At 63.9% G+C, this 911010-nt stretch carries 831 protein-coding genes, 8 tRNA genes, 1 other RNA gene, 10 pseudogenes and 1 riboswitch (2 of these 851 running past the window's edge); of the genes and pseudogenes, 414 read left to right on the top strand and 436 right to left on the bottom strand.

All coding sequences use genetic code 11. From position 1 onward, the window contains the following. Positions 1-781, bottom strand: partial view of a cytosine deaminase gene (locus H7F36_RS11030; RefSeq protein ID WP_187054701.1) — the 5' portion only. The gene continues 554 nt to the left of window position 1, outside the view; the window shows 781 of its 1335 coding nt (coding positions 1-781); its start codon is at positions 779-781; the stop codon falls past the left edge of the window. 151 nt (positions 782-932) lie between these two features. Further along, positions 933-2006, bottom strand: coding sequence for an AI-2E family transporter (locus H7F36_RS11035; RefSeq protein WP_187054702.1), 1074 nt, complete (start codon positions 2004-2006; stop codon positions 933-935). Positions 2007-2149: 143 nt separating this feature from the next. Between H7F36_RS11035 and H7F36_RS11040 the strand changes: the two genes are divergently transcribed. Continuing rightward, complete coding sequence (locus tag H7F36_RS11040) at positions 2150-2977, top strand: fumarylacetoacetate hydrolase family protein (protein WP_187054703.1); 828 nt, start codon at positions 2150-2152, stop codon at positions 2975-2977. 11 nt (positions 2978-2988) lie between these two features. On the opposite strand, the gene H7F36_RS11045 is transcribed toward H7F36_RS11040, so the two are convergent. Then, positions 2989-4488 (bottom strand): nucleobase:cation symporter-2 family protein, encoded by a 1500-nt coding sequence (locus H7F36_RS11045; RefSeq protein WP_187054704.1) that lies wholly within the window; start codon positions 4486-4488, stop codon positions 2989-2991. A gap of 250 nt (positions 4489-4738) precedes the next feature. Here H7F36_RS11045 and H7F36_RS11050 point away from each other — a divergent pair, with 250 nt between their 5' ends. After that, positions 4739-5023: a DUF3606 domain-containing protein gene (locus H7F36_RS11050; RefSeq protein WP_187054705.1), complete on the top strand. Its 285-nt coding sequence runs from the start codon at positions 4739-4741 to the stop codon at positions 5021-5023. A gap of 79 nt (positions 5024-5102) precedes the next feature. Here H7F36_RS11050 and H7F36_RS11055 read toward each other — a convergent pair whose 3' ends face one another. Genes H7F36_RS11055 through H7F36_RS11070 form a run of 4 tightly spaced genes read right to left on the bottom strand, consistent with a single transcriptional unit; the run spans position 5103 to position 9819 of the window. Then, on the bottom strand, positions 5103-6335 hold the full coding sequence (locus H7F36_RS11055; protein WP_187054706.1) for a M20 family metallopeptidase: 1233 nt from the start codon (positions 6333-6335) through the stop codon (positions 5103-5105). Positions 6336-6349: 14 nt separating this feature from the next. Next, positions 6350-8128, bottom strand: coding sequence for a 2-oxo-4-hydroxy-4-carboxy-5-ureidoimidazoline decarboxylase (gene uraD, locus H7F36_RS11060; protein WP_187054707.1), 1779 nt, complete (start codon positions 8126-8128; stop codon positions 6350-6352). A gap of 1 nt (position 8129) precedes the next feature. Beyond that, positions 8130-9116 (bottom strand): allantoinase PuuE, encoded by a 987-nt coding sequence (gene puuE / locus H7F36_RS11065; protein WP_187054708.1) that lies wholly within the window; start codon positions 9114-9116, stop codon positions 8130-8132. A gap of 22 nt (positions 9117-9138) precedes the next feature. Beyond that, positions 9139-9819, bottom strand: a complete 681-nt coding sequence (locus H7F36_RS11070) for a GntR family transcriptional regulator (RefSeq protein WP_410003076.1) — start codon at positions 9817-9819, stop codon at positions 9139-9141. A gap of 80 nt (positions 9820-9899) precedes the next feature. On the opposite strand from H7F36_RS11070, the gene uraH reads away from it, so the two are divergent. Then, positions 9900-10250, top strand: coding sequence for a hydroxyisourate hydrolase (gene uraH / locus H7F36_RS11075; RefSeq protein WP_187054709.1), 351 nt, complete (start codon positions 9900-9902; stop codon positions 10248-10250). 27 nt (positions 10251-10277) lie between these two features. On the opposite strand, the gene H7F36_RS11080 is transcribed toward uraH, so the two are convergent. Further along, positions 10278-10772 carry a hypothetical protein gene (locus tag H7F36_RS11080; protein WP_261802581.1) on the bottom strand — a complete coding sequence of 165 codons (495 nt, stop codon included), beginning with the start codon at positions 10770-10772 and terminating at the stop codon, positions 10278-10280. 128 nt (positions 10773-10900) lie between these two features. Between H7F36_RS11080 and xdhC the strand changes: the two genes are divergently transcribed. Together xdhC and H7F36_RS11090 are read left to right on the top strand one after the other, a co-directional pair. Then, entirely contained in the window at positions 10901-11707 is an 807-nt protein-coding gene (gene xdhC / locus H7F36_RS11085; protein ID WP_187054711.1) for a xanthine dehydrogenase accessory protein XdhC, read from the top strand. A gap of 177 nt (positions 11708-11884) precedes the next feature. Next, positions 11885-13090 (top strand): urate hydroxylase PuuD, encoded by a 1206-nt coding sequence (locus H7F36_RS11090; protein ID WP_187054712.1) that lies wholly within the window; start codon positions 11885-11887, stop codon positions 13088-13090. Positions 13091-13216: 126 nt separating this feature from the next. Here H7F36_RS11090 and H7F36_RS11095 read toward each other — a convergent pair whose 3' ends face one another. The 9 genes from H7F36_RS11095 to H7F36_RS11135 form a co-directional block, all read right to left on the bottom strand. Further along, positions 13217-14746, bottom strand: coding sequence for a malonate--CoA ligase (locus H7F36_RS11095; protein WP_187054713.1), 1530 nt, complete (start codon positions 14744-14746; stop codon positions 13217-13219). A 23-nt stretch (positions 14747-14769) separates the two neighbouring features. Continuing rightward, on the bottom strand, positions 14770-16131 hold the full coding sequence (locus H7F36_RS11100) for a TRAP transporter large permease (RefSeq protein WP_187054714.1): 1362 nt from the start codon (positions 16129-16131) through the stop codon (positions 14770-14772). Further along, positions 16128-16724 (bottom strand): TRAP transporter small permease, encoded by a 597-nt coding sequence (locus H7F36_RS11105; RefSeq protein WP_187054715.1) that lies wholly within the window; start codon positions 16722-16724, stop codon positions 16128-16130. Before H7F36_RS11105 ends, H7F36_RS11100 begins: the two co-directional genes overlap by 4 nt. Beyond that, complete coding sequence (gene dctP, locus H7F36_RS11110) at positions 16721-17746, bottom strand: TRAP transporter substrate-binding protein DctP (RefSeq protein WP_187054716.1); 1026 nt, start codon at positions 17744-17746, stop codon at positions 16721-16723. Before dctP ends, H7F36_RS11105 begins: the two co-directional genes overlap by 4 nt. A gap of 40 nt (positions 17747-17786) precedes the next feature. Then, complete coding sequence (locus tag H7F36_RS11115) at positions 17787-19238, bottom strand: malonyl-CoA decarboxylase (protein WP_187054717.1); 1452 nt, start codon at positions 19236-19238, stop codon at positions 17787-17789. Further along, positions 19235-19903 carry a GntR family transcriptional regulator gene (locus H7F36_RS11120; protein WP_187054718.1) on the bottom strand — a complete coding sequence of 223 codons (669 nt, stop codon included), beginning with the start codon at positions 19901-19903 and terminating at the stop codon, positions 19235-19237. The genes H7F36_RS11115 and H7F36_RS11120 overlap by 4 nt, the downstream gene beginning before the upstream one ends. 317 nt (positions 19904-20220) lie before the next feature. Continuing rightward, positions 20221-20991 (bottom strand): phosphatase PAP2 family protein, encoded by a 771-nt coding sequence (locus H7F36_RS11125; protein WP_187054719.1) that lies wholly within the window; start codon positions 20989-20991, stop codon positions 20221-20223. Further along, positions 20988-22190 (bottom strand): MFS transporter, encoded by a 1203-nt coding sequence (locus H7F36_RS11130; protein WP_187050897.1) that lies wholly within the window; start codon positions 22188-22190, stop codon positions 20988-20990. Before H7F36_RS11130 ends, H7F36_RS11125 begins: the two co-directional genes overlap by 4 nt. Positions 22191-22473: 283 nt before the next feature. After that, a complete protein-coding gene (locus H7F36_RS11135) occupies positions 22474-23871 on the bottom strand; it encodes an 8-oxoguanine deaminase (RefSeq protein WP_187050898.1) in 1398 nt (465 codons plus the stop codon). 33 nt (positions 23872-23904) lie between these two features. On the opposite strand from H7F36_RS11135, the gene H7F36_RS11140 reads away from it, so the two are divergent. The 3 genes from H7F36_RS11140 to H7F36_RS11150 all read left to right on the top strand — a co-directional run bounded on the left by H7F36_RS11140 (position 23905) and on the right by H7F36_RS11150 (position 26659). After that, on the top strand, positions 23905-25251 hold the full coding sequence (locus tag H7F36_RS11140) for a glycerate kinase (protein ID WP_187050899.1): 1347 nt from the start codon (positions 23905-23907) through the stop codon (positions 25249-25251). After that, the gene (locus H7F36_RS11145; RefSeq protein ID WP_187050900.1) at positions 25248-25739 is read left to right on the top strand and encodes a low molecular weight protein-tyrosine-phosphatase; all 492 of its coding nucleotides are present in this window, start codon (positions 25248-25250) and stop codon (positions 25737-25739) included. Before H7F36_RS11140 ends, H7F36_RS11145 begins: the two co-directional genes overlap by 4 nt. 98 nt (positions 25740-25837) lie before the next feature. Beyond that, on the top strand, positions 25838-26659 hold the full coding sequence (locus tag H7F36_RS11150; RefSeq protein ID WP_187050901.1) for a class I SAM-dependent methyltransferase: 822 nt from the start codon (positions 25838-25840) through the stop codon (positions 26657-26659). Positions 26660-26748: 89 nt separating this feature from the next. On the opposite strand, the gene H7F36_RS11155 is transcribed toward H7F36_RS11150, so the two are convergent. The 3 genes from H7F36_RS11155 to H7F36_RS11165 are packed head-to-tail and all read right to left on the bottom strand — an operon-like array spanning position 26749 to position 29515. Continuing rightward, the gene (locus tag H7F36_RS11155; protein ID WP_187050902.1) at positions 26749-27420 is read right to left on the bottom strand and encodes a DUF1345 domain-containing protein; all 672 of its coding nucleotides are present in this window, start codon (positions 27418-27420) and stop codon (positions 26749-26751) included. Beyond that, on the bottom strand, positions 27417-28835 hold the full coding sequence (locus H7F36_RS11160; RefSeq protein ID WP_187050903.1) for a sensor histidine kinase: 1419 nt from the start codon (positions 28833-28835) through the stop codon (positions 27417-27419). The genes H7F36_RS11155 and H7F36_RS11160 overlap by 4 nt, the downstream gene beginning before the upstream one ends. Then, the gene (locus tag H7F36_RS11165) at positions 28832-29515 is read right to left on the bottom strand and encodes a response regulator transcription factor (RefSeq protein WP_187050904.1); all 684 of its coding nucleotides are present in this window, start codon (positions 29513-29515) and stop codon (positions 28832-28834) included. The genes H7F36_RS11160 and H7F36_RS11165 overlap by 4 nt, the downstream gene beginning before the upstream one ends. A 90-nt stretch (positions 29516-29605) precedes the next feature. On the opposite strand from H7F36_RS11165, the gene H7F36_RS11170 reads away from it, so the two are divergent. The 3 genes from H7F36_RS11170 to H7F36_RS11180 are packed head-to-tail and all read left to right on the top strand — an operon-like array spanning position 29606 to position 35419. Beyond that, on the top strand, positions 29606-30820 hold the full coding sequence (locus tag H7F36_RS11170; protein ID WP_187050905.1) for an efflux RND transporter periplasmic adaptor subunit: 1215 nt from the start codon (positions 29606-29608) through the stop codon (positions 30818-30820). Beyond that, complete coding sequence (locus H7F36_RS11175) at positions 30810-34001, top strand: efflux RND transporter permease subunit (protein ID WP_187050906.1); 3192 nt, start codon at positions 30810-30812, stop codon at positions 33999-34001. Before H7F36_RS11170 ends, H7F36_RS11175 begins: the two co-directional genes overlap by 11 nt. Continuing rightward, a complete protein-coding gene (locus H7F36_RS11180; RefSeq protein ID WP_222620375.1) occupies positions 33998-35419 on the top strand; it encodes an efflux transporter outer membrane subunit in 1422 nt (473 codons plus the stop codon). Before H7F36_RS11175 ends, H7F36_RS11180 begins: the two co-directional genes overlap by 4 nt. A gap of 69 nt (positions 35420-35488) precedes the next feature. Here the strand turns inward: H7F36_RS11180 and H7F36_RS11185 are convergent, their stop codons facing one another. The 3 genes from H7F36_RS11185 to H7F36_RS11195 are packed head-to-tail and all read right to left on the bottom strand — an operon-like array spanning position 35489 to position 38373. Further along, a complete protein-coding gene (locus H7F36_RS11185) occupies positions 35489-36790 on the bottom strand; it encodes a TRAP transporter large permease (RefSeq protein ID WP_187050907.1) in 1302 nt (433 codons plus the stop codon). After that, positions 36787-37335 carry a TRAP transporter small permease gene (locus H7F36_RS11190; RefSeq protein WP_261802234.1) on the bottom strand — a complete coding sequence of 183 codons (549 nt, stop codon included), beginning with the start codon at positions 37333-37335 and terminating at the stop codon, positions 36787-36789. Before H7F36_RS11190 ends, H7F36_RS11185 begins: the two co-directional genes overlap by 4 nt. Positions 37336-37338: 3 nt before the next feature. Next, entirely contained in the window at positions 37339-38373 is a 1035-nt protein-coding gene (locus tag H7F36_RS11195; RefSeq protein ID WP_187050908.1) for a TRAP transporter substrate-binding protein, read from the bottom strand. A gap of 160 nt (positions 38374-38533) precedes the next feature. On the opposite strand from H7F36_RS11195, the gene H7F36_RS11200 reads away from it, so the two are divergent. From H7F36_RS11200 to H7F36_RS11210, 3 genes are all read left to right on the top strand, one after another. After that, positions 38534-39337, top strand: coding sequence for an SDR family NAD(P)-dependent oxidoreductase (locus H7F36_RS11200; RefSeq protein WP_187054920.1), 804 nt, complete (start codon positions 38534-38536; stop codon positions 39335-39337). 169 nt (positions 39338-39506) lie between these two features. Continuing rightward, entirely contained in the window at positions 39507-41942 is a 2436-nt protein-coding gene (locus H7F36_RS11205) for a catalase (protein WP_187050909.1), read from the top strand. Between the two features lie 163 nt (positions 41943-42105). Next, entirely contained in the window at positions 42106-43086 is a 981-nt protein-coding gene (locus H7F36_RS11210; protein ID WP_187050910.1) for a ferritin-like domain-containing protein, read from the top strand. A gap of 51 nt (positions 43087-43137) precedes the next feature. Here the strand turns inward: H7F36_RS11210 and H7F36_RS11215 are convergent, their stop codons facing one another. The 3 genes from H7F36_RS11215 to H7F36_RS11225 all read right to left on the bottom strand — a co-directional run bounded on the left by H7F36_RS11215 (position 43138) and on the right by H7F36_RS11225 (position 47880). Further along, on the bottom strand, positions 43138-44388 hold the full coding sequence (locus tag H7F36_RS11215) for a DUF2252 family protein (protein WP_222620471.1): 1251 nt from the start codon (positions 44386-44388) through the stop codon (positions 43138-43140). Positions 44389-44593: 205 nt separating this feature from the next. Then, complete coding sequence (locus tag H7F36_RS11220; RefSeq protein ID WP_187054922.1) at positions 44594-46978, bottom strand: AI-2E family transporter; 2385 nt, start codon at positions 46976-46978, stop codon at positions 44594-44596. 275 nt (positions 46979-47253) lie between these two features. After that, complete coding sequence (locus H7F36_RS11225; protein ID WP_187050911.1) at positions 47254-47880, bottom strand: hypothetical protein; 627 nt, start codon at positions 47878-47880, stop codon at positions 47254-47256. Between the two features lie 232 nt (positions 47881-48112). Between H7F36_RS11225 and H7F36_RS11230 the strand changes: the two genes are divergently transcribed. Then, a complete protein-coding gene (locus H7F36_RS11230) occupies positions 48113-49414 on the top strand; it encodes a phospholipase D-like domain-containing protein (protein WP_187050912.1) in 1302 nt (433 codons plus the stop codon). A 294-nt stretch (positions 49415-49708) separates the two neighbouring features. Then, positions 49709-50962 carry an NRAMP family divalent metal transporter gene (locus H7F36_RS11235; RefSeq protein WP_261802238.1) on the top strand — a complete coding sequence of 418 codons (1254 nt, stop codon included), beginning with the start codon at positions 49709-49711 and terminating at the stop codon, positions 50960-50962. 227 nt (positions 50963-51189) lie between these two features. Here H7F36_RS11235 and H7F36_RS11240 read toward each other — a convergent pair whose 3' ends face one another. Next, a complete protein-coding gene (locus H7F36_RS11240) occupies positions 51190-51651 on the bottom strand; it encodes a DUF4188 domain-containing protein (RefSeq protein WP_315971413.1) in 462 nt (153 codons plus the stop codon). 317 nt (positions 51652-51968) lie between these two features. Here H7F36_RS11240 and H7F36_RS11245 point away from each other — a divergent pair, with 317 nt between their 5' ends. From H7F36_RS11245 to H7F36_RS11330, 18 genes are all read left to right on the top strand, one after another. Next, complete coding sequence (locus tag H7F36_RS11245; protein WP_187050914.1) at positions 51969-52412, top strand: hypothetical protein; 444 nt, start codon at positions 51969-51971, stop codon at positions 52410-52412. A 72-nt stretch (positions 52413-52484) separates the two neighbouring features. Further along, on the top strand, positions 52485-52841 hold the full coding sequence (locus tag H7F36_RS11250) for a DUF302 domain-containing protein (RefSeq protein ID WP_261802239.1): 357 nt from the start codon (positions 52485-52487) through the stop codon (positions 52839-52841). Between the two features lie 229 nt (positions 52842-53070). After that, the gene (gene xdhA / locus H7F36_RS11255; protein ID WP_187050915.1) at positions 53071-54729 is read left to right on the top strand and encodes a xanthine dehydrogenase small subunit; all 1659 of its coding nucleotides are present in this window, start codon (positions 53071-53073) and stop codon (positions 54727-54729) included. Continuing rightward, the gene (xdhB, locus tag H7F36_RS11260; RefSeq protein WP_187050916.1) at positions 54726-57173 is read left to right on the top strand and encodes a xanthine dehydrogenase molybdopterin binding subunit; all 2448 of its coding nucleotides are present in this window, start codon (positions 54726-54728) and stop codon (positions 57171-57173) included. Before xdhA ends, xdhB begins: the two co-directional genes overlap by 4 nt. A gap of 81 nt (positions 57174-57254) precedes the next feature. Beyond that, a complete protein-coding gene (locus H7F36_RS11265; RefSeq protein WP_187050917.1) occupies positions 57255-58256 on the top strand; it encodes a LysR family transcriptional regulator in 1002 nt (333 codons plus the stop codon). Continuing rightward, entirely contained in the window at positions 58253-59803 is a 1551-nt protein-coding gene (locus H7F36_RS11270; RefSeq protein WP_187050918.1) for an ABC transporter ATP-binding protein, read from the top strand. Before H7F36_RS11265 ends, H7F36_RS11270 begins: the two co-directional genes overlap by 4 nt. Then, complete coding sequence (locus H7F36_RS11275; RefSeq protein ID WP_187050919.1) at positions 59796-60959, top strand: ABC transporter permease; 1164 nt, start codon at positions 59796-59798, stop codon at positions 60957-60959. The genes H7F36_RS11270 and H7F36_RS11275 overlap by 8 nt, the downstream gene beginning before the upstream one ends. Continuing rightward, positions 60959-61879, top strand: a complete 921-nt coding sequence (locus H7F36_RS11280) for an ABC transporter permease (RefSeq protein ID WP_187050920.1) — start codon at positions 60959-60961, stop codon at positions 61877-61879. The genes H7F36_RS11275 and H7F36_RS11280 overlap by 1 nt, the downstream gene beginning before the upstream one ends. A 76-nt stretch (positions 61880-61955) precedes the next feature. Further along, complete coding sequence (locus H7F36_RS11285) at positions 61956-63125, top strand: BMP family ABC transporter substrate-binding protein (RefSeq protein ID WP_187050921.1); 1170 nt, start codon at positions 61956-61958, stop codon at positions 63123-63125. Positions 63126-63300: 175 nt separating this feature from the next. Beyond that, positions 63301-64497, top strand: a complete 1197-nt coding sequence (locus H7F36_RS11290; RefSeq protein ID WP_187050922.1) for an MFS transporter — start codon at positions 63301-63303, stop codon at positions 64495-64497. A gap of 46 nt (positions 64498-64543) precedes the next feature. Further along, positions 64544-65599 carry an adenosine deaminase gene (locus tag H7F36_RS11295; RefSeq protein WP_187050923.1) on the top strand — a complete coding sequence of 352 codons (1056 nt, stop codon included), beginning with the start codon at positions 64544-64546 and terminating at the stop codon, positions 65597-65599. A 124-nt stretch (positions 65600-65723) separates the two neighbouring features. Continuing rightward, on the top strand, positions 65724-66833 hold the full coding sequence (locus H7F36_RS11300) for a BMP family ABC transporter substrate-binding protein (protein ID WP_187050924.1): 1110 nt from the start codon (positions 65724-65726) through the stop codon (positions 66831-66833). Positions 66834-66927: 94 nt separating this feature from the next. After that, complete coding sequence (locus H7F36_RS11305) at positions 66928-68877, top strand: acyl-CoA synthetase (RefSeq protein WP_187050925.1); 1950 nt, start codon at positions 66928-66930, stop codon at positions 68875-68877. Positions 68878-68971: 94 nt separating this feature from the next. Next, on the top strand, positions 68972-70261 hold the full coding sequence (gene guaD, locus H7F36_RS11310; protein ID WP_187050926.1) for a guanine deaminase: 1290 nt from the start codon (positions 68972-68974) through the stop codon (positions 70259-70261). A 68-nt stretch (positions 70262-70329) separates the two neighbouring features. After that, positions 70330-70896 carry a dCTP deaminase gene (gene dcd, locus H7F36_RS11315; protein WP_187050927.1) on the top strand — a complete coding sequence of 189 codons (567 nt, stop codon included), beginning with the start codon at positions 70330-70332 and terminating at the stop codon, positions 70894-70896. A 180-nt stretch (positions 70897-71076) separates the two neighbouring features. Next, positions 71077-71313, top strand: a complete 237-nt coding sequence (locus H7F36_RS11320; RefSeq protein WP_187050928.1) for a hypothetical protein — start codon at positions 71077-71079, stop codon at positions 71311-71313. A gap of 48 nt (positions 71314-71361) precedes the next feature. Further along, positions 71362-72258, top strand: coding sequence for a neutral zinc metallopeptidase (locus tag H7F36_RS11325; RefSeq protein WP_187050929.1), 897 nt, complete (start codon positions 71362-71364; stop codon positions 72256-72258). A 116-nt stretch (positions 72259-72374) separates the two neighbouring features. Continuing rightward, complete coding sequence (locus tag H7F36_RS11330) at positions 72375-73919, top strand: DEAD/DEAH box helicase (RefSeq protein WP_187050930.1); 1545 nt, start codon at positions 72375-72377, stop codon at positions 73917-73919. A gap of 58 nt (positions 73920-73977) precedes the next feature. On the opposite strand, the gene H7F36_RS11335 is transcribed toward H7F36_RS11330, so the two are convergent. Continuing rightward, the gene (locus H7F36_RS11335; RefSeq protein WP_187050931.1) at positions 73978-74823 is read right to left on the bottom strand and encodes a symmetrical bis(5'-nucleosyl)-tetraphosphatase; all 846 of its coding nucleotides are present in this window, start codon (positions 74821-74823) and stop codon (positions 73978-73980) included. A gap of 23 nt (positions 74824-74846) precedes the next feature. On the opposite strand from H7F36_RS11335, the gene H7F36_RS11340 reads away from it, so the two are divergent. Further along, positions 74847-76163 carry a hemolysin family protein gene (locus H7F36_RS11340; RefSeq protein ID WP_187050932.1) on the top strand — a complete coding sequence of 439 codons (1317 nt, stop codon included), beginning with the start codon at positions 74847-74849 and terminating at the stop codon, positions 76161-76163. A 44-nt stretch (positions 76164-76207) separates the two neighbouring features. On the opposite strand, the gene H7F36_RS11345 is transcribed toward H7F36_RS11340, so the two are convergent. Further along, positions 76208-77953 (bottom strand): acyclic terpene utilization AtuA family protein, encoded by a 1746-nt coding sequence (locus H7F36_RS11345; RefSeq protein WP_187054925.1) that lies wholly within the window; start codon positions 77951-77953, stop codon positions 76208-76210. 357 nt (positions 77954-78310) lie between these two features. On the opposite strand from H7F36_RS11345, the gene H7F36_RS11350 reads away from it, so the two are divergent. From H7F36_RS11350 to H7F36_RS11370, 5 genes are all read left to right on the top strand, one after another. Next, positions 78311-79117 carry a TIGR03084 family metal-binding protein gene (locus H7F36_RS11350; protein WP_187050933.1) on the top strand — a complete coding sequence of 269 codons (807 nt, stop codon included), beginning with the start codon at positions 78311-78313 and terminating at the stop codon, positions 79115-79117. 8 nt (positions 79118-79125) lie between these two features. Further along, positions 79126-80013 carry a phosphatidylglycerol lysyltransferase domain-containing protein gene (locus tag H7F36_RS11355; protein WP_187050934.1) on the top strand — a complete coding sequence of 296 codons (888 nt, stop codon included), beginning with the start codon at positions 79126-79128 and terminating at the stop codon, positions 80011-80013. A 175-nt stretch (positions 80014-80188) separates the two neighbouring features. Next, positions 80189-81118: an ABC transporter substrate-binding protein gene (locus tag H7F36_RS11360; RefSeq protein ID WP_187050935.1), complete on the top strand. Its 930-nt coding sequence runs from the start codon at positions 80189-80191 to the stop codon at positions 81116-81118. A 1-nt stretch (position 81119) separates the two neighbouring features. Next, positions 81120-82748: an amino acid ABC transporter permease/ATP-binding protein gene (locus H7F36_RS11365; RefSeq protein ID WP_187050936.1), complete on the top strand. Its 1629-nt coding sequence runs from the start codon at positions 81120-81122 to the stop codon at positions 82746-82748. Next, entirely contained in the window at positions 82745-83986 is a 1242-nt protein-coding gene (locus tag H7F36_RS11370; RefSeq protein WP_187050937.1) for an acetamidase/formamidase family protein, read from the top strand. The genes H7F36_RS11365 and H7F36_RS11370 overlap by 4 nt, the downstream gene beginning before the upstream one ends. Here H7F36_RS11370 and H7F36_RS11375 read toward each other — a convergent pair. Then, positions 83973-86411 carry an acetamidase/formamidase family protein gene (locus H7F36_RS11375; RefSeq protein WP_187050938.1) on the bottom strand — a complete coding sequence of 813 codons (2439 nt, stop codon included), beginning with the start codon at positions 86409-86411 and terminating at the stop codon, positions 83973-83975. The two genes, H7F36_RS11370 and H7F36_RS11375, sit on opposite strands and share 14 nt — an antisense overlap. A 118-nt stretch (positions 86412-86529) precedes the next feature. Here H7F36_RS11375 and H7F36_RS11380 point away from each other — a divergent pair, with 118 nt between their 5' ends. The 8 genes from H7F36_RS11380 (at position 86530) to H7F36_RS11415 (ending at position 96512) form a co-directional block, all read left to right on the top strand. Beyond that, positions 86530-86952, top strand: coding sequence for a RidA family protein (locus tag H7F36_RS11380; protein WP_187050939.1), 423 nt, complete (start codon positions 86530-86532; stop codon positions 86950-86952). A 145-nt stretch (positions 86953-87097) separates the two neighbouring features. Next, positions 87098-88717: an acyl-CoA carboxylase subunit beta gene (locus H7F36_RS11385; RefSeq protein ID WP_187050940.1), complete on the top strand. Its 1620-nt coding sequence runs from the start codon at positions 87098-87100 to the stop codon at positions 88715-88717. A gap of 18 nt (positions 88718-88735) precedes the next feature. Beyond that, a complete protein-coding gene (locus tag H7F36_RS11390) occupies positions 88736-89896 on the top strand; it encodes an acyl-CoA dehydrogenase family protein (RefSeq protein ID WP_187050941.1) in 1161 nt (386 codons plus the stop codon). 18 nt (positions 89897-89914) lie between these two features. Further along, positions 89915-91957: an acetyl/propionyl/methylcrotonyl-CoA carboxylase subunit alpha gene (locus H7F36_RS11395; RefSeq protein ID WP_187050942.1), complete on the top strand. Its 2043-nt coding sequence runs from the start codon at positions 89915-89917 to the stop codon at positions 91955-91957. A gap of 51 nt (positions 91958-92008) precedes the next feature. Beyond that, positions 92009-92812 (top strand): enoyl-CoA hydratase/isomerase family protein, encoded by an 804-nt coding sequence (locus H7F36_RS11400; RefSeq protein ID WP_187050943.1) that lies wholly within the window; start codon positions 92009-92011, stop codon positions 92810-92812. Then, entirely contained in the window at positions 92797-93063 is a 267-nt protein-coding gene (locus H7F36_RS11405; protein ID WP_187050944.1) for a hypothetical protein, read from the top strand. The genes H7F36_RS11400 and H7F36_RS11405 overlap by 16 nt, the downstream gene beginning before the upstream one ends. 18 nt (positions 93064-93081) lie before the next feature. After that, positions 93082-95253 (top strand): 3-hydroxyacyl-CoA dehydrogenase NAD-binding domain-containing protein, encoded by a 2172-nt coding sequence (locus H7F36_RS11410; protein WP_261802241.1) that lies wholly within the window; start codon positions 93082-93084, stop codon positions 95251-95253. Positions 95254-95285: 32 nt separating this feature from the next. After that, on the top strand, positions 95286-96512 hold the full coding sequence (locus H7F36_RS11415; RefSeq protein ID WP_187050946.1) for a serine hydrolase domain-containing protein: 1227 nt from the start codon (positions 95286-95288) through the stop codon (positions 96510-96512). A 12-nt stretch (positions 96513-96524) separates the two neighbouring features. On the opposite strand, the gene H7F36_RS11420 is transcribed toward H7F36_RS11415, so the two are convergent. Continuing rightward, positions 96525-97259 carry a GntR family transcriptional regulator gene (locus H7F36_RS11420; protein ID WP_187050947.1) on the bottom strand — a complete coding sequence of 245 codons (735 nt, stop codon included), beginning with the start codon at positions 97257-97259 and terminating at the stop codon, positions 96525-96527. A gap of 324 nt (positions 97260-97583) precedes the next feature. Between H7F36_RS11420 and chrA the strand changes: the two genes are divergently transcribed. The 4 genes from chrA to H7F36_RS11440 all read left to right on the top strand — a co-directional run bounded on the left by chrA (position 97584) and on the right by H7F36_RS11440 (position 102260). Beyond that, entirely contained in the window at positions 97584-98933 is a 1350-nt protein-coding gene (chrA, locus tag H7F36_RS11425; protein WP_187050948.1) for a chromate efflux transporter, read from the top strand. Between the two features lie 126 nt (positions 98934-99059). Further along, positions 99060-100115, top strand: a complete 1056-nt coding sequence (locus H7F36_RS11430; RefSeq protein ID WP_187050949.1) for a phosphotransferase — start codon at positions 99060-99062, stop codon at positions 100113-100115. Positions 100116-100241: 126 nt separating this feature from the next. Beyond that, a complete protein-coding gene (locus H7F36_RS11435) occupies positions 100242-101390 on the top strand; it encodes an acyl-CoA dehydrogenase family protein (protein ID WP_187054926.1) in 1149 nt (382 codons plus the stop codon). 27 nt (positions 101391-101417) lie between these two features. After that, positions 101418-102260, top strand: coding sequence for a helix-turn-helix domain-containing protein (locus H7F36_RS11440; protein WP_261802242.1), 843 nt, complete (start codon positions 101418-101420; stop codon positions 102258-102260). On the opposite strand, the gene H7F36_RS11445 is transcribed toward H7F36_RS11440, so the two are convergent. The 11 genes from H7F36_RS11445 to H7F36_RS11495 all read right to left on the bottom strand — a co-directional run bounded on the left by H7F36_RS11445 (position 102247) and on the right by H7F36_RS11495 (position 111010). Next, positions 102247-102615, bottom strand: coding sequence for a DUF4148 domain-containing protein (locus H7F36_RS11445; RefSeq protein ID WP_187050950.1), 369 nt, complete (start codon positions 102613-102615; stop codon positions 102247-102249). The two genes, H7F36_RS11440 and H7F36_RS11445, sit on opposite strands and share 14 nt — an antisense overlap. A gap of 298 nt (positions 102616-102913) precedes the next feature. Continuing rightward, positions 102914-103315 (bottom strand): hypothetical protein, encoded by a 402-nt coding sequence (locus tag H7F36_RS11450; protein ID WP_187050951.1) that lies wholly within the window; start codon positions 103313-103315, stop codon positions 102914-102916. Positions 103316-103625: 310 nt separating this feature from the next. Continuing rightward, positions 103626-104549: a ChbG/HpnK family deacetylase gene (locus H7F36_RS11455; RefSeq protein ID WP_187050952.1), complete on the bottom strand. Its 924-nt coding sequence runs from the start codon at positions 104547-104549 to the stop codon at positions 103626-103628. Then, positions 104546-106168: an ArnT family glycosyltransferase gene (locus H7F36_RS11460; RefSeq protein ID WP_187050953.1), complete on the bottom strand. Its 1623-nt coding sequence runs from the start codon at positions 106166-106168 to the stop codon at positions 104546-104548. Before H7F36_RS11460 ends, H7F36_RS11455 begins: the two co-directional genes overlap by 4 nt. Continuing rightward, positions 106168-107232 (bottom strand): glycosyltransferase family 2 protein, encoded by a 1065-nt coding sequence (locus H7F36_RS11465; RefSeq protein ID WP_187050954.1) that lies wholly within the window; start codon positions 107230-107232, stop codon positions 106168-106170. The genes H7F36_RS11460 and H7F36_RS11465 overlap by 1 nt, the downstream gene beginning before the upstream one ends. Beyond that, positions 107229-107474, bottom strand: a complete 246-nt coding sequence (locus tag H7F36_RS11470) for a hypothetical protein (protein WP_187050955.1) — start codon at positions 107472-107474, stop codon at positions 107229-107231. Before H7F36_RS11470 ends, H7F36_RS11465 begins: the two co-directional genes overlap by 4 nt. An 80-nt stretch (positions 107475-107554) precedes the next feature. Beyond that, positions 107555-108004 (bottom strand): hypothetical protein, encoded by a 450-nt coding sequence (locus H7F36_RS11475; protein ID WP_187050956.1) that lies wholly within the window; start codon positions 108002-108004, stop codon positions 107555-107557. Positions 108005-108134: 130 nt separating this feature from the next. After that, positions 108135-108836 (bottom strand): VIT family protein, encoded by a 702-nt coding sequence (locus H7F36_RS11480; RefSeq protein WP_187050957.1) that lies wholly within the window; start codon positions 108834-108836, stop codon positions 108135-108137. Further along, complete coding sequence (locus H7F36_RS11485) at positions 108833-109402, bottom strand: cytochrome b (RefSeq protein ID WP_187050958.1); 570 nt, start codon at positions 109400-109402, stop codon at positions 108833-108835. Before H7F36_RS11485 ends, H7F36_RS11480 begins: the two co-directional genes overlap by 4 nt. Before the next feature lie 193 nt (positions 109403-109595). Then, on the bottom strand, positions 109596-110396 hold the full coding sequence (locus H7F36_RS11490; RefSeq protein WP_187050959.1) for an ABC transporter permease: 801 nt from the start codon (positions 110394-110396) through the stop codon (positions 109596-109598). Then, positions 110393-111010 carry an ATP-binding cassette domain-containing protein gene (locus tag H7F36_RS11495; RefSeq protein WP_187050960.1) on the bottom strand — a complete coding sequence of 206 codons (618 nt, stop codon included), beginning with the start codon at positions 111008-111010 and terminating at the stop codon, positions 110393-110395. The genes H7F36_RS11490 and H7F36_RS11495 overlap by 4 nt, the downstream gene beginning before the upstream one ends. A gap of 104 nt (positions 111011-111114) precedes the next feature. Between H7F36_RS11495 and H7F36_RS11500 the strand changes: the two genes are divergently transcribed. Further along, complete coding sequence (locus H7F36_RS11500; RefSeq protein WP_187050961.1) at positions 111115-111390, top strand: phosphopantetheine-binding protein; 276 nt, start codon at positions 111115-111117, stop codon at positions 111388-111390. Between the two features lie 43 nt (positions 111391-111433). On the opposite strand, the gene H7F36_RS11505 is transcribed toward H7F36_RS11500, so the two are convergent. Further along, entirely contained in the window at positions 111434-112201 is a 768-nt protein-coding gene (locus tag H7F36_RS11505) for a hypothetical protein (protein WP_187050962.1), read from the bottom strand. Positions 112202-112356: 155 nt separating this feature from the next. On the opposite strand from H7F36_RS11505, the gene H7F36_RS11510 reads away from it, so the two are divergent. The 3 genes from H7F36_RS11510 to H7F36_RS11520 are packed head-to-tail and all read left to right on the top strand — an operon-like array spanning position 112357 to position 114952. Then, on the top strand, positions 112357-112929 hold the full coding sequence (locus H7F36_RS11510) for a hypothetical protein (RefSeq protein WP_187050963.1): 573 nt from the start codon (positions 112357-112359) through the stop codon (positions 112927-112929). A gap of 24 nt (positions 112930-112953) precedes the next feature. Further along, complete coding sequence (locus H7F36_RS11515; protein WP_187050964.1) at positions 112954-113610, top strand: response regulator; 657 nt, start codon at positions 112954-112956, stop codon at positions 113608-113610. Positions 113611-113614: 4 nt separating this feature from the next. Beyond that, positions 113615-114952, top strand: coding sequence for an ATP-binding protein (locus tag H7F36_RS11520; protein ID WP_187050965.1), 1338 nt, complete (start codon positions 113615-113617; stop codon positions 114950-114952). Between the two features lie 15 nt (positions 114953-114967). On the opposite strand, the gene H7F36_RS11525 is transcribed toward H7F36_RS11520, so the two are convergent. Then, a complete protein-coding gene (locus H7F36_RS11525) occupies positions 114968-115669 on the bottom strand; it encodes a hypothetical protein (protein WP_187050966.1) in 702 nt (233 codons plus the stop codon). 394 nt (positions 115670-116063) lie between these two features. Here H7F36_RS11525 and H7F36_RS11530 point away from each other — a divergent pair, with 394 nt between their 5' ends. From H7F36_RS11530 to lplT, 5 genes are all read left to right on the top strand, one after another. Next, positions 116064-116981, top strand: coding sequence for an iron-containing redox enzyme family protein (locus H7F36_RS11530; protein ID WP_187050967.1), 918 nt, complete (start codon positions 116064-116066; stop codon positions 116979-116981). A 20-nt stretch (positions 116982-117001) separates the two neighbouring features. After that, a complete protein-coding gene (locus H7F36_RS11535) occupies positions 117002-117943 on the top strand; it encodes a methyltransferase (RefSeq protein ID WP_187050968.1) in 942 nt (313 codons plus the stop codon). 74 nt (positions 117944-118017) lie between these two features. Continuing rightward, positions 118018-119049 carry a hypothetical protein gene (locus H7F36_RS11540; protein WP_261802243.1) on the top strand — a complete coding sequence of 344 codons (1032 nt, stop codon included), beginning with the start codon at positions 118018-118020 and terminating at the stop codon, positions 119047-119049. A gap of 7 nt (positions 119050-119056) precedes the next feature. Continuing rightward, entirely contained in the window at positions 119057-119833 is a 777-nt protein-coding gene (locus H7F36_RS11545; protein ID WP_261802244.1) for a GNAT family N-acetyltransferase, read from the top strand. 20 nt (positions 119834-119853) lie between these two features. After that, entirely contained in the window at positions 119854-120978 is a 1125-nt protein-coding gene (gene lplT / locus H7F36_RS11550; protein ID WP_261802642.1) for a lysophospholipid transporter LplT, read from the top strand. Positions 120979-121227: 249 nt separating this feature from the next. On the opposite strand, the gene H7F36_RS11555 is transcribed toward lplT, so the two are convergent. The 10 genes from H7F36_RS11555 to H7F36_RS11600 all read right to left on the bottom strand — a co-directional run bounded on the left by H7F36_RS11555 (position 121228) and on the right by H7F36_RS11600 (position 134204). Then, positions 121228-121303: transfer RNA gene (locus H7F36_RS11555), tRNA-Thr, on the bottom strand. 11 nt (positions 121304-121314) lie between these two features. Continuing rightward, positions 121315-122331, bottom strand: coding sequence for a class 1 fructose-bisphosphatase (locus tag H7F36_RS11560; protein ID WP_187050971.1), 1017 nt, complete (start codon positions 122329-122331; stop codon positions 121315-121317). A gap of 33 nt (positions 122332-122364) precedes the next feature. After that, positions 122365-125067, bottom strand: coding sequence for an aminopeptidase N (pepN, locus tag H7F36_RS11565; RefSeq protein WP_187050972.1), 2703 nt, complete (start codon positions 125065-125067; stop codon positions 122365-122367). After that, the gene (locus H7F36_RS11570; protein ID WP_187050973.1) at positions 125054-125749 is read right to left on the bottom strand and encodes an HAD family hydrolase; all 696 of its coding nucleotides are present in this window, start codon (positions 125747-125749) and stop codon (positions 125054-125056) included. The genes pepN and H7F36_RS11570 overlap by 14 nt, the downstream gene beginning before the upstream one ends. Continuing rightward, a protein-coding gene (gene prfB, locus H7F36_RS11575) for a peptide chain release factor 2 (RefSeq protein WP_187050974.1) occupies positions 125749-126853 on the bottom strand; the annotation gives its coding sequence in 2 pieces (ribosomal slippage) (positions 125749-126771 and positions 126773-126853; 1104 coding nt in all). Before prfB ends, H7F36_RS11570 begins: the two co-directional genes overlap by 1 nt. Positions 126854-126900: 47 nt before the next feature. Then, a complete protein-coding gene (locus H7F36_RS11580) occupies positions 126901-128133 on the bottom strand; it encodes a hybrid sensor histidine kinase/response regulator (protein WP_187050975.1) in 1233 nt (410 codons plus the stop codon). Then, the gene (locus H7F36_RS11585; RefSeq protein ID WP_187050976.1) at positions 128123-128716 is read right to left on the bottom strand and encodes a chemotaxis protein CheB; all 594 of its coding nucleotides are present in this window, start codon (positions 128714-128716) and stop codon (positions 128123-128125) included. Before H7F36_RS11585 ends, H7F36_RS11580 begins: the two co-directional genes overlap by 11 nt. Then, entirely contained in the window at positions 128713-129579 is an 867-nt protein-coding gene (locus H7F36_RS11590; RefSeq protein ID WP_187050977.1) for a CheR family methyltransferase, read from the bottom strand. Before H7F36_RS11590 ends, H7F36_RS11585 begins: the two co-directional genes overlap by 4 nt. Then, complete coding sequence (locus H7F36_RS11595; RefSeq protein WP_187050978.1) at positions 129576-133127, bottom strand: response regulator; 3552 nt, start codon at positions 133125-133127, stop codon at positions 129576-129578. Before H7F36_RS11595 ends, H7F36_RS11590 begins: the two co-directional genes overlap by 4 nt. A gap of 141 nt (positions 133128-133268) precedes the next feature. Then, the gene (locus H7F36_RS11600; protein WP_187050979.1) at positions 133269-134204 is read right to left on the bottom strand and encodes an alpha/beta fold hydrolase; all 936 of its coding nucleotides are present in this window, start codon (positions 134202-134204) and stop codon (positions 133269-133271) included. Between the two features lie 98 nt (positions 134205-134302). Here H7F36_RS11600 and H7F36_RS11605 point away from each other — a divergent pair, with 98 nt between their 5' ends. The 3 genes from H7F36_RS11605 to H7F36_RS11615 all read left to right on the top strand — a co-directional run bounded on the left by H7F36_RS11605 (position 134303) and on the right by H7F36_RS11615 (position 136525). Then, entirely contained in the window at positions 134303-135376 is a 1074-nt protein-coding gene (locus tag H7F36_RS11605) for an aldo/keto reductase (protein WP_187050980.1), read from the top strand. A gap of 136 nt (positions 135377-135512) precedes the next feature. Next, the gene (gene plsY, locus H7F36_RS11610; RefSeq protein WP_261802245.1) at positions 135513-136169 is read left to right on the top strand and encodes a glycerol-3-phosphate 1-O-acyltransferase PlsY; all 657 of its coding nucleotides are present in this window, start codon (positions 135513-135515) and stop codon (positions 136167-136169) included. A 2-nt stretch (positions 136170-136171) separates the two neighbouring features. Continuing rightward, positions 136172-136525: a RidA family protein gene (locus H7F36_RS11615; RefSeq protein ID WP_187050981.1), complete on the top strand. Its 354-nt coding sequence runs from the start codon at positions 136172-136174 to the stop codon at positions 136523-136525. A 32-nt stretch (positions 136526-136557) separates the two neighbouring features. Here H7F36_RS11615 and H7F36_RS11620 read toward each other — a convergent pair whose 3' ends face one another. Next, entirely contained in the window at positions 136558-137175 is a 618-nt protein-coding gene (locus H7F36_RS11620) for a TIGR02281 family clan AA aspartic protease (RefSeq protein ID WP_187054930.1), read from the bottom strand. 31 nt (positions 137176-137206) lie between these two features. Then, complete coding sequence (locus H7F36_RS11625) at positions 137207-137692, bottom strand: YajQ family cyclic di-GMP-binding protein (protein WP_187054931.1); 486 nt, start codon at positions 137690-137692, stop codon at positions 137207-137209. Between the two features lie 42 nt (positions 137693-137734). Here H7F36_RS11625 and murB point away from each other — a divergent pair, with 42 nt between their 5' ends. Continuing rightward, entirely contained in the window at positions 137735-138787 is a 1053-nt protein-coding gene (gene murB, locus H7F36_RS11630; protein ID WP_187050982.1) for a UDP-N-acetylmuramate dehydrogenase, read from the top strand. A gap of 2 nt (positions 138788-138789) precedes the next feature. Further along, on the top strand, positions 138790-139674 hold the full coding sequence (locus H7F36_RS11635; RefSeq protein ID WP_187050983.1) for a glycine-rich domain-containing protein: 885 nt from the start codon (positions 138790-138792) through the stop codon (positions 139672-139674). A gap of 33 nt (positions 139675-139707) precedes the next feature. Here H7F36_RS11635 and H7F36_RS11640 read toward each other — a convergent pair whose 3' ends face one another. From H7F36_RS11640 to H7F36_RS11660, 5 genes are all read right to left on the bottom strand, one after another. Continuing rightward, positions 139708-140028 (bottom strand): pyrimidine/purine nucleoside phosphorylase, encoded by a 321-nt coding sequence (locus H7F36_RS11640; protein WP_187050984.1) that lies wholly within the window; start codon positions 140026-140028, stop codon positions 139708-139710. Between the two features lie 58 nt (positions 140029-140086). After that, entirely contained in the window at positions 140087-141526 is a 1440-nt protein-coding gene (locus tag H7F36_RS11645; RefSeq protein ID WP_187050985.1) for a DUF1501 domain-containing protein, read from the bottom strand. 8 nt (positions 141527-141534) lie between these two features. Beyond that, a complete protein-coding gene (locus tag H7F36_RS11650; protein ID WP_222620376.1) occupies positions 141535-143406 on the bottom strand; it encodes a DUF1800 family protein in 1872 nt (623 codons plus the stop codon). 150 nt (positions 143407-143556) lie between these two features. Then, complete coding sequence (locus H7F36_RS11655; RefSeq protein ID WP_187050986.1) at positions 143557-144123, bottom strand: hypothetical protein; 567 nt, start codon at positions 144121-144123, stop codon at positions 143557-143559. 117 nt (positions 144124-144240) lie between these two features. Continuing rightward, positions 144241-144609: an ArsC family reductase gene (locus H7F36_RS11660; protein ID WP_187054934.1), complete on the bottom strand. Its 369-nt coding sequence runs from the start codon at positions 144607-144609 to the stop codon at positions 144241-144243. Between the two features lie 49 nt (positions 144610-144658). Here H7F36_RS11660 and folC point away from each other — a divergent pair, with 49 nt between their 5' ends. The 11 genes from folC to H7F36_RS11715 all read left to right on the top strand — a co-directional run bounded on the left by folC (position 144659) and on the right by H7F36_RS11715 (position 154123). Then, the gene (folC, locus tag H7F36_RS11665; protein ID WP_410003019.1) at positions 144659-145963 is read left to right on the top strand and encodes a bifunctional tetrahydrofolate synthase/dihydrofolate synthase; all 1305 of its coding nucleotides are present in this window, start codon (positions 144659-144661) and stop codon (positions 145961-145963) included. A gap of 65 nt (positions 145964-146028) precedes the next feature. Beyond that, positions 146029-146991, top strand: a complete 963-nt coding sequence (locus tag H7F36_RS11670; RefSeq protein ID WP_187050987.1) for an SPOR domain-containing protein — start codon at positions 146029-146031, stop codon at positions 146989-146991. Between the two features lie 14 nt (positions 146992-147005). Continuing rightward, positions 147006-147491 (top strand): CvpA family protein, encoded by a 486-nt coding sequence (locus tag H7F36_RS11675; protein ID WP_187050988.1) that lies wholly within the window; start codon positions 147006-147008, stop codon positions 147489-147491. A gap of 13 nt (positions 147492-147504) precedes the next feature. Then, on the top strand, positions 147505-149007 hold the full coding sequence (purF, locus tag H7F36_RS11680) for an amidophosphoribosyltransferase (protein WP_187050989.1): 1503 nt from the start codon (positions 147505-147507) through the stop codon (positions 149005-149007). Between the two features lie 35 nt (positions 149008-149042). Beyond that, a complete protein-coding gene (locus H7F36_RS11685; protein WP_187050990.1) occupies positions 149043-150260 on the top strand; it encodes an O-succinylhomoserine sulfhydrylase in 1218 nt (405 codons plus the stop codon). A gap of 8 nt (positions 150261-150268) precedes the next feature. Further along, complete coding sequence (gltX, locus tag H7F36_RS11690; protein ID WP_187050991.1) at positions 150269-151657, top strand: glutamate--tRNA ligase; 1389 nt, start codon at positions 150269-150271, stop codon at positions 151655-151657. 33 nt (positions 151658-151690) lie between these two features. Beyond that, positions 151691-151766, top strand: a tRNA-Ala gene (locus tag H7F36_RS11695). A 44-nt stretch (positions 151767-151810) separates the two neighbouring features. After that, positions 151811-151886 (top strand) — tRNA-Glu (locus tag H7F36_RS11700). 72 nt (positions 151887-151958) lie between these two features. Beyond that, a tRNA-Asp gene (locus tag H7F36_RS11705) sits at positions 151959-152035 on the top strand. A 138-nt stretch (positions 152036-152173) separates the two neighbouring features. Further along, positions 152174-153031, top strand: a complete 858-nt coding sequence (locus H7F36_RS11710) for a hypothetical protein (RefSeq protein WP_187050992.1) — start codon at positions 152174-152176, stop codon at positions 153029-153031. 18 nt (positions 153032-153049) lie between these two features. After that, positions 153050-154123, top strand: a complete 1074-nt coding sequence (locus tag H7F36_RS11715; protein WP_187050993.1) for a TAXI family TRAP transporter solute-binding subunit — start codon at positions 153050-153052, stop codon at positions 154121-154123. Positions 154124-154423: 300 nt separating this feature from the next. On the opposite strand, the gene H7F36_RS11720 is transcribed toward H7F36_RS11715, so the two are convergent. From H7F36_RS11720 to H7F36_RS11790, 16 genes and pseudogenes are all read right to left on the bottom strand, one after another. Then, positions 154424-154981, bottom strand: a complete 558-nt coding sequence (locus H7F36_RS11720; RefSeq protein ID WP_187050994.1) for a fasciclin domain-containing protein — start codon at positions 154979-154981, stop codon at positions 154424-154426. Positions 154982-155072: 91 nt separating this feature from the next. Next, the gene (locus H7F36_RS11725; protein WP_187050995.1) at positions 155073-155459 is read right to left on the bottom strand and encodes a VOC family protein; all 387 of its coding nucleotides are present in this window, start codon (positions 155457-155459) and stop codon (positions 155073-155075) included. Between the two features lie 21 nt (positions 155460-155480). After that, on the bottom strand, positions 155481-156962 hold the full coding sequence (locus tag H7F36_RS11730; protein ID WP_187050996.1) for an SRPBCC family protein: 1482 nt from the start codon (positions 156960-156962) through the stop codon (positions 155481-155483). Then, positions 156962-157402, bottom strand: coding sequence for an SRPBCC family protein (locus H7F36_RS11735; protein ID WP_187050997.1), 441 nt, complete (start codon positions 157400-157402; stop codon positions 156962-156964). Before H7F36_RS11735 ends, H7F36_RS11730 begins: the two co-directional genes overlap by 1 nt. Positions 157403-157414: 12 nt before the next feature. Beyond that, positions 157415-159112, bottom strand: coding sequence for a flotillin family protein (locus H7F36_RS11740; protein WP_187050998.1), 1698 nt, complete (start codon positions 159110-159112; stop codon positions 157415-157417). 15 nt (positions 159113-159127) lie between these two features. Further along, entirely contained in the window at positions 159128-159958 is an 831-nt protein-coding gene (locus H7F36_RS11745; RefSeq protein WP_187050999.1) for a phosphoenolpyruvate hydrolase family protein, read from the bottom strand. A 42-nt stretch (positions 159959-160000) separates the two neighbouring features. After that, positions 160001-161233, bottom strand: a complete 1233-nt coding sequence (locus tag H7F36_RS22030; protein ID WP_315971458.1) for a Tm-1-like ATP-binding domain-containing protein — start codon at positions 161231-161233, stop codon at positions 160001-160003. A gap of 588 nt (positions 161234-161821) precedes the next feature. Continuing rightward, positions 161822-162268: pseudogene (locus tag H7F36_RS22385) on the bottom strand (ABC transporter ATP-binding protein); the annotation flags it as partial. Next, complete coding sequence (locus tag H7F36_RS11755) at positions 162268-163089, bottom strand: ABC transporter ATP-binding protein (RefSeq protein ID WP_187051001.1); 822 nt, start codon at positions 163087-163089, stop codon at positions 162268-162270. The gene H7F36_RS11755 and the pseudogene H7F36_RS22385, both read right to left, overlap by 1 nt. A gap of 10 nt (positions 163090-163099) precedes the next feature. Further along, positions 163100-164371 carry an ABC transporter substrate-binding protein gene (locus tag H7F36_RS11760; RefSeq protein WP_187051002.1) on the bottom strand — a complete coding sequence of 424 codons (1272 nt, stop codon included), beginning with the start codon at positions 164369-164371 and terminating at the stop codon, positions 163100-163102. After that, positions 164361-165539 (bottom strand): branched-chain amino acid ABC transporter permease, encoded by a 1179-nt coding sequence (locus H7F36_RS11765; protein WP_222620377.1) that lies wholly within the window; start codon positions 165537-165539, stop codon positions 164361-164363. The genes H7F36_RS11760 and H7F36_RS11765 overlap by 11 nt, the downstream gene beginning before the upstream one ends. Next, positions 165536-166495, bottom strand: a complete 960-nt coding sequence (locus H7F36_RS11770; protein ID WP_187051003.1) for a branched-chain amino acid ABC transporter permease — start codon at positions 166493-166495, stop codon at positions 165536-165538. The genes H7F36_RS11765 and H7F36_RS11770 overlap by 4 nt, the downstream gene beginning before the upstream one ends. Then, on the bottom strand, positions 166492-167775 hold the full coding sequence (locus tag H7F36_RS11775; RefSeq protein ID WP_187051004.1) for a metal-dependent hydrolase family protein: 1284 nt from the start codon (positions 167773-167775) through the stop codon (positions 166492-166494). Before H7F36_RS11775 ends, H7F36_RS11770 begins: the two co-directional genes overlap by 4 nt. Before the next feature lie 33 nt (positions 167776-167808). Then, positions 167809-169101, bottom strand: coding sequence for a metal-dependent hydrolase family protein (locus tag H7F36_RS11780; protein ID WP_187051005.1), 1293 nt, complete (start codon positions 169099-169101; stop codon positions 167809-167811). A 9-nt stretch (positions 169102-169110) separates the two neighbouring features. Next, entirely contained in the window at positions 169111-169920 is an 810-nt protein-coding gene (locus tag H7F36_RS11785) for an alpha/beta fold hydrolase (protein WP_187051006.1), read from the bottom strand. 16 nt (positions 169921-169936) lie between these two features. Next, positions 169937-170800: a fumarylacetoacetate hydrolase family protein gene (locus tag H7F36_RS11790; protein WP_187051007.1), complete on the bottom strand. Its 864-nt coding sequence runs from the start codon at positions 170798-170800 to the stop codon at positions 169937-169939. A 169-nt stretch (positions 170801-170969) separates the two neighbouring features. Between H7F36_RS11790 and H7F36_RS22390 the strand changes: the two genes are divergently transcribed. Beyond that, a complete protein-coding gene (locus H7F36_RS22390) occupies positions 170970-172517 on the top strand; it encodes an alpha/beta hydrolase fold domain-containing protein (RefSeq protein ID WP_315971414.1) in 1548 nt (515 codons plus the stop codon). Positions 172518-172556: 39 nt separating this feature from the next. Here the strand turns inward: H7F36_RS22390 and H7F36_RS11800 are convergent, their stop codons facing one another. Further along, positions 172557-173081 (bottom strand): Lrp/AsnC ligand binding domain-containing protein, encoded by a 525-nt coding sequence (locus H7F36_RS11800; protein WP_187051008.1) that lies wholly within the window; start codon positions 173079-173081, stop codon positions 172557-172559. 65 nt (positions 173082-173146) lie between these two features. Here H7F36_RS11800 and putA point away from each other — a divergent pair, with 65 nt between their 5' ends. Next, entirely contained in the window at positions 173147-177001 is a 3855-nt protein-coding gene (putA, locus tag H7F36_RS11805; protein ID WP_187051009.1) for a trifunctional transcriptional regulator/proline dehydrogenase/L-glutamate gamma-semialdehyde dehydrogenase, read from the top strand. A gap of 61 nt (positions 177002-177062) precedes the next feature. Here the strand turns inward: putA and H7F36_RS11810 are convergent, their stop codons facing one another. Continuing rightward, entirely contained in the window at positions 177063-177803 is a 741-nt protein-coding gene (locus tag H7F36_RS11810; protein ID WP_187051010.1) for an SDR family oxidoreductase, read from the bottom strand. 90 nt (positions 177804-177893) lie between these two features. After that, positions 177894-177969: transfer RNA gene (locus tag H7F36_RS11815), tRNA-Ala, on the bottom strand. A 259-nt stretch (positions 177970-178228) separates the two neighbouring features. On the opposite strand from H7F36_RS11815, the gene H7F36_RS11820 reads away from it, so the two are divergent. Beyond that, complete coding sequence (locus tag H7F36_RS11820) at positions 178229-178414, top strand: hypothetical protein (protein ID WP_187051011.1); 186 nt, start codon at positions 178229-178231, stop codon at positions 178412-178414. A 22-nt stretch (positions 178415-178436) separates the two neighbouring features. On the opposite strand, the gene H7F36_RS11825 is transcribed toward H7F36_RS11820, so the two are convergent. Further along, complete coding sequence (locus H7F36_RS11825; protein WP_187051012.1) at positions 178437-179417, bottom strand: GMP reductase; 981 nt, start codon at positions 179415-179417, stop codon at positions 178437-178439. A 174-nt stretch (positions 179418-179591) separates the two neighbouring features. On the opposite strand from H7F36_RS11825, the gene H7F36_RS11830 reads away from it, so the two are divergent. After that, entirely contained in the window at positions 179592-181973 is a 2382-nt protein-coding gene (locus tag H7F36_RS11830; RefSeq protein ID WP_187054937.1) for a UvrD-helicase domain-containing protein, read from the top strand. Positions 181974-182006: 33 nt separating this feature from the next. Here H7F36_RS11830 and H7F36_RS11835 read toward each other — a convergent pair whose 3' ends face one another. The 3 genes from H7F36_RS11835 to H7F36_RS11845 are packed head-to-tail and all read right to left on the bottom strand — an operon-like array spanning position 182007 to position 184410. Beyond that, positions 182007-182810, bottom strand: coding sequence for a BPSS1780 family membrane protein (locus tag H7F36_RS11835; RefSeq protein WP_187051013.1), 804 nt, complete (start codon positions 182808-182810; stop codon positions 182007-182009). A 10-nt stretch (positions 182811-182820) separates the two neighbouring features. After that, positions 182821-184008 (bottom strand): homoserine kinase, encoded by a 1188-nt coding sequence (locus tag H7F36_RS11840; protein WP_187051014.1) that lies wholly within the window; start codon positions 184006-184008, stop codon positions 182821-182823. Positions 184009-184020: 12 nt separating this feature from the next. Continuing rightward, on the bottom strand, positions 184021-184410 hold the full coding sequence (locus H7F36_RS11845; RefSeq protein WP_187051015.1) for a hypothetical protein: 390 nt from the start codon (positions 184408-184410) through the stop codon (positions 184021-184023). A gap of 110 nt (positions 184411-184520) precedes the next feature. Between H7F36_RS11845 and polA the strand changes: the two genes are divergently transcribed. The 4 genes and pseudogenes from polA (at position 184521) to H7F36_RS11865 (ending at position 188960) form a co-directional block, all read left to right on the top strand. Further along, positions 184521-187358, top strand: coding sequence for a DNA polymerase I (gene polA / locus H7F36_RS11850; protein WP_187051016.1), 2838 nt, complete (start codon positions 184521-184523; stop codon positions 187356-187358). Positions 187359-187376: 18 nt separating this feature from the next. Continuing rightward, positions 187377-187637, top strand: a pseudogene (locus H7F36_RS11855) (dienelactone hydrolase family protein); the annotation flags it as partial. A 74-nt stretch (positions 187638-187711) separates the two neighbouring features. Then, a complete protein-coding gene (locus tag H7F36_RS11860) occupies positions 187712-188665 on the top strand; it encodes a ZIP family metal transporter (protein ID WP_187051017.1) in 954 nt (317 codons plus the stop codon). 79 nt (positions 188666-188744) lie between these two features. Then, positions 188745-188960 carry a hypothetical protein gene (locus H7F36_RS11865; RefSeq protein ID WP_187055154.1) on the top strand — a complete coding sequence of 72 codons (216 nt, stop codon included), beginning with the start codon at positions 188745-188747 and terminating at the stop codon, positions 188958-188960. 372 nt (positions 188961-189332) lie between these two features. Here the strand turns inward: H7F36_RS11865 and H7F36_RS11870 are convergent, their stop codons facing one another. From H7F36_RS11870 to H7F36_RS11885, 4 genes are all read right to left on the bottom strand, one after another. Beyond that, complete coding sequence (locus H7F36_RS11870) at positions 189333-191579, bottom strand: DUF3300 domain-containing protein (RefSeq protein WP_187051018.1); 2247 nt, start codon at positions 191577-191579, stop codon at positions 189333-189335. Between the two features lie 105 nt (positions 191580-191684). After that, the gene (locus H7F36_RS11875; protein ID WP_187051019.1) at positions 191685-192593 is read right to left on the bottom strand and encodes a sulfurtransferase; all 909 of its coding nucleotides are present in this window, start codon (positions 192591-192593) and stop codon (positions 191685-191687) included. Between the two features lie 37 nt (positions 192594-192630). Then, positions 192631-193554 (bottom strand): DMT family transporter, encoded by a 924-nt coding sequence (locus H7F36_RS11880; RefSeq protein WP_187051020.1) that lies wholly within the window; start codon positions 193552-193554, stop codon positions 192631-192633. Beyond that, entirely contained in the window at positions 193554-194711 is a 1158-nt protein-coding gene (locus H7F36_RS11885) for an aromatic ring-hydroxylating oxygenase subunit alpha (protein ID WP_187051021.1), read from the bottom strand. The genes H7F36_RS11880 and H7F36_RS11885 overlap by 1 nt, the downstream gene beginning before the upstream one ends. A gap of 165 nt (positions 194712-194876) precedes the next feature. On the opposite strand from H7F36_RS11885, the gene xseB reads away from it, so the two are divergent. From xseB to H7F36_RS11905, 4 genes are all read left to right on the top strand, one after another. After that, positions 194877-195122 carry an exodeoxyribonuclease VII small subunit gene (gene xseB, locus H7F36_RS11890; RefSeq protein WP_187051022.1) on the top strand — a complete coding sequence of 82 codons (246 nt, stop codon included), beginning with the start codon at positions 194877-194879 and terminating at the stop codon, positions 195120-195122. Positions 195123-195136: 14 nt separating this feature from the next. Further along, the gene (locus H7F36_RS11895) at positions 195137-196084 is read left to right on the top strand and encodes a polyprenyl synthetase family protein (RefSeq protein ID WP_410003020.1); all 948 of its coding nucleotides are present in this window, start codon (positions 195137-195139) and stop codon (positions 196082-196084) included. A 12-nt stretch (positions 196085-196096) separates the two neighbouring features. Further along, positions 196097-197962 (top strand): 1-deoxy-D-xylulose-5-phosphate synthase, encoded by a 1866-nt coding sequence (gene dxs / locus H7F36_RS11900; RefSeq protein ID WP_187051024.1) that lies wholly within the window; start codon positions 196097-196099, stop codon positions 197960-197962. Between the two features lie 217 nt (positions 197963-198179). Next, positions 198180-199259 (top strand): TRAP transporter substrate-binding protein, encoded by a 1080-nt coding sequence (locus tag H7F36_RS11905; protein ID WP_187051025.1) that lies wholly within the window; start codon positions 198180-198182, stop codon positions 199257-199259. Here the strand turns inward: H7F36_RS11905 and H7F36_RS11910 are convergent. Both H7F36_RS11910 and H7F36_RS22460 read right to left on the bottom strand, forming a co-directional pair. Beyond that, positions 199237-199701 (bottom strand): hypothetical protein, encoded by a 465-nt coding sequence (locus tag H7F36_RS11910; protein ID WP_187051026.1) that lies wholly within the window; start codon positions 199699-199701, stop codon positions 199237-199239. The two genes, H7F36_RS11905 and H7F36_RS11910, sit on opposite strands and share 23 nt — an antisense overlap. After that, positions 199698-199892, bottom strand: coding sequence for a hypothetical protein (locus H7F36_RS22460; protein ID WP_410003021.1), 195 nt, complete (start codon positions 199890-199892; stop codon positions 199698-199700). Before H7F36_RS22460 ends, H7F36_RS11910 begins: the two co-directional genes overlap by 4 nt. Positions 199893-200026: 134 nt before the next feature. Between H7F36_RS22460 and H7F36_RS11920 the strand changes: the two genes are divergently transcribed. Next, positions 200027-201334, top strand: coding sequence for an SUMF1/EgtB/PvdO family nonheme iron enzyme (locus tag H7F36_RS11920; protein WP_187051027.1), 1308 nt, complete (start codon positions 200027-200029; stop codon positions 201332-201334). Positions 201335-201378: 44 nt separating this feature from the next. Here the strand turns inward: H7F36_RS11920 and H7F36_RS11925 are convergent, their stop codons facing one another. Beyond that, entirely contained in the window at positions 201379-202722 is a 1344-nt protein-coding gene (locus H7F36_RS11925; RefSeq protein WP_187051028.1) for an MFS transporter, read from the bottom strand. Between the two features lie 77 nt (positions 202723-202799). After that, complete coding sequence (locus H7F36_RS11930) at positions 202800-206018, bottom strand: PAS domain-containing protein (RefSeq protein ID WP_187051029.1); 3219 nt, start codon at positions 206016-206018, stop codon at positions 202800-202802. A gap of 148 nt (positions 206019-206166) precedes the next feature. Between H7F36_RS11930 and msrB the strand changes: the two genes are divergently transcribed. Beyond that, complete coding sequence (msrB, locus tag H7F36_RS11935) at positions 206167-206655, top strand: peptide-methionine (R)-S-oxide reductase MsrB (RefSeq protein WP_187051030.1); 489 nt, start codon at positions 206167-206169, stop codon at positions 206653-206655. Positions 206656-206695: 40 nt separating this feature from the next. On the opposite strand, the gene H7F36_RS11940 is transcribed toward msrB, so the two are convergent. From H7F36_RS11940 to H7F36_RS11955, 4 genes are read right to left on the bottom strand one after another with little or no spacing between them, the layout of a single operon-like run. After that, on the bottom strand, positions 206696-206929 hold the full coding sequence (locus H7F36_RS11940; protein WP_187051031.1) for a formate dehydrogenase subunit delta: 234 nt from the start codon (positions 206927-206929) through the stop codon (positions 206696-206698). A 12-nt stretch (positions 206930-206941) separates the two neighbouring features. After that, on the bottom strand, positions 206942-209824 hold the full coding sequence (gene fdhF, locus H7F36_RS11945; protein WP_187051032.1) for a formate dehydrogenase subunit alpha: 2883 nt from the start codon (positions 209822-209824) through the stop codon (positions 206942-206944). A gap of 50 nt (positions 209825-209874) precedes the next feature. Then, positions 209875-211461 (bottom strand): formate dehydrogenase beta subunit, encoded by a 1587-nt coding sequence (locus H7F36_RS11950; RefSeq protein WP_187051033.1) that lies wholly within the window; start codon positions 211459-211461, stop codon positions 209875-209877. Continuing rightward, positions 211458-212021 carry a formate dehydrogenase subunit gamma gene (locus H7F36_RS11955; protein ID WP_187051034.1) on the bottom strand — a complete coding sequence of 188 codons (564 nt, stop codon included), beginning with the start codon at positions 212019-212021 and terminating at the stop codon, positions 211458-211460. The genes H7F36_RS11950 and H7F36_RS11955 overlap by 4 nt, the downstream gene beginning before the upstream one ends. Before the next feature lie 160 nt (positions 212022-212181). Between H7F36_RS11955 and H7F36_RS11960 the strand changes: the two genes are divergently transcribed. Then, entirely contained in the window at positions 212182-214425 is a 2244-nt protein-coding gene (locus H7F36_RS11960; RefSeq protein WP_187051035.1) for an NADP-dependent isocitrate dehydrogenase, read from the top strand. A gap of 208 nt (positions 214426-214633) precedes the next feature. On the opposite strand, the gene H7F36_RS22465 is transcribed toward H7F36_RS11960, so the two are convergent. From H7F36_RS22465 to modA, 5 genes are all read right to left on the bottom strand, one after another. Further along, on the bottom strand, positions 214634-214789 hold the full coding sequence (locus tag H7F36_RS22465; RefSeq protein WP_410003085.1) for a TOBE domain-containing protein: 156 nt from the start codon (positions 214787-214789) through the stop codon (positions 214634-214636). Beyond that, on the bottom strand, positions 214786-215847 hold the full coding sequence (locus H7F36_RS11965; RefSeq protein WP_187051036.1) for an NAD(P)-dependent alcohol dehydrogenase: 1062 nt from the start codon (positions 215845-215847) through the stop codon (positions 214786-214788). Before H7F36_RS11965 ends, H7F36_RS22465 begins: the two co-directional genes overlap by 4 nt. A gap of 175 nt (positions 215848-216022) precedes the next feature. Next, positions 216023-216712: a sulfate/molybdate ABC transporter ATP-binding protein gene (locus tag H7F36_RS11970; protein ID WP_187051037.1), complete on the bottom strand. Its 690-nt coding sequence runs from the start codon at positions 216710-216712 to the stop codon at positions 216023-216025. A 1-nt stretch (position 216713) separates the two neighbouring features. Continuing rightward, the gene (modB, locus tag H7F36_RS11975) at positions 216714-217367 is read right to left on the bottom strand and encodes a molybdate ABC transporter permease subunit (protein WP_187051038.1); all 654 of its coding nucleotides are present in this window, start codon (positions 217365-217367) and stop codon (positions 216714-216716) included. A gap of 19 nt (positions 217368-217386) precedes the next feature. Next, positions 217387-218163: a molybdate ABC transporter substrate-binding protein gene (modA, locus tag H7F36_RS11980; protein WP_187051039.1), complete on the bottom strand. Its 777-nt coding sequence runs from the start codon at positions 218161-218163 to the stop codon at positions 217387-217389. Between the two features lie 243 nt (positions 218164-218406). Between modA and H7F36_RS11985 the strand changes: the two genes are divergently transcribed. The 3 genes from H7F36_RS11985 to H7F36_RS11995 all read left to right on the top strand — a co-directional run bounded on the left by H7F36_RS11985 (position 218407) and on the right by H7F36_RS11995 (position 220127). Then, positions 218407-218694, top strand: coding sequence for a DUF3297 family protein (locus tag H7F36_RS11985; protein ID WP_187051040.1), 288 nt, complete (start codon positions 218407-218409; stop codon positions 218692-218694). Positions 218695-218839: 145 nt separating this feature from the next. After that, positions 218840-219640: a TOBE domain-containing protein gene (locus tag H7F36_RS11990; protein WP_187051041.1), complete on the top strand. Its 801-nt coding sequence runs from the start codon at positions 218840-218842 to the stop codon at positions 219638-219640. Between the two features lie 121 nt (positions 219641-219761). After that, positions 219762-220127, top strand: a complete 366-nt coding sequence (locus tag H7F36_RS11995) for a hypothetical protein (RefSeq protein ID WP_187051042.1) — start codon at positions 219762-219764, stop codon at positions 220125-220127. A gap of 417 nt (positions 220128-220544) precedes the next feature. Here H7F36_RS11995 and H7F36_RS12000 read toward each other — a convergent pair whose 3' ends face one another. Further along, positions 220545-221681, bottom strand: a complete 1137-nt coding sequence (locus H7F36_RS12000) for a sensor histidine kinase (protein WP_187051043.1) — start codon at positions 221679-221681, stop codon at positions 220545-220547. Positions 221682-221788: 107 nt separating this feature from the next. Next, the gene (locus tag H7F36_RS12005; RefSeq protein WP_187051044.1) at positions 221789-223015 is read right to left on the bottom strand and encodes a helix-turn-helix domain-containing protein; all 1227 of its coding nucleotides are present in this window, start codon (positions 223013-223015) and stop codon (positions 221789-221791) included. Between the two features lie 158 nt (positions 223016-223173). Here H7F36_RS12005 and H7F36_RS12010 point away from each other — a divergent pair, with 158 nt between their 5' ends. From H7F36_RS12010 to H7F36_RS22400, 8 genes are all read left to right on the top strand, one after another. After that, positions 223174-223668 carry a (2Fe-2S)-binding protein gene (locus H7F36_RS12010; RefSeq protein ID WP_187051045.1) on the top strand — a complete coding sequence of 165 codons (495 nt, stop codon included), beginning with the start codon at positions 223174-223176 and terminating at the stop codon, positions 223666-223668. 10 nt (positions 223669-223678) lie between these two features. After that, on the top strand, positions 223679-226123 hold the full coding sequence (locus H7F36_RS12015; protein WP_187051046.1) for a xanthine dehydrogenase family protein molybdopterin-binding subunit: 2445 nt from the start codon (positions 223679-223681) through the stop codon (positions 226121-226123). A 28-nt stretch (positions 226124-226151) separates the two neighbouring features. Then, a complete protein-coding gene (locus tag H7F36_RS12020; RefSeq protein WP_187051047.1) occupies positions 226152-226943 on the top strand; it encodes an FAD binding domain-containing protein in 792 nt (263 codons plus the stop codon). 10 nt (positions 226944-226953) lie between these two features. Next, entirely contained in the window at positions 226954-227856 is a 903-nt protein-coding gene (locus H7F36_RS12025) for an AAA family ATPase (protein WP_187051048.1), read from the top strand. Then, entirely contained in the window at positions 227853-229109 is a 1257-nt protein-coding gene (locus tag H7F36_RS12030) for a vWA domain-containing protein (RefSeq protein WP_187051049.1), read from the top strand. The genes H7F36_RS12025 and H7F36_RS12030 overlap by 4 nt, the downstream gene beginning before the upstream one ends. Positions 229110-229140: 31 nt before the next feature. Then, positions 229141-229815 (top strand): CoxG family protein, encoded by a 675-nt coding sequence (locus tag H7F36_RS12035; RefSeq protein ID WP_187051050.1) that lies wholly within the window; start codon positions 229141-229143, stop codon positions 229813-229815. A 23-nt stretch (positions 229816-229838) separates the two neighbouring features. Next, a complete protein-coding gene (locus H7F36_RS12040) occupies positions 229839-230849 on the top strand; it encodes an XdhC family protein (protein ID WP_187051051.1) in 1011 nt (336 codons plus the stop codon). Positions 230850-230934: 85 nt separating this feature from the next. Then, positions 230935-231609 (top strand): Lrp/AsnC family transcriptional regulator, encoded by a 675-nt coding sequence (locus H7F36_RS22400; protein WP_315971415.1) that lies wholly within the window; start codon positions 230935-230937, stop codon positions 231607-231609. Here H7F36_RS22400 and H7F36_RS12050 read toward each other — a convergent pair. The 7 genes from H7F36_RS12050 to H7F36_RS12080 form a co-directional block, all read right to left on the bottom strand. After that, positions 231606-232304, bottom strand: a complete 699-nt coding sequence (locus tag H7F36_RS12050; RefSeq protein WP_261802251.1) for a DUF2894 domain-containing protein — start codon at positions 232302-232304, stop codon at positions 231606-231608. The two genes, H7F36_RS22400 and H7F36_RS12050, sit on opposite strands and share 4 nt — an antisense overlap. Continuing rightward, on the bottom strand, positions 232297-232971 hold the full coding sequence (locus H7F36_RS12055) for an OmpA family protein (protein ID WP_187051052.1): 675 nt from the start codon (positions 232969-232971) through the stop codon (positions 232297-232299). Before H7F36_RS12055 ends, H7F36_RS12050 begins: the two co-directional genes overlap by 8 nt. Continuing rightward, positions 232971-234896, bottom strand: coding sequence for a DUF802 domain-containing protein (locus H7F36_RS12060; protein WP_187051053.1), 1926 nt, complete (start codon positions 234894-234896; stop codon positions 232971-232973). The genes H7F36_RS12055 and H7F36_RS12060 overlap by 1 nt, the downstream gene beginning before the upstream one ends. A 9-nt stretch (positions 234897-234905) precedes the next feature. Then, entirely contained in the window at positions 234906-235571 is a 666-nt protein-coding gene (locus tag H7F36_RS12065; RefSeq protein WP_187051054.1) for a DUF3348 domain-containing protein, read from the bottom strand. Between the two features lie 112 nt (positions 235572-235683). Further along, a complete protein-coding gene (locus H7F36_RS12070; RefSeq protein ID WP_187051055.1) occupies positions 235684-237537 on the bottom strand; it encodes an IlvD/Edd family dehydratase in 1854 nt (617 codons plus the stop codon). Further along, the gene (gene denD / locus H7F36_RS12075) at positions 237534-238553 is read right to left on the bottom strand and encodes a D-erythronate dehydrogenase (protein WP_187051056.1); all 1020 of its coding nucleotides are present in this window, start codon (positions 238551-238553) and stop codon (positions 237534-237536) included. The genes H7F36_RS12070 and denD overlap by 4 nt, the downstream gene beginning before the upstream one ends. Next, positions 238550-239392, bottom strand: coding sequence for a FadR/GntR family transcriptional regulator (locus tag H7F36_RS12080; protein ID WP_261802252.1), 843 nt, complete (start codon positions 239390-239392; stop codon positions 238550-238552). Before H7F36_RS12080 ends, denD begins: the two co-directional genes overlap by 4 nt. A 154-nt stretch (positions 239393-239546) precedes the next feature. On the opposite strand from H7F36_RS12080, the gene H7F36_RS12085 reads away from it, so the two are divergent. The 4 genes from H7F36_RS12085 (at position 239547) to H7F36_RS12100 (ending at position 243885) form a co-directional block, all read left to right on the top strand. After that, positions 239547-240620: an ABC transporter ATP-binding protein gene (locus tag H7F36_RS12085; protein WP_187051057.1), complete on the top strand. Its 1074-nt coding sequence runs from the start codon at positions 239547-239549 to the stop codon at positions 240618-240620. Positions 240621-240657: 37 nt separating this feature from the next. Next, complete coding sequence (locus tag H7F36_RS12090) at positions 240658-241986, top strand: ABC transporter substrate-binding protein (protein ID WP_187051058.1); 1329 nt, start codon at positions 240658-240660, stop codon at positions 241984-241986. A gap of 121 nt (positions 241987-242107) precedes the next feature. Next, positions 242108-243010, top strand: a complete 903-nt coding sequence (locus tag H7F36_RS12095; RefSeq protein ID WP_187054942.1) for a carbohydrate ABC transporter permease — start codon at positions 242108-242110, stop codon at positions 243008-243010. Further along, the gene (locus tag H7F36_RS12100) at positions 243007-243885 is read left to right on the top strand and encodes a carbohydrate ABC transporter permease (RefSeq protein ID WP_187051059.1); all 879 of its coding nucleotides are present in this window, start codon (positions 243007-243009) and stop codon (positions 243883-243885) included. Before H7F36_RS12095 ends, H7F36_RS12100 begins: the two co-directional genes overlap by 4 nt. 47 nt (positions 243886-243932) lie before the next feature. Here H7F36_RS12100 and H7F36_RS12105 read toward each other — a convergent pair whose 3' ends face one another. From H7F36_RS12105 to gyrA, 19 genes are all read right to left on the bottom strand, one after another. Continuing rightward, positions 243933-244298, bottom strand: coding sequence for a hypothetical protein (locus H7F36_RS12105; RefSeq protein WP_261802253.1), 366 nt, complete (start codon positions 244296-244298; stop codon positions 243933-243935). Between the two features lie 10 nt (positions 244299-244308). Next, complete coding sequence (gene mnhG, locus H7F36_RS12110) at positions 244309-244668, bottom strand: monovalent cation/H(+) antiporter subunit G (RefSeq protein ID WP_187051060.1); 360 nt, start codon at positions 244666-244668, stop codon at positions 244309-244311. Continuing rightward, positions 244665-244943 (bottom strand): K+/H+ antiporter subunit F, encoded by a 279-nt coding sequence (locus H7F36_RS12115; protein WP_187051061.1) that lies wholly within the window; start codon positions 244941-244943, stop codon positions 244665-244667. The genes mnhG and H7F36_RS12115 overlap by 4 nt, the downstream gene beginning before the upstream one ends. Then, a complete protein-coding gene (locus H7F36_RS12120; protein ID WP_187051062.1) occupies positions 244940-245431 on the bottom strand; it encodes a Na+/H+ antiporter subunit E in 492 nt (163 codons plus the stop codon). Before H7F36_RS12120 ends, H7F36_RS12115 begins: the two co-directional genes overlap by 4 nt. Further along, a complete protein-coding gene (locus H7F36_RS12125) occupies positions 245428-247113 on the bottom strand; it encodes a monovalent cation/H+ antiporter subunit D (protein ID WP_187054944.1) in 1686 nt (561 codons plus the stop codon). The genes H7F36_RS12120 and H7F36_RS12125 overlap by 4 nt, the downstream gene beginning before the upstream one ends. A 37-nt stretch (positions 247114-247150) precedes the next feature. Next, the gene (locus H7F36_RS12130) at positions 247151-247498 is read right to left on the bottom strand and encodes a Na+/H+ antiporter subunit C (RefSeq protein WP_187051063.1); all 348 of its coding nucleotides are present in this window, start codon (positions 247496-247498) and stop codon (positions 247151-247153) included. Beyond that, on the bottom strand, positions 247498-250479 hold the full coding sequence (locus H7F36_RS12135) for a monovalent cation/H+ antiporter subunit A (RefSeq protein ID WP_187051064.1): 2982 nt from the start codon (positions 250477-250479) through the stop codon (positions 247498-247500). The genes H7F36_RS12130 and H7F36_RS12135 overlap by 1 nt, the downstream gene beginning before the upstream one ends. A gap of 83 nt (positions 250480-250562) precedes the next feature. Then, positions 250563-250940 carry a fluoride efflux transporter CrcB gene (crcB, locus tag H7F36_RS12140; protein ID WP_187051065.1) on the bottom strand — a complete coding sequence of 126 codons (378 nt, stop codon included), beginning with the start codon at positions 250938-250940 and terminating at the stop codon, positions 250563-250565. Positions 250941-251143: 203 nt separating this feature from the next. Continuing rightward, entirely contained in the window at positions 251144-251512 is a 369-nt protein-coding gene (locus H7F36_RS12145; protein ID WP_187051066.1) for a ComEA family DNA-binding protein, read from the bottom strand. Between the two features lie 176 nt (positions 251513-251688). Then, entirely contained in the window at positions 251689-252867 is a 1179-nt protein-coding gene (lapB, locus tag H7F36_RS12150) for a lipopolysaccharide assembly protein LapB (protein ID WP_187051067.1), read from the bottom strand. Continuing rightward, positions 252857-253156 (bottom strand): lipopolysaccharide assembly LapA domain-containing protein, encoded by a 300-nt coding sequence (locus H7F36_RS12155; RefSeq protein WP_187051068.1) that lies wholly within the window; start codon positions 253154-253156, stop codon positions 252857-252859. The genes lapB and H7F36_RS12155 overlap by 11 nt, the downstream gene beginning before the upstream one ends. Before the next feature lie 31 nt (positions 253157-253187). Beyond that, the gene (locus H7F36_RS12160; RefSeq protein WP_187051069.1) at positions 253188-253502 is read right to left on the bottom strand and encodes an integration host factor subunit beta; all 315 of its coding nucleotides are present in this window, start codon (positions 253500-253502) and stop codon (positions 253188-253190) included. Positions 253503-253575: 73 nt separating this feature from the next. Next, positions 253576-255264, bottom strand: coding sequence for a 30S ribosomal protein S1 (rpsA, locus tag H7F36_RS12165; RefSeq protein ID WP_187051070.1), 1689 nt, complete (start codon positions 255262-255264; stop codon positions 253576-253578). Between the two features lie 170 nt (positions 255265-255434). After that, positions 255435-257465: a bifunctional 3-phosphoshikimate 1-carboxyvinyltransferase/cytidylate kinase gene (locus tag H7F36_RS12170; RefSeq protein ID WP_187051071.1), complete on the bottom strand. Its 2031-nt coding sequence runs from the start codon at positions 257463-257465 to the stop codon at positions 255435-255437. A 6-nt stretch (positions 257466-257471) separates the two neighbouring features. After that, a complete protein-coding gene (locus H7F36_RS12175; RefSeq protein ID WP_187051072.1) occupies positions 257472-258350 on the bottom strand; it encodes a prephenate dehydrogenase in 879 nt (292 codons plus the stop codon). 7 nt (positions 258351-258357) lie between these two features. Then, complete coding sequence (pheA, locus tag H7F36_RS12180; RefSeq protein WP_187051073.1) at positions 258358-259479, bottom strand: prephenate dehydratase; 1122 nt, start codon at positions 259477-259479, stop codon at positions 258358-258360. A 21-nt stretch (positions 259480-259500) separates the two neighbouring features. Further along, on the bottom strand, positions 259501-260607 hold the full coding sequence (gene serC / locus H7F36_RS12185; protein WP_187051074.1) for a 3-phosphoserine/phosphohydroxythreonine transaminase: 1107 nt from the start codon (positions 260605-260607) through the stop codon (positions 259501-259503). A gap of 20 nt (positions 260608-260627) precedes the next feature. Beyond that, positions 260628-261215: a DUF2059 domain-containing protein gene (locus H7F36_RS12190; RefSeq protein ID WP_187051075.1), complete on the bottom strand. Its 588-nt coding sequence runs from the start codon at positions 261213-261215 to the stop codon at positions 260628-260630. Then, on the bottom strand, positions 261208-263856 hold the full coding sequence (gene gyrA / locus H7F36_RS12195) for a DNA gyrase subunit A (RefSeq protein WP_187051076.1): 2649 nt from the start codon (positions 263854-263856) through the stop codon (positions 261208-261210). Before gyrA ends, H7F36_RS12190 begins: the two co-directional genes overlap by 8 nt. A gap of 224 nt (positions 263857-264080) precedes the next feature. Here gyrA and ompA point away from each other — a divergent pair, with 224 nt between their 5' ends. The 16 genes from ompA (at position 264081) to ntrC (ending at position 280323) form a co-directional block, all read left to right on the top strand. Beyond that, on the top strand, positions 264081-264734 hold the full coding sequence (gene ompA, locus H7F36_RS12200; protein WP_187051077.1) for an outer membrane protein OmpA: 654 nt from the start codon (positions 264081-264083) through the stop codon (positions 264732-264734). A 91-nt stretch (positions 264735-264825) separates the two neighbouring features. Beyond that, positions 264826-265548, top strand: a complete 723-nt coding sequence (gene ubiG, locus H7F36_RS12205; protein ID WP_187051078.1) for a bifunctional 2-polyprenyl-6-hydroxyphenol methylase/3-demethylubiquinol 3-O-methyltransferase UbiG — start codon at positions 264826-264828, stop codon at positions 265546-265548. Beyond that, positions 265548-266225, top strand: a complete 678-nt coding sequence (locus H7F36_RS12210) for an HAD-IA family hydrolase (protein WP_187051079.1) — start codon at positions 265548-265550, stop codon at positions 266223-266225. The genes ubiG and H7F36_RS12210 overlap by 1 nt, the downstream gene beginning before the upstream one ends. Positions 266226-266237: 12 nt before the next feature. After that, positions 266238-266624, top strand: a transfer-messenger RNA (tmRNA) gene (gene ssrA / locus H7F36_RS12215). Between the two features lie 164 nt (positions 266625-266788). Then, the gene (locus tag H7F36_RS12220) at positions 266789-268384 is read left to right on the top strand and encodes a methyltransferase regulatory domain-containing protein (RefSeq protein WP_187051080.1); all 1596 of its coding nucleotides are present in this window, start codon (positions 266789-266791) and stop codon (positions 268382-268384) included. Then, entirely contained in the window at positions 268381-270156 is a 1776-nt protein-coding gene (ggt, locus tag H7F36_RS12225) for a gamma-glutamyltransferase (RefSeq protein WP_187051081.1), read from the top strand. The genes H7F36_RS12220 and ggt overlap by 4 nt, the downstream gene beginning before the upstream one ends. A 3-nt stretch (positions 270157-270159) precedes the next feature. Further along, entirely contained in the window at positions 270160-270888 is a 729-nt protein-coding gene (locus tag H7F36_RS12230) for a pseudouridine synthase (RefSeq protein WP_187051082.1), read from the top strand. Between the two features lie 60 nt (positions 270889-270948). After that, the gene (locus H7F36_RS12235; protein ID WP_410003022.1) at positions 270949-271956 is read left to right on the top strand and encodes a YncE family protein; all 1008 of its coding nucleotides are present in this window, start codon (positions 270949-270951) and stop codon (positions 271954-271956) included. Positions 271957-271996: 40 nt separating this feature from the next. Further along, positions 271997-272761, top strand: coding sequence for a polysaccharide deacetylase family protein (locus tag H7F36_RS12240; RefSeq protein WP_261802646.1), 765 nt, complete (start codon positions 271997-271999; stop codon positions 272759-272761). Positions 272762-272773: 12 nt separating this feature from the next. After that, positions 272774-273748 carry a sterol desaturase family protein gene (locus H7F36_RS12245; RefSeq protein ID WP_187051084.1) on the top strand — a complete coding sequence of 325 codons (975 nt, stop codon included), beginning with the start codon at positions 272774-272776 and terminating at the stop codon, positions 273746-273748. Positions 273749-273795: 47 nt separating this feature from the next. Beyond that, a complete protein-coding gene (locus H7F36_RS12250; RefSeq protein ID WP_187051085.1) occupies positions 273796-274671 on the top strand; it encodes an EI24 domain-containing protein in 876 nt (291 codons plus the stop codon). After that, the gene (locus tag H7F36_RS12255; RefSeq protein ID WP_187051086.1) at positions 274668-275492 is read left to right on the top strand and encodes a competence/damage-inducible protein A; all 825 of its coding nucleotides are present in this window, start codon (positions 274668-274670) and stop codon (positions 275490-275492) included. Before H7F36_RS12250 ends, H7F36_RS12255 begins: the two co-directional genes overlap by 4 nt. Positions 275493-275634: 142 nt before the next feature. Continuing rightward, positions 275635-277050, top strand: coding sequence for a type I glutamate--ammonia ligase (gene glnA / locus H7F36_RS12260; protein WP_187051087.1), 1416 nt, complete (start codon positions 275635-275637; stop codon positions 277048-277050). A 132-nt stretch (positions 277051-277182) separates the two neighbouring features. Continuing rightward, the gene (locus tag H7F36_RS12265; protein WP_187051088.1) at positions 277183-277698 is read left to right on the top strand and encodes a hypothetical protein; all 516 of its coding nucleotides are present in this window, start codon (positions 277183-277185) and stop codon (positions 277696-277698) included. Between the two features lie 2 nt (positions 277699-277700). Beyond that, entirely contained in the window at positions 277701-278777 is a 1077-nt protein-coding gene (gene glnL, locus H7F36_RS12270; RefSeq protein WP_187051089.1) for a nitrogen regulation protein NR(II), read from the top strand. 25 nt (positions 278778-278802) lie between these two features. Further along, positions 278803-280323: a nitrogen regulation protein NR(I) gene (gene ntrC / locus H7F36_RS12275; RefSeq protein WP_187051090.1), complete on the top strand. Its 1521-nt coding sequence runs from the start codon at positions 278803-278805 to the stop codon at positions 280321-280323. Positions 280324-280362: 39 nt separating this feature from the next. Here the strand turns inward: ntrC and H7F36_RS12280 are convergent, their stop codons facing one another. The 19 genes from H7F36_RS12280 to H7F36_RS12370 form a co-directional block, all read right to left on the bottom strand. Continuing rightward, the gene (locus H7F36_RS12280; RefSeq protein ID WP_187051091.1) at positions 280363-281553 is read right to left on the bottom strand and encodes an ABC transporter substrate-binding protein; all 1191 of its coding nucleotides are present in this window, start codon (positions 281551-281553) and stop codon (positions 280363-280365) included. An 84-nt stretch (positions 281554-281637) separates the two neighbouring features. Continuing rightward, on the bottom strand, positions 281638-282345 hold the full coding sequence (locus H7F36_RS12285; protein ID WP_187051092.1) for an ABC transporter ATP-binding protein: 708 nt from the start codon (positions 282343-282345) through the stop codon (positions 281638-281640). Further along, a complete protein-coding gene (locus tag H7F36_RS12290) occupies positions 282332-283120 on the bottom strand; it encodes an ABC transporter ATP-binding protein (protein ID WP_187051093.1) in 789 nt (262 codons plus the stop codon). The genes H7F36_RS12285 and H7F36_RS12290 overlap by 14 nt, the downstream gene beginning before the upstream one ends. Continuing rightward, on the bottom strand, positions 283113-284144 hold the full coding sequence (locus tag H7F36_RS12295; RefSeq protein ID WP_187051094.1) for a branched-chain amino acid ABC transporter permease: 1032 nt from the start codon (positions 284142-284144) through the stop codon (positions 283113-283115). The genes H7F36_RS12290 and H7F36_RS12295 overlap by 8 nt, the downstream gene beginning before the upstream one ends. Further along, entirely contained in the window at positions 284144-285010 is an 867-nt protein-coding gene (locus tag H7F36_RS12300; protein ID WP_187051095.1) for a branched-chain amino acid ABC transporter permease, read from the bottom strand. Before H7F36_RS12300 ends, H7F36_RS12295 begins: the two co-directional genes overlap by 1 nt. A gap of 180 nt (positions 285011-285190) precedes the next feature. Further along, on the bottom strand, positions 285191-285712 hold the full coding sequence (locus H7F36_RS12305) for a hypothetical protein (RefSeq protein WP_187051096.1): 522 nt from the start codon (positions 285710-285712) through the stop codon (positions 285191-285193). A 4-nt stretch (positions 285713-285716) separates the two neighbouring features. Continuing rightward, the gene (gene xth / locus H7F36_RS12310) at positions 285717-286496 is read right to left on the bottom strand and encodes an exodeoxyribonuclease III (RefSeq protein WP_187051097.1); all 780 of its coding nucleotides are present in this window, start codon (positions 286494-286496) and stop codon (positions 285717-285719) included. Between the two features lie 112 nt (positions 286497-286608). After that, positions 286609-287667, bottom strand: coding sequence for an alpha/beta hydrolase (locus H7F36_RS12315; RefSeq protein WP_261802255.1), 1059 nt, complete (start codon positions 287665-287667; stop codon positions 286609-286611). 60 nt (positions 287668-287727) lie between these two features. Next, the gene (dhaK, locus tag H7F36_RS12320; protein ID WP_187051098.1) at positions 287728-288717 is read right to left on the bottom strand and encodes a dihydroxyacetone kinase subunit DhaK; all 990 of its coding nucleotides are present in this window, start codon (positions 288715-288717) and stop codon (positions 287728-287730) included. A gap of 9 nt (positions 288718-288726) precedes the next feature. After that, complete coding sequence (dhaL, locus tag H7F36_RS12325; protein ID WP_187051099.1) at positions 288727-289347, bottom strand: dihydroxyacetone kinase subunit DhaL; 621 nt, start codon at positions 289345-289347, stop codon at positions 288727-288729. 43 nt (positions 289348-289390) lie between these two features. Continuing rightward, positions 289391-290455 carry an ABC transporter ATP-binding protein gene (locus H7F36_RS12330; RefSeq protein ID WP_261802256.1) on the bottom strand — a complete coding sequence of 355 codons (1065 nt, stop codon included), beginning with the start codon at positions 290453-290455 and terminating at the stop codon, positions 289391-289393. Then, a complete protein-coding gene (locus H7F36_RS12335) occupies positions 290412-291533 on the bottom strand; it encodes an ABC transporter ATP-binding protein (protein WP_187051100.1) in 1122 nt (373 codons plus the stop codon). The genes H7F36_RS12330 and H7F36_RS12335 overlap by 44 nt, the downstream gene beginning before the upstream one ends. Positions 291534-291537: 4 nt before the next feature. After that, positions 291538-291717, bottom strand: a complete 180-nt coding sequence (locus tag H7F36_RS12340) for a hypothetical protein (RefSeq protein ID WP_187051101.1) — start codon at positions 291715-291717, stop codon at positions 291538-291540. After that, positions 291714-292670 (bottom strand): carbohydrate ABC transporter permease, encoded by a 957-nt coding sequence (locus tag H7F36_RS12345; RefSeq protein WP_187051102.1) that lies wholly within the window; start codon positions 292668-292670, stop codon positions 291714-291716. Before H7F36_RS12345 ends, H7F36_RS12340 begins: the two co-directional genes overlap by 4 nt. A gap of 9 nt (positions 292671-292679) precedes the next feature. Next, positions 292680-293633, bottom strand: a complete 954-nt coding sequence (locus H7F36_RS12350; protein WP_187051103.1) for a carbohydrate ABC transporter permease — start codon at positions 293631-293633, stop codon at positions 292680-292682. A gap of 3 nt (positions 293634-293636) precedes the next feature. Then, positions 293637-294959: an ABC transporter substrate-binding protein gene (locus tag H7F36_RS12355; protein ID WP_410003086.1), complete on the bottom strand. Its 1323-nt coding sequence runs from the start codon at positions 294957-294959 to the stop codon at positions 293637-293639. 68 nt (positions 294960-295027) lie between these two features. Continuing rightward, positions 295028-296059, bottom strand: a complete 1032-nt coding sequence (locus tag H7F36_RS12360; RefSeq protein WP_187051104.1) for a LacI family DNA-binding transcriptional regulator — start codon at positions 296057-296059, stop codon at positions 295028-295030. Positions 296060-296210: 151 nt separating this feature from the next. Then, a complete protein-coding gene (locus H7F36_RS12365; protein ID WP_187051105.1) occupies positions 296211-296702 on the bottom strand; it encodes a dihydrofolate reductase in 492 nt (163 codons plus the stop codon). Continuing rightward, positions 296702-297559 carry a thymidylate synthase gene (locus H7F36_RS12370; protein WP_187051106.1) on the bottom strand — a complete coding sequence of 286 codons (858 nt, stop codon included), beginning with the start codon at positions 297557-297559 and terminating at the stop codon, positions 296702-296704. Before H7F36_RS12370 ends, H7F36_RS12365 begins: the two co-directional genes overlap by 1 nt. 34 nt (positions 297560-297593) lie before the next feature. Between H7F36_RS12370 and nthA the strand changes: the two genes are divergently transcribed. Genes nthA through H7F36_RS12385 form a run of 3 tightly spaced genes read left to right on the top strand, consistent with a single transcriptional unit; the run spans position 297594 to position 299301 of the window. After that, on the top strand, positions 297594-298238 hold the full coding sequence (gene nthA, locus H7F36_RS12375; RefSeq protein WP_187051107.1) for a nitrile hydratase subunit alpha: 645 nt from the start codon (positions 297594-297596) through the stop codon (positions 298236-298238). Further along, the gene (nthB, locus tag H7F36_RS12380; protein WP_261802258.1) at positions 298235-298942 is read left to right on the top strand and encodes a nitrile hydratase subunit beta; all 708 of its coding nucleotides are present in this window, start codon (positions 298235-298237) and stop codon (positions 298940-298942) included. Before nthA ends, nthB begins: the two co-directional genes overlap by 4 nt. Beyond that, a complete protein-coding gene (locus tag H7F36_RS12385) occupies positions 298939-299301 on the top strand; it encodes a nitrile hydratase accessory protein (RefSeq protein WP_187051108.1) in 363 nt (120 codons plus the stop codon). Before nthB ends, H7F36_RS12385 begins: the two co-directional genes overlap by 4 nt. A 42-nt stretch (positions 299302-299343) precedes the next feature. Here H7F36_RS12385 and H7F36_RS12390 read toward each other — a convergent pair whose 3' ends face one another. Together H7F36_RS12390 and H7F36_RS12395 are read right to left on the bottom strand one after the other, a co-directional pair. After that, complete coding sequence (locus tag H7F36_RS12390; RefSeq protein WP_187051109.1) at positions 299344-300762, bottom strand: FAD-binding oxidoreductase; 1419 nt, start codon at positions 300760-300762, stop codon at positions 299344-299346. Next, entirely contained in the window at positions 300759-301232 is a 474-nt protein-coding gene (locus tag H7F36_RS12395; RefSeq protein WP_187051110.1) for a DUF2069 domain-containing protein, read from the bottom strand. Before H7F36_RS12395 ends, H7F36_RS12390 begins: the two co-directional genes overlap by 4 nt. 65 nt (positions 301233-301297) lie before the next feature. On the opposite strand from H7F36_RS12395, the gene H7F36_RS12400 reads away from it, so the two are divergent. Together H7F36_RS12400 and H7F36_RS12405 are read left to right on the top strand one after the other, a co-directional pair. Beyond that, positions 301298-302569 (top strand): YihY family inner membrane protein, encoded by a 1272-nt coding sequence (locus H7F36_RS12400; protein WP_187051111.1) that lies wholly within the window; start codon positions 301298-301300, stop codon positions 302567-302569. A 28-nt stretch (positions 302570-302597) separates the two neighbouring features. After that, positions 302598-302981 (top strand): thioredoxin family protein, encoded by a 384-nt coding sequence (locus H7F36_RS12405; RefSeq protein ID WP_187054950.1) that lies wholly within the window; start codon positions 302598-302600, stop codon positions 302979-302981. A 28-nt stretch (positions 302982-303009) separates the two neighbouring features. Here the strand turns inward: H7F36_RS12405 and H7F36_RS12410 are convergent, their stop codons facing one another. Together H7F36_RS12410 and H7F36_RS12415 are read right to left on the bottom strand one after the other, a co-directional pair. Next, positions 303010-303816, bottom strand: a complete 807-nt coding sequence (locus H7F36_RS12410) for an alpha/beta fold hydrolase (protein ID WP_187051112.1) — start codon at positions 303814-303816, stop codon at positions 303010-303012. A 1-nt stretch (position 303817) separates the two neighbouring features. After that, positions 303818-305128 (bottom strand): O-acetylhomoserine aminocarboxypropyltransferase, encoded by a 1311-nt coding sequence (locus tag H7F36_RS12415; protein WP_187051113.1) that lies wholly within the window; start codon positions 305126-305128, stop codon positions 303818-303820. Positions 305129-305226: 98 nt separating this feature from the next. Between H7F36_RS12415 and H7F36_RS12420 the strand changes: the two genes are divergently transcribed. Then, positions 305227-305676 (top strand): CBS domain-containing protein, encoded by a 450-nt coding sequence (locus H7F36_RS12420; RefSeq protein ID WP_187051114.1) that lies wholly within the window; start codon positions 305227-305229, stop codon positions 305674-305676. 30 nt (positions 305677-305706) lie between these two features. Here H7F36_RS12420 and H7F36_RS12425 read toward each other — a convergent pair whose 3' ends face one another. Beyond that, a complete protein-coding gene (locus H7F36_RS12425) occupies positions 305707-306924 on the bottom strand; it encodes a polyhydroxyalkanoate depolymerase (protein WP_187054951.1) in 1218 nt (405 codons plus the stop codon). 87 nt (positions 306925-307011) lie between these two features. Here H7F36_RS12425 and H7F36_RS12430 point away from each other — a divergent pair, with 87 nt between their 5' ends. Both H7F36_RS12430 and H7F36_RS12435 read left to right on the top strand, forming a co-directional pair. After that, positions 307012-307668 (top strand): glutathione S-transferase family protein, encoded by a 657-nt coding sequence (locus tag H7F36_RS12430; protein WP_187051115.1) that lies wholly within the window; start codon positions 307012-307014, stop codon positions 307666-307668. An 84-nt stretch (positions 307669-307752) separates the two neighbouring features. Further along, positions 307753-308841, top strand: coding sequence for a PA0069 family radical SAM protein (locus H7F36_RS12435; protein ID WP_187051116.1), 1089 nt, complete (start codon positions 307753-307755; stop codon positions 308839-308841). A gap of 1 nt (position 308842) precedes the next feature. On the opposite strand, the gene H7F36_RS12440 is transcribed toward H7F36_RS12435, so the two are convergent. From H7F36_RS12440 to H7F36_RS12470, 8 genes are all read right to left on the bottom strand, one after another. Continuing rightward, entirely contained in the window at positions 308843-309394 is a 552-nt protein-coding gene (locus tag H7F36_RS12440; protein WP_187051117.1) for a GNAT family N-acetyltransferase, read from the bottom strand. 55 nt (positions 309395-309449) lie between these two features. Further along, the gene (gene gndA, locus H7F36_RS12445) at positions 309450-310868 is read right to left on the bottom strand and encodes an NADP-dependent phosphogluconate dehydrogenase (protein ID WP_410003087.1); all 1419 of its coding nucleotides are present in this window, start codon (positions 310866-310868) and stop codon (positions 309450-309452) included. Positions 310869-311113: 245 nt separating this feature from the next. Beyond that, positions 311114-311743, bottom strand: coding sequence for a 3'-5' exonuclease (locus H7F36_RS12450; RefSeq protein WP_261802259.1), 630 nt, complete (start codon positions 311741-311743; stop codon positions 311114-311116). After that, positions 311740-311916 (bottom strand): hypothetical protein, encoded by a 177-nt coding sequence (locus H7F36_RS22040; protein WP_222620378.1) that lies wholly within the window; start codon positions 311914-311916, stop codon positions 311740-311742. The genes H7F36_RS12450 and H7F36_RS22040 overlap by 4 nt, the downstream gene beginning before the upstream one ends. Before the next feature lie 7 nt (positions 311917-311923). Continuing rightward, complete coding sequence (locus H7F36_RS12455; RefSeq protein ID WP_187051119.1) at positions 311924-312421, bottom strand: GNAT family N-acetyltransferase; 498 nt, start codon at positions 312419-312421, stop codon at positions 311924-311926. Positions 312422-312444: 23 nt separating this feature from the next. Beyond that, the gene (gene fghA, locus H7F36_RS12460; protein ID WP_315971416.1) at positions 312445-313332 is read right to left on the bottom strand and encodes an S-formylglutathione hydrolase; all 888 of its coding nucleotides are present in this window, start codon (positions 313330-313332) and stop codon (positions 312445-312447) included. Next, positions 313329-314231: an alpha/beta fold hydrolase gene (locus tag H7F36_RS12465; RefSeq protein ID WP_187054954.1), complete on the bottom strand. Its 903-nt coding sequence runs from the start codon at positions 314229-314231 to the stop codon at positions 313329-313331. The genes fghA and H7F36_RS12465 overlap by 4 nt, the downstream gene beginning before the upstream one ends. A gap of 77 nt (positions 314232-314308) precedes the next feature. Beyond that, positions 314309-315427 carry an S-(hydroxymethyl)glutathione dehydrogenase/class III alcohol dehydrogenase gene (locus H7F36_RS12470; protein WP_187051120.1) on the bottom strand — a complete coding sequence of 373 codons (1119 nt, stop codon included), beginning with the start codon at positions 315425-315427 and terminating at the stop codon, positions 314309-314311. 99 nt (positions 315428-315526) lie between these two features. On the opposite strand from H7F36_RS12470, the gene aroQ reads away from it, so the two are divergent. From aroQ to H7F36_RS12485, 3 genes are all read left to right on the top strand, one after another. Further along, positions 315527-315976, top strand: a complete 450-nt coding sequence (aroQ, locus tag H7F36_RS12475; protein ID WP_187051121.1) for a type II 3-dehydroquinate dehydratase — start codon at positions 315527-315529, stop codon at positions 315974-315976. 121 nt (positions 315977-316097) lie between these two features. Continuing rightward, positions 316098-316466, top strand: a complete 369-nt coding sequence (locus H7F36_RS12480; RefSeq protein WP_187051122.1) for a hypothetical protein — start codon at positions 316098-316100, stop codon at positions 316464-316466. Further along, positions 316467-317426 (top strand): zinc ribbon domain-containing protein, encoded by a 960-nt coding sequence (locus H7F36_RS12485; protein ID WP_187051123.1) that lies wholly within the window; start codon positions 316467-316469, stop codon positions 317424-317426. Between the two features lie 23 nt (positions 317427-317449). On the opposite strand, the gene H7F36_RS12490 is transcribed toward H7F36_RS12485, so the two are convergent. From H7F36_RS12490 to H7F36_RS12575, 18 genes are all read right to left on the bottom strand, one after another. Next, on the bottom strand, positions 317450-318991 hold the full coding sequence (locus H7F36_RS12490; protein WP_187051124.1) for a SpoVR family protein: 1542 nt from the start codon (positions 318989-318991) through the stop codon (positions 317450-317452). Then, entirely contained in the window at positions 318988-320280 is a 1293-nt protein-coding gene (locus H7F36_RS12495) for a YeaH/YhbH family protein (RefSeq protein WP_187051125.1), read from the bottom strand. Before H7F36_RS12495 ends, H7F36_RS12490 begins: the two co-directional genes overlap by 4 nt. A 36-nt stretch (positions 320281-320316) precedes the next feature. Then, entirely contained in the window at positions 320317-322239 is a 1923-nt protein-coding gene (locus tag H7F36_RS12500) for a PrkA family serine protein kinase (RefSeq protein ID WP_187051126.1), read from the bottom strand. Positions 322240-322549: 310 nt separating this feature from the next. Beyond that, positions 322550-323686, bottom strand: a complete 1137-nt coding sequence (gene dnaJ / locus H7F36_RS12505; protein ID WP_187051127.1) for a molecular chaperone DnaJ — start codon at positions 323684-323686, stop codon at positions 322550-322552. A 125-nt stretch (positions 323687-323811) separates the two neighbouring features. Next, positions 323812-325743 carry a molecular chaperone DnaK gene (gene dnaK / locus H7F36_RS12510; protein WP_187051128.1) on the bottom strand — a complete coding sequence of 644 codons (1932 nt, stop codon included), beginning with the start codon at positions 325741-325743 and terminating at the stop codon, positions 323812-323814. A gap of 94 nt (positions 325744-325837) precedes the next feature. Next, a complete protein-coding gene (grpE, locus tag H7F36_RS12515; RefSeq protein WP_261802647.1) occupies positions 325838-326374 on the bottom strand; it encodes a nucleotide exchange factor GrpE in 537 nt (178 codons plus the stop codon). Between the two features lie 209 nt (positions 326375-326583). Beyond that, a complete protein-coding gene (locus H7F36_RS12520; protein ID WP_187051130.1) occupies positions 326584-326934 on the bottom strand; it encodes an FKBP-type peptidyl-prolyl cis-trans isomerase in 351 nt (116 codons plus the stop codon). A gap of 140 nt (positions 326935-327074) precedes the next feature. Next, on the bottom strand, positions 327075-327410 hold the full coding sequence (locus tag H7F36_RS12525; protein WP_187051131.1) for a winged helix-turn-helix transcriptional regulator: 336 nt from the start codon (positions 327408-327410) through the stop codon (positions 327075-327077). Between the two features lie 157 nt (positions 327411-327567). Beyond that, positions 327568-328437: an archaetidylserine decarboxylase gene (gene asd, locus H7F36_RS12530; protein ID WP_187051132.1), complete on the bottom strand. Its 870-nt coding sequence runs from the start codon at positions 328435-328437 to the stop codon at positions 327568-327570. A gap of 125 nt (positions 328438-328562) precedes the next feature. Next, positions 328563-329609 carry a lactonase family protein gene (locus H7F36_RS12535; protein ID WP_187051133.1) on the bottom strand — a complete coding sequence of 349 codons (1047 nt, stop codon included), beginning with the start codon at positions 329607-329609 and terminating at the stop codon, positions 328563-328565. 32 nt (positions 329610-329641) lie between these two features. Continuing rightward, positions 329642-330994 carry a TRAP transporter large permease gene (locus tag H7F36_RS12540; RefSeq protein ID WP_187051134.1) on the bottom strand — a complete coding sequence of 451 codons (1353 nt, stop codon included), beginning with the start codon at positions 330992-330994 and terminating at the stop codon, positions 329642-329644. Next, positions 330985-331482, bottom strand: coding sequence for a TRAP transporter small permease (locus tag H7F36_RS12545; protein ID WP_261802261.1), 498 nt, complete (start codon positions 331480-331482; stop codon positions 330985-330987). Before H7F36_RS12545 ends, H7F36_RS12540 begins: the two co-directional genes overlap by 10 nt. A gap of 22 nt (positions 331483-331504) precedes the next feature. Next, a complete protein-coding gene (locus H7F36_RS12550; protein ID WP_187051135.1) occupies positions 331505-332488 on the bottom strand; it encodes a TRAP transporter substrate-binding protein in 984 nt (327 codons plus the stop codon). Positions 332489-332583: 95 nt separating this feature from the next. Further along, positions 332584-333390 (bottom strand): NAD-dependent epimerase/dehydratase family protein, encoded by an 807-nt coding sequence (locus H7F36_RS12555; RefSeq protein ID WP_187051136.1) that lies wholly within the window; start codon positions 333388-333390, stop codon positions 332584-332586. A 13-nt stretch (positions 333391-333403) separates the two neighbouring features. After that, positions 333404-334201 (bottom strand): transporter substrate-binding domain-containing protein, encoded by a 798-nt coding sequence (locus H7F36_RS12560; protein WP_187051137.1) that lies wholly within the window; start codon positions 334199-334201, stop codon positions 333404-333406. 61 nt (positions 334202-334262) lie between these two features. Continuing rightward, on the bottom strand, positions 334263-334991 hold the full coding sequence (locus tag H7F36_RS12565; protein ID WP_187051138.1) for an amino acid ABC transporter ATP-binding protein: 729 nt from the start codon (positions 334989-334991) through the stop codon (positions 334263-334265). Next, complete coding sequence (locus tag H7F36_RS12570) at positions 334975-335628, bottom strand: amino acid ABC transporter permease (RefSeq protein ID WP_187054956.1); 654 nt, start codon at positions 335626-335628, stop codon at positions 334975-334977. Before H7F36_RS12570 ends, H7F36_RS12565 begins: the two co-directional genes overlap by 17 nt. A 2-nt stretch (positions 335629-335630) precedes the next feature. Next, the gene (locus H7F36_RS12575; protein WP_187051139.1) at positions 335631-336389 is read right to left on the bottom strand and encodes an amino acid ABC transporter permease; all 759 of its coding nucleotides are present in this window, start codon (positions 336387-336389) and stop codon (positions 335631-335633) included. Positions 336390-336446: 57 nt separating this feature from the next. Here H7F36_RS12575 and H7F36_RS12580 point away from each other — a divergent pair, with 57 nt between their 5' ends. The 4 genes from H7F36_RS12580 (at position 336447) to H7F36_RS12595 (ending at position 339686) form a co-directional block, all read left to right on the top strand. Continuing rightward, entirely contained in the window at positions 336447-337301 is an 855-nt protein-coding gene (locus H7F36_RS12580) for a FadR/GntR family transcriptional regulator (protein ID WP_187051140.1), read from the top strand. Between the two features lie 92 nt (positions 337302-337393). Next, positions 337394-338383 carry a Bug family tripartite tricarboxylate transporter substrate binding protein gene (locus H7F36_RS12585; protein WP_187051141.1) on the top strand — a complete coding sequence of 330 codons (990 nt, stop codon included), beginning with the start codon at positions 337394-337396 and terminating at the stop codon, positions 338381-338383. 17 nt (positions 338384-338400) lie between these two features. Beyond that, on the top strand, positions 338401-339312 hold the full coding sequence (gene kdgD, locus H7F36_RS12590) for a 5-dehydro-4-deoxyglucarate dehydratase (RefSeq protein WP_187051142.1): 912 nt from the start codon (positions 338401-338403) through the stop codon (positions 339310-339312). Continuing rightward, complete coding sequence (locus H7F36_RS12595; RefSeq protein WP_187051143.1) at positions 339309-339686, top strand: nuclear transport factor 2 family protein; 378 nt, start codon at positions 339309-339311, stop codon at positions 339684-339686. The genes kdgD and H7F36_RS12595 overlap by 4 nt, the downstream gene beginning before the upstream one ends. Positions 339687-339707: 21 nt before the next feature. Here H7F36_RS12595 and H7F36_RS12600 read toward each other — a convergent pair whose 3' ends face one another. Next, positions 339708-341186: a glycine betaine ABC transporter substrate-binding protein gene (locus H7F36_RS12600; protein WP_187054957.1), complete on the bottom strand. Its 1479-nt coding sequence runs from the start codon at positions 341184-341186 to the stop codon at positions 339708-339710. A gap of 156 nt (positions 341187-341342) precedes the next feature. On the opposite strand from H7F36_RS12600, the gene H7F36_RS12605 reads away from it, so the two are divergent. Further along, positions 341343-342476, top strand: a complete 1134-nt coding sequence (locus tag H7F36_RS12605) for an ROK family protein (protein ID WP_261802262.1) — start codon at positions 341343-341345, stop codon at positions 342474-342476. Between the two features lie 2 nt (positions 342477-342478). Here the strand turns inward: H7F36_RS12605 and H7F36_RS12610 are convergent, their stop codons facing one another. From H7F36_RS12610 to H7F36_RS12625, 4 genes are read right to left on the bottom strand one after another with little or no spacing between them, the layout of a single operon-like run. Continuing rightward, positions 342479-344557 carry an NAD(+) synthase gene (locus tag H7F36_RS12610; RefSeq protein WP_187051144.1) on the bottom strand — a complete coding sequence of 693 codons (2079 nt, stop codon included), beginning with the start codon at positions 344555-344557 and terminating at the stop codon, positions 342479-342481. Positions 344558-344604: 47 nt separating this feature from the next. Continuing rightward, entirely contained in the window at positions 344605-345981 is a 1377-nt protein-coding gene (locus tag H7F36_RS12615) for a phospholipase D-like domain-containing protein (protein ID WP_187051145.1), read from the bottom strand. Continuing rightward, a complete protein-coding gene (locus H7F36_RS12620) occupies positions 345981-346676 on the bottom strand; it encodes a glutathione S-transferase family protein (RefSeq protein ID WP_410003088.1) in 696 nt (231 codons plus the stop codon). The genes H7F36_RS12615 and H7F36_RS12620 overlap by 1 nt, the downstream gene beginning before the upstream one ends. 31 nt (positions 346677-346707) lie before the next feature. Then, a complete protein-coding gene (locus tag H7F36_RS12625) occupies positions 346708-347826 on the bottom strand; it encodes a 5-methyltetrahydropteroyltriglutamate--homocysteine S-methyltransferase (RefSeq protein ID WP_187051146.1) in 1119 nt (372 codons plus the stop codon). 241 nt (positions 347827-348067) lie between these two features. Here H7F36_RS12625 and H7F36_RS12630 point away from each other — a divergent pair, with 241 nt between their 5' ends. From H7F36_RS12630 to H7F36_RS12650, 5 genes are read left to right on the top strand one after another with little or no spacing between them, the layout of a single operon-like run. Further along, a complete protein-coding gene (locus H7F36_RS12630) occupies positions 348068-349258 on the top strand; it encodes an ABC transporter substrate-binding protein (RefSeq protein WP_187051147.1) in 1191 nt (396 codons plus the stop codon). A gap of 25 nt (positions 349259-349283) precedes the next feature. Continuing rightward, positions 349284-350156, top strand: coding sequence for a branched-chain amino acid ABC transporter permease (locus tag H7F36_RS12635; RefSeq protein ID WP_187051148.1), 873 nt, complete (start codon positions 349284-349286; stop codon positions 350154-350156). After that, positions 350156-351142: a branched-chain amino acid ABC transporter permease gene (locus H7F36_RS12640; protein WP_187051149.1), complete on the top strand. Its 987-nt coding sequence runs from the start codon at positions 350156-350158 to the stop codon at positions 351140-351142. Before H7F36_RS12635 ends, H7F36_RS12640 begins: the two co-directional genes overlap by 1 nt. Next, a complete protein-coding gene (locus H7F36_RS12645; protein ID WP_187051150.1) occupies positions 351139-351960 on the top strand; it encodes an ABC transporter ATP-binding protein in 822 nt (273 codons plus the stop codon). The genes H7F36_RS12640 and H7F36_RS12645 overlap by 4 nt, the downstream gene beginning before the upstream one ends. Next, complete coding sequence (locus tag H7F36_RS12650) at positions 351953-352669, top strand: ABC transporter ATP-binding protein (protein WP_187051151.1); 717 nt, start codon at positions 351953-351955, stop codon at positions 352667-352669. The genes H7F36_RS12645 and H7F36_RS12650 overlap by 8 nt, the downstream gene beginning before the upstream one ends. A gap of 229 nt (positions 352670-352898) precedes the next feature. Here H7F36_RS12650 and H7F36_RS12655 read toward each other — a convergent pair whose 3' ends face one another. Beyond that, positions 352899-353435 (bottom strand): H-NS family nucleoid-associated regulatory protein, encoded by a 537-nt coding sequence (locus H7F36_RS12655; protein WP_187051152.1) that lies wholly within the window; start codon positions 353433-353435, stop codon positions 352899-352901. Between the two features lie 511 nt (positions 353436-353946). After that, a tRNA-Lys gene (locus H7F36_RS12660) sits at positions 353947-354022 on the bottom strand. 100 nt (positions 354023-354122) lie between these two features. Between H7F36_RS12660 and H7F36_RS12665 the strand changes: the two genes are divergently transcribed. Beyond that, positions 354123-354830, top strand: a complete 708-nt coding sequence (locus H7F36_RS12665) for an SDR family NAD(P)-dependent oxidoreductase (RefSeq protein WP_187051153.1) — start codon at positions 354123-354125, stop codon at positions 354828-354830. A gap of 207 nt (positions 354831-355037) precedes the next feature. On the opposite strand, the gene tssJ is transcribed toward H7F36_RS12665, so the two are convergent. The 3 genes from tssJ to H7F36_RS12680 all read right to left on the bottom strand — a co-directional run bounded on the left by tssJ (position 355038) and on the right by H7F36_RS12680 (position 357968). After that, positions 355038-355757 (bottom strand): type VI secretion system lipoprotein TssJ, encoded by a 720-nt coding sequence (gene tssJ / locus H7F36_RS12670; protein ID WP_261802264.1) that lies wholly within the window; start codon positions 355755-355757, stop codon positions 355038-355040. A 139-nt stretch (positions 355758-355896) separates the two neighbouring features. Further along, on the bottom strand, positions 355897-357201 hold the full coding sequence (locus H7F36_RS12675; protein WP_187054961.1) for a c-type cytochrome: 1305 nt from the start codon (positions 357199-357201) through the stop codon (positions 355897-355899). Between the two features lie 77 nt (positions 357202-357278). Then, positions 357279-357968, bottom strand: a complete 690-nt coding sequence (locus tag H7F36_RS12680) for a c-type cytochrome (protein WP_261802266.1) — start codon at positions 357966-357968, stop codon at positions 357279-357281. A gap of 104 nt (positions 357969-358072) precedes the next feature. Between H7F36_RS12680 and H7F36_RS12685 the strand changes: the two genes are divergently transcribed. Continuing rightward, positions 358073-358729, top strand: a complete 657-nt coding sequence (locus H7F36_RS12685; protein WP_187051154.1) for a DUF1345 domain-containing protein — start codon at positions 358073-358075, stop codon at positions 358727-358729. Here H7F36_RS12685 and H7F36_RS12690 read toward each other — a convergent pair. The 3 genes from H7F36_RS12690 to H7F36_RS12700 are packed head-to-tail and all read right to left on the bottom strand — an operon-like array spanning position 358726 to position 361792. Further along, positions 358726-359673, bottom strand: a complete 948-nt coding sequence (locus tag H7F36_RS12690; protein WP_187051155.1) for a DMT family transporter — start codon at positions 359671-359673, stop codon at positions 358726-358728. The two genes, H7F36_RS12685 and H7F36_RS12690, sit on opposite strands and share 4 nt — an antisense overlap. Further along, positions 359670-360167, bottom strand: a complete 498-nt coding sequence (locus H7F36_RS12695) for a methylated-DNA--[protein]-cysteine S-methyltransferase (RefSeq protein ID WP_187051156.1) — start codon at positions 360165-360167, stop codon at positions 359670-359672. Before H7F36_RS12695 ends, H7F36_RS12690 begins: the two co-directional genes overlap by 4 nt. Beyond that, entirely contained in the window at positions 360164-361792 is a 1629-nt protein-coding gene (locus tag H7F36_RS12700; RefSeq protein WP_187051157.1) for a DNA-3-methyladenine glycosylase 2 family protein, read from the bottom strand. Before H7F36_RS12700 ends, H7F36_RS12695 begins: the two co-directional genes overlap by 4 nt. Positions 361793-361874: 82 nt before the next feature. Here H7F36_RS12700 and H7F36_RS12705 point away from each other — a divergent pair, with 82 nt between their 5' ends. Beyond that, positions 361875-363257, top strand: a complete 1383-nt coding sequence (locus H7F36_RS12705) for a phosphomannomutase/phosphoglucomutase (RefSeq protein WP_187051158.1) — start codon at positions 361875-361877, stop codon at positions 363255-363257. Positions 363258-363277: 20 nt separating this feature from the next. Further along, complete coding sequence (locus H7F36_RS12710) at positions 363278-364666, top strand: 3-deoxy-D-manno-octulosonic acid transferase (RefSeq protein WP_187051159.1); 1389 nt, start codon at positions 363278-363280, stop codon at positions 364664-364666. Here the strand turns inward: H7F36_RS12710 and H7F36_RS12715 are convergent. Genes H7F36_RS12715 through H7F36_RS12740 form a run of 6 tightly spaced genes read right to left on the bottom strand, consistent with a single transcriptional unit; the run spans position 364647 to position 372332 of the window. Beyond that, a complete protein-coding gene (locus tag H7F36_RS12715; RefSeq protein ID WP_187051160.1) occupies positions 364647-366179 on the bottom strand; it encodes a TolC family outer membrane protein in 1533 nt (510 codons plus the stop codon). The two genes, H7F36_RS12710 and H7F36_RS12715, sit on opposite strands and share 20 nt — an antisense overlap. A 21-nt stretch (positions 366180-366200) precedes the next feature. Next, positions 366201-366539 carry a rhodanese-like domain-containing protein gene (locus H7F36_RS12720; protein WP_187051161.1) on the bottom strand — a complete coding sequence of 113 codons (339 nt, stop codon included), beginning with the start codon at positions 366537-366539 and terminating at the stop codon, positions 366201-366203. A 22-nt stretch (positions 366540-366561) separates the two neighbouring features. Next, on the bottom strand, positions 366562-367239 hold the full coding sequence (locus H7F36_RS12725) for a protein-L-isoaspartate O-methyltransferase family protein (RefSeq protein ID WP_187054963.1): 678 nt from the start codon (positions 367237-367239) through the stop codon (positions 366562-366564). A gap of 22 nt (positions 367240-367261) precedes the next feature. Then, positions 367262-370501, bottom strand: a complete 3240-nt coding sequence (locus H7F36_RS12730) for an efflux RND transporter permease subunit (RefSeq protein ID WP_187051162.1) — start codon at positions 370499-370501, stop codon at positions 367262-367264. Positions 370502-370506: 5 nt separating this feature from the next. Beyond that, positions 370507-371658, bottom strand: coding sequence for an efflux RND transporter periplasmic adaptor subunit (locus H7F36_RS12735; protein ID WP_187051163.1), 1152 nt, complete (start codon positions 371656-371658; stop codon positions 370507-370509). Next, positions 371655-372332, bottom strand: coding sequence for a TetR/AcrR family transcriptional regulator (locus H7F36_RS12740; protein WP_187051164.1), 678 nt, complete (start codon positions 372330-372332; stop codon positions 371655-371657). Before H7F36_RS12740 ends, H7F36_RS12735 begins: the two co-directional genes overlap by 4 nt. Positions 372333-372419: 87 nt before the next feature. Here H7F36_RS12740 and msrA point away from each other — a divergent pair, with 87 nt between their 5' ends. From msrA to H7F36_RS12755, 3 genes are all read left to right on the top strand, one after another. Further along, a complete protein-coding gene (msrA, locus tag H7F36_RS12745; RefSeq protein ID WP_187054964.1) occupies positions 372420-372980 on the top strand; it encodes a peptide-methionine (S)-S-oxide reductase MsrA in 561 nt (186 codons plus the stop codon). A 31-nt stretch (positions 372981-373011) separates the two neighbouring features. Further along, a complete protein-coding gene (locus H7F36_RS12750; protein WP_187051165.1) occupies positions 373012-373446 on the top strand; it encodes a hypothetical protein in 435 nt (144 codons plus the stop codon). Positions 373447-373536: 90 nt separating this feature from the next. After that, complete coding sequence (locus H7F36_RS12755; RefSeq protein ID WP_187051166.1) at positions 373537-375639, top strand: TonB-dependent receptor; 2103 nt, start codon at positions 373537-373539, stop codon at positions 375637-375639. A gap of 10 nt (positions 375640-375649) precedes the next feature. Here H7F36_RS12755 and H7F36_RS12760 read toward each other — a convergent pair whose 3' ends face one another. Next, complete coding sequence (locus H7F36_RS12760; RefSeq protein ID WP_187051167.1) at positions 375650-377107, bottom strand: MFS transporter; 1458 nt, start codon at positions 377105-377107, stop codon at positions 375650-375652. An 85-nt stretch (positions 377108-377192) separates the two neighbouring features. On the opposite strand from H7F36_RS12760, the gene H7F36_RS12765 reads away from it, so the two are divergent. From H7F36_RS12765 to H7F36_RS12775, 3 genes are all read left to right on the top strand, one after another. Further along, entirely contained in the window at positions 377193-378941 is a 1749-nt protein-coding gene (locus H7F36_RS12765; RefSeq protein WP_187051168.1) for an IlvD/Edd family dehydratase, read from the top strand. A gap of 16 nt (positions 378942-378957) precedes the next feature. Beyond that, positions 378958-379905 (top strand): AEC family transporter, encoded by a 948-nt coding sequence (locus H7F36_RS12770; RefSeq protein ID WP_187051169.1) that lies wholly within the window; start codon positions 378958-378960, stop codon positions 379903-379905. A 103-nt stretch (positions 379906-380008) separates the two neighbouring features. Continuing rightward, on the top strand, positions 380009-380368 hold the full coding sequence (locus H7F36_RS12775; RefSeq protein WP_187051170.1) for a hypothetical protein: 360 nt from the start codon (positions 380009-380011) through the stop codon (positions 380366-380368). Positions 380369-380389: 21 nt separating this feature from the next. Here H7F36_RS12775 and pdxH read toward each other — a convergent pair whose 3' ends face one another. After that, positions 380390-381070, bottom strand: a complete 681-nt coding sequence (gene pdxH / locus H7F36_RS12780) for a pyridoxamine 5'-phosphate oxidase (protein ID WP_410003023.1) — start codon at positions 381068-381070, stop codon at positions 380390-380392. Between the two features lie 15 nt (positions 381071-381085). On the opposite strand from pdxH, the gene H7F36_RS12785 reads away from it, so the two are divergent. Then, entirely contained in the window at positions 381086-381667 is a 582-nt protein-coding gene (locus tag H7F36_RS12785) for an NTP transferase domain-containing protein (RefSeq protein WP_187051171.1), read from the top strand. Here the strand turns inward: H7F36_RS12785 and H7F36_RS12790 are convergent. Together H7F36_RS12790 and H7F36_RS12795 are read right to left on the bottom strand one after the other, a co-directional pair. After that, the gene (locus tag H7F36_RS12790; protein ID WP_261802649.1) at positions 381664-382134 is read right to left on the bottom strand and encodes a superoxide dismutase family protein; all 471 of its coding nucleotides are present in this window, start codon (positions 382132-382134) and stop codon (positions 381664-381666) included. The two genes, H7F36_RS12785 and H7F36_RS12790, sit on opposite strands and share 4 nt — an antisense overlap. Positions 382135-382241: 107 nt before the next feature. Next, on the bottom strand, positions 382242-382883 hold the full coding sequence (locus tag H7F36_RS12795; protein ID WP_187054966.1) for a gamma-glutamylcyclotransferase: 642 nt from the start codon (positions 382881-382883) through the stop codon (positions 382242-382244). A gap of 129 nt (positions 382884-383012) precedes the next feature. Between H7F36_RS12795 and H7F36_RS12800 the strand changes: the two genes are divergently transcribed. The 4 genes from H7F36_RS12800 (at position 383013) to H7F36_RS12815 (ending at position 386927) form a co-directional block, all read left to right on the top strand. Continuing rightward, positions 383013-383582, top strand: coding sequence for an OmpA family protein (locus tag H7F36_RS12800; RefSeq protein ID WP_187051173.1), 570 nt, complete (start codon positions 383013-383015; stop codon positions 383580-383582). 98 nt (positions 383583-383680) lie between these two features. Then, positions 383681-385519, top strand: coding sequence for a phosphogluconate dehydratase (edd, locus tag H7F36_RS12805; protein WP_187051174.1), 1839 nt, complete (start codon positions 383681-383683; stop codon positions 385517-385519). Then, the gene (locus H7F36_RS12810) at positions 385510-386160 is read left to right on the top strand and encodes a bifunctional 4-hydroxy-2-oxoglutarate aldolase/2-dehydro-3-deoxy-phosphogluconate aldolase (RefSeq protein ID WP_187051175.1); all 651 of its coding nucleotides are present in this window, start codon (positions 385510-385512) and stop codon (positions 386158-386160) included. The genes edd and H7F36_RS12810 overlap by 10 nt, the downstream gene beginning before the upstream one ends. Beyond that, a complete protein-coding gene (locus H7F36_RS12815) occupies positions 386157-386927 on the top strand; it encodes a haloacid dehalogenase type II (RefSeq protein WP_187051176.1) in 771 nt (256 codons plus the stop codon). The genes H7F36_RS12810 and H7F36_RS12815 overlap by 4 nt, the downstream gene beginning before the upstream one ends. Position 386928: 1 nt before the next feature. Here the strand turns inward: H7F36_RS12815 and gloA (H7F36_RS12820) are convergent, their stop codons facing one another. After that, positions 386929-387342, bottom strand: a complete 414-nt coding sequence (gene gloA / locus H7F36_RS12820) for a lactoylglutathione lyase (protein ID WP_187051177.1) — start codon at positions 387340-387342, stop codon at positions 386929-386931. A gap of 51 nt (positions 387343-387393) precedes the next feature. Beyond that, positions 387394-387936, bottom strand: coding sequence for a PaaI family thioesterase (locus H7F36_RS12825; RefSeq protein ID WP_187051178.1), 543 nt, complete (start codon positions 387934-387936; stop codon positions 387394-387396). A 53-nt stretch (positions 387937-387989) separates the two neighbouring features. Here H7F36_RS12825 and H7F36_RS12830 point away from each other — a divergent pair, with 53 nt between their 5' ends. The 3 genes from H7F36_RS12830 (at position 387990) to H7F36_RS12840 (ending at position 391293) form a co-directional block, all read left to right on the top strand. After that, positions 387990-388463, top strand: a complete 474-nt coding sequence (locus tag H7F36_RS12830; protein WP_187051179.1) for a MarR family winged helix-turn-helix transcriptional regulator — start codon at positions 387990-387992, stop codon at positions 388461-388463. 75 nt (positions 388464-388538) lie between these two features. Next, positions 388539-389873, top strand: a complete 1335-nt coding sequence (locus H7F36_RS12835; RefSeq protein WP_187051180.1) for an MFS transporter — start codon at positions 388539-388541, stop codon at positions 389871-389873. Between the two features lie 10 nt (positions 389874-389883). Continuing rightward, positions 389884-391293 (top strand): MATE family efflux transporter, encoded by a 1410-nt coding sequence (locus H7F36_RS12840; RefSeq protein WP_187051181.1) that lies wholly within the window; start codon positions 389884-389886, stop codon positions 391291-391293. 42 nt (positions 391294-391335) lie between these two features. Here H7F36_RS12840 and H7F36_RS12845 read toward each other — a convergent pair whose 3' ends face one another. From H7F36_RS12845 to H7F36_RS12860, 4 genes are all read right to left on the bottom strand, one after another. Then, positions 391336-391650, bottom strand: a complete 315-nt coding sequence (locus H7F36_RS12845) for a hypothetical protein (RefSeq protein ID WP_187051182.1) — start codon at positions 391648-391650, stop codon at positions 391336-391338. Between the two features lie 107 nt (positions 391651-391757). Then, a complete protein-coding gene (locus tag H7F36_RS12850; protein WP_187051183.1) occupies positions 391758-392558 on the bottom strand; it encodes an aldolase in 801 nt (266 codons plus the stop codon). Then, positions 392558-393205, bottom strand: coding sequence for a 2-dehydro-3-deoxy-6-phosphogalactonate aldolase (locus H7F36_RS12855; RefSeq protein WP_187051184.1), 648 nt, complete (start codon positions 393203-393205; stop codon positions 392558-392560). Before H7F36_RS12855 ends, H7F36_RS12850 begins: the two co-directional genes overlap by 1 nt. A 32-nt stretch (positions 393206-393237) precedes the next feature. Then, on the bottom strand, positions 393238-394134 hold the full coding sequence (locus tag H7F36_RS12860) for a 2-dehydro-3-deoxygalactonokinase (RefSeq protein ID WP_187051185.1): 897 nt from the start codon (positions 394132-394134) through the stop codon (positions 393238-393240). A gap of 107 nt (positions 394135-394241) precedes the next feature. Between H7F36_RS12860 and H7F36_RS12865 the strand changes: the two genes are divergently transcribed. Beyond that, the gene (locus tag H7F36_RS12865; protein ID WP_187051186.1) at positions 394242-395219 is read left to right on the top strand and encodes a Bug family tripartite tricarboxylate transporter substrate binding protein; all 978 of its coding nucleotides are present in this window, start codon (positions 394242-394244) and stop codon (positions 395217-395219) included. 110 nt (positions 395220-395329) lie between these two features. On the opposite strand, the gene H7F36_RS12870 is transcribed toward H7F36_RS12865, so the two are convergent. Next, positions 395330-397171 (bottom strand): DEAD/DEAH box helicase, encoded by a 1842-nt coding sequence (locus tag H7F36_RS12870; protein ID WP_187051187.1) that lies wholly within the window; start codon positions 397169-397171, stop codon positions 395330-395332. 303 nt (positions 397172-397474) lie between these two features. On the opposite strand from H7F36_RS12870, the gene ettA reads away from it, so the two are divergent. Next, a complete protein-coding gene (gene ettA, locus H7F36_RS12875; RefSeq protein ID WP_187051188.1) occupies positions 397475-399136 on the top strand; it encodes an energy-dependent translational throttle protein EttA in 1662 nt (553 codons plus the stop codon). A 97-nt stretch (positions 399137-399233) separates the two neighbouring features. Then, positions 399234-400538, top strand: a complete 1305-nt coding sequence (locus H7F36_RS12880; protein ID WP_187051189.1) for a PQQ-dependent sugar dehydrogenase — start codon at positions 399234-399236, stop codon at positions 400536-400538. Positions 400539-400542: 4 nt separating this feature from the next. Here the strand turns inward: H7F36_RS12880 and H7F36_RS12885 are convergent, their stop codons facing one another. The 8 genes from H7F36_RS12885 to H7F36_RS12920 all read right to left on the bottom strand — a co-directional run bounded on the left by H7F36_RS12885 (position 400543) and on the right by H7F36_RS12920 (position 409732). Continuing rightward, a complete protein-coding gene (locus H7F36_RS12885; RefSeq protein WP_187051190.1) occupies positions 400543-401916 on the bottom strand; it encodes a TAXI family TRAP transporter solute-binding subunit in 1374 nt (457 codons plus the stop codon). Positions 401917-401932: 16 nt separating this feature from the next. Continuing rightward, the gene (locus H7F36_RS12890; protein WP_187051191.1) at positions 401933-403036 is read right to left on the bottom strand and encodes a P1 family peptidase; all 1104 of its coding nucleotides are present in this window, start codon (positions 403034-403036) and stop codon (positions 401933-401935) included. A gap of 48 nt (positions 403037-403084) precedes the next feature. Beyond that, positions 403085-404764 carry an FGGY-family carbohydrate kinase gene (locus H7F36_RS12895; protein ID WP_187051192.1) on the bottom strand — a complete coding sequence of 560 codons (1680 nt, stop codon included), beginning with the start codon at positions 404762-404764 and terminating at the stop codon, positions 403085-403087. Beyond that, positions 404764-405492 (bottom strand): SDR family oxidoreductase, encoded by a 729-nt coding sequence (locus H7F36_RS12900; RefSeq protein WP_187051193.1) that lies wholly within the window; start codon positions 405490-405492, stop codon positions 404764-404766. Before H7F36_RS12900 ends, H7F36_RS12895 begins: the two co-directional genes overlap by 1 nt. A 28-nt stretch (positions 405493-405520) precedes the next feature. After that, the gene (locus tag H7F36_RS12905) at positions 405521-406780 is read right to left on the bottom strand and encodes a sugar ABC transporter permease (RefSeq protein WP_187051194.1); all 1260 of its coding nucleotides are present in this window, start codon (positions 406778-406780) and stop codon (positions 405521-405523) included. Then, on the bottom strand, positions 406777-407598 hold the full coding sequence (locus H7F36_RS12910) for an ATP-binding cassette domain-containing protein (RefSeq protein ID WP_187051195.1): 822 nt from the start codon (positions 407596-407598) through the stop codon (positions 406777-406779). The genes H7F36_RS12905 and H7F36_RS12910 overlap by 4 nt, the downstream gene beginning before the upstream one ends. A 34-nt stretch (positions 407599-407632) precedes the next feature. Next, positions 407633-408697 (bottom strand): sugar ABC transporter substrate-binding protein, encoded by a 1065-nt coding sequence (locus tag H7F36_RS12915; RefSeq protein WP_187051196.1) that lies wholly within the window; start codon positions 408695-408697, stop codon positions 407633-407635. A gap of 150 nt (positions 408698-408847) precedes the next feature. Then, on the bottom strand, positions 408848-409732 hold the full coding sequence (locus H7F36_RS12920; protein WP_187051197.1) for an AraC family transcriptional regulator: 885 nt from the start codon (positions 409730-409732) through the stop codon (positions 408848-408850). A gap of 391 nt (positions 409733-410123) precedes the next feature. Between H7F36_RS12920 and H7F36_RS12925 the strand changes: the two genes are divergently transcribed. From H7F36_RS12925 to mntP, 3 genes are all read left to right on the top strand, one after another. Further along, complete coding sequence (locus H7F36_RS12925) at positions 410124-412412, top strand: TonB-dependent receptor (RefSeq protein ID WP_187051198.1); 2289 nt, start codon at positions 410124-410126, stop codon at positions 412410-412412. Between the two features lie 19 nt (positions 412413-412431). Continuing rightward, positions 412432-413118, top strand: coding sequence for a Fe2+-dependent dioxygenase (locus H7F36_RS12930; RefSeq protein WP_187051199.1), 687 nt, complete (start codon positions 412432-412434; stop codon positions 413116-413118). A gap of 75 nt (positions 413119-413193) precedes the next feature. Continuing rightward, positions 413194-413371, top strand: a riboswitch (yybP-ykoY riboswitch). Positions 413372-413393: 22 nt separating this feature from the next. Then, on the top strand, positions 413394-413963 hold the full coding sequence (gene mntP / locus H7F36_RS12935) for a manganese efflux pump MntP (protein ID WP_187051200.1): 570 nt from the start codon (positions 413394-413396) through the stop codon (positions 413961-413963). Between the two features lie 6 nt (positions 413964-413969). Here mntP and H7F36_RS12940 read toward each other — a convergent pair whose 3' ends face one another. Together H7F36_RS12940 and H7F36_RS12945 are read right to left on the bottom strand one after the other, a co-directional pair. Beyond that, positions 413970-414575 carry a DUF1439 domain-containing protein gene (locus tag H7F36_RS12940; protein WP_261802267.1) on the bottom strand — a complete coding sequence of 202 codons (606 nt, stop codon included), beginning with the start codon at positions 414573-414575 and terminating at the stop codon, positions 413970-413972. 21 nt (positions 414576-414596) lie between these two features. Continuing rightward, positions 414597-415463 (bottom strand): oxaloacetate decarboxylase, encoded by an 867-nt coding sequence (locus tag H7F36_RS12945; protein WP_187051201.1) that lies wholly within the window; start codon positions 415461-415463, stop codon positions 414597-414599. A 331-nt stretch (positions 415464-415794) separates the two neighbouring features. Between H7F36_RS12945 and H7F36_RS12950 the strand changes: the two genes are divergently transcribed. Continuing rightward, entirely contained in the window at positions 415795-417489 is a 1695-nt protein-coding gene (locus H7F36_RS12950; RefSeq protein WP_187051202.1) for a long-chain fatty acid--CoA ligase, read from the top strand. A 27-nt stretch (positions 417490-417516) separates the two neighbouring features. On the opposite strand, the gene H7F36_RS12955 is transcribed toward H7F36_RS12950, so the two are convergent. Together H7F36_RS12955 and H7F36_RS12960 are read right to left on the bottom strand one after the other, a co-directional pair. After that, complete coding sequence (locus H7F36_RS12955) at positions 417517-417756, bottom strand: hypothetical protein (RefSeq protein WP_187051203.1); 240 nt, start codon at positions 417754-417756, stop codon at positions 417517-417519. A 58-nt stretch (positions 417757-417814) separates the two neighbouring features. Continuing rightward, positions 417815-419140, bottom strand: coding sequence for an NAD(P)/FAD-dependent oxidoreductase (locus H7F36_RS12960; RefSeq protein WP_187051204.1), 1326 nt, complete (start codon positions 419138-419140; stop codon positions 417815-417817). 173 nt (positions 419141-419313) lie between these two features. Between H7F36_RS12960 and egtB the strand changes: the two genes are divergently transcribed. From egtB to H7F36_RS12985, 5 genes are read left to right on the top strand one after another with little or no spacing between them, the layout of a single operon-like run. Further along, positions 419314-420576, top strand: coding sequence for an ergothioneine biosynthesis protein EgtB (egtB, locus tag H7F36_RS12965; RefSeq protein ID WP_187051205.1), 1263 nt, complete (start codon positions 419314-419316; stop codon positions 420574-420576). Positions 420577-420604: 28 nt separating this feature from the next. Further along, on the top strand, positions 420605-421582 hold the full coding sequence (gene egtD, locus H7F36_RS12970; RefSeq protein ID WP_187054968.1) for an L-histidine N(alpha)-methyltransferase: 978 nt from the start codon (positions 420605-420607) through the stop codon (positions 421580-421582). 21 nt (positions 421583-421603) lie between these two features. Continuing rightward, complete coding sequence (locus H7F36_RS12975; RefSeq protein WP_187051206.1) at positions 421604-421885, top strand: DUF427 domain-containing protein; 282 nt, start codon at positions 421604-421606, stop codon at positions 421883-421885. 5 nt (positions 421886-421890) lie between these two features. Continuing rightward, complete coding sequence (locus H7F36_RS12980; RefSeq protein WP_187051207.1) at positions 421891-422661, top strand: 2OG-Fe dioxygenase family protein; 771 nt, start codon at positions 421891-421893, stop codon at positions 422659-422661. A 29-nt stretch (positions 422662-422690) separates the two neighbouring features. Further along, the gene (locus H7F36_RS12985; RefSeq protein ID WP_187051208.1) at positions 422691-423131 is read left to right on the top strand and encodes a universal stress protein; all 441 of its coding nucleotides are present in this window, start codon (positions 422691-422693) and stop codon (positions 423129-423131) included. 44 nt (positions 423132-423175) lie between these two features. On the opposite strand, the gene H7F36_RS12990 is transcribed toward H7F36_RS12985, so the two are convergent. After that, positions 423176-423856: an RluA family pseudouridine synthase gene (locus H7F36_RS12990; RefSeq protein ID WP_187051209.1), complete on the bottom strand. Its 681-nt coding sequence runs from the start codon at positions 423854-423856 to the stop codon at positions 423176-423178. A 193-nt stretch (positions 423857-424049) separates the two neighbouring features. Between H7F36_RS12990 and H7F36_RS12995 the strand changes: the two genes are divergently transcribed. Next, positions 424050-425267 carry an MFS transporter gene (locus H7F36_RS12995; protein ID WP_187051210.1) on the top strand — a complete coding sequence of 406 codons (1218 nt, stop codon included), beginning with the start codon at positions 424050-424052 and terminating at the stop codon, positions 425265-425267. A gap of 13 nt (positions 425268-425280) precedes the next feature. Here H7F36_RS12995 and H7F36_RS13000 read toward each other — a convergent pair whose 3' ends face one another. From H7F36_RS13000 to H7F36_RS13010, 3 genes are read right to left on the bottom strand one after another with little or no spacing between them, the layout of a single operon-like run. Beyond that, positions 425281-425571: a 2Fe-2S iron-sulfur cluster-binding protein gene (locus H7F36_RS13000; protein WP_187051211.1), complete on the bottom strand. Its 291-nt coding sequence runs from the start codon at positions 425569-425571 to the stop codon at positions 425281-425283. Positions 425572-425581: 10 nt separating this feature from the next. Beyond that, positions 425582-425908, bottom strand: a complete 327-nt coding sequence (locus H7F36_RS13005) for a VF530 family DNA-binding protein (protein ID WP_187051212.1) — start codon at positions 425906-425908, stop codon at positions 425582-425584. Further along, complete coding sequence (locus H7F36_RS13010; RefSeq protein WP_187051213.1) at positions 425905-426054, bottom strand: hypothetical protein; 150 nt, start codon at positions 426052-426054, stop codon at positions 425905-425907. The genes H7F36_RS13005 and H7F36_RS13010 overlap by 4 nt, the downstream gene beginning before the upstream one ends. Before the next feature lie 83 nt (positions 426055-426137). On the opposite strand from H7F36_RS13010, the gene H7F36_RS13015 reads away from it, so the two are divergent. From H7F36_RS13015 to H7F36_RS13025, 3 genes are read left to right on the top strand one after another with little or no spacing between them, the layout of a single operon-like run. After that, positions 426138-426668 carry a GNAT family N-acetyltransferase gene (locus tag H7F36_RS13015; RefSeq protein WP_187051214.1) on the top strand — a complete coding sequence of 177 codons (531 nt, stop codon included), beginning with the start codon at positions 426138-426140 and terminating at the stop codon, positions 426666-426668. Continuing rightward, the gene (locus tag H7F36_RS13020; RefSeq protein ID WP_187051215.1) at positions 426668-427330 is read left to right on the top strand and encodes a PepSY-associated TM helix domain-containing protein; all 663 of its coding nucleotides are present in this window, start codon (positions 426668-426670) and stop codon (positions 427328-427330) included. Before H7F36_RS13015 ends, H7F36_RS13020 begins: the two co-directional genes overlap by 1 nt. 8 nt (positions 427331-427338) lie before the next feature. Then, complete coding sequence (locus H7F36_RS13025; RefSeq protein WP_187051216.1) at positions 427339-428241, top strand: DUF808 domain-containing protein; 903 nt, start codon at positions 427339-427341, stop codon at positions 428239-428241. Positions 428242-428250: 9 nt separating this feature from the next. On the opposite strand, the gene H7F36_RS13030 is transcribed toward H7F36_RS13025, so the two are convergent. Genes H7F36_RS13030 through H7F36_RS13040 form a run of 3 tightly spaced genes read right to left on the bottom strand, consistent with a single transcriptional unit; the run spans position 428251 to position 431043 of the window. Then, positions 428251-429579 (bottom strand): MFS transporter, encoded by a 1329-nt coding sequence (locus H7F36_RS13030; protein ID WP_187051217.1) that lies wholly within the window; start codon positions 429577-429579, stop codon positions 428251-428253. A 40-nt stretch (positions 429580-429619) separates the two neighbouring features. Next, positions 429620-429841: a hypothetical protein gene (locus H7F36_RS13035; RefSeq protein ID WP_187051218.1), complete on the bottom strand. Its 222-nt coding sequence runs from the start codon at positions 429839-429841 to the stop codon at positions 429620-429622. Then, positions 429841-431043 (bottom strand): YncE family protein, encoded by a 1203-nt coding sequence (locus H7F36_RS13040; RefSeq protein WP_187051219.1) that lies wholly within the window; start codon positions 431041-431043, stop codon positions 429841-429843. The genes H7F36_RS13035 and H7F36_RS13040 overlap by 1 nt, the downstream gene beginning before the upstream one ends. Positions 431044-431127: 84 nt before the next feature. Here H7F36_RS13040 and H7F36_RS13045 point away from each other — a divergent pair, with 84 nt between their 5' ends. Continuing rightward, the gene (locus H7F36_RS13045; RefSeq protein ID WP_187051220.1) at positions 431128-431574 is read left to right on the top strand and encodes a hypothetical protein; all 447 of its coding nucleotides are present in this window, start codon (positions 431128-431130) and stop codon (positions 431572-431574) included. Between the two features lie 14 nt (positions 431575-431588). Here H7F36_RS13045 and H7F36_RS13050 read toward each other — a convergent pair whose 3' ends face one another. The 6 genes from H7F36_RS13050 to H7F36_RS13075 form a co-directional block, all read right to left on the bottom strand. Next, positions 431589-433451, bottom strand: a complete 1863-nt coding sequence (locus H7F36_RS13050; protein WP_187051221.1) for a TRAP transporter large permease subunit — start codon at positions 433449-433451, stop codon at positions 431589-431591. A 9-nt stretch (positions 433452-433460) separates the two neighbouring features. Continuing rightward, positions 433461-434480, bottom strand: coding sequence for a TRAP transporter substrate-binding protein (locus H7F36_RS13055; protein ID WP_187051222.1), 1020 nt, complete (start codon positions 434478-434480; stop codon positions 433461-433463). Positions 434481-434545: 65 nt separating this feature from the next. Then, on the bottom strand, positions 434546-435331 hold the full coding sequence (locus H7F36_RS13060) for an SDR family NAD(P)-dependent oxidoreductase (protein ID WP_187051223.1): 786 nt from the start codon (positions 435329-435331) through the stop codon (positions 434546-434548). Further along, positions 435324-436280: an NAD(P)-dependent oxidoreductase gene (locus H7F36_RS13065; RefSeq protein ID WP_187051224.1), complete on the bottom strand. Its 957-nt coding sequence runs from the start codon at positions 436278-436280 to the stop codon at positions 435324-435326. The genes H7F36_RS13060 and H7F36_RS13065 overlap by 8 nt, the downstream gene beginning before the upstream one ends. Before the next feature lie 157 nt (positions 436281-436437). Beyond that, positions 436438-437124 carry a glutathione S-transferase gene (locus tag H7F36_RS13070; RefSeq protein ID WP_187051225.1) on the bottom strand — a complete coding sequence of 229 codons (687 nt, stop codon included), beginning with the start codon at positions 437122-437124 and terminating at the stop codon, positions 436438-436440. Beyond that, on the bottom strand, positions 437121-437456 hold the full coding sequence (locus tag H7F36_RS13075; protein ID WP_187051226.1) for a hypothetical protein: 336 nt from the start codon (positions 437454-437456) through the stop codon (positions 437121-437123). The genes H7F36_RS13070 and H7F36_RS13075 overlap by 4 nt, the downstream gene beginning before the upstream one ends. A 98-nt stretch (positions 437457-437554) precedes the next feature. On the opposite strand from H7F36_RS13075, the gene H7F36_RS13080 reads away from it, so the two are divergent. From H7F36_RS13080 to H7F36_RS13095, 4 genes are all read left to right on the top strand, one after another. Beyond that, entirely contained in the window at positions 437555-438256 is a 702-nt protein-coding gene (locus H7F36_RS13080; protein ID WP_187051227.1) for an alpha/beta hydrolase, read from the top strand. A gap of 114 nt (positions 438257-438370) precedes the next feature. Beyond that, complete coding sequence (gshA, locus tag H7F36_RS13085) at positions 438371-439924, top strand: glutamate--cysteine ligase (protein ID WP_187051228.1); 1554 nt, start codon at positions 438371-438373, stop codon at positions 439922-439924. Positions 439925-440073: 149 nt separating this feature from the next. Continuing rightward, complete coding sequence (locus H7F36_RS13090) at positions 440074-440454, top strand: response regulator transcription factor (protein ID WP_187051229.1); 381 nt, start codon at positions 440074-440076, stop codon at positions 440452-440454. Positions 440455-440564: 110 nt separating this feature from the next. Further along, positions 440565-441506, top strand: a complete 942-nt coding sequence (locus tag H7F36_RS13095; RefSeq protein ID WP_187051230.1) for an SDR family NAD(P)-dependent oxidoreductase — start codon at positions 440565-440567, stop codon at positions 441504-441506. 12 nt (positions 441507-441518) lie between these two features. Here H7F36_RS13095 and H7F36_RS13100 read toward each other — a convergent pair whose 3' ends face one another. Continuing rightward, a complete protein-coding gene (locus H7F36_RS13100; RefSeq protein WP_187051231.1) occupies positions 441519-441878 on the bottom strand; it encodes an HPF/RaiA family ribosome-associated protein in 360 nt (119 codons plus the stop codon). A gap of 151 nt (positions 441879-442029) precedes the next feature. Between H7F36_RS13100 and ylqF the strand changes: the two genes are divergently transcribed. From ylqF to H7F36_RS13115, 3 genes are all read left to right on the top strand, one after another. After that, a complete protein-coding gene (ylqF, locus tag H7F36_RS13105; RefSeq protein WP_187051232.1) occupies positions 442030-443001 on the top strand; it encodes a ribosome biogenesis GTPase YlqF in 972 nt (323 codons plus the stop codon). A 256-nt stretch (positions 443002-443257) separates the two neighbouring features. After that, positions 443258-444154, top strand: a complete 897-nt coding sequence (locus H7F36_RS13110) for a hypothetical protein (RefSeq protein WP_187051233.1) — start codon at positions 443258-443260, stop codon at positions 444152-444154. Next, the gene (locus H7F36_RS13115) at positions 444154-445599 is read left to right on the top strand and encodes an MBOAT family O-acyltransferase (protein WP_187051234.1); all 1446 of its coding nucleotides are present in this window, start codon (positions 444154-444156) and stop codon (positions 445597-445599) included. Before H7F36_RS13110 ends, H7F36_RS13115 begins: the two co-directional genes overlap by 1 nt. Before the next feature lie 118 nt (positions 445600-445717). On the opposite strand, the gene H7F36_RS13120 is transcribed toward H7F36_RS13115, so the two are convergent. Continuing rightward, positions 445718-445933 (bottom strand): hypothetical protein, encoded by a 216-nt coding sequence (locus H7F36_RS13120; protein ID WP_187051235.1) that lies wholly within the window; start codon positions 445931-445933, stop codon positions 445718-445720. 110 nt (positions 445934-446043) lie between these two features. On the opposite strand from H7F36_RS13120, the gene H7F36_RS13125 reads away from it, so the two are divergent. Beyond that, entirely contained in the window at positions 446044-447000 is a 957-nt protein-coding gene (locus H7F36_RS13125) for a succinylglutamate desuccinylase/aspartoacylase family protein (protein ID WP_187051236.1), read from the top strand. Between the two features lie 33 nt (positions 447001-447033). After that, positions 447034-447411: a hypothetical protein gene (locus H7F36_RS13130; protein ID WP_187051237.1), complete on the top strand. Its 378-nt coding sequence runs from the start codon at positions 447034-447036 to the stop codon at positions 447409-447411. 10 nt (positions 447412-447421) lie between these two features. Here the strand turns inward: H7F36_RS13130 and H7F36_RS13135 are convergent, their stop codons facing one another. Together H7F36_RS13135 and H7F36_RS13140 are read right to left on the bottom strand one after the other, a co-directional pair. Further along, positions 447422-448300, bottom strand: a complete 879-nt coding sequence (locus H7F36_RS13135) for a restriction endonuclease (RefSeq protein ID WP_187051238.1) — start codon at positions 448298-448300, stop codon at positions 447422-447424. Between the two features lie 137 nt (positions 448301-448437). Further along, entirely contained in the window at positions 448438-449367 is a 930-nt protein-coding gene (locus tag H7F36_RS13140) for a M23 family metallopeptidase (protein ID WP_187051239.1), read from the bottom strand. Positions 449368-449536: 169 nt separating this feature from the next. On the opposite strand from H7F36_RS13140, the gene H7F36_RS13145 reads away from it, so the two are divergent. Further along, positions 449537-450118, top strand: a complete 582-nt coding sequence (locus tag H7F36_RS13145; protein WP_261802268.1) for a hypothetical protein — start codon at positions 449537-449539, stop codon at positions 450116-450118. 19 nt (positions 450119-450137) lie between these two features. Here the strand turns inward: H7F36_RS13145 and H7F36_RS13150 are convergent, their stop codons facing one another. Both H7F36_RS13150 and H7F36_RS13155 read right to left on the bottom strand, forming a co-directional pair. Then, complete coding sequence (locus H7F36_RS13150) at positions 450138-450686, bottom strand: pseudouridine synthase (RefSeq protein ID WP_187051240.1); 549 nt, start codon at positions 450684-450686, stop codon at positions 450138-450140. A gap of 41 nt (positions 450687-450727) precedes the next feature. Continuing rightward, positions 450728-451414 carry a GntR family transcriptional regulator gene (locus H7F36_RS13155; RefSeq protein WP_187051241.1) on the bottom strand — a complete coding sequence of 229 codons (687 nt, stop codon included), beginning with the start codon at positions 451412-451414 and terminating at the stop codon, positions 450728-450730. Between the two features lie 191 nt (positions 451415-451605). Here H7F36_RS13155 and H7F36_RS13160 point away from each other — a divergent pair, with 191 nt between their 5' ends. From H7F36_RS13160 to H7F36_RS13180, 5 genes are read left to right on the top strand one after another with little or no spacing between them, the layout of a single operon-like run. Continuing rightward, a complete protein-coding gene (locus H7F36_RS13160; RefSeq protein WP_187051242.1) occupies positions 451606-452385 on the top strand; it encodes a DUF969 domain-containing protein in 780 nt (259 codons plus the stop codon). 2 nt (positions 452386-452387) lie between these two features. Beyond that, entirely contained in the window at positions 452388-453344 is a 957-nt protein-coding gene (locus H7F36_RS13165) for a DUF979 domain-containing protein (RefSeq protein ID WP_187051243.1), read from the top strand. A gap of 7 nt (positions 453345-453351) precedes the next feature. After that, a complete protein-coding gene (locus H7F36_RS13170) occupies positions 453352-454119 on the top strand; it encodes a LamB/YcsF family protein (RefSeq protein WP_187051244.1) in 768 nt (255 codons plus the stop codon). Beyond that, positions 454119-455744 (top strand): urea amidolyase family protein, encoded by a 1626-nt coding sequence (locus H7F36_RS13175; RefSeq protein ID WP_187054970.1) that lies wholly within the window; start codon positions 454119-454121, stop codon positions 455742-455744. Before H7F36_RS13170 ends, H7F36_RS13175 begins: the two co-directional genes overlap by 1 nt. Then, positions 455741-457483 carry an acetyl/propionyl/methylcrotonyl-CoA carboxylase subunit alpha gene (locus H7F36_RS13180; protein ID WP_187051245.1) on the top strand — a complete coding sequence of 581 codons (1743 nt, stop codon included), beginning with the start codon at positions 455741-455743 and terminating at the stop codon, positions 457481-457483. Before H7F36_RS13175 ends, H7F36_RS13180 begins: the two co-directional genes overlap by 4 nt. 34 nt (positions 457484-457517) lie before the next feature. Here H7F36_RS13180 and H7F36_RS13185 read toward each other — a convergent pair whose 3' ends face one another. Continuing rightward, on the bottom strand, positions 457518-458018 hold the full coding sequence (locus H7F36_RS13185; protein WP_187051246.1) for a hypothetical protein: 501 nt from the start codon (positions 458016-458018) through the stop codon (positions 457518-457520). A 262-nt stretch (positions 458019-458280) separates the two neighbouring features. Between H7F36_RS13185 and H7F36_RS13190 the strand changes: the two genes are divergently transcribed. Beyond that, positions 458281-458907: a LysE family translocator gene (locus tag H7F36_RS13190; RefSeq protein ID WP_187051247.1), complete on the top strand. Its 627-nt coding sequence runs from the start codon at positions 458281-458283 to the stop codon at positions 458905-458907. Between the two features lie 28 nt (positions 458908-458935). On the opposite strand, the gene H7F36_RS13195 is transcribed toward H7F36_RS13190, so the two are convergent. Then, positions 458936-459286 (bottom strand): DUF86 domain-containing protein, encoded by a 351-nt coding sequence (locus H7F36_RS13195; RefSeq protein ID WP_187051248.1) that lies wholly within the window; start codon positions 459284-459286, stop codon positions 458936-458938. Then, complete coding sequence (locus H7F36_RS13200) at positions 459276-459584, bottom strand: nucleotidyltransferase family protein (protein ID WP_187051249.1); 309 nt, start codon at positions 459582-459584, stop codon at positions 459276-459278. Before H7F36_RS13200 ends, H7F36_RS13195 begins: the two co-directional genes overlap by 11 nt. Positions 459585-459732: 148 nt before the next feature. Here H7F36_RS13200 and H7F36_RS13205 point away from each other — a divergent pair, with 148 nt between their 5' ends. Further along, a complete protein-coding gene (locus H7F36_RS13205) occupies positions 459733-461535 on the top strand; it encodes an IS1634 family transposase (RefSeq protein WP_187051250.1) in 1803 nt (600 codons plus the stop codon). 146 nt (positions 461536-461681) lie between these two features. Here the strand turns inward: H7F36_RS13205 and H7F36_RS13210 are convergent. The 5 genes and pseudogenes from H7F36_RS13210 to H7F36_RS13230 form a co-directional block, all read right to left on the bottom strand. Continuing rightward, positions 461682-461971 (bottom strand): annotated as a pseudogene (locus H7F36_RS13210) (nucleotidyltransferase family protein). 56 nt (positions 461972-462027) lie between these two features. Further along, entirely contained in the window at positions 462028-462207 is a 180-nt protein-coding gene (locus tag H7F36_RS13215; RefSeq protein WP_187051251.1) for a hypothetical protein, read from the bottom strand. 36 nt (positions 462208-462243) lie between these two features. After that, on the bottom strand, positions 462244-462588 hold the full coding sequence (locus H7F36_RS13220) for a DUF86 domain-containing protein (RefSeq protein WP_187051252.1): 345 nt from the start codon (positions 462586-462588) through the stop codon (positions 462244-462246). After that, positions 462585-462875: a nucleotidyltransferase family protein gene (locus H7F36_RS13225; RefSeq protein WP_187051253.1), complete on the bottom strand. Its 291-nt coding sequence runs from the start codon at positions 462873-462875 to the stop codon at positions 462585-462587. The genes H7F36_RS13220 and H7F36_RS13225 overlap by 4 nt, the downstream gene beginning before the upstream one ends. A 35-nt stretch (positions 462876-462910) precedes the next feature. Beyond that, positions 462911-463690, bottom strand: a complete 780-nt coding sequence (locus H7F36_RS13230; protein WP_187051254.1) for an SDR family oxidoreductase — start codon at positions 463688-463690, stop codon at positions 462911-462913. A 101-nt stretch (positions 463691-463791) separates the two neighbouring features. Between H7F36_RS13230 and H7F36_RS13235 the strand changes: the two genes are divergently transcribed. Continuing rightward, positions 463792-464742, top strand: coding sequence for a LysR family transcriptional regulator (locus H7F36_RS13235; protein WP_187051255.1), 951 nt, complete (start codon positions 463792-463794; stop codon positions 464740-464742). A 193-nt stretch (positions 464743-464935) separates the two neighbouring features. On the opposite strand, the gene H7F36_RS13240 is transcribed toward H7F36_RS13235, so the two are convergent. From H7F36_RS13240 to H7F36_RS13250, 3 genes are read right to left on the bottom strand one after another with little or no spacing between them, the layout of a single operon-like run. After that, complete coding sequence (locus H7F36_RS13240; RefSeq protein WP_187051256.1) at positions 464936-465643, bottom strand: PP2C family protein-serine/threonine phosphatase; 708 nt, start codon at positions 465641-465643, stop codon at positions 464936-464938. Further along, the gene (locus tag H7F36_RS13245; protein WP_187051257.1) at positions 465627-466979 is read right to left on the bottom strand and encodes a serine/threonine-protein kinase; all 1353 of its coding nucleotides are present in this window, start codon (positions 466977-466979) and stop codon (positions 465627-465629) included. The genes H7F36_RS13240 and H7F36_RS13245 overlap by 17 nt, the downstream gene beginning before the upstream one ends. A 4-nt stretch (positions 466980-466983) precedes the next feature. Continuing rightward, positions 466984-468834 carry a glutamine--tRNA ligase/YqeY domain fusion protein gene (locus tag H7F36_RS13250; protein ID WP_187051258.1) on the bottom strand — a complete coding sequence of 617 codons (1851 nt, stop codon included), beginning with the start codon at positions 468832-468834 and terminating at the stop codon, positions 466984-466986. Positions 468835-468974: 140 nt separating this feature from the next. Here H7F36_RS13250 and H7F36_RS13255 point away from each other — a divergent pair, with 140 nt between their 5' ends. Next, positions 468975-469319 (top strand): hypothetical protein, encoded by a 345-nt coding sequence (locus H7F36_RS13255; protein WP_187051259.1) that lies wholly within the window; start codon positions 468975-468977, stop codon positions 469317-469319. 100 nt (positions 469320-469419) lie between these two features. Here the strand turns inward: H7F36_RS13255 and H7F36_RS13260 are convergent, their stop codons facing one another. From H7F36_RS13260 to H7F36_RS13285, 6 genes are all read right to left on the bottom strand, one after another. Continuing rightward, positions 469420-470340, bottom strand: a complete 921-nt coding sequence (locus H7F36_RS13260) for a LytR/AlgR family response regulator transcription factor (protein ID WP_187051260.1) — start codon at positions 470338-470340, stop codon at positions 469420-469422. A 34-nt stretch (positions 470341-470374) separates the two neighbouring features. Continuing rightward, positions 470375-470755, bottom strand: coding sequence for a PIN domain-containing protein (locus tag H7F36_RS13265; RefSeq protein ID WP_187051261.1), 381 nt, complete (start codon positions 470753-470755; stop codon positions 470375-470377). Beyond that, positions 470742-471011 carry an AbrB/MazE/SpoVT family DNA-binding domain-containing protein gene (locus tag H7F36_RS13270; RefSeq protein ID WP_187051262.1) on the bottom strand — a complete coding sequence of 90 codons (270 nt, stop codon included), beginning with the start codon at positions 471009-471011 and terminating at the stop codon, positions 470742-470744. The genes H7F36_RS13265 and H7F36_RS13270 overlap by 14 nt, the downstream gene beginning before the upstream one ends. Before the next feature lie 60 nt (positions 471012-471071). After that, positions 471072-472130 (bottom strand): sensor histidine kinase, encoded by a 1059-nt coding sequence (locus H7F36_RS13275; RefSeq protein WP_187051263.1) that lies wholly within the window; start codon positions 472128-472130, stop codon positions 471072-471074. A gap of 32 nt (positions 472131-472162) precedes the next feature. Beyond that, complete coding sequence (locus tag H7F36_RS13280; protein ID WP_187051264.1) at positions 472163-472486, bottom strand: 2TM domain-containing protein; 324 nt, start codon at positions 472484-472486, stop codon at positions 472163-472165. Between the two features lie 70 nt (positions 472487-472556). Further along, the gene (locus tag H7F36_RS13285; RefSeq protein WP_187051265.1) at positions 472557-473084 is read right to left on the bottom strand and encodes a DUF6622 family protein; all 528 of its coding nucleotides are present in this window, start codon (positions 473082-473084) and stop codon (positions 472557-472559) included. Between the two features lie 249 nt (positions 473085-473333). On the opposite strand from H7F36_RS13285, the gene H7F36_RS13290 reads away from it, so the two are divergent. The 9 genes from H7F36_RS13290 (at position 473334) to H7F36_RS13330 (ending at position 487227) form a co-directional block, all read left to right on the top strand. Further along, entirely contained in the window at positions 473334-474893 is a 1560-nt protein-coding gene (locus tag H7F36_RS13290) for an efflux RND transporter periplasmic adaptor subunit (protein ID WP_187051266.1), read from the top strand. Continuing rightward, positions 474890-478027, top strand: coding sequence for an efflux RND transporter permease subunit (locus H7F36_RS13295; protein ID WP_187051267.1), 3138 nt, complete (start codon positions 474890-474892; stop codon positions 478025-478027). Before H7F36_RS13290 ends, H7F36_RS13295 begins: the two co-directional genes overlap by 4 nt. Next, the gene (locus tag H7F36_RS13300; RefSeq protein WP_187051268.1) at positions 478024-481326 is read left to right on the top strand and encodes an efflux RND transporter permease subunit; all 3303 of its coding nucleotides are present in this window, start codon (positions 478024-478026) and stop codon (positions 481324-481326) included. The genes H7F36_RS13295 and H7F36_RS13300 overlap by 4 nt, the downstream gene beginning before the upstream one ends. Positions 481327-481334: 8 nt before the next feature. Beyond that, on the top strand, positions 481335-482783 hold the full coding sequence (locus H7F36_RS13305) for an efflux transporter outer membrane subunit (protein WP_261802271.1): 1449 nt from the start codon (positions 481335-481337) through the stop codon (positions 482781-482783). A 138-nt stretch (positions 482784-482921) separates the two neighbouring features. Next, positions 482922-484076 carry a porin gene (locus H7F36_RS13310; protein ID WP_187051270.1) on the top strand — a complete coding sequence of 385 codons (1155 nt, stop codon included), beginning with the start codon at positions 482922-482924 and terminating at the stop codon, positions 484074-484076. Positions 484077-484109: 33 nt separating this feature from the next. Then, the gene (locus H7F36_RS13315) at positions 484110-484586 is read left to right on the top strand and encodes an ATP-binding protein (protein ID WP_187051271.1); all 477 of its coding nucleotides are present in this window, start codon (positions 484110-484112) and stop codon (positions 484584-484586) included. Further along, positions 484577-484888: a hypothetical protein gene (locus tag H7F36_RS13320; protein ID WP_187051272.1), complete on the top strand. Its 312-nt coding sequence runs from the start codon at positions 484577-484579 to the stop codon at positions 484886-484888. Before H7F36_RS13315 ends, H7F36_RS13320 begins: the two co-directional genes overlap by 10 nt. A gap of 4 nt (positions 484889-484892) precedes the next feature. Beyond that, the gene (locus H7F36_RS13325; protein WP_187051273.1) at positions 484893-486518 is read left to right on the top strand and encodes an ATP-binding protein; all 1626 of its coding nucleotides are present in this window, start codon (positions 484893-484895) and stop codon (positions 486516-486518) included. Positions 486519-486525: 7 nt separating this feature from the next. Next, entirely contained in the window at positions 486526-487227 is a 702-nt protein-coding gene (locus tag H7F36_RS13330) for a response regulator (protein WP_187051274.1), read from the top strand. On the opposite strand, the gene H7F36_RS13335 is transcribed toward H7F36_RS13330, so the two are convergent. The 3 genes from H7F36_RS13335 to H7F36_RS13345 all read right to left on the bottom strand — a co-directional run bounded on the left by H7F36_RS13335 (position 487178) and on the right by H7F36_RS13345 (position 490838). Continuing rightward, entirely contained in the window at positions 487178-487615 is a 438-nt protein-coding gene (locus H7F36_RS13335) for a response regulator transcription factor (protein ID WP_187051275.1), read from the bottom strand. The two genes, H7F36_RS13330 and H7F36_RS13335, sit on opposite strands and share 50 nt — an antisense overlap. A 236-nt stretch (positions 487616-487851) precedes the next feature. After that, positions 487852-489024, bottom strand: a complete 1173-nt coding sequence (locus H7F36_RS13340) for a type II secretion system F family protein (RefSeq protein ID WP_315971418.1) — start codon at positions 489022-489024, stop codon at positions 487852-487854. A gap of 56 nt (positions 489025-489080) precedes the next feature. Further along, positions 489081-490838 carry a GspE/PulE family protein gene (locus H7F36_RS13345; protein ID WP_187051277.1) on the bottom strand — a complete coding sequence of 586 codons (1758 nt, stop codon included), beginning with the start codon at positions 490836-490838 and terminating at the stop codon, positions 489081-489083. A 345-nt stretch (positions 490839-491183) separates the two neighbouring features. Here H7F36_RS13345 and H7F36_RS22405 point away from each other — a divergent pair, with 345 nt between their 5' ends. From H7F36_RS22405 to H7F36_RS13400, 11 genes are all read left to right on the top strand, one after another. Continuing rightward, positions 491184-491546, top strand: coding sequence for a type IV pilin protein (locus H7F36_RS22405; RefSeq protein WP_187051278.1), 363 nt, complete (start codon positions 491184-491186; stop codon positions 491544-491546). 98 nt (positions 491547-491644) lie between these two features. Then, a complete protein-coding gene (locus H7F36_RS13355; protein ID WP_261802651.1) occupies positions 491645-492079 on the top strand; it encodes a Tfp pilus assembly protein FimT/FimU in 435 nt (144 codons plus the stop codon). Next, complete coding sequence (locus H7F36_RS13360) at positions 492072-492536, top strand: prepilin-type N-terminal cleavage/methylation domain-containing protein (protein ID WP_222620379.1); 465 nt, start codon at positions 492072-492074, stop codon at positions 492534-492536. The genes H7F36_RS13355 and H7F36_RS13360 overlap by 8 nt, the downstream gene beginning before the upstream one ends. A 15-nt stretch (positions 492537-492551) precedes the next feature. Next, positions 492552-493382, top strand: coding sequence for a type II secretion system protein J (locus tag H7F36_RS13365; RefSeq protein WP_187051281.1), 831 nt, complete (start codon positions 492552-492554; stop codon positions 493380-493382). Then, positions 493379-493810: a hypothetical protein gene (locus H7F36_RS13370; RefSeq protein ID WP_187051282.1), complete on the top strand. Its 432-nt coding sequence runs from the start codon at positions 493379-493381 to the stop codon at positions 493808-493810. The genes H7F36_RS13365 and H7F36_RS13370 overlap by 4 nt, the downstream gene beginning before the upstream one ends. Beyond that, positions 493807-496491 carry a DUF6701 domain-containing protein gene (locus H7F36_RS13375; protein WP_187051283.1) on the top strand — a complete coding sequence of 895 codons (2685 nt, stop codon included), beginning with the start codon at positions 493807-493809 and terminating at the stop codon, positions 496489-496491. Before H7F36_RS13370 ends, H7F36_RS13375 begins: the two co-directional genes overlap by 4 nt. A 9-nt stretch (positions 496492-496500) precedes the next feature. Then, entirely contained in the window at positions 496501-497490 is a 990-nt protein-coding gene (locus tag H7F36_RS13380; protein ID WP_187051284.1) for a hypothetical protein, read from the top strand. A gap of 122 nt (positions 497491-497612) precedes the next feature. Then, positions 497613-498194, top strand: a complete 582-nt coding sequence (locus H7F36_RS13385) for a PilN domain-containing protein (RefSeq protein WP_187051285.1) — start codon at positions 497613-497615, stop codon at positions 498192-498194. Next, positions 498191-498856 (top strand): hypothetical protein, encoded by a 666-nt coding sequence (locus H7F36_RS13390; RefSeq protein ID WP_187051286.1) that lies wholly within the window; start codon positions 498191-498193, stop codon positions 498854-498856. The genes H7F36_RS13385 and H7F36_RS13390 overlap by 4 nt, the downstream gene beginning before the upstream one ends. Further along, the gene (locus H7F36_RS13395; RefSeq protein WP_187051287.1) at positions 498853-499389 is read left to right on the top strand and encodes a hypothetical protein; all 537 of its coding nucleotides are present in this window, start codon (positions 498853-498855) and stop codon (positions 499387-499389) included. Before H7F36_RS13390 ends, H7F36_RS13395 begins: the two co-directional genes overlap by 4 nt. Next, complete coding sequence (locus H7F36_RS13400) at positions 499386-501218, top strand: pilus (MSHA type) biogenesis protein MshL (RefSeq protein WP_187051288.1); 1833 nt, start codon at positions 499386-499388, stop codon at positions 501216-501218. Before H7F36_RS13395 ends, H7F36_RS13400 begins: the two co-directional genes overlap by 4 nt. Before the next feature lie 73 nt (positions 501219-501291). Here H7F36_RS13400 and H7F36_RS22470 read toward each other — a convergent pair. The 3 genes and pseudogenes from H7F36_RS22470 to H7F36_RS13410 all read right to left on the bottom strand — a co-directional run. Next, a pseudogene (locus H7F36_RS22470) lies at positions 501292-501549 on the bottom strand (DNA-binding response regulator); the annotation flags it as partial. 37 nt (positions 501550-501586) lie between these two features. Further along, complete coding sequence (locus tag H7F36_RS13405; RefSeq protein WP_187051289.1) at positions 501587-502447, bottom strand: hypothetical protein; 861 nt, start codon at positions 502445-502447, stop codon at positions 501587-501589. A 32-nt stretch (positions 502448-502479) separates the two neighbouring features. Beyond that, complete coding sequence (locus tag H7F36_RS13410; protein ID WP_187051290.1) at positions 502480-503619, bottom strand: DUF2827 domain-containing protein; 1140 nt, start codon at positions 503617-503619, stop codon at positions 502480-502482. A 134-nt stretch (positions 503620-503753) separates the two neighbouring features. Between H7F36_RS13410 and H7F36_RS13415 the strand changes: the two genes are divergently transcribed. The 8 genes and pseudogenes from H7F36_RS13415 (at position 503754) to H7F36_RS13450 (ending at position 517439) form a co-directional block, all read left to right on the top strand. Next, positions 503754-504236: a hypothetical protein gene (locus H7F36_RS13415; protein ID WP_187051291.1), complete on the top strand. Its 483-nt coding sequence runs from the start codon at positions 503754-503756 to the stop codon at positions 504234-504236. Positions 504237-504493: 257 nt separating this feature from the next. Then, positions 504494-506137 (top strand): annotated as a pseudogene (locus tag H7F36_RS22475) (ESPR-type extended signal peptide-containing protein); the annotation flags it as partial. 51 nt (positions 506138-506188) lie between these two features. After that, positions 506189-510841: pseudogene (locus H7F36_RS22230) on the top strand (beta strand repeat-containing protein); the annotation flags it as partial. Positions 510842-511858: 1017 nt separating this feature from the next. Continuing rightward, the gene (locus tag H7F36_RS22240; protein ID WP_261802652.1) at positions 511859-512692 is read left to right on the top strand and encodes a YadA family autotransporter adhesin; all 834 of its coding nucleotides are present in this window, start codon (positions 511859-511861) and stop codon (positions 512690-512692) included. Positions 512693-512771: 79 nt separating this feature from the next. Beyond that, complete coding sequence (locus H7F36_RS13435; protein WP_187051292.1) at positions 512772-513914, top strand: DUF2827 domain-containing protein; 1143 nt, start codon at positions 512772-512774, stop codon at positions 513912-513914. Beyond that, positions 513911-515050 (top strand): DUF2827 domain-containing protein, encoded by a 1140-nt coding sequence (locus tag H7F36_RS13440; RefSeq protein ID WP_187051293.1) that lies wholly within the window; start codon positions 513911-513913, stop codon positions 515048-515050. The genes H7F36_RS13435 and H7F36_RS13440 overlap by 4 nt, the downstream gene beginning before the upstream one ends. Before the next feature lie 3 nt (positions 515051-515053). Continuing rightward, positions 515054-515635 (top strand): hypothetical protein, encoded by a 582-nt coding sequence (locus H7F36_RS13445; protein WP_261802653.1) that lies wholly within the window; start codon positions 515054-515056, stop codon positions 515633-515635. 202 nt (positions 515636-515837) lie between these two features. Further along, a complete protein-coding gene (locus H7F36_RS13450) occupies positions 515838-517439 on the top strand; it encodes a DUF5672 family protein (RefSeq protein ID WP_187051295.1) in 1602 nt (533 codons plus the stop codon). 71 nt (positions 517440-517510) lie between these two features. On the opposite strand, the gene H7F36_RS13455 is transcribed toward H7F36_RS13450, so the two are convergent. After that, positions 517511-518143 carry a class I SAM-dependent methyltransferase gene (locus H7F36_RS13455; protein ID WP_187051296.1) on the bottom strand — a complete coding sequence of 211 codons (633 nt, stop codon included), beginning with the start codon at positions 518141-518143 and terminating at the stop codon, positions 517511-517513. Positions 518144-518211: 68 nt separating this feature from the next. On the opposite strand from H7F36_RS13455, the gene H7F36_RS13460 reads away from it, so the two are divergent. The 5 genes and pseudogenes from H7F36_RS13460 (at position 518212) to H7F36_RS13475 (ending at position 521925) form a co-directional block, all read left to right on the top strand. Beyond that, a complete protein-coding gene (locus H7F36_RS13460; RefSeq protein ID WP_187051297.1) occupies positions 518212-518925 on the top strand; it encodes a class I SAM-dependent methyltransferase in 714 nt (237 codons plus the stop codon). Positions 518926-519235: 310 nt separating this feature from the next. Beyond that, a pseudogene (locus H7F36_RS22480) lies at positions 519236-519343 on the top strand (LysR family transcriptional regulator); the annotation flags it as partial. A gap of 87 nt (positions 519344-519430) precedes the next feature. Next, a complete protein-coding gene (locus H7F36_RS13465) occupies positions 519431-520120 on the top strand; it encodes a LysR substrate-binding domain-containing protein (RefSeq protein WP_261802278.1) in 690 nt (229 codons plus the stop codon). Further along, positions 520120-521058 (top strand): LysR family transcriptional regulator, encoded by a 939-nt coding sequence (locus H7F36_RS13470; RefSeq protein ID WP_187051299.1) that lies wholly within the window; start codon positions 520120-520122, stop codon positions 521056-521058. Before H7F36_RS13465 ends, H7F36_RS13470 begins: the two co-directional genes overlap by 1 nt. Positions 521059-521100: 42 nt before the next feature. Further along, entirely contained in the window at positions 521101-521925 is an 825-nt protein-coding gene (locus tag H7F36_RS13475; protein WP_187051300.1) for an undecaprenyl-diphosphate phosphatase, read from the top strand. Between the two features lie 44 nt (positions 521926-521969). Here the strand turns inward: H7F36_RS13475 and H7F36_RS13480 are convergent, their stop codons facing one another. The 11 genes from H7F36_RS13480 to H7F36_RS13530 form a co-directional block, all read right to left on the bottom strand. Beyond that, positions 521970-522935: a hypothetical protein gene (locus tag H7F36_RS13480; RefSeq protein WP_187051301.1), complete on the bottom strand. Its 966-nt coding sequence runs from the start codon at positions 522933-522935 to the stop codon at positions 521970-521972. 14 nt (positions 522936-522949) lie between these two features. Then, positions 522950-523639, bottom strand: coding sequence for a hypothetical protein (locus H7F36_RS13485; RefSeq protein ID WP_222620381.1), 690 nt, complete (start codon positions 523637-523639; stop codon positions 522950-522952). Between the two features lie 158 nt (positions 523640-523797). Continuing rightward, positions 523798-524613 carry an alpha/beta fold hydrolase gene (locus tag H7F36_RS13490; RefSeq protein WP_187051302.1) on the bottom strand — a complete coding sequence of 272 codons (816 nt, stop codon included), beginning with the start codon at positions 524611-524613 and terminating at the stop codon, positions 523798-523800. 20 nt (positions 524614-524633) lie between these two features. Further along, positions 524634-525473: a proteasome-type protease gene (locus H7F36_RS13495; RefSeq protein WP_187051303.1), complete on the bottom strand. Its 840-nt coding sequence runs from the start codon at positions 525471-525473 to the stop codon at positions 524634-524636. 28 nt (positions 525474-525501) lie between these two features. Further along, positions 525502-528111 (bottom strand): DNA mismatch repair protein MutS, encoded by a 2610-nt coding sequence (gene mutS, locus H7F36_RS13500; protein ID WP_410003024.1) that lies wholly within the window; start codon positions 528109-528111, stop codon positions 525502-525504. Between the two features lie 208 nt (positions 528112-528319). Then, positions 528320-528847 (bottom strand): hypothetical protein, encoded by a 528-nt coding sequence (locus tag H7F36_RS13505; protein WP_187051305.1) that lies wholly within the window; start codon positions 528845-528847, stop codon positions 528320-528322. 174 nt (positions 528848-529021) lie between these two features. Continuing rightward, positions 529022-529876: a siderophore-interacting protein gene (locus H7F36_RS13510; RefSeq protein ID WP_187051306.1), complete on the bottom strand. Its 855-nt coding sequence runs from the start codon at positions 529874-529876 to the stop codon at positions 529022-529024. After that, positions 529876-530493 (bottom strand): PadR family transcriptional regulator, encoded by a 618-nt coding sequence (locus H7F36_RS13515; protein ID WP_187051307.1) that lies wholly within the window; start codon positions 530491-530493, stop codon positions 529876-529878. The genes H7F36_RS13510 and H7F36_RS13515 overlap by 1 nt, the downstream gene beginning before the upstream one ends. Positions 530494-530652: 159 nt before the next feature. Continuing rightward, positions 530653-531804, bottom strand: a complete 1152-nt coding sequence (locus tag H7F36_RS13520; protein WP_187051308.1) for a mechanosensitive ion channel family protein — start codon at positions 531802-531804, stop codon at positions 530653-530655. Then, positions 531804-534107 carry an FUSC family protein gene (locus H7F36_RS13525; protein ID WP_187051309.1) on the bottom strand — a complete coding sequence of 768 codons (2304 nt, stop codon included), beginning with the start codon at positions 534105-534107 and terminating at the stop codon, positions 531804-531806. The genes H7F36_RS13520 and H7F36_RS13525 overlap by 1 nt, the downstream gene beginning before the upstream one ends. Beyond that, positions 534107-535162 (bottom strand): inositol monophosphatase family protein, encoded by a 1056-nt coding sequence (locus tag H7F36_RS13530; RefSeq protein WP_187051310.1) that lies wholly within the window; start codon positions 535160-535162, stop codon positions 534107-534109. Before H7F36_RS13530 ends, H7F36_RS13525 begins: the two co-directional genes overlap by 1 nt. A gap of 131 nt (positions 535163-535293) precedes the next feature. Between H7F36_RS13530 and H7F36_RS13535 the strand changes: the two genes are divergently transcribed. After that, a complete protein-coding gene (locus H7F36_RS13535; protein ID WP_187051311.1) occupies positions 535294-536013 on the top strand; it encodes an RNA methyltransferase in 720 nt (239 codons plus the stop codon). On the opposite strand, the gene mog is transcribed toward H7F36_RS13535, so the two are convergent. Together mog and yjgA are read right to left on the bottom strand one after the other, a co-directional pair. Then, positions 536014-536619: a molybdopterin adenylyltransferase gene (mog, locus tag H7F36_RS13540; RefSeq protein ID WP_187051312.1), complete on the bottom strand. Its 606-nt coding sequence runs from the start codon at positions 536617-536619 to the stop codon at positions 536014-536016. It lies immediately after the preceding gene. Further along, a complete protein-coding gene (gene yjgA, locus H7F36_RS13545; protein ID WP_187051313.1) occupies positions 536616-537272 on the bottom strand; it encodes a ribosome biogenesis factor YjgA in 657 nt (218 codons plus the stop codon). The genes mog and yjgA overlap by 4 nt, the downstream gene beginning before the upstream one ends. Positions 537273-537330: 58 nt before the next feature. Here yjgA and pmbA point away from each other — a divergent pair, with 58 nt between their 5' ends. Next, entirely contained in the window at positions 537331-538713 is a 1383-nt protein-coding gene (pmbA, locus tag H7F36_RS13550; protein WP_187051314.1) for a metalloprotease PmbA, read from the top strand. A 114-nt stretch (positions 538714-538827) separates the two neighbouring features. Here the strand turns inward: pmbA and H7F36_RS13555 are convergent, their stop codons facing one another. After that, entirely contained in the window at positions 538828-539280 is a 453-nt protein-coding gene (locus tag H7F36_RS13555; protein WP_187051315.1) for a GatB/YqeY domain-containing protein, read from the bottom strand. Between the two features lie 131 nt (positions 539281-539411). Beyond that, the gene (gene rpsU / locus H7F36_RS13560; protein WP_068628364.1) at positions 539412-539624 is read right to left on the bottom strand and encodes a 30S ribosomal protein S21; all 213 of its coding nucleotides are present in this window, start codon (positions 539622-539624) and stop codon (positions 539412-539414) included. 215 nt (positions 539625-539839) lie between these two features. Here rpsU and H7F36_RS13565 point away from each other — a divergent pair, with 215 nt between their 5' ends. Then, positions 539840-542287: a CHASE2 domain-containing protein gene (locus H7F36_RS13565; protein ID WP_187051316.1), complete on the top strand. Its 2448-nt coding sequence runs from the start codon at positions 539840-539842 to the stop codon at positions 542285-542287. A gap of 35 nt (positions 542288-542322) precedes the next feature. Here H7F36_RS13565 and H7F36_RS13570 read toward each other — a convergent pair whose 3' ends face one another. The 3 genes from H7F36_RS13570 to H7F36_RS13580 are packed head-to-tail and all read right to left on the bottom strand — an operon-like array spanning position 542323 to position 553067. Beyond that, positions 542323-543042 (bottom strand): helix-turn-helix domain-containing protein, encoded by a 720-nt coding sequence (locus H7F36_RS13570; protein WP_187051317.1) that lies wholly within the window; start codon positions 543040-543042, stop codon positions 542323-542325. Positions 543043-543059: 17 nt separating this feature from the next. Continuing rightward, complete coding sequence (locus tag H7F36_RS13575; RefSeq protein WP_187051318.1) at positions 543060-551183, bottom strand: filamentous hemagglutinin N-terminal domain-containing protein; 8124 nt, start codon at positions 551181-551183, stop codon at positions 543060-543062. A 30-nt stretch (positions 551184-551213) separates the two neighbouring features. Continuing rightward, positions 551214-553067, bottom strand: coding sequence for a ShlB/FhaC/HecB family hemolysin secretion/activation protein (locus H7F36_RS13580; RefSeq protein ID WP_187051319.1), 1854 nt, complete (start codon positions 553065-553067; stop codon positions 551214-551216). A 217-nt stretch (positions 553068-553284) separates the two neighbouring features. On the opposite strand from H7F36_RS13580, the gene H7F36_RS13585 reads away from it, so the two are divergent. Both H7F36_RS13585 and H7F36_RS13590 read left to right on the top strand, forming a co-directional pair. Further along, positions 553285-554010 carry a response regulator transcription factor gene (locus H7F36_RS13585; RefSeq protein WP_187051320.1) on the top strand — a complete coding sequence of 242 codons (726 nt, stop codon included), beginning with the start codon at positions 553285-553287 and terminating at the stop codon, positions 554008-554010. Beyond that, positions 554007-555185, top strand: a complete 1179-nt coding sequence (locus H7F36_RS13590) for a FecR domain-containing protein (RefSeq protein ID WP_187051321.1) — start codon at positions 554007-554009, stop codon at positions 555183-555185. The genes H7F36_RS13585 and H7F36_RS13590 overlap by 4 nt, the downstream gene beginning before the upstream one ends. Here the strand turns inward: H7F36_RS13590 and H7F36_RS13595 are convergent. The 12 genes from H7F36_RS13595 to H7F36_RS13650 form a co-directional block, all read right to left on the bottom strand. Beyond that, on the bottom strand, positions 555182-556456 hold the full coding sequence (locus H7F36_RS13595) for an NAD(P)/FAD-dependent oxidoreductase (RefSeq protein WP_187051322.1): 1275 nt from the start codon (positions 556454-556456) through the stop codon (positions 555182-555184). The genes H7F36_RS13590 and H7F36_RS13595 overlap by 4 nt on opposite strands. Further along, positions 556453-557241: a YaeF family permuted papain-like enzyme gene (locus H7F36_RS13600; RefSeq protein ID WP_187051323.1), complete on the bottom strand. Its 789-nt coding sequence runs from the start codon at positions 557239-557241 to the stop codon at positions 556453-556455. Before H7F36_RS13600 ends, H7F36_RS13595 begins: the two co-directional genes overlap by 4 nt. Next, entirely contained in the window at positions 557238-558365 is a 1128-nt protein-coding gene (locus tag H7F36_RS13605; protein WP_187051324.1) for a sterol desaturase family protein, read from the bottom strand. The genes H7F36_RS13600 and H7F36_RS13605 overlap by 4 nt, the downstream gene beginning before the upstream one ends. A gap of 100 nt (positions 558366-558465) precedes the next feature. Then, positions 558466-559269, bottom strand: coding sequence for a uroporphyrinogen-III C-methyltransferase (gene cobA / locus H7F36_RS13610; protein ID WP_187051325.1), 804 nt, complete (start codon positions 559267-559269; stop codon positions 558466-558468). Next, positions 559266-560183: a DNA-binding protein YbiB gene (ybiB, locus tag H7F36_RS13615; protein ID WP_187051326.1), complete on the bottom strand. Its 918-nt coding sequence runs from the start codon at positions 560181-560183 to the stop codon at positions 559266-559268. Before ybiB ends, cobA begins: the two co-directional genes overlap by 4 nt. Before the next feature lie 83 nt (positions 560184-560266). Next, a complete protein-coding gene (locus H7F36_RS13620) occupies positions 560267-563125 on the bottom strand; it encodes a nitrate reductase (RefSeq protein WP_187051327.1) in 2859 nt (952 codons plus the stop codon). A gap of 39 nt (positions 563126-563164) precedes the next feature. After that, positions 563165-563560, bottom strand: coding sequence for a nitrite reductase small subunit NirD (gene nirD, locus H7F36_RS13625; protein WP_187051328.1), 396 nt, complete (start codon positions 563558-563560; stop codon positions 563165-563167). A gap of 13 nt (positions 563561-563573) precedes the next feature. Next, positions 563574-566048 (bottom strand): nitrite reductase large subunit NirB, encoded by a 2475-nt coding sequence (nirB, locus tag H7F36_RS13630; RefSeq protein ID WP_187051329.1) that lies wholly within the window; start codon positions 566046-566048, stop codon positions 563574-563576. Positions 566049-566182: 134 nt separating this feature from the next. After that, complete coding sequence (locus tag H7F36_RS13635; RefSeq protein WP_187051330.1) at positions 566183-566989, bottom strand: ABC transporter ATP-binding protein; 807 nt, start codon at positions 566987-566989, stop codon at positions 566183-566185. Continuing rightward, the gene (gene ntrB, locus H7F36_RS13640; protein ID WP_187051331.1) at positions 566986-567909 is read right to left on the bottom strand and encodes a nitrate ABC transporter permease; all 924 of its coding nucleotides are present in this window, start codon (positions 567907-567909) and stop codon (positions 566986-566988) included. The genes H7F36_RS13635 and ntrB overlap by 4 nt, the downstream gene beginning before the upstream one ends. 10 nt (positions 567910-567919) lie before the next feature. After that, entirely contained in the window at positions 567920-569164 is a 1245-nt protein-coding gene (locus tag H7F36_RS13645; protein ID WP_187051332.1) for a CmpA/NrtA family ABC transporter substrate-binding protein, read from the bottom strand. Positions 569165-569514: 350 nt separating this feature from the next. After that, positions 569515-570801, bottom strand: coding sequence for a nitrate regulatory protein (locus H7F36_RS13650; protein ID WP_187051333.1), 1287 nt, complete (start codon positions 570799-570801; stop codon positions 569515-569517). A 75-nt stretch (positions 570802-570876) separates the two neighbouring features. Between H7F36_RS13650 and tsaD the strand changes: the two genes are divergently transcribed. Beyond that, positions 570877-571911, top strand: a complete 1035-nt coding sequence (gene tsaD, locus H7F36_RS13655) for a tRNA (adenosine(37)-N6)-threonylcarbamoyltransferase complex transferase subunit TsaD (RefSeq protein ID WP_187051334.1) — start codon at positions 570877-570879, stop codon at positions 571909-571911. Here the strand turns inward: tsaD and H7F36_RS13660 are convergent. After that, on the bottom strand, positions 571874-572635 hold the full coding sequence (locus H7F36_RS13660; RefSeq protein WP_410003025.1) for an alpha/beta hydrolase: 762 nt from the start codon (positions 572633-572635) through the stop codon (positions 571874-571876). The genes tsaD and H7F36_RS13660 overlap by 38 nt on opposite strands. 450 nt (positions 572636-573085) lie before the next feature. On the opposite strand from H7F36_RS13660, the gene H7F36_RS13665 reads away from it, so the two are divergent. From H7F36_RS13665 to H7F36_RS13785, 25 genes are all read left to right on the top strand, one after another. Then, complete coding sequence (locus H7F36_RS13665; RefSeq protein WP_187051335.1) at positions 573086-574384, top strand: branched-chain amino acid ABC transporter substrate-binding protein; 1299 nt, start codon at positions 573086-573088, stop codon at positions 574382-574384. A 56-nt stretch (positions 574385-574440) separates the two neighbouring features. Then, on the top strand, positions 574441-575601 hold the full coding sequence (locus H7F36_RS13670) for a pyridoxal phosphate-dependent aminotransferase (protein ID WP_187051336.1): 1161 nt from the start codon (positions 574441-574443) through the stop codon (positions 575599-575601). A 270-nt stretch (positions 575602-575871) separates the two neighbouring features. Beyond that, complete coding sequence (gene rpsO / locus H7F36_RS13675; RefSeq protein ID WP_187051337.1) at positions 575872-576138, top strand: 30S ribosomal protein S15; 267 nt, start codon at positions 575872-575874, stop codon at positions 576136-576138. Positions 576139-576346: 208 nt separating this feature from the next. After that, positions 576347-578647 (top strand): polyribonucleotide nucleotidyltransferase, encoded by a 2301-nt coding sequence (gene pnp, locus H7F36_RS13680; RefSeq protein ID WP_187051338.1) that lies wholly within the window; start codon positions 576347-576349, stop codon positions 578645-578647. 97 nt (positions 578648-578744) lie between these two features. Then, on the top strand, positions 578745-579743 hold the full coding sequence (locus tag H7F36_RS13685; protein WP_187051339.1) for an NAD(P)H-quinone oxidoreductase: 999 nt from the start codon (positions 578745-578747) through the stop codon (positions 579741-579743). A gap of 5 nt (positions 579744-579748) precedes the next feature. Beyond that, positions 579749-580501, top strand: a complete 753-nt coding sequence (tpiA, locus tag H7F36_RS13690; RefSeq protein ID WP_187051340.1) for a triose-phosphate isomerase — start codon at positions 579749-579751, stop codon at positions 580499-580501. 29 nt (positions 580502-580530) lie between these two features. Then, positions 580531-580929 carry a preprotein translocase subunit SecG gene (gene secG / locus H7F36_RS13695; RefSeq protein WP_187051341.1) on the top strand — a complete coding sequence of 133 codons (399 nt, stop codon included), beginning with the start codon at positions 580531-580533 and terminating at the stop codon, positions 580927-580929. 118 nt (positions 580930-581047) lie between these two features. Further along, positions 581048-581132, top strand: a tRNA-Leu gene (locus H7F36_RS13700). A 68-nt stretch (positions 581133-581200) separates the two neighbouring features. Beyond that, positions 581201-581560, top strand: a complete 360-nt coding sequence (locus H7F36_RS13705; RefSeq protein WP_187051342.1) for an NADH-quinone oxidoreductase subunit A — start codon at positions 581201-581203, stop codon at positions 581558-581560. 15 nt (positions 581561-581575) lie between these two features. Further along, entirely contained in the window at positions 581576-582055 is a 480-nt protein-coding gene (locus tag H7F36_RS13710; RefSeq protein WP_012748606.1) for a NuoB/complex I 20 kDa subunit family protein, read from the top strand. A 13-nt stretch (positions 582056-582068) separates the two neighbouring features. Next, complete coding sequence (locus H7F36_RS13715; protein WP_187051343.1) at positions 582069-582677, top strand: NADH-quinone oxidoreductase subunit C; 609 nt, start codon at positions 582069-582071, stop codon at positions 582675-582677. Then, positions 582677-583930, top strand: coding sequence for an NADH-quinone oxidoreductase subunit D (locus H7F36_RS13720; protein WP_187051344.1), 1254 nt, complete (start codon positions 582677-582679; stop codon positions 583928-583930). The genes H7F36_RS13715 and H7F36_RS13720 overlap by 1 nt, the downstream gene beginning before the upstream one ends. 8 nt (positions 583931-583938) lie before the next feature. Next, positions 583939-584469: an NADH-quinone oxidoreductase subunit NuoE gene (gene nuoE / locus H7F36_RS13725; protein ID WP_187051345.1), complete on the top strand. Its 531-nt coding sequence runs from the start codon at positions 583939-583941 to the stop codon at positions 584467-584469. Further along, positions 584469-585809, top strand: a complete 1341-nt coding sequence (gene nuoF / locus H7F36_RS13730; RefSeq protein WP_187051346.1) for an NADH-quinone oxidoreductase subunit NuoF — start codon at positions 584469-584471, stop codon at positions 585807-585809. Before nuoE ends, nuoF begins: the two co-directional genes overlap by 1 nt. Positions 585810-585825: 16 nt before the next feature. Continuing rightward, positions 585826-587991: an NADH-quinone oxidoreductase subunit NuoG gene (gene nuoG, locus H7F36_RS13735; RefSeq protein ID WP_187051347.1), complete on the top strand. Its 2166-nt coding sequence runs from the start codon at positions 585826-585828 to the stop codon at positions 587989-587991. After that, complete coding sequence (gene nuoH / locus H7F36_RS13740) at positions 587988-589064, top strand: NADH-quinone oxidoreductase subunit NuoH (protein WP_187051348.1); 1077 nt, start codon at positions 587988-587990, stop codon at positions 589062-589064. Before nuoG ends, nuoH begins: the two co-directional genes overlap by 4 nt. 11 nt (positions 589065-589075) lie before the next feature. Beyond that, positions 589076-589618: an NADH-quinone oxidoreductase subunit NuoI gene (gene nuoI, locus H7F36_RS13745; RefSeq protein ID WP_187051349.1), complete on the top strand. Its 543-nt coding sequence runs from the start codon at positions 589076-589078 to the stop codon at positions 589616-589618. A gap of 36 nt (positions 589619-589654) precedes the next feature. Continuing rightward, entirely contained in the window at positions 589655-590338 is a 684-nt protein-coding gene (locus H7F36_RS13750) for an NADH-quinone oxidoreductase subunit J (protein ID WP_187051350.1), read from the top strand. Next, a complete protein-coding gene (gene nuoK / locus H7F36_RS13755) occupies positions 590335-590643 on the top strand; it encodes an NADH-quinone oxidoreductase subunit NuoK (RefSeq protein WP_187051351.1) in 309 nt (102 codons plus the stop codon). The genes H7F36_RS13750 and nuoK overlap by 4 nt, the downstream gene beginning before the upstream one ends. Before the next feature lie 11 nt (positions 590644-590654). Further along, positions 590655-592742: an NADH-quinone oxidoreductase subunit L gene (nuoL, locus tag H7F36_RS13760; protein ID WP_187051352.1), complete on the top strand. Its 2088-nt coding sequence runs from the start codon at positions 590655-590657 to the stop codon at positions 592740-592742. Between the two features lie 27 nt (positions 592743-592769). Continuing rightward, positions 592770-594248, top strand: coding sequence for an NADH-quinone oxidoreductase subunit M (locus H7F36_RS13765; RefSeq protein WP_187051353.1), 1479 nt, complete (start codon positions 592770-592772; stop codon positions 594246-594248). A gap of 13 nt (positions 594249-594261) precedes the next feature. Continuing rightward, positions 594262-595752, top strand: a complete 1491-nt coding sequence (gene nuoN, locus H7F36_RS13770) for an NADH-quinone oxidoreductase subunit NuoN (protein WP_187051354.1) — start codon at positions 594262-594264, stop codon at positions 595750-595752. Positions 595753-595761: 9 nt separating this feature from the next. Next, positions 595762-596082, top strand: a complete 321-nt coding sequence (locus tag H7F36_RS13775; protein ID WP_187051355.1) for a DUF2818 family protein — start codon at positions 595762-595764, stop codon at positions 596080-596082. Beyond that, positions 596082-596675, top strand: coding sequence for an NUDIX domain-containing protein (locus H7F36_RS13780; protein ID WP_187051356.1), 594 nt, complete (start codon positions 596082-596084; stop codon positions 596673-596675). Before H7F36_RS13775 ends, H7F36_RS13780 begins: the two co-directional genes overlap by 1 nt. Before the next feature lie 8 nt (positions 596676-596683). Then, positions 596684-597130, top strand: coding sequence for a DUF1178 family protein (locus H7F36_RS13785; protein ID WP_187051357.1), 447 nt, complete (start codon positions 596684-596686; stop codon positions 597128-597130). Between the two features lie 80 nt (positions 597131-597210). On the opposite strand, the gene H7F36_RS13790 is transcribed toward H7F36_RS13785, so the two are convergent. Beyond that, entirely contained in the window at positions 597211-599064 is a 1854-nt protein-coding gene (locus tag H7F36_RS13790) for an ABC transporter transmembrane domain-containing protein (protein ID WP_187051358.1), read from the bottom strand. Between the two features lie 77 nt (positions 599065-599141). Here H7F36_RS13790 and H7F36_RS13795 point away from each other — a divergent pair, with 77 nt between their 5' ends. The 10 genes from H7F36_RS13795 to H7F36_RS13840 all read left to right on the top strand — a co-directional run bounded on the left by H7F36_RS13795 (position 599142) and on the right by H7F36_RS13840 (position 610191). Next, on the top strand, positions 599142-599699 hold the full coding sequence (locus H7F36_RS13795; protein ID WP_187051359.1) for a MarR family winged helix-turn-helix transcriptional regulator: 558 nt from the start codon (positions 599142-599144) through the stop codon (positions 599697-599699). Positions 599700-599754: 55 nt separating this feature from the next. Next, the gene (locus tag H7F36_RS13800) at positions 599755-601167 is read left to right on the top strand and encodes an efflux transporter outer membrane subunit (protein WP_261802655.1); all 1413 of its coding nucleotides are present in this window, start codon (positions 599755-599757) and stop codon (positions 601165-601167) included. 55 nt (positions 601168-601222) lie between these two features. After that, positions 601223-602608, top strand: coding sequence for an efflux RND transporter periplasmic adaptor subunit (locus H7F36_RS13805; RefSeq protein WP_187051361.1), 1386 nt, complete (start codon positions 601223-601225; stop codon positions 602606-602608). Positions 602609-602626: 18 nt separating this feature from the next. Beyond that, positions 602627-604189: a DHA2 family efflux MFS transporter permease subunit gene (locus H7F36_RS13810; RefSeq protein WP_187051362.1), complete on the top strand. Its 1563-nt coding sequence runs from the start codon at positions 602627-602629 to the stop codon at positions 604187-604189. 184 nt (positions 604190-604373) lie between these two features. Beyond that, a complete protein-coding gene (locus H7F36_RS13815) occupies positions 604374-605147 on the top strand; it encodes an ABC transporter ATP-binding protein (protein WP_187051363.1) in 774 nt (257 codons plus the stop codon). Continuing rightward, positions 605144-605851 carry an ABC transporter ATP-binding protein gene (locus tag H7F36_RS13820; RefSeq protein WP_187051364.1) on the top strand — a complete coding sequence of 236 codons (708 nt, stop codon included), beginning with the start codon at positions 605144-605146 and terminating at the stop codon, positions 605849-605851. Before H7F36_RS13815 ends, H7F36_RS13820 begins: the two co-directional genes overlap by 4 nt. A 38-nt stretch (positions 605852-605889) precedes the next feature. Then, positions 605890-607083, top strand: a complete 1194-nt coding sequence (locus tag H7F36_RS13825) for an ABC transporter substrate-binding protein (protein ID WP_187051365.1) — start codon at positions 605890-605892, stop codon at positions 607081-607083. Between the two features lie 50 nt (positions 607084-607133). Continuing rightward, positions 607134-608294 (top strand): ABC transporter substrate-binding protein, encoded by a 1161-nt coding sequence (locus H7F36_RS13830; RefSeq protein WP_261802656.1) that lies wholly within the window; start codon positions 607134-607136, stop codon positions 608292-608294. A gap of 33 nt (positions 608295-608327) precedes the next feature. Continuing rightward, on the top strand, positions 608328-609203 hold the full coding sequence (locus H7F36_RS13835) for a branched-chain amino acid ABC transporter permease (RefSeq protein ID WP_187051366.1): 876 nt from the start codon (positions 608328-608330) through the stop codon (positions 609201-609203). A gap of 10 nt (positions 609204-609213) precedes the next feature. After that, positions 609214-610191: a branched-chain amino acid ABC transporter permease gene (locus H7F36_RS13840; RefSeq protein WP_187051367.1), complete on the top strand. Its 978-nt coding sequence runs from the start codon at positions 609214-609216 to the stop codon at positions 610189-610191. A gap of 17 nt (positions 610192-610208) precedes the next feature. On the opposite strand, the gene H7F36_RS13845 is transcribed toward H7F36_RS13840, so the two are convergent. Together H7F36_RS13845 and H7F36_RS13850 are read right to left on the bottom strand one after the other, a co-directional pair. Continuing rightward, positions 610209-611222: a carotenoid 1,2-hydratase gene (locus H7F36_RS13845; RefSeq protein WP_261802657.1), complete on the bottom strand. Its 1014-nt coding sequence runs from the start codon at positions 611220-611222 to the stop codon at positions 610209-610211. A gap of 131 nt (positions 611223-611353) precedes the next feature. After that, positions 611354-613996 carry an FtsX-like permease family protein gene (locus H7F36_RS13850; protein WP_187051369.1) on the bottom strand — a complete coding sequence of 881 codons (2643 nt, stop codon included), beginning with the start codon at positions 613994-613996 and terminating at the stop codon, positions 611354-611356. Between the two features lie 90 nt (positions 613997-614086). Between H7F36_RS13850 and H7F36_RS13855 the strand changes: the two genes are divergently transcribed. After that, a complete protein-coding gene (locus H7F36_RS13855; protein WP_187051370.1) occupies positions 614087-615061 on the top strand; it encodes a threo-3-hydroxy-L-aspartate ammonia-lyase in 975 nt (324 codons plus the stop codon). 16 nt (positions 615062-615077) lie between these two features. On the opposite strand, the gene H7F36_RS13860 is transcribed toward H7F36_RS13855, so the two are convergent. From H7F36_RS13860 to H7F36_RS13895, 8 genes are all read right to left on the bottom strand, one after another. Further along, positions 615078-615770: an aldolase gene (locus H7F36_RS13860; protein ID WP_187054974.1), complete on the bottom strand. Its 693-nt coding sequence runs from the start codon at positions 615768-615770 to the stop codon at positions 615078-615080. A 2-nt stretch (positions 615771-615772) separates the two neighbouring features. Further along, positions 615773-617062 (bottom strand): 3-oxo-tetronate kinase, encoded by a 1290-nt coding sequence (gene otnK, locus H7F36_RS13865; protein WP_187051371.1) that lies wholly within the window; start codon positions 617060-617062, stop codon positions 615773-615775. Positions 617063-617069: 7 nt separating this feature from the next. Further along, positions 617070-617735, bottom strand: coding sequence for an ABC transporter ATP-binding protein (locus tag H7F36_RS13870; RefSeq protein ID WP_187051372.1), 666 nt, complete (start codon positions 617733-617735; stop codon positions 617070-617072). Continuing rightward, the gene (miaA, locus tag H7F36_RS13875) at positions 617732-618631 is read right to left on the bottom strand and encodes a tRNA (adenosine(37)-N6)-dimethylallyltransferase MiaA (protein WP_222620477.1); all 900 of its coding nucleotides are present in this window, start codon (positions 618629-618631) and stop codon (positions 617732-617734) included. Before miaA ends, H7F36_RS13870 begins: the two co-directional genes overlap by 4 nt. A 76-nt stretch (positions 618632-618707) precedes the next feature. Beyond that, positions 618708-619922, bottom strand: coding sequence for a multidrug effflux MFS transporter (locus tag H7F36_RS13880; protein ID WP_222620382.1), 1215 nt, complete (start codon positions 619920-619922; stop codon positions 618708-618710). 129 nt (positions 619923-620051) lie between these two features. After that, on the bottom strand, positions 620052-620936 hold the full coding sequence (locus H7F36_RS13885) for an alpha/beta hydrolase (protein ID WP_187051374.1): 885 nt from the start codon (positions 620934-620936) through the stop codon (positions 620052-620054). A 137-nt stretch (positions 620937-621073) separates the two neighbouring features. Then, positions 621074-622954, bottom strand: coding sequence for a DNA mismatch repair endonuclease MutL (gene mutL, locus H7F36_RS13890; RefSeq protein ID WP_187051375.1), 1881 nt, complete (start codon positions 622952-622954; stop codon positions 621074-621076). A 48-nt stretch (positions 622955-623002) separates the two neighbouring features. After that, positions 623003-624232 (bottom strand): dienelactone hydrolase family protein, encoded by a 1230-nt coding sequence (locus H7F36_RS13895; RefSeq protein ID WP_187051376.1) that lies wholly within the window; start codon positions 624230-624232, stop codon positions 623003-623005. A gap of 131 nt (positions 624233-624363) precedes the next feature. Here H7F36_RS13895 and H7F36_RS13900 point away from each other — a divergent pair, with 131 nt between their 5' ends. The 8 genes from H7F36_RS13900 to H7F36_RS13935 all read left to right on the top strand — a co-directional run bounded on the left by H7F36_RS13900 (position 624364) and on the right by H7F36_RS13935 (position 631625). After that, positions 624364-624900: a VOC family protein gene (locus H7F36_RS13900; RefSeq protein ID WP_187051377.1), complete on the top strand. Its 537-nt coding sequence runs from the start codon at positions 624364-624366 to the stop codon at positions 624898-624900. Positions 624901-624964: 64 nt separating this feature from the next. Beyond that, positions 624965-626521, top strand: coding sequence for an ABC transporter substrate-binding protein (locus H7F36_RS13905; RefSeq protein WP_187051378.1), 1557 nt, complete (start codon positions 624965-624967; stop codon positions 626519-626521). Between the two features lie 4 nt (positions 626522-626525). Continuing rightward, positions 626526-627518: an ABC transporter permease gene (locus H7F36_RS13910; protein ID WP_187051379.1), complete on the top strand. Its 993-nt coding sequence runs from the start codon at positions 626526-626528 to the stop codon at positions 627516-627518. Further along, positions 627515-628363 (top strand): ABC transporter permease, encoded by an 849-nt coding sequence (locus H7F36_RS13915; RefSeq protein WP_187051380.1) that lies wholly within the window; start codon positions 627515-627517, stop codon positions 628361-628363. Before H7F36_RS13910 ends, H7F36_RS13915 begins: the two co-directional genes overlap by 4 nt. A gap of 14 nt (positions 628364-628377) precedes the next feature. Continuing rightward, positions 628378-629313: an ABC transporter ATP-binding protein gene (locus H7F36_RS13920; protein WP_187051381.1), complete on the top strand. Its 936-nt coding sequence runs from the start codon at positions 628378-628380 to the stop codon at positions 629311-629313. Next, positions 629306-630154 carry an ATP-binding cassette domain-containing protein gene (locus H7F36_RS13925; protein WP_187051382.1) on the top strand — a complete coding sequence of 283 codons (849 nt, stop codon included), beginning with the start codon at positions 629306-629308 and terminating at the stop codon, positions 630152-630154. The genes H7F36_RS13920 and H7F36_RS13925 overlap by 8 nt, the downstream gene beginning before the upstream one ends. Positions 630155-630169: 15 nt before the next feature. Then, positions 630170-630901 (top strand): SDR family oxidoreductase, encoded by a 732-nt coding sequence (locus H7F36_RS13930; protein ID WP_187051383.1) that lies wholly within the window; start codon positions 630170-630172, stop codon positions 630899-630901. Positions 630902-630953: 52 nt separating this feature from the next. After that, positions 630954-631625 carry a DedA family protein gene (locus H7F36_RS13935; protein ID WP_187051384.1) on the top strand — a complete coding sequence of 224 codons (672 nt, stop codon included), beginning with the start codon at positions 630954-630956 and terminating at the stop codon, positions 631623-631625. Positions 631626-631649: 24 nt separating this feature from the next. Here H7F36_RS13935 and H7F36_RS13940 read toward each other — a convergent pair whose 3' ends face one another. The 3 genes from H7F36_RS13940 to tsaE all read right to left on the bottom strand — a co-directional run bounded on the left by H7F36_RS13940 (position 631650) and on the right by tsaE (position 634141). After that, positions 631650-631919: a glycine zipper domain-containing protein gene (locus H7F36_RS13940; RefSeq protein ID WP_187051385.1), complete on the bottom strand. Its 270-nt coding sequence runs from the start codon at positions 631917-631919 to the stop codon at positions 631650-631652. A gap of 147 nt (positions 631920-632066) precedes the next feature. Further along, entirely contained in the window at positions 632067-633575 is a 1509-nt protein-coding gene (locus H7F36_RS13945) for an N-acetylmuramoyl-L-alanine amidase (protein ID WP_187051386.1), read from the bottom strand. Continuing rightward, on the bottom strand, positions 633572-634141 hold the full coding sequence (tsaE, locus tag H7F36_RS13950) for a tRNA (adenosine(37)-N6)-threonylcarbamoyltransferase complex ATPase subunit type 1 TsaE (RefSeq protein WP_410003026.1): 570 nt from the start codon (positions 634139-634141) through the stop codon (positions 633572-633574). The genes H7F36_RS13945 and tsaE overlap by 4 nt, the downstream gene beginning before the upstream one ends. A 42-nt stretch (positions 634142-634183) precedes the next feature. Here tsaE and queG point away from each other — a divergent pair, with 42 nt between their 5' ends. The 3 genes from queG to xerD all read left to right on the top strand — a co-directional run bounded on the left by queG (position 634184) and on the right by xerD (position 637289). Then, positions 634184-635230: a tRNA epoxyqueuosine(34) reductase QueG gene (queG, locus tag H7F36_RS13955; protein ID WP_187054977.1), complete on the top strand. Its 1047-nt coding sequence runs from the start codon at positions 634184-634186 to the stop codon at positions 635228-635230. A 110-nt stretch (positions 635231-635340) separates the two neighbouring features. Next, positions 635341-636336 (top strand): tripartite tricarboxylate transporter substrate binding protein BugE, encoded by a 996-nt coding sequence (locus tag H7F36_RS13960; RefSeq protein ID WP_187051387.1) that lies wholly within the window; start codon positions 635341-635343, stop codon positions 636334-636336. A 35-nt stretch (positions 636337-636371) separates the two neighbouring features. After that, positions 636372-637289, top strand: coding sequence for a site-specific tyrosine recombinase XerD (gene xerD / locus H7F36_RS13965; RefSeq protein ID WP_187051388.1), 918 nt, complete (start codon positions 636372-636374; stop codon positions 637287-637289). Positions 637290-637387: 98 nt separating this feature from the next. Here the strand turns inward: xerD and H7F36_RS13970 are convergent, their stop codons facing one another. Then, positions 637388-638218 carry a ferritin-like domain-containing protein gene (locus H7F36_RS13970; RefSeq protein WP_187051389.1) on the bottom strand — a complete coding sequence of 277 codons (831 nt, stop codon included), beginning with the start codon at positions 638216-638218 and terminating at the stop codon, positions 637388-637390. Positions 638219-638255: 37 nt separating this feature from the next. Between H7F36_RS13970 and H7F36_RS13975 the strand changes: the two genes are divergently transcribed. Together H7F36_RS13975 and H7F36_RS13980 are read left to right on the top strand one after the other, a co-directional pair. Further along, positions 638256-638780: a gamma carbonic anhydrase family protein gene (locus tag H7F36_RS13975; RefSeq protein ID WP_187051390.1), complete on the top strand. Its 525-nt coding sequence runs from the start codon at positions 638256-638258 to the stop codon at positions 638778-638780. A 22-nt stretch (positions 638781-638802) separates the two neighbouring features. Then, the gene (locus tag H7F36_RS13980; RefSeq protein ID WP_187051391.1) at positions 638803-639801 is read left to right on the top strand and encodes an Hsp33 family molecular chaperone HslO; all 999 of its coding nucleotides are present in this window, start codon (positions 638803-638805) and stop codon (positions 639799-639801) included. A 31-nt stretch (positions 639802-639832) separates the two neighbouring features. Here H7F36_RS13980 and H7F36_RS13985 read toward each other — a convergent pair whose 3' ends face one another. The 8 genes from H7F36_RS13985 to H7F36_RS14020 are packed head-to-tail and all read right to left on the bottom strand — an operon-like array spanning position 639833 to position 646719. Further along, positions 639833-640840, bottom strand: a complete 1008-nt coding sequence (locus tag H7F36_RS13985; RefSeq protein WP_261802284.1) for a hypothetical protein — start codon at positions 640838-640840, stop codon at positions 639833-639835. Continuing rightward, complete coding sequence (locus H7F36_RS13990; RefSeq protein ID WP_187054979.1) at positions 640840-641586, bottom strand: AAA family ATPase; 747 nt, start codon at positions 641584-641586, stop codon at positions 640840-640842. Before H7F36_RS13990 ends, H7F36_RS13985 begins: the two co-directional genes overlap by 1 nt. Then, positions 641583-642224, bottom strand: coding sequence for a nicotinamide riboside transporter PnuC (gene pnuC / locus H7F36_RS13995; RefSeq protein WP_187051392.1), 642 nt, complete (start codon positions 642222-642224; stop codon positions 641583-641585). Before pnuC ends, H7F36_RS13990 begins: the two co-directional genes overlap by 4 nt. Before the next feature lie 35 nt (positions 642225-642259). After that, positions 642260-642535, bottom strand: a complete 276-nt coding sequence (ftsB, locus tag H7F36_RS14000) for a cell division protein FtsB (protein WP_187051393.1) — start codon at positions 642533-642535, stop codon at positions 642260-642262. A gap of 27 nt (positions 642536-642562) precedes the next feature. Beyond that, positions 642563-643846, bottom strand: coding sequence for a phosphopyruvate hydratase (eno, locus tag H7F36_RS14005; RefSeq protein ID WP_187051394.1), 1284 nt, complete (start codon positions 643844-643846; stop codon positions 642563-642565). Between the two features lie 41 nt (positions 643847-643887). After that, a complete protein-coding gene (locus H7F36_RS14010) occupies positions 643888-644175 on the bottom strand; it encodes a DUF1330 domain-containing protein (protein WP_187051395.1) in 288 nt (95 codons plus the stop codon). Continuing rightward, positions 644172-645029: a 3-deoxy-8-phosphooctulonate synthase gene (gene kdsA / locus H7F36_RS14015; RefSeq protein ID WP_187051396.1), complete on the bottom strand. Its 858-nt coding sequence runs from the start codon at positions 645027-645029 to the stop codon at positions 644172-644174. The genes H7F36_RS14010 and kdsA overlap by 4 nt, the downstream gene beginning before the upstream one ends. Before the next feature lie 10 nt (positions 645030-645039). Further along, entirely contained in the window at positions 645040-646719 is a 1680-nt protein-coding gene (locus H7F36_RS14020) for a CTP synthase (RefSeq protein WP_187051397.1), read from the bottom strand. Positions 646720-646810: 91 nt separating this feature from the next. Between H7F36_RS14020 and coaBC the strand changes: the two genes are divergently transcribed. The 4 genes from coaBC to H7F36_RS14040 all read left to right on the top strand — a co-directional run bounded on the left by coaBC (position 646811) and on the right by H7F36_RS14040 (position 649695). After that, positions 646811-648049: a bifunctional phosphopantothenoylcysteine decarboxylase/phosphopantothenate--cysteine ligase CoaBC gene (gene coaBC, locus H7F36_RS14025; protein WP_187051398.1), complete on the top strand. Its 1239-nt coding sequence runs from the start codon at positions 646811-646813 to the stop codon at positions 648047-648049. Then, positions 648046-648540: a hypothetical protein gene (locus tag H7F36_RS14030; protein WP_187051399.1), complete on the top strand. Its 495-nt coding sequence runs from the start codon at positions 648046-648048 to the stop codon at positions 648538-648540. The genes coaBC and H7F36_RS14030 overlap by 4 nt, the downstream gene beginning before the upstream one ends. Further along, positions 648537-648983 carry a dUTP diphosphatase gene (gene dut / locus H7F36_RS14035; RefSeq protein ID WP_187051400.1) on the top strand — a complete coding sequence of 149 codons (447 nt, stop codon included), beginning with the start codon at positions 648537-648539 and terminating at the stop codon, positions 648981-648983. Before H7F36_RS14030 ends, dut begins: the two co-directional genes overlap by 4 nt. A 211-nt stretch (positions 648984-649194) precedes the next feature. Continuing rightward, positions 649195-649695 (top strand): glycine zipper 2TM domain-containing protein, encoded by a 501-nt coding sequence (locus tag H7F36_RS14040; protein ID WP_187051401.1) that lies wholly within the window; start codon positions 649195-649197, stop codon positions 649693-649695. A 72-nt stretch (positions 649696-649767) separates the two neighbouring features. On the opposite strand, the gene H7F36_RS14045 is transcribed toward H7F36_RS14040, so the two are convergent. Next, complete coding sequence (locus tag H7F36_RS14045) at positions 649768-650292, bottom strand: peptidylprolyl isomerase (protein ID WP_187051402.1); 525 nt, start codon at positions 650290-650292, stop codon at positions 649768-649770. A gap of 14 nt (positions 650293-650306) precedes the next feature. Between H7F36_RS14045 and H7F36_RS14050 the strand changes: the two genes are divergently transcribed. The 3 genes from H7F36_RS14050 to H7F36_RS14060 all read left to right on the top strand — a co-directional run bounded on the left by H7F36_RS14050 (position 650307) and on the right by H7F36_RS14060 (position 652316). Beyond that, positions 650307-651446, top strand: coding sequence for a cupin domain-containing protein (locus tag H7F36_RS14050; RefSeq protein WP_187051403.1), 1140 nt, complete (start codon positions 650307-650309; stop codon positions 651444-651446). Continuing rightward, complete coding sequence (locus tag H7F36_RS14055; RefSeq protein ID WP_187051404.1) at positions 651436-651951, top strand: hypothetical protein; 516 nt, start codon at positions 651436-651438, stop codon at positions 651949-651951. Before H7F36_RS14050 ends, H7F36_RS14055 begins: the two co-directional genes overlap by 11 nt. A gap of 104 nt (positions 651952-652055) precedes the next feature. Further along, positions 652056-652316, top strand: a complete 261-nt coding sequence (locus tag H7F36_RS14060) for a hypothetical protein (protein ID WP_261802285.1) — start codon at positions 652056-652058, stop codon at positions 652314-652316. Positions 652317-652405: 89 nt separating this feature from the next. Here the strand turns inward: H7F36_RS14060 and H7F36_RS14065 are convergent, their stop codons facing one another. The 6 genes from H7F36_RS14065 to H7F36_RS14090 form a co-directional block, all read right to left on the bottom strand. After that, positions 652406-653182 (bottom strand): MBL fold metallo-hydrolase, encoded by a 777-nt coding sequence (locus H7F36_RS14065; RefSeq protein WP_187051405.1) that lies wholly within the window; start codon positions 653180-653182, stop codon positions 652406-652408. Between the two features lie 11 nt (positions 653183-653193). After that, complete coding sequence (bamC, locus tag H7F36_RS14070) at positions 653194-654279, bottom strand: outer membrane protein assembly factor BamC (RefSeq protein WP_187051406.1); 1086 nt, start codon at positions 654277-654279, stop codon at positions 653194-653196. Positions 654280-654398: 119 nt separating this feature from the next. Continuing rightward, positions 654399-655247 carry a 4-hydroxy-tetrahydrodipicolinate synthase gene (gene dapA, locus H7F36_RS14075; RefSeq protein WP_261802659.1) on the bottom strand — a complete coding sequence of 283 codons (849 nt, stop codon included), beginning with the start codon at positions 655245-655247 and terminating at the stop codon, positions 654399-654401. An 82-nt stretch (positions 655248-655329) separates the two neighbouring features. Then, complete coding sequence (locus H7F36_RS14080) at positions 655330-655875, bottom strand: class I SAM-dependent methyltransferase (RefSeq protein ID WP_187051408.1); 546 nt, start codon at positions 655873-655875, stop codon at positions 655330-655332. Positions 655876-655904: 29 nt separating this feature from the next. Beyond that, on the bottom strand, positions 655905-656045 hold the full coding sequence (locus tag H7F36_RS14085) for a hypothetical protein (protein ID WP_187051409.1): 141 nt from the start codon (positions 656043-656045) through the stop codon (positions 655905-655907). A gap of 5 nt (positions 656046-656050) precedes the next feature. Beyond that, positions 656051-657265, bottom strand: coding sequence for an MFS transporter (locus H7F36_RS14090; protein WP_187051410.1), 1215 nt, complete (start codon positions 657263-657265; stop codon positions 656051-656053). A gap of 84 nt (positions 657266-657349) precedes the next feature. Here H7F36_RS14090 and H7F36_RS14095 point away from each other — a divergent pair, with 84 nt between their 5' ends. Genes H7F36_RS14095 through H7F36_RS14110 form a run of 4 tightly spaced genes read left to right on the top strand, consistent with a single transcriptional unit; the run spans position 657350 to position 662950 of the window. Then, complete coding sequence (locus tag H7F36_RS14095; RefSeq protein ID WP_187051411.1) at positions 657350-659347, top strand: DNA topoisomerase IV subunit B; 1998 nt, start codon at positions 657350-657352, stop codon at positions 659345-659347. Beyond that, the gene (locus tag H7F36_RS14100) at positions 659325-660311 is read left to right on the top strand and encodes a lytic transglycosylase domain-containing protein (RefSeq protein ID WP_187051412.1); all 987 of its coding nucleotides are present in this window, start codon (positions 659325-659327) and stop codon (positions 660309-660311) included. The genes H7F36_RS14095 and H7F36_RS14100 overlap by 23 nt, the downstream gene beginning before the upstream one ends. 28 nt (positions 660312-660339) lie before the next feature. After that, entirely contained in the window at positions 660340-662751 is a 2412-nt protein-coding gene (gene parC / locus H7F36_RS14105) for a DNA topoisomerase IV subunit A (RefSeq protein ID WP_187051413.1), read from the top strand. 22 nt (positions 662752-662773) lie between these two features. Then, on the top strand, positions 662774-662950 hold the full coding sequence (locus H7F36_RS14110) for a hypothetical protein (RefSeq protein WP_187051414.1): 177 nt from the start codon (positions 662774-662776) through the stop codon (positions 662948-662950). Between the two features lie 68 nt (positions 662951-663018). Here H7F36_RS14110 and H7F36_RS14115 read toward each other — a convergent pair whose 3' ends face one another. The 4 genes from H7F36_RS14115 to H7F36_RS14130 are packed head-to-tail and all read right to left on the bottom strand — an operon-like array spanning position 663019 to position 666177. Continuing rightward, on the bottom strand, positions 663019-663750 hold the full coding sequence (locus H7F36_RS14115; RefSeq protein ID WP_187051415.1) for a glycosyltransferase: 732 nt from the start codon (positions 663748-663750) through the stop codon (positions 663019-663021). After that, on the bottom strand, positions 663747-664367 hold the full coding sequence (locus tag H7F36_RS14120) for a class I SAM-dependent DNA methyltransferase (RefSeq protein ID WP_261802286.1): 621 nt from the start codon (positions 664365-664367) through the stop codon (positions 663747-663749). Before H7F36_RS14120 ends, H7F36_RS14115 begins: the two co-directional genes overlap by 4 nt. Further along, complete coding sequence (locus H7F36_RS14125) at positions 664364-665134, bottom strand: PIG-L deacetylase family protein (protein ID WP_187051416.1); 771 nt, start codon at positions 665132-665134, stop codon at positions 664364-664366. Before H7F36_RS14125 ends, H7F36_RS14120 begins: the two co-directional genes overlap by 4 nt. Next, positions 665122-666177 (bottom strand): acyl-CoA dehydrogenase, encoded by a 1056-nt coding sequence (locus H7F36_RS14130; RefSeq protein WP_187051417.1) that lies wholly within the window; start codon positions 666175-666177, stop codon positions 665122-665124. The genes H7F36_RS14125 and H7F36_RS14130 overlap by 13 nt, the downstream gene beginning before the upstream one ends. 301 nt (positions 666178-666478) lie before the next feature. Between H7F36_RS14130 and H7F36_RS14135 the strand changes: the two genes are divergently transcribed. Beyond that, entirely contained in the window at positions 666479-670105 is a 3627-nt protein-coding gene (locus H7F36_RS14135; RefSeq protein WP_187051418.1) for a patatin-like phospholipase family protein, read from the top strand. Between the two features lie 92 nt (positions 670106-670197). Here H7F36_RS14135 and arsH read toward each other — a convergent pair whose 3' ends face one another. The 13 genes from arsH to H7F36_RS14200 form a co-directional block, all read right to left on the bottom strand. Then, positions 670198-670917, bottom strand: coding sequence for an arsenical resistance protein ArsH (arsH, locus tag H7F36_RS14140; protein ID WP_315971419.1), 720 nt, complete (start codon positions 670915-670917; stop codon positions 670198-670200). Further along, on the bottom strand, positions 670901-671332 hold the full coding sequence (gene arsC / locus H7F36_RS14145; protein ID WP_187051419.1) for an arsenate reductase (glutaredoxin): 432 nt from the start codon (positions 671330-671332) through the stop codon (positions 670901-670903). Before arsC ends, arsH begins: the two co-directional genes overlap by 17 nt. 30 nt (positions 671333-671362) lie before the next feature. Next, complete coding sequence (locus H7F36_RS14150) at positions 671363-672643, bottom strand: arsenic transporter (protein ID WP_187051420.1); 1281 nt, start codon at positions 672641-672643, stop codon at positions 671363-671365. Next, a complete protein-coding gene (locus H7F36_RS14155; RefSeq protein WP_187051421.1) occupies positions 672637-672960 on the bottom strand; it encodes an ArsR/SmtB family transcription factor in 324 nt (107 codons plus the stop codon). The genes H7F36_RS14150 and H7F36_RS14155 overlap by 7 nt, the downstream gene beginning before the upstream one ends. 70 nt (positions 672961-673030) lie before the next feature. Continuing rightward, positions 673031-673420 (bottom strand): hypothetical protein, encoded by a 390-nt coding sequence (locus tag H7F36_RS14160; protein WP_187051422.1) that lies wholly within the window; start codon positions 673418-673420, stop codon positions 673031-673033. Further along, the gene (locus H7F36_RS14165; protein ID WP_187051423.1) at positions 673417-673920 is read right to left on the bottom strand and encodes a FecR domain-containing protein; all 504 of its coding nucleotides are present in this window, start codon (positions 673918-673920) and stop codon (positions 673417-673419) included. The genes H7F36_RS14160 and H7F36_RS14165 overlap by 4 nt, the downstream gene beginning before the upstream one ends. A gap of 6 nt (positions 673921-673926) precedes the next feature. Continuing rightward, positions 673927-677196 carry a filamentous hemagglutinin N-terminal domain-containing protein gene (locus tag H7F36_RS14170; protein ID WP_187051424.1) on the bottom strand — a complete coding sequence of 1090 codons (3270 nt, stop codon included), beginning with the start codon at positions 677194-677196 and terminating at the stop codon, positions 673927-673929. A 15-nt stretch (positions 677197-677211) separates the two neighbouring features. Beyond that, positions 677212-678888 carry a ShlB/FhaC/HecB family hemolysin secretion/activation protein gene (locus tag H7F36_RS14175; RefSeq protein ID WP_187051425.1) on the bottom strand — a complete coding sequence of 559 codons (1677 nt, stop codon included), beginning with the start codon at positions 678886-678888 and terminating at the stop codon, positions 677212-677214. A gap of 381 nt (positions 678889-679269) precedes the next feature. Beyond that, on the bottom strand, positions 679270-679668 hold the full coding sequence (locus H7F36_RS14180; RefSeq protein WP_187051426.1) for a GNAT family N-acetyltransferase: 399 nt from the start codon (positions 679666-679668) through the stop codon (positions 679270-679272). A 242-nt stretch (positions 679669-679910) separates the two neighbouring features. Then, a complete protein-coding gene (locus tag H7F36_RS14185) occupies positions 679911-680876 on the bottom strand; it encodes a hypothetical protein (RefSeq protein WP_187051427.1) in 966 nt (321 codons plus the stop codon). Then, positions 680852-681442 carry a hypothetical protein gene (locus H7F36_RS14190; RefSeq protein ID WP_187051428.1) on the bottom strand — a complete coding sequence of 197 codons (591 nt, stop codon included), beginning with the start codon at positions 681440-681442 and terminating at the stop codon, positions 680852-680854. The genes H7F36_RS14185 and H7F36_RS14190 overlap by 25 nt, the downstream gene beginning before the upstream one ends. Positions 681443-681463: 21 nt before the next feature. Next, the gene (locus tag H7F36_RS14195; protein ID WP_187051429.1) at positions 681464-682036 is read right to left on the bottom strand and encodes a hypothetical protein; all 573 of its coding nucleotides are present in this window, start codon (positions 682034-682036) and stop codon (positions 681464-681466) included. Positions 682037-682081: 45 nt separating this feature from the next. Continuing rightward, entirely contained in the window at positions 682082-683053 is a 972-nt protein-coding gene (locus tag H7F36_RS14200) for a LysR family transcriptional regulator (protein WP_187051430.1), read from the bottom strand. A gap of 105 nt (positions 683054-683158) precedes the next feature. Between H7F36_RS14200 and H7F36_RS14205 the strand changes: the two genes are divergently transcribed. Beyond that, the gene (locus H7F36_RS14205; RefSeq protein ID WP_187051431.1) at positions 683159-684547 is read left to right on the top strand and encodes an aspartate aminotransferase family protein; all 1389 of its coding nucleotides are present in this window, start codon (positions 683159-683161) and stop codon (positions 684545-684547) included. Positions 684548-684559: 12 nt separating this feature from the next. Here the strand turns inward: H7F36_RS14205 and H7F36_RS14210 are convergent, their stop codons facing one another. Then, complete coding sequence (locus tag H7F36_RS14210) at positions 684560-685156, bottom strand: TetR/AcrR family transcriptional regulator (RefSeq protein ID WP_187051432.1); 597 nt, start codon at positions 685154-685156, stop codon at positions 684560-684562. A gap of 236 nt (positions 685157-685392) precedes the next feature. On the opposite strand from H7F36_RS14210, the gene H7F36_RS14215 reads away from it, so the two are divergent. Genes H7F36_RS14215 through H7F36_RS14255 form a run of 9 tightly spaced genes read left to right on the top strand, consistent with a single transcriptional unit; the run spans position 685393 to position 697073 of the window. Beyond that, positions 685393-686436 carry an alpha/beta fold hydrolase gene (locus H7F36_RS14215; RefSeq protein WP_187051433.1) on the top strand — a complete coding sequence of 348 codons (1044 nt, stop codon included), beginning with the start codon at positions 685393-685395 and terminating at the stop codon, positions 686434-686436. After that, positions 686433-687449, top strand: coding sequence for a fatty acid desaturase (locus H7F36_RS14220; protein ID WP_187051434.1), 1017 nt, complete (start codon positions 686433-686435; stop codon positions 687447-687449). Before H7F36_RS14215 ends, H7F36_RS14220 begins: the two co-directional genes overlap by 4 nt. After that, complete coding sequence (locus H7F36_RS14225) at positions 687446-689038, top strand: ABC transporter substrate-binding protein (RefSeq protein ID WP_187051435.1); 1593 nt, start codon at positions 687446-687448, stop codon at positions 689036-689038. The genes H7F36_RS14220 and H7F36_RS14225 overlap by 4 nt, the downstream gene beginning before the upstream one ends. A gap of 19 nt (positions 689039-689057) precedes the next feature. Continuing rightward, positions 689058-690035 carry an ABC transporter permease gene (locus H7F36_RS14230; RefSeq protein WP_187051436.1) on the top strand — a complete coding sequence of 326 codons (978 nt, stop codon included), beginning with the start codon at positions 689058-689060 and terminating at the stop codon, positions 690033-690035. Continuing rightward, the gene (locus H7F36_RS14235; protein WP_187051437.1) at positions 690032-690874 is read left to right on the top strand and encodes an ABC transporter permease; all 843 of its coding nucleotides are present in this window, start codon (positions 690032-690034) and stop codon (positions 690872-690874) included. The genes H7F36_RS14230 and H7F36_RS14235 overlap by 4 nt, the downstream gene beginning before the upstream one ends. Next, complete coding sequence (locus tag H7F36_RS14240; RefSeq protein ID WP_187051438.1) at positions 690871-692556, top strand: ABC transporter ATP-binding protein; 1686 nt, start codon at positions 690871-690873, stop codon at positions 692554-692556. The genes H7F36_RS14235 and H7F36_RS14240 overlap by 4 nt, the downstream gene beginning before the upstream one ends. A 30-nt stretch (positions 692557-692586) precedes the next feature. After that, on the top strand, positions 692587-693828 hold the full coding sequence (locus H7F36_RS14245; RefSeq protein WP_187051439.1) for a Zn-dependent hydrolase: 1242 nt from the start codon (positions 692587-692589) through the stop codon (positions 693826-693828). 12 nt (positions 693829-693840) lie between these two features. Next, positions 693841-694971: an iron-containing alcohol dehydrogenase gene (locus H7F36_RS14250; protein WP_187051440.1), complete on the top strand. Its 1131-nt coding sequence runs from the start codon at positions 693841-693843 to the stop codon at positions 694969-694971. After that, positions 694968-697073, top strand: coding sequence for a molybdopterin-dependent oxidoreductase (locus H7F36_RS14255; protein ID WP_187051441.1), 2106 nt, complete (start codon positions 694968-694970; stop codon positions 697071-697073). The genes H7F36_RS14250 and H7F36_RS14255 overlap by 4 nt, the downstream gene beginning before the upstream one ends. Positions 697074-697194: 121 nt before the next feature. Here H7F36_RS14255 and H7F36_RS14260 read toward each other — a convergent pair whose 3' ends face one another. After that, positions 697195-698049 (bottom strand): SDR family NAD(P)-dependent oxidoreductase, encoded by an 855-nt coding sequence (locus H7F36_RS14260; RefSeq protein WP_187051442.1) that lies wholly within the window; start codon positions 698047-698049, stop codon positions 697195-697197. Between the two features lie 39 nt (positions 698050-698088). Further along, entirely contained in the window at positions 698089-699000 is a 912-nt protein-coding gene (locus tag H7F36_RS14265; RefSeq protein ID WP_187054982.1) for a LysR family transcriptional regulator, read from the bottom strand. A gap of 253 nt (positions 699001-699253) precedes the next feature. Between H7F36_RS14265 and H7F36_RS14270 the strand changes: the two genes are divergently transcribed. From H7F36_RS14270 to H7F36_RS14295, 6 genes are all read left to right on the top strand, one after another. Next, the gene (locus H7F36_RS14270) at positions 699254-700168 is read left to right on the top strand and encodes an ABC transporter permease (protein WP_261802289.1); all 915 of its coding nucleotides are present in this window, start codon (positions 699254-699256) and stop codon (positions 700166-700168) included. An 80-nt stretch (positions 700169-700248) separates the two neighbouring features. Continuing rightward, complete coding sequence (locus H7F36_RS14275) at positions 700249-701196, top strand: sugar-binding protein (protein ID WP_187051444.1); 948 nt, start codon at positions 700249-700251, stop codon at positions 701194-701196. Positions 701197-701245: 49 nt separating this feature from the next. Then, positions 701246-702751 carry a sugar ABC transporter ATP-binding protein gene (locus tag H7F36_RS14280; RefSeq protein WP_187051445.1) on the top strand — a complete coding sequence of 502 codons (1506 nt, stop codon included), beginning with the start codon at positions 701246-701248 and terminating at the stop codon, positions 702749-702751. Positions 702752-702785: 34 nt separating this feature from the next. Beyond that, positions 702786-703445, top strand: coding sequence for an aspartate/glutamate racemase family protein (locus H7F36_RS14285; RefSeq protein WP_187051446.1), 660 nt, complete (start codon positions 702786-702788; stop codon positions 703443-703445). 60 nt (positions 703446-703505) lie between these two features. Continuing rightward, on the top strand, positions 703506-704396 hold the full coding sequence (locus H7F36_RS14290; protein WP_187051447.1) for an NAD-dependent epimerase/dehydratase family protein: 891 nt from the start codon (positions 703506-703508) through the stop codon (positions 704394-704396). 25 nt (positions 704397-704421) lie between these two features. Further along, positions 704422-705480, top strand: coding sequence for a tartrate dehydrogenase (locus H7F36_RS14295; RefSeq protein ID WP_187051448.1), 1059 nt, complete (start codon positions 704422-704424; stop codon positions 705478-705480). 131 nt (positions 705481-705611) lie between these two features. On the opposite strand, the gene H7F36_RS14300 is transcribed toward H7F36_RS14295, so the two are convergent. After that, positions 705612-706487 (bottom strand): class I SAM-dependent methyltransferase, encoded by an 876-nt coding sequence (locus tag H7F36_RS14300; protein ID WP_261802291.1) that lies wholly within the window; start codon positions 706485-706487, stop codon positions 705612-705614. A gap of 158 nt (positions 706488-706645) precedes the next feature. Here H7F36_RS14300 and H7F36_RS14305 point away from each other — a divergent pair, with 158 nt between their 5' ends. The 15 genes from H7F36_RS14305 to H7F36_RS14375 all read left to right on the top strand — a co-directional run bounded on the left by H7F36_RS14305 (position 706646) and on the right by H7F36_RS14375 (position 722463). Continuing rightward, entirely contained in the window at positions 706646-707317 is a 672-nt protein-coding gene (locus tag H7F36_RS14305) for an amino acid ABC transporter permease (RefSeq protein WP_187051449.1), read from the top strand. 18 nt (positions 707318-707335) lie between these two features. Continuing rightward, positions 707336-707989, top strand: a complete 654-nt coding sequence (locus H7F36_RS14310; protein ID WP_187051450.1) for an amino acid ABC transporter permease — start codon at positions 707336-707338, stop codon at positions 707987-707989. A gap of 40 nt (positions 707990-708029) precedes the next feature. Further along, positions 708030-708836 (top strand): transporter substrate-binding domain-containing protein, encoded by an 807-nt coding sequence (locus H7F36_RS14315; protein WP_187051451.1) that lies wholly within the window; start codon positions 708030-708032, stop codon positions 708834-708836. After that, positions 708836-709591: an amino acid ABC transporter ATP-binding protein gene (locus tag H7F36_RS14320; protein WP_187051452.1), complete on the top strand. Its 756-nt coding sequence runs from the start codon at positions 708836-708838 to the stop codon at positions 709589-709591. The genes H7F36_RS14315 and H7F36_RS14320 overlap by 1 nt, the downstream gene beginning before the upstream one ends. Continuing rightward, positions 709591-710325, top strand: a complete 735-nt coding sequence (locus H7F36_RS14325; RefSeq protein WP_410003027.1) for a sugar phosphate isomerase/epimerase family protein — start codon at positions 709591-709593, stop codon at positions 710323-710325. The genes H7F36_RS14320 and H7F36_RS14325 overlap by 1 nt, the downstream gene beginning before the upstream one ends. A gap of 16 nt (positions 710326-710341) precedes the next feature. Further along, a complete protein-coding gene (locus tag H7F36_RS14330; RefSeq protein WP_187051454.1) occupies positions 710342-711307 on the top strand; it encodes a sugar kinase in 966 nt (321 codons plus the stop codon). An 8-nt stretch (positions 711308-711315) separates the two neighbouring features. Next, entirely contained in the window at positions 711316-712296 is a 981-nt protein-coding gene (locus tag H7F36_RS14335; protein ID WP_187054984.1) for a 2-hydroxyacid dehydrogenase, read from the top strand. 14 nt (positions 712297-712310) lie between these two features. Continuing rightward, positions 712311-713360, top strand: coding sequence for a LacI family DNA-binding transcriptional regulator (locus tag H7F36_RS14340; RefSeq protein WP_187051455.1), 1050 nt, complete (start codon positions 712311-712313; stop codon positions 713358-713360). A gap of 77 nt (positions 713361-713437) precedes the next feature. Continuing rightward, a complete protein-coding gene (locus H7F36_RS14345; RefSeq protein ID WP_187051456.1) occupies positions 713438-716128 on the top strand; it encodes a type VI secretion system Vgr family protein in 2691 nt (896 codons plus the stop codon). A gap of 14 nt (positions 716129-716142) precedes the next feature. Then, a complete protein-coding gene (locus H7F36_RS14350) occupies positions 716143-716811 on the top strand; it encodes a hypothetical protein (protein ID WP_187051457.1) in 669 nt (222 codons plus the stop codon). Between the two features lie 2 nt (positions 716812-716813). Further along, positions 716814-717623 (top strand): hypothetical protein, encoded by an 810-nt coding sequence (locus tag H7F36_RS14355; protein ID WP_187051458.1) that lies wholly within the window; start codon positions 716814-716816, stop codon positions 717621-717623. A gap of 4 nt (positions 717624-717627) precedes the next feature. Next, a complete protein-coding gene (locus H7F36_RS14360; RefSeq protein ID WP_187051459.1) occupies positions 717628-718356 on the top strand; it encodes a hypothetical protein in 729 nt (242 codons plus the stop codon). 2 nt (positions 718357-718358) lie between these two features. Further along, positions 718359-720506, top strand: a complete 2148-nt coding sequence (locus H7F36_RS14365; protein WP_187051460.1) for a DUF3274 domain-containing protein — start codon at positions 718359-718361, stop codon at positions 720504-720506. A 7-nt stretch (positions 720507-720513) separates the two neighbouring features. Beyond that, complete coding sequence (locus H7F36_RS14370; protein ID WP_187051461.1) at positions 720514-721887, top strand: DUF2875 family protein; 1374 nt, start codon at positions 720514-720516, stop codon at positions 721885-721887. 3 nt (positions 721888-721890) lie between these two features. Continuing rightward, positions 721891-722463: a pentapeptide repeat-containing protein gene (locus H7F36_RS14375; RefSeq protein WP_187051462.1), complete on the top strand. Its 573-nt coding sequence runs from the start codon at positions 721891-721893 to the stop codon at positions 722461-722463. A gap of 39 nt (positions 722464-722502) precedes the next feature. Here the strand turns inward: H7F36_RS14375 and H7F36_RS14380 are convergent, their stop codons facing one another. From H7F36_RS14380 to H7F36_RS14395, 4 genes are all read right to left on the bottom strand, one after another. Continuing rightward, positions 722503-722961 carry a RidA family protein gene (locus H7F36_RS14380; RefSeq protein ID WP_187051463.1) on the bottom strand — a complete coding sequence of 153 codons (459 nt, stop codon included), beginning with the start codon at positions 722959-722961 and terminating at the stop codon, positions 722503-722505. A 24-nt stretch (positions 722962-722985) separates the two neighbouring features. Then, the gene (locus H7F36_RS14385; protein ID WP_187051464.1) at positions 722986-723996 is read right to left on the bottom strand and encodes a transglutaminase N-terminal domain-containing protein; all 1011 of its coding nucleotides are present in this window, start codon (positions 723994-723996) and stop codon (positions 722986-722988) included. Between the two features lie 22 nt (positions 723997-724018). Next, complete coding sequence (locus tag H7F36_RS14390) at positions 724019-726727, bottom strand: circularly permuted type 2 ATP-grasp protein (protein WP_187051465.1); 2709 nt, start codon at positions 726725-726727, stop codon at positions 724019-724021. An 82-nt stretch (positions 726728-726809) separates the two neighbouring features. Further along, positions 726810-730346, bottom strand: coding sequence for a DUF2126 domain-containing protein (locus H7F36_RS14395; RefSeq protein WP_187051466.1), 3537 nt, complete (start codon positions 730344-730346; stop codon positions 726810-726812). A 211-nt stretch (positions 730347-730557) separates the two neighbouring features. On the opposite strand from H7F36_RS14395, the gene H7F36_RS14400 reads away from it, so the two are divergent. The 4 genes from H7F36_RS14400 to H7F36_RS14415 all read left to right on the top strand — a co-directional run bounded on the left by H7F36_RS14400 (position 730558) and on the right by H7F36_RS14415 (position 736075). Next, positions 730558-733041 (top strand): DNA internalization-related competence protein ComEC/Rec2, encoded by a 2484-nt coding sequence (locus H7F36_RS14400; protein ID WP_261802295.1) that lies wholly within the window; start codon positions 730558-730560, stop codon positions 733039-733041. Positions 733042-733108: 67 nt separating this feature from the next. Further along, the gene (locus tag H7F36_RS14405) at positions 733109-734611 is read left to right on the top strand and encodes a circularly permuted type 2 ATP-grasp protein (protein ID WP_187051467.1); all 1503 of its coding nucleotides are present in this window, start codon (positions 733109-733111) and stop codon (positions 734609-734611) included. A gap of 37 nt (positions 734612-734648) precedes the next feature. Next, complete coding sequence (locus H7F36_RS14410) at positions 734649-735608, top strand: alpha-E domain-containing protein (protein WP_187051468.1); 960 nt, start codon at positions 734649-734651, stop codon at positions 735606-735608. Positions 735609-735712: 104 nt separating this feature from the next. Next, positions 735713-736075, top strand: coding sequence for a response regulator (locus tag H7F36_RS14415; RefSeq protein WP_187051469.1), 363 nt, complete (start codon positions 735713-735715; stop codon positions 736073-736075). 6 nt (positions 736076-736081) lie between these two features. Here the strand turns inward: H7F36_RS14415 and glpK are convergent, their stop codons facing one another. Both glpK and H7F36_RS14425 read right to left on the bottom strand, forming a co-directional pair. Further along, positions 736082-737611 carry a glycerol kinase GlpK gene (gene glpK, locus H7F36_RS14420; protein ID WP_187051470.1) on the bottom strand — a complete coding sequence of 510 codons (1530 nt, stop codon included), beginning with the start codon at positions 737609-737611 and terminating at the stop codon, positions 736082-736084. Positions 737612-737622: 11 nt separating this feature from the next. Further along, positions 737623-738393 carry a DeoR/GlpR family DNA-binding transcription regulator gene (locus tag H7F36_RS14425; RefSeq protein ID WP_187051471.1) on the bottom strand — a complete coding sequence of 257 codons (771 nt, stop codon included), beginning with the start codon at positions 738391-738393 and terminating at the stop codon, positions 737623-737625. A 167-nt stretch (positions 738394-738560) separates the two neighbouring features. Here H7F36_RS14425 and glpD point away from each other — a divergent pair, with 167 nt between their 5' ends. From glpD to H7F36_RS14465, 8 genes are all read left to right on the top strand, one after another. Next, positions 738561-740138, top strand: a complete 1578-nt coding sequence (gene glpD / locus H7F36_RS14430; protein ID WP_187051472.1) for a glycerol-3-phosphate dehydrogenase — start codon at positions 738561-738563, stop codon at positions 740136-740138. Between the two features lie 16 nt (positions 740139-740154). Then, on the top strand, positions 740155-741228 hold the full coding sequence (locus H7F36_RS14435) for an ABC transporter ATP-binding protein (protein ID WP_187051473.1): 1074 nt from the start codon (positions 740155-740157) through the stop codon (positions 741226-741228). Position 741229: 1 nt separating this feature from the next. Then, positions 741230-742297: an ABC transporter ATP-binding protein gene (locus H7F36_RS14440; protein WP_187051474.1), complete on the top strand. Its 1068-nt coding sequence runs from the start codon at positions 741230-741232 to the stop codon at positions 742295-742297. A gap of 58 nt (positions 742298-742355) precedes the next feature. Beyond that, positions 742356-743246, top strand: coding sequence for a carbohydrate ABC transporter permease (locus H7F36_RS14445; protein ID WP_187051475.1), 891 nt, complete (start codon positions 742356-742358; stop codon positions 743244-743246). Beyond that, the gene (locus H7F36_RS14450) at positions 743243-744055 is read left to right on the top strand and encodes a carbohydrate ABC transporter permease (protein WP_187051476.1); all 813 of its coding nucleotides are present in this window, start codon (positions 743243-743245) and stop codon (positions 744053-744055) included. Before H7F36_RS14445 ends, H7F36_RS14450 begins: the two co-directional genes overlap by 4 nt. Beyond that, positions 744055-744363, top strand: a complete 309-nt coding sequence (locus H7F36_RS14455) for a DUF2160 domain-containing protein (RefSeq protein ID WP_187051477.1) — start codon at positions 744055-744057, stop codon at positions 744361-744363. The genes H7F36_RS14450 and H7F36_RS14455 overlap by 1 nt, the downstream gene beginning before the upstream one ends. A gap of 94 nt (positions 744364-744457) precedes the next feature. Continuing rightward, complete coding sequence (locus tag H7F36_RS14460; protein WP_187051478.1) at positions 744458-746188, top strand: ABC transporter substrate-binding protein; 1731 nt, start codon at positions 744458-744460, stop codon at positions 746186-746188. 120 nt (positions 746189-746308) lie between these two features. After that, entirely contained in the window at positions 746309-747013 is a 705-nt protein-coding gene (locus tag H7F36_RS14465; protein WP_187051479.1) for a hypothetical protein, read from the top strand. Positions 747014-747022: 9 nt separating this feature from the next. On the opposite strand, the gene H7F36_RS14470 is transcribed toward H7F36_RS14465, so the two are convergent. The 6 genes from H7F36_RS14470 to H7F36_RS14495 are packed head-to-tail and all read right to left on the bottom strand — an operon-like array spanning position 747023 to position 753354. Beyond that, positions 747023-747652 (bottom strand): tetratricopeptide repeat protein, encoded by a 630-nt coding sequence (locus tag H7F36_RS14470; protein ID WP_187051480.1) that lies wholly within the window; start codon positions 747650-747652, stop codon positions 747023-747025. A 3-nt stretch (positions 747653-747655) separates the two neighbouring features. Beyond that, positions 747656-748297, bottom strand: a complete 642-nt coding sequence (locus H7F36_RS14475) for an N-methyl-D-aspartate receptor NMDAR2C subunit (RefSeq protein ID WP_187051481.1) — start codon at positions 748295-748297, stop codon at positions 747656-747658. Next, positions 748297-749412 carry a lytic murein transglycosylase B gene (mltB, locus tag H7F36_RS14480; protein WP_187051482.1) on the bottom strand — a complete coding sequence of 372 codons (1116 nt, stop codon included), beginning with the start codon at positions 749410-749412 and terminating at the stop codon, positions 748297-748299. The genes H7F36_RS14475 and mltB overlap by 1 nt, the downstream gene beginning before the upstream one ends. Before the next feature lie 53 nt (positions 749413-749465). Continuing rightward, positions 749466-751466 carry a transglutaminaseTgpA domain-containing protein gene (locus H7F36_RS14485; RefSeq protein WP_187051483.1) on the bottom strand — a complete coding sequence of 667 codons (2001 nt, stop codon included), beginning with the start codon at positions 751464-751466 and terminating at the stop codon, positions 749466-749468. Beyond that, positions 751460-752437, bottom strand: coding sequence for a DUF58 domain-containing protein (locus tag H7F36_RS14490; protein WP_187051484.1), 978 nt, complete (start codon positions 752435-752437; stop codon positions 751460-751462). Before H7F36_RS14490 ends, H7F36_RS14485 begins: the two co-directional genes overlap by 7 nt. Beyond that, positions 752434-753354, bottom strand: a complete 921-nt coding sequence (locus H7F36_RS14495; RefSeq protein WP_187051485.1) for an AAA family ATPase — start codon at positions 753352-753354, stop codon at positions 752434-752436. Before H7F36_RS14495 ends, H7F36_RS14490 begins: the two co-directional genes overlap by 4 nt. Positions 753355-753431: 77 nt before the next feature. Here H7F36_RS14495 and H7F36_RS14500 point away from each other — a divergent pair, with 77 nt between their 5' ends. The 13 genes from H7F36_RS14500 (at position 753432) to H7F36_RS14560 (ending at position 769166) form a co-directional block, all read left to right on the top strand. Continuing rightward, on the top strand, positions 753432-754385 hold the full coding sequence (locus tag H7F36_RS14500) for a histone deacetylase family protein (protein WP_187051486.1): 954 nt from the start codon (positions 753432-753434) through the stop codon (positions 754383-754385). 36 nt (positions 754386-754421) lie between these two features. Further along, complete coding sequence (locus tag H7F36_RS14505; protein WP_187051487.1) at positions 754422-755714, top strand: mechanosensitive ion channel family protein; 1293 nt, start codon at positions 754422-754424, stop codon at positions 755712-755714. 153 nt (positions 755715-755867) lie between these two features. Then, positions 755868-756617 carry an electron transfer flavoprotein subunit beta/FixA family protein gene (locus H7F36_RS14510; protein WP_187051488.1) on the top strand — a complete coding sequence of 250 codons (750 nt, stop codon included), beginning with the start codon at positions 755868-755870 and terminating at the stop codon, positions 756615-756617. 2 nt (positions 756618-756619) lie between these two features. Continuing rightward, complete coding sequence (locus H7F36_RS14515) at positions 756620-757552, top strand: electron transfer flavoprotein subunit alpha/FixB family protein (RefSeq protein ID WP_187051489.1); 933 nt, start codon at positions 756620-756622, stop codon at positions 757550-757552. A gap of 72 nt (positions 757553-757624) precedes the next feature. Then, positions 757625-759415 carry an acyl-CoA dehydrogenase gene (locus H7F36_RS14520; RefSeq protein WP_187051490.1) on the top strand — a complete coding sequence of 597 codons (1791 nt, stop codon included), beginning with the start codon at positions 757625-757627 and terminating at the stop codon, positions 759413-759415. Between the two features lie 62 nt (positions 759416-759477). Then, positions 759478-760440, top strand: a complete 963-nt coding sequence (locus H7F36_RS14525) for an NAD(P)H-dependent flavin oxidoreductase (protein ID WP_187051491.1) — start codon at positions 759478-759480, stop codon at positions 760438-760440. Between the two features lies 1 nt (position 760441). Beyond that, positions 760442-761671, top strand: coding sequence for an acyltransferase family protein (locus H7F36_RS14530; RefSeq protein WP_187051492.1), 1230 nt, complete (start codon positions 760442-760444; stop codon positions 761669-761671). 213 nt (positions 761672-761884) lie between these two features. Next, positions 761885-763777, top strand: a complete 1893-nt coding sequence (cydD, locus tag H7F36_RS14535; RefSeq protein ID WP_187054986.1) for a thiol reductant ABC exporter subunit CydD — start codon at positions 761885-761887, stop codon at positions 763775-763777. Next, entirely contained in the window at positions 763774-765555 is a 1782-nt protein-coding gene (locus tag H7F36_RS14540; protein ID WP_187051493.1) for an amino acid ABC transporter ATP-binding/permease protein, read from the top strand. The genes cydD and H7F36_RS14540 overlap by 4 nt, the downstream gene beginning before the upstream one ends. Before the next feature lie 24 nt (positions 765556-765579). Next, positions 765580-767181, top strand: coding sequence for a cytochrome ubiquinol oxidase subunit I (locus H7F36_RS14545; protein WP_187051494.1), 1602 nt, complete (start codon positions 765580-765582; stop codon positions 767179-767181). 3 nt (positions 767182-767184) lie between these two features. Beyond that, positions 767185-768339 (top strand): cytochrome d ubiquinol oxidase subunit II, encoded by a 1155-nt coding sequence (gene cydB / locus H7F36_RS14550; protein ID WP_187051495.1) that lies wholly within the window; start codon positions 767185-767187, stop codon positions 768337-768339. Between the two features lie 19 nt (positions 768340-768358). Then, positions 768359-768508: a cytochrome bd-I oxidase subunit CydX gene (cydX, locus tag H7F36_RS14555; protein WP_187051496.1), complete on the top strand. Its 150-nt coding sequence runs from the start codon at positions 768359-768361 to the stop codon at positions 768506-768508. 262 nt (positions 768509-768770) lie between these two features. Continuing rightward, the gene (locus H7F36_RS14560; protein WP_187051497.1) at positions 768771-769166 is read left to right on the top strand and encodes a hypothetical protein; all 396 of its coding nucleotides are present in this window, start codon (positions 768771-768773) and stop codon (positions 769164-769166) included. Between the two features lie 316 nt (positions 769167-769482). Here the strand turns inward: H7F36_RS14560 and H7F36_RS22250 are convergent. Further along, positions 769483-769627, bottom strand: a pseudogene (locus H7F36_RS22250) (ArsR family transcriptional regulator); the annotation flags it as partial. After that, the gene (locus H7F36_RS14565; RefSeq protein WP_187051498.1) at positions 769620-770042 is read right to left on the bottom strand and encodes a cupin domain-containing protein; all 423 of its coding nucleotides are present in this window, start codon (positions 770040-770042) and stop codon (positions 769620-769622) included. The pseudogene H7F36_RS22250 and the gene H7F36_RS14565, both read right to left, overlap by 8 nt. Positions 770043-770144: 102 nt before the next feature. On the opposite strand from H7F36_RS14565, the gene aroC reads away from it, so the two are divergent. Then, complete coding sequence (gene aroC / locus H7F36_RS14570) at positions 770145-771299, top strand: chorismate synthase (protein ID WP_187051499.1); 1155 nt, start codon at positions 770145-770147, stop codon at positions 771297-771299. 88 nt (positions 771300-771387) lie between these two features. After that, a complete protein-coding gene (locus H7F36_RS14575; protein WP_187051500.1) occupies positions 771388-771687 on the top strand; it encodes a DUF4148 domain-containing protein in 300 nt (99 codons plus the stop codon). A 14-nt stretch (positions 771688-771701) separates the two neighbouring features. Here H7F36_RS14575 and H7F36_RS14580 read toward each other — a convergent pair whose 3' ends face one another. Both H7F36_RS14580 and H7F36_RS14585 read right to left on the bottom strand, forming a co-directional pair. Beyond that, positions 771702-772628, bottom strand: a complete 927-nt coding sequence (locus tag H7F36_RS14580) for a carbohydrate kinase family protein (protein ID WP_187051501.1) — start codon at positions 772626-772628, stop codon at positions 771702-771704. Between the two features lie 58 nt (positions 772629-772686). Beyond that, the gene (locus tag H7F36_RS14585; RefSeq protein WP_187051502.1) at positions 772687-773472 is read right to left on the bottom strand and encodes an IclR family transcriptional regulator C-terminal domain-containing protein; all 786 of its coding nucleotides are present in this window, start codon (positions 773470-773472) and stop codon (positions 772687-772689) included. A 171-nt stretch (positions 773473-773643) separates the two neighbouring features. Between H7F36_RS14585 and H7F36_RS14590 the strand changes: the two genes are divergently transcribed. The 13 genes from H7F36_RS14590 (at position 773644) to H7F36_RS14645 (ending at position 787293) form a co-directional block, all read left to right on the top strand. Beyond that, a complete protein-coding gene (locus tag H7F36_RS14590; protein ID WP_187051503.1) occupies positions 773644-774552 on the top strand; it encodes a shikimate dehydrogenase family protein in 909 nt (302 codons plus the stop codon). A gap of 40 nt (positions 774553-774592) precedes the next feature. Beyond that, positions 774593-775945: an MFS transporter gene (locus tag H7F36_RS14595; RefSeq protein WP_187051504.1), complete on the top strand. Its 1353-nt coding sequence runs from the start codon at positions 774593-774595 to the stop codon at positions 775943-775945. Further along, positions 775945-777489: a carboxylesterase/lipase family protein gene (locus tag H7F36_RS14600; protein WP_187051505.1), complete on the top strand. Its 1545-nt coding sequence runs from the start codon at positions 775945-775947 to the stop codon at positions 777487-777489. Before H7F36_RS14595 ends, H7F36_RS14600 begins: the two co-directional genes overlap by 1 nt. A 28-nt stretch (positions 777490-777517) precedes the next feature. After that, complete coding sequence (locus tag H7F36_RS14605; RefSeq protein ID WP_187051506.1) at positions 777518-778351, top strand: shikimate dehydrogenase family protein; 834 nt, start codon at positions 777518-777520, stop codon at positions 778349-778351. A 1-nt stretch (position 778352) separates the two neighbouring features. Then, positions 778353-779564 (top strand): 3-carboxy-cis,cis-muconate cycloisomerase, encoded by a 1212-nt coding sequence (pcaB, locus tag H7F36_RS14610; protein WP_187051507.1) that lies wholly within the window; start codon positions 778353-778355, stop codon positions 779562-779564. Continuing rightward, the gene (locus tag H7F36_RS14615) at positions 779561-779995 is read left to right on the top strand and encodes a carboxymuconolactone decarboxylase family protein (RefSeq protein WP_187051508.1); all 435 of its coding nucleotides are present in this window, start codon (positions 779561-779563) and stop codon (positions 779993-779995) included. The genes pcaB and H7F36_RS14615 overlap by 4 nt, the downstream gene beginning before the upstream one ends. Next, positions 779992-780756 (top strand): alpha/beta fold hydrolase, encoded by a 765-nt coding sequence (locus H7F36_RS14620; RefSeq protein ID WP_187051509.1) that lies wholly within the window; start codon positions 779992-779994, stop codon positions 780754-780756. Before H7F36_RS14615 ends, H7F36_RS14620 begins: the two co-directional genes overlap by 4 nt. A 10-nt stretch (positions 780757-780766) precedes the next feature. Next, on the top strand, positions 780767-781459 hold the full coding sequence (locus H7F36_RS14625; protein ID WP_187051510.1) for a DUF899 family protein: 693 nt from the start codon (positions 780767-780769) through the stop codon (positions 781457-781459). A gap of 73 nt (positions 781460-781532) precedes the next feature. Next, complete coding sequence (locus H7F36_RS14630; RefSeq protein WP_187051511.1) at positions 781533-783473, top strand: bifunctional sugar phosphate isomerase/epimerase/4-hydroxyphenylpyruvate dioxygenase family protein; 1941 nt, start codon at positions 781533-781535, stop codon at positions 783471-783473. Positions 783474-783548: 75 nt separating this feature from the next. Further along, on the top strand, positions 783549-784223 hold the full coding sequence (locus H7F36_RS14635; protein ID WP_187051512.1) for a DsbA family oxidoreductase: 675 nt from the start codon (positions 783549-783551) through the stop codon (positions 784221-784223). A gap of 128 nt (positions 784224-784351) precedes the next feature. After that, positions 784352-784474 carry a hypothetical protein gene (locus H7F36_RS22255; RefSeq protein WP_261802300.1) on the top strand — a complete coding sequence of 41 codons (123 nt, stop codon included), beginning with the start codon at positions 784352-784354 and terminating at the stop codon, positions 784472-784474. Beyond that, positions 784471-786051, top strand: coding sequence for a DUF1800 domain-containing protein (locus tag H7F36_RS14640; RefSeq protein WP_187051513.1), 1581 nt, complete (start codon positions 784471-784473; stop codon positions 786049-786051). The genes H7F36_RS22255 and H7F36_RS14640 overlap by 4 nt, the downstream gene beginning before the upstream one ends. An 18-nt stretch (positions 786052-786069) precedes the next feature. After that, a complete protein-coding gene (locus H7F36_RS14645) occupies positions 786070-787293 on the top strand; it encodes a DUF1501 domain-containing protein (RefSeq protein WP_187051514.1) in 1224 nt (407 codons plus the stop codon). An 18-nt stretch (positions 787294-787311) separates the two neighbouring features. Here the strand turns inward: H7F36_RS14645 and H7F36_RS14650 are convergent, their stop codons facing one another. Then, positions 787312-788208, bottom strand: a complete 897-nt coding sequence (locus H7F36_RS14650) for a LysR substrate-binding domain-containing protein (RefSeq protein WP_187051515.1) — start codon at positions 788206-788208, stop codon at positions 787312-787314. A 159-nt stretch (positions 788209-788367) separates the two neighbouring features. On the opposite strand from H7F36_RS14650, the gene H7F36_RS14655 reads away from it, so the two are divergent. The 4 genes from H7F36_RS14655 (at position 788368) to H7F36_RS14670 (ending at position 792364) form a co-directional block, all read left to right on the top strand. Beyond that, positions 788368-789180, top strand: coding sequence for a class II aldolase/adducin family protein (locus H7F36_RS14655; RefSeq protein ID WP_187051516.1), 813 nt, complete (start codon positions 788368-788370; stop codon positions 789178-789180). A gap of 8 nt (positions 789181-789188) precedes the next feature. Next, positions 789189-790502: an MFS transporter gene (locus H7F36_RS14660; RefSeq protein WP_187051517.1), complete on the top strand. Its 1314-nt coding sequence runs from the start codon at positions 789189-789191 to the stop codon at positions 790500-790502. A 99-nt stretch (positions 790503-790601) separates the two neighbouring features. Beyond that, the gene (locus H7F36_RS14665; protein ID WP_187051518.1) at positions 790602-791687 is read left to right on the top strand and encodes an NAD(P)H-dependent flavin oxidoreductase; all 1086 of its coding nucleotides are present in this window, start codon (positions 790602-790604) and stop codon (positions 791685-791687) included. Then, positions 791684-792364, top strand: a complete 681-nt coding sequence (locus H7F36_RS14670) for an alpha/beta hydrolase (RefSeq protein ID WP_187051519.1) — start codon at positions 791684-791686, stop codon at positions 792362-792364. Before H7F36_RS14665 ends, H7F36_RS14670 begins: the two co-directional genes overlap by 4 nt. A 24-nt stretch (positions 792365-792388) precedes the next feature. On the opposite strand, the gene H7F36_RS14675 is transcribed toward H7F36_RS14670, so the two are convergent. Together H7F36_RS14675 and H7F36_RS14680 are read right to left on the bottom strand one after the other, a co-directional pair. Then, a complete protein-coding gene (locus H7F36_RS14675; RefSeq protein WP_187051520.1) occupies positions 792389-793684 on the bottom strand; it encodes an aspartate carbamoyltransferase in 1296 nt (431 codons plus the stop codon). A gap of 111 nt (positions 793685-793795) precedes the next feature. Next, entirely contained in the window at positions 793796-794425 is a 630-nt protein-coding gene (locus H7F36_RS14680) for a flavin reductase family protein (RefSeq protein WP_187051521.1), read from the bottom strand. A 64-nt stretch (positions 794426-794489) separates the two neighbouring features. Here H7F36_RS14680 and H7F36_RS14685 point away from each other — a divergent pair, with 64 nt between their 5' ends. Continuing rightward, the gene (locus tag H7F36_RS14685) at positions 794490-795404 is read left to right on the top strand and encodes a DUF3014 domain-containing protein (RefSeq protein ID WP_187051522.1); all 915 of its coding nucleotides are present in this window, start codon (positions 794490-794492) and stop codon (positions 795402-795404) included. A gap of 22 nt (positions 795405-795426) precedes the next feature. On the opposite strand, the gene H7F36_RS14690 is transcribed toward H7F36_RS14685, so the two are convergent. The 4 genes from H7F36_RS14690 to gcvT are packed head-to-tail and all read right to left on the bottom strand — an operon-like array spanning position 795427 to position 800765. Beyond that, on the bottom strand, positions 795427-796221 hold the full coding sequence (locus H7F36_RS14690; RefSeq protein ID WP_187051523.1) for an SDR family oxidoreductase: 795 nt from the start codon (positions 796219-796221) through the stop codon (positions 795427-795429). Next, entirely contained in the window at positions 796218-799163 is a 2946-nt protein-coding gene (gene gcvP / locus H7F36_RS14695; protein ID WP_261802301.1) for an aminomethyl-transferring glycine dehydrogenase, read from the bottom strand. Before gcvP ends, H7F36_RS14690 begins: the two co-directional genes overlap by 4 nt. A gap of 9 nt (positions 799164-799172) precedes the next feature. Next, positions 799173-799550 carry a glycine cleavage system protein GcvH gene (gcvH, locus tag H7F36_RS14700; protein WP_187051524.1) on the bottom strand — a complete coding sequence of 126 codons (378 nt, stop codon included), beginning with the start codon at positions 799548-799550 and terminating at the stop codon, positions 799173-799175. Positions 799551-799574: 24 nt separating this feature from the next. After that, entirely contained in the window at positions 799575-800765 is a 1191-nt protein-coding gene (gene gcvT / locus H7F36_RS14705) for a glycine cleavage system aminomethyltransferase GcvT (protein ID WP_187051525.1), read from the bottom strand. A 297-nt stretch (positions 800766-801062) separates the two neighbouring features. On the opposite strand from gcvT, the gene H7F36_RS14710 reads away from it, so the two are divergent. The 5 genes from H7F36_RS14710 to gloA (H7F36_RS14730) all read left to right on the top strand — a co-directional run bounded on the left by H7F36_RS14710 (position 801063) and on the right by gloA (H7F36_RS14730) (position 804683). Beyond that, positions 801063-801386: a c-type cytochrome gene (locus H7F36_RS14710; RefSeq protein WP_187051526.1), complete on the top strand. Its 324-nt coding sequence runs from the start codon at positions 801063-801065 to the stop codon at positions 801384-801386. Between the two features lie 108 nt (positions 801387-801494). Beyond that, positions 801495-802121, top strand: a complete 627-nt coding sequence (locus H7F36_RS14715; protein WP_187051527.1) for a twin-arginine translocation signal domain-containing protein — start codon at positions 801495-801497, stop codon at positions 802119-802121. A gap of 52 nt (positions 802122-802173) precedes the next feature. Further along, positions 802174-803742 carry a GMC family oxidoreductase gene (locus H7F36_RS14720; protein ID WP_187051528.1) on the top strand — a complete coding sequence of 523 codons (1569 nt, stop codon included), beginning with the start codon at positions 802174-802176 and terminating at the stop codon, positions 803740-803742. Between the two features lie 30 nt (positions 803743-803772). Then, positions 803773-804147, top strand: coding sequence for a ribbon-helix-helix domain-containing protein (locus H7F36_RS14725; RefSeq protein WP_187051529.1), 375 nt, complete (start codon positions 803773-803775; stop codon positions 804145-804147). Next, positions 804144-804683, top strand: coding sequence for a lactoylglutathione lyase (gloA, locus tag H7F36_RS14730; RefSeq protein WP_187051530.1), 540 nt, complete (start codon positions 804144-804146; stop codon positions 804681-804683). The genes H7F36_RS14725 and gloA (H7F36_RS14730) overlap by 4 nt, the downstream gene beginning before the upstream one ends. 67 nt (positions 804684-804750) lie before the next feature. Here gloA (H7F36_RS14730) and H7F36_RS14735 read toward each other — a convergent pair whose 3' ends face one another. From H7F36_RS14735 to H7F36_RS14835, 21 genes are all read right to left on the bottom strand, one after another. Beyond that, positions 804751-805938 carry a TadE/TadG family type IV pilus assembly protein gene (locus tag H7F36_RS14735; RefSeq protein WP_187051531.1) on the bottom strand — a complete coding sequence of 396 codons (1188 nt, stop codon included), beginning with the start codon at positions 805936-805938 and terminating at the stop codon, positions 804751-804753. Further along, positions 805935-806300 carry a DUF192 domain-containing protein gene (locus H7F36_RS14740; protein ID WP_187051532.1) on the bottom strand — a complete coding sequence of 122 codons (366 nt, stop codon included), beginning with the start codon at positions 806298-806300 and terminating at the stop codon, positions 805935-805937. Before H7F36_RS14740 ends, H7F36_RS14735 begins: the two co-directional genes overlap by 4 nt. 4 nt (positions 806301-806304) lie before the next feature. Next, a complete protein-coding gene (locus tag H7F36_RS14745) occupies positions 806305-807198 on the bottom strand; it encodes a type II secretion system F family protein (protein WP_187051533.1) in 894 nt (297 codons plus the stop codon). A 14-nt stretch (positions 807199-807212) separates the two neighbouring features. Continuing rightward, a complete protein-coding gene (locus H7F36_RS14750; RefSeq protein ID WP_187051534.1) occupies positions 807213-808076 on the bottom strand; it encodes a type II secretion system F family protein in 864 nt (287 codons plus the stop codon). Next, entirely contained in the window at positions 808073-809713 is a 1641-nt protein-coding gene (locus tag H7F36_RS14755) for an ATPase, T2SS/T4P/T4SS family (protein ID WP_187051535.1), read from the bottom strand. The genes H7F36_RS14750 and H7F36_RS14755 overlap by 4 nt, the downstream gene beginning before the upstream one ends. Positions 809714-809724: 11 nt before the next feature. Then, the gene (locus H7F36_RS14760; protein ID WP_261802302.1) at positions 809725-811227 is read right to left on the bottom strand and encodes a type II and III secretion system protein family protein; all 1503 of its coding nucleotides are present in this window, start codon (positions 811225-811227) and stop codon (positions 809725-809727) included. A 284-nt stretch (positions 811228-811511) separates the two neighbouring features. Continuing rightward, positions 811512-812522, bottom strand: coding sequence for a Flp pilus assembly protein CpaB (gene cpaB / locus H7F36_RS14765; protein ID WP_187051536.1), 1011 nt, complete (start codon positions 812520-812522; stop codon positions 811512-811514). A gap of 40 nt (positions 812523-812562) precedes the next feature. Then, on the bottom strand, positions 812563-812739 hold the full coding sequence (locus H7F36_RS14770; protein WP_187051537.1) for a hypothetical protein: 177 nt from the start codon (positions 812737-812739) through the stop codon (positions 812563-812565). Between the two features lie 10 nt (positions 812740-812749). Beyond that, positions 812750-813499, bottom strand: a complete 750-nt coding sequence (locus tag H7F36_RS14775; RefSeq protein WP_187051538.1) for a hypothetical protein — start codon at positions 813497-813499, stop codon at positions 812750-812752. Further along, positions 813496-814470: a hypothetical protein gene (locus H7F36_RS14780; protein ID WP_187051539.1), complete on the bottom strand. Its 975-nt coding sequence runs from the start codon at positions 814468-814470 to the stop codon at positions 813496-813498. Before H7F36_RS14780 ends, H7F36_RS14775 begins: the two co-directional genes overlap by 4 nt. Then, positions 814470-816383: a Tad domain-containing protein gene (locus H7F36_RS14785; protein WP_261802303.1), complete on the bottom strand. Its 1914-nt coding sequence runs from the start codon at positions 816381-816383 to the stop codon at positions 814470-814472. The genes H7F36_RS14780 and H7F36_RS14785 overlap by 1 nt, the downstream gene beginning before the upstream one ends. 30 nt (positions 816384-816413) lie before the next feature. After that, positions 816414-816719 (bottom strand): Flp family type IVb pilin, encoded by a 306-nt coding sequence (locus H7F36_RS14790; protein ID WP_187051540.1) that lies wholly within the window; start codon positions 816717-816719, stop codon positions 816414-816416. 203 nt (positions 816720-816922) lie between these two features. Further along, positions 816923-817870 (bottom strand): AraC family transcriptional regulator, encoded by a 948-nt coding sequence (locus tag H7F36_RS14795; RefSeq protein ID WP_187051541.1) that lies wholly within the window; start codon positions 817868-817870, stop codon positions 816923-816925. Between the two features lie 245 nt (positions 817871-818115). Next, positions 818116-819162: an ABC transporter permease gene (locus H7F36_RS14800; RefSeq protein WP_187051542.1), complete on the bottom strand. Its 1047-nt coding sequence runs from the start codon at positions 819160-819162 to the stop codon at positions 818116-818118. Then, positions 819159-820670 (bottom strand): sugar ABC transporter ATP-binding protein, encoded by a 1512-nt coding sequence (locus H7F36_RS14805; RefSeq protein WP_187051543.1) that lies wholly within the window; start codon positions 820668-820670, stop codon positions 819159-819161. The genes H7F36_RS14800 and H7F36_RS14805 overlap by 4 nt, the downstream gene beginning before the upstream one ends. A gap of 31 nt (positions 820671-820701) precedes the next feature. Further along, positions 820702-821787 carry a TMAO reductase system periplasmic protein TorT gene (gene torT, locus H7F36_RS14810; protein WP_187051544.1) on the bottom strand — a complete coding sequence of 362 codons (1086 nt, stop codon included), beginning with the start codon at positions 821785-821787 and terminating at the stop codon, positions 820702-820704. Positions 821788-821834: 47 nt separating this feature from the next. After that, positions 821835-822821, bottom strand: a complete 987-nt coding sequence (locus H7F36_RS14815; RefSeq protein WP_187051545.1) for a biotin-dependent carboxyltransferase family protein — start codon at positions 822819-822821, stop codon at positions 821835-821837. Further along, a complete protein-coding gene (locus H7F36_RS14820; protein WP_187054990.1) occupies positions 822811-823710 on the bottom strand; it encodes a 5-oxoprolinase subunit B family protein in 900 nt (299 codons plus the stop codon). The genes H7F36_RS14815 and H7F36_RS14820 overlap by 11 nt, the downstream gene beginning before the upstream one ends. A 5-nt stretch (positions 823711-823715) precedes the next feature. Further along, on the bottom strand, positions 823716-825161 hold the full coding sequence (locus H7F36_RS14825; RefSeq protein ID WP_187051546.1) for an acetyl-CoA carboxylase biotin carboxylase subunit: 1446 nt from the start codon (positions 825159-825161) through the stop codon (positions 823716-823718). A 12-nt stretch (positions 825162-825173) separates the two neighbouring features. Continuing rightward, positions 825174-825422: an acetyl-CoA carboxylase gene (locus H7F36_RS14830; RefSeq protein WP_187051547.1), complete on the bottom strand. Its 249-nt coding sequence runs from the start codon at positions 825420-825422 to the stop codon at positions 825174-825176. A 50-nt stretch (positions 825423-825472) separates the two neighbouring features. After that, positions 825473-826219: a 5-oxoprolinase subunit PxpA gene (locus H7F36_RS14835; RefSeq protein WP_261802663.1), complete on the bottom strand. Its 747-nt coding sequence runs from the start codon at positions 826217-826219 to the stop codon at positions 825473-825475. Between the two features lie 276 nt (positions 826220-826495). On the opposite strand from H7F36_RS14835, the gene H7F36_RS14840 reads away from it, so the two are divergent. Further along, positions 826496-827422 (top strand): LysR family transcriptional regulator, encoded by a 927-nt coding sequence (locus H7F36_RS14840; protein WP_187051549.1) that lies wholly within the window; start codon positions 826496-826498, stop codon positions 827420-827422. Here the strand turns inward: H7F36_RS14840 and H7F36_RS22050 are convergent. Then, positions 827419-827667, bottom strand: a pseudogene (locus H7F36_RS22050) (SRPBCC domain-containing protein); the annotation flags it as partial. The gene H7F36_RS14840 and the pseudogene H7F36_RS22050 sit on opposite strands and share 4 nt — an antisense overlap. Further along, positions 827628-827789 carry a hypothetical protein gene (locus H7F36_RS22260; protein WP_187051551.1) on the bottom strand — a complete coding sequence of 54 codons (162 nt, stop codon included), beginning with the start codon at positions 827787-827789 and terminating at the stop codon, positions 827628-827630. The pseudogene H7F36_RS22050 and the gene H7F36_RS22260, both read right to left, overlap by 40 nt. A 122-nt stretch (positions 827790-827911) precedes the next feature. On the opposite strand from H7F36_RS22260, the gene H7F36_RS14855 reads away from it, so the two are divergent. Next, the gene (locus H7F36_RS14855) at positions 827912-828601 is read left to right on the top strand and encodes a hypothetical protein (RefSeq protein WP_187051552.1); all 690 of its coding nucleotides are present in this window, start codon (positions 827912-827914) and stop codon (positions 828599-828601) included. A 102-nt stretch (positions 828602-828703) separates the two neighbouring features. Here the strand turns inward: H7F36_RS14855 and H7F36_RS14860 are convergent, their stop codons facing one another. Together H7F36_RS14860 and H7F36_RS14865 are read right to left on the bottom strand one after the other, a co-directional pair. After that, positions 828704-829006, bottom strand: coding sequence for a HigA family addiction module antitoxin (locus tag H7F36_RS14860; protein WP_187051553.1), 303 nt, complete (start codon positions 829004-829006; stop codon positions 828704-828706). Positions 829007-829037: 31 nt separating this feature from the next. Further along, on the bottom strand, positions 829038-829319 hold the full coding sequence (locus H7F36_RS14865; protein ID WP_187051554.1) for a type II toxin-antitoxin system RelE/ParE family toxin: 282 nt from the start codon (positions 829317-829319) through the stop codon (positions 829038-829040). Positions 829320-829566: 247 nt separating this feature from the next. Here H7F36_RS14865 and H7F36_RS14870 point away from each other — a divergent pair, with 247 nt between their 5' ends. The 3 genes and pseudogenes from H7F36_RS14870 (at position 829567) to H7F36_RS22485 (ending at position 831409) form a co-directional block, all read left to right on the top strand. Next, positions 829567-830409: a dienelactone hydrolase family protein gene (locus H7F36_RS14870; protein ID WP_187051555.1), complete on the top strand. Its 843-nt coding sequence runs from the start codon at positions 829567-829569 to the stop codon at positions 830407-830409. 199 nt (positions 830410-830608) lie between these two features. Continuing rightward, positions 830609-831119 (top strand): annotated as a pseudogene (locus tag H7F36_RS14875) (type 1 glutamine amidotransferase domain-containing protein); the annotation flags it as partial. Between the two features lie 152 nt (positions 831120-831271). Next, positions 831272-831409 carry an aldehyde dehydrogenase family protein gene (locus H7F36_RS22485; RefSeq protein WP_410003028.1) on the top strand — a complete coding sequence of 46 codons (138 nt, stop codon included), beginning with the start codon at positions 831272-831274 and terminating at the stop codon, positions 831407-831409. A gap of 97 nt (positions 831410-831506) precedes the next feature. Here the strand turns inward: H7F36_RS22485 and H7F36_RS22415 are convergent, their stop codons facing one another. The 3 genes from H7F36_RS22415 to H7F36_RS14895 all read right to left on the bottom strand — a co-directional run bounded on the left by H7F36_RS22415 (position 831507) and on the right by H7F36_RS14895 (position 834313). Continuing rightward, entirely contained in the window at positions 831507-831680 is a 174-nt protein-coding gene (locus H7F36_RS22415) for a TIGR02450 family Trp-rich protein (RefSeq protein ID WP_315971421.1), read from the bottom strand. A gap of 230 nt (positions 831681-831910) precedes the next feature. Next, the gene (locus tag H7F36_RS14890; protein ID WP_187051557.1) at positions 831911-832696 is read right to left on the bottom strand and encodes a class II aldolase/adducin family protein; all 786 of its coding nucleotides are present in this window, start codon (positions 832694-832696) and stop codon (positions 831911-831913) included. A 93-nt stretch (positions 832697-832789) separates the two neighbouring features. Further along, the gene (locus tag H7F36_RS14895; protein ID WP_187051558.1) at positions 832790-834313 is read right to left on the bottom strand and encodes a PLP-dependent aminotransferase family protein; all 1524 of its coding nucleotides are present in this window, start codon (positions 834311-834313) and stop codon (positions 832790-832792) included. 125 nt (positions 834314-834438) lie between these two features. On the opposite strand from H7F36_RS14895, the gene H7F36_RS14900 reads away from it, so the two are divergent. Then, entirely contained in the window at positions 834439-835764 is a 1326-nt protein-coding gene (locus tag H7F36_RS14900; protein ID WP_187051559.1) for a 4-aminobutyrate--2-oxoglutarate transaminase, read from the top strand. Here the strand turns inward: H7F36_RS14900 and H7F36_RS14905 are convergent. Next, positions 835721-837421, bottom strand: coding sequence for an electron transfer flavoprotein-ubiquinone oxidoreductase (locus H7F36_RS14905; RefSeq protein WP_187051560.1), 1701 nt, complete (start codon positions 837419-837421; stop codon positions 835721-835723). The two genes, H7F36_RS14900 and H7F36_RS14905, sit on opposite strands and share 44 nt — an antisense overlap. Positions 837422-837558: 137 nt before the next feature. Here H7F36_RS14905 and H7F36_RS14910 point away from each other — a divergent pair, with 137 nt between their 5' ends. Both H7F36_RS14910 and H7F36_RS14915 read left to right on the top strand, forming a co-directional pair. After that, a complete protein-coding gene (locus H7F36_RS14910) occupies positions 837559-838341 on the top strand; it encodes an SDR family oxidoreductase (protein ID WP_187051561.1) in 783 nt (260 codons plus the stop codon). A gap of 3 nt (positions 838342-838344) precedes the next feature. Beyond that, positions 838345-838770: an acyl-CoA thioesterase gene (locus H7F36_RS14915; protein ID WP_187051562.1), complete on the top strand. Its 426-nt coding sequence runs from the start codon at positions 838345-838347 to the stop codon at positions 838768-838770. Here the strand turns inward: H7F36_RS14915 and H7F36_RS14920 are convergent. After that, positions 838760-840214: a sensor histidine kinase gene (locus H7F36_RS14920; RefSeq protein ID WP_261802304.1), complete on the bottom strand. Its 1455-nt coding sequence runs from the start codon at positions 840212-840214 to the stop codon at positions 838760-838762. The genes H7F36_RS14915 and H7F36_RS14920 overlap by 11 nt on opposite strands. Before the next feature lies 1 nt (position 840215). Then, entirely contained in the window at positions 840216-840890 is a 675-nt protein-coding gene (locus H7F36_RS14925; protein ID WP_187051563.1) for a response regulator transcription factor, read from the bottom strand. 160 nt (positions 840891-841050) lie between these two features. Here H7F36_RS14925 and H7F36_RS14930 point away from each other — a divergent pair, with 160 nt between their 5' ends. Both H7F36_RS14930 and H7F36_RS14935 read left to right on the top strand, forming a co-directional pair. Beyond that, positions 841051-841782, top strand: a complete 732-nt coding sequence (locus H7F36_RS14930; RefSeq protein ID WP_187051564.1) for a phosphatase PAP2 family protein — start codon at positions 841051-841053, stop codon at positions 841780-841782. Positions 841783-841813: 31 nt separating this feature from the next. Continuing rightward, positions 841814-843499: a phosphoethanolamine transferase gene (locus H7F36_RS14935; protein WP_187051565.1), complete on the top strand. Its 1686-nt coding sequence runs from the start codon at positions 841814-841816 to the stop codon at positions 843497-843499. 4 nt (positions 843500-843503) lie between these two features. On the opposite strand, the gene H7F36_RS14940 is transcribed toward H7F36_RS14935, so the two are convergent. From H7F36_RS14940 to eat, 4 genes are all read right to left on the bottom strand, one after another. Beyond that, positions 843504-844082 (bottom strand): peroxidase-related enzyme, encoded by a 579-nt coding sequence (locus H7F36_RS14940; protein WP_187051566.1) that lies wholly within the window; start codon positions 844080-844082, stop codon positions 843504-843506. Positions 844083-844358: 276 nt separating this feature from the next. Next, a complete protein-coding gene (gene eutC, locus H7F36_RS14945; protein WP_187051567.1) occupies positions 844359-845177 on the bottom strand; it encodes an ethanolamine ammonia-lyase subunit EutC in 819 nt (272 codons plus the stop codon). After that, the gene (locus H7F36_RS14950) at positions 845174-846577 is read right to left on the bottom strand and encodes an ethanolamine ammonia-lyase subunit EutB (RefSeq protein ID WP_187051568.1); all 1404 of its coding nucleotides are present in this window, start codon (positions 846575-846577) and stop codon (positions 845174-845176) included. Before H7F36_RS14950 ends, eutC begins: the two co-directional genes overlap by 4 nt. Before the next feature lie 38 nt (positions 846578-846615). Continuing rightward, entirely contained in the window at positions 846616-847980 is a 1365-nt protein-coding gene (eat, locus tag H7F36_RS14955; RefSeq protein WP_187051569.1) for an ethanolamine permease, read from the bottom strand. Between the two features lie 177 nt (positions 847981-848157). Between eat and H7F36_RS14960 the strand changes: the two genes are divergently transcribed. Further along, on the top strand, positions 848158-848544 hold the full coding sequence (locus H7F36_RS14960; protein ID WP_261802665.1) for an FKBP-type peptidyl-prolyl cis-trans isomerase: 387 nt from the start codon (positions 848158-848160) through the stop codon (positions 848542-848544). A 35-nt stretch (positions 848545-848579) separates the two neighbouring features. On the opposite strand, the gene H7F36_RS14965 is transcribed toward H7F36_RS14960, so the two are convergent. From H7F36_RS14965 to H7F36_RS15005, 9 genes are all read right to left on the bottom strand, one after another. After that, positions 848580-849191, bottom strand: a complete 612-nt coding sequence (locus tag H7F36_RS14965; RefSeq protein WP_187051571.1) for a DUF1349 domain-containing protein — start codon at positions 849189-849191, stop codon at positions 848580-848582. Continuing rightward, positions 849188-850027: an amidohydrolase family protein gene (locus H7F36_RS14970; protein ID WP_187051572.1), complete on the bottom strand. Its 840-nt coding sequence runs from the start codon at positions 850025-850027 to the stop codon at positions 849188-849190. Before H7F36_RS14970 ends, H7F36_RS14965 begins: the two co-directional genes overlap by 4 nt. After that, on the bottom strand, positions 850024-851115 hold the full coding sequence (locus H7F36_RS14975) for an aldo/keto reductase (protein WP_261802305.1): 1092 nt from the start codon (positions 851113-851115) through the stop codon (positions 850024-850026). Before H7F36_RS14975 ends, H7F36_RS14970 begins: the two co-directional genes overlap by 4 nt. Further along, positions 851112-851543 (bottom strand): RbsD/FucU family protein, encoded by a 432-nt coding sequence (locus tag H7F36_RS14980; RefSeq protein ID WP_187051573.1) that lies wholly within the window; start codon positions 851541-851543, stop codon positions 851112-851114. Before H7F36_RS14980 ends, H7F36_RS14975 begins: the two co-directional genes overlap by 4 nt. 7 nt (positions 851544-851550) lie before the next feature. Next, the gene (locus H7F36_RS14985; RefSeq protein ID WP_187051574.1) at positions 851551-852783 is read right to left on the bottom strand and encodes an ABC transporter permease; all 1233 of its coding nucleotides are present in this window, start codon (positions 852781-852783) and stop codon (positions 851551-851553) included. Then, positions 852783-854318, bottom strand: a complete 1536-nt coding sequence (locus tag H7F36_RS14990) for a sugar ABC transporter ATP-binding protein (RefSeq protein ID WP_187051575.1) — start codon at positions 854316-854318, stop codon at positions 852783-852785. Before H7F36_RS14990 ends, H7F36_RS14985 begins: the two co-directional genes overlap by 1 nt. A 28-nt stretch (positions 854319-854346) precedes the next feature. Next, positions 854347-855306 (bottom strand): substrate-binding domain-containing protein, encoded by a 960-nt coding sequence (locus H7F36_RS14995; protein WP_187051576.1) that lies wholly within the window; start codon positions 855304-855306, stop codon positions 854347-854349. Positions 855307-855405: 99 nt separating this feature from the next. Next, a complete protein-coding gene (locus tag H7F36_RS15000) occupies positions 855406-856506 on the bottom strand; it encodes a LacI family DNA-binding transcriptional regulator (protein ID WP_261802306.1) in 1101 nt (366 codons plus the stop codon). 30 nt (positions 856507-856536) lie between these two features. After that, on the bottom strand, positions 856537-857124 hold the full coding sequence (locus H7F36_RS15005; protein WP_187051577.1) for a LuxR C-terminal-related transcriptional regulator: 588 nt from the start codon (positions 857122-857124) through the stop codon (positions 856537-856539). Positions 857125-857238: 114 nt separating this feature from the next. On the opposite strand from H7F36_RS15005, the gene H7F36_RS15010 reads away from it, so the two are divergent. Then, complete coding sequence (locus H7F36_RS15010; protein ID WP_187051578.1) at positions 857239-858078, top strand: CoA transferase subunit A; 840 nt, start codon at positions 857239-857241, stop codon at positions 858076-858078. A gap of 1 nt (position 858079) precedes the next feature. Continuing rightward, positions 858080-858718 carry a 3-oxoacid CoA-transferase subunit B gene (locus tag H7F36_RS15015; RefSeq protein ID WP_187051579.1) on the top strand — a complete coding sequence of 213 codons (639 nt, stop codon included), beginning with the start codon at positions 858080-858082 and terminating at the stop codon, positions 858716-858718. Between the two features lie 63 nt (positions 858719-858781). Here H7F36_RS15015 and H7F36_RS15020 read toward each other — a convergent pair whose 3' ends face one another. Beyond that, the gene (locus tag H7F36_RS15020; RefSeq protein WP_187051580.1) at positions 858782-860350 is read right to left on the bottom strand and encodes a glucan biosynthesis protein G; all 1569 of its coding nucleotides are present in this window, start codon (positions 860348-860350) and stop codon (positions 858782-858784) included. Positions 860351-860646: 296 nt separating this feature from the next. On the opposite strand from H7F36_RS15020, the gene bglX reads away from it, so the two are divergent. Together bglX and H7F36_RS15030 are read left to right on the top strand one after the other, a co-directional pair. Further along, positions 860647-862974, top strand: coding sequence for a beta-glucosidase BglX (gene bglX / locus H7F36_RS15025; RefSeq protein WP_187051581.1), 2328 nt, complete (start codon positions 860647-860649; stop codon positions 862972-862974). Between the two features lie 72 nt (positions 862975-863046). Continuing rightward, entirely contained in the window at positions 863047-864447 is a 1401-nt protein-coding gene (locus H7F36_RS15030; RefSeq protein ID WP_187051582.1) for a CoA transferase, read from the top strand. Positions 864448-864516: 69 nt separating this feature from the next. Here H7F36_RS15030 and H7F36_RS15035 read toward each other — a convergent pair whose 3' ends face one another. Next, complete coding sequence (locus H7F36_RS15035) at positions 864517-865413, bottom strand: LysR family transcriptional regulator (RefSeq protein WP_187051583.1); 897 nt, start codon at positions 865411-865413, stop codon at positions 864517-864519. Positions 865414-865525: 112 nt separating this feature from the next. On the opposite strand from H7F36_RS15035, the gene H7F36_RS15040 reads away from it, so the two are divergent. From H7F36_RS15040 to mmsB, 4 genes are read left to right on the top strand one after another with little or no spacing between them, the layout of a single operon-like run. Next, positions 865526-867049, top strand: a complete 1524-nt coding sequence (locus tag H7F36_RS15040; RefSeq protein WP_187051584.1) for a CoA-acylating methylmalonate-semialdehyde dehydrogenase — start codon at positions 865526-865528, stop codon at positions 867047-867049. A 9-nt stretch (positions 867050-867058) separates the two neighbouring features. After that, a complete protein-coding gene (locus tag H7F36_RS15045) occupies positions 867059-868213 on the top strand; it encodes an acyl-CoA dehydrogenase family protein (RefSeq protein ID WP_187051585.1) in 1155 nt (384 codons plus the stop codon). Then, entirely contained in the window at positions 868210-869334 is a 1125-nt protein-coding gene (locus H7F36_RS15050; protein ID WP_187051586.1) for an enoyl-CoA hydratase/isomerase family protein, read from the top strand. The genes H7F36_RS15045 and H7F36_RS15050 overlap by 4 nt, the downstream gene beginning before the upstream one ends. Positions 869335-869374: 40 nt before the next feature. Continuing rightward, complete coding sequence (gene mmsB / locus H7F36_RS15055; protein WP_187051587.1) at positions 869375-870274, top strand: 3-hydroxyisobutyrate dehydrogenase; 900 nt, start codon at positions 869375-869377, stop codon at positions 870272-870274. On the opposite strand, the gene H7F36_RS15060 is transcribed toward mmsB, so the two are convergent. After that, positions 870271-870465 (bottom strand): hypothetical protein, encoded by a 195-nt coding sequence (locus tag H7F36_RS15060; RefSeq protein WP_187051588.1) that lies wholly within the window; start codon positions 870463-870465, stop codon positions 870271-870273. The genes mmsB and H7F36_RS15060 overlap by 4 nt on opposite strands. A 224-nt stretch (positions 870466-870689) precedes the next feature. Between H7F36_RS15060 and H7F36_RS15065 the strand changes: the two genes are divergently transcribed. Both H7F36_RS15065 and H7F36_RS15070 read left to right on the top strand, forming a co-directional pair. Continuing rightward, positions 870690-871652, top strand: coding sequence for a Bug family tripartite tricarboxylate transporter substrate binding protein (locus H7F36_RS15065; protein ID WP_410003089.1), 963 nt, complete (start codon positions 870690-870692; stop codon positions 871650-871652). Positions 871653-871893: 241 nt separating this feature from the next. Continuing rightward, positions 871894-872247 (top strand): alpha/beta hydrolase, encoded by a 354-nt coding sequence (locus H7F36_RS15070; RefSeq protein WP_187051590.1) that lies wholly within the window; start codon positions 871894-871896, stop codon positions 872245-872247. Positions 872248-872328: 81 nt separating this feature from the next. Here H7F36_RS15070 and H7F36_RS15075 read toward each other — a convergent pair whose 3' ends face one another. The 10 genes from H7F36_RS15075 to H7F36_RS15120 all read right to left on the bottom strand — a co-directional run bounded on the left by H7F36_RS15075 (position 872329) and on the right by H7F36_RS15120 (position 884246). Beyond that, a complete protein-coding gene (locus tag H7F36_RS15075; protein ID WP_187051591.1) occupies positions 872329-872916 on the bottom strand; it encodes a DNA-3-methyladenine glycosylase I in 588 nt (195 codons plus the stop codon). Further along, complete coding sequence (locus H7F36_RS15080) at positions 872913-873251, bottom strand: chaperone modulator CbpM (RefSeq protein ID WP_187051592.1); 339 nt, start codon at positions 873249-873251, stop codon at positions 872913-872915. The genes H7F36_RS15075 and H7F36_RS15080 overlap by 4 nt, the downstream gene beginning before the upstream one ends. 2 nt (positions 873252-873253) lie before the next feature. Next, positions 873254-874258 carry a DnaJ C-terminal domain-containing protein gene (locus H7F36_RS15085; protein ID WP_187051593.1) on the bottom strand — a complete coding sequence of 335 codons (1005 nt, stop codon included), beginning with the start codon at positions 874256-874258 and terminating at the stop codon, positions 873254-873256. Positions 874259-874298: 40 nt separating this feature from the next. Beyond that, the gene (locus H7F36_RS15090; RefSeq protein ID WP_187051594.1) at positions 874299-874952 is read right to left on the bottom strand and encodes a histidine phosphatase family protein; all 654 of its coding nucleotides are present in this window, start codon (positions 874950-874952) and stop codon (positions 874299-874301) included. Continuing rightward, on the bottom strand, positions 874953-877340 hold the full coding sequence (locus H7F36_RS15095; protein WP_187051595.1) for a penicillin acylase family protein: 2388 nt from the start codon (positions 877338-877340) through the stop codon (positions 874953-874955). A 14-nt stretch (positions 877341-877354) separates the two neighbouring features. Then, a complete protein-coding gene (locus tag H7F36_RS15100) occupies positions 877355-877996 on the bottom strand; it encodes a CDP-alcohol phosphatidyltransferase family protein (protein WP_187051596.1) in 642 nt (213 codons plus the stop codon). Between the two features lie 190 nt (positions 877997-878186). Next, the gene (locus H7F36_RS15105) at positions 878187-879599 is read right to left on the bottom strand and encodes a GTPase/DUF3482 domain-containing protein (RefSeq protein WP_187051597.1); all 1413 of its coding nucleotides are present in this window, start codon (positions 879597-879599) and stop codon (positions 878187-878189) included. Then, a complete protein-coding gene (locus H7F36_RS15110; protein ID WP_261802307.1) occupies positions 879596-881008 on the bottom strand; it encodes a DUF2868 domain-containing protein in 1413 nt (470 codons plus the stop codon). Before H7F36_RS15110 ends, H7F36_RS15105 begins: the two co-directional genes overlap by 4 nt. A 365-nt stretch (positions 881009-881373) precedes the next feature. Further along, positions 881374-883212, bottom strand: a complete 1839-nt coding sequence (locus H7F36_RS15115) for an ABC transporter ATP-binding protein (protein ID WP_187051599.1) — start codon at positions 883210-883212, stop codon at positions 881374-881376. Positions 883213-883349: 137 nt separating this feature from the next. Further along, entirely contained in the window at positions 883350-884246 is an 897-nt protein-coding gene (locus tag H7F36_RS15120; protein WP_187051600.1) for a LysR family transcriptional regulator, read from the bottom strand. A gap of 93 nt (positions 884247-884339) precedes the next feature. Between H7F36_RS15120 and H7F36_RS15125 the strand changes: the two genes are divergently transcribed. Next, positions 884340-885194, top strand: coding sequence for a DODA-type extradiol aromatic ring-opening family dioxygenase (locus H7F36_RS15125; protein ID WP_187051601.1), 855 nt, complete (start codon positions 884340-884342; stop codon positions 885192-885194). 38 nt (positions 885195-885232) lie between these two features. On the opposite strand, the gene H7F36_RS15130 is transcribed toward H7F36_RS15125, so the two are convergent. Then, positions 885233-886702: a glycosyltransferase family 2 protein gene (locus H7F36_RS15130; RefSeq protein WP_187051602.1), complete on the bottom strand. Its 1470-nt coding sequence runs from the start codon at positions 886700-886702 to the stop codon at positions 885233-885235. Between the two features lie 113 nt (positions 886703-886815). On the opposite strand from H7F36_RS15130, the gene H7F36_RS15135 reads away from it, so the two are divergent. From H7F36_RS15135 to H7F36_RS15165, 7 genes are all read left to right on the top strand, one after another. Next, entirely contained in the window at positions 886816-887376 is a 561-nt protein-coding gene (locus H7F36_RS15135; RefSeq protein ID WP_187051603.1) for a cytochrome b, read from the top strand. After that, positions 887373-888242: an alpha/beta fold hydrolase gene (locus H7F36_RS15140; RefSeq protein WP_187051604.1), complete on the top strand. Its 870-nt coding sequence runs from the start codon at positions 887373-887375 to the stop codon at positions 888240-888242. The genes H7F36_RS15135 and H7F36_RS15140 overlap by 4 nt, the downstream gene beginning before the upstream one ends. A gap of 199 nt (positions 888243-888441) precedes the next feature. Next, on the top strand, positions 888442-889245 hold the full coding sequence (imuA, locus tag H7F36_RS15145; RefSeq protein WP_187051605.1) for a translesion DNA synthesis-associated protein ImuA: 804 nt from the start codon (positions 888442-888444) through the stop codon (positions 889243-889245). After that, positions 889214-890620 (top strand): DNA polymerase Y family protein, encoded by a 1407-nt coding sequence (locus H7F36_RS15150; RefSeq protein WP_187051606.1) that lies wholly within the window; start codon positions 889214-889216, stop codon positions 890618-890620. The genes imuA and H7F36_RS15150 overlap by 32 nt, the downstream gene beginning before the upstream one ends. Continuing rightward, positions 890613-893984, top strand: a complete 3372-nt coding sequence (locus H7F36_RS15155; protein WP_187051607.1) for an error-prone DNA polymerase — start codon at positions 890613-890615, stop codon at positions 893982-893984. The genes H7F36_RS15150 and H7F36_RS15155 overlap by 8 nt, the downstream gene beginning before the upstream one ends. Beyond that, positions 893981-894805, top strand: a complete 825-nt coding sequence (locus H7F36_RS15160) for a hypothetical protein (RefSeq protein ID WP_261802308.1) — start codon at positions 893981-893983, stop codon at positions 894803-894805. The genes H7F36_RS15155 and H7F36_RS15160 overlap by 4 nt, the downstream gene beginning before the upstream one ends. Positions 894806-894823: 18 nt before the next feature. Next, positions 894824-897151: an ATP-dependent DNA helicase gene (locus H7F36_RS15165; RefSeq protein ID WP_187051608.1), complete on the top strand. Its 2328-nt coding sequence runs from the start codon at positions 894824-894826 to the stop codon at positions 897149-897151. Positions 897152-897201: 50 nt separating this feature from the next. Here the strand turns inward: H7F36_RS15165 and H7F36_RS15170 are convergent, their stop codons facing one another. The 3 genes from H7F36_RS15170 to H7F36_RS15180 all read right to left on the bottom strand — a co-directional run bounded on the left by H7F36_RS15170 (position 897202) and on the right by H7F36_RS15180 (position 898716). Continuing rightward, a complete protein-coding gene (locus tag H7F36_RS15170; protein ID WP_187051609.1) occupies positions 897202-897399 on the bottom strand; it encodes a DUF3606 domain-containing protein in 198 nt (65 codons plus the stop codon). A 193-nt stretch (positions 897400-897592) separates the two neighbouring features. Continuing rightward, positions 897593-898492 carry a hypothetical protein gene (locus H7F36_RS22265; protein ID WP_261802309.1) on the bottom strand — a complete coding sequence of 300 codons (900 nt, stop codon included), beginning with the start codon at positions 898490-898492 and terminating at the stop codon, positions 897593-897595. Between the two features lie 65 nt (positions 898493-898557). Next, on the bottom strand, positions 898558-898716 hold the full coding sequence (locus H7F36_RS15180) for a hypothetical protein (protein WP_187051610.1): 159 nt from the start codon (positions 898714-898716) through the stop codon (positions 898558-898560). A 231-nt stretch (positions 898717-898947) separates the two neighbouring features. Between H7F36_RS15180 and nirB (H7F36_RS15185) the strand changes: the two genes are divergently transcribed. Genes nirB (H7F36_RS15185) through H7F36_RS15205 form a run of 5 tightly spaced genes read left to right on the top strand, consistent with a single transcriptional unit; the run spans position 898948 to position 905163 of the window. Further along, the gene (gene nirB / locus H7F36_RS15185) at positions 898948-901494 is read left to right on the top strand and encodes a nitrite reductase large subunit NirB (protein ID WP_187051611.1); all 2547 of its coding nucleotides are present in this window, start codon (positions 898948-898950) and stop codon (positions 901492-901494) included. Positions 901495-901514: 20 nt separating this feature from the next. After that, positions 901515-901856 (top strand): nitrite reductase small subunit NirD, encoded by a 342-nt coding sequence (gene nirD / locus H7F36_RS15190; RefSeq protein ID WP_187051612.1) that lies wholly within the window; start codon positions 901515-901517, stop codon positions 901854-901856. Between the two features lie 60 nt (positions 901857-901916). Then, the gene (locus H7F36_RS15195) at positions 901917-902729 is read left to right on the top strand and encodes a formate/nitrite transporter family protein (RefSeq protein WP_187051613.1); all 813 of its coding nucleotides are present in this window, start codon (positions 901917-901919) and stop codon (positions 902727-902729) included. An 8-nt stretch (positions 902730-902737) separates the two neighbouring features. After that, on the top strand, positions 902738-904474 hold the full coding sequence (locus H7F36_RS15200; RefSeq protein WP_187051614.1) for a bifunctional protein-serine/threonine kinase/phosphatase: 1737 nt from the start codon (positions 902738-902740) through the stop codon (positions 904472-904474). A 23-nt stretch (positions 904475-904497) separates the two neighbouring features. Beyond that, complete coding sequence (locus tag H7F36_RS15205; RefSeq protein WP_410003029.1) at positions 904498-905163, top strand: nucleoside/nucleotide kinase family protein; 666 nt, start codon at positions 904498-904500, stop codon at positions 905161-905163. 20 nt (positions 905164-905183) lie between these two features. Here H7F36_RS15205 and H7F36_RS15210 read toward each other — a convergent pair whose 3' ends face one another. From H7F36_RS15210 to H7F36_RS15235, 6 genes are all read right to left on the bottom strand, one after another. Then, the gene (locus H7F36_RS15210; RefSeq protein ID WP_187051615.1) at positions 905184-906434 is read right to left on the bottom strand and encodes an ROK family protein; all 1251 of its coding nucleotides are present in this window, start codon (positions 906432-906434) and stop codon (positions 905184-905186) included. Then, positions 906422-907234 (bottom strand): ATP-binding cassette domain-containing protein, encoded by an 813-nt coding sequence (locus H7F36_RS15215; protein ID WP_187051616.1) that lies wholly within the window; start codon positions 907232-907234, stop codon positions 906422-906424. Before H7F36_RS15215 ends, H7F36_RS15210 begins: the two co-directional genes overlap by 13 nt. Further along, a complete protein-coding gene (locus H7F36_RS15220; protein WP_187051617.1) occupies positions 907234-908184 on the bottom strand; it encodes an ABC transporter permease in 951 nt (316 codons plus the stop codon). Before H7F36_RS15220 ends, H7F36_RS15215 begins: the two co-directional genes overlap by 1 nt. Further along, complete coding sequence (locus tag H7F36_RS15225; protein ID WP_187051618.1) at positions 908185-909198, bottom strand: sugar ABC transporter substrate-binding protein; 1014 nt, start codon at positions 909196-909198, stop codon at positions 908185-908187. It abuts the gene before it with no gap. 224 nt (positions 909199-909422) lie between these two features. After that, positions 909423-909496, bottom strand: a tRNA-Gly gene (locus tag H7F36_RS15230). 67 nt (positions 909497-909563) lie between these two features. Next, a complete protein-coding gene (locus H7F36_RS15235; RefSeq protein ID WP_187051619.1) occupies positions 909564-910640 on the bottom strand; it encodes a hypothetical protein in 1077 nt (358 codons plus the stop codon). Between the two features lie 163 nt (positions 910641-910803). On the opposite strand from H7F36_RS15235, the gene H7F36_RS15240 reads away from it, so the two are divergent. Further along, positions 910804-911010, top strand: partial view of an undecaprenyl-phosphate glucose phosphotransferase gene (locus tag H7F36_RS15240; protein WP_222620383.1) — the 5' portion only. Its footprint extends 1245 nt past the window's final position; only the first 207 of its 1452 coding nucleotides appear in the window; it begins with the start codon at positions 910804-910806; its stop codon lies off the right edge, out of view.

Here is a 911010-nt window from a genome sequence, read left to right on the forward strand (position 1 = left end):
CTTTTTGCAGCGCAGTGCGTGCCACGCGAATCAGCGTTCGCGAGCGCGGGTCGGTCGACTCGTCGACATGCAGGTCCATGTCGAGTCCGCGTTCCATCGCCAGGGTGAACACGTTGGCCAGCGCCTCGTCGAGTTCCGCCGGCATCGGATCGTCGGGGTACTTGCCGAAGCGCGTGACGCAACCCAGGTTGCCCCCACTCTCGGCCACGATGTCGGCCAGTTGGCGGCCTTCGTCGGTCAGGAAAATGTCCATCGGTGCGATCGACGACACCTGCAGATCGATGCGGCCGGCCCAGCGCTCGCGCATTTCGCGCAGCACCGGAAACGAGATCGAAGACTGCGGTGCCAGCGAGTCGAGGTGCGTGCGGATCGCGACCACGCCCTTGGCATAGGCGGTCGAAAGTCCGAACTCCATGCGACGCCGCACGTCTTCAGCGCTCCAGTGCGCCGAGCGGTCGGCCATCGTGGCCTTTGCGGCGCCCGCACCATCGCCGGTGGTGTTGGGCTGACGCGGCCAGATGTGTCCCTTGTCGAGGTGGGTGTGGCAGTCGACCATGCCCGGCAACACCATCGACGCATCGAGATCGGGGCCCAGTTCTGCGGGCAGCGTGCCGGCCGGCTCGATGGCGGCGATGCGACCGTTCTCGACCAGCAGATCGATGCCGACGAGGCCTTCGGAGCGGCGCGCCGGAAAGTCGCCCTCGACCAGGCAACCCGGTGCGCTGAGTTGGCGCAGGGCATAGCGCGATGTCGCGGGTGGTTGAAAGAAGGAGTGGGTCATGGGCTGCGGGGAAAGACAAAAATGGGCCTGGCGCGGTGGCGTACGAGACTGCGCATGCGGTGAGGGTCGGGCTTCAATGGCGAGCAAGGACTGTGCCTGTGCTGGGCCATGGTCGACAAAGTCGGCGCAGACGAGTTGCACGCACGCCGAGCTAGTGCGTCCCGGTCGTCTTCTCGTCGTTTTCGTTCGAGATGGCAAAAAGATCCCACGCCGCCATGAAGAGCGCCGCGATCAGCGGTCCGATCACGAAGCCGTTGATGCCGAAAACCGCGATGCCGCCGATGGTCGACATCAGCACGATGTAGTCGGGCATCTGCGTGTCTTTGCCGACCAGCAGCGGCCGCAGGATGTTGTCGACCAGCCCGATGACGAACACGCCGACGAAGATCAGCACGCCGCCTTGCCAGAAGTGCCCGGTCGCCAGAAAGTAGATGGCGACCGGTCCCCAGATCAGCGCTGCGCCCACTGCCGGCAGCAGCGACAGAAACGCCATCAGCACGGCCCAGAGCAGCGCGCCCTGCACGCCGAGAAAGAAAAAGGAGAGGCCTCCGATCGTGCCCTGCGCAATCGCCACTGCCACGTTGCCTTTGATGGTCGCGCGGATGACGGTGGTGAACTTGTTGAGCAGGTAGTGCGTGTGCGGTTTCGCGAGCGGCAAGGCGTCGCGAATCTTCTTGGACAAAGGTGCACCGTCGCGCAGCAGGAAGAACAGCAGGTAGAGCATCACGAAAAAGCTCACCAGGAAGTCGAAGGTGTTCTGCCCGATGGTCAGCGCCTTGCCCGCGACCAATTGACTGCCTTCTGCGGCGCCGGCGGTGATGCGCGCCTCCCATGCAGCCATATCGCCGAGGTTGAAGCGCTCGAGGAGATTCAGCAACCAGCGAGGCAATGCGGCCAGGATTTGCTGAAAGTAGTTGGCGAAGTTGATCTGCCCCGAACGGATGTTTTGCGCCACCAAGGCCACCTCCTGCACCAGCGAAACGCCAACCAGCGCCAGCGGCAGGATCACGATGACGAGACAGATCGCGAGGGTGGCCATCGCGGCCAGTGTCCTGCGCTTCGGCATCTTTTTCAGCAGCAGGTTGTAGAGCGGCGTGAACAGGATGGCCAGGGCCACGCCCCACATCACCGCACCGAAAAAAGGCATCAACACCCAGACGAAGGCGGCGGTGACGGCGAACAAAAGCGCCAGAAACACGCCGCGCTGGAGTTGAGGGGAATTCATATGGCTCGGACTGTAGCCGAGCGGCAGGACGGTACTTGTCGGCTGATGCGCTCTGCTGGCACTCCGGGCCAATACCGATTCCAGTTGGGGTGCACCGTCGTAGGCTGACATCGATCTCGATGACCTGAAAGACAACCAAAGACATGACACAGGAAAAAGCCCAACCCTCACGCCGCAGGGCATTGCTGCAACTTGGAACCGCGGTCGGTGCCGGTGCCCTTGCAGGCTGCGCCACTTCGACTACATCGGGGACGTCCGGCAATCCAACGGCCGGCGGCATCCCCAAGTTCCAGGTGATGGGCAGCACCATCCCGATCATGGGCAGCGACGAGGTGTTTCCGGTGCGGCGCGTCTACTGCATCGGCCGCAACTATGCTGCGCATGCGATCGAACGCGGTTCCGACCCGACCCGCGAGCCGCCGTTCTTTTTTCAAAAACCGAACGACTCGGTGCAATTGGTGCCGCGTGGTGTGACTGTCGATCACCCGTATCCGCCAGTCACGAAGAACTACCACTACGAGGTCGAACTCGTAGCGGCGCTGCACAAAGGCGGCCGCAACATCCGGCCGGAGCAGGCGCTCGATTGCGTCTATGCCTATGCCGTGGGGCTCGATATGACTCGCCGCGATTTGCAGAACGCCATGGCCGCAGAAAAGAAGCCGTGGGAGATCGGCAAGTCGTTCGACCACTCGGCCGTGGTCAGCCATCTGCATCCGGTGAGCCAGACCGGGCACTTCACCGAGGGCGCGATTTCGCTGAAGGTGAATGGGGAGGTCAAGCAGTCGAGTGACCTGTCGAAAATGATCTGGAGCGTGGCCGAACAGATCGCCAACCTGTCGACCTACAACGAGCTGTTTCCCGGCGACATCATCTATTCGGGCACGCCGGAGAACGTCGGCCCGGTCGTCGTCGGCGATGTGATGACGGGGCACATCGACGGGCTCTACGACATCAAGGTGAAGGTGGTCTGAGCGCTGGTGCGCTAGTGCGCCTCGGCCTGCCGCGCCGCGTTGACGATCGCCTCTTCGTCGTGCGTGGTCCCGTTCAGAAACAGGTTCAGCAACACCGCCGCGATCGACGTCAGCAGGATGCCTGACTCGATCAGCGAGTGAATGCTGTGCGGCATCCACTGCTTGAAGTTGGGCGCAATGAGCGGGATCATGCCGACGCCGATCGACACCGCGACGATCATCGCGTTGTGCCGGTTGGTCTTGAAGTCGACGCCCGACAGAATGCGGATGCCGGTGGCAGCGACCATGCCGAACATCACGAGCCCGGCGCCGCCGAGCACCACAGTGGGCAACGACTCCACCAGCGCCGCCATCTTGGGCAACAGTCCCAGCACGACAAGGATCACGCCGCCCGCCACGCAGACGAAGCGGCTCTTCACGCCGGTGACCGCGACCAGCCCGACGTTCTGCGAAAAGCTGGTGTACGGAAAGGTGTTGAAGATGCCGCCGATCAGCGTGCCCAGGCCATCGGTGCGCAGGCCACGCGCCAGGTCTTGCTGGCTGATCTTGCGGTTGGTCATTTCGCCCAGCGCCAGGAACATGCCGGTCGATTCGATCATCACCACGATCATCACGAGCGTCATGGTGAAGATCAAAAACGGATCGAACTGCGGCATGCCGAAGTGGAACGGCAGCACCACGTCGACCCACGCCGCCTTGCCGACTTTCTCGAAAGTCATGATGCCCAGGGCCGTCGCAACCACGGCGCCGATCACGATGCCGAGCAGCACCGAGATGTTGGCGACGAAGCCCTTGGCGAACTTGACGATCAGCAAGATCGACACCAGCACCAGCGCCGCGATGCCGACGCCCGTGAGGTCGGCGTACTTGGGGTTGGGCACCGTCGGCAGGATGGCCAGGCCCTTGGGCAGCGGCGGAATCGCCGAGCCGGGTGAAGTCACGTCGGCAAGCCACTTGGCGTAGGCCGGGTCGACCACGTTGGGCGCAGTGGGCCCGAACGGATTGCCGAAGATCCAGTTGATGCCGACGCGCATCAAGCTGATGCCGATGACCGCGATGATGGTGCCGGTGACCACCGGCGGAAAGAACCTCAGCATTCGGCTCACCAGCGGGGCGATCAGGATGGAGATGATGCCGGCGCCGATGATCGAGCCGAACAGCAACTGCGCACCGGACTGGCCCGGGTTGGCACTGGCGATGGCGACCATCGGTGCCACCGACGCAAAGGTCACGCCCATCATGACCGGCAGCTTGACGCCGAACCATTGCGTCGCGCCGAGCGACTGGATCAGCGTGGCGATGCCGCAGCAAAACAGGTCGGCAGAGATCAGCAGTGCGACCTCGTCCGGGCTCAGCTTGAGCGCGCGGCCGACGATGAGCGGCACCGCGACGGCGCCTGCATACATGACCAGAACGTGCTGCAGGCCCAGGGCAGCGAGCTTGCCCGCTGGCAGGTGCTGGTCCACGGGATGAACGGCCGGGTGAGCCGCTTGCGAAAGTGAATCCGTCATGCCGATGTTTCCTGTTCACCAAGTTGTACGCGAAACTGTATACAAAGCATCGGGCTTGCTGAATAGCGAGAAACCCGCACGCTCTGCGGTGTCGGGCTCGTTTTGCGGCGTCGCCGAGGCGGGGTTGCAAGCTTCACGCCAGCCGGTGGCAGCGGGGCTGCCGTAGGACTTGGCGCCAGGCCACGATGCCATCGTGATCCGAAGACTGCCCGGGTCCGTAGACCGGGGACACACAGTCTCAAGGCATCCCATGGACATCCCGGACAAAGCTCGCCTGATGGAACAATTCCAGTCGCTGGCCGCCTCAATGCAGGGTGCAGGCCCACGCGTACCTGAACTCGGGCTTCTTTCTTTCGAGCTTGCCGATGTAGAGCGCAAGTGGGTGGCGCTGGACGATCCGGTGACTGCCCAGTCCTGGATCACGCAGCTGGGATGCACGAGGTCGGAGCTCGAAGCGGCGGTCCATGCTGTCGGGCATTCCTCAAGGCAGGTGACCAGTTACCTCGCCCAGGCGAACGGCGAAACGTTGGGATAACTGGCCAGGCTCAGCAGGAGCTCGTCCTCTCCGCGAACTACCGCGAGAAGTTTCCACGGCGTGGGCGCACGTCTGCCCTTCAGGCCAGCAAATCTGCCAGCGTCCGCGCGATCACCTTGGTGGCCCGGCGCAGGTCTTCGAGCAGCACGCGCTCGTCGTTGCGCTTGGCGTGCGACTCGAGCACGGTGCGCGGGCCGGCGCCGTAGATCACGCCCGGAATGCCGGCCTCGGCGTAGAGCCGTACGTCGGTGTAGAGAGGCGTTCCCATCGCCTTGATCGGTTCGCCGAAGATGGTTGCGCCGTGCTTCTGGATCGCGTCGACCAGCGGCTTGCTGCCGGGCAGCGGGCGCATCGAATTCGCGAGCAGCAGGCGTTTGATGTCGACCGTGATTCCAGTGGATTCAGCTGCGGCATCGGCAATTACTTTGCGGATGGCGGCCTCGACCTCGACCGGGTTCTCTTCCGGGATCATGCGGCGGTCGAGCTTGAACACGACCTTGCCGGGCACCACGTTGGTGTTGGTGCCGCCTTCGATGCGGCCGACGTTGAGGTAAGGGTGCGCGATGCCCTCGACCTTGGACGTCACCTTTTTATAGAGCGCATTCTGCGCATAGAGGGCATTCAGGATTTTGGTCGCGCCCTGCAATGCGTCGATGCCGGTGTCAGGAATCGCGGCGTGTGCCATCTTGCCGTGCACCGTTACTTCCATCTGCAGGCAGCCGTTGTGCGCGGTGACCACTTCGTAGCTGAAGCCAGCGGCGATCATCAGGTCGGGCTTGGTCAGGCCGTTCTTCAACAGCCAGCCCGGGCCGAGAAGGCCGCCGAATTCCTCGTCGTAGGTGAAGTGCAATTCGACGGTGCCCTTGGTCGGCCTGGCGACGGCTTCGAGCGCGCGCGTTGCGAAGGTGAAGCTGGCGAAGTCGCTCTTGCTCACCGCCGTCGCGCGGCCGTAGAGGCTGCCGTCGTCGATCTCGCCGCCGTAGGGGTCGTGCGTCCAGCCTTCGCCGGGCGGCACCACGTCGCCGTGCGCATTTAGCGCGACGGTGAGGCCTTCGCCTGCCGCGCCGTAGTGTCGCCGCACGATCAGGTTGGTGATCGATTCGAGTCCGTAGTCCGCGACCTCCTGCGCCGGCACCGGATGCTTCTCGGCTTCGAAACCGAAGTCCTTCAACAGCTCCGCCGTGCGGTCTGCATGCGGCGCGTTGTTGCCCGGTGGCGTGTCGGTCGGCACGCGCACCAGCTTCTGCAGGAACTTCACTTCGTCGTCGAAGTGCGCATCGATCCAGGCGTCGAGCCTTGCGTAGTCGGTCATGAGGTTGTCGGGGTTCAGTGCGTCTGTTCCAGCGCCAGGTTGTCGAGCAGAAGCGAGAAGGCTTCGACCGCCAGCTGGATGTCGTCGTTGGTGCTCGATTCGAGCGGGTTGTGGCTGATGCCCGAGTTGATCCCGCGCACGAAGAGCATCGCCTGCGGCATGACTTCGTGCAGCTTCATCGCATCGTGGCCAGCGCCGCTGGGCATGCGAAAAAGTGGAATGCCGAGCGCGTCGACCGCCTTCTCCCAGCGCTGCTGCCATGCGGCATCGCTCGGCGCCGCGGCGGCACGCATCGTTTCTTCGAGCGTGTAGCGCACGCTGCGGCGCTCGCAGATGTCCGCCAGCGCGGCCAGCACATCGCCGACCACGGCATCGCGCTGCATGTTGTTCGGCGCGCGAATGTCGAGGCTGAACTTGCAGCTGCCGGGTACGACATTGATGGAGCCGTTAGGCACCTGCAGCATGCCGACCGTGGCCACCGAATCGCCATCTTTGCCGGCACGTTGCTCGGCGAACAGGATGAGTTCCGACACCGCTGCGCCAGCGTCGCGGCGCCGGTCCATCGGCGTGGTGCCGGCGTGGCTCGCCATGCCGATGACCTCGCCCACATAGCGCACGCTGCCGTTGATCGAGGTCACGATGCCCAGCGGCAGGTCGAGCTCGTTCAGCACCGGGCCTTGCTCGATGTGGACCTCGACGAAGCCCAGGTATTTCTTGGGGTCGCGCTGGATCTTCGGGATGTCTTCAGGCTCGAGTCCGGCGTGCGCCATCGCATTGCGCATGGTCACGCCATCGGCGTCCTGCTGATTGAGCCAGGCTGGATTGAAGTGCCCGATGAGCGCGCCCGATCCCAGAAAGGTCGCCTTGTAGCGCTGGCCTTCTTCTTCGGCAAAGCCGACGACTTCGAAGGCGAAGGGCAGGCGGCGGTTCAGCTTCTTGAGTTCGCGCACGCAGGCCATCGGCACGAAGATGCCGAGCCGTCCGTCGTACTTTCCGCCATTGCGCACGGTGTCGTAGTGCGAGCCTGTGAGCAGCGCTTTCGCATCGGGTGTCGTCGCCTCGTAGCGGCCGACCACGTTGCCGACCGCGTCGATCCCGACGGTGTCGAAGCCGCAATCGCGCATGCCCTGCGCGAGCTGCGCGGCGCAGGCGCGGTGCGCGTCGGTGAGGTAGGTGACGGTGAGCTGGCCGAGTTCGGCATAGCCCGGATCGGTGTGCACCGACAGCGCCTCCTGCCAGTCCCACACCTCGTTGCCGAGCGTCGGTATGTGGGCGAACTTGTCGCCGAGCCGAATCTCGGCGATGCGATGGATGTTGCGCAGCGCCTCGCCTTGCTCGAACGACGGATGGTGATGCACGCGGCGCTCGAAGGTGTCGATGATCTCGCGCTTGGAGAGGCCCGTGCCGCGCGGTCCTCGCACGGCAAGGATGAAGGGAAAGCCGAACTTCTGCCCGTAGCTGGCGTTGAGTCGGCGGATGTGCGCCAGCTCTTCGGCCGTGCAGTTGGTGAGCCCGGCCTTGCCCTGTTCGTTGGTCGATTCGGCGGTGAGCGTGTTGCGCTCCATCTGCTTGCCGGCGAGTTCGGGGTGCGCGCGGATCAATGCGAGCTGCTGGTCCGCGGTAGCGTTGGTCACGGCCTGCGCCATCGCGTGCTTCAGGTGCTGCAACGAGCGGAAGGGCCGCGCTTGCAATGCCTTCTCTGCCACCCAGGGCGAGTGTTCGTAGATGCCGTCGAGCAACGCGACGGCTTGTGCCGGCGTGGCCGCGTTCAACTGGTCGATGGTGAGGGCCATGTCAGGCTCCGGTGGCCATGGGAACGAAGGGATGCACCTGCTTCCAGTGCCGCGCGATGTCGACGCGTCGGCAAATCCATACGCGCTCGTGACCTTGCACGTAGTCGAGAAAACGCTTGAGCGAGCCGATGCGGCCGGGCTTGCCGAGCACGCGGCAATGCATGCCGATGCTCATCATCTTCGGTGCTTCCTCGCCTTCGGCATAGAGCGCATCGAAGCTGTCTTTCAGGTAGTTGAAGAAGTGGTCGCCGGTGTTGAAGCCCTGCGCCTGCACGAAGCGCATGTCGTTGCAGTCGAGCGAATAAGGCACCACCAGGTGTGGCACCACGCTGCCGTCGGTTTTGGTCATCTGCGTATAGAACGGCAGGTCGTCTCCGTAGTAGTCGCTGTCGTACTCGTAGCTGCCCTGGTCGACGACAAGACGGCGCGTGTTGGGGCTGTCGCGGCCGGTGTACCAGCCGACCGGCCATTGCCCGCCCGTCATGTCGCGGATCACCTGGGTTCCGATGTCGATGTGACGCTTCTCTGTGGCGATCGGCAGGTTCTGGTAATGAATCCAGCGCAGTCCGTGGTTGGCGATTTCGTAGCCGTTCTTCATGAAGGCGTCGAGCAGCTCGGGGTAGCGCTGCAGCGCCATGCCGACGCCGAACACCGTCATCGGCAGGCCACGCGATTCGAACTCGCGCAGGATGCGCCAGACACCGGCGCGCGAGCCGTACTCGTACATCGACTCCATCGTCATGTGGCGGTTTTCGTAGGCCTGCGCGGTGACCAGTTCCGACAGAAACGTCTCCGAGGTCGCGTCGCCGTGCAGCGGATTGTTCTCGCCGCCTTCTTCGTAGTTCAAGACGAACTGCAATGCGATCTTGGCCTGGCCCGGCCATTGCGCGTGCGGCGGGTTGCGGCCATAGCCGACCATGTCGCGCGGGTAGACCGCGGGCTGGCGGTCTTGTTCGTTGTCCTGGCGTTTGTCTTGGGTGGGGGTCATGTGTGGCTCCGGTGGCGGGGTCTCAGGACAGCGCCAGAGTGATGTCGTGGGTCGGGACTTTCCGGTCGAAAACGAGATGGGCCTCGACATGCTCTAGGTGTTCGGCCATGAGGCGGACGGCACGCTCTTCGTCCTTGGCGGCCAACGCCTTCACGATATCGGCGTGCTCGTCGTTGGAGTGCTCGGCAGCGCTGGTGGTCTGGTACATCAGCGTAATGAGCGCGCAGCGCGAGATCAGCTCGCCGAGCATCTGCGCCAGCACCTTGTTGCCCATGAGCTCGGCCATGCGCACATGAAAGTCGCCGAGCAGCTCGGTGCGGTCGGAGATGTCTTCGCCCGCGACTGCTGCCTTTTCAAGCGCGACGTGCTCGCGCAGCGCCTTGATCTTGGCGGGGGTCACGTTCTGCACGAACTCGCGCGTCATCGCGGTCTCCAGCATGCGGCGCACTGCGAAAACCTGGCGCGCTTCGTCGACCGCCGGCGCTGCGACGAAGGCGCCGCGTGCCGGTTCGAGCCGGATCAGCCGATTCTGCGAAAGCTGGAACAAAGCCTGCCTCACCAGCGTGCGCGAAACGCCGAAGTGGTCGGCCAGTTTTTGTTCGGCCAACTTGCTGCCGGGCTGCAGACGGTGCTCCACTATGGCTTTGGTAAGCGCATCGACGATGGCGCGAGTGCTCGACAGGGTGGCGGGGGCAGCATCCATGTTTTTGATGATAGACCCAAAGCCAGTAACTGTATACACTTTTGTCCACCGAATGAAGCGACACAAATGAAGGGGCACTCATGGGCTTGAGCACACACGTACTGGACACGATGCATGGCAGCCCTGCCGCCGGCATGTCGGTCGCGCTGTACACCACCGAGGGCGACACCGCCACGCTGGTGCGGCGCTTCACCCTCAATGCCGATGGCCGCAGCGATGGCCCGCTCTACGACAACGACACCATCAAGGTCGGCACCTACCGGCTGGTGTTCGACGTGGCGGGCTACTTCAAAACGCTCGGGGTGAAGCTGCCCGAGCCCAACTTCCTGAACCGCGTGTCGCTCGACTTCGGCGTGGCGCATACCGATCAGCACTACCACGTGCCGCTGCTGGTCAGCCCCTGGGGCTACTCGACCTACCGCGGTTCCTGATCGATGACGCCGATGCGCCTGTGGCGTCTAGAGCTGTCCTTCGGTGAGCGTGTCGAGCTGGAAATGGCCGCCGCGGTCCCACAGCCAGGTGTCGGTCCATGTGACCTTGCCCATGCGTGCGGCGGCCGGAAAAGGCGAGGCCTCGAGCACGGTGCGTTCGATCTCGGCGATGACTTCGGGCGCATGGGTCGGCGCACGCATCCAGTGCATCGAAATGACCTTGCCGTTGACATCGAGGTTGACCTGCAAGGTGCCGACCGCGTAGAGCATCGGCGGCAGCTTGCCGTCGTAGATGCGGTCCTTGTTGCCGTCGTAGATGTGACGCGCGGCGTCCTTCCGATAGTCGCGCGGCGTCGCGGCGGCCGAAGGGCGAGGGATCTTTCCTGCCGTGCTGTCCGCAGCGGCGCGACTGAGTTGGCCCGGCACCGGCGAAGTGATGGGTGCGGTCGGGTTCGTGCTGCCGCAGCCGACCAGCCAGATGGTTCCGACGAGGGCAGTTGCGAAACCAAGATTGCGGGACATCGCCCGACGCAGAAAAGTGGGCGAGCCGGGAGGCGAGAGGGACTGGAAGTTCATCGGCGGATTTATACCGTGGACGGCAGCACGAACCCGTCGGGCGCGCTGCGCATTGGCAACCGGAGGTTTCCGTTTTGATCGGCGCCGTCGACGAACTGCTGGCGCGCCTCGCGCACGAAAACGCTGTGCTGGTGCGCGTGACATCGACGCAAGGGTCGGCCCCTCGCGAGGCCGGCACCTGGATGGCGGTGTGGGCAAATGGCCTCACCGGCACCATCGGCGGCGGGCAACTCGAGTTCCAGGCGACCGAAGAAGCGCGCGCCGTGCTGGCCGGCGCGCCACCCATCGACGGCGTGCGGCGCTACCCGCTCGGTCCGAGCCTGGGGCAGTGCTGTGGGGGCGTGATGTTCCTGAGCTACCAGGTGATTGGCGTCGACGATGCGCCGGCGCTCAGGCGCGAGCTGGTCGCGCATTTACCGCCGGTCGCATTGTTCGGTGGCGGCCACGTCGGTGCCGCGCTCGGGCGGTTGCTCGCGACGCTGCCGTTTTCGGTGCGCTGGATCGACAGCCGGGACGGCGTGTTTCCAGCGGCGCTGCCCGCGCAGATCGATGCCGAACATTCCGAGCCCGTGCAAGACGCCGTGGCCCAGCTGGCGCCCAACTCGCGCGTCCTCATCATGAGCTTCAGCCATGCCGAAGACCTCGACATCGTCATCGCGTGCCTGAAGCGCGTGCGGGAGCGCAACGATCTGCCGTACGTCGGCCTGATCGGCAGCAAGACGAAGTGGGCGACCTTCAGGCACCGGCTCGAAGCGCGCGGTTTCACCGATGCGGAGATGGACCGCATCACCTGCCCGATCGGCACGCCCGGCATTCACGGCAAGGAGCCTGAGGTGATCGCTGTGGCGGTGGCGGCACAGTTGTTGCAATCCATGGGCTGACGCCGGAGGAGGGGCCTCAAAAACAACGCCAATGGCGTCTTAAACGTGTATACACTTCAGTTCACAACAAGCCGCAGCGGAGCGAGTTTCCTCCACGGAACTGCGTTCGCGGCACTCTCTCTGCTTACAGTCCCCGCGGTGGTGAGCAGGCCAGAACCATTCCGGGGTTGAGCGCAAATGGAAAGTTATTACCTCGACTGGGCCAACCTGCTGCTGCGTTGGGTCCACGTCATCACCGCCGTCGCATGGATCGGTGCCTCGTTCTACTTCGTGATGCTGGACAACAGCCTAGAAAAGCCGCAAGACAACGAGTCGCTCGCCAAGGGCGTGAGCGGCGAGCAGTGGGCGGTGCACGGCGGCGGCTTCTACAACATGCAGAAGTACGGCCTCGCACCCAAGGTGCTGCCCGACCATCTGCACTGGTCGTACTGGGAGAGCTACTCGACTTGGCTCACGGGCTTCGCGCTCTTCACCATGTCGTACCTCTGGAATGCCAGCACGTACCTCATCGACAAGAGCAAGATGGACTGGCAGCCCGGTGCCGCCATTGCAGTGGCGCTGGCCTTCTTCGTCGTGTTCTGGATGGTCTACGACGGCATCTGCCAGTTGTTCGGCAAGGGCAAGCACGGCGACACGGCCGTCGGCTTGCTGATCGCGGTCTTCATCGCTTTTGCTACGTGGTTGGCATGCCATTGGTTCGCGGGCCGCGCGGCGTTTTTGCTGGTCGGCGCCATGATGGCCACGACGATGAGCGGCAACGTGTTCTTCTGGATCATTCCGGGCCAGCGCAAGAACGTTGCGGCGCTGCGCGAAGGTAGGCCTATCGACCCCGCGCACGGTGTGCGTGGCAAACAGCGCAGCGTGCACAACACCTACTTCACGTTGCCGGTGCTGTTCGCGATGCTGAGCAACCACTACAGCTTCACCTACACGCACAAGTACAACTGGATCGTGCTGCTGCTCATCATGCTGGGCGGCGCGGCCATTCGCCAGTTCTTCGTGGTGCGGCATCGTTTCAAGCTGGGCAATGCGCGCAATCCGATCGGGTATGCGATGGTCGGCGTCGTGGTGCTCGGCCTGACGATCGTCTGGATGAAGCCGGAGCCGGTGGCTGCTCCGGTGGCGGGCGCGGCAACGCAAGTCGTCGCCTTCGGCGAAGTCCAGAAGGTGCTGGAGCAGCGCTGCTATGCATGTCACGGTGCCGCCATGCAAATGAAGAACGTGCGTCTGGATTCACCCGAGCTCGTAGCGCAGCATGCGCAAAACGTCTACCAGCAGGTCGTGGTGACGAAGATCATGCCGATGAACAACGCGACCGGCATCACCGATGCGGAGCGGGCGCTGATCGGGCGCTGGTTCGAGGCGGGGGCCAAAACCCAGTAAGGCCTGGCCCGGCGAGTCCCGGTCGGATCGAGCAGCGCAGCAGCGCGGTAATGCAACCGCGCGGTATTGCGGTATTGCGCTAGCGCGGCCACCCAGCCGCCAGATACGATCCGCGCCCCCGTTGCTTCAGGCAAACAGTGCGGCGTACTGTTCCCGCAGCAGCTTCTTCTGCACCTTGCCCATCGCATTGCGTGGCAATTCGCCGACGACGAAGCACTGCTTCGGTATCTTGAAGTTGGCCAGCTTCGACTTCAACTCGGCCAGGATCTTTTGCGGATCGGGCGCCGTGCCCGGCTTGGCAATCACCAGTGCCACACCCACTTCGCCGAAGTCCTTGTGGGGCACGCCGACCACGGCGCTTTCGGCCACGCCGGGCATCTCGTTGATGCTGCCCTCGATCTCGGCCGGATACACGTTGTAGCCGCCGCTGATGATCAAATCCTTGCTGCGGCCGACGATGGTTACGTAGCCACGCGCATCCACCACGCCGACGTCGCCGGTCTTGAAGAACCCGTCCTCGGTGAACTCCTCTTTGGTTTTCTCGGGCATGCGCCAGTAGCCGGCGAAGACGTTCGGGCCCTGGACCTCGATGCCGCCGATCTCTCCCACCGGCAGCGACTCTTGACCCTCGCCGCGTACTCGCAGCGACACACCGGGCAAGGGGAAGCCGACCGTGCCGCCGCGCCGCTCATCGCCGTGCGGTTCTTCATACGGGTTGGACGTCAGCATGGCGGTCTCGCTCATGCCGTAGCGCTCCAGGATCGTGTGGCCGGTGCGTTCGTTCCACTCGTTGAAGGTCTCGATCAGCAGCGGTGCCGAACCGGCGATGAAGAGCCGCATGTTTCTGCAGGCCTCGCGTGTCAGGCCGGGCTCGGCCAGCAGACGCACATACAACGTGGGGACGCCCATGAAGACCGTCGCTTCGGGCAGCTTGCTGACGACCCGCTTGGGGTCGAACTTCGCCAGCCAGATCATCTTGCTGCCGTTGATCAGCGCGCCATGCAATGCCACGAAAAGCCCATGGACGTGAAAGATCGGCAGCGCGTGAATCAGCACGTCGCCGGGCTTCCAGCCCCAGTATTTTTTCAGCACCTGCGCGTTGCTCAGCAGGTTGCCGTGCGACAGCATCGCGCCCTTGCTGCGGCCCGTGGTGCCGCTGGTGTAGAGGATCGCGGCCAGGTCATCGGTCGTCTTGACTGCGACCTGGTGCCGGTCGCTGCAGTGCGCGGCGCGCTCCAGCCAGGTGCCGCTGCGGTCGTCACCCAGCGTGAAGACGTGCGGCACACCGGCCTCGGCGGCGAGCTCGCCGACCCAGCCGATATTCTGCGGGCTGCACACCACGACACTCGGCTCGGCATTGCCGATGAAATACGCCATTTCTCCGCGCTGGTAGGCCGTGTTCAGTGGCAGGAAGACATAGCCGGCGCGCAGCGTTGCCAGGTAGAGCAATGCCGCTTCAACGGATTTTTCGACCTGTACCGCAACGCGTGCGCCCTTCGGCAGCTTGAGCGACACCAGCAGGTTGGCCATCATCGCGGTGGCCCTTTCGATGTCCTGCCACGTGTAGTTCAGCGCGTGCTCGGTCTCGATGGCAACGCCGGCAAGGTCAGCTGGAAATGCCGCGCGCAGGGCAGAAAAAAGATTGTCGTTTTGCATGGCTCGAATCATTGGGAAGGCAATCAGGACTTGGCCGCGATGGCGCCCATCACGGCATCCGGTAGCGCGGTGGCGATGCCGGGGAACACGCAGATCAGCACCACGGCCAGCAGCATCAACAGCACGAATGGCAGCACGCCCCAGATGATTTCATTCAGGGGAATATCGGGCGCGATGTTCTTGATGACAAAGATGTTCAGGCCTACCGGCGGATGAATCAGCCCGGTCTCCATCACGATGGTCATCAGCACGCCGAACCAGATCAAGTCGAAGCCGGCAGCTCTCAGCGGCGGCAGGATGATCGGCGCCGTCATCAGGATGATGCTGACCGGCGGCAAAAAGAAACCCAGCAAGATCACCATCACGAGGACGGTGGCCAGCAGCACCCAGCGCGACAGGTGCATGCCGACCACCCACTCGGCCGTCGACTGGCTGATGTGCAGATAGCTCATCACGTAAGAGAACAGCAGCGACATGCCGATGATCAGCATCAGCATCGACGACTCCTTGAGCGTGGCGGTGAGGATCGGTGCCACGTCGCGCGGCCGCCAGACGCCGTAGATCACGGCGATCAGCAGCAGCGCCAGCACAGCCCCCAGCCCGGCTGTCTCGCTCGGCGTGGCGAAGCCGCCGTACAGGGCGACCATCACGCCAATCAGCAGGAGCACGAAAGGGACGACGCGCGGAAGCATCTCGAACTTCTGCCGCGTGCTGAAGGTCTCGTGCTCCAGCAGCGCCGACGCCGTGCCCGAGCGCGTGTACTCGGCCTCTGCCAGCCGGTACTCCTTGCGGTAACGCAGCACGGCGTAAACGGCGAACAAAGCCACCAGCAGCACGCCCGGAAAGATGCCCGCCAGGAACAGTCGACCCAGCGATTGTTCGGCCGCCACGGCGTAGAGAATCATCGTCACCGAAGGCGGCAAGAGGATGCCCAACGTGCCGCCCGCCGCGATGATGCCGGCGGCGAAGCCGGGCGAATAACCGCGCCGGCGCATTTCCGGAATGCCCGCGCTGCCGATGGCCGAGCAGGTCGCCGGGCTGGAGCCGGCCATCGCTGCGAACAGCGCACAGGCGAACACGTTGGCAATGCCCAGCCCGCCGGGGATGCGGCCCATCCAGACATGCATCGCGGCATACAGGTCCTGGCCTGCGCGCGATCTGCCGATGGCGGCGCCCTTCAGGATGAACAGCGGAATCGACAGCAACGTGACGCTGGCCATTTCTTCATAGACGTTTTGCGTGACCGTATTGAGGGCCGACGCAGGCATGAACAGGTACATGAACAGCACGGCGACGCTGCCCAGCGCGAAAGAAATCGGCGCACCGGAGAACATGAACAGCAGCGTCATGCCGCCGAAAAAAAGACCTATTCCGAGCATGCTCATGACCTCACTCCGTCGGACGATTTGGTCAGCGCATTGAGTCGGGCACTGAACTGCACCAGCAGTTGCAGGCCGAGCAGGGTCATGCCCGCGGCCATGATGCCGTAGGGAATCGTCAGCGGGGGCGCCCAGGACGAGGACGTGGTCTGTTGCTCGACCCAAGCCTCATGGAACAGCGCCCAGGACTTCCAGGAAAAAAACGCACAGAAAAGCAGGCTCATCAAATCGACCAGCATCAGGCGCCACTTGTCGAGGGATTGGGGTAGCCAGCCGGCCACGGCTTCGATGCCGATATGGCCACGCAGCGACTGCACATAGGCCGCGCAAAGAAAAGTGGCTGCAACCAGGCAGAACACCGCCGCCTCGTCCTGCCAGTCGGTCGAAGCCTGCATGACATAGCGCGAGACCACGCTGTAGGTCAGTACCAGCGCGGCCAGCAGCAGGGTCACCATGCCCAGGATGACCATGGCGCGATTGACCCACAGCAGCGCGCGAGCCAACGGCTGCAACGCACGCGGCGTGAACGGATCGATCTGAACAGCGACACGTGGCAATGCCGTGCCGTCGACGGCAGGCGGAATGAACTCGTGGCTCATGCCAGTTTCTGCGCTGCCTTGAGCAGCGCCGCGCAGGACTCGTTTCTGTCGCTGAAATCCTTCCAGGCGGTGGCGCGCGCGATGGTCTGCCATTTCTTCAGCGTGGCTTCGTCCATGTCGACCACCGCCGCGCCGGCCTTGGCGTAGACATCGGCCGCGATCTTGTCGTCGGCACGGGCCGCGTCGCGTCCGAAGATTTCCATTTCGGCGCCGACCGCCATCACCACGTCCTGTTGCGCCTTGGGCAGCTTGCCGAAGACCTCTTTCGAAATCATCAGTGGCTCCAGCATGAACCAGTAGGTCTTGTCGCGGCCCGACGTCAGGTGCTTGGCGATCTCTTCGAGCTTGAACGAGATGAAGCTGGTGCTCGACGTCATGGCCGCGTCCATCGCGCCGGTCTGCATCGACGCGTAGATTTCATTGGAGGGCAAGGTGATGACCGAGGCGCCGGCTTGCTTGAGCATCATGTCCATCTCGCGGCTGCCGCCGCGCACCTTCAGGCCCTTGGCATCGTCGGGCGTGAGCAGTGCGCGGGTGCGACTGGCGACGCCGCCGGCTTGCCAGATCCAGCTGACGATGAGGATGCCCTTGTCGTCCAGCACCTTTGCCAGCAGCTTGCCGACCTCGGCGTTCTTCCACGCGGCCGCCTGCTCGTAGCTCGGCACCAGCGCCGGCATCAAGCCGATGTTGGTCTCGGCCACCTCGCCACCGGCGTACGACAGCGGAACCAGGCTCATGTCGAGTGCGCCCTTGCGCATGGAAGAGAACTGGGCATTGGTCTTCATCAGCGACGAGCCGGCATAGACCGATGACTTCAATGCACCATTGGTCCGCTTCTCGACTTCAGCCGCAAAGCGGCGACAGAGCCGGTCGCGAAAGTCGCCCTCCGTCAAGGTGCCGCCCGGAAACTGGTGCGAGATTTTCAGGCTGCTGCCACCTGCCTGTGCAAACGAGTTGCCGGCCATTGCGCCCAGTGCCGTGGCACCAGCGGTATTCAGAAAGTCGCGTCGTGTGAAAGTCATTTTTGTCTCCTGTCTCAATGTGGAATAAACCAAGCGCGCGTCACATATACAAACCTTCGACCTCGCTGGAAGCCGGGATTTGACCCTGAGCGAGCATGGCGCGGTGCTTGTCCAGGCGTTTCAGGTCGTAGAGGTAATTCACCATCAGTCCGTACGACTGCTTCATGCCTTTGACCGACGGATCGCCGGCCCAGTTCAGGCGTTCGACGCGTGCGCCGTTGCCCAGGTGGAACCGGGCCACTGCGTCCAGCGGCTTGCCATCGAGCACCGCGCGACCGAGGTATTCGGCGGCACACCGCAGCAGCATCTGGCGCACCGGAGAACGAGCGTCCAGTGCCGGCGCAGCGTCAGCGGCGGCCAGGAAGTGATTCGCCAACGGCGGCTCGAAACCCACAGCGCGGCCGAGTGTCGCCCGTGTTTTTACATCCAGCTTTTCGATCATGGCGCCGGCATTTTTGGCCAGCCAGCTGCGAAAACCGGGAATGGGCGACAGCGTGGCGAACGCCTTCAGCTTGGGGAACTCTTCCTTCAGCGTCTCCGCCACCCGCTTGATCAGCGAGTCGCCAAAACTCACGCCGCGCAGGCCTGCCTGCGTGTTGCTGATCGAATAAAAAATAGCGGTGGTGGCCTTGCTCAGATCGGTGGTGTCGGCCGACTCGTCCAGCAGCGGCGTGATGCTGTCGGTCATGCGGTCGACCAATGCCACTTCGACAAAAATCAGCGGATCGTCCGGCAGGCGCGGATGAAAAAATCCGTAGCACCGGCGGTCCGAGTCGAGCCGGTTCTTGACGTCGGCCCAGCTCTTGATGTCGTGCACCGCCTCGTAGCGGATCAGCTTTTCGATCAGCGACGCCGGCGAGTCCCAACTGATACGGCGCAGCTCCAGAAAGCCCACGTCGAACCAGGTCGAGAACATGTATTCCATCTCGACATCCAGCGCCTGCAGCCGCTTGTCGGACTTGAGGTGCGGCAACAGGTCGGCGCGCAGGTCGACCAGAAAACGGATGCCTTCCGGAAACACGCTGAAGCGCTGCAGCAGACGCCGGCGCGGTGACACGGTGGCACGGCGATAGCGCACTTCTGCGACAGCCTCGTCGGGCGTGCCGACTGCACGGGCGAACTGCGCCTGGGCCAGCTGCGTTTTCTGCGCGTCGGCGACGAACTGCTCGCTCATCAGCAGCCACATGTCGCGTCGCTCGTCCTGCGTGGCGCCGGCGTACCAGCCGGCCACGCCGTGGGCGCGGCGTCCGCCCTCGACTTCGCTGACTTGCGGATCGACGATGGCCTTCAACTCCTGCAGCGTGCGGCGCAACACGCGCGGCGACAGCGCCTCTTCTTTCTGTCGCAAGGTGGCCGCCAGGCGTTCACGCGTACTGCGGGCCGGAGCCGGTGCCGGCATCGCCGCATCTGCAGCGGCCGTCGGCGTTTTCGCTGTCTTCTTGTCACCGCCAAGGCGCGACACGTTGCGGTTGAGCCAGTCCGCTGCGGTCACGATGCAAACCTCGATCGTTGGCTGCGGGCCAGCTCACGCAGTGCGTCGCGTTGCCGCGTCAGGTGGGTTCGCATGGCGGCATCCGCACCTTCGCTGTCGCGGCTTTTAAGCGCTGCGAACACGGTCATATGTTCCGACAAACTCTGCGCCATCCGGCCCGGTGCGCCCAATGATTGAAGGCGCGACAGCTTGAGGATCTTGCGCAGATCGGCGATGGCTTGCGCCAGCCATCGGTTGTCGGCCAGCGCGATGATCGCCTCGTGAATGGCGAAGTTGGTCGCGTAGTAGTCCTGTATGCGACCGGCCTGCGCATGCTCGCTCAGCCGCTCGTGCAGCACAGCGAGGTCGACCAGATCGGCATCGCTGGCATTGCGGGCCGCCTCGTAAGCGCAGCGACCTTCCAGCAGCGCGATGACTGGGAATATCTCGTCAAGGTCCTGCTCGGTGACTTCACTGACAAAACAGCCGCGACGCGGCTCGTGCCGAAGCAGCCCTTCCGAGGTCAGCACTTTCAACGCTTCGCGCAACGGCGTGCGGGAAATGTCCAGCCTTTCGCACAGTGCGACTTCATCGAGAAAGCTGCCGGGCGCCAGCGTGCCCGCAAAGATCTGCTCGCGCAAGGTGCTGGCGACTTCTTCGTGAAGAGAGCTCTGGACGAGGCGCATGACGGGTTAGTTTCGGTGGGGCGGGCGACCGAAAAGTTCGGCTCGCCCGAGAAGGAACGGTAGCAGGGCAAGTCGCTGATGACTCTTGGTAATTACCCATAATTATGAGTAATTATTGCGAAAGGCTCGCCTCGTCCATCAGTTTCTCGAGATGACCTATGGCTGCTTTCCCTCCAAGGTCACCCAATCCCTCGATAGCACCACTTGCGATGAGCAGGTCTGGGCCATCCGCGTGGGCTCTGAGGTGTACAGCCAGCTCCGTTTTGGTCGTCGTGTTCAACATCTTCATTCGTACTCCGTTATCACCAGGTGGATCCCTAGTGCGATTGCGCACTCCGGCGAAGAGCGGCTCGTCGCCGGAGTTCGCGCACGAGCACTGAGCACAGAACTAGCCAAGCCGTGCCCCAGGCCGCTGCGGCGACCACGTCGCTGAAATAGTGGGCGCCGAGGTAGATGCGCGTCGTTGCCACCAACAGAACTGCCAGGCAGGCCGTCGCGTAAAGCGTCACCCGCCAGCCTAGCTTGGGCGTTCGCGTCGCGAGAAAGACGGCCAGCACGCCGTACAGCAACGTTGCTGCCGTCACATGGCCGCTCGGAAAGCTATAGCTGGAAAGGCCCAGCAATGGCGTGTCGAGCATGGGGCGCCCGCGTTGAAAGATCTGCTTGAGCACCAGGTTTAACAACATGCCACCCGGCAGCACCAGAAGCAAGGTGAGGAGCCAGTACCCCTCTCGTCGCCACCCTAAGTAAACCGCGAACGCAAGGCCGATGGCGCTGATGGGGATGGCGTTATGAGCGTCAGTGACAAGCAACATCCAGCGCGTGACGCCGGCTGCCGAGTGCCGCTGAAACCAGTGCGTGATCATTTGATCGACCTTGACGAGCGGATCGCCGGTGACGACGTCTTCGGCCACCCCTGCGAAGAGCCACGTCGCGCCGATGAACAGCAGAACGCTCAAGGTCAGCCTCAGCCCCACTTCGCTGCTGGGGGACAGGCGGGCACGAGCGAAATCCAGTTGCGGCGCGAAACGCCGTATGGCGGCGGCAACATGCGGCGACGCGAGTCGGTGTTTGATCCAGTCGATCACCGCAAACGAAGCGGGGCGAACCGCAGGCCGAGCAGCGTCAACACGCAGAACGCCGCTCCGGCGATGAATGTTGCTGGAGCACCCAAACCGTCCCACAGCAAGCCGGCGAGAACGCTGGCTACAAGCACAGCCAACCCGCTCATCAGGTTAAAGAAGCCAAACGCCGTGCCGCGCAGATGATTCGGTGCCGCGTCGGCAACCATCGTCGCGAGCAGGCCCTGCGTCATGCCCATGTGCAGGCCCCAAAGCGACACGCCCAACAGGACACTGACCCAGTGCGAGTTCGACGCAAGCACCAGGTCGGCAGCAATGAGTATCAACAGACCCATCGAAAGTAACGCTCGGTGGCTCATACGGTCGGAGAGCTTGCCGAACGGATAGGCTGACAGGGAGTAGACCAGGCTCATCACAACCATGACGAGCGGCACCCAGGCCAGCCGGATCCCGCTCTGTTGCGCCCGTAGGACCAGAAATGCCTCGCTAAAACGGGCGAGAGTGAAGACCGCGCCCACTGCAACGACCCACCAGTAAGCGCGGTCGAGCTGGCGCAGGTTGTCTCGACGCAGAGGATTCGCCCGTTTCAAGCCGGCTTCACGCGCAGGCTCCCGAACGCCGGCGCCCAGCAATGCGACGGACGCTATCGCAGGTATGACGGCAACCCAGAACACCGCCCGGAAGTCGTTTGACCAGGCGATCATCAGCCCCACTGCGACAAGGGGTCCGATGAATGCGCCGACCGTATCGAGTGATTGGCGCAGACCGAAGGCCGCGCCTCGAAGTTGTGGCGGCGCGATATCGGCGACCAAGGCATCTCGCGGGGCGCCTCGCACCCCCTTGCCAACCCGGTCCACCAGTCGCGCCGTCAGGACCATGCCTGTGCTCTGGGCTATCGCAAATAAAGGCTTAGAACAAGCGCCCAACGCGTAGCCGGCAATGGCGAAAGGCTTGCGCCGGCCGAAGTAGTCGCAAAGCACGCCCGAAAAAACCTTCACCATCAAGGCTGTCGCCTCGCCCAAGCCCTCCACCAAGCCGACCATGAAGGCACTTGCGCCAAGGGCAGACACCATGAATAACGGCAGCAGGCTGTGCACCATTTCCGAAGAGATGTCAGCCAAGAGGCTGACGAAACCGAGCGCCCAAATGCCTGCAGGCAGTCGCGTGGTATTGATCGTCTCCGACGCAACTTCGTCTCTCGTCATCCTGGATGGCCTCTGGAGCCTCGTAAGGTGTTTCAGCGGGCAGTGGTCGAGGCCGAACGATAACCCGATAGGCTCCCTCAGCTAAAGAGTTCTGAGGAAAGCGACCGCTCTTGCTGGCGTTCCGGCGCTCCGGCAATACCTGTGCCTGTCTTCAAGGTGTGCACCATCCGGCAACGGGCCAAAGCCGTCTTTCATCAACAACGCTTATCGGCATCACAACGGCTCAAACACTTCGAAGCGGGCACCGGATCGAGGGACAACTTCCAAACCCCGAGACGCTCCGTCATCCGCCCGCCAGCGCAAGCACCATCGCCAGCCGGTTGTGCCGCTCGACCAGCGGTCCTGCGTCCACTGTCACCAACTGCCCTTCACGCACCACCACACGTCCGTTCACCACCGTGTACGCGGCTTGCGGACTCGTGCACAACAGCAGGCTGGCGACCGGGTCGTGCACCGCGCCACCGGCGAAGGCGACGGTGTTCAGGTCGAACAGCGCCAGGTCCGCACACATGCCCGGAGCGAGATGACCGATGTCCGGGCGCCCCAGCACTTCGGCGCCGCCGCGGGTGGCGATGGCGAGCGCATCGCGCGCCGTCATTTCGGCCGGACCGTGATCGCAGCCGAACGGCTCCAGCGAGCGCCCGACGCGGGCCAGCAGCAGCGCCTGGCGTGCCTCGTTGACCATGTGTGCGCCGTCGTTGCTGGCGCTGCCGTCGACACCCAGGCCGACCGGCACGCCTGCATCCAGCATGCGGCGGACAGGTGCGATGCCGGATGCCAACCGCATGTTGCTGCACGGGCAGTGCGCCACGCCGGTCTTCGTCTTCGCGAACAGCGCGATGCCGGGTGCATCGAGTTTCACGCAGTGCGCGTGCCATACATCGTGGCCGAGCCATCCCAGATCCTGCGCGTACTCGGCGGGCGTGCAGTTGAACTTCTCGCGGCTGTAGGCGATGTCGTGGTCGTTCTCGGCGAGGTGCGTGTGCAGCCGCACGCCCTGGCCCTTGAAGGAGCGCGCGAGCAGTGCCGATTCGCGCATCAGGTCGCGGCTCACGCTGAAGGGCGAGCAAGGTGCCACGGCCACGTTGGTCATCGCGCCGTGCGATGCGTCGTGCCACGTTTCGATCAGCCGCTGCGTGTCTTTCAGGATATCGGCTTCGCGCTCGACCACGCTGTCGGGCGGCAAGCCACCTTGCGACGCGCCGACGCTCATGCTGCCGCGCGTGGCGACGAAGCGCATGCCGATCTCGCGCGCCGCCTCGATGCTGTCGTCAAGCCGCACGCCGTTGGGGTAGATGTAGAGATGGTCGCTGCTGGTGGTGCAGCCTGAAAGCAGCAACTCCGCCATGGCGATCTGCGTCGACACCCGCACCATCTCCGGCGTGAGACCGGCCCAGATCGGATACAGACCGCGCAGCCACGAAAACAGTTCGGCGTCCTGCACGGAGGGGATGGCGCGGGTCAGCGACTGGACCATGTGGTGGTGCGTGTTGACCAGTCCCGGCACCACCAGATGGCCGCGCGCGTCGATCACTTCGTCCGCCGATTGCGGCAGCTGGTCGGCCGGGCCGATCGCTTCGACGAGGTTGTCGCGCAGCAGCACCGAGGCGTTGCGCCATTCCTTTCTTGCGTCGTCGAAGGTGGCCACGCAGTCGGCATTTCGGATCAACAGAGTGGTCATGGCGGGCGAGAATGGAGGGTGGAGACAACACAAATGATCGCATCGAAACCTCTCGCTGAACTGGCCGATCCGCAGATGGAACCGCGTCGCTTTCTCGAACAGCTTTATCGCATTGCCGTGCAGCGCGCCTTGCCGCTGGCCAGCATGGGCGCTTACCTGCCCAAGCCGCCCGATCCCGCCAAGGGCCGCACGCTGGTCATCGGTGCCGGCAAGGCCGGTGGCTCGATGGCGCAGGCGCTCGAAGCGCTGTGGCCGGCAGACGCGCCCATGTCGGGCCTGGTCGTCACGCGCTACGGCCACGTGCCACCGCGGCCCGAAGGATTGAAGCAGCGCATCGAACTGGTCGAGGCGTCGCATCCGGTGCCGGACGAGGCCGGCATGAAGGCCGCCGAACGCATCCTCGCGCTGACCGAAGGGTTGACCGCCGACGACTTGGTGCTTTGCCTGATCTCCGGCGGTGGATCGTCGGTGCTCACGTTGCCGGCCGAAGGCATGACGCTGGCCGACAAGCAGCGCGTGAACCAGCAACTGCTCGACAGCGGCGCTCACATTGGCGAGATGAATTGCGTACGCAAGCACCTGTCGCGCGTGAAAGGCGGGCGGCTCGCCGCAGCCTGCGCGCCGGCACGGGTCGTCACGCTGACCATCAGCGACGTGCCCGGCGACGACATGGGCATCATCGCCAGCGGTCCGACGGTGCCTGATGCAACGACCTGCGCGCAGGCGCTTGCCATCCTCGACCGCTACAAGATCGACATTCCCCCGGCGGTACGCGCCGGCCTCGAAAGCGGTGCGCTCGAAACGCCCAAGCCGGGCGATGCCGTGTTCAAAGGCCACACCGCGCACCTCATCGCCACGCCGCAGCAATCGCTCGAAGCCGCAGCCGCCGCGGCGCGTGCCGCCGGCATCGAGGCCCATATCCTGAGCGATGAAATGGAAGGTGAATCGCGCGAGGTCGGCAAGGTGCACGGGGCGCTGGCGCGTGCCGTAGCGCAGCGCGGCCAGCCGTTCGCCAAGCCGTGCGTGATCTTGTCGGGCGGTGAAACCACCGTCACCATCCGGCCGCGCCAGCCCGGTCAACCCAAAGGCCGTGGCGGCCGCGCCGGCGAGTTCTGCATGGGCCTGGCCGGTGCGTTGATGGGCCAGGCCAACGTGTGGGCACTGGCCGCCGACACCGACGGCATCGACGGCGTCGAAGACAACGCCGGTGCCTTCGTCACGCCCGACACGCTGGCGCGTGCGGAGGCAAGGGGTCTCAAGCTGGCACCGCATCTCGACCGCAACGATGCCTACGGTTACTTCGACGCCATCGGCGATCTGCTCGTCACCGGGCCGACGCACACCAACGTCAATGACTTCAGGGCGCTGCTGATCCTGTGACGACCGAAACGTCGCCATCGGTGCTGTTCGTGTGCACCGGCAACATCTGCCGCTCGCCGACCGCGCATGCGCTGCTTGTGCACAAGGCGCAGGAAGCCGGTTTTGCGGTGCGCGTCGACAGCGCCGCCGTCTCAGACGAAGAGCGCGGCAATCCGGCCGACCGACGCTCCGTTGCCGAAGCCAAACGCCGCGGCATCGCGATGCCCGATCACCGTGCGCGGCAGATCACTGCAAAAGACTTCGACAGTTTCGATCACGTTGTCGGCATGACGCGCGCGCACGCTGCGGCGCTGCGCCGCATTGCGCCGGTGCACGCCAGCAAGGTGGCTTTGATGATGGACTTTGCAGGGGCGCAAGACCGCGACGTGCCCGACCCCTGGTACGGCGACCAGGCCGCGTTCATTGAAGCCTTCGACATGATCGAGGAGGGCGTCGACGGGTTGTTGGCGCGGCTGCGCCATTTGGCCGACGGGGGTGCTGCCGGTTAGCGCTGTACGCGTTGCGTCGCCTGCTTGCGGCGCGGTCCTTGCGCCCGTCCGCCCACTGCGGAGAATCATGCAACGTCACCACAAACCGAGGAACCGATATGGCGATCACGACAGTCAAGTCCGGTGAGACATGGGCCGCAGGCGACCTCTACGAAAGCTACGTCGGCCGATGGAGCCGCGCGGTAGCGCAGGCGTTCCTGCCCTGGCTCGACGTGCCCGCAAGCTCGCGCTGGCTCGACGTCGGATGCGGCACCGGCGCACTCACCGAAACCATCCTCGCGCATTCGCACCCGGCTGCGGTGGTGGGCGTCGATCTGTCACCGGACTTCATCGCGTATGCACGCGCCCACGTCGCCAGCCCGCTCGCCACATTCCAAGTCGGCAATGCACAAATCCTGGCGCTTCAAGGGCCGCGGTTCGATGCGGCGGTGTCCGCGCTGGTTCTCAATTTCTTGCCGGAGCCCGGCCTTGCGGTGCGGGCGATGGCGGGCAGGGTCCATCCCGGCGGGCGGGTCGCGGCCTACGTGTGGGACTACCGGGGGCAAATGGAGCTCATGCGGTACTTCTGGGATGCCGCGATCGCCCTCGACCCAGCCGCCGGCGTACTCGACGAGGGATTGCGCTTCCCGCTGTGCCAACCGGGTCCGTTGCAGGCGCTGTTCGCCGATGCGGGGCTGGTTGACGTCGACGTGCGCGCGCTCGACGTACCAACCGTGTTCCGCGACTTCGACGACTACTGGAGTCCGTTCCTGGCCGGAAACTTTCCAGCGCCAGCCTATGCGATGTCGCTGGGCGGAGAGGCCCGCTTGGCGTTGCGGGAGCGGCTTCGCTCAACGCTGCCCACGGCGGCGGACGGTTCGATCGCATTGGTTGCGCGCGCCTGGGCGGTGCGAGGCACGGTGCACAGCACCGCGACCTGAGGTAATTGCGATCGCAGCCGCTGCGCTGTCCATGCTCTGGTTCGGGCGATTCACCTGAACGTTGCCGAGGCGCCCGGTGCCGTAAAAGTTCAGAACAGACTCGCGCCGATGTTGATCAAAAGGGCGAGCACTGTCGTATTGAACAGATAGGCCAGGATGCAATGCACCGAGCCGATGCGACGCATCATCTTGGAGACGAAAGACACGTCGGCCGTCTGGCCCGACGTGCCGATGACGGCGGCAAAGTAGAAGAAGTCGCCATAGTCCGGCTCGTCGTCGTCTGGAAAGCTCAAGCCTGGTTTGCGTCCGTCGGATTGCGCCGCGTAATAGTCGTGCGCATAGTGCAGCGCGAACATGATCTGGGTGAAGGTCCAGGAAGACACGACCGTCAGTGCCGCGAGTCCGATATGCGCGACCTTCGCTGTACCGTGCATGTCCTTGACCACCGTGAGTTCGCCGCCGATGGCAGCAAGACTCGCAATGGCAGAGATCACGACCAGGGTCAGGATCACGAACTGCCCTTCGTCCTGTGCCCTTGCGCGGTAGCGCATGTGTTCGCGGGACGACCGGGTCATCATGCCGACCGCAAGAAAGACATAGAGCATCGCACCCGTGTTCCATGCGATCAGCAGTCGGGTGACCAGATGCGCTTCGAGCCGGGCGGGGAACAGCACACCCACCAGGATTGCGGTGAGCGTGGCGACGAGCAGGCGGGGCCGGGCCCGCAATTGCCGGTAAATGCGGTTGTGTCGAAGTTTCATCGCGCTGAAGAAAAGCCGTGGAGGGAATGAGTCGGAAAGTGCAACTCGAACCGGGCACCGCCCAGCGCCGAGCTCTGCACCACCAGGCGCCCGGCATGGGCTTTCGCGATCTCGCGAACGATCGCCAGGCCAAGGCCGCTGCCTTCGGCCTCGACGCTGTTGCCACGCTGGAATCGTTGAGTGATGCGTTCGCGATCGGCGGGCTCGATGCCAGGCCCGCTGTCGTCCACCGCGATGAACGCGTGGCCTGCGCCAACGGACACGCTGACGTTCACGCGGGCGCCGGACACGCAGTACTTGAGCGCGTTGTCCAGAAGGTTGTTGACGGCCTCGCGGACGAGCGCGGCATCGACCATCACCCAGGCGTGGTCCGATGCGTCGTCGAAGCCGAAGTCGAGTCCCGCCGACAACGCGCGGAAGACCCACTCGCGCGACGCCTCGAAAGCCAGCACTCTCAGGTCGACGCGGTCCCGGCTCGCGTCGCTTTGCGCTTCCGGCTCTGCGCGAGAAAGCAGCAGCAATTGATTGGCCAGTCGCACCGCGCGTTGCGCCGACTGCTGCAGTTCGACGACCGATATCCGCATCACCGGAAGACTCTCGCTGCGCAAGGCCTGCTCGGCCTGCAATTTCAGCGCAGTCAGAGGGGTTCGAAGCTGGTGCGCGGCGTTGGCGATGAACGCGCGCTGTGCCTGGCCTGCCAGTTCGAGGCGACCGATCACCGCATTCAATGCCTCGATCAAAGGGCGCAGTTCGGCCGGGAGACCGTTCTCGGGCACCGGTTGCAAGCTGCGGTGGCTCATGTCGCGCAATGCGTTGCCGAGCGACAGGATGTTGCGGGTCTGAAAAAAGATCACGCGGTGCAGTACCCAGCCTGCGAGCAACAGCAACACCAACTGCGGAATCCACACGGCCAGCAGAATCTCGCCCGCAAGATGGCGACGTTTACGTGTGGTTTCCCCGACCATCACCGAGACCTGTTCGCCCGCACTGGCGAGCGGCACGTCGACGATGGCCCAGCGCATGGCGTGGCCGCCGAGGTCCGCATCGAACAGGCGCGCATTGCGAAACACTTCCGGCGCCTCAGGCTCCCGCGGCGCTTCTGAAACTCCGGCGATATAGCCACTGCGCGAACCGACCACGCGATACACGGTCTGGTCTTCGTCGTCCCACTGGAACATGGCCTCGGCAGAGCGCGGCAGGTCGAGTCCGGCGCGCGGGCCGATCTGTCGCACCGCCTGTGCCAGGCTGTTGGCCGAGTCGTAGAGCCAGCGGTCGAACACCTCGTGCACGTAGTAGCGCGTGATGCCGTAAGACAGCGCGCCGCTGAGCAGGAAGAGCACCGCCATGCGCCAAAGCAGACGTGTTTCCAGGCGCCGCTGCAGGCTGTCGTCGGGGCTTCGGGTGGGCGCCCTCACGACACGCTCGCCAAACGGCGCAGCAGGTAGCCGAAGCCACGCACCGTCACGATCTCGACATCGTGGCCGGCGATCTTCTGGCGGATGCGGTGCAGGTAGACCTCGATGGTCTTGCCGGCCACGTCGCCATGAAAAGCCATCAGCGTTTCAGTCAGCTGGGCTTTGGTGACCACGCGATCGACGTTGCCCATCAGGCGCTGCAGCAGCTGGAACTCGCGCGGCGTGAGGCTCAGCGGTACGCCGTCCAGGCTGATGCGTGCGGCATCGGACATCAGGCACAACGCGCCGGCGGACAACCGCTGCGCCTGCGGATGGCCGCCGCGCCGCAGCACGGCCTGGATGCGTGCGTCGAGTTCGGCCATGTCGAAAGGCTTGACGACATAGTCGTCTGCGCCGGCACGCAGCCCGCCGACGCGCTGATGCTGCTCGTCGCGCGCGGTCAGCACGATGACAGGCAGCGAGTTGCCGGCTTCGCGGATCTGCCGCAGCACGTCGCTGCCGTCCATGTCCGGCAACCCCATGTCGAGCAGTACCAAGGCCGGCAGGTCGCGCCGCATGCTCACGAGCGCTTGCGCGCCGTTGTGCGCCTTCAGCACCCGGTAGCCGCGATGCTGCAGCTCGCGGCCAAGCAACTCCGCAATTTGAAGGTCGTCTTCGACGATAAGAATCAGGGCGTCCACTGCGCGACTCTAGGCGATGCGCCTGTTATCTATTTTTAAACCACGACCCTTAGGCTGCGCCCCTCTCTGGCTTCGTGGCAGCGCTTCCCAATGAAAATCTCGCGTCGATCTGCGCATTCCGGCTGGCGGACGCTGACCGTCCTTTTGCTCGTGCTGGCTGCGGGCATCGGCATCGGGACGAAGATCGCGCGGCACGCGGCGGCCGTGACTGCAGCCACATCGGCTGCACCAGGCGCTACCGTCGCAGCGGCCGCGAGCCCCCCGGTGGCCGGCGCCGGTTTGCTGCGCTATGCCCGCGATGCACCCGAGCTCGCATCGATCCGCATCACGCCGGTCGAGGCTGTGCCACTGCCGGCGCTGCCGCCGGCCAATGCCCACCTGGCCTATGACGAAGACGTGACGGCCAGGGTCAGCTCGCCGGTCGCGGGTCGCGTGGTTCGCCTGCTGGTCCAGGCCGGTGACCGCGTGCGGCGTGGGGCCGCGCTGGCCGAACTCGACTCGCCCGACCTGGCGTCTGCCCAGTCCGACCTGGCCAAGGCGAAAGCCGACGAGGCGCACAAGCGACAGAGCGTCGAGCGCACCCGGGCGCTGGCCGAAACCGAAACCGGTTCGCGCAAGGACAACGAGGCGGCCGAGGCCGATCTGCAGCAGGCCATCGCCGAGACCCTTCGCGCTGCACAGCGGATGCACAACCTGGCAACGGCAACGGCAACGGTCAGCGGTTCAGGTCGCTTCGTGCTCCGGGCGCCTATCGACGGCGTGGTGGTCGACCGGCAGATCAACGCCGGCATGGAAGTGCGCCCCGATCTGGCCAATCCGCTGTTCGTCATCACCGACACGGCAAAACTCTGGGCCTTGGCAGACGTGTCCGAAACGGCCTTGAATGCGGTGCACGCGGGGCAGCCGGTGGAGCTGGAGGTCGATGCCTGGCCCGGCCAGCGTTTTGCCGGCGTGGTGCGCCACGTGGGCGCCGCGCTCGATGCCGCATCGCGTCGCCTGCAGGTGCGTTGCGAGATCGCCAACGCCGACGGCCGGCTCCGAGCAGAGATGTTCTCGCGCGTGGCCTTTCTCTCCGACACGCAGGCAACGGCGATCCGGGTACCGAACGGCAGCCTGGTGTTGAACGGCATGCAGAACTTCGTCATCGTGGAGCAGGAGCCGGGCGTTTTTGCGCGGCGGCCGGTACAGCTCCGATGGAGCGGGCCGGACACCAGCTATCTGTCGGCGGGCCTGCAGGCCGGCGAGCGAATCGTGTCCGAAGGCGCTCTCTTGCTGGCTTCCGAGTTTCCTGCCCGTGCTCAATAAGTTCGTTCGTTTCGTATTGGCCCAGCCGGTTTTCGTGCTGGTGATGACGGTGGCGCTGGCGGCCTTCGGCATCAACGCGGTCATGCACCTGCCGATCGAGGCGTTTCCCGACGTGCAGGACGTACAGGTCCAGATCATTACCCTGAGCCCGGGCTCCGCGCCGGAAGAGGTCGAGCGGACATTGACGCTGCCGATCGAGCGCGAGATGACCGGCGTGCCGGGCGAGACCCAGTTGCGCTCGGTCTCCATGACCGGTCTGTCGGTGGTCACGCTGACCTTCGCAGATGGCACCGACAACTACTTCGCGCGCTCGCAGGTGCTGGAACATCTGGGCAACGTGACGCTGCCCACGGGCGTGCAGCCGACGCTCGCACCCCTCACCACCGCCGTCGGCGAAGTGGTGCGCTACGTCGTTCAGGCGCCGCCGGACATGGCCGAGAACGACGTGCGTGCGCTGCAGGATTGGGTGGTGCGCCCGGCCCTGCGCATGGTGCCGGGCGTGGCCGATGTGGCGAGCTTCGGCGGCACAGTCAAGGAGTACCAGGTGCTGGTGGACCCGGCACGGCTCAAGCGTTTCGGCGTGACCCTGGACCAGGTCGCGCTGGCACTGACGAACAACAGCGCGAACGTCGGTGGCGGGGTGCTGCGCCGAGGCGACGAGGCGCTGGTCGTGCGCAGTATCGGATTGGTCGATTCGCTCGCCAGCATCGGCCAGGTGATCGTGCAGGCCAAGCAAGGCCGCACCGTGCTGGTGTCGGACATCGCCCAGGTGGAACTCGGCCACAAGCCGAGGTCGGGCATCGTCGCCTACGACGATCACGACAGCGTGGTCGAAGGCGTCGTGAGCATGACCAAGGGTCAGAACGCCGCGGTGGTGGTGGCTGGCGTCGAAAAGGCCATGGCAGCGCTGGCACTGCGCCTGCCGCCGGGCGCCGCGTTGCCGGTGGTCTACAAGCGCACCGACCTGATCCACCAGACGGTCGACACGGTGGTCGAGAACCTGGTCACCGGCGCCTTGCTGGTGATCGTCATCCTGGTCGTGTTCCTGCGCAACTGGCGTGCCGCGGTCATCGTCGCCACGGTGATTCCACTGTCGCTGCTGTTCGCTTTCATCATGCTCGACCTGCGCGGCATACCGGCCAACCTGATCTCGCTTGGGGCGGTCGACTTCGGCATCATCATCGACAGCGCCGTCGTGCTGGTGGAGGCGTTGATGGTCCGGCTCGCCCTTGACCGGAGCCTCTCGGTGACCGCGCCAGCGCAAACGTCTCCGAGGCCCGGCGCCGCCCACCAGAAGGCGCTCACCTTTCATTCGCGGCTGCGGGTGTTGCGCGAAACCGTGGTGGACCTGGGCCGGCCGATCCTCTTCTCCAAGGGGATCATCATCATCGCGTTCCTGCCGATCTTCACCTTCCAGCGGGTCGAAGGAAAGATCTTCGCGCCCGTGGCTTTCACGCTGACCTTCGCGTTGCTCGGCGCGCTCGTGCTGACCGTCACGCTGGTACCGACGCTGCTGCGTTTTGCGATGCGCGGCGCCAACATGGCCGAGCGCCGCAGCCAGTGGATGGAAAACCTGCAGTCGGGCTACCAGCGCCTGCTCTTGTGGGGTGGTGTGCGGCGCGTCATCGTCTTCACCCTGTCGCTGGTGGTGCTGGGCGCGACGCTGTTGCTGGCGCCGCTGCTCGGCAGCGAGTTCTTGCCCAAGCTGGACGAAGGCAACATCTGGCTGACCATCACCTTGCCGACCTCGACCGCCATCGACACCACCAAGCAGGTCGAGCGCAAGGTGCGTGCCGTGCTGCGCAGCTATCCGGAAGTGCGCCGGGTCATCACGCAGGTCGGGCGGCCCGACGACGGCACCGATGCCAAGGGGCCGAACAACCTGGAGATCCTGGCCGACCTGCAGCCACGCAGCCAGTGGAACTTTGCCGACAAGCAGGCGCTGGTGGAAGACATGACTCGCCGCCTCAAAGCGCTGCCTGGCGTGCCGACCAATTTTTCGCAAGTGATCGAAGACAACGTCGAGGAGTCGTTGTCTGGTGTGAAGGGCGAGATCGCCGTCAAGATCTACGGCCCCGACCTGCAGGTGCTGGAAAAGAAGAGCGAGCAGATCGCCGCCGTGTTGCGCGGCTTGCGCGGCGCGGCCGACGTGGCGGCGATCCGGATCGGCGGCCAGAGCGAAGTCGACATCCAGGTCGACCGGCGGCGTCTGGCGCGGCTGGGCATCAGCGTGGCGGACGTCAACACGGTCATCGCCAGCGCGCTGGGCGACGTGGCGGTGAACAGCTTCTACGAGGGCGACCGGCGCTTCGACGTGACGATGCAAGTTGCCAAAGGCGCGCGAAGTTCGATCGACGACATCGGTGCGTTGCAGGTCAATTTGCCGGACGGCGCGGGCACCGTCTCACTCGATCAGGTCGCGCATATCGCATTGCGGCAGGGCGCCTCGCGGGTGAGCCGCGAAGGCGGCGAGCGCAATGCGTCGGTCAAAGCCAACCTGCTGGGGCGTGACCAAGGCAGCTTCATCGACGAGGCGCAGCAGGCGGTAGCAGCTCAGGTCGTGTTGCCACCGGGCTACCGCATCACCTGGGGCGGCCAGTTCGAGAACCAGCAGCGCGCCGTCAAGCGGCTCGCCGTGATCGTGCCGATCAGCGCACTGCTGATTTTCTCGCTGCTGTTCTGGGCCTTCGGCTCGGTCCGGTACGCCTGCCTGGTGCTGGTGCTGGTGCCGTTCACGCTGATCGGCGGCATTGCCGGCCTGGCCATCGCGGGGCTCCACTTCTCGGTGTCGGCAGCGGTGGGCTTCATCGCGGTGGCGGGGATTTCGGTGCAGAACGGCGTGATCATGGTGGAGCACATTGCCGACAACCTCGATGCGTCGGTCTCGCTTTTCGAGAATGCGGTGACAGGCGCCGTCGCCCGGTTGCGCCCGATTCTGATGACGGCGCTGATGGCCGGCCTGGGCCTGTTGCCGGCGGCGTTGTCGCATGGCATCGGCTCCGAGACGCAGCGCCCGTTCGCCGTGGTGATCGTCGGCGGCGTGGTGTCGGCCACGCTGTTCACGCTGCTGTTGCTGCCATTGCTCTATCCGATCTTCGCGGGTGGCAAGCAGAAGCGGCAAGAGGATTTCGAACCCGCTGTCGTTCCTGCTCCGGCTCCCGTTATTCCGGGCACACCATGATGTTCCTTCGAGATGGGTTTGCAGCGGTCTCGTTGGTGTTGGTCGCCGGTTGCGCTGTCGGCCCCGACTTCGTTGCGCCTCCAACACCGGCGCCGCCGGGCTACACCGCCGCGCCGGTCGCGGTGGTCACCAGCGGCACCGACATTCCCGCGCTGTGGTGGGAGCTTTTCCAGTCGCCCGCGTTGAGCCGGCTGGTGGCGCGCGCGCTGTCGAACAATCCGGGTGTCGAGTCCGCCCAGGCCGCATTGAATGCCGCGCGCGAAAACGCCGAGGCGCAGCGCGGCGCCTTCTTTCCGCAGGTCAGCGCGACGACCTCATCGAGCCGGCAGTCCACATCGACCACGCTTTCATCGCCGCTGAATGACAGTCGCTACATCTTCAACCTGCACACGCCGCAGCTGAACGTCGCCTACACGCCCGATGTCTTCGGTGGCAATCGGCGACTGCTGGAATCGCAGCGGGCACAGGCCGAAGCGCAGCGATTTCTGTACGAGGCAACGCGCCTGACGCTGGCCGCCAACGTCGTTTTGGCGGCAGTGACCGAGGCCTCGATCCGCGGACAGATCACAGCCGCGAACGACACGTTGCGATTGCAACAGCGCCAGCTCCTGCTGCTGCAGCGGCAAGCGAAGCTGGGTGCCATCGGTGCCGGAGACACCGCCGCCCAGGAAAGTCTGCTGGCCCAGACCCAGGGCGCATTGCTGATGCTCGAAAAGCAGCTCGCGTTGCAACGCAACCAGTTGTCGACCCTGCTCGGTCAGCGGCCCGACGAGGCATTGGCAGAGCGCTTCGAGCTGGCCGACCTCGTGCTCCCAAAGGCGCTGCCTTTGAGCCTGCCGTCGCAACTGGCCGACCAGCGCCCGGATGTACGCGCGGCACTGGCGCAACTGCAGTCGGCCAGTGCGCAGATCGGGGTCGCCGTGGCCGCCCGTTTGCCGGCCGTCACGCTCACCGCCGGCGCCGGCTCGACCGCGCTGACCGTGGGCAGTCTGTTCGGGCCGGGCACCGGGTTCTGGGCACTCGGCGCGGGTCTGACGCAACCGCTGTTCGATGGCGGCACCTTGCTGCACCGGCAACGCGCCGCCGAGGCCACTTACGAAGAGGCCAGGGCGCAATACCGGGGTGTGGTGATCGGCGCCTTCCAGAGCGTTGCCGATGCACTGCAGGCACTCGACCACGACACGCGGATGGTCGAGGCGGCCGCGCAGGGCGAGGCTGCTGCCGCGCGGTCGCTGCGGGCGGCGCAACACCGCTTCAATACGGGTGACACCGGCCTGTTCGAAGTGCTCGGTGCCCAGTTGATCGAGAGCCAGGCCAGGAGCACGGCGGTGCAGGCGCGCGCGAGTCGCTATGCAGATACCGTCGCGCTGCTGCAGGCGCTCGGCGGTGGCTGGTGGAATCAGCCGGCCCCGCACTAGCGTCCTGAACCTGAGCGTCCTGAACCGCGCTGCAGCACAACGCGGCCCCGTCCAGCCGTAGAAGCCCCGTCAGCCCATGCGCGTGGGCAGCCAGAGCGCGATGATCGGGAACGCGATGAGGATCACCAGCCGCAGCATGTCGGTCACGATGAACGGCAGCACGCCCTTGAAAATCGTCGTGAAGCTCACCTCCTTCACGACACTCTTGATGACGAAGACATTCATGCCCACCGGGGGATGAATCAACCCCAGCTCGACCGTCATGACGATGATGACGCCGAACCATATCGGATCGAAGCCCAGGTGCACGATCACCGGATAGATGATCGGCACCGTCAGGATGATCATCGCCATGGCGTCCATCAGGCAGCCGAGTACGAGGTACATCAGCATGATGAGCGCCAGCACCCCATAGCGGCCGATGCCCAGCCCGGTAAGAAACTCGGTCAGCTTTTGCGGGCTCTGCGTGATGGTCAGGAAGTAGCCGAAGAGCAGTGCGCCGATCAGCACGGTGAACACCGCTGCCGAGGTCCGCGTGGCCGAGAGCAAGGCCTCGCGAATCTTCGGCCCGTCGAGCTTGCCGCGTACCAGGCCGAGGATGAAGGCGCCGCTCGCGCCCACGCCGCCCGCTTCGGTCGGCGTGAAGAAGCCACCGTAGAGCCCGCCGATCACGAAGATGAAAAGCACCAGCGGCGCCCACACGTTCTTCAGGTCGACCAGGCGTTCCGACCAGGGCTTGTTTTCGCCGGCCGGCAGCCAGTCGGGCCGTACCTTGACGATGATCGCGATGGTGATGACGTACATCAGCATCGCCAGCAGGCCGGGGATGATGCCGGCCATGAAGAGCTTGCCGATGTCTTGCTGCGTCAGGATGGCGTAGACCGCGAGCACCGTCGACGGCGGCAGGATGGCGCCGAGCGTGCCGCCCGCGGCGATCACCCCGGTCGAAAACGACTGCGGGTAATTGAAGCGCCGCATCTCCGGATAGGCCACGGCAGAGAAAGTCGCCGCAGTGGCGACCGACGAGCCGCAGATGGCCGCGAAGCCGCCGCAGGCCAGCACGGTGGCCACGCCGAGTCCGCCCCGCAGATGGCCGATCATCGAGTTGGCTGCCTTGAAGAGTTCGCGGCTCACGCCCGACACCGACACCAGCGCCCCCATCAGCATGAACATGGGGATGACGCCGAAGGTGTAGTCGGTGACGGTGCGCATCGAGGTCTGGCCGACCAGCTTGAGCGCGGGCATCGGCCCGACGATCCACGCATAGCCGGTGACGCCGACCAGCCCCATCGCCATGCCGACCGGCACCCGCAACAGCATCAGCGCGAAGAGCGCGACGAAACCCAATACCGCGATCGCATCGGCGCTCATTCGTCTGCTCTCTGTTCAGGCTTGACTTCGTCGAGCTGCTCGGGGTGAAAGATAAGGCGATAGGTGCGGATGCCGATCAGCAGCACCGCGCAGACATCGCCGAACCATGCGACCGCATAGAACGGCCAGGTCGGGATGTTCATGTCGTAGGTCTGCACGTTGTCGACGTAAGTGCCGCGCACCTTGTCGAACAGCATGGCGGTCTGCACCGCCACCACGAACAGCAAGACCAGCGTCGCGAAGACGTCGATCGCGCGCTTCATGCGCGGCCCGGCGGTCGACCACACCAGGTCGACCGTGATGTGGCTGCCGCGGTAGCTGGTCGCTGCGATGCCCCAGAAGATCAGGATGCCGAGAAACATCCGGCCGAAGTCGTAGGCATCGGGAATCGAGGTGTTGAAGAACTTGCGCAACACCACCGCGATGAAGATGTTCAGCGCAACCAGGCCGACGAAGATCGCTGCCAGCCACTCGATGCCGTTGATCATCCGGTCCATCACGCCGACCCGGCGCTTCTGGCCGGCCACAGGAGACACCGAATCCATCGACTACAGCGCCGCCTTGTTCTTTGCGAGGCTGGCCTTGAGGCCGTCCATCACCGCTTTCGGGTCCTGGCCGGCCTTCTTGACGGCCTCGCCCCACTGCACTTCGCCCGGCGCCGTCGCCTTGCGCCATGCATCGAGTTGCTCTGGCGTCAGCTTGTAGATCTCGTGGCCGGCTTGCGCCGCGATCTTGGCGTGTCCGGCAAACTCGAAGTCGGCCCACGGCGAAGCGACACGCTCGGCCCATTCGCTGGTGCAGTGGTCGTCGATGACCTTCTTCTGGGCGGTCGACATGCTGTCGTACTTGTCCTTGTTCATCCCCCAGACGAAGGGTGTGACGTAGAGCGGCACATCCATGTGAAAGCTGACCACCTTGTCGATCCCGAACAGGCCGACCGAGCCCCAAGGAAAGGTGATGGCGTCGGCCACGCCGCGCTCCAGCATGTCGCGCGACTCGGGCGCAGACGCCTGCACGTTGGTACCGCCGAGGGCCGTCACCATCTGGCCGATGGTGCTGGTGGCGGGCCGAATCTTCATGCCCTTGATGTCGGTGGGCAGGGTGATCTTCTTGCGCGCATGAAAAGTGCCGGGATCGTGCACGAAGGCGAAGCAGAACTTGATGTCCTTCATCTCCTTGGCGGCGTACGGCCGGTACCACTCGTCGATGGCGGCCGAGCCACTCTTGCCGTTGGCGAACATGAAGGGCAGCGAGGCGCCGGCCATCAACGGGAAGCGGCCGGGCTGGTAGCCGGGGTTGATGTAGGCGAAGTCGGCGATGCCGTCTCGCGCCATGTCGTAGTGGTCGAACGCCTTGCCCAGTTGCTCCGAGGGGAAGAGCGTCGCGGTGATGCTGCCGTTGGACGCCTTCTTGATGTCGTCGGCCCAAGCCTGCAAGGAAGGGTTGAGCGGATGCTGCGCCGGCACCCAGCTCGACATCTTCAGGTTGACCGGCTTGTCTTGCGCGTGCGCGGGCAGGGCGGCGGTCAATGCTGCGGCCAGCGCGAGCAGGGCCGCGGGGAAGCCAATGCGGGAGGTCTTCATTTCTTTGTCTCCTTGGATGTCGGAATCTGGGGGTGTGCGGATCGAATTCAGTTATGTTTTATAAGAACTGTGCGGCGCCGCCTATTCACGTTTTCCTTGGGTCGCCCGCTTGGGTAACCTGTTGCCGTGTCAACTGAAACTGGAGCACAACTTGTCTGCAATCGAAACTTCCACCTCTTCACCGTCCACAGCCCCGGTCGCTGTCGTGACCGGCGCAGCACGCGGCATCGGCCTTGCCGTTACCAACTGGTTTCTTGCCCAGGGCCATCGGGTCGCGCTGCTCGATATCGATAACGCGACGCTCGCAGCTGCCGAGGCCGGACTCGCGAACGACGCGCATGTGCTCGCATTGAATTGCGATGTCTCCGATCCGGACCAGGTTCAGGCGGCCATCGACAAGGTCGTCGCGCGCTTCGGCCGCATCGATGCACTGGTCAACAACGCCGGCGTGGCGGCATTCAAACCGATCGGCGAACACACCTTCAAGGATTGGCGCACCGTCATGGCGACGAATCTCGATGGCGCGTTCCTGTGCTCGCAGGCTTGCGTGCCGGTGATGCTCAAGACGGGCGGCGGCGCGATCGTCAACATCGCATCGATTTCGGGTCTGCGGGCGAGCACCTTGCGTGCGGCCTATGGCACGAGCAAGGCAGCGCTCATCCACCTCACCAAACAGCAGGCGGCCGAGCTCGGAACAGTCGGCATCCGCGCCAACGCCGTCGCACCCGGACCGGTCGAAACCGAAATGGCCAAACTGGTCCACACGCCAGCGATTCGCGCCGACTATCACGATGCCATTCCGCTCGGTCGCTATGGAACGATGGAAGAGATCGCCGCGGTCACCGGCTTTCTTTGCAGCCCCGCGGCGAGCTACGTCAACGGTCAGGTCATCGCCGTCGATGGCGGTTTCGAGGCATCGGGTGTCGGCATTCCGACTCTGCGCAAAGACGCCGCGCAGGCGTAAATTCAGAAGAGTTCGGCATAGCCTTGGCAAGCCGCCGGGACTGCGTGTGCTTGAAACTGCCGGGAATTCCTGACAGGTCGGGACAAGCCCGAGGACTACAAAAGTGAGAAGAAGCGGGTCGTAGCTTGACGTTCCCAATTCAACTTACTGCCGCGCCCGGCTGACTGCCATGCCCAAAAAACCCAGCATTCCTCCCGCAGAACGCGACGCCACGCACGCGGCTGCTCGCAACACAGACAGCGGTCCCGCCCAGCCCGCAGCGCCCGCCGCAGGCAAGGGCGATTTGCCGACGCAAAAGGCGATCGACACGCAGGCGATGGCAAGCGCCATGCCCTCCAATCCGAACAAGTCATCGGAGTACGGCGAGGTGAATGCGCTCGACACGCCGGCAGGTGCGACGGTGGAGCCGCCCTCGCGTCTTCCAACAGCCAGTACGCTGAGTGAGAAAAACTTTTCCGACAAGGTCGGCACCGCAGCGCGTGAGGGTGTCAATGCAACCATCGACACGCTCGATCGCGTGCGCGTCGACTCGAGCGGTCAGAGGTTGACGACCAACCAGGGCGTCCCGGTCGCAGACAACCAGAACTCGCTCAAAGCCGGCGCGCGTGGCCCCGCCTTGCTGGAAGACTTCATCCTTCGCGAGAAGATCACGCACTTCGATCACGAGCGCATTCCAGAGCGGATCGTGCATGCACGTGGTTCGGGCGCACATGGCTTTTTCGAATGCTATGAACCCCTGACCAAGTACACCAAAGCCGCACCGTTCAAGGAAGCCGGCAAAGTGACGCCGGTCTTCGTCCGTTTCTCGACCGTCGCCGGCGAGCGCGGCTCCAAGGACACGGCACGCGATGTCCGCGGCTTCGCGGTCAAGTTCTATACCGACGAAGGCAACTGGGACTTGGTTGGCAACAACATGCCGGTTTTCTTTATCCAGGATGCGATCAAGTTCCCCGACTTGGTTCATGCCGTGAAGCCGGAGCCGCACAACCAGATGCCTCAGGCCGCCAGTGCACACGACACTTTTTGGGATTTCGTGTCTCTGATGCCCGAATCGACCCACATGCTGATGTGGCAGATGTCCGACCGCGCAATCCCACGCAGCTATCGGATGATGCAGGGGTTCGGCGTGCATACCTTTCGGCTGGTCAATGAAGCGGGCGAGTCTGTGCTCGTGAAATTCCATTGGCATCCCAAGCTCGGAACACATTCGATGGTCTGGGAAGAGGCCGTAAAGATCTCTGGCGCAGACCCGGACTTCCATCGCCGTGACCTGTGGGAAGCCATCGAGGCCGGCGAGTATCCGGAGTGGGAATTGGGTCTGCAGATCTTCACGGAAGAGCAGGCAGAACAGTTCAGCTTCGACATCCTCGATGCGACCAAGCTCATCCCCGAAGAGTTGGTGCCGGTTCAATTGGTCGGCCGGATGGTGCTCAACCGCAACCCGGACAACTTCTTCGCCGAGACTGAGCAGGTTGCGTTCTGCACGGCTCATATCGTGCCCGGACTCGACTTCACCAATGATCCATTGTTGGCCGGTCGTATCCACTCCTATGTCGATACGCAAATCAGCCGACTGGGTGGGCCGAACTTTCATGAGTTGCCCATCAACGCGCCGATTGCTCAGGTGCATAACAACCAGCGGGACGGCATGCACCGCCAGGCGATCAACCGCGGCCGCGTGGCGTATGAACCCAACTCGCTGGCCGGCGGATGCCCGTTTCAGGCCGGTGCAGCCCAAGGATTCACCAGCGTGGCCCGACGACTCGATGCCAAAGAGAGCGCAGACAAGGTCCGCATCAAGCCCGAGAAGTTTGCCGACCACTACACGCAGGCGAAGCTGTTCTTCGAAAGCCAGACCGAAGCGGAAAAGGCGCACATCGGCAATGCATTCCGATTCGAGTTGTCCAAAGTGACAGTGCCGGCCATTCGCGAACGCGTGGTCGCCAGCCTGCTCAATGCGGCGCCCGATCTCGCGGCGCGCATTGCACAGGATCTGGGCATGGAGTTGCCTGCGCCACTGCCCAAGGCATTGGAAGCGCCCGCGGTGCCTGAAGTCGAAACCTCCCCGGCGCTGTCGCTCATGGCACGCCCCGGTGACGGTGGCATTCGCACACGCAAGATCGCGATCCTGGTAGCCAACGGAGTCGAAGGCGCCTCGCTCGGCAAGCTGGTCTCGGCACTGGTCGCAGCAGGCGCGGTTCCGCGTTTGGTCGCGAGGCGACTCGGTACCTATGTCGGCATCGGCGGGGAGAAGTTCGCTGCCGACGCGACAATGGAAAATTCGCCCGGCTTCCTGTTCGACGCACTCGTGCTTCCGGACGGCGCGGCGGCAGTAGAAGCCCTGGACGCTGATGCGCATACGCTCGAGTTCGTGCGTGCTACCTATTGGCACTGCAAGCCGATCCTTGCCTTTGGTGCATCCGATGCTTTGCTCGCGGAGGCACAAATTCCGATGACCCTGCCCGACGGATCAGCGGACGCGGGTCTTCTGCTCGCGGATGTGGGCAGTGCCGATTCCGCGATCGCGGAGTTCATCACTGCAGTGGGCTCACCACGGCAGTACGCACGGGAGAACGATCCACCGAAGGCGGCAGTGATCGCCTGAACGGCATGTGCTTGCTAACCGGCGCGAGCAGCATCGGCGGGCCTACGACATCGGTCTGAATCCGATGACATCCGCCGGTCCCTTGCCCATGAATATTTGCCTCTTGCCTCTTCATTCGAAGAGGTCCAACCCAGCTTGCAAAGCAGGCGCTGAAGGAGATGAAATGGCAACAGACAATGGCGAAATCGGTGTGGGTGAACCCAATCGAGATCCGATCACCGGCGCACCCGGCGCGCACCCGGTCGGCACTGGCGTGGGCGCAACGGGCGGTGCACTGGCAGGCGCTGCAGCCGGCTCGCTCGCCGGCCCTGTCGGGACAGTGATCGGCCTGGTGGCCGGTGCGGTCGTGGGTGGCCTCGGCGGCAAGGCCGTGGCCGAAGGCGTGAACCCGACGCAAGAAGATGCGTACTGGCGCGAGAACTACGAAAAGGAAAGCTACTACACGGCAGGCCGCAGCTATGACGACTACGGCCCGGCTTACGAGATGGGCTGGTCTGGAAGGGCGCAACGTGGAGCCGACTTCGACGCTGTCGAGCCGGCGATGGCGACCGAGTGGGCGGCGACGCGTGCTGGCCGGTCGAGCCTCGACTGGCCGTCGGCACGACCTGCCGTGCAGGCCGCGTGGGACCGTGCAGACGACACCTATTACGGCAAGCAGGCCAACGGCAGCGACATCGTCAATCACGAAGATTTGTCCAACGACGACGTGGTCGATGTGCTCAACGATCTGCTCGAGAACGCACGCGATGGCGAGTATGGTTTTCGCACTTGCGCAGAGCAGGTGGAAACAGCCAATGCGAAGCAACTTTTTGCGAGCCGCGCCGAAGGTTGCCGCCAGGCGGGTGACGAACTCGTCGCGCTGATTCGCGCCTATGGCGGCGAGCCGGCATCGGGTGGTACGGCCGCCGGTGCCCTGCATCGCGGCTGGGTCCAGATCAAGGGCAGCATGGGTGCCGACAGCGAACTGTCGATCCTCGAGTCTTGCGAGCGCGGCGAAGACTCAGGCATTGCGCGTTACAGGAAGGCACTCAAGCAAAGCCTGCCTGCGGATGTTCGCGCGGTCGTTCAGAAGCAGGCAGACGGCGCCCAGCGCAACCATGATCAGATTCGTGATCTGAGGAATGCGGCGCGCGCGCGTGCCTGAAGCCATGGCCGGGTTGCTTATGAATGGCAACCCGGCTGTCCGCGCAGACCTTCAGCGCGGCGCCGCAGTCGACGTTGCAAGGGCATATCGTCGGCAATGGTCGAGATAACCTTTTTCATGTGACGCGACAAGCTCCACCACGCTGGTCCATAGCCAAGGTGGCGCGTCAATCACCTTCGAGTGACTCGACACAAGCTCCTTGCGCCACGCCTTTCGCGTGGCTTCGTCCATCTGCCTGGCGTGTGAGGCACCGACGACGCGAGCAAGGTAATACGCCGCCGTCATGGCTTCATCCACACTCAGCTGGGAAAATTCAAGCTTCAGGTCTTGTGGCAGCAGTTCGCGCACGAACACCGAACGGCGCACTACGCGATCCGCGTGCATGCGACTCCCGAGAAACGGTGACATCGCCTTGGCGCCCGCTACAACACGGTTTGCATTGTCAGGGGGCATAAGACCTTCATCCCGGTCATGCGGAGCGACTGCAGTGATCGCTTCCTTGATGTCCAGTAGACAAAAGTCGCGGCCTTGGGCGGTGTCGCGTCCAACGTCGACGAGCACGGCATAGCGAAGTCGACCGAGCGAGCTGCACCCTTTCATCCAGTACGCAACGTCGAGCATGCGCACCTCTGCTGCATTGTCACGATGACTGAGGCGCGTGACGAGGCTGTGGACCTCTGTACCATGGACCAGCCGCTGAACGCTTTCTCGCTCCGCTTCGGAAACTGGCCAGAAGCGCTTGCCGAGCGGAATCTTTCGGGTCGCGCCTTCGATGCGTTCCCTGGCGAGGTGACGCCAGGTGCGCTGCTTTGCTTCGCGCATTGCCTGCGCCACGGTCATTGGTTTGAGCAGAGGTCGGGATACCTTGCGCGGCGCAAAGGCATCTGTGTACCCGAGGCTCAGCTGCTCGATCATTCGCGCCGTGATGACGCCCGGCAGATCCGAGCCACGCGCTGCAGAGGCCAATGAAAGTCCCAGCCGAACGAGGTCGTGTGCCGGATTGCCGACGACCGTCTGATCGAAGTCGCGGATCTCGATGGCGAGCTCGCCACGGACGTCGGCCACCGGTCCGAGATTGCCGATATGGCAGTCCCCGCAAATCCAGATCGAGGGACCTTCAGGCAGGGCGACGCGTTCGACGGAGTCGAGCCAGTCGTAGAACCGCGCGGTATTGCCGCGAACATAGGCATGCGCGGAACGCGCCATCTTGGCGTTGCGTGCTGCCACGAGGATGGGCAGACGTTGATCGGGCACCGGCGCGCGCACGGATGGATCCGAAGCGTGATTCTTCAAAGTAGGCATGTTATTTTGGATATCGCCTGAGGGAACGCGGCGCGGTATGGCGCTCACGTATCGGGAATACGCAATCTATTCACGCCACACGCTGTTGTTGTAGGTCGGCGCATGCACCATATGTCGTCTTGCTGTCGAGGCGTGAAGGCGATCGATGGCGATCAGCGGCGATCAACGGCGCATTTGCGGGTGCACCGTTTCTTGGCCTTGCGCGCTATGCCGCTGGAATCGGTTGTCCCAAAGTCGCGCCCAAAGCGCCCTGTGCTGGCGTTGACGGCGGCACCGCATCGCCCCATTGCACGACGCTTGCGCGCAGCGCGTCCATCAAGTCATCTGCCATTGCCTCGAGCAGGCGAACCTCGCGCTGGTTGAGCGCATGCGGCTCGGTGTCCAGCAGGCAGAGAGTGCCGAGCACTTGGCCTCCGATGTCACGCAGCGGCGCACCGGCGTAAAAGCGAAGCCCGTTCGATTGCAGCGCCGGATTGCCGGCAAAGCGCAGGTCTCTGGCAACGTCTGGCACGACCAGTGTTTGTGCGTTGGCGACGACGTGGCCGCACATCGAGGATGAGCGGGGCATGTGCATGTCGTCGGCACGCACCAGTGCAGCGGCTTCGGCGCTGCGCAGACTGCCGAATGAACCCCTGACCTGTTGCGAGTCATCGTCGATGAACGACACCATCGCCATCGGCACATCAAAAATATCGGCCGCGCGCTTGGAGGCTGCATCGAAGAGGGGCTGCGCCCGTACGTCCAGCGCGCCGCTCGCATGCAATGCCACGACCCGCTGTGCGTCTGCTTCGGGCACGACCGCCTCCATGAAACCTTCGCTGAGTTGCGCCCCCATCAATGCGGTGATGCGCACCGCCGCCTCCCCGATCGATGTGACCACGGCATCGGCGCCGAGCGACTTGCACGCTTCTTCGCCGAGCAGCTCGGCCGGGGCGTTCCACAGGCCGAGCACGATCTGCACGTCGGGCCAGCGCCGCTTGAGGCGTCTGCAAAAGTGTCTGGCCTGCACCGCCGGTTCGGGACTCAGATAAGACAGGCAGACGACCTGCACCCCATCGAGCGCCAGGGCAGCGATGTAGTCTGCGTTGACCGTCCCTGCGGGGCGGTGGGCGGCGGGGTAATTTTCAAGCGACAGCGCGTGGGCGAGCATGCGCGCGGCCAGGCTATCGACTTCCCACTTGCCACCGATGCAAACCAGCCGCGCACCATCGGCCGCTTCCGGCGCCGGCTGCTGCTCGAGCAGGTCGTCGATGACGGCGTCCATGCCCATCACGACGCGGTGCCGATGCTCGGCCGTGGCAACGCTCGCGTGGTCGCTCGACGCCATGCGCAAGACAGGCAGGCCGACTTCGCCGTAGAAGCCGATCACGTTGCCGTCGACCACCTGCTCGTTAGCCAGTTCGCTGGCTTCCTCGACATCGCCGGCAATGAGCCGCTGATAGATGCGGGTGGGCGTGTCCAGGGCCGGCTGGCTGCCCAGCAGCACATCGAGAAAACGCAAGCGCGGAAGGTGCCGCCCGATCACCAGCAGGCACACGGTGAGCGGCGTCGACATGATCAGCCCGACCGGGCCCCACAACGCAGTCCAGAAGGTGGCCGACACCATCAGCGACATTGCCGACAACCCGGTGCTCGCGCCGTAGAGCCAGGGTTCGATCACGTTGTTGCTGAGCATCTCCAGCGCGGCGATGAGTCCGATGGTCCAGAGCACCATGCTCCAACCTGGGTCGACCGCGAAAGCCAGCGTCAGCGGGAACACTGCCGAGATCATCGGGCCGATGTAGGGCACGAAGCGCATCACCGCCGCCACGGCGCCCCAGAGCATCGCGCCGGGTACACCGATAAACCAGAGCCCGACAGCCATCGGCACGCCATAACTCAGGTTGACGACAAGCTGCATGGTGAGGTACTTGCTGATGCGCTGGCCGGCCTCGTCCATCGCATCGGTCGACCGGTGCAGGCTGCCGCCCCAGAGCCGCAACAACCTGTCTCTCAAGTCGAGGCGGTCCAGCAAGATCAACACGACGAAGACCAGGACGATGCCGGCATTCGCAAGCGGACCGCTGGCGACCTCCAGCCAGTTGAGCGCCTGCTGAAAGGCGGAGGGCGGTCGTTCCGTCAGCTGCACGCGCTGCGGCTGCGGCTGCGGCGGCGTCGCACTGCCCTTCGTCGGCGCGCTACCCGGCGCCGGGCTGGCCGATGTACCGGACGGTGCAACGGGAGAAGCCTGATCCACCTCGTTCTTGAAGGTGTTGAAGGTCTTGACCACACCGTCGAACATGCCGGGGCGGTTGGCGCTTTCGCGAAGATCGTGCAGCTTCGTCTTGATGTTGCTTTGGTATGTCGGCAGCTCTGCACTCAGCGTGCTCACCTGGCTTCCGAGAAACACGCCGGCCAGACCGACCATGCCCAGGGCAAAGATCACGACGACGATGACTGCAGCCGCACGAGGCATGCCCCAACGTTTCAGCCGCATGACGAGGGGGTCGAGCACGAAGCCGAGCAGGAACGCGAGCGCCAGCGGAATCAGGATTTCGCGGCCGAAGTACAGCGCGGCGATGATCATGGCTCCGGTAACGAGGCCGATCATCAATTTGAGTTCAGGGATCACCGTCGCCAACGTCGACGGTGCGCTGCCGGAAGTCGCCAGCGGCGACAAGCCCGAAGCGGCGCCTTCTTCACGATGGCTTCCTGCGAAGTCTTGAGTGCTCACTGCGCGCCTTCAGTTTCTGAAGCGAGCACTGTCTAGCGACGTGATGTAAGGCGGAGTCGTCCAGCCACGCGACCGTTGGTAGTCCGCCCGCCCGAGTGCGTCCGAGTGCTTCCGATTGGCCGACACGGCCGCCGCATGTCGCCAGGGTGGGGTCAGAACAGTCCTGCGCTCTGCGCGTTGTCGAGCATCGAGCGCGACAAGTCCCTCAACTTTCCGTAGAGGTCTGCCGAAGGCGAAGCGACCAAGGTGGCCGTCCACACCATGCGGTTGTTGCGCACATCGGTGACGCGACCACTGGCGGCGAATCCCGCGCTGCCACCGCCACCGCCGATGGGTGCGCTCAAGCCCACTCCGCCACCACCGCCTCTGCCAAAGCTGAAGCCGCCGATGCCCAGCGTGACGCCGGACCCTGAGTTGCTGGTCGCGGGTGTCAGCGTCATCGTGAAGATGGCCGTGGCGTCGAGAGCGGATGCGCTTTCAACCAGTTGTCCGTCGAGATCGCGGTCGTTCAGCAAGACGGTGCCCGGAGGCAAGGTGATCGGCGTGGCGCCCTTGGCCGCCACCTCGCGAAGAAGCTGGTCCTGGCAAATTCGGCGCACTGCCACGTCGTAGGCATCGCAGACCACCAGCACCTTCGCGCCTTGAAGCATCCTGGATTGCGAGCCTATTGCGGGGTCGATCCATTGGGCTTCCTGCTGGGGTGAGGTTGCACATCCGGCGAGCAGGGACAAAGCGAGGACGGCAGCCGTCGCGGGGCGGCGCAGAAAATAAGAAGTCATGTTGTGATCCTTGCAAGCACTGCGACTCCGCGAAAGCGCGCACCGCTTACGTCGGCCGTAGGGCGAGGCGCCGTCTTGCGACTGTCTGTAGCGAGGATTCGGATTCGTCCTGCAACTGAATGCGCAGACTGCCTTCCAGCGCAATTTCAGGGCGCGGCACGCTACCGGCCTTAGAGCTAAAACGAAGGAGCCACGCCGTGAACATCACCGATAAATTTGTGCACTGCCGTCGATGAAGCTTTCGTTCTCGCGTGTCGGCACCATCGCGTCGACAGTCGTTCTGACAGTGGCTGCAATGCTGCTGGCACTCAATTTCACCAGCGGCGAGAAAAAGCTCGACGAGCAGATCAAGCGGGAGTACTCGCTACACGATGCGCAATATCAGCGTGCGCTCGGCGTGCTGCTCGGCCCGCCGATTCTCGATGGCAACCGCTTCGAGGCGCTCTACAACGGTGACCGCATCTTTCCGCCCATGCTGCAGGCCATACACAGCGCGCAGAAAAGCATCACCTTCGAGACCTACATCTACTGGTCGGGCGACATCGGCAAAGCCTTCGCCGATGCACTCACCGAACGTGCCAGGGCGGGCATCAAGGTTCATGTGTTGCTCGACTGGGTCGGCAGTGCAAAGATCGACGAGAGTTTCCTTAAGGACATGGAGGCGGCTGGCGTGCAGATCCGCAAGTTCCATCAGCCGAGCTGGTACGACATCGCACGCCTGAACAACCGGACGCACCGCAAGTTGCTGGTGGTCGATGGCCGCACAGGTTTTACGGGCGGCGTCGGCATCGCTCCTGCATGGACCGGCAACGCGCAAGACGCGGAACATTGGCGCGACTCGCATTTCAAGGTCGAAGGTCCGGTTGTCGCGCAGATGCAGGCAGTGTTCATGGACAACTGGATCAAGGCGTCAGGCGACGTGCTCCATGGGGAAACTTACTTCCCTGCGCTCGCCCCCCTGGGGCCTGCAGTGCCGGCGGGCACCGGACGTGCGCAGGTGTTCAGCAGTTCGCCCTCGGGCGGCAGCGAAAGCATGCACCTCATGTACCTGTTGTCGATCGCGGCGGCAGCGAAGAACATCGACCTGTCCAGCGCGTACTTCGTGCCGGACGACCTCACCGTCGGCGCGCTGGTCGCCGCGATGCAACGCGGCGTTCGCGTGCGCATCATCGTGCCGGGGCCGATCATCGATTCGCAGGCCGCGCGCGGGGCATCGCGTGCGAGCTGGGGTCCTCTGCTCGAAGCCGGGGCCGAAATCAGCGAGTACCAGCCGACGATGTTCCACGTCAAGGTGTTCACCGTGGACGGCCTGCTGTCTTCGGTCGGCTCGACGAACTTCGACAACCGCTCTTTCAGGCTCAACGACGAGGCCAATCTCAATATCTACGACACAGCCTTCGCCGCAGCGCAGACGACTCAATTCGAGGCGGACCTGACGCATTCGAAGCGCGTCACGCTCCAGGCCTGGCGCGACCGACCGTTGCGGGAAAAGGCGTGGGAGCACTTGGCGTCGTTGTTGTCATCGCAGTTGTGAGGGGTCAATTCGCCACCCGTTGGGGCACGCCAGAACAGCATGCGCCGCCAGAACGGCACCAGCAAGGCGTCCAGTGTGCCGAAGCCCGTGCCACCTTTCGCGTTCGCCCGCCGCCGGCTCTCTGTTTCGTAAAGGCGTGCCAGGCTGAACGCCTTCTTGTTCCCCTGCAAAGCCTCGCGCCGCCATGCGCTGCCGGCTGGCGTCGCCCACATGCATGTGCATGGTCTGCACGCGCTGAGCGCGGACTGTCCGCTGGTCATCGCCCGGTCAGGGCCCCGGTGCCATGATCCGCCGGTGAAAAAGTACATCCCCTCGTTCTTGCGCCACGTCGGCCCGGGTGTCGTCACGGGTGCGGCCGACGACGACCCGTCGGGCATCGCGACGTACACGCAGGCGGGTGCGCAGTTCGGCACCGGGCTGCTGTGGACGGTGTTCTTGTCGCTGCCTTTCATGATCGCCATCCAGCTGGTGTCGGCCCGCATCGGCCGCGTCACCGGCAAGGGCGTCGCGGCCAATTTGCGGCAGCACCTGCCAGCGCCATTGCTGCTGGGACTGGTCGGCTTGCTGGTGGTGGCTAACACCATCAACATCGCGGCCGACATCGCGGCGATGGGCGAGTCGCTCAAGCTCGTCATCGGCGGCTCGGCGCACTTTCATTCGCTGATGTTCGGGGTGATCACGGTGCTGCTGCAAGTCTTCGTGCCTTACAGAAAGCTGGCGCATGTACTCAAGTGGCTGACGTTGACGCTCTTCGCCTACGTCGCCACAGTGTTGGCGGTGCACGTGGACTGGGGCCGGGTCTTGTATGACCTGGTGGTGCCCAAGCTGCAGTTCGACGGCGGCTACTGGATGATGATCGTCGCGCTGCTCGGGACCACGATTTCGCCCTATCTGTTCTTCTGGCAGGCCTCGCAGGAGGTCGAAGAACTACGGCTCAAAGGAGGTGAGCGCGGCACCGACGATGCAGTGAAGCGCGACCTGGCCCGCGTCAAGCAGGACACCTGGATCGGCATGACCTTCTCCAACATCATCGCGTTCTTCGTGATGGTGGTGGGTGCGTCGGTGCTGTATGCCGGCGGGGTGCACGACATCACTTCGGCCGCGCAAGCCGCGGAGGCATTGCGCCCGCTGGCCGGCGACTTCGCCTTCTGGCTTTTTGCCGGCGGCATTATCGCTACCGGCTTGCTGGCGGTGCCGGTGCTCGCGTCATCAGCTGCCTACGCCGTCGCCGAGGCGTTTGGATGGGAAGAGGGGCTGGAGCGGCACTGGCGCGAGGCCAAGCAGTTCTACGCGATCATCACCGTGGCGACGCTGGTCGGCACGGCCCTCGGCTTCACGCCGATCGATCCGATGAAGGCGCTCTACTGGAGCGCAGTCATCAACGGTGTGGTGGCGGTGCCGATCATGGCGGCGATGATGGTGCTGACGACACGCGCCGACGTCATGGGTCGATTCACTTCAGGTCGCAAGACGCGCTGGTTGGGGTGGGGTGGGACCGCGTTGATGGGGTTTGCAGCGTTGATGATGGGGTGGGATCTGGTGCATTGATGGTGCCACGCGTCGGCTGCGCCTTCACCGTGGAGGCGACGCCCGCTGAGCAGCTTGCCGGCAAAGCGCCAACGAACATCAAAGCTCACTCGACAAAGGTCGTCGACAAGCGCGGCAGGACCACAAGCCAAGCCAAGCCGGCGTTGAGAGCAACGTAAATGGTGACCGCGCCAACAATCTTCTTGTCGTATTTCGTGGAGTGGTTCGGAATGTTTGCTTCTGGCCCGTCAAACGTCTTTCCCCGCAGCATTCAGTCTGCCAGAGGCTGTCTGTCTTCCCCCTGTCGCCGCCCTTAGATTGCCTGCGCGACCTAGGCCGAAAGCTGGCATGTTGACGTATACGTTTTCGTAGCTTCCCGAAGTCGCAGAGTAGGTTTCATGCCAAATTCCGACCGATCCATCCGTTCCGATCGTCTTGTTGAAGGCTTTCCACGCAGGGAGATGCTCGGCGGTTCGCAACTTCGCATAGGCCATTAGCTGTTCCATCGACCGCCAGTACTGGACCATGATCGTCGTGCGCGCGAACCACATCTCGGCATGGATAAAGCCGAGCTCCGGCTGACGATGAAGCTCGACGAGCATGCGAGGCATCGCGCGGATCACCGGGAGCCACTTGTGAATCTTAAGAGGTGCATTGATCCGCACGCCGATCATGAACACAACGAAGTCACCTTCCAGGTCTGCGGTCATCCGTTCACATCGAATCATGATGTTTTCTCAGGTGTCATGTAGCGATTCTCGCGAGACGAAGAGCTGCTTCTGGCCAGACCCCGCCACATCCGACAAGACGGCAATGACCCATCGCCCCTGTATCGAGACTTCGTGTCCACGTATTGAGATGTCATCGCGCAACTTCTTGATCCTGCTCAAGTGCCCCCTCGCAGTCGTTTCATAGAATTTTTGAAATTATTTACGTTCCTCATGCAGCGGTCTCGCTGACCCGCCAAAAATCCAATTCGTCCCTCGCTCATTCGGTCCGAACAGGACCCACACCCCAGGAGTTCAACATGACCCCCGTTCGTACCCTCGTTGCACTGTCCGCTGCCGTACTCGCAAGCGCCTGCGCAAGCCCTGGCTCGGTCAATGCACCGCCGCCTTCGTCCAACGTGGCGGACACCGGCGCGGCCGCATCCATGACCCCGATGGAACCCCGCATGAAGGCGATGCAGGAGATGCACCAGAAGATGATGAACGCCAAGACCCCCGAGGAGCGCAGCGCGCTGATGGCCGATCACATGAAGGCCATGCAGGGCGGCATGAGCATGATGAAGGGCATGAGCGCTATGGATGGCAAAGGGTCCATGGAGGGCATGGGCGCGATGGCCGATACCAAGGGCATGCCGGCCGACATGGCCAAACATCACAAGACGATGGAACAGCGCATGACCACGATGCAAATGATGATGGAAATGATGATGGACCGGATGCCGCCGGCGTCCATGAAGCAGTGAACCGCCCATGAATCACCCACCACCGGTCTCGGTCTCTCCGAAGGTCTGACCTTTCCGCAGGCAATCGCGACAGTGACCGACGCGCTGAAGGGAGAAGGCTTCGGCATCCTGACCGACATCGATGTGCAGGCCACGATGAAGGCCAAGCTCGGAATAGACGGGCGGCCATACCGGATTCTCGGCGCCTGCAATCCGCCGCTGGCGCATCGCGCACTTCTCGCCGAGCCCGACATCGGCTTGCTGCTGCCGTGTAACGTGGTCGTGCGCGAAGCGGAAGATGGCGGTTTTGTCGTCGGGTTCATGGACCCCGTCGCGGTGCTGCAAATGGCCACTGATCCCGAGATTGGCCGCGTCGCACGCGAGGTGCGCCAGAGGCTGGACCGAGTACGGTCGGCGTTGATTGACCGGGACACTGCCGCGAAATCGTGAAGGCGCGGACAGGCCGCTAGCCTCAAACTTTTTCGAGCTCTGTCCGAACCCCCCGCCGCCTTGGCGCAACAATTGCTCGTTGCTCAACGTAAACCTCAGGGTTTCCCCGCAGGCCCAATACCGTTGAGCACATACCGAATATGGTCGAGACGATATAAGTTGCGCGGCAGAGGCCGGTAACTTCCGGCGTTGGTCCCCACGTCACACGCACAGCGAGCTGCCAACGAGCATGAGCATCCAGAGTTCCACCCAACCGATCCGGTTCTTTCACCGCGGCAAAGTCGTCGAAGTGCGCGGCACGCATCCGACGCGATCGGTGCTCGACTGGCTGCGCGAAGACGCCCGCTGCACCGGCACCAAAGAAGGCTGCAACGAAGGCGATTGCGGTGCATGCACCGTGGTGATCGGCGAGCTGGCCGGCGCGGGGAATGTGTCGGGCGAGGGCGCGGTGGGCGGCCTGAACTTGCAGACCGTCAACGCCTGCATCCAGTTCCTGCCGACGCTGCACGGCAAGGCGCTCTTCACGGTCGAAGATTTGAAGTCCCAGTGCGAGATGCAGCGCGACCCGGCGCAGCATGAAAAGCACGCGGTGCGGCAGTTGCACCCGGTGCAGCAGGCGATGGTCGACTGCCACGGTTCGCAATGCGGCTTTTGTACGCCCGGCTTCGTGATGTCGCTTTGGTCGACGTATGAACACCACCAGGCTGGCGGCACCCAGCCGACGCGCCAGCAACTGGCCGACGACCTGTCGGGCAACCTGTGCCGCTGCACCGGCTACCGGCCGATTCTCGATGCCGGCCAGCGCATGTTCGACTTGCCGGCGGTCCGGCTCGATACGGCTCCGGCCGTCGCCGCGTTGACGGGCCTGCAGCGCGAAACCACCTTCACTTACGCAGCGCCGTGGACAGGCAACCTGGCGGGCGCCGCGACCGCTTCCGGCACGACGCTCCCGCGCATCGACCGCTACCACGCCCCCAAAACGCTCGATGAACTGGCGACTCTGCGCGAGCAGAACCCGAAGGCGCAATTGCTCGCCGGCTCGACCGACGTCGGCCTGTGGGTCAACAAGCAGTTTCGCGACCTGGGCGACATCATCTACGTCGGCGATGTCGGTGCGATGAAGGTCGTCGAGGAGCGCGGCGACACCCTGTACATCGGCGCTGGCGCCTCGCTCGAATCGGCCTACGGCGCACTCGCGCAACGCGTGCCCGCGCTCACCGACGTGTGGCTGCGCTTCGCGTCGCCGCCGATCCGCCATGCCGGCACCATGGGCGGCAACGTGGCCAATGGCTCGCCCATCGGCGACTCGCCGCCGGTGCTGATGGCGCTCGATGCCGACATCGAATTGCGCCGCGGTGAACACGTCCGCTGGATGCCACTCTCCGAGTTCTACATCGACTACATGAAGAGCCACATGCAACCGGGCGAATTCGTGCAGGGCCTGGTCGTGCCCCTGGTTGCGATGCGTCGGCAGGTGCGCGTCTACAAGATCAGCAAGCGCTTCGATTGCGACATCTCTGCCTTGTGTGCCGGCTTCGCGATCGAGCTCGATGGGGACATCGTCAAGGAAGTGCGGCTTGCTTTCGGCGGCATGGCCGCGACGGTGAAACGCGCGGCGCAGGCAGAAGCTGCCCTCGTCGGCAAGCCGTGGTCGCAGGTCAGCGTCAAAGCGGCAAAGCTCGCCTTGGCGCAAGACTTCAAGCCGCTGTCGGACATGCGGGCTTCGGCCGCATACCGCCTGCAAGTCGCGCAAAACCTGATCCAGCGGCTGTGGCTCGAAACCCGGACGCAGAATGCGTTGCCTGCCGAGGCGACCAGCGTGTGGAGCGTGATGCCGCACATTACAGCCGTCGCCGCAGTCACCGCTGTTCCAGGAGCCGTCGCATGAACAAGCCCATCGACGCCGCGCTCCTGCAGCCGGCCGAGGCCTTTACCGACTACCTCAAGAACACAGCGGCCCGCATCGACAAAGTCGCAGAAGCCAAGGCGCAGGAAGACGGCGCCCGCGTCGGCATCAGCCGGCCGCACGAGTCGGCTCATCTGCATGTGGCGGGCGAGGCAACCTACATCGACGACATTCCGGAACTGGCCGGCACGCTGCATTGCGCGCTGGGCCTGTCCCCGGTCGCCAATGGCCGGCTGACCTCCGTGTCGCTCGACGCCATCCGAGCCATGCCCGGCGTGGTGGACGTTCTGACGGCCAACGACATCCCGGGCACCAACGATTGCGGCTCGATCGTTCACGACGACCCGATCCTCTGCGCCATCGAAAAGCACGACGATGGATCTTCGTGGGGCGACATCCGCTACATCGGCCAGCCGGTGTTCGCGGTCATCGCCGAAACGCGGGATGCGGCGCGCCGTGCCGCCGCGCGCGCGAAAGACGCGCTGATCATCGAAGCCGTGCCGCCCGTGCTCACGCCGCAAGACGCGCACGCCAGGGGCCAGTACGTCGTGCCGCCGATACACGTCATCCGCGAAACGAACGACGGTGGCGCACGCGGCGCCATCGACCGCGCGCCACACAAGCTCAAGGCGACGCTCGACGTCGGCGGGCAGGAGCAGTTCTATCTGGAAGGGCAGATCAGCTACGCCATCCCCAAAGAGGGCGGCGCGATGCATGTGTACTGCTCGACGCAGCACCCGAGCGAAATGCAGCACCTGGTGGCGCACGCGTTGCATCTGCATGCAAATGAAGTGCATGTCGAGTGCCGGCGCATGGGCGGCGGTTTCGGCGGCAAGGAATCGCAGTCGGCCATCTTCGCGTGCGTGGCGTCGGTTGCGGCGCACAAGCTGCAGAGGCCGGTCAAATTGCGGCTTGACCGCGACGACGACTTCATGATCACCGGTCGACGCCACTGCTTCTGGTACGAGTACGAAGTCGGCTACGACGACGAAGGCCGAGTGCTCGGCGTCGAGATCACGATGGTGTCGCGTGCCGGCCACTCCGCCGATCTGTCGGGCCCGGTGATGACGCGTGCGCTGTGCCACTTCGACAACGCCTACTGGTTGCCCGACGTGGCCATGCACGGCTTCTCCGGCAAGACCAACACGCAGAGCAACACGGCCTTTCGCGGCTTCGGCGGGCCGCAAGGCGCCATCGCGATCGAGAACATCCTCGACACGGTAGCGCGCAAGCTGGAGCGCGATCCGCTTGATGTGCGGCGCATCAATTTCTACGGCAAGACCGAAAACAACGTCACGCCCTACAAGCAGGTGGTGACCGACAACATCATTCACGAGCTGGTCGCGCAGCTCGAAGAAAGCAGCGACTACCGTGCCCGCCGCGCCGAGATCGCAGGCTTCAATCTGAAGAGCGAAGTCTTGAAGCGCGGCATCGCATTGGCGCCGCTGAAGTTCGGCATCTCGTTCAACGTGAAGCACTTCAACCAGGCCGGCGCGCTGGTCCATGTGTACACCGACGGATCGATCCTGGTGAACCACGGCGGCACCGAGATGGGCCAGGGCCTGAACACCAAGGTCGCGCAGGTGGTCGCACACGAACTGGGCGTCAACTGCGAGAGCGTGCGGGCCACCGCGACCGACACCACCAAGGTCGCCAACACGTCGGCCACCGCCGCATCGACCGGCGCCGACCTGAACGGCAAGGCGGCACAAGACGCGGCACGGCAAATTCGCGAACGGCTGGCGGTTTGCGCTGCGGCGCGCCACGGAGGCGATGCCAAGGACGTGCGCTTTGCCAACGACAAGGTCGAGGTCAACGGCCGTACGCTGTCTTTTGCGACCGTCGTCGGCGAGGCGTACCTGGACCGCGTGCAGTTGTGGTCCGACGGCTTCTACGCCACGCCCGGCCTCAGCTGGGACAAGGAAAAGATGGAAGGCCGGCCGTTTTTCTATTTCGCCTACGGTGCGGCTGTGAGTGAGGTGATCGTCGACACGCTGACCGGCGAATGGAAGCTGCTGCGCGCCGACATCCTGCACGACGCCGGCAGGTCGCTCAACCCGGCCATCGACATCGGCCAGATCGAGGGCGCCTTCATCCAGGGCATGGGCTGGCTCACCACCGAAGAACTGGTATGGCACCCGCAGAGCGGCAAGCTGACCACGCACGCCCCCAGCACCTACAAGATCCCGACGGCCAACGATTGCCCGCCGGTCTTCAACGTCAAGCTGTTCGAAGGCGACAACTTCGAAGACTCGATCCACCGCAGCAAAGCGGTCGGCGAGCCGCCGTTGCTGCTGCCTTTTTCGGTGTTCTTCGCGATTCGCGATGCGGTGTCGGCGGTGGCCGACCACAAGGTCGATCCGCCGCTGCGGTCGCCCGCCACCAGCGAGGCGATCCTGGCCGCGATCACTGCCGTTCAAGCATAGGCAGCCGTAGACTTCGCAGCATGTTCGCACCGATGCCCATGCTCGAATCAACGCCTCTTTTTGCTGTGGAGGCGAGCCGTCATGCGTGACCAGGCGCTTTTCGACAAGATCGATCTTCACTTGATCCGCGTGCTTCATACCGTGTTGACCGACCGCAGCGTTTCACGGGCCGCCATTCGCCTTGGCATGTACCAGCCGGCCGTCTCCGCAGCCCTCAAGCGACTGCGCGACCTGTCGGGCGATCCGCTGCTGGTGCGCTCTGGCTCCGGCATGGTGCCGACCGATGCGGGCCTGCGGATGATCGAGCCCGCCGCCGCCATCCTGCGCGCCGCCGAGGTGCTGTTCACCGATGCACGTGGCTTTGATCCGCGCACCGCCACGAGCACCTTTCGCATCGCCGCCAGCGACTACCTCGACCCGCTTTTTCTGCCGATGCTGGTGGCGCAGATCAAGAGCCAGGCGCCGATGTGCCGCATCGAGATCCATCCGCTGTCGCCGGACTCCAACTACCACGGCCACCTGTCGCTCGGCCACGTCGACCTGGTCATCGGCAACTGGCTGAAGCCGCCGGAAGACCTGCACATGGCGCGGCTCTTCGGCGATGAGATCGTCTCGCTCATCAACAAGGATCACCCTGCCGCGCGGCGCGGCTGGGACGTCGACACCTGGCTTGCTGCCGAGCACATCGCGCCGACGCCGACGCACCCCGGCGCGCGGGGCATCATCGACCAGATGCTCGATGCGTTGAAGCTGGAGCGCAACATCACCGCGCGCTGCGCCCACTTCAGCCTGATCCCCGACATGGTGGCATCCAGCTTGCTCGTACTGACCACCGGACGCCAGTATTGCGAACGTTTCATCCCGCGCTTGCCGTTGCAGATCGTCGAGTGCCCGGTGACGCTGCCGCGCCTCATGTACTACCAGCTGTGGCACGAGCGCACGCACTCGTCGAGCTCGGCGCGCTGGCTGCGCGAGACCACCAAGTCGGTCGCCGCGTCGTTGCGGCCGCCGCCTGGTTCCGGTGTCGTCGCAGCCGACAAAAAGAATCCTTCGACAACCCCCACGAGCCCCACCAAGGTATGACGACCTCCAGACTCCAACTTGCGCACATCACCAAGCGCTACCCGGCGGTGGTGGCCAATAGCGACGTGTCGCTGGTGGTGCAGCCCGGCGAAACCCATGCGGTGCTGGGTGAAAACGGCGCCGGCAAATCGACCCTGATGAAGATCATCTACGGCTCGGTCAAGCCCGACGAAGGCACCGTCATGTTCAATGGCCAGATGGTGAACGTGCGCAACCCGCAGGAGGCGAGGGCGCTCGGCATCAGCATGGTGTTCCAGCACTTCAGTTTGTTCGACACGCTGACCGTGGCGGAGAACGTGTGGCTGGGTCTGGACAAAAGCCTGAGGCTGGCCGAAGTGACCCAGCGCATCACCGCCAAGACGAGCGAATACGGCTTGGATATCGATCCGGTGCGGCCGGTGCACACGCTCTCGGTCGGCGAAATGCAGCGCGTCGAAATCATCCGCGCATTGCTGACCGACCCCAAGCTGCTGATCCTCGACGAGCCGACCTCGGTGCTGACGCCGCAGGCGGTGGTCAAGCTCTTCGTCGTGCTCAAAAAGCTCGCGTCAGAAGGCTGCAGCATCCTGTACATCAGCCACAAGCTGCACGAGATTCGCGAGCTGTGCACCGCCTGCACGGTGCTGCGCGGCGGCAAGGTCACGGGCGTGTGCAACCCGCAGAACGAAACCAATGAGTCGCTCTCGCGCCTGATGATCGGCGCCGAACCGCCGCCGTTGCAGCATCGCGCGGTGAAGACCGGCGCAGTGGCGCTCATGGTCGCGGCGCTGACGCTGGCGCGCGAAGACCAGTTCGGTGTCGACCTCGATGCGGTGTCGCTCGAAGTACGTGCCGGTGAGGTGGTCGGCATCGCCGGCGTATCGGGCAACGGGCAACGCGAATTGCTCTATGCGCTGTCGGGCGAAGACGTGCGCGCCGAGGCCTCGATGATCCAGGTATTCGGCCAGCCCGCCGCCCACATGCGGCCCCGCAAGCGCCGTGCACTCGGCCTGCATTTCGTGCCCGAAGAGCGGTTGGGCCGCGGCGCCGTGCCGACGCTCGGCCTCGCGCACAACCTGCTGTTGACGCGCAGCAACGCGGTCGGCAAGACAGGATGGATTCACACCAAGACGCTCGAGCGTCACGCGGCAGAAATCATCAAGCGCTTCAACGTGAAGGCGGGCGGGCCGAGCTCCGCGGCCAAGTCGCTGTCGGGCGGCAACCTGCAGAAGTTCATCGTCGGCCGCGAGATCGATGCCAACCCGAAAATCTTCATCGTGTCGCAACCGACATGGGGTGTCGATGTCGGCGCCGCCGCGTTGATTCGCGGCGAGATCCTGGCGCTGCGCGATGCCGGCTGCGCTGTGCTGGTGGTGAGCGAAGAGCTCGACGAGCTGTTCGAGATCAGCGATCGTTTGTACGTGATTGCCAAGGGCAAGCTGTCGCCCTCGGTCGACCGTGCTGCGGCCACGGTGCCGCGCATCGGCGAATGGATGAGCGGACTGTGGAACACCAACGAGAACGCCGCCAGCGCCGATACCGCTGCCAAGGAGATGGCCCATGTTTAAGCTGGAACCGCGCCCGCAGCTCTCGCGCTTCTGGAGCTACGGCTCGCCCATCCTCGCGCTGCTCATCACGGTGCTCATCGGCATGGTGCTGTTCGCAGCGCTCGGCAAAGACCCGGTCAAGGGGCTGCTGGTATTTTTCTACGAGCCCGTCAAGAGCTGGTACGCCATCGGCGAGTTGATGGTCAAGGCGACGCCGCTGCTCATCATCGCGCTCGGTCTTGCCGTGTGCTTTCGCGCCAACGTATGGAACATCGGCGCTGAAGGGCAGTTCGTGTTCGGTGCGGTGGCTGCAGGAGGCATGGCCTTGCTGGCCGACAAGACAACCGGCCCGTGGATCGTGCCGGCCATCCTGGTCGCGGGCGTGCTCGGTGGCATGTTCTGGGCCGCCATCGTCGCGTGGCTGCGAGACAAGTTCAACGCCAACGAAATCCTGGTGAGCCTGATGCTGGTTTACGTGGCCGTGCTGCTGCTCGGCTACATGGTGGCCGGCCCGTGGAAGGACCCGGGCGGCTACAACTTTCCGCAGAGCAAGACCTTCGAGGCGGTGACGCAGATTCCGCGGCTGATGAAGGGTTCGCGCGTCAGCATCGGCCTGATCATCGCGCTGGTCGGTGTCGGCGTGCTGTGGGTGTTCCTGTTTCGCACGCGGGCCGGCTTTGCACAGCAGGTCGGTGGCTTGGCGCCGGCCGCTGCGCGCTATGCGGGCTTCTCGGCTCGGCGCGCGGTGTGGATTGCGCTGCTGACGTCCGGTGGTGCCGCCGGGCTCGCTGGCGCGCTCGAAGTCGCGGGCCCGATCGGCCAGCTCACGCCTTACGTGCCGGCCGGCTATGGATTCGCCGCCATCATCGTGGCCTTCGTCGGGCGGCTGCATCCGGTCGGTATGGTGTTCTCGGCGCTGCTGATGAGCATGTTCTATATCGGCGGCGAACTGGCGCAGTCACGGCTCGGTTTGCCCAAGTCATTGACCGGCGTGTTCCAGGGCTTGCTTCTGTTCACGCTGCTGGCTTGCGACACGCTCATCGCGTATCGCATCCGTCGCAAACTGGCAGTCAAGGCGGTGGCTGTCCGGCCGACGAGTGCGGGCACTTCGTCGCTGCAAGCCAGCACGCCCCTTACCGCGCAGATGCCGCAAGCCACGCCGGAAGGAGCGATCTGATGGAATCGTATGCATTGCTGCTGGGCTCCACGCTCAGCGCCGGCACCATCCTCGCGCTCGCTGCGCTGGGGCTGCTCATCAACGAGAAAGCGGGCATCGTCAACCTCGGCGCCGAGGGAATGATGCTGTGCGCGGCCATCGCCGGCTTCGCTGCGACGGTGACCACCGGCAACGCGTGGCTGGGGTTTCTGGCGGGCATGGCGGCCGGCGCCGTGCTGGCGGCGATCTTCGGCGTGCTGGTGATCTGGCTGAACACCAACCAGTACGCGACCGGTCTGGCGTTGAGCCTTTTCGGCGTGGGGTTCTCGGCCTTTGCCGGCATCGGCTTCGTGCAGGCCAAGCTGCCCGAGACCATTTCTTACGCGATCCCGGTGCTTGGCGACATCCCGCTGATCGGGCCTGCGCTGTTCCGTCATCACCCGCTGGTGTACTTCGCGATCGCGCTGACTTTCGGGTTGATCTGGTTTCTGTATCGCACGCGCTCGGGCCTGGTGCTGCGCTCCGTCGGCGAGTCGCCGGAGTCGTCGCATGCGCTGGGCTATCCGGTCCGCCGCATCCGTTTCGCGGCGGTGGTCGTCGGCGGCGCGTTGTGCGGGCTGGCGGGCGCCTACCTGTCGATCGTCTACACGGGTTTGTGGGTCGAAGGGATGGTGGCGGGCAAGGGCTGGATCGCGCTGGCGCTCACCACCTTCGCCACGTGGCGGCCGATTCGGGTGCTGCTCGGCGCCTATCTTTTCGGTGGTGTCTCGATGCTCGGATTCCATTTCCAGAGCATCGGCATCGACGTGCCGAGCCAGTTCCTGAGCATGCTGCAATACATCGCGCCGATCGTGGTGCTGGCCATCATCTCGCGCAACCCGGCGTTCATCCGTATCAACATGCCGGCGTCGATCGGAAAGCCGTTTTACCCCGGCTCATAATCGCGTTTTTTCGTGTTTCCCGTCGGTCGTTTCTGTCTTTAGTTTTTGCCAACCTGTCCTTTGAGGATTTATCCAAATGAATGATCTGAACAAGCGCTCCCTGCTCAAGCTCGCTGCTGTCACGGCGGTGGCTTCGGCCGCCCTCATCGGCTGCGGCAAGAAAGAAGAAGCGCCCGCTGCCGCTGCACCTGCTGCGCCGGCACCGACCGCTGCAGCACCGGCGGCAGCACCTGCCGCGCCGCTCAACATCGCCTTTGCCTATGTCGGCCCGGTTGGTGACGGGGGCTGGTCTTTCGCGCACGACAACGGACGCAAGGCCCTGGAGAAGGAATACGGCGACAAGATCAAGACGACCTTCGTCGAGAGCGTGCCTGAATCGGCCGATGCCGAGCGCGTGTTCCGCGACATGGTCGGGCAGGGCAACAAGCTGATCTTCGGCACCACCTTCGGCTACATGGAGCCGATGCTGAAGGTCGCCGCCGACAACAAGGAAGTGAAGTTCGAGCATGCCACCGGCTACAAGACGGCCGAGAACATGCGCACCTACGACAGCCGCACCTACGAAGGCGCCTACATGGCCGGCATCATCGCCGGCGGCATGACCAAGACCAACCAGCTCGGCGTGGTCGGCTCGGTGCCGATTCCTGAAGTGCTGCGCAACATCAACAGCTTCACGCTGGGTGCGCAGTCGGTCAACCCGAAGATCACGACCAAGGTGGTGTGGGTCAACGAATGGTTCAGCCCGCCGAAGGAGACCGAAGCCGCCACCGCGCTCATCAACGGCGGCGCCGACGTGTTGTTCCAGAACACCGACTCGCCCGCCGTGCTGAAGACCGCGCAGGAAAAAGGCAAGCGCGCCTTCGGCTGGGATTCGGACATGACCGCCTACGGCCCCAAGGCCCACCTGGCATCGGCCGTCATCAACTGGGGTCCGTACTACATCAAGGCGACCAAGGACGCGCTGGATGGCAAGTGGGCGACCGGCCAGAGCTGGTGGGGCGTGAAGGAAGGCGCCATCGACATCGTGTCGATCGCCGACGACGTGCCGGCCGACATCAAGACCAAGGTCGAGACCGTGAAGGCCGGCCTGAAGGACGGCAGCTATTCGATCTGGAAGGGCCCGATCGTCGGCCAGGACGGCAAGGAACTGATCGCTGCCGGCGCGGTAGCCGACGACAAGTTCTTGTCGGGCGTGAACTTCTACGTCAAGGGCGTGGACGGCAAGGTGCCGGGCGATAAGAAGTAGAACGAGAGCTCGCCCCCAGGTTGCTGCGCACTTCGTGTCGCAGCGCCCACCCCCTGACCGGGGGCGACACCAGTGGCCCGGCGAAGCCGGTTCCACGGTGTCCCCGGAAGGGCCGCGGGGTGCTTCAGAATGAAGGGTCGCCTTGGGTGGCCCTTTTTCTTTTTTGCGGTTTCGTTTGTTTCATCCCCCTGTTTCCGAAGACGCCACGGCTTTCCTGAAGCGCGGAACGCCTGCTTATCGTCGAGCGACCTTCGCGATCTTCTGCGCCGGCCTGTCGACCTTCGCTTCGATCTATTGCGTGCAGCCTTTGCTGCCGCTGTTCGCGAGCCACTTCGGCGTGTCGGCGGCCAACAGCAGCCTGACGCTGTCGCTGACCACTTTGTGTCTTGCGCTGTGCATGCTGGTTGCGGGTTCGCTGGCCGAAGCACTGGGGCGAAAGCCGGTGATGCTGGTCGCGCTCGGGGTGTCGGGCGTGCTCGGGCTGGCCTGTGCTTTCGTCGATTCGTGGCTGCTGCTGCTCGTGTTGCGTGCGCTGGTCGGCGTTGCGTTGAGCGGGCTGCCTGCTTTGGCGATGGCCTACGTGGGGGAAGAGTTCGATCCGTCGTCGCTGTCGTCGGCGATGGGGCTCTACATCAGCGGCAACGTGCTCGGCGGGCTGGCCGGGCGGTTGCTCTCGGGCGGACTCGCCGACCTCGGTGGCTGGCCGTTGGCGATGGGCGGGATCGCGACGCTGAGCCTGGCATCGCTGGTTATCTTCGCGTGGCTGCTGCCGCCTTCACGCCACTTCAGGCCGCAACCGTTGTCGCTGCGTGGGCTGACCGGCAACTTCGCGATGCATCTCAAAACACCGGCGCTGCGCACCGCCTTCGCGCTGGCTTTTCTGTTGATGGGCAGCTTCGTCGCGGTCTTCAACTACATCGGCTTTCGCCTGGCATTGCCGCCGTTCGGCCTGTCGTCCACGGTCATCGGTCTGCTCTTTACCGTCTACCTGCTCGGCAGCTACAGCGCGAGCAAGGCGGGGTCGATGGTGGACCGCATCGGGGCGCGCCGCGTGGTGCAGATCGGCATCGGTTTGATGCTGCTCGGAATCGGCGCGCTGGCGACACCGTGGCTGCCGGTCGTGGTGGTCGGGCTTGCTTTGCTCACGGTTGGATTTTTTGCCGCGCATGCGGTGGCCAGTGGCCAGATCGGTCAGCGCGCGCACAGCGCAAAGGCACAAGCCGCGTCCCTGTATTTGTGCGCGTATTACCTCGGCTCAGGGGTGCTCGGCTACGCTGGTGGCGCGCTGTGGCAGCACGCGGGATGGGTCGCGCTGATGGCGGGGGTGGCGATTTCAGTGCTCATCGCCGCTGCCTTGACCCGCCGTTGGTAACCGCGGTGCGGCACACTTGCCGAAGAATCATTTCAGGAGTGCCCCGATGACACCCACGACCACGATCGACTTCTCCAAAATCGCATCCGACCGCCTGCCCGAATTGCTTTGTGCGATGCCCAAGGCGGAGCTGCACATGCACATTGAAGGCTCGCTCGAACCCGAGCTGATCTTCGCGCTGGCGCAGCGCAACAAGGTGTCGATTCCGTATGCCGATGTCGAGGCTTTGCGGCGCGCCTATGCCTTCACCAATCTGCAGAGTTTTCTGGACATCTACTACGCCGGCGCGAGCGTCCTCATCACCGAGCAGGACTTCTACGACATGGCATGGGCCTACCTGCAGCGCGCCGCGGCCGACAACGTGGTGCACACGGAGATGTTCTTCGATCCGCAGACGCACACTGCGCGCGGCATTCACGTCAAGACGGTCATCGACGGGCTGCATCGCGCCTGTGTCGACGCCCAAGCACAGCTCGATGTCAGCGCATCGCTCATCCTTTGCTTTTTGCGCCACCTGAGCGAAGAAGACGCGTTCGAAACGCTTTCGCAAGCACTGCCATATCGCGACCAGTTCATCGGTGTCGGGCTCGACTCCGGTGAAGTCGGCAATCCGCCCGAGAAGTTCGCACGGGTGTTCGCGCGCTGCCGCGAGTTGGGCTTTCACCTGGTCGCGCATGCCGGCGAAGAAGGCCCGCCGGAGTACGTGTGGAGTGCGCTCGATGTGCTGAAGGTCGAGCGCGTCGACCATGGCGTGCAGAGCGCAAAAGACCCGGCGCTGATGGCGCGACTCGCTCAAGATCGCATCCCGCTCACCGTGTGCCCGCTGTCGAATCTCAAGCTCTGCGTGTTCCCCGTTCTGGCCGACCACAACCTCGGCGCGCTGCTCGACGCCGGCCTGGTCGCGACCGTCAACTCCGACGACCCGGCGTACTTCGGCGGCTACATGAACGAAAACTTTTTGCAGACCTTCGCTGCGACCGGGCTCACCGCGCAGCAGGCGTGGCAGCTGGCGGCAAACAGCTTCGAAGGCAGCTTCATCGATGACAGCGCGAAGGCGCGCCACATCGATCGGCTCAACGAGGTTTTCGCGCGCTTCGCCTGAGGTCGTGATCTTTCGGTGGCCCTCGGGCTGGCCGATGCTTTGCCGGCGGATGGGACAATCCGTCTGCACAGCCGTTGCTCCAGGCCGCGCACTCTTTTATTCCGGGGCCATGTTGAGGAACACCATGTACAAAAACCTTGTGGCTGCGCTCGCGGCTGCCTGTTGCTTTTTATCTCCCGTCTTTTCTCCCGCGTTGGCCCAGACGGCCAAGCCCGCTGCGTCGAGCGATCCGCTCAAGGTCGCCTTCGTCTACGTCGCGCCGCTCACCGACACTGGCTGGGTCCATCAGCACGACCAGGGCCGCAGAGCGATGGAGATCTCGCTCGGCAGCAAAGTCAAGACAACCTACGTCGAAAATGTGGCCGAAGGCGCCGATGCCGAGCGCGTGATTCGCGACCTGGCGCAGCAAGGCAACAAGCTCATCTTCACCCCGAGCTTCGGCTACATGGAGCCGACGCTGAAGGTCGCCAAAGACTTCCCCGACGTCAAGTTCGAGTCGATCACCGGCTACAAGACCGCGCCCAACGTAGCGACCGCCAACGCGCGCTACTACGAGGGCCGCTACCTGGCGGGCATCGCGGCCGGACGGATGACGAAGACGCATGTGGCCGGCTACGTGGCGGGCTTTCCGATTCCCGAGGTGCTGCAGGGCATCAACGCCTTCACGCTCGGCATGCGCTCGGTCGACCGGCAGGCGCGTGTCAAGGTCGTGTGGCTCGACGTCTGGTTCGATCCGTCGAAGGAACGCGATGCGGCCATGACGCTGTTCAACCAGGATGTCGACGTGATCGCATTCCACACCGGCTCGTCCGCCGTGATGGCGGCGGCGCAGGAGCGCGGCAAGCTGGCCATCGGCTACCACTCCGACATGCGCAAGGTCGGGCCCGACGCCCAACTCGTCGCGGTGACGCACGAATGGGGCGGCTACTACACGCAGCGCGCCCGCGCGGTGATCGACGGCAGCTGGAAAAGCGGCGATGTCTGGGGCGGCGTGGAGGAGGGCATGGTCCACGTCGGCGACTTCGGCTCCAAGGTGCCCAAGGCCGTGCAGGACGAGGTGCTGGCACGGCAGCGCGACATCGCCTCCGGAAAGCTGGTGCCTTTCCGCGCGGTCGCCGACGTGCGCGACAACGAAGGCAACGTCGTCATCGCAAAGGGCACGAGCCTGAGCGATGCGCAGATCCTTCAGATGAAGTGGCTGGTCGAGGGCGTGCAGGGTCGGGCCACGCACTGAGCGTGGGCAGAAGGGCAGCGGCGAGACGGCTGCGACAGAGGATCGCAGACGGCGCGCGTACGATCGCCTGAAAGCGTTTTCAGGAGATAGAACCATGTCAGCCGTGCCACCTGCTGCACCCGCCACAGCACCCCAGGCGTTCACCGCCGAGTTCCCGATTCGTTCGCTCGACGATGTCCGACGGCTCGAAGAAACGCCGCTTGAAAAGGCGCTCACCGTTCGCAGCACCTACGAGCTTTTCTGCAACGTCGCGCGCGCCCATGGCGACCGCCCGGCGCTCACCTTTCTGCGCACCGGCGACCCGGAAGACGAACCCATCCGTTGGACCTACGCCGAGCTGTTGCGCGGCATCCATCAAACGGCCAATCTGCTGCACACGCTGGGCGTCGGTCCGCAGGATGCGGTCGCCGTGTTGCTGCCCGGTTGCCTCGACTATCACCTCGCGTTGTGGGGCGGCGAGGCGGCCGGCATCGTGCAGCCGCTGAACCCGCTGCTGACCGACGAAAAGCTGGTGTCGCTGATGCGGGCGGCCGGTGCCAAGGTGCTGATCGCTTACGGCTCGGACGATGAGTCGGGCATGTGGTCGAAGGCGATGCGGCTGCGCAGTCAGGTGCCGACGCTGACGATGGTGTTGCGCGTGGCGCCGCACGATGAGCCTGCGGATCCGGTGATCGACTTGCCGGAAGGCGTCGGCGATTTCAGTTCGCTGCGCGCGCAGCAGCCCGACGATCGGCTGGTGAGCGGGCGCGACATCGCACCCGAAGACATCGCCGCGTACTTCCACACCGGCGGCACCACCGGCGCGCCCAAGCTCGCGCGGCACAGCCACGGCGCGCAGGTCTTCACCGCGTGGGCCTGCGTCCAGCTGACCGGTGTCACGCACACCGACGTCACCATCAACGGCTACCCACTGTTCCATGTCGCGGGCGTGCTGCCGGCCTCGCTGGCGTCGCTGTCGGCGGGCGTCGAGTCGATCATTCCGACGACCTCGTTGTTGCGCAACAAGACGGTGCTGGCCAACTACTGGCGGCTTGTCGACAAGTACCGGCCGACTTCGCTGTCGGCGGTGCCGACGGTGCTGGCCGCGCTCGCCAACGTGCCGTTGAACGGTGCCGATCTTTCGTCGATTCGCTACTGCCGAACCGGTGCCGCCGTGCTGGCGCCGGAACTGGCGGCGCGCTTCAAGCGGCTGTTCGGCCTGCATGTGCACGAGAGCCTCGGCATGACGGAAATGGCCGGCATCTCGACCATCACGCCGCCGGGCGTCGAAGGGCAGGCCGGCTGCGTTGGCTTCAGGCTGCCCTATTCGCAGATGCGTATCGTGGCGCTCGACGATCAAGGCGGTGCCAGCGACCGTGACGTGGCGCCGGGCGAGCACGGCATGGTGCTGTTCAAGTCGCCGAATCTGTTCTCGGGCTTCCTCGATCCGGCCGACACGGCCAAGGCTTTCACCGGCGACGGCTGGCTGGCGACCGGCGACCTCGGCTGGCTCGACGATCAGGGCCGGCTCAACCTCACCGGCCGCTCGAAAGACCTGATCATCCGCAGCGGCCACAACATCGATCCGAAGACCATCGAAGACGCGCTGGGCGCTCATCCCGCGGTGCAGTTGTGTGCGGCAGTGGGCGCGCCCGACGCGTATGCGGGCGAGCTGCCGGTGGCCTATGCGACGTTGGTGCCGGGCGCGCAGGTGACCGAGGCGGAACTGCTGGCTTTCACTTCGGCCGGCGTCGACGAAGCGCCTGCGCGGCCCAAGTCGGTGACTATCATCGAACACATGCCGATGACCAACGTCGGCAAGATCTACAAGCCGGAACTGCGTGGCTTGGCAGGGCAGCAGGTTGCAAGTGCGTTGGTGGACGTGGTCTGCACCGGACTGGGGCTCGGCGCGATGGCGCGTCCGACGGTGCGCATCGAAGGTGAAACCGGCGTTGCGGTGCTGATCGATGCGTCGGCCGCCGCCGCGCATGCGGACGCGTTGCAGGCGCAACTGCAGGAGGCGCTGGGCCGGCTGCCGATCAAGACGCGGGTCGCTCTGGTTTGAGCGCTCTGGTCTGAGCGCGCTGGGTTGGCGCTCGTATAGCCCCCATACGTGCACGGAAATTGCGGCGTGCCCTCCGGGCCTTACCCTCAAGCCCATGCACGCGTACCGAGCCTCCCTTCTGCGATTCGACCCCACCGGCAAGCCACTCTTCGACGAAGACGGCCTGCTGGTCGTCGGCCCCGATCCACGCGGCCGGCAGATCGTCGTGGCGGCAGGTGCCTTCAATTCGATCCATTCGCAGTACGCCGATGTGCCGGTAACGCACTGGTCGGGCCGCATCATCGCGCCGGGCTTCATCGACATGCACGTGCATTTTCCGCAGACCGACATCATCGGCGCGCCGTCGGAGGGCCTGTTGCCCTGGCTCGAGAACTACACCTTCCCGGCAGAGGCGCGCTTTGTAGACCCGGCACATTCAATCGAAGTGGCCGAGTTTTTTCTCGACGAGATGCTGCGCAACGGCGTGACCACCTCGCTGACGTTCGCGACCTCGCACGTGCAGTCGGTCGATTCGTTTTTCGAAGCGGCACAGCGGCGCAGCCTGCGCATGATTACCGGCAAGGTGCTGCAAGACCGTCACTCGCCCGACGGCGTGCGCGACGACACCGAGCAGAGTCTGATCGACACCGAATCGCTCATTCGCAAATGGCACAACGTCGACCGGCTGGGTTACGCGATCACCCCGCGTTTTGCACCGACCAGCACCGACGCGCAACTGCGTGGTGCCGGCGAACTGGCCGCAAAGTACCCCGACACCTGGATTCACTCACACGTCGCCGAGAACAAGGACGAGGTGAAGTGGGCGCGCGAGCTGTTTCCCAAGGCGCGCTCGTACCTCGACGTGTACACCGGCTTCGGGCTGATGCGCGAGCGCGCGGTGTATGCGCACTGCATCCACTTCGACGACGACGACCGCCGCCTCATGCGCGAGACCGGCGCGGCCACGGCGGTGAGCCCGACCAGCAATTTGTTCCTCGGCAGCGGCTTCTTCGACTTCGAGGGTGCCGACCGCATCGACTACCACTACGGGCTGGCCAGCGACGTTGGTGGCGGCACCAGCTTCAGCCCGTTCCACACCATGATGGCGGCTTACTACGTCGGGCGCGAAGGGCAGACCAAGCCTGGCATCAGCATCGCACCGTCGGAATTGTGGTGGCGCCATACCGGTGGCGCGGCACTCGCGCTCGGGCTCGATGGCGTCGCGGGCAATCTGCAGCCAGGGTGCGAGGCCGACTTCATCGTGCTGAACCCCAAGGCGACGCCGTTGCTGGCGCGCAAAAGCGGTTTGGCGGCGAATCTCGAAGAGCTGCTTTTTTCGATGATCGTGCTCGGCGACGACCGTCTCATCGAGCGGACGGTGATCTCGCAGGCGAGCGGCAGCTGACGCGTCTCGCTTCGAGGATGTCGCAGGCCGGCTCCTTAGAATGACTCTCCGAGCAAGGACCCCCTGAGATGACCATCAAGAGCGACAAATGGATTCGGCGCATGGCCGAGCAGACCGGCATGATCGAGCCCTTCGAGCCCGGCCAGGTGCGCGAGCGCGAAGGCAACAAGATCATCAGCTACGGCACGTCGAGTTACGGCTACGACATTCGCTGCGCGCCCGAGTTCAAGGTGTTCACGAACATCCACAGCACGGTGGTCGACCCCAAGAATTTCGATGAGAAAAGCTTTGTCGACATGGACGGCGACTTCTGCATCATTCCGCCGAACAGCTTCGCCCTGGCGCGTACCGTCGAATACTTTCGCATCCCGCGCAACGTGCTCACCATCTGCCTTGGCAAGAGCACCTATGCACGCTGCGGAATCATCGTCAACGTGACGCCTTTCGAGCCGGAATGGGAAGGCTATGTGACGCTCGAGTTCAGCAACACGACACCGTTGCCGGCCAAGATCTACGCGGGCGAAGGCTGCGCGCAGGTGCTGTTCTTCGAGAGCGACGAAGTTTGCGAGACCAGCTACAAGGACCGCGGCGGGAAGTACCAGGGGCAGCGCGGCGTCACTCTGCCTAAAGCCTAAAGCCTGAAGCCTCAAGGGCGCAGAGCAGGGCGGCTTGCGCCTCTGGCCGATGTCATGGAGCCGATGTCGTTACTTCGGTCCGGTCCTACACCGCATCGCGCCCGGCTCCCCCACCTTGTTTCCTGGGCGTTCCCCACTATCCGTCCCAGACTCGTGCAGCCAGCACGACCAGGAATCGATATGACTCAATGGATCGCCGAACTCTCGCCGCTGCGTAAATTGCTGATGGCCGCATTGGTCGCCATAGTTTGCGCACAGGCTGTCGCCATGACCATGCTGGTGCGCTCGCAAGTGCAAAAGGCCGAGATGCGCGAAGCTGCGGAGGCTTCCAATCGCGGAGTCGTTGCAACGCGCCTGGACTCCAATTTGGCGGCTAAGGCTCGCACGATGTCGGTCGGTTACGTCGCACCCCGTTAAGCCGGTACCATCACGTGAAAGCCGGCCGTTGCCGGTGAGGAGAGTCTCATGAAGTGGGAAGGCAACGAGCAGTCGGACAACGTCGAAGACCGCCGCGATGGCGGGGGCGGCGGCGGGGGCGGCGGTGGATTTCCGATCGGCGGTCGCAGTGTCGGAATCGGCACTGTGGCGGTGGCGCTGATCGCAGGCTGGATTTTCGGCATCAATCCGCTCACCGTGCTCGGTTTGCTGACGGGTGGGGGCCAGGCTCCCCAGGTCCAGCAACAGCAACAGCAAGGTCCGGCCAAGGCGCCGCCGTCCAGTGATCGCGAAGCCTCGTTCGTCTCGACCGTGCTGAAGAACACCGAAGTCGTCTGGACGGATGTCTTCCAGAAGAACGGCGGCACCTACCACGCACCCAAGCTCGTGCTGTTTCGCGGCGTCACGCCGACGGCTTGCGGCACCGGCCAGTCGGCGATGGGCCCGTTTTATTGCCCCGGCGATCAGAAGGTCTACATCGACCTCGGCTTTTACGACACCCTGAAGAACCAACTCGGCGCGCCGGGCGAGTTCGCGCAGGCGTATGTCATCGCGCACGAGGTCGGCCATCACGTTCAAGACGAACTCGGCATCACGGGCAAGGTCGACGGAATGCGCAGCCGGCTGAGCCAGACGCAGAACAACGCGCTGAGCGTGCGCGTCGAATTGCAGGCCGATTGCTTCGCCGGCATCTGGGCGAACAAGTCGCAGCAGTCGAAGAACTGGCTCGACCCGGGCGACATCGAGTCGGCGATGAACGCCGCGCAAAAGATCGGCGACGACGCGCTGCAGCGGTCGGCTGGCCGTGCCGTGGTGCCCGACAGCTTCACGCATGGATCGAGTGCGCAGCGGCAAAAATGGTTCGGTGCCGGCTACCAGAGCGGCAGCATCCAGTCGTGCGACACGTTTAATTCAAAGAGTCTTTGACGTCTTCGAAAACGCTTCGATGGACGCCGCGATGAGGCCGCCCCCTTAACCGCAAAAAGCCGTGTCTCAGCGCTGTCATCAGTGTTTTTTGCGGCGGTGCGACAATAGAGGGCTTAATGACAAGCTCCTTTTCCAATCTTTCGCTGGCTGAACCGCTGGCGCGCGCCGTAGCCGAAATGGGCTACGAGACCATGACACCGATCCAGGAGCAGGCCATTCCGGTCGTGCTTTCAGGTCAAGACGTGATGGGTGCCGCCCAGACCGGCACCGGCAAGACCGCAGCGTTTGCGCTGCCCTTGCTGCAGCGCATGCTCAAGCACGAAAACTCATCGACCTCGCCCGCTCGGCATCCGGTGCGTGCATTGGTGCTCTTGCCGACGCGTGAACTCGCCGTGCAGGTCGCGCAGCAGGTCGAGCTCTACGCCAAGTACACCAATCTGCGCAGTGCGGTCGTTTTCGGCGGCATGGACATGAAGCCGCAGACGCTCGAGCTCAAAAAAGGCGTCGAAGTGCTGGTGGCAACGCCCGGCCGGCTGCTCGACCACATCGAAGCCAAGAACGCGGTGCTCAACCAGGTCGAGTATGTCGTGCTCGACGAGGCCGACCGCATGCTGGACATCGGCTTCTTGCCCGACCTGCAGCGCATCCTGAGCTACCTGCCCAAGCAGCGAATCACGCTTCTGTTTTCGGCCACTTTCTCGCCCGAAATCAAGCGGCTCGCCGGCAGCTATCTGCAGAACCCGGTGCTCATCGAAGTGGCCCGGCCCAACGAAACGGCATCGACCGTCGAGCAGCACTTCTACAGCGTGAGCGACGACGACAAGCGCCGCGCGCTCAAGCAGATCGTCAAGCAACGCGGCATCACGCAGGCCTTCGTCTTCGTCAACAGCAAGCTGGGTTGCGCCCGGCTCGCCCGGTCGCTCGAGCGCGAAGGCCTCAAGACCACCGCATTGCACGGCGACAAAAGCCAGGACGAGCGGCTGAAGGCGCTCGAATCGTTCAAGAAGGGCGAAGTCGATCTGCTGGTGTGCACCGACGTGGCGGCACGTGGTCTCGACATCAAGGACGTACCTGCGGTTTTCAACTTCGACATCCCGTTCAACGCCGAAGACTACGTGCACCGCATCGGCCGCACCGGTCGTGCCGGCGCGTCGGGTCTGGCGGTCAGCTTTGCCAGCGGCGGTAACGATGCACGGCTTGTCGCTGACATCGAAAAGCTGATCAAGACCAAGATCGAGCTCGAAGCGATCGAGTTCGAAGAAGACGCTCCCCGCGGTCGCATCAACGACGGTCGCCGTCATTGGCGCGAAGAGGGCGAGGCCGGCGATGCACGCGATGTGCTCGACCAGCCGCGCGCAAGGACTGACGGTGATAGCGGCAGCAACTTCGAGTCGCGCGATCACAGTGATCGTGGCGGTGAGCGCAGCAACGAGCGTTTCAGCGAAGCTCGGCCGCCGATGCGTGGCGGCGGGCGCCCGCACCGGGGCCCCGCCATGTCGCGTGACCCATTCTTCGACAAGCCGTACGAACCGGGTCAGCCCGACGCAACGCCGGCGTGGGAAGCCGCCGCCAAGGCTGCGCCTTCGCGCGGCATCTCGAGCAACATCAAGACCAAGCGCAAGGTCGCTGCGCTGTTCAAGACCAGCGAACCGACGACCTGAACGCGCAGCAAACGGGTCGGCCGACCCGGGCAAATCTGCAGCGATCGCAAAAGCCGGGCTAGACGCCCGGCTTTTGCGCTTCTGCGCACTGCACCTGAATCAACTCCCGCTCGTCCAGCGTGGCGCCGATGCGCACCGCGCTCAGGCAGCCGCCCCAAACGCAGCCGGTGTCGGTCGACAACAGGTCGGGCCGCGAGACGTAGCCCAGCGTCGACCAGTGTCCGAACGCCAGCGTCGCCGCAGCGGTCTTGCGGCCGGGTACGTCGAACCACGGCATGCAGCCGGCCGGCGCCGTATCGGCACTGTCTTTCGCGTCGAAATCCATCTCGCCTGTCGCCGAACAGAAGCGCAGCCGCGTCAGTGCGTTGACGATGACGCGCAGCCGCGCACTGCCGGTGAGCGAATCGTTCCACTGCGCCGGCTCGTTGCCGTACATGCTCATGACGAACTCGTTGAGCGCCGGACCGCGCAGCACCGACTCGACCTCGGCGGCCAGCGTGAGCGTATCGGCCACGTTCCATTGCGGCAGCACACCGGCGTGCACCATGAGCAAATCCTTGCCGCCGATGGTGCGATGCAGTGCCATCGATTGATGGCGCAGCCAGTCGAGCATGGCTTCGCTGTCGGCCGCGGCGAGCAGCGGCGCCAGCGTGTCCTTGCGGCCGGCTTTGCGTGCGCCGTGCGCGATGCCGAGCAAATGCAGATCGTGGTTGCCAAGCAGCGCGTTGGCGGCATTGTCGAGCGCATGCACGCGGCGCAACACGGCGGCCGATTCGGGCCCGCGATTGACCAGGTCGCCGAGCAGAACCACGCTGTCGCGGCTCGCAGAAAAGTCGATCTTGTCGAGCAGGCGCTGCAACGCTTCGTCGCAGCCCTGCACGTCACCGATAAGGTAGAGTGCCATGCTTCCTATTCTCACCCGCGTCCATGGATGTTCTTCTGCTGGCCTTGTTGACCACGCTCAACGCGTTGTTCTCCATGTCCGAAATGGCGCTGTCGACCAGCCGGCGCGCACGGCTTGCGGCCATGGCCGAATCGGGTGATGCCGGCGCCGCCGCGGCGCTCAAGCTCATGGAAGACCCCACCCAGTTTTTGTCGAGCGTGCAGATCGGCATCACCTCGATCGGCATGCTGAGCGGCATCGTCGGAGAGGCTGCCTTCGCGGCGCCCCTGTCGGTCTGGATGGAACACCTGGGCCTGCGCTCAGGGACCGCCAGCGTCGCGTCGACCGCGGTGGTGGTTGCCTGCATCACCTTCTTCACCATCATCTTCGGCGAGCTGGTCCCCAAGCGCATCGGCCAGCTCTACCCCGAGCCGGTCGCGCGCTTCGTGGCGCGGCCGATGCGCTGGCTCGCCAAGGGTGCCAAGCCTTTCGTGCTGCTGCTTTCGGGTGCGACCGCAGGCATTCTCAAGCTGCTGAAGATCGACACCAACTCGGCCCGCGTGGTGACAGAAGAAGAAATCTCGGCCAGCCTCGAAGAAGGCGTCGATGCGGGCCTCATCGAGCAGCACGAGCACCAGATGGTGCGCAACGTGTTCCATCTGGACGACCGGCGCCTGTCGTCGTTGATGATTCCGCGCGGTGACATCGAATGGCTCGAAGCCTCCGGCACCGTGGCGTCGAGCCTGCAAAACGTGGCTGCCGCCGGTGCGCTCAACCTCGTGCACTCGTGGTATCCGGTGTGCCGCAACTCGCTGGACGATGTGGTCGGCGTCATCAGCGTCGCACACTTGCTGCGGCTCGGCCCCACCTACGAAGGCTCGATAGAAAGCGTCGCCCAGCCAGCCTCGTTCGTGCCCGAAACCCTGACCGGCATGGAGCTGCTGGAGCAGTTTCGCGAGCGCGCCGGCCGCCTCGTTTTCGTGGTCGATGAATATGGCGTGGTGCAGGGGTTGATGACGCCGCGCGACTTGCTCGAGGCCATCACCGGCGAGCTGCAGCCCGGCATGCAGACCGACGCGTGGGCCACTGCGCGCGAAGCCGGTGTGTGGGAGCTCGACGGCCTGATGCCGGTGTCGGAGCTGCGTGCGCGCCTCGCCATTCGCGAGTTGCCCGACGAAGACCGCGGCCGCTACAACACGGTCGCGGGCTTGCTGATGTCGGTGTCGGGCCAGCTACCGAAGGTGCACGAGATCATCGAGTGCGCGGGATGGAGTTTCGAGGTGTTGGAGCTCGACGGACGGCGCATCGACAAGGTGCTCGCGCGTGTCGACAAGACCGCGGAAAGCAGCAGCCGGCGCTGAGTCGTCCCGCAGCATCTGCGGACTGCAGCAGAAGACGGTTTAGTTCAGCCGCGCGGTGCCGGCAAGCTGTCGGCCACGGATGCCGGCACCTCGATGACGATGTCCAGCAGCATCTGCGCCATGCCCTTGCCGAGCGGGTCCATCCGCATCGACGAGGGTCCGCCGCCATCGAGCGCATCGTGCAGCAGCAGATTGAGCGACGCGATGCCGGGCAGGTAGAAGCGTTCGATGCGGCCATGCACCATGTTCGCGAAGTAGTCGCCCACGGCCTTGTCGCTCAACCGGTTCCACAGCAACGGCAGCCATTCGGGTCGGCGCGCAATGACACCGATGTTCGAGAGGTTGCCCTTGTCGCCGCTGCGTGCATAGGCCAGGTCGATCAGCCGCACTTCGCGTGAAGCGCCACCGGATTCTTTCCACGCTTCAGGCGCGCCGACGTCGGGCGTCGCACCGTCCCCGGCACCTTTGCCGATCGATACCGTTTGCCGCTCGCCATCGATCACGAAAGCCACCGGCAAGGCCTGCTTGTCGAACAGAAACGAGAAGGGCTTGATCAGCGGCGACACCGCCGGCCGACCGCCACCGGGGCTGGTAGTGCCTGGCGCCCACGAGGTGCCCGACGGTGAAATCTCTCGCGCGAAGATCGCCAGCGCGGCCTTCAGCGGATGGTTCGCGACCACGCGCATCATCACTTCGCGCGACGGCCGCATGCGTGATTGCGCGCCGTAGGAAGACTCCGATCCGATGACTTCGATGTACGTCGAAGTGAACGGCGGCATGCCGCCCTCGCGCAGGATGTCGCTCACGCGCTCGATGATCGCCTCGGCGGTGCGGCGCGCTTTCTTGTCGGCGTCGATGCCGATGATGACCATGCTGCCCGCGCACCGGAAGCCGTCGAGTTGGGTGGCCGAGACCTTGTAGAACGGCGTTGGTGCGCGTCCTTTGGCGGCACTCACCAACACGCGGTTATCGCCCTGCTGTTCGATCGTCACATCGCGAAAATCGCACGACACGTCGGGCAGCAGATAGGCGCCCGGATCGCCGATCTCGTAGAGCATCTGCTCGGCGACGTTGGCGCGAATCACCTTGCCCCCCGTACCTTCGGGCTTGGTCACGACAAAGCTGCCGTCCGCATGGCATTCGATCACCGGGTAGCCCATGTGGGCCCAGTCGGGGATGTCTTCCCAGTCGGTGTGCAGGCCGCCGGTCGCCTGGCAGCCGCACTCGATGATGTGGCCCGCCAGGCTGCCGGAGGCCAGCAGGTCGTAGTCGGCATCCGTCCAACCGAACTCGTGCATCAGCGGGCCCAGCGTTACCGCGCTGTCGACACAACGCCCCGTGATCACCACCTCGGCGCCGGCGGCGAGCGCAGCGGCGATCGGTGTCGCGCCGAGGTAGGCGTTGGCGCTCAGTACTTTGTCGGGCAGCGACTCGCCGGTGAACATGTCCTGCACGCCGCGTGCGCGCAGGTCTGGCATGTGCGCGGCGACGTCGTCGCCTTCGACCACCGCGATGCGCAACGAAATGCCCGCGGCCGCTGCCAGTGCCTGCAACGCGGCCGCACAGCCGTGCGGATTGATGCCGCCGGCGTTGCTCACCACTTTGATGCCTTGCCGTTTGACTTCGCCCAGCACCGACTTCATCGCGATGTCGACGAAGTCGGTCGCGTAGCCCATTTCGGGCTTCTTGGCCCGCGCCGAAGCCAGGATCGACATCGTTGTCTCCGCCAGATAGTCGAACACCAGGTAGTCGAGCCGGCCGAGATTCACCAGCTGCGGCGCTGCCACCATGCTGTCGCCCCAAAAGCCCGAGGCGCCGCCGATGCGGACGACTTTGTTCGTTACGTTGTCTGTCACGGGGGTGGTCTCCTCGATGAAAGCATCCGGCCAGCCTAGCGACGCACCGCCTGCAACGCTTGCGCCGAGTCGCTGACCGCAGCCACTTCGCGCAAGACCTTGGCGCGCACCCACGCTAGCCTCTTCGAAACAACGGAGACCTGCATGGAATTTCGTTCCGCGCCAGCATCCGCGACTTCGTGGCGCGCGAGATCACGCTCTTCGTCAATGTACGGCAGCTCGGCGTATAAAACACAACGCGATCAGACAACGCAACCACGACAAGCGCGGCACGACGCGCACAGACTCAAGATGAAGAAAACGAGTGACGACCTCCGCAACGAATACCGCGACCTGGCCGATCTGGTGGGGACGCTGACGCCTGCGCAATGGCGGCTGCGCAGCGACTTCTACGGCTGGACGCCTTGGGACGAAATCGCCCACCTGTGCTTCTTCGACGAGACCGGCCTGCTATCGGCCACCGACTCCCACGCGTTCGCCGCCGACACCGCGACGTTGAACGCCACGCTCGCCACGGGCAAGGAAATCAGCGCCATCGCGCGGGAGAAGTACGGCCACCTCGACGGCGCGCAATTGCTCGCGTACTGGGAGCCCATTTCGACGCAACTCGTCGATGCGCTGGCAGCGCTCGACCCGAAAGCCCGGCTATCGTGGTACGGCCCGACCATGAGCGCACGGTCGTTCGCAACCGCGCGTCTCATGGAAACCTGGGCGCACGGACAAGACGTGTGGGACGTCGTCGGCCGCCGCCGTCCGGCTACCGACCGGCTGCGCCATATCGCCCACATCGGCGTCACGACCTTCGGCTGGAGCTTCGTGAACCGCAAGCTGCCGGTGCCGGCTGTCGTGCCCTACATCGAGCTCGATGCACCCCAAGGCGGCGTATGGACGTGGGGCGATGCGGCCTCGTCGGAAACCATCCGCGGGCCGGCCGATGACTTCTGCTTGCTCGTGACGCAGCGTCGCAACCTGGCCGACACAGCGCTGCGCTACAGCGAGGGATCGGCGCGCGATTGGCTGCAGATCGCCCAATGCTTTGCCGGGCCGCCCGCCGACGCGCCCGAGCCCGGCGTGCGGAAGGTGGCGGCCACCGCTTGATGCACGGCGTGCCGATCGAACTCGGCCTGCAGCCGCGCATCGATGCGGCGCTGGCTGCGTTGCGTGCGGGCAGCGATGAGCAGTGCCTGTCGGATTACGCCTTTTCGAATCTGTACCTTTTCAGGGCGGCGCACGACTACCGGTTTATCGATGGTGCATGGCCGGGCATTGCCGGCCGCGCGTATGACGGCACACCCCACTTCATGCCGCTGTTCACGCCTCGATGCGCACCGCTGGACGTGCTGTCGGAACTGATCGAAGCGTACGGCTCCCTTTATCCGGTAGCCGCGCGCGATGCCGCCGAGCTGCCGGACAACGTCTTCGTCGCGACCGCGTCCCCGGACGATGCGGACTACCTGTACGACGTCGAAACGTTCGTCGACTATGCCGGCCGACCTCTGGCAAAAAAGCGCAATCAGGTACGCCAGTTTCTGGCGGCGCACAAACCGTCTTGTCGGCCGTTCGGGCCCGAGCTGGCCGACGCCACGCGCAGCGTGCTGCAAGGCTGGTTCACGCACAAAGGCAAAGCGCGGGGCGAGGCCGACGACACTGCCTGCCTCGAAGCGATCGACAACGCCGCACGCTTCGGGCTCGAAGGCTTCGTTCACTTCGTCGGCGACCTGCCGATTGGTTTCGTGCTGGCGCAGGAGCTGCAGCCGGGCGTCTTCGCGATGCGATTCGCGAAGGGGCTCGACAGTCATGTCGGAATTTATCCATACATGTTCCAGCATTTCTGCCGCAGCTTTCCGCGCGCGGTGGCGTGGCTGAACTTCGAGCAAGACATGGGTCTGCCGGGGTTCAGGCGCAGCAAGCGGTCGTATCAGCCGGCCGCATTGCTGCCCAAATGGCGTGTTGCGTTGCTGGACCACGCTAATAAGTCTGAGCCAGCGCCTTAGCGCCTCGCATAGCAGCCCTGTTTCGACAGGCTGACTGGACGGGGACGCCTGCACAAGCAGTCGTGCGCCTACACACAAGTGCTGTCCCGGCCCCTCGCCTACGCTCTCATGGTGCGCTGCAGCAAAGCTGGCATGGTGCCAGCCGCTTGCGTCGTTTTTCCAGGAGTCTCGGACTATGCAAAACCTCTCTCTCCCGTCCGGACGCTCTGTCCGGCGCCTTCCCGCGCTGGCCCGTCTGCGCGGCGTGGCCGTCGCGGCCCTGAGCCTGTCGGCCCTCGCGATGACTGCCACCTCGGTTCATGCCGAGATCGCCAAGGTCCCGGCCGAATGCAGCGCGCTGCAAGCCAAGTACCCGCAGTTCAAGGGCAAGACACTGGTCAACGCGATCAATCCGCACACCCCCGGCTACGAGACCATCGACCCGAACAATCCGGACAAGTACATCGGATTCGACATCGATCTGGGCGAGACGCTCGGCGCCTGCCTGGGCTTCAAGGTGACCTACAAGGCGGTGACGTTTTCGGCCCTGCTGACCACGCTGCAATCCGGCCAAGCCGACATCGTCATCTCCGACATCTACGCCACTGAAGAACGCGCCAAGGCGGCCGACTTCATCACCTACTCGAAGGTCTTCGACGGCGTGCTGGTGGCCAAGGGCAACCCGAAGAAGATCACCGGCATCAACGCCTCGATGTGCGGTGCGATTGCCGCCGAGAACACCGGCTACGTCGAGGTGCCGCTGATCCAGGCGCTGGCCCCCGCGTGCAAGGCGGCGGGCAAGCCCGAGCCGGAAATCCAGCTCTACGACAACAACCAGAACTGCATACAGGCCATCCTGGCCGGACGTGCCGACACCTACGTCAACGATGTCAACACGGTCGACAGCGCCGTCAAGGCCTATCCGGACAAGTTGGAAAAGGCGCTTGCGGTGTCGATCCCCTACTCGGTCGGCATTGCAGTGCCCAAGGGCAAGACGGACTTCCGTGATGCGGTGATGGCGGCGCTGGTGACCTTGCAGAAGGCCGGCATCCACACCGAGTTGCTGAAGAAGCACGGCATGCCCGTCGAAAACCTCGAGGCTCCGCGTCTGCTCGTGGCGAATTGACATGGAGTTGTTCCTCCACTACCTCACCTTGCCCTACCTGATCCAGGGCATCGTTTTCACACTCGGGGCCACCGGCATCGGGCTGGCGGGCGGGGTGGTGGTGGGACTGCTGCTGGCGGCGATGCAACTCAGCCGCTTCAAGCCGCTGGCCGCGTTCGCGCGCGGCTATGCGGTGATCTTTCGCGGCACGCCGCTCATCCTGCAGTTCGTGTTCGTCTACGACGCGCTGCCCCATGTCGGCATCAAGCTGCCGGGACTGCTGGCCGCCGGGGTGGCACTGGCGTTCAACGAGGCCACCTTCATCGCCGAGATGTTCCGCTCCGGTGTGCTCGGCGTGGACCGCGGCCAGGTGCTGGCCGGCCAAGCCCTGGGCATGACACCGCGCGTGCTGATGCGCCGCATCATCGCGCCGCAGGCGTTGCGCTCGATGATCCCCGCGATGGGCAATGAGGCGGTCAGTACGCTGAAGAACTCCTCGCTCGCCTCGATCATTGCGGTGCCGGAGCTGACGTTGCGCAGCACACAGCTTGCGTCGTCGACCTTCGACTTCTTCTCGATCTTTTTCGCGTCCGGTCTGCTGTATCTCGGGTTAACCGGAGCGATCAGCCTGGTGCAGTTGGCGCTTGAAGCACGTTTCAATCTGGACCGGCAAGCAAAGCCGCGTGGGCTGGCACTTGGAGCGCCTGAGCCTGAGCCTGGGCCTGCGCCTGCGTCTGCGTCTGCGTCTGGGCCCGAGCCTGAATGCGAACCCGAGCCCGCGGCACCCGCCACGCTGGCGGTGTCGGCCGTCAGCCGCGCAGTCCGCGCCACCCGCCTGGCCGGTGCGCCGGTCGCCTTACGCATCAACGGCGTGTCCAAGGCTTACGGCCAGCAGGATGTACTCAATGATCTGAGTCTCAACGTGCAGGCCGGCGAGGTGGTCGCGCTGCTGGGCCCGAGCGGCTCGGGCAAGAGCACGCTGCTGCGCTGCATCAACCACCTCGAAAGCTGGGATGCGGGCCAGATCCATGTCGACGGTTACCGCCTGGGCTACCGGCCCGACGGTCAACTCATGACCCCCAGCGACCTTGCTCGCGAGCGCGCTCGACTGGGTGTGGGCATGCTGTTTCAACAGTTCAACTTGTTCGCACACCTGACAGCACGTGAAAACGTGGCCGGCCCGCTGCGCTGGGTACACGGCTGGACTGCCGAGGCCGCGGACCGGCGCGCACTGGAATTGCTGAGCCGGGTCGGGCTGGCGCACCGCGTCGAAGCGTTGCCGCGCCATCTGTCCGGCGGGCAGCAACAGCGCGTCGCCATCGCCCGGGCACTGGCGCCGGGACCGAGCGTGCTGCTGCTGGACGAGCCCACCTCGGCGCTCGACCCCGAACTGGTCAACGAGGTGCTGGACGTGATCCGCCGCCTGGCCGTCGAGGACGGGCTGACGATGATCATCTCGACCCATCAACTGCGCTTTGCCGCCGAGGTGGCCGACCGCGTGGTCTTCCTCGCCGGGGGCCGTGTCGTCGAAAGCGGCCCGGCGCTGGACGTTCTGCAGAATCCGCGCGCCCCGGCGCTCGCCCGTTTCCTTCGCGTGATGGCCGCCGACGTGCTGCCGTCCACCCCTTCGCCTGCCAACGACCCACCATGAAGCACCACACCCTGAGCGTTTCCCCGCAGACAGTTCACTGGGGCTATTTCAGCAAGGCCGTCGCGCCCTCGCTCGTCGTGAAGTCGGGGGACAGGGTCACCATCGAGACGCTGACCCACCATGCCAACGACGACTACGAGCGCATGGTCGCCGGCGATCCCGGCGCCGAGTCGGTGTTCGCCTGGACACGCGAGCACAAGGCCGTGTCGCGGCGCGGTGCCGGCCCGGTCACGGGGCCCTTCAAGCTCGGCGAGGGCGAAGGGGTGGGCGTGCACCTGCTGACGGGACCGGTGGTCATCGAGGGCGCCGAGCCCGGCGACGTGCTGGAGGTGCGCATCCTCGACGTGCGCCCGAGGCCGAGCTGCAGCCATTGCTACGCGGGCCGCTGCTTCGGCTCGAACGCGGCCGCGTCCTGGGGCTTCCACTACCGCGACTTGATCGAGGAGCCCAAGCCCCGCGAGGTGGTGACGATCTTCGAGCTGGACACTTCCGGTGAACCCTTCGCCCGCGCGGTCTACAACTACGTGTGGACGCCGCAAACCGATCCCGACGGCGTGGTGCACACCAACATCGACTACCCCGGCGTGCGCGTCGACCACACGCTGGTGCGCAAGCGCGAGAACATCCTGCGCAACGTCAAAGTGCCGGCCCGCCTGCACTTCGGCACGATGGGCCTGGCGCCGTCGGAGTCCGACTTCGTCAGCTCCATCCCGCCCAGCTACACCGGCGGCAACATCGACGACTGGCGCATCGGCAAGGGCGCCACCATGTACTACCCAGTGGCAGTCCCTGGTGCCTTCTTCTCGGTCGGCGACCCGCATGCGGCGCAGGGCGACAGCGAACTCGGCGGCACCGCCATCGAGACCTCGCTGACCGGCGACTTCGAGTTCATCCTGCACAAGCGCAACGAGTTGGGCGGCACGATCCTCGAAGGCCTGGACCACCCGCTGCTGGAGACCGACGAGCAGTGGTCGGTCTACGGCTTCACCTACCCGAATTACCTGGAGGCCCTCGGCCCCGATGCCCAGACGCTGGTGGCCGGGCACTCGTCGCTGGACCCCGCCATGCGCGACGCCTTTCGCAAGTTGCGCCGCTTCCTGATGACGGTGCACCGGCTGAGCGAGGACGAAGCGATTGCCCTGTTGTCGGTCGCGGCGAACTTCGGGGTCACCCAGGTCGTGGACGCCAACTGGGGCATCCACGGGTCGATTCAGAAGAGCATCTTCAAGGACTGCTGAGCGGGCTGTTGACGGCCTGCCCGCCCGGTGCCCGCACGCGACCCGCGAACATCGATTTGCGGATCACCGCGTGCACGCCCCAGTTGCCGTCGACCACCTGCGTGACCCCGAAGTCGACGGCCACCGACATCAGCGAAATCGCCTCGTCCTCGGTCAGCCCCATCGCGGTCATCAGGAAGCGCCGGGTCTTGCGGAAAGCATCGCGCATGGCCGGGTCGAGCGACGACTTTTCGTAGATCGCACTGCGTGCCTTGTCGCCGAACTCCTTCAAATAATCCGGGTGGCTGAAGCCGTGGATCACCCACTCGTCGGCCGTCTCGACCAGCGGGTAGTCGATGTCGGCAAAGGGCTCGTCGCGCAGGTTCGCGGCCTTGTGCAGCACGATCTGGAAGACGCCCGTCAATGAGCATTCGATGGCCGTGCCGCACAACTCGCTGTCGCCCTGCGAGGCGTGCGGGTCACCCACCGACAGCAAGGCACCGTCGACTCCCACCCGCAGGTACAACGTGGCCCCCTTGGCGATGCGCCAGTTGTCCAGGTTGCCGCCGAAGCACGAGGGCGGGATCGAGTCGACCAGACCAGTCTCGGCAGGCGCCACGGCGATCACGCCGAAGTGCGGGCGCACGGGGATCGTCACGCCTTGCAGCACGCCGTGGTTTTCCACGATCGACGCCCGGTCGATCGGGATGCCGGGGTAGTCGATGGTCGGGTGCAGCACGCCGTTCGGATCGCACTGGGGGGTCCAGCGAAAGTTGTAGACCGCGTGAGCGCAGGGCTGGTCCTGACTGCAATCGACTTCGTAGATCGTCACCACCTCGCGCTGCTTCGGCTCCTCGATCAGGTCGTCGTAGTGAAAGCCCCACCATGCTGCGGCGTTGCTGCCGAACGCCCGGCCCTCGTACCTGGCACTGGCCGCGAGGCGCGGCGCGAGATCGAGGATGCGCACCTCCAGCACATCGCCCGGCTGCGCGTCCTTCACAAAAATGGGGCCGGTGCAGATGTGCACGCCAAAGCCCTCGCCGCTGCCGCGACCGTAGATCGACGCGTCAGTCGGGCCCGCGCCGCGGCGGTCCACCGCCTTGTGCTCGGCGGTCCAGTGGAAGACGCTTTCGGCCCCCGAATCGCCCTTGATCATGCGTTCGTGGTCGTCGTAGGCATGCTGGGTCAGCGTCTCGATGGTCACGATGTCGCCGGAGTCGATGGTCAGCACCGGCGGGATCGAGCGGCTGAAGTAGCCCCAGTGGATGGTCTGCGCGTTGGCCGGAAGGTGGTGGTGGCGACCGGCGCCGATGCCGGTGCTGATGGCTGTGCTGATGGCATTGGTGGAGGTCCCGTCGACGCAGGATGAGTCGATCGCGCCTCTCGCAGCAACCGTGTCGATGCCCGCACTGGATGCAACCGGGTCCGCCGCCGGCGTCTCGAAGTAGCCCGATGGCCAGCCGCGCTTGATGCGCTTGCGCAGCGACTGCTGGCTCACCTCGTTGGCCTGCTGTCGGTACTGTCGTGGCGACATGCCGTAGCGGTCGCGGAACGAATGGCTGAAATGCGCTGGATCGTTGAAGCCCCAGCGAAAGCAGATGTCCGAGATCGACAGGTGTCCGTACTGGCGATTGGCGAGGTCGGCGCGGCAGCGTTCGAGGCGGCTCTGGCGCAGGTAGGCGGTGAAGGTCTGGCCGAGGCCTTCGAACAGCTTTTGCACCAGCCGCTCGGACAGGTGCTCGTGGGCCGCCACACCGGCCACCGTCAGCAATGGATCGCTCAGGTTCGCATCGACGTACTGGCACAGCCGGCGCACCGTGGCAGCGCGCGTGCTGCTGATGGCGGACGAGGCCGGCAAGGCAAGGTCGCGCCGGGCCGCCATGCTGGTCGCGATGAATTCGGAAAGAGCGGACTCGACGGGCGCGATGTCGTCGTCATCCAGCGTGTCGAAGGCGTCGGCCAGCGCGGTCAGTGTGCCCGCGAACATACGGCCCAGGCCTGCGCTGCCTCGAAGGTGCCCGAGCGCGAAAGCATGGTCACCGGGCAGCCGGGTTTTAAGGCTCGCGCCAGGCATCGACACCATGAACTGACGGAAGTTGGACCGAAAGTCCAGGTCGGCCTGCGCATGCGCCGGCCCGAAGACGATGTCGCCCGGTGCCAGTTCGATGGTCTGCTGACCATGATGCAGCGCGGCATCGCCGCCCATGTGGAGCGCGAGCCAGACCGCATCGGCTCCGGCGCCCAGGCGTTGAATCGTCTGCGGTGAAGAAGTGATCCGCGCCATTTCGACACCGCGCGCCGTGCGCCGCGCGGTCAGCGTGCCGTAGAGTGGCGCCGCTGCAGGTGCCATTTCAGGCCGGAGGCTGTGCAACTGCAAAGCCTCGCGCCATGCATGAGGCCGCTGGTGCACCGGATAAGAGTCGGTCGTGAATTTTTCCAAGCGCATGGCGGCGGTTTCCTGGTTGCCTGCCCATGTCGCGCAAGACACGTGCCACATGCCATGCTCCCGACTGGCACGCAACTGGCTTGCCACGCGGTCTGTCCAACTCACACCACTTTTTGCGATGACTCTGATCTTCCACATGATTGTCGGTGCGCCCGACCCGGTCGCACCCTTCAGCCACGCCGTCGAAGCCGATGGCTGGGTGTTCGTCACCGGGCAGATGCCCTTTGTCGGCACCTCGCTCGATTCACCCTATCCCGACGGCATCGAGGCGCAAACACGCCAGGTGCTGAAGAACCTGCAGGCCGTGCTGGCCGGTTGCGGCCTCGGCCTGGAGCACGCGGTGTCGGTGCGCATCTACCTCACCCACTTCGATGCCGACTACGCAGCCATGAACGCGGTCTACGCCGACCACTTCGCGAGTGGGCGGCGACCTGCCCGAACCTGTATCGGCGTGACGGGTCTGGCCAAGGGCGCACGCATCGAGATCGATCTCGTGGCGCGACGTCCAAGTGAGCCGGTCAAGGCGGGTCTCCCCGTGTAACCGGCCCCAATCCACCGGCAGTCGCCGGCGGCTCGTGCTTTGTCGACAGACACCCCTGCGCAGCCAGTTCGCGCAAGACCCGCCTCCTGCCTTTGCCTAAGCTGCCTCATCAGCATCGTGCCGTACACCGGCCAGGCAACCACACATGGCAATCATCGAGACGACCGTTTCTCCCGGCAGCGACGCCTTCGAGGCCAATCGCAGCGGCATGCTGGCGTTGCTGGAGCGCGTGCGCGGCTACGAACGGCGCAGCATCGCCACCTCGGCCAAATCGCGCGAGCGCTTCGAAAAGCGCGGCCAGTTGCTGCCCCGTGAGCGAGTGTCGCTGCTGCTCGACCCGGGTACCTCGTTCCTTGAAATCGGCTCGCTCGCAGGGCTCGGGCTCGACAACGAAGACCTCGAAAAGAGCGTGCCGGGTGGTGGCGTGATCGGTGGCATCGGCTGGGTGTCGGGCGTGCGCGTGATGATCAATGCATCGGACTCCGGCATCGACGCCGGCGCGCTGCAGCCGATGGGCATTCCCAAGCAGTTGCGCATGCAAGAACTGGCACTCGAAAACAAGCTGCCGTACGTGCAACTGGTGGAGAGTGCCGGCGCCAACCTTATGACCTACAAGGTCGAAGAGTTCATCACGGGCGGCAACCTGTTTCGCAACATCGCGCGCATTTCTGCCGCGGGCTTGCCGGTTGTCACGGTGACGCATGGCTCGTCGACGGCTGGAGGCGCCTACCAGACCGGCCTGTCGGATTACATCGTGATGGTTCGCGGCCGCTCGCGGGCCTTCCTGGCCGGGCCGCCGTTGTTGAAGGCCGCCACCGGCGAGGTCGCGACCGAAGAAGAACTCGGCGGCGCGCTGATGCACACGTCGATCTCCGGCCTCGGCGATTACATGGCCGAAGACGACCGCGACGCCATCCGCATCGCACGCGAGATCCTCGCCAACATCGACTGGAATCGCGACGCCGCCAACGCCCCGGCGCGCGCCTTCAAGCCGCCACGCTACGACGCCGAATCCCTGCTCGGCATCATGCCGATGGACCACAAGCGGCCGGTCGACATGAAGCAGGTCATCGCGCACATCGCCGACGACTCCGAGTTCCTGGAGTTCGGTGAGAACTACGGCGGCGCCACCGTGGTCGGCCACATCAAGATCGAAGGCATGCCGCTCGGCGTGGTGACCAACAACGGCCCGATCGACCCGGCTGGCGCGACCAAGGCCACGCACTTCATCCAGGCCTGCTGCCAGTCGAAGACGCCCATCCTGTACCTCAACAACACGACCGGTTTCATGGTCGGCAAGGACTACGAAGAGGCCGGCATCATCAAGCACGGCTCCAAGATGATCCAGGCCGTGACCAACGCCACCGTGCCGCAAATCACCCTCTATTGCGGTGCCTCCTTTGGTGCCGGCAACTACGGGATGTGCGGCCGCGGCTTTCACCCGCGCTTCTGTTTCTCATGGCCCAACGCCAAGACCGCGGTGATGGGCGGCGAGCAAGCGGCCAAGACCATGGTCATCGTGACCGAGGCCGCCATGAAGCGCAAAGGCGAGGTCGACCAGGCCAAGCTCGACGCGATGGAAAAGCGCATCGTCGATCACTTCGACAGCCAGATGAGCGTGTTCACCACGAGTGCGCGCCTGCTCGACGACGGCGTGATCGACCCGCGTGATACACGCGAAGTCTTGGTCAAAGTGCTGTCGATCTGCCGCGACGCCGAAGCCCGAGAACCGCAAAAGATGCAGTTCTCGGTGGCCCGTCCCTGAACCGAAAAGGAGTCTGTCATGCAACTCACCCCTGAACACGACACACTGCGCGACACGCTCAAGCGCTTCATCGACAAGGAGGTCAATCCTTGCGTCGACGAGTGGGAGAAGGCCGAAATATTTCCGGCGCACCAGGTCTTCAAGCGGCTCGGCGAACTGGGTTTTCTGGGCCTGACCAAGCCGGTCGAGAACGGCGGATCGGGACTCGACTACTCGTACGGCGCGGTCATGGCCGAAGCGCTCGCGCACATGAACTGCGGCGGCATCCCGATGGCGATCGGCGTGCAGACCGACATGGCGACGCCGGCCCTCGCGCACCGTGGCAGCAAGGAGTTGCGCGACGAGTTCCTTGCGCCGGCCATCAGCGGCGACTACGTGGCCTGCCTTGGCGTGTCGGAGGTCGGCAGCGGTTCCGACGTGGCCTCGGTCAAGACCACGGCGCGCAAGGTCGATGGCGACTACGTCATCAATGGCGGCAAGATGTGGACGACCAATGGCACGCAGGCCGACTTCTGCTGCGTGTTGGCCAACACCTCTGAAGGTTCGTCGCATCGCAACAAGTCGCTCATCGTGGTGCCTATGAAGACGAAGGGCGTAAAGGTTGCGCGCAAGCTCGAGAAGATGGGCATGCACTCGTCCGACACGGCGCAGATCCACTTCGACGATGTGCGCGTGCCGCAGCGCTATCGCATCGGCGAAGAGGGCATGGGGTTCATCTACCAGATGGAGCAGTTCCAGATCGAACGGCTGTGGGGCGCACTCAACAGCGCCGGCATGGCGCGGCGCGCCATCGACACCACCATCGCCTACACGCGCGACCGACAAGCCTTCGGCCGCTCGATCCTCGACAACCAGTGGGTGCACTACAAACTGGCCGAGCTGCAGACCGAGGTCGCTTGCCTGAAAGCCATCTGCTGGCAAGGCGTCGAAGAGGTGGTGGCCGGCACCGATGCCACGCGCACCGCCACCATGGCCAAGCTCAAAGCTGGCCGTGTCATCCGCGAAGTGGCCGATGGTTGCTTGCAGTTCTGGGGCGGCATGGGCTACATGGACGAGAGCCCGATTTCGCGCATCTTCCGAGACGGCAGGCTGACCTCCATCGGCGGTGGCGCCGACGAAGTGATGCTGCAGATCCTCGCCAAATTCATGGGCACTTTTCCGGCCCCGAACGCCGTATAAATCGTCAGACGAACGCCCATGACCGCAACGAATTTCAGTACCGCCGCGAACGCGTCATCATCTTCCGCGCTGTCGTTGACACCGTTCCGGAAAGTGCTCATCGCCAATCGCGGCGAGATCGCGCTGCGCATCATCCGCAGCGCCCGCGCGCTCGGCTATCGCACGGTGGCGGTTTACTCGACGGCCGATGCCGACGCGCGCCACGTGCGCGAGGCCGACCAGGCGGTGTGCATCGGAGAGCCGTTGCCGGCCCAGTCGTACCTGTGCATCCCCGCCATCCTCGAGGCCGCGCGATTGAGCGGTGCGGACGCGGTGCATCCCGGCTACGGCTTCCTGGCGGAGAACGAAGGCTTCGCACAGGCTTGCAAGGACGCGGGACTTGTCTTCATCGGCCCGTCGGCCGAGGCCATCGTGTCGATGGGCAACAAGGCCGGTGCCAAGACCTTGATGATGGCGGCCGGCGTGCCGTGCATCCCGGGCTACCAGGGCGAAGACCAGAGCGAAGAGCGGCTTGCCAAAGAGGCCTCGCGCATCGGCTTCCCGGTGATGATCAAGGCGACCGCCGGCGGTGGCGGTCGCGGCATGCGTCTCGTGCCATCGGCCAAAGAGTTCGGCGAGCTGTTGCGCAGCGCACGCTCCGAAGCGCAGAGCGCATTTGGCGATCCGGAAGTGATCCTCGAGCGCGCCATCGTCGAACCGCGCCACATCGAAATCCAGGTGTTCGCCGACCGTTACGGCAATGCGATCCATCTGGGTGAGCGCGATTGTTCGGTGCAGCGCCGCCATCAAAAGCTGATCGAGGAAGCACCGTCCCCGGCCGTCGATGCCGACCTGCGGGCCCGCATGGGTGCCACAGCCGTGGCCGCGGTCAAGGCGATTCGCTACGAGGGCGCGGGCACCCTCGAATTTCTGCTCGACAGCGAGGGCAACTTCTATTTCATGGAGATGAACACGCGGCTGCAGGTCGAGCATCCGGTGACCGAAGCCATCACCGGACTCGATCTGGTGGCAATGCAATTGCGCGTGGCAGCGGGGGAGCCATTGCCCATCACGCAGGAGCAAGTCACCTTCGCCGGCCACGCGATCGAGGTGCGCCTGTGCGCCGAAGACGCAGACAAAGGCTTCATGCCACAGAGCGGCACCATGGCGCTGTGGCACATGCCGACGCAGTTGCGCGTCGAGCACGCGATGCGTTCGGGTGCGAAGATCCCGCCGTACTACGACTCGATGATCGCCAAGCTCATCAGCCATGGCGACAACCGCGAGGCGGCGCGCCGCAAACTGATGGCGGGGCTCGAAGACGCGGTCGCCCTGGGCGTGACGACCAACCAGGCGTTTTTGCATCGATGCCTCGGTCATGAAGTGTTCGCGGCCGGCGGCGCCACCACCGCTTTCATCGTGCAGAACCAGGATGCGCTGCTGGCAGCCGACACCGATCTGCAAAGCCGCGCCGCCGCCATCTCCGCCGTGCTGTTGTACGAGACGGCCGGTGACCGACGTACCCGCGTACCAGGTCGGCGCATGTCGCACAGCCTGCCGATCTCGTTGCGCTTCGAGGTCGGCGGCAAGCTGACGACCGCGGGCGTCGTGCTTACAGGTCAGCGGCATTTCGACGTGACGATCGGTGCGCAGACCACCGTTGTCGAGCTCGACGAGGTCACCGACAACGAGGCGCACTTCGTCTGCGATGGCCTGTTCGAGAAGGCGGCCTTCCGCCGCGACGGCGCACTCCTGCTCCTGCACTACCGCGGCGTGCCGGTGCGCATCGAAGACAAGACACGCGCAGCGTCCGCCAGGCAGGGCGACGCGGCGGGCGACGGCAAGTTGCGCGCATCGATGAACGGCCGCGTGGTCGCGGTGATGACGGCGGTCGGCGACTTGGTCGAGGCTGGCCAGCCGATGGTCACGCTCGAGGCCATGAAGATGGAACACATCCACGCCGCACCGGTGGCCGGCAAGGTGACCGCACTGCATGTGAAGACCGGTGACCAGGTGGCGGCGAGCCGCGTGGTGGTGGAGATCGAAGCGACGGTGAAAGAGCCTGCCACCGCGCCCGCCTGAAGACGCGAGGCGGCGCCGGCGACGAACGAGATCGAAGGAGACAGACAAGCGATGACCGAAACGACACTTCACCCGGAACCAACCGAGCCGGCCGTGCTCACCGAAAAGCGCGGCCACGCGATGTGGATCACGATCAACCGGCCCGACAAGCGCAACGCCATCAACAAGGACGTGGTCGCGGGCATCCGCGATGGCTGGCGGCAGGCGCATGCCGACAAGAATGTGCGCGTCGTCGTGCTGACCGCGGCGGGCGAAAAGGCGTTTTGCGCCGGCGCCGATTTGCAGCCCGACGCAGGCTTCGCGTTCGACCTGTCGCAGCCGAACATCGACTACGCCGACATGCTGCGCGAAGTGCAGAACGCCACCCTGCCCAGCATCGCGCGCATCAACGGCGTTTGCATGGCCGGCGGCATCGGCTTGCTCTGCATGACCGACATGGCGATTGCCGCCGACCATGTTCAGTTCGGCTTGCCCGAAGTCAAGATCGGCCTGTTCCCGATGCAGGTGCTGAGCCTGCTGCAAGCCATCGTGCCGCGCCGCACTGTGCGCGAGTGGTGCCTGACCGGCGAGCCTTTCGGTGCCGACGAGGCGAAGGAAGCCGGGCTGCTCAACCATGTCGTGCCGACGGCCGAGCTCGATGCCAAGACGCAGTGGTTGATCGACCGGCTCGTCAACAAATCGCCGACCGCGTTGCGCCGCGGCAAGTACGCGATGCGCGTGTTGTCGTCGATGTCGTTCGACGAAGGCATCGCGTTCACCGAAAGCCAGATCGCGCTGCTCGCCATGACCGAAGACGCGAAAGAAGGCCTGGCCTCGTTCAACGAAAAGAGAAAGCCGGTATGGACCGGACGCTGACCACCGCGACCACCGCAAAGATCGCCGATGCGGCCACCACCGGCAGCGCTCACGCGGTCGGCCTGGCCGAATGGCTCACCCGCCGTGCCGCGCGCGCACCGCACAAGCCCGCGCTGACCTGCAACGGCACTACTTGGAATTGCGGCGAGCTAATCGATCGCATCGAGCGCACGTCGGCGGTGCTGGCGGCCGGTGGCGCGAAATCGCGTTTGCTAACCTCTTCAAGCGCCTCTCCGGCGCGCTCTAGGTGATTTCCAATGACTGAAAACGTGAACTCGACGACCGCTTCCGGCGCGCTGGTGTCCCTGGTCCGCCACGGCGACATCGCCGTGCTGCGCATCGCCAACCCGCCAGTCAACGCGCTGTCACTCGAGGTGGTCGCAGGCCTGGCCGCTGCTGTCGACGGGTTCGAGGCCGATCGCTCCTATGCCGCGTTGCTGGTGCATTGCGAAGGCCGCACCTTCGTCGCAGGCGGCGACATCACGTCCTTCGACGACCCGAACTTCTCGGCGGCGCTCTACAACGGCACGCTCGGCCGCATCGAGGCGCTCGACCGTCCGGTGGCGGCCGCCCTGCACGGCACCGTGCTCGGCGGCGGCCTTGAACTGGCGCTGGCGTGCCACTACCGCGTGGCGGTGCCCAGCACCAAGCTGGGCCTGCCCGAAGTCAAGCTCGGCATCCTCCCAGGCTCGCTCGGCACGCAGCGCCTGCCGCGGGTCGCCGGCATCGAACTGGCGCTCGACCTCATCTCCAGCGGCCGCAGCATCGACACCGGTGCGGCGTTGAAGGCCGGCATCGTCGACGAGGTGCATGAAGGCAAGCCGCTGGACGTCGGGCTCGCGTACGCGCAAGCGCTGGTTGCACGCAAGGCCGCACCGCGGCGTCTGAGCGCACAACCGGTGTCGCGCGACAGCGTACCCGCCGACTTCTTCGACAAGGCACTGGCGGAGGCCGCAAGCCGCAAGGCGTTCTATCCGTCTGCCCGCAACATCGTGCTCGCCGTACAGGCATCGACGCTGCCCTTCGCCGAGGGCGAAGCGATCGAAGCGCGGCTCTTCGAAGAACTGCGCGTCTCGCCCGAATCCCAAGCGATGCGCCACTTGTTCTTCGCAGAGCGTCAGACCGCGAAGATTCCAGGTCTCGCAAAGGATGTCGCGCTGCGCCCCATCGCGTCGGTCGGCATCCTCGGCGCCGGCACCATGGGCGGCGGCATCGCGATGAACTTCGCCAACGCCGGCATCCCGACAGTGCTGGTCGAAGCCTCCCAGGCTGCGCTGGACCGCGGGCTCGGACTGGTGCGCGCCAACTACGAAGCGAGTGCTGCCAAGGGCCGGCTCACGAGCGAGCAGGTCGAACAACGCATGTCGCTGCTGCGCGGCTCGCTCGACGATTCGGCGCTGGCCGGCTGCGATCTCGTGATCGAAGCGGTGTTCGAGAACATGGACCTGAAGAAGCAGGTGTGCGCGCGGCTCGGCAAGGTCTGCAAGCCCGGCGCCATCATCGCGACCAACACCTCCACGCTCGATGTCGACGTGCTGGCCGAAGCCACGGGTCGCCCGGCGGACGTGGTCGGCATGCACTTCTTCAGCCCGGCCAACGTGATGCGTTTGCTTGAAGTGGTGCGCGGCGCAAAGACGGCGCCCGACGTGCTCGCGACGGTCATGCAGGTGGCCCGCAAGATCGGCAAGGTCGCGGTGGTGTCGGGCGTTTGCTACGGCTTCATCGGCAACCGCATGGCCGAGGTCTACATGCGCGAGGCTGAATTCCTGATGATGGAAGGCGCCAGTCCAGTCGAGATCGACGGTGCGGTCGAAGCGCTGGGCATGGCGATGGGTCCGTGCCGCATGCTCGACATGGCCGGCATCGATGTCGGCGCCAAGACCGTCATCGAGTACGGCAAGGCCGGTGGCCTGCCGCCCGACGACAGCTACCGCGCGGTGGTGCGCACCCTGTTCGAACTCGGCCGCTTCGGGCAGAAGACGGGAGCCGGCTACTACCGCTACGACGGCCGCAAGCCGGTGACGGACCCGGAGACCGCGCGCATCGCCAAAGAGCAGGCAGCCACGCACGGCATCGTGCAGCGCGCCGACATCGGCAAGCAGGAGATCGTCGAGCGCCTGCTGTACCCGCTCATTAACGAGGGCGCGAAGATTCTCGAGGAAGGCATCGCCTACCGGCCCGGCGACATCGACATCGTGTGGACCGCCGGCTATGGTTTCCCGGACCACAAGGGCGGGCCGATGTGGATGGCCGATCGCATCGGGCTCGCGACCATCGCCGAGCGGCTGGCGCACTACGCCGAGGTCCGTGGCAATCCGTTCGGCTACTGGACCGTGTCGCCGTTGCTGGCGCGTCTTGCGAACAGCGGCCAGCGCATCTCCGACTGGCAAGCCGCTGCGGCATTTGCGGAGAAACCTGCGGCGGTCTGGCAGGGGCGTTAGCATTTCAGCGATACGACCTGAAAGCCGCTGACATGACAAACACCGCATCGCCTGAATCGTTGGGCATGTGCTCGAAGCGCCTGGCCCGCATCGACAAGTTCCTGGCCGACCAGTATGTGACGCCCGGCAAGCTGCCGTGTGCCTTGCTGCAGATTGCACGCGGGGGACAACTGGTGCACCAGTCGGTGCAGGGCCATGCCTCGCTCGAAAGCGGCACGCCGCTGCGCGAAGACAGCATCGTGCGCATCTATTCGATGACCAAGCCGGTCACGAGCGTCGCCTTCATGATGTTGGTCGAGGCGGGCTTGGTGGCGCTCGACGATCCGGTGCATCGGTTTATCCCGGCGTGGCGCGACCTGGGTGTCTATCAGTCGGGACTGCCCGGCAATTTCCAGACGAGACCGACGGCTGCGCCAATGCGCATGGTCGATCTGCTACGGCACACGTCCGGTCTGACTTACGGCTTTCAGATGCGCACCAGCGTCGACGCCGCCTACCGGCGCGGCAGGGTCGAGCCCTTCGAGCAGGCTGAAGGGCTGGATGGATTCATCGACGAGTTGTCTCGGCTGCCGCTGGAATTTTCTCCGGGCTCGGCGTGGAACTATTCAGTCGCTACCGATGTGCTGGGCTACCTGATCGGCAAGATTTCCGGCGTTCCGTTCGATGAGTTTTTGCGTCAGCGCATCTTCGAACCACTCGGGATGGTGGACACGGCTTTTCATGTCGGCGAAGACAAGGCTGCGCGTCTTGCCCAGTGCTACGTGAAGTCTGCTGCGGGTGCGCTGGCGCCGGCACCCGGCCGCACATTTCGCGAGCCTCCCGCAGCGCCTTCGGGCGGCGGTGGACTGGTGTCGACGGCCAGCGACTACATGCGCTTCTGCGAGATGCTGCGCCAGGGCGGTGCCTTGGGCGACGTGCGTCTGCTGGGTCCGAAGACGCTGCAACTGATGCGCTCCAACCATCTGCCCGGTGGCCGCGAACTGGCCGACATGGCAGTTTCGATGTTCTCCGAAGCGACCTATGCCGGCGTGGGATTCGGCCTCGGTTTTGCGATGACCACCGACGTGGCAAAGACCGGGCTGGCAGGCTCGGTCGGCGAATACTGGTGGGGTGGACTGGCCTCGACGGCTTTCTGGATCGACCCGGTGGAAGACCTCTGCGTCGTGTTCCTCACGCAACTGATTCCGTCCAGCCTGTATCCGATTCGCCGCGAATTGCGCACCATGATCAATGCCGCCGTCATCGACTCGAGGGCTTGAGACAAAGACGACTTACGCCAACGAGAACGCGGTCATGCGCGGCAGGGTGCGCTCGCCGGTCTTCTGCAAGTGCTTGCGGGTGCGCGTCTCGGCCTTGGCCTGGTCGCCTTCGAGAATCGCCTCGGTGATGGCGCGGTATTCGGTCACCATCGAACGCAGGTCGGCGGTGGTGAGCGAGTGATAGAACTGCGCCCTAAAAAGATGGGCGCGCGCTTGCGGCAGCACGCGATTCAGCTCGCTGCTGTTGGCAATGTCGAACATGACCTTGTAGTAGTTGGCGCGCTCGTCGAGCACACGGTCGAGCGCCTCCGGCGTGTTGGCCTCGATGAGTTTTTGCGCTGCCGCCTCGAAGCGCTTGGCGTTGTTGCCGATCTGTATGTTGGCGGCGGCCAGGCGCGCGGCCAGGCCGGTGAGCACTTCGAGCACGCCGAGCAGGCTGGCGGCATCTTCGCTGTCGAGCGACCGGATCACGGCACCGCGGTGCGGCGTGAGGTCGACCACGCCGCTCGAAGCCAGGATGCGCAAGGCCTCGCGCACTGTGCTGCGGCTCACACCCAGGTCGCGCGTGAGGTCGGCTTCGACCAGCCGCTGCCCGACGGTAAAGCGGCGCATCAGGATGCCTTTGCTGATGGCGTCGGCCACGCGGTCTGGCGTGCTGCGCGGGTGCTGCGCAGCAATCGGCGCCGACGCTTTGACGGCCTTTGCTGCGCCCGCACGCGTCACGGGGGCTGTTGGGGTGTCTTTCATTCGGGCTCGCGCAGTGCAAAAAATGGGGGCCGGGCCGGCAGCGACAGCCGCTAGAAGAGGGCGTCTGTCGCGTCGGCTCCGTCAGGGGAAGCCACAGCGACCACAGAATTAATTGTCTGGCAATGTTTACAGACAGTTGTGACAGGCGGAATCAGGTTCAACCCTGCCGGATGTGCGGTTCAGTCCGGCCGTCGCGGGTCGGTCCCGCGTGTTTCCCTGGGGGCATCAAGGCAGGGTCGCAGCGTGTCGGCACAAGACTGAGCATCGGGGGCTGCCTACGCACTAGGGACGTTGCAACACGCCGCCCTCCAAAATGCGCTCCATATGACCGATGAAACCGCAGCCCCATCGCCAGCCCGGCCTCCGCTGACTTTCCGCGAGGCCTTCGCTTACTGGCTCAAGCTCGGCTTCATCAGCTTCGGTGGACCGGCCGGGCAAATCGCGCTGATGCACCAAGAGCTGGTCGAGCGGCGCCGCTGGATTTCGGAGGGGCGCTTTTTGCATGCGCTCAACTACTGCATGCTGCTGCCCGGGCCGGAGGCGCAGCAACTGGCCACCTACATGGGCTGGCTGATGCATCGCACGTGGGGTGGCGTCATCGCAGGTGGGCTTTTCGTGCTGCCGTCTTTGTTCGTGATCATCGGGCTGTCGTGGGTCTACATGGCCTTTGGTCATGTGCCAGCCATCGCCGGCGTGCTCTATGGCATCAAGCCCGCGGTAACCGCCATCGTCGTCTTCGCGGCGTACCGCATCGGCTCCCGTACGCTGAAGAACGCGTGGCTTTACGGCATCGCGCTCGCAGCGTTCGTCGCCATCTTCGCATTCAACATGCCGTTCCCGCTGATTGTTTTGGTGGCTGCCGTGATCGGCTATGTCGGTGGGCGGAGGGCGCCGGGCAAGTTTTCGAGCGGCGGTGGCCACGGGCAAGGCGCGGTTTCGTCGGTGCCGGCATGGATCGATGACGACACGCCGGTGCCACCGCACGCCCTCTTCAGTTGGTCGCGCATTCGACGGGTCACTGCGGTATCGCTCGGCCTCTGGGCTGCCGCCATCGGCGCGCTGACCGTGGCCTACGGATGGGACGCGGTGCTGACGCAGATGGCGTGGTTCTTCACCAAGGCCGCTCTGCTTACCTTCGGCGGTGCCTATGCGGTTCTTCCTTACGTCTATCAGGGCGCGGTCGAGACGCAGCACTGGTTGACGGCGTCTCAGATGATCGACGGGCTGGCGCTGGGCGAAACCACGCCGGGCCCACTGATCATGGTCGTGGCATTCGTCGGATTCGTCGGCGGGTGGAGCAAGGAGATCTTTGGTGCGGGCTCGCCGTTTCTGGCCGGTACAGTGGCAGCGACGGTGGTCACGTTCTTTACTTTTTTGCCGTCGTTCTTTTTCATCTTCGTCGGCGCGCCTTTCATCGAATCGACGCACGGAAAGATCAAGTTCACCGCGCCGCTCGTGGCGATCACCGCCGCCGTGGTGGGCGTCATCGTGAACCTGGCGGTGTTCTTCGCGGTCCATGTGCTGTGGCCGCTGGGAGTGGCGGGGCGCTTCGAATGGGCGGCGGCAGTGATCGGCGTGCTGGCGGCGATCGCGCTGTTCCGTTTCAAGGTCGGTGTCATCAAGGTCATCTTGGTCGCCGGGCTGCTCGGCATGGGCTGGCAATTGATGCGCTGAGGCCCCCCGTTTTGCGCCGGTCATCTCGTTCGGTAGATGCCGCGGATATCTCACGGGTGTCGGACAAACCCTAGTTGATTGTCTGACAATCTCTTCGTACCATTTTGGCATGCAAGGTCATGCGCAATGAATGGTTTTGGTGACTTCGATGTCGCACGGCTCGAGGTCTGGATGCGCGAGCGCATCGACGGCTTTCGGGCGCCGCTGACGCTCAGTCGATTCAAGGGCGGTCAGTCGAATCCGACTTACCTGGTCACCGACGCGGCGGGCCAGCGCTACGTGTTGCGAAAGAAGCCCGATGGCGAGCTGTTGCCCTCGGCCCATGCGGTCGACCGCGAATTCCGCGTGATCGATGCGCTGCGTGGCACCGATGTGCCAGTCGCCAGCGCACGTGGGTATTGCGACGATGCCAATGTCATCGGCACGCCGTTCTACGTGATGGACTTCGTCGATGGCCGCATCCTCTGGGACCCGGCGCTGCCGGGGCTGGGCAATGCCGAACGCACCGCGATCTACGACGGCATGAACCGCGTGGTCGCCACCTTGCACCGTGTCGACTACAAGGCGGTCGGCCTGGCGGACTATGGTCGCGCTGGTAACTTTTTCGACCGGCAGATCGGCCGTTGGACAAAGCAATACCAGGCGGCCGCGGCCGACGATCCGATCCCCGCGATGGAGCGGCTCATCGAGTGGTTGCCGTCACATGTTCCACCCGGTGCGCAAGACGAGACGTGCATCTTTCATGGCGACTTGCGCATCGACAACATGATCTTTCACCAGACCGAACCGCGTGTGCTGGCGGTGCTCGACTGGGAGCTGTCGACGCTCGGCCATCCGCTTGCGGACTTCGCGTACCACGCACTGCCGTGGCGCCTCACGGCAGCTGAGTTTCGCGGCATGGCGGGCACAGACTACGCGGCGCTCGGTATCCCTGATGAAGCCACCTACCTGATGACGTACTGCAAGCGTGTCGGACGCGAGCCGATCGACCCGGCGCATTGGGAGTTCTACCTGACGTACAGCATGTTCCGGTTGGCCGCCATTCTTCATGGCATCTCGAAGCGTGCGCGCGATGGCACGGCCTCCAGCGCCGAAGCCATAGAAACGGGAGCGCGGGCACGGCCGATAGCGGAGGCGGCCTGGCGACAAGTCGAGGCGCACTTTTCGCGCGGCGAGCGCTAGCGGCGCGCCATAGAAAGCGCATCAGGTTCTTCAGTCAACGTTGTTGTTTGCAACACCCTTCGAAAGGTTCTCGTGTTCGAGTTTTCCCCCACGGTCCAGGATCTCCAGAAGCGCCTTTCGGCTTTCATGGAAGAGCACATCTATCCCAACGAGAAGCGCTATTACAAAGAGGCTGAAGAGCTCGGCCCGTGGAAGGTAGCGCCGTTGCTCGACGAGCTGAAACCCAAGGCGCGCGATGCCGGACTCTGGAACCTTTTTTTGCCTGAGTCTTCTCATGGCGCGGGCCTGACCAACTTCGAATACGCGCCGCTTTGCGAAATCATGGGCCGATCGCATCTGGCGCCTGAAGTCTTCAACTGTTCGGCACCCGACACCGGCAACATGGAAGTGCTGGCTCGCTATGGCACGCCCGAGCATCAGGAGCGCTGGCTGAAGCCTTTGCTGGCCGGCGAGATCCGCTCGTGCTTTGCAATGACCGAACCCGATGTTGCATCGAGCGATGCGACCAACATCGAGTCGAGCATCGTGCGCGACGGTGACGACTACGTCATCAACGGCCACAAGTGGTACACGACCAACGCGACCGACCCGCGCTGCAAGATTGCGATCTTCATGGGCAAGTCCGACCCGGACAATACCGATCGCCACAAGCAGCAATCGATGATCCTCGTGCCGCTCGACACCCCCGGCGTCACGGTGGTGCGTGCCATTGCCGTCTTCGGTTTCTACGGCGTGCCCGACCGTGCTTCCGAGGTCACTTTCGACAACGTGCGGGTGCCGGCGTCCAACATGTTGCTGGGCGAAGGCCGCGGTTTCGAGATCGCACAGGGCCGCCTCGGGCCTGGTCGCATTCACCATTGCATGCGCCTCGTCGGCCTGGCCGAGCGCATGCTCGAGAAGATGTGCAAGCGCAGCCTGTCGCGCGTGGCTTTTGGCAAGCCGATCGCGCAGCAGGGCGTGACCATCGAGCGCATCGCGCAGTCGCGCATCCTCATCGAGCAGACGCGACTGCTCACGCTCAACGCGGCGCACCGCATGGACACCGTGGGCAACAAGGTCGCCAAGGCCGACATCGCGATGATCAAGGTGGCAGCGCCGCAAATGGCCTGCCAGGTCATCGACTGGACCATTCAGGCCTTTGGCGGGGGCGGCACGAACAACGACGAAGGCATCGCGTCGGCCTATGCGACGGCGCGGCTGTTGCGGCTGGCCGACGGACCCGATGAAGTGCACCGTAACCAGATCGGCAAACTGGAACTGGCCAAGTACCGTTAATCTTCGCTCAAACCGAAGGAGACAAACATGCAACAGATTCGAATCGACGCGCCTACCGCCGTGCGGACTTCGGCTTCTTCATCGTCTGCGTCGGAGCGCGTGATGTGGCTCAACGCCGATCGCGTGCTGTACGTCGGGCTTCATGGTGAACCCTCGCTGCGCACACTCGGTGCGTTATCGATCTATGTTTCGCTGAAGCTTCCGCACAAGATCTGCATCGACGGCGGCGAGTGGAGCGAGACCGAATTTTCGGTGGTGCCGCCCGGCGTGCCGCATCGCATCGTGTGCGGTGAACGCATGATTTGCAATGTGCTGATCGAGTCGGAAACAGTGGATCTGCAAAGCTTGCCAGACTGCATTCGCACTGGCCGCGGTGCGGTGGATGCACCCGAGGCACTGCAAGCCATGCGCGATGCGCTCGATCGCTTCAAGCGCTGCCCTCTCAGGCAGTACGAACGAACTGAAGATTTCGATCGCAGCTTCTTCGGATGCGCTTTGCCCTCACGCCCGATCGATCGCCGCATTCTTGCTGTGCTGGACCGCATCAAGCGAGACCCGAACAGCCACACCTCGGCCGAAGATTGCGCAGTGGCGTCGCACCTGTCGGTGTCGCGCTTTCTGCATCTATTCAAGGCGGAAGTGGGATCGCCGTTTCGGAGTTTCCGAACCTGGCAGCGTGCGCGCAGCGTCCTCTACTACGTGACGCAAAGCGCGAACCTCGCCAACATCGCACTCGATGTCGGCTACCCGGACTCGACGCATTTCAGCCATTCGATACGGCAGGTCTACGGGCTCACGCCCAAGTCAATTTTTGCCGGCTGCCGCAAGCTCGCGCTGTACGGCAGCGGGGCCGCTGTTACTTCGCGGTAGCAGGCGTGGCTTGCTGCGCTTGCACTGCCGGCGCAGGACGCGCCATTGTCGAAAGCAAGCGGCTGTTGTACTTGGATCCACCGCTCACGTTTTGATCGGGTGCATGGGCGGTTGCGACAGCGCTTTCGTACACCGCGTCGGGGTTAGCGACCGGCTTGAAGGCTTCCGCACCGCGTGAGCCACGCGCCACGTTCTGGTTGGGCGCAGCCGCGGTGCTGACAGCTTCGGCATCGACGTCGGCGCGGTTCTTCGACGAAACATGGGTGTGCACACCGTTGTAGCCTTCAGCCTGTGCGCCGGTGATGGCGAGCAGGGAAAGTGCGGCTGCGGCGGTGATGATCTGTAGCTTGTTCATACGGTCCTCGGAAGATGTTGTTTGATTGGGTTCGCTTCGACAGCCCTTGCTGACTGCAGGTCTGTGCGATGAAGTGTCCGGGCGTCAGGGCCTTTTGAGCTCGACCAATCAGAGACACGGTGTTTCTGTGCGGGCAACAATGGATGCGGGTTTCGATGGCATTGCCGTTGCGCTTCAAACCGCGAGCGTCTTTCAGTACGCCGGTTTTCTGCATGCGGGCCTCATCGGCGGATTGCTAGATGCTGCCTGTGGTTTTGCTGCGGCGCCGACGTCGGGCCGCGCGCAAGCGCTCGCTAGGTCAGGGCCTGCGACGCTGACTCGTGCTCGGTGCGGGCAATTGCATCGGACTGGTCGCGAGCAGATCTTTGTAGAGCGCTTCGGTAGCGTTGAGCATCGTGCCGAGCGGGTGTGCGCGGCAGTATCTTTCGATCGACTGCGCCATCGACTCTGGCGGCGGCAGCGCGGCACTCGTCATGATGAAGTCGAGTCGCGCCATGTTGGCGCCCGACAGGTAGCCTTGCACCCAGTAGATCCACGGATCTTCCTTGCGCGCAGCTCGCGCTTGCAGGTACTCGTTGCAGCCTTTGACGGCAAAGCCCTGCACGTTCATTTGCTGGGCTTGCGCGCCGTTGCCGCACACGGCCAGCATCGCCGTCAGCAGGATCGTCGACAACGCCAATGCGGCCCTCGTCTTCAGCATGCGTCTCCTTGAAGTTCAATCTCAGTATCGATCATTCGCCAATTCATTCGTCATTGCCCTGGCGGCGTCGGCTTGCGTCCGGACAGTGCGAGTTGCAGCCGGTACATGCATCGCTGCCGCGACCCAGCGTGCGTCGTACATGGCGGTGAGCATGAGTCCCGACTGTTCCGGCGTGCCACGCGCGGGTGATGCCGACAGCGGTTGGCGCGTGAAGATCGATCATGCAGCCGACGACATGGTGAACTTCATCGTAGCGAGTGCAAGGCTCAGGCCATGTTCGGGCGCACGATCGGCTGCACTTTCGGCTGTATCACCATCGAAGTTCTTCTGGCGCGCCGCGCAGGGAGTCCGTCAGGTCGACTGGCATTCGCGAGCGCGCGGCAGGGTCGCCGAATACGCGCGACAGGGGTGCCACGACGATGCCCGTCGTTGCGTGCAGCGCATCGAGGTCGAGCGCCCGCAGGGTCGCGTACTCGCGCCTGCGCGATTCATCGTGGGGCGTGGACTGGCCTTGCAACCCATGCGGTGCGTCACCGAGCGACGGGTGGCACATCAGCACGTCGCCGCTGCGGCATTGCCGCAGCCATTGCGCAAAGGCGTGCCGGTAGTCGCCCTCTGTGGCCGGAAAGGGGTACACGCCGAGCAAGCACCGACTCATCGGAACGCCGTGCTGTTCCGCGAGACGCTGCAGCGCGCCACCGCCGAGCGCATGGATCACTCTCGCCTTGGCGTCGGTCTTGCCGCGCGGCAGCCATCTTGGCTCGGCAGGCGCCGTGTTGCGCAACCACGGCGGTGCCGCCCGGTACCGGCCCATCAGTTCTGCAATGAGCAGATCGCGCACACCCGGCAGTTGGTGCACGTGTCGATGCCCGTCGACGAACGCAGGCGCGCGCCCCATCCGGTCTTCGAAGCTGTTCAACTGAAAGCGGATCTCGTCGCGCAAACGGTTGCCCTGCAGCAGACCCAGATAGGCCATCGCGATGAGCGACACCAGGCTGCCGTCGCGGCCGCCCGGCGCCGATGGAAAGTCCAGGTCGAGGTGCAGTCCAATGTCGACATGCTCGGCATCGAGCTGCCGCAAATCGGGCGACCCGGCATGCCAGAACTTGCGCCGCACCATGCAGCCGATGGCGGAAATCTTGCCAAGTTCGGCAAGTTCGAGTGCCGCCGCATCGATGCCCTCGCTCAGGCCGAAGTCGTCGGCACAGATGCACAAGAAGCGTTCGTCGCTCATGACGCATCTCCAGTCGACGGGCGTGCTGGCTTGCCGAATGCGACGCAGCCCGCACTTGGACGCTGCGGGCCATCGAAGCGCCAGATGGCTGCCTCCTGGTTGTGCGCAACCGGAACAAAGCGCTGGTCGAGGAGCCAGGGCGACGTGAGAAACGAAGCCGACGAGCCGACGATCCAGGTGCGCTTCGGCATGCAGAGCACGCGCGGGAGATCTTCTCGATTTACCAGCGTGGTGGCCGCCCTGGCGGGCTCGAATCGGCCCGCGTCGCTCAACTCGTTGCGCCAGTTGTCGTGCAGCGGCAAGGCAGGATCCTGCCAGTCGCTCACGACCATGACCGTGTGCTTCAGCTTCCAGTAGAACGGGATCTCGTAGTAGTAGGCATCGAGCATCACGACCTGATCGTCTGCTGCGATGCGCTCCTCGGCGGGCAGATACAGCCGCGCGCCGGGCGGCGTGCCCAGCCGGTCTGCAACGATCACCGAAGCAACGCAGATGACGGCGGCAACGCCGGTCGTCCACTGCAGCTTAGGGCTCGTCATCCACCGCGTCGGTGTCGTGGCACGCAAGGCTCTCGCGATGAACCATGCGAGCGGTGGCAGGGCTGGGAGCACATAGCCGATGAGCTTGGATTTCGGCAGGGAGAAGAACACCACGATCACGATGAACCAGACGAGCATCAGCCAGTCGACATCGGAAAATGCGGCGCTTGCAGTGGTGGCGGCCGAGGTGTGGCCGCTGTGCCGACGCGCAACGGCTTGCCAACCTATCCAGCCGATCCACGGCAAGGTCAGCCCGACGATCACCGGCCCATAGAACCAGAACGGATGCGCGTTGTTGAACCCCGCTGCCGCGAAGCGTCTGAAGTGCTGCGTCACGACGAAGTAGTCGTAGAAAGCGGGATAGCGCACCTGCATGGCAACAAACCAGGGCGCCGCCATCGCCAGAAAAATACACCAGCCCGGCCACCAGGCGAGCATCCATGCTGCGCGAAACCGCCCGGTCACGAGGCACCACGCCAGAAAGATGGCGCCGGGAAGCACGAACCCGATCAGCCCTTTCGCCAGCACGCCCAGTGCTGCCGTTGCAAAGGCCAGGGCGAGTGCGCGGCGCCAGGCGCCACCGTGCTCTTTTGCGAGCGCCGCGTGTGCTGCGGCGAGCACGGTCGCGGCGATGCAGCCGGCCACCAGCATGTCGAGGTTGGCGAACTGCGCACCGACGTAGAAGAACGGCATCGTCAACAGCACGACCGTGGCGACCGATGCGCTCACGCCGTCGGCCCAGCGCCGCGCGAACATGAGCAACGCACTGGCGGCCAGCGTTGCGCCGAGCACCGATGGCAAACGCGCCGGCCATTCCGACACGCCGAAGACCGACATCGACGCGGCACCGATCCAGTAGAACAACGGCGGTTTGTGAAAGAACGGAAGACCATCGAGCCGCGGCACCAGCCAGTCGCCGGAGCGAATCATTTCGAGCGCAACGCCAGCGTAGCGGCCTTCGTCCGGGGCGGTGAAGCGTCGGAAGCCCGCCGTCGCCGCAAGCCATAAAAAGATGATCGCAATGGAGATGAAAGTGCTGCGCCGATTCGACTGCCTGATCGAGTTCCGAAGCGACTTCATCACTTCTTGTTGCCTCCCAGACCAGTGCCCGTGACGCTCCTGACCACGTAGAGCGGCCGACCCTTCACCTCCTCGAAAACGCGGGCAACGTACTCGCCGACGATGCCGGTCGAAATCATCTGCACGCCGATGAAGAACATCAGGCTCACCATGATGGTCGACCAGCCCGAGACAGCATCCCCGACCACGAAGTGATCGATGATCAGGAACACGCCGTACGCGAACGCAGGCACAGCCATCAACAGCCCGAAGATGCTGACCAGCCGCAGTGGCCAGGTGGTGAAAGACGTCAGTCCATCGACTGCCAGATGTACCAAGCGCAGCATGTTGAAGGTGCTGACGCCTTGCGCCCGAGGCGCCGGCGTGTAGGGCAACGGCACCGCATTGAAGCCGACCCATGCATACAAGCCCTTCATGAACCGGCTGCGCTCGGGCAGGCTCAGCAGCGCATCCACCACCTTGCGATCCATCAACCGGAAATCGCCGGCATCCTCCGGCAGTTCGAAGCGACCGGACGAGTTGACCAGCTTGTAGAAGAGCTGGCTGCCCCAGCGCTTCAGAGCGGCCTCGTCGGTGCGTGCTTCTCTCACCGCGTAGACGACATCGGCGCCGGCCGACCACTTCTCGATCATCGAGCCGATGAGCGATGGCGAATGCTGCAGATCACCGTCGAGCAGGATGACGGCGTCGCCCCGCGCTGCCTGAAGGCCTGCGGTCAACGCTGCCTCCTTGCCGAAGTTGCGTGACAGCGAGACACAGCAAAAGCCTTCGAGCTCGCACCATGCGGCAACCACCGAAGCGGTGTTGTCGGTGCTGCCATCGTCGACCACGATGATCTCCCAGCGCAGACGCGTGGCCCACAGGATCTCTTCGAGGCGGGGCAACAGCACGCGCAGATTGGCCGCCTCGTTGAAGCAGGGGATAACGCACGACACGCTGCGTGCTTCGGCTGCGTCGATGTGTTGGGGAGCCGGCGTTACGTCGGTTTTCGACGTGGCCGCGTCGATGGCGTCGATGGTGGCGTCGCGGACCAGTCTTGGCCCGACATGAATCGGCGGCCTCATGATGCCGCGGCGAGCCAGGTCGCGATCAGAGGCGAGAGCAGGGTAGCCGGTGCCGCACCGGCTACCACTGCTGCAAGGTACGGCCGCTCCGCGCGCGCATGCCAGCCGGCCCACAGCACGGCCGCGGCGCACAGCGCACTGCCCCACAACGCGAAGACACTTCCCGCAAGGAGTGCCCATGAATTGGGATCGTCACCTGCGGCGATCCATTGCAACAACGCCGTGTTGATGGCATTCGTCATCTCGAAACCTTTCGACCGAAAACAAGGGATCTGCCTGCACACGCGCGCGGACAGGAGTCGACGTCAGGCGACGTCGCTTGTCAGGTCGTCACAGGTGGGGCGGTGTGCGGCGGCTGGGTCCGCCAGAGCACAGTGGGCGGCGGCGCGCCGCTGGTGTAGGGCACGCGCTCGACGAGCGTGCGCTCGATGGGGACGAGCAGCCGGACCAGCGCGACTGCAAGCGGCAGCAGCAAGAGCACCAGTGCCATCAACACATCGAGTCCATGCGCAAAGGCATTGGGCACATCGATGTGCGCGGCGGCCGGGACATACAGCGTGGTCTCCAGCTCCTTGCTGTGATCGTCCCGATCGTCCGGCGAAAACAGCGCCATCGCTTCGACGTTGCGCACGCGAAAACCCGGCTCGTCTTCCCAGCCGTCTTGCCGGAAATGAGTGAAGAGAAAGGGCTGCAGAACGGTCAGTACGACACCCGCCAGGCACCACCACACGAAGTGTGTTGCGACAAGGCGACGAAGAAGAATGGTGGGCACGCAGAGATTCTATGAGGCACTTCCAATTAGTACCTGAACGTGCTAGTCAGCTTGGGAAATAAATTTTGCAGAGATTGCTGGTGCCGGCTTGGGCCGTCTTCAGCTGCGGCAGTTGCGCTAGATGAGCCGGTTATGCCGCGACCCCGAAAAGTGAGCCGATACCGAAGGTAATGGCCATCGCCAAACCCGCCCAGAAGGTCACGCGCCATGCCGCAGTCAGCACCGGCGCCCCGCCGGCCCGCGCCGACACCACGCCCAGCAGCGCAGAGAACGCCAGCGACGCCAGGACCACCAGCGCGATCAATAGCGCAGGCGACGCGAGCCAGGCGACCAGCAGCGGCAGCGCCGCACCGATCGAAAAGCTCGCCGCCGACGCGAGAGCAGCCTGGACCGGCCGGGCGCTCAGAGTGGTCGAGATGCCCAGCTCGTCGCGCGCGTGAGCGCCGAGCGCATCGTGTGCCATCAGCTGGCGCGCGACTTCTGCAGCGAGTGGCCTGTCGAGTCCGCGCCCGACATAGATTGCAGCGAGTTCGCGGTGTTCGGCGCTCGAATCTGCATCGATCTCGGCCATTTCCTTTTGCAGGTCGGCGGCTTCGGTGTCGGCCTGCGAGTGCACTGAAACGTATTCGCCGGCGGCCATCGACATGGCGCCCGCGACCAAGCCGGCGAGCCCGGCTACCAACACGCTGTGAGGCGTTCCGTGCGCTGCGGCAACGCCGAGGATCAGGCTCGATGTAGAGACGATGCCGTCGTTGGCGCCGAGCACTGCGGCACGCAGCCAGCCTATGCGCTCGCTCCGATGCCGTTCGTGGTGTCGAGTGAATGCTTTCATGTGCCCACCTTGTCTTTGGAGCGCAGAAACGGAAGCATCCGCTGCAACGTGCCGTCGCGTCGCAGGTAGTGATGAAACAGTGCCGCGGCGACGTGCAGACCGATCAGGTAGTAGCCGACGACGCCCAGCGTCTCGTGGATTTTTTCGATCTGGTGCGCCAGCGTCTTGTCGGGTCCGATGAGCGGAGGAAGGGTCACGCCGAAGAACGGGATCGGTTGGCCCGATGCGCTGAGCGTGAGCCAGCCGAGCACGGGCATGGCGAGCAGCAATGCATACAGCGCGAGATGCGTCACGCTCGCCACGGCGTTCTGCCAGCGAGGAATTCCCGGCAACGCTTGGGGCACAGGGCCCGACAAACGGTTTGCGACTCGCAGCACTACGACGGCGAGGACCGAAAGCCCCAGCATGTAGTGCCACATCAGCAGTGCTTGGCGCGGGTCGCTGTTTTCGGGGAAGAAGTCAGTGAGATTGATGCAGGCGTAGACCGCGATCAGCTGCAGCACGATCAGCCAGTGCAATGCGATCGATAGTGAGCCGTAGCGTCGGGCGGTGTTTCTGAGGGTCATGGATTTCGAAGCCTGAAATGAGGGGTGGAAAGGCGCGAGGCGCGCACGAATCTAACGAGGCGTTGCGAACGCGAAAGCATGGCCCGTCTTCCCAGCCGTCCTGAGAAAAGTGTGTGAAGAGGAAGGGCGCGAGACGTCGCGCCTGATTTGCCTTGGGCGCAAGCGAGCGTGATGCCTGTCGATCCAATCGATGTCACCGCTTCATTTCCATACGATCGGTGCGAAGCCGCTGTCGACTGTCGGTGACTGCGCGCGCCGCCAGGTACACGGCGCCGGCCGATGCCAGTCCGCCCGCGCCGGTCAGAAGAAAGAGCAGCAATATCTGGTACTTCACGGCCTCGATCGGGTCCATGCCGGCGAGCAGTTGGCCGGTCATGATTCCGGGCAGCGTGATGATGCCAGCGGCCGACATCTGGTTGATGATCGGAATCATGCCGCGTCGGATGGACGATCGTGTCAGTTCGCCCAGCGCCTCGCGCAGGGTGGTCCCTAACGCCAGCTGCGCTTCGATGGATTGCCGGCGATTCACGACGCCTTCGAAGAAGCTGTCGAGCCCGAGCGTTGCCGAATTCAGAACGCTGCCCAGCACGATGCCCATCAACGGAATGGCATAGCGCGGGTCGTACCAAGGCTCTGGCCGGATGGCGGTCATCAACGCCATCACAACTGTTGCCACGCTCGAGATGCCGACGACAGCAAGGCCGATGCGGTAGTTGCCATGTTGCTGCAGACGGCGCTCTGGCCGTACCGCTACTTCCCGCGCTGCTGCGCCGATCATCAGGAGCACCACGACGACAGTGACGGTCGGCGACTGCAGGCGAAAGACGACTCGCAAGAGCAGCCCCACCAGAAGCAGCTGGACGACCATTCGCGCGGCCGCCCACAGCACCTGTCGATGCAGGCGCAGCCGCAGAACCATCGAAGCAACTGCATTCGCCAGCACCAACACGGCGGCGAGCGCCACGTCGGTCAACCCAAGATGGACAGCGGTCATGACGCGCGCAGCTGCCGGTCGACGACCGCATAGTGCCGTTGCGCCACGCGATGGGCCTGGTCCCGTGAGTGCGTGACCCACAGCACCGACAAGCCCTGGTTCACATACTTCTGCAGTAACGATTCCATTGCCATCGTCGAAGTCGCATCCAGTGACGCTGTGGGTTCATCGAGCAACAGCACTTTGGGCTCGCGCGCGAGCGACCTGAGCAGCGCAAGGCGCTGACGTTCGCCGGTTGACAACCGGTCGACATCGGCATCGAGCGTTGCGTTCGGAAGCCCAAGCAGGGGCTGCAGCAGGCGCATCGCGTCGAGCATGGGCCGCGGAAAATGCGCAGCCACCTTCGGTGCCCACCAGGCCGGCTCGGCGGTTTGGTACACCACCTGGCTGCGCCACTGCGGCGCAGTCCACGAGTCGCGTTCGCGGCCGTTCAACCGGACCTCTCCGACGCCCGGGTCCAGATCGGCAACCAGGCGCATGAAGAGAGTTTTGCCCGCGCCTGAAGGGCCCATGAGCGACACACATTCGCCGCGCTCGATGTGCAGATCGAAAGGGCCGCCATGGGCCGAGCGCAAGCCGCGCACGCTCAGCTGCGGTAAAGGCAAGTCAGTCATTCCGTCTCAACTTCAGTGAACCTTAAGCAAAGCACAGCGAACATTCTGATTCGCCGAGATCGCAGTTGCCCAAAAGCTGCGCTGGCTTGCCATAGGAAACCGATTTGACTTCGACAACCCTCGTCCGTATTGCATCCATTCTCGAAAAAGATTTCCATGCCGACCCGCTGCTTGTACTGCCGTCGACTGCGCTTGCTGAACTCGGCCTGGATTCGCTGGCACTCATGGAATTCGTCTTCGCGGTGGAGGACGAGTTCGAACTTCGCATTCCTGAGGATCGCCTCGATCCACGCGAGGCGGGCATCACGTTGCAGCGCTTGTGCGAAGTGATCGACGGGTTGGTGGCCGCAAGACCAGAGCTTTCGACAAAATCCAAATGACCGACTGACGGCAGGTTCGCCGCACTCTGCATGAGCTTCTTGCTCACCGCGTGATGCGCTCCGCACGTTGCGGCAGCAGGACGACGCAAACAAGGATGAAGGCAGCCAGTGCAGCGCTGGCGGTGTAGCGGCTCATCTCGAGGCCACCGGCCGCATGGGGCTTGTCCAGCAGGTCGCCCACGGTGGCGCCCAGTGGCCGCGTCAGGATGAACGCCACCCAAAACAAGGCCGTGCGCGAAATGCGCGTCCAGAAGTAGGCCGCTCCCACGAGCGCCAAGCCGACCGCAAACACGATGGCTCCCCCTTCGTAGCCGAGTCCCAGTCCGGCAGTCGGATCGGCTGTCCAGTCGCCGAGGGCGGTGCCGAGCGTCTGTGAAAACATGATGGTTGCCCAATAGAACAATTCGGCCTTGCGCGTCGTGATAGCCGAAACGGATACAGATCCGAGCGTCCGTTGCCAGAGCGCCAGGGTCCCGATCACCAGCAACAAAAGAATCGTAGACCCGCCGAGGTATCCGATTCCCAGCGAGCGGTCGAGCAGATCAGCGAGGGTGGTTCCAACGGTCGTGGTGGCCACGATCACGCCCCAGAAAAGAAATGGATGAAACTTCGTCGTCCTGATCTGGGCGGCCACCGCGACGATGAAGACGGTCGCGAAGATGGCCGTCCCAATGAGGTAGCCGAGGTGCATCGACATCGTCACGGCGTCGCCAGCCGTTTCCCCGAGTGTCGTCGCGGCGATCTTCACCACCCAGAACCAGAAGGTGACCTCGGCAACTTTTCCGAGTTCGATGTGGGGAGGCTGGTTCATGGATGGTTCTTTGCGAGCGGTCGGCCCAAGGCTGGGCGGAACACCCAGCTTCGTCGACCTGTGCTTATGAAATCCTTAAGGCGGCGATTTCTAGCTTAAGGCGCCCTTAATGATTGGTGCGGGACCATCGTCGCCATGCTTCTTCAAAGATCGGGATGACGCTGGACAACCTGGCTGTCTTCGAGTTGATGTCCGCGGGCTCGCACGCCTCGGCGGTCACGCTCGCCTTGGCTTCTGTGCTCGCGCGTCTTGCGGACTGGAGCTTGCCTCTCGCCGCAGTGATTGCGTGGCGGCGAGGGGACAGACGGTTGCGCGTCGACTTGCTGTGTGTGCTGCTTTCAGCAGCAATAGCCTACGCAGTGGTTCTCGTCATCCGCACGAGCGTTTGTGTGCCCGGGTTGGCGAGCGCCAGCTGGACCGCCTTCTCAGGATGCTGGATGGGCCCGGGATCTCCCAACGCACAGGTCGTGCTCTGGTGGAGCGTCGCGCTGGCCTTGGTGCCGTTCGGCCGGCTCGCCTGGCTGAGTTTCCCGCTGTTGACGGTCGGGCTCGGCGCGGGCTGGAGCCTGGTGTATCTGGGGCAGGTCTTCCCGCTCGACGTGCTGAGCGCGTTTCCGGCTGCCGCGGCCGGAGCGCTCGTCACGTGGGCTCTGCGCGCTGTGGTCAGGCCGGCCTGTCATCGGCTTGTTCGTCGCTCCCTTGCATTGACTCCCTGGCGCCACGCCTGAAGGTCGATCCCCGATACTGCGACCATGCGACTGCTCGTTGTTGAAGACGACCCGATGATTGGACGAGCGATACGTCAGGGACTCGTCGCGGCCGGCTATGCGGTCGACTGGGCGGAGGACGGGCGGATCGCGGAGCTCGCGCTGGCCAACGGTGTCTACGACCTGGTGGTGCTCGATCTGGGTCTCCCCGCGCGCGACGGCATGACGGTGCTCGAAGAACTCCGTCGCTCTGGCAACCATGTTCCGGTCATCATCGTGACGGCCAGGGACGCCGTGGATCAGCGCATTGCCGGACTCAATGCGGGCGCCGACGACTACCTGTTGAAGCCTTTCGATCTGGATGAATTAATCGCTCGCGTGCGTGCGCTGTTGCGGCGGCGCGCCGGCGTCGGCTCGTCGCTTTTGACGGCAGGTGCCTTGAGTCTGGACACCGTGCGAAAGTCGGTCACGAAGGAGGGCGCTCCTGTGTCGTTGTCGGTGCGGGAGTTCGCTTTGCTCGAGGTCCTGATGCAGCAGCCCGGAGCGGTGCTCTCGCGCGAGAAACTCGAGGAATCCATCTACGGATGGGACGACGATATCGGCAGCAACGCGATCGAGGTGCACCTGCACAACCTTCGCAAGAAGCTTGGCGCACAGGCCATCGTGAACGTGCGTGGCGTTGGCTACAGGTTGGCGGAGTAGCTCGGTGAGATCACTGCGTGGCGACCTGATGAAGTGGCTGCTCGGGGCATTGGGCTTCGGCTCGCTCGTGCTCGTGATGGTCGCGTACGTCGTGACGCTCGGCGAAATGAACGAGGTGCTGGACGAGAACCTGAGAGAGGTCGCCGAGGCGGTGGCGCAGTACCACGCGAGCGCGCAGGTGACGGCCAAGCCGCGGCCCGCGATGCCAGGCGGCCAAAGCGACGATGACGGCGACCTGGTGAGCCTGGTCTGGCAACGTGACGGCACACCCGTTTTTTCTTCCAATCCGCGCTTCGCCTTGCGTTTCACGGATGTGCCAGGGCCGGGTCGTTTCGAGGTCGCTGGCGAGGAATGGCGGACCTACACCGTGGTGCTGACCGACACCGTGGTGCAAGCGGCGCAGCGTACGACCGCGCGTCACCAGATGGCCGTTGAATCGGCGTCGAAACTCTTCATTCCGTTGGTTGCGTTGATCATCTTGCTCGCCGGACTCATCGTTGTCGCGCTGCGGCGTGGCATGCGTCCATTGGACGAAGCCACCGGCCAGATCGCGCGTCGCAGCGCGCTCAGTCTGGAGCCGATCGCCAGCGAAAACATGCCACGCGAGATGCAGCCGTTGGTCGCCGCGTTCAACGAACTGATGCAGCGGCTGTCCAATGCCTTTTCGATGCAGCGTCGCTTCGTGGCGGATGCTGCGCATGAACTTCGCTCGCCCGTCACGGCGCTGCGGCTGCAGCTCACCTTGCTGGACCGCGCCGCCGATGCTGCGGGGCGCCTCGCCGCGTCCGCTGACCTCCGGCTGGGCATCGAACGCTCCGAGCGTCTGGTCGAGCAACTGCTGCAGCTTTCACGTGCCCAACCCGATGTGGACCTGCACCATGTCGAGCGTCTGAGTCTCGGCGATCTGGTGCGCTCCGTCGTCGCAGAATTCCATCGTGAGGCCGTGGCTCGCGGCATCGACCTCGGCGCGTCGACGACCGAAGGCATCTCTGTGGATGGCGACGCCATGCAGCTGAGAGTCTTGCTCAACAATCTGGTGCGAAACGCCTTGCGGTACTCACCCGACGGCAGCCGTGTCGATGTCGTCTCGGCCGTCGAAGAGGGGCGGCCGGTGCTGCGGGTGATCGACAACGGTCCTGGTATTCCGGCGGCTGACCGAGACCACGTCTTCGAGCGCTTTCGTCGCGGCAGTGCATCGCATGTGCGCAAAGGCGATCCCGCGGGCAGCGGCCTGGGCCTGGCCATCGTGCATGCCATCGCGCAACGCCATGGCGCCATCGTGAGTCTGTACTCCAGCCCGGAGGCGGCGCCGGGCCTCGAGGTCCGGGTCATGTTCGGTTAGCCGCTTGTCGCGCCCTCAATGTTGCGCGTCGTTCGCCTTGAGTTCGAGGTAGGTCGCTCGATCGATCTCGTGCAGCTGCCGCGGATACTTCTCAGTGGCTGAGAACCATGCATTGCGCGCGCTTTGGGCGTCCTTGCCTGCATTGACGTGCGCGTCCACCGCCAGAAAGTAGCGCATCGCATTGCGCTCGACGAGCCCGTGCGTGCCGTGGACATAGTCTGGTGTGCCTTCAGGTGTCTGTCCAACGACGGTGAAGCCGACCTTCGATCTCCCGAACGTCGCAAGGTAGGCCTGCAGGGCAGTGTGGGCCATGAAGTTCTCTTCGTATGCATACGAGAAATGCAGAAAGCTGTGGGACGCATCGGCGGGCACGGCCTCCACCACGATGCGGTAGTTGCTCGTGCCCAAAGGTCCGGACGATGCGCCGAGACTCACCTCCAGATGCTGCGAGGTGTTGTCGATGAGCTTGAACGCAAACGGGAGGTGAAATGAGTTCTCTACAGGCTGGTCGTACTTCCGCACGACGCTCAGCGTGATCTCGTCGCCAGAGGCGCCGTTTGACACAGTGCACTTGCGGTTGTTGATATGCAGCAGCATGGCTTCGCACCACTGAAACGGTGTCCCAAGCGCCTGCGCGAGCATGGGCAAGGGCTGATCGACGATCGCATAGACGTCGCCCTTGAGTCCGTTGGACGTGTCGCTTGACTTGAGCAGCATGGGCCGCTTAAAGGACGAGCTGGCCAAGTCGGCCCGCATCAAACCCAGCAAGGTCGAAAGACGCGCCCCATCGGAGGCACTAACCGGTAGAGCCAAGGCGCAGATCGCGCACGCGGCAATGGCACCGCGCCAGCGTCGCATCGGTGTGCGGTCTAAAACGGGGCCAGTTCGACACAGGAACGCAAGGACTCGCATTGAAAGCAAAAAAAGGGACAGACGTGAGAAGACATTAGTGTCGGAAGCTTCGGCTTAAGGAACACTTAATCTGCCCACCGTGTCTCATCCATGCTCTGCTTCCACAACGAGCAGCCGGACAGATACAGAGCATCCTGTCCCACGACGACAAGGGAGGTTAGAGAGCACGCTCCGTTTTCGACACTTAGAGGAAAAAAGAATGGACGTTGAATCCGATCGCATGTCGAGTGAGCGACTCCATCGTCATTTGGCAGCGTTCAATGTGAGTCGATTGGAGCCGGGTCTGCCGTCATCGAACTGGGAGGACGACCTCCATCGGGAATACGCGCATCGCGTCACGGAAGGGCGTGATCTTGAAACACTGCGCCTTGCAGTCGAACCGCTAGGTTTCGAATCCGCAGGTGACAGTGACCACTTTGTTCGTTGGTTCGAGAATCTTGCTGTCGTAGGTCCCGGGCAAGGACATCCGCTTTTCGCCTGGCTTGCGGAAAAGGCCGACCTTGCGCAAATGCGATGGTTCCTCACGCAGGAAGCGTCTGGCGAGGCGGGATTCGAAGACCTGCTTGCCTACGCGCAGGTGAAGCTGCCGCCTCGAGCCAAGCTGGAGTGCGCCCGCAACTTCTGGGATGAAATGGGCCACGGCAAGCAAGGCGCCATGCACAGTCAAATGCTGGACAACATGGTGAACGAACTCGGTCTTCAACCCGCCGTTGCCACGACCGTTTGGGAATCCCTTGCGCTGGCCAACACGATGGTCGGTCTTGCGACCACGCGCCGCTATGCGTACCACGCGCTCGGCGCGCTCGGGGTCATCGAACTGACTGCGCCGGGTCGCGTGAAGCAGGTGGCAGCTGGCATGCGGCGTCTCGGATTGAGCGGCCACACCCGCGCCTATTTCGATTTGCATGCAGCGCTGGACATCTCGCACGCAAAGGCGTGGATTCGCGAAGTCATCCGTCCGTTAGTTGAGGCCAACCCGGCGTGCGCGCAGGCGCTGGCTGAGGGTGGATTGATGCGGCTTCGGTGCGGCGAGCGTTGCTTCGAGCGCTATTTTGAAGACTTGCGTTGTGACAAGCAGGCTGGCCACGCGCCTGCCGTTGGGCTTGCCCTGTGCTGAGCACCATAAGCGCAGCGGCTGTGCTGCGTCTGGTTGCGGACAGAGGCTACCGTTTTACCGCGGTCACACCACTCACCCATCAACGCGTGAAAGACAAACGTGGCGCGGATCCCGGCCAGACCCTGCGGGACGTCTTCGGTTGGAACACGCCGTTCTCGGCGCGAGCGCTGCCTCCGGCGCTTTTCAGCGAGATGGCCCGCGCAGGCCTGCTGCAGCCGGTGGGGTCGCTCTGGCGCAGTACCCTCCGCATCGCCAGCATCGACGACGATTTGTTCCTGCACTCGGCTTACCCCACTGTCGGGGCAGATGCTGTGTTCTTTGGCCCCGACACCTACCGGTTTGCCCGCTTCATGAAACAGGCGCTGGGTCAGCGTGTTGCGACCATGTGCCGTGGCACGCTCGTGCGCGTATTGGACATTGGTTGTGGCAGCGGTGCCGGGGGCATTGTGGTGTCGCGTGCGTTGGCGGCAGCGGGCATGACATCGACGTTGACCATGAACGACATCAATCCGGCCGCATTGGCTCTCACCGCCGCAAATGCAGAGGTTGCCGGCGTCGCGGTGACGCTGGCGCTCGGCGATGCGCTGTCGGCGGTTGAAGGTAATTTCGACCTGATCGTGTGCAACCCGCCGTACCTGGACGACGAAGGACAGCGAAGCTACCGTCATGGCGGCGCAAATCTTGGCCGCGCGCTCGGGCTGCGCATCGCGGCGGCCGCGCTGCAGCGGTTGGCGCCTGGCGGGCAGTTGCTCTTCTATACCGGGGTGGCCATGGTCGACGGTGAGGACCCCTTCCTGGCTGAGATGGTTCCATTGCTCACGGCGGCCCGCTGCGACTGGCGTTACGAGGAAATCGACCCCGACGTATTTGGCGAAGAAATCGAGCGACCAATTTATGCGCACATCGACCGCGTTGCGGCCGTCGGCCTGGTCGCCACGTGCCCGTTCGAGCAGGCCAATTGAGGCGCGCAATTGCCACTGAGCATGCGCCGATGAATGGCGGAGATGCGCGCGTCGCTGGGACGTCGGAGTGCAGTTTGCTCGAGCGCATGCCCAAATGGCTTATCTGCGTGCCTATCGTTGCGCAGTGGCTCTGGCTGTCGTTTCGGTACGGCAGCGCTACGCTGCCCTCGGCCGCCAATCCGAACATCACCGCAGGTGGTCTGGTCGGCGAAGGCAAGCTCGAGTACTTCAAAGGCATGGGGCCGTTAGCGAGATCCGTCATCGCCCCGCACTGCGCGGTGTTCAACGACGGTGCGCTCTCGGAGTCGTCGTTGGCGATCGCAATGAAGAGAGCCGGCTTGGCCTTTCCGATCGTGGTCAAGCCGGACCTTGGGTTGTGTGGTTATGGCGTTCAGCTGCTTGAAGACATGACTGCGCTAAGGACCTATCTTTCGCGATTTCCCATCGGAGAAACCGCCGTGCTTCAGCGCTACTTGCCGCAAAAGGGCGAGGCAGGCATTTTTTATGCGCGCGATCCCCTCAGTGACAGCGGCCGCGTGATCGGCTTGGCACTGCGTTATTTTCCTTGTGTGATTGGGGATGGGTACAGCACTGTGGCAGAGCTGATCGCGGCGGATCCACGTGCACAACGGGTCAGATCTTCGCCGCGACATGTATGTCCCGTGCCGCTGACGGCGGTGCCATGCGCTGGTGAAGAGGTGCGTCTGGCGACCATCGGGTCGACTCGTGTGGGCGGACTGTATCGCGACGGTGCAGCGCACATCACGCAGCAACTCACGAAAGCCATCGATGCGGTGGCCCGCGACATGCCCGAATTTCACTTCGGACGCTTCGACGTGCGATTCGACAACTTGGAGGAACTCTCTGCCGGGCGTGGTTTTACCGTCATGGAGATCAACGGCGCAGGATCAGAAGCGATCGAGGCATGGGACCCCGGCACGGATGTGCTGCAAGGGTTTCGCATGATATTTGCGAAGCAACGACTTTTGTTTGCGATTGGCGCTGCGCAGCGCAATGCCGGAACACGGCCGATCGGCCTGTTGGAACTTGCAAGACTCAACCGGCGCCAGATCCGACTGATCAGGCTCTATCCGCCTTCTAATTGAGTGCCGAGTGCCGACCCACGCCACCTTGATCACACAGTGGGCCGACTCCGAAGCCGAAGTTCGCGAGGCTCAGCGCCTACGGTATCTGGTGTTTGCACAGGAAATGGGCGCGCGCCTCACACCACCCGCGGGCACTCCGTCCGGAGTCGACGCGGATCGATTCGATCCTTACTGCGACCACCTGCTTGTGCGTGCAGTTGGTTCCGACCACGCCTCAGGGCTGCTCATCGGAACCTACCGCGTGCTGACGCCAATGGCCGCTGAACGCGCCGGCGGTTTCTACACTGACACTGAGTTCGACCTCGCACCGTTGCAAGCGCTGCGCAGTCGCGCAGTAGAACTTGGCCGCTCGTGTGTGCATCCGGCCTGGCGATCTGGAGCCGTGATCATGGCCTTGTGGACTGCGCTGGGACACTACATGGTCAGGCGCGGACTGGACACCATGATCGGTTGCGCCAGCATTGGCCTCGATGATCACGGCGCGACGGCCAGCCGGCTGTGGCGCCGTCTGTGTCATACCCATCTGGTCGAGCAGCAATGGCGAGTCCAGCCGCGCGTTCCCTTGCCGCTTGCCGCTGCAAACGACGGCGATCACAGTGACGCGCCCTGCGATGCGCCGCCACTGATCAAAGGGTATCTGAGATGCGGGGCCCGTCTGCTCGGCCCTCCCGCGTTCGACGTGAAGTTCAATACCGCGGACCTGCCTCTGATCCTGCGAATGGACGACGTGACGTCGAAGTATCGCCGGCACTTTTTCGACATGACTACAAGTGCGGCCTTGTGAAAAAGCGGGTGCTGCTGCCAGTGTTGCTGGCGCAATTTTTCAGCTCACTCGCGGACAACGCACTGCTGACAGTTGCCATTGCGCTACTCATTTCGCGAAGTGCACCGGACTGGATGACACCGGCGCTCCGCGTAGCTTTCTATGCTTCTTATGTGTTGCTCGCGGCTTTTGCTGGCGCAGTGTCGGATGCCGCCCCAAAAGGCCAGGTCATGCTGATCACCAATCTGGTCAAACTCGGTGGCTGCGGACTTTTGGCTTGGGGCGTACAGCCGCTGCTTTGCTATGCGCTGGTGGGCCTTGGGGCCGCCGGCTATGGACCGGCCAAATACGGCATCCTGCCTGAATTGTTGTTGCCTGAAGATCTGGTTGCGGCGAATGGCTGGATCGAGGCGACTACGGTCGTATCGATCGTGGCCGGTCTGGCACTGGGCGGTGTGCTGGTCGAGACGGCAAGCGCGTTACCGGTCATCGCCGCAATTTTCCTGGCCTCCGCGATCGTCACGGTCTTGATTCCGCGAAGCCACGCCCGAAATCGCGCAGCGCTGGCAAATCCGCGCCAACTGATTTTGTGTTTTGTCGATGCACTTGCCCTGCTGTGGCACGACCGGCAAGCACGCACCTCGCTGGCCGTCACCAGCCTGTTTTGGGCGGCGGCGGCAGTACTTCAATTCATGGTGTTGCGCTGGGCTGGCGAACGACTAGGACTGCCCCTTTCACGAGCCGCCTTGTTGCAACTCGCCGTAGCGATCGGAATGGTGGCTGGAGCCATTGGAGCGGCACGTTTCGTAACTCTGAAGCGAGCGATGCGCACACTGCCACTCGGCGTGCTGCTCGGGGCACTGGTCACCCTCATGGCGTTCGCGACAGACGTCACTGTCGCTTTCGGATTGCTGTTGCTGATCGGAGCCTTGGCTGGGTTGCTGCTGGTGCCAATGAATGCCGTGCTGCAGAGCCGCGGCTTGCTGCTAATGCAACCTGGCCAATCGATCGCAGCCCAAAATTTCTATGAGAGCCTGGCGTCGTTGTTGATGCTCGGGCTCTACGGGCTGCTGGTTGCGATGCAACTGCCTCTCATCGGCATATTGGTGGGCTTCGGCGCATTGTTGATGGTGGCGTCGGCCTGCGTGGTTTTCGCCGGCGCCTAATCTAGCTGCGCTGTTCGCTAACGCACATGGCCGTGCCTGCGTTCAGGCGTAGCAGGCCCGTGGCGCCGCGTCCAAATTCGCGAGCACGAATAACTGTCGCTTTGGTGAACGTGGCGGGGAGCGGAGGATTCGACGCTTAGACGTCGGCTGCGACGCATCACGATGTGCCGCTGTCTACACGGTGGCAACACGAGCCCGCAAAAGCAAAAGCCCGCTACCAAATTGATAGCGGGCTTTCCTTGACTGCATTGGTGCCGGAGAGATGAATCGAACACCCGACCTTCTCATTACGAATGAGCTGCTCTACCGACTGAGCTACACCGGCTTAGCCTTCGATTATAGCGGGTCGTGGTAGCGGGTCAGGCGCTCGACTTCGTTTTTCGAACCCAGGGCCACAGCTACGCGCTCGTGCAGTTTGGTGGGCTGCAATCCGAGAATTCGCTCGCGGCCGTTGGTGGCGGCACCGCCGGCCTGCTCGACCAGCCAGCTCATTGGGTTGGCCTCGTACATGAGGCGCAACTTGCCGGGCTTGCCGGGTTCGCGCTTGTCCCACGGGTACATGAAGACGCCGCCGCGCATCAGGATGCGGTGCACGTCGGTCACCATGCTGGCGATCCAACGCATGTTGAAATCTTTTCCGCGTGGGCCTTCGGTGCCGGCCAGCATCTCGTCGATGTAGTGCTTGACCGGGGCATCCCAGTGGCGCATGTTGCTCATGTTGATCGAGAACTCCTGGGTGTCTTCAGGGATGCGCAGGTTCTCTTGCGTGAGCACGAACGAGCCTTGCTCGCGGTCGAGCGTGAACATCGCGACGCCATCGCCGACCGTCAACACCAGCGTGGTCTGTGGGCCGTAGATGCAGTAGCCCGCAGCCACCTGGTTCTCGCCCGGCTGCAAGAAGTCGGACTCCTGCACGCCGTGCTCGCCTTCGGGCTTTTTCAGCACGCTGAAGATGGTGCCGATGCTGACGTTGACGTCGATGTTGCTGGAGCCGTCGAGCGGGTCGAACAGCAGCAGGTATTCGCCTTGCGGATAGCGATTGGGCACCACGTAGATGCTGTCCATCTCTTCACTGGCCATGGCCGCCAGATGGCCGCCCCATTCGTTGGCTTCGATCAGCACTTCGTTGGCGATGATGTCCAGCTTCTTCTGGATCTCGCCTTGCACGTTCTCGCTTTCGGCCGAACCCATGATGCTGTTTTCACCGCCGAGCTGGCCCTTGTTGACGGCCAAGCTGATGCTCTTGCAGGCGCGCGCCACGACTTCGAGCAGCAGCCGCAGTTGCGCTGGAATCTTTCCGTCGACGCGCTGCTGTTCGACCAGATAGCGGGTAAGTGAAATGTTCTGTGCCATGAATGCTTCTTTAAAACTTGGTACGTCAGTGCATTACGCGGCCAGGGCGCGCGTGACGACCTCGTGTGTGTCTTTGCTGAGGTCGGGCTTGACCGCGACACGGGCGATGGCCTCGCGTGCTGCGCTTCGGTATGGCTCGGCCAGCTTGCTCCAGCGGTCGAGGCCGCGTGCCAGGCGCGCCGCTACCTGCGGGTTGATGGCGTCGAGCTCGATCACGCGGTCGCTCCAGAACACATAGCCGGCCGCATCGGGCCGGTGGAATGCGCCGGGGTTGCCACTGCAATAGCTGAAGATCACGCTGCGCGCGCGGTTCGGGTTCTTGATGGAGAAGTCCGGGTGCTTCATCAATTGCTTGACCAGCGGCAGGATGTCGCCGTTGCGGTCGGGCGCGCCAGCCTGGAGCGAGAACCACTTGTCGATGACCAGCGCCTCGTCCTTGAAGATCGCATGAAAACGCGCCAGCGCCTGAGCCGCCAGCGCATGGCCCGACGACACCAGTGCGTTGAGTGCGTTGAAGCGATCGGTCATGTTGCCGGCGTCCTTGAAGCGCTGCAGCGTTTTACCCGGCCACACGGTGTCGTTCGACTCGCGCGCAGCGATGCAGAGGTACGTCAACGCCATGCCAGCCAGCGCGCGTCGGCCCGACGATGTCGGATCAGGGCTGTAGGCGCCGGTGTCCTGGTTCTCTTCGTAGATACGCTGCCAGTCGGAGAAGAGGGCGGTCGCCAATTGCACGCGCATGGCTTCGCGCACGGCATGCACCCGCTGCGGATCGACCACTTCCAGCTGCTCTGAGATGTAGGTTTCTGATGGAAGCGCGAGCACCAGTTCCTTGAAAGCAGCGTCGAGATTCGGGTCGCGCAGCACGCCGCGCATCGCGTCGACATACGCTTCGTTCAGAGCCGGACCGGTGGCGTTGGCATCGCCGGTGATTGCCTGGATGGCCGAGCGCAAACCGAGGCGCTGGCCGGCTTCCCAGCGATTGAACGGATCGACGTCGTTAGCCAGCAAGGTGAGCAACTGCGTGTCGCTGTAGTCGAAGTCCAGAATCACCGGCGCGCTGAAGCCGCGCAGGATCGACGGCACGGGTTCGGCGTCGAGGTTGATGAAAGTGATCTGCTCGCGCTCTTGCGTCAGCACCAGCATGCGCGTGCCGTGTACCGCTTCGCTTTCGCCTTCGAGTTGCAACGGCAGCTCATGCCCGTCGGCGCTCAGCAAGCCGAGGTTGACCGGAATCACGAACGCCTCTTTGACGGGCTGGCCCGGCGTCGACGCGCAGCTCTGCGCGAAGCTCAATGTGTAGCTGCGCTGGGCCGCGTCGTAGTTGCCTTGTGCCGCGAGGCGCGGCGTACCAGCCTGCGCGTACCAGCGCTTGAACTGCGGCAGCAGGCGTGCAAGGTCGGAATCGGGGTTGGCATCGGCAATCGCCTGCGCAAAATCGTCGCAGGTCACGGCCTGGCCGTCGAAGCGCTCGAAGTAGAGCGTGATGCCGCGTTCGAAGCCTTTGCGGCCCACCAGCGTCTGCATCATGCGAACGACTTCGGCACCTTTTTCGTAGATGGTGACGGTGTAGAAGTTGCTGATCTCGATGTAGCTGTCGGGCCGCACCGGGTGCGCCATCGGGCCGGCATCTTCGGGGAACTGCGCGGTGCGCAACACGCGCACGTCTTCGATGCGCTTGACCGCGCGGGCCGATGCGTCGGCGCACAGGTCCTGGCTGAATTCCTGGTCGCGGAAGACGGTAAGGCCTTCTTTCAGCGACAGCTGGAACCAGTCGCGGCAGGTCACGCGGTCGCCCGACCAGTTATGAAAGTACTCGTGGCCGACCACGCTTTCGATGTTGCTGTAGTCGGCGTCGGTAGCCGTCGCCTGATTGGCCAGAACGTACTTCGTGTTGAAGATGTTCAGGCCCTTGTTTTCCATCGCACCCATGTTGAAGTCGCTTGTCGCAACGATCATGAAACGGTCGAGGTCGAGCGGCAGGCCGAAGCGCGCTTCGTCCCACAGCACGGAGTTGACCAGCGAGTTCATCGCGTGCTCGGTCTTGTCGAGATCGCCGGCACGCACATAGACCTGCAGCAGATGCTCCTTGCCGTTGCGCGCGGTGATGCGCTGCTCGCGTGCCACCAGCTTGCCGGCAACCAGCGCGAACAGATAGGCCGGCTTCTTGAACGGGTCGACCCACTTGGCGAAGTGGCGTCCCTCGTTGCCCGGCCCTTCCAGATCGCCGTGTTCGACCAGGTTGCCGTTCGACAGCAGCACCGGGTAGGCGTACTTGCTGGCGCGCAGCGTGACGGTGTAGCTGGCCATCACGTCGGGTCGATCGAGGAAGTACGTGATGCGGCGAAAGCCCTCGGCCTCGCACTGCGTGAAGAAGGTGTCCTCGCTCACGAACAGGCCCATCAGCTTGGTGTTCTTGATGGGGCAGCAGGTCGTGAAGATCTCGAGCTCGAAAGCATCGGGCAGGGCGTCGATGACCAGCTGGTCGCCTTCGATGCGGAACGATGCGCCGTGGTTGTCGACCAGCACGCGTGCCAGGTTCAGTTCGTCGCCGTCCAGGCGCAGGGGCTGCACCGGCACTGCTGGATTGCGGCGCATGCGCATGCGGTTGAGCACGCGGGTTTTGTTCGGGTCGAGGTCGAAGGTCAGTTCGACCGTGTCGATCCAGTAGGCGGGCGCGACATAGTCTTCGCGGCGAATGGCGACCGGTTGGCCTTGTGCATCACGCAACAGCATCGAGAGTCTCCAGAAAATTTGAATGGGCGAGTTCGTCGTAGTCGTGCACGGCGGCGATGACGTGCGGGCCGGCGAGCTCTGCAGGCGTGTGCGTGCTGCAGACGGCAACGGCGCGCATGCCGCCACGCCGTGCGGCTTCGATGCCGAAAGGCGCATCTTCGAAAACGATGCAGCGCGCAGGTGCCACGCCGATGCGGCGCGCAGCTTCTAGAAAGATCTCGGGGGTCGGCTTGCCGGCAAAGCCTTCGTCGCCACCGACGATGGCCAGCGGCAGCGGGTCCATCCTGAGCCGCGACATCGCGAACTCGATGTTGTGTTTGTCGCCGGCTGTGCCGACGGCGATCTTCAGCCCGCGTGCCACAGCGGCCTTGGCGAAAGCGCCGAAGCCTCCTACCTCGCGGAACTCCGCCGCGAAGAGCTCGCGGTAGATCAGCTCTTTCTCGTGCGTGATTTCCGCGCTCTCAACCTCGGTCACCTCGCGCTGCATCAGCTCGCGCGCGCATTCGACGGCGGTGCGGCCGGTGGTGCGGCGCATCAGGTCCGGCACGTCGATCGTCATCTTGCGGCGGCGCGCGTACTCGACCCATGCCTTGGCATGCCAGGGCATCGAGTCGATCATGGTGCCGTCCATGTCGAAGATGAGCGCTTCGACGGGGCCTGTCCAGAGCGTATCGGCCGCCATCAGACGCCTTGCTTCAACGACGCTTCGATGAAGACATCGAGATCGCCGTCGAGCACCTTCTGCGTGGCCGACACTTCGACGTTGGTGCGCAGGTCCTTGATGCGGCTGTTGTCCAGCACGTAGCTGCGAATCTGGTGACCCCAGCCGACGTCGGTCTTGGTGTCTTCGAGCTTCTGCTGGGCTTCCTGCTGCTTTCGCAACTCGAAGTCGTACAGGCGCGAGCGCAGCCGCTTCCAGGCCACGTCGCGGTTGCTGTGCTGGCTTCGGCCGTCCTGGCACTGCACCACGATGCCGGTCGGGATGTGCGTGAGCCGCACCGCCGAGTCGGTCTTGTTGATGTGCTGCCCGCCCGCGCCGCTGGCCCGGAAGGTGTCGACCCGCACGTCCGACGGGTTGATGTCGATCTCGATCGAATCGTCCACTTCGGGGTACACGAAGATGCTGGCGAAGCTGGTGTGGCGGCCGCCCGACGAGTCGAAAGGCGACTTGCGCACGAGGCGATGCACGCCGGTTTCGGTGCGCAGCAAACCGAAGGCGTAGTCGCCCTCGACCTTGATGGTCGCGCCCTTGATACCGGCGGTGTCGCCCGGCGTTTCGTCTTCGATCTGCGTCTTGAAACCCTTGCGCTCGGCGTACTTCAAATACTGGCGCAGCAGCATGCTGGCCCAGTCGCAGGCTTCGGTGCCGCCGGCGCCGGCCTGGATGTCGACGAAGCAATTGAGCGGGTCGGCCGGGTTGTTGAACATCCGGCGGAATTCGAGCTGCTTGATGTCGGCTTCCAGCTTGGCGGCGTCATCGGAGATGGCTTGCAGGCCATCCATGTCGCCGTCTTCCTTCGACATGTCGAAAAGCTCGGTGTTGTCGGACAGCCCGCTGGTGAGCTTGTCTAGCGTGACGACCACGTCGTCGAGCGCCTTTTTCTCGCGGCCCAGCTCCTGGGCTTTCTTGGGGTCATTCCAGACCTTGGGATCTTCGAGCGATGCGTTGACCGTCCTCAGACGTTCGGCTTTGGCATCGTAGTCAAAGATACCTCCGTAAATCGACCGTGCGCACGCTCAGGTCGGCAAGGCTGGCGCTGATTTGGTTGATTTGCTCTGCATCCATGGGGTGTCCTGACGGTGTTCGGGGAAACCGGGTATTTTCTCACGGCTTCATGAAACGGCGGCGGCCACCTCCAGAGGCAGAGTGACCCGAAAGACCGCACCGGCGCCGGGTTTGCTTTCGACGCTGATTTCGCCACCGTGGGCCCGCACGATCTGACGTGTGATGTAGAGCCCCAGGCCGAGACCAGCGGCGTGCTTTTTGCTGTCGGCGGTGCGTTCGAATTGTTCGAAGATGCGCTCCTGATCCGCCGTTGCAATGCCCATGCCGCCGTCACGCACCGTCATGAAAGCCTGCGGCGCTGCAGCCGCGAAACCGGCGCTGGCGGCATCGACACCGACCCCCACCCGCACCGGTTTGCCGCCGCCGTAGCGCAGCGCGTTGGTCAGGAGGTTGGTCAGCACCTGTTCGACGCGGAACTCGTCCCATATGCCTTGCACCGGCCCGGCGGCGTGCAGCGTGATGGTCGAGCCCGCAGCCTCGGCCTGCTGCCCCAGGCTATCGACCACGCGCGCGGCCATCGCCGCCAGATCGAAGGGCCTGGGCTGGATCGACAGGGCGCCGCTGCGCAGCCGCGTGACGTCGAGCATGTCGTCGATCAACCGCACCATGTTCTGGATCTGCCGCTGGTCGCGCTCGATCATGGCCGGCAGCTTGGCGGGCTCGAAAGGCGCCAGATTGCCTTTGGTGAGATGCAGCTTGCGCACCTGCGTTTCGAGATACAGCGTGTTGAGCGGCGTGCGCAGTTCGTGCGACACCATCGACATGAAGTCGTCGCGCATGCGTACCGCGCGCTGCAGTTCGCACTGGGCAGTCTGTAGCTGCTGCACCAGTTGCTCCGTTTGATGATGGGCCGCTGCCAGCGCGTCCATCTCGTGCTTCAGTGCCTTGCGGTGACGGTGCAGGTCGACGAAGACGTTGACCTTGCTGATGACCACGTGACCATCGAGCGGCTTCTGCAAGAAGTCGACCGCGCCACTTTCGTAGCCCTTGAAAGCGTAGTTGAGTTCGCTGCCCGCGGCACTGACGAAGATGATCGGGATGTGCCGCGTGCGCTCCGTGCCACGCATCATCTCGGCCAGCTCGAAGCCATTCATGCCGGGCATCTGCACATCGAGGATGGCGAGCGCGAACTCGTGCTCGAGCATCAGCGCCAGCGCCGCATCGGCAGAGGTCGCCTGGTACACGGTTCGCAGAGGACCACGAACGAGCGCGTCGAGCGCCATCAGGTTTTCCGGAAGGTCGTCGACGATCAGCAGTTTGCTTTCGACGTCAGTGAGCATGAGGCGAATCCAAGGGGTCCAGTCGACGAAGTAGCGAGCTCAATCCGAGCAACGGCAGCACGGCATCCGGCGTGTGGCGGGCCAGCGCGGCCAGCGGCATGGTCGGCACATGCGCTTCAAGCGGATCTTGCACCGCGGTGAAACCGCCGAGAGAATGAATGTGCGCCATGCCGCGCGCGCCGTCTTCGTTGGCGCCGGTGAGCAGCAGCCCGGCCAGGGCACTTTGGTAGGCGTCGGCGGCCGAACTCATCAGCACATCGATCGACGGGCGGGAGAAAAGTACCGGGGGTTCGCAGCTCAAGGAAAAACAGCGATCCCGCTCGATCGACAGGTGGTAGCCCGGCGGCGCGAAGTGCAGTGTTCCGGGGGCGAGCGGACGCTTGTCTTCGGCCTCGCAGACCGGAATCGAAAGACGCGGCGCAAAGACTTCGGCCAGACGGCTTTCGCGTCCTTCGGGCAAGTGCAACACCGTGACGATCGGCAGCCGCCATGTCTGCGGCAGACCGACAAGCAGGTTGAGCAGCGCGTCGATGCCGCCCGCCGAGGCGCCGATCACCACGGCATCGATCCGTCGTGTCGTCATGAGGCTTTCCGGAACAGGCGCTCGGCCCGCACCAGCGGATCGAAGCGCGTCGCATAGCCGGAGAAATCGATGCTCTCCTTCGAACCCAGGCCGAGAAAGCCGCGATGGCACAGCGATTCGTGAAAGAGACCGAGCGCGCGGTCTTGCAGTTGGCGATTGAAGTAGATCAACACGTTGCGGCACGACACCAGCTGGGTCTCTGCGAACACGCTGTCGGTGGCCAGGCTGTGGTCGGCAAAGATGACGTTGGCGCACAGCGACGGGTCGAACCTGGCGGCATCGTAGGCGGCGACGTAGTAGTCGGAGAACGCTCGCGTGCCGCCGGCGCGTTGGTAGTTGAGCGTGTACTTTTGCAGCGTGTCGAGCGCGAAGATGCCCTGCCGCGCCTTGTCGAGAGAGGCCGAGTTGATGTCGGTCGCATAGATCCGGCTGCGGTCGAGCAGGCCCTCTTCACGGAGCAGGATGGCGAGCGAATACACCTCTTCGCCGGTGCTGCACCCGGCGACCCACACCTTGATGGAAGGGTAGGTGTGCAGCACCGGAACCACCTGCCGCCGCAGTGCCAGGAAGTAGCTCGGGTCGCGAAACATTTCGCTGACCGGAATGGTGAGGTACTGCAGCAGCCGCGTGAACGTGGTGGGCTCGCGCAGCACCTGCTCCTGCAACGCGGAAACCGAGGACAAGCCCAGCTGCGTCAGCGCATAGGTCACGCGACGCTTTTGCGAGGCGCCGGTGTAGTCGCGAAAGTCATAGCTGTACTTGAGGTAGATGGCCTCCATCAGCAGGCGCAGGTCGATCTCGTCGTTGCCCGGTGGCACGAGCGCGGGAGGAGGGTGGGCGGAAGCCGGGGGCAGCGAGGTCATAGCCGTTCCATCTTGGGCATCCACACGCGCAGCAGCGAGAAGAGCCGATCGAGGTCGACGGGCTTTGCTAGGTAGTCGTTTGCACCTGCAGCCAGGCATTGTTCCTGGTCGTCTTTCATCGCCTTGGCCGTGACGGCGATCACCGGCAGATTGTCGAAACGCTTGTCCTGGCGGATCCGCCGTGTGGCCTCGAGGCCGTCCATCTCCGGCATCATCACGTCCATCAGCACGAGGTCGATGTCGGGCACGCTGTCGAGCTTGGCGAGCGCTTCGAGGCCGTTGCGTCCGATCTCCACGATGGCGCCGCGTTGCTCCAGTGCGCTGGTCAGGGCGAAGATGTTTCGCACGTCGTCATCGACCAGCAGGATGCGGCGGCCTTCGAAAACGCGGTCGCGGCCGCGGGCGGTCTTGAGCATCGTTTGCCTTTCGCTCGACAGCTCCGATTCCACCTTGTGCAGGAACAACGTGACTTCGTCGAGCAGCCGCTCCGGCGAGCGCGCACCCTTGATGATGATGGAGCGCGAGTAGCGCAGCAGCTCGGCTTCTTCGTCGCGCGTGAGGTTGCGCCCGGTGTAGACGATGACCGGCGGAAACGACGAGATCTCCTCGGTCGCCATGCGCTTGAGCAACTCGCTGCCTTGCATGTCGGGCAAGCGCAGGTCGGTGATCATGCAGTCGAACACGCGGTTGCGCAGCAGCTTCATCGCCTCTTCGCCGGACGCGACCGCAGTGATCGCCACGTCGTCGTCGCCGATGAGCTTCATTACGCTTTCGCGCTGCAGTGCGTCGTCTTCCACCAGCAGCACCTGCTTGACCTTTTGCGACAGCTTGTCTTCGATCTTCTTGAACACCTGCTTGAGCTGGTCGCGCGAAGTGGGCTTCAACGCGTAGCCGATTGCGCCCATGTGCAGCGCGGCTTCCGACTGGTCTTGCGCCGACACCACGTGGACCGGGATGTGCCGCGTCTGCGGGTCGTCCTTGAGGTGTTGCAGTACGCCGAGGCCGCTGCTGTCGGGCAGTCGCATGTCGAGCAGGATGGCGTCGGGCACGAACTGAGTCGCGAGGGCGAAGCCATCGGCCGCGCCGTGCGCCACCAGGCAGCTGTAGCCGAGCTCGTGCGCCAAGTCGTAGAGGATGTGCGCGAACTGCGGCTCGTCTTCGATCACGAGCACGCGGCGTGCCTTGTCACGCGGCAAGGCGCGATCGTCTGCGAAGGTGGGCAGTACGGGGCGGGGTGGCGCAGCGAGGCCGGGAGTGAGCGGCGTCGACATCGCCCGCGCCGTGGACTTGGCTGCCCGCGTACGTGAGGGTGAAGGTGAGGACGAAGGTGAAGGTGAAGGTGCGGAGGCAAGCACCTGCCCGGCGCCCGAATGCGCGCTACGCACCGGCAATTCCGCCGGCTCCGACGGCAATGCGGCGGGCAACCTCAGCGTGAACGTGCTTCCCTGACCCGGTTCGCTCTCCACTTCCAGCGTGCCACCCAGCAAATGCGTCAGGTCACGCGAAATCGACAGGCCCAAGCCGGTGCCGCCATAGCGCCGGCTGGTGGTGCCGTCTGCCTGGCGAAAAGCTTCGAAGACCACCTCCTGCTGATCGGCCTGGATGCCGATGCCCGAGTCGCTCACGGAGAACGCCACGCCACCGTCGGGTGCGGCCGAAACACCGAGCACCACCTCGCCGCGTTCGGTGAACTTGAGCGCGTTCGACAACAGGTTCTTGAGGATCTGCTCGAGCCGCTGGCGGTCGGTGTTGAGGCTCGTCGGCGCGCCTGGCTGCAGGTCGAGCCGGAAGCCCAGACTTTTCTGCTTGGCGAGCGGCGTGAAGGTCATCGCGAGGCTGTCGGTCAGGCGGGACACCGGCACGTCTTCGGCCACCAGTTCCATCTTGCCGGCCTCGACCTTGGCGATGTCCAGGATGTCGTTGATCAACAGCAGCAGGTCGTTGCCCGAGGCGTAGATCGACTCGGCGAACTTGACCTGCTCGGCTGTCAGGTTGCCCGTCGGGTTGTCGCCCAGCAGCTTGGCGAGGATGAGCGCGCTGTTGAGCGGCGTGCGCAGCTCGTGCGACATGTTGGCCAGAAATTCCGACTTGTAGCGGCTGGCGCGCTGCAGTTCTTCGGCGCGTTCGTTGAGGTCGCGCTGCACGCGGCGCAGAGCCAGATTGCGCTGGTCCAGAGCCTCGGTGCGTTCCGACAACTGGCTGTTGGTTTGCTCCAGCTCGGCCTGCTGGTTTTCAAGCGTGGCCTGCGATTGGCGCAGCACGCGCGATTGCTCTTCCAGTTCTTCGTTGGCAGTGCGCAACTCTTCCTGCTGGACTTGCAGCTCCTCGTTGAGTTGCTGCGTTTCGGCCAGCACGTCTTGCAGCTGCTCGCGATAGCGCGCGGCGGCCACGGCGCTGCCAAGCGTGCCCGACACCGAATCGAGCAGCGCAGATGCACGCGCGTCGGGCTTGGTCATCAGGCCCAGCTCGAGCACGCCGTTGACGAACCCATCGTTGGCAATCGGTACCAACAGCGCGGCGCGCGGCGACATGGCGCCCAGGCCGGTATTCACCTTGAGGTAGTCGGCCGTTACGGGTTCGACCAGCATCGTGCGGCGCTCGGTGGCAACCTCTCCGAGCAGGCTTTCAGTCGACGAGAAGGTTTGCGAGCTGGCCTCGGCCTCGGCCGAAAAACCGTAGCTCGAGGCACGGCGAAGCTTGCCGTTCGGCTCGCGCACATAGAGCGCACCGACGGTGCTGCCGAGCTGTCGCGCAAAGAACGAGAGCGCCTTTCGACCGAGCTCCTGCGCGCTGAGCTGGCCGACAATTTCGGCCGCAAATTCTGTCTGCGAACTGCGCAGCCAGGCCTGCTGTTGCAGCACCTCGGCGTGCGCGGTTTGCTCGTCGAGCGCGGCGCCGTAGTTAGCTGACAGCTCGCTGAGCTGACGGCGTCCGAAGTACGCCAGGAAGCCGGTGAAGATCAGGCTGAACAGCACATACGCCACCACCACCGCGATGCTGGTGCGGTGCGATTCGTTGTTGCGTTGAAACCGCAGTGCCTGCTCTGTGGCGATAAAGGCGCCGTACTCGGCGCGCATGGCATCGCTCAGTGACTTGCCACGGCCGGCCGTCACGACCGTGCGGTAGTCCTGGCCGGCGCGCCGCAACGCGATCAGTTCGGATGCGTAGGCGTCCCAGCTCCTTTGTGTGGCCGCTATGCGGTCGACGCGCGACACCTGCTGCGCGTTGTCGGAGACCAGCAGCCGCAGTGCGGCCAACTCGGGGCCGATGCGTGATTGGGCGGCGTCGTAGGGTTGGAGAAAACTTGGCTCTCCGGTGATGAGGAAGCCCCGCATGCCCGATTCGAGATCGACGGTGAGGCGCTGCGCCTCGGTCGCGCTCCGGGTGACCTGGTCGGTGTGCTCGACCCAGCCGATCACCGACAAAAGATAGAGGATCAAGGCCACGAACATGACCGTGCCGGCCAGCCCGGCGGCAAGGGGCAGCTTGACGTTGCGACTCAGCGCGCGCTGAAAGGATTGCTGATCGATCGCGCGGGAGCTTTTCATGGGAGATGGGTCGGAGGGCGGGGTGGGCAAAGCCGTAGCAGTCTGCCCGACCAAGGCGTCTGGCGCTGTCGGAAAAAGCCGCGCGTTCGCGGCTGCGCTCACGCGGTGCGAGGGAAGCGCGCGGACTGGCCCAGGCGGCTGTCAGCCTGCAAGAAAATCCTGGATCAACTCGGCCACGCGTTCCGGCCGATCGTGATGCAGCATGTGACCGGCATCCTCGATGCGCGCAACCCGTGCGTCTTTGACCGACTTCAAGCGCGCGTGGTATTCATCCAATGAATAGCGGCCCTTCCACCATTTGCTCAGGCTGTCGTCAGCCGCTTCGACCGCCAGCAGCGGTGCGGTGATGCAGGCGTACAAGGCCAGCACCTCGTCGACCCGAAAGATGTGCGCGTTGATGATCTTGTGCGCCGCATCGCCCAGGATTTCCCAGCGCTCGTTGCCATCGGCGTTGAGGCTGGTGCCGGCCCAGTGACTCGCCAGCCAGTCCGCTTTGTCCTGGGTCAACTTCGGGTTGGTCTTCATCAGGCGGCGCGCCACGCCGTCGGCGGCCGGGTAGGCGGCCAGCGCCATTTCGCCGCGGTGCAGGCGCTTGAGTTCATCGATCCATTTGCCATAGCGCTGCGGCGCTTCGCTCGGCGCCAGGCCGGGCATGCCGAAGCCCTCGAGGTTGACGAGCCGGCGGATGCGCTGCGGCCGCACGCCGGCGTAGTGCATCGCGACGTTGCCGCCCATGCTGTGCCCGACCAGGTCGACCGCCACACTCTCCGGGGCCCCTGCCTGACCCACGTAATGGTCGAGCAGCCAGTCCAGATCGGCCAGGTAATCTGGCATCCAGTAGTTGTCGACGCCGCCACCTTCGGTCAGGCCGAAACCGCGCCAGTCGGGTGCGATAACGAAGCGCTCCTCGGCCAGCGCATCGACCACGAACTGCCATGAAGCGCCGACGTCCATCCAGCCGTGCAGCAGCACCAGCGGAGGCCGCGTGGCCGATGGCTCGCCCCAGAGCCGCACGTGGTAATCGAGGTTTCGCACGGGCACGAATTCGCTGCGGGAGACGCGGAGGGCTTGGTACATGCCCTCGATGATATGCAGGCACCGGGCGCTGCGCTGTCGCACACGAGCCCCAATGCGGGCCTGCACGCGACAGCGCTGGCGGCGGTAGCATTCCGGCCATGAAAAACATCCCATTCGAAAAAGTCAGGCTGGGCCAGAGCGATCTGCGCGTCACGCCGATTTGCCTCGGCACCATGACCTTCGGTGAGCAGGTCGACGAGCCCACTTCGCATGCCGTGCTGAGCCGTTCGCTCGAACGTGGCATCGATTTCATCGATACCGCCGAAATGTATTCGGTGCCGACGCGGCAAGAGACCTACAGCGTGACCGAAAGCATCATCGGTCGCTGGTTTGCTGCCAACCCCGGCGCGCGGCAAAAGCTGACGCTGGCGACCAAGGTGGCCGGCCCGTCGCGCGGCATGCCGTGGGTGCGCGAAGGCACCGGCATGGCGGCGGCCGACATCGTGGCGTCGTGCAATGCCAGCCTGAAGCGCATGCAGACCGACGTGATCGATCTCTATCAAATCCACTGGCCCGAGCGCAACACGCCGTTGTTCGGACAGATCTATTTCGACCCGACCAAGGAGCGTACGCAGACTTCGATTCACGAGCAGCTCGAAGCGCTTGGCGGTCTCGTGAAGGAGGGCAAGGTCCGCTACATCGGTCTGTCGAACGAGACGCCGTACGGCGTGCACGAATTTGTCCGTCTCGCCGAGCAGCATTCGCTGCCGCGCATCGCGACGGTGCAGAACGTGTACAGCCTGATCAGCCGCGCACTGGAGAACGGGCTGGACGAAACCATGCATCGGCTGGACGTGTCGTTGCTGGCCTATTCGCCGCTGGCTTTCGGCCTGTTGACCGGCAAGTACGACGAGAGCGGCACTGAAGGCCCCGATGCACCCAAGGGGCGCATCTCGGGCTACGAGTCCGTACGCAAGCAACGCTGGGGGCGCCCAGATGCATTGCGCGCCTCGCGTGCCTACAACCGCCTCGCACGCGACAACGGCATGACGCCGACGCAGCTGGCGCTCGCCTTCTGCTACACCAAATGGCAGGTTGCCAGCACCATCATCGGCGTGACGACGGTGGCGCAACTCGAAGAAGACCTGGATGCGTGGGGCACCACGTTGTCGCCCGAGGTGCTGGCCGAGATCGACAAGATTCGCTGGGATATTCGCGACCCGGCGATGTGATTCATCATCGACGGCGGTCGGCGACGGGCTCTGGTGGGCATCACTCACAAGGCGTGCATCGACTTGCTCGCTGCCCCACCGGTGCAATGCGCGCTGGCAGAATGAGCGACCTTTTTTGTCGAGGCCGGAGCCTGCGTTGAGTTCATATCTGCCATTCCCTGCCGCCGCCATCATTGCCATCGTCGCGGCCTACCTGATCGGCTCGCTGTCGTTCGCGGTGATCGTGAGCAAGGCCTTTGGCATGGCGGACCCGCGCAGTTATGGCAGCGGCAATCCGGGCGCCACCAACGTGCTGCGCTCGGGTAACAAAACGGCGGCGCTGGTGACCTTGCTGCTGGACGCAGCGAAGGGCTGGTTACCGGTTTTTTTGATCCGGCACTTCGGCGCGGAATGGGGCGTAGGTCCGGGCGTCGAAGGCATCGCCGCGGTGGCCGGGCTCGCAGCGTTTCTCGGCCATTTGTATCCGGTGTTCTTCTCGTTCAAGGGCGGCAAGGGTGTTGCCACAGCGATCGGTGTGATCGTCGGCATCGCGCCTTTGTTGGGGCTCGCGACGTGCGCGACCTGGATCGTCATCGCGCTGTTTTTTCGGTACTCATCGCTGGCCTCGCTGGCGGTTGCGTTCTTCGCACCGTCCTACTACCTGATCGGCGGCAACATCGCCTGGCCCTTGCATCGCACCGTACTGGTCGCGCTCATCCTCATGAGCTTGCTGCTGTTCTGGCGGCACCGTGAAAATATCCGTCGGCTCGCTGCCGGCACCGAGTCGAAGCTCGGCTCCAAAAAGAAAGTCTGACCATGCCCGAAATCACCCGCTTCCACGTCGGCCCACGCTTGTCCGAGACCGCCGTGCACAACGGCACCGTGTACCTCGCGGGCCAGGTGCCGGACGACACCACGCTGGACATGCGTGGCCAGACCGCTGAAGTGCTCGGCATGGTTGAGCGATTGCTTGCGGAAGCGGGCAGCGACAAGTCGCGCATCCTGATGGCCCAAATTTTCTTGAATGACATTGCAGACATCACGGTGATGAACGAGATCTGGGACGCATGGATTCCGGCAGGCCACACGCCGCCGCGCGCCACGGTGCAGGCCAAGATGGCGAATGCGGCCTACAAGATCGAGATCGTCGTCACCGCCGCGCAGCTCTGAGCGCGCGCCTTCGCAGGCGCTTCAGCATCGCCTCAGAAGCGTTTCTCCAGCACCATCTGATCGGCGTCGCGCCGCATCGAGAAGCGGTTGATGAAGCTGTTGCCGAGCAGGATGAATGGCATCGACTGCTCAGACACGATGGCGTCGACGTCGTACACCTCGACATCCCCGACTCGCACGGAATTGAGTCGCAGCCGGTAACCCGCCGTCACACCGTTGGCCGTGCTGACGCGCACTGGCGTGCCCTTGCTGTAGTCGAGCCCGATGCGCGTGGCATCGGCGGCCGACATCGCAACCGTGGTGGCGCCGGTGTCCAGCATGAAGTTGACCGTGCGACCGTTGATGGTGCCCTGCGACATGAAGTGGCCGCGGCTGTCGGCCGGCAGCACGATGCGGTTGCCGCCGCCGCTCGGGCCGCCGCCACCGATGCTGGCGGGCGTGTCCATTCGCAAGGCAATGCGCTTGCCGCCGGACTCGACTGTGGCCTGTTCGGCCTGCAGCGCGACCAGCTTCACGCCTTGGAAGGTCTCACCGACGGCAACAGTCTTGGGTGCGCCTCCGTTGACGATCAGGATGGCTCGGCTGCCTATGGTGCCGGTGAGCATCACCGAGGTTTCGGCCTGCGCGAGCACGGAAGCACTCGCGAGCATCAACGCCGCTGCGAACCGCAGGCCGAACACGTCAATCCCTGAAGTTGTTGAACGACAGCGGCATGTCGGGCACGTCCTTCTTGATGAGTGCCATGGCCGCCTGCAGATCGTCGCGCTTGGCGCCGGTCACGCGCACCGCATCGCCCTGAATGGCGGAGGTGACTTTCATCTTGCTGTCTTTCAACAGGCGCGTGATCTTCTTGGCCTGCTCGCTCTCGATGCCGCTCTTGACCTTGATGACCTGCTTGACCTTGTCGCCGCCGATCTTCTGCACGTCGCCCTTGTCGAGAAAGCGCACGTCGACGCTGCGCTTGGTGAGCTTGGCGCGGAGGATGTCTTCGACCTGCACGAGCTGGAATTCAGCGTCGCCGATCATGGTGATTTCCTTGTCCTTGAGCTCGACCGCAGCGGCCGTGCCCTTGAAGTCGAAGCGGGTGCCGATTTCTTTGGCGGTGTTCTCGACGGCGTTTTTGACCTCGGGCAAGTTGGGTTCGCAGACGGTGTCGAAAGACGGCATGGACATTCCTGATTCTGGGGGACTGAGTGCGACAATTCTCCCATGATCGTGGAGTCGAACGTCCCCCTGCAGCCTTACAACAGCTTTGGCATCGTCGCGCGCGCGCAGCATCTGGCGCGCATCACCGGCGAGGCGGATGTGCAGGCACTGCGCGACGATGCCGAGTGGCGCGATGCGCCGCGCTTCGTGCTCGGTGGCGGCAGCAACATCGTGCTCACCGGCGACGTCAAGCAGCTGGTGCTGAAGGTCGAGATCAAGGGTTTGCGGCTGGTCGAAGAAACGCCGCGCGCGTGGATCGTCGAGGCGGGCGCTGGCGAAAACTGGCACGACGTGGTCCGCTGGACCGTGGAAAATGGCTTTCCGGGGTTGGAGAACCTGGCGCTCATTCCCGGCACGGTCGGCGGTGCGCCGGTGCAGAACATCGGCGCCTATGGCGTCGAGCTGCAAGACCGCTTCGAATCGCTCGATGCGATCGACATAGACACCGGCCGCACCTTCACGCTCGATGCCGCGCAGTGCGCTTTCGGCTATCGCGATTCGGTATTCAAGCACGTGCCGGCCGGCCCCAACGACTTCGGGTTGGCGGGCCGTGCACTGATCACCCGCGTGCGCTTTCGCTTGCCACGGCCGTGGAAGCCGGTGCTCGGCTACGTCGATCTTGAAAAGAAGATGGCCGAGGCAGCCAACATCGAGCCGACCGCCATGCAAATCTTCGACTGGATCGTCGCGATCCGCCGTGCCAAGTTGCCCGACTGGCGGGTGCTCGGCAATGCCGGCAGCTTCTTCAAGAACCCGACAGTCACGCCCGAGCAGTGCGCCGACATCATCGCGCGCGATCCCAAGATCGTGCACTACCCGATGGACGACGGCAGCATCAAGCTGGCGGCCGGCTGGCTCATCGACGCCTGCGGCTGGAAGGGCAAATCGGTTGGCAACGCCGGCGTGTACGAGCGCCAGGCGCTGGTGCTGGTGAACCGCGGCGGCAATGCCGACCCGGTGACGGGCGGTGAGGTGATGACGTTGGCCAAGGCCATACAGACCAGCGTGTACGAGCGTTTCGGTATCCGGCTGGAGCCCGAGCCGGTCGTGGTCTGAGCATGCGTGCAGAGCGACCAGGGCGCGTCGCATCGACGCTCGTTCCCAAGGCGGTCGTCGACCTGCTGCACCCGAATTTTCGGCACCGCATCACTGGCTTGATGTGGGCGCGCCGCGGCTTGTGGGTGATCGCGGTGCTGTCGCTTTTTGTGCTGAATCGTCAATTCGGCACGCTCATCGCCGTGGTCATGTTGTGCCTGCTGCTGGCACAGGCGCTCAAGGCGCGGGAAACCAGCTTGCGCCGCCAGTTCGTGCGTGAAGCGGAGTTGCCGCGGTTCCTGGTGGGCAAGCTCATCCAGGCTTATCCATCGATGGGCCAAAGGGATGCCGAGCTGGTGCTGCGCGGCCTGCGCCAGTTCTTCATGGCGCACCTGCGCAGCGACAGAAAGTTCGTCGCGATGCCATCGAAGCTGGTCGATGCGGCGTGGCACGAGTTCATCCTGCACACGCAGGGCTACCAGCGCTGGTGCGAGGCGGCGTTCGGCGGCATGCTGCATCACAGTCCGGCCGAAGTGCTGGGTCGCGACGCGCGCCGCAACGACGGGCTGCGCCGCAGCTGGTACTGGGCCTGCAAGGAAGAGAGCATCGACCCGCGCAAGCCGAGCCGGTTACCGCTGCTCTTCGCGCTCGACGCCAAGTACGGCGTGGCCGGCGGCTTCACCTACGTGCCCGACTGCAAGGCGACGGCACGCCATGACGGTTCGACTACTCAATGCGGTAGCGACTTCAGCAGCTCCGACAGCGGCTCGGGTGATGCCGGTGGCTTCGGCGGCAGCGAGTCGACGAGCAGTGGCAGCGGCGATGGCGGCTCGTCGAGCGACGGAGGCTCGTCCGGAGACAGCGGATCGGGCTGCGGCGGCGGGTGCGGTGGAGGCGGCGGCGACTGACCCGTCGCAGCCTTCAAGCCCTCTGCCGGCGGCTCAGCCGAAGTGGCAGATGTAGCTGTACGGCTCGCCGATCACGCGGATCTGGAACGACGCATTGCCGGGCACGCTGAATTTTTCGCCGGCGCCCGATTTCTTCCACTCGGTCGTGCCGGCCAGCTGGTATTCGCAAGTGCCGCTCACCCCCTCCATGATCTCCGGCGCGCCGGTGCTGAAGGTGAGGGTCGACGGCAGGATTACGCCGATCGACTTCTTGGTGCCGTCGGCTTGGGTGAAGCCGTGGCTCACGCATTTGCCGTCGAAGTAGACGTTGGCCTTGGTGGTGACGGTCACGTCTGCGAAGGTTTCAGTGGTCATTGCGAACTCGCTTTTCAGGGGCCGCGATTTTAGTTGCCGCAGCGCCTGAAGATTCACATCACCCCATGAAGCCGAGATTGCGCGTGCTGTAGTTCTTCAGGTTGGGAAGCACAGAAATCTGGTCGCTCGGCGACACGCCGAACCAGTTGGCTAGAGTGGCTCCGAACTGGTCGACGCCGGTGGTCGGCACCAGCCGACCTTGCCCCACGTCGTCGGGCCCGTCGTTGGCCAGCGTGGGCGCGGCGCCGATAAACGACTTGCCCTTAACGGCATCGCCCATGACGAACTGCACGCCGCCCCAGCCGTGGTCGGAGCCGCTCGAATTGCTGTTGAGCGTGCGGCCGAAGTCCGACGCGGTGAACGTCGTGACTTGCTGCGAGACACCCAGGTCTTTGGTCGCCTGGTAGAAGGCCGACATGGCGTTGGCCACACCCGCGAGCAGCAAGGCGTGCGTGCCACCGGCACCGCCCAGGCCATCGTGGTTGTCGAAGCCCCCCATCGAGACGAAGAACACCTGCCGCTTGGCGCCGAGCGTGCTGCTGACGGAAATCATTTTGGCGACGAGCTTCAACTGATCGGCCAGCGAGTTGCCTGCGGGAAAAGTCGTCGCGACATTGGCACCGGCGAGTGCGCTGCTGAGCTCGTCGTTCGCGGTGAGCGCGCGACGTGACACCGCGGCGTAGCTGTTCTCCAGCAACTGGGTACGCGTGTTCATCATCAAGCCGTTGAGCGCGGTCGAGCAAGCGGCTGATCCGAACATCGCCGACTTGATGCCAGCGACCGCGACTGGTCCGCTCGAAGCCACCTGGTATTGCGACATCTGGTTGCCCGACAGGTACACCGCGTTGCCAGCCACCGACACGCAGGTGAAGGTCGCGTTGCCGTTGCCGCCGGCCAGCAGGTCGCCCATGCGCCCGCCCCAACCCGACGATGCACCCTCGGGCGCCGAGGCCTGCCAGTACGAGGATTGATCGTTGTGCGAGAAGAGCTTGGGTGGCAGCGGAACCGAGCGCGCGTTGTACTGCGCCTTGGTCGTCGGCTGCACCAGCGTGCCTACGTTGAGCGCGATCGAAAGGGCACCTGTGTTGAAGATCGGCAGCAGCGGTGCGAGCGTCGGCGCCAGTGCGTACTGGCGGCCGTTTGGCAAGGCGATGGCAGGTGCGAGTACGGTCGACGCCAGCAGGTCGCGGCCGATCGCGATGTTGCTGCGCAGGCTGTTGTACATGTTGTAAGTGGGCTGGTCATAGGCGACCAGTGTGTTGGCGTAGTCGTTGCCGCCATACAGAAAAATGCAGACGAGTGCCTTGTAGTCGCCGGCCGTGGCGGCTGCCGCCTCGCCCATGGCAGCCAGGCTGAGCGCCCATGGCGTGGCCGACGCCGCAATCGACAGCGCGCCGGTGCGACGCAAAAATTCACGGCGCGATGCGTTGTCGGGCTGGACGCCAGGGAAGTGAGCCGACGAAGGAGGGCGGCCGGATCGAAAAGAAGAATCTGTCATGCGGCGCGTTATTTCTGGACGATGTATTCGGGGGATGCCAGCACGAGCGTGAGGGCGGCATAGACGCGGTTCAGCTTGCCGGTGTCGTTGTCGGCCGAGATCGTGTCGACGGCAGCCTTGAGCGTGGCCAGCGTGGCAGCAGACAGCTCGCCGCCCGCTAGCACCAGGTTGATTTCGTCGAGCAACGCCCCTGAATTGGCGGCAATGGCGGTCAGCGTGCCGTAGTTGGGTTTGAGGTCAGTGAGGATCTGGCCGGAGACCGCGCGCTGCATGAAATTGACGTAGCCCGACACCGTCGACTCGTTGGTGATTTGGAACTCCGGCCCGTTGAGGTTGTATTTGCCGAGGTCGCTGTTGGTCGGCACGTAGCCTGGCCTGAAAAAGTTGAAGACGGATGGGGAATGCATCGGGCTCTGGCCGAGGCCGTCGGCCGCGCTCGACAGGTCGCCGATGTTCCACGCTCCGCTCGCCGAAGTTGCGGCCCAGCCGCGCGCCCAATTCAGGAATCGCACGACCGGCTCGCGCAGCTTGCCGAACGCGATCGTCGTACTGATGAACGGATTGCGTGCCTCGTCGTCCAGGAGGATCTGACGAATCACCGCCTTCATGTCGCCGCGAACGCCGCTGCCGTTGTTGATGAAGGCATTGGCGACGCGGTTCACATAGGCCGGGCTCGGGTTGCTCGTGACCAGACGCTGAATGAGCTGGCGGCAGACAAAAGGCGGCATGTTCGGGTGATTGAAAAGCGTGTCGAGCGCGCGGTTCAGGCTGTCGAGGGCGCCAGCCAGCGTCTTGGGGCCCGCCGGGATCGTCGTTCCAAGGAATGTCTTCGCGCCTTCCTCAAAAAGCGAGTTCACCTGCACCATCGGCCGGGTGAAGGCCACCGGTGTTTCCGTCCCGCTGCTGGTGTCGTTGAACCAGCCGGTGAACACACGGGCCAGCCCGCTGACGTCGGCCTGCGAATAGGTTTCGACCGGAGCGCCGTTGACCAGCACTTGCGTGCCGTCGTTGTTGAGCTTGTACAAACCTATGGTGAACAGCTGCATGATTTCACGCGCGTAGTTCTCGTCGGGTTCACTTCCTGTCGCCGGGTCGCCCAACTGGTTCCCTACATAGGTCAGATACGTGCCCATGGCCGCGCTGCGCGACACGTCGTACAACAGGGTGCGGTAGTTGCCGAACGCGTTGCCCTCCAGCACGTCCAGAAAGTAGCCCACCGAAAACTGTGGGTAGTAGGCGTTGAGGCCGTCGATGGACACGACGAATATCTCGCACAGCGCCAGAGTGATGCGTTGCCGCAGCAGGTCGGGACTCGAGATGAACTTGCGCCATACCGTGTTGTCGAGGCCGTCCGCGTGTCCGAGATAGGCGGTTGACCCGTAGCCTTGGGACGAGAGCCAGTCGACGTTAGTCTGGCTGCGGGGCAGGGCGAACTGTGCATCGATCCAGGCCGAATAGCTCATCGCCTGCATCGCGGTGATCTGCGCCTTGGTGGCGCCCGGCGAGGCCTGCGAGAGGAAACGCGCCGCATCTTTGTTATTTGCGGGTGTGGTGTACGTGGTGGTCGCCGCACCTGCGACGATCGGCGAGTCGGGAATCGTGACACCCATGGTGGGTTGCGCGGCATCCGCGGTTTTCGTTGTAGTGCTGGGGGCGGCCAGGCCGGCAAAGCTGCCGCCGCCACCTCCACCCCCGCCGCCGCCCCCGCAAGCCGTCAACAACGCAGCAGCGCCCGCAGAAAGGGCGGCAATCGCGGCAATATCCTTGATTTCATCGATGGGCGAAGCCGGAGGAGCCGGCGTAACGGTCCCCTGATGAATTGACTGACTGGGCCCACTCTTTGCCTCGAACGGCGCCTCGAGGCATTGAAGTTCTCTCATGTATTCGTCAACTTTTTGGTGAAAAACAAGCGGATTTTAAGAACCGTTATGCGTTTCTAATCCAAAACTGTGTAACGCGCAGTGTTTTTTCCTACACCTTTCTTGGTGAGTGTCCTACAGAAAACGCGAGAGACGTTACCTTCTGAAACCTCAACGCCAACCCCCGCGATGCCATCCCCCGCCGCCGCCCCAGCCTCGTGAATAGCCGAGGTTGAGCGAAAGGCCGATCGGTGATGCGTAGTACGGCTGTGGGTATGCGTAGCCGGGCTGTACGTACATCGGGGCAGGATAAGTAGCGGCATAACCGGGTTGCACGTAAACCGGAGCCGGGTAGGCGGTCTGATACACGGGAGCGCCGCCACTGCCGGACACAACGACGCCTGGCTCCGGCGTCACGTTTTGCCAGGCAGCAGGATCACTTGCGCGCTGACCGCTTTCCGCCGGTTCGATTTGCGATGACAGCACCGGGCTGGTCGTTACCCCCATCGCGCTGATCTGAATCGGCATCGTGCGGCCGGGCGCCATGTCGGTACGCGTCGTGTAGCGGCGGCCAGCGTACTCGTACGTGACGTTGTAGCCGCCGTCTGCGAGTTGGGTGCTGGAAACCACACGCGCCTGCTCGATGTGCGATGCCGGCTGCGCATGCACAAGCGGTGCGCCCGAGCCGAGCGCCGCCAACAGGGTGAGAACTGCGATGTTGCGAGTTGAGATAACCATTTTTTTACTCCTGATGGCGAGGGCCTTCCCCGCGTTGAACTTGTTGGATGCGATTGTCGGCGTCAGGTTCAGTGCCCGCCGGTCGGCCACGTTCGCCTTTACCTGACGTTATTGAATCTACTTGGGCAGTTGCGATGCTTCTTGCTGCCATTGCCCAGCGTCGAACCCCACGGTGGTGGCGCCGTTCGTGCCTTCCCATGCGACTACCGGCCGCTTGATCAGGCTGGGATTCGCAAGCAGTACCGCCTTGGCCGACGCCGCATCGACCACCAAAGCGCGAGCCGCGTCGTCCAGCCGTCGCCAGGTGGTGCCGCGACGGTTGACCAGCGTTTCCCATCCTGGATCGTCGAGCCACTGGTCCAGCAGCACTTCAGGCACGCCGTCCTTCTTGAAATCGTGAAAGCGGCAGGCAAGGCCTTTGTCGGCCAGCCAGGCTCTGGCGCGTTTGACGGTGTCGCAATTGGGGATGCCGAAGAGGGTGATCATTTGCTGCGAATGATGCCGCTCCGGCGCGTCGGCGACAATCCATGGCTCCATGGAAACCCTCGCCGATTGGCTCGCACACGCCGAGCGCCTGCACGCAAAGAACATCGATCTTGGCCTGGACCGCGTGCGCCGCGTCGCCGCGCGCATGGGTCTGAAGTTCGATTGCCCCGTCATCACCGTCGCCGGCACCAATGGCAAGGGCTCGACCTGCGCCATGCTCGAATCGATCCTGACGCACGCCGGCTATCGCACCGCGGTTTACACGTCACCGCATCTCGTGCATTTCGAGGAGCGATTGCGGCTGGCGGGCGAGCAGGTCGAAGCCGCCAAACTGTTGCCGCATTTCGCCGCAGTCGAAACGGCGCGGGAAGAAATCAGCCTCACATACTTTGAGCTCACCACGCTGGCGCTGATGCGGTGTGCCGCAGCTGAAAAGCCGGATATCGTCATCCTCGAGGTCGGTCTCGGCGGTCGTCTCGATGCGGTCAACATCATCGACGCCGACTGTTCGGTCATCACCAGCATCGATCTCGATCACATGGATTTCCTGGGTTCCGATCGGGAGAGCATCGGTTTCGAAAAGGCCGGCATCCTGCGCACCGGAAAGCCGGCCGTCGTGAGCGATCCGATGCCGCCGCAGAGCGTGATCGATCACGCCGAAGCGATCGGCGCCGACCTTTGGTTATTCGGCCGCGACTTCAATGTCTCTGGCGATCCTCAACAGTGGGGCTGGTCGGGTCGCGGCCGCCGCTACAGCGGCATGGCATACCCGGCCCTGCGCGGCGCCAACCAGTTGATCAATGCGGCAGGCGCTCTCGCCGCACTCGAAGCGGTGCGGCCCTTGTTGCCGATCACGGCGCAGGCCGTGCGAACCGGCCTCGCGATGGTCGACTTGCCGGGCCGCTTTCAGATCGTGCCGGGCCAGCCCTCGCTGGTACTCGATGTGGCGCACAACCCGCATGCCGTCGCGGCGCTGGCCGAGAACCTCGACGCGATGGGTTTCTTTCCGACCACGCATGCCGTTTTCGGCGTAATGGTGGACAAAGACCTGGCAGCGATGTTCGCGCGCATCGGGCCGCTGATCGACCGCTGGTACTTCACGGACCTACCGACACCTCGCGCCGCCAAAGCAGTCGACATGATGGCACTCTGGCAAGCACAAAACACCCGTACCGACGTCGCGGCCACGGTGCATGCGGCACCGCTCGAAGCGCTCCAGGCGGCCATCGATCGCGCGGACCCCGCTGATAGAATCGTGGTCTTCGGATCGTTCTTCACAGTGGGCGGCGTGCTGGTGAACGGAACACCTCGTCTGCAAGCCAAACACCTGTTGTCAAGCGCCCGATCGGCCTAAGCCGACAGTGCAGTCCGCGGCGCATTTTTCTTTTCTTTCGCTGCACACATCAGGGACCGACTTTCATGGCGTTTTTCAAGTTCCGCAACCGCGGTTCTCAAGGCAACGAAGGGCGCAGCGCCAGCGTCGCGTCACCGCCGGCCGAGAGCGTCGAAGCCATGCGCCGCCGGGCCCGGCATCGCTTGCTCGGCGCCGCGGTGCTGGTGCTGGTCGGTGTCATCGGTTTTCCGCTGCTATTCGACACGCAACCGCGGCCGGTTTCGGTAGATATTCCCATTGAAATTCCCGATCGCAACAAGGTCAAACCACTGACCGTGCCGACCACCCCGGCGCCTACGTCCGCTGCGCCGGACGGGGACGGCGGCAAAGGAAGTGCCAGCACACGCATCGCTGCCGCATCGTCATCGAGCGCCATGATCACAGAGGCCGCCGATGGCAACGAGATTTCGGCGAGCAAACCGGTGACGACTACGCCAGCTCCCAAGCCTGAGTCCAAGCCTGATTCCAAGCCCGAGGTGAAGGCCGAAGCCAAGCCCGAGCCGAAGCCAGAACCAAAGCCCGAGCACAAGCCGGAAGTCAAGCCCAAGCCTGAAGTGAAAGCTGAAGCCAAGTCGAAGCCTGAACCGAAGCCAGAGGCCAAAGCAGAGCCAAAACCCAAGCCGACGGAAGTGAAGGCGGCCTCCAGCGAGGACGGCGCCCGCGCCCGCGCCTTGCTCGAAGGCAAGGTGGCCAGCAGCGCCACTGCCACGACGGCCACCGCCGCTGCGACTTCCAAGTCGCCCGCGGCTTCCGACGAGACGGGCCGTTTCGTGGTCCAGGTCGGCGCCTTTGCAGATGCGTCCAAGGCACGCGAAGTTCGGCAAAAGCTCGAAAGCGCCGGTCTGAAAACTTATACCCATGTGGCCAAGACAGCCGACGGCGAACGCACGCGTGTGCGCATCGGCCCCTTCGCCACGCGCGCCGATGCCGATCGCGCAGCAAGCCGCGTCAAGAGCCTGTCGTTGGCGGCTTCGGTGCTCACGCTGTAATCGCCCACGCTGCAGTGGCCTTGCTCGACTGGATCGGTATTGCAGTGCTCGTGGTGTCGGTGTTGCTCGGCTTGATGCGCGGGCTGGTGTTCGAGGTGATTTCGCTGGCGGGCTGGATTGCCGCCTTCTTGTGCGCGCAGTGGTTTGCCGGGCCGGTGGCGGACTGGTTGCCGATTGGTGAGGCCGGTGCCGTGTGGCGCTACCCGGTCGCCTTCGTGCTGGTGTTCATCGCGGTCGCTTTTGCTGTGGGGCTGGTGGCTTCATTGACGCGCCGGATGATCACCGCGGTGGGGTTGCGACCGGTGGACCGCACACTCGGCGCCGCTTTCGGTCTGGTGCGTGGCGCCGTCGCGTTGATGGTGGTGGCGGTGGTGGTTCATTTGTTGGCGTTGAGCGGCGGAGCCTTGTGGAAGGAGTCGCGCGGCGCCATTGTTCTTGATACGGCCTTGCAGGGCGTGAAGCCCGTTTTGCCGGAAAAGTTGGCCAGTTACCTTCCTTGAGAGGATTGTCTCCATGTGCGGAATCGTCGGCGTTGTCAGCAACGCTCCTGTGAATCAATTGCTCTACGACGCCTTGCTGCTGCTGCAGCATCGCGGTCAGGACGCAGCCGGCATCGTGACCTTGCTGGAGCGCAAGTTCTTCATGCACAAGGCCAAGGGCATGGTGAAAGACGTGTTTCGCACGCGCAACATGCGGGCCCTGCCCGGCAACATCGGCTTGGGCCAAGTGCGTTACCCGACCGCCGGCAACGCCTACAGCGAAGAAGAAGCGCAGCCGTTCTACGTGAACGCGCCCTTCGGCATCGTGCTCGTGCACAACGGCAATCTGACCAACGCGCATGCGCTGCGGGCTGAACTTTTCTCGACCGATCACCGCCACACCAACACCGAGAGCGACTCTGAAGTGCTGCTCAACGTGCTCGCGCACGAACTCGAGCGCGCGACGCGCGGCGTGCCATTGCACTCCGAAGAAGTCTTCGCTTCCGTCACCAGCATGCAAAAACGCCTACGCGGTTCGTATGCCGTGGTGTCGATGATCTCCGGACACGGCCTGCTGGCGTTCCGCGATCCGTACGGCATCCGCCCGTTGTGCATGGGACGCAACGCCGATGGCGTGATCATGGTGGCGAGCGAGTCGGTCGCGCTCGAAGGTTCGGGCTTCAAGTTCGAGCGCGACATCGCACCGGGCGAGGCGGTGTTCATCGATCTGCAGGGCCAAGTGCATTCGCGCCAGTGTGCCGAGGCGGCGACCCTCAAGCCGTGTATTTTCGAGTTCGTCTACCTGGCGCGGCCCGATTCGACACTCGATGGCATTTCGGTCTACCAGGCGCGCCTGAACCTGGGCGAAGCGCTGGCCAAGCGCGTGGTGTCGACGGTGCCGCCGAGCCAGATCGACGTGATCATCCCGATCCCGGAATCGAGCCGGCCGAGCGCCACGCAGCTGGCGCATCTGCTCGGCATTCCGTACCGCGAAGGCTTCGTCAAGAACCGCTACGTCGGTCGCACTTTCATCATGCCGGGGCAGGGCATCCGCAAGAAATCGGTCCGGCAAAAGCTCAACGTGATCGCCAGCGAATTCAAAGGGCGCAATGTGCTGCTGGTCGATGACTCGATCGTGCGCGGCACGACGAGTCGAGAGATCGTGCAGATGGCGCGCGACGCCGGCGCACGCAAGGTCTATCTGGCCAGCGCGGCACCGCCAGTGCGCTACCCCAACGTGTACGGCATCGACATGCCGACCAAGGACGAACTCGTCGCACACGACCGCACTATCGAAGAGATCCGCGAACTCATCGGCTGCGATGCGTTGATCTATCAGGACGTGGATGCCATGAAGCGAGCCATCGGTTCGCTCAATCCCAAGCTCGACGGCTTCGATGCCTCGTGTTTCGACGGTGTGTACGTCACCGGCGACATCGACACCGAGTCGATCAACCGCATGAACGGCAGCCGACCGCGGATGGAGGAGACGGAAGAAGACTCCTCGCGGCTCGCGTTACCGAATTTCTCTGAATAGTGCTCCGAATAACCTGCGAAGAAGCGAAAGAATCCGTGACCGATCGATCCTTGCCACCCGGACTGCACCGCGACACGCTGGCCGTGCGCACCGCGTTGCCGCGCAGCCAGCACGGCGAAAACTCAGAAGCCTTGTTCCTCACCAGCGGCTTCGTGCAGCCCGATGCAGAAACATCGATGCGCCGGTTCGCCGGCACCGAAGACGGCTTCACCTACGGGCGCACGTCGAACCCGACGGTTACCAGCTTCGAGCAGCGGCTCGCAGCGCTGGAAGGCACCGAAGCGGCCATCGGCGCATCGACCGGCATGGGTGCGATCCTCATGATGTGCATGGGTCTGCTGAAGATGGGCGATCACGTGATCTGCTCGCGTTCGATGTTCGGTTCTACGCTCAATCTGTTCGCCAAAGAGTTCGCGAAGTTCGGCGTCGAAACCAGCTTCGTTTCGCAGACCGATGTGACCGAATGGCGTGACGCGTTGCGTCCCACCACCAAGCTGCTGTTCGCCGAAACGCCGACCAATCCACTGACCGACGTGTGCGACATCCGCGCGCTCGCAGACCTTGCGCACAGCGTGGGCGCGTTGCTCGCGGTCGACAACTGCTTTTGTTCGCCAGCGTTGCAGCGGCCGACCGAGTTGGGTGCCGATCTGGTGATTCACTCGGGCACCAAGTACCTCGACGGCCAGGGCCGCGTCATGGCGGGCGCGATTTGCGGGCCCTCGCGGTTGATCGTCGATGTGTTCGGGCCGGTGGTGCGTACCGCAGGCATGGCGCTTGCGCCGTTCAATGCGTGGGTCGTTTTGAAGGGCCTGGAGACGCTCGGCATCCGCATGCAGGCGCAGTGCGCGAATGCTTTGGCTGTAGCCGAATGGCTCGAAACGCAGCCGGCTGTTTCGCGCGTCTACTACCCGGGCTTGAAGTCGCATCCGCAGCACGAGTTGGCGATGCGCCAGCAGTCGGGGCAAGGCGGCGCGGTGCTGTCGTTCGACGTGCACGGCGGCGATCCGGAAACGGCGCGTGCCAATGCATTCCATGTCATCAACAGCACGCGCGTCGTCAGCATCGCGACCAACCTCGGCGATACCAAGACGATCATCACGCACCCCGGCACGACCTCGCATGGTCGCCTGACCGAAGCGCAGCGCCAGGCGGCCGGCATCGGGCAGGGCTTGATCCGCCTCGCGGTCGGCCTCGACCATATCGATGACATCAAGACCGACCTGCTGCGCGGGTTCGACACACTCAGTACCTGATCGCCTTCATGACCGGCAAAGTTCGCACCCGCATCGCTCCTTCCCCGACGGGTTTTCTGCACCTCGGCACCGCGCGCACCGCGCTGTATTCGTGGGCCTACGCGCGGCATCACGGCGGTGAGTTCGTGCTGCGGATCGAAGACACCGACGTCGCACGTTCCACGCAGGATTCGACCGACCAGATCCTCGCCTCGATGCACTGGCTCGGCCTGGACTACGACGAAGGCCCGATCTATCAGATGCAGCGGTTGGCGCGCTACCAGGAAGTCATTGCACAGATGCTCGCGGCCGGCACCGCGTACCGCTGCTATTGCACCCCGGCCGAGTTGGAAGAAGTGCGTGAAGCACAACGCGCGCGCGGTGAGAAAACGCTGTACGACGGTCGCTGGCGCCCCGCGGCGGGCAAGGTGCTGCCACCGGTGCCGGAAGGCGTGCCGCCCGTGGTGCGCTTCTGCAATCCGACCAGTGGCGACGTGAGCTGGGACGACCTCGTCAAGGGCGAGATCACCATCAACAACCGCGAGATCGACGACCTGATCATCCTGCGGCCCGATGGTGTGCCGACATACAACTTCGCAGTGGTGGTCGACGATTGGGACATGGCGATCAGCCACGTGTTTCGCGGCGACGAGCACATCAACAACACGCCGTGGCAGATCAACATCTTCAACGCGCTCGGCGCGCCGCTGCCGCGATTCGGCCACGTGCCGGTGATCCTCGGCGACGATGGGCAGAAGCTGTCGAAGCGGCGCGGCGCAGTGAGCGTGACGGCGTACGAAGAGAACGGCTACCTGCCCGAGGCGATGCTCAACTATCTGGCCAGGTTGGGCTGGAGCCACGGCGACGAAGAGCTCTTCACGCGCGAGCAAATGGTGAGCTGGTTCGATGGCTCGCATCTGTCCAAAAGCCCGGCGCAGTGGGACGCGGCCAAGCTGGCCTGGGTCAACGCGCAATACATCAAGGCGAAGCCCGACGATGCGCTCGCCCCGTTGGTTGCGGTGCAGTTGCAAAAGCGCGGCATCGTGGCCGACGATCGGCTGCCTGCGATTTGCGCGTTGTTCAAAGACCGCTGCGACACCACGGTCGTGTTGGCCAACTGGGCTGCGGCGTTCTATGCCGATGTGACACCCGGCGAGGGCGACCGGGTGCAGCATGTGACCGAGGCGATCCGCCCGGTCGTCCTCGCGCTGGCCGACAAGCTTTCTGACGCGACGTGGGACAAGCCTTCGATCGGCGCCGCCATCAAGGAAGTGCTCGTTTCACATGGCATCAAGATGCCCGCGCTCGCCATGCCGGTGCGTGTTTTAACGATGGGAACGGCTCAGACACCATCGCTCGATGCGGTGCTTGCGTTGTTCACTCGCGAAACCGCTGTCGCAAGGTTGAGAGCGGCTTGAGTTTCAAGCTATAATTCGAGGCTCGACACCCGAGGGGGTATAGCTCAGCTGGGAGAGCGCTTGCATGGCATGCAAGAGGTCATCGGTTCGATCCCGTTTACCTCCACCATCAAGGTTGTCGAATCGGAAGTTATCGGATTAGTCCAAGGTTTTGACCCTATCGTCTAGAGGCCTAGGACACCACCCTTTCACGGTGGCTACCGGGGTTCGAATCCCCGTAGGGTCGCCAAATCGGCTTCGGTCGATGAGGCAAAGCAAGTCGTCAGCACTTGGCTCTTCACAGAGTGAACGTTGTCTACCAGGAGTGGTAGTTCAGTTGGTTAGAATACCGGCCTGTCACGCCGGGGGTCGCGGGTTCGAGTCCCGTCCGCTCCGCCAGTATTTTGGGATTTGCCCAATGAAAAAAGCCACCTTCGGGTGGCTTTTTTGCGTCTGCACACCGTCCGAGTTGTATTCGAACCCCTTGGTTGCGCAGCAAAGTAGGTCCAAAATACACAAAACCCCTTCGCCGCTAGCATGGACCGTTATCGAACCATTGCGAACCCTCGTGAGTTGGACCCATCGTTCTCAGTGCCCTGTAAACGATGTGCCGGGCTGTTGCAGGAGTGGAACCGGTTTTGCCCGTTTTGCCTGGAAGATCAGTTCTCGCCGGTCGATGGAGATGCAGAAACAGATGCTGCAGCGGCAACCGAGTCTGCACGCCACATATCTGCGTCCAGTAAAGAGAACGACTCCACCGGACTGGAATTCGCGGACACCGTCCACCCGGGCGCGGCGGAAGTCATCCCATTTTCCGGCCCGGCGGGCAAGGCGCTCAACGCAAAAGGAGACACCGGGATCTCACTGGCCCAGCCCAGCGACTACTGGCAGACAGAAGTGTTGGGCGTTGGGGGTAAGACGGACTGGATGGCGCGGCTACCGCCTAAAAATTTGAAGGCTGGAATCGCCTTGGCGCTGGTAGTGATGGCGGTCGCTTTCTTTGGCTCGGGGCAAGGCTATTTCGACAACCGGAGTGACCTCAAGGTCGGCACCGAGCGAGTGGAGACAGCCTTGAATCGCGGTGATCTGAGGAGTGCCGTCCAGCTTCTCGATGCGATCGAATCAAGTCATCCGGACGACCTCGCTGTCCAATCGCTCAGAGACGCCCTCGATCTGCGCATTCAGGAGCGGTCTACCTCTCGCAGCGAACTGCTGGATGCCACTTCTCGCATGGCGTCCAACGCGTCTGTATCGGATGACTCAGCGCCAGGCGCCCTTGTGACGCCGGACGCACCGACTACCGACCCCCTCGAGCAAGCCACCGGCCCGCTTCGAGCCTCGCAGAAAGAGTGCAGTGTGGCGCTCGCCGCATTGGCACTGTGCCCAAAAGAATAGCCACTCGGAGGGAACCACATGCCCATCAGATTGCTGCTAACAGGCCTGTTGTGGATCTCTGTCGTTCTGTGCGCGACCGCGGCGCCTCGCGCGGAATACAAGATCGTCACCGCGACGAAAACGGGCACGTACATTCAGATTGGCCGTGACCTTGCGACGCTGGTCGCGGAACCCGCCGACATTGCGCTGGAAGTTCTCGAGTCGAAAGGCTCGGCAGAAAACATTCAGAGAATGCGATTCGAGCGGGGAGTCAAGCTGGCGCTGGTGCAGTCAGATGTCTATCAGGCTTTCCTGGACGAAGCCAAGGCCGGCAACACCGACGCCGTGGACATCATCAAGCCTCTGCGCCTCATCATGCCGCTCTATGACGAGGAGATCTATTTCGTCGCGCGCGCCGACTCGCCGCTCAACAGCATTCACGAAATCAAGAACAAGAAGATCGCCGTCGGGCCCTTGGGAAGCGGCACCGCCCTCACGTCGAGAACGCTGTATCAGCTGATGTTCGGGGAGCCACTGCCGCCTGCCAACACGCAGTATTTGACCAACGAAGAAGCGCTGGCCAAGCTCACAGTCGATAAGTCGATCGACGTCGCCATCATTGTCGCGGGGCAGCCGGCCAAGCTATTCACCGACATGAAAGCCGAAGCCCGCAATTACATCAAGATTCTGAAGCTGGACGATGCGGCACCCGAGGCTGCACGCGCAAAAAAAGCCTACTTTCCCGCTGTGATACGAGCCGCGAGCTACTCGACCTGGCTCAAGGAAGACGTGCCCACATTGACCGTCAAAGCTTACCTCGTCACCTACGACTACGGGCTGCAGTCGACAGTCATTAACCTGAATCGCTTCGCCGAGTCACTTTGTGCCAACTTCGACAAGCTGCAGGCCAACGGGCACCCCAAATGGAAACAGGTGCGACTGGAGCTTCCGCCACTGAACCAGGGGTGGCGCTATTACGCGCCAATGGAAAAGCGGATGCGCGCATGCATTGCGAAGCGCAGCACCGTCGGATTCGCTTCCGCTGGCGGGACGACGCCAGCGTCCAAGAACTGCACCGAGCAAGAACTGGTGCTGGGCATCTGCAAGCGCTGAGTCGGAATTCCGCCGGCCGCTAGGTCTGCCGCACGACTGCTAGAGACTGTTCCCGAGCACCACATAAACCGTTAACCCGGTAACCATCGTGAGATGCAACGCGAACACAGCCCTCTTCTCGCGGGGCGTCATTAAAAATGCGGGCACACCTATAAGTACCGTCAAGATGGCGAGAGGAACGAGCGGATTCATAAAGCCGTGCGTGACCCGGATCACCGGGCCGATGAGGAAACCGGATCTGCCGCTACTTTTTACAGAAGCGACGGATCGAATCCCCACATTTTGACGGCTGGCGAGTCGTTACTTAGGCAAAAGAACTTTGTCGACGACGTGAATGACGCCGTTGGATTGCTTCACGTCGGCGATCGTCACGTTTGCCGTGCTGCCGTTTTCGTCGGTGATCATGACTTTCTTGCCACTCGATTTGGCTGTCAGCGTGCCGCCCGACACGGTCTTCAGCGAGGCCGTTCCCTTGCCGTCCTTGATGGCCTTCATCAGCATCTTCGAATCCATATTCCCGGCGACGACGTGGTAGGTCAGGATAGTGGTCAGCTTTTCCTTGCTCTCAGGCTTGAGCAACGTGTCGACCGTTCCGGCGGGCAGGGCGGCAAAAGCCTTGTTGGTCGGTGCGAAAACGGTGAACGGGCCTGGGCCTTTGAGCGTGTCGACCAGACCGGCTGCCTTGACGGCCGCGACGAGCGTCGTGTGGTCCTTGGAATTGACCGCGTTGTCGATGATGTCCTTGGTCGGGTACATCTTCGCGCCACCCACGGTCACCTGGGCGATGGCGGAGACTGCGCCGGCAGCCATGGCAACGGCGAGGGTGATGGAAGCGAAGCGGTGTAGATTGCGTTGCATTGGAGGAATCCTCTCGAAGTAGGCCGTCGCAAAGATGTGCGACAGCGCTTACTCATACGGTCCCCGGGGCCAATTGGATTCGCTCGACTGATCAGGACGCCGCAAGAGATTCACTGGAATCGAAATCCAGTTCGACCTTGGCTCCGTTCGGGTCATGGCAAAAGAGCTGCCAGGTGCCGGACCCGACTTGTTGCCCCAGCTCGTATTTCCATCCGCGCTGATCGAAGCGGGCCTTGACCTCGCTTAGACCTTCCGCCGTGAACGCCATGTGATCGATCACGCCTGTGCGCTGCGCCGGCACCGGTCGGCCGAAGTACATGTGCAGTACCGCCTGTGCGCCGGTGCCATACAGCCAGGCGCCAGGAAAGCCGAGGTCCGGCCGATGGCCGACGTGCAAACCGAGCAGGCCGCAATAAAAGTCCAGCGTCTTCCCTTCGTCCTCCGCGGTCACGGTGAAATGGTTCATTCCGACGATCATCTTTGTCTCCGTTCCAGTTGGTTATGTAACGAGCACCAGTGCACCAACGCTGCCACGCGACTCCAGCCGTGCGTGCGCCTGCGCCGCTGACTCAAGCGAAAAGCGCTCGATCACCGGCCTTTTGATGACGCCATCGGCCAATGCGTTCCACACCCGTTGCGCGCGATCGGCCAACTGCCCGGGGGCTGAGACGTAGTCGAACACCACGGGTCGCGAAAAGCTGAGCGACTTGGCGCCGAGCGTGTCCGACGACAGCGCCGTCAACGCGCCGCTGGCTTGGCCCAGGCTGATCCAGTGGCCGCGACTCGCGAGCGATGCGAGGTTCTCATCGCGCGCCGCTTCGCCGAGCCCGTCGATCAATAGATCGACGCCACCGCAGGCATGTTGCACCGCATCCGCAAAGCGGTAGTCGCGCGTGACGATGACATGCTCGCAGCCGTGATCGCGCGCGACGCGGGCCTTGGCCTCGCTCGACACCGTGCCCACCACGGTCGCGCCGAGGTGACGCGCCCATGCACATAGCAACAGCCCGACGCCGCCCGCTGCAGCGTGAACGAGGATGCGCGTGCCGCGTTGCACGCGTCCCAAGTCATGGAGCAAGTAGTCGGCAGTGATGCCCTTGAGCAGCAGCGCTGCGGCGACGTCGTCTTCGATGGCGGGCGGCAAGCGCACCACCCATTCCGCCGGCACCGAGCGCACGCCGCAGTAGGCGCCAGGCACCGGACCGAGGTAGGCGACGCGGTCGCCCGCAAAAAAGCCATGGACGTTCTCGCCGACATCGAGCACGCCACCGGCGGCTTCCATGCCAGGCACGCCGGGCGACTCTCCGGACACCGGCAGCATGGAGGGAATCCAGCCGCGCCGCAAATACACGTCGATGAAGTTGATGCCGATGGCGCGCTGCTGGATGCGAACTTCGCCGGCGCGCGGTGCTGCGGCCTCGCCGCTTTGCGGCTGCAGCACGTCCGGGCCGCCGTAGTGCGAGACGCCGACACGGCGCGTCGACACGGGCAAAGCGCGAGGCAACGAAGACGTCGTGTTGCCGCCTCGATGAAGGTCACCGCCCTGCTGAAGATATCGCCGCAGATTGACGAAGCCGGCCTCGTACACGCCTTGCGCCACCGTTTCGCGCAGCTCGCGTTCGCGACCTGGCGGCGTGCCAAAGGTCGACTCCCAATGCCAGAAGGTCCGGCGGCCGTCGGTCACCGGCTTGAGGGTGAGCGTCGCCACATAGCGTTGCAACGGCAAGGTCGCCTCGACGATGCAGTAAGTGCTCTTGTGATCGTTGTCGGACAGCGTCAGCAACTGCTCGCGGATTCGGTTGCCGTCTTTCAGCGTGAAACTCCTGACGCAGCCTACCTGGTCGCCGCGATCGTTGCCTTCGATGCGACTCGACTCAACCACGGCGTGCCATTCGGCATGGCTGTTGAAGTCGCGCAGCACGGCCCACACGCGCTCGATCGGTGCATCGATGACGGTCGAGCGGACGACCTTCTGAAGCATCAGCGACTACCGAAGTGGCGCTTCAAAGCATCGAAGCCGCCCTGAAAAACACCGCCGCCTATCGACTCGGTCAACTCGCGCTCACGGTCCTCGTCGCAGTCGAATTCAGCGCTCCATTCGGCGAAGCAACGCGTGCCGTCGGTTACCGGCGTCAGCTTGAGCGTGGCGGTGTAGTCGGTCACGCCCATCGGGCTTTCGAGGATCTCGTAGGTGCAGCTGTAGTCATAGTCGGACAGGGCGAGCAGGCGCTCGCGGATCGCGCCGCCATCGCGCAAATGAAAGTGCCGGATACAGCCGACACGATCGGCCGGCTGGCCGTTCTCGATCCGGCTGTCCGCGATCAGCGGATGCCACTGCGGCATGCCGTTGAAATCACGGACGCGCGACCAGACACTGTCGGCGCTCGCATCGATCACGCTGGAAACGTAGACATTCACCATGCGCTGCTCCTCTTAGTCCTGCTTGGCCTTGGATGCGTTCGACGGTAGCGCAGCATGCGAGCCGCTCACATTGCCGACCAGCTTCTGGATGTCGCCGCCCTCGATGCCGATTTCGCGCAGCAACTGGTCGACCAGCGGTGCCTGCGCCCGGAAGCGCAGCGCAGAGTTGACCAAACCATCGGCCAGGCCGACGCCATCGCCATCGCGCCCACCACCGCTCGACGACCCGCCGAAGCCGTCGACCTGCAGGATCTTGATGCCCTCGATGCGCTCCATCGGTCTCACAGATTCGCGGATGATCCCCTCCGCTTTTTCGACCAGTCGCATGCGCAGCGCCGACATGCGCGCCTCGGGCGTGAGCATGTTGTGCGCTTCATTCATCAGGCGCGCCGCCTCAGCTTCGATCTCGGCACGGATGCGCAACGCCATCGATCGGATCTTGTCGGCATCGGCATCCGCTTCGGCCTGCGCGCGGATCGACGCGCCGCGGTTGGCGCTGGCATCGCTCTCCGCTTGCGCCGCCGACGTGAGCCGCAAAGCATCTCGCTCCGAGATCAATGCAGCCGCGATCAGCTCGATGGCTTTCTTGCGCTCGGCCATCTCGACCTCGCGCGCGGTGAACACTTTCTCTTCTGCCGAAACGGCTTGCGCCCGCGCCAGCTCGGCTTCTGCCTGGGCCTCGCTCTGTGCCTTGCTTTCGCGTGCGACCGCGATCGAGCGCTGTTGTTCGGCCAGCTCCAGCGACATGCGCCGCTCCAGTTCGGCGCTCTGAATGGCGCGCTCCTTGCCGATGCGACCTTCTTCGATCGTCTGTTCGGAGCGGATACGCGCCGCGTCGATGCTCTGCTTGGCGGCGATCTGTGCGCTCTCTGCATGTTGCTCCCGCTGTGCCCGTTCGACCGCCACTTCGGAGCGCTGACGCGAGCGCGCCATCTCGACTTCGCGCTGCTGTGACAGCCGCGCGTGTTCGCTCTCGCGATCGATTTCGAGCGACAGCTTCTCGGCTTCGAGATTCTTGTTGCGGATGGCGATCAACGTGTCCTGTTCGACGTCGTTGCGCTGCTTCTTGCGGTGCTCGATCTGCTCTGTCAGCCGCGTCAAACCCTCGGCGTCGAAAGCGTTGCTCGGGTTGAAGAACTCCATGCCGGTCTGGTCGAGCTGCGTGAGCGAAGCGGCTTCGAGCTCCAGGCCGTTGTTGGTGAGATCTTCGGCCACCGCTTCGCGCACGCGCTTCACGTAAGCGCCGCGCTTTTCGTGTAGCTCTTCCATGGTCATCTCTGCCGCCGCGGTGCGCAGTGCATCGACGAACTTGCCCTCGACCAGCTCCTTGAGCTGATCGGGCTCCATAGTGCGCAGGCCCAGCGTCTGCGCGGCCACTGCCACCGAATCGGCATTGGCAGCCACCCGCACGTAGAACTCGGCGATCACGTCGACACGCATGCGGTCCTTGGTGATGAGTGCCTTGTCGCGGCCACGGCTCACCTCGATGCGCAGCGTGTTCATGTTGACCGGTATCACGTCGTGCACGATCGGCAGCACGAAGGCGCCGCCGTCGAGCACCACCTTTTGCCCGCCCAAGCCGGTGCGCACGAAGGCGCGCTCTTTCGAGCTGCGCAAATAGAGCCAGTGAAGCAGCCAGACCGCGATGGCGACGACGATCGCGACAACGATCAGCCCGAGGATGAAACTACCGAATTGGGAACCTGACATGGACATCGTCTCCTGTTATCGCGTGATCTCGACAAAGCGTCGCGTGGTGTCGGTGAGCGCCGTCTCCGTCGGCAAGCGCTCCATCGAACTGGCGCCGTAGAAGCCGTCGCATGCGCGGCACTGTGCAAGCACGTACTGCGCATCTTTCGGCGTGGCGATCGGGCCGCCGTGGCACAGCACGATGGCCTCGGGGTTGACTTCGCGTGCCGCTGCCGCCCAGCGGTCGATGCGGGGTACGCAGTCGGCCAGTGTCAGCGCCGTCTCGGCCCCGATGGCGCCGCCGGTGGTGAGCCCGAGGTGGCACACGACGATGTCGGCCCCGGCGCCGGCCATGGCGCGCGCTTCGTCTTCGTTGAAGACATAGGGCGTCGTCAGCAGATCGAGCGCATGAGCGCGGGCGATGAGATCGACTTCGAGCGCGTAGCCCATGCCGGTCTCTTCGAGGTTGGCGCGAAAGGTGCCGTCGATGAGTCCGACCGTCGGAAAGTTCTGCACGCCCGAGAAGCCGAGCGTGATGAGCCGGCCCAGGAACTCGTCGGCGATCATGAAAGGATCGGTGCCGTTGACGCCGGCCAGCACCGGCGTGTGCTTGACCACCGGCAGCACCTCGCGCGCCATCTCGCACACGATCTCGTTGGCGTTGCCATAGGCCATCAACCCCGCCAGCGAGCCGCGGCCGGCCATGCGGTAGCGCCCCGAGTTGTAGATGACGATGAGGTCGATGCCGCCGGCCTCTTCGCACTTGGCCGACAGGCCGGTGCCGGCGCCCCCGCCGATGAGCGGCTTGCCCGACTCGATCTTGGCGCGGAAGCGTTCGAGCAATGTCGATCTTGCGATGCGTGGCATGGTGTTCGGTCTCCCTTGGTTTTTGGTTCTGGCTTATTCGATTCAGGCGCGTCGCGCGTCGACCGGCGTGCGCGACACCTCGTGCCATGCGGCCACGAGCGCGGCAGAAAAAGCTTCGTCGTTGATGTGCAGCGGCAAGCGTTGCAGACGCCGGTCGGGCCCGGCGCGGAACCCTGCTTCGATGGTCGAGAACAGCATGCGGTCGGCCTCGGGATCGTGAAATGGCTGGCCGGCCTTGTCGATCGCGGAGACGCCGCCTTCGGGAATCAGAAAGCGCACGGGCCCGCGCATGGCGTTGAGCTTGGTCGCGATGAATTCGCCGATGGCGCGGCAGTCCTCGACCGTGGTGCGCATCAACGTCACGGTCGTGTTGTGGCGGTACAGTTTGCGCGCCTTGAAGCGCTCAGGCACCGTGTCCCACGCGCCAAAATTCACCATATCGAGCGCGCCGCACGAGCCGACATAGGGCAGCGTTTGGCGGGCGAACACGTCGAGCCGGGTCGGGCCCGCCGACAGCACGCCGCCGACGATCTCGTCCGCCACTTCCGTGGTCGAGACGTCGATCACGCCGGCCAGCAAGCCCGACTCCGCGAGCTTTTCCATCGACTGGCCACCGACGCCGGTCGCGTGGAATACCAGGCAGTCGTAGCTTTCTTCGAGCGCCTTGGTCACGGCCTGCACGCAGGGCGTGGTCACCCCGAACATGGTGAGTCCCACGGCCGGCCGGGTGATGGCGGACACTGCCGGCGGATGCGCGACCATGCCGGCCAGCGCATTCGCTGCATTCGCCAGCACGCTCTCGCTGATTCGATTGATGCCCTGCACGTCGGTGACCGAATACATCATGCAGATGTCGCTCGGTCCGACGTAGGGGCGCGTGTCGCCGCTGGCCATGGTCGAGACCATCATCTTGGGCAAGCCGATCGGCAGTGCGCGCATGCCTTGCGTTGCCATCGAGGTGCCGCCGGAGCCGCCTGCAGAAATGACCCCGCCGATGTCGCGACGCGTGCGCACGAAAGCTTCGAAGGCGAGCCCCATCGCTTCCGTCGCACGTCCGCGGTCATTGCTGAACACGGCCGACTCGCCGTCGGGGTGATGACGCGCAACCTCGCGCGGATGCATGCTGGCCGGCGACGGCTTGCCCGAGGTCGACAGATCGACCGTGACGACACGCAAGCCGAGCTTTTCGATGCACTGGCGCAGAAAGCCGAGCTCGCGTCCCTTGGTGTCGAAGGTGCCCACGACATAGGCGGCGCGGTCGCTGCTGGCAGCCACCGGAAAGTCGAAGACGGCGGTATGGCCCCCTCTCCCGTTAGCGGTAGAAGGTTGGGGTGAGGGTCGATGCGAAGGCGACGGCGATGCGGAAGACGGCGACATCGCCTCCCGCGAAATATCCGTCACCGCCGCCGCAGTCCCCCCAGCGTTCCATCGCGTAAAACCGCGCACCGTCGCCGGCGCCAAGTCGCTGAGCGATGGCGCCCCATCGCCATGCGCACGCCGGACGGTGAAGACCTGCGTGCCGGTCGATGGCGCCGCACCGGCCGCCGGCAACTCCGCATCGAGTTCATCCCCGTGACCGCCCGAGCGCACACCCAGCAGTCGCTCCTGTAACTCGCGGTCCGCGGCAAGTGCCGCCGCCGGCATCTCCTGCGCGATGCGGCCATTGACCATCAAGCCGATCCGGTCCGCCACGGACAGTGCGACGCCCAGGTTCTGCTCGATCAGCAGCACCGCGATGCCGTCCGCCGCCAGCTCGCGCAGCGCCTGCGCAACCTGCTCGACGATCACCGGCGCGAGTCCTTCGGTCGGCTCGTCCATGACCAGCAGCTTCGGGTTCAGCAACAACGCGCGGCCGATCGCCAGCATCTGCTGCTCGCCGCCGGAGAGCTGCGCGCCGCCGTTGCTGCGCCGTTCCGCCAATCTCGGAAACATCGTGTAGACCCGGTCGACGTCGCGACGTCGGCTCGCCACCAGCCGCAGCGTTTCGTCGACCGACAGCGAAGGCCAGACGCGGCGACCTTGTGGCACGTAGGCGATGCCACGCTTCGTGATCTCGTTCGGCGCCATGCCGAGGATCTCTTCGCCGGCAAAGCGAATGCTGCCCCGCGCCGGAACCATGCCGGTGATCGCGTTGCACAGCGTCGTCTTGCCCATGCCGTTGCGGCCCACGATGCCGAGCACGCCGCGCTCCAGCGTGAGGCTCACGCCCTGCAACGCATGGGCGCGGCCGTAGTACACGTCGAGCCCGTCGATGACGAGCGCCGTCGATTTGTTGGCCGCTGCATCGCGATCACCGCCGAACCAGGCCATCAGTGCTTGCTCCCCATGTAGATCGCCTGCACTTGTGCGTCGTTCTCGATCTCGTCCGGGCTGCCGGTGCGCAGCACACGACCGTTGTGCATGACGGTGACACGGTCGACCACGCGCAGTGCGATGTCGAGGTCATGCTCGATCAGCACGAAGCTCATGTGCGCCGGCAGCGAGGTCAGCAGTGCAACGAGTTCGCGACGTTCCGCGGGCGAGAGGCCGGCAGCGGGTTCGTCAAAAAGGATGAGTCGCGGCGCACCGGCGAGTGCCATGCCGATTTCAAGCTGGCGTTGCTGGCCATGCGCCAGGTTGGCCACGCGCTCGTCGGCGATGTGGCTCAGCCGCGACCGATCGAGCAAGTCGTCGGTCGCGCGTGTCGAAGGGTGCCCGGCGCCCGCGCGCCGAAAGCTGAAACGGCCGCTGGCGACGCCGCGCACCGCGAGAAAAAGGTTGTCCCGCACCGTCAGGTCGCGGAACAAAAGCGAAGACTGATAGGTGCGCCGCATACCCTTGCGAATGCGGTCTTGCGGAGCGAGGTCGGTGATGTCTTCGCCGAAGAAATAGATGCGACCGGCGGTCGGTGGAAAGTCGCCGGTGATCGCATTGAAGAGTGTGGTCTTGCCGGCGCCGTTCGAGCCGAGCACTGCGTACTTCTGGCCGGCCGTGACCGTGAGCGACACGTCGTCGACCGCGCGCAACGCGCCAAAGGCGCGCGTCACCCCGTCCAGCCGCAGCGCGTCGCCCGAGAGCAGCTGCGCGCCGTCGCGGCTGCTCGCAGCGGGGCCACGCACTGTGGCGCGGCGGAGCGGGGTGATCGTGGCCATCTTTAAAGCTTCAAGTCCTGCAGTCCGGCACGTCGCGCGTGCCCAGGCCCATCTTCTTGAACTCAGCTTCCGGCAGACCCAGCGTCTGCGAGATGTTAGGTACCGACTTCACGACCTTGTTGTAGAACGAGCCGTCGGCAGCCTTGGCCACTTCGGTGATGTAGGTCGTGCCGACGCCGTTGCGGTTGGCGTCGATCTTCACTTCACCTGCCGGCCCCTTGAAGTTGGTCTTTTGCAGCGCATCGCGATACGCCTTCTGCCCGCCGGAGAGATCGCCCTTGACGACGTCGAGCGCATCGAGCGTTGCCTTGGTATTGATGTAGTACAGGTACGCGAAGAGGGAAGGGCTCGGGAAGCCGTCCTTGAAAGTGGCCTTGTAGTCGGACACGAACTTCTTCCACTCCGGCGTGTCGATCGAGTCGGCCATCGGGCCGGCGGAAGCCGTGCCCAGCAACGACTCACGGCGCTTGCCCTTGAAGTTGAGAACAGTCTGGTCGACCGTGATGGAGCCGCCGATCATCGGCTTGTCGCCACCGGCCTGTTCGTATTGCGTCAGGAAGTTGACTGCGTCGGAACCGCCCAATACGACGACCAGGGCGTCGATGTTTTTCGGGATCTTGGCGATGACCGACGCATAGTCCTTGGTGCCCAGCGGCACCCACGCCTTGTCGATCACCTTGCCGCCCTTGGCGCAGTAGCTCGCCATGAAGCCTTGCACCTGCGAATAGGGGAAGCCGTAGTCCTCGGCGATGAGGAAGGTCCGCTTGTAGCCCTTGGCCAGCGCGTGCTCGCCGAGGCCCACCATCCACTGCGCGCCTTCGGTGTTGAAGCGATAGAAGTTGGGCGCAGGGTCTTGCAGCGTGGCAGCCTGTGCGCCGGCCGAGCCGTTGATGAAGGTGACGTTGGGCTGCGTCTTGGCGTAGTTCTTGACCGCGATGCCTTCGTCGCCCGACAGCGGGCCAATCATGATCTGCACCTTGTCCTGCTCGACTGCCTTGCGCGTCGAGTTGACGGCCTTGTCGGGTGTCGCGTCCGACGACACCTTGATGAACTCGATCTTCTTGCCGCCGGCCATGCCGTTCTTTTCCTTCAGCGCCAGGTCGGCACCGCGCATGCCGTCTTGCCCGGGTGCCGCGAACGGGCCTTCGAGCGAGGCCAGCAGGCCGATCTTCAAGACCTCTTGCGCCTGGGCCATGCCCGCGAGGCCGGCCATGGCCAACGCCGCTGCGGCACCGACGAGGCTGCGCGCGAATATCTTCTTGTGCTCTTGCTTAACCGTCATGTCTCGCTCCTGTTGTGGTTTTCGAATGCGGCCTCTGCCGCGGCTGGGGACCTCGACCCGACAGGCGACTGCGCAGGTGTTGCCACAAGCCCAGCAAGCCGTCGGGTGAGAACAGGACGATCGCGAGGAAGACCCCGCCGATCACAAGATTGAAGCGCTCGCGGTCGACCAGGTCGATGGCGAAGTTCTGCAAAAGTACGAAGACGACAGCGCCAATGAACGCGCCGATCGGATGCTTCATGCCGCCGAGCACGGCGATGATGAGGATGTTGATCATCGCGCCGATACCGACGGTGCCTGGCGAGATGCGGCCGTTGTACCAAACCAGCAGCACGCCGCCGACGGCCGCCAGAAAACCCGCCACCGCATACGCCGCCACGCGGTGCGCGGTCACGTTGTAGCCCAGCGCCTGCATGCGCCGTGGGTTGTCGCGGATGCCTTGCAGCGCTATGCCGAAGGGTGCGCGAACGAGGTGCTTTACCAGGAAGTAGCCCGCGACCGAACAGGCCAGCACCAGGAAGTAGAACGGCATCGGCTCGCGCAGGTCGAGCCCGAAGACGATCGGCGCGGCGAGTTTGCTGAAGCCCTGGAAGCCGTTGAAGAGCGTGTAGTTCTGTTGCGCCAGATAGAAGAATGCGACACCCACCGCCAGCGTGATCATGATGGTGTAGATGCCTTCAGTGCGCACCGACAGCCAGCCGATGGCCGCGGAGAACATCGTCGACAGCGAGAGCGCCGCGATCACCGCCAGCCACCACGGCCAGCCCAGGCTGATTGCCGCGTTGCTGCTCGTACCGATGATCGCGACCAGGTAGGCGGCAAAGCCGGCCACCGTCATTTGCGCCAGCGACACCATGCCGCCGTAGCCGCCGAGGAAGGTCAGCGACAGCGCGACCAGACCGAGCGCGAGCGATTGCGCGCCAATCTGGAAGGTGAAGAACGGCGTGGCGAAGAACGGGTAGAGCAGCACCAACGCGGCAACCAGCACATGGCGCCAGCGCACCGGGCGGAACAGCACGCGCAGCCAGCGCGGGAGGTCGCCGTGCGCGGGCAGTGGTTCGGCCGGGCGTGTGGTGCTTGTGGTGCGCGTGGTGCTTGTGGCACGTGGCAGCACCGCGACACCGGCGGTCGGCGACTTCATCGCCCGTCGCCACTGCGAAGCGCTCATGCGGCTTTCCCCATCAATCCACGCGGCTTGAACGCGAGCGCGACGACCATGATCACGAAAGTGAAGACCACGCTGTAGGTCGGCGCATAGGCGAGGCCGAATTGCTCCGCCAGGCCGATGAGCAATGCACCGATCGCAGCGCCGACCACGCTGCCCATGCCGCCGACGATGACCACGACCAGCGAAGCCAGCAGGTAGCGCGTGTCCTCGCCCGGCGAGATCGACAGGGCGGTGCCGCCCACCACGCCGGCCAACCCGGCGAGCCCGGCACCGATCGCGAAGGTCAGCGCGAACACCAGTTGAACGTTGACGCCCGCCGCGGCCAGCATGCCGCGGTCGTCGACGCCGGCGCGGATCATCATGCCGATGCGCGTGCGCGCCAGCAGCAGCCAGAGGCCCACGCCGATGACGATCGATGCCAGCAACACGAACAGTCGGTAGGTTGGAAACTTGGCGACAAGAGGAAGGGTGGTCGAGCCGTAGATCCACGCCGGCGGATCGAAGGTGTAGATCTCGGCGCCCCAGATCCAGAGCATCAGATCGGCGAAGACGATCGACAGGCCGATGGTCACCAGCGTCTGGCGCAGGTCTTGTCCCTGCATGTGACGGAACACCAGCAACTGCATCAGCAGCCCGAGGATCGCCGACGCGAGAAACCCGGCAATCACTGCGAGCACCCACGAGCCCGTGTGCTCGCCGACGAACCAGCCGACATAGGCGCCGAAAAGGTAGAGCGAGCCGTGCGCGAGGTTCACGTTGCGCATCAGGCCGAACACCAGCGTGAAGCCACTCGCGACCAGAAAGTAGAGCGATGCCAGCGTGAGGCCGTTGAGCAGCGTCTTGAAGTAGAGCGGGTAGTTGTCGGAGATGGCCCAGACCGAAAACACCGCGATCGGCACGCCGAAGATTAGCCAGAGCGCGAGCGACTTGCGATTCATGCGCGCCATGCCGTTCATGCGACGCGTTCCCAGGCACGCTCGGACGCGATGTCCGGCGCCTTGGCGAACACGCCGTCTTTCATCACCGCGAGGATGCGCTTGGGGTCGCGCAGGATCGACAGGTTGGCCAGCGGGTCGCCGTCGATCAGGAGCATGTCGGCCAGATAGCCATCCTTGATGACGCCGAGTTCGTCGGGCTGCATCATGATCTGACCGCCGTAGAGCGTGGTCGAACGGATGGCTTCCATGGGAGTGAAGCCGAGGTACTTGACGAAGAACTCCAGGTCGCGCGAGTTCTGCGTGTGGGGCGTAAAGGCGAAACCGTAGTCGCCGCCCGGCAGCACGCGAATGCCACGCTTGTGCATTTTGGAGAGCGACTCGAGCGCGGCGTCCCATTCGATCTGGTAGCCCATGTCGGTCGCCATCGCGTTGGTGATGCCGAACGCTTCTGCCTCGTGCAGCATCGCGTAGAGGATGGCGATTCCCGGTGCGACGAAGACCCGGTCTTTCGCGGCTTCGAGCATGTCGAGCGCTTCGTTGTCGACGAAGCTGGCGTGGTAGATCAGATCGATGCCGTGCCGCAACGCCTGCTTGACGCTGTCTGACGAGCGGGCGTGCGCGATGCCGCGCTTGCCGCGGATCTTGACTTCGCGCATGGCCGCGGCGACTTCTTCATCGAGCATCCAGGTCGTCTCCGATGGCGACTGCGGCGTGAAGTTATCGCCCGACAGATTGAGCTTGACCGAGTCGACGCCGTATTTCAAAAACATCCGCACGGCCTTGCGCATTTCGTCCGCACCCGAGATGTTCACGCCGAAGCTGAACTCCGGGAACGGCAGGTGCGGCAAGGTCTCGTCGCCCAGCCCGCCGAGCACCGTGATCTCCTGGCTGGCGGCCAGGTAGCGCGGTCCGGGGATCTGGCCCGAGTTGATCGCGTTGCGGATCACCACGTCGAGCCGCGGCTTGGCGCAGGCCGCGCCGACGCACGAGGTAAAGCCGGCTTCGAGGTATCGCTTCGCGACCTTGGCGCACCACAGCACGTGCTCTTCGAGCGGCAGGGTTTGGATGGCCGAGAGCGTGGCGGCGTCGTTCCACGAAAAGTGCGTGTGGGCCTCGCACATGCCAGGCATCAACGTGGCGCCTGCGCCGTCGATCACGGTGGCGCCGCCCGGCGCGATCGGTGCCGTACTGCGACCGACCTGGCGAATGCGGTTGCCGCGCACAAGCACGCTGCCGCTGAAAGGGTTCTGTCCGGTGCCATCGAGGATGCGGACATTGGTGAAGACGACGTCAGTCATGACCTTCTCCTCTCACTGGGCTGAGCGAGTGCTTCATGCGGTCGCCCAGCGGGTGGTGCGGGCCGAGCGCATCGGTGGCGCGCGGTGAAACTCGCCGTCTTTCATGACGGCCATGATTCGCGACTTGTCCTGCAGCACGGTGATGTCGGTCAGCGGGTCGCCATCGATGAGAAGGATGTCGGCGAAACAGCCTTCACGGATGTAGCCGATCGTCTTGCCCATCTTCATCATCGGCCCGCCCCACGCAGTGGCGGACAGCAGCGCTTCCATCGTGCTCATGCCCACGTACTTGACGAAGTATTCGAGGTCTTTGGCATTGGTGCCGTGCGGCGTCCATGCAAAGCCGTAGTCGCCGCCGGGCAGGATCCGGACGCCGCGTTTGCGCAGCGCGCGCATGCTTTCGACCGCGGCATCGAGCTCGCGGTGGTAGCCCATCTTCATCGTGACCTCTTTGGTCAAACCCCATTGGCTCGCGTTGTGGCAGGTGTTGATGAGCCATGCCAGACCGGGTGCGATGAAGTGCTCGGTCTTGTGGGCTTCGAGCAGGTCGAGCGCCTCGCTGTCGGCGAAGCTCGCGTGGTAGATCACCTCGATGCCCTGCGTCACGCATTGCTTGATGGCCCAGGTGGAGCGCGCGTGGGCCGCGACGCGTTTGCCCCAGGCCTTAGCCTCTTGCACGCAGACGCGGATCTCTTCTTCGGTGAACTGGCTCATCTCGCTCGACATGCCGGTAATCGACTCGCCAGACAGATTGATCTTTACCGAGTCGACGCCCCACTTGGCCATCATGCGGACGCAACGGCGCATCTCTTCGGCACCGCTCACGACGGCGCCGAACGCGAACTCCGGCTGCGGCAGATGCGGCTGCGTGCTGTCGCCGAGTCCGCCTGGCACGGTGATCTCTTGTCCAGCGGCGAGGTAGCGCGGGCCGATGATCGTGCCGTCGGCGATCGCATTTCGGATCACCACATCGAGCCGCGGCTTGGCGGCTGCCGCACCAACGCAGCTGGTCCAGCCCATGTCGAGGTACTTCTTCGCGACCTCGGCGCACCACAGGATGTGCTCTTCCGGCGGCATGCGCTGGATCGCGTCCAGGCTCGGCTGGTCGTTCCAGGAAAAGTGCGTGTGGGCCTCGACCATGCCCGGCATCAGGAAAGCGCCGGCACCGTCGATGACCTGCGCGCCGTGAATGGGCGCCTGCGGTGCGCCGTGGGCGGTCTTCACGACGCGCGAAATGCGGTTGCCTTGCACCAGCACGTCGCCGGAGAAGGGCGCCTCGCCGCCGCCATCGAAGACACGCACGTTGGTGAAAAGAACGTCTGCCATGGCCGGCTCCTACTGGATGCGTTGGACGCGGTCGTGCGTCGCAAGAAATTCGCGCAGTTCGCGCTGGCATTCGTCGGGCCGCTCGACGGGTGTCCAGTGGCCGCATTTGGGCAGCACCACCACGCGCTTGCTGGCCGCGCGGTGCAGCCGGTCGGCCATGGCGCGCACGGCTTGCGGCGGCGCCACACCGTCTTCGTCGCCGGTCACCAGCAGCACGGGTGCTTCAATCTGTTCGACAGCGGCAGCTTGTGCTCCGGCCAGTGCTTCGCAGCTGCGTGCATACGCGTCGCCCTCCTGCCGCATGAGGCTCTCCCGCACGAATGCGACCACCACCGGCAGCCGTTGCCGCGTGTCGGCGGAGATGGCGGCCTGCAGCAGTGTCTGCGTGATCTCCTGCATGCCCGCAGCACCTTCGCGGGCCTTGGCAGCACGCGCATGCATTGCCGTGCGAGCCGCATCGGGCGGGGCGATGAGCGGGCCGAACAAAGCGACGCTCGCGACGAGCTTCGGATGTGCCGCGGCGATGTGCTGGCACACGATGGTGCCCATCGAATGGCCGACCCAATGCGCGCGTGTGATGCCCAAGCGATCGCAGATGCCGAGCAGCGTTTCGACATAGCGTTCGATCGAAAGAGCGCCTTCGACGCTTTGCGACCGGCCACTGCCGGGCAGGTCGACCCGCACCACGCGATGCCGCGCCAGCGCCGGCATCAGCGGCGTGTAAGTGTTGGAGCTGCCGCCCAGGCCGTGCACGCAGACCACGACAGGGCCGTCGCCTTCTTCTTCCACCGCAACGCGGTCGATGAGATGGAATGTCATGGCGATGTCGGTGTTGTCATTCGAAGCGGTTCTCGATGACGCCGACGCCGTCGATCTCGACGCGCACGACGTCACCCGAGCGCAGCCATTGCGGCGGCTTCATTCCCATGCCGACACCCGATGGCGTGCCGGTCGCGATGACGTCGCCGGGGTACAGCGTGATGCCGCGCGAGCAGGTTTCGATGAGCGTGGGGATGTCGAAGATCATGTCGCGCGTCTGGCCGTCTTGCCGCAGGGTGCCGTTGACCCAGCCGCGCACGCGGGTGGCGCAACCATCGACCTCGTCGGCCGTGACGATCCACGGTCCCATCGGGCAGAAGGTGTCGAAGCTCTTGCCCAGGCCCCATTGCTGGTGGCGCATCTGCACGTCGCGTGCGGTCACGTCGTTGACGATGGTGTAGCCGAACACATGGTCCATGGCGCGCGAGCGGGGGATGTTGCGGCCACCGCGGCCGATGACGACCGCGAGCTCCGATTCATAGTCGATCTGCACCGAGGCAGCCGGTGCCGGAAGCTGCACCGTGTCGTTGGGCCCGATCACGCATTCGGCCAGCTTGCCGAAGACGATCGGCCATGCTTCGGCTTCTGGTTTTGCGTTGAATACCGAGCCGGCCAACTCGGCTGCATGCGCGTGGTAATTGCGGCCGACACAGAACAAGCTGCGCAGCGGGCGCGGCAATGGCGAGCGCAGCGTGACGACGTCGACGGGCAGTCGTGCCCCCGAGGCTTGCGGCAGCATTTCGTCGCGCGCCATCGCCTGGATCAGCGGCAGCGTGCCGAGCGAAGGGTCGCGCACGGCCAACGGCGTGGCCTCGCGGCCATCCTGCGAAATGGTGCCGACATGGTCGCGGCCACCCCAGCTCCAACTGGCAAAACGCATAGACTTTGTCTCCATATTGCCCCGCAGTCTTTCCGGTGTGTACCGGGCGCCGCGAGATCTCGGAAGTCATTTTTGAGACTTGCGTCTCAAATCTGGTTGGCCGCATCATACGGTTGGCGCTTAGATATTCACAAGCCGAAACAGACCCTTCTTGACCCGTACAAACCCCATGCCGCGACTCAAATACAAGCTGACCGATCCTCCGATCGCACCCGAAGGCGGCGTTCGCGCGGCGACGTTCAAGGCGCTGCTCGAGGCGGCGATGGACATCATTCGCTTGAAGGGCCATATCCCTTCGGTCGCTGAGGCGGCGGCCCGATCGAAGGTGTCGCGCGCCACGGCGTACCGCTACTTCCCGAGTCGCAGCGCGCTGGTGACGGCAGTGGTCGACAGCTCGCTGGGACCGGTGCGCAAGCTCGCATCCGACAAGCCGAACGGCCGCGAGCGCGTCCACGAACTGTTCATCAAGACCTTTCCGCGCTTCAAGGAATTCGAGGCGCAGATGCGTGCTGCCGCGCAGTTGTCACTGGAGCAATGGGGCTTGGAGCGCGCGGGGCTATTGGAAGAAGAGCCCTACCGGCGCGGCCATCGCGTGGGCATTCTCGAACATGCACTGCAGCCGATGATTCCGTTGCTGCGACCGGCCGTGCGCGACCGTTTGCACCAGGCGCTGTCGGTCGTCTATGGCATCGAGCCGTACGTGATATTGAAAGACATCTGGGGTTTGCGTGACCGTGAGGTCGAGCGCACTGCGCTGTGGATGGCGGATGCGTTGATCGACGCGGCGCTGCGCGAGTCCGGACCCGACCCGCTGCCGCAGCCCGCGGATGCCGCTATTGCGCGAGAGCGCACGGTCGCCGTGGATCCCGAATGGCTCGACGCCCAGTACAACAACCGCGCACGCATCCCCGAGCATCCGGCCATCCTCCGCTATTGGGCCGACGCATCCGCCGACGCGTTCAAGCGACCGGACTGGGTGCTCGATGTCGCTTATGGCGACCATGCGAGCGAGCGGCTCGACATCCTCCCTGCGCGCTCGGGCGCACCCGTCTTCGTCTATATCCACGGCGGCTACTGGCGCGCACTCGACAAACGCGACCATGCCTTCATCGCGCCGCCGTTGCATGCCGCGGGTGCGATGGTCGTGCAGTTGAACTACGCGCTCTGCCCCGCGGTCGGCATCGAGCACATCGTGCTGCAAATGGTGCAGGCACTGGCCTGGGTCTATAGAAATGCAGAAGCACATGGTGGCGACCGCGAGCGGATCGTGGTGGCCGGTCACTCCGCCGGCGGTCATCTCGCGACGATGCTGCTGGCCTGCGATTGGCGCGCCGTGGCGCCGGAACTGCCGCGCGACCTCGTCAAGTCGGCACTGTCGATCTCGGGCGTGTACGAATTGGAGCCGCTGCGCCATGCGCCGTTTCTGTCGGCGGACCTCGGGCTGACGGAAGCATCTGCGCTGCGCCTGAGTCCGCTGCGGATGCGCGCGCCCACGATGGGCTCGCTGGTGACAGTCGTCGGTGCCGACGAGAGCGAAGAGTTCTTGCGTCAGGCCGATGCGATCGCGACGGCATGGGGGCCGCATGTCGTCCTGGCGAACGAGCGTGTTGCCGGCAAGAACCACATGAGCGTGCTGAACGACCTGGCGGACCCGAGGTCGTCGACGTATGCGCATGCGCTGTCCCTGCTGGGTCTGTCCGGCCCGGCGCGCGGCTGAGCGAGGCCGATTCGTCGGAGCGCCTCCAGCCGGCGTTTTCTAGCCGCCGCGCAAGTGCAAGTGCGTCGAGTTCTTCACTTCTTCCATCACCGCATAGGTCCGGGTTTCGCGCACACCCGGCAGCTGCCAGAGCACGCTGCCCGCGAAGGCCCGGTAGTCGCCCATGTCGGCGCTTCGGGTCTTGAGCAGATAGTCGAAGCCGCCCGCGACCATGTGGCACTCCATGATTTCAGGGCGTACTTGCACCGCCGCCTTGAATTGATCGAACACGTTGGGCGTCGTGCGGTCGAGCATCACCTCGACGAAGACCAGCATGCTGGCGCCGAGCCTGAGTGGGTTGAGGCGCGCTTCGTAACCCAGGATGTAGCCCTCGCGCGTGAGGCGTTGAACGCGGGCGAGGACCGCCGTTGGCGACAGGCCGATCGTGTCCGCGAGCTTGACGTTGGAGAGGCGGCCGTCGTCCTGTAAAGCGGCGAGGATGCGAACGTCGAGTCGATCCAGACCCGGAGCAGGATCTTCGATGGGTATCGCGGGAACCTTTGGTGGTTTCTTTGGCTTAAGCATCTGAATTCGAAATAAAAGTTGGTCCTATGGCCTGCATTATCGGTTTAACCACTACGGACGCCGCCATGACCGCCACTGCCGCACCTTTCGCTCCAGACGTCGCTTCAAACTCCATTTCGAACCACGCTTCCGACAGCGCCTCGAAGCACTCGGGGCCCCTGCCGTTTACAGACTTCGCCGATGCCCTCGACACCGCGACGCCGCTGCGTTCGCAGATCACGGCGGCCTATCGAACGCCGGAGCCCGATGCGCTTGCGCCACTGTTGCAAGCTGCACGACTCGAAGGCGATGCTTCAGAGGCAGCGCACACGCTGGCCCACCGCATCGCCACGCAATTGCGCAACCGGAAGAGCGCGACCGGCCGCGCCGGCCTGGTGCAGGGCCTGCTTCAGGAATACGCGCTGTCGTCGCAGGAAGGCGTCGCGCTGATGTGCCTGGCCGAGGCGCTGCTTCGCATTCCCGACGCTGCCACCCGCGACGCGTTGATCCGCGACAAGATCGCACGTGGCCAGTGGCAGGCGCATGCCGGCCGCAGTCCGTCGGTGTTCGTCAACGCAGCGACATGGGGTTTGCTGTTGACCGGCAAGCTGGTCGCCACGCACAGCGAAGCCGGCTTGTCGAACACGCTGACGCGGCTGATCGGCAAGGGCGGTGAGCCGCTCATTCGCAAGGGCGTCGACATGGCGATGCGGATGATGGGCGAGCAGTTCGTGACCGGCGAAAACATTGTGCAGGCGCTCGACCATGCGAAGCATCTGGAGGCCGAAGGCTTTCGCTATTCGTACGACATGCTCGGCGAGGCCGCGTTGACCGCGCACGACGCCGAGCGCTATCGCGTGGCTTACGAGCAGGCGATTCACGCGATCGGCAAAGCGTCGGCCAGCCGCGGTGTGTACGAAGGGCCGGGCATCTCGATCAAGTTGTCGGCGCTGCATCCACGGTACGTCCGCGCCCAGCAGGCGCGCGTGATGGACGAGCTGTATCCGGTGCTGCGTGACCTCACGCTGCTGGCGCGGCGCTACGACATCGGTCTCAACATCGACGCCGAAGAAGCCGATCGCCTGGAGCTGTCTCTCGACCTGCTGGAGAAGCTCTGTTTCGAGCCCGCGCTCGCGCAGTGGAATGGCATCGGTTTCGTCATTCAGGCGTACCAAAAGCGCTGCCCCTTCGTCATCGATTTCGTGGTCGACTTGGCGCGTCGCAGCGGCCACCGGTTGATGGTGCGGTTGGTGAAGGGCGCGTACTGGGACAGCGAAATAAAACGCGCGCAGGTCGACGGGCTCGAGGGCTATCCGGTGTTTACGCGCAAGGCCTACACCGATGTGTCGTACCTGGCCTGCGCACGGAGGTTGCTGGCTGCGCCCGATGCGGTCTACCCGCAATTCGCGACGCACAACGCGCACACGCTGTCGGCAATTTACGAGATGGCGAAGCCGTCGACATACACGCCGGGGCAGTATGAATTCCAGTGTCTGCACGGCATGGGGGAGCCGCTTTACGAGCAGGTGGTCGGTGCCATCGAACTCGGCAAGCTGAATCGTCCTTGCCGCATCTATGCGCCGGTCGGCACGCATGAAACGCTGCTCGCGTACCTTGTGCGACGCTTGCTGGAGAACGGTGCCAACACCTCGTTCGTCAACCGCATTGCCGACCCGACGATCGCCATCGAGGTGCTGGTGGAAGACCCGGTTGCGACCGTCGAGCAGATGGCGAAGAGCGAGGGTGCGGTTGGCTTGCCGCATCCTTCGATAGCGCTACCGGCGGCTTTGTATGGTGCAGTGCGGGCCAACTCGCGCGGGCTCGATCTTGGCAACGACGATCGGCTGCGCGCGCTGCGCGAGACGCTGACCCGGAGTGCGTCTGATGCTTGGGCCGCCGGTCCATTGCTGGCCTCTGGTGTCTATGCCTCGCCGCGCGCGCCGGCCGAACCGGTGCGCAACCCCGCTGACCTGCGCGATGTCGTCGGTCATGTGCAGGAAGCGATTCTGGCCGACGTGGAAGCTGCCGTCGCCGACGCGGAAGCCTTCGCGCCGATGTGGGCCATGACGCCACCAGCCGAGCGCGCAGCAGGGCTCGATCGTGCCGCCGATCTGCTGGAAGAACAGATGCCGCGCCTGCTTGGCTTGCTAGCCCGTGAGGCCGGTAAGACTTACGCCAACGGCATCGCCGAAGTGCGCGAGGCCGTCGACTTCCTGCGCTTCTACGCGGCGCAAGCGCGTACCGACTTCGCCGTCGAGACGCACCGGCCGCTGGGCCCGATGGTGTGCATCAGCCCGTGGAATTTTCCGCTCGCCATCTTCGTCGGGCAGGTCGCGGCGGCGCTCGCAGCCGGCAACCCGGTGCTGGCCAAGCCGGCCGAGCAAACACCGCTGATCGCCGCCGAAGCGGTACGGCTGCTTTGGCAGGCCGGCGTGCCGCGCGCGGCAGTCCAATTGCTGCCGGGACGAGGCGAGACGATCGGCGCCGCGCTGGTCGGCGACGCGCGCGTGCAGGGCGTCATGTTCACTGGCTCGACCGAGGTCGCGCGCATCCTGCAGAAGACCTTGTCGCTGCGGCTCGGCGCAGCGGGTCGCAGCGTGCCGTTGATCGCCGAGACCGGCGGTCAGAACGCGATGATCGTGGACTCGTCTGCGTTGGTGGAGCAGGTTGTCGTCGACGTCGTCGCATCGGCTTTCGACAGCGCGGGCCAGCGTTGTTCGGCGCTGCGCGTGCTGTGCGTGCAGGATGAGGTGGCCGACCGCGTCGTCGAGATGCTGAAGGGCGCGATGGCCGAATGCCGCATCGGCAATCCGGCGACGCTCGCAGTCGATATCGGTCCGGTGATCGACGCCGAAGCGCGCGGCGGTATCGAGCGCCATGTCGCCGAGATGGAGGCGCGTGGACGCAAGGTGTTCCGCACCGCACGCGACATCGATCACGCGACGCAGCACGGCACCTTCGTCGTTCCGACGTTGATCGAACTCGACAGCCTGTCGGAGCTGCAGCGCGAGGTCTTCGGGCCGGTGCTGCATGTGGTGCGCTACCGGCGCCGCGATCTTGGCGCGCTCATCGGTCAGATCAACGGCACCGGCTACGGGCTGACGCTGGGCGTGCACACCCGCATCGACGAGACGATCGCGCAGGTGGTCGAACAGGCGAAGGCCGGCAACGTTTATGTCAACCGCAACATCGTCGGCGCGGTGGTCGGTGTGCAGCCTTTTGGTGGCGAAGGGTTGTCGGGCACGGGGCCGAAGGCGGGCGGCCCGCTGTACATGTACCGGATGCTGGCGGCGCGGCCGGACGATGTGATGGCGCGCGCGATGGTGGATGCCGATCCAGGATATGCGTCGAAGGCCGATGACCTCGAGGTCTCGACGGCCACCAGGTCGAATTCCCCGATGACTGCGTTCGAAGCGTGGGCGCAACGTGAAGACCATGAATCGCTTGCAGTCCAATGCCGACGTTTCGCCGGCCTGTCGCGCAGTGGCCATGCCCGCACGCTGGTCGGCCCGACCGGTGAGCGCAACGTCTATACGCTGCTGCCGCGCGAGGCGGTGCTGTGTCTGGCGACCGACGATGCCGATCGGCTGGTGCAACTCGCTGCGGTGCTGGCGATCGGCAGCACCGCCGTGTGGCCGGCCGAGGCGCGCACCGAAGCATCGCGCGCATCGCTGCCCGCCGCAGTGCAGCAGTCGATCGTCATGGCGCAGGACTGGACCGCCAACACGGTGGTGTTCGATGCGGTGCTCCACCATGACGACGCCGCTTCGCTGATGCGGATCAATCAGGTGCTGGCCGGGCGCACGGGGCCGATCGTCGGTGTGCGGTCGTTGGCGCCCGGCGCGGTCGACATCGCGCTCGAAAGCCTGGTGGTCGAACGCGCGTTGAGCGTGAACTCCGCGGCTGCGGGCGGCAACGCGAGCTTGATGACGATCGGCTGAAGAAGGTGCCGTAACAGGCAAAGCGAACGCAGCGCAAACCGTCTTGCGAACCGCGCCGAAATTACCAGCGCTCGTTCCAGGGGCGCAGGTCGAGTTCGTAGGTCCACGCGTCGCGCGGCTGCGTATGCAGGAACCAGTAGTTCTCGGCGATGTGGTCCGGGTTGAGGATCCCGTCCTGGTCTTTGGTCGCGTACTTCTCGGGGAAGTTGGTGCGGATGAATTCGGTGTCGATGGCGCCATCGACCACGACATGCGCGACATGGATGTTCTTCGGTCCCAACTCGCGCGCCATGCTTTGCGACAGCGCACGCAGTGCGTGCTTGGCGCCAGCGAACGCCGCGAAGTTGGCCGAGCCGCGCAATGCGGCGGTCGCGCCGGTGAAGATGATCGTGCCCCGCCCGCGTTCGCTCATGCGCCGCGCCGCTTCACGGCCGTTCAAGAAGCCGCCGAAGCAGGCCATTTCCCAGATCTTGTAGTACTTGCGCGCGGTCTCGTCGACCACCGGCGTAGGCACGTTGGCGCCGATGTTGAACACCAGCACCTCGACCGGCCCGATGTCGCGTTCGATGGTGTCGAACAGCGCGATCACTTCTTCTTCCTTGCGCGCATCGGAGCCAAAGCCATGCGCCTTGCCGCCGGTTGCCTCGATGCCTTCGATCAGCGGCTTGAGCTTGTCCGAATCGCGCCGCGTCATGCAGGCCGTGTAGCCACCGGCCGCGAAGCGTTTGGCGATGGCGCCGCCGGTTGAATCGCCGGCGCCGATGACGAGGGCTACTTTGGCGGGGGAGGTGTTGTAAGTCATGTTGTCTCCGATTCGTTATCGAGAAGCGCGACCGGTTTCAGCGGGTACGCTGAAGGCCAGCGCCCGAGCGGTTCGGTTTAAAGGGAGTGTTGGTGGAGAGGATGAGGATCGAACTCACGACCTCCGCATTGCGAACGCGGCGCTCTCCCAGCTGAGCTACCCCCCCAACAAGCAAGAAAAATTCTACTGCGATCGATCAGAATCTGCGCACGACTTTGCAAGACTTGGCTTGGCTCGACGGTGTCTACAACAACCGGGCGCTGGTGCCTGAGGGTGCGAAACGCCCTGTCGATTTCCGGCGTGCACGACCGTCGGCCGATTAAGCACACGCCGTTCCTGATGGACGCGCTGCGGCGGCCGAAGTCGATGCGCAGCGCGCAAGCCCGGCGCTGTTTCCTGCGCCCAAGGCGCGCACGCTGTATGCCGTGGCCGGCGTCGACGAGAGCGAAGCATTCGCCTCGCAAGCGCGCCTGATTCAGGACGCATGGGGCAAAGCCACCGTGCCGATCTGCGAGATCCTGCCAAGCCTGCATCACTTCAGCTTGCTCGATGCATTGATCGACCCAACGCACCGTCTGCACCAGCACGCATCTCGGTTGCTGGACGCGTGAGCCGTGTCGCCGCGGTCGTGGTCTACATCAGCAGGTGTTCGCCCGCGTTGTCCCCGCCGCCCAAGGTCACGTAGTTGACCTTGCGAATGTCCATCAGCTTCTGGCCGCCCGCGTAGCTGATCGAACTCTGCACGTCCTGCTCCATTTCGATCAGGGTGTCGGCCAGCTTGCCCTTGATCGGCTCCAGGATGCGCTTGCCTTCGACGTGCTTGTACTCGCCCTTGTTGTAGTCGCTGGCCGAGCCGTAGTACTCCTTGAAAAGTGCGCCGTCGACTTCGACCGTCTTGCCGGGCGACTCTTCGTGGCCGGCGAACAGCGAGCCGATCATGACCATCGACGCACCGAAGCGAACGCTCTTGGCGATGTCGCCGTGGTCGCGAATCCCGCCGTCGGCAATGATCGGTTTCGTCGCGACGCGGGCGCACCACTTCAACGCCGACAGTTGCCAGCCGCCGGTGCCGAAGCCGGTCTTGAGCTTGGTGATGCAGACCTTTCCCGGGCCAATGCCGACCTTGGTCGCGTCGGCACCCCAGTTCTCCAGATCGATCACCGCTTCGGGGGTCCCGACGTTGCCTGCAATGACGAACGATTTCGGCAGCTTCTGCTTCAGGTAGCCGATCATGTTCTTCACGCTGTCGGCATGGCCGTGCGCAATGTCGATCGTGATGTATTCAGGCACCAGACCCTCAGCGGCCAGCAGGTCGACGGTGTCGTAGTCGGCCTTCTTCACGCCCAGCGAAATCGAGGCAAAAACGCCTTGCGCCTGCATGTGCCTGACGAAGCGCACGTTGTCGAGGTCGAACCGATGCATCACGTAGAAGTAGCCGTTCTTGGCGAGCCACAGGCTGATGGTCTCGTCGATCACCGTCTTCATGTTGGCGGGGACCACCGGAATGCGGAAACTGCGGGGGCCCAGCGTGACGCTGGCGTCGCATTCCGAGCGGCTTTCCACGCGGCATTTGCGCGGAAGCAAGAGGATGTTGTCGTAGTCGAAGATCTGCATAACCAAGCTCCTGTGAAGGTCGTTTGAAATAACGAACGAGCGCTTGGTCCGGCCGGTTTAAAAAAACCGGGCGCAAGAAACTTGGGCCCGGTATCTGAGTTTACGCGGTCGTTCGGACGTGGGGCGATCGCATTTCATATAACCACCGTACGCTGCGGTTTCTACAATCGGGGCATGTTTATCGATCTCGCGACTGCCTCCGAATCAGCGGAATCGCCGCTGCTCCAGCACCTCAACCCCGAGCAACGCGCCGCCGTGGCACTGCCGGCCGGCAATGCCCTCATTCTGGCCGGCGCCGGCTCCGGCAAGACCCGCGTTCTCACTACGCGCATCGCCTGGCTGCTGCAAACCGGTCAAGTGTCGCCGGGCGGCATCTTGGCCGTTACCTTCACCAACAAGGCCGCCAAGGAAATGACCGCGCGGCTGATGGCCATGCTGCCGGTGAATGTGCGCGGCATGTGGATCGGCACCTTTCACGGGCTGTGCAATCGCTTGTTGCGCGCGCATTGGAAGCTGGCCGGCCTGCCCTCTACCTTTCAGATCCTCGACACGCAAGACCAGCTTTCGGCCATCAAGCGGCTGATGAAGCAGTACGCGGTCGACGACGAGCGCTTTCCGGCCAAGCAGACGCAATGGTTCATTGCCGGCGCCAAGGAAGACGGCTTGCGCCCACGCGATGTCGAAGTGCGCAGCGACGACGACCGCAAGAAGGTCGAGCTGTATCAGCTCTACGAAGAGCAGTGCCAGCGCGAAGGCGTGGTCGATTTCGGCGAACTCATGCTGCGCAGCTACGAGCTGCTGCGCGACAACGATCCGATTCGCGAGCACTACCAGCGGCGCTTCCGGCACATCCTGATCGACGAGTTTCAGGACACCAACCGCCTGCAATATGCGTGGATCAAGATGCTGTCGGGCAACATCGTCGACGGCACCTTCATCCCCGGCGACAACAGCGTGATCGCAGTGGGTGACGACGACCAGAGCATCTATGCGTTTCGGGGCGCGCGCGTCGGCAACATGGCTGATTTCGTGCGCGAGTTCCATGTGACGCACCAGGTCAAGCTGGAGCAGAACTACCGCAGCTACAGCAACATCCTCGACTCGGCCAACGAGCTGATCAGCCACAACAAGAAGCGGCTCGGCAAGAACCTGCGAACAGACCAGGGCCCCGGCGAGCCGGTGCGCGTGTACGAGTCGACCAGCGATTTCGCCGAGGCGCAATGGATGGTCGAAGAAATGCGCCAACTGGTGCGCGATGGCTTCGACCGAAAAGAGATGGCGGTGCTCTACCGCAGCAATGCGCAGAGTCGCGTGATCGAAACGGCGCTCTTCAACGCGGCCGTGCCGTACCGCGTCTACGGCGGCTTGCGATTTTTCGAACGCGCCGAGATCAAACATGCGCTGGCGTATTTGCGGCTGCTCGAAAACAAGGATGACGACACCAGCTTTCTGCGCGTCGTCAACTTTCCGCCGCGCGGCATCGGTGCCCGCACCATCGAGCAATTGCAGGACGCGGCGCGTGCAGCGGGCAAGTCGATGCATGACTCGGTCGGTGCAGTGGCCGGCAAGGCCGGCTCCAACCTGACCGGCTTCGTCGCCAAGATCGACGTGCTGCGGGAGCAGACGCAAGGCATCAGCCTGCGCGAGATCATCGATCTGGTGCTGGACCACAGCGGGCTTGTCGAGCATTACAAGGCCGACCGCGAAGGCGCCGACCGCATCGAGAATCTGGAAGAGCTGGTCAACGCGGCCGAGAGCTTCGTCACGCAGGAAGGATTCGGCCGCGATGCGGTGGCGCTGCCGATCGACGAGCTGCGGCAGTCGCTCGTCAGCCAGGGGCTCGACCCGAATTTGCCTGTTATCGATGAGCCGCTGGCGCCTGATTCGGAAACCGGCGAAACGCTGAGTCCGCTGGCCGCGTTCCTCACGCACGCGGCGCTGGAGTCAGGCGACAACCAGGCCAAGACAGGCCAAGACGCAGTGCAACTGATGACGGTTCATGCGGCCAAGGGCCTCGAGTTCGATTGCGTGTTCATCACCGGCATGGAAGAGGGCCTGTTTCCGCACGAAAACTCGATTAACGACTACGAGAGCCTCGAGGAAGAACGCCGGCTGGCGTACGTCGCGATCACCCGCGCCCGCAAACGTCTGTACCTGAGCCATTCACAGACGCGCATGCTGCACGGCCAGACGCGCTACAACGTGAGGAGCCGCTTCTTCGACGAGCTGCCCGAAGGCGCGTTGAAGTGGCTGACGCCGAAGAATCAGGGCTTTACGCCATCGGCGTTCGGCTATGGCGGCGGCTATGCGACGTCACGTCCGGTGGGCGGCGCTGGCTTCTCGAAAGATTCGTTCGCCAGCCCACCGGTGCCACCGCAAAAAACTGCACCGTCGCACGGCCTGCGCTCGGGTATGCAGGTGTTCCACAACAAGTTCGGAGAGGGCACCGTGCTGGGCCTCGAAGGCACCGGCGACGACGCGCGTGCACAGATCAACTTTCCGCGTCACGGCGTGAAATGGTTGGCGCTATCGGTGGCGAAACTCACCCCCGTTTGATGGGGGCACGCTCAGTCCGGGCTCGTTCGGCGTTCAGTCGGTATCGAAGCTGTCCCTGAAAGTGAACCACGTCGAGCTGAGCGACATCGCCGCCAGGATCAGCGCACTGCCGACCATCATCGCGCCGCCGACGGCCGAGGCGCCTTCGCCCATTCCCATGCCACCGAGCGCGACCAGCAGCGTTGCCATCAAGCCGAGCACGATGCCGCCGATGAGGAAAACGCCGAACCATGCCAGGCAAAACATCGCATAAGCACTGAAGTTGCGGAACAGCGCGACCAGGCTGAAGAACAGGCTCTTGACCGGTTCGACGCTGTGCCAATGCACCAGCGCCGGTGCGTGCCACATCGCAAGCGAGAGGGGCAGGTTGAGGCACATCACCAGCACGCGCGCTGTCTGGAACTGGGCACTTGCGGCAGCCTCGGGTGTGATGTCGGCGTCGAGCAGGTAGACCCTGGCCAATTGGCCGCCGTCGACCAGGATGGACAGCAACACGGCCGCCACGAAATACGCCGCCGAGATCAAGCCGAGCACCAGCATCGGACGCCACTTGCTGCGCATCGCAGAGAAGGCCGCGATGAACATGCCAGGTGCGGTCGGCTTCTGCGTGTCGTTGATGTACGCGACAGAAGTCGCGACCATCAGCCCCAGTGTCATGAAGGGCAGCAGCACGGGCGCGAGCAAGCTGCCAAGCAGCGGCACTTGGGAAACGGCCGAAATCGCCGCCATGAAGAGGAAGAAAAGAGAGACGAAGGCCAGCGGTTGCCGCCAGAAAGTCCGGAGGCCGAGCTTGACCCATTCGGCGCCGGTGCGGGCCGGCACGATGTGAAGTTTCATTGTTTCGAGGTCAGGCGGTAGCTGCTGCGGTTTGTGCCGTCGCGGGCGCTTCCACCGAAGTGAAGATCGGAATAAGAGCCGGTGTCGGGTCTGCTGCAGATATCGGCATCTGCAGCGCGTCGGGATGCCGCGCACGTTGGCGCAGCACCCGCTCGAAGTGGGTCGGGTCGTGCGGCTTCAGCATGCTGGCTGCGCGCGGCAGATGGTAGTCCCACAGCCGCGATATCCAGAAGCGCAGTGCGGCCGCGCGCAGCAGGGCGGGCAACAACGCGCGCTCGGGGCCGGTGAGCGGCCGCACGGTGGCATACGCGGCCAACAGCGCATCGGCCCGCGCCGCATCGTGCTCGCCGGTGGGAAGGTCGATCGCCCAATCGTTCAGGCACACGGCCAGGTCGAACAGCCAGGTGTCGGTGCCGGCGAAGTAGAAATCGAAAATGCCCGTCAGGCGTGGTGCGCTGCCTGGGCCGTCGCTGAATTCGCCGTCGCTGCATTCGCCATCGACCCCTGTAGCGAACATCGCGTTGTCGCGGAACAAGTCGGCGTGCACCGGTCCGCGTGGCAAAGCGGCGTAGCTCGACGACTCGGCCACATGGTTCTGGTACGCGAGTTCGCCGCGCAGCAATGCGGCCTGAGAGGCTTCGAGGTACGGCAGCACCACAGGCGCCGTGTCGTTCCACCAGGCGAGGCCACGCAGATTGGGCTGCAGGCGGTCGAAATCGCGTCCGGCCAGGTGCATTCGCGCCAGCATGTGGCCCAACTCGGCGCAGTGGGCCGCCGTGGGCGCGAGTTCGCTCTTGCCGGACAGTCGTTGCACCACGGCGGCGGGCTTGCCGTTCAGGGTGTGCAGCAGCGCGCAGGGTGCGATCGATGGCACTTTCAGCGCCTGGGTCTTGGCTTGTGCACCGAGTGCAGCAACGACTCCAATGGCGCCGGACACCACAGTCGGATCGGCAGCAGGCGCCGGCACCGGAATGCCGCGCTCGGCCAGATGCTTCATAAGGCAAAGGTAATACGGCAGCTGCTGAAAACCGAGCCGCTCGAACACCGTCAGGACGTATTCGCCCTGTTCGGTGGTCGCGAAGTAGTTGGTGTTCTCGATGCCGCCTTCGATGCCGCGCAGCTCGCGCAAGGCACCGAGCCCTAAGCGCCGGACAAGCTCGTCCGCGGGGTCGAATCCGACTTCAGTAAAGACCGCCACGGCGCTAGGCGTTCAGAACTTGAGGACGTTCCAGACGCGCGGCCCGTTGCCGTTGGTGTTGCTCGCGTCGTTGCTGCCGGGGCCGGATCCACCGGTTCCAGGTTGCAACACCTCGTACCCCGGCATGTTGGACTTGGGCTTGACATTGATGCTCTGCGTGCGGCCGCCGTAACGCACCTCGTCGACCGTGGCGCTGCTGTCTTCGACGTGGATGTTCTCGATCTTCTGGTTCTGCCGAGGCGAGGACTGCTCCTGGCTTTGCGCGGCTTCCGGGGCGGCGGGTGTCGCAGGTGCAGCGGCTGCCGGGGTTTGCGCCACCGCCATGGTCGCCAGGCCGAATGGCACCGCGCAGAGCACGAGGGCGACGGCGCGGCGGGCGAAGGAGGAATCGGTGGAGAACATGTATGCGATTGTAGGTGGCGTGTGCCCCCCTCAGTTGTAAGCAGGTGACATCGGCCGACGCCGAGCCGAGGCTCCGTCGATGCACCCGCCGCGCGCGGCAAAATGGTGAGATGACAGACAAGAAAACGCTGCTGCTCGTCGATGGTTCGAGCTATTTGTACCGCGCCTTCCACGCCATGCCCGACTTGCGCGCCGTGCCGGGCGACCCGACCAGTCCGGCCACCGGGGCCATCCGCGGAATGGTCAACATGATGCAGGCACTCCGGCGCGAGGTGCGCGCAGACTACGCCGCCTGCGTGTTCGACGCGCCCGGCAAGACGTTCCGAGACGACTGGTACCCCGACTACAAAGCGCATCGCTCGCCGATGCCGGACGATTTGCGCAGTCAGGTGCCGGCCATCCACGAGGTCGTGCAGCTGTTGGGCTGGACCGTACTCACCGTGCCCGATGTCGAGGCCGACGACGTTATCGGCACGCTGGCCCGCACGGCGGCGCGACAGTCGATCGAGGTGATCGTGTCGAGCGGCGACAAGGACATGAGCCAGCTGGTCGACGAGCACGTGACCATCATCGACACCATGAACGGCAAGAAGCGCGACATCGCCGGCGTGACGGCCGAGTTCGGCGTGCCGCCCCACCTGATGGTGGACTATCAGACGCTGGTCGGCGACACGGTCGACAACGTGCCCGGCGTCGCCAAAGTCGGGCCCAAAACCGCCGCGAAGTGGCTGATGGAATACGGCTCGCTCGATGCGCTGCTGCTGCACGCGGGCGACATCAAGGGCCAGGCCGGCGAGAACCTGCGCAACGCGCTCGATTGGTTGCCGCAGGGCAAGCGGTTGGTGACCATCCGCACCGATTGCGATCTGAACGGCCACGTCACCGGCCTGCCGTCGCTGGCCAGCATTGCCATCGGCGAGCAGCAGGTCGACGGCCTCAAGACCTTCTACGAAAAGTACGGCTTCAAGGGCTTGGTCAGGACGCTTGAAACGCATGCCGTGCCGCCCGAACTGATTGCTGAAAACAAGCAGCGCAAGGGCGATAAAAGTATTGCTGAAAGCAACAACGGCGACCTGTTTGCAGAGGGACAAGGATCGGGAGAAAGTTCCGTGCTCGACGCCAACGCGCTGGCCGAACCGGTCAGCAACCTGGCCTACGACACGATCCTGAGTTGGGAACTTTTCGACAGCTGGCTGGCGCGCGTCGAAGCCGCCGAACTGGTCGCGGTCGACACCGAAACCACGTCGCTCGACGCGATGCGCGCCGAAATTGTCGGCGTCAGTTTCAGCGTCAAGCCCGGTGAGGCCGCCTACATTCCGCTGGCCCACAACTACCCCGACGCACCGGCGCAACTGCCGCGCGACGAGGTGTTGGCCCGCCTCAAGCCCTGGCTTGAAAACGGCGCTAAACAGAAGCTCGGCCAGCACGTCAAATACGACCGCCATGTGTTCGCCAACCACGGCATCGAAGTGCAGGGCTACGCGCACGACACCATGCTGCAAAGCTACGTGATCGAAGTGCATCGGCCGCACGGCCTGGCCAGCCTGGCCGAGCGCCACCTGGGCCGCAGCGGAATCGACTACGAAGACCTGTGCGGCAAGGGCGCGCACCAGATCTCGTTCAGCCAGGTCGACATCGCCAAGGCCGCCGAATATTCGTGCGAAGACTCGGACCAGACGCTCGATGTGCATCGCGTGCTGTGGCCGCTGCTCGAAGCCGATGCCAAACTGCGCTTCATCTACGAGCTGGAAATGCGCAGCAGCGAATCGCTCTACCGCATCGAGCGCACCGGCGTGCTGATCGACGCGCCGATGCTGGCCACGCAAAGCCACGAGCTCGGCCTGCGCATCATGGCGCTGGAGACCGAAGCCTATGAACTGGCGGGCCAGCCCTTCAACCTCGGCTCGCCGAAGCAGATCGCCGAAATCTTCTTCACCAAACTCGGCCTGCCGGTGGTCAAAAAGACACCGAGTGGCGCGCCCAGCACCGATGAAGAGGTGCTCGAAAAACTTGCTGAAGACTTTCCGTTGCCGGCCAAGATTTTGGAGCATCGCGGCCTGTCCAAGCTCAAGGGCACCTACACCGACAAGCTCGGCCAACTCGCCAACCCGCGCACCGGCCGCGTCCACACGCACTATGCGCAGGCCGTGGCCGTGACGGGTCGCCTCAGCAGCAACGATCCGAACCTGCAGAACATCCCCGTCAAAACCGCCGAGGGCCGGCGCGTGCGCGAAGCCTTTGTGGCGCCGGCCGGTAGCGTGATCGCCAGCGCCGACTATTCGCAAATCGAGCTGCGCATCATGGCGCACCTGAGCAGCGACGAGTCGCTGCTGCGAGCCTTTACCGATGGCATCGACGTGCACCGCGCCACCGCCGCCGAAGTCTTCGGCGGCACGCCCGAGCAGGTGTCGAGTGAGCAGCGCCGCTATGCCAAGGTCATCAACTTCGGCTTGATCTACGGCATGAGCAGCTTCGGGTTGGCGCGTAATCTGGGCATCGAGACCAAGGCGGCAGCCTCGTACATCGAGCGCTACTTTGCGCGCTATCCGGGTGTGAAGGCGTACATGGACGAGACCAAGCTCACAGCCAAGGCGCAAGGGTATGTCGAGACCGTGTTCGGTCGGCGGCTTTACCTGCCGGAGATCAACTCACCCAATGGCCCGCGCCGAGGCGGGGCTGAACGTGCTGCCATCAACGCGCCGATGCAGGGCACGGCGGCCGACCTGATCAAGCTGAGCATGGTCGAGGTGCAGCGCGTGCTCGACGCCGAGGAGCGTGCGACGAAGATGATCATGCAGGTGCACGACGAGCTGGTGTTCGAAGTGCCGGAGGCAGAGGTCGAGTGGGTACGCACCGAGGTGCCGAAGATCATGGCGGGGGTCGCGGCGCTCAAGGTGCCGCTGTTGGCGGAAATCGGCTTCGGGCCGAACTGGGACAAGGCGCATTGATGCAAGGTGCATTGATCGATCGACATCGCCGCGACCTTGAACGCGCGGTTGCTCGGCCTCTATGGCGGCAAGGACGGGGGCATCCCGCTTGACAGCATTGATAAGATGAAAGTAGCTTTGGCGACTGGAAGTGCGGGAGCCAAAACTTCCGAATTTGTGGTGTTCCCGGAAGCCGGCCACGCGGTTCATGTGGGCTACCGGCCGAGTTATGTGCAAGGTCCGGCGGAAAGCCGATGGAAGCGCGACGTGGCGCGGTTCAAGGCGCACGGCGTGACCTGACGCCGTCGACTTTTCGGTCCGATCGACTATCGAAGCCGTCCCTCGGGGCGGCTTTTTTTATTTTTAGAAGAGCCATGAACCTGATTGCAATCATCGCGGCGACGCTGGTCTCCGGCATCGGCAGCGTCTGGCTGGCCGCTTTGCTGATGCGCGTCGGCGTGCGGCGCGACGCCGGCGGCGTCAATCCGCAGCACCTGTTGAGTCTTGCCGCCGGCGCGCTGCTCGCGACCGCCTTCATGCACCTGCTGCCCGAGGCCTTCGAAAGCGGCATCGAGCCGGCGGTGCTGTTCGCGGTGCTGCTGTTCGGGCTGGTGTTTTTCTTTCTGCTCGACAAGGCGGAGCTGTGGCACCACGGGCACGAGCATCACCAGGCGGATGCGGACGTCCATGATCACGGCGATCACAGTCATGACCATTCGCATGGGCACGACGACACGCACGACCACGGACGTCCTCCCAAGGCCGGCGGTTGGGCCGTGCTCACCGGCGACAGCGTGCACTGCTTCGGAGACGGCATCCTGATCGCCTCGGCGTTTACCGCGGACTTGAAGCTGGGCCTGGTGGCCGCAGTGGCGGTGCTGGCGCACGAAGTGCCGCACCACATTGGCGACCTGGTCGTGTTGCGGCAGAGTTCGCCCAACCCGCGTGCTGCGCTTCTCAAGGTGTCGCTCGCCGGCACCATGACCGCGCTCGGTGGCATCGCCGGCTGGTGGCTGGTAGACCAGCTTCACGCGTGGCTGCCGTACTTTCTGGTGCTGGCCGGCAGCAGCTTCGTCTACGTCGCGCTGGCCGATTTGATTCCGCAATTGCAGCGGCGTTTGCCGGCGCGCCAGACGGCGGCGCAAATCGTGTGGCTGGTGGCGGGGATCGTGCTGGTCACGCTGGTGAGCCGACTGGCGCACGGCGAGCATGCGGGTCATGGCGATCACCAGGCGCATGGCCACGAACAGGGTGCGGTGCGGTTCCTGATGCCCGACGACATCGCACTCGCACGGCCTTTTCCGACATCGATTCTTCCCCGCGGCTGAATCGCCAAAGTCGGCCGGCGGGTGCACTATGCGTCCACGTGCTTCGATTTCTGAAGCCGCAGTCAAAGGAGAGCCGAACATGCCCAACGTGGACCCCACCCGCCGCTCTGGCGAACCCACCGACATCCCCAAAGACGCACCGTTGCTCGGAGAGGAATTCGATTCGCCGGAGAACGAAGGCATGGACGAGCTTGAAGAAGAGACGGGCCTCGACCTGAGCGAGGCCAGCGGGCTCGACGCCGACAACGTGCCGTCGGACGAAGAGAGCGACCGGGTGCTGAACGCGCCGGACTGAGCGACTAGCGCCTTCTGCCACAGACGCGCGGCGCCGTCAACGCACTGAACCAGGCGGTCGTGGGAATGCCGCAAACGCTCGACGGATTGGGCAAGACCCTTGCTGGCGCAGCGGCTGGTGTGGTGCCGAAAGCGATGGCCGGCACCGTCTGCCATGGCCGGTGTGGCTGCTTCAGCACCTTCCGATCCTGCAGGTGATCCCGGCATACGCCGTCGGCATGAGCGTGCGGCCGCAACGCGTGCGGCGCTGAGGTGCTGCGGCGAGCGGGCGCGGTAGCGAGATGCCCTCGGCGTGCCGCGCTCGTTTCGGCCCGACCTACATCGCTAGCGCGCCGCCAACGAAACGCGGTTCTGCGAGCGATGGCACTGTCGGTCAGCGATTCGGATCGTCAGGGCGGCCACCCGGAGGCCGCCCTGCGGCACGTACCTGTTGCTCCTGCGCGCGGCGTTGTTGCTGAGCTTGCGCTTGCTGCTGCGCCTGCTGCTGCTGGGCTTGTTGTTGCTGTTGTTGCGCCTGCTGCTGCATCTGCATCTGAGCTTGTTGTTGTTGTGCGTGAGCCTGCGCCTGCTGCGCCTGCTGCGCTTGTTGAGCCTGCGCTTGTTGCTGGCGGATCTGGGCTTGCGCCTGCTGTTGCTGTTGCGCATGAGCTTGGGCCTGCTGTGCCTGTTGCGCCTGAGCTTGTTGTTGCCGTTCCTGAGCTTGAGCCTGTGTTTGTTGTGCCTGGGCCTGGGCCTGCTGCTGACGCGCTTGAGCTTGTTGGGCTTGTTGCGCTTGCTGTGCCTGCGCTTGCTGCTGATTCACCTGAGCCTGCTGACGACGCGCTTGCTCTTGCTGCTCTTGCTGTTGGCGTGCCTGCGCTTGTTGTGCTTGCTGGGCCTGGGCCTGCTGCTGACGCGCTTGAGCTTGTTGGGCTTGTTGCGCTTGCTGTGCCTGCGCTTGCTGCTGATTCACCTGAGCCTGCTGACGACGCGCTTGCTCCTGCTGCTCTTGCTGTTGGCGTGCCTGCGCTTGTTGTGCTTGAGCTTGCGCTTGTTGTGCTTGCTGGGTCTGAACCTGCTGCGCACGTTGACCTTGTTCCTGCTGGCGGCGTGACTGTTCTTGTGCAGCCTGCTGCTGCTGTTGCTGCGCCTGTTGTCCTTGCTGCTGTTGACGGCGCGCCTGCTCCTGCTGCTGCTGGACTTGCTCGCGCCTCGCCTGATCCTGTTGTGCCCGCTGAGCTTGTTGCTGCTGGACCTGCTGCGCTTGCTGTTGATTCACCTGCGCCTGCTGGGTCTGCTGTCGACGTGCCTGCTCCTGTTGGCGAAGCTGCGCTTGTTGTGCTTGCTGCTGCGCTTGCGCTTGCGCCTGCGCCTGCATCGCTTGTTGCTGTTGCTGTTGCTGCCCTCGTGCTTGCTGCGCCTGTACCTGTTGCGCTTGCTGCGCTTGCTGAATCTGCAACTGCTGTTGGGCCCTTTGCGGATTTTGCTGGGCTTGCTGGACCTGCTGCTGTTGCGCGATCGCTTGAGCTTGTTGAGCCTGCTGTAGCTGTAGCTGTATCTGCTGCGGTCCGCGTGCGTTGCCGCCTCCCGCAAACTCGGCGCGCGGAATGTAGGTCGACTGGTTGTAGACCACGGCCGGCCGGTCGAAGCCGCGAACGCCTTGCGGTCGATTGCCATCGCGGTAGGCGTCAGGGCGTCCCCAGTTCATGCCCCACGAGTTCCAGCCCCAGCCGTGGCGCTCCAGCGCAGAGCCGACCACCACGCCCAGGCCAAAAGTCACCGCACCCGCCGCGGCGATCTGCCCATTCGAATAGCGAGGATCGCGCTGTTCGACATACACCGGCGGCGCGTAGGCATACCCTGGGTACGCCGCGACCGGCTCGCCATAGATGACTTCCGGGTCGTAGCTCGGCACGTAGACCACGTCGGGCTGCGCGGGCTCGATGGTGATGTACTGCGGCGGCGGCTCGATGACGGCCGGTCCGGCGTAATAAACAGGGGCGTTCGGGTCGGGCGTGTAGTTGGCGGGCGCCGATGCAGTCGCTACGCGCAGCTTGGGCGTGCTTCTTAGTTGACCTGCACGCGATGCGCGCTGACGCATGACCTGGATCGCATTCATCACGTCGTCCGGGTCGTTGTAGTAGGCCTGTCCCAGGGCGGTGGTCCATGGCAGGTTCTTCGCCATCTGGTCGAGCACGCGCTTGAATGCGGTGAGCGACTTGATGCTCGGGTCCCAGGATTGCCGCTCGGCGGCATCGGCCAGCGGACCGGCCTTCAACCCACCGTTCTGCACGATCCACGCATCGGCCGCAGTGACTTGGTCGGGGTAGGTCGAGCCGGCCAATACCTGCGCGACAAGCTTGTCCGGATACAGCGCGATGGGCGCGACCATTTGGTACAGCTGCTCGGCACCGGGAGGCACGTAGACGGGTGCTGCGGGTGCGCTAACCGGCTGGGCAACGATGGACGGCGCCGGCGTTTCGACCGCGGGCGTGGTCGCAATGTTGGGCGCGGCGGCCGGTGCCGATAGGCTGCCGATCTTGTCGCATCCGGCCAGCATCAACGCCGCAATGCAGAGTGCTGCGATGGCGGTCTTGGCGCTTTTGAAGCCTTTTGTCAGGCCTGGAGAGGTTTGGTTCATGGAGCGCTTTCTGAAGAGCGAGGTGCTCCCCAATCAACGTTCACCGTAGCGCGCTCGCCGACGCAGGATGTGACAGTGCGTATCGGCCGCGCCTGTCGTTCAGCTTTACGGCGCGGCGCCCTGGCGCGTCGGCAGGCCCGGCGTGTTGCTCCATTCGCTCCAGCTGCCGGCATACAGGCCGGTCGGACCCAGCCCGGCAATTTCCATCGCCAGCAAATTGGGCAGCGCGCTCACGCCGCTGCCGCAATGGTGAACGACGGTGGCGGCGTCGCGGCCGGCAAGCAACGCTTTGAATTCCGCCCGCAGCTGGGCCGCCGGTTTGAACTTGCCGTCGGGGCCGAGGTTGTCGCTGAAAGGCCGGTTCAACGCGCCTGGGATGTGGCCGGCAATCGGGTCGAGTGGTTCGACCTCGCCGCGATATCGGGCACCGGCGCGTGCATCGATCAACGTCCGTGATCCGTCGCCGAGATGCGCCAGCACTTCAGCCGTTTGGACCAGCGCAAGGCGGGGCGCGCTCGCGACAAAGTTGGACTGGAAACGTGCCGGCTCTTCGCGTTCGGTCACCGCGCCGCCTTCGGCTTGCCAGGCCTGCAAGCCTCCGTCGAGCACCGCGACGGCGTCATGGCCTATCCACTTCAGCATCCACCACAAGCGGCCGCAATAGTTGGCACCGTTGCGGTCGTACACGACAGCCTGCATGTCGTCGCGGAAGCCAACGCTCGACAACCAGGACACGAATTTTTCGCGGCTCGGCAAAGGGTGGCGCCCGCCCGACGACGGCTTGCCTTCGTCGTTCGCGACCAACACGGTGCCGTCGCTGCTCGGGGCGCCGTGCGGTGCGCTCAGGTCGGTATCGAGGTTGGCATAGACCGCGCCGGGGATGTGCGAGGCGCCGTACTCCACAGCGCCTGCCTCGGGTTGCATCAGCGCGAAGGTGCAGTCGAAAATCATCATCGCTGCGCCCGCTGTTTGCAGTGCTTGCGTTTGCTCGACGGAGATCAGGGTTGCGTACATAAAAGTCCTTCGCTCTTCTTCAGCTTCTTCGATGTTGTCAGTGTTCTTCAGCCGGCGCCTTCGGCAGCGAGCGTTGGCGCAGCACGGTCGCTGCGATGCCGCTCGCTACGATCAGCGCCATTCCGGCCCAGCCCGCGCCGTCGATGCGGTCCCCGAATACGAGCACGCTGTAGATGCCTGAAAACACGATGCCCGAATATTGCAGGTTGGCGACCGTCAGCGTACCGCCTTCGGTCTTGGCGCTGGCGTAGGCGCGGGTCATGCAGAGTTGTCCGAGCGACGCCAGCACGCCGACCGGCAGCAGCCATATCGCGTGCATCCAGTCCCATGTCGAAAAGCCGGTCGTCAACGCCGCCGCCAGACCCACCACGGCAGAACCAACCGCAAAATAAAACACCGTGCGGGTCTCGGGTTCGCCCAGGCGAGAGAGCGCGACGACCTGCATGTAGGCGAAGGCGGCGGTCAGCCCGGACATCAAGCCCATCAAGCCGGCAAAGCCCTGGTTGTCGCCGACGGTAGGCTTCAGCACCATCACCACGCCGCAGAAGCTGGCGATCACGGCCAGCACCAGCGGACCCTGTAGTGGCGGCTTGGGCAGGCTGCCGTCGCGACCCGGCACCGGCACCCAGGCGAGCAGTGCGCCCCCGACCAGAAACACCGCTATCCAGATGCTGCTCATGTAGTTGAGCGTCATCGCGGTGGCGAGCGGCATGTGGGCGATGGCGTAGAACCAGGCGCCAAGCGAGAGCACGCCGACCGTGCTGCGCCATGCGTGCATGCCCGGGTACTTCGTCGCGAGCGAGACGCCGCGGCTTCGGGCGATCGCCGCCAGAAAAACGATGCCGACCATGCCGCGATAGAAGACCAGTTCAGAGCTGGAGAACCAGGCCGATGCGATCTTCACGCAGACGCCCATGCTGGCGAACAGCAGCGAGGCCAGCACCATCCATAGCGCCTGCATCAGCGCGGCTGCGTCGTGGTGTGCATCTCCCGCCGATACCACTCGTGAAACTGCTGCATGCCGTCTTCCATCGGGCTCTGGTAAGGCCCGCTCTCGTCGTCGCCACGCAGCATGAGCGCGCGCCGCCCGGCATCCATGCGCTCGGCGATCTCGTCGTCTTCGACGCAGGTTTCCATGTAGGCGGCCTGTTGCGCTTCCACGAACTCGCGCTCGAAAGCGACGATTTCTTCAGGGTAGAAAAACTCCACCATGTTGAGCGTTTTCGTCGGACTGATCGGGTGCAGCGTCGACACCGTCAACACATGCGGATACCACTCGACCATCACGTGCGGGTAGTAGGTGAGCCAGATCGCGCCGTACTTGGGCGGCTTGCCTTCTCGGTACTTCAGCAGTTGCTCCTGCCATTTTTGATAGACCGGGCTGCCCGCGCGGCCCAGCCGATTGGCGACGCCCACCGTTTGCACCGAGAAATGCCGGTTGAACTCCCAGCGCAAGTCGTCGCAGGTGACGAAGCTGCCGAGACCCGGATGAAACGGGCCCACGTGATAGTCCTCGAGGTAGACCTCGATGAAGGTCTTCCAGTTGTAGTTGCACTCGTGCAGTTCGACCCGGTCGAGCGCGTAGCCGGTGAAGTCGAGGTCGGCACGCGGGCCCAGGCTCGCCATGTCGGCAGCGACGTCGCGGCTCGTGCCATCGGCACTCGCATTGCGCTCGAACAGCAGGCCGTTCCACTCGGTCAGTGGGTAGTTGTGCAGGTTGAGGCAGGGGTCCTGGTCGAAATGCGGCGCGCCGATCAGCGTGCCGGTGGTTCGAGGGTCTGCAGCGGCGTAGGTCCAGCGGTGCAGCGGGCAAACGATGTTGCCGCCGGCTTGCGAGGCGAGCTGGCCGCGGCCCTGCAGGATCAGCGCCTGCCGATGGCGGCACACGTTCGAAATCAGCTCGATGCCCTTGGGCGTATGCACGAGTGCGCGGCCGTGGTGTTCCTGGGGCAGCGTATGGAAGTTTCCCGGCTCGGGCACGGCCAGGCTATGGCCGACGTAGCGCGGGCCTTGGGCAAACAACGTTTGCAGCTCGCGGGCGTAGAGCGCCTCGTCGAAGTACGCAGAAACGTGAAGGGGGCTAGCGGCCTGCTGCAGTTGAAGACTTAAATCAGACATGGGAGACCTGACCAAGCTCCCCACAGGGAGAGAAAAAGATGAACGGATAAACCGTCGGGCAGGGGCGCGATTGTACCTGCCGCCCCCAAATCGTGCCCCGACCTAAAATGCCTTACCCCGACCGGGCTATCTTCCAGCTTCTCCACACGAACAATCGATTTCCGCATGCCCAAGGTGCCTTCTCTCCAGCCAGTCACGATCGCGTTGCCCGCAACCTACGAAGCCGGCGTTCAGGAGCTCGAACAGTTGGTAGCTGAGCTCGAATCGGGCCAGTTGCCGCTCGACCAGTTGTTGGTCAGCTACCAGCGCGGCGCGGCCTTGCTGACGTTCTGCCGCGACAAGCTGCAAGCCGTCGAAGACCAGATCAAGGTGCTCGACGCTGGCAGCCTTAAGGTGTGGACCGCCGAATGAGTTCGCACTCAGCGATGACAGACCCTTCTGCTCTGCCCGCCGTGCGGTGGGATGCCGCGCGCCTCGCCGCCTGGAGCGAGCCGCATCTGGCTAACGTCGAGGCGGCCCTGTCGCGTTGGGTCGGCGTCGATGCGCCGCTGCTGCTGGGCGATGCGATGCGGTACGCGGTGCTAGACGGCGGTAAGCGCCTCCGGCCGCTGCTGGTGATGGCGGCCTGCGAGGCCGTGCACGGCCGGCCCGACGCCGCCCTGCGCGCCGCCTGTGCCGCCGAGCTCATCCACGCCTATTCCCTCGTGCACGACGACCTGCCGTGCATGGACAACGACATTCTTCGCCGCGGCAAGCCCACGGTGCACGTCAAGTTCGGCGAGGCCGATGCGCTGTTGGCCGGTGATGCGCTGCAGGCGTTGGCGTTCGAGCTGCTGACTCCCGACGCCGATGACCCGAACGCTGTTGGCGATGCGGTACCTCCGGTGATGCAGGCCCTGCTGTGCCGCCTGCTGGCACGTGCCGCCGGCAGCCAGGGCATGGCCGGTGGGCAGGCCATCGACCTGGCCAGCGTCGGGCGCTCGCTCGACGAGCCGCAACTCCGCGAAATGCATCGCATGAAGACCGGCGCGCTGCTGCAAGGCAGCGTCGAGATGGGCGCGGCGTGCGCTGCCAGCGTGCCCGCGCCTGCATTGGCCGCGATGCGCGACTATGGCGCTGCTATCGGGCTCGCATTCCAGGTGGTCGACGACATCCTCGACGTCACTGCCGATTCGCACACGCTTGGCAAAACCGCCGGCAAGGATGCAGCCAGCGACAAACCCACTTACGTCTCCTTGCTTGGCCTCGACGGCGCACGTGCGCAGGCGCAACAACTTCTCACTGCGGCCCTGGCGGCGCTCGAACGCAGCGCATTGCCCGACACCAACGCGCTGCGAGCGCTGGCCCATATGGTCGTCGATCGCGACCGATAACAACAACTCTTCATGGCTCCGCTGCTCCCCACTCTCCACGACCCGTCCCCGATCCGCGAATATGACCGCGCGCAGTTGCAGCAACTGGCCGACGAGGTGCGTGCCTGCGTGCTCGACAACGTGTCGCGCACCGGTGGCCACCTCAGTTCGAACCTGGGCACGGTGGAGCTGACCGTCGCGCTGCACCACGTCTTCAACACGCCGCACGACCGCCTGGTGTGGGACGTGGGTCATCAGACCTATCCGCACAAGATCCTGACCGGCCGGCGTGAGCGCATGCCGACGCTGCGGCAGCAAGGCGGCATCTCAGGCTTTCCGCAGCGCAGCGAAAGCGAGTACGACACCTTCGGCACGGCGCATTCGTCGACCAGTATTTCGGCTGCGCTCGGCATGGCGATGGCCGCCAAGCAAAAGGGCGAAGACCGCCATGCCGTGGCGATCATCGGCGACGGCGCACTCACGGCCGGCATGGCTTTCGAGGCGCTCAACAATGCAGGCGTGGCCGACTGCAAGCTGCTGGTGATCCTGAACGACAACGACATGTCGATCAGCCCGCCGGTCGGTGCGCTCAACCGCTATTTGGCGCAGCTGATGAGCGGCAATTTCTACGCCGCCGCGAAGAACGTCGGCAAGAGCGTGCTGCGCGGCGCGCCGCCGTTGTTCGAGCTTGCCAAGCGCTTCGAGCAGCATGCCAAGGGCATGGTCGTGCCAGCCACGCTGTTCGAGCAGTTCGGCTTCAACTACGTCGGCCCGATCGATGGACACGACCTCGATTCGCTGGTGCCCACGCTCGAGAACCTGAAGCATCTGCACGGCCCGCAGTTTCTGCACGTCGTCACCAAAAAGGGCCAGGGCTACAAGCTGGCCGAGGCCGATCCCGTGGCCTATCACGGCCCTGGCAAGTTCGATCCGAGCATTGGCATCGTCAAGCCGACCACGCAACCCAAGCAGACATTCACGCAAGTCTTCGGCCAGTGGCTGTGCGACACGGCCGCGCAGGACGGTCGCCTGGTCGGCATCACACCGGCGATGCGCGAGGGCTCGGGGCTGGTCGAGTTCGAGCAGCGCTTTCCGGATCGCTACTACGACGTCGGCATTGCTGAGCAGCACGCCGTCACTTTCGCGGCCGGCCTGGCTTGCGAAGGGCTGAAGCCGGTCGTGGCCATCTACTCGACCTTTCTGCAGCGTGCCTACGACCAGCTGATCCACGACGTTGCGATCCAGAATTTGCCTGTCGTATTCGCGCTCGATCGCGCTGGGCTGGTGGGCGCTGACGGCGCCACGCACGCAGGCGCCTACGACATTCCCTTCTTGCGCTGCATCCCGAACATGAGCATCGCTTGCCCGGCCGACGAGGCGGAGTGCCGCCAGCTGCTCACCAGCGCATACGAGCAGAACCACCCGGTGGCGGTGCGTTATCCACGCGGCGCCGGCGCGGGCGTTACGCCGCACCTCACGCTCGATGCGCTGCCTTTCGGCAAGGGCGAAGTGCGCCGCATGGGCAAAGGCATCGTGATCCTCGCTTTCGGCACGTTGCTGTATCCAGCGCTGGTCGCGGCCGAGGCGCTCGACGCCACGGTCGTCAATATGCGCTGGGCCAAGCCGCTGGACGTCGCGTTGCTGAACGAAATGGCGAAGTCGCACGATGCCATCGTCACCCTCGAGGAGGGCGCGATCATGGGCGGCGCGGGTAGCGCAGTGCTCGAGGCGCTGCAAGTGGCCGGCCTTCAGAAGCCTGTGCTGCAGCTCGGCTTGCCCGACCGCTTCATCGAGCATGGCGATCCGGTCAAGTTGCTGTCGGGGCTCGGGCTCGACGCGGCAGGCATTCAAGCGTCTATCGAGGCGCGATTCCCGGTCGAAGCCACAGCGCTGAGCTGACACGTTGACGAGTTGATCCGGTCCGCGGCGTTCCTGCGTCGCCCAGAACGTCCTCGGATTCGCCGCGGCGAAATCCCGCTCGGGCGCGCGGTGGGCGGTTTTTACAATACTCCGGTCCCTCGAGCTTCCGAGTCGACAGCTTTCAAGAGCCTTCGACGCGGTCACGAGCCGCGTCTTGCGCAGTTCCTCGCATCCCCGCATCCCCGGAGACAACCCAATGAACCGTCGTTCCCTCATTAAAAATGCCGGCATTGCCGGGATCCTGGCCGCCGGCATTGCGCCCGCCGTGCATGCCCAGGCGGCAGTGCGCTGGCGTTGTGCCTCCAGCTTTCCGAAGTCGATGGACACCATTTTCGGCACCAGCGAAGTCTTCGTGAAACGCGTCAGCGACATGACCGGCGGCAGGTTCCAGATATCGATGCATGCAAGCGGCGAACTTATTCCTGCGTTCGGTGTGGTCGATGGCGTGCAAAGCGCGGCTGTCGAAATGGCGTACACGGCGCCGTATTATTTCTACGGCAAAGACCCGGCGTTTTGCCTTGGCTGCTCAGTGCCTTTCGGCATGAACACGCGGCAGCAGAACGCATGGATGTACGAGGGCAACGGCATGAAGCTGATGCGTGCTTTCTATGCCAAGTACAACATCATCAACCTGCCGGGCGGCAATACGGGCGCGCAGATGGGTGGCTGGTTCCGGAAGGAAATCAAGTCGATCGCTGACCTCAAGGGCCTTAAGTTCCGCACCAATCCGTTTGCCGGCAAGGTGCTGGAGCCCTTCGGTGTCATTGCCCAGTCGACCTCTGGCGCTGATCTCTTCCCGGCCCTCGATAAAGGCACGCTCGACGGTGTGGAATGGGTCGGCCCCTACGACGACCAGAAGCTCGGCTTCAACAAGGTCGCGCCGTTCTACTACTACCCCGGCTGGTGGGAGGGCAGTGCGGAAATCGACTTCTACATCAACAACAAGGCTTGGGAAGGCCTGTCGGCCGAGTACAAGGCCATCGTCGAAGCAGCGGCCGCACAGGCCAACCTCTCGATGACGGCCAAGTACGACGCCAAGAACCCGATCGCGCTGAAGCAACTGGTCGACTCAGGCACCAAGCTGCGACCCTTCTCGCAAGATGTGATGAATGCGGCCTTCAAGTCGGCGCGGCAGATTTACTCGGACCTGAACCACAGCAACCCCGAGTGGAAAAAGATCTACCCAGACTGGGTCAAGTTTCTCGGTGACGAAAACGCCTGGTTCCGCTACGCCGAAGGCACGTTCGATCGCTTCATGCAGCAGCAGAAGTTGTAGGTGTCGATGGCGTTGCAGGCTGCGCCGCGCAGTCTGCAACGCGTTCCATGAAGGCCGTGAGCAAGCGTGGGTCGGCCGAGTGAAACCATGTGATCGCGCCATTGCGTCGGCGCACCAACAGCCGCGGCGCCATGGCACGTTCGAGCCAGCGGATGTGCACGAGTTTGAGCTGCACGACATCGTGTGCGTCCGCGCGCTTGTTCCACAACCACGTCTGCGTCATGACGTCGCCATCGAGGCGGGTGCGGCTGCGCACGATCCAGTAGCCCATCCACATCACGCATACCGCTGCCAGGCCGAAGACCCACACGCTGCCAGCCGACCAAGCCGTGCTGCGCAGTGCCGGAAAACTCCAGACGCCGAATGCGACCACGTCGAACGCCAGCACCACCGCGAGGATGCGAAGCAGGCGCGGGAACGCTGGGCTGTCGATCGCGTTCATGGCGCCGTCTCGTAAGTCAGGGATGGCGCCGGCTTCGTGCGAGCCTTGCTGAAGTCGAAGGCGAAGCCGTAACGAATGAGTGCGTTGCCGGCCGAAATGAGCGACGCGAACAGCACCGCATAGTCGGCGAGCTTGCCGAATTTTTCGCTGATCCAGTCCATGACTGTCGCGAACCTCAAAAGTGCGGACAAAGGGTTGTCTCCCGGCGGATCTCAACAAGATGGGAGCCCTCTTAAGCTTGCGTTGGGGCTTGCTCGGAGCTCGACAAAAGCGCGCATGTTACAGCCCGCATCCGCGTGCGCAACGGCTGTCGCCATAATCGCGCATGCCTTCGAGCCCCCCGTCATCGACGCCGTTCAGCGCACATCCGGTGCCGTATTCCATCGACTCGCCCGACATGCGGCGTGCGGGCCGGGAACTGCTTTCGCTGGCGCTGATCGATGCACGCAATCACACGTTGCACCTCCTGTCGCTGTGCGAAAACGTGTGGGGCTCGGTCGAGTTGCCGGCCGTTGCTGCGTATGCAGAGGGCGAAGAGGGTGTCGCGTCGCCGGTCTGGATGGCCGGCCACGTCGGCTGGTTTTCCGAGTGGTGGATCGCCCGAAACACGCAGCGTGCCTTCGGCGCCGATTGCCCGGCGCGTCCGACGCGTCTGGCTGCCATCGACCCCAACGCGGACGACTGGTGGAACCCGACACAGCGCGCGCCCGACACGCGCTGGTTGCCCGACTTGCCCGACCTGAGCCAAACCAAGGCCTATCTGCTCGAAACGCTGGAGAGCACGCTCGAACTTCTGGAGCACGCGGCAGAAACGGATGCCGGGCTGTACTTCTATCGGCTCGCGTTGTTCTATGAAGATTTGTGCGGCGAGCAGCTGGTCGTGACGGCGCAAGCGCTCGGTTTGCCGCTCGGCATCGAGCAGACCCCGACTTCCGTCACGCGTGAACCCTTGCTGGTGCCCGCGACGACGTGGGAGCTAGGTTTGCCCGATGCCGGTTTCGTCTTTGCACAGGAACTCGGCGGCGACCGCATCGAAGTGCCGGAGTTCGAGATCGATGCGCAGCCGATCACCTGGAGCCAATTCATCGAGTTCGTCGACGATGGCGGCTACGACGCGAGCGCGCTATGGCATCCCGAGGGATGGCGCTGGCTCAACGCGCAGGTCGAAGGGCGTCGCGCGCCACGCTACGTCGAGCAGATCGGCGGTGCGCGGCATGGCAGCGGGGGCTCGGTGCTGCAACGCCGCTTCGGCACCACGGTGCGTGCTGCGGGCCAACAGAGTGCCGTGCACTTGAGCTGGTGGGAGGCCGATGCCTGGGCCCGCTGGGCCGGTCGCCGCGTCGCGACCGAAGTCGAGTGGGAGATCGCTGCGCACACGGCGGCACGCCGTGGCTTTCGGTGGTCCGATGTGCAGGAGTGGACCGCTGGAACCTTGCAGCCGTGGGTCGGCTTCAAGGCCGACCCGTGGAGTGCCGGCAGTGCCTTCGATCCGGTGCCCGCCTTTGGCCAGGCGCGCGTGCTGCGCGGTGCATCCTTCGCGACGCGCGCCCGGCTGCGCTCCGACAAGCGACGCGACTTTGCTGCGCCGGGTCGTGACGATGGCTTCTTCGGATTCAGAACCTGCGCGGTTTGACGACGGCCGGTGGCCAGGCTGCGCTCGCACCCATTTTTTCAAAGTCAGTCTGCGCCCAGCGGCGGCGCCACATCCTCCAGCGATTTGCGTTCCGCGTCCACGCCCATCCGCAGGGCCAGCAAGCCCGCCACGATGACCAGCGCGGCGCCGATGCAATAGCCGACCGTCACCGCGCCGCGGCTGCCGGTTTCGATCAGCATGCCGAACAACACTGGCGCAGCGAAACCACCCGCGCCTGTGCCCACTGCATAGAAGATCGAGATGGCCAGCGCCCGCATCTCCAGAGGAAACACCTCGCTCACCGTCAGATACGCCGAGCTGGCCGCCGCCGACGCCAGAAAGAACACGGCGGACCAGCACAGCGCCTGCGTCAATGCGTCGAGCCAACCCAGCATGAACGCGTCGCCGGTGAGCGCCAGCCCGACGCCCGACAGCACATAGGTGAACGCGATCATCCTGCGCCGCCCGATGCGATCGAACAGCGGGCCGAGCAGCAACGGACCGAGCACGTTGCCGAGCGCGAACGGAAAGATGTAGAGCGCCACGCGGCCTTCGGGCACGCCATGAAAGCGCGTGAGCACCAGCGCGTAGGTGAAGAAGATCGCGTTGTAGAAAAAGGCCTGCGAAATCATTAGCGCCATCGCGACCACGCTGCGGCGCCGGTACTTGCGCAACAGCACGTGCGCGACTTCGCGCATCGTTGGCGGCGTGCGCCGACCCGACGCCGTCAAGCCGACCGCCGGTGGCAGCGGTCCGCATTCCGCTGCCACTTCGCATTCGATGGTGTCGAGGATGCGGCGAGCTTCTTCTTCGCGGCCTTGCGCGATCAGCCAGCGCGGACTTTCAGGCACGTCGCGCCGCACCAGCAATATGGCGACGGCCAGCACTGCGCCGAGTCCGAAGCCGACGCGCCAGCCCCAGACCGGCCCGAGCACGCGCGGGTCTAGCAGTACCAGACTGAGCCCGGCACCGAGCGCTGCACCGACCCAGAAACTTCCGTTGATCGCGAGGTTGACACGCCCCCGCAGCCGCGCCGGAATGAGTTCGTCGATGGCCGAGTTGATGGCCGCGTATTCGCCGCCGATGCCCAGTCCGGTGACGAACCGGCAGAGCGCGAAGAAGGCGAAGTCGTTCGAGAACGCCGTCGCCAGCGTGCCGATCGTGTAAACCACCAGCGTGATGAGAAACAGCTTCTTGCGGCCGAGCCTGTCGGTCAGCCGGCCAAACAGCAGGGCACCCACGACCGCACCGGCGATGTAGACGGAACCCGACCAGCCGATCTCGGTCGCGGTGAGCGCCAGCGTGTCGGCACGTTCGAGCACCGCGCCGATCGAGCCGACCAGCGTCACTTCGAGTCCGTCGAGCACCCAAGCGATACCGAGCGCCATGACCACGCGCCAGTGCCAGCGCGACCACGGCAAGCGGTCGAGCCGCGCCGGAATATCGGTCGCGCGGGCGGACGCGATCAGCTCGACGGCCCTCGCACGATCTGCTCGATGTGCTGCGCGAAATCGTCGATTGCGAAGGGCTTGGCGATCAGGTCCATGCCAGGCTCCAGAAACTCGGCGCGGGTCGTTGCATGTTCCGCATAGCCGGTCATGAAAAGCACGTGCAAGCCGGGCCGCTGCTGGCGTGCGAACTCCGCCAATTGCCGTCCGTTGATGCCTGGCAGGCCAACGTCGGTCACCAGCAGGTCGATCGGCACCGCGGACTGCAATATCGGCATGGCCGTGGTGCCGTCGACGGCCTCGATGGTGCGATAGCCGAGGTCGGCCAGCACGTCGAGGACCAGCAGTCGAACGGCCGGATCGTCCTCGACCACCATCACGACCTCGCCGCGCCCCTGTGGAAGCGCAGCGGCTGCGGCTTCCGCCTCGACGGCTGCAGCGGCGTCGGCATGGGCTGGCGGCAAATAGAGCGTCACGCGCGTGCCGTGGCCGACCCGGCTTTCGATGCGGACATGGCCGCGCGACTGTTGTGCGAAGCCGTACACCATGGAGAGTCCGAGTCCGGTGCCCTGGCCAATCGGCTTGGTCGTAAAGAAGGGGTCGAACACTTTGGCCAGGACTTCAGGCGACATGCCGGTGCCGGTGTCGGCGACCGAAATGGCGATGTAGTCGCCGGCGTCCAGGCCTTCGTGATGGCGCGTTTCGGATTCGCGCAGCGTCGCATGGCCGGTCGACAAGATCAGAGCACCGCCATGCGGCATGGCATCGCGCGCATTGATGGCCAGGTTGAGAATGGCGCTTTCGAGTTGCGGCTCGTCACCCAGCGCAGCGCCTACGCCGTCGGCCAACTGCACCTCGAGCCGCACCTGCTCGCCCAGCGAGCGGCGCAGCAGGTCTTCCATCGAGCCGATCAGTGCGTTGACATCGACCGCGCGCGGGTCGAGCGTCTGGCGCCGCGAGAACGCCAGCAGACGTTGAATGAGCGCGGCTGCACGATGCGCCGACTGTGTTGCCGAACTCATGTAGCGATCGAGGTCGTTGGTGCGGCCCAGCGCGACGCGGCGCCGCACGATCTCGATCGAGCCGGTGATGCCTTGCAGCAGGTTATTGAAGTCGTGCGCGATGCCGCCGGTGAGTTGCCCGATGGCTTCCATCTTCTGGCTTTGGCGCAGCCGCGACTCGGAGTCGCGCAGCGCCGTGATGTCGCGCCCGACTGCATGAAGAGAGTCCGTGTCGGGCACCGCGCTCCATGACAACGTGCGGTAGCTGCCATCCTTGTGGCGGTACCGGTTTTCGAAGCGCAGCGTGATCTGCCCACGCGACAGTTTGGCGATTTCGGCCACCGTCGAGTCGATGTCGTCCGGGTGCACAAACTCGAGCAGGGGCTGGCCGACCAGTTCCGTTTCGGTCCAGCCGAGCAACGTTTCCCAGGCCGGGTTGATCGCCCGAATGATGCCGTCGAAGTCGCCGACGACCATGATGTCGGCGCTTAGCTGCCACAGCCGGTCGCGGTCGCGCGTGCGCTCTTGGACGCTTTGCGCGAGGCGCTCCTGTGCTGCCTTCTGGTCGTTGATGTCGGTGTTGGTACCGACCCAGCGCATCGGCGCGCTGCCTTCGCCGGTTTCGCCGACGTGGCCGTCGCCGTCCTGCACCGGATGGGCGCGTACCAGATGCCAACGGTAGTCGCCGTCGAGCCGACGAAGCCGAAATTCCGCCGCGTAGGGCAATTGCGTCGCAAGCGAAAGCTGCCATTGCCCGACGACATCGGGCAGGTCGTCTGGATGGACGATCGTCGCCCAGCCGTTGCCTTCGAGCTGCTCGAAGTGCATGCCGGAGTACTCATAGACCTGGTCGTTGAACCAGTCGAGCCGGCCGTCTCCTGCTGCGGTCCAGACCTGGTTGGGCACTGCCTGGGCCAGCGCACGAAAGCGGCCCTCGCTCTGGCGCAAAGTCGCTTCGACCTGCTTGGCTCCTGTGATGTCCTGCACCACGCCGCGCAACAACATCGGCTTGCCGGCGTCGTTGCGAACCAGTTCGGCACGCCGTGCGATCCAGCGCAGCGACTGATCGTCGGCGCGGCGAATGCGGTATTCGACATTGAGGCGCAACGAGCCGTCGACGCGGTTCGTGAGCGTCGACATGGGCTCTACGGCGTCGATGCGCAAGGTGTCGACGACCGAGGCCTGGAATTCAGGCCGCACCGGCACGCCGAAGATGCGACAGAACTCTGCCGACACGCTCAGTTCGTTGGTCGCGATGTCGAGCAGGAAGACGCCGATGCCACCCGCCGCCTGCGCCAGTCGCAGTTGCTTGTTAGTCTCGCGCAGCGCCTGTTCGGCGAGCTTGCGGCTGTCGATGTCGACCATCACGCCCGGAAAGCGCAGGGGCCGGTTCATCGCATCGTGTTCTACGTAGCCGCTGGCCTCCACCCATAACCAGCGAGCGTCGAGCGTGCGCATCCGGTACTCGACGCTATAAGGTGTACCTTTCTCCAGCGACTCGGCGATGGCTGCCTGCACTTTGGGCAGGTCTTCAGGATGAAGCGCCTCGAGAAATCGCGAAATCGGCAGGCCGCCTTGCCCGTCCGGCACCTGCAAGCAAAAAGCCGCCGCGAGGGCTTCGTCGGCGAACACCATGTCAGTCTGCACGTCCCACATCCAGGTGCCGACGATGGCGCTCGCATTCATGGCAAGCGCGGTGCGCCGGGACGCATCGCGAAGGCGCGTTTCACTTTCGGCAAGTGCCAGGCGACCGTGTACGCGTTCGGTGGTTTCGTTCACAAGACACAGCACGCCGCCGATGTGGCCGTCGGCCTCGCGCACAGGCGAAAACGAAACGTCGAAGAACACTTCTTCGAGATGGCCATGGCGATCGATATGGAACGGTCTGTCGATGGCCGAAAAGCTCTCGCCCTGTTGCAACACCTGGTTCAACAGCGGGCCAAGGTCGTCCCACAGCTCCGCCCAGTTTTCTGCCGCCGGCCTTCCGAAGGCTGCCGGGTGCTTCAGGCCGATGGTCGGCGCGTAGGCGTCGTTGTACAGCGCGACCAGGTCGGGCCCCCAGAAAAGCACCATCTGCGCATGCGCCGGCAACATCAATTCGAGCGTCGTGCGCAAGGCTTGCGGCCAAGCCGATGGGGCCCCCAAAGGCGAGCGACGGGCATCGAGCCCACGCGCCAACGCTGCCGCCTCGCCGGCGCCAGCCGGCCATCCGAGCAAGGAAGATTCGCGCTTCATCAAAATATTATGGGAGGTGCGCAAGTGCTTTGTTGTCCGGAAAAGTCCCAGTAAAAGAATCCGCGAAGTGTTTATCTGCGTACACACCATGTACCAAACGCCGCCGAAACTCCGGATTGCGTCCACCAGACATCTCATCGGAGAACCCATGGCACCCCGCAGGCAATTTCTGTTCACTCTCGCGGCCGGCGCGCTCGGCACGCTTCCCGGCTTGTTGCTCACTCCGGTCGCCCGCGCCGCCAAGGCCTACGAGGTGACGCACACCGAGGCACAGTGGAAGGCGATGCTCACGCCAGAGCAATTTCAGGTGCTTCGCCAGGCGGGCACCGAGCGGCCGTACTCCAGCCCGCTCGACAAGGAAAAGCGCATCGGCACGTTCTCGTGCGCTGGCTGCAAGTTGCCGTTGTTCTCGTCGACCACCAAGTTCGACAGCCGCACCGGCTGGCCCAGCTTCTACCAGCCGATGGACAACTCGGTCGAAAAGACGTCTGACAACAGCCTGGGCATGAGCCGGGACGAGGTGCTGTGCCGGCGCTGCGGCGGCCACCTGGGTCACGTTTTCGACGACGGTCCGCCGCCGACCGGCCTGCGCTACTGCATGAACGGTCTGGCGATGGCGTTCACCGTCCAGACCTGAGCCGGGCGCCGGGCCCCCGGGCGCTTCCGATGCGCTCCGGTCAGCCCAACACGTCGCGGTGCAGGCTGATTGCTTCGACGACCATTGCGCTTAAGTCGGTGGTGTCGCCTGGGCCACTTTGGTCGACGTGCGCCAGTAACGCACGCCGCATGCGCGGTTCCCAGAATCTCTTCAAGTGATGCGCAATGCCTTCCAGCGCCTCCTCGCGGTCGGGCATGGCCTCGAAAAAGGTGCCGATCTGGTTGGCCATGCGCACCAGCGAATCAACTTGCATCGCGCACGACCGTCATTTCGCCGACGCGGCATCTGCTGGCTCGGCGCGCGCAGCCAACAGATCCAGCTGCACCTTGTGGAACCGGCTGTATTCCTGCTGCCACGCAGAAGGCTGCATCACCGGCATGACCTGCACCGCTGTCACCTTGTATTCAGGGCAGTTGGTGGCCCAGTCGGAGTTGTCGGTGGTGATGACGTTGGCGCCAGATTCCGGGAAGTGGAAGGTCGTGTAGACCACACCCGGCTGCATGCGCTCGGACACCGTTGCGCGCAGTACCGTCTCGCCGGCACGGCTCTGGATACCGACCCAGTCGTCTTCCGCGATGCCGCGCTCCTCGGCGTCGTGCGGATGGATTTCCAGCCGGTCTTCGCTGTGCCACTGGTTGTTGTCGGTGCGGCGGGTCTGCGCACCGACGTTGTATTGCGACAGGATGCGGCCAGTGGTCAGCAGCAGCGGAAACTTGCGCGTGACCTTCTCGTCCGTCGCTACGTACTGCGTGACGATGAACTTGCCCTTGCCACGCACGAAGGCGTCGACGTGCATGGTCGGCGTGCCCTCGGGCGCGTCGGCATTGCACGGCCACTGGATGCTGCCGAGTTCGTCGAGCCGCTCGTAGCTCACGCCGGAGAAAGTCGGCGTCAGCGCGGCGATCTCGTCCATGATTTCTTTCGGGCTGGCGTAGTGCATCGGATAGCCCAGCGCCTGCGCCAGCTTCTGCGTCACTTCCCAATCTGCCAGTCCGGCCTTGGGCGGCATCACTTTGCGCACGCGCGAGATGCGCCGCTCGGCGTTGGTGAAAGTGCCGTCTTTTTCGAGGAACGACGAGCCGGGCAAAAACACGTGCGCGTACTTGGCGGTTTCGTTCAAAAACAGGTCTTGCACCACCACGCATTCCATCGCCATCATGGCGGCGGCCACGTGCTGCGTATTGGGGTCCGACTGCACGATGTCCTCGCCTTCGCAGTACAGACCCTTGAAGCTGCCGCTCAACGCCGCATCGAACATGTTGGGTATGCGCAGGCCCGGCTCGGGGCTGATCTCGACACCCCACGCTGCTTCGAACGACGCGCGCGTGATGCTGTCGGATACGTGCCGGTAGCCGGGCAGTTCATGCGGGAACGAGCCCATGTCGCATGCACCTTGCACGTTGTTCTGTCCGCGCAACGGGTTGATGCCCACACCTTCACGGCCGACGTTGCCGGTTGCCATCGCGAGGTTGGCAATGCCCATCACCATCGTCGATCCCTGGCTGTGTTCGGTCACGCCCAGGCCGTAGTAGATGGCACCGTTCGCTGCATTCGCATAGAGCCGTGTCGCTGCGCGCAGGTCGGCCGCAGGCACGCCTGTCGCCGCTTGCATCGCTTCCGGCGAGTTCTCGGGCCGCGCGACAAACTCGCGCCATTCGCCAAACGACTTGGCGTCGCAGCGTTCGGCCACGAAGTCTTCGGCGACGAGCCCTTCGGTGACCACGACGTGCGCCATCGCGGTGATCACCGCCACGTTGGTGCCGGGCTTCAGCTGCAAGTGGTGATCCGCTTGCACATGCGGCGAGCGCACGATGTCGATGCGGCGTGGGTCGATCACGATCAGCCTGGCGCCAGCCACGGTGGCGCTGCCGCGCAGCCGCTTCTTCATGCGCGACGCGAACACCGGATGGCCGTCGGTCGGGTTCGCGCCGATGACCACGATCACGTCGGCTTGCTCGACCGACTTGAACGTCTGCGTGCCGGCGGACGTGCCGAGCGTCTGGCCCAGCCCATAGCCGGTCGGCGAGTGGCACACGCGCGCACAGGTGTCGACGTTGTTGTTGCCGAAAGCGGTGCGGACCAGCTTTTGCACCAGGTAGGTTTCTTCGTTGGTGCAGCGTGACGAGGTGATGCCACCGATCGAATCTTTGCCGTACTTGGCCTGCAGGCGCTTGAACTCGCTGGCCGCGTGGTTCACCGCCACATCCCAGCTCACCTCCTGCCATGGGTCGGTGATCTTCTCGCGGATCATCGGCTTCAACATCCGGTCTTGATGCGTTGCGTAGCCCCAGGCGAAACGGCCCTTGACGCACGAGTGGCCCTCGTTGGCCTTGCCGTCTTTCCACGGCGTCATGCGCACGACTTCGTTGCCCTTCATCTCGGCCTTGAAGCCGCAACCCACGCCGCAGTAGGCGCAGGTGGTGATGACGCTGTGCTCCGGCTGGCCGAGCCAGATGACCGACTTCTCCTGCAGCGTGGCGGTCGGGCAGGCCGAGACGCAGGCGCCGCAGCTCACGCATTCCGACTCCATGAAGGGCTCGTCTTGCCCCGGCGACACGCGCGACTCGAAGCCGCGGCCGCTGATCGTCAGCGCAAAGGTACCCTGTGTTTCTTCGCAGGCGCGCACGCAGCGGTTGCACACGATGCACTTGGCCGGGTCGTAGGTGAAGTAGGGGTTCGACTCGTCTTTCTTCGCCTTCAGATGGTTGGCGCCGTCGAAGCCGTAGCGGACGTTGCGCAAGCCGGTCACGCCCGCCATGTCCTGCAGTTCGCAGTCGCCATTGGCCGCGCAGGTCAGGCAGTCGAGCGGATGGTCGGAGATGTAGAGCTCCATCACGCCCTTGCGCAATTGCTGCAGCTTGGGCGTTTGCGTGCGCACTTTCATGCCGGCCTCGGCAGGCGTGGTGCACGAGGCCGGATAGCCCTTGCGACCGTCGATCTCGACCAGGCACAGACGGCAAGAGCCGAAGGGTTCCAGGCTGTCGGTCGCGCAGAGCTTGGGCACCTGGATGCCGGCGTCGACGGCAGCGCGCATCAACGACGTGCCGGCCGGCACGGTCACCTCGTTGCCGTCGATTTCGAGCGTGACCTCGCGCGGCGATTCGCGACGGGGCGTGCCGTAGTCGGTGTCCTTGTGGGTGTCCAGCATGGGTTGGTCCTGTGACTTCGTTTGACGGCTTCAGGCCTGTTCAGGCCGGTTCAGGCAGGCAGTGGCGCAATGGATTCGACCGCGACGATGCCGAAGTCCTGCGGGAAGTGGTCGAGCGCCGACAGAACCGGGAAGGGCGTCATGCCACCCATGGCGCAGAGCGAGCCGTGGAGCATCGTGTCGCACAGGTCGCGCAACAGATCGACCTGCTTGACCTGCTCGTCGCTGTCTTTGCTCGCGCGGATCCTGTCGATCACCTCGACGCCGCGGGTCGAGCCGATGCGGCAGGGCGTGCATTTGCCGCACGACTCGATGGCGCAGAACTCCATCGCGTAGCGCGCCAGCTTCGACAGGTCGGCCGTGTCGTCGTGCACCACGATGCCGCCATGCCCGACCGTGCCGCCGGCCGCGGCATACGCTTCGTAGTCGAGCGGCAAGTCCCATTTCGATTCCGGCAGGTAGGCGCCGAGCGGACCGCCCACCTGCACCGCCTTGATCGGCCGGCCCGACGCCGAGCCGCCGCCGTAGTCGTAGAGCAGTTCGCGCAGCGTCACGCCGAATGCCTTTTCGACCAGCCCGCCGTGCTTGATGTTGCCGGCCAGCTGAATCGGCAGCGTGCCGCGCGAGCGCCCGACGCCGAAGTCGCGATAGAACGCCGCACCACGCGCCAGGATCACCGGCACGCTGGCCAGCGTGATCACGTTGTTGATGAGCGTCGGCTTGCCGAACAGTCCGGTGATGGCCGGCAGCGGCGGCTTGGCGCGCACGATGCCGCGCTTGCCTTCGAGGCTTTCGAGCAGCGCAGTTTCTTCGCCGCACACGTACGAGCCGGCGCCCTTGCGCACTTCGAGTGAAAAGCGGTGGCCCGAGCCGAGGATGTCTTCGCCGAGAAATCCGGCCGCGTTGGCGATGCCGATGGCCTCGTTCATGGTGGCGATCGCGTGCGGATACTCTGAGCGGATGTAGACATAGCCTTTCGTCGAACCGGTCGCAATGCCGGCGATGGTCATGCCCTCGATCAGCATGAACGGGTCGCCCTCCATCGTCATGCGGTCCGAGAAGGTGCCCGAATCGCCTTCGTCGGCGTTGCAGACGATGTACTTTTGCGACGCAGGCGTGGCGAGCACCGTCTTCCATTTGATGCCCGCCGGAAATGCCGCGCCACCGCGCCCGCGGAGGCCCGAGTCGAGCACCTGCTGCACGATGTCCGCGGGCATCAAGGTCATCGCACGGCGCAGGCCGGCGTAACCTTCATGGGCTTCGTAGTCGGCGAGCGACAGCGGGTCGGTGATGCCCATGCGCGAGAAGGTGAGGCGCTCCTGGTTCTTGAGGTAGGGGATGTCGTCAGTCAGGCCGAGATGCAGGGGATGTGGCCTGGCGCCGGTCGGCACGATGAAGTCGACATCGAACAGGCCCGCGACATCGCCAGGCGTCACCGGCCCGTACGCGACGCGACCTGCCGACGTGGCGACCTCGACCAGAGGTTCGAGCCACATCAGGCCGCGCGATCCGTTGCGCACGATGTGGACGTAAAGTCCACGCATTTGCGCCTCGTCTGCAATGCGGCGCGCCACGCGGTCGGCACCGACAGCGAGTGCGGCGGCATCGCGTGGCACGTAGACGGTGACGGCGTTCATGCGCTGATTCCGGTCGACTCGGTGCCTGCGGTGCCTGCGGTGACTTCGGCGATCAGCGCATCGAAAGCCCGCGGCGTCATGCGCGCGTGCAATTCATCGTCAAGCATCAAGGCTGGCGACGCGGCGCACAGGCCAAGGCAAAAGACCGATTCCAGCGTGAAGGCGCCATCCGTCGAAGCGCTGCTCTTCGTGCCGCCGTGCGCCGAACAGCCGAGGCGGAGTTCCGCATGCGCCATCAGGGCATCGGCGCCCATCGACTGACACGCCTCGGCGCGGCAGATCTGCAGCACATGCCGCGCCGCGGGCGCGCTCCGAAAGTGATGGTAGTAAGTGATGACGCCGTGTACTTCGGCGCGCGACAGGTTCAATGCGTCGGCGATGGCCAGCACCTGATCGGAGGGGACATAGCCGAGCGCGTCTTGAACCTCGTGGAGGATCGGCAGCAGTGCACCGGGTTCGCTGGCGCGGCGCGTCAGCACGTCGCGCACGACGGAAGCCGCGTCGGTATGTGGTGAGGACCGGGCCGAGAGTGCAGGCGAGGGGTGGGCCAGTGGAATCATCGTGTATTCAGACAAAGTCTCGACCTTCAGCGCCGGTCAGTCCAATTCAATCCAAAAATGGACCGATGCATTCGTGAAATCAGGGTTTTCCAGCGTTCGGACTGGCAGTCCGCTCGGCGACAGAGCGACAATTACGCATCTTCATCAAGGAATCACGCGCATGGGCACGACGACGACGGAACCGACCATCATCTACACGCTGACCGACGAGGCGCCGGCGCTGGCGACAGCGGCGTTTTTGCCCATCGTCCGCGCATTCACCGCGCCGGCCGGCATCACGGTCACCACCAGCGACATTTCGGTGGCGGCCCGCGTCCTGGGCGAGTTCCCGGAATTTCTGACCGAAGCCCAGCGCCGGCCCGACAACCTGGCAGAACTCGGGCGGCTCACGCTGCTGCCCGACACCAACATCATCAAGCTGCCGAACATCAGCGCGTCGGTGTCGCAGCTTCAGGCCTGCATCAAGGAACTGCAGGGCAAGGGCTATGCATTGCCCGACTATCCGGAAGCCCCGAAGACCGACGAAGACAAAGCGATTCGCGCCCGCTACGGCAAGTGCACCGGCAGCGCCGTGAACCCGGTACTCCGCGAAGGCAACTCCGACCGCCGCGCGCCGCTGGCCGTCAAGAACTACGCCCGCAAGCACCCGCATAGCATGGCCGACTGGAGCCAGGCCTCGCGCTCGCATGTGTCGCACATGCATCGCGGCGACTTCTATCACGGCGAAAAGTCGATGACGCTCGACAAGGCGCGCGACGTGAAGATGGAACTCATCACCGCAGCTGGCAAAACTATCGTGCTCAAGGCCAAGGTGCCGCTGAAAGACGGCGAGATCATCGACAGCATGTTCATGAGCAAGAAGGAATTGATCGCCTTCTACGAGAAAGAAATCGAAGACGCGCACAAGACAGGCGTGATGTTCTCGTTGCACGTCAAGGCCACCATGATGAAGGTGTCGCACCCGATCGTGTTCGGCCACTGCGTGCGCATCTTCTACAAGGACGCTTTCGAGAAGCACGCCAAGCTGTTCGAAGAGCTTGGCGTCAACGTCAACAACGGCATGGTCAACCTGTACGACAAGCTCGAGACGCTGCCGTCGTCGCAGCGTGAGCAGGTCATCAAGGACCTGCATGCCTGCCACGAGCATCGACCGGAACTGGCGATGGTCGACTCGGCCAAGGGCATCACCAACTTCCATTCGCCCAACGACATCATCGTGGACGCGTCGATGCCCGCGATGATCCGCAACGGCGGCAAGATGTGGGGCGCCGACGGTCGCCTGAAGGACGTGAAGGCCGTGATGCCCGAATCGACCTTCGCCCGCATCTACCAGGAGATCATCAACTTCTGCAAGTGGAACGGCAACTTCGACCCGAAGACCATGGGCACTGTGCCCAACGTCGGCCTGATGGCCCAGCAGGCCGAGGAATACGGTTCGCACGACAAGACTTTCGAAGTGGCCGACGACGGCGTTGCCAACATCGTCGACCTCGCCACCGGCGAAGTGCTGTTGAGCCAGAACGTGGAGAAGGGCGACATCTGGCGCATGTGCCAGGTGAAGGATGCGCCTATCCGCGACTGGGTCAAGCTGGCCGTCACGCGCGCCCGCAATTCGGGCATGCCCGCCGTGTTCTGGCTCGACCCGTACCGCCCGCATGAAAACGAGGTCATCAAGAAGGTCAAGCTCTACCTAAAGGACCACGACACCACGGGCCTCGACATCCAGATCATGTCGCAGGTGCGCGCGATGCGCTACACGCTGGAGCGCGTGATCCGCGGGCTCGACACCATCTCGGTCACCGGCAACATCCTGCGCGACTACCTGACCGACCTGTTCCCGATCATGGAGCTGGGTACCAGCGCCAAGATGCTGTCGATCGTGCCGCTGATGGCCGGCGGCGGCATGTACGAGACCGGTGCCGGCGGCTCGGCTCCCAAGCACGTGCAACAGCTGGTGGAAGAAAACCACCTGCGCTGGGATTCGCTCGGCGAGTTCTTGGCGCTGGCCGTGTCGCTCGAGGATCTGGGCCTCAAGACGGGTAACAAGCAGGCCGGCATTCTTGCGAAGACTTTGGACGTCGCGACCGGCAAGCTGCTGGACAACAACAAGAACCCTTCTCCTAAGACCGGCCAGCTCGACAACCGCGGCAGCCAGTTCTACCTGGCGATGTACTGGGCGCAAGAGCTCGCGGCACAAACGGACGACAAGCAATTGCAGTCGAGTTTCACCGCGCTGGCCAAGAGCCTTACCGACGGCGAAAAGAAGATCGTCGACGAGCTTGCAGCAGTGCAAGGCAAGCCTGCCGACATCGGCGGCTACTACCTCGCCGATCCGAAGAAGTGCGACGCCATCATGCGGCCCAGTGCGACGCTCAACGCGGCCTTGGCGTCAGCGCAGAGCTAGTTCGTGCCTTAAGGGAAGGGCGGTCCGCACCGCCTTCGTCACGTCGACGAGTCGCAAGAGGTTGGTCTTGAACATGGCGCGCACAGGAGCGTCGTCGCCTTCCTCGATGGCAGCAAGATAGCCATAGCCTGCGTTGTTGACGAGCGCGCCGCTCGGCCGAAGCGGCGCGTGGCTTCGGCCACGACCGCCGCAATCTGCTCGGGCTGCGTCACGTCAAGAGCGAGGGCCAGCGCTCGCTCAGTCGGTCCCGATCATCACGCTCGACGCTGGCGGCAATTTCGAGTGTCACTTCAGTGGTGACTGGACCACGGACGATCGAAATGATCTTGCCTGGGAGGGTGTTGCGTGCGCTAGTTTTCGTCAGAGGGCTTCCTGCACGGTCGACATGTCGATGACGAAGCGGTACTTGACGTCGCTCTTGAGCATCCGTTCATAGGCTTCGTTGATCTGCGGCATCTTGATGACTTCGATGTCCGAGACGATGTTGTGCTTGGCGCAAAAGTCCAGCATCTCCTGCGTCTCCGGAATGCCGCCGATCATCGAGCCCGCGATGCTGCGGCGCTTGGTGATCAGGCCGAAGACGCCAGGGGAAGGATGCGGCGTGCTCGGCGCGCCGACCAGCGTCATCGTGCCGTCCATCTTCAGCAGCGCGAGGAAGGGGTCGAGGTCGTGCGACACGGCCACGGTGTTCAGGATGAAGTCGAAGCTGTTGAGATGCGCCTTCATTTCGTCGGGGTTCTTCGACACCACGACTTCCTTGGCGCCGAGGCGCAGCGCGTCGGCCGATTTGCCTGGTGATGTGGTGAACAGCACCACATGCGCACCGAGTGCCGCGGCGATCTTCACGCCCATGTGTCCCAGGCCGCCCAAACCGACGATGCCGACCTTGTGTCCCGGGCCGACTTTCCAGTGACGCAGCGGGGAGTAGGTCGTGATGCCGGCGCACAGCAGCGGCGCCACGGCGGCCAGGTCTTTTTCGTCGTGCGTTACTTTCAGCACGAACTTTTCGAAGACGACGATGTGGTCGGAGTAGCCGCCCAACGTGTTGGCGCGCGACACCTGTTCCTCGCTGTTGTAGGTGCCGGTCATGCCGTTGTCGCAATACTGCTCCAGGCCGTCGGCGCAAGGCTGGCAATGCTGGCAACTGTCGACCATGCAGCCGACGCCGACGATGTCGCCGACCTTGAACTTGGAAACATCGCCGCCGATCGCTGTCACGCGTCCGACGATTTCATGGCCGGGCACGCACGGGAACACCGCTGGCCCCCATTCGCTTTTGGCGGTGTGCAGGTCGGAGTGGCACACGCCGCAATGGAGGATGTCGATGGCAACGTCGCGCGCGGTGGGCGTGCGGCGCTCGAAGGTGAAGGGGGCGAGCGGCGTGGTGGCGGACTGGGCTGCGTAGGCGTGGGTGAGGGTCATAGAAAATCTCGGGAGTCTGGGGGGAATGGCAAAACAGCGCGGCTGGAAAAATCGAAGTCGAAAGATACGCCGTTCGATCCACAGGCGCTCGCAAAGGGTTTCAAGTCTGGACGACGTTAGATCTCGGTGGCGAGTGCTTCGAGCGCGAAGAAGGTTTAGGCGCTGAAAGCCACGATCACCGCTCGACCCGCCCGTTGTCGATATGAATGACAGATTGCGCCAGCGCTTCGACGTCTTGCGGGTCGTGCGTGACCAGCAACGTCGGCACTTGCACGCGGTCGAGCATCTCGGCCAGCTCGCGGCGCAGGCGCACGCGCAGCGGCGCGTCGAGCGCCGACAGCGGCTCGTCGAGCAGCAGCAGTTGCGGCTCCGTCGCGAGTGCGCGAGCCAGCGCCACGCGCTGCCGCTGGCCGCCTGATAAGTGCCGCGGCATCGCATCGCGCAATCGCACCAGATCGAATTGCTGCATCAGCGCATCGACGCGCTCCTGCTGCGCATCGTCGGGCCGCGTGCCGAGTCGATGCACGCCGAACATCAGGTTCTGAGCGACGGTCATGTGCGGGAACAGCGCATAGTCCTGGAACACCATGCCGACGCGGCGCGAGCGCGCTGGCAGATCAATGCCGCGTGCCGAGTCGAGTAGCGCATGCGAGCCGATACGCACATGGCCGCGCACCGAGGGCGTGAGGCCGGCGATTGCCATCAGCACGGTCGATTTTCCGGAGCCCGATGCGCCCATCAACGCGGTGCGGTGAGCGGTTGAAGTGAAGCGTGAATGCAGCTCGAAGACGCGTTCGGCAGTCTGAAGCGTGAGCCGCAAATCGACGTCGAGCGCCGGAGCAATAGAAGGCAGCGAGGCAGTCATCTCAATGCCGCGCTTGCAGCAAGCGGCTCGACACCACGAGTACCGTGATGCACACCACCGAGATCACGAGCGTGAGCCACAACGCGAGCTGGTCGTTGCCGGCTTGCACCGCTTCGTACACCGCGATCGACAGCGTTTGCGTCCTTCCGGGCAGGTTGCCGGCGATCATCAGCGTCGCGCCGAACTCGCCCATGGCGCGCGCGAAGGTGAGCATGAGCCCGGCCGCGATGCCACGCACCGCCAGCGGCAGCGCGACGCGCACGAAGACTTCGAACTCGCCGGCGCCGAGTGTTCGTGCCGCGTTGGCGAAGCGGCCGTCCACCTCTTCGAAGGCTGCCCGCGCGCCCTTGTAGACCAGCGGAAACGACACGACCGATGCAGCGATGACCGCGCCCTGCCAGGTGAAGATGAGGTTGATGCCGAACCAGCGATCGAGGTACTGCCCAAAGACGCCATTTCGGCCGATCAGCACGATCAGGTAGTACCCGATGACCGTGGGCGGCAGCACCATCGGCAGCATCAAGATCGCGTCGATGATGTTGTCGCCGGCGAACCGGCGCCGCGACATCCACCAGCCGAGTGCAATACCCACCACGCCCGCAATGAGCGTGGCGATGAGGGCGACTTTGAGCGTCAGCCAGAGAGGAGTGAGCAAAGGGGCAGGCTCTTCGCACTCAGGGCTTGGAGAATCCGAAGCGCTGCAAGATGGCTTGGCCCGGCGCGCTGCGCACGTAGGCGATGAATTCGACGGCCAGCGCGGGCTGCTTGCTGGTCGCGACCTGCGCGATGGGGTAGCTCACCGGCGTGGTGGTCGGCACCGTCAGCGCGATGCGCGTCTTGTCGGGTTCGATCATGGCGTCGGTGCGGTAGACGAAGCCGGCATCGACCTCGCCGCGCGCCACGTAGTTGAGCACCTGCCGCACGCTCTCGCCGTAGATCCATCTGGGCTGCAGCGTGGCGGTGAGGCCGGCCTTTTCGATGGCCTCGGTGGTGTAGCGGCCGACGGGCACGGTGGCCGGCGTGCCGGTCGACACGCGCTGGTACGTCGCGCCGCTCAAGTCGTTGAGCTGCTTCGGGGTCTCTTTGGCGTTCGAAGGCACGATCAGCACCAGCGTGTTGGCTGCGAAGTCGACCCGCGTCGGCGCGGCCAGGAGGTTCGCGGTCGCGGCCTTGTTCATCGTTTCCTGGTCGGCCGACGCGAACACGTCGACCGGCGCGCCTTGCTGGATTTGCGCGAGCAACGGTCCCGATGCCGCAAAGTTGAAGGTGACCTTGGCACCCGGCTTGCTCTGCTCGAAGGCCCGGCCGACGGCCTGGAACGCATTGGTCAAACTGGCGGCGGCCGAGACCACGAGCTCTTGCGCCTGGGAGGCGGCGCTGCCTGCCAGCAGCACTGTGCACAGGACCACGGTGCGCAGTGGGTTGGTCAGGCGGCGGGTCGTCGTCTTCATCAAAGCAGCTCCTTCGGAACGCTATTCAGATATGGAATAACGATGATAACAATGCGACGCGTCGAGCAGGGTTTGTTGCGAGTCGGTCGGCGTTCAAGAAGGACTGCTTGGCGCCGGACAGTCGAACTCATCCGGCGCTATGCAAAAGTGGAATAGCGAAAGTGTAGAACGTGCAAAGCGAGCCTGCTCGAATCGCGTTCAAAATGAAGAGACTCGAAAGAACCCGGAACCGGACCGACATTCATGACCGACACAACCGCCACCGCCACCGCCACCGCCACCGCCACCGAATCCACGCAGAAGCCACAGCTGCCCGACCACCTGTCCATCGATCCGCGCAGTCCGCACCACGTGGCCGCCGTCTTCGACCACGACATCGGCATCACCTTCAACGGAAAAGACAGGGTCGACGTCGAGGAATACTGCGTCAGCGAAGGCTGGATCAAGGTGCCCGCGGGCAAGGCGCTCGACCGCAACGGCAAGCCGCTGCTGATCAAGCTGAAGGGCAAGGTCGAGGCGTTCTACCGCTAGCTGCTCGTTCGAACAGCGTCGGTCGCGATCAGCCCGGTTCGGTACACCGTCGCGATCACGGTCCTTTGGCGCTACCTGTCTGGAGCCTGACTTGATGTAGGTCGGGCGGACGGCATAGCGATTCGGTCACCCGCACAATCCTTGCATGAAGATCCCCCGTTTCACCGATGCCCTGGGCCACAGCCAGAGCGACAAACGCATCGATATCCTGCGCGGCATTGGGCGCAGCGGCAGCATTTCTCAAGCTGCACGCGACGCGTCGGTGAGCTACAAGGCAGCGTGGCAGGCGATCAATACGCTGACCAACCTGGCGGGCGTGCCGCTGGTGGAGCGCGCGGTCGGCGGCGCGGGAGGTGGCGGTGCTTCGCTCACACCACAGGGCGTGCAATTGCTGGAACTGTCCGAGGCGCTCGACGCGGCGCGCACGGCCGTGCAACAGCGCTGGCGCAATTCATTGGGCGCTGGTGCCATCGCGGCGGGCGTCGATGCCGATCGTGTGGCGGAACTGGGGGTGACCCGGCTCGCGCTGCGCACCAGCATGCGCAACCAACTGCCCGCTATCGTCGCGGCCATCGACACGACAGGTCCGATCTCGCGCGTGGTTTTGCAGTTGGGCAATGATGCCGCGGTGACGGCGCGCATCACCCGTGAGAGCACCGAACTGCTTGGTCTGGTCGTGGGTATACGGGTGGTCGCGCTGTGCAAGGCGACCGCAGTCCGCGTTTGCCGCGCCGATGACGCGGTGCCCGCGGCGCATCCATCGAATCGTATCGACGGCAGAGTGACCTCGATGGAGCGGGGTGAGTCGGGCGATGAAGTCTCGCTCGTCTTCAGCGGCGGCGTGCAATTGGTCGGCTTCGCGGGAACGGGCAGCGGTTTGCGTGTGCGCGGTCGCGTCACCGCCGAAATCGATGAGGCGTCGTTGGTCGTCGCGCTGGCGGCTTGAAGTCGGGACCTGGACTCTATCTGCCGGGTGCACTGACCCCGGTAGACGTTGCGGAGGCACCGCGGAACGCCGCAAAATCTTTGACAGCGAGTTCGATCGGACGTGACGGGTCGATGCGGTATTGGACCAACGCTTCGGCTGCGAGCAGGTCTCGGTGACGGCCGCACAAATCGATCCAGCTTTCTCCGCCCAGCCGGTTGCCAAAAACGTGCGAGAGCGTCTGCTCCGAAATGTCGGCGAGGATTCTTCCGCCATCGTTGCCATCGGGATAAAACGCAAACCGGATCGAGCCGAGATCGAAACGGTGAATGCCTTCGAATGTCATATGTTTGATGTCTCTTCTTTATGTGATGGCGCGAAGCGGCGCAAGCGCCGAAGAGCCGCCTGGGCGAGCCTGCAGAGTATTGGGCATCGCTCGACGTGTGTATGTGCGTTGGCGTACACCATTGCTCATCGACGGCGCCATGACAACCGGTGCAACGCGTAGGACCTTTCGCCTTGCGAACAGCGAGGTTGCTATTGAGGTCCCAAAGGCGCTGAATGATGTGCAGGGTCGCAATCAACCGAAGGTCAACAGGCTGACGGCGCGACTTCGTTCAACATCTGGAAGGAATGATTTTGGCTATTGTTAAAGACGTATGCATCGAACAATTGCAGGTGGGGGACCTGGTGTACACCGGGTCGACCCGACACCTTGCCGAGGAATGGCAGACGGTCCGTTCGGTCAAGAGTCCGAGTGATTCGTCGACGACGTATGGGGTGGGCTTCGGGGGTCTGACGATAGAGCGGCAGTCCGGTACCAAGATGCGTGTGCAGATTGGCGAGGATCGCTGACATCGCTGACATCGCCGGCCCCGGTCCATTCATGCATTCCCCTCGGTGCATGCATGGCGAACGCCGATGGTTATTGAAGCGAGTAACGAGGCAGGCTGATCGTGAAGATGCAACCAGAGCCTGGTACGTCCCGGACCGTCAACGTCCCATGATCCGCTTCGATGCTCTGACGGGCGATGGACAGCCCAAGTCCCAAACCGGCCCGGCTGTCTTCGTTCGGCTTGAACGGCACGAACATCCGGGCTGCGCCGCCCGGCGGCAGTCCACCGCAATGGTCCTCGACATCGATCAAGACATGCTCCCCGAAAGCGTAGGCGGTCAGCGTCACTGCAGAGTCTCGGTGCGTGAACTTGAAGGCGTTCTGCAGCAGGTTGGCCAGCGCTGCATGCAGCAGCTCACGGTTCGCAAGGACCGCAAGCAATGGGTCGACGGGAGTCACTTCAAAAATCGAAAATTTCAGATTGGCATCGAGCCGGGCCGCCAGCCCGACATCGGCGATGAACGATGCAACAGAGAACGTCTGGCGCTGGTCCGACCCTTCGCCCCTGACTTCTGCCGTGGCACGGCTGATCAACAGGCCGAGGGTGGATAGGCTGCGCTTCAGGACAGCGCCAGTTGCGCCACCGATCGCCAGATTGCCCAGCTCGAGCGCCCGCACGGCGAGGGTGGCCGTGCCGAGCGAATTGCGCAGCTCGTGCACCAGAAAGCCCAACCTTTGCTTTTCGGCTGCGGTCTGGTGCGTCGATATCTGCGCATCGCGCTGAAAACTGAACTCGGTCACGGCGTCGGCGATGGCGTTGTCCAGGCAGCGATTCAGAGTGCGGAATTCGACCACGGCAAACGGTGCGTCTTGCTCGAATGCCAAGTCGGTGATCGCCTGACACAGGTCGCCGTAGTCATGAACGACCTGGTCCACGGTGTAGCCGAGTCCCAGCAGTTCCTTGCCGTGCGCGGTGGCAGTCACACCGATTTCCGACATGGCCAGCGAATCGCCGCCCGAAGGTCCCGATATGGCGATGCTCAGCGCAGGTTCATCGTCCTCTTCCGCGGCGAGCGTTCGGGTAAGTTGGTCCAGGAACATCGGCACACCGTGGGCCAGTTGCCGTTCGCTGGCGGCCCGCAGAGGGCGTTGCGCCACCTTGTCCTTGCACCTCGCGATCAGTTCGTCGCGGTTACTCGAAAGAAATCGGTGCAATAGGACCTCCATGTCACTGGGCACAAAGCGTTGGGGATACCTGCAGCTCGTGCTTAGAAGGCGCTCCGCCCACTATACGAGGTGGGATGCGCGATCAGTGTTCGGTGCCGCACATAAGGTCAGTCTGTTCGATCCCGCGGTCCGCGCCCGGAGATCTTCCCGTGCCACAGCTTTCGGTACACCGTCGCCCGGCTGATTCCTAGCGCGCGCGCCGCCTCGGCGACGTTGCCGCGCGCATCGGTCACGGCTTTGCGGATGAGCGCGGTCTCGACATCGCGCAGACGTGGCCGATCGAGACCCGCAGCCGACACATCTGCGCTGGCGCCGACTGCCGCTGGCCGGTCGCGCCCATCGTGTCCACCACGCCGTGGCCGCACCCGCATGCGCAGGCCCGACCACAACGGCACCTCGACCGCATCGCCGCGCCGCGACGCGTCGAACAGCATGTCCAACGGCAGTGCGAAGAGGTCGTTGCAGTGCAGCGTCGCGAGCTGTCGCAGCAGCGGCTGATGCAGCATCTGCCGTGCGGCCGCATTGGCGCCGGTGACTCGGCCTTCGGCATCGATGCACAGGAGGCCGTCACTCGCTTCGTTTTCCGCCGAGCCGGGCCACGCCAGATGCAGCAGCAGTTCGCAAGGGTGGCGCTGCACCAGCGCGTTCTCGATGCCGCGCGCCGATTGCGAAGCCAGGTGCCGCAGTTCTGGTCGCTCGGCCACCTGCACGCCGGTGAGGTCGAGCATGCCGATGCAGTCCCCCTCCGGCCCGAAGAGCGGCGCGCCAGCGCAGCTGTAGACGCTGGTGGCGTCGAAGAAATGTTCGCCGCCATGCAGCCAGACCGACTCGTGCTCGGCCAGCGCCGCGCCGATGGCGGTGGTGCCGACCGCGCGCTCCGACAAGTCGATGCCGATGCGTGCGATGTCCCGGGCGTGCCGGTCGGCTGCATCGGTGCCGCCGGGCAGAGTGCCGACGTCGACGACGATGCCGTCGGCGTCGGTCAGGATCGCGAAATAGCGGGTGTCGGCGATGGCGCGTGAAAGGCGTTCGATGACGGGTCGCGCCGCGGATACCAGGGCGTGATGCTGTTCAGCGACGCGCTTTGCCGCAGCCTTCGAAACCGCATCGAAAGTGACGAGGTGTTGCGGCCGCTGGCCCGCGTCGATGCAACGCTGCCATGACCGCGTGATCCACGGTTCGATGCGCGTTGCGCCGGCCGGCAGATCACGAGAAACCGCCTCGCCGTCGATCCAGTGGCGACGCGCCTCGGCGATGACGACAGTACGCGACGCATCAAACGGCGTGGGGGGAGTGGGACTGACGGGGCGGACGGAAGCAGGCATCTGTTTCATTTTGAGAATTTCACGGCCGGGGCGCAAGCGCCTAGGGTTTTGCCTAGGCAAAGGGTAAGGTCACGCGGCCAAGATGCCAATCGCCATAGCGGCCTTCACCACGGCCATCGCCCAAGCAGGCATCGCCTCAGCCATCACCTTCCACGGAGACAGCCAACATGCAGGTTCCCTTCACCGTCAACGGCCGCGCGGTCACGGTCGACGCACCCCCCAATACGTTTCTGGTGTTCGCGATCCGTGAGCATCTCCACCTTACCGGCACCCATGTCGGCTGCGACACCGCGCAGTGCGGCGCCTGCACCGTGCTGGTCAACGGTCGGGCGGTCAAGTCGTGCAACGTGCTGGTGGCTCAGGTCGCCGGAGCCGACATCACCACGATTGAAGGCATTGCCGAAGCCGACGGCACCATGCACCCGATGCAGGCGGCCTTCAAGGAGTGCCACGGCCTGCAGTGCGGCTTTTGCACACCCGGCATGGTCATGAGCGCCATCGACCTGTGCACCTACCACCCGAAGTCGAGCGAGACCGAAATCCGCTCGCTGCTCGACGGCAACATGTGCCGCTGTACCGGCTACCAGAACATCGTGAAGGCCGTCCAGATGGGCGGCGAAGCGATGCTCGCCGGTCCGGTCAAAGCCACTGCCACGGCATAAGGGGATCACCATGGGCGCACCCGACTTTGCCAACCTGCCGCACATCGGCGAATCGCTTCGCCGGAAAGAGGACTACCGCTTTCTGACCGGTGCCGGTAACTACACCGACGACATCAACCTGGCGAACCAGACGCACTGCATCTTCGTGCGCTCGCCTCATGCGCACGCGACCATCAAGTCGATCGACATTGCCGAGGCCATGAAGATGCCCGGCGTGGTCGGCATCTTCAGCGGCAAGGACATCGAGGGAAAAATGGGCGGGCTGCCATGCGGCTGGCTCATCAACAACCCCGACGGCACGCCGATGAAGGAGCCGATGCACCCGATCCTGGCGATCAAGAAGGTGCGCTATGTCGGCGATCACGTCGCCATGGTGGTGGCCGAAACGGTCGAGCAGGCGAAGAACGCGGCCGAAGCCGTGGTGGTCGACTACGACGTGCACCAAGCACTCGTGAGCGTCGCCGATGCAGCCAAGAAGGCGAGCGGTGTGGTCATCCATGACGAAGCACCCGACAACCAGTGCTACAAGTGGACCATCGGGGACAAGGCGGCAGTCGATGCGGCGTTTGTCAATGCAGCGCATGTGACCAAACTCGATCTGGTCAACAACCGGCTCATCCCGAACCCGATGGAAGCACGCGTGGCCATCGGCAGCTACAGCCGGGCCACCGAGGACTACGTGCTCTACGTGTCGAATCAGAATCCACACGTCGAGCGGCTGTTGATGACGGCCTTCGTGCTCGGCCTGCCGGAGCACAAGGTGCGCGTCATCGCACCCGATGTCGGCGGCGGTTTCGGCTCCAAGATCTATCTGTACGCTGAAGACGTGTGCTTGACCTGGGCGGCCAAGCAACTGAACCGCAGCATCAAGTGGACGGGCGACCGGTCGGAATGCTTCCTGTCGGACGCGCATGGTCGCGACCATGTGAGTCATGCCGAAATGGCGATGGACAAGGACGGCAAGTTCCTGGCGATGCGGGTGCATACCGACTGCAACCTCGGCGCCTACCTGTCGACCTTCTCGACGGCCGTGCCGACCATCCTCTACGCGACGCTGCTTGCGGGGCAATACACCACGCCGCAGATCTACGTCGAGGTGGACTCCTGGTTCACCAACACCGCGCCGGTCGATGCCTACCGCGGCGCGGGCCGACCCGAAGCGACTTACCTTGTCGAGCGTCTGGTGACGCGCTGCGCCTGGGAAATGAAGCAGAGCCAAAGCGACATCCGGGCGCGCAACTTCATCACTACTTTCCCCTACCAGACGCCGGTCGCGCTGCAGTACGACACCGGCGACTTCCACACCCTGCTGAACCAAGCCAACGAGCTGGCCGACGTCGCCGGCTTTGCTGCGCGACGCACCGCCAGCGAAGCGCAGGGCAAGCTGCGTGGCATGGGCTATTCGAGCTACATCGAGGCCTGCGGCATTGCGCCGTCGAACATCGCCGGTGCGCTTGGTGCGCGCGCGGGCCTGTTCGAATGCGGCGAGATCCGGGTGCATCCGACCGGCAGCGTCACGGTGTTCACCGGCTCGCACAGCCACGGGCAAGGCCACGAAACGACCTTCGCGCAGGTCGTGGCGGCACGCCTGGGTATCCCGGTCGAAAATGTCGACGTGGTGCACGGCGACACCGGCCGCGTACCGTTCGGCATGGGCACTTATGGCTCGCGTTCGATCTCGGTCGGCGGCGCAGCCATCATGAAGGCGCTCGACAAGATCGAGACCAAGGCCAAGAAGATCGCTGCGCATTTGATGGAGGCCAGCGACGCCGACATCGAGTTCGCCAACGGCGAGTTCACCGTCAAGGGCACCGACAAGAAGATCCCGTTCGGGCAGGTGGCGTTGACGGCCTACGTGCCGCACAACTACCCGCTCGACAAGCTGGAGCCCGGGCTGGACGAAACCGCGTTTTACGATCCGACCAATTTCACTTTTCCGGCCGGTACCTACATCTGCGAAGTCGAAATCGATCGGCAGACCGGCGAGGTCAAGGTCGATCGCTTCACCGCGGTGGACGACTTCGGCACCATCATCAATCCGATGATCGTCGAGGGTCAGGTGCATGGTGGACTGGTGCAGGGCATCGGCCAGGCGCTGATGGAAAACTGCGTGTACGACAACGAAACCGGCCAGCTGCTTACCGGCAGTTTCATGGACTACGCGATGCCACGCGCCGAAGACTTTCCGCAGTTCACGCTTGCCACCCACTCCACGCCGTGCACCCACAACCCGCTGGGCACCAAGGGCTGCGGGGAAGCCGGCGCTATCGGTTCGCCGCCGGCCGTCATCAATGCCGTGCTGGACGCGCTGGCGCCGCTCGGCGTGATCGACTTCGACATGCCAGCATCGCCCCATCGCGTGTGGGAAGCAATGCAAAAGGGCAGCACCACTCCCACGCAACAACCGCAAACACCGTCGCTGGCTGGCAGCACCCAGGGCCGTCCGGTCGTCTGACCGCGGTCGTCATTCAAGGAAGAACACCATGTATCCATTCACCCTCGAAAAGCCGACCACGCTGGCCGATGCCGCCAAGCTCTCCAGCGCAGGTGCCAAGCCGTTGGCTGGCGGACAAACGCTGCTGGCGTCCATGAAGCTGCGGCTTTCGGCGCCCGAACAGCTGGCCGACCTGAGCGGCATCAAAGAGCTGACCGGTATCAAGAAAGACGGCGCCACCCTCACCATCGGCGCGATGTCGCGGCACCTCGATGTCGCCAACAACGCCGACGTCAAGGCGGCTTACCCGGCGCTTGCCGATCTGGCGTCGCGCATCGGCGACCGGCAGGTGCGTGCCATGGGCACGATCGGCGGATCGGTTGCCAACAACGATCCGGCGGCGTGCTACCCCAGCGTCGTCCTGGCGTCGGGCGCGACCATCGTCACCGACAAGCGCGAGATCGCAGCGGACGATTTCTTTCTCGGCATGTTCACTACGGCGCTCGAAGAAGGCGAACTCATCACCGCCTTCAAATTCCCGGTGCCCAAGCGCGCCTGCTATGAAAAGCTGCGGCAAAAGGCTTCGCACTTTCCGCTGGTCGGCGTCTTCGTCGCGCAGTACGACAGCGGTGTGCGGGTGGCGATCACCGGCGCAGCCAACGGCGTGTTCCGGCACAAAGGCCTGGAAGACGCGCTCAACAAAAGCTTCACGGCCGAAGCCGCAGCCGGCGTGAAGATCGACTCGACCGATCTCAACAGCGACCTGCACGCCACCGCGCCGTACCGTGCCAACTTGATCAGTGTGCTGACGCAGCGGGCCGTGACCAAGGCGCTCGGCTAAGCGCTTCGGGATGACGTTTCCCACCATCGACGCGGTCGTCGAAGGCCTGCGTCTCGCGGGCTATTACGCCGACCGCCGGCTGGCGACTGCTGTATTTCTCGCGCTCAAATTGCAGCGTCCGTTGTTGCTCGAAGGCGAGCCGGGCGTCGGCAAGACCGAGCTGGCCAAGGCGCTGTCGAAAGCGTTGCAACGCGAGCTGTTGCGCCTGCAGTGCTACGACGGCCTGGAGCAACGCGAGGCGCTCTACGAATGGAACTATGCCGCGCAACTGCTGCACATGCGTGCAGCCGAAGCCTCCGGCGCGGCGCGGGATGTGGAGGCGGAGGTCTATCAGCCTCACTACCTCATCCGCCGTCCGCTGCTGCAGGCACTGCAAACGCCCGCGCCCGGCGCGGTGCTGCTGATCGACGAGGTCGACCGCGCGGACGAACCGTTCGAAGCCTTCCTGCTCGAGTACCTCGGCGAATACCAGGTCAGCATTCCGGAGCTGGGCACCATCCGGGCCGTAGTGCCGCCCATCACCCTGCTCACCAGCAATCGGACGCGCGAACTCAACGACGCGGTCAAGCGCCGCTGCCTCTACCACTGGCTCGACTACCCCGATCGCGACCGTGAACTGGCGATCGTGCGCAGTCAGGTCCCCGAGGCGGGCCAGGCTCTGTCGGCGCAGGTCGCAGCCTTCATGGGAAAACTGCGCAGCGCACCATTCGTCAATGCTTTCCAGCGGGCGCCCGGCATCGCCGAAAGCGTGGAGTGGGCACGGGCGCTGATCGCCCTCGACACGATCGAACTCGACCCGGAAGTGGTGATCGACACCGCCGGGATTTTGTTCAAGCAACGCGACGACGTGGCGGCCCTCACGCACACCCTGGCAACCGAACTGCTGCTCCCCGAAAAAGAGCCGACGTCATGATTCCGGGCGGTCGTGCGGCTACGGCGGGCACTGCGGGCACGGAGAGCGCGAGCCGCCGGATTCCGCAACTCGGCGATGCGCGCAGCGGCAAGCTCGCTGGCAACATCGTCGCGTTCGGGCGAGCCTTGCGCCGCGCCGGCGTGCGAACCGACGCCATGCGCATCGGCCTGGCGACCGAAGCGGTCGGGCTGGTCGGCGTCGACGAGCGCACCGATGTGTGTGCGGCCATGGAAGCTGTCATGGTCAGTCGCGAGCAAGACCGCATGGTGTTTCGCGAGCTGTTCGATGCCTGGTTTCGCGATCCTGAGCTGGCCAACAAGCTGCTGGCGCAGATGTTGCCGAGCGCCGAGGGCAAAGCCGAACCTTCGAAGCGGCGTCCTCGCGTTCGCGAGGCGCTGACGGCGCCGCGCGAACCCAGCAAGGCCGCGCAAACCGAACGCGAAGTCGACTTCGACGCGGCCATGACCGCCAGCGACCGCGACCTGCTCAAGCACGCCGACTTCAATGCGCTAGGCGCTTCCGAATACCGACTGGTCGAGCGGCTTGCGCGCGACATCTCTCTTCCTGTGCCTACGGTACGTTCGCGGCGGCTGCGCGTGGCGAGCGGTGCCGCCCAGCACGCACGCATGCACTGGCCCGGCGTGCTTCAGGAGGCTGCGCGCACAGGCGGCGAAATGCTGCGGCTTCCGCGCATGGCACGCCGCGAACAGCCGCTGCCGTTGCTCGTGCTGGTCGACGTGTCGGGCTCGATGGAGCGTTATGCCCGCCTGTTGCTTGCCTTCTTGCATGCGTCGACGCGACGTGCCGGTCGGCGCGACGTGTTCGCCTTCGGCACGCACCTGACCGATCTCACGCCGGCCTTTCGACTGGCCGATACCGACGAGATGCTGGGCGCTGCGAGCCTGGCGATCGACGACTTCGCGGGCGGCACGCGGCTCGGCGATTCCCTCGCCACCCTGCGCCGGCTGCATGCGCGCCGGCTGACGGGACGCCGCACGCTGGTGCTGGTGATCAGCGACGGTCTCGACACTGGCGAACCTCATGTGCTCGAAGATGAATTCCTCTGGCTCAAGCGACACTCACGGCGCCTCCTGTGGCTCAACCCGCTGCTGCGCTTCGACGGTTACGCTCCGCTGGCGCGCGGGGCTACTGTGCTGCACCGCCATGCGGACGCGATGCTGGCAGTCCACAATCTCGGCGCACTGGAGGAACTGGCCGCCAGTCTCGCCACACTGATGCGTTCGGGCCGTTAGCGCCCGACTGCGAACAACGAAAGGGAATCACATGGAAATGCTCGGCAACCGACACCTCGGCATCACGCAGCAACAGGCGTGGGAAGCGCTCAACGACCCGGAAACATTGAAGAAATGCATTCCGGGCTGCGACAAGTTCGAGCTGACCGGCGACAACACCTACAGCGTGGCACTGGCCCTCAAGATCGGCCCGGTTTCGGCCAAGTTTCAGGGCAAGGTCATGCTGTCGGACATCGTTGCACCGGACGGCTACAAACTGACCTTTGAGGGGCAGGGCGGCGTGGCCGGCTTTGCCAAGGGCGCGTCCAGCGTCACGCTTCGGCCGTTGTCGAGCACCGAGGCGGCTGACGCCGAGGGTGCCGCGGTCGTCGAAGCGCAACCCGGCTGCGAACTCGGCTACACCGTGCAGGCCACGGTCGGCGGCAAGATCGCGCAGCTGGGGCAACGGCTGATCGATGGCGCCGCCAAGTCGACCGCCGACGATTTCTTCAAGCGTTTCGAAGCGGAAATGCAGAGCCGCTACGGCCCGCCACCGGCCGCACAAACCGAAGACGGCGCCGCCGCCGCGCCCGCCGAAAAGACGGGCGCAATGGCCGGCTTCATGAAGAAGATCGGGCTCGGAAAGAAGGCCGACAAGGACGCCGCGGCTGCTGTCGACGATGCTTCTAAGGTCGCACAGGAAGGCGCGCCCGACAGCGCGCCCTGATCACGAGTCCACACGGGTCCAGCATGGAAAACCTCGACGTCATGGTGCTGCGCACGCTGCTCGACTGGCGCCGCGCCGGCAAACGCGCGCTGCTCACGACCGTCGTGCGAACCTGGGGCTCGTCGCCCCGGCCGGTCGGCTCCATCATGGCGCTGGCCGACGACGGTGCGGTGGTCGGATCGGTCTCGGGCGGCTGCATCGAAGACGACCTGATCGCGCGCTACAGCCGGTCGCACGGCGCGGCTGAAGACATCCCGAGCGGCGCGCCCTCGCTCGTCAAATACGGCATCACGGCCGATGAGGCGCATCGCTTCGGCTTGCCGTGCGGCGGCACGCTCGAGTTGCTGCTCGAGTACGACCCCGATGTCGCATCGCTGGAAACGCTCGTCGCTGCGCTCGAATCGGGCAAGCTGATGCAGCGCACCGTTTCGCTGGCAGACGGCGCGGTGCGCCTGGCCGAAGCCACGTCGCCAGATGCACTCACCGTCGACGACAAGGTACTGGTCAATACGTTCGGCCCCGAGTACCGGATGCTGCTGATCGGCGCTGGCCAGCTCGCCGAATACCTAGCGACCATGGCCAAGTTCAGCGGCTTCGCGGTCACGCTGTGCGACCCGCGGATCGAGTACCGGTCGTCGTGGTCGGTGCCAGGCGTCGCCATCACGACCGAGATGCCCGACGACGCGGTGACCGCCTTCAAGCCCGATCGCCGCAGCTGTGTGGTCGCGCTCACGCACGACCCCAAGCTCGATGATCTGGCGTTGCTCGAAGCACTGGAAAGCGATGCTTTCTACGTCGGTGCCATCGGCTCGCGCCGCAACGCCGAGGCGCGGCGCAGCCGCATGATCGAGCACTTCGAGCAGACGGCAGAGTCGCTGGCGCGCCTGCGCGGTCCTATCGGCATTTACATCGGCAGCAAGACGCCGCCGGAGATCGCGGTGAGCGTCATGGGCGAGATCCTCGCGGTCAAGAATGCGGTCACGCTGCCGCGTGAGACCGACGTGGCGCTGGCGAAGGCGCTGCACGGCGATTGAGCGCGGCCACTGAACGCTGCCGGTGTGGAAAGCGCGCAGTGCGTGAGCCGGCAGCAGGTTCATGCCGCCGGGCGATACGCCGCCCATGGCCATGGACGACACCGATCGCAAACTGATTTCGCTGTTGCGCAAGGATGCGCGCATGACTGCCGCGGCGCTGGCTGCGAAGCTCGGCGTCTCGCGCGGCACCATTGCTAACCGCTTGCGCAAGCTCGAAGACGAGCAGGTAATCGTCGGCTATTCAGTGCGGCTCAGGCCCGCCGCCGAGCCCGCCACCATCAAGGCCTGGATGAGTGTGGTGGTCGAAGGTAACCAGACCCGCGCCGTCATCGCCGCGCTGCTCGGCGAGCCCGCCGTCGCATCTTCATATGCAACGCTCTTCGTTGTAGGGCCAGGCGTACCCGGCCGTAGGACCGAGGCGGCTTTGCACCGCACTTCCCGCAGATGTGAACTTTGCACTCCCGCGAATGTCGTCCGCCGTGCCCAATGGCTTCGAACCAACTGGAGCTTGAACATGAGCAAGACGCTCGATCTGATTGTTGAAGAGACGATTCCCGGACATTTTTTCTGGACGCTGGTGCGGCGCGCCCCTGCCAAAGAGACTCCCTTTGTCGTCGACTTTGCCATGGGCCCGTTGCCTAGCAAGAAGGCCGCCATCGCTGCCGGCAATGCCGCGATGCAAAGAGCCAGCGCGGCCAGCGGAGCCGGTCAGTCCGCATGGAACGGAAACCACGCGGAGACTGTTTCTGCGAATCTTTAGATGCCGCCTTTGGACTCGCGAGAGCTTTTGCGCGCAGGCTTCTTCTGAACCGCGTCGCGCTGCGCACTCGCACTCGACACCGCAGCAACGGCATTCGCATCGTCGAGCCACAACAATGCGTCGACATGCGACATGAAGTGGCTGAGGTAGCCCGGCGAAAGATCGCGCATCGACTTGAGCGCCTGGTGCACCAAATGGTGCGAATTAAGGGGACCTGGATTGTCTGGCACCGTCGCGTGAGACTGGGACAAATGGCGTTCGGCGCTGAGCTTCGACCATGTGCTTCTGAAGTACTTGAGCGTGCGCGGCATCGAGCCCTCGATGGCGCCGTCGTCACCGGTCACCTTCGGTGCGAGTCGACCGGCCAGTTCTGCAAGCGCGCTGCGAACCGCGGAACCTGAACCCGGGGCACCCGGCAGGCCGGGCAGTTCGCCTGCAACATCGCTTGTTGCCTGCGCCGCCTCTCTGGCAAATCTCGCTCTTTCGACGTCCTCGCCATAAGCAGACAACAGTTGCGCCAGCCTGTCGTCGAGGATGCGGCGCGCTGCCCCTTGCTGCAGCAAAGCTCGCCGCGCAAGAACCTCGATGAAGCCGAAGCGCACGGGGTCAATACGGTGATCGCCACGCGCGCGCAACGCGTCGAGCGTGGCGCCGTGGTCCACGCCAGCATCGCTCGTGACGACGCCCTTACTCACGGACCTTTGCGGTGCCAGTGGCTGCATTGTTGACACCAGCAGGCCGCGGTGTCGGCGCCATCTCGACGCGCCGATTTTTCGAGCGTCCATCCGCATCCGCGTTCGATGCCACGGCCTGCTCTGCACCGAACGCCGCGGCAAAGACCGACGCCGCCGGAAGGCCTTCTTCAATCAGCGTCCGCGTCACCGTCAAGGCGCGTTGCGCCGACAGCTCCCAGTTGTCGGCGAATTGCCGATTGCCCCCGCGCACCTGCCGATCGTCGGTGAAGCCGCTCACCATCAGGATCTCGTCGCGTGACTGCAGGTAGGCGGCGAGCGGCGTGGTCAGGCTCTTCAACAGTTGCCGGCCCTCGGGTTGCAGCTCGGCCGAGTTGAGCGCGAACAGCACACTGCCGCTGATGCCGATACGCCCGTTGTTGAGCGTCACGCGGCCCGCAGCCAAGGGCCCGGCCAGCGCCTTTTCCAAGGTCTCGCGGCGCTGCGACTCCGCTTGCCGTTGCTTGACCTCGGCTTCGAGCTTGGTCGCGAGTTCCAGTTGCATGCCGAGCACGCACACCAGGATGAGCACGAAGGCGCCGAGCAGTCCCGACATCAGGTCGCCGAAGACAGCCCAGATCGGGACGCTCGATTCGAGCCCGCCGTCGCTGCCTTCGGAAAGTTCGTTCATCACGCTTCGCTGCCCGCGAGCGAGCGCTGATCTGCGAGCCGCTGCAGGTCTTCGACGATCTGCCTTTGCGACAGCATGCTGAGGTCGATGACCTCCCTGGCCTGCGCCACGTAATAGGCAAGTTGCTCATCGCTGCGCACCATCGATTTTCCGAGCGCGCCTTCGATGCGTTGCAGTTGGGCACCCAGCTTGTCGTTCGACTGGCTGAAGAGCTGCACGGCGTGACCGAAGGCTTCGCCCAGGCTCGCCACTTCGACCGCGCTGCCGGTGAGCCGCGCACTCACGTCGGCCATCTTTTCTGCTTCGGCGTCGACCTTGTCGGTGAACTGAGTGCCGGCGCGTGCCAGCAAATCCGCCGATGTCGCAACCAGCGCATCGATGGCCGCGCGTTGTTCGGTGGAGGCGTGGTTGACGCTGTCGAGCACGGTCGAGAGCGTGCCGAGGATGCGGCTGCGCTCTTCGAGCAGTGCGTTGTCGCCGACCATGCTGGCCGACAGCTTCTGCCGCAGTTCGGCGATGACCTCGGCCGCTGCACGTGGCGCTTCGGAGGCTGTCTGCACGAGTTGCGCGACCTCCGCGATGGTGTTCTTCGCATGTGCTTCCGTCTGGGCAGACAGGTCGCGAGCGGTCTGCTCCAGCCTCTCGACGATCTCTCGCTGCAGGCCGGCGGCTTGCGCGCCCGCCTGCTGCCATTCATGCTTCAGCGAGGCCGCGATCGCTGCGAGCGCCTCGGTCCAGGAAGCGAGGCGCTGTTGATCTTGCGAGGCAACCTTGTGCTGCAAATCGCCGTGCGCTTCGCCCAGCGAATGCACCAATGATGTCGCGCGTTGCTCGAATGTTTCTGCGAAGCGATCGAGCGACGTGCCCAGGTCTTCGGCCAACGATTCGCTCGTACGCCGGTGTTCGGCCAGCGCGGTGTTCCAGAGATTGCCCATGTTCGCCGTGCTGGCCTCGAAGCGGGTCGACAGCCCATCGAGTTGCTGCTGCGCTGCCTGCGCGACATGGGTGTGCAGAGCGGCCGTCTCTTTGGCGATGCTGGCCATCGTGGCCTCGACCACAGGTTGAATCGTCGCACCAGCGATGCGGGCGCTTTCGGTCAGGCTTTCTTTCAGCGATTCGCCGACGGCCGACGCCAAGCTCGCGTAAGCGGACTCGGCCTGCCCATGAAAACTGTCTTGCCCAGCGACGAGCTTCTCGTTCAGCGCCTGACTCTGCTTTTCCATCGCGGCCATCATGGATTGCAGACGGTCGGCCAGTTCGGGCATGACCTCGGCCTGGCGTTGAAGCAGCTTGAACGATTCTTCGCGCCGGTGCGCACTTGAAAAGACACGCAAGGTCGTCGCGATCTTGGTGTCGAGCAACTGCGCAACCTGCAGCCGGTCGCGTCGGCACAGAGCGGAAACCAGGCCCAGCATCGCCGATGCCGCGACACCCGCGAGCGATGTTCCGAAAGCCAGGCCCAGTCCCTTGACCGGCGCAGCCAGCGACGAGCGGATCGACAGCAGGTCCGATGCGCTTTCCAGCGCGGTGCCGGTGCCGTTCAGCGTGACGACCATGCCGAGGAAAGTGCCGAGCATGCCGAGCAGCACCAACAGGCCCGCGAGGTAGGGCGTCAGCGTCGGGCCAGGCAGGCCAACGCGTTCGCCTTCGATGCGCAGACGCACCGAGTTCTGCAGCGAAGCGGGAAGCTGACCGAGCCAGGCGGCAAGGCCAGCCGGTGCTTCGGAGGTGCCCGTCACCGCGTGTGCCAGCGTGGACGTCGCCTGATCGAAGCGGTACAGCTCCAGCCCGCCCATCACATAGAACCCGCCGATGATCAGCGTCATCACCAGCGCCAGCGGGCTCACGCCGATGTAGCCGATGCCGACCCAGCAGATGGCTGCCAAGCCGAGGAAAAACGCTGTGAAGTGAAGTGATCTGCTCATGGCATCCCGTTATGTCTCTCGAAGGGCTTCGAGCAGCCCTTCGACTGGTTGCAATCGAATCTCCAGCTCGGCGAGCAACACGCTTTGCATGTCCTTGACGAATGCGTCTCGCCATGCTTCAGGCTCGCCATGCGCCAGGCGCTTGAAATACTTCTCGAGCAAGCCCGGCACCGTCGCCAGCAAACGTTGCTCATGCACGGCCAGCGCCCGCTCCATCACCGCATCCAGCGCGGCGAGCTGCACCATGGACGGTGATTTGCTCGCCAATGCCACGCGCACACGCCTGCGCATGCCGGCGATATTCGTCTCCATGGCCTGTTGTCGGGCAATGTAGCGCCTGCGATAAGGGGCGAAGTCGGTGGTCGTGCCCGTTGCCGCGTTGCGGGAGGGCGCGAGGTCTCCGTTGATCGCGGTGACCAGCACGGCCCGCACGCGTACGCATTCGGCTTCTTCGGTGCTCGATGCCGCGAGGGCATTGCGCAGGCGCAACGGTGCATTCGGCACCTCGCCGTTCAAAACCGAAGAGAGCGTGATCGCGTCGGTCCAGCCGAGCCACTGACTCAATCGGTCTGTGAAAGACCGTTTGGAGTCGGCGACGTCGATGTCCGTCAGTCGGGCGAGGAGGCGAACGAGTATCGACCCGTTGAAGCCTGTGCGCCGGGGCACTTGCACCATACCGTCCAGAGCGAAAAACCACGCAGTCTACACGCGGCAAACACGGGGAAAGGCGACGGAAAAGGTGTAGGGAAACCGAGACCTCAGGCCGTCGGCACCGTGCCTTGGCCCATCAATGGTTGTCGCGCGGCACTCCGAAGGTCGCATGGATCTTCTGGTACTTCACGGCCGGCTTCAGCACCATGCCTTCGGACAGCTCGCCGACGATGTTGCGCTGGATTTCCTGCCACGGCGTCTGGCTCGCCGGGTACTTGTAGCCACCGGCCGCTTCGAGCGCGGCGCGGCGCTTGGCGATTTCTTCGTCGCTCACCAGCATGTTCGCGGTGCGCTTTTTCAGGTCGATGCGCACGCGGTCGCCGGTTTTCAGCAACGCGAGGTTGCCACCGGTCGCAGCCTCGGGCGAGGCGTTGAGGATCGACGGTGAACCGGACGTGCCCGACTGCCGGCCATCGCCGATACAGGCCAGCGCGGTCACGCCCTTCTTCAGCAGGTAGTCGGGTGCGCGCATGTTGACGACCTCGGCCGCACCGGGGTAGCCGACCGGACCGACACCGCGCATGAACAACACGGTGTGCTCGTTCAGCTTCATCTTCGGATCGTCGATGCGGTGGTGGTAGTCCTCCGGGCCATCGAACACCGCAGCCAGCCCTTCGAACGCCATCGGGTCGGCAGCGTTTTCAAGATAGCGGGTGCGGAACTCCGGTGTGATCACGCTGGTCTTCATGATGGCCGAGTCGAACAGGTTGCCCCTGAAATGAAGGAAACCCGCGTCCTTTTTCATGGGCTTGGCATACGGGAAGATCACGTCGCGGTCGTCGGTGAAACGGCCTTCGCAGTTCTCGACGATGGTCTTGCCATTCGCCGTCAGCGCGGGCTTGATCTTGCCCTTCGCAATGAGCTCGGCCACCACGGCAGGCACGCCGCCGGCGCGGTAATAGTCTTCGCCCAGGTATTCGCCGGCTGGCTGCAGGTTGACCAGCAGCGGCACCTTGTAGCCGATCTTTTCCCAGTCGTCGTTGTCCAGCTTCACGCCGATGTGCTTGGCGATGGCGTTGAGGTGAATCGGCGCGTTGGTCGATCCGCCGATGGCCGAGTTGACGACGATGGCGTTTTCGAAGGCTTCGCGCGTCATGATGTCCGATGGCTTCAGGTCCTCGCGCACCATTTCGACGATGCGCTTGCCGGTCAGGTAGGCCATCTCCTGCCGGTCGCGGTAGGGCGCCGGAATCGCCGCGCTGCCGGGCAAGGTCATGCCCAGTGCCTCGGCCAGCGAGTTCATCGTCGATGCCGTGCCCATCGTGTTGCAGTGGCCAGTCGATGGAGCCGACGACGCGACCAGCTTCAGGAACTCCTGGTAGCCGATCTCACCGGCGGCCATCAGCTCGCGCGCTTTCCAGACGATGGTGCCGGAGCCGGTGCGCTCGCCCTTGTACCAGCCGTTCAGCATCGGGCCGGAGTTGAGTGCGATGGCCGGAATGTCGACGGTGGCTGCGGCCATCAACTGCGCCGGCGTGGTCTTGTCGCAGCCGGTGGTAAGTACGCAACCATCGATCGGGTAGCCGTAGAGCACCTCGATGAGCGAGAGGTATTGCAGGTTGCGGTCGAGCGATGCGGTGGGGCGCTTGCAGGTTTCCTGGATCGGATGGATCGGAAACTCGAACGCGATGCCGCCCGCGTCGCGGATGCCTTCGCGCACGCGCTCGGCCAGCACGATGTGGTGGCGGTTGCACGGCGCGATGTCAGAGCCGGTCTGGGCGATGCCGATGATCGGCCGGCCCGACTGCAGCTCGTCGAAGCTCAGGCCGAAGTTCATCGTTCGCTCGATGTAGAGCGCCGTCATGTCGGCGTTGTCGGGGTTGTCGAACCACGACTGCGAGCGCAGGCGCTGCGGGCTGGTGCGCGGCTTCTTGGGCGTGCTCTTCGGGTTGCTCTTTGGGTCGCTTTTGGGCGTGGAGGCTTTCGTCATCGTTTCATCCCCTTGAGGGTTTCTTGTGCGGTCGGCAAGGCGGAGCAGTCGTCGATGTACTGCTGAATCATTTCGGCAAAATTTTCGTGTGGCAGCAGGCCGAGGCCGGCAGCGCGCGCAGCGGTTGCGCCGCTCGGCCAGTTGGCCACGATGCCGGCAACGCGCTCGTCGCGCTCGAAGCGCACCAGCGCGCGCACCGACTTGCCGGCCACCTGTTCGAGCGCTTCGAGCATGTCGCTCACGCGCACGTTCAGCGCGGGCAAATTGAGTGCGAGCCGGCCGCAGAAAGCTTCGCGCGAGGCTTCGTACACGGCGATCAGCCCGTCGACCGTGCGCGACGGCGACGACATCGGATGCGACGCGTCGGGCGACACCGGACAGATCGACTCGACGCCCGCCAACGGCTCGCGAATGATGCCGCTGAAGAACGACGATGCCGCCCCGTTCGGTTTGCCTGGGCGTACCGTAACCGTCATCAGACGCGCCGCGCGGCCGTCGATGTAGCCCTTGCGCGTGTAGTCGGCGATGAGGTGTTCGCAGATCAGCTTTTGCACGCCGTAGGACGTTTGCGGCGCTGGCAGCGTGTCGTCGGCGACCACCTTGGGAAAGGTGATCGCCGGGTCGGGCCCGAACACCGCGACCGAACTGGAGAACACCACGCGCGCCACCTTGCCGCCGTCGTCAACATTGGCGCGCAAGGCGTCGAGCAAGGCACGCGTGCTGTCGAGGTTGGAGCGCAGGCCGAGGTCGAAGTCGGCTTCGCATTCGCCCGACACGGCCGAGGCCAGATGAAACACGCCGTCGAAGGGCTCGGTACGCAGCGCATCGGTTTGCGTCAGCAGCGGGCCGGTGCGCGCCTCGACCCGAGGATCGGCCAGCAGGTCGGCTGGCGGCGGTGCGATGTCGGTCAGCACGAGCTTGTCGATACTCTGTCCGGCCAAGGTGCCGCGTCGCAGCAGGGTGCGCGCCAGTCGCGCGCCGAGGAAGCCACCGCCTCCGGTGATCAGCAATTTCATGGGGTCTCCTTTTGGATGGTTCGTCTCGTCTTGATTTGACGTGCTGGGGTCTGACGTGTCGAGACACGCGCCGCGGCACGGCGGCGCTGTCCGGTGATGACGCCGCCTTCGACCAGCCGCTCTTCGCCACGGATGATGTGTTGCGTCGCGTAGTGCCGCGCGGCGGTGGCGTCGCGATTGGCGATGGCCTCGACCAGTGCCCGATGCTCGTGTTGCACCGCCTGCATGAAGTCGATGCGCCGTGCCTCGTTGCCGCGCGTAATGCGCATGCCTTCGCGCAGGTACTGCTCCAAAAAGCCGAGCAGCAGACGGAACTGCGGATTGCCGGTCGATTCTCCGATGACCCGATGGAACGCGAGGTCTTCGGCAACGCCGTCGTGGCCGGCCGCGACCGCCGTGTCGATCGCCTTGAGTGCACGACGCAAGGCTGCGATCTGGGCGCGCGTGGCGCGTTCGGCGGCCAGTGCAGCGATCTCGCCTTCGAGCACGCGACGGACCTCGACCACATGCACGACAGCTTGAACCGACTCGAGCACCGCCGGGTCGAACACCAGCGGCCGATTGACCGGCGTTTGCGCCACGTACACGCCCGAGCCCTGCCGCGAAATGACCAGCGCCTTCGACTTGAGCTGGTGCACTGCCTCTCGCACGACGGTGCGCGAAACGCCGTGCGACTCGGCCAGTTGCTGCTCGGTCGGCAGGCGGTCACCGGGCTGCCACGCGCCCGACTCGATCTGCGAAATCAGGCGCAGCGCGAGCCTGTCCGACAGCCGGTCGGCCACCAGATGGAAGGGCTTTGAAGAGGGAGATGCCTGTGCGGCAGCAGCGGAATGAAGCACGGTTATCAGGTCATCATACAAATTTTCGGGGGTTTTCTCCTACCGGTTTGCCCTGATAGCGATAGATGGCTGCAATGTCGATACTCCGCTGGCTGCAATGCGGAGTCTCCGCATTCTTTAAGTCTGTTCGAGAATTTTTGAGGATTCCATCTGCATGGCCAGCGTCACGATCCAGGGTGTCAAGAAGAACTTCGGTGATGTCCCGATCCTGCACGGCGTCGACATCGACATCAAGGACGGTTCCTTTACCGTGCTGGTCGGCCCTTCGGGCTGCGGCAAGTCGACGTTGCTGCGCATGATCGCGGGGTTGGAGCAAATCAACGGCGGCGAAATTCGCATCGGCGAAAAGCGCGTCAACGACTTGCCACCAAAGGAGCGCGACATCGCGATGGTGTTCCAGAACTACGCGCTGTATCCGCACATGACGGTGCGCGACAACATGGCGTTCTCGCTCGCGCTGGCAAAGGCCGACAAGTCGATCATCGAGTCGAAGGTCAAGCGCGCGGCCGAAATTCTGGCGCTGATCCCGCTCCTCGACCGCTATCCGCGCCAGCTGTCGGGTGGGCAACGGCAGCGCGTCGCGATGGGTCGTGCCATCGTGCGCGACCCGCAGGTTTTCCTGTTCGACGAACCTCTGTCCAACCTCGACGCCAAGCTGCGCGTCGCGATGCGCAGCGAGATCAAGGAATTGCATCAGCGCCTGAAGACGACGTCGATCTATGTCACGCACGACCAGATCGAAGCGATGACGATGGGCGACAAGATCGTGGTGATGCGCGATGGCCGGATCGAGCAGACCGGCAGCCCGCTCGAGCTTTATGACCGGCCGGCGAATCAGTTCGTCGCCGGCTTCATCGGCTCGCCGTCGATGAACTTCTTGCCAGGCACGCTGCATCGAAAATCCGGTGTGGCGCATGTCGAACTGCAAGACGGCACGCGGCTCGATGCACCCTTGCAGGCCGGCGGTGCCGATGGTCAGCCTGTCGTGTACGGCACGCGGCCGGAGCATCTTTTGCTGTCCGACGCGGGCGGCATTCCGTCGAAGGTCGTTGTCATGGAACCGACCGGCATGGACACTTTCGTGTCGTGCCGGCATGAAGGCGTGGAGCTGTCGGCCGTGTTCCGCGAGCGCCACGACTTTGCGCCGGGCACCATGATCCATCTGCAACCCGACCTGCAGCGCGCACACCTTTTCGATGCAGCCACCGGCGAACGGCTGGTGGCTTGATTTATCAGTTGGTCCCGTTCACATTTAGGAGACATGAATGAATGACTTCAACCGCCGCAAGTTTCTGGAGAGCTCTGCCGGCGTTGCCGCAGTAGCGACGCTTGGCACCGGCACCGCGCTTTTCTCGTCGTCGGCGCAAGCCCAGACGATGACTTTCAAGCCCGAAAAAGGCGCCAAGCTGCGCGTGTTGCGCTGGAGCCGTTTCGTGCAGGGCGACATCGACGCCTACATGGCCAATGTCAAGAAATTTACCGAGGCCACGGGTGTCGAGGTGCGCGTCGACAACGAGGGCTGGGAAGACGTGCGACCCAAGGCTGCTGTCGCTGCCAACACCGGCGCCGGCCCTGACATCATTTTGTCGACCAACGACGACGCCAACCTCTATCCCGACAAACTGCTCGACGTGACCGACCTGGCCGAATACCTCGGCAAGAAGTACGGCGGCTGGTACCCGGCGGGCGAGGCCTTCATGCGCCCCGATGGCAAGAAGTGGCTCGGCCTGCCGCTCGGCGCTTCAGGCTCACTCATCGTGTACCGCGAGAGCATGGTCAAGGCGGCCGGCTTCGACACCTTCCCCAAGAACACCGACGACTTCCTGAAGCTTTACAAGGCGCTGAAAGAAAAGGGTACGCCCGGTGGCATGGCGCTCGGCAATGCGACCGGCGACAGCGTGTGGACGAACTGGCTGGTCTGGGCATTCGGCGGCAAGCTGGTCGACAAGACCAACAAGGTCGTGATCGACAGCCCGGAGACCATCAAGGCACTGGAATACAGCAAGGAGCTGTACGCCAATTTCATTCCCGGCACGCTGTCATGGCTCGACCCGAACAACAACAAGGCCTTCCTCGACGGCCAGATCAGCGTCACCAACAACGGCATCTCGATCTACTACGCCGCCAAGAACTCACCGGACCCCAAGGTCAAGGAGATGGCTGCCGACATCAACCACGCGGTGTTCCCGATCGGCCCGGCCGGCGTGCCGACCGAGTCGCACTTGTTCTTCAACCAGATGGTCATGAAGTACACGAAGTTTCCGCAGGCATCGAAAGAGTTCCTGCGTTTCATGATGGAAAAAGAGCAGTTCGATCCGTGGCTGCAGGGTGGCGGTGGCTATGTCGCGCAGCCCTTGCGTGCTTACGAAGCGAACACGATCTGGAGCTCGGATCCGAAGAACACGCCGTACCGCGATTCGGTGAAGAACCTGCGTCCAGCGGGCTACGACGGCAAGCTGGGTTACGCCTCGGCCGGTGCGGCAGCGGACTTCATCATTCCGAACATGGTGGCCGAAGCCGCCAGCGGCGCCAAGACGCCGAAGGAAGCCGCCGAGCGCGCACAGAAGCGCGCCGAGCGCTACTACAAGCTTTAACCACAAGCTTTACCAGCTCAGAGAAGTCGCCAGATAAATGTCCACACCACGGGTCGTCACTCCACCGGCAGGCGCCGACAGCGGCCGGCTACAGCCGGCCGGCGCAGCGCGGCCGATGCCGCTGCTCGCACGCATGCAGAACAGTCGCAACGCGCTCGGCCTCATGTTCATGCTGCCGGCCGCAGTGTTGCTGCTGCTGTTCTTGACGTACCCGCTGGGGCTGGGCACTTACCTGGGCTTTACCGATGCCAAGGTCGGCCGGCCCGGTCAATGGGTCGGGCTTGAAAACTACGAATATCTTTGGGGCGACGCCGTGGTGCGGCTCGCGCTTTTCAACACGCTCTTCTACACAGCCGTGGCGAGCGTGTTCAAGTTTGTTCTGGGCTTGTGGCTTGCGATTCTTCTGAACAAGAACATCCGCTTCAAGACCTTTTTCCGCGCGGTGATCCTTCTGCCGTACATCGTGCCGACCGCGCTGTCGGCGATTGCGTTCTGGTGGATCTACGACTCGCAGTTTTCCATCATCAGTTGGGCGCTGGTGAAGATGGGGCTGATCGATACGTACATCGACTTTCTCGGTAGCCCGTGGAACGCGCGCATCGCGGTCATCATCGCCAACGTTTGGCGCGGCGTGCCTTTCGTAGCCATCACCTTGCTCGCCGGACTGCAGACGATTTCGCCTTCCTACTATGAAGCGTCGGCCATCGACGGCGCGACCCCGTGGCAGCAGTTCCGGCATGTGACGATGCCCCTGCTGACGCCCATCATCGCGGTGGTGATGACCTTCTCGGTGCTCTTCACTTTCACCGACTTCCAGTTGATCTATGTCATTACTCGCGGCGGCCCGCTGAACGCCACCCATTTGATGGCGACCCTGTCGTTCCAGCGCGCCATTTCAGGCGGCGCGCTCGGTGAGGGCGCCGCCATCGCCATCGCGATGGTGCCTTTCCTGCTGGCTTGTGTGATGTTCAGTTTCTTCGGCCTCCAACGCCGTGCATGGCAACAAGGCGGAAGCGACAAATGAGCAATCCCAACAGCCAGGTCGACACGGTCGGCATGAGTTTTCTGGATTCGTTGCCACGCAAGATGGTGACGGTGTATTTGCCGCTGCTGGTCTTTTTGATCGTGCTGCTGTTTCCGTTCTACTGGATGGCGATCACCTCGGTGAAGCCTGAAACCGAGTTGCTGTCGCGCGACGGCAATCCTTTCTGGGTGATCAAGCCAACGCTGGCGCATTTCTACAAGCTGCTGTTTGAAACCTCGTATCCGCAATGGCTGTGGAACACGGTGCTGGTGTCGGTGGTGTCGACCTTCGTTTCGCTCGCGGCCTCGGTGTTCGCGGCCTACGCCATCGAGCGGCTGCGATTCACTGGCTCCAAGCAGGTCGGCCTGTCAATCTTTCTGGCGTACATGGTGCCGCCGTCGATCCTGTTCATTCCACTCGCCAACGTGGTGTTCAACCTCGGGCTGTTCGATACGCGCTGGGCGCTCATCCTCACGTACCCGACCTTTCTCATCCCGTTCTGTACCTGGCTGCTGATGGGTTACTTCAGGTCGATCCCGGCCGAGCTCGAAGAGTGCGCGCTGATCGATGGCGCCAATCGCTGGCAGATCCTGATCAAGATCGTATTGCCGCTGGCTGTGCCGGGCTTGATCTCGGCCGGCATCTTTGCCTTCACGCTGTCGTGGAACGAGTTCATCTATGCGCTGACATTCATCTCGTCGTCCGAGATGAAAACCTTGCCGGTCGGCGTGGTCACAGAGCTGGTGCAGGGCGACGTGTACCAGTGGGGCCCGCTCATGGCCGGTGCGCTGCTCGGCTCGCTTCCGGTGGCTTTTATCTACTCGTTCTTCGTCGAGTACTACGTGTCCGGGATGACGGGGTCGGTGAAGGAATAAGCAAGGAATAAGCGGTTCGGAAGCGCTGCGGGCCTATGGGCCTGCGATCAGTACTTGATGGTGATACCGGCCTTCATGCCCTTGTTCTCTTTTCCGTCGGAGTTGACGCCCGCCGAGAAAGACGTGTTGCCACCGGTGCTGCCGCCTACCGAATAGGTTGGACGCGGAGTCGATGTGTCCATGCCGGTGTAGACACCGCTGCCGTCCTTCTGCAGAACGCCGACGGTGGCGCCTTTCGCGTCCATCGAGGTCTCTGTCGACGAAACATTGGGTGCGACGTAGACGCTGCCCTTGTCATCGGTCTGGATCGGGACTTTCGGTGCGTCTTGCGCGAGCGCGGCGGCGCAGCAGGCCACGCCAAGTAACGCCAACAGGCCAGACAGCCCGAGCCGGGCAATGATCGATTTGCTCATGAGCGCCACCTTAATCGCGTTTCGACGCCGGCGGAACATCGCCCCCTTTTTGCCGCTCTCTGAACAGGGCCGCCCGCATCAAAAATATCGTCGTCACCGGTGCTGTCAGCGCGACGAAAACTGCGATGAGAAGAGCGTGCAAGAACAATTTGCCGCCCTGCACCGAGAAGTAGACGATCGTCGCGATCGTCATGCACCACACGCCCAGCGTGGCGCCGATGGTTGGCGCATGGATGCGCCTGAAGAAAGTCGGCAGGCGCACCAGCCCGAATGAACCGATGGCGGCAAAGGCGGCGCCGACCACCACGAACACCGCGGTGACGATCTCTGCCCAAAGCGGCAACGGGCCGCCGAGAAAAGCGTCGTTCATTCGATCACCTCGCCACGCAACAAAAACTTGGCCAACGCCGTCGAGCCGACGAAGCCGAACAGCGCGATCAGCAGCGCCGCCTCGAAGTACACATTGCTGGCGTACACGATGCCGAGCACCAGCATCATCAGCATGCCGTTGATGTAGAGACAGTCGAGCGCGGTGATGCGGTCCTGAGCGGTGGGACCGATCGTCAGGCGGGCGAGCGCGCACAGCATCGCGACCGCCAGCAGCAGCAGTGCCAGCTTGAGCGCCCAGAGCAGCACCGGCGTCATGATTCGAAAATCTCCATGAGGGGGCGCTCGTACCTTTGCTGCACTTGCGCGACGAATGCGGCCTCGTCGTCGACATTGAAAACGTGGATCAGCAGCACGGAGCTGTCGAACGACAACTCGGCCCACGCAGTACCGGGCGTCAGGCACAGGATCATCGCCAGCACTGCCAGGCCGTTGGGGTCGCGCATCTGCAGCGGCACCTTGACGAATGCAGAGTGGATGTCTGCGGTGCGGCGGGTGAGCAGCATGCGAGCGACCGTCCATGCCGACACCGACAGGTCGTCCATGACGCGCCCGACGAGCATCAGCGCGATGCCGGGCCGTCGCATGCGCACAGTGGCGGGGCGCAGGCTGCGCGTGAGCAGCGGCACCGCGATCGACAGGATGGCGGCAAGCAACAGCGTCGAGGAATCCATCGACTGGTTGAGCAGCAGCCACACGATGAAGAGCGCGAGCGACAGCGGCGGGGAGGGCAGCCAGCGCTTCATCGCACGACCTCACCAGAAACTGGGCCCAGCGCGGCGGCTGCACGTTTGGGTGCTGGATTGGCAACCTGCCGCGCGTTCATCACCGCGTGCCGGTAGGCCTTGGCCGTGCGCAACCCATTGGCGGTTTCAATCGCGTGGTGCATGACCGGGTTGGCGGCGATCGTCCAGGCCGCGGCAGCGACGAGCAGCGCCGCGACGGGCAACACTTCGAGCGCGGGCAACGCGGGCATGGTCGCGTGCACCTGTGTCCAGAAATGTCGTATGCCGGCACGGCTCAACGCGAGCAACGTCAGGAAGCCTGAGGCGATCAGCAGCACCATGAAGGCGATGCCGGAGGCTGTCACCACCGGTGCATCGAGCAGGCCCGACAGCATCGCGAACTTGCCGACGAATCCGGACAACGGTGGCAACCCGGCCAGCAGCAGCGTGCAGGCCATGAAGCTCAGCCCCAGGAACGCGATGCCGGCAGGAATGGCGCGGCCGTAGAGCGCCTGCTGCTCGTCGTCGAGGTTAACGTCGGCGAGTGGTTTCAAGTCCTCGGCAAGGAAAGGTGCATGGCCCGACTGCTCGTGGGGCGCGATGCTGGCACCGGCATTGCGCCAGCGCTCGATCATGTCGATCAGCAGGAAGAATGCGCTGACCGCGAGCGTCGAACTCACCAGGTAGTACAGCGCGCCTGCCCACACGGCAGGGTCGCCCAGTCCGACCGCAGCGAGCAGCGTGCCGGCGGAGATCAACACGCTGTAGCCGGCGAGGTTCGACAGGCGCTGCGTGCCGACAATGCCGAGCGCGCCGACGAACAGCGTCATGAGGCCGACGGTGATGAGAACGTCCTGGCCGAACTGCGCGGACAGGCCGGTGTCGGGCGCGAAGAGCGTCGTCCACAAGCGCAGCACGGTGTAGATGCAGAGCTTGGTGAGCAATGCAAACACGGCGCCGACCGGCGACACGGCGGCGCTGTATGCCGGCACCAGCCAGAAGTTGAGTGGCCACGCGCCGGCCTTGGCGAAGAAGGCCGTCGCCAGAATGGCCGCTGCCGCATGGACCAGGCCGCGATCAGCCGGAGCGATCTGCGCGATGCGCATGCCGAGGTCGGCCATGTTCAGGGTGCCGGTCGCGCCGTAGAGCATCGCTGCGCCGACGAGGAACAGCGACGACGCCGCGAGGTTGATCGCGATGTAATGCAGGCCTGCCTGCACCCGCAATCTGCCCGAGCCGTGCAGCAGCAAGCCGTACGACGCCGCCAGCATCACCTCGAAGAAGACGAAGAGGTTGAACAGGTCGCCGGTGAGGAACGCGCCATTCAGGCCCATTAACTGCAGTTGCAGCAAGGGATGAAAGTGCACGCCGGCACGGTCCCATCGCGAGGTCGAATAGATCGATGCCGCGAAAGCGATCACACCGGTGAGTGCCACCATCATGGTGGAGAGCCGGTCAGCCACCAGCACGATGCCGAAGGGCGCCTTCCAGTTACCGGGCAGGTAGACGCCGATGGAGCCCGGCCCGGTGCCGGTGTCGGGCGCGTTGACCCAGCGCAACAACGCCAGCGCCGCCAGCAGGCCGACCAAGCCGGAGATCACGCTCAACGCGGACTTGAGCCGTCGCCGCTGTTCGCCCAGCAGCAGCATGAGCGCGGCGGTGAACATCGGCACCAGGATCGGCACAGCGACCAGGTGCGGCATGCTGAACTCGAGCAGCCGGTCGAGCATGTGGGTCAGCTCATTCACGCCGGACCTCCTCGCCGTCGACGTGGTCGGTGCCGGTCAGTCCGCGTGAGGCCAGCAGCACGACGAGGAACAACGCGGTCATCGCGAAGCCGATGACGATGGCGGTGAGCACCAGCGCCTGTGGCATCGGGTCGGCGGTGTTGACGAGCGTGGCCTTGAGCCCCTTCATCAGCACCGGTTCGCTGTCGACCGTCAGCCGGCCGGTGCTGAACATGAAAAGGTTGACGGCATACGACATCAGCGTGAGACCGACGATGACCTGGAATGTGCGCGGGCGCAGCAGCAGGTAGATGCCGGAGCCGGTGAGTACGCCGATCGCGATGGCGAGAACGAGTTCCATCAGGCAGCGGCCTCCGCGGGTGGCGCGGGTGGCGCGGGTAGCGCGGAGAAGGCCGACGCTGCGGCCGCTTTGGCCTCGGCCTCGCGCTCGTCCTGCTCCTCGGCCCAGCGGTGGCTGCGCACCGATTGGTGCGCGAGCGCCGTCAGGATCAGCATGGTGGCTCCAAGCACCAGTGCGAACACGCCGATGTCGAAGAAGAGCGCGCTCGGCACGTGCACTTCGCCCAGCAGGGGCAGATGCAGGTGCGCGGTGTGCGTTGTCATGAACGGATAGCCAAGCACCACCGACCCACCGCCGGTCACCAGCGCCAGCAACAGGCCGATGGCGATCCAGCGCCGCGGATAGATGCGCAAGTGCTCCTCGACCCATTCGGTGCCCGACACGATGAACTGCAAAAGCAGCGCGACCGACATCACTAGCCCGGCGACAAAGCCGCCGCCTGGCGCGTTATGACCACGCATGAAGAAGTAAATGGACACCAGCACTGCCAGCGGCAGCAGCAGGCGCACCAGCACGGCGGGCACCATCAGGTAGCCGACGGCCGTGTCTTTGGCGAGCCGCGGGTTGAGCAGGTCGCTGCTGCCGTCGTCCTGCGCGCGCTGTTGCGCCGGCAAGGCCATCGATTCGGGCGCCGGCCGAAAGCGGCGCAGTAGTGCGTAGATCGTGAGTGCGACCACGCCGAGCACGGTGATCTCCCCGAAGGTATCGAAGCCGCGGAAGTCGACCAGCATCACGTTGACGACATTGGTGCCGCCGCCTTCGGTCAGTGCATGTTCAAGAAAGAAGGGCGAGATGCTCAGCGGAAACGGCCGCGTCATAAAGAGCCACGCGAGTGACGCCATACCCGCGCCCGCCGTTGTCGCAAGCAGCAGGTCGCGACCGCGGCGGCTCCATTGCCGCAGCTGTGTGCGGGCCGGCTGCGTTGCCTCTTTGCGCATCGGCAGCCAGCGCAGGCCGAGCAGCATCAGCACGGTGGTGACGGCCTCGACAACCAGCTGCGTCAGCGCCAGGTCGGGCGCGGAGAACCAGATGAAAGTGATGCAGCAGACCAGCCCGGCGCCCGACGCCAGCATGAGCGCGGCGAGGCGGTGGAACTTGGCCTGCCACGCTGCGCCCAGCGCGCACACGATGCCGATGAGCCACATCATCGCGAACATCGGCGAGAACGGCAGCAACTCGCGCGCGCCGCGAGACACCGGCGTTTGCCACAGCGCAGCGCCGGCGGCGATCACGGCAAAGGCGATGAGCAGCAGCAATTGCGTTTGCAGCCGGCGTGTGCCGAGCAGGCGCCGGCTGCGGCGGCCTGCCTCGCTCAGTTGCGCGAGCGCATGCTCGAACATGCGCTGCCCATCGAAGCGATGCGTGAGCGGCGTATGTTGCAGGTTGCCGGCCGCACGGCGCCGGCGCTGCAACAGGTACAGCGCGGCGCCGCCTGCCAGCGCGACGAAGCTCATCATCAGCGGCAGGTTGAAGCCGTGCCAGACGGCCAGGCTGTACTCCGGCAATTCGCCACCCACCACCGGTGTTGCGGCAGTCGCCAGCAACGCACCGATCGACCAGGCGGGCGCGACGCCCACGACCAGGCAAATCAACACCAGCAACTCGACTGGCACGCGCATCCAGTGCGGCGGCTCGTGCGGCGTGCGCGGTACTTCAGGCGGTGCGCAGGTCGGGCCTAAGAACACGTCGAACACGAAGCGCGCCGAATAGGCCACGCTGAAGATACCCGCGAGCGTTGCGAGTATCGGCAGGCCCCAGTTGATCAACGGGGTGGATTGAATGAACACGGTTTCTGCGAAAAACATTTCCTTCGACAAAAAGCCGTTGAGCAGCGGCACGCCGGCCATCGACGCGCTCGCGATGATCGCCAACGTGCCGGTTATCGGCATGAGTTTCAGCAGCCCGCTGAGCTTGCGGATGTCGCGCGTGCCGCTCTCGTGGTCGATGATGCCGGCCGCCATGAAGAGCGACGCCTTGAAGGTCGCGTGATTCATGATGTGGAAGACCGCCGCTACCGCAGCCAACGGGCTGTTGAGCCCGAGCAGCAAAGTAATAAGGCCGAGGTGCGAGATGGTCGAATAAGCGAGCAGCGCCTTCAGGTCGCGCTGGAACATCGCGATGAAACCGCCGAGCAACAGCGTGATCGCGCCCGCACCACCGACGAGCCAAAACCACTCTTCGGTGCCCGAGAGCACGGGCCACAGCCGCGCCATCAGGAACACGCCGAGCTTCACCATCGTTGCCGAATGCAGGTAAGCCGACACGGGGGTCGGCGCCGCCATGGCGCGCGGCAGCCAGAAGTGAAACGGAAACTGCGCGCTCTTGGTGAAGGCGCCGAGCAGCACCAGCACGAGCACGACCGGGTAGAGCGTGTCGCTGCGGATCAACTCGCCCGATGCCAGCACCACGTCGAGGTCGTAGCTGCCGACGATCCGGCCCAGCACCAGCACACCAGCCAGCAGGCACAGGCCGCCGGCACCCGTGACGGTCAGCGCCATGCGAGCGCCGCGTCGGGCGTCGCGCCGGTGGTGCCAGTAGCCGATCAGCAGGAACGAGAAGAGGCTGGTGAGCTCCCAGAAAAACACCATCTGCATCAGGTTGCCCGAGAGCACCACGCCCATCATCGCGCCCATGAATGCGAGGAAGAAGGAGAAGAAGCGTGGCACAGGGTCCGACGCCGACATGTAGTAGCGCGCATAGAGCACCACCAGCGCGCCGATGCCCAGCACCAGCATGCAGAACAGCCATGCGAAGCCATCCATGCGAAACACGAGATTGAGGCCTAGTTCGGGCAACCATTCGATCTCTTGCCGCAGCACGTTGCCGTTGGCCAGTCGCGGGAAAAACCAGGCCGTTTGAATCGCACAGCCCAGTGCGACAAGCCCTGCCAGAGTCGACTCCCGATTGCGCGCATTGGACGGCAACAGCGCCGCCAGCAGACTGGCAACGAAGGGGAGGGCGACGAGGAAAACCAATGGCATCGAAGGTAATTCTATCGAGCGTGTTTGCTGCTTTGCCGCTGGCGCGTGGGGTGCGGGTGGGGTGCCCGAACCACCTCCCGGAACTACCCGAGCACGGATTGGGCCGCGCGAAAGCCGAGCCAAGTCAGGCAGAGCGAGCCTCCGAGATGCAGCGCGACGGTTCCGAGCGCCAGGCCAGCGCGACCCTGCAGCAGCATGCCGACCACCTCGGCGGAGAAGCTGGAAAACGTGGTCAGCGTGCCGAGAAAACCGGTGATCGCCATTAGGCGCCAGGCTGGGTCGGTATCGGGAAAGGCGTCGAAGGCCGCGATGCAGATTCCGATCAGGAAGCCGCCGACCAGATTGACTGCCAGCGTGCCCCACGGCAAGGTGCCGCCAGGGTTGAGCCAGAGCTGAACGCCCCACCGCAACAGAGCGCCGACGCACGCGGCGATGCAGATGACAAGGCCTTGCAGGAACATGGTTAGGCTACTTTTCTAAGCCCATCATCAGGTCGGGAAGGATGGGCACGTTACTAGGGAAAATCGTGATGAGCGCGATGCAGGCTACCAAATGCCAACAAACTCGCGTTTCTGCGTCCACTTCTTTCTCGAACGGTGCAATGCGGACGAAAAAAACCGCCCGAAGGCGGCTTTGCGTTTCGCACTTATTGCGCCCGACTCAATTACTGCTTGGCAGCAGCCTTCGGCTTTGCGTCGTCCTTGACGTCTGCTTTGGCAACCTTCGCGCCCGTGGCTGCCTTTGCCGGTGCTGCATCGACTGCGCCCTTGAAAGCTTCACCGTTGATGGTCAAACCTTGGTTGGAAAGCTTTGTTGCCATCTTGGATTTGACGCCCTTGACGCGGCTCATGAGGTCGGGCCAGTCTTTGAACTGGCTGGTGGTGCGCGCATCGATGATGCGCTTCGACATCGCGGGGCCGACACCTTTGAGGCCGTCGAGTTCTGCGGCCGTACCCTTATTGGCATCGACTGCGGCGAACGAAGCGACTGCGAACACCATGGCGGCCAGAGCCGCTGCAAATTTCTTGAACATGATTACTACTCCCTGATTTGTTGATGTGAAAGCACGGCGCAAGACGCGCCGGCTTCGTTTCAACGGAGTCGCGACAACGGGCGTTGACCGGGATTTCCCAATCAAATGTCTCAATACCCACGCCGCAAAAACTCATCAAATCTTGGGATGAGGCTCAGCGTTCTGTTGGCGCTTGTTCACAGTTCTTCGACACGCCGCGGCGGGTAGCTGTCCCATGCCTGGCAGCCTGGGCAGTGCCAGAAATACTGGTGCGCCTCGAAGCCGCAAGCGGCACAGCGGTAGCGCATCAGTGGCCGTGTGGCCTGATCGAGCGCACGTTGAACCTGCGGATGAAACTGTTCGTGGGTCAGCGTTTCTCCCGCGAGCCAGCGCGATGCGGCCACAAGCGAGGGCTGATGGGTCAAGTGCGCGATGTAGCCGTCTCGTGGCGTCGGTGCTTCGGCTGAGGTGAGATCGTCCGGCAGGATCGGCGTGCCACCCAGCGCGATAACGGCCTCGAGCACGTCGATCGATGGCGACGCGGCATAACGACGCTGCAGCAACGCGAGCGCTTCGCCGGCACGTTGTGACGCTACAGCAGCCTGCTGCAACGACGCGGCGAAGAGCGGCAACGCCAGCGGCGCAGCTTCCGACAGGGCCATCAATGTTTCGAAGGCCGCTGCCGACTCGCCATTGCGCAGTTGAAGGTTGGCTGTGTCGATGGCCGGGCGTGGGGCTTGCGGCGCCAGAGCGGTCGCTTGAGCGAGCAACTGCGCTGCAGCAGAAAGGTCGCCCGCTGCGGTCTGCTCGGCGGCTTGCTCGCACAGATGATGGGCGCGGCGCGTGCCGTAGCTGGCTTGGTCCGAGTCATCGAGTTTTTGCGCGACCTCGGCCGCTTGCGCCCATTCGCGCGAGCGCTCGTAGATCGCCAGCAACGACAGACGGGCCTCGTTCTCATAGCGTGTGCCTTCGAGCTTTTGCAGTGCCGCTTCTGCGCGATCGAGCAGGCCGGCGCGCAGGAAGTCTTGCGCCAATGCATGCTGCGCGCGGTCGCGGTCAGCGCGGCTCAGGTCGCCGCGTCCGAGCAGATGTTCATGTACCCGCACAGCGCGCTGGTACTCGCCGCGCCGTCGAAAAAGGTTGCCGAGCGCGAAGTGCAGTTCCTGCGTATCGGGGTCGTTCTGCACGGCTTCGATGAAGGCGTCGATGGCCTGGTCCTGCTGTTCGTTCAACAGAAAGTTAAGGCCGCGAAAGTAGGCCTTGGGTGCTTGACGGTTCTCGAGCTTCAACTGTCGCAGGTCGAAGCGCGATGCCAGCCAGCCGAGAACGAAAGCGATCGGCAAGCCGAGCAATAGCCAGCTGAAGTCAAAGTCCATGTTGTCGTGCCACAGGCAGTTCCACGTTAGCCGCCGGGGCTGCCGTTGCGACGGGGAGCGTCTCCGGGATTCGGGTCGCGGCGACGCGGTGCTTCCACCAGCCAGGCAGCATGCCGAGGGCGCCGACCACCAGGCCACCGGTGAACGCGGCCAGCACGACCAGCACGAGCGGTGCGCGCCAGAAGGTACCGAAGAAAAAATAGACCGTCGCGTCTTGCTGGTTGTTCAGCGCAAATGCGAAGAGGGTAAAAAAAATGGCTGCCTTGAGCAGCCATAGGAGGTATTTCATGCGCGTCCCCGTTGGCGCCACGATTTTGCCATCAGGCCTTGCGGCTCGCGGCGTCGAGCTCGGCGGTGCGAGCGTCTACCGCTTCGCGCAGTGCCTTGCCCGGCTTGAAATGCGGCACCCGCTTTTCGGGGATCTGCACGCTCTCGCCCGAGCGCGGATTGCGTCCGATGCGCGGCGGTCGCCGATTGACCGAGAAGCTGCCGAAGCCGCGAATCTCGATGCGATGCCCGCGCACGAGCGCTTCGCTCATGGCGTCGAGAATCGTCTTGACCGCGTATTCGGCATCGCGATGTGTCAGTTGCGCGAATCGGGCTGCAAGTTCTTCGACGAGGTCAGAGCGTGTCATAGGCCGCAAGAAAAACGAAGGCGAAAAAAAAGACAGAGCGGCCACCTGGCCGGCTCTGTCTTGCGGACGCAGCTTACTTGCTGTCGTTGTTGTCCAGCTTGGCGCGCAGCAGGGCGCCCAGGCTGGTGGTGCCCGCGTTTTCGCGTGCCGACTGCTGGCTCAGGTTGGCCATGGCGCCTTGTTCGTCGACCATGTCCTTCTGCTTGATCGACAGCTGGATGTTGCGGGTCTTGCGGTCCACGTTCAACACGACAGCAGTGACTTCGTCGCCTTCCTTCAGCACGTTGCGAGCATCTTCCACGCGGTCGCGGGAGATTTCGCTGGCGCGAAGGTAGCCGAGGATGTCTTCGCCGAGGTCGATCTCAGCGCCTTTGGCGTCGACGGTCTTGACCTTGCCGGTGACGATCTGGCCCTTGTCGTTCACGGTCGTGAAGGTGGTGAACGGATCGCTGTCGAGTTGCTTGATGCCGAGGCTGATGCGTTCGCGGTCGACATCGACTGCCAACACGAGCGCTTCGACTTCCTGGCCCTTTTTGTAGTTGCGAACGGCAGCTTCGCCGGTTTCGTTCCACGAGAGGTCCGAGAGGTGAACCAGGCCGTCGATGCCTGCTGCCAGGCCAACGAACACGCCGAAGTCGGTGATCGACTTGATCGGGCCCTTGACGCGGTCGCCACGCTTGGTGTTTTGTGCGAACTCTTGCCACGGATTGGCCTTGCACTGCTTCATGCCCAGGCTGATGCGGCGCTTGTCTTCGTCGATTTCCAGGACCATGACTTCGACTTCGTCGCCCAGGGAGACGATCTTGTTCGGAGCGATGTTCTTGTTGGTCCAGTCCATTTCGGAGACGTGCACCAGGCCTTCGATGCCGGGTTCGAGTTCGACGAACGCGCCGTAGTCGGCAATGTTCGTGACCTTGCCGAACAGGCGGGTCGATTGGGGGTAGCGGCGCGAAACGCCCATCCATGGGTCGTCGCCCATTTGCTTCAGACCCAGTGAGACACGGTTCTTTTCGGTGTCGAACTTGAGGATCTTGGCGGTGATTTCCTGGCCGGCCTGAACGACTTCGCTCGGGTGGCGAACACGACGCCATGCCATGTCGGTGATGTGCAGCAGGCCGTCGATACCGCCGAGGTCGACGAACGCACCGTATTCGGTGATGTTCTTGACCACACCGCGCACGACTGCGCCTTCCTTCAACGTCTCCATCAGCTTGGCGCGTTCTTCGCCCATGCTGGCTTCGACCACAGCGCGACGCGACAAGACCACGTTGTTGCGCTTGCGATCGAGCTTGATGACCTTGAATTCGAGGGTCTTGTTTTCGTACGGGGTCAGGTCCTTGATAGGACGCGTGTCGATCAGCGAGCCCGGCAGGAATGCGCGGATGCCGTTGACCAGAACGGTCAGGCCACCCTTGACTTTGCCGCTGGTGGTGCCGGTGACGAAGTCGCCCGATTCCAGGGCTTTCTCAAGCGCCAGCCACGAAGCGAGACGCTTTGCGGTGTCACGCGACAGGATGGTGTCGCCGTAGCCGTTTTCGACGCTGCCGATGGCAACGGAAACGAAGTCGCCGGCCTGCACTTCGAGCTCGCCCTTGTCGTTCTTGAACTCCTCGATCGGCACGTACGCTTCGGACTTGAGCCCGGCGTTAACGACGACGTGGTTATGTTCGACGCGGATGACTTCGGCCGTGATGACCTCGCCAGTACGCATCTCGGAACGCTTCAGCGATTCTTCGAACAGTTCAGCAAAAGATTCAGACATTTATGGTTCCTTCCGTCAGGCAGGGTGAGCAGGCGCCAGTGCGAAGTTGCGTGCGGCTGCGTAAGTTCTGTAGACGGCGGTTGTGGGCAAGTAGCCCGGGTTGAGTTGAAAAAACCAGCAGGCCGGTGCGCTTGTCGCGCGGCAGGGACCGGCTGGAACCACGCATCCGGTCAAGCTTCCTTGAAGGGCTGCGTTTGCTGCCACCAAGCCAACACCTCGTTGACCGACTGTTCGATCGAAAGGCTGGAGTTGTCCAAGCGGCGGGCATCTTGCGCGGGTTTGAGAGGCGCAACGCTGCGGGATGAGTCCCTTGCGTCGCGTGCCTCCAAGTCAGCGCGAAGACTATCGAGTGTAGTCGAAATACCCTTTGAAATCAACTGCTTATACCTGCGCTCGGCGCGGTGGGCGGCGCTGGCCGTGAGGTAAACCTTGAGCGGCGCATCGGGGAAGATGACGGTGCCCATGTCGCGCCCGTCGGCCACCAGTCCGGGCAACCGCTGAAAGCTCTTTTGCAGGGCGGACAAGGCCTCGCGCACGGCCGGCAATGCAGACACGCGCGACGCGTCCATACCGGCGGCTTCGCTGCGAATCGCGTCGGTCACGTCTTCGTCAGCGAGCATGACCTTGCCTTCGACGAAACGCAGCGGCAGCGAGCGCGCCATGTCTGCGATCTGCGCTTCGTGCTGTGGCTCGGGCATGAAGCCTTGGCGTCGCATCGCGAGGCCGGTCACGCGATAGAGCGAGCCGGAATCAAGGTAGTGGTAGCCGAGCCGATACGCAACTTCGACCGCCAGCGTGCCTTTGCCCGAAGCGGTCGGGCCATCGATGCAGATGACCGGCACTGATGCAGGCTCGACCACCGAAAACATCGTTTCGAAGTAGTCGGGAAAGGTCTTTGCTACGCAATGTGGATCGAGGATGCGAACCCCGATTCGATCCGGATTGAACGCGGCAAGCGAAAAGCACATGGCGACGCGGTGATCGTCATAGGTGTGGATGCTGGCAGCGTGCCAGCCGCCCGTTGGCAAGGGATATACGCGAATGAAGTCCGGTCCGGCCTCTACGGTGGCGCCCAACTTCTGCAGTTCGTTCGCCATCGCGTCGATACGATCGGTTTCCTTCACGCGCCAACTGGCGATGTTGCGCAGCGTGCTCGGGCCGTCGGCGTAGAGCGCCATCACGGCCAGCGTCATGGCGGCATCGGGGATGTGATTGGCATCGAGGTCGATTGCCTTCAGCGGCCAGGCGCCGCGCCGCACTTCGAGCCAGTTGGCGCCGCTCGTGATGTCCGCGCCCATTTGCCGCGCGGCTTCGACGAAGCGGATATCGCCCTGGATAGAGTCGGCACCGACCCCTTCGATGCGGAGCGGGGCCACTGCGCTGCTCGGGCCATCCGCGGCTTTCGCGCGACCGGTCGCGATCGCACCCAGAGCGATGAAGTAACTGGCGGAAGAAGCATCGGCCTCGACATGAATGTCGCCCGGCGAGCGATAGCAGCTGCCCGCAGGAATCGTGAAACGTTCCCAGCCATCGCGGCGCACATAGATGGCGAAGCGCGCAAGCAAATTGAGCGTGATTTCGATGTAAGGCTTGGAAATCAGTTCGCCCATGACCTCGATCACGATGTCGCGCGTCGCGGCCAGCGGCAGCGCCAGAAGCAGGGCCGTCAGAAACTGACTCGACACATCACCGCGCACGCGGATCGGCGTGTCGAGTGCGAGCGCGACGTGGTCGACTGGATGAATCCGCAGCGGCGGGTAGCCCGGGTTGCCGAGGTAATCGATGCGACAACCGAACTGCGTGAGCGCGTCGACCAGATCGCCGATCGGTCGCTCGTGCATTCGCGGCACGCCGCTCAGTTCGAACTCGCCGCCGAGCAGCGCCAACGCGGCGGTCAACGGCCGCATGGCGGTGCCGGCATTGCCGAGAAAGAGGGTCGCCGAAGCGACGCCGAGTTGGCCGCCCAACCCTTCGATGCGCGTGGTGCCGCCGTCGCGCCGCACACCGCACCCGAGTTGGACCAGGGCGTCCAGCATCACGCGCGTGTCGTCGGAATCGAGCAGGTCGTGCACCGTCGTCGTGCCGCTCGCGAGCGCGGCCAGCAGCAGCACGCGGTTCGAGATGCTCTTGGAGCCGGGCAGTTGCACCGTGCCTGCCGCGGCGACCAGCGGGGGCAGGTCGAGAAATGGCGTCGAAAACATCGGGCGTCAGTTGCCGGAAGAGGAGCCGGACGGCTGCCACTGCGCCCGCGTGCGGCTTGCCTCGGCGATCGCGTTTTCCAGCGCCTGAGAATCGCCCGAAGCAATCAGCGCCTCGAATTGCGTCAGCTGCTTTCGGAAGGCCTGCGACTGCAGCAGCACCTGCTCGCGGTTGGCCAGCAAGATGTCGCGCCACACGGCAGGGTCGCTGGCGGCGATGCGCGAAAAGTCGCGAAAACCCGGCCCTGCCAGCGCCATGAAGCGCGCGCCGTGCGGGTGCGCCGCAATTGCGTTGGTAAAAGCGAAAGCGACCAGATGCGGCAAGTGGCTGACCGCGGCGAGAGCCAAATCATGATCCTGGTGGGTCATCGTGACGACGTGCGCGCCGATGTCGGTCCAGACCTGAGACGCGCGCTGAACCTTCGAGCGAAGCGTTGACTTGACTGGCGTGAGCACCACCTGGCGGCCAGCATAGAGGGCTGCATCGGCGTGCTCGATGCCGGCCACTTCCTTGCCGGCAATCGGATGCGATGGAACGAAGCTGGAAAACTGGTCTTGCAATCCGCGCCGCGCAGCATCGATCACGTCGCCCTTGGTCGAGCCGACATCCATGATCAGCGTGTCGGGCGCAAGGCCGTGCCGGATCGCCTTGAACGTGGCCTCGGATGCCGCCACGGGTACCGCGATCAGCACCAGGTCGGCACCCGATACGGCAAGCAGCGCGGAGGGCGCTGCAACGTCGATGACGCCGAGTTGTCTTGCACGCTCCGTGGTTGACGGCGACTTGCTGTAGCCGACCACGCGCTTTACCAGCTTGGCGCGTTTCAACGCCAGCGCGAACGAACCGCCCATGAGTCCGCAGCCGATCAAACCGAGTTGCTCGAACATTGCGGCGTCAGGCGTTCACGGGGTAGGCGCCCAGCATTTTGTAGAACGCGCACGTGGTGCGCAGTTCGGCAAGTGCGGCGGCGACATTGGGTTGCAGCGGATGACCGTCCAGGTCGATGTAGAAGTAGTACTCCCACTGGCCCGTGCGCGCGGGCCGCGACTCGAATCGCGTCATCGAAACACCGTGCGTCTTGAGCGGCACGAGCAGGTCGTGCAGTGCGCCAGGACGGTTAGTGACGGACACCACGAGGCTCGTGCAGTCGCGCCCCGAGACGGGCGGTGTCGCCAGCGTTTCGGGCAGGCAGATGATAGCGAAGCGCGTGCGGTTGTAGGCGTCGTCCTGAATAGCATGGGCAATGATGTGCAAGCCGAATCGCGTCGCAGCGCGCTCACTCGCGAGAGCAGCCCAGGCCGAGTTAGTGGAGGCCAGTCGCGCACCCTCAGCGTTGCTGGACACTGCGCGACGTTCTGCGTTCGGCAAATGCTTGGAAAGCCAGGTCTGGCACTGTGCCAGCGCTTGCGGGTGCGCCAGCACGACCTCTATGTCGTCCAGCACATTGGTCTTGCGCAACAGGTTGTGGCGGATCAGCAGGCTTACTTCGCCCACGACATGAGCGGGCGAATGCAAGAATAGATCGAGCGACCGCGTAACGACGCCCTCGGTCGAATTTTCAACCCCGACAACGCCGTATTGCGCGCTGCCTGCAGCAGTCGCATGGAATACCTCATCGAAGCTCGCGCAGTAGACTAGGTCGGCTGCGCCGCCGAAGTATTCGATGGCAGCCTGTTCGCAGAACGTGCCTTCCGGCCCCAGCACGGCAACGCGTTGGGGCGATTCGAGCGCCAGGCACGCCGACATGATTTCGCGCCAGATCGCCGCCACATGCAGATCCTTCAGCGGACCCGCATTGGTGTGCTGCATCTTTTCGATGACTTGCGCGACGCGATCAGGCCTGAAGAATGGCGTGCCCTCGCGCTTCTTGATCTCACCCACCTGTTCGGCGACGTGTGCACGCTGGTTCAGCAGTCCGAGCAGTTGCTGATCGAGCGAATCGATCTGCACGCGCAGCCCCAAAAGGCTTTCGGAATTACGAACGGAAGGGTCGGACGGTGGAGCAGAGGCGGTCATCAAATCGAATTCGCAGCTGAATCAGGCGTGCGTTCGCTCGAATTCTCGCATGTAGCCCACCAGCGCCTGCACGCCCGCGAGCGGCATGGCGTTGTAAATACTGGCGCGCATTCCGCCGACCGATTTGTGGCCCTTCAACTGCAGCAATCCGGCGTCGCGGGCGCCTGCCAGGAACGCTTCGTTGCGGGTTTCGTCGCGCAGGAAGAACGGCACATTCATGCGTGAACGGCAGCTCGCGTCGACCTTGTTTTCATAGAACGCCGAACCGTCGACAAAGTCATAGAGCAAGCGGGCTTTGGTAGCGTTGCGTTGCTCCATCGCTGCAACGCCCGACAACTCGCCCTCGGTTTGATGCAGCAGCCATTGAAACGTGAGCCCCGCCACATAGATGCCCCAGGTCGGTGGCGTGTTGTACATCGAATGGTTGTCGGCAACCGTCTTGTAGTTGAATGCGCTCGGGCAGATATTCAGCGCGCGATCGAGCAAGTCATCGCGCACCACGACGATCGTCAGGCCGGCCGGACCGAGATTCTTTTGCGCGCCGCCAAACGCGAGGCCGACGCGACTCCAGTCGACGCTGCGCGACGCGACGTGCGATGAAAAGTCGATGATGAGCGGCGCCTTGCAACCGAGTGCCGCCAAGTCGGGCAATTCCTGGAACTCGACGCCATTGATGGTTTCGTTGGTGCACACGTGCACGTACGAAGTGTCACTTGTGAGCTTCCAGGTCGATGGCTCGGGAAGTCGCGTGTGGCCGTCCGCGGCGTTACTGGCAGCGATGTTCCCAGTGCAGTAGCGCTGCGCCTCTTTGTGCGACTTCACGCTCCAACTGCCGGTGACGACGAAGTCGGCGGTCGTGCCACGCGAAAGGTTCAGAGGAACGATCGCGTTTTCACCCAAACCGCCACCTTGCATGAACAGGACGCGGAAGTTGGAGGGCACCGCGAGCAGCGTGCGGAAGTCCGCCTCCGCCTGTGTCGCGATCACACCAAACTCCTTGCCGCGATGGCTCATCTCCATCACGCCCATGCCACTGCCGTGCCAATTGAGCATTTCTTCGGCGGCGCGCTGGAGCACCGTCTCCGGCATCGCGGCCGGACCGGCGGAGAAGTTATAGGGGCGCGTCATCGCTATCGAGCGGGTCCTGATTACTTCTTGGCAGGCGCTTTGGCCGGTGGCGCAGGGCGGCTGGCAGCCGGTGCAGCGCCTCCGACCGGAGCGCCCAGAGCCTTGGCGACGTTCTCGTCGAGCGTCTTCATCTTCGGCTCGATGGTCGAACGCGTTTCTGCAACCAGCTTTTCGGTCAGCGCGGTCTGCATCTTCGGATTCAGTTCCTGGTACTTCTTGCTCAGCGGCGAGCTGATCCAGGCGACCAGTTGCTTCAGCTCGTCGGCGGTAAAACTCTGGTCCATGAGGGGGCCGAGCGCGTCAGGGGCGAGTGCGACGGCCTTGTCGCGCACGATGGGGTACGACTCGTCGAAATACTTCTTGAGCTCGGCATCGGCAGCCTTTGCGGCAGCCTCACGCTTGTCGGCGGGCACCTGCGTTTGAAGGTAAGCGGAACCGGCCTGAGCGATTGGGGCACTCGACTGTTCGACCAAACCGCGCGCAAGCGATTCGATTCCGGGGCGTTGCAGATCGATGAACTGCTTGATGAGCGGCGCCTTGTCCTGGGCCATGGCCATGGAACTTGCGGCCAACGCCGTGGTCAGCAGAGCGAGTTTGAATTTATTCACTGGGATTCTCCGTTGAAGATGAGGAAGTGTCGTCGGTGCCTGGCTCAAGCTCGGCCACGGCATCGTTTTCGACGATGCGTTGTAGACCGCTGAGTTTGGCGCCTTCATCGAGGCCGATCAGCGTGACGCCTTGCGTCGCGCGACCGAGTTCGCGAATTTCGGCGACACGGGTGCGAACGAGCACGCCCTTGTCGGTAATGAGCATGATTTCGTCGTCCGCGTGCACCAGAGTGGCGGCAACCACCTTGCCGTTGCGCTCGCTCTGTTGAATCGCGATCATGCCTTTGGTTCCGCGACCATGACGCGTGTATTCGGTAATGCTTGTGCGCTTTCCGTAACCATTCGCTGTTGCCGTCAGCACGCTTTGTTGCTCGTCTTCCGCCACCAACATGGCGATAACGCCCTGGCCGTCTTCGAGCATCATGCCGCGCACACCGCGTGCATTGCGGCCCATCGGGCGTACGTCGTTTTCGTCGAAGCGAACCGCTTTGCCGCCGTCTGAGAAAAGCATGACGTCGTGTTTGCCGTCCGTCAGTGCGGCACCGACCAGATAGTCGCCCGGATCGAGGTCGACGGCAATGATGCCGGCCTTGCGCGGGTTGTTGAACTCGTCGAGCGTTGTCTTCTTGACCGTTCCCATCGAGGTCGACATAAACACGTATTGATCGGCAGGGAAGGTGCGCTTTTCGCCGGTCAGCGCCAGCACGACGTTGATTTTTTCGCCTTCTTGCAGCGGGAACATGTTGACGATCGGTCGTCCGCGCGACCCGCGTGAACCCGCCGGGACTTCCCAGACCTTGAGCCAGTACAGTCGGCCGCGGTTCGAGAAGCACAGGATGTAGTCGTGCGTGTTGGCGATGAAGAGCTGGTCGATCCAGTCGTCCTCTTTCGTCGCCGTGGCCTGCTTGCCGCGGCCGCCACGCTTCTGGGCCCGGTACTCACCGAGAGGCTGGCTCTTTATATAGCCGCTGTGCGAAAGCGTCACCACCATGTCGGTCGGCGTGATCAGGTCTTCGGTCGACAGGTCGAAAGCGCTGTGCTCGATCTGGCTGCGGCGCGCGCCGAGCTTGGTCTGTCCGAATTCCTGTTTGATGGTCGCAAGTTCGTCGCCGATGATGGTCGAAACGCGTTCCGGCTTGGCCAGAATGTCGAGCAGGTCGTCAATCTCGGACATCACCTCTTTGTACTCGGAGACGATCTTGTCCTGCTCGAGGCCGGTCAGGCGCTGCAGGCGCATTTGCAGGATTTCCTGGGCCTGCGTTTCAGACAAACGGTACAGACCGTCGCCGCCCATGCCGAACTCGGCTTCCAGCCCGTCAGGCCGATAGTCGTCGGCGTTGATCACACCGCCGTCGGCGCGTGTGCGGGTGAGCATTTCGCGCACGAGCTTGCTGTCCCACGGGCGCGCCATCAGCTCGGACTTGGCCACCGGCGGCGTTGGCGCATTGCGGATGATCGCAATAAATTCGTCGATGTTCGCGAGTGCGACGGCAAGGCCTTCCAGCACATGGCCGCGTTCGCGGGCTTTGCGCAAGGTGTAGACGGTGCGGCGCGTCACCACTTCGCGGCGGTGCGTCAGGAAGACCTCGATCAGATCTTTCAAGCTGCACAGCTTGGGCTGACCGTCGATCAGCGCGACCATGTTGATCCCGAAAGTGTCCTGTAGCTGGGTCTGCTTGTAGAGGTTGTTCAGCACGACCTCCGGCACTTCACCGCGCTTGAGCTCGATCACCAGCCGCATGCCCGACTTGTCGGACTCGTCCTGGATGTGGCTGATGCCTTCGATCTTCTTTTCGTGGACCAGCTCGGCCATACGCTCCTGAAGCGTCTTCTTGTTCACTTGATAAGGCAGCTCGTCGACGATGATCGACTGCCGCTGACCGCGGTCGATGTCCTCGAAGTGGCAGCGGGCGCGCATCACGACCTTGCCGCGTCCGGTGCGGTACCCGTCCTTGATGCCGTTGATGCCGTAGATGATCCCGGCGGTAGGGAAGTCGGGTCCCGGAATGATCTCCATGAGCTCGTCGATCGAGGCGGTCGGGTTACGCAGCAAATGCAGGCAAGCGTCGACCACTTCGTTCAGGTTATGCGGAGGGATGTTGGTGGCCATACCCACCGCAATTCCGCCGGCGCCATTGACCAGCAAATTGGGTAGCTTGCTCGGCAGAACAGCAGGCTCCCTTTCGGAACCGTCGTAATTGTCCTGAAAATCGATCGTTTCCTTGTCGATATCGGCCAGCATTTCGTGCGCAATTTTTGCGAGCCGAATTTCGGTATATCGCATTGCCGCGGCCATATCGCCGTCGACCGATCCGAAATTACCTTGGCCGTCGACCAGCATGTGGCGCATCGAAAAGTTCTGCGCCATGCGAACGATGGTGTCGTAGACCGACTGGTCGCCGTGCGGGTGGTACTTGCCGATGACGTCGCCGACGATACGGGCCGACTTCTTGTACGGCCGGTTCCAGTCGTTGTTGAGTTCGTGCATCGCGAAAAGCACGCGCCGATGCACTGGTTTTAGGCCGTCGCGCGCATCGGGCAGTGCGCGACCGACGATCACGCTCATCGCGTAATCCAGGTAGCTGCGGCGCATCTCCTCTTCGAGACTAATAGGTAAGGTTTCTTTGGCGAACGAGGTCATGGGTGGCACGCAGACAGCAAGGAGGCGAAATTTTACGCTTCACGGGGTGTCGCACCGCCGCAACACAAGGCGGCTATTCGGCCTCTGTCCTACGATTCCAAGGGCGCCAGCGAGCTGTTTGCCAAAGACCCTATGGCACAATCGCCTCAACGTTTTGGGTGGTGGTCACTTAAAACGTCCTTGATTCGCAGCGCGGCTGCGGCTTTTTCCCCAAGAGGAGAACCATGAAGAAACTGAATAAAGTAGCGATGACGTTTGCAGTCGCTGCGCTCGCCACGGCCGCCGGCGCGCAGACGCGTGTTACCGCTGCTGATGGTGGTGCCGTGATCGACAACTGGCAAAACAGCACGAACGAACTGGTGTGGAAGAACGGCACCAACGAACTCTGCTGGCGCGATGCCAACTGGACGCCCGCAACGGCTGCCAAGGGTTGCGATGGTGCGCTCGTCCCCGCTGCCCCTCCTGTTGCTGGTGTCGTGCCCGCAGCGCCCGGTGCAGCTCCAGCGCCGCCGGCAGTTGCCGCATCGAAGGTTACCTTCGCTGCCGATGCATTCTTCGACTTCGACAAGTCGGTCCTGAAGCCTGAAGGTCGCGCCAAGCTGACCGACTTGGTCTCCAAGATCCGTGGCGTCAACCTCGAAGTGATCATTGCTGTCGGTCATACCGATTCGATCGGCACCGTGCCTTACAACCAGCGTCTGTCGGTCCGCCGCGCCGAAGCTGTCAAGGCATTCCTGGTCTCCCAAGGTATCGAACGCAACCGCGTTTACACCGAAGGCAAGGGCGAGTCGCAACCTGTTGCCGACAACAAGACCAAAGAAGGTCGCGCCAAGAACCGCCGCGTGGAAATCGAAGTGGTCGGTACCCGCGCCAACTGATTCGAAAGAATCGGCTGAAAACGAACCCCGCCTTGGCGGGGTTTTTTTTATGCCTGACAGCCACACGTTTGTCCCGCTTCATAATCCGGTTATGACCGAAACAGTGAATGCCGACCCCGCCGAACTCGCCAAATTCTCGGAGCTCGCGCACCGTTGGTGGGATTTGGAGAGCGAATTCAAACCGCTTCACGAAATCAATCCATTGCGACTCGAATGGATCGATGCAATCGTGCCCGTACGCGGCAAGCGAGTCCTGGATGTCGGCTGTGGAGGTGGAATTCTTGCCGACTCGATGGCCCGCAAAGGGGCGGATGTGCTTGGCGTCGATCTTGCCGAAAAGGCACTCAAAGTCGCCCAATTGCACGCGCTGGAAGCCGGTACCCGAAGCGTCCAGTACCGGGAAGTCAGCGCCGAGGCGCTCGCGGCAGAACAGCCGGGCGCCTTCGATGTCGTGACGTGCATGGAAATGCTGGAGCATGTGCCTGAACCCGGCTCGGTCGTGCAAGCCTGCGCCAACTTGGTGAAGCCGGGCGGCTGGGTCTTTTTCTCTACGATCAACCGCAGTCCGAAGTCTTTCCTGTTCGCCATCGTCGGAGCCGAATACCTGCTGGGTTTGCTTCCCCGCGGCACGCACGAGTACCAGAAGATGATCCGCCCCAGCGAGTTGGCGGCACATTGCAGGGCGGCCGGGTTGGATCTCCGGCAGACGCGCGGCATGGAACACAACCCGCTGACCCGTCGCTATTGGCTCAGCGCCGACACAAGCGTGAACTACATGTTCGCTACGCAAAAGCCGTTGGCGGTTGAAGCCTGATGTTGACCAGCGATATCAAGGCCGTTTTGTTCGACCTGGACGGCACGTTGATCGACAGCGCGCCTGATCTCGGTGCTGCCGCCGATGAGATGCGCACCGACCGCGGCATGGCTTCGATCCCATTGGATCGATACCGCCCAATGGCGGGCGCCGGTGCCCGCGGCATGCTCGGTGTGGCCTTCGACATCACACCGGACGCGATGGAGTTTCTTACCTTGAGGGAAGAGTTTTTCGTCAAGTACGAAAACCGGATGCTGAGGAATACGCTGGCTTTCGACGGGGTGCCCGAGCTCATCGCAGCGCTGACATTCAGAGGCATTCCCTGGGGCGTCGTGACCAACAAATCGGCGCGCTTTACCGGTCCGCTCACCGGCGCGATGCCATTGTTCGCAACTGCGGGTGCTGTCGTCAGCGGTGACACCACGCCGTTCTCCAAGCCGCATCCGGAGCCCTTGTTTGAAGCGGCCCGTCGATTGGGGGTAGACCCGGCTGCATGCGTGTATGTGGGCGACGACGAGCGCGACATCGTTGCAGGCCGCGCTGCGGGAATGTGGACGGTAGCGGCGACTTACGGCTATATGGGCGCGCAAGCTGACGTGACGCTCTGGCAGGCCGATGCCACCATCTCTTTTCCAATGGCGCTCCTGGCGCTCTTGAAGCGGGCGAATAAGGCCTAAAATAGGTCGCTTGGGGCTGCACTGGTTTCGACGTGGGTTCGGAATCGCAGTGGTGCATGTCGAGCTGAATGCGCTCGTAAAACAGATTCAAACAAACTAACTGCAAACGACGAACGTTTCGCACTCGCCGCTTAATTGCCGGTGAGCTTTGCAACAGCAGGCCGATGGGCTGGGCAAGGGGGCTTTAGAGCAATCTAGAACCTCCCGGCTGCAAAGATAATTACATGGGCTGGCTCCGATCCGGGTACCTTGGGTCGGGGCAAGAAAATAGGGTGCTGGCGGCCGGTGTAGCGTGCGACTGCGCGACATCGGTGGCGAGACTTAAATCAGATCGCTAAACATGTAGATCTGCGCGATGAAGGCTTGCGGACGGGGGTTCAAATCCCCCCAGCTCCACCACTTTCCCTGATGGGCCAACCTTTACCGGTTGGCCCTTTCTCGTGGCGCGGCCGGGGCTCCCTTGATACCGCGTCCTCCATAGCCTCGATGAGCCGCGGTTGGCGCGGCTATAGTCAGTCGGGTTTCGGCGGGGTTCCTCGCCAACTTCGATGACCAGGATCGCCATGTCGGAAACACTGACCTCCGCACTCACCCGGTACTACGACTCGGTGCCGTACGACTCCCACCCGTTTCCCCAAACGGCGGTGGAACACCTCGAAGCGCTGGCGTACATGTTCGGACTCGATGCACCGCGGCCGGAGCACGCGCGCGTGCTCGAACTCGGTTGTGCCTCGGGCGGCAACCTCATCCCTTTCGCTTCCAGGCATTCGGAAGCCACTGCGCTGGGCATCGACCTCTCGACGGTGCAGATCTCGCAGGGTGTCGACGCGATCCGGCTGTCGGGCCTTGCCAATGTCACGCTGCGCGCCTTCGACATCGCTGCAATCGATGCTTCGTTCGGGCAGTTCGATTACATCGTCTGCCACGGCGTCTACAGCTGGGTGCCGCCCGAAGTGCAGAACGCCATTCTTCGCGTCTGCTCAGAGAATCTCGCGCCGAATGGCGTCGCATACATCAGCTACAACGTTTATCCGGGCTGGAAGGCCCGTGAGATCGTGCGCGACGCGATGATTCTGCGCGGCGCGCCGCGTGACGAGCCCGACGAGAAGCTCTCTTATGCGCGCGGCATGCTGGAGTTTCTGGAGCAATCGGCTCGGCCCGACAGCGTGCTCAAGAAGACGCTCGAAGAGACGATGCCGATCGTTCGCAGCGCGAACAGCTCGTATCTGCTGCACGAGTTTCTCGAGCCCTGCAATGCGCCGTGCTATTTCAAGCAGTTCGTCGAGCGTGCCGGTGTCCACGGTCTGGCTTACCTGGCCGATGCCGAGCCCTCGTCGATGTTCGTCCAGAACTACGGCGAGAAGGTTCGCGATCCGCTGTTGCGCGAGTGCGGCGGCAGCCAAGTTTTGATGGAGCAGTACCTCGACTTTCTGGTCAACCGGACGTTCAGGCAGACGCTGCTGGTTAAGCAGGAACGAGCCGGCGATATTCGCTACCGCCTCGATCCCGAACGCAACGGCAAGCTCGAATATGCGGGGACCTTCAGCGCGCAAGACGGCACGCCGCTGACCCTCGACAACCGCGAGCAGCCCTGCAATGCGATGCGCAACCTGAAGGTGACGTTGCGCCTGCCAGTGCACAAGGCGGTCGCGCAAGTGCTCGATGAAAGCTATCCCGCCACGGTGTCGACCGACGCGCTCATCGCTGCGGTAGCCGAGCGCACAGGTGATCTGCGAACCTCTGTCGAGCCCTTTGTTGCGGGCATGCTCGAAGAGTTGCTGATTCTCGGTGCGGTGCGGATACGGCGAGGCTCCAAGACGGCGGCCAAGGCTGTTTCGGATCGTCCTGTCGCGTTGGCGGCAATTCGTCGTGCACCCGGCTTGGCGCTGACCGCCGGACCTGCTGCCAGCGTCTGCAACCAATGGCATGAACCCGTGGCGCTGTCGTTGCTCGAGCGCTGCCTGTTGCCGCTGCTCGATGGCTCGAATTCCCACGAAGCATTGGCAGAGCATCTCGCCAGCGAAGCGCGCGCCGAGAGGCTTCGCTTCATCAAGGATGACAAGCCGATCACCGATGGCCATGCTCTCAAGGAGTTCACGCTGAAGCAGGTCGAGCTGGCGCTGGCGGATTTGCGGCGCAAGGCGTTGCTCGTTGCATGAGCGTTTGCGGTATCGTGTCTCTAAAGGCGACGACAGGCGACTTGAGACGAGCGAGATGGCGATGTGCAGTTGCCGCCGTCCTTGTCTTTTGGAGCGCAACATCGCAGCAGGCCGATGCGGCGTCGCACGCGCCGGTAGCCGCCCAAAACGGCATGATCGTTTCGGCGCAGCACCTGGCGACGAAGGTCGGTGTCGAAGTGCTGAAGCGCGGCGGCAATGCTGTCGATGCTTCGGTCGCGGTCGGCTATGCACTGGCGGTGGTCTATCCGGCGGCCGGCAACCTGGGGGGTGGCGGCTTCATGACATTGGAGCTGGCGGACGGTCGCAAGACCTTTCTGGACTTTCGCGAAAAAGCACCCTTGGCCGCAACCGCAGACATGTACCTGGACCGCGCCGGTAACGTTGTCGATGGGCTGAGCACGCGCGGCCATTTGGCGGTCGCCATTCCCGGTACCGTGTCGGGGCTCGAGTTCGCGCGCTCGAAGTACGGCACCATGCCGCGCGGCGCCCTGATCGCGCCGGCGATCGCGCTGGCAGAGCGTGGTTTCGCACTGGGGCAGGGCGACATCGACATGCTTCGGACGGCTACCGATGCCTTCAGAAAAGACGCCGCGTCGGCCGCAATATTTCTCAACAACGACGAACCCTTTGTGGTCGGCCAGAAGATCGTGCAGAAAGATCTGGCGACGACGCTCAAAGCCATCAGTCGCAACGGCACAAACGGGTTTTACAAGGGTCCTGTCGCGGCCGCCATCGTTGCGTCGAGCCGCGCAGGCAAGGGGCTCATCACACAGGCCGATCTCGACCAATACCAGACGCGCGAGCTGGCGCCCATTGAGTGCGACTACCGCGGCTACCACGTGATATCGGCGCCGCCACCGAGTTCCGGCGGCGTCATCATCTGCGAGATGCTGAACGTGCTCGAAGGCTATCCGCTGAAAGAGTTGGGCTACCGCTCTGCGCAGGCCGTGCACTACCAGATCGAGGCGATGCGGCATGCCTACGTCGACCGCAATAGTTACCTCGGCGACCCGGACTTCGTGAAGAACCCGCTCGACCGGTTGCTCGACAAGGCTTATGCCGGGAAGATCCGCGCTGCGATCGACCCGAAGAAGGCCGGCATTTCGCAAGACATCAAGCATGGCGTGGCGCCGCACGAAGGCAGCAACACCACCCACTACTCCATCATGGATCGGTGGGGCAACGCGGTGTCGGTGACCTACACGCTGAACGACTGGTTCGGTGCCAAGGTCACGGCCGCAAAGACCGGCGTCTTGCTGAACAACGAAATGGACGACTTCACCTCGAAAGTTGGCGTGCCCAACATGTACGGGCTGATACAAGGCGAAGCCAATGCGATCGCGCCTGGCAAGCGTCCGCTGAGTTCGATGAGCCCGACCATCGTCAGCAAAGACGGCAAGCCGGTGCTGGTGCTCGGCACGCCGGGCGGCAGCCGGATCATCACGGCGGTACTGCTGACGATCGTGAACATCATCGACTATGGCATGAACGTGCAGGAGGCCGTCGATGCCCCGCGCTTTCATCAGCAGTGGATGCCCGACGAGACCAGTGCCGAACCTTACGTCTTCAGTCCGGACACCCTGAAATTGCTGACCGAGATGGGTCACCGTTTCACCACCCCGCAACCTGCCAATCACATGGCTGCCATCCTCGTCGGGGCACCGTCGCTTGGCGGCAAACCGGTTGGCAACAACCGCTTTTATGGCGCCAACGACCCGCGACGAAACACGGGTCTGGCCCTCGGATACTGACAAGTGCAACTGCAAGAAATTCTCTACACCCAAGGCTTCGGCACGCGGCGCGTTTGCGCAGGGCTGGTCCAGCAGGGCTACGTCATCATCGGCGGCGCCGTGATCGTCGATCCTTCAGCCGACATCGACGTCGCCGGCCTTCAATTCACGGTGCAGGGCAAGGCGTGGGAGTACCACGACAAGGCTTACCTCATGCTTCACAAGCCGAGCGGCACCGAGTGTTCGCAAAAGCCTTCGACCTACCCGAGCATCTACACATTGCTGCCTTCGCCCTTGAGGCTTAGGCCCAATAAAGGTGCAGTGCAGGGCGTACAGGCTGTCGGGCGGCTCGACCAGGACACGACCGGGCTGCTGCTGATGACCGACGACGGCCATTTCATCCATCGCATGGGTTCACCAAAGCACCATGTTCCCAAGGTCTACGAGGTGACGACCAAGCATCCCGTCGATGCCGCCCAGGTCGATAAGTTGCTGGCTGGCGTTGTACTCGACGACGATCCGAAGCCCGTGCGCGCGGCCGCCTGTGAAGCCACCGGCGAGCTGCAATTGCGCCTGACATTGACCGAAGGCAAGTACCACCAGGTCAAGCGAATGGTCGCTGCGGTGGGCAACCGCGTCGAGGCATTGCATCGTTCGCGAATCGGCTCGCTCGTGTTGACAGACGCCTTGCCGGCGGGCCAGTGGCGCTGGCTCGCCGCCGACGAGGTCGAGGCACTTCGAAGCTCACGCTGACGTCAGCCAATGGGCAGGGTCGACCGTTAAAATGGAAGACTTTCTTTCGGACTCATTCTTTTGCGCTCTCTTGTCCTGCCGACCGGCCGCTTCGCGGGCTTTTTGTTGCTGTGTGCCGTTGTCGTGGCACCCCTCTTTCAGCCGGTCGTCGCCACCGAGCTTCCGCCGATCTTTGTTCTGAATTCGCTCGACGCCAGCGTCAGCGTCATCAGTCCCGACGACTGGACCGAAAAGCAGCGCATCACGACCGGCAAGGAGCCGCATCACATCTACATGACGCCAGACGAAAAGTCGGTCATCGTGGCGAATTCGGCGGGTGATTCCCTGACGTTTTTGAACCCGCGCACGGCCGAAGTGCAACGTGTGGTCTACGGCATCATCGATCCGTACCAGCTGCAGTTCTCGCGCGACATGAAGTGGTTCGTCACAGCCGGTAACCGCCTCAATCACGTCGATATCTACCGCTGGGACGGCAAGGACCTGAAGCTGGCCAAGCGCATCCCGACCGGCAAGACGCCGAGCCACATCTGGATCGACGGCACCAGCACGATCGCCTATGTGACGATGCAGGACAGCGACGAGTTGATCTCGATCGACCTCGCCACGCAGGCCATCCGCTGGCGTACACCCACGGGCGCGATGCCGGCCGATATTTTCGGCATCCATGGCGGTAAGACGCTGCTGGTCGGGCTTACCGGAGGCGATAGCGTTCAGGTGTTCGACGTGGCGGGTGCGGAACCCAAGCTGGTTGGCAAGATCCCGACCGGCAAGGGCGCGCATGCCTTCCGCGCGGCTGGCGACGGACGAAGTGTTTTCATCAGCAACCGCGTGGCCAACACGATCAGCCGTATCGACATTCAAACGCTCAAGGTGACCGACGAATATCCCGTGCCTGGCGGCCCGGATTGCATGGACGTGTCCGCCGACGGCAAGACTTTGTATGTGACTTCGCGCTGGGCCAAGAAACTCAGCATCGTCGATTTGGCGAGCCACAAGGTGATTCGGCAAATCAACGTGGGGCGTTCGCCTCACGGTGTCTGGACGCTGGACCATGCCAAGCTCTATTAAGTTCGCGAGTGTTTTTGTCGCACTCATCGCTGCCTGCGCGATGCCGGTGAGTGCAGTAGCGCAAGGCACTCCAGGCACCCAGAACACCTGCGAAAAACCCGTCTACCTGACCCTCGACACCGGCCACATGGGCATCGCCCCACTGGTAGCCGACGTGCTTAAGCGCCAAAACGTGCGGGTCACGTTCTTCGCCGCGGCCGAACGCACGCAGACCGATGGCGACAGCCTCGACAACCATTGGGCCGCATGGTGGAAGGCGAGGGCGGCCGAAGGCAACGAGTTCGGCTCGCACACCTATGACCATGTCTATTGGCGCAGCGACGAGAAAAGCGTCGAACCGCGTTTCCGCGTGCGGCCCTCGGCCGGCGCATTCGCCGGTCGTGAGTTCACCTGGAGCGCGGCGGAGTACTGCGAGAACATCGCGAAGTCGTCGGAGCGATTGGCGTTGATCACGGGAAAGAAGCCGCTGCCGTTGTTTCGCGCACCGGGTGGCAAGACCTCTCCGAAGTTGCTCGCCGCAGCCCGCGCTTGCGGCTTCGCTCATGTCGGCTGGGCGCCAGAAGGCTTCCTCGGTGACGAACTGCCGAGCGAAACGTTCAGCAACGAGAAACTGCTCGCGCAGTCGCTCGCCACGATCAAGCCGGGCGATATCCTGCTCGCGCACCTGGGCATCTGGTCGCGCAAGGACCCGTGGGCGCCGGCCGATCTGGAGCCGCTCATCGTCGGTCTCAAGGCCAAGGGCTTCTGCTTCGAAACGCTGCGCCAGCATCCGGATTACCGCGCCTGGATCGCGGCCCATCCTTGACCAGCTGACATCATGGTCGAGTGGCTTACAGATCACTTTTCGGCGCTGCAGGGCTGGTTCTTCGAGTCGGCCGTGCAGCCACTCGTTTATGCCGTCGGTCTCGGTGGCTGGACCGAAGACGCTTTCGACGCAACGGGTTGGCTGCTGGTCGGGCTGATCCAGATTCTGGTGCTGCTGGCAGTCATCGGGCCACTGCAACGCTGGCGGCCGGCCGAGCTGGTGGTCGACAAGCGCGCCATTCGCACCGACATTCTGTACACGTTGATCCACCGGCTCGGGTTTTTCAGGCTCGCGATCTTTTTCCTGCTGCAGCCGGTGTTCGACGATGCACTCGGCAGCCTGCGTGGGTCCGGCTGGGGCACGCTGCATCTCGATGAACTGTGGCCGGGCGTTACCGACGTGCCGTGGATCGCTTTTGCGATGTACCTCGTGGTGCTGGACTTCGTCGAATACCTGATCCATCGCGGTCAACATGGCTTCACCTGGTGGTGGGGCCTGCATTCGTTGCACCACTCGCAGCAGCAGATGACGATGTGGAGCGACAACCGCAACCACCTGCTCGACGACGTGATCCACGACATCATCATCGTGGTCGTGGCGCAGCTGATCGGTGTGGCGCCGGGCCAGTTCATTGCCGTGGTCGCTTTCACACAGCTGAGCGAGAGCCTCCAACATGCCAACTTGAGATTGAGCTTCGGCGCCATCGGCGAGCGGCTGTGGATCAGCCCACGCTTTCACCGGCTGCATCACAGCATCGGTCTCGGGCACGAGTCTGGCGGTGCAAAGACTTTGGGCGGGCACAACTTCGGCGTGCTGCTGCCCTGGTGGGACATGCTATTTCGCACCGTCAACTTCGAGCCGCGCTACGACGCGACAGGCATTCGCGATCAGATCGAGCCTGACGCATCCGGGCAGCTGCGCGACTACGGCCGCGGCTTTTGGGCGCAGCAATTGTTCGCGCTGAAGCGCATGGTGGGCCGCGGCTGACGACGACTGAAGCAGTTGTTTATTCGCCAGCGTTATCCTCTCGGCCGATGCGTTTACTCCTCGATTCCTTTTGGCGCGCCGTCGCCTACTGCCTGCGGCCTCGCGTGATGCTGCTGTCCTTTCTGCCGCTTGTCGTAATGGTGGTGCTGGCGGGCGGCATCGGCTATTTCTACTGGGCGCCTGCCGTTGCGTGGACGCGTGAAGCGCTTGACGCCTGGCCACTGTTGTCCAGCGTATGGGGCTGGATCGGCGGGCTCTTTTCGGCCGACCCGCGTACGTTCCTCGCGCCGCTTGCCGTGGTGCTCGCCAGCACGCCGTTGCTGGTCCTCGTGTCGCTCATCGTCGTTGCCGCCTTCATGGCGCCGGCTTTGACACGCCTCGTGGCGGAGCGTCGTTTTCCGGCGCTGGAGCAGAAGAAGGGCGCCTCGATGCTCGGCAGCATTGCGCGCTCCATCGGCGTCACTTTGTTGGCGCTGGTCGCGCTTATCGTGTCGATGCCGCTTTGGCTGATTCCGCCGCTCGTATTGATCCTGCCTCCGTTGATCTGGGGCTGGCTCACCTACCGCGTCATGAGTTTCGACGCGCTGGCCGAACACGCCAGTGCCGAAGAACGGGCCACCTTGCTGCGCACCCATCGGCTTCCGTTGCTCGGCATCGGCGTGCTGTGCGGTTACCTCGGCGCGGCGCCGAGCATCGTGTGGGCGTCCGGCATTCTTTTTGCGGCCGCTTTTTTCGTGCTGGTGCCGATCGCGATCTGGATCTATACCCTCGTGTTTGCGTTTTCTGCGCTCTGGTTCGCACATTACTGTCTCGATGCGCTCCACCAGTTGCGGGCACAGCGAGGGGCGCTGGCTGCCAACACTGCGGCTGTTCCGCTTCCTTCGATTTCCGATGCATCGGCTTCCCAATGGAGTTCCCCATGACCCGTCAATCCAGCCCCGGGGCCAAGCGCGCCTTCGGCCTCATCATCGTCGGCGACGAGATCCTGTCGGGCAAACGTGCCGACAAGCACATGCCCAAGGTCATCGAACTGCTTGCCGCACGCGGCCTGCCGCTGGCTTGGGCCGAATACGTCGGCGACGAGCCACTGCGCATCACGGCTGCTCTGGCACGGGCTTTCGCTTCCGGCGATATCGTCTTTTCGACCGGGGGCATCGGCGCCACGCCCGACGACCACACGCGCCAATGCGCTGCTGCGGCGCTCGGCGTGCCGCTCGTGCTGCACCCGGAGGCCGAGGTGCTGATCCGCGAGCGGATGCAAGACACGGCCCGAGAGTCGGGCGTGCCTTACGAGCCCGATCGCCCGGACAACGTGCACCGTTTGAACATGGGTGTGTTCCCGCTCGGCTCGAACATCATCGTCAACCCGTACAACAAGATTCCGGGCTTCAGCGTGGCCGACGTGCACTTCGTTCCTGGCTTTCCGGTGATGGCTTGGCCAATGATCGAATCGGTGCTCGACAGTCGCTACGTCGAGCTTTTTGCGCACGGCTCGGCGGCTGAAAAATCAGTCATCGTCTTCGGTGCGATGGAAGCCACCCTCACCCCGCTGATGGAAGCGATCGAGCGCACACACGCGGGCATCAAGGTTTTCAGCCTGCCCAGCGTCGACCATCCGACCTATGGGCGGCACATCGAATTGGGCGTTAAGGGCGATCCCGGCGAGATCGAGGCTGCGTATGCACAGCTTCTAGAAGGATTGCGCACCTTTGATGCGCGTCTTGGCCCTGAATTGGTGCGTTAATTGCGATTGCACCAAGAAGGCGAACGACTGCCTTCTTTTGGACTCATGGGCCGCAGAACCCAGCCAGGCTCAGGGGACAATGGCACAAAACCTGCATTCATTTCTTCCGCGTTTCCAACCACTATCCCAACAGGAGAACCTGATGTCAAAGACCGTCGCCGATGTACTCAAACTCGTCAAGGAAAGCGAGGTCAAGTTCATCGACTTCCGATTCACCGACACGCGAGGCAAAGAGCAGCACGTGACCGTGCCGGTATCCGCTTTCGATGAAGACAAGTTCACCTCGGGCCACGCGTTCGACGGCTCGTCGATTGCCGGCTGGAAAGGCATCGAAGCGTCGGACATGCAGCTCATGCCCGACCCGAACACCGCCAATATCGATCCGTTCTTCGAAGAGACCACGCTGATCCTGACCTGCGACGTGATCGACCCGGTCGACGGCAAGCCTTATGAGCGCGATCCACGTTCGCTGGCAAAGCGCGCCGAGGCTTACATGAAGGCTTCGGGCCTTGGCGACACGGCCTATTTCGGGCCGGAGCCGGAATTCTTCGTTTTCGACAGCGTGCGCTGGAGGAACGACATGTCGGGCTGCTTCGTGAAGATCGATTCCGAAGAGGCTTCGTGGAACACCGACAAGGAATACGAGCACGGCAATACCGGCCATCGCCCAACCACCAAGGGCGGTTACTTCCCTGTGCCCCCGGTCGACAGCTTCCAAGACATGCGCTCTGAAATGTGCTTGGTGCTGGAAGCACTCGGCATTCCGGTCGAAGTGCATCATCATGAAGTCGCGAATGCGGGCCAGATGGAACTCGGCACCAAGTTCAGCACGCTGACGCAACGCGCCGATTGGGTCCAGTTGCAGAAGTACGTGATCCAGAACGTGGCCCATGCCTACGGCAAGACCGCGACCTTCATGCCCAAGCCGATCGTCGGTGACAACGGCTCCGGCATGCACGTTCACCAGTCGGTCTGGAAAGACGGCAAGAACCTGTTCGCAGGCGACGGTTATGCCGGGCTGTCGGAATTCGCACTGTTCTACATCGGCGGCATCATCAAGCACGCCCGCGCGCTGAACGCCATCACCAACCCCGGCACCAACAGCTACAAGCGCCTGGTTCCTGGTTTCGAGGCACCGGTCAAGCTGGCGTACTCGGCCAAGAACCGCTCGGCTTCGATCCGTATTCCGTTCGTGGCCAACCCCAAGGGTCGCCGCGTCGAAGCGCGCTTCCCCGATCCGCTGATGAACCCGTACCTGGGTTTCGCTGCATTGCTGATGGCCGGCCTCGACGGCGTGGAAAACAAGATCCATCCGGGCGAAGCCGCCACCAAGGATCTGTACCATCTGCCGCCGGAAGAAGATGCGCTGATCCCGACCGTGTGCCACAGCCTCGACCAGGCGCTGGAGCATCTCGACAAGGACCGCGCCTTCCTCACCAAGGGCGGCGTGTTCACCGATTCGTACATCGATGCGTACATCGATTTGAAGATGACCGAAGTCACGCGCTTCCGCATGGCGACGCACCCGGTCGAATTCGACATGTACTACTCGCTGTAAACCGGCTTACCCGGTTCACGCGTTAAAAAAGGACGGCCCAGGCCGTCCTTTTCTTTTTGTGGGGAACAAGCCGAAGGTCGTATTGTCGAATTGCACGAAAATATCAGCTTGATGCGCACTACCTCCACCCCCATGAAGACTGCTTCTTTTCTATTGATGGCTGCCTCGCTCGTCGCATCTCTGGCCGGCGTATCTGCCTTCGCGCAGGAGAAAGTTTTTCGCTGCGGCAACGAATACACCAACAACGCAGCCGACGCGGCCAAGCGCGGCTGCAAGGTGATGGAAGGCGGCAACTTGACGATTGTGCAAGGCACCACGCCGCGTGGCGCTTCGGTTGGCGGCAGCGCTAGTGGCTCATCGGCCGCAAAGGCACCGGCCGGCAGCCCGCGCGTCGAGGGCTCCGACCAGCGCGCACGCGATGGCGAGGCCCGCTCGGTGCTCGAGTCCGAACTCAAGAAGGCCGAGTCCCGGCAAGCCGAATTGCTGAAGGACTTCAACAATGGCGAGCCCGAGAAGCAGGGCGCCGAGAGTCGCAACTACCAGAAATATCTCGATCGGGTCGCCGAAATGAAGGCCGAGATTGCCCGCAACGAGAGCGACATCGCCGGCATCAGGCGCGAAATAGGCCGCTTGCCGGCCAGAAACTGAGGATGGTTTTCGGCAAGCCCGCCGGCACCGGCAAGCGCTTTCAAACCTTCGATCTTCTCTCTACATTGATCGCCGTCGTCCGCATGGACGGCGCGGTTTCGTTCGCCAACGCCGCGCTTGAAGACGCGCTGGGTACGTCGCGTCGAACGCTTGAAGGTTCACCGTTCGGCAACTGTTTCAATGAGCCGAACGTCTTCCGCACTGCTATCGATGGTGCGCGCAGCAACGACTTTGCGACCCTGCGCTACGAAGCGCTGCTGCGTCGCGGCAGCCACGAAATGATGCCGGTGCAGGTGACCCTGGCGCAAGGCGACAAGCCGGGCGAACTCATCATTGAACTGATCCCGATCGAGCAGCAAGTGCGGCAGGACCGCGAAGAGCGTTTGCTCGATCAGGCGCAGGCAAACAAGGAACTGATCCGCAATCTGGCGCACGAGATCAAGAACCCGCTCGGCGGCATCCGTGGCGCTGCGCAGCTGCTGCAGATGGAGGTGGAGTCGCGTGATCTTGTCGAGTACACGCAGGTCATCATTCATGAGGCCGACCGCTTGCAGACGCTGGTAGACCGGCTGCTGGCGCCCCATCGGCGGCCGCATGTGGTGGGTGACGTCAACATCCATGAAGTGTGCGAGCGGGTGCGCTCGGTGATCTTGGCGGAGTTCCCGCGCGACCTCGACATTCAGCGCGATTTCGATCCGTCACTGCCGGAGTTTCGCGGCGATCGTGAGCAGCTGATTCAGGCCACGCTCAACATCGTTCACAACGCGGCGCAGGCGTTGGCCGAGCGACGCGCGGCCGGCGACGCGCGCATCACGCTCAAGACGCGCGTTGCCCGACAAGTGATCTTCAATAAGCAGTGGTATCGATTGGCACTGGAATTGCATGTGATCGACAACGGACCGGGTGTGCCGGATGCGATCAAGGACCGCATCTTTTACCCGCTCGTCTCCGGAAGGGAAGGTGGAACCGGGCTGGGGCTGACGCTAGCGCAGACATTTGTGCAGCAGCACCACGGCCTGATCGAGTGCGACAGCGTACCGGGCCGGACCGATTTCAAAATACTGATACCGCTGCCGTAGCGCAGCGATGGCAACAAGGAGCTGCATGAAGCCGATTTGGATAGTGGACGACGACCAGTCGATCCGCTTCGTGCTGGAGAAAGCGCTGCTGCGCGAAGACCTGCCGACACGCAGCTTCACCAACACCCGCGAAGTGCTCGCCGCGCTCGAGCTGGCAGCCGACGATGAAACGCAGGGCCCTCAAGTCCTGGTGAGCGACATCCGCATGCCTGGCGGCTCGGGGCTCGACCTGCTCGACAAGATCAAGGCCAAGCACCCCGGCCTGCCCGTCATCATCATGACGGCGTTCTCCGACCTCGATAGCGCCGTTTCCGCGTTCCAGGGAGGAGCTTTCGAATACCTGCCCAAGCCTTTCGACTTGCCACGCGCAGTCGAGTTGATCCGGCGCGCTGTCGACGAGAGCCAACGCGAAGAAGTGGCCGAAGAGCGCATGGCCGCGGCGCCCGAAATGCTGGGCCAGGCGCCTGCCATGCAGGACGTGTTCCGTGCCATCGGACGGCTGTCGCAGAGCAACGTGACGGTGCTGATCACCGGTGAATCGGGTTCGGGCAAAGAGCTCGTGGCGCGCGCGTTGCACAAGCATTCGCCGCGCACCAATGGCCCGTTTGTCGCTATCAACACCGCCGCCATTCCCAAGGATTTGCTCGAGAGCGAATTGTTCGGCCACGAGCGCGGCGCCTTTACCGGAGCGCAGACCATGCGACGCGGCCGCTTCGAACAGGCCGAAGGCGGGACGCTGTTTCTCGATGAAATCGGCGACATGCCGTTCGACTTGCAGACGCGTTTGCTGCGCGTGCTGAGCGACGGTCATTTCTATCGCGTCGGTGGCCATAACTCGGTCAAAGCCAATGTGCGCGTGATCGCTGCCACACACCAAGACCTGGAACAGCGCGTCAAGATCGGTGGATTTCGTGAAGACTTGTTTCACCGGCTCAACGTGATTCGTCTGCGTCTGCCGGCTTTGCGCGAGCGCGGTGAAGACGTGCCCGCACTCACTCGGCACTTCCTGCAGCAGAGCGCCAAGCAACTCGGAGCCGAACCCAAGCGCATCTCGGATGCCGCGCTGACGCAGCTTGCGACCTTCGCGTTTCCGGGCAACGTGCGTCAGCTCGAAAATATTTGCCACTGGCTGACCGTCATGGCGCCCGCGCAGCTGGTCGAAACCAAAGACCTGCCGCCTGAGGTGCTGGCGGTGGTGCCGGTCGAGGCGCCCATCGTTGCGCATGCCCAGCCCCAGATGGCGACCGCAGCGCCCGCGCATTCGTCCGAGCAGCTGGCGATGCCAGCCCCCGTGTTGACTGCCATGACGGAGGCTTCGACATTCGCGGGTTCTGCGGGCTGGGAAAGCGGGCTCGAAGAGGAGGCGCAAGCCTTGCTCGAAGCCGGTCGCAACGATGTCTGGGATGTCTTGTCGAAACGCTTCGAGTCTCGACTCATCCTTACCGCGTTGGCCAACACGCGCGGCCGGCGCATCGAGGCTGCACAAAAGCTCGGCATCGGGCGCAATACGATCACGCGCAAGATCCAGGAGCTCGGCATCGAGTGATGCCGGCCTGCTGCATGCCAGTGTGTGCGGCGGGGTGCCTTACTTCAGCAGTTCGCTCAAGCTCACCGGCTTGATCTTGCCGCCTTCGACGGTCACCACCACCGGATCGACAATGGTGCCGCCCACCGCATCGACGCCCTTGAATTCGCCGGCGTTTTGATCCTTTGGCAGCTTCATCAGCGCATCGTTCATCTGGGCGCGAATGGCGGCCGCATCGGTGCTCGTACCCGCCGCTTTCATGGCCGCGGCCAGCGCGTGCGTCATGGCGTAGTTGTACGAAGATTCTGTGGTCGGGTCTTTGTCGGCGCCGTACGCCTTGCGGTATGCGGCGGCAAAGGCTTTGGGGCCTGGGCGTTCGTCGTACGAAACCGGCATCACGCCAATGGAGCCTTCGAGCATGGCCAGTCCACCGGTGACCTTGGACATCTCATCGAGCTTGGCCTGGTCCATGATTAAAAAACCGCCCTTGAACCCGAGCTCGCGCGCCTGTTTGGCGACCAGCGCGGTCGGCTCCGAAGGGCCGCCGACAAACAGCACGTCGGGCTTCTCGGCCAGCACCCGGCTCACGCCGCTGTAGAAGTCGGCCGAGCGGTTGTACGACATGGGGTTGTTGGAAACCACCGTGCCGCCGGCCTTGACCCACGCTGGCTCGAACAGTGCGCTCCAGTTCTTGGCGTAGTCGTGGTCACCCGGCAGCATGCCGACCTTCTTGCCGTACTTCTTCATCTCGTATTTGGTGAAGGGCTCGATGTACGAGTTGAACGTCGGAGGGATCCGGATGGTCAGCTTGTTGCCGGTTTCTGTGATCTTGGGCGTGCTCGAGTACGCCATCACGATGAACTTCTCTTGCTCGTTGAAGGCCTGCATGGCGTAGATGCCGCCGGAATGCGGCACGAACACTGCCGCCGTCTGGTATTGCTGCACCAGCCGACGCGCGTTGATGGCTGCTTCAGCCGGGGAGTACTTGTCGTCCAGCGACACGAGTTCGAGCTTGACCTTCTTGCCGGCTACCTCGAGCCCGGTGGCGTTGATCTCCTTGATCGCCATCTCTATGCCGTTGACCACGTTCTTGCCATACAGCGCGGCACCGCCGCTCAACGGGCCGGTGTAGCCGATCTTGACGAGGTCTTGCGCCAAGGCAGAGCCGGCACCCATGGCGCCTATCGCCCCGAGCAGGGTCGCAGCGATGGGCAGCAGGGCCAGGCGGCGGCGGGGGGTCGTGTTCTTCATGATCAGAGTCTCCTGAGGGTTGCAACGAATGGAAGGAAAGTAGCAGGGAGGCGGTGCGGCTCGTTGTACCGTGCGGTCATGCGATCAGGCGCCGATGTAGGCAGCGCGCACCGCCTCGTTGTTGAGCAACGAATCACGATCGCCTTCGAGCGTGATGCGGCCACGTTCGATGACGTAGGCGCGATGCGCGATCGCCAGCGCCGAGTACGCGTTCTGTTCTGCCAGCAGCACCGTAGTGCCCGCACGGTTGATCCGCTGGATGACCTCGAACACCTGCTTCACGACCAGCGGCGCCAGGCCGAGCGACGGCTCGTCGAGCAGCAACACCTTGGGTCGTCCGAGGATTGCGCGGCCGATCGCCACCATTTGCTGCTGCCCGCCGGACAGCGAGCCGGCCGGGTCGTTCTGCTTTTTTTCGAGAATTGGAAACAGGCCGAACACCTCGTCGAGCGAACGCTTGATGCCGGCTTTGTCGCTGCGGTGGACATAGGCGCCGAGCACCAGATTCTTTTTGACCGACATCATCGGAAAAAGCTTCCGTCCTTCGGGACAGTGAACCACGCCGGCTCCGACGATCTGCGCCGGTCGCTTGCCGACCAACTCGCTGTCGGCGAATCGAATGCTGCCGGCACTCGCTTTTTGAATGCCGCTGGCCGCCATGAAGATCGATGTCTTACCCGCACCGTTGGCGCCCAGCAGAACCACCAGTTCGCCGGCAGACGCATGCATCGTGACGCCGCTCAGTGCGCGAAAGCTGCCGTAGTGAAGGTCGACGTTTTCAAACCGCAGCATGGTCGGCTCCGGCATGGGTTCCCGCATCGGTCCCGAGATAGGCTTCGATGACTTGCGGATCGCGGCGGATTTCGGCCGGCGTTCCTTCGGCGATCTTGGCGCCGTTGTTGAGCACGACGATCTTGTCGGCCAGCCGCATGATCATGTCCATCTTGTGTTCGATCAGACACACGGTCTTGCCATGGTCGACCAGCTTTCGAATCAGTGCCGCAAGTCCCACGGTTTCTTCGGGATTGACGCCACCGGCGGGTTCGTCGAGCAATAGCAACTCGGGGTCGGTTGCCAGTGCCAGCGCAAAGGCGACGCGCTTGCGCTCCTCTTGCGTGATGTCGGCGGCGATGCGGTTCGCGATATGGGAGAGGCCGACGAAGTCGAGCGACTCCCGTGCCTTCTCGCGGCACAAGCGCTCTTCGCCTTGGAGCCTCTTGCTGTTGACCACGACATCCCACAGACCCGACTGCGTGCGCAGCCGATAGCCGACGATCAGGTTGTCGAGCACCGTTGCGTTGTCGAACAGGTGAGTCGACTGAAAAGTACGTGCAATGCCGAGACCTGCCACCTGATCGGGCCGCAAGCCCGTGACGTCTTGTCCCTTGAATTCGATGCGTCCGGAGGTCGGTTTGTGCGTGCCTGCCACCAGGTTGAAGAAGGTGGTCTTGCCGGCGCCGTTGGGGCCGATGATGGCGCTGACCTGGCCGCGCTCGAAGCGCGTGGTGACGTGGTCGACGGCGGTAAGGCCGAAGAAGTGCTTGGTCAGGTCGGTGATCTCAAGCATGGTGCTTCGCCTTCGCCTTCGCCTTCGCCGTCGTTTCGACGAACTGCGTGGTCGTGGTTGCGGCCGCAGCAGACTCCGCTGCATCGGCGCGCCGCGCACGCCGCTTCAGGTAGGTGCCGACGATGCCATTGGGCAAGAAGATGATGAGCGCGATCAGCACGGGACCGAAGACGACCATGCGGTAGTCCTGCAGGAACTGCAAGCTCTGTGTGAGCCATGTGACCAGGAAGGTGCCGACCAGTGGTCCGAGCAGCGTGCCGATGCCGCCGACCAGTATGAACATCACGAGGTCGAAGGTCACGGTTTCGCTTGCGAGATCGGGACCGAGAAAGCGCACCTGCCCGGCGTAGAGAGCGCCGGCAAAACCGGCGTACGTTACCGACAGCACGAACGACAGCGTCTTGGTGCGCATCAGGTTGATGCCCAGCGCCTCGGCCAGTTCGTCGCTGTTGCGCACCGCCATGAAGCTGCGCCCGAGCAGCGAGCGCACGATGCGCGCCATGATCCAGATGGCCAGTGCCAGGAAGGCAAGCACCAGGTAGTACTGCGACAGCGGCGTGCCGAACTGCAGCGGGCCGATGCCGCTCGGCGCCGGAATGCCCATGATGCCGACCGGCCCGTGCGTCAGGCTCTCCCACTTTTCGATCAGCAAAAACATGATGTAGCTGATGCACAGCGTGAAGATCGAAAAGTAGTGGCCCTTGAGTCGCAGCGACAGCAGCCCGACGAAGAAGCCGATGCTGGCCGTCACCAAGCCTGCGAGCACAAATGCGACCCAGAATGGCACGTGGTGATCGACCGTCAGGATGCCTACCGTGTAAGCGCCGACCGCCATGAAAGCGCCGTGCGCCAGGTTGAACTGGCCGGTGTAGCCGGTGATGAGGTTGAGCCCCAGTGCCGCGATTGCCATGATGAAGGCTTGCGTTGCGACAGAGAGCAGGTAGTTGTTCTGCGCGAAGAGCGGAAAGATCAGCGCCACCACCGCCAGCAGGGCCCAGCCGGCTTTGCCTTCGAGCAGTTTCATCAGCGCGCTCCCTTGGCGGTGAAGAGGCCCTGCGGTCTGAACGACAGGATCACCACCAACAGAACGAAGGCGATGATGTCCTTGTAGTCGGTCGAGAAATAGAAGCCGCCAAAGCTCTCTGCCATGCCGATGATCAGGCCGCCCACGATGGCACCCGGAAAGCTGCCCATGCCGCCCAGGATGATGATGACGAAGGCCTTGGTGATCACCAGGTTTCCCATCGCCGGATACACCAGGTTGATGGGCGCATAGAGCACCGCAGCGATAGCGGCGAGCGCCCCTGAAATTGCAAACACCAGCAGCGTTACGCGCGTGGCGTCGATGCCGACCAGCGCGGCGCCATCGCGGTTTTGCGCCATCGCGATGATGGTCGAGCCGATCACGGTGTAGTTCAGGAACAGGTGCAGCAAGATCATCAGGCTGAACGCACCCGCGATGATCAGCAGACGCTGCAGCGGCGCGGTCAACCCGAAGATTTCAACGACCTGTCCATAAGGCGTTGGCATGCGATGAAACTCGGCGCCGAACACGGCCTGCGCGCCGGCTTCGAGGAACAGCAGGATGCCGATGGCCGCGATCATGTCGTGCAGTTCTGGCGCGTTGCGCAGCGGGTGAAACACGAGCCGGTCGGCCAGCATTGCCAGCACCGCCACGGCCGCGGCGGCACCGAGCATGGCGATCCAGTAGTTGAGCCCGAGCGCCGTCATCAGGTAGTAGCCGACAAAGGCGCCGGCCATGTAGAACGTCCCGTGTGCAAAGTTCGGAACATGAAGAATGCCGTACACCAGCGTGAGGCCGAGCGCCACCAGGCTGTACACGCCGCCCACGGTCAAACCGTTTAGCAATTGCTGAAAAAAAAGTTCCAATTCGATCCCCTGCACAACTCCTGCGCGACGCCCGAAAGCACGTCTGCAACGCAAGCCCGCGATTGTGGAAGCTGGGGTCGCTCTCGTCGACTGAGGTTTGCCCGCAGACTCGCTGTCGCCTCAGTGACTGATCGGCGCGACGTTGGTCGCGAGGTCCACGGAAACAAGGTCCGTGAAAAGTTAGCGAGAGCGCTGGCCGAGGGTTAGCGAATCCAGTTGAAAGTTGCCGCCCTTGTCCCAAAGCCAGGTCTCGACATAGGTGTGCGCGCCGAGCTTGCCGGGGTTCGGTAACGGGGACGCTTCCTTGATGAGTTCGGCGATCTTCGGGGGCACTTCAGGTGCGTGACTCGGCACGCGGCTATAAAAAACGTTGATCACATTGCCGTTCGCATCGACATCGGTTTCGACTACGACCACCGCATACACCAGCGGCGGAATCTTGCCCTTGTAGATGCGCTTCGGATACATCTTGTAAATGTGCGCGGCAGCGGTCTTCCGATAGGTTTTGATCACTGGCGTCTGCTGCGTGATGAGCCGCACCGTCGGCACCTCCGACTTGGCTTCAGCCGCCTTTTCCGATGCAGTTACTGCAGATTCTTTGGCCGCTGCTTTCTCGTCCGACTTGAAGAGACCGCAACCTGCCAGCAGCAACGACAGAGTGAGAGTCGGGGCGAGGCCCGAAAGCAATCGATAGCGACGCATCGGGTCAGCTACCGAGCTCGAGCGTCACCGGCGCATGGTCGCTCGGCTTCTCCCATTTGCGGGGCACGCGATCGATCGTGCAGCTCTTGGCAAGCGACACTAGCGGCTCGCTGATCAGGACGTGATCGATGCGCAAGCCGCGATTCTTCTGGTAGCCCAGCATGCGGTAGTCCCACCATGAGTAGCTCTTCTCGGGTTGATCGAAAAGCCGGAAGCTGTCGGTCAAGCCGAGCGCCAGCAAGGCCTTGAAGTGGTCGCGCTCTTCGGTCGTGTGATGAATGGTCTCGGCCAGCCCTATGGGGTCGAAGCTGTCGCGGTCTTCCAGCACGATGTTGAAGTCGCCCAGCAGCACCAGCTTCGGATGTGCGGCCATTTCCGCGCGAAGCCACTCGCGCAAGCCATCGAGCCAGCGCATCTTGTAGGCGAACTTGTCACTGCCCGGCGCCTGACCGTTGACGAAGTAGCCGTTGACGACGCGCACGTCGCCAATCGGCGTGTCGAGCGTCGCGCTGACTACGCGCGAATGTTCGTCGACGAATCCACCGATGTTTTTCGCGACGTCGCGCATCGGCAGGCGGCTCAGGATCGCGACGCCGTTGTACGTCTTCTGGCCGAACACCGCAGCGTCGTAGCCGGCCGCCTTGAGTACATCGAGCGGAAACTTTTCGTCGCTCATCTTGAGCTCTTGCAGGCACAGCACATCGATGGGATTGGCGGCAAGCCAGTCGAGTACATGCTGGAGGCGGGCGGTCAGGGAATTTACATTCCAGGTGGCGATCTTCATGGTTGAACTGGTATCTTATTCATGACGGCAAAAGGCAGTCTGCTTTTGCTCTGGCTAATTTACATCTTCGCTGATGGACGCAGGCTGCCGACCGTGATGCGTCGACGCCCCTCTATTTCTTGAGGTGCTTGTTCAAGAAGTAAGCGATCTCGGTGAAGGCCTCGCGCACTTCCGGAATGCGGTCGTCGCGGCCGTACTGCGCGTGCGATTGGCCTTCATAGACCTGGAGGAAGGAGTCGATACCGAGGTTGCGCAGCTTGCGATGGACACGCACGGTGTTGCTGAGCAACAGGTCGCGTGTTCCGGAGGTCAGAATTGTCGGTGGAAAGCCGCTCATGTCCCCGTACACCGGCGAGATCAGCGGGTCTTTTAGGTCATGGCCGTTGGCATAGAACGCCGCCGCGGCGTCGCAGAAGCCTTCAGTGGATACCAGCACGTTGTCGAGCATGGCATTCGTATAAAACGTGTCGCCGCTCTTCGTGCTGTCGGACATGGGCGTACCGGAGGCGATGCCACCGGGCATGGGCAAGCCCAACTGTTTGGCGCGCAGTCCCATCTCCAGCACCAATGCTCCGCCAGCGGAAGTGCCGATCAAGCCCACGCGCTTAGGGTCTGTCTTTGCGATCACTTCCTTGTACACCGCCATCGAGTCATCGAGAGCAGCCGGAAAGTAAGCCTCGGGTGGCATGCGGTAGTCGACCGCGATGACCCGGTAGCCCCCGATGGCCGCGATCAGCATCGCCTCGGGCAACGCGGCCTCCGCGGGGTTGAGGACGTAGCAGCCTCCATGAATCTGAACCAACATGCGATTGCGGTTTTCCGGAAGGATCTTTTCGGGCGTCACCGTGTAGATCCTTACGCCGGCCATCATTCCGGGCTCAACGCGCACTTTGAGCCGCTCGCGCATGGCCTCCACGTTCGGGGCAGCGCCAGCGCGAATGGCTTCCGCAAGTTGCTTCCAGCCTTCGGCCGTGGTGGGCGGTGTGTTCCAGCCGGAGCGCAGCGGCTGCGCGATGATCTGTTGCAGTTCAGGGCTGACCGTCGTTGGGACGGGAATGGTTTTCGCTGGCACTTCCCGTGGCGCGAGCGGAGTTGTCTGGGCAAGGACGCCAGCGGTGGAGAGGAAAAGGGCAGCGGCGGTCGCCGCAAGGCAGGAAAGTTTGGGCAGCACGAATTACTCCGGATTTTTTCAACAGGGGCAACGCCCGAAACATCGTGCGGGGAGTATGGTTCACATTCCCCAACGCAACGCAGCCGCATGCACCGGCGCATCCCACAGGGTCAGCGCCTCCGCATCGAGCGCGCTCACCGTCACTGAGCAACCCGCCATTTCGAGCGACGTCACGTAAGAGCCCGTGAGGTAGCGCGCCACTTTCACGTTGGCACCCGCCAGCACCTTGCGCACGGCGTTCACCATCAAATAGAGTTCGAGTAGCGGCGTGCCGCCGAAGCCGTTGACGAGCAGCAGCACTTCTTGCCCGCGCTTCAGCGACAGGTCTTTCAGGATGGCGTCGGTCAGCTCGGCAGCGATGTCGTCGGCCGATGCCAGCTTGACGCGGCGGCGGCCAGGTTCGCCATGGATGCCGACACCCATTTCCATTTCGTCCGCGCCGATCTGAAAAGTCGGCTTGCCGGCCGCCGGCACGGTGCACGAGGTCAACGCGACACCCATCGAGGCGGTGGCCTTGTTGACCGAATCGCCGAGTGCTTTGAGCGCATTGAGCGTGTCGCCGCGCTCTGCTGCGGCACCCAGTATTTTTTCGACGATGAGTGTGCCGGCAACGCCGCGGCGGCCGGTGGTGTACGTCGAGTTTTCGACGGCCACGTCGTCGTTGACGATCACCGTTTCGTTGTCGCATCCCACCATCTCGGCCGCCATCTGGAAGTTCATCATGTCGCCCGAATAGTTCTTCACGATGAAGAGCACACCGGCGCCGGTGTCGACTGCTTGCGCCGCGGCCAGCATCTGGTCGGGCGTGGGCGAGGTGAACACCTGACCGGGACAAGCGGCATCGAGCATGCCGTATCCGACAAAGCCCGTATGCAGTGGTTCATGGCCTGAGCCGCCGCCTGAAATGAGGCCGACCTTGCCGGGCTTGAGCGTGCGTCGCTGCACGAACTGGCCGGCCTCCCCGAGCGTGACGATATCGGCGTGCGCCGCAGCAAAGCCGTCCAGTGACTCGACCAGCATGAAATCGACGTCGTTGATTAGCTTCTTCATAGGGTGCTTTCAGGCGGAAGGGAGGGAGGTTCGGTTGGTCTGGTGCAGGCTGTCGCAGATCGCCGCGATGACCAGCGCAACCGACCGCGAGCCGGGGTCGACATGGCCCAGCGCTCGATCGCCGAGAAACGATGCGCGCCCCTTGATGGCGTCCATTTGCGCGGTAGCGTCGGAACTGTCGAAGGCGCACTGCCTGACGCGAGCTAGGAGGTCGTCGCCGCCTCGCGCGAGCGTTTTCTCTACCGGATCGAGCACGTCGAGCAGCGTCTTCTGTCCGACCTCCGCCTTGCCCAGGCGCGTGAGCGCCTTGATGCCCGCATTGACTGCACTGGCCAGCGCGGCGGCGGTGGGCGGGTCGGGCAGTTCCGTGGCCAGCGTGAGCAGCAGCGTGCCGAACACCGGGCCCGCCGAGCCGCCGATCTTCGACATGCAGGTAAGGCCCATGGTGCGCAGCGCGTCGTTGAGCGACATCGCTGCCAACTCGTCTTGCCGCGCCTGGATCGCCAGTGCGCCGCGCCGCATATTGATGCCGTGGTCGCCGTCACCGATAGCCTGGTCGAGTGCTGTCAGTTCATCGGCATGGTCGATCAGCGTCTGGGTTGCGTTCCGGATCAGTTCCGAGTGGTTCATCGTGGTCTCCCAAGAAAATATTGACGCCGAAAAAGTTGATGTTTCAGGCGGCGATGCGCCGGCCGCCGGCGTCGAACCACAGCGGCCGCAGCAGTTCGACACGCACCGCGTCGCCGGTTTCAAAGCTGGCGCCGGTGGGCATCGCGGTCACCATATCCTGTTCACTGTCGTCCAGCCGGACGTGCACGAGGTGCTGGTCGCTGAGTCGTTCGATGCGGTTGACGTGGGCGCCCCGGTGATAGGGGTCGATCGCATTCCGGTGCAGTCGCAAATGCTCCGCGCGCACGCCGATGGTCGCGGTGTGCACCGGCGCCGCGACATCGGGGAGCAACGCACGCGGCAACAGGTTGATGCGGGGCGAGCCGAGCCGCGCCGCAACCTGGCTGCTCGCCGGGTCTTCGTAGATTTGCCGCGGTGTGCCTACCTGCGCCAGCCGGCCGCCGTCGAGCACGCCGATGCGCGTTGCCATCGTCAGTGCCTCGATCTGGTCGTGCGTGACGTAGAGCATCGTCGCGCCGAGGTCTTGCTGGATGCGCTTGAGTTCGAGCCGCAAATCGTTGCGCAGCTTGGCATCGAGCGACGACAGCGGCTCGTCCATGAGATAGACCGACGGGCTGCGCACCAGCGCGCGACCGATGGCCACGCGTTGCATCTGGCCGCCCGAGAGCTTGGTGGCAGGGCTCTGCAATTTGTCGTCGATGCGCAGCATGTGCGCCACCTCTTCGACCTTGCGGCGCAACTCCGGTTCAGGCGTTGGCCGCAACGGTGAACGCAGCGGAAACGCAAGGTTGTCGTACACGCTCAGGTGCGGGTAGAGCGAATACTGCTGGAACACGAAAGCGACATCGCGCAGCGCCGGCGCCAGCGCCGTGACGTCGCGTCCGCCGATCGACACGCGACCGGCGTCCGGTGTTTCGAGTCCAGCCACCAGCCGCAGCGTGGTCGTTTTGCCCGCACCGCTCGGTCCCAGCAACACGAAGAACTCGCCGCTGGCGATGTCGAGCGTGAGACCGTTCACCGCCTGCACCGCGCCAAAGCGCTTGCCGACACCAGCCATGCGCAGTTCAGCCATGTCGTGCCCCATTTCGAAGGGTGTGCGGTTGGTCATCGCGCGCCGTGCGCAGCGCGCGCCCCGAGGCGTCGTCGAATAGCGAGACCGCGGCCGCATCGAACGCAAGACCGACGTGGTCGCCGCGTTTCGCGGCGCTGTTCACGTCGACCTTGGCGCGCAGCATTGCGCCTTGTGCCGTGTTCAAAGTCACGATGGTGCTGGTGCCGAGGTATTCGGTGCCGAGCACCTCGGCGCGCAACGCCGAGCGGTCGTCGAAGCGCACATGCTCCGGGCGCACGCCGCACAACAGCGCGCGGCCTGAAACGTCTTCGCGAAGTGCCGGCACGCCGACCGGCGCATCGCCGATGCGGATGGCGTCGGCACCCTGCGCCAGTGCTGCTTCGAAGGGCAAGAAGTTCATCGACGGTGCGCCGATGAAGTCGGCCACGAACACGCTTGCGGGCCGCTCGTACACCTCGAGCGGCGCACCCAGTTGCTCGATGACCCCCTGGTTCATGATGGCGATGACATCGGCCATGGCCATGGCTTCCATCTGGTCGTGCGTCACGTACACGGTGGTGGCGTGCAGCCGGTCGTGCAGTGCGCGCAGCTCGCGGCACATGACTTCGCGAAACTCGGAGTCCAGTGCGCCCAGCGGTTCGTCCATCAAAAAGGCGAGCGGCTCCCGCACGATGGCGCGGCCCAGCGCCACGCGTTGCCGATCGCCGCTCGACAGTTGCGACACCGGCTTGTCGAGCAAATCGACGATGCGCAGCACGCGCGCGGCTTGCTCGACCTGCCGGTCGATCTCGGCACGCGGCATGCCTTGCGACACCAGCGGAAATGCGATGTTGCGCCGAACGTTCATGTGCGGGTAGAGCGCGAACATCTGGAACACGAAGGCGATATCGCGTGCCGATGCGCGCTTGAAGCTGACGTCTTCGTCGCCCAGAAAGATCTGCCCCGACGTTGGCAGCTCGAGCCCGGCGATCATGCGCAGCGTGGTCGTCTTGCCGCAACCGGAAGGGCCGAGCAAACAGAAGAATTCTCCGTCGTGCACGGTGAACGTCGAGTCCTTCACGGCGGTGAATTCGGCAAAGGCCTTATGCAGTTGGTGAACGCGGATCTCGGCCATACAGCTACTCGGGGAATTTCGACACGACCATGAACATCAGAGTGCCGAAGAGGGTGGTCAGAAACGACCAGGTGAACAGCACCATTGCGATGGGCTGCAGCATCATCACCAAGCCGAGCGTGATCACTGCGCAGGCCAGCATTTCCATGCGGCCGCGCCGCAGCCATCGAGGCCAGGTTGTCATTTGCGTACCGCCCCGAAGGTGATGCCGCGCAGCAGATGCTTGCGCAGCAGGATGGTGAACACCAGGATCGGAATCAGGAACAGCGTGGTACCGGCCGCGACCGCCGGCCAGTCTTGCCCGCCTTCGCCAATGATGATGGGGATGAAGGGCGGCGCTGTCTGCGCAGTGCCCGAAGTAAGCAGGACCGCGAACGCGTATTCGTTCCAGGCAAAGATCAGGCAAAAGATGGCGGTCGCCACGATGCCGGTCGTCGCCTGCGGCAGCACCACTTTGCGAAAGGCCTGCAATCGCGTGTAGCCGTCGACCATCGCGGCTTCTTCATATTCCCGCGGGATCTCGTCGATGAAACCCTTCAGCAGCCAGACCGCAAGCGACACGTTGACCGCGCTGTAGAGCAGGATCATGCCGAGGCGTGTGTCCGACAGGCCGAGCTCCCGGTACATCAGGTAGATCGGTATCGCTACGGCGATCGGCGGCATCATGCGCGTCGACAAAATGAAGAACAGCAGGTCGTCCTTGAACGGCACCTTGAAACGGGAGAATGCATACGCAGCCATCACGCCGAAGCCGACCGACAGCACCGTCGAGCCGAACGCGATGATCAACGAGTTGATGAAGCGCGGCACGTAGTTCGACGGTCCGGCTACCACCATATTGGCGTTGCGCGCGACCTTGTCGCAGGTGTCGGTCGGTGGCGGGAGTGCGGCGATGTATTCGGGTGTCTGCCGCGAGCGCGTCGTGAAGAGGTTGCAATAGCCTTCGGCCGATGGCGTGAAGAGAATCTTCGGCGGGTAGCTGATCGAGTCCGGCGGCGTCTTGAAGCCGGTGAGAACGATCCATACCAGCGGCACGATGGTGATAAGCGCATACAGCGCGACCAGCGCGCCGGCGATAAAGCGCGTGCGGTCGCTCGGCTCGACGACAGAATGCGCGCTGCTAATGCCCAGGCTCATGGCGTGCTCCTAGCGGTTTTTCACGTGGTTGAGGGCCTTGACGTAAATGTTGGCCAGGCCGAACACCGCTACGAAAAGGATGATGGCAAAGGCCGACGAATAGCCGGTACGCCACTTCTCGAAAGCCTCTCGCTTCAACGTGATCGACGCGAGCTCCGTGGTCGAGCCTGGGCCGCCCGAGGTGAGCAGGTTCACCATGTCGAACATCTTGAAGTTCTCGATTCCGCGAAACAGCACAGCCAGCATGATGAAGGGCAGCACCATCGGCAGCGTGATCGACAAGAACTGCCGCCACTTCGATGCGCGGTCGACTTCCGCCGCCTCGTAGATGTAGTCGGGAATGGAGCGCAGGCCCGCCAGGCAAATGAGCATGACGTAGGGCGTCCACATCCAGGTGTCGACTATGACGATGGCCCACGGCGCCAGCCTGACCGAGCCGATCATCTCGAACGACGAGGGTGGAATGCCGGTCAGAAACGAGACTGCGTAATTGAAGAGGCCGGTTTGCGGCTGGTATAGAAACGCCCAGAAGTTACCGACCACCGCGGGCGACAGCATCATCGGAATCAGGATCATCGTGGTCCAGAAACCGTGGCCGCGAAACTTGCGATCGATCAGGTAGGCCAGCGCAAAGCCGATCAGCATCTGCAGGAAGATGGTCCAGAACAGGAAGTGCGCCGTTGCCTGCATCGCCAGCCAGATGTCGGGGTCGGTCAGCACCGACACATAGTTGTCGATGCCGACATCGAGCACATTGGCGTTGGGCCGGTTCGCCCTGAAGTTGGTGAACGACAGCTTGAGGGTCCAGATCAACGGAAAGATGTTGATCGCCAACAGCAGCAGCATCGTCGGCCCGACGAACAGCCATGCAATGGCGCGGTCGGACAGTCCGCGCATCCGCACGGCCACGCCGGGCGGCGTGGCCTGTGCGGCGCGTGCGACGAATGCTCTGGGTGCGCTCATGCGTTACTTCGTCTTGCCGTCGTCCTTGAAGACCTTCGTCCAGTCGACGACCAGCGAATCGAGCGCCTCCTTGGCGGTGCCCTTGTCGGCCACCACGTAGTCGTGCACGCGCTTTTGCATGGCGAGGAGCAACTGCGCATACGAGGGCTCGGCCCAGAAGTCGACCACCATGCCCATCGAATCCAGGAAGGCTTGCGCGTAAGGCGAGCTCTTGGGGTAGGCCGGATCGTCGAGCACCGCCTTTGCCGCCGACGCACCGCCGATAGCCTGCCACTTTTTCTGCACGTCGCCGCTCGCGAACCATTTGATGTATTGCAGCGACTCGTTTTTGTTGGCCGAGTAAGACACCACCGAGATGCCCTGGCCACCGAGTTGCACGCCTTTGCCCTTGTCCGACGGATTGACGAAGAAGCCGATCTTGTCGCCACCGACATTCGGGTCTTTGTTGAGGCCTGGGAAGAAGGCGAACCAGTTCATCATCATCGCGACCTGGCCGGACTTGAACGCGTCCAGGCCTTCGCCCATGTAGGCGTTGCTGAGCCCGGGCGGCGTGCTGCCTTTGTAGAGCGCCTTGTACAACTCGAGGCCGCGCACTGCGTCCGGAGAGTTGACGAAGCCGTTCATCGCGTATGGTTTTTTCGGGTCTTCGTACTTGAAGCCGAACGGGTAGAGCACGTTGGTCACGCCCATCGTGATGCCTTCGGAGCCGCGCTCGGTGAAGAGGTAGGCGCCATAAACTTTCTTGCCGTCGATCATGCGGCCCTGAAAGAACTCGGACACCTGTTTGAACTCGGTCCAGGTCTTCGGTGGCGCGAGATCGCGGTTGAACTTGCTCTTGAATTCGGTCTGGAGCTCGGGTTTGGAGAACCAGTCCTTGCGATAGGTCCAGCCCACTGCATCGGCCATGGCGGGCAGCGCCCAGTAGTTAGGCGTGTTCTTCGGCCACTCCGCATAACCGACCACCGTGGCGGGCGCGAAGTCGGTCATCTTGATTCCTTCTTTCGCGAAGAAGTCATTCAGCTTGACGTAGTGACCTTGCTCCGCCGAGCCGCCTATCCACTGGCTGTCGCCGATGATGAGGTCGCACAGCTTGCCTTTGGAATTGAGCTCGTTAAGCATGCGGTCGGCAAAGTTGGTCCACGGCACGAACTCGAACTTCATCTTCACGCCGGTCTTGGCCGTAAAGTCTTTCGACAATTCAACCAGCGCGTTAGCCGGGTCCCATGCGGCCCAACACAGCGTGATCGTTTTGTCCTGCGCCTGCGCCGCGGCAGGGACGAGGCCCATTGCTGTCGCCGCGGCGAGGGCGAGTACCCCCGGCAGCATCTTCGACATCGATTTCATGGTCTGTTTCCAAAAAGTTGGGGATCAAGAGCACACACACCAGACGCCGTTCAGTGAAAGTTTTCGGCAGTCAGGATCTCGATGCGCGGCTGCACGACGTTGAGTGCTCCGCGAACGTTTTCGCAAAGGGCGCGCAACACACGTGCCGCTGTCGATACGCAGTAATGAATATCCTGGTGCAGGACGTAGGAGAGGCCGTTGGCGCTCAGCAGCGCGCTGTGCTCTTCGGTAAAGTCATGACTGGCGACACCCACCTTTGCGGTGAGCCCGGCGCCGGCCAGCGCGCGTGCGACGCCGACGCTGCCCGAACCGACGTTGTAGATGCCAGCGATGCGACTCGGGTCGATGTCGTCTTTCATGAAACGTTGAAGCGCTTCGCATGCGCCGTCGTCGTCAGCCGGTAGGTCGGGCGTTCGCACCATGCGCAGCCGTGCGAAGCGTTCTTCGACCACCTGCGCAAAGCCGATGCGCCGCTCTATCTCGGCCGATAGGCGCGTGGCCTGCGACGACAGCAACAGCGTGTCGCGTTTCGCGTCGTTGGCCATGCGTCCCAGCAGCAGGCCTGCCGTGCGACCGGCGGCGCGGTTGTCGGCACCGATGCAGGTCTCGCGCTTGGAGCCGGCCACGTCGGAGAACAGCGTGACCACGTGCACGCCGGACCGAACCAGTTCGTTGATGGCGAGCTTGATCGGCGGCAAGTCGGGCGCCAGCAGCGCGATGCCTTCGCACTCACCGACCTGCGCCAGTTCGGCGGCAAAGCGGGCCGGATCGGTGGCGTCGATGCGGTGCGTGACCTCGGTGATGTGCGCGTGCCTGAACTCGCCGGCCGACTGCGCTATTTGCCTGTCCACCAGATCGAGGAAAGGTGAGCCTTCGGCCGGCAGCACATAGGCGAACCGGAAGTTGGCGCCCCGCCGCGGTCGTCCCGGCTGCTGCGGCGTGCCCAGTTCGCCGACCACCTGCATCACTCGTTGCACCGTCTCGGCGTTGACGCCCGCGCGGCGATTCAAGACCCGGTCGACAGTGGCCGTTCCCACGCCGGCGAGGCGGGCGATGTCGGCAATGGTCGGTATGGAGGGCATGGACGATCAAGCTTTTATGGCTGCATCGTATTGACATCAATAATTAAATCAATCAGGGTTTTGGAGCACTGACTCCCGACGTGAGTCAATTGATTTCGAAATGTTTGGCGAGACTCGGCAGCGGTTGCCGAGCAGGGGAATCAGTAGACGCTCAAGCGCGTTCGAGCGTCACAAAGTCAAAGATCAGACCGTTGATCGACGTGTGCGATTCACGCGCGGCCTCGTGCCACTTCGCGTCCATCTCTGGCGCATACGCATCGCCCGCGTAGTCGCGCTGAATCTCGGTGACGACCGCCCGATGCGCCAACGGCTCCGCCTCTGCATAGATCTGCGCACCGCCGATGACCCATACATCGGCTGCCTGTGTTTGCTCCGCGATGCTCAGCGCATCGAGAAGGCTCGCAGCGGTCTGCGCGCCTTCTTCGTGCCAGGCTTGCTGCCGCGTCACGACTATGTTGGTGCGGCCTGGCAGCGGCCGGAACTTGGGCGGCAGAGAGTCCCAGGTCTTGCGACCCATGATCACCGGCGCCTTGGCAGTCTGCGCCTTGAAGTGCGCCATGTCTTCCGGCAAGTGCCAAGGCAATGTGCCGTTCGCGCCGATGACGCCGTTGGCCGCACGCGCGAAGATGAGGTTGATGCGCATCACACTGCGACCGGTGCCTTGATGGCCGGGTGCGGATCGTAGCCTTCGAACGCGAAGTCTTCGTACTGGTAGTCGAAGATCGACTCGGGCTTGCGCTTGATCACCAGCGTCGGATACGGGTGCGGCGTGCGGCTTAGTTGGAGCGCGACTTGTTCCGCATGGTTGCTGTAGATGTGGCAGTCGCCGCCGGTCCAGACGAAGTCGCCGACATCCAGATCGCATTGCTGCGCGACCATGTGCGTGAGCAGTGCGTAGCTCGCGATGTTGAAAGGAACGCCCAGGAAGATGTCGGCGCTGCGCTGATAGAGCTGGCAGCTCAGCTTGCCACGCTCACCTTCTTTTTGCGGCGGTGCCACGTAGAACTGGAAGAAGGCGTGGCATGGCATCAACGCCATCTTCGACAGCTCGGCCACGTTCCATGCACTCACGATGATGCGGCGCGAGTCCGGGTTCGTCTTGAGCGTATTGATCACGTCGGCAATCTGGTCGATGTGGCCACCATCGGGCGTCGGCCAGCTGCGCCACTGCACGCCGTACACCGGACCGAGGTCGCCGTCCTCGCGTGCCCACTCGTTCCAGATCGTGACGCCGCGCTCGGTCAGCCAGTTGTTGTCGCTGGAGCCGGTGAGAAACCACAGCAGTTCCTGAATGATCGACTTGACGTGCACCTTCTTCGTCGTGATCAGCGGAAAGCCTTCGTTCAGGTCGAAGCGCATCTGGTAGCCGAACACGCTCTTCGTGCCAGTGCCCGTGCGGTCGCTCTTGTGCACGCCGTGCGTGTCGACGTGGCGCATGAAGTCTTCGTATTGGGAGCGGGCGGGGCGGACGGCGGAAGTCGGTGCACATGAGGTCGGCATACTCAAATTCTAGTTCGCGGCGTAGCATCCGTTGATGAGCCAAAACACCGATGAGCATGGTCACCAACACAGCGAGCTGAGCGACATGGATTTGCGGGTGCGTGCTCTCGAGACCGTGCTCACGCAAAAGGGCTACATCGACCCGGCAGCGCTCGACGTATTGATCGATACCTATCAGACCCGCATCGGTCCGCGCAATGGCGCGCTCGTCGTGGCGCGGTCGTGGGTCGACCCCGCGTATCGCGACTGGCTCCGGGCCGATGCGAGTGCGGCCATCGCGTCGCTCGGCTACAGCGGTCGGCAGGGTGAGCACATGGTCGCGGTCGAGAACACGCCAGCCCTGCACAACATGGTGGTGTGCACGCTGTGCAGTTGCTATCCGTGGCCGGTGCTGGGCCTGCCGCCCACCTGGTACAAAAGCGCTGCCTACCGCGCGCGGGCCGTCAAGGATCCACGCGGCGTGTTGGCTGATTTTGGCGTGACGTTGCCCGAGGCCACGCGAATTCGCATTTGGGATTCGACGGCCGAGGTGCGTTACCTTGTGATCCCCGAGCGGCCCGCGGGCACAGAGGCGTTGGACGAAGCGCAACTCGCCGCACTGGTGTCGCGCGACTCGATGATCGGCACCGCCCTCGTGCATGCGCACACCCAGGCCCCCGCGCCGGGATCGTCGGCATGAGCGGCGCAACAATGGGCACGATGCCGCAACCGACGCCGTACGTCAGCCATGCCGATCTCGGCGGACAGGCCGGTCACGGCGCAGTGCTGCCCGAGCCCGAAGGCGAACTCTTTCATGCCGATTGGGAGCCACGCGTGTTGGCCCTGACGCTGGCGATGGGCGCAACCAGCAGCTGGAACATCGACGCCAGCCGGGCAGTACGCGAAACCCTGCCCGACTACCCGCAGCTCGACTACTACCGCATCTGGTTCGCCGCCCTTGAAAAGCTCATGCTTCAGCGCGGCCAGCTGTTTTCCGACGAGATGGCTGCAGGCCGCATGCTGCACGACCCCGCACCGGTGTTGCGCACATTGCAGGCTGGCAGCGTCACCGCCGCGTTGGCCAAAGGCACGCCGACCGAGCGCCCTGCCACAACGTCTGCGCGCTTCTCGGTCGGGCAGTGGGTTCGCACCCGCGCGGAGGCCGTCGATCACCACACCCGCTTGCCGGGCTACGTGCGCGGCAAGCGCGGCCGCATCGACCGCGTGCTCGGCACGCATGTCTTTGCCGACAGCCATGCGCAGGGTTTGGGCGAAGCGCCGCAATGGCTCTACACGGTGGTCTTCGACGCGGCGGAGCTTTGGTCCGATCAGACGCTGGAGCACGGGGGAGGCTCCGACGTATCGGTCGACGCCTGGGAGTCCTACTTGCACGAGGCCGCATGAGCGATCTGTTCGCGTCGTCTCCGGGACTGCCGCGCGACACCGACGGACCCGTCTTCCGCGAGCCGTGGGAGGCGCAAGCATTCGCGATGGCACTGGCGCTGAACGAGCGCGGACTGTTTACATGGATGGAGTGGGCCGACGCGTTGTCGCGGCAGATCGCAGCTGCGCAAGCTGCAGGCGATCCGGACACCGGCGATACCTACTACCGTCACTGGCTGGCAGCACTCGAAAGCTTGGTCGCCGACAAAGGCGCGAGTTCGACCGATGAGTTGGCGACCTACCGCCACGCCTGGGACCACGCGGCCGACCGCACACCGCACGGGCAATCGATCGAATTGCGCGCAACCGATTTCGGCTGAAACCTCGGACGGTCGGCGCGGCTCCTCTCGTCGCCCAGCGCTTCAGACGCGGATCACACGTCCAGGATTCAAGATGTTCTGCGGGTCGAGCCCACGCTTGATCGCGCGCATCATGCCGAGCGCGACCGGCGACTTGTGCTTTTCGAGCTTGTCGACCTTGAGCCCGCCGATACCATGCTCGGCCGAGAACGAGCCGCCGAATTCAGCGACCGCGTCGTACACCAGCGTATTGACCCGCCCCTCTTGCTCGTTGAGAAAAGCCTTCGGATCGCCGTCGATCGGCGCCTGCACGTTGTAGTGAAGGTTGCCATCGCCGAGGTGGCCAAAATTGACCAGTCGCACACCCGGAATCTCACGCTGGAGCAACGCATCGGTCGCCGCCACGAAGGCCGGAATGCGCGACACCGCAATCGAGATGTCGTGCTTGATGTTCAGGCCTTCTTCGGCCTGCGCCAGCGGAATGTTCTCGCGGATGTGCCAGAGCTGGTGCGCCTGCGTCAGGTTCTCGGCAACGACCGCATCGGTCACGCAGCCGTCTTCGAAGGCCGTTTCGAGCAGCGCTTCGAAGCGCGCACGCGCATGCTCCTCGGACTCGCTGTCCGAGTTTTCCAGCAGTACGCACCACGGCACGGCGGCATCGTCGACGAAGGGCACGCGCAGTTGCGGCATGTGCTTGGCTACCAGGCTAAGTGCGAACTTGCCCATTACTTCGAAGCCGGTCAAGCCGGAGCCGAGGTGCTTGTGCGCCAGACCGAGCAAGGTCACCGCGTGTTCCAGGGACGGCACCGCGGCCCAAGCGGTGAGGCGCGCGGCGGGCAGCGGGTACAGCTTGATCGTGGCGGCCGTGATGATGCCGAGGGTGCCTTCGCTGCCGATCATCAGATCGCGCAGGTCGTAGCCGGTGTTGTCCTTGCGGAGGCCACTGGTGCCCTCCCAGATCTCGCCTTGCGGCGTGACGACTTCAAGCCCGAGGCAGAGGTCCCGCGTGTTGCCGTAGCGCACGACCTGCGTGCCGCCAGCGTTGGTCGCCAGGTTGCCGCCGATGGTGCAGCTGCCTTCGGCGGCGAGGCTCAGCGGGAATAGAAAACCGGCCTTCTCGGCCGCCTCTTGCAGCGTTTGCAGGATGCAACCGGCTTCCACTGTCATCGTCAGATTGGCCGCATCGGTGGCGCGAATCGCGTTCATGCGTTGCAGGCTCAGCACCACCTGCGTGCCGCTGCCATCAGGCGTCGACCCGACCGCGAGGCCTGTGTTGCCGCCCTGAGGCACGATCGACGTGCCGACTGCGGCGCAGGCCTTGACGACTTCGGCAACCTGCTGCGTATCGGCCGGGCGGACCACGGCCAGCGCCTTGCCGCGTTCGCGCTTGCGCCAGTCTTGCACCCATGCGGTGAGGTCGCCTTCTGTAAGGACGTTGCCAGCGCCGACGATGGCGCGCAGTTGTTCGATGAGTGCGGTCAAGGCGCTGAACCCTCCAGATTGCCAACGTTTCGAAGAGCGGCGGCCTGGCTCAAGCGCGTGCGCACGTGCCAGGCACAGGCCACGAAAAGAGAGAGGCACAGGGCGACTTCGATCAGCGCGAGTACCTGACCCACGCCATTGCGGTCGCTCCAGGCGCGCACCACGCCCTCGATGAAATAGAGCCAGATCATCAGGCTGACCCAGCGGTAGGTGTACATGCGGTTTTTGAGCAGCCCGGCGAGTGGCACGACCAACGGCAGCACCTTGAGCGCGAGCAGCGATCCGCCAGGCCGGATCGGCGCAAGCCACAGCTCCCACACAAGGCCGAGCAAGATGAGTCCCACCAGGCTGCCGACAGCGAGCCGGCGCGTTGCGACCACGCTGGAACTGACCGGTGCTGCGGGAACAGCGGCGGTGGAAGCGGCAGTGGAAGCGGCGGCTGAAGAGGGCTGCGGGGAGGTGGTTTTCATGTTCGAGATGTCCCCTCGTGCATGGCGCCAGCGGCGTTCCTCGGGCCGCGCAAGGGTTCACTCCTATGATACCGACCATGGATCGACAGCAGCTCTGGAAAGGCTTTGCCCGCTTTCCGTGGCGCAACACCGCCGCGGTGCTGGGTGAGCGCTTTCGCGAAGACCGGCTGGGGCTCACCGCAAGCAGCCTGACCTTCACCACGACCATCGCGATGGTCCCGTTCTTTACCGTTGCGCTGGCGCTCTTCACCGTTTTTCCAATGTTCTCGACTCTGCAGGGACGCCTGCAGCGCTGGTTCATCCAGAGCCTGATCCCGGACAACATCGCGCGACAGGTGCTGGGCTATCTCAATCAGTTCTCCAGCAAGGCCAGCGGGCTCGGCATCGCCGGGCTGCTCGTGCTGCTGGTCACGGCCATCGCTCTCTTCCTGACGATCGACAAGACGCTCAACAACATCTGGCGCGTGCGGTCGCCAAGACCGTTCGCTCAGCGGGTGCTGATCTATTGGGCGGCCATCACGTTGGGGCCGCTGATCCTCGCCATCAGCCTGTCGACGACGTCGTATGTCTTCGCGGCTTCGCGTGGAGTCGTCGGGGACAGTGGCGGCATCCTCAAGCTGCTGTTCGACACCTTCGAATTCGTCTTGCTGGCCGCCGGCATCGCGTCGCTCTATCACTACGTGCCCAACACCAACGTGCGCTGGTCGCACGCTTGGGTCGGCGGCTTCTTCGTGGCGGCCGCCATCGAAATCGCCAAGCGCGTGCTCGGCTACTACCTGCGATTGGTGCCGAGCTATTCGATGGTGTACGGCGCCTTCGCGACCTTGCCGATCCTGCTCGTGTGGATCTACGTTGCATGGGTCATCGTGCTGCTTGGCGCGGTGATCGCGGCCTACTTGCCGAGTCTGATCGCCGGCGTCTCGCGGCGCGGCAATACGGCCGGCTGGCCGCTGCAGCTCGCCGTCGAAACGCTGCAGCATCTAGCGCGCGCGCAAGGCATGGCACGGCGCGGGCTGAGCGCCGAAGCACTGGTCGCGATGATGAAGGTCGATGCGCTTCAGTTGGCGCCTGTGCTGGAAACGTTGGTCGCACTCGACTGGATCGCGCCGATCGCCGAAGAACTCGACAGTGGCGATGCGCGCTACATCCTGCTGGCCGACCCAGCCACGCCGCTCGAGCCCTTGCTCGTGGAGCTTTTGATGCCGAGTGCTGCGCCACTGGAAAATCTGTGGCAAAAAGGGCCGCTGCGTTCGCTGCGATTGCGAGATGTTTTGACGAACGCATTGCCTGTCAAACCCGAGATTGCCAAGCTCCCCCCGCGTGACCGCTTCGCCTGACGCACTCCACGACCCTGCCGTGCTCGCCATGCCTGGCGCGCCTGCGCAGGCGCCGGCCATTGCCAGCGTGCCGTGGGTCGTCTGCTTATGCGCCGAATGGTGCGGCGCGTGTCGCGAATACCGGCCGCTGTTCGAGCAGGTCGCGCGTGCTCATCCGGGGCTCCGATTTGCGTGGGTCGACATCGAAGACCACGCCGACATCGCCGACGATTTCGATGTCGAGACTTTTCCGACGCTGCTGGTCGCTGGTGCAGACGGCACGCGTTTTGCCGGCCCGTTGTTGCCGCACGCCGAAACGTTGAGCCGGTTGTTGTCTGCGTTGCAATCGCCCCAACCCGCGGCACCGGAGGTGACCGCGCTGCTGAAGGCACTCGAAGCCTCGCCGGCGATTTTTTCGGTGGGTACACCGTGAAGGTGCCGATGCCCCGAGCTTGAACCGGTCAACCGCGCAAAAAATCCCGCAACGCGAACAGCACATCGTCCGGCGCCTCGCTCATCAGCGCGTGGCCTGCGTGCACCATCACCACCTTGGCATTCGGCACCTTGCTCGTCAGCGTCTTGGTGGCGCGCGGCTGCGTCATCTGGTCCGCATCGCCAAGCAGGAACAGGACAGGGCATCGCACCGCCGAAATCGCCGACTCACCGCCCGCGTAGTCGTTGCACGCCTTGAAGCCGACGTGGAAGACGTTGACGTCGCGGTTGCTCGACAGAACCCGGCGCATCAGCGCGCGCGAGCTGCCGTAGAGCCAGGTACCGGGGCCGAGTGAGGAGGGCGGCGGTGCCAACATCGAATGCGAGAAGTTGTTGACCATGTCGATCGCGCGCAGCGGCTGGTTGAGCGAGCTTTCGAGCAGTGCCGGTGACACGACCATCGGGTAGGCCGTACCCACCATCGCAAGGTGCGTTACGCGGGTCGGTGCGCGGGCAGCCGCTTCGAGCGCGATCAGTGAACCGAAGCTGTGGCCGACCAGCGCGGCTTTCTCTATGCCAACTGCGTCGAGTAGAGCAACGATGAATTGCGCGGCCTCTTCGACGCTCGCTGGCGGCGCGCCGGCGCTGCGGCAATGTCCGGGCAAGTCGATGGCCAGTACGTTCCAGCCATGGTTGGCAAAGTAACGGCTCTGAAGAATCCAGACGCTGTGGTCGTTGAGCACGCCGTGGATGAAGACGACCGTCGGCTTGGCCGCATCGAAGGGCTTGCCGCCGGTGTAGGCGTACGTGGTGTGGCCGTTGACTGTGTAGTTCACATCAGGCCCCCGCCTTTTCAGCTGCCTTCAAAGCCCGCTTCAAATCGTCGATCAGGTCAGCCGGGTCTTCCAGCCCGATCGACAGCCGGATCGTCCCTTGAGAAATCCCCGCACCCGCCAGCGCCTCGTCGGTCATCCGGAAGTGCGTGGTGCTCGCCGGATGAATCACCAGACTGCGACAGTCACCCACGTTGGCCAAATGACTGAAGAGCTTCAGCGCTTCGATGAAAGTCTTGCCCTGCTCGCGACTGCCCTTGATGTCGAAGCTGAAGACTGCACCGGCCCCCTTGGCGCCGTGCCGCAACAGCTTTTTCGCCAGCGCATGACTCGGATGCGATTCGATAAGCGGATGGCCGACACGTGACACGAACGGGTGCGCTGCCAGAAATTCGACCACCTTCTGCGTGTTGTCGATGTGCCGCTCCATCCGCAGCGGCAATGTCTCGATGCCTTGCAGGATGAGCCATGCGGTGTGCGGGCTCATCGATGCACCGAAGTCGCGCAGGCCCTCGCGGCGGGCCCGCAGCAAAAAGGCGCCGACGGTGCTTTCCTCGCTGAAGACCATGTTGTGAAAGCCGTCGTAGGCCTCGGTCAGCTCTGCGAACTTGCCCGATCGTTCCCAGTCGAAACTGCCACCATCGACCACCACGCCGCCGATCACGGTGCCGTGCCCCGAAAGGAATTTCGTGGCCGAGTGGTAGACCAGATCGGCGCCCCAATCAAAGGGTTTGATGAGGTACGGAGACGTCAGCGTGGAGTCGACCAGCAGCGGCACGCCGGCCGCGTGCGCGATGTCGCTCACGGTCGGAATGTCGAGCACATCTAGGCCGGGGTTGCCCACGGTTTCGCCGAAGAGCAGCTTGGTCTCGGGACGGATCGCGGCCCGCCAGCCGTCGAAATCTCCCGGCTTCACGAAGGTCGTCTCGATGCCGAAGCGTCGCATCGTGTAGTGCAAAAGGTTCTGCGAGCCGCCATAGAGGGCCGTGCTCGCGACGATGTGCGAGCCCGCGCCCATCAGCGTCGCGATGCTCAGGTGCAGCGCAGCCTGTCCGCTGGCCGTGGCGATGGCGCCGATGCCGCCTTCGAGTGCCGCGACGCGCTGTTCGAGCACCGCGTTGGTCGGGTTGCTGATACGCGAGTAGACATGGCCCGCGCGCTCCAGGTTAAAGAGCGCGGCCGCATGGTCGCTCGACTCGAAGACGAACGAAGTGGTGAGATGGATCGGCGTCGCGCGGGCACCGGTGGCGGGGTCGGGCGACGCGCCGGCGTGCAGCGCGAGCGTGTCGAAACCGGGGTCTGAATAGCCGGGCATGGGTCTCCTTGGGCAAAAACGCGAGGCCGATCTTGTTGATCGCCGGTCATTGTGGGCTATATTCAATTTGGCATTCCGCCGAGCCGAGGAGCATCAAGATGAAGGTCAGCGACATCCTGCGCGTCAAGGGCAGCACCCTCTTTACCGTTACGCCCGATGAGCCCCTGTCGACCGCGGTTTCGGTCATGGCGGAGAAAGACATCGGCTCGCTCGTCGTCATGGAGCACGGTGACCTCGTCGGCATGCTCACGTTTCGCGAAGTCATCCTGGCGATCGTCAGCAATGGCGGCCAGGTTGGCGGCCAAGTTCGCCGGGCGATGGACGATGCGCCCGTCACTTGCACCGTCGAGACCGACCTCGATGAAATCCGCCGCATCATGCTGGAGCGCCACGCGCGCTACATGCCCGTCATGGACAAACGCGTGTTGATGGGCGTGATCAGTTTCTACGACGTCGCCAAGGCGGTGGTCGACAGCCAGAATTTTGAGAACAAGATGCTGAAGGCCTACATCCGCGACTGGCCCACGGAAGAAGAACCGGGCAACTGAGCCGATCGATTCGGCTCAGCGGGAGTCGGTTCAGTGCAGGTCGGCCGCCGCGTGAATCGCCTCGCGCACGCGTGGATAAATCTGCGCATTCCACTTGCTGCCACTGAACACGCCGTAGTGCCCGACGCCGGCCTGCAAATGGTGAGTCCGTAGATAAGGTCGAACGCCGGTGCACAGGTCCTGCGCAGCCACTGTCTGGCCGACCGCGCAGATGTCGTCCCTCTCGCCTTCGACCGTGATCAACGCCGTCTTGCGGATGGCGGCGGGGTTCACCTTGCGATCGCCCACGGTGAGCTCGCCACGCGGCAGGTCGTAGGTCTGGAACACCCGCTCGACCGTCTCCAGATAGAACTCTGCCGCCAGGTCGTTGACCGCCAGATACTCGTCGTAGAAATTGCGAATGGCTTCGGCCTTCTCGGTCTCGCCTTCGACCAGATGGGTGTACAGATCTTCGAACTGCTTCTTGTGCCGCTCCGGGTTCATGCTCATGAAGGCCGACAGCTGCAGAAAGCCGGGGTACACCTTGCGCCCCATGCCGGGGTGCGGAAACGGAACGCGGCTGATGAGGTTGTCCTTGAACCACTTGATCGGCTTGCTGATGGCCAGTGTGTTCACGCCCGTCGGGTTGATGCGGCAATCGACCGGGCCGGCCATGAGCGTCAAACTGCGCGGCGTGGCGGGGTTGTCGTCTTCCGACATCAGTGCCGTAGCGGCGAGCGCGGCTACGCAAGGCTGGCACACCGCCACCATGTGCGCGCCAGGACCGATGGCTTCCATGAAGCTCATCAACTGCAGCGTGTATTCGTCGAGGCCGAAGCCGCCTTTGTACAGCGGCACATCGCGGGCGTTGTGCCAGTCGGTGATGTACACGTCGTGGTCGCGCAGCAGGGTGCGCACGGTTTCGCGCAGCAGCGTCGCGAAATGGCCCGACAACGGTGCGGCCAGCAACACAGGCGGGTGCACCGCTTTCGTGTCCTTGCGAAAGTGCAGCAGCGTGCCGAAGTCCGCGACCATCGTTTTTTCTTCGGTCACCGCCGTTTCGACGCCGTCGACCAGCACGCTCTTGATGTTGTAGTCGGGCCGCGAATGCGTGAGGCGCATGCGCGAAAAGACTTCGAGCTTGGCGGCCATCTTGCGGGCCATGGTTCGCTCGGAGCCGTCTTGCCACAGCGCGCTCCCAGTGAACTGGGCGAAGAGGCGGGCGGGCGACATCATGTCGGCCTGGGTTTGATAGAGCCGGTAGAGCATGACGCTGCTGCAGGCAAGTTGCGGGCCATGCGGTGGTGGCATGGGCCTTGCAGAACGAAGTCCTACAGTCCCAAGGAGTGTCATCGCATGGCCAAACCCGTTCTCACGATCAGCAGCAAAAACTACGGCGCATGGTCTCTGCGTGGCTGGCTCATGTGCAAGTTTGCCGGGCTCGATTTCAGCGAGACGATCATCCCGCCGGACGATCCTGCGATGAAGGCAGAGATGCTGCTGCTCTCGTCTTCGATGCTGGTGCCTTCGTTGCAACATGGCGGCATCAAGGTATGGGACACGCTGGCCATCGGCGAGTACTTGAACGAGATCAAGCCCAAGGCCGGCCTGCTGCCTGCCGACGCTTCGGCGCGCGCCCACTGCCGCGCCATCTGCGGCGAAATGCACTCTGGCTTCGCCTCGATGCGCGGCGCGTTGCCGATGAACATCAAGGCCCATTTCAAAGGCTTCAAGGTGTGGTCGCGGGCGCAGTCGGACATCGACCGCGTGGTCGCGATCTGGCGAGAGTGCTTCAAGTCTTATGGCGGTCCGTTTCTCTTCGGCAAGCAGCCGTGCATCGCCGACGCCATGTACGCGCCGGTCGTCACGCGTTTTTTGAGCTACGACGTGCCGCTCGACAGTGCCTGCATGTCGTATTGCAAGCGCGTGATGGAGCTGCCCGCGATGAAAGAGTGGGTGGCCGACGCCAAGCTCGAACCCGAAGAAATCGACGAGCTGGACGCCGAGTTCTGATCTATTGAACGCCGGGGTCACGACCCGGTTGCGCTGGAAGCGCGCTGATGGAATACTGGATGAAACAACAGTATTCAAGTCATCGTGTCCGAAGCCTTCATTCCCCTCTCCGCCCTCAAAGGCCGCGGCGCCGCCAGCCGCCTTGCCCACCGTTTCGAGCGCGAAACCCGCGAGGCCTGGGACGACGGCTGGGGGACGCTCGACGAAGAGTATGGCGAGCCGCCGGCCCGCATCGAGACCGAGGTGCGCTTCGAAGACGTCAAGTCGGTCATCAACCAGAACGACTCGCCGGACATTCCGTTCGATCGCTCCATCAATCCGTACCGGGGTTGCGAGCACGGCTGCATCTATTGCTTCGCACGACCGACGCACAGTTACCTCAACCTGTCGCCGGGACTCGACTTCGAAACCAAACTCATCGCCAAGCGCAACATCGCAGAGGTGTTGCGCGCGGAACTTGGCCGCAAGAGCTACAAGCCGAGCCACATCGCGATCGGTACCGCCACCGATTGCTATCAGCCGATAGAGCGCGAACTTCGGCTGACGCGCTCGGTCATCGAAGTGTTCAAGGAAACGCGGCATCCGTTCGGTCTTGTCACCAAGTCGAGCGCGGTCGAGCAGGACCTGGATTTGATCGCGCCGATGGCCGCCGATCGGCTGGCCGCGGTGTACATCACAGTGACGACGCTCGATGGCGAACTGTCGCGCAAGCTCGAGCCGCGTGCCGCCGCACCGCACCGGCGGTTACGCACCATCAAGACCTTGGTCGATGCCGGCGTGCCGGTGGGCGTGAGCGTTGCGCCGCAGATCCCGTTCATCAACGAAGACATGGAGCACGTGCTCGAAGCCGCTTGGGAGGCGGGCGCACGCAGCGCGTTCTACACAGTGATTCGGTTGCCGTGGGAAGTCGCGCCGCTCTTCAAACAATGGCTCGAAGTGCATTACCCGGACCGTGCCGCGCGCGTCATGGCGCGCATTCGCGAGATGCGCGGCGGCAAGGACTACGACGCCGACTTCGCGACGCGCATGAAAGGCACTGGCTTGTGGGCCGACCTGATTCGCCAGCGCTTCGAGAAGGCGACGAACCGCATCGGCTTCAATCGGCAACGCGTCGAGCTCGATCTGTCGGCGTTCCGGCCGCCGGGTGTGGCGGGTCAGGGCGATCTGTTCTAAGTCATGCCGTCAGTGACAGCCGCAGCTTCGTCACGTTGGGGTTGCCCGCATCGCGCTGCAGCGTGAATCCCAGCTTGCGCGCCAGCATCAGCATGCCGCGGTTGTCGTAGAGCGTGATGTCGTCCAACGTGCTGACACCCGCGCTGCGCGCCGCATCGATCAGGCGTTGCAACAGTTTCTCGGCCAGTCCACGGCGCTGCCACGCATCGCCGACAACGATCGCGAACTCGGCGATGTCACTGGTTTCAGGCGTATCGCCGCGCACGTAACGCACTACACCGATCTGATGCTCGTGACCATTGACGGGCGTCGTGGCGATCAATGCCAACTCGCGCCCGTAGTCGATGTCGGTCATGTGCCGCAGCTCGGCCTCTTGCGGCATGCGTGGAGACAGCAGCCGCGCATAGCCGGTGTGCGGTAACAGGCCGTGCACGAAGTGCGTGTGCATGGCCAGATCGTCGGCCCGGATCGGTCGGATGCGCACTGGCGTTCCATCTTTCAGCTGCCAGTCCTCGACCAGATGGGCGGGGTAGCGGCTGAAAGGCTGGGTCATTGCCGTGACGCGTTGACTGACGCTTTGGTATCGCGGTAACACGCGTTCGCTGGGCTCAGCCGATGACTTCAGGCCAGGCGGTGTGGAAGAACTGGCCTTCGGGCTTGTCGACGCGCTCGTAGGTATGAGCCCCGAAAAAGTCGCGCTGCGCCTGCAGTAAATTTGCCGGCAAACGCTCGGCGCGGTAGCTGTCGTAGTACGCCAGCGACGCGCTGAAGGCCGGTACCGGAATGCCGTTGCTCACCGCCATTGCAACCACTTCGCGCCAGTTCTGCTGCGTGCTGTTGAGCAGGTCCTTGAAGAAGGGGTCGAGCATCAGATTGGTGAGCGCCTTGTCGGTGCGATAGGCGTCGGTGATGCGGTTTAAAAATCGCGCGCGAATGATGCAGCCGCCGCGCCAGATGGATGCGATGCCACCGAGGTCGAGCCCCCATTGTTTCTTCTCGCCCATCGTCTTGATGAGGTCGAAGCCCTGCGTATAGCTCACGACTTTCGACGCATAGAGCGCGTCGTGCACCTTGTCGACCAGCGCCTTCTTCTCGATGCTGAAGGCCGGCTTCGGCCCTTGCAAAAGCTTGCTCGCCACCACGCGCTGCTTTTTCTGCGACGACAGCACGCGCGCCTCGACGGCAGCGTTGATGGTGCTGATGACGATCGCCTGCTCTGCGGCGTTGATGAGCGTCCATTGGCCAGTGCCTTTTTGCCCGGCCTTGTCCAGGATCATGTCCACGAGTGCGTTGCCGGTCTCCGGGTCTTTCTGTTCGAGCGCCTTGCCGGTGATCTGGATCAGGTAGCTCTGCAGGTCGCCTTCGTTCCACTCGGTGAAGATCGCAGCCATCTCGTCGGTGGTGAAGCCGGCCGCCTTGAACAGGCTGTACGCCTCGCAGATCAGCTGCATGTCGCCGTACTCGATGCCGTTGTGGATCATCTTCACGTAGTGGCCGGCGCCGCCGGGGCCGATGTGGATCACGCAAGGCTCGCCGTCGACCTTGGCTGCGATGCTCTCGAAGATCGGCTTCATCACTTCCCAAGTCGACGCGGGGCCGCCGGGCATGATGGCCGGGCCCTTGCGCGCGCCTTCTTCACCACCCGATACGCCCGCGCCGATAAAGCGCAGGCCTTTGCTGGCCAGGTAGGCATCGCGCCGCTCGGTGTCGGTGTAGAGGCTATTGCCCCCATCGATGACGATGTCGTCCTTGGCGAGCAAAGGAATGAGCTGCTCGATCACCTGGTCGACCGGCGCACCAGCCTTTACCATGATCTGAATCTTGCGCGGCAGCGCGAGGCTCTGCACGAAAGCTTCTAGCGTGTCGCAGCCGACCAGCTTCTTCCCCGGATTCTTCGCGACGAACTCGTCGGTCTTGTCGGTCGTGCGGTTGAACACGCTGACCTGAAAACCGCGGCTCTCGACGTTCAGCACCAGGTTCTGGCCCATCACGGCCAGGCCGATCAAACCGAAATCGCTCTTCTTGATTTCCGCGGAGATGCTGCTGCTCATGGTGTCTTTCATGCGGGGCACGGAGGGTGCTCGGCGGTTGGTGTTCTGTCGGCCATTTTGCCGCGCATGCAGAAAGCGCGCACTGCCGCCGCAACGGCGCATGGCTGACATAGGACGCCGATGCGCTGCGCAATGCTTGCGGCCTTGTCAGTCGTCGCAATGCGCAAGAGCACATGACATGCAACGTTTCATCGATCGCACCGTCATCGTCGCCGCCACCGTCACGGGCGCTCTCGCAAGCCCAGCGCGTCGTACACACGGATCGATGCATACGCGTCGTTCGCAGCGTAGCGAATCTGCGAGTCGGTCAGTTGCTTGTTCGCCCAGTTCGACGTCGTCGCCTTGCGCGACTTCATGAAGCGTCGGTCGAACACCAGCGCGACGGCTGTCTTCACGCCAACCGATTTCCTATACCCGCGCCGTCGAAATTCGTTGTCGATGTCGAACACTGCTCGCGGCTCGGTGCCGAGGCGATTGCGGATCAGTGTGAGATCCGTCGACAGGCCGAACCCGACCTTCAGCAACGCCGTTGAGTCGATGAGCATCTGCATGGTCGGGATGCAATCGGTGCGATGCAACTGGAACAGATAGGCAGTCGTCATCGTCGAGAACTGGACGAGGTGGGGGCCGGTGTTGACTTCGTTCTTGGCGAAGGTGGGCTTGGATTCAGTATCGAATCCGACGATGCGCGCGGCCAGCAAATCTGCTGCTGCGCGGGCCGCATCGTCCACCGTTCCGACCACCACGATGTCTTGCAGGTCGAGTCCGTCGAACGGCGCCAGTAGCGCGATCTGCTCGCGCTCGGGCAGCTCCGAGATCGGCAGGACGGGAGGGTGTTGGGCGTCGTTCAACGGGCGGGTGCTTTCTTTTTCTTTGGCGGGGGCTGCGCTGATTTCATACGGCATGGCTTGCCCGATCGTACGGCCGCCTCCCATGCGAGCCTCCCCCAGCGAAACATGCGGCGCGCCTGGACGCGGCCGAGCTTTTCGAACACTTCGGGCAGGCTTTCGGCGAGACCGCTCATGGTCTGTTCATGGCCGGTTCATCGAGCGCCCAATGCGCGGTGCCCAGTGGTAGGTCACGCGCTCGCGGCCGTTGGAGGGATGCCGGTCGACCACGCCGCGCTCCAGTCCGTAGCGCTCGTAAAAACGTTGCGCCGCGATGTTGGCCGTGGCGACGTGCAGCCTCCAGCCTGTCGGCATGCGCACGCATGCTTCATCGAGCAGCGACTGGCCCAGCCCTTCGCGTTGCAGGTGCGGCTCGATGAACAGTTGCGCCACATAGTTGCGCTGCGCAAGCACCATCATGAAGCCGACGATCTGTTCGTCGCGCTCGGCGAGCAGCACATCGGCCGGCGGCACGAACTCGGCCTGTACGCGAGACAGCCAAAGCCCGATCGGCGCCACCGTCTTTTCGCCACGCTGTGCCGAGATCCACGCGCGCCGCCAGATGCCGGCGAGCACTGCGTTTTCACCCGGTGCGTAGTCGCGCGGTCGAAGACGGAGCGTGGGTGTCTCTGAGGTGGACATGGGTGGCGTCAGAGCAAATCGGCTCAGGCCCGCAAGCTGCGTGCGTGGTGCGCGAGGTGGTCTTCGATGAAGCTTTGAATGAAGTAGTAGCCATGGTCGTAGCCTTCGTGGCGGCGCAGGTCGAGCGGCTGCCCGGCATCGGCGCATGCGGCTTCGAACAGGTGCGGATGCAATTGATCAGTCAGGAATTTGTCGACCAGGCCCTGGTCGATCAGGATGCCGTCCGGGTAGGGCGCCTTCTCTTCTGCGCCGGCCAACGCTTCCATCAGCTCGGTAGCGTCGTGTGAAGACCATGTCTCGCGGCTGCTGCCGAGATAGCCGGTAAAAGCCTTTTCGCCCCATGGGCAACGGCTCGGCGCGCAGATCGGTGCCAGCGCCGACAGCGACTTGAACACGCCCGGATGCCGCAATGCCAGCGTGAGTGCGCCATGGCCGCCCATCGAGTGGCCGAAGATGCCGATGCGCTCGCCGTCGATCGGCTGCGTCAGGGTGATGAGTGGAAGCAGCTCGTTGATGAGGTAGCTCTCCATGCGCCAGTGCGTAGACCAAGGTGCTTCGGTCGCATCGAGATAGAAGCCGGCGCCCACGCCGAAGTCCCAGCTTGCACTATCACCTTCGACGTTGGCGCCACGCGGGCTGGTGTCGGGCGCGATCAATGCGATGCCGAGTTCAGCTGCCATGCGCTGCGCGCCGGCCTTGACCATGAATGTTTCTTCATTGCAGGTGAGGCCGGCGAGGTACATCACCGCGGGCACCTTGCCGTGGTTCGAATGCGGCGGCAGGAAGATCGAGAAACGCATCGCCAAGCCGATTTCTGCCGATGCGTGTTCGTGGAAGCGCTGTGTGCCGCCGAAGCAGCGGTGTTCGGACAGGTTGCGCAGCGATGAAGCAGAGTGGATCGAGTCGTTCATGAATGGAGGTTGGGCGTCAGTTCGAGTACCGCATCGGCGAACAAGCGCGGCGCCTCTTGCGGCATGTTGTGGCCGACGCCCCGCACCAATCGGTGCGAGCGCTGACCGGTGAATTTGGCGGCGTGCGCCGAAGCATCGGCGGGCTCACGCACGCCATCGTCGATGCCGTCGAAGGTGATGGTCGGCACCGCGATCGGAGGCTGCGCTGCGAGTTGGCGCTCGATGTAGTCGTAAGCCGGATCGCCCGGCACCAGGCCGAAGCGATGCCGATACGAGTGGACCACGACGTCGACGAAATCAGGATGGTCGAACGCGGCCGCGCTGCGCTCGAAGGTCGCATCGTCGAAGGTCCAGGTCGGCGACCAGAGCTTCCACAACAGCCGTGTGATGCCGCGCCGGTCTTTTTCGAGCCCGGCACGACCGCGCTCGTTGTGAAAGTAGTACTGGTACCAATACCGATGTTCGTTCTCCGCTTTCTCCGGCTCCATGCCTTTGTCAATGTTCTGGATGTTGTAGCTGTTGAAGGAAACGAGGCCGGCGCAACGCTCGGGCCACAGCGCCGCGACGACGCACGCAGCGCGGCCGCCCCAGTCGTAGCCAGCGAGCACGGCGCGTGGAATGTGCAACGCGTTCATCAGCGCCAGCAGGTCGGCGCCTAACGCGGCTTGCTCACCCGATCGCGGTGTCGCCGCATCGAGAAAGCGCGTGGCGCCGTAGCCGCGCAGGTACGGAACGATCACGCGGCAACCTGCCTCAGCCAGCATCGGTGCGACCTCGGCGTAAGTGTGGATGTCGTACGGAAAGCCGTGCATCAGGAACACTGGCGGTCCGTCGGCAGCGCCGGTTTCGAAGTAGGCGATATCGAGTACTCCGGCCTCGATGTGCTTCAACGGATGCATGGGTCGGGCCACAGGGTTATCTCCGTTCTTGTCGCGGCAGGGTGCCAGTTGTCTTTCCAAGCGGACACATGGGTGAGCTAGTACAGAACCACACCCCGAATCGACTCGCCGCTCTTCATCAACTCGAAGCCCTTGTTGATGTCTTCGAGCGGCATGGTGTGAGTGATCAGGTCATCGATGTTGATCTTGTTCTCCATGTACCAGTCGACGATCTTCGGCACGTCTGTCCGTCCACGCGCGCCGCCGAAGGCAGAGCCTTCCCACTTGCGCCCGGTGACCAGCTGGAACGGCCGCGTGCTGATCTCGGCGCCCGCTTCGGCCACGCCGATGATGATGCTGCGACCCCAGCCTTTGTGCGTGCACTCGAGCGCCTGGCGCATCACCTTGGTGTTGCCGATGCACTCGAAGCTGTAGTCGGCGCCGCCATCGGTCAATTGAACGATGGCGTCGACGATGTTGCCGCCGGCCGATTCGATGTCCTTCGGGTTCAGAAAGTGAGTCATGCCGAACTTGCGGGCCATTGCCTCGCGCTCGGGGTTCAGGTCGACGCCGATGATCTTGTCGGCGCCCACCATCCTGGCGCCCTGAATCACGTTCAGGCCGATGCCGCCGAGGCCGAACACCACCACGTTGGCGCCAGCTTCCACCTTGGCCGTGAAGATCACCGCGCCGAGGCCGGTGGTGACGCCGCAGCCGATGTAGCAGACCTTGTCGAACGGCGCGTCTTCGCGGATCTTCGCCAACGAAATCTCAGGCACGACCGTGTAGTTGCTGAAGGTCGAGGTGCCCATGTAATGAAAGATCGGTTTGCCGTCCATGCTGAAGCGGCTCGTCGCATCGGGCATCAGGCCCTTGCCCTGCGTGGTGCGGATTTGCTGGCACAGGTTGGTCTTGCGCGACAGGCAGAACTTGCAGTGGCGACACTCGGGCGTGTAGAGCGGGATGACGTGATCACCCTTTTTGAGCGTGGTCACGCCGGGGCCGACGTCGACCACGATGCCCGCGCCCTCATGCCCGAGGATGGCCGGGAAGATGCCTTCCGGGTCGGCACCCGACAGCGTGTAGTAGTCGGTGTGACAGATGCCGGTGGCCTTGATCTCGACCAGCACTTCGCCGAATTTCGGGCCGTCGAGGTCGACGGTTTCGATTGTGAGCGGGGCTCCGGATTTCCAGGCGACGGCGGCTTTGGTTTTCATGTCAGAAGAAGAGAAGTGATCGAGATTGAGGAAGGAATTCGTGTGGATGCAATGAGGCAGCCGGTCACTATAAGATGCCCGCGACCGGAGCTGCATCCCATGAAAAAAATCCTCGTTTTGAACGGCCCTAATCTCAATCTGCTGGGCACCCGCGAACCTGCGCAATACGGTAATGAAACGCTGGCCGACGTCGAGCACATGTGCAAGGACGCCGGCGACAAGCTCGGCGTGGCGGTCGAGTGCCGCCAGTCCAATCATGAGGGCCAGCTGATCGACTGGATTCACGAGGCCGGCCGCGAGATTTCCGCTGGCAACATGATCGGCGTGGTGATGAATCCGGGTGCTTACACGCATACGTCGATCGCGCTGCACGATGCCATCAAGGGCGCGAACGTGACCTTGATCGAGCTGCATATTTCGAACGTTCATGCGCGCGAGGAATTTCGCCATCACTCCTATATTTCACCAGCCGCTCGCGGGATCATCGTGGGGCTGGGCGTGAAGGGGTATCCCTTGGCGATCGAGGCGTTGGTCAGGCTGAACGGCTGAGTGATCGAATCGCCGACACATTTAGAAACTTTTGTATCTGCTTGTGCCAAAGTGCACATGCGTTTTCCAGAGAGGGCTGTCACCATCGAGTTTGAATTCGGAAACATTCCGGGACAAATTGATGACAACCCTATCCGACCGTGCATTGCTCGAACGCGCCCTGATCGCTATCGAAGAAGTATTGGCACGTGTAGATGGTGGGCCCGACGCGCGCCGCCCGGCATCCACTGCCGCCCAGCAAGCACTGACCATCTGCCTGACAGCCGCTGCAAATTTGGTCGACGCCGGCCAGACGCTGCTGCGCTCACCCGAAGACGATTCGTCCGATCAGCTCACCCAGGAGTGGCGGGTACTGATCTCGCACGTCAAGACCGCCAGCCGCTCGGCGCATCAGGCAGCGTTGGTGTTGTCTGCTGAGAAGAACCTGTCGTCCGCCCAAAGCGGCGGTGTTTATATCGAGACTCCGCGCATCGGCCAGGTGGCGCACTGAATGGGCGTGACCTGTCCCGCATGCGGGACTGAAAACCGTTCTGTCGCCAAGTTCTGCATCGAGTGCATCGAATCGCTGCCGACGGTTTTTGCGGCGACTGAAATATTGCCGCATATGCCGCATGCTGCGCATCGCGCCACGTTCCTCAGGGAGCCTGGCATTCGCGCCGACGCTGCGCTGCCTCGGGCTTCCGGGTTTGTTGCAGCGACCGGTGCGACATCGGCCGCGCCGGCCACCTCAGCCCACGGATCTGCGCCGCAGACACCTCCACTGTCGAGCGGTCCGCGACGCACCGTCGAAGGACGCAAGGGCCTGTGGGTCAGCGTTGCGGCCTTCGCGATCGCGCTCGTCATTGGCGCCGCCGGCTGGCTGGTCGCCGGTGCCGGTGGGTTGTACATCTACGCGTTCGGGCATTCGAGCGTGGGCGGAGAACCCGAGGTTGCGATGGTGACTGCGCCGGTTGCGGTTGCGGTGTCGGCAACGGTGATGCCGACCATTGCTCCGGCCGCTTCGATCGCTCCTCTTGCTTCGTCTACTCCCTTGAACCCGCTTGCTCCGTTACCTGCGTTCAACCCATCGACTCAGACGGAGTCATCGATCCCAACTCCTTCCGCTCAGGTCGTACCTCCGGCCTCCGCTGTCGGTGCCGCTTCGGTCAACCGCGAAACATCCAGATCAGCAGTGACCACGGCGCCGCCAGCCACAGCGGTTGCGCCCGCGGTGACCCGCACACCAGCCAAGGCGTCCGTGTCATCGACAGCGCCGGGCAGTCGGGTAAGCACCGCAACAGCGGCAACGGACCCTAAGGCGCAGTGCACCGGCCTGGGTTTTTTTGCAGCATCGAGGTGCATGGCAGCGCAATGTGCGAAGGCGGAGCACAGCGCGCACCCGTCATGTATAGCGGTGCTTCAGCAACAACGTCTGATGGAAGAGAAGCGCAACCCGACGATGGCGAACTGAGCGGTCCACCTGCGGGTTTCTTTTCAGGTCTGGCGAGGCGCGACGGCTTTCCAGCTGCGGCTCACTTTGCCCTGGCCGTCGACGCTCTCCAACTGGACGTCGAAACCCCACAGCCGCGCGACGTGCTTGAGCACTTCTTCGGCTCCGTCGTTCAGCGGCAAGCCATGGCGCTGCGTGTGGCGCAGGGTCAGTGACCGGTCGCCGCGGGTGTTCACGTTCCAGACCTGGATGTCCGGCTCGCGGCAGCTGATGTCGTACTGCCGCGCCAACGACTCACGCAGCGCTTGATAGCCGCTGTCGTCGTGGATCGCGGCGACCTCGAGCTCGCTGTCTTTCTCATGATCGCGAATCGCGAAGAGGCGGAAGTCGCGCATCACCTTCGGGCTCAGGAACTGGCCGATAAAGCTCTCGTCCTTGAAGTTGCGCATCGCGTAGTCGAGCGTCTTGACCCAGTCGCTGCCCGCGATGTCGGGGAACCAGCGACGGTCTTCTTCGGTCGGCTGCTCGCAGATGCGCCGCAGGTCTGTAAACATCGCAAAGCCCAGCGCGTACGGGTTGATGCCGCTGTACGCGCGATGCCCGACCGGCGGTTGGTAGATCACGCCGGTGTGCGAACTCAGCCACTCGATCATGAAACCGTCGGCCAGCAAGCCGCGGTCGTACATGGTGTTGAGCAGGGTGTAGTGCCAGAAGGTGGCCCAGCCCTCGTTCATCACCTGCGTCTGGCGCTGCGGATAGAAATACTGCGCGACCTTGCGAACGATGCGCACGACCTCGCGTTGCCATGGTTCCAGCAGCGCCGCGTTTTTCTCGATGAAGTACAGCAGATTCTCTTGTGGCTCGTCCGGGAAGCGCTTGGTCGCCGCGGCCTCCGCGGCCTGGCCTTCACGGCGCGGCAGAGTGCGCCACAGGTCGTTGATCTGCTGCTGCATGTGCTGCTCGCGCTCGGCCCGCTGCAGGCTCTCTTGCGCGAGCGAACGGCGCTGCGGGCGGCGATAACGATCCACACCGTAGTTCATCAGCGCATGGCAAGAGTCGAGCAGCTCTTCGACCGAGTCGACGCCATGACGCTGCTCACATTCGGCGATGTAGTGCCGCGCGTAGACAAGGTAGTCGATGATGGACGACGCGTCGGTCCACATCCGGAACAGGTAGTTGCCCTTGAAGAAGCTGTTGTGTCCGTAGGCCGCGTGTGCGATCACCAGGGCTTGCATCGCCATGGTGTTCTCTTCCATGAGATAGGCAATGCACGGGTCGGAGTTGATGACGATTTCGTACGCCAGCCCCATGTGGCCACGGCGGTAGTTCTTCTCGGTGAGGATGAACTGCTTGCCGTACGACCAGTGCCGGTAGAGCATCGGCATGCCGACGCTGGAGTAGGCGTCCATCATCTGCTCTGAACTGATCACCTCGAGTTGGTTGGGGTACACGTCGAGCCCGTAGCCTCGCGCCGTGCGCGCGATTTCGGTGTGATAGAGCTCGATGAGATCGAAGGTCCAGTCAGACGGGCTCGGCAGCGGCTGGTCCGCGCGTTCGAGGTTGGGCTCGATGAGCAGGTCGGTCATCTGGCGATTCCTTCCTTCTTGAACAGTTCGCGAAAGACGGGATAGATGTCTTGCGCGTCAGCCACTTTACGCATCGCGAAGTTGGGCCGCACGCCTTGCAGCTGCGTGTACTCCTGCCACAGGTTCTGCTCGGCCTGTGCCACTTGCACGTAGGCGTAGTAGCGCACCATCGGCAAGATCTTTTCGTCGAGCAATTGGCGGCAGCGCCCACTGTCCTGATGCCAGTTGTCGCCGTCGCTGGCCTGCGCGCCATAGATATTCCACTCGCCGCTCGGGTAGCGCGCCCGGATGATTTCGTCCATCAGCACCAAAGCGCTCGACACCACCGTACCGCCCGTTTCGGTCGCATGAAAGAACTCGTCCTCGGACACTTCTTCGGCCTGCGTGTGATGCCGCAGGAACACGAGATCGATCTTTTCGTAGTGCCGCGTCAAGAACAGGTACAGAAGCATGAAGAAGCGCTTGGACATGTCCTTGCGCGATTCGTCCATCGAGCCCGAAACGTCCATCAAACAAAACATGACTGCCTTGGCACTCGGCACCGGCGTCTTTACGCGATTGCGGTAACGCAGATCGATTGGGTCGATGTACGGCACATGACGCGCGGTACGGCGCAGCTCTTCGATTTGCGCTTCGGTTTCTTCGATCTCTTTTTGCACCAGGGACGGTGTCGCGTGCGGATGCGCCCGCAACGTCAACAAGTGCGCTTCGAGGCGGCGCAACTCTTTGCGTGGCTCGCCACCGAGCGCGATGCGGCGGGCGAGGGCGCCGCGCATGGAGCGCACGACATGCAGGTTGGTGGGTGAGCCGTCGCTGGTAAAACCGGCGCGATGGCTCTTCCACTCCGGCACTTCGGCGATTTGCGTTCGGATCAGGTGCGGCAACGCCAGGTCTTCGAAGAACGCGTGCATGAATTCTTCGCGGGTGAGGCGGAACACGAAGTCGTCTTCGCCTTCGCCGCCGTCGCCCGCTTCACCGCTCCCACTGCCGCCGCCCGATTGGCCCGGCGGCCGCTTGATGCGATCACCCTTCAGGTACTCCTGGTTGCCGGGATGTACGTATTCGCGGTTGCCGCCTGGCGCATGCCCGAAGGCCGGCTCTGACACGTCGCGACGCGGCAGGGTGACGTCTTCACCCTGCGCAAGATCGCGGATGTTTCGGCCACTGACCGCCTTGCGCACGGCCTCCTGGATTTGCCCGCGATAACGCCGAAGGAAGCGCTCGCGATTGCCGATCGACTTGTTCTTTCCCGACAAACGCCGATCGATGATCTGCTGCAGGATGGCCACTGTTTCGCAACTCCTTGTGCGGTGAAATCGGGGACTCTAGGAACTCTTGCGTACCCTTAAATACCATTCGCACAGCAGCCGGACCTGCTTCGCGGTGTATCCCTTGGCCACCATGCGATCGACGAAGTCCTCGTGCTTCTTCTGTTCGTCTGCACTGCTCTTGGTGTTGAAGCTGATAACGGGCAAGAGTTCTTCGGTGTTGGAGAACATCTTCTTCTCGATGACCGCGCGCAGCTTTTCATAGCTGGTCCATGCCGGATTGCGCCCCGCATTGCCGGCCCGTGCACGCAGCACGAAGTTGACGATCTCGTTGCGGAAATCTTTCGGGTTGCCGATGCCGGCCGGCCGCTCGATCTTCTCGAGCTCGCCGTTGAGCGACGCACGATCGAACACTTCGCCCGTGTCGACGTCGCGGTACTCCTGGTCCTGAATCCAGTAGTCGGCGTAAGTCACGTAGCGGTCGAAGATGTTTTGCCCGTACTCGCTGTAGCTCTCGAGGTACGCCGTCTGGATTTCCTTGCCGATGAACTCGGCATAGCGCGGTGCCAACAGCTCCTTGATATAGCTGATGTACTTTTGCTCGACCTCGGGTGCGAACTGTTCGCGCTCGATCTGTTGCTCGAGCACATACATCAAGTGCACCGGGTTGGCCGCGACTTCGGTGCTGTCGAAATTGAATACCTTGGAGATGATCTTGAAGGCGAAGCGTGTCGACACGCCACTCATGCCTTCGTCGACGCCGGCGTAGTCGCGGTACTCCTGCAACGACTTGGCCTTGGGATCGGTGTCCTTCAGGTTGTCGCCGTCGTAGATCTGCATCTTGCTGAAGATGCTCGAGTTCTCGGGCTCTTTCAAGCGCGTGAGCACCGACAGCTGCGCCATCATTCGAAGCGTGCCGGGCGCGCAGGGCGCCGCAGCCAGCGACGAGTTGCGCACGAGCTTTTCGTAGATCTTGATTTCTTCGGAGGCGCGCAGGCAGTAGGGCACCTTGACGATATAGATCCGGTCGAGAAAAGCCTCGTTGTTCTTGTTGTTGCGGAAGGCCTTCCACTCGCTCTCGTTGCTGTGCGCCAGCACGATGCCATCGAACGGAATGGCGCCGAAGCCCTCGGTGCCTTTGAAGTTGCCTTCTTGCGTCGCGGTGAGCAGGGGATGCAGCACCTTGATGGGCGCCTTGAACATTTCCACGAATTCGAGCAGGCCCTGGTTGGCCAGGCACAGGCCGCCTGAATACGCGTACGCATCGGTATCGTCCTGCGCGAAGGTTTCGAGCTTGCGAATGTCGACCTTGCCGACGAGCGACGAGATGTCCTGGTTGTTTTCGTCGCCTGGCTCGGTCTTGGCAACAGCCAATTGCCTTAAAACCGACGGGTAACGCTTGACCACCTTGAACTTACGGATGTCGCCACCGAATTCTTCGAGCCGCTTCACAGCCCACGGCGACAGGATGCGGTTCAGGTAGCGGCGCGGAATGCCGTATTCTTTTTCGAGGATCTCACCGTCTTCGGCCGCATCGAAAAGGCCGAGCGGGGTCTCGTTGACCGGCGAGCCTTGAATGGCATAGAACGGCACGTGCTCCATGAGCTGCTTGAGCCGCTCTGCGATGGAACTCTTGCCGCCGCCAACGGGGCCGAGCAGGTACAGGATCTGCTTCTTTTCTTCGAGCCCTTGCGCGGCATGGCGGAAGTACGAAACCACCTGCTCGATGGCCTCCTCCATGCCGTAGAACTCTTTGAAAGCCGGGTAGATCTTGAGAACCTTGTTGGCAAAGATCCGCGACAGACGCGAGTCATTGCGCGTGTCGACCATCTCGGGCTCGCCGATGGCCTTGAGCATCCGCTCTGCAGCGGTGGCATACGCAACAGGCTCGCGTTTGCATATGTCGAGGTAGTCCGATAGCGAAAGGACTTCCTCGCGTGTGCGTTCGTAGCGGGCGGCATAACTGCTGATCACATCCATAGAACACCTCCATCGAGTGAGCGAAAACACTGCACGGACTTACCGTACTGCACATAACGCTTCAGTCGGGCTACCGGTGGTCCGAAATGCGGGGCTGCGCAGAAAAAACTTCGTCGCCAAATCCGTTCAATTAGCTTAAAGCAAAGAGCGCGCCTGCAGTGGGAGACCGTCGCAGACACCTTGTGTATGAAGTAAGGGTGTTGTGAAAAGTTCCTCTTTGGCGCAGGAGCGCGTCTCTGAAACGAGACAGCCTAAATCGCTATAACTACATAAAAAAAAGCGGCCTCTGGGGCCGCTTGCTTCCGCTCGATCAACTAAAGAACTCCTTTGCCTTGTCGATCCAGCCCTTGTCTGTCGGGCTGTGCTTGTCGCCTCCGTTTTTGAGCGACTCGTCGAGCTCCTTGAGCAACTTGCGCTGGTGCTCGGTGAGCTTGACCGGCGTCTCGACACGCACATGGCAGTACAGGTCCCCCGGGTAACTGGAGCGCACGCCCTTGATGCCCTTGCCGCGCAGCCGAAACTGCTTGCCGCTTTGGGTGCCGTCGGGGATATCGATGGCGGCTGCACCATTCAAGGTCGGCACCTTGATCTCGCCGCCGAGCGCTGCCGTGGTCACCGCAACGGGCACGACGCAATGCAGGTCATCGCCATCGCGTTCGAAGAGCTCGTGCTTCTTCAAGCGGATCTCGATGTACAGGTCACCTGGCGGACCGCCGTTGGTGCCGGGCTCGCCGTTGCCGGTGCTGCGGATGCGCATGCCGTCGTCGATCCCTGAAGGGATCTTGACCTCGAGCGTCTTGTTGTTCTTGATCTTGCCCTGGCCATGGCACACCGCACAGGGTTCCGGGATGAGCTTGCCCGTGCCGTGGCAGGTCGGGCAGGTTTGCTGCACGCTGAAAAAGCCTTGCCGCATCTGCACCGCGCCTGCTCCATGGCAGGTTGTGCACACGATCGGCTTGGTGCCGGCCTTGGCGCCGCTGCCATGGCACGTACCGCACTCGTCCCAGCTCGGGATGCGGATCTGGGCTTCCTTGCCTTCGGCCGCTTCTTCCAGAGTGACTTCCATGGCGTAGCTCAAGTCACCACCGCGGAATACCTGGCGCCCGCCGCTGGTGCGGCCACGCGCGCCGCCGAACACGTCGCCGAAAATATCCCCGAAGGCCTCGGCAAAGCCGCCAAAGCCCTCTGCACCTGGACCGCCGCGCATGTTGGGGTCGACACCGGCAAAACCGTGCTGGTCGTAGGCCGCGCGCTTCTGGCTGTCCGACAGCATTTCGTAGGCTTCCTTGACCTCCTTGAACTTGTCCTCGGCGGCCTTGGTGGTGTCGCCGTGATTTCGGTCAGGGTGGTGCTTCATCGCAAGCTTGCGATAAGCCTTCTTGATTTCTTCCTCGTTGGCGTTCTTGGGAACGCCGAGGGTTTCGTAGTAGTCGCGTTTGGTGGCCATGGGCGGAGTTCGCAGGGTTCGCGGGTTCGGTCGGTGCAGGCGGCTTGAAGCGGAAAAGGCTGGACCACCCGCAAAGGTGATCCAGCCCGGTTTCCGCGCTGGTCAGGTGAGCGTTGTCAACACGCTCAGCCCTTCTTGACTTCCTTGACTTCGGCGTCGACGACGTTGTCGTCGGCCGGCGCGCTTGTCGCTTGCGGGCCAGCCGCTGCGCCGCCGGCAGCACCGGCTGCGGCTTGCGCATCGGCGTACATCTTTTCACCGAGTTTCTGGCTCGCGGTCATCAGAGTGTTGGTCTTCTCTTCGATCAACGTCTTGTCTTCGCCTTTGAGCGCTTCTTCGACGTCCTTGATCGCAGCTTCGATCGATTCCTTTTCGCCGGCTTCGAGCTTGTCGCCATGCTCGGCCAGCGACTTCTTCACGCTGTGCGCCATCGCTTCACCCTGGTTGCGGGCTTGAACGATCTCCAGCTTTTTCTTATCGTCGGCCGCATTGAGCTCGGCGTCCTTCACCATCTTCTGGATCTCGTCTTCGCTCAATCCCGAGTTCGCCTTGATGGTGATCTTGTTTTCCTTGCCGGTGCCCTTGTCCTTGGCGCCGACATGCAGGATGCCGTTGGCGTCGATGTCGAAGCTCACCTCGATCTGCGGCGTGCCACGTGCGGCGGACGGGATTCCTTCGAGGTTGAACTCGCCCAGCGCCTTGTTGCCCGAAGCGATCTCGCGTTCGCCCTGGAACACCTTGATGGTCACTGCCGGCTGGTTGTCTTCTGCCGTGGAGAAGGTCTGCGCGAACTTGGTCGGGATGGTCGTGTTCTTCACGATCATCTTGGTCATGACACCGCCCATGGTTTCGATGCCCAGCGACAGCGGGGTCACGTCGAGCAGCAGCACGTCCTTGCGGTCGCCGGACAGCACCTGGCCCTGAATGGCGGCGCCGACGGCCACGGCTTCATCGGGGTTCACGTCCTTGCGCGGCTCCTTGCCGAAGAACTCCTTGACCTTCTCCTGCACCTTCGGCATGCGGGTCATGCCGCCGACCAGAATCACGTCGTTGATGTCGCTCACGCTGATGCCAGCGTCCTTGATGGCAAGGCGGCACGGCGCGATGGTGCGTTCGATCAGCTCATCGACCAGGCTTTCGAGCTTGGCACGGCTGAGCTTGATGTTCAGGTGCTTCGGGCCCGATGCATCGGCCGTCACGTAAGGCAGGTTGATGTCTGTTTGCGCGCCGTTCGACAATTCGATCTTGGCCTTCTCTGCGGCTTCTTTCAGGCGCTGAAGTGCGAGCACGTCCTTGCCCAGATCGACGCCTTGTTCCTTCTTGAACTCGGCAATGATGTATTCGATGATGCGTTGGTCGAAGTCTTCGCCGCCCAGAAAAGTGTCGCCATTGGTGGCGAGCACTTCGAACTGTTTTTCTCCGTCGACGTCGGCAATCTCGATGATCGACACGTCGAAAGTACCGCCACCCAGGTCATACACGGCGATCTTGCGGTCGCCCTTTTCCTGCTTGTCGAGGCCAAAGGCCAAGGCGGCTGCTGTTGGCTCGTTGATGATTCGCTTCACGTCCAGGCCGGCAATGCGACCGGCGTCTTTGGTGGCCTGGCGCTGCGCGTCGTTGAAGTACGCCGGTACCGTGATGACGGCCTCGGTGATAGTTTCGCCAAGATAGTCCTCAGCGGTTTTCTTCATCTTGCGCAGGATGTCGGCGCTGACTTGCTGGGGCGCCATTTTCTTGCCGCGCACCTCGACCCAGGCGTCGCCGTTGTCGGCCTTGACGATGCTGTAGGGCATCAGGTTGATGTCCTTCTGCACTTCTTTTTCTTCGAACTTGCGGCCGATCAAACGCTTGATCGCATACAGCGTGTTCTTGGGGTTCGTCACGGCCTGGCGCTTGGCCGAGGCACCGACCAGCACTTCACCGTCTTCCTGGTACGCGACGATCGACGGCGTGGTTCGTGCACCTTCCGAGTTCTCGATCACGCGTGTGGTGTTGCCTTCCATGATCGACACGCACGAGTTGGTGGTGCCGAGGTCGATGCCGATGATTTTGGCCATGTTGAATTTGCTCCTGAGTTCTGAAATATGGGGTGGTGTGAACTTGTGGATAACCAGCCGCGATTCAAGGTATGAACCGAGGGTTTCCTGTGGATTACTTCGGCGCGGTGACCGTGACCAGCGCCGGGCGCAGCACGCGCTCGTTGATGGTGTAGCCTTTTTGCAGGACGCTGACGACGGTGTTGGGCTCCTGGTCCGCCGGCACGACCGAAATGGCCTGGTGCTGGTGCGGATCGAACTTGGTGCCTGCCGGCGGTGCGACCTCGATCACCTTGTTGCGTTCCAGTGCGCTCTTGAGTTGACGCAGCGTCGCTTCGGCGCCTTCGCGGATCTGCTCGGGCGTGACGTCCTTGATCGCCAGTCCGGCTTCGAGGCTGTCGGTGACCGGCAACAGGCTCTCGGCAAACGCTTCGACGGCAAATTTGCGGGCCTTGGTGATCTCTTCGTCGGCGCGGCGGCGAGCGTTCTGCACATCGGCCTGCGCGCGAAGGTACTGATCTGACAGCTCAACGTTCTTTGCCTGAAGGGCGACGAGTTCGGCTTGCACCGTGGCCAGCGTGCTCTGGGCATCGGCCTCGTCTGCAAACTGGGCAGCCTCTCGCTCTTCGGGGCTCGGGTCGCCTTGCAGCATTTGCGATTTTGGGTCGGATTGTTGTGGATCGGACATGTGATGAAAGGGCGCGAAGCCAAAAAACAAACTAGTGCGAACCATCTTGGGCTCGCAGAAGGGTTTTTCAAGCGAAAAAATGCGGCCGAAGAGGCCGCGTGCTGGGAAAACCCGCTGGCGCCAGCGTCGATGCTGGAAGCGCAGCTCTGGCCGACCCGTAGGCCGGCCCTGGATCAATGCGCGTCGAGCAGTTCGACGTCGAACTTGAGCGTGGCGTTCGGCGGGATTGCACCGCCTGCTCCGCGAGCGCCGTAACCGAGCGCAGCCGGGATGATGAGGGTGCGCTTGCCGCCGATCTTCATGCCGGCAACACCTTCGTCCCAGCCCTTAATAACTTGGCCGGCGCCGAGCGAGAACGCGAAAGCGTCGTTGCGATCGCGGCTCGAATCGAATTTGGCGCCTTGCACGCCGTCGTTGAAGAGCCAGCCGGTGTAGTGCACGTGCACGTGCTGGCCGGCTTTGGCTTCAGCGCCTTCGCCGACGGTGGTGTCTTCGTACTGCAGGCCGGAGGGAGTGGTGGGCATGGTTGCTCCTTGGAACGGTGATCGAGATCGATCGGGTTGATGATCGTTGAGAGAGCGGGTGAGTTTAGCGAAGCTGCAACTGAAGCAGTAATCGAAGCCAATCACCGAAGCCACGACCGCCCGCGCGCTGCCCTGGGTGTTTACTTGCTGGTGACCGGCGGCGCCACTGGCACCTTCTTTATCTGCGTCAACTGCCACTTGCCGGCAAAGGCCTGCAGATCCGACAGCCGCTTCAACAGGTCTTGCCCACTGAGCGTGAGGCTGTAGCCCTCGCTGCCGTGGTTCACGACGCCAGCTTCGCGCAGCTCTTTGATGCGGGTGTTCAATGTGTTGGGAGTGATGCCACCAACGCTGTCTTGCAGCAGCCGAAAGGTTTGCGCATGTCCATCGCGGAGCGCCCAGAGAACACGCAAGGCATAGCGAGCCTCGAGCAGCGCAAGCAACTGGCTCACCGCCGCGTTTTCCTTCGTACTCATTGCTTGCAACTCATCGACAACATCTCCTCGGGCGCATTTTTTTGATTGATTTTCCGACCGCGCGATTCGGCAAGTGACTATAGCGAAAGCATCAACCGAGTGCTACAAGTTTTATAGCGACCTAGGCATACTACATGCGGCCTGTGGCGCCTACGCCTCAGATATGGATGAAATTTGCCATGGCTTCGCCCAACCTGATCGGCCGGGTTGGCGACCACTCCGGGTTGAACGTCACAGGTGGTTTCGGAAACAGCATCACGACCGTCGAGCCGAGCAAGAAACGGCCCATCTCCTCGCCCTTCTTCAGTGCGACGCGCGGGCCGCTGTCGTTCGCCCCAGTTCCATAGCGCCATTCGCGCAACTCACCCTGCCGCGGCGGATTGATCACGCCGTGCCACACCGTCGCCATGCTTCCGACGATGGTCGCGCCGACCAACACCAGCACGAAGGACCCGCGCGCCGATTCGAAAACGCACACCACGCGCTCGTTGCGCGCGAAGAGGCCGGGCACGCCACGCGCCGTCGTCGGGTTGACCGAGAAGAGATCGCCCGGCACGTAGATCATTCGCACCAGTTCGCCGTCGCAGGGCATGTGGATGCGGTGGTAGTCCTTCGGACTCAAGTAGAGCGTGGCGAAGCTGCCGTGCGCGAATTGCGCCGCCAGTGTCGCGTCGCCACCAACCAGCGCGGTGGTCGTGTAGCTATGGCCCTTCGCCTGGAAAATCTGTTCGCCTTCGATCGGGCCGAACTGGCTGATGGCGCCGTCGACCGGTGAGATCAAATCGGCTTGAGCCAGCGGCCGTGCATCAGGCTTGAGCGCCCGGGTGAAGAAGTCGTTGAAGCTCTTGTAGTGAGCGATATCGCTCTCGAGCGCTTCGCCCATGTCCACGCCGTACTTCGCGACGAAGCGCCGGATGATCCAGGTCGTGACGGCGCCACGCTCCTTGCCCGCGACCCAGCCGGCAAAATTTGTCAGCGCCAGCTTCGGAAAGAGGTACTGCGGCAGGACAGAAAGGCGATCGGACACAGCGGGGAAGAGGGGTAGCTCTGCAGGTGGCGGGGAGGCGAATTCTATCGAGGCGACTCGGCGCCACGGCTGCCGCGCGGCGGCGTGCGGCATCGGCCTACTCGGCGGCTTGGTCAGCGTGTCGATCAGGGCAGGTCGACGATCTCGATCCAGTTCGGGTTCTTGCCGACCGGCAGGCGCTTTGGCGTGCCCAGTGCGCCGGTGTTGGCGTCGATGGCGTAGACCGAAACGCTGTGCGATTCCTGCCCCGCGGCGATCAGATAGCGCCCGCTCGGATCGATGGCGAAGCCGCGCGGCGTCTTCTCGGTCGGCGTCTGGCCGAGCGACTGCAGCAGGCCGGTGGACGGGTCTACACGGAACGCCGACAGCGTGCTGGATGTGCGCTCCGAGGCATAAAGATAGCGGCCGTCGGGCGTCAGGTGCAGGTCTGCGGCCCATGGCTTGCCGGCAAATCCAGCAGGCAGGGTGGTCGTGCTCTGCAACAGCTTGAGCGTGCCACCCGCGCTTTCCCATGCATACACGTGCAGGGCAGCGTCGAGTTCGTCGAGCAGATAAACGAAGCGCTGCGCCTTGTCCCAGACAAAGTGGCGCGGCCCCGACTTTGGCTGGGCGCCGGTGAGCGGCGGGTCGTTCGGCGACAACTTGCCGGAGGCCGCGTCGAAGCGCCAACTCGACACGTTGTCGCCACCCAGGCTGGTCGCCAGCACGAAGCGGTTGGTCGAATCGGCGTGGATGGCGTGCGCGTTTGGCGCGGTCGGGATCAATTGCTGGATTGCACCGACGCTGCCTTCCTTGTCGATGGTGTTGACCGTGATCTTGTGGCCCGGATAGGAGGCCGCGAACAACCATTTGCCGGTGGCATCGGTGTCGATGTTGGCCATGCTGTCTGCCAGTGGCGCTTCGCCGAGCTTCTTCAACTTGCCGTTGGCGGCGTCGATCGCAAAGCTCAAGACGCGATAGGGCTGCGAGCGCAGGGCGGCATACAAGAAACGCTTGTCGGGGCTTACCGCCATCGGCATCACCTGGCCACCGACATTCACCGTTTCGACCGGTTTGAGAACGCCCAGATCCCGGTCGAGTTCGAGCACCGAGATGTCCTGGCTGTCGGCGTTGGACACGTAGACCCAGGTCGCAGCCAAAGACGGGGAGGCAGAGAGAGTTGCAAGCGCCATAACTGTCAGAATCTTTTTAAGGGTGGTGGCTTTCACAGAACCACGTGCCCGGTGATCAGCGACGGCAGCCAGGTCGAAAACGCCGGCACGTACGTCACCAACGTGATGGCGATGAAGATGGCGAGGTAATACGGCCAAGCCGTTTTGGTGGCCTCGCCGATCGATATCTTGCCGATCGCACAACCGATGAACTGCACCGTCCCCACCGGCGGATGCACCAGGCCCAACGCGCAATTAAGCAGCAGCATCATTCCGAATTGAACCGGCCCGACGCCCATCTGGATGGCCAGCGGCAAGAACAGCGGCGTCGTGATCAGGATGTGCGCCGCCATGTCCAGGAAGATCCCCAGAAAGATCTGGATGATGTTGATGTAGAGCAGCATCAGCCAAGGCGTCGTGGTAGCGGCCAGCAGCGCGGCCTCGATGGTGTCCGGAATTTCCAGGTACGCCATCTGGTAGCGCAGCATGTTCGACACGCCGATCAGCAGCAGGATCACGCCCGTTGTCTTCGATGCTTTGGCCAACGACTTGAAGAGCTTTTGCTTGGTCATCGTGCGGTAGATAACCACCGTGAGCAGCAGCGAATAAGTGACCGCGATGGCCGCCGCCTCCGTTGCCGTCGCGATTCCTTCCATCACGCACACCAGGATGATGACGATCACCATCAGGCCCGGAATCGACGCGATGAAAGTGCGCAGCACCGCTTTCCAGCCCGGGAAGCGTTCGATCATCGTGGAGCCGTCGGGACGCCGGGGAAAGCCGTACTTGGCGGCTTGCCAGTAGGCGGCGACCAGCATGCAAACCATGATCCAGAACACCGGGATCAGGCCGGCGAACATCAGGTCGCCGATCGACACGCCCTTGATGGTGTGGCCGCCGATCGTGCCTACTGCCGCTTGCGCTGCAAAGGCATAGATGATCATGTTGTGCGATGTCGGCATCAATGCGCCGGAGAGCGATGCGTGCGTCGTCACGTTGACGGCATAAGCCGCGCTGTAGCCCTCGCGCTTCATGATCGGGATCATCACGCCACCCATGGCGGAGGTGTCTGCCACCGGCGACCCCGAGACGCCACCGAACAGCGTCGACGCCACCACGTTCGCGAGGCCGAGGCCGCCCTTCCAATGGCCGACCAGGCTGCGCGCGAAGGCGACGATCTTGTCGGCGATGCCGCCGTGCAGCATCAACTCCCCGGAAAAGATGAAGAACGGTATCGCCAGGAAAGAGAAAACGTTCATGCCCGACACCATCATCTGGATGGCAGTCTCGAAGGGCAGGCCTTCGAACGCGAAGGTCAAGAGGCAACTCAATCCGATCGCAAAAGCGACCGGCATGCCGAGCAGCAAAAAGACGATGAAGCTGAGCGAGAGAAGAGTCAATGCCATGATGGGACCACCTCGTGGCCGGTGAACTGGGACGCCAGATGCTCGATCGAGAAGAGCGTGATGAGCACGCCTGCGATGAGCACCGGCAAGTAGCGATAAGCCTCGGAAAGTCCGAGTGTCGGAATGGTCGCGTCGTGGGTCGAGATAGCCATTTCCATCCCGCCCGCGAAGAGCGCGATGGCAAATGCGATGGTCAGGACGTACACCACGCACTTGCACCAGAACTGCAACTTGGGCGGCAGCACTTTGACCAGCGAGTCGAGACCGATGTGGCCCGCATCGCGCACGCCGGCCGAGGCGCCGAACATGGCGACCGAGATCACCAGCAACAGCGCGACCTGCTCGACGTAGGCCGGCGCGTTGTTGAAGACGTAGCGCAGCACCACGCCGTAGACGACCACGCCGAGCAGGCCGATCAGGCACACGCAGGCGAGGTACATCGTCCAGCGCGAGAGCTTCGCGTTGACGCGGGACAGCATCGTTGTCATTGCAGTCGCCTTTGAAGTCGCATCACTTGGTGTTGATGATTTCCTGCACCAGCGCCTTCAACTCGGGCGTGGACGCAAACTTGTCGTAAACCGGCTTCTCGACTTCGACGAAGCCCTTGCGGTCGATGTCGGCCGCGGCGGTAATCTTCGCGCCGCCCTTGATGACAGCCGCCTTGGCGTCTTTCTCGCGCGGCTCCCACAGCTTCACGTAGAAAGGAACCGAGTCTTTCGCGGCCTTGCGGATGGCGGCCTGCTGCTCTTTGGGGAGCGTGTCCCAGATCTTCTTGGAGAACACCAGCACTTCCGGCGTCATGACATGCATGGTCTCCGAGTAGTAGGGCGCTGCTTCGAAGTGCTTGGCTTCTTCGTACGACGGGTAGTTGTTCTCTGCCGCGTCGACCAGGCCGGTCTTCAGGCCGGTGTAGACCTCGGCGATCGGCATCGGCGTGGGCGACGCACCCATCGAGCTCACCATGCTGACCATCAGGTCAGAGGGCTGCACGCGGATCTTCAAGCCCTTCATGTCGGCGACGTTCTTGATCGGCTTCTTGGCGTAGACCGAACGCGAGCCGCTCTCGTAGAAGGCCAGTCCGATGAAGCCGGCCTTGTCGAACGCGGCGAGCACCTTGTCGCCGGCCGGACCGTACATCGCCTTGCGGAAATGTTCGATGTCGCGGAACAGGAACGGCAGCGACGGCACGACCGACTCCGGCACGATGCCGTGGAACGAGGCCGAGCTCACGCGCACCATGTCGAGCGCCCCGATCTTGACCTGCTCGACAGTGTCTTTTTCCGAACCCAGCGAGCTGTCCGCGAAGATCTTGATGCTGTCCTTGCCACCGCTGGCTTTCGACAATTCTTCGCCCATGAACATCACGGCCTGGTTGGTCGGGAAATCCTTGGCGTGCACCTCGGCCGAGCGAAATGTGCGGGCCGTCGCACTGGTCGTCAGCGCGAAAAGGCCGATCGCGATCAGGCCAGAGAGGGTTTTGAGTTTCGGTGTCATGGTGGCTCCTCGGATTGAAAGTAAGGGGGGTGGAACTTCGAAAAAAATGCAGGGTCAGTCGACTGCGGGCGGCGCGAACATCGGGCCGGCCGGGCTCAGTCGCCGAACGGGCCTTGGGCCGTGAAGCCGCCGCCCTGGTAGATGGCGTTGGGGTCGGTCGGTGCGACCGGCGGTTGCGCCTCGACCTTGGCGCGGAACTGCTCAGAACTGTCTTGCGGTACGTAGCCCAGGTGCGCGGCAGCGCTGTTGTCCCACCACACGTCGCGGTTGGCCGACACGCCATAAACGATGGTGTGCTTCACGTCGGAGGTGAAGAGGGATTTCTCGACCAGCGTCGTCAGGTCGCGAAAGCTCAGCCAGGTGCTCATCATGCGGCGGTTCAGCGGCTCGGGAAACGACGAGCCGATGCGGATGCTCACAGTCTCGATGCCGTAGCGGTCGAAGTAGAACTGCGCCACGTCTTCGCCGAAGGACTTCGACAGGCCGTAGTAGCCATCGGGCCGTTTCTGTGCGCCGGCGTCGATCGTTTCGGTCTGCTTGTGAAAGCCGATGACATGATTCGAACTGGCGAACACGATGCGTTTGGCGGTGTGTCGACGAGCCGCTTCATAGAGATGAAAGACGCCCTTGATGTTGGCTTCCAGCACTTCTTCGAAAGGTCGTTCGATCGACACGCCGCCCAGATGCACGACCGCGTCGCAGCCGGCCACCAGTGCATCGACCGCCGCCTTGTCGCCAAGGTCGCAAGGCACTACTTCTTCATGCGCGCCCTCAGCGGCCGCCATTCCGGCGATGTCGGACAAACGCAGCACATCGGTGGATGGCTTCAGCGAGTCGCGCAGCACTTTGCCGAGACCGCCCGCAGCACCGGTCAAGAGCAAGCGCCCCAATTTGTTTGCCATGATTACCTGGTCCTTACGCTGGCTTGAACACCGTGGTCGGCAGATCGCGACCGTGGTATTTCTTGTAGATGGCGTTGAGCTTGCCGTTCTTGATATTGGTCGTGACCCAGCCATCGATCCATTCCTTCAATTTGGGTTCGCCCTTGTTCATGGTGACGCCCAGGCCCGAGTCGAGCTGCGAGAACTTCATTTCGAAGTTCTTGCCAGGTGCGCGCTTGTTGATCTCGCCCATGTTCGATGGCGTGCTCGAGAAGATATCGACCTGGCCCGTGACCACCGACGTGATCAGCGTCGCATCGTCTTCGTAACGCATGATTTCTGCGCCCTTGGCCTCCCGCGTCGTGATGGTGTCATTGGTCGTTGCACGCGTCAGGCCGACGCGCTTGCCATTCAGGTCGGCGTAATTGGCGATCTTCATGTCCTTTGGCGCTGAAACCAGAATGGTGATGGCCGAGTAGGGGACCGAAAAGTCCACCACCTTGGCACGCTCTTCGGTGATCGAAAGGGCCGAAATCACGACGTCGGCGCGTCGCGCCTGCAGCGTCGGAATGCGTGCAGCGGTGGTGATCGGCACGATCTCCAGCTTCACGCCCAGGTCTTTGGCGAGCTCTGCCGCGGCGTCCACGTCGGAGCCGGTCGGCTGCATGTTGGCATCGGTGTAGCTGAAGAGCGGCGTTCCGATGGCGATGGCCACGCGGATCGTGCCGGCCTTCTTGATGTCGTCGAACTGGTCGGCGAGTGCGGCTTGGGTGATGCCGGCCAGCATCAGGGCGGCGAGGGCAGTGCGGGCGAAGGTGCGTGTCGATTTCATGGTGTCTCCTTGGGGTTCGCGGAAAAGATGAGTGAAGAAGTGGGCGACCGAGCGGTTGCCGTTAAAGACCGTTGTCGAGAAAGGCGCGCAGTTCGGGTGTCTTCGGCGAATCGAGCATGCTGCCCTCGCCGGTTTCCCAGACACGGCCCTGGTGCATGTAGATGATGCGGTCGGCCACGCGCTTGGCGAAGGCCATTTCGTGCGTCACCAGCAGCATGGTCATGCCGCCGGCCGCGAGGTCTTCCATCACCCGCAGCACTTCGCCGGTGAGCTGTGGATCGAGTGCCGAAGTGACTTCGTCGAACAGCATGACCTTGGGCGACATGGCGAGCGAGCGGGCGATGGCTACGCGCTGCTGCTGGCCGCCCGAAAGCTGCTCGGGATACGCATCGGCCTTCTCGCGCAGGCCCACCTGATCGAGCACGCGCAGCGTGACCTGGTGCGCTTCGGCGCGCGACTGCTTCTTCACATGGCGCAGCGCCAGCATGATGTTTTCTTCGACTGTCAGATGCGGAAAGAGGTTGTAGCTCTGGAACACGATTCCGACTTCGAGCCGCAAGCGTTTGAGGTCCACAGAAGGGCTGTCGACCCGGATGCCGGCCACTTCGATGGTGCCCTTGTCGATTTTCTCCAGCCGGTCGATGCAGCGCAGCGCAGTGCTCTTGCCCGAGCCGCTGGCGCCGATGATGGCGATCATTTCGCCCTTGGCGACTTCGAAAGAAACACCCTTCAGCACCTGGTTCGAGCCGAAGCTCTTGTAGACGTCGTGAAGACTAACGATTGGCGACATTGAGCTTGTTCTCCATGGCTTCGCTCCAGCGCGACAGCGGGTAACACAGGGCGAAATAGAACACGCCGACCAGGCTGAAAATCAGGAATGGCTGAAAGATCGTGTTGTTGATGATCTGCCCCGCACGCGTGAGCTCGACGAAGCCGATGACCGACGCCAGCGAAGTCATCTTGATGATCTGCACCAGGAAGCCGACGGTCGGCGGCAACGACAGCCGCACCGCCTGCGGAATGATCACGAGGCGCAGCGTTTGCCAGCGCGAGAACGCCAGGCATTCGGAGGCTTCCCATTGCGGCTTGGGCATGGCGTCGATGCAGCCGCGCCATATGTCGCCGAGGTAGGCGGCGATGTAGATCATCATCGCCAGCCCGGCCGCCACCAGCGAAGGCAGCGAGTAGCCGTACACCGACAGGCCGAAGTACACGATGAACAGCAGGATCAGCAGTGGAATGCCCTGAATGCATTCGATGTAGACGATGGCCAGCCAGCGCAACCACGGCCGCGGCGATATGCGCGCCAGCATCACGCCGAAGCCGCCGATGGCGCCGAGCACGAAAGCCAGTGCCGACAGCACCAGCGTCCACCCGATCGAGTTGATCAGATAGAAAAGGTGGACGAGGGTGAAGCTGCCGAACATGGTCATGCCGCTCCGCCGTGGCTTGCCACGTTGGCTTGCGTGGTGTCGATGAGGGCACGAGCGCCATTTGCGCTCCGCGCGGCTGCCTTGCGCAGCACGCGACGGCGACGGAACAAGTACTCGCCCAGCACGCTGGTGATGAGCTTGATGATCAGCGACAGTACGAGGTAAAGCGCAGCCACCACGATGTACGTTTCAAGCGAGCGGAACGTGTCCGACTGCACGGTGTTGGCGATGGCGGTGAGTTCTTCCGCCGAGATTTGGGAGGCCATCGCCGACGCCTGCATCATCAAAAGGAACTGGCTGGTGAGGGCGGGGTACACCTTCTCGATCGACGGCTGCAGCATCACGTGCCAACCGATGCGCCACTTCGACAAACCCAGACATTCGGCCGCTTCGATTTGTCCGGGTGGGATCGATTCGAGGCCGGCGCGAATGATCTCCGCCGCGTAGGCGCCGATGTTGATCGTCATCGCCAGTACGGCCGCGACAAAGGTCGGCATGCGCACGCCGACGCTGGCGAGCCCGAAGTACAGCAGGAAGATCTGAACGAGAAAAGGCGTGTTGCGTACCGCCTCGATGTAGGCCGAGCAAAGGCGAGAGAGCGGCTTGATCTTGCTGCGCTTGGCGAAGGCGACCGCAGTTCCCAATGCCACGCCCACGATCACGGCGAGCGCGGTCATCTTGAGCGTGAGCCAGGCCCCGTTCAGGAAAACCGGCCAGTAGCTGAGCAAGGGAGTGAAATCGAGCGCGTACTTCATCAAAGTAAGGGTTGTTATCGGTTGTCGTACAACATTTGCACGGATTATCATGGCCGCATGAGCCAATCCACTGCGGGAAATCCCTTGCTACACGGTGCTTCGTCATCGGATGTCGGCGACACGGCGAAGGCTGCGGCCTTTGTCGGGCGCCCGCGCATCAAGGGGCGCGGGCTGGCGCACGGGCTGGTCGACGACCTGGCGCAAAAGATCCAGGCGCAGACACTGCGGCCGGGCGACAAATTGCCGACCGAGTCGGCCATCATGCAGGCCTACGGTGTGAGTCGCACCGTCGTGCGCGAGGCCTTGTCCAAGTTGCAGGCGGGTGGCCTGGTCGAGACGCACCACGGTGTCGGCACCTTCGTCCTGCAGCCCAAATCGGGCGGCATGTTCCGACTCGATCCAGCAGAACTCGCAACCTCGATCGACGTGCTGGCCGTGCTCGAACTGCGCATCAGCCTGGAGACCGGTTCCGCCGGGTTGGCGGCTACGCGTTGCAGCGAAGAAGACCTTTTGGCCATGCGTCAGGCGCTCGACGAATTCGAGCACAACGTGCGGGTATCGGGTGACACCGTGGCGCCCGACCTGCGCTTTCATCTGCGCATCGCCCAGGCGACGGGCAACCCGTATTTCGCGGACATCATGAGCCACCTCGGCACCTCGATTTTTCCGCGCACTCGCATCAGCGCGCTGGTCGATGTCGATCGGCGCAGCGAGTATTTGAGTCGCGTCAACCGCGAGCACGAAGAGATCTATCAGGCCATCGCGCGAGGCGATGCCGAATCTGCACGTGCCGCGATGCGAATCCATCTGACCAACAGCCGGGAGAGGCTGCGCCGCGCGCAGGACGCGGCCCGATCGGCAGCGGTCGGCAAGCTGGCGGACAAGCCCGAGCCAACGACGCCGGCCGCATGACTTCCGGGTAAACCGGGAGAGACACACATCGACGCAGGTTGTACGATGACCGATCACACAGTTATCGACTGAGTTATCGATTGGAGATGGACATGGCAATCAAGCGGCGTGAATGGATGCTCGGCACCCTCGGCGGGGTCATTGGCGGTGGACTTCTGTCTGCGAGCGGTGCGAGCGCAGCAGACGCCGCATGGCCTTCCAAACCTATCAAGATCATCGTGCCGTACCCGCCTGGCGGCTCATCGGACATCATCGCGCGCTCCATCACCCAGCCGTTGTCGGAAGCGTTGAAGCAAACGGTGCTGGTCGAGAACAGGTCTGGCGCCAACGGCAACCTCGGCGCCGATTTCGTTGCCAAGTCGGCACCCGACGGCTACACCTTGCTGCTGTGCGATGTCGGCGCGCTGGCGATCAGCCCGTCTGTCTATGCCAAGCTGGCCTTCGATCCGTCGAAAGACCTGAGCGGCGTCACGATGTTGGCGTATTCGCCGCACTTGCTGGTCGTGCATCCGTCGGTGCCGGCCAACAACCTGAAAGAACTCGTCGCGCTTTCGAAAAAGTCCGACCTCAACTTCGCGGTCACCGCCACGGGCAGCGCGCCGCATTTGGCGGGCGTCGCGCTGGAGCGTGCCGTCGGCGCCCGCTGGCAATACGTACCTTACAAGGGCGGCGTGCAGGCGATTCAAGACACCGTCGGCGGCCAGACTCAGATTCTCATGAACGGCATGCTCGCCACGCTGCCGCAGGTGCAGTCGGGCAAGCTCAAGATCCTCGGCGTGTCGAAGGCCACGCGCATGCCGTTGATCGGCGATGTGCCGACCATCGCCGAGCAGGGCGTGCCCGGCTATGAATCCGGCACCTGGCAAGGCGTGCTGGTGTCGCGCGGCACACCCGACGCGATCGTGCAGCGGCTCAACAAGGAACTGGTTTCCATCATTCGCTCGGCCGACATCCGCTCGCGCCTCGCTGGTCAGGGCGCCGAAGTCGTGACGATGACTTCGGTCGACCAGGACAAGTTCTTCAACAAGGAACGCGCGCGCTGGGCCAAGGTCGTCACCGACGCCAATATCAAGATCGATTGATCCATCCACCTGTCTCAATGAACCCGCAAGAACTCAAAACCATCATGGGCTCCGGCCTGCTGTCGTTCCCGCTGACCGACTTCGACAGCCACGGCGACTTCCACAAGACGGGCTACCAGAAGCGCCTCGAATGGCTGGCGCCGTATGGCGCGACCGCTTTGTTCGCGGCCGGTGGAACCGGGGAGTTCTTCTCGCTTACTGGCGACGAGTACCCCGGCATCGTCCAGACCGCAGTCGACACCTGCCGCGGCGTGGTGCCGATCATCGCGGGCGCCGGTGGTCCGACGCGCTTCGCGATCCAGTGCGCACAAGCCGCTGAAAAGGCCGGCGCGCACGGCATCCTGCTGCTGCCGCATTACCTGACCGAAGCAGGACAAGAGGGTCTGGCCGCTCACGTCGAAGCGGTCTGCAAGAGCGTGAAGTTCGGCGTCATCGTCTACAACCGCGCGTCCAGCCGGCTGAAGCCCGAGACGCTCGCAGGCCTGGCCGAGCGCAACCCGAACCTCGTCGGCTTCAAGGACGGCGTCGGCGACATCGAAGCCATGGTTGCGATCTACCAGCGCATGGGTGATCGCTTCGCCTACCTCGGCGGCTTGCCCACGGCGGAGGTCTATGCCGCGGCCTACAAAGCAATGGGCACGCCAGTCTATTCGTCGGCAGTCTTCAACTTCATCCCGAAGACGGCCGTGCAGTTCTACGAAGCCGTGCGCGACGACGACATGGCGACTCAGCATCGATTGCTCAAAGACTTCTTCATGCCGTACCTGGAGATCCGCAACCGCATGCAGGGTTATGCCGTGAGCATCGTCAAGGCGGGCGCGACCATCGTCGGCCACAGCGCCGGCCCGGTTCGCCCCCCACTCACCGACCTCAAGCCCGAAGAGATGGAAATGCTGAAGGCGTTGATCGACAAGTTGGGCCCGCAATGAATACCGATGCAACAGCAGCAGTCTCCGCACTCGTCGAGCGCCTCCGGCTCGCGATGATTTCGCCGAGCGCTACCGCACTGGCCGACTTGTTCGCCGACGATTTGAGCTACGGCCACTCCGACGGCAAGCTCGACACCAAGGCGAGCATCTCCGGCAGCTTGCTCGACGGCAGTTCCGATTTCACGACCATCGATATTTCGGAGCAAACGGTGAGCGTGAACGGCGATGTCGCCATCGTGCGTTACCGCCTTGTCGCCGACACCAACGACTCGGGTCGACCCGGCCACGTCAAGCTCAAGATCCTTCTGGTGTGGCAGCGGCAAGACGGCGAGTGGCACTTGCTGGCGCGACAGGCGGTGCGCGTCGCGGCATGAACCTGCCGCGGAAAGAAAACGTTAGCGACGCCCCCGCCGCAGTAGCCACTCGATCGTCTCGAAGATCGCCTCACTGACCAACGCGAGCGCCGCGGCGGGCAACGCGCCGGCCACGAGCAAGGCCCGATCGTTAAGCGCCAGCCCTGTCACGATGCGCTCTCCGTAACCTCCCGCGCCGATGAATGCAGCGATCGTTGCCGTGCCGATCGCAATCGTGGTCGCGGTGCGCACGCCGGCTATCAGCGTCGGCAATGCCAGTGGCAGCAAGACGAGCCGCATGCTTTGCGCATGCGTCATGCCCAGGGCGGTGCCGGCCTGGCGCACGCCTTCGGGCACTTCGGTCAAACCCGTCACCGTGTTGCGCATGATCGGCAACAACGAGTAAAGCGTGAGCGCGATCAGTGCCGGCAACGTGCCGATCGAACCGATGAGCGAGATCAGCACCGCCAGCAATGCGAGCGACGGCACGGTCTGCAGCAAGCCCGAGAGGCCGAGCACCACGGCGCGCAGTCGGACGAAGGGAAACACGACGACGGCCAGCGGCACTGCGATCAACAACGCCAGCCCGACCGAGACACCGACCAGCAGCAGGTGCTGGCGCGTGAGCCGCCACAGGTCGGGTCCGAACAGCTTGGCCATGAAGCCGCGCTCGGCCGTATCGCCCTTGCCGCCCGAGAGAAAGTCGCGCGCGATCACGTCGAAGCCGGCGCCTTGCAACTCGGCGCGCGCGTTCATCGCGATCATGGCGTGCTCGTCGATGCGGCCCTGCAGCTTTTCGATCGCGGCCCAGGCCTTGGCAGAGCGCGTGGGCACGTCGAGCCGGTACAGCACCACGGCGTCGTAGCGCGGGAAGTAGTTGCGGTCGTCCTGCAGCACGCGCAGGCCGAGGCTGTCGATCTTGGCGTCGGTGGTGTAGATGTCGATGACGTCGACCTGCTTGGCCTTGATCGCGTCGTAGGCAAGACCATGGTCGAGTCCGGTGGGGAGCTGCGACAGGCCGTACGCCGTCGTCAAACCTTTCCAGCCGTCCGCACGGCCCATGAACTCGTTGGAGAGGCCGAGCCGGAGTTCGGCGTGCTTGGCAAGGTCGCTCAGGTTGCGAATACCGAGCCGATCGGCGTCGGCCGCGCGCATTGCCAGCGCGTAGCCGTCGTTGAAGCCGAACGGCGCGCCGACGCCGAGACCGAGCGGCGCCAGCGCGGCGCTCATCGCTTCACGCGACATCGGCTTGTCGCTCTTCAGGATTTCGAGCGCGATGGTGCCGGTGTATTCGGCATACATGTCGATGCCGCCGGAGCGCAGTGCTTCGTAGACGATGGCTGTATTGCCCAGGCCCTGACGAATGACCGGTGGCGTGCCGGTGAAGGGCGCGGCAGTCTGCGCCACCACCTCGGCCAGGATGTACGACTCGGTGAAGCGCTTGGAGCCGATGCGCAGCGTCTCGTTGCCTTGGGCGAATGCGGTCGAGGCGAGCAGAAAAAGTGCCACTGCGGTAGCCATTGCGAGCCGAAGGTGGCGGAGGGGTTGCATCGGCGCAGTGTATCGGCGCCCCAGCGAACGCCGTGCGTCCCCGCGCACGTCACGCCCGATTCCTACAGTCGTTCGTGCGCGAGGCCGATGACAGGCACGACGCAATTGCGCAGAGTCAGATCACGCATGAACAAAGCCAAAAAACATTCTTCCGCCGAGTCTTGGAGAGAGGGTACCGAGCCGGTCCCGGCAACTGCCGGCCTGCACGGCACGCGCAACATGCCGTCGGTCATCATCGAAAGCTACAACCTCGAAGTGCGCGACGACGAGGGTTTCATCGGTGATCGCGCCAGCCAGACGGCATTTCGGAAGCTGCTCGATGTCTGGCGCAAGCGCAAGCGGCGGAACGGTGTCGACCCGATGGGCAATGCGCGCTCGGCCGATCTCAGCAAGAGCGAGATCGACCAGATGCTGCAGATGAAAGACGCGACCGAGGCCACCGATGCGGTGGAAGGCGCCATTGAAGAATTTGCCGGAGAGCTCGCGGGCGTGATCAAGCGGTACATGCGACAAAAGGCGTGGCAAGGCGTAGAGCGCATCGTCATCGGCGGCGGCTTTCCGGAGAGCGACGTGGGCGAGCGCGCCATCCTGCAAGCTGCGGTGATGCTCGATGCCGACAACGTGCAGGTCGGCCTCGCGCGGCTGCGGCACGAGGTCGACGACGGCGGCTTGTTGGGCTGGGTGCATCTGGCGCCGCCGCGCATGGTGACCGACTACGACGCCATTCTCGCGCTCGATATCGGCGGTACCAACGTGCGTTGCGGCATCGTCGAGCCGCGCTGGAAAAAGGCCAGTGACCTGTCGAAGGCTCGCGTCGTCAAGCGCCAGAAGTGGCGCCATGCCGACGACAACCCGAAGCAGGCCGAACTGGTCGACGGGCTGGTCGCAATGCTCGAAGAAATGATTGCCTACAGCCACAAGAAGGACATCCGGTTGGCGCCTTTCGTCGGCATTGCCTGCCCCGGCATCATTCGGCGAGACGGCTCGATCGCGCGCGGTGCGCAGAACCTGCCGGGCAACTGTGAGCGCGATGACTTCCATCTGCCGACCGCCTTGTGCGAAAAGATTCCGCTGATCGGCGACGAGCCGACCGAAGCGTTGATGCACAACGACGCGGTGGTGCAGGGACTGAGCGAGTTGCCCTTCATGCAGGACGTGAAGCGCTGGGCCGTGTTGACCATCGGCACCGGGCTCGGCAATGCAAGCTATCGGAAGAAACGCAAGAGCGGGCGCTCGCCCCGGCACCGCGCCGGGTCCTGAACTCAACGCTCCGGCACGCGCGCCAGGTCGGCCATCCACACTTCGGCTTCGGAATCACTCGGCGCGCGCCAATCGCCCCGCGGTGACAACGAGCCGCCCGAGCCGACCTTGGGTCCGTTGGGCACGCACGAGCGCTTGAACTGGCTGGTCTTGAAGAAGCGGTACAGGAAGGTGCCGAGGTGCTTGCGGATATCGCCGATGGCGTATTCGTTGCGCTCTCCCTGCAGCGCATCGGGCCACAGGCCCAGCCTGCGGTCGTGCCATGCGGTGTACGCGAGAAAGGCCACCTTGGTCGGCCTGAATCCGTAGCGCAGCACGTAGTAGAGGTGGAAATCCTGCAGCTCGTACGGGCCGATCGTGTCTTCGGTCTTCTGGCCGGGTTGCGTGCCGGCGGCGCTCGCGGCATCGGTCGGGATCAGCTCCGGGCTCACCTCGGTGTCGAGGATCGCGAGCAGCGTCGCACTGCCTTCGCGCGACAGAAATTCTTGATGCGCGACCCAGTGCACCAGGTGCTTGATGAGTGTCTTCGGCACGCTCGCGTTGACGTTGTAATGCGACATGTGGTCGCCCACGCCATAGGTGCACCAGCCCAGCGCGAGCTCGCTCAAATCGCCGGTGCCGACGACGATGCCGCCGTTGAAATTGGCCAGCCTGAACAGGTGGTTGGTGCGCTCGCCAGCCTGCACGTTCTCGAAGGTGATGTCGTACACCGGCTCGCCCCTGCCGTACGGATGGCCCAGGTCGGCCAGCATCTGCGTGCAGCTCGGACGGATGTCGATCTCGCGCGCTGTGCAGCCGATGGCCGTCATCAGCTGGTGCGCCTGCGCCAGCGTGCGGTCGCTGGTCGCGAAGCCGGGCATGGTGAAGCCGAGGATGTTGGCGCGCGGCAGCTTCAGCCGGTCCATCGCATGCGCGCAGACCAGCAGCGCGTGGGTCGAGTCCAGCCCCCCCGACACGCCGATCACCACCTTGTCGATGTGGCTCGCTTCCAGCCGCTGCACCAGCGACTGCACCTGGATGTTGAAAACCTCGCGGCAACGTTCGTCGAGTGTCGCTGCATTGGCCGGCACGTAGGGAAAACGTTCAACGGTGCGGCGCAGGCCACCCGGCACGCTGGTGGGCGCCTTCAAGTCGAACTCGACGGTGCGCCAGTCGGCCAGCGCCGCCCTGTGCTTTTGCACCGACACGCCGAAGGTGTTTTGCCGCATGCGTTCGCGCGACAGGCGCTCCAGGTCGACATCAGCGCTGATGACGTGCGACCGGTTGCTGAAGCGCTCGCTCTCGGCGAGCATCTCGCCGCTTTCGTAGATGAGCGCCTGGCCGTCCCAGGCCAGGTCGGTGGTCGATTCGCCAATGCCGGCGGACGAGTACAAATACGCCGACAGGCAACGCGCCGATTGCGAGCTGACCAGCTGGTGCCGATAGCTCGACTTGCCGATCGTGATGTTCGATGCCGACAGGTTGACCAGCACCGTGGCGCCCGCGAGCGCCGCGAAGCTCGATGGCGGCAGCGGCACCCACACGTCTTCGCAGATCTCGACATGGATCTTGAGCAGCGGCAGATCGCGCGCCTGGAATATCAGCTCCGAGCCGAACGGGACCCGCTCGCCGCACAGGTCGATATCGGTCGCGAGCGCGCTGTCGGCACCGTTGAACTGCCGCCCCTCATAGAACTCGCTGTAGTTGGGCAGATAGGTTTTGGGCACGACGCCGAGCAGCTTGCCGCCCGCCACCAGCGCCGCGCAGTTGAACAGGCGATGGTCGACGCGCAGCGGCAGTCCGACGATGGCCACCGCGCCGATATCGCGCGATGCATCGACCACCGCTTGCAACGCGACCTCGCAGGCTTCGAGCAGGGCGGCCTGATGAAAGAGGTCGTCGCAGGTGTAGGCCGACAGCCCCAGCTCCGGGAACGCGACCAGCGCGGCACCGTCGGCTGCGGCCTGGCGATACATCGCGATGGTCTCGGCGGCGTTGAAAACCGGGTCGGCGATGCGATTGCGCGGCACTGCGACGGCGACCCTCGCGAATCCGTGGGTGTAGGGGTTCAGGAAGGTTTCGAGCGATGCGGTTTCAGCCATGAAGCGCATTGTCTCTTCGAACGGTTCCAGGCGTTCGGCGAGTCCCGCTAGAGCTGGAACGCAATGGTCAGCAGCAAGCCTTCGGCGATGTCGCGCACGATGCCTGGCGAGCGCGCCCGATAACGCTCGCCGGCCGACGCGGTGGTTTCGATCCACTCGGCCAGCCATTCGATTTCGGGTTCGCCGTAGAACACCACGGCGGCCTCGTGGTTGAGCAGCAGGCTGCGCAGGTCGAGGTTGATGGAGCCGCACATCGCCAGCGTGTCGTCGACCACCACGGCTTTGGCGTGCGCCATGAAGGGGAGCATCCGGAAGGTGACGCCGGCACGGGCAAGGTCGCGCATGGCGCGAGTACGGACGAAATCGGCCAGCCGGTGATTCGAGTGCTGGGGTATCGCGAGCGTCACTTGCACGCCGCGGCGCGCCGCCAGCCGCAAGGCGTCGCGCAGACCGTCGCCGGGCACGAAGTACGGCGTGATCGCGAGGATGCGGTGCTCGGCGCGAAAGCAGGCGTCGAGCAGCAGCGACTGCGCCGTGTCTTCGGTCTGGTCCGGGCCGCTGGGGAGAAACTGGGCCAGCGTGCCACCCTCGGGCAGCGCGGCGTCGGGACCGATGGAGCGGGGCTTGCGGCCGCGCACCGAGGCCCAGTCGTGATCGAACTGGCGTGCTGCCGCAGCGGCCACTTCACCGCGCAGATCGAACGAGAGATCGCGCCACGCGACCGGGTGCGTCGCGTTGCCGTTGAAGTATTCGCCGGCCAGGTTGCGGCCGCCCGACCAGAGCCAACTGTCGTCGGCGATAGTGAGCTTGCGGTGGTTGCGCAGGTTGCGCGGGCCGTCGCGGCGCAGGCTGAAGATCGGCCGAAACACCGCCACTTCGCCACCGGCTTCGCGCAACGTGTCGAAGTAGCGGCGCGGCAAGCTCAGCGCGCCGAAGCCGTCGAGCAACACGCGCACTTTGAGGCCCTGTCGCGAGCGGCGCGCGAGCCGCTCGATCACGTCGCGGCCGAATGCGTCGTCGCCGATGATGAAGGTGCAGATGTCGAGGCGTTCGCGTGCGCCTTCGATCACTTCGAACAGCGCGTCGCGAGCGTGCTGGCCATCGGCGTGCATGCGGATCTCGCAGCGGCTCGGCGCGGCGAGGCCGAAGCTTTCGATAAGTTCGGCCGCCCAGTGGCCCGGTGGTGCCATGCGGGGCGGTCGTGGCGAGCCGCCCGGTCGCAGCTTGCGGCGGCCGAACATCAGGTACATCGGTAGCACCAGGTACGGCACCAGCGCGAGCCCCATGACCCAGGCGATGGCCGTGGACGGTGCGCGCTGCTCGCGCCGCAGCCGCGTGGTGAGCACGTAGGCCAGTACGGCCAGCGCACCGAACAAAAAATGCTGGGCGGGCGACGGCAGCCAGGCGACCAGCGCGTGCAGCATCAGGCGTCGCTGCGAGGCTGTTGCGGACGGTGCGGCACCGTTTCGTGCAGGAGGTGTTGCAAATGCAGCGGGACGCCGCGGTTATGCGACGCCAGGAATTGCATCATCGGCGCGATGACCTCGACAACCGCAGGGCGCCGCCCGACGCGTTCACGCCACGCTATGAGGCGTGGCGTCTTCGTGGTCATCAACGCGCCTTTGCGCTCGGCATAGGTCTGCGCAACGTAGAAAGCGATGTCGGCGTACGAGTAGCCGCCCGCGAGGAAATCGTTGTGGAAGAGCAGCGCCTCGAGGTATTCGTAGAACGCAGCGCAACCCGCACAGGCCGCCTGTGCCGCGGCGCTCTCCATATCGTCCTGCAAACCGAAGAGCTTGATGACATGCGGGAAGAACACCTCGTCGGACTTCAGTTCGAGCTGGCGGGTGTGGGCACGCGCCGCGATGCCCGACTGCCACAGCGCGGGCTCCGGCTTCAGGTCTTCGAGGTATTCGAACAACTGGGTCGAGTCGAACAGTTCGAGCGGGCCATCGCTGACCGACGTGTCGATCAGCACCGGCACCTGATTCTTCGGATTGATGCGCGCGACCTCAGGATGCAGAGGCAGGTAGCGGTCGTCACGATCGAAAGGCACCATGACCAGTTCGAACGCGATGCCCTTCTCGAGCGCCGCGATCTGCACCTTGGCGCCGAACATGCTGAGCGGACCCGAGAAGAGCGTCAGCACGTCAGCTTCCCCAGACTTCCTGCGCTGTTTCAATCACCAGGCGCAGCTTGGCGCGCTGCGCTTCGACCGCAATGTCGTTGCCGTGCACCGTGCTCGAAAAACCGCATTGAGGCGACAGTGCGAGCTGCTCCATCGGCGCGTACTTGGCGGCTTCGTCGATCCGGCGCTTGAGTTCGTCCTTGTCTTCCATCTGGCCGAACTTGGTGGTCACCAGCCCGAGCACCACGGTCTTGCCCTTGGGCAGGTGGCGCAGGGGCTTGAAGTCGCCGGAGCGCGCGTCGTCGTACTCCATGAAGTAGGCGTCGAGGTCCATCTCTTTGAGGAGTGCCTCGGCTACCGGCTCGTAGTTGCCGGCGGCCGCGTGGGTGCTCTTGAAGTTGCCGCGGCACAGGTGCATGGCGAGCAGCATGCCGGGCGGCTTCTGTGCGACCACCTTGTTGATGAAGGTAGCGTAGCGATGCGGCAGTTCATTGGGGTCGTCGCCGCGGCGGCGGGCGGCCTCGCGCATGTGTTCGTCGCACAGGTAGGCGAGGTTGGTGTCGTCCATCTGCACGTAGTTGCAGCCGGCAGCGGACAGGGAGCGCAGCTCGTCGCCGTAGGCCTTGGCCACGTCGTCGTAGAACGCGGGGTCGAGTTCCGGATACGCCTCTTTGCTGATGCCGGCGCGGCCACCGCGAAAGTGCAGCATGGTGGGCGAGGGGATGGTGACCTTGGGAGTGCGGCCGGCCGCGACCTGCGACTTCAGGTACTCGAAGTCGGCGAGCTGGATGTTCTGCTTGTGGGTGACTTTGTCGATCACACGCATCACAGGCGGCGCGAGCTCTTCGGTGCCGTCGGGCCGGCGAATGGTCACCGGAATATCGGTCTTGACGCCGCCGAGTTGCTCCAGAAAATCGATGTGGAAATAGGTGCGGCGGAACTCGCCGTCGGTGATGCTCTTCAGCCCGACGTCTTCCTGGAACTTGACGATCTCGGTGATCGCCTGGTCTTCGACTTCGCGTAGCTGTTCCGGCGTGATGGCGCCCTTGGCCTTTTGCTCGCGTGCTTCGAGCAGGTACTTGGGGCGGAGGAAGCTGCCTACGTGGTCGTAGTGGGCGGGCAAATGGGCGTGTTCGGTCATGGTGTCTCCATCGAATCTGCGAGAAGGATCTACAAAGGAAGGAAGGAAGGATCGTATCGGAGCCCGTATCGAATGGCGCAGGCAAGGCTGCCGGGAATGCTAGATTCCGGCGTCGCGGTGAATTTAATCGAACATTTGTTCGCACAACGAACACTCCAGTATTTACCATGAGGGTCTGCGCCCGTCGAGTGCCGACAATCAGAGGTTCACGTTTTTGTTATCCCCGTCTGAGGACACACTCATGCATCGTCGCTTCTTTGCCAAGACTGCCGGCCTGACCGCACTGGCCCTGGCCCTGGCCCTGGCCCTTCCGCTGGCCGCTCATGCGCAAGACAACAAGTTCAGGATCGGCCTGATCTTGCCGATGACGGGCCAGTCGGCCTCCACCGGCCGCCAGATCGAGGCGGCCGCCAAGCTCTACATGGCGCAGAACGGCGACACCGTCGCCGGCAAGAAGATCGAACTGATCGTCAAGGACGACACCGGCCTGCCCGATGTGACCAAACGCCTCGCGCAGGAGCTGGTCGTCAACGACAAGGTCAACGTGCTCGCAGGCTTCGGCCTGACACCGCTGGCGCTGGCCGTCGCGCCGATCTCCACGCAGTCCAAGACGCCGCAGGTGGTCATGGCGGCTGCGACGTCGAGCATCACCGAGGCGTCGCCGTACATCGTGCGCACCAGCTTCACGCTGCCGCAGGTGTCGTTGCCGATGGGTGACTGGGCCCCCAAGAATGGCATCAAGTCCGTTGTCACGCTGGTGGCCGACTATGGCCCGGGCAACGACGCAGAAAAGTTCTTCACCGAGCGCTTCCAGCTCAATGGTGGAAAGGTGATCGAGAAGCTGCGGGTGCCATTGCGCAATCCCGACTTCGCGCCATTCCTGCAGAAGGTGCGCGACGACAAGCCCGATGCGTTGTTCGTCTTCGTGCCGTCGGGCGCGGGCGCCGCGGTCATGAAGCAGTTCTTGGAACGCGGGATGGACAAGGCCGGCATCAAGTTGATCGCGACCGGCGACGTGACCGACGACGACCAGCTGAACGACATGGGCGATGGCGCGCTCGGCGTCGTCACCTCGCACCACTACTCGGCGGCGCACCCGTCGGCCGCCAACAAGAAGTTCGTCGAGGCTTTCAAGAAGGCCAACCCGAGCATGCGGCCCAACTTCATGGCGGTCGGTGGTTACGACGGCATGCGCGTGATTTACGAGGCGCTCAAGACGACCAAGGGCCAGGGCGGCGGCGATGCCTTGCTGGCGGCGATGAAGGGCCAGGTCTTCGAGAGCCCGCGCGGCGAAGTGCTGATCGACGCGCAAACGCGCGACATCGTGCAGGACGTGTATTTGCGCAAGGTCGAGAAGAAGGACGGGCAGCTTTATAACGTCGAGTTCGATGTGATCAAGGCTGTGAAAGACCCGGGTAAAGCCAAAAAGTGATGTCCAGCGGGCCGGGGGGCGAGCTTTGCTGACTATTCTTTTTGACGGCGTCGCCTACGGCATGCTGCTGTTCGTGCTCGCTGTCGGGCTCGCCGTCACGCTGGGGTTGATGAACTTCATCAACCTGGCGCACGGTGCTTTCGCGATGGCGGGCGGCTACCTCACCGTGTTCGCGATGCAGAAGCTCGGCATGCCGTTCTTGTGGTGCCTGCCGCTGGCCTTCGTCGTCGTCGGTGCCGCAGGTGCATTGCTGGAACGCACGCTGTATCGGCCTATGTACGGCAAGTCGCATCTGGACCAGGTGCTGTTTTCGATAGGCCTGGCTTTCATGGCGGTGGCCGCGGTCGACTACTTCGTCGGATCGTCCCAGCAAAACATCCAGTTGCCCGAGTGGCTGCGCGGTCGCACCGAGATCGGCGATGGCGCACTGATGCTCGGCATGGGCCACTACCGACTCTTCATCATTGGCGTGTGCGCAGTGCTCACGGTCGTGCTGCAGCTCATCCTTTCGAAGACGCGCTTCGGCAGTCGGTTGCGTGCCGCGGTGGACGATCCGCGCGTGGCGGCGGGCCTCGGCATCAACGTCAACATCGTCTTCCTGCTGACCTTCGCGGTCGGCTCGGGGCTGGCCGGCCTGGGCGGTGCGCTGGGCGCGGAAATCCTCGGGCTCGATCCGACGTTTCCGCTCAAGTACATGATTTACTTTCTGATCGTGGTGTCCGTCGGCGGCACCTCGTCGATCACCGGGCCGCTGGCGGCGGCACTGCTGCTCGGCATCGCCGATGTGGCGGGCAAATACTTCATTCCCAAGATGGGCGCATTCACCGTCTACCTGCTGATGATCCTGATTCTGATGTGGCGACCGCAAGGCCTGTTCACGCGCAAGGGAGGCCGTTGATGGCCAGCGATATCCGGAGCGATCAAGCTGACAGCGCACGCCTCGTGCTGCTGAGAAAAGCGCGCTGGCGGCCGTGGGAGTTCGCCGTGTGGATCGTCGCTTTTGCGCTGCCCTGGCTGGTGCCGTCGCATGCGTTGCTGGTCAACGAGATCGCCATCGTGGCGCTGTTCGCGATGTCGCTCGACCTGATCCTCGGCTATGCCGGCATCGTGTCGCTGGGGCATGCGGCGTTCTTCGGTTTCGGTGCTTATGCGGCGGCGTTGTTCGCCAAACTGGTGATGCCTGACCCGACCGTCGGGCTGGTTGTAGCGATCGTGCTGTCGGCGGCGCTGGGCACGGTCGCGAGCATCACCATCCTGCGCGGCAGCGACCTCACGCGGCTGATGGTCACGCTCGGCACTGCATTGCTTTTGCTGGAGCTGGCCAACAAGCTCGATTGGCTGACCGGCGGCGCCGATGGATTGCAGGGCGTCGTGATGGCGCCGGTGCTCGGGCTTTTCGAGTTCGACCTCTTCGGTCGCACGGCGGCCACCTATTCGCTGGTCGTGATGCTGGTGCTTTTTCTGCTGATGCGCCGGCTCGTGCACTCGCCCTTCGGCGCGACGCTCAAGGCGATTCGTGACAACCGGCTGCGTGCCATGGCCATCGGCATTCCGGTGGCGGCGCGGCTGGTGACGATCTACACGGTCGCCGCAGGCGTGGCGGGCGCGGCGGGCGCGCTGCTCGCGCAAACCACCGGCTTCGCCTCGCTCGACGTGCTGGCCTTCGACCGCTCGGCCGACGTGCTTCTGATGCTGGTGATCGGCGGCGTGGGCTGGCTGTACGGAGGCGTGGCTGGCGCCATCGTTTTCAAGCTGTTGCAGAACTGGCTGTCGGCGGTGACGCCGCAGTACTGGATGTTCTGGATCGGCTTGATCCTGGTCATCCTGGTGCTGGTCGGGCGCGACCGCTTGTTCAAGCCATCGACCTGGTTCAAACGCGCATGAGTGCCGAAGTGAGCGACACCGCTGTCACCGAAACCGTTCTCGCCGCCACCGGCCTGGTGATGCGCTTTGGCGGCATTACCGCGACCAACAATGTCTCGCTCACGCTCAAGCGCGGTGCGCGTCACGCGCTCATCGGGCCCAACGGTGCCGGCAAGACGACGCTGATCAACATCCTGACGGGCGTGCTGACACCGACCGAAGGGCGCATCGAATTGCTGGGCAAGGACATCACCCGACTGCCGCCGCATCTGCGCGTCGCGCGCGGCATGGTGCGCACGTTTCAGATCAACCAACTGTTCGATTCGATGACGCCGCTGGAAACGCTGGCGCTGGTCGTGTCGCAGCAGCAAGGCGGCGCGGCGCAGTGGTGGAAACCGCTGGGCGCATCGAAGGCGGTGGTCGAACGTGCTGCGCAACTGCTCGACCAATTTCGTCTTGCAGAAGTCGCGTCGCAACAAGTGAAGCATCTGGCGTATGGCAAGCGACGTCTCCTCGAGATCGCCATTGCGCTGGCCTGCGAGCCGCGCGTGCTGTTGCTCGACGAGCCGGTCGCCGGCGTGCCGGCGGGGGAGCGTGAAGAGTTGCTGCAGACCGTCGCCGCCTTGCCGGCCGATGTGTCGGTGCTTCTGATCGAGCACGACATGGACCTGGTCTTCAGCTTCGCCGACCGCATGACAGTGCTGGTCAACGGCACGCTGTTGACCGAGGGCGACCCCGACACCATCGCCAACGACCCGAAGGTCAAAGAGGTGTACCTCGGCCATGGCGCCTTGGGGACGGGCGGCGCCGACAACATGGCAGGAGCGGCGCATGTCTGAGCTGCTCCGCATCGAGAACCTGAGCGCTGGTTACGGCGAGGCCGTGGTGCTTACCGGCATTTCGCTGACCCTCGGCGAAGGGCAGACGCTGGCACTGCTGGGCCGCAACGGTACGGGCAAGACCACGCTCATCAACACGCTGGCCGGCGCGACGCGGCAGCATGGCGGCAGCATCACGCTGGGCGCCGGCGCGTCGGCGGTTGCGCTGCACAAGCTCGCGCCGCACCAGCGCGCTGCCGCGGGCATAGGCTGGGTGCCGCAGGAGCGCAACATCTTCAAGTCGCTCACGGTGCATGAGAACCTCACAGCCGTGGAGCGCACCGGCAAGTGGAACGCGCAGCGCGTCTACGAGATGTTCCCGCGGCTGGCCGAGCGCAAGGGCAACCTGGGCACGCAGTTGTCGGGCGGCGAGCAGCAGATGCTGGCGGTCGGCCGTGCGCTGGTGGTCAACCCCAAGCTGCTGCTGCTCGACGAGCCACTGGAAGGGTTGGCGCCGATCATCGTGGAAGAGTTGTTGCGCGCTATCCGCCGCATTACGCAAGACGAGGGGCTGTCGGCGATCATCGTCGAGCAGCATCCGCAGGCGATCCTCGCGATCTCCGACGAAGCCGTGGTGCTCGACCAAGGGACCGTGGTGCATGCCGACACTGCAGCAGCCTTGCGGGTGCAGCCCGAGGTGCTGGAGCGGTTGCTGGGTGTCGCGCGTTGAACCTGGCATAGACCCTCGCATACAACGGCTCGTTGCACCGCGCAGGTGCCCAGCGAAGCCTTTACGGGTGTCGGCTTCTTAGGGCCGAACTGGTCGCGCTCGCAGCGGCCACTCCGATAACAACGGGAATCCGGTGATCGATCTCAAAATGCCGAAGTCGCATTGATGTGACGCCATGAGCCGGTAGAGTGGCGTCTGCCGGTTCGGTCAGCAATCAGTCAGAGACTGTTCAGCTGGAAAGTTGTTCCAGAGTCTTTCCGGACTCGATGGCTTCCTTCAGCCACTTGGGACGCGGGCCCATGCCACTCCACTCACGTCCAGCGTCGTCTTTGTAGCGCGGCCTGGACGTCGATTTCGCCTTTACTGCTGCGTTTTTCCGCTTGGTTGGCTTTGTTTTCTTTATTGCCTGTGGAAGCAGGGCCTTCACGGCCGTCGTTGTCGCCGTTCCGGCGAAGTCTTCGAGTGCTTTTCCAGCCGTCAGTGCTTCGCGAAGCCAACGCGGACGCGGTCCGCGACCACTCCAGACGTTGCCATTGCCATCGGCGAACTTGGGAGATTGCGATGCCGAAGACTTGGCCTTGGAAGCCACCGTCACGCTCTGCGCAGTGCTGGATTCGAAGCCAAGTTGCGCAGCCGTGATTCCGTAGTGCGCTATCGCTTCCTTGATGCGCTCGATCACTCCAATAGCCTCGCGTTGGAGTAGTTTTTGTGCTCGCTGCTGCAACAACTCGATCTGCTTTTGCACTTGCTCGTATGTCTGCGCCATAAGTAATTCCAGGGACTGTGAAGGACTTGACTTTACTCCTCGCCAATGTGCGGTCGAAATGAAGACTCGGTGCCGAGACCCACTCGGCATTTCAGTCGCATGCAAAGTGGCAGTGACCCGGTCTTCAAACGCAGCAAAAGCTGCGTTGTAATGAGGTCTCAGTGCTTCACAGACTGCAGGCGGTTGGCATATATATGTGTCTCGTGGCGCTCGATTAACTATGCGCACCGCTTGGGTTCAATCCCACATAGCCGCTGTCCAATCGTTTCATGCCGCTTGTCGGCACAGTGGACGACTCGGCGGACAGGCGGGCGCGAACACTTGCATCGCGGCTGGGAACTGATGGCCGCGCCGCGACATGATTCTGGTGAAGCGTGACGGCCGCTGGCTCATCGGAGGCGCGCAGAACACGTCGGTCGACGAAATGGCGGGGAAGTTCGATCCGATCGCGAAATGAAAAAAGCCCGCTATTAAATAAATAGCAGGCTTTTCAATACCACGGGATGTTTGGTGGTGGGCCCTGAGTGACTCGAACACTCGACCTACGGATTAAGAGTCCGCTGCTCTACCAACTGAGCTAAGAGCCCCTGAATCGACATCGCTGTCATCAGGCAATCCTTCGATTATAGCCCAGCAAAAACAGGCCGCGCTAGGATGCGTTTTTGTCGCCGGCTTGAGGGAAACACCATGATCGAAGCAAACACGCCACAAAACGTCGTATTGACCGGCGCCGCGGGTGCCTTGGGCCGCATGGTCGCGCAGTACTTTCTGGATGCGGGCGCGCGTGTCGCGCTGCTGGACCATAGCGCCGAACACCTGCGCAGCACGTATCCTGGCCTGGACAACTCCCGGCATCTGCTGATCGCGGCAGACGTTACGTCGGCGTCTGCAGTCGCCGGCGCGGCGAAGCAAGTGCTGGCGGCGTTCACGCACGTCGACACCGTCGTGCACATCGCAGGCGGCTTCGCGATGGGCGAAGAGACACATGCACTGACGCGTGCGGCGTGGGATCGCATGATGGATCTCAACGCGTGGTCGTTCGTCGCGGTGGCCCAGGCTTTCGTCCCTTCCATGATCGAGCGCAAGGCGGGCAGCGTGATCGCAGTGACGGCGAAGACAGCCGGGCGCGGCCTCGCGGGAATGTCGGCGTACATCGCCGCCAAAAGCGCGTTGCAGCGTTTGGTCGAGTCGATGGCGGCCGAACTCGCACCGCACCGAATCAACGTGAACAGCGTGGCACCCAGCGTGCTCGACACGCCGGCCAACCGACAGGCCATGCCCGATGCAAATCCCGATGAATGGGTGTCGACTGCAGTCGCGGCAAAGACAATCGGCTTTCTTGCTTCATCGGCCGCCGCGGCGATTCACGGACAGCATTTGACGTTGGATGCTTAGGGGGCGGCCTCAAGTCTGAAGCGCGTCCGGAACTGGTGCAGACGCCGCTCCCAAGCATGACGCCCGTCCATTCGACCCCCGAGCCGCTGCGCGAATTTACCGATGAAGAAATCGATGCGCTGCCTGCGGACTTGCCCCAGTCTTCGGCGCCGCGAAGACGGATCTTGCCGAGGCCCGAGAAGCCAACTTGGCGCAGCCTCTGAGTCGCTACTTCTTCAACAAAGACGCGGGGCCCTTGAAGCTATCTAGCGAAGGCTTTTCAGGCATCTTCGGCACGCTCTGCGTGACACTGTCGATCTGCTGCTTCGCGCCCTCGATCGGGTTCTGATCCAGTCCCTTCATTGATTCATTTGCATACTGGACGGGTCGCGTTCCGGCTTCTTCGTCGGTCATCAAAATCGCATTGGATTGCAGTGCAATCTTCAGCTTCGCCTTGTTGGCAGGAATCACCGCGCGATACCAGCTCGACTCGGGCGCCACTTCCATCTTGTGGACCACACGCCAGACCGATGTCGGCAGGTCGCGATAGCCGGCGAAGATGGCGATGGCCGTCGTCTCGGGATTCGACTTGCGCTGAATTTTTCGGGTCTCACCAGGACGCATGATGAACTGGTCGACGGCCAGCAAATCAGTGCCGAGCACGGCTTTGTCGGAATTCTGCAGCGCGAAGAAGTCGGCCTCCTGAAAGGCGATGTCGGACTTGAGTTCATAGACCCGCAGCAGCATCGGCGCGCCGCGGCCTTTGGTGTCGGTGTTGAGGTCGCGGTCGGCCTCGATCGAGATATCGAGTTTGGCCTGCTCCTTTTGCGCCGGCTGGCTGTTGCCGCCCAACAGGCCACACGCGCTGAGCGCGAAGGGCAAAACGACCATCACGGTCATAGGCAAGACGCGCAAGGCTTTGCGCCTTGTTGCAAAGGTGTTCGACATGGACCCTCCCAGGTGCTGTGTTTTTCTGTCGCTATCGAGCGTGAATTACAACACCGGCCGCAATGGAGACCTCTGCAACCGCCATAACTTTCGCCTGTCTAGCGAGAAGTAGTGCTGCATGGCTCAGGCCCTCACCCCCTCACCGCTTCATCATGTCCCGCGCCGACACCGGTTCCGCATCGTTGCCCCATGATCCGCGCACGTAAGTCAGCACCGCCGAAATGTCGCTGTCGTCCAGCACATGACCGAACGCAGGCATGCCGTAAGGCCGCGGATTGCCGGCCGTCGAAGGCAAGAAGCCGCCGTGCCGCACCATCTGGATGAGGTTCATCGGCGAGCGCATATTGACGGCGCGATTGCCTGCCAACGGCGGGTAGGCGTCTTGCGCGCCCTGGCCGACGTCGCCGTGGCAGTAAGCGCAACGTTGATCGAAGATTCTGTTGCCACGCTCCATCACGCCGACGTCGCGCCGACTGACTTTCGTTGCTGCCGATTTGGCACTATTGGCCATTTCTCTATCGTCAGCGGCAGCGACTGCAGGCAATGCCTTCAGATAAGTTGCCATCGCTGTCAGGTCGGCTTCGCTCAGATGCTGCGTACTCTGGTAGACCACTTCCGCCATCGGTCCCAGCACCGATCCATGCGGCGACGTTCCACTTTGCAGCAGCGCGACGATGTCGGCGGTCGGCCAGTCGGCCAGCCCCGCTTCTTGCGGGTCGGCTAGCGACGGCGCATACCAGTTCTCGACCGGTATCAGTCCGCCCGACAGGCCACGTTTTTCCTCGGTAGCGCCGAGCACGTTGCGCGTGCCATGGCAGGCGATGCAGTGGCCCAGCCCATCGACCAGGTAGGCGCCACGGTTCCATTCGGCGGGCCGGTGCGCATCGACGACGAAGGTGCCGGGTGTGAAAGACAAGGCACGCCACACGACGAGCGCAGCCTGGGTGTTGTACGGAAAGCGCAATGCATGCGGCACGTTGCGCACCGACACCGCAGGCACGCTGCGCAGGTAGGCATAAATGGCGTCGGAGTCTTCGCGCGTTACCTTGGTGAAATTCGGATACGGAAATGCGGGATACAACAGCCTGCCATTGCGGGAGCGGCCGTTGTGCATGGCGCCCCAGAAATGCGCCGCGCTCCAGTTGCCCAGACCATGCGCGTGGTCGGATGTGAGGTTGCTCGAATAGATGGTGCCGAAGGGAGTGTCGATGGCCAGGCCACCCGCGTATGCCGCGCCGCCGCGCGTGGTGTGGCAGCCGGCACAGTTGCCGGCGAGTGCGAGATAGCGGCCTCGCTCGACCTGGCCTGCCGTGGCGACGAAGACTGGAGTTGCGTCGTCCGCAACGCGCTCGGGGCCCAACAGCCTCATACCGATCAGCGCCGCGCCGATCAGCGATGCCAGCGCCGTAAACACCAGCAGGGCGAACACGATGCGACGCAGCATTGAACGGGGCGGATCGTCTTTGTCGTTGTCGTTGTCGTTGTGGTTGTGGATGTGGTCGTCGCTTTTGTTGTCGTTGCTCATGGCGTCATCCCGCTGCAAGCCATCGGTGCCGGGCCGGGCAACGACGCTGCGGGCCGGGCATCGACCGGCACCGGCTGCAATGCAAGCCAGCCAGCCACTGCGTTGATGTCGCTACTCGTCAGCTTGCTGCCCACCTGCGCCATGCAGTCCGGCGCGAGCGCATGGCGCTCGCCGGTCAGCCACGAACCGAGTTGCGACGACAGGTACAAGCGCGGTAGCCCGACCAGTCCGGGGATGGCTGGCAGCACGCCGGTGAGGGCGGTGCCATGGCATGCCGCGCATGCAGGGATGCCACGACTCCGATCGCCGTCGACGACGAGCGCCTTGCCGCGCCGCAGCATCTCGGGCGTAACGTCGCTCGTCGTCGCAACGGGCGGATAGGGCAGATCGAGGCCGGCGAAGTATTCGGCAATCTCGAGCAGATACGGATCGGACAGATGTTGAACCATGTAGGCCATGTCGGAGTTGAAGCGGCGACCGTCACGAAAGCTGCGGAGCTGGTTGAAGAGGTAGCCGGCCGGCTTGCCCGAAAGGCGCGGAAAAAAGGCCGTGTTGCCGGTGGCGCCTTCGCGACCATGGCAGGCGATGCAGGCGGCGGCACGTTGCTCGATGGTGTCAGGAACGCGACCGGGCGGTGCGGCAAGGGCCATGTCCGAAAAGGTAACTGAGGCGATAGAGGCAATCATGGCGCTCAAGGTGGGCAGGACCCACCCAACCTTGCGGATACGGACTACGAATGTCATCGAACGATTGTGGCGCCGGCAGCGGTGGCAGCCGATACATTCCTGCTATGCGTAAACATCTCTCATCGACACAGGGCCCGCAACGTCTGCTGTATGGAGGCGTCGTCGGCTTGGTCGTCGGAGCCTTGGCGTGGCCTCTCGACGGCCTTCCGCGAGGACTCGTGGGCTGGTGCAGCGGCGTTTTGGTTTACCTGATGCTGGCTTTTTGGCTGGCCGAAACGTGCGACGCCGAGCACACGCGTGCCCGTGCTCAGTCGCTCGACCAGCCGACCGCGTTGATCCTGACCGCCATGCTTGCAGCGGCGCTGGTCAGCGTCGGTGTCATCGTGATGTTGCTCAAGCAGGTCAAGGGCCTGAGCGATGTCGAGCGGGCCGCGCATGTCGTGCTGGGTGTGGTGTCGCTGGCGCTTTCCTGGCTGATGATCCACACCATCTATGCCTTCCACTATGCGCACCGCTACTACCAGGAAGAAAAGAACAACAAGATCGCCGGCGCCGGCCTCGACTTTCCGGGCAAGCTCGACCCGAACTACTTCGACTTCATGTACTTCTCTTATGTCGTCGGCATGACCTCGCAGGTGTCGGACGTGCAGGTCACGTCGCGCGAGATGCGACACATCACGACGGTGCACAGCCTCCTGTCGTTCGCCTTCAACATGCTGGTGCTCGCGCTCTCCATCAACGTCGTGGCCAGCGCGATTTAAAGCGCCGCCGGCCGCCGCAACTTGACGATGCCGGTGGACAGTGCCACGCCGCAAACGATCACGGCAGCGCAAATAAGCATCCATTGCGTGATGCGCTCGTCGAGGAAAACGGTGCCGTAGAGCACCGCGAACACCGGCACCAGAAAGGTCACCGTGAGCGCGCGGGCCGGGCCGGCGCGTTCGATCAGACGAAAGAACAGGATGTACGCGAGCCCCGTGCAGGCGACGCCCAACGCGATCAGCGCGAGCCACGCGCGGCTGCTGGGCATCTGCGCGGGCCAGAGCCACAGCGCCGGCAACGCGAGCACGATCGTGGCGCCGATCTGGCTGCCGGTGGCAGTCGCCAAAGGCGGAATGCCTCCGAGAAAACGACGCGAGGCGCTGGCCGAAATGCCGTAGCTCATGCAAGCGCCCAGGCAAGCCAGCACGGCCCACATGGCATCGTGGCCGTCGGCGCTGGAATGCAGCCCGGCGCTGCGGCTCGCCAACATTGCGACGCCCGCGAATCCGATCATGAGGCCCAGGATGCGTGAGCCATCGGGCCGGTCCTTGAACCAGGCCCACGCCACCAGCGCGCCGAACATCGGCACCGTCGCGTTGAGCACGGCAGCAAGCCCGGTGTTGATAGTGAGCAGCGCAAAGCAGAAGAGCGCGAACGGAATGCCCGAGTTGAAAACACCGATCAGCATCGTCGCTTTCCAGTGGCGTGCCAGCGTCGGTCCGTGGCCTCTCACCAGCAACAGCGGCAGCAGAAACAGTGCTGCGATGCCCACGCGCACGGCGGCCGCAGGCAAGGCCCCGAACTCCGGCGCGGCAATGCGCATGAACAGAAACGACGCTCCCCAAAGCGCACCGAGCAACACCAGATCGATCAGCCAGCGGCGCGGGTTTGGTTCGACCGCTGCGCCCGCGACGCCCGCGACGCCCTTTACCGCACCACTCACAAGGCGCCTTCGAGTTCGAGCAGCGCTGTCTTGCGTTCGAGCCCGCCTGCATAGCCCGTGAGCGAACCGTCTTTGCCGACCACGCGATGGCACGGCACGATCACGCTGATCGGGTTGCGCCCCACGGCTGCGCCCACTGCGCGCACAGCGGCCGGCTTGCCGACACCGGCACTCAGCGCGCCGTAGCTGGTCGTCGCGCCCGAAGGAATCGCAAGCAGCGCCTGCCATACGCTCTGCTGGAACGCCGTGCCGTGCGACAGGTCGAGCGGCAGGTCGAAGCGCTGCCGATTGCCATCGAAGTAGTCGCGCAGTTGCGCGGCTGCCTCGCGCAGCACCGGATGCGCGTCGTTCGACTGCCAGCCCGCGGTGTCGGGCGAGTGCTTTTGATGATCGAACCATGCCCCCGCCAAACCCTCGTCGGTGGCGGCCAGCGTGACGCCGCCGAGGCGGCTGTCGATGTGCGTCGTGTAGATGGTTGCGGTCTTGAATTTCATGGTGTCTCAGGCGATGGTGCCTGTCCTCGTCGTTGGTTCTTGTATTGCCTTGGCTGTAGCGAATGTGGCGGATGTAGCCGAGTCGTAATGCCCGGCGCTGCGCTCGCGGGCAGCGTGTGCCAGGCGCGCAGCACCGCGTAGCCGCGCCATGGCCGCCAGGCTTGGGATGCCTCCGCTGCAGCGCGCGCGGTCGTCACGCCGAGCGCCTTTTGCAGCGCGACGTCGCCAGCCGGAAACGCGTCGGGCCACCGCAATGCGCGCATCGCGATGTACTGCGCCGTCCAGTCGCCAATGCCGGGCAAAGCCTGCAAGGCGACGAGCGTCGACGGCACATCGGCGCCCGCGTGCAGTGCCAGCCGGCCTTCGATGACTTCGCGCGCCAGCGCCTGCAAGGCGCCCTGGCGTTGCCGCACGATGCCGAGCTGGCCCAGCGCATCGCCGCTCGCTGCGGCGATCGCAGCCGGTGTCGGAAAGAGCCGGTCGAGCCCGTCGATCGGTGTGGCGATCGGTTCGCCGAAAGCTTGGACCAGCCGCGAGCCGATCGTTCGTGCCGCGGCCACGGTGATCTGCTGCCCGAGCACCGCGCGCACCGCCAACTCGAAGCCGTCGGCCGTGCCCGGCACGCGCATGCCGTCGCCGTCTGGAAAGCTGGCGTGCAGCGCTGCGTTGATGGCGATCGGATCGGCATCGAGATCGAACATCGCACGCACCCGGGCGATGACGATCGGCAGCACCGACGCGAGCGAATCGCCCACCGACAGCATCAACTGCTCGCGCTCGGTGTCGAAGCGCAACTGGAGCCACCCCGCATGGACGCGCGTGCCCTGCTGGACACGCACCGTGCGTGCGAAGCGCGCGCCATCGCCGGCGCCCGACACCGCCTCGACACCGCGCAGTGCGCGGCGCTCGAAGAAGCCGATCATCGCCGCGGTGTCGTACGGCGGTCGGTAACCGAGTCGCACTTCGATAGGCTGGCCTTCGCGGGCCTCGGCGTTGCCGCCGGCACGCCGCAAGGCGCTCGGGTTCAGGCCGTAGTGCGCGACGAAAGCATCGTTGAAGCGGCGTACGCTGGCGAAGCCGCTGGCCAGCGCCACCTGTGTCATCGGCAGGCGCGTATCGGCGATGAGTTGCTTGGCAGCCAGCAAGCGCCGCGTCTGCAGATACTGCAACGGCGACACGCCGAACTGCGTCTCGAAGATGCGCCGCAAGTGGCGGTCGCTCACCCCCAGCTTCGCCGCAATCTGTGCCGCGCCGGGGCCGCTGTCATCGTCACCGTGCGACCACGCATCCGGCTCGTCGATGAGGCGCGCTGCCTGCAACGCGAGGATGCGCGACGCATCTTCGGTCGACCAGCTCGCGGCGCGCGGTGCCAGTTCTGGCCGGCAGCGCAGGCAGGGGCGAAACCCTTCGGCCTCGGCTTGCGCGGCATGGCGAAAAAAGCGGCAGTTTTCGCGCCGCGGGGTGCGCACCCGGCAGACTGGCCGGCAGTAGATTCCGGTCGATGTCACTGCGGTATAAAACGAGCCATCGAAGCGTGCGTCGTGCGTCTTCATGGCGAGGTAGCAGGCGTCGTTCTCCAGCGGCGCGCCGTTGGCTGGTGACGGTGGAGCGGTAAGGTTCGACATGGCGCAATCTTAGGGCGATGGCGCCGCACAATCAGCCATTTCCGGACATCTGGCCACGAGGCCTTGTGCCTACAATCTGCTCATGCAAATCAACGCTTCGATCTTCAAGGCCTACGATATTCGTGGCGTGGTTCCTGTCACCCTCGACACCCATGTGGCCGAGGCACTCGGCAAGGCCTTCGGCAGTGCGGCACGCGCTGCCGGCGAAACGACGGTGGCGGTCGGTCGCGACGGTCGTTTGTCGGGGCCCACGCTCGCCGCGGCACTGATCCGCGGCCTGGTGGCGACAGGCGTCGAAGTCATCGACGTCGGTGCGGTCACCACCCCGATGCTTTACTTTGCGGCGCACACGCTGTGCCGCAGCGGCATCCAGGTCACGGGCAGCCACAACCCGAAGGACTACAACGGCTTCAAGATGGTGATGGCCGGCCGCGCGATCTACGGCGACGAGATCCAGGGTCTGCGCAAGACCATCGAGGCCGACAGCGCCACGCTGGCGCCGGGTGGCACCGTTCGCACGGTCGACGTGACCGAGGCCTACACGCAGCGCATCGTCGGCGACATCAAGCTGGCACGCCCAATGAAGATCTTGGTCGATTCGGGCAACGGCATCGCGGGTGCTTCGGCCCCCGCCATTTTCCGCGCGCTCGGCTGCGAAGTGACCGAGCTGTTCAGCGAGGTCGACGGCAATTTTCCCAATCACCACCCGGACCCGAGCAAGCTCGAAAACCTGAACGACCTGATGGCGGCGCTGAAGGCCGGCGATGCCGAGCTCGGCCTCGCGTTCGACGGCGACGGCGACCGCCTGGGCATCGTCACCAAAGACGGCACCAACATCTTTCCCGACCGCCAGATGATGCTGTTCGCGCAGGACGTGCTGTCGCGCGTGCCGGGCGGCACCATTATTTACGACGTCAAGTGTTCGCAGCAGTTGGCTCCGGCCATCGAAGCGGCCGGCGGCGTGCCGATGATCTACAAGACCGGCCATTCGCTGATCAAGGCGAAGATGAAGGAAATCGATTCGCCACTGGGTGGCGAGATGAGCGGCCACATCTTCTTCAAGGAGCGTTGGTTTGGTTTCGACGACGGCACCTACGCCGGCTGCCGCCTGCTTGAAATTCTCAGTAAAAGTCCGGACGCCAATGCGGTGCTCATGGCCTTACCGACCAGCTTCTCCACGCCCGAACTCAACGTTCAGTGCGCCGAAGGCGAGCCGCATCTCTTGGTGGCGCAGCTCGTCAAGACGGCGACCTTCGATGCGCCGGCGAGCGTGTCCACGATCGACGGTTTGCGCGTGGACTGGCCCGATGGCTTTGGCCTCATCCGCGCGTCGAACACGACGCCGGTGCTGGTCATGCGTTTCGAAGGCCATACCGATGCGGCGCTGCACCGCATCCAGAATCAGATGATGGCGCTGCTGAAGACGGTCAAGCCCGACGCCACGCTGGCCGAGGCATCGCACTGAGCGCGCAGACCCTGCGCAACGTGAGGTCGTCGATGCTGCGCCTGTACGGCGCGATGATGCGGCTCGCGCAGCCGATGTTGCGCCGCAAGCTGCGCAAGCGCGCGGTCGCAGAACCCGGATACGCCGTGTCGGTGGAAGAGCGCTTCGGCGTTTATGACGCGGCACTCACGGGCACCGACTGGTGCTGGATCCATGCGGTGTCGCTGGGCGAATCGCGCGCCGCTGGCATCCTGCTCATCGAGCTGCGGCGCCAACATCCCGGCGTGCCGATCCTGCTCACGCACGGCACCGCCACCGGTCGCGAAGAGGGCGCCAAGCTGCTGGAGCCCGGTGACATGCAGGTCTGGTTGCCGTGGGACACGCAGCAGGCCGTCGCCGCCTTTCTCGATCGGTTTCAACCGCGGATCGGCGTGCTGATGGAAACCGAGGTCTGGCCCGAAATGGCCGCGGCTTGCGCCGAGCGCGGCATTCCGCTGGTGCTGGCCAACGCGCGCCTCAATGTCAAATCGCTGGCTTCCGCCGAGCGGCTCGCATGGCTCGCGCGGCCGGCTTACGGCGCGCTCGCAGCGGTGTGGGCGCAGACCGAGGCCGATGCGCATCGGCTGGTGTCGTTGGGCGCCAAGGTCGCCGGCGTGTACGGCAACCTGAAGTTCGACGCAGCGCCCGATCTGCGTCAGCTGGCAGCGGCCGATTCGTTGCGTGACTCGTTGCCGAAACCGATCGTCGTGCTGGCCAGTTCACGGGACGGCGAAGAGCGCATGCTGCTCGAAGTGCTCAAGCGCTTCGGCGCCGCGGTGCCGGTGCCGCCGGCGCAAGCCGCCATCAGTTCCATCGCCAAACGCGTGCACGAGGTGCAATGGATGATCGTGCCGCGCCATCCGCAACGCTTCGACGAGGTGGCGGCATTGATCGAGTCGCAAGGCTTCGGCGTGGCGCGCAGGAGTTCGGCCAGCGCGCCGGCCGATTCCGAAATCTGGCTGGGCGATTCGCTCGGCGAAATGGCGCTGTACTACGGGCTTGCCAGCGTGGCACTGCTCGGCGGCAGTTTCGAGCCGCTGGGCGGGCAGAACCTGATCGAAGCGGCTGCGTGCGGTTGCCCGATCGTCATGGGGCCCTCGACCTTCAACTTTGCCGAAGCAGCCGACCTGGCCTTGTCGGCTGGCGCGGCGCAGCGTGTGCCGGACATGGAGCATGCAGTGATGGCGGCGCTGGGGCTGGTCGGCAATGCGGGCAAGCGAGAAGCGATGGTGGAGGCCGCCATCGCTTTCTCATCGTCCAACCGTGGCGCCGCACAACGTACGGCCGCAGCCGTATTGGCGCTGGTGCAAGACGCGCCGCGGCCGGTGCCTGTGTCGGGCACCGCGCCTCTCGAGCGCACTGAACCCGGGTTCAGCGACCCGGCGGATTGATCACTGGCGGCGCCGGCGGTGCGGTCGGCATCACCGGAGGTGTCGGATTGAACGGCTGGATCTGCACCGGAGGCACCACGATCGATGGCGTGGGCGCGACAGGCACGGGGCTCTGCGTCGCAGCCGAGGGAGCCGTCGGCGAAGCGTTGGCCGCCGCGCTGCCCGGCGCCGCCAGCGTCGAGTTGATCGCCTGAAGATCGTCCGCCTTCAACGTGCCGTTGGCCTGTCGCAATTTCAAGTTGCCCAGCAGCACGTTGTAGCGCGCTTGCGCGAGGTCGCGCTTGGTCTGGTAGAGCTGGCTCTGCGAATTCAACACGTCGATGTTGATGCGCACGCCCACCTGGTATCCCAGCCGGTTCGCATCGAGCGCGCTCTGGCTCGACGACTCCGCTGCTTCCAGCGCTTTGACCTGGCCCGCGCCCGACACCAGCCCCAGGTAGGCCGAGCGCGTTGCCTGCGTCACGCTGCGGCGGGTCGATTCGAGTTGCTGCTTCGATTGCTCCTCCAGCGCCAGCGTTTCCTTGATGCGGTTTTCGGTTGCGAACCCGGCAAAGAGCGGCAGGTTGAACACCACGCCGATGGTCGCTGCGTTGATGCGCGTGCCGACCGTGCTGGTGCTCGTGCCGCTCGGGTTGCGCGTCACGTTGTAGCCGAGGTTGGCGTCGAGCGTCGGCTTGTGACCGGCTTCGGCCTTCTGTACTTCGAGACTCGCGACATCGAGCCCGAGCCGTGCCTGGCGAATGGACGGGTGCATGTCTTCGGCCTGCAAGACCCATGCGTTGATGTCGGCCGGCAGCGCCGTCGGCAACACGACAGGCGCAGCCAGCGGCGTCGGCGCGCTGCCCGGGCGCCCGACCAGCTGGTCGAGCACGATCTTCTTCACTTGCAAGTCGTTCTCGGCAGCGATCTCCTGCGCGATGACCAGGTCGTAGCGGGCCTGCGCTTCGCGCGAGTCGGTGATGGTCGAGGTGCCGACTTCGAAGTTGCGCTTGGCCGATGCGAGTTGCTCGGCGACGGCCACCTTTTGCGCCCGCACCAGCGCCAGGCTGTCTTGGCTGGCCAGCACGTCGAAGTACGCCTGGCTCACGCGCACGATCAGGTCCTGATCGGCCGTGGTGAGCACGGCCTGCGCGATATCGGCTTGCCGCAGGCCCTGTTCGTAGGTGGCCCAGTTGGCCGGCCGGTAGATCGGCTGCGTTGCGTTGATGCCGACGTTCTGCGTGTTGTAGTCGCGAGCCACAGAGCCCTGCGTGCCGGCCAGCACGTTGATGCCGAGATCGGTGCGGCCTGCCCCTGCCGTCAACCCCACCGCCGGCAGGATGCCGGCCTTGGCCTGTGCCGCGCGCGCCAAGCTGGCGTCGTATTGCGCACGTGCACCCTGGTAGGTTGCGTCGTAGCCGCGTGCGGCGTCGAAAAGCTCGATCAAACTCTGGCTGTGTGCCGACGGTACGACCGCGGCAAAGAACGTTGCCAGCGCGGCAGGAAGTGGGAGAAGCCGGGGCCAGAAGGGCATTGAAGAGTCCTTGAAGAAAAATCAGTAGCGCGGCACTGCAGCGTCGTGCTGGGCCGACCAGGCGTCGATACCACCTGCCACGTTGGCCACCTCGGCAAGGCCGTTCTGGCTCAGGAAGGCGGCTACCCGTTGGCTGCGTGCACCGTGATGGCAGAGGCATGCGATGCGCTGGCCTTCGTCGAGTTCAGCCAGGCGCGCGGGCACTTCGTTCATCGGGATCGCCAAGAGCGTGAAGCCTTGCGGCGCGACGCTCGCGGTTTGCAGTTCCCAGGGCTCGCGCACGTCGAGCAATACCGGCGTTGCGTCAGCGTTCTGCGCGAACCATGCAGCGAGATCGGAGGGGCGGACCTGGTCGATCATTGGTCGGTCGCTTCGGTCGGGTTCAGAAAGAAAAGCGCGAAGGTTCGGGAAAGTTGAGCAGGCGTGGTGCCACGGTGTCCCACGGCTGTGTCGTTTCCCACTTTCCTTCGCTCACGCGGGTGGCGAAATGGGCACGCATCATCGGCTCGTCGCCGACGATGGCTGCTATGCGGCCGCCGACCTTGAGCGAGCCCAGCAGGTTCTGCGGCATGCGGGCCACCGATCCGCTCAGCACGATCACGTCGAAGCTCGGGCCGCTCGGCAGCGGTTTCGATCCATCCGTATGACGCACTTCGACATTGGTGATGCCGTTGCGAGCCAGCGTCGTCTTGGCGGCTTCGGCCAGCTCGCCATCGATCTCGAGCGTCAGCACTTGCGCAGCGCGGTGGGCCAGCAGCGCGGCCATGAAGCCGGAACCGGTGCCGATCTCCAGCACCGACTCGTGCTTTTGAACGTGCAGGTCTTGCAGCATGCGGGCTTCGACCTTCGGCGACAGCATGAACTGGCCGGCTATGGAGCCGTCCCGCAGCGGGATCTCCATGTCGAAAAAGGCGAGGGCGCGGTGCGCTCGCGGCACATAGTCTTCACGCCGGATCGTGGCGAGCAGGTCGAGGATTTCGAGGTCGAGCACGTCCCAGGGGCGGATCTGCTGCTCGATCATGTTGAAGCGCAAGCGTTCCTGCGTCTGGGTGGGGTTCATCATCTGTTTTTTCCTTGAGGGATCAGGGCAAACCCTCGATTTTAGGTGGCGTGGCTGGCAGGGCCGGTGTCGTCTTTGTCGATTTGTCCGCTACCGTGCCGCTCCAGCGGCGGCGCGCCCAGGCGGCAAGGTCGTCCATGTAGCAGTACACGACCGGCACCACCACCAAAGTGAGCAGCGACGAGGTGATGACGCCACCGATCACGGCCTGGCCCATCGGCGCGCGCTGCTCCGAGCCTTCGCTGATCGCGAAGGCCAGCGGCACCATGCCGAAGATCATGGCCAGCGTGGTCATGAGGATGGGCCGCAACCGAACCCGGGCGGCCAGCAGCAATGCTTCTGCGCGCTCCAGGCCGGGCACTTCATGGCCTTCGGCATCGACGCCCGGCTCGCGCGAGCGGATCGCGAAGTCCACCAGCAAAATCGCGTTCTTGGTGACGAGCCCCATCAGCATCACGATGCCGATGATCGAGAACATCGACAGCGTCGAGTGGAACGTCAGCAACGCCAGCACCACGCCGATGAGCGTGAGCGGCAGGGCGGTCATCAGCGCCAGCGGCTGCAAGAAGCTCTTGAACTGGCTCGCCAGGATCATGTAGATGAAGATGATCGCGAGCGCCAGCGCAGACACGGCATAGGAGAACGACTCCTGCATGTTCTTGGTCGCGCCGCTGAACTGCCAGCCGTAGCCCGGTGGGAAAGCGATGCCCGCCAGCGCGGCCTTGACGTCGTTCGACACCTCGCCGGCCGAGCGGCCGTCGGTGTTCGCGTTGACGCTCACCTCGCGCGCCAGTGCACGGCGGTTGATCTGGTTCGGCCCGGTCGATTCGCGCACGTCGGCGACCTGGTTGAGTCGCACGATGCGGCTGGATCCGTCGGCGTTGCTGCCGGCGGCTGCGGTCACGAAAGGCAGGCGCTCAAGATCGGCCGGCGAGTTGCGTACTTCGGGCGCGAGCCGCACGTTGACGTCGTAGGTCTGGTCGTCCGGCGCGCGCCAGTTGCCGACCGTCGTGCCGGCCACCAGCGTGCGCAGCGCGCTGGCGATCGGTGCCACGCCCAGGCCCAGGTCGGACGCCGCATCGCGCCGCACCACCACGCTCACCGTCGGCTTGTTCGGCTTCTGGCTGGAGTCGAGATCGACCAGGCCGGGGACGGTGCGGATGCGCTCCATCACGGTCTGGCTCAGGCGCGTGAGCTCCTGCAAGTCCGGCCCTTGCAACGAGAACTCGACTGCCTTGTTGCCGCCGACCGAATCGCGCAGCCCCACGTGCGTGACCGTCATGCCCGGCACCGTGCTCAGGCGTTGACGCAGCACCGCCGACATCTGGTCGACGCTGCGGCTGCGCGCTTTGCGGTCGACCAGCCGCACGTAGATGCTGGCGTACATCTTTCCTTGTGCGTCGCCGGTGTTGATGGTCGAGAGTGTGTAGCGCACTTCGGGCATCTCGCGCAGGATGCCTTCGACCTGTCGTGCCTTGGCTTCGGTCACTTCGAGCGAGGAGCCGACCGGCGTGTAGAACGCGATCGCGGTTTCGGAGAAGTCGGCCTTGGGCACGAACTCGGTGCCGAGCAACGGCACCATGAAGATGCTGCCGACGAAGATGCCGAGCGCGATCAGCAGGGTGGTGAGCTTGTGCCCGAGCGACCACCGCAAGATGCTCTGGTAGCCCTCGGCCAGGCGCTCGGTCGATCGATCGAACCAGCCGGTGACACGGCCGATGGTGCGGTCGTAGAAAGTCACTGGCGGGCCGCGCCGGCCCTGCTTGTCGATGGACGGGTCGTGCCAGATGCTCGACAGCATCGGATCGAGCGTGAAACTCACGAACATCGAGATCAGCACCGCCGCCACGATCGTGATGCCGAACTCATGGAAGAACTTGCCGATGATCCCACCCATGAAGCCGATCGGCAGGAATACGGCGACGATCGACAGCGTAGTGGCCAGCACCGCGAGCCCGATTTCCTGCGTGCCGTCGAGCGCCGCCCGGAACGGTGTCTTGCCCATCTGTACGTGCCGCACGATGTTCTCGCGCACCACGATCGCATCGTCGATCAGCAGGCCGACGCAGAGCGACAGCGCCATCAACGTGATCATGTTGATGGTGAAGCCGAACATCGCCATGAACCAGAAAGTGCCGATCAACGCGATGGGCAAGGTGAGCCCGGTGATCACCGTCGAGCGCCACGAGTTCAAAAACAAAAAGACAATGAGCACGGTGAGCAACGCACCTTCGATCAGCGTCTGCCGCACGTTCTGGACCGCGACGCGAATCGGCCGCGAGGCGTCGCCGATGGGTTCTAGCTTGATGCCGGGCGGCAACTGCGGCTGGATCTCGGCAATGGCTTTAACGAGGCCGTCCACCACGCCGATGGTGTTCTCGTCCTGCGCCTTTTGCACCGACAGCAGCAGTGTGCGCTGGCCGTTGTACAGCGCGAGGCTGTCGATCTCCTGTGCACCGTCGCTCACCCGTGCGACCTGGTCGATGCGGATCGGCGCACCGCCCTTGCGCATCACGATGATCTTGCCGAAGTCTTCGGGCCGCTCCATGCGCGCGTCGATCTGCACCACGCGGTCTTGCTCGAGCGAACGCACCGAGCCGACCGGCAGCGCCTGGTTCTCGTTCCTCACCGCGTTGACGACTTGCTCGGTGCTGACGCCGAAAGCCTCCATCGCCTGCGGATTGAGATAGAGGTTGATCTCGCGCTTGGTCCCGCCAACGAGCGTGACCGAGCCGACGCCGCGCACGTTCTCCAGCCGCTTCTTCAATACCTGATCGGCCCAATTGGTGAGTTCGACAGCGCTGGGTTGCTTTGCGGTTGCGCCGTCCGGCAACACCGCGACCGACCACACCGCACGCGACGCCGGGTCGAAGCGCAGCACGCGCGGGTCTTTCACTTCATCGCGAAACAGCGGCCGCACCGCCGCCACCTTTTCGCGCACGTCGTCGGCCGCCTTGCGCCCATCGACGTACAGCTGGAATTCGATGATGACCACCGACATCCCCTCGTAGCTGCGCGAGGTGAGGGCGTTGATGCCGGCGATCGAGTTCACGCCTTCTTCCACCTTCTTGGTGACTTCGCTCTCGACGATTTCAGGCGAGGCGCCGGGATATTCGGTGGTGATCACGACCACCGGAAAGTCGATGTTGGGAAACTGGTCGACCTGCAGTCGCTGGTAGGAAAAGATGCCGAGCACCACCAGCGCGAGCATCAGCATCGTCGCGAAGACGGGGTTCCTGAGGCTGACGCGGGTGAACCACATGTTGGTCAGTTCGGCGCGGTGCCCGACGCCAGGCGAACCAAGGTGCCTTCGCGCAGCGGGCCGATCGTGCCGGCAACAACCAGGGTGCCGTCTTCCACGCCGGTCAACGCCACCATCGTCTGGCGGTCGACCTGGCCGCGCATTCCCGGTTGCACGGCGCGATGCACGATGCGCCCGTCGGCCACCATCTGCACGTACGGGGCCGGCTTGTCGATGCGCACAGCCGACAGTGGCAGCGCGAGCGCCGAACTGCGCCCGACGTCGATGCGGCCCTGTGCGAAGAGGCCCTGCCTGAACCCGGTAGCGCGGTCGAGCCGCAGGTAGACCAGCACACTGCGGCTGCCGGCCTGGGCGCTAGGGTTGACGCGTGCCACCGTGGCCCCCACCGTGCTGTCGGCGCCGGCGGCGTCGAGGCCGCTGCCTTCGATCTGCAACGTCGCGCGCTGACCGACGCGCACCGCGATCGAGTCGGCCGCGGCCAGCGTCGCCTCCACTTCGATATTGCGCAGGTCGACCACCTCGATCACTCGCGCATCGATGGCCACACGCTCTCCGGACTGCACCAGCCGCTGCGCGACCTGCCCTGCGATCGGGCTGCGCAGCACGGTGTCGGTGAGGGACTTGCGGGTGACGTCGACGGCCGCGAGCGCGGCCCGGTGCGTCGAGCGCGCCGCGTTCAGGTTCGATTGCGAGGTGTCGAGCGCCGTCTTCGAGATGAATCCCTGGTCGACCAGCGCCTTGTTGTTGTCGTACGAACGTTGAGCTACCTCGGCCTGCGCGTTGGCCGAGTCGGCCTGCTCCTGGGCTTGCCGCAAGCGCGATTCGTACTCGGTCGGCTCGATGCGGCCGATGATCTGGCCGGCCGTCACCGTATCGCCTTCGCGTACCGTGAGACCGGTCAGTTCGCCGGCAACGCGCGCCTTGACGGCAGCCGAATCGACGGCGCGCAAGGTGCCCGACACGGCAAGCGTCTGCGCCAGTTCGCGGCGTGCGACTCTGACGACATCGGCCGCGGCCAGCTGAACGACAGTCTCCGAAGGCGCCTTCGAGGCGACGGCCACTGTCTGAGCTTTGCGCGCACCGATTGCGCGGAACACGCCGCCCGCGACCAGCACGACGGCGAGCGTGGCAATTCCCCACTTCATGCCGCGTTTCATGGCGCGCTCCGCTGGGTGGCGGAAAGCCCGTGCAACACCGTCTCGGCCTGCAGCGCGATGTACTTTTCAGGGTCGAGCGGCACTTCTCCGTCGATGCAAATGCTGCTCGAGTGCTTGGACAGCATCAGGAAAATCATCGGCGCGACGATGGTGTAGATCGCCAGCCCGACATCGACGGGCGCGAACTCACCGCTGTCGATGCCGCGCTGCAGGATGCGTCGCAGCAAGTCGTGGCCCGGCAGCACGACTTCTCGCCGGTAGAAGGCGGCAAGCTCCGGAAAGTTGTTGCCCTCGCTCACCATGAGCTTGGTCAGGCCCGACGCCTTGGTCGCCCCGACGCGCTCCCACCAGATTCGCATGCAGTAGCGCAACATGTCGGCGGTGCTGCCTTCGAAGGTTTTGAACTCCTGGTTCCACTCGGTGAAGCGGCCTGCGAGGTTCTCGACCACGACCGCTTTGAAGAGCTCTTCCTTGCTTGGAAAATAAAGGAAGAGGGTGCCCTTGGAAACACCGGCACGGGCCGCCACTTCTTCGGATCTCGTTGCGGCAAAGCCCTTTTCGACGAACAGGTCGAGTGCCGCTTCGAGCAGTTCGCCCGGTCGCGCTTCCTTTCGACGCTCGCGCTTGCCCCGAATCGGGCAGATCTTGTCGGTGAAAAAGCGGGGAGCGGGCATCGAGAAATTGCAAATTAACGTTAATGACTAACGGGTTAGTAATGTAGTGACCGTCCTTCAAACCGTCAAGAAGCCACAATGTCATCCATGTCCACCTACATCGATTCATCTACCAACACCGAAACCATCGTGCTGGGAGGCGGCTGCTTCTGGTGCACCGAAGCGGTCTTCGACCGGGTGCAAGGCGTCGTCGATGTCGAATCCGGTTACTGCAACGGCCAGACAATCGCCCCGACTTACGAGCAGGTGTGCTCCGGGCGCACCGGGCATGTCGAAGTCGTCAAGGTCGCATTCGACACGACGCAGATCAGCCTGCACGAAGTCCTGGAGATCTTCTTCGTCATCCACGACCCGACGACGCTGAACCGCCAGGGCAACGATGCCGGCACGCAGTACCGCAGCGGCATTTACTACACGAGCGATGCGCAAAAGCAGGTGGCCGATGGCGTGATCCGCGAGATCGGCGAGAGCAAAACTTACCGCTCGCCATTGGTGACCGAGGTCGAGCCGCTTGCGAACTATTCGACGGCCGAGGCTTACCACCAGGAGTATTTCGTGAACAACCCGAACCAGGGCTACTGCGCTTTCGTGGTTGGCCCCAAAGTCGAGAAGTTCCAGAAGACCTTTGCTTCGAAGGTGAAGGGTTGAGTCTTTCGGCCGAGTTCTGACTTTTATCCCTGTGCATTCACTGCGTCTGTCCCGTTTGCCGCGCCTCGGCGCGAACCCGTTCATCGCCGCCTTGCTGGCGGTAGTGCTTTGGTTCGCGTCGACGATGGGACTCGTGCATGGCGTGGTGCACGTGCCGGGCGTGGCGCAGGCCACTGAGCAGGCAACGAAGGCTTCCACTGCTTCAGCCGTTGCAAGTCAGTCAGTCGCCAAGGCCGTTCGCACCGCGCACGTCACCGGCTTCGCAGCGCTCTTTGCCGATCACACAGACGGCGACGCGCAGTGCCGTTTGTACGACCAGCTTTCCCACGGGCCGGCGGCCATCGCCGTACCCTTGATCGTTCTGCCGTTGGTCTTGCCAACGGCTACTTTCGACTTCTTCCAGGGCGAAGTTCTCGCCCGCTGGGTCGCGCTGTTTCAAGCGCGCGGTCCGCCTTCTTCTCGCTGAATCCCTGCTTTCGGTTCCGGCGGCTGCCGCACGCGTTCAGCGTGCGTGCGCCTGCTGGCTTCCTTTCGATTCAACGAGCTTCTCAATTTCATGACCCCTTCTTTTCGTCGTGGCGCCATCGGCGCCGCCGTGTCTTTGCTTGCCGCCTCGGCAGCCTTTGCCCAATCTGAACCCACCACTGCCGCCACGGGCACCGCGCCCACGCTGCAGGAAATCACCGTCACCGGCAACCCGCTCGGCGCCACCGATTCGATCGCACCCACCGTCTCGCTCAAAGGCGATGCGCTGCTGCTGCGTTCGCAGTCCACGCTCGGCGAAACGCTCGACGGGCTGCCCGGCGTGAGCAGCAGCTACTTCGGCCCCAACGCGAGCCGGCCGATCATCCGTGGCCAGGACGGCGACCGCATCCGCATCCTGCAGAACGGCGGCGGCGCGCCCGATGCGTCGGCTCTGAGCTACGACCATGCGGTGCCGGTCGATGCGCTTGTCACCGACCGCATCGAGGTGCTGCGCGGCCCCTCGGCGCTGCAGTACGGCGGCAGCGCGGTCGGCGGTGTCGTCAACGTCATCGACAACCGCATTCCGACCGAACCTTTCGATGCCGAGGGCAGCTTCGGCGGCCGGGCCGACTTGGGCTATTCGACCGGCAACCGCGAGAAGAACGGCGGCATCGTGCTCGAAGGCGGCAACGACCGCTACGTGTTGCACGTCGACGCCTTCGATCGTGAGTCGGGCGATGTCTCGGTGCCGATCGAACTGCAATGCAGCAAGCCGGGCTCGCCGGGCCTCGCGCGCCGCATCTGCAACTCGGCCAACCAGGCGCACGGCGGCGCCATTGGCGGAACGCTGTTCTTCGACCAGGGCTGGATCGGTGCCTCCGCCAGCACCTACCGCAGCACCTACGGCACCGTCGCCGAAGACGACGTGACCATCGGCATGAAATCGGATCGCTACGCGCTGGAAGGCGAGTGGCGGCCGGGCGGTTTCTTCACCAGCGTGCACGCCAAGCTGAGCCACACCGATTACCGCCACACCGAGTTCGAAGGCGCCGCGGCGGGCACCACCTTTGCCAACAAGAGCAACGACTTCAGGCTCGAAGCCAAGCACCAGAAAATCGGCAACTTTGAAGGGCTGATCGGCTTCAGCAGCGAGAGCAACCGGTTCTCTGCCGATGGTGAAGAGGCCTTTGCGCCGAACAGCCGCACGCGTTCCAACGCCATCTTTCTGCATGAAGAACTGGGCACTTCGTGGGGCCGCCTGAGCTTCGGCGCGCGCACCGAGCAAGTGAAGGTGACGTCGCTGGGCTACCCGGAGGACCCGAGCGTGACGCGCTTCGCGATCGGCGAGCGCGACTTCAACCCGCACAGCGCGGCGCTGGGTGCGCTGGTCAATCTCGCACCGCAGTGGCAACTGACATCGAACCTGGCGTACACCGAGCGTGCACCGAAGGACTACGAGCTCTTCGCCAACGGCCCGCACGTCGCGACCGCCGCATGGGAGGTCGGCGATCCATCGCTCAAGAAGGAGAAGTCGACCGGCCTGGACATCGGTGCGCAGTGGAAGTCGGGCCCGAACACGGCGCGCGTCAATGCATACGTCACGCGCTTCCAGAACTACATCGGCCTGACCTCGACCGGTCGCGAACTCGACGCAGATGGCAACGTATTGGCCTTGCCTGGCTCACCGGATGCGCTCGCCGAGTACGCCTACAACGGCGTGCGTGCGCGATTCACCGGCATCGAGGCCAACGGCAATCTGCGGCTGCTGGGCACGGAGGGTTTTTCGAAGACCACCGACGGCTCGACCCTCGATCTCGAATGGCGTGGTGACCTGGTTCGCGCGATCAATACCGACACCGGCGAGCCCTTGCCGCGCATCGCACCGGTGCGCATCGGTGGCACGCTGGCTTACGGCAATGGGCCGTGGGGCGCACGTTTCGGCTTCGACTACAACGCAGCGCAGCATCGCGTACCGTCGATGGGCGCACGCGAGACCGACGCCTACACCTTGTGGAATGCGGCGCTCACGTACCGCATGAAAGTCGACCGAGCCAGCCTCACCTGGTATGCGCGCCTCGACAACATCACCAACAAGCTGGCGTACAGCGCGACGTCGATCCTGACGACGACGGTGTACCCCAATGCGCCGTTGCCGGGACGGACGTTGAAGGTCGGGTTGCGCGCGACGTTCTGACGTTGCGTGTCTAGGCTTTCGCAGACGCGGGAGTCGGGTGCCCGCTCACCCGGCTCCCCGCATCCCGCGGCAAGCCCACCGCATCCACCAGCGCCAGCAACGCCACCGCGGTGACGAGTCCGAAAGCGATGCGAAAGTCCTGCACGCCGGGCGCACCGGCATGCCCGGTAAAGCGCTCGGCGATGCTCAGCCCGATTGCTCCGAACGCGATGCCGACGCCTGCGCTCGCCTGTTGGAACATGCTGAAAAGCGTGGTCGCGCCGCTGGTCTGCGCCGGCGTGGTGTCGCAGAAGGCCAGCGTGTTGATGGCGGTGAACTGCATCGACCGGCACATGCCGCTCAACACCAGCACCGCCGCCATGACCGCGACCGGCGTGTCGGCAGAAAACGCCATGAGCGCCGCGAAACCGAGCGCCACCAACAGGCCATTGAAGAGCAGCGTGCCGCGAAAACCCAGCCGCCGCATGATGAAGCTGGTGGCCGGCTTCATGCCGAGGTTGCCGCCGAACATCGCCAGCATCATGAAACCCGAGGCGACCATGCTGAAGCCAAAAGCCAGCTGAAACATCAGCGGCAGCAAGAACGGCGCGCTGCTGATCGCGATGCGAAAGAGCGATCCGCCGAACACCGACACCCTGAAGGTCTGCACGCCGAAGGCCGACAGGTCGACCAGCGGATGCGCCGTGCGCCGCAGGTGCCAGAGCGCGAAGCCCAGCGAGGCCGCACCACCCGCCGCCAACGCGCCGGCGAAGAACCAGTCGATGGGCGTGTGGCTCATCAGCTCCAGCCCGTACATCAGGGCCGCCAGGCCGAACCCGCTGGCGGCGAAACCGGTCCAGTCGAACGGGCGCAGCTTGCCCGGCGCATCGTCGATCCAGCGCAGTGCCAGCACGATCGCGATCGCACCGAGCGGCACGTTCAAAAAGAAGATCCAGTGCCAGCTCCAGGTGCTGGCGATCCAGCCGCCCAGCGGCGGCCCGAGCACCGGCGCCGCCAGGCCGGGCCAGGTGATCGTCGCGATGGCTTTGACCAGGCCGCTCTTGGGCGTGCTGCGCAATACCACCAGCCGGCCCACCGGCACCATCAGCGCGCCGCCGATGCCCTGCACGATGCGCGCGGCCACGAACACCGGCAGGCTCTGTGCCAGGCCGCATGCGACCGAGGCCAGCGTGAACAGCAGCACCGCGCCGGCAAAGACGGAGCGCGGACCGAAGCGGTCGGCCACCCAGCCGCTCATCGGGATGAACACCGCCAGCGCCAGCAGGTAGGCGCTGATGCCGATCGACAGGTTCACCGGCAACACGCCGAAGCTCTGCGCCATGGCGGGCACCGCCGTCGTGATGACGGTCGCATCGAGGTTCTCCATGAAGAAGGCCGCGGCGACGAGAAATGCAATGAGGCGGCCGCGGCGGGCGCTTTCGGCGGGACTGACGTCTGGCGCCGGACTCTCGGAAGGGGGCGAAATCATGAGTGACCGAGCATAGCCATCCGAAAGCGCCTTGACCCGAAAAGCGCTTTAACCTCGGCACCAGATTCCTTAAGGCACTCCCACGATGTCCGCTTCTCCATTCGAACCCACCGATCCGCCCGACAACAGCGGCATGCGCAAAGGCCTGACCAGCTACGGCGACCAGGGCTTCTCGCTGTTCCTGCGCAAGGCCTTCATCAAGGGCGCGGGCTTCACCGATGCCGCGCTCGACCGCCCGGTGATCGGCATCGCCAACACCGGCAGCGCCTACAACCCGTGCCATGGCAACGCACCGCAACTCATCGAAGCGGTCAAGCGCGGCGTGATGCTGGCGGGCGGCCTGCCGATGGACTTTCCGACCATCTCGGTGCACGAGAGCTTTGCCGCGCCGACCAGCATGTACCTGCGCAACCTGATGTCGATGGACACCGAGGAGATGGTCCGCGCCCAGCCGATGGACGCGGTGGTACTGATCGGCGGCTGCGACAAGACCGTGCCGGCGCAGTTGATGGGCGCGGCATCGGCCAACATCCCGTCGATACAGCTCATCACCGGCTCGATGCTGACCGGCAGCCATCGCGGTGCACGCGTCGGTGCCTGCACCGACTGCCGTCGCTACTGGGGCAAGTACCGCGCCGAAGAGGTCGATGCCGAAGAGATCGCCGACGTCAACGACCAGCTGGTCGCCAGCGTCGGCACCTGCTCGGTGATGGGCACGGCCAGCACCATGGCTTGCATCGCCGAAGCCCTGGGCATGACGATGCCCGGGGGCGCCTCGCCACCGGCCGTCACGGCCGACCGCATTCGCATCGCCGAGCAGACCGGCGCGCAGGCGGTGCAGATGGCACGCGACAAGCTGACCATCGACAAGGTGCTGACGCGCGATGCCTTCGAGAACGCCATGCGGGTGCTGCTCGCCATCGGCGGCTCGACCAACGGCATCGTTCACCTCACCGCCATCGCCGGCCGCATGGGGCTGGAGATCGACTTGGCGGCGCTCGACCGCATGGGCCGCGAGACGCCTGTGCTGCTCGACCTGAAGCCTTCGGGCCAGCACTACATGGAAGACTTTCATCATGCCGGCGGCATGGCGACGCTGCTGCGCGAACTCAAGCCGCTGCTCAAACTCGACGCCATGACGGTCACCGGCCGCACGCTGGGCGAAGAGATCGAGCGCTCCGGCCCTGGCTTCAAACAGGACGTCGTGCGCAGCGCCGCCAACCCGATCTATCCGCAGGGCGGCATCGCCGTGTTGCGCGGCAACCTGGCGCCCGGCGGCGCGATCATCAAGCAGTCGGCGGCCGACCCGAAGCTGATGGAACACGAGGGCAGGGCGGTGGTGTTCGAGAACGTCGAAGACCTGGTGACGCGCATCGATCGCGACGATCTGGACGTCACTGCAGAAGACATCCTGGTACTGAAGAACATCGGCCCCAAGGGTGCGCCCGGCATGCCCGAAGCCGGCTACATCCCGATCCCGCGCAAGCTGGCGCGCGCTGGCGTGAAGGACATCGTGCGCATCTCCGATGGGCGCATGAGCGGCACCGCTTTCGGCACCATCGTGCTGCACGTCACGCCCGAATCGGCCATCGGCGGGCCGCTGGCTTATGTGCAGAACGGCGACCGCATTCGCCTGAGCGTGACGAACCGCGAGATCGCATTGCTGGTGTCCGACGAAGAGTTGGCGCGGCGCGCGGCAGCGTCGCCGGTGATCGAGCCAACCGCTGCGCGCGGCTACAAGAAGCTCTTCCTGCAGAGCGTGACGCAGGCCGACCAGGGCGTCGATTTCGATTTCCTGCGCGCGCCGAAGATGGTGGGCAAGGTGCCGCGATAACGCCTGCCTGTTTCCAGTGAACGCCTCCGTCTTCTCCTCGCTGCTGCCCGTCGTCCTGCTGATCGCCTGCGGCTACATGGCAGGCAAGCGGCGTTGGGTCGGCGCTGCGTCGGTCAAGGATCTTTCGAACCTGATCTTTCTGTTGCTGGCTCCGGCGCTGTTGTTCCGCGCGATGAGTACCGTGCATGTCGAGCAGCTCAGCCTGCGGCCGGTGGCTGCGTACTTCGTCGGTGCGGGGCTGATCTTCGCGGGCACGCTGGTGTGGCGCGGTTTCAATCGCACGGCGGCGGTGCTCGCGCTGGCCAACACCTACAGCAACACCGTGATGATCGGTATCGCGCTGATCGGCTTGGCCTACGGACCCGAAGGCATGGTGGTGCTGCTTACGTTGATCTCGTTGCACTCGCTGGTGTTGATGACCAGCGCGACCATCGTGCTCGAACTCGCGGTGGCGCACGAGCACGCGACGATCAGCGGTGCCGAGCGTCGCTCGATGGCGCACACGGTGGGTCGGGCGCTCTTCAACGCTGTCATTCATCCGGTGCCGCTGCCGATCATCGCGGGCCTGTTGTGGGCGCAGACCGGTCTCACCATGCCCGCGGCCATCGACACGCCCATCGCGCTGCTCGGCGCGGCGTTCAGTCCGGTCGCGCTGGTGCTGGTCGGCATCACGCTGGCGCTGACGCCTGTCGGCATGCACTGGCGTGGCGCGCTGGTGCAGGCGACCATCAAGAACATCGTGCATCCGGCGCTGGTGGCGGGGCTCGGGCTGCTCTTCGGACTGCGTGGCTTGCCATTGACCGTGATGGTGGTTGCTGCGGCGTTGCCGATCGGCGCCAACGTGTTCCTGTTCTCGCAGCGCTACAAGACGGCGGAAGAGCTGGTGACGGCCAGTGTGGTGGTGTCGACCGGGCTCGCGTTGGTGACTCTGTCGCTGGTGATGGCGCTGGTCGGTAGGCTTTGAGGAGAAGGCGCCTATGTCTTTCGGCAAGCTGGCCGTTTGTGGAAGTGGCGCCGCAGCGCGATCAACCTACAGTGGCGGTCAATGTGAGATCGGGTGCATCTTGATGGGCGTCGAACGATCGGTTTCGACCTTGATTCGAACCGGGCTGATGGGGGCGGGCGTGTGGCTCGGCGCCATCGGCTGCGTGGCCGCGGCTGCGGCCGATAACCCGGTACGGCCAGCGCCACCGGATGTGCCCTGTCGAACGCCGTGCCTCTCGAGCGCCGAACCGCCGTCACGTGAAGCGCCGAAGCGCGACCAGCCCAAGGTCGCTGCCCGCCCGTCGGTTCAAAAGGGGACGGCCACCGAACGCAAAACCCAGCCTGCCAGGCCACCGCGTTGCAGTGACATCACGATGCGCACCGCGCTCGGTGAACCGGTGACGGTCGAAGAAAACGAATTCCTGAAAAAGCAGTGCCCGTAAGGCTGGCCGCTCACCGGGCGTTCAAGGCGCGAGCCGTTCTCGCACCCAAGCGTCCGACTGTCGTCGATAGCGCAGGCGGTCGTGCAGCCGGCTGCGGCGGCCTTGCCAGAACTCCCATTGGTCGGGCACCAGCCGATAGCCGCCCCAATGCGGCGGACGCGGAGGCGAGAGCAAATGTTTGGCGGCAGCGAGCGCCGCGTTCTTCACCAGGACATCACGGCCGCTGATCACTTCGCTTTGCGGGCTGGCCCAGGCCCCGATACGCGAGTCGAGCGGTCGACTGGCGAAGTACGCGTCGCTCTCTTCGGCGCTGATTTTTTCGACGGTGCCTTCGATGCGGACCACGCGCTCCAGCTCGACCCAATGAAACTGCAGCGCCGCATACGGATTGCCAGCGATCTCATGGCCCTTGCGACTCTGGTAGTTGGTGTACCAGACGATGCCACGCGCGTCATAGCCCTTGATGAGCACGATGCGGGTCGATGGCCTCAGGTCGCCTCCGACGGTGGCCAGCGTCATCGCATTCGGCTCCGGCACCTTCGAATCGATTGCCTCCGCGAGCCAGCGCTCGAACTGCATCAGCGGTTCGCCGGCACTGTGGGTTTCGTCGAGTTCGGCACGCTCGTAGCTTTTGCGAAGTGAGGCGAGGTCGGCGTTGGGCGAGGTCATGCCGACATTGTTGCGCACGCTGTCTGCGCGCATGGATACTGGCGGTCGATGACCTTCCTCGCGTCGCTTCCCCGGGATCGCCTCCCCACCGTGATCGTGCTGGCCTCCGGGCGTGGCGAGCGCTTCCGCGCGGCCGGTGGTATCGGCTCCAAGCTGCAATCCGCACTGGCAGGGCAGGCCGTGCTGGTGCACACGCTCGACGCGGTTCGCGCCAGCGGGCTGCCCTGGCATCTGGAAGACGTCGGTCATCCGGGCATGGGCGATTCGATCGCGGCCGCGGTGCGCGCTACCAGCGATGCGGCCGGCTGGTTGATCCTGCCGGGCGATCTGCCGCTGGTGCAATCGACCACGCTGCGTGCAGTGGCGGCTGCGTTGTCGGCAGCGGTGCACGCGGCACAACCGCGCTTTCGTGGCGAGCGCGGCCATCCGGTCGGCTTCGCTGCGGCGTGCTTCGCGCAACTCTCGGCACTCGAAGGCAACCTGGGCGCCGCGCCTGTGCTGCGGGCGTTGCGCGAGGCCGGGGCGGTGACCGATGTGGAGGTCGACGACATCGGCATCGTCACCGACGTCGATACGCCCGACGCGCTGGCGCAAGCCGAACGCCTGCTGCTCGCACGCCGCGCCGGCTAGCTGCGCGTGACGATCGCGCAGGCGATGCGCGGTCCCGAGTTGCCGGACGGCTGCGTCGTGAAGTCGTCGCGATCGCGATGCACGATCAAGGCACGGCCGACGACGTTGTTGTCGGCGCCTTCGGTCATCGACAGCGAGTGGTCGTCGACCGAGAAGCGGGCGACGCCTGCAGCATCCGCCACCAGGCTCGGCAGCTCGCCTGCGTGGCTGCCCGGCGCGCCGAACTTGCCATGCGTGACGCCGGTCGGGTTGAAATGTCCGCCCGATGCATCTCCGTTGTTGGCGCAGTCGCCCTTTTCATGGATGTGGAAGCCGTGCTCGCTTCCCGGCGCCAGTCCGCGCACTTCGCCCTTGATGCGCACGCCATGATCGAGCGTGCTGAACACCACCGTGCCCATCGTCGGGTTGGGGTTGATGGCGGCAGTCGGCACCAGGTTGGCGACCGCGCCGGGCCTGCTGCCACCCATGCTCCCGCAAGCCGTGAGCACGACCGCCGCGCTGATCGAGAGCGACCACACGGCGCAAGAGCGTACGGAGGGTCGTACTGCGGATGAAATACAGGCGAAGCGAAGATTCATGAAGGTTCCTGGTCGGAATTGGAGGAATTGGAAGGTGACTCGTTGTATAGCCGCATTGCCGCCGCACCGCCATCGGTTCCGGCCGCGACTTCTTCTGCAGCGAGCTTGATCAGACGGGCCAATGCCGCATCGTGGATGGCGTGGCGCTGCAGTTCCTGCAAGGTCTGCTGCGCATAGTCGAGCGAGCTGCCGTAGCGCCCTACCGCACTGGAAAAGATCTCGCGATAGCGCGCGTCGCTCAGCTCGCCGGTGAAGTTGGGGCTGCGGCGCGACAGCGTGAAAGCCAGCGCGCGCACTGTGCCGCCAGGCGTTACGCAATCGAGCCAGCGCGGGTCGTAGACACCCGTCGGCATCTCGCGCAGCCAGAGGCGGCCCAGTGTTTCGAGTGCATCCGACTGCGGGATGCGAAACGCCATGCCACGACAACTGCCCCCCGACAGCAGGCCGAACACCAGACCGGGGTTTTGCGGCGTGCCGCGGTTTACGCGGCTCCACATTTTCAGGGCCCGATGCCAGCCGTGCACACGGGCCGGGCGGCGCTCGGCAAAGTCGAAGTCGGGTCGCCAGATCAGCGAGCCGTAGCCGTAGACCCAGAAGTCTTCGTGCCCGCCCCATTCGTGGATCACGCGGTCGAGCATCGGCTTCGGGTCTCGCAACGGCCTGGGGAGCGGGTCGAGTCCGGGAGGGCCGGGGTTGCCCTCTACAATTTCGGGGTCATGGTTCACCGCACCATTATTTACCGCCCCCTTTCCTATGGAGACAGACCCATGGCATCCAGCGCCGACGACGACAGCCTGCAAAACCTTGTTCTCGGCCTGATTTCTGGTCTGATCGCCCTCGTCATCTTCCTGCTGATCGGCATCGTGATCTGGCACAAGGGACATAGCGCCACTGCCGCCAAAGCGGGCGGCGCGCCGGTAGCGGCGGCAATGGCCGCGCCTGCCGCTGCTGCCGTGCCGCCCCTCGCGGTTGTCACCGAAACCGTGACCGTGACGATCCCCGACGGCGCCAGCGTCAACGTCGGCGCCAACGGCGTGGTCGCCTTCTACTTCGCCACCGGCAGCGCCGACCTGGCACCGGGCGCCGCCGAGGCACTGGCCGCGGTCATCAAGGGCGTGCAGGGCGGTCGCAAGGCAGTGATATCTGGCTACCACGACACCACAGGGGATGCCGCCATCAACGAGCAACTCGCCAAGAAGCGCGCGGAGATGGTTCGCGACGTGCTGACCGGGCTGGGCGTGCCGGCCGCCAAGGTCGATCTGCAAAAGCCGGGCGAGACGGCGGGCTCGGGCAACAACGTCGAAGCGCGCCGTGTCGAGGTCAAGTTGGTCGACTAGCCGCCGCCGCGCAAAATCCTATCGACATCAAGCCCGGCGATACCGGGCTTTTTCATTGGCTCTTGGTACCATGAGTTTTCCCCATTGCGATGAAACTCATGACGACGCATACCACTGTCACCGAGGTCACCGACCGCATCCGGGAGCGCAGCAAGGCCACGCGCACGGCCTATCTACAGCGACTCACCGAGACCCGCGACCGCGATCGCGGCGCCGAACGCATGGGGTGCGCCAATGTGGCCCATGCGGTCGCTGGCATCCCGGCCAACGACAAGTTCAGGGTGGTAACCGAGCGCGCACCCAACATCGGCATCGTCACGGCCTACAACGACATGCTGTCGGCCCACGCTCCGTACCAGACTTACCCGGACATCATCAAGAACGAAGCCCGCAAGCTGGGCGCCACGGCGCAGGTCGCGGGCGGCGTGCCGGCCATGTGCGACGGCGTAACCCAGGGCACGCCCGGCATGGAACTGAGCCTGTTCAGTCGCGACCTCATCGCCATGAGCACCGCGGTCGCGCTCACGCACGACATGTTCGATTGCGCGCTGCTGCTCGGCGTCTGCGACAAGATCGTGCCAGGCCTGTTGATCGGTGCGCTGCACTTCGGCCACTTGCCGACGGTCTTCGTGCCGGCGGGGCCGATGGCGTCTGGCATGTCGAACACCGCGAAGTCGAAAGTGCGCGAGCAGGCTGCGCAGGGGCTGGTCGGGCGCAAGGGGCTGATGGAGGCCGAGATGGCGGCCTATCACTCGGTCGGTACCTGCACCTTCTACGGCACCGCCAATAGCAACCAGATGCTGCTCGAAGCCATGGGCCTGCACGTGCCCGGCACGGCGTTCATCCAGCCCGGCGATGCAATGCGCGAAACGCTCACGCGCGAGGCGGTGCGCACGGTGCTCGGCCGTGCTGGCGACACCGGCGCCGCTGCGTTCGCCACGCCGCCGATCGGCGTCATGGTGGACGAGCGCTGCATCGTCAACGCCATGGCCGCCTTGCTCGCGACCGGCGGTTCGACCAACCACCTGATCCACTGGGTCGCGGTAGCGCGTTCCGCCGGCATCGTGATCGACTGGGACGACTTTTCCCGGCTCTCCGACGTGATTCCGCTGTTGACACGCGTCTATCCGAACGGCAGCGCCGACGTCAATGAATTCCAGGCCGCCGGCGGCCCCGGCTTCGTCATCGGCGAGCTCGTCGATGGCGGGCTCATGCACGCCGACGTGCTCACCGTTCGCTCTGGCGGCATACGCGAGTTCGCGAACATCCCGACGCTGGCCGATGGCGAACACAAGCTGTCATGGAGCGCGGCGGCACCCTCCAAAAACGAAGCGGTCGCGCGGCCGGTCGACGCACCTTTCAGCGCCACTGGCGGCTTGAAGTTGTTGAACGGCAACCTCGGCCGGAGCGTGATCAAGGTGTCGGCCGTGTCCGATGACCGGCATGTCGTCGAAGCGCCGGCGCGCGTGTTCGATTCGCAAGCCGCATTGCAGCAGGCCTTCACTGCCGGCGAACTCGATCGCGACGTGATCTGCGTCGTGCGCTGGCAAGGTCCAAAGGCCAACGGCATGCCCGAGCTGCACAAGCTGACGCCGCCGCTGTCGGTGCTGCAAGGCAAGGGATTCAAGGTCGCACTGGTCACCGACGGCCGCATGAGCGGCGCCTCGGGCAAGGTGCCGGCGGCAATCCATGTATCGCCCGAAGCAGCCGCCGGTGGTCCGATCGCCAAGGTGCGCGATGGCGACTTGATCCGGCTCGATGCGGTCGCAGGCACACTGGCCGTGTTGCTGCCCGACGACGAATGGGCCGAACGCGAAGTCGCGACGCTTTCCGATGCGCAGCGCGTCGCCGACGGTCATGGCCTGGGCCGTGAATTGTTCGCCGGCATGCGGCGCAATGCTTTGACTGCTGAAGAAGGAGCCTGCTCATGGCTGTAACAGACAAACTCACCGCTCTCGACGTGATGCGCGACGCACCGGTCATTCCGGTCATCGTGCTGCACGATGTCAAAGACGCCATCCCGCTGGCGCGTGCACTGGTGGCCGGCGGCATCCGCATGCTGGAGGTCACGCTGCGCACGCCGCAGGCGCTGCAATGCATCGAAGCCATCGCCAAGGACGTGCCTGAAGCGGTGGCGGGTGCCGGCACCATTCGAAGTGCCTCCGACGCACAGGCGTCGGCGCTTGCGGGTGCCAGGTTCGGCGTGAGCCCTGGCTACACGCGGTCGGTCGGCAAGGCCTGCCGCGACCTGGGCTTGCCACTGCTGCCCGGCGTCGCGACCGGCAGCGAAATCATGACGGCGCAGGAAGACGGGTACACCCAGCTCAAGTTTTTCCCGGCGCTTCAGGCAGGTGGCTTGCCGATGCTGAAAGCGTGGCAAGGCCCGTTCGGCGACGTCACCTTCTGCCCGACCGGCGGCATCCACGCGGGCAATGCGGCGGAGTTTCTGGCGCTGTCGAACGTGGCTTGCGTCGGCGGTTCGTGGATCGTGCCGGCCGAGGCGATTCGCGAAGGCAATTGGGCGCTGATCGAAAAATTGGCGCGCGCCGCCACCACGCTGGCACGCTCGGCGGCATGACCGCCGCTCTGGCGGGTTCCGGTCAGAGCGGAGGTGCGGAGTTGGCCGATCTGAAGGTCATCGCTTTCGATGTCTTCGGCACCGTGGTCGACTGGCACAGCGGTATCGCCGCCGAGGCCGAGCGCTTGCTGCCGGGTGTCGATGGTGGCGCGTTCGCGCTGGCGTGGCGAGCGGGCTACCAGCCGGCGATGAAGAGCGTGATGGAGCGCATGGCGAGCGACGTCGGTCACGGGGGTGGCACCGGTGGTTTCACTCTGCTCGACGAATTGCACATGAGCATCCTCGAAGGCGTGCTGCGCGACTTCGGCCGGCCCGATGTCGACCCGGCCCTCCGTCGCGAGCTGAACCGAGCCTGGCACCGGTTGCCGGCGTGGCCCGACGCGGTCGCGGGCCTCGCGCGGCTGAAGAAGAAGTACATCATCTGCACGCTGTCGAATGGCAACATCGGCTTGCTGACCGAAATGGCGAAGGGGGCAGGATTGCCTTGGGACTGCGTGCTTTCGGCCGAAGTCTTCAAGGCCTACAAGCCCGACCCGCGCACCTACCTCGGCGTGGCGGCGGTGTTCGATGTCGCGCCCGGGCATGTGATGCTAGCGGCGGCGCACCACGACGACCTGGCTGCTGCGCGCGCCTGCGGCCTGAAGACGGGCTACATCGAGCGGCCGAACGAGTTCGGCGCGGCGCGGCCCAAGGACGTTTCAGCGCAGCCCGACAACTCGCTGCACGCGCGAGACATCGGCGCGCTGGCTGAGTTGCTGGGCTGTTGAATCAACGCAGGCCGCCGCCGCTCGCGTCTTCTTTCCGCTGGATGAGCTCGATCTTGTAGCCGTCGGGATCCGTCACGAAGGCGATCACCGTGCTGCCGCCCTTGACCGGACCGGCCTCGCGCGTGACGTTGCCGCCCGCTGCCTTGATCTTGTCGCAGGCCGCGTAGGCATCGGGCACACCGAGAGCGATGTGGCCATAGGCGCTGCCGAGGTCGTAGCTTTCCGTGCCCCAGTTGTAGGTGAGTTCGATCTCGGCCTGCGCCGGGTTGCCTTCGCCATAGCCGATGAAGGCCAGGCTGTACTTGTATTCGGGGTTCTCGGACGTGCGCAGCAGGTTCATGCCTAGCACCTTCGTGTAGAAGTCGATCGAACGCTGCAGGTTGCCGACGCGCAGCATCGTGTGAAGTAATCTCATTTTGGGAATTCTTGTTGTCGTGGAAACCGCGATTTTGGCGCGCCGCGCCTTTTAGCGCTTGGGGAGTTCGAACACCAGGCAAGTCGTGGTGGCATGCGCGTAGAGCGTGCCGTCGGGGCCGACGAGGCGGGCCTCGGCGGTGGCCAGCTGGCGGCCGCAGTGGATCACCTTGCCGATGGCGCGCACGCGTTGCACTTTGGGCGTGAGGGCCTTGACGTAGTTGACGCCGAGTTCGGCTGTCGTGTAGCCCCGGCCGGGCGGCATCATCGTGTGGACCGAGCAACCCAATGCCGAGTCGAGCATCGTGGCGGCCCAGCCACCGTGGATCGTGCCCAGTGGATTCAGGTGCTCGGCCAGCGGTTCGCCCTGAAAGATCGCCACGCCGGCGCTGACTTCGACGACGGTGAAGTTCAGTGTCTCGGCAATCGCGGCATAGGGAATCTTGCCATCCATCATGGCCTGCATTACTTCGAGACCGGTCAGGCCTTCGATGTCTTCCGATCGCGCAACGCCTGGTCCGGGGCCGGCGTGCAGCAGCGCGTTCACTTCGGTTTCTCTCGCGATCCAGGCTTCGAGCTGGTTGTTATCTGACACGGGAATTCTTTCGACAGTTGTAGATGCAACTATTGTAGATACAATAGTTGCTCATGAAAGCTGCCACCGCGACACGAATCGAGCCCCAGGACTGTACCAACTTCAAGCTGCGCAGCCTGGGCCGGGTGGTGTCACGGCATTACGACGGCGCGCTGACTGAGTGCGGGCTCAAGACTTCGCAGTATTCACTGTTGTCGCATGTCATCAAGTTGGGCCCGTTGCGCCCCATCGATCTGGCGCGCGCTATGAACGTCGAGGCTTCGACCCTCACCCGCAATCTCAAGCCGCTGCTGGTGGCCGGCTATCTCACGCAATGCGAGGGCGTGGATGCGCGGAGTCGGCTCATCAGCATCACCGATGTAGGCCGTGTCAAGCGCGTCGAAGCGCAACGCCTGTGGCGCAGCGCACAGCTCGACCTCAACCGAATCCTGGGTGCGGATCGCGTGCTGGCATTGCATCAGCTGGTCGACGACTCACTCGAGTTGCTCGGTGCCGATGCGATGGCAGCGGCTGCGCAAGAGAGCTGACGTTCGTACAGCGTTCGCTCCTCCTCACGTTTTCGTCCCGTCTTTTAGATCCCTTTTTTTAGTCGCAGAGGTCGCATGTTCGCTCCCCAGTTCTCCGCATGGCTGCAGCGCCGCGGCATCCATTACGGCTGGATCATTGCCGCCGTCACCTTCCTGACGATGCTGATGATGTCAGCCGCGCTCGGCTTACCCGGCGCGATGATGCAACCGCTCGGCAAGGAGTTCGGCTGGAGCACCGAGCAGGTGTCGTCGGCGCTGGCATTGCGCTTTGCGCTGTTTGGGCTCATGGGTCCGTTCGCGGCGGTGTTAATGGAGCGCTACGGCCTGCGCGCGGTGATGTGCGTCGGGCTGGCGCTGGTCGGTTCGGGCATGGCGCTCGTCACGCTGGCATCGCAGCTCTGGCAACTCTTCATCGTCTGGAGCCTGATGCTCGGCATCGGTACCGGCATGACTGCCCTCGTGCTTGGCGCGGTGGTGGCTAACCGCTGGTTCGTCGGGCGACGCGGGCTGGTCATCGGCATGTTGACGGCCAGTTCGGCGACGGGGCAACTGGCTTTCTTGCCGGTGGCAGCATGGATGATCGAACACTGGGGCTGGCGTTCCGCCACCGTGCCGGTGTTCTTCGGCGCCATCGTGATTGCGTTGCTGTGCTTGCTGCTTGTGCGCAACCGGCCGTCCGATCTCGGTCTGCTGCCCTATGGCCAGACGCCCGCCGCGGCCGGCGCAGCACCGCCGCCGCCGCCCGCGATGGTCATGAACTGGCGCACGCCTTTCATCACGCTGCGTGAAGCCTCGTCCAACAAGACGTTCTGGATCCTCGCCGGCACCTTCTTCATCTGCGGGCTCAGCACCAACGGGCTGGTGCAGACCCACTTTATTTCGCTATGCGGCGACAACGGCATGGGCGCCGTACCTGCTGCATCGGTGCTGGCGATGATGGGCGCGTTCGACTTCGTCGGCACCATCATGTCGGGCTGGCTGTCCGACCGCTACGACAACCGCAAGCTGCTCTTCTGGTACTACGGCCTCCGTGGCCTGTCGCTGTTCTGGCTGCCGCATTCCGAGTTCACGATCTACGGCCTGGGCCTGTTCGCGATGTTCTACGGGCTCGACTGGATCGCGACCGTGCCGCCGACGGTCAAGCTCGCCGGCGTCACCTTCGGTCCGCAAAAGGTCGGTCTGGTGTTCGGCTGGATCTTTGCAGCGCATCAGCTCGGTGCGGCTACGGCGGCCTATGGCGCTGGCTTCGCGCGCACCTTGCTGTTGACCTACAGCCCGGCTCTGTATGCCGCTGGCGCTGCGTGCCTGCTGGCCGCGGTGCTGGTGCTGCTGATCAAGCGTCCTGCAGGCCCTGCTTCGGCAGCGCCAGTCAAACGACCCGCCGCGCCGACCAGCGTTGCGCGCGCTTGAGAGAGATGAGATGACGGTGACCACCATCGACCCGCGCACCCGTCTCCTGCTCGAAGCACCGATCGTCCCGACGCTCCTGCGACTCGCCGCACCCAATATCGTCGTGATGGTGGCGCAGGCCGCCGTCGGTCTCATCGAAACCTACTTCGTCGGCAAGCTCGGTCTCGACGCGCTCGCAGGCATGGCGCTGGTGTTCCCGATCGTCATGCTGATGCAGATGACGTCGGCGGGCGCGATGGGCGGCGGCATCGCTTCGTCGATTGCACGCGCGCTCGGTGCGGGTCGTCGTGACGATGCCGACGCACTGGTGGTGCACGCCGGCGTGATCGCTCTCGGTTTCGGCGTGGCGTTCTCTGCGGTGCTATTGCTCGGCGGGCGCTGGTTGTATGCGCTGATGGGCGGAAGCGGCGCGGCGCTCGAAGCGGCGCTGACGTACTCGCACTGGGTCTTCGCCGGTGCGATCCTGGTGTGGATGTTCAACTCGCTCGCGGCGGTGATTCGCGGCACCGGCAACATGGCGGTGCCAGCCAACGTGACGGTCGTGGGCGTGGTTTTTTTGATCCCGGTATCGCCGTTGCTGATCTTCGGATGGGGTCCGATTCCGGGCATGGGCATTGCGGGTGGCGCGATCGCTTTGCTGCTGTATTACCTGGGTGGCACCATCGCGCTGCTCCTGTACCTGCGGTCGAACCGTAGCTTGCTGAAACCCAAGGTCCCTGGCGTCAAGCTGCGTTGGACTCTGTTTCGCGACATCCTGGTCATCGGCCTGGTCGGCTCGATCTCGACCGTGGCGACCAATCTGTCGATCGGCATCGCGACCGCGTTGTCGGGTCACTTCGGCTCCGGTGCCATCGCCGGATACGGTACCGCTTCACGGCTCGAATATTTGCTGGTGCCGCTGGTGTTCGGCCTCGGCGCGCCGCTGGTCGCGATGGTTGGTACCTGCATCGGCGCGGGTCAGCGCGAGCGCGCCATGCGGGCCGCGTGGACTGGTGCGGCAATGGCGTTCGCGCTGACCGAAGTCCTCGGCATCGCGGCGGCGATCTTTCCGCGCGAATGGCTCGGCCTGTTCGGGAACGATCCGGCGATGCTGGAGACCGGTTCGCAGTACCTGCGCGCGGCGGGCCCGATGTACGGCTTCTTCGGCGTAGGTCTGGTGCTGTACTTCGCGTCGCAGGGCGCGGGTCGCTTGTTGTGGCCGGTGATCGGCAACCTGGCTCGCCTCGCGGTCGCGGGCATCGGTGGTTGGCTGGCTCTGCGATGGGGCGGCCAGCTTGTGCAGGTCTTCACGATGCAGGGCGTTGCGATGGTGGTCTACGGCATCGTCATCGCGTCGGCCATTGCTGGCGGCGCCTGGTTCGGCCGGGTCGGCTGGCCGAGCAGCACGGCCGGATTGCTCCGGCGGCTGCGGCAGGCCTGATCCGCCAGGCCGTCTCGCCACTTCGCCGCTTGGGCGGTCTACTCAACGACGATAAGGATTGTTCGGCGCGCGGTCGTAGCGATTGGGCACGCCGTCACGGTCGTTGTCCCAGCGCCCGCGGCGATGATCCCAACGGCGGCGATCTTCCCAGCGACGATCGTTATGGCGGTAATGGTTCGGCGCGTTGTAATAGCGCGGCGGCGGGCGATGGTAGTAGCCGGGCGGTGGCGGAGCGGGCACGACGTAGACCTGCGCCTGGATGGTGTGGCCACCGAACGGCTGCGCCTGTGCTGCGGTGCCGATGGCACCGAGCGACAGAAGGGCCGCTGCGGCAATGACGAAAGAGAGCTTTTTCATGGCAACTCCGATGGAGTGATAAGAGCCACTATCGTCGCCGGCCGATGTGAAGTCTTTGTAAGCCGCACGCGAAGTGTCATGAATAACTGTAAGCCGTCAGTGGCCGTTCAGCCTCGGTGTCTGCCTGCAGTCAGCGGTGCAAACGCCGATGCGGGCGCGGGCAGCATCCGTCGCAGCGCGTCAAAGAACAGGTCCGACTGTTCGCGTTCGCTTTGCACCTGCGCGGCGACCTTTGCCGCCAGCCGTGCATCGACCGGCGCCAGTGGCCGGCCGGTCGATTGCGCAATGACCTGATGCAGGCACGCGCGCTCGAGGTAGTACAGGTCGTCGTACGCGTGCGCGATGGAGGCGCCGGCGACGATCACGCCGTGATTCGCCAGAAAGGCCACGTCCTTGCCCGCCATCGCATGCGCGATGCGTTCGCCTTCTGCATCGTCGAGCGCGAGGCCGTTGTAGTGGCCGTCGATCGCGATGCGGTCCATGAAGCGCATTGCGTTCTGGCTCAGCGTCGGATCGAGCGCGCGGTCTGCGGTCAGCGTGAGTGCCGTCGCGTAAGGCATGTGGCAGTGCAGCACCACGGCATGGCCGGTGATGCGGTGCACCGCGCCGTGGATGAAGAGGGCGGTCGGCTCCACGCGATGTCGCCCGGCCAGCACGTTGCCCCGCACGTCGATCAATACGATGTCGTCGGCGCCAATCTCGCTCCAGTGCAGCCCGCGCGGGTTGATGAGGTAGCGGTCTTGCGCGCCGGGCAACAGCACGCTGAAGTGGTTGCAGACGCCTTCGGACAAGTCGTGGTGGGCAGCGGCACGCAATGCGAGCGCGAGATCGTCGCGCAGCTGGCGCACTGCCGGGCTGGCGTAGTCGGCCTCGGCGGATGGCGCAAAGGCTGAAGGCAAGGCGCTCATCAAGTGCGCACCACGCCGTTGTACGCAGCGACGAAAGCCATGGCTGTGTCGCGCACCGCCGACGCTTCTTTGCCAGGCTTGTACAACGACGAGCCGATGCCGAAACCGGTCGCGCCTGCGGCCCGCCATTCCGTCATGTTGCTCGGCGTGATGCCGCCCACCGGCATCAGCGGCGTGCCAGACGGCAGGACCGCCAGCAAAGCCTTCACGACGCTCGGCGAGGCCAGTTCGGCCGGAAACAGCTTGAGCCCGGTGGCACCCGCCGCCAATGCGCCGAAAGCTTCGGTGGGCGTCATCACACCGGGCAGGCAGACCATGCCGAGCCGCGCGGCTTCGGCGACGACGTCGGCGTTGAAGTTGGGAGAGACGATCAGCTCACCACCTGCTTCCCGCACTTGATGAACCTGTGCCACGGAAAGCACCGTGCCCGCGCCCACAAGTGCCTGCGGAAAGCGCGCGCGCAACAGCGCGATGCTCTCGTACGGCTGCGGTGAGTTGAGCGGCACTTCGAGCAGCCTGAAGCCGGGCTCGACGATGGCATCGCCAACGGCATTCGCTTCCCCGGGCGACAGGCCGCGCAGGATGGCGACAAGCGGAAGTTGGCGCACTGCGGCGCTGAATTTTTCTAGTGGGGTCATGTTGTTCATGAGGGTTTTTAGAGTTGGACCGTGACCCGTCGTCAGGCCGCTGCTTTTTGATAAGCCGAAAGCGCATGCAGTCCGGCCCAGGTCGCTTCGGCGCCGAGCGTGTGATTGGCGACGCCGATTGTTCGCAGCGCCAGGGCGTAGCGTTCGGTCAGTGCGGGCGAGCCGATGAGTACCACTTCGCCGACGCCATGCAGCGACTGCGTGCGAAGCTCTTCACCGATGAGCAAGCCTGAAAGATAGCTCGCCACCTCGGCTTTGGGCATGCGGTCGAACAAGGGAAGCGAGCGCGCACCGAAAGCGTTGTGCAGCACGCCCTGGCCGTTGTCGGTTTGCGTCACGCCCTGCAAAAACGCGGCCTCGTCGAGCGGCGCGGTCGCATCCAGCATGCGTGCGAGGATCGAATGCTGGCTCAGCAGCGCATAGAACTCGCCGGTCATGAAGGTGCGAAAACCAGCAACGCGGCCCTTGCGCACGACGACCCATTTGTTGTGTGTGCCCGGCAGCACGAAGACGCCTTCGTCGCGCCCCATCAAAGCCATCGCGCCGAAGATCTGTACCTCTTCGCCGCGCATCACATCCGGCACGCCGTCGTGCTCGTCGCTGAGGCCCGGCACCATCGAAATCGTTCGCTCCGGATTGCTTTCGATGTCGACGATGCTGTTGCCGACCTCGACCCTGCCGGCCGGGCATCCGCAGTAGGGCGCCTCGATCCAGCCCTGCTTGCTGCCGGCCATGCCGGAGATCAGGCAGCGCGAACCGCGAGGCCGCATCCACTCGCCGAAGAGCGACTCGAAGACGGCGGGAAATTCGCCGGGCGGCACGGTCAGGATGCCGCGCGGATGGCTTTGCTCTTCGAGCACGCGCCCCCTGTCATCGAGCAGCGCGCCACGCAGCGAACTCGTGCCCCAATCGATCGCGACCAGATTCATATTCGGATTCTCTCTTTCGTCAGTTGGCGTTCAGGGTTTGTCCTGCGGAAAACCGGTTTCATTGCACATACGATGGGCGCCGCCCCAATTCTCCTGAGACTCGTTTCATGTCGCATTTTCAAGGTATCCGTCGCAGGCACGCCCTGCAGGCGCTCGGCGCAGTGGCGCTTCCGCTGTCGTCGCTCTCCGCATGGGCCGACGACTACCCGAACAAGGCGATCGAACTCGTTGTTCCGGCATCGGCCGGCGGCGGTACCGATGCGCTCGCGCGTGCTTTCTCGGAGGCGGTCAAAAAGTATCTGCCGCAACCCGTGGTGGTCAATGACAAGCCCGGTGCCAGCGGCGTCGTAGGCATGAGCGACGTGCTCAATGGCAAGTCGGATGGCTACAAGGTTTGCGTCGTCATCGCCGAGTTGGTCATTCTTCCGCATCTCGGTCTGGCCAAGTTCAGCTATGCCGACTTTCAGCCGATCGCTCGCCTGAACGCCGACCCGGCCGCCATCACGGTGCAGGCCAGCGCGCCGTGGAACACCATCGAAGAGTTCATCGCAGCTGCCAAGGCGAAGCCCGATGAGATGAAGGTCGGCAACTCCGGCAACGGATCGATCTGGCATCTTGCCGCGGCGGGCTTCGAAGACAAGACCGGCGTCAAGTTCAACCACGTGCCCTATCAGGGTGCGGCGCCGGGTGTCGTGGCGCTGCTCGGCGGCCACATCGACGCGGTGGCTGTGAGCCCCGGCGAGGTGGCGGCACACGTGCAGGGCGGCAAGCTGAAGATGCTCGCCGTGATGGCCGATCAGCGGCTGAAAGGCTTCCCCAACGTGCCGACGCTGAAAGAACGCAAGATCGATTTGTCTATCGGCACTTGGCGTGGGCTGGCCGTGCACAAGTCGACGTCGCCAGACATCGCGATGGTGCTGCGCACCGCCACACGCAAGGCCGCCGAAGAGCCCGTGCTGCGGGAGCAACTCGACAAGTTGAATCTCGGGTTTTCGTACCTCGACGCGCCGGAGTTCGGCCAGGCGATGCAGCGCGACAACGAATACTTCAAGGCGCTGGTGCAGAAACTGGGCATCAAGGCCTGAGCCCAACGAACTGCCGCACCGTGGTGGTTGCGGCACAAAACAAAAAAGGCGCCGAGGCGCCTTTTTTGTTGATCGAGTTTCGATCGATTTGTTCGTGATGCGGTCCGCGATCAGCGGCCGAACGAACGGCCACCGCCGCCGCCACCACCGCCACCGTAGCCTCCGCCGCCGCCCGAACGACCACCGCCGCCCGAACGGTTGCCGCCGTAGCCGCCACCGCCACCACCGCCACCAGATCGGCCGCCGCGTCCGCGACCGGCGCCCATGTGGTCGACGCTCGTGCGCAACGGATCCGGTTGACCCTCGACGCCGCTCGTGATCGACTCGGCGCGCTGATGCGCTACCTGATTGGCCTGGGTCGGGCTGTGGCTGTTGCCGTGATGACGCGGCTGGCGCTCATCGAGCGAGCCCTGTGGCTCACGTGCTTCGCGAGGTTCACGCGGCGCGAATGGCGCGTGATGCGGCGCACGTGCCGGGCCTTGCGGGCCGCGACCTTGACCTTGCGGTGCGCGACCACCCGGGCCACGTGGACCCTGGCCACCGCCGTTGGCATTGCGGCCCTGGCCTTGGCCCTGGCCACCGCCGCCGCCACCGCCGCGACGTTGACCGCCACCACCGCCGCCATTTCCACCGCCACCACCGCCCGAGCGCTCACCGCCCTGGCCGGCCTTGTTCTCGCGAATACGGCTGAGCATTTCGGTACGTGCGGCCTTGGCCGCAGCCTGCATCACATCACGGCTCGGCGGACGACCGGCACCGCCCCAGATCGTCTGGCGACCCATGGCGATCGGCTCGGCGCGTTCGCCTTCTTCGGGGCCGAAGCCTTCGACGATCTTCACCGGAATCTGCTGCTTGGTGAAGCGCTCGATCTCCTGCATGAAACCTTCTTCGTCCAGGCACACGAAGCTCACTGCCTCGCCGCTCGAACCGGCACGGCCAGTGCGGCCGATGCGGTGTACGTAGTCTTCGCTGACGTTCGGGATTTCGAAGTTGACGACGTGCGGCAACTCGTCGATGTCGATGCCGCGTGCTGCGATGTCGGTCGCCACCAGCGCGCGGATGTCACCGCTCTTGAACCCGGCCAGCGCTTGCGTGCGCGCGCTCTGGCTCTTGTTGCCGTGCAACGCCATCGCCTGGATGCCGTTCTTGGTCAGGAACTCGGCCACGCTGTTGGCACCGAACTTGGTGCGGGTGAACACCAGCACCTGGCTCCAGTTGTGCTCGTTGATCACGTGCGCGAGCAGCGCCTTCTTCTTGCCGCGGCCGACCGGGTGAATGGTCTGCGTGATGCGTTGCACGGTCGTGTTGGCCGGCGTCACCTGAACACTTTGCGGGTTCTTCAGCAGCGTGGCGGCGAGGTCGCGAATTTCATCGCTGAAGGTGGCCGAGAACAGCAGGCTCTGCTTGTCTTTGGGCACCAGTGCGAGGATCTTCTTCACGTCGTGGATGAAGCCCATGTCGAGCATGCGGTCGGCTTCGTCGAGTACCAGGATCTGCACTTGCGACAGGTCGAGCATGCCTTGCTGCTGCAGGTCGAGCAGGCGGCCCGGCGTGGCGACCAGAATGTCGACACCCTTTTTCAGCTTGCTGATTTGCGGGTTCATGCCGACACCGCCGAAGATCACCGTCGATTCGAGATCGAGGTACTTGCCGTAGGTGCGAACGGACTCCTCGACCTGGGCCGCGAGTTCACGCGTCGGGGTCAGCACCAGCGCGCGGATGGCGGTGCCACCGAACTTGTTGGTGCCGCTGGCGCTCAAGGTGAGCTTGTGCAGCATCGGCAGCGTGAAGGCCGCCGTTTTGCCGGTGCCGGTCTGGGCACCGCCGAGCAGGTCGTGCCCGTCGAGTACCACGGGAATGGCTTGCGCCTGGATGGGGGTCGGGGTGTCGTAGCCATGCTCGTGCACAGCTTTCAAGATGGCAGGAGCCAACTTCAGATCATCAAAATTCATTGGAAACAATAAGCGCCTTACACGGCGCAGTGGTATCGGCCCGCTCAACGTCTTGTGCGACGCGAAGCCAGTAGGGGCAGATGAAGGTCAGGAGTGGGAGCCGAGAGCTTGTTGCATGCGAATGCGAAAAGCCATCTTGTCCCCGGCAGAGAGCCGGTGTAGCGGGCAACTGGACCCGGCAACGGGGTGGATTGTCGCATGAGTCGATAATCGGAGGTTGCCGCGCCCGATTTCGAGAAAGTCGTCGTAGCGCCCGCGCAACCTTTTCGCGCAACCAACGTTTATCCAAAGCAGTCAATACAGATGGCCCAATACGTCTATTCGATGAACCGTGTCAGCAAGACGGTGCCGCCCAAGCGGCAGCTCTTGAAAGACATTTCACTCTCGTTTTTCCCCGGCGCCAAGATTGGCGTGCTCGGCCTCAATGGCTCGGGCAAATCGACCCTGCTCAAGATCATGGCCGGCGTCGACAAGGAGTACGAGGGCGAGGCACTGCCCATGCCGGGCCTGACGATCGGCTACCTCGAGCAGGAACCCAAGCTCAACAACGAGCACACGGTGCGCCAGTCGGTCGAAGAATCCATGGGCGCCGTGTTTGCGGCCAAGGCGCGTCTCGAAGAGGTCTACGTCGCTTATGGCGCCGAAGACGCCGACTTCGACGCGCTGGCGACCGAGCAAGCCCAGCTCGAAGCCGTCATCGCCACTGCCGGTACTGACTCTGAGCACCAATTGGAGATTGCTGCCGACGCGCTGCGCCTGCCGCCCTGGGATGCGACGATCGGCTTGCTCTCGGGCGGCGAAAAGCGCCGCGTTGCGCTGTGCCGCCTGCTGCTGTCCAAGCCGGACATGCTGCTGCTCGACGAGCCGACCAACCACCTGGACGCCGAATCGGTCGAGTGGCTGGAAGTGTTTCTCAAGCGTTTCGTCGGCACCGTGGTGGCCATCACCCATGACCGCTACTTCCTGGACAACGCGGCCGAATGGATTCTGGAAATGGACCGCGGTCGCGGCATTCCGTGGAAGGGCAACTACAGCACGTGGCTGGAGCAAAAGGGCGAGCGCCTGGCGCAAGAGCAAAAAGGCGAAGAAGCACACGCCAAGGCGCTAAAGAAAGAATTGGAATGGTCGCGCCAGAACCCCAAGGCGCGCCAGGCCAAGAGCAAATCGCGTCTCGCGCGCTTTGAAGAACTGAGCGACATGGAGTACCAGAAGCGCAACGAGACGCAGGAAATCTTCATTCCTGTGGCGGAGCGGCTCGGTCAGCAGGTGTTCGAATTCCACAACGTCAGCAAGTCCTTCGGTGACCGGATGCTGATCGACGACTTGAGCTTCACCGTTCCACCGGGCGCGATCGTCGGCATCATCGGGCCGAATGGCGCCGGCAAGTCGACGCTGTTCAAGCTGATCGCAGGCAAGGAGCAGCCCGACAGTGGCCAGGTCATCATCGGCTCGACCGTCCGGGCCGCCTTCGTCGACCAGCACCGCGACGAACTTGCGAACCAGAAGACCGTGTGGGAAGACATCTCCAACGGCCTGGACATCATCAACGTCGGCAAGTTCCAGATGGCGAGCCGTGCATATGCCGGTCGCTTCAACTTCAACGGCGCCGACCAGCAAAAGAAAGTCGGCACGCTGTCGGGCGGCGAGCGCGGTCGCCTGCACCTGGCCAAGACACTGATTGCCGGCGGCAACGTGCTGATGCTCGATGAACCGTCGAACGACCTGGACGTGGAAACCTTGCGCGCGCTCGAAGACGCGTTGCTCGAGTTCGCCGGCACAGTCATGGTCATCAGCCATGACCGCTGGTTTCTGGACCGCATCGCCACGCACATCCTCGCGGCCGAAGGCGACAGCCAATGGACTTTCTTCAACGGCAATTACCAGGAGTACGAGGCCGACAAGAAGAGGCGTCTGGGCGAGGAGGGCGCCAAGCCCAAGCGCATGCGCTACAAGGCGCTCAAGTAGGCCAACAGCCCGCAGCGCTGCATTGCGCTTACAAATGAAACCGCTTCAAGGCGGTTTTTTTACGCCCGCTGCAAATGGGAAATGTCACCATGAATCCATGGCAATCACCATTGCGCATTCGTGGGGAACACTGGGTACGGCCCTGTCGGTTTGCGTGGCCGCGTGCGGCGGCGGAGGCGGTGGGAGCAGTGCTGGATTCGCCGTTGCCGGATCAGGCACGACGCCTGCTCCTGCGCCGCCGGCTGCGTCTGCGCCTGCGCCTGCACCGGTGGCAGCGCCTGCACCTTCTCCCGCTCCCGCACCGCAGCCCGGCCCGTTGAAGGTGGTCGAAGTCGCTACTGGTTTGACGGCGCCCTGGAGCTTGGCCTTTTTGCCCGACGGCAAGATGCTCATCACGCAGCGCACCGGCCAGCTGCGCATTCGCAACGCCGATGGCACTGCGGTCAACAACGGCGCCGACAGCGTGAGCGGCGTGCCGGCGGTCGACACCGACGGGCAGGGTGGCTTGCTGGATGTCGCGCTCGACCCGGCCTTTGCAAGCAACCGTCGCATCTACTTCAGCTTTGCCGAAAAAGTCGGTACGGCCAACGGAACGGCGGTGGCCCGTGCCGAACTCGATGTGGTCAATCGCGCGCTGTCGAATGTCATCGTCATCTATCGGCAAGACCCGAAGGTAACCGGCAGCAATAACCACTACGGATCGCGCTTGGTGTTCGATCGCAACGGCTATCTGTTCGTCACGATGGGCGAGCGCGACATCGGCTCGCAACGTGGCTTTGCGCAAGACCTGACCCGGGGCAACGGCAAGGTCGTCCGCCTCACCACCGATGGCGCGGCGGCGCCTGGCAATCCGAGCTTTGCGCCGACGCCGGCGCAGCCCGGCATCTGGAGCTACGGACACCGTAACCCGCAGGGCGCGGCTATCAACCCGGCGACGGGCGATCTGTGGACAGCGGAGCACGGACCGCAGGGCGGCGACGAGGTCAACCTGGACCTCCCGGGCCGCAATTTCGGCTGGCCGATCATCAGCTACGGCCAGGAGTACGGCACCCTGACGCAGGTCGGCGAAGGCACGGCCAAGGCCGGCATGGAGCAGCCAGTGACGTACTGGGAAAAGAGCGATGGCTCGGCGTGGGTGCCCGGCACGGCCAAGTCGTCGACCGCGCCCAGCAACATCGCCTTCTACACCGGGGACAAACTCGTCGGCTGGAACGGCAACCTGTTTGTCGGTTCACTGGCCGGGACGTCGCTCTGGCGCATCACGCTGAACGGCAACACGTTCGTCTCGCGCGAGCGTTTGCTGGCCGATCGCGGCGAGCGCATTCGCGATGTGCGGCAAGGCCCCGATGGCTGGCTCTGGCTCCTCACCGACAACGGCAAGCTGCTGCGGCTGGAACGTTGATGCGCTAAGCGCTCGGCACCGTTGCTGTCGATGCCTTCGGCGAACTGCGCGGCCAGGTCGCAAGCAGCCGCTTTCTCACCGCATAGATGTTGTTCCGCAGAGCATAGAGCTCGTCGGTGTATGAGAGTGGCACGGTGATGCGGTGCGTCACCCGATCGAGTTCGTCGAGTTCATCGAGCAAGCCGTCGCGGTCGCCCTTGTGCGCATCGACCTTGGTCTCGATCTCGCGCAGGCGCGCATACCAGCGGAACACCCGGCTTCGTACCCGGAACTGGTAGAGCGGCGGCACGATCTTGCTCAAGGGGAGCATCAGCACGACCAGGCCGCCGAGCACCAGCCACATGCGCTCGACCAGGTTGCTGGCCCAGAAGGGCAGGTAGCGTTGCCAGAATGGTGGCGTGCCGTTGATGGCGCGATCGCCTTCGGGGCTTACCGGCAACTCGCTGGTCTTGGTGTTCGGAAAATCGCGCGCCCGGTTGAACCAGCCAGCGCCGCCATGAATCGATTGCGCGCTTTCAGCGAACAGCTGACGCAAGGCCGGATGCGTGTGCTCCCGCGAGATCAACGAAGTGGTCGCCGCGACCAACGACACGTCGTGTGGCGGCAAGTCCGATGCCAGGTCGACCACGCCGCGCGGCAACGTCACGGCGGATAGGAACGGAAAGCGCCGTGCATACGCATCGCTCTGGCCAAAGTCCATCAACTGAATGCCGGGTGCGCGCAACAAGCGCTGCACCAGCGGCGATTGCGGCGCCGACGCGAGCACGATGGCGTCGAGCATGCCGGCCTGCAACGCCTCGGTGGCGGGTGCCGGTTCGAGGTTGGACAACTGCATCGTCGTCTCGTCGATGTGGTTGGCCTTCAGCAGCTTGTCCATGATGTCGGGCACGCCGCTGCCGGCCTTGTCGACGTTCACGCGGAGGCCGCGCAACTGCGCGAGCGAGGTCAACGTGCTGGTCTTGCGATCGATCTTTTGCGCGGCATCGGTTCGATAGAAGAGCCAGAGCGGCTCATAGAACAGACTGCCGAGCGAGGTCAGGCCGGCGTCTTCGTCAGCGCCCGCATCGGCGGCGCCACCTCGCACGAAGCCCACGTCGGCTTCGCCATTGCGCAGCAACTGCAGGTTGTCCGCTGCGCCGTTCGTGGTCTTCAGGTCGACGGTGATGCCGTTGGCTTTGAGTGCGCTGGCATAGCGCTTGCCGAACTCGGCGTACGCGCTGCCGGCCGGGCCGGTCGCCAACGTCACGTGCTTGGGTGGCTGTGGGTCGAGGTACCAATACGCGGCGACCAGCGCTGCGATCACGATGAAGACGACCGGGCCGGCCGACACGATCAGGTCGCGGATGGAAAGCAGGATCAGCTTGAATGTCTTGGGCATGAATGCAGTCGAGGGTTCAGTTGCGTGTCACTGGCGAGTGCCCAGACCGCATCAGGTCGCTCGCAGAAGGAATGTCGAGTTTGTCCGTCTTGACCGATCGCGCTGCCCGCACCGCGCGCAAGGTTGCGCGCGCCACGACCTCGGCCGCCATGGTGCCGAGCACCGTCATGCCGGGTGCGTCGTCGGCCAGCGCGACGCGGCCGGTGGCCAGCACGAACAGCGTGTCGCCGTCGCTCATCGTATGGACAGGATTGATGGCGCGGGCCAGGCCGTCGTGCGCCACGTTGGCCAGGCGATTCGCCTGCACCTTGGTCAGCACCGCATCGGTGGCGATCACGCCGATGGTGGTGTTGGTGCCGGCCAGCAAGGGTTTGGGCATTTCACCGCGCAGTAAAGCGCGGCGCGTGTCGAGCAGTGACTTGCCGTCCGCGGTGCGCGCGCCGGCAACGACTTGCGCCGTGTCCGGATCGAGCACGTCGCCCAGTGAGTTCACCGCGATCAGCGCCCCCACCGTCACGCCATTGACCGTGACCGAGGCCGTGCCGATGCCGCCCTTCATGGCGCGGTCGACGCCGAAAAGTTTGCCGACCAGCGCACCGCTGCCCGCGCCGACATTGCCTTCCGCGGGTGCGGCGCGGGACGCAGCGACGCAGGCCGCGTAGCCCGACTCGGCATCGGGGCGAATGCGCGCATCGCCCATCGGCAGATCGAACAGCACGGCCGCCGGCACGATCGGCAAGGTGCCGAAGCGCACGTCGAGGCCGACGCCTTGTTCTTCGAGATAGCGCATGGCGCCATCCGCTGCGGCCAGCCCCCACGCACTGCCACCGGCCAGCATCACCGCGTGCACTTGCTGCACGAAATTGCCGGGAGCGAGCAGGTCGGTTTCGCGCGTGCCGGGGGCGGCACCTCGCACGTCGACACCGCCGACCGCGCCGTCGCGCGCGATGATCACGGTGCAGCCGGTAGGCCGGCGCGAGTCAGAGAAGTGACCGACTTCGATGCCGGCGACGTCGGTGATGGCGCCGTCGGACGGTGCCGACGGTGGTGATGCAGACGAAGCCGCGGCGGGCGCGACGGTGCCGGAAACACGGGGCGGGGACGACGACTGGAAAGACATGGCGGCCGATTATGGAGGTCGCTCCGTGCAGCCCGGTAACTCGCCGTGTCAGTTTGCGGGCTCGATTGCGACGACGGTGGTCTGGGCGTCGACCTTGTCAGGTCTTTGCCGAAGCTCTCGTGCCAGAGCTTGCAATTGCTCGAAGGCGTGAAAGCGCGCCAGGTGCAGTTCGGCGATGGCGCCGGTGTCGGGGCGGAAAGTCCTTCCTGTTTGCGACATGCCGGCCATGGCGGCGCCGACATCGTCGAAGGCACGGGCCGCCACGCTGCCCAGCATCGCGGCACCCAGCAGCACCGGCTCTTCGGCATCGGTGGCGACCACGGCCTTGCCGGTCGCGTCCGCGATGAGTTGTCGCACCAGATCAAGCCGCCCCGCACCGCCGCTGATCATGATCCGCTCGATCGGAGCGCCGGCAGCGGTCTGTGCCTCGATGATCTGGCGCAGCCCGTAGGCGATGCCGCAGATGCCCGCGATGTACAGCGCGATGAGGCTGTCCATGTCGTTGGCCATGCCCAGACCCACGATCACTGCCCTTGCATGCGGATCGGCCATCGGCGCCCGGTTGCCGAGGAATTCCGGCACGACATGAAGACCGTCCGCCAGGCGCGCTGCGTCGGACAGACTGCAGGTCTTTTGTGCGGCGATATCGGCCAGCATCGTCGCCAGAGACTGGCCCGCGGCTTGCGCCTGCTGTCGTGCTTCGGGCGCCAGCGGATGCATCGACAACAACTGTTCGATCGCAGCACCGGCCACCGACTGGCCGCCTTCGTTCAGCCAGGTGTGCGGCACCATCGCCGAGTAATAGGGCCCCCAGACGCCCGGCACGAACACCGGCGCACGGGTGCTGGTCATGGTGCATGAGGAGGTGCCGAAGACATAGGCCAGCGCAGAGAAAGGATCGCCGTCGACCCCCACGGTGCCGATGCCGCCAGCATGCGCGTCGATGACGCCAGCGCCGACCGGCGTTCCAGTTGGCAAGCCGAGCTCCCTGGCCGCGGCCGGCGTCAATCCGCTGCCCAGCGCCGTGCCTGGTGCGACGACTTTGTTGCCGATCCGCTCGAAGGCCTCGTCGGCCAGCACGTCCAGGCCGATGGTGCGGAAGTAACTCGCGTCCCAGCGGTCTTCATGGGCCAGGTAGGTCCATTTGCAGGTGACCGTGCAAGTGGACCGTGACAGGTCGCCGCTCGCGCGCCAGGTCAGGAAATCGGTCAGGTCCATGAACTGCCACGCGTCGGCGAAGACGGCGGGTTTGTTCTCCAGCAGCCAGAGCAGCTTCGGCGTCTCCATCTCTGGAGAGATCCGGCCGCCGACGTACTTGAGCACATCGTGGCCAATGGCATTGATCCGATCGGCCTGCGCCACGGCGCGATGGTCCATCCAGACGATGATGTTGCGCTCCGGGTCGTCGCTCGGACCGACCGGCAACGGCTTGCCGCCTTGGCCGAGGACGACCAGCGAGCACGTGGCGTCGAAGCCGATCCCGACCACCCGGTCGAACGACACGCCCGACTGCGCCACAGCGCTCCGGACCGACGTGCACACGGCAGCCCAGATCTCGTTGCTCGACTGTTCGACGATCGAACCCGGTGCCTGAAACAAAGCGATGTCTTGCTTGGCGGATGCCAGCATGCGACCCGCGAGGTCGAAGAGGCCGGCCCGGGCGCTACCGGTGCCCACGTCTACGCCGATGACGTATCCGTCCGGTGCTGTGCGTGTCGGGTGCTTCATCAAAGATCGACGCTGTTGGGCAGGACGACGATGTCGCGGATCGTCACGTTGCGCGGTCGCGTGAGCATGAACATCACGCAGTCGGCGACCTCTTTCGGCTGCATCAGGCTGCCGGAGGCCAATGCCTCGTCCATCTTGGCCTTGGGCCAGTCGTCGAGCAGCGCGGTCACCACCGGACCGGGTGCGACCGCGCCGACCCGCACGCCATGCTTGGAAAGCTGCCGCCGCGTGGTGTGCACGAACGCCTGCACCGCGAACTTGGACGCGGTGTAGATCGGCTCCCAGGCAACCGGGACGATGCCGGCGATCGAACTGGTAAAGATGATGTCGCCCGACTTTTGCGCCACCAGGTGCGGCAGCACGGCGTGGACCGATCGGAACGCTGCGTTCACGTTCAGGTTGAGCACGCGATCCCATTCGTCGGGATGACCTTCGACGACATCGCCGCCGACATAGGCGCCGGCGTTGGCATGGAAGATGTGCAGGCCGCCCGCCAGCGCGAGGATCCTGGGCAACATCGACGAGTTTTCTTCGGGCTTGAGCAGATCGACTGTCAGCGCCAGGGCTTCGGGCCCCAGCGCCTTGCAGACTTGCGCCAGCTTGTCGCCGTCGCGGTCGATGAGCACGACCCTGGCACCGGCGTCGACCAGCGCGCGTGCGCATTCCAGGCCGATGCCCGATGCCGCGCCGGTGATGGCCGCAACGCGACCCTTGAAAGATTCGTTCATGGTGTGAGTTTTCGGTTGGCTCGGCTGATCACGATCGACCATGCGACACGCGTGACTGGCGGGCGATCGAGTCGACGATCACTGCGATCGCCAACACGGCGCCGGTGATCATGAATCGCAGCGATGAAGAAAGGTTGAGCAGCGTCAGGCCGCTGGCGATCGACTGGATCACGATGATGCCGAGCACCGCCGAATAGGCACTGCCGCGACCTCCAAAGAGACTGGTTCCACCGATGACAGCGGCGGCGATCGCGTTCAGGTTGACGTCGCCCGTGCCGGCCTGCTGGCTGGCCGAGGCCAAACGGGCCGCGGTCAGCACGCCGCCCAGCGAGGCCAGGCTCGCGCAGAGGACGAAGGCGCTGGTAAAGATCATGTTGACGTTGATGCCCGCGCGGCGCGCAGCCTCTCGGTTGCCGCCCACCGCGTTCATCGAGCGGCCCCAGCGCGTGCGCTTCAGCGCGTAGTCCATGGCCACTGCGAGCGCGAGAAACAGGCCGAACATCAGCGGCACACCGCGTCCGTGGTTCAGGTAGGCAACCACCACCTCCAGCAACACCGTGATGGCGCCGACGCGAACCAGCAGACTCGCCACCGACGGTGCCGACAGGTTGACCGCCTGCCGGCGCGTGCGGGTGCGCAGCCCCACCAGCAGGATCACGGCACCGGGCGCCAGTGCCAGCAGGTGCGACACGATGGCCGGCATGACCAGCATTTGCCCGAAGTCGACCATCGTCGAACCGTAGGGCAGGTTGATGGAGCCGCTGTTGCCCAGCACGTACAGCTGCAGGCCGAGGATCGCCAGCAGGCCGGCCAAAGTGGCGACGAAACTGGGCATGCCGAGCCGGTTGAAAAGCAGGGCATAGACCGCGCCAATCAAGCCACCGACCAGCAGTGCGACGACGATCGCCACCAGCAGCGGCCAGCCCTGATTGACCCAGAGCATGCCGAGCAGAGCCGAAGCGAAGCCGCTCATCGAGCCGACGGAAAGGTCGATCTGCCCGACCATCAATACGCAGACGATGCCCAGCGCGATGACGCCCGTGGTCGAACAATCGAACAGCAGGTTGACCAGGTTGTCCGCCGAAAGAAACACCGGGTTCAAGCTGGTGAAAACCGTCCAGATAATGACGAGGCCGACGATCACCGGCAGCGAGCCCAGGTCGCCGGAGCGGACGCGCTCGACGAAGGCGGAGACGGTGCCGCCGAGGCCTTCAGCATGCTTGACGCGGACGTCGCTGCGGTCCAGCAGCGGCTGCGGTTGCAACACGTTTTTTGCTTCGGTGGTCATGCGTTCTCCCGCTTGTCGACGTGCTGCGCTTCCTGGCGCCGGCCGGCCCGGCGGGACACCGCGTTCTCGGTCGCGCCGGTGATGGCGGCCACCAATTCCTGGTTGGAGGAATCGGGATAGAACACGCCGTTGTTGCGGCCGAGCCGCAAGACGACGATCCGGTCCGCGACCGCCCGGACGTCTTCCATGTTGTGACTGATCATGATCACCGCGTGTCCGCGATCGCGCACCCGCTCGATCAGGTTCAGCACTTCGGCGGTCTGTGCGACGCCCAGCGCCGCGGTGGGTTCGTCCAGCATGATCAACTTGGGGTCCAGCAACAGGGAGCGTGCGATGGCCACGGTCTGGCGCTGTCCGCCCGACAGCGATGCGACGACATCGCGCACATTCGGAATGCGGGCCGACAACTCGTTGAGGAGTGTCCAGGCCTTGACCTCCATCGCGACCTCGTCGAGGCACAGGGCATTGAGCTCTCGCCCGAGGTAGATGTTGGCGACGACGTCGAGGTTCTCGCACAAGGCCAGATCCTGGAACACGGTGGCGATGCCCAGATCGAGCGCCGCGCCGGGGTTGTCGAGCGTGACCTGTTTGCCGCCGAAGTGAATGGTCCCGGCGCTGGGCTGGTGCACGCCGGCCAACACCTTCACCAGGGTCGATTTGCCGGCGCCGTTGTCGCCGACCAGCGCGACCACTTCACCGGCGTGAACGTCGAGGTCGATGTCCGTCAGGGCTGACACTGCGCCGAAGCGCTTTGAAACGTTGCGCAGGCTCAAGACCAGTTCGCCTGCAGAACGCCGTGGGGGGGTTGGATCGGTCATCGACTCGAAGCCTTCTGGTGGAGCCTGCTGTCCGTCAGTTGGAAATGCCGAGCTTCTTGCATCCGTCGGCGTAGCGCCCGGTGCAAAGTTCATTGGCCGTGGCAATCTTCTTGTCGATGATTTCCGCTTTCAGGTTCTTCGCTGTGACGACCGCGGGTACGAAGAGTTGCGAAGGCGTGTCGTAGAGTTTCATTTCCGACTTGGGCGTCTCGCCGGCCAGGAAGCCGACGGCGACTCGGGCCGCTGCGGCTGCCACGATCTCGCTTGGCTTGGAGATCGTGTTGAACTGGTCGCCCGAGATGATCAACTGCAAGGCGGCGATCGTGGCGTCGTTGCCCGTAACCGTCGGCACCGGGTTCACGCCGGCTGCCTTGAAGGCGGCGATGGCGCCCCCGCCCGTGCCGTCGTTGGCGGCGACCACGCCGATGATCTGCGTGCTGAAGCGGGTGATCTGCCCGCTCACCCACTGCTGTGCCTTGGGCGGCGCCCATTCAGGCGTGTCGAACTCGGCCAGTGTCTTGTACCCGCTGTCCTGCAGGCCGGCGTGAATGCCTTTCTTGATCAGTCCCGCAGCCGCATCCGTGGGGGAGCCGTTCACCTGCAACAGCCCACCCTTGTCCATCGGCACCTTGTTGTCCTTGAGTTGCTGCACCAGCGACTGGGCGATGGCCTTGCCGATGCCTTCGTTGTCGAAAGACACGTAGTAGTCGGCCGGCGTCGTGGGCACCGGACGGTCGTATGCGATGACCTTCACGCCCTTGCTCTGGGCGAGCTTGACGAGCGACGCCGCGGAAGTCGAATCCACCGGGTCCAGGACGATGACCTTGGCGCCTTGCGAGATCACCGAGTTGAATTGCTGCTGCTGCTGCGCGACATCGCCGTTGGCGTTTTGATAGAGCACCTTGCAGTCCGCGCAGAGCTTGCTCATCTCGGCCTTGAAGCCGGGAAAGTCATGCTGTTCGTAGCGCGTCGAAGCCTGGTCGGGCATCAGGAAAGCGACGGTGCCGGAGGGTGCGGCAAACGCTGCCGTTCCGGTCGTGAGACCGATTGCCATTGCGAGCGCGGTTGCGCCGAACGAAGGGCTGGAAAGTTTCTTCATGGGGTTGTCTCTTTTCTTTGAATGGCCGGCGCAAGGGGTTGCCGGCATGGGTTGCAAATCTCTCTCTCTCTCTCTCTCTCTCTCTCTCTCTCTCTCTCTCTCTCTGACTGTTTCGCAAGCACCTGGGTGCCTCGATGTGAAACTCCTTTCTCAAGCCGCTTCGGCAATGCCGGCGTTCTCGGCCAGCAAGGCTCGAAAGCGCGATGGCGGAATGCCCTTTTGCCGAAGAAACTGCCGGTTGAAATTGGAAATGTTCTTGAAGCCCGAGGCGAAGCAGATGTCGGTGATCGTCATGTCGTCATCGCTCATCAGAAGCTGCGTCGAGAGGTTGATGCGAAGCCGATTGACGTATTGACCGAGTGCCATGCCGGTGTGCCGGCGAAAGCTGCGCGAGAAGGCGCTGGTGCTGAGTCGCGAGATCACGGCCAGTTCGGGTTCCCCGAAAGATTCGGTCAGGTGAGCGCGGATGTAGTCGAGCGCCGCGTTGATCCCGTTCGCCATGAAGCCATGCGGGTCCGGGTGGTAGTCGCTGCTGGTCATTGGGCGGCTGCCCGTGTCCCGGCTGAGCGCGCCAAGGATCGAGGCGAAGAGTTCGATGCGCCGGATGTCGGTCGCACCGATCAACTCCTGAATCTTCGGGCCGACCATGGCGGCAGTGGCTGGCGTGAAAAGAACGCCGCGCCGGCTCATTTCCAACACCGGAAGAAACGAGCAAAGCTCAGGCAGGATTTCGGACGCATCCCGGATGAACTGCTCGTTGAACTGCAGGACGCGGCCGCGCAGCGGCACCGACGTGCCGGCGGCGAGATCGCTGACCCAGTTGTGAGGAAGGTTGGGACCGGTCAGCACCAGATGGCCCGGCGCGAAATCGCCGATGTAGTCGCCGACGAAACAGCGGCCAGTGGTCTCCACCACGTGATGGAGTTCGCACTCCGGGTGGAAGTGCCAGCGCACGGTCCTGAACGGATAGCCGTGCTCCCATGCCTTGAAGGAGTGGGCGCGTCCTATCTGAACGACCTCGAGGTCTGGTTTCATCGACTGTCTCCGTTGACGGTCGCCGACTGCTTCAGGTCGGCGCCGTTTGTCTCTGCGGCTCGGTGTCAGGCACCTCACTCGACGCGAATGGTAAGAGCGCGATCGGGTTGCCTGCTACTACGTTTCAGGACGTCAACTTATACGTTTTTGTCGTTTGCGATCGTGTTGGACGACGGGATTGCACGGAGACTTTGGCCGCCTTCAGAATTCCATGAACGGCCAAAGATGAACCTGTCTTTAGCCTGACTAGTCAATGTTTTTGTTGTTGCTTGTCTCGTCGTGTTCACAACGCCGACGCTAACAACAAATAAGAACGATTCGCAGTCAAAATTCGGGCGCTGACCGGTGCATCTTCGCGACCGCGCAGCCGCCCGATCGAAAACAAGAAACCATGACCCGACTCGACACCCTGCCAAGCCACCGAAAGCCCATCGCTCTGGCGCTCCTCACCCTTGTTTCTGTCTCCAGCGGTTGGGCCCAGCAAGCAGCGCAGCCGGCCTTGAGTCCTGCGTCCGCGGCGCCCGCCGCACCGACGTCGGCGCCGCCGACGCTGCGCGAGATCAAGGTCGAAGGCATGGCCGACAAGGCCAGCTTCGGACCGAACGCGGCGTCGATCAGCCGGCTGCCGGCCGAGCTGCGCGACATTCCGCAGTCGATCACCGTCATCAACCAGGCGCTGATGCAGTCACAGGGCGCGACATCGCTGGCGAGCGCATTGCGCAACGTGCCGGGGTTGACGATCGGCGGCGCCGAGGGTGGCCAGATCGGCACCAACATCAACCTGAACGGCTTCTCGGCACGCACCGACATCTACCTCGACGGCGCGCGTGATCGAGCCCAGTACTACCGCGACATCTTCGCGCTCGATTCGGTGGAAGTTCTGATGGGGCCATCGTCGATGCTGTTCGGGCGTGGCAGCACCGGCGGCGTCATCAATCAGGTGAGTAAACGGCCGACGCTGACGCCATCCGCCGAAGCATCGGTGTCGGCCAGCACCACCGGGCTGGTGCGCACCACCGTCGACCTCAACCAGCCGATGTCGGATACATCGGCCTTTCACCTCTCCGCGATGGGCCAGGACGGCAATGCCACCACGCGCGACCAGACCCGCCTGCAAGACGTCGGCATCGCGCCGATGCTCAAGTTGGGCATCGGGACGCCGACGCAAGTCACTTTGTCGGCCCTGGTTCAACACAACCGCGACATGCCGGACTACGGCGTGCTCGGCCTCAACGGCCGGCCGGCCAAGGTCGATCGCAACACCGCGTATGGCGACAGCGACGACCGTACGATTTCCGACATCCGGGCGTTCGGCGCGCTGGTCACGCACAAGATCACGCCGACAACGACGATCCGCAACCAGACGCAGTTGAACGACGTGACGACCGATGCGCGTGAAACATCGCCGCAGAACATCGGCCGGCGCGCCGCGAACGGCTCGTTCATCGCATCGTCGACCGGCACCACCGCCGCGCCGGCAGCGGTGTCCAGCACGCTGCCGATCGAGCAGCTGTGGGTGCGCCAGCAAAGCCACGACCGCGTCATCAACGACAAGTCGCTCTTCAATTTGACGGAACTGAGCACCAAGTTCGACACGGGATCGATCAAGCACACGCTGCTGACAGGTTTCGAACTGGGTCGGGACACCTACCGCAACCAGGCGTACTACCGCAACGGCACCTGTGGTGGCGTCGCACTGAACCCGGCGGGCACCACCAGCGGCTATGTGTCCTGCACGCCGCTGGCTTTCCCCATCGAAACCGATTCGCCACTCAACGCGCCGAGCCGTCCGGGCAATCTGGCGACCGCCACAGCCACGACGGTGGCTGCCTATGTCAACGACACGATCGAGCTGAGCCCGCAATGGAAGCTGGTCGCGGGTGTGCGCCACGACCGCTACAAGGCCGATGTCGCGAACACCGTCACCAGCGCCACGACGCTTGGCTACGAGCAGCAGACGGTCAATTTCAACAGCGTGCGTGCGGGCGCCATCTGGCAGCCGACCCCGGAGCAGTCGTACTACGCGTCCTACAGCACGTCGTTCAATCCATCGCTCGAGCAACTGGTCGCGACCACGGGCGGCACACAGCCACTGCCACCGCAGAAAAACAAGTCGTACGAGGTTGGCGGCAAGTGGGACACGATGAACGGCAATCTGTCTTTCAGCGCCGCCGCGTTCCAGATCACGCAGACCAATGCGCGCGCGCAAAACAACGACGGCACGTACACGGCCACGGGCACAGTGCGCGTCAACGGTGCTCGAGCGGGCGTCGCCGGTCGCATCACCGATCAGCTCCAGCTGTTCGGCGCCTACACGCACCTCGATGCCACCATCATCGAGGGCATCGCACCCGGCACGCTCGGCAAGACGCCTGCCAACACGCCGAAGGATTCGGCCAGTTTCTGGGCGACGTACGCCATCACGCCTGAGTGGGAAGTGGGCGGCGGCGCCACCTACAACGCGCACCGGTTCGCGAACAACACCAATCTCGTGCGGGTGCCGGGCTACGTGCGCTTCGACGCGCTGCTGGCTTACCATCAGCCCAAGTACGACATTCGCCTGAACCTGTTCAACCTGTCGAACAAGTACTACTACGATGCCTTGATTCCGTCCGATGCAGGGCGCTCCGTGCCGGGTTCGGGTCGATCGGCCACGGTGTCGCTCAACTACCGTTTTTGACAGCGCCAAAACTGCCCTCATGCTGGTCTGCATTCCGAAAGTTCTCGATGCCGATGCGCTGGCCGCGGTGCGCACTCGGCTCGACGCAGCGGGCGATGCCTGGGTCGACGGTCGCGCCACGGCCGGCCACCAGGGTGCGCCGGTCAAGTTCAATCAGCAGATCGACGAGCGTGCCGAAGTGGCGCATGCGTGCCAGGACATCGTGGCCGCCGCGCTAGAGCGCAACCCGACCTTCATCAGCGCGGCGTTGCCCAACCTGCTGTACCCGCCGATGTTCAACCGCTACAGCGAGGGCATGACCTTTGGCCTGCACGTCGATGGTGGCGTGCGCATTCATCCGCATACCGGCCGCAAGCTGCGCACCGATCTTTCTGCGACGTTGTTCCTTTCCGACCCGGAAAGTTACGACGGCGGGGAACTGCAGATGGAAGACACACACGGCATGCAGAGCGTCAAGCTGGCCGCTGGCGATCTCGTCGTCTATCCGGCGACCAGCGTGCATCAGGTCACGCCGATCACACGGGGCGTGCGGGTCGCCTGCTTCTTCTGGGTGCAAAGCCTGGTGCGCGATGCCGGTGATCGCGCGTTGCTGTTCGACATGGACACCGCGATCCAGCGGCTCAACCAGAGCGGCGCCGACGAGCGGGCGCGCCGTACCTTGATTGGCACCTACCACAACCTGTTGCGCAAGTGGAGCGACACCTGACGGTTGTCCCAGTGCCTTCGCTCTACAGAATTTTGCGCGACGTAAAGCACCGCGGCGTGCTCGAGCACCTACACTAACCTTCCCATTGGGGAGTAGCCGGCTTCCGTTTCACGGAAGCGCCTGCGTCAACATACTCGGCGTGCACCCTGCACGCTGTGGCGCAGGCAGCCTTTGCAGGTTGGCGAGACCATTGGCGTGTCAGCACGATGCGAGTCGGGCAGTGATGACACGCCTCTGTTCTTGCCCGACCGAGCCAATAAAAAGTATTTCCCACCATGAATTTCGCCGCAATAGCGTTGCTCGCGCTGGCCATGTCGACCGACGCGTTTGCCGCCGCCGTCGGCAAAGGAACGGCCCTACAGAACCCGCGCTGGTCCGAGGCGCTGCGCACCGGGCTCATCTTCGGCGTCATCGAAGCGATCACCCCGATGATCGGCTGGGTGCTGGGCCATGCAGCCGCCGACTACGTCAATGCCTGGGATCACTGGATCGCTTTCACATTGCTCGGCGTTCTAGGCGTCCGCATGATCTACGCGGGCCTGAAGACGCCTGCCGAAGAAGAGGATGAGAAGCCGACGCGCCACTCCTTCTGGGTGTTGGCGACCACCGGCTTTGCGACCAGCATCGATGCCATGGCGGTCGGCGTCGGGCTGGCTTTCCTCAACGTCAACATCTTTCCCATTGCCGCCGCGATCGGCTTCGCGACCTTCATCATGGTGACGATCGGCGTGATGGTCGGCCGTGTGCTCGGAAAAATCGCGGGCGGCTGGGCCGAGGCCCTGGGTGGCGTGGTGCTGATCGGCATCGGCTCGACCATCCTGTATCAGCATCTGCACGCGGTCTGAGCGGGCCTAACGCAACTGCACCTTGATCCCGTCGTCGACCACCGTGATGTCGCCGATCTCGTAGGTCTTGCGGCCGACGGTGAGTTCCTCTGCGGTGAAGCTGCGCAGCACCTGGTCACGCAACAACTCCTGCGCAACGATGGCGCCGATCTGCTGCACGCGCTCTGCATCTCTGCCGCCCACCCCTTGTAGTTCGAGGCGTTCGGCTTTCGGCTGGTCGAGGCGCAGCGAACGCGTAGCCACGTCGTACTTGAGCGCGCTGCTCACGGAGACGATGCCCTCCATCGGGGATGGCCGCATCAGCGGGCTGGCGATCGACAACACCGCCGTAACGGTCGCCCTGTTGCCGCGTGCGTCGAGGCTCAACTGCGGCTCACGCAAGCCGACGGTGAACAGCTCCGCATAGCGTTGCGCCACTGGAAAATGCCTGACGATCTGCGCCTGCAGTTCGACGCGGCTGGCGGTGTATTCGTTCGTGAAGAAGTTGAAGCCTGCGAAGGCAGGGGCACTGGCCGGCAGCACCGCAGCCAGGAGCGTCGCACCGACCAGGCGGCGGCGGGAAATCTGATCGGAAAACCGAGGGGACGGCCGTTGGGAAAGCATCAGGTTCATGAAGGGTTGCGTTGATTGGCGTTATGCACGGCCCGCGCGGTCCGCGCGAAAAAAATTGTCGAGTTCGTTGCCCGAAGCGGCCTGGGCGAAGCCGTCGAAGCTGCCTTGTTCGGCTATCAGTTTGGCAGCGTTCGAGAAAGCGCCCCAGGCCGCTCGTGCCAGCGCGCCACCCACGCTGACGCGTCGCACACCCAGCTCCGCCACTTCGGCCATCGTGAGATCGCTTGTCGAGCCGATCAGCAGATTGACCGGCTTGGGCGCCACGCCAGCGACCACGGCCGCGATCTGCTCGCGGGTCTTGATGCCGGGCGCATAGAGGCAATCGGCGCCGGCTGCGGCGTAGGCTCGAAGGCGATGAATCGTTTCGTCGAGGTCGGGTCGGCCGACCAGAAAACATTCGGCCCGGCCGACCAGCAGGCAGTCGCCGCCTGCCTTGTCGATGGCGCCGCGTGCGGCACGCATCCGCGCCACCGCGGTGTCGATGTCGTGCAGCGGGCTGGCGGCGCTGCCGGTGGAATCTTCGATCGACACGCCGGCGATGCCGGTCTCTATCGCGAGCCGAACGCTCTCTGCCACGCCGGCAGCATCGGGCGCGAAGCCGCTTTCGAAATCGGCATTCACCGGCAGGTCGCAAGCCTCGACGATCTCGTGCAAATGCGCCAGCACCGCGTCGCGCGAGGCCGCGCCATCAGGCTCACCACGCGACCATGCAAAACCTGAGCTGGTCGTTGCCAACGCCTTGAAGCCGAGGCCTTGCAAATAGCGCGCGCTGCCGACGTCCCAGGGGTTTGGAAGGGCGAAGCATCCCGACGTGTGCAGCTGCTGAAAAACGCGTCGCTTGTCAGCGACACCGGGGCGGGTTGATGGTCGGTTTTGGGTTGAAGTCATGAGCTGTGGCCTTTTGGGGAACATGAAGCCTTCAACTTTAGAAGGATCTCCACGCAAAAGTTTCGCAGCGCTGACGCCATTGCGCACCGCCTGAAGTGCCTCAGTTCAGGCGTCTGGGGGGTGCTGAACAACTCGGTCGGCGGGCCCATCTCGTGCACCTTGCCCTGATGCAGGAAGATCGACCGGTCGCTCACCTTGCCGCGGTGCCGAATGCGGGTCGCCAAGGTGACGCCATCGGGGCATCCCCGATGCGGCGAATCCACCCGCGGGCGTAGGCTGCCGGCTTCCCGGGCCTGACCTGAACCGACTTAATTTTTCGACTGAGAAACACATGGATCGCCCGCACTACAAATTCTGGCCGCAGCGCCTGCCTCATTCGATCACCGTGCCCGCGACCTCGCTGTGGCACAACCTTGCGACCTCCGCCGCGCGGTTCCCGGACAAGGCGGCACTGGTGTTTTTTGGCAGCGTGATCACGTACCGCGAGTTCGCGGCGCAGGTCGATCGGCTCGCTGGAACGCTGCACGCGCTGGGTGTGAGGCGCGGCGACCGCGTGGTGCTGGACATGCAGAACTGCCCGCAGCTGGTGATCTCGCACTTCGCGATCCTCCGAGCCAATGCGGTGGTGGTGCCGGTCAACCCGATGAACCGTGCCGAGGAGCTCAAGCACTACATCACCGACCCCGATGCCAAGGTCGCGATCACCACCGGCGACCTGGCACCGGAGTTGGCCAAGGCCAGCAACGCGCTGGACGCGAAGGACCGCCTGGCGCACATGATCGTCACGCAGTTCACCGACACCTTCGATGCCGAAGTCAGCGGCGACGAGGCGCCTGCACCCGCTTGGCGCGACTGGCTGCTTACCCGCCATCCGCTGCCCGAACTCGCCAACGGAAAGACCATGACGTGGACCGACGCGTTGAGCGCCGGCCATGCACCGCCGGAGCATGTAGTCGGCGCCAACGACATGGCATTGCTGCCCTACACCAGCGGCACCACAGGCTTGCCCAAGGGGTGCATCCACAACCACTCGAGCCTGAATCACAACGCCTTCGCCGGCCAGTTGTGGGGTCTGGGTTCGGCAGAGGCGATCGTCCTGGCCGTGGTGCCGATGTTCCACATCACCGGCACGGTCAGCATGATGCACACGTCGATCCTGTTCGGCGGCACGCTGGTCATCATGCCGCGCTGGGATCGTGAAGTGGCGGGGCGGCTCATCTCGCGCTGGAAGGTCTCGAGCTGGACCAACATCCCGACGATGGTGATCGACCTGATGGCCAGCCCGAATTTCGCAAGCTACGACCTCACCAGCCTGACCTACATCGGTGGCGGCGGCGCGGCGATGCCGCAGGCGGTGGCGCAGCGGCTGCTGGAGCAGTTCGGCCTGAAGTACCAGGAAGGCTATGGCCTGACAGAGACAGCCGCGCCGTCACACGCCAATCCGTTCGAGCATCCCAAGCAGCAGTGTCTCGGCATCCCGTACATGAGCACCGATTCGCGCGTGATCGACCCCGACACGCTCAAGGAGTTGGGCGTGGGCGAGTCGGGCGAAATCATCACGCACGGGCCCGAGGTGTTCCAGGGTTACTGGAAGCGGCCGGATGCCACGGCGGCGGCGTTCATCGAGTTCGAGGGCAAGCGCTTCTTTCGCACTGGCGACATGGGCCGTGTCGACGAAGACGGCTACTTCTTCATGACCGACAGATTGAAGCGAATGATCAACGCGAGCGGCTTCAAGGTGTGGCCAGCCGAGGTCGAGTTGCTGATGTTCCGCAACCCCGCGATCCAGGAGGCGTGCGTCATTTCGATGAAGGACGACTACCGCGGCGAATCGGTCAAGGCGATGGTGGTGCTGCGCGCTACGCACAAGGACACGACCGAGCAGCAGATCATCGACTGGTGCCGCGAGAACATGGCGGTCTACAAGATCCCGCGCAAGGTGCAGTTCGTCGATGCGCTGCCCAAGAGCGGCAGCGGCAAGGTGATGTGGCGGTTGCTGCAGGAAGCCGAGTCGAAAGTCGATTGAGGGTGGGCAAGTGGCTGCAGCGCAGCGTCAGGGTTTGCGCCCGCCCGGCGGCACGAACTTTCTCAACATCGTCTGGCCCAGCGGCGTGATCGCTGTGACCGTGGCGATGGGTTGCACGTAACCATCGAGCGTGCGGACCGGCGCCGGAATGGTCGCCTTGATATGCCCCGCCATCACCAGAATGCGTACGGCATCGACGTTGCGGCCGCCTTCGATGTTGCAGGGCAGAGTGGCGGCGGCGAGCCGGTGAAGGAGCGTGATGGGCATGCTTTGATGAATTGTCTGAATGCCGGAGAGGCGTGATGTCGAAATATCTTGGTGGCTATCAAGATTCGTTTTTCGAGCTGAGGTCAGCCACCACCCGTGCATGGCGCTGAAAGCTCCAGTAAGCACTGGCCCAATCCATCAGCACGACGATGCGGTTGCGAAACCCGATCAAAAAATACGCGTGCGCAAAGAGCCAGAAAAGCCATGCAAGCCGGCCGCTGAAGCGCAACGGGCCCAGCGGTGTTTCAAGGTCGACCACGGCCGAGTTGCGGCCGATCGTCGCGAGGTTGCCGTAGTCCCGATAGCGGAACGGGACGGTCGACTCGCCCGCGATGCGATGCATCACGTTGGCAGCGGCTGCGCGACCCATCTGCTTGGCGCCAGGTGAGACGCCGGGCACTGGCTTGGGCGGCTTCCCCGGCGCATAGCTCATCGCAGCGGCCAAGTCGCCAACCACGCTGATCTCCGGATGGCCGGCCAGGCTCAGATCGGGCTCGACCTTGACGCGGCCCGCGCGATCGCATTCCACGCCCGTCGCAGCGCCCAGCAAGCGCCCGAGCGGTGACGCCGCCACGCCAGCGGCCCAAATGACGCAACTGCTGTCTATGCGGTAGTGGCCAACCGCCGCATCGACCTCCAGTCCGCTTGCATCGATCGCCGTCACCGTGGCGTTGAGCCGTACTTCGACGCCGAGTTTTTCAAGTTGTACCTGAGCCTTCGCGCTGAGGCTTTCGTGCATTGCCTGCAGCACGCGCGGGCCGCCTTCGACCAATAGCACCTGCGCGCTGCATGGATCGATGCGCCGGAATTCACCCGCGAGCGTGTGCCGCGCGATCTCGGCCAGCGTGCCGGCCATCTCCACTCCGGTCGGCCCGGCACCGATCACCACAAAGGTGAGCAACCGGCGGCGATGGCCCGCATCGGTCGTCGTTTCTGCCGCCTCGAACGACATCAACACGCGGCGACGGATGTCGAAGGCGTCTGCCAGCGTCTTCAGACCGGGTGCGATGGGCTTCCACTCGTCATGGCCGAAATAGCTGTGCGTGGCGCCCGCAGCGACGATCAAATGGTCGTAGCCGATGCGAATCCCATCGGCCAATTCGATTTCCCGTGCCTCGGGCCGCAGGCGGGTGACTTGGCCGAGCAAGGTCGTCACGTTGGGTCGATTGCGGAACAAGAGCCGCACCGGCGCAGCGATCGAGGGCGCCGCCAGCCCGGCCGTCGCTACCTGATAAAGCAGCGGCTGAAACAAATGGTGATTGGTCTTCTCGATGACGATGATGTCGACGGCGGCATGTTCGAGCGTCCGCGTCGCTTCAAGACCTCCAAAACCACAGCCGATTACGACGATGCGTGGGCGGGTTGCAGGAGAGAGCGTGCTCATTCACGGGATGATACGCAGCCGCCGTGCACGTACCAACGCCCTGTGCCAGAGTTGCGACCCGACCCGAAAACAAGTGCGGCAACACCGGTGAGACTGGCCCGTGCGTGCTTGTCCTACGCGGCGGGACATCGACCTTCGGATACAACCACTCCAGCTATTTCAACGGAGACCTCATGAGCTTTTCACGCCCTATGGTGCAGCCGGCAGATGCGCTGCGACTGCGCTATGGTGAGGTCAGGGCGCACAGCGTCGTGCTTGCAGAGCCACTCTCCCGAGAAGACCAGTGCATCCAGTCGATGCCTGATGCCAGCCCGACCAAGTGGCACCTCGCCCACACCACATGGTTCTTCGAGACGGTGCTGCTTCAAATGCATGCGACCGGATACCAGCCGTTCGACACGCGCTTTCACTTCTTGTTCAATTCGTATTACGAGGCGCTGGGGCCGCGCCATCCACGTCCGCAGCGCGGCTTGTTGACGCGCCCGTCGGTGGATGAGGTGCAGGCATATCGGCAGCATGTCGACGCCGCCGTGGTGTCGCTCCTCGAGAGTGCCGACAGTGCGTTGTGGGAAACGATCGAACCAATCGTCGTGCTCGGGCTGCATCACGAGCAGCAGCACCAGGAGTTGCTCGTCACGGACATCCTGCATGCGTTGTCTTGCAACCCCTTGCTGCCAGCGTACCGTCCGGCCAATGGCCCGGCGCTGCGACTCGCTGCAGTAGCGGCGCCCGCACGGTGGCTGCGCCATGCAGGTGGCGTGGTCGACGTCGGGTTTCGAGCAGGTGATGAGATGGGGGGGTTCGCCTTCGACAACGAGACGCCGCGGCATTCGGTATTGCTGCGTCCGTTCGAGATAGCCGATCGCTTGGTGACTTGCGGCGACTACGCGCAATTCATTGCCGATGGCGGTTACCAGCGGCCTGACCTCTGGCTGTCGGATGGTTGGGCGGCGGTCAAGGCGAACGAATTGCGGGCGCCTGCGTATTGGCTGTCGCCGGACGATCCACGGATCGCGCAACATGGTGCGAGCACCGCCGGTTGGCAGGTGTTCGGACTGAACGGTGTGCGGCCGATGGAGCCGGAAGCACCGGTGTCGCAATTGAGCTTTTATGAAGCGTCCGCCTATGCGGAATGGGCCGGTGCGCGATTGCCGACCGAATTCGAATGGGAGGCTGCGATCGACACCCCCGGCATGGCCCAAGCCACTGGCCACGTCTGGCAATGGACGCGCTCTTCTTACGACCCGTATCCCGGCTTTCGCCCGCTGCCTGGCATCGCCGCCGAATACAACGGCAAGTTCATGGTCGGGCAATTGATATTGCGTGGTGGCAGTGTGGCGACCCCGCAGGGCCATACCCGTCCGAGTTATCGCAACTTTTTTCCGCCGGCAGCCCGCTGGCAATTTACCGGCGTGCGCTTGGCGCGCGACATCTGAAATGAGAAATCCAGTCGTCAATCTCGACATGCCGCGCGCCCGTGCTCGGACCACCACCACGGTCGAGCCGTCCGAGTTCGCCCGCGACCTGATGGCGGGACTCGCGCGCACGCCGCGCAACGTGCCGCCCAAGTATTTCTACGATGCGGCGGGTTCGGCCTTGTTCGACGGCATTTGCGAACTGCCCGAGTACTACCCGACGCGCACCGAGCTGCGCATCCTTGCCGAGCGTGCGCCGGAGATTGCAGCGCAGATCGGGCCTCGCGCCGAGCTCGTGGAATTCGGCGCCGGTTCGCTCACTAAAGTGCGCTTGCTGTTCGACGCATTCAAGGCCGAAGACGCACCGCGGCGTTACCTGCCGATCGATATCTCGGGCGAACATCTGGAGGGGGCAGCCGAGCGGCTGCGTGCCGACTATCCGGAGTTGGTCGTGCAGCCGATCGTCGCCGACTACACGATGCCGCTGGTGTTGCCGGCGACAGGCGCCGGTGTCGGTCAGCGCGTGGGCTTTTTCCCCGGCTCGACCATTGGCAACTTTCATCCCGAAGAAGCGCTGTCGTTCATGCAACTCGCAGCGCGTTTGTTGCGCGGCGGCGGCATGCTGGTCGGCGTCGATCTGGTCAAAGAGCCTTCACGGCTGCACGCGGCATACAACGATGCGCAGGGCGTGACTGCGGCCTTCAATTTAAATCTGCTGCTTCGAGCCAATCGCGAACTGGGTGCCGACTTCGACCTCGATGCGTTCGGTCACTATGCGTTCTACAACCCGCTGCTGCAGCGCATCGAAATGCATCTTGTGAGCCGGCGCGCGCAGACCGTGAGCATCGGCGGCGAGCGCTTCGAATTCTTCGAAGGCGAGAGCATCCATACCGAGAATTCGCACAAGTTCACTGTCGAAGGCTTCCGTGCGCTGGCTGTGCGCGCAGGCTTTCGACCCGGCCCGGTGTGGACCGACGAGGCGCGCCTGTTCAGCGTCCACTGGCTCCACGCGCCGGCTGCACAATAGACGCTCTCCTGGAGATATGAAATGAAAGCAACCTGGAACGGCGCCACCATCGCCGAAAGCGACGACACCGTGGTTGTCGAAGGCAACCACTACTTTCCGTTGAGTTCGCTCAACCGCGAACACGTGACCTTCAGCAACCACAAGACAACCTGTCCCTGGAAGGGCATGGCGAGCTATTACTCATTGCTGGTCAAGGGTGAAATGAACGCCGACGCTGCTTGGTACTACCCCGACCCCAAGCCCGCGGCAGATGAAATCAAGGACCGGGTTGCCTTCTGGAAGGGCGTCAAGGTCGCCGCGTGAGCTCGATGGCCGATTCGCCATCCGCTTATTCATCCACTTCGCCACCGTTTTCACCACCTTTCAACTCGCCGGCTGAAACGCCATCGCTGCTGCGGGAACAGGGTTATGCCTTGCTCAGCCCGAGTGGCGTCGCCGAGTGGCTCGGCGAGCCGCTGGCACAGCTCGAGGCTCTCCACGAAGACTGGAGCGGCTTGCCGCCCGACGAATACCTGAAAGACGGCGGCCGCTATCGGCAACGCCGCCATGCGTGCTTCACCGTCGATGCCGATGCGGTCGATCAGGTGCCGCATCGTGCCCACTGGCAGCCGGTCGAATACAACGCGTTGCACGGCGGCATGCGGCGGTGGTTCAAGCCGATGCTCGCCGGCACGATCGCGCAGCCTGTGTGGACGCACCTGATGCGCGGTCTCGCGCGACTGGCCAGCGGGCTCCGGGGTGATCAACGCTGGTCCCTCGAGGCGCACCAGTTCCGCATCGACACGGCCGGCGGCATCGGCCGTCCGACGCCCGAGGGCGCGCACCGCGACGGCGTCGATCTGGTAGCGGTCGCATTTGTCGGGCGGCACAATGTCAAGGGTGGCGAGACGCGCGTGTTCGAAGCGAACGGTCGCCGAGGCGAACGTTTTACGATGACCGAGCCGTGGAGTCTCTTGTTGCTCGACGATGCCCGCGTGATCCACGAGTCGACGCCGATCCAGCCGATCGACGAGACGGCACCGGGCTTTCGGGATACGCTCGTGGTCACGTGTCGCGCCCACGGTTTTCAGGGCGACTGAACGTCGTCGCAAGACAAAAAGAGGTCCGCATGTTCAATCACATCCTGGTTCCCATCGACGGCTCCGAAACGTCGATGCACGCGGTCAGCAAAGCGAGCGGGCTCGCGCTGGCTTTTGGCAGCCGCATCACGTTGATCCACGTGATCGACAACTATCCGTTCATCGGTATCGGCGCCGACTACGCGCTTGGCCAGAACGAATATCTCGCTGCCGCCACGAGCAGTGCCAATGCGGCGCTGGCACGCGGCGTGGCATCGCTGGCGGCTGAAGGGCTGCACAGCGATCAGCGCGTGATCGACGGGCACGTGGTGCACGAAGGCATCGTCGACACTGCCAACGGCATCGGCGCCGACCTGATCGTCATGGGCTCGCATGGGCGTGCGGGCATCGAGAAGTTGCTGCTCGGCAGCGTGACACAACGCGTGCTGCAGGACGCGCCGATGCCGGTGCTGGTCGTCAAGGGCGAATAGAGCGGATCTTTTTGGTTGGAGGCGTTTGCCTTTCTCGGCGTCGCTCAGGGTGTTCGACCCGAGCCGGTGCGCGCATCGAATGGCGCGACGCTCTCGAAACGTATTGTTTGCCGCGTCACCGGATGTACCAACGCCAGCACCGTCGAGTGCAGCATCAGCCGCGTTCCGAGTTGCCTGACCGCTTCGCTCGCATAGAGCGCATCGCCGATGATTGCGTGCCCGACCGACGCGAGATGCACGCGCAGCTGGTGAGTGCGACCCGTCAGCGGCTCCAGCAAAACATGGGTCGCCATTCGCTCTTGCGCGCGCTGAAGCGTCATCGGGCCGAGCGCCCTCCAGCGCGTCACGCTCGGCTTTCCTGCCGCATCGATCTTCTGCGATGGCCGACGCGGCCAGTCGGCCATCAGTGGCGCGTCGATGGTGGCCCACTCTGCTGAGATGGGCAACACACCGTCGACGATCGCTTCGTAGCGCTTGTGCACTTCGCGCCTCGCGAATGCATCGCCAAGCGCCCGCTGCATATCGATGCCGCGTGCCATCACGACCAGTCCACTCGTCGACATGTCGAGCCGGTGCACGACGAGCGCATCCGGCCAGCGTTGCTGTGCTCGTGCGCTCAGGCAGTCCTGCTTGTCTTCGCCACGGCCGGGTACGCAGAGGAGCCCGGCGGGCTTGTCGAATACCAGCAGGTGCGCGTCTTCGTGAATCAGGTGGAGGTCGGTCATTGGGCGCGGCGTATCGACGAGTGTAGAAGCCCACCCGCATGCCCACCCGCCCGCCTCACGCCAGCCTCAATCGCCTCGGCTATCCTCGGCGGTCATGCCCGGTCCCGCTTCCGCCTCTGCTTCCGCCCCTGCCCAAGGCTTGGCAGCGACTTCTCCTCCCAGTTTTTCCGATCTCACGCGCCAGCGCCCGTTCATGCGCATGTGGGTCGCGCGACTTTTCGGTACGGCGGCGTCGCAGATGCTGCTGGTCGCCATCGGCTGGCACATGTACGACCTCACCGCCAGCGCCTGGGACTTGGGCCTGGTCGGGCTCTATCAATTCGTGCCGGCGCTGGTACTGGCGCTCTACGCGGGCCACGTGGTCGACCGACATCACCGCGGGCGCATCGTGGCGGCATGCTTCGCCGTGCAGGGGCTGGTGGCGCTGGCGCTGTTGACGGCGCATCAGTCGCATCACGATTCACGTGGGTTGTTGTTGGGCCTGTCGCTGGTGCTCGGCGGCGTGCGCGCGTTCCAGATGCCGGCACAGCAGGCGCTCACGCCGCTTTTGGTGCCGCCGACGATGCTGTCGCGTGCGATGGCCTTCAGCTCGGCCGGCATGCAGGGCGCGATCATCGGCGGGCCTGCGCTTGGCGGTCTGCTGTTCATCCTCGGCGTCGGCGCTGTCTACGGCGCCAGCGTGCTTTGCTTCGTCGTCGGCTGCTTGCTGGTCGTGCGGCTGCGCTATGCCTACACGCCGGCGCCGCGCGAACCGACGACGGTTGCCACGGTCCTGGCGGGCGTCGACTTCATCTGGAAACGCAAGACCGTGCTCGGTGCCGTGTCGCTCGACCTGTTCGCGGTGCTGCTGGGCGGTGCCGTGGCACTGCTGCCCATCTACGCGCGCGACATCCTGCACACCGGCCCGTGGGGCCTCGGGCTGCTGCGCGGCGCGCCGGCGGTGGGTGCGCTGGTGATGTCGATCATGCTCACGCGCCGGCCGATCGAGCGGCACGTGGGGCGCACGCTGCTGCTGGTGGTCGGGCTCTTCGGCATCTGCATGATCGTGTTCGGCATCTCGAAGAGTTTCGTCGTGTCGTTGATCGCGCTGGCCGTTTCGGGCGGCGCCGACATGGTCAATGTCGTGATTCGCCAGACGCTGGTCCAACTCGATACGCCAGATGCCATGCGCGGCCGCGTGAGCGCGGTCAATTCGATCTTTATCGGCGCCAGTAATCAGCTGGGCGAGTTCGAGTCGGGGGCGACTGCTGCCCTGCTCGGGCCGGTCGGTTCGGTGGTGGCGGGCGGCGTCGGCACGGTGCTCGTGGCGCTGACGTGGTTCCGGTTGTTCCCGTCGCTGGCGCAGCGCGACCGCATCGCGTCGACAAACGCCTCGCCGGCCGTGCCGGAAGAAGTCGAGCCGAAGAGCTGAACAGGGCAGTGACTCAGCGAGGCGAAACGGCCAGCATCGCGAACGGCACGTCGAGGCTGACGTCGCTCAGCGGCTCCGCCACGCAGGGCAAGATCCAGCCCTCGGCTTTTTCTTCGACACTGACGCCAGGCCATTCGATCCGGTAGCGCACCCGGCCCGCCAGCAGTTTGCAGATGCAGGTCCGGCAGGTGCCGTTGCGGCATGAGCTCGGCAACTCGATGCCGGCCGCGTCGGCCGACTGAAGCAGCGTCGACTCGCCATCGGCCTCGAAGCCGAACCCGGCCGGCTCGATGCGCACCTTCATCTAGGAAGCCTCAGCCGGGCGGCCGGGCGCGCTCTTGCTCGAGCTTTTGCTCGCGCTTCTGGTCGCGCAACATGAAGAGATAGAGGCTTTCGACCTTGTCGCGCGCCCACGGTGTCTTGCGCAGAAATTTGAGACTCGACCCGACGCTCGGGTCGACGGTGAAGCAACGCACTGGAACCTGCTGCCCCAAGCTTTCCCAGCCGTAGTAGTCGGCCAGCGCGGTCACGATGGCCTCGAGCGTCAACCCGTGCAGCGGGTTGTGCGGCTGCGCTGACTTCTTGACGGGCACCGCCGCTTCCGCAGGCAGCGACTCCGGTGGTGCCGCCTCGTCGGTCACTTGTTCTTGAGCTTGCCGCGCGGAATCACCGCGGTGGTGACGGTTGCGCGCACGGGTTCGCCGCCTACAGCCGGTGGCTTGGGAGGCGAGGTGTCCTTCTTCGGTTTCTTGGTTTCCTTGCTGCTGCGCTGCTGACTTTTAGCCATCTGACTCTCCTGGTAATGCGGATGCGACTGGGAGTTTAGCGGCGCGGCGACAATAGCGGGTCTACCAGTCACTGCCCCGATCCATGTCCGATTACGAAGTTCGTCCCGCCGTCATGGCCGATGCCAAAGCCATCGCCGAAGTCCATGCCCTGTCCGCCAAGGCCGCCTACGAAGGCATCCTGCCGGAAGACCAGTTGCGCGCCCTGGCGCCCACCACACGCGAAGCCAAGTGGCGCGAAGCCATCGAGTTCAGCGAGCCGCAAGTGCAGGTCGCGGTGAGCACCACCGACGATGGCGAAGAAATCGTCGGCTTCGTCGGCTACGACCGCTCGCGCGACGCCAAGACGCCTTCGACCACCGGTGAGATCTGGTCGATCTACGTCAAGCCCGGCCATTGGGACGAAGGCGTTGGCGTCATGCTGTGGGATGCGGCCCGCGACGGCCTGGAAGAAGAGGGCTGCACGGTCGTCACGATATGGGTGCCGGTCCGCAACGAACGTGCAATGCGCTTCCACGAACTCGCCGGCTTCAAGCGCGAGATGAAAACGCTCCAGACCACCGCGCTCGGCGCGGTCAAGATCGAAGAAATTCGGTTGAAGCGCGCCGTCGTCTGATGGCCGCCACCGCCGCTGCTGCAGACCACCAGCGCCGGGCCGACATCGTTCGCTGGATTTGTCGAACGCATGGCTGGTTCGGCCTGTGGGGTGCCGTGCTGGGCCTGTTGATGGGGTTCAGCGGCATCTTCCTGAATCACCGCAACGTGCTGAAGCTGCCGCAGGCCCAGGAGCGCTCGCGTGCGCAACTGGCGCTTCCCGATCCGGTACCCGACACGCCCGAGGCAATGAGCGCCTGGCTCGTGACCGCGCTGCGCACCGACGGGCCGCCCAGCTCCAGCCGCATCGAGGGCGCTCGCCCGGTGCCTTGGGCAGACAAGAGCGACAAGTCGGCACCCGCGCTGACTCAGCCCGCGCACTGGGTCTTCAATTTTGGCGGCCCGAACGAGACCATTCAGGCCGACTATTGGCAGGGCAATCGGTCGATCGGCATCAACACCACGCGCAATGGCATCGTCGCGACGTTGACCAGCATGCACAAGGGCAGCGGCATGCCGATCGCATGGATTCTGCTGATCGACACGCTGGCTGGCAGCCTGATCTTTTTGTCGATTTCCGGCGTCACGCTGTGGGTTCTGACCACGCGCCGACGGGCTCTCGGACTGACCATCTTCGGCGCGTCGCTGGCAGCGGTGGCCGGCATTGCATTGAGCAGCTTTTAAGGCGCGCCATGGCCACCAGTCTTTTCCTGCTGATCGACGACATCGCCTCGGTGCTCGACGACGTTTCGCTACTGACAAAAGTCGCCGCCAAAAAAACGGCTGGCGTGTTGGGCGATGACCTTGCGCTCAATGCGCAGCAGGTGTCCGGCGTGAAGGCCGATCGCGAATTGCCGGTGGTGTGGGCCGTGTGCAAGGGCTCGTTGATCAACAAGGCGATCCTGGTGCCGGCGGCATTGGCGATCGGCACCTGGTTGCCATGGCTGGTCACGCCGCTGCTGATGGTGGGCGGGGCGTTCCTGTGCTTCGAGGGCTGCGAAAAGCTCGCGCACAAGTTCCTGCACAAGGATGAACACGCTGCCGACACATCGCGCCACGAGAAGGCCGTCGCGGACACGTCCGTCGATGTCGTGGCGGTGGAGAAAGACAAGATCAAGGGCGCCGTTCGCACCGATTTCATCCTGTCTGCAGAAATCATCGCGATCACTCTCGGCACGGTGCAGGGTCAGCCTTTCGTCACGCAGTTGACGGTGCTCGTGGGCATCGCGCTGATCATGACCATCGGCGTGTACGGCCTGGTCGCCGGCATCGTCAAGCTCGACGATGCGGGGCTTTACCTGACGCAGCGCCCGGGTTCCGGTGCGCAGGCCCTGGGACGCGGCATTCTGGTCGCAGCGCCGTGGCTCATGAAGGCTTTGTCCGTCGCAGGCACCGTCGCGATGTTTTTGGTCGGCGGCGGCATTTTGGTGCACGGCGTACCGGCGTTCGGCCATGCGGTCGAGGCCTGGGCTGCCACTGCGGGGGTGCTGGGCACGATCGGCTCGATGCTGGTGAACGCCGGCATCGGCCTCATTGCTGGCGCCATCGTGCTGGCGGGCGCCGAACTCTTCAAGCGGGTTCGACGCAAGGGTTGAAAGCCCGGGCTATTTCCTTTCGACCTCGCGCGCGGACACGCCAAACCACACCAGCAAACCACCGAGCAGCATTGCGCCGGCCAGCATGTACATGCCGTTGTCGGTGCTCTTCGTCATGTCCTTGATCCAGCCGATCATGTAAGGGCTGACGAAGCCCGCCAGGTTGCCGAAGGAGTTGATGAGCGCGATACCCGCTGCTGCCGCCGTGCCGCCGAGCAGGGCGGTGGGCAAGCTCCAGAACAGTGGCAGCGTCGCCAGGATGCCGGCCGTGGCCAGCGTCAGCGATGCCATGGCAAGCACGGTGTTCGACGCCAACTGCACGCTCAGGATGAAGCCGATGCAGCCCAGGAACGCCGGCACGATGATGTGCCAGCGGCGCTCGCCGGTGCGGTCTGACCGACGTCCGACCAGCACCATGCAAACAGCGCCGGCAATCCATGGGATGGCCGTCAGCAAACCGATGTCGAGCGCACTTTTCACGCCCATCGCCTTGATGATGCTGGGCAGCCAGAAGCTGACGCCGTAGAGGCCCATCACGAACGAAAAGTAGATCAGTGCCATGAGCCAGATCTTCGGGTTCTTCAACCCTTCGGCGGCCGACGTGGCGACCTTGCCGATGTTGTCGGCTGCGACGTTGCGCGCCAGCATGGCCTTTTCACCAGCGTCGAGCCATTTGCTCTTCTCGATCGAGTCGTCGAGATAGAAGATGACCCAGATGCCGATCAGCACCGACGGGATGCCTTCAAGCAAGAAGAGCCACTGCCAGGCCGCAAGGCCGCTCACGCCGCCCATGGTCTGCAGGATCCAGCCAGAGAGCGGGCTGCCGATGACGCCCGCGACGGCCACTGCCGTCATGAACATCGAGATGATCTGGCCGCGCCGCGCTGCCGGGTACCAGTAGGTGAGATAAAGAATGATGCCCGGGAAGAAGCCTGCTTCCGATACGCCCAGCAAAAAGCGCGCGATGTAGAACTGCGTCGGCGTCTGCACGAACATCATCGCGGACGAAATGACGCCCCACGAAATCATGATGCGTGCGATCCACATGCGGGCACCGACGCGATGCAGGATGAGATTGCTCGGTATCTCGAAGATGAAATAGCCGATGAAGAAGATGCCGGCGCCGAGGCCGTAGACCGTCTCGCTGAACTGCAGGTCGGCCAGCATGCCGAGCTTGGCAAAGCCGACATTCACCCGGTCGAGATACGCCGCTACGTAGCAAAGAAAAAGAAACGGGACGAGCCGGACCGTGACCTTGCGGTACGTGGATTCTTCGCTCGCCGAAGCGAGCCCCGCAGGCTGCGCCGGTTGCTTCGATATTGGGAGGGTTTTTTCCATCGGATGTCTCCTGTTGGACTGATTTTTGGAGAACGGGAGCTTACTTGCGATGTCGGCTGCGCGATATCAGGTCAACCACGATGAGTGTCGCGCCCAGCACAACCGCGAACCAGCCGACCACCGAAGCGCCGGCCACGGTATTCATGAGATTCGACGGCGGCAAAAAGCGCGGCGCCAGCAGCACCGCAGCCCCGATCAGCACGCACAAAATGCCGCGCTCGACCATCCGCGGCGCGCGCTCCGGGGCCTTGTTTCGTGCCATCAGTTGGTCTTGCTCCTCATCGCGGCCGGATGGCCCTGCAGCGCGAACGACTTGCCCGTCGGTACCAGCGTGTCGCCGTCCATGCGCAAGATGCTGATGTCCTGATCGATGAAGTTGCCGACGTAGAGGTATTTGCCGTCGGCGCTCCACACGGCCGCCTCGGGCAGGCCGCGTACTTCGACCTCGTTGCCGCGCGTCACCTTCTTGCCGTCGATCTTGAGCAGCACGACCGAGCCGTTGCGGTTGTAGAAATATGCGCTCTTCGATGCATTGCTGCCGCGCAGGATCACCGCCACCGCGTGCCGGCCGGTCGGGCTGATGGCAAGCCCCTCGGGGCCATCGCCGACCACCACCTTGTCGATCACGCGCGGCGGCTGGGCTTCCATGTCGATCACGCTCACCGTGTCTATCTGGCCGTCGGACGCGCCGGAGTTGCCGTTGTCCGCAGTGAGTGCGATCTTGCCGTCAGGCGTCACGTCGACGTTGTACGGCCACAGACCGGCCGCGAGGTCGACCTTGTTGTAGCTGACCTTTTCACCCTCGACATCGAGCAACGCGATCTTGTGGCTTGGAAACTTGGCCGCCAGCGCGCGCCGGCCATCGGGCGTGAAGCGCACGTGCGCGACCGAATCGCCCATCGCGACGGTGTCGATCAGCGTCACCTGCTTGCCCGCGATGCGCAGCACGCTCACCGAGCTGTCGGCGCGGTTGGCGACCAGTGCGAGCGTGCCGGCGCGATTGATCGTCAGCCCCGAAGGCTGCTTGCCGATGGCGAGCGTGTCGATGAGCTTGGGCGGGTTCGTCGTCAGGTCGATGACGAAGAGGCGGTTGTCGGGTACCTGCTTCTTGACGCCGTTCTCTTCCACCACGTTGACGGAGTTGGCGATGAGCGCCAGCGTCTCGGTCGGGTTGATCGCCAGGTTGGTGGGCGGGCCGACCACGGTGTTGTCGAGTTGCAGCGAGACCAGCGACCTGGGTGCCAGCGGGTCGGTGCCGATGTCTAGCACCTGCACGGTGTCGCGGCCCGGTGCACCGAGCATTGCGACACCGGCATCGTTCCACGACTGCTTTTCGTCGTTGGCGACGAGCATGAGTTGTCGCTGCGGCGTGGTGGTGGACATGCCGGTACAGCCAGCCAGCGTCGCGAGTGCGGCCATGGTGGCGAGCGCAGCGGCCGCGCGGACCCGGGTGAGAGATGTCATGGTTTGTCTCCAATGTTTTTCGTTGATCCGGCGTCGAGCGCCGGTTGCGCATGGTAGCGAGTGCTCGTAGCAAAATCCGTCGTCATGCGAATCAAATCATCGACCGTCCGCCTTGTGTTCCCGCGGCTGCTGTCCGCCTCGGCGCTCTGGCTCGCCGCTTCGGTTGCGCCGCTCGCCTGGGCGCAGCCGTTGCCTCCGTCGAGTTCTGCGGCGTCAGCCGAATTTCCACGCGCAGCCATGGGCTTTTTGAACGAAGAGCTGCCCAAGATGGAAGGCGCCGTGTCTGAGCGCGACCGCGACTATTTCGAAGACGCGATGGGTCGCATGCTCGACTTCTCGCAGCAGTGGGGCTTCAAGTCGACGGACAACCCGGCGCTCACTCGCTATGCGACATGTACCGAAGCGGTGTCGGACTTCCTGGTGGTCGGGCTGTGCCGGCTCATTCCGAACGGCGACGTGTGCGAACCGCGGCTTGCGCCGCGCTTCGATAGCAATCTGAAGCGCTGCCGGGAACTCGCATCCGGTGGCTGAACGCTACAGAAAGCTCAGAGGAAGCCGATCGAAATCCACGGCACCGCGGCGATGACGATCAGCGCCACCAGCAGCGCCGCAAGGTGCGGCCACACACGGTTGAAGGCCTTGTCGGGTGCCACGCGCCCGATGGCGCAGGCTGCATAGAAGCCGACGCCGAAAGGCGGCGCGAAGAGCCCCAGGCCCATCGCGAACACCACGACCATCGCGTAGTGCACTTCGTTCACGCCGAGCGCACGCGCCGCCGGAAACAGCAGCGGCCCGAACAGCACGATGGCCGGAATTCCTTCGAGCACGCTGCCCAGAATGACGAAGGCTACGACCGACGCCGCCATGAAGCCGGCCTTGCCGCCCGGCATGCTTTGCATGGCCTCGACCAGCTGGTGTGAAAAGCCCGATTGCGTCAGCGCCCAGGCCATCGCGGTCGCGCAGCCGATGATGAGCAGGATCGCGCCGGACAGCGAAGCCGTTTCCACCAGCATCGGATAGACGCGCCGCCAGTCGAACTGGCGGTAGATCAGCAGTCCGGCGAGCAGCGTGTAGACGACGCCGACGGTCGACACCTCGGTGGCCGTGGCGACGCCTTCGACCACCACCGTACGGATCACGAAAGGCAATGCGAGGGCCGGGAGCGCGATCAGCAGTGCACGGCCGATCTGGCGCCTGCTGGCGCGCTGCACGCCGCGCATGTCCTCGCCACGCGTCTGCCACGCGACCACCACGCAAAGGGCCAGCATGCCGACCAGCGCAGGCAACAGGCCGCCCGTGAACAGCGCGGCAATCGAAACGCCAGTCACCGACCCGATGGTGATGAGCACGAGACTCGGCGGTATGGTCTCCGACATGGCGCCCGAGGCCGAGAGCAGCGCGATGAGGTCGCCGTCCTTGCTGCCTCTCTTCTTCATTTCTGGGAAGAGGGCCGGTGCGACCGCCGCCATGTCGGCCGCCTTGGAGCCGGAGATGCCCGAAACCAAATACATCGCGCCGAGCAACACGTATTGCAGTCCGCCGCGAACATGCCCGAGCAGCGACGACAAAAATTCAATCATCGCGCGCGCCAGTCCGGTCATTTCGATCAGCGCGCCGAGAAAGACGAACAGTGGCACGGAGAGAAGAATGAGCGACGACATTCCCTCGTCGATGCGCCCGGCGACGATCGACATCGGCGTGTTGGTCGCCAGCGCCAGATAGCTCACCGTGCCCGCGCCAAAGGCGAACGCGATCGGCGTTCCCATGACCACGGCTGCGCCGACGCCGATCACGAAAAAGATCACGAGGTTCAGGTTGCCCAGTTGCCTGAACAGCGGCTTTGCGAGCCACAGCACCAGCGCGACCACAAGCGTGGTGCCGACCACCAGCGCGACCTGCCGCCATGTGCATTTTTCGATCAGCTTGATGATCGCGATCAGCAGCATCAGCACAGCGCCGCAGGCAATGGCCGCGACGCGCATGCCGTCCGGGATTTCGAGCGCTGGCGTGACCACCGGCCACTGCTGTTCCATGTGCTCGAGCGCAGCCGGCAGGAACATGACGAGAAAGACGATGACCAGCATCAATGCCAGCGACTCTACCCACGGTCGAACCGCGGGGGACATGCGCCCGACAAAAGTGCTGAGGCGCATGTGCTCGCCGCGCCGCAGTGCTATCACCGCACCCAGCATTGCCAGCCACAGGAACAGGATCGACGCCAGTTCGTCCGACCAGGTGAGCGGCTGGTTGAACACATAGCGCGATATCACGCCAGCCAGCAGGATGATCACTTCGAGCACGACCAGCGCGGCCGCCGGAATCTCCGTCAGGAGCGCGAGCCACCGGTCCAGCCGAGGAAAGCGGCGCAGCGCGACCGGGGCCGCGCCTGCCTCGTCTTCAAGGTGCATGGAACGATTTCAGGCGAGCTTGCCGGCGTATTTTTCGAGCTTGCCCCAGGCCTCGTCGCCGAACTTGCCCTTCCACTCCTTGTAGAAGCCGGCCTTGCTCAGCGTCGCGCGGAACGGTTCGACGTCGGGCGTGTTGAAGGTCATGCCCTTGGCCTTCAGCGTGACCTCGACGTTGTTGTTGAGCCGGCGCAGATCGTCGCGCTGTGCCACCACCTTTTCAGTGATGTGCTTGGTGATGATGGCCTGGATGTCGGCTGGCAGCGCGGCCCACTTCTTGGTATTGGACAAAATCCACTGGCCGTCCCACATGTGGTTGGTCATCGAGCAATACTTCTGCACTTCGTACAGCTTGGCGATCTCGATGATGGCCAGCGGGTTCTCCTGTCCTTCGACCACCTTGGTCTGCAGGGCGGAATAAACCTCGGCGAAGTTGATGCTGGTCGGCGATGCACCGAAAGCCTTGAACAGCGAAGTCCACAGCGGGCTCACGGGCACGCGGATCTTGAAGCCTTTCAAGTCTTCAGGCACGACGATAGGGCGCGTCGAGCTGGTGATGTCGCGGTAGCCGTTGTCCAGCGGCTTGTCGAAGACATACAGGTTGGCCTTGGTGATGGCTGCACGCACATGCGCGCCCAGGTCGCCGTCCATCGCGGCCCACACGGTGGCGTAGTCCTTGAAGGCGAAGGCCACGCCGTTGATGCCGGCCACCGGCACCAGCGTCTGCAGGATCAGGCCCGACAGCGGAAAGAAGTCGATGGCACCCGAGCGCACCTGCGAAAGCATGTCGGTGTCGCCGCCCAGTTGGTTATTGGGGAACAGCTGGATGTCGACCTTGCCGTTGGTGTCCTTGCGGATGAGCTCGAGCGCTTCTTTCACGCGCACGTTGGTCGGGTGCGTGACGGGGATGTTGCTGGCCCACTTCATCTGGAACTCGGCGGTCTGCGCGCTCGCGATGTGATGGTTGGCGGTGAGCGCAATGCCGCTGGCAGCGGCGGCTCCTTGAACGAACTTGCGGCGGGAAATGGTCATGGCTGGTCTCCTGGTTTTTTTGAGAGGTCTACGGATAACGATGGCAGTTGAAGCGGATTCGACACTCAATACATCAACAAGCCTCCGTCGGCCACCAGCGTCGAGCCGGTGACGATCGACGCTTCGGGCGAGATCAGAAACGCGATGGCGTTGGCGATCTGCTCAGGGCTCGCGATGCGCTGCTGCACGCTCATCGATTCGAGGCGCTGGCGGTTGCCGGGGATGGCGAGCGGCGCTGCGATCATCGGTGTCTCTGTCGCCCCGGGAGCGACCGTGTTCACGCTGATGCCGCGTTCGCCCAGCGCGCGTGCTGCGTTCTTTGTCAGTGCCAGCACCGCTCCTTTGGAGGCTGCATACGCTGCCGTGCCCGACAGGCCGCCGCCGCGAATGCCCGCCACGCTGGCCACCGTGCAGATGCGGCCGCCCGGCTTCATGCGCAGCGCCGCTTCGCGCATGCACAGCCAGGTGCCGATGACGTTGACGTCGTGGGCACGGCGAAAGATGTCGACCGTCAGATCCATGAACGGCGTCGTGTCGGCCGTGCCCGCGCTGGTGACAAGGCCATGGATCGTGCCGAAAGCCGCTTCGATTTCCTTGAAGGCGGAGACGATGGCGGCCTCGTCTGCAACGTCGGCGACGAAGGCACTTGCAACAGGACCGGCGTCGGATTGCGTTTCCGCGTTAACCCGATCAACGGTCGACTTCAATGTCGCGCCGTCGATGTCGATGCCCGCGACGCGCCAGCCGCGGCTGACCAACAACGCCATCGTCGCGGCGCCGATGCCGCTGGCAGCCCCGGTGACAACCGCGACGGGGCGCGCTTCGACGGCGAATGCTGCGGCTTCAGTCATGCGATGTCTCTCGTTGTTTCGCGCGGTTGAAGTCCGGGTCCATCGTCTTGATGACGGCCGCGTCGTCTTCGTCTGACAAACCGGCCGCGATCGTCGCCTTGAAGATCTGCAGCGCAGCAGCGCCCAGCGGCGTCTCGATGCCTGCGCCTGCCGCCATGTCGACCGCGAGGCCGACGTCTTTGGTCAGGATGTGCGCCTGTGCGCGCGGCGCGTAGTCGTCGCGCAAGGCACGCGCCATGCGGTCTTCGAAAATCCACGAGGCCCCGCTCGATGCGCAGATGACGTCGAACAGTTGCTGGCGGTCGAGCCCCAGCCGATGACCCAGCGCCAGTGCCTCGGCACCCGCGGTAAGGTTGATGCCGGCGAGCATGTTGTTGACCAGCTTGGTCTTCGCGCCATCGCCGATCGTTTCGCTGATGAAAAACACCTTCGATGCGAGGTCGTTCAGTACGCGGTCGAGCCGCTTGACGATGCGCTGGTCGCCAGCCAGCATGAGGGTCATCGTGCCGTTGGCTGCCCGCACCGGGCCGCCGGAGATCGGTGCGTCGAGCGTCGCGATGCCAACCGCGGCCAGGCGGTGTCCGAACTGTGCGCTGTCGATTGGAGATATGGTGGAACAGAGCATCACGACCGGTGCGTTCCCGTTCCCGTTGCCGTTGTCGCGTTCGATGTGACTGCCGTCGCGGCTGCATTGCACGACACCGTCGACGCCGAAGAGCACCTCTTCGATCTGCTTCGCGTTGACGACGACCACGACCAGCAGGTCGGCCCACTCGGCAAGTTCGCGTGGCGATTTGCAGGTGGCGATGCCGGCAGCGGCAGCAGCATCTATCGCCGTGTCGGCAACGTCACGCGCTTGCACTGCGTACCCTTTGCCATGCAGGTTGGTCGCCATCGCCAAGCCCATGGCACCGACACCGATGACACCGACTTTGAGTGGAGATTGCATATGGCTGCCGAAGGTTCGAGGGGTCGGATATTAACCGCGTCGCCTTGCGGGTTTCCCCTCCCTTTCGGGGCCGAGCACTGCCTGTTTGTCGCCTTCGGTGGACGAGGGCCACAAGACGCCTCCGTCGATGTTTTGGCTGCGTGCGGGCGCCGAATGGTTAGCGCGGCGGAAACTCTTCGCCCGTCGTGCCGACTGTCCAGTGCGGATAGCGGTGCATGGCATGGATAAACAGCGCGGAACCGGTCCATTCGTCGAGCCAGGCGCGAAGGCGTGGGCGAGGCTGCGAACCGAACCATGTCGGATCGACCGCTGCGAACTGCCGCACGAACGGCATGAGCGCCGCATCCGCCAGGCTCGCGTTGTCGCCCGCCAGATTGGATGCGCGAGTAAGGCGGTCTTCGAGGTGGTCAAGGAACGGCATGGTGCGATCGCGATGCGCCGAGCCATCGGCCAAGCCCTCCGCCGCGTCGTAGCGGGCCGGGTATTTGTAGCGATCGAGTTGCGCCTTGAAATCCCCGTCGCATTCGGCAATGAGCGCGAGCGCATCGTCGAGCGTGCCGTAAGACGGCCGGAGCCACCCACCGGGGTCGTTGCGACTGAGCGTCCACAGCATGATGTCCAGGCTCTGGTCGATCACCGTGCCGTCGTCGAGTGTCAGCACCGGCACAGTGCCTTTGGGTGAGGCGGCGAGCATATCGGCCGGCTTGTCGCGCAGCAAAATCTCGCGCAACTCGCATCGCTCACCACTTGCCAGCAGTGCGAGCCGTGCCCGCATCGCGTACGGGCAGCGGCGAAATGAATAGAGGACTGGGAGAGGTTGTGGCGAAAGGCGCGGACGGGTCATGTCCCGAAGTGTGATGCGATGGTGGCTCCAAAGGCTTGGGCGTCTTCTTCGTCGCACAGCTCGGCCGCCAGCAACTTGTGCCCCGGCGCCACTGCCGTGGCCGCAATGGCTTTCTTCGGGCACAGCCCGAGGCAGGTCGACTCCACAATGCGCAGGCGCACAGGCGACTGCACCAAGCCGCGCTTGAGCTCCTTGCGTGCCGACCTGGCTTTGAACTTCGATGGTCCGTTGCTGCGTTCTTCGCAATCGCCACAGACCAGCACGACGCCAGCGAACTTGACTTTGACGAGCAGCGAATCGTCGGGTGCGGCTGCGATGTGGGAATGGCTCACGGGTTGTCCTTTTGAGAGACGATCATCCTCGTGATCGGCCGCGCGCGTCGTCAGCGAACCTGCCGTCCGACGGTGCCTGAATGCGATATCGTCTCGCCATGTCATCCGCCCCCCCACGCCCCCCGGTCGAAATCGAGACCGCGCCCGATCCGGTCGCCACTGTCATCCTCATGCACGGACTCGGCGCCGATGGCAACGACTTCGTGTCGATCGTCAACGAGCTCGACCTGTCGGCCGTCGGTCCGGTGCGCTTCGTCTTTCCCAACGCGCCGGTCATCCCGGTCACTATCAACGGCGGCTATGCGATGCCGGCGTGGTACGACATCGCCGTGGCCGATTTCGGATCGCGTGAAGACGAGGCCGGCTTGCGGCGGTCGCGCGTGGCCATCGAGGCGCTGATCGCGCACGAAAAATCTCGTGGCATTCCGGCCGATCGCATCGTTGTCGCCGGCTTTTCGCAAGGCTGTGCCATGGCGCTCATGACCGGCCTGCGCCACGGCGAGCGGTTGGCCGGCATCGTCGGCCTGTCTGGCTACCTGCCGATCGCCTCGACCACTGCCGCTGAGAGACACGCCGCTAACCACGACACGCCCGTTTTCATGGGCCACGGCACGCGCGACGGTGTGGTGCCGATGGCGCGCGCCATCGAGTCCCGGAACGCACTGACCGCCCTGGGATACGGGGTCGAGTGGCACAGCTACCCGATGGAACATTCGGTCTGCATGGAGGAGATCGCCGATGTCAACGCATTCCTGCTGCGCGTGCTGCAGGACGAGGAAGACACGGGAGCCGCCCCATGACCCTGTTACTCGGACAAGCCACGGTCATCTCTACCTGAAACGCCATGGCCCCCAGCCAGCAGCGACGGCCTGACCGTGCTACCTTCCAGCCCCAAGATCGAGGGGCATAACTATATGAGCAGCACATTGCAGAAGCGTTTGGCTTCGCTTTCGCCGGGACGCCTGAAGGGCATGCGCCGCGGCATCGAGAAAGAAAGCTTGCGTTCTGCGGCCGACGGCGCGCTGGCTTTGACGCCGCATCCGTCGGCATTGGGTTCTGCGCTCACGCACCCGCACATCACCACGGATTTCAGCGAATCGCAGGTCGAACTCATCACCGGCGTGCATGGCGATGTCGACTCGGCGCTCGACGAGCTGACCCGTGTTCACCAATTCACGTACCGCGTGCTCGATGCCGCTGGCGACGAGCGGCTGTGGGTGTCGAGCATGCCGTGCGGCTTGCCGACCGACGAAACGATTCCGATCGGGCGTTACGGCTCCTCGAACGTCGGGCGCGCCAAGAGCGTCTACCGCATGGGGCTGAGCCATCGCTACGGCCGGCGCATGCAGACTATTTCCGGCATTCACTACAACTGGTCTCTGCCGGGTGTCGGTAGCGACCAGTACTTCGGGCTGATCCGCAACTTCAGGCGCCACGCGTTCTTGCTTCTGTACCTGTTCGGCGCGTCGCCGGCACTGTGCAGCAGCTTCGTCGCCGGCCGGCCGCACGAACTGCAGCCGCTGGGCGAGGGCAGCGTGCACATGCCGCACGGGACGTCGTTGCGCATGGGCCGGCTCGGATACCAGAGCGATGCACAGGCCTCGCTGGCGGTGAGCTACAACAGCCTCGACGGTTATGGCGCCTCGCTGCAAGACGCGTTGACACGTCCGTGGCCGGCTTACCAGGCCATCGGTATCCAGAACCTGGGCGGCGACTACAACCAGCTCGCGACCAGCCTGCTGCAGATCGAGAACGAGTTCTACGGCACCATCCGGCCCAAACGGGTGATCTACCCCGGCGAGCGTCCGCTGCATGCGTTGCGTGAGCGCGGCGTCGAGTACGTCGAGGTGCGGCTTATGGACCTCGACCCATTCGAGCCGGTTGGCATCAACGCGCAGACCATGCGCTTCATCGACGTATTCCTGCTGCATTGCCTTTTGAGCAACAGCCCCGACGACACGCCGCAAGAAATTGCCGAGCTTGCGCACAACCAGCATTTGACAGCAGCGCGCGGCCGCGAGCCAGGACTCACCCTGCAGCGTGGTGGCCGCGAAGTGCCTTTGGTGGAGTGGGGCGCGGAGCTGGTGGCGGAGTGCCTGCCGATCGCAGCCGCGCTCGATGCGGTGCACGGCGATACGTTGCACAGCGACGCCGTGCATGCGGCCGCCGATGCCCTGCGGAACTCCGGCAGTCTGCCGTCGGCACGCGTGCTGGCCGCGATGAAGGTATCGCACGCCGATTCGTTCACCGACTTCATCAGGGCGCAGTCCGAATCGACGCGCGTTGCGTTGCTCGCCTCGCCGTGGACAGCGGAGCAGCAAGCGAGCTTCGAGCGCATGACGCAGACTTCGATCGAGGAGCAAAAACGCATAGAGGCAGCCGACACCTTGCCTTTCGAAATCTATCGCGAGCAGTACGTGTCGCCGGCGCGCCTGGGGTTGCGTGGGCGCACGGCCATGACGGCCTGAGCGGAACAACCGCACGTCCATGAAGGTGCGTGGTAGGTGCCGACCTACTTGCATTGGCCGGCATGGCTCACCTTCGTGGTGCGAGACGCACGCATGATTAATTGGTGCTCCAGCATTCGTTCCACACACAGCAGCTACCTGACGATCCCATGACTTTCAAGACCTACCTGGTCGAAGACAGCCCGGTGATCCGGGACAACCTCGTCGGGTTTCTCGAAGACATCGCTCACGCCGAAGTCGTTGCCCATGCCAGCACTGAAGACGAAGCGGTTGCTTGGCTGAAGTCGCATCACGACCAGTGGGACATCGCGATCATCGATCTCTTTCTAGAGCAGGGAAACGGTCTGGAGGTCGTCGGCGCTTGCCGCGGCAGGTCGTTGGACCAAAAGGTCGTGGTGCTGACCAACTATGCGACGCCAGCGATGCGTGCGCGGGCCAAGGCCCTGGGTGCCGATGCGTTCTTCGACAAGTCCGCGGAGATCGACGAGTTGGTCGAGTACTGCGAACGGCTTGGCGCCACGCGGCGTTAGCTCGCCCTAAGCCGCGCAGACGTCCCTTCGTGTCGTGTCACGACGGCGCGTCGTCCAGCGGTATCTCTTGCGGTAAAACTGCTTCCTCGATCGACAACGGAACGCTACGCATGAGCAATATCAGCAACACCATAGACAAGATTAGCAAGATCGACTTCGGAGGCCGCGTCGCGATCGTGACGGGCGCAGGCGGCGGCCTCGGTCGTCAGCATGCCTTGGCGCTGGCGCAGCGCGGCGCGAAAGTGCTGGTCAACGACCTAGGCGGTGCACTCGACGGGGCGGGTGGATCGACCAGTGCGGCGCAGCGGGTGGTCGACGAAATCAAGGCTGCAGGCGGCGAGGCCATCGCCAATGGCGCCTCGGTGACCGATTTCGAGGCGGTACAGGCGATGGTGCAGCAGGCGATGGACGCCTGGGGCCGCGTCGACATCCTCGTCAACAACGCCGGCATCCTGCGCGACAAGAGCTTCAGCAAGATGGAGCTCGCAGATTTCAAGCTGGTGGTCGACGTTCATCTGATGGGCGCAGTGCATTGCAGCAAGGCGGTGTGGGCCATCATGAACGCCCAGAAATACGGCCGCATCGTGATGACGACTTCGTCTTCCGGCCTCTATGGCAACTTCGGCCAAAGCAACTACGGCGCAGCCAAGATGGCGCTCGTCGGCCTGATGCAGACGCTCAGCATCGAAGGCGCAAAGAATGACATCCGGGTGAACTGCCTGGCGCCGACGGCGGCCACTCGCATGACAGAGGGCCTGATGTCGAAAGAAGTGCTGGATGCGCTTAAGCCGGAAGCGGTGGTGCCGGCGATGTTGGTGCTCGCGGCGCAGGATGCGCCGACGCGGACGATTTTGTGTGCCGGTGCGGGCACCTTCGAAGCTGCCCACATCACGCTCACCGCGGGTGCCTTCATCGGCATTGGTGCCGATGCGCCGGAGCAGTTGGCCGCACGCCTCGCCGAGGTCACCGACCGCGCCGGCGAGATCGTGCCGCAAAGCGGGTCGGCACAGGGCAGCAACGAAGTTGGCAAAGCGCTAGCCGCCGCGCGTTGAGCGCACGCTGAGTTAATCCGGTATCAGGCTGTCGTCCTTACGGATGGAGTCGTGATCGCGGTGGCTGTTCAGGCGGCCCAACGTGCTGTCGAGCAGGCGCTTGAGCTTGCCGGTAGCGCCGCGGAACGCCTCATCCATGGTGTTGCCATGCTGGGTGACCGCCAGCGGCTGGTGGTGGGCCAGACGGGCCTCCATGACGCAGCACTTGTCGTCGGCTCCGGCCTTGCCATGGTTCTCGTCGCTCAGGTGGATCTCGACCCGCATCACGTCTTCTGCGAAACGGCTGAGGTGCTGCCTGATTTCGGCGTCGGCCCAGCGTTCCAGCGTTTCCTTGTTTTCGACGCCATTGCTTGTATTGACCTGAATTTGCATGTTTGTGTCTCTCTGAGTGCACGCGAATATGCGAACCCCCACTGTGCTCCCAAAATCGGAAAGGCGACTGTAGGTCTCGGGGCACATCACAATTGGTCACTTCAGATTCACGCAACGGGCGCACTGCGCACCGAGAAAGAAGTTAGTCCCCATGGCCATTCAGTGGTTTCCCGGCCATATGCATTTGACGCAAAAGGCCATTGCCGAACGCGTCAAGGACACCGATGTCGTCATCGAGTTGCTCGATGCGCGCTTGCCTGCTTCCAGCGCCAACCCGATGCTGTCGCAGCTCACGTCGTCGCGGCCCACGCTCAAGGTTCTCAACAAGCAGGACCTGGCCGACCCGGCACGCACGGCGCAATGGCTCGCGCACTTCAACGCGCAACCTGCCACGCGCGCGATCGGCCTCGATGCGAGCCAGAGCACGCCGGCACAGCAACTGGTCAAGTCATGTCATGAACTGGCGCCGAATCGCGGTGGTCTCGCCAAGCCGATGCGCGTGCTGATCTGCGGCATTCCCAACGTCGGCAAGTCGACCCTCATCAACACGCTCACCGGCAGCAAGAAGGCCAAGACTGGCGACGAAGCCGGCATAACCAAGCTGGAACAGCGCATCACGCTGGCCGACGATTTCTATCTCTACGACACGCCCGGCATGCTGTGGCCGCGCATCATCGTGGCCAAGAGCGGCTACAACCTGGCCGCCAGCGGCGCCATCGGCCGCAATGCCTTCGACGACGAAGAGGTCGCGCTCGAACTGCTGGCCTACCTGAAGACGCACTATCCGGCGGCCGTCGCGACGCGCTTCAAGCTCGACATGAGCGCGCACGATATCGCGGCCATGAAAGACGAAGATCTGCTGGAAGCCATCGCGCGGAAACGCGGCGCCATATTGGGCAAGGGGCGCGTCAATTTGCAGAAGGCGTCGGAGATCGTGATGCATGAATTCCGTGCCGGCAACTTCGGTCGCATCACGCTGGAAACGCCCGAAGAGTTCGCGCAATGGCTGGCGGCCGGCCAGCAACTCGATGCCGAACGCCAGATGAAAAAGGCCGCGCGAGGAAACAAGCGTGGCGGTGCGGGCGGTGCGCCCGAGGCCGACGTGCCTTCCGAATCGAGTTGACCTGAGCGGCCGTTGCGCTATGGCCCCGGACCGCCAGCGTGGCTGATATTGCCGAGTTCATTCAGCGGGTTTAAGTCACGCAAGGTCGCGGCAAACCGGCTTCGAGGCGGTGAGTGTGGCGATCGGTAGTGTTTACCTTTGGATACACTTGCTGATCTTCACCGTCTTTTGAAAAATGCCATCCGACAGTCCTCAGTCGTTGCGCCGTCTGCTCCGGAGCGTGCTCCTTTTCGTCTGTTTGTTCGCAGTGGTTTGGGTGGCACTCGACTTCGCCCACCAGAAGCTGCGATACGTACAGGCAGGCTCCGATCTGGTTCTTGAGGAAAAGTACGACAAGCTTTCCAAACAAGCGCTTTTTTCGGGGCAGGAGAAGTACCGCGTGATCGCGATGGGCAACAGCAAGACGCTCAGCAGCTTCAGGCCCGACGTCTTCGATGGCGCCTTCCCCGGCGACGTGCGCTCGTACAACTTCGGCTTGCCGGGCGAGTCGCAGTTCCTGCCGGTCCTGCGGTCGATCCTGGCGAGCGGCAATCGCCCGACGCACCTGCTGCTGCAGTTGCCTTGGGCGCCTCCCGATGCCGTTGCCAAGGCATTGCCGCTGCTCAAGGACGACAACCGCATCCTGATGGCGCTGATCCCGTTTCGGCGCTTTTTCCGCGACCTGACGCTGTTCGTCTTTCAGTCGCTTCGGACCGGCGTCGGCGCGGAGTGGACGCGCATCAAGGGCGAGATCGAATCGGTGGAGAAGAACCGCGGCTGGTACTTCATCAGCGGTCAGAGCCGCTATCCGAATGGGCAACTGCCAGCCGACTTTTCTCTGGCTTCAGACAATGCGCAAGCCAAGCCGGTGCGTTCGCTGGCCCCTGCGGGCGACGACTACGCCGGCTTGCTTGCGCTCGCAAAGCAATACGACTTCAAGGTGGTGCTGGTGCCGTGGTCGGCTCGCACCGGTGAATACGCGCCCGCTGACGACAGCGGCAGCAGCGCCGCCAAAGTGGTGTCGCAGTCGCCGTACGTTGCCGAGCGCGGGCCCAACTACTGGCTGTATCCGCCGCCGTCCTTTTCCGACCCGGTCCATATGAATTCTGGCGGTGCCGAGGCCTACACCAAACGTCTCGCGGCCTTTCTCAAAGACGTCGGGGAGTTGAAGTAGTGCTGTTCAATTCCTTCGAATTCTTCGGCTTTTTCGGCATCTTTCTGCTCGTCTATTTTTCGAGCCCGTTTCGCTACCGGCCATGGATTTTGCTGGTCGCCAGCTACGTGTTCTACATGAGCTGGGAGCCGAAGTTCGTGCTGCTGTTGCTGTTCACGACACTGGTCGATTTTTCGACTGCACTGGTCATGGCCAACAGTGGCAAGCCGCATGTGCGCAAGCTCGCGATGGTGACGGCGCTGGTGCTGAACTTCGGCATTCTCATCGTGCTGAAGTACGGCAAGTTTCTGGTTCAAAACGCCGAGGCAGTGGCGCAGTCCGTTGGCGTTGGCGAGCACTGGAACATCGTGCAGCTCGTGCTGCCGGTGGGCATTTCTTTCTACACGTTCCAGTCGGTCGGCTACACGCTCGACGTCTACTTCAAGCGCACGCCGGCAGAGCGAAACCTGCTGACCTACGCACAATACGTCGCCTTCTTCCCGCAACTGGTGGCAGGACCGATCGAGCGGGCCAGACACATGATCGCGCAGTTCAAGGCACGGCATTATTTCAAGGCAGAGAACGTCTCGCCGGCGATGTGGCTCATCGGATGGGGCTTGTTCAAGAAGATGTGCGTGGCCGACCAGATCGCACCGTTCGTCAATGCGATCTACAGCGACCCGGGCAACTATTCGGGTAGCTACACGCTGTTGGCGACGGTGCTGTTCGCCATTCAGATCTACTGCGATTTTTCAGGCTATTCCAGCATCGCGCGCGGCGTGGCCAAGCTGTTCGACTTCGAGCTGATGATCAACTTCAGGCAGCCGTATTTTTCTCGCTCGCTGTCCGAGTTCTGGGGTCGCTGGCACATCTCGCTCTCGACCTGGTTCCGCGACTACCTCTACAAGCCGCTGGGCGGCAGCCGCGGCACGCACTCGAACACGCTGCGCAACGTGCTGATCGTCTTCGTCATCAGCGGCATCTGGCACGGCGCATCGTGGTGCTTCGCGGTCTGGGGCTTGCTGCACGGTGTCGGTCTCGTGGTCGAGCGCATCGTTCGCTGGAACGGACTCGACACCGTCGGTGGCAACGGGACCACAGTGCGATTTGCCCGTGGAGCGTTCGGCTGGGTCGCGACCATGGTCGTGGTGCTGGTCGGCTGGGTCTTCTTTCGCTCGGCCACCCTCAGCGATGCGTGGACCATGCTCAAGGGGTTTCGGCACCTCACCGCGCTTGACTATGGCACTTTCAAGGTGCTGGGCTTCGCGAGCTTCGAGATCCTGCTCGCGGCGTTGTTCATACCGTTCACGTTTATTGTTGAATGGGTCGTGAGCAAAGACCGTTACCAGGACATCGACCAGCTGGTCGGGTCGCGCTTGTCGATCGTGCTCGGTGTGGCGCTGACCTATGTGATCTTGCTGTTCGGCGTGTTCGGCCGACGCGAGTTCATCTACTTCCAGTTTTGAGCCAGAAGCGGCTTGTCGACTTATCGATCTCGTGGGCAGCGACGACAGGAATCTCCGCTATTTTTATGGGGCAGGGCAGAGCCAATATCCTGTGCCCGGTGCCGAGCGTTGACGTTTGTCACTCTTTCAGCTTGATCTTCCCCTCGCGCACGTAGCGGTCGTACTCGTCGCGCGGAATGGCGGTCAGGCCGGCGGTGTTGTCGCCTGCGTCCCAGCTGATGGTTGCGCTGTCGGCGGCCAGATCGACTTCGACCAAGCCCTCGGGGATCGTCAACGGCACGCCGTCGCCGGGGGTGTAGGTCACATGGCCTTGAATGGTTGCGTGGTGTGTCATGGGTGCTCCTGGACTCTGGTGGACTCTGCGTATGACAGTCAATCATTACATGCAATCGTGACCGTGCCGCGTGCCAGCGGACATTGACGAACTTGGGCAAACTTGGCGTCATGACAACCACAACACAACCATCGGTCGAGCCGTCCATCGAAGTGATTCAGGGCGATCTCTCCGCCTACCGCCAAGGCAACACGGGCGTCGACTACGTGCACCGTTTTGACTCGGGCAAGCCCGGCCCGCACGTTCTCGTCAATGCGCTTACGCATGGCAATGAGATCTGCGGCATGGTCGCGGTGAAGCAACTGCTCGATGCGGGCGTGCGTCCGAAGATCGGCACGCTCACACTCAGCTTTGCCCATGTCGAGGCCTACAACGCTTTCGATCCGTCGAAGCCGTACGAGAACCGGCAGATCGTCCACAACCTCAACCGCATCTGGTCCGACGAATTGCTGGGCGGCACCGAAGACAGCCCCGAGCTTCGTCGGGCCCGCGCACTGCGGCCGGTGGTCGCGGCTGCCGATCACATCCTCGACATCCATTCGACCAGCCAGGACGTCGTGCCGTTCTGGGTGTATCCCGACTTCGCCCGCAATGCCGATGCCGCGCTCGCCATGGGGTTGCCCTCGGTTCACCTCGTCATGCCCAACGGCTTAGGCTCCGGTACGCCGCTGATCCAGCACGGCTTGCATGCCGGTGCCAACGCGCCCGGCGCCGCCATGGTCGTCGAATGCGGCCAGCATTTCATGCAGAAGACAGCAGATGTTGCAGTCGAAGTGACCGCGCGTTTTCTGGCGTACTTCGGCGTTGTCGACCGTTCAGGCCCAGCGCCCGTTCTCGCTGCGCAGCGCCGCTTCGAATTGATCGAGACGCGCATGGTCATGACTGACCATTTCAAGTTCACGCGACCGCTGATTGGCTTCGAGACCTTTGCCAAGGGCGAACTCATCGCGACCGATGGCGATGCGATCGAAATCCGCTCGCCGTGCGACGACTGCACCGTGTTCATGCCGACGCGCGCGCCCATCATCGGACGCGAAGCGGTCTACCTTACCAAGCCGATTTCCTGAAGCGATCGACCTGAAGCGAATGACCTGAACCGAATGACTCTCGCGCGCTGGGCCGGCGTGGCCTTCGTTTTCCTCTGGTTTGGGCTCGGCGGCATCGCGCACTTCGTCGCGACCGACACAGAGATGCGCATCGTGCCGCCGTACATTCCGTGGCCGCGTGCCGCGGTGTTGATCAGCGGCGGGTTCGAGCTGCTAGGCGCTGCAGGCTTGCTCTGGCAACCGACGCGTCGCGCTGCCGGCATCGGGCTTTTTTTGCTGACTCTTGCGGTGACACCAGCGCACTTCTACATGCTGCAACGGCCGGATTTTTTTCCGTCGATTCCGTACTGGGCGCTGATCTTGCGGCTGCCGATTCAGGTCGCGCTGCTGGCGCTCATTGCCTGGATCACAGCAGAGCCGCCGCCGCGTTGATCCGCCGAGGTCAGTCCGGCGTGTCGCCGTACGCCACCGCGAGCAACGCCGCCTGCTGCTCCGGCGTGCGAAGGGCGATCAGCTTCAGCAGCGCCGCGCCGTCTTGCGCCTGAATGCCGTGCTCCTTGGCAAAGGCAAGCGCATCGGGCGTGAAGGTCGAGCTGGTGACGTAGCTGCCGTGCTTGAGCTGGTTTGCCTTCATCACGCCGAAGAAGTCGCGCAGGTCTTTCAAGCCGACTGGCTTGGAGGGCCGATGCTTGCACTGGACGATGCGCGGCGCGTCCATGCGCTTCGATTGAAGCCAGAGGTGGACGCCGCCTTGCTCGCCGTGCGACTTGGCATGCGTCGCAAAGCCGACCTGCGCAAAGAAGGCTTCGGACAAAGCCTCGAAGCGCTGCCATTGCATGGTGGCCAGCACCTGCGTGCTCCAAGCGTGCTCACGGTGCTGGACTGGCGTTGCGGCGGGCATGCGCAGCGCGTACGGCACCTCGGTCGTCGAAAGGGATGGGGGGGGCGCAGGATAGGTCTCCTCGAACTCGAGGACGGGTTCTCGCTTGAATATCGATGACGAGTCCATCAACCGGCCGACACTGTCCTTCGGCGCCTCTTCGCTGTCGCCACCCCATTTCGCTGCCGCTGCGCCGCGCCGCATCGTGTAGTGCAAACCCAACAACACCGCACCCGAAATCAAGGCGGCCCAGCCCGCCGGCCGCAGCGCCTGTTCAACGCGCTCGGCGATGGAGCCATGCACCAGGGCCGGAATCACGGTCAGCAGCACGACGCCGGCAACCAACGTCATCAGGCCGGTTCCCAATAGCGCGTTGCCCGTGCGGGCACGAATGACCGGGGCGGCGGGGCTGGCGCGATCGTCTGTAATTTGCGTTGTCATGACCGGCGGTGCTTTCGTAAATAGGGAGGCGCGCCGACTTTATGAGGCAAAACTGCTTACAGCGCAATGCGCATGCTTGGAAGCAGCTAGCAAAAACGCAGCGAAACCGCACGCGAAGCAGTTCACGAAAATACGGTTTAAAGCTTGGCGTCAGGCGAAAACACGAACAGCGCCGGGTCGACCATCGCGCGGTTGAGCATCACCGACCAATGCAGATGCGGCCCGGTCACGCGGCCGGTCGCACCGACGGCAGCAAAGCGCTCGCTGGTTTTCAGCACGTCACCGGGCTTCACGTCGATCGCGCTGAGATGGCAATACATCGTGAGCAGACCGCCGCCATGGTCGAGCCAGACCGTATTGCCGTTGAAGAAGTAGTCGCCGGTGTCGATGACGCGACCCGGCATCGGCGCCAGCACCGGCGTACCCGTGCCAGCCGCGATGTCCATCCCGCTGTGCGGATTGCGCGACTGCCCGTTGAAGACGCGGCGCAGCCCGAACGAGCTGGAGCGACGGCCCGGCACCGGCACGCGCATGTGCAGCGACGGCGCTTGCGGCAAGGGCTCGGTGAAGGTCGCCATGACGATTGCCAGATGATCGCGCTCGCGCTCGTAGCGGGCTTGATCGGCCGGCGACAGGTCCACCGTGCCGGGCGCGACGTTCAGCCGCTGTTCGCGGTATTGCTTGGGCGCTATCGCATAGACGATTTCACGCATGGCCGCGTCGTCTTTGGCCTGTACCGCGATGCGTGCCTCCCCGGGCGCGGCCGCGAGCGGAATGCCGACCAGGGTGGTCCATTCGGTCGGGTCGCCGAGCACCAGCAAGGGCACCTTGTCGGTCGTCATCGCACGGGGTCGCATCGCGGCTGCGCCAAGCGACAAACGCGCAACGCCGCCCGGCACCTGCAACGCGTTGGGCCAGACATCGGCAGCCGACGGCGACGTGACGCGTGATGTGGAAGGAGTGGTCTTCATTCCAGCGAGAGCGGGAAAGGCGGGCAGCGCCACCAGGCCGAGTGCGCCGAGCACGGCAGAGCGCCGATGCAATGCGAAAGTTATAGGGTAAGGCATGCCGTCAGTCTAGCCACGACGACACGCCCATCGCATGCGTTGCCAAACCGCCATCAAAGTCACATTGCACTCGGCCAAGCGGAGGCTGCGAGGTCGAACGGGCGGCTTTGCGCTGTGACAATCGTGCCGCTTCGTCTTGAACGCAGCTTACAAAATCAGGGAGTTGGAATTGATCCATTCGAAGAATGTTGGCCGCGCCGCGCGTGCGCTTACCGTGCTGGCTGCCGCAGTAGCCACCGCCGGTTTGCTCGTCGCTTGCGGCACCCGCGGGCCGGTCGCGCCGGAGCCGCCGCCGCCTTCGGCCACTGCGAGCAACAGCATCGTCATGCCGCGCATCACCTATGGCAGCACACCCAAGGGCGTAAAAATCCTGAAGTCGGACGACAACTGCGACGTGCCCGCCTTGCTGCGCCAGAACGTGCAAGACCAGCTCGAAGAACCGCTCTTGTATCTGTTGCCTGCAGCGACCGCAGGCGCCGAGGCGGCACCGGTGTTGAAGATCGAAATCACCGACCTGCTTGCCAACGCTGGCGGCATCTATGGCGGCCCCAAGATCGTCGACATCCACGGCACGCTCGAACGTCCGGGCGTGGCACCGACCCAGTTCACCGCGCGGCGTCAGATGTTCATCTACTTCGGCGTTCCGCGCTCGACCTGCAGCATGGTGGGTAGCGTGACTTACACGCTGGGCAGCGACATCATCAAGTGGATGAAGAAGCCGGTCGACGGTGCATTCCTCGGCGAGCGCTGAGCGACTCGCGCTCGGACGCTCACACAGCGACAGCGGCCGTCTTCATGCTTCCCGGCGCCAGACCGTCGAGCGTGTACGGCCCGATCGCGGCGCGAATCAGCCGCAGTGTCGGCAAGCCGACGGCCGCCGTCATTCGCCGCACTTGCCGGTTGCGGCCCTCGCTGATCGCCAGCTCGATCCATGCCGTCGGAATCGCCTGGCGGACGCGGATCGGCGGTTGCCGGTCCCACACGTCGGGTGCCGGGTCGAGCAGGCGCGCACGTGCCGGGCGGGTGATGCCGTCGTTCAGCTGCACACCCGCGCGCAGTGATGCCAGCGCGGCCTCCGTCGGCACGCCTTCGACCTGCACCCAATAGGTCTTCTCCATCTTGAAACGCGGATCGGCAATTCGCGCCTGCAACGGGCCGTTGTCGGTGAGCAGCAACAGCCCTTCGCTGTCGGCATCGAGCCGGCCCGCCACATAGACGCCGGGGATGTCGATGAAGTCTTTCAGGCCTTGCCAGCGGCCTTCAGCGGTGAACTGGCTGAGGACGCCGTAGGGCTTATTGAAGCAGATGAGGCGGGGCATCGACACAGGTGGGGGCAATGAGCGGCAGCATAGCCGCGGCCTCAAATGCCCCAGCCGGAATCGCTGATGTGCCGCGCATACACCGCGAGCACGATGCGTTCGGAGTGCACGAGGTAGTCGTTGAGCGCTGCAGCGGCGCGGGCGAATTCGCCGCCCTCGGCCAGTTCGAGGATGTTGATGTTCATGTCGACATACGGCGCGTGCAGGAACTCCGGGTCTTGCAGCAAACCGAAGGCCAGCCGCAACTCGGCCAGCACTTGCGCGAAGAGCAGGTTGAGGCGCTCGCTGTCGGCCAGCTCCACGATGGCCATGTGGAATGCCATGTTGGCAGTACCCGCGCCGAGCCAGTCGCTGTCGGCGCGGCAGCGCAGCGCGGTTTCGACGGCGTCGCGCATCTTCTTCTTGGCCGGATGCCGAGGGTAGGCCTGGCCCAGCGCCTGGCATTCGATAAGGCGCCGCACCCGATAGATGTCGATGATCGACGCAATGCTCGGAATCGCCACGAACACGCCGCGGTTCGGAGAGTGCTTGACCAGGCCGTCCTTGGTCAGCATGCGGAACACCTCGCGCAACGTGTTGCGCGAAATGCCGAGACTGTCGCTCAACGTCTGCTCCGAGAGCCGCTGTCCGGGTAAAAACTCGCCCCGGGTGATGCGCTGACGGAGCTCTTCCGCCATGCGTTCGCTCAGCGTCCGGACCGCGGGGGAAGGTGAAGCGGGCAGGCTCATATTCCCCGCGTTTTAGCAGATGAGTGGCCATATCTGCCTTCAATTGCTCAACGAGTGTCGGGTTATTCCCTAGGAATTGGCACGCAACTTGCGAACGATTCTTCTGTAATTGTTGAACAATCAATAGCTACTGACTCATTCAAAAATCCGGGTGCTTGAGTCACCCACGATCACTTTCAGGAGTATCCGCCGTGCCCACTGCTATCAATCTCTGGCCCCTGCTCGGGGTCGCCGTCATCATCGTCGGGTTCATCCTGCGCTTCAATCCGATGCTGGTCGTGATCGTCACGGCCATCGTCACCGCCTTTGCCGCGAACTTTCCGGTCGACAAGATCCTCGCCACCATCGGCACCGGCTTCATCAAGACGCGCAACTTGCCGCTGATCATCCTGCTGCCGCTCGCGGTCATCGGTTTGCTCGAGCGGCACGGGCTGCGGCAGCATGCGCAGCGCTGGATCAGCGGCATCAAGTCGGCCACCGCGGGCCGCTTATTGATCGTCTACCTGGCCGCGCGCCAGCTGACCGCAGCCGTCGGCCTCACCAGCCTCGGCGGGCATCCGCAAATGGTGCGACCGCTGCTCGCGCCGATGGCCGAAGGTGCAGCCGAAGCCCGTTTCGGTGCGCTGCCCGACCGCGTCCGCCACAAGTTGCGAGCCTTCTCGGCGGCGACGGACAACGTTGGCCTGTTCTTCGGCGAAGACATCTTCGTGGCCTTTGGCGCCATCGTGCTGATGACCACCATCCTGCGCGAATTGGGCATCGAAATCGAGCCGATTCATGTGGCGTTGTGGGGCATCCCGACCGCCATTTGCGCCTTCGTGATCCACGCCTGGCGCCTGCGGCGGCTCGACAAGTGGCTGAACAAGGAGATGAGTGGGCAGACGCCATCGGACGTCGACCCTGACAACGTCACGGCCAGTCTCGCGGACACTGCCACTGCCACTGCCACTGCCGCGGTGAAGGGAGCCTGATCATGACGCTCACCATCACCCACCTCTACGACCTCGTCGGCATCATCCTGGCCATCACGGCCGTGATGACGCTGATGGACAAGCATCATTCCAAGCGCTACTCCAGCGCGTTCTTCTGGGCGCTCTATGCGCTGGTGTTCCTCATCGGCGATTTCATTCCGCCGGTGTGGGTCGGCGTCGGCGTCATCGTCATGGCGCTGATCGCGGCCTTCGGCGGTGTGGGCATCGGCCATCACGCGGCGCGCACGCCAGCGCAATATCTGGAGAGCGCCAAACGCCTCGGCAACAAGCTGTTCATTCCGGCGTTGGCGATTCCCGTGGTCACCATGATCGGCACGCTCTCCGCGAGCCACCTGATCTTTGGCGGCGTGCCACTGCTCGACCCGAAGAACACCACGCTGGTGAGCCTGGGTGTCGGTTGCATCGTCGCGTTGGCTTTGGCCTGCAAGCTCACACACGAAACGCCCATGCAGGGCATCCGTGAATCGCGCCGCCTGACCGATGCGCTCGGCTGGGCGCTGGTGCTGCCGCAGATGCTGGGCATGCTGGGGCTCGTCTTCGCCGACGCGGGTGTGGGCAAGGCCGTCGCGCACATCACCACCACCTACATCAACATGGACGTGCGCTTCTTCGCGGTGGCGGTCTACGTGATCGGTATGGCGCTCTTCACGGTGATCATGGGCAACGGCTTTGCGGCCTTCCCCGTGATGGCAGGCGGTGTCGGCGTACCGATCCTGGTCGGCGTGTACCACGGCAACCCGGCGGTGATGGCTGCGATCGGCATGCTCTCGGGCTATTGCGGCACCTTGCTCACGCCGATGGCCGCCAACTTCAACATCGTGCCCGCCGCGCTGCTGGAGTTGCCGGACAAGAACGCGGTGATTCGCGCGCAGGTACCCACGGCGCTCACGCTGCTGGCGTGCAACGTCTTCCTGCTGTACTTCCTCATGTTCCGCTGAGTTCGGTATGCAGATGGACCTGAACAGCGACCTCGGCGAAAGCCTCGGTGCCTGGCGCATGGGCGACGACGACGCGATGCTCGGCATCGTGAGCAGTGCCAACGTGGCATGCGGTTTTCATGCCGGTGATGCGGCCGGCATCCTGCAGACGCTGAAGCGCGCGAAGGAGCGAGGCGTGGTGGTCGGCGCGCATGTGGCATACCCGGATCTCGCCGGCTTCGGCCGCCGCAACATGGACGTGGCGAGCGCCGACCTGCAGGCCGATGTGATCTATCAGATCGGTGCGCTCAAGGGCCTCGCGGCCGCCGCCGGCACCACGGTGCGCTACGTCAAGCCGCACGGCGCGCTCTACAACACCATCGCGCACGACGAGCGGCAGGCACGCGATGTGATCGCGGCCATCCGCGCGATCGACTCATCGCTCTGCCTCGTCGCGCTGGCCGGCTCGCCGCTCATCGCGTGGGCGCGCGCCAGCGGTCTGCGCACCGTGGCCGAAGCCTTCGCAGACCGTGCCTACATGCCCAACGGCACGCTGGTGTCGCGCCGCGAAAAAGGCGCGGTGCTGCACGACGCGCAAGAGGTAGCGGCGCGCATGTTGAAGCTGGCGACAGAGGGCGTGGTCGAGGCCATCGACGGCAGCACGGTGCGCATCGAAGCCGACTCGGTCTGCGTGCACGGCGACAGTCCCGGCGCGGTGGAGATGGCGCGCGAAGTGCGGGCGCTGCTGGAGCGCTCCGGTGTCGCGATCCGCTCCTTCGTCGGGGCCGATCGATGATGCGGTTCTTGCCGGTCAACCTGGATGCGCTGCTGGTCGAGCTCGACGATCTGCCGCAGACGCTGGCGCTGCTCGCGTCGTTGCAGGCCGAGCCTGTCCACGGCATCGAAGAGATGGTGCCGGCGGCGCGCACGTTGCTGGTTCGCTATCGCTCGTCGATGGTGTCGCGCGCGGCGCTGGTCGCTGCGATCGGCGCACGCAGCCTGGACGCGACCGTCGAGCGGACGTCGACGTTGATCGAGATTCCGGTCAGCTACAGCGGCGAGGATCTCGACGAGGTCGCGCAGATGCTCGGTATTACGCGGGAGGAGGTCATCCGGCGCCATACCGGCAGCGAGTACACGGTGGCGTTCACCGGCTTCGCACCCGGCTTCGCTTATCTGAGCGGCGGTGATCCTGGCCTCGACGTGCCGCGCCGCACCACGCCGCGCACGCGCATCCCGGCCGGCGCGGTCGGGCTCGCGGGGCAGTTCAGCGGTGTGTATCCGCAGGCCAGCCCCGGTGGCTGGCAGATCATCGGCGTGACGGCAACACCGATGTGGGATCTGTCGCGCGACGTGCCAGCGTTGTTGCAGCCTGGCTTTCGCGTGCGCTTCGTCGATGTGACGCAACGGGCTGCCGTTGCGCTGGCGCCGCAAGCCCTGGTTGCCGGGCCATCGACAGCCACAACAACATCAACGGCATCCCCAGCAGCGCCGGTCGCAGCACACGAAGGTTCGTCACTCGAAATCCGCAGCACCGGCCTGCAGGCACTGTTCCAGGACCTGGGCCGTCACGGCCAGGCCGGGCAGGGCGTGTCGGCCTCGGGTGCGATGGACCGGGGCGCCTTGCGCGCGGCAAACCGACTCGTCGGCAATCCCAGCGATGCGGCTTGCGTGGAGATCGTCTACGGCGGCTTTCATGCGGTGTGCCATGGCGACGCTGTCGTGGCGTTCACCGGCGCTGAGGCACCAATCGAAGTAACGACCGCGAGCGGTCTGCGGCACGCAGCTTCGGGTTACCAAGCCATCGCACTTTCGGATGGCGACGGCGTCGTGCTCGGCGAACCGCGCGCAGGCATTCGCAGCTACCTTGCAGTGCGCGGCGGCTTCACGGCCGAGCCGGTGCTCGGCAGTCGGTCCACCGACACGCTGGCCAACGTCGGCCCTGCACCTGTCGCCGCTGGCGACACGCTGCCGATCCACCGCTCGACGCGCGGCGCCATCGTCGGTGCTGCCGAGCAGCCGCCACACGACCTGCCTACAACGCACGAGGTCGTCACGCTCGACGTGGTGATGGGCCCGCGCACCGACTGGTTCACCTCGGAGGCGGTCGCGCTGCTGGCGAGCCAGTTGTGGAGCGTCACGCCGCAATCCAACCGCGTCGGTTTGCGTCTTGCGGGCGAGCAACCGTTGACACGTTCGAACCCGGCCGAACTCCCGAGCGAAGGCACTGCGCTCGGCGCCATCCAGGTTCCGCCGAGCGGACAGCCGGTGCTGTTCCTGGCCGACCATCCGCTGACGGGCGGCTATCCGGTCATCGGCGCCGTCGCGACCCATCACCTCGACCGCGCGGGGCAAATCCCCATCGGTGCCCGCGTGCGCTTCAACCCGATCCAGCCTTTCGAATTCGACATCACGCCATGAAAAAAGTCCTCATTGCCAACCGTGGCGAAATCGCCGTGCGCATCGTGCGCGCCTGTGCCGACTACGGTGTGAAATCGGTGGCGGTCTATGCCGACGCCGACCTCGACGCGCTGCATGCGCGCATGGCCGACGAGGCCTACGGGCTCGATGGTCAGCGGCCCGCCGACACCTACCTCCACATCGACAAGCTGTTGGCCATCGCGGCGCGCAGCGGCGCCGATGCGGTGCACCCGGGCTACGGCTTTTTGTCGGAGAACGCCGGCTTCGCGCGTGCCGTGATTGGCGCGGGGCTGATCTGGGTCGGCCCACCGCCGGAAGCGATCGACGCGCTCGGTGACAAGGTGCAGGCCCGCAAGATCGCGCTCCAGGTCGGCGCACCGTTGGTCGCCGGAACGCCGGGCCCGGTGAACAACGCGCAGGAGGTCATCGCCTTCGCGGAACAGCATGGCTTGCCGATCGCGATCAAGGCCGCTTTCGGTGGCGGTGGTCGCGGGCTCAAGGTGGCATGGCGCATGGACGAGGTCGCCGATTGCTTCGAATCCGCGGTGCGCGAAGCCATCACCGCCTTCGGTCGTGGCGAGTGTTTCGTCGAACAGTTCCTCGATCGACCTCGCCATGTCGAGGCGCAGGTGATTGCCGACATGCACGGCCACGTCGTCGTGCTGGGCACGCGCGACTGCTCGCTGCAGCGGCGCAACCAGAAGCTGGTGGAAGAGGCGCCCGCGCCGTTCCTCACCGATGCGCAACGCGAGCGCATCCATGCGTCGGCACGGGACATCTGTGCGAAGGCGGGCTACGTTGGCGCCGGCACGGTGGAGTTTTTGCTGAGCCCATCCGGCACGATTTCGTTCCTGGAAGTGAACACGCGGCTGCAGGTCGAGCACCCGGTCACCGAAGAAACATCGGGCATCGATCTGGTGGTCGAGCAGTTGCGCGTGGCCGATGGCTTGCCGCTGTCGATCACGGAAACGCCGGTGCCGCGCGGCCATGCTTTCGAGTTCCGCATCAATGCCGAGGACGTCGGTCGCGGCTTCTTGCCTGCGCCGGGTGCCGTGCGCGTGTTCGATGCGCCTTCGGGTCCGGGCGTGCGCGTCGATACGGGCGTGGTGTCGGGCTCGACGGTGCCAGGCACCTTCGATTCGTTGATGGCCAAGCTCATCGTCACCGGCGCCACGCGTGCGCAAGCCATTGCACGCGCACGTCGGGTGTTGAAGGAGTTCCGCATCGAAGGCGTCGCGTCGGTTTTGCCATTTCACCGCGCGGTGATGGCGCATGCGGACTTCACATCGGCGGATGAGTTCAAGGTGCACACGCGATGGATCGAAACGGACTTTGCGAACACGCTCGCTGCGGCAGCGCGCTCCGAGCCTGGCGTGTCTGACGCGCCGTTGACTCGTACCGCCATCGAGATCGATGGGCGCCGCATGGCGCTCGGGTTGCCGGCCGAGCTGCTCCGTGGATTGCAGTCAAGCTCTTCCGGCGGCGAGACTTCGGCAGCCGAAGCGCTGGCCATCGCCATAGAGATCGACCCCGCAACGGTCGCCGCGCCGATCACCGGCACGCTTCAATCTTGGAAAGTCGCTGATGGCGACACCGTCGCTGCAGGCGACCCCATCGCGTCGATGGAAGCCATGAAGATGGAGATGCAGGTGGCTGCACATCGCGCGGGTCGCATCGCGCTCAAGGTGGAGCAGGGCGCCTACGTCACGGCCGGAACCGGCATTGCAGAGATTCGATAGACGGCAAGCAAAGGCACCATCGGCTTGACGACGGCTACTCGAGCTTCGCGTCCTCTTTCTTCGCCTCCGCCATCGCTTCCGGCTCCAACTCTTCGGCATAGCGATTGAGCCGAATGAACACGCCCCAGCCAGCTAGGACGACCCCCACCGCACAGAACATCGCGGCGGCGTGGAGCATGAGCTCGGGCTTCTCGCGCGACTTGAAGGTGGCGACCAGTGCCTCGACCGCGATGGCGACCACGATCACCACCATGAAGCGCGAGAGGAAGCGCCGCACGCGTGTCGGTGCGCCGATGTGCGCGTCGCGAATGACCTCTTCCTCCGTGATGGTCTGCGAAATCTGAAGCGCCACCACCGCAGCGGCCAGCAGGCCGATCGCCTCGATCACCGCTTCGCCCGCAGTCGTGTCGACGCCACCGGTCATGGCCATCCAGCCGTTGTGCGCTGCGATGACCATGAGCGCGATGCTGGCGCCGGCAAAGAGCAACGCCATGAGCGCATGGACGACGGAGTAAAGGCGGAGGAAGGGTTTCATGGATTGGTGGAGCTAAGCAACGGTGTTCGATGTTGATCGTCGTCACCGCGCCGCGCTGTCAGCGGCGGGCGCAAAGTATCGAACCGCGTCGGTGTCAAGCCGAAAGCGCGTTGGAACAGAGCGATGAGTGCGCTGGCGGTGGCAAAGCCCTCGAGGAGCGCATGCGCATGACTTTTTTACGTCACTTGGGCGTAACGCCGCGGGATTGCCGAAAACGGTTCGCAGCGCAAGACACCGACCCGGCTCCCGCATACTTTGGCCCATGACGCTCTCCACCTACCTTCTGTATGTCGCAGCGGTCGCGCTGCTCATCGCAACCCCCGGCCCCACCATGCTCATGTGCATGACCAATGCGCTGAACCATGGCACGCGGCGCGCGATGACTTCCGTGGCAGGGTCGGTGACGGCCGTGCTGGTGGTCATGCTGCTCTCGGCAGCCGGCCTGGGCGCGCTGTTGGCCGCATCGGAAACCGCCTTCACGACGGCCAAACTCACCGGCGCGGCCTACCTCGTCTGGCTCGGCATCAAGACCTTCCGGAGCGACGCGTCGGTGCTGAGCGTCGACAAGGGCGCGGCCAGCGTGCCGCGCCGGTCGTTCTACCTGCAGGGTCTGCTGGTCGGCGCGAGCAACCCCAAGGCCGTGCTGTTCTTCGCGGCGTTTTTCCCGCAATTTCTGAACCCGTCTGCGCCGATGGCGCCGCAGTTCGCGATCCTCGCGCTGACCTTCATGGTCTTTGAGTTCACGGTGCTCACAACCTGTGCGCTGAGCGTGTCGCGTCTGGCGCCGCTGCTGCGCCGGAGTGGGCCGGTGCGCTGGGTCAACCGGGTTTGCGGTGGGCTGTTCACGCTGATGGGTGGGCTGCTGCTGTTGACGCGGCGCAGTGCGTGACGATGCATTGAGTCGATTGTTCGCAAACTCAGGCAGTGCCCAACTCGTCCAAAAGCGCCATCGTTTGAGCAAGCAGTGGCGGCACCGATACCTGCACCACGTTCCAGACCGTGCTGACATTTACGCTGGCATAGCCGTGAATGAGTTGATTGCGAAACGCCACGATTTTCGGCAAATCTGAAATACGTGCAGCCAAGGCTGCATCCAGCTTGGCCAACTGGTTGAGCGCCTCGCCGATGATTTCAAACTTGCGCTCCACGGCGGCCTGAGCCATGGCATTGGCCGGGTAGGCCGGCGCATCCATTCCGTTGACAAAGGTTTGAATCTGCACCGCCGATTCCCGCACGTCCCACAAAAAGGCGCGAGGGTCACGCTGCATACACCGACTCCCGATTGCGGTTGATGCTGGCGAGCACAAACGGGTTGCGGATCGCGCCTGGCTCCACCAGATCGACGCCACGCCCCAATAGCTTTTCCAGTTCCGCCTTTGCGCCAAAGAAGCCCGCCAAGCCTGTAGCAGCATCGGGTGCGAACTCCACCAGAAAATCTGCGTCGCTGGTCGCTGCATCGAAGTCATCCGCCCGCGCTGCGGAACCGAACACATCGAGCCGACGAATCTGGTAACGCTGGCAGATCGCGGAGATGCCGGTGCGGTGGAGCGCGATGGACGGGTGCACCCGAGTTCGACAGTTAATCGCTGGCTGGGTGCTTCGACTCCAATATAAACAACGACTTAGCGCTCCATTTTCGATATTCTGGTAATGGCACGTTTTTCTATTTTCTATCCATTTCTACATTTATAGTGTGATCGATTAGAGTAGTGGCGTGTTCATCAAAGTCACCCGCTCCGGCCCGCGCCAATACGTCCAACTCGTCGAAGCCTATCGCGACGATTCCGGACGCCCCAAGCAGCGCACCGTGGCCACCCTGGGTCGACTCGACCAGATGGACAGCGGCCTCGAGTCCGTCATCTCCGGCCTGCTGCGTGTCACCGGTCAGCCCGTTGGCTCGCCTGCTACTTCACCCGCTACATCACCCGCTGTCTCACGCAGGCTGAGCGGCGCGTCTGGTGCTGCAGCGCAACCAGTCGTGCACTTCGAATCGGCACGCGACTTCGGCGACGTCTGGGCTCTCACGCAGCTGTGGAATTCGCTCGGCTTCGATCGTCTGCGAACGCTGTTCCGGCGCACCCGCCACACCATCGACGTCGAGGCCCTGATCCGCGTGATGGTGCTCAACCGCCTGTGCGATCCGGACTCCAAACTCGGCGTGCTGCGCTGGGTCGAGACCGTCAGCCTGCCCGGCATCATGTGCGAGTCGATCACCCACCAGCACCTGCTGCGTGCCATGGACGCGCTGGTCGACAGCCACGAGGAAGTCGAGGCGGTGCTCGCCGGCTTGCTGCGCCCGCTGGTCGATCAGGATCTGGCCATCGTGTTCTACGACATGACCACCATCCGTGCCAGCGGCCTGTCGCAGCAGGAAGGCGACTTGCGCCACTTCGGCATAGCCAAGGAAGGGCTCATCGCCCGCCAGGTCATGCTCGGCGTGGTGCAGACCGCCCAGGGCCTGCCGCTGTACCACGAGGTGTTCGATGGCAACACGGCCGAGGTGACCACGCTCAAGCCCATCATCGAGAAGATCGTGCAGCGCTTGCCCGTCAAGCGCGTCATTGCCGTGGCCGATCGCGGGCTGCTCTCGAGCGACAACCTGGCAGATTTGCAGGCCATCACTTTGCCAGGTGGGGGTCAGCTGGAATTCATCCTGGCCGTGCCAGGACGACGTTATGCGGACTTCATCGATCTGCTGGGTCCACTGCATGCGGCGCAGTGCGCCGATGCGCCGTCCGAGGTGGTCACCGAGACGCGCTGGAACGACTTGCGCCTGGTGGTTGCACACGATCCGCAGGTTGCGTTGGAGGCCGGTGCCAAGCGCGACCGGCGCATCGAGGCACTGGAGCAGCAGGCCGCGCAATGGACGGGCAAGCTCGATGCGCAGGACAGCGCAAAGGACAGCCGGAAAGACAGCAAAAACAACAGCGATCAGGCCCTCGTCAAAAAGGTTCGCGGCCGCAAGCTGTCTGACGGCGGTGCACGGGCGCGCTTCTATCACGAGGTGTGCGAGGCCCATCTGGCACGCATCGTCAAGGTCGATCTCAAGAGTGAGCTGTTCAGCTACGGCATCGATGAGCGCGCCCTGGCGCACGCGCGTCTGATGGACGGCAAGCTGCTGCTGGTGACCAATGTCGCCGATCTCGCGCCTGAGGATGTGGTGCGGCGATACAAGTCACTGGCCGACATCGAACGAGGGTTTCGAGTCCTGAAATCGGAGATTGAGATCGGACCCATTTATCACCGGCTGCCCGGACGCATCCGGGCGCACGCGGCAATCTGCTTCATGGCGCTGATCCTGTACCGGGTGATGCGCACCCGCCTGCACGCAAGTGACACGGCGCTATCACCCGAGCGGGCATTGGCACAACTGCGCCGCATTCAGCATCACCGCATCACTCTGAACGACAGCCAGCCGGTGGCCGGACTGTCGTCGGTCACCACACAACATGCCGCCATCCTGGCGGCACTGGACATCCCAAAACCCAATCTCGATACCCAACTGACCCTGTTGTAGTGGAGCGTTTGATGCGCGGCCCTATATGGATCAATACGTTACGCGTTTAACTGTCGAACTCGGGGGTGCATGGGATGAAGTTTAGTACTGCCAAACAGCGGGTGGGCCCGCGTTCAAACTCTTCGACGCTCGTGAGCGAGGCGAGGTCATACCGGCCTGGCCTCGGCCAGTACCAGATCGCGGAACTTGACGGGCAAGTCGCGTGGCGTCACGAGATCCACTCGCACGCCCAGCAACTGCTCCAGTTCGTCCTGCAGGCCGCCCAGGTCGAACAGCGTGCGCCCGGCAAAGCATCTACCAACAGATCGAGGTCACTGTCCTCCCCGTCGTCGCCATGCAGCGTCGAACCGAAGATGCGCGGGTTCGCGGCACGAAAACGACCTATGGCGCGATAAACCGCGTCACGGTGTTGTTCGAGGGCGAGAGAAGGGCGCATCACGCGAGTTCAGCTTTGCCAAGCGATGTACTGCGTTTACGGCGAATAGCGTCGGGTCAGGTCTTGCGAGCCGACTCCGTGGCTGGCTTCGCCGGTTTGATCGGAATGCCGGGCACCTTTTGACCAAAGGCTTCGGCCAAGCGGCGCGCCCGTAACCCCGACGAGGCCAGCGCCTTCTCCAACGCCTTGGGCGACAGTATCAAAGGCTTGTCGCGAGTTTTTGCAGCTTCCGCCATAGCGCAGGCTCCTTCACAGTCAGTTGATGGCGTTGCTCAGCCGTTCAAGCGGGCGAGCTGAATCCGCAAGTCTGGCAAAGCCGTTTGCACGGTATCCCATACGACTTGAAGATTGATGTCGAAGTAGCCATGCGCAATGCGATTGCGCATCCCTCGCATGTTGCGCCAAGGAATGTTGTGATGCGCTTCGGCGAACGCGGCGTAGCCTTCCACTATCTTGGTTGCGGCTTCGCCCAACACGATCAGGCTCATGACAACCGCTTGCTGTGTGCGCTTGTCCTGAAGAAATTCGGTCTCGCTCATGTTCTCGACAAAACCGCAAGCGTCGGCGGCGGCTTGCCGCATGTGGTCGAGATAGTCTGCAAGACGCGGGGCCGTCATACCGGCCTGGCCTCGGCCAGTACGCTGTCACGGAACTTGACGGGCAGGTCGCGCGGCGTCACCAGATCCACCCGCACGCCCAGCAACTGCTCCAGTTCGTCTTGCAGGCCGCCCAGGTCGAACAGCGTCGCGCCCGGCAAAGCATCTACCAACAGATCGAGGTCACTGTCCTCCCCGTCGTCGCCACGCAGCGTCGAACCGAAGATGCGCGGGTTCGCGGCACGAAAATGACCTGTGGCGCGGTAAACGGCGTCACGGTGTTGTTCGAGGGCGATGGAAGGGCGCATGGAGCGAGTTTAGTTTGACTGGCCGGGCACATCGCTCACACCAGCCGCGAACCCCCCTCGATGTGCAGCGTCTCCCCGTTCATCCCGCCGTTGGTCATCAAAAACACCACGGCGGCGCCGGCTTCTGCGGCGGTGACGAGGCGGTGCTGTGGCAGCTTTTCCTTCAGGCCGGACACAAAGGCGTCGAGCCCATCGCCGAACGCTCTGGCGAGCAGGGGCGTGTCCGTGATGCCGGGCGACAAGGTGTTGACCCGCGTCGGCGCCAACTCCAGCGCCAGCCCGCGTGCCAGCGCCTCCATCGCGGCGGACGCTGCGCCCAGCACTGCGGTGCCGTAGGCGTTCGGACGGTCCGCCAGCGCGCCGGAGATGAAGGTGATCGACCCGTTCTTCGACAGCCGGTCGCCCAGCGCGCGGATCGCATGCAGTGCCGCCCAAATGCGCTCATCGAACGCCCTGTGCAGGTAATCGACCTCGGCATCCCGCACCTTGCCCGCTACGAAGCTGCCGGCCAGCAGCACCAGGTGGTCGACCTGCGCGATGTCGGCCAATGCGGTGGTGATGGTTTCGCTGCGCGTGACATCAGCCGCGCGCCAGCCGTCCAGGCCGTTGGCCGTGGCTGCCTGCTGCGCGCGCTCGGCGTTCGAGCCGATGACGATGACCTTGGCGCCCGCTGCCTTGGCCTGGATGGCAGCCGCCAGCCCGATGCCGGACGTGCCGCCGAACAGCACGACCGTCTGCCCCTGAAGCGCGCCGGAGGGCGATGCAGAAAGTGGCGTGACGGTGAGGTCGGGCAGGGTGGAAGCGCTTGTGTTCATGATGAATTCCTTGTGATCGGCACCCGGTTGGTGTCGGTGTCTGGAGACTACGGATTAGCCGCGCAGTTGATAACCAGGCCAAAAGACGGTTTACTCGTGCCATGAAGGAACGAATCAGTCTCGACCGCCTCACCGGCCTCATCGCATTCGCCCGCACCGCCTCGCTTGGCAGCTACACCGCAGCAGCCCGGGCGCTATCGGTGTCGCCATCGGCAGTGAGCAAGAGCGTCCAGCGGCTGGAAGCCAGCCTTGGGTTGGCCCTGTTCACCCGCACCACGCGCTCGCTCACGCTCACTTCCGAGGGTGCCGATATGCACGAGCGGGCATTGCGCCTGCTGCAAGGCGTGGAAGAGATCGAGCAGGCGGCGGTAGCGGCGCGCGGCGAACCGGCCGGCATCATCAAAGTCACCGCGCCGCTGCCGATCGGCGTCAACCTCCTGGCGCCCGCCTTGCCGCGATTTCGCGAGCGCTATCCCAAGCTGTCGGTCGACTTGCGCTTGGGTGATCGCATCACCGATCTGATCGAGGAGGGCATCGACGTGGCCGTCCGCGTCGGGCACGTGGTCGACAGCCGCCTGATCTCGCGCCGACTCGCCCCGCATCGGCTCCGCGCGTTCGCTTCGCCGGCGTACCTGGCAAAGCACGGCACCCCGCAACACCCTGAAGATCTGGCGGCGCACGAGTGCGTGAACTTCCGCTATCAGAGTTCGGGGCAGACCTTGCGCTGGCCGTTTCACGTTGGCGAGCGCGTGCTGGAAATCTTGCCGGATGCCGGGATCGTCGTTGACGTCAGCGATGCTGTTGCGGCGATTCTTGCTGCGGGCGGGGGCATCGGCATTTCGCCGACGTACATCGCTGCGCCTTATGTTCGGCGCGGGGAACTCGTGCCGGTGCTCACGCCGTTCACGCTGAGGGACAAGTTCGATATCACCGCGCTTTGGCCGGAGAGTCGGCGGGGGAATCCGAACGTCAAGGCGTTTGTGGAATTTCTGGAGGAGGTGTTTCCGTCACCTGCTCCTTGGGATGTTTTGATTCAGGGGGTGGGGAAATGAAGTTTTCGACGTGAGGAGATCGATGCCAGCCACGCCACCGAGCGCCGTGCCGCTCGTTCTGCCTGCAGGATCTGCTGGTCGGCGCGAGCAACCCTAAGGCCGTGCTTTTCTTCACGGCGTTCTGCCCGCAGTTCTTGAACCCGACCACGCCGATGGCAATGTAATTCGCGATCCTCGCGCTGACTTCCGAGCACTAATTGATTTCCAAAATTAGTGCACTAGCATCGTCATCATTCTTACCATACGTCAAGTTCTTTAAAGCTTTTGAAAAGTCTGCCAAATCCGAAAAAGACACCGATGTTTCGCAAATTTTTTTCTTTCCCAAAATGCGATAAATACCGTCTGTTAAAAAAATCAATCTATCGCCCGAAATTGTTGAAAACTGTGCTTCATACAAATCGAAGTTCCCCTTCGAAGAAAGTGCAGAGGTCAGGACAGTCCTTCTGGGGTAGGTTTTTGCCTGTGATTTTGTCAAAATTCCAGCATCAATTAGCGCTGCAACTTCAGTTTGATCGACGGTTTTTTGCAGAATCCCGGTGCCGCGCAAATGATAAATTCTCGAATCTCCAACATGGCCAACTCGACACCGTCCTAAGCTATCAATTTGACACATCGATAGTGTAGTTGCCATGTTGGCATTTATCAAATCCAGCTGGGCTTCAAGCTTAATATGCGCTGCTGCGTCAGAGAAAATACTCAAAAAAGGCAAATTTTCTACTTTTGATATGCTGTCGATTGCTACCATAATTGCAATGGCGGATGCTGTCGCGCCTCCATCATTCCCCCCTACGCCATCGGCAATGGCAGCAACATGAAGATTATTTTCCTCGCGGAATCCAATGGCATCTTCATTGATTTTATTCTTTCCTGTGAGCGAAAATTGTTCAGTCAGAACTCGCATCGCTGGTCACTTTCAAATCTAATAAGGAATGCAAATCATGAGATTTAATGTTTATGCCATCGATTATTTGCCGCACAAGCGCCTGTAAATCAATTTTTTCTGCCTCTGCATCCATTAGCATACGTTCGGCGACATTCGCCGGTAAATTGGGCGAAGCCAACTTGGCAAATTTTCGTTCGACAAACCACCGATTGTGGCTTACTCCCAGCTCGGCAAGTGTTATCAAGCAGTGTGCCTGTAGAGCAACACCTGCTCTATTAAATAGAACTTCGATCCTATCCGCAAGAACATCGCAATAATCAAAATCATGAGATTGATCGCGCACGAACGATGAAAACTCCGAGCCAATCGCATTCAGTAACTCGGAAGAAGAATCTGCGAGCTCAACGATCCGGGCAGCACTAAAAGCGGTAAAAATGTTCCTCAAATTTACTGCGGTTCGGTTGCTATCTTCGGCGTAAGCATAAACTCTATCCCATTCATTGTCCGTGAGTGGAGTATCGCGTTTTAAAAGATCGGAAATTTCTTTTTCATCATTGCTTGTAAAAATAATTGTTTGATTATTTAACGCTTGATACAGATCGGCACGAAGACTTGGAATATCGGAATAGCGACGGCCAGGGTTTGTCTTGGTGCATTTCTCAACGATTTTTCGACACGGCCCACCTACCGTTTGTTCTAGATAAGGTGTCCGATTGCCACCGTCGAATATGTCATGAAGAATTGCACCAAACGAGTATATATCTGCAGCAGAAGTGGCGTGCTTGAATCTTCTGATCAATTCCGGGGCTGCATATATCGGCGTGCCACCGCCATGCCCCGTTTGAGTTAGCGTTGTAGTATCAGATGCAAGAGCCGAAATTAGGCCGAAATCAGATATTGCATAAAATTCATTGCCGTCTTCATCGAGAAATTGCAATACATTTACAGGCTTTAAGTCCCTGTGCACTATTCCATGCTTATGAATATCTTCTAAGCCTGCCAAGACGTCAAACAGCGCATCGGTTGGGTCGCCCACTGATTGTCTAATCAAGTCTATTTTTTCTTTTAGAGTTCCGTTGGCTAATGGCATTACAAACCATGGCTCATCGGCATCTAAGTCGTGATCAAGGATTTTAACGACGTTTTTGCTATTGATTTGACTTTGATATTTTACTTCTCTCCGAAATCTGGCTTTAACGCTGTCTAAGCTAAAAACTCCTTTATCAATAGCGATTTGGAGTTCATTTCCGGGTAAAAATTGTTTTAAGGCCAAATGTTGATGTGTCTCATCTTCTACTTCCCAGACACATCCAAATCCACCGCGGCCAAGTTCTTTAATTTTGGTGTAGCTCATGAAGTTATTTCGCCCGTAAATCTTTTAAGGTGGCTGTTCTGTTAACCAAAACCGACAAGCTTTGCGGCTTTGATCGATCCTTCACAAAATACCCGTGCCGCTCAAACTGAAACCCGGCACCGCCGAGAGCCGCGCCTGCCAATGACGGCTCCACAAACGCCGCACAAGTCACCAAACTTTCCTTATTCAACTCATCCAGCAGTTCCCCACTCCCCGGCTTTTCCGCCGCAAACAGCCGCTCATACAACCGCACTTCCGCCTGCAGCGCATCCGCCACCGCGACCCAGGTGATATTCCCCTTAACCTTGATCGCATCCGCACCCGGCGTGCCGCTCTTGGTGTCCGGCACCAGCAGCGCTTGCACTTCAACCAGCTTGCCGTTCGCATCCTTGGTGCCGCCCGTGCACTCGATGACGTGTCCGTACTTCAGCCGCACCTTGTTCCCCGGGAACAGTCGGAAAAAGCCTTTGGGCTGCACTTCTTCGTAGTCGTTCCGCTCGATCCACACGTCGCGGCCGAGCTTGAAGTGCCGGCGGCCGGCTTCCGGGTCGTGCGGATTGATCGGTGCGGAGCATTCGTCCAGAAAGCCTTCGCCCATCAACGCGTCCCAGTTGGTGATGACCAGCTTGACCGGGTCCAGCACGGCCATGGCGCGCGGGGCGATGGGGTCGAGGGTGTCGCGCAGGGCAGCTTCAAGGCTGGCGTAATCGATCCAGCCGCCGGACTTGGTCACGCCGCTGCGTTCGCAGAACAGCTTCAGCGCGTCGGGCGTGTAGCCGCGGCGGCGCAGGCCGGCGAGGGTGGGCATGCGCGGGTCATCCCAGCCGTCGACGTGACCGCCTTCGACCAGTTCGCGCAGCTTGCGTTTGCTGGTGACGACGTGGGTGACGTTGAGGCGCGCGAATTCGTACTGGCGCGGGTGCGGGCTGGCGATCAGGCCACCTTCGGCCAAACGATCGAGCAGCCAGTCGTAGAACGGGCGCTGGTCTTCGAATTCCAGCGTGCAGATGGAGTGGGTGATCTGCTCCAGCGCGTCCTCGATGGGGTGCGCGAAGGTGTACATCGGGTAGATGCACCACTTGTCGCCGGTGTTGTGGTGCGTGGCGCGCCGAATGCGGTACAGCGCGGGGTCGCGCATGTTGATGTTCGGGCTGGCCATGTCGATCTTGGCTCGCAGGATGGCGGCGCCGTCGTCGAGTTTTCCATCGCGCATTTCGCGGAAACGGGCGATGTTTTCGGCGGGTGTGCGGGCGCGGAACGGGCTGTCGATGCCGGGCTTGCCGAAGTCGCCGCGGTTGGCACGCATTTCCTCGGGCGTTTGCTCGTCGACGTAGGCCAGGCCGGTTTCGATCAGGTACTCGGCTGCGCGGTACATGAAATCGAAGTAGTTGCTTGCGAAGTATTCGTGCGGCTGCATCGTGCCGGGCGCGCTGGGGCGGTCGGCCAGATAGGTTTCGTAGCCGAGCCACTGCACCGCGTCGCGGATGGAGTCGACGTATTCCTGCTCTTCTTTCTCCGGGTTGGTGTCGTCGAAGCGCAGGTGGCAGACGCCGCCGTATTCTTTCGCCAGCTCGAAGTTGAGCCAGATGCTCTTGGCGTGGCCCAGATGCAGGTAGCCGTTGGGCTCGGGCGGGAAGCGCATGCGCACTTTGGCCGGGTCGTGCATGCCCGCCTTGTGATGCGCGGCGTCGCCGGGCGACCCACCCCACTGGCGTTGCGCGTAGGTGCCGTTTTCGAGGTCGTTCTCGATCACGTGGCGCAGGAAATTACTGGGTGCGGGAGGTGCATTCACAGGCGCCTTTGACGGGGCCGACGAAGGCTTCTTGCCACCGTGCTGAGGGGTCGAAGAGGTCATCGCGTCATTTTAGAGGGGGGTGCTTGCGAGAAACATTTAGCAACGTTCTTCACATGACCGAGTACACCGACTTTGCACGGAGCGCGTTGAATACACACATCGGGCGTTCGTCGTGAACGTGTCCTTACCAGGAGTCCACCATGAGTCTCAACCGTTCCACCTTCCTCAAGTTCGCTGCTGCTGCGGCTGTCGCAGCGGGCGCGCTGTTCGCAGGCTCCGCCGCAAATGCTGGCGTTTCGGTCGGCATCAACCTGCCGGGCCTGGCGATTGGCGTAGCTCCCGGGTATTACGCGCCGGCACCGATGTATGCCGCCCCCGCGCCGGTCTACTACAACGCGCCGCCGCGGTATTACGAGCCAGCGCCGGTCTATTACCGTCCGGCACCCGTTTATTACAACGCGGCCCCGGTGTACTACGGCCCGGCGCCGGGCTACTACCGCGGTCATGGTCACGGCCACGGCCACGGGTACTACCGCGGTTATTGATCCAAGGCTGATTCACACTGAAGCCGACCTTCAAAAGAAGGTCGGCTTTTTTGTTGCTTGAACGGGGCCGAGCAGACCGAACAGGCTGCCCCGCAGCGGCTTACATCGCGCGAAACAGGTGGGCGTAGAGGCGGCTGACCGCGATGTTCTCCGGGCGACCTCGCAACAGCAGATGCAGCTTGCCGGCTTCGTCGCGGTGCACCGAATCGACGGCATCGCTGCGCACGACGACTGCCCGATGCACCTGCCAGAACATGTTGGCGTCGAGCTGCGGCATCAATTGCTTCAGCGGCGTGCGGATCAAATATTCGTGCGCCGCAGTGAGCACGCGAACGTATTTGTCGGCCGCCTCGAAGTACAGCACCTCGTCCATCGGCACCATGCGGACAGTGGCGCCGCCCGCGTCGCTTGCGGCGATGAATTTGAGCGGGGCGACGGCCGATGGGGCGGTCGATCCTGCGAACGCACCCGATAACGTGCCCGGCAGCGTGCTGGGTGAGAGCAACCCCGCCGGCCCGCCAGCGCTGGCGCCTGCGGCAGCGAGCAACTGACGCCATTGCGCCAAGGTCTGTTCGAGCGCGGTGGTTTGCTGCGGCGCGACGGATTCGGCCGGGCTGTGCGTTGCCGTCGACATCGCCACCGCCTGCTTCAGTCGCGCTACCGTCTTGCGCAGCCGATCGCCCTGAACCGGCTTCAACACGTAGTCGATGGCCTGCGCCTCGAACGCGCGTGTCGCGTACTCGTCGTAGGCCGTGACGAACACGAGCTGCGGCATCGGTGCTTCGTCGGTCGGCCACGTGTCCGCCAGTTCGGCCGCGGCGCCGAGGCCGTCGAGGCCCGGCATGCGGATGTCGAAGAACAGGATTTGTGGCAACAAGCGCAGTGCTTCATTGACCGCGCTGCGGCCGTCGCCGACGATGGAGACCACGTCGAGTTCGGGCCAGGCGGCGGCCAGCTCAGCGCGCAGTGCCTGGGCCAGCAGGGGTTCGTCTTCGGCGATGAGGGCTGTCGGATTCGGCATGGCTTCAATGTCCTGACGCAGTCATGTCGCACCTTCAAAGTTGTTGTGCGCCCGCGAGCTTGGCAAGCCCTTTGTCGAAGGTGCCCAGCGGTGTGTGGCCCGCCTTTCGGGCAATCTCCAGCACCAGGCAATCGGAGAAGCCCAAAGCTGGTTTGCGCTTGAAATTCTGCAAAGCTGCAGCGACCGTATCGGCCTCTTGCAAAGTCAACGTTTTGTGTTCCAGCAAAATTTCAAGAGCCGCCGCGAGTTGCACAGGGGTTCGGTCGTAAACCGATTCCAGCACCCACATCGTCTCAGCCAGCACTAGCTGCGATATCCATGCGTTGCCGTCGACGAACATCTCCGCAAGCTTCACCTGCCGAGCGTCGTCTCGCACAAGGAGCCGCACGAGCACATTGGTATCAATCGCCCGCATGGCGGCGTTTCATGCGCTGGCGGATGCCTTGCTTCAAATCGTCCAGCGACTTCACCTGGACGGGTGTGGCACCTTCAGGAAACAACGCGTCGTGAACTGCCTGGGAATCGTGGCGAGTGGCGCGCTTCACGACGATGCGGCCCTTCTCTTCGACCCATTCGAGCACGGTGCCGGGCGTCAGGCCCAAGGCGCGCCTGACCGCGGCCGGGACGGAAACCTGGCCCTGCGAGGTGAGTTTGGTATGGGCATGAATCATGCTTGCAAGACTATCACATTACCGGGGTAATAAGAAACGTAGCTTCGCAACCTGACGGCGCTAAATCGGAAACGTCACCACCGCACGCGTACCACCGTCTGCAGCCGCAGCCATCTCGAGTCCACCCCGCGCGCCGTACACCGTCGCGAGCCGCTCGCGCACTTGCGCGAGCCCGAAGCCGCTGCCTTCCGATGGCGGCGCCGCGCCCAGCCCGACACCGGTGTCGCGCACCTCGATGGCGATCTGCAGCTTGCCGGCGCTGGCTTTGCTTTCGCGACGTGCGCGCACGACGATCTCGCCGCCCTCGACTTGCGGCTCCAGCCCATGCCGGATGCTGTTTTCGACCAGCGGCTGCAGCAACAGCGGCGGCACCGGAACGTCGCGCAAATCGTCGGGCAGCTCCAGCGTGTAGCGAAGGCGCGGGCCCATGCGAATCGACATCAGCTCCAGATAGTCGCGCAGCCGCTCGAACTCGGCCGACAGCGGATGGGCCACCGAACGCGAGCCGCTCAAGGTCACCCGCAGATAGCCGTTGAGGTGGTCGAGCATCTGCACCGCACGCGGCGGGTCGAGCGTGATGAGCACGCGCAAATTGGCCAGCGTGTTGAAGAGCATGTGCGGCTCGAGCTGCGTTTCGAGCAGCTTGAGCTTGGCTTCGCTGGCATCGCGTTCAGCGGCGTTTCTTTCGCCGATGAGCGCTGCCGCCTTGCCGCGCGCGAAAAAGTAGAAGGTGCCGATGGCGCCCGCCACCAACGTGATGGCAAGGCTGATGCGGCTGTCTTGCGGCGACTGCTGCACGCCGTCGCCGAACAGCAGGTCGCCCAGCGGATCGCCGAAGAAAAAACCGGAGGCAATGCCGATGGCGGCGAGCAGTGGACCGCGCCATCCCTTGGGCCAGCCGTGGCCACCCGCACTGTCGCGATGGCAATTGCGTTCGTCGACGACATGGCGGCCGAAGTCGATGACCGCCCAGGTGATGGTGCCAACAGCCAGCGAGTAGCCCAGCTGAACCAGGTAGCTCTTGCGCGGCCAGATCGCGGTGGTCAGCACGGCGATGACGCTGCAAAACGCCACCACCTGAAGGTAGTGGCGCAATAGGTTGCGCCATTGGATGTTCATGGCGACAGATTCTGTGCGAAGAAGGCCCCGGCTCACCACAGGTCGCCGCGCGGCGTGCCCGACAGCCGGGTGCGTTCTTTCTCGACCATGCGTTCCATCAAGGCGCCGCCGTGCGGCAAGGCCCAGACCGAGACGCCATGCATGGCCAGGCCCACACCCCATCCGAGCAGCGGATAGAGCGCCCAAAAACGACCGGTGAGGAGCGACAGCGTGATGAGCCCGAGGTTGACGATGGTAAAGATCGTCGCGTGGGCGAACCAGCCCATCTTGGCCTTGGCGCGGCGTCGTGCGAGCTGGTCGATGCGGCCGGCCGCGGTGGCTCGGGTGGCGTCGTTGAAGTGGGCGGCAGCAGACATGGTGTGTCTCCTCGATCTGAGTGGGTGGATGGCTGAATGGGTGAAGGGGCAGTGGGCTGGGTTCGACAGATCAGGCGGCGCTGGCCACTCCGCGGTCGGTGCGGATCGCCAGCTTCCACAAGCGGGCGGCGCGGCCGACGAAGATGCCGGTAAAGGTGCCATACACCGCGCTGATACCGACCGCCACAGGCGTCTGATGGGCCAGCTCCGGGTGCATCGACAGGCTGACGCCGACAACGTACTTGGTGAAGAAGATGCCCATCATGAGCATCAGCGGCACGGCGCTGCCGGCCACGTCGAATGCACGGGTCTCGGCGTTGTAGCGGGTGTTGGCGTGCAGTGGCTGGCGGATCGATACGGCGAGCAGTACTGCTGCTGCGGCGGCCCAGGCGAGCAGCGCAGCCGGGCCAGCTGTGTTCGATGCGCCGAAGGCCGACGCCACGCCGTAGACCGCGAGGCCCGTCATGGCGACCGGCATGACCGTGACCTTGACGAGGCTCACGCGGCCCGACATCAGCTGCTTGCAGCCGAGCCAGACCAGCAGCACGAAGAGGCCGAAAACCCAACGTGGGGTGTGAGTGACGATTTGCAGCAGCATGGTTTTCTCCGGAAAAAGCGATGGGGTGACTCTCGTCATTCGTCGCCCGTACGGCGAGCGGTATGCGACGGAACGCAAAAGAGCGGCGCCGGATGCGGGAGAGCGGCGCAAAACGCGCGGATGGAGCGAAGTGGCTGACACGCCGCATGGGCTTTACCGAACCTTTACGGCACGTCAAGGCGGAGCGATACCATCCTGCGCTGTACTCCGAGTGCCTCCTCTGAGCCCATTCACGCTGACCGAATCCCGATGGATCCACACACTCCCGCCGAGCCTTTCCCCGCCACCGTGTCGCCTACCCATCCGCCGGTCCGTCGCCGTCGCTGGGTGGGTGCCGTGCTCGCGATTCTTTTGCTGGTGGCTTTGGGCGGTGGCGCCTGGTACCTGGTCCAGCGCTCGAAGGAGCCGGCAGCCGGTGCGCCGGGTGCCGGCGGGCGTGGTCCAGGTGGCACCGGTGGACCGGGCGGTGCCGGCGCGAGAGGCCCCGGCGGCCCCGGCGGCGCAGGGGCGCAAAACACGGTCGGTTTCGCGGTTGCGCGGCAGGCTGACATTCCCATCCAGCTCGACGCGCTCGGCACCGTGCAGCCGCTGTCCAACGTCACGGTGCAGCCGCAGGTCTCGGGCGTACTGACGGCAGTGCTCTTCAAGGAGGGCCAGATGGTCAAGAAGGGCGACGTGCTCGCCACCATCGATCCGGCGCCGTTCCAGATCGCGCTGTCGCAGGCGGCTGGCGCCAGGCAGCGCGATGAAGCCCAGTTGTCGGCAGCAAAAGTCACCTTGGAGCGATACCGCACGCTGCTCGGGCAGGACTCGATCGCACGGCAAGACGTCGATACGCAGGCCGCATTGGTCAAGCAGCTCGAAGGCACGGTCACCATCGACCGCGCCAACGAAAGCACCGCCAAGCTCAACCTGAACTACGCGCGCATCGTCGCGCCGGTGAGTGGCCGGGTCGGTTTGCGGCCGGTCGACGCGGGCAACTACGTGTCGACCGGCAGCACGACCGGCGTTGCAGTCATCACGCAGCTGTCGCCCATCGACGTGGCGTTCTCCGTGCCGCAGGACCGCGTGCCAGAGATCCAGCAACGGCTCGCGGCTGGCGCCCAATTGCCGGCCACGGCGCTCGACCGCACCCGCATCAAGCAACTCGCGACAGGCATGTTCTCGACGCTCGACAACTCGGTCGATACGAACACCGGCACGGTCAAGTCGAAGGCGCGCTTTGCCAATGCCGACTCGGCCTTGTTCCCTAATCAGTTCGTGAACGTGCGGCTGCTGATGCGCACCATCAGCGCCGCCGTCGTCGTGCCGGTGACGGCGCTGCGGCATGGTCCCAACGGCGACTACGTCTACGTCATCAACGAAGACAAGACGGTGAGCCAGCGCCCGGTGACGCGCGGCGAATCGAGCGTCGACAACGTGGCGATCATGTCGGGCCTGAAGTCCGGCGAAGAGGTCGTGACCGAAGGCGGCGACCGGTTGAAGGACGGCGCGCGTGTACAGACCACGGTCGATCGTCCGGCGGGTGCGGCATCTGGGGCCGCCAGTGGCCGGCGGCAAGGCACTTCGGCCGCTCCTGTTGCACCGCCCGCCGGTTCGATGGCCACTCCGATGGCCTCTGGCGGCACGACCGCCACCACCGCCGTCAAGCCGCCCACCGCTGAGGAACGCCAGCGCCTGCTCGATGCGGTCAAGGACAACCCCGAACAGCTCGAGCGTCGCAAGCGCCTGCTCGAAGGCATCGACCGCGGCGAACCGGCCGCGCTCGAACGCTGGCAGCGCCTGTCGGAACGCCGGCCGGCGCAATGAGTCCGTCGCGCCCGTTCATCCTGCGGCCGGTAGCGACCTCGCTGCTGATGGTGGCCATCGTGCTGGCCGGGTTGGTGTCGTTCCGCTTCCTGCCGTTGTCGGCCTTGCCGCAGGTCGACTACCCGACCATCCAGGTGCAGACGCTGTACCCCGGCGGCAGCCCGGAGGTGATGAGCAACACGGTCACCGCGCCGCTCGAACGGCAGTTCGGCCAGATGGCGGGGCTCGACCGCATGAGTTCGACCAGCGCCGCGGGCGTGTCGATCATCACGCTGCAATTTTCGCTCGGGCAAACGCTCGATGTGGCGGAGCAAGAGGTGCAGGCCGCCATCAACGCCGGCGGCTCGCTGCTGCCGGCCGACCTGCCGGCACCGCCGGTGTACGCCAAGGTGAATCCGGCCGATGCGCCGGTGCTCACACTGGCGATCACGTCGGAAACGTTGCCGCTGACCGAGGTGCAGAACCTCGTCAACACGCGACTCGCGCAGAAGATCAGTCAGGTTTCGGGCGTCGGTCTGGTGTCGCTCAGCGGCGGACAACGTCCTGCCGTTCGCATCCAGGCCAACACGCAAGCGCTGGCCGCCAACGGCATCGGACTCGATACGCTGCGCACCGCCATCAGCGCGGCCAATTCGAACGGTGCCAAGGGCAGCTTCGACGGGCCCAAGCGCGCCTACACGATCAATTCGAACGACCAGTTGCTGACCGTCGACGACTACAAGAACCTGATCGTCACGTACAAGAACGGCGCGCCGATTCGCATGATCGACGTGGCCCAAGTGGTCAACGGCGCCGAGAACACGCAGCTCAGCGCCTGGGCCGGTACCAACGGGAAATTGCACCCAGCCATCATCCTGAATGTGCAGCGCCAGCCAGGCGCCAACGTCATCGCCACGGTCGACGCCATCAAGAAGCAGTTGCCCGACTTGCAGGCCGGCTTGCCGAGCGGCTTGAAGATCGAAGTGCTGAGCGATCGCACCTCGGGCATTCGCGGATCGGTCCAGCACGTCGAGATGGAACTCGTCCTGGCGGTCGTGCTGGTGGTGCTGGTCATCTTTGCGTTTTTGGGCAGCCTGCGCGCCACCGTCATCGCCAGCATCGCGGTGCCGATCTCGCTCATCGGCACCTTCGGGCTGATGTACCTGCTCGGCTACAGCCTGAACAACCTGAGCCTGATGGCGCTGACCATCGCGACCGGCTTCGTGGTGGACGATGCCATCGTGATGATCGAGAACATCTCGCGCTACATCGAAGAGGGCGAGCGGCCGTTGCAAGCGGCATTCAAGGGCGCGGCGCAGATCGGCTTCACGATCATTTCGCTGACGGTGTCCCTCATCGCCGTGCTGATTCCGCTGCTCTTCATGGGTGATGTGGTGGGGCGGCTTTTCCGCGAGTTCGCAGTCACGCTGGCCATCACGATCCTGATCTCGGCGGTGGTGTCGCTCACGCTGGTGCCGATGATGTCGGCGCGTTGGCTCAAGCCGCACAAGGCGGAACCGAGCAACCCGAACACCCCGAGCAAGACGGGGTTCGCTGCGCGCCTTCAAAACTTCTTCTCCGGCGTGATGGTCCGTTACGACCGGTCGCTGCACTGGGTGTTCGCGCACCAGGCGCTGACGCTCGTGGTCGCGCTGCTCACGATGGTCATCACGGTGGCGCTGTACCTGAGCATTCCCAAAGGACTGTTTCCGACGCAGGACACGGGGCAACTGCAAGGGCGCATCCAGGCTGCGCAAGACGTGTCGTTCGAGCGCATGTCGCTGCTGCAGCAAGCCGCTGCCAAGGCGATTCTCGAAGACCCGGATGTCGAAAGCCTCAGTTCGTTCGTCGGTGTCGATGCGGCCAACAACAAGATGCTCAACACCGGCAGCATGCTCATCAACCTGCGCGCCAGCCATGGCAACCAGCAGGCGCTGATGGACCGGCTGCGCGACCGGGCGCAGACCGTCGCCGGCGTCACTCTGTACCTGCAGCCGACGCAAGACTTGACCATCGATGCCGAGACCGGGCCTACCGAATTTCGCGCGTCGCTCGAAGGTGTCGACAGCGCCATCATCACGCAGTGGATGACCCGGCTGGTGGACCGGCTGCAAACGGTCAAGCAGGTGCGCAACGTCAGCAGCGATGCCGGCGCGCAGGGCCTGGCCGCTTTCGTCAACGTGAACCGCGACACCGCGGCGCGCCTGTCGATCACCGCGAGTTCGGTCGACGACGCGCTCTACAGTGCCTTCGGCCAGCGCATCGTCTCGACCATCTTCACCGAGACCAACCAGTACCGCGTGATCCTGGAATCGCAGCCCGGCCTGGTGAACACGCCGCAAAAGCTCGGCGACCTGAACCTCATCGCCGGCTCGGGCGTAGCGACACCTTTGTCGGCGATCGCCAGCATCACCGAGCAGCAGGCGCCGCTGCAGATCACGCACGTGGCGCAGTACCCGGCCAGCACGCTCAACTTCGACACCGCGCCGGGTGTGTCGCTCGGCGCATCGGTCGATGCGATTCGCGCCGCGGCCAAGGAGATCGGCTTGCCGGCCAGCGTGACGATGACCTTCCTCGGCGCGTCGGGTGCTTACGAACGCTCGCTGTCGAATCAGCTCTGGCTCATCCTCGCGGCGGTGGTGTGCGTCTACATCGTGCTGGGCGTGCTGTACGAAAGCTACGTGCATCCGCTCACGATCTTGTCGACGCTGCCATCGGCCGGTGTCGGCGCGCTGCTGGCGTTGATGATCACCGGCAACGACCTGGGCGTGATCGGCATCATCGGCATCATCCTGCTGATCGGCATCGTGAAGAAGAACGCGATCATGATGATCGACTTCGCGATCGATGCCGAGCGCACGCAGGGCAAGTCGGCGCAAGAGGCGATCCACCAGGCGGCGCTGCTGCGCTTTCGGCCGATCCTGATGACGACGCTGGCGGCTTTGTTCGCTGCGGTGCCGCTGATGCTGAGCTTCGGCGAGGGCGCGGAGTTGCGTCGGCCGCTCGGTCTCGCCATCTTCGGCGGATTGATCGTCAGCCAGCTGCTCACGCTCTTCACCACGCCGGTGATTTACTTGGCGTTCGATCGGCTCGGTGGTGAAAGTCGTCGCCGCAAGCCCGAAGCCGAGCTCGATGAAGACGGAGCGCCCGCGTGAACCTGTCGCGGCCGTTCGTTCGCCGACCTATCGGCACGGTGTTGTTGACGGTCGGTGTCGCGCTGGCCGGCATCGCGGCCTTCTTCGTGCTGCCGGTGTCGCCGCTGCCGCAGGTCGACTATCCGGTGATCTCGGTGCGCGCTTCCATCCCCGGCGCCAGCCCGGAGACCATGGCGACCAGCGTCGCGACGCCGCTCGAACGGCACCTCGGCACCATTGCCGGTGTCAACGAAATGACGTCGACCAGTTCGGTCGGCTCGGCGCGCGTCACGCTGCAGTTCGACCTGAGCCGCAACATCGACGGCGCCGCGCGCGAGGTGCAGGCCGCCATTAACGCCAGCCGGGTCGACTTGCCGGCCACGCTGCGCAGCAATCCGACGTACCGCAAGGCCAACCCGGCGGCATCTCCGGTCATCATCCTGGCGCTCACGTCCAAGACCAAGACGCCGGGCCAGATCTACGACGCGGTGTCGAACATCGTGAGCCAGCGGTTGTCGCAAGTCGATGGCGTGGGCGATGTCGAAATCGGCGGCGGCTCGTTGCCGGCAGTGCGCATCGAGTTGCTGCCCTTCGCGCTGAACCGCTATGGCGTGAGTACCGAAGACGTTCGCGCTGCCGTTCAGGCGGCCAACGCCAATCGGCCCAAGGGGGCAGTGCAGGGCGACGGCCGCAAGCTGCAGATCTACACGCAGACACCGGCCCTCAAAGCCAGCGACTACGCACCGATGGTCGTGGCCTGGCGCAACGGCGCAGCGGTACGGCTGCAAGACGTCGCCGAAGTCAACGACGGCGTGGAAGACACGCGCACGCTCGGCCTCTTCAACGGCGAACCGGCGATCATCGTGCTCATCACGCGCCAGCCTTCGGCCAACATCATCGCAACCGTCGACAGCGTGCGTGCGCTGCTGCCGGAACTTCAGGCGCAATTGCCACCCGACGTGCAGTTGCAGGTGGCATCCGACAGCACCAATTCGATCCGCAGCTCGCTGCATGAAGTCGAGGTGACGCTGATCATCTCGGTGTTGCTGGTGGTGCTGGTCGTCAGCTTGTTCTTGCGCAGCGTGCGCGCGACCATCGTGCCCGCAGTAGCGACCGTGGTGGCGCTGTTGGGCACCTTCGGCGTGATGTACCTGCTGGGCTTCAGCCTCAACAATTTCAGCCTGATGGCGCTGACGGTGGCGACCGGGTTCGTGGTCGACGATGCCATCGTGGTGCTGGAGAACACCAGCCGACACATCGATGCCGGCATGTCGCGCATGAAGGCGGCGCTGCTCGGTGCCAAAGAGGTCGGGTTCACGGTGTTGTCGATCAGCGTGTCGTTGGTTGCGGTTTTCATTCCTTTGCTGTTCATGGGCGGGCAAACCGGGCGCCTCTTCCGCGAGTTCGCGGTCACTTTGTCGGCCGCGGTGATGATCTCGCTGGTCATCTCTCTGACCACCACGCCGATGATGTGCGCGTGGCTGCTCAAGCCCGGTGGCGAGCATGCGAACGACAAGCCGCCGGGGCGGCTCGGCCGCATGGCCGCCGGCAGCTACGACTGGGTGCTCCGCCGCTACGAAGCCAGCCTCGACTGGGCGCTCGACAGCAAGGCGCTGGTCATGCTCATCCTGCTGGCGGTCATCGGCCTCAACGTCTACCTGTTCAGTGCAGCACCCAAGGGGTTCTTTCCGCAGCAGGACAGCGGCCAGCTCAACGGGGGCCTGCGTGCCGACCAGAGCATCTCGTCGCAAGCGATGGCGGCCAAGCTGCGGCAGGTGGTCGACATCATCCGCAAGGACGAAGCGGTCGACACCGTGATCGGCTTCACCGGTGGCGGGCGGGCCGGGGGGGGCTTCATGTTCGTCAACCTGAAGCCGGCCAACCAGCGCAAGGACAGCGGCCTGACGGTCATCGCGCGGCTGCGACCGCAGCTGAACCAGGTCACCGGTCTGCGCGTCTTTCTGGGCACGGTGCAAGACGTGCGCTCGGGCGGCCGCGCCAGCAATTCGACCTACCAGTACACGCTCAAGAGCGACAGCCTGGCCGACCTGCGGACGTGGGCCGTCAAGCTGTCCGACGAACTCAAGCTGCAGCCGGTGCTGACCGACGTCGACACTGACCAGGATCAGAACGGCGTCGAAACTGTCGCCAAGGTCGATCGCGATACGGCACGGCGTCTCGGCGTCACGTCGACGGCCATCGACAACGCTCTGTACAACGCCTTCGGGCAGCGTCAGGTCGCGACCATCTACACCGAACTGAACCAGTACCACGTCGTGATGGAGTGGGCGCCGCGCTATGCGCAGAGCCCGAACGCGCTGAAGGACGTGTACGTGCCAGCCACGCGTACGGCGGTCATCGCGGGACAGACGGTGACCACCGAAGCAGCGGACACCACCTCGACCGGCACCGCGACCAAAACCACGAGCGGGGCCGCAGCTTCCACTGCGACGGGTTCGAGCACTGGCGCCGTCCCGGTGTCCGCCAACCCCGGCTCGCGCAACGCTTCCACCGGCAACGTGCTCAGCAACACTGCAACGAGCCTGGTGCCGCTTTCGTCGGTGGCGCAGTTCATGGAGAACTCGGTCGCGACGTCGGTGAGCCATGAAGACGGCGAGCTGGCGACGACCATTTCGTTCAACCTGGCCGAAGGCGCCAACCTCGGCGATGCCCGCGAGGCGGTTGCCAAAGCCGAGGCCAACATCGCGATGCCGACCAACGTGCGCGGCGCCTTCGCTGGTACCGCGTTGAGCGCGCAGCAATCGCAGGGCCAGCAGACGATGCTGATCCTGGCGGCGCTGGTCGTCATCTACATCGTGCTCGGCATCCTGTACGAGAGCCTGGTGCATCCGATCACGGTGCTCTCGACCTTGCCGTCGGCGGGCGTCGGTGCGGTGCTGGCACTGCTGCTGTTCAGGATGGAGTTTTCGATCATCGCGTTGATCGGCGTGTTCTTGCTGATCGGCATCGTGAAGAAGAACGCCATCCTCATCATCGACTTCGCGCTGGAGGCCGAACGCTCGCGCGGGCTGTCGCCGCTCGAAGCCGTGCGTGAGGCTTGCCTGCTGCGCTTCCGGCCGATCCTGATGACGACCATGGCGGCTGCGCTCGGGGCGCTGCCGCTCGCCATCGGTTTCGGCGAGGGTGCGGAGTTGCGCCGGCCGCTGGGCGTCGCGATCATCGGCGGGCTCATCGCCAGCCAGCTCCTCACTCTGCTGACCACGCCTGTGGTGTATCTGGTGCTCGACAAGCTGCGCCGCCGCGGCGCGCACGAGCATGAACTTGGCCGTGCGATCGACGCCGAACCCAAACCCGTATGACTGCCTCGATGCCATCCTTTCCTTTCTCTCTGAGCGCCGTGTGCGTGCTGGTGTTGTCGCTCACCGGTTGCGCGATCGGCCCGCGCTACGAAACGCCCACTGCCGCCAACCCCGGCGCCTTCAAAGAGGCACCTGCAGCCGCCGGCTGGCTGCCAGCCGCGCCGGCCGACGCACTCGATCGTGGCGAGTGGTGGAAGCTCTTCAACGATGCCAACCTCGACGAACTTGCCACCCGCGTGCAGGTATCGAACCAGAACATCGCTGCCGCCGTCGGGAACTACGCGCAGGCACAAGCGCTGGTGCGCGAGCAACGCGCCGCGCTGCTTCCGCAGGTGAGCGTCGATGGCAGCGGGCGCCGAAGCGGTGCGCTGCGTTCGAGCAGTTCCGGAACGACGCCGACCAACGCGTTCTCGGCGACGCTGGGTGTCGACTGGGCACCCGACGTGTGGGGCCGCTTGCGGCAAGCAGTGACGAGCGCCCAAGCCGGCGCGCAGGCAAGCGAGGCCGACCTTGCTTCGGCGCGGCTGTCGGCCATCGGCAATCTGGTGACCAACTACTTTTCGCTGCGCGAGACCGATGCGGAGATCGTGCTGCTCGACGAAACGATCGCCGGCTACGAGCGCGCCTACCAGATCACCAACAACCGCTATCAGGCCGGCATCTCCGCGCAAACCGACGTGTTGCAGGCGCAGACGCAATTGCTCAGCACGCGCGCCGATCGCGTGTCGTTGACGCGCAATCGCGCGACGTACGAACACGCCATCGCGGTGCTTGTCGGTTCCGCGCCCAACGACTTCAGCCTGCCGGCTTCCAAGTGGACGCCGACGGTGCCTGGCGTACCTGTCAGCGTGCCGTCGACATTGCTGCAACGCCGGCCCGATATCGCCGCCGCGGAGCGCGCAGTCGCCTCGGCCAACGCGCAGATCGGCGTCGCGCGAACGGCGTACTTTCCCAGCTTCGGCCTGAGCGGTTCGGTCGGCAGTTCGGCCAGCCGCGTTGGCGATTTGTTCAGCGCATCGAACACGCTGTGGTCGCTCGGGTTGTCGGTCGCGCAGGTGGTGTTCGATGGCGGTGCGATCAGCGCGCGCGTCGACGAGGCCAAGGGCAGCTACGACGCCAGCGTCGCGCGTTACAGGCAAACCGTGCTGACCGCCTTTCAGTCCGTGGAAGACCAGTTGACCGCGGCCGCTACGCTGGGCCAACAGGAGGGCTTGCGCCTGCAGGCCTCGCTCGCTGCCGACAAGACCGAGCAGCAGTTGCTCAACCGCTATCGCGCTGCCCAAGTGAGCTACACCGATGTCGTCACCGCGCAGGCCGCTGCGTTGAACGCTCGCCGCACGCTGGTGCAGTTGCAGGTCAATCGACAGAACGCAGCGGTGGCGCTGATCCAGAACCTCGGTGGCGGGTGGGAAGCCAGCTGGCTGACCGTGCCACCCGCAACGGCCGCTCCACAGTAAAGACCGAAGGCGGTGGCACCGCCTCCCAATTACCTCCGCATTTGGATTCCACCATTCAGTTGCCGTTGCATCGCAGCGGTTGCCAGGGCACTGCCAACCGGCTGCGCCTGAAGCACCTCGCTTGATTCGGAGAACTGAATGAAAAAGTCCCTTGCGGCGCTCGCCGCGTTGGCCGTCACTGGTTTGGCATCGGCGCAGTCGTCCGTCACACTGTTCGGCGTGGTGGATGCGGCCGTCAGCTACCAATCGGCCACATCGCGCGATGCGGTGACCGGTGCCAGCTCCAGGCAAAGCCAGTGGAGCCTAGCCAATTCCGGCTACAACGCGAGCCGCCTCGGCTTTCGTGGCACGGAAGATCTGGGCGGCGGCTTGTCTGCCAGTTTCTGGCTCGAGTCGGCCATCAGCAACGACGACGGATCGACCGGCATCGGCGCCTTCAACCGACGCTCTACGGTGAGCCTTGCCAACGGCTTCGGCGAACTGCGCCTAGGGCGCGACTACACGGCCACCTACTGGAACGACACCGTGTTCGATCCGTTCGGCACCACCGGCTCCGGCACCAGCGTGATCTCGTCGGTGAGCGGGAGCACCAACCTCGCCAATCCCAACTACATTCGCGCCAGCAACATGGTCGGCTACTTCTTGCCGCCGAACCTGGGTGGCTTCTATGGCCAGGTGCAGTACAGCCTGAATGAGAACACCGACAACAGCACGACCGCACTTGTCGCATCGACCAACAGCAACGCCGGCCGTTACGTCGGCGGCCGCTTCGGCTACGCCAACGGCCCGCTCGACGTTGCCGTGTCGCTCGGAGAAAACACCGTCATCGACACCACCGCGCTCACGCGCACGGTAAGGACCGCCAACCTCGGTGCTTCGTACGACTTTGGCCCGGTCAAGCTCTTCGGAGAGCTGTCGAGCGTGCGCAACCGATTCGTAACTGCACTCGCCACATCGCGCGACAGCTACAACGGCTATCTGCTCGGCGCCAGCGTGCCGGTCGGGCCGGGCCTGATCCGCGCTTCGTATTCCGCGGTGCGCTATGACGAGGGCGCTAGCGGTCTGACGGGCAGCGATCCGCATGTTCAGAAGCTCGCGTTGGGTTACGTGCACAACCTGTCGAAGCGCACCGCGCTCTACGCCACGGTGGCACGCGTCGACAACCGCAACGATGCGCTCTACAGCGGCAGCCTGAGCTCCGCGATCACCGCGGGCGGCAGCAGCGCAGTCGGCTTTACCAGCTTGCCGCGTTCGTCGACGGGGTACGACTTCGGCATTCGCCACTCGTTCTGAATCGCGACGAATCGAATGCACAAGGAGCGCGAGATGCAAACACATCCATCACCGCCATCGACCCGGATGGACCTCTGCCAGATGCTGCGCGACGTGCCGCCGGCCTGCATGACTCTATTGCAGGCCAACGGCATCGCGCTCGACCAGCGCCTGCCCGACGAACCCTTGCCCGTCGACGTGGGCGATCATGAGTGGGAGCTGCTGCTGGCCAACGTCTCGCGTATCGCCTGCCTCGCGATGCAGGGCGGCGGTACGCTGCAACTGCTGGCGCGCTCCGAGGGTTCGCGTGCGGTGGTGCACTTCATGGACGTGGGGCGCGATGCCTGCACCACCGGGCTGGCGCAACTCTTCGGCAAGCCCGACGAGCGCACCGCAGGCTGCGTGCGGGCCTGCGAGTACATCGTGCATCGACATGGCGGGCGCATCTATGCGGCGCCTTCGTCGCTGGGCAGTCTCGGACTCACGCTGCGGTTGCCGCTGCGGCCCTCGCTGTCCGCGGCATGGCAATGACGATGCACTCGCAGATTTCCGTGCGGCGTTGCGCGGTCGGCGTGCTGGGCACCGTGGTGTTCTGCGCCGTGATCGGGTGTGGCGAATGCGACGCCGACGATGGCGGCGGCAGCGAGGCTGACCGGGCGCGCAGCGGCAACGCCAGGCTGTCGACGCTGGCGCCGATCATGAACACTGGCCGCACTGTCGGAGGCTATGCCAAACGCTTCGGCAACCCACACGACAACCCATACGACAACCAGCAGACAAGCAGGGCCGGTCGCGACCTGTGCATTCTGCAAAATGGGCTATGCACCGAATGAACCGATGCCCCGCCTGACGCTCTCCAGAAAGATATTTTTCGCCCTTGCCGCATTGCTGGTGATGCTGCTGCTTATTTTTTCGGGCTTCTCGATCTTCGGCTTGCAAAGGGGCATGGGGCCGTACGTGGCGGAGATCGAAATCCGCCGCATGGACTGGCTCGCGCAGTTGCTGCAGAAGCACTATGTCGTCAATGGCAACTGGAACAAGCTGCGCAACGAAGACGAAGCGTGGCATCGGTTGCAACTGGGCTTTTCGAGCGAGTCGCGCAGCAGCACAGGCGTCAAGGAAGACAGCCGACTGCCGCCCTGGTATGCGCGTCGCCAGTGGCCGCAGGGCGGGGACGGCGCGAGCAACGGTGCGAACAACGGCAATGGCTATGGCTCCTTTGACGGCGAGGGTGGGCCGCCGATGCCGTCGCCGCAGCTCGACTTGCTGCCGCGGCGCTATGCACCACCGCCGCCACCCTGGCTCTCCCCGGATCCGCGCGAGGCGGCCGATTCGATCTACCAACGGCTCGGCGTGGTCGATGCGGCGGGCGTCCGTGTGGTCGGGGCTACCGTGGACAACGCATCGGCCGCGCGGCTGAAGATCAAGCGCGGCAGCGACGTGGTCGGCTACCTGGTGCTTGCGCCGGTCGAGGGCCTGGACAGCGAAGCCGATCGCGCATTCATCGCGCGGCAGTCGAGCGTGGTCGCGCTGACGGCGATCGCTGGCTTGATCCTGGCGCTCGGCCTGTCGTGGCTGCTCGGGCGGCGCTGGCTCGGCCCGATCGACGCGCTCACGCAGGGTGCGCAGGACATCGCGCGCGGCCGCTCGGGTACGCGCGTGCTGGTCCCGGGCAGCGACGAACTCGCGCTGCTCGGCCGCACCTTCAACGACATGGCCGAGCGCCTCGACACGAGCGAAACGTCGCGTCGGGCGTGGCTCGCCGACGTTGCGCATGAGCTGCGCACGCCACTCGCGGCCATGCGTGCCGAGATCGAAGCGCTGCAAGACGGCGTGCGCACTTTCGACGACCGCACCGCGTTGCGGCTGCATCGGCAGGTCATGCGACTGGGCCAACTGGTAGACGATCTGCGCAGCAGCATGCGCGACCCGCAAGGCGAGCCGCTGACGGTCGCCCCGCTGTTTCCGCTGGCGTTGTTGAAAGAGGCGGTCACGCTGTCGGCAGACCGCTTTGCACGGTCGCGCATTCGTGTCGACACGCGGGCGGTGGATGCGCTGGCCGCCTCGGCCCAACCGGTGATGGAGGGCGATGCGCGGCGCTTGCATCTTGTCTTTATGAATCTGCTCGACAACACGCTGGCGTACACCGATGCACCGGGCGAACTGCGCATCGGGGCACTTGTCCATTCATCGGCCGCTGCCGCAGCCTCCGAGGCGATCGACCAACTGGTGCTGCACTTCGACGACAGCGCACCTGGCGTGTCGGAGGCCGAACTGCCGCGATTGTTCGAGCGCCTGTTCCGCGGTGAAACCTCGCGCAGTCGCGCGACGGGTGGTTCGGGTCTCGGTCTGTCGATTTGCCGCGCGACGGTCGAAGCGCATGGCGGCACCATCGATGCTTCTGCATCGCCGCAGGGCGGGCTCCGCATCACCGTGTCGTTGCCCGTGGTCGCTGCAACATGAGTGCGACATGACCCGCATCCTCATCGTCGAAGACGAGCCCGACATCGCGTCGGTGCTGCAAGACTATCTGCACCATGCGGGCTACGAAACGGAGCACGTCGCCGATGGCCAGACCGCGCTGGAGCGCATGCTCGCTGCGCCTCCCGACCTCACCCTGCTCGACGTCATGCTGCCTCGGGTCGACGGCCTGCAGGTGCTGAAGCAGGCGCGCACGCACACGCTGCATCCGATCATCATGCTGACCGCGCGCATCGAAGAAATAGACCGGCTGGTGGGGCTGGAAGCGGGTGCCGACGACTACGTGTGCAAGCCGTTCTCTCCGCGCGAAGTGGTGGCGCGAGTGCGTGCGGTGCTGCGTCGAACAACCAGCGAAAGCGCAGAACGCCGCGGGGCTGGCGGTACCACGGAGCGTGGTCGCGCCCTGTTGCTCGATGATGTGCACTGGCGCGCATCGCTGCATGGCATACCGCTGAATCTGACGCGCCGGGAGTTCGGCCTGTTGCAGGCGCTGGCTCGGCATCCGGGCCGCATCTTCTCGCGCGCCCGATTGCTCGAACTGGCTTACGACGACACCGCCGATGTGACCGAGCGCGCGGTCGACAGCCACATCAAGAACCTGCGGCGCAAGCTGTCGGCAGCGGCACCGGAGCACGACTGGATCAGGTCGGTGTATGGGATCGGCTTTGCTTTTGAGGCACCAAGTTCATGAGTTGTTGCACGCGTCCGAGCAGCTCTCCGCGCCGGAACGGCTTGGCGATGTAATCGTCGGCGCCACCGGCCAGCGCTTCCGCTGAATCGCCTGCCGTGCTGCGTGCGCTCACGACGATAACGGGCAGTTCGGCAAGGGCTTTTCCGTTCTCGCGGCCGCTTCCTTTTTCACGCATCCAGCGCACCAGGTCGAGGCCGTTCGTGGGATTGAAATTCCAGTCGAGTATCAGCAGGTCGAACGGGTCGGTAAGGAGCGCAGTGCGAAGCGATTCGCCGTCCGTGAATTGAGAGCAGTTGATGGCATCGTCGTCAGTCGCACCAAAATTCTCGAGGGTCGCAACCATCAGTTGCATCTGGATCGGTTCGTCTTCCAAGATGGCTACGCGCATCGTCTGCTCCGATGACATCGAAGAAGCGACGCTGGAGACGCAGAGAAATTGCTAGGCATTCGTCATTGTTGAGATCGTTGCGGCGGTCGTCGTTTGTCTGAGCGCATGGAACGTTTGTTTGAGCAGACATCGTGCAACCAGTTGAAAGCCCACTGATTTCGATCGCGCGCCGAGCAACGGCGGAAGGGAATGCTGATTCGCTCTGCAAGGGACACGCGCCTGTTGTGCAGGCGTGGTCAGCCTCGGCCGGTCGCCGCCTGTCCGAGACTCCACAGCGGTAGAAAAACGCCCAGTGCGAGCAGCAGCACAAGCACGGCAATGACAACCAGCAAGATCGGTTCGATGGCCGCGGCCAAGCCTTTGACGCTGTAGTCGGTTTGCTGCTCATACATACTGGCTATCTCGAACATCAAGGAGTCGAGTTCTCCGGTTTCCTCGCCGACTGCCATCATCTGCAGAACCAACGGCGTGAAGACGCCCGTACCGGCTGCGCAGCTCGAGATGCTGCTGCCATGTTCGATGCCATCGCGCATCTGCTTGATGCGGCTGCTGATGAAGTCGTTGTCGACGGTCAGCGCAACCACGTTCAAAGCCGGCACCAGCGGCACGCTGCTTTGAATCGCCAGGGCAAAGCTTCGGGCAAAACGAGCCAGTGCACCTTTGAGAAGAATGTCCCCGACGATGGGCAAACGCAGTTTGAGTGCGTCCCAGCGGTAACGTCCGGCCGGAGTGCGCAGATAGCTTTTGATCGCGAGGCTGCCCGCCATTCCAGCAAGCAACAGCAGCGGCCACCACGAGACCATCCAGCCGGAAAACCCCAGCAGCGCGCGCGTAAGCAGCGGCAACTGCGCATGAAAACCTTCGAAAACCTGAGCGAAGACCGGGATGACGAATACCGTGAGGATCACAACTGCGACCGCCATCGCCACCATGACGAACATCGGGTAACGCATGGCCTGTTTGACGCGCTCACGCACATCCCGATCGAATTCCAGCTGCTCGTGCAGGTTCAAGAACACTTCGGCCAGGCGCCCGGTCATTTCGCCGACCTGCACCATCGCGACATAAAAAGCACTGAACGCTTTCGGATGTCGCGCCATGGCGGCCGAAAGTTCGCGGCCCTGGTCAAGGCTCGAGCGAATGTCCTGCAGCATCGCGATCATGGTCGGTTTGCTTGCCGAAGCCTCCAGTCCTGCGAAGGCCCTGAAGATGGGAACGCCCGCTTTGCTGAGCGTGTGCATCTGACGCGAGAACACGAGGATGTCTTCCACCACGATCGGTTTCTGGTTGAAGCGTGCCAGCCAGCTGGTGCTGTCGGTCACGACCTTGGCAACTGCGGCAATTTGGACCGGAGCGACCCCGATGGCCATGAGTTCATCGGCGACGACGCCTTCCGTCAGCGCGTCCATTTGCCCCTGGACCGTTTCCCCGCGGGCGTTGCGCCCACGCCATGCGTACATTGCCACTAGGAGTTCTCTTCCTCGCCGGTGTCGAAGCCGACGCGCAACGCTTCTGCCAATGAAGTGCGGCCCTGGCGCACCAACGCCAGAGTCTGGTGCGCCACGGTCTTGCCAAGCATCCGCTCGCGTGCGGCTTTGGAGAATGCGACGGGGTCGGAGCGCAGGATGGCTTCGGTCAATACCGGGTCCATCACCAACAGCTCGTAGACGCCCATCCGTCCTGCATATCCGGTTGCATGGCAGGCCGAGCATCCGGTACCGCGTCGGGCCGAAAGTCCCTCGTCCACCGCACCCATGGCGCTGAGCCACGATTGTTCCTGTGGCGTGGGAGTCTGTGGCTGCGCGCAATCCATGCAGTTGAGCCGCACCAGTCGCTGTGCGATGACCGCTTGAAGCGAGGTGGCCACCATGAAAGGTGGCACGCCCATGTCCAGCAAACGAAACGGCGTGGTGGCTGCGTCTCGCGTGTGGAGGGTGGACAAAACCAGATGTCCGGTGATGGCGGCCCGAAGACCGATCTCGGCGGTTTCGGGGTCGCGCATTTCGCCGACGAGAATCACATCGGGGTCTTGCCGCAATGCGGCGCGCAAGACCCTCGAAAACGTGAAATCGATCTTGTCGTTGACCTGTACCTGGGTGATGCCGGGCAGTCGATATTCGACAGGATCTTCGACAGTGATGACCTTCAGTTGGGTGACGTCGATTTCTGTGAGCGCCGCGTACAGCGTGGTCGTTTTTCCGGAGCCCGTTGGCCCGGTCACCAGCACCATGCCCGCGCTGCGCCCCAGCACTTCTCGAAACTGTTCGAGCATGTCTTTCGGTATGCCGATGCGGTCCAGTCGACGCATGCCGGCACGCTGATCGAGCAGCCGCATGACCACGGCTTCGCCATATGTCGTGGGCAAAGTCGACAGGCGCACATCGATGGTGTGCTCTTTCAGCCGGACGCTGAAGCGCCCGTCCTGCGGCAGGCGCTTCTCGGAAATATCGAGGCCGGCCATGAGCTTGAGTCGCTGCACTACCGGGCTGGCAATGCGTTTGTCGGCCTGCATTTGCGTTTGCAGCGTGCCGTCGACCCGGAGCCGGATCATCAGCTCCGTTTCCCGCGGTTCGATATGCACGTCGGAGGCGCCGACATGAATGGCATCTTCGAAGAGGGACTGTAAAAGCCGCACCACCGGCGCGCCCTGCGTACCGACCGCGACCGTCAGCTGGCCGAAGTCCACCACCACCTCGTCGGTGTCCTGTTCGAGTTCCCGCGCGAAGGTGCTGATCTCTTCGGTGCGCCGGTAGAGGCGATCGATTGACAACGCCAGTTGCCCTTCGGCGACTGCGGCCACGGTAATCGGGCGCTGGAGAATCCGGCTGAGTTCGTCGAATGCAGAAAGGTCGAGCGGATCGCCCAGACCGACCAGCAAAGTGCCGCGTTGGTCGTCCAACACCAGAGCGCGAAAACGACGGGCGGCAGACTCCGGCAAAAGATGCACGACGGTCGAACGAAAAGCGAACGTTTTCAGGTCGACGAACGCGATGCCCAACTGTCGGGCCAACCCCTGAGCCAAGAGTTCTTCGGTCAGGACTCCGGTGTCGATCAGCAGCCGACCCAACTTCTTGCCGGTCTGTCTTTGCTGCCCGAGCACCTGTTGAAGTTGCTCGGTCGAGATCAGGCCCTGCGCGAGCAGCAGTTCACCCAGCCGCGCTTTTTCGTTGCGTCGCAGCACGGTGGGGCCACCCTGCGCGAAGGGAGCGTCTATTTTGCTCATGGGTCAGCTTTTGATGGTCCATTTCTAATGCAGCATAAGTCTTAGCCGCCAAATCTCCCTCCATGTTTGCGAACAGCAATACAAAATCCGTGAATTATTTGAAAATATTTCTTTTCAAATCTTTCAATAGAGCAATAAATAATACATAAATATCAGACTTTTTTCTTAACAAAAGTTAGAAATTGAAGCCATAAGTAGTCAATTAAATCGGATTACGACAATCTATGAAACAAGATGTAAATTTAACAATCTAAATATAGTTGTTACTTAAAATTCGTTGCTCTAGACGCGTATCTGCTGCACCGTCGTCATAAGCAATATTCCTTTTTAAAAACTGAAAACTTCATGAATAAAACACAACGGGGTCGCCAGAGCGGCTTTACCCTGATCGAGCTTGTCATCGTCGTGGTACTGATCGGAATTTTGTCCGCTGTCGCCATTCCAAAATATATCGAATTCAAGACTGACGCTGCCACTGCGGCATCCAAGGGCGTCGCTGGCGCGTTGGCTTCGGCTTCGGCGATCAACTACGCCGCCAACCGCGCTAATTCGGCCACTGCTCTGGTGACAACGTGTGCAGGCGTGAGCGCGCTGCTGACTCACACCCCCCCATCGAATTTTGGGATCACCGGAACAGCTCCTGCCTGCCAAGTGACCAATACAGACGGCAATTCCACCCCACCTGTCGATTGGTCGATGAGTAATTAGTTGTAATCAAAGCTTGCTGGAAATCTGTTGCATCTGAAGCCGTGCGATGCAAGTCACGCCGCTTCAAGCCCAGCTACGGTTTTACGCTGATTGAATTGGTGACGGTCGTGGTGCTGGTGAGCGCATTGTCAATATTCGTCGCACCACGCATGTTCAATACTTCTGCTTTCAACGCACGGGGTCTGCAGGACGAAACATTGTCGCTTTTGCGATATGCGCAAAAAACGGCCATTGCACAGCGTCGCGTCGTGTGTGTTGCGTTCACGATCGATTCAGCCTCGTTGACTATCAGCGCTTTGCCTGCGCACACCACCTGCGATACGCCGTTGCGCGGGCCTTCTGGCGACGTACCTGGCACGGTCAGTGGCAAAGGGGGCGCTTCGTACAGCGCAATTCCCGTCGATTTCAATTTCAACGGACTGGGCCAGCCGGTAGATGCCTCGGGTGCGCCATTGGCAAGCCAAGTGCTACAGATCAGCAGCATGGACAGCGTCATCACGGTGGAGGCTTCGACCGGCTATGTGCATGAATAGCCCGGTGCGGGCGGTCTCGCAGCACGGCTTCACGCTGGTCGAACTCGTCATCTTCATCGTGATCGTGAGTGCGGGCCTGGCCGGCATCCTTTCGGTCATGAACACGGTCGTAAAGTCCAGCGCAGACCCGATGGTGCGCAAGCAGACGATGGCCGTAGCGGAATCGTTGCTGGAAGAAATCCTCCTCAAGAGTTACAGCAATCCTCCGGAAGGGTATTCCGGGACTTCGCGAGCCGAGTTCGACGACGTCGATGACTACGCCGGCTACGGCACCAGCGCGGGCATCGTGGACCAGGCGGGTGTCCCGATGGCAGGTTTGGCCAGCTACAACGTGGCGCCGGCCACCACGGTGGTCTCCAGTTCCGACCTCAACGGTATAGCCGTCAAAAAGATCACCGTGTCGGTCACCGGTCCGGGGGGCGCAGTGAGCCTGTCCGGCTACCGCAGCAATTACTAGAAAAGGTCATTGCCCATGAGTTCCCGCGCGCGCCATGGAGGCGGCTTCACGCTCATCGAGTTGACGATGGTCATCGTCTTGATGGGGGTCATCGGTGCGACGGTGGCTGTTTTCGTGAAGGGCCCGATCGACGCCTACTTCGCCAGCGCCCGGCGCGCGGCACTGACCGATGTGGCCGATACGACGCTGCGTCGCATGGGCCGAGATCTGCACAACGCGCTGCCGAACAGCATTCGCACGCCTTCGACGACGCCAGCCGGTCAATGCCTGGAATTCATTCCGACCAAAACGGGGGGCCGGTATCGGGCCGATACCGATGCTGCAGGGAATGGTGACAAATTAGACTTTTCCACTCCGGACACCAGCTTCAACATGCTCGGCAGCAACGCCGCGCTACCGGTCGATCAGCGGATCGTTGCGGGCGATGTCATCGCCGTTTACAACCTCGGCATTGCGGGCGCCGATGCCTACCAGGAGAGCAACACGGCCATGGTGACCGCCGTGACCGGCGAGTCCGCGGCACCCGTCGAAACCGGCATCGCAATTTCTGCGAAACAGTTTCCACTGGAGTCCGCCAGCAAGCGCTTTCAGGTGATCCCCGCAGCAGAGAAAGTAGTGGCCTACGTGTGCCGGGACGGCAATGTCTACCGGACGGCCAGCACGACTTTTTCCAGCAGCTGCCCGACGACCGGCGCCATCCTGGCGCGCCATGTCAGCGCCTGCCAGTTCTTCTACAGCGGCTCGAATCAGGAGCGCAACGCGCTGGCGCGAGTGGTCATCGAGTTCACGGACCATGGAGAGACCGTGAGCCTGCTCGACGACATCCACGTCAGCAACACGCCATGAAGACCGCAGCACGCTCGCAGCGCGGCTTTGCCGTTGTCGCCGCGCTGTTCCTGATTGTCGCGCTGGCCGCGCTTGGCGGCTTCATGGTGACGATTTCCAATACGGCGCAGCTCACCTCGGCACAGGACATTCAGGGCTCGCGCGCTTACTGGGCCTCGCGGGCGGGGCTGGAATGGGTGGTCGCTGCCGTCAACGCGACAGCACCGGTGGCGCCTGCAACGACGCCGGCACCCACCTGCCCGACAACTGCGGCGCCCGCACAGCTGGACGGGTTCTCGCTGGTTGTCACCTGCACCGCACAGACGTATAGCGAGGCAGGTGCAAACATCCGCATATTTCAGATGACCTCCGTTGCATCCCCTGTCGGCGCCGCGGTCGGCGATGTCGGCTTTGTCGAGCGCAGCGTGTCGGCGTCGTTCGAGCGATGAAGACACGTTCAGTCGCGCGCAGGTTTTGGCCGTGGCGTTTGGTTGGCGCGGCGGTGCTGATGGTGTGCGCGCTTCCTGCGTACGCGCTGGACTATGTCTTCCCCGGAAATATGCCGATAGGCTGCGTCGACAACTCCGGTGGCAATTACGCATGTGGTGCGTTGGCACTGGCAGCGGGCGACACCGTCACCATTGCCGCACCAACGCCGGCAAAGATCACCTTCAGTGGCGCATTCGGTGGCGGCGCAGGCGTGTTGTTGAATGCGGGTTCGGCAGCGTCCAACCTGACTCTGGTGGTGAACGGTGCCTTGACGCTGGGCGCCGGCTCGACGATGAACGCGACCGTGCAAACGCTCGGTGCCGGAGCGGTCGCCGTCGGCGAGGGCAGCAACCTCAGCGGCAACATCGGTACGCAAACCGGCTACGTGACGCTGGGTGCATCGACCCGGATGGGCGGCAACATCAGCACGCTGACCGGCTATGTGACGCTGGGAGTTTCAGCGGCGGTATCGGGGTCTGTCAGCACGCGCGATCAAGGGTATGTCGTGCTCGGAGCGTCGGCGCGAGTGGGCGGACCCATCACGGTCGTCGGCGGAGGCTACGTCACCCTGGGTGACTCGGCTGCGACGGGCGGCAGCATCAGCACGGTCAGCGATGCCGTCACTCTGGGTGCCAACAGTACCGTGGGTGGCTCGGTCTCCGTCGGAGACACGGGGGGCGTCACATTGGGTGCGAACAGTCACGTCAGCGGCAACGTGACGACGCAAATCGGTGCGACCACCCTCGGTGCCGACGGCCGGGTCGACGGGCTCATTGCAATGAACGGGGCCGGGGCCATCACGCTGGGTGGTGGCGGCCGGGTCTATGCGATTTGCTGCAATGGCAAGGACGCCAGTTGCCTTACAGACAATTCGGGCGTCACTCCCGGGCCGTTGATTTGTCCTGCCGCGCCCTCGACCGTGGCCAGTTTCGACTGCCTGGAAACGGGCGCGACCTACAACAACACCGTCGCCAATTCCGGACTTCGAAATTCGCTCTACACCAAGCTGGCTGGCACGGCCTTCACGTTCGATGTTGCGGCAATCAAATCGGATGGCGCGCGCGCGACAGGCTACGCCGCCGGGCCCAGCAAGGCCGTCACGCTGGAACTGGTCGACGGCACCGGCACGACCGCTTGCAGCAGTCGTGCCGCGCTGAGCCCAGGCGTTTCCCAGACGCTGACTTTCGGCGCGACCGATTCGGGGCGCAAAACGGCCTCCGTGACGCTTGGCCGAGCCTACGGAAATTTGCGCTGCCGCATTACCGACGCCACGCAGTCACCCAGCATCGTGGGCTGTTCGGGCGACAACTTCGCAGTGCGGCCTCCTGCCATCGCGTTGATGGCGACACCGGCTGCCAACGCGCCGTCTGCCGCTGCGTTGCCGGCGATCAAGGCTGGCGCCGCCTTCGGTCTTTCCGCCAGCACGCAAGGTGCAAACGGCTATGCAGGCACGTTGACACTCGATGCGAGCAAATTGACCGCGCAGAACCCCGCGCAGGACGTGACCGTTCAGGGCGGAGGCGTGGTCGGCGTTCTCGCGCCATCCACGCTGGTCGCCAACGCGCCCGCCGCCAACGCGACCTACAGCGAAGTGGGCTACCTCTATCTGGCGGCAGGCGCCTACCGCGACGATCTGTTCACCCTGGTCGACAGTGGCAACGGGGACTGCATCGCCAGCACGGCCGATGATCAGAATTTGGCGGACACCCTGGTCAATGGCAGATACGGATGCAGCGTGGCCAACCAGGCGGTGTTGTCGGTCGGCCGGTTTTCTCCGGATCATTTCGAGGTGGGCTTGCCGGCGCTGACTGCGGCGTGTACGGCCAACACCGCCTTCAGCTACTTCGGACAAGACGGCTTTGCCACGGCGTTCACAGTCACGGCCAGGAACTCGGCCGGCAGCACGACGCAAAACTATTCGGGCGCTTTTGCCAGGCTCGATCTGACCCGCTACGCCAACTACGGTTTCAGCGCGACGCCGCTGCCCATTGGGTCGACGCTGACCAGTGGCGCCGCGGCGCCCGTCGGTACCTGGGGCCAGGGCGTCGCCAGGGTGTCGGCCCGGCATCAGGTCGGTCGGCCCGATGCACCTGCTGCAGAAACCGTCATCACGGTCAGTGCAGCGCCCTCCGATGGTGAAGCTGGTGTCAGTGGCAACGCGGCAGTGGGTAACGGCGCTCGCCTGCGCTACGGACGGCTGCAAATGAAGAACGCCTATGGTTCTGAATTGCTCCCATTGCCCGTCCCGCTCGAAGCACAGTACTGGGCGGCGGGCGGCTATTACGTCACCAACGTGGATGACAGTTGCACGGTAATTCCGGCGGCCAGTGTGGTGATGGGCAACTACGTCAAGCAGTTATCCGCCTGCGCGACACGCCTGTCCCCAGCCGGCAGCCTCACCTTGCAGTCTGGCGCAATGCCGGGTGGCGGTTTGGTACTGACCCGGCCGGGCATCGGCAATGCAGGCAGCGTGGACCTTCAGGTCAACGTGACGACCGTCGCCTACGGCAACACCTGCGTGGGCAGCGCGGCGTCGCCTGCCACCGCAGCACGCGTTCCGTGGTTCGGCAACAGTCCGGTAGCGCGTGCCACGTTCGGCATCTTCAAGTCGCCACTGGTCTACAGACGTGAAAACTACTGAGAGCGCGACATGATTCGCTGGCTTCGCAAACGCCCCAGTTCGAACGACCATCTGGTGGTGTCCTGGTCGGGTCATGCCCTGGCTTATGTACTGGCGCGCCGCGGCGGCAGCAATGGGCACCAGGTGCTCAGGTCCGGAGTCGAGCGGGTAGCCGATGACCAGGGGCCGGGTGCACCGAATTCCGGTCTGGACGCCCTGGTTCGCAAGCTGAAGACAATGGAACTGGATGGCTTTCAGGCGAGCGTGATGCTGCGTCCCGAGCAGTATCAGTTGCTGCGCATTCGTACGCCGGCAGTGCCGCCCGACGAGTTGCGAGCGGCGGCCCGTTATCAGGTCGTCAAAATGCTCGACACCCCGGTAGACGATGTCACTATCGATGTGATGCGGGTGGGAGATGGCCGTTCTCGCGGCGCCGGCCATCTTGCCGGGCACCTGTTTGTCGTGGCCGCAAAGCGCACGGTCATCGCGAGCATCCTCGATTTGTCGAAGGCCATGCAGTGGACCGTTGCCGTGATCGACATCCAGGAAATGGCCCAGCGCAATCTGCAAAGTGCCTTGGCGCTACGCGAGAGTCGAGGCCTCTCGGGCAGAGCCAACGCTGCGCTGGTATTGCTGGATTCTTTTCATGCGGTCCTGACGATCTGTGCCGATGGCGAGTTGTTCTATGCGCGGCGCTTCGATCTTCCCAAAGACTTCCTGGCAAGCGCGTGGGAGGTCAACGAGGACGACAGCGCCGATCGGTTTTTGTTGGAGGTGCAGCGTTCACTGGACTTGTGGGACCGCATGTGGGTCAGTCTGCCCCTCGACCGAATCTGGCTCTACGCCGGGACTCGCAGTGAAGCGCTGGCGAGCTGGCTGACGCAGGAGCTCGGGCAGACGGTGCAGTCGATGGATATCGCGGCTGAATTCCCGGAGTTCAAAGCTGAGCCGGTCTCTGACGAAGCGCTCTGCCTGCCGTTACTGGGGCTGATGTTGCGAACTGAGGGCAGGTCGTCCTGATGAACCAAAAGCATCAACTCAAGACGAATTGAGCACACACCGCATTCCCATCCATGCCGCAGCAAATCAATCTTCAAACGGCCGTCCTGTCGACTCAGCGGCGCCCTTTTTCAGCCCTCTTCATGTTGCAGGCCCTGGGCGCGCTGACGCTCGTGGGCGCAGCGTTCTGCCTTTACGAGGTGACAAGTCTTCACCGTCAGGACGAGGCAGCGAGCCAAGCGCTTCGGACAGGTACGCAAGTGCTCGAAGGTGTGCGCCTGACCGTGCGACAAAGACAGGCAGCGGCGATGCCTGCAGAACTGGCGCTGCAGCAACAACTCAAAGCGCGGCGCGGTGAATTGCGCCAGTTGGAGGACACTCTGGACGCGCTGCATGAAGGCGTCTTTCGCCCGGGCGAGGGCCATGCCTCGAGGCTCGCGCTGGTCGCACGCAGCATCCCGCCTTCGGCGTGGGTGACCTTGGTCAAGGCCGATGCGGAACGCCTTGAAGTCAGTGGCTTTACCTTTGATCCGGCCGCGCTCAACGAGTGGATCGACCAGCTCGCAGCGAGTCCCTTGTTGGCGGGGCAGCAACTTGCGGCAATCAACGTGGCCAAGGTCGTCGACGCCCCCGGCGCGCCGGCCGACGCGTTGCATCCGGTCTGGTCGTTCAGCATGGTCAAGAGTCTCGATCCGCCATCCAGCGCGGCGGGAGAGTCGAGATGAGTCCCGGGTTGATGCAGTGGTGGACCCCGCGAGCCGCACGCATCGATGCCATCAGTCTGCGCGAGCGAATTCTGTTGTTCGTCACGACGCTGGCCTGTGTCGGTGCGTTGGCAAACTGGGCTTGGCTCGCGCCCGCGCAAGACGCGCATCGGCGGTTGCTGGACAACGTCGACCGGCAGGGAATGGAACTGCAGAAGGCGCGTGCCGACCTTGCCACCGTGGCCCGGCCGGTGGCCACCCAAGCCGCCGTGCGCGGCGAGCTTGCCGAGGTCGATGCGCGGTTGGCGAGCGGGCGCGAAACCCTGCGAGGGTTGTCGTCTCCTTCGGCCACACAGGGCACACCGACAACACCACTGACGCAATTGCTGGTGCATTTGCTGCACCGCCACGACGGTCTCACATTGCTCCACACCAACACCATGAACGCGGCAGCTTCTCCGGCAGCGGCGCGCGCCGGCCCGGTCGCGTCGCTGCCCGACGGCGTGGTGAGGCGCGGGGTCGAATTGACGGTGACAGGCCCCTATGCCGAGCTGGTGAGATACGTCGGAGCGCTGGAGCAGGCACTGCCACAAGTGCGGTGGGGCACCATGTGGCTGCGCAGCGAAAAGGGACCGCCCGAACTGACACTGCAGCTGTATGTGGTCGAGGCGAGGGTGCCATGAAGCGAGATCCATCAGCAATGAATGCCAGTGGCGTCCGACGTTGGTCGCTCGGCGCGGCGCTGTGCATTTTTCTGTGGAGCCATGTCGCGGTTGCACAAGGTCTGCGCGATCCCACTCGGCCGCCTTTGCCGGCTTTGCCGTCTGCAGGGGTTGCCACGAACGGCGGCGCTTCTGCACCCAGTGCCCGCGTCCTCAAAACACTGGCGCTGGTGAACGGTCCGCTCGCCCTCGTCGAACGCCAGGGGCGGCTCTACGTCGTGCTCGATGCCCACCTGTATGCCGAAGGACAGAGCTTTGGCGCGATACGCATCGAGCGCATTCGGGAGACCGAAGTGTGGTTCCGGGATGGTGTGGCGCTCTACAAGATGTCGAGATTTCCCAATGTGCAGCGCCGGCTCGCGCTGCCGGTCGCCACGGAATTTTCGGCCCCGGCCTGCACCGCCTCAGCCCCATCAGCCACAGGATTGCCCGGCGTCGCCTGTGCCCCCGTCCCAGCCAAAGTTGGGCCCAAGACTTCACACCCCACAAGATGACATCTCTCATTCAACTTTCCAAGACTGAATGCGGCGCACGCCCCAGCTTCCCACGGTCGCTCTGCGCCTTGGCAGCAAGCCTCTGCATCGCCGCACTCTCCGGCTGCGCCATGCGGCCCGCCTTGCTGGGCGCAGACGTGCTGGATGCAGCCCGCGCAGGCCCGCCACCGGCCGCACTGCCCGGCGCGCCACCTGCGCTGGCCGTGTTGCCTGCCAGCGAGCCTGCGCCCGCGGCACCGGCCGCCCCCGTGGAACGCGAACCCGTGCTGGATTTACTGGTCAACAACGCCCCGGCACGCGAGGTCTTTCTGGCTCTCGTGGCAGACACGCGATACAGCATGCTGATGCATCCCGATGTCGTCGGCACGCTCTCGGTGACGTTGCGTGGCGTCACGCTGTCCGAAGCGCTGGAAGCCATTCGCGATGTCTATGGCTATGACTTCAGGATAGACGGCCGTCGCATCACGATCTATGCGCCGACGTTGCAAACCCGAATTTTTACCGTCAACTATCCGCAGTCGCAGCGTGTCGGCAGCACGGATCTGCGCCTGTCACCAGGCAGTGCGCTACAGGCCGCTGCGGCGGGCCGCACGGCTGCGGGCAGCGGGGCAGGCGGAGGGGCAGGCGGAGGCGCGAGCGGTGCACAGCAAAACGAAGGCAGTCGCGTCACGACCACCTCCAAAACCGATTTCTGGACGGAACTCTCCATCGCCGTTCGGGGGCTCATCGGCGAGGGCGTCGGACGCAACGTCATCGCCAGCCCGCAGGCTGGGATCATGGCCGTGCGCGCCATGCCGGACGAGTTGCAACAGGTAGATAAATTCCTCAAGGCCGCGCAGGTCGCCGTCGAGCGCCAGGTCATGCTCGAGGCGAAGATCGTCGAGGTCGAGTTGAGTGAGGGCTATCAGAGCGGCATCGACTGGTCGGCACTGAGGAAAAGCGGGAACGTTACCGGTGCGTTCGGTACGCTCAGCGGCGCTGCCGGCAACGGATTGATCAGCGGGTCGAGCACCGTATTACCGGGCTTTGCAGCCGGGGTGGCGTCGGCGCTGCCCGGGGGTGTCTCGCTGCCAGCCGCCGGCACCGGGTTGTTCGGTCTGGCGCTGGCAGGTACCGGCTTTCAAGCCGTGCTGGGCTTTCTCGAAACCCAGGGTGATGTGCAGATCCTGTCGAGCCCGCGCATCGCCACGTTGAACAACCAGAAGGCGATTCTGAAAGTTGGATCGGAAGACTTCTTCGTGACGAACGTCGCCGGGGGCACGGTGGCTTCGAGTTCGCTGTTCGGGTCGAGCGGGGGCACCACGTTGCCATCCCTCACGCTGACACCGTTCTTCTCGGGCATATCGCTGGATGTCACGCCGCAGATCGATGAAGGCGCGAACATCACTTTGCACGTTCATCCATCGGTCACCACCGTGATTCAGAAAACGACCCAGATCGATCTGGGAAGCATTGGCAGCTATCGCTTGCCGCTGGCTTCTAGCAGTGTCAATGAAAGCGATACGCTGGTTCGGATCAAGGACGGCAGCATCGTCGCGATCGGTGGCTTGATGCACATGGAGTCGAGCAGTGGGGCGTCGGGTCTGCCGGGCACTGGCGACTTGCCGGTACTTGGCACCTTGCTGGGGAACCGCATGCGAACGGGACGAAAAAAGGAAGTCGTGGTCTTGATCAAACCCACACTGATCCGTACTGTGCAGGACTGGGACGCCCAGACCGCTCGAGCGCGGAGCGCGCTCGACGACATGAGCGCTGCACGACCGCGCGTGATCCGTCTTGACGGCGATGGCACGACGGGTGGCCGCCCGGGCCGCGTGCCACCTCCTTGATGGTTAGAAAGCGCTCGATTCTCGCCATGAGATCGATCGGTCTGAACGGCTTGGCCACGAAATCGTCGGCCCCTGCAGACAGTGAGTCGGCGATGTCGCGCTCGGAGTTGAGCTGACTCAACATGATGACCGGGACCTTCGACTTCTGATGAGTGCGCAACCAGCGCAACCAGCGCAACAGTGCAACGCCACCGAACTCTTCATAGTTGTAGTCGAGGATCAACAGGTCGAATAAAGAACCTTCGGACAGGGCCAGTTTCAGCGCTTTGGCATCTCTGAATTGCGTGCAAGAGATGACTCCCGCGTCAGTGCTGATCTGCTGCTCGCGCACGTCTGCCAGTGCTCCAAGCGATTCAACTTCATGTGGCTCACGGCGCCGACATGTTCGACTTCAGATACTCCGCACCCTTCAAATGCATCGTGGTTCCCAGAGGTGCGCCCACCGCGTGCGGCAGCGAGGCCAGCAGCGAGCTCGCAAAGTCGCCTTTGTAGAGCTTTGCGCCCTGATGCGTCAGGTTGGAGTTCGCATCGACATAGATCGACTCGCCCAGTGCCTCCCACAGGCGACAGAAGCCGTAGTCTTCAGACAAGTAGCGACGTGTCTTGGGATCGACCATCACGTCGAAAAATCGATAGTGCAAACCCTGGTCCGGCACGCCGATGCTGTCGGGCACATAGTTGAACTCGGGGTATGCGGTGATCAGACGCTCGAACACGCTGCGCTTGATGACCATGAATCCCGTTGGTGCCTCGGACAGTTTGATAAAGCCATCGGGCTGCACCACGATATCGAGTCGTTCGCTGCCTTCGGGGGCCTTGGTGTTGACCGTATAGCGCGTGAAGCCGGCTTCGAATTGCTGCTGCGTAGTGCCGGCAGAAACTCCCTCGACCGGCCAGTTATCACGCTTGAGCGGGTACACGCCTGCAGCGATGTCGTAGCCGGATTGCAGCAGCCTGAAAGCCGCATCTGCAGAAAAGCCGATGTCCGAATCGATCCAGAACAGGTGCGTCCATTCCGGGTTGGCAAGGAACGACGCCACGCAGTTGTTGCGCGCCCTCGTCACCAGGCTTTCGCCCTGGTGCAGCATCACTTGCAGGCTCATGCCTCGAACATGCGCCTGCACGGTGAAGTTGAGCAGCGACAGCACGTAGTTCTGGAAGAACTTGCCGTCGTGGCTCGGCGTGACGATGATGGGATAGATGTCTTTGAGATCTGCGGCTGCGGCCATGTTGGAGTCCGGTACATCAAAAAAAGTGGGGCTCATCTGCTTGGCCGCTGAACGACTTCATTGAGCAGCTTGCTGTAGGTTGCCGTGATATCGGCGTTGCCCGGAAGGTAGCGCGCGATGCGTGTGCGTTGGGTGTCGCGATAGGCATCGGCGTGCAAATCGTGCATGTCGATGGCTTCGAGCAGGCGTGCGCTGCCGGCTTCGACATCGTTGCCGGTGTAGTAGTAGCCAAGGTCGGCGCACAGATGTGCGTTGTGCACCAACGCGTAGCCCTGCCAGCAGGCTTCGAGGTAGAGATAGTTGAGTGGGTTTTCCAGCTGGTGCGACACCACGATGTCGGTTTTTTCAGCGAGAAACATCGGCGTCTCGTAGCGACCCAGAAAAACCGCCTTGTGGTCGCGCACGATGTCGAGCTGGTTCATGAGCGCGATGAAGTCCTTGTTTTCTCGTGCCATGCGCTCGGCGTTGGTCACCTGCAGCAATCCGATGGCGGATGGTCGCTCGCGGTATGCGGCTTCTGCAATCAGGGCGGGATAGAGACAGAACTTGACGATGTTGATATTGGGTTCGAGCACGCTCAGGCGGCGCGGCCCCGCGCCTGGCCGATACACGCCAAGGTCCGGCAAGTGCTGCGAACGCTCCTCCAGAAACACCGGGCTCCACACGAAGGGAATCGCACGCGCCTTTTGCCGCCGCAGCACCTCGAAGTAGGAGCGACTGATGTGGTCGACCTGCGGCACCATCCAGATGTCGTCGTAGCGCTGATTGATAAAGAGGTTGCCGTTCCACATCGGCTTGTCGAACAGCACGGCTTCGGCCGCGAACATGTATTCGGTGCTGCAGCAGTAAGACACCAGCCTCCCGCCGCGGCGCTTGAGCGCATCGGTTTGGGCTGGGTCGATCTGGCCTCCCAGCTCGATGAGCACGTCGAACTGGTCCTGGCTCGCATCGAAAGCCTCCGTCGGCCAGCGCGCCAGGTCCCAGGGCAGGGCGCTGGTGACCGGCACCGCCGTGGTGTTGGCCAGGGTGACCGACGCGACGTTGGGGCAGTGCTTGAGCGCTTCCGCCAGGAATACCGCGTTTTGCTTGATGCCGTTGTTCCAGAGCGTCTCGGCTGCATGGTGAAGGCCAATCGTAATGCCAACGCGTAATTGTGAAAGATTGTCGGCCATGAATGGGAAGTCTATCGCGCTGCCTTCCTTTTATTCACCGTTGTGGATTATTCTGCTCGCACTGCCTACTAGTTCATACGGAGTAACTTATGCCTTATTCATTTCCCCCAAAATTCTCTCGACATTCTTTCGCGATGGCTTTTTTCCTGATTGCTGGCAGCGCCGGTGCACAAACTGCGACGCCCACGAAAACAGGTAATGCTGCTTATCCTGCCGTTCCTGAAATGCAAATTCAGCGCGCCGAATTTGGAGTCTTTCGGGATCTGAACAGTCCTGCAGCCACGCTCGACCCGACCCGTGTTGTTTCCCGTGATGGCCGACCGATCGGCTGGGTGATCGCAGTCGACACGCAAAAACCGACGGTGCGCTGGCGCGAGGAGTTCACCGTGCCGGCGCCACCTCAACGCTGGGGATTGACGCCAGACAAAGGTGACATTCGGCCGACTACGGTCTCCGCGGACAAGCTGACTGCCACCACGGAGCGTCAGGTCATGGTTGGCGGCGGCACGATCTCGCATTGGTGGAAGTTGGACGCCACCGATGCGCGCGGCCCGCACACGATGCGTGTGTATGTGGAGGATGTTCTGGTCAGCAACTTTAGCTTCGACGTAAATTAAAATTACAAATAAATCACTTTAATTCACAATAAATTAACAAAGGCCCTGCGGGGCCTTTTGTTTTTACTACGTTGGAAAAAGTAATTCTTTTGATCTAAAAAAAGATCGTGCATTAGTTCCAGTTAACAGTGTGTTGCAGCAATTGAGTTTTGCAAATTGACGTGTAATGTTCTGTTCCACGGTTTCCTGTCCTACTTTAGTCTCGCTGGCAAGTAGCGCTGATTGCGCCAATTCCAACCTGATATCGGGAGCCGTTAATGAACAAGAGTTACCGCAGTATTTACAACGAGGCGCTGGGCGCCTGGGTCGCCATTTCCGAAATTGATTCGGCGCACGGTAAGGGGAGTTCGAGCGGGCGGGGCGGGCTGGTAACGGGGGGTCGGGGCTTGGCCGCCTCGCTCACCGCCATTGCTGCCGCTTGCCTGCTGGCGTCAGGGCCTGCGTGGGCTGTTGTCAGTGGTACTGACAACGGCGTGGCTTCAGCCGGGGGCATTGCGATTTCCTCGAACGGTTCGCCGGGCGTTGGCGCGGTAGCCAACGCATCGAACACTTTTGCGGTGGGTACGGGTAGCGTTGCTAGTGGCGTCAGCGCCATTGCTGTTGGCGTCAACGCTGCGGCCGCAGGCGTCGACAGCGTTGCTATCGGCGAGGCTGCGGGTTTCGGTTCGACCACCGCGGCAGCACGGGAAATATCGATCGGCACCAATGCGGGACGCAGCAATCAGGCCACCGACAATATTTCTATCGGGACCAGCAGCGGTATCGGTGCCAACCAGCCAAACAACGTTTCCCTTGGAAACCTTGCCACTGCAACAGGCGGTCAGGCCGTCGCCATCGGCTTCAATGCCAACGCGGTGAACGACAGTGCCATTTCGATTGGTGCGGGCGCTAATGCTTACATCAACGCCCTCGCCATCGGGCGCAGCACGACTGCAACCGGATTTGCCGGCACAGCCGTTGGCACCAGTGCAGCGGCAAACGGCCAAAACGATGTGTCCGTGGGCGCGTACGCGGGCGCGGGCTCCACTGGTACTTCTGCAAATCCCGCCCTCCGCGGCGGTCGCGTCTTTCTTGGAACGCAGGCTGGATACAACGCGACGGGTCACGACAGCATTGCGATCGGGTACGTTGCCGGCCTTGGGAGTGCCGGTGACTACGGCGTCTCAATCGGCGAGAACTCCAACGCCAATGCAATAGATTCCATCGCCATCGGTCACTCGGCAAAGGGATTCGGCGCGAATGCTGTCTCCATCGGCATCGCTTCCACTGCTTCGGGTCCGAACGCAATCGCGATGGGCATCAACTCGGTGAGTTCCGGTGACTCTGCGGTCGCACTGGGCGCAGGCGCGACGGCCAATCAAAACTACGCCATCGCCGTTGGTCTGAATTCAGCCGCAACCGGTTTTGGTGCCATCGCTACTGGCCCTGCGGCCATCGCCTCGGGCAGCCAAGCCGCCGCCTATGGCTACAACGCCAATGCGTCGGGCAACCAGGCTGTCGCGATCGGCCTGACCGCAAATGCTTCGGGACTCAACTCTGTGTCCATCGGCACGCTCGCGAGTGCCGCAAATGCCACCGCTGTGGCCATCGGAGTCCAGGCAGCTGCCAATTCAGGCAATGATGTTTCCATTGGTGCGAATGCTGGAGTCGGTTCCAGCGCTGCAGGGGGTGCCAGCCGTATCTCGCTAGGTGCCGCTTCAGGTCAGAACGTCATCGGCGTTGGCAACGTAGCAGTCGGCATCCTTGCAGGTCGCAACATCGGTACCGTGGGGACACCGGTCGACTACACCGTAGCGGTGGGCGGCTCAGCCCTGGCCTCAGCAAACCACGCCACGGCCGTGGGTGTGCTGAGCGCGGCAAGTGGCACCAGTTCTGCGGCTTTGGGCGATAGCGCCAATGCCAGCGGCGTCAATGGCGTCGCCGTCGGCTTGAACGCCAATGCGCAAGGTACGAACACCATAGCGGTGGGGACCGGTGCACAGGCACTCGGCGCCAGCAGTCTCGCCGTGGGCAATACCGCTTCCGCAGGAAGCGCCGGTATTTTTGCGACTGCGGTTGGCTACAACGCCAACGCAAGCGCCAACACCTCGACTGCTGTGGGTTTTGGCGCCAATGCCACAGGCGCAAACTCAGCGGCGTTTGGTGAGAGTGCTGCCGCGCGAGGAACGGGCAGTGTCTCGCTCGGCTCGGCATCCAACGCGACGGGCGGTCAATCGGTCGCCTTGGGTAGCAACGCAAATGCGCTGAACACCAGCGCTATTGCCATCGGCGTCGGCTCACAAGCCCTCGGCGTCAGCAGCATCGCCATCGGTGTCGGCAATCGCGTCACAGGCGCCAAGAGCGGCGCGATCGGCGACCCGACCACCATCACCGGCACCGGCAGCTATTCGCTGGGTAACGACAACAACATCGCATCCAACAATGCGTTCGTGATCGGCAACAACGTCACCATCGCCTCGGGCCTGGACGGCGCCGTGGTATTGGGCAACAACTCAACGGTGTCGGCGGCGACGGCTTCGGCCAGCACGACCATCGGCGGTACGACCTACACCTACGCCACTGCCGGCGCTGCGCCTGCGGCAGGCGATGTGGTGTCGGTCGGCACTGCCACCGCGCCTCGCCAAATTCAAAACGTGGCTAATGGGCGAGTAACGGCTACGAGTCTGGACGCAGTCAATGGCTCGCAGCTCTATTCGGGCCTGAGCACTACCGGCAGCAGCATCGCTTCGCTGTCCACGTCGACCAGCACGGGGCTGAGCACGGCCACCAGTGGCATCGGGTCGCTGTCTACCGGCTTGAGTTCCACGAACAGCAGCGTCACGTCGCTGTCTACCTCCACGAGCACGGGTCTGAGCACCGCCACCAGTGGCATCGGGTCGCTGTCTACCGGCCTCAGTTCCACGAACAGCAACGTCACATCGTTGTCGACTTCGACATCGACCGGCCTGAGCACGGCCACCAGCGGTATTGGATCGCTGTCGACAGGTGTGAGCACGACCAACAGCAACGTCACGTCGCTGTCGACCTCCACGTCGACGGGCCTGAGCACCGCCACCAGCGGTATCGGATCGTTGTCGACAGGTGTGAGCACGACCAACAGCAATGTCACTTCGCTGTCGACCTCGACCAGCACGGGCCTGAGCACGGCGACAAGTGAAATCACGTCGCTGTCGACCTCCACGTCGACCGGCCTGAGCACGGCCAACAGCAATGTGACCTCGTTGTCGACTTCGACCAGCACAGGCCTGAGCACCGCCACCAGTGGCATCGGATCGTTGTCTACCGGCCTTAGTTCCACCAACAGCAACGTCACATCGTTGTCGACTTCGACATCGACCGGCCTGAGCACGGCCACCAGCGGTATTGGATCGCTGTCGACAGGTGTGAGCACGACCAACAGCAACGTCACGTCGCTGTCGACTTCGGCCAGCACGGGTTTGAGCACGGCGACAAGTGAAATCACGTCGTTGTCGACCTCGACTTCGACGGGCCTGAGCACCGCCACCAGTGGCATCGGCTCGCTGTCTACCGGCCTCAGTTCCACGAACAGCAACGTCACATCGTTGTCGACTTCGACATCGACCGGCCTGAGCACGGCCACCAGCGGTATTGGATCGCTATCGACAGGTGTGAGCACGACCAACAGCAACGTCACGTCGCTGTCGACTTCGGCCAGCACGGGTCTGAGCACGGCGACAAGTGAAATCACGTCGTTGTCGACCTCGACTTCGACGGGCCTGAGCACCGCCACCAGTGGCATCGGCTCGCTGTCTACCGGCCTCAGTTCCACGAACAGCAACGTCACATCGTTGTCGACTTCGACCAGCACGGGCCTGAGCACCGCCACCAGCGGTATCGGATCGTTGTCTACCGGCCTGAGCACGACCGATAGCAATGTCACGTCGCTGTCGACTTCGACCAGCACGGGCCTGAGCACCGCCACAAGTGGCATCGGATCGTTGTCTACGGGCGTGAGCACGACGAACAGCAATGTGACGTCGCTGTCGACCTCGACGTCGACCGGCCTGAGCACCGCCACCAGCGGTATCGGCTCGCTGTCCACGGGTGTGAGCACGACCAACAGCAACGTGACGTCGCTGTCGACTTCGACCAGCACGGGCCTGAGCACCGCCACCAGCGGCATCGGCTCGCTGTCCACGGGTGTGAGCACGACCAACAGCAACGTGACGTCGCTGTCGACCTCGACCAGCACGGGCCTGAGCACCGCCACCAGCGGCATCGGCTCGCTGTCCACGGGTGTGAGCACGACCAACAGCAACGTGACGTCGCTGTCGACCTCGACCAGCACGGGCCTGAGCACCGCGACGAGCGGTATCGGATCGTTGTCTACCGGCCTGAGCACGACCGATAGCAATGTCACGTCGCTGTCGACTTCGACCAGCACGGGCCTGAGCACCGCCACCAGCGGCATCGGCTCGCTGTCCACGGGTGTGAGCACGACCAACAGCAACGTGACGTCGCTGTCGACCTCGACCAGCACGGGCCTGAGCACCGCGACGAGCGGTATCGGATCGTTGTCCACCGGCGTATCCAACCTGACGACATCCTTGTCCACCGGCATCACGACCGGCGGCCTGGTGGTCACAGGCGCGACCACGACCAACGGCATCGACAACAGCGGGCAGAAGATCACGAACGTCGCAGACGGCACGGCCGCAGCCGACGCGGTCAACTTCAGCCAGTTGACCAGTCTGTCGACCAGTGCCGGTGCGGCCGCCAAGTACTTCCAGGCCAACTCGAGCGGCACGGCAGCCAGCGCGACGGGTGCTGATTCCGTGGCCATTGGCCCGCAGTCGGTCGCTTCGGTTGCGAACGCCGTTGCGATCGGCAACGGTGCCAGTGCATCGACCGCTAACTCCGTGGCGCTCGGCGCAGGAAGCACGGCGACGGTAGCGGCAACGCCGACGGCCAGTTCCACCATCGGTGGGGTGACCTACTCGGGATTTGCGGGCGCCGCGGCAGCCACAGCGGGTACGGTGTCGTTCGGCACAGCCGGCAATGAACGACAACTGCAAAACGTCGCTGCCGGTCAGGTCACGGCGACCTCGACCGATGGCATCAACGGCTCGCAGCTGTATTCGGGCCTGAGCACTACAAGCAGCAACGTCACGTCGCTGTCGACTTCGACGTCGACCGGGCTGAGCACGACGAACAGCAATGTGACCTCGTTGTCGACTTCGACCAGCACCGGTCTGAGCACGACGAACAGCAATGTCACGTCGCTGTCGACCTCGACGTCGACGGGCCTGAGCACCGCTACCAGCGGCATCGGATCGCTGTCTACCGGCCTGAGCACGACCGATAGCAACGTCACGTCGCTGTCGACTTCGACGTCGACCGGGCTGAGCACGACGAACAGCAATGTGACCTCGCTGTCGACTTCGACCAGTACCGGTCTGAGCACGACCAACAGCAATGTCACGTCGCTGTCGACCTCCGCGTCGACGGGCCTGAGCACCGCTACCAGCGGCATCGGATCGCTGTCTACTGGCCTGAGCACGACCGATAGCAACGTCACGTCGCTGTCGACTTCGACGTCGACCGGGCTGAGCACGACCAACAGCAATGTGACCTCGTTGTCGACTTCGACCAGCACCGGTCTGAGCACGACGAACAGCAATGTCACGTCGCTGTCGACCTCCGCGTCGACGGGCCTGAGCACCGCTACCAGCGGTATCGGATCGCTGTCTACTGGCCTGAGCACGACCGATAGCAACGTCACGTCGCTGTCGACTTCGACGTCGACTGGGCTGAGCACGACCAACAGCAATGTGACCTCGTTGTCGACTTCGACCAGCACCGGTCTGAGCACGACCAACAGCAACGTCACGTCGCTGTCGACCTCCACGTCGACGGGCCTGAGCACCGCCACCAGCGGTATCGGCTCGCTGTCCACCGGCGTATCCAACCTGACGACATCCTTGTCCACCGGCATCACGACCGGCGGCCTGGTGGTCACAGGCGCGACCACGACCAACGGCATCGACAACAGCGGGCAGAAGATCACGAACGTCGCAGACGGCACGGCCGCAGCCGACGCGGCGAACTTCGGTCAGCTGACGAGCCTCTCCACGAGCACGTCGACGGGTCTGAGCACGTCGAACAGCGGTATCAGTTCTTTGTCGACCGGCATGAGCACCATCAATTCGACTGGTGCCAAGTACTTCCACACCAACAGCACACTGCCCGACAGCAGTGCGCTGGGTACGGACAGCACGGCGATCGGGCCGAATGCGGTGTCCAACAGCGTCAACAGCGTGGCCTTGGGCCGGGGCGCGGTGGCAACTGGCATCAACAGCATGGCGCTTGGCGCCGGTGCTACGACGTCGGTCGCCAACAGCGTGGCTTTGGGCGCGGGTTCCAGCGCAAGCGTGGGGGCGCTCACCAACTACATCGGCTATGGCCTGGCGGCAACCCAGACCTCTACCGGCGAAGTGAACGTGGGTGGTCGCCAGGTGACGGGTGTGTCGGCCGGGTCGGCGCAAGGCGACGCGGTCAACGTGTCGCAGTTGTCGACCACGACCAATTCGCTTTCGACCAGCATCAGCAGTCTGAGCACGTCAACCTCGACGGGGCTGAGCACGACGAACAGCAATGTCACGTCGTTGTCGACTTCCACGTCGACCGGGTTGAGCACCGCTACCAGCGGCATCGGTTCACTGTCGACCGGACTCAGCACGACAGACAGCAATGTCACGTCGCTGTCGACGTCCACGTCGAGTGGGTTGAGCACGGCGACCAGCGGCATCAGCTCGCTGTCGACCGGCCTGAGCACGACCGACAGCAACGTCAGCTCGCTGTCCACCTCGACGTCGACCGGTCTCAGCACGGTGACCAGCAATGTGTCGTCGCTGTCGACCGGACTCAGCACCACCAACAGCAATGTCTCATCGCTGTCGACCGGACTGAGCACGACGAACAGCAACGTCAGTTCGCTGTCGACGTCGACCTCTTCGGGCCTGAGCACCGCCACCAGCGGCATCGGTTCGTTGTCGACCGGACTGAGCACGACCGACAGCAATGTGAGCTCGTTGTCGACCTCGACATCGACCGGATTGAGCACGGTGACGAGCAATGTCGGATCGCTGTCGACTGGCCTGAGCACCACCAACAGCAATGTCGGCTCGCTCTCCACCGGACTCAGCAGCACCAGCAGCAATGTGAGTTCATTGTCGACAGGGCTGAGCACCACAAACAGCAACGTGACCTCGCTGTCGACCTCCGCATCGACCGGGTTGAGCACCGTGACCAGCAACGTGGGCTCGTTGTCTACGGGACTGGGTTCGGTCTCTACCGCGGTCGGGTCGATCTCGACCACGGTGGCATCGGTGTCCACGACTGTCGGCTCGTTGTCGACAGGCGTCAGTTCGCTCTCGACCGGACTGAGCACCACGAACAGCAATGTCGGTTCTTTGTCGACAGGTGTCGGCTCGATCTCGACCGGCATGGCGTCGCTGTCGACCGGGCTGAGCACCACCAACAGCAGCGTGTCGACCTTGTCGACTTCGCTGGAACCATTGGTCACCGCGGCTCAGGCCGCAACGGCCAACGGTGGCGCAGTGGTAGCTACGATCACCGGCGGTAAGCAGAGCGGGCAACTGATGACGCAATCTCGCGCCATTAACAATACCTCCGTCGTCGCAGTGGGTGCAGGTTGTGGGGTTGCAAACGGTGTCGACACGACAGCTACCGGCACCTGTGCGCAGGCCGGCACGATGGTGGGGGTGAACGGCGCAACGTCGACCATCGTCGCCAACGGTGCCACGGCCTACGGTTCGCAATCGCTGGCGCAAGACAGCAACACGACGGCGATCGGCTTCCGGTCGACGGCCAAGCAGGAGGGCTCGGTGGCCATCGGCTACCAGGCTCAGGCGCTGGCAGATCCGTCGACTGCGGTGGGTGCCAACTCGTACGTTGCGGCAAACGCCGACAACGGTGTCGCCATCGGTGCCAACGCTTCGGTGACAGGCGCAAACGGCACGGCTCTGGGCTTCGGGTCCAGCGCGATGGGCGCCAACTCGGTGGCCCTGGGTGCAGGCTCGATCGCCACCCAGCCGAACACGGTGTCGGTCGGTTCGCCGGGCAATGAGCGTCGCATCACCAATGTTGCGGCAGGCATTGCGCCGACAGACGCGGCCAACGTGAGTCAGTTGCAAAACTCGCAGCAGCAAATGAACGCTCAACTCGGCGCGGTTTCGAAAGTCGCTTACTCCGGCACTGCGTTGGCTTTGGCGATGTCAGGCACTTACATGCCGTCACTGAGTGCAGGCGAAAAAGCGGTTGGTCTGGGTATCGGTACGTACCATGGCTACACAGGCTTCGCGCTGAACTTCAAGCAGATGGCTGACGACGGCCAGATGACATGGGGTGCCGGTGTCTCGACCACGGGCAAGGAGTGGGGATTGAACGCGGGTATCGGCTGGAAATGGAAGTAAGCACTCTTACTTGAGTTCATGATGGGCCTCCGCGTTTTGGCGCGGGGGCCTTTCCTGTTTTTGACTTGGGCCAGAAAATATGCGCATCGGTATTTCGGTTATCAGTCACGCGGGCCAGAACGTGTGGGAAAACGGCATGGGGCAGAACGTGTTCTTCCTCGCGCGTTTGTTCCAACGCCTGCCTTTTGTTCGCGATGTCGTATTGATCGATGTGGGCGATCAGGCAGCCATGCCTGCACAGGTCGACATGGGTGCCATGGGCCTGCGTCGACTCACGCAGCGTGAAGCTACCGACGAGGTCGACGTCGTCATCGAGTTGGCGGGCGCGCTCGATCCGCAGTGGCTGCGATTGATGCGGGCACGAGGCAAAAAGGTTGCGTTTCTTTCTTGCGGGCAACCTTATGTAAGTTTGATAGAGCCGTCGGTGTTCCAGAAGCCGGGACACCTTGGCGGCACCGACCGATGCGACGAAGTCTGGCTGTTACCGAAAGACGCCGAGTTCGTGCCGATGATGCGCACCCTGAATCGCTGCTCGGTGCACATCGCGCCATTCATTTGGCAACCCTATTTTCTCGACCGCCGCATTGAAGAAGTGGCGTCCATCACTGGCGTTCGATATGGCTACAAGCCGCGCGAACCCGACGCGAGCGGCCACAGGGCAGGTTTGCGCGTCGTGAGTTTCGAACCCAATATTTCGGTCGTCAAGACATCCAGCATTCCGATGCTCCTGTGCGACGAGGCCTACCGTGCCGACCCTTCGGCCGTTCAGATGCTGCACGCGCTCAACACGTTGCACATGACGACACATCCGACCATGCTCTATCTGGCGAACTCGCTCGATCTGGTAAAGCAGCACAAGGCTGTCTTTCTGGGGCGCCACGACATCGTCGGCTACATGGCGCAGCATGCGGACGCGGTGGTGTCGCACCAGTGGCAGAACGAACAGAACTACAGCTACCTGGACGCGCTGTATGGCAACTATCCGTTGATTCACAACTCGCCGTGGCTGCGCGATGTGGCAGGCGCCGGCTATTACTACCCGGGCTTCGATGCGGCCGAAGGAGGCCGTCAACTGCGCGTCGCCGCACAGACGCACGATGCGCAGCTGGACGACTATCGCGTGCGGGCGCAACGCACGTTCGAGGCGGTCGACCCTTCCAGCCGAGCCAACCTCGATGGCTACGCGACCCTGTTACTTCGCCTGCAAGGAGCGCCAGCGTGATCGAGCGACAACTCAAGGTCGGCGTATCGATTTTCGTGCGCAAGGGCGAGCAGTCGCTCTGGGAAAACGGCATCTTCCAGAACTGCCTTTTCCTGGTGATGTTGCTGATGCGATCGCCACGCGTGTCCGCGACCTACCTCGTGGCCGGCGGGGGCGACGGCACCCCGACCGACGCGCGGTTCCTCGCCAACTCGCCGGTGCCAGTGATCGACCTGGCGACGGCTGCTGGAGAGCTCGACGTGATGATCGAGATGAGTGCGCAACTGTCTCGGGAATGGGTCATCGCGTTTCGTGAGAAGGGCGGCAAGGTCGCTTCGATGCGTGTCGGCAACGACTACGTGATCGACATCGAGCGCATGGTGTTCGACAAGCCGAACGGCCTGTTGATCAACAGCGCGCCGTACCACGCGGTGTGGACCCTGCCCGAATACGAGGCCACATGCGTCCCATATTTCGCGAGCACCTTTCGTGCGCCGGTGAGCATGCTGCCGCACCTGTGGAGTCCGGTGGTGCTGGAGCGCGCGCTGACCAAACAGCGCATCGATGCGCCTGCCAGCGCACCGTTCGGCTATCAGCCCGGCAAGAAGCGTTGGCGACTCGGCATGTTCGAACCCAATGTCTGCATGGTGAAGACCAGCCATATCCCGATGCTGGTGTGCGAGAACGCCCATCGCGCCAATGCGAACCTCATCGAGCACGTGTATTGCTACAACACCTTCCACATGAAGGACCATGCGGTGTTCAACGCCTTCGCCAGCAGCTTGGACATCGTGCGGCATGGGCTCTCTACTTTCGAGGGGCGCTTTCCGATCTACCAGGTGCTGGCGCCGAACGTCGATGCGGTCATCAGCCACCACTGGGAGAACGGCCAGAACTATGTGTACTACGAGGCGTTGTACGGCAACTATCCCTTGATTCACAACTCGAAATTGATCGACGACTGCGGCTACTACTACGACGGTTTCGACTGCGAGGAGGGTGGAGTCGCATTGCAGCGCGCATTTGCCGAGCACGACCGCGACATCGAGCTTCACCGGCTTCGGGCACAACAGTTCCTGCGCAAGCTCGACCCTGAAAGCGAGGTGAACGTGCGGATATACACGGCGGCCATCGACGCGCTTTACAAGGAGGTTTGAGTGATGACCCTTCGGCCGCTTTTTCTCCGCAGGCTCACGCTGGGCGTACTGCTTCTCGTGGGCGTTGTGTCCGCAGTGGCGCAAGGAGTTCTGGTGCCACCGCAACAGGCTGCAGCACCCGTGAATGCGCTTGCGGCTGCGGCTGCCAACGTCGGCTTGAAGCGCTGCCTGCCCGCGTTGCAACGCCTGTCGTCGGCGGCAGTGCAGGGCGCAAAGGCGAACGACGTGCTGCTCGATTGGGATCGAAAGCGCACCAACGACAGCGCCACGTTCGCGATGATCGGCATGGAGTACGCGAACGGTGGCGCTGCGATGTCGATCACGGCAATTCCTGAAGCAGATGGTGCCTGCTCGGTGCAGGCGGAACGGATCTCCGTCGCCCCCTTTACTTGCCAGAGCGTTGCGCAGCAAGAACTGGTCGGCTACCGTCGAACGCAACTGCTTCCCAACTTTGCCGTCTACACCGATGGCAAGGATCCGACATCGTCGGTGTCGCTGATCGACTCACCGCCCGGCTGTCTGGTGATTCGACGCTATGTCGAGTTCAATTGGAAAGACCCATCGGCCGTTCCGGCGCGTCGCTGAAGCGGACTATCGGAGCCACGTCATGACCCAGGCCTTTCGTCAGATCACACTCGTCTCGGTCAATGGCCTGGCGGACGCGACCGGCGCAGCGCTTGCCTTGCAGCACAGCCTGGCTCAAATGCCTGGATGCCGAGCGCTCTTGTGCAGCCCGGTCCGTCCTCCGGACCTTGCGAAGGGCATTCGTCACTTAACGGTGGCATCCATGAACTACCACGAGTACAGCTGGTTCATGATGTTCGCCCTCTGGCGGGTGATCGACACCGAATTCGCGCTGGTCGTGCAGGAAGACGGCTGGGTCGTCAACGCCGCCAACTGGCGCGAAGACTTCCTGGACTGTGACTACATCGGTGCGCCGATTCATCTGGCGCATATCGTTACGCCAGAAGGCAGTTACTGGAAGAACAGTTTCGAGTGGACACACGAGAGCAAAGAACCTGGGCATAGCGTGACTCCCGTGCAAAACGGGGGATTCAGCCTGCGGAGCCAGCGCTTCATGCGGGCGTTAGTGGAGCACCGGCATATTCGCGTGGAAATACCGCCGCCGGATGCAGTCGATGGTGATCCGCTGCGCATGCGGTGGCACAACAACGCATTGCTCGAAGACGTGCAGTTGAGTGGCGTGTTGCGACCGGCTCTCGAGAAAATCGGTATGCGCTTCGCATCAATAGATACAGCACGCAGTTTTTCCATAGAGCACGCCGGGCCGTCACTCCATCATGGTTACGACGCCATGCAGCTGTTCGGTCACCATGCCAGGGTGCGTCGACTCACCAGCGTGGCACCGCTCACTGTCGGTTGCGGCATTCCGTTGTCGCAACTCGACAACTGGTACGGCGAGCGGGACATTCTCATGATGTTCGAGCGCAATGGCTATCGCATCGAGTTCGCTGCAGAACCTTCGCCTGTGCTGCGCGCTCCCGGCGGGCTGCCTTTGCACACGCGAAAGGTGTTTGATTGCTTTACGTACAACGGCGAAGACGACATTCTTGCGGCGCGTCTGAACGAACTGTCTGCCGTCGTCGATTTCTTCGTCATCGTCGAGGCGGATTGCACGTTCAACGGAGAGCCGAAGTCCTTGACCTTCGATGCGGGCGATGTGCGCTTTGCACCGTTCGCTGCGCGGCTCCGCTACATCGTGGTTCATGATATGCCGGAAGATGAAGCAACGGCGGTCTCTGCAGCGGTGCAGTCTTCGCAGAAGGACTGGCTGCTAGACAAGCCGCAAACGGGGCACTGGGTTCGCGAAAAATTTCAGCGCAATCAGGTGATGCGAGGTATTGCCGACGCAGACCCCAACGACCTTGTCATGATTTCGGATGTCGACGAAATACCGCGCGCAGACGTGGTTTGCATGATGCGCGACGACGTTGCGCACGATGTCTTTGGCCTGAGTCTGGCGTTCTACTATTTCTATGCGAACTATCGCAACGTCGAAGGCCCCGAAGTAGCGAGCATCTGGACCGTCGCTGCAACACGCGTCCGACTGGATACGACCACGCCGGACCGATTGCGGATGGAAGTGCGCAACGGCGTGCAGCCCGCGATGTTGATAGGCGACGCGGGCTGGCATCTGTCGTACATGGGAATGAGCGACGAAGACGTGCGCCGCAAGATATCGACTTTCGCGCACCAGGAATACAACACACCCGATATTCTCGCGACTGTCGACATTGGCGCTCTCACGGCATCGGGGCTGGATCTGTACGGAAGGCCCGGTTATGTCTGGAAGGTTGTCAGCCCGGCCGAGGCACCGCGCTGGATGGCCGATCAACCCGGTCTGCAGCACTTGTTTCTGGCGCCGTGAAAAGAGCAGATAGACGAACTGATAGACGAGTGTGCCAAACGAAAGCGGTCACGCGTATTTCTGCGCCCGCGTCAGACGGACGTCTTTTGAACGTACAGCTGATACAGCGGCGCTCGCAGTATTTGCAGCTTCCTGAAGTAACAATTGACGAACGCGTCGACTGCAATTTTTGGGCATCGCAGCGGATCTCTGCCCAGAGGAAGCTCTTCGGCCCAGAGGTAGTCGTCGAAGATCATGACGCCACCGACCCGCAGCAGCCTGAAGCCCAGTACCGCGTCTGCCAGCACGTCGGGGGCCTGGTGCGAGCCGTCGACGTAGACGAAGTCGAATGTCTCGGCGTGGCCCTGGCCGACGAGCTGAGCGAGACAAACGTCAGAGAGTCCCTTGTGCACCACCAGGTTCACCGCACTCGGTGCATTGCGAATGGCGAGTGCAGTGTTGGCATGGAATCTTGCCTCGACCTCACTCATGTTGGTGATGCCGTCAAGATGCTCGACGCCGCCCGTCCACGTGTCCACGCAATGGATTTCGATCGCATGATCGGGCGTCAGCCTGTCGATGAGATAGCAGGCGCTGGCGCCCTCGTAAGAGCCGATTTCAAGAATGCGTTGCGGCTTGATCTGAGGGATGAGGCCTTCCCAGATGGGCTTGACCACATCGAACCAATCGTTCGTGAACGCGTAAGCGTGAGTGCCTTGATTCAATGCCGTCTCCCTGAATTTTCGAAGATCAACTTTTACACGCACCGGCGCCCATTAATCAAGGACTCATCATGGTTGTTCCAGATCTTTTAGCGCGGCAATTTGTAGACATGCCAGCGCGTCACAAAGAGCTTTCAGTGATTGCCAGCATGGATGACGATGCGGCAAAGCCTAATCAGCGTTTGCTCGACCTCGTCGTCGATGTCCTGCCGCAAACGTGCAAGACGAGACTGCCCATCTTTGACGGGCGAATGTCGGCGGAGCCACGCTGGTTCGACACGTGGCCCGGCGAGCACTACCGACTGCTCGCGGCGATCGTCAAGACACTCCATGCCAGCACGGTCATCGAGATCGGTACGTTCACCGGTATGGGTACGGTGGCGATATTGGAGGGACTGCGGCCTGACGGGCGCGTTGTCACTTTTGACCTCGTTCCGTGGAACAGCTTCGAGCAGACCTGGTTGCAAGAAAAAGACTTTAGCGAGCGGCGGATGTCGCAGGTGCTCGCCGATGTTTCCGCGCCGGGAGGCATCGAGCCCTACCGGGAGCTCTTCGAGGCGGCCGACTTCATTTTTATCGATGGGCCCAAAGATGGGGTGACGGAAGCGAACATCCTTGCCAATCTGGCAACGCTCTCTCTTCACCGTGATCCGATCGTTTTTTTTGACGATATCCGTGTGATGAACATGGTCGGTATCTGGCGTCGCGTGACCCGACCCAAGTTCGACATCACCTCGTTCGGGCACTGGAGCGGTTCGGGCTTGATCGACTGGAACGGAAATTGAATGAACGTATTTGGAAATAAAAAACTAGCAATTAATAGTTAATCATTTGCAATTAATTTGTAATGAGATTATTTGCAATTCTTCAGTCGCGGAATAAGTTGGCGATTCGACGCTAAATGCTTACCCGGGTGCCGATTGTTATTGGCGAGTTAACAATGATCGAATAAAGTTTCAGTCTGCTCCCGGTAACTAACCGAACGCTTGATCACGTCATCCGACGCTTCGAACTGTTCAACAAGGCTCGGGTGGGCACTTTCAATAACACCTGCAGGGAGACTTCGATTTGGGCGCACTCGGTACGATTCAGGATATGGCCGTCTTCGTCGAGGTCGCGCGTGCGCGCAGTCTCACAGAGGCGGGCAAGACGCTGTGCGTGGCGCCCTCGACGTTATCGAGGCGCCTCACAGCCATCGAATCCGCGATGGGTGTTCGCCTGTTGCAGCGCTCGACGCGTCGCATCCAGTTGACCGAGGCAGGTGCCGATTACTTCGCTCGCAGCGAGGCCTTGACTCTCGACGCGTTGCGCTTGCACGACGCCTTCAGGGCGGTCGATCAGCAGCTCTCGGGTCGATTGGTAGTTGCAACCCCGGCGGAATGCGGGCTCGGGTTTTTGACCGGGACTATTTCCGAGTTTATTCAACGCCATCCCAAGCTGGAGCTCGAATTGAATCTTTCGGCGCGGCATGCCACGGACGAGCCGAGTCGCCATGACGTCGCTCTGCAGTTGGGTCCCGTCGACGCCACGCCTCCCACAGGCGCTCTCGTGCGAGCCGTTGGCACGGTGCAATGGCGGCTCTATGCGTCGGAACGCTACTTGGCAAAGTCGGCACCGCTGCTTGTGCCAAGCGACCTCTGCGCGCACAACTGCATCGTCGAAGGACGTGATCCCGGCCTGAATGTTTGGCAACTGCAACATAACGATTTGCGCGCTTCCGTCCAGGTAAGGGGCACCCTCGCGACCAACAGTGTTTCTTTGCGTGCGCGTTTTGCCAGCGAAGATTTCGGAATTGCCGCGCTGCCGGCTCACATGGCGGCGGGCCTGCCGGCTGCTGGCGCATTGGTCCCCGTGCTGTGCGGTTGGGAACTGCCGCCCATGGCGCTCAGCGCCGTAGTCAGCGAAAAGTCGTCCCTGCGCAAAGGCCGTGTGTTTGTCGAATGGCTCGAATCAAGGTTGCGTCGAAGCGCCACGGTCTGATGGATTCGCTCGATCAACTCCAGGATATAGCCGCGTTCGTGGCCGTTGGCGAACTGGGCAGCCTTGCACGGGCGGGCGTGCAATTGGGTATTCCGGTCGTGATGGTCTCGAAACGCCTCAGTGCCCTCGAACGATGGACGGGCACCAAGCTGACGATGCGGGGTGGCCGATCAATCCAGCTTACGGCTGATGGTCAGATCTATTTCGCGCGCGCCAAGCCGCTGGTGGCCGCCGTGCATTCGGTCTACGCAGAAACCGTTGCGGCGGCCGCCAGTACGCAGGGACGGCTCGTCGTTTCCATGCCACCCGATTTTGGAAATAGCTGGATCTCACCGCTTCTAGGTGACTTCATCCGCGCGCATCCGGCCATAGAACTCGAACTCGACCTGTGTCCAGAGGTCGTCGATCCGTCTGTCATGCGAGTGGATGTGGCGATACGGGTCGGCCCCGTGCATGAGCAATTTCTGATTGCGCGGCCGCTGGGTGCGATTGCGCAGCACGTTTTCGCGGCGCCCGACTATCTTGCCGGCGCGCCGGCGCTGAATCGCCCCCAGGACCTCGAGGCCCACGCCTGCATCCTTCTGGAAAAGCCCCCAGGCGGTACCACCTGGACCTTCAGCAAAAGCGATGAAAAGGTCGATGTGAGAGTTGCTGGCCGACTGTCTACCAACCAGGTGCAGATGGCGCATCAACTGGTAAACCAGGGCCACGGCATCGCGGCTCTGCCGGTGTATCCGGGGGCATTTTCGGAGGCTGCACGCACTGGCGTACGCGTGCTGGCCGATTGGCAAATGGCGAGCGTTCCTGTGTATGCGCTGCTGCCGTCGCGCCTCGTATCGCCCAAGACCAAGCTCTTCATCGACTACCTCGCGAGCGCGTTGTCGTTCGCCGATACGAATGCCGGGGGCGACGCTTCGCGTCGGCTGAGCAGAACCTGAACGCGCGGCTCGCGATAATCGGCGCACTTTCAAGGAGTGCTTGTGGATATCGTTTTGCTGGTGAAGGCCGCGGTGATGGGCATCGTCGAGGGCCTGACCGAATTTTTGCCGATCTCTTCGACCGGCCACCTCATATTGGCGGGCTCACTGCTCGGCTTCGACGACGACAAGGCCAAGGTCTTCGACATCGCGATCCAGACCGGCGCCATCTTCGCGGTCATCCTCGTGTATTGGCAGAAGATCCAGTCGACCATCGTGGCGTTGCCGCGGCAGCCCAAGGCTCGCCGGCTGGCGCTCAACGTGCTCATCGGATTTTTGCCGGCGGTGGTGTTGGGGCTCTTGTTCGGCAAGGCGATCAAGGCGCACCTGTTCATCCCTATCGTGGTGGCCAGCACCTTCATCATCGGCGGCTTCATCATCCTGTGGGCCGAGAAGCGGCCGCCGGGCGCAGTGCGCGTCGAGCACGTCGACGACATGACGCCGTGGGATGCGCTCAAGGTCGGGCTGGTGCAATGTTTTGCGATGATTCCGGGCACCAGTCGCAGCGGATCGACCATCATCGGCGGCATGTTGCTCGGGCTCAGCCGGCAAGCGGCGACCGACTATTCGTTCTTTCTGGCGATCCCGACCTTGATCGGTGCGAGCGTGTACAGCCTCTACAAAGAGCGCGCGCTGCTGTCAATAGCTGACATTCCGCTCTTTCTGGTCGGCCTCGTGTTCGCGTTCATCAGCGCATGGCTCTGTGTGCGCTGGCTGCTGAAGTACATCAGCACGCACAACTTCGTGCCGTTCGCCTGGTATCGCATCGCCTTCGGCATCGTGGTGCTGGCGACCGCATGGAGCGGGATGGTGGTCTGGGCGGAATAACTCCAAGTCACATCACCATCGCGCCAACGCGCGGGCTGCGGTGTTCAGTCGTAAGACGCGGACACTGCTGTCATGGTCGGCGGCGTAGCGCAGGCGGAATCGGGATGGAGAGTCGGCACCGCCATCAACGCGCCACGCAAGGTGCGAAAGACAGTTCGTGAACAGCCCTGAAGCAGGACTTCGGCGCGTTCAACCCGCTCGATGCCTCCCTGCATGAAGCGAAGTGTTTTTGCGGGCGAGGCATGGCTGGGGATGGGATTTTGATCTGCGAACTTCAGAGCGATTGCCAATGCTTCCGCGAGCAGGCTTGCACTGGCGCTGCGCAGGGCTTGCCCGTGCTGTGCCGTCCAGTAGGCTGTGAGGTCGCCATCTTCTTGCGGGCTTCCGACGACGCGGATGGTCGCCGTGTATGCCGGCGTTGCCAATTCCGGATTTCGGACCTCCACGATGGTGTCGAGAACGATGGCCTTCTGGTCTTGCGTCATCGAGAAGACGGGGCTTGCAGATACCTGCAACGCCTTGCCGCTCATTGTCTTGGGGACTATGTTTCGCGTTTGGGTCCACGCTTGCGCGTAGAGATCACTGCTACGGTAGTCCGTCAGGATCGACTCGTAGGGCAGGAGAATCTTGTCCGCCTCTAACTGCACGCTGTTCTTCTGTGATTCGCGAGCATGGTTGATAACTGCCGCATTGATCAGGAATGAGACGGCAGTCACGGCCGCGAGCGCAGCGTTGCCGGAGCCAACTATGAGTGCGGTCTGGGCGTTGACCCCAGCGTAGTCGAAGCTGGCCAGACCGCGAAACTCCACGCCCGGAGTTTTAGGCGCAGCCAGCTGCCAAACTGGCTCGACGGGCGCAGGCGTGTCAGCGGCAATCGACAAGACAGGTGCAGCCAACGTTGTTTGTGTGGGCTCGGCGTTCTGCGCAATTGCAATTGTTGCCAGACTCAAGCTCAAGGGGCAAAGGAGCAAACTCCAGAGGCCCCGGCTGGAGCGGTTTGTAAGCTTCATTTGGCGCTCGCCGATCAGTCTGCGATGGCTTTGGTCACTTCATCCCGATGGGACTCAATCGCTTGAAAGTAGGCGTTCGTCAGCCCAGGGTACTTCGGTGCTTCATCCCATGCCCCGTCAGCTGCTTTCAGCGCGGTGACTGGCAAAAACCAGTCGTAGGTGTTGCTTCGAAGGTCGATCAGCGAGGTGATGGAGCTGATTCGCGCTTTAGGTTCGCTGGTTGGAAAATAGGACGCATAGGTCCGCACATAGCCAACACTCGAGACCTGGACGAAAAGAAGCTTTTCGACGCCGTACTTCAACCGCAACGAGGTGAAGTCTTTTCTCGCAATGTTGGGGCCGCTTGTGCCGAAGTTTGGCAGCGTTGTAACGTCCAGTGGCTCATTGATCACCACTGGCTCGGCACCCTTCTTCTTGACCAGCGAGGCAAGTTCTTGCTGCAGGGCCGCAAGATCGTCCGTAGGCAATGCCTGTGCATGCGTCGTCAAGGACGAGTTCACGGCACTGACAATTCCAATGCAGAGCAGGCAGTCCGCACCTGGGAAAAAAGTGTTGGGCTTGGGCAGCACCGCCATGGCGATGCCCACCTTGCCGGACTTATTGCTCAGCGCACCACCGTTCAGTGGCAGAGGAAGCTGAGGCGTAGCACAACCCGCTAGAAAAACAGTGACCGTCGTGATCGCCGCAGCGAAAGAGACTCGCATGACTTACTCCCTGATTTGTTGTAGCAAGGATTAAAAGCCGAGGACATGGTCTGTCGATCAACGGCTCGCCGATGCTCGAAAATTGGCAAAGTTCGCGTGAACGAATTGGGTTCTTTAGAACGCCAAGGGTTGGTTGCAAACCACAACGCGTTGCGCTTTCAGCCCAGAAGATTTCGCAACGAGGCCTCGACAGCCGCTGCAGTTGCTATCGGCTTTTCCATTGGGAAGAGGTGCGTACCGTCGAGCAGGGTCATTCGGCCCTTGGTGACTTTCTCGGTCATCGCCATGCCGGCGCGTCTCATCTCGACCGATTGCCGCCCGCCCACGAATGCGACTTTGCATTGGAGCGGATGGCCGCGCAGCAATGTGCTCAGGTTGTGCGGCAGCGTGTCGTAGATGGCCGTCTCGACATCGCGGTCGAAGCTCAGAGTGCGTGCGGCATCAATTTCGGCCGCGGCTTCGAGCGTGCCGTGATCGATGTAGTCGTGCAGTACCCGTTCGTCCCACTTTGCGAACATCTTCTTGCTTTTGAAGTGCTTGAACACGGCGTCGCGATCTTGCCAGCTGTTCTTGCGCTTGCGGCTCACGACGCCGGGGGACATGGTCTTGAGAAACGGCGTGCGCTTGACCAGGTTGAGGGTATTGGCGCGCCAACCGCCGATCAAGGGCGAATCGAGTAGCACAACCCCTTTGGCGAGTTCAGGATGACGTGCAGCGCACATCAAGCTCAAAAAGCCGCCGAGCGAATGGCCGACCAGAAACACCGGGCCGCCGAATGCGTCGACCTGGCGTCGCGCGAAGTCAGCGAGTTGTTCGACCAGATGCGGCCAGTTGTCGGTGACCGGATACGCCGGGTCGTGCCCGAACTTTTCGACGGCATCGACCGCGAAGCCGCGGCTGCGCAGGCTGTCGAGCATCACCCGGTAGGTACTTGCCGGAAAGCTGTTGCCGTGCGAGAAAACGACCGATGGCAAGCCCGGCGCCAACGTCGTGTTCAGATCAGCTTTTCTTCAGGCGTCGAGATCTTGCGCAGCGCGCTGTGCCGGGCCGCTGGCATCTTCAGCGGGTGCGCGCTGGCCGCGTCGTCCCACACCGGGTCTTCGATGCTGTCGAACACTTCGCGCAACTTCTGGCCCCAGCTGTTGTGCATCATCCGGTAGTACGGATTTTCGGCATCGATGCAGATCACGCGATCGGTTTCGAGCTTGTTGGCTTCGTAGACGACGAGGTCGAGCGGCAGGCCGACCGACAGGTTCGACTTCATGGTCGAGTCCATCGACACCAGCGCGCACTTGGCGGCTTCGTCCAGCGGTGTTTCGGGTGTGAGAACGCGGTCGAGCACGGGCTTGCCGTACTTCGACTCGCCGACCTGGAAGTAGGGCGTCTCGGTTGTCGCTTCGATGAAGTTGCCGGCGGCGTAGACCAGGAACAGCCGCATGCCTTCGCCGCGCACCTGGCCGCCGAAGATGAACGACACATTGAAGTCGAGGCCAGCGTGCTTGAGCGCTTCGGCATCGCGGTCGTACACATGGCGTACCGCAGAGCCCAACACCCGCGCGGCATCGAACATGCTTTTGGCGTTCCAGATGGTGATGGGCGATCCGGGTTGACCGTCTTCGCCGATCTCGCGCAGCTCCTCGATTTGCAGGATCTCGCGGACCGACTGCGAAATGCTCAGGTTGCCTGCCGACAGCAGCACCATGACGCGATCGCCCGGCTGCTCGTAGACGATCATTTTGCGGAAGGTACTGATGTGATCCACGCCCGCATTGGTGCGGGAGTCGGAGAGAAACACCAGTCCGGCGTTGAGTTTGATGCCTACGCAATAAGTCATGGAGTCTTGCCGCACGAACCGGGCCAGCTCATGCGGCCCCGCGTTCGCGCGTGTTCAATTTTTGAAGTGTGTAGAGCGCATCGAGCGCCTCGCGTGGGCTCATCGCGTCGGGGTCGAGCGCCGCCAGCGCGGATTCTACGGCGCTCACCTCGGGCGCAGCGGTGGCTGGCGGCGCCGCGAACAGGTCGACTTGTGCCCGGCTTTGCGTCTGTTGCGCCTCCAGCGCATCGAGCGCCTGACGGGCATGGTTGACGACGGCGGCCGGCATGCCCGCCAGCCGTGCGACCTGGATGCCGTAGCTCTTGCTGGCCGGGCCGGGTTGCATCTCGTGCAAAAAGACGATGTCGCGGCCCCCGTTCTTCGTGCTCTCGGTGGCGCTCACATGCATGTTGACCGCGGCATGGTGCGTCGCCGGAAACTCGGTGAGCTCGAAGTAATGCGTGGCGAAGAGCGTGAAGGCCCGCGTGCGGTCGTGCAATTGCGCTGCGATACCGGCAGCCAGCGCGAGGCCGTCGAAGGTGCTCGTGCCACGGCCGATTTCGTCCATCAGCACCAGCGATTGCGCGCTGGCGCTGTGCAGGATTTGCGCGGCTTCCGTCATCTCCAGCATGAAAGTCGACTGCGCGTTGGCCAGGTCGTCGGCGGCGCCGATGCGCGTGTGGATCGCATCGACCGGCCCGACCCGACAAGCCGCGGCCGGGACGTGCGAGCCGATCGAAGCGAGCAACACGATGATCGCGACCTGCCGCATGTAGGTCGACTTGCCGCCCATGTTCGGCCCCGTGATGACCTGCATGCGCTGCTGCGGCCCGAGCTGCGTATCGTTGGCGATGAAGGCACCCGACGACTTCTCGGCCAGCCGAGCCTCCACCACAGGATGCCGGCCCTTTTCGATCTCGATGCACGGATGCGATACGAAACTCGGTGCGCGCCAGTGCAGGCTGTACGAGCGCTCGGCCAGCGCGCACAGTGCGTCTAGCGTCGCGATGGCAGTGGCGAGACGTGTCAAAGGTGCGATCGATGGCTGCAGCGCATCGAGCAGCTGTTCGTACAGGTGCTTCTCGCGCGCCAGGGAACGATCTTGTGCCGACAGCGCCTTGTCTTCGAAGGCCTTGAGTTCGGGCGTAATGAATCGCTCGGCGTTCTTCAGCGTCTGGCGGCGACGGTAGTCGTCGGGCACCTTGCCGAGCGCGCTTTGCGTCACCTCGATGTAGAAGCCGTGCACACGGTTGAATTGCACGCGCAAGTTGGTGATACCGGTGCGCTCTCGTTCGCGCACTTCGAGTTGCAGCAAAAAATCGTCGCAGTTCTCGCTGATGGCACGCAGCTCGTCGAGCTCGGCATCGTGGCCGGTGGCGATGATGCCGCCATCGCGCACCAGCGCCGACGGGTCGGGCTTGATGGCTTGCACCAGCAGATCGACGCAGCCTTCGGGAGGCTTGCAATGCTCCGAGATCTGATTGAGCAGAACTGCAACGCCCGGCAACGATGGCGCCAGTTGCTCCGTCTTCGACAGCGCAAGACGCAGCGCGACCAACTCGCGAGGGCGCACCTGGCGCAGCGCGATGCGGGCAGCGATGCGCTCGATATCGCTGATGTTCTTCAGTTGCTCCCGCAACGTGCGCCATGGTGCAGCAGTGCTGCCGGGTGCATTCGTCTGCAGCGCGGCGATGGCTTCGAGGCGCGACTGCGCCTCATCGCGGTCGCGGCGCGGCGACAGCAGCCATCGCTTCAGCAGGCGGCTTCCCATGCCGGTCATGCAGGTGTCGAGCAACGAGAACAGCGTCGGCGAGTCTTCCCCGCGCAAGGTCTGCACGAGTTCGAGATTGCGGCGCGTCGTGGGCGGCAGCTCGATCAATTCGCCATCGCGCTCGACCGAGAGGCGCTGCACATGCGGCAGCGCGCGGCCTTGCGTATGTTCCGCATAACCGAGCAGCGCGGCCGCGGCAGCATGCGCGTTGGGGAGACCTTCGGCGTTCCACGCAGCGAGGCTGTTGCTGCCCATCTGCTGGCTGAGCTTGCGCTCGCCGAGTCCGCCATCGAACTGCCAGGCAGGCCGGATGGAGAGCGTGAATGGCGTGGCCGTGCGAGCGGCTTTGAGGCGCTGCTCAAAGGTCGTCGTCACTTCGGCGCTGTAGATCAACTCGCTCGGTGCGATGCGCGCGATCCAGCTTTCGAGCGCGTCGGCCGCGCACTCCGCAAGACGCAACTCCGCGCCCGTCACGCTGAGCCAGGCCAGCCCGCACACATTGCGCGTGCCGGCGTGCACCGCGAGCAGCATCGACTCGCTCTTGTCGTTTAGCAATTCGGCATCGGTCAACGTGCCGGGGGTGACCACCCGCATCACCTTGCGCTCGACCGGCCCCTTGGTCGCACCGACCTCGCCGATCTGCTCGCAGATCGCTACCGATTCGCCCAGCCTAATGAGCCGCGCCAGGTAGGTATCGACCGCGTGGAACGGCACACCCGCCATGACCACCGGCGCACCGGCCGAGTTGCCGCGCTGCGTCAGCGTGATGTCGAGCAGGCGCACGGCCTTCTCTGCGTCTGCGTAGAAAAGCTCGTAAAAATCGCCCATCCGGTAAAAGAGAAGCGTCTCCGGGAAGTCCGATTTGAGGCGCAGATATTGCGCCATCATGGGTGTGTGAGCTGAGTAGTCTGCAGGGGTCGCGGCAGGGGTCGGGGCAGGGGATGAAGCGGGCATGGAGCGAGGATTGGATCATGTCTTTAGCCCAATTTTTTGCCTCCCGACGCTGGATGCGGTACTCACCATCGGCGATGCACTCAATGCACCTGGCGAACGTCGAAGAGATCGGGGTGTGAGCAGCGTCGCCGTTGTCGTCGGCTCAGCCCTGTCCGCGGCGACGCCGTGCGACGCGCACCGCGTCGACCCACGTGTCGACATCGAAGCGCTGGCCGGTTTCGGCGATGCGCGCACCGACGATATTGCGCAGGGGAATGCGCCGCGTGTCGCCGGGATGGTCGCAATAGCCGACGACGAGACGCTTATGAATATCCAGATGCTCGACCTGCAGCTCGGCACTGACCTTCCTGGACAGCGCGTCTAGATAACGGATGCGGATGAGCGGCTGCTCATCGACCATTTCTTCGAATTCGCCTTCGTTGGCTGCCAGCGGCTGTGGCGCACTCGCGGGGCCGAGTTCTCCCATGCCGGTGGAGCCTGTAGGCCCGCCTCGCACGGTCGGCAAGCCACCTGGAACATAGCCGGAGCGCACCCGCGCTGCGGCGATAAGGTATTGAGAACGGCGACGGGCCGCGACGCGATTCCAGACGAAGCCGACCAACCCGAGAACCACCAGACCGCCCACGATCACCGCCGCAACGAATTGCCATTTTTCGAGATCGGATCCCATGCGGTTCCCTTTCTGCAATTGCGAAAGGCGCGACGGCGCCGATTCGCTGTTGTTCCTCTTCTGTTGCCCGCTCCCACGGGTTTTATCCTAGTTCTTTGGTATTCAATTGCCAATCGCCGAACGGCCTATTGCAGACGGTTTGCGAACTTGTTTTAGTAGCGATCCGCTGGACTTTTACTCTTCGTGGGTGTCGTGCGTTGCCGCGGCGCCCTTGCGCCAATAGCCTGACGCACGCGTCCATTTCGGATTGGCGCCACGCTCGCCGACAAGGAGCGCACGCAAGGCTTTGGCTGCAGAAGATTCGCATGCCACCCACGCATGAAAGTCGCCTGCCGGAAACGTAAGGCCGCGCAGCGTGTCGAGCAGCAAAGTCGACGTGCCCGGCGCGGCGCCGTTGCGATGCACCCATTGGACCGTCAGCTCGGCATGCGTCTCGAAAGCGATCTGATCGTCCGGCCCGTCGACTTCCGCCAGCACGATCGCGCGGGCGTTGCGTGGCAACTCGGCAAGGCGCCGTGCGATCGCCGGCAATGCGGTGTCGTCGCCGATCAGCAAATGCCAGTCGAAATCGGTCGGAACGATGAAAGAGCCACGTGGTCCACCGACGCCGAGCACATCGCCCGGCTTGGCGCGCTCGGCCCACTGCGTCGCGGGGCCGGCGTCGTGCAGTGCGAAGTCGAATTCAAGCGTGCCGGCGACGGCGTCGAAGCGCCCCGGCGTGTAGTCGCGCATCGTCGGCTTGCGGCCTTCGGGCCAGATCGGACCGTCGGGGCCAGCGGTCGGCAAAGTCAACTCGCCGGTCGCCGCATCGGGAAAGAAGAGCTTCGCGTGGTCATCGAAGCCTGGACTGGTGAAGCCCGCGAGCGACTCGCCGTCGACGGTGATGCGTATCAGGTGCGGGGTGACGCGCTGCAAGCTGCGCACTTCGACCTTTCGGAATCGAAGCGCGTGGCGCACGCGGCGCGGCAGTCGATCAGGCGCGCTTTTCGGCAAGGCGTCTGCGATCGAAGCGGTTGTCGTGTCGCTCATCAAATGCGCTCCAGTTGTTGCGCTGCGCTGTCGAGCACGGCAGCGAAGGCATGGGCCTGCGCGTCGGTCATCGGTTCGCGCGACGACAGGCGCATGCGCATCGCCAGCTTCAGGTTCTCGAGGGCGCGAACGACTTGCGGCGGACGGCCGCCGCGTGGCCCCGCACCGTCGACTCCGCCGTTCATGCGCGCCATCATCGCGTCGGCTGTATCGCGATTGGCGGCCAGGAACTCGGTGCCTGCTGCAGTAATGCTGTAGCGCTTGCGGCCGCCTTCATCGGCAGCATTGACGCTGACGTAGCCCAGCTCTTCGAGCAGCGTCAGGGTCGGGTAGACGATGCCGGGGCTCGGGCTGTAACTGCCGCCCAGGCGTTCTTCGATCTCCTTGATCAGCTCGTAGCCGTGGCTCGGCTTGTCGGCGATGAGTTGCAGCAGCACGAAGCGCAGGCCGCCATGGCCGAAGACTCGGCCACTACCGCCTCGGCCACCACCACCGCCCATGCCTCGCGGGCCGTCGCCATGGTCGTGTCGATGGCCGGGGCCGCCGCGTCCGCCGTCGGAACCGTCACCGTGTTCGGCGCGGCGTGTGCATTGCTCGAATGATCTGAAATGTCGCATGTCGATCTCTCTTGTATGTATCTAAAACATAAAAGATATATCTAAATGGAGAACGAGTCAAGTCAGGCGGGAGTTTGCGCATCGAAGAATTGCCCCCGTGCTGGAGGTTGTGAGGGCGCCGGGCGCCGGGTGCCGGGCGCTGACGCGCAAGCGTGCCGCTCAGCGGTGCGGCAGCGGCTGCATGAGGTTGGCTGGATTGGCCGTGCCCATCGCTGCCACGGTCGGCGCGGGTGCCGCCGGGCCTTGTGCGCCCGCTGAAGCGGACGGCCCACCCATGTCCTGCATGCGCAGCTTGGGAAGAGATTCCGGATACTCGCGCTGCACGAAGTCGATGAGCCCTTCGCGGATGCGGCAGCGCAGGTCGAACGCCAGCGGCGCGGTGGCCGCAGTGGCAAGGATGCGCAACTGCATCGTGCGCTCGGTGGCGTCGGTCACCTGCAGCACGAACACGCGACCATCCCACTCCGGCGCCGCTCGCACGATGCGCTCCATCTCCGCGCGCAGCGGCGCCAGCGGCATCGTGTAGTCGACGTAGATGAAGGTCGAACCCAGCAACTGCGCGCTCTGTCGCGTCCAGTTCTGGAACGGCTTTTCGATGAAGTAGCTGAGCGGCAGGATCAAACGGCGTTCGTCCCACAGCTTCATCACGACGAAGGTTCCCGTGATCTCCTCGACCTTGCCCCATTCACCCTCGGCAATGAGCACATCGTCGATGCGTATCGGCTGCGCCAAGGCGATCTGCAGGCCGGCGATCAGGTTGCTCAGCACCGGTTTGGCAGCAAGACCGGCCACGATGCCGATGACGCCGGCAGAGGCGAGCAGGCTGGCACCGACCTGCCGCGCGCCCGGAAACGTCATGAGGATGAGCGCCGCCCCGGCCACCAGAACCATCGTGCTGGCGGTGCGCGCCAGCACCCTGGCCTGCGTGTGGATGCGGCGTGCCTGCAGGTTGTCGTCGACGTCTTGCGGATGCTTGGCGAGCAGGCCTTCGGTGAAGCCGTTGATGCACCGCACCGCCAGCCAGGTGCATGACGCGATGAGCAGCAATCCGTTGAGGTGCCGCACGCTGTCGATGTAGCGAAGGTCGTCGGCCGCGGCCTGCCACACCATCTGTAGCGCCACGAGCGGCAGAACCCACCGCGCCGCCGTGCGCGCCTTCGAGATCATCGAATGCAGAACGACTGCATGACGCGTCAGGCGCAGCAACAGCATGCCGCCCACGCGGTAGACGAGCAGGCCCGACGCGCTGGCGATCAGCGCCGCGATCCACGTTCCGAACCACGGGTGGCCAAGCAATGCATGCAACTCCATCAAGCTTCCTTCGGCAACAGTCCAGCCATCGTTTCGGCCTCCGCTTCGGCCTGCAAGATGCGCGCCGCGTCATCGTGCAGCTGAAGTGCCAGGCCGCTCGCGAGGTCGAGTCGGCGCAGCAGCCAGGGACTGATGTCGTTGTCGAAAGGGTCGGGCAGCGGGACCGGGCCAACCACCCGTGTGCGCGGTGCAGATGTCGTCTCTGCGGGTGCCTCGCCAGCCTGTGCGGCCTCCACCGCCTTGGCAGCTTTGGCAGACGCGTCGGCCGGGTTGCCGATCGCCGACTGGATCTGCTCGGCCGCACGCGCCAACGGCGCCTCGATTTCAGCGGGCGTCAGCCGGTCGCGCCGCAACACCAGCATCGACTTGACGGCGCTGAGCTGGGCCAGCAACTGGTAGCTGTGGGCCTGCAGGCGCTCTAGCGGCTCGATGGGCGGCCGCACGGCGCGTGGTTCGGACAGCGATCGCTGCGTGGCCTGCACCAGCGCGGAGAGGCTGTCGAAAGCCTCCTTGCGCGCCAGTCGCCATTCGAGCTCGGGGCTGGTGTCGACGGCCAGCAGTTGCCCGAGGCCGAGCGCGAGTCGGGCATGGCGCGCTTGCGCCAGCAGCGTGCGCGCCACCAGAGCGGGGATTTGGCTGCGCTCCCACGACGGCAGGACGTAGCAGAAGCCCCACGCCACGGCCGCACCGATCAAGGTGTCGGCAATGCGTTCGACGAGCGCGAAGGTCGGGGCGGCACCGGCGTACAGCTGGTGTGCCTGCACCAGACCGAGCACGGTGGCTGCGACGGCCGTGATCAGGTATCGCCGTACCGCGAAGCCGTGCGCCACAGCCTGCGCGCAGGTCACCGAAAGCAGCAGCACCAACGCTGACGGATGGGTGGACAACAAGCCGACAGCGAGCACGCATCCCAGCATCGTTCCGGCCACGCGCGCATTGCGCCGCTCCAGCGTTTGCGAGAGGCTGCCGCGCAGCACGACGACGATGGTCAGCAAGATCCAGTAGTCGTGCGAGCCCCACGGCAGCAACACCGCGATGCTGTATCCGGCGGCAATCGCCAGGGCCGCGCGGATGGCGTGGCGCAGCGGCGGTGCGTCCCAGTTGAAGAGCGTGAGGAAAGGGCGCCACGACCACGCCGTCGGGCTCACGAACATCTGCCAGTTGGCGCGCACCACGGCGAGGTCCGGCTCGCGCTCGCCGCGAGCCAGTGCGGTGAGTCGCACCACCTCGTCGTTGAGGTGGCCGATGCGGCTCGCCAGTCCGCGCGCCAACACGGCCGTGTTGGGTGCGGCCAGGCCGTCGGGCCGGCCCGTGTAGGTTGGAATGGCGATGGCCGAAAGGGTGGGCCGGCGGTCTTGTCCCGCTTGGGGTTTGCGGCCGAGCAGCAGTGAATCTGCCAAATGCGTGACGTCGTTCGCAATCAATTCGAGCACCGCGCGCATCTCGCCGAGCGAGCCTGCGTGGTCGGAGTGCGTGCGCAATACGTCGAGGTCGAGCTCGCTGGCCAAGAGGTGGTCGCGCATCTCCAGCACCATCACCAGCATGCCGGCGAGCCGTTGCCGGCGTGGCGTGCGCGGCGATTCGAGCACGATGTCCCGCGCCGCCTGGATCTGATCGGCGAGTGCGGCCTGCTGCGTCAGTAACTGGCCGAGCATCGGCGCCGGCGAATCGCGCACGTCGTCGGTTTCGTCTTTGGCACTGAACTGGCGCGCCTCGGTGCGCATCAGGTTCGCCAGCGCCAACAGCACGTCGGCGATCAGTTGCACACGGTAGCGCGCGTTCAGCGCCAGGTTGACGAGGGTGGCGTAGACGACGTAGAGCCCCGCGCCCATGCCGAAATGCAGCGTGCGTTCGAGTGCCTCGTGCAGATCGGTCGGCGGCGGCGTGGCCATCGAAAAAATCATCGCCAGCATGATCGCGATGGCAATCGGAATGCCGCGCTTGCCCCATGCCATGAGCGTGAAAGACAGGAAAGTGGCGGGGACCAGCACCAGCCCGAGCTGCAGCGGCGCGGTGTGCAACCACTGGACCACGAAGAAAAGCGGCAAGCTGATCAGCGGCGCCGGCAGCATCTGGAAAAACTTGCCGCGGCGTGGCGCAGCGAGGTCGGGCGGCGAAGCGACGATGACACCCACCGACGCCGCAGCGCCGGCGACGGTGCCCAGCCAGAGATGCAGGCCGCCTGAAATCAGCAGCAGCCCGAAGGCTACCGACAGCCCGTTGGCGACGTAATGGCTCAGGGCGATGCGCAACGCGGCGCGGGTTCGGCGCGCGGCGGCCCCGGCCGAGCTCAGCGTCTGCATCACTTGCCCGTGGAATCGGCCGGGTCGTTAAAAGGCGCTGCTGCGACGTCGCGCTTGATGCGTGTGAGCTTGCGCGGAGCAGGCGCGACAACTGCGGGCTCGACCGAGACGCCATCGCTGCCGGAGCTTTCGAAATCAGCGACGGTAGAGCGTGCGTACAAGTCGACCGATTCGTCCACATCCGGGTTGGCTGCAGCCGACACCGCGCGCACGCGGTCGCTGGCGCGCATCTTGTCGTCCACGCCTGCGAACTTCGAATACTTGGAGAGCAACGGCACGAGTTGACCGTAGATGCGGGGCGCAGCGGCCAGGCATTCGCGCTGATCGAGAAATTCAGGCTCGCCGGTGAGATTGCCGACCAGGCCGCCGGCCTCGGTGACCAGCAAAGAGCCGGCAGCGACATCCCAGGGGCTGAGGCCTGTTTCGAAGAACCCGTCGGTAAAGCCGGCGGCGACATAGGCGAGGTCGAGCGCTGCAGCGCCGGGGCGGCGCAAGCCGGCCGTGCGCGGCATCAGGTCAGCCATGATCGCGAGGTACTGCTTGAAGTTGTCTCCGGTGCGAAACGGAAAGCCGGTGGAAAGCAGGCATTCGTTGAGCCGCGTGCGCTTGGAAACGCGCAGGCGGCGGTCGTTCATGTAGGCGCCGCGACCCTTGGTGGCGGTAAACAGATCGTTTCGGCTCGGGTCATAGATGCAGGCCTGCTCGACCTTGCCGCGCACTGCCAGCGCGATCGACACGCAGTACACGGGGAAACCGTGGATGAAGTTGGTGGTGCCGTCCAGCGGGTCGATGATCCAGACGAATTCCGAGTCTTTGGCGCCGTATTCGGAGCCCGATTCTTCGGCCAGTATGCCGTGCCCCGGGTAGGCGGCGAGCAGTGTCTCGATGATCACTTTTTCGCTTGCATGATCGACTTCGGTGACGAAGTCGTTGACCTGCTTTTGCGAAATGCGCACGGCCTCCACATCGAGCGCCGCGCGGTTGATGATGGCGCCAGCGGCGCGTGCGGCCTTGACGGCCACGTTGAGCATGGGATGCAGGTTGGGGGACGACATTGGATTGTGAGAAGAACGGCGACACCGCGCGATGCGGCTCCGCAGGATGCAGCCCGGCGATGCGGGCAGCGAGAATCGGAGCATTTTACCCGGCCGCGGTCGGCCCGTTACCCCTCGTTTTTCGTCCTCCCATGCGCACCCGCTTCATCCTGATCCAGACCAGCCATGCCGGCAATGTGGGCGCTGCCGCTCGCGCCATGAAGACCATGGGCTTTACCGACCTCGTGCTTGTCGCTCCACGCTGGCCCAACGTGCTGCGGCGCGAAGAGACGATTCAACGCGCCAGCGGCGCGCTCGACGTGCTGGACAACGCGCGCATCGTGGAAACGCTCGACGAAGCGCTAGACGGCGTGACGCATTTGTGTGCGACTGCGATGGTGCCGCGTGATTTCGGACCGCCGACGCGCACGCCGCGCGAGCATCTCGGGGTGCTCGATACATCTGCAGTCGACGGTTGCGTGGCCTTCTTGTTCGGTTCCGAACGCTTCGGTATGCGCAACGAAGACGTGTATCGCTGCAACGTTGCGCTCAGCATTCCGACCGACCCGAACTTCGGCTCGCTCAACCTCGGCGCTGCGATCCAGGTGATTGCGTACGAGTGGCGATTGGCGCTGGGTGGCTACGAAGTGAAAGACGCCGTGGTGTCATCGCCGGCGGCAGATGCACAGGCCGTCGCCGGCATGCTGGACCACTGGGAACGTTCGCTGGTCGACATCGGATTTCTCGATCCTGCGGCGCCGAAGAAGCTGATGCCGCGGTTGCAGCAGCTTTTCAACCGGGCGCAGCCGACACCCGAAGAGATTCACATCCTGCGCGGTATCGCCAAGGCGATGGTCGAGGGCAAGCGCTGATCAGGCGCGTGTCCGGATCGCCGTTTTGGGTCGGAACGCCTTGCACACCGCGTCGTCGGTTTCCAGATACGGTCCGCCGATGAGGTCGATGCAATAGGGCACCGCCGCGAAGATGCCGGGAACGGCCTGCGAACCATTGGCATTTTTCAAGCCTTCGAGCGTCTCGGCGATGGCTTTGGGCTGGCCGGGCAAATTCAGGATCAGGCTCCTGTCGCGAATCACCGCGACCTGGCGCGACAGGATGGCAGTGGGCACGAAGCGCAGGCTGATCTGCCGCATCTGCTCGCCGAAGCCTGGCATTTCCTTGTGCGCCACGGCAAGCGTCGCATCAGGCGTGACGTCGCGCAGGGCAGGGCCGGTGCCACCGGTGGTCAGCACCAGCGTGCAGCCGGCGTCGACGAGTTCGATCAGCGTGGCGCTGATCCGCTCGGCTTCATCGGGAATCAGGCGCGGCTCGAAGGCGATCGGGTTTTTGAGCGCACGCGTCAGCCACTCCTCGAGTGCCGGCAAGCCTTTGTCTTCGTAGACGCCGGTCGATGCGCGATCGCTCACGGAGACGATGCCGATGCGCACCGGCTCGGGCGTCGGCGGCAGCGCTGCGCTCATGCGTCGTCCTCGAGCTCCTGTGCGGCAGCCGCAGCGGCATGGTCGCCACTGCCATGCACCGCCAATTGCTGGCGCACCAGCTGGAACACGTCGCGATAGGCCTTGCTCTGGCGCGGCGCCACGCCTGCGGGGCCGACCTTCATGTCCTTGCGGGCTTGCCTCACGAGCGCGCGCAGTTGCTGCGCATCGGTGCCGGCGTGCGTCTCGATCCAGCCGCCGAGCGCGTCGTCGTCGGCGATCAGGCGATCACGCCAACGCTCGGCTTCGTGCAGCGCGGCGGTTTCAGCGGCGGGCGTGCTGTTTTGTTCGGTCAATGCATTGCGTACGGCGTCGAGAGTGGGCTCGTCGAGCTTGCGCATCAGCTTGCCGATGAACTGCATCTGCCGGCGCTTGCCCTCGAAGTTGGTGATGCGCTTGGCTTCCAGCACGGCGTCCGACAGCTTTTCGCCGAGGGGCAATGCTTCGAACAGGCTGGCGCGCAGCGTGAGCAAATCTTCGCCGAGCTTTTGCAGCTCGGTGCTTTCGCGCTTGAGGTCGGTTCGGCTCGCTTCGTCGGTGCCTTTGAGCTCACGTTTGAGCTCCAGATCGAGCTCGCTGCCTTCAGCAACGAACTCGCCACGGACGTAGTAGCCTTTTTTGGGTTTGCGGGACATGGGTTAAATCTTTGACCGCACCATCGGAAACAGGGGGCAGAAGTATCATAGCCAACACATGAAGACATCCCGCTTGCAACCGGCCTCGCGCCCCGACTCCGGCTTCGCCTACACCCGCCCTTTCTTTGAAAACCTGGTCGACACGGCTTTGGCGCATGCCAAAAAGCTCGGCGCGACAGACGCCGGTGCCGAGGCGTCCGAAGGTTGCGGCTTGAGCGTCTCGGTGCGCAAGGGCGAGCTCGAAAACGTCGAGCGCAACCGCGACAAGTCGCTGGGCATCACGGTCTACGTCGGGCACCGGCGCGGCAATGCGAGCACGTCCGACTTCTCCGAAGCGGCTATTGCGCGGACGGTGCAGGCGGCTTACGACATCGCCAGCTTTACTGCCGAAGACCCGGTGAGCGGACTGCCGGACGAAGACGACATCGTCAAGGAGCAGCCGGAACTCGACCTGTTCTTTCCGTGGGCTGTCACCAGCGAAGAGGCGGCCAAGCTGGCACTCGAATGCGAAGAAGCCGCGCTCTCGACCGACAAGCGCATCACCAACAGTGAGGGCGCCGGCGTTTCGGCCCAACAGAGTCATTTTTTCAGCGCGCATACGCATGGCTTCAGAGGTGGTTACGCCAGCTCGCGGCATTCGATTTCGGTGGCGCCGATCGCCGGCAAGGGCAACGACATGCAGCGCGATTCGTGGTACAGCTCGATGCGCTCCGCCGACGAACTCGCGAGCCCGCAATTGGTCGGCCGCTATGCCGCCGAACGTGCGCTGAGCCGCCTCAAGTCGCGCAAGATCAAGACGACGCAATGCGCTGTGCTGTTCGAGTCGCCATTGGCCGCGGGCCTGCTCGGCGGGCTGGTGCAGGCCACCAGTGGCGGCGCGTTGTATCGCAAGAGCACCTTTTTGCTCGATTCGCTCGGCAAGCCGGTGCTGCCTAAGCACATGGACCTGGTCGAAGACCCTCACTTGAAGCGTGGCAAGGGAAGCTCGCCGTTCGACGACGAAGGCGTGACGACCAAAGCGCGCAAAGTGGTCGATGCGGGTCGGCTCGAAGGCTACTTCTTGTCGACCTACTCGGCTCGCAAACTGGGCATGAAGACCACCGGCAACGCGGGCGGCTCGCACAACCTGACATTGACTTCGCGCTTGACCAAGCCGGGCGACGACCTCGACGAGATGCTGCGCAAGCTCGGCACCGGGCTCTTCGTTATCGAGCTGATGGGCCAAGGAGTCAACTACGTGACGGGCGACTACTCGCGCGGTGCCAGCGGCTTCTGGGTCGAGAAGGGCAAGATCGCTTTCCCGGTGGAAGAGATCACGATCGCCGGCAACCTGAAAGACATGTTGATGGGCATTCAGGCGGTGGGTGCCGATGCCTACAACTACGGCGCCAAGACTACCGGCTCGATCCTTGTCAACAAGATGAAGGTGGCGGGGAGCTAAAGGCAAGTGCTTGGCGCTCCGGCAGCGGTTCGACTTGTCGCATCAAATAAAGATGCCAGCGCTGCTGGTGTTCGTGCGCATCCACAAGGCATGCGCAGGCCTTGTGGATGACCGTCATGCTGCGCCGGAAAGGGCGGCCTTGACCGCAGCGGACACCTGACCCATGTCAGCCCTGCCGGCAAGCCGCGTCTTGACGGTGCCCATCACCTTGCCCATGTCGCCGGGCCCCGAGGCACCGAGTTCGACGACGATGGCCTTGACCTCGGCCGCGACTTCTTCGGCGCTCATTCGCTTCGGCAAGTAGGTCTCGAGCACCTTGATCTCGGAGGCTTCCTTGTCGGCCAGATCCTGCCGCCCACCTTCAGTGAAAGCGGTGACCGAATCCTTGCGCTGCTTGACCAGCTTGTCGACGATGGCAATCACCATGACGTCGTCGAGTTCGATGCGCTCGTCGACTTCTTTTTGCTTCAAAGCGGCGAGCAGCAGGCGGATGGTGCCCAGGCGCTCGGCGTCTTTTGCGCGCATGGCGGTCTTCATGTCTTCGGTGATTTGTTCTTTAAGGCTCATGGTCATCTCCTGGCGAAGGTCGTTGAAAGGTGTTTAAAGGCCTCGAAAAGGCCGTCGGAAAAGACAAAAGCCGCGGCAGGTTTCCCTGGCGCGGCTTGGTTTCGCTGGCGAGCGGCCAGCGAATGCAGTGCTTAGAACAGCTTCTTGGGAAGCTGCATGCTGCGAACGCGCTTGTAGTGGCGCTTGACGGCTGCAGCCTTCTTGCGCTTGCGCTCTGCGGTCGGCTTTTCGTAGAACTCGCGGGCACGCAGGTCGGTCAGCAGGCCGAGCTTTTCGATGGTGCGCTTGAAGCGGCGCAGTGCGACGTCGAAGGGCTCGTTTTCTTTAACGCGGATAGTGGTCATTTAAAAGGTTTGTTGAATTTGGCTCAGGGAAGATCAGGCCCCGGGCCGGGTTCCTCAACTCGAAAATCTTTGTGGCCGTTGAGGGGAGGCCGAAAGTTAGCCCGCAATTATAGCGTGAGCTTTGCCCGGCGGCCATGCTGCAAAATTCCTAGATGAAGCTTCGACCAAAACTCCCCAGGATTGCCCGGGGAGGGCGCGTCAAATCGGTTGCGGAGATGGTCGTCATCGCGCTGCTCGCGCCTTTACTGGCCTATCTGGCGATTCATCACGGCAACTTTGCGACAGTCGACGCCATCGTCTACGACCAGGCACTCAAGGCGCGTCCAATTACACCCGGTGGTGATGTCGTCATCGTCGCCATCGATGATGCGAGCCTGGCCACGCTGGGTCGCTGGCCCTGGTCGCGCGCTGTGCATGCGTCGTTTCTGGAAAAGATTGCCGCCGGTAGCCCGCAGGCCGTACTGATGGATGTCTTTATGACTGAGCCATCCGTCGACCCGGCCGACGATGTCGCGCTGGTCGGCGCCATGCGCAAAGTGCCGGTATACCTGCCCCTGCTCTTCAGCTTGGGCTACGACGCAAACGAGGGCGCCGCCCCATCCGCGAGCCCAATGTTCGCAAGGCCGATTGCCGCGCTCGCGGAAGCATCCGCGGGTCTGGGTCACGTCGACGTCGGTGCCGACACCGACGGCTTGGTCAGGCGGCTCTTTCTGCTGGAGGGACCCGCTGCGGGAGTGCAGCCTTATCTCGTAGGCTTGTTGCCGGGGGTGCCCAAAACCGACGGTACATCGCTGTCGGCGCTGGACCCCAAAAGCAAGAGCAGCGGCTGGCAGTTGCGTGGCCCCTTGATGCTCTCATTTGCCGGTGCTGCCGGCAGTTATCGGACACTCTCGTACATCGACGTGGTCAACGGCAAAGTCCCTCAAGACTTCTGGCGCGGCAAGACGGTGTTCGTGGGCGCGTCGGCCGCAGGGTTAGGCGACCAGATGCCTGTGCCGAACGCAGGTGCTGCCGGTGCAATGCCCGGCGTGGAAATCCACGCCAATGCTTTCGACACGCTCAGACAGGACGCAAGTCCGTTGTTGCTCGACGACGCGCCGGCACCGTGGCGATGGGCTTGGATTTCGTTGCCCTGCTGGGCGCTTCTTGCGTGTCTCGCGCGATCGCGGCACAGCACGTTGCTGCTGCTGGGCAGTGCCGGTGCCGTCGTCATCTTGTGTGTGAGTGCGTTTGCCGCAGGCCGTCTGTGGCTTCCGCCGGTGGCGCCGCTTCTGGCGTTGTTCACCGCCTACCTGCTCTGGACATGGCGTGAATCGGCGCGGCTCTGGCGCTACTTCGAGCAGCGGCTCCGGCAGGTCGATCGCGCATCGGCGCTGTCGCTTGAATTGATTGCAGTAGGCGATATCCGCAGCGCTGAAGCGCCGACCGCGTTGCTGCGGCGCGCAGAGGCGCTGGACAACATCATGGTGCGCTTGCGTACGCTCGAAGGGCTGCTGCGAAACACCGTCGCCCGTCTGGACGTCGCCGTGCTCGTGTGCCGCGTCGATGGCGACATCGTCCTTGCCAACCATGCTGCGAGGTCGCTGTTGGGTCTGGGCACCAATGCGTTGGGCTCCGACGCCGCGCTCGTGGGACGAAAGCTGCTGTCTGTCATCGCCGGGCATTCAGTGCCGCTGGGCGGCGGCTGGATGACACGCCCGGACATGACGCAGCCGACGGAGACGCTCAGCGGTGCCGTGATGATGACGCCTGCTGGCAGGGTGTTCCGGCTCGACATCGTGACGGTCGACATCGCGCAACCGAGCGGCGCAGAGGGCTGGTTGGCGGTGCTGCACGAGTTGACCGAAGAGTATCGCCGTCGCGAACAGCATGACCAGTGGCTCGGCTTTCTGTCGCACGATTTGCGCAGCCCGCAGACCACCATCCTCAGCATGCTCACGCTGGAAGAAGCGCGTCGTGCCATCGACGTTGACCTAGACCCGAGCGCACCCGCGCTGCGCAGCCGAATCCGCGCCGAAGCCGAGCGCACGATTCGACTGGCCGACGACCTCATCGACCTCACCACCGCACAGTCGGGCCGCTATCGGTATGCCCCTGTCGAACTGGGCAACCTGTTGCTCGACGCGATGGATCAGGTCTATGCGCAGGCGCAACTGCGCGGCGTCACGCTGACGGAGCGGTTTCGGGAAGGGCAATGCTTCGTGCTGGCAGACGGGAGCCTGCTGACGCGTGCCGTGGTCAACCTGCTAGGCAACGCCATCCGGCACAGCCGACAGGGCCAGTCGGTCACGATGTGCCTGGAGTTCGACGCCGACAAGCGCGAGGCTGTGTGTACCGTGGTGGACGAGGGCGACGGGATGGACGAAAGCCAACGTCGATCGCTTTTTGCGAACGAAGCACTCGCTTCGCCCAGTGCGGGCGTGCTTCCCGCTGCGCCGGAGATCGTGCGGCGCAGGGGCATCGGCTTGCTGATCGTGCAGGCGGTGATACGGCAGCATCGCGGCTGGTTGGAGGTCGACAGTGCACCGGGCCTCGGCAGCACGTTCTGGTTCGGCCTGCCGATTGCCGATACCGCGGACATTGCCGTCGACGACGACGAGGAAGAAGAAGATGACCATCGAGATGGGCAAGACCAGAAGAGAAAAAAGGTCGACATCGCCTGACCGGCAACGTCGACCTCATCTTCGGACAGTCTCGCTCAGTCCGGTTTTTCTTCTTTCAAGGCGTAGCCCTGACCATACATCGCCGACAGCACGTAGGGGTTGCCAGGCCCGAGCTGCAGTTTCGTGCGGAGGCGGGCAATGTGCGTGTCCAGCGAACGCGAAGCCGTGCTGCTGCCGTCGCCCCAGATCTGCCGATAGAGGTCTTCTCTGCTGACTACCTGGTTCATGTGTTGGAACAGGAACCACGCCAACTTGTAAAGCTTTCCGGGCAGAGGAATGAACTGACAATCCAGCAGCATTCCGCCGAGCGGTTCACGAAAAACATAGCGCCCGAAAACCCGTTGCGGCGCTTCGCCCGATGTGCTCGATATTGCAGCCGGTGTGCGCTCGATCTGCACGGGGGCCCTGCTGACCTTCTTCTCGCGTGCCGCCGGCGCCCACTCGGAAAGCGTGACGTTGTTCAGTTGAACGTCGACTGCCTGTTCGTCGATCGCAGCATTCTCATGCTCCCAGGCGACCAGTCGTGGCACGCGGTCGGCTGGTCGCGTCTGCAGCCATTGAACCAGCGCGGGCACTTCGAGATCGGTGCCCGGGCCTGTCAACAGCACCGAGTCGATCTTCGGCCCGGCGGCCAATGCTTGCTGTAGCAACAACCCGCTCATGAACACCTGGGGTTCACACCCCGGTATGCGGGTGAGCGAGCGCGCGATCAGCCGATTCAGCCCGTTCGGTCCGCCGTAGATCGCATAGCGCATTGCTTCCTCCGGTTCGCTTATCGACCTGCTTGCGCGGTCAGGTCGACGGTCACTCGACGGTTCGGTTGCAGGCACTTGGTCAGCGCAGCAGTTGCTTCGGTTCCGGTGCAAACCATGACCGGCTCCGCCTCGCCTCGGCCTTCGGTCGTGATGACCTTGCCATCCAGCCCGTTTTGCATCAGCAAGGCGCGCACGGTGTCTGCGCGCTTCTTCGACAGCGGCAGGTTGTACGACGCGGTGCCCAAACGGTCGGCATGACCAATCACCTTAATGCCGACGATGCTCACGAAGCCGCTGCGAATTTCATTTGCGAGCCGTTCGATCTTGGCTTTACCTTCAGGCAGCAAGTCCCTCATGTCCGAGCGATCGAAGCGGAACAGGCCGTCGGCACCGATCGACACGCGATGCGTTTCGATGGCGCCCGGCCCAGGCCGTGCCACGACGACTTCCAGCGTAATTTCCGGGTTGGCCACCACGGGGAAGTAGGGCTTGGCGACGACGTTGCATGGAGCTGCCGATGCGCCTTCAATCTCGCGACCGTTCAGCGAGCCGGCAAGGTAGGTCGGCACGGCGAAGTAGGACTCTGGTCCGTATTCTCCTGGCATGTAGCGCCTGCCGTACTGGTCGGCCCAGGCGCACCCGCCATCTTCAGGCGTCTGCACCCACATGGCCGCTTGCAGCGTCGGCAAAATGCTTGGCGCAGCAGGCAGTGGCCGCGGAATACGCAGCGATGTCGGCGGAAACTCGAAGGCCGCGCCAGGAGTTGCAGGAGGTGCCGGCGGCGCGACGGCGAGCACCTGCTTGTAACGGACGTGGGGTGCGCTGCCGATGCCGGTGCCCGGCACGTAGCTCCTACCACCGGTGTCCGCCTGATAGCTCTGGTTCCATTGCTCGAAGGGTTGCGCTTCGGACAGCGTCACGCCGTTGGCCTGCAGGCCATTGAAGGCGACCTGGGTCGGCACCTGCGTGTAGCCTGCCGGCACTGCGCCGCCTGCGACTGCATAGATCGCCACGTTGCCGCTATTCGCATGGATGTTCAGGCCCGGCACGTTGTTGATGAACTGACCAGCGCCTGGAGCCTTGCCAGCCGTTTCGTCCGCGACGAGCGTCACGTTGCCATTGGCTGCCGTGATGCTGGTGCCGCCATTGAGCACGACGCTGTTGCCGGCCACGCCGATCAGGTCGCTGCCCGCATACAACGCACCCGAGGTCGTCAGGTTGCCATTGCTCGTGCTGCCGGCGATCAATGCCACATCGTTGTTACCGCGGATGTAGCCGGCGTTGATGCTCGCCGTGCTGTTGATCGTCACGTCATTGGCGTCTTTGACCGAGTAGACGCCGCTGCTGGTGGTGTTCAACAGCGTGACGTTCGATCCCTTGTTCGTGTCGAAGCCGGATGCCGTGTTGAGCGTGCTCACAGCCGCGACGATCGGGCTGGCTTGCGAGCCTGCCGCGTAGCCGCTGCCCAGCGCTGCGTTGACCGTGGCGTTCATTGCGCCCAGGTTCACTGCACCACCGGTGTCCGTCAGGTTGTACTGCTGCACACCCGTCGCAGGCGTCGTGATGGCGGCCGGGCCGGTGCGAACGGTCCATCCGCCTGACACCACATTGCCGGTGTTGTTCACCAGGATCGCGTTGCCGGTCAGTTGCGCGACCGAGTAGCCGGTCGATTTGTTGCCCAGGTTCACGACGACATCGGTCACGCCCAGCGTGGTCAGCTGTGCCAGCACTGCAGGGCTCAGCACCGAGTACAGATCGAAGTCCTTGCCGCTGCCGTAAGCGGTCACGGTGGCCGTGGTGCCGACGATCGCAAGTGCCGACGAATTGCCGGGCAGGGTGCCGATGACCGAGCCATTGAGCGTGACCAGACCGGCCGCATGAACGGTACCGAGCGACGTGTCGACCGGCGCACCGTTCAGCGTGACGTTGCCGTTCGCGTTGAGGGTCGAGCCCGCCGTCATCGCAACGCCGGCGCTTTCGCTGGTGGCGGTGTAGTTGCCACCGGATAGGTTGGTGCCGGCAATATTCAGCGCAGTCCGATTGCGCAGATCGACAACACCGATGGTGGTGTCGCGCATGGTGTCGAATTCGGCATTGGCGGCCGTCAGGGTCGCCGCTGCGTTCTGCTGGATCAAGCCACCGGCGTTGATGCCGAAGTAGCCCGATGCACCGCTCGCGCCGGCCATATCCACTGCGCCGCGGTTCCAGAGCACGGCGTCGCCGGCGCTGGCCTTGGCCGTAAGCGTCAGCACGTTCAGGTTCAGGTCGTTGACGTTGTTGAAACCGGTCGCCGTGTTGTCGATGATGCCGCCACCGATTGCCGTGCCTGCTTGCAGGTTGGCCACGTTGCCGATCACCTGTTCCTGACCCGCGCCGCCGAGACCGCTCGCGTTGACGATGCTGCCGCCCACGGCCGTGACGTTCACGGTGCCGGTGGTCTGTGCGTGCGTGCTCTTGGCGCTGTCGGTGCTGAGCGCGTTGAACACCACGTCTTGCGCACCCGTCAGGCTGATCGTGCCGCCGGTGGTGGTGCTGTCGAGATGCTGATCGATCGTCAGGTTGCCCGAGCGTGTCGCCACAGCGATGTTGCCGAAGGCGGGCGCCTTGCTGCCGACCGCCGTGCTGCTCACGATGCCGGCACGCGTTAGCGGCGTGGTCGCGTTGTAAACGATGCCCCTGGTGCCGTCGAAAGTGATGTCGTTCACTTCGTTGTTGGTCTGAGGACCACCGACGATGAGCGCGCCGGTGTTGGTCACTGCGAATGTGCCCGTTGGCGTCTGGCCGCCAGCCAGTACGCCGGTGCGCGGTGTGCTGTCCTGCAGGCTGCCCGAAATGACGGCGACGTTGGTGTTGACTTTCACGCCGCCGCCTGCAACGAGCATCAGGTTGCCGGTGCCGGCTGTGCCGATGGTCTGGCTGGCCGTGATCATGTTGCCGGCAATCAACGTCGTCAGCTTGCCGGCGTTGTCGACCGGCACGGGCGCATTGATGTTCAGGTCGCGTGACGCTCCGATGGTCACGTTGCCTTGCGAAGCTAGCGTGCCGTTCGGTTCGACGTTGACGTCACGGTAGCCGAGCACCACGAGGTTGCCGGTGCCGGTCGAGACCTTGATTGCGCCATCGCGCACCAGGGCGCCGTTGCCGAAAGTCGTCGCTGCCGGGTTGGTGAAGATGTTCAGGTCGGCGGCATCGCCTTGCGCATAGCTCGGGCCTGCGGTTGCGTGGGCCGGTCCCGAGTAGATGCGCAGGTCACCGGTGTTCGTCGACAGCGTGCCCGTGCCGTAGCCGATGTCCCAGCCGTTGCCGCTGGCCGAGTTGTTGCCCGTGCCGGCTGCCAGCTGGTTCAAGGTCGTCGGTCCGGTTTGCGTCCCGTTGAGCGTGTAGAACTGGCCTGACAAGTTGAGCGTCGTGTTGGTGCCGGCAACTGGGTTGCCGTAGTAATCGGCAGCCAGTGCGGCATTGACGGGAGTGTCGCCCGCCAGCGCGCCTGCCGTGCCGGTGGTCGCGATGGTCTGGTGCGCCGAGGTCGTGCCCGCACCCAGCGAGGTGTAGTTGGGCACGGTGCTGGCTGCAGCGGTCTGGTAGCCGCCGACGACATAGTCCTGGAGCCCTGAACCGGACCACGGCGTGGCATTGATGCCGGCAAGTTGGGTGGGAATCGGCGCGCCCTCCTTGACCAGCACGGGCGTGGCTGTCGGGATGAACGTCCCGACAGGAATCGGCTGGTACTGCTGTGCCAGCGGAAGTGGTGCGCCCAGTGCGTCGACGTTGCTGTAGTAGTACTGCAGCGCGCCACCGGCCGGCACGGTAAAGCCGCCGAGCGCGGCTTGCGTTGCCGTACGGATCGGGTTGCCACTGGCCGTCACGGTATCGAAGTCGAAGCTGGGCAACGCGCCGGCCGTGCCGTACGAGACTTGCTGCCCGCGGGTCAGCGTCGTACCGACAGGGATGGCAACCCCGTTCAGGTCGAACAGGCCGGCGGGTGCCACCGTGTTGGCTTCGACCACCAGCACGCTGCGGAACACCGGCGTGATCAGGATCGGGCCTGCGCTGCGCAGCGTGACGGCGCCCAGGCCGTCCCCACCGGTCTCGCCGTAGACGCCGGTGTTGGTGTAGATCGAGTTGAGGTCTGCAACAACGGCGGTCGTTGCGCCTGGAGCGAGCGTTTTGCCATATTGCGCGTCTGCGTGGAAAGTGAGGCTGGCGCCGTTGGTGCGCGTCCAGTCGGTCGGCAGATCGATTTCGCCGCGGGCGTTGATCTCGATGTTGCCGGCCGCCGACGGATTTCGATCGAGCACCGTGACGTTGTCTTTTTCATTGACCACCAGCGTGGCGCCTGCGCCGGTTGCCGCAACCGACAGGACATTCGCGGCCATGTTCACCGCACTGTCCTTGCCTGCGATCAAGTAGAAACTGTTCGGAGTGGTGATGGTGTGGTTGCCGTTGCGAATGCCGCCACCGCCGGCATCGATGCCACCGTCGCTGTAACCGATGAACGTGTTGCCGTTGGTGGTCACATCGTTGAGCAGGACCACATCGTTGGTGGCATTGGCCCGTTGCCTGATCATGAATGGGTAGTAGCCAACCGACGAGTACCAGGCCGGCTGCTCGACATGCAACGATTGACCGTTTTCCATCAACACTTCGGTTCCGTTAAAGCCGCTAATCCCGAAGCTTGCCATCGTTGGAATGGCCGGGTCGGCGTAGCCGAACGTCACACCGCCGGAGCCTGTGGAACTCAGTGCGCCGCTGTCGGCTCCTGCGCTTAAGGTCAAGCCCGCAGCACCGCCAAGTTGTGGATTCGTGCTGATGCGCAGAACTGGATTGTTCTCGAAAGTCAGTGTGCCGGTGTTCACATCGGTGTTGTTGTCGGCGATGCCAGTGGTGTTGTTATGCACACCCGCTGACAAGTGGACGGCATATGACGTGATGTCGGAGCGAACCACGATCGAAGAGGCTGAAAGTTGCACGATGCCGGGGAAGCTGTTGTCGAACGCAAGCCTTGAAATGGGGGCGTTCGCCATGGTGGTGAGGGTGCCAAATCCGTGAATCCCGATGGCAGCGCCTGCAGTGCCGCCTGGTGTGATTGCGCCTAAATTCAGATTGGGCCGCGTTCCACCCGCGCCGATGCCGGAATTGAGCCAGATGTACCTGCCGCCGAGATCGAGCGTCGCATCGCCGGGGCGATTGAATGTTCCTTCGTTGTTGCCACTGCCATCTCGTGTGGCAGTTTGTGTACTCACCAATGCTGGATTTCCGGGAAAGTTGGGAGATGCGGGCAAGTCAGCGAAAGCGCCCGCATTGATGCCGATCCTTCCGGCATAGATTCCTGTAAAAGCGGTTGGAACAGTGATGTTTCGTGCATTCACGTCATATGCGCCGCCTATGGTTTGGTAGGGCAGCGTGACATCGCGGAACCCTTCCAACGAAACGCCTCCTGGCATGGTCAGGTCACCGGGTCGAGTGGCAAACGACAGGTTGGCTGGAAGATCGACCCGCGCCTCGATTCCGGCCGAGGTAGCAGCGCCTGGGCCGCCGGGGTTGGCGCTGAACGAATTGCCCGCATAGTCCACCCCTGACGTCATGTACAGGTTGGCTCCGCCTGTCAGCGTGGTCGTGGCCGGGTTCATGAAACGCAGCAAGCCGGGCTGGCTGCGCGATCCGCCGGTCGTATATGCGTTTTGAACCGTAGCACCCGTGTCGTAGGCCGCAGCTTCCAGTTGGAGGACGCTTCCGAGCGACGTCAGACTCTGAGCAACGGAAATGTTGCGGCCTGTGACGTAAATGCCCAATCGTGCAGGATCTGTCGCCGTCAGGGCTTCGTTGATCGTGACATCCCTGAACCCATTCAGCGCGATCTGATCATGCGAACCGCTTGGCCCAGCGAGTTGCACACTGCCTTGAAGATCATTGCGAACGGTCCCGGCCAAGCCAGAAGCCAGATTCAGTTCCCCCACACCTGTGAAGGCAACGCTCGGGTTGATGAAGTTGATCAGCCCTTGTTGGTCATGCCAGCCCGATGCAACGTAGTTGTTCGATGCATCGAAACTCGCGGCGTTCAAGGTATTCGATTGGTCGCCCAGCGTTGTCGCCGAGATATTGATGGTCTTGGCATCGATGTCCAGCCGCCTGCCGGAACGGTTGGTGTCCAGGTTTACCGTGTCGAATCCGGAACTGAGGATGACGGCGGCGGTGCCCACTACATTGGTCGACATCGTTAGGTTGGTACGGTTGCCGCCGGCGTCCTTCCCGGAGTTGAGGACCAGCAGCTCGGTGCTGCTGACGGTGCCCGCGCCTCCGAACCGAATCACGCCGGTGCCCGATTGCCAGTTGCTGGTGTAGCGGTCACCTACGGAGTCCGATAGAAAGTAAGTCAAGGGTGCGACCGCGGCGGCGGCCAATATGGTCCGTCCGCTCTGCACTGCACTGTTGACATTGATGTCGCGCCCGGCGGCAGCCAATACCGATCCCACCGACACGTTGGCATTGAAGTTCACGTCCCTATTGGCCAAGAAGAAAATGCCGGGCGCAGCGGTTCCGGAATTGCTCACCGCTGCATTCACGTTGATGTCGCGATCGGCTTGTAGATTCAAAACCGTGTTGGCTGTCGAGTTGTTTAGGTCAATGGCGTTGGCAATCGTGATGTCACCCACGCCGCCACTGCCGCCACTGGTCTTGACGGTGACGCTGGCGGTTTGCAATGCAGCCGTCAGCGTGCCGATATTCAGGTTGGAACTGGTGGCCGGGTCATACGGGTTGGCGAAGGCGGTACTGTTCGCCGCATTGCTGATGGTGATGTCACTCGGGTCCAAAAGCAGTGTGCCGTTCTTTGCGTCTCGACCACCGCGCAGGTCGGCCGTGCCGTTGAACGCCAGCGTGCCCTTGCCCGACACTTCGGCGTCACCGCCGTTGCCGGTACCCGCGCCCTTGGCGCTGAGGTCGCCGTTGTAGCGCGTGGTGCCGTCAGCCCAGACCACGACGCGGCCGCCGTTGCCTTGTGCCGTTGCGTCGGCGTTGAGCTTGACGCCCTGGTCGACGTAGGTGGCTTGCGCATTCGCGATGTCGCCTTCCTTGCCCTGGAATCCGCCACCGACGCGGATGCTGCCGCCCGCCGTGGTGCCCGATGCGTCGAGCGTCGTGTTGCCGAAGAGGCCGGTGTGCGTGCCGGTCACGTCGATCTTGCCGCCCGTGCCGTTTGCGTTGGTTGCGGTCAGGCTGGCGTCGTGCAGTTCGACCGTGCCCTGGCCGATGGCCACGATGCGAATCGAACCGTCGGCGTTGTTCTGCACGCCCGTGGCGCGGATCGTGCCGCTGGTGTTGATGGCCAGTGCGCCCAGGTTGTTGTTAACCGCGGCCAATTGCACTTGTGCTGCGTGCAACGCGCCGGCACTGGTCAGTTCACCGGCATCGCCGGCATGTGGCGTCACGTTGAATGTGCCGTTCGACAGCGTCACGTCGCTTGCCGCGACGAGGTTGATGGACGAGCCGGCCGTCAGGGCCGAACCTGCCGCCACGGTGAGCTTGGGCGCGATCAGCGTGATCGGGCCGCTGGCGCTTTCGATGCGGCCGAGCACGGTGATCTCACCGCCTTGCGCACCGCTGAAGTTGAGCGCGCCGCCCGCCATGAAGGCGCTGTCTGCGACGTTCTGGGTGCTGGCGACAAAGCCGCCATTCACGTTGACCAGGCCGTTGGCGCCGACGACGATGCCGTTCGGGTTGATCAAAAACACCTTGCCGTTGGCAAGCAGGCTGCCGTCGATCTGCGTCGGCAGGTTGCCGGTCACGCGATTGAGCAACGCGGCGTTGACGCCCGGCTGATTGATCTGAACGGTCTGGCCGTTGCCGATGCCGAAACCTTGCCAGTTGATGATCGCGCGGTTGGTGGTCTGGTTGATCGTGGTGAGGTTGCCGCCACCGTTGATGGTGGCACTGCCATTGACGACTTGTCCGCCGAAGGGCGCCGCCATAGCACCGCTGCACAGAAGACCGACTGCCAATGCGATCGCGGCGATGCGAACGATGCCGCCACCGCCTTCGGTGCTGCCACTGGCGCCTTTGGTGTGCGACGTGGCGGTTTCGCTGACGGCGACGAACTGGCCGCGGGTCTTGCTGAAAATGACGCGATGGATGTGCTTGTTCATGATCTTGGTCTCAATAAATTTGGGGGGTGTTCAGAAAGCGACCTGCAAGGAGCCGTTCCACAGCCACTTGCGGTCGTTGTCCATGCCGAAGTGGCGGCGCGCGATGTCGAAGCGCAAGAACGAGTGCTTCGACGTTTCGACGCGGAACCCCACGCCATGCGAGACCAGGTTGAACTGGCTGCCCGTCTTGTTCAGGTCGACGTTGTATTCCCGCGTGGCGTTCCAGCTGCGGCCGGCATCGAGGAATGCGAGCGCGTACCAGAAGGCCGTCTGGTTACCGAGCGTGAAGCTCTGGCGCGGGCTTTGAAGCTCCAGTGAGCCGGTGATGCCGGCGTCGGCGGTCAGCGTGTCGTTGTAGTAGCCGCGTACGCCACCCATGCCGGAGAGCGTCATGCGTTCGCTCGAGATAAGCGGCTTGCGTGCCAGTTGGCCATTGAGCGTGGCGCCGATCGACCAGTCGCCCGGTAATGCGAAGCTGCGGTTGTAGTTGCCGTTCAGGCGCCAGTAGCTCGAACTCGCGTTGGTGCGTGCGGCGTCGAAGGTTCGATCGTCATTGCGATCGACCACACCACCAGGCGACAGCGTCAGCCGCGTGTAGACCTGGCTCGCGCCCATGCTGTCTTGCCAGGCGCCGCGCCACGCGGCGTAGCCCTGCAGCACCTTGGGTGCGACGTTGGAGACCTGCTCCTGGTTGAAGGCCAACGCATTGCCGATTCGCTTGTATTCGGCGCCGAACGATGTCTCGCTCGCCATGTTCTTGCCCCAGTCGAGCCAGCCCGGCACAGTGAGTTGCGGCACCAGCCATTCGAGGCTCGCGATCTGGTTGTCGCCATTGGCGCGGAAGGCGCCTTGTTCGAGCAGCACATCGCTCTTCGACAAGTCCAGACGCGCGGTCAGGCGTTGCCTGTTCTCGAGCGGTATCTGGTAAGCCAGACTGTGGTTGTGGAATGCGCTGTAGTCGCCGGCGGTCGTCAGCGTGTAGTCGAACTCATGATCGAACTTGCCGAGAAAGTTGCCGACGTTGACGCCTGCGTGGTAGCGGCCCTGGCCGGTGACGCGCGTGCCGCCGTTGTCGGCGCCGACGAAGTAGCGCACCGGCTTGTCGTCGGCGGTGTTCAGCACCAGGTCGGTGGTGCCCGCTGCGGCGCCGGGCTTGAACTCCGGTACGGCGGTGTAGTGCCAGCTGCTCTGGCTGTTGAGCTGTGCGAGGTCGTCTGCGATGACCTTCAGGTCGACCGGTTGACCGGCTTGCAGGCGAACGCGGCAAGTGAAGTCGTTGGCGTCGTGGTATTTCTGTCCGACGGCTGTGACGTTGCCAAGCAGTGCGGGCCGTACGACGACGACAAGAATGCCATCGCTGGTGACTTGTTCCGGGAAGAACACATCGGCAAGGTAGCGGCCTTGCTCGTTGATGAGCTTGACCACTTCGGTTACGACACCTTGCGTGAGCGTGGCGTCGACCGGGCGCCCGATGAAGTCAGTTACACGGGCGCGCAACAAATCCGTTGGCAGGAGTTCAGTGGACACCGCGCTCTTGACGCGGGCGGCAGCTGCTTCGGTCGTTGCAACTTGAACCAGCTGGGCACGAAGCGCTTGCACTTCTCCGGCGGATTGCGTCGACATGGTGACCGCTGGCACCGCATCGGCGCTGGGCCGGCACAGAGCGCGTGCAGCTGCGGCAGTTGCCGTCGGTGAGCTCACCTCGGCACGTTCTTGCGTCACGAACAGCAGGCCACGCAGCACGGGTGCCTTGCGCGCAACTTGCGATGCAGCAGACTCGGCCGCTGCTTTCGTTTTGTCGGGCACGGCTTGCGCTTGTGCGCCCCCGGCGCAGGCCGCGGCCAGGCTCAAGGCCAGCAGGGATGAAGTTCCAAAAATATGCATGGTGGTTCTCACTGAGAGTGGCGCTTGCCACGGTGTGTTGTTCGACGCATTCGTTGTGCGGTGTCGCAGTGTCTGGATGTATCGATCTATCAGCGCGTGAACTAATGCGGCCTCGGTGAGTGCTGGTGAGTGATTTCACAATTGCGACGAACTTCCGCTATGTGAACGGTGACTTATCTCCGTTTTGCGTTGAGTTGCCGATGCAAAAATGACTTTTATGCGCATTGCCCTTCTCGAAGACGACCCATCCCAGTTGGTTCACCTCGCCACCACACTGGAGATGCAGTTGAGCGAGCGCGGTCTGTCTGTTCGCTGTGTGATGTTCCAATCCGGCCGCGCATTGCTCGAGGCAACGCGCACCGACACCTTCGATCTCATGGTGCTCGACTGGTCGGTGCCGGACCTCGACGGCATGGCGCTGTTGCGGCTGGTGCGGCGTACCGGTGGCCTCACGATGCCCATCCTCATGCTCAGTTCACGCGGGCGCGAGCAGGAGGTGAGTGCGGCATTGGCCGAGGGCGCCGACGACTATGTGGTCAAGCCTTTTCGACCACATGAATTGAGCGCTCGGATCTATCGACTGCTTGCGCCTTTCAGAACCAGCGAAAACGAGGGGCTGCAATGGGGGCGATGGACTTTCAACGTCGGCGCGGCGAGTGTGCAATACGCGGGCGCAGCCGAGCTCATCGAACTGCGTCCGTCGGAATCGAAACTGGCACTGGCACTGTTTCGACACTCTGGACGCGCGGTATCGCGTGACTATCTTCTCGAAGTCTGCGGACTGGCGGATGATCTTTCCGGGTTGCGCGCACTCGAAACCCGTATCTACCGTCTTCGCCAGAAACTTGCACTCAACCAGAAGAGCGACACGCGAATCCAGGCCGTCTACGGCATTGGCTATCGGCTCGATGTCGACGACTTCGTTGGGACACCCGCTCAATGAATCGCGGCACCCTGATCGCGCTGCTGATCGCTGTCAGCTCAGCCTCCGCCGGCGCGCAATCTTCGGTGTCTGAAAGGGTACCTGCAAAGACAGCAGACAAGACCTCTGCCGGCATCGTTTTAAATGTCGTCGGTTCCGTCGAACTCGTGCACGAAGGTCGTATCGACCGCGTCAATGGCGGCGAGCGGATGCTTCCCGGTGATGTGTTGTCGACCGGCGCCAGTGCCTTCGCCATGCTGCGTTTCGAAGACGGAAGTCGCGCGCTGGTGCCATCTGACAGTCGGGTGCAACTGCTGGTGTCGCAACGTCGACATATGCGACTCAAACTACTTGCGGGTCGCGTCGAGTCGCGGGTCACACCGGTTGTGCAGCGCGCCTACGAGATCGAGACGCGACGCGGTGTGCTTGGCGTACGCGGCACGCATTTCGTGGTTTGCGATGACGGCGACCGTATCACTCTGGATGTGATGCAAGGGGCTGTTTCTGCATTGACCACAGCACCCGCCGCGCAACCCGCGCTAGTGCTTGGCGGCTTTGGTGCAACGCTCACGGCAGAGTTGTCCGCGGAGACTCGGGCCTTGTTGTCCGCGCCGGTTTTCGAGGAGCGCGACGGCGTACTGGTCGCACGCGGCTCGCGTCGCGTGACTGCGCAACCGGTATTCAACGCTTCGGCATACCAGCTTCAAGTCGCTAGCGACGATGGCTTCGAGCATTTACTTTGGGAAGTGAAGGCGCTGGCCCCGACGTTCACATTGCCGCATCTGCCGGCTGGCTTCTATCACCTGCGCATGGCAGCGCTCGATGTCGATGGCTTCGAGGGACTACCGGGGCAAACATTGGCTTTCGTGCCGCGTGACAGCACGTTGACCAGTCGCGTCGATGCCGCAGCCGATGGGCGGCAAGTCCTGGCGTGGGAGCCGCGGCAGGCCGACCGTCGCTATGTGGTCGAGCTGGCACGCGACCCACAATTCAACTCGCTCGTGACGCGTCGTGCGGGAGTGAATGGCAATGGCCTGGTGCTTCCGGACCTGCCGCCCCGTCATTACTGGTGGCGCGTGGCGGAAGAGCAGGGTGGAGTCGCGTCGGCATTGATCGACTGGACAATCAACGAAGTCGATATCGTTGCGCCGGCAAAACAACCGCATCGCTCACCTGCCGCAACGGGCAAACGCTAAAGCGCGTGGGCGCATGCATGGGCGCTGGCCCACGCCCACTGAAAGTTATAGCCGCCCAACCAACCAGTGACGTCGACCACTTCACCGATGAAGTAGAGGCCGGGCTGTTTCGACTCCATGGTTTGCGATGAAAGATCGCGTGTGTCGACGCCGCCTGCAGTGACCTCGGCCTTCTTGTATCCCTCGGTTCCGCTCGGCGTGATTTGCCAGCGTGCAATGCGCTCTGAAAGCTCTGCGATGGCCCGGTCAGGCGCCTCGTTGATCGGCCGTTGCAATGCGGCTTCCTGGCCTACCCACGCATCTGCCAGACGCGAGGGCACCAGCGATGCGAGTTCGTTCACCGTGCGGCGTTTGGAGCGCAACTTGGCATCGCCGAGTGCTACGGCGATATCGACGCCCGGCGCGAAGTCGAGCGTGAGTGGCGCGCCCGGCTTCCAGTAGCTCGAAATCTGCAGCACGGCGGGGCCCGAGAGCCCGCGGTGCGTGAAAAGCAGATCTTCGAGAAACGCGACGCGTTCTTTCTTGGTGCCGGTTTCGATGCGCACCGGCAATGCCAACCCGGCAAGTTCGGCGTACGGTGCCCACGCTTCGCCGCCAAAGGTCAGGGGCACCAACGCAGGTCGCGGCGTGACGACGCGGAGGCCGAATTGTGTGGCGAGTCGATAGCCGAAGTCGCTGGCGCCGATTTGCGGGATCGACAGTCCACCGGTGGCAACGACCACGCTGGCCGCGTCGATGGGCCCGCGATCCGTCTCGATGCGGAAGCGGTTTGCGTCGATGCCCTCGCTACTTTCACTGCCGTCACTACCGTCACTGCCCTGGCTGCTTTCGGCGACTTCTTGAACCTTGCAAGGCTGCCAACGCGTGACGCCACCCGCAGCGCATTCAGCCAACAGCATGTCGATGATCTGCTGCGAGGAGCCGTCGCAAAACAACTGCCCTTTGTGCTTTTCGTGGAATGCAATGCCATGCCGCTGCACGAGATCGATGAACTGCTGCGGCGTGTAACGTGAAAGTGCCGAGCGACAAAAGTTGGGGTTGTCGCCGATGAAGTGGCGCTGCGGTGCACGCACGTCGAGATCGCGGTTGGTGAAATTGGCCCTGCCACCACCGGAGATGCGGATCTTTTCTGCCACGCGTTCGCTGTGGTCCAGCAGCAAGACTTTGAGCCCGCGTTGCCCTGCGATGCCGGCACAGAAAAGACCGGCTGCGCCGGCGCCGATGACGACGACGTCGAAGCGCGCGGCGCTCGGCGAACTCGATGCGCTCAACGGGTCGTCGCCCCATCGGCGGTGATCGTCGGCGGCGGGTTGTATTTGAGGTGACCGATGTACCGCAACGGCTTGCTCGACGCCACCGAGGGCACGTCGCCTTCGCGCATATGCAGCAAGTCGGCCGGGCTGACCCAACGCGGGTCTGTCGTCGTGATCGGCAGGCCAGCCTGGTTGTAGGCCTCCAGCACGAACTGCGAGCAGAAGAACTGGTCGTTGCGACTGGCGCCGAGTTGCACCGTCGCGAAACCGCTGACGCAGAAGAGGCGCACGGCACCCGGAATCAACGGTAGCTCGCACACCCGGCGGTTCAGCACGAAAGGCGCGTCGAGCATCACGCCGACCGTGTTGTAGCGCGTGCCGACCTGCGAATGCGACCAGGCGCGCAGCTTGTCGACGTGCGCACCGGTGACGCCTGGCAGGCGAAAGGCGACGACCATCTGCTCGTCGTCGACCAGCGCGTCGAGGCCGCGCTCTCGTACGCCCGTGCCGACAGCTTCGGCCACGACGCCGTCACCGAGATACAGCACCGCATGACTCACCGGCGAAAAGGTGCCGAGCCGGATGCCGAACGAATTGACCGTGGCGACCGAGGTCAGGAGGATGTCGCCGGGTTGCAGCGCATCCGCCTTGATCAGCTCGCCTCCGTTGCCTGGCGCGATGGCCGAGTTCTGCATGCGCACGCGCAGGCCGGCTTCTTTGGTGGGCAGGTCGATCTGCGACGCGCAGGCGGAAAGGAGAAGAGCGGCTGCACCGACCGCAATCCATCGAGCGGCGCCCATCATCCCTTCCACACGAACGGGAACTTCAGCTGCTTGAAGAAGCCGTTCGGCACGTAGTCGCCCACCACGCCATATTGCTCCGGCCACAGCTTGGTGCTCTTCACGGCGGTGCCGAAGAAGTAGTCGAGAAACGCATAGTGCGCCGCGTAGTTCTTGTCGATGGCCTCATCGTCCTGGGCGTGATGCCAGTGATGAAAATTGGGCGTGACGATGAGGTAGCGCAGTGGCCCCAGGCGCACGCTCACGTTGCAATGGTTGAACACCGCCTGGAAGCCGACGATGACAATGTATGCGTCGATCACTTCTTTCGAGAAGCCCAGCACGTAGATCGGTGCCAGCACCAGCGTGCGTGTGATCAACAACTCGAGGATGTGCTGCCGCGAGCCCGCCATCCAGTCCATGCTCTTCACGCTGTGATGCACCGCGTGCAGACGCCATAGCAGCGGCACCTCGTGATAGCTGCGGTGCGTCCAGTACTGGACCAGGTCGGCCACCAGCACGATCAGCAGCACGCCAGCCCAGAAGGGCAGGTTGGCGATCCAGCCGCGAAGGCCGTCGTTGGCAGCCCAGCCGAACAGCTTGTGCACCAGCAGGTTGGTTGCGAGCAGCACGAAGCCAACGATCATATGGTTCACCACGAAGTGGTGAAAGTCGGTCTGCCACTCTTCACGAAAGATCGGCTGGTCCTTGCGATGTGCGAATAACTTCTCGATGAAGATGAAGATCAAGGAGGAGCCGAGCAAATCGAGGATGAACCAGTCGAGCCCGATGTAGGGCGTGTGATCCGGAAAGTTGCTGTCGACCGGCACCTTGTTGCCGCCCAGCAGTGCGGCCGCGACGATCAACAAGAAGGCGCCCGACGACAGCCAGCGCGAGCGATTGAAGATGATGTTCACCAGCGCCATCCCACCTGAGATGACCATCGCCGCCAGCAGGATAAAGCGCATCACGTCGACGTTGTAGCTTTTGCGAAGCTCGGGCGTCGTGAGGTACTGCGGGAAGTGAAAAGCCAGCACGCCCAAAAAGCAAAGGATGCCCAGGCTCAGTGCAACGGTGCCTGTGACAAGGCCCCTGCCACGCTGCAGTTGCCCGTGACTTGCGGTGAATTCGTTCAGTTTTTCGAGCATCCCGACCCTCTTGGCATTGTTGTATGAGTAGCCAGGATTTTAGTTGGCCGACTTCTGTATCGACGCCGGACCGACCGTGCGAACAGCCTAGTTCAGGCGGTCAGGTGCCGAATTTGTCGCGCTCCGGCAGAGCGACTGTCGCCGCTGCGATGCCTTGCAATACATTGCCGACGACGATAACCGACGGACTCGCGAGCCCGGCCTCGGCGATGCCTGCGTGCAGCCCGCTCAACGTCGTCACGATGTGCCGTTGCTGGGGCAGGCTGGCGTGCTGCACGACCGCAACGGGCGTCTCACCCGGCAGGCCTTCGAGCAATTGCCGTTGGATGTGCGCAGCGCCCGCCACGCCCATGTAGATCACCAGCGTGAGGCGCGCGTTGTGCGCCATCGCAGCCAGCGCCCGCCAGTCGGTCGGGTCGTCCGCAGCACCGGCGCCGGTCTTGGCATGGCCGGTGACGAACACCACGCCTTGCGCGTGATCGCGATGGGTCAGCGGCACGCCCAACGACGTCGCCGCTGCGAGGCCGGCGGTGATGCCGTTGACCACCGTGCATTCGATGCCTGCTTCGCGCAGGTGTTCGACTTCTTCACCGCCGCGGCCGAAGATGAACGGGTCGCCACCCTTCAGGCGCACGACGGCTTCGCCTTCGCACACCGCTGTGATCATGAGCTTTTCGATGAAAGCTTGGGGCGTGCTCTTGCAACCGCCGCGTTTGCCGACGTGGACGATGCGGGCACCGGGCCGCGCATAACTCAGGATCGCGTCGTTGACGAGGTCATCGACGAACAACACCGTCGCCGCGTGGATCGCCTTGACGGCTTTCAGCGTGAGCAAATCGGGATCGCCCGGGCCGGCGCCGACCAGGGTGCAGCTGCCTCGATGCGAATGGGAAAGTGAGTTCATGGGCTGTCCGCCAGTTGTTGGGCCAGTTGCTTGATGTGTTCGACTTGCCGGGCGATTGCCATGGGCAAAGGCAGCGTGCCTGCCAACACACGCCGCGTGTAGTCCGCCGTGGTGTCGATGTCGATCTCCCTAGGCAGACCTTCCACCTCGCTCAGCGTGCCGGCCTGTTGCTCCTGCATTGCGATGCGCTGGCCCCTGATGAAGCCGTCGACCTGCGCAGTGCGGCGCGGATCGGCCACGCTTTCGCCTTCGAGTCCGCGCGAGAGCAGGGCGCTCGTGCCGGTCAGCTCGAAGGTCGCGGCCATCGACTGCGCATATTCCGGATGGGTGTAGCTGGCGATCACGATGCACGAGCCCGCTGTCGGCTGCATCAGCTTGACGACGCTGTGTGCCGGGTTGCGCAACCCGACGACGCGACGCACGTCGAGCAGTCGTTTGAGGCCGGTGCTCAGGAGCTCGGTCGGTGCGAATGCAATCTCTCCCACGGCGATCTTTCGTACGACCGTGATCGGATTCGTGCCCAGCGCCGCAAGCACGTTCGATGTGAGCACGCGTGTCGATTCGGTGGACGCACCATGCAGCAGCACCGGCAAACCTTCGCGCGCCAGCAGCAGCGCGAGCAGCGGCGTCAGCACCGGCAACTTGCGCGCGCCGTTGTAGCTGGGCAGCACGATGAGCGGCAGGTCGCTCGCGGGGAAAAGATCGAGCCGTGCATGCGTGGCATCGAGAAAGCCGGCCATCTCTTCCGGCGTTTCGCCTTTGATGCGCATCGCGAGGCAGAAGGCGCCGACTTCGAGGTCGGTCACGGTGCCGTCCAGCACCTGTCCGAACAGGTCTGTCGCCTGCTCGCGCGTGAGTGGCTTGGCGCCTCGCGCGCCGCGGCCGATTTCCTTGATGTAGTGGCTGATTCCCATGGGTACGCCCATTGTCCCGCAAGGCTTATGCCGAAACTCGAAGGGGCTTATGCGGTTATTGAGGGACTGAGCGATGGACAGGCTCACGGCACGGCTTCTGCAGTGTCGGGCGTGGTGGCACGCACCATGCGCTTCAGCTCGGGCAGGCATGAGCCGCAGTTGGTGCCGCATTGCAGCGCCCCCTGCAGCGACGCCAGTCGTTCGGCATCGGTGCCCACGCAATGCCGCAGCCTGTCGCCGATGGCAGTTTCGGTCACGCCGAAGCAGCTGCAGACGACCTTGCCACGCGACGCCACTTCGACCGGCGGGGTCGAGCCCGGCCGCAGCAACTGGCGACCGAAGGCTTGCGCCGGCAACTGGTCTTGCAGCAATGTCTTGATCCATGCCTCGGCCCGGGTGTCGCCGCCTAGCAAGAAACCTTCGAGCCTGGCCTCTTCATTGTTGGTGCCGGTGCGTACCAGACGCACGGTGCGGCGCTGCCCATGGCGGGCGTCGGCGTAGCGCAAGGTGTCGGGGCTCGGCAATGCGAGCAGGTCTTCGATTTGCTCAAGGACCGCATCGGGCGCGGCCTCGAGGTCGGCCGCGCGGAACAGGACCCCGGTGCGCTCGGCCGTACCCGACGTCAACGCACCGCCGGCACCGAACGGCACGCAGCTCGCAAAGGCAAAGCTCGCCATGAGGTCGCGCAGCGCACGTTCGGTCTCTAGCGCGCGATCGTCGGGCAGCCAGGCGATCGCGAGCAGTGTCCACGGCAGCTCGGCCTTGGCGATGCGGATGGCCGCGTGCTTGAGTTCAGGCTGCTTCGAGTCGGGGCAATAGGCCGCGCTGGTCAGCGCGTTGATGCCGGCCAATCGCTCACCGGTTGGCGATCGACCGCTAAGGTATTCCTGGCCCCAATGCATCGCCACGAACGACTGGCTCAGGCCGACCTCGGCGCTGGCTTGTGCCGGCAACACGAGCGCGCCGCGCCTCGAAGTGAGCTGCACCAGATCACCGTCCTTCAGCTGACGCCGCGCCATGTCTTGCGCGTTCATCTGCACCACGGGTTCCGGCACGTGGCCGAAAAGTCGGCCGAGCGTGCCGGTGCGGCTCATGCCATGCCATTGATCGCGCAGCCGCCCGGTGTTCAGCGAGAACGGAAAGCGCGCCTCGCGTTGTTCGGCTACCGGCTTGTAAGGCGTGTCGACGAAGCGCGCCTTGCCGTCGGGCGTCGGATAGATGCCGTCTTCGTACAGCCGCACGCGACCGACCGATCGGCCTTCAGGCAACGGCCATTGCTGCGGCCCTAGCGCATCGAGCATCTTCCAGTCGAGGCCGGTGATGTCGAGGTCGCGACCGCGCGTCGATTCGCGATGCTCGTTCCAGATCGCTTCGGCGCCGGCATCGTCGCCTGCCAGCGAGTGCTGCAGCGGGTAGGGGAACAGCGTGGTGGTGGAGCGGCTGGGCAGCCGCACTTCGAGCCGTTGCGCGAAGTCGACCACCGCCGACCAATCGTGACGCGCTTCGCCGGGCGCCGGCACTGCGACGCGCACGCGAGAGATGCGGCGCTCGCTGTTGGTCACCGTGCCGGTCTTCTCGCCCCAGGTGGTCGCAGGCAACAGCAGGTCGGCATGAGCGCAGGTGGCGGTGGTCGCAAAGGCTTCCTGCACGACCACGAACTCGGCACGTTCGAGCGCCCGCCGGACAGTTGTCTGGTCGGGCATCGACTGGGCCGGGTTGGTACACGAGATCCACAGCGCCTTGATCTCGCCATCGGCTGCGGCCTCGAACATTTCAATGGCGGTCTTGCCGGGCTTGGCGGGCACTTCGTTGCCCTCGCTCAGGCCCCACAGCGCAGTGACTTCAGCCCGGTGTGCTGCGTTAGCAAGATCGCGGTGCCCGCTCAGCAGATTGGCCATGCCGCCGACTTCGCGCCCGCCCATTGCATTGGGTTGTCCGGTCAACGAGAACGGCCCGGCACCGGGCCGGCCGATCTGCGCAGAAGCCAGGTGCAGGTTGATGAGCGTCGCGTTCTTCGCGGTGCCGGAAGACGATTGATTCAGCCCCTGGCAGTACAGGCTGAGGGTCGCGGTCGAGGTCGCGAAGAGCCGCGTCGCTTCGAGCAAAGCGGTCTTGTCGATGCCGCAAATTTGCGCCACCTTGTCGGGCGTGCAGTCGCGCGCAGTGGCCTTGAGCGCGTCGAAGCCGTTGGTGTGCGCAGCGATGTAGTCGGGCTTTGTCCAGCCCTCCCACAACATCAGGTGCAGCATGCCGTGGAACAACATGACGTCGGTGCCCGGCTGGATCGCCAGGTGCAGATCGGCGATCTCGCAGGTGTCGGTACGGCGCGGATCGACCACGACGATCTTCATCGCCGGGTTGGCGCGCTTGGCATCCTCGATGCGACGGAACAGGATGGGGTGCGCCCATGCCGTGTTGCTGCCGACGATGAACAAGCATTGCGCTTCGTTGAAGTCCTCGTAGCAGGCTGGTGGCGCATCGGAGCCGAGCGTCTGTTTGTACCCGGCCACCGCGCTGCTCATGCACAGGCGCGAGTTGGTGTCGATGTTGTTGGTGCCGATCAGGCCCTTGGCCAGCTTGTTGAAGACGTAGTAGTCCTCGGTCAGCAACTGGCCCGAGACATAGAAGCCCACCGCATCGGAACCATGGTCGCGAATGACCTGGGCGAACTTGTCGGCTGCGGTGTCGAGCGCCGCCTCCCAGGGGATCGGCGTCGCAGCTTGCCCGCGCACGAGGCGTTGCATCGGCTGCAACAGCCGGGTCTGGCGCGTCACTTCCGCTGTCGCAGTAAGGTGCAATGTCGAGCCCTTGGTGCACAGCCGGCCGAAGTTGGCGGGGTGGTCCGGATCGCCACGCACACCCGTGATCTGCGCGCCATCGGTCTCGATGATCACGCCGCAGCCGACGCCGCAGTAGGGGCAGGTGGACCTTGTTTCTTTCATTCCTGGCTCTTGCCGCCTCTTTGCGTATCGAGGCAACATTCAAGCGTCACCGATAGCGCCGGCCGTTGCGGCCCCCGGGCCCGCACGCGGCGCAGTCAAATCCAGCGCATGCGTCGCCAACTCTTGCGCATCGAGCATCACCTGCCCGCCTTCGACCTTGCAGGCGAATTTCGGCACGCATCCTTGGTCGGGCTGACGCGCACAGCCATCGTCCAGGCCGATCGTCCAGTTATGCAGTGGACACGCCACGCTGGTGCCGAACACGATGCCTTGCGACAGCGGACCACCCTTGTGCGGACAGCGGTCGAGCAGCGCGAAGACCTCGTCCTGGCTGTTGCGAAAGACCGCGACCGCCACACCGACCGGCCGCACCACGCGACGCGATCCCAGCACCGGAATGTCGTCAACGCGGCAGATGAATTTCCATTCGCTCATGGGTTGCTCTCCTTCAGTGCGTCGTCGCCGCCGGCGCCATATCCGCCCCGGCGACCGGCACGAACTGCCGCACGTCGACCGCCGCCCGGCTCGACTCGAACCACGGATCGGGCTCGCCATCGAGCGCGAACTGAAGCTTTTCCCAGAGCGCCTTGCGACCGGCGACGTCTTCGAGAATCCGCTTTCTCACGCGGTCGAGCCCGACGCGGCTGATGTAGTGCACCGTGCGCTCCAGGTACCAGCCTTCCTCGCGATAGAGCTGCAGGAAAGCGCCGGTGAACTCCATCACTTCTTCGCTCGTCTTGACCTTGACCAGGAAGTGCGCGACCTCGGTCTTGATGCCGCCGTTGCCGCCGACATAGATCTCCCAGCCCGAGTCGACGCCGATCACGCCGACGTCCTTGATGCCGGCTTCGGCGCAGTTGCGCGGGCAGCCGCTGACCGCGATCTTGACCTTGTGCGGTGAATACATTGCCCATAGCGCGTGCTCGATGTCCTTGCCCATCTGCGTCGAGTCCTGCGTGCCGAAGCGGCACCATTCACTGCCCACGCAGGTCTTCACCGTGCGCAGCGATTTCGCATAGGCAAAGCCGCTGGGCATGCCGATGTCTTTCCACACGCCGGCCAGGTCTTCTTTCTTTACGCCGAGCAAGTCGATGCGCTGGCCGCCCGTGACCTTGACCGTCGGGATCTTGTACTTGTCGGCTGCGTCGGCGATGCGGCGCAGTTCGTCGGGCGTGGTGTGGCCGCCCCACATGCGTGGGATCACCGAATAGGTTCCGTCTTTCTGGATGTTCGCGTGGCTCCGCTCGTTGATGAATCGGCTCTGCGGATCGTCCTTGGCTTCTTTCGGCCAGCTGCTGATGAGGTAGTAGTTGACGGCCGGCCGGCAGCTCGCGCAGCCGTTGGGCGTGCGCCAGCCGAGGCCTTCGTACACCTCGACATGCGACAGATATTTCTGGGCGCGGATGGCCTCGCGCACGTCCTGATGGCTGGTGTCGGTGCAACCGCACATCGCCTTTTTCTTGGGTGCAGCCGAGTAGTCGCCCCCGGCGGTGAACATCAGGATCTGTTCGACCAGTCCGGTGCACGAACCACACGATGCGCTCGCCTTGGTGTGCTTCTTCACCTCGTCGAGCGTGAAGAGTCCCTTGTCCTTGATCGCCTTGCAGATCGCGCCCTTGCTCACGCCGTTGCAGCCGCAGACCTCGGCCTCGTCGGGCATCGCCCCGGCGCTGCTGTGGCCTTCGTGACCGGTATCGCCGATGTTCGATTCTCCGAACATCAGCTTCTCTCGGATGTCGCTCACGCTGCGGCCGTCGCGCAGCAGTTTGAAGTACCAGCTGCCATCGACCGTGTCGCCGTAAAGGCAAGCGCCAACCAGCTTGTCGTCCTTGATGACGAGCTTCTTGTAGACGCCGCCGAAGGGGTCGCTCATCACGATTTCTTCGGTGCCTTCGCCACCCATGAACGAGCCGGCGCTGAACAGGTCGATGCCCGTGACCTTCAGCTTGGTCGAGGTCAGCGATCCCATGTACCGGCCGATGCCGAACTGCGCCAGATGGTTGGCCGCGACCTTGGCCTGTTCGAACAGCGGCGCGACCAACCCGTAGGCGATGCCGCGGTGCGCGGCGCATTCACCGACCGAATAGATGCGTGCATCGGTCACCGTCTGCATCGTGTCGTTGACCACGATGCCGCGGTTGCAGTGCAGCCGCATCGATTCTGCCAATGCGGTGTTGGGGCGGATGCCGACGGCCATGACGACCAGGTCGACCGGTATTTCGGTGCCGTCCTTGAACTTGACGGCCTTGACACGGCCTGCGCCATCGTCGATCAACTCCTGGGTCTGCGCATTGAGACGGAACTCAAGCCCGCGTTGTTCGAGCGACTTGCGCAGCAGCCCACCGGCGACATCGTCGAGCTGGCGCTCCATCAGCCACGCGTTGACGTGCACCACGGTCACGCTCATGCCACGCAGCATCAGACCGTTGGCGGCTTCGAGGCCGAGCAAGCCGCCACCGATGACGACCGCATGCTTATGCGTCTTGGCCGTCTCGATCATCGTGTTGGTGTCTGCGATGTCGCGGTAAGCGATCACGCCCTTCAAGTCCCTGCCCGGCACCGGCAGGATGAACGGATTGGAGCCAGTGCACAGCAGCAGCCGGTCGTAGGGTGCCTCGATCACGCTGCCGTCGGCAGCGACCGCGCGCACGATGCGCTTCACGCGGTCGACCTCGGTCACTGTCTTGCCGGCATGCAGCGTGATGTTGTTCTCGGCGTACCACTCCCACGAGTTCAGGATGATCTGATCGACCGTCTGTTCGCCAGCCAGCACGGGAGACAGCAGGATGCGGTTGTAGTTGGGGTGCGGCTCCGAGCCGAACACCGTGATGTCGTACAGATCGGGTGCCAGCTTGATCAACTCTTCGACCGCGCGAACACCGGCCATGCCATTGCCGACCAGCACGAGATTCATCTTTTTCATGGGTTCATCCCTCCGGCTCGGGTCGTGATCAGAAATACAGAGCCATCACCGCGGTGATGTTGCCTTCGGGTGCGACCGGGATCGCGATCATCGGCGCGGCCACCGCGGGCACGAGGTTTCGAGCGGATGTCATATCAGGCCGCTTTTTCCACGTGGCCCTGCCGCGTGTAAAGGAAGTCGATGACAGCCTTGCGGTACTGCACGTAATGCCGGTCTTCCGCCAGTTCGACGCGGTTGCGTGGCCGCTCGAGATCGACCTTGAGCACCTCGCCGATGGTGGCCGAAGGCCCGTTGGTCATCATGACGATCTTGTCGGAAAGCAACACCGCTTCGTCCACATCGTGCGTGACCATGACGACGGTGCTTTGCGTCTTGTGCACGATGGCGAGCAGCTCGTCCTGCAGGTGCGCACGGGTCAGCGCGTCGAGCGCGCCGAAGGGTTCGTCCATCAGCAAGACCTTGGGCTCCATCGCCAGCGCACGGGCGATGCCGACGCGTTGCTTCATGCCGCCGGAGATTTCGCCGGGGCGCTTGTTCGTTGCCGGCGTCAATCCAACCAGCGCCAGCGCCGCATCCGTGCGCACCTTCAGTTGCGCCTTGCTTTCGGTCGGCGCGAATACCCGCTCGACACCGAGGTAGACGTTCTCGTAGCAGGTGAGCCAGGGCAGCAGTGAATGGTTCTGGAACACCACCGCGCGCTCCGGGCCGGGGCCGGCGATCTCGCGGTTGGCGCACAAGAGCGTGCCATGGGTCGGCATGGTCAGGCCCGCGATCAGGTTCAGCAGCGTCGACTTGCCGCAGCCAGAGTGCCCGATGAGCGCCACGAATTCGCCCTTGGCGACGGTGAGGTTGATGTCGCGCAAGGCCTGAAAGCTGCCTTTGGCGGTCTTGAAGGTTTGTTCGACATCGCTGATGTCAATGAACTTCTTGTCGTCGTTCATGACTTCACCTCTTCGAACGTGAAAGCGGTCGCGATCTTGATGAGCGCGTATTCGAGCAGCATGCCGACGATGCCGATGACGAAGATCGCGATGATGATGTTCTTGACGTTAAGGTTGTTCCACTCGTCCCAGACCCAGAAGCCGATGCCGACACCGCCCGTCAGCATCTCTGCCGCGACGATCACCAGCCAGGCGGTGCCGACGGCCAGGCGCACTCCGGTCAGCATGTAGGGCAGCACGGCAGGGAACAGGATCTTGGTGACGATCTTCCATTCGCTCAGGTTCAGTACCTTGGCGACGTTCATGTAGTCCTGAGGCACGCGCTGAACACCGACCGCGGTGTTGATGACCATGGGCCAAATCGAGCAGATGAAGATGGTCCAAATGGCCGCAGGATTGGCACCCTTGAACACCAGCAGGCCGATCGGCAACCAGGCCAGCGGCGACACCGGCCGCAGCAGGCTGATCAGCGGGTTGAACATGCGCGCCAGGAACTCGAAGCGGCCGATCGCGAAGCCCGCCGGGATGCCGACCACTGCCGCCAGGCCGAAGCCCAACGCCACGCGACCCAGCGACGACAGCACATTCCAGCCCACGCCCTGGTCGTTGGGGCCGTTGCGATAGAACGGGTCGCTGAAGATCTTGACAGCCTGCAGCCAGGTTTCCCACGGTGGGGGAAAGGTGCCGGCGCTACGCAATGCGATCAGTTCCCAGATCAAGACGAGCACGCCGAAGCCCACCAGCGGGGGCAACACGCGCATCCAGAATCTGCGCAGGTCGAGCGGTTTGCGAACGCTCGGTGCGGGCCCGCCGGTGGTGGCGACCGCAACGCGTGCAGCGCTTTTGACGACGGTCGCATTCGCCGGCAATGGCACTGCAACCGAAGCGTCGCGAGGGGAATGAAAGACGGCGCTGACCATGCTGTGCTCCTTAAGCGTGAACCTTGAACGAATCGGCGTAGGCCTTCGGGTTTTTGCCGTCCCATACGACGCCATCCATCAGCTTGCTGGTGCGCATCGTGTCTTTCGGGACCGGCGTCTTGCTGGCTGTGGCGGCCTGCTTGTAGAGGTCGATGCGGTTGATTTCCGTCGCAACCTTCAGGTAGTCCGGATGCTCCTTGATCAGACCCCAGCGCTTGTGCTGCGTGGTGAACCACATGCCGTCGGACAGGTAGGGAAAGTTGACCGCACCGTCGTTGTAGAACTTCATGAAGTTCGGGTCGTCCCAGTTCTTGCCCATGCCGTTGGTGTAGCGGCCGAGGATTCGCTGGTTGATCGCGTCGACGCTGGTGTTGACGTAGCTCTTGTCGGCGATGGTTTCGGCCATCTTGTTTTTGTTCTGAAGGCCGGTGTCGATCCAGCGGCCGGCTTCCAGGATCGCGGCGGTCACCGCGCGGCAGGTGTTCGGGTTTTTCTGCACGAACTCCGAAGTGGTGCCGAGCACCTTTTCCGGGTGGTCTTTCCAGATGTCCTGCGTCGTGATGGCTGTGACGCCGATGCCGTCCATGATGGCGCGCTGGCCCCAGGGCTCGCCGACGCAAAAGCCGTCCATGTTGCCGATGCGCATGTTGGCGACCATCTGCGGCGGCGGCACGACGATCGACTTGGCATCCTTAAGCGGATTGATGCCGCTTGCCGCCATCCAGTAATACATCCACATCGCGTGGGTGCCAGTCGGAAAGGTTTGCGCGAAGGTGTACTCGCGCTTTTCGGTCGCCATCATCTTGGCGAGCGACGGGCCGTCGACTGCGCCCTTGTCTGCGAGCTTCTTGCTGAGCGTGATCGCCTGTCCGTTGTTGTTGAGCGTCATCAACACGGCCATGTCCTTCTTGGGCCCGGCGATGCCCAGGTGCACGCCGTAGACCAGACCGTAGAGCACGTGGGCGAAGTCCAGGTCGCCATTGACCATCTTGTCGCGCACGCCGGCCCAGCTGGCTTCCTTGCTCGGCACGATCTTCACGCCGTACTTCTTGTCGATGCCGAGCACCGACGCCATCACGACGCTGGCGCAGTCGGTCAGAGGAATGAAGCCGATCTTGACTTCTTCTTTCTCGGGTTTGTCGGAGCCTTGCGCCCAGACGACGGCACGCAATGCGGGGTCGATGCCGATCGCACCGATGGCGGCGGCTTGCAAGATCTTGCGGCGACTGAGCTTCGGTATGAGCAGATCGGTCATTGAGGGACGAACTCCGAATAAATGAAAGGATGAACAAGGCCAAAAAGGCAGAAACAAAAGGGCAAAGCGGAAAACAAAAAAGGCGTCCTCACCGCGCATGTGCTGCTCGAAAGCGAGCGCATGCAGATAAGGACGCCTTTGTCCGTTGGGTCGGCGACACCCGCCATTGGATGTCGCCTGCCTGAAGACCGTCGTTGGTCTATGTGAGAGCTGAGTGCAAGCAGCGTGCCAGCATTGCGGCCACTGTGGTTGCTACTCAATCGATAGCATTGAAGCTAGGCTGAGATTGGTTTCGGAGAAGATTTCATCCGAAATTGCAATTTCGCACTTCGTTTGTGCAACGCACCATTTCAGCTGCCGATGGGCAGGTAGTCGGCCATGGAAAGCACTGATTCGGCGACATCGACGACCCGCCGGTTCTGGTTCATCGCGGTTTGCCGAAGCATCTGGTGCGCCTCGGGCTCAGTCAGTCGACGATGGGCCATCAACAAGCCCTTGGCGCGCTCGACGAGCTTGCGTTCGTTCAGGGCGGTACGCACGGCGTCGAGTTCGTCGCTCATGGCCTGGAGGCGTTGCGCCTGCTCCTGCATCATCTCGAGAATCGAGCGTTCGAGCTGATGGCCGTAGGGTGCTGCGGCGGAAGTGAGTCCGCTACCGGCTACTTGCGGGCCAGGCTCGGCGCCCGGTTCGTCGAAAAAAGCGGTGGCTGCTGTGTCAGGCTCTCCGGCCAGTTGCTCGAGCATGACCTCGTACGACTCGGCTTCTCCGCGTGCCTGCAGCGTCTTGTCGCGGCACAGGTCGCGCAAATCCACGGCCAGCCGATCTTCGACATCCTTCATCGCGTCGATGCGCAACGAACAGCAGTCGAACCAGACGGCGCTGAGTTCGGGGTCGAGCGGCACGCCGGCGGGCGCGGCGCATGCGATTCGGCGCAAACGTTCGAGTTCGGCGAGCTCGGTGTCCGGTTCGCGCTCGCGCCAGAGCTGGCTCATTGCCGGCCCGGCAAAGTCGGCGAACACGTGAAAGCAGCGCTCCTGCGCGGCGATGAGTTGCAACCACTGCTGCTGGCGCAGCGGATCGTTCTGTCCCGTCGCAAAAGCCGCGGCACCGCAAGCGCGTTCCTGGCCGGCGAACTCCTTGCCCTGCATGAAATTGAACATCGCCGCCAACAGGCGCGAAATTTCTGGGTCGGTGGCGCCGTCGGCTGCCTCGAACACCACGGCCAGCAGGCCGGCAATCAGCTTCGCGAAGGCCGCTGTCGCTTCTGCAGCACTGGTTTCCAGCGCACCGATGCGGCGACGCAGCGTGGGAAGGGCGTCCAGCCCGGGCAGCACCCAGGCAATACGGCTGAACAGGCGAGTGCCACTGCCCGCACGCCGGCCTTCGCTCTCGAGGAAGTCGAACCCGACCCGAACCTCGCGTTCGAAGCGTCCGCATTCACCGATCTGGGCGCTGCGTTGCGCCGCGAAGCGACGTCCTTGCGAGGCGAGCAGCACGTTGGAAAACCCGCGCTCGCGCTGCAGCGCATGGACCAGCCGGCCGATGGTGCTGACCAGCTCGCTGGTACGCGCCAGCTGCTCTAGCTCATCGATTTCGCATCGCCTGGCTGCGACCAGAAAGCTCAATCCTGAATTCATGTGTGGGGCAATAGGGACTGACGGGCATCCAGCAACATCCGTGCCCCGGTATGGGGACCACCCTAAACTCGCTGGATGCTTTTATTGGGAATCGAATCATCATGCGACGAAACCGGCGTGGCGCTGGTCGAATCGCAGGGCACGGCGCTGCCGATATTGCAGGCGCATGCGTTGCACAGCCAGATCGCCATGCACCAGGCCTACGGCGGCGTGGTCCCCGAACTGGCGAGTCGTGACCATATCCGGCGCGTGCTGCCGCTGACGCAGGCCGTCATGGCAGAGGCCGGGCGCTCGCTCGCAGAGATCGATGTCGTGGCCTACACCCGGGGGCCGGGGCTGGCCGGCGCGCTGCTGGTTGGCGCAGGCGTGGCCTGTGCGCTGGGCGCGGCGCTGGGCAAGCCAGTGCTCGGCGTCCATCACCTCGAGGGGCATTTACTCTCACCGTTCCTGAGCGCGGATCCGCCCGAATTCCCTTTCGTTGCACTGCTCGTGTCGGGCGGTCACACGCAACTGATGCGGGTCGACGGAGTGGGTCGCTACCAGCTGCTCGGCGAAACCATCGACGATGCGGCGGGCGAGGCATTCGACAAGAGCGCCAAGCTGATGGGTATGCCCTATCCCGGTGGCCCGTGGTTGGCCAAGCTGGCAGAGCAGGGCGATCCGATGGCGTTCAAGCTGCCGCGGCCACTGCTGCACAGTGGTGACCTCGATTTTTCTTTCGCGGGGCTGAAGACCGCCGTAATGACCCAAGCGAAAAAGCTGGGAGGCGAGCTGGAATCGCGCAAGGCCGATCTCGCGGCGTCGACGCAGGCTGCGATCGTCGAAGTGCTGCTGAAGAAATCAATGGCTGCATTGGAGCAAACGGGACTTGACAGACTGGTGGTGGCAGGTGGCGTAGGTGCCAACCACGCATTGCGCGAGCAGCTGAATGCGGCGTGCGCGAAGCGCGGCGTGCGGGTGCACTACCCGGAGTTGCATCTGTGCACGGACAACGGCGCGATGATTGCCATGGCTGCGGCCATGCGGCTGCAGTCTGGATTGGAAGAGGCGAGCGAGCGCTACGCCTTCGACGTCAAGCCGCGATGGCCAATGGCGTCGCTGACCACGTAGCGTGGGCCGGAACGCCGCGGGGTACAGGTCGAGCGCCGACGTCGGCACCGACGCTGGAAGGCAGCGGCAACACATCCAGCACCTTGCGCCAGAGTTGCGACCATTGCGGCCAGTCGTGTCCGCCTTCCGTCGTGAACACGCGGTCTCGCGGCAGCGCATCGGCCAGCAGCCGGTGGTTCGAAGCGAAGCGGTCCGCCAAGCCGAAGCCGAGGTAGAGCGGCGGCAGCTTTTCGGCAGATTTCGCGCTGGCATATTGCTGCAGCCAAGGCCAGAGTTGGCGGTCGACTTCCTCGTCGGGCGCGGGGCCTGTCGGGGCTTTCCAAGCGCGCAGACCACCGGCTTTGTGAATCTCCGCACCCAGCGGGCGTCGGCCGAGGTATGGCGCCAGCGCCACGATGCCGTCGACGGCACCAGGGCGGGCCAGCTCATGAATCAACGCCCCGAAACCGCCGATCGAGATTCCGACCAGCCAGAGCGATTTGTATCCGGCAGCGCGTTGTGGCGCGAGCACGTCGGTATGCAGGCGCTCGATGAACGTCTGGTCGTAGTAGTACGAAACGTTGGCGTCGACCAACAAGACGTCCGCCGCCAGATTGCGTTCCTGGACAGCGCTGACAAACCCCTCCCGCTCGAACGCGTCGGGTTGCAAAAATGCCCCCGGCAAGAACACCAGTAGGGTGTCTGAGGGCGTATTGCCATTGACCAATTTCAAGTGCGTTTCCATCGTCATCCCGATAGTCGCAAACCGTTGCAAACCTGAAGGCCCGCTGAACGTGCTCGCGACGATGTAAGAGAAAAGTCTGTAAAAACATCAACTTTCGTGATGTTCTTCGCACTAATTGTGAGTTCGGAAACAAAAAAGGTCGGAAACAAAAAGTCACCGACCCGTTTGGTAGGGGGCTAAGACCCCGCCGTTACTTGGTTTGAAGCTCTGTGACGTTGTTCGCAGGCAACAATAATTTTCTGAGCTTTAGAAGCAGCACGCCGTTTCCAGTCTGTCTCGTTCGACGTTGACAGGGCGACGGGCAACGCTGAACAGGCGCACTGGGAGAAAAGCCACGGGTGGTGTGAACGGCGGGGTCAAGAAACGTGTGTCCCGTACACTGCGCGGCCTTTCAATTCAAGAGTGCCGCTTGCCACTTCATCCAGGCACCGCGCCACGCGTTTCAAGACAATGAACTCCCGCTTTATTTGGCGCCGCAAGGCCTTGAAATTCAGCACGCTGGCGCTGTGCGCGTCGACATTGCTGTCGGCTGTTTCGCTGGTTCGCGCGCAGTCTCCGGCACCGATTCGTATCGCATTGATCGAGAGCCTCAGCGGCCCGTTCGCAAACACCGGCGAAGCCGTCTCTCGCAACCTGCTGTGGGCTGTCGAACGCGTCAACGCACGCGGTGGCATTCCGCTGCCGGGCGGTGCGCGAATGCTCCAACTCGATCGCTACGACAGCAAGGGCCAGAACGAAGAAGCACTGTCGGCGTTGCGCGCGGCCATGGACAACGGCGCTCGCGTCGTGATGCAGGGCAACTCGTCTGCCACTGCGGCGGCGCTGGTCGATGCCATCGACAAGAACAACGAGCGCGATCCTTCGAAACGCGTGCTGTTCCTCAACTATTCGGCGGTCGATCCGGTGCTGACCAACGAGCGCTGCAGCTTCTGGCACTTTCGCTTCGACGCGCACGCCGACATGCGCGTTGCTGCCTTGATGGACGTGGTGAAAGACGATCAGGACGTCAAGCGTGTCTACTTGATCGGCCAGGACTACAGCTTCGGCCAGGCGGTGTTGCGCGAGAGCCGGCGACAACTGGGTCTCCAGCGCCCCGATGTGCAGATCGTGGGCGATGAACTGCACCCGATGGGCCGCGTGAAAGACTTCGCGCCCTATGCGGTGAAGATCAAGTCGAGTGGGGCACAAGCGGTGATCACAGGCAATTGGGGGAATGACCTCACCTTGCTGGTGAAGGCGGCGCGCGAGGTCGGCTACGAGGGCAAGTTCTACACGTTCTATGGCAACGCACTCGGTGCGCCGGCTGCCATCGGGGATGCGGGCGTCGGCCGCGTGCTCGCCGTTGCGGACTGGCTGCCGAATGTGCCGACGCCGGAGTCGGCAACGTTCTACCGTGCGTTCAGGCAGCGCTTTCCGAATCCGACCGATGACTATGTGCATATGCGGATGCAACTGATGATCGAAGCGCTGGCCAAGGCCGTCGAACAGGCCGGCAGCGTCGAGGCCATGCCGGTCGCGCAGAAGCTGGAGCAGGCCAACGTCAGCCTCGCGGGTCGCAGCGGTCGCATGCGTGCGAGCGACCATCAGTTCCAGCAGTCGCTGGTCGTCGGCATGATGGACCGTCTGGGCGCGCCGGGTGTCCCGTTCGATGTCGAAGGCTCGGGCTACGGTTTTCGCGTCGTGAAGAACATCGACGCCGCGCGCGCCGAGCTGCCGACCACCTGCAAAATGCAGCGGCCTGAACGCTGAAATCAAGCGATCGATCACCGGCAGTCAACGAATCTCCACAGGGCAGGAATCAACACATGCGCAAAGCAATCCAGAACCTCGAAGCCTCCAAGATTCGCGAAGTCGCCAACGCCGGACTCGGCCGCGACGACGTGCTGGCCTTCTGGTTCGGCGAGAGCGACGAAGTCACGCCGGAGGTGATCCGTCAGGCGGCGATCGATTCGATCAACGGCGGTGAAACGTTTTATGCGCACAACCTCGGGTTGCCCGAATTGCGCGCGGCGGTTGCTCGCTACACCAGCGCGATGCACCCCGCGGTCGATGCATCGCGCATCGCGATCACGTCCGGCGGCGTCAATGCGCTGATGCTGGCGGTGCAGGCACTCGTCGATGCAGGCGATGAGGTGGTCGCAGTGACGCCGGTCTGGCCGAATCTGACGGCGCAGCCTGCCATCCTCGGCGCCAACGTTGTCTGCGTGCCGCTGGTGCCGGTGCAAGGCGAGTGGACGCTCGATCTCGACAAGCTTCGCACTGCCATCACATCGAAGACCAAGCTGCTGATCGTCAATGCGCCGAACAACCCGACCGGCTGGACCATGAGCCGTGCCGAGCAGCAGGCCGTTCTCGATCATTGCCGCGAGACAGGCACATGGATCCTTGCCGACGAGGTGTACGAGCGCCTCTACTACGAACCGACGCCGAATGGCTGCGCCCCCAGTTTTCTCGACATCTCGGTGCCCGACGACCGACTCGTGGTGGCGCACAGTTTTTCCAAGAGCTTTCTCATGACCGGTTGGCGTCTCGGTTGGCTCGTAATGCCCCCCGAAATGGTGGACGGCATGGGCAAGCTGATCGAATTCAACACTTCGTGCGCCAGTGTCTTCACCCAGCGCGCCGGCGTCGCAGCCATCGAGCACGGGAACGACATCACGCCACGGGTGGTTGCGCACCTGAAGCTGTGCCGCGACACGCTGGTGCCGTTGCTGGCGGCGGTGCCCGGCGTCAACGTCGCCGCGGCCAAGGGCGGCATGTACGCGTTCTTCCAACTCGAAGGCTTTGGCGACTCCCTGCAAGTCGCCAAGCGCCTCGTCGTAGAAGCGGGTCTGGGCCTGGCGCCCGGCAACGCCTTTGCCCCCGAAGCCCAAGGCTGGCTCCGCTGGTGCTTCGCGTCCAAAGACCCCGCTCGCCTGGTCCAAGGGGTAGACCGGCTAAAAACCTGGGTGGCCGCCCAAAAGTAGAGCAGGCATCGAAGCAGCCGTCTGGCGCCGGCCGCAGGCCTGGCGCCCGTTGGTGAAACACCGCGGAACTGGCTTCGCCAGGCCGCCGGTGTTGCCCCCGGCCAGGGGGTGGGAGCGCTACACGAAGTGAGCGCGACCTGGGGGCGAGCTATAATCCCACGGCTTTGCATGCCGCAAGGCGCACGGTGCGTGCAGTTCCAGCGCACACCGCAAGTCAAACACTCCGGGCAGGCCTTTGGGCTGGTCGGGATCGGAACAAGGAAATATCAAATGATCGCAGCCTCCATCAAGGCCGAAGTCGTCAAAGACAACGCCCGCGCCGCCAACGACACCGGAAGTCCTGAAGTGCAAGTCGCGCTGCTGACCGCCCGTATCAACGAGCTCACACCCCACTTCAAGACGCACGCCAAGGACCATCATGGTCGCCGTGGTCTGCTGCGCATGGTGAGCCGCCGACGCAAGCTCCTCGACTATCTGAAGTCGAAGGATGCCGCACGTTACACCGCGCTGATTGCCAAGCTGGGTCTGCGCAAGTAAGCCGAATCGCATGCAAAAACGCCTGAGTTAGCACGACTAGCTCAGGCGTTTTTTGCTTCGCGAATCGATTCAGGAGTGCCGAAACAGAGCGAAGCTGTGTCATTCCACTGAAGTTCCAGCCGAGCTTCACTGGAATGGCATCGTGTTCTGAGAAGCGCTCCCTCCCGGCGAACCCGTGTGGGTTCGTCAGCTAAAACAGGAGTAAGACATGAGCCTCTTCAACAAAGTCACCAAGTCGTTCCAATGGGGCGACAAGACCGTCATTCTGGAAACCGGTGAGATCGCCCGCCAGGCTGGCGGCGCAGTCATCGTCGACATCGAAGGCACCGTGATCCTGGCGACCGTGGTCGCTTCCAAGTCGGCCAAGCCCGGCCAGGATTTCTTCCCGCTGACCGTCGACTACATCGAGAAGACCTACGCTGCGGGCAAGATCCCCGGCAGCTTCTTCAAGCGCGAAGCCAAGCCAAGCGAACACGAAACGCTGACCAGCCGCCTGATCGACCGCCCGATCCGCCCGCTGTTTCCGGAAGGCTTTTTGAACGAAGTGCACGTGGTCATCCACACGCTGTCGCTCAACCCTGAAATCGACGCCGATATCGCTGCCATGATCGGCGTCAGCGCCGCGCTGTCGATTTCCGGTATTCCTTTCAGCGGACCGATCGGCGCCGCACGTGTCGGCTACATCAACGGCCAGTACGTGCTGAACCCGGGTCAGACAGCACGCAAGGATTCGCTGATGGATCTGGTCGTCGCCGGCACCGAAGCCGCTGTGTTGATGGTCGAGTCGGAAGCCAAGCAACTGTCCGAGGAAATCATGCTCGGTGGCGTTGTGTTCGGGCATGAGCAGGCCAACATCGCAATCAATGCGATTCACGAACTGGTGCGTGACGCCGGTAAGCCGATGTGGGACTGGACGGCACCCGCCGAGGACGAAGCCTTCGTCTCGAAGGTCAAGGGTCTGGCCGAAGAAAAACTGCGCGCGGTCTATCAGATCCGCAGCAAGCAAGCGCGTACGCAAGCGCTGCGCGAAGCGAACGCCAGTGTCATGGCATCGCTGAAGGCGAGCGGCGAACCGTTCGATGCCGGCAAGGTCAACGACTTGTTGTTTTCTATCGAATCGAAGATCGTTCGCAGCCAGATCCTGTCGGGTGAACCCCGCATCGACGGTCGCGACACGCGCACCGTGCGCCCGATCGAAATTCGTAACTCGGTGCTGCCGCGCACGCACGGCTCGGCCTTGTTCACCCGTGGTGAGACGCAGGCGCTGGTCATCACGACGCTGGGCACCGAACGCGATGCACAGCGCATCGACGCGCTGGCCGGCGAGTACGAAGACCGCTTCCTGTTCCACTACAACATGCCTCCCTTCGCCACCGGCGAAACCGGCCGCATGGGTTCGACCAAGCGCCGCGAAATCGGTCACGGCCGTTTGGCCAAGCGTGCGCTCGCCGCGATGCTGCCGACCAAGGAAGAATTTCCGTACACCATTCGCGTGGTCTCGGAAATCACGGAATCGAACGGTTCGTCGTCGATGGCTTCGGTCTGCGGCGGCTGCCTGTCGATGATGGATGCCGGCGTGCCGATGAAGGCGCACGTCGCCGGCATCGCCATGGGCCTGATCAAGGAAGACAACCGCTTCGCGGTGCTGACCGACATCCTGGGCGATGAAGATCATCTGGGCGACATGGACTTCAAGGTGGCCGGCACGACCAACGGCATCACCGCGCTGCAGATGGACATCAAGATCCAAGGCATCACCAAGGAAATCATGCAGGTTGCACTGGCGCAAGCCAAGGAAGCGCGCATGCACATCCTGGGCAAGATGCAGGAAGCGATGGGCGAAGCCAAGACCGAAATTTCGAGCTTTGCACCGCGCCTCATGACCCTCAAGATCAACCCGGAAAAAATCCGCGATGTGATCGGCAAAGGCGGCGCTGTCATCCGCGGCCTGCAGGAAGAAACCGGGACGCAGATCAGCATCGACGAAGACGGCACCATCACGATCGCTTCGACCGATCCGGCCAAGGCCGAAGAAGCGAAGAAGCGCATCGAACAGATCACCGCTGAAGTCGAAATCGGCAAGATCTACGAAGGCCCGGTCACCAAAATTCTGGACTTCGGTGCGCTCATCAACCTGCTTCCGGGCAAGGATGGCTTGCTGCATATCAGCCAGATCGCGCACGAACGCGTCGAGCGAGTGCAGGACTACTTGACCGAAGGCCAGATCGTCAAAGTCAAGGTGTTGGAGACCGACGAAAAGGGTCGCGTCAAGCTGTCGATGAAGGCACTGACGGAGCGTCCGGCTGGCATGGAGTTCCAGGAACGCGCGCCGCGTGAAGACCGTGGTGGCGAGCGCCGCGAGCGCTCCGACCGTGGTGACCGCGGTGGTGACCGTGGTGAGCGTCAGCCGCGTTTCAACAACGAGCAGCGCAACGAGCCGCGCAGCGACTCGCGCAATGACCAGCCGGCGCCTGTCGCCGAGCAAGCACCTCGCGAATCGCAAGAGTGAGAAGGGCGAGGCGGTGTTGGCTCTGGAGCCACTGCCGCTGCCTTCTCACGGTAGCCCGCGCCTGTCCACAAGGCAGACGCTGCAGCCTGGAAAGATCATGAAAGCCATTGAAATCAGTTCGTACGGCGCCCCCGAGGTGCTGCGCGTGGTGGAACGCCCTGAGCCGGTGGCCGGCGCGGGCGAACTGCTGATTCGCGTGGTCGCGAGCGGCGTCAACCGGCCCGACGTGTTGCAACGTACGGGTCACTATCCAGTGCCGCCCGGTGCGTCCGATCTGCCGGGCCTCGAATTGGCGGGGCGCATCCTCTCGGGCGATCCCGAAGCGATGGCCGAGGCAGGCTTTGCTATCGGCGATGCCGTTTGCGCACTCGTAGCGGGCGGCGGCTACGCTGAATATTGCGTCGCGCCGATAGCGCAATGCCTCCCGGTGCCAACGGGCTGGAGCGAAGTAGACGCTGCGTCTTTGCCTGAAACCTTCTTCACCGTGTGGAGCAATGTGTTCGACCGCGGCCGGCTGCAAAAGGGCGAAACTTTGTTGATTCAGGGCGGTTCGAGCGGCATTGGCGTCACGGCGATTCAGATTGCCAAGGCGTTTGGTGCAACCGTCATCGTCACGGCTGGCAGCGATGAAAAGTGTGCCGCCTGCCGGACGCTGGGCGCGGACCACGCTATCAACTACAAGACCACCGACTTCGTGGCAGAGGTGAAGGCGATCACGGGCGGCAGGGGGGTCGATGTCGTTCTCGACATGGTCGCCGGCAGCTATGTAGCGCGCGAGATCGAGTGCATGGCCGAAGACGGCCGTCTCGTGATGATCGCGGTACAAGGAGGCGTGAACAGCGAGTTCAATGCAGGCCTCGTGCTGCGCCGTCGGCTAACCGTAACCGGTTCGACATTGCGACCGCGGCCGATCGCCTTTAAGGGTGCCATCGCCAAGTCGCTGCGCGAAAAGGTCTGGCCGTTGCTCGAATCTGGCGCAATCAGGCCTGTCATTCACAGCACTTTTGCCGCTGTTGGCGAACCGAGTGGCGCTGCGCAGGCTCATACGTTGATGGAATCGAACCAGCACATCGGCAAGATCGTGTTGACGTGGTGAATGCGATGACGAAACACACCAAGTTGATTGCCGGTAATTGGAAGATGAACGGTGGCCTCGATGTCAACGAGACGTTGGTGCGCGCGCTTCTGCAAGGCCTTGGCAATATCGAATGCGATGTGGCGCTTTGCGCTCCGGCGCCATACTTTGCGCAAGTGCAGTCGTTGATCGCCGGCTCGAAGCTCGCTTTGGGCGCGCAAGACATCTCTGCGCATGCTCAGGGCGCTTTCACCGGTGAGCAATCGGCCGCGATGCTGAAAGAGTTCGGCGTTCGCTATGCGATCGTCGGCCACTCGGAGCGTCGGCAATACCACGGTGAAACTGACGAAGTCGTTGCCGCAAAGGCAGCGGCAGCGCTGGCCAACGGCATCACGCCGATCATCTGCGTCGGCGAAACGTTGACGCAGCGCGAAGCAGGCCAAACCGAGGAAGTCGTCAAGCGACAGCTGGCCGCAGTGATCCATGTGAACGGGCATTGCATCAGCGAAATCGTCGTAGCGTACGAGCCCGTATGGGCTATCGGTACAGGCAAGACCGCGTCGCCCCAACAAGCGCAAGCGGTACATGCGGTGTTGCGTGCGCAGTTGCACCACGCGGCCAGTGAACACGCTGCCGGCATCCGCATCCTTTACGGCGGCAGCATGAACGCAGCGAACGCTGCAGAACTGCTCGCGCAAGCTGACATCGACGGCGGCCTCATCGGCGGCGCATCGCTCAAGGCCCCTGACTTTTTGCAAATCATTGCCGCAGCCGCCTGAGCGCGCTGCAACCCCTGGAGTAAGAACGAATGAACATAGTCCTCAATCTTTTGGTCGGCGTGCAGATGCTGTCGGCGCTCGTGATGATTGGCCTCATCCTGATTCAACATGGCAAGGGCGCCGACATGGGCGCGGCCTTTGGCAGCGGCAGTGCCGGCAGCCTCTTCGGCGCCAGCGGAAGTGCGAACTTTCTTTCGCGCACTACGGCTGTGCTTGCTGCGGTCTTCTTCGTGTGCACCTTGCTGTTGGCTTATTTCAGCCACGCGCGTCCCACTGGCGGTGATAGTTTGCTGGAGCGCGCTGCGATCGGCGCACCTGCTGCACCGGCGGCGGGCGCAGCGTCGCAGATCCCGTCGAGCAGTGCGCCTGCACCAGCATCGGCACCGGCCGCACCGGCATCGGGCGCTGCGCAGATTCCGTCGAAGTAATGATGTTGCTTTCGGTGCGACGTGCCAACAGAAAACGTTGCATTTGAGGGTAAACTCTAAAGCTGTCTGGAAAGCCAAACCTTCACGGGTTCCTCATGCCATCCGGACAGAAAAAACCGCGGTCGTGGTGAAATTGGTAGACACGCTATCTTGAGGGGGTAGTGGCGAAAGCTGTGCGAGTTCGAGTCTCGCCGACCGCACCAAATCTCACCGACACGCAGCAACGACCACGTTGCGGTGTGTCGGTGGCAAGCGGTGATAAAAACATCCGATGAATCTCGATTCCTACCTTCCAGTCCTGCTGTTCATCCTGGTCGGCGTCGGCGTCGGCATCCTTCCCCAAGCTATCGGTTACGTCCTCGGCCCCAACCGGCCCGACGCCGCAAAAAACGCGCCCTACGAGTGCGGTTTTGAAGCCTTCGAGGATGCACGCATGAAATTCGATGTGCGCTATTACTTGGTCGCCATTCTCTTTATCTTGTTCGATCTGGAAATTGCCTTCCTGTTCCCATGGGCTATTGCCCTCAAGGAGATCGGGGCCGTTGGCTTCTGGGCAATGATGATCTTTCTCGCCATCCTCGTCGTGGGCTTCGCCTACGAGTGGAAAAAAGGCGCCCTGGATTGGGAATGAAAAGGAATTTGCGCAATGGCCATTGAAGGCGTCATGAAAGAAGGCTTCGTCACCACCACATACGACTCAGTGGTGAATTGGGCGAAGACCGGATCACTGTGGCCGATGACATTCGGTCTGGCCTGCTGCGCAGTTGAAATGATGCATGCGGGCGCGGCCCGCTACGACATCGACCGCTTCGGCATGTTGTTTCGGCCGAGTCCGCGTCAGTCCGATCTGATGATCGTGGCGGGCACGCTCTGCAACAAGATGGCTCCTGCCTTGCGCAAAGTCTACGACCAGATGCCCGAGCCGCGTTGGGTGCTCTCGATGGGATCGTGTGCCAATGGCGGCGGTTACTACCACTACAGCTATTCCGTCGTGCGTGGTTGCGACCGCATCGTGCCTGTCGACGTGTATGTGCCGGGTTGCCCGCCCACCGCCGAGGCATTGCTGTACGGAGTGATCCAGTTGCAGCAAAAAATTCGCCGCACCAACACCATTGCCCGCGCCTGAGGAATTGCAAACGATGACGGACTTTGCAATTTCGCCCGACGCGCTTCTGGCGAACATCACCGAGACGCTGGGCGTCAAGGCCAAGAGCATCAAGCTGGCTTTGGGTGAAGTGACTGTGGTGGTCGACGCTACCGACTACATTGAAGCGGCAGTCATGCTGCGCGATGCGCCTGGTTGCCGCTTCGAGCAGCTCATCGATTTGTGCGGGCTCGACTACTCCGAGTACCGCGACGGGGAATGGCATGGCGAACGGTTTTGCGTCGTGACGCATCTGCTTTCGGTCAGCCTGAATCAGCGTGTGCGACTCAAGGTGTTCGCACCCAACGAAGATTTGCCGGTCGTCGATTCTTTGCAGCCTGTGTGGAGTGCCGCGACCTGGTTCGAGCGCGAAGCCTTCGACCTGTACGGCATCGTGTTCGAAGGGCATGACGACTTGCGCCGCATCCTGACCGACTACGGATTCATCGGCCATCCGTTCCGCAAAGACTTCCCGGTGTCGGGCCACGTCGAAATGCGCTATGACGCCGAGCAGAAGCGAGTCGTCTATCAACCCGTTTCGATCGAACCGCGAGAGGTCACGCCACGCGTGATTCGCGAAGACAACTACGGCGGACTGCACTGATGGCGGAAATCAAGAATTACACGCTGAACTTCGGCCCGCAGCATCCGGCAGCGCACGGTGTGCTGCGCCTCGTGCTCGAGCTCGACGGCGAAGTCATACAGCGCGCCGATCCGCACATCGGTCTGCTGCACCGCGCGACTGAAAAGCTCGCCGAGTCGCGCACGTTCATTCAGTCGTTGCCCTACATGGACCGCCTCGACTACGTGTCGATGATGAGCAACGAGCACGCGTATTGCCTCGCCATCGAGAAGCTTCTTGGCCTCGAGGTGCCCATCCGGGCGCAGTACATCCGTGTCATGTTCGCTGAGATCACGCGGTTGCTGAACCATCTGCTGTGGCTGGGTGCGCATGGTCTGGACTGCGGTGCCATGAACGTGCTCATCTATTGCTTTCGCGAGCGTGAAGACCTGTTCGACATGTACGAAGCGGTTTCAGGCGCCCGCATGCATGCCGCTTATTTCCGTCCTGGCGGCGTGTATCGCGACTTGCCGGATGCGATGCCGCAATACAAGGTCAGCAAGATCAAGAACGCCAAGGCGATCGATCGGCTGAACGAAAATCGCCAGGGATCGTTGCTTGATTTCATCGACGATTTCAGCAAGCGCTTTCCGAAGATGGTTGACGAGTACGAGACACTTCTCACCGACAACCGCATCTGGAAACAACGCACGGTAGGTATCGGCGTCGTGACACCGGAGCGCGCGTTGAACCTGGGCTTTACTGGTCCGATGTTGCGTGGTTCCGGCATCGAATGGGATTTGCGCAAGAAGCAGCCGTACGACGTCTACGACCAGATGGATTTCGACATCGCCATCGGCAAGACTGGCGACTGCTATGACCGCTATCTGGTTCGCATCGAAGAGATGCGCCAGGCCAATCGGATCATCCAGCAGTGCTCTGCCTGGTTGCGCACGAACGATGGCCCGGTGATAACCGCCAACCATAAGGTGGCGGCTCCGGCACGCGAATCGATGAAGGCGAACATGGAGGAGTTGATCCACCACTTCAAGCTTTTCACCGAAGGGTTCCATGTGCCCGAAGGCGAGGCGTATGCCGCTGTCGAGCACCCCAAGGGCGAGTTCGGCATCTACCTAGTGAGCGACGGTGCCAACAAGCCATACCGCCTCAAGATCCGGCCGCCAGGTTTTCCGCATTTGGCCGCGCTCGACGAGATGGCGCGTGGTCACATGATTGCCGATGCCGTCGCCGTGATCGGCACGATGGACATCGTGTTCGGCGAAATCGACAGGTGATTCAACCTATGAATTCAGACACCTTGAAGCATGCGTCGGCGCCTCTCTCGCAAGAGATGCTAGACAAGTTCGCGCGAGAAGTTGCCAAGTACCCGCCTGCAGGCAAAGACTCTGCAGTGATGGCCTGCCTGGCGTTTATCCAGCAGGAAGAAGGCTACGTAAGCCTGCAGCGCGAGCGTGATGTGGCTGAGTACCTCAGCATGGCGCCGATTGCGGTGCATGAGGTGACGACCTTCTACAACATGTACAACCAGCATCCGGTGGGCAAGTACAAGCTCAACGTGTGCACCAACCTGCCGTGCCTGTTGCGTGATGGCGCCAAGGCGCTGGCGCATCTCGAAAAGAAGCTGGGTATCGTGATGGGCGGCACCACGGCCGACGGTTTCTTCACGCTGCAGCAAAGCGAGTGCCTGGGCGCCTGCGCGGACTCGCCGGTCATGCTGGTCAACGACCGCACGATGTGCAGCTTCATGAGCAACGAAAAGCTCGATCAACTCATTGACGGTTTGCGCGGTGCAACCACCGGAGAGGCTTCCTGATGTCGCCCGATCAAGTGCTTTCACAGTTTCAGGCAACGGGCGTTCAGACCTGTTTCCATGACCGACATATCGGCGCACAGATCTACGCCGGGCTCGATGGCACCAACTGGCGCCTGTCCGACTACGAAGCGCGCGGCGGCTACGCAGCATTGCGCAAAATCCTGAACGAGGGCATGACCTCTGACCAGGTGATCGCCGAAGTCAAGGCATCGGGCTTGCGTGGCCGCGGCGGTGCGGGCTTTCCGACGGGGCTCAAGTGGAGCTTCATGCCGCGCCAGTTTCCGGGCCAGAAGTATCTTGTCTGTAACTCGGACGAGGGCGAGCCAGGAACTTGCAAAGACCGCGACATCCTCCAGTTCAATCCGCACATCGTGATCGAAGGCATGGCGATCGCCGCATTCGCGATGGGCATCAGCGTCGGCTACAACTACATCCACGGCGAGATCTTCACGAGCTACGACCGCTTCGAAGAAGCGCTGGAAGAAGCACGCGCTGCCGGCTACCTTGGCGACGGCATCATGGGCAGCACGTACAACTTCCAGTTGCATGCAGCGCATGGTTTTGGCGCGTACATCTGCGGGGAAGAAACCGCCTTGCTCGAATCGCTCGAAGGCAAGAAGGGGCAGCCGCGCTTCAAGCCGCCGTTCCCGGCTAGCTTCGGTCTCTACGGCAAGCCGACGACGATCAACAACACAGAGACCTTCGCGGCCGTGCCGTGGATCATCCGCAACGGCGGATCGGCGTACCTCGAATGCGGCAAGCCGAACAACGGCGGCACCAAGATCTATTCGGTCAGCGGCGATGTCGAGTTGCCCGGCAACTATGAAGTGCCAATGGGCACACCGTTCAGCAAGCTTCTGGAACTGGCAGGCGGCGTTCGCAAGGGCCGCACGCTCAAGGCGGTGATCCCCGGTGGTTCTTCATCACCAGTGCTGCCGGCGGCAATCATGATGGATTGCACGATGGACTACGACTCCATCGCCAAGGCCGGCTCGATGCTCGGCTCGGGCGCGGTCATCGTTATGGACGACAGCCGCTCGATGGTCGAGTCGCTACGCCGCTTGTCGTACTTCTACATGCACGAGTCGTGCGGTCAATGCACGCCGTGTCGCGAAGGCACCGGCTGGCTCTGGCGGGTGGTCGACCGCATCCACAACGGTCTTGGCAAGCAAACCGACATGGACCTGCTGAACTCCGTCGCCGACAACATCCAGGGTCGCACGATTTGCGCATTGGGCGACGCCGCCGCGATGCCGGTGCGCGCCATGATCAAGCACTTCCGCCACGAGTTCGAGGCACTGATTCCGGGCTATGCGCCCAATGCGGCTGCCAAAGCCTGAGGCCCGGTAAACAAAAATGGTTGAAATCGAACTCGACGGCAAGAAGGTCGAAATCATCGAGGGCAGCATGATCATGCATGCGGCCGACAAGGCGGGGACGTACATCCCGCACTTCTGCTATCACAAGAAGCTCAGCATCGCGGCCAACTGCCGCATGTGCCTGGTCGACGTCGAGAAGGCGCCCAAGCCGATGCCGGCCTGCGCTACGCCCGTGACGCAGGGCATGATCGTTCGCACCAAGAGCGAAAAGGCCATCAAGGCGCAGCAGTCCGTGATGGAGTTTTTGCTCATCAACCATCCGCTCGACTGCCCGATCTGCGACCAGGGCGGCGAATGCCAGTTGCAGGACCTGGCGGTCGGCTACGGTGGATCGAGCTCGCGCTACGAAGAAGAAAAGCGCGTGGTCTTTCACAAGGACGTCGGCCCGCTGATCAGCATGGAAGAGATGAGCCGCTGCATCCATTGCACGCGCTGTGTCCGCTTCGGCCAGGAGGTGGCAGGCGTGATGGAACTCGGCATGTCGCACCGTGGCGAGCACGCCGAGATCGAAACCTTCGTCGGTGACTCTGTCGACTCCGAACTGTCCGGCAACATGATCGACATCTGTCCGGTCGGCGCACTGACCAGCAAGCCGTTTCGGTACAGTGCCCGCACGTGGGAACTGTCGCGCCGCAAGTCGGTGAGTCCGCACGACTCGACCGGTGCCAACCTGATCGTCCAGGTCAAGAACAACAAGGTGATGCGCGTCGTTCCACTGGAGAATGAAGATGTCAACGAATGCTGGATCGCCGACCGCGACCGTTTCTCGTATGAAGCGCTCAACGGTCCCGAGCGCCTGACGCAGCCCATGCTGAAGCAGGGTGGCCAATGGCAGCAAGTCGACTGGCAAACCGCGCTTGAATACGTTGCCAACGGTCTGAAGCAGATCAAGACCGATCACGGCCCACAAAGCATCGGCACGCTGGTGAGCCCGCACAGTACGCTCGAAGAACTGCAACTCGCGACCCTGCTGACACGCGAACTCGGCAGCGACAACATCGACTACCGCCTGCGCAACGCAGAGTTCGGCGCGTTCGAAGGCATTCGTTGGCTCGGCACATCGATCGCATCGTTGTCGCAACTGCAGCGCGTGCTGGTCATCGGTTCTAACCTGCGTAAAGAGCACCCGCTGTTTGCACAGCGCATTCGTCAATCGGTGCGCAAGGGCGGGGCGCTCAGCGTCGTCACGTCGGCCACGTTGATGGCCGATGACGACGCGTGGGCAATGAAGGCGGGCAGCGTTGTGCGCGTGGGCGCCGAACAGTGGTTTGCCGCGTTGGCAGGCATCGCTTCCGCCATCGGGCAAAGCGCTGGCACCACCTCGCCAGTCGAAACCAAAGATGCACCGAGCGATGTGGCGCAAGCCATTGCAAAGTCGCTGCTCAGCGGCGAGCGCAAAGCCATCCTGCTAGGCAATGCCGCCGCACACCACGCCGACGCGGGCGCGCTGCTTGCGCTGGCCCAGTGGATTGGCGCACAGACCGGCGCGAGCGTCGGTTACCTGACCGAAGCGGCCAATACGGTCGGCGCCCAACTCGTCGGCGCGATGCCGAAAAGCAATGGCCTGAACGCCGCGCAAATGATGTCGGGCGGCCTCAAGGCGGCGCTGATCCTCAACAACGAACCGGTGTTCGACTCCGCCATCGGTGCTGCGGCATCCGATGCTCTGTTCAAAGCTCAGATGGTCGTGACGTTGAGCCCGTTCAAGGCCAATCTGGAATTCAGCGATGTGCTGTTGCCCATCGCGCCGTTCACAGAAACGCCGGGTACGTTCGTCAACGCCGAAGGCCGGCTGCAGAGCTTCCATGCGGTGGTCAAGCCGCTCGGCGAAGCGCGTCCCGCGTGGAAAGTGCTGCGCGTGCTTGCCAATTTGCTCGGTCTTCAAGGCTTCGCATTCGAGTCGACGGCAGACGTGCTTCGCAGTATTGGCGAGGGTACGCAGGTGTCGGCCGACAAGCTGAGCAACGCTACGCAAGCTCTTGCAGCGGCGTCGAGCGAAACTGCTGCGGCACCCGTGGTGGCCAGCATCTATCAGCTCGACTCTATCGTCCGGCGCGCGCCGTCGCTGCAGCTCACCGCTGATGCTCGCAGCACCTACGACCGGCGCCACGCAGTCCCGGCCGCAGAGGCGCTGGCATCATGATCGACGCGATTTTCGGCTTCGGCCATGACCTGATAGGGGCTGGCTGGTGGACCGCCGTGGTCTGGCCAATCGTCTGGACGCTCATCAAGATCGTCGTGGTGGTGCTGCCGTTGATGGGCGCCGTGGCCTACCTCACGCTGTGGGAACGCAAGGCGATCGGCTTCACGCAAATCCGCATCGGGCCAAACCGCACCGGCCCGTTCGGCTTGCTGCAGCCCATCGCGGACGCGCTCAAATTGATGACCAAGGAAATCATCATTCCGACGGTCGCCAACAAAGGCCTGTTCCTGCTCGGCCCGATCATGACGATCATGCCGGCGCTGGCGGCTTGGGCCGTGATTCCGTTTGGGCCTGAAGTCGCGTTGGCCAACATCAACGCCGGGCTGTTGTTCGTCATGGCCATCACCTCGCTGGAGGTCTATGGCGTGATCATTGCTGGTTGGGCTTCAAATTCGAAGTACGCGTTTCTTGGTGCACTTCGCGCATCGGCGCAAATGGTCAGCTACGAAATTGCGATGGGCTTCTGCTTCGTCGTCGTGCTGATGGTGTCGGCCAGTCTCAACATGACCGACATCGTGATGGGGCAGGGCAGGGGCACCTTCGCATCGATGGGCGTCGGTTTGCTGTCGTGGAACTGGTTGTCGTTGCTGCCAATCTTCGTCGTCTACTTCATCTCCGGCCTGGCAGAGACCAACCGTCACCCGTTCGACGTGGTCGAAGGTGAGTCCGAGATCGTCGCGGGCCACATGATCGAATACTCGGGCATGAGCTTTGCCATGTTCTTTCTCGCCGAATACGCCAATATGTGGCTGGTTTCGATCCTGACCGTTATCCTGTTCCTGGGCGGCTGGTTGCCGCCGTTCGAGTTCCTCAGCTTCATTCCGGGCTGGATCTGGCTGGGCATCAAGACCTTCTGCGTGGTCACGATGTTCCTGTGGGTTCGCTCGACCTTCCCGCGCTTTCGCTATGACCAGATCATGCGGCTCGGTTGGAAGATCTTCATTCCGATCACGCTCGTGTGGCTGGTCGTGGTCGGCGCTTGGATGCAGACCCCTTTCAACATCTGGAAATAAACGGAACTGCCATGACTGCGCCCACCGCCAGCGCGATTGCGCGCTCTTCTACGATCCCGTCCGCGCCTTTCTCCTTGAAAGACTTTCTCGGCAGCTTCATGCTGTTCGAGTTGTTCAAGGGCTTGGCGATCACCGGAAAATATGCTTTCGCCCGCAAGATCACGGTCCAGTTCCCAGAAGAAAAGACGCCGCAGTCGCCGCGCTTTCGTGGGCTGCATGCACTTCGTCGCTATGAGAACGGGGAAGAGCGATGCATCGGCTGCAAGCTTTGCGAGGCCGTCTGCCCCGCGCTGGCGATCACTATCGAAACCGATGTGCGTGACGACGGCTCGCGCCGCACCACTCGCTACGACATCGACCTGACCAAGTGCATCTTCTGCGGCTTCTGCGAAGAGAGTTGCCCGGTCGATTCGATTGTCGAAACGCACATCTTCGAATACCACGGTGAGAAACGCGGCGACCTGTACTTCACCAAAGACATGTTGCTTGCCGTGGGCGATCGCTACGAAAAAGAGATCGCGGCCAACAAGGCTGCCGACGCCAAATACCGCTGAGGCGGATTGGTCCAAAACTCGCAACCAACTCGCTCCATGGACGTCAAGACCGGTCTGTTTTATCTATTTGCCGCGGTGCTGCTGTTTGCATCCTTCCGCGTCATCACATCGCGCAATCCCGTGTATGCGGCGCTGTATTTGGTGCTTGCATTTTTTCAGGCGTCTGCGATCTGGCTGTTGTTGCGCGCGGAGTTTCTGGCCATCGCGCTGGTGTTGGTCTATGTCGGCGCGGTGATGGTTTTGTTCCTGTTTGTTGTGATGATGCTCGACATCAATGTCGACAGCTTGCGTGAGGGCTTTTGGAAGCACTTCCCGCTGGCGGCGGCGGTCGGCGCGATCATCGCGCTCGAGATGGCCGGCGTGTTGATGGGCGGTTTCCGCCTCAACGAGTCGCCGCATGCTATGGCTTCGGCTGCCGGCAGTTCGAACACGCTGGAACTCGGCAAGTTGCTGTACAGCCAGTATCTCTATCCCCTTGAAATCGCGGCCGTCATCTTGCTGGTCGCCATCATTGCCGCTATCGCGCTGACGTTGCGCACACGCAAGGACAGCAAGCACATGAACCCGTCGGATCAGGTCCGCGTCAAGGCGCGCGACCGCGTACGCGTCGTGCAAATGGGCGTCACTCGGCCGGCGCAACCGGTCGTGCCGGTCACACCTGCTGCATCTGTCGCAGCCGCAGCACCCACGACATCTGCGACAGGGGGCACCAAGGCATGACACTTTCGCTCGGACACTTTCTATCGCTGGGTGCGATGCTCTTCGCGTTGTCGGTCATCGGTATCTTTCTGAACCGTAAGAATCTGATCGTGCTCTTGATGTGCATCGAGCTGATGCTTCTTGCGGTCAACACCAACTTCGTCGCGTTCTCGTACTACCTCGGCGACATGCATGGTCAGATTTTCGTGTTCTTCATTCTGACGGTGGCGGCGGCAGAGTCGGCCATCGGCCTGGCGCTGCTGGTGCTGCTGTTTCGCAACAAGTCGAGCATCAACGTCGACGAGCTCAACTCGCTCAAGGGCTAAGAGTTTCAACCATGAGCGCAACGCTTTCTGCATCCACCCTGCTGGCCGTGCCCCTGGCGCCGCTGGTCGGCTCCGTCATCGCCGGTCTGTTCGGCACGAAGTTCGGCGGAAATCACATCGGCCGCAAAGTCACGCATTGGCTGACCATCCTCGGCGTCCTGGTGGCTTTCGTCATTTCGGCCCTGACGCTCAAAAGCGTCGTCGTCGACGGCGCTCGTTTCAACGCGACGTTGTACGAATGGATGGTGGTTGGCGGCCTGAAGATGGAAGTCGGCTTTCTGGTCGACGGCCTGACCGCGATGATGATGTGCGTTGTCACCTTCGTCTCGCTCATGGTGCACATCTACACCATCGGCTACATGGAGGAAGACGAAGGCTACAACCGCTTCTTCTCGTACATCTCGCTTTTCACCTTCTCGATGCTGATGCTCGTCATGAGCAACAACATGCTGCAGTTGTTTTTCGGCTGGGAGGCGGTGGGCCTGGTGTCGTATCTGTTGATCGGCTTCTGGTTCAACAAGCCGACAGCCATCTTCGCGAACATGAAGGCGTTTCTGGTCAACCGAGTGGGCGACTTCGGTTTCATCCTGGGCATTGGACTGGTCGCGGCATACGCTGGCACGCTGAACTACGGTGAAGCCTTCCTCAAGGCCGACAGCTTGGCTACGCTCACCTTTCCCGGTACCGACTGGATGCTGATCACCGTGATCTGCATCTGCCTGTTCATCGGCGCGATGGGCAAGAGTGCGCAGTTTCCGCTGCACGTCTGGCTGCCCGATTCGATGGAAGGCCCGACCCCGATCTCGGCATTGATCCACGCAGCGACCATGGTGACAGCCGGCATCTTCATGGTGGCGCGCATGTCGCCGTTGTTCGAGTTGAGCGACACCGCGTTGAGTTTCATCATGGTGATCGGTGCTATCACCGCGCTGTTCATGGGCTTCCTCGGAATCATCCAGAACGACATCAAGCGCGTCATCGCGTATTCCACGCTTTCGCAACTCGGCTACATGACGGTCGCGCTCGGCGCCTCGGCCTATTCGGTCGCGGTGTTTCACCTGATGACGCACGCCTTCTTCAAGGCACTGCTGTTTCTCGGCGCCGGCTCGGTCATCATCGGCATGCACCACAACCAGGACATCCGCTGGATGGGCGGCGTGCGCAAGTACATGCCGATCACCTGGATCACCTTCCTGCTCGGCTCGTTGGCGCTGATCGGCACGCCGTTTTTCGCCGGCTTCTACTCCAAGGACAGCATCATCGAAGTGGTGCACGAGAGCCATTTGTGGGGTTCCGGCTTTGCCTACTTTGCCGTGCTGGCCGGTGTATTCATCACCGCGTTCTATTCGTTCCGGCTCTACTTCCTGGTGTTTCATGGCAAAGAGCGCTACGACCAGAATCCGGACACGCATCACGATGCACACGCGACGCATGACGCGCACGACGAACACGCAAGCCACGACGAGCCCAACGTGTCGCACGACGCCCACGGCCATGACCCGCACGCCAAGCCTCACGAGTCACCCTGGGTGGTCTGGCTGCCGCTCGTGTTGCTGGCCATTCCATCCGTGGTGATCGGCTTCCTCACGATCAAGCCAATGTTGTACGGCGGCTTCTTCAAGGACGCGATCCTGATCGATGCGGAAAAACATCCGGCTATGGAGGAATTGGCTCAAGGCTTCGAGCACGCCGGTTCAGCCGTCGGCATGGCCCTGCACGGTTTCACCGCGCTGCCGTTCTGGCTCGCGCTGGCGGGCGTCGTGTTGTCCTGGTACATGTACATGATCAATCCGGCCTTGCCGGCGGCGATCAAGCGCACGTGCGGTCCGGTCTACCGTCTGCTCGAGAACAAGTATTACCTCGACTGGATCAACGAGAACATCGTCGCGCGCGGTGCGCGGGCACTCGGCACCGGTCTGTGGAAGGGCGGCGACCAAGCCATCATCGATGGCGCCCTCGTCAATGGCTCATGGAAGCTGGTCGGTCGCATTTCCGGTGCGGTGCGCTGGCTGCAGTCCGGCTACATCTACCACTACGCTTTCGCGATGCTGTTGGGCATCTTCGTTTTGATGACGTACTTCGTCTGGTTCAACCGCTAAATTGCCGAGCGCTGGAGAAAAATAAAAATGGGTTTGTTGAGCCTTGCCATCTGGGTGCCGATTGCATTCGGCGCCGTGTTGCTGGCTTTTGGCCGTGACGAGCATGCGACGGCTGTGCGCTGGATCGCTTTGATTGGCTCCATCCTGAGCTTCATCGTTACGATTCCGCTTTTCACGCGCTTCCAGAACGGCAGCGCCGCGATGCAGTTCGTCGAAAAAGAGGGCTGGATCGATCGCTTCCACGTCAATTACCACCTGGGCATCGATGGCATCTCGATGTGGCTGGTGCTGCTGACGTCGTTCATCACCGTCGTCGTGGTGATCTCTGCTTGGGAGGTGATCACCGAGCGCGTCAACCAGTACATGGGTGCGTTCCTGATCTTGTCGGGCTTCATGATCGGCGTGTTCTCCGCGCTGGACGGGCTGCTTTTCTACGTCTTCTTCGAAGCCACGCTGATTCCGATGTACCTCATCATCGGAATCTGGGGCGGGCCGAACAAGATCTACGCGGCCTTCAAGTTCTTTCTGTACACGCTGCTCGGCTCGCTGCTGATGCTCGTCGCGCTGATTTTTCTGTACAACAAATCCGGCGGCAGTTTCGACATCCTGACGTGGCACCAGCTGCCGCTGACGGGCAGCGTACAGACCTTCCTGTTCTTCGCCTTCTTCGCTGCATTCGCTGTCAAGGTGCCGACGTGGCCGGTCCACACGTGGTTGCCCGACGTGCACGTCGAGGCGCCCACCGGCGGCTCTGCCGTGCTGGCGGCCATCATGCTGAAGCTCGGCGCCTACGGCTTCCTGCGTTTCTCGATGCCGATCGCTCCGGACGCCTCGCACGAGTGGGCGTGGTTGATGATCACGCTGTCTCTGATCGCAGTGATCTATGTCGGCCTGGTCGCTCTTGTGCAGCAGGACATGAAGAAGCTGGTGGCGTATTCGTCGGTGGCGCACATGGGCTTCGTCACGCTGGGCTTCTTTATCTTCAGCGAACTCGGCGTGTCGGGCGGGATCGTTCAGATGATCGCGCACGGCTTTGTTTCAGGCGCCATGTTCCTCGGCATCGGCGTGTTGTACGACCGGGTGCATTCGCGCCAGATCGCCGACTACGGTGGCGTCGTCAACACCATGCCCAAATTCGCCGCCTTCGCGCTGTTGTTCGCCATGGCCAATTGCGGCCTGCCGGGCACGGCCGGTTTCGTCGGCGAATGGATGGTCATTCTGGGCGCCGTCAAATACAACTTCTGGATCGGCTTCGGTGCCGCAACGGCGTTGATCTTCGGTGCTGCCTACACACTTTGGATGTACAAGCGCGTTTATCTCGGCCCGGTCGGCAACCACCACGTCAAGGAGCTGAAGGACATCAATGCACGCGAGTTCGTGATGCTGTCGCTGCTCGCCATCGCCGTGCTGTGGATGGGCCTGTATCCCAAGCCGTTCACCGACGCGATGAACGCGTCGGTCGACGGTTTGCTTAAGCACGTCGCCGTGTCCAAGATCCCCCGCTGAAGAAGAGAACGAGATGATTGACAAACTCAGCTGGATCACGATTTACCCAGAGGTCGTCCTCCTGGTCATGGCCTGCATCATTGCGCTCGTCGACCTGTCTGGCGAGCCCGGCGCACGACGCACGCGCACCTATGTACTGACGCTTGCCACGCTGGCGGTGGTCGCAGTGCTGACTGGCCTGAACGCGGCTGACGGCAAGACGATCTACGGCTTCGGCGGCATGGTCGTGAGCGACCCGATGGGCAACTGGCTCAAGTGCTTTGCGACGATCGCCTTGATGGTGACGCTGATCTATGGCCGGCCTTATGCGGCGGATCGCGACATGCTCCGCGGTGGCGAGATGTTCACGATCAGCATGTTCGCGCTGCTCGGCATCTTCGTCATGATGTCGGGAAGCAACTTCTTGGTCATCTACCTTGGGCTCGAATTGCTGACGTTGTCGAGCTATGCGCTGGTCGCGCTGCGACGCGACAACGCGGTCGCCAGCGAAGCCGCCATGAAGTACTTCGTGCTCGGCGCGATGGCGAGCGGCTTCTTGCTTTATGGCTTGTCGATGATGTACGGCGCGACCGGCTCACTCGACATCAACGAAGTCTTCAAGGCGATATCGACGCACAAGGTCAATCACCAGGTGCTGGTGTTCGGTCTGGTCTTCATCGTGGCCGGTCTCGGCTTCAAGGTCGGTGCCGCACCGTTCCATATGTGGGTACCCGACGTGTACCAGGGTGCGCCGACCGCCGTCACTTTGCTGATCGGTGCAGCGCCTGAACTGGCGGCTTTCGCCATCATCATTCGCTTGCTCGTCGAAGGCTTGTTGCCACTCGCGATCGACTGGCAACAAATGCTCGCCTTGTTGGCCATCGCGTCCCTGCTGGTCGGCAATCTGGCGGCCATCGCGCAGACCAACCTGAAGCGGATGCTGGCGTACTCGACCATCTCGCAGATGGGCTTCATGCTGCTGGGCCTGGTCGCAGGCGTGGTCAACGGCAATACATACAACGCACAGTTTGCCTACAGCGCGTCGATGTTCTACATCGTGACCTACGTGCTTACGACGCTGGCGAGCTTCGGCATCATCCTGCTGCTCGCGCGCGAAGGTTTCGAGAGCGAAGAGATCGTCGATCTGGCGGGCCTCAACCAACGCAGCCCGCTGTATGCCGGCGTCATGGCGGTCGCGATGTTCTCGCTTGCCGGCTTGCCGCCGCTGGTCGGCTTCTACGCCAAGCTGGCGGTACTGCAGGCCCTCATCGCCTCGGGGCAGGCCATCTACATCGGCCTCGCGGTCTTTGCGGTGATCATGTCGCTCGTCGGCGCTTTCTATTACCTGCGCATCGTCAAGGTGATGTACTTCGACAAGCCGGTCACTGCCAGCACAGTCTCCGCCAGCATCGACGTGCGCTTCGTGCTGACGCTCAACGGCGCGTTGATCCTGATCCTCGGCATCGTGCCGGGCGGCTTGATGACGCTGTGTGCCAAGGCGATCATCGCCACACTGACGAGCTGAGCGCGCCGCGTGTCGCAGAGCGCTTCGGTCTGGCTGGTGCTCATCGTGGCGCTGATTGCGGCCAACCTGCCGTTCGCCAACGAGCGCCTGCTGGCACTGGTGCCGCTCTGGAAGCGCGCCAGCAAACCGCTCGCCGCACGATTCGGTGAACTGGTGCTGCTGTATTTCTTGGTGGGCGGTGTCGGTTTGCTCTTCGAGCGCCGACTCGGCCAGATCTCGCCGCAAGGCTGGGAGTTCTACGCGGTGACCGGCGCGCTCTTTATCGTGCTGGCTTTCCCGGGATTCACCTGGCGCTACTTGCTCAAACACCGCAAACACCGGGCTGGCTGATGACCGACGCGCACCTTAAAGAAGAAGCCATCGGCAGTGAAGTGCTGCTCGACGGCAATTTCCTGCATGCGCGCCGCGACACCGTGCGGTTGCCTGACGGTGCAAGTGCCACGCGTGAGTACGTCATTCATCCCGGCGCCGTAGTGGTGATCCCGATGCTCGACGACGGCCGCATCGTGCTCGAGCGGCAATACCGCTATCCGATCGGGCAGGTGATGATCGAGTTTCCTGCCGGCAAGCTCGATGCCGGTGAAGCGCCGCTGGTATGCGGACAGCGAGAACTGCTGGAAGAAACCGGCTACACGGCCATCGAGTGGGCCCATGCGGGTGCGATGCACCTTGCCGTGGCCTATTCAACCGAAATCATTCACATCTACTTTGCGCGGGGCTTGTCTTTGGGGGAGCGTCAGCTGGACCACGGCGAGTTTCTCGATGTGTTCACCGCCACTCCCGCCGAGCTGTTCTCATGGTGCCGTGACGGCACCCTGACCGATGCCAAGACGTTGACTTGTGGGCTGTGGCTGCAAAATGTCCTTTCCGGTGCCTGGACGCTCGATTGGCAGATGGCCTCCCACGCAGCCGCCAACCGATAATCAGGTGCATGAAGGTCCTCAACCTCCAATGCGCACAGGGCCACGGCTTCGAGGGGTGGTTCGCGTCGAACGAAGCCTTCGACATGCAACTTGCTGGTGGTCTGGTGGAGTGCCCGATGTGCGGCGACACTGGCATCGTCAAGCTTTTGACGGCGCCTCGTCTGAATCTCGGCAACTCCAGAGCGCCTGAATCCGAGCCGTCTTCATCGCGCGAAGTCTCGGCACCGACCACACCGGAGGCGCGCTGGATGCGTGCTGTCCGCGAGGTCATGGCCAACACTGAAAACGTTGGCGATCGGTTTGCCGACGAGGCACGCAAGATGCACTATGGCGAAGCCGAAGAGCGCAGCATTCGCGGTCAGGCGACGCGCGAACAAACCGAAGCGTTGCTCGACGAAGGCATTGCGGTCATGCCAATGCCGTTGCCGCCGGCGCTCAAAGAGACGCTGCAGTAATCGACTGCCATCGTCGGCACCTGTGCCCGTCGATCAGCGCACTTGTTGCGCTGCACCCGAACAGAGCCGCAGGCCCGGCCTCAGGCTGTGAACTGCAACGCTGCGAGTCTCGCGTAGATGCCGCCTTGCGCCACCAGCGCCGCATGCGTGCCCTGTTCGACAATGGCGCCATGGTCGAGCACGATGATGCGATCTGCCTTTTGCACGGTCGCCAATCGGTGCGCGATCACGATCGTCGTGCGGCCCGCCATCGCGGTTTCAAGAGCTGCCTGCACCATGCGTTCGCTTTCGGCATCCAGCGCGCTGGTCGCTTCGTCCAGCAGCAACAGAGGAGGGTTCTTCAGCATGGCGCGCGCGATGGCGATGCGTTGCCGCTGGCCGCCTGACAGCCGCACGCCGCGCTCGCCGAGAAAGGTTTCGTAGCCCTCAGGCAGCGCGGTTAAAAAGTCGTGCGCAAAGGCGGCGCGTGCGGCGGCATGAACCTCATCCGCGCTGGCTTCGGGCCGACCGTAGCGGATGTTCTCGAATGCGCTGGTCGAAAAGATCACCGCATCCTGGGGCACCAAACCGATGCGATGCCGCAAATGATCGAGTGACAAATCAGCCAGCGGTACGCCGTCCAGCAACAGCTGACCCGACTGCGGGTCGTAGTAGCGCAGCAGCAACTGGAACACCGTGCTCTTGCCGGCACCACTGGAGCCGACCAGCGCCACGGTTTCGCCCGGCGCGACGGAGAGGCTGAAATCGCGCAGCGCCGGGGTGCCGGGGCGCGAAGGGTAGTGAAAGGTCACCGCATCGAAGCTCACCGCGCTGCCGGAGGGCGGCACCGGCGCAGCGACCGGCCGCACGGGCGACACGATGGCGGGCACCGCGTGGAGCAATTCCATCAAACGCTCGGTAGCGCCGGCGGCACGCAGCAAATCACCGTAGACCTCGCCGAGCACCGCGGCGGCGCTGGCCAGAATGATCACGTACACGACCGTCTGGCCCAGGTGGCCGGCGGTGATCTCGCCGTGCAGCACGGCTTGCGTGCCTTGGTAAAGGCCCCAGAGCAGCGCCGCCGATGTGGCGATGATGATGAAGGCCACGAGCACCGATCGCGCTTTGGTTCGACGTATGGCGGTGTTGAAGGCGGCGTTGGTCGATGCGTCGAAGCGCTCGGCCTCCCGCTTCTCTGCGGTGTAGCTCTGCACCACGGGAATGGCGTTGAGCACCTCCGCAGCAATGGCGCTCGAATCGGCGACACGGTCCTGGCTGGCCCGCGACAACTTCCGCACCCGCCGACCGAACCACATGCTCGGGAGCACCACCAGCACGAGGATGAGCAGCACTTGCGTCATCACGTACGGATTCGTCCACACCAGCATCGCCAGCGCGCCGATCCCCATCACCGCATTGCGCAGGCCCATGCTGAGCGACGAGCCGACCACCGTTTGCACCAGCGTCGTGTCGGCGGTAAGGCGTGACAGCACCTCGCCGGTCTGGGTCGATTCGAAGAACACGGGGCTCTGGCGCAACACGTGCGCATACACCGCGTTGCGCAAGTCGGCCGTGACGCGCTCGCCGAGCCAACTCACCGTATAGAAGCGCAACGCCGAGAAGAGGCCCAGCGCCACGGCGACGCCAAACAGTTCCAGAAAATGGTCTCGCAGGGCCATCGTCTGCGCGCCTTTGTCGGTCGAGACGAGCCCGCCATCGATCAAGCTGCGTAACGCCAACGGAAATACCAGCGTCGTCACAGCGGCCAGCACCAGAAACAGCGCTGCCATGCCGATCTGGACCATGTAGGGCCGGAGGAAGGGCCGCAAGCCGGACAGTGACTTGGGCTCGCCTTTGGCGCCAGCGGAGGTACCGGAAGGGACAGTAGACGACACAGGGGAAGACGCAGCAGGGGGTGCGGTGGAAGGCGCAGGCGGCACAGCAGGAACAGGCATCGGATGATTCTAACGAATGCTGTCGTTACAAAGGTCGCCTTGACAGTAATTGCCGCGGCAGCTAATATTTATTCACCATGAACGAGTCAAAAAGCCAAGAAACAGCGTCTTCGCTAGGGGAAACCCCATTCGAATCGGTGCCTGCTTTCTATAAGGCGGAGACTTATCGTGCTGAAGAGAGCGTGGGTTATCTGATGCGGCGGATCATGACCGCGGTGGGCCAGTCGGTGGAATCCAAGATGTGCGGCCCCGGCAATCCGACTTATCCGCAGTGGATTCCGCTTCACAAATTGCAGATGGGCAAGGCAACCACAGTGGCCGAATTGGCGCGCGAATGCGAGCTCGATACCGGCGCCATGACACGCCTGCTCGACCGTCTTGAGAGCAAAGGACTTTGCAAGCGCGTGCGTTCACTGACCGATCGCCGCGTCGTCAACATCGAGCTGACCGATGAAGGCCGCTCTGCCGCTGAACAAGTACCGCACGTGTTGAGTCGTGTGCAAAACGAACATCTCGCCGGTTTCAGCCATGAAGAGTGGGAACAGCTCAAAGGTTACCTGCGCCGCATCCTCGACAACGCACAAGCCCTGTCGGCTCGTGGAGAAAAAAATGAAAACACTTCGTCGTCCTCTTGAGTCTTCCGCTCCCGGCACCTTCGCATTGGGTGCGCTGGCGCTCGCGTCTGCACTGATGCTGGCCGGTTGCGCCGACATGGCCGGCATCGGCTCGCACGCCAAGCTGCGCGATGCCGATTCGCTCGGTTTTGCTGCTGCGGCACCTTCAAGCGGCACTGCAACCCTCAACCCCTCGGAAGGTGTCGATCCGCGCTGGTGGACCGCTTTCGGCGACGCGCAACTGAATACGCTGATCGATCAGGCGGTCGAGGGCAATCCGAACCTGCAAGTGGCCCGCGCCCGGCTGGCTCGTGCGCAGGCTTCGGTCGATGTCATCAGCGCCGCCGACAAGCCGCAACTCAACGGCCAATTCGATGCCAACCGAACCAAGTTCAGCGGGAACTACATCTATCCGTCGCCACTGGGCGGATCCATTCGGGAGCTCGGAACACTGCAGGTCAACGGCAGTTGGGAACTCGACTTCTTCGGCAAGAACCGCACGGCGCTCGACGCCTCCATCGGTTCGGCCAATGCTGCAGCTGCCGATGAGCAAGCGTCGCGCGTCATGCTCGCGGCCAATGTGGCGCGTGGATACTTTCAGTGGGCACGCCTGACCGGCCAGCTCGCGGTTGCACAACGCACCTTGGCGCAGCGCGACGAAACCTTGAAGCTGGTGCGCGACCGGGTGTCCGCCGGCCTCGATACGCGCCTCGAGCTGCGCCAGAGCGAAGGCGGACTGCCAGAAGCGCGCCAGCAGATCGAATCGCTCAACGAGCAGATCGCCCTTGCACAGCACGCGCTCGATGCGCTCATCGCCAAGCCGAATGTCACGCAAAGCCTGGTGCCACCTGCGCTGGACTCGGTCAAGGCGATTGCGCTGCGGTCGAACATTCCGGTCGACCTGCTGGGCCGCCGCGCCGACATCGCGGCAGCGCGATGGCGCGTCGAAGCGGCCACGAGCGACGTGGCCAACGCGCGCACGCAGTTCTATCCGAACATCAATCTGACCGCGTTTGCGGGCTTCCAGTCGATCGGCTTCAGCAACCTCGTGAAGAGTGGCAGCCAGCAGTGGGGCGTGGGCCCCGCCATCCGCTTGCCTATCTTCGAAGGTGGCCGTCTGCGCGCCAACCTGCGCGGCAAGGCATCGGACCTCGACGCCGCGATCGAAACCTACAACGCCACCGTGATCGACGCGGTACGCGACGTGGCCGACCAGGTCGCCAGCGCGCAGTCGATCACGCGGCAGCAAACAGAACAACGCAATGCCGAAGTCGCTGCCGAAGGCGCCTATGACATCGCGGTGCAGCGTTACCGCGCCGGCCTTGGCAACTACCTGCAGGTGCTGACGGCCGAAACGACTGTGCTGGCGCAGCGCCGGCTCGCGGTCGACCTGGCGGCGCGCGCACTCGACACGCAGGTGTCGTTGGCACGTGCACTCGGCGGCGGCTACCAGCCGCCGGTGAACACTGCCGCGGCAGCGACCAACTGACGAACTGTCGACCCCAATACTTCGCTGAATTTATCGATCAAGAAGACGCATCACCATGAACGACAACAACACTCCGCCAACGGCCGCTCCTGCAGCCTCAGTCTCATCCGAAGCGCCTGCGGCCAGCAACGGCAAGCGCCGTCGCGCACTGACCGCTTTGGCAGCGGTGGTCATCGTCGTGGGCGGCGGTTGGGGCGTCTACGAATGGCTGGTCGCAAGCCACTACGAAGACACCGACAACGCTTACGTGCAGGGCAACGTCATCCAGATCACACCGCAGATCAGCGGCACCGTCATGTCCATCATGGCCGACGACACCGACTTCGTGAAAGCCGGCCAGCCGCTGGTGAAGCTCGATCCGGCGGACGCCAAGGTCGCGCTCGACCAGTCCGAAGCCGCGCTCGCGCAGGCCGTGCGCCAGGTACGTACGCTCTATGCCAACAACGGGTCGCTGGCTGCGCAAGTCACGTTGCGCCAGTCGGACATCGTCCGGGCGCAGAGCGACATCGCGCGTGCGCAAGACGACCTGCAACGCCGACAAGCGCTCTCGGGCAACGGGGCGGTGTCGAAAGAAGAACTGAACCATTCCGAAACCGCTCTTGCCAACGCCAAGAGCGCGCTGGCTGCAGCCCAGGCCGGCGTCGTGACCGCACGTGAACAGCTGTTGAGCAACCAATCGTTGACCGATGGGACCAGCGTGGCCGAACACCCGAGCGTGCTCGCCGCCGCGGCCAAGGTCCGCGAGGCCTACCTCGCCACGCAGCGCGTCGCGATGCCCGCACCGGTCGACGGCTACGTTGCCAAGCGCACGGTGCAGTTAGGTCAGCGTGTCGCTGCCGGCACGCCGATGATGTCGATCGTGCCGCTCAACCAGGTGTGGGTCGATGCCAATTTCAAGGAAGTCCAATTGCGCAACATCCGTCTCGGTCAGCCCGTGAAACTCACCGCCGACCTGTACGGCAAAAAGATCGAATACAACGGCAAGGTCGCTGGCCTCGGCGTCGGCACCGGTGCGGCCTTTGCACTGCTGCCTGCGCAAAACGCGACCGGCAACTGGATCAAGGTGGTGCAGCGTGTGCCGGTGCGTATCACGCTCGACCCCGAGCAACTCAAGTCGAGCCCGCTGCGTGTCGGTTTGTCGATGGTTGCAGAGATCGACGTCAGCATCAAGGACGGCAAGATGCTGGCCGACGCGCCACGTGCCTCCGCGCTGTCGCAAACTCAGGTCTACAACTCGGAAGACAACGGCTCCAACGCCGTCGTGCAAAGCATCATCGCGGCCAACCTCGGCGGTGCAGTGGCCGCAACGGCGAGCGGCGCCAAAGGCTCGGCTGCGCCCGCTGCCAAAGTGATGGCACCCGGCGCTTCGTCGTCGGCCGTGCCGCCGCAGGCCAGCGCCGTGCGGCCCGCTGCAGTTGCCATGTCGGGCAACCACAGCTAGTAGCCGCATACGCACGCGATGGCCACCGCACCCGCCGCTCACATCGTCCACGCGCCGCTCGAAGGCGCTGCGCGCGTCTGGGGCACGATAGCGCTCTCGGCCGCGACTTTCATGAACGTGCTCGATTCGTCGATCGCGAACGTGTCGCTCCCCGCCATCTCCGGCGACCTCGGCGTCAGTTCGACGCAGGGCACCTGGGTCATCACCAGCTTCGCGGTGGCCAACGCCATCGCGGTGCCTCTCACCGGCTGGCTGTCGCAACGCTTCGGCCAGGTGAAGCTCTTCATGGCCAGTGTGATCCTGTTCATGGTGGCGTCGTTCCTGTGCGGCATCGCGCCGAACATGACGACGCTGATCCTGTTTCGCGCACTCCAGGGCTTTTGTGCCGGTCCGATGATTCCGTTGTCCCAAACCTTGCTGCTGGCGAGCTATCCACGCGCGCTCGCCGGTTTGGCGATGGCGATGTGGGCGATGACCACACTGGTCGCGCCGGTGATGGGGCCACTGCTCGGCGGCTACATCACCGACAACATCTCGTGGCCGTGGATCTTCTATATCAACATTCCGGTGGGCATCGTTGCAGCTTCGATCACCTGGGCGCTGTACCGCAAACGTGACTCCGCCACGGTCAAGGCGCCGATCGATTCGGTCGGACTGACCCTGCTCGTGCTGTGGGTCGGCGCGATGCAGCTCATGCTCGACAAGGGCAAGGAGCTCGACTGGTTTCATTCACCCGAAGTGGTTGTGATGGCTGTCGTCGCGGTGGTGGGCTTTGCCTTCTTCATTGTTTGGGAGCTGACCGAAAAGCATCCGGTGGTCGACCTGATGCTCTTCAAACGTCGCAACTTCTGGTCGGGCGCACTGGCGACGGCTGTGGGCTACGGCCTGTTCTTCGGCAACGTGGTGTTGCTGCCTTTGTGGCTCCAGCAGTACATGGGCTACACCGCGACGCAGGCTGGCATGGTGCTGGCGCCCGTTGGCGCGCTGGCCATCGTGCTGTCTCCGCTGGTCGGGCTCACGGTGGCCAAAGTCGATCCGCGGCGCTACGTCACCTTCTCGTTCCTGGTGTTCGCGCTCGTGCTGTGGATGCGTTCGCGCTTCAACACGTCGGCCGACATTGCGACCATCATGGTGCCGACGATCATCCAGGGCGTGGCGATGGCGTTCTTCTTTATTCCGCTGGTGACGATCACCCTGTCGGGCCTGACGCCCGATCGGATTCCTGCAGCTTCGGGCCTGTCGAATTTTTTACGGATCACCGCAGGCGCCATGGGCACGTCGATCGTCACGACCGTGTGGGACAACCGCGCGACGACGCACCACGCGCAACTGGCCGAGTCGATCAACCAGGGCAACTCTGCAGCGACCGGCATGATCTCCGGATTGCAAAGCAACGGCTTCAGTGCCGATCAGGTACTGGCGCAGATCAACCGGATGATCGACCAGCAATCCTTCATGCTGGCGGCCAACGATGTTTTCTACGCGTCGGCCGTGTTGTTCGTTTTCCTGATTCCGCTGGTCTGGCTCGCCAAACCGGCCAAGGGCGGTGCGGGCTCCGATGCCGCGGCGGGCGCGCACTGACTCCGGAGCGGCCGGACGCGCTTCCGGCCGCGTAGGAGAGCGCCGGGTTGCAGTGCAGCATAGGCATTTGCCCCAGTAGAAAGCGCCGCACCGCGAGATAACATGCGTCCGCGCAGCCATGGTGGCGCGCTCGAATGGACCGCATGACCGAAATTTCCTTCCAGCAACCGGGCGACCGCGCGAGATGAGCGACGTCATTCTCGAAACACGTCAGCTCACCAAGGAATTCAAAGGTTTCACCGCGGTCAGCAAGGTCGATCTGGCAGTCAAGCGCGGATCGATCCACGCCCTGATCGGCCCCAACGGCGCCGGCAAGACGACCTGCTTCAACCTGCTGACCAAATTCCTCGAGCCGACGTCCGGCACGATCCTCTTCAACGGCCATGACATCACGAGCGAGCGGCCGGCGCAGATCGCGCGCCGCGGCATCATTCGCTCGTTCCAGATTTCCGCAGTGTTCCCGCACCTCACGTTGCTCGAAAACGTGCGCCTCGGATTGCAGCGTTCGCTCGGCACCTCCTACCACTTCTGGAAAAGCGAAAATTCGCTGAAGCCGCTCGACGATCGCGCTCGCGCTTTGCTTGCCGAGGTCGGGCTGGAGGACTTGGCTGAGGAGCAGACGGTGAACCTGCCGTACGGCAGCAAGCGCGCCCTCGAAATCGCCACCACGCTGGCAATGGAGCCCGAGCTGATGTTGCTCGACGAGCCGACGCAGGGCATGGGCCACGAAGACGTGCACCGCGTGGCCGAACTGATCAAACGCGTGGCCGCAGGCCGCACCATCCTGATGGTCGAGCACAACATGAGCGTGGTGTCGACCATCGCCGACACCATCACCGTGCTGCAGCGCGGCGCCGTGCTGGCCGAGGGGCCCTACGCTGAAGTCTCGAAGAACCCGCTGGTGATGGAGGCCTACATGGGCACCACCGACGGACAGCTCGCCGGCGCTCATTCATGACCGCCGCACTGGAGATCAAGGGCCTGGAAGCCTGGTACGGCGAGTCGCACGTGTTGCACGGCGTCGACATGGTCGTGCAGCCCGGCGAAGTCGTCACGCTGCTCGGCCGCAACGGGGCGGGGCGTACCACCACGCTGCGCGCCATCATGGGGCTGACGGGTGCGCGCAAAGGCAGCATCCAGGTCAACGGCGTCGAAACCATTTCGATGGCGACTTACCGCATCGCGCACCACGGCATCGGCTATTGCCCGGAAGAGCGCGGCATTTTTGCCAGCCTCTCGTGCGAAGAAAATTTGATGCTGCCGCCGCAACTCAAAGGCGCTGGCCCGGGCATGTCGGTCGACGAAATCTACGACATGTTCCCCAACCTGGCGGAGCGCCGCCACAGCCAGGGCACGCGCCTCTCTGGTGGCGAGCAGCAGATGCTGGCGGTCGCGCGCATCCTGCGCACGGGAGCCAAGCTGCTGCTTCTCGACGAGATATCCGAAGGGCTCGCGCCCGTCATTGTTCAAGCCCTCGCACGCATGATTCACATGCTGCGTAGCAAGGGCTACACCGTGGTCATGGTCGAGCAGAACTTCCGCTTTGCCGCACCGCTGGCCGATCGCTTCTACGTGATGGAGCACGGACGCATCGTCGAGAAGTTCGGCTCCGCCGAACTCGAAGCCAAGATGCCGGTGCTCCACGAACTGCTCGGCGTTTGACTGCTCTTAAATTTCATCTTTCTTTCGGAGAAATCTTCATGAACAAGAAACTTACCGCACTCGCAATCGCCATGGGTGCTCTCACTCTGGCCACCGCCGCTCAGGCGCAAGAGAAGGTCAAGATCGGCTTCATCACCGACATGTCCAGCCTTTACTCGGACGTCGAAGGCAAGGGCGGCGTGACGGCCATCCAGATGGCGATCGACGATTTCGGCGGCAAGGTGCTGGGCCAGCCGATCGAGCTGATGTCGGCAGACCACCAGAACAAGCCCGACATCGCCGCATCGAAAGCGCGCGAGTGGATCGATACGCAAGGCATCACGCTGCTGTTCGGCGGCACCAACTCCGGCACCGCGCTGGCGATGGCCAAGGTGGCGCAAGAAAAGAAGCGTGTCTACATCAACAACGGCGCCGGCACCTCTGCGCTCACTAACGAGCAGTGCAGCCCGTACACCATCCACTATGCGTACGACACGGTGGCGCTGGCCAAGGGCACGGGTGGCGCGGTGGTCGACCAGGGCGGCAAGAGCTGGTTCTTTTTGACGGCCGACTACGCATTCGGCCAGGCGCTGGAAGCCGACACCACCGCTATCGTCAAAGCCAAGGGTGGAACGGTGCTGGGCGCGGTTCGTCACCCGCTCAACGCGTCAGACTTTTCGTCGTTCCTGCTGCAGGCACAAAACTCCAAGGCGCAGATCCTCGGCCTGGCGAATGCCGGCGGTGACACCATCAACTCGATCAAGGCCGCGAAAGAGTTCGGCATCAACAAGACCATGAAGATCGCCGGCCTGCTGGTGTTCCTTTCGGACGTCCACAGCTTGGGTCTGAAGAACACGGAAGGCCTGCTGCACACGACCAGCTTCTACTGGGACCTGAACGACAAGACGCGCGCCTGGTCGAAGAAGTTCTTCGACAAGACCAAGCGCATGCCGACCGACGTGCAGGCCGCCGATTACTCGTTCACCATGAACTACCTGAAGGCCATCGAAGCCGCGAAGACGACCGATGCAGACAAGGTCATGGCGCAGCTCAAGAGCATGAAGATCGACGACTTCTACGGCAAGGGCCAGATTCGCGCGGACGGCCAGTACATCCACGACATGTTGCTGGTGCAAGCCAAGTCGCAGGCGGAGTCGAAGCAGCCTTGGGACTACCTGAAAGTGATCAAGGTGATGCCGGGTGAGCAGGTCTTCACGACCAAGGCCGAAACGAAATGCGCGACGTGGAAGTGATGGCGTCGACCATGAACAAGGCATTTGCTCTCTCGGTCTTGTCGGCCGCCATGGCGTTTGGCGTCGGCGCGGCGCATGCCCAGGCCACCGACAAAGTACGCATCGGTTTCATCACCGACATGTCCAGCTTGTATTCGGACGTCGACGGCAAGGGCGGCGTGACTGCCATCCAGATGGCGATCGACGATTTCGGCGGCAAGGTCAACGGCATGCCGATCGAACTGCTTACCGCCGACCACCAGAACAAGGCCGACATCGCCGCATCGAAGGCGCGCGAGTGGATGGACACGCAGGGCCTGTCGATGCTGATAGGGGGTACCAACTCTGGCACCGGTCTCGCCATGGCGAAGGTGGCGCTGGAGAAAAAGCGGCCCTTCATCGCGATCGGTGCCGGCTCCTCGGCGCTTACCAACGAACAGTGCAGCCCCTATACGGTTCACTACGCCTATGACACGGTAGCGCTGGCCAAGGGCACAGGCGGCGCGGTGGTCGATCAGGGCGGCAAAAGCTGGTTCTTTCTGACGGCCGACTACGCCTTCGGACAGGCGCTCGAAACCGATACGGCCAATGTCGTCAAGGCAAAGGGCGGCACCGTGGTGGGTGCGGTGCGCCATCCACTCAATGTGCCGGACTTCTCATCGTTCCTGCTGCAGGCACAAAACTCCAAGGCGCAGATCCTCGGTCTGGCGAACGCGGGCGGCGACACCGTCAACGCCATCAAGGCGGCGCGTGAGTTCGGCATCACCAAGACGATGAAAATGGCGGGCCTGCTCGTCTTCGTCAGCGACATCCACAGCCTTGGTCTGAAGAACACCGAGGGCCTGTTGCTCACCACCAGCTGGGACTGGAACCTGAACGATGAGTCGCGCAAGTTCGGCAATCGCTACTTCGAGAAGATGAAGCGCATGCCGACCGACATTCAGGCCGCCGACTACTCGGCCACGACGACTTACCTGAAAGCCGTGCAGGCGCTCAAATCAACCGATTCCGACAAGGTCATGGAGCACTTGAAGAGCACGCCCATCAAGGACTTCTATGCCCAGGGCACGGTGCGCCCCGATGGCCGCTTCGTGCACGACATGTACCTGATGCAGGTCAAGTCGCAGGCCGAGTCCAAGCAGCCTTGGGACTACTACAAGGTCGTCTCCAAATTGCCCGGCGACCAGGTGTTCACCACCAAGGCAGAGAGCAAGTGCGCTCTCTGGAAGTAACGCCCTCTACACCGTGACGCCTCGAACGTTTTCATGACCATCTCATTGCCCGGCCTTCTGAGCCAGCTCCTTCTGGGGCTGGTCAACGGCTCGTTTTATGCCATGTTGAGTCTCGGCTTGGCCGTGATCTTCGGCTTGCTCAACGTCATCAACTTCGCGCACGGCGCGTTGTTCATGATGGGTGCGCTGCTGACATGGATGGCCCTGAACTACCTCGGGCTGGGCTACTGGCCGATGCTCTTCATCGCGCCGGTGGTGGTAGGAATTTTCGGGGTGCTCATCGAGCGCCTGTTGCTGCGCTGGATCTACAAGCTCGATCACCTCTACGGCCTGTTGCTCACGCTCGGGCTTACGCTGCTGATCGAAGGCGCGTTCCGTTCGGTCTACGGCGTGTCGGGTCTCGGCTACGACGCACCGGAGCTGCTCGACGGCGCGACCGACCTCGGCTTCATGGTGCTGCCCAACTACCGGGCCTGGGTCGTTGTCGTGTCGCTCGTCGTTTGTTTCGCAACGTGGTTCGTCATCGAGCGGACCAAGCTCGGCGCGTACCTGCGGGCCGGCACCGAGAATCCGCGGCTGGTCGAAGCGTTCGGCGTCAACGTGCCGTTGATGGTGACGCTGACTTACGCCTTCGGCGCAGCGCTGGCGGCCTTCGCGGGCGTGCTGGCGGCACCCGTGATTCAGGTCACGCCGCTGATGGGGCAGAACCTGATCATCGTGGTGTTCGCGGTGGTGGTCATTGGCGGCATGGGTTCGATCATGGGATCGATCCTCACCGGCCTCGGGCTCGGCATCGTCGAAGGCTTCACCAAAGTGTTCTACCCGGAGGCATCGTCCACCGTCGTTTTCCTGATCATGGTCATCGTGCTGTTGATTCGCCCCGCCGGCTTGTTCGGCAAAGAAAAGTAAGGCGACCGGCATGAACATGAAAAAGATATCCACGATCGTCTACGGACTGTTGTTCATCGCACTGCTGTTCGCGCCGTTCTTCGGTGCCTATCCGGTGTTCGTGATGAAGCTGATGTGCTTCGCGCTGTTCGCCGCGGCCTTCAACTTGCTGTTGGGCTACACCGGCTTGCTGTCGTTCGGCCATGCGGCGTTTCTGGGCGGCTCGGCTTACGTTGCCGGCTACTCGATGAAGGCCTGGGGCCTGACGCCTGAGCTGGGGCTTCTTCTTGGCACCGTCACCGGCGGACTGCTCGGCTGGTTGTTCGGGGTGCTGGCGATTCGTCGTCAGGGCATCTACTTTGCGATGATCACGCTGGCGCTGGCGCAGATGATGTTCTTCGTTGCGCTGCAGGCCAAATTCACCGGCGGCGAAGACGGCCTGCAAGGCGTGCCGCGTGGCAAGCTCTTCGGCCTGCTCGATTTGTCGAGCGACCTCACGATGTACTACGTCGCGCTCGCGGTGGTGGTGGCGGGATTCCTGCTGATCGCGCGAACCATCCATTCGCCGTTTGGCCAGGTGCTGAAAGGCATCAAGGAAAACGAGCCGCGTGCGCTCTCGCTGGGTTACGACGTCGCGCGATTCAAGCTGCTGGCGTTCGTGATCTCTGCCGCATTGTCGGGCCTGGCCGGGTCGCTCAAGACCTTGGTGCTCGGCTTCGCGACGTTGAGCGACGTGCACTGGACCGCATCGGGTCAGGTCGTTTTGATGACACTGGTCGGCGGTCTCGGTACGCTGTCGGGCCCGATCGTCGGCGCGGCAGTGGTCGAGCTGCTCGAGAACAAGATCGGCGAGTTCGGCAACCTGCTGGCCCGCCTCACGTCCATCGAGTGGTTCAACACGCTGGGCGAGTCGGTGACGATGGTCACCGGCTTGATCTTCGTGATCTGCGTGCTGGCGTTCCGACGCGGGATCATGGGCGAGATCATCGCGCTGATCAAGCGCAAGTAGCGCAGCGAATCAGCGGGTCACAACTGGAGCGGCGCGGCGTAGCCCGTCATCTCCAGGTAGCCCCTGCCCACGCGCTTGCCCTGCGCATCGAGCAGTTCGCTCAGTCCTTCCCAGTACACGCCCCCGGTCGCTCCGCTGCCGTCCAGTTCCTGATCGTCGAGCAAGGCGCGCACGGTAAACGTACCAGCAGACGTCTGCACGCGCCAGCGCGTCGGGTAGACAGCCTTTGTGCGCGGGCTGGTCCATGTGCTTTCGGCTTGGAACCGAACCTCGTTCTCGCTGAACGAACGCGCCGCGCCGCCCTTTTGGCGCATCGAGCCACCGGCCCACAACGCACTGCCGTCGCGACGCCGCAGATGAAAGGCGGTGAGGGCGCTGCCGTCGTCCAGGTTCATGCCGATCCAGTCCCAACCCACCGCGTCCGGATGCAGCAGCGCTTCGCTGACCTCGTGGTCGAGCCAGGCCGTGCCGGTGACATCGAAGGCGCGGCCTTGCAGTGTCAGCCGGCCTTGCGCGGCGAGTTGAGGCTCGCTGTAGTAGTAGCTGGCCTGATCCGGCGATGGGCCTTTGCGCGAGAGGCCGGCGTCGCCCTGCAGCAGCACCGGTTGCGTCGGCGCAAAGCGCAGGTCGATGGCGAATCCTGTGGCTGCGACATGCGCTTCGTAGGTGCCTTGCGAGTCAGGTCGACGCACCAGCGACCAGTCGCGCAGCTTGACGTCGGTGTCGCTCTGACTGGCCGAAGCGACGCCGAAGCCCTCGCGCGCAATGCGCTGGTCGTGCCAGAGCTTCTTGCCATCGAGGTCGGTGATGGCGGCATGCGCGAACACGATTTGCTTGGCGGCGAAGGCCGAATTCAACGGCTTTGCAGCATCGATCCGCGAGCGAAAAAACGTGACCTGATAGCCGAACTCGCGCCCGTCCTGCGCGCGTGCATGGCCGGTGATGTACCACCATTCGGTGGCGAGATCGGGATGGCTGCCGAAGTCGCGTGGGAACTGCAATGTGCGGGGCGGCAACGCCCAGAGAGGCATCGCGAAAGGAACAGCGAGCGCGGCCACTGCATTTCGCAGCAGCGTTCGACGCAAGGGGTTCGATGTGCCTGATTGCGCTGCCGAACTTGCCGAACTTGCCGGACTCAGAGGACTTTCCCGTCGTGTCGCCATCACCAATCCTCCTTCACCGCCAACACCGCATCCCGCCCGGCCGCCGCACGCCCTGCGAGCCAGGCGGTCACAGTGCCGGCGGCGACCACCGCCGCACACAACGCGATCAAGCGCAGCCATGGCAGCAGCAGATCCATGGTCCAGTGAAAGCTTTGCGGGTTCACCACTTTCACCAGCACCACCGATACCGCCAGCCCGAGCACCAGGCCGGCCAGCGCGCCGATGCCGGTCCACGCCCCGCCTTCGCCGGCGACGATCGCCAGCACCTGTCGTCGCGTGAAGCCGAGGTGCGCGAGCAAACCGAATTCCTTGCGGCGCGCCAGCACCTGCGCGCTGAAGCTCGCGGCAATGCCGAACAGCCCGATGGCGATCGCAACTGCTTGCAGCCAGTAGGTGACGGCAAAGCTGCGGTCGAAGATGCGCAACGAGGTCGCGCGAATCTGACTGACCGACGAGATCTCGATCGGCTCGCCGCCCGCCCCATCGGCCGCGATGCTGCGCGCTGCCGATGCACGCACTGCTGCCTGCACCGATGCTTCGTTCGCGCCGGGCGCGAGCCACAGCGCGATGTCGCTGACGTTGCGGTCGCCCGTCAGCTTCTCAAAATCGCGCGCGCCCAATGTGATGGCGCCGAACTGCCGCACGTAGTCTCGCCAGATGCCGGCGACGAAGAAGACCGGTGGCATTGCCTGCGACGCGTTCGCGGCACTCCCAGCACCCGGCGCATTCGTCGCGCTGGTGCCAAACGCCTTCGACAGCGGCGCGAACACATCCCCCGGCCGCGCCCCATACAGTTCGACCATCGCCTCGCTGACATAGATGCCGATCTGTCCCGCCGGCACCGGCAATGGCGCCATCATCAGCGGCAGCGAGCGCGACACATCGTCGTCGAGGTCGCGGGCAATCAGCGTCACGGCGGGCCGCGTGGCATCGAGCAGCAACGGTCGGGTGCGCAGAGTGCCGGTGCGCGCCACGCCCGGCACTCGCGCCAGCGACTGCACGAAGCTGGGCATGAACGGCGCCAGATCGCCACTGCCGGAATTGCCAGCCGACGCACTTCGCACATAGAGATCGGCCGGCAGCACGACGTCGAGCCAGCGCGTGACCGAGTCACGAAAGCTCGCCACCATCACCGTCAGCGCGACCGCCAGGCTGAGGCTGGCGACCACGCCGCTCACAGCGACCGCGGCAGTGCCGCGCATGCGTCGAGCGCGCTCGATGGCGAGCATCGGCAGCACGTGTTGCGCGAACAGCGGTGCGATGCGGTCGTACAACAGCGCGATCAACCAGGGCAGCGCGGTGATGCCGCCGACCAGCAGGCACGCGACCGAAAGGTACGCGGCGATCGGGATGCCGAAGATGGCGGGCGCGGTGGCCAAGGCGATGCCGAGCGCGACGAGCGCGATCGCCAGCCAGTGGCCGTTGCCAGCCGCCGGCGCTGCACCGAGCCCCTTCAGCGTCTGCGCTTCCGGCAACAACATGGCAGCCCGTGCCGGCCACCAGCCGCCGACCAGTGCAGCGATCACGCCGAGGCCGCCGTAGAACAGCGCAGAAGGCGTGCTCCAGTGCAGGGTCGGCGCAACGCCGTCGAAGTACCCGCCGCCGAGATCACCGCCCAGCACACGCAGTGCGAAGGCGGCGAGGGCAGCGCCGAGCGCGATGCCGGCGACGCTGCCGATCACGCCCAGCACCAGCGATTCGATCAGCACCAGTTGCAAGCGGCCGCGCGGCGTCAGCCCCAGCACGCCGAGCAGCGCGAACTGCTGCGCGCGTTTGGCCACGCTGAGAGCGAGCACCGAGAAGACCAGAAACGCGCCTGTGAAAAGCGCGACCAGCGCCAGCACCGTGAGGTTGACGCGGTAGGCGCGCGACAGGTTGCTCACACGTTCGGCCGCATCGCCCGGCTCGGCGATGCGGATGCCAGCCGGCCAGTCCGGCGAGCTTTCCAGTGAGCGGATGAAGGCGGTGCGGTCGGTGCCGGTTGCGAGCCGCAAGTCGATGCGAGTGAGTTGTCCGGCGCGGCCGAACAGGTCTTGTGCGGCACCGATGTCCATCACCGCCAGTGCGCTGCCGCCCGCTGCGACGGTGCCGGCAACCTGCACGTCGCGCCATGCGCCGTTGACGGAGAGGCGCAATGCCGCAGTGCCTTCGCCGAGTGCAGCACGCGCGGCGGCGTTGAGAAAGACAGTGGCCGGCGCGAACAATGCAAACCGCGCGCTGTTGGCTGAAGGTCGCGGCAGCAGCGCGGGGGCGATGGTCGGGAGCGCCAGCGCATCGATGCCGACGATGCGCAGCGGCACACGCTGTTCTTTGGATTGACCGGCCCGTTCGGACCCGCCTGTTCCCGCGAAGGCCACGGTTTGAAGCTCCAGAACAGGGCTCGCGAGAAGGACCTGCGGTTGCCGCGCCACGCGCGCGTACACCGCCTCGTCGAATCCACCCTGCGCCGCACGCAATTCAAGATCGGGCTGCCCGTTGACCGAGCGCACCGCACTGGAAAATTCATCGAGCGCCGAAGCGTTGATGAGCTGTACCGAAAAGGCCAGCGCCACGCCGAGCATGACGGCCAGCACCGCGGCTGCATTGCGCCACGGGTGATGTCGCAGTTCCTGCCAGGAGAAAGTGATGAGCAGGGCCCGCATCACGCAATTGTGCCGGTCCGATATCAGGCTTGCACGGGCGCGGTTTACCGAGGGCTTCCGGTGCGTCGCTCGGTCCGATATGCTCGCCAAATGCTCCAGCTCCCGACTTATGCAGACGTGATCGACGCCGCCGCGCGGCTCGAAGGCCACGCCCACCGCACCCCCGTGCTTCGCTCTGCTACGGCAGACGCACGCTATGGCGCGCAGTTCTTTTTCAAGTGCGAGAACTTCCAGCGCATGGGCGCCTTCAAGTTTCGTGGTGCCTTCAACGCATTGTCGAAGTTCGATGCGGCCCAGCGCACGGCCGGTGCCATCGCGTTCTCGTCCGGCAACCATGCGCAGGCGGTCGCACTGTCGGCCCGCCTGCTCGGCATGCCGGCTGTGATCGTCATGCCCCACGACGCGCCGGCGGCCAAGCTCGTCGCCACGCGTGAGTACGGTGCCGAGGTCGTGCAGTACGACCGCTTCGCCGAAGACCGCGAGGCAGTGACGCGGCAGCTCGCAGAAGAACGCGGCATGACGTTGATTCCGCCTTACGACCATCCCGATGTCATCGCCGGGCAGGGCACGGCCGTCAAGGAATTGATCGAAGACACGGCTGCCGATGGCCCGCTCGACGCGCTGTACATCTGTCTCGGCGGCGGCGGCCTGACCAGCGGCTCCGCGTTGTCAGCACGCGCGCTGGCGCCGGGTTGCAAAGTCTACGGCGTGGAGCCGGAGGCAGGCAACGATGGCCAACAGTCGTTTCGTTCGGGGAAGATCGTCCACATCGAAACGCCCCGCACCATCGCCGACGGCGCGCAGACCCAGCACCTCGGCCAATACACCTTCGCGATCATCAAGCGGGACGTCGACGACATCTTGACCGTGAGCGATGTGCAACTGGTCGAAGCGATGCGTTTCTTCGCCGAGCGCATGAAGATGGTGGTCGAGCCGACGGGGTGCCTGTCGTTCGCGGCTGCATGCGCTGCGGGTGCGGCCATCGCCGGACGGCGAGTGGGTATCGTGGTCAGCGGCGGGAATGTCGACCTGGCGCGCTATGCTGCGCTGCTGGCTGGCGACTGATCTTTAGCGCTGCGCTCTACCAAATCGCGCCAAAGCGCTCGCGCAGTTCTTCGATTTGGGCTTCATCGAGTGGTGCCGGCTTCGCGGGCCGCATGGTCCAGAGTCGCGCGGTTTCTTCCAGTTCTTCGAGCGTCGCCATCGCAGCAGCCGGCGTGTCGTGCCACACGGTGGGGCCGAGCCGCTCCAGCATGACGGCGCGGATCGCCGTGCCTGCAGCGTGGTAGCGCACGATGGTGTTTTCGACTTCGTCCGCGGCTTCAGTCGCGCCCGGCCGTGCGTAGCCGATCAACGGTACGCGGCCGACCTTCATCACGAAATAGGGCGTGAGCGCGGGCAGCAACTCGCGGCCTTGCGGCGCGTCGCACATGGCCCCGTCGAGCGTCAGACCGACGCAATGCGTGCTGTGCGTGTGAACGATGCAATGCGCCGGCGCCGCGGTGGTGAGGCTGGCGCCGTAGATGCGCCGATGCAGCGCGATGGTCTTGCTCGCGCGGTCGCCGCTCTGCTGCACGCCGTCTTCGTCGAGCAGCGCCAGGCGCGCCGGCTCCAGAAAACCGAGGCAGGCATCGGTCGGTGTGATCAGAAAGCCACCACCCTCCGAGCTATTGAATCGGACGCTGATGTTGCCCGCGGTCGCGTGCACGTAGCCACGCTCGAAGAGGCTGCGGCCGATGCGGCAGATCTCGTCGCGGGCAGTCGCTTCGTCCAGCGTCATGGCATTCCGGGTTCAGGTGAAAGCAACGAGAACGCGTGAGTGAAGAAGTCGACTGCGCCGAAGTTGCCCGACTTGAGCGCGACGTGCACCGCGCCATTCGCGGAGTGCGTGGAGGGCGCATGGCACCACGGCACACCGGGCGCGATCTGCGGACCGATGCGCAACATGGCGATATCCAGCGCCTGCACACAGGCGCCCGATGTTTCGCCGCCCGCCACCACCAGTTGCCCGACGCCGCGTTCGACCAGCCCTCGCGCTACGGCGGCCAACGTGTGCTCGACCATTTCGCCAGCGCGTTGCACGCCCAGTTGGGCCTGCACTGCGCGCACCGCATCGGGTGCCGCGGTTGCATAGACCAGCACCGGCCCGGCTTTCAGGAGGGGCTCTGCCCAGCGCAGCGCCTGGCTCGCGACATCGACACCTTCGGCCAGGCGCAACGGGTCGACCGCAAAGGCTGCGCCGCCGCGCCCTATGAAGTCGGCCACCTGCGCATTGGTAGCGGTCGAACAACTGCCCGACACGATGGCGCGCAGACCGCGGGCCGGTGGCAACTCGGCCGCTTGCGGTTGCGGGGAAATGCCGAAGTTCTGCGGCAGGCCGATCGCTACGCCGGAGCCGGCGGTGAGCAGCGGCATGGCGCGAAACGCCTCGCCCATGCGCATCAAATCGTCGTTGCTGGTGGCATCGACGATGGCCATCGAAACGCCTTCACGGCGCAGTGCCTCGATGCGCGCCTTGATGGCGTCGACGCCACGCGCCACGGTGCGGTAGTCGATGAGCCCGACGCGACGCGAGGTCTGTGCTTGCAGCACGCGCACGAGGTTCGAGTCGGTCATCGGCGTCAGCGGATGGTTGCGCATGCCCGACTCGTGCAGCAACTCGTCGCCGACGAAGAGGTAGCCTTTGAAAACCGTCCGGCCGTTCTCCGGGAAGGCGGGGCAGGCGATGGTGAAGTCGGTGTGCAGCGCGTCCATCAATGCGTCGGTCACCGGGCCGATGTTGCCCTTGGCCGTCGAGTCGAAGGTCGAACAGTATTTGAAGTAGATCTGCTGCGCGCCTTGCGCCTGCAGCCAGGTCAATGCCGCCAGTGATTGCGACACAGCATCGGCTGCGGGCAAGGTCCGCGTCTTGAGCGCGACCACGATGGCATCGACATCGTCGCTGAACGCCTCGGTGGGTACGCCGATGGTTTGCACCACGCGCATGCCGGCGCGCACCAGGTTGTTGGCGAGGTCGGTCGCGCCGGTGAAGTCGTCGGCGATGCAGCCGAGTAAGAGCTTGTTCATGCTTGAATTAAACCTCGATACGGGCGTTTGCGTAGATGCCGTCGACCCTCAGATGGAGCACCCGATCGGCCCGCGCCGCCGCGGCGACCGAGTGCGTCACCAGCACCAGCGAAGCACCGTGCTCTCGCGTCTGCGCGAAGAGCACGTCCATGACGCGGGAGGCCGTCGTCGGATCGAGGTTGCCGGTCGGCTCGTCGGCCAGCAGCAATGCCGGCCTGTGCACCAGCGCGCGCGCGATGGCAACGCGTTGCAACTGGCCGCCCGAAAGCTGCTGCGGCAAGCGGGCGCCGAGCCCGGCGAGCCCGACCACGTCGAGCATGCGTTCGACCCGCACCGGGTCGTTGCGTCCCATCAACATCAGCGGAAGCGCCACGTTCTGCGCCACGTCGAGATGCGGCAGCACATGAAAGGCCTGGAAAACGAAGCCGACATTCGCGCGGCGCCACAAGGCACGGGCGGTGTCGTCGAGCTTGCCGATGTCGGTGCCGTCGTGCATGACGCTGCCGGCGTCCCAGCTGTCGAGTCCGGCCATGCAGTTGAGCAGGGTCGACTTGCCGACGCCAGATTCGCCGACGATGGCGACGAACTCGCCACTCGCCACTTCGAGCGTGACGTGCTCGAAGACCGCCGCTTCGCCGTAGTGCTTGCCGAGGTTATCGATGCGCAATGTCATGCACGTCCCGCGATCTGACCGACCTGGCGGACGATCTCGGCGACTGCGCCCGGCGCATCGCAGGCGACGATACGGCGCTTCGGCATGCTGCGCAGCCACGTCATCTGCCGCTTGGCGAGTTGCCGCGTCGCCGCGATGCCGCGCTCACGCAACTCGGCCATCGGCCAGTCGCCGTCGAGTGCTTCCCAGGCTTGCCGATAGCCGACGCAGCGCATCGAGGGCAGGTCGGGTGTCAGGTCGCCTCGAGCGCGCAAGGTGTTGACTTCATCCATGAATCCGTCGGCAAGCATGGTGTCGAAGCGCTGCGCGATGCGGGTGTGCAGCCACGCGCGGTCTTCGGTCTCGAGTGAGAAGAGGATGCCGGTCCCGATCTTCGTGTGGTCGTCTGTCATCGGGTTTTCGTTGTCCACTTTGACTGCATGAAAGTGCGAGAGCGGCAAGCCGCTGGCGTGCCAGACCTCGAGCGCGCGCTGGATGCGCTGGCTGTCCGCTGGAGCGAGTCGCGCCGCAGTGATGGGGTCGACCTCGGCGAGCTTCGCGTGCATGGCGGGCCAGCCGATGTCGGCAGCTTCGGCTGCGAGCTTCGCGCGCAGGGCGGCGTCGGCCGAGGGCATCGCGTCGAGGCCATCGATCAGCGCCTTGAAGTACAGCATCGTTCCGCCGACGAGCAGAGGCAACTTGCCGCGCGCGCGGATGTCGGCGATGGCGCGCTGCGCATCCTCGATGAAAGCGGCCGCGCTGTAGCGCTCGGCAGGGTCGCGAATGTCGATCAAATGGTGCGGCACTTCGGCCCGCTCAGTCGCGCTTGGCTTCGCGGTGCCGATGTCCATGCCGCGGTAGACCAGCGCCGAATCGACGCTGACGATCTCGACCGAGCGCGTGCGTGCGATGGCCATGGCGGCGGCCGTCTTGCCGCTGGCCGTCGGCCCTGCGATGGCGATGTAGGCAATGTCGCCAGCAACCGGGTCGACATCACCCGCCACGCGGTTCCCCGAACTTCTGCACCAGCGTCCAGGCGATGGCTGCGATGCAGGCGCACCAAAACCACATGCCGTAAGCCAGCGGCCGCACGGTGCCGTCCATGTGCGTGCCGAGCCAGCCGCCGATGAAGAAGGCGGCAAGCATCATTACGAAGCCGTTGAGTGCCGACGCGGCGCCGGCCGCTTGCGGAAAGGGCCCGACGGCACCCGTCTGGCCACAGGGCTGATGAATGCCGTGGCCCAGCATCACCAGTGTCAGCGGCAGCACGATGGCAAAGGTGGACTGCACACCGCCCAGGGCGAGCGCGCCCATGACAGTGCCGCCGGTCAGCGTGAGCACGCCGCCCCTTGCAATGCAGCCGCGCAGGCCGTAGCGGGTCAGCCAGCGACGGCACAAAAAGGTGCCGGCGATGTAGGCCAGCGAGTTCCAGAGCATCACCAGCCCGTACTGCGTCTTCGAGAGGCCGAGCACCTGGATGAAGACGAACGACGACGAGGCCAGAAAAGTGAAGAGCACGGCATAGGCCGCGGTCGTCAGCGCGGTGAACGACAGAAAGGTCGGGTTGCGCACGACGGTCGACCAGGTACTGACGAGCGTGGCTGGCCGCAGTGCATCGGGGTTGCGCCGCGTCAGCGTTTCGTTGAAGCGCAGCGCGATCAGTGCCAGCGTCGCAGCGCCGAACAACGCGGGTAAAAGCAATGCGAAGCGCCAGCCGAAACCGTCGGACACCACGCCGCCGACCGGCGCGCACAGGCAGGCGATGATGCCCAGGCCGGTGAGCGCGCGCGACATCACGCGGGCACCTTCTGCCGGCGGATAGAGATCGCGCACGATGGCGCGCGCCGACATCACCGCGGCACCCATCGCTGCGCCCTGCACGGTGCGCCAGACGATCAGCAGCAGCATCGACGGCGCCAGCATCGCACCGATGGCGGCGAGGACGTAGGCCGCCAGACCCCACAGCAATATCGGCCGCCTGCCGAAGCGGTCCGACAGCGGGCCGAGCACCAGTTGCGAGCAGCCGAACGCCAGCAGCAGGGCGCTCAAGGTGAGTTGAGCGTGCTTCATTTGCGCGCCGAAACCGGTGGTCAGCGCAGGGAGGGCCGGGAGATAGAGATCGGTGGTGACCGGCTGAATGCCGAGGAGGAAGGCCAGCGTGACCACGGCCAGCGCGGGCGACATCGGCAACGAAGCCGCGCCTTTCATCGCTGGAGCTTTGACAGCCGTCGCTGGTTTTGAATCGGCCGGAACGGCGGTGGACTGCATGGGTCCGAGGGTAACAAACGCGCCACGTCGGCGCTGTTTGAGGTCAAGCTTTCGCTTGAGCGCCGCGCGTCAGCTCTGCGGCTCGTGCAGGCTCGCCATCGTCAATGGCGGCTTCATGCGAAACAACTGCGCCAGCGCCGCGCGGTACTGCGATTCGCCGATGGAATTGGTGTCGTGGTGCGAGCCGCCTTTGACCAGCACGAACATCTTCGGCACGGTGGCCGCGTCGTACAACTTGCGACCGAGCGTCGGGTTGATGAGACTGTCGGCCGAGCCGTGCACCACAAGCAGCGGCGCACCGATGTTCTTCACGCTGTCGATCGCGTCGAAGCGCTGCGTGATGAAAGGGCCGAACGGCAGCCAGCCCCACTTGAAACTGCTCGCCACATCGGCAATCGAGGTGAAGGTGCTCTCTACGATGGTGCCGCTCTCGTCGCTGACGTGCGCGGCTAGGTCGATTCCAATGGCGCCGCCGAGCGAGTGGCCGAAGATGTAGCGGCGTTGCTGCGGGTGCGCTGCGGCCAGCCATTCCCAGGCCGCGCGGGCGTCCTCGCGCGCCGTTGCTTCAGATGGCAGGCCGGCCGAACTCTTGCCGAAGCCGCGATAGTCGATGGCGAGTACCGAAAAACCCAGTTCGTGCATCCGGCGAATGCGGGGCGCAGAGCCGGCGACGTTGTAACGGGCGCCGTGCAAAAAAAGCAAAACGGGGGTGTCGACCGATTCGGGCGCGCCGCCGAGCCACAGACCATGCAGGCGGGCGGGCTCTGATGTGATATTCGATTTGAAGTCGATCCAGACGTCGGTCATGCCTTCGGTCATGGCGGCGCTGTTGCCCCAACTCAGGTCGCTGGGCTGAAAAATCCATTCGCGCTGACGCTCGTCGAGCGTCGCGCACCCGCCGGCCAACAGGGCGAACAGGGTGATGACGGCAGCAAAAAGAGACCAACGCTTCATGGGGTCGTTAGCAGACTGGCCTTGGGGGCCAAAAGTTCAACGAAAGGTTGCACGGGGGAAGCCATGCAACGCCCGTGCCCGCCTTTCGGATGACGCTGGAAAACCCTGAGAAACCAGCGGGAACTCGGCGGAAAGGGTCAGCGACCGCGCAGAAACAGCCCGTCGAGTTCGCGCACCGAGAGCTGCCGCCAAGTGGGGCGGCCGTGGTTGCACTGGTCGGAACGCTCGGTCGCTTCCATTTGACGTAACAAGGCGTTCATTTCATCGATCGTCAGCTTGCGGTTGGCGCGCACCGCGCCGTGGCACGCCATGGTCGACAAAAGCTCGTTTTGGGCGCGTTGCACCACCGTGCTGGCGTCGTGCTGCGCCAGTTCGGCCAGCACACTGCGCGCGAGTTCGACCGGATCGCCATCGGCCAAGGTGCCCGGCACGGCGCGAACCGCCAGCGTGCGTGGCGAAAACGGTGTGATTTCGAGCCCCAGCGTCGGCAATATCGCGGCACAGGCCTCGGCCGTCGCGACTTCTTGCGGCGTGGCGGCAAAAGTCGCCGGAATCAGCAGTGGCTGGCTGGTGATCGCTGCGCCGTCGAGCTGCGTCTTGAGCCGCTCGTAGACGATGCGCTCGTGCGCCGCATGCATGTCCACGATGACCAAGCCTTGCCGGTTCTCGGCCAGGATGTAGATGCCCTGAAGTTGGGCGAGGGCGCGGCCGAGAGGCCAGGCCTCGTCGGTGGCGGCGGCGCCGATCATCGGGACGGCGCTCGCAGAAGTGCTCGCCGAAGCATCTGCGGTGCGATCCGGCGATGACGATTGCAGCCAGGGCGCAATTGCAGAATAAGAGTTTTCGGCCGGCGCTGGCTGGGCTGCGCTTTGCGGCCACATCGCGAAGGCGTCGCCGGCGCCCCGTTCCGCGGCGAAGTGCATGCCCGATTGCGCCCAGGGCACAGAGGCGGCCGGTGCAACCTGCCGGAAAAACGGGGCATTCACCGTCGTTGCCGCCTCACCCGCACGCGGTGCGGCCAGCGCATTCTCGATGGCGTGGCGCACCGCCTGGTGCACTTCACGCCCATCCCTGAAGCGCACTTCGATCTTCGTCGGATGCACATTGACATCGACCCGCGACGGATCGATCTGCAGGTACAGCGCATACACCGGCTGGCGCTGGCCGTGAAGCACGTCTTCGTAGGCACTGCGCACAGCGTGCGCGAGCACCTTGTCGCGCACGAAGCGGCCGTTGACGTAGAAGAATTGCTGATCGCCACGGGACCGCGCCGCATCGGGAATACCGGCACGCCCGGCCACGTGCACAACGCCGCCCGTGTGATCGACCGCCACGCTGCGGACCACGAAGTCATCGCTCAGCGCATCGCCCAGTCGCTGCTCGCGGCTTGTGGCGGCGCGCCATTGCTCGACCAGCCGGCCGTCGTGCCAGATCGCGAAGCCGACATCGGGCCGCGCGAGGGCATGGCGCCGTACAGCCTCGACGCAGTGTGCGAGTTCGGTGGCGTCGGTCTTTAAAAACTTGCGGCGCGCCGGCGTGGCGAAGAACAGCTCGCGCACCTCCAGCGTGGTGCCGATTGCGCGCGCCACCGGTCGCAGTTCGCCGGTGCGGCCGTCGAGTGCCCAGGCGCTGGCGCCATCGGCATCGCGCGACTGGATCGTCATGTCGGCAATCGCGTTGATGGCCGCCAGCGCCTCGCCGCGAAAGCCCATCGTGCCGACGGTTTCGAGATCGCCCAGGCTCGCAATCTTGCTGGTGGCGTGGCGTCGCAGAGCCACCGTCAGTTCATCGCGCGGAATGCCCAGGCCATCATCTTCAACGGAGATCAAGCGCACGCCGCCGGCCGACAGGCGCACGGTGATTTGCTTCGCGCCGGCGTCGAGCGCGTTGTCCAGCAACTCGCGCACCACAGAGGCGGGCCGCTCCACCACTTCACCGGCGGCGATCTGGCTGATCAGCTCGTCGGGGAGTTCGCGGATGGGACGGCGGGGTGCCGGAGTGATGGGAAGAGCGCTCACGCTGTCATTCTAGGAGCGCCCCTCGGCCGGCCTTCGCCGACCTTGTGCTCAGGCGACGTCTTTCCAGCCAGGCATCAACGCGTTCGATGGCAGCGTTTCGTCGAGAAGCTTGCGCGCCGTCTCGATACCTGCCACCGGCAGCAGTTTGGGGTCGAGCAAACCGACCTGCACCAGCACGCTGGCCTGGTCCCAGTAAATGTGCTCGTGATAGAGCTTGTTGCCGCGGAACTTGATGACCGCCAGCAACGGCACTTCTACCCGCTTGCCGGTCGGCGCCACGCCAGGAAGCATCCACGGGATCTCCGTGGTGTGCGTGAAGGTGAAGAGCATTTCGTCCACGACCTGCGTCGCGCCGACGGTGCGCGAGATCGGTGTCAGCGCCGTGTCGGGTGGGTTGCTGTTGACGAAGTGGTCGCTGTAGAAATGATGCAGTTGCTTGTAGCCCACGCCGCCCGTCATGGTCGGGATGTGATTCACGTAAGGCTCGGCGACCATCGTGCTCATCGTGTCGTCAACGTTGCGGGTGCCGAACTCGTATTCGCAATGCTTGTCCCACAGCGCCGACAAATCGTAGTGCGGGCCCATCGCGGCCTTGAGCGCGCCGATGGTGCGTTCGTGGGCCATCAGCGCCGAAGCCTTGTCGAAGTGCTCGCCACCGAGCCGCGCGAACGCGTGGTCCATGCCGGGATAGACATGCAACGCGATGTTGGGGCGTCCCTTGAGCGTCTGCACGATCTTGTCGCGCGCTTCAGGCGGGCAAAACTTGTCGAGCTCGGCGATGTGCAGCACCAGCGGCGATTTGATGCTGTCAGCCTCGCCGAGCGCGGCGTCGATGCCCACGCCGTAGTAGCCCACGGCCACGTCGGCATCGGTGCGGCAGGCTGCCAGATAGGCCAGCTTGCCGCCGAGGCAGAACCCCAGCACGCCGACCTTGCCGGTCACCTCGGCGCGGGCGCGCAGGGTGGTGATGGCGGTCTGGATGTCCTGCATGCCCTTGGCTTCATCGAAGCCCTGAAAGTAGCCGAAGGCGCGCTGCCAGTCGGCTTCGGTGTAGCCCAACTCGACGTTGGGTTCCTGGCGCCAGAAGATGTCGGGCACCAGCACCACGTAGCCTTCTTCTGCGTAGTAGTCGGCAACGTCTCGCATGGTGCTGTTGATGCCGAAGATCTCTTGAGCGAGCACCAGGCCGGGGCCACTGCCACCGGCGGGCAACGCCAGATAGCCACGAAAACTGCCACTGCCGTCGCCGGCTTTCATGTCGATGTATTGACCTGCCATTTGATTCTCCGTAGGGGTGTGAACGAGCTCTGCTTTGAAGCTTTACGCACAGATAGTTTAGGCGTAAAGTAGTTTGGTGGCGCGAAAGCTGCTTGTAGATTGTCCATCGATCAACACGATTTCAAAAGAACATGAAACGAGGCATTCCGAGCTTGCGCGGGCAGGACCATACGGGCATCACCGTACCCGACCTGCAGGCCGCTATCGACTTTTTCGTCGACGTCATCGGCTGCGAATTGGCGACGACTTTCGGTCCGTTTCGGGACGACACCGGCAGCTTCATGGCCGACACGCTCAACGTGCACCCGCGTGCCGTGGTCGAGCAGATCGCTTTGCTGCGTTGCGGCATGGGCTCGAACATCGAGCTGTTCCAGTACAGCGCCCCCGACCAGCGGCAAGACCTGCCGAAGAACAGCGACATCGGCGGCCACCACATCGCCTTCTATGTCGACGACATCGACGCTGCCGTCGCCTACCTGAAGGAGCGCGGCGTGCGCGTGCTGGCCGGGCCGCTCGCGGTCACCGAAGGACCGGCTGCCGGCCAGACCATCAACTATTTCCTGGCGCCGTGGGGCTTGCAGCTCGAGCTGATCAGCTACCCCAAAGGCATGGCCTACGAAGCCACTTCGCCGACCGTGCTGTGGTCGCCGAAATCGCCCGCCCAATAGTTTCGTTTCAGTTTTAGCCTCTCGCCGTTCGCTTCTTGTCTCACTTCTACTACCGGGGAATCTCATGTCCGAATTCGATCGCCGCCGTTTTCTGCAGGCTGGAGGCAGTGCCGCGCTTGCAGCAGGCTCATTGAGCGGGCTGTTGCTGACATCCGCCGAAGCCCAGCAAGCGGACACACTCACCATCGCCTACAACGTGGGCTTGCCGAGCTGGGATCCGACCACCGGTCCGTCGGCCGTCAACCCGTCGATTCAGGGCATCTGGAAGTCGGTGTTCGACCAGTACATCGACCAGGCCGCAGACCTGTCTTTCAAGCCCGGCCTCATCAGCAAATGGGGCTGGAACGCCGACAAGACCAAGATCGAAATCGAACTGCGCCAAGGCGCGCTGTGGCACGACGGCACCCCCGTTACCGCCGCCGACGTGGTCTGGAACCTGAAGCGCGCAGGCGACCCCAAGTCGGGCAATCCGGTTGCCGGGATCATCTGGTCGAGCGTCGATAACTTCCAGGTCACCGGCAACAAGATCACCGCCGACGTCAAGCAATACGTCGCCGACTACTTCAAGTGGATGGCCTTCTTGACGGGCTTCATGATCCCGCAGGCTTACTACGAGAAGGCCGGCGCCGCCGGCTTCGAAAAGAAGCCCATCGGCTCGGGCCCCTACATGATCGAGGAATTCGTGCAGGGCTCGTTCGTCAAGCTCAAGGCTTTCGACAAGTACTGGGGCGCCAAGCCCGCGTTCAAGAACGTGACGATCAAGTTCGTGACCGACCCGAGCGCCCGCGTGGCCGAAATCGAAACCGGAAAATCAGACATCACGCTCGGCGTGCCTTTCGAAGAGTTCGACCGCCTGAAGGCGCTGCCGCACCTTACCGGCGTGAGCTCGCCCATCACCGACATCGCAATGCTCTTCATCACCGACGTCGAGCCGATGCTCGACGAGAACGTGCGCAAGGCGGCGGTGTTCGCGGTCGACAAGCAGGCCATCGTGAAGCGGCTGCTGCGCGGATACGGCGTGGTCATCGACACCTTGCAGGCGCCGCAGTACGCTGCATTCGATGCGACCACCAAGGTCAAGTACGACCCCGAACTGGCCAAGAGCCTGCTGGCCAAATCGGGCTACAGCGTGGCCAAGCCGGTCAAGTTCAAGATCCAGACGACGCGTGGCTATCTGCCGAAGGACTACGAGACGGTGCAGGCCATCGTCGGCATGTGGCGCAAGGTCGGCATCGAGGCCGAGATCGAGGTCTATGAAATCGCCAAGCATTTCGAGCTGCGCCTGAGCCACAAGCTGGCGCCGATGGCCTTCTACAACTGGGGAGACGCCATCGGCGACCCCAATGATTCGACCGGCTTCGCCATGTTCGGCCCGAGCCCGCACTCCGGCTGGAAATCCAAGGAAGTCGACGCCATGATCGGCCCGCTGTGGGGGGAAAAGGACGAAGCCAAGCGCATCGCCGGCTGGAAGAAGGTCGACAAGTACATCGCGGATAACGCGCTCGTGTTGCCGCTCTACCAGCAGGTGCAGACCATTCTCTTCAAGAAAACGCTGGCAGTGAAGCCGCATATGGCGGGTTACCTGCTCGCGCAGTCGGTCGGCAAGGCAGCCAAGGCTTGACGGCATGCCGCTGAAGCGCCTGTTGTGGGCGCTGCCCACGCTCTTGGGCGTGCTGGTGGTGGTGTTCGTGTTGCTTCGGGTGGCGCCGGGCGACCCGATCGCGATGATGATCGGTCCGGGTGCGACGCCCGACGACATCCTCGCCCTGCGTGCGCTGTACGGCTTCGACAAGAGCCTGTCTGCGCAGTTCTTCATCTACCTCGGCCAGGCGGCCCTGGGCCAGTTCGGCCAGTCGATCACGCTCAAGCAGGACGTGCTCGATCTGGTGATGGCGCACCTGCCGCTGACGCTCGAGCTGTCGGCGCTCGCGCTCGGCATCGCCGTCTTGCTAGGCGGTGCGGCGGCATTGGCGGCGGTGTCGTTTCGCGGTAGCTTGCTGGAGCGCGGCATCGACGTCGCGACGGGGTTCATCACCGCCATCCCTGACTTTTTATGGGGCTTGGCCGGCATTCTTTTTCTGGGCGTGCTGTGGCCGGTGCTACCCGTCTTCGGCTTGCTCGATTCCAGCTTGCGCTTCGATTCGGTGACCGGCTTCGTACTGCTCGAGAGTCTGGCGCGCGGACGCTTCGATGTGTTGGGCTCTGCCCTTTATCACATGCTGTGGCCGGCGCTGTCGTTGGCCTTGCCGCTGGCCGCGATGATCGCGCGCGTGCTGAAAGCGTCGCTGCTCGAAGTGCTGGCGCAAGACTACATCCTGGTCGCGCAGGTCAAGGGCTTCAGCCCGTGGCAAGTGCTGTGGCGCGAGGCGCTGCGCAATGCGCTGGGCCCGGCGCTGACGCTCACAGGCGTGCAGTTCACCTTTCTCATCGGCGGTACGGTGCTGATCGAGCGGCTCTTTGGCTTGCCCGGCCTCGGCAACATGGCGATCGATGCCGTCATCAACCGCGATTTGCCCTTGATCCAGGGCATCGTGCTCACCTTCGCGGTGCTGTTCATCGCCGTCAATCTGGCGGTCGACGTGCTCAACACCCGCCTCAACCCCAAGCTGCGCACATGAGCTTGCACATAGCGATGCCGCATTTCCAGAAGCGCGTGTGGGTCGGCGCGGGTCTGCTGCTGCTGATGCTGGTGTGCGCCGTGTTCGCCCACTGGATCGCACCGCACGATCCCTTGGAGCAAGACCTGATGGCGTCGAGCCTGCCGCCCGCGTGGAGCGCCGACGGTGGAGCGGCGCACTGGTTCGGAACCGACAGTCTCGGGCGCGATATCTTGTCGCGGCTCATCTACGGCGCGCGGCCGGCCATGACGGTGGCGCTGGCCGGCGCTACGCTGGCGGCGCTCATCGGCACGGTGCTCGGGCTTTGGGCGGGCTTCTACGGCGGCGTGATCGACACGGTGGTATCGCGGCTGGTCGATGTCTGGATGTCGTTCCCAGCGGTGCTGCTGTCGATCGTGCTGGTGGCCGTCATCGGTACCGGGCTGACCTCCGTGGTGCTGGCGATCGCCATCATCGACTGGACGCGTTTTTGCCGCGTCGTGCGGGCCGAGGCGCAAGTGCAGGCCAGCCTCGACTACGTGACCTCGGCGCGCACCATCGGCCAGTCGCGCGCGTCGGCTCTCTGGCGCGAAGTGCTGCCCAACGTGGTGCCCTTGCTGCTCACGCTGTTCACGCTGGAGATGGGCATCGCGGTGGTCATCGAGGCCATCCTGTCGTTCGTCGGGCTCTCGGTGTCGAGCGATATGCCGACCTGGGGCGGACTGGTGCAGGAAGGTCGCCTGTACGTCAACCAGACGCCATGGCTGCTCGGCCTGCCGATCGGCGCCATCGCGGTGACGGTTCTGGCGTGCAATGCGCTGGGCGACGGATTGCGCGAATCGCTCGATCCCCTGCTGTCCAAATAAGAACGACAAACGATATGGCCGCCTGCCTCGACATCGACAGTCTTCATCTGGCATTGCGCGCGGGCCGCAAACGCGCAGCGCGCCTGATCCTGCGAGGCATCGACCTGCACATCGCGGCGGGTGAGGTGCATGCGCTGGTCGGCGAATCGGGCGCTGGCAAGAGCATGGTCGGGCGCACCGTGCTCGGCATCACGCCGCCGGGTATCGAGGTGGTGGCCGGCAGCGTGCGCTTCCAGGGGCTCGACTGGCTGGGGCTGACGGCAGCGCAACGCCGCGTCCATCTGGGCCGCGACATCGCGTTGATTCCGCAAGACCCGCTGACCGCGTTGAATCCCGGTCACACCATCGGTACGCAGATCAACGACGTGCTGCGACTGCACCTCGGTCTTGATGACAAGCAGGCGACGGCGCGCGCCATCGAACTGCTCGACTCGGTGCAGGTGCGCTCGCCGGCCACGGTCGTGCGGCAGTACCCGCACGAGTTGTCCGGTGGCATGCGGCAACGCGTGCTGATCGCTATCGCGTTCTCGTGCAAGCCGAAGCTCATCATTGCCGACGAGCCGACCACCGCCCTCGACGTCACGGTGCAGCGCGAGGTGTTGCGTCTGCTGCGCGACCTGCAGCGCGACGAAGGGGCTGCCGTTCTTTTCATCACGCACAACCTCGGGCTGGTTGCCAAGCTGTGCGATTCGGTCAGCGTGATCCATTCGGGTCGCATCGTCGAACACGGCGATGTACGCAGCATCATCGACACTCCGCGCACGCCCTACACGCGCTCGCTGTTCGCGGCGACACCGCGCTACGACCGGCCGGCAGACACGTTGAAGCCGATCGCCGAAGAGGTGACCGATAAGCTCTGGGCGTCGGCGCACAGCTATGACCAGAGCTGGTTCGCGGCGCGCGACACAGCGAGTACGGCTGCCCGTCGCGCGGAGACGCCACATGTCTGAGCCACTGCTCGATGTTCGCGGGCTGGGCTTGTCGTTGCCCGACCGGTCGAGCCGTCGCGCGTTCGGCAAGCCGCCGCTTCGGCAGATTCTTCACGACATCGACTTGCAGGTGGCGCCCGGCGAATGCGTAGCGCTGGTCGGCGAGTCGGGTTCGGGCAAGACGACGCTGGCACGCACCGTGCTGCGACTCTATGAACCTCAGCAAGGTGACATCGTTTTTGCAGGCCGAGAGACAACGCACATGAGCGAGCTCGAGTTGCGACCGCTGCGCGCGCGCATGCAGATGATCTTTCAGGACCCACTCTCGGCGCTGAACCCGCGACGGCGCGTCGGCGAGATCGTGGTGCAGCCTTTACTGAGCTATGGCCGTCTCGGCGCAGCGCCGACGGCAGCGGCACTGAAAGAAAAGGCGCGCGCATTGCTGCAACAGGTGAGCTTGCCGCCAGAGTTCGCGACGCGCTTTCCGCATGAGTTGTCGGGCGGACAGCGTCAGCGCGTCGGCATTGCACGCGCCATTGCGCTGGAGCCCGACCTGATCGTCGCCGACGAGATCGTTTCGGGCCTCGACGTGTCGACGCAAGCCCGCATCCTGTTGCTGCTGCGTGAGTTGCGCACGCGACTCGGCATGGGCATGATCTTCGTCACCCATGATCTCTCCGTGGTGCGGGTGCTGTGCGATCGCGTGGTCGTGATGCGCGAAGGCCGCATCGTCGAAGAAGGACCGACGGCCGACGTTTTTGCGAACCCGCAGCATCCGTACACGCAAGCACTGCTCGAAGCGATTCCGCTGCCGGAAATCGATGCGAGCTGGCTGGCTCGCACCGAATTCGTCGTCAATTAACCAAAGGAACCGTCCATGGATCTGCATCAAGCAACCGCCCTCGTCACAGGCGCCAACCGGGGTCTCGGCCGCGAACTCGTTCAACAGCTGCTGGCGGCCGGTGCACCCAAGGTCTACGCTGCGGCGCGCGACACCGCCGCGCTCGCCGACCTCGTGGCGGCGCATCCCGGCAAGCTGGAAGTGATAACCCTCGACATCACCAACGCCGAGCAAGTCGAGGCGGTGCGGGCGCACTGCGGCGACGTGAACTTGCTCATCAACAACGCAGGGGTCAACCGCGGGCAGGGGTTGATCGCGGCCCAATCGCTCGACCATGCGCAGGCCGAGATGGCGACCAACTACTTCGGCACGCTGGCGATGTGCCGCGCCTTCGCGCCGCAGCTGGCGAAGGGCGGCGCCATCGTCAACGTGCTGTCGATCCTGGCAAAGGTGACTTTGCCGGCGATGGGTTCGTTGTGCGCCTCCAAAGCCGCGGGGCTGCGCATGACCGAAGGCGTCCGCGCGGAACTCGCGGCGCAGGGCACGCATGTGATGGCGGTGATGACCGGCCCGGTCGATACCGACATGAGTCGCGATTTTCAGGGGCCAAAATCGTCTACGGCCGAGGTGGCGAACGAGGTGATCGAAGGCCTTCGTCGTGGTGACGAGGAGGTCCATCACGGCGACATGGCCGCTTGGATCAACGGCGTCATCGGAGCCGACCCGAAGAGCATCGAGCGAGAGCTCGCCAAGTACCTCCCGGCCTGAATTTGCTGCCCATTGGGCGATCGCCACGGCGCGCACCGGATAATCGGGCGCCATGGAATTCATCAGCTACCTCGTCGACTTCGTTCTGCATGTCGACAAGCACCTCGAGACCTTCGTCGTCGCCTACGGGCCTTGGGTGTACGCATTGCTCTTCGTCATCGTGTTCGTGGAGACTGGCGCGGTGGTCATGCCGTTTTTGCCAGGCGATTCATTGCTGTTCATCGTCGGCGCGTTGTGCGGCATCGGCTTGATGAGCTATCCCCTGGCGTGCGGGGTGCTGGTCGCAGCGGCCATTCTTGGCGACCAATGCAATTTCAGCATCGGGCGCTACATCGGGCCCAAGGTTTTTCAGTGGGAGAGTTCACGCTTTTTCAACCGCAAAGCCTTCGACCAGGCGCACGGGTTTTATGAGCGGTACGGTGGCATCACGATCATCCTTGCGCGCTTCATGCCGTTCATTCGCACATTTGCGCCCTTCGTGGCAGGCGTGGCTGCAATGAAGCGAGGAAGTTTCACCATGTTCAACGTCGTCGGCGCGCTGATCTGGGTGCTCAGCATCACCACGGCGGGTTACTTTTTTGGCAACTTGCCGTGGGTACGTGAGCATCTCGACAAGATCATCTGGGCCTTGATCTTCGTGCCGGGACTGCTGGCGATCTTCGGCGCGTGGCGCGCCGGCCGTGCGGAGAAGGCGCGGGCCGCTGGTGCTCAGGCCGAGGCCTGAGCGGGCCGTGCAGCCGGTAGTCTCTTAGTAGCGAGGGCCGTTGTTCGGGTAGTACCCGCGATTGGCGTTATTGCGTTGGTCCGAGTTCTTGCCGACTTCATTGCCGATCAACCCGCCGATGGCGGCACCGCCGACCGTGGCGGCAGCGTTGCCGCCGATCGCGTTTCCGAGAAGCGCACCACCCACCGCGCCACCTGCGACGCCCAACTGCTGATTGGGGCCGGTGCCGGCACAGCCAGACAAAGCCATCACCGACGTTGCGACGGCCGCCGCGATCCAGATACGTGTTTGCATGATGTCCACCTTAGAGTAGTAGTGCACTCAACTTAGGCAGCCGCGTTCATCCGGGCTGTAGGCGACCGCCCCGCAAGGTTGCGCGCAACAGCGACCGATCGATGCGCGATAACGACCCGCTGCACCGGGCGTTGACTGTGCGAAAAGTTACAGCTGCCGGCTGCGTGCCAACGGCGGGTTTTGCGCGAAGTAGCGCTGAATGCCGCGCATCAGGGCCTCCGCCAAGCTGTCCTGGTATGCAACGCTTCGGAGGTTCGCTTCTTCTTCAGGGTTGCTGATGAAGGCGGTTTCGACCAGCACGCTCGGGATATCCGGCGCCTTCAGCACCGCGAAGCCTGCCTGTTCGACTTCGCCCTTGTGCAGCCGCGCACCGACGTTCTTGATCTCGCCCAGCATCGCGCTGCCGAGCTTCAGGCTGTCGTTGATCTGCGCCGTCGTACTCATGTCGAGCAAGGCGCGTTGAACCTGGATCTCATGGTCGCCCACGTTGATGCCGCCGACCTTGTCGGATTCGTTTTCCTTGTTGGCCATGTAGCGCGCCGCGCTGCTGGATGCGCCATGCTGGCTCAGTGCAAACACACTGGCTCCGCGGGCTGCCGGCGTCGTGAAGGCGTCGGCATGGATGCTCACGAACAGGTCGGCCTGAACACGACGCGCCTTTTGAACGCGCGTGCCGAGGGGCACGAAGAAGTCGGCATCGCGCGTCAAAAACGCGCGCATCGGATTGCCGTTGACGCTGCTGGCGTTGATGCGGTCGCGCAGCTTGAAAGCGACCTGCAGCACGATGTCTTTTTCGCGCGTGCCGGCGGGTCCGGTGGCGCCCGGATCTTCGCCGCCGTGTCCCGGATCGAGGGCGACGATGATGAGGCGGTCGGTGCGGTTGGCAGTGGCTGTGCCGCTGCGCGCGACCACCGATGGCGGCGCTGCAGGCACTGGTTTGAGCGGGATCGAGCCGACCAAGGGCGGTAGCGTGGGCGGCAGGGGCGATGGCGCGCCCGGAGAGCGACCGGGCGCGGTCGGCGGCGCGGAGACGGCAGGCCCGGGTCGCCCGGCTTGCTGAGCCATGAGTTCGCCGAGCGGATCGACCGCGGCCGTGCCGGGCCTTGCGGGCGCCGATGGCGCCGGCAAACGCGATGGCTCGCGTGGCGCGAAACCGGCCACGTTGGTATCGGCGTCGCCTTTGGCAGTGGAAGAAGGCGCGTCGCGCAGGCGCTCGGCAATCAGCGCTTCCATCGGGTCGAGCGGCTCCTGGGGATGCAGGTCGAGCACCAGCCGGTCGCGATAGGCCGCCACCGGCGCCAGCGAAAACACCTGGGGGATCACCGCCTGCTTCAGGTCGAACACGATGCGCACGACGTTGGGAGCGAACTGCCCGACGCGCAAACCGTTGATGTACGGATCACCCGGCTTGATCTTGCCGACCAGCTCGCGCAGTTGCGGATTGAGCTCGATGCCGGTGATGTCGACCGCCAGCCGCGGCGGGCTGCCCACGGTGAGCTGCTGCGTCTGCAGGCGCGCATCGGATTCGATCGTCACGCGGGTGTAGTCGGCGGCGGGCCAGACGCGCACCGCCACGATGGTCGCTCCGCGTGCGATTTGCTGCACGCCGAGCAGCAGGGCCAGCGTGCCGCCTTGAAGAAGATCGCGGCGCTTCATGCGGCGATGGGTCCTGAGGTTGGCCTGATGCTGTCGAGATGCGCCAGCAAGGCGAAACCGCGGGGCGTGCCCGCGAGCAGTGTCACGGTACGTGAGTCGTCTGTCATTGCTTCCATTTTAAGAGCGAGGTCTGCAACCGGAATGCGGCCTGCAGCGTTGTCGGGCCATTCGGCGAGCTTCAGTCCGGGGCCCGCGAAGATGTCTCTGAATCCGGCATCGTCCCATTCGCGAGGGTCGTTGAAACGGTAGAAGTCGAAGTGATAGATCGCCAGCCCATCGGGTGCTTCGTGCGGCTCGACGACTGCGTAGGTCGGGCTCTTGATGCGGCCTTCGATGCCGAGCGCACGCAGCAAATGCCGGACGAAGGTCGTCTTGCCCGCGCCGAGCTCGCCATGCAGCGCAATGAAGGCATCCCGCAACATTGGTGCCGAGGCCACGCAGCGCGCAAAGGCGTCGGTATCGGCCTCGGTGTGCCAGTGCAGCACCGCTGGCAGTTCCGTTGCCAGCGATGGCAACGATGCCGCCTGCAAGGGCGTTTCTACAATCGGCGTGTGGTCGGTACTCAACTCGTGGCTCGTGATTTGGTGACGCAGGATGTCGTGGCGCGCATACAAGAGTGGGCGCGTGAATTGGGATTCTCCCAAATCGGTATTGCGGGCATCGACCTCGCCGATGCCGAGGCCGGACTCGGGCACTGGCTTCACAACGGCTTTCACGGCGAAATGGCCTACATGGCCGCGCACGGATTGCGTCGGGCGCGGCCTGCGGAGTTGGTGCCCGGCACGGTGAGCGTGATCACCGCGCGCATGGACTACCTGCCCCGGGCGACGCCGGAAGGTTGGCAGGGCATTGAATTCGAACGGCTCGAACGGCCCGGCGAAGGCATTGTCTCGGTCTATGCAAGGGGCAGGGACTATCACAAAGTGCTTCGCTCACGCCTGCAGAAACTGGCCGACCGCATCACCGAAACGCTGGGACCTTTCGGGCACCGCGTCTTCACCGATTCAGCGCCGGTGCTCGAGGCCGAGCTGGCTTCACGCAGCGGCCAGGGCTGGCGCGGCAAGCACACGCTGGTGCTCGACCGCGATGCGGGCTCGATGTTTTTTCTCGGCGAGATCTACGTCGACATCGCGCTGCCGCCGAGCGAACCCGTTACCGCGCATTGCGGCAGTTGCAGCGCCTGCATCGACATCTGCCCGACGCAGGCGATCATCGCGCCGCATCGGCTCGACGCGCGGCGCTGCATCTCGTATCTGACGATCGAGCATGCGGGCTCGATTCCGGTCGAACTGCGCGCGGCCATCGGCAATCGCATCTATGGCTGCGACGATTGCCAGCTGATCTGCCCCTGGAACAAGTTTGCGAAGAAGAGTGCGTTGCCCGACTTCGATGAACGCGACGGCTTGAGCGGACAGCATCTCGCCGAACTCTTCGCGTGGACGGAAGAAGCGTTTCTCCGCTTCACCGAAGGCAGCCCTATTCGCCGCATCGGCCATGAGCGCTGGTTGCGCAACGTGGCGGTCGGTTTGGGCAACGCCCTGCGTGCGGGCGATACGCGGGCCGCGGCCGCGCTCGCGACGCGTGCATTGCACCCGAGTGCGCTGGTGCGCGAGCACGTCGAGTGGGCGTTGGCACAAAGCGCACCTTTCGTCTGAATCCCGCGTTTGCGGGGTATTCCACAGCACTGTGGGCGCCGGCATGCCGGTAGCATTTCGGCTTTCCGTTTCGTTCGATCGTCTTGTTGACGACTACCAGGAGTTCGCTGATGCCACGCCGCCGATTGAGCACTTTTGTCCGTCTCGCTGAAGTCACCGGACTTGCCGTGCTCGCCGCCACGCTAGCTTCACCCGCTGCGGCGCAGGGCTACCCGACCAAGCCGATCGAGTTGAGTGTGCCGTTCGCACCCGGTGGCACGACCGACATCGTGGCGCGCGTGATCTCCGAGCCGCTGGGCAAGGCATTGGGTCAGCCGGTGATCGTCATCAACCGCGCGGGCGGCGGCGGCATCGTGGGTGCAGCCGAAACCGCACGCGCAGCGCCCGACGGCTACAAACTGGGCGTCGCCACCGTGTCGAGCACGGCAGCCAACCCGGCGATCAACCCGAAGACGCCGTACGACCCGATCAACGACTTCACGCCGATCACCAACATCGCCGCGACGCCCAACATCATCGCGGTCAACCCGAAGTTCCCGGCAAAGAACTACGCCGAATTCGTGGCCGAGCTCAAGAAGAATCCTGGCAAGTATTCGTATGCATCGTCGGGCACCGGCGGCATCGGGCATCTGCTGATGGAGCTGTACAAGAGCTTGACGAATACCTTCGTCACGCACATCCCTTACCGCGGCGCCGGCCCGGCCCTGAACGACGTGGTGGCGGGCCAGGTGGCGATCATGTTCGACAACATTCCTTCGGCATTGCCCTTCATCAAGAGCGGCCAGCTGGTGCCGATCGTGGTGTCGGCGCCGCAGCGGTTGAAGGACTTGCCCAACGTGCCGACCTTCAAGGAGGTCGGGCTGGAGCCGGTCAACCGCATGGCGTACTACGGCATCCTCGGCCCGAAGAACCTGCCGAAAGAAGTGGTCGACAAGGTGGCGGCTGCGGTGAAAAAGTCGGTCGAGGATCCGGTGGTGCGAAAGCGCATCGAAGACACCGGCTCGCTCATCGTCGCCAACACGCCCGAGCAGTTCGCCGCGCAGATCAAGGCCGAGTTCGAGGTCTACAAGCAGGTCGTGGTCAAGCAGAAGCTCACGCTCGATTGATCGAACGCGGCGCGCGGTTTGTTATCTTGCAGGCCATGACCGCGCTGCAAGAAGAAACCCCTGACGTCGATACGCCCGAGATCGACGAGTTCATCGATGCGCTCTGGCTGGAGCACGGGCTCGCCAAGAACACGCTCGCGGCTTACCGGCAGGATCTCGAGTTGTTCGTGCGCTGGCTTGCAACGCGCAGCAACACACTCGACGCCGTGCAGGAGCACGATCTGCAGGCCTACATGGGAGCCAAGCTGGCCGACAAAGGCAAGGCGACGTCCGCCAATCGTCGCCTGACGGTCTTCAAGCGCTACTACCGCTGGGCCTTGCGCGAACGTCGCATCGCCGCCGACCCGACGCTGCGACTGGTGCCGGCGCGGCAGGCCATGCGCGTGCCCAAAACGCTTTCCGAGAAGCAGGTCGACGACCTGCTCGGCGCGCCCGATGTCGACACCTCGCTCGGCCTGCGCGATCGCGCCATGCTCGAGTTGATGTACGCCAGTGGCCTGCGCGTGAGCGAGCTGGTGACGCTGAAGGCGATCGACATGAGCCTGAACGACGGCGTGCTGCGGGTGCTCGGCAAGGGCAACAAGGAGCGGCTGGTGCCTTTCGGCGGAGAAGCGCGCCGCTGGATCGAGCGGTATCTGAAAGAGTCGCGGCCTGCGATCCTCGACGGGCAACAGACGCCGGACCTTTTCGTGACGGCGCGCGGTGCCGGGATGACGCGCGTGATGTTCTGGATCATCGTCAAGAAGCAGGCGACCGCCGCCGGCATACACGTGCCGCTGTCGCCGCACACGTTGCGTCATGCATTTGCCACCCACCTGCTCAACCACGGCGCGGACCTGAGGGCGGTGCAACTGCTGCTCGGTCATGCGGACATCTCTACGACCACGATCTACACGCACGTGGCTCGCGAGCGCCTGAAGCAATTGCACGGGCAGCACCATCCACGCGGCTGATTGACACGACCTCCGAACGACGTGCGCGCCACGCTCTTCGCTGGGCGGCGGCGATCAAGGCCGACTGACGCTCCGCTCGCCCGGGGCGCTACAGCGCATCAGCTTCGTGCCAGCGCATCGGGCTCATCGAGCGCCTTCAGCTCTTCGTCTGTGAAGCCGGCGAGCGCTCGCGCTTCGAGGTTGAACGGCGCTCGAAGCCGCGGCGCCTCGTGCTTGCGATAAAGCACGCGGTAATGCGCGATCGGGTCGAGGCCGTCACGCTCGCACAGCCACCGGTACCAGTGGTTGCCGATGGCGACATGGCCGACTTCGTCGCGCAGGATGATGTCGAGGATGGCGATCGCGCCGAGCGCATCGGGCGTATTCACTCTGCGCAACTTGGCCTGGATCAGCGGGGTCGCGTCCAGCCCGCGTGCCTCGAGCGTTCGCGGTACCAGCGCCATGCGCCCGACAACGTCGTCCTTCGTTTTCTCGCACATCGCCCAGAGGCCGTCGTGGCCGGTGAAGTCGCCATAGCGCCAGCCCATCGTCTGCAGATGCGCATGCAGCAGCGTGAAGTGCCGCGCTTCTTCATCGGCGACGCGCAGCCAGTCGCGGTAATAGGACTCGGGCATGCCGTCGAAGCGCCACACTGCATCGAGCGCGAGGTTGATCGCGTTGAACTCGATATGGCATATCGAATGGATGAGCGCGGCGCGTCCTTCGGTGGTGAAGGGCGAGCGTCTTCCGACATCCATCGCGGAAACGCGAAGCGGGCGGTCGGGCCGGCCCGGAACGCCGATTTCCGCATTCGTCATGCTGCGATCGAAGTCGAGTGAAAGCGATTCCGGGCTGCCAGCGACAAGCGCTGCCAGCGCGCGCGTCGCCACCACCTTTTGCTCAGGGTCGGCAAGGCGCAGCGCGGCCAGCGCGGTCGATCGGATGTGCATCCCTACAATTCTAGTTTTTGATCCCTGGAGACCCGCGATGGCCCTCTATGAACTCGATGGCGTTGCGCCGAAACTGGCGCCTGGCGCCTGGGTGGCCGACAGTGCCGAGGTGATCGGCAAGGTGGTGCTGGGTGAAGATGCCAGCATCTGGTTCGGCGCGGTGCTGCGTGGCGACAACGAGACGCTGACCATCGGGCGCAACAGCAACGTGCAGGATCTGTCGGTGGTACACAGCGACCATGGTTCGCCCACCACGATCGGCGACAACGTGACGATCGGTCATCAGGTCATGCTGCATGGCTGCACCATCGGAGACAACTCGCTGATCGGCATCCAGGCGGTGATCTTGAATAACGCGAAGATCGGCCGCAACTCGATCGTTGGTGCCGGCAGCGTGGTGACCGAGGGCAAGGAATTTCCGGACAACTCGCTCATCATCGGTTCGCCGGCCAAGGTGGTTCGCACGCTCGACGATGCGGCTGCCGCCAAGCTCCGCCAAAGTGCCGAGCACTATGTAGACAACGCCCGTCGCTATGCGAAGGGCCTCAAGAAGATCGCCTGAGGGCGTCGGAAAGAAGAGCGTTTTGAGCGAGTTGCACAAGTTCTTGTTCGACGGCATGCCGGTGCGCGGCATGATCGTCCGCCTGACTGATTCATGGCAGGAAATCCTGGCGCGACGCGCCGGCAACAGCGCGACCGGCGCCTATCCGCCGCCCGTGGCGGAGTTGCTCGGTGAAATGACTGCGGCGGCGACCTTGATGCAGTCGAACATCAAGTTCAACGGCGCGTTGATCCTGCAAATCTTCGGTGACGGGCCGGTCAAGATCGCGGTGGCCGAGGTCATGCCCGACCTGAGCCTGCGCGCCACCGCCAAGGTCGTGGGCGAGCTGGCCGTCGATGCGCGCTTGCCCGACATGGTCAACGTCACCAACAAAGGCCGCTGCGCCATCACGCTCGACCCCAAGAGCCGCGTGCCGGGACAGCAGCCGTATCAGGGCGTGGTGCCGCTCTTCGGAGACCAGTACGAAAAGCTCGACAAGCTGAGCGACGTGTTGCAGCACTACATGCTGCAGAGCGAACAGCTCGACACCACGCTGGTGCTGGCGGCCGACGACAAGGTGGCGGCAGGCCTGTTGATCCAGCGCTTGCCGGTGAAGGGGGAGGGCAATCTGGAGGGAACGTCGCAGCGTGACCACGACCAGAGCAATGAAGACCAGATCGGTTTGAACGAAGACTACAACCGCATCTCGATTCTCGCGTCGAGTCTGACGCGCGATGAGTTGCTGACGCTCGATATCGACACCATCCTGCGCCGCCTGTTCTGGGAAGAAAAGGTGCTGCGCTTCGAGCCGCAAGAGGGCTTGCTTGGACCGCACTTCGCTTGCACCTGCGGGCGCGAGCGGGTGGCCAACATGATCCGCAGCCTCGGCGTCGAAGAGGCCGACAGCATCCTGGCCGAGCGCGGCGACATCGAGGTGGGATGCGACTTTTGCGGCAAGCAATATCGCTTCGATGCGGTCGACGCAGCGCAGATTTTTCGGGAGCCGGGGGATCAGTTGCCGGCCAGCCCGGTGGTGCAGTAGGTCGCTCTCGCGGCGTGCTGCAAAGGGCGCTTCAGTTTCTGAAGTTGCTGAAGCGCAGGTCAGGTGCGCTGCTGTTGTGGCGCGACGGCACGCTTCGGCCGAAGCTCACTTGCCTGGCCTGAAGCGCGGTTACGTTCGGCAGTGCTTCGGTGCGCGGCGATGTGTCCCCCGGTGCCCTCCATGTCACTTCGCTCACGTCGGCGTTGTCGGGCGCGACATACATCGAGCGCAGCATGGCGAACGGCCGACGATCGCGCCTCGATGAAGTGAGCGATGTGAGGGGCGACAGTCTCACGTCGAGCGCGGTGCGGAGCGTGCTGACCTCGCCGAGGGTGACCGTTGCGGAGCCGCCCGCCTTGAACTTCAGGTGCAACGACAGAGGCAATGTGGTGACGACGATCGACGAGATATCGACCACCGGCCGCTGATGAGTCTCGATCGGCCCGATGAGCATCGACGAACCGTACGCGCCGTCGCCAAAGCGCGCCTCCGGCAACGGCTTGATCCGCCAATTGCCATCGGATGGATACAGCACAGCCACTTCGCGCGGCTTGCCGTCGACTTTCTTGAACACCTGCAGCAGATGGATCCCGCGAAAGGTGCGCGATGCGAGTGTCACCGGCACGCTCTGAGACCGCCAGAAGCTCGACTGCGTGATGCCGACGATGCGCCACTGCGCGCCATCGAACAGCACGCGGGTCGCGGCTTTGAATGCATGGCGCGGATCGGTCGGGTGCACGCCGCCGTTGAAGTTGCATCCTGAAAAGTCGGACGCAGAACGATCGGATTGCAGCGATGCGAGATACGGTGGCGGCAGCGCTTCGACGGCAAAGCGCGCAACGTCGGCGCCGCTCAGCTTCAGGGAGACGTTGTCTTCCTCTGCGCAGGTGGCCGGCGTCAGGTTGTTCTCGACGTCGATTGCGATCAGGTTGCCGGCAGCGAATGCTGGTCGTGCCATGCCGGCGAGCAAAAACGCCAGCGTCAGCACGGCGGCCGCAGCGCATGCGCCGTTCAAGCGGTGGCGGCCGGTGCGTGCCATCAAGCCTTCGGAATAGACGTCGAGACTGGCGTCAGCAAAGGCGTCGCCCGCTCCGCCAGCAGATCCGTGAACAACCGATGCTCGCAAACTGGATCGGAGCATTTTTCGCACGGCCACGTCCAGGTCGATGCCGTGGGGCGTCCGCCAGCTTCGCCGCTGCCGCCGCGCACGTTGCGGCCATCTCTGCCTTCGTCGCCTGCACGCTCCGCGATTGAATTGATCGCGTTCCAGGCATTCGCGATCCGTTCGGCGCCGCGACCATGCACGACGGTGTACGGCAGATTTGCCCCGGCCAGCGCCGCACGCACGCGTGCATCCACCGGCTCGCGAACATGGGGGCCGTCGCGTTGCAGGCCATCGGCCACCCATGGCAGGTCGAGTGCGGTGAGCAAGGTGATGGCGCAGCGGCGTTGTGCCGCCAATGCCGATGCAAAGAGCGAGGCGTCGTCGAACAGCATGTCGCTGTACACCGCGGTCATCACGGCGGTGGTGTCGGTCACGACGACGCCGCGTGAGGCAGCGTCGTCGATGCGGCGCGTCTGCTCGTCGCCGATGGTGGCCTGCTCGTCGGGCCGTGGCGTGCGCCCTTCGCGGTCGCACCACTCGCGCAGGTATTCGCCGACCAGCGTGGTGGCGATGCCGCGATCGTTGAGTCGTTGGGCCAGGCCGCGCGCCAGCTCGGTCTTGCCGGTGCTCTCGGCGCCGAGCACGGCGATCACGCAGCCGATGGGCAACGAAGGAGTCATGCGTGTTCCAGCGCCGATGCCGCGGCTGCGGTTGGGCGCAATCGATGGCGCCATGCGAAGTAGCCGGCGATGCTGAGCACCGCGAAGACCGCGTAGAGGCCGACCGTGAGCCACAGGCCCTTGTGGATGAACAGGCCGATGCTGACAGCGTTGACGGCCAGCCACACGATCCAGTTTTCGATGAACTTGCGGCCGAGCAGGAACTGCCCGACCAGGCTGAGTCCGGTCGCGAATCCGTCGAACCAGGGCACGTCGGTGTCGGTGAATCGAATCAGAAAAAGTGCGACGAGCGGCCACGCGACTGCGCAGGCGACCAGGGACCACAACGCGCCGCGCATCGTGAGGCGGCTTACGTGCAGCTCGCTGCCGTCGGCCCTGTGCCCACGCAGCCATTGAAGCCAGCCCCAGAGCGCGACGATGGCGAAAAAGATCTGCAGCGTAGCGTCGCCGTAGATGCGTGCTTCGGCAAAGACGAAGACGTAGAGCAACGAGCTCACGATGGCGAGCGGCCAGCCCCAGTGGATCTCGCGCATGTTGCAGCCGACCATGACCAGCGCGATGGCCGCGGCGACCACTTCGAGCCAACTGGTCGGTGCGCCCCACAACACGAAGGCGGGGGCCGAGAAGAACTCCGGCATCGGTGGTTTGGTGGTTCCGCGGGCGGGGCCGAGTGTCAGTGCGTCATCTGCACGAACACCTCGTTCGGCTTCACCATGCCGAGCTCGGCACGGGCACGTTCTTCGACCATTTCGAGGCCTTCCTTCAGGTCGTTGACCTCGGAAGACAGCCTCTCGTTGGCCAATGACGCACGCGCGTTAGCCTCTTGCTGCGTCATGAGCTTGTCGCGCAGCTGCGCTACGTCGCGCACGCTCCCGCGGCCGGTCCACAGCTGCCACTGAAGAACGGCGAGCAGCAAGACCAGCACGAGGGGAACAATGCGTGAGCGCATGCCTTCGGATACCCGGTTCCTGGCCGTTTACTTCAGGTTGTAGAACGCGGCGCGGCCGGGGTAGCTGGCAACGTCGCCCAGGTCTTCTTCGATGCGCAGCAGCTGGTTGTACTTGGCGGTGCGGTCGGAACGCGACAGCGAACCCGTCTTGATCTGGCCGGCGTTGGTGCCGACCGCAATATCGGCGATGGTCGAGTCTTCGGTCTCGCCCGAACGGTGCGAAATGACGGCGGTGTACCCGGCTCGTTTGGCCATTTCGATGGCGGCGAAGGTCTCGGTCAGCGTGCCGATCTGGTTGATCTTGATCAGGATCGAATTGGCGATGCCCTTGTCGATGCCTTCTTGAAGGATCTTGGTGTTGGTGACGAACAGGTCGTCGCCCACCAACTGCACGCGTTTGCCGAGACGTTCGGTCAGGTGCTTCCAGCCATCCCAGTCGCCTTCGTGCATGCCGTCTTCGATGCTGATGATCGGGTACTTGTCGACCCAGGTCGCAAGCATGTCGGTCCAGTTTTCGGGCGACAGCGTGAGGTTCTCGGCGCCGAGAACGTACTTGCCATCTTTGTAGAACTCGCTGGCAGCGCAGTCCAGGCCGAGCGCGATTTGTTCGCCGGCCACGTAGCCCGCCTTGTCGATCGCTTCGAGGATGAGGAGGATGGCTTCTTCATGACTCGCGACGCTCGGTGCGAAGCCGCCTTCGTCGCCGACAGCCGTGCTGATGCCGCGGTCGCTCAGGATCTTTTTCAACGCGTGAAAGGTTTCGGCACCATAGCGGACCGCTTCGCGGAAGCTCTTGGCGCCGACCGGAATGATCATGAACTCCTGGATGTCCAGGCTGTTGTTGGCGTGCGCCCCACCGTTGATGACGTTCATCATCGGCACCGGCAATTGCATGCCGCCCATGCCGCCGAAGTAACGGTACAGCGGCAAGCCCGATTCTTCGGCCGCAGCGCGGGCTACGGCCATCGACACGGCCAACGTGGCGTTGGCGCCCAGACGGGCCTTGTTGTCGGTGCCGTCCAGGTCGTTCAGCGTGCGGTCGAGAAAGGCCTGCTCGGTGGCGTCGAGGCCGAGCACGGCTTCGGAGATTTCGGTGTTGATGTTTTCTACCGCTTTCAGCACGCCCTTGCCGCCGTAACGAGCCTTGTCGTTGTCGCGCAGTTCGATCGCTTCGCGCGAGCCGGTCGACGCACCCGACGGCACGGCCGCACGACCCATGGTGCCGCTTTCCAGCAGCACATCGCATTCGACTGTGGGATTGCCGCGGCTGTCGAGAATTTCGCGGCCGACGATGTCAACGATTGCACTCATGATTTTTATTGAAGGATGAAGTTGAAAATTTTGACGGAAGGCTACAGGCCTTCGACCGCGATCATGCGCATCACCGCAGCACCGGCGCGAGCTTCACGGGCCTTAAGATATTCAGGCGTGTCGTAGAAAGCTTTGGCTTGCGCAAAAGTCGGGAACTTCAGCAGCACCACTCGGGTCGGTGCCCAGTCGCCTTCGAGTACCTCGATCTGACCACCGCGAATGCACACCTCGGCACCGCTCGCCTGCATGGCGGCGCTCGACCACTTTTTATACTCTTCGTATTGCGTCGGGTTCGTGACTTCGACGTGTGCAATGACGTAACCACTCATGCTTGAAACCTGTCTTCCAGATAGCCGTTTTTCTTGGTGACCGCATCGAGCGCCAGCAGCGTCTGGAGCAGCGCTTTCATGTGCTTCAAAGGCACCGCATTGGGACCATCGCTCAGCGCCTTGGCCGGGTCGGGGTGCGTTTCCATGAACACGCCGGCAACGCCGACCGCAATGGCCGCGCGCGCCAGCACCGGGACCATCTCGCGCTGGCCGCCCGAGCTCGTGCCCTGGCCACCCGGCAACTGTACCGAGTGCGTGGCGTCGAACACCACCGGTGCCTGCGTCTCGCGCATGATCGCCAGCGATCGCATGTCCGACACCAGGTTGTTGTAGCCGAAACTGGCGCCACGTTCGCAAGCCATGAAGCTGTCTTCGTCGAGACCGATTTCTTTGGCCGCGGCGCGCGCCTTGTCGATGACGTTCTTCATGTCGTGCGGCGCGAGGAACTGACCCTTCTTGATGTTCACCGGCTTGCCCGACTGGGCGACTGCACGGATGAAGTCGGTCTGGCGGCACAGGAAGGCGGGCGTCTGCAGCACGTCGACCACTTTGGCGGCTTCTACGATGTCTTCGTTGGTATGCACGTCGGTCAGCACCGGCACGCCGAGGTCGCGCTTCACCTTGGCCAGAATCTCCAGCCCCTTGTCACGCCCCGGGCCGCGAAAGGTGGTGCCCGACGAACGGTTGGCCTTGTCGAAGCTGCTCTTGAAGATGAACGGAATACCGAGCGCCTGCGTGATTTCCTTCAGCGTCCCGGCTGTGTCCATCTGCAGCTGTTCCGACTCGATGACGCACGGACCCGCGATGAGAAAGAACGGCTTGTCGAGTCCGATGTCGAATCCGCAAAGTTTCATGACTGCACTTTCATGCGACGACTTTCATCAGCGGCTTGGTTCCCTGGCCCGCTGCCTGATGTTCCAGAGCGGCTTTGATGAACGCGTTGAACAGCGGATGGCCGCCCCACGGCGTCGATTTGAATTCAGGGTGGAATTGCACGCCGATGAACCAGGGATGGACGTCTTGCGGCAACTCCACAATTTCGGTCAGGTGTTCGCGTTGCGTCAACGCAGAGATCACCAGCCCGGCGCGGCGCAGGTCGTCCAGGAAGTTGACGTTGGCTTCGTAGCGGTGCCGGTGGCGCTCGGTGACGACGTCGCCGTAGATGCTGTGGGCCAGTGTGTTCGGTGCGACGTCGGAGCTTTGTGCGCCCAGGCGCATCGTGCCGCCGAGATCGGATTTTTCATCGCGCGTCTTGACAGTACCGTCCGTGTCTTTCCACTCGGTGATGAGGGCGATGACGGGGCAGGGCGTACCGGGATCGAACTCGGTGCTGTTGGCGTTTTTAAGGCCGGCGACGTTGCGTGCGTATTCGATGGTCGCAACCTGCATGCCGAGGCAGATACCGAGGTACGGCACCTTGGTTTCGCGCGCGAAGCGAGCCGCTGAAATCTTGCCCTCGACGCCGCGTTGACCGAAACCGCCTGGCACCAGGATGGCATCGTATTTTGCGAGGCGGGCGACGTCTTGCGGCGTGATGGTTTCAGAATCAATGTAGTCGATCTTCACGCGCGCATGGTTCTTCATGCCGGCATGCCGCAGCGCTTCGTTGAGCGATTTGTAGCTGTCGGACAGTTCGACGTACTTGCCCACCATGGCAATGGTCACTTCGTGCTGCGGATGCTCGACTTCGTAGACCAGATCGTCCCAACGTTTGAGCTTGGCAGGCGGCGTGTTCAGGCGCAGCTTGTCGCAGATCAGGCCGTCCAGCCCTTGTTCGTGCAGCATGCGCGGCACCTTGTAGATGGTGTCGACGTCCCACATCGAAATGACACCCCACTCGGCGACGTTGGAGAACAGCGAGATCTTGGCGCGCTCGTCGTTGGGAATGGGCCGGTCGGCGCGACAAATGAGCGCGTCGGCCTGGATGCCGATGGCGCGCAGTTCCTTGGCAGTGTGCTGCGTCGGCTTGGTCTTGAGTTCGCCGGCCGCGGCGATCCACGGCACATACGACAGATGAACAAAGGCTGTGTTGTTCGGACCCATGCGCAGACTCATCTGGCGCACCGCTTCGAGAAACGGCAGCGATTCGATATCTCCCACGGTGCCACCGATTTCGACGATGGCCACGTCGACTTCATGGGCGGTGCCGATGCCGGCGCCGCGTTTCACGTATTCCTGGATTTCGTTGGTGATGTGCGGGATCACCTGCACCGTTTTGCCGAGATAGTCGCCGCGGCGTTCTTTTTCCAGCACGCTCTTGTAGATCTGGCCCGTGGTGAAGTTGTTGGCCTTGCGCATCCGCGTGTTGATGAAGCGCTCGTAGTGGCCGAGGTCGAGGTCGGTTTCGGCCCCGTCGTCGGTAACGAACACTTCGCCATGCTGAAAAGGCGACATCGTGCCGGGGTCGACATTGATGTACGGATCGAGCTTGATGAGGGTGACTTTAAGGCCCCGCGATTCGAGAATCGCGGCGAGCGAGGCGGAGGCGATTCCCTTGCCGAGGGAAGACACCACACCACCAGTGACGAAGACAAATTTGGTCATGCCATTACCGGGCTTTGCGCCCGGGCAGTGGGAAATCGGAATTATAGGTGCGACCACTTGAGCCGCCACTTAAACTTCCCCGATGCACCCTATGCAGCACGTTACGCAAGATCTCTCCGGCAGGCACATCCTCCTCGGGCTCACGGGGGGTATCGCCTGCTATAAGTCGGCCGAACTCTGTCGTCTTTTCATCAAGGCCGGCGCCACGGTGCAGGTCGTCATGACCGAGGCCGCGGAGCAGTTCATCACGCCGGTCACGATGCAGGCGCTGTCGGGGCGCCCGGTGTATGGCTCGCAGTGGGACGCTCGCGAGCCCAACGCCATGCCGCACATCAACCTGAGCCGCGAGGCCGACGCCATCGTGCTGGCGCCGGCCAGCGCTGATTTCATCGCGCGGCTGGTGCAAGGTCGTTCGGACGAACTGCTGAGCTTGCTGTGCCTCGCGCGCCCGGCCGATCGTGTGCCTTTGCTGCTGGCGCCCGCCATGAATCGGGAGATGTGGTCGCATCCGGCCACGCAGCGCAACCTGATGCAGGTGGCAGCCGACGGCGCGCATGTGCTCGGCGTGGGCAGCGGCTGGCAAGCATGCGGCGAAACCGGTGATGGCCGCATGCTGGAGCCGGCGCAATTGCTCGACGACGTCACCGCATTCTTCCAGCCGAAGTTGCTTGCGGGTCAGCATGTATTGGTGACGGCCGGGCCGACCTTCGAGGCGCTCGACCCCATCCGCGGCATCACCAACCATTCGTCCGGGAAGATGGGTTTCTCCATTGCCCGTGCGGCACGCGACGCCGGGGCAGAGGTCACGCTTGTGGCGGGTCCGGTCCACTTGCCGACGCCGCGTGGCGTCGCCCGCATCGACGTCACTTCGGCTGCAGAAATGCTGGATGCAACCGTGATGGCGGCACAGCGTGCCACGGTGTTCATCGCGACCGCCGCAGTGGCCGATTGGCGCCCTGCAGCCCACAGCGCGCACAAGATCAAGAAGGACGGCTCCGGCCAGCCGCCGGTGCTGCATTTCGTCGAGAACACCGACATCCTGCTGACCGTCGCACAGAGCGCAAGAGCGCAAAGCGGCAAGTTGTTTTGCGTCGGCTTTGCGGCCGAAAGCGAGAACCTGGTGGAACATGCCAAGGCCAAGCGCGAGCGCAAGGGAATTCCACTGCTGGTCGGCAATATCGGACCGTTGACTTTCGGGCAAGACGACAACGCCTTGCTGCTGGTGGACGCCAATGGCCTGCGCGAACTGCCGCGCGCACCCAAGCTCGCGTTGGCGCGCGAGCTCGTGACTGAAATAGCCGCGCGCCTGCCGGCCTGGAGTGCACGATGAATCCTGAATGGAACACGCCGCCGAATGGCGACTTCGCGAGCTATGTGGAGCGGCTCACGGCGCAGTCCGCCTTGCCCAAGCGGCAACACCAGGAGGGCGAGCACGGGCTCGATGTCGGCATGACGCCGCACTCGGAGCCGCATGGCGCCGGAGCGGCGGGAATCGCCGCAGCGACGGCCGCCGCGGCAGCGCAGCGGCGCATGTCATCGAACGCCGATGTACCGTCTGGCGTCGGCACATCGCCAACCGGCGCGATGGTGGCCAAGATCGCGAGCGCTGTCGGTTTCTTCGCGTTGTTGCTGATGTGGCAGGCAGGCGTGCCGATCCCGTTGCTGTTGGCGCTGCTTGCAGGCGCCCTGTGGATCGCCTTCAGGCTGCGTGGTCTCAAGCTGCCGCAGAACGCGGCGCAGTGGCAAAAGATGCTGCAGGACGCGGCGCTCAAGCAGCAGCAGGCGGGCAAGCAAAGCCAGCAACAGGGGCGCAGCAAGTGAAGGTCGATGTTCGCATTCTCGATCCGCGCATGGCCGATGCGCTGCCCACTTACGCCACGCCCGGCAGTGCGGGACTCGACCTTCGGGCCTGCCTCGATGAGCCCATCACGCTGGAACCCAACGCCTGGCAACTTGTCGGGACGGGCATTGCGATCCACCTGGCCGACGCGGGCTACGCGGCGCTGATTCTTCCGCGCTCCGGGCTCGGTCACAAACATGGCATCGTGCTGGGCAACCTTGTCGGCTTGATCGACAGCGACTATCAGGGTGAGCTGAAAATCAGCGCTTGGAACCGAAGCGAAACAGCGTTCGTATTGCAGCCGATGGAGCGCCTGGCGCAGTTGGTGATCGTGCCGGTGATGCAGGCGCAATTCAACGTCGTCACCGACTTCACTGCAACGCAACGAGGTGTCGGTGGTTACGGCTCGACGGGCAAGCACTGACCGCCAGCTGACTTCAACTGCGCTGCGAAGCGGGTGTAGGCGCGGTCCTGCGAATCCCCGCTTCGCGCGCTCACACGTAAAGACTGGAACCGCGGTCGCGTTGTGCGCTCTTAAGTTTCAAGATGTGTTCGGGCGTCAGCGCCGTACGTCGCTGACGCGTTGAATACCTGTCAAGTTGTCGCGCCGTTGCGCGTTTTTGAGGAGTCAGACCATGAAGACCAATTTACGTTTCCTGTCGGTGAGTGCCTCGGTGCTTGCATTGGCCACGCTCACTGCTTGCGTAGCACCTGCGCCGGTCTACCAGACCAATCGCTATCCGTACCAGGCGCCGCCACAGCCCTATGCGGCAGTGCCAGCGCCTTACGTCGAGTACGGCCGTGTTGCGAACATCGAAGTGATGCGCAGCCAGACCAGTGGCACCGGGACCAGTGGTGGCGGTGCAGTAGCCGGTGGTGTCGTAGGTGGTGTCCTCGGCAACCAGATCGGGCGCGGTAACGGGCGCACTGCAGCAACGGTCCTCGGCGTCGTCGGCGGCGCCCTGCTGGGCAACGGCATAGAGGCCAACAACAATGGCCCGCGTGCTTACGAAAGCTACCGCGTGTCGGTCCAGACCGAAAATGGCGGCTACCGTGCTTTCGATGTGAGCAGTCCGGGCGACCTGCGTATCGGCGACCGGGTGCGCATCGACAATGGTCAGATATCGCGCTACTGATCCAGAACGCCTTTCGCCATTGGCGAATTGAAAAAGCCGGGCATGCCCGGCTTTTTTGCAGATGAAGATTCGTCAGTGCAGCAAGTCGTTGCCTGGCGCCGTGGGAGACAGCTTGAAAAAGCTTGTGCCGGCCGTACCTCGGCCGACCTCGTCCTCCGTCGCCTCGCGCACCGATCGCACGGAGATGTCGAGCCTGAGCGCGATGCCGGCAAGGGGGTGGTTGCCGTCTAGCACCACATGCTCCGGATACACCTCGGTGACGACGTAGATCGCAGCCTTCGGAATCTCATCGCTCACGCCCGCCGGCAGGGCGGCGCCGTCGAAGGTCATGCCTTCTTCGATTTCCTTGGGGAACAGCGCACGCGGCTCCAGAAAAAGAAGCTGGTCGTTGAAGTCGCCGAAAGCCTGTTCAGGCTCCAGCTGAAGCTGTACCTTGGCGCCGGGCTCATGGCCTTGCAGCGCCTGCTCGATGGCGTCGAACAGATCGTCGCCACCCACCAAAAACTCCACCGGATCGTCGAGCACGTCGAGCACTTCACCCAGCGTGTCTTTCATGGTCCAGGTAAGCCCGACCACACATTGTTCAGAGATTTCCATGGAAGAATTCTCCCATGGAGACAACACAACCCTTGCCGCTGCTCGGCGGACTCACCGCGCAGCAATTCATGCGACGCCACTGGCAGAAGAAGCCCCTGCTCGTGCGCCAGGCCATTCCCGGCTTTCAACCCCCGGTCGATCGCGATGCGCTCTTTGCGCTGGCGAGCCAGGACGACGTCGAATCGCGCCTCATTCGGCATGCGGCCGGTGGTTGGAAACTGCGCCACGGTCCCTTCGGCAAACGCAGTCTGCCTTCGCGCGCGCAGCCGGGCTGGACGCTGCTGGTGCAGGGCGTCGACCTGCACCGCGACGCTGCGCATGAGTTGATGCAGTCGTTTCGCTTCCTGCCCGATGCGCGGCTCGACGACTTGATGATCAGCTATGCCAGCGACACCGGTGGCGTCGGCGCGCATTTCGACAGTTACGACGTGTTTTTGCTGCAGGCGAGTGGCCAGCGGCGCTGGTCGATAGGACGCCAGCGCGATCTCTCGCTGCAAGAAAACGTGCCGCTCAAGATCCTGCAGAACTTCGAGCCCGAGACGACGTTCGTACTGGAAGCCGGCGACATGCTGTATCTGCCGCCGCGCTATGCGCACGATGGCGTGGCGGTTGGCGGCGATTGCATGACCTACTCGATCGGCCTCAGGGCACCTGCTGCGGCTGGCCTCGGTGCCGACCTGCTGGCGCGCATCGCCGAGGCCAGCGCCGACGAACTTGAAGACGCCCCGGCCCACTCGCAAATCCACTATCGCGATCCGTCGCAGTCTGCGGTCGATACGCCTGCTGCCGTGCCTGCCGCGCTGCAGGCTTTTGCGCGCGCGGCAGTGCAACGCGCACTTCGCGATGTCGACGCCATTGACCGCGCGCTCGGCGAATCGATGACCGAGCCGAAGGCCAACGTGTGGTTCGACGCGGGTGCGGTGCCGGGCGATATGCAATCGGTGGCGCTCGACCGTCGCACGCGCATGCTTTACGACGCGCGGCATCTCTACATCAACGGTGAGAGCTTTCGCGCAGGTGGCCGCGACGCGACCTTGATGCGTCGGCTGGCCGATCGACGCACGCTCGGACCCAAAGACCTGGCGCGCGCCAGTGACGATGCCTTGGCGCTCCTCGGCGACTGGTGCGAAGCGGGGTGGTTGCATGCCAGCTGAACTGGCTGATTGGCCTAAGTTGCCTCCGTTGCCTGAGGGCGTCTTCGACGGCCGCGAAGCCTTCGAGTCCAGCTTGCGCCTCGCGCTCGACGCCGCGGCCGCACAGGGTTGGCGTGAGATCGTGTTGAGCGATCCCGATTTCAGCGATTGGCCACTGGGCGATCGATCGACCGTCGCGGCGCTGCAGGCGTGGTCGGCTACCGGCCGAAGCTGCGTGGTACTTGCCAAAAACTTCGACGTGTTCGCGCGCCATCACGCGCGTTTTGTGCAATGGCGCCAGACCTGGAGCCACATCATCGAATGCCGTATTTGCAATGCGGCGAGCGCGCCGGCGGTACCCAGTGCCATCTGGACGCCGACCTGGTTTCTGCAGCGTATCGACATCGACAAGGGACGCGGCGTGTGCGGTCGGGATCGCGAGCGACGCGGCGGCTTAAGAGAACTTTTGGACGAATGTTTACGTCAGGGCAGGCCGGGCTTTCCGGCATCGACGCTGGGCCTGTAAGGCAATGGCCTGAATTGGTGCATCGACATCTTTTCGAAAGGTTGCGGCACTAGAATTTTGTTTTTCGACAATTGCTTTCATCGTCGCTTTAAAAAAGGAATCTCATGAATAAGTCAGTTCTGATCGCCGCCTTGATGGCCGCCGCCGCTCTCACCGCCTGCAGTAAAAAAGAAGATGCTGCGCCCGTAGTCGTGACTCCCGCACCGGTCGTGGTGACCCCACCTGCGGCACCTGCGGCACCTGCGGCGACGCCGGCACCCGACGCGACGGCGACACCTGCACCGGCTGCTTCGGCACCTGCCGACACGTCCACGATGACGCCCGCCGATCCAACGAAGCCGACTGATCCTGCTGCACCCAAGTGATGCATTCATGTGGCACCACGTTGCCGCGTGAATAAAAAAGCCGCCTTTGAAGGCGGCTTTTTTTTGGATTGAAGGGGCGTAGCGCTCCGTCAGACGTCGAGCCAGCCACTGCCCTCAGCCGCAGTCGCCGTGATCATCTCGTGCTCTTGGGCGCCGAGCGCTTCGGCCAGTACACGTCGCACGATGTCGGGCCGGTTGTTCTGCTCGCTCAAATGCGCCGCCAACACATGGCGCAAGCCATCGTGATGAACTGCGCGTGCGATGGCGGCCGCTGCGGCGTTCGACAGGTGGCCGTAGTTGCCGCCCACGCGATGCTTCAGAAACGGCGGATAGGCCGAGCCCGCCAGCAAGTCGCTGTCGTGATTGAACTCGAGCAGCATTGCATGCAGACCGATGAGCCGCTGCATCACATGCGGCGTTGCATGGCCCAGATCGGTCAGCACGCCAAGGTGCCGCGCGCCATCGCTGCAGCGCAATTGGAGCGGTTCCTTGGCATCGTGCGGCACAGTGAACGGCTGCACATGGATCTCGCCGATCGCGATGTCGTTGCCATCCAGCGCGAAGTGCAGGCGACCTTCGAAATCGCGCGCGCCGGTGGCGAGCCAGGTGCCTTCGCTCATCCAGACGGGGATGCGGTTGCGCCGCGACAAGGCATGAGCGCAACCGATATGGTCGCCATGCTCGTGGGTCACGAACACGCCGTCGATGTCGGCGGCAGCGAGACCGGCGCGGGCCAGCCGTGCGTCAAGGTGCCTCAGCGCAAAGCCGCAGTCGACGAGCAGACGCGAAGTCCGCCCCGCACTGGTCGCCTCGACCAGCGTGGCGTTGCCGGTGCTCCCGCTGCCGAGACTGCGGAAACGCAGCATCGCCTCGCGCCTTACTTCAAATCGTCGGCAATAACCTGAACGATGCGTTGCGCATTCGCCGAGGTTTCAGGCGCACCGGCGTCGTTCATGACCGACACCGTGCTGGCTTCGCCCTGGCCCTTGACCAGAATGCGGAACTTGAGCGGTGCGTCGGCCTTGCCTGCCTGGCCGAAAGTAATGATCTTTGCGAAAAAGCCGGGTTCCTTGTTGGCGTTCGGTGGCACGTAGCGCACGAAGTAGATGCCGGCGCTGCGATCCCGGTCTTCCACGGTGAAGCCGGTGCGATCGAGGGCCAGGCCGACACGACGCCATGCGCGCTCGAAGCCTTCGTTGATCTGGACCGTCGGCTGACCCGCGACCGACACGATGCGTGCGGTTTGTGCCGGCGCGGCCGTCGCGGCGAGCAGCTTCGATTGCTCTTGTGTCACACCGAGCTTCACCATCAGGCGTCGCAGGAATTCGGTTTCGAGTTCAGGATCGACCGGGCGTGTCTGCCACACAGTCTGGTCCTGGCGCTGGTTGTTATAGACCTCGACCATGCCGCGGTGCGCGACGAAGATTTCGGTGCCGCTGGGGGTGCGCTCCAGCCGCGTGCGGAAGCGATCGAGTTCGCCGGTCGAGTAGACCGAATCGACCAGCTTGCCGAGGGCGCCACGGATGATGTCCTGCGGTAGCTTGGCGCGGTTTTCTGCCCAGTCGGTTTCCATGATGCCGACGTTGCGCTGCTCTGTCGTCAGCAAAAATCCGCTCTCCTGCCAAAAGTCCTTGACCGGGTCCCAAAGCTGTTCAGGCGTGCGGTTGACGACGATCCAGCGCTGCGTGCCCGAGCGCTCCATGCGCACGTCGCCGATGGCGTTGACCGAAGTCGGCAGGCCCGGTGCGTTGGCCATGCCGGTCTGATACGAGTTGGCAGAAACCGCGCCGCCTGGAACCGCGTAGCGGTTTTCGCGCGAGAGCTGTGACAGGTCGGGCGGCACCGAGAGGCTGGGCGCCTTGCCGGCGCTCTTGTAGTCGATCTTGTCGCCTTCGAGCACGGAGCAGGCCGCGAGACTGGCCACCAGAGCCAGCAGTGCAAATCGCGTAAAAAAGTTCTTCAACGTCGTCTTCCTTGTTGGAATGTTTCGATCAAATCGATGGGTCGCAGCGACCACGGCTTCAGAGCAGGTTCCGGCCAAAAGGTTGCCGGCGACTTCGATCTGCGGGAGTAAAGGTGAATTCAGTCCTTGAGCAGGCCGGTCGCGCGCAATGCGCTTTCGACTGCCGGGCGACTGGCCTCGTCGAGCTCGGTCAGCGGCAGACGCAGCGCGCCACCACACAAACCGAGTCGCGCCATCGCCCACTTCACAGGAATCGGGTTGGGCTCCACGAACAGGTTGCGGTGCAGCGGCATCAGTTCGAATTGCAGCTGCATCGCACGCTTGACGTCGCCGGCGATCGCCGCCGCGCAAAGCTCGTGCATCTTGCGCGGTGCCAGGTTGGCAGTGACGCTGATGTTGCCCTGACCGCCGCACAGCATGAGTGCCACGGCGGTCGGGTCGTCGCCGGAATACACGGCAAAGCTTTTTGGCAGATCGCGAATCAGCCACTGGGCGCGCTCGATGTTGCCTGTGGCTTCCTTGATGCCGATGATGCCCGGCACCTGAGCGAGCCGAAGCACGGTGTCATGCGCCATATCGGCGACGGAGCGGCCAGGTACGTTGTAGAGCACAACGGGCAAATCGCCGACGGCTTCGGCGATGGCCCTGAAGTGCCGGTACTGGCCTTCTTGCGTCGGCTTGTTGTAGTAGGGAACGACCTGCAGTTGCGAATCGGCGCCAACGCCTCGGGCGAACTTGGCGAGCTCGATGGCTTCTTTGGTCGAATTGGCGCCGCAGCCAGCCATGACAGGCACGCGGCCTTTGGCTTGCTCGACCGATACGCGAATGATTTCGCAGTGCTCTTCGACGTCGACGGTCGGCGATTCGCCGGTGGTGCCGACCACGCCGAGGCAATCCGTGCCTTCGTCGATGTGCCAGTCGATGATGCGACGCAGTGCGGGGTAATCGACACTGCCGTCGTCGTGCATCGGCGTAACGAGCGCGACAATGCTGCCTGTCAGTTGCTCCAAGGGGGTCTCTTTGTCGGTTGGACGAAAACCGGCATTCTACTTAAGGCCTAGCCGGTGCCCCGAGCAGGTGCCGTAGTGGGATTCCCGACCCGTCCAGCCGCACGGCCGCGATGCGTTGAACGAACCGCGGCGGCGTCGCCTCGTAGCCATGTTCGTAGGCCACGACGCCCAGTCCGGCGCAGGCCGCGATCAGTTCGCCCGGCTGCAGCAGAAAGTCGGGCCGCGACGGCTTGCCGATCGTTTCGTTGCCGGCCGCGAAGGTCTCGTACAGAAGCACGCCGCCTGGAGCGACAGCCGCAACGATGTCGGGCAGCCGGGGTCGCCAAAGGTAGTTGGTGACGACGACCACGTCGAAGTTTTCTCCGACGAAGGGCCACGGTCCGGCTTCGATGTCTGCCTGCAGGGCGCGGCCCCAGCGTGCTGCCGATGCGACGGCGTCGGGTGCGCGGTCCACGCCTGTCACTGCATGGCCGCGATCCGCAAACCACCGCAGATGCCGGCCCGCGCCGCATGCCACGTCCAACACGCGGCCGCCTGCAGGGACAAGGTGCGACCAACGCACGATCCATGCGGACGGCTGTGACATCGCGCCATCGATGGCGTTCGGCGCCGTGCTCAAAAGCATGCCCAGAGCTGATCGATCAACGTCACCATGAACGTTGGGCGCGCATAGAGCATGAACACGGCGCCCAGCGCGACCAGTGCGATCGCCCAGGCCAGAGCGGTAACGAGACGAGGATGCTGCAAGCGGTTCATGCAGTTCAGGCGAGTTGCGGCATCGGCCGCGCGATGGCGTTTTCCTTGACCGGCAAATTGATCAGCGCAGCGAACACCCCCAGCGCGATCGCGATGTACCAGACGACGTCGTAGCTGCCGGTGCGGTCGTAGAGAAAACCACCCAGCCAGACGCCGAGGAACGAGCCGACCTGATGGCCCAGAAACACGAAGCCGCTCAGCATCGACAAGTGCGCCACGCCAAAGATTTGCGCCACCAGCGCATTGGTCACCGGCACCGTCGACAGCCACAAAAAGCCGATGACGGCAGCGAAGACGTAGACGGACAGAGGTGACACCGGCACGATCAAGAACAGCGTTATCGCGATGGCCCTGCCGAAGTAGATGGCCGCCAGGATCTTCCGCTTGGCCAGCTTCTGGCCGAGCGAGCCGGCGACGTAAGTGCCAAACACATTGAAGAGGCCAATGAGAGCGAGCGAATAACTTGCTACCTCGGGCGACAGACCTTTGTCGCGCAGATAGCTCGGCATGTGCACGCCTATGAACACCACCTGGAAGCCGCACACGAAGTAGCCCGCCATCAGCAGGCCGAAGCTCGGATAACGAAAAGCTTCCATCACCGCCTGCGCGATGGTTTGCTCCCGGTGTCCGGCGACAACCACGCGTGCCGGCTCGCGCAGGCCGAACGCGAGCGGCACGACCAGCAGCACCAGCGCGGCCAGCACCAGCAACGCCGTATGCCAGCCGAGTTGCGCGATGAGTTGCCCTTCGATCGGCACCATCAAAAACTGTCCGAACGAACCGGCCGCTGCGGCCACGCCCATCGCCCACGAACGGCGCTCGGCCGGAATCTGTCGGCCGATCACGCCGTAGATCACCGCGTAGGTGGTGCCGGCCTGCGCTGCGCCGATCAACACCCCGGCGGTCATCGCGAACAGCAGCGGCGTGGGCGAGAGCGCCATGCCGGCCAGCCCGACCGCGTACAGGACCGCGCCGATCAGCAGCACCCTGAAGGCGCCCAGCTTGTCGGCCAGCATGCCGGCGAAAACACCGATCACGCCCCACGAGAGGTTCTGGATCGCGATGGCGAGCGAGAAGGTCTGGCGCGTCCAGCCCTGCTCTTGCGTGATCGGCTGCAACCACAGGCCGAAGCCGTGGCGAATGCCCATGGAGAGCGTGACGATCATGGCGCCGCACAGCAGGACCTGGAACATCGAAAGGGGGCGGGCGGTGGCATTCATCCGCAAAATGTAGCCGCAAGCGCAGAGGCCGACATCTGTATGTCCATCCAGCTTTACGTGAGTGGACGCATACAATCCGCGGCCATGGCTACCCCAGTTTCATCCGCTTCCTCCAGCAAGTCCGCGCCGCCCGCCTACTCAGAAGGCTCCATCCGCGTCCTGAAAGGCCTCGAGCCCGTCAAGCAGCGGCCGGGCATGTACACCCGCACCGACAACCCGCTGCACATCATTCAGGAAGTGCTCGACAACGCAGCCGACGAGGCACTCGCGGGCCATGGCAAGAAGATCAAGGTCACGATGCACGCCGACGGGTCGGTCGGCATCGAAGACGATGGCCGCGGCATTCCGTTCGGCATGCACCCGGAAGAAAACGCGCCGGTGGTCGAGCTGGTGTTCACCCGGCTGCATGCCGGCGGCAAGTTCGACAAGGGCTCGGGCGGCGCGTACAGCTTTTCCGGTGGCCTGCATGGCGTGGGCGTGTCGGTGACCAATGCCCTGTCGACGCGGCTCGAAGTGAGCTCGCACCGCGAAGGCTCGTCGGCGCGGCTGACCTTCAGCGCCGGCGACGTGATCGAGCCGCTGGTCATCCGTCCGCTCGAGGCCGGCGAGCGCCGCCAGGGAACCAGCGTGCGCGCCTGGCCCGACGCCAAGTATTTCGAGACAGCTGTGCTGCCGATGGCCGAGTTGACGCACCTGTTGCGCAGCAAGGCGGTGCTGATGCCGGGCGTCACCGTGACGCTGGTCATCGAAAAGACCAAGGAGACCCAGCAGTGGCTCTACAAGGGGGGCCTGCGCGACTACTTGATGCAGAGCCTGCACGGAGACCCGGTCATTCCGTTGTTCGAAGGCGCCGGTCATGCCGACAAAAACGCCGATAACTTCGCCGAAGGCGAGGGGGCCGAATGGTGCGTGGCCTTCACCGAAGACGGCGCTCCGGTACGCGAGAGTTACGTCAACCTGATTCCCACCAGCGCCGGCGGCACGCATGAAAGCGGACTGCGCGACGGGCTGTTTACCGCGGTGAAGGGATTCATCGAGCTGCATTCGCTGCTACCCAAGGGCGTCAAGCTGCTGCCCGAAGACGTGTTCGCGCGGGCCTCCTATGTGCTGAGTGCCAAGGTGCTCGATCCGCAATTCCAGGGTCAGATCAAGGAACGACTCAACTCGCGTGACGCGGTGCGGCTGGTGTCGAGCTTCGTGCGGCCCGCGCTGGAGCTGTGGCTCAACCAGCATGTCGACTATGGAAAACGACTGGCTGAACTGGCCATCAAGGCCGCGCAGTCGCGCCAGAAAGCGGGCCAGAAAGTCGAGAAGCGCAAGGGCTCCGGCGTCGCGGTTCTGCCCGGCAAACTGACCGATTGCGAGAGCAAGGACATCAGCCACAACGAAGTGTTTCTGGTCGAGGGCGACTCGGCCGGTGGCAGCGCCAAGATGGGCCGCGACAAGGAATCGCAAGCCATCCTGCCGTTGCGCGGCAAGGTGTTGAACACCTGGGAAGTGGAGCGCGACCGGCTCTTCGCCAACAACGAAATTCACGATATTTCGGTCGCCATCGGCGTCGATCCGCACGGACCCGACGACACCCCGGACATGAGCGGCCTGCGCTACGGCAAGGTCTGCATCCTGAGCGATGCCGACGTCGATGGTTCGCACATCCAGGTGCTGCTGCTGACGCTTTTCTTTCGTCACTTTCCCAAGCTCATCGACGCCGGTCACGTGTACGTCGCCAAGCCGCCGCTGTTTCGCGTCGATGCGCCGGCGCGTGCCAAGAAGCCGGCTTCGAAGGTCTATGCGCTGGACGAAGGCGAGTTGGTTGCCATCCTCGACAAGCTGCGCAAGGACGGCGTGCGCGAAGGCGCCTGGAGCATCAGCCGCTTCAAGGGGCTGGGCGAAATGAACGCCGAACAGCTATGGGAAACCACGCTCAACCCGGACACGCGGCGCCTGATGCAGGTGCGGCTGGGGCGGCTCAGCTTCGCCGACACACAGGGCGAGATCACCAAGCTGATGGGCAAGGGCGAGGCCGCCGCCAGACGCGAGCTGATGGAGTTGCGGGCCGATGACGTCGAGATCGACGTTTAGCTTTCGGACCGCGGCAGTCGCTCTGCTGTTGGCGCTGGGCCAGCACGCCGCGATGGCGGCCGACATCTTCGGCTACATCGACGAAAAGGGCGTGGCGCATTTCGCGGCCGAGAAACTCGACTCGCGCTACCAGATCTTCTTCAAGGGCGGCCAGAGTTTCGACACGGCCAATGGCCTGGGCCGGCGCGGCAGGCCGGATGCGGTGAGCGGCATGGTGCCGCCCGCTTCGCAAACGTTGATCGCGCTGTTCGAGGCATCGCCGACTTACAAGACCGCGAAGACCGCCTTGCGCGACGCGTCGCAGCGCCACGCAATCGACTACGAGCTGCTGCAGGCGTTGATCGCGGCCGAGTCGGGTTTCGATGCGCAAGCGGTCTCGCCGAAGGGCGCCATCGGCCTCATGCAATTGATGCCCGCCACCGCGCAGCGTTACGGTGTGCAATCCGACAAGAAGAGCAGCGTCGAGACCAAGCTGTTCGATCCGCGGGTGAACATCGCGGCCGGATCGCGTTATCTGCGTGATTTGATATCGATGTTCCCGGGCGAGCTCGACCTGGCCATTGCGGCCTACAACGCGGGCGAGGGCGCGGTGCAGCGTGCCGGCAACAAGATTCCCAATTACAAGGAGACGCAGAATTACGTGAAGACGGTGCTGCAGCTCTATGCTTATCTGAAGCCGGATGCCGGCGCCACGTACGGCGCTCGTGGCGGCAAAGTGCCCGGTCGGGTGCGCATGGAAATCGGCGGGGCGCTGGGACGCGGCAACATGCCGCCGGCGCAACGCGCGCAGATGCCGACCATGCCCTACGCGCCGCAAACGTCGGCCGAGCCGTCGACGCCTTTGGCTTTGCCTTCGTCTGTCCCTTCGCCTTCTCTGCCCCGTGCGGCCTTGCCCATGACCCCGCCGCCGACCTCGCCCTACATGCCCGAGGTGCCGGTGATGGCACCGCCGGCCACCCAGTAACCTTTTTTTCTTCGAACCGACTGTGACGATGGACTCCCAACCTCCGCTCGACCTCACGAGCCCGCCCGACAGCGATGGCGACGGCACCACGCTGACCCTGGCCGACTACGCCCAGACCGCCTACCTCGAATACGCGCTCAGCGTGGTCAAGGGCCGCGCGCTGCCCGATGTGTCCGATGGCCAGAAGCCGGTGCAGCGGCGCATCCTCTATTCGATGTCACGCATGGGGCTCGGCTTCGGCGGCACGAATGGGGCAGTGGGCGCAAAACCGGTCAAGTGCGCGCGGGTGGTGGGCGACGTGCTCGGCCGCTTTCATCCGCACAGCGACCAGGCCGCCTACGACGCGCTGGTGCGCATGGCGCAAAACTTCTCGCAGCGCTATCCGCTGGTCGACGGCCAGGGCAACTTCGGCAGCCGCGACGGCGACGGCGCCGCGGCCATGCGCTACACCGAGGCACGGTTGGCGCGCATCACCAGCCTGTTGCTCGACGAGATCGACGAAGGCACGGTCGACTTCATCCCCAACTACGACGGCAGCACGGAAGAGCCGCGCCTGCTGCCCGCACGCCTTCCGTTCACTCTGCTCAATGGAGCGAGCGGCATCGCGGTCGGCCTGGCCACCGAGATCCCGAGCCACAACCTGCGCGAGATCGCCGACGCCTGCGTGGCGCTCATCAAGACGAACGGCAAGCTGAGCGAAGAAGAGTTGCTGGCCATCGTGCCTGGCCCGGATTACCCCGGAGGCGCGCAGATCATCAGCCCCGCCAGCGACATCGCCGAGGCCTACCGCACCGGCCGCGGCTCGCTCAAGGTCCGCGCGCGCTGGAAGATCGAAGAGCTGGCGCGCGGCCAGTGGCAGCTGGTCGTCAACGAGCTGCCGCCCGGCGTCAGCACGCAGAAGGTGCTCGAGGAAATCGAGGAGCTCACCAATCCGAAGATCAAGGCCGGCAAGAAAGCGCTGAGCGCCGATCAGACGCAGCTCAAGGCCGCATTGCTGTCGGTGCTGGACGTGGTGCGCGACGAGTCGAATAAGGACGCGGCGGTGCGACTGGTGTTCGAGCCCAAGACGTCACGCATCAGCCAGGAAGATTTCGTCACGACGCTGCTGGCGCAGACGTCGCTGGAAACCTCGTCGTCGATCAACATGACGATGGTCGGCATCGATGGCAAGCCGACGCAGAAGTCGCTCAGGCAGATGCTCAACGAGTGGATCGCCTTCCGCGAGATCACCGTCGAGAAGCGCTCGCGCCATCGCCTGAGCAAGGTACTGGACCGCATCCACATTCTCGAAGGCCGGCAGCTGGTGCTGCTGAACATCGACGAAGTGATCGCGATCATTCGCGCGGCCGACGACCCGAAAGCGGCGTTGATCGCGCGCTTCGCCCTGAGCGAGCGGCAGGCCGAGGACATCCTCGAAATCCGCTTGCGTCAGCTGGCGCGGCTCGAAGCGATCAAGATCGAGCAGGAGCTCAAGGGCCTGAAGGAAGAGCAGAAAAAGCTCGACGACATTCTGGGCAGCCCGACTGCATTGCGTCGCTTGCTAGTGAAAGAAATCGAAGCCGACGCCAAGCTCTTCGAAGACCCGCGCCGCACTTTGATCCAGGCCGAGAAGCGCGCCGTCGCCGAGGTCAAGGTGATCGATGAGCCGGTTACCGTGATCGTGTCGCAGAAGGGCTGGGTCCGCGCGCAAAAGGGCTGGGCCAGCGAGAAGGTGGTCGCGGGCACGACGCCTGCAGAGTACGCATTCAAGTCCGGCGATGCGCTCTATGCCGTCTTCGAATGCCGAACGATCGACACGCTGCTCGTGTTCGGCACGGCCAAAGAGAAGGGCGTCCGCGTCTACACCGTGGCGGTGGCATCGCTGCCCGGCGGCCGGGGCGACGGACAACCCGTGACGACGCTGATCGAGCTCGACAGCGGCACCCAGGTCGCGCACTATTTCGCGGGCCCGGCCAGCGCCAGCCTGTTGCTCGCCAATACCGGCGGCTATGGCTTCATCGCGACGGTCGACAGCATGATGTCGCGCCAGCGCGGCGGCAAGGCCTTCTTCGACGTCGGCGAGGGTGAGCAGCTCTGCCGTCCTTCGCTGGTGCACATCGGCGAAAAAAGCGCTCTTGGGGGCGAAGCGATACCCGCCGCCACGCACGTGGCCTGCGCATCGACCGGCGGACGCATCCTGACCTTCGAGATCGCCGAGATGAAGAACCTGCCGAAGGGCGGCCGCGGACTGACCCTGATCGACCTCGAAGCCAAAGACACACTGGCCGGTGCGGCCGCCTACACGCGCAGCGTAAAAATCGAAGGCATCGGCCGCGGCGGCAAGGAACGCGACGAGACCCTGGAGATTCGTACCCTCAACAATGCGCGCAGCAGCCGTGGCCGCAAGGGCAAGGCGGCGGACCTCGGCTTCAAGCCGACCAGCGTCGTCCGCGTTTTATAAGCACGGCAAGAAAGAAACGGCCATGGAATTCGGCGTCGTCGGCATCTCGTTTTTTCTGGTGGCATGCATCGGCAGCTTCGCGTTGTCGCGTTGGCTCAGCAGGCGCCGTCGTGCAGACCGGCGCAACCGCGAGCGCGCTGCCAGCGAGGCGGTGCAGAGTCGCCAGGTTCGTCGCGCGCGGCAACGGCGCGGCGGGTAGCAGCCGCGCCGTCGGGTGGCAAAGTCGCAGTCGGCAGAGCCGCCGACATGTCAGGCGTCCGAGGCGTCTCAGGCGGACATCAGCGGTCCGTTGCCGCCGGTCATAGGTGCGTCTACCGCCGACATGCCAGCCGCGATCACAGCCAGCAGTGTGTCGCCGAAGCCGCCGCGCGCGCGGGCATTCCGACGCGCGCTGGTGCTCACGCGCGGGGCCGCGCTCCACGCGATGCGGGCACCCGCCGCCTGAAGCGCTTCGACCAGCGCCACGTCTTCGCTGCAAGCCAGCGGCCTGAAGCCGCCCACGCGGCGATACGCTTCGGCCGACACGCCCAGGTTGGCGCCGTGAATGTGGCGGTGCCCGTCGGCATCCGTGTAGGTGCGGGCGAAATGTTCGCGAATGAATTCACTGTGAGCGCCGTGTGCGCTCCAGTCGTCGATGCCGATCGAGCCGCACACTGCGTCCGCCTCCTGCGCCAGTTGCTTCACCAGCCAGTCGGGCGAAACGATGGTGTCTGCATCGGTAAAAGCGAGCCATCGCGCGCCGTCGTCCAGCATGCGGGTGGCACCGGCCGCGCGTGCCATGCCGACGTTGCGGACAGACAGCGGCAAGGTCGTGACGTCGTGCGCTGCGCCGTAGGTTTCGACGATGGAGCCGGTGGCGTCGTCGCAGCTGTCGAGCACCACCATCACGCGCACCGGCTCGCAGTTCAGTGCCGGATGAGTGGCCGCCTGCGTCACGGCGGCCAGCGTGGCGCCGATGTGCTCGGCCTCGTTGTGTGCGGGGATGACGATGCCGATCATCGAATGCCTTCCAGTTGTGCCACCGAACGGCTGTCGCGGGACCACACCCGCAACAGGAAATCGTCTTCGTCGTGGCGCACGCATTGCGAAAGGCCGATGTCGGCCAGGGCGGCGTGCACCGCTTCCGTGGAAAGAGCGCGCTCCGAGAAGTCGGGCCGCCAATCGCAAGCGACCAGCACCCCTTCTGCAGCAAGCGACGCGGCGCAGCAACGCGCCACACGGTGCATGGCCGCGGCGTCGAGAAAGTAGCCGACCTCGCTCAACACGATGAGGTCGAAGGGCGCGTCGGCAGCAGGCCAGTCGCGCGGCAGAACGTGTTTGTCGACGCGCACGTTGTCTAGTGCTTCGGTGCGCTCGCGTGCAGCGGTCACGGCGTTGTCGGAGAAGTCGCTTGCCAGCACGTGGTCGCAGCGCGAGGCGAGTTCGACCGTCAGCTCGGCCGCTCCGCAGCCTGGCTCATAGGCGCGGCCGTAGCGTGGGTGCGGCAACGCGGCCATCAGCACGGCCCGCTTGCGCTGCTCGTACCAGCGCGTGCGCAACGCGTACGGGTCGGCGCTGTGGCCGTACATCGCGTCGAAGTACGCAGTCTTGTCGGTCATCGGGGCAGGCGCGGTCATTCGAAGACCACCTCGAACGGGCGCGCCGCGCGTGCGACCGTCGTGCTGCGAAGGATCGGTCCGGCTCCGGTCGACGCGTCGGGCAAGAGCTGGCTGCTGAAGGCCTGCACCGCATGGCGCTTGCGCTCGGCAGCGTCGGCATCGAGCACGATGCGGCGCGCGCGACCCCAGGGGAGACGCGTGTCGGCGGGCTTGGCCCAGTGCCACGCCCACACTGGCACCTCGATAAGGCGTGCACCGCTGTGCAGCGACGCCACGGAACAGGCATCGCCGGTGGCTTCATGGTCCGGATGGCCGTCGCGACGCCAGGTAGTGAAGAGCACGTCGTCGGCCGTGAGCAGCGGCGCAAGCCGTTCAGCGAGCAAATCGCGATAGCCTTCGATCTGGCCATCGGGCAGGCCGAGTCGCACGGGCTCGGTAGCGATGCCGAGCCGATGCAATGCGATCCGGCTTTCATGCGGCCGCTCGCGCACCAGCCGGTCTACCGGCCATTCGGTAGAGCCGACATGGCTCGCAGTGCCGTCGGTGACGGCGACGATCAACACGGGTGCGCCGAGCCGGGCGAGCTGCGCTAGCAGCCCGCCGACCGCGAGGATTTCGTCGTCCGGATGCGGCGCCACCACCACCGCACGTGCGCCGTGCGGCACCATCTCGCTCGCCGTCAGGGCGGGCAGTTGCACGAGGCGAGGCCAGCCCAGCCATTCGGCTTCAGTGGTGCCGACGCCTTCGATGGCACGGTCGTTTGGCACGGAGATCACAGCATCCATGACGCGGCTTTCGATTCAAGCGCCAGCGCGCCGAGCGACGCCAGATCCCGCTCGGCGTGGCTTTGTCGGAGGAATACCGGCAAGTCGGCCATGGCTCGGGCGAAGCGCGCGTCGCGGCACAGCGGCCCGGCACCGAGTGCCCGGCCCGCGTGGTGGATCACTTCTTCGGCAGCATGCTCGACCACCAGCCGCGCACGCATGGCGACAGCTTGTGCATCGGCATCGCGGTGCGTGTCGATCCACTCCGCCGATTCCCGCAGTACCGCCGCGGCACCTGCCAGCGCCACATCGATGGCGCCGAGGTGCGCCAGCCGGTGCGGTGCCTTGCTGCCACCCGAACGCTCGTGCACGGCTCGGGCAATGCCCCAGGCGCCGCCGTACCAGCACGCAGCGATGCCGGCACCGCCGTGCCAAAAGCCGGTACGTCGCGTGTAGTCACCGGGCTGGCCGAGTTGCGTGGCATGCGCGCCATCGAAGCGGACATCGACGCTCGCGCTGCCCGCCATGCCGACGGCGTGCCAGCCTTGTTCTGTCACCGTGACGCCCGGTTGCTGCATGGACACCGCAGCGAGGCAGGGCTCGCCGGCAGCGTTCCATCCGCTGACGACGGCGTGCGTGACGCTCGCCGCACCGGAGCACCATGCCTTGGTGCCATGAAGGCGCAGAGTCGGAGAAGCGGCGTTCGTTGGAGACAGCGACGAAGCCGAATCCGCGATGGATCGGGAGAAGTCTCGATGCGCTTCGAAAGCGACGCGAGCGTCCGGTGGCTCGGCACACCAGGTCGCCCACAGCGAGCCGTCCGGCGCGTCGCCTCCGAGTTCCGCCAGGATGGCGAGCGCATCGGTGTGACCTTCGAACAGCTTGACCAAAGAGAGATCGTGCGCCGCGACCGCCGCGAGTGCACGCCACCGCTTCAACGTTTCGCCTGCGCCCGGCAGGGGCAGGCGATCTGCGCCAGCTTCGACCAGCGCTGCCAGCGCCAGATCGTCGCCATATTGCTTTTGCAGGCGCTCGAATCGGTCGTCGGTCACGGCAGCAAGCATCGGGTGGTCCCTTGGTCTCTTTGTTGTCTGGTTGTCGTGTTGCGCAGCGGAGTGAGCTTTGAGTTGCCCGCGAAGTGGAAGGACCGTACGTGTGCGTTCGAACGCGTCCCGTCGGCGCAGCGCGCCGCCGTTTGTAGGGCGGCGCATCGGCCATGTCGTAGGTCCTTAGCCCATGCGATGCGCCTGGCGCCGATGGCTGCAGGTGCGTTGCCGAATCTCCCGCATTGGTCATAGGCCGTCCGACGCATTGCCGCTTGGGGCGGCCCATGAAAACATCCCGCGCTGGACAACGAGGACCCGGATGGACGACACCATCAAGCAGCTGGTCGCGGAGCGCCGCATCGCACTCGAAGGCACCGACGACGGGCGCCGGCCGTGGGGTCTCGCGTTGTCGGGCGGCGGCATCCGTAGCGCTACCTTCTGCCTCGGCATGCTGAAGGCGCTGGCACGACGAAGACAACTCCTCAGGTTCGATCTGCTCTCGACGGTTTCGGGCGGCGGCTACATCGGCTCGACCTTCGGCCGCCTGTGCACGCGCGCCACGACGCCGGACGAAGTGCGCGCGGTCGAAGGCGCCTTCGCCGAAGTCGACAACGTGCGCTTCGGCTGGTGGCTGCGCAGCAATGGGCGCTACCTGATTCCGGGCGGCATGCGCGACACGCTCTTCGCTGTCGCGCTGTACCTGCGCAACCTGCTCGGCACGCACATCGAGATTGCGATTGCGGCGTGCCTCATCGGCCTGGGGCTCGCCTGTGTCGACCTGGGCCTGTGGGAAGCGATGGCACGCACCGTCGATCTCGACAACGCCGAGACGGTGATCGCGCCGGTGCGCTGGGCCACGCAACTGCCCACGCTCTGGCTGATGCTGCTGGTGCCCTGGGCGCTGTCGATCGTGCTGGCCGATGCGTACTGGTCGGTGCGCGACCGGCCGTCTGTAGGGGCCATCTTCGGCATGATGGCGCTGTGGTGCGCGCTCTCTGGCGCCGCGTTCTATGTCGGCCCGACGCTGGAGCTGCAATACAGCGCGCCGGTGTGGCTGGTGCCGGCTTTCGGCGGCTTCGCGGCAACCTGGGTGATCGCGCTCGGATGGGTGCTCTATCGAACCCTGCGCGGATGCGCGGCGGCCGCGATGCGCAATGAACTCACCGACACGCTGGCCTCGATGCTGTACCTGATGCTGGTGCTCGGATTGCTCGGCGCACTCGATCGCAGTGCCTGGTGGCTGGCCGCGGAAACGCGCGAAACGCGGGCCTCGTATGGCGGCGTTCTGCTGATCGGCGCGGCCGCGCTGCGCGGTGTGTTGCCCATGCTCTACAGCGGCAAGAGCGAGCTGCCGGGCGTCGGTCGTCAGCTGCTGATGACGCTCGGAAGCTTGTTCGGATTGATCGTCGCTTTCTGCCTCGCTGCATGGTGGATCGCGGTGCTCTACGCGGGCGTGTTGCTCCCCGTGTTCACTGAAGATGGGCTGGAGTTTTCGCGGGGCTGGGTCTGGCTTGCGACGATATTCGTCATCGTCTTCGGCTATGCGTGGACGACGGGGCGCAACTTTGCATTTCTCAATTTGTCGTCGCTGCACATGTTCTACAAGGCGCGCATCGTGCGCGGCTATCTGGGTGCGGCCAACAAGCATCGACTGGGTGCCAATCCGCTCGATGGGTTGTCTGCGTTGTCGCCGCCGGAGGTGCCGGTCGGCGCGGTCGACGACGACGACGACCTGGCACAACTCAAGTACGCGCCGCACCGCTTCGGCGGACCCGTGCACTTCATCAACGTGTGCATCAACCAGACGCACGACCCCAAGCAGAAGCTCTTCAACCGCGATCGCAAGAGCCTTCCGCTGACCATCGGCCCGCTGGGCTGGATGCAGGCCGTCGGTGCGCCCTGGGCCAAGGCGCATGGCGATGCGGCGCTCACGGTGGGTGCATGGACGGCCATCTCCGGCGCGGCGTTCGCACCCGGACTGGGCCGCATGACCAAGCGCGGCATCGCGGCGTTGTCGGTGTTCGCGGGACTGCGGCTGGGCTACTGGTGGAACAGCGCGAAGGCCGGCATCCTGCAGGTTGGTGCGGCGCGGCATGCGACGACCTTCCTGATGAAGACGCGCTTCATGCTGTTCGAATGCTTCGGTGCTTTTCCGGGCAGCGGATCGGCGAATTGGTACCTGAGCGACGGCGGTCATTTCGAGAATACCGGCGTCTACGCGCTGCTGCGGCAGGAGGCCGAACTCATCGTCGTGGCCGACTGCGGCGCCGACCCCAACTACCGCTTCAACGATCTTGAAAACCTCATCCGCCGCGCCCGCATCGACCTCAGTGCCGACATCGTTCTGTTGAAGCCGTGCGTCGATGCCGACTGGCCCTACGTCGGCGTGTTCGGCTCGCTCAACGACCTGGCGTCGACCAACAGCCAGGCGTGCCTTGCGCTGGCGCGCATCGACTATGAGAGCGGCCTGCGCGGCCACATGGTGCTGGTCAAACCCAACATGTCGGCCGAGCTGCCGGTCGATCTCGTCAACTTCAAGGCGGCGAATCCGCTCTTTCCGCAGCAGCCCACAACCGATCAGTTCTTCGACGAGGCGCAGTGGGAAAGCTATTTCAGGCTCGGTGCTGAAATCGGAAACCGTCTCGACGGCGAGATGCTGTCGCGCATCGCTCACGGCACGCACGACCTGTTCAAGATCGACGACGGGCAGATCGGGCCGGCGCTGGCACATGCGAACGCCGTCAGCGCGGTGAACGCGGCCAATGCGGCCGCAGCGACCGGCGCCGGTGGCGCCAATGGCGCAGTCGCCACCGTCAGCCGGCTGCAGGCCCGCGTGCTCAAAGCAGGTGCCGTGACGGCATCGATCGGTATCGGCACTGCCGCCACCTTCGGTGTCGCAGCATGGCAGGGCATCGACAGCTGGCGCACGCAGGCCGTGCAAAAGCAAAGCGCGGAGGCAGCCGCGTTCAAGGACCTGACCGACCGCTGGGCCAAGCTGCGAATCAACGCACCGCCGGGCGAAGCGCCTTCGTCGTTGGCCGGCGAACTGCTGCGCACGGGCGACCTGTTGTGCCGATCGGGCAGCGACAACTTTCTGGCGAACTTCAGGTTGTCGGTGCACATCGTCGACGACGCGAAGAAAGCCTGCGCGCAAGAACTGGAGAACGCGGGCGTCGGCGTTGGCACATCGATCGACCCGGACAAAGTGAGCGTCAGCCCGGCGTGCGCGCGCCTGCTCAGCCCCGACAACGACATCGGTTGCCTGCAGGCGGCGCCGTCGACGGCCTGCGCACCGCGTTACTGGGCGCGCGACTACACCGGGGTGACGCCGGCGCAGTCGAACTGCAGCGGCATGGGCGCGGGTGCGGGGTCCTTTGCCGAAGCGCTGTGGGCCCGGTTCAGGGCGCCGTTCGAGGCGCGGCGCGTGGCGTTTCGAGGGACGGGTTCTGCGCCGGAGCCGATGCCTTTGCCTTCGCGGACACCGACCCCGTCGGCGACTGGGCCTGAGCCGGTCGGCTCGGCGACGCCACCCGCCACCGCTGCCGTACGAGAGACGCAACACCCACCGCCGTCATCGACCGCGTGCAGCGGCGCGCTGGTCTACATCCAGATCTTCGGCCCTGAATCGCGCGATGCGGCCGGTGCTTTCCGACCTGCGTGGCGCGCGTTGGGTGCTTCGGTGCCGCCGATCGAAGACGTGCTCGCCAGCGCACGCACCGCTGGCCGCTCGCCCCCCGAAGGCCATCCTGTCCCGACCATCCTGTATCACGACGCCGGTCTGCGCGCGTGTGCAGATGCGTTGGCGCAGACCGCCAAGCCGCAGTTGGGCAAGTGGCGCGTTGCAGCGTTGCCGAGTCGGCTGAATGGCGCGCCAGGGACGATCGAGGTCTGGTTGCCAAGGCCGGCGTTGTATCTGCAGACGGGTGGGGGCGGGGCAGGGCGTTGACGCTTCTTCAAGGCGTCTGCCATCGCTCCACGGTGGCATAAGGTGTTTGGCTGAGCAAGCAACAGCGACGGAAGTGCCGCTGGACAGAGGCATCAGATCGATCGCTGGTCGACCCGCTTGGAAAGTTGCTCGGCGCTCTCCCTTCGTTCGCTGTAGCGGTCCACCAGGTAGGCAGCCGAGTCGCGCGTGAGCAAGGTGAACTTCACCAATTCTTCCATCACGTCGACGATTCGCTCGTAGTACGAAGAAGGCTTCATGCGGCCCGCATCGTCAAACTCCATGAACGCCTTCGCGACTGACGACTGGTTCGGGATGGTGACCATGCGCATCCAGCGCCCCAGCACCCGCAGCTGGTTGACGGCATTGAAGGACTGCGATCCGCCCGATACCTCCATCACCGCGAGCGTCTTGCCTTGCGTGGGCCGGACCGCGCCGATGGCCAGAGGAATCCAGTCGATCTGCGCTTTCATGATGCCGGTCATCGCACCGTGTCGCTCGGGCGAGGTCCAAACCATGCCTTCGGACCATTGCGCCAGGTCGCGCAGCGCCTGCACCTTCGGATGGTCCTCTGGCGCGTCGTCCGGCATTGGCAAGCCCCGCGGGTCGAAGATGCGTGCTTCCGCGCCGAGGGCCTGCAGCAAACGTGCAGCTTCCTCGGTCAGCAGCCGGCTGTAGGAGCGCTCGCGCAGCGATCCGTAGAGCAGAAGGATGCGCGGTGCGTGCGTGGAGCGCTCGGTCGGATGCAGCTGCTGCAGATCTGCTCTGTGGAACAGCTCGGCATCGATGTTCGGGAGGTCAGGCCTTGTCGACACGCTGCCCCTTCGCGTCGACCACCGCCGCGCCGTCTTCCTTGGCAAACGCTGCCTGCTGCGGCTGCGGCAGGATGGCGAGCACCGCTTCCGAAGGACGGCACAGCCGGGTGCCGAGTGGCGTGACCACGATGGGACGGTTGATAAGGATCGGGTGCTGCAGCATGAAGCCGACGAGCTGCGCATCAGTCCACTTCGAGTCACCCAGGCCGAGGTCGTCGTAGGGCGTGCCCTTCTGCCGCAGCAGGTCGCGCACTGGCATGTCCATCGCCGCCAACAATTGATCAAGCGTTGCTCGATCAGGTGGATTCGCGAGGTACTCGATCACCTCTGGCTCCTCGCCCGAGTTGCGGATGAGCGCGAGCACGTTGCGGGAAGTACCGCAATCGGGGTTGTGATAGATCGTGATGTGAGTCATTGGGTCAGGAGCAAAAGCTGGGCGCATCGCTCAGCTCAGGCGCAGAGCGAGTGCGGCCAAAGTCACAAAGAGCACCGGCACGGTCAGCACGAGGCCGACCTTGAAGTAGTAGCCCCAGGAGATGGTCGTCCCCTTCTTGGCCAGCACATGCAACCAGAGCAGCGTCGCCAGGCTGCCGATGGGCGTGATCTTTGGGCCGAGGTCGCAGCCGATGACGTTGGCATAGATCATGGCTTCTTTCACCACCCCGGTAGCGGTGGAGGCCTCGATCGACAGGGCACCGATCAGCACGGTTGGCATGTTGTTCATCACCGAGGACAGCAGCGCCGTGAGGAAGCCGGTGCCCATTGCCGCGCCCCAGATGCCGCCCTGCCCAAAGATGTTCAGCAGGCCGGCGATGCGGTCGGTCAGGCCCGCGTTGCGCAGGCCGTAGACCACCAGGTACATGCCCAGCGAGAAGACCACGATCTGCCATGGCGCGTGGCGCAGGACTTTGCGCGTGCTGATCACGTGACCGCGCGCCGCCACGGCAAGCAGCAGCGCAGCAGCGACGAAGGCGACTGCGCTCACCGGCACACCCAGCGGCTCAAGGGCAAAAAACCCGACCAGCAGAAGGACGAGCACGACCCAGCCAGCGCCGAAAGTTGCCCGGTCCTTGATCGCGGCTGAGGGCGTCTTGAGCTGCACCACGTCGTAGGTAGCGGGGATGCCACGGCGGAAATACAGCAGCAGCACGACCAGGCTGGCCAGCACCGAGGCCACGTTGACCGGGGCCATCACCGCAGCGTATTCGTCAAAGCCGATCTTGAAGAAATCGGCCGAGACGATGTTCACCAAGTTCGAGACGATCAGCGGCAGGCTGGCGGTGTCGGCGATGAAGCCCGCGGCCATCACGAACGCAAGCGTCGCGGCCGGTGTGAAGCCCAGGGCGATGAGCATGGCCATGACGATCGGCGTCAGGATCAGCGCGGCGCCGTCGTTGGCGAACAGTGCCGACACCGCCGCGCCGAGCAAGACGATCAAGGCGAAGAGAAGGCGCCCTCGGCCGCCGCCCCAGCGCGCGACGTGCAACGCCGTCCATTCGAAGAAGCCGGCTTCGTCGAGTAGCAGGCTGATGATGATCACAGCCACGAAGGTGGCGGTGGCGTTCCAGACGATGCTCCAGACGACGGCGATGTCGCTGAGGTGAACAACACCCAGGACCAGAGCGATCACAGCCCCGAGCGAAGCGCTCCAACCAATGCCCAAGCCCCTCGGCTGCCAGATGACCAGGGTGAGAGTGCAAACGAACAGAAGAACCGCTGTCAGCATGCGCAGACAGCCGTGCTCGATGGAAGGCAGGGTTCGCCTTCACAGCAGTTATCGGTCAGGTAACCGAGCAGTGCGCTCATCTGATCGAAGGCCGCGCGGTAGATCAGGTTGCGGCCCTGACGTTCTTGGGAAACGAGCCCGGCATGCGTCAGCTCCTTGAGGTGAAACGACAGGCCGGTTGCCGGAACTCCGATGGCCTCTACAAGCGCCCCCGGTGTCAATCCTCCGGGACCAGCGACGACCAGGCAACGGAAAACTTGCAACCGCACCGGTTGGGCCAAGGCGGCAAGAGAGCGAACAACGGCTTCAGAATTCATTATTCAATGATAGTTGAACCATTGAATTGTTTTATGAAGGTTACGTGACGCGGCGCGAGCCCGCTCAAATTCAACGGACTTCGCAGTCGACACTGCCGCTTTTTACAGCGGCGGGGGTCGAGGGCCCCGTAGAGCTGTTGAACGTCGGTGGCGGCGTGAACTGCATGCCCGGATTGCGGGGGAGAACGACGGGTGGTTGCTGGAAGCTCGAGGTGTAGCCGAACTGTCCTGCGGAAAATGACTGCGAACCGGCAGGGTTCGTCACATGGATGAGCCCGTCCAACACTTGGACGTAAAGACCGGGCGGAAGAGTGGCAGCGCCCGGCGCTACCGGTGACGGAGCCGTAGTTCTGCCCGTGGCCGTGGGTGGCGCGTACTGGGCTATGAACGTGGTGGCCGTGGCCGGCGCGGCGGCACCCAAGGTCGACAGCAGTGCGATCAGGACGAGGGAATTTTTCATGGCTGCAGGATCAGGTTGAGGGTTCCGGCGCCTTGCAGGTCGCCCTTGGAAGTTTTGATCACCGTCGAGCCGGGGCTGCGTTTGCCCAGTGCCCCTGGCGTGCTGATAAAGCCGCCCTGCACCAGTTCGACGATCGAGCGGTCCAGCTGCGGCTGCGCCGGGTCGTAGGCGAAGCGGTTGAGCGAGATCACGGTGTCCGGCTTCATCAGGATCTCGGCGCCGTCGGTGAACTTCACCAGCGCGTACCCCTTGGATTCCGTCGTGAGGGTGTCGCCCTCGCGCACCGTCGAGCCGACGGCCAGCATCTTGGTCGAGCCCTGGGTGCCACGCGCGACCACCAGGCCGGACAGCGTGGTGATGCTGGCGACGATCGGCGCGCCGTCGGCGGTTTGAACGGACTGGGCTTGGGACGGTTGGGCCATGCTCGCTTGCGAGCAGACCGCGGCCAGGATAGACATGGCTGTTAAGCGCGCAGCGAAAAATTTGGCGGTGTTTTTCATAGGGCTTCAGTTGCAGTACATCTTTTTGACGGGCTCGTTTTTCGTGCCGGTTTTGTCGTTTGCGGCTGCAACTTCCTGGGCGACGCTTGTGGAAATGCCCTGGGCGGTTTGTGGCTCGAGGTTGGCGTAAGCGTTCGATGCGACGGTCTTGATCACCTCGTTCATGACCTGCAGGACCGGCACGACCGGCTTTGACGGCGACGGCGGCGACAGCACGATGCAGAGCGCGGAATCAGGCGCGATCGAACAGATGCTGACCGGCTGTTCAACAACTGGCGTCACCGGTGTCGTGACCACCGGCGTAGTGACCACCGGCGTTGTCGGTGCTGTCGTCGCCTTCACCTGCGCCACCGTACTTCCGGATGCGGGGTAGATCACCGACAGCGTGCCGGTCGTCTCCGGGGTGACTATCGGTGTCGTGTTGACTTGCGAAAACGTGCCGGTGCGGCCTGAGCTGGCGAGCAGGAAGTCGGCCACAGCGCCGTTGGTCGGCATGCCGCCACGCAGGGTCGAGACATTCACCGCGCCCGCCAGTTGCACAGCGCCGTTCACATTGAATTGGTCGGACGTGGCGTCGGCCAGGCGAATGTTCAACGTACCCATCGGGCCCTGCGTGTATTGGCCGTTGAGGGTCAGCGTGCCGATCTGGTCGGAACCGCCAGGCGCAACGACGCCGTTGTTGACCAGCTTGCCGCCTTCGCCGTTGATGTTGATCGTGCCGGTGCCACGGATCGTTCCTGCGTTGTAGAGGTCCACGCCGTTGTTGCTGAGCAGCGTCGCGCTCGAGGCGATCTCGATGGTGCCGGCGTTGGCGTTGGCTTGAGTGAACGCGACGCCGAAAGAGCCGCCTTCGATCTTCAGCACGCCGCCGGCGAGGTTGGTGAGCGGTGCCGGCGTCGTGCCGCTGCCGGTCTTGACGAGCGTGCCCGCGTTGAGCAACTGGCCTTGGTTTCCACCGCTGAACGCACTGGTGCCGGTAGAGTCGACTTTCAGCAACGCGCCGGCTTCGTTGTTGATCACCGTCGTGGTTGCCAGCTCGAGGCGCGAGCCGTCCCGCACGTCAACGACGCCGCCCGACTTGTTGTTGAAGACCGCGCTCAGGTTGAAGGCCAGCACGCTTGGCGAAGCCGGGCCGACGTTGACCGTGCCAAAGTTTTCCCAGGTCGCGCCACTGTCCAGCACCAGGTTCTTGACGACGTTCACCAGGCCGTACGTCGTAAGCTTGTAGCCCGAGCCCCGGATGAACGTGAAAAAGCGATCGGGGTCGTCGCTCAACTTCGGCGCGGTCGCGCCCAGCGTCACGTCGCCCAGCAGGGTCACCGTGCCCGACCACACCATGGCGCCCGCGCCAATGATGTCGACACCGCCGGCCACATTCGAGTCGCTCAGCACCAGCGAGGAGGTCGGCGCCACGGTGGCGCGGCCACCCAGGGTGCTTTGGTCAAGAGTGAGCTTGCCGGCGTCGACGATGAGGCGGCCTGTCGGGCCGTTGGTCAGCCCCGTGATCTGCTGGGCGCCGGTCGACGTTTTGACGATGTCACCGTTGTTGATCAGGCTCCCCCCATCGGTGGCGCCGGTCAATGCGAAACCGTTGCTGCCCGACAGGGTGATGCGGCCGGTGTTCGTGAGGCTCGTGGCCGGCTCGATCGAGTTGACCAGCCTGACCAGGTTGATTGAGCCGTTGTTCAGAATGTCAATCTGACCGGCATTGTTCCAGGCGCCCTTGAGCGTCTGCTCGGAATCGATCGACACGCGGCCACCCGTTTGCACATTCACCGATGCCGCGTTGATGGACGAACCCGCGCCCAGCGTCGTGGTGCCGCCGGTGATGTTCAGCGTGCCGTTGCCCAGGGCCTCACCTTGCGAGACGTCGAGGCGACCACCATTCAGGTTCACATTGGCGTTGACTGTGGCCACGTGGCCGCCCTCGCTGGTGCCGCCGAAAAAATTGTTCTTCAAGTCGAGGTCGAGCGCGCCCGAAGTGCTGGTGATGGGCGCGTTGACGGTGACGTCGTTGTGCGCCCTCAGCGTCAACCGGGCGTAGTCGCCCGCAGTCTTGGCGATGGCGGCGCTGACCACGATGTTGCCCACGCCCGCGCCACCGGCACCGGTTACCAGCGACACGCTCGTGCCCTGGTTCAGTTGCGCCGCGATCACGTCGGCCCCGACCGTCGTACCCGTCTCGGTCGACGTGATGACACCACCGTTGTTCAGGTCCGCCCCACCGCCGCCGGCCACGACTACCAGGTTGCTCGGGTCGATCAGCCATTCGCCGCCCTTGCCCACGATCGGCGCGTGCTTGACGTTCAGGCTGAGGTGCCCAGACGTGTCCACAAATCCACCGGGGCCGTTGCTGCCCGTGGCCGAGACGCGCCCGTCGATGTTGGTGTTGTCCGCGGACAGGACCACGTTGCCCCCGGAGGTTCCGTTGGCGCTGATGTCCGACGTCGAGGTTGTCTTCAGGTCGGTGGCGCGCAGGAACACGCGGCCGCCCACGCTTTCGGCGCTGCTCGCGCTGACCGTGCCTGCGTTGGTCACCAGCCCCGCGGCCAGGCCGATGCGGCCGGCGTCGGCAACGATGCGTCCGAGGTTCTTCACATCGCCCTTGGCGCCGGCGAGTTCCACGGTGACACCGGGATGGCCGGTGTCGATCAGCTGCACGTTCTGCGCGGCCGCGAGGATCACTTCCCCCTTGGGCGCGTTCAGCATGCCGCTGTTCTCCACCTTTGGCGCGACCAGGTAGATGCTGCCGCCGCTGGCGGCGTTGATGGTGCCGGCGTTGCGCACTGCGCCGGCCCCGCCACCATTTGCTGGCGACGTGAAGTTGAGGCGTCCGGCCAGGAAATCCGTGTCGCTCACGCCCAGCGTGCTGGCAATGAAGCTGCCCACGTCGATGCGCGCGCCTTGCCCCACCAGAATGCCCGACGGGTTGATCAGCCAGAGTGCGCCATTCGCCCGGATCTGCCCGTAGATCTGCGACGGGTCACCGCCGGTCACTCTCGCCAGCAGCGCTGCTGCGGCGCCCGGCTGGCGAATGTCGACCAGCGCGCCCGAGCCGACGTTGAAGGTGGAGAAATTGACCAGCGCCTGGTTGGTCGTCTGGTTGATGTTGAGCGTCGTGCCGTTCTGCACGATGGAGGCTTGGCCGCCAACGACGGTGCCGCCCATGGGCAGTGCGCCCGCTGCGATCTGGGCCAGCGCGCCGCCGGCCCCGCCGGCACAGATGGCCGCGACCACCAGCGGCAGGAAGCGGAGCTTGAAGGATTCTGTATTCATTGGCTGTCTTCCTTTTCAGAACGCGAACATCGCACTCAAATGGGTGCGCCAGTCGCCGCGCTTCTCGATGAACGAACTGCCCGACTCAAGCACGCGGGCCACGTCCAGCCGGACGCTGAAGTCGCGACTCAGGCTGTAGCGCGTGCCTACGCCGGCACTGGCCACGTTCGTGCTGCCCGGCAAATAGGTGCCCGCGGCCTTGTGGTTGGCGCCGTACCCGGCATCCACGAACACCAGGCCGCGGAGGTTGCCTGGCAGGCCAAGTCGAGCGCTCAGTTCGGGCGTGTAGAGCTCGGCGCTGAGCACCAGGCCACTGTCGGCAACCACCGCGCGCTCGTCGAAGCCCCGCACCGCGTTCGCGCCGGTGAGGCCGAATTGTTCGCTGGCCACCAGCGGCGTGTCGGTCAACTGGGCGTTGCCGGCCAGACGCACTTGCCACCCGCCCGACAAGGCTTGCAGGAAGTTGACGGCGCCGTGCGCGACCACGAAGCCGTCGCGCGTGTCGCGGTTGCCCGGCGTCAGGTACGAGTAGCGGTCGGTACGGCCGTCCAGGTTGGTGAAGCGCTGGCCGCTGGCCATGTTGCGCGACAGGCCGATGTTGTAGTTGATCGACTGGTCCACGCCCTCGCGCTGAGAGATGTACGTGACGCTGAGCGGCGTCGTCGTGTACGGCACGCACGAGGCCACCGGCGGCGTCGGGCCGGCGATGCTGAGGGGCTGGCCGTTCACGTCGCAGCGCGAGTCGATGTTCCTGCGGTCGAAGCCGAAGACGATCTTGGCGGTGCTTTCTCCGGTTCGCCCGAGAAAATGGTTGTAGCGGATGCCGACGGTCTCGCCCTTTCCGGTGAGGCCCAGCACGCCGCCGAGCGTGGGCGAGCTCGATGGCGAATTGACGCTCGAGCGGCCGTAGACCAGGTCCAGGCTGTCGCCCAGGTTGTACAGCGGGATCCGGTAGCCCACCGAATACACGCCCAGTTTCTGGCCGGACGGGCTGTCGGGCGAGGTCGTGTAGGCCAGCGTGCCCACATGGTCGAGGCCAAACAGGTTGGCATGCTGGATCGCGACGCCGGTGCGCCACCGGCCGCTGCTGGCCGTGCCCGTGTTGTCCACCGTGGCGATGATGCGCAGCGGGTTGTAGTCGACCACGGACACCTTCGCGTCGATCGTGCCGGGCAACGCGCCTTCCGCCATCGACACCGAGAGCTGCTTGGCCGGGTTGTCGTTGGCCAACTGGATCGATTCCGAGAGCTCGCCCAGGCGCGGCGGCGCGCCGGTCTTCAGCTTCATGCTCGCGCGGATGTTTTCAGTCGTGAAGTGCTCGTTGCCGACGACGGTGACCGAGGTCACCACGGCTTCGACGATGCTGATCCTGACGGTTCCGCCGACGAGTTCCTGCTCGGGAACAGTCACCTTCACGGCGGTGTAGCCGGCCTGGATGTACACGCCCTCGATGGCGTCCACGGCACGCTGCACGTCGCTGAATTCACGTTGCGCACCGGTCAGGGGCGCCAGCGCGAGAGCGATTGACTCGCTGGAGACCAGCGTGTTGCCTTCGACCAGATAGCGCGAAATCTCGAATCTGGGTACCGAAGCGGAAGGCGCCGGGTCGGCCGCTTGGACTGCAGAACAAACAAGCGCGCAAAGGGCCAGCGTCGTCAGTCGCGACGCCAACGGGAAACTGCATGAATTCATCGCATCTTTTACGGATGGCGGCGTGAACGACGGCCGCCGTGATTGTTGAAGTCGCACAAGAGCCAACGCTGGAGCAACCTTGAGCCGCGACCCTGGCCCGAGGGCCGTCGGCGTCTTTCCTTGCTCGATAGGAGAACGTGCGAAACCCGTTTTCAGCGCCAACCAGCGCACCGGACAATAGTTACCAACGGTAACATGCGAGCGTTTGGTTCTGGGCGGTGAAAGCTGTGCAGTGGCTCACGCAGGCGACTTTTCTCACGCGTGTCCGGAAGTCGCCCGGTATTTGATGGGGCTGAGAGAGCCTGGGGAGGTCGTGATCCGCTTCTCGTCGTGCCCTGCGAGGGCAGAAAAAACGTCTGTTTCTGGCCGATGGCCGCCTTGTTATCCAACCAAAGGTTTGCGCAAGACCATGTTGCGCCGGGTCACGCGAAAGCCACAGCTTTCATAGAGTCGTGCGGCGTCGTGTGCGTTGTCGGCGTCTACGCCCAACACGGAATCGCTCATGCCAGCATCGCGTTGTGCATGGAGTGCCTTGGCGATAAGGGCGCGCGCCAAGCCACGCCGACGCCATGGTGCGCCGACACTGATAAATTCAGTTTCACCGCGCCGACGGTTCTGCTCTTCATTGATAAAGGGCTTGACCTGTCCGGCCACCCGCCCGCTCTCAACGTGCCATGCGACTTGCCACAGGTGCGGCTGGAAAGTCGGCAGGGTGGTCCAGCGCTCAAAGTCGCCTAGCTTTGGCGGTGCGACGCCCCAGTGTCCATGCAAAGCATCCATGTGGGCATCGAAGATCGCGCGCAAATGCCATTGCCGGGTTTCGGGTAGTGCGTCTCGATCACGCTGCACAGACGCCCGCAGGGAGCGATGCGTTCCATCGTGGAAAGGAACGCGTCGCGGTGCGTAGGTCGACGGTACTGTTCGTACTGCGCGTTTTGGTCACCGGCCATGGCGAGAGTCTGCTGTTTCATGCAATGCGTGATGCAGGCAGCGTGCCAACTCCGGACTTGATCAGCGTTGCCTTAACTCGCGACTCTCTCAAGCCATGCCTTGTACGCAGGGTGTGCGTTAGCAGGCTGATTTTGCATGTGTGCCTGAAGTTCACTCGTCATGCTGAAAGCTTTCCATATGAGCGGGGCCAAGGAGGTGGCCACGCTGTTTGCCTGGATGACCTCACGGAGCAGCTGAAGACTACGTTCCTTGTACTCAGGCAGCACCTGCGACCGGTAGTCGAATGCCTTACCAAGACCGGAGATATACATGAGCTTCGGCACTTCACTCTCAGGCCAGCGCAGGGCCATGTTGAGCGGGTAGTCAAGCATGGCGCGTTCGCCCCACAACCCGGATTGCGGCGCATGGTTGTCGACAACCATCGTCAGCATGAAGGCTTGGCCAAGTTCCGCCAGATACACCGGAATGACGTCAGCCGTAGGACGCGGATAGAAAGTATCCAGAGGCTGCTCGCGCTTCAAACCAATGCTGTTCAACAGCCGCGCTTCCAGTGCGAGCACAAGGGCCCCAAGGTCCTCCTTGGACGCATTCCCGTCCTCGCTTGCCTGTTCGGTTCGCGTGCGGCAATTCCAAAGACTCAAGGTTATCTTCCATTGGCCGTCTGCGCTTTCGCCCGTGCAACCGATCTCCCCCGTGACGAAAAACTGCATACCGCTCGGTACCATGTCGAAGAGGGCGTCGCCATCGGACTTGCCTCCTGCTAGGACTGGACCAACGCCTTCCACGATTAGAAAATAGCCGCGCGCGGCATAGTCGCTCCAATAGTGCGCGGCTTCAACCGATTCTCTTGGGAGATCTTGCATTGCTGCGCTCGATTGGTCTTGAGAAAAATCGACTCTGCTGATTGCTCCAGAAGCGACGATCGTGATGCAGGAAGAGTTCGAGTCTCTTTCAAAGAAAACCTTGATGCCGCCGCTGATTTTTTCAACGCATTTGACCCAAAGCCGTCCGATCACCGTAGCTTGTCGTTCTTCCAAATCGCAGTACCCAGCTTGTCGGTGACATCCGCGGCAGCACGCTTAGCGGAAAGACCGAAGTTGCCCTTGAATTCGCTGAACTCGGCAAGGCCATTTCCTGTTGCTTTTAAGCGTGTCACTTCAACACCGGCGGCATCGGTGACCAGGCACGAGATTTCGGTCGAGAAGACAGTGGGTGGCCATGTGAAAGGCGACGGCGAACTGGAGGTGGTCTTGATTTCTGGTGTGAACACCAGAACCGCGCCTGAGTCTGCGATGGCCTTGGCATCGGTCGCGGTCCTGACGACAACAACGTCTTGGTAGACGGAACGCAGTGCATCGCGGATCGACTTTTCAAGATCGCGATAGGGGTAGTAGCTCACACGATCGCCTCCGCCACCCGGTGTGATGACCTGCTTGGCCCGATCCGCATCGTTCATGGCGTAGGCTACTTTCTTCTGAATCAGCTTTGACTCGACCCGTTCAGGAGCGGCGTCAGTGTTCATGACGATAGGGTGCGCGCATCCGGCCAGGACTGCCACGAATGCAAGTGCGGCGACGATGCGGCCGATTCGAATGATGGACATGATGTTCTTCGTTGTTGTGGGTTATTGCTTGGCAACGGCGGCGATGAAGAGCGGGTCCGAATAGATCGTGCGCAACATCGTGCGAACGAGATCCGGATAGGCCGCTTGGCCTGCCGGGATCGCAACGATGCCGGCGAAGCTGGACTCAAAAGTGGTGTTGGCCTTGTAGATCTTGTGAAGCCGCTGCTGCGCATCACGCGTCACGGTCAGCTCGACCTCCATGAATCCTGTGCCCGTCACGAAACCGCCAATGCTGATTTCGTTGTTCAGGATGCGTGCATCCAAACGGGTACGGGAAGTCGTATCAAAAGCAGAAGCTTCTTTAAGGTCGCGTATGAGCGCGTCTTCAAAATACTTGGCGAAGGTGCCGCTGGGCGAGACAAGCGGAGAGCCTCGGAGCGATAACCTGTTGACGGCTTGGGTCGGGTCTGTTGGCTGCGTCGTGGCCACCGCGACGGAGCCAGGTTTGCTCGCCTGCAGGCGGTCGAGCGCTTCATAGTCGGCGGCATATGGCGGCGCTTTCAGCTGTGCGCAACCGGTCGCAAAAATTGCCAGGGCGCAGACCGCCCAGCAATGCATACGTGATGTCTGCATCTTTCCTCCCCAAAAAGTCGTTGTGGAGGGAAGTGTAATGCGACGTTACAGAAACGCCGTATGCGCCTTGCCCGCATGCGCCATCACCAGGCACTCCGCAAACAGCTGCGTCGCCCGGGACGGCGTCGGCGACCGTCGCAGCAGACTCACGAAGCGGCACGCGTAGTGAAAGCGCTTCGGCGCCACCGCCTGCATCTGCCCGCGCTGCACGAATGCCTCCGCGTAGTGGTCTGGCAAAAAGCCGAGGTACTGCCCTGACAGGATGAGCGTCGCGATCGCTTCCTGGTCGAAGCCGGTGGCCTTGCGCGGCAGCCGCGCACGGTGGCTCAGTTCCATGTTGGGCGAGTGATAGCCCAGGCCGGCGAAAGCGTGGGCGCGCAGCTTGTCCCAGGTGAGGCCGACATGCGACGCGCTGAAGAGCGCGTGGTCGGCGCCGCAATACAGCAGCATCGTTTCACCGAAGAGATCCGCGTAGGCCAGGCTGCCTGAGCTGCGGTGCGAAGGGATGACCCCGATGTGAAAGCGCCCGTCGATGATGCCGCGCTCGATGGCGTTGATGTTCGCGACGTGCATGTTCAAACCCACGTCCGGTGCCTTGGCGGAGAAGAGCGCGATGGCCGCACCGATGTGCGCTTGCGGGTTGCTCGCAGTCTTGTCGAAGATCGCCACTTCGAGCTGGCCGCCCATGCGGTGGTGGATGTCGTCGATGCTGTCGCGGAAGGCGTCGACCGATGCCAGCAACCGCAGCGTTTCGTCGTAGACGCGCTGGCCGTCGGGCGTGAGCGCGAAGCCGGCCCGGCCGCGTCGGCACAGGACCATCGCCAGCCGGGTTTCAAGATCCTTGACGTGGCGGCTCACCGTCGAGGTGCCGATGTTGAGTTCCAGCTCCGCCGCCGCCATGCCGCCGCACTCGACCACGCTCTTGAACACCTTGAGCAGCCGCAGGTCGATGTCGCTCAGCTGGCCGAGCACCGCGCGGAATTTGCCGGAAGTGCCGGTCGGTTGCTTTACTTTCATGAATTGCCAAGTGAACAGTGATATCGGGCCATTTGCAAGACTAACGGCTGGCCGAACAATGCGCCATCTCCATCCACCGAGGCCGCGCCGTGCGCGGAGTTGCCAATGCCCGCATCCACCGCCGTCCCCGTGATTTCACATGCTCCGACTGCGGCTGTCGCAGCGGTCGAGAGCAGGCCGCATTCCGAGTCGACCTCGCTCGACGCCTGGTGGATGCCATACACCGGCAACCGCAACTTCAAGGCCGACCCGCGCATGATCGTGGAGGCCAGGGGCTGCTACTTCACCGATGGCGACGGGCGCAAGGTGTTCGACGGGTTGTCCGGCCTTTGGTGCACCGGGCTCGGCCACGGCCGTCCGGAAATCACCGAAGCGGTGAGCCGCCAGATCGCCAAGCTCGACTACGCGCCGCCGTTCCAGTTCGGGCATCCGCTGGCTTTCGAGCTGGCGAACAAGATCAAGGGCCTGATGCCCGCTGGCCTCGATCGCGTGTTCTTCACCAACTCGGGATCGGACGCGGCCGACACCTCGCTCAAGATGGCGCGTGCCTACTGGCGCACCAAGGGCAAGGCCAGCAAGACACGCCTGATCGGCCGCGAGAAGGGCTATCACGGCGTCAACTACGGTGGTATTTCGGTCGGCGGCATCGGCGCCAATCGCAAGCTGTTCGGACAGGGCATCGAGGCCGACCACCTGCCGCACACGCAACTGGCTTCCAATGCCTTCAGCCGCGGCATGCCGACGCAAGGCGCCGAGCTGGCCGACCGCCTGCTCGACCTCATCACGCTGCACGACGCGTCGAACATCGCCGCTGTGATCGTCGAGCCGATGTCGGGCTCTGCCGGCGTCGTGGTGCCGCCGCAGGGCTACCTGCAGCGCCTGCGCGACATCTGCACCGCGCACGACATCCTGCTGATATTCGACGAGGTCATCACCGGATTCGGCCGCTGCGGTGCGATGACCGGTGCCGAGGCTTTCGGCGTCGTGCCGGACATCATGAACATCGCCAAGCAGGTCACCAACGGCGCGCAGCCGATGGGCGCCGTCATCGCCAAGACTGAGATCTACGACACCTTCATGGACGCCGGTGGGCTCGAGTACATGATCGAGTTTCCGCACGGCTACACCTACTCGGCGCATCCCGTGGCGTGCGCTGCCGGCATCGCCGCGCTCGACGTTCTAGTGTCCGAAGACATGGTCGGGCGCGTGCAGGCACTCGCGCCGCACTTCGAGAACGCGGTGCACAGCCTGAAGGGCAGCAAGCACGTGGTGGACATCCGCAACTACGGCCTGGCGGCCGGCTTCACGCTGGCGGCATTGCCAGGCGAGCCGGCGCGGCGGCCCTATGAAGTGGCGATGGCGTGCTGGAAAAAGGGCTTCTACGTGCGCTACGGCGGCGACACGATTCAATTGGCGCCGGCGTTTGTCGCCGAGCCGGCGGAGATCGACCGCATGGTCAACGCGCTGGGTGATGCGCTGGCCGAGACGGCCTGACAGACCGTCTTTTCAAAGTTGATTTTCGGCGCCGTGCGCAAAGACGGCGTCGATCAGCGAGTCGACGAAGGCTTTGTTCAAAGCCCTCAGGCCGAACTGGAAGCGGTACCAGATCGTGCCGTAGATCTGGTCGTAAAGCGCCTCGGCCGAGCGCGGAGACAAGATGCTGCCATCGGCTTGGCCGCGCCGGATCACGCTGACGCCCAGCTTGCGCCGGATGCTCAGATACCGTTCGACGAACACTGCAGAGTTCCCATTTTCCGCCATGCATTCGGCCAGCACCGCCATTTGCACACGGCCCAGATCGCCCTGCAAGGCGGTGACATAACTCTGCGCATGCGCCCTGATGGCCTTGGCCGGTGGCTCTGTTTCCGACAGGGGCAGTAGCAGCGTTGCCTGGCGCATGTAGGCATCGATGAGCAGTTGCAGCCGGCCGTCCCACCACTTGTAGATGGTCATCTTCGAGACGCCGGATTCAGCGCAGATCGCCTGGATGGTTGCGCCCCGCAGGCCGCCCGATGCGCACAGCCGGTACGCAGCTTCGAGCACCGCCGTGGCGGCGAGTTCAGAACGGGGTCGACCGCGAGGCTTGGCAAGGGGATGGGGCATGCGGGCGTCCTGAAGCGTCGGTGGATGCAGCGCCGGTCATGCAGCGCCTGGAATACCGACCCATGTTATCGGCTGCGTCGTCGTCGATGCCAGCCGGGAGCGCACCAAAAGCGCTCGCGACGGCATTCAAAGTCCACCTAAATCCGGCATGTTTGTTGCATTGCTAGTTACTGTACGACGCGTATAGTTAATGCGATCTGTTCGAGGGGCGAGTCGGCCAAACCAACCGGATAAATATGAAACAAGACTTTGCATCGGCAGCTGTCGGGAGTGACAGCGAAGTCTTTCAGGCCGGCAACGTCGTGCTGCAGTCCGGCCGCACCTTTCGCAACATGTCGATCGTCTACAAGACCTTCGGGACGCTGAATGCCGACCGCTCGAACGTGATCGTCTACCCGACGTCGTACAGCGCGCAGCATCACGACACGCAGTTCATGGTGAGCGAGGGCGGCGCGCTCGATCCGTCGAAATACTTCATCGTCATTCCCAACCTGTTCGGCAACGGCCTGTCGAGCTCGCCATCGAACACGCCTTGGCCGGACGTCGGCACGCGCTATCCCGATGTGACGTACTTCGACGCGGTGCACGTGCAGCGCCGCATGCTCGCCGAACTCTGGGGCATCGACAAGGTCGCGCTGGTGTACGGCTGGTCGATGGGCGCGATGCAGGCTTACCACTGGGCGGCGTTGTTCCCGGACGCGGTCGAGCGCATTGCGGTGGTCTGCGGATCGGCCCGCTGCGCACCGCACAACAAGGTGTTTATCGAAGGCGCGATGCACGCGTTGATGGCCGACCCGGCCTACCGAGACGGCGTGTTCACCGAGCGGCCGGTGCGCGGCTTTCGCGCCATGGGCCGGGTCTACGCCGGCTGGGCACTGTCGCAGACCTTCTACCGCGAAGAGATGTGGCGCGGGCTGGGCGCCTCGTCGCTCGAAGACTATCTGGTGACTTCATGGGAGACCACCTTCGCGCGTCGCGACCCGGCCGATCTGCTGGCGCAGTTCCGCACCTGGCAAAGCGGCGACATCAGCGCCAACGACCTGTATGGCGGCGATTTGAAGAAGGCGCTCGGCGCCATCCGCGCCCGCGTGCTGCTGATGCCGGGCGACCACGACCTCTACTTCCAGGTCGACGACAACCGAGCCGAGATGGCGCACCTGCGCAATGCCGAGCTCGCACCGATTCCGTCGGTGTGGGGCCATCGCGCGGGCAACCCGGTGAACCAGCCGGAGGACCGGGCTTTCATCGAAACCCGCGTCAAGACGCTGCTTGCGACATGACCTCTTCCATCCACATCGATCTCGACACCGCCGTTCCCGACCAGGCCACGAACACCGCCGAACCTCGCACCGCTCGCAAGCCCGCCACTTTCCGCGTCGGCGCGAAAGACCTGAAGGCGCTGGCCGTGCGCTCCGACGCTGCCGCCGTGCGCCGCGCCGCCGGCCACCTGGGTGCCATCGCGCTCGGTGGCTTCGCGCTGTGGCATGCGCTCGGCACCGTGTGGGCCGTCCCGCTCATGCTGCTGCAGGGCTACTTCATCGCCTTCCTGTTCACGGCGGTGCATGAAACCGCGCATCAGACTGCTTTCAAGACACGCACCGGCAACTACCTGCTCGGTCACCTTGCCGGCTTCGCGATCTTCCTGCCTTACGAGTACTACCGCGCCTACCACTGGGTGCACCACCGTCACACGCAGGACCCGGCGCTGGACCCCGAACTCGCGTCGCCGTTGCCGCACACGTGGATGGGCATCGCATGGCTGTGGACCGGCATGCCGATATGGATCGGCCGGGCCCGGCTGCTATTCGTCCATGGCGTGTTGGGCAAGGTCAACGTGCCGTGGGTGCCCGAGGACAAGCGAGCGCTGATCGTGCGCGAGGCGCGTTGCTACCTCGCAGGCTACGCCGTGGTGATTGCCATCTCTCTGGCGGCCGGATCGCTGGCCGCGCTCTGGCTTTGGGTCGTTCCGTTGGCGGTCGGCCAGTTGTTCCTGCGCCCCTACCTGCTGGCCGAGCACACCGGCTGCGCGCATTCGCCCGACATGCTGGAGAACACGCGCACCACGTACACCAACCGCGTCGTGCATTTCTTTGCCTGGAACATGCCGTTCCATGTCGAGCACCACGCCTACCCCGCCGTGCCTTTTCATGCGTTGCCACGGCTCAATGCGCTGCTGGCCGTGCATATCACCCACACTGTCGATGGCTACCCTGCGGCCACTGTCGACGTGCTGCGCCATCTCCGTTCGCTTCCCGCCTCGTCTCCATCAACCCCCGAAAGAAAACTTCCATGAATGCACACAAAAGAGGCCTGCTCGTGCGGCTGCTCCTTGCCGGCGCAAGCATCTTTCTCACGCAGCTGCCGGGGGTGGCCCTGGCGCAAGACAAGCCGGTGTCGGGCGGAACGCTCAACATGCTGGTGCAGCCCGAACCGCCGTCGCTGATGCTGGGCCTCAACCAACTCGGCCCGACGCAATTCGCGGCCAGCAAGATCTACCAATCGTTGCTGACGTACGGGCCCGACCTGAAACCGCTGCCTTCGCTCGCCACCTCGTGGACCATCTCGCCTGACAATTTGACCTACACCTTCGTGCTGCAGAAGAATGTCAAGTGGCACGACGGCAAGCCTTTCAGCTCCGCCGACGTGGTGTTCTCCGCCGACAAGTTCCTGCGTGAGACGCACCCGCGCCTGCGCGCGCTGATGAACCAGCGCGTCGAGTCGGTCAAGGCCGATGGCGACGACAAGGTGGTGTTCAGGCTCAAGGAACCGTTCAACCCCTTCATCTATGCCTTCGAGGTGTCGACCATGCCGATCGTGCCCAAGCACATCTACGACGGCACCGACTACCGCACCAACCCGGCCAACAACACGCCCATCGGCACCGGCCCCTTCAAGCTGAAGGAGTGGAAGCGCGGCTCGTACATCCACCTGGTCAAGAACCCCGACTACTACAAGCCCGGCCTGCCTTACCTCGACGAGATCTACCTGCGCGTGATCCCCGACGCGGCCTCGCGTGCGGTGGCCTTCGAGCGCGGCACGGTCGACGTGCTGCGTGGCGGCGACGTCGAAAACTTCGAAGTGCGGCGCTTGCAGAAGCTGCCCGATGTCGGTGTGACCACCGCCGGCTGGGAAATGTTCTCGCCCAACCTGTGGCTGCAGATGAACCTGCGCAAGCCGCCGTTCGACAAGAAGGAAGTGCGCCAGGCCATCATGTATGCAATGGACCGCAACTTCGTTCTGAAGAACATCTTCTTCAACGTCGGCAAGGTCGCGACCGGTCCGATCGCGTCGACCACGCTCTACTACGACAAGAACGTCCCGAGCTACAACTACGACATGGCCAAGGCCAAGAAGATGCTGGCCGACGCGGGCGTGAAGCCGGGCGACTACACCATCAAGGTGCTGCCCATTCCCTACGGCTCGGTCTGGGACCGGCTGGGTGAATACACCAAGCAGCAACTGGAGCAGCTCGGCTTCAAGGTCAGCATCGAGGCGACCGACCCGGCCGGTTGGTCGAAGAAGGTGTCGGACTTCGACTTCGACCTGACGATGAACTTTCTCTACCAGTACGCCGACCCGGCCATCGGCGTGACGCGCAACTACGTCAGCACCAACATCATCAAGGGCACGCCGTTCGGCAACAACCACGGCTACAACAACCCCGAAGTCGACCGCCTGTTGGGCGCTGCGCCCCTGCTCAAGAGTGCCGACGCCCGCCAGCGCATGTACTCGGAAGCGCAACGCATCCTGGTCGACGACGTGGCGGTGGGCTACCTGATCGAAATGCAGTACGCCACGCTCTACCGCAACAAGGTGCACAACCTGGTGACGACCGGCATCGGCCTGAACGAGTCGCTCGACAACGTCTGGATTTCGAAGTAACGCTCGCCTGCAGGTCGGAATGAACTCGCTCGAGTTTCTTTTCAAGCGGCTGCTGAAGGCGGCGTTCGTGGTGCTGGGCGTGGTGGTGTTCAACTTCCTGCTGATCCACCTGGCGCCGGGCGATCCGGCGACCGTCATCGCCGGCGAATCGGGCGCTGGCGACGCGCAGTTCCTGGCGCAGTTGCGCCAGCAGTTCGGGCTCGATCAGCCTCTGTACGTGCAGCTGTGGCTGTACGTCAAGGGCGTGTTGACCTTCAACATGGGCTTCTCTTACCGCAACAACCTGCCGGTGAGCGAGCTCATCCTCGACCGGTTGCCGGCCACGCTGCTGTTGAGCGCATCGGCCTTCGTTTTTTCGTTGTTGCTGGGCATCCTGCTCGGCGTGATGGCGGCGGTGCGGCGCGGCAAGTTGGCCGATTCGCTCATCATGTCGGGCGCGTTGCTGTTCTATGCCACGCCGCTGTTCTGGGTCTCGCTGATGGCGATGCTGGTGTTCTCCATTCGCCTCGACTGGTTGCCGCCGTTCGGCATGGAGACCATCGGCGGCGGCCTCACCGGTACAGCACGCATATGGGACGTGATGCAGCACATGGTGTTGCCGGTCGTGACGCTCGGCCTGTTTTTCACTGCCATCTACACGCGCCTGACGCGTGCCTCCATGCTCGAAGTCGGCTCGCTCGATTTCGTCAAGACGGCGCGCGCCAAAGGCGTGCCAGCCGGGCAGATCACGCGCCGCCACGTGTTGCGCAACGCAATGCTGCCGGTCTTCACCTTCGCCGGCATCCAGGCCGGCCAGATTCTCGGTGGCGCGGTGCTGACAGAGACCGTGTTCGCCTGGCCCGGCATCGGCCGCCTGATGTTCGACGCGTTGATCCAGCGCGACTATCCGGTGTTGCTCGGCGTGTTCCTGGTGACCTCCGTGCTGGTGGTGCTGGTGAACCTGCTGACCGACGTGTTCTACCGCTTCATCGACCCGCGCATCGAGGCCAGCTCATGAATCATTTCTTCAGACGCTTTGCGCGCAACAAGGGCGCCGTGGTCGGCCTCGTCATCGTCGGCGTGGTGATTCTGGTGGCGCTGTTCGCCGGCCTGGTGTTCCCCGACAGCCCCTGGAACGCAGTCGGCGATCCTTTGCTCGACCCGTTGACCGATGGGGCCTATCCGCTCGGCACCGACATGCTGGGCCGCGACATCGCCTCCGGGCTGGCCTATGGCGCGCGCGTGTCGTTGCTGGTCGGCTTGGTCAGTACGGCGGTGGCGACCTTCATCGGTATCTCGATCGGGGCCGTCGCCGGCTACTACGGCGGCCGCATCGACGACGTCCTGATGCGCCTGACCGAGTTCTTCCAGACCATCCCGACGCTGGCGATGGCGGTGGTGCTGGTCGCTATCTTCCAGCCCAGCCTGACGTCGATCATCACCGCCATCGCCGTGGTGTCGTGGCCGCCGGTGGCGCGGCTGGTGCGCGGCGAGTTCTTGTCGCTGCGCTCACGCGAGTTCGTGCAGGCAGCCGTGGTCATCGGCCAGAGCGCGCCGCGCATCATCTTCACGCAGATCCTGCCCAACACCATGTCGCCCATCATCGTGACGGCCTCGTTGATGATCGCGACCGCCATCCTGACCGAATCGGCGCTGTCCTTTCTCGGCCTGGGTGACCGCAACCTGATGAGCTGGGGCTTCATGATCGGTGCCGCCCGCACCATGATTCGCGAGGCCTGGTGGATGAGCTTTCTGCCGGGGCTGGCGATCCTGTTGACGGTGCTGGCCGTCAACCTGATCGGTGAAGGTTTGAACGATGCGCTGAACCCGCATCTGCGCAACCGGGGCGAGCGATGAGCGGCAGTCCAGCCACGCCCTTGTTGCAGATAGAGGGCCTGTCGATCCCGATCCCGGGCGGCGGCGACCGCGCCTTCGCCGTGCAGGACATCCATCTCACGCTGCATGCGGGTGAGATCCTGTGCGTGGTGGGCGAGTCCGGCTCGGGCAAGTCGATGAGCGCCAATGCCGTGATGGGCCTGCTGCCGTCGTACATGCAGCCTTCGGCCGGCCGCATCCTGTTTCAGGGCCAGGATCTGCTGCGCCTGCCGGAAACCGCACTGCGCAAACTGCGCGGCAGCGCCATCGGCATGATCTTCCAGGAGCCGTTGTCGGCGCTGAACCCGGTGATGCGCGTGGGCGATCAAATTGCCGAAGTGCTCGAGGTGCATGGCGTGCGCGATACAGCGCAAGTTGCGAAGCGCGTGCGCGAGCTGATCGCCTTCGTCGGCCTGCCAGATCCCGACGTGATCCGGCATTCGTACCCGTTTCGCCTGTCCGGTGGCCAGCGTCAGCGCGTGATGATCGCGATGGCGCTGGCGCTCGAGCCCGCCGTGCTGATCGCCGACGAACCGACCACCGCGCTGGATGTGACCACACAGGCGCAGATCCTCGCGCTGATCCAGTCGATCCAGCGCAGCAAGCGAGGCGGCAGCGATGGCAGCGCCAGCGGGATGGGCGTGATGTTCATCACCCACGACTTCGGTGTGGTCGCCGAGATCGCCGATCGCGTGGCGGTGATGGAGAAAGGCGTGCTGGTCGAGGTCGGCACGGCGACGCAGGTGCTCAACGCGCCGCAGCATCCCTACACGCAGCGTCTGATTGCGGCCGTGCCGCGTCGGCGCATCGACCTGCGCGACGCGGTGGCCGACAGCGCGCCGGTGCTCGACGTGCGCAACCTGAAGAAGACTTACGCCACCGGCGGCGGCTGGTTTGCCACCAGGCGCGTGGTGCAGGCTGTCGACGATGTCAGCTTCACCGTGCGCCGTGGCGAGACGCTCGGCATCGTCGGCGAATCGGGCTCGGGCAAGTCGACCATCGGCAAGTGCCTGTTGAAGCTGGTGTCGGTCGACGGTGGGCAAATGCTGTTCAACGGCCGCGACATCGCCGCGCTGTCGGCGCACGCCTTTCGCCCGCTGCGCAAGGACATCCAGATGATTTTTCAGGACCCGTTCGCCTCGCTCAATCCGCGCCAGACGGTGGGCCGCATCGTCAGCGACGGCCCGGTCGCGAGCGGCAAGACGAGGGCCCAGGCCGAGGCCCGGGCGCGCGAACTGCTGACACTGGTGGGGCTGGAAGACTCATCGTTCGATCGCTATCCGAACGAGTTTTCCGGTGGCCAGCGGCAGCGCATCGGCATCGCACGCGCGCTGGCGCTCGACCCGCAGGTGCTGGTGGCGGACGAATCGGTTTCTGCCCTCGACGTGTCGGTTCAGGCGCAGGTGCTGGCGTTGCTGCATCAGCTGCAGCAAAAGCTGCAGATCGCGCTGGTCTTCATCACGCACGACCTGCGCGTGGCGGCACAGGTCTGCGACACGGTGCTGGTGATGCACCGCGGCCGTATCGTCGAGCGCGGCAGCCCGCAGCAGATCTTCGACGACCCGCAGCACGCCTACACGCAGCGCCTGATCGCCGCGGTGCCGGGCCAGCAGTGGAACCCGACGCAGGCGCCTGGCGCTGCGCTTCTCTCCCAGGCCGCCTGAACGGCCATCACGTACAAGGAACTGAACCGCATGAGCACGCTATCGATCAACGGCGACCGCCTCTGGGCCAGCCTGATGGAACTGGCCGCCATTGGCGCCACACCGGCCGGTGGTGTCTGCCGCCTGGCCCTCACCGACCTGGACAGGCAAGGCCGCGACAAGGTCATCGGCTGGGCTCGCGAGGCCGGCTGCACCATTCGCATCGACCAGATCGGCAACATCTTCGCGCGCCGCTTGGGTCGCGCGAACGACGCACCGGCGGTGGCCTCGGGCAGTCACATCGACACGCAGCCGACCGGCGGCAAGTTCGACGGCAACTACGGTGTGCTGGCGGTGCTGGAAGTGTTCCGCACGCTGAACGACCACGACATCCAGACGCGCCTACCGCTCGAGATGGCGATCTGGACCAACGAGGAAGGCTCGCGCTTCGTGCCCGTGATGATGGGCTCGGGCGTGTATGCTGGCGCCTTCACGCTCGCCACCGCGCTGGCTGCGGTCGACCGCGAGGGCATCAGCGTCGAGACCGCGCTCAAGGCCATCGGCTACGCAGGCGACACGGCAGCCGCCGTCTCGGCCGGCGCACCGCTCTTCGCGGCGTATTTCGAAGCGCACATCGAACAGGGCCCGGTGCTGGAAGACGCCGACATCGTGATCGGCGCCGTGACCGGTGCGCTCGGCCAGCGCTGGTACGACATCACGGTGACCGGCCAGGAGGCGCACGCCGGCCCGACGCCGATGGCGTTGCGCCGCGACGCGCTGCAGGCCGCTACCCGGCTGATGCAGGAGACCGTCGCCGTCGCGCTGCGCCACGCGCCGCACGGTCGCGGCACGGTCGGCACGGTCGACGTGTTCCCGAGCTCGCGCAATGTGATCCCGGGCCGTGTGAAGTTCACTGCCGACCTGCGCAACATCGACGACGAAACGCTGTCGAAGATGGACGCCGAGATCCGCGCAGCCTGTGCCGAAGTGGCTGCCGCGACCCGGACCCAGGTCGACATCGAACAGGTCGTGTACTTCCCGCCGACCGCCTTCGCACCGCATCTGGTCGAAGGCGTGCGCCAGGGCGCGCAGACGCGCGGTTACAGCTGCATGGACGTAGTGAGCGGCGCCGGCCACGACGCGGTGTACGTCGCCAGCCAGCTGCCGGTGGCGATGATCTTCGTGCCGTGCAAGGACGGCATCTCGCACAACGAGATCGAGGACGCCAAGCCCGAGCACCTGACTGCCGGTTGCAACGTGCTGCTCGACGCCATGCTGCACGCGGCTGCCTGAGCCGCACGACCCATGGCCGCCATTCACTATCTGACGCACATCGAGTTCGAGGCCGGCGCGGTTGCGCTGCTGCCCGGCGTGCTCGCTGAACTCGGCATCAGTCGACCCATGCTGGTCACCGATGCGGGCATCGTGCAGACCGGCATCGTCGCGCGCATCCTTGCGCTGCTGCCGTCGCCAGATGGCGTCTCGGTGTTCACCGGAACGCCGCCCAATCCCACCGAAGAGGCGGTGGAAGCGGCTACCGTGCAGTACCGCGCGCAGCGCTGCGACGGGTTGGTCGCCATCGGCGGCGGCTCGCCGATCGACCTGGCCAAGGGCGTGGCATTGATGGCAACGCACGAAGGGCCGTTCGCGCGTTATGCCGGCATGGCGGCGATGCCGCTGATCGGCGCGCAAGCTGCACCGATCGTTGCAGTTCCAACGACGGCAGGCACAGGCAGCGAGGTCGGCCGAGGTGCGCTGATCCGTCTTCGCGACGGACGCAAGCTGGTGTTCGTCAGCCCGCATCTGTTGCCCCGGCGCGCGCTGTGCGATCCGGACCTGACGCTCGGCATGCCGGCTGCGCTGACGGCGGGCACCGGCATGGACGCCTTCACGCACTGCATCGAGACTTTTCTTTCGCCCCGCATCAATCCGCCTGCCGAGGCCATCGCGCTCGACGGCGCGGCGCGCGCGTGGCGATGGATCGAACGAGCCGTGACACACCCCGATGACCGGCAGGCACGCTGGGAAATGATGATGGCCGGCATCCAGGGCGGCCTGGCCTTTCAGAAAGGTCTGGGCGCGGTGCATGCGCTGGCGCATCCGCTGGGCGCGCTGACCTCGCCGTCGCTGCACCACGGCACAGTCAATGCGGTCCTCCTGCCGGCCGTGTTGCGCTTCAACGTGGACCACGTAGGCGACAAGTACGCACGGTTGCGCACGGCCTTCGGGCTTGAAGAAGGTGTCGATCTGGCCGATGCGGTGCAGGCGCTCAACCTGCGACTCGGACTGCCGACGAGCTTGCGCGCCATGGGCGTGCCGGCCGATGTGCTCGAACGCATCGTCGACGGTGCGCTGGCCGACCATTCGACACCGACCAACCCGCGTCCGCTGACGCGCGAGAACCTGGCGGTCCTGTTCACGGAAGCCTACCAATGAGCACCGACATCGCGGCTGCCGACCCCGTTGCCGAACGCATCGTCCATGGCACCTGTCCGCACGATTGCCCGGACACCTGCGCCATGCTGATCACGGTGAAGGATGGCGTTGCGACCAAGGTGCGGGGCGACCCGGATCACCCGACCACGCAAGGCGTGCTGTGCACCAAGGTCTCGCGCTACCTCGAGCGCACCTACAGCCCCGACCGCGTGCTGTACCCGATGCGCCGCGTCGGCGGCAAGGGGCCGGGGCAGGGCAGCTTCGAGCGCATCGGCTGGGACGAGGCGCTCGACATCGTTTCGGCAAAGCTGAAAGCGATCGCCGCAGTCGACGCGCAGGGCGTCATGCCGTACGCGTATTCGGGCACGCTCGGGCTGGTGCATAACTTCGGCATGCCGCGGCGTTTCTTCCACAAGCTGGGTGCCTCGCAGCCCGAACGCGTGCTGTGCGCGACGGCCGGCCGCATGGGCTACAACACCGTGATCGGTGCGCAGATCGGTACCGACATCACGCACTTCGCGGAGTCGCGGCTGATCATTTTGTGGGGCACCAACCCGATCACCTCGAACCTGCACTTGTGGACGCGCATTGCCGAAGCGCGCCGCAACGGCGCGCGCGTGATCGCGATCGACCCGTACCGCTCGCAGTCGGCTGAGAAGGCAGACTGGCACCTCGCGCCGCTGCCCGGCACCGATGGCGCGCTGGCATTCGGGATCATGCATGTGCTGATCCGCGACGGACTGCTCGACCGCGACTACGTGGACAACCACACGCTCGGCTTCGAGGCGCTGGCACAACGTGCCGCCACGTTCACGCCCGAGGTCGTTGCTGGCATCACCGGCCTGAGTGCCGATGACATCGAACAGCTGGCGTACCAATACGGCGCCGAGCGGGCCAGCGCCATCCGCGTCAATTTCGGCCTGCAACGCCATGCCGGCGGCGGCAACGCGGTGCGGGCCATCGCCTGCCTGCCGGCGCTCACGGGCGCATGGCGCGAAGCGGCCGGCGGCGTGCTGCTGGACAACGCCGGGTCGCACGCGGTCGACCTGGCCGCGCTCGATGGTCGGCACCTGCTGCCCGACCCGGCGCATCCGCCACGCAGCGTCAACATGGCGCAGATAGGCCGCGCCCTCAACGAGTTGAATGACCCTCCGATCCAGGCAATGTTCGTCTACGCCTCGAACCCGATGGCGGTCGCGCCCAACAACATGCTGCTGCGCCAGGGCTTCCTGCGGCCCGACCTGTTCACGGTGGTGCACGAGATCTTTTTGACCGACACCTGCGACTACGCCGACATCGTGCTGCCCGCCACCACGCAGCTGGAGCAGTTCGATGTGCATCGGCCTTACGGCACGCTCTACACCATGCTCAACCAGCAGGCTATCGTGCCGCTGGGCGAGGCCTGCTCCAATGCCGAGCTGTTTCGTCGGCTGGCCGTGCGCATGGGCTACGACGACGACTGCTTCAAGCAAAGCGATGAAGAGGTCGCGCGACAGGCTCACGACATGACAGCGCCCGTCAATGCGACGCTGGATTTCGATGCGCTGAAGCGCAATGGCTGGCAGCGGCTGGACGTGGCGGAGCGCTATGCGCCGTTTGCCAACGGCAACTTCCCGACGCCTTCGGGCAAGTGCGAGTTCGAGAGTGCCTCCGCGGCGAAACAGGGATGGAGCGCCGTGCCGGAGTTCATTCCGCCGCGAGAGTCGTCATTGGGAAACCCCGAGCTTGCAAAGCAATTTCCGTTGATGTTGCTGACACCGCCTGCGCGGCATTATTTGAATTCAAGCTTCTCGTCGATCAAGTCGCTGGTGAAAGAGGTGGGTGATCCGTGGGTGGAGATCCATGCGGACGATGCTGCCGCACGAGGAATTTCGGATGGCGCCCGTGTGCGAGTTTTCAACCAGCGTGGCGCCTTCACCGTGAATGCGCGAGTCAACACCAAAGTGCGCCCCGGTGTTCTTGTGGCACCTTCGATCTGGTGGCAGAAAGAGTCGGCGGACGGGGAAAACTCGAACGCCGTGACCTCCGACGGGCTGACCGATATCGGCCGCGGCGCTACCTATTACGACACTGCGGTGGAGATAGCACTGCATTTCCACTAGCGACCATCGGGCTCCCAACCAGTACAAAGTCCGACGGCTTGGCGGCCGGCTTCACGCTGGCGGCATGGGAGCGAAGTCTGGAGCCGGTAGAGCCCATAGAGCCGGTTGAACCGGAGCCGGCTCACTCCAATGCGCGACTGAAGCTTTGGAATGCCTCTTGGTACTCGGGAAGCCAACGGGACAAAGGTGGCCTGTTTTCGACGATATCGCCAGCCGCCCACAGGATGCGCTTCTCGTCGAGCGACCGCGGCACGTCATTGTCCGGGCACAGGATGTAGAAGTCTCCGGCATCCAATCGTTCCATCATGAAGTCCACAGTCTGCTCGGGTGTCCATGCGGCGGCAGGCCTTTCAATTCGACCTTGTGCAGTGAGTTGGGTAAACACGAATCCCGGAATCAGCAAGTGCGCGCTGATTTGGCAGTTCGACGTATTTCTCAACTCGTGCTGCAGCGCTTCAGTGCAGGCTTTGACGCCGACCTTGGACACGTTGTATGCCGGATCGCCCGGCGGGGTCGTGATGCCTTGCTTGGAGCCGGTGTTGATCACGCAACCAGGTCGGCCGCGCCGGATCATCGAAGGCACGAACGTCTGCACCCCATGAACCACCCCCCACAGATTCACGCCGAGCACCCGGTGCCAGTTTTCTGCTGGGCCGAAGACTGCACTGCCCGGCTGGATGCCCGCATTGTTCATCAACACATCCGTGCCGCCGAAGCGGTCCCTCACCACTTGTTCGAGTCGCTGCAGGTCTTCGACTTTGGATACGTCGGTTTGCTGATAAATGACTTGGCTTCGACCGCCGGAAGCCACTGCGCCGACTTGTTCCGCAGCGTGTGAAAGTTGGTCGACGTCGATGTCCGCGAGGCACACATTGAGGCCTAACTGGGCAAAACGTAGCGCGGCCGCTAAGCCAATGCCGGCAGCGGCGCCCGTGACCACGGCGACGGAACCGGGTGTGAGTGCTGGGTGTGTCATGAGTGACTCCATTGATCAGGTTTGTTGAAAAAAGGCACCTCAGCGCGCAGAAAGCGACTGGGCCAGAAACTCCACGAAAGCCAGCACCCTCGGGGAATGTTGATGTCGTTGCGGGTACACAGCAAAGATATCCGCGTCCGGCGTCTCGAAGGTCGGCAGGATCTCCACCAGGCGACCACTGCGCAGGTGCCGGGCGACGTCCCACTGTGCGCGCATCAGGATGCCATGCCCCTCGAGCGCCCAATTGACAGCGATCTCTCCGTCATTGGTCACCAGGTTTCCGCGTACTTTGACCGACTCGGTTCGACGACTTTCACCTCGGCCACTGCTGAGTCGCCAGACGCCATGGGCTTCATCGCCTTGCCGGATACCGATGCAATTGTGGGTGGTCAGCTGCTGTGGCGTCTTGGGCTGTCCGTGGCGCGCGATGTAGCTGGGCGCTGCGCACAGGAGGCGCCGGTTGTGGGCGAGGCGGCGGGCGATGACGCGCGAGTCGGGCGGCTCGCCAAAGCGCACGCACACGTCGAAGACGTCGTCGGTTATCAGCGGTGGATTGACCGAGAGCTGGAGTTGTACCTCGACCAACGGGTAGTTGCGTGCAAATTTTGAAATGATCGGCGCCACCTCGCAGCGACCGAAGCCCAGGGTCGCATTGACGCGCAGCAGCCCCTTGGGCGTCACCTTGGCACTACCGAGCAACTGCTTCAGCTCATCGATTTCTCCGAGGATGCGGCGCGCGTGCTCCAGGTAAATCTCTCCCTCTGGAGTCATGCTCATGCGCCGCGTGGTCCGGGTCACCAGTGCCACGCCGAGCCGAGCTTCCATCTGGGAAAGTCGTTTGCTCACCGCCGGCGGTGAAATTCCCAGCTCGCGCGCTGCTGCCGTGAGGCTCCCCGAAGCGGCGAGAGTCGAAAAAAACCCCAGATCGCCGGGCTGGATATCCGTCAGCATGGTTGCCTGCATTCTTGACTTGAAGTTAACAAAGGATTGCTTTCACGGGAGCGTAGCGCCGTACCGATGACCCTACATTGCACTGCTCGCGATCTCCATTGCGAGTGGAGGAGAACGATGCGGAGCCCCGCTCGTCCCTTCAGCCACAAGAGCAATGCCAGGAGACAAAGTGGAAGCTGGATTGAACCCGCCGAGCCGGTGGACGCTGCCTGCGATAGGGCGGGCGTTGCTGAGTCTCACACGCGCCCGTGAAATGAGCGTGCTGATAGCGTTGGTGCTTGTCAGCGCGGGCATTGCGATGGCGACGCCGTACTTTCTGACGAGCGACAACCTCATGGGCGTCTTCCGCTCATTTTCGACAACCGCGATCATGTCGATCGGCATGGTGATGGTCATCATCACCGGGGGCATCGATCTGTCGGTCGGCTCGGTAATGGGACTCGCGGGTCTGGTCACCGCTCTGGCTTTTCAGCACGGCTTTTCGACTGTCGTCAGTGTGGCGTGCGGGCTGGGTGTCGGAGTGGCGTTCGGAATGACGAATGGCTTGCTGGTGACCGTCGGGCGCTTGCCGCCCTTCATCGCGACGCTGGGCACGTTGAGTATCGGACGCGGCCTGATGTACATCGTCACCAAGGGTGTTCCCGTTACGCCGGAGACTCCGGACATATTCAACCAGATCGGACAGGGTTACCTTGGCAGCGTGCCGGCACCTGTGGTGATCATGGTCGTGCTGGCGATCGTTTTCTCGGTGGTCATGTCCTATACGACCTTCGGCCGGCACGTCTATGCGACCGGCGGCAACGAGCATGCCGCCTGGATCAGCGGCGTGAACACCGCCCGCACCAAGCTCATCGTGTACACGCTGTCCGGGGCTATCTCTTCCCTGGCTGGCATCGTCGCGTTCTCTCGCTTTCTGTCGGCCGAGCCGGCCTCTGGCTTCGGCGTCGAACTCGACGTCATTGCCGCCGCTGCGATCGGCGGCGCCAGCCTCGCGGGCGGCGTCGGCAGTGTGCAGGGCACCGTCATTGGCGCCGCGCTCACCGGAATCATTGCAAATGGCGTAGTGCTGATGAACATCAATACCTATGCGCAACAGGCCATCACTGGAGCGGTCATCCTCATCGCGGTGAGCATCGATGTTTGGCGCCATGGAGCAAAGGAGAACTAACCCCGCCGATCAAACAGAGGCCCACTTTGGGCCGCAAGGTAACCAGCCCGAATCTTCAAACTCAAAAACTACGAGACATCATGAAAAAAATTCTTTCGCTAATTCAAGTTGCCGTTCTTGCTTTGCCCCTGTCGCTGGCATCTCAGACCAGCGCATTCGCAAAGGACCTGAAGGATCTGCAGATCGCAGTGATCCCCAAGGTGGCCGTACCCTTCTTCGATGATTGCAATACCGGCGCCAAGGCAGCGGCCGCAGCGCTGGGTGTTCAGTACCAGTGGGTGGTGCCGCAAAACACGCAGGGCTCGACCCAAGTGCGAATCCTTGAAGATTTGATCGCCAAGAAGGTCGATGGCATTGCCATCTCGGTGAATGAGCCGAAGTCGGTCGAAGCTGCCATCAAGAAGGCCATTGCAAGTGGCATCAAGGTCGTCACCTTCGACTCCGACTCGCCTAACAGCGGACGGTCGATGTATATCGGCACCATCAATACCGCCGCGGGTGAGACGATGGGTGAGTCGATGGCCAAGGCACTCGATGGCGAAGGGGAGGTCGCTGTGGTGACGGGTCAACTCGGTGCGGTCAACCTGAACGAGCGTATTGCAGGAATCAAATCGGCGCTGGGCAAGTATCCGAAGATCAAGATCGTCGCCACCGAAGGCACCGAAGACGATCTGGCAAAGGCAGTCGCCACGACCGAGTCGATCATGCGTGCCCATCCTGCGCTCAAGGGTATCTTCGGTGTCAGCCAGGTCGGTGGTCCGGCAGTCTCCAAAGTCATGGCAACCAAGGAGTTCGCGGCCAAAAAGGCCACGGTCAAAGTCTTTGCGTTCGATGATCTGCCAGACACCATCAAGGGTGTGAAGGAGGGCTACATCCAGGGCATCATGGTCCAGCGTCCGGTCACCATGGGCAAGCTGTCGGTCGAGCATCTGGTCGACCAGATCACCGGCAAGGAAACGACTTCGTCCAACGTTGACACCGGCGTCAATGTCGTGACGAACCAGAACCTTGGGTCTTACACCAAGTAACCAGCGTCGACAGGGGCCCGACGCGGGCCTCTGTCTTCCGGAGTCGCGCGTGGCATCTTTTTTGCAGGTCAAAAATATCTCGAAGACCTTCACGGGCGTGAAGGCTTTGAGTCAAGTCAGCCTCGATGTGGCCTGTGGAGAGGTCTTGGCTATCGCTGGCGAGAACGGCGCTGGCAAGAGCACCTTGATGAAAATCATGACCGGCGTCTACCAGCCGGACGAAGGCGGAGAGATCTGGATCGACGGCAAGCGCGTGCCGCAACTCACCGGCACGGCTCATGCCAGAGATCTTGGCGTGTGCATCATTTACCAGGAGCTGTCGGTCGTCGACAACCTGACGATTGCAGAGAACATCTTCCTGAGCAAAGAGATCACCAACCGGCTTGGTTTTCTCGACAGGCGCAGCATGAACGCGGCGGCGCGCGGCCTGCTCGATACGCTGGGTATCACGCTCGATCCCACCACCCGCGTGGGTCGGCTCAGCGTCGGCCAGAAGCAAATGGTGGAGATCGCCAAGGCGATTTCGAATCGCTCCAAGATCGTCATCATGGATGAGCCGACCGCCTCCCTCAGTCACCATGAGGCCATGGCCCTGAAGGCGACGATTCGAAAGCTCAAGGCCGACGGCATCGGCGTCATTTACATCACGCACCGGCTTGAAGAGATCTTCGACATTGCAGACCGCGTTGCAGTGCTGCGCGACGGGCAAAGTGTCGGCACCCTCGCAGTCGGTGATATCGATCGCACCCGACTGGTGCGAATGATGGTCGACCGCGAACACAGCGACCTCTACGGCGAGTACGAGTGTCATGCCACCCGGACAGTGGCGCTCGAAGTCAAAGGCCTGGACCTGAATCATCGGCTTACCCAGTCGGGCGTGGCCGGGGGCAACAGCTTTCGGGTTCACGAAGGCGAGATACTGGGGTTCTTCGGATTGATTGGTGCCGGGCGCACCGAGATGATGGAAATGGTCTTCGGCCTTCGTCCGCATCGCGGCTCGGTGGCCATCGGGGGCCAGGTTGTCGCAATCCGGAGTCCACGCGACGCCATCGACAACGGCATTGGCTTTGTCACCGAAGACCGCAAAAAAGACGGACTGGTGCTCGGTATGACAGTGCGCGAGAACTTCAGCCTGACCCATCTCGAAAGCTACACGAAGCTGAGTTTTATAGATCGTCTTGCCGAAGCGCTGGGTTGTCAGACCTTCGTGCGCCGGCTCGGCATTAAAACGCCGACTGTCGAACAGAGATCCGACAAGCTCAGCGGAGGTAACCAGCAAAAAATCGTGATCGCGAAATGGGTTGCTCGCTCGCCCAAAGTCCTCATCGTCGACGAACCGACGCGCGGCATCGACATTGCCGCGAAAGCCGATGTCCACAAACTCCTTCAGGAACTCGCCAGCCGCGGGATGGCGATCATCGTCGTGTCCTCCGACTTGCCCGAAGTACTGGCGATCAGCGATCGTGTGACCGTCGTGCGGGAAGGCCGCATCGTCGCCGAGTTGAGTCGTGCAAACGCATCGCAAACTTCGGTGATGGAAGCCGCCGCAGCTTGAATATTTTCTTTGCAATCCATTTGAAAGTTGAACCATGAAAACCGTCGCAGTCGTCCACACCGGACCCGCAACCGTGCAACCGATCAAACAGCAGTTCCAGGAACTGTTGCCCGACGTGCGTGTGATCAATATCGTCGACGACAGCCTGCTGAACGACGTGATCGCAGCAGGTCATCTGACCGAGGCGGTTGCCGGCCGCATCCTCACCTATATGCAGGAGGGGCAGAAGATGGGCGCAGTCGCCATCCTCAATGCCTGTTCATCGGTAGGGGAAGCGGCCACGGCTGCGCGTGCGGGACTTTCGATTCCGGTCGTCAAGATCGACGAAAGGATGGCTGAACGCGCCGTCGCCCTGGGGCCCCGCATCGGTGTGGTGGCCACCGTCCGAACGACGCTGGAGCCGACCATCCGGCTGATCCGGGCCAAAGCCAAGGAGACCGGCCAGCAGATCGAGATCAGCGAGGGGTTGGCCGAGGGCGCCTTCCAGGCGTTGCTCGAAGGCAAGACCGAGGCACACGACGAGGTGGTCCGGCGGACGATTCTGTCGCTGGTGGACAAGGTCGATGTCATCGTCCTGGCGCAGGCCTCCATGGCGCGACTGACCAGCTCGCTCGGTGACCTGAAAGTCCCCGTGCTGTCGTCTCCGCGCAGCGGCGTGGAGGCGGTGCGCGCCTTGCTCGAAACGCTGGGTTGAGTCCACTCCCGTTTTTGCTATTTTTTAACCGACCAACAACATTCTGAAGAAGGCATCGACATGTCAAAAAATATCATCGTGACAGGCGGCAGCGGCATGGCTGGCAAGTGGGTCGTCAAGGACCTGCTCGATCACGGGCACCGCGTGATGAACCTCGATCGCACCGTGCTCAAGGACTCGGCGGCACGCACCGTCATCACCGACCTGACCGACGCGGGCCAGGTCTTCAACGCGCTGTGCAGCACGACGGTGCGCCATGAATTCAGTCCCTCGATCAAGCCTGAGCCGATCGATGCGATCATTCATTTCGCAGCGATCCCGCGGATCATGACGCACCCGGACAACGAGGTTTTTCGCATCAATGTGATGAGCACCTACAACGTGCTGGATGCAGCGTCCAAGTACGGCATCAAGAAGGTGATCATCGCGTCGAGCGAGACCACCTACGGCATCGTCTTTGCGGACAGTTACCGCATGCCCGAGTACCTGCCGTTGGACGAGGACTACCCGGTCGATCCGATGGACAGCTATGCCATGTCCAAAGTCATCAATGAGGCAACGGCCAAGGCGTTCCATGCGCGCACCGGCTCGGACATCTACTGCCTGCGCATCGGCAACGTGATCGACCCGGTCGAGTACGCAAAATTTCCCGAGTTCTTCAAGGATCCCGGGTTTCGACGCCGGATTACATGGAGCTATATCGATGCCCGCGACCTTGCGACGGCTTCGCGTCTCGCCGTCGATACGGATGGGCTGGGTTTTCAGGTAATGAACGTTGCTGCCGACGATGTCTCTTCCGACCTGCCGACCGCCGAGTTGCTCAAACGTTTCTACCCGACGGTGCCACTCAAGAAAGAGTTGGGCGAGTTCGAAACGCTCCTGAGCAACGAGAAGATCAAGCGCCTGCTCGGCTTCAAGCAGCAGCACAACTGGCGCAGCCACGTCGGCTGACTTCGCACGATATAGGGAGCCTTGCATGCACGACTACAGATTGGCAGCTATTCCCGGCGACGGTATCGGGCCCGAAGTCGTCGAGGCCGGCCTGGAGGTACTGCGTGTCTGCGCCGCGACCGACGGTGGATTCGGCGTGGCGATCCAGGCCTTCGACTGGAACTCCGAGAACTACCTGCTGCGTGGCCACTACATTCCGGACGGCGGGCTGGAGCAACTGCGGACTTTCGACGCCATCCTTTTTGGTGCGGTGGGCAGCCAGCGCGTACCCGACGACGTGTCGCTGTGGGGCTTGCGACTGGCGATCGTGCAGGCCTTCGACCAGTACGCCAATGTGCGGCCAGCGCGGCTGTTGCCCGGCGTCAGCAGTCCGTTGGACAAAGGCGACGACATCGACTGGGTCATCGTCCGCGAGAATTCTGAAGGCGAGTACGCAGGGCACGGCGGCCGGGCGCACCGCGGCTTGCCGATCGAAGTCGGAACCGAGACGGCCGTGTTCACGCGCGTCGGCGTGGAGCGGATCCACCGCTTCGCTTTCGAGCTGGCGAGTCAGCGGCCGCGCCGCCATCTCACTCTCGTGACCAAGTCGAATGCCCAGCGCTTCGGCATGGTGATGTGGGACGAAATCTTCTTTGAAGTGGCACGCGATTACCCGGCCGTCAAGGTCGACCGGGAACTGGTCGACGCGGCGACCACCCGCATGGTGCTGAAGCCGGACTCGCTCGACGTGATGGTGGCCACCAACCTGCATGCCGACATCCTGTCGGACCTTGCATCCGCGCTATCGGGAAGTTTGGGCATCGGGCCGACCGCCAACCTGAATCCTTCACGACAGTTTCCGTCGATGTTCGAACCGATCCATGGCTCGGCATTCGACATCACCGGCAAGGGCATCGCCAATCCGATTGCGACCTTTTGGTCGGTCGCCATGATGCTGGAGCACCTCGGTGAAGCCAGGGCGGCACAGCGGCTGATGCATGCCATCGAGGAGACCACTGCGGCCGGCGAGCACACGCCAGACCTTGGCGGCCAAGCGACAACGCGCAGCGTGACGGCGGCCGTGTGCCGTGCCCTGACTGGCTGAATGCGCGCTTGTTCCAGCACATAGACGCGGTCCGCGTGCGGCAGTGCAAAGGTTACGTAGGCTTCGGCAAAGGGTCTTCCATTGCACCGTTGGCTGCACCCCCCCACCTGCGCGATGCGTTGCCTCAGGTTTCAGGGCTTGACGAACTTGAGCACGAACTCGTCCTTGGATTGGGGCGGTGGTGGCGTGTTGCTGTCGCGTGCATCGGCTGGGTTGCGCATGAAGTTGCCCTCGGCGGCGAATCTGAATCCGGCCTGCTCGATCTCGTTACGCAGGAAGCTCTCCTCGATGCGATGCAGCGTGCCCGCTTCGGAAATGCCCGTACCCGTCCGCCCCGCGTGGTCGGCGATGACGTAGACGCCGCCGGGTTTCAGGGCAGCGAAGACGGCGCGGTTGACCGCCGCGCGTTCGACGCCCATATGGCCGAAGTCGTGGTAGTTGAACATCAGCGTGACCAGGTCCAGTCCGTTCGACGCGACCTCCGGCGGGACGGGGTCCTCGAACGGCCGGACGACTGCCACGATGTTGGACGCATTCGGGTTCTTTGCGCGTTCTGCCAGCGCCATCGGTGATGGCCGCGGCGCGGCGCCTGCAGCGGCTGCTGGCATGGGCCCGGTAGCGCCTTCCGGCTGGGCGGGCCGACTGCTCGGCGGACGCGGCGGGCTCTGCCCGTAGACGCGGCCTGTCGGGCCCGTTGCGCGCGCGATGAGTTCCGTCGTGTAGCCCCCGGCGGCGCTCAGGTCCAGCGCCACCATACCGGGATAAACGCCGATGAAAGCCAGCATTTCCTGCGGCTTGCGTCGTGCGTCGTTGCGGCGGTCCGCTTCGCTGCGGTCGGGACTGGCGACGATCTGCGCGATGCGGTCCGCTGAAAGTGTCGGCCGGTCCGGTTCTCGTGCGGGAGGCGCCACGCAGGCCGCGAGGCTGAGCAAGGCGAAAGCCGCTGCGCCCGCGTGGGCAGCCCAGCGACGGGCGGGGAAATTCAGGCGGGTGGGCGTGTGTGGCATGGGTTCGGTCTCGTCTGTGTCTAGGGGCGTTCGCGAGTCTAGGCCTGCGTGCCCCATCACGCCGACAGCTCACTAGGGCAATCCCTGATGTCACTCTGAAACCGGTTTCATACAATCCGCTCCGTTGAAACGAAACTCGCTGATTGCGGGTCGCACGAGTGAACTATCAATTCCAGTTCGATGCAGTTTTCGCGGCATGGCCGTTGCTGCTCAAGGGCACCTGGATCACCATCCAGCTGTCGCTGATCGCGACCTTGCTCGGCCTGGTCGTTGCGATCTTTTGCGCATGGGGCAAGACCTCGGGTCCGGGCTGGCTGCGCTTCGTAATCAATGCGTACATCGAGGTCATTCGCAACACGCCTTTCCTCGTCCAGCTCTTTTTCTTCTTCTTCGCGCTGCCGGCCATCGGGCTGCGTTGGTCGCCGCAAACCGCTGCGCTGGTGGCGATGGTGGTCAACCTCGGCGCCTATGCGACCGAGATCATTCGTGCCGGCATCGAGTCCATTCCCAAGGGACAGATCGAAGCGGGCCGCGCGCTCAACCTGAAGGCGTGGGAAATCTTTCGCTTCGTGATCATCAAGCCGGCGTTGAAGGCGATCTACCCGGCGCTCACGAGTCAGTTCATTTTGCTGATGCTGAGTTCGGCGGTGGTGTCGGTGATATCGGCGGATGACCTCACCTCTGTCGCCGCCAACCTGCAGTCGCAGACCTTTCGCAGCTTCGAGATCTACATCGTCGTGGCTGCCATCTACCTGCTGCTGGCCCTCGCTTTCTCGGCGTTGTTCAAGCTGATCTATCAGCGCACGCTCAACTATCCGGACCGCCGGTAAGGCAAGGGAAACACGACCATGCGTACCTTCGGCTTTCCCGAATTCATGTTCATCCTCGAGGCGGCGCGCTGGACGCTGGCCTTGTCGCTCATCGCCTTCATCGGCGGCGCCATCCTGGGACTGATCATCGCGTTGATGCGCACGTCGGATTCGGTGGCGGCACGCCGCGTCTCGACGGTGTTCATCCAGATCTTTCAAGGCACGCCGCTGCTGTTGCAACTGTTCCTCATATTCTTTGGCGCGCCAGTGTTCGGCCTCGACATCAATCCGTGGGTCGCCGCGGGTGCCGCGCTGATTCTGAACAGCGCGGCCTTCCTCGGCGAGATCTGGCGCGGCTGCATCGAGGCGGTACCGAGCGGTCAGCGTGAAGCGGCCGAAGCGTTGAGCCTGAAGTACGGCGCCCGCATGCGCGACGTCGTGTTGCCGCAGGCATTCAAGATCGCTTTGGCGCCGACGGTTGGCTACTTGGTGCAGATCATCAAAGGCACATCGCTGGCCGCGATCATCGGCTTCACCGAGGTCACACGCGCGGGTCAGATCATCAACAGCGCGACCTTTCAGCCGCTCGTGGTTTTTTCAGTCGTGGCGGTCATCTACTTTGCGATCTGCTGGCCGCTGAGCCTGCTGGCGGCTCGCATCGAGCGGCGGGGCGCCCGCACTCTCGCGCGCTGATTTCGAGTCAACTCACATTCACACACCCAGGAGATAACGAATGTCCCATCCTATTTTTCGCCGCGCTTTGACGGGTGCCATGGCCGCATTGGGTCTTGGCGCCGCGCTTGTCGCTTTTTCTCCGCTCGCCTTTGCACAGTCCATGGCCGACATAAAGAAGAAGGGCGAGATCACCATCGGGGTCATGGTGGACGTACCGCCGTATGCGACCACCGACGTCCAGAATCAGCCCGATGGCTATGACGCCGACGTGGCCAAGTTGCTTGGCAAGGACTGGGGCGTCAAGGTCAACACTGTGACGGTGACCGGCCCGAACCGCATTCCCTATGTGCTGACCAACAAGGTCGATGTGTTGGTGGCGGTGCTCGCCATCACACCGGAACGGTCGAAGCAGGTTCAGTTTTCGTCGCCATATTCGGCCGCGACCATCGTTCTCTATGGGTCGGTCAAATCACCCATCAAGAGCGCAGCTGATCTGAAGGGGCTTCGCGTTGGCGTGGCACGTGCAAGCACGCAGGACGTGGCGCTGTCTGCCGTCGCACCTGAAGGTACCGAGATCCGCCGCTTCGACGACGATGCCTCGGCCATGCAGGCGCTTATCTCGGGCCAGGTCGATGCCATCGGTTGCCCCAGCACTGTTGCAGCGCAAATTTCCAAGCGCGTGCCCGCCAACACATTCGAAGAGAAGTTTGTGGTGCGCCAGCAATTCATGGGCATCGTCATGCGACTCGGGCAAGACGATCTGCTTAAGAACCTGAACGAGTTCGTCGCGCGAAACACGGCAAACGGCGAACTCAACAAGCTCTATCGCAAATGGCTGGGCGTCGACCTTCCAAAGATGCAGTGATGGCGGCCGATTCGATCATCCGCATCGAGGCGGTCAACAAGTGGTACGGCACCTTCCAGGTGCTGACCGACATCGACCTCGACGTGAAGCAGGGTGAACGCATCGTGGTGTGCGGGCCCTCGGGCTCGGGCAAGTCGACGCTGATTCGTTGCATCAACCGGCTCGAGACCGTGCAAAAGGGAAAGATCGTCGTGGACGGTATCGACCTCACGGCCGGCGGCAAGAACGTCGATGCGGTGCGGGCTGAAGTCGGCATGGTGTTCCAGCAGTTCAACCTGTTCCCGCACCTGACGATCCTGCAGAACTGCACGCTGGCGCCGATGCGCTCGCGCGGCATGACGAAGCCGCAGGCCGAAGAGGTCGCGATGAAGTACCTCACGCGCGTGCGCATACCCGAGCAAGCCCATAAATATCCGAGCCAGTTGTCGGGTGGCCAGCAGCAGCGCGTGGCGATTGCTCGCGCACTCTGCATGACGCCGAAGATCATGTTGTTCGACGAGCCGACCTCTGCGCTCGACCCCGAGATGGTCAAGGAAGTGCTCGACACCATGATCAGCCTGGCCGACGACGGCATGACGATGCTGTGCGTCACGCACGAGATGGGCTTTGCCCGCAGCGTGGCCGACCGCGTGATCTTCATGGCCGACGGCAAGATCCTCGAGCAAGCGCCGCCCGCCGAATTTTTCGGTAACCCGAAGAACGAAAAGCTCAAGCAGTTTCTCGGACAGATCCTCAGCTCGAACCAGGCGCATTGATGTCCACCGTTCTCGTTTCGCTGTCGTCTTTCGGCGCTGCCGAAGTCGGCCGCCATGGTCAGTTGTGGTACGCCCAGTTGGCGAAATCCGCCGGTGCGGACTCGGTCGAAGTGCGCGGCGAAATGCTGCGCGATGCGGCGACGGAATTGCCTGCGCTGGCTGGCCTGGCTTCGGTCTATTCGAGTCCCGAAGGCTTGTGGGCCGAGGGCGGCTGGCTCGACAGCGCCGCGCTGGGTCGCGGCATCGCGGCAGCGACCACACTCGGTGCCAAGCGGTTGAAGATGTCGATCGGCGATTTTCGTGCGAGCTCGCATGGATCGCTGTGGGGCTTGAAGGTGCAGTTGTCCGAGACGCGCATCGAGCTCCTGATCGAGAACGACCAGACCGTGTCGGCGGGTTCGCTGCCGGCCTTGATGACCTTCTTCAATGCGGCGGAGAGCGCCGGCATTTCACTCGGGATGACATTCGACATGGGCAACTGGCATTACGTCGGTGAGTGTCCGATCGAGGCGGCCAAGGCGCTCGGCAAACGCGTGCGCTATGTCCATTGCAAAGGCGTGCAACGGCTGCCTGCAAAGTGGGTGGCGGTGGCGCTCGCTGAATCCGCAGCACCCTGGCGTGCGCTGCTCCGGGCGTTGCCAGCCGATGTGCCGCGCGCCATCGAATACCCGCTGATGGGCGACGACCTGCTGGCCGTGGCCCGCGAGCAAATCGCGTTCGTCCGCGCGCTGTGAGCGCACCGGAATCCGCATGACAGACGCTGCTCTCGATATCGCGCTGTTCGATGTTGCGCTGTTCGGGGAAGCGATGCTGTTGCTGGTCGCCGACCGGCCCGGTCCCCTCGAGAACGCCGAGTATTTTTACAAGCGTACCGCCGGCGCAGAAACCAACGTGGCCATCGGTTTGGCGCGCCTTGGACTCAAGGTCGGCTGGGCCAGTCGGCTCGGCACCGATTCGATGGGGCGCTACCTGATCGCAGCCATGAAGGGCGAGGGCATCGACTGCTCTCATGTGATTTGCGACGCAGCACAGCGCACCGGCTTTCAGTTCAAAGGTCGTGTGACCGACGGCAGCGATCCGCCGGTCGAGTACCACCGCAAGGGTTCGGCTGCGAGCCAGATGGGGCCGGCCGATGTCGACGAGGCATGGCTGCGATCGGCGCGACATCTGCATGCCACCGGCGTCTTCGCCGCCATCTCCGACACGAGCCTGCAAGCTGCGCTGAAAACGATGGACGTCATGCGCGCGGCAGGCCGCACCATCTCTTTCGACCCTAACCTGCGGCCGACGCTGTGGACTTCGACCGAGGCCATGCGGCATTGGATCAACGAGCTTGCGTCGCGTGCCGACTGGGTCTTGCCAGGCTTGGAAGAAGGCTCGCTGCTGACAGGCGAAACGGAGCCCGAGGCCATCGCTAAGTTCTACCGCCGGCTCGGCGCGAAGCTGGTCGTGGTCAAGCTCGGTGCCCAGGGCGCTTACTACGACAGTGACGTGGCCGGCACGGGCCGCATCGAAGGTTTTGCCGTGGCAGAAGTGATCGACACCGTAGGCGCCGGCGACGGCTTTGCCGCTGGTGTCGTCAGCGCGCTGCTCGAAGGCAAGAGCGTGCCGGAGGCCGTCCGTCGCGGCGCGTGGATCGGCGCACGTGCGGTGCAGGTTCTCGGCGACACCGAGGGCCTGCCGACGCGGGCACAACTCAATGAGGCAGGACTGTGACAGTGACTATGACGCGCAAGAACGTATTGGTGTTTCGCGATCTCCCCGAAGATCAACTGGCTCGTCTGCGAGCGGCGCATGAAGTGACGGTGGCCGATCCGCGCACGCTGCCCGACGTGTTCAACGCCGCGCTGCCGACGACGCACGGACTCATCGGCGCCAGCCATCCGGTCGATACGGCGTTGCTCGATGCAGCACCGCGACTCGAAGTCATCTCAAGCGTGTCGGTCGGTGTCGACAACTACCCATTGGCCGAGCTGAACGCGCGCGGCATCGTGCTGTGCCACACCCCCGGCGTACTCACCGAAACCGTGGCGGACACGGTATTCGCGTTGTTGATGGCGACGCAACGGCGTGTGGTCGAACTTGCGAATCTGGTCCGCGAAGGACGATGGAACAACAGCATTGGTGAAGACCTGTTCGGCTACGACGTGCACGGCAAGACGCTCGGCATCCTCGGCTTCGGGCGCATCGGTCAGGCGGTGGCGCGTCGTGCGGCGCTCGGCTTCGGCATGCCGGTGCTGTATCACTCGCGCCGCGCGGTCGACCTTGCTACGCAAGCACCGGAGTTGCAGGGGCGCGCGACCCACACGCCGCTCGACGCGCTGCTTGCGGAGTCGGACATCGTGCTGGCGATGCTGCCTTTGTCTGACGCAACGCGCGGGATGATCGATGCGAAGTTCTTCGCGCGCATGAAGCCGGGCGCGGCTTTCATAAATGTGGGCCGCGGCGCAACGGTCGATGAGGCCGCGTTGCTGGCCGCACTCGATCAAGGCAGCCTTCGCGCAGCAGGGCTCGATGTGTTCGCGAAAGAACCGCTGCCGTTCGATTCACCGCTGCGCACGCATCCGCGCGTCACGCCATTGCCGCACATCGGCTCGGCCACGCACGAGACGCGGCACGCGATGGCCGAGGTCGCCACGACCAACTTGCTGCAAGCGCTGGCGGGGGAGCGGCCGACTGCCGCTTACGACACGGGCGCAGGTTGACCGCAAAGGCTCCTTTGCAGCGTCCTGGCAAATCCACCATCGCCGATGTGGCAGCGGCGGCGGGCGTCTCGAAAGCGACGGTCTCGCGCTTTCTGAATCACCGCGAACGGTTGCTGAGTCCCGACATCGCGACGCGCGTCGAAACCGCCATCGCTGCGCTCGGCTATTCGCCGAGCCCGATGGCCCAAGCGTTGAGCCGCGGCCGTTCGCGACTGATCGGCCTGATCGTGGCGGACATCACCAACCCCTATTCGGTGGCCGTATTGCGCGGTGCCGAGAAAGCCTGCCAGGACGCCGGCTACCTCGTGATGCTGTTCAACCTCGGCAACGACTTCGAGCGCGAGCGCGAGGCCATCGATGCGCTAGCGGGATACCAGGTCGACGGCTTTATCCTCAATACGTTAGGCCGCGGCGCGGGTCTGGTCGATGCCGATGCGCTGCATGGCAAACCGGCGGTGCTGGTCGACCGTCGGCACGCGGGCATGCACACCGACTTCGTCTCGCTCGACAACCGCTCTGCGATGCGCACTGCCTGCAAGCATCTGGTCGATGGCGGCTATCGCGAATTGCTTTACATCACCGAACCGTCGAAAGGCGTGAGTTCACGGCGCGAGCGCACAGCGGCTTTCGGCGCCTGCATGACCGCGCATCAGCCGAAGGTGGCGGGAGAAGTCTTCGAGAGCGTAGGAGATGGAGGTGCAGCGCTCGACGAAGCACTGCGTGCACTGCGTAAGCGCGCCATGCGGGGTCAGCGAACAACTTCCGCCAAAGGTGCCGCAGTCATCGCTGGCAACGCAGTCGTCACGCTGCGCGTGGCACAGGCCATGGCGCGGCTCGATCTGCAGTTCGGACGCGACATCGGCTTCGTGGGGTTCGACGACCCGGACTGGGCCTCGTTGATCGGGCCGGGACTCAGCACGATCTCGCAGCCGACCGACGAGATCGGCCGCACGGCAGCGAGTTGTCTGATCGAGCGGTTGAAGGGGCTCGATGTCGCACCGCGGCAGTTGTTGCTGTCGGGGGAGCTGGTGGTGCGAGGGTCTTCGCTGCGCGGGGCAGGCTGATCGCATAATCGATCCGGGTCGCATCCACATCCGCAGCACATAGCGGGGGGTGCGTCGAATGGTTTTCGGGGAGTTTTATGCAAGCACTGTCACACGCGCTGACCATCGTCAGCGCGGCTATTCCCGTTGTCGCGGGCATGTCGGCCCTCGAGCCGGTTCGCCTGTCGGGCCTGGAAGGCATCAATAATCTTTTCGCCTATGAGCTGTTGCTGAAGACGCCCGATGCGCTCAACTTCGGCTCTATCGGCGCAGCGGACTTCAACCTCGACAACTTCATCGGGCGCGAGATCAGTTGCATCATCGAACTGGATGGCGCGGGGGTGTTCGTGGCGGGTTCGATCGGCGCCAGTACCGACCATATCGGCGCGGGCTCCCGGCAGATCAACGCGCTCATCACCGATGCGGCACTCTGGGGGGAAGAAGGGCGGCACGTTCAGTACAAACTCACCCTTCGGCCTTGGTTGCACCTGGCAACCTTGTCTACCGACTGCAAAATATTTCAAAACAAGACCGTTGTCGAGATCCTGGACGAACTGCTCTCCGACTATGGTTTTCCGGTCGACAAGCGCCTCTTCGAAACCTATCCCGCCCGAGACTTTCAGACGCAGTGGAACGAAAGCGACTTCGCCTTCTTCGAGCGCCTGTGCCAGGAATGGGGCATCAGCTACCACTTTGCGCACGCTGATGGCAAGCACCGGCTCGTGCTCAGCGATGCGATGGGCAGCTACCAACCCAACGACAGCGCGGCGTACCGCGACCTGGATTACCACGCGCCCGGATGGAAAGTCGACTCCGAGTACATCAGCAGCTTCGTGCCCGCGAGCCATCTGACCAGTGGCCAGTACAGCACCAACGACTACGACTACGCCCGGCCCAAGGCAAACCTGTCTGCGAGCCGGAAGGATCCGAGGCCGACCGGCCAGGCGAACGGCGAGGTCTATCAATGGCATGCCGTCGCGCCAGGCAGTGCGGGCAGTCAATATGCACAGCCGGGCGCCGGCGCTGCGCAATCGAACGACGCCTCGGGAGAAGGCCGCCTTCTGGCGCTGCTGCGCATGCAGGCACTGCGCACGCATGGCGATCGCGCTGAAGCCGGCGGCAATCTTCGCGGCATGGTGCCGGGCTGCACCTTCAGGCTGCAGAACCATCCCCGGCAGGCGGCCAATGTCGAGTACCTGATCCTTCAGACGCGCTTCGTCATCGAAGACGTCGCGCAGGACAGCCAGAGCAAAGACGCCATCCGCGATCGGCAGCAACGCTGGCAGGTGAAGGTGGACTTCACGGCGCATCCGGTCACCCAGACCTTGCGTCCGGCGGCGACGAGAGCCAAGCCGCTGACCGGTGGGCCTCAGCCCGCGCTCGTCGTCGGCCCTGAAGGCGAGAACCTCTGGACCGACAGTCTCGGCCGCATCAAGGTCCAGTTTCCCTGGGACCGGATCGGACAGAAGAACCAGCACGCCACTTGCTGGCTCCGCGTGAGCAGCCCGTGGGCCGGCAATCAATTGGGCGGCATGCACTTGCCGCGGATCGGGCAAGAGGTGGTCGTCGACTTCTACGGCGGCGACCCGGACCTTCCGATCTGCACGGGGCGGGTTCACAACCAGATGAACCTGCCGCCGTGGGCCTTGCCGGACCAAAGCGCGCTATCGGGTTTTCGCAGCAGGGAACTGACCAAAGACGGCGGCAACAGCGCGGCAGGACGCAGCAACCACCTGGTGATGGACGATACCGCCAAGAAGATTCAAATTCAGCTCAAGTCGGATCACCAACACAGTTCGCTGAGCCTGGGGCACATCACGCGGGTGGAAGACAACGCGGGGCGGAAGGACGCCAGAGGCGAAGGGTTCGAGCTGCGTACCGATGGATGGGGTGCGCTGCGTTCCGAGAAAGGCCTGCTGCTTTCCACCGACGGTCGCACCCAGGCCGTCGGCGGCATGCTGAGCCGTGACGAACTGGTGCGCTGCCTGGAGCAGGCCCTCTTCATCGCCAAGGATCTCGACAAGGTCGCCGCACGATGCGAGGGCGGAAAGCGCGACACCGACCCGCAAGAAAAATTGAGCCAGGCCATCGACGCGCTCGGCCACGGCGCCAGCAACGAGGGCGATGCCAAAGGGAAGGTCGGAGGCGGTCAACCCGTGATGGGCCTGAGCGGCGCGGCAGGGTTGGCGCTGGGCACGCCACAAGACCTGACGCAATACGCCGGCGTCAACATCGACACCGTCGCCGGCAACAACCAGCAGCACTACGCCGACAAGTCCATCTTGCACGCTGCCGGCAAGGACATCGAGCAATTCGCCCACAAGGGCGACATCCGAAACATTGCCAGCGAAGGAAAGGTCATCGTGCAGGCGCAACACAACAGCGCCGAAATCACCTCGCAAAAGCGCCTGCACCTCAGCTCCACCGAAGAGGACGTGGTGGTCAATGCCAAGAAGAGCATCACCCTGGCACTCGAGGACGGCACCTACATGCGCATGGAAGCGGGCAATGTGACCTTTGGCATGACCAGCGTGTTCACCGTGCATTCGGCCGATGCGGTGTTTGTCGGGCCTGCCACATTGCCTGTGAGCTTCCCCAAGTTCTTCAAGGCGGAGCGGGAGAACCAAGTGGAGCAGTTGCTGCTGCACCGTCAAGACGGGCAAAGCAGCGCCACACCGAAGCGCAAGTTCCACGCGGCCAAAGGGTCGGGCGAGATATTGAAAGACCAGAGCGGGGGAGACGCGACGGCAAAGCTGAAGAAAGACGTGACTTTGAATGTGAAGCGCTGAGGCGTATTGCTGTCATGAACAAATCAAATAGGCAGATGAAGATTCATTCGACACTCAAGACACTGCCGATCACGTTCGCCATTGCATTGCTCGCAGCGTGCGTCGGTACAGGCCCATATCCTGGCGTGCCGATCCTCGGCGCCAAGTTGCCACCGCCCTACAAAGGTCCCGTTGCCGCATCGCAGGTCGCCTACCGGATCGATGAGAACCGGTTCTTTGAAGTGGTGCCAACCGAGGACGCGGCTTGCTATCAAGCAGATATTTTCTACACCGACAAGGTCTTGGGAATTCATACCGAAGTGATGGGGCTCAATCAGCTTGGTGGTGTTGCCCTCGTCATCGATGCCGCAAATACCAACTACCTCGTCGGCCCGCCTGTTAAGGGTGGCGGCAGTTGCTACAACTGCGGTGGCTCGTGGTTGCCTTACTCGACCGATGCGGGCAGGACATGGAAGCTTGGCGGTGGTGGGCCAGCTTCGCCTAGCAATCCACTTACGTTGTCCGGATCGAATGCCTATGTTGTTTTTTCTACAGGGACGGAAAAGATTGTGTCTTCCGTTGATATAGCTCGAGAAAAATTCAACATCAAAGACTGGAAATATGAGGCAGAAGGCTTCTTGCCGGTTGTACGCAAGGCACCGCTAGACACGAAATTTCGTTGTATCCCGAACGGGAAGGAATGACCATGAATGATCTCGTCAATGCCGACCTCGTGCCTGTAAAGCTCAACACCGGTAAGGCTACATGGCTCGAATGCCGTGCCAGTGGTCGAGTCAAGAGTATCGAAGAGTCGACGCACGGTTTTGCGATTCCTGATTTGATGCCTGCCACCGTCATATTTGTTCACGGCGTGAACAGTGAAGGAGAGTGGCGCAGGGATGCTGCTCGGCAATTTTCCAGTGGCTTGAATACGCGGCTTGGCAGGGAGGATTTAGTGGAGCTGCCAACTGATCCCGACAGGTCACATCGCCTTCTGCATACGGTCAACGGTAAGCGCTTTCGTGCCCCCATCATCCCCTTTTACTGGGGCTACAGCGTCCCGGAAAAGCAGCGTCGCAAACTCGTAGACGATCCCAAGAAATTCGATACCAAAGACACGCGCCACAGCGAAGTCTGGCGCGACACCTACGGCAACCCTCTCCGCAAAGACGGCACCTGGGGCGGCGGTCCCTTCCAGAACGGTTCCGGCAGCCTCACTTCGTGCTGGTTTCCCGAGGGCTTTCGCGTCAAGGTTCTGGCCTACACCCTGAAGATCGATGTCAACAAGCTCAACCCGGTGCTGGGCCGCCAGTTGGTCGATTGCCCCGACCTCTTTGACACCCTCCTGACGGACTGGCTGTCAGCGGCCGGTGGCTTCAGCGATATGCAGACGTTGCTGCACAAGGGCAAACAGGCTGTGGGCAGGCCTTGCAATCGGCGCTCTTTGCGTGGGGCAGTGAGCCTTCGCAGGCGCCCCTTGGCACCGATTGCACCGCATCCCAACACCAAGGAATAACCCCATGAGTGATGAATTTAGCCAAGTCCTTTCTTCCACGGCGCTCGAAAAAAACAAGACTAGTCGGATGGCATGCCTGTCGAACTCTTCTGTCCGTCGAGTGTTCAGATCGTTATTGCTCGCATGCGGCGTCGCTCTGCTCGCGGCCTGCGTGGGTACAGGCCCATATCCTGGCGTGCCGATCCTCGGCGCCAAGTTGCCACCGCCCTACAAAGGTCCCGTTGCCGCATCGCAGGTGGCCTACCGGATTGATGAGAACCGGTTCTTTGAAGTGGTGCCTCGCGAAGGCGCGGCATGCTATCGGGCTGGGATTTTCTATACCGACACTACTCTGGGCATTCACACCCTGGTCATGGGGCTCAATCAACTCGGCGGTGTTGACCTCGTTATCGATGCCGCGAACACCGACTACCTCGTGGGTCCAACCATCGAAGGTGGCGGCAGTTGCTACAACTGCGGTGGCTCGTGGTTGCCTTACTCGACCGATGCGGGCAGGACATGGAAGCTTGGCGGTGGTGGACCATCTTCTCCCAGCAATCCGCTCACGTTGTCTGGAACAAAGGTCCATGTGTTTTCCTCGTTAGGAGTAAAGAACGTCGTGTCAACTGTTGATCTCACAAAGGACAAGATCGTCATGAAAGATTGGAAAGACGAAGTGGGCGGTGTTCCTCCAAACCCTCGCATTGCGCCGATCGACACCAAGTTTCGTTGTATTCCCAATGGAAAAGAATAGCTATGAGTGATCTCGTCAACTCCGACCTTTTATCCGTGAAGCTCGATACCGGAAAAGCGACGTGGGCGGAGTGTCGTGCTAGCGGCCGAGTTGAACGACACGAAGAGCAGACCCATGGTTTTGCGATTCCTGATTTGATGCCCGCCACGATGATCTTCGTTCACGGCGTGAACAGCGAAGGTGAGTGGTACAGAGATGCCGCTCAGCAGTTTGCCAAGGGCTTGAACATGCGTCTCGGCAGGAATGATCTTGCAGAACTCCGCTCTGACCCTGACAGGTTGCACCGATTGATGAGTGCGGCAGATGGGGAACGCATTCGCTCCCCCATCATCCCCTTCTACTGGGGCTACAGCGTCCCGGAAAAGCAGCGTCGCAAACTTGTAGACGATCCCAAGAAATTCGATACCAAAGACACGCGCCACAGCGAAGTCTGGCGCGACACCTACGGCAATCCTCTCCGCAAAGACGGCACCTGGGGCGGCGGTCCCTTCCAGAATGGCTCCGGCAGCCTGACCTCGTGCTGGTTGCCCGAGGGCTTTCGCGTCAAGGTTCTGGCCCACACCCTGAAGATCGATGTCAACAAGATCAACCCGGTGCTGGGCCGCCAATTGGTCGACTGCCCGGACCGCATGTACTACGTGCATGCCGCACGCCGGCTGGCTTTCCTGGTCAAGGAGATCCGCCAAGGCCACCCGCGTGAGCCGATCAATATCGTGAGCCACAGCCAGGGCACGATGATCGCGCTGCTGTCGTTGTTCTACATGAAGGAGATGGGAATTCGCGGCCCCGACACGGTGATTCTCAACAGCACGCCGTACCGCTTCGACAACCTGCTGACGGACTGGCTGTCAGCGGCCGGTGGCTTCAGCGATATGCAGACGGACGAAGCGCGAGTCAAGACCTTTCAGGCCGCGGCCGAGTATTTGAAAGCGTCACGCAATGGCTTCGACGGCGTCGCGCGCTTGCCCGATGTGGACTGCAGTCACGGACATGCGCCGAAGCACCCTTACGACGACAAGCTGTGGGCGCAGGTGCCTGATACCGAGACCGAATGGGAGGCCGACATCGGCAATGTCGAGATCGAACGCACCGGCAAGAAGTGGTGGCAGATCAAGGACCGCTACCGCGACGACAGCCGGGGCACGCTGTATGTCAACTTCAACCCGCAGGACCGGGTGATCGGTGTCTCGGCCGTGGCCGGCATCGGCTGGCGAGGCATTCCGCCGTCGTTGCTGGACAAGGGTAAGGCCATATTGGGCGGCAACGTCAAGCAGCGATTGTTTGCGCGGGGCAACGATCCTGTCGAGGCGCCCAAGTACAACCGTGCCGTGGGTTCCGACAGCAGCTACAGGCAAGACTACTTTTACGAACAGATCAAGTACGAGCCGGTGCAAGTCGATTCAGGCGGTGTGCTGGTGAGCAGCGACGGCTTGGCGGTGCAGACAGAGGAAAGTGGCTGGCACTATCTGGATGGAAGTGCTCCCGACAAGGCCTGGAAAATAGCTTCCGAGAAAATACTGGGCCTGATGCCGGTGCATGGTTCGGTGGGACTTCAGTACGGCAGCTTCTATGGCGATGGCGGCAAGAGCGAATATGTTTATATCAACGCCCCGGTCGTGCCAAGTCCAGCAGTGCTATCGAACGACTTTGATGGTGACTTGCAACCTTACGATGGGCAGGCTATGAGCGCCAGCGCTGGCAATGAAGCAATTCCAGAGGACCCCGAGCAGCAGGAAGACTTCGAAGACGACGTGACGTACCAGACGCCGCGATTTCTCGAGGACAAAGGCCGCTATGAGACCTGGGGCGAGGTGTATGAACGTCGCGACGCGGCGGTGGGGAAAACAATGGTCTCGCCCACCAACCATTCGCGCTTTCTGCGCTACCGCGACAAGAAGACCGGCATCAGCACAGTCGCCCAGGTCCTGAGCTACGACCTCTGTCTTGGCCGCGGCTACGCCTGGAACGATCCGGAGTTTTGGGACTACCTGATCAAGCTCGCCGACTGGAAGGTGAGCGATCCGTATTACAAGTCTGGCGAGTTGGCATACGAGCGCCAGAACTGCACGAAGCCGCCTGCGGGCGTCGCCACCGAAACCATTCACATGCAACCGCCGGCACCGTCTCCACGCGATCCGGCGATGCGGTAGCCGCGGCATGGCACATCGCAATCGCTACATGCCGCCATTGGCGGCCGACGTGGTCTTCAGGGCGCTGAAAGTCGCGGGCGTCGGGCTGGCCGTGGAGCAAACGCCAGCCTACGCTCTCTGGACGCAGGTGGAAGCCGCGGGCGGCGCTCGGCTGGCATTTCCGCCGCCGGTCGGCTCGCTCGACGCCTGCCGGCGCCGAGCCGATCTGTTCCGGGCTCTGGCGCTCGGCGATGCACTGACGCACTGGTCTGTCGATGGCCTGCGGCAAGAAGGCTTCGTGGAAAGCTACGCCATTCCGTTTCAGGGGGTGACCCCGACGCACAAGCATCGGCCGTTTCCGGAATGGTCGGGGCCCTACATGCAGCGGGTGCAGAACGCTTTGCACAACGGAGCGAGCCTGCCGTTTCATGACATCAGCGAGCGGCATGCAATGTTGGGCGCTAAGACGCTCAGTGACACCATTTGGATGAACGTGTTCAAGCGGTTCGACGCGGCGCCCGATCTCAACAGCCTGCTGCTGCTGGCCGAAGACGGCTATGCCGTGCGCGCTGAAACCGGCGGCTGGGAGAACGCGCGCAAGGAGCCATTGGCCAGCATCCTGTCGCGAGACAAAGTCCGTGGCGACCTGAGCGAAACGTTCGCCAGCCTGTTGCTGCTGCGTCCGGTGGCCGCCGAGTGGCTGCGCGAGTGGTCGCTTCATGTGAGCGATCGAAGCGACATCACCACGCATGCGGATGGCCGGCGCAGCCGTGGCCCGCACGGCCCCGGCAAATTTCAGGCTCGGAGCTTCGACCCATCAGCGGGTCCCGCAGGCGCGTATTTCGGCGCAGACCGGCGGTTCGAGGCCACCGCGCACGTGCCTGCGGCCTGGAGCCATGTTCAGATGGCGCAATACGACAACATGCCCGCCTTGGCATGGTTGTGCCGCCCTCAGGTGATCGACTGTCTGGACGACAACAAGTCGTTGCTTTCCACGGCTGAGCGCAGCGCCCGATGGCAAGCAGCCCTGCAAGCCGCAGTGAAGGAGTCGCTCGACGGCAAGCCGCCGGCGCGCATCTTCTACGACACGGGGAGCGACGACGCGGCGAGCGAGCGGGGTGCCTTGTTTCGACGAGCCGTTGCGAGCGTGTTGCCAGGGTTCAAACTGCACGAGCCCAAAGTCGGCTACGACCTTACGGCGCGCCTTGGTGACACCGGCGCGGCGAGTGCCTTTGCCGGCGTCGGGTTGGCCAGCCTGGCGGCCTGGGAGGCGGGTGGCACGGCGCTGCTTGTCAACCTGCGACGTGACGACGGTGCGACCATCCTGCCGGTGCTCTCTGCCAACAGCGATCACCGCAAAAAATTCAAGAGACGGCCGTATGAAGCAAAGACGGGGGCCTAGCGAATGAGCGCGAAAAAGCTGATTGAAGATCACGACAAGTGGCGCAAGGGCGCCGGAGGCGCACCGGCAGGCGTGGCAGTTGAGAGCGACGGCAGCAGCTATGCGGGGCTCGACCTCAACCGCATCACCTTGACGTCAAGCAACTTCAATGGAGGCGGCTTCTCGACGACCACTTTCAAGCAGGCCGAATGGACGTCGTGCCGCTTCGACGGCACCTATTTCACCAAATGCGACCTCACCGACGCCACCGTGACCGGCTGCAGCTTCAGCGGCTGCACGTTCAGCGATTGCAGCCTGGAGAACATGACCATGACCGGATGCAACTTCACGGGCTGTACCTTCGACGACGTGCGGTTCCAGGCGTCGCAATGGTCGGACTGCAAGCTCCAGGGCGGAACTTTGAAGAACCTGAAACTCGACCAGTGCAGATGGTCGAAGGTGGCGTTTCTCGATTGCACTGGCAGCCAGGTCGAGGGCAGCGGCATTCAGGGCACGCAGGTCGATTTCACCGGCTCCCACTTTCAGAGATTGCATTTGCAGAATGCTAATATCAATCGGAGCTGTAGCGTTGCGTGAGGCGGCGACATGGCCGCCGCCGTTGCGCCTCCGTTGTACTTAGCCGATCTCAGCGATCAGCTCGATCTCCACACAAGCACCCATCGGGATCTGCGCCACGCCGAACGCGCTGCGCGCATGCGCGCCTTTGACGGCGCCAAAGACTTCCGCGAAGAGCTCGCTGGCGCCATTGGTGACCAGATGCTGCTCGGTGAAAGTGGGCGCGGAATTGACCAGGCTCATGACCTTGACGATGCGCGTGATCTTGTTCAGGTCGCCGACTGCCGCATGCAGGGTGCCGAGCAGGTCGATGGCGATGGCGCGGGCCGCCTTCCTGCCTTCGTCGGTGCCGATGTCGACGCCCAGCTGGCCGACCCAGGGCTTGCCGTCCCGCTTGGCCAGATGGCCTGACAGAAAGACCAAGTTGCCGGTCTGCACGAAGGGTACATAGGCCGCGGCGGGCACGGAGACGGCGGGCAGGGAGATGCCGAGTTGGGTCAGTTTGTCGTAAACGCTCATGGGGATTCCGAAAGAAGGACAGCGTCAGCGCTGCGATTGGGATTGGGATTGAGATTGAGATTGAGATTGGGGTGAAGACGCAGAACCGGCGGCAGCGAGTGCAGCAGCCGCTTTCGCTTCGCGCTCCCGCAACTCTTCGGCAGGCTGCACCGTCACGCCGACATGCAGCGTATGCCTGGCGCCGCCGTGCAACACACCGCGCATCGGAGACACGTCGGAATAGTCGCGGCCCAGCGCCAGCGTCACATAGTCTTCGCCAGGCTGGCGACCGTTGGTGGGATCGAAGTCGGCCCAGTCGCCAGCGCTTCCCGCACCATCGCCGCGGCCCGGCAGGTACACCGATACCCAGGCATGCGAAGCGTCGGCGCCGATGAGGCGGGCCTTGCCGGGCGGTGGTTGCGTGAGCAGGTAGCCGCTCACGTAGCGCGCCGGCAGACCCATCGTGCGAAAGCACGCGATCATGATGTGTGCGAAGTCCTGGCAGACGCCTTTGCGCTGCGCCAGTGCCTCGACCGCGGGCGTGTTGATCTCGGTGCTTTCAGGCTCGTAGTCGAAGTCGCGGTACATGCGCTGCGTCAAGTCCATCGCGACGTCGAAGGTCGGCCGGCCGGGCACGAAGCTGGGCCGTGCATAGGCCGCGAAATTGTCGTGACGCGGCACGTAAGGCGACGGAAAGACAAAGTCCGACGCGGCATCGAAGGTCGTGCCCTTGCGGTAGATGAATCGCTCGCGCACCGCTTCCCAAGCCAGGTCGCGTGCCACGGCCGGCGAGAGCACGGGGGTCTTCGTATCGACCACGCTTTCAGCGATGACGACCAACTCGTCGTGCGTCGAATCGAGCGCAAAAAATGCGCGTGCGTTGCCGTACAAATCAGGCAACTCGCTGCGTTGGGCCGGCTCGGGTGTGATGCGCAGGGTGTGGCTCACGAGCCGCTGCGACGCGGTGGCGAGCGGCTTCAAATGCGCAAGATGCTGCGCCGTCTCGACGGGCGGCGTGTAGTCGTAGCGGGTTTCGTGGGTGACGTGCAGCAGCATGTTGGGCTCCGGTGCGTTCCGGCTAGGCTCCGACGGAGCGAAGCGATTCGGACGTCAGGGTGAAGTAGCGAATGCCGATCGCGTCCGACACATGGTAGGCCGCCAGTTCGCACGCGCCGAACAGGTCCACGAGGGCGGGGTACTGGGCCTCGGCGCCGGCTTCGCACATGCGTTCCAGCGTCCAGCTGGCGGGGTCGGGCAGCTCGTAGGAGAGGGCACTCAGCTTGCCCGGTGCGCTGCCGGCCAACTTCGCAATGCGGCCCCGCAGCGTCTGTGTGACCCATGCCAGCGAGCGCGGATTGTCCCCGTCGAGCACCAGCAGGTCGACCATCGTTGCAACATCGCGGCGTTGTTGGTAGCGCGCATGAAAAGTGATGGTGCTGTCGAACAGGGCGATCATTGCCTCGAAGCCAGCGATCTCGTGAACAGCGCCGTTCGCGAAGCCTGCTGCGAGTGCGCTCGACAGGAAGCCCAGCCGCTCGATGTGGCGGCCGATCGACAGCAGGCGCCAGGCATCGTCCCGCGTCATGCGGTCGGTCTGGGCACCGGTCATGGCCGCGAGGGCTGCGCTTGCCGCTTCGAGCGACCGAATCGCTGCGCCGGCGGCATAGCTGCTTTCGCCGGTCTCGCCAGCCTGCTCGACACTGCGGCGCAGGAATTCGTCTTCAGCGCGAACGATCTGGTTCCAGTGATCTTGCGACAGACGTTCTCGCACTGCGGCGGCCGATTCACGGATGCAGCGGAGACTGAAGCCGACGCTGCCTCCAGTGTCGACGTTGCCCAGCTCGGCGATGAGCGCGCGCTCGAACACACGGCGCGATTTGGGAGCGCTCGGAACGTCGCGTGGCACCAGTGCATTGCGCAGCGCAAGGCGATGCAGCCAGGCGAGGAGCGGGCGCGATGACTGGTCTTCGCCGCGCAGCAGATCGAGGGTGAGGCGCGACAAACGCACAGCGTTTTCGGCGCGTTCGGTGTAGCGGCCCAGCCAGAACATGTGTTCGGCCGCACGGCTCGTGACCGGGGCCCGATGGCGCGCCAGCGACGCGGGCGTGGCGTGCGGTTGCAGCAGGGTGGTGCGGTCGACCTCGCCGTGCGTTTGTACCCAGACGTCGGCACTGCTGCCGCCACGCTGCATCGACGCGATTTGCGCGTTGGAGCCGGTGAGCCTCGCCAGGCCGCCGGGCAGTACGCGCCAGGACTGTGCGCCGTCGCTCACTGCGAAGACGCGCAGCAGCATGGCACGCGGCGCGATGTGGCCGGGGCTGAGGTCGGCCGTCCAGGTCGGCATCTGCGACAGCGGCAGGTAGCTTTGAACGGTGTGCGCTTCGCCCTGTCGCACGATGCGGCCGGCCCACTCGTCGAGTTCGCGGCGACCCAACTGGCTGCCGAGCACTGCCTCGAAGGTGGTGTGCGCGTTGGAGCCGGGATAGGTGGGCTTGATGGCGCAATCGCCAAGCTGCGGCAGCACGGCTTCCATGGCCGCGCGCTCGCCGCACCACCAGGTCGGCAAGGCGGGTAGCTGCAGCTTTTCGCCGATGAGCCGACGCGCCAGTGCGGGCAAGAACCCAAGGAGCGCCGGCGATTCGAGGAACGCCGAGCCCGGCATGTTGGCGACGAGAAGGTTGCCGGCGCGAATAGCCTGTAGCAAGCCCGGTACGCCGAGCGTCGAGTCGGGGCGCAGTTCGAGCGGGTCCAGGTATTGGTCGTCGAGCCGCTTGATGAGGCCATGCACCGGCCGCAAGCCTTGCAAGGTCTTGAGATAGAGCCGCTGGTCGCGCACGGTGAGGTCGCTGCCTTCGACCAGCGTTACGCCGAGGTAGCGCGCGAGGTACGCGTGCTCGAAGTAGGTTTCGTTGTATGGGCCGGGCGTCAGCAGGGCGATGTGCGGTGGCGCGCCCGCGGGGCACATGGCCTGCAGGCCCTCCATCATTGCGCTGTAGGTCGAAGCCAGTCGCTGTACGTCGAGCGCTTCGAAAGCCTGCGGAAACTGGCGCGAGATTGCAAGGCGATTTTCGAGCAGGTAGCCGAGGCCCGAAGGCGCCTGCGTGCGCTGCGACACGACCCACCAGTTGCCGTCGGGGCCGCGAGCGAGATCGAACGCCGTGATGTGCAGCCATGTATCGCCTGGCGGTTTGACGCCGTGCATCGGCCGCAGGTAGCCCGGATGGCCGCGCACCAGCGCCGCCGGCAACAAGCCTTCTGCCAGCAATTGCTGCGGACCGTATACGTCTGCCATGACGCGATCGAGCACGCGCACGCGTTGCAGTACGCCGGCCTCGATCTGCGCCCAGCTTTCGGGCGAGACGATAAGCGGAAACAGGTCGAGCGACCAGGGCCGCTGCGGACCGTCGGCGTCTGCATAGACGTTGTAGGTGACGCCGTTGTCGCGAATCTGCCGTTCAAGACTGACGGCGCGGCGCGGCAGGTCGCTGAAGCTGCCTGAGCCCAGGTTTTCGAAGAACTTGCCCCAGGCCGGTGTCAGCGGCGGCTTGTCCTGCGGTCCTGCGGCTTCTTCAGGCGTCGGCACTGGAGGCGGCGGCTGAGCCGACGCCGTGTCGTACAGCGGTGTGCCGGGCGGTGGGTTGACGGTTCGCGCCGGCGTCGGCCGCGTGGCCTCGCCCCGCAACTCGTCGTAATGACCGGGCGCGGCCGCAGGCGCGAGCGACGAGGCGAGCGCAGCGGGTGATTCGAGCGCTTGCGCGCCGAAGAGAGATTCGTTCAGAGGTTCCACAACCTGTGGATTGTCACATTGCGCTCACTTTGATGGAGTGACCACTAAACGAAATAATCGGCTGAAGTGTGGCTAGGCACGATCAACGACGCAGATCGAGCGTGAACGGGAACTCGCGGCTGCCCGCCAGTTCGATGGTCGCTGGCGGCGTATTGAGCACGCCGGGGGTGTGGCCCATGCGCGTAAAGCGCGAGTGGCGCCGGCTCTCGGCCTCGTAGGCATTCACCGGAAATGTCTCGTAGTTGCGACCACCCGGATGCGCCACGAAGTATTGGCATCCGCCCAGCGAACGCTTCATCCAGGTGTCGACCAGGTCGAAGGTCAGCGGTGCATGCGCGCCGATGCTCGGATGCAGCGCCGACGGCGGATTCCAGGCCTTGTAGCGCACGCCGGCCACGAACTCGCCGGTGGTGCCGGTAGGTTGCAGCGGCAGCACCTTGCCATTGACGGTGATGACGTGGCGGCTCTCGTTCAGGCCGGTCACGCGCACTTCGATGCGTTCCAGCGACGAGTCGACATAGCGAACGGTGCCGCCCGAGGAGCCTTCTTCGCCCATGACATGCCACGGTTCGAGCGCGTTGCGCAGCGACAGCTCCACACCCATGGCCTGAATCTGGCCGACCAGCGGAAAGCGGAACTCGAGGTGCGGCGCGAACCAGTTCGGATCGAACGGAAAGCCGGCTTGGCGCATCTCGCTGATGACGTCGTCGAAGTCCATCTTGACGAAGGTCGGCAGCAGAAAGCGATCGTGCAGCTCGGTGCCCCAGCGCGTCATGGGTGCCTGGTAAGGCTCGTCCCAGAAGCGGGCGACGAAGGCGCGAATCAGCAACTGCTGCGCAATGCTCATGCGTGCGTGCGGCGGCATTTCAAAGGCACGCAATTCGAGCAGGCCGAGCCGGCCGGTGCTGGAATCGGGCGAGTACAGCTTGTCGATGCAGAACTCGCTGCGGTGCGTGTTGCCCGACACGTCCACCAGGATGTTGCGCAGCGTGCGGTCGACCAACCATGCCGGCATGTTCTCGCCGTAGATCTCGCGGTTGCGAGCGATCTCTTTCAGCGCGATTTCAAGCTCGTAGACCTGGTCGTTGCGTGCTTCGTCGACACGCGGCGCCTGGCTCGTCGGGCCGATGAACATGCCCGAGAACAAGTAGCTGAGCGACGGATGGTTGTGCCAGTACAGCAGCAGGCTGGCGAGCAGCTCCGGTCGGCGCAGGAACGGACTGTCCGCCGGAGTGGCGCCGCCCATCACGAAGTGATTGCCGCCGCCGGTGCCGGTATGGCGGCCGTCGGTCATGAACTTCTCGGCCGACAGGCGTGTCTCGAACGCGGCGTTGTAGAGGAACTCGGTGTGTTCGACCAGTTCCTTCCAGTTGCTGGCCGGATGGATGTTGACTTCGATGACGCCCGGGTCGGGCGTGACGGCCAGCATCTTCAAGCGCGGATCGCGTGGCGGCGGATAGCCTTCCATGACGACCTGCACGCCGAGTTGGGCCGACGTCGCTTCGATGGCGGCGACCAGGTCGAGGTAATCCTCGAGGCGTGCCAGTGGCGGCATGAAGACGTACAGCACGCCCGATGCAGTACCGACTTTTTCAGCGGCCGGGCCATTGGCGCGGCGCGGATCGCGCACTTCGACGCACAGCGCGGTGCGCGTGACCCAATGAGCCGACTCGCCGCGGCGTGGCTGACGCGTGGCGCTGGATGCAACGGAGGCGGCAGCAGCACTGGCTGCAGCGGCGTCGACTTCCGCCGCCGGGCCCTCATCAGCAGCAGCATGTCCACCAGCGCCTTGAAAGCGCAGCTCCGGCGCGGTAACCGGTGGCGCGCCGAAGACATAGGGCACGGCACCCAGGTCACCCGTCGGAGGCGCAGAGTTGGTCGCGTAGCGTTCGCGGTAGTCGGCTGAAGTCGGCAGCGCGGCGCGCGGTGCTGTCGGATCGCGTTCGATCAGGTACGGGTAGTCGCCCTTGCTGGCCCAGGGCTGCGAATCGAGTGGCAAGCGGTAGCCCATCGGCGAGTCACCGGGGATGAGATACAGCCGGTCGTCACGCAGGAACCACGGGCCGGTTTTCCAGCCCGGTCCTTCCAGCGGTGGCGCGTCCTTGTCGGCGCTGCCGGGCTCGATCGGCAGCATGTAGCCAATGACCGCATCGAGCTTTTGGGTGAACACGCGGCGCAGGCGCACGCGCTCCAGTTCGTCGTCGAGCTTCGACTCGAACGGGTCGACGTTGACCGGCAGCCGACGCTCGCGCCAGAGGTAGTAGTAAACGTCTTCGTAGCCCGGCTGCATGTAGCGCTCGGTCAAGCCCAGCTTGTGCGCCAGCACGGTGGTGAAGCGGCGCGCGTCTTCGCTGGTGTAGTGCGTCGGCACCCGTTCGTCGGCGAAGAGTTCGGGGTTGTGCCACAGCGTCTCGCCGTCGCCACGCCAGAAAATCGACAGTGCCCATCGCGGCAATTGCTCGCCGGGATACCACTTGCCCTGGCCGAAATGCAGGAAGCCGCCTTTGCCGTATTCGGCACGCAGCTTTTGCACCAACTCGGTCGCGTAGCCGCGCTTCGTCGGGCCGAGGGCGTCGATGTTCCATTCCGCCGCATCGCGGTCGCTGGTCGCCACATAGGTCGGTTCTCCGCCCATCGTCAGGCGCACGTCGCCGGCTTGCAGTCGCTTGTCGACCGCATCGCCGAGGGCCAGCACTTCGGCCCATTGCTCTTCGGTGTAGGGCTTGGTCACGCGCGGCGATTCGTAGATGCGCGAGACCTTCATTTCATGGCCGAACTCGACCTCTGCATCGTCCACCACGCCTTCGATCGGCGCGGCACTCGACGGCGTCGGCGTGCAGGCGAGCGGGATGTGGCCTTCGCCGGCGAGCAGGCCGGAGGTGGCGTCCAGGCCGACCCATCCTGCGCCCGGCAAGAACACCTCGCACCAGGCGTGCAGATCGGTGAAGTCGACCGTCGTACCGCTCGGGCCGTCGAGTGCTTTCACGTCCGGCGTGAGCTGGATGAGGTAGCCCGAAACAAAGCGCGCCGCCAGGCCGATGTGACGCAGCAACTGAACCAGCAGCCAGCCCGAATCGCGACAAGAACCACTGCCGTTGGTCAGCGTTTCTTCCGGCGTTTGCACGCCGGGCTCCATGCGAATCAGGTAGTTGACGTCCTTCTGCACCTGCTGGTTGATGCCAACCAGAAAGTCGATGGTGCGCTGCTCTTTGCGATCGACTTTTTCAAGATAGGCCTCGACCAGCGGTGTCCCCGGGTCTGCGACCAAGTAAGGCGCAAGTTCGACAGCCTGCGACTCGGTGTACTCGAACGGGAAGTTCTCGGCCTGCGGCTCGAGGAAGAAGTCGAACGGGTTGTAGACCGCCATCTCGACCACCAGGTCGACCGTGACCTTGAATTCGGTTGTCTTCTCCGGGAACACCAGCCGCGCCTGGTAGTTGGCGAACGGGTCTTGCATCCAGTTGACGAAATGCTCGGCAGGCTCGACCTGCAGCGAATACGAAATGATGTTGCTGCGGCAATGCGGTGCCGGGCGAAGCCGAACGACCTGCGGCCCCAATTGCACCGGACGGTCGTACTTGTAATGCGTGACGTGGTGAAGTGCGGCGTGAATGGACATGTTTTTTTGGGCGCCGGAAGCGTCGAAAAGTGCAGGCTGAGAGGCGGTTGGGCGAAGGCCTCGTTCGAGACGCATACTAGCCGAGGTCAAGCAATTAACGCGCCAAAGAGCGCCTCAACGAGATTGATCAGGGAGTGATTTAAGTCATGCCACAGGGAGTGGATCTGAGCACACGCGTGCGTCGGTTTTGCGACGCTGCGGGTGGGCGTGCGTGAGCCGCGGTGCCTTTGCCGCACTGGCGGGTTCGGTCGCTGGCGCTGTCGTGCAGTTGCAACAGGGCGAGCTCTGGAATGCAGTCGTTTACGCGGCTTTGCTGGCTGTCGGCGTGGTCGGGTTGTGCGTGCTGGCACGGATTCGAGCGGACACGGCCAGGCTCCGCGGGCTCCTGCTCGTCATGGCGTGTGCGGCGGGCATGATGGCCGGCGCTGGGTCCGCCGGATGGCGCGCTGCAAGCTATTTACGTGAGGCGCTCGACCCGGCACTCGAAGGCCGTGATGTCGTGGTCGAGGGCGTGGTGGCGCAGATGCCGCAGCACAGTGAGACGGGCACGCGCTTTCGGCTGGAAGTCGCATGGGCACGATGGGCCACGCAAACGTCCGCGCCCGCAAACGACGACGGCCTGTCCGGGCCGACACGGGCTACACGGATGGCACCGGCCGCAGCTGTCGTGCCGCCGGGTATCGCTCTCGGGTGGTATGCCGCCAACACATCGGCGTGGGGCAATGCTTCCGACGATGGCGCGCGTGTCCAAGTCGCTGCCGCACCTGGCCCCCTGCACGCAGGCGAACGCTGGCGCATGACAGTCCGGCTCAAGGCACCGCATGGCAGCTCGAACCCGCATGGCTACGACTTCGAGTTGTGGATGTGGGAGCAGGGCTTGCAGGCCAACGGCTATGTGCGCACCGGCGCGGGCGATGCGGCCCCCTTGCGCCTTGCCGATACATGGCAGCACCCGATCGAGCGTGGGCGCGAGTCGGTGCGCGATGCCGTGTTCACGCACGTGCCCGATCGCAAGTTGGCCGGCGTCATCGCGGCGCTCATCACCGGCGATCAGAACGCGATCGATCGAGCCGACTGGGATGTTTTTCGCGCCACCGGCGTGGCGCATTTGATGAGCATTTCCGGACTGCACATCACCATGTTCGCCTGGCTCGCCGCGCTGCTGGTCGGCGCGCTGTGGCGGCGCAGCGACCGGCTCATGCTGATGTGGCCCGCGCCGCATGCTGCGCTGGTCGGTGGCGTGTTGCTGGCGGCGGGTTACGCGCTTTTCAGCGGCTGGGGCGTGCCATCGCAACGCACGATCTGGATGCTCGCAACGGTCGCGCTGTTGCGCCTGACGGGCCGGCGCTGGCCCTGGCCGCACGTCTGGCTGCTGGTCTGCGCGGTGGTGGTAGCGATCGATCCGTGGGCTTTGATGCAAGCCGGCTTCTGGCTCAGCTTCGTCGCGGTGGGCGTGCTCTTTGCGACCGATGGGGGTGCGGCCACTGTCGCCAGGGGTGGCGTGGCCGGCCATCTGGCGCGCACCTTGCGCGAGCAGTGGGTCGTCACGCTGGCGCTCACGCCGTTGAGCGTGTTGCTGTTCCAGCAGGTGTCGGTGGTCGGGCTGGCCGCCAATGCCATCGCGATTCCATGGGTCACGCTGGTCGTGACGCCGCTGGCGATGGGCGGCGTCGTCGTCACGCCGCTGTGGACCGTCGCGGCCTGGTCGGTGCAAGCGTTGGCGCTGCTGTTGCAATGGCTCGCCTCGATGCCTTTCGCCACGGTGTCGATGGCGGTGCCGCCGATATGGATGGCGGTTTGCGGCGTAGCGGGCGGCGTGCTGGTGGCCATGCGGCTGCCCTGGTCGATGCGCGCACTCGGCCTGCCGCTGTTGCTGCCGGTGCTGCTCTGGCAAACGCCACGACCGCCAGGCAGCGAGTTCGAGTTGCTCGCGGTCGATATCGGGCAGGGCAATGCGGTGCTCGTTCGTACCGCCACACACAGCCTCTTGTACGACAGCGGGCCGCGCTACAGCCTTGAAAGCGATGCCGGCCACCGCGTCATCGTGCCGTTGCTGCGCGCCACGGACGAGCGGCTCGACAAGGTGGTCTTGAGCCACCGCGACATCGACCACACCGGCGGCGCGCCTGCGGTGCTGGCGATGCAGCCGCAGGCATCACTGTTGAGTTCGATCGAGGCGACGCACCCATTGCAGGCGCTGCGGCCAGCGGAGCGATGCGTAGCCGGGCAGCATTGGGAGTGGGATGGTGTTCGCTTCGAGATACTGCACCCTCTCGCGGACGACTACACGCCGACGGCCAAGCCGAACGCGCTGTCTTGCGTGCTGCGCATCAGCAACGGCCGCGCCGCCGCGATCCTCGCTGGCGATGTCGAGCGCGATCAGGAGGCTGCGCTGGTGCGACGCGAGCCGGGCCTCGCCGCGGACGTTCTGCTGGTGCCGCACCACGGCAGCAAGACCTCGTCGACCGCCGCCATGCTCGACGCCGTGTCCCCATCGCTCGCCATCGTGCAGTCGGGCTATCGAAACCGCTTTGGTCATCCTGCGGAAGAGGTGCGTGCGCGCTACGTGGCCCGCAATGCGGCAGTCGTCGACTCGCCGCACTGCGGGGCAGTGCACTGGCACAGCGAATCGCCACAGGCATGGAAATGCGAGCGCACGATCGGGCGTCGTTACTGGCATCACCACGTCCCTTAAAGCGCGTGGCAGCGCGTTTTCAGGCCTTGAACTTGCTAAGCTATGTGCGAAGGAGATTGGTCGTTCCATGCACAAATTCGACGAGATGTACGAGAAGCTTCCCTACGCGGGAGCAGCAATCCGCGGCCACTACCAGCGCTACGACCAATGGCTGGGCAAGCAACCCGGCGAGGTCATGCGCCAGCGCCGTGAAGAGGCCGAAATGATCTTTCGGCGCGTCGGCATCACCTTCGCCGTGTATGGCGCCAAGGACGAAGACGGCGCAGGCACCGAGCGTTTGATCCCTTTCGACCTGCTGCCGCGCATCATTCCGGCCCACGAATGGGAGAGCATGGAAAAGGGCCTGGTGCAACGCGTCACTGCGCTCAACCGGTTCTTGTACGACGTCTATCACGACCAGGACATCATCAAGGCCGGCATCATTCCGGCTGAGCAGATCCTGAACAACGCGCAGTTTCGCCCCGAGATGATGGGCGTGAGTCTGCCCAACAACATCTACTCGAACATCTCCGGCATCGACATCGTGCGTGCGCCCGATGCAGACGGCAACGGCGAGTACTACGTGCTCGAAGACAACCTGCGGGTGCCGAGTGGCGTGAGCTACATGCTGGAAAACCGCAAGATGATGATGCGGTTGTTCCCTGATCTGTTCAACCAGAACCGCGTCGCGCCCGTCGCGCATTACCCCGACCTTCTGCTCGAAACATTGCGCGCCAGCGCACCGGCGGCAACGGCCGAGCCCACGGTGGTCGTGCTCACGCCCGGCATGTACAACAGTGCCTACTTCGAGCATGCGTTCCTGGCGCAGCAGATGGGCATCGAACTCGTCGAAGGGCAAGACCTCTTCGTCAAGGACGACTTCGTCTACATGCGCACCACGCGTGGCCCGAAGCGCGTCGACGTCATCTACCGCCGCGTCGACGACGACTTCCTCGACCCTGAAGTCTTCCGCCCCACATCGACGCTCGGTTGCGCCGGCCTGATGCGCGCCTATCGCAACGGCAACGTGGTGATCTGCAACGGCGTCGGCACCGGCGTGGCGGATGACAAATCGATCTATCCGTACGTGCCCAAGATGATCGAGTTCTACCTCGGCGAAAAGCCGATCCTGAAGAACGTACCGACCTACATGTGCCGCAACAAGGACGAGTTGCAATACACGCTCGACAACATGAAGGACCTCGTCGTGAAGGAGGTTCATGGCGCCGGCGGCTATGGCATGTTGATCGGCCCGGCGGCGACGCAGGCCGAGATCGAGGAATTCAAGAAGGCCGTCATCGCCAAGCCGGATGGGTATATCTCGCAGCCCACATTGAGCCTGTCGACCTCGCCGACTTTCGTCGATGCCGGCATCGCGCCGCGGCACATCGACTTGCGGCCTTTCGTGCTGTCCGCCAAGGAAGTGCAGATGGTGCCCGGCGGCCTGACGCGCGTGGCGCTCAAGGAGGGCTCGCTCGTGGTGAATTCGTCGCAGGGCGGCGGCACCAAGGACACCTGGATTCTGGAAGCCGAGCGCACGCCGCGCAAGCCTTCGCAGGCGCAGTCTCAAAGCCAGTCGGCTGCAGCGTAGACACGCGAAGCCTCGAAGAGAACAACGGAGAACATCGATGCTGTCACGCACCGCCGACCACCTCTACTGGATGTCGCGCTACACCGAACGGGCCGAGAACACGGCCCGCATGCTCGACGTCAACTACCAGACCTCGCTGCTGCCGCAATCGGCCGAAGTGGCCAAGTACGGCTGGCAAGGCCTGCTGTCCATCAGCGAACTCCTGCCGGCGTACAACAAGAAGCACGAGCAGATCGTGCCCGGCGAGGTGATGGAGTTCATGGTCAAGGACGAGGGCAATCCGTCGTCGATCTTGTCTTGCCTGCGGGCTGCGCGCGAGAACGCAAGGGCGGTGCGCGGCGCGCTCACCACCGAGGCTTGGGAAACGCAGAACACCACCTGGCTCGAAGTGAATCGCATGCTGCGTGCGGGCGACTTCGAACGTGACCCTGCGCAGTTCTTCGAATGGGTCAAGTTCCGCTCGCACCTGTCGCGCGGCGTCACGCTCGGCACGATGCTGCAAGACGAAGCCTTCTACTTTGCTCGCCTTGGCACGTTCCTGGAGCGCGCCGACAACACGGCACGCCTCATCGACGTCAAGTTCCATGCGCTGAACAGCGAGTTTTTCGGCACTGCGACCGAAGAAGATCAGGAGTACGACTTCTATCACTGGAGCGCGATCCTGCGCAGCGTGTCGGCCTTCGAGGTGTATCGCAAGGTCTATCGCGACGTCATCAAGCCCGAGCGCGTGGCCGAGCTGTTGATGCTGCGCCCCGACATGCCGCGTTCTTTGCACGCGTGCCTTCACGAGGTCGTCAACAACCTCGCCAAGGTTGCCAATGACCAGAGCGCCGAGACGCAACGCCGCGCCGGCAAGCTGCTGGCCGACCTGCAGTTCGCGCGAGTCGACGAGATTTTGGCGACGGGCTTGCACGCGTACCTGACCCAGTTCCTGGATCGGGTGAATGAAATCGGTGGCCGCATCAGCCAGGACTTCCTGGTGCCGACGGCACACTGAGAAAGTGCAGGCCGTTGCGCGGCTGTCGCCTACCCGCACCGGGTGAGGCGGACGACGCTGCAACCAGCTGTCGGTTCTTAGACTTAGGCGTCCGAGAGGCGCTTATGACACTCCGTATCTATCTCGTCGAAGACCACCAGCGTATTCGCGACCAGTTGATCCCAATGCTGCAGGAGTTGCCGGACTGCCAAGTGGTCGGTGTGGCCGAATCGGAGGCCGATGCCTGCCACTGGTTGAATAACAACGAAGCGGCATGGGATCTGGTGATCGCTGACTTGTTCCTGCAGGAAGGATCTGGCCTCGCAGTACTGCGCTGCTGCCGGGACCGCAGGCCGCAACAGCGCGTCGTGGTGCTGACCAACACTCCCAACACCAGCGTGCGCAAGTGGTGCAAGAAGCTCGGCGCCGACGCCGTGTTCGACAAATCCGAGGAGCTGGAAGCGTTCTACGCGTTCTGCGCTGCCTGAAATCTTTCAGGCGAGCGTTGCGCGACGTACCGCCTGTGCCCAGCGCGCCATCGCTTCTTCAGCCTGCGGCCGTTCCATCGTCGGCAAGAATCGCCGCTCCACTTTCCAAAGCTTCGTGAGCTGTGCCACGTCGCTGTAGACGCCGGTCGACAGGCCCGCAAGGTACGCAGCGCCGAGGGCCGTCGTCTCGGTCACTTCGGGCCGCACCACCGGAATGCCGAGCAGATCGGCCTGAAACTGCATCAGCAGGTCGTTGACCGACGCTCCCCCGTCGACACGCAATTCCGCCACCGGTTGACCTCCCGCCGCGACCGCATCGCGGCTCATCGCCTGCAGCAGCGCCGCGCTCTGGTAGGCAATGCTTTCGAGCGCCGCGCGTGCGATGTGCGCAACGGTCGTGCCACGCGTGAGGCCGGTGATCGTGCCGCGAGCATCGGCATTCCAGTAGGGTGCGCCGAGTCCGGTGAAGGCCGGCACCATCATCACGCCGCCCGCGTCGGGCACGCTCTCGGCCAGCGACTGCACTTCGGCGCTGCCCTTGATCGCCTTCAGTCCGTCACGCAACCACTGCACGACCGCACCGCCGACGAAGACGCTGCCCTCCATCGCGTAACGCGGCGTGGCGTCGATCTGTGCGGCGCTGGTGACCAGCAGGCCGTTTTGCGAGGGACGGAATGCTTCGCCCGTGTGCATCAGCAAGAAGCAGCCGGTGCCGTAGGTGTTCTTGGCCATGCCGGCGTCGAAGCACGCCTGACCGAAAAGGGCGCTTTGCTGGTCGCCTGCAACACCGCCGATCGGCAGCGATCGGCCGAGCAAACCGGCGTCGATATCGGCGAAATGCGAGCTCGATGGTTGCACCGTGGGCATCAGCGAGGCGGGGATATCGAGGACGCGGAGGAGGTCGACGTCCCACCGGTTTTGGTGGACGTTGAAGAGCATGGTGCGCGATGCGTTGCTGACATCGGTGACATGCGCCTTGCCGCCGGTGAGCTGCCACATGAGCCAGCTGTCGACGGTGCCGAAAGCGAGTTCGCCCCGATCGGCCGCGGCACGTGCGCCGGGCACGTTGTCGAGCAGCCAGCGCAGCTTGGTGCCCGAGAAATAGGCGTCGATCACGAGGCCGGTCTTGTCGCGGATCGTGTCGGCCATGCCTTCGTTGCGCAGTTGCGCGCACATCGGTTCGGCGCGTCGGTCCTGCCAGACGATGGCGTTGTGCACCGGTTCACCGGTCTTGCGGTTCCAGAGCACCGTGGTTTCACGCTGGTTGGTAATGCCGATGGCGTGAATGTCCTTGGCGTCCAGCTTCGCCTTTTTGAGCACGTCGCGCGCTGTGGCCAGCTGGCTGCGCCAGATTTCGCGCGGGTCGTGCTCGACCCAGCCGGGCCGGGGATAAATCTGTGTCAGCTCTTGCTGCGCCAGTGCCACGATATGCCCCTCGCGGTCGAAGACGATGCTGCGGGAGCTGGATGTGCCCTGGTCGAGCGCAAGCAGATAGGGCGCGCCAGAAGGCGTGCCGGAGTTCGTCGCGGAAGTCATGGCGGAAGCCTTCAGTTGGCGCGAGCGATGTTGCAACGCACTTGTGCGCGCTCGAGCAGTGCGGGAAAGGGCGAGGGCGGATCGGCGTCGGTGAAAAGGCAATCGATCTGCGAAAGCGTGCCCAGTTCGATCATCGCGGGCCGGTTGAACTTGCTGGCATCGGCCGCGAGCCAGACCTCGCGCGCCTGCGCGATGATGGTCTGCGCGACCTTCACTTCACGCAGGTCGAAGTCCCGCAGCGAGCCGTCGGATTCGATGCTCGACACCCCGATCAACGCGATGTCGACCTTGAACTGACGGATGAAATCGATGGTCGCTTCACCCACGATCGCGCGGTCGCGTGCCCGCACCGAGCCGCCCGCAACGATGACTTCGCAAGCCGGGTTGCCACTCAGGATGGTCGCGACGTTGAGGTTGTTGGTGATCACGCGCAGCCCGGTGTGACGCAGCAGTTGTTGTGCGATGGCCTCGGTCGTCGTGCCGATGTTCAGGATCAGCGAGCAGTCGTTCGGCACCTGATCGGCGACGGCGCGCGCGATGCGTATCTTTCCTTCGGCGTTGAGAGAGGCCCGTTGCGGATAGCCGATGTTCTCGGTGGTCGAACTCGGCACGCGAACGCCACCGTGGAAGCGCGTCAGCAGACCTTCGTCGGCCAGCCGCTGCACGTCGCGGCGCACCGTCTGCAGGGTCACGCCGAGCATCTCGGCGAGCTGCTCGACCGTCACCGTGCCGCGGGCTCGCACGGTGTCGAGCAGGTTGATCTGGCGAGGATTGGAGTTCACAGGGGAAGTGGTTGAAACGCGAGTCGTGTCACTTTAGAACGAAAAGAAACGAATCCAATTAAGGGAAAACTCTGACCTTAATCGCGTCATAAGGAGCCAGAATGAAAAAAAACGAACACACCTAATCCCGATTGCGTGTTCGAAATCACAGCCAACCAGGCACCCTCGTGAGCGATATTTCTTCTTCACTGCCCGAATCCGAGACCGACTGCGATGTGCTCATCGTAGGCGGTGGCATCAATGGCTGCGGCATTGCACGCGACCTCGCCGGCCGCGGCTGGCGCGTGGTGCTCTGCGAAAAAGACGATCTCGCTGCGCACACCTCGTCGTCGTCGACCAAGCTCATCCACGGCGGTCTGCGCTATCTGGAGTATTACGAGTTTTCGATGGTGCGCAAATCCTTGCAGGAGCGCGAAGTGCTCCTCAAGAGCGCACCGCACATCATGTGGCCGCTGCGCTTCGTGATGCCGCACGACCCATCGATGCGACCGGCCTGGATGATTCGCATCGGCCTTTTCATGTACGACCATCTGGCCAAACGAGAAGTGCTGCCCGGCTCGCGCAGCATCGACCTGCGTAAGCATGCGGCGGGTGTGCCGCTCAAGAAGTCCTACCGGCGTGGCTTCGTTTATTCCGATGGCTGGGTCGACGATGCGCGGCTCGTGGTCCTCAACGCGATCGACGCACGCGCCAAGGGTGCCGAGGTACTGACACGCACCCGATGCATCAGCGCGCAGCGCGGCGCCGACCACTGGGTCGCGACGGTGGAGGGCCCTACGGGTCAACGGTCGATACGGGCTCGCGCGGTGGTCAATGCCGCCGGCCCTTGGGCGGAGGCGTTCTTGCGCGGTGTGGCGCATTCGGCCAGAGGTGAGTCGCTTGCAACCAAAAGCCTACGGCTGGTCAAGGGCAGCCACATCGTGGTCAAGCGCCTCTTCGAACACGACCACGCCTACATCTTTCAGAACCCCGACAAGCGCATCATTTTTGCGATTCCGTACGAGCAGGATTTCACCCTGATCGGCACGACCGACATCGAACTCACCGGTAACGATCCGGGTGCCGCAAAGATTGGCGACGACGAGATTTCCTATCTTTGCGACCAGGCCAGTCGCTACTTCGAAAAGCCCATCGTCCCCGCCGACGTCGTGTGGACGTACTCTGGCGTGCGGCCTTTGCTCGACGACGAATCGGGCGATCCTTCGGCCGTCACGCGGGACTACATGCTGGAGTCCAGCACGACTGCCGCGCCGCTGTTGTCGGTGTGGGGCGGAAAGATCACGACGTTTCGCAAGCTGGCGGAAGACGCTGCCGACGAGGTCGGCAAGATGCTGGGCGAAGACAGCACCAAGCGGCCCGCGTGGACCGATGGCGCCTTCATGGCGGGTGGCGACCTTTCTGGTTTTATCGGAGCGCCCACACGCCCCGACGACGACTTCGAGCGTTTCGTCATCGCTGTCCAGGCCCGCTATCCCTGGCTGGAGGTGTCGCTGGCACGCCGGCTGGCGCGTGCCTACGGCGCTCGCGTGGTGGACCTTATCGGGCCGGCCGTGTCGATGCTGGACATGGGCGCCGCGGTCTCGCCCGGTCTGCACGAGCGAGAACTGCGCTTCCTGCAGGACCACGAATGGGCAGTGAACGCAGACGATGTCTTGTGGCGCCGCTCCAAGCTCGGTCTGCACTACACCTCGGTGCAACAAGATCAAGTCGCCGCCTGGCTGCATGCCAACGCGAAAAATAACTGACGCAGGGAGGCACTGAATGCAATTGACACTCGAGCGGGTCACCAAGAAGGTGGGCGCCCAGACATGGCTCTACGAGCAAAGCATAGCCCCGCGCAGCGGCGCCGTGACGGTGCTGCTCGGTGCCACGCAGGCCGGCAAGACCAGCCTGATGCGCCTGATGGCAGGCCTGGACACACCGACCGAGGGCAAGGTTTTGGTCGACGGAAAAGACGTCACCGGCATGCCGGTGCGGGAGCGCAATGTCGCGATGGTCTATCAGCAGTTCATCAACTACCCGTCGCTCACCGTGGCAGCCAACATCGCCTCGCCGCTGAAGCTGCGTGGCGAAAAAGACATCGGAGCCAAGGTGCGGGCGCTGGCCGACAAGCTGCACATCGGCATGTTCCTGGACCGGCTGCCGGCCGAGCTGTCGGGCGGCCAGCAGCAGCGCGTGGCGCTGGCGCGTGCACTGGCCAAGAACGCGCCGCTGATGCTGCTCGACGAGCCGCTGGTCAACCTCGATTACAAGCTTCGCGAAGGTCTGCGCGAAGAACTCACACAGCTGTTCGCCAGCGGTGATTCGACCGTGATCTACGCCACGACCGAGCCTGGCGAGGCGCTGCTGCTGGGCGGCTACACCGCGGTGATGGACGCTGGCGAGCTGCTGCAGTACGGCCCGACGGCCGAGGTGTTTCACGCGCCGCAATCGCTGCGGGTGGCGCGCGCCTTCAGCGATCCGCCGATGAACCTGCTGGCCGGCACGGCCGCCGAGGGGAGCGTGCAGCTGGCGGCCGGTCCGTTGTTGCGCATGGCGCTGCCGGCGAATGTCGGCGGTCCGGTCACCGTCGGGCTGCGCTCGAGCGCCCTCAACGTCGATGCAGGCTCAGGCGACATCGCCTTGCCCGGCAAGGTCGAGCTGGCGGAGATCTCCGGTTCCGACACCTTCGTCCACGTCGAGACCGCCGTCGGCGAACTGGTGGCGCAGTTGACCGGCGTGCACCGCTTCGAGCTGGGCGCTTCGATCACCTTGTATTTCAATGCCGCCCGCGCTTACGTCTTTGACGCGGCCGGGCAGCTGGCGGTTGCGCCGTTGTGGCGCAAAGGAAGCTGACATGGCCCGCATCGACCTCGACCTGGCGCACGCCTACCGTGCCAACCCGACGCAAGACAGCGACTACGCGCTGCTGCCGCTAAAAATGAGCTTTCGAGATGGCGGCGCCTACGCGTTGCTCGGCCCCTCGGGCTGCGGCAAGACGACCATGCTGAATGTGATCTCGGGCCTGCTGGTGCCGTCGCAAGGCACCGTCACTTTCGATGGTCGCGACATGACGCATGCCAGCCCGCAGGAACGAAACATCGCGCAGGTGTTTCAGTTTCCGGTGATCTACGACACCATGACGGTGGCCGAGAACCTGGCGTTTCCGCTGCGCAACCGCAAGGTGCCGGCTGACCAGATCAAGAAGCGTGTCGGCGAAATCGCCGAGATGCTCGACATGAGCGGTCAGCTGAACCAGCGCGCGTCGGGGCTCGCGGCCGATGCCAAGCAAAAGATATCGCTCGGTCGCGGCCTGGTGCGCAGCGACGTGTCTGCCGTGCTGTTCGACGAGCCGCTCACCGTCATCGATCCGCACCTCAAGTGGCAATTGCGACGCAAGCTCAAGCAGATCCATCGTGAACTCAAGCTGACGCTGATCTACGTGACGCACGACCAGGTCGAGGCACTCACTTTCGCCGAAGAGGTGGTAGTGATGACTCGCGGCAAGGCAGTGCAGGTGGGCAGCGCCGAGGCGCTGTTCGAACGGCCGGCGCATACCTTCGTTGGGCATTTCATCGGATCGCCCGGCATGAACTTTCTCCCTGCGCAGAGCATCGGCGGCGGTATCGAGGTTGCGGGAACACGACTCGCAGCGATGCGCGAACTGCCCGATGGTGCGCTCAAGCTCGGCATTCGGCCCGAGTACCTGCGCATGGCAGCGGCGCAAGCGCCCGGCGCCGTGCCCGCGACCGTCACTCAGGTGCAGGACGTAGGCACCCATTCGATGCTGAGCGCAGAGGCCGGGGGCACGAGGCTCAAGGCACGACTCAGTTCAGAAACGCTGCCGCCGAAGGTCGGCGACACCGTCTGGCTCAAAGTGCTGGACGCCCACACCTGCTACTACCGCGACGAGGAACTGGTATGAGACGCTGGGCCGCTCCAAAGAGGAATCGCACCGAAGTGCGCAGCACGAAGGTTTTGCCATGAGCACCACGACGAAGCCTGTCAATCAGAAGGCATGGTGGCTCGTGCTGCCGGTGCTGATTTGCGTCGCGTTCTCCGCCATCATTCCGTTGATGACGGTGGTCAACTATTCGGTGCAGGACATCATCTCGCCCGAGCGGCGCGTGTTCGTCGGCACCGAGTGGTTCGCCTCCGTGATGCGCGACAGCGAACTGCACGAAGCGCTCTGGCGGCAGTTGACTTTCTCCTTCGCCGTCCTGCTGGTCGAACTGCCGCTGGGCGTCATGCTGGCGTTGTCGATGCCGGCCAAGGGATGGAAGTCGTCGGCGGTGCTGGTGCTGGTCGCGCTGTCGCTGTTGATTCCATGGAACGTGGTCGGCACCATCTGGCAGATCTATGCGCGGACCGACATTGGCTTGCTCGGTGCGACGCTGCAGTGGCTGGGCATCAGCTTCAACTACACCGGCAACTCGCTCGACGCATGGCTCACCGTGCTGGTGATGGACGTCTGGCACTGGACGCCACTGGTGGCACTGCTCGGCTATGCCGGCCTGCGTTCGATCCCCGACGCCTACTACCAAGCGGCCCGTATCGACGGCGCCAGCAAGTTCGCGGTGTTCCGCTTTATTCAACTGCCCAAGATGCGCGGCGTGCTGATGATCGCAGTGCTGTTGCGCTTCATGGACAGTTTCATGATCTACACCGAGCCCTTCGTGCTGACCGGCGGCGGCCCCGGCAATGCGACAACCTTTTTGAGCCAGTACCTGACGCAGAAGGCAGTAGGCCAGTTCGACCTGGGTCCGGCAGCAGCCTTTTCGCTGATCTACTTTTTGATCATCTTGCTGCTCTGCTTCATCCTCTACAACTGGATGCAACGGGTTGGCACGCAGCAGGTGGAGGTTGAGCAGTGAACGAAAACCGGTTTCAGAAGCGCAGCATCTTTCTGGTGCTCTACATCGTGTTCGCGCTGCTGCCCATCTACTGGATGGTCAACATGAGCTTCAAGACGAACGAGGAAATTCTGTCGAGCTTCTCGTTCGTGCCGCATGCCTTCACCTGGGCGAACTACGTGAAGATTTTTACCGACGAGTCGTGGTACTCCGGTTACATCAACAGCCTGATCTATGTCGGCATCAACACGGTGATCTCACTCACCGTGGCGCTGCCCGCTGCCTATGCCTTTTCGCGCTACTCGTTCCTTGGTGACAAGCACGTTTTCTTCTGGTTGCTGACCAATCGCATGACGCCGCCCGCGGTGTTTCTGCTGCCGTTCTTCCAGCTCTACTCGACGGTCGGCCTGATGGACACGCACCTGGGCGTGGCGCTGGCCCACCTGCTGTTCAACGTGCCGCTGGCGGTTTGGATTCTCGAAGGCTTCATGAGCGGTATCCCGCGCGAAATCGACGAAACAGCGTATATCGACGGCTATTCTTTCCCGCGCTTTTTCATTCGCATCTTCCTGCCGCTGATCAAGGCTGGCGTTGGCGTGGCGGCGTTCTTCTGCTTCATGTTCAGCTGGGTCGAACTGCTGCTGGCGCGCACCTTGACGAGTGTGAATGCCAAGCCGATCGTCGCCACCATGACGCGGACCGTCAGCGCTTCGGGCATGGACTGGGCCACGCTGGCGGCCGCCGGTGTGCTCACTATCGTGCCGGGCGCGATCGTGATCTGGTTCGTGCGTCACTACATTGCCAAGGGCTTCGCGATGGGGAGAGTCTGATGTTTCAATGGATGGTCTGGACCACCCCGGTGGCCATTTTCTTCTCCTGTATCGGCCTGATGCTGGTCGGTATGACGGTATGGGAATTCAAGTCGCCCACCACGTTGCGGCGCGGCTGGCTGCCGATCGAAACCACCCGTGGCGATCGCCTGTTCATCGGCCTGCTCACAGCAGCCTTTCTGAACCTCATCTTCATCGGCCTTGCGGGCAAGCTCCAGGAATGGATGAGCCTGGAGGCCGAGCCATCGATCTGGATCAGCTTCGTGCTGTCGATGGCGGTGCTCGCATTGGTGATGCGAAAGGGCTGACGGCAATTTCTGCAGATGAATCCGGCTCGTTGCTTCCCCAGAGCCGCCGAGGATTCCAAACAGGAGGGGAAGCGACAACCGAGGAGACATTCAAATGAAGATGCGTTACAACGCCCTGGCTCTCGCGGCGGCGATGTTCGCCACGCACGGCGCATGGGCTGGCGAGGCGGAAGCCAAGAAGTGGATCGACACCGAATTTCAACCGTCGACCTTGTCCAAAGACAAGCAGATGGAAGAGATGAAGTGGTTCATCGATGCGGCCAAGAAACTTCAAGCCAAGGGCGTGAAGGAAATCTCGGTCGTGTCGGAGACGCTGACGGTCCACGAATACGAATCGAAGACGTTGGCCAAGGCCTTCGAGGAAATCACCGGCATCAAGGTCAAGCACGACATCATCCAGGAGGGTGACGTGGTTGAGAAGCTGCAGACTTCGATGCAGTCGGGCAAGTCGATCTACGACGGTTGGATCAACGACTCCGACCATATCGGTACCCACTACCGCTACGGCACCGCACTGGCGCTGAGCGACCAGATGACCGGCGCCTGGAAGGACTACACCAATCCCGGTCTTGACCTGAAAGACTTCATCGGCACCAGTTTTACGACGGCGCCCGACAAGAAGCTGTACCAGTTGCCGGACCAACAGTTCGCCAACCTGTACTGGTTCCGCGCCGACCTGTTCGCGCGCAAGGACCTGCAGGACAAGTTCAAGGCCAAGTACGGCTACGACCTCGGCGTGCCGATCAACTGGTCGGCCTACGAAGACATCGCGGCCTTCTTCAGCGAAGACGTGAAGACCATCGACGGCAAGCCGATCTACGGTCACATGGACTACGGCAAAAAGGACCCGTCGCTGGGCTGGCGCTTTACCGATGCATGGCTGTCGATGGCTGGCGCCGCCGACAAGGGCATCCCGAACGGACTGCCAATCGACGAGTGGGGCATCCGTGTCGCAGCCGACAACTGCACGCCGGTCGGCGCCGCTGTGTCGCGCGGCGGTGCGACGAACTCGCCTGCGTCGGTCTATGCGCTGACCAAGTACATCGACTGGATGAAGAAGTACGCGCCCAAGGAAGCCATGGGCATGACCTTCGGTGAGTCCGGACCGGTGCCAGCGCAAGGACAGATCGCACAGCAGGTGTTCTGGTACACCGCGTTCACGGCCGACATGATCAAGCAGGGCTTGCCGGTGGTGAATGCCGACGGTACACCCAAGTGGCGCATGGCCCCCGGCCCGCATGGCCCGTACTGGAAAGACGGCATGCAGAACGGTTACCAGGACGTGGGCTCATGGACTTTCCTGAAGTCCAACGACCCCGACCGCGCGACCGCAGCATGGCTCTACGCGCAGTTCGTCACCGCGAAGACGACTTCGCTGAAGAAGTCGATCGTCGGTCTCACCTTCATCCGTGACAGCGACATCCGCTCCGACTACTTCACGCAGAACGCGGCCAAGTACGGTGGCCTGATCGAGTTCTATCGCAGCCCGGCACGGGTGGCGTGGACGCCGACCGGCAACAACGTGCCCGACTATCCGAAGCTGGCCCAGCTCTGGTGGAAGAACGTGGCCGTTGCGGTCACTGGCGAGAAGACGCCGCAAGCCGCGATGGACAATCTGGCCAACGAGATGGACGACGTGATGGGCCGCCTGCAGCGCGCTGGCATGGCCAACTGCCCGCCCAAGCTCAATCCGAAGAGCGATCCTTCGAAGTGGCTGAGCAGCGAACATGCGCCCTGGAAGAAGCTTGCGAACGAAAAGCCAAAGGGTGAGACGGTCGCCTACGAAAAGCTGTTGACCGCATGGAAGGAAGGCCGCGTGCGCTAAACCCGCATCGGCTTGCCGACCTCGCCCCGTACCCGCCCCGTGCGGGGCTCGCGCCCTGTCGATCTCCGTGATCGGCAGGGCGTTTTGCCGATTGCAGGGGGCATACTCCGACGCGACCTCATGAACATCATTTTTCGTTGCGATCCCGCATTGATCGACTTGCTGCCGCGCCCCGTGCCGGCCAAGGCGATGCTGCCCGACTGGCTGCGCCGGATGGCGCCGAGGGCAGAGTCGGCGGTGCACCAGCGCAGCATTCGCACCGTCAAGCAGTGCCCACCCTTCGTCGACGCAATGACGCACGGCTTCATGCTGCTGCTGCCTTGCGACGTGACGGTGAAGGCGGGCCAGTTCAGCTGGGACTGGCCACTGCCCGCGCTGACCGTGCCCGGTCACCCGCGCGCGCCGCTCAGTTTTCATGTGCCCGAACAGATCGCCGGTTCACCGCTCGCGCACGGTGGGCGGTCGGCGCTCAAGTTCAACAGCTTCTGGACCGTCGAGCTCGATGCCGGCTGGTCGCTCATGGCGGTGCATCCGGTCAACCGCGACGACTTGCCGTTCAGGCTGGTAACAGGGCTCGTCGACGCCGATCGATTCAACGATGTCGGCATCAACTTCCCGGCGGTGTGGATCGATCCCGCGTTCGATGGCGTGTTGCCGCGTGGCATGCCGGTCGCCCAGTGCTACCCGGTACCGCGGGAGGCGATGATGTTGTCGTGCGAGGCGATGTCTGCCGAACGCGTTGCCGCCTACGACACCGTCGCCACGAAAATCATGGCCGGGCCGGGCGTCTACCGCAAGGGCTATCGCAGCAAACGCGTGAGCTGAGTTGCCGGCTCATGCGGTGGTGCCGCGCAGTGCGGCGCGCAAATCATCGAGGCTGAGCCAGAGACAGCCGGCACTCGGTGTCGACAGCGCATGCGCGATGCGCCCGAAAGTGTCTTCGCGCAAGTGGTACGCGCGGCCGTAGGCGTCCATGGCCTCGTTCATCCGGCCTGCCTCCTGCAGCACGATGCCCAGGTTGACTTCAACTTCTGCCCGGGGCGGTGCCACCCGCAGCAACTGCCGGAGCGCTTCGGCCGCACCGTCGAAGTCGCGCAAATCCTGCCGCACCAGCGCGAGTTCGAACCACGCCTTGCCGTTCGTCGGTGCCAGCGCAGCGGCCCGCGACAGCGCATGCGCCGCGTCGGCAAGGCGGCCTTGCGCGCGCGCCACGCCGCCCGCGACGAGAAGCGACGGCGCATGGTCCGGGCGCGCCATCAAACTGGCAGCGATATGTTTCTCGGCGTCTTCCAGTTGACCAGCGTCGAGCTGCAGCTGCGCGAGCAGTTGAAGCAGCGCCGGGTGCGAGGGATGCGCAGCCAGTGCATGGTCGCAAATGACCTGTGCGCGGTCGGGCTGCCCGGCGTTGACATGAAGGATCGCGAGTTCGAGAAACTTCTCTGCCGGGACCGGTGGCGTGTCCATCGCTCAGTCGGTCGCTTTGCGCAGGTTGTGCTTCGCCTGGGCTTCGCAGGTGGCGTGCATGCCGGGCGTGGCGTAGAGCGGATCGCGATCGAAAAAGTGCCGAAGGATATTTCGGCGGCGCGGTTCGAAAACCTCAGGCGGCACATGTGCGTATTCGGCGCGGATCTGCCGCTCGTATTCGTCGAAGCGCTCGGTCGGCGCGCCGAGCACCGACAGGTCGATGTCGACAAGCAGCCGTGCATCGTGACCTTGTGGAACGGCATCGTGCCGGGTGGCCAGGATCAGCGAATGAATGCGAGCCGCAGCGTCGACCGAAACGCCTGCGGCGATCAATGCGTCACGCGCCCAGTCGGCACTGCGCTCCTCGTTGTCGTGAGCGTGCACGTCGTAGATTGCGTCGTGAAACCACAGCGCCAGTGAGATCTCTGCGGGACGTTCCGCTGCATCCTTTTCGCGCTCGAACCAGGCGATGCATTCGGCCAGATGTTGCAGTGAGTGGTAGTGGCGCTGCGGCTCGGCCCATGCCGTCATCAGTGTTCCAAACAGGGCGGGGGAGGACGACAGGTCGAGCGACGCCCAAGTCGCCCGCCAGTTCGCGAGCAGCGTGTCGTGGGTGTTTGCAGCGACGTCTTGCACGGGTCCCATCAGCGCATCGCCGCCTTGATTTCATCGCCCAGTTCGAGCACCGACATCGCGTAGTAGCTCGACCAGTTGTAGCGCGTGATGGCGTAGAAGTTCTCCGTGCCGGCGACATAGGTCGGCGCATCGCCGCCGTTCTGCAGTTCGATCAGTGCGAGCAATCCGGCGTACCGCGTCGCGTCGCCCTGAAGCACGCCACCGGCCGCGCTGAAGCTGTCTGCGCTGAAGGTCGGCAGGATGTCGGGCGCGAGCAAGACCGCCTTCTTGAGCCGCGTTTCATCGAAGCCGACCGGGAAAGTCGCGGGTCGACCCGGCAACCAGTGGAACGCCTTGAAGTAGTTGGCAACGGAGCCGATCACGTCGGCGGGGCTGTTGACCAGATCGATGCGGCCATCGCCATCGAAATCCACCGCGTACTTGGCGATGCTGCTGGGCATGAACTGCGGCATGCCCATGGCGCCGGCGTAACTGCCGAGCGGCGCGAGTGGATCGGCAGCGGTGCGACTTTCGGTGCTCAAAAAGCTTTCGAGCTCGCCGCGGAAGAAGGCCTGGCGCTCGACTGCACGCGGATGGCCTTGCGGAAAGTCGAACGACAGCGTGGCCAGCGCATCGATCACGCGGAAGCGACCCATATCGCGCCCGTAGATGGTCTCGACGCCGATGATGCCGACGATGATTTCCGGCGGCACGCCGTAGGTCGCTTCGGCCCGTGCCAGCGTGTCGGCGTGGGCGCGCCAGAAGCGCACGCCGGCCGCGATCCGCACCGGGTCGATGAAGCGGCTGCGGTAGACGCGCCAGTTCTTCAGCGTGCCCGCCGGCGCCGGCAGCATCAGCCGCGGCACGTTCGACAGATAGCGTGCGCTGCCGATGGTGGCTCGCACCCATTCGCGATCGAGGTTGCGGCGCGCTGCCACGTCGTCGGCGAAGCGCATGGCATCTTCGCGGGTCGAGTAGGGGATGCCGCCGCGCACTGCGGCTGATGCGGTGGCTGCAGTCGCCGCGGTCGTGCGCTTGGCGGGCGCCTTCTGTGCCGCCGCCGGCATCGCGACGATGGCGGCGCCGAGCATGACGACCAGCATGGCGACGATGGGGGAATTGGGCTTCGAAAGAGAACGGCGCATGGTCTGATTGTGCCGCTGACGCGCGCCAGTTCCGGCCGCGTCAAGCGGCGACCTCAGCGTGGCCAGGCGAGCCGTCGGAACTCCGCACGCAGCCCGCGCAACGTGGTGTCTGCTTCGGGCGATGCCCGTGCATAGCGCTGCGCCTCCAGCTTGAGCAACCAGTCGTGCGTCGCCTGCCCCGCGGGGCCGAAACGCTCTCGCGTCTGCAGTGCCATCTGCCGCGGTGGCGCCGCATCCGGAAGCTCCAGCCCGGCGCGCTGCAGTCGGTTGCGCGCCTGCCTGAGCAAGCGGAGCCATGGATCGTGGCTGCGCCGGTCCCACAAGGTCCAAGCGGCGCCGATCAGGCTGGCACCAATGAGCAGATAGATCAGTGCGTAGGCCAGGTCTTCCAGGCTGGGCGCGTCGAAGCCGATGTTTTTCAGCAGGTTCAGCTGGCTGCTCTGCGTGTAGTTGAGCACCCACTGGTTCCAGCCGTTGTTGATGGCCTCCCAGGCCGCGCGCATGTCGATCGCGAAGGTCGGGGCCATTGCGCCGATCGCACCGGCAAAAATGCCTGGCTCTGGCACCAGCCGCTGCAATCGGCCGACACGGCCCGGCGCCACCGCGCCGGTCGGGTCGACGCGTTGCCAGCCGCTGCCCTCCTGCCATACCTCCGCCCACGCATGGGCGTCGCTGTTGCGCAGCACCCAATAGTTGTCGATGACGTTGAGTTCGCCGCCCTGATAACCGGTGACGATGCGCGCCGGAACGCCGAGCGCCCGCATCAGGATGACGAAGGACGAAGCGATGTGCTCGCAAAAACCCTCCTTGCGGTCGAACCAGAACTCGTCGGCAGTATCGTTGCCGTAGATGCCGGGGTCGAGCGTGTAGGTGTAGCCACCGGTGCGCAGTCGTTCGAGCACCGCACGCACGAGCGCGGGCGTGTCGGCGCCGGCCAGTGCGGGGTCGCTGCGCATCTGCGCGGCCAGCGCGACCGTGCGCGGGTTCGAGCCGTTAGGCAAAGCTTGGTAAGCCTGCAAAGAAGCAGTGCGCTGCAACGGACCGCTGGAGAACTGCGTGTAGCTTTCGGCGCGGTATCGCACGAGGTCGTTCAGCGTGCGGTTGGCGAACCACTGCAGGTCGGACGTGCCCGTCACCTCGATACCGGCTGGCACCCGCGGTGCGCTCGACGCGGCATCCAGCGTCAGCACCCAGGGCCGATTGCTGGCTTCGAGCGTGACCTCGTAGCGCACTGGCGCGCCCTGCACACGCAAGTTGGGTTGCAGCGCGCCGCGAGCCCAAGGCAGCAGGGCCGTCCACTCGCGGCCATCGAATTGCGCCAGCACCGGTCCGCGAAAGTACATGTCGCGCTGCGCGGGCACGGCACCGTCGAACTTGATGCGCGCCGCGATGGTGTCGTCGAGCGCCAGTTGCGCGATGGTGCCGACGCGCATGGTGTTCGATAAGCCGCTGCGTCCCGCCATCGCATCGCCGGGCGTGCCCCACAGTGGCGCCAGCCTCGGAAACAGCAGGAACAGCGCCAGCATGATCGGGGCGCCGGCCAGCGCCATCCAGCCCGCCGTCTTTGCAGCCTGCGTCAACGGCGGACGACCGACCGGCATGTGCGCATTGACCAGCGCCGTCAGCAGGCCGAGCAGCGCGACCAGCATCGTGATGGCGGTCATCAGCGACTGCGAATAGAAGAAGTTGGTGAGCATCGCGAAGAAGCTCAGAAAGAAGACGACGAAGGCGTCGCGCCGCGCCCGCAGCTCTAGCGTCTTGAGCGCCAGCAGCACGATGACCAAGGTGACGCCGGCATCGCGGCCGAGCAAGGTCCGGTGCGTTGCAAAGGTGGCGATCAGCGTGACCGCGAGCAGGGCAGCGCGCCACCAGCGGCCGGGCAGCGGCCGTGCCTGCACGGCCAGCGTGCCGCGCCACAGCAGCACGGCGGCGGTGAGGCCGGTGCACCACCACGGCAAATTGCCGATTTGCGGCAGCACCACGATGCCGATGACCACGAGCAAAAACAGCGTGTCCCGGGCGTCGCGCGGCAGGGCGGCGAGTCGCTTCAGCATGTCGCCAGCACCTCCAGGCAAGCGCGGCGGTGCGCTTCCCCTTGCGATGGCTTGAGCGTGCGGCCGGCCACGCGCAGGCCGTAGTCGACGCCGAGCCGATCGGCCATCGACACCCAGGCGCACAGGCGCGACAGGCGGGCTTCGAGATCGGGCAGTCCGGTGGCTTCCGCATCGAGCCACAGCTCTTCGCGCTGGGCCTGTTGCGCGTCGCGGCTCACCAGGTCTTCCGACCCGGCAGCCTGGGCTTTGGCCGCCTTCTTCCAGACCACGAGCTTGAGCGGATCGCCACGCCGGTATGCGCGCACGCCGTCGTATTCGCCCGCGCCTTGCGAGCGCATCAGTGCGGCCGAAGCGGCCTGGCCGGACAATGGCTCGCCGGGCGGCAGCGGCGGCGGATGCAACTCCGGCGCCGGGTACACCAGCATTTGCGCGGCGGGGCGCCAGACGGTCCAGACGCGAAAGGTGCCGAGCGGAAAGCGCGTCTCCGCGGTCAACGGCGGCACCGGATGCAAGCCGCGCGTTTCCGGCTGGAAGGCGATCTCGACGGTGGCGCTGCTCTCGGCCGGCACATCGGTCCAGGCCCACTGCCCGCTGCCGCGCACCGCCATCCCAATGCCGTAACGCACCGAGCGTCGCGCGTTGTGCAGCACCACGCGAAACACCGCGCCCGCCCTGGCGTACTGCGCTTCGGGTGCGATGAGGTGCATCGACAGGCCGCGCAGCGTGGCGTGGGAAACGTGCATTCCGACCGCGACACTGCCGGCCAGCAAAAAGGTGAGCAAGTAGCCCAGATTGAGCTGGTAGTTGATCGACGCGATGAGCAGCACCAGCAGGGTGGCGCCGAGCATCCAGCCAGCGCGGGTCGGCACGATGTAGACGTTGCGCTGTGTCAGCTCCAGCGTGTCCGACGGCGGCCGGCGCGACAGGAACCAGCGGTCGATGCGGCCCCGCAGCGCCGCGACAGGGTTCATGGAAGCGGGACCGCCGCGATCATCGCGCGCACCTGTTCGACCGAGCCGCGACCGGCGTCGCCGACCGGAGTCAGCCGATGCGCGATCGTTTGTGGCAACACCGCCTGCACGTCGTCCGGCGCCACGTAGTCGCGATTGGCCAGCAGCGCCTGTGCCTTGGCCGCGCGCAGCACTGCGATGCCGGCGCGCGGCGACAGGCCCTGAAGAAACCAACGGCCATTGCGGGTTGCGGCGATCAGGTCCTGCACGTAGTTGAGCAGCGCTTCGGCCGCATGCACCTGCTGGACCTTTTGCTGGAGTGCGGTGAGTTCGCCCGGTGTGAGCAACGCCGGCAAGCCGCTGAGCATCTCGCGGCGGTCGGCACCGGCCAGCAACAGCCGTTCGGCGGCGCGGTCGGGGTAGCCGAGCGAGATCCGCATGAGGAAGCGGTCGAGCTGCGATTCGGGCAGGGCGAAGGTGCCGAGCTGGTCGTGCGGGTTCTGCGTGGCGATCACGAAAAAGGGCGTTGGCAGCGGCCGGGTCTCGCCTTCGACCGTCACCTGCTTTTCTTCCATCGCTTCGAGCAGCGCGCTTTGGGTCTTGGGGCTGGCACGGTTGATTTCGTCGGCCAGCAGCACCTGCGCAAAAATGGGCCCGGGGTGGAACACGAAGGCCTGTTGCGTGCGGTCGTAGATCGCTACGCCGGAGAGGTCGCCCGGCATCAGGTCGGCGGTGAACTGCACGCGTGAAAAATGCAGCCCGAAGGTGTGCGAAAGCGCATGGGCGAGGGTGGTTTTGCCCACTCCCGGCACGTCCTCGATCAGCAGGTGCCCGCCCGCCAAAAGGCATGCCACGCAGTCCTTGACCTGGGCCTCTTTGCCCACAATCACCGTGTTAAGCTGACTCAGAAGACTGGCGAGCTTTGCGGCGACGCCCATTTTTGTATCCATATGCAAACAATACCGTAAGGTCCAACAGCCCTGTGCTGAACGAGGCTTCGGCGGGCGACAGAGACATGGGAAAAACCGGTTACTTCATTCATCGCGACTTCTGGAAGCACGAGATGGGCCGGGGTCATCCCGAATGCCCCGAGCGGCTCGATGCCATCGAAGACCGGCTCCTCGCCACCGGCGTTGCCGATGCGCTCGAACGCTGCGAAGTCCCGCTGGCCACGCTGCCGCAAATCACCCGGGCGCACAGCGTCGCGCACCTCGAACATCTTGAAGAGTTGAGTCAGCGGCTGATAGCCGATGCGCCCGCAGGCGGCCCGGATCACGCGCCGATCGACCCTGACACCTCGCTCAACAAGTTCACCGTGCTGGCCGCGCGCCGTGCTGCCGGTGCAGTCATCGCGGCGACCGACGCGGTGATGGCCGGGGAGCTCGAAAACGCTTTTTGCGCCGTGCGCCCGCCCGGTCATCACGCCTGCCACGACAAGGCGATGGGCTTCTGCTTCTTGAACAACGTCGCGATTGCTGCGCGCCACGCGATCGAGGTGCACGGCCTGAAGCGCGTCGCTGTCGTCGACTTCGACGTGCACCACGGCAATGGCACGGAAGACATCTTGTCGAACGATCCGCACGTGCTGATGGTCGGCATCTTTCAGCACCCTTTCTACCCGTTCAGCGGCGCCGAGCATCCGGCCGCCAACATGCTGAATCTGCCCGTGCCGGCGTACACCAAGGGCATGGATGTGCGCGAGCTAATAGAGATGATGTGGATTCCGCGGCTCGAAGAATTCCAGCCCGAGATGATCTTCATCAGTGCCGGTTTCGATGCGCACCGCGAGGACGATCTCGGCCAGCTGGGCCTGAACGAAAACGACTTTGCCTGGATCACCGGACGGGTGCGCGATATCGCCAAGCGCTATTCCAAGGGCCGCATCGTGTCGATGCTCGAAGGCGGCTACAGCCTCGACGCGCTGGCCCGCAGCGTCGAAGCGCACGTGCGGGTTTTGGCTGACCTGTGACCGCGGACTTGTGACCAGCGCGTGAAGATGGGGTCGATGGATTTCAGCCAGTTCTCCGAGCGCCTGTCGCAGGTCGATCCGCGCAGTGTCGCGATCGAAGTGGCCGTGCTGTTCGCATGCGTCGCGCTGGCATGGATCGTGTGCCACTGGTTCGGCCGCGACCAGCCCAAGGATTCGATTTGGTTCGGCGAGCGTCTCTGGGACGGGTTGCTGTTCCCGCTGCTGGCGCTGCTGTTCTGCGATCTGGCGCGACGCGGTGCGGCGAGCTTCCTGCCGGTGGTCGTGCTTCGCATCGCCGTGCCGGTGTTCCTGTCGCTCGTCGCCATCCGGCTTTTCGCGCGGGTGCTGCGGGCCGTGTTCCCGACTTCGGCGCTGGTGCGGCTGGCCGAGCGCACCATTTCCTGGATCGCCTGGATCGCAGCGGTGCTGTGGATCGTCGGGCTGCTGCCGCCGGTGCTGGCCGAACTCGATGCAATCTCGCTGGACTTCGGCAAAACGCACGTCAGCGTGCGGACAATTCTGGAAGGCATCTTCTGGGCCGGCGTGGTGATGGTGATCGCACTGTGGATCTCCGCCACGATCGAAAAACGCATCCTGCGCGAGGCGGTATCCGATCTGTCGATGCGCAAAGTGGCATCGAACGCGGTGCGCGCTGCGTTGCTGCTGGTCGGTCTGCTGTTCGCGTTGTCGGCGGTCGGGGTCGACCTCACTGCGCTGTCGGTGCTGGGCGGTGCGGTCGGCGTCGGCCTGGGCTTCGGTTTGCAGAAGCTCGCGGCCAACTACGTGAGCGGCTTCGTCATCTTGCTGGAGCGCTCGATCCGCATCGGCGACAACGTCAAGGTCGACGGTTTCGAAGGCCGTATCACCGACATCAAGACGCGCTACACACTGGTTCGTGCTGGCAATGGTCGCGAGTCGATCGTGCCGAACGAAACGCTCATCACCAGCCGGGTCGAGAACCTGTCGATCGCCGACATGAAGTTCAACATCACGACCAACATCGTGGTGGGCTACGACAGCGATGTGGCGCAAGTGCAGAACATTCTGTGCGACGCCGCCAAGGCGCAGGCGCGGGTTTTGAGCGACCCGGTACCTGTTGCTTACCTGGTCGCCTTCGCGCCGGACGGGCTCGAGTTCAGCCTCAACTTCTGGGTCGCCGATCCGGAAAAGGGCAAGGACAACGTGCGCTCCGCCATCAACATCGCGATGCTTGAAGGTCTGCGCGTTGCGCATATCGACATTCCGTTTCCGCAGCGCGTGGTGCGCGTCGAATCTTTGCCGACCGCGCCATCGGCAGGTGCTTTGCCCGAACGCGGCACTCGCCTATAATCACACAAAAGCACGATCGTTCGTTTTTGTGTCCTGCCCACCTGCACGGTGGGGTCGGGTGATCGATATGAACAGTCCACGCAGAGGTCGCCGCCTAGAATGTTTGGCTGCCCTGCGGCACACCGGTTTCGTAAATCCAATGGAGTCAAACCAATGAAGGTTCTGGTACCCGTCAAACGCGTCGTCGACTACAACGTCAAGGTCCGCGTCAAATCCGACGGCAGCGGCGTGGACATCGCCAACGTCAAGATGAGCATGAACCCCTTCGACGAGATCGCCGTCGAAGAAGCGGTCCGCCTCAAGGAAAAAGGCATCGTCACCGAGGTCATCGCCGTCTCCTGCGGTGACGTCAAGTGCCAGGAAACCCTGCGCACCGCCATGGCCATCGGCGCCGACCGTGCCATCCTGGTCGAAACCACCGCCGAGCTGCAGCCCCTGGCCATCGCCAAGCTCCTGAAGGCGTTGGTCGACAAGGAACAGCCGCACCTCATCATCCTGGGCAAGCAGGCCATCGACGACGATGCCAACCAGACCGGCCAGATGCTCGCGGCTCTGGCCGACCTGCCGCAGGCCACCTTCGCCTCCAAGGTCGACCTGGCCGCCGACAAAGTCACCGTCTCGCGTGAAATCGACGGCGGCATGGAAACCCTCACCCTGAACCTGCCGGCCGTGATCACGACCGACCTGCGCTTGAACGAGCCGCGCTACGTCACCCTGCCCAACATCATGAAGGCCAAGAAGAAGACGATGGACGTCTTCAAGCCCGAAGACCTGGGTGTGGACGTCACCCCCCGCCTGAAGACCCTGAAGGTCTCGGAACCGCCCAAGCGCGGTGCCGGCATCAAGGTGGCCGACGTGGCCGCCCTGGTCGACAAACTGAAGAACGAAGCGAAGGTGATCTGAACATGACCGCATTAGTTATTGCCGAACACGACCACGCCACCATCAAGCCGGCGACCCTGAACACCGTCACCGCGGCCATCGCCTGCGGTGGCGAGGTCCATGTGCTGGTCGCCGGTGCCAATGCCGCCGAAGCCGGCAAAGCCGCCGCCCAGATCGTGGGCGTCGCCAAAGTCATCGTGGCCGACAGCGCCAGCCTGGCCGAGAACCTGGCCGAGAACGTCGCCGCACAGGTCCTCGCGATCGCCGGCAACTACAGCCACATCCTGTTCCCGTCGACCGCTAACGGCAAGAACGTCGCCCCGCGCGTCGCCGCCAAGCTGGATGTCGCCCAGATCAGCGACATCACCAAGGTCGATGCGCCGGACACCTTCGAGCGGCCGATCTATGCGGGCAATGCGATCGCCACGGTGCAGTCGAGCGACAAGACCATCGTCATCACCGTGCGCACCACCGGCTTCGACGCGGCAGCCGCGACCGGTGGCAGTGCCACGATCGAAACCGCCGAAGGCGTGGCCGACAGCGGCAAGAGCGCCTTCGTCGGCCGGGAAGTGACCAAGAGCGAGCGCCCTGAACTGACGGCCGCCAAGATCATCGTCTCCGGGGGCCGGGCCCTGGGCAGTGCCGAGAAGTTCCAGGAGATCATGGCACCGCTGGCGGACAAGCTCAATGCGGGCCTGGGAGCCAGCCGGGCTGCCGTGGATGCAGGCTACGCGCCGAACGACTGGCAAGTGGGCCAGACCGGCAAGATCGTGGCGCCGCAGCTGTACATCGCTGCCGGCATCTCTGGGGCCATCCAGCACTTGGCCGGCATGAAGGACTCCAAGGTGATCGTGGCGATCAACAAGGACGAAGAGGCGCCGATCTTCTCGGTGGCCGACTACGGGCTGGTGGCGGACTTGTTCGTGGCCGTGCCTGAATTGGTCAAGGCGCTTTGAGTTCGCGCAACGTCGGGTAAGTCATTCAAGGGCATCGTTCGCGATGCCCTTCCTGTATCTGGAGACAAAGACATGAGCTACATCGCACCGATCAAGGACATGCTGTTCGACATCGAACATCTGGCCGACATCGCAGAAATCGCAAAAATGCCCGGCTTCGAAGACGCCGGCCTGGAGACGGCGCAGGCCGTGCTCGAAGAATGCGCCCGGTTCAACCAGGACGTCATTGCGCCGCTGAACGTGGCGGGCGACCGCAATCCGTCGTCGTTCAAGGACGGCGTCGTCACGACCACGCCGGGCTTCAAGGAAGCCTTTGCGCAGTACGCGGCGGGCGGCTGGCAGGGCCTGCAGCATCCGCTTGCTTTTGGCGGTCAGGGCTTGCCGAAAACCATCGGCGCAGCCTGCGGCGAGATGCTGAACTCCGCCAACATGAGCTTCGCGCTGTGCCCACTGCTCTCCGATGGCGCGACCGAAGCGCTGCTGACCGCCGGCTCCGAAGCGCTGAATGCGATCTATCTTGAAAAGCTCATCAGCGGGAAGTGGACCGGCACCATGAACCTGACCGAGCCGCAAGCCGGCAGCGATCTGGCGATGGTGCGCAGCCGTGCCGAGCCGCAACCCGACGGCACGTACAAGGTCTTCGGCACCAAGATCTACATCACGTACGGCGAGCACGACATGGCCGAGAACATCGTCCACCTCGTGCTGGCACGCGTGGTCGGTGCGCCCGAAGGCGTGAAGGGCATCAGCCTCTTCGTCGTGCCGAAGTTCATGGTGAACAAAGATGGGTCGCTCGGCGAACGCAACGACGTGCACTGCGTCAGCATCGAACACAAGCTCGGCATCAAGGCCAGCCCGACTGCGGTGCTCCAGTACGGCGATCACGGCGGCGCTGTCGGCTATATCGTCGGCCAGGAGAACCGAGGCCTCGAGTACATGTTCATCATGATGAACTCGGCCCGCTATGCCGTCGGCATGCAGGGCATCGCCATCGCCGAGCGCGCCTATCAGCACGCGGTGGCCTACGCCAAAGACCGCGTGCAGAGCCGCCCGGTCGATGGCTCGATGAACGCCAGCGCGCCGATCATTCATCACCCCGACGTCAAGCGCATGCTGATGACGATGCGTGCGTACACCGAAGGGTGCCGAGCGATGGCCAGCGTGGCCGCGGCCGCCTACGACGCTGCGCATCACCACCCCGATGCCGACACGCGCAAGCAGAACACCGCCTTCTACGAATTCCTGGTGCCGCTGATCAAGGGCTACAGCACCGAGATGAGCCTGGAAGTGACGTCGCTTGGCGTGCAGGTGCACGGCGGCATGGGCTTCATCGAGGAGACGGGCGCCGCGCAGTACTACCGCGACGCCAAGATCCTGACGATCTACGAAGGCACGACCGCCATCCAGGCGAACGACCTGGTCGGCCGCAAGACGGCGCGCGATGGCGGCCAGACAGCCAGGGCCATCGCCGCACAAATCGAGAAGACCGAAGCTGAACTCGCCAAGCGCGACAGTGCCGATGCGGCTGCCGTCTTGAAGCGCCTGAAGGCCGCGCGCGAAGCCTTTGTCGAAGTCGTCGGCTTCGTGGCGACCAATACCAAGGCATCGCCCAACGCGGTGTTCTCAGGCAGCGTGCCGTACCTGATGCTGGCCGGCAACCTGATGGCGGGCTGGCAACTGGCGCGCTCGCTCATCGCGGCCGAAGACCTCGCGAAGGCCGGCACCGACCTGGCATTCATGAAGGCCAAGGTCGCTACTGCGCGCTTCTATGCAGAGCACATCCTGAACAAGGTGCCTGCGGTACGCGACAGCATCGTCGATGGCGCCGACAGCGTGACCGCGCTGGCGCTCGAGTCCTTCTGACTCTCGACTTCTGAACCCGACTTTCCGACCCTGATTCAATAACTTCAAAAAGACAACAGACCATGTCGAAACTGCCACCTGTGCTTGCGAACCTGCCGCTGCCCATCATCGGCTCGCCGCTTTTCATCATCAGCACACCGAAGCTCGTCATCGCGCAGTGCAAGGCGGGCGTGGTCGGTTCCATGCCGGCGCTGAACGCGCGTCCGGCGGCGCAACTCGAAGAGTGGCTGATCGAAATCACCGAGGAACTCGCGGCCTACAACAAGGCCAATCCGGACAAGCCGGCCGCGCCGTTCGCCATCAACCAGATCGTCCACAAGAGCAACGACCGGCTCGATCACGACATGGAAATGGTCGTGAAGTACAAGGTGCCGATCGTCATCACCTCGCTCGGCGCGCGCACCGACGTGAACGAAGCCATCCACCGCTACGGCGGCGTCGTGCTGCACGACATCATCAACAACAAGTTCGCGAAGAAGGCGATCGAGAAGGGCGCAGACGGCATCATCGCCGTGGCCGCAGGTGCCGGTGGCCATGCGGGCGTGAAGAGCCCGTTCGCGCTCATCCAGGAAATCCGCCAGTGGTTCGACGGCCCGATCGCGTTGTCGGGCTCCATTGCCACCGGCGGCGCGGTGCTCGCAGCGCAGGCGATGGGGGCTGACTTCGCCTACATCGGCACCGCCTTCATCGCGACCGAAGAAGCGCGTGCCAGCGACGAATACAAGCAGGCGATCGTCGACGGCAGCTCCGACGACATCGTCTATTCGAACCTTTTCACCGGCGTGCATGGCAACTACCTGGCGCCGAGCATCGTGGCCGCCGGCATGGACCCGGCCAACCTGCCTGAAGGCGATGTGACGACGATGAACTTCGCATCCGGCGATGGCAGCAAGGCCAAAGCGTGGAAAGACATCTGGGGTTCGGGTCAGGGCATCGGTGCCGTGACGGAGGTCGGCACGGCCGCCATGTTCGTCGAAAAGCTCAAGCGCGAATATGCCGAGGCAAGGGCCCGCCTGTCGCTCTGACATGCCGGACCCGGTGGACGTGTCGACGGTGGACGACCGCGCGGCGCGCATACCGCTGCTCGACGCCGTCAAGGGACTGGCGTGCCTGGTCATCGTCGGCCATCACCTGGCGCGCTACGGGCCGATGCCCGAAGTCGCGTTTCCGTTGGCGCCTGCGCTCATCCACTGGTTGTCGACCGATGGGCGCCTGGCCGTACAGGTGTTCCTGGTCATTGCCGGTTTTCTGACTGCTGGCAGCATGGCCCCGGCAGGGCAGCTGAACGCCGGCAGGCCGCTGGAACGTATTGCGCGGCGGTACCTGCGGCTGATCATTCCGTACCTCGCAGCGCTCATCGTCAGCGTGGTCGTGGCCGCTTTCGCAAGGCCCTTGCTACACGACGACGCGGTGCCCGGCGTACCCAACCTGATGCAGCTGCTGGCGCATGGATTGCTGCTGCAGGATCTGCTCGGCTACGACGCTTTGTCGGCCGGTGTGTGGTACGTGGCGATCGACTTCCAGTTGTTCGCGCTGTCGCTGGCCGCGGTTGGCTTGGCGGCATGGGTCGAGCGGCACTGGCGTCGCGGCAGCGAAGACGCGCAGGACATTGGCGACATGAGCAACATATCCAACAGCGTCGCGCGTTCGTTGCGTGCGCATTGGATTGCCGTGGTGATCGTGTTCGGCCTCGCCACGAGTTCCCTCGTTTTTTTCAATCTCCACGCTGAACTCGACGCGACGGCGCTTTACTTTTTCGGCGCCTATGGTTTGGGGATGTTGACGTTCTGGATCGGTTGCGCCGACCGGTCCGACAAACACGGCAGTCCGGCAGCATGGCGTGCCGGCTTTCTCCTGTTGGCGTTGCTCGGCGTATCGGCATTGGCGTTCGAGTGGCGCAGCCGCATCGCCATTGCGCTCGCGACGGCGCTCGCGATAGCGGGAGCGCAGCGTTTGCATTGGCTGAAGTCGTCTGCGTGTCCGGCGTGGGCCCAGCCGCTCGCACAACTCGGACGCATGTCGTACTCCCTGTTCCTGATTCACTTTCCGGTGATCCTGCTGGTCAGCGCGGTGGTCAGCCATTGGGCACCTGCCGCCCCCTGGATCGACGCAGCGGGCATGGTCGCGGCCATTGCACTCTCGCTGGCGGCAGCGTGGGTTCTCTATCGCCGCATCGAGTTGCGCCCCGCGAGCTGGCGCGCCGTGCTCGCGCTGTTCGCCGGGCTGCTGGTCTGCGGCTTCCTCGTTTCGCTCTGAGCCGGGCGAACCGCCGGCACCGCCGGTGTCCACGCGCAGCGCTGGCCGATCTCCGGTCCTTTTCTTGACACAGATCAATTCGGCCTTCTAGGCACGGTTGCGTCTCGCAGGCGCAGCGGGCAACCTCACGGCACGGACTGGCGGCATCGACGAGCGCCGGCCATGTTGTGCAAACCTTCAGCGATTGCTGAAACTAAAAAGAACATGAAGAAGATGGGATCTGCCTCGGCTGCCTCGGCTGCGCCGACTCCCGCCGCCCCGGCGCCCTCGCTGCGATTCTTCGCGGCGACCGGCGTGGGCGGTGTGTTGCAGGCGGCGGCGGCGTTGCTCTGGTTGCCTCAGGCGGCGTTGCTGGCTTGGGCGGTTCAGCGCATGTCGCAAACAGTCGGCCATCGAGGCGATACCGATGTCGCAGGTCTCGCGATCGCAGCGCATTCCGGGTCATGGACCGAGTTGCTGTCGCCTGCGCTGTCCGCTGTGCTTGCGCCGGCGCTCGGCATCTTGGCGCTCGGCCTGCTGCGCGCGCTGCTGGACGCGTGGGGCACGCGCCAGCTCTTCGGCAAAGCGCGCGCCCATCTGTCGATTTTGCGTGCACGGGCCGCGGCGGCGCTGGCAAGCGGCTCACCGCTCGACCGCCATCGCCCCGCCTCCGGTGCCGCCTCCAGCGTGATCGCCGAGCAGGCCGAAGCGCTCATGCCGTATCTCGTGCGCTATCAGCCGGTGCGTCTGCGCGTCACGCTCGTGCCGTTGGTGATCCTCGTCGTGGTCGCGAGCCTCTCTTGGGTCGCTGCGCTCGTGTTGCTCGTTGCGGCGCCGTTGATCCCCGTGTTCATGGCACTCGTCGGCTGGCGCGCCCGCGCCGCCAGCGAGGCGCAGATGGTCGAGATGGGCAGCATGAACGCCTTCCTGCTCGACCGGCTGCGCGGCCTTGCCACGCTGCGTGCGCTCGGCGCTGTCGACCGCACGGCCGAGCGGCTCGGCGACGCCGCGCAATCGCTGCGCCGCCGCACGATGGCCGTGCTGCGCATCGCGTTCCTGTCGTCGGCGGTACTCGAACTTTTCTCGGCGCTCGGCGTCGCGATGGTCGCGGCCTACGTTGGGTTCCACTTGCTGGGCACACTCCATTTCGGCACATGGGGCAGGCCGCTCGGCTTGGGGCAAGGCCTCTTCGTGCTGCTGCTGGCGCCAGCGTTTTTCGAGCCGCTGCGTGAGCTTTCGGCCGTTTGGCACGACCGTGCTGCCGGCGAGGTGGCATTGCAGGCGCTCACGGCGTTGGGTAACGGCACCGTGCGGTTGCCCGGCGCCGTCGTATCCATGAGCGCTCTCGCAGCCGATCCTGCGCCGGTCCGGGCGATCCATGCGGTGACCGCGGCCAATGCAGCTTCCAGCACCACGAGCGTCAACGGCAAGGCATCGTCACCGCATTCCGCGCCGTCCGTCGTCGTGCGCCATTTGCACTTCACACACGTCGGCGAGGCGACACTTTTTTCCGACATCAATCTGCGGGTCGCACCGGGCGAACACGTCGCCTTAGTGGGCGAGAGCGGTGCCGGCAAGACGGCGCTGTTGTCGTTGCTGGCTGGCCTGCTGCCGGCCGACAGCGGCGACATCGTCATCGGCGGCACTGTGCTGACAGACCGCAGCGTCGGCGCGCTGCGCCAGCGTATCGGCTGGATGGGCCAGCGGCCGCATGTGTTCGCGGGCTCCGTGCAAAGCAACGTCGGCCTCGGTCGCATCGGCGTCGATGCAGCGCGCATCGAAACCTCGCTCGGCTTCGCGGGCCTCGCCGATGTGGCGCAAGCCCGATTGGGTGTTGCGCTGGGCGAGGGCGGCGGTGGACTTTCGGGTGGTGAGGCGGTGCGGCTGGCGCTGGCGCGTGTCGTGGTGAATGCGGGCGTCGATCTGCTGCTCGTCGATGAGCCAACAGCCCACCTCGACACCGAAACCTCGCTGCGCGTGACCGATGCGCTAATGGCGCTGGCGCGCGGCAAGACTCTGATCGTTGCGACGCATGACCCGGTGCTGGCCGCGCGTCTGGATCGGGTGGTCAGCCTGGGCGCAGCCGACACTTTTGAAGTGCGCGAAGTCGTGAGGGAAGCCGCATGAGCACCGCCCGCAAGGATCGCGTCAGTCTGATCCTGCGCCCCTTTCTTGCCACGCAACCCCGCGCATTGCTGCTCGGCGCTCTGCTTGCTGCAATCACCGTGCTCACCGGCATGGCGCTGCTCGGCCTTTCCGGCTGGTTCATCACCGCGACGGCGCTGGCCGGTGCCAACGTCGCGACCGCGTTCATGTTCGACGTCTTCATGCCTTCGGCCGGCATCCGCTTGCTGGCGGTCGGCCGCACGGCCTCGCGCTACGGCGAGCGACTGGTCACGCACGACGCGACCTTCGCCGTGCTGGCGGCGTTGCGCGTGCAGCTGTTCCGCGGCTGGGCGCGTGCCGGTGCCGCGCGCGAGTTGCTGATGCGCCCATCGCGTGTGCTGTTCAGGCTGACCTCGGACATCGACGCGCTCGAGTCTTTGTATTTGCGGCTCGTCGTGCCCGCGATGGCGGCATTGGGCGCTGCGGTGCTGGCCGGCGTCGTCCTCGGCTTCATGCACATTGGCCTGGGCATCGCGTTGGCGGTATGGCTCGTCGCAAGTGGTTGGGGCATCGCCTTCGTCGTGGCACGTCGCGCGCGACGGCCATCGGTGCAACGTGCGCATGCGATCGAAGTGCTGCGTGCACGCGCCGTCGATCTTGTCGCCGGGCAGAGCGACCTCATCATGGCCGGCCGCATCGACGCGCAGCGTGCTGCGCTGGCCGACGCCGATCGGCGCCTTGCCGCAGCCGACCTCGCGTTGAATCGCCTAGAAGCCAACGCCGGTGCAGCGTATGGCATGGCCGGCACGATCAGTTTGGTAGCGGTGTTGCTGGCGGTCGGCGTGCTGGTCGGGGAGGGCCGAATCGGCGCGCCGGCTGCTGCACTCGCGCTGTTGGTCGCGCTCACTGCGGTCGAGCCCTTCGCTGCCATGCGGCGCGGCGCGCTCGATGCAGGACGCACCTGGCTGGCAGTGCGGCGACTCGCGCCGCGCATGGCGCTGGACGATATGCAGTCGAAGCCGTTCACATCCGGCTCGATCGCACCATCGGCGCCATCGGCACCGACCGCATCGAGCGAGTCCGTCGGCGCTGCCCTGTCCAACGCCCCCGCCTCGCTGACGAGCGGCATCGCATTGCGCTTCCACGAAATCACCGCTGCGCCTTCCAGGGCCGGCTCGGACGTCTTGCACGGCGTGTCGCTGCGCATCGACGTCGGCGAGCGCGTTGCGTTGATCGGCCCCAGCGGCGCCGGCAAGTCCACGCTGCTCGCCATCGCGGCCGGCGAGTTGACGCCACGCTCCGGCACCGCCGTGATGCTGCCTGCCTGCCTGCTCACGCAACGCACCGAACTGTTCCAGGACAGCCTGCGCGATAACCTGCGCCTCGCTGATCCTTCAGCCGACGACGCTCGCCTCTGGCACGCGCTCGAAGCGGCAGGCCTCGCACCCGACATTCGCACCGCCGCTGCAGGCCTGGACATGCGACTCGGCGAAGGCGGCCTCGGCCTGTCGGGTGGCCAGTCGCGCCGGCTCGCGCTCGCGCGGCTGTTGCTGCGCCCCACGGACTTCTGGCTGCTCGACGAGCCGACCGAAGCGCTCGATACAGAGATCGCACGTGACGTGCTGCAGCGCCTTGCGCAACACGCCGGACCGCGCACCGTACTCATCGCCACGCACCTGCGCCGCGAGGCCGCGCTGGCCGATCGACTGGTCCGCATGGAAGCCGGCCACATCGTCGCCGACCTGCGTCGCGGCACCCCCGGTTTCGAAGCGGCGCTGCGTGCGCTGCGCCCCGATTGAAGAAGAAAGAGAAAAGGAAACCCCATGGACTTCGACATCGTTGCACTGTCCCGATTGCAGTTCGCCGCCACGGCGCTTTATCACTTCCTGTTCGTGCCGCTCACGCTCGGGCTGTCGATCATCCTGGCCATCATGGAGACCGTCTACGTGATGACGGGCCGCGTGATCTGGCGCGACATGACCAAGTTCTGGGGCGTGCTGTTCGGCATCAACTTCGCGATGGGCGTTGCGACCGGCGTGGTGATGGAGTTTCAGTTCGGCATGAACTGGAGCTACTACAGCCACTATGTCGGCGACATCTTCGGCGCGCCACTGGCCATCGAAGGGCTGATGGCTTTCTTCCTCGAAGCGACCTTCGTCGGTCTGTTCTTCTTTGGCTGGGACAAGCTCTCCAAGGTCGGCCATCTGACGACGACCTGGGCCGTCGCCATCGGCTCCAACTTCTCGGCGTTGTGGATTTTGATCGCGAACGGCTGGATGCAGAACCCGGTCGGCGCGGCCTTCAATCCGCAGACGATGCGGATGGAAGTGGTCGACTTCTTCGCGGTGCTGACCAACCCGGTGGCGCAGGCCAAGTTCGTGCACACGGTGTCGGCCGGCTACATCTGTGCGTCGGTCTTCGTGCTCGGTGTCTCGGCGTGGTACCTGCTCAAAGGGCGCCACATCGAACTGGCCAAGCGCTCGATGACGGTGGCCGCGTCCTTTGGCCTGGCCGCCTCGCTGTCGGTCGTCGTGCTGGGTGACGAGAGCGGCTACCTGTCGAGTGAGCACCAGAAGATGAAGCTGGCCGCCATCGAAGGTATGTGGGAAACCAAGCCTGCGCCGGCCGCCTTCACTGTCTTCGGCTTCCCCGATCAAACTGCCCGCGAGACGCACTACGCGCTGCACATCCCGGCAGTGATGGGACTCATCGGCACCCGCTCGCTCGACACGGTGATCCCTGGCATCGACGAACTGGTGAAGCGCGCCGAGGTCCGCATCCGCGAAGGCATCAAAGCCTACGACGCGCTGCAGCAGATTCGTGCGGCTGGCAGCACGCAGACCGTGTCGCAAGGCGTGCGCGACACCTTCGAGAACAACGCACCCGAACTCGGTTACGCCTTGCTCTTGAAGCGCTACGTCGACGACCCGAGGCAAGCCACCGACGAGCAGATTTCCAAGGCCGCTTGGGACACCGTGCCGCAGGTGCTGCCGTTGTTCTGGCTGTTCCGCATCATGGTCGGCATCGGCATGTTGCTGATCGCGTTGACCGCGACGTTCTTCGTGCTGTCGGCGCGCCGCAGGCTCGACGACCACCGCTGGTTGCTTAAGGTTGCCGTGTGGTCGATCCCGCTGCCCTGGATCGCCATCGAGGCCGGCTGGCTTGTGGCCGAATTCGGGCGCCAACCGTGGGTCATCGAAGGCGTGTTGCCGACGGCGGTCGCGGTGTCGGACCTCGGCGTGAAGACCTTGCTGCTCACCATCTTCGGCTTCATCGCGCTGTACACGGTGCTGCTGGTCATCGAGGTCAAGTTGATGCTCAAGGCGATCCGCAAGGGGCCCGAGCACGAGCATGCGCCCGACGTCGGCGAATCGCACCAGCGCATCGTGCCGGTCGCCCACTTTCCTCTTGCTTCAGCGGAGTAAATAATGACCCTCACCCAACTCATCGACTACGACACGCTGCGCCTGATCTGGTGGGCACTGATCGGCGTGCTGCTGATCGGCTTCGCGGTGACCGACGGCTTCGACCTCGGCACCGGCATGCTGCTGCCGTTTGTCGGGCGCAACGACCTGGAGCGCCGCGTCGTCATCAACAGCGTCGGCCCCGTGTGGGAAGGCAACCAGGTGTGGTTGATCCTCGGCGGGGGCGCGATTTTCGCGGCTTGGCCGCAGCTCTACGCGGTGTCGTTCTCGGGCTTCTACCTGGCGATGTTCGTGATTCTTTCGGCGCTGATCCTGCGGCCGGTGGCTTTCAAATTTCGCAGCAAGCGCGAAGAGCCGGCGTGGCGTGCGCGCTGGGACTGGGTGCTGTTCTTCAGCGGTGCCGTGCCTGCGCTGATCTTCGGCGTGGCAATCGGCAATGTGCTGCAAGGCGTGCCGTTCCGCTTCTCCGACGACATGCACATCCTGTACGACGGCACCTTCTTCGGCCTGCTGAATCCGTTCGCGCTGTTGTGCGGGCTGGTGTCGGTGGCGATGCTCGTGACGCACGGTGCTGCGTGGCTCACGCTCAAGACCTCGGGCGCTGTGGCGGAGCGTGCGCGCCTCTACGGCATGGTGGCGGCGCTGGCGACCATCGCGCTCTATGCGCTGGCCGGCATCCTGCTGGCATCGTTCATCGGTGGCTACCGCATCACCAGCGTGATCGATACGGTCGGACCATCGAACCCGATGCTGAAGACGGCGGAGTTGCACGCGGCGGCATGGCTCGTCAACTACACCGCGCATCCGTGGACGATGCTCGCGCCGCTGGCCGGCTTCATCGGTGCGGCAGGGGCTTTGGCCGGCCTCGCGTTGCGCCGACCGGCGCTTGCGCTGCTGACCGCCGCGCTCGCCATCGCCGGCATCATCGCCAGCGTCGGCGCATCGATGTTCCCGTTCATCCTGCCGTCCTCGATCGACCCGCGCGCCAGCCTCACGGTGTGGGATTCGTCGTCGAGCCACATGACGCTTTTCATCATGCTGGTCGTGACCTGCATCTTCATTCCCATCATCGTGGCGTACACGACCTGGGTCTATCACGTGCTCTGGGGCAAGGTCGACGAAGTCGCGATCCGCCAAGAGACCGGCCACGCCTACTGACCCGAGCGAGGAACAAACGATGTGGTACTTCTCCTGGATCCTCGGACTGCCCCTGGCGGCCGCCTTTGCCGTGCTCAATGCCATGTGGTACGAGCTGATGGACGACGACGCGATTCGTCGCGAAAAGCTCGATACGCCGGAGCATTCGCACAATCAGGAACGGCTTTAGGGCCGCCGAGGGCGGTGGGTGTCCCGGGGCGGGGCCGAGGGCGGCCCCTTCCGCTCATGTCCCCCGGCCTTCGGCCTCCTCCTTTACTTCGCTGCAGGGGTCACCCACCGCCCTCGGCCTTGGAAGTGTCTGTGCCGTTCGACGGCGCGAGCACGGGTTTGTTGAGGAGGCTTGGCGGGATGATCGTGTCTTTTGCATTGCAACGTGTGGCATTCTTCAGTTGGCCGCTTTCGGGCCACAACCAGACACTCTCGATGACCCCATGACTCTCATCCCCACGTTCATCCTCTGCCTATTCATCGGCGTTGCCGCCCTCCTAAACAAGTTCGCTGCGAAGGGTCGGTTCTTCAATGGCGCTTACTTGTTCCTGTTCATCTCCCTGCCGGCGGCGCCAATCCACTTCGCGACTCACTGGACCATGGGGCTATACGAAGGCGCAGGCACTGCTGCCGGCATCTGGCTGTGGCCATCCCTGTTCGCATGGTGGCTTGGCAAGAAGTTCGTAGCCAAGTACCCGTTCTCGTATCCCTCGGTCCTGTGGACCAAGTCCAAAGCCGCCGAAGAGGAGCAGCCCGACCCCCTTTCCAATGTGGTAACGGGTACCAACGCTGCTACCCCTTCTTGGATGTCTGACAACAAGAAATCCTGGTGGAAGTAACCAGCCGGGGACCGGCACCGCCGCTCCAACGGCCGCTATGGAGCGAGGCGTACAGCCGCTTCAGGCCCGAAGCTGACGGTCGCGCACCCCGATCAACCACGGCCCTTGGATGGCTCAGGCCGGTGGGGTGTACTGCGCAGCGAAGTAAAGGAGGAGGCGAAGCCGGGGGACATGAGCGAAGTAGTGCACCGCGCCGGCCTGAGCCTCGCACCTGCGCTTCTCAAACCTCCTTCTTGTTGTCCTTGCCTCGCCGATCAGACGCTCCTTGGTCGTTGAGGTCGTGCATCTCGCACAAAAGCTCTTGCGCGTGACGCTAGGCATCGCCGGTCTGGGTTTCGAGCAGCGCATTGCGTGGCATTGACAACATAGGTTCGATCTCGCGTCGTCGGCGCTCTTCGGCCAACACGCGAAACATCTCCCAGGCGTCCGACGGTGGCTCGATAAAGATCGCGCTTATTTCCAGGGCGTAGGCGCCGGCACCTCAGCCGCAGCCTCGACATCCACGCTCTTGAAGTCCGCCGGCGACACGATTTCCAGGTATTCCATGTCCGGTGAGTAGTCGAACAAGAAATGCCGGATGCCGGGGCGCTGGTGCACCACGTCGCCGGCCTCGACCAGTGTTTCCTTGTCCTCGTACATGAATTTTGCCCAGCCCTTGGTCATGATGACGATCTGGAAATCCGCCTCATGTCGGTGCCATCCCGTGCCCTCTTCCGGGGGCATGTTCGCCTTGACGAGGTGCGCGATGACGGCGCCGTTGGTGGCTTCGGCCACGCCCAGGTCGCGGTACAGGAAGAAGTCGCGCAGGCCGCCGGGCTTGAAATCGGTGTCGCCGGGTTTGACGTGCGAAAACTTAGTGGCGGTACGGTCCAGCATGAAGCGCTCCTTTGCGTGAATACAGAGGTGGGATTGGCAGGGGTGGGGTTGCTGCAGCGCAGCATGCATAAAGCATTCCCGCTCCGTCGATAATCCGCGACCATGAGCGGCAACACCTTCGGCACCCTTTTCGCAGTCACCAATTTCGGTGAATCCCACGGCCCCGCGATCGGATGCGTCATCGACGGCTGCCCGCCAGGCATGGCGCTGACCGAGGCCGATATCCAGGGCGACCTCGACCGCCGCCGCCCCGGCACCAGCCGCCACGTCACGCAGCGCAACGAGCCCGACGCTGTGCAGATCTTGAGCGGCGTGTACGAAGGCAAGACCACCGGCACGCCGATCGCTTTGCTCATCCAGAACACCAACCAGCGTAGCAAGGATTACAGCGAGATCGCGCAGCAGTTCCGACCCGGCCATGCCGACTTCACCTACTGGAAGAAGTACGGCATTCGCGACCCGCGCGGCGGCGGGCGCTCGTCGGCCCGACTGACGGCTCCGATGGTCGCGGCCGGTGCCGTCGCCAAGAAGTGGCTCTACGAAAAGTACGGCACGGTGTTTCGCGGCTGCATGGCCCAGATCGGCGGCATCGTGATCCCGTTCGAAGGCTGGGAGCACGTGCCCAACAACCCGTTCTTCGCGCCGAAGGCCGATGTGAGCGATCTCGAGGCGTACATGGATGCGTTGCGCAAGGCCGGCGACTCCTGCGGCGCGCGCATCCGCGTGACGGCGAGCAGGGTGCCGGTCGGCCTGGGCGAGCCGCTGTTCGACAAGATGGACTCCGACATCGCCTACGCCATGATGGGCATCAACGCGGTCAAGGGCGTGGAGATCGGTGCCGGCTTTGCCAGCGTGACGCAACGCGGCACCATGCACGGCGACTCGATCACGCCGCAGGGCTTTGCCACCAACAACTCGGGCGGCACCTTGGGCGGCATCACCTCGGGGCAAGACCTCGAAGTGAGCATCGCGATCAAGCCGACGAGTTCGATCATCAGCCCGCGGCAGTCGGTCGACATCAACAACCAGCCGGTCGAGGTGGTGACCAAGGGCCGCCACGACCCGTGCGTCGGCATTCGTGCCACGCCCATTGCCGAGGCGATGCTGGCGCTGGTGGTGATGGAACATGCACTGCGAAATCGCGCGCAGAACGGCGACACCGGTAACTCGGGACGTCGCTCGCGCCCCTTCGGCACGGTCGGTAGCGAGGGCGGTACTTCGGACGAGGCCGAAGGCCCGCAATCTTCTTTTCTGTAGAAATGAATCTGCGGCGGTGATTCATCCGTAAAGAATTGCAGGTGGTCTATTCCGGCCGCCTCCAATCTTCCCGTCACGGAGTTTCATCATGAACATCAAGCTCATCGCAGTTGCAGCAATCACCGGTTTTGCCGCCCTCGGCGCCCAGGCCTTTCAGGGTGAACAGAACCCGCTGCCGCCGCAGCCGTTCGTGTCGACGATGTCGCGCGCCGACGTGCAGGCCCAGGCATACGGCGCGGTGCCCATCACCAATGGCGGCACTGGCACCATCGCGCGTACCGGCATGGCCGATCGCACGGCAGTGCGTGCAGGCGCACGGTCGATCACGTCAGCCGGCGCACAGACCTACGGCGACGGCGACCTGACGGTTCAGACGCGCGTTCGCTGAAAGACGCTTGGCGATCAGTCCAGCTCGTTGCGGCGCGGCATGTCCGCACCGCGGCGCGAGCAGGTGATCGACGACGCCTTCGAGGCGAACTTCAGCATCGCTTCGAGTGCCTGCCTGTCGAGCGACGCCATCGCGGTCGCACTCAGCTTATCCCGCTCGTCGAGCCAGGTCAGCAGCGCTGCTTGAAAAGTGTCACCGGCACCCACGGTGTCCACCACTTTGACCGGTAACGAAGGCACGTCGACCTGCACGCTTTGCGTCCACGAACTCGCGCCATGCCCGCCGCGCGTCACCGTCACCAGCGACACGCCGACCGCAAGCCAGCGCGCAGCCACTTGCTCGGGCGTTTCACCGGGGTAGAGCAGTCCCAGGTCCTCGTCGCTCACTTTCACGAAGTGCGACTGCGCCACCATCTGCTCGACCAGCGCGCGCCAGCGTGACAGATCGGGCTCGACGTTGAGGCGCACGTTCGGGTCGTAGGCGATGAGCCGTTGCGTGTGCTCGCGCGCGGCCAATGCCAGCAACGCAGAGCCGACCGGCTCGACCACCAACGCGTAAGAGCCGAACTGCAGCGCGCGCGTGGTGGGCGGCAAGGCGGGCAGGGTGTCAAAAGTGATTTGCCGATCGGCCGCGCCGGTGCCATGAAACGCATAGCGCGGTACGCCGTGCGCATCGAGGCTGATCACGCTCAGCGTGCTCGGTGCATCGCTTCTGAGCAGCAACGAGGTGTCGACCTGCTCGTCTTGCAGCGCTGTAAGCAGGCGCTCGCCGGCACTGTCGGTCGACAAGCCGGTGAGCAATGCGACTGGCCTGCCCAGGCGCGCCAGCCCGACCGCCACGTTGAAGGGCGAGCCGCCGATGCGTGCATCGAAGCTCAACCCGGTCGGCGTCGATTCGCCCGCATACACATCCATCAGGGCTTCGCCGCAGACCACGAACATTCAATCTCCTTTAAGTGGGTCGCCAGTATAGAAATCGGGTCGGCCCGGCGCCAATACTTCAAATCAGACTGCGCATTGCCTGTGCCGTTTCGCGCAGCACCGGCAGCACGCGCGCCACCGCTTCGTCTGAGCCCTCGTGGCCCATTGGCATCGTGATGTTGAGCGCGCCGACCAGTTCGCCGTGCCGGTCGCGCAGAGGCACCGCGATGCCGCGCGAGTTGAGGTCGAGCTGTTGTTCCGATATCGCCCAACCCTTCGCACGGATGCGCGCCAGCTCGAGCTTCATTCGCTCCTTGCTCGCGATGGTGTGCGAAGTGAAGACCTTGAGCTCGTGCTGTGCCAGCCAGGTCGCCATGTCGGCGTCGCTGCGCAGCGCCAGCATCAGCATGCCCGCGGCGGTCACCTGCGCCGGCACGCGCGCGCCGAGCACGTAGCCGGTGCTCATGCTGCGGTTGGGGCCGTTGCGCGCGATATAGACCACCTCGTCGCCGTCCATCACGCTCAGGTATGCGATCTCGTGCGTGCCGGCTGCGACGCGCTGCAAAAAGGGTTGAACGATGCGCGGCAGCCGTGCCGATTCGAGGTACGACTGACCGAGCCGGAGCACGCGCGGCGTCAGCCAGAAGAGCTTGTCGTCGCTGGCGACGTAGCCCATGTGCTGCAAGGTCAGCAGGTAGCGCCGTGCTGCGGTGCGCGTCATGCCGGTGCGCTGCCCGGCCTGACTGGCAGTGAGCCGCGGGTTGGCATCGTCGAAGGCCTCGATGATGCTGACACCGCGCTCGAGCCCCGCGATCCAGTCGCGCTTTTCCAGCCCGGCGGGCGCCGTGGTGACGTCTTTGGCCATCTCTCTTGTCCTTGCAGTGGTGGGAGAAACCCTGAATTTGCGCGATTAACGTTCTCATTCGTTCGCTGATCGACCGTTTGAACCAGATCGGAATGTACTGCCAGCAGCCCTGTCGATAAAGTCCGCGCACGCCTCACAAGACGGGCGATCGAATAACGCGCAGAGACATTCATGACCTCCACCATTCATGGCAGCACCCAGGCTTACCTGATCCCGGGCGATCCGGTCCGCAACGTGCGCCTGCCGCGGATGTTCAATGCGGTGTTCGAGCGCTTCGACATCGACGCGGTGCTGATGCCGATGCAGGTGCCGCGGCGCGATTTCGCGGTGTTCTTCAAGTCGGCGTTTCTGGCGCGCAACGTGCGCGGCATGGTGATCGCTCCGCCGCACAAGCCGCTGGTGGTCGACCTGCTCGATGGCTGCGGTCTGTTCGGGCGCGTGGCCGGTTCGGTCAACGTGGTCCGTCGCACCGACAGCGATGAGCTCGAAGGCGACCTGTTCGATGGCGAGGGCCTGATCGGCGCGCTCGACCACTACAAGATTCCGTTCCGCGGCAAGCGCGTGCTCATCCTGGGCGCCGGTGTGAGCGCAGCGGCCATCGGTGTCGCTTTGGCCGAGGGCGGCACGGTCAACGGCGCCGAGCACATCGCGCTGCACGACGTCGTGGCGGGCAAGGCGGCCGGGGTCGCAGTCAAGCTCGATTCGTTCTTCGATGCGACGGTGGTTGCGGTCGACAGCAACGACCCGGCCGGCTATGACCTGGTCATCAACGCGACACCGCTCGGGTTGAACGAAGGCGATGCGTTGCCGTTCGATGTAGCGCGGATGGACAACCACGCAGCGGTGTTCGACATCCTGCTGCGCGGCCAGCCGACGCCTCTGGTGCGCGCTGCGCGGGCGCGTGGCTTGCATGCGCAAGCCGGCTTCGAAATGCTGGTGCAGCAGATGCCGCACTACCTCGCCTACTTCGGCTACGCGAAGGCCGCCGAAGCGCTGCGCGACGACGCCGACTTCTTGCGTGAACTGATCTATCCCGCGGCCATGGCCGACGAGATCGAGAACCCGCTGCGATATCGGTGAATCACGCCAAACCACTTTTTCCAACCATAGAGACAAAACCATGGCCATCGCAATGAATGACGTGCGAACGTTCGACAACACGGGAGAACCGGAGGGCGTCAAGACGCCCAGAAAAGCCGCCTTTGCAAGCTGGATCGGCAGTGCGGTCGAGTACTACGACTTCTTCATCTACGGAACCGCGGCAGCGCTCGTGTTCGGCAAGATCTTCTTTCCGACGATCGATCCCAAGCTGGCCACGGTCGCCGCCTTTGCGACCTTCGGCGTCGGCTATGTCACGCGGCCGATCGGCGCGTTTTTCATGGGCCACATCGGCGACAAGTTCGGTCGCAAGAAGGTGCTCACATTCACGCTGCTGCTGATGGGGATCTCGACATTTTTGATCGGGCTGCTGCCCACCTACAACCAGGTCGGCATCGCCGCACCGATCATGTTGGTGGTGCTGCGTCTGCTGCAGGGACTGTCGGCCGCAGGCGAGCAGGCCGGTGCCAACTCGATGACGCTGGAGCATGCCCCGGCCCATCGGCGTGCCTTCTTCACAAGCTTCACATTAAGCGGAACGCAGATGGGCTTCATCCTCGCGACCCTCGTCTTCTTGCCGATCGCGTCGCTGCCTGAGGAGCAGTTGCTTTCATGGGGCTGGCGCATCCCGTTCTTTCTGAGCGCGATCGTGGTCGCGGTCGGTTTCTGGGTGCGCCGCACGCTGCCTGAAACACCGGCTTTCAAGGAGGAGGCCAACGCGAACGCCACCGTCGAACTACCGGCCGCCGTGCTGTTCCGCGACCACACGCCGGCCGTGCTGCGCGTCGTCTTTGGTGCGCTGGTGTCGGTGACGAGCACCATCTTCGGCATCTTCGTGCTCTCGTACGCGGTCAACACGGTGCACATCCCGCGCACCACCATGCTGACGCTGCTGGTCTGCGCCAACATCGTTGCGCTGGCCGCGATTCCGTTGTGGGCGATGCTGTCCGACAAGGTCGGCCGCCGCCCGATCTTCATCTTCGGCGCGCTGGGTTGCGCGGTGCTGATCTGGCCGACGTTGTGGGCCATCAGCCGCGGCGACCTGATGCTGATCTTCGTGTTCGGCCTGCTCACCTCGGGCATCGTCTACAGCGCCGCCAACGCCGTATGGCCCTCGCTCTACGGCGAGATGTTCGACACGCGCGTTCGGCTGTCGGGCATGGCCATCGGCACGCAGATCGGCTTTGCGCTCGGAGGTTTTGCGCCGACCATCAGCGCGGCCATCATGGGCGAAGGCATCAATGGCTGGATGCCGGTGGCGGGGCTCGTGAGCGCAGCATCGGTCATCGCGGCGATCTCGATTTTTACCGCGCCGGAAACGTACAAGGTGCCGATGCATGAGCTCGGCAAGAAGAAGAACAAGGTTGGTGCGTGATGTCGGAAGTGGCGTCGAAGGTCGTCGCGCTCGCTCCGGTGCGCATCGACAGCGGCCTCGTCGAAGGCGTGCGTGACGAAGCAACGGGCCTGTGTGCATGGCGCGGCATTCCCTTCGCGGCGGCACCTGTCGGCGACCTGCGCTGGCGCCCACCGGCACCGGTCGCCGCTTGGGACGGCGTGCGCCGTGCCGACAAGTTCTCGCCACAATGCACGCAGCCGGGCCGCGCGCCGGATTCGGTCTACGCCGAGTATTCCGGCGTGCAGCCGATGAGCGAAGACTGTCTCTACCTCAACGTGTGGACGCCGAACGAACCGGCGGATCGTGGCGGTGAAGCGCTGCCTGTCATGGTATGGATTCATGGCGGTGCCTTCCAGCAAGGCGCGGCTTCCAACCCCGTGTTCGTGCGCGGTGACCTGGCAAAGCAGGGCGTGGTGCTGGTCACCTTCAACTACCGGCTCGGGCCCTTCGGCTTCATGGCGCATCCAGCCTTGAGTGCCGAGGCCGGCGGTGCATCGGGCAACTACGGTCTGCTCGACATGGCCGCGGCATTGCGCTGGGTGCAGCGCAACATCGCCGCGCTTGGCGGCGACCCGGCGCGCGTGACCGTGTTCGGCCAGTCGGCTGGTGCGCATGGCGTGATCGCGTTGATGGCGGCGCCCGAAGCGCACCGCCTCTTCAGGCACGCGATCGCGCAGAGCTTCGGCCTCAACGCGACGCCGAGCCTGGCGACCGGCGAGGCGCAAGGCGTCGAGTTCGCAGGTGGTGCCGATGCCGAGGCCGTCGCGTCGTTGCGCGCGCTCAGCGCAGACGATTTGATGCAGCGCTACCTCGCGCAAGCGCACCGCTTCATGCCGATCGTCGACGGCAAGTTCCTGCAGAAGCCGCTGGCCGAAAGCTTTGCGGCGGGTGAGCAGCAGCGCGTGCCGTTCCTGACCGGCTGGACGCGCGACGAAGGCTCGACATTCCCTGCTGCGTCATCGGCTGCGTCGTTCAAGACGCACCTGCTGAAGCGCTTCGGCGACCGTGCCGCAGAGGCGGAGCGCTTGTATCCCGCGGGCAGCGATGCCGAGGCGGTGACATCGAGCCGCGCGCTCTTCGGTGACGGGCTCTTCGCCGGTGGCGTGGTCGCGGCGGCAAATGCGCAGGCAGCGGTCGCGGCCACTTGGGTCTATCACTTTGCGCAGCTGCAGCCGTTCAAAAAAGGCCAGCGCTATCGCGAGTCCGGCGGTGCAGAACCGGCCGCGAAGCTCGGCGTGTTCCACAGCTCCGAGTACCCGTACATCTTCGGCACCACGCGCGTGCTCGATCGCGATTGGGGCGCGGACGACGACCGCATCACCGCGTCGATGCAGGGCTGGTGGACCAACTTCGCGAAGAGCGGCAACCCTAACCATGAAGGAGACGACCAAGGCCTGACGCATTGGCCGCAGTTCGATCCATCGGGTGCGAGTCAATTTACGAAGCCCACGGTGCTCGAAATCAAGGCTGAGCCCGTGCCCATCGACATCCCGCGCAAAGCCCATCTTTCTTTCTTGCGCTGACCTGCACCGACCTCTTCAGATCGTCACCATGATTTCCGGCAAGACCACGCTCATCGCCCACCTGGGCTTCCCGACCGAAGCCTTCAAGGCGCCGATGATCTACAACCCCTGGTTCGACCAGCAGGGCATCGATGCGGTGGTCGTGCCGATGGGCGTCAAGCCCGACGACTACGCTGCATCGCTCGCGTCGATCTTCAAGTTCAGCAACATACGCGGTGCGCTGGTGACCATGCCGCACAAGGTTTCGACAGTCGCGTTGATGGACGAGGTCACGCCGACAGCGCGCATCGCAGGCGCCTGCAACGCCGTCCTGAAGCGACCCGATGGCACGCTGCTCGGCGACCAGTTCGATGGCGCCGGCTTCGTGCGCGGCGTCGAGCGCAAGGGCCGGCTTTTCAAGGGGACGCGTGTGCTGGTGTCGGGTACGGGCGGTGTCGGCTCGGCCATTGCTGCGTCGATCGCTGCAGCGGGGGCGGCCGAGCTGGCGTTGTTCGACATGAGCGATGCATCGGCCAACGCGCTGGCTGCGCGGCTGCGCGAGCACTACCCCAAGATGGTCGTTACCACTGGCTCCAAAGACCCGGCCGGCTTCGACGTCGTGGTCAACGCGACGCCGCTCGGCATGAAAGACGGCGACCCGTTGCCGTTCGACATCGACCGCATCGCGCCGGGCACCTTCGTCGGCGAGGTCGTGATGAAGTCCGAGTACACGCCGCTGCTGCAGGCCGCCAGGGACAAGGGCTGCGCGGTGCAGGTCGGCACCGACATGCTGTTCGAGATGATCCCGGCGTACCTCGAGTTCTTCGGTTTTGGCACCGCGTCGCCGGACGACCTGCGCGCCGTGGCGCAGTTACGCTACTGACATGAGCATCTTCGAAGGTTTTCTTTCCACATCCGAAACGCTGGCGGCGTTCAGCGACACCAATTTCGTCAGCGCGATGCTGCGCTTCGAGGCCGCGCTGGCGCGAGCGCAGGCAGCAGAGGGTCTGATCCCCGAAGCGGCGGCGCAGACCATCGTCGGCAGCTGCAAGGTGGAGCTGTTCGACGTCGCCAAGATCGTGCGCGAGAGTGGCCGTGCCGGCAGCGTCGCCATCCCGCTGGTCAAGACCCTGCGCGAGGCCGTCGGCCTGTTCAACAAGGACGCCGCGCCGTTCGTGCATTTCGGCAGCACCAGCCAGGATGTGATCGATACGGCGATGTCGCTGGTCACGCGCGAGGCGGTGGCATTGGTCGAAGCCGATCTGGCGAAGGCGGCCGATGCGCTGCTCAAGCTCGCCACGTTGCATGCGACCACGCCGATGCTGGCGCGCACGCTGATGCAGCCGGCGTCTGTCACCAGCTTCGGCTTCAAGTGCGCGGGCTGGGCGGCGCCGCTGGTGCGCAGCCGCCTGCGACTGCGCAGCGCCGCAAAGCGCGCGCTGCAGGTGCAGCTGGGGGGTGCGGTCGGCACGCTGGCGCAGATGCGCCGGCAGGGCACGGCGGTGCGCCGGCGCATGGCGACCGACCTGGCGCTCGGCGATCCCGGCGCAACTTGGCACACGCAGCGCGACGAGTGGGTCGCCCTTGGCTGCGAGCTGGCGTTGATGACCGGCAGCCTCGGCAAGATCGCCGGCGACATCGCGCTGCTGGGCCAGTACGAAGTGGGCGAGGTCGCCGAGCCGAGCGAGCCCGGCCGCGGCGGCTCGTCGGCCATGCCGCACAAGCGCAATCCGGTGGCCTCGATGGTCGCCATCGCGGCCGCGCACCGCACGCCGCAGCGGGTGGCCGCGTTGTTGGCTGCCATGCCGCAAGAACACGAGCGTGCGCTCGGCGCCTGGCAGGCCGAGCTCGCCGAATGGCCGCAATTGCTGATGTCGGCGCACGGCAGCGTGCGAGCGATGGCGAGTGCCTTGCCGGGCCTGCAGGTCGATGCCGCACGCATGCGCGCCAACATCGAGCGGCTGCGTGCCGAGCTGCCGCAAGACGCAGCGGACGAATGGTTCTCGGTCGAGCTGGCCGCCAACGCCGGTGACATCGCGCTGGCCGAAGTCGATGCGCTCAAGGCCCGACTCTCAAGCAAGGAAATTTCGCCATGACCGATGACACCTACGAGTCCGGGCTCGTCAACCGCCGCCGCGTGCTGGGCGATGCATGGGTCGACAAGTCGCTGGCCAATCGCAACGACTTCAACGCCGAGTTCCAGGAGCTCATCACGCGCCATGCGTGGAACGACATCTGGGGTCGGCCGGCGCTGGGCGACAAGACGCGCCGCTACATGGTGCTGTCGATGATGCTGGGCATCCATGCGTACGAAGAGTTCGCGATGCACGTGCGCGCCGCGCTCGATGGCCCGCCCGAGTCGCGCTTGACACCCGACGACATCAAGGAAGTGATCATGATGGCCGCCATCTACTGCGGCGTGCCGGTCGCCAACCATGCCTTCGGCATCGCAGCGGGCATCCTGCGCGAGAAGGGGCTGCTGCCCGCAGGCACACCAGTGACACCGAAACCACCAGGAACACCATGACCCGTCTCAACGTCCTGCGCGAAGGCGAAGGCCCGATCGTCGTGCTGAGCCATGCGCTCGGCTGCGACCTGCACATGTGGGACGGCGTGGCCGCGTTGCTGTCTCGCGCCCACACCGTGTTGCGCTACGACCACCGCAACCACGGCGCATCGGAAATCGTGCCTGGCGACTTGCGCATCGAAATACTGGCGCAAGACGCGGCCGACCTCATCGCGCGCGAGGCCGACGGTGAGCCCGTGCACTTCGTCGGGCTCTCGATGGGCGGCATGACGGCGCAAGCGCTGGCAGTGCGGCACCCGGAATTGCTGAAGACGGTCGTGATCGCCAACTCGGCGGCTCATTACCCCGACCAAGCCTCATGGACAGCCCGTGAGGAAACCGTGCGAACCGGCGGCATCGCAGCCATCGCGCCGGGCGCTGTCTCGCGCTGGCTCACGCCCGGCTACACCAGTACCAAGGACGGCACGGCCGCCGCACAGTCGCTGAAAGACCTGCTGCTGCGCAACGAGCAGCAGGCGTACATCGCAAGCTGCAAGGCGGTCGCGGCCATCGACTTTCGCGAGAGCAACCGACGCATCGCCGTGCCGACGCTGGTCATCAGCGGCCTGCAGGACGAGGCCACGCCGATGGCGATGTCGGAAGCTATGGTGGCGGCCATCCCCGGCGCGCGGCTGGCGACCATCGACGCGGCGCACCTGAGCGCAGTGGAGCGCCCGGTCGAGTTCACGCAGTTGCTGATCGACTTCTGGCGCAGTCTCTGAAAGGAACGCGATGACCGCACTGAAACCTGCGACCGAACTCGCCGCTGCAGCGAGCAAGCCGTATCCCAACGACAGCGCCGAGTACCGCAAGGCACGCACGGCGCTGCTGGCCGAAGAGATCGAGCTTCGACGCCACATCGAGCGCGTCGCCGCACAACGCCGGGCCCTGCCCACGGGCGGCGAAGCGCGCGGCTACGAGTTCAAGGACGAGAACGGCAAGACATTGCCAATGATCGATTTATTCGGTGAGCACGACACGCTCGTCACTTACTTCTGGATGTACGGCCCCGAGCGAAAGCGAGCCTGTCCGATGTGCACCGCGTTTCTCGGCGCGATCGACACCCCGGCGCGCGACATCTCGCAGAAGGTGGCGATCGCCGTGATCGGGCGCTCGCCAGTCGAGCGTCAGTTGGCGTTCGCACGCGAGCGCGGCTGGCGCAACCTCGAGTTCTACGCGACCGTCGGCGACGACTTCGCTCGCGACTATCGCGGGCTCGCGCCGGATGGCAACGAATGGCCGGCGCTCGACGTGTGGGTCAAGCGTGACGGCAAGGTCTTCCATTTCTGGGGATCGGAACTCGGCGGCACGACCGACCCCGGCGAAGACGCTCGCGGTGCTCCAGACCCGACGCCGTTGTGGAACATCCTCGACCTCACGCCAGCGGGGCGCGGCAGCGACTGGTATCCGAAGCTGGCGTATTGAGTTGAGCGGCGCAGTGCCTTTCTACAGTCGCACCCATGGCGTACCGCCTCACATCGAACGACTGATTGCCACCATGCATCGCTCCATCGCGACCGTGTCCCTGAGCGGCACGCTGCGTCAAAAACTCGAAGCGATTTCTGCTGCAGGTTTCGACGGCATCGAACTGTTCGAGAACGACTTCATCAACTTCAACGGCAGCGCGGCTGAACTCGGCCGCATCACCAAAGACCTGGGCCTGTCGATCGATCTGTACCAGCCGTTTCGTGATTTCGAAGCCATGCCGGAGCCGCAATTCCGCCGGAGCCTGGAGCGCGCCGAGCGCAAGTTCGACCTGATGCAAGCGCTGGGCGCGCCGCTGGTGCTGTGCTGCTCGAACACCTCGCCGGCAACGATCGACGACCCTGCGCTCGCCGCGGAGCAGTTGCATGAATTGGCCGACCGAGCCGCGCGTCGCAACCTGCGGGTCGGCTTCGAGGCACTGGCGTGGGGTTGCAAGACCCACCTCTACAGCCAGGCCTGGGACATCGTGCGCCGCGCCGATCATTCGCATCTGGGCTTGATCCTCGACAGCTTTCATACGCTGTCGCTGAAGGACGATCCGGCGGGCATTGCCGAGATCCCCGGCGACAAGATCTTCTTTTTGCAGATGGCCGACGCGCCGCTGCTCGACATGTCGGTGCTGCAGTGGGCACGCCACCATCGCTCGTTTCCGGCGCAGGGCGATTTCGATGTCGTAACGTTTTTCGAGAAGGCGCTGCTGGCCGGCTACACCGGGCCGCTGTCGTTGGAGATTTTCAACGACGTGTTCCTCGAAACGCCGAACCGGCGCACCGCGGTCGATGCGATGCGCTCGCTGCTGTACCTTGAAAGCCAGGTGCGCGATCGTCTTCAAGTGCAGGCCGAGGCGCAGTCGACGACACGCGAAACTTCAACCCGGTCGCAGCGCGTGCGCGACACCATCGAGTTGTTCAGCCCGCCGCCGATGCCGGCACTCTCGGGGATCACATTCATCGAGTTCGCAGCCGGCGAGGGTCCGGCGGGATCGGCCGGCACGCTCGGCGCGTTGCTGCAACAGCTTGGGTTCAAGCGCGTCGGGCAGCATCGCTCGAAGGCGGTCGCGTTGTATCGGCAGGGCGATATCCATCTCATCGTCAACGCGCAACCCGACTCGTTCGCGCGCAGTCGTTTCGAGGCGCACGGCACCACGGTGTGTGCGCTGGGCATTCGCACCGACGATCCACAGGGCGCTGCCGCGCGCGCCACTGCCATGCGCTCGCAGCGGCATGACAGCCCGCTCGGTCCCGACGAAGTGCAGGTGCCCGCCATCGCGGCGCCGGGTGGCAACCTTTTGCACTTCGTGGCCTCGTCGCTCGGCAGCAATGGGCTGTACGAAGCGGACTTCATCATGGAAGACGACGCAGCGCCGACTTCTGGCGCGCCCGTCGTCGGGTTGAAGTCGATCGACCATGTCGCGTTCGGCCTCGCGGTCGATCAGCTCGACACCTGGGTGCTTTTCTCGCGCGCCGTGCTCGGCCTGGAACCCGGCGAGAGCCTGGAGCTGGCCGACCCCTTCGGCCTGATCCGCAGCCGCGGCGTCGCCAACGCCGACCGCAGCGTGCGGCTGGTACTCAACGTGTCGATGAGCCAGCGCACCCGCACCGCGCGCACCGTGAGCGTGACGGGCGGCGGCGCGGTGCATCACATCGCGCTGGCCTGCGACGACATCTTCGAGACGGTCGCTGCGCTGCGTGGGAACGGCGTGCGATTCGTGCCCATCTCCGACAACTACTACGACGACCTGCCGACCCGGCTCGACATCGACGCCGCGCTGCCCGACCGCATGCGCGCTGCCGGCGTGCTGTTCGACCGTTCGGCCACGGGCGACTACCTTCATATCTACACAGAGAGTTTCGAGCAGGGACTGTTTTTCGAAGTCGTGCAGCGCATCGGCGCATACGACGGCTATGGCGCCAGCAACGCACCGGCGCGCATGGCATCGCAGGCGCAGGAGTGAACTTGCCGCATCAAGTTTGTCGAGGGCAAAACCTTGCGCGCGATAAGGGTTGTGGTGCTTGTGAACAATGAAACGATGACAACTCAACTGAAGATCGATTTCGTGTCCGATGTGTCGTGCCCCTGGTGCGCCGTCGGACTCGGTGCGCTCGAAGCGGCGCTGGCTCGTGTCGCGCCCGACGTCAAGGCCGAGCTGCACTTTCAGCCGTTCGAGCTGAACCCGCAGATGCCGAAGGAAGGGCAAGACACCTTCGAGCATCTGAACCAGAAGTACGGCTCGTCGCGCGAGCAGCAGGCGGAGGCGCGAGAGATGATCCGTGCGCGCGGCGCTGCGGTCGGCTTCCAGTTCAGTGCCGGCGGCCGGCCGCGCATCTACAACACCTTCGATGCGCATCGGCTGCTGCACTGGGCCGAGCTGGAAGACGTTAACAAGCAGATCGTGCTCAAGAAGTCGCTGCTCAAGGCCTACTTCACCGACAGCGAAAACCCTTCGGACGCCGAGGTGCTGGTGCGGCTCGCCGGCGCAGCGGGGCTCGACGAAGCGCGTGCACGCGAGATTCTGGCGAGCGACGAGTACGCCGAAGAAACGCGCGAGCGCGAACGCATGTACACCGACGCCGGCATCCACTCGGTGCCCGCGATCATCATCAACAACCAGCACCTGATTTCGGGCGGCCAGCCGGTCGAAGTGTTCGAACGCGCGCTGCGGCAGATCGCCGGCGCGGCCCCGGCGAGGCTGTCGACAGCCTGACTTGTGCGGGCACAAGGAGTAAATTAATTCCCTTTGTGCATTGCGGGTAAAGCAGGTCAACGCCGGTGTGTCCTGGCGGGTTGAGAGGAGGCGGCTGTTGCCGTTGTTCACCCGTCAAGGACACTGACATGAAGACAAGGTTTATCGCGGCACTGGCATTCGCTGCCGCTGCCGTTGCAGCCACTGCGGCGCTTGACGCGGCGCAACATGCCATCGGCGATGTGCGGCGTCACGACATGCGCCGCGAATGACCACCCTGCGCGCAGCGGTCGGCCTCGGCGTGCTCGGTGCCTGCGCGCTGGTGCTCCTGACGGGTTGTTCCACCGGTCCCGGTTCGGGCCGCGCGGTCGCTACGGTCACTCTGCCAGTGGCACCGGTGGACGAAGCCACACGCCTGCTCTGGCTCAATCGGGTGAGCTGGGGCGCCAGCACCGCCACTGAGGCGCAGTTGACGCGCCGAGGGCTCGGCCCGTGGATGCGCGAACAGCTCAATCCACGGCCGGCCGCACTGCCAACCGCAGCGCAGGCGCAGGTCGACGGCATGACCATTTCGCGCACCCCGGTCGACCAGCTCGCCATCGCGCTAGAGGCACAACGCAAGGCGGCCGATGCCTTGCCCGACGAAGACCAGAAGAAGGCCGCGCGCCAGGCCTATCAGCAGGAGCTCAACCGGCTGTCGCGCGAGGCGCAACAACGATTCGTGCTGCGGGCGCTCTATTCGCCGAACCAGTTGCAGGAGCAGATGACATGGTTCTGGATGAATCACTTCAACGTCAACGTGCGCAAGGACAACCTTCGCGCGCTGATCGGCGACTACGAAGACAGCGCCATCCGGCCGCACGCGCTCGGCAGGTTTCGCGATCTGCTCGGTGCCACGTTGCGGCATCCGGCCATGCTGCGCTATCTGGACAACGCACAGAACGCCGCCAATCGCATCAACGAAAACTATGCGCGCGAGCTGATGGAGCTGCACACGTTGGGTGTTGGCAGCGGCTATTCGCAAGCCGACGTGCAGGAGCTGGCGCGCGTGCTCACCGGCGTCGGCGTGACACTGCGCGCGACCGACGAGCCAGCGCCGCGCATGCGTCCCGCGCTCGCGGAGGACTACGTGCGCCGCGGGCTGTTCGAGTTCAACCCGCAGCGCCACGACTATGGCGGCAAGACCTTGCTGGGCCGACCGATCACGGGTCATGGGATGGCCGAAGTCGACGAGGCGCTCGACCGCCTCGCGCGCGCGCCGGCCACGGCCCGCTTCATCTCGCGCAAGCTGGCCGTTTATTTCGTTGCGGACGAGCCGTCGCAGGTGTTGGTCGATCGCATGGCCGACACCTTCACGCGCAGCGATGGCGACATCGCCGCGGCGTTGGCCACCATGTTCTCTTCGCCGGAGTTCAGCGCGTCGCTCGGCCACAAGTTTCGTGATCCGGTCCACTACGCGCTGGCCGGCGTGCGGCTGGCGTACGACGATCGCGTGGTGAAAAATACAGCCCCGCTGATCGGCTGGATCAACCGCATGGGCGAGCCGCTGTACGGCCACGAGACGCCCGATGGTTATCCACTCACGCAATCGGCTTGGGCCAGTGCCGGGCAGATGACCACGCGCTTCGAGATCGCGCGCGCCATCGGTGCCAACGGCGCAGTGCTGTTTCGCACCGACGATGGCGCGCCGTTGGAGCGTCCGGCGTTTCCAGCGCTGGCCGAGTCGGGTGCGGTGCGTGCGGCGTTGCCGGGCTTGGGCGCCGACACACGGGCCGCGCTGGCCGATGCACGATCGCCGCAGGACTGGAACACGTTCCTGCTCGCTTCGCCCGAGTTGATGAATCGCTGACACGTACCGGAGACTCACATGCAACGCCGACATCTTTTGAAGCTCATGGGCGCCGCGCCGCTCGCCGGTGCCGCGGGCCGGCTCATGGCGGCACCTGCCGCCGGCAACGCGAAGCTGCTGGTCGTGTTCCTGCGCGGTGCTTACGACTGCGCCAACCTGCTGGTGCCCATCGCGTCGGGCACCACCGACGACTTCTATCGCAGCGCGCGGCCGACCATCGCAGTGCCACGGCCCGGTCAGCCCAATGGCGCGCTGCCGCTGGATGCGCACTGGGGCCTGCACCCGGCGCTCGCGACCAGCGTGATGCCGTTGTTCCAGAAGCAGCAGGCGGCGTTCATTCCGTTCGCCGGCACGGACGACCTCACGCGCAGTCACTTCGAAACGCAGGACTCGATCGAGCTCGGCCAGGCACTCGATCGCGGCCGCGACTATCGCTCGGGCTTCTTGAATCGGCTGGCCGGCGTGCTCGGTGCCGGACCGCTGACGGCGGTGTCGCCGATGGCCTTTACCGACCAGCTTCCGATCGCGCTCAGGGGCGACGCCAAGGCCGCCAACATGGCGCTCGGCTCGGTCGGCCGCCAGGCCATCGACGCGCGACAGAGCAAGGTGATCGAGGCGATGTATCGCAACACCAAGCTCGCGCAGCCGGTGGTCGAAGGCTTCGCGGTGCGTGACGAGGTACAGCGCGCCGTCAAGGAAGAAATGGAAGCGGCCAGCCGCAACGCGATGACGTCGAAGGGCTTCGAGCTGATCGCGCGGCGCATGGCGCGACTGATGCGCGAACGCTTCGACCTCGGCTTCGTCGATGTCGGCGGCTGGGACACGCACGTGGGGCAGGGCGCCGGCACCGGCTACCTCGCCAACCGCCTGGAGGAACTTGGCCGCGGCGTCGCCGGCTTTGCGGAAGAGATGGGCGACGACGCATGGCGCGACACCGTGGTGGTCGTCATAAGCGAGTTCGGCCGCACCTTCCGTGAGAACGGCAACAAGGGCACCGACCATGGCCACGGCACCGTGTACTGGGTGCTCGGCGGCGGCCTCGCTGCACAGGCCGGCGGTCGCGTGTTGGGCGAGCAGGTCGAGCTGTCGCAAGCCAACCTGTTCCAGAACCGCGACTATCCGGTGCTGAACGAATACCGCGCGGTGTTCGGCGGCTTGTTCGCGCGGATGTACGGACTGTCGCCGGCGCAGCTCGATCGGGTATTTGCGGGGGTCGCGCCACGGGATCTGCGGCTGGTCTAGCTGCGCACAGGCGCTCGCTCAGGTCGCTGGCAGCAACTGCGCTTTCATCCAGTCACGAAACGCGATAAGGCGCTCGTTGTCGATCGCCGACTTGCGATAGCAAATGAAATGGGTGACGCGCTCGATCCGATGGAAAGACGGGCCATCCAGAATCACCAGATCGCCCCGTTCGAGGTCTCGTTGGGCAAAGCGCGTCGTCTCCAAGGCGATGCCCATGCCGTCGACTGCAGCAGCGATAACCATCGAACCCCGATCGAAAGAGGGCCGCGCACCGGCCGGCAGCTTGAGCCCGTTCAGCTTGCACCAATCGGTCCACTGCACCGGATTGACCTTGGAATCGATCAATGTGAATCGCAGCACATCGGCCGGCGTCATCGAGTCACGGCCTTCAAGCAGGCGCGGCGAGCACATCGGCACCGTCGACTCGAGTCCCAGCGGCTCGACCATCACATTGGCATGCGGCGGGGGCAACCCATAGGCGATGTCGACATCGATGTCCGTCGATTTGGCAAGGTCCGCAGGTTCCGCGCTCGACGACATGCGGATCACGATCGACGGATGCGCCGCCATGAACTGCGGCAACCGTGGGCCGAGCCACTTGGCGGCAAAGCTCGGCGAGCAGTGGACCGCGAGTTCGCTGCGGGATTGCAGTGGACGCAGCTCGGCGCACGCATCCTCGATCTGATCGAAAGCCGGACTTAGCTGGTCCAGCAACCTTTGGCCGTCGACGGTCAGCGTCACCTTGCGTACACCGCGCGTGAAGAGCGCACGGCCGAACCATGTTTCAAGCGCGCGCACCTGATGGCTGATGGCGGACGGCGTCAGATGCAGCTCTTCGCCTGCTTGCGTGAAGCCGCCAAGCCGCGCCGCTGCCTCGAAGGCGCGGAGTGCGAAGAAGGATGGAAGACGTCGCATCGGAAGTGCTGGTTTTCACGAGCATAGATGAATCTGTTTCAGCCATTGGGGAACAGTCGTCCTTTGTCAACGCGGCCGCCGATGCGGATGATCTGCGTCTTGCGTGCCCGTCACGACTTGCATTCGCAACCTGCAACACAACCAGCCAGAGACAACAACATGCTCGACATCAAGAAGCGCATTTCGGTTTATCAGCCCGAACAGGTTGGACTGAAGTTCCCCGAGATCCCGACCTTCACCAACCACGCCGAAGAGCGCCAGTACCTGAAGGAACATCTCGTCGCCGCCTGCCGTGCGTTCGCGCAGCAAGGATTCGACTACGGCTTCGCAGGCCACTTGACGATTCGCGATCCGGAGCGGCCGCACCTGTACTGGACCAACCCGATGGCGGTGCATTTCTCGCTGGTCAAGGTGTCGAACCTGATCCTGGTGGACCACGATGGCAGGGTCGTCGAAGGCGACTACGCAGTCAATCGCGCCGGCTTCGTGTTGCATGCCGCGGTGCATGACGCGCACCCCGACATCCTCGCGATGTGCCATGCGCACACGGTGTACGGCACGGCCTTCGCATCGCTCGGCAAGAAGCTCGAACCCATCACGCAGGACGCCGCCGCGTTCTTCGAAGACCACGCGGTGATCGGCGATGAGGCAGGCCAGGTCGCTGTCGAGAAAGAGGCTGGCAACAAGGTCGCCAACGCGTTCAAGGGCGTGAAGGCGGCAATCCACCAAAACCACGGGCTGCTGACGGCCAGCCGCCACAGCATCGATGCGGCGGCCTTCTGGTTCATCGCGCTTGAACGTTGCTGCCAGCAGCAACTGCTGGTCGACGCCAGCGGCGTCACGCCACGACTGGTCACGCCGGAACGCGCGCGCTACAGCCGCGAGCATGTCGGTAGCGAGTTCATCGGCTGGCTGCATTTCCAGACGCTGTACGACCAGATCGCGGCAACGCAGCCGGACATGTTCGACTGAGCCGGACCATGAACACGACGACCTTGCCGCGTGCTGCGGTAGCCACTCCGCGCGCCGACGATGCTGCCTATGCGCGCGTCACATGGCGGCTGCTGCCGCTGCTATTCATCTGCTACGTCGCGGCCTATCTGGACCGCGTGAACGTGGGCTTCGCTAAGCTGCAGATGCTTAACGAGCTGCACTTCAGCGAAGCAATGTACGGTCTGGGCGCCGGCATTTTCTTCATTGGCTATTTCATCTTCGAAGTGCCGAGCAACCTGGCGTTGCATCGCTTCGGCGCGCGTAAGTGGATCGCGCGGATCATGATCAGCTGGGGCTTGATCTCGGGCTGCATGATGTTCGTGCAGACACCGACCTCGTTCTACATCCTCCGCTTTTTCCTGGGTGTGGCCGAAGCCGGTTTCTTCCCGGGGATCATCCTGTACCTCACCTACTGGTACCCGGCCGCACGCCGCGCTAAGGTGACGTCGCTCTTCATGACGGGCATCCCGATGGCCGGCGTGATCGGTGGACCGTTGTCGGGCTGGATCCTTTCTGCCTTCGACGGCGTGCAGGGCATGTCCGGCTGGAAGTGGCTGTTCCTGATCGAGGCCGTGCCTTCCATCCTGCTCGGCGTGCTGGTGCTGCTCGTGCTCAATGACAAGATCGCCGATGCGCGCTGGCTGAGCGAGCGCGAAAAGCAGATGCTGCAAAAGAACATCGACGCCGATGGTGCGCATATCGAAAGCCACTCTGCGTCGGGCGCCTTCCGCAACCCCAAGGTGTGGGTGTTGAGCGCGGCCTACTTCGGCTTCATCATGGGTCTGTACGGCATCGGCTTCTGGTTGCCATCGCTGGTCAAGGCATCGGGCGTGGCGAATACGACGACCATCGGCCTGCTGGTCGCGCTGCCCTATGCGGCCGCGGTGGTCTGCATGATCTGGACCAGCCGCAACTCAGACCGCACCGGTGAGCGGCGCTGGCATATCGCCATCCCGGCGCTTGTCGGTGCTGTCGGTCTGGTGGCGAGCACGCTCGTGCCGCAGACGCCGCTGTGGGCCGTGGTCACGCTGAGCATTGCGACCATGGGCATCCTTACCGGCCTGGCGCAATTCTGGTGTTTGCCACCGGCATTTCTGGGCGGCGCCGCAGCTGCGGCGGGCATCGCACTCATCAACTCGGTGGGCAACCTCGCCGGCTTTGTCAGCCCCTTCATCGTCGGCTGGATCAAGGACGTGACGGGCAGCACCAACAATGGCCTGTTCGTGATCGCGGCGAGTCTCATCGTGGGCGGCGCGATCGTGCTGTCCATGTCCAGGCGGGCGCTGGAACAACGCAGGTAGCGCCTACCGCAATCGCGAGCGCGATTTGGCCGAGTTCACGGTGCGTGCAAGGCCTGCGAAGAGCGGTGGACAATGGCGTTCCCGTCCAAGGAGCCAGTCATGCACCTCACTTTGCAAACCCTTTTCGGTACTGCGTTACCCCTTGCTCAGGCGCCGATGGCAGGCGTGCAGGGCAGTGCACTCGCCATCGCAGTCAGCAACGCAGGCGGCCTCGGTTCGCTGCCCTGCGCCATGCTCGGCGCCGACGCGATCCGTAGCGAGATCACCGCCATCCGCGCAGGCACCGACAAGCCCTACAACGTCAACTTCTTTTGCCACACGCCGCCGGAGCCCGATGCCACGCGAGACGCCGCATGGCGCAGCGCCCTGGCGCCTTACTACCGCGAGTTCGACATCGACCCGAAGAGCGTCGGTGCCGGGCCTGGCCGCAATCCGTTCGATGAAGCGGCGGCGGCCGTGCTGGCCGAATTCCAGCCGCCGGTCGTCAGTTTCCATTTTGGCTTGCCGTCGCCCGCGCTGCTCGCAAAAGTCAAGCGTTGGGGTTCGAAGGTGTTGGCCTCGGCGACAACGCTCGACGAGGCGCTGTGGCTCGAAGCGCATGGGGCCGACGCGGTCATCGCGCAAGGCCTTGAGGCGGGTGGCCATCGTGGTCACTTTCTTTCGCACGACCTTACGCGGCAACTCGGTACCTTCGCGCTCTTGCCGCAGTTGGTGCGCGCGCTGAAGGTGCCGGTGATCGCTGCGGGCGGCATCGCCGATGCCGATGGCGTCGCGGCGGCCATGACGCTGGGTGCCGCGGGAGTTCAGATCGGCACCGCGTTTCTGTTGTGCCCCGAGGCCACGACGACGAGCCTGCATCGCGCGGCATTGCAAAGCGAGGCCGCGCGGCACACGGCGTTGACCAACGTCTTCACTGGGCGACCGGCACGCGGCATCGTGAACCGCGTGATGCGCGAGCTCGGACCGATCGGTACCGCGCCGCCGGAGTTTCCGATGGCGACCGCCGGTATCGCGCCATTGCGTGCCAAGGCCGAAGCGCAGGGCAGTGGCGACTTTTCCCCGCTATGGTCGGGACAGAACGCGACGGGCTGCAAGCCGCTGCCTGCGCACGACATCGTGCAAAACCTTGCCAAAGGCTTTGCGCAATCACTCCTTTCCCATTCTTTCGACCCGACGCCTCCATGACCGAATCCTCCTCGACATCATCTCGCCTGCGCCTGCCGCTTTCTTTTCTGGAGCGGCCTGCCGCTGCCGATGTGGCCGAGCCATGGTTGCTGCTGTTGATGCACGGCGTCGGCAGCAACGAGGCCGATCTGTTCGGACTCGCGCCGCACATGCCGCCGGCGTTCCACGTCGTCAGCCTGCGTGCGCCGAACGTATTGTCACCCGATTCATACGCGTGGTTCTCGTTTCATGTCAGCGCGACCGGTCAGCGCACCATCGACGAAGCGCAGGAGCGCGAGAGCCGTTTCCTGGTCGGCGAGATGCTGGTTTCAGCCGCGCAGCAATTGGGCATTCCGCCGGAGCGCGTCGTCGTCGGCGGCTTCAGCCAGGGCGGCATCATGTCGCTGTCGCTGTTGCTCACGCAGCCTGAAAAAGTTCGCGCTGCGATGGTCTGGCACAGCCGTTTGCTGCCGCAGATCGAAGGCCATTTGGCGCCGCGTGAAGCATTCGAAGGCAAGGCGTTGTGGGTCAGCCATGGCACCGCGGACAACGTGATTCCGCTGGCTGCTGCAGAGCACACGCGCGCCTTCGTCGGCAACCTGCCGATCGCGTTGTCGGGCGCCGACTATCCGGGCGGGCACGAGATTCGGCCGGCAGAGTTGCAGCAAGCGGTGGCTTGGCTGCAGTCGCTGGTTTGAGCGACCGGTTGAGACCAGCTCCGTTCAGTCCAGCCCGTCGAAGTCCGCGTCGTCCGGCCCGATGTGCGCGGGCGAGCGCCAGCCGGCATCGCGCATCGAGCGCGCCACCTGCTTGTCCACGCCCATCAGCACCGCGAAGAGCGCCATGCGCACCGGAATGCCGTTGTCTGTCTGCCGGAAGATCGCCAGCCGCGGATCGTGGTTGAGGTCGATGCTCAAGTCGTTCGCGCCGTCTCGCCCATCGCGCGGCAACGGGTGCATGAGGATGGTGTCGGGCTTGCAGACTGCGTCGACCAGTGCCTTGCGCACCTGAAACTCGGGCGTGTAGCCCTCCATCACTTCGCCCTCTGCAAAGCGCTCTTTCTGGACGCGTGTCGCGTAGACCACGTCGGCACCGCGCAGCCCTTGCTCGAGCGATGAAGTCTGCTCGATGACGTGACCGTTCTGTGCCACCAGCTCCACCAGATAGGCCGGCATTTCTAGCGACGGCGGTGCGATCAGCGTGAACTTGAGGTTGCGATACAGCGACAGCAGCCGGATCAGCGAATGCACCGTGCGGCCGTATTTGAGGTCGCCGACCATCGCGATGTGCGTGCCGTCGACCAGCTTGCCCATGCGCGAGAACTCGCGCTGAATCGTGTAGAGATCGAGCACGGCCTGGCTCGGATGTTCGCCCGGACCATCGCCGGCATTGATGACCGGAATGTTGGTCGCGCGTGCGAACTCCGCCACCGAACCCTGCTCCGGATGTCGGACAACCAGCGCATCGACGTACCCGCTCATCACGCGGCTGGTGTCGTAGATCGACTCGCCCTTGGCCATTGAAGAGAAGGTGAATCCGGTGGTGTCGCACACCGTGCCGCCGAGCCGACAAAAGGCCGCCCCGAAGCTCACGCGCGTGCGCGTGCTGGCCTCGAAGAACAGGCTGCCGAGGACGGCCCCTTCGAGGATGCGCGTGACTTTTTGGCGGCGCGCGATCGGCTGCATCACATCTGCGACCTGGAACAGGTCTTCGAGGCTCCCGCGATCGAATTGCGCGACAGACAACAGTTGCGGTTTGCCTTCGGCTGCGATGCGTTGCACAAGGGGGCGCTGGTCTGTGCTTGTTGATCCCGCTGCCGCTCCGAGTGCTTCGCGTTGCAGGATTTCCGCCACGAACTTGCCGACCATCTCCGGCATGGCGCGCGACTCGCTCGACTCCGATGGCAGCAGCCAGGTGTCGAGGGCGCGTCGGCGCACGCCAAGCCGCTCGGAGAATGCGTCGCGCGTGAGGTTGAGGCGGCGCATTGCGTCGCGGAGGAGATCTTGTTGCTGGCTCATAGGCGAAATATACGCTATGAGCAATGCGAATGCGCGCAGAAAATACGCAATGCGTATATCAATAGCGGGACGAAATGTTCGTGCGACAGACCTGCGAACGGATGCCCTTTGCTACATCTCGTCGATCTGCGTACTCCGCACTTCGCCCTGCGCTGCCAGCGAGTACCGATCGCGCGTCTTCACGTAGAAACTCGCGCCAAAGCGGCCTATCGGAAAGTAGTGCTGCAGCCGCACCCGCCAGTGTGCGGTGTCGATCAACTCGTCGCGCGCATGCATCCACCGCACTTGGCCGATAAAGATCTGACGGCTTTCGGTTTCGAGCGTTTCCCACAACGTGCACTCAAAGGCGACCGGCACTTCGGCGATGCGTGGCGGCTTGACGTAGTTGCTCGGCAATGCAGTGAAGCCGACCACTTCGAGTTCGCTCACATGCGCCGGATGGCGCTCGCCGCAGCGGTGCATCTGCTCGGCAGTGTCTTCGTCGGCCAGATGCACCACGAACTCGCGCTCGCGCACGATGTTGGCTGCGGTGTCCTTGAGCGCGCCATCTTGCAGGCGGTTGACGCTGATCATCACGATCGGCGGCTCTTCGCCCATCATGTTGAACATGCTGAAGGGCGCCGCATTGACCACGCCGTCGGCGCCGAGCGTGGTCACCAGCGCGATGGGCCGCGGCACGATCAGGCTCGCCATGAGTTTGTAGCGCTGATGTTCGGTCAGTTTCGAGAAGTCGATGTCCATCGGGAGTCCATGGTGTGCACATGACGTTACGGCGCGTCATGCTGGCGGGTTTTTAATGGGATGCATGCCCGAACGCGATCCATCAGAGTATTCCAGAGACCCAGCAGAATTCAGGCCAGCGCGCGAGTCGTCGCCGTGGCGCATTGTTATCGCGCTGCTTGTCCTTGCCGCCGCTGCAGCAGCAGGGTGGTGGTACTGGTCGCGACAGCGGCAAACGACACCGCCCGCACCGACTGCAACGGCGCCACAGCCGGACATTCCAGCGACACCTGCGGCACTGCCGGCTGCGCCCGCTGCCACAGGCCCGCAAAACCCGATCGACGCCCTTGCGCAGCCGGACGCGGCGCTGCCTTCGCTGGCCGATTCGAATGCGGCAGTGACCAAGGCGCTGACCGATTTGCTGAACGCCAAGTCGGTGGCATCGTTCCTGCAGATCGATGACTTCGTGCGCCGCTTCGTCGCGACCGTCGACAACCTGCCGCGTGCGCAAGCGCCTTCGCGCATGTGGCCAACGCAACCCACGCCGCAGCGCTTCGAAGTGACGCGCACAGACGAGACGCTGACCCTCGATCCGGCCAATGCCGGGCGCTACACCGCCTTCATCGCGTTCACGGATTCGATCGACAGCGCCAAGGCCGTCGCGGTCTATGCGCGCCTGTACCCGCTGTTTCAGCAGGCCTATGAAGAGCTGGGTTATCCGGGCAAGTACTTCAATGACCGGCTGGTCGCGGTTATCGACCATTTGCTGGCGGCCCCCGAGCCGCAGGGTCCATTGCAGCTCAAGCTGACCGAGGTGAAAGGCACCGTGCCGTCGTCACGGCCGTGGACCCGCTACGAGTTCGCCGACCCGCAGCTCGAGGCGTTGTCGAGCGGGCAGAAGCTGCTGGTGCGAATGGGGCCGGACAACGAGCGGCGGATGAAGTCAAAGCTGCGGGCGTTGCGTGGGCAGGTGGCTACGGGGGAAATGGCGAAGCGTTAGCAAGAGCCGGACGTGCTGTCACTCAACGCCGCTGAATATCCGCCCCGCCGAGGTACACCCGGTTAAACACTGGCGAGATCACCAACTCGTTGATGCACACGTGCGGCGGCATCTCGGCGATGAAGCGAATGGTCTTGCCCATGTCGTCTTCTTGCAGCATGCGCGCCTTGTCTTCTTCGCTCGGCTCGACCGGGCGCTGCTTGAGGATCGGCGTTGATACCTCTCCAGGACACAGCGCGGTGGCGCGCAGACCATTCACGCATTCTTCGATGTTGAACGAATGCGTGAGCGCCATCAAGCCCGCCTTGCTCGCGATGTAGGCCGGCCCGGTGAGGTAGCTGAAGTGCCAGCCCGCGAACGACGCGACGTTGATGATGGTGCCGCGGCGGCGCGCCTGCATGCCCTTCAGCACGGCCAGCGTGCAAAACGTGGCGCCGTTGAGGTTGATCGCCATGACCTGCTCGAAGGTGGCCGCATCGGTCTCTTTCCAGAAGCGCTTCGGAAAGTTGACACCGGCGCTGTTGACCAGGATGTCGACGCCACCGTGCTGCGCCTGGATGGCGGTTGCGACGCGCTCGACGGAGGCGCGATCGGACACGTCCAGCGGCAGGGCCGTGATGCTGCCCGATGGCGCGCCGCGGTCCGCTGCCTGCTTGACTGCCCCAGCGAGTTTGGCTGCGTCGCGCCCCGAGATGACGACGCGGCAACCCGCTTGCGCGAGCGCGACGGCGCCGGCCAGCCCAATGCCGCTGCCACCACCGGTCACCCAGGCGATCTGGCCTTCGAGCAAGCCGGAAAATGTTTCGGTGTCTTTCATGTCTTGTCCTCCACAGTTGTCTCGTACATCTCCACCGGCACGCAACTGCAAAACAGATTGCGGTCCCCATAAACGTTGTCGACCCGCCCAATCGGTGGCCAGTATTTGGCCTGCCGCAATGCGGCCAGCGGAAACGCCCCCAGCTCGCGCGAATACGGGTGCGGCCACTCGGCGCCGAGCAGGCTGGCTGCGGTGTGAGGCGCGTGCTTCAGCGGGTTGTCGTCCTGCGGCCAGACGCCTTCTTCGATGCGCCGGATCTCGCCACGGATGGCGATCATCGCGTCGACGAAGCGATCGAGTTCGGCCAGCGGCTCGCTTTCGGTCGGCTCGACCATCAGCGTGCCTGGCACCGGAAAGCTCAGCGTCGGCGCATGAAAGCCGTAGTCGATGAGCCGCTTGGCGACGTCTTCGGCGGTGACGCCGCTGGTCTCTTTGAGCGGGCGCAGATCGAGGATGCACTCGTGCGCGACATGCCCGCGACCTTCGGCGTTCTGACTGGCGTAGAGCGTGGGGTAATGGTTTTTCAGCCGTGCGCTGATGTAGTTGGCCGACAGGATGGCCGTCTCGGTTGCGGCCTGCAAGCCTTTGGCGCCCATCATGCGGCAGTACATCCAGCTGATCGGCAGCACCGCCGCGTTGCCGAGTGGCGCGGCCGATACGGCACCGACGCCATGCGATGCGATACCGGCCGTCGCATGTCCCGGCAAGAAAGGCACGAGGTCTGCGACCACGCACACCGGCCCGACACCCGGCCCGCCGCCGCCGTGCGGAATGCAGAAGGTCTTGTGCAGATTGAGGTGGCTCACATCGCCGCCGAACTCGCCCGGCGCGGCCACGCCGACCAGCGCGTTCATGTTGGCGCCGTCGACATACACGCGACCGCCGTGCGCGTGCACCAGCACGCACAGTTCCTTCACGCCAGCTTCGAACACGCCGTGCGTGCTCGGGTAGGTGATCATCACCGCGGCCAGGTCAGCACTGTGTTTTTCGCAGGCGCGCCTCAGGTCGTCGAGGTCGACATTGCCCTGCGCATCGCAGGCCGTCACGATCACCTGCATGCCGGCCATCTGTGCGCTGGCCGGGTTGGTGCCGTGGGCCGACGACGGAATGAGGCAGATGTTGCGCCGCTCTTCGCCGCGCGATGCGTGGAACGCCTTGATCGCCAGCAAGCCGGCGTATTCGCCTTGCGAGCCCGCGTTCGGCTGCAGGCTGATGCCCGCATAGCCGGTCGCTTCGCACAGCCAGTCGCGCAGTTGCTGGTCGAGCTCGGCATAGCCCTTGAGCTGGTCGGCCGGTGCGAACGGATGAATGTTCGCGAACTCGGGCCAGGTGATCGGGATCATCTCGCTCGTCGCGTTGAGCTTCATGGTGCAACTCCCGAGCGGAATCATGGTGCGGTCGAGCGCCAGATCCTTGTCGGAGAGGCTGCGGATGTAGCGCAGCATCGCCGTCTCGCTCTTGTGGGTGTTGAACACCGGGTGCGTCATGAAAGCGCTGGTGCGGCGCAGCGCTTCGGGGATGCGCGGCGTCACCTTTTCAGCCAGTACGGCGAAGCGCGGCATCGGCGTGCCGGCCGGTACGAACAGCGCCCACAGCATTTCGATGTCGGTGCGCGTCGTCGTCTCGTCGAGCGAAATGCCCAGGTGCTGTTGCAGCCGATGGCGCAGGTTGACGTTGGCCGCATGTGCGCGCTCGAGGATGTGCGTGGTGTCGTCGCCGCTCTTCACCGTCAGTGAATCGAACGCCGTCGTGTTGACCAGTTCGCGCCCCATCTGCTCGAGCCCTTGCGCCAGCACCGCGGTGAGTGCGGCGACGCGTTGCGCGATGCGCGTGAGCCCGGCCGGGCCGTGATACACCGCGTACATGCTGGCGATGACGGCCGGCAGCACTTGCGCCGTGCAGATGTTCGACGTCGCCTTCTCGCGGCGGATGTGCTGCTCGCGCGTTTGCAGGGAGAGCCGGTAGGCAGTCTGACCATGCGCATCGATGCTCACGCCGACCAGACGGCCCGGCAGCGAGCGCTTGAACGAATCCCGACATGCCAGGTAAGCAGCGTGCGGGCCGCCGTTGCACATCGGCATGCCGAAGCGCTGCGTGGTGCCGCAGACGATGTCGGCGTCCCACTCGCCGGGAGGCGCCAGCAACGTGAGCGCCAGCAGGTCGGCGGCCACGCAGAATGCCGCCCCCTTGGCGTGCGCGTGGCCGGCCAGCGGTCGCAGGTCGTGCACTTGCCCTGTCGTTCCTGGGTATTGCGCCAGCGCCCCGAAGAAATCACCACTGGCCATCATGTGCGGCAGCGTGTCGGAAGCGGTGCTGACCTTGATCTCGATGCCGAGCGGTGCGGCGCGCGTGCGCAGCACTTCGATGGTTTGCGGATGGCAGTCGCCCGCCACCAGAAACACGTCGCTCTTGCTCTTGACGCTGCGCTTGGCCAGCGTCATCGCTTCAGCCGCGGCGGTGGCTTCGTCCAGCATCGATGCATTGGCGATCGCCATGCCGGTGAGGTCGCACACCATCGTCTGGAAGTTGAGCAAGGCCTCCATGCGACCCTGCGAAATCTCGGCCTGGTAGGGCGTGTACGCCGTGTACCAGGCCGGGTTCTCCAGTACGTTGCGCAGGATCACGCCCGGCGTGTGCGTGCCGTAGTAACCCTGGCCGATGAAGTTGCGCGCGACCTTGTTCTTTGCCGCAATTGCCTTCAGCTCGGCCAACGCGCCGGCTTCGCTGATGGGTGGCGGCAGGTCCATCGGCCTGGTGCGACGGATCGATGGCGGCACGATGCCGTCGATCAATTCCTTGCGCGTGGCCGACCCGATGACGAGCAGCATGCGCGCCTCGTCGGCCGCTTCGATGCCGATGTGGCGCGCGATGAATTCGTCTGCGTTTTCGAGTTCACGAAACGAAGGCAGGGAAGGCAAGGAGGGCAGGGCAGACATCGGCATGGTGCGTGATCAGGCTTCGCTGGAAAACTTGTCGTAGGTGGGTGCGTCCATCAGCGCATCGAGCTGCAGTGCATCGGCGAGCTTCACCTTAAAGAACCAGCCGGCGCCGAGCGGGTCGCTGTTGGCCAGCGATGGGTCGGCGCGCAAGGCCTCGTTCACTTCAGTGACCTCGCCCGACAGCGGCATGAAGACGTCGGCCGCGGCCTTGACCGACTCGACCACGCCGGCGACTTCGCCCTGCGCAAAGGTCTTGCCGACTTCGGGCAGGTCGACGAAGACGACATCGCCCAGTGCGTCCTGCGCGTGGACCGTGATGCCGACGGTGACCGGAGCGCCTGCCTCGGCGGCATCGACCCACTCGTGGTCTTTGGTGTATTTGACTGTCATCTGAAAACTCCTTGAGAAAAAAATTCAGCCTCTGAAATAGTGCGTCGGAACGAAAGGCAGCGTGGTCACTTCCATCGGGACCGGCTTGCCGCGCACGATCGCCTGAATGCGCGTACCGGGCTCGGCATAAGCCAACGCGACATAAGCCATCGCGATCGGCCGTTCGGCGGTCGGGCCGGGCAGGCCGCTGGTGACCTGGCCGATGGCCAGTCCGCCTTCGAACGATTCGAGCAGCGTGCCGTCGCGCACCGGGATGCGCTCCAGCGCGACCAGGCCGACGCGCTTGCGCTTGAGCGTCGCGTGGTCGGTATGACCGGCGGCGCCGGTCGAGGCAGTGAGCTGTGCCAACACTTTGTCTGCGCCCGGAAAACCGCCTTCGCGCGCGCCCCCGGCGCGTCGCACTTTCTGGATCGCCCAGTTGAGCGCGGCTTCGACCGGCGTGGTGGTGCTGTCGATGTCGCTGCCGTACAAACACAGCCCGGCTTCGAGGCGCAGCGAGTTGCGCGCACCGAGGCCGACCGGTTGGACCTCGGGTTGCGCCAGCAGCAGTCGCGCGAGCGCTTGGGCATCGCGCGCGGCCACCGAGATCTCGAAACCGTCTTCGCCGGTATAGCCACTGCGGGTGACGAAGACCGGAATCTTCGGGCCGTCGCCGTTGTGGATCAACACCGCACCGCCGGTCATGAAAACGAAGTGGTCGATGCCTGGACACAGGCGCGCCATCGTGGCCGCAGCCTTCGGCCCCTGCAACGCGAGCAAAGCATGGTCGGGCAGCGGCTGGACTTCGCATCGGTTGCCGATCTTGCGCTGGATGTGCGCCAGGTCGGCCACCTTGCAGGCGCCGTTCACGATGACGAAGATCGAGTCGTGTCCTTCGTTGAAGAACATCAGGTCGTCGAGGATGCCGCCCTCGTCGTTCAGCAGCAGGCCGTAGCGCTGCTTGCCCGGCGCGAGGCCGATGACGTCGACCGGCATCAGCGTTTCAAAAGCCGCCGCCGCATCGGGCCCGACCAGCCGCAGCTGGCCCATGTGCGAGATGTCGAACAGGCCCGCGGCGTTGCGCGTGTGCTTGTGTTCGGCGATCAGGCCGGCTGGGTATTGCACCGGCATCGAATAGCCGGCAAACGGCACCATGCGGGCGCCGAGTTCGACGTGCAGATCATGGAGCGGGGTTTTAAGCAAGGCGTCGGTAGCGTCGGATGGGGCAGCGGCCATGGCAATTTCCAGCAAAAAAAGCGCCCGATTTCGCTAGGGACGCGGTGTCGGTTTTTTTACCTGTGCGCCGGTTCCCCGTTCGAGGCCCCTGCGCCTTCGTCGGCCTCGAACGGCGAGGCATTCTCTTGTCCTCTGTCAGTGTAGTGGGTCGCGCCGATCGTGTTGGGTCGGCCGTACCTTGGTGGCGAATTCAGGCCCGCCAGGATGGGGTAACCCCTGTAAATAGCGCGCTAGCACCCGCCAGGCGTTCATTGGCCGAATACTTGTCACGTACGCACCCACGCAAGGAGACAAAGTATGAAAAGACACCGCAAGGCAACCGGCATTGTTCTGGCCGTGCTGTTGACAGGCGCCCAGGCGTCGGCCTTTGCCAATTCGGCACTGGCCAGCAAGTACGGTTGCCTCGGCTGCCATGCCGCGGCCACCAAGCTGGTGGGGCCGGCCTACCAGGACGTGGCAGCGAAATACAGTGGCGACAAGGGAGCCGTCGAGATTCTCATGAAGAGCATCCGGAACGGCGGCACCGGCAAGTGGGGCGATATGGCCATGCCGCCGCAGGCCCAGGTATCCGAGGCCGATCTGAAGCGCCTGGCCACGTGGATCCTCGGTGGTGCTCGTTGAGCACGGGCGTGATGGCAAGGGCTTTCCCTTGGATGTAGCTGGCTAAAACCTGCAGGCTGGAAGCGGGTGCAACACTGGCTCGCCACTCAAAAAAACCGGAGACAAGACATGCGTGTGATTGCTATTGAACCGTTGGCGTTGGCGCTGCCCGACGCAGACTCGTGCACCGAAGACAACGGCAGTGTGCCGAAGATGAATCTGCCGCTGGCACGCCGCAATTTTCTGAAGGGCTCGGGCATCCTGATGGGCACCCTTGCCGCTGGGTCGGTGCTGGCGGCGCTGGCGCCGTCGCGGGCCTGGGCGCTGGAACTGCAGCAGCTCAGCAAGAGTGAAGGGCAGACGCTGATGGCCATGGGCCGGGTGCTGTATCCGCACAAGAAATTGCCCGATGCGGTCTACGCGCTCCTGGTCAAAGACCTGGATGCCAAAACCGAGGCGGTGCCGATGCTGCGCACCGGCATTACCGCGCTCGACGAATCCGCTGGCGGCAGCTTTGTCAAAGCCTCGGCGGCAAAGAAACTGGCGGTGGTGAAAGCGATCGAAAGCACGCCTTTCTTCAACGCGGTGCGTGGTCAATGCGTGACCTCGCTGTACGACAACGACATGGCCTTCGCGGTCTTCGGCTACCCCGGCTCGGCCTGGGAGAAGGGCGGCTACATCACCCGTGGTTTCCAGGATCTCAAATGGCTGCCGGCGCCGACCCTGGCCGCCAGCCCGCCGCCGTTTCTCGGTTGAGCAGCGCCTGCCATCCCGACTATTCATACAAAGCAAGCAGGAGACAGACAACATGGCAAAGTTCGATTCCAGTGACGACTCGGTGGTCGTCATCATTGGTTCAGGTGCCGGCGGCGGCACGCTGGCCAACGAGTTGGCCCAAAAGGGCATCAAGGTGGTGGTGCTGGAGGCCGGCGCACTGCAGTCCAGCGCCACCTTCATCAACGACGAGTGGAAGTCGTTCGGCCAGATCGCCTGGCTCGATAACCGGACCACCTCGGGCAACTGGCGTGTGGCCACCGACTTCCCCAATCTGCCGGCATGGATCTGCAAGACGGTGGGCGGCACCACGACCCACTGGGCCGGTGCGTCGCTGCGACTGCAGGACCATGAATTCAGGGTGCGCACGGTGTATGGCGATATCAAGGGCGCCAACCTGATGGACTGGCCGGTCACGCTGAAGGAACTGGAGCCCTACTACGCACGCGCGGAAGACAAGATGGGCGTGACGCGCACCAACGGCATCCCGGGCCTGCCGGGCAACAACAACTTCAAGGTCCTTTACGCCGGCGCCACCAAGCTGGGCTACAAGGAAGTGCATACCGGCAACATGGCCATCAACAGCCAGCCGCGCGACGGCCGCGGCCGTTGCATGCAACTGGGCTTCTGCTTTCAGGGCTGCAAGAGCGGCGCCAAATGGAGCACGCTGTACACCGAGCTGCCCAAAGCCGAGAAGACCGGCAACATGGACCTGCGACCCGAGAGCCATGTCACGCGCATCGAGCACGACGCGGCCGGCAAAGTGAATGGGGTCGTCTACTTCGACAAGGAGGGCAAGGAACAGCGGCAGAAGGCGCGCATCGTGTGCGTCGCCGGCAACTCGATCGAAACCCCGCGCCTGCTGTTGCTGTCGGCTTCCAATCTGTACAAGGACGGGCTGGCCAACAGCTCGGGCCAGGTCGGTCGCAACTACATGCGCCATCTGACCGGATCGGTTTACGGCATGTTCAAGGATCCTGTCCACATGTACCGCGGCACCACCATGGCCGGCATCATTCGCGACGAAGCCCGTCACGACCCGAAGCGCGGCTTCGTCGGCGGCTACGAACTGGAAACGTTGTCTCTCGGTGTGCCCTTCATGGCAGCCTTCCTGAATCCAGGCGGCTGGGGTACCGAGTTTGCCGAGTACATGGACAACTACACGCGCCTGGCCGGCATGTGGATCGTCGGCGAGGACATGCCGCGCGAAAGCAATCGCGTCACGCTCAATGCCACTTTGAAGGACAAGTGGGGTAGCGCCATCCCCAATGTGCACTTCGACGACCACGAGAACGACATCGCGATGAGAGAGCACGCTTTTCGCCAGGGCCAGCGTGTCTACGCGGCGGCCGGCGCCATCAAGTCGTTTCGAACGCCGCCTTACCCGAGCACGCACAACATGGGCACCTGCCGCATGGGGGCATCGGCAAAAGACAGTGTCTGCAACGCCCATGGCCAGACGCACGACATCGCCAACCTGTTCATCAGCGACGGCAGCCAGTTCACCACGGGCGGCGCTGAGAACCCTACGCTCACCATCGTCACACTCGCGATCCGGCAGGCGGAGTACATCGCCAGCCAGATGACAGCTCGCGCGGTCTGAATTTTTTGTTGTCAATCAAAGGAAGCCGCCATGTGTGAGTTCTTCGTCAACGCCGACCCGATCCTGTACGAGCAGCGCTCGCGTACCGTGCGCATTCACGGCGTGCTCACCAGCTTGCGCCTGGAGAACATGATGTGGGACACGCTGGCCGAAATGGCGGCAGAAGAGGGGCGTACCACCAATGCATTGATCTCGACGTTTCACGACGAGGTCCTGGCGCACCGTGGTGAAGTGCCCAACTTCGCATCGTTCCTGCGTGTGACGTGCATGCGCTACCTGCGGCGCCGGCTGCTGGCCAGCGAGACGCCGCCGCGCATCGTTGGCCCGGCGCCAACGTCGGCCGTATCGGCCGCATCGGCCGCATCGGCAATGGTGCGCCCTTTGGCGGTGGCGACGTCCCGATGAGCTTCACCACCGAAATCCATCCGGGAGTTTGCGCGGAGCCGAATGCAGCGTCGCAGAGCTTCGTGTTCAACCACAGCATGCTGCGCGTGAAGGATCCGGCGGTGGCGCTCGATTTCTACAGTCGCGTGTTCGGCATGCGGGTACTGCGCAAGCTGGATTTTTCGGAGATGCAGTTCTCGCTCTATTTCCTGCACAAGCCAGTGGCTGGCCACGCACCGCCCGACGATGAAGGCGAACGCACCGTGTGGACTTTCAGCCAGACCGGCGTCCTCGAACTCACGCACAACTGGGGCACCGAGAAAGACGTCGACTTCAAATACCACGACGGCAATGCGCAACCGCAGGGTTTCGGGCACATCTGTTTTTCGGTGCCCGACCTGGACGCCGCGGTGCAGTGGTTCGACGACAACGGGGTGACGTACGTCAAGCGCCCCGATCAGGGCAAGATGAAAGACGTGGCCTTTATCAAAGACCCGGATGGTTACTGGATCGAGATCGTCGAGCCGGCCCGGCTTAAGAAGCTGGGTCGATCCTGAGTCTTCGATGTTCGGTGGCATCCCCACGCAATACGGCGCAAATTTTGCGAAGCGCGGCGCGATGAAATCATGGCCCACCACCCGGGTTGGGTATGCCAGCAAGCGCACCCGTGACCGCACCACTCCAGATGGCCGGACAAAACGCATTGGCCGTACCGACCTTGTCGCCCAGTGCATCCAGGCCGCTGCCCAGCAGCTGGTTCGCCCATTCGGTGCTGTTGTTGCGCACGAACGCAAACACATTGGTCATTGCGTCACCCGGTGCTTCCAGCACGTTGTTGCCCAGATTGTTGTTCCACTGCGGATCCCATTGCAGATCGATGCTGCGATCGCTTTTTGGGCCGAAGGCATAGAAGGGATGCCAGTAGATTGGCGACTCCATGCCGACGACGCCTTCTGCCGTCAGCGGAATCTTGCCTTGGGCAAGGTAGTACGCGTCCAGCTGCGTGAGCCTGAAATCGCCCGCGGGCGCGGTGGCGCCATCGGGTGACAGCACCTTGAAGTAGGCCTCGGCGACGAACTGATATCCCTGCAACGCCTTCACGATAAGGCGGTTGGCGATCGGGATGCCCAGTCGATAGCCGTAGTGCACACGCAAGTGCAGCACGCTCGCTTCGCCCAGCGTCTCGTTCGAAATAGCGCCACGCAGTTCGCCGTCGGGCGGCGTCGGGTCGTTGATGCCGGCGCCGGTCGACAGCGCCTTCGCCTTGAAGTCGTAGGGCAAGGGCTTTCGGTAGCGCATCGTGTCGTTCGGGATCTGCACCACCCAGCGGTTCTCGCCGAAGTTCTCGACGAACGACCAGTCGATAAAGGCATGTTGCGTCGGGTTCAGGTACTCGATGCAAGCTGATTCGATCAGGTCCTTGTTGGTGTCGACCCAGCCTTTGACGAGCCCGCCGGGGCTGGCTTCGCGCACATTGAGCGGCATCATTCCCTTGACCAGTCCTTGCCAGACGCTGCCGCGCGTCAGTACGTTGGTGGTGGTCTCCAGTGCCGCGCTGTTCACCGCGCCCCAGCCCTTCGCATTGGGCATGCGCATGATGAAGGGCAGTGGCATGCCGTTGTTGAGCGAGCCGGCCCGCGCGGCCTCGTGCGCTGCGTATTCCAGCGTCAGCCGCGTTCGGTAGATGAGGCCGAACTGCACGAGGCACATCACGAACAGGATGAGCACGGGCAGTGCGATCAGCGTCTCGGTCATCGAGATGCCGTGCTGGCGGCTTCGGCCGCTGGGCCGGTGGGCGGGTCGCGCGGTCATGCGGGTTCCTTTTCGGTTTGCCATCCGTACAAGCTCGTACCGACGAAGAGTCCGAGTGCGCGCGCCTGGCCTGCCGCCAGTTCGAGCACGCTCGCAGCCTTCCGACACATCGCCATGCGCATCGGCGCGAGGCGCTCCGCGATGCGCACGATGCGGCCGGTGCGATCGACGAAGACGACGTCGATGTCATGCCGCATGCCGACCGTGTGGACCGAACTACAGCGCGTGATGAAGAGGCCCTCGCTGCCCTGCAACTCAGGCCGGCCGAGCAACCCGCGCGTGCGGTCCCAGCCGCTTTCGGCAATGCGCACCGGGCCGATCGGCTGCGCCGTCGACGTGGCTGAAAGGTGAACGGCACGCATGGATTCAGTTCGTCCGCGTCGACGCAAGGAACTCCATCACCAGCGGAAAAAAGATGATGATGAAAGTGACCGGAAAAATGAAGATGACCAGCGGCCCGATCATCTTCACCGGCGCCTCCATGGCCAGCTTTTCGGCATGCTGAAAACGCTCGGTGCGGCGCTGGTCAGAAATGGCCGAGAGCGTGTCGGCCAGGCTGGCGCCAAGCGATTCGGCCTGCGTCAGATTCGACACCAGGCTCTTGATGTGCCGGTTGTCGAGCCGGTCGGCCAGTGCGTTGAGGGCGTCCATGCGGCTCGCGCCGGTGCGCATCTCGCGCATCATCCGGTCGAACTCTTCGCCCAACGCACCCTTCGGCCCTTTCTGCACGGCCTGCGCAATGGCGCCGGTGAGGCTCAGCCCGGCCTGGCAGCACAGCGTGATCATGTCGAGGTAGCCCGGGAGGGTGCGCAGGATGTCCTTGTCGCGGCGCTTGCGCCGGTCGCGCATCCACATGACCGGATAGAACCAGCCCAGTACGCAGCCCAGCAGCATGATCCACACCTTGGTGCCTGCCACCGCGTTGAGCATGCCCGCGGTCCACAGGCCGAGCCCGCCGACGATCAGCATCGAGACGATCTGCACCGCGATGAACTCTTCGGCGCGCAGCACGAACTCCAGCCCGGCCAGTTGCAGCTGGCGCTTGCGCTTGACCAGCATCGACGTCGGCATGATTTCCGACACGTGGAACTGCAGGATGTTGATGGCCGGCCACACCACGCGCAGCGCGATAGGCAGCGGGTCCATGTGGGTGCGCTCCGAAGGCCGGGCCTTGCGGATGAGCGCGATGACGTACAGCAGCAGCACCACGCCCGTGGTCGCGCACAGGAAGATGATGAGAAGCAGGATGAGCTGGCGCATCGGGTGTCCTGCTGTCAGATATCGATCGCGACGATCTTGCGGATCATTGCGTAGCCCAGCGACAGCATCACTGCGACCACGCCCAGCACGGCCCAGCCGATGGTGGTGGTGAAGAGCAGCTTCATGCTCGGCTGCATCAGGTAGAGCACACCCATCAGGAACAGCGGAAACAGCGTCATCACGATGCCCTGGATGCGGCCCTGCGCGGTCAGCGCCTTGATCCGGCCTTCGAGGATGGCCTTGCGGCGCAATGTCTCTGCCAGCACCTGCAGCGGCTCCGACAGATTGCCTCCGACTTCCTTGGACACGCGCAGCGCGACCACGACCAGCACGAAGTCCTGGATGTCGAGCCGCTGCGCCATTTTCTGGATCGCATCGTCGAAGCTCACACCCAGCCGTTGCTCCTTCAACACCAGCCCGAACTCCTGCCCCAGCGGTCCTTGCTGGTCGCGCACCAGCACCTGAATGGCCACCGACAAGGCGCTGCCTGCGCGCAATGCGCTGGCGATGAAGAGCAGCGCATCGGGCAGCTCCGATTCGATCAGCTGGCGCCGCTTCTTGCGTTGCCATGCGAACCAGCGCGCCGGCAGAAGGTAGATCAGCACCGCCAGCACCAGCCCGCCGACCAGCCGACCCGACAGCAGCCAGCCGACCGCAGCGCCGGCGATGACCATCGCCATGTGACCCGACGCGAAAGCCATCGCGTGCTGTGCCTGGAACTCCGACAGGTTCAGGGTGCGGCGACCACTGCTCTGCAGCTTCTGCATGACCCTTGCCTTGAAGACCGACGAGCGCTGCAGCACGAGGTATCCCACCAGGCAGAAAAAGCCCATGCCGCACAGCACGGCGCCCGTCAATGCGATCGTATTGGGGCTCATGCCGTTGCCTCGCCGAACATGTAGTTCATGTCGAGCTTCACGCCGTGTTCCTGCAGCCGCGTGAAGAACTCCGGCACCGGCCCAGCAGCGCCAAAATTGCCGACCGTCCGGAAGTCCGCATCGACGCCGGTCTTGCGGAACACGTAGATGTCCTGCATCTGGATCACGCCTTCCGAAAAGCCGGTGATCTCGGTGATCTGCGTCACCTTGCGGCTGCCGCACGGAAAGCGGGTGAGCTGCACGATGAGGTCGACAGCCGAGGCGATCTGTTCGCGGATGGCCGAGACCGGGATGTTCATGCCGGCCATCGTCACCAGCACTTCGAGCCGCGAGACGGCATCGCGCGGCGAGTTCGAATGCAGCGTGGTGAGCGAGCCGTCGTGACCGGTGTTCATGGCTTGCAGCATGTCGAGCGCCTCACCGCCACGGCACTCGCCGACCACGATGCGGTCGGGCCGCATGCGCAGCGAGTTGCGCACCAGGTCGCGAATCGCGATGGCGCCCTTGCCTTCGATATTGGCCGGACGCGATTCGAGCGACACCAGGTTGGGCTGCCCCAGCGAAAGCTCGGCGGCGTCTTCGATCGTCACGATGCGCTCGTCGGGCGGGATGAAGTTCGACACCATGTTCAAGAGCGTCGTCTTGCCGGTGCCGGTGCCGCCCGAGACGATGATGTTGAGCTTTTCCTGCACGGCGATGCGCATGAACTGCACCATCTGCGGCGTGATCGAACCCATCTGGATCATGCCCTCGTGACCCATCCGGTTCTTGGGAAATTTGCGGATCGTGATGCTCGGGCCGCGCAGGGCCAGCGGCGGAATGATGGCGTTCACCCGCGAGCCGTCTTTCAACCGCGCGTCGACCATCGGCGAGCTCTCGTCGATGCGCCGGCCCAGCGGCGTCACGATGCGTTCGATGGCGCCCAGCACCGCGATGTTGCTGGTGAAGGCGACGTTGGTGCGCTCCAGGCGACCGGCACGCTCGATCCAGATTTCGTCGAAGCGGTTGACCATCACCTCGGTGATGGTGTCGTCCTTCAGCAGCACTTCGAGCGGGCCGAGGCCGATGGCTTCGTCGAGCAGCTGCTGGCTCAGCAGGTTGCGGTCGAGTTCGGGTGGCAGGTCGCGCGTATCGCGAATGATCTCGGCGATGAGCGCGCGGATATTCGAGCGCAGCTCTTCGTCCTTCATCTGCGCGGTGTCGATGCGGCGGTTCTCCAGCTGCTGCAGCAAGGTGCGATGCAGCGATCGACGCCAGCGCAGCAACGGATCTTCGAGCAGCGGCGCGGCGGTGCGCACTGGCGCGTCCGAGTCGTTGGGCAGCTCCGCGCCGGCGGGCTGCAGAGAGGCGTCGAGCAAGACCACCAGCGTGTGGCCGCCGATGATGATTTCTTCACCGCCCGCCATCGGCCCGTAGCGCGTTACGCGGTTGCCGTCGACCCAGGTTCCGAACAGGCTCCCCAGGTCCTGCAGGAACACTTCTTCATCGTTCACGACGAACTGCGCGTGCTGGCGCGCCACGTTCCAGCCGGGCAGCACGATGGCACTTGCGCTGTCCTTGCCGATCTGCAGTTCGGGCACGTCCAGCGCGATCTCGCGCACGGGCTGCTGGGGTGAATTGACCAGGACCTTGTGCATCGTGGCGGGCCTCAGGGCGCCTCTTGCTGGCCGGGCGCGAGGGGCGGTGCGCCATCCGGTGTTGCACGGCGCGCGGCACCGTCGCCGGTGGCGGGCTTCGACTGGTCTTCCACCAGGTTGCCGAAGCCGCGGTTGACCTGGTCCTCGATGCGGTTCGCACGCTCGATGCGCGGCGCGCTGTAGTTGGGGTCGACCACGCGCGGCGTGATGAACACGACCACTTCCTGCTCGGTGTCGGTGTCGGTGTCGGCACGAAAAGCGCGCCCGATGATCGGTGCGCGGCGCAGGCCCGGCAGGCCGTCGCTGGCGCGCGACGACTCGCGCTTGATCAGGCCGGACAGCACGATGGTCTCCCCGTCGCGCACGTTGAACTCGGTGTCGGTGCGGCGGATCAGCAGGCCCGGTATGCCCTGCACCGCGACGCTGCGGTCGATGCTGCTCACCTCCGTCAGGATGCTGCCCGACACGTTGCCGGCACCGTCGGCAATGGGCTTGATGTTCAGCCGCACGCCGTAGGGCTTGAACTCGACCGAGCCCGCACCCTGCGTGCTCAGGGCGGGCAGCGGAAACTCGCCACCGGCCAGGAACTTGGCCTCGCCGCCACTGCGGGTCGACAGGTTGGGCGTGGCCAGCAGGAACGCGTTGCCGCGCTGCACCAGCAGGTTGATTTGCGAGCCCAGGGTCGCGGCCACGCCGAAGTAGCTTTGCGGCGTGCGCTGGTTGCGGCTGAGCAGCGCAGCGCCGGCGGGCGTTGCATCGGTGAAGGTGGTGTCGGCCGGCAACACGCGATAGGAGCCGCTCGACGCGATGTCCGAGAACAAGCCCAGGCTGAAGCCGCCGTTGGTCATGCCCTGCCAGCGCACGCCCAGATCGTCGAGCGCCGTCTTGTTGAACTCGACGATGCGCACCTGGATGTCGACCATGCGGTCGAGGCGAATGCGGTCGGCCGTCGCGAGCGACACCACGGCCGGGCTGTAGAGCTGCGCCACGGTGCCCAGCCGCTCGACGGCGCCGGGGTCGAGGTTGCTGCCATCCATGACGATGCGCTCGCCGATGCGGCGGATGTTCACGCCCGTCATTCCCTTGGTGATCTCGCGCAGCTCGGCCTCGATGCGCTCGAGGTCGATGATGTTGACGCGCACCTTTACCTTGCGCACGCGGCCCGCCTTGTCCCACACATGCAGCGTGCTGTCACCCGCGTCCTGCGCGGTGATGAGCATGTTGTTGCCATCGAGCACACGCGCTTCGAGCACCTTGCCGCTGCCGATGGCGACGCGTGCCACGTTCGGCATGCGCACCAGCGCCATCTGGCCGACATAGAGGGTGAGATTGGCCGGCAGGTCCTGCATGACCGTGGCGCGGCTGGCGAGTTGATCGAGTTCGGCGGCGCTGATGGTCGGGCTCGTGGCCGGGCTGTTGGTCGTGCCGGTGGAGGGGGCGGCAGCGCCCGCTGCAGGTGCAACGACAGGCGCAAGAGGCCGGATACCAGGCGAGCGTTCGATCGGCGCGGACATCGGCGGCGATGCTGGCGACCACGTGGACCCGGACGACATCGCAGCCGGCGCGACCGTCCCCGGTGGCAAGGTAGCGGGGCGTTGCTGGGCCAGCGCGGGACCCTGCGCCAACAGGCACCAGGTCGCGGTTGCAGCGGCAGTCGCAGCCAGGCTGCTTCGGCGGACGATCGAACGTTTGCAGTAGGTCAAAGGCAGGGCGCTCTCGGGCGTCATGGATAAGAAATCGGAAGCGCCGGGGTCGATGTTCGACAGCACGGCGGAAAGGAGTCGGGGTCGATGCGGCTTCACCGTGGCGGCGCGGCTGCAGGCTCTGACGGCGCGGGTGCCGCGTTGGCTGCTGCAGCCGCTGCGATCGCTTGTTGCAGCCCCTGGCCCAGCCCCGATCCACCGGCGCCGCTGCGCCCGTTCGAGCCGCCGACGATGTATTCCACGCCCGGCGGCGCTGCTGCGTGAACGGCGGCGGAGGGACGCATGCGGTACGGCCGAAAGCCGTCGACGATGGCATCGAGGTCCATCGCATCGACGCCGGTTCGCATGGTCTGGCGGTCTTCGGGATTGCGCAGCGCGGCCACGATCTTGCCCATGCGCTGCGCCAGGATCAGCTTCTGCGCATCGGCGGGCGCGATGGCCACGGTGACCGTGGAATAGCGCTGCTGCGCATACGGATCGGCCTCGGCCGACACCTCGGAGCGTTTGCGCATCGAAGCGAATTGTTCCGACGTGATCTGGCCGGTGGCGCGCACCTCGACGTCCTGCAGCAGCGGCACCACCACGGCCTGCGTGCCTTCCTTCTGCTTTTCGACCACGTACATGAAATCGATGCGGTCGCCGGCGCGCAGCATGCCGGAGATCGAGCTGATCTCGTCCACCGGAATGGTGATCGCGCGCACGCCGCGCTCGATCTCTTCGGCGAAGACCTTGCGCGGCGCCGCGAAGAACGAGGCGAGCAATGGTTTGCCGGCAGCCACCGGCACCGTCAACTGGCGTCCGGCGAACTGCACGAAGGTCTCGGGCGTGAGCGCGTCGTTGTGCACGTACTCGGTCGGCACCGATCGCTTGGCGACCATGGTCGGCAGCACCACCATGCCGTCGCCGAGCGCCTGGCGCGCCACCACCACGTCGCGTCGCTGGCTGTTGGCGTCCTGTTCGAGGCTGGCGGCAATCTCGCGCTCGCTGGCGCGCAGGTAGTACCAGCCGAGGCCGGCCGCCAGGAGCCCGAGGATCAGTGCGCCGATGAGCGGAGACAACCGCCGAAGGTTCTGCTTGACTTTGAGGAGGCCGGGAGAAGGTTTCATCGATGTCTGTGTAGAGGCGGTAGGGGAGGTCTGCAGGCGGCTAGAGCGGATAGGAAAGGGTGTACGAATACGTCGACCAGGCATCCTGGAAAGCCTTGATCAGCAGACCGACGACCGAGCGGTCGTAGCCCGGTACGGTGGCGAAGAGCGCCACGGCCAGGATGCCGGCGACGATGACGTACTCGGTCATCACCTGGCCGCGTTGATGTCGCCTCATTCAGATCGCTTCATTCGGGCGTCGTCTGGCTGGCGACGACGAAGCAGCTGCCTTCTTGTCGCGCGATGGTCACGACCATTTCCTCGGTGCCACGACGGAACACCAGCGCCGAGCGCGTGCCGGCCTCCACGGTGCGGTCTTGCAGCAGCGCCCAACCGAGCAGCACCATGCGCTCGCGGAGATACAGCCCATTGGTCTCGACGCTCATCCCGTTGGTCAGCATGATGGTGCGGTTGCGTTGTCCGGGATCGAACGAGAGCGTGTCCGACACCACCTGGGAGCCGGGCGGCCGCGGGAAGCCCTTGCCAATGCGCTCGGTGCGCTCCTGCTCGCTCGGGCCGCCTTCTTCGTACAGCGCGGCGCTCGCCAGCCGGCCGAGTGTCTTGCCCGGCGTACCGCGCAACTGAACCGTCACCTGATAGATGCCCATCCGCGCCCCGAGCACGCGCACCTCGCCGACCTGGCTCGCGGCGTAGCCGACCTTGTCCTTGAACCACGTCTCGTACCAGCGCACGACCTCGGCCACCGAAGCATCGGTTTCGAAGCCGCGAATCTGCATCGGCACCGTGTTCTGCTCGATGTACTGCGCGATCCAGTAGCTCCTGGCATCGGGCGGTGGCGGCACCAGCGGCCAGTCGCGTTGCGGTGCAGCGGCCCAGCTCGCAGTCGCTGCGAGCCACAGCGCCACGGCGCCGATGAAGGCGGCGACGCGAATGCGTTGCGAAGCGTGCTGCAGAGCGAACGGCGGTGCGGCGTTCACGGCAGCGTGTTGACCACGGGTGTCGGCGGAAACGCGCGGTAGTAGCGGAACTTGTCCTTGGGGCTGCCGCCATCGGCATCGGCACCACCGCCCGTCTCGGTGGTCGCCTGCGGTGTGATGCGCTCGAAGCGGTCGAGAGGCGTCTTCTCGATCGCATCGCCCGGCGTCAGGCCGAAGGTGAGGTTCGCATTCTTGAAGCCGGGATAGACCTGGCTGATCGCGTATGCGGACTGATGCAGTCCGCTGCGCAGTTGTTGATAGAACACGCTGTCGGTCAGCTTGAGCGGCACCAGGCCCTGGATCTTCTTTTCTTCGCGGTTGGTGCCGCCGGCGTTCCACGCTTCGGTCAGCATCGTGACCTGCTCGGTCATCTCGATCTGCGGCATGAGCGTGAAAGACGCATTGGTCTGCGTCACGTCGACCTGATTGCGCAGGTAGCCGCCGCTCACGAAAGTAAATTTGCCGAGCGACTGCGTGATGATGTTGTTGCCCAGCGCGTTCTGCGCCACCCGGATGGTGTCCCACAGCGTGTCGCTGGCGTTGAGCAGCGAGGGCAGGGTGGCCGCACTCGTGGTGGCCACCACGCGCGTGGTGCGCGCATCGATGGCCGGCAGCGTCGGCTCGAACTCCGCGATGTCCGCCGCATGAATGGTGGCGCCCGCGGTCGCGCGATCTCTGAAGATATGACGGCGCAGGTCGCGGGTCACCTCGTCGTCGGATTTCTTGATGGCACCCGACGCACCCTTGGCCTCGGCCGCGTCGATCGCGTTGGTGCCCGGCATCCACACCGTGCGTTGCCATGCCAGCAGCTTGGCGGCGGCCACGGTCTGCTGGCGCTTGGTGCCGTATTCGGCAATGGCCGGGATCGCTGCGAGCGCGATGGCGGCAAAGCTGATCACGAGCAGGGTTTCGGTCATCGCATGCCCCTGCATGCGTGCGGCGCGGTGTGGGGGCACGGGTGCGGTCTTCATCAGTCGCCGCTGTCTGGTTCGGCCGCGGCACCGATCGCCGCGCCACCCATGGCGATGGCCCGTGCCCACAACGATGGCTCGACGTTGTGCACGTGCCAGTACGGGCTGAAGAGGCTCCGGTGCTCGATGTAGCCGCCGGCAAAACCCACGTTGAATTTTCCGATTTGCGGTGGATCGTCGGCAGAAAAGTCGCGCCGGGCCCAACGGTCTTGCGGCCGCCTGAAGTACACCTGCGAGGTCGACACCGCCTTGATGTAGTCGCCCCCGAAGTTGTCCTTGAGCCCCGCACGAGAACCCTCGGTTGCATCGCCGAAGCCGGCCACCTCCCCGGTGCGGATGCGCTCGGCGCCCTTTTGCACGACCAGGGTGAGGGCCGGGCCCTTGTCGGTGTTCTTGCCCCACTTCAGAGGGTTCTTGCCCTTGAAGCCGTTCTCGCCCAACCAGTTGTCCGACTCGTGGGCGACCATCGGCTCGTGCGCCTTGACGTCGATGAAGCGTGGCATCGACCAGTCCTGCGTGAGGTTGGTGCCGATGCTGGTGCGTGGGCCGTAGTGCAGCTTGGCATCGAACTGAAGCACTGGCCAGGCGCCGGGCAGGATGCCGCCGTTGCGGTTGCCCGCAGCGCGCTCGAACGAGCCGCGGACCATGTAGGCGCTGTCGCCGATGGTGTCGTTCAGCCCGCCGTAGTCGCGCGCTTCGGTCGCAAAGGTATCGAGGGTCAGGCGTTGGCCTTCCCAACTCTTCATCACGTTGGGACCACCCGCCGCGGCGGCGCCGGCGCCGAGTCCGAAGCGACCGCGTGCGATGTCGCTCGCGCCGCCGATGAGGTCGGTGTAGAGCAAGCCGATCGGCAGGCGTATCTCGATGGCGTCGGCCGACTGCCACCGGATGCGGCCCGGTCGTCCACCGAGAATGCCCCGGTCGGCCACCAGTTCGGTCCCGCCGTTCCAGTCGACCAGCCCGCTGATGACGCTGCCCGCCAGATTGGCGAACCCGGGCGGCGTCACCGGGAAATTGCTGACGATGCCTTTGAGCGAACCCGCGACGCCGGAGCCGATCCACGTCGCCCAGTCGGGCAGAAAGCGGCGCTTCTTGGTCCAGTCGTCGCGCGTCGCTTGCGCGGCATGGGCGAAGCGCAGCACCTCGTTGTAGTCGTCCTCGTCGAACGGCCCGCGCGCCGACTGGTGATAGCTCTTCAGGTACAGGCCGAGGTCGGCGACGAACTTGGTCGCGAGGATGGCAGTCTCGCCCGGCGGCACGGTGGCGTCCGGGTCGTTGGCGCGAAGCACGTCGACGATGACCTGCGGCAGTTGCGCGGCCGTGCTGGCGAGCATCGCGACCTGGCTTGCGGAGATGCCCTGGTTCAGGATGCGCAGCACGTCGACGCCGATCTGCAGCGGCTTGGACGCTGGCTCCACGAAGCCTGCAATGCGATCGGCGGTGCGTTGCAGCCGCTGTGCCTGACCCAAGTTGACGACCCACCTGGCTATGAAGATCAGGTCAAAGGGTGGCGGCGTGCGGGCAGCAGTTTGAAGATTTTTCAACCCCTCGAAGCCCTTGGCGATCACACGACCTTCCTGGATGTTGGCCGCGCTGGTGATGAAAGCGCCCATCGAGGTCTGCACGCTGGCCAGCGTCGCGATGCTGGCCTCGTTGGCCGCCATCGCGCGGTTGGTGTACGCAAGGTAGTTGAGGCTGCGGGCGGTGAGCACGCTGGCGCTGTAGGTGGTCGCGTCGGCCGTGTTCTGCAGCTTCATTTTTTCGCGCGTCGCAGTGGCCGTGTTGTAGACCACCAGGATGCTCAAGAAAACGATCGGCAACATCGCCACGATGAAGACGATGGCCTGGCCGGCCTGCCGACCCGGATGTCGATGCCGACCCGTCTGATGCTTCGGCATGTTCGGGCGGGTCATCGGCGCGAGCGCGGGATGTTTGGCGCCTGGTTACTTGGCGCCGTCCGCCGCGCCCTTGGTGTAGGTGCTCATGTTGTAGTTCACATCGGCGTTGGTGGAGCCCTTGCCGGCGGCGGTCTGCGCCTTGGTCACCTCGGCCGAGCCGGTCTTGCCGCCGACCTCCTGCGACATGCCTGCCACCTGGTTGCGCAGCGTCTGCCCGAAGAAGCTGAACACCGCGATCGCAGAGATGGCGATCAGCCCGAGGATCACGAGGTACTCGGTCATGCCCTGGCCCTTGACCTTGATCTTCGAGACGATGTGGCGGCGAACCTGGCTCAGACGTTGGGTATTCATGGAAGCTCCTGTGAAAGACATGATGAAGACACCCTGCAAGGCGATTCCGATGGCGTTCAGGCCATGGTTTGCAGGGCACGCGAATCGAGTCTATGAAGGGGCTTCAGGGACGTTCTGTAGGTTTCTCGCCAACCCCGATACAAAACCGTCGTCAGGTGTAAGTCAGTGTTAACGAATTGTTGCCTGAGGCTCCGCGCTCGGGTTTACAAACCGTCTTCGGCCAGGGCGCCCGAGAACCGGAGATGACTCTGCCGACGGAATTCGCTCGGTGTCACGCCTTTGAGGGCAAGAAACTGGCGGTTGAAGTTCGCGACGTTGTTGAAGCCCGCGGCATAGCAGATCGACGTCACGTATCGATTGGTCTGCATCAGCAGTTGGCAGGCGTGCGTGACCCGCATCTGGTTCACATAGCCCGGAAAACTGGTGCCCGTGGAGCGCTTGAAGAGCCTGCCGAAGCGGCCCGTATTCATGCCGAGTTCGGCTGCCACGATGGCCACGGTCAGCGGTGCCGCCGGGTCGGTGGCGATGCGGGCAACCAGTCCCTGGATCGCTTGCAGATCGCAGTCGCTGGCGTCGTCCGAGTTGGCGCTCGACAGCAGGCGGTAGTCGGTGCACCCCGACAGCTCGATGAGAAGGTCGCAAAAGAGTCGAAATCGCTTGAGGCCATGCGTCGCCTTGATGGCGAGCCAGCTTTGCTCCGCAGCTTCAGCCATGCCGAAGAACTCGATGCCGTGGCAGGCACGCTTGAGCATGCGTGCCGTCTCGTGCAGTTCAGGAAAGGTCTCGGCCCCCATCAAGATCGTGTCCGGTGAAAACTGGATCGCCAGGTCGCGTCGTGCCACGCCGGCAGCAGGTGCGTCGAGCGAAATCCAATTGTGTGGCAACCCGGAGCCGCACAGCACCAGATGACCCGGCTCGAAGGTGCCGATCCAGTCGCCCACGAATGCTTTGCCGGATGTCGCGACGATCAGGTGCAGCTCGAAAACGTCGTGAGAATGCCATCGCGCCAAAGGCGTCGGAAAGCCGTGTTCGATGCATCGCACCAGGCCCGCGGCGTTCGGTGCTTCGTAGCCCAACTCGAGCAGCCTGGAGGATTCCAGTTCGATTTCAGGAAGGCGCTTTCGGGCGGGTCGCCGATGAGGAAATAGCATGTGTGCGTAGCCGCCCTGTTCGATGCAGTGGTCACACCTTAAGCGTGTCGCGTGCAGCGCACCATGCGCTATGCCGCAGTTGGCGTGCCATATGTGCGAACGGGTCAGGTTGCCTAGACAGGTGCAGCCTAGACCTCTCTCATGACAGGAAGGTACACGACCGCGCTGGTCGCAGGCCGGGAGCCGCCGGTTGCGCGAAAGGCGCAATGCGTGTTAACTCGCGCGCGCCGCGCGCGCCTCTCTTGTCAGTGCCCGCCCGGCATCACCATGCGATGGCGGAGCTGATCGGCAACGACCGCGACGATCAGCAATGCGCCGAGCACCACCATCTGCAGGTACGAGCCGACGCTGGCCAGGTTCATGCCGTTCTGCACCAGGCCGATGAAGATCGCGCCCATCACCACGTTGGGCACGCGGCCGATGCCGCCACGCAGGCTGACGCCGGCGATCACGCAGGCCGCGATCGACTCGAGCGCCACCGTGCCGCCCAGATTGGCTTCACCGGTTTCGACGCGGGCCGTGAGCAGCAGTCCGCTGACCGCAGCGAGGCCGGCGCACAGCAGATAGGCGACGAGCAAGACACGACGCGTGTCGATGCCCGAGAGCGCCGCCGCCTTGGCATTGCCACCAACCGCCAGCAGGTGCGTGCCGGTCGGCGTGCGGCCCATGAGGATGCCGATGCCGGCAACGCACACGGCCGTCACCAGAATCGGTATCGGGATGCCGAGCAGCGTGCCGAAGCCGAACAGGTCGCTGAACTCGCTTGGCAAGCCCGACACCGGCACGCCACCCGTCAAGAACAGCGCGATGCCGAAGCCGATCGACTGCACGCCGAGCGTCACGATAAAAGGCGATACGCCGATGAAGGCGATGCCGATGCCGTTGACCAATCCGACCGTGAGGCCGGCGAGCATGCCGCACAGGCAGCCGACGATGACGACGACCCAGGTTGCGTCGGGCAACGCCACGCCCAGGCTTTGCATCGCCATCGCCGACACCACGGAGGTGATCGCCATGACGGTGCCGACCGACAGATCGAAACCACCGGTGACGAGCGCCAGCATCTGGCCGAGCGACACGAGGATGAGATAGACCGACTGGCGCAGCAGATTGACCAGGTTCTGGACGGTGAGGAACTGGTCCGACAGCGTACTGAACACGACGAAGGCGATCGCAAGCATGAAGGGCAACACACCCAGCCGCAGGAACATGCTGCGCAACATTCCAAGAACGCGGTGCGAAACGCCGGAGGCACGTGGGGTTGCCGCCGCGACGGCAGGACTCGGATTCATGACTTGCTTTCGTTGGAGCCGAAAAACAGATTGAGCACACGCGACTCATTGATCGCTTCGCCCTGCAGCTCGCCAGCGATCTCGCCGCGGCACATTACATAGACGCGGTGACTCAGGTGCAGCACCTCGGGCAAGTCCGACGAGATCACGACCACGGCCGCACCGCCTTCGCACAGGCTCTGGATCACCTTGTAGAGCGCGCTGCGCGTGCCGACATCGACACCGACCGTCGGCTCGTCGAAGACGTACAGGGCAGCCTCTCGCGTCATGCCCTTGCCGAAGAGCACCTTCTGCTGGTTGCCGCCCGAAAGCAGCGCGACCGGCCGGTCGAGGTTGCGCGGCGCCAGCTCGACTCGCGCTGCGGCATCGGACGAGAGCTTGCGCGCGAGCCGCTTGCGCAGCCAGCCACCGTGCCCGCGCAGCGGTCCGCTCACCAGCGGCAGCGTGATGTTGGCGTGCGAGGTAAAGCCGAGCACCAGGCCTTCGGCCTTGCGGTCGGGGGGCAGATAGAAGAGGCCTTCATCGAGCAACTTGCGCACGGTGGCGCCGGTACGTTCCTGGCCTTTGAAGGTGACCTTGCCTTCGCTCACTGCATCGAGCCCGTAGATGGCGCGGAACAGTTCCGACTTGCCACAGCCCACGAGGCCGGCCAGCCCGACCACTTCGCCGCGCCGCACCACGAGGCTCGCATTGCGCACGCCGTTGGGCGAGCTCAGGCCTTCGACTTTCAGCACCACATCGCCGGGCCGGTTGGCGATGTGCGGATAGATCTGCTCGATGGCACGGCCACTCATCAGTTCGATGAGCTGGTCGGCGTTGGTCGCGGCGGCATCGACGGTCGTGATCTTCCGGCCGTCGCGCAGCACCGTGATGCGGTCGGCGATCTGCGCGATCTCCTGAATGCGATGCGAGATATAGACGATGCCCACGCCGCGGGCCTTGAGCCGCGCGACGAGCTCGAAGAGGCGCTGCGTTTCCTTGTCGGTGAGCGAGGCGGTCGGCTCGTCGAGGATGAGCACGGAGACATCGCCGCGCAGGCCCTTGGCGATCTCGACCATCTGCTGCTGTGCGCGCGTGAGGCCTGACACCGGCGCGGTGGGGTCGATCTCGAAACCGAGGTCGGCCAGCATGGTTTTCGCACGCTCGCGCACGGCGTTGCGGTCGAGCAGGCCGCCCTTGCGCGGCTCGTCGCCCAGGCTCAGGTTCTGTGCAACGGAGAGAGTCGGGATGAGCGAGAACTCCTGGAACACCGCACTGATGCCGAGCCGCCGCGCGTCGTGCACGTTCGAGAATTTGACGAACTCGCCGTGCAGGCGGATCTCACCACCCGTCGGCGTGTTGGCGCCGGCGAGCAATGAGATCAGCGTCGACTTGCCGGCTCCGTTTTCACCGAAGAGCACATGCACTTCGCCTGCGCGCAGCTCGAAGTCGACATCGTCGAGCGCGAGCACGCCGGGGTAGCGCTTGCTGAGCGCCACCGTCTGCAGCAGCGGGACGGCGGCACTCATCGCGCGGGTCACGAAGCCAGCAGAGCCGGGCTCACTTGACTTCGAACACCGGCTTGAAGCTGGCAGGCGGCAGGATGTCGTCGAGCTTCACCGTCTTGATGTTCGCGCTGTCCACCACGAAGATCTTCGGGCCGACATGCTTGGTCACTTCCTTGCCTTCGAGAAGGCGCACTGCCTGGTCGACCGCGATGCGGCCCTGGATGACCATCGAGTCGGCCGGCGAGGCGACGATGCGGCCCTTCTGGATGCCTTCGTAGACGCCTGGCGTCATGTAGAACGAGAGCACCTTCACCTTCTTGTCGAGGTTGCGCGAACGCAGTACGCCGGTGGCCGCTTCGGCGGTGACCGCGGTGCCGGCCACGTAAGAGAGGTCGGGGTTGGCCTGCAGCGCGTCTTCGACCAGCTTCGACTGGACTTCCTTGCCGGTGTCGCCGTACTTGGGGTCGAGCACCACCACGGCGCTGCCCTTGACTGCGTCCATGAAGCCCTTGTTCGCGGCTTCGACCCAGCTGGCGCCGGCAGGGCCGGGGAACCAGCCGACCTTGACCGAGGGCGAGCCGGCCGGGTGCTTCTTGGCGAGGTATTCGCCGGTGCTCTGGCCCATCGTGTAGAACGAAACGAGCGACTTGGCCGAGATGTCCGGCGAGTTGATGCCGTTGACCAGGTCGATCACCGGCACCTTCTTGGCCGCGGTCGCCTTGATGACGTTGTTCAGCCCATCGCCGGAGATCGCGCCGATGATCACTGCGTTAGCGCCGCGTGAAACGCAGTCTTCGATCTGCGAGACCTGCTTGCTCAGGTTGGTGTAGCCGCCGGCGTCTGCCACCTGCAGCTTCACGCCCTGGCGCTTGGCTTCTTCGATGACGCCGTAGTCGACACCCAGCCAGTACGCATCTTTCATGTGCGGGAACGACACGCAGATGTCCCACTTCTTCGAGGCCTTGGCGAGCGGCTTGTAGTCGATAGGCGACTTCTTGCCGTCGGCCGCGAAGGCCGGCTCGGTGGACTCGGCTTTGTAGGGAAACCAGTCTGCCGCCGAAGCGGTGCCGTGCCACATGGTGGCGGTGGCCATGAGGGAGCTGACGAGCAGCGAGACGCGCAGGGATGAACGGTTCATGGTGGATGCCTTGGATGGATGAAAAGAAACGCTGGGAAAAAAGTGGTTCAAGCGGTGAGAGCGGCACGCAAGTGGGCAAGTCTTTGCCGCTTTTCGGCGCGGGCAGCCAGTGCGCCGGCCATGTCGACTTCGACGAAGCGGGCCTTGTGGTTGGGCTGCATCTGCGCGATCAGGTCCATGTCGGCGCTGATGACCGTGCCGACCATCGCGTAGCCGCCACCGGAGACGGCATCGCGGTGCAGGATGATCGGTTCGCGACCGCCCGGCACCTGGATCGAGCCGTACGGGTAGCCGGCATCGACGATGTTCGAAGGGTCGGCACCGGCACCGAACGGCGGCGTGCGTTCGACGAACTTCAGCGGCGTGCCGTTCTTGTAGCGGTAGCCGATGCGGTCGGCCTCCGAGCCCACGGTCCAGGTGTCGGCGAAGAAACTCTGCATCGACACCTCCTGCAGCTGATGGAAGTACAAGCCCGGCAGCACGCGCAGCTCGACCTCTTTGCCGAGCACCGGCACGAGTTCGGCTGGCGCACGCCTGCCGGCTTGTGCGGCGGATGCGGTGGACGAGATCGCGCCGACCGGCAGCTTGTCGCCCGCCATGAGCTTGCGGCCGTTGAAGCCGCCGAAGGCGCCGAGTCCGTATGTCGAACGGCTTCCGAGCACCACCGGCACATCGATGCCACCGGCCACCGCGATGCACATGCGCGCACCGAGCTTCATGAAGTCGAAGCTCAGCTTGTCACCGGCCTGCACAGAGAATCTTTCATTCCGCGGCACTTCGATTCCGTTGACTTTCACCTTGGCTTCTGCACCGGTCACGGCCACCGTCGCCGGCGCATCGAACTGCAGCTCCGGGCCGAGCAGCGTGCACTCGATGACGGCTGCGCCCGCGTCGTTGCCGACCAGCAGGTTGGCGAGCAGCAAGCTTTGCTGGTCGAGCGCACCCGACAGCGGAATGCCGAGGTTGTAGTAGCCGGGGCGGCCGGCGTCTTGCACGCTGGTCGCGAGACCCGGCTTGAGCACGTCAATCGCCATGGAGCACCTTCAGCAGTTGTGTGTTGTAGCCGTTCGGGTCGACGAGAAATTCCTTGAGCGAGAAGGACACCGGCACGATGCGCAGCGCATAGGTACCGGCTTCGACCTCGGCGATCTGTCGGTCGTATTCGACGCGGTCAATCGGCTTCCACTTGACGATGTCACCCGGCTGAAAGAACACCATCAGGTCCTTGAAGTACGACAGCCGCTGGGCCGGGTCGAAGATCGGTGCCGGCGTGACGCCGAACATCTGGTAGCCGCCTGCGCCGCGTACCGAGTAGATGCAACTGAAGCAGCCGCCGTGGCCCAGGGTGAGCTTGGGCGTGTCGGTGCGCGGGCTCAGGTACTTGGGTACCTCGATCTGCTTTTCGCGCTCGACCATCTGGAACAGAAAAGGCAGGCCCGCCACGAAGCCGACCATCGACACGAACCAGGGTGCATCCGAATGGGCCGTGATGAATTCGTCGACCGAGCCGTGGCCGTTGATGCGGGCTGCGTACTCGATGTCGGTACTGGTTGGGTCCTGGTGCCGCTCCCTGAAACGCATCAAGGTTTCGTGTGTCCACGGGTCGTTGTAGAGCACCGGGATTTCGATGATGCGGGTCTGAAGTTGCAAGGCGCCATCGCCCAGATCGGCCTCGATGGATTGCAGGGTTGCCAGCAACGCATCGGGCGCGATCACGTCGGGGTCGAAGCGCACCAGCAGCGCCGCATTGGCGGGGCAGATCTCGGTCACGCCGGGCAGGGCGCGGCGCTGCAATTCGGTGCAGATCGCCATACCCTTGAAGAACGCGGCCAGCGACATCTCCTCGCTGATCTCGACGAAGAGGTGTTCGTCGCCACCGAAGGTGTAGCGGGCTTTGGCCGGGACAGCAGTGAAGTCCTTCATGTCGCTCATGCGTTTTCCTTCGTGGGCAGGGTGACGGTCAGGGTGACGGGTGTGGTGGCAGGTGGCACGGCGGGTTCCAACGGGTTCGCCGTCAGCCATGTTTCGAGAAAGCCGGTGTGGAACGCGGCCTCGGCCACGGCCGCGTCATCGCACAGCGCGCGGTGGAGCGGAATGGTCGTGTGGATGCCTTCGACCTTGAGTTCACCGAGCGCGCGCCGCATGCGGGCCAGCGCACTGGCGCGGTCGGTGTCGTGCACGATCAGCTTGCCCAGTAGCGAGTCGTAGTAGGCCGGCACCTTGTACCCTTCGTACAGCATGCTGTCGAAGCGCACGCCGGGGCCGCCCGGCACGACCAGCTTCGACACCACGCCAGGGCTCGGCATGAAGTTCTTGGCCGCGTTCTCCGCATTGATGCGCACCTCGATGGCGGCACCCGTGAGGCGTATGTCCTCCTGCTTCAACCGCAACGGCTGGCCGAGCGCGATGCGCAGCATCTCTTTCACCAGATCGATGCCCGTGATCATCTCGGTGACCGGGTGTTCGACCTGGATGCGCGTGTTCATCTCGATGAAGAAGAACTCGCGGGTGTCGTCGTCGTACAGATATTCGAGCGTGCCGGCGCCGCGGTAAGACACCGCATTGGCAAGCCGCAAGGCCGACTCGCATAGCGCAGTGCGCGTGGCTTCGCTGATGGCCGCCGAGGGCGCTTCTTCCCAGACCTTTTGACGGCGGCGCTGCAGCGAGCATTCGCGCTCGAAGCAGTGCACCACGCGCTGGCCATCGCCGAGGATCTGCACCTCGATGTGGCGCGCCTGGCGAACGAAACGCTCCAGGTACACCTCGCCGTTGCCGAAAGCGGCCTGTGCTTCGGCTGTGGCGGTGGTGAACTGTTGCCGCAGTTCTTCTGCGTCTTTTGCGACTCGGATGCCGCGACCACCGCCGCCAGCCGACGCCTTGATCATGATCGGGTAGCCGATGTCTTCGGCCAGCGCGATGGCGGCGTCGGCATCGGTCACCACGCCGACGCTGCCGGGGACGGTCGGCACGCCGGCTTTCATCGCAGCGGCGCGTGCTGCGGCCTTGTTGCCCATGGTGCGGATGGCGTGCGGCGTGGGGCCGACGAACACCAGGCCGGCGGTTTCCACGCGCTCGGCGAAGTCGCCGTTCTCGGATAGAAAACCATAGCCCGGATGCACCGCGCCGGCACCGCTGTCGGCCGCCGCCTGCATCACGGCATCGACGTCGAGGTAGCTCTTGATGGCGTGGGCCGGGCCAATGCGAACCGCCTCGTCGGCCATCTGCACATGGAGGCTGGTCGCGTCGGCATCGCTATAGACAGCGACTGTCTTGAGGCCCAGCTCCTTCGCGGCGCGAATGATGCGAACCGCGATCTCGCCACGGTTGGCGATCAGCAGTTTGTCGAAGGCGGGTTGGACAGAAGCGGCGTTCATGTCGAGCTTCGCTCAGTCCGCTTCGATGATCGCCACCACCTGACCCGGATCGACCGGGTCGCCGTTTTCGATGGCGTAACTCTTCAGCGTGCCGGCCACCTCGGCCGTGACTTCACTGAACTGCTTCATCACCTCGACCAGGCCGAGCACGTCACCGATCGCGACCACGTCGCCCGCCGCTTTGTAGGGCGGCGCATCGGGTGCGGCCTGGCGATAGAAGGTGCCTGGCAACGGGCTCAGGACTTCGTGGGAAACGGACATCGGTAACTCCTGGGGGAAACTGAAACTCGGCTGGGAACTGCGCTCGATGCTCAGGTCAAAGCCAGCTCGGCAATGCCTGCAACGCGGATATTTTTTTCGGCCAGCAAGCTTCGCGTGGCGCGCACCAAGGCGAGCGCGCCGGGCGTGTCGCTGTGAATGCAGACCGAATCGAAGTCGATTGCAAGATCCTGACCATCGACCGTACGCACCATGCCTTCCTCGCAGGCGCGGACCACCTTGCGGGCCACCGTGTCGGGGTCGAGCGCGCCGACGCGGCGGGTGAAAACGATGGAGCCGCTCATGTCGTATTCGCGGTCGGCATAGAACTCGCGCACCACCGGCTGACCGAGTTCGCGTGCCACCCGATAGGTGACCGATGCCTCCATGCAAAAGAGATACAGCTTGGGTTCGATGATCTGCAGGGCCGTGACCAGTGCGACCGACAGCGCCTCGTCGCGCGCCGCATGCATGTAGAGCGCGCCGTGCGGCTTGATGTGCTGCAAGTTCATGCCCGCGAGTCGCGCGAACTCGCGCAGCGCCCCGAGCTGGTAGACCATGTCGTTGACCAGCTCGTCGGCCGGCGCGTTGATGTGGCGCCGCCCGAACCCGACCAGATCGCGAAAGCCCGGATGGGCACCGATACCGACACCATTGTCCCGGGCCAGCAGCACCATCTTGCGCATGATGTTCGGGTCGCCCGCATGGAAGCCGGTGGCAATGTTGGCCGAGCTCACCAGCGGCATCAGCTGCTCGTCGACGCCGTCACCGATGGTCCATGGGCCGAATCCTTCACCCATGTCGGAGTTCAGATCGATGAGCTTTTTCACTTGCGTTCGCCTTCGGTTCGGTGAGCACTCTGCCGGATGGGCGCAGTGCGGAACGGAGATTAGCCAGCGCACATCGGAACGGAAAGCATTGTTTTCAAACGGTGCGATATCTAAAAAACAGATGCGGGTGCGGCAGGTATTCGAGGCTACGCTCGGAAACGAGCGGTTGCGGGCTATCTGAATTTCGCGCTCGGAGCGGCCGTTGCCGCTTGTTCGCTGCCCAGGCTCCCCCTTGCAAGGTCAAGCATGTCTCTCACTCTTCGCCAGCTCAGGTATTTTTCGGCCGTTGCCGAGGTCGGCCGCATCTCCCATGCGGCGCTTCAACTCAACATCTCGCAGTCGGCCGTGACCACTGCGATCCGCGAGCTGGAAGAACTGGTCGGCCAGCAGCTCTTCGAGCGCCATCCGCATGGCGTCGAACTCACGAAAGCAGGCCGGCGTTTTCTGGGTCACGCCTATGCTGTGCTGGCTGCAGCAGACGAAGCCGAGCGCATGCCGCACGACGGCGCACAGGTCGAAGGTTCGCTCACGGTCGCGGCCAGCTACACGGTGTTGGGCTATTTCTTGCCGCACCACCTGCAGCGCTTTGCGCAGCTGCATCCACAGGTCAACGTCAAGGTGCACGAGGTCGCGCGCGAAGCCATCGAAGAAGGCCTCATCACACAGCGCTACGACATGGGCGTGCTGCTCACGTCGAACGTCGTGCTGAGCGAGCTGTCGCTGGAAACCTTCTTCGGATCGCAACGCCGGCTATGGGTGCCGGCCAAGCACCCGCTGCTCGACAAGGCCGAGGTCGCGCTCGCTGATCTGGTCGCCGAGCCGTACATCATGCTCACCGTCGACGAGGCTGCCGCCACCACGCTCAAGTACTGGAGCAAGACGCCGCACCAGCCGGCCGTGCGCATGCGCACGAGTTCGGTCGAGGCCGTCCGCAGCACCGTCGCCAACGGCCTGGGCGTGACCATCCTGTCGGACATGGTGTATCGGCCCTGGTCGCTCGAAGGCAAGCGCATCGAGACCATCAACCTGCGCGACCCCGTGCCGACGATGAACATCGGGCTGGGGTGGAAGCAGGGGACCGAGTTCACTCCCACGATGACGGCTTTCAGGGACTACTTCAGGCAGCTGTTTCAGGACCCGACTTCGGTGCGGGCAGGGCGAGGGCGGCTTTAAGAGTTCCTGAGGAATTCGTCCAGCTGCGCGAATGTCTCTGGCATGGCCTCGTCCATTCCCTCCATCGCCGTGTCGAGCGCTTGCTTCGACGGGTAGAGCTCGCTCATCACGAGCAATATCTTTCCGTTTTTCTCCTCGAAGGTCACCGTCGTGACGGCGCCGTCGGCACTCTCTTCGTTGGTCCAGACGAGGCGAGCATTCGGGATCACTTCGAGGTACTTGCCGTAGAACGCCATGGGCGTCGCGGCAGCCGTGCCGGCGCGTCGAAGCTTCGCGTGATGACCAGCTCGCGATCGGACTTGCGCTCCGAGGTCGTGCGGTTCTGGTTCGTTGTGGGGCCGGGCTCACTCTCTTTTCTTGCGACCATTGCGTTTCTCCTTTCGTTGAAGTTCCTTGATGACGGTGTCGAATGATGGTGGCAATTCTGGATTGCCGCTGACACGATGGTGCGGTAGCCTGCCGGCTCCAATAAAGCCCAGGAGTTATCCGATGCCCCGTCGTTTCGTTCTTGCCGTCGCCACTGTCGGCGCCGCCATTTCAGCCGCCGCCCTGATCGTTGGTTGCGGGGCCATGGGCTCGTCGAGCGGCAACCCGATGAGCTTCTTCATCACCAGCGCCAACCCGGGCAAAGGCGGCGATGTCGGCGGCCTTGCCGGAGCCGACCGCTTCTGCCAGTCGCTGGCTGCGAGCGCCGGAGCGGGCAACAAGACCTGGCACGCCTACCTGAGCACCGCCGCCATGAATGGGCAGCCCGCTGTTAACGCGCGCGACCGGATCGGCGCCGGTCCGTGGACCAACGCCAAGGGTGTCGTCGTCGCCACCAGCGTGGCCGACCTGCACAGCGCCAACGCCAAGGTCGGCAAGGACACCTCATTGACCGAGAAGGGCGAGGTCGTCTCCGGCTTCGGCGATCCGGTCAACCACCACGACATCCTTACCGGCTCGCGTCCCGACGGCACTTTGGCCGTGCCCGATCCCGGCAAGGACACCACATGCGGCAACTGGACCAGGAGTGACGGCGGCTCGGCCATCGTGGGTCACCACGACCACAAGGGCACCAACCCCGATCCGGTCGCCAACGCTTCATGGAACTCCTCGCACGGCACACGGGGCTGCAGCGTCGACCAGCTCAAAGCGAGCGGAAGCGCGGGGCTTATGTACTGCTTTGCGACGAACTGATCCGACTTCAGTGCAGGCAGGGGCGAGGGCGGCTTTGAAGTTGGCCGTTGATTGATTGGTGAGGACTGCGCGGCAGCTTGAGCAGCAAAGTTCAGTCGGTGCTCAAGCTGCCAGAACAAAGCGCTCGATCGTTGCAAGCTCGGCGGCCAGCTTCGCTCGTGCCTGCATGGCGTTGTAGTTGGCTTGCAGGTTCACAAAGAATGCATCGGACATGCCGAAGAACGCCGAAAGGCGAAGCGCCGTATCGGCAGTAATTTCGCGTCCGTCCTTCACGATCGCAGCGATGCGCGTTTGCGGCACGTGGATGGCCTTGGCCAGCCGGTAAGGCGTGATGCCCATAGGGTCCAGGAACTCGGCTTTCAGGATGTCACCGGGCGTTGGAAGAGGAATCAGTTTGTCGGTCATAACGCACTCCATTGCTGTAGCAAAAAAAGGCTCAGTGATAGTCCACGATTTCAACGTCTTGCGGACCAGCGACGGTCCACACGAAACAAACGCGCCATTGATCATTGATGCGAATCGAGTGCTGCCCGGCGCGTTTTCCTTTGAGTAATTCGAGTCTGTTTTGCGGCGGAATGCGCAAGTCGGAAAGAACCATGGCAGCGTCGAGCATCATCAATTTGCGCAGGGCAACCGTCTCGATATTCACCCAGCGGTTTACGCGATTCCGCTGGTAAAGGGCTTCTGTCGAGGCGCCTTTAAAGGATTGGATTGCCATGAATCGGCATAGTAACGCGACGCGTTAGTATCGTCAAGCGTTGCCATCGGCGTCGACATCTGGAGGCATCCATGTCGGACATGGTCTGCCGCCCCGGGCGCTCAAAGGCAAGCGCATCGAGGCCATCAATGTGAGCGATTCGGTGCCGACGATGAACGGGCGCAAGGGAAACCCCTCCTGCTTGCCGCCTTTTCCAATTCATGGCAAAAGCTTGGGCTCTATGTGACTCAAATAAGGTGAACCAACCGTGTGTGATCTGAACGACCAGGAAGAGCTTAAAAAGTACACCCGCCGCGACTTCGGCACGTGGGCCGCATCCGCTGGCATGCTGACCGCGTTGCCCGCCGTGGCCAACGCCGCGGCCGTGACCGAGCGCGAGGTGACTATCACCACCGCAGACGGTACATGCGACGCGTACTTCGTTGCACCCACATCAGGCAACGCACCCGGCGTGCTGGTGTGGCCCGACATCTTTGGTCTTCGCCCAGCCTTCAGGCAGATGGGTCGGCGGCTGGCCGAATCAGGCTATAGCGTGTTGGTGGTGAACCCCTTCTACCGGCAGATGAAAGCGCCAACCGCGGCGCAGGGCGGCCAGACACCGATTGCCCAGGTGATGCCGCTGATGCAGGCCCTGACGCCCGCGATGCATCTGAGCGACGGCAAGGCTTTCGTGAACTGGCTCGATGCGCAACCCCAAGTAGACAAGGCGCGCAAGCTGGGCACCACCGGCTACTGCATGGGTGGACCGATTGCGGTGCGCACAGCCAGCGTGGCGCCCGGCCGCGTGGGCGCGGTCGGAACCTTCCACGGCGCCGCCATGGTGACCGCAGCACCCAACAGCCCGCACCGTCTGGTCGCCCAGACGCAGGCTCAGTACCTGATCGCAGTAGCTCAGAACGACGACGCCAAAGATCCCGAAGCCAAGGCCGCCTTGCGCGCCGCTTTCGACATCGCCAAGCTGCAGGCCGAGGTGGAGGTGTACCCCGCGGCCCACGGCTGGTGCCCGCCCGACACACAGGTCTACGATGCTGCCCAATCCGAGCGCGCCTGGGCGCGCCTGCTGGCGACGTTCGGCAAGGCGCTGGCCTGATGCGGTAGCCGGGTGACGAGCTCAGGAGGGCTCGTCCCGCGGACCATTAAGCGGGGCACCGGTACTTGCCCTGACTTGGTCTTCACGACGTGCGTTCGCCGAGCCGGTAGTGTTGCGGGAATGCTGACTCGCCCCGGGCAAGTGTCCAAGCTTCCGGCTGCACCGCGTCAGACGACACCTTGTCCGACAAGGAGAAGACATGAACATTCTGATGTTCTTGAGCTCGCACGACAAGCTGGGTGACGCCGGCCGCAAGACCGGTTTCTGGCTCGAGGAGTTCGCTGCGCCGTACTGCGTTTTCACCGACGCTGGCGCGCAGGTCACGCTGGTCTCGCCCAAGGGTGGGCCGCCGCCGCTGGACCCGAAGAGAGACGAGCCCGACGCGCAGACCGACGCGACGCGGCGCTTCAAGGCCGACGATGCGGCTCAGTCTGCGCTGGGGCACACCGGCAAGCACGCTGATGTCTCGGGGGGACGGCTTCGATGCTGTCTTCTACCCGGGTGGTCATGGCCCCTTGTGGGACCTGGCGGAGGACAGGAACTCGATCCGCCTGATCGAGGCGACGATCGCCGCGGGCAAGCCGATGGCCGCCGTCTGCCACGCGCCGGCAGTGCTGCGTCATGTCCGTGGGGCGGATGGCGCGCCTCTGGTCAAAGGCCGCAAGGTCACCGGCTGCACTACTAGCGAAGAGGCGGCCGTGCAGTTGAGCGCCACCAAAATTCCAGGCCGCGATCGCCGGCTTCAAGCCGGGTGACCCGATGGACAAGGAGACCACGCTGGCACCGCTGTCATCGTCGCAGGCGCTGAAGACGCTGCTCGGCCACGTCGAAGAAGCGGTCGGCCCAGGAGTTCTTCGGTCCGGTGGCGCTGTTCTTCCGTGTCCCCGACGAAGATGCCGCGGTCGAGCTGGCTAACGACTCGCCCTTCGGGCTGGGCGGTTCGGTTTTCACGAGCGACATCAACAAGAAGCTGATTCCGCGTCGCACTGCGCCGACGTAGGGCAAGACGCGCTGCAAGCGGCAGAATTTCCTTGTTTCAGGCTTGTCACGGAACCGCGACAGGAACCGCGACGGGAGACGCCCGGGACGGCCTCGCGTCAGACCCAACCTTGGCGCCACAGGGTGGCGTCAGTCAGTTCGCGCCATTGCAGCAGATACACCTGCTTGGAATGCACGGCCTCCAGTTCGACCTGCTCGACGCGTATCGACGGCGGCTCGGGCTCGATGACCCGCAGCACCACGAAATGCTTCTCGCGATAACGCGGCGTCACCGCCGTCCACTTTGTCAGCAAAAGCTTTTTTGGGCTGAGCGGGTTCTTTCGCGTGCGGTGTTGGGGCGCTGGCGCTACCGCCCCGGGTTCAGGAATCGATCTCATAGTTGGTGATGGTGCGCCACGGTCAGTCCTGCGGCAGCGCCAGTTCGATCTGTTCATCAGCGGCCCTTCGATCGGCCTGCAGTTCCGAACCCTTCGCCGCCAGCAAAGACTGCATGCACCTCAATTCAATCGGCATATCCTGGGTTGACCCGGTCCAGGACCCGCATCATCGCCGCGAAATAAAGCTGCTCGCGCTCCGAGCGTGAGTGGCTGTCCTTCGGATTGGGGGTGTCGACCCGTTTCACCAACTCCTCGGACAGCAGTGCCAGGGGTCGGCCGGTCGACAGGGCCAACACCTGCGCCTTGCAGACCTTCTCGAGCTTGTAGAGACGTCGATAGGCCTGGGCGACCGTCTCTCCAATGACCAGCACGCCGTGATTTTTCATGAAGAGGATCTGCTTGTCGCCCAGGATCGCAGCGAGGCGCTCGCCCTCACTCAACTCCGCCGCCAAGCCCGTGTAGCCGTCGTCGTAGGCCACGTTGCGGGCGAAGAACGCCGCAGTCTGGCTACCCGGCAACAACCGGTTGTCCTCAAGCATGTTCAACGCCAAGGCCCAAGTCTGGTGCGTGTGCAAGACGACCTTGGCGCCGGTGATTCGGTGCAAGGGTGCGTGGATACAGAACGCGCTCAACTCCAGGTCGCCCTCGCCGTCGAGCACGTTGCCGGTCTCGTCGAACACGATCAGGTCGCTCGCCCGGGCCTCGGACCAGTGCCTGCCGAAGGGCAGCACCATGAACCGATCGTCCCGTCCGGGTACGGTCATCGTGAAATGGTTGTCGATCCCCTCTTCCAGCTCGTCGTAGACCGCCAGGCGGTTTGCCGCGGCCAAGTGAACGCGCGCGCGCCAGGTTTCGTCCGAAGCGTCCAGGTGAGGTGAATCGAGCGTGCGAATCGATACGAGTCGGGACATTGCAAATCTCTCCGGTGAATGGGTTGGATACCCACTGTAGCGACTGGAGAGAAGTCGCGTAGCAAGTCAATCGATGCGGGCGCTGTGCATTTTTCAGATGGGACCGATCGGGTCGTTGAACGTGATGAACTCTTTCAAGCACCCGATCAACACACGAAGCGCGGGTTCGATGTCGGCCTCTTCGACACACGCGTAGCCGAGCAACAGGCCACGCCGTCCGCCGCCGCGCAGGTAGTAGCGCGACAGCGGTCGGGTCAACACGCCGCGTGCTCGCGCTGCGTCGGCGATGGCGACGTCGTCGCATTCGTCGGGCAGGCGCAGCACCAGGTGCAGGCCGGCATTGCTCGATTGCGCATCGAGGAAATCGGTGCCAAGGTGCTGCACGATCAGCGCTACGAGCAACGCACGCCGCCGTGCGTAGAGCACGCGCATCCGACGAATGTGTGCGGCGTAGTGGCCTTGCTCGATCAGCTCGGCGAGGGCCGCCTGCGTGATGGCATGGCCTTCTCGATACAGATCGGCGTGCGCGGTGCGAAACGGCGCGGCCAGCGCGCGTGGCAAAACCATGTAGCCGACGCGCAAGCCGGGGAACAGCGTCTTGCTGAAGGTGCCGATGTAGATCACCGGCGCATCGGCTTCCAGGCCTTGCATCGACGGGATCGGGCGGCCGGCAAAACGGAACTCGCTGTCGTAGTCGTCCTCGACGACCCAGCCCTCCGATGCGCGTGCGATGTCGAGCAACTCGCGTCGCCGCGCCAGGCTCATGACCGAGCCGAGCGGGTACTGATGCGACGGTGTGGTGAAGATCAGCCGTGGCGGCGTGCGTCCGCGCGGCAAGCCGCCATCGACGGAATCGACGGCCTCGACACGCATCGGCCGCACCACCGTCGAGCCCATCTGCAGCACCTTGTGAAAGCCCCAGTAGCCAGGCTCTTCGACCCACACGGTATCGCGCGGATCGACCAGCATGCGCAGCGTGAGATCGACCGCCTGGTGCACGCCTTCGGTCACCAGGATCTGGTCGGGCTCGCAGCGCACCGAACGTGCCACGCGCAGATGCTCCGCGATGGCGGCGCGCAGGGCAGGGTGGCCGCCGCCGTGCGAATAGGTCAGCAGCGCGGGCGCGGGATTGCGCCACAGCCGCGTGAGGATGCGACTGAACTGGCGATGCGGAAACTGCGTGACGTCCGGCACGCCGGGCATGAAGGCGCCCCATTGCAGCGGCGCGGCCGAGGCATTGGCGAGCAACGCCTGTGCGCGGCGAGACAGGCGCACGTCCCCGTTTGCGACGTCGACTTCGGCCGCAGTGCGACCGACCGAGAGAAAGCTTTCCGGCGTGGTCGCAGCGACGAAGGTGCCGCTGCCGACGCGCGAGTGCACATAGCCTTCGGCACTCAGTTGTTCGTAGGCATGGAGCACCGTGTTGCGCGACACGCCGATCTCACGGGCCAGGTCGCGCGAGGCCGGCAACGGCGATGAAGGCGGCAGGCTGGCGTCGAGGATGGCGCCGCGCAGGCAGTCGTAGAGCTGGCGGTTGAGTGCGGTGCCTGCTTCCCGTGGAGCACCGTTCTCAGGCGACATCCGCTGCAAAACGAGGTCCGCGCAAATCGATTTCATGGCCGATTGTGATTGGCTCCATCCGATCGCGCAAAGCGGATCTTTTGTCTGGGGCCAATCCGGCGTCCAATCGGCGCAGGACTTCTGACTTCCTTTTGCCTTCGATCGACTTCACAGGAATTGCCATGACTAACAGCGAACTGCAAACCCGCCGCCTTGCCGCCACACCCCGCGGCGTGGGCGTGATGTGCGACTTCTATGCTCAGCGCGCCGAGAACGCGAGCCTGTGGGACGTCGAAGGCCGCGAGTACATCGACTTTGCCGCGGGCATCGCGGTGGTCAACACCGGGCACCGCCACCCGCGCGTGGTGGCAGCCATCGCCGCGCAGCTGGAGTGCTTCACGCACACGGCCTATCAGATCGTTCCGTACGAGAGCGTGGTCACGCTGGCCGAGCGCATCAACGCGCTGGTGCCGATCAGCGGGCCGACCAAGACGGCCTTCTTCACCACCGGCGCCGAGGCAGTCGAGAACGCCATCAAGATCGCACGTGCGCACACGGGGCGCTCGGGCGTCATCGCTTTCGGCGGCGGCTTTCATGGCCGCACGATGATGACGCTCGCGCTCACCGGCAAGGTCGCGCCGTACAAGGTCGGCTTCGGTCCGTTCCCGGCCGAGGTGTTCCACGTGCCGTACCCCGAGGCACTGCAGGGCGTGACGGCGGCCGATTCGCTGGCCGCGATTGCACGCCTCTTCAAGACCGACATCGAGCCCCAGCGCGTCGCCGCGATCGTCCTCGAGCCGGTGCAGGGCGAAGGCGGCTTCAACGTCGCGCCGACCGAGCTGATGCAGGGCCTGCGCGCGCTGTGCGACCAGCACGGCATCGTGCTCATCGCCGACGAAGTGCAGAGCGGTTTCGGCCGCACCGGCAAGCTCTTTGCCATGGAACACCACGGCGTCGAGCCCGACCTCATCACGATGGCCAAGAGCCTCGCGGGCGGCATGCCGCTGTCGGCCGTGTCGGGGCGCGCGGCCATCATGGATGCGCCGGCGCCGGGCGGCCTGGGCGGCACCTACGCCGGCAATCCACTGGCCGTTGCAGCGGCGCTCGCGGTGCTCGACGTGATCGAAGAAGAGAAACTTTGCGCACGCTCGGTGCGGCTTGGCAAAAAGCTAACGATGCGTTTGCTGGCCGCCAAGGAATCGAATGCCGGCATCGCCGAAGTTCGCGCGCAGGGCTCGATGGTCGCGGTGGAGTTGCGCGACGCGGCCGGTGCGCCCGATGCCGATGCCGTCCGCCGCGTGCAACAACGCGCCATGGCGCAGGGCCTGTTGCTGCTCAGCTGCGGCATGTACGGCAACGTGATCCGCTTTCTCTACCCGTTGACCATCCCCGATGCGCTGTTCGACCGCGCGCTGGACATCATCGACGACGCGCTGAACGCCCGGCCCAGTCAGGTGACCCGGACTACATCCCCACGTAGTTCGGTCCGCCGCCGCCTTCGGGCGTGACCCACACGATGTTTTGCGTCGGGTCCTTGATGTCGCAGGTCTTGCAGTGCACGCAGTTCTGCGCGTTGATCTGCAACCGCTCCTTGCCGGCGTTCGCCTCGTCGGCCACGTACTCGTAGACGCCGGCCGGGCAATAGCGCTGCTCCGGGCCCGCGTACTCGGGCAGGTTGATGCGGGTCGGCACAGTCGGGTCTTTCAGCGTCAGGTGCGCGGGCTGATTTTCCTCATGGTTCGTGTTGCTCACGAACACCGACGAGAGCCGGTCGAAGGTCAGCTTGCCGTCCGGCCGCGGATAAACGATTTTCTTTGAAGAGGCCGCCTTCTTCAGCCGTACGTGGTCGGCCTCTTTGCGGTGGATGGTCCATGGGATCTTGCCGCGCAGCACCAGCTGCTCGATGCCGGTCATCACCGTGCCGACAGCCAGACCCTTCTTGAACCACTGCTTGAAGTTGCGTGCCTTGTTGAGTTCGGTGTGCAGCCAGCTCCGCTCGAAAGCTGCCGGGTAGGCGACGAGCTCGTCGTGCTGCCGCCCGGCCTGCACCGCCTCGAATGCCGCTTCGGCCGCCAGCATGCCGGTCTTGAGCGCGGCATGGCTGCCCTTGATGCGGCTCGCGTTCAGGTAGCCGGCTTCGCAGCCGACCAGCACGCCACCGGGAAACACCGTCTTGGGCAGCGAGAGCAGACCACCGGCGGTGATGGCACGGGCGCCGTAGCTCAGGCGCTTGGGGGCCTTCAAGCCTTTGTCTTGTCCTTCGAAGTACCAGCGGATCTTCGGGTGCGTCTTGAAGCGCTGGAACTCCTCGAACGGGCTCATGTACGGGTTCTGGTAGTCGAGCCCGACCACGTAGCCGACGATCAGCTGGTTGTTCTCCGCGTGGTAGACGAAAGAGCCGCCGTAGGTGTCGTTCGGCAGCGGCCAGCCGGCCGTGTGGATGGCCAGGCCGGGCTGGTGGCGTGCCGGGTCGATCTCCCACAGCTCCTTGATGCCGATGCCGTAGCTCTGCGGATCCTTGCCGTCGTCCAGCTTGTATTTGGCGATGAGCTGGCGGCCCAGGTGTCCGCGCGAGCCTTCGGCGAACACGGTGTATTTGCCGTGCAGTTCCATGCCGAGCTGGAAGCTGTCGGTCGGCTCGCCGTCCTTGCCTAGCCCCAAATTGCCGGTGGCCACGCCGCGCACCTTGCCGTCGTCGGTGTAGAGCACTTCGGCGGCCGGGAAGCCGGGGAAGATTTCGACGCCCAGGTTTTCGGCCTGTTGCGCCAGCCACTTGGTGAAGTTGCCCAGGCTGATGATGTAGTTGCCGTGGTTCTGGAAGTTGCCCGGCAGCATGAAATTGGGGGTACGCACGCCGCCTTTTTCGCTGAGCAGCAGGAAGGCGTCTTCGGTCACCGGCTGGTTCAGCGGCGCACCCATCTCGCGCCAGGTCGGAAAGAGCTCGTCCAGGCCGCGCGGGTCCATGATGGCGCCCGACAAGATGTGCGCGCCAGGCTCGGAGCCTTTTTCGAGCACGACGACCGAGATCTCTTTCTCCTGTTCGGCCGCGAGCTGCTTCAGCCGGACTGCGGTGGCCAGGCCCGCCGGGCCGCCACCGACGATCACCACGTCGTATTCCATGGCTTCACGGGGGCCGAACTGGGCGAGGATTTCGTCGTGGGTCATTGGTTGTAAGGTCTCGTCGATAATGATTTTTTGAGGCACAAGCACCGCGGGGAAACCCATTTTATGCGGCGCGTCCGGCCACCGATGTCATCCATCGGCGACTCCGCCTCGCTACCCCTGGGACAGGATTTACCTTTATGGCATACAGCATCGATCTTTCTGGCCGTGTGGCCTTCGTGACCGGCGCCTCGAGTGGTCTTGGGGCGCAATTTGCTCAAACGCTGGCACGTGCCGGCGCGGCGGTGGTGCTCGCGAGCCGGCGCGTCGACCGGTTGAAAGACCTGCGCGCCCGCATCGAGGGCGAGGGCGGTGACGCCCACGTGGTCGAGCTGGACGTGACCGACATCGGAAGTATCCAGTCGGCCGTGGCGCATGCCGAGACCGAAGTCGGTGCCATCGACATCCTGGTCAACAACTCGGGCGTGAGCACCACGCAGCGCCTGCAGGACGTGACCGAAGAAGACTACGACTTCGTCTTCGACACCAACACCAAGGGCGCATTTTTCGTCGCGCAAGAGGTCGCCAAACGCATGATCGCGCGCGCTCGCGGCGCGGCGCCGGGCACCTACATGGGCGGCCGCATCATCAATATCGCATCGATGGCGGGACTCAAGGTGTTGCCCCAGATCGGGGTGTACGCGATGAGCAAGGCGGCAGTGATCCAGATGACCAAGGCGATGGCGCTGGAGTGGGGCCGCTTCGACATCAACGTCAACGCGCTGTGCCCCGGCTATATCGCGACCGAGATCAATCGCGACCATTGGGAGACCGAGAACGGCAAGAAGCTGGTGGGCATGCTGCCGCGCAAGCGGGTCGGCAAGCCGGAATACCTCGACGGGCTCATCGTGTTGCTGGCGAGCGGGCAGAGCCACTTCGTGAACGGTGCGGTGATCGCGGCCGACGACGGCTTCGGGGTTTAAGGCATGCGGATCGAGCTCCCCGCCAAGAAAAAGCTGGTCTACGAGATGTCGATCCCCATTCGCTGGGGCGACATGGACGCAATGGGTCACCTGAACAACGGCACCTACTTTCGCTACCTTGAAACAGCGCGCATCGACTGGATGAGCTCACTCGGCGTACCGACGAATGCACCCGAAGGCGAGGGCATGGTGATCGTCAATGCCTTTTGCAACTTCTACCGTCAGCTCGAATACCCCGGCAACGTGTTGCTCAAGATGTATGTGAGCGACCCGGCACGCACCACCTTCGAGACTTGGGGGACGATGGCGCGGGCCGACGCACCCGATGTCGTGTGTGCGGAGGGTGGCGCGACCACGATCTGGATCGACTACGGCAAGCAGAAGGCCACGACCCTGCCCGACTGGCTGCGCGCGCTCGTCAGCGCCTGAGCTGGCTTTCCGGCGCTCGTGTCGTCGACATGCGCTTCGGCGCGGGCTTCAACACGATGCGCGCTTCGAAGCCCTGCGGCGCACCGAGCGGTGGCGACGCCAGTCTGAGCTGCCCCTCGTGTTTTTGCACGATGGTCGCGACGATCGACAGGCCCAGGCCATAGCCCGCCCGGTCGGCGCTGTGTCGAACATGCCGCTCCTGCAGCGACTGCAGCTGCGACGGCGTAACGCCGGGGCCACCATCGCGCACCACGAGCTCGCAGTCGTGCGTGACTTCGATCGTGACGCGGGTGCCGTTGGCGTAGTGCAAAGCGTTCTCGACCAGATTGCGCAATGCGATGGCGAGCGCATCGAAGTCGCCGAGTGTGGCGGAGGGTTCTGCCTCGGCCTCTGCCTCCGCCTCCGTCTCCGTCTCTGTGTCGTCGCCGGGCAGCTTGAGGTCGATGCGGTGCATGGCCTGAAGCCGACCGTCCGGGCCATCGTTGCGGTCGTCCCGCCAGAACTCCTCTGCGACCGTGCCGGCCAGCTTGACCAGATCGACACGATCGAGCGACCAGGCCGCGCCCGATTCGGCACGCGACAGCTGAAGCAGTTTTTCAGTGCGATGGCTGAGCGTTTTCAGGGCGGCCAGCGCGGCGGCCACATCTTCGCGCCGCAGGTCATGGTCGAGGGCGGTTTGCAGACGCAGCCGTGCGGCCGCGAGCGGTGTGCGCAACTCATGTGCTGCGTTGGCGGCAAGCGCACGTTCTACGTCGAGCGACTGCGCCAGCCGCTCCAGCAAGCGATTCACATGATCGCCAACTGACAACAGCTCCTTCGGGAGTCCAGGCAGGCTGATCGGTCGCAAGTCGGCACCGCTGCGCTGTTCGATTTCACCGGTCATTTGTTGCAGCACCTTCAGCTCGGTGCGGGCAATGCGTCCCAGCAAGACGGCCAGCAGCGGCACCAGCGCGACCAGCGGAAGCAGCATGCCAAAGAGCGTTCGGTTGAGTGCATCGCGTCGCTCGCTCTGCGGATCGGCCACCTGCAGAAACAGCGGGCGCGTCGGGTGCTTCACCGTGTAGATGCGCCACGTGTCGAGATTGACGAAGCCCGGCGACGCCGGTACGTCGAAGGTGTCCGGCGGTGTCTCGGCCGAGCGCAGCAATACCTGCTCGCTGGCATCGACCATCTGGTAGATCACGGCCGCATCCTTGAAGAGCGGCGTGGGCGCGACCAATGGCTGGCCAGGCACTTTGTCGGCGATGCGGCGATCGACCTCCGCGACCGCGATGTCGAACATGCGATGCGATACCTCGACGAGCTCGTTGTCGAAGTTGAAGTTGATCTCGCGGTCGACATACCAGACCACCGCCAGCACGCTCAGGAGCCAGATGCCGCCGACCCAGAAGATCAGCGTGCGGGCAAGGCGGCCAGCCAGTGTGTCGATTTGGATGCCGCCCACTTCACTGATCCTCGTCCGCCGCCGATGCCAATCGGTAACCGAGACCGCGCAGGGTCTGGATGTGGCCGTGCCCGAGCTTGCGGCGCAGCCGGCTGATGAAGACCTCCAGCGTGTTGCTGTCGGTGTCGTCGTCGAAGCCGTAGAGCGCGTCTTGCAGCAGCTCGCGGGTGTGAATGCGCTCGGGGCGAGTGGCCATCGCGCGCAACAACGCCCACTCTTTTTGCGTCAACGTCACAGGCTCGCCGTTCTTGCGAACGCTGTCGTGTGCCAGATCGATTTCGAGCGTGCCCAACTGCAGCACCGGTGCACCGACCGAGCTGCGCCGGCGCTCGACGGCACGCAGGCGAGCCAGCAACTCGGCCGGGTCGTAGGGCTTGACGAGGTAGTCATCGGCGCCGGCATCCAGCCCACGGATGCGGTCGGTGACCTGGTCGCGCGCCGTGAGCACGATGACGATGGGACGGTCGCGCAGGGCGCGTATTTGCGGGAAGAGCGAGAGACCGTCGCCGTCGCCCAGATGCAGGTCGAGCAATACGGCGGCGTACTGCGCCTGAAGCAGTGCGGCACGCGCTTCGGCCAGGCCGGGCGCCGCGTCGACCACGAACGACTTGGCCTGCAGGTAGCCCCGCAACGCATCGCTCAAAGCCATGTCGTCTTCGACCAGCAAAACGCGCACTCGGTATCCTTTTCTTGGGCTCTCTTCAAGACGCTCGATGGGTGACGGTCGAGTCTAGTGCGCTCTTCAGGCTTCGTTCAGGCTAAAGCCCTATGCTCTGTCCTCGGTTTTCGCGACCGACCGTGATCGTCCCGCGTTCGCTGCGCTGTTCAAACGCTGCATGAATCGACCGTCTCCCATTTCCTCTTTTCCTTCATCTCCGCTCGGCACGCCCCGTCTTGTCGGCATCACGCTCGTCTTGCTCCTGTGCGTCCTGGCCTGGGACGCGTCCGGACTCGACCTGGCGGCGGCGCAGGTCTTCGGCACGCCGGCGGGGTTTCCGTGGCGCTGGAGCAAACAGCTCTCTTTCTGGCTGCACGACGTGCCCCGCATTGGCAGCTGGTTCGTGCTGGCCGCCTGCTTCGCGTCGATTCGCTGGCCGGTCAGCGTGCTGCGGCAGCTCGACCGCGTCGAACGAACCCAGCTGGCCTTGTCTGCGCTGGCCGCAGTGCTCGCCGTGTCGTTGATGAAGTCGCACAGCAAGACCAGTTGCCCATGGGATCTGCAGGTTTTCGGCGGCATGGCGCGCTATGTTTCGCACTGGGCGATCGGGGTGGCGGACGGTGGGCCGGGTGGGTGCTTTCCGGCCGGTCATGCCTCAGCGGCCTTCGCCTGGTTCGGCGGGTACTTCGTCTTCAGGCGCGCCTCGCCGGCCGTGGCGCGCCGCTGGTTGGTCGTGGTGCTGGTGATGGGCAGCGTGTTCGGCATCGTTCAGCAGATGCGGGGCGCGCACTACTTGAGCCACACGTTGTGGACCGCATGGATTTGCTGGACGGTCACGTTCGCGATCGATGCGGCGGTGCGTTTCGCGCGGAGGCCCGCAGTGCGCATTGCCGCTAAGGAGGCGGCATGAAGCGCCATGAAGATATCAAGGGATTAAAAGAATGACGACGACTTCCAGCCCGCTCGCAACTTTCGATGCATGGGTTCGCCAACCACGGTCGGCGCGCACGTTCATTTTCTGCCTGAGCCTGTATCTGGCAGTGGCCGCCAACTGGGCGCTGTGGATCGATCTGGCCCGCATCGGCGGTGCGCCCAGCGTGTACCTGCGCACCATCGGCGCGATGGCGTTGCTGATGATCGCGGGCACTACCGCGCTGCTGTCGTTCACCGCGTGGTCGCGCTTCATGAAGCCATTGTGGTTCGCGGTCGTGGTGCTGGCTGCGGTGGTGCAGCACTACATGTTGGCCTATCACATCGTGATGGACCCGAGCATGATGGCCAATGCGACGCAGACCGATCCGCACGAGGTGCGCGACCTGCTGAGCTGGCGCATGGCGTTCAACGTTCTGCTGGTCGTCGCGCTGCCGGCCTTCTGGATCTGGCGCATGCGCATCAAGCGGATGCCACTGTGGTCGCAGGGGTGGCGCAACCTGGCGCTTGCCGCGGTGGCGCTGGCCATCGGCCTCGGCGGCGCCTTTGTCATGAACCGCGACCTCGCCCCGTTGATGCGCAACGAGGTGCATCTGCGCTACATGATCAATCCGTTGGCGCCGCTCTATTCGGCGATGCGCGTGGCGGTCAAACCGCTCTTTCAGCGCAGCGGAAAATTGATTCCGATCACGGCTGGCGCCAAGCTCGGTGCCAGCTATGCCGCCCAGGCCAAACCGCCTCTCTTCGTGGTGGTCGTCGGCGAAACGGCGCGTGCCGATCACTTCGCGCTGAACGGCTATGCGCGCAACACCAACCCGGAGCTGGCGAAGCGCGACGTCTACAGCTTTCATAACGTTTACTCGTGCGGTACCAACACGCTGGCATCGGTGCCGTGCATGTTCTCTTCACTCGGCAAGACGGCTTTCGAGGCGCGCAAGGACGAGCATGAGAACCTGCTCGACGTGCTGCAGGCGTCTGGCCTCGCGGTGTTCTGGATCGAGAACCAGTCGGGCTGCAAGGACGTGTGCAATCGCGTGCCCAATGCGTCGGCCGTGACAAGTCTTTCTGCAGCCGACAAGGCTGCGCTCTGCGACGGCGACGAGTGCCTCGACGATGCGTTGCTTAAGGGGCTCGACGAGCGGCTGGCCGCCTTGCCGCCGGAACGCCGCAGCAAAGGCGTGGTGCTCGTCATGCACCAAATGGGCAGCCACGGCCCGGCTTACTACAAGCGCTCGACCGCCGACGTGAAGCAGTTCTTGCCGGAGTGCCGGACCAACGCGCTGGCTGAATGCGGCCATACCGAACTGGTCAACGGCTACGACAACTCGATCCTGTACACCGATCGTTTTCTCGGCCGCACCATCGATTGGCTCAAAACGCAATCCAAGGACTACGACACCGCGATGCTGTACCAGAGCGATCATGGCGAATCGCTCGGCGAGTTCGGCCTGTTCCTGCATGGCTTGCCCTACAGCATCGCACCCGAAGTGCAAAAGCACATCCCCCTGGTGGCGTGGTTCGGCGATGGCATGGTCAAGCGGCAGAAGCTGTCGAGTGCTTGCCTGAAAGACGAACTCGACAAGCCCTATACGCACGACAACCTGTTCCACACCGCTCTAGGTGTAATGGACGTGCTGTCGCCGACCTACAAGCCGGCGCTCGACATGTTCGCTGCCTGTCGCGCGCCTGCGACCTGAGGCGTTATTTCTTCTCGCGTGGCAAGCGGCCCATCATGAAGAACTCGTTGTTCGGCTGCATGCCGCTGAAGCTGGCCATGCGGTTGCTCAGGCCGAAGAACGAGGTGATCGCGGCGATGTCCCAGATGTCTTCGTCGTCGAAGCCGTGGGCATGCAACGCGGCGAAGTCGGCTTCCTCGATTTCGTGCGAGCGGTCGCAGATCTTCATCGCGAAGTCGAGCATGGCGCGTTGACGCGGTGTGATGTCGGCCTTGCGGTAGTTGACTGCCACCTGGTCCGCGACCAGCGGCTTCTTTTCGTAGATGCGCAGCAAGGCGCCGTGCGCCACCACGCAGTAGAGGCACTGGTTGGCAGCGCTGGTGGTGGTGACGATCATCTCGCGGTCGCCCTTGGTGAGCGAACCTTCTTCCTTCAGCATCAACGCATCGTGGTAAGCGAAGAAGGCGCGCCACTCGGCCGGGCGACGTGCCAATGCGAGGAAGACATTGGGCACGAAGCCGGCCTTCTCCTGTACCGCGAGCACGGCGGTGCGGATGTCGTCGGGCAAGTCTTTGAGTTCGGCGAGCGGGTAGCGTGTGGTCATGACGAAGATCATAGTCAGCGCTGGCGGCGCGCGCGGCCACAATGCATCAACAACCCATTGAGACGATGAACGAACCCAGTGAAACTCCTCCAGCGGCAATGTCCACCACGACGCGCTTGCGCATCACCGCCGTTGGCATGGTCGTCGCGGCTGCGTTCACGACGTGGGTTTTTGGACCAAGGTCAGTAACGAAAGCAGCGCCGGCTGAAAGCGTGGCAGTGCCGTCGCTTCCCGCCTCACCTCCGGCGTCACCTCGCGAATCGGATCCCAAGAACGCTACGAGCGCGACTGCGGGTGTGGCGAAATGACGCGAGGCTCTTGCGGTGCCGATTCGAGCACTGCGAGATCGCTCTCGTCCTTTAGTGCCACACCGGTCAGGCCACGGCGCAACGACTCGCGCATCAGCCATGCGAGCTTGAACGCGGCAACGTCATAGGCCAGACCTTCGGGCCGCACGTTAGAGATGCAATTGCGCTCGGCGTCGTGCCGCCCGCGCTTCGGCGAATGGGTCAGGTAGATGCCGAGGCTGTCGGGGGAACTCAAGCCCGGCCGCTCGCCGATGAGCATCACCGAAAGCGCCGCGCCGAACACTTCACCGGCCTCGTCGGCCAGCGCCACGCGCGCCTGCGATGCGATGACGACAGGCGCGAATCGCGTGTCGGGCGGCAAGTGTTTTCGCAAGGCGGCGAGCAACGGCACGGCATGGCGTTCGATCGCCAGCGAGGACAGGCCATCGCCGATCACGATGCACACTTCGGGCCGATTCGCATCGTTGACTTGCGCTGCATCGGCACGCAACCTCGCCGCGTCTTCGGCATCGAGTTGACGGCCGAGGTCGGGGCGGCGCAGGTACTCCGTGCGGTCGGTCGCGCGACTGCGCACGCGTTCGACAATCCAGCCATCGGCCTGCAATTCGGCGTCGAGCTTGTCCAGATCGAGCGCAGCGTGAATGGCGTCGCGCGCCATCGCGTGGGCCCAACCGAAGCGCAAGGTTTCATCGGTCGGCATGCCGGAACCGGCGCGGCCGAGCGCGAGACGAGCCGGTGTGCGGGCACGCCATTCCTGCCAGGGGTTGGGAGTGACCGGCGAAGTCATGTGCCGAGCGCGGCCAAGCCGCCCATGCCTGCGAGCAGTCGATTCGGTTGATGGGAAGAGGGTGGCGCGAGCCGACCGGCGCTGTCGGTGATCTGCATCTTCTGCAGCCACGCCTCGAACTCCGGCGCACGCTTCAAGCCAAGTGTTTCGCGCAGGAACAGCGCGTCGTGGAACGAGGTGCTCTGGTAGTTGAGCATCACGTCGTCGGCCCCCGGCACGCCCATGATGAAGTTGATGCCCGCGGTGCCCAGCAGCACCAGCAGCGTGTCCATGTCGTCCTGGTCTGCCTCGGCATGGTTGGTGTAGCAGATGTCGCAACCGATCGGCAGGCCGAGCAGCTTGCCGCAGAAATGGTCTTCGAGCCCTGCGCGAATGATCTGCTTGCCGTCGAACAGATACTCCGGTCCGATAAAGCCGACCACCGTGTTGATGAGAAACGGCTTGTAGCGCCGCGCCAGCGCATAGGCACGCACCTCGCAGGTCTGCTGGTCGACGCCGAAGTTGGCATTGGCCGACAGTGCGCTGCCTTGCCCGGTCTCGAAGTACATGACGTTGTCGCCGACCGTGCCGCGCTTGAGCGACAACGCCGCCGCATACGCTTCGTCGAGCAGTTCGGGTGTCACGCCGAAAGACAGGTTGGCTTTTTCGGTGCCGGCGATCGACTGGAACATCAGGTCGACCGGGGCCCCGGCTTCCACCAGCTTCAACGTGTTGGTCACGTGGGTCAGCACGCAGCTTTGCGTTGGAATCTCGAAGCGCTGGATCACCTCGTCGAGCATGTGCAGCAGGTTGCCGAGAACCGGCATGCTGTCCGATGCGGGGTTGAGTCCGATGACCGCATCGCCAGCACCGTAGAGCAGGCCGTCGAGTGTCGATGCCGCGACACCGCGCAGATCATCGGTCGGATGGTTGGGTTGCAGCCGAACCGACAGATGGCCGGGCAGGCCGACGGTGTCTCTGAACCGCGTGACGACGCTGCATTTCTTGGCGACCGAAACCAGGTCCTGGTTGCGCATGAGCTTGGAAACCGCGGCGACCATTTCGGGTGTGAGGCCGGGTGCCAACGCTGTGAGCGTGACGGTGGTCGCCTGCTCCGACAGCAGCCAGTTGCGGCAGTCGCCGACCGTCAGATGCGAGACGGGCGCGAAGGCAGCGGCGTCGTGGCTGTCGATGATGAGGCGAGTGATGTTGTCGCTCTCGTAAGGCACCAGCGCTTCGTTTAAAAATTGCTTGAGTGGCGTGTCGGCAAGGACATATCGGGCAGCCATGCGCTGTTGCGATGTGGCCGCGCCGATGCCGGCCAGATAGTCGCCTGAACGCGCCGGACTCGCGAACGCCATGACCTGTTTGAGGTCATCGAACGTGAAGACTTGGCCTTCTATGGTGGTGCTGTATCGCATGTTCCTGGCGTGTCGATCTGGTAGCGGGTACTTCCCGTTCAGGTGGAAAGCATCGCATCCGGCGCAGCAGCCAGGCGCTGTTTGGCCGTCGCCAAAAAGTAACCGTAGCCCAACGCCATCAGCACGACGAAGAAAAGCGTCAGCATCGCATTGAACCAGACCATGGCCCCCAGGCATACCAGCCCCAGGCCGAACGCGATGGCGGGAAACACGGGGTAGAAGGGCGCGCGATAGGTGCGCAACAAATCCGGCTCGGACTTGCGCAGCTTGAACAGCGCCGCCATCGAAATCAGGTACATCACGATCGCGCCGAGCACGGCCATCGTCACGATGTTGGCGGTCAGGGTCTGGCCGCCGAACTGGACCAGCTCGTCGCTGAAGATGGCGACGACACCGATCACGCCACCGGCCAACAGCGCGCGGTGCGGCGTGTTGAATCGGGGGCTCAGAGCGGCGAAGTACTTGGGCAAGTAGCCAGCGCGGGCCAGCGCGAAGATCTGCCGCGAGTAGCCCATGATGATTCCGTGGAAGGAGGCGATGAGGCCGAACAGGCCGATCCACACCAGCATGTGCAGCCAGCCGCTGTTCTCGCCGACCACCACCTTCATCGCCTGCGGCAACGGGTCGTTGATGTTGGCCAGCTTGCGCCAGTCGCCCACGCCGCCCGCGAAGATCATCACGCCGAAGGCGAGGATCACCAGCGTGACGATGCCGGTCGTGTAGGCGATGGGAATAGTCCTGTGCGGATCGCGCGCTTCTTCAGCCGCCATGGCCGCGCCTTCGATGGCGAGGAAGAACCAGATCGCAAACGGGATCGACGCGAAGATGCCGGAGACTGCCGCGCCGTTGAGCACGTCGCCGCCCGCCCATCCATTGGCGACGAAGTTGGCCAGCGACCAGCCCGGCGTGACCACGCCCATGAACATCAGCAGCTCGAAGATGGCGAGCAGCGTCACGAAGAGTTCGAAGGCCGCCGCGATGCCGACGCCGGCCCAATTGAGCGCGATGAAGATGACGTACGCGCCGAGCGCGAACCATTTCGGGTTGACGCCTGGAAACTGCACGTTGAGGTACGCGCCGATCGCCAGCGCGATGGCCGGCGGCGCGAAGACGAACTCGATCAGCGTGGCGAAGCCGGCCACGAAGCCGCCCGTCGGTCCGAAGGCGCGCCGCGCATAGGCGAAGGGTCCTCCGGCGTGCGGAATGGCGGTCGACAGCTCGGTGAAGCTGAAGATGAAGGTCGTGTACATCGTCGCGACCAGCACGGTGGCGACCAGGAAGCCGAGCGTCCCGGCGGTGTTCCAGCCGTAGCTCCAGCCGAAGTATTCGCCCGAGATGACGAGGCCGACCGCAATGCCCCACAGCTGGAACGGACCGAGCACTTTTCGAAGACCCGAAGACATGGGGTTTTTCCTTCCAGGTTGCAGATGGCCATTGCACAGCAAGACCAATGCCACCGCGTGTCGGCCGTGGCGCTGCGGCTTCGCAATAATGGACCTTTTCCATGGGCGGCTTCATGGACCGCTCTCAACCTGCAAGGACTTCCCGTGCGATCTCTTCTTCTCTCTGTTTCCTTCGGTATCTCTGCCCTGTGCCTGTCCACTGCGAGCTTCGCGCAAAGCGCAGCCGTCACCACGCCGAGCGGCCTGGTTTACCAATCGCTGAAAGACGGCACCGGCGCCTCGCCGGCCGCGACCGACGTCGTCAAGGTCCACTACAAAGGCACCTTCCCCGACAGCGGCAAGGAATTCGATAGCTCGTACTCGCGCGGCGAGCCGACCGAATTTCCGCTGAACGGCGTGATCCCGTGCTGGACCGAAGGCGTGCAGAAAATGAAGGTCGGCGGCAAGGCCAAGCTGACCTGCCCACCGGCGATCGCCTACGGTTCACGCGGTGCCGGCGGTGTGATCCCGCCGAATGCGACGCTCAACTTCGAAGTCGAGCTGGTCGCGGTCAAGGGCAAGTAAGCAGTCCAGTGCTTCGCCGGTCGGGACGCGCTGGCTTACCTTGGCGCGAAATCGAGAAAAGCGAAGTCGGCCTTGTAGCCGGCCGCTTTCGGGCTGCAGGCGTAGAGCCCGCACTGCACGAACGGCGCCGCTGCGCGTTCACTCAGATGTGCGATTCGAAGTTGCGACCACGCGACTCCGTCTGTAGACGATTCCACGATGCAGTCCGAGCGCTCGGTGCGGATGCGAAACCAGAGCGCGGTCACCTCGTCTCCCACGGGCTGGGTCGACCAGTCGGAATACTGCCCGTTGGTGACGACGGCGCCGAGCCGGCTCGGTCCGTCCGGCTCGAACTCGACCGACGTTTTGAGCCAGCAGGACGGCGACAGTCGCACCATCAACCCGGCCTGGTCGTACTGGTGGCGCGGCGAAAAATGCACCTGCGTGGTCAGCGTGAAGTCGCCGGTCGCGTTCAGGTACAGGAAGTGCCCGTTGTCGACTTCGAAGCCGTAGTGGGTGCGTTGCCAGAAATCGGTACCGGCGTCCGGTTCGATCGACAGGCCGCCGCCTCCGGTGCCGATGCGCCAGTGCGCCGGTTCGGACTGCCAGCGCAACGCGGGATGCAGCGCCAGGCCGGAAAAATTGTCGTGCATGGCAAGGTCTGTCATTCCGACGCTCCGTCGAGATAGATGCGCTGGGCGTTGCCGCCGAAGATCGCGTCGCGCGCCGTGCCGGCCAGGTGCGCCAGCAACGCTTGTGCGCTGGCCATCCATTCGTCGTAGCCGCCCGCAAGGTTCACCACCGGCCAGTCGCTGCCCCACATAAGCCGTTCGGTGCCGAAGCAGTCCAGCAAATGGTCCACCACCGGGCGCAGCCGCTCGATGGAACGGTCGGCGCCGCACTCCGTGACCAGGCCCGACAGCTTGCAAGCGGTGCCCTCGAATCTTGCGACGGCGGCGATGTCGCGCCGCCATTCGTCGAGCAGGCCGCAGCGGAGCGCGGGCTTGGCACCGTGGTCGACCACCACGCGCAGCGCGGGATACCGCCGTGTCAGTTCGGCCAGCCGCGTTAGGTGGCGTGGCAACACCAGCGCGTCGAACACCAGGTCATGTTCCACCATGGCCTCGAACGCTGGCCGCAATGGCTCGCGCAGCAGCCAGCCGTCGTCGGCGATGTCTTGGACCATCGGTCGCAAACCGACGAGCCACGGCGATCGGGCCAGGGTCGCAATGGCGGCGGGCGCCGCAACGGCGTCGAACTCGCACCAGCCGACGACGCCTTTCACGAACGGTGTTGTTTCGGCCAGTCGTAACAGCACGTCCGTCTCCGCAAATGTCGGCGATGCTTGGACAAGAATAGTGCCTTCGATGTCGTGCCGCGCGAGAATGGGTTTCAGCGCATCTGGCTGATAGTCGCGATAAAGCACCGGCTCGTCCGCCGACATCCAAGGAAAGTCAGCGGCCTGCGCCACGTGCCAGAAGTGCTGGTGCGCGTCCACTTTCATGCAGGTCCCTCGGGCGTCGGTGCGGCGGCTGGCAGTAAGCCTTCAGTGCGGAGGTCCCGCCATAGCTGCGGCGGTATCGGCGCTGCAAGCGAGGCGATGTTGCGTCGCACTTCGTTCGGCGTCACGGCGCCGAGCACCAGCGTGGTGACGGCCGGATGTCCGAGCGCGAATTGCAACGCCGCGTCGGCCAACCGCACGGAGTGCAGCACGCACACGGCGTCGATCGCAGCCACGCGTGCCATCACTGCGGCCGGCGCTGGCTGGTAGTCATAGCGCGCGCCTGCAACCGCACCGGTGGCCAGAATGCCGGAGTTGAAAACGCCGCCAAGCATGACGGCGATGTTTTTTTGCAGCGCCAGTGGCAGGAACGAGCCCAATGCAGGTTGCTCCAGCAACGAGTAGCGTCCGGCCAGCAGCATCGTGTCGAAGTCGCCGGCATGGGCGAAGCGCTCGCACATTTCGCTTTCGTTGAGGCCAACGCCGATGGCGCGCACCACGCCTTCATCACGCAATCGGCTGAGCGCGCGGTAGGCCCCTTTCATGGCTTCCGAAAAGCGGGCTTCGATCGCGTCGGGGCCGTGCGTCCAGACATCAACGTCGTGAATCAACACGATGTCCAGACGGTCGAGCCCGGTGCGCAGCAGCGACTGCTCGATCGAGCGCAGGGTACCGTCGTACGAATAGTCGAGCACTGCCCGATGCGGCAATGCGCCGACGAAACCTGGGCTCGCGACCTCGGCATGACCGACGTCGGGGGCCAGTGCGGCTGCGCGTCCGGTCGGCATCGGATCGAACCAGCGTCCGACCTTGGTCGACACAACGATGCTGTCGCGCGACCGGTGCTGCAGTACCTGCCGAAGCGCTTCACCGGCGCGCAGCTCGGCCAGTCCGTTGCCGTAGTGCGGCGCCATGTCGAGCAGATTGATGCCGCCGTCGAAAGCCGCGACCACAGCCGCGACGCTGGTGGCTTCGTCGAGATGGCTGAACAGGTTGCCGAGCGGTGCTGCGCCGAAGCCCAGCACCGTCACGTCGAGGCCGGTGCGGCCGAGCGGGCGGCGTGGCAACACGACCGGCAACGGCGCACTCACAGGACTCCCTTGCGCAGCAGGAAATTGCCGTACGGCATGGTTTCTCCGGTGAGGACCACGACACAGGCGCCGCGGGCCTGCGCGTAGTAGGCGAAGCGCTCGAGGCCCGCCACGTGCGGCACCGGATCCAGTCGGGCGAACACCGTGTCGGCGGCTTCGCGCTGGATGTCCGCAAGCACTTCTGGATGACCGACCTGTTCCATCCGGTGCACCGGGCTGCCGTCGAAAGTGTCGAGCGGCAACACCGAGAGAATGGCGCGCAGCACGGCGATCGTCCCACAACCCGGCAGATGAATTAACGGCTTGTCGGCAGCCACCGAATAGGCGGGAAAGTTGGCGTCGCAAATGGCGATGAAGTCACCGTGCCCCATGGCGGCCAGTTCCCGCAGCAGCGCTGGTGTGAGGAGTGGATCGATGTTCTTAAGCATGCGGGCCTCAGAGTGATTTGCGTGTCAGGCCCAAGCGTGACAACGGAGTTTGCTGGAGAAAAACGGCAACGATGATGATGATTCCCTTCAGCAGCAATTGCGTGTTGCTGTCGATGTTGTTGAGCAGCAAGATATTGCCCAGAAACCCGAAGATCAGCACGCCCGCAATGGTTCCCGAGATGCGGCCGGCGCCTCCCATCAAGGTGGTCCCGCCGATCACAACGGCGGCGATCGCATCGAGCTCCCAACCCAGTCCGGCATCTGACTTGCCTTGTCGAAACTGCGCAGCGAACAGTACACCGACCAGGGCCGACAACAGGCCCGAGATGGCATAGGTCGCGATCTTGTGGCGGTCGACCCGCAGTCCCGACAGGCGTGCGCATTTTTCGTTGCCGCCGATGGCGTAGAGGTACTTGCCGAAGACGGTGCGGCTCAATACGAAGCCGAAGATCAGCGCGGTGCCCAGGAAAAACAGGGCGGGCACCGGCACGATGCCGAACAACAGGGCGCGCAGGGCCTCGATGTCCGTGGTGGCGTTGGTGCCGCTGTAGATCGCATGCACCGCCGTGTCCTGACCGGAGATCAGGCGCGTTGCTCCGGTGATGGCGACCATGCTGGCCAGCGTGACGATAAACGGTTGCATCCTGCCTCGCGTGATGATCCATCCGTTCAGCATGCCCATCGCGCAACCGGCGAGTGGCACCACCAGCAGCACCAGCCCCAACGGCAGCTTGCCGGGCAACTTGACGGCGATGGCGATGCCCAGGCCAAGCCCGGCGGACAGAGCGGCGATGACGGCCACCACGACCTTCGGGTTGGAAGCGCCCCGGCTTTCATTCGACGCTGCGGTCGTTGTTGTGTTCGAGCGAAGATAACGCGCTGCGACCCAGGCCAGAAGGCCGACCACAGGCACGCTCGCTGCGAGGCTGAAGCTAGACGCGCCGGTCCAGCCGGCTTGCGTCAGCAGCATCGCCGTCAGGACACTGCCCAGGCTCATGATCGAACCGACCGAGAGGTCGATGCCACCCGCGATGATCACCAGTGTCATGCCGATCGAGATGATCCCGATGTTCGACACCTGACGAAACACATCCGAAAGATTGGAGCCGCTCATGAAAATGTTGCCGCCGTCGGCGTCATGGGGCGACGCCAGCACGCCGATCGCCAGCAGCACGATCAGGCCGAGGTAGTACTTGGCGCTGGCGAGCAGGCCTTTGATCACGCTGGATTGCATCAACATCAAGAAGTCCCGGTATGGCCGGCGGCGAGCCGGACCAGTGCATTGGCTGAAAATTCGGAGCGTTGCAACGTGCCCGTGGCGCGGCCGGCGCACAACACCACAATGCGGTCGCACAGCAGCATGAGTTCGTCGATTTCTGCACTTGCAATAAGCACGGCGAGCCCGGCGTGCGTGGCGGCGCGGATGAGCGCATAGATCTCGGCTTTGGCCGCGGTGTCGACACCTCGGGTCGGCTCGTCGAGCAGCAGCAGACGTGGTTGGCGCAGCAGCCATTTGCCGATGATGAGCTTCTGCTGGTTGCCGCCGCTGAGCGTGCCGCTGGGCTGTTCGATGAACTTGTAGCGCACGTTGAAGGTCGTGGCATTGGCGATGGTTCGGGCGCGTGCCAGGCGCCTGCGATAGAGCGGATAGCCCGGCAATTGCCCGAGGTTGGGCAGGAGGAAGTTGGCCTCGAGGTCTTGCTCCAGCAACAGACCGTCGCGCTTTCGATCTTCGGTCACCATGCCGATGCCGGCCTCGACGGCATCGCAGGGCTGCACGAATCGGACGTCCTTGCCTTGGTAATGAATGCGGCCTTCGACGCGGTGCGGCGAAATGCCAAACAGCGCCTCAAGGATCTCGGTCTTGCCCGCACCGAGCAGGCCCGACAGACCGACGACTTCGCCCGCGCCGACGGTGAAGGAAATATCGTCGACCACGCTGCGCGCCGTATTGGCCAAGGTCAGATGCTCGACCGTCAGCAAGGGCGAGACGGTCGGCCCCGGCAACGCGCACTCCTTCTCGCCGAGTGCCGAAAATTTCTTCCCGATCATCAGTGACACCAGGGCTGAGGGGGATTCGATCTCCGAGGTCGCCCAGGTCCCGATCTTCCGGCCGTCGCGCAATACGCTGATGCGATCCGCCAGCAGAAACATCTCCTCCAGCCGGTGCGTGATCAGCACGATGCCAATACCTTGCGCGCGCAGTCGCCGGCACAGCACATAGAGCGCCTGGGTCTCGGTGTCCGACAAGGCCGACGTCGGCTCGTCCATGATCAACACTGTCGCGTCGGCGATCAGTGCCTTGGCAATCTCCACCAGTTGTCTCTCGCCCATGCGCAGACCACCCACCGGTGCTTGCGGGTCGGCGGGGAAGCCGAGCGAGCGCAGCACGGTGGTGGCCCGGGACCGCATGCGCGGGCGGTCGGGCAGGCGCCAGCGCGTCAGCAGTTCCTTGCCGAGGAAGACGTTTTCGACAGCGCTGAGCGAGTCGATGAGATTCAACTCCTGATGGATCGTGGCAATACCTGCGGCTTGCGCGGCGGCCACCCCAAAGATCTGGCTCGGCTCGCCGCGCAGAACCAGTTGACCCCGGTCGGGCTGATAAATGCCGGCCAGGATTTTCATCAACGTCGACTTGCCCGCACCGTTTTCACCGGCGATGGCATGGATCTCGCCAGGCTCGAGATTGAAGTCGACGCTTGCCAACGCCTGGGTGCCGCCGAACGACATACTGATGCCGGTCATGCGAACGAGGCAGGCCCGGGTGGTTGTCATTGTCAGCGCGGGTTCGGCCATGCGCGAATCAGTGCGAGGCGATGAAGGCTTTGGCGTTCTCCTTGAAAACGCCTTCGGTCTCGAGGGTCACGCTGGGAGGAATCTTCTCGCCCTTCAGCATCTTGAGTGCCTGCCGGATTCCCTCTGCGCCTGGCGTGGGATAGAGAAAGGTCGCGGCCAACTCGCCGTTGAGGACCCAGGTCGCACCCTCTTGCGGCAGCGCGTCGGCGCCGATGAACTTGATCTGCTTTTCGCGGCCCAGATCCTTGGCAGCAAGGTAGGCGCCGTAAGCCATCGGATCGTTCTGCGCATAGACCACATCGATCTTAGGGAAGCGGCGCAGCATCGTCTTCATGTACTCATAGGCCTTGTCTTGCTTCCAGTCGATGTCGACCCGCTCGTTGAGCAACGTGATGCCTTTTTCCTTGCCGACCGATTCGAAGACGCCGTTGTGCCGGTCGTGCGCAGCCTGAACGCCTTGATTGCCCCAGATTTCAATCAGGTTGCCTTGCGCCTTGCCCGGACCGCCAAGGACCTCGACGACGTACTTCCCGGCTGCGCGACCGATGGCGACGTTGTCGCCACCGATGTACTGTGTGAAGGCCTTGCCGTCTACGTTGCGGTCCAGCACGAACACCGGGATGCCGGCTTTGGTGGCCTTTTCGACCACACCGGTCAGTCCGGCAGATTCTTTTGGGGAGATAAAGATCACGTCCATCTTCTGCGTGATGAAGTTATCCATGTCGGCAACCTGCTTGTCGGTGCGGTCGCCCGCGTCCGCGATGATCAGTTCGACCTCAGGATGTTTGGCGGCCTCGGCCCGCATGTCCTTGTTGAACTGGACGCGCCAGGGTTCGAGCGTGGTCACCTGGGAAAAGCCGAAGCGGTATTTTTTACCCGGTGTCTGCGCGTTGCTGGACGGCACGCCCAGCGCCAGTGCCGCGAAGGCCAGTGCGCCGTTCACAAGAAGTCTTCTGGAATATTTCATGGGTTGTCTCCGGTCTGTTGGTCAGATCTGTCTATAAATATTAAACGTTTCAATTTCTATTTCTATTTCGGCATATTTAGTGTTCCTTGTGTGCAGGGATCAAGAGGTGCGTTTCTTCCGGACCGGGCGGGCTGCTGTGGTCTCGCGTGGCAACAGCTCCGCCTTGAAGCGCAAGTGCGAGAACGGCTGGGTTTGATGGCCCCGAAGTCCGGCGAGCATGAGTTGCCAAATGGCGTGACCGATGGCTTCGACGGGTTGCCGAATGGAACTGATGCGGGGCTTCAGCACCGACATCCAGGGTGCGTCGTCGAAGCTCAACAGAGACAGGTCGGAGGGCAATTGCAGGTTGGCGTCGCCAATGGCCCGCAGGGCTGCGAGCGTCAGCACATTGCCGGCGGTGAAGAGGGCGGTCGGCCGCTCGGGCTTCATCAGCATGTCGAGCATCACCGGATGGGCCTGGGCTGCATTCATGCCGCACATGACGATCTGGATGTGGTCGGCCAGATCGGCCTCCTGCATCGCCTTGATATAGCCATCGGCCCGGTCCCGGCTGTTCACGAGGTCGAGCGTGTTCACCGCGAAAGCAATGCGCCGGTGGCCGAGTGACAGCAGGTATTGCGTGCCCATGTGTGCCGCATGCAGGCTGTCGGTGGTGACCGTGTTGACCGGAAAGCTGTCGTTCACACGGTCGGCCATGACCACCGGGACGTTGCACTGCTGCAGCTCCTCAAGGGCATGGTCGTAGCCCAGGCAAGGGATCAGGATCATGCCGGCGACCTGGCGTGACAAGACGAAGCGGATGCGGTCCATTTCGATTTTTGGATCTTCGTCGGCATGCGCCAGCACCAGGAAGTAGCCGTTGGTCGAAGCGAACTTTTCAAGCGCGTGCACGAGCTCGAGGAAAAACGAATTGAGCAGGTCGGGGATGACCAGTCCGATCGATGTCGAGCGGTTGCGCCGCAGATCGGCCGCAATGCCGTTCGGCCGGTAGCCCAGGGTTTTGGCTGCAGCACGGACGCTTTCGCTGCGTCGCAACGAGACACCGGCTTTTCCAGCAAGCACCTTGGATGCGGTGCCGACCGAGACGCCCGCCGCGTTGGCAACCTCGCGCAGGGTCACGCTGGGAAGGAGGGATGCGTTGTCTGTGTCCATTAAATATAACGTTTCAATAATTGTGCGTGAAGGCTTTGCTGCGTACAAGGGCCGCCGCTACTGGTTTTCCCCGAGCGCTCAGGTGGCGATGAGCTTTTGCACCAGTTCCGCCGTGGTCGACGCGCTGTACTTTCGCATCAGCCGCGCCCGATGCAACTCGACCGTTCGATGACTGATGCCGAGCGCCTTGCCGATCTGCTTGGAGGTCAGCCCCTGCATGACATGCGCTGCCACTTCACGCTCGCGCGGCGTGAGCTCGGCCGTCACGGAGCGTCGCGAGCCAAGGTCCTCGAAGGTCCAGATGCCAGACTCGTGCGGCGCTGCCCGATTGAGTGCACGCCCGGTCACGTGGCACCAGAAGGTCTCGCCGCGCAGGGCTCCATATACGCCGTCGAGCCGCTTCATCATGCGGTTGTCGGCGTAACGGCCGCTGGCGTTCAGGATCGGTTCCATGCGTTTGCCGATGCGCTCGAACTCGGCCACGCTTGGGTACAGCACCCGAAACGACTGGCCGACCAATGCCTCGCGCGGTGCGCCGAACATTTCGCAAAGCCGCGCGTTGCAGTCGACCATGGTGCGGTCGCGCGACAGCACCATGCCGACAGGCGCATGCTCGAAAGCCAGCCGGTAATCGATGGGCGCCGGAGCGGGGTAGGGTGTCGCCATTACGAAATACTACGTATGAGGCTACGTAGTATCGTTCCGGGCAGCGCTGCCCTGGACATGATTCCCGGCACCCCTTTCCCTTTCGTTTTATTCACCGAGCAAGGATCACAGGCCATGGCGAACAAAATCTATCCGTCCGCCGACGCGGCACTCAAAGGCGTCGTTGCCGATGGGCAAACGCTGGCGGTCGGCGGCTTCGGCCTCTGCGGCATACCGGAGGCGCTGATCGATGCACTGCACGATTCCGGCGTCAAGAACCTGACCTGCATTTCGAACAACGCAGGCGTCGATGGTTTCGGCCTCGGCAAACTGCTGGGCACGCGGCAGATCAAGAAAATGGTCGCGTCGTACGTCGGCGAGAACAAGGAGTTCGAACGGCAATACTTGGCCGGCGAACTCGAACTCGAATTCACGCCCCAAGGCACGCTGGCCGAAAAGCTGCGCGCCGGCGGCGCCGGCATTCCGGCCTTCTTCACCAAGACCGGTGTCGGTACGCTGGTGGCCGAAGGCAAGGAACTGCGCGAGTTCATCACCAACGGAGTAAGCGAGACCTACGTCATGGAACATTCGCTGGTGCCCGATGTGGCGTTGGTCAAGGCGCACATCGCCGATACCTCCGGCAACCTGCGCTTTCGGCTGACGGCACGCAACTTCAACCCCGCCGTGGCCATGGCCGGAAAGATCTGCATCGTCGAGGTCGAGAAGATCGTCGAACTCGGGGAACTGGCACCTGACGACATCCATCTGCCGGGCATCTACGTGCACCGCATCGTGCTGAACGCGACGCCTGAAAAGCGCATCGAAAAGCGCACCGTGACCGCCGCTGCGCCGGCCGACGTGGCGGCTGCCAAGGAAGAAGCCAAGGCCGTGATCGCACACGCTGCCGCCGTCGGCGCCGAGATGCCCGTTCCCGTCGTGCCCGCCGGCACCAGCAACAAGAAAGAAGGAGCCTGACATGCCCTGGACGCAAGACCAAATGGCCGCCCGTGCGGCGCAAGAGCTCGAAGATGGCTTCTACGTGAACCTGGGCATCGGCATTCCGACGCTGGTCGCCAACTTCGTCGGTGACAAGGAAGTCTGGCTGCAGAGCGAAAACGGCATGCTGGGCATCGGCGCGTTCCCGACCGAAGACATGGTCGACGCCGACCTCATCAACGCCGGCAAGCAGACCGTGACCACGCTGCCGGGCAGCGCCATCTTCGGCAGCCACGAAAGCTTCGCCATGATCCGCGGCGGCAAGATCAACCTCAGCATCCTGGGCGCCATGCAAGTGAGCGCCAAGGGCGACCTCGCCAACTGGATGATCCCCGGCAAGATGGTCAAGGGCATGGGCGGCGCGATGGACCTGGTGGCCGGCGTCAAGCGCGTGATCGTGCTGATGGAGCACGTCGCGAAGAAGAAGGACGGCACCGAAGACCTGAAAATTCTTGAAGAGTGCACGCTGCCATTGACCGGAGTGGGCGTGGTCGATCGCATCATCACCGACATGGCCGTGCTCGATGTGACGCCTGAAGGTCTCAAGCTCGTCGAGTTGGCCGACGGCGTGACCTTCGATGCGCTTCAGGCCAAGACAGGCGTGAAGCTGATCAAGTAAGCGAGCGCCATTGCAAGGCACCGAAGGCACCCAAGGAGCCCGCCGCCCTGCGCCTGCGAATGCTCAGGGCGTTGTCTTTGGTGCTGCCGATGCTGGATCGGGCGCAGCAGCCGCCACCGGTGCCGCATTCGGCGGTATCTGGTAGCTCCAGGTTTCACTGATCGCCTTGTCGCCCTGCAGCAGCGCCGCGCGCATCTCCACCGGCTGTACGGGGTTCTTCACCTTCACCCGCAATGTGAGCCGCCAGCCGTTGATCGCCGTGTTGCGCTGAAGCACGTTCTCCAGCAGCTCCGCGTTGTCACCGACACTGACCTGCGCCGTGACCACGGCATCGGCCGGCAGCTTCGACAGCCGCGGCCCTTCGAAGTCGATCAGCAACGCCGTGCTGCCATCGAGCTTGCGGATCAGGTTGGGCTGCATCAACTCGCCGGCCGTGTTGAATGTCTGCCGTACCCAGGCGTTGTCCTGGCCGTGCAGGGCAGCTTCGTCGGTGGTCCAGTGCATGCGGTAGGCGTACTGCATCGCCTGACCTTTTTTCGGTTGCACGTCGGGCGTCCAGAAGGCGACGATGTTGTCGTTGGTCTCGTCTGGCGTCGGGATCTCGACCAGCTCGACCTTGCCCTTGCCCCACTTGCCCTGCGGCTCTATCCACGCGCTCGGGCGCAGGTCGTAGCGGTCTTTCAGATCTTCGAAGCGCGAGAACTCGCGGCCACGCTGCAGCAGGCCGAAGCCCAGCGGGTTCTCGACCTGAAAGGTGCTGATCGACAGATTGCGCGGATTGTTGAGCGGCCGCCACAGCCATTCACCGCTGCCGGTGTGTATGGCCAGCCCGTTCGAATCGTGGATGGCAGGGCGAAAATTGCGCTTCTCGCTCTGCTGGTTCGGGCCATACAGGAACATGCTGGTCAACGGCGCGATGCCGAGCGTGTTGACGTCGCCGCGCATGAAAAGGTTGGCTTGCACGTCGAGCACCGCGTCTTTGCCGGGCGTCAGAATGAATTGGTAGGCGCCGGTCGCACGGGGCGAATCGAGTAGCGCATAGATGACCAGTTGCTTGTCTTGTGGATTGGGCCGCTGGATCCAGAACTCGCGAAAGTTGGGGAACTCTTCAGGCGCGGGCAACGCGGTATCGATCGCCAGTCCGCGGCTCGAGAGCCCATAGACCTGGCCCTTGCCGACCACCCTGAAATAACTGGCGCCGAGAAAGCTCATGATCTCGTCGTCTTTGCCGTCCTGATTGATCGGGTACATCACCCTGAAGCCGGCATAGCCGAGCTTGGCTGTCGCGTCCTTGTCGAACTTGAGGTCGCCGAAGTCGAAGCGGCTGGCGTCGTACTTGATCTCCTGCACTTCGCTGCCGACGATCTCGCTGATCTTGACCGGCGCGTTGAACTGCATGCCCTGGTGATAGAAGCTCAGCTTGAACGGCGTGCCCTTGTCGCGCCACTCGAACTTGTCGATCAGCGGCTGCATCTTCTGGTAGTCGGCGAACTGCATGTTGCTGAACACCGGCGGCAGGTTGCTGACTGGCGCCGCGTACGGCTTGTCCATCAAATCGCGCGCCCTGGCCGTCACGTCGTCCAGCGAAAACGCTTGCGCCTGGCCGGCGATCAGCACGCTCGACAAAGCCATCAGGCAAGACAGGACGAAGGAAACAGAAACGAAGCGGGCAAAAGGCTTTGCTCTTCGGAGTGCAGCAGTGGGCAACATCGGATAGATCCAGAAGGCGCGATGGAGGAGGCGCGATGGCGTCGGGCAGGGTCGCGTGGGATTGCGAGAGTCTCGCAAATTCGAGGCCAGCCATCGGTGATTGCGGGTGACTGCTGGCGGTACAAGTCTTTAGCTTAGCATCGCCCGATTGCCCAAAGAGACGCACCGGCACTGCGACACAAGTCTGAAAGCAGCTGCCGATCACAGAAGGTTATTCGATGAAGTTGTCGTTCAAGTTGTCCCCGAGTTTTTCTTTGTCGATGGCTCTGCTGGCCGGTCTCGCCAGCGCGCCGGCTTTCACCCAGACAGCGCCCGCCGCGGTGCCTGCCGTCTCCATGTCGGACAAGAGCGCGTTCATCGCCGACCTGCTCGGCAAGATGACACTCGATGAAAAGGTCGGGCAATTGCGCCTGATCAGCATCGGACCCGAAATGCCGATCGCGCAACTGGCCGACGAGATCGCTGCCGGCCGGATCGGCGGTACCTTCAACTCGGTCAACCGCCCGCACAACCGCCAGCTGCAAGACGCAGCGACCCAGCGCAGCCGGATGAAGATCCCGATGTTCTTCGCGTTCGACGTGATCCACGGTCACCGCACCACGTTTCCCATCGGGCTCGGGCTGGCGTCGAGTTGGGACATGGACGTGGTGACGTCGATGGCGCGTACGGCAGCCAAAGAAGCGAGCGCCGATGCGGCCGACATGACCTTCGCGCCGATGGTCGATATCTCTCGCGACCCGCGCTGGGGCCGCACGTCGGAAGGCTTTGGCGAAGACCCGTACCTTGTCTCGGAGATCGCCAAGACCGTGGTCCGGGGCTTCCAGGGCAAGCTGCCGATCGGCCCCAACAATGTGATGGCCGCGGTCAAGCATTTCGCGCTGTACGGTGCGGTCGAGGGCGGACGCGACTACAACACGGTCGACATGAGCCCGATGCGCATGTACCAGGACTACCTGCCGCCATATCGCGCCGCCATCGATGCGGGGGCGGGCGGCGTGATGGTGGCGCTCAACTCCATCAACGGCGTGCCGGCGACATCGAACACCTGGCTCATGCAGGACCTGTTGCGCAAGGACTGGGGCTTCAAGGGCGTCGCGGTAAGTGACCACGGCGCCATCGTCGAGCTGACCCGCCACGGCGTCGCCAAGGACGAGCGTGAGGCCGCCAAGCTCGCCATCAAGACGGGCATCGACATGAGCATGGCCGACTCGGTCTACCTGAAGGAACTGCCGGGCCTGGTGAAGTCGGGCGAAGTCAGCATGACGGAGATCGACAACGCGGTGCGCGAAGTGCTGGGCGCCAAGTACGACATGGGCCTCTTTCAGAACCCTTATGTGCGGATCGGCGTGGCCGCGGACGATCCACCGGACCTCAAAGCCGACAGCCGCCTGAGTCGGCCCGCGGCGCGCGATGCCGCGCGCAAATCCGTGGTGCTGCTGGAGAACCGCAACAACACCTTGCCGCTTTCGAAGACCGCCAAGGTCGCGCTGGTCGGTCCGCTGGCAGATGCACCGATCGACATGCTGGGCAGCTGGTCTGCGGCCGGCGATTACAAGGCTTCCGTGACGTTGCGAACCGGGCTTGTCAATGCGATTGGCAAGAACCTGATCTATGCACGCGGCGCCAACCTCACCAACGACGAAGAGATCGTCAAGTACCTCAATTACCTCAACTGGGATTCGCCCGAAGTGACGCAGGACAAGCGTGCGCCTGCCGCCATGATCGCCGAGGCCGTGAAGGCGGCGCGCCGGGCCGACGTGGTGGTGGTGGCGGTGGGCGAGTCGCGCGGCATGTCGCACGAATCATCGAGCCGCACGAGCCTCGATCTCCCGCAGAGCCAGCGTGCCCTGATCACCGCGATGAAGGCGACCGGCAAACCGATCGTGCTGGTGCTGATGAACGGCAGGCCGCTCGCGCTGCAACGCGAGCAGAAAGAGGCCGATGCCATTCTGGAGACCTGGTACACCGGCATCGAGGGCGGCAACGCCATTGCCGACGTGCTGTTCGGCGACTACAACCCGGCCGGCAAGCTGCCCATCAGCTTTCCGCGCTCGGTCGGCCAGATCCCGATCTACTACAACCATCCGCGCCTCGGCCGCCCGTTCACGCCGGGCAAGCCGGGTAACTACACCTCGCAGTATTTCGAGGAACCCAACGGCGCGCTCTATCCCTTTGGCTACGGCATCAGCTACACCGACTTCAACGTGTCCGATGTGACATTGTCGAGCGCGACGATGGCGCGCGGCGCCAAGGTGGAAGCAAGCGTGACGGTGAAGAACACCGGCCAGCGCGGAGGTGAAACCGTTGTGCAGCTGTACATCCGCGATGTCGCTGCGTCCGTCGTGCGGCCCGTGAAGGAACTCAAGGACTTTCGCAAGATCATGCTGAAACCGGGCGAAGAGAAGGTCGTCCGCTTCACTGTGGACGAAGAAAAACTCAAGTTCTTCAACGCCCAGCTGCAGCGCGTGGCAGAACCGGGTACGTTCACGGTCCAGATCGGCCTCGACTCGGAAGCCGTGAAGGAAAAGAACTTCGATCTGCAGTAGGGCGAGAGCAGACGCAGGTCGCAGGTCGCAGGTCGCACTTCGCAGGTCGCGGAACGCAACAGGAGATCGCACGTGAACGTTCCTGACATTCTCGACAAACTTTGGGCCGACGCCGGGCTGCCCGCCGAGGCGCTGGGCTGCGCGCGTCTCACGGGCACCGAGCCCGTATTCCCTTCGTCGTTCGCGGTCGGTGCCGCGGCACAAAGCACCATCGCCGCTGCGGCTCTCGCGGCCTGCGAACTCGGCCACTTGCGCGGCGCCCCGCGCCAGCAAGTAGCGGTCGACATGACTCACGCCGCGGTGGAATGCACCGGCTGGTTCAGCATCGACGATGTATCGCCCGACCCATGGGACGCGTTCTCCGGCTTGTATCGTTGTGCCGACGGGCACGTGCGCGTCCACGCCAACTTCGCGCACCATCGCGACGGCGCGCTGGCGCTGCTCGGCCTCGATCCGTCGAAGGCGCAGCGCGCCGATGCCGAACAAGCGCTGCGTGACTGGCGCGCGCTCGATTTCGAACAAGCCGCGGCCAAACGCGGCCTGGTCGTCGCGGCGCTGCGCAGCTTCGACGAATGGGACGCCACGCCGCATGCACAAGCGGTGGCAGGGCAGCCGCTTTTCACCATCGAGCGCATCGGTGACGACGCCGCATCCGACGACGCCACACCGCCGCTGGCATTGCCGCCGTTGCGCGAGGGCCAACGACCGCTCGGCGGCGTGCGCGTGCTCGACCTCACACGCGTGCTGGCCGGGCCGGTCGGCGGCAAGGCGCTGGCGGCCTACGGTGCGCAGGTGATGCTGGTCAATTCGCCGACCCTGCCCAACATCTCGGCCATCGCCGACACCAGCCGGGGCAAGCTGTCGGTGCATGCGGATCTGCGCACCGATGCGGGCCGCGCCGACTTGCAGCGAGTCATCGGCGGGGCGCATGTCTTCGTGCAGGGCTACCGTTCGGGCGGCCTTGCCGCGCTGGGTTTCGGGGCGGCCGATCTCGCCAACCTGCGACCCGGCATCGTCTGCGTCTCCTTGTCGGCTTACGGCACGCAAGGTCCGTGGGCCGGGCGCCGTGGTTTCGATTCGCTGCTGCAGACCGCCATGGGCTTCAACCATGCCGAGGGCGAGGCCGCTGGCGACGGCATGCCACGCCCGATGCCGATGCAGATCCTCGACGAAGCCACCGGCTACCTCATCGCTTTTGGTGCGGCGGCCGCGCTCTGGCGCCAGCAGCGCGAAGGCGGCAGCTGGCATGTGCAGGTGTCGCTTGCGCAGACTGCGCAGTGGCTGCGCTCGCTCGGCCGTGTCGCCGGCGGGCTTTCCGCGCCGCGGCCGGAGTTGGCGCCGTTTCTCGAGACGTCGGAATCGGGCTTCGGTCTGCTGCGGGCGGTACGGCACAGCGCGCAGCTTTCGCGCACGCCTGCCTTGTGGCGCAAGCCTTCGATGCCGCCGGGGAGCCATCCAGTACGCTGGATTTGAACGCCAGGGCCGGGCTCCCAGCGCTGGATCGCCGCGCGCTCGATTGGCCTTGTGCGGCGCACGCTCGGCTCACTCCGGCAGCAGCACGTCCTTTTGCATCTCGGCGGTCTGCCGCAAAAAATCCCACACGGCCCGCATGCGCGCCAGGTGCTTGGTCTCGGCCGGCATCGACATCCAGAAGCTGCGCGTGAACTGCGCTTGCGGCTGATCGGGCAGCACGCGGCGCAACGATTTGTCGCGTCCCGCGATAAAGGCGGGCAGCACCGCGATGCCGGCGCCGGCTGCGGTGGCTTCGTACTGCGCGAGCACGCTGGTGCTGCGCAGCGCGAAGGCATCGGGTTTGTACAACTCGTCCAGGTACTGCAACTCCTTGCTGAACAGCAGGTCGTCGACATAGCTGATGAAGGTGTGGCCGCGCAGGTCTTCGCGTGCCTTGATGGGCTGGTGTTTCGCCAGGTATTTCTTCGATGCGTAGAGCCGCAGCGTGTAGTCGGTGAGCTTGGTCACGAGCACCGGCCCACGCGCCGGACGTTCGAGCGAGATCACGATGTCGGCCTCGCGGCGCGACAGGTGCACCAGTCGCGGCATGGCCAGCAGGTCGATCAGCAACCTGGGGTGCCGGCCCGCGAAGAGCGCGAGCTGCGGCGCCAGCACGATGGTGCCGAAGCCTTCGGTCGCGCCGATGCGCACCACGCCCGACAGGCCCTCGTGCGAAGTGGGTGCGGCGCTCTCGACGGCCCGAAACGCACCTTCCATCGCCTCGACTTGCGGCTGCAACCGTCGACCTGCCTCAGTCAGCCGATGCCCATTGGCCTCCCGCGAGAAGAGCGGCGAGCCGACCTGCTTTTCAAGCGCCTGGATGCGGCGCGCGACGGTCGTGTGATCGACCTCCAGCCGGCGCGCGGCGCTCTGCAAGGTGCCCGAGCGCGCGAGTTCCAAGAAATACCGCAGGTTGTCCCAATCCATCTCTGCAATTATGCAGAGGTCGGGTGCGAATTTGTCTATTGCTATCGCAAATCTGCAAAGCTAGGATGACGGGCTGCGCAGGCACTGCGACAACCTATCAGGAGACAAATTCATGGACGCCAAAGTCAAACCCGCCACCACGGTCGCCACCGTCAAGCTGCTCATCGGCGGCAAGTTCATCGAGTCGAAAACCACTGAGTGGCGCGACGTCGTGAACCCGGCCACGCAAGAGGTGCTGGCCAAGGTACCGTTCGCGACGCCGGCCGAAGTCGATGCCGCGGTCGCCTCCGCCAAGGGCGCCTTCAAGACCTGGAAAAAGACCCCGATCGGCGCCCGCGCCCGCATCTTCCTGAGGTACCAGCAGCTCATCCGCGAGAACATGGCCGAGCTCGCCGCCATCCTTACGGCCGAACAGGGCAAGACCTTGCCGGATGCCGAAGGCGACGTGTTCCGCGGCCTCGAAGTGGTCGAGCACGCCTCCGCCATCGGCAACTTGCAGCTGGGAGAAATGGCCAACAACGTGGCCAATGGCGTCGACACCTACACGCTGCTGCAGCCGCTGGGCGTGTGTGCCGGCATCACGCCTTTCAACTTCCCCGCGATGATCCCTTTGTGGATGTTCCCGATGGCGATCGTCACCGGCAACACCTTCGTGCTGAAGCCGTCCGAGCAAGACCCGATGGTGACGATGCGCCTGTGCGAATTGGCGCTGCAGGCCGGCATTCCGCCCGGCGTGCTGAACGTCATCCATGGTGGCGAAGCCGTGGTCAACGCGATCTGCGATCACAAGGACATCAAGGCCATCAGCTTCGTCGGTTCGACCAAGGTCGGCACCCATGTCTACAACCGAGCCATCGCCACCGGCAAGCGCGCGCAATGCATGATGGGCGCGAAGAACCACGCCATCGTGATGCCCGACGCCAACAAGGATCAGACGCTCAACGCACTGGCCGGTGCCGGCTTCGGCGCCGCCGGCCAACGCTGCATGGCGGTGTCGGTGGCGGTGCTGGTGGGTGAAGCGCAGAAGTGGGTGCCCGACCTGATCGCGAAAGCCAACTCGCTGAAGATGGGCGGCGGCACCGAGAAGGGCGTCGACATCGGCCCATTGATTTCCTGTGCTGCGCACGACCGCGTCACCTACCTGATCGAACGCGGCATTGCCGACGGCGCCACGCTCGCGCTCGACGGCCGCAATCCGAAAGTGCCTGGCTACGAAAAGGGCAACTTCATCGGCCCGACTGTGTTCGCCGATGTGAAGCCCGGCATGGTGATCTATGAGCAGGAAGTCTTCGGCCCGGTTTTGTGTACGGTGAATGCCGCGAGCCTGGACGAGGCCATCGAACTGATCAACGCCAACCCGAACGGCAACGGCACCGCCATCTTCACCCAGTCGGGTGCGGCCGCGCGCAAGTTCCAGGAAGACATCGATGTCGGCCAGGTCGGCATCAACGTGCCGATTCCGGTGCCGGTGCCGATGTTCTCGTTCACCGGTTCCCGCGCTTCGAAGCTGGGTGACCTGGGCCCCTACGGCAAGCAGGTCATCATGTTCTACACGCAGACCAAGACGATTACTTCGCGCTGGTTCGACGACAGCACGGTGAGCCAGGGCGTCAACACCACGATCAGTCTCAAGTAACTGCTTCGGATGGACTTCGAACTCTCTGAAGAGCAGCGCGCCTTCGCGCAAACCGCGCGCGATTTCGCGCTGAGCGAATTCGCTCCGAACGCGGCGAAGTGGGACGCCGAGGCGATCTTCCCCAAAGAGGCGATCGCCAAGGCGGGCGAGCTCGGCTTCTGCGGCCTCTATGCGCCCGAAAGCATCGATGGTCTCGCGCTACCGCGGCTCGACGCCACGCTGGTGTTCGAAGAGATGGCGGCCATCGACCCGTCGACCACCGCTTTCATCACCATCCACAACATGGCGACCTGGATGCTCGGTACCTGGGGCGGCCCCGCGGTGCGCGAGCGGTGGGGCTCGGACCTGACGAGCGGGCGCAAGCTGGCGTCCTACTGCCTCACCGAGCCGGGCGCCGGGTCGGACGCGGGCTCGCTGAAGACGCGCGCCGAGTTGCAAGGCGGCGAGTACGTCATCAACGGCGGCAAGGCGTTTATTTCGGGTGCCGGCGCGACCGACGTGCTGGTGCTGATGGCGCGCACAGGTGGCGGTGGCGCGGGTGGCATCTCGGCCTTCGCGCTGCCGGCCGATGCGCCAGGCATCAGCTACGGCAAGAAGGAACACAAGATGGGCTGGAACAGCCAGCCCACGCGCGCGATCAGTTTCGACAATGTGCGTGTGCCTGCCGACCACTTGCTCGGCAGCGAAGGCGAGGGCTTTCGCATCGCGATGAAGGGGCTCGACGGTGGGCGCATCAACATTGCGACCTGCTCGGTCGGTGCTGCGCAGGGCGCCCTCGATGCGGCACGTCGCTACTTGCAAGACCGCCAGCAGTTCGGCAAGCCGCTCGCGAGCTTCCAGGCCTTGCAGTTCAAGCTGGCCGACATGGCGACCGAACTCGTGGCGGCGCGCCAGATGGTGCGGCTCGCAGCGAGCAAGCTCGATGCAGGCCATGCCGACGCCAGCACCTATTGCGCGATGGCAAAGCGCTTTGCCACCGATGCGGGCTTCAATGTCTGCAACGACGCGCTGCAACTGCATGGCGGCTACGGTTACCTGAGCGAATTCCCACTGGAGAGATTGGTGCGCGACACGCGCGTGCATCAGATACTCGAAGGCACCAACGAAATCATGCGCGTGATCGTCGCGCGCAAATTGCTGGACAACGAGAGTGATATCCGATGAGCGATGACGTGGTTCTTTTCGACGATATCGACACTGCCGGCGGTCAACGCTTCGGCGTCGCGACACTCAATGCGCCGGCTTCCCTCAATTCGCTCTCGGTGGCGATGGTGCGCCTGCTCACGCCCAAGCTGCGCGCGTGGGCTGCAGACAAAGAGATCGTTGGCGTGCTGCTGCAGGCCAGCGGCGACAAGGCCTTTTGCGCCGGCGGCGATTTGCGGCAGCTTTACCAGACGCTGCTCGAATGCGGCCCCGAGCGCAACGAATACGCCGAGCGCTTCTTCGGCGAAGAGTACGAGCTCGACTACCTGATCCACACCTTTCCGAAGCCCTTTCTCTGCTGGGGCCAAGGCATCGTGATGGGCGGCGGCATCGGCCTCATGGCAGGCGCGTCGCACCGCGTCGTCACCGAGCACAGCCGGCTTGCGATGCCCGAGATCAACATCGGCCTGTATCCCGATGTGGGCGGCAGCTGGTTCTTGCGCCGCATGCCGGGGCGAGTGGGTCTGTTCCTGGCATTGACAGCAGCCAACCTGAACGCATCCGACGCGATTTTCTGCGGGCTTGCCGATGTACTCATTCCACACGAGCGCAAGCAACACGTGCTCGATGCGATCGCTGCCGGCACCTGGATGGGTGATGCGCAAGCGGACCGTGCCGCGCTGTCGAACATCCTGGCCGACGCGGCCAATACCGAGGGCGCCCCGGCAGCACCGCACTCCAAAGTTCGCGAGCATTTCGACACCATCAACGCGTTGATGTTCGGCGACGATCTGCATGAAATTGCGGAGCGCCTGCGTACGTTGCAAAGCGACGACTCGTGGATGCAAACGGCATCCAAGACTTTCAGCAAAGGTGCGCCGAGCTCGGCCGCATTGAGCTTCGCGTTGTGGCAGCGCGTGCACCGCATGTCGTTGGCGGAAGTGTTCCGACTCGAATACCTGGCGTCGCTGGGCTTTTGCGCTCACAAGGATTTCGCGGAAGGCATTCGCGCGTTGCTGATCGAGAAAGACCGCAATCCGAAGTGGAATCCCGCGACCCTTGAAGAGATCACGCCCGCCTTCATAGAAGACCACTTGCGACCGCGTGGCGACATGGCACCCGAACTCGTCGGGCTGACCTGAACCGCACTGCACATTCAACGAGATCACGGAGACAAGCATCATGAAAATCGCATTCATCGGCCTCGGCAACATGGGCGGCCCCATGGCCTTGAACCTGCACAAGGCTGGCCACACGCTCAGCGCATTCGACCTCTCGGCTGACGCTTGCAAGAAGTTCGCGGCCGAAGGCCTGCCGATTGCAAAATCTGCAGCAGCAACTGTCGACGGCGCCGAAGTCGTCATCAGCATGCTGCCTGCCAGCGCGCATGTCGACGGGCTCTACTTCGGCAGCGGCGATCAGGCAGGGCTGCTTGAAAAGATACCGGCGGGCACGCTGGTCATCGACAGCAGCACCATCGCGGCAGCCACTTCGCGCAAGGTCGCTGAAGCGGCTGCGAAACGCGGCATCGCCGTCATCGATGCGCCGGTGTCGGGCGGCACGGGTGGCGCCATTGCGGGCACGTTGACCTTCATGGTCGGCGGTGTCGAAGCCGACCTCGAGCGAGCGCGGCCGGTTCTCGAAAAGATGGGCGCCAACATCTTTTACGCGGGTGGCGCAGGTGCCGGCCAGACTGCCAAGATATGCAACAACATGCTGCTCGGCATCCTGATGATCGGCACCTCCGAGGCGCTGGCGCTCGGTGTCGCCAACGGGCTCGATCCCAAGGTGCTGTCGGAAATCATGCGGCGCAGTTCGGGCGGTAACTGGGCACTCGAAAAGTACAACCCGATGCCCGGCGTCATGGAGACATCGCCCGCGTCGAAGAACTATGCGGGTGGCTTCGGCACCGATCTGATGTTGAAAGACCTGGGGCTTTCGCAAGAAAACGCAGCGGCAGTTCGTGCATCCACGCCGCTCGGTGGATTGGCCCGCAACCTGTATGCGGCGCACAGCCTGGCAGGTCACGGGGCGCAAGATTTTTCGAGCGTCATCAAACTGCTGCAGACGAAGGCCGCTTAATGTTTTTTAGCGGCCTTCTTCGTCTTCGAAGCGGTTGCGGGCTTCTTGGCTGTTTTCGCGGACTCTTCGAAATCCTTGCTCGAGGGCGCTCCGCTTTCTCCCGCCTTGCGCACTTGCTCGCCGCTGCCGTGCTTGATGCGTTCCTGCTTCGCATGGATGTTCGCGTACAGGCCCTTTTTCTTCTTGGTCATGGTTATCCTTTTGATTGATCGTCTGTGGCGGACGGTGATCAAAATTACGTTCCCGTTCGAAATGCGATGCGCAGCCAGCCGCCGCGCGCTTTCGTAGGACGCATGGCCGATGGAGCCGGCTCTGCGGTTCGTAGAACGGAGGAGTGCGGGGCATGGACTCTTCAGTGAAGATCGTGCACCAACAACATCGGGAGATTCCCATGCAATCCATTCGCCGGTCGATGATGCCCGCCCTCATGACGATCGCTGCAGCAACTTCGCTCGGGGCGGTGCAAGTGGCCTTCGCAGCAGATGCGTGGCCGAGCAAACCAATCAGGCTCGTGGTGCCGTTCTCCGCCGGCGGCGCGAATGACCTGATGGCGCGGGCCGCGGCCGAAGGTGCATCGAAGGCACTCGGCCAGCCGATCATCGTCGACAACAAACCCGGCGCCGGTACGACCCTGGGTGCCGATGTCGTCGCCAAGAGTGCGCCCGACGGCTACACGTTTCTGGTGAGCGCCGCGGGCGTGATCTCCAACGGCATGATCAAGAAGACGATGCCGTACAAGGACGAGGCGCTGGTGCCGGTCGCGATGATCGGGCTCGCGCCTTCGGTGATCGTGGTGCCGGCCGACGCGCCCTACGACAACCTGAAGGACTTCATCGCCGCATCCAGGAAGACACCCAACGGCTTTCATTGGTCGACGGCCGGCACCGGCAGCACGCCGCACTTTGTCGAAGGACTGCTCGAAACCAAGTACGGCGCCAAGCTCGATGTCGTGCCGTACAAGAGCGGCTCGGAGTCGATCACCGCGGTGCTGGGCAGCCAGGTCGAGGCCACGTCGGAAGCCAGCATCGTGGTGCTGCCCTATCTGAAGAGCGGCAAGCTCAAGGCACTGGCCGATACCTGGACGCAGCGCATCTCTGCCTACCCCGACCTGAAGACAGCCACCGAGCAGGGCTTCCCGGACATCAAGATTGCGCATTGGGCGGGCGTCCACGCACCGCGCGGCACGCCCGACGCCATCCTCGACAAGATGGCCGCAGCGGTCGACACGGCGATGAAAAACGCCACCGCCGTGGAGCGCCTGAAGGGCATGGGCATCGAGCCCATCGGCGGCACACGTGCCTCGTTCGTCAAGTTCGTTTCCGAGGAACGGGCGCGACTGGGCAGCGTCGTCAAGGCGACCGGCATGAAGGAAGACTGAATGTCAACGGCGCGTTTAACCCTACGGTTTAACGCGCCTATTGTTTCCATACCGCGAACACCGAGGTTCTTTTCTTGAGGGTTTTTACTTAGTCATTCAGTTCAAAATTCAGTCCATCAGATCGGCACACCAGCCGGCCTGGGTGAACAGGGCCCCGAGCGAGGAGGCCGCCTTCAACGAGGCGGGTACTCATTCAAGACCGGTTCGAAATCATCCAAAAACGTATTTGAAGGAAACTGAAATGACTGTCTCGAAACTCCTCTCCGCCATTGCACTCGCCGTGATCGCCGCTTCGGGCGCTGCCCACGCTGAAACGTACCAAGGCGTGGCTGCCGTGAGCTCGCAGCAAAGCCGCGAAGCCGTCAACGGCCAGGCCGTCGTCGCTGCACGCAGCGGGAACATCTACGGCGACGCAGCTGGCGAAGGCGTGATCCAGTTGTCGGGCCGCTCTACCGACCGTGCTGGCGTTCGTGCCGAAGCTGTCGAAACCGCTCAATCGGCCAACCAGAATCTGGACCGCAAAGCCTTCGTGAACAGCGTCGTGCCTTCGCAGTACAAGATCCAGCGCACCAACACGCGCCAAGCTGGTCTGTAAAAGGCCAAGGCGCCACGGCGCCTGCAGCGCAACCTGAATTAGCGGCCCCTTCGGGCCGCTATTTTTTTGCCTTACGCCGACTCACCCCGGGTTGCGCAGAAAGCAATCGGCCGAATGGTCGTTGACCACGCCGGTTGCCTGCAGCCACGCGTAGACGATGACCGGCCCGACGAATTTGAAGCCGCGCTTCTTCAGCACCACGGACATCTGCTCCGACAACTCACTCTTGACCAGCCGCTCTGGCCCCGCATTGCGAATCGGCTCGCCGCCAGCCATTCCCCAGACGAATTCCGAAAAGTCCTCACCCGCCGCCTGCATCGCCAGATAGGCCTTCGCGCCGCCGATGGTCGCCAGAATCTTGGCTCTCGAGCGCACTATGCCGGCGTCCTGCATCAGCCGCTCGACGTCAGCTTCGTCGAAGCGCGCGACTTTCTCGGGATCGAAGTTCTTGAAGGCCTTCCGGAAGGCATCGCGCTTGCGAAGAATGGTCAGCCATGAGAGCCCCGCCTGGAAGCCGTCGAGCATCAGCTTTTCCCACAGCGCGCGGCTGTCGTGCTCGGGCACGCCCCATTCGGCGTCGTGGTACGACTGCAGCAGAGGGTTGGATTCCGCCCAGTCGCAGCGATGTTGCGCGTGCGCCTTTGCGGCGTCTGCGTGCGCAGCGCTCAAGGCCGGCCCTGCGCGTGGAGCACCGCCTTGAGCCGACGCACCTCGTGCTGCAGGTCCAGGATCAACGCCGCGGCATCGAGCCCGACGCCAAAATCGCGCTCCAGCCGCCGTGCTTCCAGTGCGTGCTGCAGCGCAGCGCTATGAAAGCGCCAGTCGTCGGTGCGCGCCGGCACGGGCGCTTCGACCTCGACGATGCCGACTTCCACCAGCTGGACGACCCAGTCGATCTCGGCGCCGACCGCGTGCGCCAACTCGCTCGCCGCGAGCGGCCGGGCGCCGCTGATCGCGCTTGAAGACGTGGTGACAGTGTGTGTAGTGATGGTGTAGCTGGCCATGCTCAGTCTCCCGAAATGCCGAGGTGGCGACGTGGATCGAAAGGCGCTGCTTTCGCGAGTTGCTCGTAGGCCTGGCGCGCCGCGTCGGTGTCGGCGGGCGGCAGGGCTATCTCGAGCAGCAGGTAGAGATTGCCCCGCGGCTTGCCCGGCAGGCCGCGCTCTTTGAGCCGCAGCTTGAGCCCGCTGCGCGCATTGCGCGGCACGGTCACTTCGACCACGCCGCCACCCGGCGTCGGCACCTTCACCTGCGCGCCCAGCGCCGCTTCGGTCGGCGTCACAGGCAGCGTCATGTAGAGATCGCGCTCTTCGATGCGATAGAGCTTGTGTGGCGCGATGCGCACTTCGAGGTACAGGTCGCCGGCCGGCTCGCCGCCCTGGCCGGGCATGCCATGGCCCGTCAGCCGGATGAACTGGCCGGGATGCACGCCGGCCGGAATCTTCACGCTCAGTGTGCGATTGACGAAGGCCGGCTGCCCCTGCGCATCGGTGTCGAGCGCGCGCAGGGTGATCTCGCGCTCGGCACCGTTGATCGCGTCCTCGAGCGAAATCTCGATGGCCGCGTGATGGTCTTCGCCTTTGGCGCGGTGGTTGCGGCGCTCGGCACCGCGGCGTTCCGAGGCACCGAACATGGAAGAGAAGAATTCGCTGAAATCGGCATGATCGGCCGGACCCTGATGCGGCCCGCGATGGAATTCGAAGCCTTCGTCCCACCCAGGCGGCGGCTGGAAGTCACCGCCTGCACCTGGGCCGCCAGGACCACCGGCACGGCCACCCATGCCTTCACCACGCGCTACACGTGCCGCCAGCGCATCGTAGGCGGCGCGCTTTTCCTTGTCGCGCAGCACGTCGTTGGCCTCGTTGATGTCGCGCATCTTCGTCTCGGCATCGGCTTCCTTGCTGACGTCGGGGTGGTACTTGCGTGCCAGCTTGCGATAGGCCTTGCGCACCTCGTCTTCCGACGCGGTCGACGCGAGGCCGAGTGCTTTGTAGTAGTCCTTGAATTCCATGAAGTGTTCTTGTGTGCCGCTGAACGCCGAAAAGAAACGTCTAGGCTATGGCGCCGCCGCCGTCGACGTTTTGCGCTAGCGCATACGCCGTCCATTTACCGCCCGTTCGCTCGAACTTCAACGGTTGCGCGTTGCCGAGCACATCGGGTCCGATCGGTACGCCGAGCAGCGCGGCAAGCACATACAACGTGCCGCCATGCGCCACCACCAGCACGGGCGCCGGCTCGGCCAGCGCGGCTGCCAGCGCACCGCGCTTGCGCTCGACGAAGCTCGCCAGCGTTTCGCCGTTCTCAGGGGCGCAGGCCCAGTCGATGTTGGCCGACGAGGTGCCGATCAGGTCGCCGAAGTGCCGCTCGCGCAGGTCTTCGCTCTCGAGCGGTACCAGCTTGAGCGTGGCGCCCACGGCTTTCGCGGTGGTCAGCGCACGGTTCGCGTCACTCGCCACCAACGTGCGGATCGGCTCGCCCGCAAGCACTGCGGCCGCTCGTGCCGCTTGCTGCAATCCGAGTTCGCTCAAGGGTTCGTCGACCGCCTGAAAAATGCGCAGCGCGTTGCGACCTGTCTGACCGTGGCGCAGAAAGTAGAAGTGATCGCAGGCCGGCGTCAGCGGCTCCGCGGCAGCGAGGCGAACGAGTTCTTCGTAGCCTGCGGGATGCTGAACCGTGAAATGAGGAGGCGTCGAAGGTGTGGTCATTCAATACACAAGCTGCAGCGGCCGCCCCTGGCGCTGTGCCTGGACGTCCGCCGGATGGAAGGGCAATGGCAGCCATTGTTTGGCAGCGAACATCGGCAGCTGATCGTACGCGCGTGGCGATGCCGGGTCGCTGCTCTGGCCATACGTCAGCAGGCCGTGCGCAACCGGGCCGCGCTCATCGAAAGTCACGACCTGCAGGTAGCCGGTGCCGGAGTTGACGTTGTAGCCCTTGAGGTCGATCACTGTCTGACCTTGCGTGCTGAGCTTGTTGAGCACGCCTTCGAATTCTTCGCCGCCGTGCAGGCCGATTTTCTCGCCACGCACCAAGCGGGATTGCGGATTGCCCAGGGGTGTGTCGAGCGCGAAACCCGCGACTCGCAGCGTGTTCGCAGCTTCGGCCAGCGCCTTGAATACGGCTGCGCGAATGGCAGGCGTCGCCATGTCGAGCCCTGCCGGCGTAGTCACGGGCTGGGCCGGGTCGAACGCCACGCGCCAGATGCCGGGCATGTCTTTGGCGGCGCGCCAGAACTCGCGGAACAGCGGCGCACCGCGAGACGCGGCGTTGCTGGTGCGGTCCCACGCAGTGAGTACACGGCAGCCGGCAGCCTGATCCGCCGTCAATGTCGAGGCGCTTTCGGCGCACGCCGCCGCGAGGTCGTTCATCACCAGCATGCCGGCGAGGTTCTTGTCGCGAAAGATCACGCTGCGCAAGTCTGCCGCGCTCATCCGGTTGCCGGGAAGGCCATCTGTACCGGCAAGCCGACCGCGGATTTCCATGATGCCGCTGCGCGTGCGCAAGCGTTGCGGCTTGCCGATCAAGCCGACCAAAGGAGACACACCGGGCATCGGCGCGATGTCCGGGTTGCTCAGCCAGAAACTGTCGTTGCTGTTCTGCACATAGTCGGGCGTGATGACGACCGGCATGCGCGCCGGCGCGATCAGGCCGGGCGACGCCGCTGTGCTGTCGCGGTTCCAGGCACAAGCGCTGCGCGACCCGTCGAGCACCGGCAGATTGGCCGCGTTGAGCAGCGCGGCCGCGGCGGGCGAGGGCGTGCAGGTCGTCAACATATCGGCCGACACATCGGGCACCACCGACAGATCGGCATACATCGCGTTGCCGTCACGGTCCGCCGCGATGGCGTTGATCCACGGCATGCCCTGGTTGCCCATCGCAGCACGCAGCTCGCTCACATTGCGCGCCTGGCCCATGCGGATCCAGCTGTCGGCCGATCGTGTGTTCAACGTGTTGGCGTCGCGCAGTGCATAGGCGCGTTGCGCCGTCCAGCCGAGGCCGGCGCGCGGCAGCGAGATCACCGGACCCCAATCGGTCGAATAAAAGGTGTGCTGCAGCGGCGCGCCACCGTCACCTGTTCCCCCGCTGCCGGACGGCAGGGTGACGGTGCGCACCGCCATGCGCTTGGGCTCGCCGTCCACCCAGTAGACAGTTGGGTCGGCCGGGTCGAGCTTCAGTTCGTAGAGCGTGAAGCGCTTGCCGGTCGACACGGTGTGCGTCCAGGCGACATCCTTGTTGAAGCCGATCGACACGATGGGGCTCAGCGCACCGGCTGCGCCCATCACGTCGAGCTGGCCGGGAATGGTCTGGTGAACCTGCCAGAAGCGGTTGATACCAACCCACGGAAAGTGCGGGTTGCCAAGCAACAGGCCCTTACCGTCGGGCGTCGCGTTGCGGCCGAAGGCCCAGCCGTTCGAGCCGAGTTCGCCGCCTTGCGGGTTGGCGTTGAAGCTATAGCGCGCGATCTCGGCGATCGACGCTTCAGGGACGACTGCTGCAGCGGTTTTGACTACCGGAGGCACCGCCGCCAGCACCGCACCCGCCAGTGCGCCGATGCCGCCTTGCACCATCGACAACTCGGTCGATCGCGCGAGGTCGCTCGTGGTCATCGGGCGCACCCACGCCTTGCCGCGACAGGGTTCGGGCAAGCCGGCCATTCCCGTGTCTTGCAGGTAGCGGTTGTAGCCGGCCACATAGCCGCGCATCAGCGCCTGCGCATCGGGACTGGCAGTGGCAGCGGCCCGCGCCAACGCGGCGTCGTCCATGTGAGAGCGCACGAAAAAATCGATGCGCGCGTTGGGCATCTTGACAAAGCCGAAGTCCCCGGCGGTCTGGGCGCCGAGGAATTGCGAGCGGTCGCCACGAAGCGTGAGCAGGTGCTCGGCCGTTTGGCACACGTTGTCTTGCGCATGCGCATAGGCGGTGCCGTAGCCGAGGCCTTCCCAGTCAGGCGCCGTGATGTGCGCGATGCCGAAGGTGGTTCGCTCGATGGTCACGCTTCGCGCCTTGGCCGACAACGCAGAGCCACTGGCAGCAAACAGGGCGCCCGCGGCCATCGACACGAGAGCCGGGGAGAGCCGGAAACGAGCGGGCATCCTGAACGATCAGGCTAGAACTTCGGAATGCGCAAGGTCTTGCTGATCATCAACGTGCCCGACAGGCCGAACAGCAGCGTGAGCGGGTGCAAGGCCCACGGGCCAACCAGCCAAACGCCGCCCCATATCGCCTCGCCGATGCGGCCTTGCCAGGCGGCGAGCGCGAGCACGCCGACCAGCGCAACGCTGGTTGGAATGGGCGTGCCCTCGAAAAACTTGACCTTGTCGGCGCCTTCGGAAAGCGCCTCGGCGGTGACGTTGTAGCGCGCCAGTCGGCTCACCCCGCAGCACACGAAATAGATCAGCAACAGGCAGTCCCAACCTCCCTTGAGCCCGGCGGCAAACGCCAGCGCGGCGGGTGCGACGCCAAAGGAAATGATGTCGGCGAGCGAGTCGAGCTCGCGGCCGAGCGCCGAGTGCGTCTGGCGCCAGCGCGCTATGCGGCCGTCGAATACGTCGAAGATAAAAGCAGCCGGTGCCAGTGCGCCGGCCCACAAAAAATGATCGATCGACTGGCTCGCCACGAAAGCCATCGTCAGGAACACAGCGCCCACGCCGCACGCCGCATTGCCTAGCGTGAACATGTCGGCCAGATGGAAGCCGCGGATCATCGAGAAGTGCTTGCGCGCTGGCGGTGCGTTGGAGGGCGTAGACATGCAGGGCTTTTCGACAGAGGAGGTGGAAAGCACCTTAGCGCAAACGCAAAGCCGTTTCTGTAGTCGCGTTCCGATCGTTTGCCATCGAATCGACAAGGCGCTCAGCTGGTGCGCGGCATGGACTTCGAAGCGGGATGGCAAGTCGCGCATGAGCGCATCGGCTCGCCCGACGACCTCGAAGGCCGCTTCTTCAACTCGACAATGCGGCTTCGAGCGGGCCGGCGACGCGCGCGACCAGCGCCTCGCGGGCGACCGGTGCAGTCCAGCGGAAGCGATGGGTGCTTTCCCATTCGGGATGGCTGCGCGCGGGACGTGCTGCGCGCACCGCCGGCGCCACATCGCGACCGGCGCTGCCGCCGACTGCGATGCGTTCGGTCGCCGCGTGGCCGCGGCGCTCCAGCGCCTGTGCCAACTGCAGCTGCCAAGCCGCCATCACCACCAGCACGCTGTCTTCGATGCTCAGCTCCTGCACGTCGCGCAGCATGTTCATCAACTTGCGGCCGAACGGCCCCCAGCCTTGCGACACCGCACCGCCGATGGCGCCGCCCAGTGCAGCACCGGCACCGAGCGACAGGCCGGCCAGTGCGAGATCGGCCACCACGCCCACCGCAGCGCCCGCGATCACGCCTTTGCCCATCAACAGGCCGGCCGCCTTCATGGCCTCGGGCTCGAAGAAGTCCAGCGTCCAGCGGCCCTCGATAGCTTGCAGCGGCGCCTCGTTCGCATCGCCTTGCCGGAATCCGTAGAGCGCGAGCAAGTCGTCCGTACAGCGCTGTGCCTTGTCGGTGACGGACTGGCGCAGCGCCGCGACCAGCGCCTGGCGCTGGGTTTCGTCGGCGAACGCTGCGGCCGACGCTGTGCGGCGCACGGCCGCCGCATCGACCAGCAGTTCGGCGATGCGGGCCGCCGCGGCGAGGCGTCGATGCGCGGCTTCGGCTTCGAGTTGTTCGACAGCCCGATGCAGCGGTTCGCGGTGATCGCGCAGCAAGGTCGCGAGGTCGCGATACAGATCGCGCTCGGCACCGGTAAAGGGCGCTGCCGCGTCGAAGCGCACGAGAACGTGCAGGCCGTAAGCCGACAGCAGCTCTTTCCACGCGGGCTCGCGGTTGGCCGCATCGCGCACGAAATTCAACACCGGCAACACCGGTCGCGCGCATGAATTGAGCAACTCGATCTCGGCGCGAAACTTGGGCAGCACAGGCTCGCGTGCATCGATGACGAGAAATGCCGCATCGACATCGAGCATCGTGCGAAGCACCTTGGCCTCTTGCTCGAAGGTGCCGTGTGCCTCGGGGCTCTGAAGGAATGCGCGAATGCGATCGGGCGGTGTGTGCGTGGTGTCGAAGGCCTCGAGATGCTGTCGCAGCGACACCGCGTCTTCGAGCCCCGGCGTATCGAAAAATCGCACGATGCTGCGGCCGTCGATGCGCAAGTCGACGCTCTCGACATGGCGGGTTGTGCCGGGCCGCTCCGACACCTCGCCAAAATCGACGCGACGGGTCAGCGTGCGCAGCAGCGAGGTCTTGCCGGAGTTGGTATGGCCGACGACTGCGATGCGAATGGCTTGAGGGTCGCTGCTGGCGCCAGACAGCTTGTCGTTCATGGACGGACGCTCGCTTCGCCACGGCCGGTAAGCGCTGCGCTGTCGTCTTTTAAAACGCCATCCTCCTGCCATGGCGCGATGCCGACCTCGACCATCCAGTCGCGCCAGCGTGCCGGCGTGGCCGACACGCCCCACAACCAAAGTCGGCATTCCCCGCACCGGCTCTGCACTTCGCGCACGAAGCGTTCCGCACCACGGTCGGGACTCGATGCGCCGTTGCACACGAGGACCACGCGTGCGGGTCGCGCCCCAATCATCGCGGCGAGCAGTTCGCCGCGCTGGGCTGCGCTGCCATCGACTTGAACATGGTGGGCGGCAGCCGGCACAGCAAGAGCAGGCGGCCAGGGCGCCTCGTCGGGCAACTCGAAACCGATGATCCAGAGCGCCTTCGAGGTGTCGCTCGCGGCCAGGCCGGGCACTGCGCCTTGTCGCATGCGTCCACCGTCGGCATCGACCACGCGGGGCGCTTGAAGTGCATCGAAGCGTGCCAACAACTTCAGGTAATAGGCATTGCGCAGGTCAGGCTGCAGCGCATTTTTGCGCGCCTGCCAGACGGCGGCGCTCAAAAGTGCAAGCAGCAGCCGAGGCAACAGGCCGTAGACCACGACGCAGCCGGTCAGCCACAACGCCCATGCGCGCTGGCCGGCAAGCGACGCCGTATCCGGGGCGGCACTCGGCGATGAAAGCACCGTCTGTGCATCCGGCACCGGAAAGCCGAGCCACGATGGCAGCGCGCCGAGCCACTGCACGCTGCGCACGAAAAACCCGGGCTCGAGAATCGTCGTCTCCCAGCTCAGCGTGTAGTTGCGAAACGCCAGCGAGAAGAGCAGGGCGGCGACGACGACCGCGAACGAAAGCGTCCAGATCGTATGGCTCACGAATCCGAGTGCCCACGGCAGCAGCCGCGCACGTGTCAACAAGCCGGTCGTCGCGCGCACCAGCACCGGCGCTTGCCCGCGCTTGCCACCCGCCACATGCGCAGTGAGTGCGAGCCAGATCGAACCGAACGATGCGCTGAACGAGCCGAATGAGCCGAACGGAAGCACGAGCCCGATGAGCCACACCAATAGCGTCAGCAAGTGCAATCCGAGCAGGCTGACCAGCGCGACCATCACGTTGATCTTGCGATCGCCGCCGATCACGTTGCCGGCCACGCCGAGCCCCGCGAGCACCACCACGGCGACGATGGCCAGCAAGATCCACGGCGCCGAGGCGCGCATGCGTTCGACTTCGGCATCGAGCCCGATGCGACGCCCGAGGATGCGGGCGCGCTCGGTGATGCGAGCGGCGCAGGTGTCATGCACCGACGACATCGCGGTATGCACAGCCTCCGCGTCGTCCAACGGGCCGGTCGTTTCGACCCACCGCACCGATTCCGTGACGACCGCGTCTGCCAGTGTCGTGTTCAACAAGTTCCTTGGTCGTTCTGAGTCGTGGTGGGAGGGCGCGGAAATTATGCCCGCCACACAGGCCGCGACTACAACGGAAAACGGGGCCGCAAAAGGCCCCGTTGAAAGCATCCCTCTCGGGATCGCGTTGCGCTGATGCGCTCTCGTTGCTTTCGGTTCGCTTTCAGCGAAGGCCGAAGAACGAAAGCACTGCAACAACGACGACGACCAGGCCGACGATATAAATGATGGAATTCACGGCAAGCACCCCTCTTTGTTTAAGACCACTGGATGCTCGTGGCAAAGCGAAGATCGGATTGTCGGCGGCGGTCGGCGCGCGCTGTAGGACTCGCGAAGCAAACGCGGTCGTTCATCGGTCCGTCGAATCAGTCGTCTTTGCCGTCGCCCAGAAAGCCGCCGCTCTGGTGCGCCCACAGACGCGCATACAGGCCGTTCTTCGACAGCAGCGTCTTGTGATCGCCTTCTTCGACCACGCAGCCTTCGTCCAGCACGATGAGGCGGTCCATCGCCGCGATGGTCGACAGCCGGTGCGCGATCGCGATCACCGTCTTGCCTTCCATCAGCGTGTAGAGGCTCTGCTGGATCGCGGCTTCGACTTCGGAGTCGAGCGCGCTGGTGGCTTCGTCGAGCAACAGGATCGGCGCGTCCTTCAGCATCACGCGCGCGATGGCAACGCGTTGCCGCTGGCCGCCCGATAGCTTGACGCCGCGCTCGCCCACGTGCGCGTCGTAGCCTTGCCGGCCTTTGGCATCGCCGAGCGTCTGGATGAACTCGTGCGCCTCGGCGCGCTCCGCGGCTGAACGCACGGCAGCGTCGCCCGCGTCGGGCCGACCGTAGTCGATGTTGTCGGAGACCGATCGATGCAGCAGCGACGTGTCTTGCGTGACCATGCCGATGTGGCGCCGCAGCGAGTCTTGCGTGACCTTGGCGATGTCTTGCCCGTCGATCAGGATGCGTCCGCTTTCCAGATCGTGGAAGCGCAGCAGCAGGTTGACCAGCGTCGATTTGCCGGCGCCCGAGCGGCCGACGAGACCGATCTTTTCACCCGGCGCCACGGTGAGCGTCATGTCGTCGATGACGCGGCGGCCGCCATCGGAATACCGAAAGCTCGCGTGATCAAAACGGACTTCACCGCGCGGCACCACCAGCTGCGTCGCGGCCGGCACGTCGAGCACCGTGCGTGGGAGCGAGAGCGTCTTCATGCCGTCCTGCACTGTGCCGATGTTTTCGAACAGGCTCGTCATTTCCCACATGATCCAGTGCGACATGCCCTGCAGCCGCAACGCCATGGCGGTCGATGCGGCGACCGCGCCGATGCCGACCGCGCCGTTCGACCACAGCCACAGCGCCATGCCGCACATGCCGGCGGTGAGTCCCATGCTGAGCGCGTGATTGGTGATCTCGAACAGGCTGACCAACCGCATCTGCCCGTAGCCGGTGTGCATGAACTCGCGCATCGCGTCGCGCGCAAAGCCGGCCTCGCGCTGCGTGTGCGAGAACAGCTTGACGGTCGCGATGTTGGTGTACGCATCGGTGATGCGGCCGGTCATTAAGGCGCGCGCATCGGCCTGCGCCTTGCCGACCTTGCCGAGGCGCGGCACGAAGAAAGCGAGCTGCGCCAGATAGAGCGCAAGCCAGATCACGAAGGGCCATATCAGTTGCGTGTCGAGCACGGCGACCAGTACGATCATGGTCGCGACGTAGACGCCCATCGCCACCAGCACGTCGGCCAGCACGAAGACGGTGTCGCGCACCGCCAGCGCGGTCTGCATCACCTTGGCCGTGATGCGGCCGGCGAACTCGTCCTGGTAGAAGGCCATGCTCTGGCCCAGCATCAGCCGGTGGAAGTTCCAACGCAGGCGCATCGGCAGGTTCACCGCCAACGTCTGGTGCTTGACGATGGTCTGCAACGCAACTACGCCGATGCTCGCCGCCAGAGCGAAGCCGAGCCACATCAACGTGGTGCCGCGCTCGTCCCACAAGCGCGCGGGCACCTGGCCACCGAGCCAGTCGACGATGCGGCCGAGCATCGCGAACAGCAGTGCCTCGAACGACGATATGGCTGCGGTGAGCAGCGCCATCGTCGCGATCTTGCCGCGCACGCCATCCGTGCAGGCCCATAAAAAGGCGAAGAAACCGTGCGGTGGCAGCGGCGGTTCAGCGGGCGGATAGGGATGAAGAAGCTTCTCGAAAAAGCGGAACAAGGCAAGCAAAGGGGTCGGTCTCCAGCGTCGATGCGCGATGACCGAATTGTCTGCGATGCGGGATGGTCGCCGGGTGCGTGCGGCTATGTCGCGACCACAAGTGCTTCTCATGCAACCGCTTCCCCTGTTCGCCGAAGTTACGGGCGTAACCGGGGGCCCAGCCGGTCGCTCAGAAAGTCGATGAAGCTGCGCAGCTTGGGTGCCATGTACTGCCGGCTCGTGTAAACGGCGAACAGCGTCACCGCGGGCGCCGCGTAGTCCGGCACCAGGCGCGTCAGCACGCCGCTCGCCAGGTCGTCGTCGACCAGCCACGCGGGCAAGAACGCCATGCCCATGCCGGCGCGCACTGCATGCAATGTGAGCGTGGTGTCGTCCGACAACATCACCGGCCGCAGTCGCAACGGTGCCTGGCGTCCGCCAGAACCCTTGAGCGAGAGCCCTTCGATGTTGACGTAGCTCGGCACGATGGCGTCGAGCTTGGCGAGGTCGGCCGGCGCCGAGGGCTCGCCGATTCGACGCACGTAGCGGGTCGCCGCGACCAGATGGAACTGCACCTTGCACAGCGACCGCGCGATCAGCGCGCCAGAAGGCTCCTGCGTCGCGCGCAACGCCAGGTCGTAACCATCGGCGGCCAGATCGATCTTGCGGTTTTCCAGATGGATGTCGATCAACACTTCCGGGTAGTGCTCGCGATAGTCGGCGAGCACGCGGGCGAAGCGGGGCGTTGCACACCAGACCGGCGCGCTCACTTTGAGTCGGCCGCGTGGTGCTTCATTGCGCTGGCTGATCGTGGCTTCGGCTGCGTCGAGCATGTCGAGCGCCTGGCCGCTTTGCTCGTACCAGGCGGTGCCCGCTTCGGTCAGGCTCATGTGACGGCTGGAACGGTTCAGCAAGCGCGCGCCGAGCGACTTTTCGAGCTGCGCGATGTGCTTGCTGACCATCGGCGGCGACATCGAAAGCCGCTCGGCTGCTGCCGTAAAACTGCCCGACTCGACGACATCGCGGAACACGCGGAGGCTGGTCATTCGGTCCATCGATGCTTTCCTCACAAGAAACCGATCATTGAATGCACGGCTCTCGAATTCTGCAAGGGAAATCACTACATTCGATGTGAAGGAGCTTTTTCGATGACCACCACGACCACCACAACTACGACAACGACCACGTCCCCGCGCTTGCCGACCTACTTCATCTCCCATGGCGGCGGCCCCTGGCCCTGGATGAAAAAAGAGATGGGCAACGCCTATGCGCAACTCGAGGCCTCGCTGGCCGACATGCCGCGGCAAATCGGCCGCAAGCCGCGCGCCATCCTGATGGTGTCTGCCCACTGGGAAGAGTCCGCCTTCACGGTGATGGGCAGCCCCAGGCCGCAGATGATCTACGACTACGGCGGCTTTCCCGCGCACACATACAAGGTGCAATACAACGCGCCCGGCTCGCCGACGCTGGCGCGCCGCGTGATGGAACTGATCGAAGGCGCGGGCCTGCCGGTGGCGCTCGATGTCGAACGCGGCTTCGATCACGGCACCTACTCGCCGATGGTCGCTATCTATCCCGAAGCGGATGTACCGGTCGTTCAGTTGTCACTGATGCGCGGGCTCGACCCGGCCGCACATCTGGCGCTGGGCCGCGCGCTGGCGCCGCTGCGGGACGAAGACGTGCTCATCGTCGGCAGCGGACTGAGCTATCACAACCTGCGCAACTTCGGACCGCAGGCGCACGACGTGTCGAAGGCCTTCGACGACTGGCTGGACGATGCGGTGGTGCAGGGCGCGCCGGCCGAACGCGCGAAGCAGTTGGAGGCGTGGTCGTCGGCGCCGGCCGCACGTGTCGCGCATCCGCGTGAGGAGCACCTGATTCCATTGATGGTGGCCGTGGGTGCGGCCGAAGGCGATGTCGGCGAGCGGATCTATCACGAAGACGCCTTCATGGGCGGACTCGTGGTGTCGAGCTTCAGGTTCGGTGCAGCGGCGAACGCCTGAGGGCGTCCTGCGCGCCCGGCGTCGGCGCGCACCGCCCCTCAGCTGCGCCGCGTCTCGCCGTCTTCGTTGACCAGCCCGACGCGCGTTTGCCGGCCCCACGTGCCGCGCCCGGTCAAAAAGGTCCACCAACCCCAGGCTGCGCCCGTGTGCCGAAGGAGTTGAAAGGTAAACGGCTCGACGATGGCGGCCAGAAAGGCCTGCACCATGTTCACCTCGCTCTGCTCGCCGATCCAGCGGCGGTACAGGTACACCGACCACAGATGGAACAGCAGGTCGAGCACGATCTTGGCCCCGATCACACCCGCCGCCGGCGCCAGCGCGCCGAGGTTGCCCTCCACGATGTACACCAGCAGCAAGGCAAAGGCGGCCAGCCCGTACAGCGGCTGCAGCGTGTCGATGGCTTTCACCGGAAGCATCAGCGTGCCGAGCCAGCCGTAACGCCGGTCGCCGACCATCGCGCGGTACCAGTACTGCGTTTGCAGGAAGCCACCGAACCAGCGGCGACGCTGGCGCAGAAAGGGCATCACGCCGCTCGGCGCATCGGTGTGCGCCTGTGCATCGCCGAGCACGCGCACGGTCCACGGCAATCCGTGCGCTTGCGCATAGCGGTGCAGGCGGTGGATGAGCTCGTAGTCCTCGACCAGGCAGTCGGTGTCGAAACCGCCCACCGCACGCACTGCGTCGAGCCGGAAACCGGCGAACGCGCCGGAGATCAGCAGCAGCCCGTCGACCCGCATCCACGCGTAGCGCGACAGAAAATTACGGATGTACTCATACGTCTGAAACCACTGGAAGCAGCGGCCCGCCAGTGTGCGGCTGCACACCGGCGTGATGACGCCCGTCGCGGCCACGAGATCGGGCTCGGCCGAAAACGCATTGCGCACGGCCGCGATGGCCTTGACGTCGAGCAGCGTGTCGCCGTCGACCGTGAGCACGGTGTCGGTGTCGATGCAGGCAATGGCGGCATTCAGCGCGACCGCTTTGCCACCGTGCGGCAACCGCAGCCAGAAGAGGCCGGGGTGGCTGGTGCTGGCTGCGCTCAACTGTCCGAAGGCGGGCCGCGTGAGGCCGTAACGCGTCACGAGCAACTCGGCGGTGCCGTCGGTGGAGCCATCGTCGGCGATGACGATGCGATCGGGCACATCGGTCTGGCCGAGCAACGCGGCCAGCGTGACCGGCAACACGGCCGCTTCATTGTGCGAGGCGACGATCACGCCCAGCGTATCGCGCTGCACGTCCGTCGCGCCGACGCGCGCAGGCAAAGCGGCGGGCCGTCGCAGGATCGGCAACGTGTGCCAGCCGACGAAGAGCAGCAACACGGTGTCGTACAGCACATACGCCACCCCGACCGACCAGCCCCACACGCCGCCGACCTTGAAGGCCATCGCGAAAAGAGCGATCCACAACACGAGCACGCTGCTGTGGATCAGCACGCTGACCAGCGGCGTGGGCGGCGGCGTGAGCCGCGGGGATGCGGCCACGAACGCACTGCGAAGGGAATCGTTCAAGGAAAGGATGCTCGAAAAAGTGCCCGGGAAGATGCCCGAAAAGAGGCCGTTAACGCAGGGGACAATCGCCCCGGTTCATAAGCTGAGTCGGTTCTGCCCTGAAAATTCCCTCGATGCTCCCACACGCCCGCTACACCAAGACCGCCATGCTGTTGCACTGGCTCATCGCCGCGCTGATGGCGGTCAACATCGCGTTGATCCTGGCGGTCGACCTCTTTCCCGACGACTGGGTTCGGCCTGCGGTCGACACCCACAAGTCGATCGGCATCACGGTCCTCGGTCTGGTGATCTTGCGGCTTCTGTGGCGCTTTACGCACCGGCCGCCGGCGATGCCCCTTTCTTACGGTCGGCTCGAAAGCTTCGCCGCACACGCTGCACACGGCACGCTGTATGCATTGATGATCTTGCTGCCCCTGTCGGGCTGGATGCACGACTCGGCCTGGAAAGACGCCGCCGCCCATCCGATGCACCTTTTCGCCCTGGTGCCCTGGCCGCGCATCGGCTGGATCATGAACATCGAGCCCGCGACCAAGGAGATGCTGCACGACAAGTTCGGTGCGCTGCACATCTGGGCCGGCTACATCCTGTACGGGCTGTTCGCGCTGCACGTGGCGGGTGCCCTCAAGCACCAGTTCATCGACAAAGAACCCGAACTCCAGCGCATGCTTCCATGAACTTTCCGCCAGATTCCGACGCCGGCGCCCGCGCCTTCATCGAACGCATCGACGCGCTGTCGACGCACCACGATCCGGTGCACGAAGGCGTGCGCGTGCGCTGGCGCCGCTTCGGCAACACCGAGACCGACATCACCTACCCGCCGCTGGTGTTGTTGCACGGCGGCCATGGCAGCTGGATGCACTGGATCCGCAATGTCGAGGCGCTGTCGGCCGAACACACGCTGTGGTTGCCCGACATGCCGGGCTTCCTCGACTCCGACAAGCCTTTGCCGATGGCCGACGGCCAGGCGCCGATCGATCCGTTGCTGACGGCGCTGGGCGGCACGCTTGACATGCTGATCGGCGCCGATACGCCAGTCGACCTCGGCGGGTTCTCCTTCGGCGGACTGGTGGCGTCGACCTTTGCCACGCGGCGTCCGGTGCGTCGGCTGGCGCTGGTCGGCAGCGGCGGCCATGCGTCGCTGCGGCGCCTCACGCTGGACATGATCAACTGGCGCCGCTCGGTCGATCGCCAAGCCGAGCGTGCCGCCTTGAAGCACAACCTCGACGCGCTCATGCTGCACGACAAGGCTTCCGATCCGCTGGCTTTCGAGATCCACGACGTGTCGTGCCACGGCACGCGATTCCGCAGCAAGGACGTGTCCATGGCCGGTGGGCTGCAGGCGGCGATCGACACGCTGACCTGTCCGTTGCTGCTGATGTGGGGTGAGTACGACGTCACCGCCGACCCGCGGCCGCTGGTGGCGCGATTGACTGCCGGTCATCCGAATCGCGGGGGCGCGGTGGTCGATGGCGCCGGTCACTGGACGCAGTACGAGCGCGCCGACGAAGTCAACCGTCAGCTGCTGCGCTTCTTCGACTGATGCCGATGTAGTAGCGCACGCGGCCCGTGTCCTTCCAGCCGCCTGGCGCTGTTGCTGGGCTTGCCCTCGGCAGTTCGCACGGATCGCGGGGCGGAGTAAGTGAATCGGGCATCGTTCCGGCAGCGATCGCCTGAGAGTGTTGCAAAGAAGTGGTTGGGGTTTTCGGAATACTGTATAAAAATACAGTTAACGATTCATCATGGGCCTCCCTTCCTTCGACTCCTTTTCCCCGTCCGCGCGCCAGAACGTCTGGCGCGGTGACGAGCTGGGCAGCGCCGACATGCCCGTGCTCGGCACCGGCCACCCCGCGCTCGACGCCGAGCTGCCGGGGGGCGGCTGGCCCATCGGCGCGATGACCGAGGTGCTGCAGGCGGCACCTGAAGCGCATGTCTGGCGACTGCTGCTGCCGGTGCTGTCTCGCGCGGTCGAAACGCGGGGCGGGCCGGTGGTATTGATCGGCGCACCTTACGAGCCCTTCGGCCCGGCGCTCGCCGCCGCGGGGTTGCCGGTCGAGGCGCTGATGTGGGTGCGCAGCGAGGCGTCTGCCGCACGGCTATGGGCTTGCGAGCAGGCCTTGCGTTGCGCCGACGTGGCGGGCGTTCTGGCGTGGTTGCCGCAGGCGCGCGTGGGCGAGTTGCGCAGGCTGCAACTCGCTGCGGCACAGCATGAGGGGCTGTTGTTCGTCTTCAGGCCTGAATCCATGGCGCAGTCGGCTTCACCGGCGCGGTTGCGGCTGCAGGTGGTTCCGGCAGAAGGCGGGCAGATGGACGTCCATTTGCTGAAGCGCCGTGGCCCGCCGCTGGCAATGCCCTTGACTTTGCCCGCCCGCAGCGAGCGCATGACGGCGTTGCTGGCGGCCAGCCAGTTGCGGCGCAAGCGGCGCATGCAGGAACTGCAAGGCGCGCAAGAAGAAGCAAATCCCGGCACGACCGTGGTCCGTCTGGACTTGCGCAGGAAGGAGGGGCAATCGCATGCAATGGATCGCGTTGCGGTGGCAGCCTGAAGAAGACCGGGCACCTGTGGCTGCAACGGCACCGACGCCTGGCGCGCCAGCCGCCAACACGCCTGTCGCTGCGCCTCCTTCCATCGAAACCCTCGGCTGGTGGGCGCTGCAATTCACGCCGCGTGTCACATGGCTCGACGAAGCGCTCCTGCTCGAAGTCTCGGCCTGCGAGCGGCTCTGGGGCGGGCAGCAGTCGTTGATGCGCCTGATGACCGCTTGGAACCCGGCGCCCGGCACGCGCATCCAGAAAGTGCAGGGCGCCAATGGCTTGATCGCGCTGGCACGGCTGCGGCTGTTCGCGCGCGGCCACAAGCCGCCCGTCGATGTGCCGGCCGCCCTGCCGCTCGGCGCACTCACGGCTGCGCGGGAGCATCTCGACGTGCTGGAGCGCATGGGCTGCCGCACCTGGGGCGACGTGGCGGCGCTGCCGCGCGGCGGTCTTTCGCGGCGCTTCGGTACGACGCTGCGTGAGACGCTCGACATGGCGTGGGGCTTGCGCCCCGAGAAGCACACGTGGCTTACCTTGCCCGATGTGTTCGACCAGAAGCTCGAGCTGCCGGCGCTGGCCGAGAACGCGCATGAACTCATGTGGTCGGCCAACCGCTTGTTGTCGGCACTGCAGATCTGGCTGCGCGCGCGTCAGCGCGGCGTGCTGGCGCTCGAACTCGAATGGACGCTCGATTTGAGGCGCTTCAACGGGGTGAACCTGCCGCCGCATCAGAGCATCACCGTGCGTACCGCCGAGCCCACGCAAGACATGGCGCATCTGCGCAAACTGATGAGTGAGCGGCTGGCGCTGACCCAGCTCGGTGCGCCTGCGAGCTGGTTGCGCTTGCGCTCGCTCGACACGTCGCCCTGGGCCGGCGCGAGCACGAGCTTCCTGCCTGAAGACAACCGCAAGGGCGACAAGCTGCACGAGTTGGTGGAACGGCTGAGTGCGCGGTTGGGGGCGCAGCAGGTGCAGGTGCCGGTGGCCGTGGCGGACCATCGACCGGAGGCGATGCAGGCGTGGGGCCCGGCATTGCGGAGGGGGCTTGCTACGGGCCGTCGCGGGGGGAGCCCCCATCCCTGCCTTCCCCCCAGGGGAGAGGGCGTAAGTACCTTTCCGCCCTGGTTGCTGCGCGAGCCGCTGCGCCTCGAAATACGCGCCGGGCATCCCTGGTACCACGGGCGGTTGCGGCGGCTGGTCGGGCCGCAGCGGCTCGAAGGCGGGTGGTGGGCCGACGACCACAACGAAGGCGGCGAGCCGATGGCGCGCGATTATTACGTCGCGGAGAGCCCCGAGGCCGGTCTGGTCTGGGTTTATCGCGAGCGAACTTCCGCCTTGCGCGGAACGAATGAAACGCGCTGGTTCCTGCAGGGGATCTATGCCTGAACTCAGCGACAAACAGTTGATGGCGCGCCGCCCGGCCAAGCTGCATCCACTGCCACCGAAGCAGCCGAAACAGCCGAAACAGCCGCCGGAGTTGCCAACGCTGCCCGACTACGCCGAGCTGCATTGCCTCACCAACTTCAGCTTTCAGCGCGGCGCCTCCCGGCCGGAAGAGCTGGTCATTCAGGCCTACCACCTGGGCTACAAGGCGCTGGCGATCACCGACGAATGCTCGGTCGCCGGCATCGTGCGGGCGCATGTCGCGTTGCGCGACCATCCGCAGGCGCTGGACGACTACGAGCATGAGCACGCCGACGAACCACCGCTCACGCGCAACCCCGATTTCCGGCTGCTCTTCGGCAGCGAGTTCGACTTCGACCGTTTCAAGTTGGTGGCGATTGCGCACGACCTCGAAGGCTGGGGCAACCTCTGTGAATTCATCACCGCAGCGCGCACCACCAGCGCGCCCAAAGGCGAGTACCGCGTGACATGGCCGAGGCACGGCAGCGATGAAGTTCAGGTCGACCACGAAGACAAGACCGAAAGCGAGGTCGCATCGCTGCAGCACTGCGAAATCCTTCTTGCGCCACATCGCACGGTCGACGTCGACGCTTTATCGGCCGACGTCGCGCACGCCCAAACCTTGTTCGGCGGCCACCTCTGGATCGTCGTCGAACTGCTCAACGAGATGGACGACGACCTGTGGCTGCTCACGCTCGAGCAGGTCAACCAAGCCACCGGCGTACCGTTGGTCGCGGCTGGCGACGTGCACATGCACAAGCGGTCGCGCAAGCCGTTGCACGATGTGGTCACTGCAATCCGCGAGGGCAGGAGCGTGGCCGAATGCGGCTTCGCGCTGCAGTCCAATGCCGAGAGGCATCTGCGCCCACGTTTGCGGCTGGTCGACTTGTACCCGCCGGAACTACTGGCCAACACGCTGGTGGTGATGGACCGCTGCCGCTTCGACCCGGACGAAATCAAGAAGCACTACGCGTACCCGCTGGAGCTGCTCGGCAACGGCGAGACGCCGGCGCAAACGCTCGCGCGCAAAACTTGGGAAGGCGCGGCAGGACGCTATCCGCAGGGCGTTCCCGCGTCGGTGAAAAAGCAGATCGAGCACGAACTCGCACTCATCGAGGAGAAGCGATACGAGATGTTCTTTCTCACCGTGGAAGACATCGTGCGCTTTGCCAACGAACAAAAAATACTGTGCCAGGGCCGCGGCTCATCTGCCAACTCGGCGGTGTGTTATTGCCTGGGCGTCACCGCCATCAACCCGATGGTCGGCCATCTGTTGTTCGAGCGTTTCTTGAGCCGCGAGCGCAACGAGCCGCCCGACATCGACGTCGACTTCGAGCACCAGCGGCGCGAAGAAGTCATCCAGTACATCTACGAAAAATACGGCCGCGAGCGTGCCGCCATCGCCGCGGTGGTGATCTGTTATCGCTCCCGCAGCGCCTTGCGCGATGTCGGCAAGGCGATGGGTGTCGACGAGCGGCTGGTCGACGAATTCGCCAAGGACCATTACTGGTTCGACACCACCATCCTCGACCAGCATCTGGCCCAGGCGATGGAGCGCTCTGGCGTGCGCGAGCCGCCGCGCAAGCTGGCGCAATGGCTCGAGCTCACGAATGAACTCAAGGGTTTTCCGCGCCACCTGAGCCAGCACGTCGGTGGCTTCGTGCTGACCCACATCAAGCTCACGCGGCTGGTGCCGGTCGAGAAGGCGTCCATGAAAGACCGCTCGATCATCCAGTGGGAAAAAGACGATCTCGAAGCCATGGGCATGCTCAAGGTCGACGTGCTGGCGCTCGGCATGCTGAGTGCCATCCGGCGCGGCCTCGACTTCACGAACCAGTGGCGTGGCAGCTCGCTGGAAATGCATCAGATCCCCAACGACGACCCGAAGGTGTTCGACATGATCTGCGCGGCCGACACCGTCGGTGTGTTCCAGATCGAGAGTCGCGCGCAGATGTCGATGCTGCCGCGCCTGCAGCCGCGTTGCTTCTACGACTTGGTGATCGAGGTGGCGATCGTGCGGCCCGGACCGATCCAGGGCGGCATGGTGCACCCGTACCTGAAGAACCGCGAGAAGCTGCGCCGCGGCGAAGAGATCGAATACAAGTATCCCGATCTCAAGAAGGCTCTAGGCCGTACCCTGGGCGTACCGATTTTTCAGGAGCAGGTGATGCAGATCGCGATGATCGCGGCGCGCTTCACCCCCGACGAAGCCGATGCCTTGCGGCGCGCCATGGCGGCCTGGAAGCACACCGGCCACATCGAGAAGTTCCAGAACAAACTGATCGACGGCATGGTCGACAACGGCTACGACCGGCCCTTTGCCGAGGCGATCTTCAGTCAGGTCAAAGGCTTCGGTGAATATGGCTTTCCCGAGAGCCACGCGGCCAGCTTCGCGTTGCTGGTGGCAGTGAGCAGCTGGCTCAAATGCTACGAGCCGGCCTGCTTTCTGGCAGCCATGCTCGACTCGCAGCCGATGGGTTTTTACTCGGCCTCGCAACTGGTGCAGGACGCGCAGCGCCATGGGGTCGAGGTGCGGCCGGTGGATGTGACGGTGAGTGAGATGGACAGCACGTTGGAGCCTGTGGTGACGGAGGAGAGCGGTCATCCCGCAAAGCAAGATCATCCAGCAGTGCGGCTGGGCCTGAGCCGCATCGGCAGTCTCAGCGCAGCCGGTGCCCATCGCCTTCTCCAGGCCCGCGCATTCGCCCCGTTCACCAGCACTGAAGACCTCGCAGTGCGTGCCGACCTCGACGCGCGCGACATGGCCGCGCTGGCGGCATCCGACTCGTTGATGGCCTTGTCGGGGCATCGCCGCCAGCAGGTATGGGATGCCACGGCGCAGCGTCGCGCGCCGGCCTTGCTCAAGGGCGTGCCGATCCACGAAACGCCTTTGCTGCTGCCACCCGGCACTGAAGGCGAAGAGATCGTCGGCGACTACGCATCCATGAACCTCACGCTGCGGCGCCATCCGCTGGCGCTGCTGCGGCCCCGCATGGCGCGCCTGAAGTTGCTGAGTGCGGCCGAGCTGCACGACCTGCCGCACGGCCGGGTGGTGCGTGCCTGTGGCATCGTCACCATGCGGCAGCGTCCGCAAACCGCCAAGGGCACCATCTTCGTCTCGCTCGAAGACGAGACCGGCATCGTCAACGTGATCGTCTGGAACGACCTGGTCGAAGAACAGCGCGAGCCGTTGTTGAAGTCCAAGCTGCTCGCCGTCAAGGGCGTGTGGCAGCGCGACGTGGCCAGCGGCGGCAACGTGCGGCATTTGCTGGCGCAAGGCTTCAAGGACTTGACGCCGTGGCTCGGCCGACTCGCAGGGCAAAACAAAAGCAGAGATTTTCATTGACCAATCAACGCCATTCATCTCGCACCATGCTGGCCGAATCCATCGCTCACGAAGTACCTGTCGACTCGCTTCCGGGCGACATCGTGCTTAGCCGCATCCACGCGCGTCGCTTGCGCGATGTGTACCGATCTTCCGGGTGGCCGTGTTGCGATGCGATCGAGGTCGATCTGCTCGCTGCGGGTTTGCTGGAGCGGGTGCGGTCGGCGCTGGGGCATGAAACCTTGCGCGTCACCGACGGCGGCATCGCGCACATCGCCGCATCGCTCGTCGTCAACCGCGCGGCGTTGTCGGCGCACGAGGCACTGGTCGAACGTGTGTCGCGCGAGATGACGCGCGCTGGCCGCATCGCCTGGCGCAACCTGAGTTTGCGTGCACGGCTGGCGGGCACCAACGAAGGCGATCCGCATCGCTGGTGCATCGCGCGGCCCGATGTTTTTTCGATCCGCAACACCAGCGTCGAGGCGTATGCGCAGCCGATCGTTCACGAAATCAAGGTGCGCCGCCCCGACCTTCTGTCGGACCTGAAGAAGCCCGACAAGCGCGCCGCCTACCTCGATCTGGGTGGCGAGTGCTGGTACGTTTTGGGCTGCGACGCGCGCGGGCGGCCGATCGGTTCTGCCGACGAAATCCCTGTCGAATGCGGCGTGCTGATGCTTGAAAACGATCGGCTCGTGGTGGCGCGTGCGGTGGTGCATCGCTCGCAGGCCCGCATGCCGTTCGCAGTCTGGATGGCGCTGGCCAAGGCGCAGCCGGTTCCGGGCTTCGAAGAAGATCTCCAGGTTCCGCTGACCGACTGCGCAACGCTGCCTTCGGTCGGTTGACCAAGGCCTGTTGCTTGCATGGCGCTCCTGTCCGACTCCCTCCCTGCTGACGTGGCGGCGCCGCCACGTCCGGCGCTCGAGCTCACGGTGTCCGTCAAGTCGCTGTGCGCCTTCGCCGCCAAGGCCGGCGATCTCGACTTGCGCTTCGCACCCGCACCCAGCGCGCAGGAAGGCATCGCCGGCCATCACCTCGTTCAATCACGGCGCGGGCCGGGGTTCCAGGGCGAGGTTTCGCTGTCTTCGAGCTTCGGCGGCCTGCGGGTGCGGGGTCGTGCCGATGGCTTCGATGCCGAGTTGGGCCGTGTCGAAGAGATCAAGACGTTTCGCGGGGAGTTCGACGCGATCAAGGGCAATCACCGCGCGTTGCATTGGGCCCAGGCCCGCACCTATGCCGCAATGCTGTGCGAGAAGCACGCGCTGGCCCACATCACGGTCGCGCTGGTCTACCTCGACATCCATAGCGGCGACGAAACCGTGCTTGAAGAACAGCGCACGCGCGCCGATCTGCAAGTTGAATTCGAGGCGCTTTGCAGTCGCTTCATGGCATGGGCGTGGCAGGAGTCTTTGCATCGCGCTGCGCTGGCGCGTGACCTGTCGTCTCTCGCGTTTCCGCACGCCGGCTTTCGACCCGGTCAGCGTGAACTGGCAGAAGGCGTCTACCGCGCCGCCGCGGCCGAGCGTTGCCTGATCGCGCAAGCACCGACCGGTATCGGCAAGACGATTGCCACGCTCTTTCCCTTGCTGAAAGGCTGGACCGCGCATCGCACCGACAAGCTGTTCTTCCTGACCGCGAAGACCTCCGGCCGTGCCGTGGCGCTCGAGTCGCTGCGCGTGCTGCGCAAAGACTGCTCCACGTTGCGGGTGCTCGAACTCGCCGCGCGAGAGAAGGTCTGCGAGTTTCCGGGCCGCGCATGCAACGGCGATGCGTGCCCCTTGGCGGCCGGCTTCTACGACCGCTTGCCGGCAGCACGCAGCGAGGCGGTAGGGCAGTCAATGCTGAACCGCGAAACGGTACGCAACGTCGCGTCGGCGCACCGGGTGTGCCCGTACTTTCTGGCGCAGGAACTGGTGCGTTGGAGCGATGTCGTGGTCGCCGACTACAACTATTACTTCGATGGCAGCGCGTTCTTGTACGCGCTGATGGTCGATGAAGAATGGCGCGCCGCGGTCCTGGTCGACGAGGCACACAACCTGATAGAGCGGGCGCGCAGCATGTACTCGTCCGAGCTCGACAGCGCCGCGCTCGCCGTTGCGCTGCGCGTGGCACCGCGTCACATCAAGCAGGCGCTCGACAAGCTGGAGCGAGAGTGGGATTCGCTGCAGCTTGCGCAGCGCGGCGCGACGCCATCCGCCTTCACTCCTTACGCCATCCGCGACCAGATTCCAGAACGCCTGCATCGCGCGCTACAGGAAGCCATCGGCGCCATGTCCGACCACTTCGCGGATCACCCGGCCGAGGCCAACGGCCCGATGCAGCCGTTCTTCTTCGACATGCTTCGCTTCGTGCGTCTGTCTGATGAGTTCGGCGAGCACTCGGTACTTGAAAGCACGATCGATGCACATCCTGACGGCCCCTGCGGTTTCGCGATCCGCAACCTGATCCCGGCTTATTTCCTGAAGCCGCGCTTCGAGCGCGCACTGTCGGTCACTTGCTTTTCCGGAACGATCGCGCCTTTCGCGTTCTATCGCGATGCACTCGGCATGCCGCAAGGCACCGCGCATCTGGACGTCGGCTCGCCGTTTCAAACGCACCAGCTCACGGTGCGCGTGGCAATGCAGATCTCGACGCGCTACCGTGACCGCGATCGATCGCTGGAGCGGCTGACGAAGATCATCGCGGCGCAGTACCAGCAACGACCCGGCAACTACCTGGCTTTCTTCAGCAGCTTCGACTACCTCGACAGTGCGTGCGATGCGATGGCCGCGCGCTATCCCGACGTGCCGATGTGGGCGCAGTCGCGTGGCATGCGGGAGTCTGAGCGCGAAGCCTTCGTCGCCCGCTTTGTCGCAGGCGGGCAAGGCATCGGCTTTGCTGTGCTGGGTGGCGCTTTCGGTGAGGGAATCGACCTGCCCGGCGAGCGTCTGGTCGGCGCTTTTATCGCGAGTCTCGGACTGCCGCAGCACAACGAATTGAACGACGTGATGCGCGAGCGGATGCAGGAGCGCTTCGGGCAGGGCTATGAATACACGTACCTTTATCCCGGCCTGCGCAAGGTCGTGCAGGCAGCGGGCCGCGTGATTCGCACCGAGCAGGATGCGGGCGTGCTGTATCTGCTCGACGATCGGTTCGCGCTGCCCGAGGTGCAGCGCCTGTTGCCGCCGTGGTGGCACATCGAGCTCCACTGACCGCGAGCGATCGATGTAACCCTGCTTCGCGCAGCGCGACGGCGCTTGGCTCAGCTCACGCCGAGATGCGTTCGCACTTCTTCTGCGGAGGTGCCGACTTCCGCGACTGCAAGACGCAGCGCCTCCTCGGATACGCCGAGCCGCTGAGTCCATTGCTCGACCGCAGCGATCTGTGTCACATCGACCGCCTGGCCGGAATTTGCCTGGCCGGGATCTGTCGACGCGACAACGTCATCGGACTGAGTCATGGTTTGCTCCTTCGTTTGAATAGACGCAATCTTCAGTCGCGCGATGCGGCCCCCAGGACAGACGCGTGCCCCGGACCGTGCAGGAAAACGCCCTCACATCCCAAACGAGTGCTTCAGCCGTTGACCCGTGTAGTCCTGCGCTTCCTTGGCCTTTTGTACTACTGCGGCCATGGCCGGTGCGCCGGCGTGCCGACTAGCGGTAGCCCGCTTCGTTGGGGTTGTGGATGATCCAGATCAGATAGCCACTAGAGAAATCGCCCATGCCGCCACCGGCAAAAATCAGCCGGCCCTGACCTTTGTAGGTCATCTCGAAGCGATGACGGTCGGCGCCGAAATAGAACGGAATCCACGCCTTGCCGGTCATGTAGGCGCCTTGGTCGGTCGGCGGGCCAGCGAGGTCCGTGACCTGTCGCAAGGGCATGCCGATCTGAAGCTTGGTGAACCTGCTGCCGGGCGCCGGGTTGCCGGTGATTTCGCCTTCGTAGTCGTTCAAGCCCTTGACCGTGCGACCGCTGCCGGCCTCGACCTTGGACGAGTCGGTCACGTTGCCCTTGGCGTCGATGCCGGGCTTGGCGCCGCCGGCGTAGGGCGCCGCAGCCGCAGCCGCAGCAGCAGGCGCTGGCGCGGCCGCAATCGGCGCGGCGACTGCGGCGACTTCAGGCGCGCAGCGGTCGAGGTCGACGATCTTTTGTTTGCTTCGGGGCAGATAGCGGTAGTCGCGCACCTTGGCGGTGACGGCGCCGCCCGTGTAGCCGGGCGCGACCGATCGGCACACGAAGAAGGTCTGGTCGGTGCTGTCGACCGCATACGCGCCTGCAGGCACGTTGTGTCCGGTGGCTTTGACAAGGTCGACGCTGACCGACTTGCCGACCAAGTCCTGCTTCACCTGCTTGCCGGTGCCTTCACCGATGAGGTCCGACAGCGCTGCGTATTCCATGCCCTCGCGCACTGGCTTCACTGGCGCGGCGCGGGCGGGCGCTTGTGCAACTGCAGCCTGCGCAGTCGATGCAGGCGCGTTGGCAGGTGCCGACGAGCGCGTGCCGCAACCGGCGCAGAGTGCCAGGATGGCGGCGGCCACGGTCATCGCCGACATGGATGAAGTGGTCGAAGCGTTCGGGGCGGTCAAGGGGGCAAGAGGCCGGGTCGTCGGAGTCACAGTCATTCCTTTTGAGCTATCAAGCTGCGCATTTTGCCGATGTTGTCGAACGCCAAACGAGTTGCTGCCAAGTTGTCCAGTGCACCAAAGGAAGGATTGACGCGCCAGAACGGCGCATGCCTTCGGCATTCGGAAGACGCATCGCTAAAAAAGGCCGGCATGGATGTTGCGTGATGTCCATCAGTGTTCCGACGGCACCGTCGCTGCGGCCAACACATTGCCTCCGCCAATGACGGCGGGATCCGAACGAACTGAGAGCATCGATGCTCGAGTGTTCGTCTGTTCCAACCCGATTTGCATCCGTCTCCAACGAGCGGGGGCCGTGTCGACTCTGTAATGACAGCGTCGGCCACCGCTCCCTTTCACCGGACCGGCTGCGTGCAGGACACGACATGAAAATCGCAGTGATTGGCCACGGCATGGTGGGCCACAAATTTCTCGAACAGCTCCATGCGCTCGGCATCGCCGATGCACAGGTCACGGTGCTGTGCGAGGAGCCGCGCCCGGCCTACGACCGGGTTCATCTCTCTGAATTTTTTGCCGGCAAGACGGCTGAAGATCTGTCTCTGGTCGAGCCGGGCTTCTTCGAGCGCACCGGCTTCACCTTGCGACTGGCGGCTCGCGCAGTGGCCATCGAGCGCCGCGACAACACCGTCACCACCGCCGACGGCGAGGTGGTGCACTACGACAAGCTGGTGCTGGCCACGGGGTCGTCGCCCTTCGTGCCACCGGTGCCCGGCCGCGACCGCCCCAACTGCTTCGTCTATCGCACCATCGAAGACTTGGAAGCGATGAAGGAATGTGGCGCCCGCTCGAAGACCGGCGTGGTCGTGGGCGGCGGCTTGCTGGGACTCGAATGCGCCAAGGCGCTGCGCGACATGGGCCTGGAAACGCACGTCGTCGAATTTGCGCCGCGCCTGATGGCGGTGCAGGTCGACGAGGGCGGTGGCCGCGCGTTGCGCAACAGCATCGAGGCGCTCGGCCTGCACGTGCACACCGGCCGCAACACGGTCGAGATCGTCGACGGCGCGACCGCACGGCACCGCATGGTGTTCGCCGACGGCACCTGGCTGGAGACCGACATGATCGTGTTCTCCGCCGGCATTCGTCCGCGCGACGAATTGGCGCGGCAGAGCGTGCTGGCAATCGGCGCGCGGGGCGGCATCGCGGTCGACACCCATTGCCGCACCAGCGACCGCAACGTCTACGCCATCGGCGAATGCGCGGCGTGGAACGACCAGACCTTCGGCCTGGTGGCACCGGGCTACGACATGGCGCGCGTGGCCGCCAAGCACATCGCCGGGCAGGACGACGCCGCCTTTACCGGCGCCGACATGAGCACCAAACTCAAGCTGATGGGCGTCGATGTGGCGAGCATCGGCGACGCGCACGGCAAGACGCCGAAGTCGCGCGCCTACCAGTACATCAACGAGCACAAGCAGATCTACAAGAAGATCGTGGTCAGCGAAGACGGCAAGCAACTGCTGGGCGCGGTGCTGGTCGGCGATGCGGCCGAGTACGGCACCCTGCTGCAACTCGCGCTCAACGGCATCACGCTGCCGGCCGATCCGGAGTTCTTGATCCTGCCGTCGAGCGACGGCAAGGCCAGGCCCGGGCTCGGCGTGGAGGCGCTGCCCGACAGCGCCCAGATCTGCTCGTGCAACGACGTCAGCAAGGGTCAGATCTGCGCGGCGGTGGGCGAGGGCGTCTGCACCGCCGCCGGCATGAAGGCCTGCACCAAGGCTGGCGCTTCTTGCGGCGGCTGCGTGCCGCTGGTCACGCAGGTCATGAAGATGGAGATGGCAAAGCGCGGCATGGCGGTCAACAACCACCTGTGCGAACACTTCGCGTATTCGCGCCAGGAGCTGTATCACCTGGTGCGCGTCGGCGAGATCAAGACCTTCGCCGATCTGCTGGCCCAACACGGCAAGGGCCTGGGTTGCGACATCTGCAAGCCGACGGCCGCCAGTGTTTTCGCTTCGTGCTGGAACGACTTCGTCTTGAAGAAAGACTTGGCGAGCCTGCAGGACAGCAACGACTATTTCCTTGGCAACATCCAGAAAGACGGCAGCTATTCGGTGGTGCCTCGCATGCCGGGCGGCGAGGTCACGGCAGACGGCCTGATCGCCGTCGGCCAGGTCGCAAAGAAATACGGCCTGTACACCAAGATCACCGGCGGCCAGCGTGTGGATTTGTTCGGTGCGCGCGTCGAACAGCTGCCGCCGATCTGGGAAGAACTGATCGCCGCCGGCTTCGAGTCCGGCCATGCTTATGGCAAGTCGTTGCGCACGGTGAAGAGCTGCGTCGGCTCGACCTGGTGCCGCTACGGCGTGGACGACAGCATGGGCATGGCGATCGAACTGGAGAACCGCTACAAGGGTCTGCGCACGCCGCACAAGATCAAGTTCGGCGTGTCGGGTTGCACCCGCGAATGCGCCGAGGCACAGAGCAAGGACGTCGGCATCATCGCCACCGAAAAGGGCTGGAACCTCTATGTGTGCGGCAACGGCGGCATGAAGCCGCGCCACGCGGAGTTGATCGCGTCCGACCTGAGCAAGGCCGAGCTGGTCAGGCTGGTCGACCGCTTTTTGATGTTCTACGTGCACACCGCCGACAGGCTGCAGCGCACCAGCACCTGGCGCGACAACCTCGAAGGTGGGCTCGACTACCTGAAGGACGTGCTCATTCAGGACACGCTGGGGCTCGGCGCCCAACTCGAAGCCGAGATGCAGCACGTGGTCGACACCTACCAGTGCGAGTGGAAGACGGCCGTCAACGACCCGGCCACGCGCCAGCGCTTTCGCTCCTTCGTCAACAGCGACAAGAAGGACGAGCACATCGTGTTCGTGGAAGAGCGCGGCCAGATCCGGCCGGCTCGTGCCGAAGAGCGCGAAGCGGAGGCCGAAACCTCTGGCGCCAACTCCACCGCCACCGCCTGAACATCCGAGGACATCTCACCATGACCACTGAAACTCTCCACTGGACTGCCGTGTGCGCGGCCACCGACATCCTGCCCGACACCGGCGTGTGCGCGCTGGTCGACGGGGTGCACGTCGCGATCTTTCACATCGGCTCGCTGCAACAGTTTTTCGCCATCGACAACGTCGAACCCAAGTCGCGGGCCAGCGTGCTGTCGCGCGGTCTGGTGGGCAGCCTGGGCGATCGCATCGTCGTCGCGTCGCCGCTCTACAAGAACCACTTCGACCTGCGCAACGGCGAATGCATCGAATCCCCGGAGTACTCGGTGCGCGCCCATGCGGTGCGCATCGAACAAGGCAGCGTGCAGGTCGCACTGGCCTGAGACGCGCGCTTTATTCGCTCCTGTTCGCCCCCTTTTTTCTTTCAGTTTCCAAGGAATCCCATGGCCTATCTAGCCCCTGCCGAGTTCGTGACCAAGATGGTCGATGCCGGCGAATCCAAGCTCCTCATGTCGACCCGCGACACGCTGATTCGCTCGTACATGGCCGGCGCCATCCTGGCGTTGGCAGCAGCTTTTGCCGTCACCATTACCGTCAACACGGGCAACGCGCTGGTCGGTGCGATGCTGTTCCCGGTCGGTTTCATCATGCTGTACCTGATGGGCTTCGACCTGCTCACCGGGGTGTTCACGCTCGCGCCGCTGGCCGTGCTGGACAAGCGTCCCGGGGCCACCTGGGCCGGCGTGCTGCGCAACTGGGGCCTGGTGTTCGTCGGCAACTTTGCAGGCGCACTGACGGTCGCGGTGTTCATGGCGATCATCTTCACCTTCGGCTTCAGCGAGGCCCCCAACGCCATCGGCGAGCGGCTCGGCCACATCGGCGAAGGCCGCACGCTGGGCTATCAGGCGCACGGCGCTGCCGGCATGCTGACGCTGTTCATCCGCGGCGTGATGTGCAACTGGATGGTGTCGACCGGCGTCGTCGCCGCCATGATGTCGACCACCGTGTCGGGCAAGGCGATCGGCATGTGGATGCCGGTGATGATCTTTTTCTACATGGGCTTCGAGCATTCCATCGTCAACATGTTCCTTTTCCCCACCGGCTTGATGTTGGGCGGCAAATTCACCCTGATGGACTACTTCATCTGGAACGAGATCCCGACGGTGCTGGGCAATCTGGTCGGCGGACTGACCTTCGTCGGCCTGACGCTCTACTCGACGCACTACAAGACGGCGCCCAAGCGCGTCGTGCGCTGAAGCCTCGCTTGCGCAAGACATTGCGGGTCACGCTCGGTCAGCACTCGCTGGCCGGTATCAAGTCCGTCAACCAGGACTTTCATGGCGCGATGCTGCCGGAGGGGGCGCTGCGAACGTCCAAAGGCATCGCGGTGGCGATGGCCGACGGCATCGGCTCCAGCCGCGTCAGCCAGGTCGCCAGCGCGGCGGCGGTGCGCGGCTTTCTCGACGACTACTACGCGACCTCCGATGCCTGGTCCGTGCGCCGCTCGGCCCAACGCGTACTGAGCGCCACCAACTCGTGGCTGCACGCGCAGACGATGCGCAGCGACGCCCGCTTCGACAAGGACAGCGGCTATGTCTGCACCTTCAGCGCGCTCATCTTCAAGGGCCGCGACGTGCACATGCTGCACGTGGGCGACGCGCGCATCTATCGGCTGCATCCGCACGCGCTGGAGCAACTCACCGAAGACCATCGCGTTCACCTGTCGTCGGTCGAGTCGTACCTGGGGCGGGCGCTGGGCGCCGACTCGAACGTCGACATCGACTACAGCGACTGGGCCGCCGAGGTCGGCGAGATCTACTTGCTGGCGACCGATGGCGCCTATGCCCATCTGGACGCGGAAGCCGTGCACGACGCGCTCGCCCGGTGCGGCGACGACTTCGACGAAGCGGCTCGGCTGCTGGTGATTGCAGCCCGGGACAAGGGCAGCGACGACGATGCCACCGTGCAGCTGTTGCGCATCGACGAACTCCCGGCCGCCGACGCCGCGCAGCTGCAGTTGCAGCGGCAGGCCCTTGCCATATCGCCGCCGTTGGCGCCACGGGCGAGCTTCGAAGGCTTCACGCTCGTGCGCGAACTGCAGGTGAGTGCGCGCAGCCATGTGCACCTTGCCGTGGACGACGCCACCGGGCAGCAAGTGGTGCTCAAGCTGCCTTCTGTCGACATGCGCGAAGACACCGACTACCTCGACCGTTTCGTGCTCGAAGAGTGGGTGGCGCGGCGCGTCGACAGCCCGCATGTTCTGAAGGCGAGCGCCATCGACCGGCCGCGCGACCATCTGTACGTCGCGATGGAGTACGTCGAAGGCCAGACGCTGGCGCAGTGGATGGTCGACCACCCGAAGCCGGGGCTGGACAGCGTGCGTGGCCTCATCGAGCAACTGGCGCTGGGGCTGCAGGCGCTGCATGGCCGGGAAATGCTGCACCAGGACCTTCGCCCGGAGAACGTGATGATCGACCGCACCGGCACGGTCAAGATCATCGACCTCGCTTCGGCCCACGTGGCGGGCCTGGCCGAGAGCGCCGGCGCGCGCGATGCGCTCGTCATCGTCGGAACCTTGCAGTACACGGCGCCCGAATACTTCGTCGGGCATGGCGGTAGCGTTCGCTCCGATCTGTTTTCTTTGGCCGTCATCGCCTACCAGATGCTCACGGGGCAACTGCCGTACGGCCTGCACGCATCGCGGGTCCGTTCACCTGCCGACGTCGCTCGGTTGCGCTACCTGCCGGTGCGCCACTTCCGGCCCGACCTGCCCGCATGGATCGATGCCGTGATGCAAAAGGCACTGCACCCCAGCCCTGCGAAGCGGCAAGAGGCTGTATCCGAATTCGCACACGACCTTCGCGCGCCCGGACAGGAGTTTTTGCAGATGCGAACCTTGCCGCTCATCGAAAGACACCCGGTGCGGTTCTGGCAATGCACCACCGGGCTGCTGGTTGTTATCGTTGTCGTTTTGCTGGGCCTGCACGTTTTGGGGCACTGAACGTTTTTCGATAAGGACTCACGATGTCGACAGCGACCCCCACGATGCCATCTGCTCTTCCTTCGGTTTCCGTGCCACGGCGTTTCCTGGAGCACGTGCAAGACCTGCTGGCCGACGGGCAACGAAAAATACTGGGCCTCGTCGGACCACCGGGTGCCGGCAAGTCCACGCTGGCCGTCGCGTTGCAACGCGAGTTCGCAGCGCTGTCGCAAGTGGTGCCGATGGATGGTTTCCACTTCGCCAACATCGAACTGCGGCGCCTCGGCCGCGCCAACAGGAAGGGCGCACCCGACACTTTCGATACGGGTGGCTACCTGAGCTTGTTGCAGCGGCTGCGTCAGCAAGACAAGGGCGAGATCGTCTATGCGCCGGAGTTTCGCCGCGACCTCGAAGAGCCGATCGCCGGCGCCATCGCGGTTCATGCCAAAACGCAACTGGTCATCACCGAAGGCAACTACCTGCTGCACGACGAAGGCGCCTGGGCCAGCATCGCGGGGCTGCTCGACGAAGTCTGGTTCGTCGATGTCGACGACGGGCTGCGAAACGATCGACTCGTACAGCGGCACCAGCAGTTCGGCCGCAGCCACGAAGCGGCACTCGCCTGGGTCGCCGGCACCGACGAACCCAACGCACGCCTGATCGACGCCACGAAAACGCGCGCCGACCTCTTATTCAGCTGGGGCGAATGACCGCAGCTTGCCGACCGAACTCAGGTCGACGTCTTGTCGAGCTTGAGAAACAGATCGCGGTCCGGCGCGAAGTTGGCGTGCAGCGGCAGCAACGCGCCGCCCAGCGCGCGCGCGTCCGAGCCGGTGGTGCCAGGCAGCACCTCGGGGCATTCGACGCCTTCCCAGTTGTAGCGGCCTTTCGCCTTGTCGATGGCGTCGAGCATGGCGGCCAGCATGTCGCGGCTGAACGAACCATCGACGATCACGCCTTCCAGGTCGAGCAGGCACGCCGCGCCGTGGATCGCAAAGACGATCGCGTAGGCCGCTTCGTCGAGCCACTGCTGCGTGATGGCGCGCCACGGCGCCTGCAACGCGCGGTCGTCAGCGACAGCGGCGGGGTCGAGCTTGGCGGCCTCGTACAAGCGCTCCAGCGTGATGAGCGAAGCCACGCTCAGCAACTGCGCTGGCGCGGCTGTGTCGCCCGGCGCCGCACGATTCAGCGCCAGTGAACCCACCGCGCCCGCATTGCCGTTGAGCCCGCCCTGCAGATGGCTGTCGATGACCAGGCCACCGCCGATGAAGGTGTCCACGAAGACGTAGACGAAGCTGCGCACGCTCCGGCCGCGACCCGCCACCAGCTCGGCGACACATGCTGCCGCCGTGTCCTTGACGAAAGTCACGGGCAACCCCGAAAGCTCCGCGACCTTGGCGCGCACGTCGGTACGGTTCCAGGCCAGCGCGCGTTTGGCATCGACCCCCATCAGCGCCTGCCAGCCGCCGAGCGACAACGGCGCCGCGATGCCGATGCCCTGCAATCGCTCCAGCCCGGACGCACCGAGCAGCCCGCGAAACTCCGCCAGCCGCAGGGCGATTTCTTCGAACACCGCCTCCGGCGTCGGGTAGTCGTAGGCCAGGCTGCGACGCGCACGCACCGCGCCGGTGAAGTCGACCAGCAGCATGTCGAGGCTGCGCCGCCCGAGCTTGATACCGATGGAAAACGCGCCGTCCGGATTCAGTGCCAGCGGCACCGACGGCTGCCCGACTTTGCCGCGCAGCAAGGCGCCGCGCAGCAGCAGCCCGTCTTCGATCAGGCGCTTGGTGATGAGCGAAATGGTCTGCGGCGTGAGTTGCGTGAGGCGTGCCAGCGCCGCGCCGGGGAGGGCGCCGTGGTTGCGGATCGCCTGCAGCACCACGCGCTCGTTGTATTGCCTCAGCCCGCCCTGGCTCGACCCGCGAGGGCGCAGCCGGCCCGCCTCTTGTGCGGACTCACCCGCCCCGTTCACGCGAGGCATTCGGCCGGCAACTGCTCGGGCGGCAACGCGCCTGTCATCACTGCCACCGTGTCGCTCATGCTGATCTTCTTCGGGTTGAGCACCGCGCCGCGCTTGCCCAGTCGCGCCACGTGGATGCGATCGGCGATCTCGAAGACGTGCGGCATGTTGTGACTGATAAGCACCACCGGCAGCCCCTTGTCGCGCACCCGGCGGATCAGCTCCAGCACCATGTTGCCCTCCTTGACGCCCAGCGCCGCGGTCGGCTCGTCGAGGATGACGACGTGGTGCGCGAACGCCGCTGCGCGCGCCACCGCGACGCATTGCCGCTGCCCACCCGACAACGTTTCGACCGCCTGCGTCATCGAGCGAATGCCGACCTTCAGGTCGTTCATCCGCATCACGCTTTCTTCCAGCATCCGCTTCTTGTCGAGCATGCGCAGCACGTTGCCGGCAAAGCCTTCGCGGCGGATTTCTCGGCCGAGAAACAGGTTCTCGGCGATCGTCATCGCGGGCGCTACTGCCAGGTCTTGGTACACCGTTTCGATGCCGACACGGCGCGCGTCGATCGGCCCCTTGAAGTGGATTACCTTGCCGTCCAGGATGATCTCGCCTTCGTCCGGCACGGTGGCACCGGAGAGGCACTTGATCAGCGACGACTTGCCCGCGCCGTTGTCGCCGATGACGGCCAGGATCTCGCCGGCGCGCAGCTCGAAGTCGGCGCCGTCGAGTGCAACGACTTGTCCATAGCGCTTTATCAGGCCCTTGGCCTGCATCACGATGCGCGGGGTCGCTGCAATGGGAGTGGTGCTCGCGTCCATCAACGTGCTCCTTTGCGCGACAGCTGGTCCACCGTCACCGCGACGATCACCAGGATGCCGGTGATCAGCACTTGGTAGACGGAAGACACGCCCATCAACGTCAACCCGTTGCGCAGCACGCCGACGACGATCGCGCCGACCAGCGAGCCGAGAATCATGCCGCGCCCGCCGAACAAACTGGTGCCGCCGAGCACCACCGCGGTGATGGCGTCGAGGTTCTCCGTCTGCCCCGCGTTTGGGTCGCCGACACCGGTGCGCGCCACCGACAGCAGCGACGCGATACCGTAGAAGACGCCTGCCAGCACATACACGCCGAGCAGCACGCGCTCGGGCGGAATGCCCACCAGCCGCGTTGCTTCCGGGTTGTTGCCCACCGCGTAGATGTGCCGTCCGCTGGCGGTTTCGCGCAGCCAGAACCAAACGCCCAGATACAGCAGGATCATCAGCACCGTGCCGTAGGCGATGTTGGTGCCGCCCAATGCGAAAGTGCTGCCGAGCCAATTCATCATCGGCGGCACCTCGGTCACCGTCTGTGCACCCGAATAGAGCTGCGTGATGGCAAAGGCGATGTTGAAAGTGCCCAGCGTCACGATGAAAGGCGGCAGCTTGATGCGCGTCACCAGCAGGCCGTTGAGCAACCCGAAGGCGGCCGTTACGCCGATGCCCGCCAGGATCGCCAGCGGTGCCGGCAAGCCGAGGTCGGCCGCCAGCTTGGTCATGACGATGCTGCCCAGCGCCATGATCATTCCGCACGACAGGTCGATGCCCGCAGTAAGGATGATCAGCGTCTGGCCGATGGCGATGACGCCGACGACCGTCACCTGCTGCAGGATCAGCGAAAAGTTCTCGCCGCTGAAGAAACGGTCAGTGGTGGTGCCGAAGGCGATGCACGCGATCAGCAGTGCGATAAACGGGCCGAGCTGCCCGATCGGGGGCAGTTTGCCCTTCACTTACTTCTTGCCCCAGCAGAGATCGGTGCCGACCTTCACGTCCTTGCTGTCGACGCCGGTCACCGGCTTGGCCGAGATCAGCGTCACGCCGGTATCGGTATAGCCGCTGGCCTTCTTGCCGGTGGTGGCGTAGTCGATGCCGGCGGCAACGCCCATCGCGGCCATCTTCAGCGGGTACTGCTGCGAGGTCGCGGCGATCTTGCCGGCAGAGACATCCTTGATGCCGTCGCAACCGCCGTCGACCGAAACGATCATCACGCCTTTCTCTTTGCCGGCCTTTTGCAGCGCGTTGTACGCACCGGCCGCGGCGGGCTCGTTGATGGTGTAGACCAGGTTGATGTCGGGGTTCTTCTGCAGGCAGTTTTCCATCGCGGTCTGGCCCTTGGCGCGGTCACCGAAGCTGTCGGCCATGCACACCACTTCAGCCGGCTTGGCCAGTTCGTTGATCTTGGCGTCGAAGCTCTTCAGGCCAAAGCCTTGCAGGAAACCGTTGTGCCGTTGCGCGCCGACCGGGTGGCCGGGCAGCAGGTCGAGCGTGGCGATCTTCACCGGCTTGCCCGCCATCGCCGCCTTGGCGTACTGACCGATCAGGATGCCGGCCTGGTAGTTGTCGGTCGCGAAGAGGGCGTCGGTGGCGCTGGCCGGATCGGTCGGGCTGTCGAGCGCGATCACCATCACGCCCTTGTCTTGCGCCTTCTTGATGGCGGGAATGATCGCCTTCGAATCGTTGGGCGTGATGAGGATGGTCTTGGCGCCTGCGGCAATCATGTTTTCCATCGCAGCCACTTGGCCCGCGTTGTCGCCATCGGCCTTGCCTGCGCCCGAAAGCAGCTTGGCGCCCTTGGCCTTGGCCTCCGCGGTGGCGCCTTCTTTCATCTTCACGAAGAAGGGGTTGGTCTCGGTCTTGGTAACCAGGCCGATGATCGGCTCGGCTGCATGGGCGGGCGCCCAGGCGGCGAGGGCGGCGGAGGTCAGGGCGGCAGTCACGGCAGCGGTGAGGGTCAGCTTGATCATGGGATTTGTCTCCAGTTTTGGTCGAAAAGTATTGGCGGGGCACGCCAGAGTTTCGGGACTTGGAGTTAATAAATCAAGTGGATTGATTAATGGAAAACCCGGAGATTGGGATGCCACTGACCAACGGTTGTTGGCCAGCACACGCAGTGCGTTGGAAAGGAGGGGAATCGAGCGAAAGTCAGCGGCTGCCAACTGCTCGTGAGGCGTGTGTGATGCGCTTTTGATGGAGCGGGCGAAGAGAATCGAACTCTCGTCAGTTGCTTGGGAAGCAACAGCTCTGCCATTGAGCTACGCCCGCGGTTCGAGGCGAATTCTAAACGGGCGATCTGGCGGGCAACTCGGCCGGCTTACCCGTGACGTGAATCTCAATAAGAAGTCATTTCAAAGGCCGGAAATCCTCTGGCCTGCCGCCTTGATCTGGCGGCAGGACGCCGCTTCCGAGCAAGAAGCACGTTGTTAACCGCCAGCGCAACCGTATAGAGCGCTCCTAAAGCCAACGCCACCCGCATCGCCACCCTGCGCTTTGCCAGCTTCAAACGAGAGAAGGGCAGCAGCGGGCCTGCCGCGAAGCGATAGAACCATTCGCCGGCTACGTTGGGTGGTTTGCCTTGGAGCGCTCGTCGCACGTGCTGCCCTTGCCATGGCTTGAACGACCCGACGGCGTGTGAAAAGTGCTTTCCGCCTGGTGCGAGATCCATTGCCTCTGGCCCAAAGGTTTCTAGCCGGGTGGTGGAAAGCGACAACGTGAAGTTCAGCGCGTCTTCATCCGCCGAGTGAAAGAGGTGATCGGCCTCGCCGACCCGGCGCTGTTGCAGCGATCCGCCGCTGTGCGCAGCAACGATCCCGCAGATCCGCTGCCAGGCGCGCAGCACGTCGATTTGCGCCCGTGCAACCCCGACGAAGCCCGCGTTGTAGTACCGCTCCAGCGGCCGCACAGGCTTCTCCCCATAACCAGCGAAGAACGCCTGCCAACGCGCTCGTTTGGGGTGATGCGAAGGCATCGACCAGTTCAGGTCCTCGACCAGAGCGACCCCATCCGGCGTGACCCACTGCTCGATTGCAGTCCAGTCGCATTTCACGACCATGTCCGGGTCCATGTAGCTCACCGCACCCACATCGGGTGCGAGCCGTTCCAGGACGTCGAGCATGAAAGTCGGCTTGTAGAAGGTCAGGCTCACCGGTGGATTGAGCTCGACGGTTTTTAGCTGGATCGTTGGCGTGACCTGCAGGCATTTGGTGACGGCGTTGAACCCGTTCCCATTGACGATCCACGACGGCAGTGGCCCCCGATGCCCGACCCAGACCGTCCCTTGGTAGCCCGCAGCCGCTAGCGAATTCACCAGCCCGGCAACGCCGTAGTGGTAGTGGCCTTCGAAGAGCGTGCAGATGGCGGTTTCCATTGGCGGAAATGATCCCGTAAATAAGGCGGTCGAGGTGAACATCTTTGTCGTTTGTCACATCGCATCGCCACAATTGCAAACAATGTCACGTCGCAATGTGGTTTACCCTAGCCACAAGTTCACAACGAGCCGAAAAAGTCGCACTTTAGTTCTATCTAATGCCATAGACTACGGTCGAGTTACTTTTAGTTTCAGTGGTTAAAAATTGGTTAACTATTGGTTTCCGGGAGATTTGATGCTGTCTAGTTCCGCAACCGGCTTCCGCGAAAGCCCGCTGATCGCTCTTGGAAGGGTCAACCCGTTGTTGGGCTTGATCCTGCGAGCGGGCGACCTTGGCATCTTTGTAGCCAGTGGAATGTTGGCCTTCGCAGTTCGATTCGGCAGCGTCGAGATGGGCGCCGACTACATGCAC

This window comes from Variovorax sp. PAMC28562 (assembly GCF_014303735.1).
Classification (GTDB): Bacteria; Pseudomonadota; Gammaproteobacteria; order Burkholderiales; family Burkholderiaceae_C; genus Variovorax.

Bases quoted from the DNA above. Each gene is read 5' to 3' on its own strand.
- H7F36_RS11080 (WP_261802581.1), bottom strand. From the start codon at position 10,772: ATGTCCCGCAATCTTGGTTTCGCAACTGCCCTCGTCGGAACCATCTGG.
- H7F36_RS14200 (WP_187051430.1), bottom strand. From the start codon at position 683,053: ATGAAAGTAAAGCAACCGACCGGCACTTCCGGCAAATTCCGCGCGGTG.
- H7F36_RS12830 (WP_187051179.1), top strand. From the start codon at position 387,990: ATGAAAGCTGCCACCGCGACACGAATCGAGCCCCAGGACTGTACCAAC.
- H7F36_RS11195 (WP_187050908.1), bottom strand. From the start codon at position 38,373: ATGAAGACCTCCCGCATTGGCTTCCCCGCGGCCCTGCTCGCGCTGGCC.
- H7F36_RS14405 (WP_187051467.1), top strand. From the start codon at position 733,109: ATGCACAAATTCGACGAGATGTACGAGAAGCTTCCCTACGCGGGAGCA.
- eat (WP_187051569.1), bottom strand. From the start codon at position 847,980: ATGTCTTCGGGTCTTCGAAAAGTGCTCGGTCCGTTCCAGCTGTGGGGC.
- H7F36_RS11510 (WP_187050963.1), top strand. From the start codon at position 112,357: ATGACGCTGGACAACCTGGCTGTCTTCGAGTTGATGTCCGCGGGCTCG.
- rpsO (WP_187051337.1), top strand. From the start codon at position 575,872: ATGATCGCAGCCTCCATCAAGGCCGAAGTCGTCAAAGACAACGCCCGC.
- H7F36_RS11270 (WP_187050918.1), top strand. From the start codon at position 58,253: ATGACGACCTCCAGACTCCAACTTGCGCACATCACCAAGCGCTACCCG.
- H7F36_RS12175 (WP_187051072.1), bottom strand. From the start codon at position 258,350: ATGTTCGAGCAACTCGGTTTGATCGGCTGCGGACTCATGGGCGGTTCG.
- H7F36_RS11725 (WP_187050995.1), bottom strand. From the start codon at position 155,459: ATGATCGTCGGAATGAACCATTTCACCGTGACCGCGGAGGACGAAGGG.
- H7F36_RS14435 (WP_187051473.1), top strand. From the start codon at position 740,155: ATGCAATTGACACTCGAGCGGGTCACCAAGAAGGTGGGCGCCCAGACA.
- H7F36_RS12440 (WP_187051117.1), bottom strand. From the start codon at position 309,394: ATGACCCAGCCTTTCAGCCGCTACCCCGCCCATCTGGTCGAGGACTGG.
- H7F36_RS11350 (WP_187050933.1), top strand. From the start codon at position 78,311: ATGAAGAAAACGAGTGACGACCTCCGCAACGAATACCGCGACCTGGCC.
- H7F36_RS11495 (WP_187050960.1), bottom strand. From the start codon at position 111,010: ATGACTGACTTGCCTTTACCGCAGCTGAGCGTGCGCGGCTTGCGCTCG.
- H7F36_RS11910 (WP_187051026.1), bottom strand. From the start codon at position 199,701: ATGAACGCGATCGACAGCCCAGCGTTCCCGCGCCTGCTTCGCATCCTC.
- H7F36_RS11740 (WP_187050998.1), bottom strand. From the start codon at position 159,112: ATGTCAGGTTCCCAATTCGGTAGTTTCATCCTCGGGCTGATCGTTGTC.
- H7F36_RS13250 (WP_187051258.1), bottom strand. From the start codon at position 468,834: ATGACCTCTTCGACCCCTCAGCACGGTGGCAAGAAGCCTTCGTCGGCC.
- H7F36_RS13125 (WP_187051236.1), top strand. From the start codon at position 446,044: ATGACAACCACAACACAACCATCGGTCGAGCCGTCCATCGAAGTGATT.
- H7F36_RS13255 (WP_187051259.1), top strand. From the start codon at position 468,975: ATGAGTCTCAACCGTTCCACCTTCCTCAAGTTCGCTGCTGCTGCGGCT.
- H7F36_RS14045 (WP_187051402.1), bottom strand. From the start codon at position 650,292: ATGGAAATCTCTGAACAATGTGTGGTCGGGCTTACCTGGACCATGAAA.
- H7F36_RS12855 (WP_187051184.1), bottom strand. From the start codon at position 393,205: ATGAACAACATGACCCCACTAGAAAAATTCAGCGCCGCAGTGCGCCAA.
- H7F36_RS11460 (WP_187050953.1), bottom strand. From the start codon at position 106,168: ATGAAGTCGCTTCGGAACTCGATCAGGCAGTCGAATCGGCGCAGCACT.
- H7F36_RS12985 (WP_187051208.1), top strand. From the start codon at position 422,691: ATGTTCAATCACATCCTGGTTCCCATCGACGGCTCCGAAACGTCGATG.
- H7F36_RS12120 (WP_187051062.1), bottom strand. From the start codon at position 245,431: ATGAAGCGCTGGCTGCCCTCCCCGCCGCTGTCGCTCGCGCTCTTCATC.
- serC (WP_187051074.1), bottom strand. From the start codon at position 260,607: ATGACGCGCCCCTATAACTTCTCCGCCGGTCCGGCCGCGATGCCGGAG.
- H7F36_RS15040 (WP_187051584.1), top strand. From the start codon at position 865,526: ATGGACGCCAAAGTCAAACCCGCCACCACGGTCGCCACCGTCAAGCTG.
- H7F36_RS12020 (WP_187051047.1), top strand. From the start codon at position 226,152: ATGTATCCATTCACCCTCGAAAAGCCGACCACGCTGGCCGATGCCGCC.
- H7F36_RS13185 (WP_187051246.1), bottom strand. From the start codon at position 458,018: ATGAAACCCTTCCTCCGCCTTTACTCCGTCGTCCATGCGCTCATGGCG.
- H7F36_RS11570 (WP_187050973.1), bottom strand. From the start codon at position 125,749: ATGGCGGCCGATACGCTCTGGACAGGCCCCGTCGAAGCGCTCATCTTC.
- H7F36_RS12210 (WP_187051079.1), top strand. From the start codon at position 265,548: ATGTTGACCAGCGATATCAAGGCCGTTTTGTTCGACCTGGACGGCACG.
- H7F36_RS12220 (WP_187051080.1), top strand. From the start codon at position 266,789: ATGTCGGAAACACTGACCTCCGCACTCACCCGGTACTACGACTCGGTG.
- H7F36_RS14770 (WP_187051537.1), bottom strand. From the start codon at position 812,739: ATGAGGCGACATCAACGCGGCCAGGTGATGACCGAGTACGTCATCGTC.
- H7F36_RS13525 (WP_187051309.1), bottom strand. From the start codon at position 534,107: ATGCAGACGCTGAGCTCGGCCGGGGCCGCCGCGCGCCGAACCCGCGCC.
- H7F36_RS13120 (WP_187051235.1), bottom strand. From the start codon at position 445,933: ATGACACACCACGCAACCATTCAAGGCCATGTGACCTACACCCCCGGC.
- H7F36_RS12640 (WP_187051149.1), top strand. From the start codon at position 350,156: ATGGCCAGCGATATCCGGAGCGATCAAGCTGACAGCGCACGCCTCGTG.
- H7F36_RS13810 (WP_187051362.1), top strand. From the start codon at position 602,627: ATGGCCACCGCACCCGCCGCTCACATCGTCCACGCGCCGCTCGAAGGC.
- H7F36_RS14965 (WP_187051571.1), bottom strand. From the start codon at position 849,191: ATGACAGACCTTGCCATGCACGACAATTTTTCCGGCCTGGCGCTGCAT.
- H7F36_RS11810 (WP_187051010.1), bottom strand. From the start codon at position 177,803: ATGACTTACAACACCTCCCCCGCCAAAGTAGCCCTCGTCATCGGCGCC.
- parC (WP_187051413.1), top strand. From the start codon at position 660,340: ATGGACTCCCAACCTCCGCTCGACCTCACGAGCCCGCCCGACAGCGAT.
- nthB (WP_261802258.1), top strand. From the start codon at position 298,235: ATGAGCGGCGCAACAATGGGCACGATGCCGCAACCGACGCCGTACGTC.
- H7F36_RS13345 (WP_187051277.1), bottom strand. From the start codon at position 490,838: ATGAGCAAAATAGACGCTCCCTTCGCGCAGGGTGGCCCCACCGTGCTG.
- H7F36_RS14600 (WP_187051505.1), top strand. From the start codon at position 775,945: ATGTCGGAAGTGGCGTCGAAGGTCGTCGCGCTCGCTCCGGTGCGCATC.
- H7F36_RS13495 (WP_187051303.1), bottom strand. From the start codon at position 525,473: ATGACTTATTGCGTAGGCATCAAACTCAACGCCGGACTGGTGTTTCTC.
- H7F36_RS11600 (WP_187050979.1), bottom strand. From the start codon at position 134,204: ATGTACCAAGCCCTCCGCGTCTCCCGCAGCGAATTCGTGCCCGTGCGA.
- H7F36_RS13230 (WP_187051254.1), bottom strand. From the start codon at position 463,690: ATGAACACAAGCGCTTCCACCCTGCCCGACCTCACCGTCACGCCACTT.
- H7F36_RS14170 (WP_187051424.1), bottom strand. From the start codon at position 677,196: ATGAATACAGAATCCTTCAAGCTCCGCTTCCTGCCGCTGGTGGTCGCG.
- H7F36_RS11305 (WP_187050925.1), top strand. From the start codon at position 66,928: ATGTCAGCCGTGCCACCTGCTGCACCCGCCACAGCACCCCAGGCGTTC.
- H7F36_RS12055 (WP_187051052.1), bottom strand. From the start codon at position 232,971: ATGAACGAACTTTCCGAAGGCAGCGACGGCGGGCTCGAATCGAGCGTC.
- H7F36_RS11505 (WP_187050962.1), bottom strand. From the start codon at position 112,201: ATGAACCAGCCTCCCCACATCGAACTCGGAAAAGTTGCCGAGGTCACC.
- H7F36_RS14940 (WP_187051566.1), bottom strand. From the start codon at position 844,082: ATGACCACACGCTACCCGCTCGCCGAACTCAAAGACTTGCCCGACGAC.
- H7F36_RS14395 (WP_187051466.1), bottom strand. From the start codon at position 730,346: ATGTCCATTCACGCCGCACTTCACCACGTCACGCATTACAAGTACGAC.
- H7F36_RS14820 (WP_187054990.1), bottom strand. From the start codon at position 823,710: ATGAAGGACTTCACTGCTGTCCCGGCCAAAGCCCGCTACACCTTCGGT.
- H7F36_RS11790 (WP_187051007.1), bottom strand. From the start codon at position 170,800: ATGCGTTTTGCCAGTTGGAGCTGGGGTGGCCGCGACCATGTCGGCACC.
- H7F36_RS13000 (WP_187051211.1), bottom strand. From the start codon at position 425,571: ATGAAGGTGCGCATCGAGCCGGCCGGGTTCGGCTTCGAGGCCGATGGC.
- polA (WP_187051016.1), top strand. From the start codon at position 184,521: ATGACAGACAAGAAAACGCTGCTGCTCGTCGATGGTTCGAGCTATTTG.
- H7F36_RS12925 (WP_187051198.1), top strand. From the start codon at position 410,124: ATGACCCGACTCGACACCCTGCCAAGCCACCGAAAGCCCATCGCTCTG.
- H7F36_RS14135 (WP_187051418.1), top strand. From the start codon at position 666,479: ATGGACGACACCATCAAGCAGCTGGTCGCGGAGCGCCGCATCGCACTC.
- H7F36_RS11400 (WP_187050943.1), top strand. From the start codon at position 92,009: ATGACCGAAACGACACTTCACCCGGAACCAACCGAGCCGGCCGTGCTC.
- H7F36_RS13800 (WP_261802655.1), top strand. From the start codon at position 599,755: ATGCTGGCCGGTTGCGCCGACATGGCCGGCATCGGCTCGCACGCCAAG.
- H7F36_RS12810 (WP_187051175.1), top strand. From the start codon at position 385,510: ATGGCTGTAACAGACAAACTCACCGCTCTCGACGTGATGCGCGACGCA.
- H7F36_RS13660 (WP_410003025.1), bottom strand. From the start codon at position 572,635: ATGGAAACGCACTTGAAATTGGTCAATGGCAATACGCCCTCAGACACC.
- H7F36_RS13710 (WP_012748606.1), top strand. From the start codon at position 581,576: ATGGCCATTGAAGGCGTCATGAAAGAAGGCTTCGTCACCACCACATAC.
- H7F36_RS12305 (WP_187051096.1), bottom strand. From the start codon at position 285,712: ATGCGTCGCTATCGATTGCTTTCGGGCCTCGCCCCGACTCTCACTCTG.
- gshA (WP_187051228.1), top strand. From the start codon at position 438,371: ATGAGCAGCACATTGCAGAAGCGTTTGGCTTCGCTTTCGCCGGGACGC.
- H7F36_RS13130 (WP_187051237.1), top strand. From the start codon at position 447,034: ATGACTCTCGCGCGCTGGGCCGGCGTGGCCTTCGTTTTCCTCTGGTTT.
- H7F36_RS12615 (WP_187051145.1), bottom strand. From the start codon at position 345,981: ATGCTGCACGCGCTGGTCGCCTGGCTGCCGTCGCCCGCCCAGCATTTT.
- H7F36_RS14525 (WP_187051491.1), top strand. From the start codon at position 759,478: ATGTCGAAACTGCCACCTGTGCTTGCGAACCTGCCGCTGCCCATCATC.
- H7F36_RS13405 (WP_187051289.1), bottom strand. From the start codon at position 502,447: ATGGCCGCAGCCGCAGATCTCAAAGACATCTATCCCATCATCGTCACG.
- H7F36_RS14460 (WP_187051478.1), top strand. From the start codon at position 744,458: ATGAAGATGCGTTACAACGCCCTGGCTCTCGCGGCGGCGATGTTCGCC.
- glnA (WP_187051087.1), top strand. From the start codon at position 275,635: ATGTCAAAGACCGTCGCCGATGTACTCAAACTCGTCAAGGAAAGCGAG.
- H7F36_RS13135 (WP_187051238.1), bottom strand. From the start codon at position 448,300: ATGACAACGCAAATTACAGACGATCGCGCCAGCCCCGCCGCCCCGGTC.
- H7F36_RS11830 (WP_187054937.1), top strand. From the start codon at position 179,592: ATGTTTATCGATCTCGCGACTGCCTCCGAATCAGCGGAATCGCCGCTG.
- H7F36_RS14080 (WP_187051408.1), bottom strand. From the start codon at position 655,875: ATGTCACAGCCGTCCGCATGGATCGTGCGTTGGTCGCACCTTGTCCCT.
- H7F36_RS13335 (WP_187051275.1), bottom strand. From the start codon at position 487,615: ATGCGCGTAGCCATCTTGGAAGACGAACCGATCCAGATGCAACTGATG.
- H7F36_RS11215 (WP_222620471.1), bottom strand. From the start codon at position 44,388: ATGCCTACTTTGAAGAATCACGCTTCGGATCCATCCGTGCGCGCGCCG.
- H7F36_RS12345 (WP_187051102.1), bottom strand. From the start codon at position 292,670: ATGAGCCTGGGCATTAGCAGCGCGCATTCTGTCGTCGAGCCGAGCGAC.
- H7F36_RS14985 (WP_187051574.1), bottom strand. From the start codon at position 852,783: ATGTTGATGCAATCCAGCGTGATCAAAGGCCTGCTCGCCAGCGCCAAG.
- H7F36_RS13945 (WP_187051386.1), bottom strand. From the start codon at position 633,575: ATGAAGCGCCGCGATCTTCTTCAAGGCGGCACGCTGGCCCTGCTGCTC.
- gcvT (WP_187051525.1), bottom strand. From the start codon at position 800,765: ATGGCCGCTGCCCCATCCGACGCTACCGACGCCTTGCTTAAAACCCCG.
- xth (WP_187051097.1), bottom strand. From the start codon at position 286,496: ATGAAGATCGCCACCTGGAATGTAAATTCCCTGACCGCCCGCCTCCAG.
- torT (WP_187051544.1), bottom strand. From the start codon at position 821,787: ATGAACCGTTCATCCCTGCGCGTCTCGCTGCTCGTCAGCTCCCTCATG.
- H7F36_RS13020 (WP_187051215.1), top strand. From the start codon at position 426,668: ATGGCCGCCACCGCCGCTGCTGCAGACCACCAGCGCCGGGCCGACATC.
- H7F36_RS14815 (WP_187051545.1), bottom strand. From the start codon at position 822,821: ATGGCGATTGACGTGCTCAAGCCGGGTCTCGCGACCAGCGTGCAAGAC.
- H7F36_RS14385 (WP_187051464.1), bottom strand. From the start codon at position 723,996: ATGCTGCTGCACGTCACCCACGAAACCCGCTACGACTACACGCCGCCC.
- nirD (WP_187051612.1), top strand. From the start codon at position 901,515: ATGACCACTGAAACTCTCCACTGGACTGCCGTGTGCGCGGCCACCGAC.
- pheA (WP_187051073.1), bottom strand. From the start codon at position 259,479: ATGACCGCCTCTGCTCCACCGTCCGACCCTTCCGTTCGTAATTCCGAA.
- H7F36_RS15120 (WP_187051600.1), bottom strand. From the start codon at position 884,246: ATGGACCGAATGACCAGCCTCCGCGTGTTCCGCGATGTCGTCGAGTCG.
- H7F36_RS11135 (WP_187050898.1), bottom strand. From the start codon at position 23,871: ATGACCACTCTGTTGATCCGAAATGCCGACTGCGTGGCCACCTTCGAC.
- pmbA (WP_187051314.1), top strand. From the start codon at position 537,331: ATGAAGACATCCCGCTTGCAACCGGCCTCGCGCCCCGACTCCGGCTTC.
- gcvP (WP_261802301.1), bottom strand. From the start codon at position 799,163: ATGCCGATGTCTGCCCTGCCCTCCTTGCCTTCCCTGCCTTCGTTTCGT.
- H7F36_RS11150 (WP_187050901.1), top strand. From the start codon at position 25,838: ATGGCGATCACGACAGTCAAGTCCGGTGAGACATGGGCCGCAGGCGAC.
- mutS (WP_410003024.1), bottom strand. From the start codon at position 528,111: ATGATGGCGCAATATCTGCGCCTCAAATCGGACTTCCCGGAGACGCTT.
- nuoE (WP_187051345.1), top strand. From the start codon at position 583,939: ATGAATTCAGACACCTTGAAGCATGCGTCGGCGCCTCTCTCGCAAGAG.
- H7F36_RS12070 (WP_187051055.1), bottom strand. From the start codon at position 237,537: ATGACGAAAGCCTCCACGCCCAAAAGCGACCCAAAGAGCAACCCGAAG.
- H7F36_RS11655 (WP_187050986.1), bottom strand. From the start codon at position 144,123: ATGGTTATCTCAACTCGCAACATCGCAGTTCTCACCCTGTTGGCGGCG.
- pdxH (WP_410003023.1), bottom strand. From the start codon at position 381,070: ATGCGCGCAGACAGCGTGCGCAACAATGTCGGCATGACCTCGCCCAAC.
- H7F36_RS11205 (WP_187050909.1), top strand. From the start codon at position 39,507: ATGCCCAAAAAACCCAGCATTCCTCCCGCAGAACGCGACGCCACGCAC.
- H7F36_RS11095 (WP_187054713.1), bottom strand. From the start codon at position 14,746: ATGCAAAACGACAATCTTTTTTCTGCCCTGCGCGCGGCATTTCCAGCT.
- H7F36_RS12430 (WP_187051115.1), top strand. From the start codon at position 307,012: ATGGCCAAACCCGTTCTCACGATCAGCAGCAAAAACTACGGCGCATGG.
- purF (WP_187050989.1), top strand. From the start codon at position 147,505: ATGTGCGGAATCGTCGGCGTTGTCAGCAACGCTCCTGTGAATCAATTG.
- H7F36_RS12280 (WP_187051091.1), bottom strand. From the start codon at position 281,553: ATGAAGAACACGACCCCCCGCCGCCGCCTGGCCCTGCTGCCCATCGCT.
- H7F36_RS12085 (WP_187051057.1), top strand. From the start codon at position 239,547: ATGGCCAGCGTCACGATCCAGGGTGTCAAGAAGAACTTCGGTGATGTC.
- nuoL (WP_187051352.1), top strand. From the start codon at position 590,655: ATGAGCGCAACGCTTTCTGCATCCACCCTGCTGGCCGTGCCCCTGGCG.
- H7F36_RS14220 (WP_187051434.1), top strand. From the start codon at position 686,433: ATGACCTCTTCCATCCACATCGATCTCGACACCGCCGTTCCCGACCAG.
- nirD (WP_187051328.1), bottom strand. From the start codon at position 563,560: ATGAGCGAATGGAAATTCATCTGCCGCGTTGACGACATTCCGGTGCTG.
- pnp (WP_187051338.1), top strand. From the start codon at position 576,347: ATGAGCCTCTTCAACAAAGTCACCAAGTCGTTCCAATGGGGCGACAAG.
- H7F36_RS11120 (WP_187054718.1), bottom strand. From the start codon at position 19,903: ATGCGCCTCGTCCAGAGCTCTCTTCACGAAGAAGTCGCCAGCACCTTG.
- H7F36_RS22390 (WP_315971414.1), top strand. From the start codon at position 170,970: ATGCCGCGACTCAAATACAAGCTGACCGATCCTCCGATCGCACCCGAA.
- H7F36_RS13895 (WP_187051376.1), bottom strand. From the start codon at position 624,232: ATGGCAGGTCAATACATCGACATGAAAGCCGGCGACGGCAGTGGCAGT.
- H7F36_RS11605 (WP_187050980.1), top strand. From the start codon at position 134,303: ATGAAAAACATCCCATTCGAAAAAGTCAGGCTGGGCCAGAGCGATCTG.
- xseB (WP_187051022.1), top strand. From the start codon at position 194,877: ATGCCCAAGGTGCCTTCTCTCCAGCCAGTCACGATCGCGTTGCCCGCA.
- H7F36_RS12880 (WP_187051189.1), top strand. From the start codon at position 399,234: ATGGCAATCACCATTGCGCATTCGTGGGGAACACTGGGTACGGCCCTG.
- H7F36_RS14930 (WP_187051564.1), top strand. From the start codon at position 841,051: ATGAATCGACCGTCTCCCATTTCCTCTTTTCCTTCATCTCCGCTCGGC.
- H7F36_RS13265 (WP_187051261.1), bottom strand. From the start codon at position 470,755: ATGCGGGCGATTGATACCAATGTGCTCGTGCGGCTCCTTGTGCGAGAC.
- H7F36_RS12620 (WP_410003088.1), bottom strand. From the start codon at position 346,676: ATGTTCGGCGCCAAGGTGCAGATCGCGGCGCTCGAGAAGGGCATCGCG.
- H7F36_RS13010 (WP_187051213.1), bottom strand. From the start codon at position 426,054: ATGGCTAAAAGTCAGCAGCGCAGCAGCAAGGAAACCAAGAAACCGAAG.
- H7F36_RS13915 (WP_187051380.1), top strand. From the start codon at position 627,515: ATGAGCTTGCACATAGCGATGCCGCATTTCCAGAAGCGCGTGTGGGTC.
- H7F36_RS12065 (WP_187051054.1), bottom strand. From the start codon at position 235,571: ATGGTGCAAGTGCCCCGGCGCACAGGCTTCAACGGGTCGATACTCGTT.
- H7F36_RS22255 (WP_261802300.1), top strand. From the start codon at position 784,352: ATGAAGACAAGGTTTATCGCGGCACTGGCATTCGCTGCCGCTGCCGTT.
- H7F36_RS11240 (WP_315971413.1), bottom strand. From the start codon at position 51,651: ATGACCGCAGACCTGGAAGGTGACTTCGTTGTGTTCATGATCGGCGTG.
- H7F36_RS12765 (WP_187051168.1), top strand. From the start codon at position 377,193: ATGTCCGCTTCTCCATTCGAACCCACCGATCCGCCCGACAACAGCGGC.
- H7F36_RS14655 (WP_187051516.1), top strand. From the start codon at position 788,368: ATGCTCGACATCAAGAAGCGCATTTCGGTTTATCAGCCCGAACAGGTT.
- H7F36_RS12170 (WP_187051071.1), bottom strand. From the start codon at position 257,465: ATGTTTTCGACGCCATTTCTCGACCTGCCCCCGCTGGTCGCCGCGGCA.
- H7F36_RS14835 (WP_261802663.1), bottom strand. From the start codon at position 826,219: ATGGGTGAAGGATTCGGCCCATGGACCATCGGTGACGGCGTCGACGAG.
- H7F36_RS14350 (WP_187051457.1), top strand. From the start codon at position 716,143: ATGAACAAATCAAATAGGCAGATGAAGATTCATTCGACACTCAAGACA.
- H7F36_RS14515 (WP_187051489.1), top strand. From the start codon at position 756,620: ATGACCGCATTAGTTATTGCCGAACACGACCACGCCACCATCAAGCCG.
- H7F36_RS12030 (WP_187051049.1), top strand. From the start codon at position 227,853: ATGATTCCGGGCGGTCGTGCGGCTACGGCGGGCACTGCGGGCACGGAG.
- H7F36_RS13975 (WP_187051390.1), top strand. From the start codon at position 638,256: ATGGCCCTCTATGAACTCGATGGCGTTGCGCCGAAACTGGCGCCTGGC.
- H7F36_RS12490 (WP_187051124.1), bottom strand. From the start codon at position 318,991: ATGACCGACCTGCTCATCGAGCCCAACCTCGAACGCGCGGACCAGCCG.
- H7F36_RS14410 (WP_187051468.1), top strand. From the start codon at position 734,649: ATGCTGTCACGCACCGCCGACCACCTCTACTGGATGTCGCGCTACACC.
- H7F36_RS12555 (WP_187051136.1), bottom strand. From the start codon at position 333,390: ATGGCAAACAAATTGGGGCGCTTGCTCTTGACCGGTGCTGCGGGCGGT.
- H7F36_RS13295 (WP_187051267.1), top strand. From the start codon at position 474,890: ATGAGTCCGTCGCGCCCGTTCATCCTGCGGCCGGTAGCGACCTCGCTG.
- H7F36_RS11130 (WP_187050897.1), bottom strand. From the start codon at position 22,190: ATGACGAGAGACGAAGTTGCGTCGGAGACGATCAATACCACGCGACTG.
- dctP (WP_187054716.1), bottom strand. From the start codon at position 17,746: ATGACTTTCACACGACGCGACTTTCTGAATACCGCTGGTGCCACGGCA.
- H7F36_RS13260 (WP_187051260.1), bottom strand. From the start codon at position 470,340: ATGCCGAATCCGACAGCCCTCATCGCCGAAGACGAACCCCTGCTGGCC.
- H7F36_RS14030 (WP_187051399.1), top strand. From the start codon at position 648,046: ATGAATCCTGAATGGAACACGCCGCCGAATGGCGACTTCGCGAGCTAT.
- miaA (WP_222620477.1), bottom strand. From the start codon at position 618,631: ATGGCCATCGCACGCACGCGCTCGGTCGAGATCGTCAGCGTCGATTCG.
- H7F36_RS11415 (WP_187050946.1), top strand. From the start codon at position 95,286: ATGACAAACACCGCATCGCCTGAATCGTTGGGCATGTGCTCGAAGCGC.
- dxs (WP_187051024.1), top strand. From the start codon at position 196,097: ATGGCTCCGCTGCTCCCCACTCTCCACGACCCGTCCCCGATCCGCGAA.
- H7F36_RS12485 (WP_187051123.1), top strand. From the start codon at position 316,467: ATGGGCGTGACCTGTCCCGCATGCGGGACTGAAAACCGTTCTGTCGCC.
- H7F36_RS13805 (WP_187051361.1), top strand. From the start codon at position 601,223: ATGAACGACAACAACACTCCGCCAACGGCCGCTCCTGCAGCCTCAGTC.
- H7F36_RS14800 (WP_187051542.1), bottom strand. From the start codon at position 819,162: ATGAATCCGAGTCCTGCCGTCGCGGCGGCAACCCCACGTGCCTCCGGC.
- guaD (WP_187050926.1), top strand. From the start codon at position 68,972: ATGCACGCGTACCGAGCCTCCCTTCTGCGATTCGACCCCACCGGCAAG.
- H7F36_RS11760 (WP_187051002.1), bottom strand. From the start codon at position 164,371: ATGACGGTTAAGCAAGAGCACAAGAAGATATTCGCGCGCAGCCTCGTC.
- H7F36_RS12720 (WP_187051161.1), bottom strand. From the start codon at position 366,539: ATGATCGACCAGGTCCGCCCCTCCGATCTCGCTGCATGGTTCGCGCAG.
- cydX (WP_187051496.1), top strand. From the start codon at position 768,359: ATGTGGTACTTCTCCTGGATCCTCGGACTGCCCCTGGCGGCCGCCTTT.
- H7F36_RS12125 (WP_187054944.1), bottom strand. From the start codon at position 247,113: ATGCCGCACCTGGTCGCTGTGCCGATCCTGGTGCCGATGTTCACCGCC.
- H7F36_RS11660 (WP_187054934.1), bottom strand. From the start codon at position 144,609: ATGATCACCCTCTTCGGCATCCCCAATTGCGACACCGTCAAACGCGCC.
- H7F36_RS13155 (WP_187051241.1), bottom strand. From the start codon at position 451,414: ATGAGCCTGCCCGCTTCACCTTCCCCCGCGGTCCGGACGCTGAGCGAA.
- H7F36_RS12755 (WP_187051166.1), top strand. From the start codon at position 373,537: ATGACCCCTTCTTTTCGTCGTGGCGCCATCGGCGCCGCCGTGTCTTTG.
- pepN (WP_187050972.1), bottom strand. From the start codon at position 125,067: ATGCTGTTGCGTGATGCACAAGGCCAACCGGTCGCCATTCGCCGCGAA.
- H7F36_RS11170 (WP_187050905.1), top strand. From the start codon at position 29,606: ATGAAAATCTCGCGTCGATCTGCGCATTCCGGCTGGCGGACGCTGACC.
- H7F36_RS14470 (WP_187051480.1), bottom strand. From the start codon at position 747,652: ATGGACACGCCACCGGTCCCGGCAGAGAAGTTTCTCGAACTCGCGATC.
- H7F36_RS14260 (WP_187051442.1), bottom strand. From the start codon at position 698,049: ATGACACACCCAGCACTCACACCCGGTTCCGTCGCCGTGGTCACGGGC.
- H7F36_RS14175 (WP_187051425.1), bottom strand. From the start codon at position 678,888: ATGAATTCATGCAGTTTCCCGTTGGCGTCGCGACTGACGACGCTGGCC.
- H7F36_RS11625 (WP_187054931.1), bottom strand. From the start codon at position 137,692: ATGCCGTCTTTCGACACCGTCTGCGAACCCAACTTGCCCGAGGTCAAA.
- mnhG (WP_187051060.1), bottom strand. From the start codon at position 244,668: ATGAACGACGCTTTTCTCGGCGGCCCGTTGCCGCTTTGGGCAGAGATC.
- H7F36_RS12145 (WP_187051066.1), bottom strand. From the start codon at position 251,512: ATGTTCAAGAAATTTGCAGCGGCTCTGGCCGCCATGGTGTTCGCAGTC.
- H7F36_RS11595 (WP_187050978.1), bottom strand. From the start codon at position 133,127: ATGAAAAGCTCCCGCGCGATCGATCAGCAATCCTTTCAGCGCGCGCTG.
- H7F36_RS12385 (WP_187051108.1), top strand. From the start codon at position 298,939: ATGAGCGATCTGTTCGCGTCGTCTCCGGGACTGCCGCGCGACACCGAC.
- H7F36_RS14155 (WP_187051421.1), bottom strand. From the start codon at position 672,960: ATGAATTCTGAAGCCGTTGTTCGCTCTCTTGCCGCCTTGGCCCAACCG.
- H7F36_RS13180 (WP_187051245.1), top strand. From the start codon at position 455,741: ATGAAAAAAGTCCTCATTGCCAACCGTGGCGAAATCGCCGTGCGCATC.
- H7F36_RS14345 (WP_187051456.1), top strand. From the start codon at position 713,438: ATGCAAGCACTGTCACACGCGCTGACCATCGTCAGCGCGGCTATTCCC.
- H7F36_RS11860 (WP_187051017.1), top strand. From the start codon at position 187,712: ATGAACCTGATTGCAATCATCGCGGCGACGCTGGTCTCCGGCATCGGC.
- H7F36_RS14635 (WP_187051512.1), top strand. From the start codon at position 783,549: ATGACAACTCAACTGAAGATCGATTTCGTGTCCGATGTGTCGTGCCCC.
- H7F36_RS11990 (WP_187051041.1), top strand. From the start codon at position 218,840: ATGAAGATCCCCCGTTTCACCGATGCCCTGGGCCACAGCCAGAGCGAC.
- H7F36_RS12585 (WP_187051141.1), top strand. From the start codon at position 337,394: ATGGCAATCAAGCGGCGTGAATGGATGCTCGGCACCCTCGGCGGGGTC.
- H7F36_RS13520 (WP_187051308.1), bottom strand. From the start codon at position 531,804: ATGGAGTTGCATGCATTGCTTGGCCACCCGTGGTTCGGAACGTGGATC.
- ompA (WP_187051077.1), top strand. From the start codon at position 264,081: ATGAAGAAACTGAATAAAGTAGCGATGACGTTTGCAGTCGCTGCGCTC.
- H7F36_RS14270 (WP_261802289.1), top strand. From the start codon at position 699,254: ATGAGCGTGCTGATAGCGTTGGTGCTTGTCAGCGCGGGCATTGCGATG.
- H7F36_RS13510 (WP_187051306.1), bottom strand. From the start codon at position 529,876: ATGAGCGACACGACAACCGCTTCGATCGCAGACGCCTTGCCGAAAAGC.
- H7F36_RS11905 (WP_187051025.1), top strand. From the start codon at position 198,180: ATGAACCGTCGTTCCCTCATTAAAAATGCCGGCATTGCCGGGATCCTG.
- kdsA (WP_187051396.1), bottom strand. From the start codon at position 645,029: ATGAAACTTTGCGGATTCGACATCGGACTCGACAAGCCGTTCTTTCTC.
- H7F36_RS14950 (WP_187051568.1), bottom strand. From the start codon at position 846,577: ATGCGATACAGCACCACCATAGAAGGCCAAGTCTTCACGTTCGATGAC.
- eno (WP_187051394.1), bottom strand. From the start codon at position 643,846: ATGAGTGCAATCGTTGACATCGTCGGCCGCGAAATTCTCGACAGCCGC.
- H7F36_RS13270 (WP_187051262.1), bottom strand. From the start codon at position 471,011: ATGATTCATGCCCATACCAAACTCACCTCGCAGGGCCAGGTTTCCGTC.
- H7F36_RS13590 (WP_187051321.1), top strand. From the start codon at position 554,007: ATGAATCGCGGCACCCTGATCGCGCTGCTGATCGCTGTCAGCTCAGCC.
- H7F36_RS12005 (WP_187051044.1), bottom strand. From the start codon at position 223,015: ATGAAACAGATGCCTGCTTCCGTCCGCCCCGTCAGTCCCACTCCCCCC.
- H7F36_RS13290 (WP_187051266.1), top strand. From the start codon at position 473,334: ATGGATCCACACACTCCCGCCGAGCCTTTCCCCGCCACCGTGTCGCCT.
- H7F36_RS11435 (WP_187054926.1), top strand. From the start codon at position 100,242: ATGGAAGAGCACATCTATCCCAACGAGAAGCGCTATTACAAAGAGGCT.
- H7F36_RS14190 (WP_187051428.1), bottom strand. From the start codon at position 681,442: ATGTCCATCATTCGAATCGGCCGCATCGTCGCCGCACTTGCATTCGTG.
- denD (WP_187051056.1), bottom strand. From the start codon at position 238,553: ATGAAATTGCTGATCACCGGAGGCGGTGGCTTCCTCGGCGCGCGACTG.
- H7F36_RS13140 (WP_187051239.1), bottom strand. From the start codon at position 449,367: ATGCCTTACCCTATAACTTTCGCATTGCATCGGCGCTCTGCCGTGCTC.
- H7F36_RS12655 (WP_187051152.1), bottom strand. From the start codon at position 353,435: ATGGCGCAGACATACGAGCAAGTGCAAAAGCAGATCGAGTTGTTGCAG.
- H7F36_RS11285 (WP_187050921.1), top strand. From the start codon at position 61,956: ATGAATGATCTGAACAAGCGCTCCCTGCTCAAGCTCGCTGCTGTCACG.
- H7F36_RS13670 (WP_187051336.1), top strand. From the start codon at position 574,441: ATGCGCAAAGCAATCCAGAACCTCGAAGCCTCCAAGATTCGCGAAGTC.
- H7F36_RS13485 (WP_222620381.1), bottom strand. From the start codon at position 523,639: ATGCGAGTCTCTTTCGCTGCGGCGATCACGACGGTCACTGTTTTTCTA.
- H7F36_RS12630 (WP_187051147.1), top strand. From the start codon at position 348,068: ATGCATCGTCGCTTCTTTGCCAAGACTGCCGGCCTGACCGCACTGGCC.
- H7F36_RS14115 (WP_187051415.1), bottom strand. From the start codon at position 663,750: ATGATCGGCATCGTCATCCCCGCACACAACGAGGCCGAGCACATCGGC.
- H7F36_RS13395 (WP_187051287.1), top strand. From the start codon at position 498,853: ATGAAGCGAGATCCATCAGCAATGAATGCCAGTGGCGTCCGACGTTGG.
- H7F36_RS14740 (WP_187051532.1), bottom strand. From the start codon at position 806,300: ATGCGTGCCGTTCACCTTTCAGCCACGTCGACGGCGCAGCCGATCGGC.
- uraD (WP_187054707.1), bottom strand. From the start codon at position 8,128: ATGGCCCTCACCATCGACCAGTTGAACGCGGCCACGCCGGCACAAGCC.
- H7F36_RS14585 (WP_187051502.1), bottom strand. From the start codon at position 773,472: ATGGCCAAAGACGTCACCACGGCGCCCGCCGGGCTGGAAAAGCGCGAC.
- H7F36_RS12025 (WP_187051048.1), top strand. From the start codon at position 226,954: ATGACGTTTCCCACCATCGACGCGGTCGTCGAAGGCCTGCGTCTCGCG.
- H7F36_RS12265 (WP_187051088.1), top strand. From the start codon at position 277,183: ATGAAGACTGCTTCTTTTCTATTGATGGCTGCCTCGCTCGTCGCATCT.
- H7F36_RS14205 (WP_187051431.1), top strand. From the start codon at position 683,159: ATGCCCGCATCCACCGCCGTCCCCGTGATTTCACATGCTCCGACTGCG.
- H7F36_RS13445 (WP_261802653.1), top strand. From the start codon at position 515,054: ATGACCCTTCGGCCGCTTTTTCTCCGCAGGCTCACGCTGGGCGTACTG.
- H7F36_RS13400 (WP_187051288.1), top strand. From the start codon at position 499,386: ATGACATCTCTCATTCAACTTTCCAAGACTGAATGCGGCGCACGCCCC.
- H7F36_RS14040 (WP_187051401.1), top strand. From the start codon at position 649,195: ATGAAGACCAATTTACGTTTCCTGTCGGTGAGTGCCTCGGTGCTTGCA.
- H7F36_RS12915 (WP_187051196.1), bottom strand. From the start codon at position 408,697: ATGAAGAAACTTTCCAGCCCTTCGTTCGGCGCAACCGCGCTCGCAATG.
- H7F36_RS13845 (WP_261802657.1), bottom strand. From the start codon at position 611,222: ATGCCTCTCTGGGCGTTGCCGCCCCGCACATTGCAGTTCCCACGCGAC.
- H7F36_RS14690 (WP_187051523.1), bottom strand. From the start codon at position 796,221: ATGAAAGACACCGAAACATTTTCCGGCTTGCTCGAAGGCCAGATCGCC.
- grpE (WP_261802647.1), bottom strand. From the start codon at position 326,374: ATGCTGCAAGGCGACCCGAGCCCCGAAGAGCGAGAGGCTGCCCAGTTT.
- H7F36_RS14510 (WP_187051488.1), top strand. From the start codon at position 755,868: ATGAAGGTTCTGGTACCCGTCAAACGCGTCGTCGACTACAACGTCAAG.
- H7F36_RS14970 (WP_187051572.1), bottom strand. From the start codon at position 850,027: ATGAAAGTGGACGCGCACCAGCACTTCTGGCACGTGGCGCAGGCCGCT.
- H7F36_RS11730 (WP_187050996.1), bottom strand. From the start codon at position 156,962: ATGCTTCAGAAGGTCGTCCGCTCGACCGTCATCGATGCACCGATCGAG.
- H7F36_RS14990 (WP_187051575.1), bottom strand. From the start codon at position 854,318: ATGACAACCACCCGGGCCTGCCTCGTTCGCATGACCGGCATCAGTATG.
- ybiB (WP_187051326.1), bottom strand. From the start codon at position 560,183: ATGGGAATCAGCCACTACATCAAGGAAATCGGCCGCGGCGCGCGAGGC.
- H7F36_RS12115 (WP_187051061.1), bottom strand. From the start codon at position 244,943: ATGACGCCGGTGCTGCTCTGGGCGCTCAAGCTGGCACTGCTGCTGCTG.
- H7F36_RS12870 (WP_187051187.1), bottom strand. From the start codon at position 397,171: ATGAATTTTGATGATCTGAAGTTGGCTCCTGCCATCTTGAAAGCTGTG.
- pnuC (WP_187051392.1), bottom strand. From the start codon at position 642,224: ATGCCGGAGTTCTTCTCGGCCCCCGCCTTCGTGTTGTGGGGCGCACCG.
- xdhB (WP_187050916.1), top strand. From the start codon at position 54,726: ATGAACAAGCCCATCGACGCCGCGCTCCTGCAGCCGGCCGAGGCCTTT.
- H7F36_RS14230 (WP_187051436.1), top strand. From the start codon at position 689,058: ATGAACTCGCTCGAGTTTCTTTTCAAGCGGCTGCTGAAGGCGGCGTTC.
- H7F36_RS11785 (WP_187051006.1), bottom strand. From the start codon at position 169,920: ATGACATTCCATCTCATCGACCGCGTTGCGGTGGAAGAAGAAGGCGAC.
- H7F36_RS14465 (WP_187051479.1), top strand. From the start codon at position 746,309: ATGAACATCATTTTTCGTTGCGATCCCGCATTGATCGACTTGCTGCCG.
- H7F36_RS12760 (WP_187051167.1), bottom strand. From the start codon at position 377,107: ATGATTTCGCCCCCTTCCGAGAGTCCGGCGCCAGACGTCAGTCCCGCC.
- H7F36_RS14620 (WP_187051509.1), top strand. From the start codon at position 779,992: ATGACCCGTCTCAACGTCCTGCGCGAAGGCGAAGGCCCGATCGTCGTG.
- H7F36_RS12890 (WP_187051191.1), bottom strand. From the start codon at position 403,036: ATGTCTTTCCAGTCGTCGTCCCCGCCCCGTGTTTCCGGCACCGTCGCG.
- H7F36_RS14150 (WP_187051420.1), bottom strand. From the start codon at position 672,643: ATGCTGACAGCGGTTCTTCTGTTCGTTTGCACTCTCACCCTGGTCATC.
- H7F36_RS13900 (WP_187051377.1), top strand. From the start codon at position 624,364: ATGAAACGAGGCATTCCGAGCTTGCGCGGGCAGGACCATACGGGCATC.
- H7F36_RS13580 (WP_187051319.1), bottom strand. From the start codon at position 553,067: ATGCATATTTTTGGAACTTCATCCCTGCTGGCCTTGAGCCTGGCCGCG.
- H7F36_RS14760 (WP_261802302.1), bottom strand. From the start codon at position 811,227: ATGTCCGCGCCGATCGAACGCTCGCCTGGTATCCGGCCTCTTGCGCCT.
- lapB (WP_187051067.1), bottom strand. From the start codon at position 252,867: ATGGACTTTGACTTCAGCTGGCTATTGCTCGGCTTGCCGATCGCTTTC.
- H7F36_RS15225 (WP_187051618.1), bottom strand. From the start codon at position 909,198: ATGATCAAGCTGACCCTCACCGCTGCCGTGACTGCCGCCCTGACCTCC.
- H7F36_RS14560 (WP_187051497.1), top strand. From the start codon at position 768,771: ATGACTCTCATCCCCACGTTCATCCTCTGCCTATTCATCGGCGTTGCC.
- ntrC (WP_187051090.1), top strand. From the start codon at position 278,803: ATGAAGCCGATTTGGATAGTGGACGACGACCAGTCGATCCGCTTCGTG.
- H7F36_RS14855 (WP_187051552.1), top strand. From the start codon at position 827,912: ATGCCCCGTCGTTTCGTTCTTGCCGTCGCCACTGTCGGCGCCGCCATT.
- H7F36_RS13390 (WP_187051286.1), top strand. From the start codon at position 498,191: ATGAGTCCCGGGTTGATGCAGTGGTGGACCCCGCGAGCCGCACGCATC.
- H7F36_RS14545 (WP_187051494.1), top strand. From the start codon at position 765,580: ATGGACTTCGACATCGTTGCACTGTCCCGATTGCAGTTCGCCGCCACG.
- H7F36_RS12405 (WP_187054950.1), top strand. From the start codon at position 302,598: ATGCCTGGCGCGCCTGCGCAGGCGCCGGCCATTGCCAGCGTGCCGTGG.
- H7F36_RS14795 (WP_187051541.1), bottom strand. From the start codon at position 817,870: ATGCTATTTCCTCATCGGCGACCCGCCCGAAAGCGCCTTCCTGAAATC.
- H7F36_RS14360 (WP_187051459.1), top strand. From the start codon at position 717,628: ATGAGTGATGAATTTAGCCAAGTCCTTTCTTCCACGGCGCTCGAAAAA.
- H7F36_RS14110 (WP_187051414.1), top strand. From the start codon at position 662,774: ATGGAATTCGGCGTCGTCGGCATCTCGTTTTTTCTGGTGGCATGCATC.
- H7F36_RS14275 (WP_187051444.1), top strand. From the start codon at position 700,249: ATGAAAAAAATTCTTTCGCTAATTCAAGTTGCCGTTCTTGCTTTGCCC.
- H7F36_RS13190 (WP_187051247.1), top strand. From the start codon at position 458,281: ATGACGCTCTCCACCTACCTTCTGTATGTCGCAGCGGTCGCGCTGCTC.
- dnaJ (WP_187051127.1), bottom strand. From the start codon at position 323,686: ATGGCCACCAAACGCGACTACTACGAAACCCTCGGCGTTCCCAAGAAC.
- H7F36_RS15080 (WP_187051592.1), bottom strand. From the start codon at position 873,251: ATGGCCAGCTACACCATCACTACACACACTGTCACCACGTCTTCAAGC.
- H7F36_RS11265 (WP_187050917.1), top strand. From the start codon at position 57,255: ATGCGTGACCAGGCGCTTTTCGACAAGATCGATCTTCACTTGATCCGC.
- H7F36_RS13045 (WP_187051220.1), top strand. From the start codon at position 431,128: ATGCGAATCAAATCATCGACCGTCCGCCTTGTGTTCCCGCGGCTGCTG.
- H7F36_RS22400 (WP_315971415.1), top strand. From the start codon at position 230,935: ATGGCCATGGACGACACCGATCGCAAACTGATTTCGCTGTTGCGCAAG.
- H7F36_RS12010 (WP_187051045.1), top strand. From the start codon at position 223,174: ATGCAGGTTCCCTTCACCGTCAACGGCCGCGCGGTCACGGTCGACGCA.
- H7F36_RS14310 (WP_187051450.1), top strand. From the start codon at position 707,336: ATGCGTACCTTCGGCTTTCCCGAATTCATGTTCATCCTCGAGGCGGCG.
- H7F36_RS12090 (WP_187051058.1), top strand. From the start codon at position 240,658: ATGAATGACTTCAACCGCCGCAAGTTTCTGGAGAGCTCTGCCGGCGTT.
- H7F36_RS13935 (WP_187051384.1), top strand. From the start codon at position 630,954: ATGGAATTCATCAGCTACCTCGTCGACTTCGTTCTGCATGTCGACAAG.
- H7F36_RS11615 (WP_187050981.1), top strand. From the start codon at position 136,172: ATGCCCGAAATCACCCGCTTCCACGTCGGCCCACGCTTGTCCGAGACC.
- H7F36_RS11735 (WP_187050997.1), bottom strand. From the start codon at position 157,402: ATGGTGAATGTCTACGTTTCCAGCGTGATCGATGCGAGCGCCGACAGT.
- H7F36_RS13450 (WP_187051295.1), top strand. From the start codon at position 515,838: ATGAACTACCACGAGTACAGCTGGTTCATGATGTTCGCCCTCTGGCGG.
- H7F36_RS12420 (WP_187051114.1), top strand. From the start codon at position 305,227: ATGAAGGTCAGCGACATCCTGCGCGTCAAGGGCAGCACCCTCTTTACC.
- H7F36_RS11245 (WP_187050914.1), top strand. From the start codon at position 51,969: ATGACCCCCGTTCGTACCCTCGTTGCACTGTCCGCTGCCGTACTCGCA.
- H7F36_RS14785 (WP_261802303.1), bottom strand. From the start codon at position 816,383: ATGACCCGCCCGAACATGCCGAAGCATCAGACGGGTCGGCATCGACAT.
- H7F36_RS11560 (WP_187050971.1), bottom strand. From the start codon at position 122,331: ATGGCACAGAACATTTCACTTACCCGCTATCTGGTCGAACAGCAGCGC.
- H7F36_RS11925 (WP_187051028.1), bottom strand. From the start codon at position 202,722: ATGGCGCTCGGTATCGCTTGGGTGCTCGACGGACTCGAAGTGACGCTG.
- H7F36_RS11430 (WP_187050949.1), top strand. From the start codon at position 99,060: ATGAATGGTTTTGGTGACTTCGATGTCGCACGGCTCGAGGTCTGGATG.
- ftsB (WP_187051393.1), bottom strand. From the start codon at position 642,535: ATGCGCTCACGCATTGTTCCCCTCGTGCTGGTCTTGCTGCTCGCCGTT.
- H7F36_RS14530 (WP_187051492.1), top strand. From the start codon at position 760,442: ATGCCGGACCCGGTGGACGTGTCGACGGTGGACGACCGCGCGGCGCGC.
- H7F36_RS12470 (WP_187051120.1), bottom strand. From the start codon at position 315,427: ATGAAAACCAAAGCCGCCGTCGCCTGGAAATCCGGAGCCCCGCTCACA.
- tsaD (WP_187051334.1), top strand. From the start codon at position 570,877: ATGCTTTTATTGGGAATCGAATCATCATGCGACGAAACCGGCGTGGCG.
- H7F36_RS11985 (WP_187051040.1), top strand. From the start codon at position 218,407: ATGACCGACACAACCGCCACCGCCACCGCCACCGCCACCGCCACCGAA.
- mog (WP_187051312.1), bottom strand. From the start codon at position 536,619: ATGAGCGCAGCGCTGCCGCCGACGCCCGAGCCGGTGCGCATCGGCATC.
- H7F36_RS13855 (WP_187051370.1), top strand. From the start codon at position 614,087: ATGCTCCAGCTCCCGACTTATGCAGACGTGATCGACGCCGCCGCGCGG.
- H7F36_RS11295 (WP_187050923.1), top strand. From the start codon at position 64,544: ATGACACCCACGACCACGATCGACTTCTCCAAAATCGCATCCGACCGC.
- H7F36_RS11375 (WP_187050938.1), bottom strand. From the start codon at position 86,411: ATGCGCTTGGAAAAATTCACGACCGACTCTTATCCGGTGCACCAGCGG.
- H7F36_RS12685 (WP_187051154.1), top strand. From the start codon at position 358,073: ATGCGTAAACATCTCTCATCGACACAGGGCCCGCAACGTCTGCTGTAT.
- H7F36_RS14020 (WP_187051397.1), bottom strand. From the start codon at position 646,719: ATGACCAAATTTGTCTTCGTCACTGGTGGTGTGGTGTCTTCCCTCGGC.
- gloA (WP_187051530.1), top strand. From the start codon at position 804,144: ATGAGCTTCACCACCGAAATCCATCCGGGAGTTTGCGCGGAGCCGAAT.
- H7F36_RS13920 (WP_187051381.1), top strand. From the start codon at position 628,378: ATGGCCGCCTGCCTCGACATCGACAGTCTTCATCTGGCATTGCGCGCG.
- H7F36_RS14010 (WP_187051395.1), bottom strand. From the start codon at position 644,175: ATGAGTGGTTACGTCATTGCACACGTCGAAGTCACGAACCCGACGCAA.
- H7F36_RS11755 (WP_187051001.1), bottom strand. From the start codon at position 163,089: ATGGCCACGATCACCCCGCTCCGCCGCGCCACAGTGCGTGGCCCCGCT.
- H7F36_RS14575 (WP_187051500.1), top strand. From the start codon at position 771,388: ATGAACATCAAGCTCATCGCAGTTGCAGCAATCACCGGTTTTGCCGCC.
- H7F36_RS11960 (WP_187051035.1), top strand. From the start codon at position 212,182: ATGGGCACGACGACGACGGAACCGACCATCATCTACACGCTGACCGAC.
- H7F36_RS12015 (WP_187051046.1), top strand. From the start codon at position 223,679: ATGGGCGCACCCGACTTTGCCAACCTGCCGCACATCGGCGAATCGCTT.
- H7F36_RS13645 (WP_187051332.1), bottom strand. From the start codon at position 569,164: ATGACCGATCTGCTCATACCGAAGCTCAGTCGCCGCAAGATCTTGCAA.
- H7F36_RS14755 (WP_187051535.1), bottom strand. From the start codon at position 809,713: ATGCACAAGGTCCTGGTCAATTCACCCCAGCAGCCCGTGCGCGAGATC.
- H7F36_RS11525 (WP_187050966.1), bottom strand. From the start codon at position 115,669: ATGCTGCTCAAGTCAAGCGACACGTCCAACGGACTCAAGGGCGACGTC.
- H7F36_RS11480 (WP_187050957.1), bottom strand. From the start codon at position 108,836: ATGAAAGCATTCACTCGACACCACGAACGGCATCGGAGCGAGCGCATA.
- H7F36_RS13380 (WP_187051284.1), top strand. From the start codon at position 496,501: ATGATTCGCTGGCTTCGCAAACGCCCCAGTTCGAACGACCATCTGGTG.
- H7F36_RS12700 (WP_187051157.1), bottom strand. From the start codon at position 361,792: ATGTCGAACCTTACCGCTCCACCGTCACCAGCCAACGGCGCGCCGCTG.
- H7F36_RS11875 (WP_187051019.1), bottom strand. From the start codon at position 192,593: ATGTACGCAACCCTGATCTCCGTCGAGCAAACGCAAGCACTGCAAACA.
- H7F36_RS12835 (WP_187051180.1), top strand. From the start codon at position 388,539: ATGTTCGCTCCCCAGTTCTCCGCATGGCTGCAGCGCCGCGGCATCCAT.
- H7F36_RS22260 (WP_187051551.1), bottom strand. From the start codon at position 827,789: ATGGTCGCAAGAAAAGAGAGTGAGCCCGGCCCCACAACGAACCAGAAC.
- H7F36_RS11965 (WP_187051036.1), bottom strand. From the start codon at position 215,847: ATGACCCTCACCCACGCCTACGCAGCCCAGTCCGCCACCACGCCGCTC.
- H7F36_RS14100 (WP_187051412.1), top strand. From the start codon at position 659,325: ATGACGTCGAGATCGACGTTTAGCTTTCGGACCGCGGCAGTCGCTCTG.
- H7F36_RS11320 (WP_187050928.1), top strand. From the start codon at position 71,077: ATGACTCAATGGATCGCCGAACTCTCGCCGCTGCGTAAATTGCTGATG.
- H7F36_RS14580 (WP_187051501.1), bottom strand. From the start codon at position 772,628: ATGTTCGTGGTCTGCGGCGAAGCCCTGATGGATGTGTATGCGGGCGAA.
- H7F36_RS13235 (WP_187051255.1), top strand. From the start codon at position 463,792: ATGAAGGAACGAATCAGTCTCGACCGCCTCACCGGCCTCATCGCATTC.
- H7F36_RS13040 (WP_187051219.1), bottom strand. From the start codon at position 431,043: ATGACATCTCTCACCCGGGTCCGCGCGGCCGCTGCGCTCGCCACCATG.
- H7F36_RS13960 (WP_187051387.1), top strand. From the start codon at position 635,341: ATGCCACGCCGCCGATTGAGCACTTTTGTCCGTCTCGCTGAAGTCACC.
- H7F36_RS12945 (WP_187051201.1), bottom strand. From the start codon at position 415,463: ATGACTTCAACCCAAAACCGACCATCAACCCGCCCCGGTGTCGCTGAC.
- H7F36_RS12570 (WP_187054956.1), bottom strand. From the start codon at position 335,628: ATGTTCGGCAGCTTCACCCTCGTCCACCTTTTCTATCTGATCAACTCG.
- H7F36_RS12840 (WP_187051181.1), top strand. From the start codon at position 389,884: ATGACGGTGACCACCATCGACCCGCGCACCCGTCTCCTGCTCGAAGCA.
- H7F36_RS14490 (WP_187051484.1), bottom strand. From the start codon at position 752,437: ATGAACCCTGTCGCGGCGCTGCGGGGCCGCATCGACCGCTGGTTCCTG.
- H7F36_RS12105 (WP_261802253.1), bottom strand. From the start codon at position 244,298: ATGAGCAAATCGATCATTGCCCGGCTCGGGCTGTCTGGCCTGTTGGCG.
- H7F36_RS13885 (WP_187051374.1), bottom strand. From the start codon at position 620,936: ATGAAGCGTTGGTCTCTTTTTGCTGCCGTCATCACCCTGTTCGCCCTG.
- H7F36_RS15150 (WP_187051606.1), top strand. From the start codon at position 889,214: ATGCAATGGATCGCGTTGCGGTGGCAGCCTGAAGAAGACCGGGCACCT.
- H7F36_RS12675 (WP_187054961.1), bottom strand. From the start codon at position 357,201: ATGCTGCGTCGCATCGTGTTCGCCCTGCTGGTGTTTACGGCGCTGGCA.
- H7F36_RS13780 (WP_187051356.1), top strand. From the start codon at position 596,082: ATGACCGACGCGCACCTTAAAGAAGAAGCCATCGGCAGTGAAGTGCTG.
- H7F36_RS11745 (WP_187050999.1), bottom strand. From the start codon at position 159,958: ATGCCACGCATCGCAAGATCGACATTGCTCGAACGCTTCCGCGCCAAG.
- H7F36_RS13970 (WP_187051389.1), bottom strand. From the start codon at position 638,218: ATGCACATCCGATCGACCGCGCTGGCCGCGCTGCGCCTTGCCGACCCT.
- xdhA (WP_187050915.1), top strand. From the start codon at position 53,071: ATGAGCATCCAGAGTTCCACCCAACCGATCCGGTTCTTTCACCGCGGC.
- H7F36_RS15125 (WP_187051601.1), top strand. From the start codon at position 884,340: ATGACCACCACGACCACCACAACTACGACAACGACCACGTCCCCGCGC.
- H7F36_RS11640 (WP_187050984.1), bottom strand. From the start codon at position 140,028: ATGACCACTGAAACCTTCGCAGACGTGACCGTCACCACCAAGGCCAAC.
- dhaK (WP_187051098.1), bottom strand. From the start codon at position 288,717: ATGAAGAAGCTAATCAACGACGTCGATTTCATGCTGGTCGAGTCACTG.
- H7F36_RS13750 (WP_187051350.1), top strand. From the start codon at position 589,655: ATGGACGTCAAGACCGGTCTGTTTTATCTATTTGCCGCGGTGCTGCTG.
- H7F36_RS11865 (WP_187055154.1), top strand. From the start codon at position 188,745: ATGCCCAACGTGGACCCCACCCGCCGCTCTGGCGAACCCACCGACATC.
- H7F36_RS14355 (WP_187051458.1), top strand. From the start codon at position 716,814: ATGAATGATCTCGTCAATGCCGACCTCGTGCCTGTAAAGCTCAACACC.
- H7F36_RS12465 (WP_187054954.1), bottom strand. From the start codon at position 314,231: ATGCATCCGTTGAAGCACATCGAGGCCGGAGTACTCGATATCGCCTAC.
- H7F36_RS14605 (WP_187051506.1), top strand. From the start codon at position 777,518: ATGATTTCCGGCAAGACCACGCTCATCGCCCACCTGGGCTTCCCGACC.
- bglX (WP_187051581.1), top strand. From the start codon at position 860,647: ATGAAGTTGTCGTTCAAGTTGTCCCCGAGTTTTTCTTTGTCGATGGCT.
- H7F36_RS12540 (WP_187051134.1), bottom strand. From the start codon at position 330,994: ATGGCATTGACTCTTCTCTCGCTCAGCTTCATCGTCTTTTTGCTGCTC.
- H7F36_RS12520 (WP_187051130.1), bottom strand. From the start codon at position 326,934: ATGCCCACCACTCCCTCCGGCCTGCAGTACGAAGACACCACCGTCGGC.
- H7F36_RS14565 (WP_187051498.1), bottom strand. From the start codon at position 770,042: ATGCTGGACCGTACCGCCACTAAGTTTTCGCACGTCAAACCCGGCGAC.
- H7F36_RS13795 (WP_187051359.1), top strand. From the start codon at position 599,142: ATGAACGAGTCAAAAAGCCAAGAAACAGCGTCTTCGCTAGGGGAAACC.
- H7F36_RS13930 (WP_187051383.1), top strand. From the start codon at position 630,170: ATGGATCTGCATCAAGCAACCGCCCTCGTCACAGGCGCCAACCGGGGT.
- H7F36_RS14890 (WP_187051557.1), bottom strand. From the start codon at position 832,696: ATGTCCCGACTCGTATCGATTCGCACGCTCGATTCACCTCACCTGGAC.
- H7F36_RS14995 (WP_187051576.1), bottom strand. From the start codon at position 855,306: ATGAAATATTCCAGAAGACTTCTTGTGAACGGCGCACTGGCCTTCGCG.
- H7F36_RS22265 (WP_261802309.1), bottom strand. From the start codon at position 898,492: ATGTCGGCGATGACCGTGGCCGCCGCCATCCTGGCACTCTGCGCCGGT.
- H7F36_RS14905 (WP_187051560.1), bottom strand. From the start codon at position 837,421: ATGACCCACGACGAAATCCTCGCCCAGTTCGGCCCCCGTGAAGCCATG.
- H7F36_RS11940 (WP_187051031.1), bottom strand. From the start codon at position 206,929: ATGCAAGTTGATTCGCTGGTGCGCATGGCCAACCAGATCGGCACCTTT.
- H7F36_RS11070 (WP_410003076.1), bottom strand. From the start codon at position 9,819: ATGGATGCTGCCCCCGCCACCCTGTCGAGCACTCGCGCCATCGTCGAT.
- H7F36_RS12580 (WP_187051140.1), top strand. From the start codon at position 336,447: ATGAGCCAATCCACTGCGGGAAATCCCTTGCTACACGGTGCTTCGTCA.
- H7F36_RS14455 (WP_187051477.1), top strand. From the start codon at position 744,055: ATGTTTCAATGGATGGTCTGGACCACCCCGGTGGCCATTTTCTTCTCC.
- H7F36_RS11885 (WP_187051021.1), bottom strand. From the start codon at position 194,711: ATGTCTGATTTAAGTCTTCAACTGCAGCAGGCCGCTAGCCCCCTTCAC.
- H7F36_RS12775 (WP_187051170.1), top strand. From the start codon at position 380,009: ATGGGCGTCGAACGATCGGTTTCGACCTTGATTCGAACCGGGCTGATG.
- tpiA (WP_187051340.1), top strand. From the start codon at position 579,749: ATGACGAAACACACCAAGTTGATTGCCGGTAATTGGAAGATGAACGGT.
- H7F36_RS11445 (WP_187050950.1), bottom strand. From the start codon at position 102,615: ATGAACAAGCTACAGATCATCACCGCCGCAGCCGCACTTTCCCTGCTC.
- H7F36_RS11360 (WP_187050935.1), top strand. From the start codon at position 80,189: ATGCAAAACCTCTCTCTCCCGTCCGGACGCTCTGTCCGGCGCCTTCCC.
- H7F36_RS13090 (WP_187051229.1), top strand. From the start codon at position 440,074: ATGACTTTCAAGACCTACCTGGTCGAAGACAGCCCGGTGATCCGGGAC.
- uraH (WP_187054709.1), top strand. From the start codon at position 9,900: ATGGGCTTGAGCACACACGTACTGGACACGATGCATGGCAGCCCTGCC.
- fghA (WP_315971416.1), bottom strand. From the start codon at position 313,332: ATGAACGACTCGATCCACTCTGCTTCATCGCTGCGCAACCTGTCCGAA.
- H7F36_RS13370 (WP_187051282.1), top strand. From the start codon at position 493,379: ATGAAGACCGCAGCACGCTCGCAGCGCGGCTTTGCCGTTGTCGCCGCG.
- H7F36_RS14250 (WP_187051440.1), top strand. From the start codon at position 693,841: ATGGCCGCCATTCACTATCTGACGCACATCGAGTTCGAGGCCGGCGCG.
- H7F36_RS13325 (WP_187051273.1), top strand. From the start codon at position 484,893: ATGCCCCGCCTGACGCTCTCCAGAAAGATATTTTTCGCCCTTGCCGCA.
- H7F36_RS11455 (WP_187050952.1), bottom strand. From the start codon at position 104,549: ATGAGCGACGAACGCTTCTTGTGCATCTGTGCCGACGACTTCGGCCTG.
- coaBC (WP_187051398.1), top strand. From the start codon at position 646,811: ATGCAGCACGTTACGCAAGATCTCTCCGGCAGGCACATCCTCCTCGGG.
- H7F36_RS14285 (WP_187051446.1), top strand. From the start codon at position 702,786: ATGAAAACCGTCGCAGTCGTCCACACCGGACCCGCAACCGTGCAACCG.
- H7F36_RS13195 (WP_187051248.1), bottom strand. From the start codon at position 459,286: ATGCAGCGTGACCCTCGCGCCTTTTTGTGGGACGTGCGGGAATCGGCG.
- H7F36_RS13100 (WP_187051231.1), bottom strand. From the start codon at position 441,878: ATGCAAATTCAGGTCAATACAAGCAATGGCGTCGAAAACAAGGAAACG.
- H7F36_RS22040 (WP_222620378.1), bottom strand. From the start codon at position 311,916: ATGAGCGGTCTCGCCGAAAGCCTGCCCGAAGTGTTCGAAAAGCTCGGC.
- H7F36_RS12535 (WP_187051133.1), bottom strand. From the start codon at position 329,609: ATGGCGCTTGCAACTCTCTCTGCCTCCCCGTCTTTGGCTGCGACCTGG.
- H7F36_RS13665 (WP_187051335.1), top strand. From the start codon at position 573,086: ATGAACTCCCGCTTTATTTGGCGCCGCAAGGCCTTGAAATTCAGCACG.
- H7F36_RS12035 (WP_187051050.1), top strand. From the start codon at position 229,141: ATGGAAATGCTCGGCAACCGACACCTCGGCATCACGCAGCAACAGGCG.
- dcd (WP_187050927.1), top strand. From the start codon at position 70,330: ATGACCATCAAGAGCGACAAATGGATTCGGCGCATGGCCGAGCAGACC.
- H7F36_RS13825 (WP_187051365.1), top strand. From the start codon at position 605,890: ATGAACAAGAAACTTACCGCACTCGCAATCGCCATGGGTGCTCTCACT.
- ggt (WP_187051081.1), top strand. From the start codon at position 268,381: ATGAGCGTTTGCGGTATCGTGTCTCTAAAGGCGACGACAGGCGACTTG.
- glpK (WP_187051470.1), bottom strand. From the start codon at position 737,611: ATGACTTCCGCGACGAACTCCGGCACGCCTTCTGGCGCGCCCTATCTG.
- H7F36_RS11590 (WP_187050977.1), bottom strand. From the start codon at position 129,579: ATGACCTCGCTGCCCCCGGCTTCCGCCCACCCTCCTCCCGCGCTCGTG.
- H7F36_RS13620 (WP_187051327.1), bottom strand. From the start codon at position 563,125: ATGAAAGAAACAAGGTCCACCTGCCCCTACTGCGGCGTCGGCTGCGGC.
- H7F36_RS12040 (WP_187051051.1), top strand. From the start codon at position 229,839: ATGGAAAACCTCGACGTCATGGTGCTGCGCACGCTGCTCGACTGGCGC.
- H7F36_RS22405 (WP_187051278.1), top strand. From the start codon at position 491,184: ATGAATAAAACACAACGGGGTCGCCAGAGCGGCTTTACCCTGATCGAG.
- rpsU (WP_068628364.1), bottom strand. From the start codon at position 539,624: ATGACCACTATCCGCGTTAAAGAAAACGAGCCCTTCGACGTCGCACTG.
- nirB (WP_187051611.1), top strand. From the start codon at position 898,948: ATGAAAATCGCAGTGATTGGCCACGGCATGGTGGGCCACAAATTTCTC.
- nthA (WP_187051107.1), top strand. From the start codon at position 297,594: ATGAGCCAAAACACCGATGAGCATGGTCACCAACACAGCGAGCTGAGC.
- H7F36_RS13940 (WP_187051385.1), bottom strand. From the start codon at position 631,919: ATGCAAACACGTATCTGGATCGCGGCGGCCGTCGCAACGTCGGTGATG.
- H7F36_RS13515 (WP_187051307.1), bottom strand. From the start codon at position 530,493: ATGCGACATTTCAGATCATTCGAGCAATGCACACGCCGCGCCGAACAC.
- H7F36_RS14065 (WP_187051405.1), bottom strand. From the start codon at position 653,182: ATGCTGCGTTTCCGCAGTCTCGGCAGCGGGAGCACCGGCAACGCCACG.
- H7F36_RS13765 (WP_187051353.1), top strand. From the start codon at position 592,770: ATGGGTTTGTTGAGCCTTGCCATCTGGGTGCCGATTGCATTCGGCGCC.
- H7F36_RS13790 (WP_187051358.1), bottom strand. From the start codon at position 599,064: ATGCCTGTTCCTGCTGTGCCGCCTGCGCCTTCCACCGCACCCCCTGCT.
- H7F36_RS11380 (WP_187050939.1), top strand. From the start codon at position 86,530: ATGACTCTGATCTTCCACATGATTGTCGGTGCGCCCGACCCGGTCGCA.
- H7F36_RS14630 (WP_187051511.1), top strand. From the start codon at position 781,533: ATGCATCGCTCCATCGCGACCGTGTCCCTGAGCGGCACGCTGCGTCAA.
- chrA (WP_187050948.1), top strand. From the start codon at position 97,584: ATGACCGATGAAACCGCAGCCCCATCGCCAGCCCGGCCTCCGCTGACT.
- H7F36_RS15165 (WP_187051608.1), top strand. From the start codon at position 894,824: ATGGCGCTCCTGTCCGACTCCCTCCCTGCTGACGTGGCGGCGCCGCCA.
- H7F36_RS12795 (WP_187054966.1), bottom strand. From the start codon at position 382,883: ATGCTCGACCGCGTGATCCACGAATGGGGCGGGCACGAAGACTTCTGG.
- H7F36_RS13170 (WP_187051244.1), top strand. From the start codon at position 453,352: ATGCAGATGGACCTGAACAGCGACCTCGGCGAAAGCCTCGGTGCCTGG.
- H7F36_RS15140 (WP_187051604.1), top strand. From the start codon at position 887,373: ATGAACTTTCCGCCAGATTCCGACGCCGGCGCCCGCGCCTTCATCGAA.
- gyrA (WP_187051076.1), bottom strand. From the start codon at position 263,856: ATGACCTCGTTCGCCAAAGAAACCTTACCTATTAGTCTCGAAGAGGAG.
- dapA (WP_261802659.1), bottom strand. From the start codon at position 655,247: ATGCACGACGACGGCAGTGTCGATTACCCCGCACTGCGTCGCATCATC.
- H7F36_RS11210 (WP_187050910.1), top strand. From the start codon at position 42,106: ATGGCAACAGACAATGGCGAAATCGGTGTGGGTGAACCCAATCGAGAT.
- H7F36_RS13555 (WP_187051315.1), bottom strand. From the start codon at position 539,280: ATGAGCCTTAAAGAACAAATCACCGAAGACATGAAGACCGCCATGCGC.
- H7F36_RS13245 (WP_187051257.1), bottom strand. From the start codon at position 466,979: ATGAGCTACACCAAAATTAAAGAACTTGGCCGCGGTGGATTTGGATGT.
- H7F36_RS12625 (WP_187051146.1), bottom strand. From the start codon at position 347,826: ATGACCGAACACGCCCATTTGCCCGCCCACTACGACCACGTAGGCAGC.
- H7F36_RS15015 (WP_187051579.1), top strand. From the start codon at position 858,080: ATGCCCTGGACGCAAGACCAAATGGCCGCCCGTGCGGCGCAAGAGCTC.
- H7F36_RS15045 (WP_187051585.1), top strand. From the start codon at position 867,059: ATGGACTTCGAACTCTCTGAAGAGCAGCGCGCCTTCGCGCAAACCGCG.
- H7F36_RS14725 (WP_187051529.1), top strand. From the start codon at position 803,773: ATGTGTGAGTTCTTCGTCAACGCCGACCCGATCCTGTACGAGCAGCGC.
- H7F36_RS14735 (WP_187051531.1), bottom strand. From the start codon at position 805,938: ATGACCGCGCGACCCGCCCACCGGCCCAGCGGCCGAAGCCGCCAGCAC.
- H7F36_RS15035 (WP_187051583.1), bottom strand. From the start codon at position 865,413: ATGGATTGGGACAACCTGCGGTATTTCTTGGAACTCGCGCGCTCGGGC.
- H7F36_RS13410 (WP_187051290.1), bottom strand. From the start codon at position 503,619: ATGGCCGACAATCTTTCACAATTACGCGTTGGCATTACGATTGGCCTT.
- H7F36_RS14255 (WP_187051441.1), top strand. From the start codon at position 694,968: ATGAGCACCGACATCGCGGCTGCCGACCCCGTTGCCGAACGCATCGTC.
- H7F36_RS13165 (WP_187051243.1), top strand. From the start codon at position 452,388: ATGACGCTCACCATCACCCACCTCTACGACCTCGTCGGCATCATCCTG.
- fdhF (WP_187051032.1), bottom strand. From the start codon at position 209,824: ATGCTGGACACCCACAAGGACACCGACTACGGCACGCCCCGTCGCGAA.
- H7F36_RS12130 (WP_187051063.1), bottom strand. From the start codon at position 247,498: ATGGAACTCGTTCTCGCCATCGCGATCGGCGTACTCACCGGCTCCGGC.
- H7F36_RS13535 (WP_187051311.1), top strand. From the start codon at position 535,294: ATGCGCACCCGCTTCATCCTGATCCAGACCAGCCATGCCGGCAATGTG.
- H7F36_RS13635 (WP_187051330.1), bottom strand. From the start codon at position 566,989: ATGAACGACGACAAGAAGTTCATTGACATCAGCGATGTCGAACAAACC.
- H7F36_RS12480 (WP_187051122.1), top strand. From the start codon at position 316,098: ATGACAACCCTATCCGACCGTGCATTGCTCGAACGCGCCCTGATCGCT.
- H7F36_RS14215 (WP_187051433.1), top strand. From the start codon at position 685,393: ATGAAACAAGACTTTGCATCGGCAGCTGTCGGGAGTGACAGCGAAGTC.
- H7F36_RS12645 (WP_187051150.1), top strand. From the start codon at position 351,139: ATGAGTGCCGAAGTGAGCGACACCGCTGTCACCGAAACCGTTCTCGCC.
- H7F36_RS11420 (WP_187050947.1), bottom strand. From the start codon at position 97,259: ATGAAAGACACCCCAACAGCCCCCGTGACGCGTGCGGGCGCAGCAAAG.
- H7F36_RS12600 (WP_187054957.1), bottom strand. From the start codon at position 341,186: ATGGCTACCGCAGTGGCACTTTTTCTGCTCGCCTCGACCGCATTCGCC.
- nuoN (WP_187051354.1), top strand. From the start codon at position 594,262: ATGATTGACAAACTCAGCTGGATCACGATTTACCCAGAGGTCGTCCTC.
- H7F36_RS12135 (WP_187051064.1), bottom strand. From the start codon at position 250,479: ATGCCATTGGTTTTCCTCGTCGCCCTCCCCTTCGTTGCCAGTCTGCTG.
- H7F36_RS11515 (WP_187050964.1), top strand. From the start codon at position 112,954: ATGCGACTGCTCGTTGTTGAAGACGACCCGATGATTGGACGAGCGATA.
- H7F36_RS14055 (WP_187051404.1), top strand. From the start codon at position 651,436: ATGCCAGCTGAACTGGCTGATTGGCCTAAGTTGCCTCCGTTGCCTGAG.
- H7F36_RS14370 (WP_187051461.1), top strand. From the start codon at position 720,514: ATGGCACATCGCAATCGCTACATGCCGCCATTGGCGGCCGACGTGGTC.
- H7F36_RS11530 (WP_187050967.1), top strand. From the start codon at position 116,064: ATGGACGTTGAATCCGATCGCATGTCGAGTGAGCGACTCCATCGTCAT.
- H7F36_RS13025 (WP_187051216.1), top strand. From the start codon at position 427,339: ATGGCCACCAGTCTTTTCCTGCTGATCGACGACATCGCCTCGGTGCTC.
- H7F36_RS13435 (WP_187051292.1), top strand. From the start codon at position 512,772: ATGCGCATCGGTATTTCGGTTATCAGTCACGCGGGCCAGAACGTGTGG.
- H7F36_RS14840 (WP_187051549.1), top strand. From the start codon at position 826,496: ATGTCTCTCACTCTTCGCCAGCTCAGGTATTTTTCGGCCGTTGCCGAG.
- H7F36_RS14415 (WP_187051469.1), top strand. From the start codon at position 735,713: ATGACACTCCGTATCTATCTCGTCGAAGACCACCAGCGTATTCGCGAC.
- H7F36_RS11275 (WP_187050919.1), top strand. From the start codon at position 59,796: ATGTTTAAGCTGGAACCGCGCCCGCAGCTCTCGCGCTTCTGGAGCTAC.
- modA (WP_187051039.1), bottom strand. From the start codon at position 218,163: ATGAAGACGACGACCCGCCGCCTGACCAACCCACTGCGCACCGTGGTC.
- H7F36_RS11155 (WP_187050902.1), bottom strand. From the start codon at position 27,420: ATGAAACTTCGACACAACCGCATTTACCGGCAATTGCGGGCCCGGCCC.
- H7F36_RS11345 (WP_187054925.1), bottom strand. From the start codon at position 77,953: ATGGTGGCAGCGCCGCAGCTGGTGAATCTCGGCCGGCTCGACTACCTG.
- H7F36_RS12950 (WP_187051202.1), top strand. From the start codon at position 415,795: ATGGATCGCCCGCACTACAAATTCTGGCCGCAGCGCCTGCCTCATTCG.
- H7F36_RS15155 (WP_187051607.1), top strand. From the start codon at position 890,613: ATGCCTGAACTCAGCGACAAACAGTTGATGGCGCGCCGCCCGGCCAAG.
- H7F36_RS22240 (WP_261802652.1), top strand. From the start codon at position 511,859: ATGACGCAATCTCGCGCCATTAACAATACCTCCGTCGTCGCAGTGGGT.
- H7F36_RS12330 (WP_261802256.1), bottom strand. From the start codon at position 290,455: ATGACCAACCGCACACCCTTCGAAATGGGGCACGACATGGCTGAACTG.
- H7F36_RS13835 (WP_187051366.1), top strand. From the start codon at position 608,328: ATGACCATCTCATTGCCCGGCCTTCTGAGCCAGCTCCTTCTGGGGCTG.
- H7F36_RS12865 (WP_187051186.1), top strand. From the start codon at position 394,242: ATGTCGCATTTTCAAGGTATCCGTCGCAGGCACGCCCTGCAGGCGCTC.
- H7F36_RS11970 (WP_187051037.1), bottom strand. From the start codon at position 216,712: ATGACTGCCTCGCTGCCTTCTATTGCTCCGGCGCTCGACGTCGATTTG.
- H7F36_RS11450 (WP_187050951.1), bottom strand. From the start codon at position 103,315: ATGCTGAAGACGAGGGCCGCATTGGCGTTGTCGACGATCCTGCTGACG.
- H7F36_RS13035 (WP_187051218.1), bottom strand. From the start codon at position 429,841: ATGGCACGAAACAAGGCCCCGGAGCGCGCGCCGCGGATGGTCGAGCGC.
- H7F36_RS15060 (WP_187051588.1), bottom strand. From the start codon at position 870,465: ATGACCAAGAAGAAAAAGGGCCTGTACGCGAACATCCATGCGAAGCAG.
- H7F36_RS12815 (WP_187051176.1), top strand. From the start codon at position 386,157: ATGACCGCCGCTCTGGCGGGTTCCGGTCAGAGCGGAGGTGCGGAGTTG.
- H7F36_RS12920 (WP_187051197.1), bottom strand. From the start codon at position 409,732: ATGAAACCAGACCTCGAGGTCGTTCAGATAGGACGCGCCCACTCCTTC.
- H7F36_RS11770 (WP_187051003.1), bottom strand. From the start codon at position 166,495: ATGAACGGCATGGCGCGCATGAATCGCAAGTCGCTCGCGCTCTGGCTA.
- H7F36_RS15180 (WP_187051610.1), bottom strand. From the start codon at position 898,716: ATGCCGGCCTTTTTTAGCGATGCGTCTTCCGAATGCCGAAGGCATGCG.
- H7F36_RS13910 (WP_187051379.1), top strand. From the start codon at position 626,526: ATGCCGCTGAAGCGCCTGTTGTGGGCGCTGCCCACGCTCTTGGGCGTG.
- H7F36_RS13220 (WP_187051252.1), bottom strand. From the start codon at position 462,588: ATGACGGCCCCGCGTCTTGCAGACTATCTCGACCACATGCGGCAAGCC.
- tssJ (WP_261802264.1), bottom strand. From the start codon at position 355,757: ATGTCGAACACCTTTGCAACAAGGCGCAAAGCCTTGCGCGTCTTGCCT.
- H7F36_RS12735 (WP_187051163.1), bottom strand. From the start codon at position 371,658: ATGAAACGCGGCATGAAGTGGGGAATTGCCACGCTCGCCGTCGTGCTG.
- H7F36_RS14265 (WP_187054982.1), bottom strand. From the start codon at position 699,000: ATGCTGACGGATATCCAGCCCGGCGATCTGGGGTTTTTTTCGACTCTC.
- H7F36_RS13565 (WP_187051316.1), top strand. From the start codon at position 539,840: ATGGTCGTCATCGCGCTGCTCGCGCCTTTACTGGCCTATCTGGCGATT.
- H7F36_RS13585 (WP_187051320.1), top strand. From the start codon at position 553,285: ATGCGCATTGCCCTTCTCGAAGACGACCCATCCCAGTTGGTTCACCTC.
- H7F36_RS13320 (WP_187051272.1), top strand. From the start codon at position 484,577: ATGGCAATGACGATGCACTCGCAGATTTCCGTGCGGCGTTGCGCGGTC.
- H7F36_RS11490 (WP_187050959.1), bottom strand. From the start codon at position 110,396: ATGACCGCTGTCCATCTTGGGTTGACCGACGTGGCGCTCGCCGCCGTG.
- H7F36_RS14240 (WP_187051438.1), top strand. From the start codon at position 690,871: ATGAGCGGCAGTCCAGCCACGCCCTTGTTGCAGATAGAGGGCCTGTCG.
- arsC (WP_187051419.1), bottom strand. From the start codon at position 671,332: ATGACTCACATCACGATCTATCACAACCCCGATTGCGGTACTTCCCGC.
- H7F36_RS12250 (WP_187051085.1), top strand. From the start codon at position 273,796: ATGCGTTTACTCCTCGATTCCTTTTGGCGCGCCGTCGCCTACTGCCTG.
- H7F36_RS14645 (WP_187051514.1), top strand. From the start codon at position 786,070: ATGCAACGCCGACATCTTTTGAAGCTCATGGGCGCCGCGCCGCTCGCC.
- H7F36_RS11440 (WP_261802242.1), top strand. From the start codon at position 101,418: ATGCAACAGATTCGAATCGACGCGCCTACCGCCGTGCGGACTTCGGCT.
- H7F36_RS13705 (WP_187051342.1), top strand. From the start codon at position 581,201: ATGAATCTCGATTCCTACCTTCCAGTCCTGCTGTTCATCCTGGTCGGC.
- H7F36_RS14060 (WP_261802285.1), top strand. From the start codon at position 652,056: ATGAATAAGTCAGTTCTGATCGCCGCCTTGATGGCCGCCGCCGCTCTC.
- H7F36_RS14505 (WP_187051487.1), top strand. From the start codon at position 754,422: ATGGATTTCAGCCAGTTCTCCGAGCGCCTGTCGCAGGTCGATCCGCGC.
- H7F36_RS14485 (WP_187051483.1), bottom strand. From the start codon at position 751,466: ATGCTGAAGCGACTCGCCGCCCTGCCGCGCGACGCCCGGGACACGCTG.
- H7F36_RS11670 (WP_187050987.1), top strand. From the start codon at position 146,029: ATGGCGTTTTTCAAGTTCCGCAACCGCGGTTCTCAAGGCAACGAAGGG.
- H7F36_RS14750 (WP_187051534.1), bottom strand. From the start codon at position 808,076: ATGAGCCCCAATACGATCGCATTGACGGGCGCCGTGCTGTGCGGCATG.
- H7F36_RS15215 (WP_187051616.1), bottom strand. From the start codon at position 907,234: ATGGACGCGAGCACCACTCCCATTGCAGCGACCCCGCGCATCGTGATG.
- H7F36_RS11100 (WP_187054714.1), bottom strand. From the start codon at position 16,131: ATGAGCATGCTCGGAATAGGTCTTTTTTTCGGCGGCATGACGCTGCTG.
- mltB (WP_187051482.1), bottom strand. From the start codon at position 749,412: ATGCGCCGTTCTCTTTCGAAGCCCAATTCCCCCATCGTCGCCATGCTG.
- H7F36_RS14165 (WP_187051423.1), bottom strand. From the start codon at position 673,920: ATGAAAAACACCGCCAAATTTTTCGCTGCGCGCTTAACAGCCATGTCT.
- H7F36_RS12340 (WP_187051101.1), bottom strand. From the start codon at position 291,717: ATGACAACCTGGCCTCGATGGCTGCGGCGCGGCCGCATGGAAATGCTG.
- H7F36_RS14125 (WP_187051416.1), bottom strand. From the start codon at position 665,134: ATGGATGCTGTGATCTCCGTGCCAAACGACCGTGCCATCGAAGGCGTC.
- H7F36_RS11405 (WP_187050944.1), top strand. From the start codon at position 92,797: ATGGACCGGACGCTGACCACCGCGACCACCGCAAAGATCGCCGATGCG.
- H7F36_RS13065 (WP_187051224.1), bottom strand. From the start codon at position 436,280: ATGCAATCTCCACTCAAAGTCGGTGTCATCGGTGTCGGTGCCATGGGC.
- H7F36_RS12500 (WP_187051126.1), bottom strand. From the start codon at position 322,239: ATGGATGTGATCAGCAGTTATGCCGCCCGCTACGAACGCACACGCGAG.
- H7F36_RS11775 (WP_187051004.1), bottom strand. From the start codon at position 167,775: ATGACTGACGTCGTCTTCACCAATGTCCGCATCCTCGATGGCACCGGA.
- H7F36_RS12335 (WP_187051100.1), bottom strand. From the start codon at position 291,533: ATGGCCGAGATCCGCGTTCACCAACTGCATAAGGCCTTTGCCGAATTC.
- H7F36_RS13225 (WP_187051253.1), bottom strand. From the start codon at position 462,875: ATGCGCCCTTCCATCGCCCTCGAACAACACCGTGACGCCGTTTACCGC.
- H7F36_RS12060 (WP_187051053.1), bottom strand. From the start codon at position 234,896: ATGAGCAGATCACTTCACTTCACAGCGTTTTTCCTCGGCTTGGCAGCC.
- H7F36_RS13285 (WP_187051265.1), bottom strand. From the start codon at position 473,084: ATGCTGCTGCAAATCGTCACTCACACCCCACGTTGGGTTTTCGGCCTC.
- H7F36_RS11715 (WP_187050993.1), top strand. From the start codon at position 153,050: ATGCCCATCAGATTGCTGCTAACAGGCCTGTTGTGGATCTCTGTCGTT.
- H7F36_RS11230 (WP_187050912.1), top strand. From the start codon at position 48,113: ATGAAGCTTTCGTTCTCGCGTGTCGGCACCATCGCGTCGACAGTCGTT.
- H7F36_RS13055 (WP_187051222.1), bottom strand. From the start codon at position 434,480: ATGACCATTTCCCGCCGCAAGTTCGTTCAAGGAGCCGCCGCTGCCAGC.
- H7F36_RS14090 (WP_187051410.1), bottom strand. From the start codon at position 657,265: ATGAATGCCACCGCCCGCCCCCTTTCGATGTTCCAGGTCCTGCTGTGC.
- H7F36_RS14520 (WP_187051490.1), top strand. From the start codon at position 757,625: ATGAGCTACATCGCACCGATCAAGGACATGCTGTTCGACATCGAACAT.
- H7F36_RS11895 (WP_410003020.1), top strand. From the start codon at position 195,137: ATGACAGACCCTTCTGCTCTGCCCGCCGTGCGGTGGGATGCCGCGCGC.
- H7F36_RS11190 (WP_261802234.1), bottom strand. From the start codon at position 37,335: ATGGATTCGGTGTCTCCTGTGGCCGGCCAGAAGCGCCGGGTCGGCGTG.
- H7F36_RS12395 (WP_187051110.1), bottom strand. From the start codon at position 301,232: ATGAAAACCACCTCCCCGCAGCCCTCTTCAGCCGCCGCTTCCACTGCC.
- H7F36_RS14780 (WP_187051539.1), bottom strand. From the start codon at position 814,470: ATGAAGACCGCACCCGTGCCCCCACACCGCGCCGCACGCATGCAGGGG.
- H7F36_RS12290 (WP_187051093.1), bottom strand. From the start codon at position 283,120: ATGCTTGAGATCACCGACCTGACCAAGCACTTCTTCGGCCTTACCGCC.
- H7F36_RS11825 (WP_187051012.1), bottom strand. From the start codon at position 179,417: ATGCAGATCTTCGACTACGACAACATCCTCTTGCTTCCGCGCAAATGC.
- H7F36_RS12790 (WP_261802649.1), bottom strand. From the start codon at position 382,134: ATGGGTGGCAGCAGGCCCGGCGCGGTCGCCAACCTGGTGCCGACTGCC.
- H7F36_RS11050 (WP_187054705.1), top strand. From the start codon at position 4,739: ATGGACATCCCGGACAAAGCTCGCCTGATGGAACAATTCCAGTCGCTG.
- dnaK (WP_187051128.1), bottom strand. From the start codon at position 325,743: ATGGCCAAAATCATCGGCATCGACCTCGGCACCACCAACTCGTGCGTG.
- H7F36_RS12595 (WP_187051143.1), top strand. From the start codon at position 339,309: ATGAATACCGATGCAACAGCAGCAGTCTCCGCACTCGTCGAGCGCCTC.
- H7F36_RS13505 (WP_187051305.1), bottom strand. From the start codon at position 528,847: ATGGGATCCGATCTCGAAAAATGGCAATTCGTTGCGGCGGTGATCGTG.
- otnK (WP_187051371.1), bottom strand. From the start codon at position 617,062: ATGAACAAGCTCTTACTCGGCTGCATCGCCGACGACTTCACCGGCGCG.
- folC (WP_410003019.1), top strand. From the start codon at position 144,659: ATGGAAACCCTCGCCGATTGGCTCGCACACGCCGAGCGCCTGCACGCA.
- H7F36_RS12365 (WP_187051105.1), bottom strand. From the start codon at position 296,702: ATGCGCATCAACCTCATCTTCGCGCGTGCGGCCAACGGCGTCATCGGC.
- H7F36_RS12715 (WP_187051160.1), bottom strand. From the start codon at position 366,179: ATGCCCTTCTGGCCCCGGCTTCTCCCACTTCCTGCCGCGCTGGCAACG.
- H7F36_RS11470 (WP_187050955.1), bottom strand. From the start codon at position 107,474: ATGACGAATGCCATCAACACGGCGTTGTTGCAATGGATCGCCGCAGGT.
- H7F36_RS13815 (WP_187051363.1), top strand. From the start codon at position 604,374: ATGAGCGACGTCATTCTCGAAACACGTCAGCTCACCAAGGAATTCAAA.
- cobA (WP_187051325.1), bottom strand. From the start codon at position 559,269: ATGAACTCACTTTCCCATTCGCATCGAGGCAGCTGCACCCTGGTCGGC.
- H7F36_RS14320 (WP_187051452.1), top strand. From the start codon at position 708,836: ATGGCGGCCGATTCGATCATCCGCATCGAGGCGGTCAACAAGTGGTAC.
- H7F36_RS14790 (WP_187051540.1), bottom strand. From the start codon at position 816,719: ATGAATACCCAACGTCTGAGCCAGGTTCGCCGCCACATCGTCTCGAAG.
- H7F36_RS12850 (WP_187051183.1), bottom strand. From the start codon at position 392,558: ATGAGCGCCTTGCCTTCAGCCTTTGCGCCATCCGCCGAGGCCGACTAC.
- H7F36_RS15135 (WP_187051603.1), top strand. From the start codon at position 886,816: ATGCTCCCACACGCCCGCTACACCAAGACCGCCATGCTGTTGCACTGG.
- H7F36_RS13070 (WP_187051225.1), bottom strand. From the start codon at position 437,124: ATGACCCGTCCGCGCCTTTCGCCACAACCTCTCCCAGTCCTCTATTCA.
- H7F36_RS12560 (WP_187051137.1), bottom strand. From the start codon at position 334,201: ATGAAATCGACACGCACCTTCGCCCGCACTGCCCTCGCCGCCCTGATG.
- H7F36_RS11035 (WP_187054702.1), bottom strand. From the start codon at position 2,006: ATGAATTCCCCTCAACTCCAGCGCGGCGTGTTTCTGGCGCTTTTGTTC.
- H7F36_RS14130 (WP_187051417.1), bottom strand. From the start codon at position 666,177: ATGCTTGCTGCCGTGACCGACGACCGATTCGAGCGCCTGCAAAAGCAA.
- H7F36_RS14495 (WP_187051485.1), bottom strand. From the start codon at position 753,354: ATGGGCGTCGCCGCAAAGCTCGCCAGTCTTCTGAGTCAGCTTAACACG.
- H7F36_RS13330 (WP_187051274.1), top strand. From the start codon at position 486,526: ATGACCCGCATCCTCATCGTCGAAGACGAGCCCGACATCGCGTCGGTG.
- H7F36_RS14365 (WP_187051460.1), top strand. From the start codon at position 718,359: ATGAGTGATCTCGTCAACTCCGACCTTTTATCCGTGAAGCTCGATACC.
- H7F36_RS14665 (WP_187051518.1), top strand. From the start codon at position 790,602: ATGCACCTCACTTTGCAAACCCTTTTCGGTACTGCGTTACCCCTTGCT.
- msrB (WP_187051030.1), top strand. From the start codon at position 206,167: ATGGCACCCCGCAGGCAATTTCTGTTCACTCTCGCGGCCGGCGCGCTC.
- H7F36_RS13830 (WP_261802656.1), top strand. From the start codon at position 607,134: ATGGCGTTTGGCGTCGGCGCGGCGCATGCCCAGGCCACCGACAAAGTA.
- H7F36_RS11335 (WP_187050931.1), bottom strand. From the start codon at position 74,823: ATGGCACTCTACCTTATCGGTGACGTGCAGGGCTGCGACGAAGCGTTG.
- H7F36_RS14095 (WP_187051411.1), top strand. From the start codon at position 657,350: ATGGCTACCCCAGTTTCATCCGCTTCCTCCAGCAAGTCCGCGCCGCCC.
- H7F36_RS13600 (WP_187051323.1), bottom strand. From the start codon at position 557,241: ATGATGGGCGCCGCTCGATGGATTGCGGTCGGTGCAGCCGCTCTTCTC.
- H7F36_RS13275 (WP_187051263.1), bottom strand. From the start codon at position 472,130: ATGAACATCCAATGGCGCAACCTATTGCGCCACTACCTTCAGGTGGTG.
- H7F36_RS11580 (WP_187050975.1), bottom strand. From the start codon at position 128,133: ATGCTCACTGACGTCGAAAGCAAACTGCTGATCGTCGACGACCTTCCG.
- H7F36_RS13605 (WP_187051324.1), bottom strand. From the start codon at position 558,365: ATGCTCGAAAAACTGAACGAATTCACCGCAAGTCACGGGCAACTGCAG.
- H7F36_RS13870 (WP_187051372.1), bottom strand. From the start codon at position 617,735: ATGACATTGCGCATCGATAACCTCGGCAAGCACTACGGCGAAGCGGCG.
- H7F36_RS14805 (WP_187051543.1), bottom strand. From the start codon at position 820,670: ATGAGTGCCGCCGTCCCGCTGCTGCAGACGGTGGCGCTCAGCAAGCGC.
- nuoF (WP_187051346.1), top strand. From the start codon at position 584,469: ATGTCGCCCGATCAAGTGCTTTCACAGTTTCAGGCAACGGGCGTTCAG.
- H7F36_RS14685 (WP_187051522.1), top strand. From the start codon at position 794,490: ATGCCCGAACGCGATCCATCAGAGTATTCCAGAGACCCAGCAGAATTC.
- gltX (WP_187050991.1), top strand. From the start codon at position 150,269: ATGACCGGCAAAGTTCGCACCCGCATCGCTCCTTCCCCGACGGGTTTT.
- H7F36_RS11780 (WP_187051005.1), bottom strand. From the start codon at position 169,101: ATGGCAGACGTTCTTTTCACCAACGTGCGTGTCTTCGATGGCGGCGGC.
- H7F36_RS13990 (WP_187054979.1), bottom strand. From the start codon at position 641,586: ATGACTCCTTCGTTGCCCATCGGCTGCGTGATCGCCGTGCTCGGCGCC.
- xerD (WP_187051388.1), top strand. From the start codon at position 636,372: ATGACCGCGCTGCAAGAAGAAACCCCTGACGTCGATACGCCCGAGATC.
- kdgD (WP_187051142.1), top strand. From the start codon at position 338,401: ATGAACCCGCAAGAACTCAAAACCATCATGGGCTCCGGCCTGCTGTCG.
- nirB (WP_187051329.1), bottom strand. From the start codon at position 566,048: ATGAAAAAGATGAATCTCGTGCTGGTCGGCAATGGCATGGCCGGTGTT.
- H7F36_RS13715 (WP_187051343.1), top strand. From the start codon at position 582,069: ATGACGGACTTTGCAATTTCGCCCGACGCGCTTCTGGCGAACATCACC.
- H7F36_RS15005 (WP_187051577.1), bottom strand. From the start codon at position 857,124: ATGGCGACACCCTACCCCGCTCCGGCGCCCATCGATTACCGGCTGGCT.
- H7F36_RS13340 (WP_315971418.1), bottom strand. From the start codon at position 489,024: ATGGACGCGCTGACGGAAGGCGTCGTCGCCGATGAACTCATGGCCATC.
- H7F36_RS15010 (WP_187051578.1), top strand. From the start codon at position 857,239: ATGGCGAACAAAATCTATCCGTCCGCCGACGCGGCACTCAAAGGCGTC.
- H7F36_RS12610 (WP_187051144.1), bottom strand. From the start codon at position 344,557: ATGGCTGAAACCGCATCGCTCGAAACCTTCCTGAACCCCTACACCCAC.
- H7F36_RS11370 (WP_187050937.1), top strand. From the start codon at position 82,745: ATGAAGCACCACACCCTGAGCGTTTCCCCGCAGACAGTTCACTGGGGC.
- ntrB (WP_187051331.1), bottom strand. From the start codon at position 567,909: ATGGTCAGCGCCGTCTTTCATTCCCCTCGCGACGCTTCGGTTGCAGTG.
- H7F36_RS14180 (WP_187051426.1), bottom strand. From the start codon at position 679,668: ATGGATGCTTTGCATGGACACTGGGGCGTCGCACCGCCAAAGCTAGGC.
- H7F36_RS12845 (WP_187051182.1), bottom strand. From the start codon at position 391,650: ATGAAAAAGCTCTCTTTCGTCATTGCCGCAGCGGCCCTTCTGTCGCTC.
- H7F36_RS15065 (WP_410003089.1), top strand. From the start codon at position 870,690: ATGCCCGCCCTCATGACGATCGCTGCAGCAACTTCGCTCGGGGCGGTG.
- H7F36_RS11800 (WP_187051008.1), bottom strand. From the start codon at position 173,081: ATGCTTAAGCCAAAGAAACCACCAAAGGTTCCCGCGATACCCATCGAA.
- H7F36_RS15020 (WP_187051580.1), bottom strand. From the start codon at position 860,350: ATGGCTTTGTCGAGCGTGCTGATCGCCGGCCAGGCGCAAGCGTTTTCG.
- H7F36_RS11485 (WP_187050958.1), bottom strand. From the start codon at position 109,402: ATGACCCTCAGAAACACCGCCCGACGCTACGGCTCACTATCGATCGCA.
- H7F36_RS15210 (WP_187051615.1), bottom strand. From the start codon at position 906,434: ATGCCTCGCGTGAACGGGGCGGGTGAGTCCGCACAAGAGGCGGGCCGG.
- H7F36_RS12360 (WP_187051104.1), bottom strand. From the start codon at position 296,059: ATGCCCTCCATACCGACCATTGCCGACATCGCCCGCCTCGCCGGCGTG.
- H7F36_RS12295 (WP_187051094.1), bottom strand. From the start codon at position 284,144: ATGAAACTGCTCGAAGGCAAAGCCGGCTGGGCCCTGCTGGCGGTGGTG.
- H7F36_RS14050 (WP_187051403.1), top strand. From the start codon at position 650,307: ATGGAGACAACACAACCCTTGCCGCTGCTCGGCGGACTCACCGCGCAG.
- H7F36_RS12740 (WP_187051164.1), bottom strand. From the start codon at position 372,332: ATGCCCGCTCCCCGCTTTTTCACCGACAAGATCTGCCCGATTCGGGGC.
- H7F36_RS13240 (WP_187051256.1), bottom strand. From the start codon at position 465,643: ATGCGAGTTCTGACTGAACAATTTTCGCTCACAGGAAAGAATAAAATC.
- H7F36_RS14325 (WP_410003027.1), top strand. From the start codon at position 709,591: ATGTCCACCGTTCTCGTTTCGCTGTCGTCTTTCGGCGCTGCCGAAGTC.
- H7F36_RS12910 (WP_187051195.1), bottom strand. From the start codon at position 407,598: ATGACCGATCCAACCCCCCCACGGCGTTCTGCAGGCGAACTGGTCTTG.
- aroQ (WP_187051121.1), top strand. From the start codon at position 315,527: ATGAAAAAAATCCTCGTTTTGAACGGCCCTAATCTCAATCTGCTGGGC.
- H7F36_RS14615 (WP_187051508.1), top strand. From the start codon at position 779,561: ATGACCGATGACACCTACGAGTCCGGGCTCGTCAACCGCCGCCGCGTG.
- H7F36_RS13570 (WP_187051317.1), bottom strand. From the start codon at position 543,042: ATGCGCTATGCGATCTACGGCGGACCGAACGGGCTGAATCGGCTGATC.
- H7F36_RS13785 (WP_187051357.1), top strand. From the start codon at position 596,684: ATGAAGGTCCTCAACCTCCAATGCGCACAGGGCCACGGCTTCGAGGGG.
- H7F36_RS14720 (WP_187051528.1), top strand. From the start codon at position 802,174: ATGGCAAAGTTCGATTCCAGTGACGACTCGGTGGTCGTCATCATTGGT.
- H7F36_RS11880 (WP_187051020.1), bottom strand. From the start codon at position 193,554: ATGCAGGCGCTATGGATGGTGCTGGCCTCGCTGCTGTTCGCCAGCATG.
- H7F36_RS12255 (WP_187051086.1), top strand. From the start codon at position 274,668: ATGACCCGTCAATCCAGCCCCGGGGCCAAGCGCGCCTTCGGCCTCATC.
- H7F36_RS12665 (WP_187051153.1), top strand. From the start codon at position 354,123: ATGATCGAAGCAAACACGCCACAAAACGTCGTATTGACCGGCGCCGCG.
- H7F36_RS12545 (WP_261802261.1), bottom strand. From the start codon at position 331,482: ATGACAACGATGCTGTCCCGCGTCAACGCGAAGCTCTCGCGCTGGACG.
- edd (WP_187051174.1), top strand. From the start codon at position 383,681: ATGACGACGCATACCACTGTCACCGAGGTCACCGACCGCATCCGGGAG.
- H7F36_RS15070 (WP_187051590.1), top strand. From the start codon at position 871,894: ATGACTGTCTCGAAACTCCTCTCCGCCATTGCACTCGCCGTGATCGCC.
- H7F36_RS11365 (WP_187050936.1), top strand. From the start codon at position 81,120: ATGGAGTTGTTCCTCCACTACCTCACCTTGCCCTACCTGATCCAGGGC.
- H7F36_RS13840 (WP_187051367.1), top strand. From the start codon at position 609,214: ATGAACATGAAAAAGATATCCACGATCGTCTACGGACTGTTGTTCATC.
- egtD (WP_187054968.1), top strand. From the start codon at position 420,605: ATGCCGCGCGCCCGTGCTCGGACCACCACCACGGTCGAGCCGTCCGAG.
- H7F36_RS14745 (WP_187051533.1), bottom strand. From the start codon at position 807,198: ATGCGCCAGCTCATCCTGCTTCTCATCATCTTCCTGTGCGCGACCACG.
- H7F36_RS15095 (WP_187051595.1), bottom strand. From the start codon at position 877,340: ATGCCCGCTCGTTTCCGGCTCTCCCCGGCTCTCGTGTCGATGGCCGCG.
- H7F36_RS13360 (WP_222620379.1), top strand. From the start codon at position 492,072: ATGAATAGCCCGGTGCGGGCGGTCTCGCAGCACGGCTTCACGCTGGTC.
- H7F36_RS12425 (WP_187054951.1), bottom strand. From the start codon at position 306,924: ATGCTCTACCGGCTCTATCAAACCCAGGCCGACATGATGTCGCCCGCC.
- H7F36_RS12680 (WP_261802266.1), bottom strand. From the start codon at position 357,968: ATGATTGCCTCTATCGCCTCAGTTACCTTTTCGGACATGGCCCTTGCC.
- H7F36_RS14935 (WP_187051565.1), top strand. From the start codon at position 841,814: ATGACGACGACTTCCAGCCCGCTCGCAACTTTCGATGCATGGGTTCGC.
- aroC (WP_187051499.1), top strand. From the start codon at position 770,145: ATGAGCGGCAACACCTTCGGCACCCTTTTCGCAGTCACCAATTTCGGT.
- H7F36_RS14895 (WP_187051558.1), bottom strand. From the start codon at position 834,313: ATGAAATCGATTTGCGCGGACCTCGTTTTGCAGCGGATGTCGCCTGAG.
- H7F36_RS12900 (WP_187051193.1), bottom strand. From the start codon at position 405,492: ATGAACGAATCTTTCAAGGGTCGCGTTGCGGCCATCACCGGCGCGGCA.
- H7F36_RS13385 (WP_187051285.1), top strand. From the start codon at position 497,613: ATGTTGCAGGCCCTGGGCGCGCTGACGCTCGTGGGCGCAGCGTTCTGC.
- H7F36_RS14445 (WP_187051475.1), top strand. From the start codon at position 742,356: ATGAGCACCACGACGAAGCCTGTCAATCAGAAGGCATGGTGGCTCGTG.
- pcaB (WP_187051507.1), top strand. From the start codon at position 778,353: ATGAGCATCTTCGAAGGTTTTCTTTCCACATCCGAAACGCTGGCGGCG.
- H7F36_RS11645 (WP_187050985.1), bottom strand. From the start codon at position 141,526: ATGACAGATTCTTCTTTTCGATCCGGCCGCCCTCCTTCGTCGGCTCAC.
- H7F36_RS12800 (WP_187051173.1), top strand. From the start codon at position 383,013: ATGGCATCCAGCGCCGACGACGACAGCCTGCAAAACCTTGTTCTCGGC.
- H7F36_RS12605 (WP_261802262.1), top strand. From the start codon at position 341,343: ATGAACAAAGCCAAAAAACATTCTTCCGCCGAGTCTTGGAGAGAGGGT.
- H7F36_RS13305 (WP_261802271.1), top strand. From the start codon at position 481,335: ATGCCATCCTTTCCTTTCTCTCTGAGCGCCGTGTGCGTGCTGGTGTTG.
- H7F36_RS12575 (WP_187051139.1), bottom strand. From the start codon at position 336,389: ATGAAGTACGCGCTCGATTTCACTCCCTTGCTCAGCTACTGGCCGGTT.
- H7F36_RS11395 (WP_187050942.1), top strand. From the start codon at position 89,915: ATGACCGCAACGAATTTCAGTACCGCCGCGAACGCGTCATCATCTTCC.
- H7F36_RS11720 (WP_187050994.1), bottom strand. From the start codon at position 154,981: ATGCAACGCAATCTACACCGCTTCGCTTCCATCACCCTCGCCGTTGCC.
- H7F36_RS13015 (WP_187051214.1), top strand. From the start codon at position 426,138: ATGTCCGATTACGAAGTTCGTCCCGCCGTCATGGCCGATGCCAAAGCC.
- dhaL (WP_187051099.1), bottom strand. From the start codon at position 289,347: ATGAACCACTCGGAACTGATCCGGAACGCAACCCAGACGCTGATCGAC.
- H7F36_RS11950 (WP_187051033.1), bottom strand. From the start codon at position 211,461: ATGAACGCCGTCACCGTCTACGTGCCACGCGATGCCGCCGCACTCGCT.
- H7F36_RS14245 (WP_187051439.1), top strand. From the start codon at position 692,587: ATGAGCACGCTATCGATCAACGGCGACCGCCTCTGGGCCAGCCTGATG.
- H7F36_RS12730 (WP_187051162.1), bottom strand. From the start codon at position 370,501: ATGTGGTTCACCCGCGTCAGCCTCAGGAACCCCGTCTTCGCGACGATG.
- H7F36_RS13460 (WP_187051297.1), top strand. From the start codon at position 518,212: ATGGTTGTTCCAGATCTTTTAGCGCGGCAATTTGTAGACATGCCAGCG.
- H7F36_RS13850 (WP_187051369.1), bottom strand. From the start codon at position 613,996: ATGCGGGCCCTGCTCATCACTTTCTCCTGGCAGGAACTGCGACATCAC.
- H7F36_RS11765 (WP_222620377.1), bottom strand. From the start codon at position 165,539: ATGAGCGCTTCGCAGTGGCGACGGGCGATGAAGTCGCCGACCGCCGGT.
- H7F36_RS14860 (WP_187051553.1), bottom strand. From the start codon at position 829,006: ATGACCGACAAACTGATTCCTCTTCCAACGCCCGGTGACATCCTGAAA.
- glnL (WP_187051089.1), top strand. From the start codon at position 277,701: ATGGTTTTCGGCAAGCCCGCCGGCACCGGCAAGCGCTTTCAAACCTTC.
- H7F36_RS11185 (WP_187050907.1), bottom strand. From the start codon at position 36,790: ATGAGCGCCGATGCGATCGCGGTATTGGGTTTCGTCGCGCTCTTCGCG.
- H7F36_RS14440 (WP_187051474.1), top strand. From the start codon at position 741,230: ATGGCCCGCATCGACCTCGACCTGGCGCACGCCTACCGTGCCAACCCG.
- H7F36_RS11465 (WP_187050954.1), bottom strand. From the start codon at position 107,232: ATGAGGCCGCCGATTCATGTCGGGCCAAGACTGGTCCGCGACGCCACC.
- imuA (WP_187051605.1), top strand. From the start codon at position 888,442: ATGGGCCTCCCTTCCTTCGACTCCTTTTCCCCGTCCGCGCGCCAGAAC.
- H7F36_RS11835 (WP_187051013.1), bottom strand. From the start codon at position 182,810: ATGAAACTTCACATCGTGCCGGCCCGCACCGGCGCCGAATGGGTCAAG.
- H7F36_RS14295 (WP_187051448.1), top strand. From the start codon at position 704,422: ATGCACGACTACAGATTGGCAGCTATTCCCGGCGACGGTATCGGGCCC.
- H7F36_RS15050 (WP_187051586.1), top strand. From the start codon at position 868,210: ATGAGCGATGACGTGGTTCTTTTCGACGATATCGACACTGCCGGCGGT.
- H7F36_RS12960 (WP_187051204.1), bottom strand. From the start codon at position 419,140: ATGAGCACGCTCTCTCCTGCAACCCGCCCACGCATCGTCGTAATCGGC.
- ettA (WP_187051188.1), top strand. From the start codon at position 397,475: ATGGCCCAATACGTCTATTCGATGAACCGTGTCAGCAAGACGGTGCCG.
- nuoI (WP_187051349.1), top strand. From the start codon at position 589,076: ATGACTGCGCCCACCGCCAGCGCGATTGCGCGCTCTTCTACGATCCCG.
- H7F36_RS13215 (WP_187051251.1), bottom strand. From the start codon at position 462,207: ATGGCGGAAGCTGCAAAAACTCGCGACAAGCCTTTGATACTGTCGCCC.
- H7F36_RS11225 (WP_187050911.1), bottom strand. From the start codon at position 47,880: ATGACTTCTTATTTTCTGCGCCGCCCCGCGACGGCTGCCGTCCTCGCT.
- H7F36_RS13095 (WP_187051230.1), top strand. From the start codon at position 440,565: ATGAGCAATATCAGCAACACCATAGACAAGATTAGCAAGATCGACTTC.
- H7F36_RS14670 (WP_187051519.1), top strand. From the start codon at position 791,684: ATGACCGAATCCTCCTCGACATCATCTCGCCTGCGCCTGCCGCTTTCT.
- egtB (WP_187051205.1), top strand. From the start codon at position 419,314: ATGAGCTTTTCACGCCCTATGGTGCAGCCGGCAGATGCGCTGCGACTG.
- H7F36_RS13925 (WP_187051382.1), top strand. From the start codon at position 629,306: ATGTCTGAGCCACTGCTCGATGTTCGCGGGCTGGGCTTGTCGTTGCCC.
- H7F36_RS11845 (WP_187051015.1), bottom strand. From the start codon at position 184,410: ATGTTCTCCACCGATTCCTCCTTCGCCCGCCGCGCCGTCGCCCTCGTG.
- crcB (WP_187051065.1), bottom strand. From the start codon at position 250,940: ATGTTCCTGCAAGGCCTTGTCATCTGCATCGCCGCGTGCGTCGGCGCT.
- H7F36_RS13985 (WP_261802284.1), bottom strand. From the start codon at position 640,840: ATGGCACGCACCGGCCGCCACCGCTTGAACGGCGCATGCGCTGCGGCC.
- H7F36_RS14910 (WP_187051561.1), top strand. From the start codon at position 837,559: ATGGCATACAGCATCGATCTTTCTGGCCGTGTGGCCTTCGTGACCGGC.
- H7F36_RS11650 (WP_222620376.1), bottom strand. From the start codon at position 143,406: ATGAGAGAACTTCAATGCCTCGAGGCGCCGTTCGAGGCAAAGAGTGGG.
- H7F36_RS11090 (WP_187054712.1), top strand. From the start codon at position 11,885: ATGGAAAGTTATTACCTCGACTGGGCCAACCTGCTGCTGCGTTGGGTC.
- H7F36_RS13470 (WP_187051299.1), top strand. From the start codon at position 520,120: ATGGATTCGCTCGATCAACTCCAGGATATAGCCGCGTTCGTGGCCGTT.
- H7F36_RS13365 (WP_187051281.1), top strand. From the start codon at position 492,552: ATGAGTTCCCGCGCGCGCCATGGAGGCGGCTTCACGCTCATCGAGTTG.
- H7F36_RS12885 (WP_187051190.1), bottom strand. From the start codon at position 401,916: ATGCCCAAGACATTCAAGCTGATCCTGCTTTCCATCCGCGACCTGATC.
- H7F36_RS15090 (WP_187051594.1), bottom strand. From the start codon at position 874,952: ATGACCACACCTTCGACGCCTCCTCATTTCACGGTTCAGCATCCCGCA.
- H7F36_RS13880 (WP_222620382.1), bottom strand. From the start codon at position 619,922: ATGAAAGGCGCGGCTTCGTTGCCGATGTCGCCCGCGCTGGCCGTGGTC.
- H7F36_RS11045 (WP_187054704.1), bottom strand. From the start codon at position 4,488: ATGACGGATTCACTTTCGCAAGCGGCTCACCCGGCCGTTCATCCCGTG.
- H7F36_RS14210 (WP_187051432.1), bottom strand. From the start codon at position 685,156: ATGCCCCATCCCCTTGCCAAGCCTCGCGGTCGACCCCGTTCTGAACTC.
- H7F36_RS14640 (WP_187051513.1), top strand. From the start codon at position 784,471: ATGACCACCCTGCGCGCAGCGGTCGGCCTCGGCGTGCTCGGTGCCTGC.
- H7F36_RS14715 (WP_187051527.1), top strand. From the start codon at position 801,495: ATGCGTGTGATTGCTATTGAACCGTTGGCGTTGGCGCTGCCCGACGCA.
- H7F36_RS15105 (WP_187051597.1), bottom strand. From the start codon at position 879,599: ATGAACGACAAGCTGTCTGGCGCCAGCAGCGACCCTCAAGCCATTCGC.
- H7F36_RS15170 (WP_187051609.1), bottom strand. From the start codon at position 897,399: ATGACTCAGTCCGATGACGTTGTCGCGTCGACAGATCCCGGCCAGGCA.
- H7F36_RS13030 (WP_187051217.1), bottom strand. From the start codon at position 429,579: ATGGAAAAAACCCTCCCAATATCGAAGCAACCGGCGCAGCCTGCGGGG.
- H7F36_RS12975 (WP_187051206.1), top strand. From the start codon at position 421,604: ATGAAAGCAACCTGGAACGGCGCCACCATCGCCGAAAGCGACGACACC.
- H7F36_RS11055 (WP_187054706.1), bottom strand. From the start codon at position 6,335: ATGACCGACTACGCAAGGCTCGACGCCTGGATCGATGCGCACTTCGAC.
- H7F36_RS15085 (WP_187051593.1), bottom strand. From the start codon at position 874,258: ATGGAATTCAAGGACTACTACAAAGCACTCGGCCTCGCGTCGACCGCG.
- mntP (WP_187051200.1), top strand. From the start codon at position 413,394: ATGAATTTCGCCGCAATAGCGTTGCTCGCGCTGGCCATGTCGACCGAC.
- H7F36_RS11040 (WP_187054703.1), top strand. From the start codon at position 2,150: ATGACACAGGAAAAAGCCCAACCCTCACGCCGCAGGGCATTGCTGCAA.
- H7F36_RS12725 (WP_187054963.1), bottom strand. From the start codon at position 367,239: ATGAACCCCACCCAGACGCAGGAACGCTTGCGCTTCAACATGATCGAG.
- H7F36_RS11390 (WP_187050941.1), top strand. From the start codon at position 88,736: ATGCAACTCACCCCTGAACACGACACACTGCGCGACACGCTCAAGCGC.
- secG (WP_187051341.1), top strand. From the start codon at position 580,531: ATGAACATAGTCCTCAATCTTTTGGTCGGCGTGCAGATGCTGTCGGCG.
- H7F36_RS12995 (WP_187051210.1), top strand. From the start codon at position 424,050: ATGCGCATGTGGGTCGCGCGACTTTTCGGTACGGCGGCGTCGCAGATG.
- nuoH (WP_187051348.1), top strand. From the start codon at position 587,988: ATGATCGACGCGATTTTCGGCTTCGGCCATGACCTGATAGGGGCTGGC.
- msrA (WP_187054964.1), top strand. From the start codon at position 372,420: ATGTCCACCTACATCGATTCATCTACCAACACCGAAACCATCGTGCTG.
- H7F36_RS14290 (WP_187051447.1), top strand. From the start codon at position 703,506: ATGTCAAAAAATATCATCGTGACAGGCGGCAGCGGCATGGCTGGCAAG.
- ylqF (WP_187051232.1), top strand. From the start codon at position 442,030: ATGGCCATTCAGTGGTTTCCCGGCCATATGCATTTGACGCAAAAGGCC.
- H7F36_RS13685 (WP_187051339.1), top strand. From the start codon at position 578,745: ATGAAAGCCATTGAAATCAGTTCGTACGGCGCCCCCGAGGTGCTGCGC.
- H7F36_RS11710 (WP_187050992.1), top strand. From the start codon at position 152,174: ATGGACCGTTATCGAACCATTGCGAACCCTCGTGAGTTGGACCCATCG.
- H7F36_RS13150 (WP_187051240.1), bottom strand. From the start codon at position 450,686: ATGCCCCGCCTCATCTGCTTCAATAAGCCCTACGGCGTCCTCAGCCAG.
- H7F36_RS14710 (WP_187051526.1), top strand. From the start codon at position 801,063: ATGAAAAGACACCGCAAGGCAACCGGCATTGTTCTGGCCGTGCTGTTG.
- H7F36_RS13310 (WP_187051270.1), top strand. From the start codon at position 482,922: ATGAAAAAGTCCCTTGCGGCGCTCGCCGCGTTGGCCGTCACTGGTTTG.
- H7F36_RS12355 (WP_410003086.1), bottom strand. From the start codon at position 294,959: ATGCTGCCGGGGGTACTCGCCCTCGCCGCGGCGACAGCAATGGGCCTC.
- H7F36_RS12155 (WP_187051068.1), bottom strand. From the start codon at position 253,156: ATGAAATACCTCCTATGGCTGCTCAAGGCAGCCATTTTTTTTACCCTC.
- H7F36_RS12100 (WP_187051059.1), top strand. From the start codon at position 243,007: ATGAGCAATCCCAACAGCCAGGTCGACACGGTCGGCATGAGTTTTCTG.
- H7F36_RS11635 (WP_187050983.1), top strand. From the start codon at position 138,790: ATGCGTGCAGAGCGACCAGGGCGCGTCGCATCGACGCTCGTTCCCAAG.
- putA (WP_187051009.1), top strand. From the start codon at position 173,147: ATGACCGCCACTGCCGCACCTTTCGCTCCAGACGTCGCTTCAAACTCC.
- H7F36_RS11870 (WP_187051018.1), bottom strand. From the start codon at position 191,579: ATGAACCAAACCTCTCCAGGCCTGACAAAAGGCTTCAAAAGCGCCAAG.
- H7F36_RS12350 (WP_187051103.1), bottom strand. From the start codon at position 293,633: ATGAGCGCACCCAGAGCATTCGTCGCACGCGCCGCACAGGCCACGCCG.
- puuE (WP_187054708.1), bottom strand. From the start codon at position 9,116: ATGACCCCCACCCAAGACAAACGCCAGGACAACGAACAAGACCGCCAG.
- H7F36_RS14235 (WP_187051437.1), top strand. From the start codon at position 690,032: ATGAATCATTTCTTCAGACGCTTTGCGCGCAACAAGGGCGCCGTGGTC.
- H7F36_RS12415 (WP_187051113.1), bottom strand. From the start codon at position 305,128: ATGCCCGGCTATTCAGACCCCGGTTTCGACACGCTCGCGCTGCACGCC.
- H7F36_RS13280 (WP_187051264.1), bottom strand. From the start codon at position 472,486: ATGTCTGCTGCCGCCCACTTCAACGACGCCACCCGAGCCACCGCGGCC.
- H7F36_RS12905 (WP_187051194.1), bottom strand. From the start codon at position 406,780: ATGACCACCGAAGCAAAAAACGTGTTGCAACCGCAGCCGCTGCTGGAC.
- H7F36_RS12785 (WP_187051171.1), top strand. From the start codon at position 381,086: ATGACCTTCCTCGCGTCGCTTCCCCGGGATCGCCTCCCCACCGTGATC.
- H7F36_RS14625 (WP_187051510.1), top strand. From the start codon at position 780,767: ATGACCGCACTGAAACCTGCGACCGAACTCGCCGCTGCAGCGAGCAAG.
- H7F36_RS11300 (WP_187050924.1), top strand. From the start codon at position 65,724: ATGTACAAAAACCTTGTGGCTGCGCTCGCGGCTGCCTGTTGCTTTTTA.
- H7F36_RS13530 (WP_187051310.1), bottom strand. From the start codon at position 535,162: ATGTCGTCCCCCAACCTGCATCCCATGCTCAACGTGGCCGTCAAGGCC.
- H7F36_RS14825 (WP_187051546.1), bottom strand. From the start codon at position 825,161: ATGAACGCCGCTTCTGTCCAACCCGCCTTCGACAAACTGCTGATCGCC.
- nuoG (WP_187051347.1), top strand. From the start codon at position 585,826: ATGGTTGAAATCGAACTCGACGGCAAGAAGGTCGAAATCATCGAGGGC.
- cydD (WP_187054986.1), top strand. From the start codon at position 761,885: ATGGGATCTGCCTCGGCTGCCTCGGCTGCGCCGACTCCCGCCGCCCCG.
- H7F36_RS12990 (WP_187051209.1), bottom strand. From the start codon at position 423,856: ATGACCGACCTCCACCTGATTCACGAAGACGCGCACCTGCTGGTATTC.
- H7F36_RS12245 (WP_187051084.1), top strand. From the start codon at position 272,774: ATGGTCGAGTGGCTTACAGATCACTTTTCGGCGCTGCAGGGCTGGTTC.
- H7F36_RS12930 (WP_187051199.1), top strand. From the start codon at position 412,432: ATGCTGGTCTGCATTCCGAAAGTTCTCGATGCCGATGCGCTGGCCGCG.
- H7F36_RS13315 (WP_187051271.1), top strand. From the start codon at position 484,110: ATGCAAACACATCCATCACCGCCATCGACCCGGATGGACCTCTGCCAG.
- H7F36_RS11340 (WP_187050932.1), top strand. From the start codon at position 74,847: ATGGATGTTCTTCTGCTGGCCTTGTTGACCACGCTCAACGCGTTGTTC.
- H7F36_RS13080 (WP_187051227.1), top strand. From the start codon at position 437,555: ATGTCATCCGCCCCCCCACGCCCCCCGGTCGAAATCGAGACCGCGCCC.
- eutC (WP_187051567.1), bottom strand. From the start codon at position 845,177: ATGACTTCGCCGGTCACTCCCAACCCCTGGCAGGAATGGCGTGCCCGC.
- H7F36_RS14315 (WP_187051451.1), top strand. From the start codon at position 708,030: ATGTCCCATCCTATTTTTCGCCGCGCTTTGACGGGTGCCATGGCCGCA.
- H7F36_RS14225 (WP_187051435.1), top strand. From the start codon at position 687,446: ATGAATGCACACAAAAGAGGCCTGCTCGTGCGGCTGCTCCTTGCCGGC.
- rpsA (WP_187051070.1), bottom strand. From the start codon at position 255,264: ATGTCTGAATCTTTTGCTGAACTGTTCGAAGAATCGCTGAAGCGTTCC.
- H7F36_RS11325 (WP_187050929.1), top strand. From the start codon at position 71,362: ATGAAGTGGGAAGGCAACGAGCAGTCGGACAACGTCGAAGACCGCCGC.
- H7F36_RS14980 (WP_187051573.1), bottom strand. From the start codon at position 851,543: ATGCTTAAGAACATCGATCCACTCCTCACACCAGCGCTGCTGCGGGAA.
- H7F36_RS15195 (WP_187051613.1), top strand. From the start codon at position 901,917: ATGGCCTATCTAGCCCCTGCCGAGTTCGTGACCAAGATGGTCGATGCC.
- H7F36_RS14330 (WP_187051454.1), top strand. From the start codon at position 710,342: ATGACAGACGCTGCTCTCGATATCGCGCTGTTCGATGTTGCGCTGTTC.
- H7F36_RS14195 (WP_187051429.1), bottom strand. From the start codon at position 682,036: ATGCAGACATCACGTATGCATTGCTGGGCGGTCTGCGCCCTGGCAATT.
- H7F36_RS14300 (WP_261802291.1), bottom strand. From the start codon at position 706,487: ATGCCACACACGCCCACCCGCCTGAATTTCCCCGCCCGTCGCTGGGCT.
- H7F36_RS14865 (WP_187051554.1), bottom strand. From the start codon at position 829,319: ATGGCAATCCAATCCTTTAAAGGCGCCTCGACAGAAGCCCTTTACCAG.
- H7F36_RS13720 (WP_187051344.1), top strand. From the start codon at position 582,677: ATGGCGGAAATCAAGAATTACACGCTGAACTTCGGCCCGCAGCATCCG.
- H7F36_RS13820 (WP_187051364.1), top strand. From the start codon at position 605,144: ATGACCGCCGCACTGGAGATCAAGGGCCTGGAAGCCTGGTACGGCGAG.
- H7F36_RS13480 (WP_187051301.1), bottom strand. From the start codon at position 522,935: ATGAAGCTTACAAACCGCTCCAGCCGGGGCCTCTGGAGTTTGCTCCTT.
- H7F36_RS15205 (WP_410003029.1), top strand. From the start codon at position 904,498: ATGTCGACAGCGACCCCCACGATGCCATCTGCTCTTCCTTCGGTTTCC.
- H7F36_RS12240 (WP_261802646.1), top strand. From the start codon at position 271,997: ATGCCGGTGAGTGCAGTAGCGCAAGGCACTCCAGGCACCCAGAACACC.
- H7F36_RS11930 (WP_187051029.1), bottom strand. From the start codon at position 206,018: ATGAAGCGCGAATCTTCCTTGCTCGGATGGCCGGCTGGCGCCGGCGAG.
- H7F36_RS12370 (WP_187051106.1), bottom strand. From the start codon at position 297,559: ATGCCGACCTCATGTGCACCGACTTCCGCCGTCCGCCCCGCCCGCTCC.
- gloA (WP_187051177.1), bottom strand. From the start codon at position 387,342: ATGAGATTACTTCACACGATGCTGCGCGTCGGCAACCTGCAGCGTTCG.
- H7F36_RS14675 (WP_187051520.1), bottom strand. From the start codon at position 793,684: ATGAGCCAGCAACAAGATCTCCTCCGCGACGCAATGCGCCGCCTCAAC.
- H7F36_RS14380 (WP_187051463.1), bottom strand. From the start codon at position 722,961: ATGAGCGTTTACGACAAACTGACCCAACTCGGCATCTCCCTGCCCGCC.
- H7F36_RS11920 (WP_187051027.1), top strand. From the start codon at position 200,027: ATGCCTTCGAGCCCCCCGTCATCGACGCCGTTCAGCGCACATCCGGTG.
- gcvH (WP_187051524.1), bottom strand. From the start codon at position 799,550: ATGACAGTCAAATACACCAAAGACCACGAGTGGGTCGATGCCGCCGAG.
- H7F36_RS13650 (WP_187051333.1), bottom strand. From the start codon at position 570,801: ATGAATTCAGGATTGAGCTTTCTGGTCGCAGCCAGGCGATGCGAAATC.
- H7F36_RS14540 (WP_187051493.1), top strand. From the start codon at position 763,774: ATGAGCACCGCCCGCAAGGATCGCGTCAGTCTGATCCTGCGCCCCTTT.
- H7F36_RS12940 (WP_261802267.1), bottom strand. From the start codon at position 414,575: ATGAACCTGATGCTTTCCCAACGGCCGTCCCCTCGGTTTTCCGATCAG.
- H7F36_RS14160 (WP_187051422.1), bottom strand. From the start codon at position 673,420: ATGAAAAATTCCCTCGTCCTGATCGCACTGCTGTCGACCTTGGGTGCC.
- H7F36_RS11385 (WP_187050940.1), top strand. From the start codon at position 87,098: ATGGCAATCATCGAGACGACCGTTTCTCCCGGCAGCGACGCCTTCGAG.
- H7F36_RS11330 (WP_187050930.1), top strand. From the start codon at position 72,375: ATGACAAGCTCCTTTTCCAATCTTTCGCTGGCTGAACCGCTGGCGCGC.
- H7F36_RS12455 (WP_187051119.1), bottom strand. From the start codon at position 312,421: ATGTCCACCTCAGAGACACCCACGCTCCGTCTTCGACCGCGCGACTAC.
- H7F36_RS12980 (WP_187051207.1), top strand. From the start codon at position 421,891: ATGGCCGATTCGCCATCCGCTTATTCATCCACTTCGCCACCGTTTTCA.
- yjgA (WP_187051313.1), bottom strand. From the start codon at position 537,272: ATGTCCCGCAAACCCAAAAAAGGCTACTACGTCCGTGGCGAGTTCGTT.
- H7F36_RS15235 (WP_187051619.1), bottom strand. From the start codon at position 910,640: ATGTTCACCTCGACCGCCTTATTTACGGGATCATTTCCGCCAATGGAA.
- H7F36_RS13415 (WP_187051291.1), top strand. From the start codon at position 503,754: ATGGCTTTTTTCCTGATTGCTGGCAGCGCCGGTGCACAAACTGCGACG.
- H7F36_RS14660 (WP_187051517.1), top strand. From the start codon at position 789,189: ATGAACACGACGACCTTGCCGCGTGCTGCGGTAGCCACTCCGCGCGCC.
- H7F36_RS14900 (WP_187051559.1), top strand. From the start codon at position 834,439: ATGACTAACAGCGAACTGCAAACCCGCCGCCTTGCCGCCACACCCCGC.
- H7F36_RS13375 (WP_187051283.1), top strand. From the start codon at position 493,807: ATGAAGACACGTTCAGTCGCGCGCAGGTTTTGGCCGTGGCGTTTGGTT.
- H7F36_RS12955 (WP_187051203.1), bottom strand. From the start codon at position 417,756: ATGCCCATCACGCTCCTTCACCGGCTCGCCGCCGCCACTCTGCCCTGC.
- H7F36_RS14680 (WP_187051521.1), bottom strand. From the start codon at position 794,425: ATGGACATCGACTTCTCGAAACTGACCGAACATCAGCGCTACAAACTC.
- cydB (WP_187051495.1), top strand. From the start codon at position 767,185: ATGACCCTCACCCAACTCATCGACTACGACACGCTGCGCCTGATCTGG.
- H7F36_RS12565 (WP_187051138.1), bottom strand. From the start codon at position 334,991: ATGTCGCCAATCGTTAGTCTTCACGACGTCTACAAGAGCTTCGGCTCG.
- murB (WP_187050982.1), top strand. From the start codon at position 137,735: ATGATCGTGGAGTCGAACGTCCCCCTGCAGCCTTACAACAGCTTTGGC.
- cpaB (WP_187051536.1), bottom strand. From the start codon at position 812,522: ATGAAACCTTCTCCCGGCCTCCTCAAAGTCAAGCAGAACCTTCGGCGG.
- H7F36_RS12695 (WP_187051156.1), bottom strand. From the start codon at position 360,167: ATGAAATTCAAGACCGCAACCATCTACACGACGCACATCGACAGCCGC.
- H7F36_RS14475 (WP_187051481.1), bottom strand. From the start codon at position 748,297: ATGGGACCCGTGCAAGACGTCGCTGCAAACACCCACGACACGCTGCTC.
- H7F36_RS11140 (WP_187050899.1), top strand. From the start codon at position 23,905: ATGATCGCATCGAAACCTCTCGCTGAACTGGCCGATCCGCAGATGGAA.
- H7F36_RS11620 (WP_187054930.1), bottom strand. From the start codon at position 137,175: ATGCTCGCGAGTGCTTCCGTGCTCGCGCAGGCCGAAACCTCGGTGATG.
- H7F36_RS12400 (WP_187051111.1), top strand. From the start codon at position 301,298: ATGATACCGACCATGGATCGACAGCAGCTCTGGAAAGGCTTTGCCCGC.
- H7F36_RS12160 (WP_187051069.1), bottom strand. From the start codon at position 253,502: ATGACACGCTCTGACCTCGTCGAAGAACTTGCAGCCCGATTCGCGCAA.
- H7F36_RS11220 (WP_187054922.1), bottom strand. From the start codon at position 46,978: ATGATCGGCCTCGTTACCGGAGCCATGATCATCGCCGCGCTGTACTTC.
- H7F36_RS12525 (WP_187051131.1), bottom strand. From the start codon at position 327,410: ATGAGTACGAAGGAAAACGCGGCGGTGAGCCAGTTGCTTGCGCTGCTC.
- ubiG (WP_187051078.1), top strand. From the start codon at position 264,826: ATGACCGAAACAGTGAATGCCGACCCCGCCGAACTCGCCAAATTCTCG.
- H7F36_RS11955 (WP_187051034.1), bottom strand. From the start codon at position 212,021: ATGATTCCACTGGCCCACCCCTCGCCTGCACTCTCGGCCCGGTCCTCA.
- H7F36_RS14915 (WP_187051562.1), top strand. From the start codon at position 838,345: ATGCGGATCGAGCTCCCCGCCAAGAAAAAGCTGGTCTACGAGATGTCG.
- H7F36_RS12895 (WP_187051192.1), bottom strand. From the start codon at position 404,764: ATGAAGCACCCGACACGCACAGCACCGGACGGATACGTCATCGGCGTA.
- mmsB (WP_187051587.1), top strand. From the start codon at position 869,375: ATGAAAATCGCATTCATCGGCCTCGGCAACATGGGCGGCCCCATGGCC.
- nuoK (WP_187051351.1), top strand. From the start codon at position 590,335: ATGACACTTTCGCTCGGACACTTTCTATCGCTGGGTGCGATGCTCTTC.
- H7F36_RS15100 (WP_187051596.1), bottom strand. From the start codon at position 877,996: ATGTCTACGCCCTCCAACGCACCGCCAGCGCGCAAGCACTTCTCGATG.
- H7F36_RS11585 (WP_187050976.1), bottom strand. From the start codon at position 128,716: ATGACGACACGACGGATCGATGCCGTGGTGATCGGCGCCTCGGCGGGC.
- H7F36_RS12650 (WP_187051151.1), top strand. From the start codon at position 351,953: ATGTCTGAGCTGCTCCGCATCGAGAACCTGAGCGCTGGTTACGGCGAG.
- H7F36_RS14650 (WP_187051515.1), bottom strand. From the start codon at position 788,208: ATGCGACGTCTTCCATCCTTCTTCGCACTCCGCGCCTTCGAGGCAGCG.
- H7F36_RS14590 (WP_187051503.1), top strand. From the start codon at position 773,644: ATGACCTCCACCATTCATGGCAGCACCCAGGCTTACCTGATCCCGGGC.
- H7F36_RS14500 (WP_187051486.1), top strand. From the start codon at position 753,432: ATGGGAAAAACCGGTTACTTCATTCATCGCGACTTCTGGAAGCACGAG.
- H7F36_RS12550 (WP_187051135.1), bottom strand. From the start codon at position 332,488: ATGACACCGAAACTCAAAACCCTCTCTGGCCTGATCGCGATCGGCCTT.
- H7F36_RS14335 (WP_187054984.1), top strand. From the start codon at position 711,316: ATGACGCGCAAGAACGTATTGGTGTTTCGCGATCTCCCCGAAGATCAA.
- H7F36_RS13050 (WP_187051221.1), bottom strand. From the start codon at position 433,451: ATGCACCTTGAAGACGAGGCAGGCGCGGCCCCGGTCGCGCTGCGCCGC.
- H7F36_RS11280 (WP_187050920.1), top strand. From the start codon at position 60,959: ATGGAATCGTATGCATTGCTGCTGGGCTCCACGCTCAGCGCCGGCACC.
- H7F36_RS12285 (WP_187051092.1), bottom strand. From the start codon at position 282,345: ATGCTGCGGTTTGAAAACGTCGACCTTCACTACGGCAGCTTTCGCGCA.
- H7F36_RS14595 (WP_187051504.1), top strand. From the start codon at position 774,593: ATGGCCATCGCAATGAATGACGTGCGAACGTTCGACAACACGGGAGAA.
- H7F36_RS11105 (WP_187054715.1), bottom strand. From the start codon at position 16,724: ATGAGCCACGAGTTCATTCCGCCTGCCGTCGACGGCACGGCATTGCCA.
- H7F36_RS12860 (WP_187051185.1), bottom strand. From the start codon at position 394,134: ATGAATCTGGTCGCGATCGATTGGGGCACGAGTTCGCTGCGTGGCGCG.
- H7F36_RS13905 (WP_187051378.1), top strand. From the start codon at position 624,965: ATGTCCGAATTCGATCGCCGCCGTTTTCTGCAGGCTGGAGGCAGTGCC.
- H7F36_RS14830 (WP_187051547.1), bottom strand. From the start codon at position 825,422: ATGTCCGTTTCCCACGAAGTCCTGAGCCCGTTGCCAGGCACCTTCTAT.
- H7F36_RS13575 (WP_187051318.1), bottom strand. From the start codon at position 551,183: ATGAACAAGCACATCCATCGCGTCATTTTCAGCAAGACCCGCGGCCAG.
- H7F36_RS11180 (WP_222620375.1), top strand. From the start codon at position 33,998: ATGATGTTCCTTCGAGATGGGTTTGCAGCGGTCTCGTTGGTGTTGGTC.
- H7F36_RS13175 (WP_187054970.1), top strand. From the start codon at position 454,119: ATGCGGTTCTTGCCGGTCAACCTGGATGCGCTGCTGGTCGAGCTCGAC.
- H7F36_RS12705 (WP_187051158.1), top strand. From the start codon at position 361,875: ATGCAAATCAACGCTTCGATCTTCAAGGCCTACGATATTCGTGGCGTG.
- H7F36_RS13060 (WP_187051223.1), bottom strand. From the start codon at position 435,331: ATGACTGAAGCCGCAGCATTCGCCGTCGAAGCGCGCCCCGTCGCGGTT.
- H7F36_RS14120 (WP_261802286.1), bottom strand. From the start codon at position 664,367: ATGACCGCGCCTGCCCCGATGACCGACAAGACTGCGTACTTCGACGCG.
- H7F36_RS12000 (WP_187051043.1), bottom strand. From the start codon at position 221,681: ATGGAGGTCCTATTGCACCGATTTCTTTCGAGTAACCGCGACGAACTG.
- H7F36_RS14085 (WP_187051409.1), bottom strand. From the start codon at position 656,045: ATGAACCGCTTGCAGCATCCTCGTCTCGTTACCGCTCTGGCCTGGGCG.
- H7F36_RS14375 (WP_187051462.1), top strand. From the start codon at position 721,891: ATGAGCGCGAAAAAGCTGATTGAAGATCACGACAAGTGGCGCAAGGGC.